This window comes from Microbacterium ureisolvens (assembly GCF_019511645.1).
Taxonomy (GTDB): domain Bacteria; phylum Actinomycetota; class Actinomycetes; order Actinomycetales; family Microbacteriaceae; genus Microbacterium; species Microbacterium ureisolvens_A.
The window spans coordinates 170,579-869,186 of sequence record NZ_JAEUAX010000001.1 but is presented as its reverse complement, the minus strand read 5'-3'; the positions used below and the strand labels follow the sequence as shown (position 1 = coordinate 869,186).

The window sequence follows — 698,608 nt, the reverse complement described above, 5'->3', positions numbered from 1 at the left end:
CGAACCCGGAAGCTAAGCCTCTCAGCGCCGATGGTACTGCAGGGGGGACCCTGTGGGAGAGTAGGACACCGCCGGACACCCCTTCACGAAATGGCCACCCAACGCAGGGTGGCCATTTCGCGTTAACACGCCCGATTGCCCACACCCCCCGCATCCAGGAGGATCGAAGAATGCCAGAGCAGGAGCCGCGCGACGATCGACGCGCGCCGCGCGACCGATCCAGCGGGAAGCCCACGTCGTCCGGCGCTGACCGCAAGCCGTACGCGAAGCGCGACGGCGACCGGAAGCCGTTCGCGAAGCGTGACGGTGACCACAAGCCGTACGCGAAACGCGATGGTGACCACAAGCCGTACGCGAAGCGCGATGGTGACCACAAGCCATATGCGAAGCGTGACGCCGATCGCCCGTGGGCGAAGCGTGACGGTGACCGCCCCTACGCGAAGCGTGACGGTGACCACAAGCCGTATGCGAAGCGTGATGGTGACCACAAGCCGTACGCGAAGCGCGATGGCGATCACAAGCCGTACGCGAAGCGCGATGGCGACCACAAGCCCTATGCGAAGCGCGACGGCGACCGACCCTACGCGAAGCGTGACGGTGACCACAAGCCGTACGCGAAGCGCGATGGCGACCACAAGCCCTATGCGAAGCGCGACGGCGACCGTCCCTACGTGAAGCGTGACGGTGACCACAAGCCGTACGCAAAGCGCGACGGTGACCGTCCCTACGCGAAGCGCGACGGCGACCGCAAGCCGTACGCGAAGCGCGACGGCGACCGCACACCGTCGGAGCGCGCTGCGCGCCCGACGCGCGGGGGAGCGAACCGCCCCGATCGTGCCGTTCGCGAGGGCGAGATCCGCCCGGTCCGCGCTCGGCACGACGACCCGGTCATTCCCGAGGATGTCACCGGGCGCGATCTGCCGCCTGCCGCGCGCAACGAGCTGAAGACGCTGAGCAAGGAGAACGCCGAGGATGTCGCGCGTCACCTGGTGATGGCGTCGCAGCTGATCGACGAGGATCCGGCCCTGGCGCACCAGCATGCGCTCTCGGCGTCTCGCCGTGCGGGGCGCATCGCCGTCGTCCGCGAGACGCTCGCGATCACCGCCTACGCGACGGGGGACTTCGCTCTCGCCCTGCGCGAGCTGCGGACCTACCGCCGCATCTCCGGGCGCGACGATCAGATCGCCCTGATGGTCGACAGCGAGCGCGGCGTCGGGCGGGCGGATCGTGCGCTCGAGGTCGGCCGCGCCGTCGACCGATCCACCCTCGATACGCCTGTGCGGGTAGAGCTGGCGATCGCGATGTCGGGTGCCCGTCTCGACCTCGGCGAACCGGAACGTGCGCTTCAGGAACTCGACATCCCCGAACTCGACCCCGATCGCGCGTTCGAGTGGAGCCCCGCCCTGTTCGCCGCTCGTGCCGCCGTGCTCGAGGAGCTCGGCCGCACGGACGAGGCCGCCCAGTGGCAGCGACGCGCCGTGGTCGCCGCCGAAGCGATCGACGCCGCCTCCGGTGTCGACGATCTGGAGACGGTCTTCGTGGAGGAGGTCATCGAGATCGACCTCGACGATGACGAGGACGCTGACGACACCGGCGACCAGGCCGCGACCGCCGACGACGTCGACGAGCCGGGACCCTCCGCGACCGAGGCGGAAGAGATCTCTGTCGCCGACGAGGTCGCCGAGATCCTCGTCGAGGCGGGGGTCGACGAGCCCCGCGACGACGAGGCCGAGCGCTGATGGCCCTGTTCGGGCGGCGGGCTGCGACGCCCGCCCCGCTCGACGGTGTCGACGTGGTGCTGGCCGACCTCGACGGTGTCGTCTACGCCGGTGCCGGCGCTCTGCCGCACGCGGTGGAGAGCCTCAACCGTGCCCGCAATGAGCGTTCGCTCGCCTACATCACGAACAACGCTGCGCGCACGGATGCCTCGGTCGCGGCGCATCTGAGCGAGCTCGGGCTCGCGACCGCTCCGCGTGAGGTCGTCACCAGCCCGCAGGCCGCGATGCGGCTGCTGGCGGAGAAGATCGCGCCGGGCTCGACCGTGCTCGTCGTCGGCGGGGACGGCCTCGTCGTCGAGGTCGAGAAGGCCGGCTTCGTCGTCACGCGCACCGCCGACGACGCGCCGTCTGCGGTCGTGCAGGGGTTCGCGCCGGAAGTGGGCTGGACCCAGCTCGCCGAGGCGGCGTTCGCGCTCAAGACGCCCGAAGAGGACGGCGGCATCCCGTGGGTCGCGACGAACACCGACTGGACGATCCCGCAGGCGCGCGGCATCGCTCCCGGCAACGGCACTCTCGTGTCCGCGGTGCACACGGCCGTCGGCCGGCTTGCGACCGTCGCCGGCAAGCCCGAGGTGCCGATCTTCCAGGAGGCCGTCGCACGGTTCGGGGCGCAGCATCCGCTCTTCCTCGGCGACCGTCTCGACACGGATATCCTCGGCGCCAACCGCGCCGGCATCCCCTCGGCGCTCGTGCTCACGGGCGTGGACCGGCCGAAGCACGTTCTGGCCGCGCCCGAGAACTCGCGGCCGACGTACATCCTCGGTGACCTGCGTGAGCTCCACGAGCCGTATCCCGAGGTTCACGTGAAGGACGGCCTGGCGACGGTGCGGGGCGCGCGCGTCGCGATCGACGGCCCCAACATCCGCATCGTCAGCGAAGGCGATCGGCCGATCGATCTCGTGCGTGCGGGCGCCGCCGCGATCTGGTCGACCGGCCGGGCGATCTTCGGCTTCCGGGTGCCGGAGCGCCTGTACGCGGATCCGTTCCACCGTCCCTGACCCCCGCCGCGGCGAGCGGGGAGTGTCGTGCGAGCCCCGTAGTCTGGGGTCATGGATGGAGCCCGCGAGCCTGACGACGAGCCCGGCGACCTGTTGTCGACCCTCGAAGTGATCGAGGCGCAGCCCCTGGCGACGCGCGCCCAGGCGTACGACTCCCTGCACGACACGCTCGCCCGTCGCCTCGAGGCGACCCCCGGCGCCCCGTCATGACGACTCGGCTCGACGCCGCTCTCGCCGCCCGGGGTCTCGCGCGCTCCCGCACCCAGGCCGCGACCCTCATCGCCGATGGACTCGTGACGGTCGACGGCCGTCCGGTCGTCAAGGCGTCCACTCCCGTCGGCGACGACGCCCTGATCGAGGTGGCGGCGTCCGATCACTACGTCAGCCGGGCCGCGCACAAGCTCATCGCGGGTCTCGACGCCTTCGAGGTCGAGGTCCGCGGCCGCGTGGCGCTCGACATGGGCGCCTCCACCGGCGGCTTCACCCAGGTGCTGCGTGAGCGGGGCGCCGACCCGGTGATCGCGGTGGACGTCGGCCACGGGCAGCTGGCAGCATCCGTCTCCGAGGATCCCGGTGTCGTGTCGGTCGAGGGCTTCAACGTCCGCTACATGACGCCCGACGCCCTCGCGGAGGCCAGCGGTGTCGCCGAGGCGCCTTCCGTGATCACCGGTGACCTGTCATTCATCTCGCTCACGCATGTGCTTCCCGCGGCGCGCGCGGTCGCAGCATCCGATGCGGATCTCGTGCTCCTGATCAAGCCTCAGTTCGAGGTCGGTCGGACAGCGGTCAAGGGGGGCCTCGTGACGAACCCCGTGCTGCGCGCTGACGCGGTCGCGCGGGTGCTGTGGTCGGCGTGGGACGCGGGTCTGGGCACGTGCGGGGTCGTCTCCTCCCCGATCGCCGGAACGCACGGCAACTCCGAGTTCATCGCACACCTCGCGCCGGGGCGGGGGAGCAATCCGACAGAATGGTTGAGCACCGTGAACCGACTGGCGGGGAGCCGATGAACGACGCCGACACACGAGCCGAGCGCAGCATCCTGGTGGTGGCGCACGCCCATCGCGCCGACACGGTCGCTGCAGCGGAGCGGGTCGTCGCAGCGCTCCGCGCCGCCGGCGCCCGCCCGGTGCTCGCCCTCGACGACGGCGAAGACCTGGTGCAGGCGGGCCCGTCACTGGCCGACGTCGCCGTGCTCGGGATCGATGTCCCCGTGGCCGGAATCGAACTCGCGATCGTGCTCGGCGGCGACGGCACCATTCTTCGGGCGGCAGAGCTCGTCCGCGACGGAAGCGCGCCGGTCCTCGGCATCAACATGGGCCATGTCGGCTTCCTCGCCGAGATCGAGCGCGACGACATGGACGAGGCCGTCCGCCGCGTCATCGCGCGGGAGTACGAGGTCGAGGAGCGCATGGCGCTCCAGGTCCGGGTGAAGGACACCGGCGACTCCGTCATCTACGAGACATGGGCGCTGAACGAGGCGACGGTGGAGAAGGCCAGCCGCGAGCGACTGCTCGAGGTGGTCGTGGAGATCGACGGCCGTCCCCTGTCGACGTTCGGCTGCGACGGCATGGTCGTGTCGACGCCCACCGGGTCGACCGCATACAACTTCTCGGCCGGCGGGCCGGTGATCTGGCCGACCGTCGAGGCGATCGCCGTGGTGCCGCTGTCGGCGCACGCGCTGTTCGCCAAGCCGCTCGTCGTCGGACCCGAGCACTCCGTCGCGATCGAGGTGCTCGAGCGCACCAACGGCACCGGAATCCTGTGGTGCGACGGTCGCCGCTCACACGACCTGCCGCCGGGCGCACGTGTCGTCGTGCGGCGATCCGACCGCCCGGTGCGTCTCGCGCGCCTGCACCCGGCGCAGTTCACCGACCGCCTCGTGCGCAAGTTCCGCCTCCCCGTCGAGGGCTGGCGCGGCCCGGCGGCGATCACCGGCGTCATGCCCACGCAGGCCCAGCGGGCCACGGCGGATGCCGATTCCGCCGACCGTGAGTCCTCTGCCGTCGGCAGCGAGGTCGCCCCGTGATCGAGGAGATGCGCCTGCGCGACCTCGGCGTGATCGCTGAGGCGACGCTGCCGATCGGAGCGGGCTTCACGGCGATCACCGGTGAGACCGGTGCCGGCAAGACGATGGTCGTGACGGGGCTGGGGCTGCTGCTGGGGCAGCGTGCCGACTCGGGCGCCGTCCGTGCCGGCGCGGCTCAGGCGACGGTCGACGGTGTGTGGATCGTCCCCGAGGACGGACCCGTCGCCGCGCGCGTGCGGGAGGCCGGCGGCGACGTCGAGCCGATCGGGGGCGGCCGCGCCGAGCTGTACATCGGGCGCTCGATCTCCAGCGAGGGGCGAGGGCGCGCCTCCGTCGGCGGCCGGGCTGCACCGGCCGGCGTGCTCGCGGATCTCGCCGACGAGCTCGTCGTGGTGCACGGACAGTCCGACCAGCTGCGGCTGCGCTCCGCGGCGGCCCAGCGCGACGCGCTGGACCGCTTCGGCGGCGAGACCGTCCACACGGCGCGCGACGCCTACCGCCGCGCCTTCGAGCACTGGCGCGCGATCGATCGCGAGCTGTCCCAGCTCACCGACGATCGCGACGCGCGGGCGCGGGAGGCCGAGGAGCTCCGCGCGCAGCTCGCCGAGATCGAGCAGGCGGCCCCCGAGTCCGGCGAGGACGCCGAGCTGGCGGCTCGCGCCGAACGCCTGGCGAACGCCGAGGAGCTCCGTGTCGCCGCCGCGACCGCTCATGACGGACTCTCCGGCGAGGGCGATGAACCCGACGCGGGGGCGTTGCTCGCCGAGGCGCGCCGGGCGCTCGAGCGGGTGCACGACCCCGTGCTCGCCGAGCTCGCCGGTCAGCTCGCCGATGTCGGCTACCGAGTCGCCGACATCGCCGCGGCCCTCGCGGGCTACCTGGCCGACCTGGACGAATCCGGTCCGCACGAACTGGCCGCCGTCGAAGAGCGCCGCGCCGTGCTGGCCGGCCTGGTCCGCGCGCACGGCACGCTCGACGCAGCCATCGAGCTGCTCGACACCGGCTCGTCTCGGCTCGCCGAACTCGACGACGACTCCGATCGCATCGACCGGCTGACGGCGGAGCGGGATGCCGCGGCAGCCGTTCTCGACGCCGCCGCTGCCGCGCTCACTGAGGCCCGCACCGAGGCAGCCGCGCGGCTGGGCGCGGCGGTCACGATCGAGCTGCGGGCGCTCGCTATGCCGGATGCCCGCCTCGAGGTCTCGGTCACGCCCGGCCCGGAGTCCGCCTTCGGCCGCGACGACGTCGCGATCCTGCTCTCTCCGCATCCCGGCGCCGAGCCGCGAGCCGTCTCGCGCGGCGCGAGCGGCGGCGAGCTCAGCCGCGTCATGCTCGCGATCGAAGTCGTGATCGCGGCCGTCGATCCGGTGCCGACGTTCGTCTTCGACGAGGTGGACGCCGGCATCGGCGGCGCCGCCGCGATCGAGGTGGGCCGCCGTCTTGCGCGCCTCTCTGAGTCGTCGCAGGTGATCGCGGTCACTCACCTCGCGCAGGTGGCGGCCTTCGCGGCCAACCACCTGACCGTCGTGAAGGCGAACGACGGCTCGGTCACGGCCTCCGATGTCCGTCGCCTCGATGGCGCCGATCGGGAGGCGGAGATGGCGCGCCTGCTGTCGGGCATGCCCGATTCCGACGCGGCGCTCACGCACGCCCGCGAGTTGCTCAGCCTTCGCACCGAAGTCCACTGATAGGATAAAAGCCCGTGATGCAGACTTCTGATTCTTCCCGCGGCGACACTTCGAACGACACCACCAAGCACATCTTCGTGACCGGTGGTGTCGTTTCCTCGTTGGGCAAGGGTCTCACCGCGGCCAGCCTCGGAAACCTCCTCACCGCCCGGGGTCTGCGCGTCGTGATGCAGAAGCTCGACCCCTATCTGAACGTCGACCCGGGCACGATGAACCCCTTCCAGCACGGCGAGGTCTTCGTGACCGACGACGGGGCCGAGACCGACCTCGACATCGGACACTACGAGCGCTTCCTCGACATCGAGCTGAGCCAGGCCGCCAACGTGACCACGGGCCAGATCTACTCGCAGGTCATCGCGAAGGAGCGCCGCGGCGAGTACCTCGGCGACACCGTGCAGGTGATCCCGCACATCACCGACGAGATCAAGCGCCGCATGCGCCTGCAGGCGGACGAGACGCCGAAGCCCGACGTGATCATCACCGAGATTGGCGGCACGGTCGGCGACATCGAGTCGCAGCCGTTCATCGAGTCGGCCCGCCAGATCCGCCACGAGCTGGGCCGTGGCAACGTCTTCTTCGTGCACGTCTCGCTCGTGCCGTTCATGGGTGCGTCGGGGGAGCAGAAGACCAAGCCGACCCAGCACTCGGTCGCCGCGCTGCGCTCCATCGGCATCCAGCCCGACGCGCTGGTGCTGCGCAGCGACCGCCCCGTCACCGAGTCGAACAAGCGCAAGATCGCGCTCATGTGCGACGTCGACGAGGGCGCGGTCGTGAACGCCGTCGACGTGCCCAGCATCTACGACATCCCGTCGATGCTCAACGAGCAGGGCCTGGACGAGTACATCGTCCGCGCGCTCGGGCTGTCCAAGGCCGCCGACGTCGACTGGTCGCGCTGGCAGCGCGTGCTGAACGCCGTGCACAACCCGAAGCACGAGGTGACGATCGGCCTCGTCGGCAAGTACATCGACCTGCCCGACGCGTACCTCTCGGTCACCGAGGCCCTCAAGGCGGGCGGCTTCGCTCAGGAGACGCACGTCAACATCCGCTGGATCCCGTCCGACGAGTGCGAGACGCCGGAGGGCGCCGCGAAGGCGCTCGGCCCGCTCGATGGCATCGTGATCCCCGGCGGCTTCGGCATCCGCGGCATCGAGGGCAAGATCGGCGCCCTGAAGTTCGCGCGCGAGCAGGGCATCCCGACGCTCGGCATCTGCCTAGGCCTGCAGTGCATCGTCATCGAGTACGCGCGCCACGTCGCCGGGATCGAGGATGCCTCGTCGAGCGAGTTCGACCCCGACACGCCGCATCCCGTCATCGCCACGATGGAGGAGCAGGTCGACATCCTCGACCACGGCGACCTCGGCGGAACGATGCGTCTCGGGATCTATCCCGCGGCCCTCGCGGAGGGATCCATCGCCGCGGAGGTGTACGGCGACACCACCGCGTCGGAGCGACACCGCCACCGCTACGAGGTGAATAACCGCTACCGCGACCAGATCGCGGCGGCGGGCCTGGTGTTCTCGGGCATCAACCCCGACCTCGACCTCGTGGAGTACGTCGAGCTGCCGCGCGATGTGCACCCGTACTACATCGCGACGCAGGCGCACCCCGAGCTGCGCTCGCGTCCGACGGACGCCAACCCGCTGTTCCGCGGCCTCGTCGGCGCGGCGCTGGACCGGCACCGCGCGAGCGAGCTGTTCGAGGTCGAGCCCGACGAGCTCACGGTCGCCTGACGTGACGCAGGAACTCCTCGCCGACGAGCCCGTCGACGCGCCCGTCCTCGACAGCGACCTGGTCTACAAGGGCCGGGTGTGGGATGTGCGCAGTGACACCGTCGCCTACGGCGGCGGGCAGATCGTGCGCCAGTACGTCGATCATCCCGGCGCCGCCGCGGTCGTCGCGGTGGACGACGAGGGCCGGGTGCTGCTGATCCAGCAGTACCGGCACCCGATCCGCCACCGCGACTGGGAGATCCCGGCCGGTCTGCTCGACATGGCCGGCGAGACTCCGCTCGAGACCGCCCGGCGCGAGCTCGCCGAGGAGGTCGACCTGTTCGCCTCGTCGTGGGAGCCGCTGGTCAGCATCTTCACCACCCCCGGCGGGAACGACGAGATCGTCCACCTGTTCCTCGCGCGCGGCCTCACCCCCGCGCACGAGGTGCACGCTCGGGAGGACGAGGAGGCCGACATCCGCCTGGAGTGGCTGCCGCTCGCCGACGCCGTCGCGGGGATCCTCGCGGGACGCCTGCGCAACGGCATCCTCGCGGTAGGCCTGCTCGCCGCGGCGGAGCGTCTGCGCCAGGCGGACCCTGCGGGAGCCTGAAACCTCCCGGACTTCGCCGACACTCCCGCCGGACGTGAGACCCTCGTGACAGGAGGCGGCTGACATGCAGATCGCTCGAGCGGTGGACTCGTACCTGCGCCACGTGGCGATCGAGCGCGGGTTGTCGGAGAACACCGTCGCGGCGTACCGGCGCGACCTCGCCGGGTACGCCGAGTGGCTGCGCGAGCAGCACATCGAAGACACCGCCGCCGTCACGTCGGTGACGCTCTCGAGCTTCATCGCCGACCGCGCGGCCGCCCAGCCGCCGATGGCTGCGTCGTCGCTTGCGCGGCTGCAGTCATCGGTGCGGGGGCTGCACCGCTTCCTCGCGCGCGAAGGCATCGAGCCCGCCGACCCGTCGTCGAGCCTCCGCCCGCCGAAGCAACCGCGCAGGCTGCCCAAGGCGCTCACGATCGAGCAGGTGGAGAGCCTGTTGGATGCCTCGGGCCCGGCGCCGGCGACCGAGGCCGACGCGTCGGGCACTCGCGGAGCGGCGGCGGGCGACCTGCTCGGCATGCGCGACCGCGCTCTGCTCGAGCTGCTGTACGCCACCGGCGCGCGCGTGTCGGAGATCGTGCAGCTGGACGTCGACGACGCGGCGCACGGCGATGTGCTCCGCGTGCGGGGGAAGGGCTCGAAGGAGCGCATCGTGCCGGTCGGCTCGTACGCACGCGCAGCCGTGGATGCGTACCTCACCCGCGCGCGGCCCGAGCTCTCGCACCGGGGGAGGTCCACCCCGAAGCTCTTCCTCGGCGCACGCGGAGCACCGCTGTCGCGGCAGAGCGCCTGGCTGATCATCCAGTCGGCGGCCGAGCGCGCCCACCTCACCGCACACGTGTCACCGCACACGCTGCGCCACTCGTTCGCGACCCACCTCCTGCAGGGCGGCGCCGACGTCCGCGTCGTGCAGGAGCTGCTCGGCCACGCCTCCGTGGCGACGACGCAGATCTACACCTACGTGTCGGTCGACGCGCTCCGCGACGTGTATGCGACGTCGCATCCGCGCGCCCGCTGAGCCTGGCGACGGCCGCGCCGCAGACGTTCGCGTGCGCGGCGTGACTAGAATCGGTGGACACGAAGCACAGAGGCGGGAGCATTGGTGGCGGGCAAGACGCAGGCGGCGACGAAGGCCGCCACGGGGGACACTCCGATCGGACCCACCGGTCGTCCCTATCAGGGCTTCCCCACCCCGCCCAAGCTCGACGGTCATGGCCCCGCCCGCATCATCGCGCTGTGCAACCAGAAGGGCGGCGTCGGCAAGACGACGACCACCATCAACCTCGCGGCCGCGCTCGCCGGCTACGGCCGCAAGGTGCTCGCGGTCGACTTCGACCCGCAGGGTGCGCTGTCGGCGGGTCTCGGCATCCAGACCCACGACATCCCGACGATCTACGACCTGCTCCTCGACGGCAAGCGCGACCCTCACGAGGTCATCGTGCAGACGCGCGTCGAGAACCTCGACGTGATCCCGGCCAACATCGACCTGTCTGCAGCCGAGGTGCACCTCGTCAACGAGGTCGCACGCGAGCAGACGCTGTCGCGCGCGCTGCGCAAGGTCACGGGCGACTACGACGTGATCCTGATCGACTGCCAGCCCTCGCTGGGCCTGCTGACGGTGAATGCCCTCACCGCGAGCCACGGCGTGGTCATCCCGCTGGAGTGCGAGTTCTTCGCCCTCCGCGGCGTCGCGATGCTCATCGAGACGATCGACAAGGTGCGCGACCGCCTCAACCCGACCATCACACTCGACGGCGTGCTGGCCACGATGTACGACGCGCGGACGCTCCACTCGCGCGAAGTGCTCGAGCGCGTGGTCGACGCCTTCGGCGACGACGTCCTCGAGACCGTGATCGGCCGCACCGTCAAGTTCCCGGATGCCTCCGTCTCGGGCATGCCGATCACCGAGTTCGCGCCGGAGCACGCCGCCGCGCAGGCCTATCTGCGGCTGGCGCGGGAGCTGGTCGCCCGTGGCGCCGTCGCCTGATCAGGATTCCGGGTTCCGGGTCGCGCTCTCGAACTTCGACGGACCGTTCGACCTCCTCCTCACCCTGATCTCGAAGCACGAGCTCGACATCACCGAGGTCTCCCTCTCGCTCGTGACGAACGAGTTCATCGCGTATCTGCGCGATCTGGGTCCGGGCGAGGAGCTGGACGAGGCATCCGAGTTCCTCGTCGTCGCCGCGACCCTGCTCGACATGAAGGTCGCCGGGCTCCTCCCGCAGGGCGAGCTCGTCGACGCCGAATCGGTCGCGCTCCTCGAGGCGCGTGATCTGCTGTTCGCGCGGCTGCTGCAGTACCGCGCATTCAAGGAGGTGTCGACGTGGTTCGAGCGGTGCCTGCGCCGCGAGGCCGTGCGGCACACGCGCTCGGTGCGGCTCGACGAGAAGTACCGCAACGCCGTTCCGGACCTCGTATGGTCGCTGAGCGTCGACGACTTCGCGGCGCTCGCGGTGCTGGCCATGACACCCAAGGAGATCCCGCGTATCGGGTTCGACCACCTGCACGCGCCGCTGGTGAGCATCCGCGAGCAGGCCGCGATCGTGGTGACTCTGCTGCGGGATGCCGGCTCCCTGACGTTCCGCGAGCTCATCGCCGGCGTCGGCCAGCCGGGCGTGGTGGTCGCCCGCTTCCTCTCGGTGCTGGAGCTGTACCGCCACGCCGCACTGTCCTTCGAACAGCTCGAACCGCTCGGCGAGCTGACCCTCCGCTGGAGCGCGCAGCGCTGGAGCGACGAGAATCTCGCCAGTCTGGGAGCCGACTATGACCGATGATGCTTCGACAAGCCCTGGTGCCGGGGCTGACTCACCCGCTGTCACGGTGACCGACGTGGCCCGACGGCTCGAGGCGATCCTGCTGATCGTCGAGGAGCCGCAGAGCCTGGTGAGCCTCGCGGCCGCCGTCGGTGCGCCCGTTCCCGCGGTCCGCCAGGCGATCGAGACGCTTGTGGACGACTACGACGGCAAGTCCGGGGGACCCGTGCGCGGCTTCGAGCTGCGTGAGGTCGGCGGCGGCTGGCGGCTCTACGTCCGCGAGGAGTTCGACGACCTGGTGAGCGAGTACGTCGGCGGCCAGGCGCCGTCGCGGCTGTCTCAGGCGGCGCTCGAGACCCTGGCGGTCATCGCGTACAAGCAGCCCGTGACCCGCAGCCAGGTCGCGTCGATCCGTGCCGTGAACGTCGACTCGGTCGTGCGCACGCTGCTCGCGCGCGGACTCATCACCGAGCTCTTCGCGGATGCCGAGACCGGCGCCATCAACTACGGCACCACCGACGCGCTGCTCGTGCACCTCGGCATCAACTCGCTGGACGAGCTGCCGCACATCTCGCCGCTGCTCGACGGTGCTGATGAGGTGTCACGGGCGGACGAGGTCGGCGACCACCACGACGAAGGAGTGCGACGATGACCGACGCCGAATCCACCGAGGGCGTGCGCCTGCAGAAGGTGCTCGCGAACGCGGGCGTCGCCTCGCGGCGCGTCGCGGAGCAGCTCATCGTCGAGGGACGCGTGCGCGTGAACGGCAAGGTCGTCACCGAGCTCGGCTCGCGCATCGACCCCGAGAACGACCTCGTCGACGTCGACGGCACGGCCGTGCAGCTCGACCAGTCCAAGCGGTACGTCATGCTCAACAAGCCGACGGGCGTCGTGAGCTCCATGAAGGACGACCGCGGTCGTCCCGACCTCCGCCGCTTCACGAAGGAGTGGCCGGAACGCCTGTACAACGTGGGGCGATTGGATGCTGAGACCAGCGGCCTGCTCGTGCTCACGAACGACGGCGAACTCGCCCACGTGCTCGCACACCCGTCGTTCGGCGTGACCAAGGTCTACATCGCCAAGGTCGACGGTCGTGTGACGCCGCAGACGATCCAGCGGCTCCTGCGCGGAGTCGACCTGGAGGACGGCCCGATCTCCGCCGACAAGGCACGGCTGCTGTCGTCCTCCACCGAGGGTGGCGGCTCCCTCGTCGAGCTCACACTCCACTCGGGCCGAAACCGCATCGTGCGCCGCATGATGGCCGAGGTGGGGCATCCGGTCGTCGAACTCGTACGCCGCCAGTTCGGGCCGCTGCACCTGGGAACGCTGCCAGCCGGGCGCGCCCGCGAGTTGACTAAAGTGGAGCGGGGCGCTCTGCTGACTCTTTCGCGCCAAGCCGCAGGTCAACAGGAGGAATAAGTGACAGCGACCTCCCTTGCTCCGCGCGTGCAGGGCACGGTGCGGATCGTCGGTGCCGGCCTCCTCGGCGCGAGCATCGGCCACGCGCTCACCGCGCGCGGCGTCGATGTCGCGCTCGACGACACATCGCCGGCGCAGCTGCGTCTCGCGATCGACTACGGCGCCGGTCGCCGGGCCGCCGAGGACGACGAGCCGTCGCTCGTCGTCGTCGCGGTTCCGCCGGACGTCACCGCCGACGTCATCCAGCGCGAGCTCGAGCGCCACCCCGGCGCTGTCGTGACGGATGTCGCGAGCGTCAAGCTGGAGCCCCTCCGCACACTGCGCGAGCGCGGCGTCGACCTCACGCACTACATCGGCTCGCACCCGCTGGCGGGCCGCGAGCGCGGGGGAGCCATCTCGGCGCGCGCCGACATCTTCGTCGGTCGCCCGTGGGTGGTGTGCCGCGACGAGGAGACCCCCTCGGCCGATCTCGCGCTGGTCGAAGGGCTGGCGCTCGACCTCGGCGCGACGCCGATCGAGATGACGCCAGAAGACCACGACCGAAGTGTCGCGCTCGTCTCGCACGTGCCGCAGCTGGTCGCGAGCCTGCTTGCGGGCCGCTTCGTCGACGCCCCCGACGGGTCGCTCCAGCTGGCAGGCCAGGGCGTGCGCGACACGACCCGGATCGCGGCGTCGGCTCCCGAGCTCTGGGTGCAGATCCTCGGCGCGAACGCGGCGCCGGTCGTCGACGTGCTGGACCGGATCGCGGCAGACCTCACCGCCGTCGCCGACGCGCTGCGCGAGCCCGACGCGCCGGGCGCCCGCCGTGCCGTCGCCGACACCATCCGCCGCGGCAACGACGGTGTCGAGCGCCTGCCGGGCAAGCACGGCCAGAACCGCCGCTTCGAGCAGGTCGTCGTCATGGTCGACGACACGCCCGGCCAGCTCGGACGGCTGTTCGGCGAGCTCGGCGACCTCGACGTGAACGTGGAAGACCTGCGCCTGGAGCATTCGCCCGGCGCTCAGTTCGGCCTCGCCGAGATCAGCGTCGTACCCAGCGCCGTGCGCCGGGCGATCGACGGTCTCGAGGCGCGAGGCTGGAAGATTGCGAGCACCACCAATGACTGACCCCATCGTCGTCGCGATCGACGGGCCCGCCGGCAGCGGCAAGTCGAGCGTCTCGAAGCAGGTCGCCCGCCGGCTCGGGTATGGCTACCTCGACACCGGTGCCGCCTACCGTGCGCTCGCGTGGCACGCACTCGAGCACGGCATCGACACGTCGGACGCGGCATCCGTCCTCGACGTCTCGGCTGATTTCGACTACGCGATCTCGCTCGATCCCGACGCCTACTGGGTGCGGGTCGGTCAGGCCGATGTGACGGACGCGATCCGCGAGCCCCGCGTGTCGGACGCGGTGAGCGGCGTCGCGCGTGTGCCCGCGGTGCGGCAGTCGGTGAACGCGCTGTTCCGGGCGCTGGTGGCGCGCTCCGGGCGGCCGGGGGTCGTCATCGAGGGGCGTGACATCACGACGGTCGTCGCCCCCGACGCTCCTGTCCGCATCCTCCTCACTGCCGCGCCGGAGATCCGCGCCGCCCGTCGCAGCGCCGAGCTGACGACGCACGATTCCGCGACCGTGGCGGCCGCCCTCCACCAGCGCGACGCCGCCGACTCCGCCGTCGTCGACTTCCTCACCGCCGCACCCGGCGTCGAGGTCGTCGACTCGACGTCACTCGATTTCGACCAGACCGTGGACGCCGTGCTCGGCGTGATCCGGGCCGCGCTGAGCGTGCCGGCGGTCGACCCACTGCAGACAGGAGCCTGAGATGGCTGATGACAACACCGAGTTCGACGAGTTCGAGCCCGGCGATGACCACCTCGCCGAGAACCTCGCGGACCTCGACGACGAGCTCGCCGAGCAGCGGGCCGTCGCGCTGCGCGTCGGCCTCGACGACTACCACCTCGACGACGAGGACGCGGCGCTGCTCGCGGGCATCGCCCTGGGCGAGGACGGCATCGAGTTCCTCCCGGCGCTGCCCGTCGTCGCGATCGTCGGCCGCCCCAACGTCGGAAAGTCCGCGCTCGTGAACCGCATCCTCGGCCGCCGCGAGGCTGTCGTCGAGGACACGCCGGGAGTCACGCGCGACCGCGTGACGTACAAGGCCGAGTGGATGGACCGCCGCTTCACGCTCGTCGACACCGGCGGGTGGGAGCCCGACGCGCGCGGCATCGACCGCTCGGTCGCGGCGCAGGCCGAGGTCGCGATCGACCTGTCGGACGTCGTGCTGTTCGTCGTCGACGCGATGGTCGGCGCCACCGCCACCGACGAGCACGTCGTGCGCCTGCTGCGCAAGGCCAACAAGCCCGTCTTCCTCGTCGCGAACAAGATCGACGACGCCCGCCAGGAGCCCGAGGCCGCGGCCCTGTGGAACCTCGGTCTCGACCAGCCGTGGCCGGTGTCCGCCATCCACGGCCGCGGTGTCGCCGACCTCCTCGACGAGGTCGTGAAGGTGCTGCCCGACGTGTCGGCGGTGGCCAAGGCCGAGGTCGGAGGTCCGCGCCGCGTCGCGATCCTCGGGCGCCCGAACGTCGGCAAGTCGTCGCTCCTCAACAAGGCCGCAGGTGAGGAGCGCGTGGTCGTCAACGAGCTCGCCGGCACCACCCGCGACCCCGTCGACGAGATCGTGGAGCTCGGCGGCAAACTGTGGCGCTTCGTCGACACCGCCGGCATCCGTCGCCGTGTGCATCTGCAGCAGGGCGCCGACTTCTACGCCTCGCTGCGCACGTCTGCCGCGCTCGAGAAGGCCGAGGTCGCGATCGTCGTCATCGACGTGACCCAGCCGATCAGCGTGCAGGACCTCAACATCATCGATCTCGTCCTGGAGTCCGGTCGTGCGCTCGTCATCGCGTACAACAAGTGGGACCGGCTCAACGACGACGACATGGACGGCCAGGACCGCCGCCGCTACCTCGAGCGCGAGATCGAGCAGGACCTCGCCCACGTCGCGTGGGCGCCCCGCGTCAACATCTCGGCCCGCACCGGGCGCCACCTCGACAAGCTCGTCCCGGCGCTCGAGACGGCGCTCGATTCGTGGGATCAGCGCATCCCGACGGGCAAGTTCAACGCGTTCCTGACCGAGCTGATCGCAGAGCACCCCCACCCGCTGCGCGGCGGCAAGCAGCCGCGCATCCTGTTCGGCACGCAGGCCTCGACGCGGCCGCCGACCTTCGTGCTGTTCACGACGGGCTTTCTCGACCCGGGCTACCGCCGGTTCATCCAGCGGCGCCTCCGCGAACTGTACGGCTTCGAGGGCTCGCCGATCGTGATCAACATGCGCGTGCGCGAGCGCCGTCAGCGCTGATCGCGCGGGACGGATGCTGCGACCCCCGGTCACGCGGGGTCATCGCGGCCGCGCCGGCGACGGGGTGTGACAGGCTGGCAGGATGACGATCGAGCCTCCCGCCCCGGGCGAGCCCCGGCGTCCGCACGGACCCCGCGACCCGGGCGACGCGTGGGTCGTGGCGCCGACGGGGGAGCGGTACTGGGGGCGGTTCGGGGCTGCCGGTCTGCTCGCCGTCGACGCCACGCGGGGCGTGCTGCTGCAGCACCGCGTGTCGTGGAGCCACTTCGGCGACACCTGGGCGCTTCCCGGGGGTGCGCGTCACGAGGGCGAAACGGCCTGTGACGGGGCCCTCCGCGAGGCCGCAGAGGAGGCAGGCGTGCCGGTTGCGGCGGTGCAGCCTCGCGTGCTGAGCGTCTTCGATCTCGGCTATTGGAGTTACACCACGGTCGTGGGCGACGTGGTGGTCCCGTTCGAGCCCACGATCAGCGATCCCGAGAGTCGCGAGCTCGCATGGGTTCCCGTCGACGAGGTCACGCAGTATCCGCTTCACCCGGGTTTCGCCGCGTCGTGGGAACAGCTGCGCGGCCTGCTCGGCGTGCAGCCCGCGGTCGTCGTCGACGTCGCGAACGTCATGGGTTCGGTGCCCGACGGCTGGTGGCGCGATCGCGCGGGCGCGGCATCCCGCCTGGTCGCACGCATCTCCGACCTCGCCGCGCGCGGCGTGCCGGCGCCCGCCCTGGATCTGCCCGAGCAGACCTGGTACCCCCGGTGGACCGCGGTCGTCGAGGGGCAGGCGCGCGGCGTGGAGAGCGCGCCGCGAGTCGGGGTGGTACGGGCCGAGGCATCCGGTGACGACGCGATCCTGATGGCTGCCCGGGGAGAGGTCGCGGCAGGGCGCCGGGTGACGGTGGTCACGAGCGACCGCGCGCTTTCCGACCGGGTGACGGATGCCGGCGCCGCCGTCCGCGGAACGCGCTGGCTGCTCGGTCTGCTCGAGGGCTGACGGCGCAGCGACGGCGCGCGTCGCACCTCCTTGCGGGGCCGGCCGGATCGGCGGTACCGTTCCGGCAACATTCGAGGGGCACCGGCGCCGGCCGAGTCGGCGTGCGTCCGAGGCGGGAGGGGCATGATCTCCTCGAGCGACCTCGACGCGGGCCGAACGGCGGTGGCCGAGCGGCGGTGGGCCGACGCGTGCGAGCTGCTCGCCCGCGTGGAGGCGCGCGACGGCCTCCGGGCTTCAGATCTGGAGCTGCTGGCCACGGCGGCGCTCCTCCGCGGCGAAGCGCGGGCCTGCATCGAGGCGCTTTCGAGGGCCTACTCGGCGCATCTGGGTGCGGGAGACAACGCGGGCGCCGCGCGCTCGGCGGGATGGCTCGCGCTGAACCTGATCGAACAAGGGGACTTCACCAACAGCGTGCTGTGGGCGGCGCGCGCGATGCGGATCGTCGGCGCGATGGCGCAGCCCGGCGCACTGGGCGGATTCGTCCGGATGGCACCCGCCGTCGGTCAGCTCGGCAGCGGGAACCCCACCGAGGCGGCACACGCGTTCGAGGAGATCCTCGAGATCGCGCAGCGCGAGGGGGACCGCGAGCTGGAGGTGTTCACCAGATTCGGCTGGGGCAAGTCCCTCATCGAGTCCGGTTCCGTCGCCGAGGGTTTCCGCCAACTGGATCAGGCGATCGCTGCAGTCGCCGCGGGGGAAGTCGCTCCGCTTCCGACCGGCGTCATCCTGTGCGGCGCCGTCTCCGACGCCGTGCTGGCCTTCGACCTGGACCGTACGACCGCTTGGACCGCGGAATTGGGGCGATGGTGCGCCGAGCAGCCGCAGCTCATCGCGTTCAGCGGACAAAGGCATGCCATCGAGGCCGGGCTCCTGCTCGTCCGCGGGGCGTGGCCCGAGGCAGCGACCGCGGTCGAGTTCGCGCTCGCGCGCTTCCGGGCCGGTGACTACCGAGCGATCTGGGGCGCGCCCTACCAGCACGCGGAGCTCTCCCGGCTGCGCGGCGCGTTCCACTCCGCCGAGGAGTCGTACCGGCGTGCCGGCGAATCCGGATGGGAACCGCAGCCGGGCCTGTCGCTGCTGCATCTCGCGCTCGGGCGCACGCAGCGCGCGCAAGACGAGATCCGCCGCAGCGTCGCGGGCGCCGACACGATCACGCGGCGGTTCCTGCTGCCTGCCGTCGTCGAGATCGAGGTGGCTGCGGGAGATCACGGAGCCGCCCGTCGTGCCGTCGACGAGCTGCGAGAGGGCAGCAGGGCCGCCACCACGCCGATGCTCGATGCCGCCATCGCCGCTGCGGACGCGCGGGTGCTGCTCGCGGAGGGACGGACGGCGGACGCGCTGGACACGGCGCGCGTCGCGGCCCGAGCATGGGACGCCGTCGGCGCACCGTACGAAGGTGCGCGCGCTCGCGTTCTCGCGGGCCGCGCCCTGCACGCGATCGATGAAGTGGAGGAGGCGCGCGTGCAGTTCGACGCTGCCCGCGCCGTGTTCCTCGCGCTCGGCGCGGAACCTGCGGTGGCCGAGCTCGCCCTGGTGATCGGCCACCGTCGCGGGGGCGTGCTCACCCCCCGCGAGCTGGAGGTTCTGCGACTCGTGTCTACGGGCCTCACCAACCGCGGGATCGGCGTGAAGCTCTCCCTCAGCGAGAAGACGGTCGCGCGTCACCTCGCCAACATCTTCGGCAAGCTGGGCATCTCGACCCGAGCGGCCGCGACAGCGTACGCCTATGAGAACGGCCTGGTGTGATCGCCGGGCGCTTCTGCACAGAATGACCCAGGCGGGTAATCCGTCGAAGATGCGCTCTTCGCCCGACGCGGCCGACGCGGGCCGCCGCTTAGCGTGTGGGCATGGACATCCCGCTGATCGCCGGCACGGTCTCGACCGTCGTGTTCGCGGTCAGCAACCTGCCGATGCTCGGCAAGGCGCTGCGCACGCGTGACGTCTCGTCGTACAGCCTGCCGAGCATCGTGATGATCAACGCGGCGAATGCGGTCTACTCGCTCTACGTGTTCAGTCTTCCCCTGGGGCCGATCTGGGCGCTGCACACCTTCTACCTGACCTCGTGCGCCATCATGCTCGTGCTGTGCCTCGCTGAGCGGCGAGCGGCGCTGCGATCCGGCCGCAGCGACCACCCTCACCTCGCGAGGCTGACAGACGTTCGCCTGAGGGGGCGAGCGCGTTTGTCAAGCGGGCTCCGCAACGCTGACGCGCGGCTTACTGTCGCCCCGACAGACGCTCGTATCGACGGGGGGAGCGACCGATGACCGGGAAGACGCAGGAACCGAAGCCGGACGACGAGGGCACTGCGAAGCCGGGAGGCCTGGGGCCTGACGGGACCATCCCCAACGACCCCGGCGGCGTAGCCGCCGGCCACACAGGAGAGCCGTCGACATTCGAACCCGAAGAGGACGAGCAGGCCTGAACCGCTGTCTGCCGCCGCCCTGGCGATGGCTGCCGTGTTGGGCGTTCACTGGTCGTCGCGGCCCCGCAGGCGGTCGATCTCGCGCCGTTCGCGCTTGGTGGGACGGCCCGCGCCCCGATCGCGTTGCGCGATGACCGGAGCGGGGTCGCGCGGGGGCGTGTGATCCTCCATGGCGGTCGCCACGAGCGCGGCTCCGACCCGCTTCGAGATCGGCTCGCGCACGACGAGCATGCGATCGAACCCGTCGATGCGGACCCGCACCTCGTCGCCGGGTTTCACGCTCTGCGCGGCCTTCGCCCGCTCGCCGTTGACGCGCACGTGCCCGGCGCGGCATGCGGTCGTCGCGGCGGAGCGCGTCTTGTAGATGCGGATCGCCCAGAGCCACGCGTCGACCCTGACCGACCGGACAGCGGCCGCGGCATCCGTCATCGCGTGGCCACCGTCGTCTGCGCGACGTTCCGTGCCCGCACGCTCACCAGCACGCCGGCGGCGATGAGTCCCTGCCCGAGGCAGTACGTCAGCATGACGAGCGGGCTCGTCCAATCGGGCATCGCGTCAGGCGTGAACAGGCGGAACGCCAGCACAGAGTCCGATGTGAGGAAGAACACGCCGCCCCAGACGATCAGTGGGTGGCAGCGCGATGCTGCGAAGGCGGTGCCGCCGAGCACGAGACCGTAGATCGCCACCGCGATGGCGAGCCCGCCGAGGTTCGGCCAGAGCACCGCAAGGAGCACCAGCCACCACACCGCGTACACCGCGGCCCAGATCGGGGCGCGGCGCACGGCCAGCATCCGCCAGAAGAGCCAGATGTAGCAGAGGTGGGCGAGTCCGAAGAACAGCAGCATCATGGGCACGGTCGGCATCCACGGAATGAACGTTCCGGCGCCGTCACCCACCCACGAGAGCCCGATCGCGACCACGAGCAGGGTGTGGGCGGGCGTCCATCGGGACCCTCGCACGCCCCACGCCACCGCGAGGGCGAGCAGCGGCATGAGCGCGAGCTTCGTGGGCGCGGCCACGGCGTCGGAGCCGACGGCGAGCGCCGCGACGTGCACGACCGACACCGCGACGTAGGGCACGAACACGATCCAGAGCCGACGCATGATCCTCCTCGATACGCAGGGCAACCATAATCGTCGCATGACCGATGTGCTGGCTCGGATGGGCCTCGTCCGGATGTCCGCGCGCGACACGGAGGCCTCCTACCGTGTGTCGACGCCGCTGGAGCTGCTGTTCGACCTCGTGTTCGTGGTCGCGGTGTCGCAGGCGTCTCAGAACCTGCATCACCTCATCAGCGAGGACCACGTCGGCCAGGGAGTGCTCGCCTACCTCATGGTGTTCTTCGCGATCTGGTGGGCGTGGATGAACTTCACGTGGTTCGCCTCCGCATTCGACACCGACGACTGGCTGTACCGCGTGCTCACGATCGTGCAGATGGGCGGCGTGCTGGTTCTCGCCGCGGGCGTGCACGACGCGATGGTGGAGTTCGACTTCCTCGTGGTGACGTGGGGCTACGTCATCATGCGGTTGGCCCTGGTGGCGCAGTGGCTGCGGGCCGCAGCATCCGATCCCGAGTCCCGTCGCACCGCGCTGCGCATGGCTCTCGGGGTGACGGTGGTGCAGGTGCTGTGGGTGGCGCGCATCTACCTGCTGGACGAGACGGCGCAGTTCTGGACCTTCTTCGCGCTCGTGGCGCTCGAGCTGCTGGTGCCGGTCTGGGGCGAGGCCTCCGGTCGCACGGCCTGGCACCCGCACCACATCGCCGAGCGTTACGGCCTGTTCACTCTGCTGCTGCTCGGTGAGAGCCTGCTCGCCTCGGCGAATGCGATCATCGACGCGCTCGGCGAGGGCGAGCACGTCTCGGAGCTCGTGACGCTTGCGATCTCGGGCATCGTCGTCACCGCCGGCATCTGGTGGGTGTACTTCTCCCGCGAGCAGCACCATCGGCTCGAGGGCAGGAAGTCGGCCTTCCGGTTCGGCTACCTGCACTACGTGATCTTCGCTGCGGTCGGCGCGGTGTCGGCGGGGGTGGAGGTCGAGATCGACGAGATCACCGGGCACACCGAGATCTCGCCCGTGATCGCCGGCCTCGCCTTGACGCTGCCGATCGCCATCGTGGTGGCGGCATCGTGGCTGGTGCTGCTGCGGGCGTCGCTGTCGCGCTGGGCGTCGGCGGCCGTGCTCGCCGGCGCGGTGCTGATCGCACTGGCGGGTCTGCTGCCCGCGGGGGAGTACGTCGTGGCCGCCGCGCTGCTCGTGGGCGTCGTCGTGGTGCTCGAGGTCGATCGCGTTCGCCGGGAGTCGGCACCGCTGCATTGACACAACGGATGCTGCGCCCTCGGGGTTCGCCCGAGGGGCGGGGTCAGCCCGCGAGGTCGAGCGACATGATCGCCAGGTGCGGCTTGGGGCGGGCGACCTCACGGAACCCCGCCTCCTGGAACGTCGAGACCACACCGTGGAAGAGCTCGTTCGAGGGGATCTTCCGGCCGGCGTCGGGGTCGAGCGGGTACGCCTCGATCACGCGCGCTCCGCTTTCCCGCGCGTACATGATCGCGGCGTCGAGCAGCCTCGCGTTGAGACCTTGGTTGCGATGCTCTCTGCGCACGACGAAGCAGCTCACCGCCCACACCGACGCGTCGTCCCACGCCTCTTCCGACGCGCCGGTGAAGTTGCGCGTGCGGCCGAGGCGAACCTGCTTCGTGCGTGGGCCGATCCGCACCCAGCCGGCTGCCTCGCCGTCGACGTAGGCGATCAAGGCAGGGGGCGGCCCGGCGTCGACCTCGTCGCGCAGGAGCTGCTGACGCTGCTCCAGCGACGTCTTCTGCCACTCGGCGTTCGTCATCATCCACCACTGGCACTGGCAGCTGCGACCGTCCCCGCCGCCGCTGAGGGCGTGCTGCGCGTCGTCGAAGCGATCTGCGGTGGCCGGCTCGATGGTGATGTGCGCCATGTCGGCGACGCTAACGCCCCCTACCGACACCGGCAAGCGATCGACGGATGCCACGCCCGGGCGTCCGTCGGTTCGCGAGGCCTCCGCAGAGCGGGTAGGATGGGGGAGTTGTCCGCGCGCAAGCGGGGGCTAACGGGATGTGGCGCAGCTTGGTAGCGCACTTGACTGGGGGTCAAGGGGTCGCAGGTTCAAATCCTGTCATCCCGACCAGAAAGTCCCGGAAACCGAACGGTTTCCGGGACTTCGTCGGTTGTGGGGCGCTCTGCCCGCGGACGTCGGTCAGCCCGCGGCCGTCAGCACGCGTGCCACGCTGTTCGCCCGCGCACCGGGCGTCGACTCGTCGATGTTGATCACGACGGGCCGGTGGTCGCGCACCTCTTCGCGCTCGTACTCGGCGTACGACATGACGATCACGACGTCGCCGGTGTGGACCAGGCGCGCAGCGGCGCCGTTGATCTGCATCACGCCCGTGCCGCGCTCGCCGGCGATCGTGTAGGTCTCGAAGCGGGCGCCGTTGTTCACGTCGACGACATGGACCTGCTCGTGCTCGACGATGTCGGCGAGGTCCAGGAGGTCGGCGTCGATCGTGATGGACCCGACGTAGTTCAGGTCGCTGCCGGTGACGGTGGCGCGGTGGATCTTGGACTTGAGCAGGGTGCGACGCAAGTGATACTCCGAGGGGATAGTGGATCGAGTCCAATAATATGGCCCGCCTGCATCACCCCGAATCGTGGTCGCACGCCCGCCCCGGGTAGTCTGGAGGCGATGGGGAACACTCGTGCCGAGGCGGCATATCTGCGCTCACTCGCGGCGTTCCGGACCCCCACCCTCGACCTGCTGCACGGTCGCTACGCGCCCTTCGTGGTCGCGGCTCTCTCGATCGTGTTCACGGTCGATCGCCCGTCAGTCGAGATCTCCGACGCCCACGCCGAGGTCGCCGAGATCCTCGACGAGCTGCGAGCGGCGGGCTACGACGAGGGCGAGCGCGCACTCCCGGTCGGCACCGCCCGCGAGATCTGCCGCTATTGGGTGCGGGTCGGATGGCTCGTGCCGCAGATCGACGGCGACACCGAGGTGTACCGCCTCACCGCGCACGCGGTCGGCGCGCTCGAGATCACCGGGCGCACCGCCGGCGGACGGACCCGGGTCTCCAACTCGCGGGTGCGAACGCTGCTCGAGGCGGTCGAGCGGCTCTCGGATCACGCCGAGACCGATCCCGCCGTGCGGATGTCCCGCCTGATCCAGGAGCGCGACGCGCTCGATGCCGAGATCGCGCGTCTGGAGCTCGGGGAGCCGGAGCCGATCGACGACGAGCAGCTCCTGGAGGAGGCCGAGAACGTCCTGCATCTTGCGCGAGAGCTGCCGGCGGACTTCACCCGCGTGGCCGAGTCCATCAAGGCGATGCAGCGCGATGTCGTCGCGGATCTGCGTCGGGACGTCCGTCCGACCGGCGAGGTGCTGCGCGAGTACCTGCAGCGCGGGCAGCACGTCATGCAATCCACCGCCGAGGGCCGCGCGTTCGCGGGGGCGCTGCGCCTGATCGGCGATCCGGAGCGGATCGACAGCCTCACCGAGCAGCTGCACACGCTGCTCGCGCAGCCGTTCACGCGTCTCATGGACAGCGAGCAGCGCAAGGAGCTGGATGCCATCGGCCGCCGCGTCGAGCTCGGCGTCGAGGAGGTCCTCACGGCGCAGCGCCGTGCCTCGCGGGTCATCACCGGACAGGTCCGCACCCACGACCCGATCCGAGATCGGCAGGTCGACGATCTGCTGCGAGACGTCATGGCGGGCTTGCAGGCATGGACCCGCAGCTCGTCCTCCGACGCGCCTGTCGAACCGCTGCGGAGCCTTCCGATGGCAGACATCGGGCACCTGCGCCAGTCGGTGAGCGACATCCGTCCCCCCGGCGCGCCCGCTCCGCTGACCGCCTCGGCCGACGACGCGGAATTCACGGATGCCGACACCCGCGCTTGGGGTGGCCCCCGGTACGCCGAGCTCGAGGCCTATGTCGCCGGGCTCGGCGAGGAGTTCGATCTGGGCGACGCGTTCCAGGGGGCGGACGATGAAGCCCGACGCCCGGTCGATCTCGTGGGACTCCTCGAGATCGCGCACCGAAACGGCATGACCGAGGGCGACGAGGTCTCGGTCGTCGAAGCCCTGCGCCCCGACGGCACGACGCGACGTTTCGCGTTCGGGTCCGTGACCGCCCGCACCGCGAAGGAGCACGACGATGACTGAGACCGTCACCCAGAGCGATCTCGACGCCCGCGATCTCGACGCCGGCGATGTCGGAGCGAGTGAGGCGTTCATCGCTCCGGCCGCGATGGAGGACGACCTCGAGGAGCTCTTCCCCGGCGACCGGGGCGTGCTCGACCAGGCCGTGAGGCGCGTCCTCGTACACCTGCTCCAGCGGCGGTACGTGCTCGCGGACCGCAACCGCGATGAGTGGACCGTGCTGCTGGACAACCAGCAGCTCGTCGAGTCGCGCCTCAACGACCTGTTCGTGCGCCTGGTCATCGACCATGACCGCGGCGTGGCGTACAAACAGCAGGTGCGCTCCGACGAGTTCGAGATGCCGATCCTGCTTCGGGATGCCGCGTACACGCGCTCCGAGACGCTCGTGCTCGTGCACCTGCGCACCGTCTACCAGCGCGAGTCGGCGGCGGGCGAGCCGGCGGCACGCGTCGACGTCGAAGACGTGGAGCAGACGGTCATGAGCTACTTCGTGGACGCCGACGGCGACACCGCCCGCCGCCAACGGTCGATCCGCAAGGCGATGGACCGTCTCGCGCGGGACGGGATCGTCGACGAGGAGACCACCGGCCGGTTCCGCATCAGCCCCCTCGTCGAGATCGTGCTGAGCGCGGAGAAACTGCGCGAGCTGGGGGACTGGCTGCGCACGCAGGGTCCGCTCCCCGATCTCGAAGACCCCGAACTCGAGGAGGCTGCCCTGTGACGATGCTCGACACGCTGTTCGGGCTCATCCCCGCGGCATCGCGCGGCCAGCAGTGGCTCGCCGAGGATCTGCAGCTCGTCAACTGGGGCGGCTACGACGGCGCGCACCGGGTGCGTTTCTCGCCTGAGGCGACACTCCTGTGCGGTGGGTCGGGTTCGGGCAAGTCGACACTGATGGACGCGTACATCGCGCTCATGATGCCTCACACGACGCCGTTCAACGGCGCATCCAACGGGGCAGTGACGGGGCGTCCGCGCGGCGACGAGCAGCGCAACATCCTGTCGTACGGTCGCGGGAAGCTCGACGAATCGCGCACCGAGGACGGCACGAAGATGCGCGTGCTCCGTGGTGACGGTGAAGACACCTGGACGGCCGTCGCCATGACGTGGATCGACCACGACGGCTCGCGGTTCACCGCGGTGCGCGCGTGGTACATCCCGGCCGGCGCCCGCGTGCTCGAAGACACGGTGCGCGTCCGCGCGACGACGGACCGTGCGTTCGACCTGAGCTCGCTCGAGCATGCGGCGGTGCTGCGGCTCTCCGATCTCTCGATCAAGAACGCCGGCCTCGAACCTGTCGGGACCGATCGCGAGTTCTCGGCGCGGCTGCATGCGGTGCTCGGGATCGGCGCGTCGGGGGCGGGAGCCAAGGCGATGAGCCTGCTCGCCCGCATCCAGGCCGGTCAGCAGATCACGACCGTCGACGACCTCTACAAGCGCCTCGTGCTGGAAGAGCCCGAGACGATGACCACCGCCGACGCCGTCGTCGCACACTTCGACGGACTCGAGAGCACGCGCACACGCATGCTGACGGCCCGTCAGCAGGTGGGCGCGCTCGAGCCGATCCACGAGCTGCGCGAGAAGATCGCGGCAGCGGGGGAGCGTGTGAGACTCATCGACGAGCTCGGCGAGTTCTCCGACCCCGCGTCGCTCGCGACCCTCTGGCGCGCGGACCGGCGTCTGGGCCTCCTCCGCGACGTCGAGACGGAGCTGCGTGACCGCAAGAATGCGGCCGACACCTCGCTGCGTGAGAACCGCGCGCTCGCCGAGGCCGCCGAGGCGGAGCGCGACGGGCTGGTCGAGGTGCTGCGCCTGTCGGGAGGCGACCGCCTGGAGACCGCGCAGCGCGAGCTGCGCGAGGTCGAGCGTCGGCTGACCGCGACGCAGGGCCGGCGGGCGGCGCTCGAGGCGGACCTGCGAGCGATCGGCGAGGAGGCGACCACGCACGCGGAGTTCACCGCGCTCGTGGAGCGCGCCCGAGAGACGTTCGCCGACCGCGACGCCAAGGGCGGCGCCCGGGCGGAGTACGCGGAGGCGATCTCGGCCGAGAAGGGCATCGCGCGCGAGATCGCCGAGCTCGAGGCGGAGATGCGACGGGCGACCGGACTGCAGGGCAACATCCCGCGGGCCCTTCACGAATCGCGCGAGCTCGTGGCCCACGCGGCAGGCATCGAGCTGGAGGATCTGCCGTTCGTCGGCGAGCTCATCGAGGTGCGCACCGAGTTCGAGCCCTGGCGGGAGGCCTTCAACCTCGCGCTGGGCGGATTCGCGACGACGCTGCTCATCGACGTGGAGCATCTCGGGCGGTTCCGCACGGCGATCGACTCGGTGCGCACGCCCGTGCGGCTGCGGTACGAGGGGGTGCACACCGGGCTCGACGAGGTGGATCTGCACGACACGAGCACGCTCCCCGGCCGACTCGACTATCAGAGCACGCCATTCACCGGGTGGCTGCAGGAGCGCCTCGGTGACCGCTTCGGCTTCGTGTGCGTCGACTCCGCGCGCGACCTGTCTCGCCACCGCATGGCTCTGACGCTCACCGGCCAGATCTCGCAGGGAAGTCGTGGTGCGCACGGCGGCCACGGCCGTGAGAACGTGCTCGGATTCTCCAACGACCGGCGACTTGCCGACCTCGCCCGGCAGCTCGACGAGGCCCGAGCCCGGCTCGCACGCGCAGCGGAGGAGCGGAAGCGGGCCGATGCCGCGCTCGATGCGGTCGACGAGCGCATGGCGGTGTATGCCAAGATCCGCGATCTGACCTGGGAGCAGGTCGACGTCGCGTCCGTCACGGCAGAGCGGGACAGGTGGCTCGCCGTCCAGGGCGACGTGACGGCATCCAATCCCGAGATCGCCCGCGTGCAGGGGCAGATCGCCGCCGCCAAGGGCAAGGCGGCGCGCTTGCGCGAGGAGATCGCGCGCACCACGGTCGAGCGCGAGCAGATCGAGTCGCAGTGGAGCGACGTCATCGACGACGTCGACTCTGATCAGACAGTGGTCGACGCCGCCGAGGACGCGGGACGGATGCTGAGCCCCGAGCAGATCGCGTTCCTCGATGACCGATTCCGCCTGGCCGAGACGACCCGTCCGGAAAGCGCATCGGACGCGCTGGCGCGTTTCGTCGCCGCGCTCACGACCGCGGCGCAGCGACTGGCAGACGATCGGCGGGCAGCGGTGGACTCGCTGGAACAGCAGCGCGACAGCGTCCGGCGCATCATGGTGAGCTTCCTCGAGCGGTGGCCCAACCCGAATCTGCTGCCCGACCCCGACGAGTCGATCGACGACTTCGAGCGCATCCTGGAGGCCCTGCGGACGAGCGGGCTGCACGAGCTCGAGGCCGAGTGGCGCGACAGCCTTCTCAAGCTCTCGGGCAACGACCTCACCAACCTGGACTCGACGCTGAGCCGGTCGATCCGTGAGATCCGCGATCGCATCACGCCGATCAACGAGATCATGCAGGATCTGCCCTTCTACGACGATGACCATCGCCTGCAGATCACCACGCGCGAGAACCAGTCCGAGCCGCGCCGGCGCTTCCGCCGCGAGCTGCGCGAGGTCCGTGCGCTCATCGAGGCCGCGTCGACCGACGACGAGCGCGAGCAGGCGTACCGCCGAATGTCGCGCCTCATCGGCCACATGCGGCGTTCCGCCCCCGACTTCGCGGATCTCATCGACGTGCGCAACCACGTACGGGTGAGCGCGGAGCGTGTCGATGCCGCGACCAAGCAGCACGTGGCGCTCTACGATCACATCGGCGAGAAGTCCGGCGGCGAGTCGCAGGAGCTCATCGCGTTCATCGTGGGAGCCGCCCTGCGCTATCAGCTCGGCGACGCGGGCGCCGCGCGCCCGCGCTACGCGCCGGTGTTCATGGACGAGGCGCTGATCAAGGCGGACGCCCACTTCACGAAGCGTGCGATCGGCGCCTGGCGGGGCCTCGGGTTCCAGCTGGTGATCGGCGCGCCGAACGACAAGTACAGCGCCATCGAGCCGCACGTCGACGTCGAGTACGACATCCTCAAAGACACTCGCGGCCGCTCGTGGGCCAAGCCGAAGGTCGGCCTGCGCAGCTGATCGCTAGGTTCGGGCGCGGCCCGACTCCCATGCGTCGCGCGTGAGGAACGCGAGCTGCCCCGACTTGCCGGGCAGCTCGACCTGCGGGCCGAGGGTGAACCCAGAGAGGCGGGCACGCGCGACCGCGCGGTCGTTGCCGACGTCGGGCTCGATCACGATGCGCTCGACCGCGGGTTGTGCGAACAGGAACCCCATGATGACGTGTGCCACGCGGGTCGTGAATCCGCGGACGGGTGCGCCGCGGTCGCCGAGAAGGAAGTGAATGCCGACATCCCCCGCCTGTGCGTCGTACGCCTCGCCAAGCGGGTCGCTCTCCGGCGCGTACGTCTGCAGCAGCACGATCGGAAGGCCGTCGCGCCGGATGAGGAACGCGTGGTGGGTGGCGAGGCCGTCCACGTAGACGTAGAGGTCGCCCAGCTCCTGACGCGTCAGCTCGCCGAGTCCCCAGAACCGGGCGGTCGGCGCCGTCACCCAGCGATGGATGACGTCGAGGTCGGAGATCGGGTTCAGGACCGCGATCTCGATACGCCCGAGGACGGGGTCGTCGGCCGCGTGCACCACGGTGCCGGCGGCCCCGCTCACGAGGCGGTCTGTGGTCGAGGTGGTCACGCGGCTCCTGTCGGTGCGTCGGGACGCAGGCGGATCCAGTCGGTCACGACCCGGGCGGGCCGGACCTCGGACCAGCCCGCGAGCTGGTCGGCGAAGTGCGGTGAGCCGGGGTCGCCAGCGGCGCCGAACGGCACGCTCCAGAGGCTGTTCTCCCGGTCGGCGAGGTCCCACGCCCATCGTGCGACCGAGCCGCGCCACGACCGGGCGGTGACACCGGGTGTCGAGCCCGTGCACCGCACCGCGTCGCCGTCGCCCGACAGCGGCACGTCGAGGCCCGAGCCCGGATCGACCGCGCCGGGCACCTCGGCGAGGACATGCGCGGGAATCAGGCGATGCGTCGTGCCCCATTCGCCCGCGCCCGCGGCGTCCTCGAGCGCGGACACCGCCAGTGCGCCGACGTCTTCACGCAACGCGGGGTGCGCGAGCAGCCGCGGCAGCGCCGCAGCGACCTGCCCGGTGACGCCGAGCCACGGGTCGAAGATCGCACCGAATCCGTGCGCCGTGTGCAGCGGGCGCAGCACCGCGTGCGCGGCCACCCGCCGCACGAGTGCGGCGCGCCATGCCGCGAACATGCCGGCGGCGACGGACGCCGCGTCCATCCGTCCGTCCCATCCCACGAGCGCATCACGCACCCGCGCCGCTCGAGCCGGTAGCGGCCCGCGCGGCACGAATCGCGACAACGAAGCCGCTGAACCGCTCGCCGTGTCGCCCCAGATGGGCGCGAACTCGTCCACCGATCCGGGTCGCAGCTGCGCGAGGAGCACGCGGATGCGATCGGCCCGGTGCGGCGAGGAGTACGCCCATCCGAGGTCGATGCCGGTTCGAGCGGGTCGTTCGTTCGCATCGACGGCCACATCGGCCACCTCGAGTGGGCGCGCGCCCGCTCGATCCGTCGCGACCTGCACCGACTCGGAGCGCAGCGGCAGCCGCCGCTCGGCGCGCGGGCGATCCGGCGTCACCCCGACCGTCGCCGACAGCACCGTGCCCTCGCGGTCTGCGGCGACCACGCGGTTCACCGGGTCGACCCACCGCGCGAACGCCGCCATCACCCCGCCGGCCGTTCGCGCTCGCAACAGACCGAGCAGCGCACCGGCGCCCAGGTCGGCGTTCGCGCGGGCGGGCATCCGGACGCTCCACCCGACCAGCTCCTCGCCGTCGGGTCGCAGCTCGGTCACCACCGTGCCCCGTTCCGTCTCGAGGGCCTCGACGTCGACGGCATCGCCGCCGCGCACCCGGACCACCGAACGCTCGACGTCGACGCCGCGCCAGCCGTCCGGCCCGAGCGCCTCATAGCCACTCGGGACCGGGCGCAGCCGCTCGCGGAACACGTCCACGCTGTGCGCCATCGCGTTCGTGACGCCCCACGCCGCGTCGCCGGCGTGCCCGAAGTGCACGGCTCCCGGCACGCCGGGGAAGGCGAGCCCCACGACGTCGAACTCGTCGCACGACAGCCGTATCTGCTGATACACGCCCGGCAGCTCGAAGATGCGGTGCGGGTCGCCCGCGAGCAGCGGCAGCCCGCTCGCCGTCCGCGAGCCGTGCAACGCCCACGCGTTGCTGCCCGACGTCGGCAGCGTCTCGTCGCCGCCGTCGCCGTACCCCGCGAACACGTCGACCCACCCGTCGCCGAGCGTCGCGGCGACGTGCTCGCGCCACAGCAGCATCGGGAACGTCGAGAACAGCGCGTGCGCCACGTGCAGAACGCCGAGCGGATCGTGGTCGGCCCACGGCGCCAGCGGTCGCGCGTCGCCGAAGACGTCGTCGAGCACCTGGAACTCGGTCGCACCCGCGCCGACGGCGGCCATCCCGCGCCGCACGCCGGCGGCGTAGCGGGTGACGAATGCGCGGGTCTCGGCATCCGTTGTCTCCAAGGCCCGACGCGCGGTGTCGTCGAGACGGGCGCGCCTTGCGAAGACGTCCCACGGCACGGCGGCCACGCCGATCAGCTCCGACAGCCGCCCCGATGCGCGGAGCCGGTCGACCTCGATCTGCCAGCCGCGGTCGCGCGCCGTCACCTCTCCCTGCGCCTCGGCGAGGTCCCCGACGTCCCTCGCGCGGAGGTGGGGGATGCCGAGGTCGTCGCGATAGACCTCTGCCATGGCGTCAGACTCCCACGGGCTCCGGCGCCCCGGCCGACCCCACGCGGGACCGAGCGACGGGATTCGGCAGCGTGCCCGCGTACATCAGCGACGCCGACTGGTTCGCGAGGTCGACCATCTGCAGTGTATTGCGCAGCTGCAGGCGGTTCAGGCACGAGTGCGCGAACGCGTCGGCGCGCAGATCCACACGGGAGTCGAGGGACGGATGCTGCGCCTCGTGCTCGTCGATGATCTCGGCGGCGATCCGCCAGAACACGCTCTCGGGCAGCGTCCCGTCGATGTGCAGGATGCCCGCGAGATGGCGCAGCACGCCGTCGAACACATCGGTGAAGATCGCGAGCGCCTTCTCTTCGTCGTCGACCGGCGACACGATGCGGCCCACGTCCGCCGGCACGTCGCGGTCGGCGAGCAGTGCGACCTCCTCGCCGATGTCTTTCATGAAGACCCCGGCGGGCACGTGCTCGTCGAGGATGAGGATGAGGTTCTCGCCGTGGGGCATGAACGCAAGGTCGTGCGCGAGCAGGCAGTGCACGAGCGGCCGGAGGTACACACGAAGATACGCGCGCAACCATGTCGTCGCCTCGATCCCCGACGCGTGCACGAGCGAGGTCGCGTACGAGCGCCCGCGCGCATCGCGGTGCAGCAGTGATGCCATGGTCGCGAGCCGCTCGCCGGGTGCGATCAGCGGCACCGGGCTCTCGCGCCAGAGCGCGGCGAGCATCTTGCGGTGCGCCGACGGCGTCGGCGTCCGGTGATAGGGGTCGCCCGTGTAGCCGATCGACGCGCGCTCGCGCAGAACGCGGAACCCCGAGTCGCGCAGTGTCTCATCGCCGGCCACGAGGTCGGCGACCCAGTCGTTGATGGCGGGTGTCACCCGCATGTACGCCGGCGACAGCCCGCGCAGGAACCCCATGTTCTGCACCGCCAGGGCGGTCTTCACGTAGTGCCGGTCTGGATGCGTCGCATTGAACATCGTCCGCACCGACTGCTGTGCGCGGTATTCATCGTCGCTCTCGCCGATCAGCACGAGGTCGCGGCGCGCGACGTCGGGCGCGAACGTGATCGCGATGCGGTTCTCCCACTGCCACGGGTGCACCGGGAGCAGGTGGAACTCGGCGGGGTCCTCGCCGAGTTCGGTCAGGCGCTCCGCGAAACGCGCACGCTCTGCGGGGGAGAGCTCGCCGGAGAGGAGGGATGCCTCGTCCAGGCCCATGCCCAGGGCGAGCTGCGAGTGCGACCGCCGCGCCGCCAGCCACACCATCCGGAACGGGCGACCGGCCTCGGGGGAGTAGGCAGCGTGTGCCGAGACGCCGAAGCCGATACGTCCGTTGTTCGCGACGAACCCGGGGTGTCCCTCGGTCATGGCCGACTCGATCGTCTGGAAGTCGGCGGCGAGCAGCTCGTCGGCCGACGGGCCGCCCTGGGCGACCTTGAACGCCGCGCTCGCCAGGGTGGACGCGATCTCCTCGAGGTAGATCGGCAGGAGCTGATCGGAGAGGCCGAGCACCGGCTGCAGCTCGAGGATGAACGCCTGCGCGTCGAGCGCGGCGGGCTCGCCGGCCACGAGCCGGCAGAGACTCGTCTCGTCGACGACCCAGTGCTCGAGCTCGGTGCGGACCGCGTCGAACCGGTACTGCACGTCGGAGTCCGGGGCGGTGACGCGCCAGCCTCCTACGAGGGGTTCAGGCGCGAGCAGCCGTTCGTGGCTGAACTCGGCGATCGCCTTGGCCACCAGGTGGCGCTGGGCGTCGGCGAGATGCGCGGGGGTGAGGTGGGCTGCGGGGGCGGTCATTCGGAGATTCCTGTTCGTGCGAATTCGGGTGCGGGTGCGGTTTCGCGGGCGGCGACGGCGGCGAGTTCGGAGCGGGCGTAGTCGTCGCGCGTGCACACCGACAGCACCGCGGTCTTGGTGCGCTCGCCCTCGTCGATCGAGACCTCGCGGAGCTCGGTGAATCCCGCGCGGACGTTCTTGCGCCGGATGCGGAGGTTGCGGGCATCGGGTTCGACCACCACGCGCCGCGCGCCGAGTCCGTCGAAGCACCACGCCATCACGGTGGCGAAGACGACGTCGGTGAGGCCATGGCGGGGCTCGCCCTCGGGGGGTGCGATGAGCACGTGCATGCCGAGATCACCGGGAAGAGGATCATGGATGCCGCGCAGCAGCACCTGCGCCGGGTCGTACGTCTCGGCGAAGAAGGTCGGAACGGCGTCGACCAGGCCGAGCCAGGCATCCTGATCCGGGTCCGCCACGACGCCGGCGAGGTACTCGCGCACCTCGTCGGCGCTGAGCCCTCCCATTCCCCAGAACGCGGCGTGCGGGTCGGCGAGCCACCGCTGCAGGACGCGGGCGTCGCGCTGCGGGTCGGCCGCGACGATCGAGGTGACCGGCGTCATCGGGCTGCCCCGACCGTCGCCGCCGTGGGCACGTCGGCGGGCACGCCGAAGTCCTGGAAGGCGATGCGGCGTTCGATCGGATAGACCTCGCGGCCGGTGATCGACGCGAGGATCGTCGAGTTGCGCCACGCGCCGAAGCCGAGGTCGGGCGCGGTGAGGCCGTGCGTGTGCTCCTCGCCGTTCTGCACGAACACGCGGCCGTGGCCGCGGTCGACGCTGTAGTCGCGGGCCACCGCGAGGCGGCCGAGCACATCGTGGTCGAGGCGGTCGGCGATCGGCGCGAGCAGCGGGGGCGTCTGGGCGGCGTAGCCGGTCGCGAGCACGAGGGACGCGGTCTCCCGCACGTGCTCGCGGTCGAGCTGGGCATGGCGCAGCTGCAGCCGGTAGCGAGAGCCGTCCCACTCGGCGGACGTCACCTCGGTGTCGGTCAGCAGCGTCGTCGGCACGGGGCCGTCGGCGCTCAGCCGGTAGAGGGTGTCGTAGATGTCGTCGATGAGGTCGGCCGAGATGCCCTTGTACAGGCTCCGCTGCTCGCGGCCGAGGTGCTGACGGATGCCGATCGGCAGCGCGTGGAAGTGATCGGTGTACTCCGGAGAGGTCATCTCGAGCGTCAGCTTGGTGTATTCCATCGGGAAGAACCGCGGCGATCGCGTGATCCAGTCGAGCCGGTAGCCGTCCTCCCGTGCACCCTCCAGCAGATCGCGGTAGATCTCCGCGGCCGACTGGCCACTGCCGACCACCGTGATGGAGTCCGATGCACGGAGCGCGTCGCGCTGGTCGAGATACTCGGAGCTGTGGATCGCGGGGCCGTCGAGTCCGCGGAGCGTGGGCGGGATGACCGGCTGCGTGCCGACGCCGAGAACGAGGTGCCGCGTGCGCAGCTCGCTCTCCTCGCCGGTGTCGGTGCGCATGGCCCGCACGACATACGTGTCGTCGGCCGGGTCGTGGTCGACGGCGATCACCTCGTGGTTCCAGCGCAGGTTCGGCAGCTGCCCGGCCGCCCACCGGCAGTACGCGTCGTACTCGGTGCGCAGCGCGTAGAAGCTCTCGCGGATGTAGAACGGATAGAGGCGCCCGGTCTGCTTCAGCCAGTTCACGAACGAGAACCGCGAGGTCGGGTCGGCCATCGTGACGAGGTCGGCGAGGAACGGCACCTGGATGGTGGCGCCTTCGATCATCATGCCGTGGTGCCAGCGGAACCCGTCGGCGCGGTCGAGGAACACCGCGTCGAGCCCGGTGGGCTCGGTCAGGCACGCCAGCCCCAGGTTGAACGGGCCGATACCCACACCGACGACGTCGTGCACGTGCGCGCTCATGCGGACGCCTCCGCGAGGGCCTGGTCGAGATCGGGCGCGATGCCGGCGAGAGTGGTGGCGGCATCCTTCACCATCGCGAGGACGCGACGGATGTCGTCGAGCGTGGTCTCGGGGTTGAGCAGGGTCAGCTTCAGGCATGGTCGTCCGTCGATCACGGTCTTCGCGACGAGTGCCCGGCCCGACTCGAACAGCACGCGCCGCACGCCTGCCACGAGGGTGTCGCTCGAGGCCTCGTCCACGCCCTCGGGTCGCACCCGGAACAGCACGGTGCTCAGCTGCGTGCGGCCGACGAGCTCGAACTCGGGATCCGCCCTGATCTCGTCGCCGACGGTTTCGGCGAGGTCGATGACCGTGTCGAACATCGCGCCGATGTGGTCGGGCCCGAGCGCGCGCAGCGTGACCCACAGCTTCAGCGCGTCGAAGCGGCGCGTGGTCTGCAGAGACACGTCGACCTGGTTGGGTTCGTCGTTCTCGAGCGGGTTGAGGTAGTCCGCGTGCCAGGCGCCCGCCGCCAGATCGTGCGGCTCGCGCACCAGGATCGCGCTCGACGACACCGGCTGGAAGAAGCTCTTGTGGAAGTCGATCGTCAGCGACCGAGCACGCTCCACGCCCGCGAGCAGGTGCCGGCGACGCGCCGAGACCAGGAGCCCGCAGCCGTAGGCGGCGTCCACGTGCAGCCACACCCCGTGCTCGTCGCAGACGTCGGCGATGGCGTCCACCGGGTCGATCACGCCGCGGTCGGTCGTGCCGGCAGTCGCCACGACAGCCATCGGGAGGCGACCCGATGCGGCGACCTCGCGAATCGCGTTCGCCAGGGCAGCGGCATCCATCCGTCCCTCACCGTCGTCGGCCACCTCGACGACCGCGTCGTCGGCGAGCCCCAGCAGCAGCGCGGACTTGCCGACGCTGAAGTGGCTCGAAGCTGTCGCGAAGACCACGAGCCGGGAGAGCGCGCGCGGCCGCGGCAGCGAAGTCGCCGCGAGGGTCGCCTCTCGGGCCAGCAGGAGCGCATGGAGATTGGACTGCGTGCCGCCCGAAGTGAAGACGCCGCTGCCGCGGGTGAAGCCGACGCGGCTCGCGGCCCAGTCGATGAGCCGTCTTTCGATGAGAGTGCCGATGGCCGACTGGTCGTACGTGTCGACCGACGTGTTGACGGCCGCGAGCACGGTCTCGGCCGCGACCGCGGGCAGGGCGACCGGGCAGTTGAGGTGTGCGGTGTATGCGGGGTGGTGGAACCACACCGCGTGCTCGAGGAACATCTCATCCATCTCGCGGACGGCCTGCGAGGATCCCACGCCGTCGCCATCGAGGTGAACGCCGTCCACCAACCGCTGCAGTTCGGCGCGGGAGGCGCCTGAGAACGGCTGCGTCGTCGTCTCGAACCGGTCGGCGACACGAGCGGAGGTCTGGGCGATGAGCGAGCGGTAGGTGTCGGAGGTGGAACGAGTGAGCAGGTCGAGCACGGCGGAGAGCTCCTTCAATTAGGGTTGCCTTGCCTAACTAAGTCGATCTCGAGGTGCATGTCAATGTGCGGGTGTCACAGTCCTCCGAACGTTCTTGGACCGCAGTCAAGAACGCGGCGTCAGGCGTCCGCCGCGGAAATCGTCACCACGCCCGACGCCCCGTCCACGGTGACCTCGATCCCCGTCGTGATCGTGTCGATCGCGCGCGCAACGCCCACGACCGCGGGGATGCCGTACTCCCGTGCGACGACGGCGCCATGGCTGTTGGCACCGCCCATCTCCATGACGAGCCCGCCCGCAGTGAGGAACAGCGGCGTCCAGCCAGGATCGGTCGACGGCGCGACCAGGATCTCTCCGGGTTCGAGGTGCGCCCCGACCGGGTCGAGGATGACGCGCGCGGGCGCCGTGACGGTCCCGGCCGACGCCGGTGTGCCGCGCAGGGCGCCGGGGCGGTCCGACGCGGCGCCGGTGCCGACGGCCTCGGGTTCCGTCCCGTCGGACAGGAGCATGCGCGGTACGTGACGGCGGCGCAGCTCGGCGTCGTAGCGGTCTCTGCGCTCGCGGACGGTCGCCCGCATGTCGGTCCCGGCCGCGGCCCTCTTGGTCTCGTCGAAGTCGAGGAAGAACACGTCCTCGGCATCTGCGATCCGTCCCGCGGCGGCGAGCCCGACGCCGATGTCGGCCAGCTCCGCCCGCGCCCTGCGCATCGCGGTGATCATGAGGTACTTCGGCATCTCGCGCATGCCGACGAGCGCCCGAGCGCGGCGGAGGCAGAACCTGACCGCGGCGGCGCGAAGCCGGCTGCGCCGACGAGCGCGGCCGACGAGGGTGTCGACCATCGCCTCGGCGTCGCGCGCACCGGCGGCGAAGTGCTGCGCGGGGGTCGCGGCATCCGTGCCGAGGCGCAGGTAGCCCGACAGAACGCCGAACAGGTGCGCGGGGTCTTCGGCCCAGCGAGGCATGCCGAGGTCGATCTCGGCGACGGCGCGGTGGCCGTAGCGGGCGAGGAAGTTGGCCATCGCGCGCTGCAGCACGCGGGGGAGGGTGCCGGCGAGGTAGGTGGCGGCCAGGTCTGCGGGCGTGCGGGTGCGAAGCGCTGCCGCCGACTCGGCGTCCCGCCGAGCTCGCACGGCCACGTCCCACAGCTCGAGGTCCATCTGCGTCGTGACGTTCTCGGGCACGCTGCGCAGCACGGTCTGCAGGTCGCCCGGCTGCGTCGAACCGCGCAGCAGGCGGGCGGCGAGGCCGAGCATGCCGAACCCGACGACGGCACCGGGCAGACTCCTGGGCGCGAGCGGCATGGCACGGAAGAGCAGGTCGATCACGCCGTCGACCCTCGTCGGGATGTCCCCGCCGGCGGGGATGTCGCGCGCCCGCACCTCTCGCGCCAGTCGCTGCACCCGTCGCTGAGCGGCCGCCGGGCTGAAGAGCGCCTGCCCGATGATGAGCGGCAGCCGGATGCGCACGGCCAGATGGAGCAAGCCCCGCACGAAGCGTCGCCGGGACCTCGGGAGCACGGAGAAGCGCGGATCGTCGAACAGGCCGCGCAGCACGACGGCGGACCGCGCCTCCATCACGTCGAGCGCGCGCGGCATGATCTCGCGGCCGACGGCCGATCGCACGACCGGTGTCGCGTCGACGAAGATGCGGTCGCCGCCGATCGCGAACGCGCCCGGACCGTCCGCGATCCGCGCGGGACGGCGTCCGATGAGGTCGAGGAACCCCGAGCCGATCACCCGGAAGGCGGCGATGCCCATCGGCGTGAGAGGCCGGTGGAGCCCCTGGGCCAGGCTGACGCAGAAGTAGATCCGGGTGTACGCGGCAGGCAGGGGAGCGTCGCGCACAGGCACCGGGAACAGCGTCGTGATCGGTCGTGACTGCGTGAGCCAGGCGCGCCCCTCGGCATCGATCGCCCACTCGATGTCCTGCGGGCTGCCGAATGCGCGCTCGACGCGGTCTCCGAGCGCGGCCAGGGCACGCACCTGGGCATCGGTGACGCTCGCCGCCGGGTCGCCGTCGCCGCCGGCGCGGCGACCGAGGATCCGTCCGGTCGTCGTGTCGACGACGAAGTGATCCGGGTCGACCGCCCCCGACACCACCGCCTCGCCGAGGCCGCGCGCCGCATCGAGCACCGCCTGCCCCCGGCGGCCGGTCACCGGATCGGCTGTGAACAGCACGCCCGCCGATTCGGCGTCGACCATGCGCTCCACGACGACCGCCAGGGCGACTCCCGCGCCGTCGATGCCCTGCGCTGCGCGGTAGGCGACCGCGCGGTCGGTCCACAGCGACGCCCAGCAGCGGTGGACCGCATCGAGCACGGCATCGACGCCGGCCACGTCGAGATAGGTGTCCTGCTGGCCCGCGAAACTCGTCCCCGGCAGGTCCTCCGCCGTCGCCGAGGACCGGACGGCGACAGGACCGCCCTCGGGTTCCAGCCGCATGTAGGCATCGCGCACCGCGTCGGCCACCTCGTCGGGGAACGCCGCGTCGAGCACGGCCGCACGGGCCGCCGCAGCATCCGTGATCGTCCCGGACTCCACGGCCGATCCGCGGACAGCCCGCCGGTAGGCCTCGGTGGTCACGCAGAATCCGGGCGGCACGTCGAAGCCGGCCCGGATCAGCTCGCCGAGATTGGCCGCCTTGCCGCCGACGGTCGCCACGTCGTCGACCGACACCTCCTCGAGGTCGAGCACGAGACCGCTGTGCGATCGTCGGTGGGACGCAGCCATCTCGTCGTCCTATCGGCCAGGTCGGCCCACGATCGTGGACCCAGGTGCAGAATCGCACCCCGTGGATCCCGCCACAAGATCGACCGGAATGTCCTCAGTCGGACCAGGCGTCCGCGATGGCGATGTCGCGTGCGAGCACCCGCGACGCGGCGCGGTGGCCGGAGAGCATCGCCGCCGGGACGGTCGCCGGATCTTCGGTCCACGTCGCCTCGCCGGCGAGGTGGAGCACGCCGCCCACGGGCGTCGCGAGATCGTCGTGGTCGGCTGTCGTCGACCCGACCGTCATGTACGCGTACGAGCCGTGCGACCACGGGTCGTCCTGCCAATCCGTGACGTGCACATGGGTCGGCTGCTCGACGCGGTCGCCGTACAGACGCCGCAGCTGCACGAGGATCGACTCGACGATCTCGTCCTCGGTCCAGTCCCGCGTCTCGACCGCCGCGGGACCGGCGGCGAACGTGAGCAGCGTCGGCGTGCCGTGCACGGGGGTGAGGTCGTACCAGGAGTGCCACCAGCGGCTCTCGGGCCCCTGCTGGCGGATCGCGTAGACGCCGTCGTCCCAGAACTTCGCCGGGAACCTCAGGAACACCTTCTCGAACGCGTTCATGGTGAGCCGGCTGAGCGCCCCCGCGACCGGTTCGGGCAGCGGCGGCTCGATGACGAACTCCTCCGACTGCAGCACGCCGACGGGCACGGTGACGATCGCGCTGTCGGCGGCGAACAGGCCGTGATCGGTCGTGACCAGCACTCCCTCGGACGACCACTGCACGTCGGTCACGACATGGATCAGACGGATGTCGAGTCCCTCGGCGAGGCGTCGTGGCAGACGGTCGTACCCGTCGGGGAACACGACCTCGTCGCCGTCGATGGAGTCGTCGTCGAGTCCATGGGCGGCGAGGTCCTCGATCCAGGCGCCGTACTGCTCCTCGGACCGATGCTCGAGGTACTCGCGCACGCGCTGCGTGCGCTCCGCGCCCCACCCTTGCGCCGCGAGCGCCGCCTCGGTCACGTCCCGGTACGACGTGTCCGGAGCGGATGCCGCGACCACCTCTTGCAGCGTCCGGTCGACGGCATGGATGTCGTCGATATAGGCCCGGGTGGCGGCATCCGTCAGTCGGATCCCGTCGGGGCCGTAGTACGCGATGGGGCGGCTGTCGGCCTGGTAGCCGCCGACGGTGAACTCGACGGTGCGCATGCCGAACGCCTCTGCCGCCGCCGCGACGGGGGAGCCGTTGATGCCGTGGATCCAGGACGCGCCCATGTCGGTCACGGTGCCGGGGAAGTGGCGGTCGGTCGAGACGCGGCCGCCCACGCGGTCGCGGGCCTCGAGAACCACGACGCGACGACCTGCCTTGGCCAGAAGCCGGGCCGCGGTCAGCCCTGCGACCCCCGCGCCGACCACGATCGTGTCGAAATGATCCATCTGCGATCCTCCCCGGCCGGCGCACCACCGCGCCCTTCGACGCTAGCGGCTTCCCGGACGCTCGCCCGCGCGAGCGGTCGCGGGTCAGAGCTTGTACCCGATGGCGCGCAGCAGAGCGCGGCGGTCGGCGATGTCCTCTTCGGTCTCGACGCCGACCGGCGGCTGCCCGTCGATGACGCCCGCGACGCCGCGGCCGGCGTCGGTCACGGCGACGAGGAGCTGCACCGGGTTCGCCGTCGCGCAGTAGATGGAGCAGACCTCCGGCACGGCCTTCACCTGGTTGAGGACGTTCACCGGAAAGCCTTCGCGCAACATGATCACGAACGCGTGGCCCGCGCCGATCGCGAGCGCGGCATCGACGGCGAGCGCGACGAGATCATCGTCGTTTCCCGTGCGACGCACGAGCCGGGCACCGGATGCCTCGCAGAACGCGACGCCGAACCGCAGTGTTCCACCGATCCCGGCGAGCGCTTCGTGCAGGTCCTCCACAGTCTTGATGAAGTGCGACTGGCCCACGATGACGTTCACGTCATCCGGCTTGTCGAGCGCGACGACCTCGATGTCGACGGTCATGGGAACCTCCTCCGACAGCGCCAGCCTAGACTCCTCGCCCGCTCGGCGCCCGGGGGATCGGCGAGCGTCATCCGGTCCGGCTGGTGAGCTGCAGCCGGCGCCGGTGCGCCGTCACGAAGGGCTCAGGCGCTCCAACTTCAGCTGTTCGCCGTCGGCGGGTGAACGTATCAGAACGCGTCGCGCGCGCTCTCGTGTCGTTGAACCGACACCAAGGAGTCAGTCATGCGCATCACCTATCGCATCCTCTCGTTCACCATCTGCGCACTCGTCGCGCTGCAGGCGGCTTCGCACGCGTGGGCCTCTGCCGGACTCGGCCTGTACATCGCCGAGGGCGGTGTCGTCGATGCGTCCGCGCAGGAGGGCCCGCCCCCGTTCCCCGAGGTCATGGGCTTCATGATCCACGGCATGAACGGCATGTTCGTCATCCCGTCCCTGGCGCTGATCCTGCTGATCGTGTCGTTCTTCGCGAAGATCCCGCGCGGCGTCGCGTTCGCGGGCGGCGTGTTCGGCCTGGTCATCCTGCAGGTCACGCTCGGGCTGTTCGGCCACGGCATTCCGCTCCTCGGCTTCCTGCACGGCATCAACGCGCTGCTGCTGTTCACGACCGCGCTCCTCGCCGGGCTCAACGCCTCGAAGCGCCGCGTCGCGGCTCAGGCCGACGCGATCGCGGCGCCCACCGCAGCCGGTGCTCCCGCCTAGGACCGCGTCCGCGAAGAGCCGGTGGGCGTGGTTCGCCCGCCGGCTCGGAGCGGTCCTCGGCCTCGTCGCGATCGGGCTCGTCGCCTGGTTGTGGTGGGCCAGCGTGCTGCCCGGCTCGTACTCCGCCCTCGACATGGGCGTTGCGGACTTCGGTGGCGGGCCCGGAGCGGAAGCCCACGCGGCGGTGCACGGGCACGCAGGCACTGCCGGAACCGATCCCGCGGCGAACGTGCCCGTGGCCGGACAGACGAGCGTTCCCGACCTGACCGTCGATCCCGACCGCCCTGCCGACGTCCACGTCGAGCTCATCGCGCGGGCCGAGCGCGTCACGCCCGCCGGTGGCGAGCCGTTCGACGGATTCACGCTCAACGGCAGCACGCCGGGTCCGACGATCCGGGCGAACGGTGGGCAGCTGGTCGAGGTCGTGCTGCGCAACGAGGACGTGCCGGCCGGTGTCACCGCGCACTGGCACGGGGTCGACGTCCCCAACGCGATGGACGGCGTCGCGGGCGTCACACAGGACGCCGTCATGCCCGGACAGAGCTTCACCTACCGCTTCGTCGCCGACCAGATCGGCACGTTCTGGTATCACGCGCACCAGGCTTCTCACCCGCAGGTCGTCGGCGGCCTCTTCGGGACGCTGATCCTCGATCCTGCGCCGGAGACGGATGCTGCCACCGCCGTGGCCGGGAACCCGACCGCCGTCGACGCCGTGGCAGCGATCCACACCTACCCCGGCGGCCAGCGCACGATCAACGGAGTGCTCGGCGAGTCTCACCAGGAGGCCGCCCCGGGCGACGTCGTCCGGGTGCGTCTCATCAACACAGACTCGACGCCGACGAGCGCATGGTGACGGGTTCGTCTTTCCGCGTGCTGGCGGTCGACGGCCACGACCTGGTCGGTCCGGCCGTCGTCGCCGATCGGAGCGTGCCGGTGACCGCGGGCGGTCGCGCGGACGTCGAGGTGAGGGTCCCCGACAGCGGCGCGGTCCGCGTCCAGGTGCCCGGCGCCTCTCTCGTCCTCGGCCCGAACGGCGCGCTCGCCGACGAGGCGCCGGCGCCGAGGGACCGGCTCGATCTGCTCTCCTACGGGGAGCCTGCTCCCGCCGGAATCGATCCGGCGAGCGCCGATCGGCGCTTCGCCTACGACATCGGCCGCCTCCCCGGCTTCCTCGACGGACGCCCGGGCTACTGGTGGACGATCAACGGCGGGCTGGGCGCCGGCGTGCCGATGTACATGGTCGACGAGGGCGACGTCGTCGTGATGACGATCTCCAACAGCAGCGGCGAGGGTCATCCGATGCATCTGCACGGGCACCACCTGCTCGTCCTGTCGCGAGACGGCGTGCCGTCGTCGGGCAGCCCGTGGTGGGTGGACTCCCTGGATGTCGCGCATGGCGAGTCGTTCGAGGTCGCGTTCGTCGCGGACAACCCGGGCGTCTGGATGGACCACTGCCACAATCTCCCGCACGCCGCCGAGGGCCTCATGACCCACGTCGCGTACACCGGCGTCACGACGCCCTTCCGGCTCGGGCGGGACACCGGCAACGACCCGGAGTGAGCCCGCCCGAACGTCGGTTCCGCGTGAGAGTGTGGGCGCATGACCCCGTTCGATCCGCTCGCGCCCGACGCAGCGGCGCTCGTCATCCGGCAGGAGGAGCGAGCGGATGCTGCGACCGACCTCGCGCGATCCGTCGAGCTCCTGCGCGCCGTCGCCGACGGCGTGATCGCGCAGCGCCGGGTGGTGCGCGTGTACACGCCGGTGCCGACCGTGGCGATGAGCCGCCGTGAGAGCAGGATGCCGGGATTCGAGATCGCCCGGCGCGCCGCGATCGGGCGCGGCTTCACCCCCGCCGTCCGCCCGACGGGTGGCCGCGCGGTGGCATACGACGAGAGCTGCGTCGTGTTCGACGTGATCACGCGCGAGGACGAGGGCTCGATCGACCAGGCGCGGTTCTTCCGCGAGATCGGCGACGCCCTCGTCGTGGCGATGCGGCGGCTCGGCGTGGACGCCCGTGTCGGCGACGTGCCTGGCGAGTACTGCCCGGGGGAGTTCAGCATCAACGCCCGCGGTGCGGTCAAGCTCATCGGCACCTCGCAGCGCGCCGTGCGGGGAGCGAGGCTCCTGAGCGGGATGCTTCCGCTCGGGGGCGTCGAGCGCTTCGTCGACGTGCTCCTCGCGGTCAACGCGGCTCTCGAGCTCGACTGGGACCCGGCGACGTTCGGCACGTTGGCCACCGAGGTCCCGCGCATGCCGCGGGCGATGGTCGAGCGCACTCTGATCGCCGCGCTCGCCGCCCGACCTGAGGAGGATCCGGGGGGCTCCCTCATCCGGTGATCGACCCCAGCGGCTGCGGGATGCCGCCGCCCGCCGGCCGGAGCGTGCGGGCGTAATCCTCCTTGAGCACCGCGAGGTGGAACCATGCCTCGACGCCCGAGACGCCCGGGATCGCGCGGATCCGTTCGAGGCTCGCGTAGAGCGCTCCGGCAGACGGCTCGACGAGCGTCGTGACCACATCGAAGCGACCCAGGGTGCGCGCGGCGAAGTCCACGCCCCGCCAGGTGCGCAACGCCTCGGTCACGCGGTCGTCGGCGTCGGCGAGGTTGAGGCCGACGCCCATCGACAGCTGGCGGTGTACCAGTCCGCGCGCCTCGACGGCGCTGATCTTGATCACTCCGCCGTCGACGAGCCGCTGCACGCGCGTCGTCACGGCCGAGGGGGAGAGTCGCACGGCTTCGCCCAGCGCGCGGTAGCTCGTGCGGCCGTCCCGCTGCAGCTGCTCGATGAGCGCGGTGTCGATCGCGTCGATGGTGATGTCGCCGTGGTAGTCCGACACGAAGAAGCCCTTGACGACGTCGGTGTAGATGAGCGTGTTGATGTCGGCCACACCGGCAAGCGCCCGGATCTGCGCGAGCAGGTCGTGCAGCGCCGGCATCGATCCCAGCCGCACCTCAGTCACCAGGTCGTACGCGCCGCCGACGGCCGAGACGAGCACCGTCTCACTCAGGCCTCGCAGGTGCTGCGCCACGGGCTCGACGCCGCCCTGCGTGCGGATCGACACGTGCGCGAGCACGTGCTGGCCGAGGAACACCGGGTCGACCGCCGCGACGACCCGCACCGTGCCGTCGGTCAGCATCGCGTTCAGCCGTGTCGAGACGGCGGCGCGCGACTGGCCGAGCCGCCCCGCCAGCGTGTGGATGCTGGCACGGCCGTCGACCTGCAGCTCGCGGATGAGCTCGGCGTCGAAATCCATCGCGATCCTCGAATTCGTCGATTTTCCTGAGAACGCACGTGGCTGGGTGCAGAATCCGAGTCTAGAGCCATACCAACAAGACGTCGGACGTGATTCTGCTCGGTGAGGTGACAGAAAGCTAGTGGATGGCGCCTGCAACTGGAGTTATGCCCTTGCCGGAAGCATCCATCGTCCCTAGCCTTCATCGCATCCCCGATACATCCGCAAAGGAGCGGTCATGACTTCCACCACCAGCAGGGCGCGGCGCGCCGGCATCGCCGCCTTCGTGGGAACCACCATCGAGTGGTACGACTTCTACGTCTACGCGACAGCCGCCGCCCTCGTGTTCGGACCGCTCTTCTTCCCGAGCGGCGACCCGCTCGCCCAGACGGCCGCGGCGTTCGCGACCTTCGCGGTAGCCTTCCTCGTCCGCCCGCTCGGCGGCATCATCTTCGGCCACATCGGCGACAAGCTCGGCCGTCGCGTGTCGCTCGTCATCACGCTGCTGCTGATGGGCGTGTCCACCGTGCTGGTCGGGTGCCTGCCCACCTACGAGGCGATCGGCATCGTGGCGCCGATCCTGCTGATCCTGCTGCGCGCCCTGCAGGGCCTCGCGGTCGGCGGCGAGTGGGGCGGCGCGGTGCTGATGAGCGTCGAGCACGCGCCGGCCGGCAAGAAGACCTTCTACGGCGGCTTCACTCAACTGGGCAACCCGGCCGGCGCGCTGCTGGCCTCGGGCATCTTCGCGATCATGTCGCGCTTCGGCGAGGACTTCATCATGGACGGCGGATGGCGTATCCCGTTCCTGCTGTCGATCGTGCTCGTCGGGGTCGGCTTCTGGGTGCGGTACCGCGTCGAGGAGTCGCCCGTCTTCGAGCAGAAGGTCGAGGGCCGCAAGCAGACCATGCCGCTCGCGTTCGCCCTGCGCGTCAACTGGAAGCCGATCCTTCTCGGCATCGGCCTGCTGCCGATCTCGACCGGCGGCTACTACCTCGCCACCACGTTCGCCACGGCGTACGCGACGGGCGAGCCGATCAGCATGAGCCCCCAGCTCATCCTCGATGCGATGACGATCGCCTCGTTCATCGAGTTCCTCGTGACGCTGCCGGTCGCGTGGCTGGGCGACAAGTGGGGCCGCAAGAACATCATGTACATCGGCCTCGTGACCTCGGTGCTCACGTTCGTGCCGTTCATGCTGGTGCTGCCCGGCAAGGTCGAGCCCGTCATCTTCCTGCTGGCGTCGCTGGTGCGCATCGCGATGAGCGCCACCTATGCGCCGATCGCCGCGATCCTCGCGCAGATGTTCCGCCCGCAGGCGCGCTACACGTCGATCGCCCTGTCGTACGGCGTGGGAGCTGCGATCTGGGCCGGTTTCTCACCCTGGTTCGCGACCATGCTCATCGGGTGGACGGGCAGTGTCTGGTCGGTCATCTTCATGTTCGTCGGAATGGCCCTGCTCGCCGGCCTCTGCACGTGGCTCGCGCCGCAGCACTCCGACGAGGCGCCCGTGACGGACTCCTTCACTCCGCGCACCGACACCACCACGGCCCGCACCGCCTGAGGAGATCCGACGCCATGAGAAAGCTCGCGCCCTTCGACCGCTCCGCGCAGCAGACGCCGCGTCTGGTGATCGCCGCCCGGATCCACACCGTCGACGCGCAGGGAAGCACCGCTGACGCGATGCTGACCGACCGCGGGCGGATCGTCGCCATCGGCACGGCGGACGAATGCCGGGATGCTGCCGCTGCCCTCCGGCTCGACCCCGAGGTCGTCGATCTCGGCGACGCGGTGATCGTGCCCGGCTTCGTCGACGCGCACGCCCACCCGCTCATGTATGGCCAGCTCATGACCTGGGTGGACTGCGGTCCCGAGAAGGCGGGCAGCATCGGCGAGATCGTGGAGCTTCTGAAGGCTGCGGCCGCCGAGCTGCCCGCGGGCCGCCCGGTGCGGGGGTACGGCTACGAGCACCGCAACCTCACCGAGCAGCGGCATCCCACCCGGTTCGAACTCGACGAGGTGGCGCGGGACCGCGAGGTGTACCTCATGAACGCGTCGGGCCATGGCGGGGTCGTGAATTCGTACACGTTCGCGCTCAACGGCGTCGACCGCGACACCCCGAACCCCGAGGGCGGCGAGATCTTCCGCGACGCAGACGGCGAGCTGACCGGTGAGATCTCGGATGCCGCGTGCAACATGCTCACGGGCGTGCACGGCGTGAAGATCGGCCACCATGGCCCGAACTTCCACCTCGCCGACGAGCCGGACGAGCACCTTCGCCAGTTGGATGCCGCGACCCAGCGCTTCCTCGCCGGGGGAGTCACGACGATCGGCGACGCGCAGGTCTCGCGCCGCGAGTTCGACATGTACCTGCGGCTCGCCGAAGCCGGGCGCCTGGAGCTGCGGGTGTCGATGTACCTGCTGTCGCACCTGCTCGACGAGGCGCTCGAGATGGGGCTCGTCGGCCAGTTCGGCAACGCCCACCTGAGCTTCGCCGGCATAAAGCTCTACGCGGACGGCACGCTCGGCGGTTGGACCGCGTACTTCCCCGACGGCTACGTCGGCGACCCGTGCCGCACCGGCCAGCTGTACCACGAGCCCGCGGAGTACGCCGAGCTCATCCGCAAGGCGCACGCCGCCGGACTCCAGACCGCCACCCACGCGCAGTCGCCGACGGCGATCGACATGGTCGTGTCGGCGATCGAGGCGGCGCTCGCCGAGCGGCCGGACGACGACGCGCGCCACCGCATCGAGCACTGCGGACTGCCGACACGGGAGCAGATCCAGCGCATGGCGGCAGCCGGCATCCGTCCCGTCAACCAGACCCAGCACTACTTCAACTGGGGCGAGGGCGTCGAGCAGGCGATCGGCACGCCGGGGGAGCGGTTCAACCCGCTCGGCGAGTTCGTGGCGGCGGGGGTGCCGATCACGATCTCCTCGGACGCGCCGGTGGCCGAGCCCGTTCCGCTCGAGGCGATCCAGACGGCGGTCACGCGCGTGACGCGGCGCGGGCATAGGCTCGGTCCCGACAGCCTTCGCGTTTCGGCGAGCGCCGCGCTCCGGGCCCACACGTACGAAGGCGCCGTCTCGCTCGGCCGCGAAGACGACCTGGGGTCGCTCGAAGCCGGCAAGTACGCCGACTTCGCTGTGCTCGGGGCGGACCCGCTCGGCGTGGATGCGAGCGAGATCTCGCAGATCCAGGTGCTCGAGACGTGGGTCGGCGGCGAGCGCCGGTACGTCACCGCACGTGTCGAGGCGCTGACGACATGAGCGACATCGCGGAGCAGTACGCCGACACGACGGGCCGGGCGGTCCTCGAGACCGTCCGCAATTACGGGGTGACTGCGGTGTTCGGCATCCCGGGCACGCACAACCTCGAGCTCTACCGGCCGCTGGCCGAGCTCGGCATCCGGGCCGTGACGAACCGCCACGAGCAGGGCTCGGGCTACGGCGCCGACGGCTGGGCGCGGCAGACCGGGTTGCCCGGGGTGGTCATCACGACGTCGGGACCGGGCCTGCAGAACGCGATGAGCGCCATCGGCACCGCCTTCTGCGAGTCGCGGCCCCTGCTGGTGGTCTCGCCCGGCGTCGCGATCGGCGCGGAGTTCCGCGACGTCGGCACGCTGCATGAGACGAAGGACGCGACGGCGATGGTCGGCGCCATCGCGGAGTGGTCGCGTCGCGTGACGAGTGCGACGGAAGCGGTCGAGGCCGTGCACGACGCGTTCTCGCTGTTTCGCACGGGGCGTCCGCGGCCGGTGCACATCGAGATCCCGCTGGACATCCTCGAGGCGCCGGCCGACGTGCCGGCGGCGGACCGGGAGGCGCGTCCGCTTCCCGCGCCTGCTCGCGGAGAGGCGGCGGCCGTGCGCGAGGCCGCGGAACGGCTGATGGATGCTGCGCGACCAGTGATCGTCGCCGGGGGCGGTGCCACGCGCGCCGGCCGGGCGATCACGGCGCTCGCCGAGGGGCTGGGTGCGCCGGTCGTCACGACCCTCAACGGCAAGGCCACCGTCGACGAGCACCATCCGCTGTCGCTGGGCTCGAACCTGCGCCTCGAGGCCGCACGCCGGGTCGCCGAGGACGCCGATGTGCTGCTCGTGCTCGGCTCCAAGCTCGGCGAGGCCGAGCTGTGGGCGCCCCGGCTCGAGGCGCGCGGTGCTGTCATCCGCGTCGACATCTCCGCCGCGCAGCTGCACAAGAACCTCGACGCAGCCGTCGGCATCGTGGGGGACTGCGCCGCCGTCGTCGAAGGCCTCCTCGCGGCGCTTCCCGACGAGCCGCGCCGCGCCCGTGATCTCACGGCCGAGCGTGCCGCGATCGCCGCGGAGACCGCCGCGATCCTTCCCGAGACCGTTGCCCTCGCCGAGGCGATCGCGACTGCCCTCCCGCCCGACGCGATCGTCGCCGGCGACTCGTCGCAGATCATCTACATGGCGCTCGCCAACGTGCTGTGCCAGTCCCGCCCGCACTCCCTCCTCTACACCCCGACGTACGCCACGCTCGGCTACGGCCTTCCCGCCGCGATCGGCGCCCGCGTCGCGCAGCCCGCCGAGGGCGGCCGGCCCGTCGTCGCCGTCGTCGGCGACGGAGCGCTCATGTTCTGCGTCAACGAGCTCGCGACCGCCCTCGAGCAGCGACTCGACCTCACCGTCGTCTGCGTCGACAACGGCGGATACGCCGAGATCAAGCAGAACGAGGTGGATCGCGGGATCCGCCCCGTCGGTGTCGACCTCGTGCAGCCCGACTGGGTCGCCCTCGCGAACGCGTTCGGTGCGACCGGTCGGCGCGCCCAGACGCCCGACGACATCGCGCGCGCACTGACCGAGGCGGTCTCCGCCGGCGGCGTGCAGCTCGTGCACATTCCGCAAGACGCCCGGGCGCGGCATCCCGAGACCGAAGCCTCCACCCCGAGAGATGAGTCATGACCGAGAACCACGAGCCCGTCGGCCCCGTCGACGCCTCCGTCCACCCGCGCTACGCCGGCATCGCCACGTTCGCACGGCTGCCGCGCATCGAGGAGGTGCCGCGGGCCGACATCGCGATCGTGGGGATACCGTTCGACGCCGGCGTGAGCTACCGGCCCGGCGCTCGCTTCGGTCCTTCGCACGTGCGCGAGTCGTCGCGGCTGCTGCGTCCGTACAACCCCGCCCAGGATGTCTCGCCGTTCGCGGCGGCTCAGGTGGTGGATGCGGGCGACATCCCCGCGAACCCCTTCGACATCGGCGAGGCCGTCGCCGACATCGAGACGGCTGCCGCGGCGCTCGGCGAGCGGGTCGACCGCATCGTCACCGTCGGCGGCGACCACACCATCGCGCTGCCGCTCCTGCGCGCGGTGAACAAGAAACACGGCCCGGTCGCGGTGCTGCACTTCGACGCCCACCTCGACACGTGGGACACCTACTTCGGCGCCCCGATCACGCACGGCACACCGTTCCGCCGCGCGAGCGAGGAGGGGCTCATCGACCTCACTGCGAGCTGCCACGTCGGCACTCGCGGTCCGCTGTACTCCAAGCAGGACCTCGACGACGACGCGCGCCTCGGCTTCTCGATCGTGTCGAGCGTCGACATCGAGGAGCGCGGCATCGAGGCGGCGATCGAGCGGGTGCGTCGCCGCGTGGGCGACACGCCGCTGTACATCTCCATCGACATCGACGTGCTCGACCCCGCGCACGCACCGGGCACCGGCACCCCTGAGGCCGGCGGCATGACGAGCAGGGAGCTGCTCCGGATGCTGCGTGCCCTGAGCGACATGAACGTCGTGGGCGCGGACGTCGTCGAGGTGTCGCCCGCGTACGACCACGCACAGCTCACCGGCATCGCGGCGAGCCACGTCGTGTACGAGCTCGTCACCCTCATGGCCGCGCGGATCGAGGCCGCCCGGAAGTGAGTGCTAGCGCGCACGTTGCGTGGTGACAAGCCCCTCCACGAGGCGTTCTGCCCGCCGCAGGCTGGAAGGACCCCAGAAGGAGGATGGTCATGAACGACCACACAGACCGCATGGACACCCCGGAGCAGAACGCGCGCGCCGAGGAGCCGATCGGGGCCACACGCCGTGAGCAGCGCGAGCGGGAGGCGGCGGATCCCCGAGCCGGCACGCAGGCCGACGCTCGGCAGAACTATGCCCAGACCGACATGTCGCGGGAGAACGCCGATCGCGAAGCGGCTGCCCGCACGGACGCAGCGCGGTACGACGCGGGTGAGTCGAGCGAGGCAGCTGCGCACGAGCCCGCCGCGCACACCGCGACGACCGATCACGACGTGATCCGCCAGTGGGCCGCGGATCGCCACGCGATGCCGGCGACCGTCGAGGGCACTGAGCACGGCGGAAACGTCGGGGAGCTCCGGCTGGACTTCGACTTCGGCAACGACCTCGAAGATCTGCGACAGGTCAGCTGGGACGAGTGGTTCCGCGCGTTCGACGAGCGGGGGCTGGAGTTCGTCTTCCAGGAGACCCCTCGCCCCGACGGATCGCCGTCGAACGACTTCCACCTCGAGCCGGCGGGTCACGCTCGCATCTGACGTCTCCGGCGGGGCTGCGTCCCCGGGTGCGCGAGACTGGGCACATGGGGCTCACGCGCAGACGGCGGACCGTGGCGGCGGTGCTGCTGGCCGCCACGGTCGCCGCCGGGCTGGTCGTGTACGCGCTGCTGCCGGATACGGCTGCGACCGACATCGCCGGCGACGCGCTCTACGCCGTGGCGGCATACGTCGCAGTGGTGCTGCTCGCGCCGCGCCTGACCGCGATCGCTGCGGGCGCGATCGCCGCCGCGTGGTGCGTCGGCGTCGAGCTGTTCCAGCTGACCGGCCTCCCGCTGGCGTGGGGAGCGCAGTTCCCGCCCGTGATGCTGGTGCTCGGCACCGTCTTCGATGCCCGCGACCTCGTGGTCTACGTCGCGACGATCATCCTCGCGACGGCCGTCGATGTGCTGCTCGGAAAGGTGTCGACACCGCGCTGAGGGGTTTCGACGCGATGGTCGCCTGCTCGCTCACCGCCCGGGTCACCGCGCGGCCCGGCCCCGCGCGCGGGCCACCACGATCCCGCGCTGCGAGGTGGGGAACCGCGCGAGCATCTCCCGCAGTCGATCCGCATCGACGTCGGCGCCGAACGCCTCGGCACCGGGCTCGAGCATGACCCCCGCCGACAGCGGCCCCGCGAAGACCGGGTCGAAGCCCAGATCGTCGACGAGTCGCATCACGACGTCGACCTCCGCCGCCGAGTCGCCGGCCACCGCGATCGCCTTGCGCCCCGCCGTCCCCGCCGGACGGGCCTGTTCGTCGAGGTCGCGGTAGCCCATGTGGTTGAACGCCTTGACGATCCGCGAGTCAGGCAGGAACCGCTGCACCGTCTCGCTCGTCGTCGTGCGCAGGTCGCCGAAGTCGGCCCGCAGTCCGTCCACCTCCCACCAGTAGTTCATGGCGTCGATCACGAGCTTCCCCCGCAGCGCCTCCGACGGCAGCGTGTGGAGCTGGGGGAGCGGCAGGGCGAGCACGATCGCGTCAGCGTCGCGTGCGACGACGGATGCCTCGGCCGCGACCGCGCCTGGAGCCACGGCCTCGATCGTCCCCGCGATGCGCGCCGGGTCGCCCGATCCGGCGATGAGCACCCGGTAGCCGGCCGCGCGCGCCAGCCGTGCGAGAACCTGGCCCACGCGCCCGGCGCCGATGATCCCGAGAACCTGTATCGGCCGCTCCGGGGCACCCTGACTGCTCACGGGCCCAGGTTAACGAGCGGCGGCGGGTTGCGGCATCCGTCATCGACACCGACGATGGGGAAATGGGGGATGCCGAGACCGACGGGCCGGCGGCGGACGAGCCTGCCGTGCCGCCGAGTGACGAGCGCCTGCCGTCGAGGCGACGACTGTGGGTCTGGGCCCTCATCGCTCTCGCCGCGATCATCCTCGCCGCCGGAGTCGCCGCTGCTCTGCTGCTGCGGCCGCCGTCGGAGGACCCCACGCCGGGGCCGACCACCACGGCGACCGCCGCAGCCGCAGCAAGGCCGACGCCCACCCCCACTCCGACGCCGACACCCACCCCGACCCCAGCGGGTTTCGCTGCCAACACCGCGTCGTACGACGTCTCGGCCCTCCCGCAGGTCAACGTCTTCGCGGTCATCGCCGCGCTTCCGGTCGATGACGCGGCCTTCACCGCCCCGCTCCCCGTGCGCGCGGTCGCGAAGGGGATCGGCGCCCCCGTCTGGGCCGATCCCACGTCCGAGCCGGTTGCCTACCTTCCGCGCGAGTACTCGTACGACGGCACTTCGGTCCCCGTGGTCGAGGAGCAGGAGAACTGGGTCAAGGTGCTGCTCACGGGGCGCCAGGCGGTGCCTTCGCAGGGCAATCCAGCGCAGACGACGGGGTGGATGCGCAAGAGCGACGTCGATCTGGCACCGACCGACACCAGTGTCGTCGTGAGCATTTCGGGCCGCACCATCGACATCCTGCGTTCCGGCGTGCCCGAGCGCATCGCGTCGGACTTCGCGTGGGGCACCGATCGCACGCCGACCCCGCTCGGCCGCGCGTTCATCATGACGACCCGCGTCGTGCCCGAATACGCGTACACGCGTGGCCACCCCATCGTCTATCTGTCGGTGCAGTCGCCTGCTCTGGACGGCTTCGGGGGAGCGGATGTCGCGGTCACGGCCTTCCACTACCACGACGACCGGTCTGGCCCGATCTCGAACGGATGCCTCCGCGTCGACCCGTCGGCGATCACGAAGCTCTCCGAACTCCCGCTGGGAACCCCGGTCATCGTCAACCCGTGACGCACCGCGCCAGGCGCCCGCGTCATACGAAGGGGCGGGACACATCGATGATGCGCCGCAGGCAGAGCTCGAGCGCCGCGCCCGTCGCGATGCCGGATCGTGTTCCCGGCCGCGGCGTGCCGACCGCCCGCTGATAGTACGCGAGCGCTTCGCCCGCCTCCCGCAGGCGCCGCGGCGCATCCGGATCGCCGAGCGGGGTCGCGACGAGGTCGGCGGTCCTCCTGATCGCGCCGGCGAGCTCGTCGCGCACATCGTCCGCGAGCGAGGCGTCGTCGGCTGCGTGCAACTCCAGCAGAAGGTCGATGAGCTCTTGCGTGAGGAAGGCGGTGCGGTCGAGCGCCGCCATGCGTCGTGAGTTCTCCTCGCGCTCGCCGTGGTGGCGGCGGCGACGCGGATTCGCGCGAGCGCTCTCCTCTGCTTCGTCTACCTCGGCGGTGACGGTCTCGCGGGACTCGGCGAGGGTACGCAGCGCCGGCTCGAACCGGTCGGCGCGGATGCGCTGTTCGGCCACGGCATCTGCGGCGTCGTCGAGCACCCGCGTGACGGTGTCCCGCAGCGCCGAGAGTCGTTCGCTCGCCCTGCGCAGGTACAGCGGCGGCACGACGATGAGGTTGACGGCGATGCCGACGATCACACCGAACGCCGTCGTTCCGAGGTATGCGACCGAGAACTCCTCGGGGTCGGTGGCGCCCCCGATGAGAAGTACGAACAGCGCGGCCAGGGGTGCCCAGTCCCCGCCGTCCCCGAGCAGCCGAATCCCGCCCAGCAGCACGCCTACGCCGATCACCGTGCCCAGCACGACGCCGCCCGGCACACCGAGACGCAGCGCGGCCACACCCGACAGGCCCAGCACGATGCCCACGGCGAGGCCGATCAGCACCTGAAAGCCGACCCTGGCCGAGCGCGCGACGGTCGGGTACATCGTGACGAGTGCGCCGAGCGGCGCATAGTACGAGTACTGGTCGTCGAGGAAGGGGATGAGTGGCGCGAGGTACCACGCCAGCACAGCCGCGAGCGACGTCTTGACGGCCAGCAGCAGCCTCGGCTGCTGGGCGAGTCGCGCTGTGTACGAGACGGCGCGGGAAAGGGGCGGGGTCTCCTGCGAGCTCATCGGCACCTCCTCGGTCCGCCAGCCACCATAGACGTCGCCCCGTGCCGTTCTATCGGCCTTGCGTCCTGACCCGCGTCGGGGTTAGGGCATCCGTGGGATGCTGGAACCCGACCCCACCCCTCGATGCGGAGGATCCTCATGCAGCAGCGCGCACTCGGCCGGACCGGACGCTCGGTCTCGGCGATCGGCCTCGGAACCTGGCAGCTCGGCGCCGACTGGGGCGCGGTGACGGAGGAGGACGCGACCGCGGTGCTCGCAGCATCCGTCGACGAAGGCGTCACCCTCTTCGACACCGCCGATGTCTACGGCGACGGGCGGAGCGAGTCCCTCATCGGCCGGTTCCTCGCCGCCAGGCCCGGCCACGGCATCACTGTCGCGACGAAGATGGGGCGGCGCCTCGCGCAGGAACCCGAGAACTACACACCCGAGAACTTCCGCGCGTGGACCGAGCGGTCCCGGGCGAACCTGGGCGTCGACACGCTCGACCTCGTGCAGCTGCACTGCCCGCCGACCGCGGTCATCGAGGACGACGCCACGTACGACGCCCTCGACGCGCTCGTCGCCGACGGGGCGATCGCGGCCTACGGCGTCTCGGTCGAGACGACGGCGCAGGCACTCGCCGCGATCGCCCGCCCGAACGTGACCAACGTGCAGATCATCTTCAATCCCTTCCGCCTCAAGCCGCTCGACGACGTTCTGCCGGCCGCCGAGGCGGCCGGTGTCGCGATCTTCGCGCGCGTGCCTCTCGCGTCGGGCCTGCTGTCGGGCAAGTACACCGCGCAGACGACGTTCGCCGCCGACGACCACCGCACGTACAACCGCCACGGCGAGGCGTTCGACCGGGGCGAGACGTTCTCGGGCGTCGACTTCGAGACCGGCATCCGCGCCGCGGACGAGCTCTCCGAAGCCCTGCCCGCCGGTGTATCGCTGCCTGCGGCCACGCTCGCCTGGATCGCCTCCCGCCCGGGTGTCACGAGCGTCATCCCCGGTGCCCGCAACGTGTCGCAGGCCCGCTCCAACGCCGCCGCTGCCGCCCTGCTCGACGATGCCGTCGACAAGGGCGGCTTCGACCTGGCGGCGTTCGACCGGGCCGTGCACGACGTCTACGACCGCGACCTCCGCGCGGTGATCCACCCGCTCTGGTGAGCTCGCTGCTCTGAATCACGGATGCCTCGACCCGGCGCGATCGCCGGGCCGAGGCATCCGCTTCCGGGGGGTCTTACGGGGTGGGGTAGTCCACCACGAACTGCGGGGTTCCGATGTTGGTGCTGTCGGCCTGGCCGCCGACGCCGTTCACGACGTGCTGGACCGTGCCGGCCGACAGGTTCACCGTCATGATGTGGTGCAGCCTGACGCCCGGCGTCTCAGGCACCTCGAACCCGTTCGCCGTGATGATCGACGGGTTGTTCTGGTTGAACACGTACACGCCGGCGCCGTCGAGCTCGTGGCTCTTCACGTGGTCGCCCACCTTGTAGCCGGGGTAGCCGAGCGTGCCGTCGGGCTGGGTCCAGTCCGCCTGGGTCGGCGGGTCGTAGGGCAGCTCGTTCTGATACAGGATGACCCGGCCGTTCTCGCCGTTCCAGAGCGTGTTGTACGTCTGGAAGTGCTCGACGAACAGGCCCGTCGCGGTCACGTCGTCGCCGTTCACGATGACGCCGTTGGTGCCGGTGTTGGTCGCCCAGCGCTCGTTGTCGCCGTTGACGCCGTCCGCGGGGTCGAAGCCCTCGACGCCGTGGTCGCCGCGCCACACCCAGGTGTGGTCGATGAGCACGTCGTCGGCGTTGACCTCGAGCGCGGTCGTGGTCTTGCCGATGTGCGGGCCGCCGACGCGGAAGTACACGTCGCTAAGTGTGATCGGGTCGGCCGGGTCGAGCACCTTGTCGCTGTCCGCTGCGCCCACGCGCAGCAGTACCGGCGAGAGGGTCTCGCCCGCGTCGATCGTGACGCCCGCGACGACGATGCCCTCGGCATCCTTCACCTCGAGCGGCACCGCGCCGTTCACCGCGGTGAGCGTCGCGTGTCCGAGGCCGAGGACGACGGTGTTCGCGCGCTTCACCTCGATCGACTGGGCGACGTCATAGATGCCCGGCGTGAGGATGAGGAGCCGGCCGCGCGCGAGGGCGTTGTTGATGTCCTTCACCGAGTCCGACGGGGTCGCGATGTAGAAGTCGGTGATCGGGATGCTGCGCCCTGCGGTCTCACCCGCGCCCCAGCTGATCCCGCTCGTGTCGCGCTGCGCGGCGGGCACGCGGACGTTGTAGCGGCCCTCGTCGTCGACGTAGAGGTAGGGCTTCTCGCGGCTGAGCGGCGTCTCGTCGATCGTCGTGTACGGCGGGTCGGGGAAGCCGGCGTCGTCCGGTGCGCCCACGACGCCCGAGAAGACCTGGTTCCAGACGGCGTTCGACCAGCCGGCGACCTCGCTGTTGCGGATCAGCCACTGCTGCTGGGAGCCGTTGATGACGTACGGAAGACGCGAGTCGGCGATGAACCCTCCGCTGGCGTACTGCGGTCCGGCGGTGCAGTAGTCCATGAGCGACAGGTTGCCGCCCGAGATGTCGAGGCGTCGCATCGACACCGCCTGCGAGACGGCCCAGAACTCCGCGCTCGCACGGCAGCCGTCCTGGCCCGCCTTGTCGATGTCGATCGACAGGTTCGAGATCGTGCGCCAGAAGTTCACGAGCGCGAGGCAGTTGCCGGTGCCGCCGTCGGCCAGGCAGCGGTTGTAGACCTCCACCGCGCCGTGGACGGTGACGTCCTCGGGCGACGCGCCGAGGCCCGCGACCTCGGTGTAGTAGCCGACCTTGACCTGCAGCGGATCAGCCGTCGAGCCGTACTGACCGGGCAGGAAGTAGACCGCCTGCCGGGCGGTGCTCATCTCGGCGTCGACCTGCTGGGCATGCAGCGCATCGAGGTCCGCCTGGATCTCGGCGACCGGGGTGTCGGGGGAGTAGATCGTGACGTGGGGGCCGAAGTCCGGGTTGAAGGGGTCGACGGCACGCGGTGGCGCGGCGACTGCGGGCGTTGCCAGCAGGGCGCTCGCGACGAGCGCGGTGCTGGTCACCACGGTGCCGATGCGCACCGCCCGGGCACGTCGGCCTGATCGGGCGCGCGGCACTGCGGTAGGGGAAACGGGGGCGGGCATGGAAAGTCCTCTCCGTTGAGGTGGGGAGCGGCGGAACTGCCGCTTACTTACCGGACTGTAACCAACCGTGGGAGCGGTCTCAAGAGGGAGTTTTCGGTGACGCCCGCTGATTCGTTTCAGAAGTCGAGCCGCATGACGAGACGTCGCTTCGTCGGATGAGTGACCTCGCTGAACCCCGCTGCGAGGAACGGGCCGACCGGCCCGACGCTCAGTTCGTCCCAGATGACCTTCCCGCCGCCGGTCAGCATCGGATACCCCTCGACCGCCGACGCGCCGCGCGCACGGGCGTGCTCGGCCGCCGCCGCGATGAGCGGGTACGTGAGTCCCTGACCGCGATGGCCTTTGCGCACGACGACGCACGCGATCGCCCAGATCGACTCGTCGTCGGGGTCTTCGTCGCGCCCCTGCCATGGGACAGGCGAGCCTCGCACGCGTCCGTAGACTCCGCGCCGGTCGACCGCGCACCACGCCACCGGCTCGTCGTCCTGGTAGGCGACGATGCCGATCGTCTCCGTGGCGCGCGGGTCGTCGCAGTGCGTCTCGGCGCGGAGGATGGCGGCGCGTTCCGCTTCGGGCATGTACCACCAGTCGTGGTCGCCCAGGCGCTGTCGCTGGCACTGGCACCGCCCTGCGGCGCCGGTGAGGATGGCCTGCAGATCGTCCCACGAGGCCTCATTGGCAGGAGCGAAACGCAGTCCGTCCATGTCGGCAGGGTATCGCCGGCGTCCGACACGCCGGGAGTATGGTGTCGCTTGTGCCCCTCGCCCCTCGCGTCGCCGTGGTCATTCCGTGCCGGAATGACGCGGGTTATCTCGACGCGTGCCTGACCGCACTCGCGGCGCAGACGCATCAGCCCGACGTCGTGATCGTCGTCGACAACGCCAGCACGGATGCCTCCGCCGCCGTCGCCCGCGCCCATGACGCCGTCGTGGCATATGAGCCGTCGATCGGCATCTGGCCGGCCGCAGCGCGCGGCTACGATGCCGCGCTCGAGCAGGCCGACCTCATCGCGCGCCTGGACGCGGACTCCCGGCCGCACCCGGACTGGATCGCGCGCCTCGTCCGCGCCTTCGTCTCGGATCCGACGCTCGGCGTGCTGACCGGCGGCGCTGAGTTCTACGGCGGCACGCCCGTTCAGAACTACCTCGGCGAGCGCTGGTACATCGGCGGCGGGCACTACTGGATCAAGAAGTGGCTGGGCATTCCGCTCGTGTTCGGGTCCAACTTCGCGATGCGAACGAGGGTGTGGGAACGGGTGCGCGATCAGGTCGACCGCGGCAACGCGCGCATCCACGACGACCTCGACCTGACGATCCGGCTGCGCTCGTCCGACGGCGTCCGCTACGACCCGCAGCTGCGCATGCCCGTGTCGGCACGCCCGGTGCAGACCCTTTCGGGCCTGTCGCGCCGGGTGTTCCGGGTCGCGTCGACGTTCGCGGCGAGCTGGCCCGAGGGTGCCAGGTGGCGTCGGGCGGAGCCGTCGCGCGTTGCGTCCGCCTCGGGCGAGTGGATGCCCGACAGCGACGACTGGGCGCCCGAGTACGGCCGCTGACGGTCGGGCTCAGGTCCCCAGCACGGGCGCGGTGAGGGAGACGTACGCCGCCAGCGCCAGGATGTTGACCCCGACGGTGCCCCAGAACGCGCGGCGGAACGAGCGCTTGCGGGTCTTGTGGCGAAAGACCTGCTGCGCGACCAGGGCCCCGGGCCAGCCGCCGACGAGCCCGAGGACGAGCAGGGTCTGCTCTGAGATCCGGTTAGCCTGGCGGCGCGCGGCCACCTTGTCGATGCCGTAGGCGGCGAACGCCACGACGCTTGCCGCCCCGTAGAGCGCCGGCACCCACCACGCGAGCCCGAGGGCGAAGTACGCGCCGGTCAACGAGGCCGAGAAGGCGATCAGCGTGATCCAGCTGAGCGCCGCCGGCAGTGGCTTCGAGAGGTCGCGACCGGGTCGCTCCGGCGTGGCGAGGGGAGCGCGAGGTCGCGGGTTCGGCATGCGCACGATCCTATGGGGGAGGGTCGGCGTACGGTGTCAGCATGCATGAGCTCACCGAAGAGGCGCTGGTCGCGGCATCCGTCGATATCACATGGCGGGAATTCACGGTCGCGGGCCGCCTGTCGGAGTGGTTCTGGCCGCCGCGCTTCGAGACGACGGCGGTCGTCGAGCTGCGAGAGCTCGGTCGCTGGGAGGTGCGGTCGGTGCCCGTCGACATGGCGGTCGAGGGCACGGTGCTCACGTTCGAAGCGCCGCGTGCGCTGAGGCTCGGGTGGCGATGGGCGGGGGAGGAGCACACCACCGACGTCGAGATCGAGCTGCAGTCCGCGGCGGATGCTGCGACCCGCGTCATCGTGCGGCACTCCGGCTTCGCCACCTCGGAGGAGCGCGACAACCACATCGACGGGTGGTCGAGCTGTCTGCAGCGCCTGGTGGATCGTCACGGCGGGGCCCCGGGCGAGCACCTGTAGGGACGAGCGTCGGACCCGCTCGCTACCCTCATTGGCGTGATCATCGAGTTCGACGGAGACGTCTTCCGCTGGGATGCGCGCGAGGATTCGGCCTGGTTCTTCACGTCGGTGCCGCCCGAGTTGAGCGAGGAGATCCGTGAGATCCCGCGCCCCTACCGCGGCTTCGGCGCCGTGCGGGTACGTGCGCTCATCGGCAGCACGGAATGGACGACTTCGATCTTCCCCTCGTCAGACACGGGTTCGTATGTGCTGCCGCTGAAGAAGGCCGTGCGCGATGCCGAGGACCTGGTCGACGGCGGACCCGTGACCGTGAGAATCGAGGTGCTCGACGGCTGAGCGCATGGTGCTCTGGATTCCTTCGCTCCGGTATGTTTGCGCTGGGGAATCATTCTGCTGGGGAGCATGATGACGGACGGGTCTCAGGGGGGACCGCCGCCCGGTTGGTATGAAGACGCTTCGAGTGCTGACCGCCTGCGGTGGTGGAACGGCGCTGCCTGGACGGAGGACTATCGTCCGGTGACGACGGATGCTGCCGCCACGGATGCGACGGACCTTGCGGGTGGTTCCGGCGCGACGCCGGGCGGGCCGGTGAGCCGGGCGCAGCTGCGGGCGCGGCGGGCAGCAGAGTCGGATGCTGCGGGTGCGGGTGCGGGTGCGGGTGCGGCGCCTGGGGATCCGTCGGCCGTTCCCGGTGCGGGGAGGGCGACTCCAGCGCATTCGCTCGGCGAGGAGCCGCACGCGCCGGCGGTCTGGCCGGCCCCGTCATCCCTGGGCGAGGAGTCGCTCGAGCCGCCGCAGGTGGACACCGTGGGCGAGGCGCCCGCGGCAGTCGCCGGTGCGGCCGTGGATGCGCACGCCGCCGCGGTGTGGCCGGCTCCGTCTTCGCTGGCCGAGCCCGCGGCGAAGCGGGACGAGGCATCCGCTGACCAGTCGTCGACTGCGCCCGGGCCCGAACTGGCTGCGCCCGCGGCGGAGCGGGACGAGGCATCCGCTGATCAGCCGTCGACGGCGCCCGAGCCCGAAACCTCTGCGCCTGCACCGACGCCGCCGATCGCTTCGGTTCCGCGTGCGTCGGCGCTTGGCGAGGTCGCGACGAACGGTTCTCGGGATGCGAAGGGCGAGAGCTTCCCCGACCAGATCACGCCTCGGCGCCCCGCGCCGGGCGACGATCGGCTGCCGACGCCGATCGTCTATCAGCCGGTATCGAGTTCGTATGTGGGGGAGATGCGGCCGCCGCTTCCAGAGGCGAGTCCGGCGAACATCCCGGCGCGCGCGTCGATCGCGCTCATCGTGGTCGCCGCGCTCGGCGGGCTGGCCGTCGTGTTCTGGCTGGGCGGTTGGAATGAGACGTTCGCGGGAATGGTCTGCCTGGCCAGCGTGGCCTTCGCGGCGGGTGCGTTCTTCCTCGCGATCGGCGGCCTGATCGTCGCGACGCAGCGTCGGACGAGCAAGCTGCTGTCGGGGATTGCCGTTGCGGTGTCGATCGTGCTGGTGGCGTGGCTGGTGATCGTTGCGACGCAGCAGGCGCTCGCGATCCTGAGCTGAACAAGCGGGAAGCACAGATCGTCGGGGCGCGGCTCTGCGTCCCGGCAGCGGGTGTTGGTCGCAAGCGGAGGAAAGGTCAGAAGGGAGGCGGTTCCACCGGCACGGTCAAGGACGTCGGTGTCACCCACCATCTCGCGCCGGTGAACTCATCGCGGTAGAGCGCCCATTTGCTCTTGGTCTTGAGTACGTGGTGTGGTTCGCAGAGCGGACCCAGATTGGTGTCGGAGGTCTTTCCCCCGTACTGCCAGTCGAGCCGGTGGTCGACATCGCAGTCCCGAGCGGATCGCATGCATCCGGGGCCGGTGCAGACCTGGTCGCGCACCTCGAGCCACCTTCGCAGGGCCTTCGGAACGCGATACGTGGTGCGGTCGACGTCGAGAACGGTGCCCGTGACGGGGTGGGTGAGAATCCGGACCCAACTGGGCGCGTCACCCGCAAGCCGGCGAGCGGTCTCGGTGTCGATCGGACCGTAGCCATCGAGCGTGGCAGGTTCGTCGTCGCGTTCGAGAAGCGTCATGACCGGCACCGTCACCGCGACGGACGCTCGCGCACTCCAGGTGCCGGTCTCGGTGGTGCTGCCTCGGGCGATGAGGTCCAGCACGATGTCGGTGCGAAGTTGGGCGAGCGTGCGCTCGTCGCCTTCCTGCCCCCGAAGCTGCCGCGCATACGCGTCCGCATAACGTTGCACGGCGATCACCTTGTCAGCGGTCGCCAGCACGGTGAAGGAGGCCATTCCGTCGGCCTCGGGCTGGAACCAGACGTTTCGCTCCTCGTTCGCGCGATTGTGCCGCTCGTCGATGTGCTCGGGATGCACGCGTTCGCGCACGACCCTCGCCCGCACACGGAACTTCCCTGGCGCGAGCGTCTGCGCGGATCCCGTGAGAAGTTCGTCGAACTTCGCCCAGGCGTCCGTTGCGCGGGCGGGAAGGGTCGCGGCTTGCTGTGCCGCTGTCGACGCGTTCCGTTCGTTGACTCGTCCGGACCTGAACGCGTTCCAGATCTTCGGGCACCGCTCGCGCAGGGTGTCGGCCTGGGTGGCACGGGTGCGCACCGTGTTCTCCGACATCCCCAGTCGCACGGAGAGTTCCAGCGCTGCCGCCCGTACGGCGATGTTCCGCCGCTCCGCGCGGACGGCTGCCACCGATCGACCCTGCGGATCGAGCCAGGCAGCATCGAGTGTCGGATCCGGGCCGACCCACGGGTCAGGGCAGGCTGCAGCATCCCTCAGCACACTCGCGATGCCCGCATACTCGTCGGCGATCAGCACTCGCGCTCGCGCATTGATGCCCTCGAGTTCGTTCATCGCGGCGCTGTGAGCGTCGCCGCTGGCCTCGATGTCAGCGAGATCGAACGGCGGTGGCAGCTCGCCCGGCTCGAGCACGTCGCCCGGCGCGAGGAACCGCTCTGGATCGTCGTAGATCCACGGCTCCTGCAGGGTGTCGTTCGATGAAATGCTCACATGTCAAAGCTAGCCGGAGCCTCCGACATTCGATCAGATCAACGGTGACCGGCGCGCGTGCAAGTACGCGTGCCTGCCCGGCACGGAGAAGGTGTGGACGCGTCAGATCGCGCCGCAGGTCGCGATGGACGCGGCGGCCCTCGCGATCAGCCACAAGACCGCGAGCGACGTGAGCACGAGCGCGAACACCGCCTCTCGCTTGCGTGTCGGCCTGCGCACGGCGATCACGGTGCCGACGATCGCGAGCACAACGCGGCGATCGTCATGAGGAAGCCGAGCAGCGACAGGATGCTGAACAGCCAGAGGTACTGAAGCACTTGCGGCCGGCCGCGAGCCCGATCGCGATCACGGTGAGACCGCCGAGCAGTTGCACGAGGACCAGAATGAGCGAGGCCTTCGCCGGCCCGTTCTTCGAGGTGAGCGTTCGACCCAGCCGGGGATCAATTCGAACACGGCGCCGTAGCCCGGTCGGGGTGGCAGAACGTGATCGGTCCACCGGGAGCCATCCCACCAGCGCGTCTGCGCCGTTGACGGATCGTGTAGCCAGCCCGGCGGCGGCGCAAACGCGTTGGGGTACGCGTCGTCGGTCATCGGATCGCCCCAGGACCGTGCACGCGCGGATGCGCCATCGGACATCCCTGTCCCTCGCGCGGACTCCGGATGCCGCAGCCCGCTGTCTCCCCAATGTGCACAGAGTAGCGGGACGACGCCGGCCGGCCGCAAGGCTGTGCCACCCATGCCTGAGGCTTTCTTAGGCGAACACGGCATGTGCTTGCGTTGACATACAACCCCGCGGATGACAGCGTCTATGGCGGGAGGGGATTCACGCTTTGCGCGTGTGTCTCAAACCCAGCTCTAACAGAGTCTGGGATGTGTTACTGGGGTGTTTGAGACCGGGCGCAATTTGGCGCGCTCCGGTCGGTTAGAGCTGACCTGTCAACTCACACTGGGGAGAGACGCGCCATGCGTGCAACATTTAACAACTATCTTGCGGCGGAGAAGGCTCGCCGCGAGGAAGAGGGCCGCGAAGGTGGCTTCTCGCTCATTGAGCTCATCGTCGTCGTTGTGATCCTCGGGATCCTCGTCGCCGTAGCCATCCCGATTGTCGCGAACATTCAGGCGACGGCTCGCTTGAACGCGGTCAAGGCGGCGGCTGCCAACGCCGCAACGCAGTGGACGGCCGGGCTCGCCTCCAACCCGGCAGAGGTCAAGGCATACACCACGAACGACGCAACACTGGTCGTGGGCGGGCAACCTGCTACCACTTCGGTAGCGGTCGAGGACGTCTGCGCGACCGCTTACAGCACTCAGATCACCTCTGGCATCGGAAGCTCGGGTACGCCCGTCAAGGCGGGACCCGGCTGCTAACGAATGCGCTTCTGGGGCCGGGAGGAAACTCCCGGCCCCAAGCGGCACCATCACGCGGTGGGAAATCTGCAGCTTGGAGAGGTGGAAATGCGAGATCTTGACATTCGGGCTGCCGGATTCAGCCTGGTTGAGGTGATCATTGCGATGTTCCTCTTAGGCGTCGTCGCGGTTGCGATTCTTCCCGCGCTTTGGCAGGGAATCGTACTTTCGTCGCAGCAAGCTTCCACTGCCACCGCAACGCGATATATGAACTCCATAGTCGATGATGCCCGAGCGACGCCGACATGTTCGTTTCTTGCATCGATCTCGGCGCTTCCCGGGGTGACTGATGGTCGCGGCGTGTCGCTCTCTACCTCGACCACCACGGTCAGCGGCTGCGCACCTGGCTCGACTGCGACTCTATCCGTTGAGGTTGTCGGCGATGGGCGGGTTCTAGCATCGACCACCGCCCTGATTTTCGTCCCATGATGCACGCAGCATGCAAGAACGACGAAGGTCTTAGCTTTGTCGAGCTCATCGTCTCGGTCCTGGTCAGCGTCATCGTGATCGTCGCAATCGCCACCGTCCTCGCCAACTCCTGGCAAGCGCAGGAGCAGGTGACTACCGTTACGCAGGCGACCAACCGCGGCCAGCTTGTGTCATCGACCATCGAGCGCGCGATGAGAAACGCACTGTTCTTTGAGGTAACCGAGAGTGGCACGGTACTTCGTGTTCGGACCTCGCTTAGCGGTGACAAGAAGTGTCAAGGGTTCCGCATCACCGATGCGGCAGCGCAGTTCACATGGAATTCCGTCACGTTGACTACATCGAACACCGCGTGGCCATCATGGCAGCCGGGCATCAACGCGCAGGGTGGGACGCCGTATTTTGTGCGAACACCCGAAGGGTCACTTTCATACACCTTCAAGATCACCACCGAGGCGGCACCCGTGGCCTTCTCCGGAGACGTAGCTCCTCGATCGGTGCAGGAGACGGGAAGCGGTGGATGTTGGTAGCAAATGAAGTTCGCCGCGTCTCGCCGATTCGCGACGACAGCGGTGCCGTGCTCGTGACAGTTCTGGTGGTGATGTTTGTAGGCTTCATCATCGCCGCGACGATTGCGGCATCCGTGGTCTTCACAATCGGGTCGAACGTCACTAACAAGGACCGCACCGAAGCGTTCATCGCGGCCGAATCTGGGCGGGATGTAGCGGTCGCATCGTTGAAGGCATCGATCACCGCGACAGGGCTGGACTGCGGCGCTGTCGCGATGACGGGCAACTCGGTGGCGGGCGCGTCACCCAAGTACTCCTACACGATCTCGTCGACGGCTGACACTGCGCGGCCCGATGGGGCTGACGCTGCTGGCGTGACTTCCACGTGCCCGTCGCCGATCACGAAGTGGGTGGTGATTCGGTCGACGGGAACCGGCGCGAATGGCGCCCAGACGACCATCGACGCGGTGTACCCGTGGTATCACGGCCCCGCGACTCAGCCCGCAGGGACGCTCGCCTTCTTCGAGGGCGAGTTCACGGCCACCAAATCCACGTATCAGGGCGACCTCGTGATTCGCGATGACGGCGACTACGAGTGCAACAACGCTGATGGGGTGTCCATCCAGGGCGACTTGTGGGTGCTGAAGGGCGGCCTGGTGATCACGAAGGACTGCGTGATCACCGGGAGTGTCTACACTCGCGATCTGATCGACACGAAGAATCACAAGCTGCAAGTCGGTGGCGACCTGATGTCGCTGCAGGGATCCATCGCGCTTACCGCCAATGACGTGAAGATCGGTGGCGACGTCTACGCCAAGGGCACCATCTCCACCAAGAACGGCTCGGGCGTGGTCAATGGCTCCTTCAAGACGGCCGCCACGATGGTCGACCATGATCCGTCCAAGTGGAAGCGAACGGACGGTTCGGCGGTCCCGACACTGGAGAATCAGGCCGCGCCGACGGTCAGCCCCACTCTGGCCCAGGTCTTCGATGCCACCGCGTGGATCGAGCTGACCAGCACCGTGCCGTGGAGCACCGACACCACGATGTACACCGGCCTCTGCACAGAAACGGAACTGCAGACCGTCCTCACCGTGCCCGGCACGCGTGCGTTCATCGATATGACGGGTTGCACGGGCGGAAATCCCAATGAAATCACGGTCGCGCCCGGCAACTTGGGTCTCGCTCGTGACGCCATCCTTTACGTCCCCGCCAGCAAGGGCATGGACCTCAATCTGACAGGCACCATCACCAAGGCAGCCGGTGACCCTCAGCTGTTCATCGTCCACGCGGATTCCAACGGAAGCGACAACAAGCCGACCTGCTCGACCGGATCCGACAAGTTCGCGGCCACGGCGACGATCGGGGTTCGGACCATGGTCTACAGCGCCTGCGGCATCAGCAACTCGATGTCACTCACGATGACGGGCCAGCTGTATATGGGGAACCTCGGCATCCATCTCAATGGCGGTACGTTCACCTGTACTCCGATGGAGTGGAAGCCGCAGATCGGGAAGCTGAGTTGCGGGGTCAAGGGCAGCGGGGGCATCTTCGACCCGACCAACACGGTGACCCGACTCGACAACCGCGCCTACCAGACAGAACGATAGCGGCATGACCGGGTTCACCATCTTCCTCGTCGTCATCGCGGGGATCCTCGGCCTCCTCATCGGGTCGTTCCTGAACGTCGTCGCCTACCGCGTGCCGGCGAAGATCTCGCTGCTCCGCGAGAGCCGGTGCCCGCACTGCGACGCACCGATCAAGTGGTGGCAGAACGTCCCCGTGATCTCGTGGATCGCGTTGCGGGGAAGATGCGCGAACTGCAAGGCTCCGATCTCGGCGCGCTATCCAATCGTCGAGGCCGTGACCGGAGTCGCGTTCGCACTCGTCACGTGGTGGGGCGTGGCGGTCTACGACGGGCTGCTCAGCCCCAACGCGACGCTCGTCGAGTACCTGGCGCTTCCGACGATGGACGGCACCGTCCACGCCGCTGACCTGTGGGCCCTCGCGCTCGTCGTCGTCGCGTACCTCTACTTCGCGGCGATCTCGATCGTGCTGACGCTCATCGATCTCGACACCCACCGCCTGCCGAACAGCATCGTGCTGCCGAGCTACCTTGTGGCCGGCGTCCTGTTCACGATCGCCGCGTGGCTGACCGGCGAGTGGGGACTGCTGCTCATGGCCGGTATCGGCATGGCAGTGCTGTACCTCTTCTACTTCCTGCTGCGGGCGGCACGGCCGGGCGGCATGGGCGGGGGAGACGTGAAGCTCGCCGGGGTGGTCGGTATCTACCTCGGGTGGCTCGGGTGGGGCGCGCTCGCTGTGGGGGCGTTCGCGGCCTTCCTGTACGGGGGAGTGTTCGGCATCGCGCTGATGTTGCTGCGCCGCGCCGGACGCAAGACCGCCATTCCGTTCGGGCCGTGGATGATCCTCGGCGCGTGGACCGGAGTGTTCGCCGGCGAGGCCGTCGGCAAGTGGTACGTGAATCTCTTCGTCGGCGCCTGACGCCGACGGTCTTGGGGAAGGGGAAATCATGGGGAAGACGATCGTCGGGCTGGAGGTGACCGAAGAGAGCGTCCGCGCGGCGGAGATCTCACTCGGTCGCAGGCCACAGCTCGTCGCCTACGGCGAAGTGCCGCTGCCGCCCGAGGCAGCGCGCGATTCGGAGGTGCTCGACCCGGGCGCTGTCGCGGTCGCGCTCCGGCAGCTGTGGACCGGGGCGAAGTTCAAGAGCAAGGATGCCGTGCTCGGCGTCGCCAGCCGCCGGATCCTGGTGCGCGAATACACGACTCAGGCGATGCGGCCTGATCTGCTCCGAGAGGCGCTGCCGTACCAGGTGCAGGACCTGCTGCCGGTGCCCGCCAGCCAGGCGGTGCTCGACTTCTTCCCCCTCTCGCAAGAAGGTGACCAGGTCTCGGGCCTCCTCGTTGCCGCGGTGTCGGAGAACATCGAGCAGATCATCTCGACGCTCGCGAAGATCAAGGTGCGCGCGCAGGCAGTCGATCTCGGCGCCTTCGGTCTGGCTCGCGTGACAGCGCCGCTCGCCGCCGCGGAAGAGACCGTCGCGACGGTCAACATCGGCGATCACACCACACAGGTCGTGATCTCGCGCGGCGGGGTGCCGCTTTTCGTCCGACTGCTGCCGATCGACGTCGCCACCGCCGCGAGCCGCCGTCACAGCGCCGAGGTCGCGGAGCCCGAGCTCGAGCTCGCCGTCGCCGGCAACGGCATGGGCACCGGCACCGGACTCGCACCGGCCGGCCGCACCCGCGGCGCGATCCGCGCCGCGATGCCGCCCGGCGTCTCCGACCTCGCCGCCCGGCTGCGGAGCACGCTCGCATTCTTCGGCAGTCGTGCCACCGCCGCACCCTTGACGCGGATGTTCGTCACCGGCGCGGGCGCCGGGGTGGAAGGCGTCATGCCGGCGCTGAATGCAGCGATCGACACCCCGATGACCGTCGTCTCGGTGGGCGACGTCATCTCGATGTCGACCCCGCCGCCGGCCGGTGAGGTCGCTCTCAACCTGGTCGGCACCGTTGGCATCGCACTGGGGGAGGCCTCGAAATGACCGCCATCCCCGTCCCGTTCTCGGGAGCACCCCGCGTCAACCTCATGCCGCGGAGCGAGATCGCTCGGCGCGAGCGCGACTCGCTGGTGCGGTTGTGGGTGTGGATCGCCCTGGGGGCCATCGTCGTGGCGGTGCTCATCATCGCCGGCGCCTTCGCCTTCAAGTTCTTCGCGGATCAGCGACTGATCGCCGAGCAGGCTCGCACCAACGCGCTTCTCACCGAGATCGCGTCGCTGTCGGACGTCAGCCAGGCCATCGCCACCGAGTCGGAGCTCACCGACTTCCGTACGGACGCCATGGCGACCGACCTCGCCTGGGCGCCCGTGATGGAGAAGATCACCGGAGTGCTCCCCGCCGACACGACGATCACCGGCGTGGACTTCGCCGTGGGCGGCGTGCCGCAGGGCGACGACCCCACCGCCGAGCAGGGCATCGTCGGCACCGTGACCTTCGACAGCCCGACCCCGCTCGACATCGTCGCTCTCATCCGCTCCCTTCGCGGGGTGGAAGGCGTCCTGTACGCCGATGGGCAGTCGGTGACCTCGAGTCAGGTGTCGGCAGACCGCTTCTCGTACCTGCTCAATGTCGAATTCGACCAGTCCGTGTACTCGAACCAGTTCGCGGCCGAAGAAGGGGGTGAGTGAGCGATGCCCAAGCACCTCGTGACCGCCATCGGTCTGATCGTCTCGCTGGGCGTCATCGCCCTGGGTGTGTTCCTCGTCGCCATGCCTCTCTATTTCCAGGCCGTCGCCGTCGACGGCCAGACGGCGACCGTCGCCAGCACGAACGCGCTGTACCAGGCGCAGGTCGACGAACTCACCGCGCAGCAAGAGAACATCGACGAGATCACCGCGAACGTCGCCGGGCTGCGATCGCAGATCCCCGCCACGGGCCAGTACGACGACGTCTTCGAGGTCGTCGGCAATGCGGCCGCGGCATCCGGCGTCGCCATCACCTCGGTCACGGCGGGGGAGCAGGTCGTGTACACGACGCGCACCGGGGCTGCGGAAGGCGACCCGGCCGCTGCGGCAACTGCCCCCGCACCTGCGGCGACGGATGCTGCGACCGACCCGAGCGCAACCACCGACCCGAACGCAACCACCGACCCGAACGCGGCACCGGCACCCGACGCCGCGGTGGCAGCCGGCCGACAGCAGGTCGACTTCGTGATCAGCGCCACCGCGGCCGACATGGCGCAGGCGACGGCGTTCGTCGACGCGCTGCGCGCCGGTCCACGCCTGCTGAACAGCATGGCGGTGACGATGACCCAGAGCGGCGAGGGCACGGTCGACGTGCAGATCACCGCCCTGACCTACGTAGACGAGGAGGGGTGAGCATCATGGAAGATCTCGACTTCGAGACGCTCCTCGCCTATGGCGCACGCCACCGCGCGTCGGACGTGCACATCACCGCCGACGCCCCGCCGCTGCTGCGCGTCGACGGCGACCTCGTGCCCATCGAGGCCTACCCTGCCGCGCTCTCGGCCGATTGGGTCGAGCGCACGGCCTTCGACCTCATGACCGAAGGGCAGCGCCAGGAGTTCCTCGAGCACGGCGAGGTGGACCTCGCGCACGCGACGGCGGGCATCGGCCGGTTCCGCACGAACGTGTACCGCCAGCTCGGTTCGATCGCGATCGCCCTGCGCTACATCCCCGACCGGGTGTACTCCCTCGAGGAGCTCGGTGCGCCGGCGATCGCCCGCGACCTGGCGCTCCGCCCGCGCGGTCTGGTGCTGCTCACCGGTCCGACGGGCTCCGGCAAGTCCACGACGCTCACGGCGATGGTCGACATCATCAACCAGCTCGTCCCGGCGCACATCGTCACGATCGAAGACCCGATCGAGTTCCACCACCAGTCCAAGCGCTCGCTGGTCCACCAGCGCGAGGTCGGGCGAGACACGAACTCCTTCGCGGAAGCCCTCCGTCGCGTTCTTCGTCAGGACCCCGACGTCATCCTCATCGGCGAGCTCCGAGACCCGGAGTCGATCTCGACCGCCCTGTCGGCCGCCGAGACCGGCCACCTGGTGCTCTCGACCCTGCACACGCAGGGCGCCGCCAAGAGCATCAACCGCATCATCGACGTGTTCCCGGCCGACCAGCAGCACCAGATCCGCACGCAGCTCGGCGACACCCTGCAGGGCATCATCAGCCAGACGCTGCTTCCCCTCGCCCAGGTCAACGGACGCACGATCGCGACCGAGGTGCTCATCAACACCCCGGCCGTCGCCAACATGATCCGCGAGGGTCAGGTCGCGCAGATCTACTCGGCGATGCAGGCGGGCTCCGAGATCGGCATGCACACGCTCGACCAGGATCTGCGTCGACTCGTCGCCGACGGCACCATCGCTCGCAACGTCGCGATGGACTTCGCGGTCGACCCCAAGAGCCTCGACGGCGTCTACATCAAGCCGCGCGATCTCGACGCCGAGGAGTGGGCGCACCATGCCGGCGAATGGCGGCAGGGTGAGCTCGCAGCCCCGGCGGCGAATGCCGCGCAGGGCACCGGTATCGGCATGGGCTCGCGGTTCGGCACGCCGACGGTCGGCGGTCGCGTCGACCCGACCGCTCGGAACGTGGAATGGGGCGGCGTCGACGATCTCGAAGCGTGGGCCGCCGCGAACGGGGAGGGCTGACATGGCCGTCGTTCAGGAGTTCGTCTACCGGGCGGTCGACCCGCGCGGCGGTTCGGTCGTCAAGGGCACCATCGAGGCGGCGAGCGAGTCGGCCGTGACCGGCAAGCTCAAGGCACAGGGACTGACGCCTCTCGAGGTGACGCTCAAGTCCAACACCGGGCTGAACAAGGAAATCAAGCTGCCCGGCGCGACAAAGACGGTGTCGGCGCGCACGCTCGCGGTGTTCTCGAGGCAGATGGCAGGCCTCATCAACGCCGGTCTGCCGCTGATGCGGACGCTCGCGATCCTCATCGAGCAGACGGACGACAAGAAGCTCCAGCCGGCACTCGTGCAGGTGCAGGCCGACGTCGAGTCTGGGTCGTCGTTCTCGGCGGCGCTGGCGCGGCATCCGCAGACGTTCCCGCCGCTCATGCTGTCGATCATCAAGGTGGGTGAGGCGGGCGGCTTCCTCGGCAGCGCGCTGGGGTCGATCGCCGACAACTATCAGCGCGAGGCGGAGCTGCACAACAAGATCCGTGCGGCAGTGACGTATCCGGCGATCGTGCTCGTCATCGCGATCATCGGCGTGCTCGTCATGGTGACCTTCGTCGTGCCGATCTTCGAGGGCATGTTCAAGGGGCTCGGCAGCTCGCTGCCGTTGCCGACGCAGATCCTCGTGACGATCTCCAACAACATGTGGTGGATCATCCCGACGATCATTCTCGTGGTCGTGGTCGCCCTGATCTGGTGGCGTGCCAACCGTCACACCGAGCAGTATCGCCGGTTCGTCGACCCCATCAAGCTGAAGATGCCCGTCTTCGGCAAGCTCACCACGAAGATCGCGGTCGCTCGCTTCGCGCGGAACCTCTCCATGATGCTGAACGCAGGAGTGCCGATCATCCAGGCGCTCGCGATCGTCGGACAGGCGTCCAACAACTGGAAGATCGAGCAGGCCGTCCGCGACGTGCAGGAGTCGATCCGCCAGGGTCGCTCGTTCGCGGCGCCGCTCGCCAAGGCCGAGGTCTTCCCGGCGATGGTGCCTCAGATGGTGTCGGTGGGTGAGGAATCGGGCACGCTGGTCGACATGCTGGCCTCGATCGCGGACTTCTACGAGGACGAGGTCGAGACCGCGACGTCCCAGCTGTCGTCGACGATCGAGCCGATCCTCATCGTCGGCCTCGGCATCGTCATCGGCGGCATGGTGATCTCGCTGTACCTGCCGATCTTCACGCTCTACGGGGAGCTGGCGAAGCAGGCGTAAAACGTGGTGGACGTCAACGGCCGGTGCGCAGGGCACCGGCCGTTGAACCTTCGCAAGGTCACACCGTGACCCGAAGCACTTCCTCGATCGTCGTGAGCCCCTGCGCGACCTTCGACCAGCCGTCCTCGCGGAGCGAGATCATGCCCTGCTCCAGCGCCACCTGACGGATCTCCGTCCCCGTCGACCGCGTCACCACCAGCGACTCCAGCTCGTCGCTCAGCGTCATCACCTCGTGCAGCGCCACCCGCCCGCGGTAGCCGGTCCCGCTGCAGGCGGGGCATCCCACCGCCTTGTACAGCTCGGGCACATCCGCCGGGTCGTGCGGGAAGCCCAGCGACGCGAGCACCTCGCTCGGCTCGACCAGCGGCTCCCGGCACCGCATGCACAGGCGCCGGGCCAACCGCTGGGCGATCACCGCCGACAGCGCCGTCGCCACCAGGAACGGCTCGCAGCCGATCTCCGTCAAGCGGGTCAGAGCGGAAGGCGCGTCGTTCGTGTGCAGAGTCGACAGCACCAGGTGCCCCGTCAAAGCCGCCTCGATCGAGATGTTCGCCGTCTCGAAGTCGCGGATCTCGCCCACGAGGACCACATCCGGGTCGGACCGCAGGATCGATCGCAGTGCCGTCGCGAACGTCAGCCCGGCGCGGTTGTTCACCTGCACCTGATTGATGCCCGCGATGCGGTACTCGACCGGGTCCTCGACCGTGATGACGTTGATCTTCGGGTTCGCGATCGAACGGAGCGCGGTGTACAGGCTCGTCGACTTGCCCGACCCCGTCGGCCCCGTGGCCAGGATCATGCCGTGCGGCTTCGTGATCGCCTCACGGAACCGCTTCTCGTTGGTGCTCGAGAACAGCAGGTCCCGCATCGTCATGGTCTGACCGGTGTTGTCGAGGATGCGCATGACGATCTTCTCGCCCCACACCGTGGGCAGCGTCGCCACGCGCAGATCGACGGTGCGGTTCTCGTGCGTGACCGAGAGGCGGCCGTCCTGCGGCTTGCGCTTCTCGGCGATGTCGATCGACGACATGATCTTCAGACGCGAGATGATGCCGTCCTGGATCGCCCGATCGGCCTTCTGCATCTCGTGGAGCACGCCGTCGATGCGGAACCGCACCGTCAGCTGCTTCTCGCCCGGCTCGACGTGGATGTCGCTCGCACGGTCGTTGATGGCCTGAGCGATCAGCAGATTCACGAAGCGCACGATCGGCGCCGAGTCGTCCTGCTCTTCGAGGCTCTCGGTGAAGGCTGCCTCGGTGGCCTCGCTCGACTCCTCGATCGACATCGACAGTTCGCTGAGCTCTTCGTCCGAACGCAGGAACCGCTCGAACATGTTCGTCAGCGCGTCCTCGGCGACGACGACCGGCTCGACGAAGAGATCCGTGATCGAGGCGACGTCATCGAGCGCGACGATGTCGGTGGGGTCGAGCACGCCCACAGTGAGGCGATCCCCGCGGCGGTCGACCGGGATGAGACCGTACTTGCGGCACAGATTGCCGGGAACCAGCGCCACCACGTTCGGGTCGAGCGGCATCTCCGCGAGGTCGACGTACCGGTGGCCGGTGTGCAGGGCGATCGCCTCGGCGACCTGCCCCTCGGTCACCAGCTTCGAGCTCACCAGCAATCGCTGCAGCTCCGGACCCTCGCCCACCTGAGCGAGGGCGGCCGACATGTCGGCAGCCCTCACCGCTCCTGTGAGCACCAGCGTCTGTGCAAGACCTCTCACGGCACACCCCTATCCCCACGGACAGACTATCTGGCGCCCGTCAAGCCTGACCCTCAGGATTGGCGCACTCGATAGGGTGGCGCCATGGCGGACCTGATCGCGAAGCTGACGGCCTGGGCGCTGTCCCTCCGGCCGGTGCGCGTCTGGTTCCACTATCTCGAACGCCGCGGTCCCATGCTCTCCGACAGCATCACGTACCGGTCGCTCTTCTCGGTGTTCGCGGGCGTCCTGCTCGGCTTCTCGTTCGCCTCGATCTGGCTCGCCGACAACCCCGCTGCGTGGCAGTCGCTGATCGATGCGGTGGATGCTGCGATCCCGGGCCTGCTCGGTACAGGAGACGACGGCCTCATCGACGTCTCCACGATCGAGGCTCCGGCCGGTCTCACGGTCGCCGGCATCATCGCGCTCGTGGGTCTGGTCGGCGCGGCGATCGGCGCCATCGGGTCGCTGCGCGTCGCGTTGCGCTCGCTCGCCGACAAGGTGCACGACGACGTGTTTTGGATCTGGGTGATCCTGCGCAACCTGCTGCTCGCCATCGCGATCGGCGGCGGGTTCGTGCTGACGGCCGGGGCGACCTTCGTCGGCACGACGTTCGTCGGGGCAGCGCTCGACTGGATGGGGGTCAGCCACAGCGGCCTGGCCGACTTCGTCACCCGCAGCGTCTCGATCGTCGTCGTGTTCCTGCTCGACATGGCCATCGTGGCGGTCGCGTTCGTCTCGCTCAGCGGGGTCAAGGCGCACGCCGCGTCCCTCTGGTCGGGCGCGCTGATCGGAGCGATCGGGCTGACGGTGCTGCAGCAGCTGTCGTCGTTGTTCGTCGCCGGCGCCGGATCCAACCCCCTCCTCGCGTCGTTCGCGTCGCTCATCGCACTGCTGCTGTGGCTGAACCTCTCGGCGCAGGTCATCCTCCTCGCGTCGACGTGGATCATCGTGAGCGAACGGCAGCGCGTCGACCGCGTGCGGGAGCGCTTCGGGTCCCCGACGTTCGCTCTGCGGCGCGTGCGTCAGGCGGAGGATGCGGTGCGGGTGGCCACCGAAGAGCTCGAGCACGCGCGCGCCGACGCGGAGCGCGAGAAATCATGAGCGAGCGCGTTCCCACCTACACCGCCGAACAGGTTCGCGCGGCGGAACGGCCCCTGCTCGAGGCCGGCGTCCCGCTGATGCGGCGTGCCGCCGGAGCCCTCGCCGACGTCGTTCGTGCGGAGCTCGCCACGCCCGAGACCGTCGTCACCATGACCGGCGTCCTCGAACCGGTGATCCGCGAGACACCGCTCGCGCTGAGGCCCCGCGTGCTCGTGCTCGCGGGGTCGGGCGACAACGGCGGCGACGCCCTCTACGCCGCGGCGCACCTCTCCCGCATCGCCGACGTCGACGCGCTGCTCGTCTCGGAGCGCTTCCACGTCACCGCACTGGCCACCGCAGTGGCCGCAGGAGTCCGCCGCGTCGACCTCCCCGAGGTCGACGACGCCGTGCGCCACTACGCGCTGGTCGTCGACGGCATCCTCGGCATCGGGGCCTCGACCGACCCTTCCCTGCGCGGCCGCGCCCGCGGCGCGGTCACGGCGATACGCGACGACCTCCGCAGAGGCGGACGGATGCCGCGGGTCATCGCCGTCGACATCCCCAGTGGTCTTCATCCCGACACCGGCGTGGCCGACGACGCGGTGCTCACCGCATCCGTCACCGTCACGTTCGGCGCGGTCAAGAGCGGACTCGTCACCGGGCGCGGACCCGACCTCGCCGGCGACATCGTCCTCGTCGACATCGGCCTCGGTCCGGCGCTGGCCTCCGTAGATCCGGTGGGCGCAGCATCCGTCTCCCGGATCGTGACGGCGCCGGCCGACTGATGTGACCGACCCCGGCGGCGACTATTCGTCGTGGTCGCCGTTGTGCCCGGGGAAGCCGGGGGAGTCCTTGTGGTGTCCCCACGCCTTGCCGTTGCCGTTGCCGTTGCCGGGGCCGCCCCGCTCGGCGTGGTCGCCGTTGCTGCCGGGGAAGTCCGGCGAATCCTTGTGATGGCCCCACGCGTTGCCCTTGCCGGATCCACCGGGCGAGTCATCCGGTGCGACGATGCTCGTCGCGGGCAGAACCCGCGCGAGCGGCACCCCCGACGCGACCGCCGGCACGACGATCGCGGCCGCGGCGGCGACGGCGATCACGGCACCCGTGACGAGCAGCTTCGCCGAACCCATGACGCACCTCGATCTCCCCAGGCAGAGGCAGCCGGTGCGGGGAGCGTACCACCGCGCCACCGCTGGGCGAAGAGCCTCAGCGCGCGTAGCGCTCGACGAAGGTGCGCAGCATGCGGCTCGGGTGCGAGACGGCGGCGCGCCGCACCGCGGCGAGGGTGACCTCGAGCTCGTCGGCCGCGAAGTAGCCATAGCCGGCGTACGCGTGGATGCGCGTGGTGATGCCCTCGACGTCGAGCTCGGGGTGGAACTGCGTCGCATACACGTTCTCGCCGACGCGGAACATCTGCACCGGGCACGTGGGCGACGACGCCAGCAGCGTCGCCGACGCGGGCAGGTGCGTGATGGCCTCCTTGTGTCCGACGAACGCGTCGAACGTGGGCGGCATCTCGGCGAGCAGGGGGTCGGATGCCCCGGCCTCGGTCAACGTCACGGGTACGACGCTGATCGGCTCGGAGTAGGTGCGGTCGATCACCGCACCCTGGTGCGCGCCGAGCGTGCCCACGCCGTAGCAGGCGCCGAGGAACGGGAAGTCGCGCGCGACCACCTCGTCGAGGAGGATGCCGAACTCCTGCTCGACCCGGCGCTGCGTCGGCGACTTCTTGTCGAGCGGGTCGGACGCGTTGAACGGGCCGCCGCCCACGAAGATCCCCGACACCTCGCCGAGGTCGATTCGCGGCATCGGCTCCGCTTCGAGCCGCACCCGGATGAGCTCGTCGGGGGAGAGCCCGGTGTACCGCAGGAAGAGCGCGTACTCCTCGTCGGCGGGCACGTCCTCCGCTCGGGTCGCAAGGAGGACGAACGGCTTCACCGCACCAGCCTACGGCGGGAACACGGATGCCTCGGCCCGGCGCAGTGCGCCGGGCCGAGGCATCCGTCATCCCTTTACCTGCCGAACTGGTGCGTCCACGTCGACACCGCACCCGCGGCGACCGCGAAGCCGGCCTTCGGAACCGCCGTCACGCGCACCTCGGAGCCCGCGGGCACCTTGACCAGCGGCTTCTCGGCCTTCACGCCGTTGACGTAGTAGTCGAACGACGGGTCGGGCGTGACGGCGACGTGGTCGGAGTTCGAACCCTTCGGGTCGGTGAACTTCGGCGCGCCGGGCGTGGCCGCCGTCGTGAGCACGGGCACGTTCGCGAAGTCCATGTCGCTCGCGAAGTAGTAGCTCGTGTAGGACGGCTGGTTGTAGGTGGTGTTCTGACGGGCCACCTCGGCGCGGTACTGCACGTCGTGCATGAGCGTCGCCAGCTTGTGCGTCGTCAGCTCCGTGCTCGTGTAGATGCGCAGCGCGCTCGAGTCGGCCGTGCGCACGAGCAGCTCCTCGCGCCAGTCGCCGAGCACATCGGCCACGAGCGACGGGTTGCCCTTCGTGCCGTTGTTCGTGCGCGTGCCGTCGGCCGTGACCACGGTGCCGCGGGTCCAGTCCTTGATGGTCGGCGTGACCTCGAGGGCGCCGTCGACGATCTGGGTGGTCATGTCGGCGGCCCAGCGGATCGACTGGTTGGTTCCGGGAGTGGATGCCGCCAGCGGCACGTTCGTCGCGCTCAGCAGGCCCGAGCCCTCGGTGCCGCCCGGCATGCTCGCCCACACCTCGAGCCCCGGCACATCGGCGCGCACGTCGCCGATCATGCTGCGCCCCGTGTCGCGGCCCGAGTAGGCGCCGAAGAGGACTTCGCCGGTCGCGGCGTCGCGCAGGGCCGAGCCGTACGGCGCGAAGGTCGCGCCCTCGTGCGCCGTCCAGATCTCGAGACCCGGGCGGTTCGGATCGATGTCGGTGACGTGCATGGCGTCGCCGTGACCGAGGCGCACGTTCTGGCCCGGCGCCGCGCTGCCGGCGGGCAGCACGTCGAACGAGCTGTACAGCAGCCCGCCGTCGTCGTCGAGCGTCGCCGATCCGTAGACGATCTCGTGCTTGCCGTCGCCGTCGACGTCGGCCGCGCTCAGCGAGTGGAAGCCCTGCGTCGTGATGGAGCCGTACACCGGGTCGGTGCCGTCGCGGCCGTGCGGGCCGTCGTTGAACGGGTTCGTCATCGGCACGTGACCGCTGTCGATCGCCCACCTCGTGGTGAGGTGCTCGCCGTCCCAGTCGTACGCGTTGACGGTCGTGCGCGTGTAGTAGCCGCGCGCGAACACCGCCGACGGGTGCGTGCCGTCGAGGTATGCGACGCCCGCGAGGAAGCGGTCGACCCGGTTGCCCGGCTCGATGCGGGCCATCGCGTAGTCGCCCCACAGCAGGCCGTCGTCGTCGCGTCCCGGCTCGTAACGCACGGTCTCGAGCTCTTCGCCCGTGGCCGAGTCGAATACCGTGAGGTACTCCGGCCCGTCGACGATGAAGCCCTCGAACGTGGTGAGGTCGTTGCGCGCGCTGCGTGCGGGCGCGTATGTCGTGATGAAGTAGTCCGCGAGCTCGGTCGCCGATGCCGTCGACAGCGGGTACTCGTGCGCCACCGGGATGCCGAACGCCTGCTCCAGCGTCGCCGGCCAGCGGCCCGCGACCACCTCGGGGTGCTCCGCCCAGCCCTCGAACATCTCGATGAGGTGCTGCCGGTAGTCCGCGGCGCTCATCCGGTAGTCGTCGCTCGCCGTGTATCCGGCGGCGAGGTCCTCGGCGAGCATGGTGATGCCGGCCTGGGAGGCGACCGAGCCGTCGGCGTTGTAGCGGATCGACTTCGTGCCGGGTGCCGTCTTCAGCATCGTCTCGGACCGGCCGTCGCCGTCGAAGTCGTAGACCATGAACTGCGTGTAGTGGGCGCCCGCGCGGATGTTCACGCCGAGGTCGATGCGGTTCAGCAGCGTGCCGTCGAGCTCGTACGTGTCGATGTAGACGGGGCCGGTGTACCCCTTCTGCGACACGTCCTTCGAGTTCGACGGATCCCACTTCACGACGAACTCGTACGCGCCATCGCCGTCGACGTCGGCGACCGACGCGTCGTTCGCCGAGTAGGTGTACTTCTCTCCTTCGGGGAACAGCACGCTCCGGGGTGCGACGCCGTCGGCCGGCTTCTGCAGCGGCAGATCGTAGAACCCGTCGCTCCACACCGAGACGGGTGCGGACCGCTCGCCGGTCACGTCGTGCCAGGCGGGGGCGACCGTGTAGACGGATGCTGCGGACCCGCCCGCGTCCGCATAGTTCGTGCTGTCGTCGACCGTGGCGATGCGCTCGCCGTCACGGAACACCGCGAACGACGGGCCGCTCACGCCCGTCTCGGTGGCGGGGCCCGCCTCGGTCGCGAGCAGGCGCCAGCTGAGGAACACGCCCTCGTCGGTCGACACGGCGACGAGGCCGCGGTCGAGCGCTTCGAGCTGCGCGCCCGCGGGGGACGCCTGCTCGGCCAGCGCGGGCTGCGCCAGTCCGAGCGCGAGTGCGCACGCGGCCGAGCCGGCCACGAGCGCGCGGACAGAGGTGCTGCGGAGATTCATCGTCGAATCGCTCTCCCGAGGTTGCGGTCCGCGTGGGACGGACCTTCGTCGTCGATTACCTAGGAATACGTTTTCCCGGTCGTGAGTCAATCAGCCGTGCGCGTTCGGGTCAACCGTTCGAGCGAAGAAATTGGAACGATTTAATGTGCACCGACCGGCTAGGCAGGATCGACGGATGCCTCGACCCGGCGCAAGGCGCCGGGTCGAGGCATCCGTCGATCCGAGCTCAGGAGGCGTACGTGACGAGCCCGAGCTCCACCGGCGAGACGAGCTGTGCGTGCGCGGGCCGCACGCGGACGGTGTAGCCGAACGTGCCGGTGACGCTGAGCGGGAGCTTGCCGCTGAACACCGTCGCGCCGTCCGCGGCGGACGCGCCGGGGGAGAGGCGGTACACCGAGTGGTCGCGCGACAGCGCGTCGTCCTCGTTCGTGGTGCCGTACAGCAGTTCGACCGCCACGTCGTCGGGCGAGAGGCCGTCGAGGCGCACGTCGGCGCGCACCTCGAGCGTGTCGCCGGCCTGCGCCTGCTGGGGGATGCCGGAGCTGTCGACACTGGCGATCGAGACGCGGTTCCACGCCTCTCGCACGCGACCGACGAACGCAGCCACCTCACGCGCCTCGAGGAACTCATTCGCCTGGAGCGCCACGTCGTGCGCCGCCGCCGGCACATACAGGCGCTCGACGTAGTCGCGCACCATGCGGTCGCTCGTCGCCTTCTTGCCGAGCTCGGTCATGGTGTGGCGCACCATCGCGAGCCAGCGCAGCGGAATGCCGCCCTCGCGGTCGTAGAAGCGCGGCACCAGCTGGTGCTCGATGAGGTCGTAGAGGGCCGCCGCCTCGGCATCGTCGCGCTCCTCGTCGTTCGAGGCGGTGTCGGCCGTCGGGATCGCCCAGCCGTTCTCGCCGTCGTACCACTCGTCCCACCACCCGTCGAGGATCGACAGGTTGAGGGCGCCGTTGAGCGCGGCCTTCATGCCGCTCGTGCCGCAGGCCTCGAGCGGGCGCAGCGGGTTGTTGAGCCACACGTCGCAGCCGGGGTAGAGGTCCTTGGCGAGCGTGATGTCGTAGTCCGGCAGGAACACGATGCGCCCGCGCACCTTCGGGTCGCGGCTGAAGCGCACGAGCTGCTGGATCAGGATCTTGCCTGAGTCGTCGGCCGGGTGGGACTTGCCGCCGATCACGATCTGCACCGGGCGCTCGGGGTCGGTCAGCAGGCGCGTCAGGCGCTCGGGGTCGCGCAGCATGAGTGTGAGGCGCTTGTACGTCGGCACGCGCCGCGCGAAGCCGATGGTCAGCACCTCCGGGTCGAGCAGATCCTCCACCCACGACGGTGTGTGGCCGTTGGAGACGGATGCTGCGACCCGCCGCCGAGCCTCGGCGACGAGCTCGCCCTTCATCTGCTGACGCACGCCCCAGAGCTCGGCGTCAGAGACGACGGAGCGGTCGGTCCAGTCGTGCGTGTCGGTGTGCGCGTCGCCCCACGCTCGCTCGCTCACAGCCTTGAGGGCCGGATGCACCCAGGTCGGAGCGTGCACGCCGTTGGTGATCGACGTGATCGGCACCTCGTCGGAGTCGACGCCCGGCCACAGCATGCCGAACATGCCGCGGCTCACCTCGCCGTGGAGCACCGAGACACCGTTGGCGTGCTGGCCGAGGTGCAGGCCGAGCACCGCCATGTTGAAGACGCCCTGGTCGCCGCCGTCCCACGTCTCAAGGCCGAGCGAGATCGCGCGGCCCGCGTCGAGGCCCTGGAAGAGGCCGCTCGAGAGGAAGTCGGCGATGAGGTCGCGGGGGAACCGGTCGATGCCCGCGGGCACCGGGGTGTGGGTCGTGAAGACCGTGCCCGCGCGCACCTGCGCGAGGGCCTCGTCGAAGCTCAGGCCGTCGGACGTGATGAGCTCGGACATGCGCTCGAGTCCCTGGAACCCGGCATGGCCCTCGTTCGTGTGGTACACGTCGGGCGTCGGACGCCCGGTGAGCTCCGACCACGCGCGCACCGCGCGTACGCCGCCCACGCCGAGGAGCAGCTCCTGCAGGAGGCGATGCTCGCCGCCGCCGCCGTACAGGCGGTCGGTGACGCGGCGCATCTCGTCGGTGTTGGAGGGTGTCTCGGAGTCGAGCAGCAGCAGCGGGATGCGGCCGATGTCTGCCACCCACACGCGGGCGTGCAGACACCGGTCGCCCGGGAGGTCGAGCGCGATCTCGACCGGCGCGCCCTCGCGGTCCCGCAGCAGCGCGAGGCCGAGGCCGTACGGGTCGAGGAGCGGATAGCTCTCGCGCTGCCAGCCGTCGTCGCCGATGGACTGGCGGAAGTAACCGGCGCGGTAGAAGAGGCCGACGCCCGTGAGTGGCACACCGAGGTCGGATGCGCTCTTGAGGTGGTCGCCGGCGAGGATGCCGAGGCCCCCGGAGTACTGCGGGAGAGATCCGTCGACACCGAACTCGGGGGAGAAGTAGGCGATGTGCACCGGCTTGCCGCCCTCGAGCTGCTGGAACCAGCGGTCGCCTTCGAGGTAGGCGGTGAGGCGCTCGTCCTCCTCCCGCACGCGGGCGACGAACTCTTCATCGAGCGCGAGCTCGTCGAGGCGATCCTGGCCCAGTGCTCCCAGCATCCGCGCCGGGTTCGCGCCGATCTCGTCCCACAGTGCGGGATCCATCGAGGCGAACAGCGCGTGCGTCGCGCGGCTCCACGACCAGCGCCAGTTGGAGGCGAGGCGGTCGAGCGGGGCGAGGGATTCGGCGAGGACGGGGCGGACGGTGAACGTTCGGATGGCCTTCACGCACGCGATTCTAGAGGCAGAAGCTGGAAGCGCTTGCACCGCTTTGCGGGTGAACAACTGCCGCAGTGACACGATGTGACTGGAATCGCAAGGGAGCGGCCGGCGTCGGGTGCCGGGGCTACTCTGGCGCTATGGCAATCGCACGACTGCACGGCGGACCCCTCGACGGACAGATCATCCCGCTCGACCCCACCGTCTCCGACTCGTACATCGTCCCCTACGGCGAGGGGCAGCTCGTCTACCGCCGCGAGGGCGACGAGACCCATACGGGTGCCCAGGACGGCCCGACCGAGACCCGTTTCGTCTATGTCGAGGCCACCGAAGACATCGACCCGAATCCGGACGGTCGTGACGACTGAGGATGGGTCATCCAGCGTCGAGGTCGAGCTGAAGTTCGACGTCGACGAAGCCACGCCGCTGCCCGACTGGTCGGCGCTTCCCGGTGTGGCGGGCGTCGGCGAACCCGAGGCGCGTCAGCTCGACGCGATCTACCTCGACAGCGACGACCTCGCCCTGGCGCATGCCGGCTACGCGGTGCGCCGCCGCACCGGCGGCCCCGACGAGGGCTGGCACATCAAGGGCCCCCGCGGAGCCGACGGTGGCCGGGTGGAGCGGCACTGGCCGATCAGCGCTGTCGAGGAGATGCCCGATGGTGTGGCCGACGCGGTCTCGAAGATCGCGCGCGCGTCGGACTTGGCGCCGATCGCGCGCATCCGCAACAACCGCATCGCCTACGCGCTGCAGGACGAGCACGGCGGTGTCGTCGCGGAGTTCGTGGACGACCACGTGTCGGCCACGGACGAGCGCGCCGGAGTGGACCGCTCCTGGCGGGAGTGGGAGTTCGAGCTCGGGCCCGCCGCCCCTGCCGCTGCCGACGAGCGCGACGCGCTGCTCGCGGCTGCCGAGGCCGCGGTGCATGCCGCAGGCGGCCGGGCGGCGGCATCCGATTCCAAGCTCGCCCGCACCCTCGGCGCCTGAGCGTACGAGAACGCCCCGGACCTTCCAGAAGGTCCGGGGCGTTCTCGTGTCAGCCGATCAGAGGTTGATCATGTGGCCGGCGAGGCCGTGGAAGGCCTCCTGCACGGCCTCCGACAGCGTCGGGTGCGTGTGGACGTTGCGGGCCGCCTCGAGGGCGGTGAGGTCCCACTTCTGCGCGAGCGTGAGCTCGGGAAGGAGCTCCGAGACGTCGGGACCGATGAGGTGCCCGCCGAGAAGCTCGAGGTGCTCGCCGTCGGCGATGAGCTTGACGAAGCCGATGGGCTCGCCGAGGCCGTTCGCCTTGCCGTTGGCCGAGAACGGGAACTTCGCGACCTTGACGTCGTAGCCGGCGTCGCGCGCCTGCTGCTCGGTCAGGCCGAACGAGGCGACCTGCGGGGAGCAGAACGTCGCGCGCGGCATCATGCGGTAGTCGCCCAGCGTCATGGTCTCGGCCTTGCCGATGGTCTCGGCGGCCACGACGCCCTGCGCCTCGGCCACGTGGGCCAGCTGCAGCTTCGCGGTGACATCGCCGATCGCGTAGATGTGCGGCACGTTGGTGCGCATGTGGTCGTCGATGTCGATCGCGCCGCGGTCGGTGAGCTTCACGCCGGTGTTCTCGAGACCGAAGCCCTCGACATTGGCGGCGAACCCGATCGACATCATGACCTTGTCCGCGTCGATCGAGCCCTGGGTGCCGTCCTTGGCGGTATAGGTGACGGTGACCTTGTCGCCCTGGTCGGTGACGGTCTCGACCTTGGTGGACGTCAGGATGTCGACGCCGTAGTTCTTGTACTGGCGGGCGATCTCCTTCGAGACGTCGGCGTCCTCGTTGGGGAGGGCGCGGTCGAGGAACTCGATGATCGTGACCTTCACGCCGTAGTTCACCATCACGAAGGCGAACTCCATGCCGATGGCGCCGGCGCCGACGATGACGATCGACTGCGGGAGGTCGCGCGCGAGGATCTGCTCCTCGTACGTCACGATGTTGCCGCCGATCTGCACGCCCGGGAGCAGACGCACCTTGGAGCCGGTCGAGATGATGGCGTTGTCGAACGTGACGCGCTCGCTGGTGCCGTCGGCCTTCGTGACGTCGATGGTGTTGGCGTCGACGAACGACCCGCGACCCTCGTACTCGTCGACCTTGTTCTTCTTCATCAGGTAGTGGATGCCCTTGACGTGGGTGTCGGCAACCTTGCGGCTGCGGTCCCACGCGACGCCGAAGTCGAAGTGCACGTCACCCGAGATGCCGAACAGGTCGGCCTTGTGGTGGAACTGGTGCGCGAGGTCGGCGTTCTTGAGCAGAGCCTTCGAGGGGATGCAGCCGACGTTGAGGCACACACCGCCCCAGTACTTCTCTTCGATGATGGCGACCTTGAGGCCGAGCTGCGAAGCGCGGACGGCTGCGACGTAGCCGCCGGGCCCCGCGCCGAGGATGGCGACGTCGTAATGAGGCATGGTCTCAAGCCTATCGGTCGGCGGGGGGCTCGGAGTCGGGCTGCGGGGTACCGGCGGCGGGGGTGGCCGAGCCACCGGCGAGGGCCTTCTCACGGCGCGAGCGCGAGACCAGGAGATAGACGACGGCGCCGATGAGCGCGAGGGCGAGCACGCCCGCGATGACCCACGGGAGGACCGTCGAGCCCGCGTCCGACGCGGGCTCGCTCGTGACCGCCGGCATGGGCGTCGCAGACTCGGTGGGCGCCACGGTCTCGGTGGGCGCCGGGGACGCGGTCCCGGTCGGAGTGGGCTCCGCAGCCCCGGCGATCGTGAACGTGAACTCGCCCGAGATGGGATGCCCGTCGCTCGAGACGACCTTCCACAGAACCTGCACGGCACCGGATGCGGCGCCCGCGAGCGGCTGGGTGAGCACGTTGTCTTGGACGGTCGGTGTGCCACCAGTGAGCGACGCGCCCGCAGCATCCGTCACCTCCACGACCGATGCGCCTTCGTCGTCGGCGATCTCGGCGCTGAACGTGAGCGTCAGCTGCGCCGGCAGGGCGTCGAGGGTGCTGCCGGCCGCCGGATCGCTGCCGAGCAGCTCGTCGTGCGCGTGGGCGGGAGATGCCGTCGCCAGTGTCGCTCCGACGGTCACGAGCAGTGCGGCCAGGAGCGCCCAGGCGCGCGCGTGCAGGGGCTTGTGAATTGTGTGTGACATCACCCGATCGACCCTATCCGGCACTTTGATCCGGACCCTGTGAGGTCTAGCCTGGCGATTGGCGGGAGAACCTGCCCGCCCGAGCCCCCGGTGACGGAAGGATGGCGGCAGATGGACCAGATGATGATGGGCGCCATGTCGAAGGACATGATGTCGATGCCCGGCATGCAGGCGATGGACATGTCGGTCATGCAGGCCTGTATGGACGCCTGCTCGGCCTGCGAGCAGGCATGTACGGTGTGCTCCACGCAGATGATGGACTGCGCTCCCGCGTGCATGAACTGCGCGGACATGTGCAACACGATGATGCGCTCGATGATGCGCATGCAGGGCATGGACTCCGCCAGCATGATGGCGATGCTCGACGCCTGCATCGCGATGTGCCAGAAGTGCATGGACGACTGCATGCGGCACGCCGACATGAGCGAGGTCTGCAAGATGTGTGCTCAGTCGTGCCAGGCCTGCATGGACGCGTGCATGGCCATGAAGAACATGATGATGGCGATGAGCTGAGGCTCGTCGCTTTCTCTTTGCTTCTCGCGGCTCGGCGCGCCGGCAGCTCAGTCTGTCGAGGTGTCAGCCGCGGAGGACGTTGAACCGCGCGCCGCCGACGGCGAGCACGTGGTAGCGCTCGTGGATCGCAACCGGCGTGCCGGGCGTCGCGGCGGCGGCAGCTCCGGAGCCGTTCCAGAGCGCGACCGGGGACCAGTCGGCGAGCGTGCGGACGATCACGAAGCCCGAGCGCTCGTCGGAGGCCTCGACGATCGCATCCGCCCAGTCCGACGGCGTCGCCGAGGCGAGGCGCGCCTGGATCAGGTGCAGCGCGTGCCCGGGTGCGAACGAGGAGCAGGTGTCACCGTGGTCGCACATGCACGCCGCAGCCTCACGCACCTCGAGGGGCGGGATGTGGCTGTGCGGGCTCGACACGGTGGTCTCCTTCTGGTTAACGGTTCGTTGCCGGTCCTGCCAGGGTAGGAGGGCGGCCCCGTCCTCGGCATCCCGGGCGACACGCGGCGAAACATTGCGGCAACCGGGAACGTCCTCTTCCGAGCGGAGGGCGATCGGATAGGCTGACGAGACAGAGGAGGAAACCGTGGAGCACGACCGCCGACCCGATCAGGGCGACATCCGCCGGGCCGCAGGGTCCGACGCACACGAGTCCGACCGCGCGTCCGACACGACGCAGACATTCGGCCACGACTCCGACCTGTCGTTCGTGCCCTTCGGCAGCGAGCTCGGCGAGGCCGAGCTCGACGCGATCGACGCGCTCCCGTCCGGCGCCGCCCTGCTGCTGGTCCGTTCCGGACCCACCGCGGGGGCCCGCTACCTGCTCGATGCCGACGTCACCACGGTGGGGCGGCATCCCGAAGCCGACATCTTCTTCGACGACGTCACCGTCTCGCGCCGCCATGCGGAGATCAACCGCACCGGCACCGCGTTCGAACTCGTCGACCAGCGCTCGCTGAACGGCACCTACGTCAACGGCGAACGGGTCGACAGGGCCGTTCTCACCAACGGTGCCGAGGTGCGCGTCGGAAAGTTCCGACTGAACTTCTTCGTCTCACCGGCTGACCTCTCCAGGGCGACGGGGGCCTGATGCCCGCGGCTTCCGCCCGTGACAGGGCGTCGTCCGCGGGTCTTCTCAGCATCGGTCAGGTCCTCGCGCGTCTGTCGCCCGAGTTCCCGTCCCTCACCTCCAGCAAGCTGCGCTTCCTCGAGGTCCAGGGGATCGTGACGCCTCTGCGCACCGAATCCGGCTACCGCAAGTTCTCGCAGGACGACCTCGAGCGACTGCGGCTCGCGCTCACGCTGCAGCGCGACCACTACCTGCCGCTGTCGGTCATCCGCGACTACCTCGAGGACGTCGACGCCGGACGCGACCCGGCCACTCCGATCGCGGTGCCGCCGCCGTCGATCGTGCCGGCTCCTCGCCGCTATCGCCGCGACGAGCTGCTGTCGGCCGCGGGGGCCGCGCCGCAGCTGCTCAACGACGCCATCAGCACGGGCATCCTCGTGGGGGCCGAGTCGTACACCGAGCAGTCGGTGACGCTGCTGCGCGCCCTCGTCGCGCTCGACCGGCACGGCATCGAGCCGCGCCACGTGCGCGCCCTGCGCCAGAGCGCCGAACGCGATGTGGCGCTCGTCGAGTCGGCCCTCGCCCCCTTGCTTCGACGGACGGATGCCGCATCCCGCGGCCGCGCCGGAGAACTCGCGCCCGAGCTCACGCGGCGTCTCGACGACGTGCGTGCGATCTTCGTGCGGGCGGCGCTCGACCGCATGCTGGCGTAGGACATCTCCCTCGCGCGGCGGCTGCCGCCGGCCGGGCTGCGCGACACGCCGACCCCCGAACGCCGGATGTCGTTGCCGCGAGGGGGAGGCTGATCTAGCGTGGAACTATTCGATCCGGAGGGGGGACGAGCATGACCGGAGACGCTGCTCCTGGCGAGCCGTTCAGTGCAGAACTCCTCTTCACCGACGGTCTTCCGGCGATGGACGACGAGGTCGGCTATCGCGGCGCCGCGGCGGCGAAGGCCGCCGGCATCACCTACCGCCAGCTCGACTACTGGGCCCGCACCGAGCTCGTCGAGCCGACGGTCCGCGGTGCCAGCGGATCAGGCTCGCAGCGGCTCTACGGCTTCCGCGACATCCTCGTGCTGAAGCTCGTCAAGCGCCTGCTCGACACCGGCATCTCGCTCCAGCAGATCCGCACGGCCGTCGACCAGCTCCGCGCCGCCGGGATCCGCGACCTCGCCGGAACGACCCTCATGAGCGACGGGGCATCCGTCTATCTCTGCACGTCGAACGACGAAGTCATCGATCTCGTCAGCCGCGGTCAGGGCGTCTTCGGCATCGCTGTCGGCAAGGTGCTGCGGGAGGTCGAGTCGGAGCTCCTCGAGTTCGAGGTCGAGAAGCCCGACCCGATGGACGAGCTCGCGGTGCGCCGCGCCGCCCGCACCGCTTAGGCGCCGCGCGGCCCGCTCCGCCTCCGTCAGTCAGTTCAGCGCCGACCGCACCCGCTCCCGCACGCCCGTCGTGGCTGTGAGCGCCTGATCGAGATCAGCGACGAGGTCGGCGGGATCCTCCAGCCCGATCGAGAGGCGCACGAGCGCGTCCGACGGCTTGGCGGCACTGGCGACGGGCCGATGGGTGAGAGCTGCGGGGTGCTGGATGAGCGAATCGACGCTGCCGAGCGACACCGCGTGAGTGAACAGCCGGACGGACGCCGTCACAGCGGCGGCCGCGTCGAACCCGCCGGCGAGCTCGATCGCGATCATCGCGCCGGGTCCGCTCTGCTGACTGCCGACGAGACCTCGAGGATCGCTGTCCGCGAATCCCGGGAAGTGCACGCGCGCGACTTCGGCCCGGGTGGTGAGCCATTCGGCGACGACGCGCGCACCATCCTGCTGCGCTCGCATGCGAACGGGCAGTGTCGCCAGACCCCGGTGCAGGAGGTACGCGGCGAGCGGGTGCATGATCGCGCCGGTGATGGCGCGGGTGCGGCGCAGCGCCGCGGCGAGTCGGGCGTCGCACGCCACGACGCCGCCCACGACATCGCCGTGGCCGCCGAGGTACTTGGTCGCACTGTGCAGTGAGAGCGCGGCGCCGAGGTCGAGGGGGTGCTGCAGCACGGGCGTGGCGAAGGTGTTGTCGACGAGCACGGGCACGTCGCCCGAGGCGGCGACCACCCGGCGGATGTCGACGAGTTCGAGCGTCGGGTTCGCCGGCGTCTCGAGCACGACGAGCGCGGTGTCGTCCCGCAGTGCGGCGGCGACGTCGGCGGGGGAGCAGAACGTGGTCTCGACGCCGAGCAGCCCCGACGCGAGCAGGTGATCCGTGCCGCCGTAGAGCGGGCGCACGGCCACGACGTGGCGCTTGGCCGACTCGTTTGTCAATGCGAGCAGCACCGCGGTGATCGCGGCCATGCCGGACGAGAACGCCACTGCCTCTTCGGCGTGCTCCAGGCGCGCGAGAGCCTCTTCGAAGCGTGCGACCGTCGGGTTCCACAGTCGCGCGTACACGTTCGACCCACCCTCGAACGGGTGGCCGCCGGTGGCGAGCACCTCGTACGACATGCCGCCGAGCTCGATGCCGGGGAGCGGATTGGTCGACGAGAGGTCGAGGGGGAGGGCGTGCACGCCCAGGCTCGCGAGATCGTCGCGGCCGGCGTGCACGGCAAGGCTGTCAGGGTGCAGCGTCATCGATGCCATGGCGATATGGTCAGCGAATTCACGACGAATGGCAAGTCGAGCTCACCCGCACATGCACAAGTAGCGCAATGTGCTCATCGGGTGAGCAAAGTGGTCACCCGCAGGATGCTGCGGTCGCAGCATCCGTCATATCAAGCGCGGGAGTCCTCGGGGACCGGGATGCGACCGGTGCGCATGATGCGGTCGAGCAGGGAGTCGAAGTCGGCGGCGAGCTCCTGAGCGGAGTCACCGGGCCAGATGTGGAGCGGCTTCGCAGCGCCCTGCGCCTGCTGGAGCGACGTGCGTTCGGGCAGCTGCGGGCTGAGGACCAGGGGTCCGAACATGTCGCGGAGCTCCTTGATGCGGAACTGGTGCTCGATCGACTGCGGGCGGACGCGGTTGACCACGATGCCCAGCGGCTGCAGGCGGGGGGAGAGGCCGCGGCGGATCTCTTCGATCGCGCGCAGGGCGCGGTCGGCAGCGGCGACGGAGAAGAGTCCCGGCTCGGTCACGACGATGACGCGGTCCGAGGCCGCCCATGCGGTGCGTGTGAGGGCGTTGAGCGACGGTGCGCAGTCGATGAGCACGAGATCGTAGTCGGCCTCGATCGTGGCGAGGGCCTCTTCGAGCTTCCAGACATCGCGGACGCTCGGGTGGGGGCCGTCGAAGTTGATGGCGGACGGGCTGCCGATCATGACGTCGATCGTGCCCGGGTGCACCTTCGCCCATCCGCTGGAGGTGATGGCCTGGCGGACCGTCTTCTCCTTGGGATTGGCGAGGACATCGGCGACATTCAGGCGGCCGGCCACCTGGATGTCCATGCCCGTCGAGACGTCGGACTGCGGGTCGAGGTCGACGACGAGCGTGCGGACTCCGCGGGCGAAAGCCGCCGACGCGAGTCCGAGAGTCACGGTCGTCTTGCCGACGCCACCCTTGAGCGAGCTGACGGATAGGACGTGCACAAGCCACCACGTTACCGTCCCCTAGGCTGAGAGCACACTCAGCCCGTTATCCGGGCTCCGCCTGCGCCGCCGCACACGGAGGTCTCATGTTCCGCAAGATCCTGGTCGCGAACCGAGGCGAGATCGCCATCCGGGCATTCCGGGCCGCCTACGAGCTCGGGGCGCGCACCGTCGCGGTGTTCCCCTTCGAGGACCGCGGCTCGCTGCACCGCCAGAAGGCGGACGAGTCGTACGAGATCGGCGAGAAGGGCCATCCGGTCCGCGCCTACCTCGACGTCGACGAGATCATCCGGGTCGCGCTGGCGGCCGGCGCCGACGCGATCTACCCGGGCTACGGGTTCCTGTCGGAGAACCCCGAGCTGGCCGAGAAGGCGGCCGCGAACGGCATCGCCTTCATCGGGCCGCCCTCGAAGGTGCTCGAGATGGCCGGCAACAAGGTCACCGCGAAGCAGCACGCGATCGCCGCCGGCGTCCCGGTGCTGCGCTCCACCGACGCGTCCGACGACGTCGACGCGCTGCTCGCCCAGGCCGACGAGATCGGGTTCCCGATCTTCGTCAAGGCGGTCGCGGGCGGCGGTGGGCGAGGGATGCGGCGGGTCGAGCGCAAGGAGGAGCTCGCGCCCGCGCTGGCCGAGGCCATGCGGGAGGCCGGCAGCGCCTTCGGCGACGCACGCGTCTTCCTCGAGCAGGCGGTGCAGCGGCCGCGTCACGTGGAGGTGCAGATCCTCGCCGACAAGACCGGCGAGACGGTGCACCTGTTCGAGCGCGACTGCTCGGTGCAGCGCCGTCACCAGAAGGTGATCGAGATCGCCCCGGCGCCGAACCTCGACCCGGCCATCCGCGATGCCCTCCACGGCTACGCCGTCGCGTTCGCGCGGTCGATCGGCTACGAGAACGCCGGCACGGTCGAGTTCCTCCTCGAGACGGCCGGGCCTCGCACCGGCGAGGTCGTGTTCATCGAGATGAACCCGCGCATCCAGGTCGAGCACACCGTCACCGAGGAGGTGACCGACGTCGACCTCGTGCAGTCGCAGATCCGCATCGCGGCCGGCGAGGCGATCGCCGACCTCGGTCTCACGCAGGACCGCATCCAGCTGCGCGGAGCGGCCCTCCAGTGCCGCATCACGACAGAGGACCCGTCGCAGGGCTTCCGACCCGACACCGGGCGCATCACGACGTACCGGTCGCCGGGCGGCGCCGGCATCCGCCTCGACGGCGGCACGACCGCTGCGGGCTCGCAGATCAGCCCGCACTTCGACTCCATGCTCGCGAAGCTCACCTGCCGCGGCCGCGACTTCCCGGCCGCCGTCGCCCGCGCCCGCCGTGCCCTGGCGGAGTTCCGCATCCGAGGCGTCGCGACCAACATCCCGTTCCTGCGTGCCGTGCTCGACGACCCCGCCTTCGTGGCGGGCGACGTCAGTACCTCCTTCATCGACGAGCGGCCCCAGCTGCTCACGAGCAACCCCTCGCGGGACCGCGCGACGAAGCTGCTCGCGTGGCTCGGCGACGTGACCGTCAACCGTCCTTATGGAGAGAAGCCGCTGTCGGTCTCTCCCGGCAGCAAGCTTCCCGCGATCGACCTCGCTGCCGCACCGCCCGCCGGCACCCTCGACCGGCTGCGCGAGCTGGGCCCCGAGGGGTTCGCCCGAGCCCTGCGCGCGCAGAGCGCCCTCGCCGTCACCGAGACGACGTTCCGCGACGCCCACCAGTCGCTGCTCGCCACGCGCGTCCGCACGCGCGATCTCGTCCGCGTCGGCCCCCACGTCGCGCGCATGACGCCCCAGCTGCTGTCGGTCGAGGCATGGGGAGGAGCGACCTACGACGTCGCGCTCCGCTTCCTCGCCGAGGATCCGTGGGAGCGCCTCGAGGCGCTGCGCGCCGCGATGCCGAACATCCCGATCCAGATGCTGCTGCGCGGCCGCAACACCGTCGGCTATACGCCGCGCCCGGTGGAGGTGACGAACGCGTTCGTGAGCGAGGCGGCGGCGACGGGCGTCGACATCTTCCGCATCTTCGACGCGCTCAACGACGTGTCGCAGATGCGCCCGGCCATCGAGGCGGTCCGCGAGACCGGCACGGCGATCGCCGAGGTCGCGCTCTGCTACACCTCCGACCTTCTCGACCCGTCCGAGCGCCTCTACACACTCGACTACTACCTGCGCCTCGCGGAGCAGATCGTCCAGTCGGGCGCGCACATCCTCGCCATCAAAGACATGGCGGGCCTCGTGCGTCCCACGGCGGCGGCGAAGCTCGTCACGGCGCTGCGCGAGAACTTCGACCTGCCCGTGCACCTCCACACCCACGACACCGCAGGGGGTCAGCTCGCGACGCTCCTCGCGGCGAGTGCCGCGGGAGTGGACGCGGTGGATGCTGCGGCCGCGCCGATGTCGGGAACCACGAGCCAGCCGTCGCTTTCGGCGCTGGTGGCCGCGCTCGCCCACACCGACCGTGACACCGGACTCAGCCTGCAGGCGGTCAGCGACCTCGAGCCGTACTGGGAGGCGGTGCGCCACCTGTACCGTCCGTTCGAGTCCGCCCTCGCCTCGCCGACCGGACGCGTCTACCATCACGAGATCCCGGGCGGGCAGCTGTCCAACCTCCGCCAGCAGGCGATCGCCCTGGGTCTCGCGGACGACTTCGAGCTCATCGAGGACATGTACGCCGCGGCCGACCGCATCCTCGGTCGCATCCCCAAGGTGACTCCGTCCTCGAAGGTCGTGGGCGACCTCGCACTGGCGCTGGTCGCGGTGCGCGCCGACCCCGCCGACTTCGAGGCGAACCCGCAGAACTACGACATCCCCGACTCCGTCGTCGGCTTCATGGCGGGCGAGCTCGGGGATCTGCCGGGCGGCTGGCCCGAGCCGTTCCGCACGAAGGTGCTGGAGGGACGCACGATCTCGATCGAGATCCCGCCCCTCACCGCGGACGAGGAGAAGGGCCTCGCCGGCGACGCCGCGACGCGCCGGCGCACACTCAACCGGCTCCTGTTCCCCGGCCCGGCGCGGGAGTTCGAGAAGAACCGCGAGACGTTCGGCGACCTGGCCACGCTCGGCACTCCCGATTACCTCTACGGGCTCAAGCCGGGGGAGGAGCACATCGCCGAGATCGACCCCGGCGTGCAGCTCTACGTCGGACTCGAGGCCATCGGCGAGGCGGACGACAAGGGCATGCGGACGGTCATGACGACCCTCAACGGGCAGCTCCGGCCCGTGTTCGTGCGCGACCGGAGCATCAAGGTCGAGGCGCGCCAGGCCGAGAGGGCCGACACCTCGAAGCCGGGACAGGTCGCCGCTCCCTTCTCGGGCGTCGTCACCCTCAAGGCGAAGATCGGCGACACCGTCAAGGCCGGCCAGCCGGTCGCGTCGATCGAGGCCATGAAGATGGAGGCGGCCATCACCGCCCCCGTCGACGGCGTCGTGGAGCGCCTGGCGATCGCCGAGACCGCGCAGGTCGACGCGGGCGACCTTTTGGTCGTCATCCGTCCGGCGCAGTAGCCTGGAAGGCGGCAACCCGCCCGAAACGCCGTCTTTTCAGGAGAACTCCGCAGTGACGCCCGATCGCACCGAACACACGCCCGACGAGCCTGAGAACGGCGTGCTGTCCGACACCGGAAGCATCGACACGACCGGTCTCGGCATCCTGGGCGGTGCGACGGCGCAGGTGAACGTCGAGCTGCCGTCCGAATCCGACGACGACCTCGACGACGACGGCGTGATCGACGGCGAGGTGCCCTTCGTCATCGAGATCCCGGCCGACGCCGACCTTCCGGTGATCGAGGCCGCACCGATCGACGACGTCTCCACCGACACGACCGAGGCCGAGATCATCGAGAACGCGGCCGACCTCGAGGAGTGGACCGTCGAGGGCGAGGGCTTCGCCCCCGCGCCGGCGGCCGAGGACATCGCCGATGCCGAGCTCGTCGAGGTGATCGAGGCCGAGATCGAGGTCGGAGAAGCCGAGCACGTGATCGATCAGGCATCGGCAGAGCCGGAGGCAGAGTCGGAGCGTGTGGCCGAGGAGGCCGCGGCGGTCGACCCGACGGCGGTCGCCCAGGAGTTCGCCCCGGTCGCCGACGCAGCCGTCGCGGCAGAGCCGGAGGTCGTCGCCGAGGAGCCCGAGAGCGAGGACGCCGCCGAAGAGCGCGTGGCCGCCGAGTCCGCGCCCGTGGCACCCGCCGCGCCGGCGGTCGACGAACTCGCGATCGCCGACTTCGACGCCGTGGAATTCGAAGACGCCGACTTCGATGGCGAGTTCGATCCTGCGGAGTTCGACCTCGAGCTCGCCGACGACGGCGTGGAGTCCGCCCTGGCGGAGAACGCCGCAACGGGAGACGATGTCATCGCGACCGACGACACCGCGGAGGAGCCGATGAGCGCCAAGACCCCGGCCGACGACGAGAAGGCAGCCACGACCCCGGCGCCGGCCGCGCCGAAGTCGGCGCCCGCCCGCCCGTCCGTCCCGGCGGCGGCCGCCGCAGCGCGCACTGCCCCCGCGCCCACCACGCGCCGCGAGGCCAATCACACGGGTGCGCAGCCGGTGGTGGAGCGCTCCGCGGTCGAGCGTGCGCCGTTCCCGCGTGCGGACGTCGCCCTCACCTCGAAGCGCCTCGGCGAGTTCGAGGCCGACCGTGAGACCGCCGACCTGCTCACCGCCGATCGCCTGCTCGACCCGCACCAGGTGGTGCGCCCGGAACCCGAGGGCGCCTGGCAGCACTTCGTCTACTCGATCTCCGGAAAGCGCATCAATCTGGGCGACAGCAAGCGCGCGAAGGCCCGCAAAGAGCTCGATCGCCGCATCGCGGCGCCGCTCGCCGGCGGGGCCCGCTTCGTGCCCGTGCTCTCGCGCAAGGGCGGCGTCGGCAAGACGACCGTGACCACCCTGCTCGGCCAGGCGCTGGCCGACGCCCGCGACGACCGCGTGATCGCGATCGACGCCAATCCCGACCGTGGCACGCTCGCCGAGCGCATCACGCGCGACAGCGGCAAGACGGTGCGCGACCTCGTCCGCATGAGCCCCGAAGTCGTGGGATTCAACGACCTGTCCGGCATCGTGGCGCGCGACGAGACCCGCCTCGACGTCGTCGCCTCCGATACCGATCCGCGCGTCTCCGAAGCCTTCAACGACGCCGACTACCGGGATGTCGCGGCCCTTGCAGCCCACTACTACTCGGTCGTGCTCACCGACACGGGCACGGGCATCGTCCACTCCGTGATGGGCGCCACGCTCGATCTCGCCGACCAGATCGTGATCGTCGCCGGCCTCAGCGTCGACGAGGCACGTCTTGCGTCCGAGACGCTCACGTGGCTCGAGACCAACGGCTACGCCGACAAGGTGCGCAGCGCCGTCGTGGTGCTCAACAACGCGCGGCCGGGGCATCCGCTCGTTCAGCTCGATGAGCTGGAATCGCACTTCCGCACCCGGGTTCGGGCCGTGGTGCGTGTGCCGTACGACCCGCACATCGCGGCCGGCAGCGCCATCGTGTTCCGGGAGCTGCAGCCCGCGACGCGAGATGCGGCTCGACGGCTCGCCGCTACCGTGGTCGAGGGCCTGCGCTCCCTCGCGCCGGCGGCCTGAGGACTCCGATGGCCGTCCGTCCCATCCGTGTCTTCGGCGACCCCGTCCTGAAGTCCGTCAGCGCCCCGATCGACGAAATCGACGACGGCGTGCGCGCCCTGGTGCGCGACCTCGTCGACACCGTCGAGCTGCCCGGCCGGGCGGGCGTCGCCGCGCCGCAGATCGGCGTCGGCCTGCGCGCGTTCAGCTACAACATCGACGGCGACATCGGCTACGTGCTGAATCCCGTGCTGGTGGAGGTGTCAGGCGAGCCCGCGGCGATCGGCGAAGGCTGCCTGTCGGTTCCGGGCCTCTGGCACGACGCCGTCCGGTATCCGTGGGCGAAGGTCGTCGGCATGGACCTGGACGGCAACGAAGTGGTGCTCGAGGGCGAAGGGCTCCTGGCCCAGGCCCTGCAGCACGAGACCGATCACCTCGACGGCACCCTGTACCTCGATCGGCTCACGAAGGAGCAGCGTCGCGACGCGATGCGCGAGATCCGCGAGTCCGACTGGTTCTGAGAGACCCGCTGCTACCGCGGAACGAGAAGCCCCAGACCCTGAAGAGAGGGCCCGGGGCTTTCGGCATCCGTCATCCGAAGGCTACGACAGCGAGACGTTCGTCGTGTTGACGGGCACCGTGTAGATCTCTTCGATGTCGGCGGAGAAGTCCTCGAGGATGACATTGCGCTTGATGCTCATCTTCGGGGTGAGGTGGCCGCTGCCCTCCGTCCACTCGGTGGGAAGGATGGTGAACTTGCGGATGGACTCGGCGCGCGACACGTTCTTGTTCGCGATGTCGATCGCCCGCTGCACCTCGGCGCGCACCGCGTCGTGCTTCGCCGCGTCGGCCAGCGACATGTCGCCCGGCAGATTGTTGTTCGACAGCCACGCCGGCAGCATCTCGGGGTCGAGGGTCACGAGCGCCGCGATGAACGGCTTCTGGTCGCCGACCACCACGACCTGCCCGACGATCGGGTTGGCGCGGATCGGGTCCTCGAGGGCCGCGGGCGAGACGTTCTTGCCGCCGGCGGTGACGATGATCTCCTTCTTGCGACCCGTGATCGTGAGGAAGCCCTCGGAGTCGAACGAGCCGAGGTCGCCGGTCTTGAACCAGTCGCCGTCGAACGTGGCCGCGGTGGCCTCGGGGTTCCGCCAATACTCCTTGAACACGTTGATGCCGCGCACCTGGATCTCGCCGTCGTCGGCGAGACGGATGCCGACACCCGGCAGCACCGGACCGACGGTGCCGATCTTGGACTTGGTCGCGAGGTTGACCGTTGCGGGCGCGGTCGTCTCGGTGAGGCCGTAGCCCTCGAGGATCGTGACCCCGAGGCTGTGGAAGAAGTGCCCGAGACGCGGACCCAGGGGCGCCGAGCCCGAGACGGCGTACGCCACCCGCCCGCCCATCGCGGCCCGGAGCTTGCTGTAGACGAGCCGGTCGAACAGCGCGAACTTGATCTTCGTGCCGAAGGGGATCTTCTTGCCCTCCTGCTGGAGCCTCGAGTGCTCGATGGCGGTGTGCGCGGCGGCGCGGAAGATCTTGCCCTTGCCGCCCGCCTCCGCCTTCTGCTCGGCCGAGTTGTAGACCTTCTCGAACACGCGCGGCACGGCCAGCAGGAACGTGGGCTTGAAGGACCCGAGCGCAGGCAGCAGCTGCTTCGTGTCGGGCTGGTGGCCGGTCTTCACCCCGGCGTGGATGGTGAGGATCGAGATGAACCGGGCGAACACGTGCGCGGTCGTGATGAACAGGAGCGTCGACGCGCCAGGCATATCGAGCACCTCGTGCAGCGACTTGGCGGCGTTGCGGGACAGCTCGACGAAGTTGCTGTGCGTCAGCACGCAGCCCTTGGGCCGACCGGTCGAGCCCGAGGTGTAGATGAGCGTGGCGATGTCGGCGCCGTTGGCGATGTTGCGGCGCCGCTCGATCTCGTCGTCGGAGACGTTCGCGCCGTCGGCGACGAGCTTGTCGAGGTCGCCGGCGTGCATCTCCCACACGGAGCGGATCAGCGGGAGCTCTTCGCGCGCCTCGGCGAGCCGTGCGCTGTGGTCGGGCAGCTCGGTGATGACGGCGATCGCACCCGAGTCGGTCAGGTTCCACGCGATCTGCGCGCTCGAGCTGGTCTCGTAGATGGGGACCATGACCGCGCCGGCATAGAACAGCGCGAAGTCGACGAGCGTCCACTCGTAGGTGGTGCGGGCGATGAAGCCCACCTTGTCGCCGGGCTCGATGCCGCCCGCGACGAAGCCCTTGGCCAGCGCGATGACCTGCTTCTGGAAATCGGCGGCGGAGATGTCGCGCCATCCGTCGCCCTCCGGCACCGCGAACAGCGCGAGATCGGGCGTCGCTCTGACGCGCTCGACCAGAAGGTCGGTGATGTTCGCCTGCGGGTCAGCGGGGACGATAGCGGGGACTTCGAATTGGACCACGGCAGCTCCTTCGGTACCGGACGACTGAATCTCGGGTGGATCTCATCCGAGTCTAATCAGGTGTCACATCGGACTCAGCGGGGGATGTGGACAGCACCGCCTGGATAGACTTCAAGGCGCTGTCGCGCGTGCGGCGGACGGAGAGGGAGAACGTGCTCAAGGTCGGCATCGACATCGGCGGAACCAAGATCGCGGGCGGAGTCGTCGACTCCCAAGGCAGCATCGTCGAACAGCTCCGCGTCGACACCCCCACCGACACCGCCGCGCTGGCCCAGGCCGTGGTCGACATGGCCCGCTACTTCCGCGGCGCGCACGACGTCGCCGCCGTGGGCGTGGCGGCTGCCGGCTTCATCGACCGCGACCGCGCTACCGTCATCCACGCCCCCAACATCGCGTGGCACAACGAGCCGCTGAAGGCGACGCTCGAGGACGGCATCGGTCTGCCGGTCACCATCGAGAACGACGCGAACGCCGCGGGGTGGGCCGAGTTCCGCTTCGGCGCCGGCCGCGGCGTCGAGCACATGGTCATGCTCACGATGGGCACCGGCGTGGGCGGCGCGATCGTCCTCGACGGCCAGCTCTTCCGCGGCGGTCACGGCATCGCCGCCGAGCTCGGCCACATCCGCTTCATCCGCGACGGGATCCTGTGCGGCTGCGGCCAGCACGGATGCCTCGAGCAGTATGCGTCGGGCCGCGCTCTGCAGCGCGAGGCCAACGACATCGCCGACGGTGGCGGCATCGGCGCCGCGCTCGCGGCGCACCGCGCCGAGCACGGCAAGATCAGCGGACCCGCTGTGTCGCGCCTGGTGCTCGCCGGCGACGCCGGCGCCGCCGAGGCGCTGCGCCGCGTCGCGACCGCGCTCGGCGAGGCGTGCGGCGGCTTCCAGGCCGTGCTCGATCCGGAGCTCTTCGTCATCGGCGGCGGCGTCGCCCAGCTCGGCGACGCCCTTCTCGAGCCGATGCGCGTCGCCTACGAGAAGTCGCTTCCCGGCTACGGCGACCGGCCGATCGCGAGCTTCAAGATCGCGAAGCTCGTCAACGACGCGGGCCTCATCGGAGCTGCCGACCTCGCGGGGACTCAGGCGTAACGCGATGTTCTACTGGCTGATGAAGTACGTGGTGATCGGACCGATCGTCAAGGCGATCTGGCGCCCGTGGATCGTCGGCCGTCGCAACGTCCCCGCGGAGGGCGCAGCGATCCTCGCGAGCAACCACCTGTCGTTCGTGGACTCGATCTTCCTGCCGCTCATGCTCGACCGGCCGGTCGTCTTCCTCGCGAAGAGCGACTACTTCACCGGCAAAGGTCTCAAAGGGTGGGCGACCCGCATGTTCTTCAAGGGCACGGGGCAGCTGCCGATCGACCGCTCGGGCGGCAAGGCGTCCGAGGCATCCCTGAACACCGGTCTTCAAGTGCTCGGCAGCGGGGACCTGCTCGGCATCTACCCCGAGGGCACGCGCAGCCCCGACGGCAAGCTCTACCGCGGCCGCACCGGAATCGCCCGCATGGCGCTCGAGGCGCATGTGCCGGTCGTACCGGTCGTGATGGTCGACACCGACACGATGATGCCGATCGGCACCAGGATCCCGCGGATCGTGCGGGTCGGCATCGTGGTGGGCGAGCCGATCGACTTCTCGCGCTTCGCGGGCATGGAGGGGGACCGCTACATCCTCCGCTCGATCACCGACGAGATCATGGTCGCGCTGCAGCGGCTGGGTGAGCAGGAGTACGAGGACGTCTACGCATCGACCGTCAAGGACCGGCTCAAGCCGAAGTCCCGCTGAACGCCCGGTGACCGGTCGTCACGCGGCGCCGGCGGCGCTCGCGCCACGGCTAGAATCGTGGGATGCTCCAGCACCTCGACGCACTCGACCATTGGCGGACCCTGCCCATCAAGCAGCAGCCGCAGTGGTATGACGCCGAGGCCGTCGCCGCAGCATCCGCCGAACTGGCCACCCTGCCGCCGCTGGTCTTCGCGGGTGAGGTCGACAACCTCCGCGACCGCCTCGCCCGCGCCGCCTCCGGCAAGGCGTTCCTCCTCCAGGGCGGCGACTGCGCCGAGACCTTCGCCGGCGCCACCGCCGAGCAGATCCGCAACCGCATCAAGACGGTGCTGCAGATGGCGGTGGTCCTCACCTACGGGGCGTCGATGCCCGTCGTCAAGATGGGCCGCATGGCGGGTCAGTTCGCCAAGCCCCGCTCGAGCGACACCGAGACGCGCGGCGACGTGACGCTGCCGGCCTACCGCGGCGACATCGTCAACGGCTACGACTTCACCGAGAACTCGCGCCAGGCCGACCCCAACCGGCTCCTCAAGGGCTACCACACGGCCGCGTCGACCATCAATCTGATCCGCGCGTTCACCACGGGCGGCTTCGCCGACCTCCGCGAGGTGCACTCGTGGAACAAGGGCTTCGCGCAGAACCCCGCGAACCAGCAGTACGAGCGCCTCGCCACCGAGATCGACCGGGCCATCAAGTTCATGGAGGCCGCCGGCGCCGACTTCGACGAGCTGAAGCGCGTCGAGTTCTACACCGGCCACGAGGGCCTGCTCATGGACTACGAGCGGCCGCTCACTCGCATCGACTCGCGCACGAACACGCCGTACAACACGTCGGCGCACTTCCTGTGGATCGGCGAGCGCACGCGCGAGCTCGACGGCGCTCACGTCGACTACTTCTCGAAGATCCGCAACCCGATCGGCGTCAAGCTCGGTCCGACCACGTCGCCCGAGACGGCGCTCGCGCTCATCGACAAGCTCGACCCCCACCGCGAGCCCGGTCGCCTGACGTTCATCACGCGCATGGGCGCCGGCAAGATCCGCGACGCGCTGCCGCCTCTGCTCGAGGCCGTGAAGGACTCCGGCGCAACGCCGCTGTGGGTCACCGACCCGATGCACGGCAACGGCATCACGACGCCCACCGGCTACAAGACGCGTCGCTTCGACGACGTCGTCGACGAGGTGCGCGGCTTCTTCGAGGCGCACCGCTCGGTCGGCACGTTCCCCGGCGGTATCCACGTCGAGCTCACCGGCGACGATGTCACCGAGTGCCTCGGCGGTTCCGAGCAGATCGACGAGGCCACCCTCGCGACCCGCTACGAGTCGCTGTGCGACCCGCGCCTGAACCACATGCAGTCCCTCGAGCTCGCCTTCCTCGTCGCCGAGGAGCTCGAGAAGCGCTGACGCTCCGGGCCTGACACCCAGAAGATCCCGGATGCCTCGACCCGAGGCATCCGGGATCTTCTGCGTTCTGCGTCAGAGGGCAGCGGCGATGCGCAGCGAGATGACGGTGCCCTTGGGCTGCATGTCGCCGGCGTCGGGCTTCTGCGATTCGACCTGCGTGAACGGGTCGGGAAACGCGTCCCAGCGTTCGTCGTAGTCGATGGAGAAGCCGGCGTCGGCGGCGGCCTGGCGCGCCTCGGCGAGCGTCATGCCCTCGAAGTCGGGGACCTCGAACAGCGCGGGACCCGTGGACACGACGAGGGTGACCGTGTCGCCGGGCGCCAGCCAGGTGCCGTCGTCCTTGCCGATGACACGGATCACACGGTCGGCCCTCACCGAGTCGCTGGACTCCGTCTGGCTGGGGTCGGCGACGATGAGCCCGAGACCCTCGAGCGTGCTGCGCGCCTTGCCCTCGCTCTCGCCCGCGACGTTCGGGAGCGGGCCCAGCGACACCTGCAGGCGCGCCGTGTCGCCCTGGTGGACGGTGCAGCCGTCCGTGCAGGCGACGTCCTGCGAGCCGTCCTCCGGCGCGCCCGCGGGGCGGATGATCACTCCGACGACGACGTCGGGGGCGGCGTCCGTGAAGAACTTGGCGCTCTCGTCGGGGACGGACACCGACTGGGCCTGGAGCGCTGCGCGCGCGTCGTTCTCAGGCATGCCCGAGAACGACGCGAACGTCGCCTCCTGCGGACCGAGCGATACGTAGACGTTCACGTCAGCGCCCTTGTCGACCGGGGTGCCGCCGCCGGGATCGGTGCGGATCACCTGACCCGCCGCGACATCGAGGCTGTACTCGCCCTGCTGCACGGCGACGAGCGAGTCCTGCTGAAGGCGTGCGGACGCCTCATCGAACGTCATGCCGGTGACGTCGGCGACCGCGACCATCGACCCGGGACCGGAGCCGAACCACCAGCCGAGGCCGCCCGCGAGCGCCGCGAGCACGAGCACGAGCACGACGAGCCAGGCGCCGCGGGAGCGTCGGCGCTGCGTCGCGCGGCGCAGGCGCCCGGCGTTGTCGACCTCGGCCATCGTGGCGACGGGTCCGGTCGTCGTGCTGGGCAGCACCGCGGTGAGTTCGCCGGTCGCGGCGACGTCGTCGCGCACGATGCCGATGGGGCCGGTGCGGGCCACGACGGGGGAGATGCCGAGCTCGCGCTCGATGTCACGCAGGCGCTGCAGCATCTCGCGCGCGTCGACGGGCCGCTCATCGGGCGACTTCTCGGTCGCCCACAGCACGAGCTCGTCGAGGGGCTCGGGAACGCCGGGGTTCTTCACACTCGGCCGGGGCACCGACTCCGTGGCGTGCTGGAACGCGATCTGCATGGGCTGCTCGCCCTTGTAGGGCTGCTCGCCGGTGAGCATCTCGTACAGCATGATGCCGATGGCGTATATGTCGCTGCGGGCGTCGGCGGTGCCGCGCGTGACGAGCTCGGGGGCGAGGTACGCGATGGTTCCGAGCAGCTGCGCGCCCGACGCGGTGTTCGCAGTGGTCGCCCGGGCCAGACCGAAGTCGCCGATCTTGATGCGGCCGTCCTCGGCGAGCAGCACGTTCTCGGGCTTGACGTCACGGTGCACGATGCCGGCCTTGTGCGCGGCGGCCAGCCCCGACAGCACGGCGTCGAGGATCGAGATCGCCTGCGGCACCGTCAGGCGGCGCTGCTCTCGCAGCAGCTCGCGCAGCGTGATGCCGGGGAGGTACTCCATGACGAGGTACGCCATGTCGCCGTCCTGGCCCTGATCGAACACGTTGACCACGTGCGGATCGGCGAGGCGGGCGGCCGCGCGGGCCTCCTGTATGAACCGGCTCTGGAAGACCGTGTCATCGCTGAGATGCGAGTGCATGACCTTCAGCGCGACCCGTCGCTCGAGGCGCAGATCGGTCGCCACGTACACGGTGGCCATGCCGCCGCGGGCGATGCGAGCACGCACCCGGTACCGGCCGTCGACGAGACGGCCGATCAGCGGGTCCGTCTGCTGACTCGTGCTCACCCTCAGAGTCTACGGATCGGTGCCTGCGAGCCGGCGGAACGGCTCACCCGCCGAGATCGCAATGTGACGTCAGCCGAGCGCCGCGAGCCAGGAGTAGGCCGAGGCCTCCCACCTGGCGTACGCGTCGGGGTAGGCCGAGATCTGCACCGCCTGGGCCGCCTGCGTGAACGTCAGGTTCTCCCAGCCGGGGATGTCGAGCAGCCCGCGCGTGCGAGAGCCGTTGGGGTCGCCGGCGCCGCCGAAGAAGGCCCGCGTCGCGCGCGCGGCATCCTGCACCTCCGCGGCGGTGCCCCAGCCGTAGCTCGGGCGCTGCTGGAACAGGCCCAGCGAGTCGCGGTCGCCCCACGTCACGTTGCGCAGCGACGATTCCTGCATCGCCGTGCCGAGGGCGATGGCGATGGCGCGGTCCGAGACGCCGAGCTCTCGCCCGATGCGAACGATCAGCTGAGCGTTCGAGACCTGTTCCGCCGTGAGCCCCGGGATCGACGTCGCCGAACTCGGGATCTTGATGGTCTGCCCGGGGTAGATGATGGAGGACCAGCCCAGCCCGTTCGCCGAGAGCACCGCGTTCGTCGTGACGCCGTACCGCTTCGCGATCGAGCTGATGGTGTCTCCCGCCGCGATCGTGTGCGAACCGCCCGCCGAGGCGTGGGGCGCGGGTGCAGGAGCGGGCGCCGGCGCAGGTGCCGGAGCGGGAACGGATGCGGCGGGCGTTGCCGCACCGGGGATCTTGATGGTCTGCCCGGGGTAGATGATGGATGACCAGCCCAGCCCGTTCGCCGAGAGCACCGCGTTCGTCGTCGTGCCATGGCGCTTGGCGATCGCACTGATCGTGTCGCCGCGCTGGACGGTGTACGAGCCGGCGGCGGGCGCCGGCGCAGGCGCGGCGGGCGCCGGCGCGGCGGCGGCCGCGCTGAGCTTGAGCACCTGGCCGGGGTAGATCGTCGACGACCAGCCGAGACCGTTGAGGGCCAGCACGTCGGCGGTGCGCAGGCCGAATCTCGCCGCGATGCGGCTGACGGTGTCGCCACGCTGCACTGTGTACGTCGGGGGTGCGGTCTGGGCCGTCACCCGGACCGCGGGCAGCGCGGTGACGCGGGGGACGTCCGCGGCCGCTACGCCGAGCGTGCGCGGCACGCTCAGGGGTGCAGCATCCGTCGTCGCCGCGTGCGCGGGCACCGCCGACAGCGACAGCGCGATGGACCCCGCGACGGCCACCGGGACGCCGGCCAGGATCGCTCGCGACGGCGGGGCGCCGTGGTCGACACCACTCTTCGTATTGCGGACTTGTCGCACGAGTTTCCCCCCTCAGTCGACTTCGAGAACCGTGTCACGGATGTTTATCGGTGTCAACTGGTGTTATCAAGAGAGGTTTGTGTGATCTATGAGGCCAAAGTGCAGTGGGCCGATGCCCGATCCGATCTGAGATAGTTGCTTTCGTGACCCCTGACGCCGCTTCGCGCTTCGAGACCGACTGGCTCACTCTGCCCGACCTGGTGGAGGTGCTCGGCGAACCGCTCGGCCGCGTGCGGCGGCTGCTCGACGAGTACTACCTCGTCGGGTCCAAGCGCGACGGCGTGCTCAAGGTGCCGTCCGTCTTCGTCGTCGACGGGCATCCGCTGTCGTCGCTGCGGGGCACCGTGTTCGTGCTGCACGACGCCGGCTTCTCGGACGACGAGGCGATCGACTGGCTGCTGACACCCGAGGACACGATCGGGATCGCGCCGATCGAGGCGCTCCTCGCCGGTCGCAAGAGCGAGGTCCGCCGGGTCGCCCGCACCCTCGCCTGACCCTTCGACGAGGCGACGAGATCGGCGCTCAGGTCGTGCGGACGGTCGCGGCGCGCGCGAGGTCGCGCAGCTCGCCCACGGCCGCATGGCCGAGGCGTGCCCCCGAGAGTGCGCGATCGGCTTCGCGCGCGTAGTCGGCGATGAGTCGTTCGACGCGGTCGAGCGCACCGGTGTCGACGATCGTCTGCTGGAGCGACGCGATCTGGGATGCATCGAGGCCGGGGTCGCCGATGAGTTCATCGATGATCCGGCGGGCGGTGGGCGCGAGCGCCTCCCGGGCGTAGGCGATCAGCACCGTGCGCTTGCCCTCGCGCAGGTCGTCGCCGGACGGCTTGCCGGTGGCGGCCTCATCGCCGAACACTCCGAGCACGTCGTCGCGCAGCTGGAACGCCATGCCGAGCGGGTGGCCGAACGCGGCCAGCGCCGCCGCCTGCGCAGCATCCGCTCCCGCCAGCGCCGCGCCGATCGCGAGCGGCTGCTGCACGCTGTACCGCGCGGATTTGAACGAGGCCACGCGCAGAGCCCGCTCCGCGTGCCGGTCGTCGGGCTCGCCGGCGAACGCGGACTCCTCGGCGATATCGAGGAACTGCCCGAGCGTGACCTCGCGGCGCATCAGCCCGTACTGGCTCCGCGCTGCTGCCGCGCGCTCGGGAGAGGTCTCGGCGAGCCCCTCCTCGAGGAGGTCGTCGCTCCACGCCACCAGCAGGTCGCCGAGCAGGATCGCGCTCGAGCGGCCGAAGGCGTCGGCGTCGCCGAGCCAGCCCGAGCCGCGATGACCGGCCTCGAGGGCCCGGTGCGCCGACGGGCGGCCGCGGCGCGTGTCGGAGTTGTCGATGAGGTCGTCGTGCACGAGGGCTGCCGCGTGGAACACCTCGAGGGCGGCGGCGGCCGCGATCACGGGGGAGGGTGCGGCGCCGGCGGGGCCCGAGGCTTCCTCCACTGCCCTCCACCCTGAGATGCAGAAGCGTCCGCGAAGGCGTTTTCCGCCGGTGACGGCATCCGCTCCCGCGTCCAGGAAGCGGGCGGCCTCGGGGCCGGCGTCGGCCACACTCTGACGTTGAGCCGAGACGAACATGTCCACTCGCTGGGAAATGGCTTCGATCGGCGAGACGGAGGCGGACACGGGCCTAGCCTAGTGAGGAACGGCACGCGTACAATCGAGCCACCGAAGTACAGAGGGGGAAGCATGCCACTCTCCGAACAGGAGCAGCGCCTGCTGGACGAGATGGAACGCCATCTCATGCGCAACGACGCGGATGTCGTCAGCGCGCCCCGCGACGGACGCACTCTGAGCTATCGCAACATCGTCTACGGCACGATCCTCGTGCTGCTCGGGCTCGGCGGGCTCATCGTCGGGGTCTCACAGCAGTTGATCGTCGTCGGCGTCATCGGGTTCGTCGTGATGCTGGGCGGGGTGCTCCTCGCCGTCACGCCCGGTCGTGGCCCGGGCAAGGTGAGAGTCGAATCCGATCGACCCGCCAAACCCCAGAACAGCTCTTCGTTCATGGACCGCATGAACGACCGCTGGGACAAGAGGCAAGGGGAGCGCTGAGCGTCCCCGCCGCCTGAACCGGCACGAGAAGCACCGACCTTCGGGTCGGTGCTTTTTTGTTGCCCGAACACGCGCCCTTGCATCCCTTCGGGCGGGAGACGGGAGCGTCGGATCACGAATCGGTAGCAAAGTGGAGGAGAGTGGAGTAAAGTGGCGCACAACCCGGGGGGCCGGACGAAGGGGGTGTGATGTACCGATGCTTTTGGGCACGCACACACCCAAGCTCGACGACAAAGGGCGCGTCATCCTCCCGGCGAAGTTCCGCGACGACCTTGGTGGGGGTGTCGTCGTGACGCGCGGACAGGACCGCTGCCTGTACGTGTTCAGCGAGAAGGAGTTCGAGCGGGTGCACGACCGCATCCGTGAGGCGCCGCTCGCGAACAAGCAGGCGCGCGATTTCCTGCGCATGTTCCTCTCCGGCGCGAGCGCCGAGAAGCCCGACAGCCAGAACCGCATCACGATCCCCCCTCCGCTGCGCGCATACGCCGGCCTGGAGCGCGACCTCGTCGTCACCGGCGTAGGCGCTCACGCCGAGATCTGGGACGCCACGGCGTGGAACACCTACGCCGAGGCCAACGAAGAGAGCTACGCCGAGCTGGAGCAGGAGGTGATTCCGGGGCTGTTCTGACCCCTCGGCCGTGACTCCCAGCTGCTCGTGCCCTGACGCCACTTCCCCGGCGCCAGGTCGGAGCGGATGGGGATCAGGGTCTGGGGATCAGGACCGCCGGGCGATGATGATGAACCCGCGCGACATCCACACCCCCGTCATGCTCGAGCGCTGCATCGAGCTGCTGGCACCTGCGCTCGAGCGCGACGGCGCGGTCTTCGTCGACGCCACGCTCGGCATGGGCGGCCACTCCGAGGCGTTCCTGCAGCGCTTCCCGAAGCTCCAGCTCGTCGGCCTCGACCGCGACACCGACGCCCTCCGCATCGCGGGCGAGCGCCTCGCTCCCTTCGGCGACCGCGTGCACCTCGTGCACACCGTCTACGACGGCATCGCGGACGCGGTGACCTCGAGCGGATTCTCCGCGGCAGACGGCATCCTGTTCGATCTGGGCGTCTCGTCGCTGCAGCTCGATGTCGCCGACCGCGGCTTCGCGTACGCGCAGGATGCGCCGCTCGACATGCGCATGGACCAGTCGGCGGGGACGACGGCCGCCGACATCCTGGCGACATACGGCGAGGGAGACCTGCGCCGCATCTTCGAGCGGTACGGCGAGGAGAAGCTCGCGGGTCGCTACGCCCGCGCGATCATCGCCGCGCGCGCGGAGGCGCCGATCGAGCGGTCCGGCCGGCTGGTCGAGATCCTGCAGGCGGCGACTCCCGCCGCCGCCCAGCGCACCGGCCACCCCGCGAAGCGCGTGTTCCAGGCGCTGCGCATCGAGGTGAACCGCGAGCTGTCGGTGCTCGAGCGTGCGGTGCCGTCGGCGCTCGGCATCCTTCCGGTCGGGGGCCGCATCGTCGTGCTCTCGTACCAGTCCCTCGAAGACAGGCTCGTGAAGCGCGCGTTCGCCGATGCCTCGGCGTCGACCGCTCCTCAGGGGCTGCCGGTCGAGCTGCCCGAGCACGCGCCGAAGTTCCGACTGCTCGTCAAAGGTGCCGAGCTCGCCACCGACGAGGAGCGCGCGGTCAACCCGCGCGCGACGCCGGTGCGCCTCCGAGCCGCTGAGCGCGTGAGGCCCGAGCACGCGGAGGGTGCCGCATGAGCACGATCGCGAACGCCACCACCAGCGCGCGCCTCGGCCGGGCCGTCGCCCCGGAAAGGACGGATGCCCCGCGCCGCCGGCTGCGGGTGCTCGACGCGCCGGCACGCCGGCGTCGCCCGAAGCTCTTCTACGGCATCGTGGCGGTGCTGGGGGCGTTCCTCATCGCCGCTGCCCAGATGTCGCTGTCGATCATGACGACGCAGGGCACGTACGAGATCGCAGCCCTGACGAAGGAGCAGCGCGACCTCACGTACGAGAAGCAGATCCTGTACGACGACGTCGCCGGCCTGAGCTCCCCCCAGTACCTGGCCGCGAACGCGGCCGCGCTCGGCATGGTCATCAACGAAGCGCCCAGTTACCTTCGCCTCAGCGACGGCGCGATCCTCGGTCCGTCCGAGGTCGCGATGGGCACCTCGTCGGTCGACGCGATCGGCCGCGGATCGGTGCCCAACGCGCTCATCACGAACACCCCTCTCGTCACCGTGCCCGACGCGACCATCGACGGGCTGCCGGTCGAGGTCGCCGAGACGCCCGACGGCGGAGTGGGCAACACTCCGCCGCCGATCACGGATGGACTGCCCACTCCGAGCACACACTGAAGCGACGACGCCGAGCCGAGAACCGATCGAGACGCCCCACTGCACGAGGCGCAGAGCACGAGACGCAGATGACGACACGAAGCACGAGAAGTCCCCGCCGCCGAACCGTCGTGGCCCTGGCCGTCGTGCTGGCGGTGCTCGCCGGATTCATCGTGCGCCTCGTCGACATCCAGGTCGTGAACGCCGACGACCACATCAAGGACTCTCTCGACGTCGCCTTCGCCGGCGAGCAGACGCTCTACGGCACCCGCGGCGCGATCGTCGACACCAACGGGCAGACTCTGGCGGGCAGCATCCTTCGCTATGACTGCCAGCTGTCTCCGCTGCTCATCACGCAGATCGACGAGCAGGTGCTCGCGGGCGACTCGGACGACCGGCTGTGGGCGGACGTGTCGAACGACGTCGCCGAGATCACCGGGCAGACGCCCGAAGAGGTCCGTGCGATCGTGGGCACCGCCCTCGCCGAGGACCCGAACTCGCAGTACGCGGTGCTGAAGACGGGCGTGTCGACGGAGCAGTTCCGCGCACTGGCCGACCTCAAGACGCCGTACATCGCATGCGTCTCGCACCCCGCGCGCACGTACCCTGACGGCGCGGTCGCCGGCAACCTCATCGGCTTCGTCGGAGCCGACGGCACCCCGCTCGAGAGTCTCGAGCAATCCCAGAACGACTGCCTCGCCGCGACGAACGGCACGCGCACGTACGAGAAGGGCAAGGACGGCGTCGTCATCCCGGGCACCGAGCAGGAGACGCCCGCCACGGACGGCGGCACGCTGCAGCTGACGATCGACCGCGATCTGCAGTGGTACATGCAGCAGCTCATCGCCGAGCAGACGCAGACGATGGCCGCGCAGCGCGGCGCGATCCTCGTCTACGAGGTGAAGACCGGCAAGGTGCGCGCCGCCGCCGAATACCCGACGGTCGACCCCAACGACTTCGCCGCGGCCGAGGTGAAGGACCGCACGAGCAGCATCTTCACCGACTGGTTCGAGCCCGGGTCGACCTTCAAGGGCCTGACTGCGGCGACCGTCATCGATGCCGGCGGTCAGACGCCGGACTCGACCGTGGTGGCATCGGGTCTCGAGAACTTCGACGGGGGCGCGCGCGTGCGCGACTCCTTCCAGCACCCGGCGTACACCTACACGCTCACCGGTGTGCTCATCGACTCGTCGAACGCGGGCATCTCGAAGTTCAGCCAGAAGGTCGACAAGCAGACGCGCTACGACTACTTCAAGCGCTTCGGCATCGGCGAGGGCACCGCCTCGGGGTATCCCGGCGAAGGCCAGGGGCTCATCTACCCGGCAGACCAGTGGGGCGCCCAGACGACACTCAACACCTCGTTCGGCCAGGGTGTCACCACGACCATGCCCGAACTCGCCCGGGCGTACGGCGCGATCGTGAACGGCGGCGTCAAGATGCCGCTGCAGATCATCGAATCGTGCACCAAGGCCGACGGCACGGTCGTCGAGCCGGACCTCGCCGAGCCGGAGCGGGTCGTCAGCGAGAGCACGTCGGCGCAGATGCGAGAGATGCTCGAGAACGTGTTCCTGCAGGCGCCCTACGCCAAGACGGTCGCGATCCCCGGTTACCGGCTCGGCGGCAAGACGGGCACGGGTGAGAAGAGCGACGGCCAGGGCAACTACAAGGCCGGCGTCTACTACACCACGATGGTCGGCTTCGCCCCGGCCGACGACCCCGAGTACGTCGTCGTCGTCACCCTCGACGAGCCGACGAAGGTAACATCGTCTGCGGCCAACGCGACCGCGTTCCAGAAGGCCATGACCCAGGTTCTCAAGACCTACCGCGTCATGCCCTCGACGACGTCGCCGGAGCTGCTGCCCAAGTTCGGGTAGTGTCCCGAGCTTCCGGAGTTCCCCACATGATCGCGCTCAACATCGCCCAGATCGCCCGTGCCGTTTCGGGCGAGGTGCACCTCGCGAACGACGACACCCTCGACACCGTCGTGTCGGGGGCCGTCGACACCGACTCACGACTCATCGAGGCTGGCGGCATCTTCGTAGCCAAGCCCGGGGAAGAGACCGACGGGCACCTGTTCGTCGACGCCGCCGTCGACAAGGGCGCCGCTCTCGCCCTCGTCGAGCGGCGGGTCGAGGCATCCGTGTCCCAGATCGTGGTGCCCGATGCAGTCGCCGCGCTCGCGGACCTCGCGCGCGAGGTCGTGAAGACGGTGAAGGATGCCGGAGACCTGCGCGTCGTCGGCATCACCGGGTCGAACGGCAAGACGACGACGAAGAATCTGCTCGCCCGCATCCTCGAGGGCGAGGGCGAGACGGTGTCGCCGAAGGCGTCGTTCAACAACGAGGTCGGCGCTCCGCTCACGATGCTGCGCGTGACCGGGTCCACGAAGTACCTCGTCAGCGAGTTCGGCGCGAGCGCGCCCGGCGAGATCGCCCGGCTCGCGGGGCTCGTCGATCCCGACGTCGGCGTCGTGCTCATGGTGGGCATGGCGCACGCGGGCGGATTCGGCGGGATCGAGGCGACCTTCCACGCCAAGTCCGAGCTCGTGCGCGCGCTGAGCACCGGGGGAGTGGCGGTGCTCAACGCCGACGACGCGCGCGTCTCGGCGATGGCCCCCATCGCCGCCGAGCGGGGCGCTTCGGTGCGCTGGTTCGGCCGCGGCCCGGCCGCGACGGACGTGCGTGCCGACGACGTGGTGGTCACGGCATCCGGAACCTCGTTCACCGTCACCGCCGACGGCGTCTCGGTGCCGCTGCGCCTGCGGGTGCTGGGCGAGCATCACGTCATGAACGCCCTGGCCGCGATCGCCGCCGCGACGACGCTCGGGGTCTCCCTCGCCGACGCGGTCGCGCGCCTCGAGACCGTGGAGATCGCCGAGCGGTGGCGCATGCAGCCGCTCGGGTCGGAGCGCGTGCGCATCATCAACGACGCCTACAACGCCAGCCCCGACTCGATGGCGGCGGCCCTGCGCACCCTCGCGCAGATCACCGGTCCCGACGAGCGCACGGTCGCGGTGCTCGGGGCGATGAGCGAGCTCGGGGAGTACGCCGAGGAGGAGCACGATCGCGTCGGGCTGCTGGCCGTGCGGCTCGGCATCCAGCGCATCATCGTCGTGGGAGACGCGGCGCGCCGCATGTACCTCGAGGCCGTCGCGCAGGGCTCGTGGGACAACGAGGCCGTCTTCTTCTCCACCGCCGACGAGGCGTTCGACTACCTGCAGGGAGAGCTGCGGGACGGCGACCGCGTGCTGGTGAAGTCGTCGAACTCGGCCGGACTCCGGTTCCTCGGCGATCGTCTGGGAGAATCGTTCTCGTGAGATCTCTCCTTACTGCGGCGGCGATCTCGCTGGCATTCACCCTCTTCCTCACCCCGGTGTTCCTGCGGCTCTTCCGCAAATGGGGCTGGGGCCAGGTGATCCGGACGCCTGAAGACATCCGCAACCCCAACCACCAGACCAAGCGCGGCACGCCGACCATGGGCGGCACGATCTTCATCGTCGGCACGATCGTCGGCTACCTGGTCGGGTGCTACGTCGGCAACAACCCTCCGACGATCTCGGGTCTGCTCGTGATCTGGATGATGGTCGGCCTCGGGGCGGTCGGCTTCATCGACGACTACATGAAGGTGCGCCAGCAGAAGTTCATGGGCCTGAGCGGCTGGCGCAAGGTCGCCGGCCAGGTGGCTGTCACGGTGCCGTTCGGCATCGTGGCGCTGAACTTCCCCAACCAGTTCGATCAGACGCCGGCGTCGCCGTACATCTCCGTCTTCAGGGACGTGCCGGCCCTCGGGTTCATGACCCTCGGGCTCATTGCCGGCTGGATCCTCTACCTCGCCTGGGTCACCTTCATCGGCGTCGCGTTCTCCAACAGCACGAATGTGACCGACGGCCTCGACGGCATGGCGGCGGGAGCGGCGATCTTCGTCGTCGGCGCCTACAGCCTCATCGCCTTCTGGCAGTTCAATCAGGCGTGCTGGGGGAGCGACGCCCTCTCGGCCGCGGCGAAGGCCGCCTGCTATCCGACGCGCGACCCGTTCGATCTGGCCATCATCTCGGCGTCCTTCGTCGGCGCGCTGGTGGGGTTCCTCTGGTGGAACGCCCCCAAGGCCAAGGTCTTCATGGGTGACGTCGGATCCATGGCCATCGGCGGCGTGATCGCCGCGATGGCGATCCTCACCCGCACCGAGCTGCTCGCCGTGCTGGTCGCCGGCGTCTTCATCATCGGCCCCGGCTCGGTCATCCTCCAGCGGCTCTACTTCAAGATCACGCGCGGCAAGCGCCTCTTCCTCATGAGCCCGTTCCACCACCATCTCGAGCTGCGGGGCTGGTCGGAGGTCACGATCGTCGTGCGCATGTGGATCATCGCCGGCCTCCTGGCGGTATCGGGTGTCGGATTCTTCTACGTCGAATGGCTCTCTCGCACATGACCTCGGATCGCCTCCGCGCCCTCACCAGCTGGAACGCCGACTGGAAGGGCCTGCGGGTCGCCGTGCTCGGCCTGTCGGTCACCGGGTTCTCCGTCGCCGACACGCTGGCCGAGCTCGGCGCCGACGTCCTCGTCGTGACCGAGAAGGCCGATGAGGAGTACGAGCGCCTGCTGCCCGTCATCGGCGCACGACTGTGGACCGGACCGCTGGCGTCGGTGCCGGCCGAACTCGTGGACTTCGCCCCCGAGGTCGTCGTGGCGTCGCCGGGCTTCGCGCCGCGGCATCCGCTCATCTCGTGGGCGCGCGAGAACGACATCGCACTGTGGGGAGATGTCGAGCTCGCATGGCGCGTGCGCGACAAGGTGGTGCGAGCGGACGGCACCCCCGCCGACTGGATCCTCATCACGGGCACCAACGGCAAGACCACGACCACGCGTCTCACGGCCAGCCTGCTCGTCGCGGGGGGCCTGCGCGCCGCGCCGGTCGGCAACATCGGCACACCGGTGCTCGACGCGGTGCGCGACCCCTCCGGCTTCGACGCGCTGGTGGTCGAGCTGTCGAGCCACCAGCTCTGGTACCTCGGGCTGCAGGATTCGCCCGACCCGCTGTCCCCGCACGCCGCCGTGTGCCTCAACCTCGCCGACGACCACCTCGAATGGCACGGCTCGTTCGAGGAGTATCGCGCCGCCAAGGCCCACGTGTACGACAACACGCGCGTCGCCTGCGTGTACAACAAGGCGGATGCTGCCACCCAGCGCATGGTCGAGGAGGCCGACGTCGTCGAGGGTGCCCGCGCCATCGGCTTCGACCTCGGCGTGCCGGGGCCGAGCGACCTCGGCGTCGTCGAGGGCATCGTCGTGGACCGGGCGTTCCTCGAGGACCGGCACAAGAGCGTCCTGGAGCTCACCACGGTGGAGGAGCTCGGCTCGCTCGGCCTCGCGGCGCCGCACATCGTGTCCAACATCCTCGCCGCGGCGGCGCTCGCGCGCTCGCTGGACGTGGCACCCGTGGCGATCCGTGACGCGCTGCGCGGGTTCCGGCTGGACCCGCACCGCATCGAGGTCGTCGCGCGCCACGAAGGCGTGACATGGGTGGACGACTCCAAGGCGACCAACCCCCACGCCGCGGCCTCGTCGCTCGCCGCCTACCCGGGCGCCGTATGGGTGGTGGGGGGTCTGCTCAAGGGCGTGGACATCTCTCAGCTCGTCGCCGGGCGCGGTGCCGCGGCGAAGGCCGCGATCGTCATCGGGCTCGAACGCGGAGAGGTCGTCGCCGCGTTCGAGCGACACGCGCCGACGGTGCCGGTGTTCGAGGTCGACGCCGATGAGACTGAAGAGGTCATGGCGCGTGTCGTCGAACTGGCGGCAGGGGTGGCGCGTGACGGGGACGTGGTTCTGCTCGCTCCCGCCGCGGCATCCTTCGACCAGTTCGCGTCCTACGCGGACCGCGGCCGCAGATTCGCGGCGGCCGTGAGGGATCGGATCGAATCGGGGGCCCCGGGTGACGACGACGCAGCCGCCGCGGAGCCGGCAGACGCGCCCGACCCCGACGACTCCGGCGACCGAGGCTGAGAAGCCCGGGCGGCGCGGACTCGCCGCTCGCGTATCGCTCGGGCGCGTGTTCGCACCCGTGCCGAGCGAGTTCCTCCTCATCGCCTCGACCACGCTGCTTCTGACCGTCTTCGGGCTGGTCATGGTGCTCTCGGCGACCTCCGCGACGGCGACGGCCGCCGGCGAGGCGCCGTGGGAGATGGTGATCAAGCAGGTCGTCTTCGCCGTGATCGGCATCCCGCTCATGTTCATCGCGAGCCGCCTGCCCGTGACCTTCTGGAAGAAGATGGCGTGGCCGGCGCTGATCTTCGGCGTCGCGTTCCAGCTGCTCGTCTTCACCCCGCTCGGCCACGGCGCCGACGGCAACCGCAACTGGATCATCATCGGTGGATTCCAGGCCCAGCCCTCGGAGTTCCTCAAGCTCGGCCTCGCGCTCTGGGTCGCGTTCGTGCTGTTCCGCAAGCGCACACTGCTGACCAAGTGGCAGCACGTGTTCATCCCTCTGGTCCCCGTCGCCGGGCTGGCCATCGCGACGGTGCTCGCCGGCGATGACCTCGGCACCGCGATGATCCTCGTGCTCATCGTGCTGGGCGCGCTGTTCTTCTCGGGCGTCAAGCTGCGCATCTTCGTCCTGCCGGCGATCGCCGCGGCCGGGGCGGTGGCGTTCCTCGCCGTGACGAGCCCCGACCGCATGCGCCGGTTCATGAGCTTCCTCAACCCCAACTGCCTTGACGACTACTTCAACGACTGCTACCAGCCGCTGCACGGCATCTGGGGACTCGCGAGCGGCGGGATCTTCGGCCTGGGCCTGGGCAACTCGCGGGAGAAGTACGACTGGCTCCCCGCCGCCGCGAACGACTACATCTTCGCCATCGTCGGTGAGGAGCTGGGCCTCATCGGCTGCGCCGTCGTGCTGGCGCTGTTCGCTCTGTTCGCCGTGGGCGCGTTCCACGTCATCCGCAAGACCGACGACCCGTTCGTGCGCATCGCCGCCGGCGGGATCACCGTGTGGATCGTCGGCCAGGCGCTCATCAACATCGGCGTCGTGCTGCGCGTGTTCCCGGTGCTCGGTGTGCCGCTGCCGTTCATGTCGCAGGGCGGCACGTCGCTGCTCTCGGTGCTGCTGGCATGCGGCGTGCTGCTCGCGTTCGCGCGGTCGCTGCCGGCATCTGTCGCACGGCGCGAGGCCGCCATCGCCGAGGCCCGCGCTGCGCGCGAGCGCGCGAAGCTCCGCGCCGTCCGCTGACCTCGATCCCGGGTCCGGGTTTGGGGCGCGCGCCCTGCGTTCGGGGCGCACTCGTTGCGCCCCGAACGATCGCGACGCGCCCCGAACCCTGAGGGGCCGAGCCGGATAGGCTCGGGGAGTGACGACGTACCTCCTCGCCGGCGGTGGCACCGCCGGCCACGTCAACCCGCTCCTGGCTGTCGCCGACGCACTGCGCGCGCGCGACCCCGAGGCCGAGGTGCTCGTGCTCGGCACCCGGGAGGGGCTCGAGGCGCGGCTCGTGCCCGAGCGCGGCTACGAGCTGCTGTTCGTCGACAAGGTGCCGTTCCCGCGACGCCCGAACAGGGCGGCGGCCGCGTTCCCGGCGCGCTTCCCGCGCGCGATCTCGCAGGTGCGCGGGCACATCGCCCAGCGCGGCGTCGACGTGCTCGTCGGGTTCGGCGGCTACGCGTCGGCTCCGGCGTACATCGCGGCGCGGCGGGAGAACGTGCCGTTCGTCGTGCACGAGGCGAACGCGCGGCCGGGCCTGGCGAACGTGCTCGGCGCCCGCCGCGCCGCGGGCGTCGGGGTGGCGTTCGCGGGGACCCCGCTCAAGCGCTCGAAGGTCGTCGGCATGCCGCTGCGCCGCGAGATCGTCTCGCTCGACCGCGACGCGCTCCGCGAGGAGGCCGCCGCGTACTTCGGCCTCGATCCGGCACGGCCGGTGCTTCTCGTGTTCGGCGGTTCGCTCGGCGCCCAGCGGCTCAATGCCGCCTTCGGCGAGGGGCACGGCGAGGGCTGGCGCGCGGTGGTCGACGCAGGCTGGCAGCTGCTGCACGTGACCGGCGAGCGTTCCGAACTCGTCGACCCCGGCGCGGCCGGGTATGTCGTCCGCCGCTACGTCGACCGCATGGACCTCGCCTTCTCCCTGGCCGACTTCATCGTCTCGCGCGCCGGCTCGGCCACCGTCAGCGAGATCAGCGCGCTGGGCATCCCCACGGCCTACGTGCCCTACGCCGTCGGCAACGGCGAGCAGGCGCTGAATGCCTCCTCCGCAGTCCGCGCGGGCGCGGCGATCCTGATCCCCGACGCGGAGTTCACGGGCGACCGCGTGCGGTCCGAGATCGTGCCGCTCCTGGCCGACGAGGCCCGCCGCGCGGCGATGACGGCAGCTGCAGCATCCGTCGGGACCCGCACGGGTACGCAGAACGTCGTCGCGATGATCGACGACGCCCTCCGCGCCTGAGATGATCCGGGCGACGGCGGCGGCGCTGACGGGCGTCAGCCTGCTCGCGCTGAGCGGCTGTGTCGTCGGCCCGGGGGAGCCCCAGGGCGGACCCACGCCGGCGGCCTTCCTCGAGCGCGCGGAGCTGCCGTCGTGCGGCAGCGTGCGACTGGGGCAGGGCGAGGCGGTGCCGACGGAAGACATCGCGTGCCTCGAGGAGGCCACGACCGCCGGCGCCGAGCTCGCCGTGACGCGGGCCACCACGGAGGGCGACCCGTTCACGGTGTACTACCGCGTGCTTCCGGGTGGCGGGTGGGAGATCTACACCGACTTGACGAAGGACACGTACGGCGAGGGCTGGTGGCTCGACGAATGCCCCGACGCCCTGTCGATGTCACAGCTGGGGGAGTGCACGAACACCCGGCTGTGATCGGGCTCAGGCCGTGATGGCCCCTGGGGCGCGCAGCGCGGCGGTGACGACGACGAGCGCCTCCTCGGCGTCGAGGTGCAGGTCGCGCACCTGCGCGGCGAACGCCGCGGCGGCGCGCTGGAGCTGCTGACGCGCGGGGTCGGCGTCGAAGGCGACGAAGGTGCCATTGCGGCCACGCGTCTCGATGATTCCGGATGCCTCGAGCTCGCGGTACGCGCGGGCGACCGTGCCGGGTGCGACACCCAGGTCCTCGGCGAGGCGGCGCACCGTGGGCAGTCGCGCGCCCGCTGCGAGTTCGCCCGACGCGACGGCGTCGACGAGCCCGGTGCGCAGCTGTTCGAACGGCGGAACCGCGGAGGAAGGATCGATGACGATCATTGCGGGTGCTCCTCCTGACACGGACGCCTCGAACGACATATCGGACTCTCCGGCCATGACGTCGATTGTGCCGCCCTCTGTATCAATGTGTCAACACAACGCCGTGCTCACGCGCGCGGTCCCAGCGCGCCGGGGCCGCGGCATCCGTCGCCCAACTTAGACTTGACCGGTCATGATCAGACCCGATCTCAGTCTCCCCATTCCCGACGACATCACCGCCGCCCATTTCATCGGCATCGGCGGATCCGGCATGTCGGGACTCGCCCGCATGTATCTGGAGCGCGGCATCCGCGTCTCGGGCTCCGACCGCGCCGACAGCAAGGCGCTGCGCGAGCTCGCCGCGCTCGGCGCGACCGTCTACGTCGGGCACGACGCCGCGAACCTCGCGGACGACGTCGACACCGTCGTCCACACCGGCGCGATCTGGCCTGAGAACCCTGAGTTCGTGCTCGCCAAGGAGCGCGGCCTCCACGTGATCCACCGGTCCCAGGCGCTGTACTGGCTGATCGGCGGCCGCCGGCTCGTCTCGGTGGCCGGCGCTCACGGCAAAACCACGTCGACGGGCATGATCGTCACCGCGCTGCGCGACCTCGGCGTCCGGCCGACCTTCGTCAACGGTGGCGTGATCGCGCAGCTCGGCGTCTCCAGCGGCAGCGGCGACGACGACCTGTTCGTCATCGAGGCCGACGAGTCGGACGGCACGTTCCTGCTGTACGACACCTCGATCGCGCTCATCACGAACGTCGACCCCGACCACCTCGACCACTGGGGCACGCGCGACGCGTTCTACGCCGCATTCGCCCGGTTCGCGAACGAGGCGCGCGAAGCCGTCGTCATCTCGTCCGACGACGCGGGCGCGCAGCGCGTGACCGCGCAGCTGACCCACCCGAACGTGGTCACATTCGGCGAGGCCGAGGGCGCCGCGGTGCGGGTCACCGACATCGTCACCGACGGCCCGGTCTCGTTCCGCCTCACGCACGAGGGCGCCACCGTCGACGCGCAGCTGCCGGTGCCCGGCGCTCACAACGCGATCAACGCCGCCGGCGCGGTCGCCGTGCTGCTCACGCTCGGGCACGACCTCGAGCCGGCGGTCCGCGCGGTCGAGGGCTTCGCGGGCACTGTGCGCCGGTTCGAGCTGCACGGCGTCGAGCGCGGTGTCAGCGTCTTCGACGACTACGCGCACCACCCGACCGAGGTCGCCGCGGCCCTGGCCGCCGCGCGGTCGGTCGTCGGCGACGGGCGCCTCATCGCGATCCAGCAGCCGCACACTTACTCGCGGACACAGGAGATGTACCGCGAGTTCGCCGAGGTGCTCGAGCAGTACGCCGACCACACGGTCATGCTCGACGTCTACGGGGCTCGCGAAGACCCGGTGCCGGGGGTGACCGGCGAGCTCGTGAGCGACGCGTTCGCCGACCCGTCGCACGTGCATTACGTGCCCGACTGGCAGAAGGCCGCCGACTACACGGCCTCGGTCGCCCGAGAAGGCGACTACGTCATCACTCTCGGCTGCGGCAACGTCTACCTGATCATCCCGCAGGTGCTCGAGGCCCTCGCGCGCGAGCGCGCCGAAGCGTAGGGGTCGCATGCGCCGCCCGTCGCCGTTGCCGCAGTCGCCGGCCGCCTCGCGCGGCACGGCGGAGAAGGCAGCGCCGCCGCGCGCCGCCCGTGCCGTCGAGGCTCCTGTGCCGCGGACGCCCGAGCGGGAGCCCGAAGAGCCGACGCCCGACGAGCGCCCCACGGCTCCCGTCATCCCGCTGGCATCGCCGGCGCCGCGGCCCGACGCGAAGCCGACCGCCGAAGACACGACGACGAACCAGGGAACGGATGCCGCCGACGTCGGCTTCCTCGACGTGTTCAAGGCCGCTCGCGCCCGGCGCAGGGCGCTGCGCGCCGAGATCCGCCGCTTCACCGCGCGCCAGCGACGCCGGAGGGCGGTCTGGCTCGGGGTGGCGGCATCCGTCCTCCTCCTCGCCCTCGGCACCCTCGGTGCCGCCTACAGTCCGCTGTTCGGCGTGGAGAAGATCACCGTCGTCGGTGCGCAGCAGCTGGCCGTCGCCGACATCACCGACGCGCTGTCGGGGCAGCTCGGCACGCCTCTGCCGCTCGTCGACGAGAGCGCCATCAAAGCGGAGCTCGTCGCGTTCCCGCTGATCGAGACGTACGCCCTCGAGGCGCGTCCGCCGCACGAGCTCGTGGTGCGCATCGTCGAGCGCACCCCGATCGGGCTGATCGAGACCCGCGCCGGGTACACGCTCGTCGATGCCGCGGGGGTCGCGCTGTCGACGACGGCGACGCCGAGCCCGGGCACGCCGCTGCTCACGATCACCGGCGGCGTGGACTCCGAGGCTTTCGCCGCAGCCGGCCAGGTCATGAGAACGCTGCCGGCGGAGATCCGCGCGCAGGTGACCGCGGTCGCCGCCTCCACCCCCGACGACGTCACGCTCGAGCTGGGCGGCACCAACACCCAGGTGGTGTGGGGGAGCGCCGAGGAGTCGGCGAAGAAAGCGCTCGTACTGCAGTCGACCATGGCGGCTCGCCCGCCCGCCGACGTGTCGTCCTACGACGTCTCCTCACCGGACGCCGTCGTCGTCCGCTGACCTCGGCGGGCGTCTCGAGCCGACTTCCGGCACCGGATGCCGCGACACGCCGCCTCGGTCCGAGCACGCGCGCGGCGTCCGCCTACCTTCGTGACAAAGGAATTGCATACCGGGCAATTCTTTATACCTCTACTAGAGGTTGAAGGTTTAGACAGGTCCAGGGCTACGGAGGCCGGCATGAGCCAGAACCAGAACTACCTCGCCGTCATCAAGGTGGTCGGCGTCGGCGGCGGCGGCGTGAACGCGGTCAACCGCATGATCGAGCTCGGCCTGCGGGGCGTCGAGTTCATCGCCATCAACACCGACGCCCAGGCGCTGCTCATGAGCGACGCCGACGTCAAGCTCGACGTCGGCCGCGAGCTGACGAGGGGGCTCGGCGCAGGTGCCGATCCCGAGGTGGGGCGCCGTGCCGCCGAAGACCACGCGGAGGAGATCGAGGAGGCGCTGCGCGGCGCCGACATGGTCTTCGTCACCGCGGGCGAGGGCGGCGGCACCGGCACCGGCGGTGCCCCGGTCGTCGCGAAGATCGCGAAGTCGATAGGAGCACTCACGATCGGTGTCGTGACGAAGCCCTTCTCGTTCGAGGGGCGTCGTCGCCAGCAGCAGGCCGAGTCGGGCGTCGCGCGCCTGAAGGAAGAGGTCGACACCCTCATCGTGGTGCCGAACGACCGCCTGCTCGAGATCAGCGACCGCGGCATCTCGATGATCGAGGCGTTCGCCACCGCCGACCAGGTGCTCCTCGCCGGTGTTCAGGGCATCACGGACCTCATCACGACGCCCGGCCTCATCAACCTCGACTTCGCCGACGTCAAGTCGGTCATGCAGGGAGCCGGGTCGGCCCTCATGGGCATCGGCTCGGCACGGGGGGCGGATCGCGCCATCAAGGCCGCCGAGCTCGCCGTCGAATCGCCCCTGCTCGAGGCCTCGATCGAGGGCGCTCACGGCGTGCTGCTGTCGATCCAGGGCGGCTCGAACCTCGGCATCTTCGAGATCAACGACGCGGCGCAGCTGGTCAAGGAGGCCGCCCACCCCGAGGCGAACATCATCTTCGGTACCGTGATCGACGACACGCTCGGCGACGAGGTGCGCGTCACGGTCATCGCGGCGGGCTTCGACGGCGGCGAGCCGCAGGCCCGCATCGAGCCGATCGCGGCCGCACGCGTCGTCTCGGCACCCGCCGTGCCGGTGACGCCCGCCGACGAGGCCGCGAAGGATCGCGACGTGGTCGAGACGCCGGCTGCGATTCCCGTGACCGTCGGCGCGGTGACGGAGTCGTCGTACGACACCGCCTTCGGCGACGACGACCTCGACATCCCCGACTTCCTCAAGTAAGTGGGAGGCCTCGCCGAGCGTCTCGCGGCGATCGATGAGCGGATCGCGGATGCTGCGCGGGCAGCGCATCGCGATCCGTCCGAGCTCACCCGCATCGTCGTGACGAAGTTCCACCCCGCGACGCTCGTGGAGGAGCTGTACGGGCTCGGCGTGCGCGATGTGGGGGAGAACCGTCAGCAGGAGTTCAGCCGCAAGGCCGTCGAGGTCGGACACCTCGAGGGTCTGCGCTGGCACTTCATCGGGCAGGCGCAGACCAACAAGGCGCGCGCGATCCGGGCCGCAGCATCCGTCGTCCACTCTCTCGATCGCACGCGTCTCGCCGACGCCCTCGACGCCGCCGCCGGGCCGGACGATGCGGTGCTCGACGTCCTGCTGCAGGTGAACCTCACGGACGACCCGGGTCGCGGCGGCGTCGCACCGGGCGACCTCGAGGCGCTCGCCTCGCATGCCGCGGCGCTGCCTTCGCTCCGCGTGCGAGGGGTGATGGCGGTGGCGCCACTGGACGAGCCGCCGGCGCCCGCCTTCGAGCGCCTGAGCGCCCTGTCGGATGTCGTGCGCTCGGTCGTCCCCGACGCGGGCTGGATCTCCGCGGGCATGACCGCGGACTTCGCCGAGGCCATCGCGGCAGGCGCGACACACCTACGCATCGGGTCGGCAATCACCGGACCCAGGCCAGAACGCGGTTAGCCTCGGAACAGATGAGCACTACGGAGGATCAGATGTCGAACCCGCTCAAGAAGACCATGGTGTACCTCGGACTCGCGGACGAGGAAGAGGTCTACGAAGAGCCGGCCCCTCAGCCGCGTGCTCGCACCTCCGAGAAGGTGGTCGACAAGCCGGCGGCGCCGGTGACCCCGATCCACCGTCCCGCGGTCGTCCGTCAGCCGGCGCCCGCGGCCATCAACGAGATCCTGACGGTGCACCCCAAGCAGTACCGCGATGCCCAGATCATCGCGGAGAACTTCCGCGACGGCATCCCCGTGATCATCAACCTCTCGCAGATGAGCGACGCCGACGCGCGGCGCCTCATCGACTTCGCGAGCGGCTTGTCGCTCGGCCTCTACGGACGTATCGAGCGCGTCACCAGCAAGGTGTTCCTCCTCTCGCCCGAGAACGTCGCCGTGTCGGGCGACGGCGCGGTCGCGCAGGCGGATCCGGAGTCGGTTCCCTTCGCGCAGCCGTAATCTGGCTACGTGGCAGTCGTCCAACTCATCGCAGCGATCCTCAATCTCGCGCTGCTCCTCTATGTCTTCGTGCTGCTCTCGCGGCTGGTCCTCGACTGGATCCCGTTCTTCAATCGCGAGTGGCGCCCGCGCGGCGCCGGCCTCGTCGCCGCCGAGATCATCTACACCGTCACGGACCCGCCCATCCGGCTCTTCCGCCGGTTCATCCCGCCGTTGCGTGTGGGTGCCATCGCGATCGACTTCGGGTTCGCGCTGACGATGCTGCTGTGCTTCATCCTGCTCAGCATCACCCGCACCATCGCGGGCTGAACCGACTCATTCCGACGCGATCGTCGCCTTCGACACTCTCAGAACCGATGACTATGCTTTGCTGATACGAACGGCCGCCAGCCGGCGGCCGCCCCGACATCGGCCAGCGACCAGACGCTCGAAAGAGGAATCACCATGGCATTGTCCCCCGATGACGTCGTCACCAAGCAGTTCCAGCACGTCCGCTTCAAGGAGGGTTTCGACCCGGATGAGGTGGACGACTTCCTCGACGAGATCGTCGTGGAGTGGCGCAAGGCTCTCACCGAGAACGAAGAGCTGAAGGCCAAGCTGGCGGCGTACGAGTCGGGTGCGGCAGCGCCTGCCCCGGCTGCCGCCCCGGCGCCCGCCGCCGAGGCCCCCGCGGCCGGTACCGCCCCCGCCGCGAGCGCCGGCATCATCGAGCTGGCCCAGCGCCTGCACGACGAGCACGTCGCCGAGGGCATCGCACAGCGCGACCAGCTCATCGCCGACGCCAAGTCGCAGGCCGCGTCGATCGTGTCCGAGGCCGAGACCCGGGGTCGCGAGGAGCTGTCGAAGCTCGAGCGCGAGCGCACGACGCTCGAGGGCCGCATCTCCGAGCTGCGCAACTTCGAGCGCGACTACCGCGCACAGCTGCGCAGCTACATCGAGGGCAAGCTGCGCGACCTCGAGACCACGGCGACGGCGTCCGGCGCACAGCCGGTCTCCGCGCTGGGCCTCTAGGCCTTGTCGCGCCGACCACCCCTTCGTCAGGCGGCGGCCGGCACCATCATCGCGGTTCTCGCGATGCTGGTGCTGGCCGCCGACCAGTTGGCGAAGTATCTCGCGCTCGAGAACCTGCCCTACCAGGAACCGGTCGAGGTCCTCGGCGACTTCCTGAGCTTCTACCTGACCCGCAACCCCGGCGCCGCCTTCTCGCTCGGAGAGGAGGTCACGTGGATCTTCACGATCGCGCTGGCCGCCGTCGCCGTCGTCATCGCGTGGCTCGCCGCGACACGGGTGCGCTCGCGCCTGTGGGCGGTCGCCCTCGGGCTCCTCCTCGGCGGCGTGCTGGGCAACCTCACCGACCGCCTGTTCCGCGATCCCGGCTTCGGGGTCGGGCACGTCGTCGACTTCATCAACACGCCGTGGATGTGGTTCTTCCCCGGCATGTCCCCGGCGATCTACAACGTCGCCGACATCTTCATCGTGTGCGACATGATCGCGATCGCACTCTTGGTACTCGTGGGGGTTCACATGGACGGTACGCGCGACCACGGCCGCAAGGGCAAGGATGAGAACGAGGGCGATGAGACGCTTCTCGGCGCCGCGGGCGACCAGTTCGCCTCGGGCGGCACGGTGGAGGGCTTCGGCGACGAGTTCCCCGTCGCCGACCCGGATGCCGGCATCCCTGCGGCCGAGCGCGGGCTGCCGCCGCTGAGCGAGGCCGAGCAGCGCGAGGTCGAAGCAGAGGCCGAGCGAGAGGCCGAGGAGTACGAGGCCGAGCACGAGGCGGGCCACGATCCGAAGCGGCCCGAGTCCGGCGCCCAGCTCTGACGTGGACTCGCGCAGCCTTCCCATCCCCGACGGCCTCGACGGCGCCCGCGTGGACGCGGCCCTCGCCAAGATGCTCGGGTTCTCGCGCACGTTCGCCGCCGAGGTCGCCGAGGCGGGCGGCGTCACCATGGACGGGCGGACGCTGGCGAAGTCCGACAAGCTGCGCGGCGGCGCGTGGCTCGAGGTGGCGTGGACGCCCAAGGAGGAGCCCAGGGTCGTCCCCGTGGAGGTGCCCGACCTGGGCATCGTCTACGACGACGACGACATCGTGGTCATCGACAAACCCTCCGGCGTCGCGGCGCACCCCTCCCTCGGATGGGAGGGGCCGACCGTCCTCGGCGCCCTCGCCGCCGCCGGCTACCGTATCGCGACGACCGGGGCCGCCGAGCGCCAGGGCGTCGTGCACCGACTCGACGTCGGCACGAGCGGCCTCATGGTCGTCGCCAAGACCGAGAGCGCGTACGTCGCGCTCAAGCGCGCCTTCAAGGAGCGCGAGGTCGACAAGATCTACCACGCCGTCGTGCAGGGCCACCCCGACCCGCTCGCGGGTACGATCGACGCGCCGATCGGGCGGCATCCGTCCCACTCGTGGAAGTTCGCGGTGACCCCCGAGGGCAAGGATTCGGTCACGCACTATGAGACGCTCGAGGCGTTCCCCGGTGCGTCGCTGCTCGAGATCCACCTCGAGACCGGCCGCACCCACCAGATCCGCGTTCACATGGCCGCGCATCGGCACCCGTGCGTGGGCGATCCTCTGTACGGAGCCGACCCGACGATGTCGGCGCGGCTCGGCCTCACGCGCCAATGGCTGCACGCGCACGAGCTTTCGTTCGCCCATCCCACGGCGGGGGAGTGGGTCACGTTCACGTCGGACTATCCGGCCGACCTGGCCCACGCGCTCGGCGTGCTGCGCGGCGACTGAGCGCGGACATGCACGAACCGGAGTTCAGCGGCCGCCCTCGAACCGCGCGACCGCCTCGTCGCTGAGGGCAGACTCGATGCGCCGGCGCATGTCGGCCCCGACCTCGTCGGGAAGCGGTGCGAGGTCGAACCAGCCGACCTCTGTCATCTCGCCGTCCGCGGGGTAGGGCTCGCCCGACACCCACGTGCACCGGAAGGTGAGGTCGAGGTAGTCGCTCTGGTCGCCGTTCTCGTATGTGACGCGCGGGATCTGGTGAACCCAGGCCAGCCGGTCGGTGCGGCAGACCACTCCGGCTTCCTCGAGGGTCTCGCGCACGGCTGCGTCGGCGGGCTCCTCGCCGGGGTCCACGATGCCGGTGATCGGCGTGAGGTGGCCGTTGTCACTGCGGCGGCCGAGGAGCACGCGTCCGTCGCGAACGACCACCGCCGTCACGCCGACCAGGGGGAGCGGGTGCGTGCCGATCTTCTCGCGCAGCTCGAGAACGAAGTCAGGGGTGGGCATGCTGACACCTTATGCGCCGCTCCGCCGCGCGATCGCCACCGTCTGGACCATGTCGGAGGCGGCGGGCAGAGTGTTCGCATGTCGATCGTGGTGAGACCGGCGACCGTCTACGAAGACGTCGCGACGATGGTGGGCCCGAAGAATCCGGCGTCCAGCGTGTGCTTCTGCCTGAGCTACCGGATCCCTTCGAAGGAGAACATCGCCCTCAAGGGCCCGCAACGTGGTGAGCGGGTGCGGCGGCTCATCGATGAGGAGGGACCCATCGGCGTCCTCGCGTACGACGGCGACGAGGTCGTGGGGTGGGCGGGGGTGGCTCCTCGGACGCGTACGCATTTCGCGACGTTCCGCAAGATCCCGCACGTCGACGATCAGGATGCCTGGTCGGTCTGGTGCTTCCGTGTGCGGCCGGGTCATCGCAAGAAGGGCATCATGCACGCGCTCGTAGACGGTGCCGTCGAGTTCGCACGAGATCAGGGCGCTCCGGTGCTCGAGGGCTACCCCGTCGACAACGGAGGCGAGAAGGTCGATCTGACGATGGCGTACGTCGGCACGCGCCGGCTCTTCGAACAGGCGGGATTCGTCAAGGCGGCCGACACCGGATCGGTGCTGTCGGGGTTTCCCCGCGTGCTGATGCGCCTCGAGCTCTAGCGTGGAGGCGTGAACGAACTCCTGCGCCGTCGCTTCTCCCGCGCCAACACCCTCTACCTCGACTTCGTCGACGCGGTCTCGGCGGAGCAACTGGGCTCGCACCTCGCCGATCTGCCGTCCGACACGGTGGGCCACCAGCTCTGGTGCGTGCTCGGGGCTCGTGAGAGCTACCCTCGTGCGGCGCGCGCGGGGGAGTGGAAGGGCTTCACGAGTCCCGTCACCGGTGAGCACACGACGGATGCTGCGGCCCTGCGCGCGGCGTTCACGCGCACCGCAGCGGACGTGGAGGACTGGATCGCGGGGGTCGACGCCGAGGACGAGGCATCCCTCACATACGCACTTGCGCTGCTCGAACACGAGACGCAGCACCACGGCCAGCTCATCCGCTACCTGTACGGCCTCGGGATCGACCGCCCGGAGTCGTGGCAGCGCCAGTACGCGCTCGACGAGGAGTTCTGACACGAGCACCTTCACCCTCGAGTCGAGGGTGAAGGGACCTGACGGCGGGAGTCGGCGACTCACGCCGGATCCCGCAGCCGGTGTCGATGGCCGAACCTAGACTCGATGCGTGGCATCCGATTCCTTCGTCCATCTGCACGTGCACAGCGAGTATTCGATGCTCGACGGAGCGGCCAAGATCGGTGCGATGACGCAGGCGGCGGCCGAGTACGGCATGCCGGCCATCGCGGTCACCGACCACGGCAACACATTCGCGGCGTTCGAGTTCTACCGGGCCGCACAGGCCGCCGGCATCAATCCGATCATCGGGCTCGAGGCGTACGTCACCCCCGGCACGCACCGCAGCGACAAGTCCCGCGTCGCGTGGGGAACACCGGAGCAGAAGAGCGACGACGTGTCCGGCTCCGGCGCGTACACGCACACGACGCTGTGGAGCGAGACCACCGAGGGCATGCACAACCTGTTCCGGTTGAGCTCGCTGTCGAGCATGGAGGGGTACTACTTCAAGCCGCGCATGGACCGCGAGCTGCTCCAGACGTACGGCAAGGGGCTCATCGCCACCACCGGCTGTCCCTCGGGCGAGGTGCAGACGCGCCTGCGCCTGGGCCAGTACGACGCCGCGCGCGCGGCGGCCGCGGAATTCCAGGACATCTTCGGCAAGGAGAACTACTTCGCCGAGATCATGGACCACGGGCTCTCGATCGAGCGGCGGATCATGGCGGATCTGCTGCGGCTTGCGAAGGATCTCAGCATCCCGCTGGTGGCCACCAACGACTCGCACTATACGCACCAGCACGAGGCCGACGCGCACGCGGCGCTGCTGTGCGTGCAGTCGGGGTCGACGCTCGACGACCCCAACCGGTTCAAGTTCGACGGGGACGGCTACTACATCAAGACCGCGCAGGAGATGCGCCAGCTGTTCCGGGATCACCCCGAGGCGTGCGACAACACGCTGCTGATCGCCGAACGCTGCAAGGTGGAGTTCAACACCGCGGCGAACTACATGCCACGGTTCCCTGTGCCCGACGGCGAGACCGAAGACAGCTGGCTCATCAAAGAGGTCGAGCGCGGCCTGCACTACCGCTACCCGGGCGGCATCCCCGACAAGGTGCGCAAGCAGGCCGAGTACGAGACCGGCATCATCCTCCAGATGGGATTCCCGGGGTACTTCCTCGTCGTCGCCGACTTCATCAACTGGGCGAAGGACCACGGCATCCGCGTCGGTCCGGGCCGCGGGTCCGGTGCAGGTTCCATGGTCGCATACGCGATGAAGATCACCGACCTCGATCCGCTCGAGCACGGCCTCATCTTCGAGCGCTTCCTCAACCCCGATCGCGTCTCGATGCCCGACTTCGACGTCGACTTCGACGACCGGCGCCGCGGCGAGGTGATCGACTACGTCACCGAGAAGTACGGTTCCGAGCGCGTCGCGCAGATCGTCACGTACGGCACCATCAAGTCGAAGCAGGCCCTGAAAGACGCGGGACGCGTGCTCGGGTTCCCGTTCAGCATGGGGGAGCGGCTGACCAAGGCGATGCCACCGCCCGTCATGGGCAAGGACATGCCGCTCGACGGCATGTTCGACCCCCAGCATCCGCGTTACAAGGAGGCTGTCGAGTTCCGCACGCTGATCGAGACCGATCCCGAGGCGAAGACGGTCTTCGACCGTGCGCTGGGGCTCGAGGGGCTGAAGCGGCAGTGGGGCGTGCACGCGGCCGGCGTGATCATGTCTTCGGAACCGCTGCTCGACATCATCCCGATCATGCGGCGCGAGCAGGACGGCCAGATCGTCACGCAGTTCGACTACCCGTCGTGCGAGACCCTCGGCCTCATCAAGATGGACTTCCTGGGGCTGCGCAACCTCACGATCATCTCCGACGCGCTCGACAACATCCGGCTCAACCGCGGGGAGGAGCTCGATCTCGAGCACCTGACGCTCGACGACCGCCCCGCCTACGATCTGCTCACCCGGGGCGACACGCTGGGCGTCTTCCAGCTCGACGGCGGCCCGATGCGATCCCTCTTGCGGCTCATGAAGCCCGACAACTTCGAAGACATCTCGGCCGTCATCGCCCTGTACCGCCCGGGCCCGATGGGGGCGAACTCGCACACGAACTACGCGCTGCGCAAGAACGGCCTGCAGGACATCACGCCGATCCACCCCGAACTCGAGGAGCCCCTGAAAGACATCCTCGACACGACCTACGGCCTGATCATCTATCAGGAGCAGGTCATGGCCATCGCGCAGAAGGTCGCCGGCTTCTCGCTCGGGCAAGCAGACATCCTTCGCCGCGCCATGGGCAAGAAGAAGAAGTCCGAGCTCGACAAGCAGTACGAGGGCTTCTCGGGCGGCATGAAGGAGCGCGGATTCGGCGAAGCCGCGATCCAGGCGCTGTGGGACATCCTGCTGCCCTTCTCGGATTATGCCTTCAACAAGGCGCACTCCGCCGCGTACGGGCTCGTCTCCTACTGGACGGCGTACCTCAAGGCCCACTATCCCGCCGAGTACATGGCGGCGCTGCTCACCAGCGTCGGCGACTCGAAAGACAAGATGGCGGTGTACCTCAATGAGTGCCGCCGCATGGGCATCAAGGTGCTCCCTCCCGACGTCGGGCAATCGATCCGCTACTTCGCGGCCGTCGGCGAAGACATCCGGTTCGGTCTCGGCGCGGTGCGCAACGTCGGAGGCAACGTCGTGGACGGCATCGTGGCCGCGCGCGCCGACGCGAACTACACGAGCTTCCACGACTTCCTCTCCAAGGTGCCCGCCCACGTGGCGAACAAGCGCACCGTCGAATCGCTGATCAAGGCGGGGGCGTTCGACTCGATGGGGTCGACGCGCCGTGCGCTCATGGAGATCCACGAGGACGCCACCGAGGCGGCGGTGCTCGACAAGCGCCGCGAGGCCAACGGCGAGGTCGGCTTCGACTTCGACTCGCTCTGGGGAGACGACGAGCCGCAGCAGGCGGCGAAGGTGCCCGAGCGACCCGAGTGGACAAAGAAGGACAAGCTCGCATTCGAACGCGAGATGCTCGGCCTCTACGTGTCGGACCACCCGCTCGCGGGGCTCGAGATCCCGCTCGCGAAGCACGCGTCGACCAGCATCCACGACCTGCTCGCCTCTGAAGACGTCGGCGACGGCGACCAGGTCACCATCGCGGGCCTGGTCACGAGTGTGCAGCATCGCGTGGCCAAGCAGAGCGGCAACCCCTACGGCATGATCACCGTCGAGGACTTCGACGGCGAGATCACGGTGATGTTCATGGGCAAGACCTACACCGAGTTCCAGCACATGCTGCAGGCCGACTCGATCCTCGTCGTGCGAGGCCGCGTGTCGCGCCGCGACGACGGCATGAACCTCCATGCGCAGTCGGCGTTCTCGCCCGATCTGGGCAGCATGGACGAGTCCAGCGCACTGGTGCTGATCATTCCCGAACGCCGCGCGAGCGAGGCGCTCGTCGGAGAGCTCCTGCAGACCTTGAATCGGCACGCGGGCGACACGGAGGTGTCGCTCAAGCTCCACAGCGGCACAGTGGCAAAGGTCTTCGAGGTGCCGCACACCGTGCGGATCACCCCGGATCTGTACGGCGAGCTCAAGGGTCTTCTCGGGCCGCAGTGCCTCGGGTGAAACCAGGGTGTGGGCGCGTGCGCGCATGTCGCCGCGCGTCGCACCATCTCATCGGCGTCTCATACGCCCTGAGTAATATCGGGTCGACGCGAGCCTCGGGAGCTCGCCGGAAGGAAACATCGTGACGGACGAGAAGCAGAACGCCAGCATCGACGAGGCGGTCGCCACCGAAGAGCCGCCGCAGTACGGTGTCGGGCCGTTCTCCATCCGCGAGGTCGCCCTCGTGGGCACCTGGATCGTCGCGTTCGTCGTGTCGTTCTTCCCGATCTACGGACCGTTCGAGTCGGCCCCGTCGGTCTGGACCAGCGGCATCGACTGGGTGCTCACGATCGGTGTCCCCACCATCGCGGTGTTCCTCATCGTGCTGCGTCGCCTCTCCCCGCAGGGCATCCGCCGCGTCGGGTCGCTCGGCATCGACCAGTTCGCCTCGGTCGCCTTCTCCGTCGCCACCGTGCTGTGGCTGTCGATCCTGTGGAACTCGTTCGTCCGGCTCTCCGTGGGCCAGGGATTCCTCGCCTCCTGGGTCGTGTGGGTGGAGTTCTTCCTGATGCTGGCAGGCGTCGTGCTCACGGTGGCCGCGCCGTTCATCGCACCCTTCGCCCAGGACTTCCGCGGTCGCCCCGAGGTCCCGGCGCACCGCAGCGCCCGCCCGGTGCGACGCGTTTCGCCGCGTCCCGCCTCTGTGCGCCCCGAGCCCGAGGCAGATCCCGAGTACGCACCGTTCGCCGCGGCGGGCGCCGGCGCGGCGACGCCCGAAGCGTCGGCGCCGGACACCTCGGCACCGGAGCCCGCTGCCAACGACGACTTCGCCACCAGCCTGATCCCGATCGACGAGCAGGTCGCCCCGCTCGAGGAGCCGGCGCCGGCCGCTTCGAACGAGCCGGCGCAGGCACGTGAGTCCTTCGAGCACGTCGAGAACCCGACGTCGACCGTCGAGCCTGCCGCAGCCACCGCCCCGCAGCACCAGGCCTTCTGGGCGCTCGTGCCCGAGGAGCGCGACATCGTCGACGAGATCGGCATTCCGGTGTTCCGCATCGGCCCGACCGCGTGGGCGCTCGTCATCGAGGACCGCGGCGACGTGTTCGTGGTGCGCCACGAGGACGGCCGGATCGGCTACCTGCACGACGTCTCAGGCGTCACGCGCGGCTGACCTCCTCACCGCGCGCGGTACCGTAGACGGATGCTCCGGACGATCGACCTGCGCGGGCGCACGCTCTCGCCCGCGGAACTGCTCGCAACCGTTCCCCGTGCCGAGGCGGCACGTGAAGAGGCCCTCGCCACCGCTGCCCACATCGTGGACGACGTCGCCGCGCGCGGCGAGGACGCCCTGCGTGACCAGGCCCAGAAGTTCGACGGAGTGGCGGGACACGACATCCGCGTCCCTGCCCTGCACCTCGACGAGGCCCTGGAGGCGCTCGACTCGGCCGTGCGCGCCGCGCTCGAGCAGGCGATCGAGCGGGTGCGCGAGGCATCCGCCGCTCAGGTGCCGCCGCCGACGGTGACCGAGCTCGGTCCCGGCGCCCGGGTGACCCAGCGCTGGCAGCCGGTGCGCCGCGTCGGCCTGTACGTCCCCGGTGGCAAGGCGGTGTACCCCTCGAGCGTCGTGATGAACGTCGTGCCCGCGCAGGTCGCGGGCGTCGCCGAGATCGCCCTGGCCTCACCGCCGCAGCGCGAGTTCGGCGGCCGCGTGCACCCGGTGATCCTCGGGGCTGCGAAGCTCCTCGGCGTGACCGAGGTGTACGCGATGGGAGGCGCAGGTGCGATCGGCGCCCTCGCCCACGGTGTCGTGTCGCTCGGCCTCGAGCCGGTCGACGTCGTCACCGGTCCCGGCAACAACTTCGTCGCGGCGGCCAAGCGCGCCGTGGCGGGTCTGGTCGGGACGGATGCCGAGGCCGGTGCGACCGAGATCCTCGTTGTCGCCGACGACAGCGCCGACCCCCGCCTGGTCGCCGTCGACCTCATCAGCCAGGCCGAGCACGACGAGCAGGCCTCCGCCGTCCTTGTGACGACGTCGGAGCGGCTCGCGGCCGGAGTCCTGGACGCCATCGTGCCGCGCGCGGCCGCCACCCGGCATGCCGAACGGGTCGCCGCCGCCCTCGCCGGGCCGCAGTCCGCGGTCGTGCTCGTCGACGACCTCGCCGCGGCCACCGCCTTCAGCAACGCCTACGCGCCCGAGCACCTCGAGCTGCACCTCGTCGACCCGCGGCCGGAGGAGTTCGTGCACGCGGGCGCCGTGTTCGTCGGGGCCGACTCGCCGGTGAGCCTGGGCGACTACCTCGCGGGCAGCAACCACGTCCTGCCGACCGGAGGACAGGCTCGCTATTCGTCGGGTCTCTCCGCGGCCACGTTCCTCCGCCCGCAGCAGGTCATCGAGTACGACCGCGACGCCCTCGCAGCGGTCCACGACGCCATCGTGACGCTGGCCGAGGCTGAAGCCCTCCCCGCCCACGGCGAGGCCATCACGGCTCGCTTCGAGGCCTGAGCCCGGGTTGCCGGCGTAGGCTGTCTCTGCCATGCACTGCCCGTTCTGCCGCCACGCCGATTCGCGCGTCATCGACTCGCGCACGAGCGACGACGGTCTCAGCATCCGTCGCCGTCGCCAGTGCCCGCAGTGCGGAGGCCGCTTCACGACGATCGAGACCGCGAGCCTCAACGTCATCAAGCGTTCGGGCGTGATCGAGCCGTTCAGCCGCGAGAAGGTCATGTCCGGGGTGCGAAAGGCCTGTCAGGGTCGGCCGGTGACTGACGCCGATCTGGCGGTGCTCGCGCAGACCGTCGAGGAGAGCATCCGGCAGACCGGTGCGTCGCAGCTCGATGCGAACGAGATCGGCCTGGCGATCCTCGGCCCGCTCCGCGACCTCGACGAGGTCGCCTACCTGCGCTTCGCGAGCGTCTACCAGGCGTTCGACTCTCTCGAGGACTTCGAGGCCGCGATCGACCAGCTGCGCGCGGATCACGGCCGCACGCCCGTTCGCGACGAGAGCGCGGCGGCCGCCTCGGAGTGAGCGGATAGCCTAGGAGGGATGTATCCCCTCTTCTTCCGCACCGTCCTGTCGCGCATGGACCCCGAGTCCGCACACCATTCGGCGATGGTCGTGATACGGATGCTGGGGGTCCGGCCTCTCTCCTGGGCCGCGCGCGCGATCACCCGGCCCGCACCGGAGCTCGCGACCACCGCGCTCGGGCTGTCCTTCGACTCTCCGTTCGGCGTCGCCGCCGGGTTCGACAAGGACGTGAAGGGGGCGGCGGGACTTCACGCCCTCGGCTTCGGCCACGTCGAGGTCGGCACCGTCACGGCGATCCCGCAGGACGGCAACCCGCGGCCCCGGCTGTTCCGGCTGATCCCGGACCGCGCCGTCGTGAACCGCATGGGCTTCAACAACCACGGCGCCGAGGCGGCGGCCACGCGGCTGCGCGCGCTCCGCGAGCGCTCGCGCCGCGCGGTGGTGGGCGTCAACATCGGCAAGAGCCGCGTCGTCGACGTCGCGGACGCGACCGCCGACTACGTCCGCAGCGCGACGCTGCTGGCGCCCCTCGCGGACTACCTCGTGGTGAACGTGTCGTCGCCGAACACGCCTGGACTGCGAGGTCTGCAGGCCGTCGAGACCCTCCGCCCGCTGCTCGAGGCGGTGCGCGACGCCGCAGGCGCCACCCCGTTGCTGGTGAAGATCGCGCCCGACCTGCCCGACGACGAGATCGTGGCGATCGCGCGGCTCGCGGTCGACGCGGGGCTGGCCGGCATCATCGCGACGAACACCACCATCTCGCGCGAGGGCCTCGTCACCGACCCGGCCACAGTGGCCGCCGCCGGCGACGGCGGGCTGTCGGGCGCCCCCTTGAAGGCGCGGGCGCTCGAGGTGCTGCGCGTGCTCCGTGAGACGGTGCCCGCCGAATTCGCGGTGATCTCCGTCGGCGGCGTCGAGACGGCCGCCGACGTGAAGGAGCGGCTGGATGCCGGAGCCACCCTCGTGCAGGGCTACACGGCCTTCCTCTACCGCGGCCCGCTCTGGGCACGGCAGATCAACCGGGGTCTGGTGAAGCTCAGGCCGGCTTCTGGCCGCGCTTGACCTGCGGCTTCGGAAGACGGAGGAAGCGCATCTGCACGGTGCGCATGGCCGCGTACCAGCCGAGGCCCTTCTCGACCTTGCCCTCGCCGAACTTCTTCTTGACGGCGCGCTTGACGGTGATCGAGGTGATCACCATGTCGCCGATGACGAAGAAGATGAAGACCCACAGGCCCACGAAGGCGTAGTACTGGAGCGCGGCGATCGGCAGGAACGTCGCGAGGATGACGAGCACCATCGCGGGCATGACCGCCTCGCCGAGGTGCCACCCGGCGTCGACCCAGTCGCGCACGAACTTGCGCTGAGGGCCCTGGTCGCGTGCCGGGAGGTAGCGCTGGTCGCCGTTGGCCATGCCGATGCGGGCCTTCTCGCGCTGCGCGGCAAGATCCGCCTTGGCGCGCGCCTTCGCCTCCTTGGTGTCGGGCACGAGGGGGCGCTTGCGCGCGGCCTCCTGCTCGGCCCGTGAGGGGGTGGCGCGGCCCTTGCCGGCGGGCGTGCCGTTCAGGACGGTGCCCTCCGAGGGGGCGTCGTTCGGAACGGGGTCGGTGTTCTTGGCCACGGGTGATCCTCGAGGTGCGAAAGAAGGGGTGCACTTAAGATTACCCGCATGATCTCTGACCTCTCCCGCCAGGATGCTGTGCGCGAAGCCGCGGCTTCCGGCATCCCGTCCGCCCTCGCCGATCTCGGCAATCTCGTGCGCATCCCGTCCGTCGCGTTCCCCGGATTCGACCCTGCCGAGGTGCAGCGCAGCGCCGACGCCGTCGCCGAGCTCGTGCGCGGGACCGGTCTGTTCGAGACGGTGGAGATCCGCACGGCGGTGATCCCGGAGACGGGGGAGCAGGGCAACCCCGCGGTGCTCGCGACGCGCGCCGCGCGCAACGGCCGCCCGACGATCCTGCTCTACGCGCATCACGACGTGCAGCCGGCCGGCGACGAGTCGCTCTGGGAGTCGTCGCCGTTCGAGCCCACCGTGCGCGGCGGCCGGCTCTACGGCCGGGGCGCGGCTGACGACAAGGCGGGCGTCATGGCTCACCTGGCGGCGCTGCGCGCGCTCAAAGAGAGCATCGGAGACGACTTCGACCTCGGCGTCGTGCTGTTCTTCGAAGGCGAGGAGGAGGCGGGCTCGCGGTCGTTCGCGCAGTTCCTGTCCGACAACGCCGACGCACTGCGTGCCGACGTGATCGTCGTCGCCGACTCGGGCAACTGGGACGCCAAGACCCCGGCGCTCACCGTGTCGCTGCGCGGCAACACCCGCTTCACGCTCCGCGTGCGCACGCTCGATCACGCCTCCCACTCCGGCATGTTCGGCGGAGCGGTGCCCGACGCCATGATGGCGACCGTCAAGCTGCTCGCGACGCTGTGGGACGAGGACGGCGCGGTGGCGGTCGACGGGCTGACCGAACGGGATGCTGCGACCCCCGAGTACAGCGAGGAGACCCTCCGTGAAGAGGCCGGGCTGCCCACCGGCGTCTCGCCGGTCGGCCGCGGCACGATCCTCAGCCGCATCTGGAACAAGCCGTCGATCACGGTCACGGGCATCGACGCCCCGAGCGTCGTGAACGCCTCGAACACGCTGAGCCCCGAGATCTCGGTCGTGATCAGCGCCCGTGTCGCACCCGGCCAGCCCGCGCGCGAGGCCTACGCCGCTATCGAGACGCACCTGCGCGAGCACGCGCCGTTCGGAGCGCAGCTGAGCTTCAGCGACCAGGACTACGGCGACGCCTTCCTCGTCGACACGTCGGGCTGGGCTGTCGAGGCGGCCCGGGAGGCGCTCAACGAGGGCTACGGCGTCCCGTCGGTCGACATCGGGGTCGGGGGATCGATCCCGTTCATCGCCGACCTCGTGCGCGAGTTCCCCGGGGCGCAGATCCTGGTGACCGGTGTCGAGGACCCGCACGCCAAGGCCCACAGCCCGAACGAGTCGCTGCACCTCGAGACCTTCCGAAACGCGGTGCTCTCCGAGGCGCTGCTCCTGGAGAAGCTCGACGGGCGCACCTCGGTCTGACGCGGCGACTCAGGGATCGGTGCGAATGCGCCGGTCCCGGAGCCTTCTGCCAGCGGGCACGCGTAGAATCGTCGCATCCCGCCGCCTGAGTGGACGATCGATCCGGGGCGGCCCATCCGGAGGAGTGCCATGACCGACACCGCACTGACGACCGAGCAGACCGCCCGCGAGCACGGTGTGCTGCTGACCGACGCCGCCGCCGGCAAGGTCAAGAACCTGCTGGAACAGGAGGGCCGCGACGACCTGCGCCTGCGCGTGGCCGTGCAGCCCGGCGGGTGCAGCGGCCTGATCTACCAGCTCTACTTCGACGAGCGGTACCTCGACGGCGACAAGACGGTCGACTTCGACGGCGTCGAGGTGATCGTCGACGACATGAGCGTCCCGTACCTCGACGGCGCCACGATCGACTTCAAAGACACCATCTCGGAGCAGGGCTTCACGATCGACAACCCCAACGCGGCCGGCTCGTGCGCGTGCGGTGACAGCTTCCACTGATCGCTAACGATCCGATACTTTTCCGGCGGGTCCGGTGCGCTCCAATTGGCGCCCGGGCCCGCCTTTTTCCGTCTCTGCGACACGATTCAACCTGAGGGGATGGCCTGAATCGCCTGGGCGGTTGCCCTAGACTGGCGAGAGTCCTGTTCGTGATCGGAAAGGTGCACCGTGCCTTCGAAACGCCGTATCCGCTGGGCCGTTCTCCCACTCGGGATCGCAGCGGCTGCAGTCCTCGCCGGATGCACCCCGACCGAGCTGCACGGCTTCCTCCCCGGGTTCACCGAAGACGGCCAGCCGGCCACCGACCGCGTCGACATGGTCGCGGGCCTGTGGGTCAACTCGTGGATCGTGCTTCTCGTGGTCGGCGTCATCACCTGGGGCCTGATGGGATGGGCGGCGATCGCCTACCGGCGCCGCAAGGGCCAGATGGGTCTTCCCGTCCAGCTGCGCTACAACATGCCGATCGAGATCTTCTACACGATCGTCCCGCTGATCCTCGTGGTCGGCTTCTTCGCCTTCACCGCGCGCGACCAGGCGATCCTCGAGACGCAGTACGACGAGCCCGACGTGTCGATCACCGCGATCGGCAAGCAGTGGTCGTGGGACTTCCAGTACGACGGCGCGAGCGATGACGAGACCGTCTGGACCATGGGAGTCCAGGCTCAGACCGACGAGCGCGGCAACATCATCAGCGAGCTCCCCACGCTGGTCCTGCCGGTCAACGAGTCGGTGAAGATCAAGCTTCAGTCGCGTGACGTCATCCACTCCTTCTGGATCATCGACTTCCTCTACAAGAAGGACATGTACATCGGCAAGGACAACTTCTGGTCCTTCACGCCGACCCGCGAGGGCGAGTACGCCGGCAAGTGCGCCGAGCTCTGCGGCGAGTACCACTCGATGATGCTGTTCAACGTCAAGGTCGTGAGCGCAGCCGAGTACGAGGAGTACCTCGACACGCTGCGCGAGGCCGGCCAGACCGGCGACATCAACGACGCTTACGACCGACTTCAGAACCTTCCCGGCACGGGCGGGTCGATCGATGAGAACGTGGAAGAGGTGGACCACTGATGGCGACGACGCTCCCTCTGCAGGAGACGTCCCAGGGGCGTCCGACGACCCTGCCGCCCCGGCAGGCGGCCCTGCTCAGCGCTTCGCGCGTCGAGCAGAAGGGCAACATCATCGTCAAGTGGATCACCTCCACAGACCACAAGACGATCGGGTATCTGTACCTCATCTCCTCCGTCATCTTCTTCCTCCTCGGTGGAGTGATGGCGCTGATCATCCGTGCGGAGCTCTTCGAGCCGGGGATGCAGATCATCCCGACCAAGGAGCAGTACAACCAGCTCTTCACGATGCACGGCACGATCATGCTGCTGATGTTCGCGACGCCGCTGTTCGCGGGCTTCGCGAACGCCATCCTGCCGCTGCAGATCGGTGCACCTGACGTCGCATTCCCGCGTCTGAACGCCTTCGCCTTCTGGCTGTTCCTGTTCGGCTCGACGATCGCGGTCGCCGGCTTCCTCACCCCGCAGGGTGCGGCCTCGTTCGGCTGGTTCGCATATCAGCCGCTCGCCAACGCCAGCTTCTCGCCGGGTGCGGGTGGCAACCTCTGGATGCTCGGCCTCGGCATGAGCGGTTTCGGCACGATCATGGGTGCCGTCAACTTCATCACGACGATCATCACCATGCGTGCTCCGGGAATGACGATGTGGCGCATGCCGATCTTCTCGTGGAACACGCTGGTCACCAGCATCCTGATCCTGATGGCGTTCCCGGTGCTGGCCGCCGCGATCCTCGCGGCTGCGGCCGACCGCATCCTGGGCGCTCACATCTACGACCCGGCCAACGGCGGCGTGCTTCTGTGGCAGCACCTGTTCTGGTTCTTCGGCCACCCCGAGGTGTACATCATCGCGCTGCCGTTCTTCGGCATCGTCTCCGAGATCTTCCCGGTGTTCAGCCGCAAGCCGATCTTCGGGTACAAGACGCTCGTCTACGCGACGATCGCGATCGCCGCCCTGTCGGTGGCGGTGTGGGCGCACCACATGTACGTCACGGGCGCCGTCCTGCTGCCGTTCTTCGCGCTGATGACGATGCTCATCGCGGTGCCCACCGGCGTGAAGATCTTCAACTGGATCGGCACGATGTGGCGAGGGTCCGTGACCTTTGAGACTCCGATGGTCTTCGCCCTCGGCTTCCTGGTGTCCTTCGTGTTCGGTGGTCTCACCGGTGTGATCCTCGCGTCGCCGCCCCTGGACTTCGCCCTGTCGGACTCGTACTTCGTCGTGGCGCACTTCCACTACGTCGTGTTCGGCACGGTCGTGTTCGCGATGTTCGCCGGCTTCTACTTCTGGTGGCCGAAGTGGACAGGGCGCATGCTCAACGAGCGCCTCGGCTACGTCCACTTCTGGATGCTGTTCATCGGCTTCCACATGACGTTCCTCATCCAGCACTGGCTGGGCGTCGACGGCATGGTCCGCCGCTACGCGGACTACTCCGAGGCCGACGGCTGGACCTGGCAAAACCAGGTCTCGACGATCGGTGCCATCATCCTCGGCGCCTCGATGATCCCCTTCCTGTTCAACGTGTGGATCACGTCGCGCAAGGCGCCCAAGGTCACCGTCAACGACCCGTGGGGCTACGGCGCATCGCTCGAGTGGGCGACCTCCTGCCCGCCGCCGCGTCACAACTTCACGTCGATCCCGCGTATCCGCAGCGAGCGGCCCGCGTTCGATCTGAACCACCCCGAGGCGGGTATCCCGGTCGGCGTCGGTCCCGCGAAGGACGCCCCCGAAGCCCCGGTCTCCGACCTTGCCGATGGAGAGGTGAAGTAAGGTGCGCACGAACACCGGACTCTGGTGGCTGCTGTCCCTCTTCTTCCTCGCGGTGACCGTGATCTACACCGTGTGGAACATCATCGCCCACCCCAATCTGCCGTGGTACAACGCGATCGAGTGGGTCGGCAGCGTCGCCCTGCTGTTCACCGCCCTGATGGGCGCCCTGATCGCGTTCTACATCGGCAAGGTGCATCAGGCACAGGGCGGGGAACTCCCCGAGGACGTCCTCACCTCCGACATCGATGATGGCGACCCCGAGCTCGGTGAGTTCAGCCCCTGGTCGTGGTGGCCCATCGTCCTCGCGTTCTCGGCCTCGCTGGCCATGATCGGTCTGGCCGTCGGCGCGTGGCTCATGCCTATCGGCATCGCCGTCTTCGTTGTTGCGATCGTCGGCTGGGTGTACGAGTACTACCGCGGCTACTTCGCCCGCTGATCGGCGCTGCCGGCCGTATGGCTCATAGCGCGAAGCGCACGGGGACCCGCCTATGACGGGACCCCGTGCGCTTCTGCGTGCGGTGGCCGGCTCCGACATCGGCCCGCATCGCGCGACCAACCAGGATGCCGCGTTCGCGGCGTCGTGGGGCGCCGCCGTTGCCGACGGCGTCGGGGGAGGCCCCGCCGGCGACCTGGCCTCCGCGGCATTCATCCACCGGCTCGCAGCCGGGCGCCTGGACGGGCTCGACCCGGTACAGCTCGCCGATGCCGTACGCGCGGCCAACTGGGACCTGCGTGCACACGTCGAGCGCGACCCTTCGCTCAGCGGGATGGCCACGACGTTCACCGGTCTGTTCGCGGCCCGCGATGGTGGGCTCCTGCTCGCGCACACCGGCGACTCGCGGGCATACCGCCTCCGAGATGGTGAGCTGGCGCAGGCCAGCAGGGACGATTCTCTCGTGCAGGCGCTCGTCGATCGGGGGATCGTCTCGATCACGGATGCTGCGTCCCACCCCCGCCGGAACATCATCACCGCGTCGTTGAGCGGCGCCGAGCGCGACGCCGCCACGGTGACGGCGTTCGACGCGCAACTCGGCGACCGCTGGCTCCTGTGCAGCGACGGGCTCACCGACTACGTCCCGGACGCCGAGATTCGCGCGATCCTCGTGGCGTCTCCTCACGCGGAGACAGCGGTCGAGGCGTGTGTGGCGGTCGCGCTCGAAGCCGGTTCCCAGGACAACGTCACTGTGGTCGTGTGCGACGTCGTGGACGCGGCCGACGAGATCGGCGGCGCCCCCACGCAGACCTCGTTCTACGGGGCCGCCGCCGATCGGTTCATGGAGGGACTGGAGTCGGCCTGAGCGGGGCTCTCAGCCGGCGACAGGGGCGCGTACGACCATGACCTGTGAGTCGAACACGCGGGGGAGCGCGCCCTCGTCGTTCTCGGTCGGCTGCCCCTCGCGGACCCAGTACTCGTACCCGCCGATCATCTCTTTGACGGCGTAGCCGAGCTTCGCGAACTCGAGCGCGCCTTTCGCGCCCGCGTTGCAGCCGGGGCTCCAGCAGTACACGACGACGGGCGTCGACGGGTCGATCTCGCGCGGGGCGCGTTCGGCGATCTCCCGGTACGGCAGGTGGACCGCCCCGCGGATGCGTCCCTGCGCCCACGCCTCCTCGCCGCGGACGTCGACGAGGACGAAGTGCTCGCCGGCTTTCTGAGCGGCGTACACGTCCGACGAGTCGGTCTCGAGGGCGAGCTTGGCGGAGAAGTAGGAGAGGGCGTCTGTCATACGTACACGCTAAGTCCGCGGGGGAGCTCCGGGCGGCAGGTGGGCGGTCAGGCACCGTCCGATTCCTGCCGCTCCGGAGGAGTGTGCAGGGATGGCTGCGCCGAGATGACGAAAACCCCGGCACGATCGCGAAGATCGTGCCGGGGCATCCGTCTGAAGTGCGGCGACCTACTGGTCGGACTCCTTCTCGCGGTTACGCGGGAGCTTCGTGCCCGGCTCGGGCTCGGGGACGATCACGTTCGAGGGGCGCACCGGCACCTCGCCGTGCTTCCCGTCGTCGATCGGCTTGTGAGGCGCCTCCGGCACGCCGGCACGCTCGTGTGCCGCCTGGATCTCGAGGTCCTCCTCGGCCGCGATGTGGTCGAGGTCGTGGTGCTGGTGGGCCAGTGCCGCGTCGAGCTCGGCCTGCGTGACCGGGGTGAGACGGTCCTCGAAGAACCACCGGGAGATCGAGGCGCGGAGGTTCTCGTGCCACGGGATCTGGCCCTTGGCGTTCGGACGCACCACGAGCGGCTCGTAGGTCTCGAAGTAGGCGAGCTTGAAGCGCTCGTAGTCGTCGACCGGCTGGTGCACCTCGATGTACTCGCCGCCGGGGAGGCGGACGATACGGCCAGACTCGTAACCGTGCAGCGCGATCTCGCGATCCTTCTTCTGCAGCGCGATGCAGATGCGCTTGGTCACGAAGTAGGCGATCACCGGTCCGAGGATCAGCAGCGCCTGGAGCGTGTGGATCACGCCCTCCATCGTCAGCCAGAAGTGGGTGGCGATGATGTCGGAGGCCGCCGCGGCCCAGAGCACCGCATAGAACGTCACGCCGGCGGCGCCGATCGCGGTGCGGGTCGCCGAGTTGCGCGGACGCTGGGCGATGTGGTGCTCACGCTTGTCGCCGGTGACCCATGCCTCGATGAAGGGGTAGATCAGGACGAGGACGATGAACAGACCGAGCACGACGAGCGGAACGATGATGTTGAACGACCAGGTGCGGTCGAGGAACACGATCTCCCAGCCCGGGGGGACCAGACGCAGCGCGCCGTCCGCGAAGCCGATGTACCAGTCGGGCTGGGTGCCGGCGGAGACGGGCGAGGGGTCGTACGGGCCGTAGTTCCAGATCGGGTTGATGGTGAACAGCGATGCGATGAGCACGATCACGCCGAACGTGATGAAGAGGAAGCCGCCCATCTTCGACATGTAGACCGGCATCATCGGGTAGCCGACCACGACGCTGTTCGTGCGGCCGGCGCCGGCGAACTGGGTGTGCTTGTTGATCACCATCAGCATGAGGTGTACGACGAGCAGGGCGACGAGGATGGCGGGCAGCAGCAGGATGTGCAGCGTGTACAGGCGGCCGACGATGGCGTCACCGGGGAACTGCCCGCCGAACAGCAGGAACGACGTCCAGGTTCCGATGATCGGGATGCCCTTGACCATGCCGTCGATGATGCGCAGGCCGTTGCCCGAGAGCACGTCGTCGGGGAGCGAGTAGCCGGTGAAGCCCTCACCCATCGCGAGGATGAACAGGATGAAGCCGATCACCCAGTTGAGCTCGCGGGGCTTGCGGAACGCACCCGTGAAGAACACGCGCAGCATGTGGACGCCGATGCCGGCGACGAACACGAGAGCGGCCCAGTGGTGCATCTGGCGGACGAGGAGACCGCCGCGCAGATCGAACGAGATCTCGAGGGTTGAAGCCATGGCGGCCGACATCTCGATGCCGCGCATGGGCAGGAACGCGCCGTTGTAGTGCGTCTCGGTCATCGACGCCTGGAAGAAGAACGTCAGGAACGTGCCCGAGAGGAGCACGACGACGAACGCCCACATGGCGATCTCGCCCAGCATGAACGACCAGTGGTCGGGGAAGATCTTGCGGCCGAGCTCCTTGACGAAGCCCGACAGGCTCGTGCGCTCGTCGATGTAGTTCGCGGTGGCCCCGATGAAGCGCCCGCCGAGCGGGCGGTCACCGTTGCGTGAGACGGGAGCCGCCGGAGCCGAAGGCTGCTCAGTGACGGTTGAGGTGCTCAATGACGCTCCCAGAAGCTCGGGCCGACGGGTTCGAGGAAGTCGCTGCGGGCGATGAGATAGCCCTCGTCGTCGACGGTGATGGGCAGCTGCGGCAGCGGGCGGGCCGCCGGGCCGAAGATGACCTTCGCGTGGTCGGTCACGTCGAACTGCGACTGGTGGCACGGGCACAGAAGGTGGTGGGTCTGCTGCTCGTACAGCGCCACGGGGCAGCCGACGTGCGTGCACACCTTGGAGTACGCGACGATTCCGTTGTACGACCACTCCTTGCGGTCCTCGGACTCCGTGAGCTGCTCGGGCAGCATGCGGATCAGCAGGACGATCGCCTTGGCCTTCTCGTCGAGGTAGCCCTCGCTGTGCGAGACTTCGGCGAGTGCTTCGGGGATGACGTGCACGGCGGAGCCGAGAGTCAGGTCGGCCGCCTTGATGGGTTCGCCCGACGGGTCGTGCGCCAGGCGCATGCCCTCTTTCCACATCGTGTGCTCGAGGAGGTACACCGGGTCGCCGGCGTGCGGGTTCTCCGGCGAGTTGAACGGGGCGAGGCCGCGGAAGAGGACGACTCCGGGCACGACCGACGCCGCAAGGGCGGCGATCAGCGAGTTGCGGACCATCGCGCGGCGACCGAAGCCCGAGTCGGCGTCGGCGTCGGCGAAGGCCTTGATGGCGGCCTCACGCGTCGTGTCGCGGCCGCGCGTGGCGTGGCGGGGCTCGACGAACTCCTTGTCGGACATGACGGCCTTGGACCAGTGGATCGCGCCGACGCCGATGGCGAGCAGCGCGAGGGCGATGCCGAGTCCGATGAAGAGGTTGTTGTTGCGGATGTCGACGATCCGCCCGCTCTCGATCGGGAACAGCATGTAGGCGGCGATCGCCCAGATGCTGCCGGCGATCGACAGGTAGAAGAGCGTGTAGATACCCCGGACCGCGCGCTTCATGGAAGCGGGGTCCTTGTCGGTCATCCGCTCGCGGTGCGGTGGGAGGCCAGGGTTGCTCACCGGGTCGGTGACCGCGACGGCGAGCCCGGGGGAGGGCTTCCAGGAAGCCCTCTCGTGCTCTAGCGGGTCGTCCTCGTGGGCCATGCTGCTCCTCGTCAAGTGTTACGTGTGTCGTGCGTCGATCAGTTGGACTTCGCCGTGATCCACACGGTGATGGCGATCAGCGAGCCGATGCCGAAGATCCAGATGAAGAGGCCCTCGGAGACGGGGCCGAGCGAGCCGAGCGAGAATCCGCCCGCAGACTCGTTGTCCTGCAGCCAGAGCAGGTAGGTGATGATGTCGCGCTTCTCTTCGGTGGTCAGCGTCATGTCGTTGAACACCGGCATGTTCTGCGGGCCCGTGACCATCGCCGCGTACATGTTCAGCGGGGTGGTGGTGTGCAGGGCAGGGGCGTACTTGCCCTCCGTGAGCGCACCGCCCGCGCCGGCGACGTTGTGGCACATCGCGCAGTTGATGCGGAAGAGCTCGCCGCCCTCGGATGCGCTTCCCTCGCCGTCGAGCACCTCGTCGTCGGGGAAGGTCGGCCCGGGCGCGATCGACTGGATGTAGGCGCCGATCGCGGTGATCTGCTCGTCGGTGAACTGGACCGGCTTCTGCGGGGCCTGCGGGCCCTGCATCTGCAGCGGCATACGGCCGGTGCTCATCTGGAAGTGAACGGCGAGCTCTCCGACGCCGTACAGCGACGGGCCGTCGTCGGTGCCCTGGACGTCGAGCCCGTGGCACGTGGCGCAGTTGGCCTGGAACAGCTTCTTGCCGTCTTCGGCGGCGAGCGCGGAGTTCGTGACGGTCTCGGGCGTCGTGGCCGCCATCGCGGCCGATGCGCCGGCGTAGACACCGCCCGTGATGAGCAGGCCGATGCCGATCAGTGCGGCTGCTGCCCAGGGGCTGCGGCGGCCTTTCGAGCGGCGCGTGGTCTCTCGTGCCATTTCGGGGTTCAGCTCCGCTCTCACTTGAGGAAGTAGATGACGAGGAAGAGGGCGATCCAGACGACGTCGACGAAGTGCCAGTAGTACGACACGACGATCGAGGACGTCATCTCTTTGCGCCCGAAGTTCTTGACGGCGTACGCGCGTCCGATGACGAGGAGGAAGGCGATGAGGCCGCCCGTCACGTGGAGCGCGTGGAAGCCGGTGGTGAGGTAGAAGGCCGACGCATACGAGTTCGCGCTGATCGGCATGCCCTCGGTGACGAGCTGGGCGTACTCCCACACCTGGCCCGACACGAAGATCGCGCCGAGGGCGAACGTCAGCCAGAACCACTCGACCATGCCCCAGCCGAGCCAGCCGCGCTTCTTCGTCGAGTAGGGCTGGAAGCGCTCGGCGGCGAACACCCCCATCTGGCACGTGACCGACGACAGCACGAGGATGATCGTGTTGACGGTCGCGTACGGGATGTTCAGCAGCTGCGTCTCCTGCGCCCACAGTTCGGGCGAGGTGTTGCGCAGGGTGAAGTAGATCGCGAAGAGGCCCGCGAAGAACATCACCTCGCTGCCGAGCCACACGATGGTTCCGACAGCAACCGGATCCGGCCGCTTGACGGACCGCATGGCCTGGGAGTAGGTCGCTGTGGAGGTCGTCACGCTCCCCATTATGGCCGATTCGAAGCCGCGATTTTCGCATCGGAGGGCATGTCTTGGCCCGCTCCGGAACTTAGGGGAGCCTAAAAGTCGCCTGCGACTCTGCCGTGAACCCGTGGTGAAGACGCAGAATCGCCGCGACCGGGACCCCGTGTCACGAAACGGTTCCGATTCCGGAGCCCGGCTAGGCTTCTCGGTTATGGCGGAGCTGTACACCTGGCCGGGAATCCTCACCACGCTGCTCGAGCGACGCGACCTCAGCGTGTCGGAGTCGACGTGGGCGATGCGGCAGATCATGTCGGGCAGCGCCACCCCCTCTCAGCTTGCGGGCTTCCTGGTCGCCCTGCGCGCGAAGGGCGAGACCGTCGACGAGATCGTCGGCTTCCGAGACGCGATCCTCGAGGCGGCGCTGCCGCTTCCTGTCGACGCCGCCGTCCTCGACATCGTGGGCACCGGAGGCGACCGCTTCGGCACGGTCAACGTCTCGACCATGTCTGCACTCGTGGCCGCGGCATCCGGGGTCCCGGTCGTCAAGCACGGCAACAAAGCCGCGAGCTCGTCGTCGGGCTCGTCCGACGTCCTGGGCGCACTGGGCGTCGACCTCGCGCTGTCGCCCGACGCGGTGGCCGAGACGCTCTCCCGGGCGGGCATCACGTTCGCATACGCGGGCGCGTTCCACCCCGGCTTCAAGAACGCCGCCGCGACGCGCAGCGAGCTCGGCGTTCCCACCGTCTTCAACTTCCTCGGGCCACTGTGCAACCCGGCGCGCGCCGAGGCCAATGCGGTCGGCGTCGCCCACCTCGACCGGGTCCCGCTCATCACCGGCGTCTTCCGCACGCGCGGCGCGACCGCGCTGGTGTTCCGCGGCGACGACGGCCTGGACGAACTCACGACGACAGGGCACAGCAGGCTCTGGGAGGTCAGCCGCGGCGACATCCACGAGCACGACCTCGACCCCCGGGATCTCGGCATCCCGCTGGCCGACATCGACGATCTTCTGGGCGGGGACCCGGCGCACAACGCCGAGGTCGTGCGTCGCGTGCTCGGTGGCGAGGCGGGCCCCGTGCGCGACATCGTCCTGCTCAATGCAGCTGCGGGCATCGTCGCGTACCGGCTGTTCCGTGACGCGGGACAGGTGCAGCGGCCGATCCTCGAACGCCTGGCTGAGGCGCGCGACGATGCGGCCGCCGCGATCGACAGCGGAGCCGCCACTGCCACGCTGGATCGCTGGGTCGAGGCCACGCGCGCCCTCGCCGGCTGAGTCGCGTGCCGCGCCGGGTTTTCTCCGGCGCGCGCTCTTCCGCCGCGGCCGACGGCGCCGCTAGCGTGTGGCTCAACGACCCGCATCCGAGGAGGACGCATGAGCGAGGAAGAGCCCCGCAGCACCACCGACGTGATCGAGCCCCCCGAGAAGAAGGTGGGCCTCGTGAAGGCGGTCGGCATCCTGGGGATCATCGGCGGCGTGCTGCTGATCGTCGTCGGCGTCATCGCGTGGATCGGTGTGACCACCCAGCTCACGGCCGAGAACATCACCATCCCCGACGACGCCGTGGCGTTCCAGGGTCAGCAGGTCACGGGTCCGTTCACCGCCTATGTGCAGGCCGACATCATCAACACCCACGCGCTCGAGGCATCGGGCGGCAAGACGTACGCCGAGCTCGACCAGGACGACCCGGTGCGCCAGACCGTCATGCAGGCGTCGTTCCTTCGCGCCTCGCTCTTCACCTCGATCGTCGCCTACGGCGTCGCGCTCTTCGCGGCGGGGATGGGCGTGCTGGCCATCCTGTTCGGCTGGGCGATCCACCGCCTGGCGAGTGTGCCCGTGGTGATCAGGCGGTCGAACGTCTACTGATCCGCCCGCCTCTTCCCACGTGAATCCCCACGACGCGCTCACCGAGATCGCCACGCTCCTCGAGCGTGAGCGCTCCTCCCGGTACAAGTCGAAGGCGTTCCGTGCGGCGGCCGACGCGATCCAGGGCCTGAGCGACGCAGAGCTGCGGGACACCGCGGCCCTGCGTCGCCGCAAGGGCATCGGCGACTCCACGCTCGCCGTGATCCAGCAGGCGCTGGCGGGCGACGTGCCCGGCTACCTCGTCGACCTGCGCGAACGCGCCGGCGTGCAGCGCACATCCACGCTGCGCGCGCTCCTGCGAGGCGACCTCCATTCGCACAGCGACTGGTCGGACGGCCTCACCTCGATCGACCTCATGGTCGAAGCGGCGCGTGCCCTCGGCCACGAGTACCTCGCCCTCACCGACCACTCGCCGCGGCTGCGCGTGGCCAACGGGCTCTCGCCCGAACGCCTGCGCTCACAGCTGGAGGTCGTCGCGGGCATGAGCGACGACGGGTTCACGCTGCTGTCGGGCATCGAGGTCGACATCCTCGAGGACGGTGCGCTGGATCAGGAGCCCGATCTGCTCGCCCAGCTCGATGTCGTCGTCGCCTCGGCCCACTCCAAGCTGCGCATGGAGCGCGGCCCGATGACCCGGCGTCTGGTCGCTGCGGTGTCGAACCCGCACATCGACGTGCTCGGCCATGTCACCGGCCGTCTCGTCGAGGGTTCGCGCGGAACGCGGCCACCGTCGACCTTCGACGCGCGCGCGGTGTTCGAGGCCTGCGAGGCGCACGCAGTGGCGGTCGAGATCAACTCCCGGCCCGAGCGACAGGATCCGCCCGACGAGCTGATGGCACTGGCGCTGGAGATCGGATGCCTCTTCTCCATCGATTCGGACGCTCATGCGCCGGGCCAGCTCTCGCTGCTCGACTACGGCGCCGAGCGCGCCGAACGCCTGGGCGTGCCGCCCGAGCGCATCGTCACCACGTGGCCGCTCGAGAAGCTGCGCGCGTGGACCGGACGCGACCGCGGCGCCTGAAACCGCGGTGACAGGCCCGGTGCCGCACCCGGACGGGTCCATTCAGCGGCGTTGTCAGACCGCGTCCAGGGCCTCGACGATCCGGTTCATCGACGCGCCCAGCGCCCACCGCTCGGCGAGGGACGCAGCCGCCGCCTTGCCCTCTTCGGTGAGAGGGCGCAGGCGCGGGTCGGGCACGTCCAGGGTGAGGTCGCGGACGACGGCCACCACCTGCGGCGCGACGGCGAGATAGGGGAGACCGGCGAGCACCTTGGACCGCACGCCTGCCGACATGCCCTCACCGAGCTCGGCCGCGGCGATGATCCCGGCGAGGTCGCCGAAGGTCGCGAGCAGACCTGCGGCGGTCTTCTCACCGATGCCGGCGACGCCGGGGAGGCCGTCGGAAGAGTCGCCGCGGAGGGTGGCGAAGTCGGCGTACTGCGAGGGGAGCACGCCGTACTTCGCGACCACCGACGCATCGGTGAGCACTTCGAGGTTGCTCATGCCGCGCGCGGTGTAGACGACGCGGACGTCGTGCGCGTCGTCGACGAGCTGGAAGAGGTCGCGGTCGCCGGTGACGATGTCGACCGGCTTGGTCGCGGTGGTGGCGAGGGTGCCGATGACGTCGTCGGCTTCGTGGGCGGCGGCACCGACGACGCGGATGCCGAGGGTGTCGAGCACCTCACGGATGATGGGCACCTGCACCTCGAGCGGGTCGGGCACCACTTCGACATCGGGTCCGCCGGCGACGACCTCGGCGACGCGATGCGTCTTGTACGTGGGGATGAGCTCGACACGCCACTGCGGTCGCCAGTCGTCGTCCCAGCACGCCACGAGATGCGTCGGGCGGTAGGTCGTGACGAGCCGCGTGATGATGTCGAGGAATCCGCGGACCGCGTTGACGGGCGTCCCGTCCGGGGCGCGCACGGTATCGGGCACTCCATAGAACGCGCGGAAGTACAGGGACGCGGAGTCGAGCAGCATCAGGCGGTCGGTCACGCGTTCATCCTGGCATGCGCCGCCGACGTGCGCCCCGGCCCGTGTGGACGCCGCGGCGCGTCCTGCGGGCGCCGCGGTCGCGGCATCCGGCGCTGCGCTACCCGCCGTTCATCTGCCGGACCGGCGCCGGTCTCGCGGCGGCACCCCTCGCGTTCACGTCCGGCGCCCACCGTGGGGAGACAGCGCTGAGCCCGCTCCTGAGGCTCAGCCGGGAGGAGGCGCCGCATGGGTCGCGAGGACGCGCTGGCGTGGGTCGAGTCGCCGCTGCAGCTCGTCGGCGCCGCGGAGTGGGCAGCCGCCCACCGCACGACGGTTCCCGTCGCGGGCCGGCTGACGCCGCAGATCTCGGCCACCGCTGACGAGCTGCTGTCGCGCGGCGCGCGCTTCGGCGAGCTCGAGCCGTACCTCGGCATCCCGTGGAGCCTGCTCGCCCGGCACGGCCACTGGCTCGTCGGCGACGGCTTCTCGGGTCAGTTCCGGCTCGCGGCCTCCGTGCTGCGCCCGCACCGCATCACCTTCCTCGATGACGGCGCCCACGCGATCGCGTACGCCGACACGCTCCTCGGCCGCCGCCCCTACGCGCGCCCGACGGTGGACGAGCGAGGACTGACCGTCTTCGTCGCCCCGTTCGCCGCGGAGCTCGTCCATCGCCGCGCGATCGGGCGGCGCGCCGGGATGTTCACGGCGTTCGACCTCGGCGCCGACCGCCTCGACGCCCTCGCGGACCACGGTTTCGGCATCCGTCGCCACGACTTCTCCTGGACTCGGCAGAGCGCGCCCGCCGCCCCCGAGCTCGGCCGCAGGGTCGTGCTCGGCAGTGCCCTGCCGGTCGATGGGCGGATGCTGCTGCTCGACTACGTCCGGTGGGTGCGAGAAGCTGCGGCCGGTGGCGCCGTGTACCTCCCGCACCGCCGCGAGACGGCGGAGCAGCTGGACGCCGTCGCGACCGTGCCTGAGCTGCGGATCCATGAGACCGGACTCCCCGTCGAGCTCGTGCTCGCCGGCGCCCGTGGTCCGCTCGACGTGCACACGCTGCCTTCCAGCACCACGACCACGCTCCCGCTGGTGCTCGCGGGCACGGGCGCGACCGTGCACACCGGCCGCGTGCGCCGCTCGGCTCGGACGGCGGCGGCATGAGCGAGGTCGTCGCCATCATCCCCGCGCGCGGGGGCTCGAAGGGCGTCCCGCGCAAGAACCTGCAGCGCGTCGGCGGCGTCCCGCTGATCGCGCGCGCCGTCGACGCCGCGCGGCGCTGTGAGCCCGTCGACCGCGTCGTCGTGACCACCGACGACGTCGACATCGCCGCCGTCGCCGCCGAATGGGGCGCCGAGGTCGTCGAGCGGCCCGCCGACCTGTCCGGCGATCTCGCGAGCAGCGAGAGTGCGCTCGCGCACGCGCTGGAGACGCTCGAGCTGCGCAAAGTCGACGTGGGCGTGCTCGCGTTCCTGCAGGCGACGTCCCCGTTCATCGACGTCGACGCGCTCACCGCTGCCGTGCAGCTGGTGCGCTCTCGCCGCCGCGACAGCGTCTTCTCCGCCGTCGAGACGTACGGATTCCTGTGGGAGAAGGGTGTCGGCAGCGCCGCCGAGCCGGTGAACCACGAGATCGATGTGCGCCCGCGCCGGCAGGATCGCGAACCGCACTACCTCGAGACCGGCGGCTTCTACGTCATGCGGGCGGCCGGCTTCCGCGCGGCGAACCACCGCTTCTTCGGCAGCGTCGGCATCGCCGAGGTCGCCCCGCGCACGGCGATCGAGATCGACACGCTCGAGGAGCTGGAGCTCGCGCGCACGCTCGCGCCGCTCGTCGACCGTGACGCGTTCGGCGCCCACGCCGGCGCGATCCCGGTGGACGCCGTGGTGACCGACTTCGACGGGGTGCACACCGACGACACCGTGCACGTCGACCAGAACGGCGTCGAGTCCGTCACCGTGAGCCGGTCGGACGGCATGGGAGTCGGGATGCTGCGCGCCGCCGGCATCCCTTTGCTCATCATCTCGACCGAGACGAACCCTGTCGTGGCGGCGCGTGCGCACAAGCTCGGCGTCGACGTGCGGCAGGCCGCTGTCGACAAGGCGGCGGCGCTGCGCGAGTGGGCGGGGGAGAGGGGCATTCCCCTCTCCCGGATCGCCTACCTCGGCAACGACGTCAACGATCTCGGCTGCCTCGAGATGGTCGGCTGGCCCGTCGCGGTCCCCGACGCCCACCCCCTCGTCCTCTCGAGCGCGCGGGTCGTGCTTGACCGTCCCGGCGGCCGGGGCGCCGTGCGCGACCTCGCCGAGCGCGTGCTCGCCGGCAGGCCGGCGACGGCCGTATCCGCCGCGCTCCGCCCGGCGGTGGCGCCGGTGCGAGTCACCGCATCCGATCACCCCACCGCACCACAGGAGGCCTCATGACCGTCACCATCGGATCCCGCGTCGTCGGGGGCGGACGCCCCGCGTACGTCATCGCCGAGATCGGACTGAACCACAACGGCGACGTCGACATCGCCAAGCGGCTCATCGACGTGGCGGCGGACGCCGGCGCGGACGCGGTCAAGTTCCAGAAGCGCACGCCCGAGATCGCCACGCCGGAGCACATGCGCGACATGCCGCGCGACACCCCGTGGGGCCGCATGACCTACCTCGACTACCGCCGCCGGGTCGAGTTCGACCGCGAGCAGTACATCGAGATCTCGGACCACGCGCTCCTGCGCGGCCTCGAGTGGTTCGCGTCGCCCTGGGACGTGCCGAGCGTGGCCTTCCTCGAGGATCTCGGCGTCGTCGCTCACAAGGTGGCATCGGCCTCGCTCACCGACGTCGAGCTGCTCCAGGCGCTGCGTGACACGGGCAAGCCGGTGATCCTGTCGACGGGCATGTCGACGATCGAGCAGATCGACGCCGCGATCGACATGCTCGGCACCGATCGCCTCGTGCTGATGCATGCGACGTCGACGTACCCGATGGAGCCGGAGGAGGCCAACCTCCGCATGATCCCGGCGCTGCGCGACCGCTTCCCGGGCGTGCCGGTCGGCTACTCCGGCCACGAGCGCGGTCTGCAGATCTCGCTCGCGGCCGTCGCCCTGGGCGCCGTCGCGGTGGAGCGGCACATCACGCTCGACCGCACGATGTGGGGTTCGGACCATGCCGCGTCGCTCGAGCCCGCGGGCCTGCAGCACCTCGTGCGCGACATCCGCGTCATCGAGGAGGCCCTCGGCGACGGCGTGAAGCGCGTCTACCCCGGTGAGCTCGCGCCCATGGCGAAGCTGCGCCGCGTTCCCGCGTGAGTCCCCGCACGACACCGGGCGGGCGGCCTCGGGTCGTCGCGATCGCCGACACCGACTCCTACGTGAAATGGGCGGCGGCGCTTCTCGGCGGCGTCGAAACGCGATGGGATGCCTCTCTCCTGGTGCTCGACACACCGCTCGTGGTCAGCGATGCCCAGCTCGCGTCGGCGCTGCGCGGGAGCGGGCTGGGGCAGGATCGCGTGGAACGGATCGCATACCCCGGCCTGGCGGCCCGTCTTGCCGAGCTGCGCGCGGACGCCGTCGTGATCGGCGCCCGCGGTCCGCTGGTGCGTGTGCTCGCGCGCGATATCGCGGCGCTCGAGCCGCGGCCGGTGGTGGTGACGGGACTGCCGGGAATCTCGATCCCCGCCACCCGCAAGGCCGTCGTGTACCGGCTCCAGTCCGACCTGTTCGTGGTGCACTCGCGCCGCGAGGTCCGCGAGTTCGGCGCCCTGTCGGCCCGCACCGGCTACGCGCACCGCTACGCGCTCGCCACGCTTCCGTTCGCCCGCGGTGCGGTCACCGCCGGCGGCGGCCCTCCCGGCACGGGGGGCGGCGACCTCGTGTTCGCGACGCAGGCGAAGGTCCCCGCCGAGCGGGAGGACAGGCTCCGTGTCGCGCGCGTGCTCGTGCGGGCGGCCGAGGCGGATCCGTCGCGGCGGGTCGTGGTGAAGCTGCGCGCGGCATCGGGCGAGCACCAGACACACGTCGAGGTCGACAGCTACCCCGAGCTGCTCGCCTCGCTCGGTCCGCTGCCGCCGAACCTCGTGACCTCGACCGGCTCGATGGGCGGCGCGCTCGACACGGCGGAGGGGCTCGTCACGGTCAGCTCCACGGCGGCGATCGAGGCGATCGCCCGCGGCATCCCCGTGATCGCGCTCGACACGTTCGGCGTCTCGCCGCGCCTCATCAACGAGACGCTCGCCGACGCGGACCTGCTCGGGAGCGAGGACGATGTCGTCGCGCGCCGGTTCCGGCACCCGGATCCCGAGTGGCTCGACGAGAACTACTTCCACGCCCCCGACGCGGACGACTGGACGATCCATGTCGAGGCGCTGCTGGCGCAGCGGTCGGCGGGAAGGCTGCCGGCGCGCGCCCCGGTGGCCCGCCGCGGCGGCGCGCTGCGCGACGCCTGGGAGCGCAAGGTCGCCCTCGGCCGCAGCGACACATCCGCGTCAGGCGCTCTCGCGTACGCCGTCGGCGTACCGCTGCGCTCGGTCCTGCGGCTGACCAAGCGCACCCGCCGCTCGCTCGCCGGCGCGGTTCAGCAGCCGGGGCCGGTGGGGTCCTCGACGCAGGTGCGGTCCACCAGCGCGGTGCGCACCTCGACCACGCGCACGCCGTAGCCCGCCGCCTCGGCCCGCACCACGCCGGGCACGGGGCGCCACGTGCCGCTCCCGAAATCGACGGATGCCTCGTACTCCACCGTCACCGACACCGGATACGTCCCACGGGCCTGGTACACGTGGCTCGTCGCGGTCGGCGTGAACTGGCCCTGGCCGAGGCTCGACCACGATGCGCCGCCCGTGATCGCACGCGTGGTGGTGCCGTCGCCGTTGTCGAACACGTAGGCGACCGGGACGAAGCGCACGGTCACGTCCCAGCCGAGGACCGTGCCCGGGATGCGCTGTTCGGATGCCGACGCCAGCAGATTCGTCGGCATGCCGACGACCCCGAAGCCGGCCGGCTCGCCGGCGAGCGTCGGCTGCGCCGGCCGGAACGAGGCGATGTCGGCGAGAGTGACGTCGGGGACGCCGATGACGCTGTAGTCGATGCAGCGGTTGAGCGGCCCGCAGTCCTCGGGTTCGACGGGCGCTTCGGTGCGCGGTGCGGCACCGGAGTCCGATCGAGGCTCTTTGTTGGTCGCCTTGCCAGGCTGGGACCCCTGTCCGCTGACATCGACTTGCTCTCCGCGGCTGGCAGCGCACACTCCCGTCCAGCTGCTGTCGCTATAGCAGTTATCGCGAGCCGACAGCACTTGCTGGGGTACCGCGAGCGATGCTGAGACAAGTACTGTCGCAGTGACTATTGCCCACACTCGTGACCTCCACCCTCGATCGCCGAGATCAATAACCCCGTTGGCGAGTGGGTAGCGCTCGTGAGGGTTACGCTGCTCGACTGGATTGGTGGACGGTCTGCGGCAACGACTGAGCTCCCACTCTCGTCGATCACGTCGACTGCGCTGACATCAGAGCACACCGCGATCCGAACGGCTCCGGGTTCCGTCTCGATGCTTTCGAGCTCGACAGATTGCACCACGGTCTGCCCGGTGACAGTCCAACCATCCGCATGCATGGTCGACAGAGAACGGCGTTCGCCTGCGCTTGCGTCTGCCGTCGTCCAGCTGTACACCGCCTCGAAGGTCTCCGGGTCGCTCAGATCCACCTGGTTCAGCGCATCCACGTAGGCCCGGTACGTCTCCTCAGCCGCCGCGAACGCCTCGTCCTCGCTCGAGAACGCCGATGTCGGGGTCGGCTCCGGCTCCGGGGTGGTGCATCCGGCGAGCGCGAGCGCGAGCAGTCCGCTGAGCGCCGCCGCTGTCACCCGAGTCCTCACGCCCCCACGCTAGCCGCAGACGTTCCGGCCCCGACGGAGTTATCCACAGCGTTCAGGGCGGAGAAGCCGGCGATCGCGTCGGGGGGAATCGCAGATCGCCGGCTCCGGGCGGGTCGATGAGACCGCCCCTCGTGCCCTCCGGAAGTCGGGCACGAGGGGCGGTCCCGTGCGACGCATCGCCTGCAGGGGTCTCGCGGAGGGGGACCGGGGATTCCCCTTCGCCGCGATGACGCCACGCTTCCAGCCCGACCTGGGAGATCCCTATCGCCTGACCACGGGAACACCCCGCGCTCGCCGTGCACTGGCTGGGGAAGCTCACCGTGGACGTCTCGGGGTGGTCCGGCACGGTTGCGGCCGGGATGCGGCATCCGGGCGTAGTCTCATGCGATGACCTCAGCGGCGAGCCGGACCGAGCTGCGAGCACTCCTGGACGAACTGCACGACGCGGCCTCGTTGCGCATCGCCGCGATGGACGAGACGCTCGAGGAGCTCCGCGCGGATCGCGGCTCCGACGTCGCCGACGACGAGCACGACCCCGAAGGCGTGACGCTGTCGGGGGAGTGGTCGCGCGCAGTGGCCCTCGAAGAGGCCGCCCGCCGCGAGATGGCGGAGATCGACGAGGCCGTCAAGCGCTGGGAGGCCGGCACCTACGGCGTCTGCGTCGACTGTGGTCGAGGCATCCCGATCGCGCGGCTTCGCGTGCGGCCGTTCGCGACCCGCTGCGTGTCGTGCGCCGAGAAGGCCGGCGCCTGACGTGTCGTCCGGCGCCGCGGCATCCCGTCCCGCCTCCGACGGCTTTCCTCGCGTCGCCGACGCGGATCCCTGCCCGTGCGGCAGCGGCGATCGCTTCGACGGATGCTGCGCCACGGCGCTGAATGGAACGCCCGCGTCCACCGCCGAACGCCTGATGCGCTCGCGCTACACGGCGTTCGTCGTCGGCGACTCAGCCTACCTGAACGCGACGTGGCACCCGGGCACCCGCCCCGACGAGCTCACCCTCGACCCCGATCAGAGATGGACGGGGCTCGAGATCGCCGACGTCGACAGCGGAGGCGAGAACGATACCCGGGGCGTCGTCGAGTTCCGCGCCGCCTGGCGCCACGGCCGAGATCGGGGCGTGCTGCACGAGCGCAGCCGCTTCGTGCGGCAGAGCGGACGGTGGTGGTACCTCGACGGTCGGCTCGATCCGAGCTGACCGGTCCACACGCCTGCGGACGCCGATAGCGTGGCAGGCATGACCACTCAGGCAGAGAAAGCACAGACCCTCGCCCGACTGCACGCCGCTCCCGAGATCCTGCGCGTCGTGAACGTGTGGGACGCCGTGTCGGCCCGCACCATCGCCGCCCTCCCCGAGACCCGCGCCATCGCGACGGCCGGCCACTCGATCGCCGCGACCTTCGGCTATCCCGACGGGCAGGTCCCGCTCGAGACGATGCTCGACATGGTCGGCCGGATCGTCGAGGCCGTAGGCGACCTGCCGGTGAGCACCGACCTCGACGCCGGCTACGGCGACCCGGGCGAGACCGTGCGCCGCGCGATCGGCAAAGGCGTCGTCGGCGCCAACGTCGAAGACCGCCTCGTGCCGCTCGACGAGGCCGTGGCCAATGTCGAAGCGATCATCGCGGCCGGAGAAGCGGAGGGCGTGCCCTTCGTCCTCAACGCGCGCACCGATGCATTCGTCCGCGCCGGCAAGCGCCCTGTCGAGGAGTCCGTCGCCGACGCGATCGAGCGCGGTCGCGCCTACCTCGCCGCCGGCGCCGACCTCGTGTTCGTTCCCGGCATCCTGAACGCCGACATCGCGCGGCAGCTGGTCGAAGGGATCGGCGAGCGCAAGATCAGCGTCATCGGCGTGCCGGGCGCGCTGTCGGCCGGGGAGTACGAGGCGCTCGGCGTCGCCCGCATCTCCTACGGCCCGATGACGCAGCGCGTCGCGCTGACCGCGCTGCAGGATCTCGCCGCCGACCTCTACGCCGACGGCGTCATCCCGGCCTCAACGCGCGCGCTGAACTGACGCCCACCTCGTCCGATCGGCCCGCGGGAATCCTCGCGGGCCGATCGTCGTTGTGCCGGGCATGGAGCCAGCACCCGTCGACGTCGTCGTGATCGGTGCCGGCCAGGCAGGGCTCTCGGCCGCGTATCACCTGCAGCGGCGCGGCTTCGTCCCGTTGCCGCGCGCGAGCGCGGCGGATCAGACGTTCCTCGTGGTCGATGCGAATGCGGAGCCCGGGGGCGCGTGGCAGCACCGCTGGGCGTCTCTGCGCATGGCCACGGTGAACGGCATCCATGAGCTCCCCGGGTTCGCGGTACCGCCGGCGGATCCGGCCGCGGCGAGCCGCGACATCCTTCCCGCGTACTTCGCCGACTACGAGGAGCGGTACGCGCTCGACGTGCTGCGACCCGTTCACGTGAAAGCGGTGCGCCGCGCCGACGACGATCCCGGCGGCCGGCTCCTGGTCGAGACCGACCGCGGCACGTGGGCTGCGCGCTTCGTGATCAACGCCACCGGTACGTGGACGCGCCCGTTCTGGCCGCGCTACCCCGGGCAGGAGCGCTTCCGCGGGCGGCAGCTGCACGTGGGCGGCTACGTCTCAGCTGACGAGTTCCGCGGCAAGCGCGTCGTCATCGTCGGCGCCGGCGTGTCGGCGGTGCAGCTGCTCGACGAGATCTCGCACGTCGCCGACACCTTCTGGGTGACCCGGCGCGAGCCGGAATGGGTCGACGAGGACTTCGACATCCCGGCGCGCGTGGCAGCCATCGCCGGTGTCGAAGACCGCGTGCGGCGGGGTCTGGCGCCGGGCAGCGTCATCTCGGTGACCGGCATGCACTGGACGCCGTGGGCTCGAGCCGCCGAGGCGCGCGGCGTGCTGGTGCGGCATCCGATGTTCGCCTCGATCGAGGAGGACGGCGTCCGCATGCCCGACGGCACGTTCGAGCGCGCCGACGTGATTCTGTGGGCCACGGGCTTCAGGCCCGCGCTCGACCATCTCGCGCCGCTGCGCCTGCGCACGCCCGACGGCGGATTCCGCGTCGAGAACGGGCGCTCGATCGACGAGCCGCGCCTGTTCCTCATCGGCTACGGGCCGTCGCAGTCGACCGTCGGCGCGAACCGCGCCGGCCGCGACGCCGTCCGAGCGCTCGTCGCCGACCCGGTCGCGGTCGCGGCCTGACGACTCCGCGGCGCGCGTCGGCGTTCGCGGGAGCGGCACCTAGGCTCGAACGTGTGACGCTGCTCGCCGTACTGCTGTTCCTGAACGCCGCATTCAACGTCCTCGTCTGGCCGACGTTCTACCGCCGGGTCGCGAAGGACTCCCGCGCACACGACGCCCAGGGCAAGGCGACCCGGTTCCTCATCGTGCACGCGGTGCTCATCGGCATCGCCCTGACCCTCGCTGCAGCATCCGTCATCGCGGGAATCGCGGCACTCGTGGTGTGATGCGGGATGCGGCGGCCGCGGCGTAGCGTGGAGCGCACGACGAAGGGGGACCCATGGCCCGCATCCTGATCTTCGGCGGCCACGGCAGGGTCGCGCTGCTGCTCGAGCCGCTGCTCGTGGCGCAGGGGCACACCGTGACCGCGGTGATCCGCAACACCGCCCACGAGGCGGAGGTCGCAGCGACGGGCGCGCAGCCGCTCGTCGCCGATGTCGAGGCGCTCGACATCGACCAGCTCACGAACATCGTCGCCGGCAACGACGTCGTGGTGTGGTCCGCCGGTGCCGGCGGTGGCAACCCGGCACGCACGTACGCGGTTGATCGCGATGCGGCGATCCGATCGATGCAGGCCGCTCTGGCTGCCGACGTGATGCGCTACGTGATGGTGTCGTGGGTGGGCTCGCGCGCGGAACACGGCATCGCGTCCGATGCCTCGTTCTTCCCGTACGCCGACGCGAAATGGGCCGCCGACGCGCACCTGGCCGCGAGCGCACTGGACTGGACGATCCTCGCGCCGGGGACGCTCACGTCCGATCCGCCGACCGGTCGGATCGCGATCGACCCAAGCGGCGGCGGCGCCGTGTCCCGGGCCGATGTGGCCGCGGTGATCGCGGCCACCATCGCGGATGACACCACGATCGGTCGGACGATCCGGTTCGGTGCCGGCGACGAGGTCATCGGCCACGCGATCGCCGGCTGAACTCAGTCGTCGCTGGAGTGCAGGCCGCGGCGCGCGGACAGGAGCGTGACCTCGGGGTGATCGGCGACCAGGCGCTCGGCGCGGTCGAGCACATCCCGCACGTGCGACGACCCCGACGCCACGATCGAGACGCCGATCCTCGCACGGCGGTGCAGGTCGTGCTCGCCGACCTCCGCGGCGGCCGCCTCCGTGCGCCGGCTCAGCTCGGCGACGAGCGGCCGCAGCACGCTGCGCTTCTCCTTAAGCGAGCGGACGTCGCCGAGCAGCAGGTCGAACTCGATCCAGCCGATCCACATGGGTCCATCGTGCCAGCGGCCGCCACAGGCGTCGGCCGCCGTAGGCTCGTGTCATGCTCGCCACCGTCATCCATGCCGCCCGCGACATCCGCGTCGAGAACGTCCCCGATCCCGTGCTGTCCACCGGCGCCGACGCGATCGTGCGCGTCGTCGCCGCCTGCGTGTGCGGCTCCGACCTCTGGCCCTACCGAGGGGTCACGCCCACGCACGAACCGCACCGGATCGGTCACGAGTTCGTCGGCGTGGTGGAGGAGGTCGGCGACGCGGTCGAGGTCGTGCGCCCCGGCGACTTCGTGATCGCGCCGTTCTACGTGTGCGACGGCACCTGCGCGAACTGCCGCAACGGCGTGAGCACGTCGTGCCTGACCGGCGGGTGGTGGGGCGCCGACGACCGTTTCGGCGGCTTCGCCGACGGCGGCCAGGGAGAGCGTGTGCGCGTGCCGCTCGCCGACGGGACCCTCGCGGTCGTCCCGGGACCGGTCGCCGACGCCGAGATCCCGGGCCTGCTCACCCTCAGCGACGTCATGGGCACCGGCCACCACGCCGCCGTGTCCGCGGGCGTGGCCCCGGGCGATTCCGTGGCCGTCGTCGGCGACGGTGCGGTCGGTCTGTGCGCCATCATCGCGGCGAAGCGCCTCGGAGCCACCACGATCATCGCGATGTCGCGTCACCCGCAGCGTCAGGCGCTCGCACGGGAGTTCGGTGCCACCCACGTCGTCGAGGAGCGCGGCGACGCCGGCGTCGATGCGGTGCGCGCGCTCACCGGCGGCATCGGAGCGGACCGCGTGCTCGAATGCGTCGGGACGAAGGAGTCGATGGACCAGGCGCTGCGCTCGACGCGTCCCGGCGGCATGGTCGGCTACGTGGGCGTGCCCAACGGCGGACCCGAGCTGCCGGTGCGCCAGATGTTCAACCGCAACGTCGGCGTGAACGGCGGCGTCGCGCCGGTGCGCGGCTACATCGAGGAGCTCCTGCCCGACGTCCGCTCAGGCGCGATCCAGCCCGGTCGCGTGTTCGACCTCGAGCTGCCGCTCGCGGACGCTGCCGAGGCGTACGCCGCGATGGACGAGCGTCGCGCGACGAAGGTGCTGCTGCGGCCCTGACCGCGCCGCGCACCACGCCGAACCTGCTCCGCTCATCGCGACGCGCCGCGAGCCTGCGCGTGACAGGGTCTTCGTGCGGTAGAACAGCAGGAAGTCGAAGGGAACCCGGACCGTGAAGCTCGTCAAGCGCATCGTCGTGGTGCTCATCATCGCGTTCGCGGCGTTCTACCTCATCACCCGGCCGCAGGACGCGGCGAACGCCGTGCAGGGCGCCGTGGGTGCCGTGTGGGGCGCCGGGGTCGCCGTCGTCGACTTCTTCACGGCGCTCGTCCAGGGCTAGGACCGCGATGTTCGATCCGCGGATCGAGAAGCACCTGATCTCGGATCAGGGAGAGCACGTCGTCGACGAGGTCCGCAAGCACTGGGCCGCCACGGTCTCAGCTGTGCTCGAGCTGTTCGGCGGCATCGTCGTCCTCCTTCTCACCTTCTTCGTGCCGGCACAGGCCTGGTGGGTGCCGGCGCTCCTCGGCGCCGCCGTGACCCTGCACGCGATCTGGCGGGTCTTCGAACAGCACACCGACCGCTTCGTCATCACCAACATGCGCGTCTTCCGCGTCCACGGCATCCTTTCGCAGCGCATCGCGACCATGCCGCTCGCGCGCATCCTCGACATCTCGGTCTACAAACCCCTCGTCGGCCGCATCTTCGGGTACGGGCACTTCGTGTTCGAGTCGGCCGCCCAGGAGCAGGGCCTCCGCGAGATCCGCTATGTGGGAGATCCCGATCGGCGTGGACTCACCATCCAGCGCGTCATCCAGCAGGCCGGCCTGCGGGGCGCGGCCGGGCGGACGGGGGCGGACCCGTTCGCCGGGGCTCCCTTCGCGCCTTCGGTGCCGCCCCAGCCCGTGCCCGCAGCATCCGTCACCGTCGTCCCCGTCTCGGACGACCGCAACGCCACCGCTCCGGTTCCCGACGTGGGGCGCGGTTCCACGTCGTCGGGATGGGACTGGCTCGCCGACGCGCAGCGGCGCGAGGACGAGCGGCTGGCGCAGCTGCGCGGAGAGTCGGCGTCACCCGCCCCGTTCGACCCCGACCGGACGAGCACCGCGCCCATCGACCTTCCCCGCTGATCCGGAACGGATGCTGCGGGGCCGGGCATCTCGGGGCGATCGGGAACATCGCGGGCGACCTGGTCGTTCTGATACCCTGGAGCGTCACTCGTGTGGCTGTTGCGCCACGCCTCGGTGCCGGTTCGCGCCGGTGACCGGATCCGCAAGGACCCGAGTGACATCGCAAGAAAATCCGCTTCGCCTCGGTCGAGGAATCCGCTCGCGATCGCGCGGGAGGAAGCCGCTGAAAGCCGGGGCCCGACACCCCAACCCCAACAAGGACAACCCACTACATGACTACCGCAACGACCGCCCCGGCCACCAAGCAGGTCGCGATCAACGACATCGGATCTGCCGAGGACTTCCTGGCCGCGGTCGAGAAGACTCTGAAGTTCTTCAACGACGGCGACCTCATCGAGGGCACCGTGGTGAAGATCGACCGCGACGAGGTGCTCCTCGACGTCGGTTACAAGACCGAGGGCGTCATCCCCTCGCGTGAGCTTTCCATCAAGCACGACGTCGACCCCAACGAGGTCGTCAAGGTCGGCGACGAGGTCGAAGCCCTCGTTCTCCAGAAGGAGGACAAGGAAGGCCGCCTCATCCTCTCCAAGAAGCGCGCACAGTACGAGCGCGCGTGGGGCGACGTCGAGAAGATCAAGGAGAACGACGGTGTCGTCACCGGCTCCGTGATCGAGGTCGTCAAGGGTGGCCTGATCGTCGACATCGGCCTGCGTGGCTTCCTCCCCGCTTCGCTCATCGAGCTCCGCCGCGTCCGCGACCTCACGCCCTACCTCGGCCAGGAGATCGAGGCGAAGATCCTCGAGCTCGACAAGAACCGCAACAACGTCGTGCTCTCGCGCCGCGCCCTGCTCGAGCAGACGCAGTCCGAGTCGCGCACGACGTTCCTCAACAACCTCCACAAGGGCCAGGTCCGCAAGGGCACGGTCTCGTCGATCGTCAACTTCGGTGCGTTCGTCGACCTCGGTGGCGTCGACGGTCTCGTCCACGTCTCGGAGCTCTCGTGGAAGCACATCGAGCACGCATCCGAGGTCGTCGAGGTCGGCCAGGAGGTCACCGTCGAGATCCTCGAGGTGGACCTCGACCGCGAGCGCGTCTCGCTGTCGCTCAAGGCGACGCAGGAGGACCCGTGGCAGGTCTTCGCCCGCACGCACGCGATCGGTCAGGTCGCGCCGGGCAAGGTCACCAAGCTCGTTCCGTTCGGTGCGTTCGTTCGCGTCGCGGACGGCATCGAGGGCCTCGTGCACATCTCGGAGCTGTCGGGCAAGCACGTCGAGCTCGCCGAGCAGGTTGTGTCGGTCGGCGAAGAGGTCTTCGTCAAGATCATCGACATCGACCTGGAGCGTCGCCGCATCTCGCTCTCGCTCAAACAGGCGAACGAGTCGGTCGACCCCTACGGCACCGAATTCGACCCGGCCCTCTACGGCATGGTCACCGAGTACGACGAGAACGGGGAGTACAAGTACCCCGAGGGCTTCGACCCGGAGACCAACCAGTGGAAGGAAGGCTTCGACGAGCAGCGCGAGAAGTGGGAGCAGGAGTACGCCGCCGCCCACGCTCGCTGGGAGGCCCACAAGGCTGCCGTCATCAAGGCCCTCGAGGCCGAGGCCGCGGCTCCCGTCGAGACCGGCGCGTCCTCGTACTCGTCCGACAGCGGCCCCGCGGGCACGCTGGCTGACGATGAGGCCCTCGCGGCTCTCCGCGAGAAGCTCTCGGGTCGCTGATCCTGAGCTGAGCCGCCCGGTTCGCTGAACCGTCTGGTTCGAAAGGCCGCCACCACCGCTTCGGCGGGGTGGCGGCCTTTCGCGCATCCCGGCACGTCGGAGGTCGGCGGTACCGTCGCCGTGTGCCAGTTAATCCTCCCGCCGCGCGTTGTCTCGTGGATGATGACGGATGCCGCGGTCCCGTGCCTGCGGACGCTCCGGTCGCGCTGTGCGAGGCGCATCTCGCCGCCGCGGGGGAGTGGGCGTACGCCCATTACGGGGTCGCCGACGCGCTGCCGTCGCCGTGCCTGCTGTGCGGCTCGCGGCTGGGTGTGCGCTACCCCTCCGGCTGGCTGTGCGGCGTGTGCGAGTGGCGCTACGGCGACCTGCCCGATGACGACATCGCGCCGCCTCGCGTGGAGGTGGTGTACTACCTGCGCTACGACGACCGCGTGAAGATCGGCACGAGCGCGAACCCGCGGCAGCGCTTCGGGGCCATCTGGCACGACGAGCTGCTGGCGTTCGAACGCGGCGGGCGCGCGCTCGAACAGCGCCGCCACGCGCAGTTCGCCGCGGACCGCTTCGGCGGCACCGAGTGGTTCCGCCGCTCCGACGCACTCTCCGCCCATATCGCCGCGCTGGCCGCCGGCGTCGATGACCCGTGGGAACTCCACGCGCGCTGGCTGAGTGAGGCGCTCGCGGCGCGCGGATGAGTCCGTACGCTGTGGGAGAACGGTCCCGGATCCTCCAGCAGCTTCCGAGGAAACAGGCTTAGTTTGAGGATCCACCCGCCCACGCAGACGACGGAGCAGCACATGGGATTCCTCGACCGACTGTTCGGAGGCGCGGATGACGCGCGCCAGGCGCCGCCCGTCCCGCAGTACCGCTCCGGTGCCCAGGCGCCGGGTATGCAGCCACCCCGGAGCGAGGACGAGATCGCGATCGAGCGCTACCGGTACCTGCTGAAGACCGCACCCCCCGAGACCATCGAGCAGGTCCACGCCGAAGCGTTCGCGAAGCTCACCGAGCCCCAGCGGCAGCAGGTTCTCGCCGAGCTCTCGGCGGGGCTCCCTCCGCAGGAGCAGCCGCGCTCGACCGATCCGCAGGCCATGGCCCGCGCCGCGACCCGCGCCGAGTACACCAACCCCGGGTTCATGGAGCGCACGCTGGGCCCTCAGCGCCAAGGTCCCTCGTTCGGCTCGATGCTCGGGTCGTCGATCCTCGGCACCGTGGTCGGCTACGTCATCGGCTCGGCACTCGTGAGCTCGTTCCTCGCGCCCGGGCTCGCGTACGACCAGGGCTACGAGGACGGCTCCGCCGCCGACGGCGGGTCCGGCGAGACCGGCGGTGCGGACGCCGGCGGCTCCGGCGAGACCGGTGCCGCAGACGCCGGCGCTGACTCGGGGGCCGGCTGGGGCGGCGACCCGGGCTCGGGCTGGGGCGGTGACGCCGCGGCAGGCGACATGGGCGGGTTCGGGGACTTCGGCGACTTCGGGTTCTGACCCGCGAGGCCCGCAGCGGAGCCCGCCGCTCGCCGGCCGGCGGGGGCGCTGAGCGCGCCGTTCGAGCGCGGGGCCGCGGCATCCGTTACCGTCGCGGTATGACCGCCGCGAAACGGGGCGAGCCGGGCACGCCCGCGGCGCGCTCGCGCATGACCGGAGCCATGCCGGACGGCGCCGATCGCACGCGCGGTCGCACCGCGACGCTCAACCAGCTGCTGCTGGCCGCGGTCGTGTTCGTGCTCGGCGTGCTCGTGGCCGTCGGACCGTTCGGCGGTGAGCCGGTCCTCTTCTTCCTGGGCGTGGTCCTCGTCATCGCCGTGACGGCCGTCACGCTCGTCGTGCCGTGGAACAGCCTGCCGTACGGATGGGTCGCGATCGTGCCCGCGATCGACATCGTCGCCATCACCCTTATGCAGATCGCGGCGCCCGACACGGTGCTCGGACTCCTCTGGATCTTCCCCGCGACCTGGCTCGCCGGCGGATTCGGGCTGCTCGGCCTGTTCGGCGTGATCGTCGCGATCGCCGGCATCGTGAGCGTCCTCACCGCGCTCAGCGCCACCGAGGTCACGTACCGGACGTTCCTGCTGCCGCTCGTGATCATCGCCGTCGCGGTCACCAGCCACCTCAACGCCCGGCGCTCCGATGCCCAGCGCATGCTGCTGGCGAAGCAATCGCAGCTGCTCGCGAGCGTGCTCGCGCGCACGAGACGTCAGGAGCAGGTTGTCACGGAGGTGCTGGATGCCGTCGACTTCGGCGTCGTGCGCATGGGCGCGAGCGGCCGCGTCGCGGTCACCAACGAGGCCCACGGCAGGCTCCTGCAGGGATTCGAATCCGACCACGATGGCACTCAGGTGCCGGCTTTCCGCGACGACGGCACCTCGCCGCTTCCTCCCGACGAGCTTCCGCTCGAACGTGCGCGACGCGGCGAGGCGTTCGACGATCAGGTGGTGTGGTTCGGCCCCGAACCCGGGCCACGCCGGGCGTTGACGATCACTGCGCGACGTCTCACCGACTCCGACGGCGGCGACGCCGGGGCGGTGGTCGTCTCGCGCGACGTGACGACAGAGCTCAACGCCCTCCGCGCCCGCGACGACCTGGTCGCCTCGGTGTCGCACGAGCTGCGCACCCCGCTCACGTCGATCCTGGGGTACCTCGACCTCGCCATCGAGGATCCCGACACCCCCGACGCGGTGCGGGCGAGCCTCGACGTCGCCGAGCGCAACGCCGAGCGCCTGCTGCGGATCGTCGCCGACATCCTCGCGGCGTCGAGCTCGTCGCCGTCGTCGGTCGAGGCATCCCTCGCTCCCCAGCTCCTCGACGCGCGCGACCTCGTGCGCGCCGCGACCGCCGACGCCCTCCCGCGAGCCGCCGCCCGTGCGATCATCATCGACGAGACGGGCCTGGAGCCGGCCACCGCGTGGGCAGACCCGCTGCGGCTGCGGCAGGTGGTCGACAACCTCGTGTCAAACGCCATCGCATACAACAAGGACGGCGGCACCGTGTTCGTCGGCACCACCACCGACGGCACGTCGAGCTGGATCCTGGTGCGCGACACCGGCGTCGGCATCTCCGACGCCGACCGCTCGCGCCTCTTCCAGCGGTACTACAAGGCGGGCGGCGAACGCCGGTCGGGCACCGGCCTGGGCCTCGCGATCACCCGCGACATCGTGCGCGCCCACGGCGGCGAGCTCGCACTGCACAGCGCGCCCGGCGTCGGCTCGACCTTCATCGTGAAGCTGCCCGCGAACGGCCCGGAAGGAGAAGAAGGATGACCCTCGACCTGCCGAGCGTGCTCATCATGACCGCGCTCGTCGTGAACGTCAGCGGTGTGCTGTTCATCCTCGAGACCCTGCTGCGACGGGACGAAGGCGCAGGGCGGATCTGGTCGATCGCTTTCCTCGCTGCGATGCTCACCACCCTCGCGTACACGATCTGGTCGCAGTCGGACGGCGCCTGGTGGGCGATCGCCGTGGGCAACGCGGCGTTCGTCGCGGGCACCGGATGCATGTGGCTGGGATGCCGCCGCTTCAACCGGCGCGACATGCGCTGGTCGTCCGTTCTCGTCGCCGGTGCCGTGGCGATGGCGGCTCTCGCGGTCGCCGTCGACCGCGAGAGCGGCGGCGACTGGGCCGGCGCGCTGTGGATGTTCGTGCCGCTGGTCGCCTTCGCCGGAGCGGGCGCCGTGGAATGCCTTCGCGGCGACATGCGGGAGTCGCGGACGGCGTGGGTGCTGGGGGCGGTGCTCGGATTCCAGTCGCTGTACTACGTGTCCCGCACGACGGCCTTCGTGACCTCCGGCCCTGACAGCGCGCTCTTCCAGACCGCGTTCGGGACGATCAGCACGAGCTATCTCACCGTGACTCTGACGATCGTTGCCGTCGTCGTGACGTCGGTGCTGCGGGCGAGCCGGGCGCCGATGCGCGGTTATCTGCGCGAGGCCCGGGCCGTGGACGAAGAGCAGGGCATCCTGAGCGACGCGTCGTTCTTCGCCGTGCTCGAGGGCTTGTGCCGACGCGCCGAGCGGCGTTATGAGCCGATCGCGGTCACCGCCGTCCGCCTGGACGACCTCGACCAGATCTCGACCGCATTCGGCAGCGACGTCGCCGGAGCGGTGGCCGCGACCTGGCGGACGGGGGTACGCCATCACGCGCCGACGAACGCCGTCGTGGGTCAGGACGGGCACACCGGCCTCCTGATCGCACTCGCGGTCGCCTCCTCGCCGGAGGCGCGGAGGCAGGCGGGCGCGATCTATCGCGGCCTCTTCGACGACCTCGGCAAGGTCGGCGGGGGAGTGATCCCGGTCGTCGGTGTCGGCGTGGCGCTGAGCGAGACGGCGGGGTACGAGCCGGCTGAGCTCATGCGCGTCGCCCGCGAGGCCGCGAGCCGCGCGGCGGCGAACGTCGAGACGTCGGTGCTCGTCGACGAGGGCGATTAGCGGCATCCGTCCGCCCTCGCGGAGCGTGCGTCAGGCGGTGAGGCGGTAACCGACGCCGCGCACGGTCTCGATCCACCGCGGCTGCGCGGGCGACTCGCCGAGCTTGCGCCGGAGGTTCGCCATGTGCACCTCGATCGCACGTGCGTCGCTGTCGGAGACGAAGTCGCTGACCGCGTACTGGTCGCCGCGCAGCATGAGGGCGAGATCCGACTTCGCGCGGACCCGCCGGCCCGCCACGAGCAGGTCGGCGAGGATGTCGAACTCGCTGCGCGTCAGCTCGACGTGATGGTCGTCGACCGTGACGAGGTGGGTCGAGGCATTGAGGCGCAGTCCGTGGTGCTCGAGCCAGACGCCGTCGGGCGACCCGTTCTCGCCGACCGCATCGGGGTCGGCCGGCGCCACGTGCCGCGGGCGGCGCAGCATGGCGTCGATGCGGGCACGCAGCTCCCGGGGCCGGAAGGGCTTGGCGACGTAATCGTCGGCCCCCGCCTCGAGACCCTGCAGCGCATCGATCTCCTCGGTGCGGGCGCTGAGCATCACGATGTACGTCGAGCTGATCGCGCGGATGCGCTTAGCGGTCTCGAAGCCGTCCATGCCGGGCATGTTGACGTCGAGCGTGGTCACCAGCGGCCGGTGCTCGCGCACCAGCTCGACGCCGTCCGCGCCGTTGGCCGCGCCGTGCACCTCGAAGCCCGCCTGGGCGAGCACGGTCGACAGGAGAGAACGGATGTCTTCCTCGTCCTCGATCACCACCGCGACGCGCGCTTCTTCCACCGATGCACCCTCCGGGTCCCGTGCTGTCGACGGACCCTGGACGTCGGTCATGATATCCCAGAACGCGCGGCGGAACGGGTGCGCCAGGCCGTCGATCACGACAGGCGACCGCATGCGGGACCGGCCGTGGAGCTCTGCTCGCGCGCGTCCGCCACCCCGCCGGTCCGGCGGGCCGCGCGGAGGGCGGGAGTCTTCCCCACATCCCGCCCTGCGCGCGTCCTCCGTGCACGGACTGCGGCCGCCGTCGTCCCCACGCGGGCGGCCCGCCCGTACCCCAGGACGATCCGGCTGGTGCAGCGGGGCGGTGTCGCGCCGGTCGCCACGATGTCGCGTCCGGCGTTCATCTCCCGCCCTCCCCAGTGCTACACGGGTGATCTGTCCTTCGGGTGCCCCGAGGCTACCTCCGGTGCCTCAACGCCCGCTCAGGCCCGCCTCAGGAACCGCGCAAGGCTTGCAGGCGTCGGCGACGCGCCGGCCGGGCGCGGCGTGGCATGCTCGAACCATGCCGCTCGTCGCCCTCACCGGAGGCATCGCCTCGGGAAAGTCCACGATCGCCCGCCGCCTCGCCGAGCATGGCGCCGTCGTCGTCGACGCCGATCAGCTGGTCCGCGAAGTGCAGCAGCCGGGTTCGCCCGTGCTGGCCGCGATCGCCGAGACCTTCGGGGAGCGGATGCTGCGTCCCGACGGCTCCCTCGACCGCGCCGCGCTCGGCAGCCGGGTGTTCGGCGACGACGCGGCGATCGCGCAGCTCAACAGGATCGTGCACCCGGCCGTCCGTGCCGAGTCGGCGCGCCGGTTCGAGGAGGCTTTCGCGCAGGACCCCGGCGCGGTGGTCGTCTACGACGTTCCGCTGCTCGTCGAGGCACGCGTCGACGACCCGTGGCAGCTCGTCATCGTGGCGCACGCGCCCGAGGAGGTCCGTCTCCGGCGTCTCGTCGAGCTGCGCGGCATGACCCGGGCGGATGCCGCGGCCCGCCTCGCGTCGCAGGTGCCCGACGAATCCCGCCTGCGGATCGCCGACGTCGTCATCGACACCGCCGGCACGCTCGAGAGCACCGAGCGCCAGGTCGACGAGCTCTGGGGAACGCTCGACGAGCACGTCGCGCGGCGGGCCGCGCGAACGTAACCTGGAGACGAGCGAGGAGGTACCTCATGGCCGTGTTCTCGAGGTTCCGCCGGCGCAAGACGCCGTACGGGGCGGCGACGGAGGAGGAGCGCATCGCGCGCTACGTCTACCTCCTCAACACCCTGCCCGCATCGGTGATCGAGAGCGCGCACGCCTCGGCGTTCGCGGACGTCCCGCCGCAGCGCCGGCGGGAGATGTTCGAGCAGCTGCGCCCGTTCCTCGCCGACTCGGAGCGCGACGCAGCCGCCGAGGATCCGACCGTGATCGCCCGGCTGGTCCGCCGCGCCGAGGAGCACAAGGCTCGCCGCGCCGCGGAGGCGGATTCGGCGACCCCGACGGCGACGGAACCCGCGCGCACGGCGGTCGGCGTCGACGACCGCGACCCGCGCGACGGCGTGGATGCGCGCTCGATGCTGATGAGCGCGGGCGTGATGTCGATCGTGGCGAACCAGTTCCTGCTGTCGAGCTCGGTGGCCGCGTACTTCACGGTCGGCGCGGGATCCCTGCAGCTCGGCGACGGCCCCGCCTGGATCGGCGAGACATACGACCCCGGTTCAGCAGGATTCGACGGCGGCGCCGGGAGCGGGTTCGACGGCGGCGGCTTCGACGGGGGCTTCGGTGGCGGCTTCGACGCCGGAGGCTTCGGCGGTTTCGACGGCGGGGGCTTCGGCGGCTGAACCGCGCGCGAGCGGCGGCCCGCGGCATCCGCTCATCGCGAACGCCGCCCCGATGTCGGGGGCCGCGCCTACGCTGGATTGGTGCAGACCACTCGATCCGTGCGGCCGTTCGAGGTCGTGAGCGAATTCGCGCCGTCGGGCGACCAGCCGCAGGCGATCGCCGAGCTGGCGGCGCGCATCAACGCCGGCGAGACCGACGTCGTGCTGCTCGGCGCGACCGGTACCGGCAAGTCGGCCACGACGGCCTGGCTCGTCGAGGCCGTGCAGCGTCCCACCCTCGTGCTCGCTCACAACAAGACTCTGGCGGCGCAGTTGGCGAACGAGTTCCGTGAGCTCATGCCGCACAACGCGGTGGAGTACTTCGTCAGCTATTACGACTACTACCAGCCCGAGGCGTACGTCCCGCAGACCGATACGTTCATCGAGAAGGACTCGTCGATCAACGCCGAGGTCGAGCGGCTGCGCCACTCGACGACGAACTCGCTGCTCAGCCGCCGCGATGTCGTCGTCGTCAGCACCGTCTCGTGCATCTACGGTCTGGGTGCGCCCGACGAGTACCTGCGGGCGATGGTGGCGCTGCAGGTGGGAGAGGTCTACGACCGCGACGCGCTCATCCGCAAGTTCATCGCGATGCAGTACAACCGCAACGACGTCGACTTCTCCCGTGGCAACTTCCGCGTGCGCGGGGACACCATCGAGATCATCCCGGTCTACGAGGAGTACGCGATCCGCATCGAGATGTTCGGCGACGAGATCGAGGCGCTGTTCATGCTCCACCCGCTCACCGGCGACGTGGTGCAGCGGCTCGACAGCGTGCCGATCTTCCCCGCGTCCCACTACGTCGCCGGCACCGAGACGGTGCAGCGCGCGATCGGCACGATCGAGGACGAGCTCGCCGACCGGCTGAAAGAACTCGAGTCGCAGAACAAGCTGCTCGAGGCGCAGCGCCTTCGCATGCGCACGACGTTCGACCTCGAGATGCTGCAGCAGCTCGGGTTCTGCTCGGGCATCGAGAACTACTCGCGTCATATGGACGGGCGGGCGCCCGGCGAGCCCCCGCACACGCTGCTCGACTTCTTCCCCGACGACTTCCTGATGGTGATCGACGAGTCCCACGTCACGGTCCCGCAGATCGGGGCGATGTACGAGGGGGATGCCTCCCGCAAGCGCACCCTCGTCGAGCACGGGTTCCGGCTGCCGAGCGCGCTCGACAACCGGCCGCTCCGGTGGGATGAGTTCAAGGACCGCGTCGGCCAGACGGTCTACCTGTCGGCGACACCCGGCCGGTACGAGATGGGCATCGCCGACGGCGTGGTCGAGCAGATCATCCGCCCGACCGGTCTCGTCGACCCCGAGATCGTCGTGAAGCCGTCGAAGGGGCAGATCGACGACCTGCTGGAGGAGATCCGCATCCGCGTGGAGCGCGACGAGCGCGTGCTCGTGACGACCCTCACGAAAAAGATGGCCGAAGAGCTCACCGACTTCCTCGGCGAGCACGGCGTGCGCGTGCGCTATCTGCACTCCGACGTCGACACGCTGCGCCGCGTCGAGCTGCTCAGCGAGCTGCGAGCCGGCGTCTACGACGTGCTCGTGGGCATCAACCTGCTCCGGGAGGGGCTCGACCTGCCCGAGGTCTCCCTGGTGTCGATCCTCGACGCCGACAAGGAGGGTTTCCTCCGCAGCGGCACCTCGCTCATCCAGACGATCGGTCGCGCGGCACGAAACGTATCGGGACAGGTCCACATGTACGCCGACACCGTGACCGACTCGATGGCCAAGGCGATCGAAGAGACCGACCGGCGTCGCGAGAAGCAGATCGCGTACAACACCGCCAACGGCATCGAGCCCCAGGCGCTGCGCAAGCGCATCGCCGACATCACCGAGGTGCTCGCGCGCGAGGCATCCGACACCGATCGGATGCTTCGGGGCAAGGCGGCTGCGAAGACCAAGTCCGGTGTCGGCAAGAGCCCGACGCCGCAGCTGCGCCGTGAGGGAATCGCGGCGGAGGGCGCGGAGCAGCTCGAGGCCACCATCGCCGATCTCAGCCAGCAGATGCTCGCGGCGGCCGGGGAGCTGAAGTTCGAGCTCGCAGCGCGCCTGCGCGACGAGGTGCAGGACCTCAAGAAAGAGCTGCGCGCCATGGAACGCGCGGGTCACGCCTGACCCCTGGAGGCTGCCGCGGGCGTGCGCTCACGGGCAGTGCATGAGGGGTTTCGGCCCGGAGCGGTCGAACGTGTGCTGCGAGATCGGTGCGCCGCAGAGCGGGCATGCACGCTCCGCCCGTTCCGCCTGGCTCGGCGGGGGAGTCGTCTCATAGGGCCCGACGGCGGCGGGACCGGCGACGCGGATCAAGTGGGAGTTGAGGAACGCGTACCAACCGCCTGCGTCGCGCACGCGCTCTCGGAGCGGACGACGGTCCGGGGTGGATGAATCCGTGTCTGGCATGTTCATTAGAGTACTAACGATTAGCGCGCGATAGGATCTTCGCGTGACGAATGCCGAACTCGGTCCCGACGACCTGCTCAAGCTGGACAATCAGGTCTGCTTCGCGCTCGTGACCGCGGCGCGCAACGTCGTCGGACTGTACCGGCCGATCCTCGAGCCGCTCGGCCTGACGCATCCGCAGTACCTGGTGATGCTCGCGCTGTGGGAGCGGTCGCCCCGTTCGCTGCGCGAGCTGGCCGCAGAGCTCGCCCTGGAGCCTGCGACGCTGTCGCCGCTGGTGAAGCGCCTCGAGGCGCAGGGGCTCGTCACCCGGACCCGCCGCGACGACGACGAGCGGGTGCTGGACGTCCGACTGACCGAGGCGGGTGCGCGCCTGCGCGTGCAGGCGCTCGAGGTGCCGGGCAAGGTCATGGCGAGCGTGGGAACGGATGCCGCTGCGCTGCTGGCGCTCCGCGACGCACTGCAGCCCTTCGCCGGCGCCCGCTGACCGCGCCGGTCGCCCGCGCGGTCCTTCGCCCACGGCGACTGCTCCCAGCCCGCGTGTCGGAACCCCCACCTAGACTTGTCGGGTGCCCATCGTCCCTGTCGCCCTGCCGCCAAAAGCGGAGAACAATGCTGCTCTGACCGGAAACTCCGTCGGCGCTACCAGCGGAAAGCTCAGCGTCCGCGGTGCCCGCGTGCACAACCTCAAGGACGTCGACCTCGACATCCCGCGCGATTCGCTCGTCGTGTTCACGGGCCTGTCGGGCTCGGGCAAGTCGAGCCTCGCGTTCGACACCATCTTCGCGGAGGGTCAGCGTCGGTACGTCGAGTCGCTGAGCGCCTACGCCCGGCAGTTCCTCGGACAGGTCGACCGCCCCGACGTCGACTTCATCGAGGGGCTGAGCCCCGCCGTGTCCATCGACCAGAAGTCGACCAACCGCAACCCGCGCTCGACGGTCGGCACCATCACCGAGATCCACGACTACATGCGTCTGCTGTGGGCTCGCATCGGCATCCCGCACTGTCCTGAGTGCGGCGAGGTGATCCAGCGCCAGACCGTGCAGCAGATCGCCGACCAGCTCATGGAGCTGCCCGAGCGCACGCGGTACCAGATCGTCGCCCCCGTCGTCACGCAGAAGAAGGGCGAGTTCGTCGACCTCTTCAAGGAGCTCGGCGCGAAGGGCTACGCCCGTGCGATCGTCGATGGCGAGCTGATCCAGCTCGCCGAGCCGCCGACGCTCAAGAAGAGCTACAAGCACGACATCGCCGTCGTGGTGGACCGCCTCGTCGCGGCACCCGGCATCCTGGACCGCGTGACCGACTCGGTCGAGACCGCTCTCTCGCTCGCGGGCGGCGTGGTGCAGGTCAACTTCGTCGACGAAGAGGGCGATGCCGCGTGGCAGTCGTTCTCCGAGAAGCTCGCGTGTCCGAACGGCCACCCGCTGCAGCTGACCGAGATCGAGCCGCGCACGTTCTCGTTCAACGCGCCCTTCGGCGCGTGCCCCGCGTGCTCGGGTCTCGGCACGCGCATGTCGGTGGACGTCGAGCTCATGCTCGGCGACGAGGACCTCTCGATCCGCGACGGCGTCCTCATCCCCTGGACGACGCAGGGCAAGGGGCTCTTCCAGTACTACGAGCGCCTGCTCGAAGGACTCGCCAACGACCTCGCCTTCTCGCTCGACACGCCGTGGAAGAGGCTCCCGTCCGAGGTCCGCGAGGCGGTGCTGCGTGGCGAGAACTACAAGGTCACGGTGCGGTGGAAGAACCGCTACGGCCGCGAGATGCGCTACTCGTCGGGCTTCGAGGGCGTCGTGCCCTACATCGAGCGCCAGTACACGCAGGCCGAGTCCGACACGCAGCGCCAGCGCTGGGCGGAGTACCTGCGGGAGGTGCCGTGCCCGGTATGCGACGGCGCCCGCCTCAAGCCCGAGGTGCTGGCCGTGCAGGTGCACGGGCATTCCATCGCGGACGCCTCGCGCCTGAGCCTCGGCGAGGCTCGCGAGTACTTCGCGAAGCTGACGCTCACCGAGCGGGAGGCGACGATCGCCGCCGCGGTGCTGCGGGAGATCCGCCTTCGCCTCGACTTCCTCATCCGCGTCGGCCTCGACTACCTGAGCCTCAGCCGCGCCGCGGCGACGCTGTCGGGCGGCGAAGCGCAGCGCATCCGGCTCGCGACCCAGATCGGCTCCGGCCTGACCGGTGTGCTGTATGTCCTCGACGAGCCGTCCATCGGCCTGCACCAGCGCGACAACCGCCGTCTCATCGAGACCCTCGTGGCCCTGCGCGACCTCGGCAACACTCTCATCGTCGTCGAGCACGACGAGGAGACGATCCACGCCGCGGACTGGGTCGTCGACATCGGCCCGGGTGCCGGCGTCAACGGCGGTGAGGTCGTGCACTCCGGCCCGATCGGCGAACTCCTCGCCGACCCCGACTCCATCACCGGCGACTACCTGTCCGGCCGACGCTCGATCCCCACGCCGAAGAAGCGCCGCAAGATCGACCGCAAGCGCCAGGTGACCGTCGTCGGCGCCCGCGAGAACAACCTCAAGAACGTGACGGTGGACTTCCCGCTCGGGGTGCTCACCTCGGTCACCGGGGTCAGCGGCTCGGGCAAGTCCTCGCTGGTCAACGGCATCCTGTATCAGGTGCTCGCCACGCGCCTCAACGGCGCCCGCCGGGTCGCCGGCAAGCACACGCGCGTGACCGGACTCGACAACCTCGACAAGGTCGTGCACGTCGACCAGGCGCCGATCGGCCGCACGCCGAGGTCGAACCCGGCGACGTACACCGGCGTGTTCGACCGCATCCGCACGCTCTTCAGCGAGACGCCCGAGGCGAAGGTGCGCGGCTACCAGCCGGGGCGGTTCAGCTTCAACGTGAAGGGCGGCCGCTGCGAGGCATGCTCGGGCGACGGCACGATCAAGATCGAGATGAACTTCCTCCCCGACGTGTACGTCGACTGCGAGGTGTGCCACGGCAAGCGGTACAACCGCGACACCCTGGCGGTGCACTACAAGGGCAAGAACATCGCCGAAGTGCTCGAGATGCCGATCGCCGAGGCGGCGGAGTTCTTCGAGCCGATCCAGGCCATCCACCGCTACCTGAAGACGCTGGTGGACGTCGGACTCGGCTACGTGCGACTCGGTCAGTCGGCCACGACGCTGTCGGGCGGTGAGGCGCAGCGCGTGAAGCTCGCGACCGAGCTGCAGCGGCGTACCAACGGCCGCTCGATCTACGTGCTCGACGAGCCGACGACGGGTCTGCACTTCGAGGACGTCCGGAAGCTCCTCGAGGTGCTCAACGGCCTGGTCGACAAGGGCAACACCGTGATCGTCATCGAGCACAACCTCGACGTCATCAAGTCCTCGGACTGGGTGATCGACCTCGGTCCCGAGGGCGGGTCGGGCGGCGGCCAGGTCATCGCGACGGGCACGCCGGAGCAGGTCGCGCGCGTGGAAGACAGCCACACCGGCGCATTCCTCGCCGAGGTCCTCGGGCTGCGCGCCCCCACGCACGCGGTCACCGAGCTCGTCGAGGCCCGCAAGGCCGGCTGAGCGCATGGCGCGCTCCGCTCCCACCGTCCCGTACAAGCCGAAGCCGGGGGAGATCCCCACGAACCCGGGGGTCTACCGGTTCCGCGATCGCGACGGACGCGTGCTGTACGTCGGCAAGGCGAAGAACCTCCGTGCGCGCCTGTCGAATTACTTCGCGCCGCTGCACACGCTCCACGAGCGCACGCGGCGCATGGTCACGACCGCGGCATCGGTGGAATGGACGGTCGTCGCGACCGACGTGGACTCGCTGCAGCTCGAGTACCAGTGGATCAAGGAGTTCGATCCGCCGTTCAACGTCCGCTACAAGGACGACAAGTCGTACCCCTTCATGGCGATCACGCTCGCCGACGAGGCGCCGCGCGTCATCGTGACCCGCAATCGCCGCATCCCCGGAGCGAAGTACTTCGGCCCGTACCCGAAGGTGTGGGCCGTGCACGACACGATCGATCTGATGATCAAGGTGTTCCCGATCCGCACCTGCAGCGATTCGTCGTACAAGAAGGCGATGGCGACCGGGAGGCCGTGCTTCCCCGGGCAGATCGGGCGCTGCGGCGGGCCATGCTCGATGAAGGTCACGATCGAGGAGCACCGGGCGATCGTCGACGACTTCATCGCGTTCATGTCGGGCGGCGATCAGCGCTTCACGAGGGAGCTCACCGCGCGCATGCGCGCGGCCTCGGCCGCGATGGACTACGAGGCGGCCGCCGTCTACCGCGACCGGCTGCAGTCGATCGACGCCGTGCTGAACCGCAGCGCGCTCGTGCTCGCGGCCGACACGGACGCCGACCTCTTCGGCATCGCCGAGGACGAACTGGCCGCCACCGTGCAGCATTTCGTGATCCGCGGCGGCCGCGTGCGTGGTGTGCGAGCGACCACCATCGAGAAGGAGCTCGACATCACCGGCGGCGAGCTCGTCGATCAGGTGCTGCAGCGCACTTACGGCAACGCCGCGGGCGCCGACATCCCCAAGCAGGTGCTGGTGCCGGCGATGCCCGACGACGCCGCCGACCTCGAGGAGTGGCTGCGGGGGCGCCGGGGCAAGGCCGTGACCATCCAGGTCGCTCAACGCGGCCGCAAGGCCGACCTCATGCGCACCGCGACCCTGAACGCACAGCAGGCGCTGATGCTCCACAAGACCCGGCGCACCAGCGACTACGTCGCGCGCAGCCAGGCGCTCACCGACCTGCAGGAGGCTCTCGATCTGTCCGAGGCCCCACTGCGCATCGAATGCTTCGACGTGTCGCACCTGAGCGGCACGAACGTCGTGGCGTCGATGGTCGTCTTCGAGGACGGCCTGCCCCGCAAAGACCAGTACCGCTCGTTCGGTGTCGCCGAGACCACCGACGACACAGACTCGCTCTACCAGGTGCTCACGCGCCGGCTCGCATACCTCGATCGTCCGGAAGAGAACGAGCCCGAGGCAGCACCCGACCCGACCGCGGACGGCGAGGTCGTGACCGAGCGGCGCCGCCCGCGCTTCGCCTACCGACCCCAGCTCCTGGTCGTCGACGGCGGTCAGCCCCAGGTCGAGGCCGCGGCGCGTGCGTTGCGCGACGCCGGGCATGAAGAGATCGCGCTGTGCGGCATCGCCAAACGGCTCGAGGAGGTGTGGCTTCCGGGAGAGGAGTATCCGGTCATCCTTCCCCGCACCTCCGAGGCGCTGTACCTGCTCCAGAGGCTGCGCGACGAGGCCCACCGGTTCGCGATCACGCACCAGCGCAAGCGTCGCCGCCGCGACATCCAGAGTGTGCTGGCAGAGGTACCCGGCCTGGGCGACGCCCGCATCAAGGCGCTGCTGCGGCACTTCGGGTCGGTGTCTGCGCTGAAGAAGGCGACGCCGGAGGAGATCGCCGAGCTTCCCGGGATCGGGCCGAAGCTCGCGGCGGCCATCCACACCCACCTCGCCGAGCCCGCCCTCGCCGACGCGCCATAGCGGCGGTCGCGCCGACGAGCGGCCGTCAGATATGACTAGGCTTGTCGGGACGGGGGTGGGCATGGGCGAGGCGACGCGTCAGGACGTCGGAGAAGTGCTGATCGTCACAGGGATGTCGGGTGCCGGGCGGTCGACGGCGGCCAACGCGCTGGAGGATCTCGACTGGTACGTGGTCGACAACCTCCCCCCGCAGATGCTCAAGCCGCTGCTCGACCTCACCGAGCTCGCAGGGGGAGTGCTGCCCCGGGTTGCCGTCGTGGTCGACGTGCGCGGGCGCGACCTCTTCTCGGACCTCCCCGACGCGATGCGGGCGCTCCGCGAGCGCCGCCAGATCCGGCTGCTCTTCCTGGATGCCTCGGACGAGGTGCTGGTCCGCCGCTTCGAGGCGGTGCGGCGCCCGCACCCGCTGCAGGGCGACGGCACGATCCTCGACGGCATCCGTCGCGAGCGCGGGCGTCTCGCCGCCGTTCGCGAGAGCGCCGACGTCATCATCGACACGTCGTCGTACAACATCCACCAGCTGGCCACGAAGGTGGCCGACCTCTTCAGCGAGGAGGGCGCGGCGCGGCACACGCTGACGCTCCAGAGTTTCGGATTCAAGTACGGTCTTCCGCCGGACGCCGACATCGTGGCCGATATGCGCTTCCTCCCGAACCCGTTCTGGGACGAGCGGCTCCGCCCGTTCACGGGGGAGGACGAGGAGGTCCGTGAGTACGTGCTCGGCCAGCAGGGTGCCGAGGAGTTCCTCGACGCGTACAGCGCGGCCCTGCGTCCGGTGCTCGAGGGCTACCAGCGCGAGAACAAGAGCCATTCGGTGGTCGCCATCGGCTGCACGGGCGGGAAGCACCGCTCGGTCGTGATGGTGCGCGAGCTCGCGCAGCGCCTCGCGAGCGTACCCGGCGTCGCCGTCCGCGTCACGCATCGCGACCTCGGGCGCGAGTGACCGGGTCGCCCGGCCGGAGCGGCCGGGTAGGCTTGACGGTCGTTCCCGCAAGACCCTGAAGGAGACCCGTGTCGCTGACCGCTGACGTGAAGGCCGAGCTGATCACCGTGCGAGACCCGCGCCCTACGGCACGGGTGGCCGAGCTCACGTCCCTGCTGCGATTCTCGGGAGGTCTGCACTCGATCGCCAACCGCGTCGCGGTGGAGGCCGAACTGGACTCCGACATCCTCGCCCGCCGGACCGCGCGCGACCTCGTCGAGCTGTACGGCGTGCGACCCGAGTTGGTGCACGTGCAGGGATCCGGGGCCCGGACCGGCAGTCATTACGCCGTCCGCGTCATCGAGGGCGGCGAGACTCTCGCCCGCCAGACCGGGCTCCTCGACCAGCGCCGCCGCCCCGTCCGGGGCCTGCCCAACAAGCTCACCACCGGCTCGCGCGGCGACCTCGCCGCCATCTGGCGCGGCGCGTTCCTCGCCTCCGGCACGCTCAGCGACCCCGGGCGCTCAGCCGCGCTCGAGATCACCTGCCCCTCGTCCGAGGCCGCGATGGCGCTCGTGGGCGCCGCGCACCGCCTCGGCATCGCCGGCAAGGCCCGCGAGGTGCGCGGCATTCCGCGCGTCGTCGTGCGCGAGGGGGAGGCGATCCGCGCGGCCCTGGCCGCCATGGGCGCCGTCCGCGCCGCGAGCGAGTGGGACCAGATGCGCCAGCGCCGTGAGGTGCGCGCCGGCGTCAACCGGCTCGTGAACTTCGACGACGCCAACCTGCGCCGCTCCGCGCAGGCAGCCGTCGCCGCGTGCGCGCGCGTCGAGCGTGCACTCGAGATCCTCGGCGACGAGGTTCCCGACCACCTCCGTCAGGCGGGCGACCTCCGCCTCGCGCACCGTGACGCCAGCCTCGACGAGCTCGGCCACCACGCCGACCCTCCGCTCACCAAGGACGCCGTGGCCGGCCGCATCCGCCGCCTCCTCGCGATGGCCGACAAGAAGGCCGAGGCCGAGGGGATTGCCGGCACCGAGGCCGCCGTCCCCGCCGGCATCGAGGACTGAGCTCTCTCACGGATGCCGCGGACCGCAGCATCCGCTCTTCCACACGTCACAGTCGGAAGCAACCCCGCCGCGCGGGCGTTGGCGCTCAGTAGGATGAATCCGTCACCCTCGCTGCGCCGGGGATTTCGGCGCGCGCCGACAGGAAGAAGAGAACATGGCGAAGTACACCTTGCCCGACCTCCCTTACGACTACGCCGCCCTCGAGCCGCACATCAGCGGCAAGATCATGGAGCTGCACCACAGCAAGCACCACCAGGCGTACGTGACCGGCGCGAACACCGCGCTGGAGCAGCTGGCCGAGGCGCGCGAGTCCGGCAGCCTGGCGAACGTGAACAAGCTCGAGAAGGACCTCGCGTTCAATCTCGGCGGTCACGTCAACCACTCGATCTTCTGGACCAACCTGTCGCCCGAGGGTGGCGGCGAGCCCGAGGGCGAGCTGCGTGCCGCCATCGACGAGTTCTTCGGCGGCTTCGACAAGTTCCAGGCGCACTTCACCGCCGCCGCGACCGGCATCCAGGGCTCGGGCTGGGCGGTGCTCAGCTGGGACCCGATCGGCGAGCAGCTCCTGATCCAGCAGCTTTTCGACCAGCAGAGCAACACCGCCCAGGGCACGATCCCGGTGTTCCAGCTCGACATGTGGGAGCACGCCTTCTACCTGGATTACCTCAACGTCAAGGCCGACTACGTCAAGGCGGTGTGGAACATCGCGAACTGGCAGAACGTCGCACAGCGCCTCGACGCCGCCCGTCAGAAGACCCCGGGCCTGCTGGTACTGTCCTAGTTAGCGCGGCCGTCCCGGCGGGACAGCCCGCCGGGACGCCGTTGTCCTCGTTCGCATCGCAACAACCGCGCATTCGCGCACGACACATCTCAGGAGAAACTCCGTGACTGTCAAGATCGGCATCAACGGCTTCGGCCGAATCGGACGCAACTTCCTTCGCGCAGCCCTCGCGCAGGGTGCGGACCTCGACATCGTGGCGGTGAACGACCTCACCGACAACAAGACCCTCGCGCACCTGCTCAAGTACGACTCGGTGGGCGGCCGTCTCGACGCCGACGTCTCGTACGACGAGGACTCGATCACCGTCAACGGCAAGGCAATCAAGGTCTTCGAGGAGCGCGACCCGGCCAACCTGCCCTGGGGCGAGCTCGGCGTCGACGTCGTCATCGAGTCGACCGGTCGCTTCACCAAGGCCGTCGACGCCAAGAAGCACCTCGATGGCGGCGCCAAGAAGGTCATCATCTCGGCCCCCGGCACCGACGTCGACGGCACGTTCGTCATGGGCGTGAACGAGGACACCTACGACTCGGCGACGATGAACATCATCTCGAACGCGTCGTGCACCACCAACTGCCTCGCGCCGCTGGCGAAGGTGTTCAACGACGCCTTCGGCATCGAGCGCGGCTTCATGATGACCGCGCACGCGTACACGGCCGACCAGAACCTGCAGGACGGCCCGCACAGCGACCTGCACCGCGCCCGCGCAGCGGCGATCAACATCGTTCCGGCGTCGACCGGTGCCGCCAAGGCGATCGGCCTCGTGCTACCCGAGCTCAACGGCAAGCTGAGCGGCTCGTCGTACCGTGTGCCGGTTCCCACCGGCTCCATCGTCGACCTGACGATCGTCACCAACACCGAGGGCCTCACCAAGGAGGCGGTCAACGCCGCGTACGAGGCCGCCGCCGCCGACGGGCGCCTCGTGGGCTACCTCAAGTACAACGCCGACCCGATCGTGTCCAGCGACATCCAGCTCGACCCGCACTCGTCGGTCTTCGACGCCGAGCTCACGAACGTCAGCGGCAACCTGGTGAAGGTCTCGGCCTGGTACGACAACGAGTGGGGTTACTCGAACCGCCTGGTCGACCTCACCGAGTACGTCGCCGAGAGCCTGTAAGCCGCAGCCATGGCCCTGCGCACCCTCGATTCGCTGGGTTCGCTGGCCGGCAAGCGCGTCATCGTCCGTGCTGATCTCAACGTCCCCCTTCAGGACGGGATCATCACGGACGATGGCCGTGTGCGGGCCACGCTCCCCACGCTCAACGCCCTGATCAACCAGGGCGCCCGCGTCGTCGTCTGCTCGCACCTCGGTCGCCCCGACGGTGCCCCCGATCCGAAGTACAGCCTCGAGCCGGTCGCCCAGCGACTCTCGGAGCTCCTCGGCAAGCCCGTCGCGTTCGCGCGCGACACGGTGGGGGAGTCGGCTCGCGAAGCGGTCGCCGCCCTCGAGGACGGCGACGTCGCGATCATCGAGAACCTCCGGTTCAACCCGGGCGAGACCGCGAAGGACGATGCGACCCGTCGCGCGTTCGCGGAGGAGCTCGCCACGCTCGGCGACGTCCTCGTCTCCGACGGGTTCGGCGTCGTGCACCGCAAGCAGGCGTCGGTCTACGACCTCGCCGAGATCCTGCCGTCGGCCGCCGGGTTCCTCATCGAGAAGGAGGTCGACGTCCTCGACCGCCTGACCGAGAACCCCGAGCGGCCGTACACGGTCGTGCTCGGCGGCTCGAAGGTCAGCGACAAGCTGGGCGTCATCGACCACCTGCTGCCGCGCGTCGACCGTCTCCTCATCGGCGGCGGCATGCTGTTCACCTTCCTCGCCGCGCACGGGCACAAGGTCGGCTCGAGCCTCCTCGAGGCCGACCAGCTCGACACGGTTCGCGACTACATGCGTCGCGCCCAGGAGTCGGGCGTCGAGCTCGTGCTCCCGACCGACGTCGTCGTGGCCTCGAAGTTCGGCGCCGACGCGGAGCACGTGGTGACGAGCGCCGACGGCATCGAAGACACGGCGTTCGGGGCGTCCGGCCTGGGACTCGACATCGGACCGGAGACCGCGGAGCGTTTCGCCGCGCTCGTGCGCGACTCGAAGACGGTGTTCTGGAACGGCCCGATGGGCGTGTTCGAGCTCGCGCCGTTCGCCGCAGGCACCAAAGCGGTCGCGCAGGCGCTCACCCAGGTCGACGGTCTGTCGGTCGTGGGAGGCGGCGACTCGGCGGCGGCGGTGCGCCAACTCGGATTCGCCGACGACGCCTTCGGTCACATCTCGACCGGCGGCGGCGCCAGCCTCGAGTTCCTCGAGGGCAAGAAGCTCCCCGGACTGGAGGTCCTCGGATGGCAGTGAGCAGCCGCACCCCGCTCATCGCGGGCAACTGGAAGATGAACCTCGATCACCTGCAGGCGGTCGCGTTCGTGCAGAAGCTGCACTGGACCCTCAAGGACGCCAAGCACGAGGACGGCTCGGTCGAGGTCGCGGTGTTCCCGCCCTTCACCGACCTGCGCACGGTGCAGACGCTGCTCGACGCTGACAAGATCCCGTTCGCCCTGGGCGCCCAGGACCTGTCTGCTCACGACTCCGGCGCCTACACGGGCGAGATCTCGGGCGCGTTCCTGGCCAAGCTCGATGCGAAGTACGTCATCATCGGCCACTCCGAGCGTCGGCAGTACCACGACGAGACGGACGAGGTCGTGGGCTCGAAGGTCAAGGCCGCGCTCAAGCACGGCCTGGTGCCCGTGATCTGCGTCGGCGAGACCAGCGAGGACCTGGAGAAGTTCGGCGCGAGCGCCGTGCCGGTCAGCCAGCTGTCGGTCGCACTCGAGGGACTCAAGGCGGACGCCGACATCGTCGTCGCCTACGAGCCCGTCTGGGCGATCGGATCCGGCCAGGCCGCGACGCCGGAGCAGGCGCAGGACGTCTGCGCCAAGCTCCGCGAGGTCATCGGAGAGAAGCTCGGCGCGGACGCGGCAGCGCGCACGCGCGTGCTCTACGGCGGCTCGGTGAAGTCCGCGAACATCGCGAGCTTCATGCGCGAGCCCGACGTGGATGGTGCGTTGGTCGGCGGTGCGAGCCTCGTCGTCGACGAGTTCGCCGCGATCATCCGCTACCAGAAGCACGTCGGGGTCTGACCCCGCGGCCGGCGGGCGGTGAGTGTTCCTCACCGCCCGCCGGCCTACACGTATACTTGACCCTTGTGCGATCGGCGAACGATCGCAGCGAAAGGCTTCAACGACTGTGCAGATCCTCGAGTTCGTCCTGCAGGTGCTTCTCGGCATCACGAGTCTCCTGCTGACTCTCCTCATCCTGCTCCACAAGGGGCGCGGTGGCGGCCTGTCCGACATGTTCGGCGGCGGCATGACGTCGGCGCTCGGCTCCTCGGGCCTCGCCGAGCGCAACCTCAACCGGTTCACGGTGGTCCTCGCCCTGGTGTGGTTCGCTTCGATCGTCGCGCTCGGCCTGATCACGAAGTTCCAGGCCCTCTGATGGCCACCGGAGGCAACGCGATCCGCGGCACCCGCGTCGGTGCCGGTCCGATGGGCGAGCAGGACCACGGGTTCCACGCCGAGCGCGTGGCCGTCTCGTACTGGGACGCCCTGGGCAACGAGACCGTGCGCTACTTCGCGGCGGGCATCCCCGAGGAGGAGATCCCCGACACGATCGACTCGCCGCACTCGGGTCTGCCGGCCGGCCGCGACAAGGAGAACCCTCCCGCCGTCGCGAAGACCGAGCCGTACAAGACGCATCTCGCCTACGTCAAGGAGCGCCGCACCGAGGAAGAGGCCGAGACCCTCCTCGACGACGCGCTCAAGCAGCTGCGCGAGCGCCGCGGCCAGGACTGAGCCACCTCAGACATACGAGAAGAGCGGATGCTGCGGCATCCGCTCTTCTCGTATGTCCGGCGATCGTCGCCGAGCCGCGTCAGTACTCCCGGTCGATGAGCTCCGGCGGCACCTGGGCGGCGGCGGCCTGGTCGACGAAGAACGTCGTGCGCGTGCGGCCCTTCGCGCCGGCGGCGGGCACGCTCGCATAGCTCGCGCCGGCGAGGGCGAGCCCGAGCGCGGCGGCCTTGTCGGCGCCCGCCAGCACGAGCCACACGCGCTTGGAGCTGTTGATCACCGGGCGCGTCATGGTGATGCGCTCCGGCGGTGGCTTGGGGGAGTCGCGCACGGCCACCACCGAGCGGTCCGTGATCTGGATCTCGGGTCGGTCGGGGAAGAGCGATGCGATGTGTCCGTCGGGCCCGACGCCGAGGAAGCAGACGTCGAACGACGGCCACGCGCCTTCTCTGCCGGGGAAACGCGCCAGCTCGCGGGCGTAGGCGGCTGCCGCGGTGTCGAGGTCGAGTCCGTCGTCGCTCCCGAGGGTCGCATGGATGTTCTCCGCGGGGACCTCGACGACATCCAGGAACGCGTCACGCGCCTGGCGGTCGTTGCGGTCGGCGTGGCCGAGCGGAACGAAGCGCTCGTCGCTCCACCAGAAGTGCACGCGCGACCAGTCGATGCGCGCCGCGCGGGGGTTGCGCGCGGCGGCCGCGAGCACGGCCGCGCCCATCGAGCCACCCGTGAGCGAGATGTGTGCGAGCTTGCCCTCGTCGATGCGCTTGGCGACCCGACTCAGGAAGCGGGGCGCGACCGATTCGGCCAACGCGGCGGGATCGGAACTGATGATGACGCGTTTCTCTGCCCAGCCCTCAGGCATCCTGCGTCCCGTCCGTCACCCGCGCACCGCTCATCAGGCCTGCGTACCCTTCGTCGCCGGGGGGTCGAGCAGCTCCCAACCCTCGGTGATCACTCGACCATACAGTACGTCCGGGTCGAGCCGACGAAGCTCCTCCGCGAGGCATTCGCGGAGCGTCCGACGGGGGAACGCGAGGTCGTGCGTGGGCTGACCAGGCTGGGTGAGGATGGCGACGCCGGGGGACGGGCGTTCCAGGAGCACCTCGCCGCTGGCGCGCACCAGGGCGACGGACTTGATTCCGTGCGGCCACTCCTGCGCGTCGAGGTACGCCCAGTCGACCGGCACATCGAGCGTGAGACGCAGCCACGCCGCGAGGAGCGCGGTGGAGGGCGAGTCGGACGCTCCGCGGACGCGCACGCCCACGACGGGCTCGTACGGCGGCTGGTCGAGGATCGCGGCCAGCTGCTCGCGCCAGCGCGTCAGGCGCGTCCAGGCGAGGTCGGTGTCACCCGGCGCGTACTGCTCGCCGAGGCCGGCGACCCAGGCCGACGGGTCCGACTTGGTCGCGGCATCCGTGATCCGGCGCTGTGCGATGCGACCGATCGAGGTTCGCGAGATGTGGTCGGGGGTCCGGTTGGGCCACCACACCACGACGGGGGCGTCGGGGAGGAGGAGGCCCGTCACGAGGCTCTCAAGGTTGGACCGCCCGGCGTCGCCGAAGGCGCGGAGCGTGACGACCTCGCTCGCGCCGGCGTCGCCTCCGACGCGGATCTGCGCGTCGAGGCGGGACTCGCCGTCGCCGGAGTCCGGGATCATCAGCACGATCACGCGCATCGGGTGCTCGCGCGACGCGTCGTTCGCGGCCTCGATCACCTCTTCGACGGCGCCCTCGCGGGTCAGGATGACGAGCGTCAGCACGCGGCCGAGGGCGACCGCCCCGCCTTCTTCGCGCACGTTGACGAGTGCGCGGGAGATCTTGCTGACGGTGGTGTCGGGAAGGTCGACGATCACGGGCGCCTCCAGGTGCGACCATCGCGGGCGAGCATCTCGTCCGCGGAATCCGGGCCCCACGACCCGGGCGAGTACTGTTCGAGCGGGCCGCCCTGGGCATCCCAGAACTTCTCGATCGGGTCGAGGATCTTCCACGACAGCTCGACCTCTTCGTGCCGCGGGAACAGCGGCGGGTCGCCGAGGAGCACATCGAGGATGAGACGCTCATACGCCTCCGGGCTCGCTTCGGTGAAGGCGTGGCCGTAGCCGAAGTCCATCGTGACGTCGCGCACCTGTGCGCCGGCACCCGGCACCTTGGAGCCGAAGCGGATCGTCACGCCCTCATCGGGCTGCACGCGGATCACGAGGGCGTTCTGGCCCTGACCCGAGGTCTGGCTGCGCGAGAACAGAAGTTCGGGGGCGCGCTTGAACACCACGGCGATCTCGGTCACGCGGCGGCCGAGGCGCTTGCCGGTGCGCAGGTAGAACGGCACGCCGGCCCAGCGGCGGGTGTTCACCTCGAGCGTCACGGCGGCGTACGTCTCGGTCGTGGACTGGGGGTTCATGCCGTCTTCCTCGAGGAAGCCGAGCACCTTCTCGCCGCCCTGCCAACCGCCGGCGTACTGACCACGCGCGGTGGAACGCGCGAGGTCGGCCGGGAGGGTGACGGCGGCGAGCACCTTCTCCTTCTCGGCGCGGAGGTCCTTCGCGTCGAACGAGATGGGCTCCTCCATCGCGGTGAGCGCCATGAGCTGCAGCAGGTGGTTCTGGATGACGTCGCGCGCGGCGCCGACACCGTCGTAGTAGCCGGCTCGGCCGCCGACCCCGATGTCTTCCGCCATCGTGATCTGCACGTGGTCGACGTAGTTGCGGTTCCAGATCGGCTCGTACAGCTCGTTCGCGAAGCGCAGCGCGAGGATGTTCTGCACCGTCTCCTTGCCGAGGTAGTGGTCGATGCGGAAGATCGAGTCGGTGGGGAACGCAGAGCGCAGCACGTCGTTGAGAGCACGTGCCGACGCCTGGTCGTGACCGAACGGCTTCTCGATGACGACGCGGCGCCAGCGGTCGGGCTGGTCGGCGGTGTCGTCGACGAGGCCCGACGACTTCAGCTGCTCCGCCACGAGGGGGAACGCCTTCGGCGGGATCGACAGGTAGTAGGCGTGATTGCCCATCGTGCCGCGTTCGGTGTCGAGCTTGTCGACGGTCTCCTTGAGGCGGCGGAACGCCTCCGGGTCATCGAACTCGCCCGAGACGAAGCGGATGCCCTGGAGCAGCTGCTGCCACGTCTCATCGCGGAACTCGGTACGGGCATGCTGGCGCACCGCGTCGTAGACGACTTTCGCGAAGTCCTGGTCCTCCCAGTCGCGGCGCGCGAAGCCCACCAGCGCGAAGCCGGGAGGCAGCAGGCCGCGATTGGCGAGGTCGTAGACGGCGGGCATGAGCTTCTTGCGGGAGAGGTCTCCCGTGACACCGAAGATGACGAGCGCGCTCGGACCGGCGATGCGGTTGAGGCGACGATCTTCGGGGTCGCGCAACGGGTTGTGCCCGCGCGAGATCTCGACGGTCATGTGGGGCTCGAACTCCTACTGGGCCGCTTCGAAGAGCGAGAGCACTTCGATCTGGGGGTCGGTGAGGGTGAGGGTCACGACGGGACGGCCGTGGCCTTCGGCGAGGACGGCCGCGTCGCCCGCGGCCTGCGCCTGGATCAGCTGGCCGAAGGTGAACGGCCGGCCGGGGATCTCGAGGTCGACGTCGGTCTGCTCGAGGATCTGCAGGAAGACCCCGTTCGCCGGGCCGCCCTTGTGGTACTGGCCCGTCGAGTGCAGGAATCGGGGCCCCCAGCCGAACGTGGTCGGGCGACCCGAGTCCGCGGCGACGAGCTCGCGCAGGCCGGAGAGCTGGCCGAGCTCGAGGCGGTTCACGTACGCCTGGATCGCGACGTAGCCGTCCTCGGGGAGGCGCGCCCACAGCGCGTCGAGGACGCCCGCGACGGACCCGGATGCCGCGAGCTCGGGGTCCGAGACGCGCACCTCGACGCCCTGCACGGCGAATGCCGGCGCCGTGGGCTCGGGACGCGCCTCGAGCAGGCCGCGCGCGGCGACCTTGGCGGACTCGACGTCGGGCTGGTCGAACGGGTTGATGCCCAGCATCCGTCCCGCGATCGCCGTCGCGTACTCCCACACCACGAACTGCGCACCGAGCGAGCCGCTCACGAGGACCTCGCCCTCGTGGTGCTCGAACAGGTGGAACTTCTTGGCCTCGTCGACGAAGCGCACGATCTGCAGGTCGGCGGGCTTCGCGTCGACCTCGGGGGAGACCGGCAGCAGGACGACGGGAAGGATGCCGGTGCCCTGCTTGCCGGTCGACTCGGCGACGAGCTGCTCGATCCAGTCCGGCAGCCCCACGATATGGGTGCCGTCCGTGATGAGACCCAGTTTGTCCTTGCGGGGCTCGCCGCCGGCGATCGCCGCGGCGAGCACGAGCGCGGGGTTGTCGGGGCTGTCGATCGAGACCTCGAGCAGCGACGCCTCGGCCTCGTCGAGAAGCTCCGAGATATCGGCGCCCGCGAGGCCCGCCGGCACGAGCCCGAAGGCGGTGAGCGCCGAGTACCGGCCGCCCACGGTCGGGTCGGCGTTGAACACGGTGTACCCCTCGGCGCGCGCCTGCGCATCCAGGGGCGAGCCGGGGTCGGTGACGACGATGATCCGCTCGGCGGGATCGATGCCGAGGTCGCGGAACGCCGCCTCGAACGCGCGCTTCGCCGAGTCCGTCTCGACCGTCGATCCCGACTTCGACGACACCACGAGCGCGGTGCGCGTGAGGTCGCCGGCCTGGGCATCGCCGTCGATCGCGGCGAGCACCTGGCCCGGCGCGGTCGAGTCGAGAATCACCAGCGGCGCACCCGACGTCTGCGTGATCACCTCGGGTGCGAGCGACGAGCCGCCCATGCCCGCGAGCACGATGCGGGTCACGTTGCGGGCGTGCAGACGCTCACGCAGCGCGAGGACCTCAGGCACGAGAGGTCGCGAGACACTGACGGCCTCGGTCCACCCGAGTCGACGGGAAGCCTCGTCCTCCGCCTCAGGACCCCACAGCGACGAGTCGCCGCCCGTGATCCCGGACGCCACCAGGCTCGCGACGAGCCCGGGGAGCGTCGCCTCGACGACGGATTTGACGTGCCCCGACAGGTGGATGTCGAAGCTCATCGGGTGGCCTGGAGCGCGTCCTCGAGCGCCGTCTTCACGGTGTCCTGCAGGTCGTGCCAGGACGCGATGAACTTGCTCACGCCCTCGTCCTCGAGCACCTGGGTGACGTCGGCGAAATCGACGCCCACGGCGGCGAGGCGGTCGAACACGTGGTGAGCGGCCTCGTACGTGCCGGTGACGGTGTCGCCCGCGATCTGACCGTGGTCGAAGGTGGCCTCGAGCGTCTTCTCCGGCATGGTGTTGACGGTGCCGGGGGCGACGAGCTCGGTGACGTACAGCGTGTCGGGGAGGTTCGGATCCTTGACCCCGGTCGAGGCCCAGAGCGGCCGCTGGGCGTGGGCTCCGGCCTCCGTGAGCGCCTTCGCGCGGTCGGTGGCGAACTCCTTCTCGAACAGCTCGTACGCGAGGCGCGCGTTCGCGACGCCGGCGAGCGACTTCAGGTCTGCGGCCTCGTCGGTGCCCACGGCGGCGAGGCGCTTGTCGACCTCGGTGTCCACGCGCGACACGAAGAACGAGGCCACGGAGTGGATCTGCGAGATGTCGTGGCCGTTCGCCTTCGCCTGCTCGATGCCCGCGAGGAAGGCCTCGATGACCTCGGCGTAGCGCTCGAGGCTGAAGATGAGCGTGACATTGACCGAGATGCCCTCGGCGAGCACGGCGGTGATGGCGGGCAGGCCCGCCTTCGTCGCGGGGATCTTGATGTGGACGTTCGGGCGGTCGACCTTCGCCCACAGCTCCTTGGCCTGCGCGATCGTCGCTTCGGTGTCGTGGGCGAGGTCGGGGGAGACCTCGATCGACACGCGACCGTCCACGCCGTTCGTGGCGTCGTAGACGGGACGGAAGATGTCCGCCGCGTCGCGCACGTCGTCGGTCGTCGCCGCGAAGATCGCCTCGTCGACCGACGCGCCCGCCTTCGCGAGCTCGGCGATCTGGTCGGCGTACGCGTGTCCGCCGCCGCCGATGGCGCCCTGGAAGATCGTCGGGTTCGTCGTGACGCCCGAGACGTTGCGCGTCGAGATGAGTTCGGTCAGGTTGCCCGACGTGATGCGCTCACGCGACAGGTCGTCGAGCCAGATGCTCACGCCTTCGGCGACCAGCTTCTCGGTGGGGGTGCTCATTCTGCCTTCTCCTCGTGCTTACTTCGCCGCGGCGAGTTCGAGTGCTGCCGTGGCCGCGAGAGTCTCGCGGGCGGCCTCGACGACGGCGTCGGCGGTGATGCCGAACTTCTGGAACAGGGTCTTGTAGTCGGCCGACGCACCGAAGTGGTCGATCGCGACGGAGCGGCCGGCGTCGCCGACCATGCCGCGCCACGTGAGCGCGGAGCCGGCCTCGACCGACACTCGCGCCTTGACGGCGGCGGGGAGCACCTTCTCGCGGTACGCCTCGTCCTGCTCGTCGAACCACTCCAGCGACGGTGCCGACACCACTCGGGCGTTCACGCCCTCGGCGGCGAGGGTCTCGCGGGCGGAGACCGCCAGCTGCACCTCGGAACCGGTCGCGATCAGGATCACGTCAGGCGTGCCGTTCGGCGCCTCCGCGAGGATGTACGCGCCCTTGGCGACGCCGTCGGTCGACGCGAACACGTCGCCTTCCGCCTCGCCCGTGCCGCGGGAGAACACCGGGATGTTCTGGCGGGTGAGCGCAAGACCTGCGGGCCCGCCCTGACGGCGGACGATCTCGAGCCACGCGGCCGAGGTCTCGTTCGCGTCGGCCGGACGCACCACCGTGAAGTTCGGGATGGCGCGCAGCGTCGCGAGCTGCTCGATCGGCTGGTGGGTGGGGCCGTCCTCGCCGAGCGCGACGGAGTCGTGCGTCCACACGAAGATCGACGGGATGTCCATCAGCGCGGCCAGACGCACCGACGGGCGCATGTAGTCGCTGAAGATGAGGAACGTGCCGCCGAACGGACGCGTCGGGCCGTGCAGCTTGATGCCGTTGACGATCGCGCCCATGGCGTGCTCGCGGATGCCGAAGTGCAGCACGCGGCCGTAGGGGTCGCCCGACCACTCGTGCGTGGACCACTCGGCCGGGATGAACGACTTCGCGTCCTTGATGGTGGTCAGGTTCGACTCGGCGAGGTCGGCCGAGCCGCCCCACAGCTCGGGCAGCACCGCGGCCAGCGCGTTGATGACGGTGCCCGAAGCGGCGCGGGTCGAGACCTCCTTGCCGGCCTCGAACGAGGGGAGAGCGGATGCCACGTCCGCGGGCAGCTCGCCGGCCTCGAGGCGGTCGAACAGCGCCTTGCGCTCGGGGTTGGCCGCGGCCCAGGCGTCGAAGGACTGCTGCCACACCGCGCGCTCCTCGGCGGCGCGGTCTGCCAGCGCCCGGGTGTGGGCGATGACGTCGCCCGGGACCACGAAGGACTGCTCGGGGTCGAAGCCGAGGACCTTCTTCGTGGCGGCGAGCTCGTCGGCGCCCAGCGCGGAGCCGTGGATCTTGCCGGTGTTCTGCTTGCCGGGCGACGGCCAGCCGATGATGGTGCGCAGGATGATGAGCGACGGCTTCGCGGTCTCGCCCTTGGCGGCCTCGATCGCGCCGTACAGCTCGGCGACGTCTTCGACGTACTCGCCGGTCTTCTTCCAATCCACGACCTGCACGTGCCAGCCGTACGACTCGTAGCGCTTGGCGACGTCCTCGGTGAAGGCGACGTTGGTGTCGTCCTCGATGGAGATCTGGTTCGAGTCGTAGATCGCGATCAGGTTGCCCAGCGCCTGGTGGCCCGCGAGTGACGACGCCTCGCTGGTGACGCCTTCCTGCAGGTCGCCGTCACCGGCGATGACATAGGTGTAGTGGTCGAACGGCGACTCGCCGGCGGCGGCCTCCGGGTCGAACAGGCCGCGCTCGTAGCGGGCCGCGTACGCGAAGCCCACCGCTGAGGCCAGGCCCTGGCCCAGCGGGCCGGTCGTGATCTCGACGCCCTTGGTGTGGCCGTACTCGGGGTGCCCCGGGGTGAGCGAGCCCCAGGTGCGCAGCGCCTTGAGGTCGTCGAGCTCGAGCCCGAACCCGCCCAGGTACAGCTGTACGTACTGGGTGAGCGAGGAGTGGCCGGCCGACAGGATGAACCGGTCGCGTCCGACCCAGTGGGTGTCCGTGGGATCGTGGCGCAGCACGCGCTGATACAGCAGGTACGCGGCCGGCGCCAGGCTCATCGCTGTGCCGGGGTGGCCGTTGCCCACCTTCTCCACAGCGTCCGCTGCCAGGACGCGGGCGGTGTCCACCGCGCGCCGATCGATCTCATCCCAACGCAGTTCCGACACCGGGTCGCCTTTCTGTGGAGTGCGCCCAGGAATGTGGCCGGCTCGCGGCCCTTGTCCGGATGGAGAAGGGGGAATCGGCGACGGGCGCGCGTGTTTCTCAGCATAGCGAAGGGGTAAACCACCGAGGCCATGCAAGCGGTCTATGTGACGGAGTCTTTCGAACGTCGGGTCGCCATCGGTGACATCCCGGTGTCGCGGGAGTCACGTTCTGCTCACGCCTGCGAATCGGCCGATGTGATCCGCCCCCGGCATCGGCCCCCGTGGCCGGCGGCCGGGCGCGACACGCCGATGCCCTAGACTTGGGGCGATTCTGCAGGCGGCGATTGCGGGGGCCATGGACAGCACGAAGACGGCCGGGACCGTAGCATCCGTCGACGGCTCCAGCCGGCCTCCGCAGACGTTCGGCCGCACCGTCCGCGCGTACGTCGCGCTGATGAAGCCTCGCGTTCTCGAGCTGCTGCTGGTCACCACGGTGCCGGTCATGATCCTCGCCGAGGGCGGTTTCCCCGACGTGTGGCTGGTCGTCGCGACCGTCATCGGCGGCACCGCGAGCGCCGGATCGGCCGCTGCGTTCAACATGTATCTCGACCGCGACATCGACGCGCACATGCAGCGCACGGTGAACCGCCCGCTCGTCACCGGCGAGGTCTCGCCGCGCGGCGCCCTCATCTTCGCGTGGACGCTGGCGGTCTTCTCGACCGTGTGGCTGTGGCTCACGACGAACTGGCTCGCCGCGACGCTGTCGGCGGCCGCGATCTTCTTCTACGTCGTGATCTACACGATGATCCTCAAGCGCCGCACCGAGCAGAACATCGTGTGGGGCGGCATCGCGGGCTGCTTCCCGGTGCTGATCGGCTGGACGGCGGTGACCGGCTCGCTCGCGTGGCCGCCGGTCATCCTCTTCGCCCTCGTCTTCCTGTGGACGCCGCCGCACTACTGGCCGCTGTCGATGAAGTACAAGGACCAGTACGAAGAGGTCGACGTCCCCATGCTCGGCGCGACGCGTGCCGGCTCGCAGGTGGGACTCCAGGTGATCCTGTACGCATGGGCCACCGTCGTGTGCTCGCTGCTTCTCATCCCCGTCGCCGGCATGGGCCTGGTCTACACCGTCTCGTCCCTCGTCTTCGGCGGCTGGTTCATCTACGAGTCCCACGTGCTCTACAACCGCGCCGTGCGCGGCACCGAGCCGCGCCCGATGCGCGTGTTCCACGCCTCGATCACGTACCTCACGCTGCTGTTCGTCGCGATCGCGGTAGACCCGCTGCTGCCGTTCTGATCTGACGGACGTACGACAGGGGCCGCCCGGCGAACCGGGCGGCCTCTGTCGTGCGGTGGATCAGCGGGCGATGGATGCCTCGACCTCGGCGTCGACCGGCTCCGCGCTCTCGGCGGCGTCGGCGTCGGTCGCCTTCGGAGCCTGCGGCTGCTCGGCGGCGGTCTCGGTCTCCGACGTCCAGTCGATGGGCTCGACGACCTCGACCGGCGGGTGGGGGCGCAGCGTCGAGACGGCGGCGACGCCGAGCGCGAGCAGAACGCCGATCACCCCGGCGCCGATGAGGATGGAGCCGAGCTGGGCGATCGACTGGCCGACGTACACGTCGACGCCGGTCGCAGTGCCATCGGTGAGCGTGGTCGTCATCGAGCCGAGCTTGTCGGTGGTGATGTACCAGCCGCCGACGATCGTCGCCAGGGAGACGACGACGAGGCCCCAGAACGGGATGCTGCGGATGAGACGGGGGCGGGTGGGCATGTGTCGATCACTCCTCGGGATGCGCGACCCGGGTGGCCGCGGCATCCCACCCTCGCAAAGGAGTCCGTGTGACGCCAATCCGGTTGCTATGGATCAGCTGTGCGCGGCGGCCGCTTGGACCGGTGCAGTGAGGTTCATGGCCACCGCGGTCATCGCGGCCACGAGAGCCACCGCGAGCACCATGTGGATGTTCACCAAGACGATCGGGAGACCGGTACGCGCCTGCCAGAGACCGACGGCGATCTGCGCGAACTCGACCACCAGGAGCAGCAGCGTCCACAGCCGGAGCCGCAGCGCGTGCGGAGTGCGCCACGAGCCCGCCACGAGCACGAGCGTCAGGGCGAAGGTGATGTAGGCCGGCCACGCGTGGATGTGCTGCATGAGCTCGGGGTTCAGCCCGTTGCGCGCCGCGCCGCCGTCGCCGGCGTGGGGGCCGGAGCCGGTGACGAGGATGCCGACGACCACGGTCAGCAGCACGAACGCGCTCGTCACATACGTCGCGGCGGCATACCAGCGCGGCACCGCGAGTGCGCGTGGGCCGGGCACGGCGTACACGCGCACCACGAGCGCGGCCGCCAGAGCGACCAGCAGAACCGACGCGAAGTAGTGCAGGCCCACGACGTAGGGGTTGAGACCGGTGAGTACCGTGATGCCGCCGATGACCGCCTGCAGGGGCACGTAGAGGCCGATGAGGAGTGACAGCCAGAACAGGTCGCGCCGCTCACGCCGCATCCGCACCACGAAGAGGAATGTGATGATCGCGACCGCGACCAGCACGAATGTCAGCAGGCGATTGCCGAACTCGATGAACCCGTGCACACCCGAGACCTCGGGAACGGGCACGAACGAGTCCTCGCTGCAGCGAGGCCAGGTGTCGCAGCCGAGGCCCGAGCCGGTGAGTCGCACGAGTCCGCCCGTGCCGACGATGCCGATCTGCACGACCAGCGTCGCCCACGCCGCGGCGATGACGCGCCGGTCCACCCGGTCGGGAAGCCAGAGCCACAGGCGCCTCCAGATCCCCGTCGCCGTCGTGGTGGTCTGCTGCGCGGACATGCTGATCGTCGCTTCCTGGGAGTGTTCGGCGGCGCCGCATGCGGCTCGCGACGTGAAGTCACGGCGCGGCCGCCAGGGGCGGGAGCCTGTAGAATCGAGGGGTCGGTTGCGCATGTGCTTCACAGCGCCGCGCACCACTGACAGTCTAGGCGCGATGGTCGGCGCCGCTTGAGAGGGCCCGAGAAGCGGCATCCCTTTCCGGTATCTCCACCGGGGAGCACGGATGCCGGGACGGATGACACCGCCAGGACCCGGAGGAGAACGAGACGATGTCTGATGTGCTGATCGATCGCCCTGAGCTGGAAGGCCTGGGCGTCTACGAGTTCGGCTGGCACGATGCCGACGCCGCCGGAGCGAGCGCCAAGCGTGGCCTCAGCGACGCCGTGGTGCGCGACATCTCGGCGCTGAAGGCCGAGCCGGAGTGGATGCTCAAGACCCGCCTCAAGGGTCTGCAGCTGTTCGAGCGCAAGCCCATGCCCACGTGGGGGGCGGATCTCAGCGAGATCGACTTCGACAACATCAAGTACTTCGTGCGCTCGACGGAGAAGCAGGCCGGCTCCTGGGAGGAGCTGCCGGAGGACATCCGCAACACGTACGAGAAGCTCGGCATCCCCGAGGCCGAGCGTCAGCGCCTCGTTGCGGGCGTCGCCGCGCAGTACGAGTCCGAGGTCGTGTACCACCAGATCCGTGAGGACCTCGAGGCCCAGGGCGTCATCTTCATGGACACCGACACCGCGCTGCGCGAGCACCCGGAGTTCTTCGAGGAGTACTTCGGCACCGTCATTCCCGCGGGAGACAACAAGTTCGCGGCGCTGAACACCGCCGTCTGGTCGGGCGGCTCCTTCGTCTACGTGCCGCCGGGTGTGCACGTCGAGATCCCGCTTCAGGCCTACTTCCGCATCAACACCGAGAACATGGGCCAGTTCGAGCGGACACTCATCATCGCCGACGAGGGCTCGTACGTCCATTACATCGAGGGCTGCACCGCTCCGATCTACAAGAGCGACTCGCTGCACTCCGCCGTCGTCGAGATCATCGTGAAGAAGAACGCCCGCGTGCGCTACACGACGATCCAGAACTGGTCGAACAACGTCTACAACCTCGTCACCAAGCGCGCCGTGGCGCACGAGGGCGCGACGATGGAGTGGATCGACGGCAACATCGGGTCCAAGGTCACGATGAAGTACCCGTCGATCTTCCTGATGGGCGAGCACGCCAAGGGTGAGACGCTCTCGGTCGCCTTCGCCGGTCCCGGCCAGCACCAGGACGCCGGCGCGAAGATGATCCACATGGCGCCGTACACGCAGTCGTCGATCGTCTCGAAGTCGATCGCCCGCGGCGGCGGTCGTGCCGGTTACCGCGGCGAGGTGCGTGTCGACGCGAACGCGCACCACTCGGCGAACACGGTGCGCTGCGACGCGCTGCTGGTCGACACGATCTCGCGATCGGACACCTACCCCGCGATCGACATCCGCGTCGACGACGTGCAGCTCGGCCACGAGGCAACGGTCTCGAAGGTCAGCGAGGAGCAGCTCTTCTACCTGATGAGCCGCGGCATGCCCGAAGACGAGGCCATGGCCATGATCGTGCGCGGCTTCATCGAGCCGATCGCGCGCGAGCTGCCCATGGAGTACGCGCTCGAACTCAACAAGCTCATCGAGATGGGCATGGAAGGATCCGTCGGCTAGATGAGCCCCACCACCGAGGCCCCCACCGTTCCTGGCGCGAAGGGCCACACCGATGGCGCCGGTGCCTTCGTGCCCGTGCAGACTCGCTCCGAGCGACCCTGGTCGTTCGACCCCGCCGCCTTCGAGGCGCCCACGGGTCGTGAGGTCAACTGGAAGCACACGCCGATCGCCCAGCTCCAGCCGCTGTTCGCCGACGAGGCCGGGCCCCACGGCGTCATCCAGGTCGACGTCCGCGCCCCCGAGGGGCTCGTCCAGGAGCGCCTCGTCGTCGGCGCCGCTCCGCGCGGCGAGGTCTTCCGGCCCGAGGACCTGCCCAGCGCCATCGCCTGGAAGCAGGAGAGCGAGGCGCCCCTGCTGCGCATCCCGGCAGGCGCCGAGTACGCCGAGCCGATCGTCGTCTCGCTGAAGGGCATCGGCGGCCGCGCCCACGCCCACGTGGTGGTGGAGGCGCAGGCGAACTCGCACGCCACCGTCGTCTTCCATCACACCGGCACCGCGCACCACGCGCAGAACGTCGAGGTGATCGTCCGCGAGGGCGCTCATCTCGAGCTCGTCACCGTCCAGCGCTGGGACGACGACGCGGTTCACGTGGCGTCGCACCAGGCTCGTGTCGACCGCGACGCGACCCTCCGCCACGTCGTCGTCAGCTTCGGCGGCGGCGTCGTGCGCGTGAACCCGAGCGTCGAGCTGGCAGGCACCGGATCTCGCGCCGAGCTCTATGGCCTCAGCTACTCCGACTCCGGACAGCACCTCGAGAGCCAGGTGTACCTGCACCACAAGGGTGCGGAGACCTCGGGCGACGTGCTGTACAAGAGCGCCCTGCAGGGCGCCGCGGCGCGCACGGTCTGGATCGGCGACGTCCTCATCGGACCGGATGCCGTCGGCACCGACTCGTACGAGGCGAACCGCAACCTCGTCCTCACCGAGGGTGCCCGCGCCGAGTCGATCCCGAACCTGGAGATCGAGACGGGCGACATCCGCGGTGCGGGTCACGCGAGCGCCACCGGGCGCTTCGACGACGAGCAGCTCTTCTACCTGCAGGCGCGCGGGATCACCGAGGACGAGGCGCGACGCCTCGTGGTGCTCGGCTTCCTCGCGGAGATCGTGCAGAAGATCGGTGTCGAAGACCTCGAGGCGGAGCTGTTCGCCGCGATCGAGGAAGAACTCGCCAAGGAGGCCGGCCAGTGACCGCTCAGCGCGTGTGCGCCCTCAGCGACCTCGTCCAGGACGAGGCCCGCCGCGTGGAGGTGGACGGCGTCGCGATCGCCCTCGTGCTCGACTCCAACGGCGACGTCCATGCGATCGGCGACGTCTGCACCCACGGCGACATCTCGCTGTCTGAGGGCTTCGTCGACGGTGAGACGCTGGAGTGCTGGGCCCACGGCTCGGCGTTCTCGCTGCGCACCGGCAAGCCCCTCAATCTCCCCGCGTATGAGCCGGTCCCGGTCTTCGCGGTCACCGTCGACGGCGATGACGTGCTCATCGACGCGACCGTCAAGCTCGAAGTGAACTGAAGAAGGTACTGAAGAATGTCTGTTCTCGAGATCCGCGACCTCCACGTGACGGTCGAGACGGATGCCGGCACCACGCCGATCCTCAACGGTCTGACGCTCACGATCCGCACGGGTGAGACCCACGCGATCATGGGCCCCAACGGCTCCGGCAAGTCGACGCTCGCGTACACGATCGCCGGACACCCCAAGTACAACGTCACGAGCGGCTCGATCTCGCTCGATGGCGAGGACGTCCTCGAGATGTCTGTCGACGAGCGAGCCCGTGCCGGCCTCTTCCTCGCGATGCAGTACCCGGTGGAGATCCCTGGCGTGACGGTCACGAACTTCCTGCGCACCGCGAAGACGGCGATCGACGGTGAGGCGCCGTCGATCCGCACCTGGACCAAGGACGTCAAGGCGTCCATGAAGAACCTGCGCATGGACCCGAAGTTCGCGTCGCGCAACGTCAACGAGGGCTTCTCGGGCGGCGAGAAGAAGCGCCATGAGATCCTCCAGCTCGAGCTGCTGAAGCCGCAGATCGCCGTGCTCGACGAGACGGACTCCGGCCTCGACGTCGACGCGTTGAAGATCGTGTCGGAGGGCGTCAACCGCGCGAAGGCCGAGACGAACCTCGGCGTGCTCCTCATCACGCACTACACCCGCATCCTCCGCTACATCTCCCCGGACTTCGTGCACGTCATGGTGAACGGACGCATCGTCGAGGAGGGCGGCCCTGAACTCGCCGACCGCCTCGAGGAGGAGGGGTACGACCGCTTCCTGCCCGCGGGCGAAGTGGAGTCGGCCGAGGCCCCCGTCGGCAGCGAAGCGTAGGATCGACCTTATGACGGCGACCCTCACCCCCGAGAAGTACGACGAGGTGACCGAGGCTCTCAAGGACGTCATGGACCCCGAACTGGGGATCAATGTCGTCGACCTCGGTCTGATCTACGATCTCGCGTGGGACGACGAGAACGACGCGCTGGTCATCCACATGACCCTCACGTCCGCCGGGTGCCCGCTCACCGACGTGCTCGAGGAGCAGACGGCCCAGGCGCTCGACGACATCGTCGAGCGGTTCCGCATCAACTGGGTGTGGATGCCGCCGTGGGGCCCTGAGCGCATCACCGACGACGGGCGCGACATGATGCGCGCGCTCGGCTTCGCGATCTGACGCTTCATACGAGGACGCACAAAGGCGGCGGTCCGGCCGCGCTCGTTAGGCTTCTCGGGTGAGCGTCACCGTCACCCCCCTTCAGGCACTGCCCATCGCCGAGCTGCGCCAGCGGACCAGCACGAAGTGGCGCAAGTACGGGGAGGACGTACTGCCGTTCTTCGTCGCCGAGACGGACTACGCCCTCGCCCCGGCGATCACCGAGGTGCTGACGCGTGCCGTGCAGCTCGGCGACACCGGCTACACTCCGCCGGAGCCCGGCGTGCGCGAGGCCTTCGTAGGCTTCGCCGAGCGTCGCTGGGGCTGGCGGGTCGACCCGTCCCACGTCTTCTGGACCGGCGACGTGATGATGGGCGTCGTCGAGATCCTGCGCCGCGTCATCGAGCCCGGTGAGCGCGTCGTCGTGATGCCGCCGGTGTATCCGCCGTTCTACGACACGGTCGAGGAGGCCGGCGGCGTGGTCGAGCGGGTGCCCCTCCTCGCGCACGACGCCGGCTGGGAGATCGACCTGCTCGGCGTCGAGGCCGCCCTGGCCGGCGGCGCGCGGGCCGTGCTGCTGTGCAACCCGCACAACCCCACCGGCACGGTGCACGCGCCCGAGGCGCTGGCGGCACTGGCCGACATCGCGGAGGGACTCGGCGCAACCGTGATCAGCGATGAGATCCACGGGCCGCTCACCTACGCGCAGAAGCCCTTCACTCCGTTCCTGGCGGCTTCCGAGTCCGCGCGCCGCGTCGGCTACGCCGTGACGAGCGCGAGCAAGACCTTCAACCTCGCGGGTCTCAAGTGCGCCGTCATGGTGGGTGGTGGCGACGCGCAGGCCAAGGAACTCCGCGCGTTGCCGTGGGAGGTCGAGTGGCGGACTGGTCTGTTCGGCGCTCTCTCGAACGTCGCCGCCTACTCCCCGGAGAGCGACGAGTGGCTTCAGAGCCTGCTGGCCGCCCTCGACGCCAACCGCCTCCTCCTGGCCGACCTGATCGCGGAACATCTGCCGCAGGCGCGGTACCTGCCACCCGACGCCGGCTTCCTCGCATGGGTCGACCTCGCGGCATACGGCTGGGGTGACAATCCCGCCGTGAAGGTGCTCCGTGAGGCCAAGGTCGCTTTGCACCATGGGCCGCTCTTCGGCACCGAGGGCAAGGGTCACGTGCGGATCAACTTCGGCTGCGATCCCGAGCTGCTCCGCGAAGCTGTGCATCGCATCGGCTTCCTCGCCCGCGGCTGACCCATGGCAGCTGTGCGTTCGCCCCGGGCGGTCCGCCGGAGGGGTTAGCCTGGCCGGATGACCTCCCCGGCCGCCGTCGACGCAGAAGGCACGGGCATCTGGCGAGCGCGGTTCCTGTGGGTGACCGTCGGCGCCGTGGCGCTCATCTTCCTTGCGGCGATCCAGTCGCTCGCCGTGACGACGGTGATGCCGGTAGTGAGCGCCGACCTCGACGGCGAACGCCTCTACGCCGTGGCGTTCGCGGGCACTCTCGCGACGAGCGTGATCGGCATGGTGGCAGTGGGCGCCTGGTGCGACCGTGGAGGCGTGCTCGCCCCGCTCACCACCGCGGTCGCGCTCTTCGTCGTCGGCCTTCTCATCGCCGGGCTCGCCCCCACGATGCCGGCGCTCGTCGCCGGCCGCCTCGTGCAGGGGCTCGGCACCGGTGGACAGACCGTGGCGCTGTACGTCGTCGTCGCCAGGGTGTACCCCGGCACGATGCACGGCCGCGTCTTCGCCGCGTTCTCGGCCGCGTGGGTCGTGCCCTCGCTCATCGGGCCCTTTCTCGCGGGGGCTGTGACGGAGTTCCTGCACTGGCGCTGGGTGTTCCTCGGCGTCGCGGCACTCACCGTCGTCGCCTTCGCCCTCGTGGTGGCCCGGCTGCACGGGCTCGCGCTGCACACCGACCAACCCTCGACGGCACGCGTCGCGCCCCGCCTCGCGTGCGCGGTCGCAGTGGCCGTGGGCGCCCTCGGGCTCAGCCTGGCGGGGGAGCTGGGAGCGTGGGCGTGGGCGGCGGTGGCAGCATCCGTCGTCGTCATCGCACTGGCGTCACGGCCGCTGCTGCCCCGCGGCACCCTGGTGGCCGCGAGAGGGCTGCCGAGCGTCGTGCTGATGCGCGGGCTCATCGCCGGAGCGCTCTTCGGCGCGGAGATCTACGTGCCGTACCTGCTGATCGACGGCTACCGCTTCTCGCCGACGTGGGCAGGGCTCGGGCTGACCGCCGCCGCGCTGGCGTGGGCGGTCGCCGCCGACCTGCAAGGCCGCTTCGGCGATCGCATGGGGAACACCCGCATCACGCTCGTCGGCACCGCTCTGCTGGTCACCGCGCTGCTGACCGGCGCCGCGACGGCGCTGCTCGCGCTGCCCGCCGCGGTCCTCATCGTGGGGTGGGGGCTCGCCGGAGGCGGCATGGGTCTGATGTACCCGCGGCTGACCGTGCTGACACTGGCGTACTCCACGCCGCAGAACCAGGGGTTCAACTCGTCGGCGCTGTCGATCTCCGACGCCGTCGGCTCTGCGTCGTCGATCGCGGTGATGGGTCTGGTCTTCACCGCGCTGGCGGGGACGGATGCGGGCTTCCCCGCCGTCTTCGCGATCGCCGTGGCGCTCGCGCTCGGCGCGCTGGTGCCGGGCCTCAGGCTCGGACACGCGCACGAGGCGCCGCGTCGGGGGTGACCGCAGCCGTCAATTCTCCGCGCGACCGAGGCGCCAGTAGCCCATGAACGCGACCGCGCGGCGATCGACGCCGCGTTCGGCCACGAGGTGGCGGCGCAGGGCCTTGATCGCTCCGGCCTCGCCGGCCAGCCAGGCGTACAGGCGCGCGCTCTTCAGGGCCGCCCCGCCCTTGGCCGTGCGCGGCACCTCCCACAGGATGTCGGTGTCGATGTCGACCTCCTCTACGTCCGCGCCGGCGCCTGCCGGCGCGAGGCGAGCCGCTGCCTCTGTCACCGAGTTCACGAGGTGCGCGTGACGTTCGCCGTCGGCGCGCGCCCCGATGCGGTACTCGAAGCCGGGATGCCGGGGGAAATAGGCGGCGTCGTCCGGATGCGGCAGCTCGACCGCGACCACTCCGCCGGCGTCCGGCGGGAGCTGCTCGAGGATCGCGGCGATCGCAGGCGCGGCCGTCTCGTCCCCCGCCAGCAGGATCGAGTCGACGCGTGCCGGCGGTACGAAGTCGATGCCGAAGCTCACGCCGCTGTGCGCCGCGGTGGGCGCGTAGATCAGCACCTCGTCGCCGATCCGGGCGCGATCGATCCAGTCGGAGGCGGGGCCGATCACGTCGTGCGAGACCATGTCGACGTCGACCTCGCTGAGGTGGTTGCGCACGTAGCGCGTGGTGTACGTGCGGAAGGGGAGGCGCCGCTCCTCGGGCAGTTCGCGCCACTGGGTGTACCAGTCGTCGCCGAGCGGCATCGCTTCGAGACCCAGTGTGCGGGTGGGGAAGACGATCTTGATGCGCTGGTCGAGCCCCGGGTCGCCGTAGTCGCCGAGATCGTCGCCGCCGAAGGTGAAGCGGCGGAAGCTCGGCGTCACGTCGGCGATCCTCGTCACGCGGGCACGGAAGAAACGGTAGGGCACGTCGGCATCAGACATGGGAGGCTCCTGTCGGCGGGGAAGAGGCGGCTGCGGCGAGCGGGGCCGCTGCCACGGGCACCCGCGGCGACACATGGTGCCGACCGCGGGGGAGGACGATGGGCGAGCCCGACACGGGGTCGGCGACGACCAGCGCGTCCAGGTCGAAGACGTCGCGGATGAGGTCGCTGGTCATGACGTCGCGGGGCGCTCCGCTCGCCACGACGCGGCCGCTGCGCAGAGCGAACAGGTGGTCGGCGTAGCGCGCGGCGAGGTTCATGTCGTGCAGCACCATCACGATCGTGGTGCCGCGGTCGTGGTTGAGGTCGGTGAGCAGATCGAGCACCTCGACCTGGTGGGCGACATCGAGGAACGTCGTGGGCTCGTCGAGGAGCAGGATGTCGGTCTGTTGCGCCAGTGCCATCGCGATCCACGCCCGCTGGCGCTGTCCGCCCGACAGCTCGTCGACGGACCGGTCGGCCAGCTCCTCGATACCGGTCGAGGCGAGCGCCTGCGCGACGACCTCGTAGTCCTGCGCACTCCAGCGCGCCAGCAGCTTCTGGTGCGGATGCCGCCCGCGGCCCACCAGGTCGGCGACCGCTATGCCCTCGGGCGCGATCGGGCTCTGCGGGAGGAGACCCAGAGTGCGCGCGATCTCTTTCGTCGGCCTCCCGTGGAGGGCCTTTCCGTCTAGGACCACCTGGCCCTCACGCGGCGAGATGAGACGCGCGAGCGCGCGCAGGAGCGTCGACTTGCCGCATCCGTTCGCTCCCACGATCGCGGTGATGCGGCCGGGCGGTATCACGAGGTCCAGGCCGTCGACGATCGTGCGGTCGCCGTACGAAAGCGTCAGACGCTCCGCGGACAGACTGTGGGATTCGGTCATAGCGAGCCTCCGGAGCGGTTCGTCCTGATGAGGAGGTAGAGGAGGAAAGGGGCGCCGAGAACGCCGGTGACCACCCCGACCGGGTAGCGGCTGTCGAAGGCGAACTGTCCCAGGAGGTCGGACAGCTGCACCAGGAGCGCGCCGGCCAATGCCGACGGCAGCAGCAGCGAGCCGCCGGGCCCGACGATGCGCATGGCGATCGGACCGGCCATGAACGCGACGAACGCGATGGGCCCGGTGGCGGCGGTCGCGAAGGCCAGCAGGACGACGGCGGCGACGATGACGATCACGCGGGTGCCCTGAAGACGGATGCCGAGACTCGCGGCCGCGTCGTCGCCGAGGCGCATGACATTCAGGTCTCGCCCTTTCGCCAGCAGGGTCGGCACGAGCACGACGCTTGCGATCGCCAGCGGGAGCACGGAGGACCACGTCGCGCCGTTGAGGCTGCCGGTGAGCCAGCGCATCGCCGCCTGCAGATCGTAAGCAGGGGCCTTCGACAGCACGTAGGTGACCGCGGCGTCGAGCATGGCGGCGACGCCGATGCCGATGAGGATGAGTCGTGTGCCGGCGAAGCCGCCCTTGTTGGACAGCAGGTAGATGGCGAGGGCGGTCGCGAGGCCGCCCACGACGGCGAGCACCGATACGGCGGCCTCGCTGAGCGACAGGATGACGATGCCGAACACCGCCGCGGCGCTGGCACCGGCCGTGATGCCGATGATGTCGGGAGACGCGAGCGGGTTGCGCAGCATCGTCTGGAAGGTCACGCCGGCGATGCCGAACGCGAACCCGGCCAGGATGGCGAGCACGGCACGCGGAAGGCGCAGCTCGCCGACGGTGAACGACGCACCGGGCACCGTCTCGCCGAGGATGACGCGGACGACCTCCTCGAGGCTGTAGAACGTCTGCCCGATCATGAGCGACGCGACGAAGACCAGCACCACGGCGACGGCGAGGGCGACCGTCATGATGGTGCGTCTGCGACTGCGGCGGCGGCGGCCGGCGACGACGGACGCCGCGGCGGGACGGAGGAGGGTGTCGGCGCTCACAGTTCACGCACCTTCTGCCTGCGAACGATCCAGATGAAGAACGGGGCCCCGATGAGCGCGGTGAGGATGCCGACCTCGATCTCGTCCGGGCGCGCGATGAGGCGCCCGACGATGTCCGCCGCGACGAGCAGCACCGCTCCCGCGACCGCCGAGAACGGCAGCAGCCAGCGGTGATCCGTGCCGACCAGCAGGCGGCAGAGGTGGGGGATGATCAGACCCACGAAGGCGATGGGGCCGGCGATCGCCACCGCGGCCCCGCACAGGACCACGGCGCCCGCCGATGCGATGAGCCGGGTGCGCAGCACGTGTTCGCCCAGGCCCGCGGCGACATCGTCGCCGAGCGCGAGCAAGTTCATGCCACGCGCGCACAGCAGGGTGATCACCGCACCGATCGCCAGGATCGGCAGGATCGTGGCGATTCGATCCCACGTGGCCCCGCCTACCCCGCCGATCTGCCAGAAGCGGAAGGTCTCCAGCAGGTCGGCGCGGGGCAGGAGCACGGCGCTCACGAGCGACATGAAGGCTGCCGATGTCGCCGCGCCGGCGAGCGCGAGCTTCAACGGGGTCGCACCGCCCCGGCCGAGCGAGCCGACCGTGTAGACGAACACCGCCGCACCGCCGGCGCCGATGATCGACGCCGTGATGAAGGAGTACGGATCCGACATGCCGAAGAATGCGATCCCGATGACCACCGCGAGCGCGGCGCCGCCCGAGATCCCCAGGATGCCGGGATCCGCGAGCGGGTTGCGGGTGACCGCCTGCATGGCCGCGCCCGACATCGCCAGCGCTGCCCCGACGAGGATCGCGACCACGGTGCGCGGCACCCGCGCCACCACGGCCGCTTGCGCGACTCCGGTGGTGTCGCCGCCGAGGCCCGCGAGGATGTCGCTCAGCGCCACGTCGCGGACGCCGAAGGCGACGCTTGCGACGCACAGTGCGGCGAGCACGGCCAAGGACGCCGCGAGCCACGCCAGTCGCACCGCTGCCGGACGCCGCAGGACCGCGGCATCCGGCAATGGTGTAGGCGTCTCGGTGACAGTCACCCGATCGTGCTCCTTGTCAGCGTCAGTCGGCGAGGGCGTCGTTCAGCAGCGCGAAGTACTGCTCGACGCCCCAGCCGATCGACAGCGGTGACGGGTTGGCGGAAGCCGCCAGCGGCGTCGACTCCTCGAGGATCGCGATGCGGCCCTCGGCGATCGCGGGGATCTGCGACAGCAGCGGGTCGGCCTGCAGCTGCGCGATGATGGATCCGCTCGCGTCGCCGTAGGTGACGAACACGTCGACGTCGGCGAAGCGGTCGGCTTCCTCCGCGCTCACCGAGGTGTAGAACTGGACGCCGTCCGACTCCTCCTCGACGACCGCCGGCACCGGGAAGCCGAGGCCCTCCAGGAAGCCCGGACGGGTGTCGAGGCTCGTGTAGAAGCCGACCTGGCTGAAGTCCGACGGGTCGATGTAGGAGAACAGCACCTTGGATCCGGCGAGCTCGGGATAGTCCGCGAGGGCGGCGTCGACCTCGCCGTGCAGCTCCTCGATAAGGGCGTCGCCTTCCTCAGCGAGGCCGAGCGCCTGCGAGTTGAGGCGGATCATATCCTCGTAGGACGTGCCCCACGCCACCTCCGGGTAGGCGACGACCGGGGCGATCTTCGAGAGTGTGTCGTACTCCTCCTGCGTGAGGCCGGAGTACGCAGCGAGGATGACATCGGGCTGCGTGTCGGCGACGGCCTCGAAGTCGATGCCGTCGGTCTCGTCGAAGAGCACCGGCGTCTCTGCTCCGAGCTCCTCGAGCTCGTCCTCGACCCACGGCAGCACGCCGTCGCCATCGTCGTCGCCCCATGTGACCTTCGCCATGCCGACCGGCACGACGCCGAGCGCGATCGGGACCTCCTGGTTGGACCAGGCGACCGTCGCCACCCGCTCGGGCGCCGAATCGATGACGGTCTCGCCGTACGCGTGCTCGATCGTGACCGGGAACCCGGCCCCCGACGAATCGTCGGCGGTGTCGGCAGTGGTGTCGGCGGCAGCGCTCGCGCAGCCGGCGAGGGCGATCGCGGCGACGGCGAGCACCGCGGTGGCGGCGGCGGGACGATTGAGGCGCACGGAATCCTCCGGGGAGTTAGGTAAGGATGCCCTTAGCGAGGGCGCGGTAAGGCCAACCTTACCCAGCCGTTTCCCAGATTGCGAATCCATCGCGTCACCGTCCGCGAACGCGAAAGCCCCGGCTGCGCAGCCGGGGCTTTCGAGACATGGATGCCTCGGGGTCGAGGCGCCCGCGTCAGTTCTTGGTCTGGTCAGCCTTGCGGACGAGTGCCCACGCGCCCGGAATGATCGCGGCAGCCAGCGCCGCCTTGATGAGCCCGCCGACGATGAACGGGAGGAGGCCGACCTCGAGGAGGGCGACGAACGAGTAGTCGAGGCCCATGACCACGTTGAGGATGAACGCCATATACGGAATGCCGAAGAGGAACGGCACGACACTGGCGGCCGCGAAGCCGAGGAAGGCCAGCGCCGGACGGCGGTCCCACGCACGCTCCGCGAACCAGCCGGCGACGAACGCCGAGAAGATGAACCCGATCACGAATCCGAAGCTGGGCTTTCCGATCGCGGCGACGGTGCCGGTGAATCCGGCGAAGACGGGCAGTCCCGCGAGGCCGACGAGCATGTAGGTGGTGAGCGCGGCTGCGCCGCGCCACGCGCCGAGCGCGGCGCCGACGACGATGACCCCCAGCGTCTGACCCGTGATCGGAACGGGCCACAGCGGGATCTCGACCTGTGCGAGAAGGGCGACGATCGTCGCTCCGGCGATGACGAGACCGGCATCGAGCGCGAAGGCGCGGGCGCGCGAGGATGGGCGGGCGATGACGTCGGCGAGCACGCGACGTGTGCCGGCAGAGGCGGTGGGAGCGGCTGCGATGGATGACATGGCACTCAGCCTAGGGGGAGCCGTGGACGGGTTCTTGGACGGGATCCACGAATGATCGACGGATCCGCTGTCCGGGTCCTACGAGCCCGCCCCCGCAGTGCAGGCCCGTCGACGGAGGCGTTCGTCGAACCCGGGGGAGGGAGGCCCCGTATACTGGGAGGCTGGCCGTTCGGCCACCTCCCCATCTCCATCGACGGATCGGACTTCCGCTGTGCTCGCCGTGCACGACCTCGAGATCCGCGTGGGCGCCCGCGTGCTCATGTCGGATGTCTCCTTCCGCGTCTCCGACGGCGACAAGATCGGACTGGTCGGCCGCAACGGCGCCGGCAAGACGACGCTGACCAAGGTGCTCGCGGGCGACCTCATCCCGGCAGACGGCAAGGTCGAGCGCTCAGGCGAGCTGGGCTACCTGCCGCAGGATCCGCGCTCGGGAGACCCCGAGATGCTGGCGCGCACGCGCATCCTCGACGCACGCGGTCTCGGGACTCTGGCGATCGGCATGCACGAGGCATCTCTCGCGATGGGTGACGGCGACGAGGCCGTCGCCGCGAAGGCGATGCGCAAGTACGCGAACCTCACCGAGCGCTTCGAGGCGCTCGGCGGCTACGCGGCCGAGGCCGAGGCGGCATCCATCGCCCACAACCTCTCGCTGCCGGATCGCATCCTCGACCAGCCCCTCAAGACGCTGTCGGGCGGTCAGCGCCGCCGGATCGAGCTCGCGCGCATCCTCTTCTCGGACGCCCAGACGATGATCCTCGACGAGCCCACCAACCACCTCGACGCCGACAGCGTCGTGTGGCTGCGCGAGTTCCTCAAGGGCTACAAGGGCGGGCTCATCGTCATCTCGCACGATGTGGAGCTCGTCGGCGAGACGGTGAACCGCGTGTTCTACCTGGACGCGAACCGGCAGGTCATCGACGTCTACAACATGAACTGGAAGAACTACCTGCGCCAGAGGGTCGCCGACGAGGAGCGCCGCAAGAAGGAGCGCGCCAACGTCGAGAAGAAGGCGACCGTCCTCCAGCAGCAGGCCGCCCGGTTCGGTGCCAAGGCGTCGAAGGCGGCCGCGGCGCACCAGATGGTGGCGCGCGCCGAGAAGATGCTGGCCGGCCTCGACGAGGTGCGTCAGGAGGAGCGCGTCGCCAAGCTCCGCTTCCCGAAGCCCGCACCGTGCGGCAAGACGCCGCTCATGGCGTCGGGTCTGTCCAAGTCGTATGGGTCGCTCGAGATCTTCACCGACGTGGACCTCGCGATCGACCGCGGCTCCAAGGTCGTGATCCTGGGTCTGAACGGTGCCGGAAAGACGACTCTGCTGCGGATCCTCGCGGGCGTCGACCAGCCCGACACCGGGCAGCTCGAGCCCGGGCACGGTCTCAAGATCGGCTACTACGCGCAGGAGCACGAGAACCTCGACGTCTCGCGCTCCGTGCTCGACAACATGATGTCCGCCGCGCCCGACATCACCGCGACCGAGGCGCGCAAGGTGCTCGGGTCGTTCCTGTTCACCGGAGACGACGTGCTCAAGCCGGCCGGGGTGCTCTCCGGCGGCGAGAAGACGCGACTGTCCCTCGCGACGCTCGTCGTGTCGTCGGCGAACATGCTGCTGCTCGACGAGCCCACGAACAACCTCGACCCGGCCTCGCGCGAAGAGATCCTCGGTGCGCTCGCGCATTACGAGGGCGCGGTCGTGCTCGTGTCGCACGACGAGGGCGCCGTCGAGGCGCTCAACCCGGAGCGGGTGCTGATCCTCCCCGACGGCGTCGAGGACATCTGGGGCCGCGATTACGCGGACCTCGTATCGCTCGCGTAACCGGGCATTCGACGGCCCATCAGCGGCCGGCGGCGTCGAGAAGCGCGTCCTCGTCCTCGGCATCGGGATCGCGGCGACGGCGCGGTGCCTGCGGTGCGGGGGCGACAGCATCCGTGGCGGCGTCCTCCGACTCCACGTCGTCCGCGTCCTCGCGGCGATGACGGCGTTCGGTGCGGATGACGTACCCGATGAAGATGAAGCCCATCACGGCGAACAGGATCCACTGGATGGCGTAGGAGAGGTGAGGTCCGGGGTCGTCGGACGGCGGCTCGAGGGCGGTCGGCGCGGTCGCCGGCGCCGGGTCCTCCGCGAGCATGACCCCGTAGGCGCTCTGCTCGAGAGCCCCGCCGGTGGTGGGCGGGAGCGTGTCGGCGACGAGCCTCAGGTTGATCGTCGGGACCTGTCCCTCGGGCGCCGAGCGGCCCGAGGACGGCAGGGCCTCGCCCGGCCGCAGTCGAACGATCACGGTCGTCTCGCCCGAAGGGGGCGCGGGGATCGCGTCGGGGAGGGGCTGGTCCTGGCCCGGAGGCACCCACCCGCGGTCGACGAGCACCACGCGGCCGTCGTCGAGGCGGAAGGGGACCAGCACCTCGAAGGCGGAGGTGCCACCGTGCGGGCGGTTGCGCACCAGGAGCTGCTCGTCCGCAAGGTACGTCCCCGTGAGGATCACCGGGTGCCACTCGTCCGACGGCGAGAAGTCGCCGTCGGCGGGGATGAGGTCGGCCAGCGGGACCGGCGTGGCGTCGTAGTTCTCGGCGACGAGCGCGAGCTGCGCCGAGCGCTCCTGATTGCGCGTGAACTGCCAGTTCGACAGGAAGGCGCACGCGATCGCGAACACGACGGCGAGCGCGATGTAGATCGCCCAGCGGCCGGCGCGGGGGAGATTCTGCATGCTCACGGCGCGGGAGCTCATCGCGCGGCCTCCGTCGGGGCGAGCGGGGCGACCGCCACCGGGAAGTCGCGCGCCGCCAAGAACTCGCGGAGATAGCCCACATGCTCGTCGCACGCGACCCACGTCTTGCGGCGATCCTCCGAGTGGATGCGGGGATTGCGCCAATCGATGCGCCAGCGCGCCGTCGCGCGGCATCCTGCGCGGGAGCAGGTCGCGTCGGCGACCTGGTCGGGCCCGGCGTCGCTCATGCGGTGGGATCCGCGTCGTCATCGACGCGCCGCGGCTTCTCGTCGCCGGTGAGCGACCGGGTCTCCTGGATGCGGATCACCTGCGTGTCGTTCGGGCGTGGGGTGGACGGGGCGGCGGGAAGCGCCGGTTCCGGGTCCTCGCGACGGTTTCGGCGTGCCTCCTGGCCGACGTTCGCGGAGACGACCGCGATGTAGGGCAGGAAGATCGCCGCCGCGCCGAAGAGCCAGGTGTACCAGCCGTACGGCGTGATGACCACCATGAGGATGAAGCACACCACGCGGATGCCCATCGTGACGAGGTACCTCGTCGAGCGCGCGTCGACATCGTCGCGCGGGGAACGCGGCAGGGAGGTCGCCGACGGGGCGTGGCTGGAACTCTTCACGGTACTTCCAGGGTACGCCGGTTGCACCGAGGCATCGCCCCGGGAACGGGTCCCGGGGCGATACGGGTCAGGAATACGTGCCGTACTGGTACACCGAGGCGAAGAACGCGAAGAACGCGATGGCCGCGATGATGCCGAGGATCGAAAGCCCCAGGCCGACCCAGCCGACGATGGTGCCGGCGAGTGCCATGCCGCGCCCCTGCTCCCCGCTCGTCTTGAGCTGATTGAGCGACATGTGGCCCGTGATGACGCCGACGATCGAGCCGATGAACGGAAGGATCACGAAGCTCGAGATCGACGCGATGAGCGACACGATCGCGAGCGTGTTGGTCTTCGCCGGTGCGCCGTAGCCGTACCCCGGAGCAGCGCCGTACGAGGGGGCGGAGCCGTAGCCGGGCGCCGCGCCGTACGTGGGGGCGGCAGGCGAGCCGTAGGCCGGCGGGGGATAGGCGCCCTGGGCGGGCGGCGGGTACGCGCCGGGGGCGGCCTGTGCGGGCTGATCCGCAGCCGGAGCGGGCGGAACCGGCGGGTACGCGCCGGGCTCCGGGGCGGGGTTGTGCGAGGTGTTGTCGCTCACGGCGAGGCCTTTCTTCGGTGTGTGGGACCAGAGTCCCAGCGGCGTGGCGGGGGTGTCAAACAGGCGAGTCGATCAAGGCCGCGCCGGTAGGCTGGTGCGGATCCGCCACAACCCCGGGAGTGCCACCATGTCCACCGATCGCGTCGTCCTCGTCACCGGCGGAAACCGCGGCATCGGCCGTGCCATCGCGGAGCGCTTCGTCGCCGAGGGTTACAAGGTCGCCGTCACCGCACGCTCCGGCGAAGGCCCAGCGGGAACACTCACCGTGCGGGCGGACGTGACGGATGCGGCAGCAGTCGACGCCGCGTTCACCGAGGTGGAGAACGCGCTCGGTCCGGTGGAGATCGTGGTGGCCAACGCCGGCATCACGAAGGACACCCTTCTGCTGCGCATGACCGAGGACGACTTCGACAGTGTGGTCTCGACCAACCTCGGCGGCGCGTTCCGCGTGGTCAAGCGCGCTTCCAAGGGCATGCTGCGCGCCCGGTGGGGCCGTGTCGTGCTGATCTCGAGCGTGGTCGGGCTCTATGGCTCAGCGGGCCAGATCAACTACGCCGCCTCCAAGAGCGCGCTCGTCGGCTTCGCGCGCTCGCTCACGCGCGAGCTGGGCGCTCGCGGCATCACGGCGAACGTGGTCGCTCCCGGCTTCATCGAGACGGATATGACGGCCGAACTCCCGGAAGAGACGCAGGCGGAGTACAAGAAGAACATCCCCGCCGGGCGCTTCGCGTCCCCGGACGAGGTGGCGGGCGTCGTGACGTGGATCGCGTCGGACGACGCGGCCTACATCTCCGGCGCCGTGATCCCTGTCGACGGCGGCCTCGGCATGGGGCACTGACCCGCCGCGCTCATCGAGCTTCAGCCGGCTCGGCGACGGAGTTCCGCTCGCCGCGCTCGTCAGCGTTCAGCCGATCGCCTGGAGGACCGCCTCGGCGACCGCGCCCGGCCGTGAGAACTGCGGCCAGTGGCCGGTCGGGTCTCCCGGTGAGCCCAGCTCGATGATGTCGAGGTGCTCCAGCGCGGCGAGCTCGGCCGCCCACGGGGGCGCCGCCGCGATGATCGCGCGCATCTGCGCTGCCGGCACCGTCGCGGTGACGACGGTCGCCGGCACGGCGCGCCGCCGCTCGTCCGTCAGCCGTATCGGATCGGTCGGCACTTTCTCGGGCACCGACTTCGTCCGGGTCGCGGCATCCGCCCGCGTCTGCGGATCCAGGTCGGCGATCTCGGAGTCGTCGAAGAAGTCCCAGCCGGGGAAGGGGATCACGCCGTCGACGACGGGGAATTCGGAGATCGAGCCGCCGTCTGCGGGCGGGAACGTGTCGAGGAACACGACGTGCGCGACCCGGTCGGGCCGGGCGTCGACGGCACCGTAGACGACGTTGCCGCCACCGGAGTGCCCGACGAGGACGACCGGGCCGTCGAGGCGGTCGATCTGGGCGACGGTCGCGGCGACCCAGTCGGCGATGCCGATGCCGGCCGACTGGGTGCCGGAGGCGCCGACGCCGGGCATGGTGAGCGCGTGCGTGCGGTGTCCGGCCGCTTCGAGGGCGGGTGCGACGTCGACCCACGACGACGCGTCGAGCCACAGCCCGGGGACGAGGATGATGTGCATGCTCCGACGCTACCGACGGCGCCCGACATCGGGAACAGCCCGCGGCCCGGGTCCGAGACCGGGGTCTACGGCAGCAGCGGAATGACCTCGGCGAGGTCGAGAGGGCCGATGACCACGTCGGCGCGCCGGCGCACCGCGGGCTTCGCGTTGAACGCGACGCCGAGCCCGGCGACCGCCATCATCTCGAGATCATTGGCGCCGTCGCCGATCGCGAGCGTGCGGCTGAGGGGCACGCCGCGCTCGTCGGCCCACTCCCGGAGGGCGGCGGCCTTGCCCGCAGCATCCACGATCCCGCCGTCGACCGTGCCGCTCAGGACACCGTCGTCCGTCGCGAGACGGTTGGCGCGCCAGACGTCGACATCGAGATCGGGGGCGACGGTGTCGAGGATCTCGTGGAACCCGCCTGACACGACGCCCACGGCGCCGCCGCGCTCGTGCACCGCCGTGACGAGTTCGCGTACGCCCGGCGTCGGCTCGATGCGTGCCAGCACGCGCGCGAACGCCGTCACCGGCACGCCCTCGAGAGCTTCGACACGTGAGCGCAGGCTCGTCGCGAAGTCGACCTCGCCGCGCATCGCGGCCTCCGTCGCCGCGGCGACCTCCGGGCCCCGTCCTGCTTCGTCGGCGATCAGCTCGATGACCTCGTTGCGGATCAGCGTGGAGTCGGCGTCGAGCACGACGAGGAAGCGGGCGGGGGCGACAGGCATGCTCCCACGCTAGCGGGCCACGGATGCCGCTCCTGCCGTGTGTCAGCGCTCCACGCGGAACCCCTTGCCGACCACGGTGATCCCGCTGTCGGTGATCGTGAAGCCTCGCGCCAGGTCCTTGTCCCGGTCGACGCCGACCGTCGCGCCGTCCTCGAGGACGACGTTCTTGTCGAGGATCGCGCGGTGCACGCGCGCGCCTGCGCCGACCTGAACATGATCGAACAGCACCGAGTCGGTGATCGTCGATCCGCCGCCCGCGAGCGTCCAGGGGCCCACCACGCTGCGCTCGAGATGCGTGCCGGAGAGCACCGAGCCGAGCGACACGATCGAGTCGATCGCGTTGCCGATGCGGCCGACCGAATCGCGAACGAACTTCGCGGGCGGGGAGTTGACCGCCTGCGAGTGGATGGGCCAGTCCATGTTGTACAGGTTGAACACAGGCAGCGTCGAGATCAGGTCGCGGTGCGCGTCGAAGAAGGAGTCGATCGTTCCCACGTCGCGCCAGTAGTAGCGGTCGCGGTCGGTCGAACCGGGCACGTCGTTGCGGTTCATGTCATAGACGCCCGCCTCGCCCCTGTCCACGAAGTAGGGCACGATGTCGCCGCCCATGTCATGGTTCGACGTGGGCAGCTCGCCATCGGACTCGACGGCCTCGATGAGGGCGTCGGTGTCGAAGATGTAGTTGCCCATCGAGGCGAGCACCTGGTCGGGCGCATCGGCGAGGCCCACCGCGTTCTGCGGCTTCTCGAGGAACTCTCGGATGCGCACCGGGTCCTCGGGGTCGACGTCGATGACGCCGAACTGGTTCGCCAGCGAGATCGGCTGACGGATGCCGGCTACCGTGGCTCGCGCGCCCGATTCGATGTGGGCGGCGAGCATCTGGCGGAAATCCATGCGGTAGACGTGGTCGGCGCCGATCACGACGACGATGTCGGGCTGCTCGTCGTTGATCAGGTTGAGGCTCTGCAGGATGGCGTCGGCCGATCCGGAGAACCAGCGCTTGCCGAGGCGCTGCTGCGCCGGAACCGAGGTGACATAGGAATCCAGGAGCGCCGACATCCGCCAGGTCTGCGAGATGTGGCGGTCGAGACTGTGCGACTTGTACTGCGTGAGCACCACGATCTGCCTGAGGCCCGAGTTGATCAGGTTCGAGATGGCGAAGTCGATGAGCCGGTACTGGCCGCCGAAAGGGACTGCGGGCTTGGCGCGATCCGCGGTCAACGGCATCAGCCGCTTCCCTTCGCCGCCGGCGAGGATGATTCCGAAGACCTTGGGTGCAGCTGGCATGCGACCCACCCTAGGGCCGGCGGGAGATTACGGGTACCCGTTACACGCGGGCGCCGGCGTGTATTAGGTTTCGTGCCATGCGCGTCGACATCGTGACCAAGGAGTACCCGCCGGAGATCTATGGTGGCGCCGGCGTCCATGTGACGGAGCTCGTGAAGGCGCTCCGCGCGAGCATCGACGTCCGGGTGCGCGCATTCGGGGCGGCTCGCGACGAGGACGGCACCGCGTCGTACGGCGTGCCGGCGGAGCTGTCCGCCGCGAACGCCGCCGTGCAGACGCTCGGCACGGATCTCGAGATCGTCACGGATGTCGCCGGCGCCGACGTCGTGCACAGCCACACCTGGTACGCGAACTTCGCGGGACACCTCGCGTCGCTGCTGCACGGGATCCCGCACATCGTGACGGCGCACAGTCTGGAGCCGCTGCGCCCGTGGAAGGCCGAGCAGCTGGGCGGCGGGTACGCCGTCTCGAGCTGGATCGAGAAGTCCGCGTACGAGAGCGCGGCGGCCATCGTCGCGGTGAGCAACGGCATGCGCGAGGACATCCTGCGCAGCTACCCGGCGCTGGACCCGGAGCGCGTGCGCGTGATCTACAACGGCATCGACGTCGAGGCGTGGCATCCCGTCGAGGATCCCGCACTGCTGGCGGAGCTCGGGATCGACCCGGCGAAGCCGTCGGTGGTGTTCGTCGGCCGCATCACGCGGCAGAAGGGCCTGCCCTACTTCCTGCGCGCTGCCGAACGCCTCCCCGCCGGCGTGCAGGTGGTCCTCGCCGCCGGCGCGCCCGACACGCCGCAGATCATGGCGGAGGTCGAAGAGCTCGTCCGCGGCCTGCAGGAGACCCGCGAGGGCGTGGTGTGGCTGGATCGGATGCTGTCACGCCACGAGCTGTGCACCATCTTGAGTGCGGCGACGACCTTCGTCTGCCCGTCGGTCTATGAGCCGCTCGGCATCGTGAACCTCGAGGCCATGGCATGCGGCGCCGCCGTCGTCGGCACGGCGACCGGCGGCATCCCGGAGGTCGTCGTGGACGGCGTCACCGGCCGCCTGGTGCCGATCGAGCAGGTGCAGGACGGCACCGGCACGCCGACCGACCCCGAGCAGTACGTCGCGGACCTCGCCCGCGTGCTCACCGAGGTGGTGAACGATCCGCAACGCGCGCGGGAGTACGGCGCGGCCGGCCGCAAGCGCGCGACCGAGGACTTCAGCTGGCAGCGCATCGCCGATCAGACGGCCGCCCTGTACGCGGAGGTGATCGCCGGCGGCCGATAGGCTGTCAGCATGCCCCAGGTGCTCGAGTTCTCCGACGTCGTCGTCCGCCGAAACGCCCGGAACATCGTCGATCACCTGAACTGGACGATCAACGACGACGAGCGCTGGGTGGTCCTCGGGCCCAACGGTGCCGGCAAGACCACCGTGCTCCAGATGGCCGACACGCTGCTGCACCCCACCTCGGGAGTCGTGACCATCCTGGGCGAGCGCCTCGGCCGCACCGACGTCTTCGACCTGCGACCGCGGATCGGGTTCGCCTCCTCGGCGATGGCTCGTCGCGTGCCGCCGGAGGAGACCGTGCTGAACGTCGTCCTGACGGCCGCGTACTCGGTGCTCGGCCGCTGGCGCGAGGACTACGAAGACATCGACGAGCGTCGCGCTCTTCGCGTGCTGGCGGAGTGGAAGCTCGACCACCTCGCCGATCGCACGTTCGGCACCCTGAGCGACGGCGAGCAGAAACGGGTCCAGATCGCCCGTGCCGTGATGACCGACCCCGAGCTGCTGCTCCTCGACGAGCCGACCGCGAGCCTCGACCTCGGCGCGCGAGAGGAGCTCCTCATCCTGCTGGGCGGCTATGCCCAGGCGCCCACGACGCCGGCCATGATCATGGTCACCCACCACGTCGAAGAGATCCCGCTCGGGTTCACGCACGTGCTCCTCCTGCGCGATGGCCGGGCGGTGGCATCCGGTCCCATCCGGGAGACCCTCACCGCCGAGGCCCTGACCGAGACGTTCGGCGTCCCCATCCGCCTCAGCGAAGAGGGCGGCCGCTACGCCGCGCGCGCCACGCACTGAGTCCCGAAGCGGCCGGTTCGGCGTCTGTGCCGGAGACTGGTAGAATCTCTCTTTGGTGCATTCGCACCCCAGACTTTGACCGCCCTGGCAAAATCCAGGGCACCATCCTCAAAGGACCATCATGAAGACTGACCTCCACCCGGACTACCAGGCCGTCGTGTTCCGTGACCTCGGCTCGGGCGAGACCTTCCTCACCCGCTCGACGGTGACCAGCGACAAGACGATCGAGCTCGACGGCGTCGAGTACCCCGTCATCGACGTCGAGATCTCGTCCGCCTCGCACCCGTTCTACACGGGCAAGCAGCGCATCATGGACTCGGCCGGTCGTGTCGAGAAGTTCAACCAGCGCTTCAAGAACTTCGGCGGCTCCAAGTAAGCAGCCACCCCGGAAGGCCCCGCTTCGGCGGGGCCTTCTGCGTTTCGCGCCGCGCCGAGCTCAGCGGATCGGCCAGCGCCCGTCGAGCCTCTCGTCGGGGTCGATACGGCCGATCCGGATGAAGTACTCGGTCAGGCTCTCGGCCTGGGCCCTCGCCCAGCCGATCTGGCGGGTGTGGAGTTCGTGCACGGTCTCGGGCAGCCACGGCGCGAAGCGCTCGGCGAGCGCCTGGGCGACGCGGCCCGCCGCGACGGCGTCGGCCGACGCCTCGTGCGCGGACTCCAGCCGCACGGCGTAGTGGGCCGCGACCACCTCGAGTGTGCGCTTGCCCTTGCGCCAGCGGTCGTACGCCTTGTCGACCACGAGGGGGTCGATGACGGGCGAGGGGTTCTCGATCGGCGTGATGCCGTACCGCACCGACTCGTACTTCAGCAGCGAGAAGTCGAACGGTGCGTTGTACGCGACGACCGGGATGCCCGCGTCGAGCAGTGCGCTCACAGCCGTGACCACTTCAGCCACGACGGCGGCGGCGGGCCGGCCGTTCGTACGCGCGTGCTCGGTGGAGATGCCGTGGATCGCACTCGCGCCCTGGGGGATCTCGACGCCCGGATCGGCGAGCCAGTCGCGCGCACGGATGACGCCGCCCGAGGCGTCGAGCAGACCCACATGCGCCGTCACGATGCGGTCGGCGGTGACGTCGATGCCCGTGGTCTCGAGGTCGAAGACGCCGACCATGCGCACCCAGTCCGGCACATCCCACAGCGGCAGCTGTTCGGAATGCGGGCGATTCATGCCGTTCACGGTATGTGCCGCCTCCGACATCCGGCCGGAGGCGCTCCGCGCACAGCCGAGCCCGGGGGAGTCCTCGTAGACTCGACGGGTGACCGCACCGAACCCGTACGCCCCCCTCCTCGACGAGATCCGCGTCGAGCGGCGCGAGGTCCGTGTGCTCGGCGGCACGACGGCGTACTGGGTATACGGACCCTCGGACGCCGAGACGACCATCGTCGCGGTGCACGGCTTCCGTGGCGAGCACCACGGGCTCGAGCCCGTGGTCGCGCATCTGCCTGGCGTGCGGGTGATCTCGCCCGACCTTCCCGGCTTCGGCGAGACGCCGCCCGTTCCCGGACGCACCCACGACCTCGAGCTGTACGCCGACTGGCTGCGCGCGTTCGCCGCGGCGGTGGCTCCCGCCCCTGTGATCCTCGGCCACTCGTTCGGCTCGATCGTCGTGTCGGCGGCCGTCGCCGACGGCCTCGAGACACCGCGCGTGATCCTCGTGAACCCGATCGGCGCTCCGGCGCTCGAAGGTCCGCGCGGCATCCTCACAAGGCTCGCGGTCTTCTACTACTGGGCCGGCGCGAAGCTGCCGAAGAGCCTGGGCGAGGCGCTGCTGCGCAACGGACTCATCGTGCGGGTGATGAGCGTCTCGATGGCGAAGACCAAGGATTCCGGCATCCGCCGATTCGTGCATGATCAGCACGACACGTACTTCTCGCGCTTCGCGGACCGTGACGTGCTGCACGACGCGTTCATCGCGTCGGTTTCGAACGACGTGCGCGCGTTCGCCCCGCGCATCGCGCAGCCGACGCTGCTGGTCGCCGCCGTCAAGGACGACATCACGCCCATCGAGGCCGAGCGGGAACTCGCGACGATGTTCCCGCACGCGGATCTCGTGGAGATCCCCGACGTCGGCCACCTCATCCACTACGAGACGCCGGCAGCCGCGGCCGACGCCATCACGCGGTTTCTCGCGCCTTCCGACGCCGGTACGCGTTGACGTTCATGCGGTTGCCGCAGTTGCCGGTGTCGCAGTAGCGCTTCGAGCCGTTCTTCGAGAAGTCGACGTACACGCCGTCGCAGTCGTCGGCCGCGCAGACGCGCACGCGGCCGTACTCGTCGGCGCGGATGACGTCCACGAACGCCAGCGCCGCCTCCACGAGGATGCGGGTCGCGAGGGGCGCGTCGTCGCTCGTGGCGTGGATGTGCCAGTCGAAGTCGTCATGGATCACGAGCCGGGGGAGCGCCCGACCGTCGCGGAGCATCTCGTTGACCAACGGGACCGCTCCCTCGCGGTCGACCTCCCACAGCTGGCGCAGGCGCGGACGCACCGCGCGGACGGCCGCCAGCTCCTCCTCGTCGCGACGGATCGTGCCGGTGTAGGGATTGACCCGGAGGTAGTCGTCGAAGTCCTCGAGGGTCGCCAGGGTGTCCTCGCCGTCGAAGCCGGGCATCGTGTTGACGAGGTACGACGCGGCGCGCAGATTCTGCTGCGTGTCATGAATGAAAACCACGTTGACTCCTGACATGCCGTTCGGCTACTGTCACCAGTGTAAGCAGTCTTCACCCCTGACAGCCGGATGCCGCCCATGACCGCCTCGACCGCGTCACTTCCCGTCATCGCCCCGAGCGCGGCGTTCGCCACGAGTGCGCGCATGCGCACCACCGGACTGCTGATGGGTGTCGCCTCGGCCTTGGCGTTCTCGTCGAGCGGACCCTTCGTGAAGCCGCTCCTCGAGGCCGGCTGGTCGCTGGGGGCGGCGCTGCTCGTGCGCATGGGAGTCGCAGGTCTGGTGCTCTCCCCGGCGCTGTTGCTGGCGATGAAGCGGCAGCGCGGCTTCCTGAAGCGCCACTGGCGACTCATCGTCGGGTTCGGGCTGATGCCGGTCCTCGGCTGCCAGCTCTTCTTCTTCTCGGCGATGCAGCGGATGCCCGTGGCCGTGGCCCTGCTGATCCAGTACCTCGCCCCGGTGATGCTCGTCGCGGCCGTGTGGGTGCGCACGCGCAAGGCGCCGTCGGCGCTCGTGCTGTGGGGGTCCGCGGTGGCGATGGTCGGGCTGGTGCTCGTCGTCGACATCTCGGGCGCTTCGTTCGACCTGATCGGAACCCTGCTCGCCCTCGCCGCAGCCGTGTGCGTGTGCGCCTATTTCGTGATCTCGGAGCGAGCCGGCGACGACCTGCCCCCGCTCGCACTGGCCGCGAGTGGTCTCATCACCGGTGCGATCGTCATGGGCGTGCTGTGCCTCACCGGGATCATGCCGTTCGACGCTCCTGCCGTCGACGTGGTGCTCGCCGGCGTGGAGGTTCCGTGGTGGATGCCGCTCGGCTGGGTCGCCGCGATCGCGACGACGCTCGGCTACGCGCTGGGAGTGATGGCGGTCCCGCGCATCGGCTCGCGCGTGGCCTCGTTCGTCGGGCTGTCGGAAGTGCTGTTCGCCCTGATGTTCGCGTGGATCTTCCTCGCCGAGGTGCCCGCACCCGTTCAGTTCGCCGGCGGCGCACTGATCCTCGTGGGCGTGGTGCTGGTGCGCGCCGACGCCGCATCGACGGGCAACCCCAAGGGGCCGGCGGCTACGACTCCCGTCGTGCCAGCTCCATGAGCGGAGTCACGCGGTGGGCGATGACCTCGCCCATGACCAGAGAGGTCTCCGTGCGCTCGACGCCCTCGATCGCGAGGATGCGGGCGTCGGTGTCGAAGAGGTGCTGGGTGTCGCGGCACGCGACCCGAACCAGCAGATCCACCTGACCGGACAGGCCGTGAGCCTGGACGACCTCGGGGACGCGGGCGAGTTCGACGGCGATGCGGGGCAGGTCGGCCTGCCGCACGATGACGCTGATGAAGGCCTCGATCGGGAACCCGAGTGAGGCAGACGAGATGGCTCGCTCGTACGACAGGAAGACCCCCGCCTTCTCCAGTCGCGACATGCGCGCCTGGACGGTGTTGCGCGAGAGGCCGAGCCGTTCGGCGAGTGCGACGACGGTCGCGCGGGGGTCGGCGGAGAGCGCTGCGAGCAGCTCGAGGTCGACGTGATCCAGGGCACTCATAGTGCGAAACGTTAGCACGCATTTGGTAGCCACGAGTTGTCAACATGCTCAAGAAGTCTTCGAATGCTTGAGCGAGGTGCGATGCGGACGTACCGTTGAAGCAGTCGGCGACGAGGCCGGCACACGCCAAGCGGCCCCTCACGAGGGGGCCGGCAAGAGGAGTGATGACGATGACGCACACCCTGACACCCACAGCGGATCTCGCCACCGACATCGATGATGTCGCACGGCTGCTGACCCCCGACGGCGAGCGCATCGCCGACTCCGAGCTCGATCGCTGGGTGATCGACGTCGACGCCGCGACACTGCGCGGTCTGTACCGCGACATGGTGCTCCTGCGGCGTGTCGACACCGAGGGCGTCGCCCTGCAGCGGCAGGGCCAGCTGGGCCTGTGGCCGCCGTGCCAGGGGCAGGAGGCGACCCAGATCGGCACCGCCCGCGCCCTCCGCGCCGACGACTTCGCCTTCCCGAGCTACCGCGAGACCGGCGTGGTCTACGCCCGCGGGGGCAAGCCCGCGGACTTCGTGCTCGCCTGGCGCGGCGAGGAGCACTCGACCTACAACCCCTACGACATCAACACGGCGACGCAGCAGATCATCATCGGCGCGCAGGCGCTGCACGCGGTCGGCTACGCGATGGGCGTGCAGCGTGACGGCACCGACCAGGTCTCGGTGGCGTACTTCGGCGACGGCGCCTCCAGCCAGGGCGACGTCAACGAGGCGATGGTCTTCGCCTCGTCCTTCCGCGCACCCGTCGTGTTCGTGTGCACCAACAACCAGTGGGCGATCTCGGAGCCCGTCACGGTGCAGGCGAAGTTCCCGATCGCCGGGCGGGCGCCGGGCTTCGGCATCCCGAGCATGCGCGTCGACGGCAACGACGTGCTCGCCTGCTTCGCCGCGATGCGCTGGGCGCTCGACAACGCTCGCCGCGGCAACGGGCCCGCGTTCATCGAGGCGGTCACGTACCGCATGGGTCCGCACACGACGTCCGACGACCCGACCCGATACCGCGACAAGGACGAGGTCGAGGCGTGGCGGCGCCGCGACCCCATCGCGCGTGTCGAGGCCCTGCTGCGGTCCCGCGGCGAGTTCGACGAGGCGTTCGTCGCGAGCGTCGAGGCGGACGCCGACGCGCTGGCGGCCGCCGTGCGCGAGGCGGCGATGACGGCGAAGACCCGCGACCCGCTCACGGTGCTCGACAACGTCTACGCGGAGCCCCACTCGGGCCTCGCCGAGCAGCGCGAGTGGTTCGGCGCGTACCTCGACGGGTTCGCACCGGTGGCCGAGGGGGCGTGACGATGACGCAGTTGACGATGGCCAAGGCCATCAACGAGGGAATCCGCCGCGCGATGGCGGACGACGACAAGGTCCTCGTCATGGGGGAGGACATCGGCAAGCTCGGCGGGGTGTTCCGCATCACCGACGGCCTGCTCGACCAGTTCGGCGCGCAGCGCGTCATCGACACTCCGCTCGCCGAGGCCGGCATCATGGGCACCGCCGTGGGCCTCGCGTTCCGCGGCTATCGGCCCGTCGTCGAGATCCAGTTCGACGGCTTCGTGTACCCCGCCTTCGACCAGATCGTGTGCCAGGTGGCGAAACTGCACTACCGCACGCGCGGCAACGTGAAGATGCCGATCACGATCCGCATCCCGTGGGCCGGCGGGGTCGGCGCCGCCGAGCATCACTCGGAGTCACCCGAGGCGTACTTCGTGCACACGTCCGGCCTGCGCGTTATCGCGGTGTCGAACCCGCAGGACGCCTACGTCATGCTGCGGCAGGCGATCGCGTCCGACGACCCCGTGGTCTACTTCGAGCCGAAGCGGCTCTACCACACCAAGGGCGAAGTCGACCTCGACGTCCAGCTCGCGGACGCCCCGCCGATGGGGCTCGCCCGCGTGGCTCGGGAGGGCAGCGACGTCACGCTCCTGACCTACGGCTCGCAGGTGCTGACGGCGCTGGACGCCGCGACCGCCGCCGAGGACGACGGCGTCTCGATCGAGGTCATCGACCTGCGCTCGATCTCGCCGGTGGACTACCGCACGGTGACGGCGTCGGTGCGCAAGACGGGGCGGGTCGTGGTCACCCATGAGGCCGCGCGCGAGGCGGGCGTCGGGGCCGAGCTCGTCGCGAGCGTCACCGAGCGCTGCTTCAACTACCTCGAGGCGGCGCCTCAGCGCGTCACCGGGCATGACATCCCATACCCGCCGGCGAAGCTCGAGAAGCACCATCTGCCCGACCTCGACCGCATCCTAGACGCCGTCGACCGCGTGATGGACCGGCCGAACAGCCTGAGCGGGGTGCTGGACTGATGGCGCAGGACTTCCGTCTCCCCGACCTCGGCGAGGGCCTTCCCGAAGCCGAGCTCGTGCAGTGGCTCGTCGCCGTGGGCGACACCGTCGCACTCAACCAGACGATCGCCGAGGTCGAGACCGCGAAGGCCGTCGTCGAGCTGCCGTCGCCCTATGCCGGCACCGTCACGGCGCTGCACGCCGAGGCGGGCGACATCGTCGCGGTCGGTTCGGTGCTGATCTCCTTCGACATCGGCGGAACGGATGCTGCGCCCCCGGCGCCCGCCGCCGAGTCGCAGGCCTCCGCCCCCGAGGTCGCCACGAGCGCGCCGGCTGGACCGGCGAGGTCCGAGCCCAACCTCGTGGGCTACGGCGCCGCACCGACGGGGGCCGGGCGCCCGCAGCGCCGCGCCCGTGTCGCGGGCGCGGTGGCCGCAGCATCCGACACCGCCGTCCTCGAGGCGGCACCGCACGACGCGATCCAGTTCGCGGACGTCGTCGAGCGTCCGGTCGAGCGCCCGCGTTCGACGCCGCCGGTGCGGCGGTTCGCGAAGCAGCTGGGCATCGACCTCGCGCTCGTCGAGGCGAGCGGGGCGTCCGGCGTGATCACCCGGGCCGACGTCGAGGCGTACGCGACGCGGGTGGGTGCCGCGACGACCGCAGCCGCCTCGCCCGAGCCCGTCGAGGCGTTCGAGATGCCGGTGCCGGCCGTCGCGGGCGATCGCACGACGCGCACTCCCATCCGAGGGGTGCGGCGCATGACGGCCGACGCCATGGTGCGCAGCGCCTTCAGCGCGCCGCACGTCACCACGTTCCTGACCGTCGACGTGACCGCCACCAGCGAGCTCATCGCATCGCTGAAGGGCGACCGTGACCTGCAGGAGCACCGGATCGGGATCATGGCCGTCGCCGCGAAGGCGGTGTGCCTCGCGCTGAGTCGCCACCCGGGTCTCAACTCGAGATGGGACGACGCGGCGGGCGAGATCGTCGAGCACCACTACGTGAACCTCGGCATCGCCGCGGCGACCGGCCGCGGTCTGATCGTGCCCAACATCCGGGACGCCCAGGAGCTCACCCTGGTCGAACTGGCCGACGCCATCCGCGCGCTCGCGGAGACCGCGCGCGCGGGCAAGACGGCCCCGGCCGACATGATGGGCGGCACGTTCTCGATCACCAACGTCGGCGTGTTCGGCGTCGACGCGGGAACGCCGATCATCAACCCCGGAGAGGCGGGCATCCTCGCCCTCGGCGCGGTGCGGCGCCAGCCGTGGGAGCACCGCGGCGAGATCGCGCTGCGTGACGTGATGACGCTCGCGCTGTCGTTCGACCACCGGCTGGTCGACGGCGAGCAGGGGTCGCGGTTCCTCGTCGACGTCGCGGACGTCCTCCGCGAGCCCGGGCGGGCGATGCTGCTGCGCTGAGAAGGCCGCTGATCGGCCGGCACTCCGGGGCCGGCCGATCAATCCTTCTTCGGGTAGAACAGGCCGAGGCCGTGCTTCTGCAGCACTTCGTACGCCTCGGCGTAGGTCTCCGGCTCCTGGGCGCCGGCCGCCGCGTATCGCGCCAGAAGCAGCCCCAGCAGGCCGCGTCCGGGCGGGCTGAGGGGCTTGTTCCTGTGGGGACCGTCCTTGAGGTCGGTCAGCTCGTCCTCGGCGGGGTTGGGAGGCACGTACATCGGGTGCACCACCGGCCACGTCGCCGCATCGCGCGGCGTGTCGAGGTTCACGATCGAGAAGAGGTCGCGCGCCTCGGCGTCCCTCCGCGTCAGCGGGCTCAGCCCGTGCAGCCGCGCGAGCGTCGCGGCGACCGCAGCGTGATGCATCTCGTCGTGCACGATGGTGCCGGCACGCGTGTAGGCCGACACCGCGATCGCCGGGACGCGGACACCGAGCCGGTCGAACGCGAATCCCATCTCGCCCGGCTCATCGTCGGCGACGGGCGGGGTCGCGGCCGGCGGGGGAACGTGGTCGTACGTCCCGCCGTGCTCGTCGAACGTGATGAGCAGCAGCGTGTTCATCGCGTTGGATCCGTCCGGCGTCGCGCTCGCCTTGATCGCGTCGTAGACGTCGGCGACGAGCTTCTCACCGGCCCGCACGTCCGACACGGCGGAATCCACCACGACGGCGCCGTCGACCTCGCTCTCGCGCAATGCGCCGAACGGCGGGTGGAAGTCGTTGTGGTTGTAGACGAGCCGCGGCTCGATGAACGCGTAGGCCGGGAGCGTGCCCGCCTTCGCCTCCTCGAAGAACTCGGTCATGTGCCCGAAGCGCCCCGTCCGCCAGTACTGCTCCAGCACCGGCGCGTGCAGGATCCCCGTGAGCGACACCAGCTGCATCTCGTCGAAGTACACCTTCCACGGGATGCCGGCGTCCTCGAGCCGGTTGAAGATCGTGGGCGTGGGAGCCGCGTCGAGCCACTTGTCGTAGCCGCCGCCGTGCTTGTTGGTGACGAAGCCGTGGGATGTCGAGGCGTGGAAGAACGACCGGTTGCAGTAGGTCTGCGACGGCACCGCCGCGAACCACGCGTCGAAGACCGCGAATCCCCTCGCGAGGGTCGACAGCACGGGGAGCTGCTCGGGGGAGAAGCCGCCCATGATGTGCGACGCCTCCTCGATCGTGGGCTCCTTGCCGTGGCGGAGCCGCGTCAGGTTGTTCCAGTAGTCGTGGAGAAAGCCCTCCATCGTCGGTGGGGAGCCGGACGGCGGGGCGTTGAACGGTGCGACCATGTCGCCCACCTGGCTCGCGGCGTTGTCCTTCGGGTCGACGACGCCGAACAGCTGCGTGTTGACGTGCGGGAACTCTTCGCCGGGATCCGGGTCGGGCCGCGCCATCACGTCGTCGGTGGGCCCCGAGTACGCATGCACCGCGACGCGCTCGCCGGAGGGGGCGGTGTTGGCGTAGTCGCCGAAGGCGAGTCCATCGAAGGTGGTGCCGTCCGGCAGGTCGTCGGGCGTGTACAGCCAGCCCAGGAGGTTGTCGAAGGATCGGTTCTCGCCCATGAGGACGACGATGTGGTCGAATCCGGGCTCCGAGCGCGGCGGCAGGGCGGCGAGGTCGACCGACCCCTCGCGGTATCCGATCGTGTGGCCGATGGACGCGCCGGCCGCGGCGCCCGCCGCGCCACCCACGATCAGGCCGGCGGCGGCGACGCCGCCGAGCTTCAGGAAGTCGCGCCGCGAGTTCGCTTCGCCCGATCGAGGCGCGCGGGAGTCGCCGGACGTCTCGGTGCCGTCGACGCGCCCCGCCCCGGCGTCGTCGTGCGGGCCATGCCCCGTCATGGTCCGTCCAGACTAGGCCCTCGCCCTGTCAGGCGGTGAGGCAGGCACGGGCCATCGTGCGCAGGATGCCGCGCACATCGCGCTCGCCGGGCCGCGACCGCGAGGCCCGCACGGTGTGAGGCGTGGAGTTGATGAGGCCGAAGCACGCGTGCGCGCGCACTCGGAGGTCGTCCTCGTCGCGCTCGGGGTGTACGGCGGAGAGGATGCCGATCCATACCTCGACGTACTCCCGCTGCAGGCGCCGCACCGTGTGGCGGTCGTCATCGCTGAGGCTCGCGAGGTCGCGATCCTGGACGCGGATCACATCGGCGTCGCGCAGCGCGAACTCCACGTGGAAGGCGATGATCGCGTCCAGCTGCTCGTCGGCATCATGGTGGGACGACAGCACGCTGCGCCCTCCCGCGAGGAGCCGCTCGCTCACCTCGACGAGGATGGCGCCGAGCAGCGCCTGCTTGTTGGCGAAGTGGCGGTACAGCGCGGGACCGCTGACCCCGACCGCGCCGCCGATGTCTTCGAGGCTGACGCCGCTGAACCCGCGTTCTGCGAAGAGCACGGCGGCCTCGTGCAGGATCGCCGCGTGGCGGTCGGCCTTGGCACGATCGCGGTCGGTGACACCGTTCGTCATCTTCTGCTCCGCTTGTAAATCCAGTTAAGGCTCGCTAACCTGAAGCTCAGTTAGTGAACACTAACCAATCCGATCGCGTCCCGACAACGGACGTGATCCGATCGTGACGTCGAGGAAGATGCGCGGGAGATCCGGATGAGCGTGCTGAGCACGGCCGCAGTGCACGACGAGACCTTCGCGCGCACGCGCGACGCCCAGCGGGAACTGGCCGAGAGGCTGCGCGAGCGGCTGGCCGCAGCATCCGTCGGCGGACCCGCTGCGGCCCGGGAGCGGCACGTCGCGCGCGGCAAGCTGCTCCCGCGGGATCGGGTCACTCGCCTGCTGGACGAGGGGAGCCCGTTCATCGAGATCGCGCCGCTCGCCGCCGAGGGCCTCTATGACGGCGACGCCCCCGCCGCGGGCGTGATCGCCGGAATCGGGCTGGTGCACGGCCGTCACGTGATGGTGGTGTGCAACGACGCGACGGTGAAGGGCGGAACGTACTATCCGCTGACCGTCAAGAAGCACCTGCGGGCGCAGGAGATCGCGCTCGAGAACCGACTGCCGTGCGTCTACCTCGTCGATTCCGGGGGAGCGTTCCTGCCGATGCAGGACGAGGTCTTCCCCGACCGTGACCACTTCGGCCGCATCTTCTTCAACCAGGCCCGGCTGTCCGCCGCCGGCATCCCGCAGATCGCGGCCGTGCTCGGCTCGTGCACCGCGGGCGGCGCCTACGTGCCCGCGATGAGCGACGAGACCGTGATCGTGCGCGACCAGGGCACGATCTTCCTCGGCGGACCGCCGCTCGTGAAGGCGGCCATCGGCGAGGTCGTGACAGCCGAGGAGCTCGGCGGGGGAGAGCTGCACGCCCGCCGCTCCGGCGTCGTGGACCACCTCGCGGAGGACGACGAGCACGCCCTGGAGATCGTGCGCGACATCGTGGCGACCCTGCCCGCGCCGGCCGAGCCCTCGTGGGACGTCGTACCGACCGTCGAACCGGCGGTGGCGGCATGCGATCTGTACGGTGTCGTACCGGTCGACGTGAACCAGCCCTACGACGTGCGCGAGGTCATCGCACGCCTCGTCGACGGCAGCGAGCTGCACGAGTTCAAGCGCGAGTACGGCGACACGCTGGTCACCGGGTTCGCGCGCATCCACGGCCACCCGGTCGGCATCATCGCGAACAACGGCGTCCTGTTCAGCGAGTCGGCGCAGAAGGGCGCCCACTTCATCGAGCTGTGCGACCAGCGCGGCGTGCCGCTGCTGTTCCTGCAGAACATCTCGGGTTTCATGGTCGGCCGGGATGCCGAGGCGGGCGGCATCGCGAAGGACGGCGCCAAGATGGTCACCGCCGTCGCCACCACGCGTGTGCCCAAGCTCACCATCATCATCGGGGGGTCGTTCGGCGCCGGCAACTACTCCATGTGCGGTCGCGCGTACTCCCCGCGGTTCCTGTGGACGTGGCCGGCGAGCCGGATTTCGGTGATGGGCGGCAGCCAGGCCGCCTCGGTGCTCTCGACCGTCAAGCGCGACCAGCTCGAGGTGCGCGGCGACGAGTGGTCGGCCGACGCGCAGGCGGCCTTCGAGGCGCCGATCCGCGCGCGGTACGAGGAGCAGGGCGACCCGTACTACGCGACGGCGCGGCTGTGGGACGACGGCGTCGTCGACCCTCTCGACACGCGCCACCTCCTCGGCCTCGCGCTCGACGTCGTCTCGCGCACCCCTCTGCCCGAACCGCGCTTCGGCGTCTTCAGAATGTGACCGCGATGTTCTTCCCGCTGCCTGAACCCGCCGACGGGTTCGACACCGTCCTCGTCGCCAACCGCGGCGAGATCGCCCGCCGCGTGATCCGCACGCTCCGACGTCTCGGCATGCGATCGGTCGCCGTCTACAGCGACGCGGACGCCGACGCGCCGCACGTGCGCGAGGCCGACGAGGCCGTCCGCATCGGCCCCGGCGCGGCCGCGCAGTCCTACCTCGACATCGGCGCGGTCGTCGCGGCGGCCGTCACGAGCGGCGCTCAGGCCGTTCACCCCGGCTACGGCTTCCTGTCCGAGAACGTCGCCTTCGCCCGTGCGTGCGCCGAGGCGGGCATCGTCTTCATCGGTCCCGGCGAACGCGCGCTCGAGATCATGGGCGACAAGATCCGCGCCAAAGAGCACGTCGCGTCCCACGGAGTGCCGACGGTGCCCGGCTTCAGCGCGGCGGGGATGACGGATGCTGAGATCTCGGCGTCCGCCGAGCGCGCCGGCTTCCCCCTGCTGGTGAAGCCGTCGGCCGGCGGAGGCGGCAAGGGCATGCAGGTGGTTCGGTCGGCCGCGGAGCTGCCGGAAGCCCTCGCGACCGCCCGCCGCGTCGCCTCGGCCGCGTTCGGCGACGACACGCTCCTGCTCGAACGGCTCATCGAGCGCCCGCGCCACATCGAGGTGCAGGTGCTCGCCGACGCGCACGGGACGGTCGTCCATCTCGGCGAGCGCGAGTGCACGCTGCAGCGCCGCCACCAGAAGGTGATCGAGGAGGCGCCGTCGCCCGCGATCGACGCGCGCACTCGCGAGCGCCTGGGCGCGGCGGCGTGCGCGGCCGCGGCGTCCGTCGACTATCGGGGAGCGGGCACGGTCGAGTTCCTGGTCGCCGCCTCACGGCCCGACGAGTTCTTCTTCATCGAGATGAACACGCGCCTCCAGGTCGAGCACCCGGTCACCGAGCTCGTGACCGGCTTCGATCTCGTCGAGCAGCAGCTGCGGATCGCCGCGGGGGAGCCGCTGCGGTTCTCGCAGGACGACGTGCGTCTCGTCGGCCACGCGATCGAGGCGCGGGTGTATGCCGAGGCTCCCGAGCGGGGCTTCCTCCCCGCGACCGGGGAAGTGCTGGTGTGGCGGGGCGCCCCGGGGGTCCGCACGGACTCCGCCGTCGAGACCGGGAGCGCTGTGACGGCGGACTACGACCCGATGATCGCGAAGGTCATCGCGCACGGCTCCGACCGCGTGGAGGCGCTCGCCCGGCTCGACGAGGCGCTCGCCGATACGGTGGTGCTCGGGATCGACACCAACATCGGCTTCCTGCGGGCGCTCGTCGCCGAGGACGGCGTGCAGACCGGAGACATGGACACCGGGCTCATCGACCGGATGCCGCCGTACACGAGTGGGGAGGCCTCCGCTGCCGCACTGGATGTCGCCGCCATCTCCGCCGATCTGATGGCGGCAACGCCACCCGCGGCCGAGCGGCGGGCGAGCCCGCTGTGGCGCGCGGGCACGGGCTGGCGCTCCGGTGAGGCTCCGGTCGCGCGCACGGTCGCGGTCGAGACTGCGGACGGCGACGTGCTGCCGGTGCCCGCCCCGCCCGCGGGCCATGCGCTCGACGGCGCGATCGACGCGCTCGACGCCGACGGATGGGTCTGGGTGCACGTCGACGGGGCGACGCATCGCCTTCGCCCCCTCGGTCGCCGGGCTGCGATGCAGCGACGCCTGGCGGCCCGCGAGCGTTCGGCCGCGGCATCCGATCCCGCACTGCGCGCCCCGATGCCGGGCGCCGTCGTCGCGGTGCACGTGGCGGACGGCGCCACGGTCGCGACAGGCGACCGCATCGTCACGATCGAGGCGATGAAGATGGAGCACCCCGTCCTCGCCCCGCACGGCGGCGTCGTTCGCGTCGACGTCGCCGCCGGCGAACAGGTGCGCCGCGACCAGGTGCTCGCGCACGTATCGCCGGTCGATGCGCCGGCCGCCGCATCCGATTCCTCCCACGACTCCACCGCGGACGCCCACGAGGCTCCCGCGCCGACCGCCTGACACCCGAGGGGCAGCAATGGACAGCTACGACACCTACGACCTCACCGACGAAGAGCGCGAGCTGGCGGCCCTGGTGCGGCAGTTCGCCGACGAGGTCGTCGCGCCCGTCTCGTACGAGGCGGACCGCACGCACACCCTCCCGATGGACGTCGTGGCGCAGATGGGGGAGCTGGGGCTGTTCGGCCTGCCGTTCCCCGAGGAGTACGGCGGGCAGGGCGGCGACTATTTCGCCCTGTGCCTCGCGATCGAGGCGCTCGGCCGCGTCGACCAGTCCCTCGCGATCACGCTCGAGGCAGGCGTGAGCCTCGGCGCGATGCCGGTGTTCCGTTTCGGGACCGACGACCAGAAGCAGGAGCTCCTGCCCGACCTCCTCGCCGGCACCGCGCTCGCCGCCTTCGGGCTCACCGAGCCGGAGGCGGGATCCGATGCCGGCGCCACCCGCACCACCGCGCGCCGGGACGGCGACGAGTGGGTCATCAACGGCTCGAAGCAGTTCATCACCAACTCGGGCACCGACATCACCCGATTCGTCACCGTCACCGCGGTCACGGGCGAGACCGACGGCCGCAAGGAGATCTCGACGATCATCGTGCCCCACGGGACGCCCGGCTTCACCGTCGAGCGGGGCTACGACAAGGTCGGCTGGCGAGCGTCCGACACGCACCCGCTCACGTTCCAGGACGTGCGGGTGCCCGCGGCGAACCTGCTCGGCACCGAGGGTCGCGGGTTCGCGAACTTCCTCCACATCCTCGACGAAGGACGCATCGCGATCGCCGCGCTCGCGACGGGAGCCGCGGAGGGATGCCTCGATGCCGCTGTCGACTATGCCCAGAAGCGGACCGTCTTCGGCGACGCGCTCTCCACGCGGCAGGGGATCCAATTCCTCCTCGCCCGCATGCAGCAGCGCGTGCACGTCGCGCGGCTCGCGTGGCACCACGCGGCGCGCCTGCGAGATGCCGGAAAGCCCTTCAAGACGCAGGCGGCGATGGCGAAGCTCACCGCGAGCGATGCGGCCATGGACAACGCCCGCGACGCGACCCAGATCTTCGGCGGCAACGGTTTCATGAACGAATACCCCGTCGCGCGGCACTACCGCGACTCGAAGATCCTCGAGATCGGAGAGGGGACGAACGAGGTGCAGCTGCTGGTGATCGCGCGGGCGCTCGGCGTGGCGTGAGGGTAGCGTGACAGATGTGACCCCCGACGCCTCCGCCAACGACACCGCCGGCCGGGGCCGCGAGATCGTGCAGCGTGGGCTCTACTACGACGAGCTCGACATCGGCGCGAGGTACCTCCACCGACCCGGCCGCACGGCGACCGAGGCCGACAACGTGCTGTTCTCGTCGATCACGATGAACACGCAGGCCCTGCACCTGGATGCCGCGTTCTCCGAGTCGCAGCCGTTCGGCCAGCGCCTCATGAACTCGATGTGGACCCTGGCGACGATGGTCGGGGCGTCCGTGTCGCAGATGACGCAGGGGACGCTGGTCGCCCAGCTCGGCCTGACCGACGTGTCGTTCCCGGCGCCACTGTTCCACGGTGACACGCTCTACACGGAGACCGAGGTGCTCGACAAACGGCTCTCGGCCTCGCGACCCGGACAGGGAATCGTGACCCTGCGGCACACCGGTCGCAACCAGCGTGGCGAGGTCGTCGCCCTCGCCACCCGAACCGCACTCATGTGGTGCGGACCACACACCCCTGAGGAGGCGTCGTGAGCTTCGACCTGGGCCCCGCACTGCTGTTCTGCCCCGCGGACCGGCCCGAACGCCACGCGAAGGCGTTCGACCGCGCCGACGCGGTGATCCTGGACCTCGAGGATGCGGTCGCGCCCGCCGACAAGGTCGCCGCGCGAGGGCACCTCATCGAGTCCGAGCTCGACCCCGCCCGGGTCATCGTGCGGGTGAACCCGCCCCAGACCGACGCATTCATCGCCGACCTCGCGACGCTGTCGCAGACGGACTACCGGCGCATCATGGTCGCGAAGTCCGAGTCGCCGAAGCGCATCGGGCGCATCGACGCCCGGTTCGAGGTCGTCGCCCTCTGCGAGACGGCGAAGGGCGTCGCGCAGGCGGACCGCATCGCCGCCCTCGACAACGTCGTCGCACTGATGTGGGGCGCGGAGGATCTGGTCGCGAGCATCGGCGGGACCTCCAGCCGCAAGCCCAACGGCCGCTACCGCGACATCGCGCGCTACGCACGCTCGCGCGTGCTGCTCGCGGCCGGCGCCCGCGGCAAGGCGGCGATCGACGCCGTGCACCTCGACATCGACGACACGAAGCGCCTGGCCATCGAGGCGGCGGATGCCGCGGCATCCGGCTTCCGCGCCACCGCGTGCATCCACCCGAGTCAGGTGGCCGTCATCCGTGCCGCCTACCGTCCCGACGAGAAGACCGTCGCGTGGGCGCGTGCCGTCCTCGCGGCGGCGGACGGCGAGCGCGGCGTGTTCTCGTACGACGGGCGGATGGTCGACGAGCCGGTGCTGCGCCACGCGCGGGGCGTGCTGGCACGCGCCGAGGACTGAGGGCGAGGCCTGGCGAACGGGATCGCGAGCCTAGGCGACGAGCCCCGCGTAGGTCACGAGGCGCAGGTGATCGCGCTCGAAGACGAAGTCGTGCGTGGCGCCGTTGGCCAGACGCTCACCCTCCCGCGGCAGCTCGCCGGCGGTCGCGTGTCGCATCACTTCACGGATCAGCGCGCCGTGGCTCACCACGATGAGCGAGGCGGCCTCCGGCGCGGTCGCACGGCGGTGCTCCCGCACCACAGCGCCCAGGGCCGCGATGGCGCGGGTGCGCAGATCGGCCCACGGCTCGGCGCCGGGTACCTCCGCGGTGTACCAATCGCCCCAGCGGGTGCGGAACTCCTCGATGCCGACCCCCTCGGCCTCGCCGTATGAACGCTCGCGCAGACCGGTGTAGGTACGGGGGGCCGCGACGCCGAGCTCGGCGGCGATGATCTCCGCCGTCTCGCGGGCGCGGGCGAGGTCGCTCGAGACGATCGTGGCGCGCACGGCGCCCTCGAGTCGCTCGCGCAGCAGCGCGGCGGTGGCACGTGCCTGCGCGCGGCCGGTGTCGTTCAGGGGGATGTCGGCGCTGCCCTGGATGCGCCGGTCGCGGTTCCAGTCGGTCTCGCCGTGGCGGATCAGGGTGAGGGCGGTCATGCTTTCGACCCTATCCGCGCCGCCTGGATGTCAGCCGCTTCAGACGAGAGCCGGCAGACCGTCGGCGAGCGCCCGCAGCACCTCGCTCGTGCCCGCGTCGATCTTGACCGTCGCGCGGGCGTCGGCCCGCGTCGCTCCGCGGTTCACGATCACGACGGGCAGGCGGCGGCGACGCGCCCGCTCGAGCAGCCGGATCCCGGAGTTCACCACCAGCGACGACCCGGCCACGACGAGCGCCTCGCTCGTGTGAACGAGCTGCTCGGCCTCGCGGAACTTCTCGGCGGGGATGAACTCCCCGAAGAACACGACATCGGGCTTCAGCATGCCGCCGCACACGCTGCAGTCCGGGATGCGGAACCCCTCGGTGCTCTCGGGGAGCACATCGCCGTCGGGCCCGAGCGGGACGTTCTCCGGCACGCGGAGCCACGGGTTGTCATCCTCGACGCGGCGGGCGAGGTCGCGCCGGTCGAAGACCTGACCGCAATGGGTGCAGAAGATGCGGCGCATCGTTCCGTGCAGCTCTACCACTCGGCGGCTGCCGGCGCGCACGTGAAGGCCGTCGACGTTCTGGGTGACGACTCCGGTCGCGATTCCGCGGGCCTCCAGGTCGGCCAGGGCGCGGTGCCCCGGGTTCGGCTCGGCAGACGCGAAGGCCCGCCAGCCGAGGTGGCTTCCCACCCAGTAGCGGCGGCGGGACGCGTCGCTGGAGAGGAACTGCTCGACGGTCATCGGGGTCCGCACGGGTGCGCCCGCACCACGATAATCGGGGATGCCGGAGTCGGTCGAGACGCCCGCGCCCGTCAGCACGGCGATCCGCCGGCCCGAGAGCGTCGCGATGGCCTGCGCCACAGCATCCGTCGTCCGGGCGTCCATTCCGCTCGCGATCGTCGTCACGGCACACCCCCTTCGCGTCGAGTGTAGGCCCCGCGGTTTTCGGGGATGTTACGCGGCGGTGAGGCGTGCCAGGATGAGCGCGTGGGCAGCTTCGGGGGCGTGAGCGCCGAGCAGTACGCACGTTTCATGGGCAGGTTCTCGACCCCGCTCGCGGTCGGATTCGCGACCGTGGGGCTCGACGGCGTCGCGGCGGACGCCCGTGTGCTGGACGTCGGCTGCGGACCCGGGATGCTGACCCTCGAGCTCGTGAAGCGTCGCGGGTCCGCGGCGGTCAGCGCCGCGGATCCGGAGCCGACGTTCGTCGAGGCGGCCCGGGAGCTCTGCCCGGGCGTGGACGTCCGGGTCGCCGAAGCGGAGCATCTGCCGTTCGCCGACGGCGAGTTCGGAGCCGCGCTCGCCCAGCTGGTCGTCCACTTCATGTCGGATCCGATTCAAGGAGTGGCCCAGATGGGCCGGGTGACGGTGCCGGGCGGCCGGGTCTCGGCCTGCGTGTGGGATCACGCGGGCGACGGCGGACCGCTCTCGACGTTCTGGCGCGTGGCGCGCCGACTCGACGCCGAGGTGCGCGGAGAGGCCGGGCTGAGCGGCGCCGCATCGGGGCAGCTCGTCGACATCTTCCGGCGCGCGGGTCTCGCCGATGTCGCGCAGACGGTGGTCGAGTGCGCGGTGTCGTTCCGGGACTTCGCGGACTGGTGGGACCCGTTCCTGCTGGGCGTCGGGCCTGCCGGCCGGTATATCGCGACGCTCGACGAGCAGCATGTCGCGCGGCTCGAAGACGCCCTGCGCGACGAGCTCGGCGACGGGGCGTTCACGGTGGCGGCGCGATCCTGGACGGCGGTCGGCACTCGGGCATGAACGCCGTGCCACGATGGGACGCGATGCACGCGATCCGGATCACCGACCCTGCCGACAAGCGCCTCGCAGACTACCGCGACCTCACCGATGTCGCGTTGCGGCGCGTGATCGAGCCCGAGGGCGGCCTGTACATCGCCGAGTCGGCGAAGGTCATCGGGCGCGCCCTCACCGCCGGCCATCGTCCCCGATCGGTCCTCGTGCAGGAGAAGTGGCTCTCCGACATCGAGGAACTGGTGACGGATGCTGCGGTGCCGACGTACGTCGTGACCCCGGAGATCGCCGAGTCCCTCACCGGATACGCCGTGCACCGCGGTGCGCTGGCATCGATGCACCGGCCCGAGCTCCCGTCGCTCGGCGAGGTCGTCGCGGACGCCCGGCTCGTCGTCGTGCTCGAGGACATCGTCGACCACACCAACGTCGGTGCCATCTTCCGCGCCGCGGCGGGACTCGGTGCCGATGCGGTGCTCGTGAGCCCGCGGTGCGCCGACCCGCTGTATCGGCGGAGCGTCCGGGTGAGCATGGGCACCGTGTTCCAGGTCCCCTGGACGCGGCTGCCCGAATGGGGCGAGGCCCGCCAGGTGCTCCACGACGCGGGCTTCGAGCTCGCCGCGCTCGCGCTGTCAGACGCCGCCGTCTCGCTCGACGCCTTCAGCGCGCGCCGGCCGGAGCGCGTCGCACTGATGCTCGGCGCCGAGGGCGACGGGCTGTCGCGCCGGGCTCTCGAGGCGGCCGACACGGTCGTGACGATCCCCATGGCCGGCGGTGTCGACTCGCTCAACGTCGCCGCGGCGAGCGCGGTCGCGCTGTGGGAGCTGCGGGCGCGCTGACCCGATGGCCTGCTCGCGCCGGGGTCAGGCGCCCGGGCGCACGGTGAGTTCGGTGAGGTCCGCGTCACGGGGCAGGTCGAGGGCCGCCAGGATCGCCGTCGCGACGGATGCCGGCTCGATCCACCGCGACGCGTCGTAGTCGGCGCCCTCCTGCTGGTGCACCTTCTCCTGCATCGGAGTCGCCGTGCGGCCGGGGTACACGGTCGTCACTCGCACGCCGTTCGCCCGCTCTTCCTCGCGGAGGGCGTCGGCGACGGCGCGCACCGCGAACTTGCTCGCACCGTACGATCCCCACTCGGGGCTCACGCGCAGACCGGCTCCCGAGTTGACGAAGACGACGCGTCCCCGCGCGATGCGCAGGGCGGGAAGCATCAGGCGGGTGAGCTCGGCGGGGGCGACGGCGTTGACGTTGAGCTGGTGCTGCCAGGTGACGACCGGCGTCTCGCCGATCGTGCCGAGCTCCACCACGCCCGCCACGTGAATCAGCGAATCGAGCTGCGGCGGCACGCTCTGGTGGCTGAACGCCCATGACAGGCGCGCCGGGTCGGCGAGGTCGCCGACGAGGGTCTGCGCGCCGGGGAAGCGCTTGCGCAGCTGCGCGGCCCGGCCGGCATCCCGCACGAGCAGCCAGAGCTCGTCGCCGCGCGCGGCGAGCATTCCGGTCAGAGCCGCGCCTATGCCCGAGCCGGCGCCGGTGACGAGGTGCGTCGCCACGTCAGGCCTGCTCGCCGCGGCCAGCCGCGGGATCCTGCCCCGGCGCGAGGGTGATCACCGGCAGCGGGTCGGGCCGCTTCGCCTTCACGTTGTCGCCGGACGACTGGTGGCGCAGGCGCCGCAGCACCCACGGCACGAGGTACTCGCGCGCCCACATGACATCGACCGCGCGCGCTTCCCGCCATGTGCGGATCGGCAGCGGGTCGGGCTGCATCGGCTGGAGGTCGTTCGGGACGTTGAGCGCGCGCAGCACCATGCGCGCGACCTCGTGATGGCCGAGCGCGTTGTAGTGCAGGCGGTCGTCGTCGAAGAAGCGCATGTCCTGCACCTCCTTGAGCGCCCACTGGTCGGCGACGATGCAGTCGTACTTGTCGGCGATCGCGCGGATGTTCTCGTTGTAGATCGCGACCTTGCCCCGGATGCCGCGGAACACCGGGGTGAACGCCGTGTCGATCCCTGTGAAGACCACGACGGTCGCGCCGTCGCGCGAGAGGCGCACGACGGCGTCCTCGAAGAGCTGTGCGACGTGGTCGGGGTCGCCGTTGGGGCGGATGACGTCGTTGCCGCCCGCCGAGAAGGTCACCAGGTCGGGCTTGAGGGCGATGGCCGGAGCGACCTGCTCGTCGACGATCTGACCGATGAGGCGGCCGCGGATCGCGAGGTTCGCGTACGCGAAGTCGTCGACCTGCTCCGAGAGCACCTCCGCGACGCGGTCGGCCCAGCCACGGAATCCGTTCGGGGCCGAGGGCTCGGGGTCGCCCACGCCCTCCGTGAACGAGTCGCCGATCGCGACGTAGCGGCGCCACGGGTGCGGCTCGGCATTCGCGACGTAGGGGCTGCGGGGATCTTCACTCGTGGACATCCGTGTCATCCGTTCTCGGCTCGTGACCGAGAGCCAGGGTATCGCGGCGAGGCGACATGGCACCGGATGCCGCGAGCGGGCGACTCCCGACGCCCGATGTCGTGCGGGTCGTCTATCGTGGTGACTCGTTGTCTACGGGGGAGGTGTGATCGGTGACGGACGAAACGACGATCGAATCGCCGCCCGTCCTCCCCGAGAACCCCCTCAGCGAGTCGCCCGCCGACAGCCGCCTCACCACGGGCCCCCACGGCGCAGAGCCCCACATCGGCAGCTTCGCCGCCGAGCATCTGTCACCGACCTATCCGCAGCGCGCGCCGTGGGGAACCGCGCAGCGCCTGCGCGCCTGGCAGGCCGAGGCGCTCGACCTCTACTTCGGGATGGACGGCCCCGACGGCCCCGGCGGCGGACCCCGAGACTTCCTCGCGGCGGCGACCCCGGGCGCAGGCAAGACGACCTTCGCGCTCCGTCTGGCGAGCGAGCTGCTACGGCGGCGCGTCGTCAACCGCATCGTCGTTGTCGCGCCGACCGAGCATCTGAAGACGCAGTGGGCCGACGCCGCCGCCCGCGTGGGCATCCGCCTCGACCCGGCGTTCAGCAACCGGCATTTCGCGCCCGCACGTCAGTACCACGGCGTCGCCGTGACGTACGCGCAGGTCGCGGTCAAGGCATCCGTCCATCAGCGGCTGACGATGGACGCGCGCACGCTGGTGATCCTCGACGAGGTCCACCACGGCGGCGACGCGCTCAGCTGGGGCGATGCACTCCGGGAGGCCTACGCACGGGCGACCCGCCGGCTGCTGCTCAGCGGAACGCCGTTCCGCAGCGACACGGCGCCCATCCCGTTCGTCGAGTACCACCCCGATGCCAAGGGCATCCGCGTCTCGCGCACCGACTACGCGTACGGGTACCGGCGCGCGCTCGAGGACGGCGTCGTGCGTCCCGTGCTCTTCATGGTGTACGCCGGCCAGATGCGCTGGCGCACGAAGACCGGCGAGGAGATGGAGGCGCAGCTCGGGCAGGACAACACCAAGGACATCACCTCGCAGGCGTGGCGCACGGCGCTCGACCCCGAAGGCGACTGGATCCCCGCGGTGCTGCGGTCGGCCGACCGCCGCCTCACCGAGGTGCGCGAGCACGTTCCGGATGCCGGCGGCCTGGTGATCGCGACGGATCAGACCGCCGCCCGCGCCTATGCGGCGATCCTCCACGACATCAGCGGCGAGCCGCCGACCGTGGTCCTCTCGGACGAGGCCGAGGCGTCGAGCCGCATCGAGGAGTTCTCGAAGTCGACCAGCCGGTGGATGGTCGCGGTGCGCATGGTGTCGGAGGGCGTGGACGTCCCACGGCTCGCCGTCGGCGTGTACGCGACCAGCGCGTCCACCCCGCTATTCTTCGCGCAGGCCATCGGTCGCTTCGTGCGCGCCCGGCGTCGCGGCGAGACCGCGAGCGTGTTCCTGCCGAACGTTCCGCAGCTGCTCGCCCTCGCGAACGAGATGGAGCGGCAGCGCGACCATGCGCTCGACCGCGACTCCGACGGCGAGGACGAGTGGAACGCCGAAGAAGACCTGATGAACGCGGCGGAGCGGGACGACAAGGCGTCCGATGCGCTCGAGGAGGAATTCACCTACCAGGCGCTGGGTTCTCTTGCGCACTTCGACCGCGTGCTCTTCGACGGCAAGGAGTTCGGGCAGCTCGCGGTGCCGGGCACCCCCGAGGAGGAGGAGTTCCTGGGCATCCCGGGCCTTCTCGAGCCCGATCAGGTGCACGACGTGCTCATGTCGCGGGTGTCGCGGCAGTCGCGGCACCGGAGCGCGCGCGAGGCGCAGGAGGCGACGGCGCCCGAGGAGGAGCCCGCACTGCCACAGGCGCTGCACCGCACGCTGAAGGAGCAGCGCCAGCTGCTCAACAGCCTCGTCGGCCTCTACGCCCGCCAGACGGGCGAGCCCCACGGTCTCGTGCACGCCGAGCTGCGCCGCATCTGCGGCGGGCCGGCGGTGTCGCATGCGACGGTGACCCAGCTGCAATCGCGCATCGACGTGCTGCGCAAGCGCGTCCGCTCCTGACACGGCCGGATCGCCGAGGTTCGGATCCCCGAAATGCTGGCAATCCTCGGTTTTCGCGCGGGCGGGACCACCGCGGTGGCTACCGTTGTCGGGTCCCGCACCCCTGACTGGAGGCCCGAGTGAGCACGCCCGCCGCACCGACCGACCGCGATCGACGCCGCTGGGCGCAGTACCTCGTGAACGAGCGCGCCGAGGCGCACGTCTACCGCGAGCTCGCCGGAAGGCGATCGGGCGAGGAGCGCGAGATCCTGCTGGCCCTCGCCGACGCCGAAGGGCGCCACGAGGCCCACTGGCTCGAGCTCCTGGGCAGCGAGCCGGCGCGACTGCCCAGAGCGGACGTCCGCACGCGCATCCTCGGGTGGATGGCCCGGCGCTTCGGGTCGATCTTCGTGCTGGCGCTCGCCCAGAACGCCGAGGCCCGCTCGCCCTACGACGACGAGCCGTCCGCCACCCCGACGATGGCGGCCGACGAGCGGGTCCACCACGAGGTCGTGCGCGGGCTCGCCGCCCGCGGTCGCCGTCGCCTGTCGGGCACGTTCCGCGCCGCCGTCTTCGGGGCCAACGACGGCCTCGTCTCCAACCTCGCGCTCGTGATGGGTATCGGCGCCACCGGCGTGTCGAGCCAGTTCGTGCTCTTCAGCGGCATCGCCGGCCTGCTCGCAGGCGCACTCTCGATGGGTGCGGGGGAGTTCGTGTCCGTCCGCTCGCAGCGCGAGCTCCTCGCGGCCACCGAGCCGAGCGACTACGCCGACGGCGCGATCCCGCACCTCGACATCGACGCCAACGAGCTGGCGCTCGTGTACCGGACTCGAGGGATGCCGGAAGCGGAGGCGTCCGCGCGGGCCCGCCGCGTCGTCGAAGCCGCGCACGCCCTCGGCCAGGGACGCGCCGATACCGGACCGATCTCCGTCGCCGATCACGAGGAGGTCGTGGGAAGCGCCTGGGCTGCCGCGCTGTCGAGCTTCCTGTTCTTCGCGTCGGGCGCGATCATCCCGGTCCTGCCGTGGATCTTCGGCCTGTCGGGCCTCACCGCGGTCGTGGTGGCGCTCGTGCTGGTCGGCATCGCGCTGATGTCGACGGGCGCGGCGGTGGGGCTTCTGTCGGGCGCGCCACCGCTGCGCCGCGCGCTGCGCCAGCTCGGTATCGGCTTCGGCGCCGCTGCGGTGACCTATCTCCTGGGCCTGCTGTTCGGCGTCACGATGGGGTGACGCGCCCGGGCGTCGCCCGATTCGTTGAACCCCCGGCGACGTGGTAATGTCATTCCTCGGTTGCGAAACCGAAAACCACCTGCGCGGGTGGCGGAATAGGTAGACGCGCTAGCTTGAGGTGCTAGTGCCCGTATAGGGCGTGGGGGTTCAAGTCCCCCCTCGCGCACAGTGAAGAAGGCCCCCGGAAGGGGGCCTTCTTTCGTCGTGCCCGGCGTCATGTCGCGCGCCCTCAGTCGGAAACGGACGGGAAACGAGTGACCGGTAGGTTGGAGCGCATGCCCTCATCCGATCTCGGACTCCCGGAAGTCGCCGCGGTCGCGCGGGATCTCATCCGCTTCGACACCACGAACCACGGCGGGGGCCGGGCGACCGGCGAGCGGGAGGCCGCGGAGTACGTCGGCGCCTATCTCGAGAGCCTGGGTCTCGCACCCGAGTTCTACGAGCCGCTCCCGCGCCGCACCAACGTGATGGCGCGGGTTCCGGGCCGCAACCGCGACAAGCCCGCGCTCGTGCTGCACGGCCACCTCGACGTGGTCCCGGCGATCGCCGACGACTGGAGCGTCGACCCGTTCGCGGGTGTCGTGAAGGACGGGATGCTGTGGGGCCGCGGTGCCGTCGACATGAAGGACATGGACGCCATGATCCTCACGTCGGTCGCTGACATCCTGCGCGCCGGCGGGCAGCCCGAGCGCGATCTGGTGCTGGCGTTCTTTGCCGACGAGGAGAACGGGGGTGTCGAGGGTTCGGCGCTCGTCGTCCGCGACCGCCCCGAGTGGTTCGACGGCGCCACCGAGGCGATCAGCGAGGTGGGCGGCTACTCGATCCCCATCGGCGACCGGCACGCCTACCTGCTGCAGGTGGGGGAGAAGGCGCTCATCTGGATCCGCCTCGTCGCTCGGGGCCGCGCCGCCCACGGGTCCAAGCTTCACGACGACAACGCCGTGACGAGGCTCGCCGAGGCCGTCGCGGCGCTCGGCCGCACCGCCTGGCCCGTCACCCTCACCGACACGTCGCGCGAGATGAGCGAGCGGCTCGCCGAGCTCACCGGCCAGGCCGCGGACGACCCCGACGCCGTCGCGGCCGCCACGGGCGCAGCATCCGGATTCCTCCGTTCCACGCTGCGGACGACCGCCAATCCCACCGGTCTCGTGGCCGGGTACAAGCACAACGTGATCCCCGATCGCGCGGAGGCGCTCATCGACGTGCGCGCGCTCCCCGGCACGGAGGAGGCCGCGCTGGCCGACATCCGCCGCATCGTGGGCGACGGCGTGGAGGTCGAGATCGTCCACCAGGACATCGGCCTCGAGGTGCCGTTCTCGGGTGACCTCGTCGACGCGATGGTTGCGGCACTGGGCCGCCACGACCCGGGCGCCCCCGTCGTTCCCTACCTGATGGGCGGCGGCACCGACAACAAGGCGCTGGCCGCGCTCGGCATCGCCGGCTACGGCTTCGCGCCGCTGCGCCTGCCCGCCGACCTCGATTTCACCGGCATGTTCCACGGCGTCGACGAGCGCGTCCCCATCGACGCGCTCGTGTTCGGCCAGGCCGTCCTCACAGATCTGCTCCGCACCTACTGAGAACCGACCGGATGCGCGCTCCCTGCGGCATCGGTCATGGCACGGCTGAAAGGCGCCCATGCTTCTCGAAGCGATCATCCTCGGATTCGTCCAGGGACTGACCGAGTTCCTCCCCATCTCGTCGAGCGCGCACCTGCGCATCCTCGGCGAATTCCTGCCGTCGGCCGAAGATCCGGGCGCAGCGTTCACCGCGATCACCCAGATCGGCACCGAGGCGGCCGTCGTGGTCTTCTTCTGGCGCGACATCGTGCGGATCATCGGGCATTGGTTCCGGGCGCTGTTCGGCCGCATTCCGCGCAACGACCCCGACGCGAAGCTCGGCTGGCTGATCATCGTGGGCTCGATCCCGATCGTGGTGCTCGGCCTGCTGTTCCAGGACCAGATCGAGACGGTGCTGCGATCGCTGTGGATCACGGCGGGCATGCTGATCTTCTTCGGCGTGCTGCTCGGCATCGCCGACCACGTCGGCGCGAAGAAGCGCAAGCTGCAGGACATCACGATCGGTCACGGCGTGATCTACGGATTCGCGCAGTCGCTGGCGCTCATCCCGGGCGTGTCGCGGTCGGGCGGAACCATCACCGCGGGCCTGTTCATGGGCTACGAGCGGGCGGCCGCCGCGCGCTACGCCTTCCTGCTCGCGATTCCCGCGGTCTTCGGCAGCGGCTTCTTCCAGCTGTTCAAGAGTCTCGATGAGCCCGGTGTGTTCACGCTCGGCGAGACCGCCGTGGCGACGGCGGTGGCGTTCATCGTCGCGCTCGGGGTGATCGCGTTCTTCATGAACTGGATCTCCAAGCACAGCTTCCTGCCGTTCGTGGTGTACCGCGTCGCGGTCGGCTCGCTGCTGCTGGTGCTGCTGAGCATGGGCGTCATCAACCCCTGACGCGGGGGCGGATGCCGCTCAGCGGCGCGGATCGTCGCGGCCGGGCTTGCTCGGCCCGTCGCCCGGCTTCCCGTCGGTGCGGCGCAGATAGCGCTCGAACTCCTGCGCGATCGCGTCGCCCGAAGCCTCCGGAGAGTCCCAGGTGTCACGGGTGCGCTCGAGCTGATGGATGTATTCGGTCATCTCCTCGTCGTCGGCCGCGGCCGCGTCGATGGACGCCTCCCACGCCGCCGCCTCGGTGGCGAGGTCGCCACGAGGGACCGAGGCGCCGGTGAGGTCTTCGAGTCTGTCGAGGAGCGCCAGCGTCGCCTTGGGGGAGGGCGTGTGGCCCGCGACGTAGTGGGGCACGCTCGCCCACAGGCTCGCCGTCGGGATGCCGGCGCGCTCGGCGGCGTCGCCGAGGACGCTGAGGATGCCGACCGGGCCCTCGTAGGTGCTGCGCTCGAGCTCGAGGGCGGTGCGGAGGTTCTCGTTGTCGCTGCCGGAGAAGACCGAGATGGGGCGCGTGTGCGGCACGTCCGACATCATCGAGCCGATGGCGACGAACCCGGTGATGTCCTCGCGGAGGGCCACGTCGATGAACTCCGACGAGAAGGCCTGCCACGCGCGGGCGGGCTCGACGCCGGTGAGCAGCCAGAGCTGGGTGCCGCGCGTGGCCTGGGCGGGGCGCAGCAGCGTGGCCTCAGGCCAGCGCAGCGCTCGGCGTCCGTCGCCGTCCGCGGCGATGTGCGGACGCGTGTACTGATAGTCGAAGTACAGCTCGGGATCGACCGAGAACACCGTCTCGTACGAGCCGCCCTCGCGCAGCTGCGTGATGGCGGAGGACGCGGCTTCACCCGCGTCGTTCCAGCCGTCGAACGCTGCGACGAGAACACGACGACCCAGTCCGTCCACGAGACCCCCTTCACCTGCAACCGCTGCGGGTTCCCTCCAGGATATGCCCCCGCTCCCGGGGAGGGCTGGAGACGGCTCGGTAGGATTGCACGATGAATGCGCCCCGACTCGCCGCCGTCCTGTGGGACATGGACGGCACCCTCGTCGATACCGAGCCGTACTGGATGGCGGCGGAGACGCCCCTCATCGAGAGCTTCGGCGGGACGTGGTCCCACGAGCAGGCGCTCGGACTCGTCGGCCTCGGGCTCGAGGACTCCGCCCGCATCCTGCAGGGCACGGGCGTGCGCATGAGCACCGACGCCATCATCGACCACCTCACCGACGACGTCATGCGCCAGCTCTCCGCCACGGGCGTGCCCTTCCGCCCGGGCGCCCGCGAGCTGCTGGCGGGCCTGCGTGACGCTGGAATCAAGACGGGACTCGTGACGATGTCGATGCGCCGCATGGCGCAGACCGTGGTCGACCTGATCGACTTCGACGCGTTCGACGTCGTCGTCGCGGGCGACGACGCAACGCGCCCGAAGCCATTCCCCGATCCGTACCTGCAGGCCTGCGAGGCGCTCGGCGTCACGCCCGACGAGACCGTCGCCATCGAGGACTCGCCCAACGGGCTGCGCTCCGCCGTGGCCTCGGGCGCGTCGGTCATCGGCGTGCCGCTCATGGTGTCGCTCACCGGCGCCGGCGCCCACACGCTGTGGGACAGCCTCGAAGGGCGCACCGCCGCCGACGTGGCGGAGTTCCACGCGGCGCACCGCGCCCGCGTTCACGTCCCGCACCCCGCCGAGGGGGCCGCCCGATGACCGACGACCTGGAACCGGGCGGCGAGCGCCCGAGCGGGCCCTTCCGCCTCGGCGACCGCGTGCAGCTCACCGGCCCCAAGGGTCGCCTTCACACCATCACGCTGCGCGAGGGCGGTGAGCTGCACACGCACCACGGCGTGCTGCGGCACTCGCAGCTCGTCGGGCAGCCCGACGGATCGGTCGTCGCCAACAGCGGCGGGCATGAGTACCTCGCGCTGCGGCCGCTCCTGCGCGACTTCGTGATGTCCATGCCGCGGGGAGCTGCGATCGTGTACCCGAAGGACGCCGCGCAGATCCTCGCCGAGGCCGACATCTTCCCCGGCGCCACGGTCGTCGAAGCCGGCGTGGGCTCGGGAGCGCTGTCGCTGTGGCTGCTGCGCGCGATCGGCGCCGAGGGCCGGCTCGTCTCATTCGAGCGCCGTGACGACTTCGCCGCGGTCGCGCGGGCGAACGTCGAGACCTTCACCGGGCACGTCCCGGCGAACTGGGACGTGGTCGTGGGCGATCTCGCCGAGGAGCTGAACGACACGGTGGCCGAGGCATCCGTCGATCGTGTCGTGCTCGACATGCTCGCGCCCTGGGAGTGCATCGACGCGGTGGCCGAGGCGCTCACGCCCGGCGGCGTCGTGGTCTGCTACGTCGCGACGGCGACCCAGCTGAGCCGCGTCGCGGAGTACATCCGCGGCACCGGGCTGTTCACCGAGCCCGACGCCAACGAGACCATGGTGCGCGGCTGGCACGTCGAGGGCCTCGCGGTGCGCCCCGATCACCGCATGGTCGCGCACACCGGCTTCCTCGTGTGGGCGCGACGGCTCGCGCCCGGGGCCATCCCTCCCGAGGTGAAGCGGCGCGCGTCGAAGTCCAGCTACGGCGACGAGGACGTGGAGCTGTGGACGCCCGGCGCGGTCGGCGACCGGCAGATCACCGACAAGAACCTGCGCAAACGCGTCCGCGAGGCCGAGCGCGCGGCCGAGGGCGCCCGCCAGGCGGCCGGACGGTCCGACGCGCCCGACGAGTCCGCCTAAACTAGCCCGGTGCGCAAGATCCCCGCTGCCCTGGTTGTCCTGGGACTGGTGACCGTCGGCCTGGCCGGATGCTCGCTGCCCGGCTCGCCCCTGTCCGACTGCTCGCGTCCCGAGGTGTCGAACCCCGACGTGATGGACCTCATCACCGTCACCGGCGACACCGAGGACGAGCCGGAGGTCGAGCTGTACACGCCCGTGAAGGCAGCCGAGCTCGGCTTCAAGGACGTCGTGACCGGTGACGGCACCGCCATCACGTCCGCGAGCCAGCCCGTCGTGCTCGACGTCGCCCTGTTCAGCGGCACGACCGGCGAGCTGATCGCCGCGACGCCGTACGACGGCGACCTGTCGCGGGTGGGCTCGGTCGGGCAGTTCGCCAACTTCCCCGGCTTCGAGGACGCGCTGCACTGCGCGACCGAGGGATCCCGCGTCGCCATCGCGCTGTCGCCCGACGACCTCGGCGACGGCGTCGCCGAGCAGGCGGGCCTCGACGACGGAGACGCCCTCGTCGCCGTCATCGACCTCCGCAAGGTGTATCTCGCGGCAGCCGACGGCCAGAACCAGTTCAACAGCGGCTTCGGGCTGCCGAGCGTCGTGCGTGCGCCCGACGGGCGCCCGGGCCTCATCATCCCCGACGGCGCGGCCCCGAGTGAGCTCACGATCCAGACCCTCAAGAAGGGCGACGGTGAGGAGGTCACCGGCGAGCAGCCGGTCCGCGTCCACTACACCGGTGTGGTCTGGGGCGAAGACGAGCCTTTCGACTCCACGTGGGACGGCGAGCCCGCATCGCTCACGCTCGACGCGGTGGTTCCCGGCTTCGCGAAGGCGCTCGAGGGCCAGACCGTCGGCTCGCAGGTGCTCGTCGTCGTGCCCCCGGACCAGGGCTACGGCGACCAGGCGCAGGGCGGCATCCCGGCCGACTCGACGCTGGTCTTCGTGATCGACATCCTCGGTGTCGACGCGGTGCCGTCGGAGTAGCCGGGGGTTCGACGACCTCGCCACAGGCGGCCGTAGGATAGGCGGGTGCCTGCCACTGCCGCCGCGAAGATCCCGCCCGAGGAGCGCCTGGTGAACCTCGTGGTGGCGCTGATCGCGACCGATCAGGGGCTCACGAAGGACACCATCCTGACGTCGGTCGCGGGCTACCGCGAGCAGAGCGAGGCGGGGGCGTCGAAGGACGCGCTCGAGAAGATGTTCGAGCGCGACAAGGAGTCCCTGCGCGGGCTGGGCGTTCCCATCGAGACGATCGGCGATTGGGCCGACCCGGACGACCTCCGTGAGGCGCGGTACCGGGTGCCGAGCGCGGAGTACGAACTCCCGGAGGACATCGAGTTCACTCCGGCCGAGCTGGCGCTGCTCACCCTCGCCGGCGGGGTCTGGAGCGAGAGCTCCCTGTCGGATGACGCCCGCAGCGGCCTGCGCAAGATCCGTGCGCTCGGGGACCTCGTCGACGAGCCCATCATCGGGTTCTCGCCACGCCTGAGCCTGCGCGACCCCGCGTTCCCCGCGCTGCAGCAGGCGATCGAGTCGAGCCGCGTCGTCACCTTCCCATACCTCAAGCCGGGGGAGGCCGCGCCTCGCACCCGGCGCGTGCAGCCCCTCGCGCTCGTCGAGTACGAGGGCCGGTGGCACGTGTTCGGCATCGACCTGGACGTCCACGCCGACCGCACCTTCCTCCTGGCACGCATCGTCGGGCCCATCGCCGTCACCCGCGCATCCTTCGACCCGGCGCTTCGCGAGGGCGCTGGCGACCGCGCCCTCGCCGGCCTCGAGGAGGTCGCCGCGCGCAATTCGGCGCTGCTCGAGGTGAACCCGGGCACGGAGGCTGCGCTGCGTCTCGCTCGGCGTGCGCAGCCGGCCGAGCAGGGCATTCGCGTGCCCTACGTCGACGTCCACATCTTCGCCGACGAGCTCGCCTCATACGGTCCCGAGGTGCGCGTGGTCGAACCCGCGGACCTGCGAGACCGGGTCATCGACCGTCTCGCGGCGGCCCGAGACCTCCACGGGGGCATCGCATGAGCGTGCGCCGCCAGCTCGTCGCGACCGATCGCGCGGCCCTCATGCTCCAGCTCGTTCCGTACCTCATCGGCAAGGGCGAGGTCTCGCTCGCCGAGGCCGCCGACGAGTTCGATGTCACGCCGGAGCAGATGCGGTCGATGGTGGAGAAGCTCACCGTGATCGGTCTCCCGGGAGACCGAGGGTACTGGCAGATGGCGAACGACCTGTTCGACATCGACTGGGACCTCCTCGACGAGCGCGACCTCATCGTCATCACGAACTCGGTGGGACTCGAGCGCGCGCCGAAGCTCACGGCGCGCGAGGCGGCGGCGCTGCTGGCGGGGCTGCAGCTGGCGCGGTCGATCCCAGGCGTGGGCGACACCGCACTCTACGCGGGGCTGCTCGCGAAGCTCGCGCGCGGTGCGTCGGGGATCCCCGCCGAGGTGATCCTCGCCACAGAGCCCGTCGACGCCGTGCGCGACCTCGTCTCCGACGCGCTGCGGCGAGGCGTCGCCGTCTCGTTCACGTACAAGGCGCCCGACGCGGCGCCCACGACGCGCACCGTCGACCCGGTGAAGGTGCACATCGCGAGCGGGCAGTGGTACCTGCAGGGCTGGTGCCACCTGCGCGAGGCGATGCGCACGTTCCACCTGGACCGCGTGAGCGACCTCGAGCTCACCGGCATCCCGAGCACGCACGCGGGCGAGCAGGCCCCGGACTGGTTCGACACCGACGCCGGCGACGTGGTCGCGCGCATCCGCTTCCCCGAGGACGTCGCGCCGCTGCTGGGCGACTACCTCGATCGCGCGACGCTCGAGACAGCCGGCGGCGTCACCGTCGCGACCATGCGCGTCGCCGACGAACTCAGCCTCCGACGCCTCGCGGCGCGCCGCGGCGGCCTCGTCGAGGTGCTCGAGCCAGCCCCCGCACGCCGTGCCGTCGCGGAATGGGCCGAAGCGGGCCTGGCGCAATACCGGTGAGGGCCGTCGCGGGTCCTCGCCCTCGGGTTACACTGGACGCACATCCGCACCGACAAGGAGATTCCGCATGGGCGCATTCGGATGGCCGCACCTTCTGATCATCCTCGCGGTGATCCTGCTCCTGTTCGGGGCCGCGAAACTGCCGGCTCTGGCCAAGAGCCTCGGTCAGTCCGCCCGGGTCTTCAAGGGCGAGATGAAGGCGATGAAGGAGGACGACTCCACGGCGAAGCCGAAGGCCGAGAACGTGGCGTCCGAGACCCCCAAGGCCGACACCCCCGCGAGCTCGAGCAGCACCGCAGACCCGTCATCCTGACCCACCGTGGTCACCACGGATCCACCGCGCATCGAGGAGCCTGAGCAGCCTCGGCGCGACAAGCGCATGTCGCTGGGCGGACACCTCCGCGAGCTGCGTCGGCGGTTCTTCATCGCCGCCGCCGGCCTCGTGGTCGGCATGGTCGTCGCGTTCATCATCAGCGGCTGGGTCATCGACCTGCTGGCACAGCCGATCGTGCAGATCGCGACCGAGCGGGGCGACCAGTACATCGCGCTCAACTTCACGACCGTCTCGAGCGGCTTCGATCTGCACATGCGCATCGCGTTCGCGATCGGCCTGCTGATCTCGGCGCCGATATGGCTGTGGCAGATCTGGGCGTTCATCATGCCCGGCCTCACACGCAAAGAGATCAGCTACACGATCGGGTTCCTCGCGTCCGCGATCCCGCTGTTCGTCGCAGGGCTGTACGTCGGCTGGCTGATCATGCCGCACATGGTCGTGCTGATGGCCAACTTCGTGCCGAACGATCAAGGCGTCGCGCAGTTCTACGACTACGCCACGTACTACGACTTCGTCTTCAAGTTGCTCCTGGTGATCGGCATCTCGTTCGTGACGCCGGTCTTCCTGGTGGCGCTGAACCTCGCGGGTGTCGTGTCGGGGCGCGGCATCCTCAAGCGGTGGCGGGTCGCCATCATCGTGATCACCGTGTTCGCCGCCGCCGCGACCCCCGCCGCGGACGTCACCTCGATGCTGCTGCTCGCGGGCATCCTGTGCGTGCTCTACTTCGCCGCGGTCGGCCTCTCGATGCTGTTCGATCGCCGCAAGTCGAAGCGCGACCGCGCAGCCGGGCTTCTGCCGCCCGAGGTCTCGTGAGCGACCCCGCTCCCGCCGACCGCTACGCGCGAGCGAGCGCATCGGCGCGCCTGGATCGCACGCATCCGATCACGGCCGCCTTCGCAGCCTCCCAGCGGTTCACCCTCGATCCGTTCCAGATCGAAGGATGCCGCGCCCTCGAGGAGGGCCGCAGCGTCCTGGTGGCCGCACCCACCGGGGCGGGCAAGACGATCGTCGGCGAGTTCGCGGTGCACCTGGCGATGCGCGAGCCGGGAGACAAGGCGTTCTACACGACCCCGATGAAGGCGCTCTCGAACCAGAAGTTCCGCGAGCTCCAGGACGTCTACGGTCCTGATGAGGTCGGACTCCTCACCGGCGACACCAACATCAACGGCAACGCGCGCATCGTGGTCATGACCACCGAGGTGCTGCGCAACATGCTGTACGCCGACTCCCCGGCGCTGCGCGGCCTCCGGTACGTGGTCATGGACGAGGTGCACTACCTCGCCGACCGTTTCCGCGGCGCGGTGTGGGAGGAGGTCATCATCCACCTCGCGCCGAGCGTGCGGCTGATCTCCCTGTCGGCGACCGTTTCGAACGCCGAGGAGTTCGGCGACTGGCTCGACACCGTGCGCGGAGACACCGAGGTGATCGTCTCCGAGACGCGTCCGGTTCCCCTCGAGCAGCATGTGCTCGTCCGCGGCGACCTGCTGCCGCTCTTCGACGACCGCGCCGGCATCGCGACCGCTCAGGTCAACCAGGAGCTCATGCGCATCCGCTCGTTCAAGGGCCAGAACTTCGAGCGCAATCATCGCGTGCAGGCGTCGAACAGTGCGCGGCAGGCGGGGTACGAGGCATCCCGTCGCCGTCCGAACCGCGGTGGCAAGCGCCCCGTGCGGTCCGCGAACGTGCAGCGGATCGAGCGCCTCGATCGCCCCGATGTCGTCGAGCTGCTGTCGCGCGCCAACCTGCTGCCCGCGATCTTCTTCATCTTCAGCCGGGCGGGGTGCGACGCCGCGGTCCAGCAGGTGCGGCGCGCGGGCGTGCGGCTCACGTCGCAGGACGAGCGTCGCGAGATCCGCGCCGTGATCGAGGAGCGCACACGAACGCTCCTCGAGGAGGATCTCGCCGTGCTGGGCTTCTGGGAGTGGCGCGACAACCTCGAGCGTGGCGTCGCATCCCACCACGCCGGGCTGCTGCCGGCGTTCAAGGAGGTCGTCGAGGAGCTCTTCCAGCGCAAGCTCGTGAAGGTGGTGTTCGCCACCGAGACCCTGGCTCTCGGCATCAACATGCCGGCGCGCACCGTCGTGCTGGAGAAGCTCGAGAAGTTCAACGGCGAGGCCCGCGTCGCCATCACGTCGGGGGAGTACACCCAGCTCACCGGCCGCGCGGGCCGCCGCGGGATCGATGTCGAGGGGCACGCGGTCATCCAGTGGACCGAGGGGCTCGACCCGCAGGCCGTCGCCGCGCTCGCGTCGCGACGCACGTACCCGCTCAACTCGAGCTTCCGGCCCACCTACAACATGGCGGTCAACCTGATCGACCAGTTCGGCCGGGCGAAGGCGCGTGAGATCCTCGAGTCCTCCTTCGCCCAGTTCCAAGCCGACCGCGCTGTCGTCGGACTCGCCCGGCAGGTGAAGGAGCAGGAGGAGTCGCTCGCCGGCTACGCGAAGGCGATGACCTGCGACCGCGGCGACTTCGCCGAGTACTCGCGCATCCGCCGCGAGCTGAGCGACGTCGAGAAGCTGAACCGCAAGGACGCGAACGCGTCACGACGCACTCGCGATGAGCGCCTGCGCCACATCGCGAGCCTGCGCAAGCAGATGCAGCGCCACCCGTGCCATCAGTGCCCGGATCGCGAGCAGCACGCGCGGTGGGCCGAGCGGTACTGGAAGCTCAAGCGCGACGTCGACAAGCTGCGGCGGCAGATCGAGACCCGAACCGGCACCGTGGCCCGCATCTTCGACCGCGTCGTCGATGTGCTGGGCGCGCTCGAGTACGTGTCGATCGACGGCGACGGCACCACGACACTCACGCCCGCGGGGCGCACCATGCGGCGCATCTACGGGGAGCGCGACCTCCTCGTCGCCGAGTCGCTGCGACGCGGCATCTGGAAGGACCTGGATGCCGCGTCCCTCGCCGCCCTCGCCTGCTCGCTGGTGTACGAGCCGCGGCGCGACGACGGCGGCCCGGGGGAGCGGGGGCTGCCGCGAGGTGCGTTCCGCCCCGCGTTCGAGGCGACGCTGTCGCTGTGGCAGGAGCTCGACGACCTCGAGCAGGAGCACCGGCTGCCCGGCACCGAGCCGGTCTCCGCCGGTCTCGCGCAGGCGATGCACACCTGGGCACGCGGCGGCATGCTCGACCGTGTGCTGGTGGAAGCCGACATGGCAGCCGGCGACTTCGTGCGCTGGTCGAAGCAGACGATCGATCTGCTCGACCAGCTGTCGATCGTCGCCGACCAGCCGATCGCGGGCACGGCTCGTAAGGCGTTGGATGCGGTGCGCCGCGGTATCGTCGCGTACTCCGGCGTCTAGCGCCGACGCTGCGAGGCAACGCGCTCCGCTCGCTTAGGCTGAATCCGTGCCACCTCGCCCGATCCTGCCGCTGTGGGCGGCGGTTGCGGTCTCGGTCCTGGCCGGGGTGCTGTTCGACCTCGCCTTCCCGTCCGTCGCGTGGTGGCCGATGGCCTTCGTGTCGGTCGCGCTGGCGCTCGTGACGTTCATCGGGCGAACCGTCGGCGGCGCATTCCTCACGGGGTTCGCCTACGGTCTCTCCTTCTACCTGCTGAACGTCGACTTCACCGCCGAGTGGGTCGGGCCGCTCCCGTGGCTCGCGCTCTCCCTGCTCGAAGCGCTCTTCGTCGCGGGCGGTGCGGTGCTCATCTCGCTGGCGTATCGATGGGTGCCGCTGGTCGTTCCGCGCCGGGGCCGCGTCGTGCTCACCTCGATGCTCGTCGCAGGGCTCTGGACGGCGAAAGAGGCGGTGATCGGCGGGTTCCCGTACGGCGGCTTTCCGTGGGGGCGCGTGGGCACGTCCCAGGTCAACGGACCGTTCGCCGAGGTGGTGTCATGGGCGGGCACTGCCGGACTCACGTTCCTGGTCGTCGCGCTGGTCGCCGCGTCGGTGGAGATCGTCCGCTCCCCGCGGCGGGCGCGGGGAGGCGGCATCCGTCCCCTCCTCCCGGTCGCGGTGCTCGCTCTCGTCGCCACTGCGCTCCTGCTCGTCCCGGCGTGGGCGACCACACCGGTGGGCACGATGCGCGTCGCGAGCGTGCAGGGCAACGGCCCGGCCGGCTACTTCGACCCCCGGGAGGCGGGAGACATCCTCGAGTCCCAGTACGAGGCCACGAAGCCGCTGTTCGGCGCGGAGGGCGTCGATGTGGTGCTGTGGCCCGAGGGAAGCGTCGACGTGGACCCCGATTCCTCGCCGGTCGTGGCGGCCGCTCTCGACCGGGTAGCGCGGCAGGTGGGTGCTCCGCTGGTCGCCAACCGCATCGACAGGCGCGGCGACGAGTACTTCAACATGTCGTTCCTCTGGCGCGAGGGCGCCGGGATCGAGCAGACCTACGACAAGCGCAATCCGGTGCCGTTCGGCGAGTACGTACCCGACCGGGAGTTCTACGCGTCGATCGCGCCCGATCTCATCGGCATGATCGGCCGCGACTACACGCCCGGCACCACTGAGCCGGTGTTCGACATCGATGGCACCGTCGCGGGACTCGCGATCTGCTTCGACGTCATCTACGACGCGCTGATCTGGGAAGGCGCACGCGACGGCGCCGAGATCTACCTCTTCCAGACCAACAACGCCGACTTCCGAGGCACCGATGAGAACCTGCAGCAGCTGGCCGTCGCGCGACTGCGCGCGATCGAGACCGGTCGCTCGGTGGTGAACCTCTCGACGGTTGGCACGAGTCAGGTGATCGCGCCCGACGGGTCCACCATCGACGGACTCCCGGCGGACGAACCCGGGCACATGCTGACCGACGTGCCGCTGCGCACCGGCCTCACGCCGGCCGTCATCGTCGGGCCGTGGCTGAACGCGCTCGTGGCGTGGGGCAGCGTCGTCGTCCTCGCGGGGCTCGGCGTCGCCGCGCGCCGGCGCGCGCCGGCGCGCGCCGGGGCACGCGAAAACGCCGGCCCCGTAGGGCCGGCGTCGCGCAGGGTGCGGCTCAGGCGCTGAGCTTGTCCACCGTCACGGCCTCGCCGGCGCCGCGGCGGGCGCGGACGAACGCGAGGCGCTCCTCGAGCAGCTCCTCCAGCTCGGGGATGGTGCGGCGCTCCAGGAGCATGTCCCAGTGGCTGCGAGGCGTCTTGTCACCGGAGTGGTCGACGGTCGCGGTGCCCTCGCCGACTCGCAGCAGCGCCTCGGCGCCGCAGGTGCGGCACTCCCAGGCCGGCGGAACCTCGGCGTCGGCCGCGAAGGTCAAGGTCGTGTCACGTCCACACGACGTGCACGAATAGATGTGCTGTGCGCGCTCATGGAACACGACGCCCTCTTCGCTCTGTAGGCTCTGGGCGCCGAGTCGGATGCCGCGCAGACTGCGGTCTGCCATTTTGTGGTCCTCTCGTCGCTGTACAGGTATAACGAAGCGACCTGAGCGGATCATCCGAAGGGGCCCTGTTCATCGACCTTTCACAGTGGATGCACAGCCGAGGGCGAGACCGGTCACCGTCGTGTGTCACCGGAGGGCGGCTAGGGCGACATCGGCGCGGTCCGTGACGATGCCGTCGACCCCCATCTCCACCACCAGGCGCACCATGTCGTCGGGGGCGTTGACCGTCCACACGTGCACCTCGACCCCGTGCCGGTGCGCCGCGGCGACGAGCCGGGGCGTGACCACGCGCAGGCGGCCCTGCCGCTCGGGCACCTGAAGGGCATCCACGCCGGCGAGAGCCCGCGCGACCAGGCGATCCGACCTCGCCGACACGGCCGCCAGCACGCGCGCGATGGTGCTTCGCCCTCCCGATGTCGCGGGACGGATGCTGTGTCCCGACGCCTCGCTCACGGCCCGCGCCGCGCTGAGCGCGGCACGCCGCCGTTCGTCCGAGAAGCTCGTCACCAGCACCCGGTCTGCGAACGGCGCGATCGCGGTGCCGACGGCGGATGCGGCATCTGCCGCCTTCACGTCCAGGTTGAATCTCACGGTGGGGAACGAGGTCAGAGCCTGGGCGAGCGTGATGAGCCCGCCTCGCCCGGCCATGAGGTGCTCGAGCTCGCGCACCGTGACGTCGGCGATCTTGCGCGGGTCGCCGGTCACGCGCGAGAGGTCGTCGTCGTGGAACAGCACGACGACGCCGTCGGCGGTGCGGTGGCAATCCGACTCGACGTAGCGCGCGCCGGCGGAGTGCGCTGCGGCGACGGCGGCGAAGGAGTTCTCGACGATGCCGCTGCGTTCGGCGTCGGTCGTCACGAGGCCGCGGTGCGCGAGCACGCGGGGTGGCCGGTCGCCCTGGAACCAGGGATGGGTCACGGCGTGGGCGGAGTGACCGCGGGGGGCGGACCGCCGATCGCGGGTCCACCGGAAGCCGGACCGCCCGACGACGACCCGCCGGTGGTGACGCCACCCACCGCGGGGGCGCGGCCCTTGGCCGCAGCATCCGCCATGACTCCCGCGAAGGAGCCCGTCAGGCCTTTCAGCGCCTCGGTGAACTCGCTCGGGATGATCCAGAGCTTGCTCGACGCGCTGTCGGCGATCTTCGGCAGGGTCTGCAGGTACTGGTAGGCGAGCAGCTTGTCGTCGGGGTTGCCGGTGTGGATCGCGTCGAACACGGTCTGGATCGCTTCGGCCTCGCCCTGGGCGCGGAGCACCGCCGCCTGCTTGTCGCCCTCGGCGCGGAGGATCTCCGCCTGCCGCCGGCCCTCGGCCTCGAGGATCTGCGACTGCTTCGAACCCTCGGCGGTGAGGATCGCGGCACGGCGGTCGCGCTCGGCGCGCATCTGCTTCTCCATCGAGTCCTGGATCGAGTGGGGCGGGTCGATGGCCTTGAGCTCCACCCGCGACACGCGCAGGCCCCACTTGCCCGTCGCCTCGTCGAGCACGACGCGCAGCTGGCCGTTGATCTCATCGCGGCTCGTGAGCGCCTCCTCGAGGTTGAGACCGCCGACCACGTTGCGCAGCGTGGTCACGGTGAGCTGCTCGACGGCGCTGAGATAGTTGGCGATCTCGTAAGTGGCGGCCCGGGCGTCGGTGACCTGGAAGTACACGACGGTGTCGATCGAGACGACCAGGTTGTCCTCGGTGATGACCGGCTGCGGCGGGAACGACACGACCTGCTCGCGCATATCGAGGAGCGGGCGCAGGCGGTCGATGAAGGGGACCAGCAGGTTCAGACCCGGCGAGAGCGTCTTGTGATAGCGCCCCAGCCGCTCGACGATCCCCGCAGTCGCCTGCGGGATGATCCGGATGGATCGGAAGATGACGACCAGCACGAAGATGAAGACGGCGATAGCGAGGATCCACCCGATCGCCGTCGGGATGGCCGAGGTGAAGTCGTTCATGCGAGCGGGTCCTCCGGTGCGGGGGCGAGGGGTTCGGGGGAGTCGGAGCGGACGACGGCCGTCGCGCCCTCGATGCGGCTGACGCGTACGCGCGTCCCGGGCTCGAGAACACGCGACTCGGCCCCGTCACGCGATTCGGCACGTGCGGTCCAGATGTCGCCGTTGGCGAGCTTGACCTGGCCGCCGTGCGCCCCGACCGACGAGACGACGGTGCCGCCCAGGCCGATGAGGGCGTCGACGTTCGACGGCGTCGGGTCTTCGCCGCGCCGCAGGCGTCTCAGCAGCGGCGGCCGGAGGAGGAGGACGAGGGCGGCGGCGACGCCGGCGGCGATGATCACCTGCAGCCAGATCGGTGCGCCCAGGAGGTCGGTCACCAGCCCCGCGAGGCCGCCGATGCTCAGCATCAGGAAGGTGAAATCGAGAGTCAGCATCTCGATCACGAGGAACACCAGGATCAGCACGAGCCAGCCGATCCACGCCCACTGTTCGACGACCTCGATGAGCTCCACGGTGCGCCTCCTCAGCTCGAACCTAGCAGGTAGGGTCTACACGTGACTCAGACTTTGAACCCGCTTCCCGAGAGCTCGCTGAGCGGCAAGACCGCACTCGTGACGGGCTCGTCCCGCGGCATCGGCGCCGACACGGCCCGCTACCTCGCGCAGGCCGGGGCGAACGTCGTCATCAACTACCGGAACAAGGCCCCGCGTGCCGAGAAGCTCGCCACCGAGCTGCGCGAGCTGGGAGTCCAGGTGCTCGTGGTCGGCGCCGACCTCACGGACCCGGCGTCCGTGCAGGCGATGTTCGACGAGGTCGCGAACACGTTCGGCTCGCTCGACGTCCTCGTGCTCAACGCGTCGGGCGGCATGGAGTCGGGCATGGCCGAGGACTACGCGCTGCTGCTCAACCGCGACGCGCAGCTCAACGTTCTCGAGACCGCGCTTCCGCTTCTGGGCGAAGGCTCGCGCGTCGTGTTCGTGACGAGCCATCAGGCGCACTTCATCCGCACGACCCCGACGATGCCGGAGTACGAGCCGGTCGCGCTGTCCAAGCGCGCCGGCGAGGACGCCCTGCGCGAGAGGATCCCCGTCCTCACCGAGCGCGGCGTCGAGTTCGTCGTGGTGTCGGGCGACATGATCGAGGGCACGATCACCGCGACGCTGCTCGAGCGCGCCAACCCCGGCGCCATCGCCGCGCGCCGCGAGGACGCGGGCAAGCTCTACAACGTGTCGGAGTTCGCCGCCGAGGTCGCCCAGGCGGCGCTCGACCCGGTGCCCGCCGACAACACCCGCCTGGTGGGTGACGTCTCGTCGTTCGGCACGGAGTGACCCGATGAAGGCCCACGACATCGAGACCCTCGTCTCGGTCGGGCGTCCCGAGATCGCCGCCGACGGCTCGTTCGCCGTCTTCGCGACCTCGCGCCCCGACCTCGCTGCCAACCGCAATGTCGGCCAGGTGTGGCGCGTCGAGCTCCCGGAGGGCACGCCTCGACGCCTGACGCGCGGCACGGCCGACGGCTCTCCGAAGCTCTCGCCCGACTCCACGCGGGTCGCGTTCGTGCGCGGCGACGCGAAAGGCAAGCCGCAGGTGCACGTGGTCGCGGCGGCCGGCGGCGAGCCGGTGCAGGCGACCGACGCGGTCCTGGGCGTCGAGGACTTCGCCTGGTCGCCCGACGGGGCGTCCATCGCATTCCTCGCGCGCGTACCCGAGAAGGGCCGCTACGGCAGCGTGGAGGGACTGGATGCTGCGGCCGAGGCGCCGCGGCACATCACCGGCGTGCGCTGGCACGCGAACGGTCTCGGGTACATCGGCGACCGCCCCGCCCACGTCTTCGTGATCACCGTGCCGGAGGTCGACGCGGAGCCCTTCTACGAGCCCGCCGCCGCGGTGCGCCCCGACGACGAGACGCCGCCGAAGAAGACCCTGGTCGCGGCCGAGGCGCGCCAGCTCACCGATGGCCCCGCATCCCACGGCGGGGTCGTCTTCACGGCCGACGGCACCGAGGTGCTCACGGTCCCCGATGAGATCGAGCCGGACCGCCGAGACCTTCGCGACCGCATCATCGCCCTCGCGGTGGACGGGTCGGGACAGCGTGAGGTGCTCGGCGTCGATGCGGGCATCGCGATCTACGAAGCGGTCGTCGCTGCGGACGGAACGATCGCCCTCCTCGCTCACGAGGTCGGCGACGGCGTCGACTTCATCGCGCCCGGCGTCGGACTCTGGCTCGTCGAGGACGGGACCGCGCGTCGTGTCACCGACGCCGACGCTCTGAACCTCGGCGAGGGACACCTGCGCGTGGACGGCGACGGCTTCCTCGCGCAGGACGCCGCGCGGGGGCGGGTGCGGCTGGTGCGCCTCAGCCGCGACGGCGCGGTCGCCGAAGTCCTCGGCGGCGACGTCGAGGTCTCCGGTCATGCGACCGGCGGCGGCCTCGTCGTGGCTGCCGCGTCGCAGCCGGACTCGTTCGGCGAGCTCGTGCTGATCGAGCAGGGAGCCGCGCGCACGCTGACCGCGTTCGGGGCTCGGGCCGCAGCATCCGGAGTCGTCCTTCCGCGCGAAGTGACGGTCGCCGGCCGTGACGGCTACCCGGTGCACGGATGGGTCGCGGTGCCGGAGGGCGAAGGGCCGTTCCCGGTCGTCCTGCAGATCCACGGCGGACCTTTCGCCGCGTACGGCGTGCACCTGTTCGATGAGACCCAGGTCCTGGTGGATGCCGGCTACGCGGTCGTGTACTCGAACCCCCGCGGCTCTGCGGGCTACGGGCGCGCGCATGGGCGCAGCATCCGCCAGCAGATGGGCACGGTCGATTTCGCCGACGTCATCGACTTCCTCGAAGGCGCGATCGCGGACGACCCGCGACTGGACGGCGACCGGGTGGGCGTGCAGGGAGGCTCGTACGGCGGCTACCTCACGGCATGGATCATCGCGCACGACCACCGTTTCGCCGGGGCGATCGTGGAGCGGGGCTTCCTCGAGCCGCTCTCGTTCCAGGGCACGAGTGACATCGGCTCGTTCTTCGGCGACGAGTACGTCGGGATCTCGGCGGACGACATCGCGCGCCAGAGCCCGATGGCCGTCGTGGGCCAGGTCACGACTCCGACGCTGGTGATGCACTCGGAGCTCGATTTCCGGTGCCCGCTCGAGCAGGCCACGCGGTACTACTCGGCGCTCAAGCGCCAGGGCACCGAGGCCGAGCTGCTGGTGTTCCCCGGCGAGAATCACGAGCTCACCCGCTCGGGTCAGCCGCGCCACCGCGTCGAGCGCTTCGATGCGGTGCTCGACTGGTGGAGCCGGCACCTTCCGGTCGGCTGATCCGGCGGCAGACACGAGACGGCCCCGGGAGCGATCGCTCCCGGGGCCGTCTGCGATCCGGGCTCGGATCAGATGTCGCCCTTGAAGGTGAAGGCGCGGACGATGTTGATCACACCGAGGACCACCAGCGAGATGCCGAGGATCCACCAGAGGATGGCGACGCCCCACACCGGCGCGAAGAGCACGATGATACCGGCGATGATGCTGAGGATGGCGAAGAAGATCGACCAGCCCTTCGACGCCGCGTCGCCGAGCGTCGACAGCGCGACGATGCCTTCGACGATCCACATGATTCCGATGAGGATGCCGAGGAACAGGGCGAGCCACGCGGTCGTCTGACCGAGGTTGAACAGCGCCACGACGCCGGCGATGATGAACAGGATGCCGAGAGCGATGTGGCCGACGCGAGCCCATCCGCCCTTGGTCCTCGAGAAGATCCCGAGACCGGCGTAGACCAGACCGGCGGCGATGGCGTAGATCGCGATGATCGCCGTGATGACCGCGGCGGTCTTGCCCGGCCAGACCAGGATCAGGATGCCGACGATGATGGCGAGGACGCCGCCGACGCCGAGCGCCGTGCGGATTCCGTTGACGGCCGACTTCTCGGCTTCGGATGCAGTGGACATGAGGGGGGCCTTTCTGAGAATTCCCTGTATGTGGTGCGGCTAAAGCTTAGACCCCGGATGGAACATGCGAGCGACAGTGAAGGTGTGTTGCCCCATGCCCGTCGACCCGATGGGCCGCACCGCGCTAGCGTGAGCGTGCGTGACCGTGAGCGTGCGCGCCCGACGAGGCGTGCAGAAGGAGGGTTTCGATGGCCGTCGTGTCGAGGGGGTTCGGAGCGCGTCGCCGCGAGAGCGATCCGCGGCTGCCACCCGGCCAGTACCTGACTGAGGACTTCCCGGTGCTGTCGGCCGGGCCGACGCCGCGGATCGAGCAGGAGGAGTGGCGCTTCGCAATCCGCACAGAGGGCGGCGGTGCCGTCTCGTGGACGTGGGATGAGTTCATGGCCCTGCCCATCGAGGACGTCCACACGGACATCCACTGCGTGACGCGGTGGTCGAAGCTGGGCACATCGTGGCGCGGGGTGTCGCTCGATACGCTGCTCGACACCGTCGAGACCGATGCCGAGTACGCGATGGCGCACTCGTACGGCGGCTACACGACCAACCTGCCGATGGAGGATCTTCTCGGCGGCAAGGCCTGGGTGGCGTTCGAGTTCGAGGGCGAGCCTCTCGATCCGGAGCACGGCGGCCCGGCCCGGCTGCTGGTTCCGCACCTGTACTTCTGGAAGAGCGCGAAGTGGGTGCGGGGGCTGACGCTGATGACCGATGACGAGCCCGGGTTCTGGGAGCAGAACGGCTACAACATGCACGGCGACCCGTGGACCGAGGAGCGGTATTGGTGACCGTCGGCGGCTGGATGCCAGGGCGGGTCGTCGAGGCGATCCCGGCGACGCACTCGGCACGGATCCTGCGGCTTGATGTGCCCGGCTGGCCGGGCAACGACGCCGGCCAGCACGTCGACATCCGGCTCACGGCGGAAGACGGCTACCAGGCGGTGCGGTCGTACTCGCTCGGCTCGTACGGCGCCTCCGAGACCGTGGAGCTGGCGGTCGACGAGATCCCCGACGGAGAGGTATCGCCGTACCTCGTGGAGGACGTCCTTCCCGGCGACGAGCTCGAGGTCAAAGGACCGCTCGGGGGTTATTTCGTGTGGCGACCCGGGGGAGAGGCGCCGGTGCAGCTGATCGCCGGAGGCTCGGGCATCGTCCCGATGATGGCGATGGTGCGTGCGGCGACGGATGCCGGAGCCGCAGCCTCCGTCCGCCTGCTCTACTCGGTGCGCACCACGGAGGACGCGATATATCGCGATGAGCTGTCGTCGCTCTCGGGAGACGGGGGAGTGGGGCTGACCTGGCGCTACACCCGTGCCGCACCGGACGGGTGGCAGGGTGCCATCGGTCGCGTGGACGCCGAGCTGCTGCGAACGGCGGTGTGGTCGCCGGATCGGCAGCCGGTCGTCTACGTGTGCGGACCCACGGGGTTCGTCGAGCACGTCGCCGACGTGCTCGTCGGGCTGGGGCATGCGTCCGCCCGGATCAGGACCGAACGTTTCGGAGGTGCATGATGCGTGCCGAGAACGCCGGGAGCATCGTCGACGGCAACGCCGCGGCGGGGATGCTGTGGGACGTCTTCGGCGCCGACGTCACCGCGCTCGTCGGCGTCTGCGGCGGGTGCGGTGACACTTCGGCGCTCGCGGAGGCCGTTGTCGAGCTCGACGAGGCCGCCGCGATCGTCCGATGCCGTGCCTGCACGCACACGCTGTTCACCGTGCTGCGGGACGGCGACCGGGTGCGGCTCGTGCTGGGAATGCTGCACGAGATCGTGCGGTAGCCGCCCGTGAGCCGCGTCAGCCGAGAAGCAGGGTGACGAGGATCAGCACGGGGACGCAGCCGATCGTCGTGAGGAACACGGTGTCGCGCGAGATCGTCTCGCCGACGTCGTAGCGCTGCGAGTAGTTGAAGACGTTCTGCGCCGTGGGCAGGGCGGCGAGGACGGTCACGATCAGCACGTCGTGGGCCGAGAGCCCGAACACGAACTCGGCGACGGCCCAGGCGATCACCGGCATGGCGACGAGCTTCAGTGTCGTCGCCAGGACGATGTCGCGCCGGCGACCCGGCGCCCCCAGCACGCGTTGCCCGTGAAGCGAGATGCCGTATGCGATGAGGAGTATCGGCACGCAGGCGTTCGCGATGAGCATCGCGGGCTCCATCACGATGGGCGGCAGTTCGATCCCCAGCACGGAGACGAGTGTGCCCAGCACTGAGCCGACCACGATGGGGTTCGTCGCCACCCGGGCCACGGCGCGCCAGAGCGTTGCGCGGGCGCTGGTGACGGCATCCAGAATCGCCATCGTGATGGGGGTGAACACGAGCAGCTGCATGAGGATCACCGGCGCGGGATACGCAGCGCTGCCCAGCAGATACAGCGAGAGCGGGATGCCGATGTTGTTGGAGTTGACCTGACCCGCGCTCAGGGCGCCGATCACCGTCTCGCCTGCGGAGCGCCGCCACAGGAGCCGGGCGATGACCGCGTAGACGAGGATCACGGCGACCGCGGCGATGGCCGACACCGGCAGGAGGGCCGAGAACAGCGTGTGGACGTCGGCCTGGGCCAGCACGACGAACAGCAGGAAGGGGGAGAGCACGAAGAACGTGAGACGTGCGAGCACCGGCCGTGCGTGCTCGCCGAGCAGGTCGATGCGCCCGAGGATCCACCCCACGAGGATCGCCACGCCCACCACGACGAACCCGGTGAGCGACTCCAGCATGCTCCGAGCCTAGGAAATCGTTCTCTGGGGAGCGAATCGTGTGCCGCTCGGTGGCAGACTGGCACGCGCCGAACAAGGGAGACCGGATGGCTGAACCCCGTGACCGCATGACCCGCAAGGCCGAGCTGCTCACGGCGCTGGCGAGTCCCGCGGCCGACGTCTGGGTCGCGACGGCGTCCCCGGAGGCGGCGCCCCACCTCGTGCCGCTGTCCCTCGCGTGGATCGCAGACCGCGCCGTCATCGCGCTGGAGGGTCGGTCGGCGACCGCGCGCAATCTCGGTGCCTCCGGCGTTGCGCGACTCGCGGTCGGGTCGACGCGGGACGTCGGGATGATCGATGTCGTGCTGGAACGGTCCGTCGGTGTGGACGACGACGCGTCGCTCGGCGAGGCTTACGCGGCCCAGGCCGACTGGGACCCGCGCGGGCTCGCCGGCTACGTGTTCCTGGTGCTGCGCCCGATGCGGATCCAGGCGTGGCGCGAGTCGAACGAGCGGGCCGGCCGCGTGCTCATGCGCGACGGAGTGTGGGTCGTCTGAATCGCGTCGCCGACGCCGTAGTTGCCGACGGCTGCTGCGTCCGCGGGTGGCACCGGAACTACAGCGCTGCAACACGAGCAGGGAAAGTCATCCGGTTGACTCTGCTGCTGAGGCGGCTGTGAGTGCCTCGTGCGCCCTGTTCCTCTCGCGGAACGCTCCCGGGTCCACTTCTGGAGCCCTTCCGGATCCGCTTCTGGAGAGGGGTCGGAAGGGGGGTCCTCGGAGTGCTTCCATCAAGCGCCGATAATGCACATTATGTCAGCTTCGTGACGACGTCCTTCCCGATAGATGCGAATCGGCAGCTCCCCTCGACCGTCCAGAATCCGCCGGGTCCGCACTCCTCGACCAGATCACCCGACCACCAGATGACCGAACTTCTGGCAGCTGATGCCGCACGATCGAATCGAACCGCAATAGTCGGGTGCTTTCATGCACGCCCGACAAGGCTGGGAGCCGAAGGAGGAACCGTGATCGCGATTCTCAACCGGGTGATCGAGCTCGTCGAGGCCGACCTGTCGGACGACGTCGATCTCGCCGGCCTCGCCGGAAGTCTCGGGACGACCGAGTACCACGTGCGCCGAATGTTCTCGTCGCTCGCCGGCATGCCGCTGTCAGAGTATGTCCGGCGTCGGCGTATGACCGTCGCTGCCGCCGATGTGCTCGGCGACGCCGAGATGCTCGAGATCGCGGTGCGCTACGGCTACGGCTCCACGGAGGCATTCGGTCGCGCGTTCCGGGCGGTCCACGGGGTCAGCCCTGCTGACGTGCGCCGCGACGGCGGGCCACTTCGAACACAACCGCAGCTCAGGCTCCGCCTGATCCTAGAAGGGAACACACCTATGGACACCCGTATCGCCGATCGGCCGGCATTCCACCTCGTGGGCCATGCCGCACGAGTGCCCCTCGTCCACGAGGGCGTCAATCCGCACATCCAGGCGCACATCGCCGGACTCCCCGGCAGCGAGCATGCCCGGCTCAAGGAGCTGAGCAGCACCGAGCCGGCCGGGCTCCTTCAGGTCAGCGCCGACGTCGATCCTGACTATGTCGAGGGCACACAACTTACCTACCTCCACGGTGTGGCGCTGGATGAGCACGAGTCCGCACCGGAGGATCTCGACGTGATCGCAGTCCCGGCCGGCGCATGGGCGGTCTTCCGCACGGAAGGCCCCTACCCCGCCACCCTGCAATCCGCGTGGGCGGCGACGGCGAGCGACTGGTTCCCATCGAACCCCTGGCGCCTTCGGCCCGGTCCGTCGATCGTTGCGGTGCTCGACCGCTCCCCCGATTTCGGCTTCGCGACGTGCGAGCTGTGGCTGCCCGTCGAACGCGAGTGATGGACGGCACGACCGGGCGCCGCGAGATGGGCGCACACCGCGCCCACCGATGAGGCCGGCCTACTCGGGGTTGCGCCGGTAGCGGCGCGCCCGCTGCGTGGTCGCCCGGGGCACTTCGCCTCTGGCGACCCTGTACAGCCAGCCCGCGCCCTGCCAGCCGATCTGGCACACGGCCGCGATCCCGAGCAGGGCCGCGATCGCCACCACGATGCCCGGCATCGGGGCACGTGCGCTGTAGACCATCTCGAAGAGTCCCGTGCCATCGATGACGAAAGTCTTCACGAGTCCCCAGACGAAGAACGCGGCTGCGCCGAAGCACAGCGGCACGATCACGGCCATGGCCACCACGCCAGAGGGGCTGTACGCTTCTGCGCGCTTGGACAGGGGGAAAGTCCTACGGCGCCGGCTGCGTGTGCTCATCGCTAGCAAGGCTAGCCCTCTAGGCGCGCCCGTCTGCGCCGCAACCACCAGCACTGCCCTGCGTCGTTCCCAGCCTGCGCCGGCGGGACGAGCGAGAGGTTGCCGGCGGCAGGAGGGTGAGGTTGATGTGCCGACGAAGCTCTGCGACGGTACTGGCATGACGGAACAGACAGCCCTCGTCTCTCCCGCCGAGAGCGGCTATGTCGCACTCGGTGAGCTGCGCATGTACTACGAAGTCCACGGCGACACCGCCGACGGCACACCGCTGGTGCTGCTGCACGGCGGTCTGTTCGACATCGAGCAGCAGTTCGGCGCCCTCATCCCTGAGCTCGCGGCAGGAAGGCGAGTCATCGCGGTCGATTTCCAGGGACACGGACGCACGAACGACATCGACCGGCCGTTCTCGGCGGCCGCCTTCGCCAGCGATGTGCTGGGCGTGCTCGACCACCTCGCCGTCGAGCGCGCAGACATCCACGGTTTCAGCATCGGCGGCGCGGTCGCTCTGGACCTTGCCATCGATCACCCGGAACGGATCCGGCGGGTCATCGTCTCCTCGACCTCCTTCGCCGCATCGGGCATGCGCGGGTCGGAGAACGCGGACGCGGTCGGCGCCATGACCGTCGACATGATCGCCGGCACACCCATGGAAGCCGCCTACCTCGCCAAGTCTCCCCACCCCGACCTGCAGCATCTTCAAGTGCTGCTCGACAAGCTCGGCGCGACGTACAAGAGCGGGTTCCCGGATCGCACGGAAGACGAGATACGCGCCATCGCGGCACCGACGCTCATCACCGTCGGTGACGCCGACATGGTCTCGCTCGATCATGCGGTTGAGTTTCTCCGCCTGCGCGGTGGCGACGTGAACGGCGATTTCGTCGGTGTGCCGGCGTCCCAGCTTGCGGTGTTTCCCGGCACGACCCATTTCTTCGGCCTGGCACGAGTCGACCTGGTCCGTGATGTGGTCGTCGGATTCCTCGACGCACCGTCCTCTGACGACGGTCGAGCCGGTTGAGGGACCTGTCCCACCAGCCCCGGGCTAAGGGAGGGTCCACTGCACGATCCGGTCGATAGCGTCGTGAGCCGGCTGCGCCTCCCCCGCGCTCACGTAGAGCAGGTGCGCACTTCCCACGAGGATGAGCGCGAGCGCGGGAATGTCGGCGTCTTCGGCGATCCAGCCGACCTCGCGCTCGGCGGCGAGGACGTCGGCCACCACCGAGGTGGCTTCGGCGAACAGCGGGACTTCCGGCGATTCGTCGCGGCGCAGCCGGCGGCGCAATCCCTCACGGCTGAGAACGATGCTTGCGAGGCCCAGCATCGTCGGAGTGAAGATCTGCTCGAGCACGTCTGTCACAGCGGCAGACGCCGAGTCCGCGACCAGAGGCTCGATGCTCTCGATCCGCCGAGCCTCCTCCGCGACGAGCGCGCCGAGGTAATCGTCGAAGTCCGTGAAATGGCGGTGCAGAACCCCCTTCGCGACGCCCGACGACGCCGTGACCGCCCTCGAGTTCAGAGCGCCCGGCCCCTGCGCCGCCAGCACGCGGCGTCCCGCCTGCAGGAGTACGTTGCGGGCGTCGGGAAGTGGTTGTCCGGTCGGCAAAGTCGCTCCTAGTGGGCGGATGCCCACCGAAATGGGCGCTCGCCCACTCTATGAGATCCCCGGCCGATCCGGTACATCCCCATCCGGCTCCTGCGATGGCCCGCCCCGACGTCGTCTGGCAGACTTCCGGGATGCCGCACACCGACGCGCTCGCCCGGCTCTGGCCCGCCTCTGCGGTCTCGGTGCGCGCGGGCGACCTCGAACTCCGCTGGATCGACGACGAACTGCTCGTGCAGCTCGCGGAACTGGCGGGACGCGGCATCCATGATCCCGGGATGATGCCGTTCGAACACCCGTGGTCTCGCGGCACGGCCGACGAGGTCGCGCGAAGCGTGCTCGCGTTCCAATGGGGCGCGCGCCACCGCATCTCCTCCGAGTCGTTCGTCCTCGAGCTCGCAGTGCTTCACGACGGCATACCGGCGGGCGTGCAAGGACTCACGGCGAACGAATGGCCGGTGCTGCGCCGGGTGACCACCGGCTCATGGCTGGGCCGCGCCCACCAGGGACGGGGCGTCGGAACGCGCATGCGGATGCTCGCGCTGCACCTCGCGTTCGCGGGTCTCGGTGCGCGCGAGGCGGCTTCGGGCGCCTTCGTCGACAACGGCCCGTCGAACGCGGTGTCACGCCGCGTGGGCTACGAGTCCGACGGTGCGTTCCACGTCGCCCGCGAGGGCGTCGCGGTGCTGCACAACCGCTTCGTGATGTCGCGCGAGCGCTGGGAGTCGCTGCGCGGTGACCACATCGCCACCCTCGGCGCACCCATCGAGATGCAGGGGGTCGAGGCGTTCCGCGCGTCTCTCGCGAAGAACGTCGGGTCCTGACGAGCAGCAACGCTACGGAGCTGTCGACGGCGGCGGGGAGTTGTTGATGACGGCCCCTCGTCACCTTGTCGGGTCAGGCCTTTCCGGATGGCCACGACCGTGACGGCAGGCGCCGCAGCGCCCGCGGTCACTGGATCGTCAGAGGCCGGCGGCGTCGTCGGTCGAGCTCGTGCTCCGGCGCGTGACCTGCTCGTTGACGTTCGGGTCGACGGCGGTCCGCGTCACGGACTCGGACCGCCGACGGCGTGCCAGCAGAACGATGCCGACCAGGAAGATGACGGCTCCCGCACCCATGAGGATGTAGCCGATCATGTCGAGATTCACCCACTCCAGCTCCACGTTCACCGCGAACGCGAGGATCGCTCCGATGGCGAAGAGGGCGATGCCTGCTCCGATACTCATGCGAGGTGTCCTTTCCGGGGCGCGGCGACGAGCCCTCCCCTGTTTCGGGACGGGTAGTCCCGCCCGTACCCTCCCGCGCCCGCCATGGGTCGCGGGAGGGGGTTGACAGAAGACGGATGCTGCCGCCATGTGTGGGACCCCACCCGCGGCGAGCTCGGCCTACTGAGCGGGCCGCAGCGGGCGGCTGCATCCGTCTCGGTGACTACTGTGGAAGGGTGCACAGTCTGTCCCGTCCCCGCACCGCGGGGCCGGGAGCGTACGCCTGGGTGATCTGGACGGTCGGCGTGGCCGGCTACGTCCTCGCGATCACGAACCGCTCGTCGTTGAGTGCGGTCGGCGTCGACGCGGCGGCGCGTTTCGACGCCGACGCCGCGACGCTGTCGCTCTTCGCGGTGGTGCAGCTCGCGGTATACGGCGGTATGCAGATCCCGATCGGCGTGCTGCTCGACCGCTATGGCGCGCGGCCCATCATGACGGTCGGGATGCTGCTGATGGCGCTGGGACAGCTCACGATGGCCGTCTCCCCCAGCGTCGGCGTGGCGATCCTCGCCCGGATGCTGCTGGGCGCCGGCGACGCCGCGATCTTTCCGGGAGTGCTGCGGCTGATCGCGACGTGGTTTCCCGCACAGCGCGGCCCGATCATGGTGCAGCTCACCGGCATCGTCGGCCAGGGCGGCCAGCTCGTGGCGCTGATCCCGCTGGCGGCGCTGCTGCACGCCACCTCGTGGACGATCACGTTCGGCAGCATCGCCGGCCTCGGCGTGCTTTTCGCGGTGCTCGTGTTCCTCCTGATCCGGAACCACCCGGCCGACCGCGACGAGGACGTGTCGGTGGACACCGACACCGGCGCGATCCGTGTCGTGACCTCGTCGGTCGACACCGGTGTCGGGATCCGGGCGGCGTGGGCGCATCCGGGGACGCGGCTGGCGTTCTGGTCGCATTTCACGACGCCGTTCGCGGGAACCGCGTTCGTCCTGCTGTGGGGGATGCCGTTCCTCACCGCCGGAGAGGGCCTCAGCACGGCCGGAGCCGCCTCGATCATGTCGCTGTACGTCGTCGTGGGCATGGCTCTCGGGCCGATCATGGGCGAGCTGTCGCGGCGCAACCCGCATCTGCGGTCGCGGGCACTGGTGCTCCCGACCGTCGGCGTGCAGGCGGTCGCCTGGCTCGCCGTCATCGCGTACCCCGGCCCCGCGCCGCTGTGGCTGCTGGTCGCCCTCGCCGTCGCCCTGGCCACGGGCGGTCCCGCCTCGATGATCGCGTTCGACCACGCCCGCACGCACAACCCCTCGCATCGGCTCAGCACGGCGACGGGGGTGACGAACGCGGGCGGCTTCCTCGCGGCGTTGGTCGCGATCCTCCTCATCGGTCTCGCCCTCGACCTGCAGGGCGCCGGCACGCCGGCGACGTACAACCTCGACGCGTTCCGCCTGGCGTTCCTCATGCAGGTCCCGCTGTGGGCGCTCGGCGGCACGTTCATCGTCATCGAGCGCAAGCGCACGCGCATACGCCTGGGCATGGACCCGCCCAGGGCGCCGCGTCGCGCGCGCCGCTGACCGCCCGCATCGGAGGACTCGTGCCCGCGGGTCGGGCGGGTCGCGGCATCCGCTCGATACTGTGTCCCTATTCGGCCAGGAAGCGCTGCCCGGATCGAAAGGATGCCCGTGTCCGACCCCGTTGTCATCGCCCCCGAGGTGCGCGACGCCATCGCCACGGGGGACCCCGTGCTGGCGCTCGAGTCCACGATCTTCACGCACGGCCTGCCGCGGCCGCGCAATGTCACGGTCGCCCTCGAAGCCGAGGCCCGCGTGCGGGCGCTCGGCGTCGTTCCCGCGACGATCGGCGTCGTGGAAGGCCGACCCACCGTCGGCCTGTCGCCCGATGAGATCGAGCGTCTCTCCACCGCCGACGGCATCGTGAAGGCGAGCGTGCGCGACCTGCCCGTCGCGGTGGTCAAGGGTCTCAGCGCGGGCACGACCGTCGCGGCCACCGCGCACCTCGCAGCGAGGGCAGGCGTGCGGGTCTTCTCGACCGGAGGACTCGGCGGCGTGCACCGGGGCGCCGCGCAGACCTTCGACGAGTCCGCCGATCTGCCGACACTCGCCGGGCTCCCCCTCGTCGTGGTGAGCGCGGGCGTCAAGTCGATCCTCGACATCGCGCTGACCCTCGAGCGGCTCGAGACGCTCAACCTCACGGTGGTGGGCTACCGCACCACCGACTACCCCGGCTTCTACATCGGTGACTCCGGCCACGACCTGGAGTACTCGGTGGACTCTCCGGCGGAGATCGCCGCGATCGCGCGCACGCGCGACGCCCTGGGCATCTCGTCGACACTGCTCGTCGCCAATCCGGTGGCCGCCGATCGGCAGCTCGACCCGGCGCTGCACGATGACGTGCTCGCGCGGGCGCTCGCCGCGGCCGACGCCGAAGGGATCGCGGGGCACGACACGACGCCGTTCCTGCTGGACTTCTTCCAGCGCGAGACGGGCGGACGCAGCCTCGACGTCAACGTCGCGGTATACCGCGGCAACGTCGACCTCGGCGCTCGCATCGCACAGGCGCTCGCCGGCGACGCCTGATGCTCGTCGTGATCGGCGATCTCGTCGCCGACCTCATCGTCCTCGGCGGCGCCGCCCTCGAACGCGGCACCGACAACGCCGCGGAGGTGCGGCTCACACGGGGCGGGAGCGCCGCGAACGTGGCGGCGGCGGCCGCGTCGCAGCATCCGTCCCGCTTCATCGGCCGTGTCGGCGACGACACGCTGGCGCGCGCTCTCGTCGGAGAGCTCGAAGCCGCGGGCGTCGACGTCAGGGTGCAGCGGCACGGCCGCACCGGCGCGATCGTCGTGCTCGTGGACGCCGTGGGCGAGCGCACGATGATCACGGACCGCGGCGCGGCGGCCGAACTCGACGCCATCGATCCGGCGTGGCTCGCCGGCGCTGACTGGGTCCATGTTCCGCTGTACGGCTTCGCGTCGGCGCCGTCCGCGCGGGCGGTGACGGATGGTGCCGCCCGGGCTGCGGCGCGAGGCGCGGGGGTGAGCCTGGACCTGTCGAGCGTGGCGACCATGCGTGCGCTCGGCCGTGAAGAGCTCCGGCGGGTGCTCGTGGAGCTCAAGCCCGACGTCGTGTTCGCGAATGAGGACGAGGCGCGCACGGCGGGTGAACTCGGGCTGCAGCCGAGCGGGGTGTACGTGGTCAAGCGAGGCGCCGAGCCGGTCCTGGTCGCCGCGGACGGCCAGGTGAGCGAGGTGCCCGTCCAACGGGTGGACGACGTCATCGACTCCACCGGTGCGGGCGATGCCTTCGCCGCAGGTTATATCGTGGCGGCGCTGGAGGGCGCCGACCCGCGCCAGAGCGCCCGGGCGGGCAGCATGCTCGCGATGAGTGCGTTGCGCCGCCTGGGCGCTCTGTGACGGCGCTCAGGCGGTCTGGAGGCGCTCCAGCACGCGCTCGATGTCGTCGATGAACGCGTTGTAGCCGGCGATCGTCGCGGCGACCTGCTCGTCGGTGAAGTCGCTGCGGTCCTGACGGATCGTGAGCACGGTGCCGTCGCCGGACTCTTCGAGGTCGAACAGCACCGGGAGGCCCGCGTCGTCACCGGGCTGGTCGGTCAGCGTCATCGAGAGGTGCGACGGCGGCTCGACCACCTTGTACTCCCCCGCCCAGTCGATGCGGTTGCCATCGGGCAGGAGCATGACGGCGCGGAAGGCGCCCCCGGGCCGCACGTCCATCGTCAGGCTGTCCTGCGGCACCTCGACCGCGGCCGTGCCGAACCACACCGCGAAGTGCTCGGGCCTGGTCAGGGCCTCGAACACCAGCTCGCGGGGAGCCTGCAGGGTGCGGGTGACAGTGAAGTACTCAGTCATGGTCGTGCTCCTTCTCGATGGGTTCGGCGGTGCCGCCGGCCGGTGTGGTGCGGGGTGCCCCGAGCTGCTGCAGGGCGTTGAGGTAGTGATCGAGGGCGCCGAGGCTGTCCTCCCAGAACTGCGCGTAACCGCCGATCCAGTCGGATGCCGCTGCCAGGGGCCGCGCGTCGAGCCGGGCCGGGCGGTACTGGGCGTGGCGGCCGCGGGTGACGAGGCCCGCCCCCTCGAGAACACGCAGGTGCTTCGACACGGCGGCGAACGTCATCTGGAACGGCTCGGCGAGTTCGCCCACCGTCGCCTCGCCTTCGCTCAGCCGGGCGAGCATGGCGCGACGTGTCGGATCTGCGAGAGCCGCGAAGGTGCGGCTCAGTGAATCGGTCATCTCGCCTCCTCTATTCAACCGCTCAGTACAATACTGTTTGGTTGAACACTCGTCAAGCGATTGTGCTCATCCCCGTCACGCCGGCGTCGGCGATGCGCGCTACCGTGACCGCATGCCCCGTGTCGTCTACTACACCGCCACCACGCTCAACGGGTTCCTCGCCGATGATCACGACTCGCTCGATTGGCTCTTCGCCGTCCCTGGGGGCGAAGGAGGCGACGAGGACTTCCAGCGGTTCCTCGCCGGCATCGGGGTGCTCGTGCAGGGCTCGTCGACCTATCGGTGGGTGATCGAGCACGAAGACCTGGTCGCCCATCCCGAGAAGTGGCCGTCGTACTACGGCGACCGCCCCACGTGGGTGTTCACGAGCAAGGATCAACCTGTTGTGCCGGGTGTCGACATCCGGTTCGCCTCGGGCGACGTGCGCGATGTGTGGCCGCAGATCCGCGCCTCGGCGGGCGACCGCGACGTGTGGATCGTGGGCGGCGGCGACCTCGCCGGCCAGTTCGCCGACGCGGGGCTGCTCGATGAGATCCGCGTCTCGATCGCGCCGGCGACGCTGCCCTCCGGCAAGCCGCTCCTCCCCCGCAGCCTCGGCGCCGACCGACTGGAGCTGACCGTCGTACGGCAGGCGGGCGCGTTCGCCGAGCTGACCTACGCCGTGAAGGGCTCTGCCACGTGAGCGAGCGCTGGCGCGGGGTGGACGCCGCGCCGGCGACGGCTGCTCAGTGGGCGGCAGGAGCGATCTCGGTCCACTGACCGAACTTCGGCTCGCGACCGTCTCCCGACGACGTCCCGGTCAGGCGGCGCCGGACCCACGGACCGACATGCTCGCGGTAATAGGCCGCGCCACGCGAGCCCATCGGGGGAAGCGGCGGCTGTGACCACCACTGCGGCACGGGCTCGACGCCGAGCGAACTCAGCACGCGCGCAGCGACGCGGTGGTGCCCGCGCGAGTTCATATGCAGGCGGTCCTCCGACCAGTACGGCGGCGTCGCCAACTCCTCGTCGAACCAGTTGTACGCCTGCACCACGTCGGTGCGCTCGGCCAGACGCGCCTCGACGGCGTATGACAGGAGGTCACCGCGCCGCTGGATCACGCGCTTCAGCGGCAGCTGCGCCGTCGGATTCGCGCCCGAGAGCACGATGAGCTGCACACCCTCCTCGTCGCATCGGCGCAACACCGTCTCGAAGGCCGCCAGTACGTGCGCGACGCTCGTGCGGGGGCGCAGCATGTCGTTGCCGCCGCCGTTGAACGACAGATGCGTCGGCTTCAGTGCGAGCGCCGGCTCGAGCTGCTGCTCGACGATCGGCCACACCAGCTTGCCGCGGATCGCCAGGTTGGCGTACTCGACTGCCTCCCCCGTCGCGGTGGCCCACCCCTGCGCGACGAGGTCGGCCCATCCGCGCACGCGCCCATCGGGCAGCTCATCGCCCACACCCTCGGTGAAGGAGTCGCCGATCGCGACGTATCGAACGGATGCCACGAGCTCAAGCCTACGACCGGCGCGGCGCGCGCCCCGCCACGCTCATCGGTCGTCGAGCGCGACGCCGCGGCGGTCGACGAGCCCCCACGCTGCGGCCGCAGCCACCGCGAAGAAGGCGGCGAACACGACGAAGAGCACGGGCGCGCCGCCGGCGACGAGCAGGGGCGGCACCACAAGCGGGGCCACGATGGACGCGATGCGCCCCGCGCCGGCCGCCCAGCCGGAGCCGGTGGCGCGCAGCGACGTCGGGTACATCTCGGGGGTCACCGCATACAGCGCACCCCACGCGCCGAGGTTGAAGAAGGACAGCGCCATGCCCGCGGCGATGATCGCGCCGGCGCCGGAGGCGGTGCCGAAGAAGATCGCCGACACCGCCGAGCCGACGAGGAAGACCGAGAGCGTGGCGCGGCGCCCCCACACCTCGATCAGCCACGCCGCCACGGCGTAGCCCGGCAGCTGCGCCAGCGTGATGATCAGAGTGAAGCCGAAGGAGCGCACCAGGTCGTACCCCTGAGCGACGAGGATCGACGGGATCCAGATGAACGCGCCGTAGTACGAGAAGTTGACGCAGAACCACACCAGCCAGAGGCACGCGGTGCGGACGCGGAACTCGGCCGACCACAGCGTGCCGAGGCGCTCCCCCAGAGAGGTCGCGGCAGCGGGGAGAACCGTCGGCCGGCCGTCTGTGGGAGGGGCCGCGGGTGCCCCAGCGGCGTCCTCGAAGGCGCGGACGACCGAGTCCGCCTGGGTGAAGCGCCCCCGTCGCTCGAGCCAGCGGGCCGACTCGGGCAGACCCCAGCGCACGATGAGGGCGTACGCCGCGGGGATCGCACCCAGCGCGAACGCCCAGCGCCAGCCGTCCTCGGAGGCCGGGATCACCACGTAGCCGATGAGGGCGGCGAGGGTCCAGCCGATGGCCCAGAAGGCCTCGAGGATCACGATCAGCCGTCCCCGCATGCGCGCGGGGGCGAATTCGCTCACGTAGGTGCTCGCCACCGGCAGCTCGGCGCCCAGCCCCAGGCCTACGAGGAACCGCAGCACCAGGAGGGCGGCGAGCCCCCCGACGAGTGCGCTCGCCCCCGTCGCGAGCCCATACACGAGGAGCGTGAGCGCGAACACCTGACGGCGCCCGAAGCGGTCCGCGAGCAGACCGCCGACGCTTGCCCCGACCGCCATGCCCACGAAGCCGACCGAGGCGATCCAGCTCGCCTCGGTCGGGGTGAGACTCCACTGCGCCGCCAGTGCCGCGATGATGAAAGAGATGAGCCCGACGTCCATCGCATCCAGGGCCCACCCGATACCGGAGCCGGTGAGCACGCGCAGGTGCTTGCGGGTGAAGGGCAGGCGGTCGAGGCGCTCCGAGAGCGCCGACGAGGCGCGGGTTGCGGCATCCGTCATAGCGTCATGCTACGGATGCCGCGGTCGGCGCGGGGCTCATGACAGCATGTCGCGCACGCGAGGGGCCACCTCGGTGCCGAACAGCTCGATGGAGCGCATCATCTTCTCGTGCGAGAGCGTGCCGGTGGAGAACTTCATGTCGAACCGGGAAGCGCCCAGCGTCTGCACGGTGGCGGCGATCTTGCGCGCGACCGTCTCGGGTGAGCCGACGTACAGCGCGCCCTCGGGCCCGACGTCGTGCTGGAAGCGGAGGCGGTTGTAGGTCGGCCAGCCGCGCTCGCGGCCGATCGAGTTGTTCATCGCCTCGAAGCCTTCATACGCCTCGTCCCACGCCTGCTGATCGGTCTCGGCGATATGACCCGGCGAGTGCACGCCCACCGGCAGCTGCGGCTGCTCGAACGTGTCGAGCGACCGGCGGTACAGCTCGGCGAAGGGTGCGAAGCGCCCGGCCGGCCCACCGATGATCGCGAGCATGAGCCCATACCCGTACCGCGCGGCGCGCACCGCCGACTCCGGCGTGCCGCCCACGCCGACCCAGGCGCGCAGGCCGTTCTCGGTCTTCGGGAAGACATCGGCGGCGTCGAGCGACGCACGGAGCGTTCCGCTCCAGGTGACGGGGTTCTCGGTCAGCAGCTGGGAGAAGAGGTCGAGCTTCTCGTCGAACAGCGCCTCGTAGTCGCGCAGGTCGTAGCCGAACAGCGGGAACGACTCGATGAACGATCCGCGACCGAGGATGACCTCGGCGCGCCCGTTCGAGACCGCATCGAGGGTCGAGAACCTCTCGAAGACGCGTACCGGATCGTCGCTCGACAGCACGGTGACCGCCGTTCCGAGGTGGATCCGCTCCGTCCGTGCCGCAGCGGCCGCGAGCACGATCTCCGGGCTCGACACCGCGAACTCGCGGCGGTGGTGCTCCCCCACTCCGAAGAACGACAGGCCGACACGGTCGGCCAGCACCGCCTGCTCGACGACGTTGCGGATCGTCTGCGCGCCGCTGATCAGCTCCCCGGAGGCGTCGCGGGTGACATCGCCGAAAGTGTCGAGTCCGAGCTCGATCGTGGCGGGGTCGACAGAGGTCATGTGCTTCTCCTTCTATTCATCTGCATGAACGGGTGGGGCAGCGGCGGCATTCCCGAGACGCCCGCGCCACGCGAGCGTAGCGTGGAGGCATGATCCCGTTCGCGGATCGCCGGTCCGCCGGGCGTGAGCTCGCCGCAGAGCTCGAACGATGGCGGGGAACGGATGCCGTGGTCCTCGGCATCCCGCGCGGCGGCGTCGTCGTCGCGGCGGCGGTCGCCGAGGCGCTCGGACTCGAGCTCGACGCGGTGGTCGTGCGCAAGCTGGGCGCGTCGGGCCACAAGGAGTATGCGGTGGGCGCGATCGCTGACGGCGTCCGCATCGTCACCCCCGGCGCGATGCGATGGGCGGGCATGTCATCGCGCGATCTGGAGCGCGTCGAGGCGGCGGAGCGCGACGAGCTGGCGCGGCGCACGGATGCGTTCGGCTCGGCGTCCGTGGAGCTGTCGGGGCGCACCGCCATCGTGGTGGACGACGGCGTGGCCACCGGCGCGTCCGCCATCGCGGCATGTCGCGCGCTGCGGGCCCGCGATCCGAAGCAGATCGTGCTGGCGGTGCCCGTCGCGCCGGAGCACTGGGAGCCGCCGGCCGACACCGTCGATGAGTTCGTGTGCCCCTATCGCGAGGCCGACTTCTGGGCCGTGGGGCAGTACTACGACGACTTCCGCCAGACGACCGACGCCGAGGTGCTGGCGCTGCTGCGCGCCGCGCCGACAGGCTCAGGGGCCGACGAGGAAGCCGGTCCCTGAGCCTGTCGAAGGGTCAGCGCGAGAGCGCCGAGCGGAGGGTGTCGAGGCCGACACCGCCGAGGTCGAGCGCGCGCTTGTGGAACTGCTTGATCGAGAAGGCATCGCCCTCACGCTCGGCGACCTCGTCGCGAAGCTGCTCCCAGATGCGCTGGCCTACCTTGTACGACGGCGCCTGGCCCGGCCAGCCCAGGTAGCGGTTGACCTCGAACTTCACGAACTCGTCGGGCATGTTGACGTTGCGCAGCATGAATTCCAGCGCGAAGTCGGCGTCCCACGGGCCCTCGCCGTCAGGACGCGGCTTCTCGAGGTGGACGCCGATGTCGAGCACGACGCGGGCCGCGCGCATGCGCTGGCCGTCGAGCATGCCCAGGCGGTCGGCGGGGTCGGACAGGTATCCCAGCTGCTCCATCAGGCGCTCGGCGTACAGGGCCCAGCCCTCGGCGTGACCCGAGGTGCCGCCGAGGAGCCGGCGGTAGGTGTTGAGCTGCGCGCGGTTGTAGACCGCCTGGGCGATCTGCAGATGGTGGCCGGGGACGCCCTCGTGATACACCGTCGTGAGCTCGCGCCAGGTGTCGAAATCCTCGACGCCCTCGGGCACCGACCACCACATGCGGCCGGGGCGCGAGAAGTCGTCGGTCGGACCGGTGTAGTAGATCCCGCCTTCCTTGGTGGGCGCGATCATGCACTCGAGCTTGCGGATCGGCTCGGCGATGTCGAAGTGGGTCTTGCCGAGCTCCGTGACAGCCCGGTCGCTGGTCTCCTGCATCCACTTCTGCAGCGCCTCGGTGCCGTAGAGCTTGCGGCTCGTGTCCCGCTCGAGGAACGCGACGGCCTCCTCGACGCTGGCGCCGGCCTTGATCTCGTTCGCGATCGACTCCTGCTCGGCGACCATGCGCGCGAGCTCCTCGACGCCCCACTCGTAGGTCTCGTCGAGGTCGATCGTGGCGCCGAGGAAGCGCCGCGAGTGCAGCGCGTACAGCTCGCGGCCCACGGCATCCTTGTCGGCGGCGGCAGGCGCGAGCTCGTTCGTGAGGAACGCGGCGAGCTCGTCGTACGCGACGCGGGCGGCATTGGCATTGTCGGCGAGGTCGCGGGCGAGGGAGGCCGGAAGCTGCCCTTCGTCGGGCGCGGCGTCGGCGGCGAAGCTCGCGAAGAAGCCGTTGTCGGCGGTGTAGCGGGCGATCTGCGTCGCCACCTCGGTGACCTGCCGGCGAGCCGGCACCACACCCTGGGAGATGCCCTGGCGGAGCGTCTCGATATAACCGCCGACCGCGCCAGAGACGGCGCCGAGACGCTTCGCGATGACGGACCAGTCGTCGCTCGTCGCGGTGGGCATGAGGTCGAACGCGGACCGGATGTCCTGGGCGTGCGAGGCGATCACGTTGAGATCGCGGAGGTGCCACCTGGCGTCGTGCAGGTCGAGCTGCAGCTGGATCTCGCGAGAAAGGTCCTCCTTCGTCACGATGTCGACGTCGTCGTCGGCGATCGCGGCGTCGAGCGCCGCGAGGGTCTTGCGGCCCTCCTCGACGAGCCGCTCCTGGCCGGCCGGGCTGTAGTCGCCGAACCGGTCGTTGTACTCGGAACGCCCGATGTAGGTGGCCAGCGTCGGCTCGAGTTCGGCGAGGGTGTCGACCCACGCATCAGCGATCTTGTCGATCTGCGTGGGCGTGCGGGTTTCGTCTGTCATATCACCGAGCCTAGGCATGGGACGCGGTGCCGACAAACGAGGATCCCGGTGCCGACAGGCGCCTTCGCCGGTCAGTGGATCAGTGCCCGGCGACGTCCCAGTTGTCGCCGCGACCGATCTGCACGTCGAGCGGCACCGACAGCTTCGCGGCGTCGCCCATGCGGCTGCGGACGATCCGCTCAGCAGCATCCCACTCCCCCGGCGCCACTTCCACCACGAGCTCGTCGTGGATCTGCAGCAGCACGCGCGAGGCGAGTCGCTGCGCGGCGAAGTCGTCGTGGATGTGGAACAGCGCGATCTTCATGATGTCGGCCGCGCTGCCCTGGATCGGCGCATTGAGTGCGGCTCGCTCGGCGTTCTCGCGGAGGACGCGATTGGGGCTCGCGAGATCGGGGAACGGGCGCCGTCGGCCGAAGATCGTCTCGGTGTAGCCATCGATGCGCGCCTGTTCGACGGAGGAGCGCAGGTAGTCGCGCACCGCGCCGAAGCGGGCGAAGTACTCCATCATGAGCTGCTTCGCCTCGGCCTGCTCGATGCGCAGCTGCTTGGACAGGCCGAACGCCGAGAGTCCGTAGACCAGACCGTAGGACATGGCCTTGACCTTCGTGCGCATCGCGGGGGTCACGTCCTGCGGGGCGACGCCGAAGACGCGCGAGCCCACGAAGCGGTGCGTGTCCTCCCCGGAGTTGAAGGCCTCGATGAGGCCCGGGTCCTCGGAGAGGTGCGCCATGATGCGCATCTCGATCTGCGAGTAGTCGGCCGTGAGCAGCGTCTCGTAGCCCTCTCCGACGGTAAAGGCGGACCGGATGCGGCGGCTCTCCTCCGTGCGGATCGGGATGTTCTGCAGATTCGGGTCGGTGCTCGAGAGGCGCCCGGTCTGGCTGCCGGTCTGCACGTACGTCGTGTGGATGCGGCCGTCGGCTCCGCTCGCCCGGTCGCCGCCGATGGCACTGTCGAGGGACTCGATGATCTGACGCAGCTTCGTCGCCTCGCGGTGCTGCAGCAGGAGGTCGAGGAACGGGTGCGGGTTGGTCTCCTGCAGGTCGGCCAGGACCGCGGCGTCCGTGGAGTAGCCGGTCTTCGTCTTGCGGGTCTTCGGCAGCTGCAGCTCTTCGAACAGCACCTCCTGCAGCTGCTTCGGCGAGCCGAGGTTCACCTCGCGGCCGATCGCCGCGTACGCCTCCTGCGCGAGGGCATCGGCGCGGGCACCGAGCTCGCCGGAGAACTGCGACAGCGTCGCGTGCGACACGGCGACGCCGGCGAGCTCCATGTCGGCCAAGGTGTGCAGGGTCGGCAGCTCGATATCGGTGAGGACGGCGGCGACGCTGTCGGGGAGCTCCGCACGGACCGCGGCCGCCACGCGCACGAGGTACCAGGAGAGCTGTCCGGTGGTCGCGCCCTCGGTCTCGGGCACGAGCTGCGTCGGGTCCGACTCGGGCAGCTTCTCATCGAGGTAGCGGTCGACGAGGTGCGCGAGGTTCTTGTCGGGGAAGCTCGGGCGCAGAAGCCAGCCGGCGAGGATCACGTCGAACGCGAGGCCCCCGAGGCGCAGTCCCGCGCGCCGGAGCGCTTTCACCTGCGGCTTGGCGTCGGCGAGGATCTTGGGCGAGTCGGACGTGAGCCAGGGCTCGATGGCGGCTGCGAGCTCGGGAGTCCAGGATGCCTCGGCCGCGGCGTCTTTCGTGGCGACGCCGATGCGCGCCGGCAGACCGCCCTCGACCGTGACCGTCACGCCGAGCTCGCCGGGTGCCCTCTCGAGCCACGCGGCGAACTCCGCGGGTGCGAGCTGCTCCGCGACGGGTGCGAGCTCGGCCGCGGCCGATGTGACCGCCGCCATCTGCTGCTCGATGCCGGCGAGCTCGGCGACGCGCGGGATGAGCGTCTTGAACTCGAGCCGCGAGAAGATGTCGCGCACCGCCTGCGCGTCCATCGGCTGCACCTCGAGGTCGCCGGGACCGACGGGCAGGTCGACGTCGGTCAGGAGCCGGTTCAGGCGGCGGTTGCGGCGGACGTCCTCCAGGTGGTCCCGCAGATTGCCGCCGACCACGCCCTTGATGGAGTCGGCGCCCTCGAGCAGCGCGTCGAGCGAGCCGAACTGGGTCAGCCACTTCACGGCCGTCTTCTCGCCGACCTTCGGTACGCCGGGCAGGTTGTCGCTCGTCTCGCCCACGAGCGCCGCGATGTCGGGGTACTGCTCCGGTGGCACGCCGTAGCGGTCGATCACCGCCTGGCGGTCGTACCGCTTGAGCTGCGAGACGCCCTGGACATTCGGGTAGAGCAGCGTGATGTCGTCGTTCACGAGCTGGATCGTGTCGCGGTCGCCCGAGCAGACCAGCACCTGGAACCCCTCGGCGGCGCCCTGCGTCGCGAGTGTCGCGAGGATGTCGTCGGCCTCGATGTCTTCCTGCTGGAGCACCTGGATGCTCATGGCGGCGAGGCAGTCCTGCAGAAGGGGGATCTGCCCCTTGAACTCGGACGGCGTCTCGGAGCGGTTCGCCTTGTACTCGGTGTATTCGCGGGTGCGGAACGACTGCCGCGACGTGTCGAAGGCCACCGCGAGGTGCGTCGGCTTCTCCGCCTTGATCAGGTTGATCAGCATCGCGAGGAACCCGTAGATCCCGTTCGTGTGCTGCCCGTCCTTCGTCGAGAAGTTGTCGACGGGAAGGGCATAGAACGCCCGATATGCCAGCGAATGGCCGTCGACGACGAGGAGGGTAGGCTTTGCGGAGTCCGTCACCCTGCAAGCCTAGTCAGGGCCGACGACAGTCCCGCTTCTCGCGGAACCGCCCCGATTCCCGCCCCACGAAGGTGAGTCATGCCCGAGACATCCGTCGCACACGAGGACGCCCTGGAGTGGGCGGTCGGACGCGGAATCGGCGCGCTGGCCGAGAAGATGGGCTTCGAGTGGCTCGAGTTCACTGCCGAGCGAGCCGTCGCGCGGATGCCCGTGGCGGGCAACACGCAGCCCGTCGGGCTCTTCCACGGCGGCGCCTACGTCGTGCTCGGCGAGTCGCTCGGATCCATGCACGCCAATTACCACGCAGGCCCCGGGCGCCTCGCCGTCGGTGTCGACATCAACGCGACCCACACCCGCTCGGCGACCCAGGGCTACGTCACTGGGGTGTGCACGCCCCTGCACCTCGGCCGCAGCCTCACCGTGCACGAGATCGTCGTGTCGGACGACCAGGGTCGGCGCTGCTCGACGGTGCGCATCACGAACCACATCAAGCCGCTGGGCTGAGCCCCTTCGCCCGACGGCGATGCGAAGAGCGGATGCCCCGGGCCGGGGCATCCGCTCTTCTCGAAGTGGTGAGGATCAGCCCTTCTTGGGCGCCAGCTGCTCGATGATCGCCTTGGCGACGTCCTGCATCGTGAGGCGGCGGTCCATCGACGCCTTCTGGATCCAGCGGAACGCCTCGGGCTCGGAGAGGCCCATCTTCTCGTTGAGGAGGCCCTTCGCGCGGTCGACGAGCTTGCGGGTCTCGAAGCGCTCGACCATGTCGGCGACCTCGGCCTCGAGCGTGATGATCTGCTCGTAGCGGGCGAGCGCGATCTCGATCGCCGGCAGCAGGTCGTTCGGCGTGAAGGGCTTCACGACGTAGGCCAGGGCGCCGGCCTCGCTGGCGCGCTCGACGAGCTCCTTCTGACTGAAGGCGGTGAGCAGCACGACCGGGGCGATGTGGTTCTTGCTGAGCTTCTCGGCGGCCGAGATGCCGTCCAGCTGCGGCATCTTGACGTCCATGATCACGAGGTCCGGACGCAGCTCGGTGGCGAGGGCCACTGCGGTCTCTCCGTCTCCGGCTTCGCCGACGACGTCGAATCCGTTGTCGCGGAGGATCTCGACGATGTCGAGCCGGATGAGCGACTCGTCTTCGGCGACCACGACGCGGCGGGGGGTGGATGCCGTCGATGCGGCGGTCTGCTCCTGCTCAGTCACCATTGAATCCTACGGTATGGTCAATCGCGGACGCGCGCCGCGGCGCGCGGGCCGGTGTGGCGGAATGGCAGACGCGACCGACTCAAACTCGGTTGCCCGCAAGGGCGTGTGGGTTCGACTCCCACCACCGGCACTCCCCGACTTCGCTCAGAGCGGATGCCTCGATTCGAGGCATCCGCTCTTGTCGTTTCCTCCTCGCGGAAGAAGTTGGTACTTGCTGTTGCTAAGTACCGCTACCTAGTGTTACTTTCTAGTGGTAGTCAACATCACTGAGTAGTCAAGAGAAGGAGGTGCGCCATGGGCAAGCAGGAGACCGAGATGCTCAAGGGCACGCTCGAGGGGATCGTGCTCGCGATCCTCTCCGGCCGTCCCGCCTACGGGTACGAGATCACCTCGTGGCTGCGGGACCAGGGCTTCTCCGACATCGCCGAGGGCACCGTGTACGCCCTGCTGGTCAGGGTCGAGCAGCGCGGCCTCGTCGACGTCGAGAAGGTCCCGTCGGAGAAGGGGCCGCCGCGCAAGGTGTACTCCCTCAACGCACAGGGCCGCGAGCAGCTCGCGGAGTTCTGGAGGACCTGGAGCTTCCTCGCCGACCGCATCGAACAGCTCCACCGCGAACACGCAGACAGCAACGCCAACTCCCAGGAAGAGGAATGATCATGGCCGCCAAGTGGTACGAAGTCGTCACCGGCTCGCTCGAGCAGAAGAAGCAGTACCGCCAGTACAAGGCGCGCATCGAGGCGCTGCCCGAGCCCTACCGCGGCGCCGCCAAGGCGCTGGACCGGTACTTCATGACCGTCGGCGGCATGACCGACGGAGTGACGATGATGCAGATGCTCGGCGATTCCGCCGACCTCTGGGAGCGCGCGGCCGCCGACGGCACTCCCGTCCGCGACATCGTCGGCGAGGACGCCTCGGCGTTCGCCGAGGAGTTCACCGCCGCATACTCCGGCAAGCAGTGGATCGACAAGGAGCGTTCTCGCCTCAACAAGGCGATCGACGACGCAGAACGAGGAGATCAGAAATGACCACCGGCACCGCCATCCACGTCCAGGGGCTCGAGAAGTCCTATAAGGACCTTCATGTGCTGCGCGGCGTCGACTTCGACGTGGCGCGAGGCAGCATCTTCGCTCTGCTCGGCTCGAACGGCGCGGGCAAGACCACGGTCGTCCGCATCCTTTCCACGCTGCTGAAGCCGGATGCCGGCACCGCCGCGATCGCAGGGTTCGACGTCTCGGCCGAGGCCCAGAAGGTGCGCGAGACGATCAGCCTCACCGGCCAGTTCGCCGCGGTCGACGAGGTCCTGAGCGGAAGGGAGAACCTCGTGCTCATCTCGCAGCTGCGCCACCTGCCCGACCCCGGCGCGATCGCGGACGCCCTGCTCGCCCGCTTCTCGCTGACGGATGCCGGCTCCCGCAAGGTGTCGACGTACTCCGGGGGCATGCGGCGCCGGCTCGACATCGCGATGAGCCTCATCGGCGACCCGCCGGTGATCTTCCTCGACGAGCCCACGACCGGGCTCGATCCCGCCGCCCGCCTCGAGGTCTGGGACGCGGTGCGGGAGCTGGCGCAGGGGGGCACGACCGTGCTGCTGACCACGCAGTACCTCGAAGAGGCGGAGCAGCTCGCCGACCGCATCGCGATCCTCCACAAGGGCCGCATCATCGTCGACGGCACGCTGGCCGAGCTCAAGCAGCTCCTGCCGCCGGCCAAGGTCGAGTACGTCGAGAAGCAGCCGAGCCTGGAAGACGTCTTCTTCGCCCTGACCGGCGAAGAGGACACCGCAGAACCCGGCGACGCCGCCGACGCCCCCGGGCGAAAGGGCGCCGCCTCGACACGGAAGGAAGGACGATGACCACGCACGTCATCGGCGACACCGCCGTTCTCACGAGCCGATCGCTGCGGCACATCCTCCGCAGCCCCGACACCATCATCACCACCGCGGTCACCCCGATCGCGCTGATGCTGCTGTTCGTCTACGTCTTCAGCGGCGCGATCGACACCGGCGGGGCCGAAGGGTCGTATATCGACTACATGCTTCCTGGCATCCTGCTCATCACGATCGCGTCGGGCATCGCCTACACGGCGTACCGGCTCTTCCTGGACATGCAGAGCGGCATCTTCGAGCGGTTCCAGTCGCTGCCGATCGCGCGATCGGGAGTGCTCTGGGCGCACGTGCTGACCTCGCTCGTGTCCATCCTCGTCTCGCTGGCGCTCGTCATCGGGGTGGCACTCCTGATGGGCTTCCGCACCGGCGCGAGCTTCGGCGCCTGGATGGGCGTGATCGGCATGCTGGTCCTGTTCACGCTGGCGCTCACGTGGCTCGCGGTCATCCCGGGCCTCACGGCGAAGACGGTCGACGGCGCGAGCGCGTTCTCGTACCCGCTCATCTTCCTGCCGTTCATCAGCTCGGCGTTCGTCCCGACCGAGAGCATGCCGGGTCCGGTGCAGTGGTTCGCCGAGAATCAGCCTGTGACTTCGATCGTCGACTCGATGCGGGCGCTGTTCGCCGGCGAGCCGGTCGGCGACGACATCTGGGTCGCCATGGCGTGGCTGGTGGGCATCCTCGTCGTCGCGTACATCGCGTCGATGGCGATCTACCGCAAGAAGATCAGCTGACGCGGCACACCGGTACAGACGCGAGAGCGGATGCCTCGAATTCGAGGCATCCGCTCTCGCGCTGTTCTCGGGACTACGCGCCGAAGTACTGGTTGCCGAGCGCCTTGCTCTTGAGGGCGTCGAACTCGCCCTGCGAGATCGCGCCCGCGTCGAGGAGCGCCTTCGCCTGGGCGATGTCCTCTGCGGGGCTCGACGATGCGGATGGGCGGTAGTCGTCGGCCTCGGCGACCACTCCCCCACGCGCCGCCTGAGCTCGCGCGGCCATGCCCTTCCCGCGGGCGATGATGTAGATCAGCGCCGTCAGGAACGGCACGAAGACGAGCGCGATGATCCACAGGGCCTTGAGCCAGCCGTTGAGGTCGTCGTCGCGGAACAGATCCGTGATGATCACGATCACCACGTACAGGTACGCGATGAAGTAGAAGCTCCACAGCAGGAACCACCAGAAGTCACCGAAGAACATCGGCGTCACACCTTTCTCGAAATGCCGTACGGCTGCGACCACAGTAGTGGTCGCAGCCGTACGGACGGGGGATGTGTCAGTCCCGTGTCTTGTAGATCGGCGCCTTGCCGTGCACGGCGTCGCCCACCTTGTGGATGCGGATGTCGTTCGTGGAGCCGATGATTCCGGGAGGGGAGCCCGAGATCACGACCACCTTGTCGCCCACCTTGGCGAGCTCGTTGGACAGCAGGTAGTCGTCGACCTGGATGAACATCAGATCGGTGTGCGCGACGTGCTCGACCAGCGTCGACTGCACGCCCCACGTGATCGCCATGCGGCGGCGGATCGCCGGCTCGGGGGCGAACCCGATCATGGGGATGCGGGGGCGAAGGCGCGACATGCGGCGCGCGGTGTCGCCCGACTCGGTGAAGATGCAGAGGTACTTCGCGTCGACGAACTCGGCGACCTCCATGGCCGCGAGCGTGATGGCACCGCCCTGCGTGCGGGGCTTGGTCGTGAGCGGCTGGATGCGGTCGAGACCGTGCTCCTCGGTCGAGTCGACGATGCGCGCCATGGTCTCGACGACCACGACCGGGTACTTGCCGACGCTGGTCTCGCCCGAGAGCATGACCGCGTCCGCGCCGTCGAGGACGGCGTTGGCGACGTCGCTCGTCTCGGCACGGGTCGGCACCGGGTTCTCGATCATCGATTCGAGCATCTGCGTCGCCACGATGACCGGCTTCGCCATGCGTCGACAGAGCTCGACCGCGCGCTTCTGCACGATCGGCACCGCCTCGAGAGGAAGCTCGACGCCGAGGTCGCCGCGGGCGACCATGATGCCGTCGAAGGCGTCGATGATCTCCTCGAGGTTGTCGACGGCCTGCGGCTTCTCGATCTTCGCGATGACCGGGACGTGGCGGCCCTCCTCGGCCATGATGACGTGGACGCGCTGGACGTCCTTCGCATCGCGCACGAACGACAGGGCGATGATGTCGGCGCCGGCGCGCAGACCCCAGCGCAGGTCGGCCTCGTCCTTCTCGGACAGCGCCGGGACGTTCACCGCCACGCCGGGCAGGTTGATGCCCTTGTTGTTCGAGACCGGGCCCGCGACGACGACCCTGGTGGTGACCACGGTTCCGTCGGTCTCGACCACCTCGACGCGCACCTTGCCGTCGTCGATGAGGAGGAAGTCGCCGGGCTTGACGTCGTTCGGCAGGCCCTTGAACGTCGTGCCGACGATCTCCTTGGTTCCGAGGATCTCTTCCGTGGTGATCTTGAAGATGTCGCCGACCGCCAGCTCGTGCGGTCCGTTCTCGAACTTGCCGAGGCGGATCTTCGGACCCTGCAGGTCGACGAGGATCGCGACCGCCCGTCCGGCGTCGTCGGCGGCCTTGCGCACGTTGGCGAAGTTGTTGTCGTGGACCGAGTAGTCCCCGTGGCTCAGATTGAAGCGGGCGACGTCGACGCCGGCATCGATGATCGCGCGGACCATCTCATACGACGACGTGGCGGGCCCAAGGGTGGCGACGATCTTGGCGCGTCTCATCCGTGGTTGTTCTCCGGGTGGGTTGAAGGTGGCGAGTGCCTCGGCCAGCCTACGCGGGCTGCAGGCCGATGGCGACATCGGTCGGGCGGACCGGAGCGGGCAGCTCCGTCGCGCCCATGAGGAAGCGGTCGACGCTGGCTGCGACGGCGCGCCCTTCGGCGATCGCCCACACGATGAGCGACTGGCCGCGACCGGCGTCGCCGGCCACGAACACGCCCGGGGCGGTGGTCTGGTAGTCGTCCTCGCGGCGGACGTTGCCCCGCTCGGTGAAGCGGGCGCCGAGCTGGTCCTCGAGGAGGGCCCGCTCCGGACCGGTGAACCCCATCGCGATCAGCACGAGGTCCGCGGGGATCTCGCGCTCGGTGCCGCTCTTGGGGACGCGGCGGCCGTCGACGAACTCCGTCTCGGCCACGCGCAGCGCACGCACCTCGCCGGCGCCGTTCCCGAGGAACTCGACCGTCGACGCGAGGTAGGCACGCTCGCCGCCCTCTTCGTGCGCGGACTGCACCTCGAAGACCAGCGGGTCCATCGGCCACGGCTGATGCTCCGGACGCTCGCCCGGGGGGCGGCGGCCGATGGCGAGGTTCGTCACGCTCAGGGCGCCGTGGCGGTGGGCGGTGCCGATGCAGTCGGCGCCGGTGTCGCCGCCGCCGATCACGACGACGTGCTTGCCCTCGGCACTGATCTGGTTGGGCACGGCGTCACCCGCGACGGCCTTGTTCGACTCGACGAGGTACTCCATGGCGAAGTGCACGCCGGCGAGGTCGCGTCCGGGGATCGCGAGCTCGCGCGGCACCGTCGACCCCGTCGCGACGACGACCGCGTCGTAGCGCGCGCGGAGGTCGGCCCAGGAGATGTCCTTGCCGATCTCGACGCCGGCGCGGAAGCGCGTACCCTCGTCCTGCATCTGGCGAAGACGGGCCTCGAGGTGCTTCTTCTCCATCTTGAAGTCCGGGATGCCGTAGCGCAGGAGGCCGCCGATGCGGTCGTCCCGCTCGAACACGGCGACGGTGTGCCCGGCGCGGGTGAGCTGCTGCGCGGCTGCGAGACCCGCCGGCCCCGAGCCCACGACGGCCACGGTCTTGCCGGTGAGGCGCCCGGGGGGCTCCGGCTCGATCCATCCGTTGCCGAACGCCTCGTCGGCGATCGAGACCTCGACCTGCTTGATGGTGACGGCCGGCTGGTTGATGCCGAGCACGCACGCGCTCTCGCACGGCGCCGGGCACAGCCGCCCGGTGAACTCGGGGAAGTTGTTCGTCGCGTGCAGACGCTCGCTGGCCGCGCGGCCCTCGCCGCGCCACGTGAGGTCGTTCCACTCCGGGATGAGGTTGCCCAGCGGGCAGCCTTTGTGGCAGAACGGCACGCCGCAGTCCATGCAGCGTCCGGCCTGCCGGCGCAGCACCGCCGCGTCGCCCGGCTCGTAGACCTCTTTCCAGTCCATGATGCGCACCGGCACCGGCCGCCGCGTGGGCAGCTCGCGCTCGGTGACCTTCAGAAAGCCTTTCGGGTCAGCCACCCGTCACCTCCAGGATGCGATTCCAGACGACGTCGCCATCGGGGTCGAGCCCCTCGGCGACGGCCTCCTGGCGGGTCTGCAGCACCGCGGCGTAGTCGCGCGGCAGGACCCGGACGAAGTTCGCCAGCTCGGCCTCGAAGTCGTCGAGCAGAGCCTGGGCGAGAGTCGATTCGGTCTCGGCGACATGCTGCTCCAGCAGGTCGCGCAGGATCTCGGCGTCGCCGGAGCCCAGCTCGCCGAGCTCGAGCTCGCCCGAGGCGAGCGCCTCGCGGTTCACGAGCTTGCGGTCGAGCTTGTACACGTAGGCGGTGCCGCCCGACATGCCGGCGCCGAGGTTGCGTCCTGTCGCGCCGAGGATGACCGCCAGACCGCCGGTCATGTACTCGAGCGCGTGGTCGCCCACGCCTTCGACGACGGCCGTGGCGCCCGAGTTGCGGACGAAGAAGCGCTCGCCGACGACGCCGCGCAGGAACATCGTCCCGAGCGTCGCGCCGTAGCCGATCACGTTGCCCGCGATGACGTTCTTCGACGCGTCGAACGTGGCGCCGCGCGGCGGACGGACGACGATCTGCCCGCCCGAGAGGCCCTTGCCGACGTAGTCGTTCGAGTCGCCCTCGAGGCGCAGCGTGATGCCCGCAGGCATGAATGCGCCGAACGACTGGCCCGCCGACCCCGTGAGGTTGACGACGATGCTTCCCGACCGGAGGCCGTTCTCGCCGCGCGCCTTGGTCACGTGGTGTCCCAGGAGCGTGCCGACCGCGCGCTCGGTGTTGCGGATGGGCAGGTCGATCGTGATCTCGCCGCCGTTCGCGATGACGTCCTGCGCGCGCTCGATCAGAGCGACGTCGAAGTGCTCGTCGAGCTCGTGCAGCTGCGCAGTGGTGTTGCGGCGCGGCTCGTCCTCGGCGAAGACGGGACCGGCGAGCACCGGACCGAGGTCCAGGCCGTTCGCCTTCCAGTGCGTGACCGCACCGTCGACGTCGAGCAGGTCGGTGCGGCCGATCGCCTCGTCGAGCGAGCGGAGGCCGAGCGCCGCCAGGTACTCGCGCACCTCTTCGGCGATGAACTCCATGAAGTTCACGACGAACTCCGGCTTGCCTGTGAAGCGCTCGCGCAGAACCGGGTTCTGCGTGGCGACGCCCACGGGGCACGTGTCGAGGTGGCAGACGCGCATCATGATGCAGCCCGAGACCACCAGCGGCGCCGTTGCGAAACCGAACTCCTCAGCACCCAGCAGCGCGCCGATGATGACGTCGCGGCCGGTCTTGAGCTGGCCGTCGACCTGCACGACGACGCGGTCGCGCATGCCGTTCAGCATGAGCGTCTGCTGCGTCTCGGCGAGGCCGAGCTCCCACGGCGTGCCTGCGTGCTTGAGCGAGTTCAGCGGGCTCGCGCCCGTGCCGCCGTCGTGGCCCGACACCAGGATGACGTCGGCCAGCGCCTTGGCGGTGCCGGCGGCGACCGCGCCGATGCCCGACTGGCTCACGAGCTTCACGTGCACCCGTGCACCGGGGTTGGCGCGCTTGAGGTCGAAGATCAGCTGCTTGAGGTCTTCGATCGAGTAGATGTCGTGGTGCGGCGGCGGCGAGATGAGGCCGACGCCGGCGGTCGCATGACGCGTGCGGGCCACCCACGGGTACACCTTGGTCGGCGGCAGCTGACCGCCCTCGCCGGGCTTCGCGCCCTGGGCGAGCTTGATCTGGATGTCGTCGGCTTCGGAGAGATACAGGCTCGTGACGCCGAAGCGGCCGGAGGCGACCTGCTTGATGGAGCTGCGGCGCTCGGGGTCGAGCAGGCGGTCGGCGTCCTCTCCGCCCTCGCCGGTGTTCGACTTCCCGCCGATGCGGTTCATCGCGATCGCGAGCGTCTCGTGGGCCTCGCGGGAGATCGAGCCGTAGCTCATCGCACCCGTCGAGAAGCGCTTGACGATCGACGCGACCGACTCGACCTCGTCGATCGGCACCGGCGTGCGGCCCTCGGTCTTGAGCGCGAACAGACCACGGAGCGTCTTCAGCTCGTTCGCCTGGTCGTCGACGAGCTTGGTGTACTCGCGGAAGATGTCGTACCGGCGCGTGCGCGTCGAGTGCTGCAGGCGGAACACCGTGTCGGGGTTGAACAGGTGCGGCGACCCGTCGCGGCGCCACTGGTATTCGCCACCCGTCCACAGTCGCTCGTGCGCTCGGACCGCAGCATCCTCCGGGTACGCGTACGCGTGCCGGGCGGCGTTCTCCGCGGCGATGACGTCGAGCCCGACGCCGCCGAGCTTCGACTCGGTACCGGTGAAGTAGGTGTCGACGAAGTCCTGCGAGAGGCCCACGGCTTCGAACACCTGGGCGCCCGCGTACGACGACACCGTCGAGATGCCCATCTTCGACATGATCTTGAGCACGCCCTTGCCGAGGGCGTAGATCAGGTTCTTGACGGCCTTCTCGGGCGCGATGCCGGTGATGAAGCCGGCACGCACCAGGTACTCGACGGTCTCCATCGCGAGGTACGGGTTGACGGCGGATGCCCCGTACCCGATGAGCGTCGCGACGTGGTGCACCTCGCGCACGTCGCCGGCCTCGACGACCAGGCCGCACTTCATGCGCGTCTGGTTGCGGATGAGGTGATGGTGCACGGCCGCGAGCATGAGCAGCGACGGGATCGGCGCGAGGTCCTTGTTGGAGTCGCGGTCCGACAGGACGATGAACTCCGCGCCGTCCTCGATGGCCTGGTCGACCTCGTGGCACATCTGCTCGAGGCGCTTCTTCATGCCCTTGTGGCCGGCCTCGACGCGGTACAGCCCGCGGATCGTGACCGACGTGCGGCCCGGGAGCGCGGTGTCGATGTGCTGGATCTTGGCGAGCTCGTCGTTGTCGATCACCGGGAAGTCCAGGGTCACGACGCGAGTGTGCTCGGGACCCCACTCGAGGAGGTTGCGTTCGGGACCGAGACCCAGCCCGAGCGAGGTCACGACCTCTTCGCGGATGGAGTCCAGCGGCGGGTTGGTGACCTGCGCGAACTGCTGCGTGAAGTAGTCGAAGAGCAGCCGCGGACGCTCGCTGAGCACCGCGACCGGCGTGTCGGAGCCCATGGCGCCGAGCGGCTCGGCGCCGTTCTGACCCATCGGGGTGAGGAGGATCTTGACCTCCTCCTCGGTGTAGCCGAATGTGCGCTGCCGCCGGGTGATCGAGGCGATCGGGTGCACGATGTGCTCGCGCTCGGGAAGGTCCGCCAGGCGCACACGGCCCGAGTCGAGCCACTCCTGCCACGGCTCCTGGTCGGCCAGCTGCGCCTTGATCTCGTCGTCCTCGATGATGCGGCGCTGCGCCGTGTCGACGAGGAACATGCGACCGGGGCGGAGGCGGCCACGGCGCTTGATGCGCTCGGGCTCGAAGTCGAGCACGCCCGTCTCGCTGCCGATCACGATCAGCCCGTCGGTGGTCTCGGTCCAGCGACCGGGGCGCAGGCCGTTGCGGTCCAGCGTCGCGCCCACCAGGGTGCCGTCGGTGAAGATCAGGGCGGCAGGGCCGTCCCAGGGCTCCATCTGCATCGAGTGGAACTCGTAGAACGCCCGCAGCTTCGGGTCGATGTCGGCCTGCTTCTCGTAGGCCTCGGGGACCATCATCATGATGGCGTGCGGAAGGCTCCGGCCCGTGAGCGTGAGCAGCTCGAGCACCTCGTCGAACGAGGCGGAGTCGCTCGCGCCGGTGGTGCAGATCGGCAGCAGCGGCTGGATGTCGCCCAGCAGCTCCGACTCGAGCTGCGACTGGCGCGCGCGCATCCAGTTGCGGTTGCCGTTGACCGTGTTGATCTCGCCGTTGTGCGCGAGCATGCGCAGCGGCTGAGCGAGCGGCCACGACGGGAACGTGTTCGTCGAGTAGCGCGAGTGCACCACGGCGAGCTCGGAGGCGAAGCGCTCGTCCTGCAGGTCGGGGTAGAACGGCTCGAGCTGGAGCGTGGTGACCATGCCCTTGTAACCCAGCGTGCGGGACGAGAGCGAGACGAAGTAGGCGTCGAGCTCGGTGCGCGCGCGAGCACGCAGGCGGTACGCGCGGCGGTCGAGGGCGATGCCCGACAGCGCAGCGGCGTCGCCGGTGGCCGGACGGGAGATGAAGAGCTGCTCGAAGACCGGCCGCGCCTCGAAGGCGAGCTTGCCGAGGTTCTCCTCGGCTGTCGGGACCTCGCGCCAGCCGAGCACGGTGAGGCCCTCGGATGCCGCGATCCGCTCGATGCCGCTCTTCTGGGTCTCGCGTGCCTCTGCGTCGCGCGGCAGGAAGACGAGTCCCGCGGCGTACTCCCCCACCGGCGGCAGGTCGAAGTCGACCACGGCGCGCAGGAATGCGTCGGGCATCTGCGTCAGGATGCCTGCGCCGTCGCCGGTGCCGGCGTCGGAGCCGATCGCGCCGCGGTGCTCGAGGTTGCGCAGCGCCGTCAGCGCCAGATCGATGATGTCGTGGCCGGCCTCACCGCGCAGCGTGGCCACCATGGCCAGGCCGCAGGCGTCCTTCTCGAAGGCAGGGTTGTACATCCCCTGCTTCTGCGGGAATCCGGAGCGGCCGGACGCAGCGGGGAAGTTCGCCTCCGCAGAGGCGACGGAACGGGGGCTCGAAGCCATACCTACCGTCCTCACGTTGATAGTCAAGATGGGACGACATCGGCCCTGGGCGCGCTCTTCGGGGGGAGAGCTGCGTTACTTGGTGGCAGGAGTGCTTGTGGCGCTGACCCCTTCGGCATCGGACGTCGGGGGTTCGCTGACGTCGACGAAGCCGTCGGTCTCCTGAGATTGTACAGCCTGTCCGGCCTTCCACTCGCGGCCGGACACATAGGGCGACGGCTCGAGGCCGGGGTGGCGGCGCTTCTGCACGAAGAAGATCGCGAGGCCGATCACGACGCCGAAGATGGCCGCCCAGACGTTGGTGCGCAGCCCGAGGAAGATGTCGCTCGGATCGATGCGGATCGACTCCCAGACGATGCGGCCGGCGCTGTACCACACGAGGTAGAGGCCGAACAGGCGACCCCACTGCAGGGTGAAGCGGCGGCCCACCCACACGAGGAAGAGGACGCCGAGCGTGTTCCAGATGACCTCGTACAGGAACGTCGGGTGGAACAGCGTGCCTTCGGGCAGGCCGATCGGCCACGCCGGGTTGGGGTAGTCGATCTCGAGGCCCCACGGCACGTCGGTCGGCAGTCCGTAGAGCTCCTGGTTGAACCAGTTGCCGAAGCGGCCGATCGCCTGCGCCAGGAGCAGACCCGGGGCGAGGGCGTCGGCGAAGGTCCAGAAGCGGATTCCGGTCCACCGGCATCCGAGCCACGCACCGACGGCGCCGCCGATCAGGGCGCCGTAGATGGCGATGCCGCCCTCCCAGATGAAGAGGGCCGACCAGGGGTTCGCGCCCTCGCCGAAGTAGAAGCTCCAGTGGGTGAGCACGTGGTAGATGCGCGCCGTGATGATCGCGAAGGGGACGGCGAGCAGGGCGATGTCGATGACGACCCACGGCTCGGCGCCGCGCTTGGTGAGGCGGGCGTTGGTCCACAGCACCGCGACGATGATGCCCGTGATGATGCAGAGCGCGTAGATGTGGATCCGCAGGGGGCCGATGTCGAAGTAGCTGATCGACGGGCTCGGGATGCTGGCGACGACGCTCAGGGCGGCGTTGATCATGGGAGAACCGTGTCCTTGCTGGATCCGTGCTGGGGGTTGGCGGCGACCGCCGACCTCAGAAGTCTAGTTCGCGTCGCGGGCAGTGCCTGCGGCGAGGCTGCGCGCGGTCTCGGCGAGTCCCTCGAGACCCCGCTCGCGCAGCGCGCGGACGAGCGCCGTGCCGACGATCGCGCCGTCGGCGTACTCGAGCACGCCGGCGACCTGCTCGGCGTTGGAGATGCCGATGCCGACGCATGCGTGCTCGACCCCGTGCTCGCGAAGGCGGGCGACGAGGGTGCGGGCGGCAGCATCCAGCTGCGCGCGCTCCCCGGTGATGCCCATGGTCGAGACGGTGTAGACGAAGCCGGTGGAGTTCTGGGCGATGAGCTCGAGTCGCTCGTCGGTGGAGGTCGGCGCGGCGAGGAAGACCCGGTCGAGGCCGGTGCGCTCGCTCGCGGCGATCCACTCGGGCGCCGCCTCGGGCGTGATGTCGGGCGTGATGAGCCCTGCTCCCCCCGCGGCGAGCAGATCGTCGGCGTAGCGGTCGACGCCGTACTGCAGCACCGGGTTCCAGTACGTCATGACGAGCACCGGCACGTCGACGCGGCGCGTGATCTCGCGCACGGCTGTGAACGTGTCGCGCAGTCGGAAGCCGCCGGCCAGGGCCGCCTGCGTCGCCTCCTGGATCACCGTGCCGTCCATCACCGGGTCGGAGTACGGCGGCCCGAGCTCGAGGATGTCGGCGCCGTTCTCAGCCAGTGCGACCGCGGCGTCGATGCTCGTCTCGAGGTCGGGGAATCCGAGCGGAAGGTAGCCGACGAATGCTCCGCGGCCTTCGGCGCGGGCGGTGTCGATCGCCGCGGCGACGCGCGAGGTCACAGCTTCTCCCCCTCGCCGTGGGCGGCGTCGTCGTGCGGCGCCTCGGCGGAGGCCGCGGCATCCGTTCCCTTGTCGTACAGGTCGAAGTACCGCGCTGCCGTGTCCATGTCCTTGTCCCCGCGCCCCGAGAGGCACACCGCGAGGATGGCGTCCGGGCCGAGTTCGCGGCCGATGCGCAGCGCCCCGGCGAGAGCGTGGGCCGATTCGATCGCCGGGATGATGCCCTCGGTCTCGGAGAGCAGGCGCAGCGCCTGCATCGCCTCGTCGTCGGTCGCGGGGATGTACTCGGCGCGGCCGATCGACGCGAGCCACGCGTGCTCGGGCCCGACGCCCGGGTAGTCGAGGCCTGCCGAGATGGAGTGCGACTCGATGGTCTGGCCGTCCTCGTCCTGCAGCACGAAGGTCTTCGCGCCGTGCAGCACGCCGGGGCGGCCGCGTTCGATCGATGCGGCGTGACGCGGAGTGTCGACGCCGTCGCCGGCGGCCTCGACGCCGTAGAGCTTGACGCCCTCGTCGTCGAGGAAGGCGTCGAACATGCCGATGGCGTTCGAGCCGCCGCCGACGCAGGCGAGGACGGCGTCCGGCAGGCGGCCCGCCTCCTCGAGGAGCTGCGCGCGCGCCTCCTCGGAGATGACCTTCTGGAAGTCGCGGACCATCGCGGGGAACGGGTGCGGGCCTGCGGCGGTTCCGAAGATGTAGTTGGTCGTCTCGACGCTCGCGACCCAGTCGCGGTAGGCGTCGTTGATCGCGTCCTTGAGGGTGCGCGAGCCGGTCCTGACGGGGATCACCTCGGCGCCGAGCAGGCGCATGCGGGCGACGTTGAGCGCCTGGCGCTCGGTGTCGACCTCGCCCATGTAGATCGTGCACTCGAAGCCGAACAGCGCCGCGGCGGTCGCCGTCGCGACGCCGTGCTGGCCGGCTCCGGTCTCGGCGATGACACGCGTCTTGCCGAGACGCTTCGTGAGCAGTGCCTGGCCCAGAACGTTGTTGATCTTGTGCGAGCCGGTGTGGTTGAGGTCCTCGCGCTTGAGGAACACACGTGCCCCGCCGGCGTGCTCGGCGAACCGGGCGACCTCGGTGATCGGCGACGGGCGACCGGCGTACGAGTGCAGCAGTCGCACGAACTCGGCCTGGAAATCGGGATCCGCCTTGGCGGCTTCGTACTCCGCGGTGAGCTCGTCGATCGCGGCGATCAGGGACTCGGGCATGTACCGCCCGCCGAACTCGCCGAACAGCGGCCCGGGAGCCTCACGAAGACTCATGCGCCTGCCTCCAGGAATGCGCGCAGGGTGGACACGGGATCGTTCGTCACGAGCGCCTCGCCCACGAGCACGACGTCCGCGCCGTCGCGACGGTAGTGGGCGACGTCGTCGGGGGCGAGCACGGCCGACTCGGCGATCTTGATGGCGCCCTCGGGGATGCGCCCGGCCAGGCGGCCGAAGAGGTCGCGGTCGAGCTGGAAGGTCGACAGGTCGCGCGCGTTGACTCCGATGAGCTGTGCGCCGAGGTCGACGGCACGGTCGACCTCGTCGGCCGAGTGCGTCTCGACGAGCGCCGCCATGCCGAGCTGCTGCGCGAACGAGTAGAGGCGCGCGAGCACGTCCTGTTCGAGCGCGGCGACGATCAGGAGCGCCAGGTCGGCGCCCGCCGCACGAGCCTCGAGCAGCTGGTACTCGGTCGCGATGAAGTCCTTGCGCAGCACGGGCAGCGCCACGGCGGCCTTCACGGCCTCCAGGTCGGCGAGGCTGCCCTTGAAGCGACGGCCCTCGGTGAGCACCGAGATCGCCGACGCGCCGCCCTCTTCGTACCGACGGGCCTGCAGGGCGGGGTCGGGGATGGCGGCGAGGTCGCCGCGCGAGGGGCTGGCGCGCTTGACCTCGGCGATGATCTTCACGCGGTCGGAAGGGGCGAGCGCGGCGAGGACGTCGAGAGCGGGACGCTGCGCGAGGGCGGCGGCCTCGACCTCTGCCAGGGGGCGCACCGAGGCGCGCGCCTCGGCATCCTCAACCGCGCCGGCCGTGAGGTCGGCGAGCATGCTCAGTGCTCTCTCGCCGTGACCTTGGAACCGCCGACGCCGTACCCGGCTCGCTTCATGATCCAGCCGACCAGGAGCCCGATGAGAAGGAGGCCCGCCGACGCCCACACGAAGATCGGCATGTCCAGGAAGAAGAAGAAGGTGCCGATCGAGACCGCGATGAGCATGATCACGACGGCCGTCCAGGCTGCGGGCGAGTGTCCGTGGCCGGGGTCGCCGATGTTGTTGCTCATGGATATCTCCTCGTGAAACCTGGGCGGGATGCCGCCAGTCTAGCGGTCAGGCGGTCGGATCCTCGCCACGCGACAGGTCGTCCCAGTCGTCGATGGCGCGCGATCCGGCGGCGTCGTGGGGGCGCGGGCCGTCACCGGCGTGCGCGGCGGATCCGCCGGTGGGGGCGGCCTCGGCCTTCGCGGCGTGGTCCGTGCGGTAGCGCCGGCCGGTGCGCGACCAGGAGTGCGCGGTGGCGAGCACGAAGGCGCCCGCCGCGATAAGTAGTGCCCAGACCGCCAGGGTCACGGCCGGCCACGCGGTCGCAGAGATGGATGCGACGAGCCCTGCGACCGACTCCTCGCCCGCGATACCGGTGGAATCGGTGACGACCGACGCGACGGCGGAGACCGGATGCTCGAACACGACGCGGGCGGTCAGCCACGCGAGCACCGCGCCGATGAAGAACGCCAGGGCGCCGAACACGTAGCGCAGCGCCGTCCCGACGATGGACAGCGCGGCGCCGAGGGCGAGCACCGCGAGGCTCAGGGGCGCCAGGACCGGCACCGCCGACGCGCCCGGAACGTCGAGGACGTGGTGGGCGGCGTCCTGGAGTTCGACCGTCAGCCAGGTCTGCGTCGATGAGATCACGCCGAGCGCGCCGCACAGCACGACGATGACGACCGAGAGCAGTCGCGCCCTGCGGATCACGCGTCCGGCTCCGGGCCGCGCACGGCGCCGAGGTCGCGTCCGTCGAAACACGTTCGCGTGCCGGTGTGGCACGCGGCGCCGATCTGCTCGACCTCCACGAGGATCGTGTCGCCGTCGCAATCGAGGCTCGCTGCGCGCACCAGCTGGATGTGTCCGGACGTGTCGCCCTTGCGCCAGTACTCCTGCCGGGAGCGCGACCAGAAGGTGACGCGGCCCTCGGTGAGGGTGCGGCGGAGGGCCTCAGCATCCATCCATCCGAGCATCAGGACCTCGCGGGTGTCCCATTGCTGGATGACCGCAGCGACGAGGCCGTCGCGGTTGAAGGTGACGCGCGCGATGCGCTCGTCCAGCGCCTCGGTCATGCCGCCACCTCCCGTACGGCGATCCCCTCGGCCTTCATGGCGGCTTTCACGTCGCCGACGGTGAGCTGACCGGAGTGGAAGACGGATGCTGCGAGCACGGCGTCCGCGCCGGCTTCGATGGCCGGGCCGAAGTCCGAGGCCTGGCCCGCGCCGCCCGACGCGATGACCGGCACGCTGGCCACCTCGCGCATGAGTCCGACGAGTTCGAGGTCGAAACCCTGCTTGGTGCCGTCGGCGTCGATCGAGTTCACGAGGAGCTCCCCCGCGCCGCGTTCGATGGCCTCGCGCGCCCACTCGAGCGCGTCGAGGGTCGTCTCGGTGCGGCCGCCGTGGGTGGTCACGACGAAGCCCGACTCGGTCGCAGGAGAACGCTTCACGTCGAGCGACAGAACGAGCACCTGAGCCCCGAACCGGTCGGCGATCTCGTCGAGCAGCGCCGGGCGCGCGATCGCCGCCGAGTTCACGCCGATCTTGTCGGCGCCCACCGACAGCAGCCGCGCCACATCGTCGGCGGAGCGGACGCCGCCGCCGACAGTGAGCGGGATGAAGACCTCCTCCGCCGTGCGGCGCACCACGTCGTAGGTGGTGGAGCGCTCGTCGACCGTCGCGGTGACGTCGAGGAAGGTGATCTCGTCGGCGCCCTGACGGAAGTACTCCCGAGCGAGCTCGACGGGGTCGCCCATGTCGCGGAGGTTCTGGAAGTTCACGCCCTTGACGACGCGCCCCGCGGCGACGTCGAGGCACGGGATGACACGGCAGACCAGGCTCATCAGAGCCTCGCGTTGTGGATCGCGGTCACCAGGATCGCGCGGGCGCCTATCGCGTACAGCGCGTCCATGACCTGGTTCACGCCCTTGCGCGCCACCATCACGCGCACGGCCACCCAGGCAGGGTCGCGCAGCGGCGCGATCGTGGGCGACTCGATGCCGGGGGCGATCTTGACCGCGTCGTCGACGAGGTCGGCGGGCAGGTCGTAGTCCACCATGACGTACCGCCGGGCGACCATGACGCCGCGCAGGCGCCGCAGCAGCGTGTCGGTGCCGTCCGCCTGGGTCGGCGAGGTGATCAGCACGGCCTCGGACTGCAGCAGCACCGGCCCGAAGATCTCCAGCCCGGCCTGGCGGAGCGTCGTGCCGGTCGACACGACGTCGGCGACGGCATCCGCCACTCCCAGGCGCACCGCCGACTCGACCGCGCCGTCCAGCGGCACCAGGTCGACGGCGACGCCGTGCTCGTCGAGGAAGGCGTCGACGAGACCCGGGTAGGCGGTGGCGACGCGCGAGCCGTTGAGGTCCTGGACGGACGTGAAGCGTCCGGGAGGACCGGCGAAGCGGAACGTGGAGTCGCCGAAGCCGAGCGCCTCGATCTCGCGGGCCCCCGGCATCCGGGCGTCCAGCAGCAGATCGCGGCCGGTGATGCCGACGTCCAGCGCGCCGGAGCCGACGTACGTGGCGATGTCTTTCGGGCGGAGGTAGAAGAACTCGACCTCGTTCTGGGGGTCGATGACGTGGAGGTCCTTGGGGTCGCGACGACCGATGTAGCCCGCCTCGTGGAGCATCTCGGAGGCGGTCTCGGCGAGCGAGCCTTTATTCGGCACGGCGATTCGCAGCATGGCAGCGGGGCTTTCAGGTTCGAGGACGGGTGGGAACGCGCGCTCAGAGATGTCGGTAGACGTCCTCGAGGCTCAGACCCTTCGCGAGCATCAGCACCTGCAGGTGATACAGCAGCTGGGAGATCTCCTCGGCCGCGGCATCCGCCGACTCGTACTCGGCCGCCATCCAGACCTCGGCCGCCTCCTCCACGATCTTCTTGCCGATCGCGTGGACGCCCGCGTCCAGCTGCGCGACGGTTCCCGATCCCTCGGGGCGCTCAGCCGCTTTCGCGGCGAGCTCGGCGTACAGCGTGTCGAACGTCTTCACCATGCCAGGGTATCGAACCGAGCGGATGCCTCGGCGCCGCGTGACGCGGGCTCAGTGCGCGTGGTGCTCGCGGGCGGTCGCGCGCAGGCCCGCGATGGCGTTCGCCGGGTCACCCGCGCCGAACACCGCGGAACCTGCGACGAACGTGTCGGCGCCCGCCTCGGCGGCCTGAACGATCGTCGACTCAGCGATCCCGCCGTCCACCTGGAGCCACACCGACGAGCCCCGGCGCCGCGCCTCGTCGGCGAGGCGGCTGAGCTTCGGCAGGGTCTCGGGCATGAACGACTGACCACCGAACCCCGGCTCGACGGTCATGACCAGGATCTGGTCGAAGTCGTCGAGCAGGTCGAAGAGTCCCTCGACAGGAGTCGCCGGCTTCACCGCGACGCCCGCTCGTGCGCCGATGTCACGCAGCCGGCGGGCGAGCGCGACCGGCTCCTTCGCGGCTTCGAGGTGGAAGGTGACGGAGGCCGCTCCGAGCTCGGCATAGCCGGGTGCCCAGCGGTCAGGATTCGTGATCATGAGATGCACGTCGAGGGGCACGGGGCTCGTCGCCTGGATGCGCTCGACCATCTGCGGGCCGAACGTGAGATTGGGCACGAAGTGGTTGTCCATGACGTCCACATGGACGAAATCCGCGGTCGCGATCCGGGCGAGCTCCGTCTGCATGTTGACGAAGTCGGCGGCGAGGATGCTGGGGTTGATGCGGATGCCGGTCTGGCGGGCTGTGTCGTCGATCGGTGGCACGCGTCCATTATGGTCGAGCCGTGGATCCGATCACGGCGCTGCTGCACGACGTCCTCGAAGACATCCGACCCCGAGACGGCGGCGCCCCGGCCGGCTACATCCCCGAGCTCGCCGCGGCCGATCCCGACCGGCTGGCGCTCGCCGTGGTCGGTCCGCGAGGGCGGGTGCGCGCGGTGGGCGACGTGACGCACGAGTTCACGATCCAGTCGATCTCGAAGCCGTTCGTGCTCGCACTCGCCCTCGCCGACCGCGGCCGCGACGCGGTGCTGCGGAAGGTCGGCGTGGAGCCCAGCGGCGAGCCGTTCAACGCGATCAGCCTGGAGCCGGGCACCGGGCGGCCGGCGAATCCGATGGTGAATGCAGGGGCGATCGCAACATCCGCCCTCATCCCGGGTGACGGCGTCGACGACCGCATGGCGCGAATCGTCGAAGGATTGTCCGCCTTCGCGGGGCGCTCGCTCTGGGTCGACGAGCAGGTGTACGCCTCGGAGTCGGCGACGGGCGACCGCAATCGCGCGCTGGCGCACCTGCTGCGCTCGCACGGCGTCATCGAGGGGTCGGTCGAGACCGCTGTCGAGACGTACTTCCGGCAGTGCTCGCTCCTGGTGACCGTGCGCGACCTCGCCGTGATGTCGGCGACCCTCGCGTTCGGCGGGCTCAACCCGGTGACCGGGGAGCGGGTGGTCTCCGAGGCGGTCGCCCGCGACGTGCTGTCGATCATGGCGAGCTGCGGCATGTACGACTACTCCGGCGAGTGGCTGCTGCGCGTCGGTCTGCCCGCGAAGAGCGGCGTCAGCGGGGGCCTCCTCGCCGTCGCCCCGTCGCAGTTCGGGATCGCCGCGTTCAGCCCGCGCCTGGATGCGCACGGCAACTCGGTGCGCGCCATCGCGCTCCTTGAGACCCTCGGCGAGCGGTTCGGCATGCATCTGCTCGAATCGCACGAGAGCGTCGCGGTGCCCGCCTTCACCGTCGAGGACACCGACCAAGGGCGTGTGCTTCGGCTGGCGGGTGAACTCGGGCTGGCCGGCACCGAGCGCGTGGTCGCCGTGCTCCGCGAGATCGCCGACGCGTTGCCCGAGGGTGCCGAGGTCATCGTGGACGCACGCGACCTCGCCCGCGCCCACAGCGCGGCGCTCGTGGCGCTGCGGGTCGAGTTCGAGCAGATGCCCCACGGCATCCGGCTGCGGGAGTGACCTCGCGGCATCCGGCTGCGGGAGTGACCTCGCGAAGCGCGACGGATGCTGCGGCTCAGACGCGCCGCAGCAGCGAGACCGACATCGCGTCGGTGTTGTGACGGTGCGGCCACAGCTGCGCGCGGCCGCTCCCGTCCGCCTGCGGCGGCAGACCGGGGTCGGCGTCCGACAGTGACGTGATGACGTCACGGGCGGAGATCTCCTCGAGGGCCGCGCCCCATTCGCGGCGGATGTCGGCGACCACCCCCGACGTCTCGGCGAGATGCGGCGAGCAGGTCACGTATGCGACCACACCGCCGGGCTTGAGGGCGCCGACCGCCTCGGTGAGCAGCTCCCGCTGCAGCTCGGTGAGCGCCGGCACGTCGCTGGGCGCCTTGCGCCAGCGCGCCTCGGGGCGACGGCGCAGCGCGCCGAGCCCGGTGCACGGCGCATCGACCAGGATGCGATCGTACGTCTCGGGCGCCTCCTGCGCGCGGATGCGGCCGTCCTCCTCCGACACCGGCACCTCGAGCGGGACGCCCGCGAGGGCCTGTCGGACGAGCCCGGCGCGAGCCGGGGAGATCTCGTTGGCCTCGAGGACCGCCCCGCCCACCCGAGCCTCGGCGGCGAGTACCGCGGTCTTGCCGCCGGGACCGGCGCACAGATCGAGCCAGCGCTCCCCCTCGGCGATCGGCAGGGCGCGCGTGAGTGCGAGTGCGGCGAGCTGGGAGCCCTCGTCCTGCACGCGGATGCGGCCGCGCGAGGTGCGCACCAGCGCATCGGGGTCGCCGCCGCCGAGGCGGAAGCCGATCGGCGAGAACGGCGTCCGCCGCCCGTCGTCGGGGACGCCCGCAAGATCGGGAAGGGCCGCCATCGTGACGCGGGGCGATGCATTGTCGGCCGTGAGGAGCGCCTCGAGCTCCTCGACCCGGCCCTCCGCCGCCAGCGCCCGGCGGAAGGCGCGCACGACCCACACGGGGTGCGAGAACAGCAGTCCGAGCTGCTCGTCGTCGGACCGCGCGCTGGCGGCCACGTGCGTCATCCAGTCCCCCGGGGTGTCGCGGGAGACCCGGCGCAGCACGGCGTTCGCGAACCCCGCGGCGCCGCGCCCGCCCGCCCCGCGGGCGAGCTCGACGGACTCGTTCACCGCCGCGTGGGAGGCCACTCTCGTCGACAGGAGCTGATGGACGCCGAGTCGCAGGGCGTCGAGCACGGCCGGATCGATGTCGGAGACGGGGCGGTCGGCGGCGATCGCGATCACCGCGTCGTATGTGCCCTGGCGGCGGAGCGTGCCGTAGGTGAGCTCGGTCGCGAGCGCGGCGTCGGCCGTCGAGAGCGCGGCGCGGGAGATCGCGGTCGGCAGCAGCAGGTTCGCGTACGCGTCCGACTCGTGGACGGCCCGCAGCGTCTCGTATGCGACGCGGCGCGCCGCGACCGTGCGGCTCACGAGCCCGCCGCCGTGGTCGCTTCGCGACGCCCGCGCCACCAGTCGGCGGCGCGCATCGCGCCCTTGCCGGCGGGCTGCACCGTCTCGAGCGCGATCGGCGTGGACGCGGTTCCGGCGATCACCTGCTTGCCGTGCAGCGCAAGTGTCCCCGGCGCGAGCAGCGGCGCGTCATCGGGAGCCGCGGCGACGGCGAGGACTTTGAACCGGGCACCGTCGATGGTGGTGTGCGCGCCGGGCTCGGGGGTGACCCCGCGGATGCGGCCGAGCACAGCCGCGGCCGGTTGGTCCCACCGGATGCGGCCGTCGTCGTCGCCGAGCTTCGCCGCATACGTCGTCGCGCCCTGCTGGGCGCGTGCGACGGCGGTGCCTGCGGCGATGGCGTCGACGACGTCGGACAGGAGCCCCGCACCGTCGTCGGCCAGAGACGCGAGGAGGTCGCCGGCGGTGGCGTTCGCGGGGATGTCGACGGCGAGTTCGCCGAACACGTCGCCCGCGTCGAGTTCGGGCACGAGCTGGAAGACGCTCGCCCCGGTGCGCGCGTCACCGGCGATGAGCGCGTGCTGCACCGGTGCGGCACCGCGCCAGCGCGGCAGCAGCGAGAAGTGCAGGTTGATCCAGCCGTGCGCCGGCGTCGACAGGAGCGGCTCGCGCACGAGACCGCCGTAGGCGACGATCACGCCGAGGTCCGGCTCGAGTGCCGCGATCTCCGCCGTGACGGCGGAATCGAGCCGGTCGGCGCGAATCACCCGCAGGCCGAGCTCCTCGGCGGCTGCCGCCACCGGCGACGGCGTCAGCACGCGCTTGCGCCCGAGCGGGGCGTCCTGGCGGGTGATGACCGCGGCGATGTCGTGGGCGGATGCCGCGAGCCGGCGCAGCGACGGCACAGCCGGCGCCGGAGTGCCGGCGAAGACGAGACGCATGACGTTCCTGGATGTCGAGGGTCAGAGGTCGAGATCGGGCACGTCGACCCGAACCTTCAGTGTATGGGCGGGGCCGGGGGTGCGACCCTTCGCGGGCCGGCGCCCCTTCACGGCGTGGCCCACGACGGACGCGCGCAGGCTCTCGGTGACGCGGGCGCCGAGACCGTAGTCGAACCGCACCAGGGCGCGCACCGACTCGTCGTACGCGATCGGACCGAGAACCGCCTCCGCGTCGAGCTCGGGGACGGCGGCGCGCAACTCGGTGATTGCGGCGTCGACGGCGCCGCGCGGGCCGTCGACGGAGGCCACGCGCACGGTGGGCGGCATGCGCAGCGGTGCGCGGTCCGCGAGCTCGGCACGCGCGTACGCGGCCTGTGTCCACGTCGCGAGCGTGCGGGCGATCTCTCCGCCCACGCCGACGAGGTGTACGGGGGCACCGGGTGCGGCGAGGGCCGCCGCATTCGACCACCAGCGCAGACACGATTCGCCGATGCGCAGGTCGTCGGCCATCAGCATCCGATCCCCGTCCAGCAGGATCACCGCGCGGTACCCGCCGGCGGCGAGCGGCTCGGCGCCGCGCGTCGCGACGACGAGCGCGGGACGCGCATCGACCGCGGCCACCGGGTGGTCGCCGTCGGCGACGATCACCCGCGTGCCCGGGAAGGCGCGCCCCAGTTCGTCGGCCGTGCGCTCGCTTCCCGACGAGGCCATGCGAAGCATGGTCGAGCGGCACTCGGGGCACGCCCAGGCGTTCGCGGCACGACCGCACCATGTACAGGTCGGCACGGCGCCCTGCCGGGCGGCGTGGAGCGGCCCGCCGCAGTGCGCGCAGCGCGCGGGGCGCCGGCAGTCGGCGCACACGAGCACGGGCGCGTACCCGGGGCGGGCGACCTGCACCAGCACGGGACCCTCGGTGAGCGCCTCGCGCGCGGCCGCGAACGCCGACGACGGCACCCGCGCGCCGCGCGACTCTCCTTCGCGGTTCGCGCTCAGCACGACACGCGGGCTCACGCGCCGTGCCGCGGGGAGGTCGCGCACCCAGCGCAGGGCCACGAGGCGCTCGACGTCGGTGGTGCGGGTGTGCCCCGCGAACACAAGGGCGCCGCCGTGAAGCTCCTGCCGGAGCAGCGCCGCGTCGCGGGCGTGGACGCCGGGGCTGAGGGGTTCGCCCAGCAGCGGGTCGCCGTCGTCCCACAGCGCGACCAGCCCGAGTTCGGAGACGGGCGCGTACACGGTGGAGCGGTTGCCGATCACGACGCACGGTGCTGCGGCCAGGGTGCGCAGGAATGCCGCGTACCGTGCCGGGCCGCTCTGCTTCGCGTCGTCGCGGACGAGCGCGCCGGCGGGGATGCGGGCCGCCAGCGCCGCTTCGAGCTGCGCGCGGTCGCGGTGATCCGGCACGGCGATCACGGCGCTCCGCCCCGCCGCCAGGGTGTGCGTCGCCGCCGCGGCGAGGAGGACCGCCCAGGAGCCGACGACGGTGCCGTCGTCGAGCGTCACGGGCACGGGCGGCGCGTCCAGCGCGAGGCGCTCCGCGCCGTCGAGGGCGTCGGCGAGACCCGGGTAGACGGCGAGGACGCCGTCGGCCCACGCGCGATCCGCGTCGTCGACCACCGGTCGCGCCGGCGGGTCGGCGGCGAGCCACGCCTTCTCGGCCCGCACCATCCGCTTCGGGATCGCCAGACGCAGGATGTCGACCGCCGAGCCCGCCGAGCGGTCGGCGGCGCGCCGGGCCAGCGCATAGAGCGGTGGCGTCAGCACGGGCAAAGGCGATACGACGGCCTCGAGCTGCGAGAGCGGGCGGTCGGAGGCATCCGGCTCCCCCACCTCGACGAGGAACGCGTCGACCATCCGTCCGGCGCTGCGCAGCGGCACGCGCACCCGCACGCCGGGCACCGCGTCCGCGACGAGCTGCTCCGGGATCTCGTAGTCGAACAGACGGTCGAGCTGTGGCAGCGGCGAGTCGATCAGCACGCGCGCGACGTGGCGGGAACGCCGCGGCCGATCGCCGGAGTCGGGTTCGTCGTGCACCGCGGTCACGCGGCCGGCGTCAGAGCCCGGCTGCCGTGCGCAACGCGTCGGCGCGGTCGGTGCGCTCCCACGTGAAGTCGGGCAGCTCGCGGCCGAAGTGGCCGTACGCCGCAGTCTGCGCGTAGATCGGCCGCAGCAGATCGAGGGAGTCGATGATCGCCTTGGGGCGCAGATCGAAGACGTCGAGGATCGCCTGCGTGATCACGTCGTCGGCCACGCGGCCCGTGCCGAACGTCTCGACGTAGAGCCCGACGGGCTTCGCCTTGCCGATCGCGTACGCGACCTGCACCTCGAGGCGGTCGGCGAGCCCCGCGGCGACGGCGTTCTTCGCCACCCAGCGCATCGCGTAGGCGGCCGATCGGTCGACCTTCGACGGGTCCTTGCCGCTGAACGCGCCGCCGCCGTGGCGCGAAGCGCCGCCGTACGTGTCGATGATGATCTTGCGCCCGGTGAGGCCGGCATCGCCCTTCGGACCGCCGATCACGAACGGCCCGGCGGGGTTGATGTAGAACTTCACGTCGGGCAGGTCGAGGCCCGTGGCCTCGAGGACCGGATCGATGACCTCGGCGCGGACGGCAGCGCGCAGCGCCTTCTGCGAGATGTCGGGGTGGTGCTGCGTCGACAGCACGACGGATTCGACCGTCTTGGGTGTCGCACCGTCGTAGCCGAGAGTGACCTGGGTCTTGCCGTCCGGACGCAGGAACGGCAGCGCGCCCGACCGACGCGCTTCGGCGAGCCGCTCGGCCATGCGGTGCGCCGTCCACGCGGCCATGGGCATGAGCTCGGGCGTCTCTGTCGTCGCGTAGCCGAACATGATGCCCTGGTCGCCCGCGCCCTGCAGGTCGTGCGGGTCTTCCGAGCCGTCCTCGCGGCGCTCGAACGCCTTGTCGACGCCGGCCGCGATGTCGGAGGACTGCGCGCCGATCGACACGCTCACACCGCACGAGTCGCCGTCGAACCCGGTCTCGCTGGAGGTGTAGCCGATGCGGTTGACGACGTCGCGGACGATCGCGGGGATCTCGACGTACGCAGAGGTCGAGACCTCGCCGGCGACGTGGACGAGGCCGGTCGTGACGAGGGTCTCCACCGCCACGCGTCCGTTCGGGTCGGCGTCCAGGATCGCGTCGAGGATCGAGTCCGAGATCTGGTCGCAGATCTTGTCGGGATGGCCCTCGGTGACGGATTCGGACGTGAACAGACGCAGGTCGGTCATCGGTACTCCAGTTGTCGTGGCTCCGGTCGTCGTGGTGCCCGGGCGCCGAGGGGGCGGACACCAGTATGCCCCCGACGACGGACACGGCCGTCGTCGGGGGCATCGAGGGTGTGACGGATTACTCCGCGCGGCGCAGGCGCAGCTTGTCCTCGTGGATCTCGTGCATCGCGATGGTGAGCGGCTTGTCCTCGACGGTCGAGTCGACGAGCGGGCCCACGTTGTCGAACAGGTTGCCCTCGTGGAGGTCGGAGTAGTAGTCATTGATCTGGCGCGCGCGCTTGGACGCGAAGATCACGAGCTGGTACTTCGAGTCGACCTTCTCGAGCAGGCTGTCGATGGGGGGCTCGATGATGCCCTGGTTCGTTCCGGCCATGGCGAAACCTCCTGGATCGGATGGGAAAGAGAGTCTGCGGGGCCTCGGGGTGCCGAGGCATCCCACCATTCTAAGGGACGGGCGGGCGTCACCGCGCGAGGCGGGCGACTTCGTCTGCTGCGTGGGCGACGTCGTCGTTCACGACTCGGTAGTCGAACTCGCCCTGCGAGGCCAGTTCGCTCTTCGCGGTGCGCAGGCGCCGGGCCCGCTCTGCGGCGTCCTCGGTGCCACGGCCCACGAGACGCTGAACGAGCTCGTCCCAGCTCGGCGGCAGGAGGAACACGAGGGTGGCGGAGGGGTCGGCCTCGCGCACCTGGCGCGCACCCTGCAGATCGATCTCGAGGAGCACTGTACGCCCTTCGGCGAGGGCCTTCTCGATGGGGCCGCGCGGCGTGCCGTAGCGGTACGCGTTGTGGACGGTCGCGTGCTCGAGCAGCTCGCCGTCGGCGATCATGCGGTCGAACTCGGCGTCGTCGACGAAGAAGTAGTGCTCGCCATGGACCTCGCCGGGGCGCGGGGCGCGGGTCGTCGCCGATACCGACAGCAGGATCTCGGGGTGGTGCTGCTTGATGTGCGCGGCCACGGTGCCTTTGCCCACGGCGGTGGGACCGGCCAGCACGATGAGGCGGCTGCGGCCGGCGCGGGGCTCGGGCTCGGGCCAGCGGCTGTCGAGGAAATGTCGCAGATCCTCGCGCTGGCGCGAGCCGAGGCCGCCCAGACGCTTGACCGGCGAGATCTCGAGGTCGTGCAGGATGCGGTCGCGCTTGCCCTCGCCGATCGCCGGGATCGCCGTGAGGAACTCGGGCACGCGCATCGCGCCGGCGGGGGACGTCGGCTCGGCGAGGGCACGCCGCAGCAGCTCCTGCGGCGTGATCACCCGCATCGCCACGTCCTTCTTGAGGGCGGCGCGTTCCCGGCGGGCGGCGACGGCACGGCGCGAGGCGGCGACGCGGTCGACCTCGGGAGGCCTCCCCTGCGCGCCGGGGATGCGGGTCGGTGCCTTATCAGGGGTTTCCTGATCAAGGGTGCGCGAATCGGGCATTTCAATCACCACGGTAGAGAAGGGCGCGCTCGGATATGCGCGCGGCGAGCCGGTCGGGTCCGGCAGCCAGGATGCTGCGGCTCTCAGACGCTACCACCGCTTCCTGCAGGACGCCGAAGCGCTCACGCAGATGACGCGGTTCCGCGCCCTGGTGACCGAAGCCCGGGCCGAGGATCGGCGCGACCGGAACGAACGGCCGGAGGCCGGCATCCGCCCAGTCCACCGTTGCTCCGACGACGAAGCCGAGGCTCCCCCACTCGCCGTCCCCCGCGGTGCGGGCGTTGCGTTCGGAGACCTCGCGCACGATGCCGGCGGAGACCGTGTCGCCATTCCCATCGTGTGCTCGCTGCAGTCCGAGGGCCTCGGGGTTGCTCGTCGCGGCGAGCACGAACACGCCCTTGCCGTGGCGCAGCGCGAGGTCGAACGTGCCGTCGAGCGCGCCGACGCCCAGGAATGGGTTCACCGTGAGCGCGTCGGCCTCGAGCGGCGAGCCGGGTGTGAGCCATGCCTTGGCGTACGCGTCCATCGTGGTGCCGATGTCGCCCCGCTTGGCGTCCGCGATCACCAGGAGTCCGGCATCGCGCGCCGCCGCGAGCACGTCCTCGAGGGCGGCGAAGCCCGCCGAGCCGCGCACCTCGAAGAATGAGACCTGAGGCTTGACGACCGCGACCCGGCCGGCGGCTGCCTCGACCACGCGCAGGCCGAACTCGCGCACTCCGGCGGCGGAGGCATCCAATCCCCACTCCGCGAGCAGGTGGGCGTGCGGATCGATGCCGACGCACAGCTGGCCGTGCGCCGTCATCCCCGCGCGGATGCGCTCGCCGAATGAGCTCATGCGCCCACCCGGTCGGCCGCGTACTCCTGCAGGCTCTTCACGTCGAAGCCGTTGCGCAGCACCGGCAGTGCGCTCACTGCGGCACCCAGCACGGCCATCGTGGTGAACAGCGCCTTGTCGCCGGCCACCGCCGCGGCGCGGATCTCGTAGCCGTCGGCGCGGGTCGCGCCGCCGGATGGCGTGTTGACGACGATGTCGATCTCGCCGGCGTTGATCAGGTCGACGATGTTGGTGCCACCCGAGTCATGCGTCTCGGAGTACTTGCCCACGACGCGCACGTCGATGCCGTTGCGCGACAGGATCTCGGCGGTGCCCTCGGTCGCCACGAGATCGAAGCCCAGCTCCTTCAGCCGGTGGGCCGGGAGGATCACGGCGCGCTTGTCGGCGTCGGCGACCGAGATGAAGACGGTGCCGGACTGCGGCATGCCGCCGTACGCGGCGTCCTGCGACTTCGCGAACGCGGTCGGGAAGTCGCGGTCGATGCCCATGACCTCCCCGGTCGAGCGCATCTCGGGTCCGAGCACGGAGTCGACGGTCTGACCGTCGCGGGTGCGGAAGCGCTTGAACGGCAGCACGGCCTCCTTGACCGCGACGGGGGCATCGAGCGGGACGCGCGAGCCGTCCTGCTCGGGCAGCAGCCCCTCCGCCTTGAGCTCCGCGACCGTCGCACCGGCCATGATGCGCGACGCGGCCTTCGCCAGCGGGATGCCGAGCGCCTTGGAGACGAACGGCACGGTGCGGCTGGCGCGCGGGTTGGCCTCGATCACGTAGAGCACGCCGGCCGAGATCGCGAACTGCACGTTGAGAAGTCCCCGCACGCCCACCCCCTCGGCGATGGCGCGCGTCGCCTCGCGGACGCGGTCGATGTCGGTGCGACCGAGGCTCACCGGCGGCAGCGTGCACGACGAGTCGCCGGAGTGGATGCCGGCCTCCTCGAGGTGCTCCATGACGCCGCCGATGTACAGCTCGTCGCCGTCGTACAGCGCGTCGACGTCGAGCTCGATCGCATCGTCGAGGAACCGGTCGACGAGCAGCGGCAGGCCCGGGCCGATGATCGCCTCACCGGCGACGCGGACGAAGTAGTCGCGCAGCGCCTCGGTCGAGTACACGATCTCCATGCCGCGGCCGCCCAGCACGAAACTCGGGCGCACCAGGACCGGGTAGCCGATCTCCTCGGCGACCGCGACCGCGCCCTCGACGTCGACCGCGGTGCCGTTGCGCGGCGCGACGAGACCGGCGTCGTCGAGCAGGCGCGAGAAGAGCTCGCGCTCCTCGGCGAGGTCGATCGCGGCGGGCTTGGTGCCGAGGATGGTGTAGCCGGCCTCCTCGATGCCCTTGGCGAGGCCGAGGGGCGTCTGCCCGCCGAGCTGGCAGATGACGCCGAGGATCTTCCCGGACTGCGCCTCCGCGTGCAGCACCTCGAGCACGTCCTCCAGCGTCAGCGGCTCGAAGTAGAGGCGGTCGGACGTGTCGTAGTCGGTCGAGACCGTCTCGGGGTTGCAGTTCACCATGACCGTCTCGTAGCCGGCGTCCGACAGGGCGAATGACGCGTGCACGCACGAGTAGTCGAACTCGACGCCCTGGCCGATGCGGTTCGGGCCGGAGCCGATGATGACGACCTTGGTGCGCTCCGACGGCGTCACCTCGGTCTCGAAGTCGTAGCTCGAGTAGTGGTAAGGCGTGAGCGCCGGGAACTCCCCCGCGCACGTGTCGACCGTCTTGTAGACAGGGCGGATGCCGAGACCGTGACGGATGCCGCGCACCTGGGTCTCGCTGTCACCGCGCAGCTGCGCGACCTGGGCGTCGCTGAAGCCGTGCTCCTTCGCGATGCGGAGGGTGGCGGCATCCAACTCGTCCGCCTTCGCCACGAACTCGGCGACCTCGTTGATGAGGACGATCTGGTCGAGGAACCACGGGTCGATCTTGGTGGCCTCGAAGGCCTGCGCGACCGTGGCGCCCTTGCGCAGCGCCTGCTGGAGCACGACGATGCGGCCGTCGGTCGGGGTCTTCGCGATCTCGAGGAGCTCCTCTGCCGAACGAGGCTCCTCGCCCCAGTGGAAGCTCGAGCCGCGCTTCTCGAGGGAGCGCAGCGCCTTCTGCAGTGCGGTCGCGTAGTTGCGGCCGATCGCCATCGCCTCGCCCACCGACTTCATGGTGGTGGTGAGCGTCGTGTCGGCGGCCGGGAACTTCTCGAAGTTGAAGCGGGGCACCTTGACGACGACGTAGTCGAGGGTCGGCTCGAAGCTCGCCGGCGTCACCTTCGTGATGTCGTTGGGGATCTCGTCGAGGCGGTAGCCGATCGCGAGCTTCGCGGCGATCTTCGCGATCGGGAAGCCGGTGGCCTTGGAGGCGAGCGCCGACGAGCGGGACACGCGCGGGTTCATCTCGATGACGATGACGCGACCGGTCTGGGGGTCGACGGCGAACTGGATGTTGCAGCCGCCGGTGTCGACGCCCACCGCGCGGATGATGTCGATGCCGATGTCGCGGAGCTTCTGGTATTCGCGGTCGGTGAGGGTGAGCGCCGGCGCCACCGTGATCGAGTCGCCGGTGTGCACGCCGACCGGGTCGACGTTCTCGATCGAGCAGACGACGACCGTGTTGTCGGCGGTGTCGCGCATGAGCTCGAGCTCGTACTCCTTCCACCCGAGGATCGACTCCTCGAGCAGCACCTCGTTCGTCGGCGAGTCGTGCAGGCCCGCCCCGCCGATGCGGCGGAGGTCCTCCTCGTCGTACGCGAAGCCCGAGCCGAGGCCGCCCATCGTGAACGACGGGCGCACGACGAGCGGGTAGCCGAGCTTCTCGGCGCCTGCGAGCAGCTCCTCCATGGTGTGGCAGATGACGGACGCGGCGACATCGGCGCCCGCCGCGATCACCAGCTCCTTGAAGATCTGGCGGTCCTCGCCCTTGTTGATCGCCTCGAAGTCTGCGCCGATGAGCTCGACGCCGTACTTCTCCAGGACACCGTGCTTGTGCAGGTCGATCGCCGCGTTGAGCGCGGTCTGACCGCCGAGTGTCGGCAGGATCGCGTCGGGCTTCTCCTTCGCGATGATCGTCTCGATCACGCGCCAGTTGATCGGCTCGATGTAGGTCGCGTCGGCGAAGTCCGGGTCGGTCATGATCGTCGCCGGATTGGAGTTCACCAGGATGACCCGCACGCCCTCGTCGCGGAGTACGCGGCAGGCCTGCGTGCCGGAGTAGTCGAACTCGCAGGCCTGGCCGATGACGATCGGGCCCGATCCGATGACCAGGACGGAGTTGATGTCGTCGCGCTTGGGCATTACTTCGCATCCTTCGTGGAGTTGTGGGCGACGACCAGGTCGCGGAACCGGTCGAACAGGTAGTTGGCGTCGTGGGGTCCGGCGGCGGCTTCGGGGTGGTACTGCACCGAGAACGCCGGGATGTCGAGCGCGCGCAGGCCCTCGACGACCTGGTCGTTGAGGCCGACGTGGCTGACCTCGACCTTGCCGTAGCCGTTGGGGCTGTCGAACTCCCCCTCGACCGGCGCGTCGACTGCAAAGCCGTGGTTGTGCGCGGTGATCTCGACGCGGCCGGTGGCCTTGTCGAGCACGGGCTGGTTGATGCCGCGGTGGCCGAACGGGAGCTTGTACGTGCCGAGGCCGAGGGCGCGGCCCAGCAGCTGGTTGCCGAAGCAGATGCCGAAGAACGGCAGGCCGTCGTCGAGCACACCGCGCAGGAGCTCCACGTGGTCGCCCGATGCGGCGGGGTCGCCGGGGCCGTTGGAGTAGAACACGGCCACCGGGTCGATGGCGCGGATGCCGTCGATCGTGACGTCCTGCGGGAGGACGTGCACCTCGAAGCCCCGGGCCGCCAGGTTGTCCACCGTGGCCTGCTTCACGCCGAGGTCGAGCACCGCGAGGTTGCCGATGCGCTCGCCCTTCGCGGGCGTGACCTCGGCGGCGGCGACCGAGACCTGCGCGGAGAGGTTCCGGCCGGCCATCTGGGGCGCCTCGCGCACGAGACGGAGCTGCTCGTCAGGGTCGATCGCGGCGGCCTCGCCGGAGAAGATGGCGCCGCGCATGCTGCCGGCCGAGCGGATGTGGCGGGTGACCGCGCGGGTGTCGATGCCGCTGATGCCGACGACGCCGTCGTTGACAAGGGCGTCGTCGAGGGACTCGTCGGCACGCCAGTTCGACACGACGCGGGACGGGTCGCGCACGATGTAGCCCGACACCCAGATGCGGCGGGACTCAGGATCCTCGTCGTTCATGCCGGTGTTGCCGATGTGGGGCGCCGTCTGGAGCACGATCTGGCCGGCGTACGACGGGTCGGTCAGGGTCTCCTGGTAGCCGGTCATGCCGGTGGCGAAGACCACTTCGCCGATGGTGGTGCCGAGGGCGCCGTAGGCGCGCCCGACATGGCGGGTCCCGTCCTCGAGCACGAGGACGGCCGGGTCGGTCTGGAACAGGGATGTCATGCGTCGGTTCCCGTCTGGGTCGGGGGAAGGATGCCGGCCACGGCGTCCGCGAGGGCGCGGGCGGAGGCATCCTGGGGTCGGAGATAGGAGTCGACGACGGTGCCGTCGTCGAGGCGCCACGCGAGGCGCACGAGGCCGTCGGGTTCGACCACGCGGTCGATCGCGACCGTCGCCTGGGCGACGTCCTCGATGCGGTCGGCGGCGACGAACACGCGCGGCCTGCCGGTGAGATCGAGCGCGACCCCGGCGTCGGTCACGGTCACGTCGGAGCGCGAGCGGAAGGCGAGGCCGCCGATCGCGAGACGCTCGAGCGGCTCGCCGTGACGCGTGGTCGCGACGTACAGCGCCGGCCACGCCGAGAGGGTGGCGGCGCCGGCGGGGATCTCGCCGACCGGGGCCACCAGGTCGGCGTCGCGCCGGGTTCGTCGCCACCACGCCCACACGAGCACGCCGAGGAGCACGACCGTGACGGCCACGATGACACCGAGGGCGCCCTCGCGGGTCATGCGCGCACCCCGGGTGTGTCGAGCAGTGCGCCGTCGGCGACGGTGACGGTCCCCTGGTGCAGCGTCCAGCGCACCTCGCCGGGCAGCTCGCGACCGAGGTAGGGCGAGTTCACGCTGCGACCGCGCAGGTCGTCGGTGGTGAAGGTGCGGCGCGGGGCCGGGTCGTAGAAGGCGAGCGACGCGGGCTGGCCCTCGGTGAGGGGGGTTCCGTGGCCGGCGAGGCGGCCGATGCGGGCGGGCTCGCGGGACATGACGCGTGCGACGTCGCCCCACGTGATGAGTCCGGTGTCGACCATCGACTGCTGGACGACGCGCAGGGCGCTCTCGAGCCCGACCATGCCGTTCGCGGCCGCGTGCCACTCGCACGCCTTGGCCTCGGCCGGGTGTGGCGCGTGGTCGGTGGCGACGATGTCGATCGTGCCGTCCGCCAGCCCCTCCCGCACGGCGAGGACGTCCTCCTCGCGGCGCAGCGGCGGATTCACCTTGAACCGGGCGTCGTAGTCGCGCACCAGCTCGTCGGTGAGGAGCAGGTGGTGGGGCGTGACCTCGGCCGTGACATTCACGCCGCGGCGCTTGGCCCAGCGGATGATCTCGACCGACCCGGCGGTCGAGAGGTGGCACACGTGCAGGCGCGAGCCGACATGCTCGGCGAGGAGCACGTCGCGCGCGATGATGGACTCCTCGGCGACGGCCGGCCAGCCGGCGAGCCCGAGCTCGGCCGACACGGCGCCTTCGTTCATCTGCGCACCCTCGGTCAGTCGAGGGTCCTGTGCGTGCTGGGCGATGACGCCGTCGAACGCCTTCACGTACTCGAGCGCGCGCCGCATGATCAGCGGGTCCCACACGCAGAAGCCGTCGTCGCTGAAGACGCGGACCCGGGCTCGGGAGTCGGCCATGGCGCCGAGCTCGGCGAGGCGCTCGCCCTTCTGCCCGACGGTCACGGCCCCGATCGGCTGAACGGTGACGTAGCCGGCGGCCTCGCCGAGCGCCAGCTCCTGCTCGACGACGCCCGCGGTGTCGGCGACCGGAGACGTGTTGGGCATCGCGAACACGGCGGTGTACCCGCCGGCGGCGGCGGCGCGCGATCCGGTGAGGATCGTCTCGGATGCCTCGTAGCCGGGCTCGCGCAGGTGCGTGTGGAGGTCGACGAGGCCGGGCAGGAGCACCAGTCCGTCGACGTCGATCTCGGTCGCGCCGGCGCGGTCGACCCCCGCGCCGATGGCGGCGATGACGCCGTTCTCGACCAGGACGTCTGCGGCCGTCGATCCTTCGACCAGCGCTCCGCGGAAGAGAAGGGTCTCGCTCATCGGGTGTTCTCCTTCTCTTCGCCGTCCGGGGCGCCGGCCGCCGACGGGTTCTCGGCCGGGGTGCGCTCCGCGCCCGCCAGCAGCAGGTAAAGCGCCGCCATGCGCACCGAGACGCCGTTGGCGACCTGCTCGAGCACGGTCGAGCGCGGCGAGTCAGCGGCTTCTGCGGAGATCTCCAGGCCCCGGTTCATGGGTCCGGGGTGCATGACAATGCTATCCGCTCCGAGTGCCTGGAGTCGGCGCGCGTCCAGGCCCCAGCGGCGCGAATACTCCCGTTCAGTAGGGAAATACGCCGCGTTCATGCGCTCCAGCTGAATGCGCAGCATCATCAGCGCGTCGGGGCCCGCCGCGATCGCCTCATCGAGGTCGTACACGACGTCGACCGGCCAGTTCGACATGTCCTGCGGCACCAGCGTGGGCGGCGACACGAGGGTGACCTTCGCGCCGAGCCTGGTCAGCAGCCACACGTTCGAACGCGCGACCCGCGAGTGCAGCACATCGCCGACGATGGTGACCTTGACGTCGGCGAGGTCGCGCCCGCGGCTGTGGTCGCCGAAGCGGCGCTTGCGGATCGTGAACGCGTCGAGCAGTGCCTGCGTCGGGTGCTCATGCGTCCCGTCGCCCGCGTTGACGACGCCGGCGCTGATCCAGCCGCTGGTGGCGAGGGTGCGCGGCGCCCCCGACGCGCCGTGGCGGATGACGACGGCATCCGCCCCCATCGCCTGCAGCGTCTGCGCGGTGTCCTGCAGCGACTCGCCCTTCGAGACGCTGGAGCCCTTCGCCGAGAAGTTGATGACATCGGCCGAGAGCCGCTTCGCGGCAGCCTCGAACGAGATGCGGGTGCGCGTGGAGTCCTCGAAGAAGAGGTTCACGACGGTCTTGCCGCGCAGCGTCGGGAGCTTCTTGACCTCGCGCCGCTGCGTATCGGCCATGTCCTCCGCGACGTCGAGGATGCGCAGCGCCTCCTCGCGCGAGAGAGTCTGGGTGTCGAGCAGGTGTCTCATCTCCCGGACGTCACCGTCCCTCGATCGTGACCGATTCGGAGCCGTCGGTCTCGGCGAGGTGCACGTTCACGCGCTCGTCCCGGGCGCTCGGCAGGTTCTTGCCGACGAAGTCGGGCCGGATGGGCAGTTCGCGGTGCCCGCGGTCGACCAGCGTCGCCAGCCGCACGGCGGCCGGACGGCCGATGTCCTGCAGGGCGTCGAGTGCGGCACGGATGCTGCGGCCCGAGAACAGCACGTCATCCACGAGCACGACGACCTTGCCGTCGATCCCGCCGGCCGGGATCTGCGTCGGCTGCGGCGCGCGGGTCGGATTGCGGTGCAGGTCGTCGCGGTACATCGTGACGTCGAGAGAGCCGACCGGGACGGCGGCGCCGCTGAACTCGGCGACGAGCGCGCCGATGCGGTGGGCGAGGGTCACGCCGCGCGTGGGGATGCCGAGGAGGACCAGTCCTTCGGGACCTTTGTTGGACTCGAGGATCTCGTGGGAGATCCGGGTCAGGGCCCGGGCGATGTCGGCCTCATGCAGCACGGTTCGCGTGCTCATCCGCCGCTCCCTTCTCCGCCTCACGGGACGGTGTTAAAGGTTGCTGTGATCGGCGTCCAGTCTACGACACGGCTCAGCGGCGCGCGGGTCCGCGCAGCACGCGGGATGCCACGACGAGCGCGGCGGCGATCAGCACGGCGTTCTTGAAGATGTACTGGCCGGTGAGCGTCGGACCGACTGGACCGAAGACCTCGGCGGGCAGCAGCACGATCGGCGACAGGATGCCGACGAACGCGAGAGCGAGCACCACGAGGCCGACGCGGGCGAACGCGCCGCCGGCGATCAGGAGCGCACCCGCGGCTACCTCGATCACGGCGGTGGCCACGAGCGCGGCCTGCCCGCTGACGAGTCCGAACGTGAGCTTCTCCCATGTGCGGCTGACGAGCTCCTCCACGGGGCTCACCCCGGGGAAGAACTTCAGGGCGCCGAAGACGACGAAGACGGCGCCCAGGGCGATGCGCAGAGCGGGGATGCTCCAACGCTGCAGCGAGGCCTTCAGCGCCGCCTCGGCGCGCGCCTCCCACGTGAGAAGCGTGGTGAAAGGGGTCGGACGACCGGTGGACGCGGGGACGACGCCGCCGGCGCCGTGGATGGGAACGGTGGTCATGGCGTGATTCCTTCGGGTTCTGATCGCCCGCGATCGCGGGCACGGTGATCAGGACCCCGCGAGACCACAGGGTGATACGAACCGCCCCGATTCAGCGTCGATTCCACACATCACCCGGGAGCAGAACGCCGGCCGGTTGTGGATCATCTACAACGAGCCGGCGTTCCCGCGCCGTCAGGCGGCGGGGGTCGTCGCCGCGCGATACAGGTCGTCCTCGACCTGCGACGCCCGGATCGGGTGCCCCTGGCTCGTCAGGCACTTGCCGGTGGCGAGATCCCACTTCCAGTCGTGCAGCGAGCACGTGAGGACGCCGTCCTCGATCTTCCCGGTCTTGGTGAGGTCGGCGCGCAGATGGGGGCAGCGGCGCTGCACGATCCAGTCCCCCAGCTGTGCGTCCTCGGTCTGGTCGGTCTGCTCCGCGTACCAGTTCTCGACATACTCGATGCGGTCGCGCGACAGGCACTTGAGGAACGTGGTGAGGAACTCGTTGAACTTCCCGCTGCGCCCGACCTCGAACTGCATCGACAGGAAGATCGAGTTCGACCAGTCGATCTCATGGTCGGCGATGTTGGTCGAGACGAGGTCCGCCGGGATCGTGTACCAGTAGATGCACTCGTCGCCCTCGGCGAATTCGCGCACCTTCGCCTTCGGGAAATCGACGACCATGTCGAGCTCGCCGATGCGGAAGCGCACCACGCCGCCGACGCCGTTGCGGATGGTCCGCGCGCGGCGCAGCAGCGGCTCCCACCATTCCTTGATCGCGGTGAGCATCTCGGCGGGCGGCAGCACGGCGGCGCGCGACGCCTCTTCGGCGCGCACCTCGTCCTGACGGGAATCGCGCTGCTCGGCGAGGTAGGCCCACTTGTCGTCGAAGACGCGGTCGATCTCGGCCTGGGTGTAGAGCGTCTGGGTCACCGAGATCTCGCCGCCGTTCAGCTCCACCACCGTGCCGGGGACGAACTCGTACCCCTTCTGCTCGGGGCGCAGCTGGGCCATGTGTGCGAGGAACTGGCGCTGGTCGGTGAAGATCGCGTCGTCGTCGATGCCGTAGCCGTTGTACTTGAAGAGCTCTTCCCGCAGGAACATCGGGGGTCCGGCCATCGGGAAGACGTGCTCGGCATCGACCTTCTCGATGTAGTACATGGCGCGCTTGTTCTGCGCGTCGCGCTTGAGCTTGGCGAAATTCTGCTTGGCGTCCTGGGGAAGGTCGTAGACCATAGGCCACCAGATCGCGCCCGACACCTGCGTGAAATACGCCTCCGGCTTCGAGAAGGACATCAGCTTCTCGAGGTCGAGCGGGTGGGAGTCGTTCTGGTTCAGGATGCTCGCGGTGCCGTCGTCGACGCTCAGCGACGAATCCCCGATCGGGCCGTCGCTCGGAGCGCGCAGCGGTGTCACCATGATCTTGAGGTCGCCGAACTCCAGCGGCACGCCGGCCTGGGTGTAGACGATGTTGTCGTACCCCAGCCCCCGCAGATCCTGCTCGAGGTCGTCCGTCGGATAGTCCGGCAGCAGGACCTTGATGTCCTTCGGCACGTACTTGTGCATGAGCGCCGGGTCGAAGTGGTCGCGGTGGCGGTGCGAGATGTACAGGAAGTCGGCCTTGCCGTACCTCTCCCAGTCGAGCGCCCGGTTGTCGGGGAACGGGAACCACGACCCGAAGAAGGTCGGCCCGATCACCGGGTCGCAGAGGATGCTCCCTCCGGCCGTCTCGATGAACATTCCGGCGTGGCCGAGGCCCGTGATGCGCATGGGTTGCCCTCCTGTCGAACCAGACGAGTCTAGGTGAGGCTCGCGGGGCGCACCGGATCGCCCGCCGTGCAAAACGTGATCCGCTCCGCTCGGGACCGCTCGCCCTGCCCGTCAGTCCTCGAACAGCCCGCGGATGTCGTCGGCGGTGAGCGCCTGGCCGAACAGCGCATCGTCGTCCATGACCGACCGGAAGAGGCGCGCCTTGCGCTGCTGCAGCGCCATCACCTTCTCCTCGATCGTGCCGTTCGCGATGAGGCGGTAGACCATGACGCTGCGGTGCTGCCCGATGCGGTGCGCGCGGTCGACCGCCTGCGCCTCGGCCGCGGGGTTCCACCACGGGTCGAGCAGGAAGACGTAATCCGCCTCGGTCAGCGTGAGCCCGAACCCGCCCGCCTTCAGGCTGATGAGGAACACCCGCGCCTCTCCCCCGCGGAAGGCGGCGACGGCGGCATCGCGGTCGCGCGTCGATCCGTCGAGGTACGCGTATGGGATGCCGCGTGCCTCGAGCTGCGCCGCGACCAGACCGAGGAACGACGTGAACTGACTGAAGACGAGCGCCCGGTGCCCCTCCGCCAGCGCCTCGTCGAGCTGCTCGAACAGCGCGGCGAGCTTGCTCGGAGCGATACTCGCATACGCCGGATCGACCAGCTCGGGCGCCAGGCTCAGCATGCGCAGCAGCGTGAGCGATCGGAAGACGATGAACCGGTTGCGGTCGAGGTCGTCGAGGAGTCCGAGCACCTTCTGGCGTTCGCGCTGCAGCACCGTGTCGTAGAGGGCGCGGTGCGCGGCGCCCAGCTCGATGCGCACCTCCTGCTCCTGTTTGGCAGGGAGGTCCGCGGCCACGAGTTCCTTCGTGCGGCGCAGCACGAGCGGACGGATGCGGCGCCTCAGCCGCGCGAGGCGGCCGGCGCGGTACACGCCGCCCTCCTGGTTCTCGGGCACCTTCCCCTTCTCGATCGGCCCCACGTACTCCTCGCGGAACCGGCGGCTCGAGGCGAACAGCCCGGGCGCCGTGAGCGAGAGCAGCGCCCACAGCTCGGTGAGGCTGTTCTCCAGCGGCGTGCCGGTCACCGCGAACACGACGTCCGCCGACAGGTCGCGCGCCGCCCGGTATGCCTTGGTCTGGCTGTTCTTGACGAATTGCGCCTCGTCGAGGATGAGGCCCGCCCAGTCCACGGCGCCGAACTCGCGCTCGTCGAGCCGGAGCAGCGTGTACGACGTGACGACGATGTCGGCGATGGCGGCAGCATCCGTCACCGCCGCCGCGCGCTTCGCGCGCGTCGCGTCGATGAGGGCGACCCGCAGATCGGGCGTGAACCGGGCTGCCTCGCCGCGCCACGTCGACAGCACGGAGGTCGGCGCCACCACGAGGAACGGTCGCGCCTCGCCCTGCTCGCGGGCGTGGGCGATGAGCGCCAGCAGCTGCAGCGTCTTTCCGAGGCCCATGTCGTCGGCGAGGATGCCGCCGAGGCGGTGCTCCCACAGGAAGGCGAGCCAGTCGTAGCCGGCGCGCTGGTACGGCCTCAACTCCGCGTGGAGCGCCGACGGCAGCGGGGCCGAGGGGACGCCGTCGGCGTCGCGCAGCGCCTCGACGGTCGCGCGCCATGACACCGCCGGCTGCGCCTCGTCGGCGAGGTCCTCGAAGTCTGCCCAGAGTGCGGTCTGGTAGCGGCTGATGCGGGGACCGGTCTCCCACTCGTCGAGGTCGCCGGCCTCGTCGATGAGCTCCCGCAGCCGCTGGAGTGCGGGGTGCGACAGCGAGAAGTAGGCGCCGTCGCTCAGGAGGATCTTCTTGCGTCCGCGCGAAAGGGCGGTGAAAAGTGCACCGAACGGGATGCGGCGTCCGTCGATCGTCACGACGACGCCGAGGTCGAACCAGTCCGGATCGTTCGTCTCGACCGTGGTGATGTCGATGCGCGGATCGCCGGCGAGCTCGCGGTACTGCGGGCGCTCCCCCGAGATCTCGACCCGCACGTCGGTGTCGGCCTCGAGCAGCGGCAGCAGCCGGGACGCGAACTCCGCGGCGTCGAGGCCGGTGAGCGTATCGGCCGAGGCGAAGTCGACGGGAGCATGGTCGCGCCACAGCGCCTCGACGCGGGCGCGGATCGCCGTCTCGGCCGCGGGGTCGCGGTCGCCTGCGGTCGACTCGAGCCCCAGAAGGTCACCGTCGCCGTAGCGCCACGACAGCGTGTAGACCAGTCGGTGATTCGGCTCGAAGTGCACGCGCGCGACGAGCCGCGGTCGTGGCGGCGGGGCGATGTCGATGCCCGGGGCGTCGACCTCGACCCGGCGTGCGATACGGGGCAGGTGCTCGCGGGCGAACTCCTCGGCCTCAGCGCCCGGCACCACGACCGGCTCGCGGGCCATGAGGAGCGCGGGGACGGGGTCGGGCAGGCTGACCGCGGCGAGCACCAGGTCGATGCGCTCGCGCGCGACCGTGAACCGGTAGACGCCGGTGCGCCCGACCGGGCGCAGGGCCGCAGCATCCGCTCGCTCGCCGTCGATCGTGAGGAGCGGCGCGATCTCGAGCCCGCGGCCGGTGCGGACGGCCTGCACGGTGACCGTCGCCGAGCCCGCGAGGGTGACGGTGGCGGAGCGCTTGGTCGCAACGAGCGGGATGCCGCGATCCTGGGCGCCCGCGAGGTGCGCCCAGACCAGGCTCGACTCGATGTCATCGAGCGTGAGCCATTCCGAGACGTCGGAGAAAGCGCCGAACGAGCGCACGTCGCGGCCGATGCTGTGCAGCTCCGCGAACCAGCGCGCCTGCGCGGGGTCGAAGGCGGTGGTCGGCCGGCGCAGGGCGTCCCACGAGACGCCGCCCTTGATCCAGGCCTCGGAGCGAGCGGAGCGCGCGAGCGGGCGAAGGCCGACGAGGACGTCGGCGCCGTGCTGGTGCAGACCGCGCGGCGTCGCGGACTCGACGCGCGCCGGTGCCCATGTCGACGCTCCGCGCCGGATCCGCTGGCGGAGTTCGACACCGAGGGCGAGCGGGGTCCACGCGCGTTCGGTCACCGGAGAGGGCGCGAACACGTCGCGCCACGAGGACCCGCGCTCGGACGCCGGCGCGGCGGCGGCGAGCCGATTGCTCGCGAGCAGCGTCGCGACGGTGTGCTTGCAGTCGAACTGCACGGGGCACGTGCAGGACGTCGCTGCGATCGGGTGGTCCGCGCGCTGCACGTCGAGTCGCACGCGACAGCGATACGTGCGTCCGCCGCTTCCCGCGACGACCGCCTCGATGACGGAGGTGAGAGGATCCCACTCGACGCGTTCCACGGCGCCGTCGGCGAAGTACCCGACGCCGCGCTCGTACGTGCCGCTGTCGACGAACCGGCGGATGTGCCCGGGGTCGACGTACGGAGGGAGTCCGGCGGACGGCGGGGTCACGGCATCCATCCTGCCCGCTCCCGCCGACACGCGGGCGGGTGCCCGCTCGTCGTCAGCTCGCGCGGGCGATGCGCGCGAGGACGCCGTGGACGAAGGGACCCGACTCGTCGGACGAGAACTCCTTGACCAGCTCGACCGCCTCGTCGATCGCGACCGCCGTCGGCACCTCGTCGTTGAAGAGGATCTCCCACGTGCCGATGCGCAGCACGGCGCGGTCGACCGCGGGCATGCGGGCGAGCGTCCAGTCCTTCGCGAACGTCGTGATCTGCTCGTCGATGGCGTCCTGGTTGTCGATCACGCCGTCGACGATCTCGCGCGCGTACAGCCACGAGGCCTGACGCGCCGGCTCGTTGGCCGCACGCGCGGCCTCGGCCGCCAGCACGGTCGCCGGCGTGTCGCCGCGCACGTCCGCCTGGAAGAGGATGTCGAGCGCGCGTTTGCGCGCCTTCGTACGGGCACTCATCGGTCAGCTGCCCCGCGCGTCAGTTGACGCGGCCGAGGTAGTCGCCCGTGCGGGTGTCGACCTTGACCTTGGTCCCGGTCTCGAGGAAGAGCGGAACCTGGATCTCGTAGCCGGTCTCGACGGTCGCAGCCTTCGTGCCGGCCGACGAGCGGTCGCCCTGCAGGCCCGGCTCGGTGTACGTGATCTCGAGGACGACCGATGCAGGCAGCTCGACGTACAGCGGGTTGCCGTTGTTGAGCGCGATCTGCACCTGCTGGTTCTCGAGCAGGAAGTGCGCCGCGTCGCCGACCGTCGCCGCGCCCACGTTGATCTGGTCGTAGTCCTCGACGTCCATGAAGACGAAGTTGTCGCCGTCGTTGTAGAGATACGTGAAGTCGCGGCGGTCGACGTTCTCGATGTCGATCTTCGCTCCCGCGTTGTAGGTGCGGTCGACGACCTTGCCCGAGACGACGTTCTTCAGCTTCGTGCGGACGAATGCGCCGCCCTTGCCCGGCTTGACGTGCTGGAACTCGATGACGCTCCAGAGCTGGCCGTCGATGCTGAGGACGACGCCGTTCTTGATGTCTGCGGTGGAAGCCATGAGGGTACGAATCCGTTTCGTTGAAGTTAAGGAGGCGATCGCCGCCCCGTGAACGAGCTCGGGGCCGGACCTGCCGACGTTCGATTCTACGGGATGCCTGGTCCCCGGCCGATTCGTCAGCCGTCGGCCTGCCCGGTGACGATGTCGATGAGGCGCGCGACGGCGGTCGCGTAACCGGGCACCCCTTCGCCGATCACATGGACGACGGCGACGTCCGCGACGTAGGAGTGGTGGCGGAACTCCTCGCGTGCCATCACGTCCGAGATGTGCACCTCGGCCACCGGCAGCGCGACGCCCGACAGGGCGTCGCGGAGCACGACGGACGTGTGGGTCAAGCCGCCGGGGTTGATGACGATGCCGGCGCAGTCCTCGCGCGCGTCGTGGATCGCGTCGAGGAGAACGCCCTCGTGGTTGCTCTGCACCGCCCGCACCTCGAAGCCGCGGCGGGCGGCAGCATCCGTCGCCACCTGCACGACGTCGGCCAGCGTCGCCGTCCCGTAGATCTCGGGTTCGCGCGTGCCCAGGAGGTTCAGGTTGGGGCCGTTGACGAGCAGGAGGCGGCGAGGGGTGGTCATGCTCGCACGATATCAGCGCGGATGGCGCCGGCTCGCTGCGCTGAGAGCCTCACGGGCGCGTTTCCTGCGCCGTACCCGTCGTACCGCCCACGGCGCTCGACGAATTCGCAGAACAGGTCGCCGACCGTGCCGGTGTAGAAGTGCAGGTACTCGCCGTGCGCGTCGCGATCGAAGACGAGGTCGAGCTCCTGGAGCGTCGCCAGGAACTCGTCGTCGAGGTCGAACCGCGCCGCGAGGTCCTCGTAGTAGTTGCGCGGGATCGGCAGCGGCCGAAGTCCCTTCGTCCTCGCCGCGCGCGCGAGTGCCACGATGTCGTCGCACGCGAAGGCGACGTGCTGGGGCGACGCCCCCGGGCGACCTGAGAGGATCGGCGGCGACACGTTGAGCGGGATGCGGATGGAGCCGTCGGGAGACTGGATGACGCGGCTCTGCACGAGGCCCTGCGGGCTGGCCACCTCCGTCGAGCTCGCCGCCGGGAGTTCGAGCACGGAGGAGAAGAACAGGATCGCCTCGTCCACGACCTGCCAGGGCTGGCCCAGACTCACGTGATCGACGGCGACGATGGGGCCCTCGCGCGGGGGCTCGCCATGCTCGAACTCGGCGGCCCATGCGGGTTCGCCCTCCGTGCGGCGCGAGCACCAGAAGATCTCGGTGCCGTCGGGAGCCGTGGCGCCGTGGAGCAGCTGCTCCCCCGAATACGTCCGCCTGTATGCGAGCGGCGTCTCGAGCTCCACGGCGCGCGCGGTGAGGGCGGCGGCGTCCGGGACGTCGAATCCGACGGCCGCGATGTGCGGATCGAGGGCGCGGGCGTGCTGTTCGTTGAGCACTACGCGGGCCTCGCCCGCCGTCCACAGGGTGACCGGCTTGGTCCGGTGCTTGCCGCGCGGCGTGAACCCCACCGTCTCGAGGAGCGCCTCGATGTCGGATGTGTCCTCGGCCTTGATCTCTACGAAATCGAAGCCGCGAGGGCTCCCGCCGTGGGCGAGCGTGGCGAAATCGGGCGGCGCGGCGCTGCCGAGGGCGCGCGCGACGGCATCCTCCAGCCACCGCAGAGAGCGGCGGGCGTGGACGGCGGTGCCCCGCACGTCGACCTGCCGGAAGGTGTCGTTGAAGACCTCCAGCGAGACCGGTCCGTCGTAGCCGGCGCGCAGGACGTGGGTGAGGAACCGCGTCAGGTCGAAGCTGCCTTCCCCGGGGAAGAGGCGATGATGCCGGCTCCACGAGAGCACGTCCATCGAGAGCGCGGGAGCATCTGCGAGCTGCAGGAAGAAGATGCGGTCGCCGGGGATCGCCTCGATCGCCTGCGGGTCGTGGCCGCGCGAGAGGATGTGGAAGGAGTCCAGGCAGATGCCCACCGCCGGATGGTCCGCGAGCTGCACGATCCGCCAGGCGCGGCGGTAGTCGTCGACGTACTTCCCCCAGGCCAGCGCCTCGAACGCGATCCGGATGCCGTGGTCCTGCGCGAGATCGCCGAGCCGGCGGAGCTGGGATGCCGAGACCGCGTCGTCGTCGACCGTCGCGGTCGCCACGTTGCTGCAGCAGAGCACGACGTCTATGCCCAGGCGCGCCATGAGCGAGAACTTGGCCGTCGCGCGCCGCAGCACATCCTGGAACGTCGGCTCGTCGACTCCCTCGACGTCGCGCATCGGCTGGTACAGGTCGAGGGTCAGCCCGAGCCGTCCTGCTAGCGCGCGGATCTCCTCAGGGCTCTCCGGCGCCGACACGAGGTCTGGCTCGAAGATCTCGACGCCGTCGAAGCCGGCCGCGGCCGCTGCGTGAAGCTTCTCGACGAGGGTTCCGCTCATGCACACCGTCGCGATGGAGGTCCTCATGGCGTCACAATGTACCAGTTAGTACATTGTGACGCACCCCCCTCCTCGCAGCTCGCCTCGGGGGCGCCCACTATCCTGACGATCGTGCCCCCCATGACGCGCGACGCCGAGCGCACGCGAGCCGAACTCCTCGCGGTCGCGACCGAGGTGTTCGCCGAGGAGGGGTACTCCGGCGCCCGCGTCGACGACATCGCCGAGCGCACACGCACGACGAAGCGGATGATCTACTACTACTTCGGCGGCAAGGAGCAGCTTTACCTCGCGGTGCTGGAGAACGCCTACCAGGGCATCCGGGAGGCCGAGCGGGCGATCGACGTGGACCACACGGATCCCGTCGCCGCGATCCGCCAGCTCGCCGAGCTCACCTTCGACCACCACGTGACGCACGACGCCTTCATCCGGCTCGTGGCGATCGAGAACATCCACCGCGGCGAGTTCATCCGGCGCATCGACTCGCTCCGGACGCTCGCGCAGCCGGCGAAGACCCTCCTCGACGAGATCCTCGAACGCGGACGCGACGCAGGAGTCTTCCGCGCCGACGTCGACGCCATCGACGTCCACCTCGTCATCAGCGCCTACTGCGTGTTCCAGATCGCGAATCAGTACACGTTCGGCTACCTCTTCGACATGTCGTTCACCGATCCCGAGCGCCGCCGCCACCTGCGGTCGCTCATCGGCGACGTCGTCGTCGGCTGGCTCACGAACTTCCCACGGTAGCCAGGGCGCCGTCGGTCGCGCGCCGCGTCGGTCGGCGCCTCTCCTGCTGCCCACCGGCCTGCGACGTTCCCCTTGACATCGTCAAATGGTCGTGGTTTCCTCTGAACGTACCAGTTAGTACATTGATGTATCTGTCGGACGAAGGAGTGCCATGAACCAGACGCCGCCGTATCTCGTCGGGCTCGTCGGAACGGGCGTGTCACCGTCCCTCACACCGGCGCTGCATATGGCGGAGGCTCGCGCGCTGGGCATCGACTACGTCTACCGCACCATCGACCTCACGACGTTGGGCCTCGCCCCCGACCAGCTGCCCGACATCCTGGCGTGGGCGCGCCGACTCGGCTTCGACGCCCTCAACATCACCCACCCGTGCAAGCGTCTCGTCGTCGAGTATCTCGACCGCATCGACCCCCTCGCCCAGGCGCTCGGTTCGGTGAACACCGTGCTCTTCACCGAGGACGGGCTCGCCGGCTACAACACCGACACGACCGGGTTCGAGACGGCCTTCCGCACGGGCCTGCCGGACGTGGCCGTCGACGACGTGGTCCTGCTCGGCGCGGGCGGCGCCGGCTCGGCGGTCGCCGACGCCCTGCTGCGCGTCGGAACCGGAAGGCTCACCATCGTCGACATCGATGCCGAGCGCGCCGCGGAGCTGGCGACAGACCTCACCCGTCGTCACGCCCTCGAGGTCGGCAACGCCACGACGGACGCGCTCCCGCGCCTCCTCGCGTCGGCGTCCGGGCTCGTGCACTGCACGCCGACGGGGATGAAGGAGCATCCCGGGACGCCGTTCTCCCCTCACCTGCTCAGGCCCGAGATCTGGGTGGCCGACATCGTGTACCGGCCCCTCGACACCGCGCTCCTGCGCGCCGCCCGGGATGCCGGGTGCGCGACGCTCGACGGCGGTCGGATGGCGGTCCACCAGGCCGCCGACGCCTTCCGCCTCATCACCGGTCACGAGCCGGACCCCGACCGAATGATCCGCCATTTCCACCACCTTGTTGCGCCGGACCGCGTGCCGGCGTGACACTCACCACAGAAGGACGACCGATGACAACCACCGCAACGACGCGGAAGACCCCCGTGAAGGCCGCTGTCGCCAGCTTCATGGGCAGCGCCGTCGAGTATTACGACTTCTTCCTGTTCGGCTCCGCCGCCGCGCTCATCTTCCCCACCGTGTTCTTCCCCTCCGACAACCAGGCCGCTCTCGTCATGTCGTTCGCGACGTTCGGCTTCGCCTACATCGCGCGGCCCGTGGGCGCGGTCATCCTCGGCCACTTCGGCGACCGCATCGGTCGTCAGAAGGTGCTCATGTTCACCCTGCTGCTCATGGGCATCTCGACCTTCACGATCGGCTGCCTCCCCGGCTACGAGCAGATCGGCTGGGCCGCCCCGGCGCTCCTCGTGCTGTGCCGGCTCATGCAGGGCCTCTCCGCAGCGGGCGAGCAGGCGGGCGCTTCGTCGCTGACGCTCGAACACGCACCCGACGACCGCCGGTCGTTCTACACCTCGTGGACGCTCACCGGCACGCAGGGCGGGCAGATCCTCGCTGCGCTCATCTTCATCCCCGTCGTGGCCCTCCCCGACGAGATCAAGTACACATGGGGCTGGCGCGTGCCGTTCTGGCTGAGTGCGATCGTCGTGCTCGTCGCCTTCTTCATCCGGCGGACGCTGCACGAGACCCCCGAGTTCGAGCAGGCGAAGGCTGATGGGCGAATCGCCCGGATGCCGCTCATCCCTCTCCTGCGCGACCACTGGCGCGACGTGCTGCGCGTGATCTGCTGCGCCTTCATCGCGGCCGTCTCGACGGTGTTCGGCAACCTCGCCATCGCCTATGGAGTGGAGGTCGGGCTCAACGCCGCGATCACCCTCTGGCTGGTCGTCGTCGCGAACTTCGTCGCCCTCGGCACGCAGCCGCTGTTCGGCGCGCTGGCGGACCGCATCGGCCGCAAGCCGGTGTTCATCTACGGCGCGCTGTCGTCGGCCGCCTTCATGCCCTTCTACATGCTGTCGATGGGGGCCGGGAACGAGTTTGTGACGTTCCTGCTGGCGGTGCTCACGTTCTCATGCGGGTATGCCGCCGCCAATGCGGTGTGGCCCTCGTTCTACGGCGAGATGTTCAGCACGCGCGTGCGGTTCTCGGGCATGGCGATCGGCACGCAGCTCGGGTTCCTGATGGCGGGCTTCGCGCCGTCCATCGTCACCGCGCTCGGTGGTGTGCAAGAGGGCGGCTGGGTCGTCATCAGCGTCTTCACCGCGGTCATCTCGCTCATCGCGACCGTGAGCGCCCTCACCGCACGCGAGTCGAAGGGCATCCCGACCGCAGAGCTCGGGCGGGAGTCCGAGAAGCACGAAGCGCTCGCGCCGGCCGTCTGACGGCGGCCGTCGCACGGACCCCGTCCCGGTTCGCCGGGGCGGGGTCCGTCGCGTCACGGCAGGGGCCGGGCCATCACGATCTCAGGGCCGATCACGCTCGTGAAGGTCTCGCCCGTCGGCCCGAACCCGGCCCGGCGATAGGCCGCTTGCGCGCGGAGGTTCTCCCGATGGACGTCGAGGCTGAGCCGGGTGAGCCCGAGGGCGGTCACCCACTCCGCGGCGGCGTCGAGCAGGAGGTCGATGGCTCCCGTGCCCCGATGGGCAGGGTTGACGTACACCCCGACGACATCCGCCCGGCGGTCGTCGACGAAACGGCCCAGGTGGTCGGTCTGCCCGCTCGCGCGGACGAGCACGGAGACACTTCCCACCCAGACGTCGTCGACGACGGCCACGAACTGCGCCGCGGTCTCACTCTCGGCGGCGAGCTGTGCGCGGTCGCGCCAGAACTGCTCCGGACGGGCCGCGACCTGCTCGGGCGTCTCGAGGAAGGCGATGTTCGCGTCAGGATCGCTCGTCGACTCGAGCCGCAGCTCGCGCACCGCCTGCCACTCGTCGGAGCGGATGCGGCGCACGATCGGCGCGGTCACCCCGCGACCTCCTGGTACGCGGCGAACAGCAGCGACTCGTCGGGCGCCTGGAGCACTGTGGGCTTGGCGATGTCGTCGAGCACGATGAAGCGCAGCATGCCGCCGCGGCTCTTCTTGTCGCGCTGCATCGTCGACAGCAGCTGCGGCCACGCGCCGGGGCGGTAGCCCGTCGGCAGGCCGAGCGACTCGAGGATGTCGCGGTGGCGCTGGGCAGCGGCATCCGGCAGGCGACCTGCCAATCGCGAGAGCTCGGCGGCGAACACCATGCCCACGGAGATGGCGGCGCCGTGGCGCCACCGGTAGCGCTCGGCGTGCTCGATGGCGTGGCCGAGCGTATGGCCGTAGTTGAGGATCTCGCGCAGGCCCGCCTCGCGGAGGTCCTCCCCCACCACGCGCGCCTTCATCTCGATGGCGAGCTCGATCGTGCGGCGGAACGCGGCGCTCCGCGGCTCGACGGCGTTCTCGGGATCGGCCTCGATCAGCTCGAGGATCTCGGGCGCCCAGATGAAGCCGGCCTTGACGACCTCGGCGTAGCCCGCGACACGCTCGTTGCGCGACAGCGTGTCGAGCAGGTCGAGGTCGCAGATCACGGCACGGGGCGCCCAGAACGCGCCGACGAGGTTCTTGCCCTCGGCGGTGTTGACGCCGGTCTTCCCGCCGACGGCGGCGTCGACCATTCCGAGCACCGTCGTCGGCACCTGCACCACCTCGACGCCGCGCAGCCACGTGGCCGCGACGAATCCCGCGAGGTCGGTCACCGCTCCCCCGCCGAAGCCCACGACGGCGTCGGTGCGGGTGAAGTCGGCCTTGCCCATCACCTGCCAGCAGAACGCGGCGACCTCGATCCGCTTGCCCGCCTCCGCATCGGGGATCTCGGCGAGCAGCACCTCGCGGTCGCCCACGAGCTGCGCGCGCAGCCGCTCGGCCTGCTCCGCGAGGGTCGGCGGGTGGATCACGAGCACCTTGCGGGCGGCGGGCGGAAGGGCATCGCCCAGGGACGAGAGGATGCCGTGTCCGACGGTGATGTCGTAGCTCGCGTCTCCGCTCACGGTGATGGTCGTGGCATCCGTCATGCGGTGTGCTCCTTGTGCTCGTCGCCCGTGGCGGCCATCGGGTCGGCGGTGCCGCGCACCCACGCCACCAGGGCGTCGACGACGTCCTGCAGCGGACCCGTGGAGGTGTCGAAGGTGACGTCGGCGAGTTCCTCGTAGACGGGCCGGCGCTCTTCGAAGATCGCCGTCCAGCGCTCGATCGCGTCGTCGCCGCCCTGCAGCAGCGGCCGGTTCGAGTCGCGGACGCGGCCCGCGACGACCCGTGGCGACACGGTGAGCAGCACGACGCGGTGCCCGGCGAGGTCGGCGCGCGTCTCGGGATTCAGCACGGCTCCGCCGCCCAGGGAGATGACGCCGCCGGTGGCGAGTCCTTCGATCACGGCCGCCCGCTCGGCGGCACGGAAGTGGGCTTCGCCGCGTTCGACGAAGAGCTGCTCGATGGGGCCGTGGTCGCGGACGACCGCTGCGTCGGTGTCGAAGAACGGCACGCCCAGCGCGCGGGCCGCCTTCTTGCCGATGCTGGTCTTGCCGGCCCCCATCGGACCGATCAGCACGACGGCGTCAGAGCGCGAGGTCATGGTCGGCGAGACCGGAATCGCTTTCCGCCGCACTGCGCAGCGCGTCGGGGATCGCCGCGAGGTAGCCCTCGAGATTGCGGCGCGTCTCGGCGACGTTGTCGCCCCCGAACTTCTCGAGCACGACGTCGGCGAGCACGACCGCCACCATGGCCTCGGCGACGACACCGGCGGCGGGAACGGCGCACACGTCGGAGCGCTGGTGGTGGGCTGACGCGGCGTCGCCGGTCGCGACGTCCACGGTGCGCAGCGCGCGAGGCACGGTGGCGATGGGCTTCATGCCCGCCCGCACGCGCAGCACTGTGCCGGTCGACATCCCGCCCTCCGTGCCGCCCGCCTTGTCGCTCGACCGGGTGATGCCGTCGCCGGCGACGAACAGCTCGTCGTGGGCGGCTGAGCCGCGGCGACGGGTGGTCTCGAAGCCGTCGCCGACCTCGACGCCCTTGATGGCCTGGATGCTCATGAGCGCCTGCGCGAGCTTCGCGTCGAGGCGGCGGTCCCAGTGCACGTGAGAGCCGAGCCCCGGTGGCAGCCCGTAGGCGAGCACCTCGACGATTCCGCCGAGCGTGTCGCCCTCCTTGCGGGCGTCGTCGACCTCGGCCACCATTGCCGCGCTCGTGGTGGGATCGAAGCAGCGCAGCGGGTCGGCGTCCAGTGCGTCCACGTCGTCAGGCGTGGGCACGGCGGAGCCTTCCGGCACCCGCACGGGTCCGATCGACAGGGTGTGGCTGACCAGACGGATGCCGAGCTCCGCCAGGAACGCGCGAGCGAGCGCACCCAGGGCGACTCTCGCGGCCGTCTCGCGGGCGCTCGCGCGCTCCAGGATCGGACGCGCCTCGTCGAAGCCGTACTTCTGCATGCCGACGAGATCGGCGTGGCCAGGGCGAGGACGCGTGAGCGCCGCACCGCGTCCGCGCGACTTCTCGGTGAGTTCTACGGGCTCCGCGCTCATCACCTCGACCCACTTCGGCCACTCGGTGTTGCCGATGCGCAGCGCGATGGGGCTCCCGAGAGTCGTGCCGTGCACGACGCCGGAGGAGATGGTGAGCTCGTCCTCCTCGAACTTCATGCGCGAACCGCGGCCGTAGCCGAGCTTGCGGCGCGCGAGATCCGCCTGGATCGCGGCGCGGGAGACGGGGACGCCCGCAGGCAGGCCCTCCATGACGGCGACGAGTTCGGGGCCGTGCGATTCGCCGGCCGTGAGCACGCGGAGCATTGGTCCAGTCTCCCACGCCCCAGCGGGCCGTTACGCCGCCGCGGGTTCCTCAAGCGCCCTGCGCATCGCCCGCAGGGCCTCCGCCTCGCGATCCAGCGGGGTTGCGGGGTCGCCGTGGCGGAAGATGCGGATCTGCAGGAGAGCCTGGTGCAGCAGCATCCCGAGCCCCGATCGGGCAGTTCCGCCCGTGCGCTCCCACGCGGCAGACAGCGCGGTCGGCCAATGTCCGTACACGACGTCGAGCAGCAGGCCGCCGGAGCGGGCGAGCGCGTCGGCCGCAGCATCCGGAACCGGTGCGTCGCCCGGCAGCGTCGCAATCGTGAGAGGCACGTCTTCGTGGACGGATGCTGCGAACGGCGTGGTCTCGACCGTCATGCCGAGGCGGCGGCCGAGGTCGGCAAGGGGCGCGGCGGCTTCGGGGCGGCGGGCGACCACCTCCACCTCACGCGCGCCGAGCTCGGACAGGGCGGCCAGCGCCGAGGTCGCCGTGGCGCCGGCACCGACGATGCGGGCCCGTGCGATCTCGGCGACGCCGTCGTCGGCGAGGGCGCGGACGATGCCGCCCACGTCGGTGTTGAAGCCGCGGGGGCCGCCGGAGTCGAGCAGCAGCGTGTTGACCGCACCGGTCAGCTGGGCCCGACGGTCGAGCGAAGAGGCCGCCGCGAAGGCGACGCCCTTCAGCGGCATGGTGAGCGAGAGGCCGCGCCAGCTGTCGTCGAGAGCGGCCAGCTCGTCGCCGAACGACGCCACGTCGACCCGGCGGCGACCGTAGGTCCAGTCGAACCCGAGCACCTCGTACGCCGCGGCGTGCAGCTGGGGTGAGCGGCTGTGCGCGATCGGGTCGCCCCAGACCTCCAGACGCGACGCGCGGCCGCTCAGCACCCCGAGTCCGGGTGCTCGGAACACCACTGCTGCATCTGCTCGACGTACTTCAGGTGCTCGTTGTACGTGGCCGAGAAGATCGTCTCGCCGGAATCCATGTCGACGGTCACGAAGTACATCCAAGGGCCGTCGGCCGGGTGCATGGCGGCATTGATCGCGACGTCGCCCGGGTTGGCGATCGGCCCGATCGGCAGCCCCGCGTGGACGTAGGTGTTCCACGGGTTCGGGTCGTACTGCGCCTCCTCGGAGGTGCTTGCGGACCCTTCATGGAGCTCGCCGAAGCCGAACTGGGCCGTCGAGTCCATCTGCAGCAGGCCGAAGGTCTCCTGGTTGTTCGGGTCGAGGCGGTTCAGGATGACGCGGGCGACCTTCTGCATGTCCACCTCGAAGCGGGCCTCGCGCTGGATGATCGAGGCGGTCGTCAGGATCTCCTGACGACGCTCCTGCGGCACGCCGGCGGCATCGAGGGACTGCTTCGTGCGGTCCACGAGCGTCTGGATGGCCGACTGCGCGGTCACGCCGGGGTCGAAGGTGTAGGTCGCCGGGAACAGCCAGCCCTCGAGCGGCTGACCCCCTGCCGCGGCGATGGCCGGGTCGGCGGGGACACCGTAGGCCGCCGGGTCGGCTGCAGCCGCCGTGAGCTCCTCGAGCGGGATGCCCGTGCCCTCGGAGATCCGCTGAAGCGTGCCCTCCACGGTGAAGCCCTCCGGGATCTGCGCGGTGAACTCCTGCTTGTTGGCAGGATCCAGAAGCATCGCCAGAGCGGCCTCGCTGGTCATCTTCTGCTGCAGCCGGTAGACGCCCGGCTGGAAGGTGGGGTTCTGCCCGCTCGTGATGAGGTAGTCGTAGAACGCGTCGGGCGTCTTCGTCACCCCCGCGTCGTAGAGCGACTGCGAGATAGGCGAGCCGGTGTCGCCCTGCGCGATCGTGACGAACGCCTCGCCGTTCGCGAGGCCTGCTTCGTAGTCTTTCGGCTCTTCCCAGCCCATGACCTCGCGGATCTTGTCTTCATACGTGTTCCACACGTACAAGCCGCCGGCCGCGATGCCGCCGAGGATCAGCAGCACGACGCCGAGGGCGATCCAGCCCCCGATGCGCCTGCGCTTCTTGTTCGGCGGTGGAGGGGCATGGCCGATGTCGTTCGTCGAGGCCGACCCGCTGAACAGGTCCTCGAGCGAGCCGGAGGGCGCCGACCGCTCGTGGTCCTCGTCGCGGGGAGCGCTCGTCCCGCGCGCTGCGGGGGTCGCGGCGGCCACGGCTGTCGCAGGGGCGCCCGCGGGCGCGGCGCCGCCGCGGCTGTAGGGCATCGCGGGGCTCGCACCGGCGGCGGCGAAGATCCAGGGGTCGTCGTCGACCGGCGCCTCGACGTCGATCGGCTGCGTCTGGGGGCGTGGTGTGCGCAGCGGCACCGGCTGGAAGCCGCTGCCGGATGCCGGCTGGTCGACGGCGGGCGCCGCGGGCGGCGACGCAGGAGCGGTTGCGCCGGGAGCGGTTGCGCCGGGAGCGGTTGCGCCGGGAGCCGTCGCGCCGGGAGCGTTCCCAGACACCGGCGTGGAGCCCGTGATGAGGGATTCCCACGTGCCGGGCTGGGCGCCGGGAGCCGCTGCCGGGGCCGACGGTGCAACGGACGCCGGCGTCGTCGGCGTCTCCCCCGTCGCCGCCTGTCGCGCGGCCGCCTCGCGGGCAGCGCGGCGCGACCGGGGAACGGCTTCGCCGTCGGGCGATGAGTCGGGCATCAGGCTGGCTCCTGGGGGACGGGGGTTCCGGGAGGTCGTCCGGTGCTCTTCTCGACGTCGAGCGCTTGCTGGAGCAGGACGACCGCGGCGACCTGGTCCACGATGTTACGCGACGAACGCTGGGTTCTGCCCGAACTGCGCAGCGCCGCGTGTGCCGAGACGGTGGAAAGACGCTCGTCGACGAGGCGTACGGGAAGCCCGGATGCTGCCGCCAGCGCCGCGGCGAAGTCCCGGGCGTCCTGGGTCGATGCGGTGTCCTCGCCGCGCATGTTCAGCGGCAGGCCGACGTAGAGCTCGACCGCCGAGTACTCGTCGGACAGCGCCACGATGCGGGTCACCGAGGCGTCGTCGCGGGGCACCGTCTCCACCGGTGTCGCGAGCAGGCCGTCGGGATCGCATTTCGCGACCCCGACCCGGGCCTTGCCGACATCGATGCCGAGCCGCGTGCCGCGCCGGAAGCCGCTCACGCGCCGAGCGCGTCCTTCACCGAGCCCAGTGCCGCCGGCAGGGCCGCGGCATCCGTTCCGCCGCCCTGTGCGACGTCGTCGCGGCCGCCGCCACCGCCGCCCAGCACACCTGCGGCGCCCTTCGCGAGCACCCCCGCCCGGGCGCCTGCAGCGCGGGCCGCGTCGTTGGTGGCGACAATCACGACCGGCCGGTCGTTGACGACCGCGCCCAGCGCGACCACGGCCGCGTCGGAGCCGAGGCGCTCGCGCACCTGCAGGGCCAGCGAGCGGACGTCGTCGGCGGATGCGGCGTTGCCGAGCGACTCGGCCACCACGACGGTGTCGCCCACCCGCGTCGCGGATGCGGCAAGAGCGGGAAGCCGGTCTCCGAGCGCCTTGGCCTCGAAGGCGGCGATCTTCTTCTCGGCGGCCTTCAGGCTCGCCTGCAGCTCCGCGATCCGCGCGGGAAGCTGATCGCGCGGTGCCTTGAGCGAGGTCGTCAGCTGCGACACGAGCGCGCGCTCGGCCGCGAGCGAGCGGAAGGCGTCGAGACCGACCAGCGCCTCGACGCGGCGGTTCGACGCGCCGACCGACGACTCGCCGATGAGGTTGATGAGCCCGATCTCGGCGCTCGTGGAGACGTGCGTGCCCGCGCAGAGCTCACGCGACCACGGGCCGCCGATGTCGACCATGCGCACGGTGTCGCCGTACTTCTCGCCGAACAGCGCCATCGCTCCGAGCGAGCGCGCCTCGTCGAGCGGGAGCACGCGCGTGGTCACCTCGAGGTTGTCGCGAACCGCGTTGTTGGCGATCTCCTCGATCTCGGTCTTTGTCTCGTCCGACAGCGACTGCCCCCACGCGAAGTCGAAGCGCATGTAGCCGGCACGGTTGAGCGAGCCTGCCTGCGTCGCCGTCTTGCCGAGCGTGTCGCGGAGTGCGGCGTGCACCAGGTGCGTCGCGGAGTGCGCCTGACGAGCGGCGCGGCGGTTCGCAGCATCCACCACCGTCGTCGCCGCCTGACCGACGCCCACCTCGCCCGTCGACACCTCGACGGTATGGCTGATGAGCCCCGGGACCGGCTTCTGCACGTCGAGCACCTCGAGCTCGTAGCCCGGGCCGACGATGACGCCCTTGTCGGCGACCTGGCCGCCCGACTCGGCGTACAGCGCGGTCTCGGCGAGAATCACCTCGGCGATCTGACCGACGCTTGCGCGGTCGACCGACACGCCGTCGACGAGGATTCCGAGCACCTGCGACTCGGCCTCGAGGTCGGTGTAGCCCGTGAACACCGTCTCGCCCTGCGCACGCAGGTCGCGGTACACGCTGGTGTCGGCGAGCTGGCGCTTGCGGGCCCGCGCGTCGGCCTTGGCGCGTGCGCGCTGCTCCTGCATGAGGCCGTCGAACGCGGCGCGGTCGACGCTCAGCCCCGCCTCTTCGGCGATCTCCAGGGTGAGGTCGATCGGGAACCCGTAGGTATCGTGCAGCAGGAACGCCTCGGCACCCGTGAGCGTCGTGCCGCCCGCCGCCTTCGCCTGAGTGAGCGACTCGTCGAGGATGGACTCCCCCGCGGCAAGGGTGCGCAGGAACGTCGCCTCCTCGGCGAGGGCGTACTGCGAGATGCGGGCCCAGTCGGTCTCGACGACCGGGTAGGCGTCCTTCATGGCGTCGCGCGACGCCGTGAACAGCACCTCGAAGGTCGGGCCGTCGACACCGAGCAGACGCATCGAGCGGATCACACGACGCATCAGGCGTCGCAGGATGTAGCCGCGGCCGTCGTTGGAGGGCGTGACGCCGTCCGACATGAGCATGAGCGATGAGCGGACGTGGTCCGCGACCACGCGGAAGCGCACATCGTCGTCGTGGTTCGCGCCGTACGTGCGTCCCGAGAGCTCCACGGCCTTGTCGAGCACCGGACGCACCTGGTCGGTCTCGTACATGTTGTCGACGCCCTGCTTGATGAACGCGATGCGCTCCAGACCCATGCCGGTGTCGATGTTCTTGTTCGGCAGCTCGCCGACGATGTCGAAGTCGTACTTCGACCGCACGTTGGTGATCTCGTACTGCATGAACACGAGGTTCCAGATCTCGACGTACCGGTCGTCGTCGGTCGCAGGACCGCCGTCGATGCCGTATTCCGGGCCGCGGTCGAAGAAGATCTCCGAGCAGGGGCCGGCAGGACCCGGGAGCCCGGTGCTCCAGTAATTCGTGTCCTTGCCCAGGCGCTGGATGCGCTCCGCGGGAAGGTCGGTCAGCTGGAGCCAGAGGTCGTGCGCCTCGTCGTCCTCTTCGTAGACGGTGACCCACAGGTCCTTCTGATCGAACCCGAGACCGCCCTCGGACTCCGGGCTGGTCAGCAGATCCCACGCGTAGCGGATCGCGCCTTCCTTGAAGTAGTCGCCGAACGACCAGTTGCCGAGCATCTGGAAGAACGTGCCGTGGCGCGGCGTCTTTCCGACCTCTTCGATGTCGTTGGTGCGGATGCACTTCTGGTTGTCTGCCGCGCGGGGGTACGGCGCCGGCACGTCGCCCGAGAGATACGGGATGAAGGGCACCATGCCGGCCACCGTGAACAGCAGCGCCGGGTCGTCGGTCACCAGCGATGCGGAGGGGACGATGGTGTGGCCGTTCTTCTCGAAGTAATCGAGGAAGCGCTGTGCGATCTCGGCGGTCTTCATGCGGGTCCTTGCGTGTGCGTGCGAATGCGTGCGTGTTCGGGGTATCTGGGGAGGTTCGAGCGGGCCGGCGGTGCTCGCCGGGTGCGGGTGCCGCTCAGTCGGCGATCTTGCGGGCCGCGTCGTCGACGGCGTCCGCGACGTTCGCGACGGCATCGGATGCCACGGCCCGGGCGCTGGACGCCGCGTCGGCGGCGGCATCCCTCACGTCGTCGACGAGGCCTGCGAAGCGGGCCTCCTGTTCGCGGTACGCGTCGCCCATGCGGTCGGTGAACTCCGTGATGCGGGCGTCGACGTCCGCGAGGATCTCGTGGCCGCGCGGGTCCTTGTTGACCAGGTGCGCGAGAACGAATCCGCCGGCGATGCCGAGCAGGAACCACAGGAGGTTCTTCATGTCACCACTTCCTCGCGGGCCGCCGGGACGCGGCATCCCCCCATCGTATGCGGAAACGACCCGAGGCACCCGGCAGGCAAAGACAAAGGGCGCCGGGTGACCCCGACGCCCTTCGTCACTTGCTGAAGATCAGCGAGCTGCGTAGTACTCGACGACGAGCTGGACGTCGCAGACCACGGGGACCTCGGCGCGCTTGGGGCGGCGCACGAGACGGGCCTGGAGCTTGTCGAGCTCGACCTCGAGGTAGCCCGGGACGGGCGGCAGGACCTCGGCGTGGCCGCCGAGAGCTGCGACCTGGAAGGGCTCGAGGCCCTCGCTCTTCGCCTTGACGTGGATGAGCTGACCCGGCTTCACGCGGAACGACGGGCGGTCGACGAGCTGGCCGTCCACGAGGATGTGGCGGTGCACGACGAGCTGACGTGCCTGCGCGGTGGTGCGGGCGAAGCCGGCGCGCAGCACGAGGGCGTCCAGACGCATCTCGAGCTGCTCGACGAGGTTCTCACCGGTCAGGCCCTGGGTGCGGCGGGCCTCGTTGAACTGGATGCGCAGCTGCTTCTCGCGGATGCCGTACTGCTCGCGCAGACGCTGCTTCTCACGGAGGCGGACGGCGTAGTCGCTGTCCTGCTTGCGCTTGGTGCGGCCGTGCTCGCCCGGAGCGTAGGGACGCTTCTCCAGGTAGCGGGCGGCCTTCGGGGTGAGCGCGACGCCGAGGGCGCGCGACAGACGGACCTTGCGGCGGTCCTGGGACTTCGTTGCCACGAAGTGTTCCTTTCGATGACGCTGCCGTGTCTTTCACGGCTCGCGGACGTATCACCCTGTCTTCGCCCTGTCCGGACTGCACGCCGGGGCATGCCGGAAGGTAGGTCTGGAAGAGAGGGGATGCCCGAAAACGGCGTTTCGAGCCGCTCAAGCTTACCAGACGCGGTCGGCGGGCATCCCGCACGACCGTGGGGCGCGGCGGCGAAGCGCGCATCGAGTCGACGGACGGGTGTTCAGCGGCCGTCGAGGATGCGCCGGATCTTCTCGAGGCGGGCCTGGACGTCGCGCTCTGCGCCGAGGGCCTTGGGCTCGTAGTAGCGACGGCCGCGCAGTTCGTCGGGCAGGTACTGCTGCGCCGCGATGCCGATCTCGGCGTCGTGCGGGTACACGTACCCCTTGCCGTGCCCCAGGCGCTTCGCCCCCGGATAGTGGGCATCGCGCAGGTGGATCGGAACGCGGCCGAAGCCGCCGGAGCGGACGTCGGCGATCGCCGCGTCGATCGCGAGGTAGGCAGCGTTCGACTTCGCGGTCGTCGCTAGGTACGCGGTCGCCTCCGCCAGCGGGATCCGGCCCTCCGGCATCCCGATGAACTGCACGGCGTCGGCGGCGGCCACGGCGATCGGCAGCGCCTGGGGGTCGGCGAGACCGATGTCCTCCGCGGCGGAGATGATGAGGCGGCGGGCGATGAATCGCGGGTCCTCTCCCGCCTCGATCATCCGGGCGAGGTAGTGCATCGCGGCATCCACATCCGAGCCGCGGATCGACTTGATGAAGGCGCTGATGACGTCGTAGTGCTCGTCGCCCTGGCGGTCGTAGCGCAGCAGCGCCCGATCGACCGCCTGTGCGACGTTGTCGGCTGAGATCTCGGGGATCGTCCGCACGTCGTCGTCGTCATCGTCATCGTCCGGGATCGCGAGGGAGGCCGCCGCCTCGAGTGCCGTGAGGGCTCGCCGCGCGTCGCCCGAGGCGAGTCGCACCAGGGCGGCGCGCGCCTCGTCGCCGAGCACGACGCTGCCCGAGAGGCCACGGGCATCGGTGACCGCGCGGTCGAGGAGCATGCCGAGGTCTTCGTCGGTGAGGGGCTTGAGCGTCAGCAGGAGCGACCGCGACAGGAGCGGCGAGATCACGGAGAACGACGGATTCTCGGTCGTCGCCGCGATGAGCACGACCCAGCCGTTCTCCACGCCCGGCAGCAAGGCGTCCTGCTGGGCCTTCGTGAAGCGGTGGATCTCGTCAAGGAAGAGGATGGTGGACTGGCCGTAGAGATCTCGCTGGGTCAGCGCCTCCTGCATCACCTCGCGCACGTCGCGCACACCCGCGGTCACGGCGGAGAGCTCGACGAACCGCCGCCCCGAAGAGCGGGCGATCGCCTGCGCGAGCGTGGTCTTGCCCGTACCGGGTGGTCCCCACAGGATGACCGACGTCGCGGCCCGAGCCGCGGCATCCGGATTCGCGAGCGTCACCAACGGCGACCCCGCACGCAGCAGGTGCGACTGCCCCGCGACCTCGTCCAGCGAGGTCGGACGCATGCGCACGGCGAGAGGCGTCAGGCCCTGGAAGAGCGCGGAAGGACCGGTCACTCCACCAGGCTATCCCGCGGCCACGACACCGGATCCGCGGTTTGGCGGCCGCAGTGCGGGCCCGTAGGATCAACCCGCCCGGGCGCTGCCTGGCACGGGCGGATGCGCCCGACATGAACGGAACGAGGAGGTCACGTGGCGACCGGTGGCAAAGACCGCGACGCACGGGCTGCGCGCGAGCGCACGCGGCTGTACGAGGCGCGACGTCAGTTCCACGACGGCCAGTCGCGCCGTCGCACGCGCGACAACCTGATCGCGGGCATCGTCGGCGGGATGCTGGTGCTCGGTCTGATCGGAGCGCAGACGCTGTACTTCGTCGCAGGCCCCGGCGCCCCTGAGCCTTCGCCGTCGTCGACTCCGGCGCCCACCGCCACGACGCCGGAGCCGACGCCGTCGGCGACGACCACGCCGGAACCCGGCGCGACGCCCACGCCGACCCCCTGAGTCCGGCGTCTCGCACCATATCGGCACCTCGGGCGGGCCGTGCGCCGTACTAGGCTGTGAGCCGTCCTACTCCCTACAGACGGCGCGAGCCGCGATGAGGTGCAACCCGTGACTGCCGCAGCAGACTTCCCGCCCGAGACCGACGCCCCCGAGGCCGCCGGGGCCGACGACAACGAGACCCCGGCCGTCGCCGACGACGCGACCGTGGCCGATACCCCGACGGACGCGGGTGCCGCGCCCGCCGCCGACGACACCGCGGAGGCGGAATCGGCCGAGCCGGCCCCTCTCGCAGGCGACGGGTCCAAGTCCGAGGAGACGCCGGACGAAGCCGCGTCTGAGGGATCCGAAGCGGCGGACGTCGAGATCGAGCTCGTCGAGGTCGACGTGGTGGAGGTCGTCGAGGACTCCGAAGTCGTGGCCGTCGAGGTGGTCGGCGTCGCTGAGGTCGTCGAAGACGACGAGGTCGTCGCCGTCGAGGTTGTGGACGTCACCGTCGAGACCGGGCAGTCCGCCGACGAGCCCTGGGGCCGTGTCGACGAGGACGGCACCGTCTCGGTCCGCGAGGCCGACGGCTGGCGTGTCGTGGGCCAGTACCCCGACGGCTCCGCCGAAGAGGCGCTCGCGTACTTCGAGCGCAAGTACAACGACCTGGCCAGCGAGGTGACCCTGCTCGAGGTGCGCCATCGTCGCGGCGGCGCATCCGCCTCCGACCTTCGCTCCACCGCGCGCACGATCAACGGCAAGCTCGAGGGCGCTGCCGCGGTCGGCGATCTCGCGAGCCTCGTGGCCCGCGTAGCCGCCCTCACCGAGACGCTCGCCGCCGAGTCCGCGACCGAGGCCGTCGCGGCGCGCGAAGCCGTCGACGACGCGGTCAAGGCCCGCACCGAGCTGGTCGAGAAGGCGGAGGCCCTCGCCGCCCGCGACCCGCGCACCGTGCAGTGGAAGCAGGCCACGGCAGAGCTCAACGCGCTGTTCGACCAGTGGCAGTCGCAGCAGCAGAACGGTCCGCGACTGCCGAAGTCCACGGCTCAGCAGCTCTGGAAGCGATTCCGCGACGCACGCGCCACGGTCGACAAGCACCGTCGTGCGTTCTACGCCGAGCTGGACGAGGCGCACAAGGGCGTCCGCGACCGCAAGACGCGCCTCGTCGAGAAGGCCGAGGCACTCGCGCCCAAGGGCGAGGACGGCATCCCCGCATATCGCGAGCTGCTCGACCAGTGGAAGACGGCCGGACGCGCCGGCAAGAAGGTCGACGACGCCCTCTGGGCACGCTTCAAGGCCGCTGGTGACGCGCTCTACGGCGCGCGCATCGAGCGCGAGGCGGCGGACGCCGAGGCCTCCCGCGAGAAGATCGAGCTCAAGCGCGCGCTCCTCGATGAGGCGAAGGCGGTCGGAGACGAGCGCGATATCGCGAAGGCGCGCTCGATCCTGACGGGCATCCAGCGCCGCTGGGACGAGATCGGGCGTATCTTCCCCCGTGACACGGAGCGTTCCCTCGATGACGAGCTGCGTCGCGTGGAGAACGCGCTGCGTTCGCGTGAGGACGCCGACTGGAAGCGCAACGACCCCGAGCAGAAGGCGCGCGCGAATGACATGACGCGCCAGCTGAACGACGCGATCCAGAAGCTCGAGGACGAGCTCGAGGCCGCGAAGAAGTCGGGAGACAAGAAGGCGATCGCGAATGCGACCGACGCGCTCGAGGCGCGTCGCACGTGGCTCAAGGCACTGGGCGGCTGATCCGCCCCGCCTGAGCGTTCGGGAACCCGGTCGTCGCATCCGCGGCGGCCGGGTTCTCCACAATCGGCGGGTGCGGCATCCCCGCATCCTCGGCGGTGCGGCAGACTGCCTCCGTGGGATCGCCCTTCCTCTACTTCGCCGATGAGCGGCTCTCCCGCGCGGAGCTCACGGCCGCATGCCTCGACGGCGACCTCGTGGCTCTCGGCGATGCGTACATCCCGGCGGACGCCGTCGAGACCACGGCGCTGCGCGCGGGCTCGCTCGCCGAGACCCTGGGTGAGACGCTCGCGGCGACCCACTTGTCCGCCGCGTGGGTGCACGGCGGCCTGCCGTCGCCGCCCTCACGCCACACCGTGCAGCGCGCGGTGCCGCGGCGGATCCACGTCCGGCCCGACCGTCGCGTGGTGTACCGCGACCTGCAGGTGCCGGCGGACGACCTCCAGCTCATCGGCGGCGTGCTCGTGACGACGCCCGAGCGCACGCTCGCCGATCTCGCGCGCGTGGGCGACGACGAGCATACGGCGGCCGCGCGCCTCCTCACGGACGTCGACACGGATGCCGCGGACCGGGCGATCGCACGGCTGGAGGCGGGGGCGCTCCCCCACAAGCGCTCGGCCCTGGCGTGCCTCCGGGGGATCGTCGCCGCACGTCAGGACGACGTGACGCGGTACACGTCGTAGACCGCGTCGATGCGCCGCACCGCATTGAGGACGCGATCGAGATGCACGATGTCGCCCATCTCGAAGACGAAGCGGCTGAGCGCCAGACGGTCGTTCGAGGTCGAGACCGTCGCCGAGAGGATGTTGACGTGGTGCTCGCTGAGCACACGCGTCACATCGCTCAGAAGCCCCGAGCGATCGAGAGCCTCGACCTGGATCTGCACCAGGAAGACGCTCTTCGTCGTGGGCGCCCACTCGACCTCGATGAGGCGCTCGGGGTCCTCCATGAGCGATTTGACGTTGGTGCAGTCGGCGCGGTGGACCGAGACGCCGCTGCCTCGCGTGACGAACCCGACGATCTGGTCGCCGGGCACCGGGGTGCAGCACTTCGCGAGCTTGACCAGGATGTCGGGGGCGCCGCGCACGAGGATGCCGGAATCGCCGTTGCGCGGTGCACGTGCCCGGCCGACGACCGGCAGGTCGATCGGACCGGTGGTCGTGTCGCCTGCCGCGACCAGCGCGGTGACCTTCTCGATGACCGACTGGGTCGACACGTGACCTTCGCCGACGGCGGCGTACAGCGCGGAGACGTCCTCGTAGCGGAGCTGGTGGGCGACCTCGGTGAACGAGTCCTGGCTCATCAGGCGCTGCAGCGGCAGGTTCTGCCGGCGCATCGCGCGAGCGATCGACTCCTTGCCCTGCTCGATGGCCTCTTCGCGGCGCTCCTTGGTGAACCAGCCGCGGATCTTGTTACGGGCGCGCGTGCTGCGCACGAAGCCGAGCCAGTCCTGGCTCGGGCCGGCGTCGGGGTTCTTCGACGTGAAGACCTCGACGACGTCGCCGCTCTTGAGCTCGGACTCCAGCGGCACGAGGCGCCCGTTGACCTTGGCCCCCATCGTGCGATGGCCGACCTCGGTGTGCACGGCGTAGGCGAAGTCGACGGGTGTCGCCCCAGACGGCAACCCGATGACGCGGCCCTTCGGTGTGAAGACGTAGACCTCTTTGGCGCCGATCTCGAAACGGAGGGAATCGAGGAATTCGCCGGGGTCCGCGGTCTCGGCCTGCCAGTCCGAGATATGGGCGAGCCACGCCATGTCGGTGTCGACGGACTTGGAGTCCGGCTTGCCGCCGTTCATCTGCTCTTTGTACTTCCAGTGCGCCGCGACGCCGTACTCCGCCTGTTGGTGCATCTCGTGCGTGCGGATCTGGATCTCGACGGTGCGGCCCCCCGGGCCGATCACCGTGGTGTGGAGCGACTGGTAGAGGTTGAACTTCGGGGTGGCGATGTAGTCCTTGAAGCGCCCGGGCAGCGGCGTCCACCGTGCGTGGATCGCGCCGAGCACGGCGTAGCAGTCGCGCACGCTGCCCACGAGCACGCGGATGCCGATGAGGTCGTAGATGTCGTCGAACTCGCGGCCGCGGACGACCATCTTCTGATACACGGAGTACAGCTGCTTGGGACGACCCATCACCCGCCCGCGTATGCGCAGCTCCCGCAGGTCGCTGTCGACCGCGTCGATGACGTTCTGCACGTACTGCTCGCGCTGGGGCGTGCGCTGCTTCACGAGGCTGTCGATCTCGGCGTACAGCTTCGGATGCAGCACGGCGAACGACAAGTCCTCGAGCTCGGACTTGATCGCCTGGATGCCGAGCCGATGCGCGAGCGGCGCGTAGATCTCGAGAGTCTCGGTCGCCTTCTTGCGTGACTTCTCGGGCGGCACGAAACCCCACGTGCGCGCGTTGTGCAGGCGGTCGGCGAGCTTGATGAGCAGGACGCGGATGTCGCGCGACATCGCGACGATCATCTTGCGGACCGTCTCGGCCTGCGCGCTCTCCCCGTACTTGACCTTGTCGAGCTTCGTCACGCCGTCGACCAGCATGGCGACCTCGTCGCCGAACTCGCTCGTGAGCATCTCGAGCGAGTAGTCGGTGTCTTCGACGGTGTCGTGCAGGAGCGCCGCCGCGATCGCACGCGGCCCGAGACCCAGATCGGCGAGGATCTGCGCGACCGCCAGCGGGTGCGTGATGTACGGCTCGCCGCTCTGACGCAGCTGACCGGTGTGCGCCGTCTCTGCGACCGAATAGGCGCGCTCGACGATCGACAGGTCGCCCTTGGGATGATGCGTACGCACCGTCCGCAGGAGCTGCTCGACGTCGTCGCGGCGCGCGGACCTCGAGAAGATCCGAGGGACCAGGCGTCGCAGCGAGGAGGATTGGGCGGGAGGGACGGTCTCGGTCACTCGATCCCCTCCCTTCCGCTGGACCTCACAATCCTACGCCCGCACGGCGAACCCTCAGGCCGGGGTGCCCGCCAGCTCACGCGCCGCCACCACGCGCGCGTCGCGCGCCTTGATGGCCGGCTCGTTCTCGCGCAGCAGCGAGTACAGCGGCGCCGCGACGAAGATCGTCGAGTACGCGGCCACGATGGTCCCGACGAAGATCGACAGCGAAAGGTCGGTGAGCGTCTGCGCACCCGCCCACACGATCCCGATGAACAGGATCGCACCGGTCGGGAGGATCGCGACCACCGTCGTGTTGATCGACCGCACGAGGGTCTGGTTCACCGCGAGGTTTACGGATTCGCCGAACGTGCGTCCGGAGACCTCGCCGTCCTCGCTGGTGTTCTCCCTGATCTTGTCGAAGACGACCGTGGTGTCGTACAAAGCGTACGAGAGGATCGTCAGGAAGCCGATGACGGCGGCGGGCGAGATCTCGAAGCCGAACAGGGCGTAGATGCCGATCGTGATGATGAGCACGTCCACGAGGCCGATGATCGCCGAGAGCGACATCTTCCAGGTGCGGAAGTACAGCGCGAGGATGATGGCCGTCAGAGCGAGGAAGATCGCGAGACCCCAGAGCGACTGGCGCGTGACGTCCGCTCCCCAGCTGGGCCCGATGAACGCGTAGCTGACTTCGCTCTCGGGCACGTTGTACGCCTCGGCCAAGGCGGCCGACACCTCGCGGCTCTCGGCATCCGTCATCTGGTCGGTCTGGACGCGCACCGCGTCCTCGCCGATCGTGACGACCTTGGTCGTGGCATCCGGCACGACCGAGTGGACGGCTTCGGTTGCCAGCGACTGGTCGATGGGCGACGCGACGCCGCTCACCGTGAACTGCGAGCCGCCGGTGAACTCGATCGAGAACTGGATGGGGCGCAGCAGCGGAACCAGGGCGGAGCCCAGGACGAGGATCGCCGCGATGAGGAACCACAGGCGGCGGCGGCCGACGAAGGGGAAGGAGGTCTTGCCCGTGTAGAGGTCGTTGCCGAACTGGCTCATGGAGCGCATCAGTCGTCTCCCTCCTTGACGGTCGTGCTGGGTTTCGCGCTGTCGGCTGCGGCGAGCTCGGCCTGCTTCCGCTCGGCGATGGTCTGGCGACGCGCCGCCTCGCCGCGGGACTTGGCGTTGCGGCGGCCGGCGGCGCCGGTGGCGAGCACCGGCTCGCGGAACTGCGCGCGACCGCGATAGACGGCGCCCAGGGCGGTCGGGTCGAGCCCGGACAGCGGGTGCCCCGACCCGAAGAACCGGGTCCGCGCGAGCAGCTGCAGCACCGGGTGCGTGAACAGGATGAAGATCAGGACGTCGATCGCGGTCGTGAGACCGAGAGTGAAGGCGAAGCCCTTCACCGTCGAGTCGGCCAGGATGTACAGCACCACGGCGGCGAGGATGTTGATCGACTTCGAGATGTAGATCGTGCGCTTCGCGCGTCCCCAGCCGTCCTCTACGGCGGCGGTGATCGACTTGCCGTCACGGAGCTCGTCTCGGATGCGCTCGAAGTAGACGATGAACGAGTCGGCGGTGAATCCGATGGTCACGATCAGACCGGCGACGCCGGCGAGCGACAGGCGGAAGCCCATGCGCCACGCCAGGATGCACAGCGTGAGGTAGGTCAGCACCGCCATCACCGCGAGGGAGGCGATGATGATGAAACCGAGCGCACGGTAGACGATGAGCGAGTAGATCGCGACCAGGAGCAGACCGATGAGGCCCGCGATGAGGCCGATCTGCAGCTGCTGCGAGCCGAGCGTCGCGGAGATCGAGTTCGAGCTCTCGACCGTGAAGCTGAGCGGCAGCGCGCCGTACTTCAGCTGGTCGGCGAGCACCTTCGCGCTCTCCTGCGTGAAGCTGCCCGTGATGCTGGGCTTGCCGTCGAGGATCACGCCGTTCATCGAGGGGGCCGACAGCACGTAGCCGTCGAGCACGAACGCGAACTGGTTCAGCGGGGCCTGCGCGCCATAGAGGCGCTGGCTGATCTCGCCGAACGTCTGGGTGCCCTCTGCATCGAACGAGAGGTTGACCGCCCACAGACCGTTGTTCTGCTGAAGGCCGAAGGTCGCGTCGTCGATCGACGACCCGTCGAGCTCGACGGGGCCGAGGATGTACTTGACGGTGCCGTCGGCGTCGCACGTGATCAGCGGCTCGTCGGCCGGCGCGTTGGCGGGATCGTTCGCCGGGTCGGCGCAGTCGTAGGCCTGGAACTCGGCCTGCAGCGCCGGCGTGATCCACGCGGGGTCGCTGCCGTTGGTCGGCGAGGTGCTCGGGGTCGCCTGGAGCGTCGGGTCGGGCGTCGGGTAGGGCGTCTCGTTCCCGTCCTCCCCCACGAAGGTGTTGGCCGGAGCGCCCGTGTAGAGCACCGCGCGCAGCTGCAGCTGGGCGGAGGCTTCGATGCGGTTCCGGGTCTCCTCGTCTGCCTGGCCCGGGATCTGGACGACGATCTGATTGCCCGCCTGCGTGGTGACCTCGGCCTCGCCGACGCCCGAGGCGTCGACGCGCTGACGGATGATCGTCACGGCCTGCTGCATCTGCTCGGGCGACGGGTCGGCGCCGTCCTCGGTCTGGGCCTCGAGGACGATCTGCGTGCCGCCCTGAAGGTCGAGCGCGAGCGCGGGGGTCCACGAACTCTGCCCGAACACATACACGCCGAGCGCGTTGATGCCGAACAGGAGCGCCGTGATCGCGAGGAGTCCGGTCAGCGCGCGCCATGCATGCCGGACGGGGGTGGATGTCGCCACGTCTTTGCTTTCTGGAGAGCCCGAACGGGCGAACGGAGGGGTGTCAGCCCTGCGACTTGGTGCCGGTCTCGGCGTCGGGGTCGGTCTTCTCCTTGCCCGCGGCGGAGCTCTTGTCGTCGCTGATCGACGTGATGTCGCCGTTGGCGACGCCCTCGGCGTACTCCGCGTGGCTCTCCTCGGCGGCGAGGTACTCGTCCTCGGTGACCGCGTGCTCGCCGGGGTTGACGACCCGTAGGATCGCCTGGCTGTGGACCTTGATCTCGACGCCGGGAGCGAGCTCGACGATGGCCGGCTGGTCGAGGTTGTCGGCGTCGTACGACACGATCGTCCCGTAGAGGCCTCCCTGCAGCAGGACCTCGGAGCCGGGGACCGTCTGGCGAGCCTTCTCCTCCTGCTCTGCCTTCTGCTTCTGCATGCGGCGGCGCGAGCTCCAGAACATGAAGACGAGGAGCACCACCAGCAGGATGATGAGGCCGTAGTTGCCCAGGAACGTAGCGATATCCATGGAGCCGGAAGCACCTTTCGAGTCAGGCACGCGCCAGGGCGGCGCTGCCTTGCAGGGAGGGAAGGGGTGTAAACCTTCAGCGATTATAGGTCATCGAATCCGAGCACCGATTCGGCCGCAGGCACCCCCAGGTGGGCGTAGGCCTCGGGCATCGCGATGCGTCCGCGCGGGGTGCGCCCCATGAACCCGATGCGCACCAGATAGGGCTCGACCACCGACTCGATGGTGTCGGGTTCCTCGCCGACGGCCACGGCGAGGGTGCTGAGACCCACCGGGCCGCCCCGGAACCGTCGCACCAGGGCGTCGAGCACCGCGCGGTCGAGCCGGTCGAGCCCGATCCGGTCGACGTCGTAGAGGTCGAGCGCGGCGTCGACCGCCGCGATGTCGGCGCCGGTGCGGCCGTGGACGACCAGATAGTCGCGCACGCGCCGCAGCAGGCGGTTCGCGATGCGGGGCGTGCCCCGTGATCGGCGCGCGATCTCAGCGCGCGCCGCGGGAGGCAGCGAGACGCCGAGCATCACCGCGGAGCGCTCGATGACGCGCTCGAGCTCTTCGGGCTCGTAGTACTCGAGGTGGGCGGTGAAGCCGAAGCGGTCGCGCAGCGGGTTGGGCAGCAGCCCCGACCGCGTCGTGGCACCGACCAGGGTGAACGGCGAGAGGTCGAGCGGGATGCTCGTGGCGCCGGCTCCCTTGCCGACCATGATGTCGATGCGGAAGTCCTCCATCGCGAGGTAGAGCATCTCCTCCGCGGAGCGCGCCATGCGGTGCACCTCGTCGATGAAGAGGACCTCGCCGGGCGTCAGGCTCGACAGGAGGGCGGCGAGGTCGCCCGCGTGCTGGATCGCGGGACCGCTGGACAGCCGCAGCGGACGCCCGCTCTCGTAGGCGACGATCATCGCGAGCGTGGTCTTGCCGAGGCCCGGAGGGCCCGAGAGCAGGATGTGGTCGGCGGGGCGTTGCTGGATCCGCGCCGCGTCGAGCAGCAGCTGCATCTGACCGCGCACCTTCTGCTGTCCGACGAACTCGGCGAGCGACGTCGGGCGCAGTGCTCCCTCGATCGCGAGCTCGGACTCGTCGACGGGCTCCTCCGCTTCGCGTACGTCAACCACTCACGGTCTCCTTCCGAGCGGGTCCGAGCGTGGCGAGCGTGAGGCGCAGGAGCGCCGGCACCGACGACCGGTCGGACTCGGACGCGTCGGCGGCCACGTTCTCGACGGCTTCCACCGCCACGCGCTCGGACCAGCCGAGGCCGACGAGGGCCTGCACGACCTGGGCGGGGATCGCCGCGGAGGCGGTGGCATCCGTCCCTGCCGAACCAGCGGGGCGCGTCACTGCGATCTTGCCTGCGAGCTGCACCACGATGAGCTTCGCCGTCTTCGGGCCGATGCCCGAGACGCGGCGGAAGGGGGCGTCGTCGTCGGCGGAGACGGCGTCGGCGATCTGCGGGACCGTCAGCGTGGCGAGCACCCCCAGCGCCGACTTGGGGCCGACGCCGGTCACGCCGAGCAGCTGACCGAAGACGACAAGCTCTTCGCGCGACTCGAAGCCGAACAGCGACAGGGCGTCTTCGCGGACGATGAGCGAAGTGTGGAGGGTGACGGTGTCGCCCAGGTGCGTGGTGCGCGCGACCTGCGGCGTGACGGCGACGTGGAGGCCGACTCCCCCGACCTCGACGACGACCGCATCCGCATCGACGTGCACGGCCGTGCCGCGGACTGAGGAGATCATGCGTCGAGCCTACGCGCCGGTTCGGACGTTTGTTCGAGCGACACGGTCCCCGCACCGGATCATCGTCGTGCGAGCCGCTCCGCGTCGGCCCAGGCGCGCTGCGCCGGTGTCAGCGGACCGGATGCCGCGGCCCTCGCCGGCGCGCCGCGCCACGCGTGGCAGAGCGCGAGTGCCAGTGCGTCGGCGGCGTCGGCGGGCTTCGGGAGCTCCTCCAGCCGGAGGACCCGCGCCACCATCGTCTGGACCTGTCGCTTGTCGGCGTTGCCATACCCCGTGATCGCGGCTTTCACCTCGGACGGGGTGTGCGTGGCCGCGGTGATGCCTCGCTCGCCCGCCACGAGCAGCGCGATCCCGCTGGCCTGCGCGGTGCCCATCACGGTGGCGCGGTTGTGCTGTGCGAACACCCGCTCCACGGCGACGACATCGGGATCGTGCGTGTCGAGGACCGCGCGCAGGCCTCGCGCGATGACCGCGAGCCTCTCCTCGATCGGGGTGCCGGGATCGGACCGCACGACTCCCACGTGGACCAGCACGGCAGAACGGTCGGGCGCGACGTCGACGACGCCGACACCGCAGCGCGTCAGACCCGGATCGATTCCGAGCACGCGCAGTCGACCGCGAGAGGATGTCACTCCCCCACGCTAGGCGAGGAAGACGGATGCTGCGGCCAGGCGCGCCTGGTCGCAGCATCCGTCGATCCGGTCAGTCCTCGTCGTTCTCGAGCTCCGCCTGAACCTCCGCGGTGAGGTCGAAGTTGCTGTAGACGTTCTGAACGTCGTCGCTGTCCTCGAGGGCGTCGATGAGACGGAAGACCTTGCGCGCGGTGTCGGCGTCGACCTCGACCTTGAGGTTGGGGACGAACTCGACGTCGGCCGACTCGTACTCGATGCCCGCGTCCTGCAGGGCCGAGCGCACGGTCACCAGGTCGGTGGCCTCCGTGATGACCTCGAAGCCCTGCGCGTGCGGCTCCACCTCTTCGGCACCGGCCTCGAGCACCGCGAGCATGACGTCGTCCTCGCTGGTGCCTTCGCCGCCGACGACGATGACGCCCTTGCGGGTGAAGTTGTAGGCGACGCTGCCGGGGTCGGCGAGGGTGCCGCCGTTCCGGGTGAGCGCGGTGCGCACCTCCGCCGCGGCGCGGTTCTTGTTGTCGGTCAGACACTCGATCATGAGGGCGACGCCGTTGGGGCCGTAGCCCTCGTACATGATCGAGGCGTACTCGACCGACTCGCCCCCGATGCCGGCCCCGCGCTTGATGGCGCGGTCGATGTTGTCCTTCGGGACGGACGTCTTCTTCGCCTTGAGCACGGCGTCGAACAGGGTCGGGTTGCCCTGCAGGTCGGGTCCGCCGAGCTTGGCTGCCACTTCGATGTTCTTGATGAGCTTGGCCCATGACTTCGCACGGCGCGCGTCGATGACGGCCTTCTTGTGCTTGGTCGTCGCCCACTTGGAATGCCCGGACATGGTCCTCCTGAATTCACGCTCGTCGGGTGCGGGCGTGTGAACGCCTCGCCCGACGGACTAGTTTATCCCCGCGCTAGAGCGCGAACTCGAAGCCGAACCTCGACGACAGCAGCGCCACCAGGTCGCGCGGGACCTTCGTGAGGTACGCGGGAGCCGGTGCGAGCGTCTCGGCCGAGCCGATGAAGGGGAAGTAGACGGGGCCCTCGGTGAGCTCCTCCACCCGGTCGCGCACCGTGACGATCTCGCTGCCCACGCGGCGCAGGCTCGGCAGGGTGATCGGTGCGGCGAGCCGCAGGGTGTCGCTGATCGGCATGCGCCAGTGGGGCAGGTCGTCGCCGCGCCGCTCGCGGGTCTCCTCCCCCAGCGGGCCGAGCACGCGGCCCCACGCCGCGATGCCGGGCACCGGCAGGGTGCGGTCCCAGACGAACAGCGTGTCACCGGGCTCGGTGAAGCCGACGAGCTCGTGGGACCACTCGAATCGGCGTTCGTCCTGCGCCTTCGGCGCCGACAGGGCGTCGCCGACGATGCCGCGCGACGGGGCGATCATCCAGTAGCGCTCCTCGGGGTGCTCGCGCCACCAGTCGTTGATCGTCATGATTCCGAATCTACCTCGACGTGTCGCGCGCGCCCCGTCATCGGACCCGCTCGCGCACCATGTCGAGGAACAGCGCGTGGAAGCGGTGCTCGCCGGTGACTTCGGGGTGGAACGAGGTGCCCAGGAGCGAGCCCTGCCGCACGGCCACGACGCGGCCGTCGTCGAGGGTTGCGAGCCGCTCGACGCCCTCGCCCGACTGCTCGACGAGCGGCGCGCGGATGAACACCGCGTGGACGGGCGACCCGCCGAGCGCCGGGATGTCGAGGTCGACCTCGAACGAGTCCACCTGGCTGCCGAAGGCGTTCCGGCGCACCGTGACGTCGAGTCCTCCGAAGGTCTGCTGACCCTCGATGCCGTCGGTGATCCGGTCGGCGAGGAGGATGAGGCCGGCGCACGTACCGTAGACCGGCATGCCGTCTGCGATCGCCTCGCGCACGGGCTCGCGCATGCCGAACGCGCGCGAGAGCTTGTCGATGACGCTGGACTCGCCGCCGGGGAGCACGAGCCCGTCCACCGCCGCGAGCTCCTCGGGGCGGCGGATCCTGGTCACCTCGGCGCCGAGGTCCGTGAGCACGCGCACGTGCTCACGGACGTCTCCCTGCAGCGCCAGGACACCGACGCGTGGTGTCGTCGTCACCAGCCGCGCTCGGCGAGGCGGTGCGGCGCGGGCAGGTCGGCGACGTTGATGCCGACCATGGCCTCGCCCAGGCCGCGCGACACGTCGGCGATCACCTTGGGGTCGTCGTAGAACGTCGTCGCCTTGACGATGGCCGCGGCCCGCTGCGCGGGGTTGCCCGACTTGAAGATGCCCGAGCCGACGAACACGCCGTCGGCGCCCATCTGCATCATCATCGCGGCGTCCGCGGGGGTGGCGACGCCGCCTGCGACGAAGAGCACGACGGGGAGCTTGCCGGTCTCGGCGATCTCGGCCACGAGGTCGTACGGCGCCTGAAGCTCCTTCGCGGCGACGTACAGCTCGTCCTTGGTCATCGAGCGCAGCACGTTGATCTCGCTCGTGATCTTGCGGATGTGCTTGGTGGCCTCCGACACGTCGCCGGTGCCCGCCTCGCCCTTCGAGCGGATCATGGCGGCGCCCTCGTTGATGCGGCGCAGCGCCTCACCCAGGTTGGTCGCGCCGCACACGAACGGCACGGTGAAGTTCCACTTGTCGATGTGGTTCACGTAGTCGGCGGGCGAGAGCACCTCGGATTCGTCGATGTAGTCGACGCCGAGCTCCTGCAGCACCTGCGCCTCGACGAAGTGGCCGATGCGGGCCTTCGCCATCACAGGGATCGAGACGGCCTCGATGATGCCGTCGATCATGTCCGGGTCGCTCATGCGCGACACGCCGCCCTGCGCGCGGATGTCGGCCGGCACGCGCTCGAGCGCCATGACGGCCACAGCGCCGGCGTCTTCGGCGATCTTCGCCTGGTCGGGCGTGACGACGTCCATGATGACGCCGCCCTTGAGCATCTCGGCGAGGCCGCGCTTGACGCGGTCGGTTCCCGTGTCGGTGGTCACGAGCTTTCCCTTCGATCGGCGCGCGCTGGCGCAACAGGTGAGGACAATGCGGGTATTGGCCTAGGCCAAAAGATAGCATGGGCGGGGTCCTGCACTCGGCGGGACGGAGGCCACAGGGAGGGCGGGCATGGATCTCGACATCAGCGGCCGATCCGCATCCGAGATCGCCGACAGCCTGCGGGCCCGCATCGAGCGCGGCGACCTTCATCCCGGCGACGTCCTGCCGCCGGTGCGCTCTCTCGCCGACGAGCTCGGCGTGAACCGCAACACGATCGTCGCGGCGTACCGCCAGCTCACCCAGGCCGGGGTGATCGTCACCCGGGGCCGGGGCGGCACGCGCGTCGCCGACCTCTCCCCCGTCGCCCAGGAGGGCTTCGCCGCGGGCAGCGTGCTGCGCGATGTCGGCACAGGGAACCCCGACCCCGAGCTGATCCCGGACCTCTCCGGCGCCCTCGCGGCGATGGCCGGCCGGCCTGTCCTGTACGGCGAGCCGGTCATCGACCCGGGTCTGGAGCGCTGGGCGCTCGAGTGGATGCGCGACGGGCTCGCCCCCGCCGCCGACATGCGCCTCACGGTCACGAGCGGTGCCGCGGACGCCGTCGAACGGCTGCTCGCCCAGGCACTCACCCGCGACGACGCCGTCGCCCTCGAGGACCCCTGCTTCCTCACGAGCATCCACACCGTGCGGATCGGCGGCTACCGCCCCGTCCCCGTCCCCGTCGACGACGAGGGCATGACCGTCGAGGGGTTGCAGTCCGCCATCGAGCAGGGCGTGCGGGCCGTCGTCCACACGCCGCGCGCGCAGAACCCGACCGGCGCGAGCCTCTCCGCGCGCCGGGCCGAAGAGCTGCGCGCGGTGCTTCGCGAGCACCCCTACCTGCTCGTGATCGAGGACGACCACTTCTCGCTCCTGTCGCGGCAGCCCTTCCACTCGCTGATCTCCCGCGGCCATCGCCGCTGGGCGCTCGTGCGGTCGGTGTCGAAATTCCTCGGACCCGACATGTGCCTGGCGGTGACGGCATCCGATCCCGAGACCGCGGAACGGCTCGCGATCCGGCTCACGCCCGGTACGACGTGGGTGAGTCACCTGCTGCAGCGGCTGACCCACGCGTTGGTGACGGATGCCGCGACCATGGCGGCGATCGAGCGCGCGGGCGCACACTACGCGGCGCGCAACGCCGCCTTCGTCGAGCGGCTCACGAACGAGGGCGTGCCGGCGGGCGCCGGAGACGGGTTGAACCTGTGGATCCCGCTCCCTGTTCCCGCGCGGGACGTCTCGGAGCAGCTCATGCGACGCGGCTGGCTGGCGCGCGCCGGCGACGACTTCGCCCTCGCGGGCGCCGGGCCCTCCCGGCGCCTCCGCCTCACCGTCCACGACCTGGACGATGCCGACGCCGAACGGCTCGCCGTCGATGTGGCCGCCGCCGTACGTGCGGCCGGTGGACGGCTCGTCACGCGCGAAGTGGCATGATCGAGCGGTGAAGATCCTCTCGATCCAGTCCGCGGTCGCCTACGGCCACGTCGGCAACTCCGCCGCCGTCTTCCCGCTGCAGCGCATCGGCGTCGAGGTGATGCCGGTGTACACGGTCAACTTCTCGAACCACACCGGCTACGGCGCGTGGCGCGGCCCGATGATCAGTCCGGAAGATGTCCGCGACGTCGTCGCCGGCATCGAGGAGCGTGGCGTGTTCCCGCAGATCGACGTCGTCCTGTCGGGGTATCAGGGCGGCGACGGCATCGCCGATGTCATCCTCGACACCGTCGCCCGCGTCAAGCAGGCCAATCCGTCCGCGGTCTACGCGTGCGACCCCGTGATGGGCAACGCCAAGTCGGGCTGCTTCGTGGCCCCTGCGATCCCGGTGCTGCTGCGCGACCGTGTCGTTCCCGCCGCCGACATCATCACCCCGAACCAGTTCGAGCTCGGGTTCCTCACCGAGACCGAGCCGACGCACCTCGACTCGACCCTCGCCTCCGCGGACGCTGCTCGCGCGATGGGACCGAGCACCGTGCTGGTCACGAGCGTCGAGCGTCCGGATCGCGCCGAGGGCACGATCGAGATGCTCGCGGTCACCGATGAGGGCGCGTGGATCGTGCAGACCCCGCACATCCCGATGAAGGCCAACGGCTCGGGCGATGTCACAGCGGCGCTCTTCACGGCGCACTACCGCCGGACCGGCGACGCTGCCGACGCCCTCGCGCGCACGACGTCGAGCGTCTACGACCTGCTCGAGCGCACCCACGCCTCGGGCGAGCGCGAGTTGCAGCTCGTCGAGTCGCAGGACGCCTACGCGAACCCGCGCCTCCAGTTCGAGGTCACGCGGGTGCGCTGAAAGATCGCAGGCAACGGATGCCGCGGGGCGCGGCATCCGTTCCCCTCACCTCACGCGTGCCAGGCGTCGTAGATCGCGCGGCGCACGTCGCCGAGCAGCTGAGGCAGGGCCTTGGTCTTGGCGATGATCGGGAAGAAGTTGGCGTCGGAACCCCACCGCGGCACGATGTGCTGGTGCAGGTGCTCGTCGACACCGGCACCGGCGACATGACCCTGGTTCATGCCGATGTTGAAGCCGTCACAGCGGGAGACCTGACGCAGCACCCGCATCGCCTGCTGCGTGAGCAGCCCGATCTCGGCGACCTCTTCGTCGGTCGCCTCGTCGTACGTCGCGATGTGGCGGTACGGGCACACCAGGAGATGCCCCGAGTTGTACGGGAAGAGGTTCAGCAGAGCGTAGGCCGTGCGGCCGCGGAAGACGATGAGGCCGTCCTCGTCGGACTTGCGCGGCGCCTCGCAGAACGGGCACTCCTTGCGCAGCACCTCGGGTCCTGCCTGGATGTACGCCATGCGATGCGGCGTCCACAGGCGCTGGAACTCATCGGGCACCCCCGCGAGCGTGGCGGCGTCGAGGAGGGCCGGGTCCGCGGCATCCGTCTGCGCGACGCCCGACCCGGCCTCGTCGACGGGAGTCAAGAGAAGTCCTCCGCCGTGTTGACGAGCGCGTGCGAGCCGATCGCGTCGCGGACACGCCGCACCGCGTCGGCGATGGGCACACCGTTCTCCTGCGAGCCGTCGCGGAAGCGGAACGACACGGTGCCGCCGGCCTGGTCCTGCGCGCCCGCGATGAGCTGCAGCGGGACCTTCTGGGTGGTGTGGGTGCGGATCTTCTTCTGCATGCGGTCGTCCGAGTGGTCGAGCTCGGCGCGCACGCCCTCGGCCTTCAGCTGATCGATCACCCCGCCGAGATAGTCGGCGAAGTCCTCGGCGACGGGGATGCCGACCACCTGAACGGGCGACAGCCACACCGGGAACGCGCCGGCATAGTGCTCGAGCAGGATGGCGAAGAACCGCTCGATCGAGCCGAACAGCGCGCGGTGGATCATGATCGGCCGCTTCTTCTGGCCGTCGCGGTCCGTGTACTCCAGCTCGAAGCGCTCGGGCAGGTTCGGGTCGACCTGCACCGTCGACAGCTGCCAGGTGCGGCCGATGGCGTCACGGGTCTTGAGGTCGATCTTGGGACCGTAGAACGCCGCCTCGCCGGGCACTTCGGTGAGCTTCAGCCCGCTCGCGACCGCGACGTTGCGCAGCGCGTTGGTGGAGTACTCCCAGAACTCGTCCGAGCCGATCCACTTGTCCTTCTCGTCGTCGCGCATCGACAGCTCGAGTTCGAAGTCGTCCAGGCCGAAGTCGCGCAGCATCGAGATGACGAACTCGAGCACACGGGTCGCCTCGCCCTCGAGCTGCTCGGGAGTGACGAACAGGTGCGAGTCGTCCTGGGTGAAGCCGCGCACGCGGGTGAGGCCGTGAAGCGCACCCGACAGCTCGTTGCGGTACACCGTGCCGTTCTCGGCGAGGCGCATCGGCAGGTCGCGGTAGCTGCGCGCACGCTCCTTGTAGATGAGGATGTGCATCGGGCAGTTCATCGGCTTCAGGTAGTAGTCCTGGCCGTGCTTGGTGATCTGCCCGTGTTCGTCGCGCTCCTCGTCGAGGTGGATCGGCGGGAACATCCCCTCCTTGTAGGTGACGAGGTGGTTCGAGGTGAGGAACAGATCCTCCTTCGAGATGTGCGGCGTGTAGACGTAGGTGTAGCCGCCCTCGATGTGACGACGGCGGGCATGCTGCTCCATCTCGCCGCGGACCACGCCGCCGCGGGGGTGCCAGACCGACAGGCCCGAGCCGATCTCGTCGGGGAACGAGAAGAGGTCGAGATCCTTGCCGAGCTTGCGGTGGTCGCGCTTGGCAGCCTCCTCGAGGCGGGTCTGGTAGGCGCGCAGCTCGTCCTTGGTCGGCCACGCAGTGCCGTAGATGCGCTGAAGCTGCGGGTTCTTCTCGCTGCCTCGCCAATACGCTCCTGCGATTCGCTGCAGCGCCCAGCCGTTGCCGATCATCCGGGTGTTCGGCAGGTGCGGTCCGCGGCAGAGATCCTTCCAGACCGTCTGGCCGTCGCGGTCCACGTTGTCGTAGATGGTGAGCTCGCCGGAGCCGACCTCGACGGAGGCGCCCTCGGTCTTCTCGGCTGCGCCGCCCTTCAGCCCGATGAGCTCGAGCTTGAACGGCTCGTCGACGAGCTCGGCGCGCGCCTCGTCGTCGCTGACGACGCGGCGGACGAAGCGCTGGCCCTCGCGGATGATGCGTGCCATCTCCTTGTCGATGGCCTTGAGGTCCTCCGGGGTGAAGGGGTGCTCCACACCGAAGTCGTAGTAGAAGCCGTCGGTGATGGGTGGCCCGATGCCGAGGTTGGCCTGCGGGTTGATGCGCTGGACGGCCTGGGCGAGGACGTGCGCCGTGGAGTGGCGCAGGATCGCGAGGCCGTCGGGGCTGTCGATGGTGACGGGCTCCACAGCATCCGTCTCCTCCACCACTGTCGCGAGGTCTTTGAGCTCGCCGTTCACGCGAAGGGCGACCACGGAGCGGTCGGGGAACAGGGCGAAGCCGTCGGCGGGATAAGGCACAGCGTCGGTCACGGAAACTCTCCTGGGAATGGCTCGGGGTCAAGGCTACTCAGCTTCGGGCGCACGACGCGCCCCGCCCGCTCAGGCGCCGAGCGTTCGCGTGTCGGTCTGCACTGCCGTTGCGGCGGACGACCAGACGAGTTCCACGCGACGAGTCTAGCCAGTGGTTCTCGTACCTCGGGTATCAGGGGTCCCCGGTGAGACTCCTGAACTTCGTGACGAGAGCGCTTGCCGGGCAATATGCTGACTCCGTCGTCGCCCGTGGGCCGGTCCCGCCTCGCCGCGACGATCTCCGTACGGCTGATGCTGGGGGGTCGAGATGAGCGAGCACCCGACCGCCTCGACGGCGGCCGATACTCCCGAGGACCGCGTTCGACGGCCGCTGCGCTGCGGCGAGCCGACGATCCACGAGTTCGACACCGCCGACGGGGTCACGCTGCGCCTGACGCGGTTCGAGGGCGGGACCAAGGGACCGGTGATCCTGACCCCGGGGTTCGGCACGTCGGCTCTCGCCTACACGATCGACACGACCGACACGAACTTCCCCGAGTACCTGTACGAGCACGGCTACGACGTGTGGGTGCTCGACTACCGGGCGAGCCCCGCGCTGCCCTCGGGCGGCACGCAGTTCACGCTCGACGACATCGCCGCCTACGACTACCCGGCCGCGGTGGCCACGGTGCGCGAGGTCTCGGGAGCCGAGTCGGTGCAGATCGTGGCGCACTGCGTCGGATCCCTCACGATGCTGATGGCGCTCGGGCTCGGACTCGAGCGCGTGCGATCGGCGGTGGCGTCACAGGTGACGCTGCACCCTCGCGGTGGCAGCCTCAACGAGCTGCGCGCCGGGATCTACGCCGGGAACATCCTCCAGGCGCTCGGCTTCGATACCCTCACCACGGAGTTCGACGACGACCCCTCATGGGGCGAGACGCTCTACGACAAGGCGCTCGCGATGTACCCCTCCGGCGACGAGCCGTGCGAGCGCCCGTTCTGCCGGCGCGTCATGTTCATGTACGGCGAGGTGTACGACCACGCGCAGCTGAACGAAGCGACGCACGACCACCTCGAGGAGGCGTTCGGCGTCGCGAACATGACCACGCTGCGCCACATCACCAGGATCCTGCGCGAGGACCATGCCGTGAGCGCCGACGGCGAGCACGACTACCTCGACGACGTGTCGGGGCTCCGCCTGCCGATCGCCTTCCTCCACGGCGCGGACAACCGCCTGTTCCTCCCCGAGGGCAGCGAGATGACCTATGACGTGCTGCGCGAGCGCAACGGCGACGAGTTCTACACCCGCGATGTCATCCCCGGCTACGCCCACATGGACTGCTTCATCGGGAAGGATGCCGCGCGCGACGTCTATCCCGTGATCACCGGCCGGCTCGACCTGCACAACTGACACGAGAACGAGGAGAGCGCCATGACATCGATCGACCCGTCCCCGGCCACCGACGCCACGGCTTCCGCGACCCACCCGGCGCTCGCTGATCTTGCGGGGTATCCGTTCCTGTCCGCACTCACGGAGCGGCGTACGCGCCGCATCCCCCGGGGTTTCTCGGTGAACGCGGGTCCGCTCAGCCACGAGAGCCACAACGCTCCGGCGCCGCTGAGCAAGCTCGAGGAGGCGATCCTCATCACGTGCGTGACAGGGATCACCGGCATCACGACCCACGACGGCCCGCTCGTGGAGAACAACGGGCTCGACGAACTCGGCACTCCGTTCCTCAACATCATGGCCCGGACCGGCAGCAGCGCCGACAACGCGCAGGCCACGCACTTCTTCATGATCAACGACGACGGCATCTTCCTGCTGCGCAGCCCCCGCGGGGAGCGCGCGCTCGAGCTGCTGAAGGACCTCCCGCCCAAATGGGGCGACTGGACGGAGTCCGACTGGATCAGTGCCGCCGACGAGTGCCTGGTGCGTGTGTCGGACCGGCGTCTGGACTTCCCGCGGGAGTGGCCGTACTACCTCGGCTGGAACAACCAGGCCTCCAACACCCCGGGCACGACGGTCTTCTTCCCCGTCGTCGACTGCACGTGGCAGTACATCAACGCGATCCTGATCCTCTTGACCGAGCCGGGCGGCATGCGCCCGCTCTTCCTCGACGATTGGCGCAGCTTCCACCCGAAGAACGCCGTCGAGTGGATCGCGAAGATCGCAAGCGGACTCGGCATCGGGCCGAAGATCCCCTACCACCCGATCGGCGGGCTCGACCGCGTGCGCAGCGGCTATCTCAACAAGCAGAGCCAGGCACCCCTCGGGTTCGGCAACACGCTGCGCACCGACTACGAGGCGTTCTTCTACTTCCAGAACCTCATGCTGCTCGGCCAGGCGATGGGCCTCGGCGGCTGGATCCACGGCTCCGTGTTCCCGCCGTACATCTGGCAGCAGGATGACGCCAAGGGATGGCATGGCCTCGGCTTCCGGCTCGAGGAGCCGAAGAAGCATCACAGGTGGCCGCCGGTGCCGGCGTCCCAGCCGAACCCGGTCGGGATCGACGGCATCCTGGAGGGCCTGACTCCCCCGTACGTCTCGTCGATGGACGAAGCCGTCGATCGGGTGGTCGAGTCCAAGTACAGCGCCACCGGACCGGCATATGGAAACGAGAAGGTCTTCTCGAGCGCGTACCGCAACTCCGACGACGCGCGCGCGTTCCTCGCGAAGGGCACGAGATTCGGCCCCGAGGAGATCGCCTACACCAAGGAGATCTGCAACTACATCTGGGACACGTACGGCCGGTTCCCCGCCCACGTGGACGCGTTCTACACGCCCGGCATGTGGCTGCAGTTCTCGCACCTCGAACTCGAGTACTACGACCGCTTCTTCGACCCGCGTCAGTACACCCGCCAGGCGGCCCACGACGGGCTCTGGCACCCCTGACCCGGTGATGGGGTGGCCATCGGGGCCGTGCGGAGATGCTGCGGCCGCCCGGCTGTGCCCTCAGAGGTGGGCGCGGAAGAAGGCGACGACGGCGGCGGGGTCGTCCATCACGTACCGATAGCCTTCGTAGCGGCCGGGCGGCGACGGGTAGCGGACGACACCCAGCGACTTCGGAGTCGCCGCCGAGACGTTCTCGACGACCTCCATCGTGCCCCAGGGATCGCCGACGCCCTGGACGTACTGCACCGTCGCGTCAGCGATGCGGCGTGCGGGGATGGCCGGATCCTGCCGGCTGGGCAGCGGCGCGCGCATCAGGAAGTAGAGCAGGTCCATCGACCGGGCCGCCAGGGATCCGAACCGGCCGAGCCGATCGCGCGCGAACCGCTCGTTGAAGACCGTGAGCTTGGTCGGCTGCACGATGAGGAGCGCCTTCATCGGCTGCGCACCGGGCGCGCCGTACAGGACGGTGTTGCCGCCGGCCGACATGCCGATCGCTCCGACGCGGTCGGGGATGACGTCAGGCCGCGACCGGACATACGCCACTGCACCGGCGAAGTCCCGGGCCTCCCATGGCCCGAAGGTGAGCGGACGCCGTGCCCCGCTCTCACCGTGGTTCGCGAGGTCGAACATGAGCACGTGGAACCCCGCGTCGTGAAGCGCCTCGGTGGCGGGAAGGAAGTCCACGTCGCGGTCGGGGAAGGGCACGAGGCCTGCGACGTTGCCCAGCCGGTTCCAGAGCCATCCGTGAACCCAGACGACCGTCGGGGCGGGCTCCGGTCCCGCGGGAACGAACCATCCCCGCAGCTCGACGCCGTCGGTCGCCTCGAAGACAACCTCTTCGAACCCGAGCCCGGCTTCGCCGGGCGTGCGCGTGAGGGGCAGCCGGGAGCCGAAGACCATGAGCCGCGTGAGCGGCACGAGCCCGCCGATGCCACGGGCCGCGGCCCGGCGGCCGCCGGCGTCACCCCGCGACCGCGACATATTCGCGGAACCTCACGGTGAGGCCGCTCGCCGGGAGCGGGAAGAGTTCGTTGGTGAGCGTCAGATCCTGTTCGGGAATCGACCACTGCGCCTTGCGGAGCAGGAGCGTGAGGTACATCTTGACCGCGACCGTCACGATGTTCTCACCGGGGCACCGGTGGTGGGTGCTCTGACCGTCGCCATGCGGCACGTAGCTTCCGGGTGGAAGCGCCGCCTCCGCGGTCGCCTCGAAGCGGTCGGGGTCGAAGCGGTCGGGGTCGGGGAAGACGTCGGGGTTGCGCATGTTGATGTGGATGCCGCCCATCGCGCCCCATCCCTTCGGAATGCGGTACCCGCCCACCTCCATGTCGGACTGCACGCGCCCGAAGAAGGTCGCCGAATTCATCGCGAAGTACCGGCGCACCTCCTTGGAGATCTGCTCGAGGTACTCCATCCTCTCGATCTGCTCCATCGTCACCGGTCCGTCAGGCGAGACTGCCAGCACCTCCGCACGGGCGCGCTCCATGATGTCGGGGTGCTGACCCACGATCATCGTGGTGAGCGTGAGCGGCACGAAGTAGCCGCCCTGCCCCGCGAAGATGAGATGGCGGATGTCGCCGCGCAGCGCATCGACCGGAATGTCGGCGTCGGTCGCGGCGACCATCATCCGCGACACGATGTCGTCGTAGCCGCCCCGCTGGTGCTTCTCCAGTGCTTCGCCGATGATCTCGTCCAGGCGCTTACGACCCGCGATGGCCTTCCCGTACTTCGTGCCGGGGATCGGCACGGGCAGCGTCATGAACGCATCGCGCATGTTCGCGAGGTGGCGGTCGAGCTCTGCCGCGTGCTCCTCGCTGCGGTCGCCCGTGTAGAGCGCACCGGTCAGCCGCGCGGCGAAGCGCTGCAGGTCCGCCCGCAGGTCGTCGCCCGTGCCGCTGGTCAGCCACGGGTCGATCGTGCGCTGGAGCAGCTCCTGCATCGTCGGAAGGTACGACGCGATCGCCGAGCGGAAGCCCACCGCGCGGAGCATGACGGACTTGCGGAGGTGGTGCTCGGAACCGTCCATCAGGGCGAGCGAGTTCACGAAGATCTGCTCCGCCGAGATCGGGTCCGCGTCGCCGCGCACGATGCGCTCGTCGGTCGCGAAGGTGTGGAACGCCTCGTGCCCCGAGAAGATCACGAAGCTGTTCCCGAACAGCCTCGTCTTGAAGATCGGGCCATACTTCTCGACGCGGTCCTTGTAGAACCCGTGGTTGTTGCGGAGGATCGACAGGGTCTCGCCCAGCCAGGGCAGCCCGAAGCGTCCCGGGGGCAGCGGCTTGCGCGTCACTTCCCCGTCACCGCCGTCGCGTGCGCCGTGTCTGCGGCGGGCGTGGTGGCGTGCGTCGCCGTCTGGACCTTCCACGGGGCGAACGCGTTCTTGACCCCTTCCAGCGACGGGGCGAGCTGCGGGTAGTGGCGGAGCAGCACCGAGGTCATCGTGTTGTCGGCGATCCACTGCATCCCGGTCTTCGTGTAGTACTCCTCGGTGTAGCAGTCGGTGATGAACCGGTCGCTCTTGAGCCGGCGGCTCGCCATCAGGATGAAGACGCGGAAGGCCGTGTCGCTGAACCCGAATCCCGGTGGCGGCGTCTCGGCATGCATGCCGACCTGCAGATCGACCTTCTCGATGTCCCCGTACATGGCCTCCAGCTCCCTCGCCCACGCGGGGTTGTCGGTGAGCTCGTCGAACGTCTCGGCGGGCTTCAGATGCAGCTGCCGCCGGAACTCGTTGTACCGCGGCACACCGCGCTCTCGGTCGCGCATGATGTCGAGGGCCGCGAGATCGAGGCGGAGCCCGTCGGGCAGCGTGAGGTCCTGCATCCAGCGCGGGAAGTTGTGCAGCTGGACGGCTCCCGGATGCTGCACCCCGAACGAGTACCAGAGGTCCTGGACCCTCGCGCCCGAGGTGAGCACGCGATGCGCATTGAGCAGGATGATCTCCTGGAACTCCATGCTGTCCACCAGCGTGCCGTCGTCGAGCGAGTGGACCTCGAGGGTGTCGGGAAGGAGGGGGTGCAGACGGTAGACCGCCGCGAACTCCTCGGTGAGCTGGTACGGCGAGCCGTGGTGGTCGAACGCGGAGCCGGGGATGCCGCTGATGACCTCGCTCTTGCTCAGACGTCCGAACATGCGGTGGAGCTTCTCCTCTGCGAGCCCCCACCAGTTGGCTCGCATCGCCACCTTGAGCACGGGGTGCGCGATGATCGCGGGAGTCCATTCCACGGTGTGGATCTTGGCGAGAAGCGCCGAGACGACAAGCTGCGCGGTGCCGAAGAGCTCATCCTCGGTCATCCCCGGATAGTCCTTCTTCAGTTGATCGCAGATGGCGTTGTGCTCGAGCGTGAAGAGGGTGTGCAGCAGGCCCAGACCCACCCACCAGTTCTCGCTGAACCCGGTGAGGGCGACGCCCGTCGCCGGGTCGAGAGGCAGATTGCCGTCCTTGAGCACGAGCTTGCCGTCCACGTGGCTGCGCACCTGCTCGCGCCGTTCGGGCGTGCTGCCGTAGATCGACGACGCGTCCCACCAGTGCGAGTTGCTGTTGACGAAGGTGGGAGGAAGGTCGCGATCGGCGTCCGTGCGGGTGTCGTCCACTTTCGTGCGCGGGATCCGCATCGGGTTCTCGAACCAGTCGTCGCCCTCGGCGACGTCGATCTCGATGACGTCGGCGGGCTCCCTCCCGTGCGCGAACCAGTCGTGCGTCTGGAACTGGATCCATGCGGCGGCGAGGAGGTTGATCGAGGTCGCGGGGGTGAACGTCTCGCGGCGCATCAGGGTCCGGCTGACCTCGCGCGGGTTGGGCGTCATCAGCTCGTCCCCCTCGGCCGGCCACGCATGCTCCAGCGGCACGTTGCGCGCGAACCGCGTGCCCGCGCGCCCCATGTCGGGGTCGCTCAGGTCGTTGTACGAGCCGTCGGCGGTGCGGAACCGTCGTCGTTCTTCGCCTGCCGTCGCTGACGTCACACCCGGAGTGCGGCCCACGCCGCCGGGAGTGCGTGTGTCGACGAGGTTGTCCTCCCGCAGTTCGTCACGCAGTGCGATGAGGTTGAACAGACCCAGAAGAAAGGGGAGCCGATACCAAGGCCTCGTGCGGTTGATCCTTGCGTAGAAGCGTCTGAGCACCTTGGGTCTCCTCGTAGCCGGCTGTTAACGCGGGAGGGCACGTCCGTGGATCTGCCCGAATCATAGTGATGGAGAGCACCCACGGGCCATCCTTCGTACATCCCGCCCGGATATGTTCCCGGCGACCGCTCGCGCCAGCGGATGACAGGGCGCCGCATCCGTTGCGGCGCCGTCGTCCGGATCACTAGTTTGAGTGCCGAGGGGGGTGGTTCGGCGACGTATCTCCTGCGGCGCGATGGACTCCTCCGGTGTACGACCGTCTCCACCGAGTGTGTCGCCGAGCCCGCAGAGAGGGAGTCGATGATCCGTACGCAGCACCAGAACGACGCAGAGCGTGGCGCTTCCCGGAGAGGGGCGGCCTGAGATGCCGGTTGCCGAGCACGTCGATGCCGTCGTCGTCGGCTCCGGTTTCGGGGCATCCGTCAGCGCCTACCGCCTCGCCGAGGCGGGCCGTTCCGTCGTCCTGCTCGAGCGGGGGCGGGCGTACCCGCCGGGGAGCTTCGCGCGCAATCCGTACGAGATGAGCAGGGCGTTCTGGGAGCCGAAGGACGAGATGCTCGGCCTGTTCGACGTGCGGTCCTTCCGCAAGCTCGAGGGCATCGTGTCGGCCGGCCTCGGCGGCGGCTCGCTCATCTATGCCAACGTGCTGCTGCGCAAGGACGAGCGCTGGTTCGTGCACGATTCGCCGCTGCCGGGCGGAGGCTACGAGCACTGGCCCATCGGCAGGGACGACCTCGACCGGCACTACGACGCCGTCGAGTCGATGATGACACCCTCACCGAATCCATACACCGACCTCCCCAAGGCGCGGGCGCTGCGCGACGCCGCGGAGGCGATGGGACTCCAGGCGTTCTCTCCCCCGCTCGCGGTGTCGTTCTCGTCGCGGCCGGGCGCCCCGGCGATCCCGAAGCAGGTCGTCGACGAGCCGTCCTACGGAAATCTGCACGGTGCGACACGACTGACCTGCCGGCTCTGCGGCGAATGCGATATCGGTTGCAACGAGGGGTCGAAGAACACGCTCGACCACAACTATCTGTCGGCCGCAGCCGCGCACGGGGCCGACCTGCGCACCGTCTGCGAGGTCTACGGCGTGACGCCGCTCGACGGAGGCGGCTACGAAGTCCGCTACGTGCGCTACGGCGAGCCCGACGCGAGCGGACGTCACGAGCGCACACATCTGCGGATCACGTGCGACCAGTTGTTCCTCGGTGCCGGCACGTTCGGCACGACCGCCCTGCTGCTGCGCAACCGCGTGGGTCTGCCCGCTCTCGGACGCGCGCTGGGCACCCGGTTCAGCGGAAACGGCGACCTGCTCACCTTCTGCTTCGGCGCGCAGTCGACGACTGAGGCCGGCCACACGCGCATGATCGATCCTGCGTACGGCCCGGTGATCACGACCGCGATCCGCAAGCCCGACGGACTGGACGAGGAGGGCCAGGGGCGTGGGTACTACGTGCAGGAGGCGGGCTTCCCCGAGTTCACCAGCTGGCTCGTCGAGACGGCGCAGGTCACGGCGTCGATGCGTCGCGCGGCGAGCGTCGTCTCTCAGATCGTCGCGCATCGTCTGACCAACAAGAACGAGTCCACCATCTCCGCCGAAGTCGCCAAGCTGGTCGGGCAGGGCCGGCTGACCTCCAGCTCGCTCCCCTTGCTCGGCATGGGCCGCGACACCCCTGACGGGCGCATCACCCTGGTGGACGGGGAGATCGACGTGGAGTGGACGACCGCGACCAGCAAGGCGTACTTCGACGCCATGCGGGAGACGATGCAGGGCCTCACTGATGCGCTGGGCGGCAAGTTCCGCGACAACCCGCTGTGGTGGACGAAGCGGGTCGTCACCGTCCACCCGCTGGGCGGGGCGCCGATGGGCCGTGCACCCCAGGAGGGCGTGGTCGACAGCTGGGGCGAGTCGTTCGGCCACCCCGGGCTGTTCGTCGTCGACGGTTCCGCCGTGCCCGGCCCGGTCGGCCCCAATCCCTCGCTTACGATCGCGGCGATGGCCGACCGGGCGATCGAGCACGTTCTCGAGAAGCCGAGGCCGATACGGCGCAGAGCGGCCGAGCCGGAGCCGCCGGCCATGGTCGAGGCGCCCGTGGAACCGACCTCCGGCCGCGGCATGGAGTTCACCGAGAAGATGAAGGGCCACGTCGCTCTCGGCGAGACCGACCCTCTGGCCGGCTGGGAGCTCGGGCGCCAGCTCGCACACCGTTTCATGTTCCAGCTCACGATCACCGCACCGGACGTGGAGCGGTTCGCGGCCGGCGAGGACCACACCGCGATCGCTGAGGGGTACGTCGACTGCGATCTACTGGGCGGCACGCTGCCGGTGCAGCGCGGCTGGGCCAACCTCTTCGTGCCGGCGGACGCCGCACTCACCCGCGAGATGCGCTACCGACTGTGGTTCAGCGACATGTCCGGGCAGCCGCTCACGATGTACGGCTTCAAGACCGTTCGCAACGACCGAGGCTTCGACATGTGGACCGATACGTCCACCCTCTACATCACCCTGATGCGCGGGCATGTCGCGCCGGGTGAGAACGGCGCACAGGATGCGCCGGCCGACGTGATCGGCGCCGGCATCCTGCGCATCCTGCCCCTCGATTTCGCCCGTCAGCTGACGACTTTCCGCGGTTCCGGGTCGGGTGCGCTCGGTTCGATTGCGCGGTTCGGAGCGTTCTTCGCCGGATCGATGAAGGACGTCTATCTGCGCCCGGGTCCCCCCGCACCCGGGTCCGTCCCCGCGGCGGCGTCGTCGCCCGCACTGAAGGAACCATCGTGAGGGCCACGGCACGCTTCCGGCACCACGACGAGGTCCATTTCATCGACGCCGGCGACGGCGTGACGATCACCCTCATCCGGGTGCGCACCGACACCGAGCCCACCAAGGGCCCCATCCTGCTGCTGCACGGTGTGGCGATGCGAGCGGAATCGTTCCGGCCTCCCCTCGCCCGCACGCTCGTCGACGTGCTCCTCGATGACGGCTGGGACGTGTGGATGCTCAACTGGCGCGGTTCGACCGACCTCGACCCGCGCCCCTGGACGCTCGACGACGTCGCGCTCAACGACATCCCGGCGGCCGTCCGCCACGTGCTCGCACAGACCGGAGCTTCGTCCCTCGGCGCGGTGGCGCACTGTCAGGGATCGACGGCCCTCAGCATGGCGGCGGTGAGCGGGCTCGTGCCGGAGGTCGAGGTGATCGTGTCGAACGGAGTGTCGCTGCACCCGGTGATGCCGCCGTTCGCGCGCGTGAAGCTGCACACGCTGCGGCCGCTCATGCAGCGCACGCAGTCGTACGTCGACGTTCCCTGGCGGGACGGCCCCGAGGGCGCGCTCGCCCGGGTGACCCGGAACGCGGTGCGCGTGTGGCATGCCGAGTGCACCAATGCGAGCTGCAACATGGCGAGCTTCGCGCTCGGATCGGGGCATCCTGCGCTCTGGCGGCACGCGAATCTGGATGCCGCGACCCACGACTGGGTCGCGACCGAGTTCGGCCGCGTGCCGATGAGCTTCTACGCCCAGCTGGCGGCATCCGACCGCGCGGGCCAGCTGGTGTCCCTCCGGCCCAAGGGCGGACTCCCCCCGAGATTCGCGGCGGTCGCACCGCAGACCCACGCCAGGTTCGCACTGTTCGCGGGCGCGCAGAACCGCGCGTTCCTGCCCGACAGCCAGAGGAAGACCCACGCGTACCTCGAACGGCATCAGCCAGGGCGGCACTCGCTCACGGTGCTCCGCGGGTACGGCCACGCCGACGTCTTCCTCGGCGCGCGCGCCCACATCGACGTGTATCCGCGGATCCTCGCCGAGCTGAACGCGTGAACGGCGCGTGTCGGGCGAACCTCGCTCCGCGCCGACGTAGCCTGAGGCCGTGCGACGACACCGTCTGGATTCCGCGGCGATCGCGTCGGCCGGGTACGACGCCGGCACGGCGGTGCTCGAACTCGAGTTCACCTCCGGCGACGTGTACCGCTATTTCGCGGTCCCCCCATCGGTGCACCGGGGGCTGCGCGAAGCCGACAGCGCGGGCAGATTCTTCCGAGAGCGAATCAGGGATGTGTACCCGGCGGAGCAGGTCCGCTGAGAGCCGCGAGTGACAAAACCCCCGCCGAGGCGGGGGTTTTCAGGTGGTGCGCGATACTGGGATCGAACCAGTGACCTCTTCCGTGTCAGGGAAGCGCGCTACCGCTGCGCCAATCGCGCCCGTGAAGGGGCTATTCAGTTCGAGTGGAGGTGGCGACGGGATTCGAACCCGTGTAAACGGCTTTGCAGGCCGGTGCCTAGCCGCTCGGCCACGCCACCGCGTGTGGTTTGACCCCACGTGCCGTGATCCCCCGGAGGGGATCCCTGCACTCGAGCGGATGACGAGACTCGAACTCGCGACCCTCACCTTGGCAAGGTGATGCGCTACCAACTGCGCTACATCCGCATTTCGTTCCCGGGTTGTTCACCCGGGCACTTGAAAGACTCTAACCGATCCTGGGCGTCCTGCAAAACCGAGTGCACCCCGCGCGTGTCTCGCCGATGTGGTGCGAGGCACCGTCCCGCATCCGGTAAGGTTGTTACTCGTCCCCCTCGGGGAACGGGCGATTGGCGCAGTTGGTAGCGCGCTTCCTTCACACGGAAGAGGTCATCAGTTCGAGTCTGGTATCGCCCACCACCACGGAAGGCCCGGTCGCGACTGCGATCGGGCCTTCTCTCGTCAGTTGCCGACCTCCCAGCCGTGGCGGCGGTGGAGGGCGTCGGCGACCAGGGCGAAGCGGTTCCGATCGAGAGCGGAGGCCTCCCGCCGCATGCTGTCGCGGTGCACGCTGTAGAGCTGCTCGATGTCGAGCCACGACGGGCGTCCCTGCGAATCCCAGTCCCCCGTTCCGAGGGCGAGGAAGTCCCGGTCGCCGTCGTGCGGCTTGCTCGTGAGGCGGACGGCGTAGACGCGATCGGCGCTCTGCCTCGCGATCACGAGGAGCGGGCGGTCCTTGCCGCGCCCGTCGTTCTCGGCGTAGGGAACCCACGTCCAGATGATCTCGCCCGCGTCGGGGTCGCCGTCGTGATCGGGTGCGTAGGTGATGCGCAGCGCTCCCCTGCCGGGAGGCGGCACCTCCACGGTCGCCGTCGGTCCGCTGCGGCCGTCTGCGGGCGCCGGCGCGGGCGGACTGGAGGAACCTCGCGTGAGGCGGGGTCGGAAGATACTGCTCAGGATGCCGCGCAGCCCGCTTCGCTGTGTCACGATCGCCATCCTAGGATCGCCGGCGGTCGGCGCCCGGGAACGCCGAAGGGCGCCGCGGTCCGGGGGGAAACCGCGGCGCCCTTTGGGAGCGGGTGCCGTGTGTCAGGCGCGAGTGCCCTCGAGCACGTAGCCCTCTTCACCGTGGACGACGGTGTCGATACCGGCGACCTCGTCCTCGTTCTTGACGCGGAAGCCGACGGTCTTCTGGATGATCCAGCCGATGGCGTAGGCGAGCACGAACGAGTAGATCAGCACGGCGAACGCGGCGATCGCCTGCACGAGCAGCTGCGTCCCGTTGCCGGTCCAGAAGAGGCCGGTGCTCGAGGCGAAGAAGCCGAGGTACAGGGTGCCGAGGAGGCCGCCGACGAGGTGGATGCCCACGACGTCCAGCGAGTCGTCGAAGCCCCACTTGTACTTGAGCTCGATCGCCAGGGCGCACACGGCGCCGGCGAGCAGGCCCAGCACGATGGCCCAGATCGGGTCGAGGGAGGCGCAGGCCGGGGTGATCGCGACGAGACCGGCCACGGCGCCCGAGGCGGCGCCGACCGAGGTGGGCTTGCCGTCCTTGATCTTCTCGACGATCAGCCAGGCCAGGAGTGCTGCGGCGGGCGCGGCGATGGTGTTCACGAACGCCAGGGCGGCGGTGCCGTCCGCGGCGAGCTCGGAGCCGGCGTTGAAACCGAACCAGCCGAACCACAGCAGACCGGCGCCGAGGAGGACGAAGGGCGGGTTGTGCGGAACGTGGACGCCCTTCTGGAATCCGACGCGCTTGCCGAGGACCAGGGCGAGGGCGAGGGCCGCCGCACCGGCGTTGATGTGGACGGCGGTTCCACCGGCGAAGTCGATCGCGCCGACGCCGAACCACTCCTGCATGCCGTAGGTGATCCAGCCGCCGTAGGCGAAGCTGCCATCATCGGCGAGGCCGAAGTTGAAGACCCAGCTGGCGACCGGGAAGTAGACGATCGTCGCCCAGATCGCCGCGAAGATCATCCACGAGCCGAACTTGGCGCGGTCGGCGATGGCGCCCGAGACGAGCGCGACGGTGATGATGGCGAACGTGGCCTGGAACGCGACGAACGCCAGCGGCGGGTAGGCGGCGCCCTCCGGCACCTCGAGCAGGCTCTCGAGCCCGATCGCCGACCAGTCGATCGACCACGGCGGCACGAGGCCTTCGGAGCCGGGGAACGCGATCGCGTAGCCGTAGACGACCCACAGGACGCCGATGAGGCCCATTGCGCCGAAGCTGAGCATCATCATGCTGATGACGCTCTTGGCCTTGACGAGACCTCCGTAGAAGAACGCGAGTCCTGGCGTCATCAACAGGACGAGTGCTGCCGCTATCAGGATGAATGCGGTGTTGCCTTGATCCATCTCGAAGAGAACCTCTCTGCAGGGACGCAGGTATAGCGTCGGGTTCCCTCAGTGTGGCGACCGTCCGTTTCGGCGGGCGGACAGGCCGTGTTTCCCGAACGTTACGCAAGGGGTGCGCACGTAAACATCGTGTTTCGGCGCGCCGAATGCTGGCCGCGAATCGGCGGTGACGCCGCGCGGTGTCACGCCAGGGTCGACGCGACCAGCCGCGAGATCGCGCGCAGGTACTTCTTGCGGTAGCCGCCGGCGAGCATCTCCTCCGGGAACACGAGGTCGAGCGAGGTCCCGGTCGCGCGGATCGGAAGCTCTGCGTCGTAGACGCGGTCGATGAACGCGACGAATCTCAGCGCCGCCGATTGGTCGGTGAAAGGGGCCACATCCCGAAGTCCCACGACCGCCAGCCCCTCGATGAGGCGGATGTAGCGCGACGGATGCACGTGCGCGAGGTGGGCGATGAGTGCGTCGAACGTGTCGTCCGACGCGAGCCCCGTCGCGGCAGCATCCGCGATCGCCGCCTCATACTGCGGCTCGTCGAGCACGACGGCGTGTCCGTCGACCGCGCGGTGGCGGAAGTCGGTGCCGTCGATGCGGATGGTCTGGAAGCTCGAGGCCATGGCGTGGATCTCGCGGAGGAAGTCCTGTGCCGCGAAGCGGCCCTCGCCGAGGGCGTTGGGAGGGGTGTTGGATGTCGCGGCCAGCCGTGTCCCGGAGGTCACCAGCTCGCCCAGCAGCCGCGTCATCACCATGGTGTCGCCAGGGTCGTCGAGCTCGAACTCGTCGATGCAGAGCAGATCCGCGCCGCGGAACAGCTCGACGGTGTTCTGATAGCCGAGAGCGCCCACGAGCGCCGTGTACTCGATGAAGGATCCGAAATACTTCCTGCGCGCCGGCATCGCGTGGTACACCGAGGCGAGCAGATGGGTCTTGCCGACGCCGAAGCCGCCGTCGAGGTAGATACCGGGCTTCAGCTCCGGGCGCTTGGCGCGACGGAACAGCCCGCCCTTGAGGGGTGCCGCGGCGCCCGAGAACGCCTGGAGCAGATCCTTGGCCTGCTGCTGCGACGGGTAGGCCGGGTCGGCGCGATACGTGTCGAACGTCGCGTCGGCGAACTGGGGCGGCGGGACCAGCGCGGCGACCATCTCGGCGCCGGCGAGCTGCGGAGCGCGCTCCGCGAGGTGGACGACGCCGGTGCGGGTGGCGGAGACGGTCATGCGGATCCTGTGTCGGAGTCTTACAGAGGGGCTGTGCGGCCCCGCCCGGGAATCTAGGGTCGGAGGCGACGGTTCAACCCTAACCGTCAGCCGTGCGCGCCCGCCCTCGCTTGACGGCGGATGACAGCCGCCGAACTCGCACCCGAATCCAGGAGATGCCATGACCGTCGAGACCGACACGTCGTCCGAGAAGTTCGCCGAGTACTCCGAGCCGGGGCGGCTCGTGACGGGCGACTGGCTCGAGGCGCACCTGGGCGAGCCGGGCCTGGTCGTGGTCGAGTCCGACGAGGATGTGCTCCTGTACGAGACAGGCCACATCCCCGGCGCGGTGAAGGTCGACTGGCACACCGAGCTCAACGATCCCGTCGTGCGCGACTACGTCGACGGCGAGGGATTCGCCGAGCTTCTGAGCCGCAAGGGAATCTCCCGCGACGACACCGTGGTGATCTACGGCGACAAGAACAACTGGTGGGCCGCGTACGCGCTGTGGGTGTTCTCGCTGTTCGGGCACGAGGATGTCCGCCTCCTCGACGGCGGGCGAGACAAGTGGATCGCGGAAGGACGACCGATCACGACGGATGCCTCGACCCCGGCGCCGACCGAGTACCCGGTGGTCGAGCGCGACGACTCCGTGCTGCGCGCCTACAAGGATGACGTGCTGGCGCACCTCGGCAAGGGGCCTCTCATCGACGTGCGTTCCCCCGAGGAGTACGACGGATCCCGAACATCCGCGCCGGCGTACCCGGAAGAGGGCGCGCTGCGCGGCGGGCACATCCCGTCCGCACAGAGCGTGCCGTGGGCGCGCGCCGTCGCCGAGGACGGCGGCTTCAAGCCCCGCGCCGAGCTGGACGCGATCTACAGAGGCGAGGTCGGGCTCGAAGACGGCGACGCGATCGTCGCCTACTGCCGCATCGGCGAGCGGTCGAGCCACACGTGGTTCGTGCTGAAGCACCTCCTGGGCTTCGAGGACGTCCGCAACTACGACGGGTCGTGGACCGAGTGGGGCAGCGCCGTGCGCGTGCCCATCGTGGCGGGTGCGGAGCCCGGAGAAGCCCCGGCACGCTGAGCCGCAGCATCCGTGTCATGGGAAGATGGCGGAGATGACCGAAGCCGTCCTGCCCGACCGTCTCGCCGAGATCCGCGACGAGTTCCTCGAGCTGCCGGAACCCGATCGGCTGCAGCTGCTGCTGGAGTACTCCTACGAGCTTCCGGCGATGCCCCCGGAGTATGAGGGGCACCCCGAGCTGTACGAGCGCGTGGTCGAATGCCAGTCGCCCGTCTTCATCGTCGTCGACGTCGATGCTGACGGAGCCGTCGCGATGCACGCGACGGCTCCTCCCGAAGCGCCGACGACCCGGGGGTTCGCGAGCATCCTGGCGCAGGGCCTCACCGGCCTCTCGGCGGCCGAGGTGCTGGCGGTGCCGGGCGACTTCCCGCAGACCCTGGGCCTCACGCGAGTGGTGTCGCCACTGCGCATCTCCGGAATGACCGGAATGCTCCTGCGTGCCCAGCGTCAGGTGCGCGCCAAGTCGGCGCTCTGACGCCGGACAGGTCGGGTCAGTCCGCGACGATCCCGTGGGCGGCGAGCCACGTGCCGATGCTGGCGGTCCAGCGCTCCTGGTCGTAGTTCCAGAGCTTGGTGTGCCGAGCGACCTCGAACACCTGCATCTCGACGAGATCCGGACGGGCGGCGACGAGGTCGTGGGACGCGTCCGACGGCACGAATCCGTCGTCGTCGCTGTGGAGGATGAGGATCGGATGCCGCAGCTCCGCGGCCCGCGCGACGACATCGAGCCGATCGAGGCGGATGGCGGCGCCGGTGCGGGTGAGCGGCGACGCCCATTCGGCCTGGAGCGCCTCGATCGCGAGGCGGCTGACGGGGCCCGGGACGCGCTCCACCCGCGCCTGGAAGTCGAGCACGATCCGCCAGTCGACGACCGGCGACTCCAGGATGAGACCTGCGATGACATCGCCGTGCGCAGAGTTGAGCGCGAGCTGCAGGGCGATCGCGCCACCCATGGACCAGCCCATGACGATGATCCGGCGTGCGCCGCGTCGCCGCGCGAATCCGACCGCCGCGTCGACGTCGCGCCACTCAGTGGCCCCGAGCGCGTACGTGCCGTTCCGGCTGCGGGGCGCCTCGCCGTCGTTGCGGTACGACACGACGAGCGAGGTGATGCCGAGCGCATGGAAGACCGGCACCGCCCGCAGGCACTCGGCCCGTGTGGTGCCGCGCCCGTGCACCTGGATGACCCAGGTGTCTCCATCGCCTGCCGGGAACTGCCACGCCGGGCACGGGCCCACCGTGGAGCCGATGAGCTCCGGGGTGAACGGCAGATGCAGCTGCTCGGGGTGGTCGTAGTACCAGCCGCTGAACGCCGCCTCGGGGGCGAGGCGGGCGTCGGCGGAGATATGGGTCAGGAGCTTGCGTTTGACGCTCGAGGCGTCCTCGGAGAGCACGGAGCCGAGCTTGATGTAGTCGGAGGTGCCCGAGGTGAACAGCCCGTAGCGTCCGGGGAGCTCCGTGTCGGCCGTGCGGGACAGGGTGATCGTCTGGGCGGCCGTGTCGAGCGCGAGGATGCGGGTGTCGGCCTGCCGGCGCGCGGGAGTGACGACTTTCCGGGCCATCACCACGGAGCCCGCCGCGAGAGCGCCGAGCACACCGGCCAGCGCCACGCTCAGCACCGTGAGCGCGGCCTTCACACCGGCGACGAGGGCGGGCGTCCTGCGCCTGCGGCGAGGAGTGGGAGCCTTCGGCCCTCCCGGGTAACTGCGTGCGCCGTCCCATGCGGCGCGCCTGGAGGCGACCATCGAGGCATCAGCCTAGTCTGTCCGCGTGACTGAGCAGCGTCCCCCGGCGGCACCGGGCTCTTTCGAGCAGGCCGCCGACGAGGTGCGCGCGATCTCCTTCCGCGACGACCTCACGGTCCGCGAGATCGCCGCGCCACAGGGTCTCGCACCGAACGCGTTCGCGATCGCGGGCGACGTGCGTCCCGGGCCCGCCGCGACGGACTCGCCGTACGGTACGGGGCGGCTGGTCCTCCTGCACGATCCGGAGGAGCCGGCGCCGTGGAACGGCCCCTGGCGGATCGTGTGCTTCGCGCAGGCTCCGCTCGAACCCGAGATCGGTGTGGATCCGCTGCTCGCGGACGTCGCGTGGACCTGGCTCACCGATGCGCTCGACTCACGCCGTGCCGCCTATCACTCGGCATCCGGAACAGCGACGAAGACGCTTTCCAAGGGGTTCGGTGCGCTGGCCGCAGAGGGCGACGGTGCGCAGATAGAACTGCGCGCGTCCTGGACCCCGGAGGGCAGGATCGCTCCGCACGTGGAAGCATGGGCGGAGTTGGTATGCATGCTGGCTGGGCTCCCGCCCGGCTCGGAAGGGATCGCGATGCTCGGTTCGCACAGGTCGCCACGTGGCTGAATACGACGTGATCGACGAGGTCGCGCGCGTCGGAGAGGCCGCACGGCGTCTGGCAGACGGCGAGGGTCCCGTCGCCGTCGACGTCGAGCGCGCCTCGGGGTTCCGCTACTCGCAGCGCGCGTACCTGGTGCAGGTGTACCGGCGTGGCGCGGGCGTGTTCCTCTTCGATCCTCCGCCGATCGGCGACTTCAGGTCCCTCGAGGACGCGATCGGCGCCGAGGAGTGGGTGCTGCACGCCGCGAGCCAGGACCTGCCGTCGTTGCGCGAGATCGGGCTCGAGCCGGCCTCCATCTTCGACACCGAGCTCGCCGCGCGCCTCCTCGGTCATGAGCGAGTGGGTCTCGGAGCCGTCGTCGAGGACACACTGGGCATCACGCTCGCCAAGGCCCACTCCGCGTCGGATTGGTCCATCCGTCCTCTCCCCCAGTCCTGGCTCGAGTACGCGGCACTCGACGTCGAGCACCTCGTCGACGTGCGCGACAAGCTTGTCGCAGAGCTGGCGGAGCAAGGGAAGACCGAGTTCGCCGCCGAGGAATTCCGCGCCGTGCTCGAACGCGAGCCCAAGCCTCCCCGGGAGGAGCCCTGGCGACGCCTGTCGGGTCTGCACACCGTGCGTGGCCGCAAAGCCCTGGCTGTCGCCCGGGAACTGTGGACCGCCCGCGAGGAGTACGCGCGCGAGGAGGACGTCGCCCCGGGGCGCCTCGTCCCCGACCGCGCTCTGGTCGCCGCGGTCCTGGCCGACCCCAAGTCGAAGAGCGCCCTCGCGGCGGTCAAGGAGTTCACCGGTCGCGCGAGCCGGTCGCAGCTCGACCGGTGGTGGGCGGCGATCGAGGCCGGACGCGCCGTCACGCAGCTGCCTCTGGAGCGTGCGACCGGCGGCGACACGCTGCCGCCGCCGCGCGCGTGGGCCGATCGGAACCCGGAGGCGGACGCCCGTCTCAAGGCCGCGCGCCCTGTCGTGGAGCAGCGCGCCGAAGAGCTCCACATGCCGACCGAGAACCTGCTCACGCCCGAGCTGCTGCGCCGCGTCGCCTGGTCTCCCCCGGAGCCCGTGACCGCGGCATCCGTCGGCGAAGCGCTGTCGGCGTTGGGCGCGCGTCCCTGGCAGGTTGCGCAGACCTCACAGGTGATCGCCGATGCCTTTGTGGGATCCGTGCAAGATGCGTCGGAGGCGTCGGAAACGGCTTCGTAGGTTTCCCCCACTCGATTCCGACCGCTCCAGACGCCCTCCTAGGCTGGCGACATCCCTACTTTTGGAGGCAGAGTGGCCGAGATTTCGGACGTCTTCTTCGTCGATGGAATGCGCACCCCGTTCGGGCGCGCCGGCGAGAAAGGCATGTACTGGAACACCCGCGCGGACGACCTCGCCGTCAAGGCGACGATCGGACTGATGGAGCGCAATCCCGGCGTTCCCAAGGACCGCATCGACGACGTCGCCATCGCCGCGACCAGCCAGACCGGCGACCAGGGACTGACCCTCGGCCGCAGCGTCGCGATCCTCGCAGGGCTTCCCCAGACGGTTCCGGGGTTCGCGATCGACCGCATGTGCGCGGGCGCGATGACGAGCGTCACCACCATGGCCGCCTCCATCGGCGTCGGCATGTACGACGTGGCCCTCGCGGGCGGCGTCGAGCACATGGGCCACCACCCGATCGGCGGCAACGCCGACCCCAACCCGCGCTTCGTCGCGGAGAAGATGGTCGACCCCGGTGCCCTGAACATGGGCGTGACCGCGGAGCGCATCTTCGACCGGTTCCCGCACCTGACCAAGGAGCGTTCCGATCGCTACGGGATGCTCAGCCAGCACAAGGTGCAGGCGGCGTACGACGCGGGCAAGATCCAGTCCGACCTGGTGCCGGTGGCGATCAAGGACGCCGACGGCTCGTGGGGACTCGCCACCGAGGACGAGGGCCGCCGCCCGCAGACCACGATGGAGGACCTCGCGAACCTCAAGACGCCGTTCCGTCCGCACGGCCGGGTGACGGCCGGCACCTCGTCGCCGCTCACCGACGGCGCGACGATGTCACTGCTCGCCGGCGGCGGTGCGGTGAAGGAGCTCGGCCTCACGCCCAAGATGAAGCTCGTCTCGTTCGCCTTCGCGGGCGTGCAGCCCGAGATCATGGGCATCGGCCCCATCCCGTCGACCGAGAAGGCGCTGAAGAAGGCCGGCCTGAAGATCGACGACATCGGGCTGTTCGAGCTCAACGAGGCGTTCGCGATCCAGGTCATCTCGCTGCTCGACCACTTCGGGATCGCCGACGACGACCCGCGGGTGAACCCGTGGGGAGGAGCGATCGCCTTCGGCCACCCGCTCGCCGCCTCCGGCGTCCGCCTGATGATCCAGCTGGCGGCGCACTTCGCCGAGCGCCCCGACGTCCGCTACGGCCTCACCGCCATGTGCGTGGGCCTCGGCCAGGGCGGCTCGGTCATCTGGGAGAACCCCTACTTCGACGGAAAGAAGCGGAAGTGACCGACACGATGACCACTGCTCGCGGACAGTACGACGACATCGACTTCTCCCCGCTCCGTGCCGCGCTGGACGACGAGGTGATCACGCACTCCCGGGTGCGCGACATCCGTCTCCCCTCCGGCAAGGTGATGGCCCTCATCACGCTCGACAACGGTCGCGACCACACCCGCCCGAACACGCTGGGCCCCGCCACGATGCTGCAGCTCGGCGAGACGCTCGACGCGCTGAAGGCACGGGCGGCCGCGGGTGAGATCCACGCTGTCGGGATCACCGGCAAGCAGTACATTCTCGCGGCCGGTGCCGACCTCTCCGACATCGGCAAGCTCGGCTCCAAGGAGAATGCGCGACTGATCGCGCAGCTCGGCCACAAGGTGTTCGGTCAGCTCTCCGAACTCGGCGTGCCGTCGTTCGCCTTCGTGAACGGCCTCGCTCTCGGCGGCGGCCTCGAGATCGCGCTCAACTCGACGTATCGGACGGTGGATGCCTCGGCCGCCGCCATCGCGCTGCCCGAGGTGTTCCTCGGCATCATCCCGGGATGGGGCGGGGCGTACCTGCTTCCGAACCTCATCGGTATCGAGAACGCGCTCGAGGTCGTCATCTCGAACCCGCTGAAGCAGAACCGCATGCTCAAGCCGCAGCAGGCGTTCGACTACGGGATCGTGGACGCGATCTTCCCCGCCGCGAACTACCTCGAGGACTCCCTCGCCTGGGCCGACGCCGTGCTCGCCGGGAGGATCAAGGTCCAGCGCAAGAACGAGCCCGGAAAGATCGAGCGACTGACCAAATGGCCGATCGCCATCAAGATGGCTCGCGGCATGCTCGAGTCCAAGATCGGGACGGTCCCCAAGTCGCCGTACGCGGCACTCGAGCTGCTCGACAAGGCGAAGAGCGGCACGAAGGCCGAGGGTTTCGCCCGCGAGGACGAGGCCCTCGCCGAACTGGCGACGGGCGACCAGTTCGCGGCATCCATGTACGCCTTCGATCTGGTGCAGAAGCGGGCCAAGCGTCCGGTCGGCGCTCCCGACAAGGAGCTCGCGAAGAAGGTGACGAAGGTCGGCATCATCGGCGCCGGCCTGATGGCGAGCCAGTTCGCCCTCCTCTTCGTGCGCAAGCTCCAGGTGCCGGTGCTCATCACCGACCTCGACCAGGCGCGGGTCGACAAGGGCGTGTCGTACATCCACGACGAGATCGGCAAGCTCGAGGCCAAGGGCCGTCTCGACGGCGACACCGCCAACAAGCTGCGCGCGCTCGTCACGGGCACGACCGACAAGAGCCTCTACGCCGACTGCGACTTCGTCATCGAGGCCGTCTTCGAAGAGGTGGGCGTCAAGCAGCAGGTGTTCGGCGAGATCGAGCAGATCATCGCCGAGGACGCGATCCTCGCGACCAACACCTCGTCGCTGTCGGTCCAGGAGATCGGCGCGAAGCTCGCCCACCCCGAGCGGCTGGTCGGCTTCCACTTCTTCAATCCGGTCGCGGTCATGCCGCTCATCGAGATTGTGAAGACGCCGGAGACTTCGGGGGCCGCGCTCTCGACGGCGTTCGTCGTCGCGAAGAACCTCGGCAAGAATGCGGTCCTCACCGCCGACGCGCCGGGCTTCGTGGTCAACCGCCTGCTCGCGAAGGTGATGGGTGAGGCCGCCCGCGCCGTGTACGAGGGCACGCCCGTCGCCGACGTCGAGAAGGCGTTCGCGCCTCTCGGGCTGCCGATGGGGCCGTTCCAGCTCATCGACCTGGTCGGCTGGAAGGTCGCCGCGCACGTGCAGGACACGATGGTGCGCGCCTTCCCCGAGCGGTTCTATGCGAACGAGAACTTCCACGCGCTCGCGGAGCTTCCCGAGGTCGTCGAGAAGGACAAGGGCGGCCGCGTGACCGGCTGGACCAAGGCGGCCGAGAGGGTCCTCAAGCCCGCGGTGGGCTCGTCGCCGGCCTCGCCCGACGAGATCCTGCGGCGTGTGCAGGACGGGCTCGCGCAGGAGATCAAGATCATGCTCGACGAGGGCGTGGTCCCGGAGGTGGAGGACATCGACCTCTGCCTCATCCTCGGCGCGGGCTGGCCGTTCATCGATGGTGGCGCATCGCCCTACCTCGACCGCGAGGGAGCGTCCGAGCGCGTCTTCGGCGACACCTTCCACCACCCGGTGATCAAGGGCATCGCCGGCTGACGCGCGAGCACCGAAAGGGCGCATCCTCTGCGGAGGATGCGCCCTTTCGTGGCGGCTGGGCCGGCGCGTCGGTCGCGCGCCTCGGCGCTACGCCTGGCGGCGCTCCTCGCGCGACAGGGTCGGGATGACCGGGATCTCCCGGGTCTCCGCGCCGCGGGCGACGGGGATGCGGGTGCCCAGCACCTGCGCGACGACATCCTGCGCGATCTTCGCCGGGGTGAGGCCGGCGTCCTCGAGGATCTGCTCGCGGCTCGCGTGATCGATGAACTCATCGGGCACACCCAGCTCGTCGACCGCGGTGTCGACGCCCGCCTCGCGCAGCACCTGGCGCACGCGGGTGCCGATGCCGCCGACACGGATGCCGTCCTCGATCGTGATGACCAGGCGATGGGATGCTGCGAGCTCGACGATCGACGGCTGCACGGGCACGACCCACCGCGGGTCGACGACGGTGGCGCCGATTCCCTGCGCACGCAGGCGCTCAGCGACATCGACCGCGATGTGCGACATCGGGCCGATGCCGACCAGCAGCACGTCCTGGGCGTCGGAGCGCACCAGCACGTCCACGCCGTCGTCGAGGCGCTCCAGCGCGGGGAGCTCGGGGCTCACGCCGCCCTTCGGGAAACGGATGACGGTGGGGGCGTCGTCGACGGCCACGGCCTCGCGCAGCTCCTCGCGCAGCCGAGTCTCATCGCGGGGCACGGCGATGCGGATGTGCGGCACGATCTGCAGCATCGCGAGGTCCCAGATTCCGTGGTGGCTCGGACCGTCGGGCCCTGTGACACCGGCGCGATCGAGTACGAACGTGACGCCTGCGCGGTGCAGCGCGACATCCATGAGCACCTGATCGAATGCGCGGTTCATGAACGTCGCGTAGATCGCAACCACCGGGTGCAGTCCGCCGAACGCCAGGCCGGCCGCGGAGGCGACGGCGTGCTGCTCGGCGATGCCCACGTCGTAGACGCGGTCGGGGAAGCGCTGCGCGAAGGGCAGGAGACCGGTGGGGCGCAGCATTGCCGCGGTCATCGCGATGACGTCGTCGCGCCGGTCGCCGACGTGCACGAGCTCGTCGGCGAAGACATCCGTCCAGGCGGTGCCGCCGGACGAGGCGAGGGACTCCCCGGTGATCGGATCGATCTTGCCCACGGCGTGGAACTGGTCGGCTTCGTCCTCGAGCGCGGGCGCATAGCCTCGGCCCTTCTCGGTGATCGCGTGGACGATGACGGGTGCGCCGTACTCCTTGGCGAGTTCCAGCGTCTCCATGAGGGTCGGCAGATCATGCCCGTCGACCGGACCGAGATACTTGATGTCGAGATTCGAGTACAGCGCGGCATTGTTCGTGAACCGCGACAGGAAGCCGTGCGTGCCGCCGCGCACGCCGCGGTACACAGCGCGGGCCGCGGGCCCGAGCTTGCGGAACAGCGTGTCGGAGCCGCGGTGCAGGTTGCGGTAGGAGTCGGCGGTGCGGACGCGATTGAGGTAGCGCGCCATGCCGCCGATCGTGGGCGCGTAGGAGCGGCCGTTGTCATTGACGACGATGACCAGGTTGCGGTCGTTGTCGTCGGAGATGTTGTTGAGCGCCTCCCACGTCATGCCGCCCGTGAGTGCGCCGTCGCCCACGACCGCCACGACATGGCGATCCTTGCGGCCGGTGCGTGTCAGCGCGCGCGAGACGCCGTCGGCCCAGCTCAGTGAGCTCGACGCGTGAGACGACTCGACCACGTCGTGCGGGCTCTCCGAGCGCTGCGGATAGCCGGCGAGGCCGCCGCGCGCGCGCAGGTCCGTGAAGTCCTGACGGCCGGTGAGCAGCTTGTGCACGTACGACTGGTGCCCGGTGTCGAAGATCATCGGGTCGTTCGGCGAGTCGAACACGCGGTGCAGCGCGATCGTCAGCTCGACGACGCCGAGATTGGGGCCCAGGTGGCCGCCCGTGCGTGCGACGTTCTCGACGAGGAAGCCGCGGATCTCGTCCGCGAGCTGCTCGAGCTGATCGATGCTCAAGTCGTCGAGGTCGCGGGGTCCGGTGATGGACGACAGCAACGACATCCCCGCTCCTTTCCGGCCCCGGAAGGGCCCTGCAAGTCTACCCGGGCATGACGGAGGGACCGGATGCCGTGGCATCCGGTCCCCCGTGAATCCCCTGTCAGACCAGGGAGCGCAGCACGTACTGCAGGATGCCGCCGTTGCGGTAGTAGTCGGCCTCACCAGGCGTGTCGATGCGGACGACTGCGTCGAACGCGACCGTCTGCTTGCCCTCGGGCGAGAACTCGCTCGGCTCGGCGGTCACGCGCACCGTCTTGGGGGTGACACCCTCGTTGAGCTGCTCGAGACCCGAGATCGAGACGATCTCGGTGCCGTCCAGGCCCAGCGACTTCCAGCTCTCGCCTGCGGGGAACTGCAGCGGGACGACGCCCATGCCGATGAGGTTGGAGCGGTGGATGCGCTCGAAGCTCTCGGTGATGACCGCCTTCACACCCAGCAGGCTCGTGCCCTTGGCCGCCCAGTCGCGCGAGGAGCCCGAGCCGTACTCCTTGCCGCCGAAGACGACGAGCGGCGTGCCCTGCGCCTGGTAGTTCTGGCTCGCGTCGTAGATGTACGACTGCGGGCCCCCCTCCCGGGTGAAGTCGCGCGTGAAGCCGCCCTCGATGATCTGGCCGTCGTTGACGGCGGCGACCAGCTCGTTCTTGAGACGGATGTTGGCGAACGTGCCGCGGATCATGACCTCGTGGTTGCCACGGCGCGAGCCGTAGGAGTTGAAGTCCTTCTGCGCGACGCCGTGCTCGGTGAGGTACTGGGCCGCGGGCGTGCCGGCCTTGATGTTGCCGGCGGGCGAGATGTGGTCGGTCGTGACCGAGTCGCCGAGGGTGGCCATCACGCGCGCGCCGGTGATGTCGGCCACCGGGGTGAGCTCCATCTTCATGCCGTCGAAGTACGGCGCCTTTCGCACGTAGGTCGAGTCCTGGTCCCACTCGAAGACCGGGCCGGTCGGCGTCGGCAGGTTCTTCCACCGCTCGTCGCCCTCGAACACCGTGGCGTACTGCGTGATGAACTGCTCACGCGAGATCGACGTGTCGATGATCTGCTGGACTTCTTCCGGCGAGGGCCAGATGTCCTTGAGGAACACGTCGTTGCCCTCGGTGTCCTTGCCGAGCGGGTCGGTCTCGAAGTCGAAGTTCATCGAGCCGGCCAGCGCGTACGCGACCACGAGGGGCGGCGAGGCGAGGTAGTTCATCTTCACGTCGGGGCTGATGCGGCCCTCGAAGTTGCGGTTGCCCGAGAGCACCGCGGTAACGGCGAGGTCGTTGTCGTTGATCGCGGCCGAGACCTCTTCGATGAGGGGTCCCGAGTTGCCGATGCAGATCGTGCAGCCGTAGCCGACCGTGAAGAAGTCGAGGCCCTCGAGCGCCTTGTCGAGGCCGGACTTCTCGTAGTAGTCGGTGACGACCTTCGAGCCGGGGCCGAGCGTCGTCTTGACCCACGGCTTGCGCTTGAGGCCCTTGTCGACCGCCTTCTTGGCGAGCAGGCCAGCGGCGATCATGACCGACGGGTTGGACGTGTTGGTGCAGGAGGTGATCGCCGCGAGCGTGACCGCGCCGTTGTCGAGGATGTAGGCCTCGCCGTCGGGCGTAGTGACCTTCACGGGCTTGGATGCCGTCGCCGGCGCTCCGCTGTTGATGTGCACCGGACGGGTGGTCGGCTCCTCCTCGCCGGGCACGATGCCGGGGTCGGAGGCGGGGAACGAGTGCTTGGACTCGAGGTCGACGATGTCGTCGCTCGTCGAGGCCGTCGCGTAGTTCACGATGTCCTTCTCGAACTGCGACTTCGCCTCGGACAGCAGGATGCGGTCCTGGGGGCGCTTCGGGCCGGCGATCGAGGGGACGACGGTGCCGAGATCGAGCTCCATGTACTCGCTGAAGACGAGTTCGCGCGCCGGGTCGTGCCACAGCGACTGCTCCTTCGCGTACGCCTCGACGAGCGCGACGGCGTCCTCGTCGCGTCCGGTGAGACGGAGGTAGTCGAGGGTCACGTCGTCGATCGGGAACATGGCGGCGGTCGAGCCGAACTCGGGGCTCATGTTGCCGATGGTGGCCCGGTTGGCGAGCGGCACGGAGGCGACGCCCTCGCCGTAGAACTCGACGAACTTGCCGACGACCCCGTGCTTGCGCAGCATGTCGGTGATCGTGAGCACGACGTCGGTCGCGGTGACGCCGGCCGGGATGGAGCCGGTGAGCTTGAAGCCGACGACACGCGGGATGAGCATCGACACGGGCTGGCCGAGCATCGCGGCCTCGGCCTCGATGCCGCCGACGCCCCAGCCGAGCACACCGAGGCCGTTGACCATCGTGGTGTGCGAGTCGGTGCCGACGCAGGTGTCGGGGTAGGCGCGCAGCACGCCGTTCACCTGGCGGTCGTAGATCACCTTGGCGAGGTGCTCGATGTTCACCTGGTGCACGATTCCGGTGCCCGGGGGCACGACCTTGAAGTCGTCGAACGCCGTCTGGCCCCAGCGCAGGAACTGGTACCGCTCGCCGTTGCGCTCGTACTCGATCTCGACGTTGCGCTCGAGGGCGTCCTCGCGGCCGAAGAGGTCGGCGATCACAGAGTGGTCGATGACCATCTCGGCCGGCGAGAGGGGGTTGATCCTGCTGGGATCGCCGCCCAGCGCGGTGACGGCCTCGCGCATCGTGGCGAGGTCGACGATGCACGGCACGCCGGTGAAGTCCTGCATCACGACGCGGGCCGGAGTGAACTGGATCTCGGTGTCGGGCTCCGCGTTCGGGTTCCACGAGCCGAGCGCCTGGATCTGCTCCTTGGTGACGTTCGCGCCGTCCTCGGTGCGCAGCAGGTTCTCCAGCAGCACCTTGAGGCTGAACGGGAGCTTCTCGTAGCCCGCGACCGTGTCGATGCGGAAGATCTCGTAGTCGGTGCTGCCGACCGTCAGGGTGCTCTTCGCACCGAAGCTGTCAACCGTGGACACGTCTGTCTCCTTCGTCGGCGGCGGGATCGTGCCGGAGTCCGGCATCCCCATCTTCCCCCGCACCGGAGCCCTCGGCTAGTCAGGCCGCCCTAACGGTTCGGAGGAAATTTATCTTGATGTCGAGATAAATGTATCACTTCGGCGTGCGCGGGTAGAGCGCGCGCACCGCGAGCCACGTGACCGCGACCATCGGCGCGAAAAGCGGCAGACCCATGATCAGCTTCACGGTCCCGAGCGCGGTGACGTCACCGGCGAAGTAGAGCGGGAGCTGCACGACGAGGCGCAGCGCGAACAGGCTCGCCCACGCGATCGACAGCCAGAAGAAGACGCGCCGTTTGCGCTTGTCGGCGCGCCACGCTGTGCCCTCGCCCATCAGGAAGCCGACGGCCAGCCCGATCAGCGGCCATCCGATGAGCGCCGAGACGAGGAACGCGGTGCCGTACAGCGTGTTGGTGAGGAAGCCCGGGATGAAGCTGTCCTCTCCCCTGCCTGTCCACAGGGACAGCCCCGCGGCGGCCGCGGCTGCGATCAGCCCGCCGATCGCGGCGCTGGCGGACTGCCTCTGGATGAGGCGCACGATGGTGAACACGGCGGCCAGCCCCACCGACAGCCCGAGGCTCAGGAGGAGATTGCCGGAGCGCACGTCCGGATCGGGGTCATAGGTCACCGTCCACGCGACGAGGAACACGACGCCCGGCAGGACGGATTCGAGGATGCCGCGCCAGCCGCCCATGGCGGCCCACACGACGTGGCCCGTGCTCTTTCCCTCAGCCGGGTCCAGCCCCGCGCGGCGGGCGGCGCCGCCCAGCGCGGCGCCGAGCATCTCGGATGCAGAGGGTGCCGCATCCGCCTCGTCCCTCTCGGCGGCGGGAGGGTTCGCGTCGGGTTCCGCGGCGGGGTCGCCGGGGCGCGAGGGGTCGCTCACGCCGAACCTGGCGTCGCCGGCATCTTCAGCGGGATGAGATCGCGGGGCGGCATGGGCGAGCCGCCGCGGACGACCACGATCGAGCGGAAGAGGTCCTCGACCGCCGCCGCGGCCTCGACGTCGGCCGTGGCGGCGCCGCCGATGACTCCGCGCAGGAACCACCGCGGGCCGTCGACGCCGACGAAACGCGCCAGGCGCTTGCCGGCCGTGCCGTCCGGGCCGGCGATGACGGGAACCTCTGCGAGCAGCTCCGGGCCCAGCGGTCCCTCGCGTTCCTCGACGCGGCCGCCCTGTTGCCGGATCTGCTGGCGGATCTGCTCGCGGGTCTCCTCCCACAGGCCCGCCGAGCGCGGCGCGGCGAACGGCTGCACCTGAAGCGTCGAGCCGGCGTAGTCGAGGCCCACAGCGACGATGCGCTTCGTCTGCTCCTCGACCTCGAGACGTAGGTTGAGACCCTCGCGCGGGAGGATCTTGATCCCCCCGAGGTCGATGTAGGGGCGGACCGGGTTGGCCTCGGACTCGTCGAACGGGCCGGTGGTAGCGCGGTCGTCGGGGGCGACCTTGCGCGGGCCGTCGACGGATGAGGAATCGGTCATGCGAGGACTCCGTCCTTCTGATAGCCCGTGGAGCCGAAGCCGCCCTCGCCGCGCACGCTGTCGGGCAGAGCTTCCACGGGGAGGAACACGGCGCGCGGGACCGGCATCACGATGAGCTGGGCGATGCGGTCGCCCACGGCGATGTCGTGCGCGTGGGTGCGATCGGTGTTGAGGAGGATCACCTTGATCTCGCCGCGGTAGCCGGCGTCGATGGTGCCCGGCGCATTCACGATCGTGATGCCGTGCTTCGCCGCCAGGCCGCTGCGCGGCACCACGAAGGCGACGTAGCCCTCGGGCAGCGCGATCCGCACGCCGGTGCCGACCAGAGCGCGCTCACCGGGTTCGAGCCGCACCGCCTCGGCGGCGACGAGGTCGGCTCCGGCATCCCCCGGGTGCGCGTACACCGGGACGTCGGGGGCGATAATGGGGACGTCCACCGTTTCAGTCACCCAACGAGGGTAATGCAGAACTCAACGCCTCACGCCGGTGCCCGGACCGACCACGCCGACGGCTATCGCGAGCGGCTCGGCCCTTCACTGTGGATCCTGGTCGCTGCAGGAATGGCGGCGCCGATGGCGGCGCTCGTCGTCACCCCGATCGACACCACGGTCGCACTCGTCGTCGGCGCCGGTGTGGGCATCCTGCTGATCGCACTGCTGGTCCTGTCGGCCCCCGTCGTCGAGGTCCGGGACGGCGAGCTCCGAGCGGGACGCGCGCACATCGGCGTGGAGTTCCTCGGCGCCGGTGAGGTCCATGTCGGCGACGACGCGCGCCATCAGCGGGGTGCGGGACTGGACCCGCGTTCGTGGCACCTCATCCGGGGCGGGATCGACGGAGTCGTCGTGTTCCCCGTGACGGATGCCGATGATCCGACGACCGCGTGGGTCATCTCCTCGCGGACGCCGGACCGGCTGGCCGCCGCTGTGCGGCGGGCTCAGATCACGCGGCGCACTCAGTACAGATAGGACCGTCGGCGGTCTCGTGATCGAGCTGCGAACGGTGCTTCACGAGGAAGCAGTTCGAACAGGTGAACTCGTCCTCCTGGGCGGGTAGAACGACGACGTCGAGCTCGAGGTCCGACAGGTCGGCACCAGGCAGCTCGAAGCCCGACGGGTTGTCGGCGTCCTCCACATCCACCGAGCCCGAGAGCTTGTCGGGAACGCGCTCCTTGAGCGCCTCGATCGACTCGCTGTCGTCCTCGGTCTTGCGGGGGGCGTCGTAATCGGTGGCCATGCGTGAAGATCTCAACTTCCGGGTATTCGCGGTTGCGCTCGCCCTTGCGGGCGGCGATAGTTTGCACGACCATTGCCCTTTTCGCAAATGCGATCGGGCGCCATCCCGGCCGTGCGTTCGCGTGAAACTCGCGGCACGCGCGGGATATTCCCGGCCCTCGTGATGCCCTATGACACGATGGGGCCCACAGGCGGGCTCTGAAGCGATGAAGTCCGCCCGACCAGCGCAGCCAAGAGCCGGCACGAGAAGCAGGGAGCGTCCGCATGGAACAGCTCAAGGTCATCGGAACCGAAGACGACAAGCTCATCCTGGCGACGGAGTCCGGCGAGCGATTCACGCTCGACGTCGACGACGTGCTGCGCGGCGAGCTGCGCAAGGCGCGCCGCGAGCGCGAGGCCGATGTGCAGACCCCGCGCCCCAGCCCCCGCGAGATCCAGGCTCACATCCGCTCAGGGCTTTCCGCGCGCGAGGTGGCCGAGCTCCTCGGCGCCCGCGTGGAGGACATCGTTCGGTTCGAAGGCCCCGTGCTCGCCGAGCGCGAGCACATCGTCGGCCAGGCACTGGCCGTTCCCGTGCTCCTCGGCGGCGACTTCGAGGGCGACGGGCAGACCACCTTCGGCTCCGCCGTGCGCGCCAAGCTCGCCGAGGCGGGCGCCATCGGCGAACGCTGGACCAGCTGGAAGGAGCCGACCGGCTGGACGGTCAAGCTGGAGTTCACGTCGAACGACATCGGCCATGACGCGCGCTGGGGGTTCGACCCGCGCCGCAGCACGCTGTCGCCGCTGAATGCCGACGCCATCCAGCTGTCCCGCCAGGGGTCGCTTCCCGAGGGGCTGATCCCGCGGCTGCGCGCCCTCGACGCGGTCGCCCCGAAAGACGACTCCCGCTTCGACAGCGGGGCGTTCGGGCCGCGCCGCCTCCCCGATGCCGACATCGAGTCGCCTGAGATCCCCGGTCCCGCCGCCCCCGCCGTCCAGGAGGCCGCCATCAAACGCGCCAGCGAGCCTGCCGTGGTGACCTCGGCCGAGACCGCCGACCTGCTCGAGGCGCTGCGTCGTCGTCGCGGCCAGCGGGAGCCGCTCCCGGGGGCGGAAGAGATCGCGTCGGCTCCCCGCTCGCCGGCACCGGTCGCCCTCTTCGACGCGCTGGAGCCGGGCTATGAGGAGTCGTCCTCCGACGAGGAGCCGCCGGCATCCGACTTTCCCGCGCCGACTCCGGCAGCGGTCGCCGAGGCGGGCCGTCGCAAGGGGCGGACGTCGATGCCGTCGTGGGACGAGATCGTGTTCGGCGCCCGCTCGGACGACTGAGCCCTCAGGCTCCGGCGAACGCACCCAGCCGGATGAGCGGGACGATCCGCTCTTCGTCGGTCAGCGAGCCGTGCTGCCCGATCATCTTCTGCGGCGCCTTGTCGGTGAGCCTGTCGTCGTAATAGGCGATGCCCGCGCGCGCGGCGACGATCACGTCGCCGATGCGCGCACGCACCTCCGGGTCGATCGCGCCCATCAGCCCTGACGCTTCGAGCTCGGCGCGTGAGAAGACCCACGAACGGGATGCCTCGGCCTGACGCCACCGCGCCAGCACCGCATCGGCCGCCCCCGGCTGCGCGTACAGATGGAGCATCCGGGGTTCGCCGCCGATCAGGCGGATCCCATCGAGCAGATCGTCGCCCTCCTCGAGCAGGAGATGGCGATGCCGCGGCACGTCGACCATGCCGTGGTCGGACGTGACCACCACGCCGGTGCCGCGGTCGAGGGATGCCGAGAGCGTGCGGGCCGCGGCATCCACCCGCTCCAGTCCGGCGACCCATTCGTCGGACTCCCAGCCGCGCTTGTGGCCGATCGCGTCGAGATCGGGCGCATACAGATAGACGAGGGAACCGGGATGCTGCGCCGCGAGGTCGGCGGCGAGCCTCACGCGCTCGTCCAGATCGTCGGCTCCATGGAACTCGGCGGAGCCCAGGGTGGCGGCGGTGAAACCGGTGCCCGCATACTCGTTGCGCGAGACCGCGAAGAACGGCCGGCCGAGGGTCGCGGGCAGCGTGGCGGAACGCTGGAACTCCAGGGGCAGGCCGTCGGTGTCCCACCCGCGGAGCAGATTGATCACGTCGTCGGTGCCCGGCACGCGGGCCCGATAGCCGACGATGCCGTGTTCGCCGGGGAGCGTGCCGGTGAGCAGGCTGGTGAGCGCGGCAGCGGTCGTCGACGGGAAGACCGTGCGCGCGACATCCTTCTTCGCGCGAGCCTCGGAGAGGAAGCGCGCGTGTCCGGCGCGAGCCGACAGGTTGGAGACGCCGAGGCCGTCGAGCACCCACACGATGGCGCTCCGTGCCGGCGCGAACCACTCGGAGCCGCCGTCCAGCGCCGCCGACATCTCGGTCACGACACGGGTGAGGCTCCGGGCGCGCGGCGGGTCCACGGGTAGGCTGAGGGTCATCGGGGCCAGTCTCGCATACGCGGCCGCGCCCCCCGCTCCCGCCGTCACCCGAGGCTTCATCGACACATGCCCGCTTCCCGCACCGATTCCTCCCCCGCCGATCACGGACGCATCGAGGATGTCGACGTCTCCTCGGAGATGCAGACATCGTTCCTCGAGTACGCGTACTCGGTCATCTACTCGCGTGCCCTGCCCGATGCACGCGACGGGCTCAAGCCGGTGCAGCGGCGCATCCTCTTCCAGATGGCCGACATGGGCCTGCGCCCCGACCGCGGCCACGTCAAGAGCGCCCGCGTCGTCGGCGAGGTGATGGGAAAGCTGCATCCCCACGGCGACGCCCCCATCTACGACGCGCTCGTGCGACTCGCCCAGCCCTTCTCGCTGCGGGTGCCGCTGGTGGACGGTCACGGAAACTTCGGCTCGCTCGACGACGGTCCCGCCGCACCCCGGTACACCGAGGCCCGGCTCGCCCCACCTGCGCTGGCGCTCACCGAGAACCTCGACGAGGACGTCGTCGACTTCATCCCCAACTACGACGGGCAGTTCCAGCAGCCGGAGGTGCTGCCTGCAGCGTTCCCGAACCTGCTCGTCAACGGCACCACCGGCATCGCGGTCGGCATGGCGACCAACATGGCGCCTCACAACCTCATCGAGGTCGTGGGCGCGGCCACGCACCTGCTCGAGAACCCCGAGGCGAGCGTCGACGAGCTGATGGAGTTCGTGCCAGGGCCCGATCTTCCCGGCGGCGGCATCATCGTCGGCCTGGACGGCATCAAGGACGCCTACACGAACGGCCGCGGCAGCTTCCGCACGCGTGCGAAGGTGTCGATCGAGTCCCTCGGTCCGCGCCGCACCGGCCTCGTCGTCACCGAACTCCCGTACCTCGTCGGCCCGGAGCGGGTGATCGAGAAGATCAAGGACGCCGTCAACGCGAAGAAGCTCCAGGGCATCGCCGACGTCACCGACCTCACCGACCGCCACCACGGACTCCGGCTGGTCATCGGCATCAAGACCGGCTTCGACCCGCAGGCGGTGCTCGAGCACCTCTACCGGCTGACGCCGCTCGAAGACTCGTTCAGCATCAACAACGTCGCATTGGTCGAGGGCCAGCCGCAGACGCTCGGTCTCCGCGAACTCCTCCGCGTGTACCTCGACCACCGCATCAGTGTGGTCACGCGTCGCAGCCGTTACCGTCTCGAGCGTCGCAAGGAACGCCTGCACCTCGTCGAGGGCCTCCTCATCGCGATCCTCGACATCGACGAGGTCATCCAGGTCATCCGCACGTCCGACGACAGCGAGCAGGCGCGCACCCGCCTGATGAGCGTTTTCGACCTGTCGGAGGCTCAGTCGGAGTACATCCTCGAGCTGCGACTTCGTCGCCTCACCAAGTTCTCGCGCATCGAGCTCGAGACCGAGCGCGACAACCTGAAGAAGGAGATCGCTCAGCTCGAGGAGCTGCTCGGCAGCGACGTGCTGCTGCGTGCGCAGGTGGCACACGAACTGGATGCTGCCGCCGAGGCCTTCGGAACCCCTCGCCGCACCCTGCTGCTCAACGGCGGCCCGGTCCAGCCCCGTTCGCGTGCGGCTGCGGCGGCCGCCGACCTGCAGATCGCAGACGCGCCGTGCCGCGTCTTCCTCTCGGCCACCGGCCGCATGGTGCGCGCCGAGCTCGTGGCCGACGCGCCTGGTGGGGGCATCGTCGCGCCGGCGCGACGCTCGAAGCACGACGCCATCCGCTCGGCGGTCGACGCCACCACGCGCGGCGACATCGGCGCCGTGACCAACCTCGGCAGACTGGTGCGCTTCTCCCCCGTCGACCTGCCCTCGGTTCCCGCCAACTCGGTCCAGCTCGCGGCCGGCACGCGTGGCGACCAGTACCTGGGTCTCAGTGGGGGCGAGCACATCGTCGCACTCGTGCCGCTCACCGACGCCCCGCCGATCGCGGTCGGCACCGCGCAGGGCATCGTCAAGCGCGTGGCCGCCAGCGAGATCGCGAACAAGCACGACATCGAGATCATCGCCCTCAAGGACGGCGACCGGGTCGTCGGAGCAGCGCCCGCCTCGGACGGCGCCGAACTGGTGTTCGTCGCCAGCGACGCGCAGCTGCTGCGCTTCGATGCGTCGTCGGTGCGCCCGCAGGGGCGTTCGGCGGGCGGCATGGCGGGCATCCGTCTCACCGACGGCGCACAGGTGATCGCATTCGACGTCGTCGGACCCTCGGAGTTCGACGCCGTCGTCGTGACGATCGCTGGATCCACGACCGCGCTCGCGGGCACCGACGCCGGCAGCGCCAAGGTGTCGCTGTTCAGCGAGTTCCCCGCAAAGGGCCGCGCGACCGGCGGGGTGCGTGCTCAGCGGTTCCTGAAGGGCGAAGACGCGCTCACCATCGCGTGGGTCGGCACCGATCCGCGTGCCGTCGGCTCGGACGGCGCGACCCGCGCGCTGCCGGAGTCGGGCGCGAAGCGCGACGCGTCGGGAACGCCCCTCGACGGCGTCATCGGCGCCGTAGGCACCGGCATCCGCTGACTCCTCCGATCGGTTCCCCTCGCTGTCGCGGCGAGGGGAACCGACCAGCGGTCACGCGTCGATGCGCTCGCGCACCAGTCGGTCGCTGGAGTCGATGATGAACTCCTTGCGGGGTGCCACATCGTTGCCCATCAGCAGTTCGAAGACGGATGCCGCGGCCTCGGCATCCTGCATGCGCACACGCCGGAGGGTGCGGCCATTGCGGTCCATCGTGGTGGTCGCCAGCTGGTCCGCGTCCATCTCGCCGAGGCCCTTGTAGCGCTGGACGGGTTCCTGCCAGCGCTTGCCGGCCTTGGTGAGCTTCGTGAGGAGTCCGTGCAGCTCGGCCTCGGAGTAGGTGTAGATCGTCTCGTTGGGCTTGGACCCGGGATTCATCACTACCACACGGTGCAGCGGTGGGACGGCGGCGTAGACGCGGCCCTCGTCGATGAGCGGTCGCATATAGCGGAAGAACAGCGTCAGCAGCAGCGTGCGGATATGCGCGCCGTCCACGTCGGCGTCGCTCATCAGGATGATCTTGCCGTAGCGGGCCGTGTCGAGATCGAACGAGCGGCCGGAGCCGGCGCCGATCACCTGGATGATCGCCGCGCACTCGGCGTTGGACAGCATGTCGCTGATCGACGCCTTCTGGACGTTGAGGATCTTGCCGCGGATCGGCAGCAGCGCCTGGAACTCGCTGTTGCGGGCGAGCTTGGCGGTTCCGAGTGCCGAGTCGCCCTCGACGATGAACAGCTCCGATTCTGCGACGTCGTTCGATCGGCAGTCTGCGAGCTTCGCCGGCAGCGACGAGGACTCGAGTGCGTTCTTGCGTCGCTGCGTCTCTTTGTGCGTGCGCGCGGAGATGCGCGCCTTCATCTCGGAGACGACCTTGTCGAGCAGCAGCGAGGTCTGCGCCTTGTCGTCGCGCTTGGCCGAGGTGAACCGCGCGGTGAGCTCGCGGGAGACGACGTTCGACACGATCTGGCGCACGGCCGGCGTGCCGAGCACTTCCTTCGTCTGACCTTCGAACTGCGGTTCGGGCAGGCGCACGGTGAGCACCGCCGTGAGGCCGGCGAGGATGTCGTCCTTCTCGAGTTTGTCGCCTCCGACCTTGAGCCGGCGGGCGTTCTGCGCGACCTGGTCGCGCAGAACCTTCATGAGGCCCTGCTCGAATCCCTGCTGATGCGTCCCGCCCTTGGGCGTCGCGATGATGTTGACGAACGACCGCGACACGGTCTCGTACCCTGTGCCCCACCTGACCGCGATGTCGACGTGGCACTCGCGCTCGACCTCGGTCGGCACCATGGCCCCCGAAGGCTGCAGCACCGGGACGGTCTCGGTGAACTTCCCCTCGCCGCTCAGCCGCCAGGTGTCGGTGACACCGGAGTCCGGAGCGAGGAAGTCGGCGAACTCCGAGATGCCGCCGTCGAAGCGGTAGCTCGTCTCGACGGGCTCGCCCGACTCGGTGCCGGGTCGCTCGTCGCGGATGACGATCTCGAGGCCGGGGACCAGGAACGCGGTCTGGCGGGCGCGCTGCTCGAGTTCCTGCAGGTTGAACGCGGCGTCCTTCGTGAAGATCTGCCGGTCGGCCCAGTAGCGGATGCGGGTGCCGGTGACGCCCTTGGCGGCACGACCCGCGACGCGCAGTTCGCTGCGGTCTTCGAACGGCGTGAAGGCGGAGTCGGGACTGCCGTTGGAGAAGACGCCGGGCTCTCCCCGGTGGAACGACATCGCCCAGGTCTTGCCGCCGCGGTCGACCTCGACGTCGAGGCGCTCCGAGAGCGCGTTGACGACGGATGCCCCGACGCCGTGCAGACCGCCCGACGCGGCGTAGGAGCCGCCGCCGAACTTGCCGCCGGCGTGGAGCTTGGTGAAGACGACCTCGACGCCGGACAGACCTGTGCGCGGTTCGATGTCGACGGGGATGCCCCGTGCGCGGTCGCGCACCTCCACGCTGCCGTCGGCGTGGAGGATGATGTCGATGCGCGAGCCGTGGCCGGCGAGGGCCTCGTCGACGGAGTTGTCGATGATCTCCCACAGGCAGTGCATGAGGCCGCGCGAGTCGGTCGAGCCGATGTACATGCCGGGGCGCTTGCGGACCGCTTCGAGCCCTTCGAGCACCTGGAGATGATGGGCGGAGTACTCGGCGGTCACAATCTCCCATCGTAATCGGGGCGCCCGACCGCCCCGCGCAGACACGCTTCAGGGCCGGGCGGCGTACGCGCTCAGCGAAATGTCGCCTGTTCGCGGCATTCTCGAAACATCGGCGTGGTTGTATTTCATGACCGCAAGAGAGTTCTACCTGTACGAGGAGGCACCGAGATGAACACGATATCGACACCGACCGAGACCGGCGCCGTCCTCGAGTACCGCCTCACGGCCATGGATCGCTGCGATTCCTGTGGCGCACAGGCGTACATCGCCGCCGAGGTCAACGGCAGCGAACTCCTCTTCTGCGCCCACCACGGTCGCAAGTACGAAGAGAAGCTTCGCGCCATCGCGACCTCCTGGCACGACGAGACCGCTCGCCTCGCCGAGTAGGCGTCCGTCCCCGGCAGACTCGCACCCGCCGCTTTCAGCGGCGGGTGTATCTGCGTTCCACGAGCGGTGACACGCGCAGTGCGATCTCCTCACCGATCGTGCCGATGAGCTCGGCGAGATCCGTCGCGCTCACTTCACCCGCAGCGCCCGGACCGTAGATCGCGACTGTGTCCCCGGCGCCGGCTCCCGGCCACGAGGCGACGAGAGAATCCGAGCGGCCGATGTCGATGAGCTGCCGGCTCCCGGCGGGGGTTCCTACCGACGAGCGGAGCCGAAGCGACGACGGAAGCCCGTGGAGCCATCCGAGGTCGACCCTGACGTACTGTCCCGCCACCTCGACGACGTCGGCGTGCAGCGTTCCGATCGGCCGCAGTCCGAGGTCGTCGGCGGAGGGACCTCCGGCGGAGCGGATGCCGTAGCAGAACGCGCCCACCCGGACCATGTCGTAGCGGAACTCCGGGCGCGCGAACGAGGCCGCGCTGGCGGCCAGATGGCGCGTCATCCGACGCAAGCCGACGGCCTCCGCCTCGGCGAGAGCCCACTCGTAGACGCCGCGAGCCTCGTCGTCTTCGGCATCTGACGCCTCCGCGATGTGGCTCCAGATGCCGACGACGTCGATGACGCCCTCCGAGTGGAGAGCAGCCGCGCGCGACACGAACCCGGGCCACTGCTCCGGGCGCACTCCGTTGCGATGCAGGCCGGTGTCGATCTTGAGATGCACGCGAACCCGGCTCCCGGCGTCCCGCGCGGCATCCGCGATCTCCTCCAGCAGGTCGGCATCGCCGACGCCCAGGTCGATGCGTGCGGCGACGGCCGCCTCGAGGTCGCCGCGCGAGGCGGCGATCCAGGCGAAGATGCGGGCGTCCTCGCCCACCGCCTCACGCACGGCGCACGCCGTGCGCACATCGAAGGCGCCGAACCAGACCACCCCCGCACCTGAGGCCGCCCGCACGACGGGCTCCAGCCCGTGACCGTAGGCGTCGTCCTTGACCACGAGCATCAGCTCGGCGGGCGACACCGTGGCACGCACGCGCGCGATGTTGGCCTCGAGCGCATCGAGGTCGACGTGCAGGCGTGCGGTCACAGTGCCTCCTCCCGGATGGCGCGTAGTCCGACCGTCGTGACGAGCTCCCCGGCCGTCAGTCCCGTCGCGCGCACCCATTCGGCGAGAGACGGTTCGCCCTGCGCCGGGTCGCCGAGGAACAAGGCCTCCTCGCCGCGCCGGACCGCGGCATCCGTGATCTCCACCACGCACACGTCCATCGCGACGCGACCGATGATGGGGTGCCGCCCCCGGGCGATCGCCACGTGGACCGCGCCGCCGAGCCCGCGCACGATCCCCTGCGCGTAGCCGCCCGTGACCAGCGCGACGCGGGTGTCGGTCGACGCTCGATACGCGTAGCCGTAGGACACGCCCTCGCCGGCCCGCAGGTCCTTCACCGAGAGGACGGTGCCCGTGAGCCGCAGGGCGGGCGCGGTGGCGTGCTCCGAATCGGGCAGCCCGAACAGCCAGGAGGGCTGGAGAGTCCTCGCTCGTCCGACCACCGCTCCGTGCTCGACGTCTCCGCGGCGCACCTCGGGAACGGTCTCCTCGGGGACGAACTCCTCGGCCGCGAGCACATCGCGGACGAGCTCCGCACCGTGGCCCCAGGCATCCGCTTGGAGGATCGACGGACCGTACGAACGGATGCCCCGTTCCCGCGCGGCACGGGCATTCGCCGTCAGCGCGGCCCGCGAGATCCGGGCGACGGGGGCGCTGCGGGGGTCCGATCCCGGCACGGGGTGGTCGTGCCCAGGGATAGCGGAACTCACGCCTCTAGACTATCGGGGTCCCCGAACCGAACCCGGAGCACGCATGTCTTCTCAGGGCCTCGCCCTCTCGAACCGCCTTCGCTACCTCGCCTGGCGTGTCCGTCGCATCGATGTCGGCTCCGTGCTGGAGCGCGCGAAAGAGACCGCGCACGCGCACGGCAAATGGACCCCCGCGGTGGTGGTCGACATGCTGTGGTCGGCGGGGTTCAGGCAGGTCGGCTTCCAGGACTACGTCGACTACGACTTCGCGATCCTGAACCGCTCGGAGCGTGCGACGTACATGACGCATCCCGTCTCGAACGAGCTGTCGCAGAAGTACGACGACCCCGCGTACCGCGGCCGCTTCCAGGACAAGATCGAGTTCGACCGTACGTTCAGCGACTTCCTCCGCCGGGACTGGATGGTCGTCGAGGAGGGCAACGCCGATGCGGTGCGCGCCTTCGCCGAGAAGCACGGCACGATCGTCACCAAGGAGCCGGTGGGCCAGGCGGGAACGGGCGTGCACCGCTACCACGCGGCGGACGTCTCGGACTGGGAGGATTTCCATCGCGGCCTGCTCTCGCGCGGCGAGCTGCTCATCGAGGAGGTCATCCGCCAGCACGCCGACCTCGCCGCCGTGTGCCCCGGAACCGTGAACACCACGCGCGTGACCGCGTTCTTCGACGGCGAGCAGACGCACATCCTGGCGATGGCGCAGAAGTTCGGACGCGGTGCGGTGAGCGACCAGATGACCTTCGGCGGCTTCTACACGATGCTCGACGACAACGGCCATGCCGTCGGTCCGGGCTACGACTCGCACAGCCATGTGCACCAGAAGCACCCCGACAGCGGTTTCGTCATCGCCGACTTCCAGCTGCCGATGATCGAGGAGGTCAAGGCGTTCGTCGACCAGGTCGCGCGCGTCGTGCCGCAGATCCGGTACGTCGGATGGGACATCGTCGTCTCGCCGGACGGTCCGGTGCTCGTCGAGGGCAACTGGGGCGCCGGCGTGTACGAGAACAAGCCGAGCGTCACCGGCATCCGCACCGGTCACAAGCCTCGCTATCGCGAAGCCATCGGCTTCTGAACCGAGACGGTGCCGATCACTGCGCGCGTGCAGCGCAGAAAGGCGCGGCATCCCTGAAGGATGCCGCGCCTTTCTGCTGAATCCGAGTCAGACCGTGCGGACGATGCCGAGCGGCGTCGACTGGTGGCCCTGACCCAGCGGGTTGTCCTTCAGGATCGCGACCAGGCGCTTCTCCTCCGCCTTGTCGAGCGTGGAGCCGAGGATGTTGCCGCCGAGGTCGTTGATGTCGACCACCGCCACTTCGGGCACGCCGCCGAGCAGCGACTTGAGGTGCGTCGCGACCTCGCGCGGGCGCTCGGGTCCGAGGACGACCGCCTTGTTGTAGGGCGGGATCGTTCCGGACGTCGGGCCGTCGATCGCGCGTGCCTTGTCGCCGGCGATGCGGTAGAAGTCGCCCTTGCGGCCGAACAGCTTGGTCACCGCCGAGACGGCGGCCGCGAAGAGGATGCGGATCGTGCCGCACTCGCGCAGCGCCATCTCCATCGTCTCGGGCATGCCCAGGCCGATGCCGTACGGCGTGCGGGTGACGTACTTGGAGAGGAAGAGCGCGAGCCTGCGGGGCTTGATGTCCTCGACGAGGTACGAGCGGCCCTGGGTGATCGCGACGATCTTCTCCGTGACGAAGAGGAGGTCGCCCTCGCGGACGACGTCCGCCGCGTACTCCTTCACGAACGAGTCGAGGTCGTCGCCCGGCATCACGACCCGCGTGCGGATCGGGATGCGGGCGAACGACGAGCCCTCGACCTGTACGGTGAGCGCCTTGCCGGCGTTCGCCTCGCTCACTCGAGGTAGTCCCGGAGCGACTGCGAACGCGACGGGTGCCGCAGCTTCGCCATCGTCTTCGACTCGATCTGGCGGATGCGCTCACGGGTGACCCCGAACGTGTCGCCGATCTGGTCGAGCGTCTTCGGCTGCCCATCCCCCAGGCCGAAGCGCATGCGGATCACGCCGGCCTCGCGCTCCGAGAGCGAGTCGAGGAGCGACTCGAGCTGGCGCTGCAGCATGGTGAAGCCCACCGCGTCGGCGGGGACCACGGCCTCGGTGTCCTCGATGAGGTCACCGAACTCGCTGTCGCCGTCCTCGCCGAGAGGCGTGTGCAGCGAGATCGGCTCGCGGCCGTACTTCTGCACCTCGATGACCTTCTCGGGGGTCATGTCGAGCTCGCGGCTCAGTTCCTCGGGCGTGGGTTCGCGACCGAGGTCCTGCAGCATCTGGCGCTGGACGCGCGCGAGCTTGTTGATGACCTCGACCATGTGCACCGGGATGCGGATGGTGCGGGCCTGGTCGGCCATCGCGCGGGTGATGGCCTGACGGATCCACCACGTGGCGTACGTCGAGAACTTGAAGCCCTTGGTGTAGTCGAACTTCTCGACCGCGCGGATGAGGCCGAGGTTGCCCTCCTGGATCAGGTCCAGGAACTGCATGCCGCGGCCCGTGTATCGCTTGGCGAGCGAGACGACGAGGCGCAGGTTGGCGCCGAGCAGGTGGCTCTTCGCGCGCTGACCGTCGCGGGCGACCCACTGCAGGTCGAGACCCAGCTGCGAGGTCTTCTCGGCGGCCGACATGTGCGACAGCTTCTCTTCGGCGAACAGACCCGCCTCGATGCGCATCGCGAGCTCGACCTCTTCGGCCGCGTTGAGCAGCGGCACCTTGCCGATCTGCTTGAGGTAGTCCTTGACCGGGTCGGCCGTCGCGCCGGTGATCTGCGTCGAGTAGACCGGGACGTCGTCCTCGTCGCTCGAGGAGATGACGATCGCGCCGGTGGGGAGGGGCTCGGTGAACGCCGGCTTGGTGCTCTCCTCCTCTTCCTCCTCGTCGTCGGAGGCGTTCGCGTCGTCGCCGGAGGTCTTCGCGCCCTTGGCCGGTTCGCCGGTCTCCGCTGCGTCGTCGGCGTCCGCGTCGTCGCCCTCGTCCTCGAGTTCGACGTCGTCGTCGAGCTCTTCGACGTCGTCCTCGAACTCGTCGTCCGACTTCTTCGCGCGCTTGGACGCGGTCTTCGGTGCGGCCTTGGTCTTGGCGGCGCCCTTGGCTGCGGGAGCCTTCTTGGCGGCCGCCGTCTTCGTCTCGTCCGTCTCGGTGTCCTTCGCGGTCGAGCGAGCCTTGGTGTTCGTGCCTGGAGTCACGTTTCGCCTTTCACCGGTCGAAGCGCGCTGCGCCTCTCCGGTCGGTTTCGGACACTAGTAAGACCCTTGTCAAGTCCGCATCTTCTCGGGGATGCCCCACGAAGACGGTTGACAACGGGTCAGAGCGTCTAGTATCTCATACTTGCCGTGCGCCGCCAGCATCGCCCTGCCGAGACCGGCGCACCTCCATCCCTGATGTCAACGCCTCGCTCGGCCGTCGAATTCCGCCGGCGCGCGAGGCCACGCGATCATGATCCGCGCTTGTCGTCCTCCGCGGGGCGCGTGGCGAGGAACCGCTCGAGTTCGGCCGCCAGCTCGTCTGCGCTGGGCAGGTCGCCGGTGTGGATCATCGGGGTGGCCAGTGTGGATCCGGCCATATAGGCGTCGTAGCGCTCCTCGAGGCCCTGCACCATGCGCGCGAGCTCGTCGCTGCCCTCGATCTGCTCCGTCACCTTCTCGAGATACTCGCGGTTCTCCTCGCGCAGCTCGTCGCCGGAGAAGACCAGTCCGGTCGCGACGGTCAGGCTGTCGAGCGCCGCGAGAGCGGCCGCGGGGTACTCGGTGTCGCCGAGATAATGCGGGATGAGCAGCACGAAGCCCGCGACGCGCACGCCGGCGGCTGCGAGCCGGTACTCGAGGAGATGACCCGCCGTCGCGGGGACCTGCGTGTGGGGCTGCCACACCGAATGCGCCTCGGTGAGCTCCGACCGGGTTCCGCTCACGGTCGTGCCGATCGGCCTCGTGTGAGGTACGGGCATCGGGATCGCATGAACCCACGTCACCGTGGACACCCCGTACAGCTCCGTGAACTCGAGAACCGCCTCGGTGAAGGCATCCCATGCGAAATCCGGCTCATAGCCCGCCAGGAGCAGGAACGGCTGTCCGAGGGCGTCGTGGGCGAACGACAGCTCCAGACGGGAGGGGCGGTAGTCGGTGAGGTGGTCCTTCTCGAAGGACACGATCGGTCGGCGTGCGCGGTAATCCAGCAGCGTGTCGTTGGAGAACACGGCGAGCGGCGAGGGCGAGAGCTCGTCGCGGAAGTAGTCGATCACACGGCTCACGGCGCTGCCGGCATCGGTGAAGCCGGTCAGGGCGATCACCAGCGGCAGCCCGCGCGGCACGGGCGGCGCGGAAGCCGCACGCTCGAACAGCGGGCCGGGAAAAGGCATGCACCCATGCTACGAGCCGCCCGCGCTCGTCGGGTCGTCGGGGTCGCGCTCAGAGCGAACAGTCGTCGTCCCTAGGATGGAGACCATGTCGTTCCCCGACCTCGAGTACCGCACTGCACCCGTCCGAGAGTCCGACGCAGACCTTCTCCTCCTCGCGCTCCCCCCGCTCGACGCCGAGGGATCCCCGGATCTCTCCGACTGGCCGGGCCTGGGCGAGGCGCTGTCGGCGGTGGGCTTCACCGGGGCCCCCGGTGCCTGGGTGCGCGTGTACGCGCCGGACGCGGCCGCGATCCCGCTGGCGGTCGTCGGGACCGGTTCGACTCCGGATGCTGCGGCCCTGCGCGATGCGGTCGGTGCGGCGATCCGCGCCATCACCGGGTTCGAGGCCGTCGCCGTGGCCGCGCCGTTCGCCGATCCTTCGCTGTGGACCGCCGTCGCGGAGGGCGCCGCGCTGGGCGGCTATCGCTTCGAGGGGTACAAGACCGAACCGCCGAAGCCCCGTGCCCAGCGCGTCGTCGTGCACGGCACCGCCGAGCCGGACGACGCCGCGCTGAAGCTGATCGTCGAGACCGCAGCATCCGTCGCCCTCGTCAAGGATCTCGTGAACATCCCGGCGGAATGGCTCGGGCCGGCGGACGTCGCCGCGCGTGCCAGCGAGGCAGTGGCGGATCTTCCCGTCATCGTCGAGGTGCTCGACGAGGAGCAGCTGCGCGAGCAGGGGTTCGGCGGGATCCTCGGCGTGGGACAGGGCTCCGACCGCCCGCCTCGCCTCATCCGTCTGGACTACGCGCCCGAGGGTGCTGCCAAGCACTTCGCACTGGTGGGCAAAGGCATCACCTTCGACACCGGCGGCCTGTCGCTCAAGCCGGCTGCGTCGATGGTGGGGATGAAGTACGACATGGCAGGCGCCGCCACCGTGCTCGGCGTGCTGCGGGCCGTGGCATCCGTCGGCGCTCCTGTCAAGGTCACGGCGTGGCTCTGCGTCGCCGACAACATGCCGTCGGGCCGCGCCACACGCCCCGGTGACGTGCTGCGGCTGCTCGACGGCACGACGGTCGAGGTGCTCAACACCGACGCCGAGGGTCGCCTGGTGCTCGCCGACGGCCTGGTCGCCGCCAGTCGCGAGAACCCCGACGTGATCGTCGACGTCGCCACCCTCACCGGTGCGATCCTCATCGCCCTCGGAACCCGACACACAGGCGTGATGGGCGATGACGACGCCGTGGCCGCGTACCTCGCAGCCGCCGCCGAGACGGGCGAGCCCGCGTGGCAGCTGCCCCTGCCCGCGCACATGCTCGAGGAGCTCGACTCCCCCATCGCCGACCTGCAGAACGCCAAGATCGGCGATCCTGCCGGCGGCTCGCTCTTCGCAGGCCTGTTCCTGCGTCATTTCGTCGGCCGTACCGCCGGCGAGACGGATGCACCCCGAATCCCCTGGGTGCATCTCGACATCGCCGGCAGCGGGACCCACAAGGGCGCGCCATACGGCTTCACCGACAAGGGACCGACTGCCGCCACCGTGCGCAGCCTGATCCGCTTCGTCCTGGCAGACCTCGATGAGGAGGCACGATGACCGACCACTCCTTCGATCTCGTCGTTCTCGGCGGTGGAAGCGGCGGCTATGCGGCCGCGCTGCGCGCTGCAGAACTCGGCAAGACCGTAGCCCTTGTCGAGAAGGACAAGGTGGGAGGGACGTGCCTGCACCGCGGCTGCATCCCGACGAAGGCCCTGCTGCACGCGGCGGAGGTGGCCGACACGACACGGGATGCTGCGGCCATCGGCATCCGCGCGACCTTCGACGGCATCGACCCGTCGGGCGTCCGCGCCTACCGCGAGGGCATCGTCGCGAAGAAGTACAAGGGTCTAGAAGGACTGGTCAAGGCCCGCGGGATCACCGTCGTGACCGGTGAGGGACGCCTCGAGGCGGGCCCCGCCGTCCGCGTCGGAGACGACCTGTACCGCGGCGCCGACGTCGTGCTTGCGACCGGCTCGTTCAGCCGGACGCTGCCCGGGCTCGAGATCGGCGGCCGCATCCTCACCAGCGAGCACGCGCTCGAGCTCGATGAGATCCCCGGCAGCGTGGTGATCCTGGGCGGCGGCGTCATCGGCGTCGAGTTCGCGAGCGTCTGGCGCTCGTTCGGGAGCGAGGTCACCATCGTCGAGGCGCTCGACCACCTGGTGCCCAACGAGGATCTGGCGCTCAGCAAGGGCCTCGAGCGCGCCTTCCGGCGGCGCGGGATCCAGTACTCGCTGGGCGTGCGGTTCCAGAGCGCGACGCAGACCGCGGACGCCGTGACCGCGACGCTGGAGGACGGCAAGACCTTCACCGCGGACTACCTACTCGTCGCCGTCGGGCGCGGGCCGGCGACCGCGGGCCTCGGCTACGAGGAGGCGGGTGTGACGATCGACCGCGGCTTCGTCATCGCCGACGAGCGGCTGCGCACCGGCGTCGACCACGTGTGGGCGGTGGGTGACATCGTCCCGGGCCCCCAACTCGCGCACCGCGGATTCCAGCAGGGGATCTTCGTCGCCGAGGAGATCGCCGGCCTCTCCCCGGTGGTGATCCCCGACGCGCACATCCCCAAGGTCACGTACAGCCACCCGGAGGTCGCCTCCGTGGGCCTCACCGAAGCGCAGGCGGCCGACGCGCACGGCGCCGACGGAATCGTGGCGTACGAGTACAACCTCGCCGGCAACGGCAAGAGCGAGATCCTCGGCACGAGCGGGATCGTCAAGGTCGTCCGTGCGAAGGAGGGGCCGGTCCTCGGCGTCCACCTGATCGGGGACCGCGTGGGCGAGCTCATCACCGAAGGTCAGCTCGTGGTGGGCTGGGAGGCCCACCCCGAAGACATCGCGCCGTTCATCCACGCGCACCCGACCCAGTCCGAGGCGCTGGGCGAGGCGTTCCTCGCCGTGGCGGGCAAGCCGCTGCACGCTCTGTGACCCTTCGGGCCGCGCCCCATCACTAAGCTAGATCCGATATTTCTTCAGAAGGAGACATCCTCATGAGCACATCCGTGGTCCTCCCCGCTCTCGGCGAGAGCGTGACAGAGGGAACGGTCACCCGCTGGCTCAAGAACGTCGGCGATACGGTCCAGGCGGACGAGGGCCTGCTCGAGATCTCCACGGACAAGGTGGACACGGAGATCCCCTCGCCCGTCAGCGGCGTGATCGAGGAGATCCTCGTGCAGGAGGACGAGACCGTCGAGGTCGGCGCCGTGCTGGCCAAGATCGGCGACGGCTCGGGCACCCCCGCCGCGGCCCCGGCCCCCGAGGCCGCAGCCGCCGAGCCGGCCCCGGCCGCACCGGCAGAGGCCCCCGCCGCAGAGGCGCCTGCCGCAGAGGCGCCTGCTGCAGAGGTCCCCGCCGAGGCCGCGCCGGCACCCGCCGCCGAGCAGCCCGCCGCACCGGCAGGCGGCAAGGACGTCGTCCTGCCCGAGCTCGGGGAGAGCGTGACCGAAGGCACCGTCACTCGCTGGCTCAAGCAGGTGGGCGACGAGGTCGCCGTGGACGAGCCGCTCCTCGAGATCTCGACCGACAAGGTCGACACCGAGATCCCGTCGCCGTTCGCGGGTGTGCTCACCGAGATCCTCGTCGCCGAGGACGAGACGGTCGGCGTCGGCTCACCGCTCGCCCGCATCGGCGAGGCCGGCTCCGCGCCCGCTGTGGCCGCTCCTGCCCCCGCCGCCGCTCCGGCGCCGGCACCGGCCGCTGCTCCGGCTCCGGCACCGGCCGCTGCTCCGGCACCGGCTCCCGCTGCTCCAGCACCGGCTCCCGCTGCTCCGGCACCGGCTCCCGCTGCTCCAGCACCGGCTCCCGCTGCTCCGGCCCAGGCGCCGGCCGCGGCGCCCGCTGCCGCTCCCGCACCGGCTGCCGCTCCTGCCCCCGCCGCAGCACCGGCGGCTGCGGCGCCGGCACTGGTCGCCGAGGAGGACGGGATCACCTACGTCACGCCGCTCGTGCGTCGCCTCGCTCAGCAGCAGGGCGTCGACCTCGGCTCGGTCAAGGGCACGGGCGTCGGTGGTCGCATCCGCAAGGAGGACGTGCTGAAGGCCGCCGAGGCGGCCGCGTCGGCTCCCGCCGCCCCCGCTCCCGCCACGGCGGCCGCGCCCGCGCTCGAGGTGTCGCCGCTGCGCGGCACGACGCAGCCGATGTCGCGTTTGCGCAAGGTGCTCGCCTCGCGGGCCGTGGAGTCGATGCAGTCGACGGCGCAGCTCACCACGGTGGTCGAGGTCGACGTCACGAAGCTCGCGAGCTTCCGTGACAAGGTGAAGAACGACTTCCTCGCCAAGACCGGCGACAAGCTGTCGTTCCTGCCGTTCTTCGCGCTGGCCGCCGCCGAGGCGCTGCAGGCGTACCCCGTCGTCAACTCCACGGTGGACGGCGACCAGATCGTGTACCCGGCGACCGAGAACCTGTCGATCGCCGTCGACACCGAGCGGGGCCTGCTGACGCCGGTGCTCCGCGACGCGGCCGACAAGAACCTCGCGCAGATCGCCCACGAGATCGCCGACCTCGCCGCTCGCACGCGCGACAACAAGCTGAAGCCCGACGAGCTTGCGGGCGGCACGTTCACGCTGACCAACACCGGTTCGCGCGGCGCGCTGTTCGACACCCCCGTCGTGTTCCTGCCCCAGACCGCCATCCTGGGCACCGGCGTGGTCGTCAAGCGCCCCGGCGTCGTGACGGTCGACGGCAAGGACGCGATCTCGGTGCGCTCGTACGTGTACCTCGCGCTCTCGTACGACCACCGCGTCATCGACGGCGCGGACGCCGCACGTTTCCTCGGCGCCGTGAAGACGCGCCTCGAAGCGGCGTCGTTCGTGGCGAACCTGGGCATCTGATCAGGGGCCGTTCCCGCTTCTAGGGCTGCTGCGCGACGTCGGAGACGTCGCGCAGCAGCCACTTGTCATCTCGGCGCAGGACGACGACCATCTGCGACGGGACGGACGCGTCTTCCGCGTCCACCCGGAGCACCGCGATGTCGCCGAAATCGTCGAGCAGCGTCACCGTGCGCCCTGTCGCAGGCTCGTCGATGGCGCCACCGGCCAGCGGGACCGCGTCCACGGTCACGGCCGCGAGGCAGGCGGCATCCCCGGCGCAGGCATTCCGTGCATCCAGCAGGCCTGCCGTCGTGCGCTCGAGGTCGGCGGGCTCCCCCGCCGGTGCACCGTTCGCGGACGGCGCCGGTGGTTCGGAACCCGCGGGAACGGGTGCCCCAGGTTCGGGCGTCGCGCTGGGCGCGGCGCCGGCACCCTCGTCGGTCGCCACCCCGCTCGCGCTCGGCCACAGCGCGCCACCGGCGAGGACGGCCGCCGCGACGGCTCCGCCGACCAGCCACGGCGCGCGTCGCGGCCCGGTCTTCGCCCCGTCCCCCGTGCGGCGCAGTCGCCGCCAGACCGCCGTCGTCGCCCGCGAGACGGTGTCGGCGAGATCGTCGTCCACGCCGGCGACGAGCGTCTGCCACATCGAACGCGGAGCCGGCTCGTGTGGCACGTCGGCCAGGCGGCGTGTCTCCTCGTGGGCGCGGGCGACGCCTTCGGTGGCACTGCGGGGACTCAGACTGACGGTGATGAGCGGCTCCGCCTCGGCGAGGGCGAACAGCGCCTCCTCAGCGGCCTCGAGCTCGAGGACCGAGACGCGCTCCGCGGTGACGGCGCGCAGCGCGGTCTGCCACGTGCGCTGTGCGGGCGGGTCGACGCCCGCCTCCTCGAGGACGGCCGCGGACGCCTCCAGCGCGCGCCGGGCCGAGGCATCCGTCACCAGCACCGGCCTGCCCGCGTCGTCGAGCCACCATTCGCCCGCGGCATCGGGCTCGCCCGCGATCTGGACGCAGCCCCGCAGCACGCTCACGCCGAGTGTCACGGCCTCACCCATGCTGAGCGGCATCCGTGCGGCACGGCGGCGCACGAAGTCCTCGAGGCGCTCCGAGAGCACGGGCATCACCACGTCGTGTCCGTCCACGCGTCGCACGACGTCGACCGGGGTCAGCACATGGCCGTCGGGGGCGGCCTGCCATCCCCTCCAGTCCGCGCCGAGAACGGCGGCGTCCACCAGCACCCACGCGTCACCGCCGGCGGTGCGTACGAGAGTGCCCGGCCACGGGCCGTCCTCCCGCGCCCGCACCGCGCGGATGACACGGTAGGGCCTGCTGAGCGTGCCGTCGGCGGTGGTCATGTGGCCAGTGTGCGCCGGCGTGCTCTGCCGCCTCCGCGGTGCGGCGACGTCTGTGGATGGATGCCGCTCGCGCTCGACTGTGGAGGAGCCGAGCAGGAGCCTGCGAAAAGGTAGGCTGGAAGCTATGGCCGCGCGCAGTTCCGCCCCCGAGAAGGGCCCGGGATTCTTCTCCCAGATCCGTACCCTCTACACCTTCACTCAGAAGGAGTTCCGCTGGCTGCCGTTCCTGCTGATCGGCATCCTCCTGCTCGGCATCGCCGTCGGCGTGGGCATCGGCTTCGTCATCCCGCCGGTCGCCGTCTGGAGCGTCATCCTGTGGGGTGTCACCGGCCTCATGCTGGGCGTGCTCGCATCGATGATGACGATGACCCGTCTGTCAACCCGCGCGATGTACAAGAAGATCGACGGAATGCCGGGAGCCACCGGCCACGTCCTGTCGACGTCGCTGGGCCGCAAGTGGCAGGCCAGCGAGATGCCGGTGGGCATCAACCCCAAGACCCAGGAGGCCGTCTACCGCGCGATCGGTCGTGGCGGCGTCGTGATCGTCGGCGAGGGGGCCCGTGGGCGCCTCACGCGGCTCGTGAACGACGAGCGCTCCAAGGTGCAGCGGGTGGCCTCCGGCGTTCCCCTGACGGTGCTGTACGTCGGCCACGGCGAGGGCGAGACGCCCATCTCGAAGCTCGCGCCGACCATAAAGGCGCTGCCGAACAAGATCGACCGGGCGACGATGGCCGCAGTCATCAAGCGCATCGAATCGGTCTCGCAGTCGCTCACGTCGCTGCCGATCCCGAAGGGCATCGACCCGACGAAGGTCCGAGCGCCGCGTCCGCGCTGAGAGCGCGTCGCAGAACCCGGTCCGGCTGAGACGCCGGCCGGGTTCTGTCGTCTCAGGAGCGGATGAGCACCGTGCCCGCGGCCTTGTCGTGCAGGCCGCGCTGATCGGCGTCCCAAATGACCGCCGGGATCGCGAGGATGAGCAGAGCTGTGCGGATGACGGGACGCCACAGGCCCACCCATGCGCCGTCGAGGCGCACCAGGCGCAGGCCGAAGATGCGATGGCCCGGGCTCCCCTGGAGCGTCGGCAGGAACACGATCTGGATGGCGGCGAAGATCGCGAGGATCGCCAGCGGGTCCCATCCGAAGAACCCGGAGATGAGGTACGCGGCGCCGTAATCGAGGAAGAGAGCGCCGACGCGGCGGCCCAGACGGCCGATGGAGCCGGCGCCCTCACGGGGCAGTCCGAGGCGTTCGCCGGGGTAGTCCTGGATGCTCTGCGTCACTTCCCCAGCGTACCCAGGTCGCCGTAACATCCCGGAAACACAAGTGATACTGGAGGGCAATGCCCCGCGGGTACCGTGCCAAAGTGCCCGGCCCGTACGGGCGGATCCGAATGCCCTACCTCTGGAGTCTTCATGTTCAAAGATTCATCCGAGGTGCTGAAGTTCATCAAGGACGAGGACGTCAAGTTCCTCGACATCCGTTTCACGGATCTTCCTGGCGTGCAGCAGCACTTCAACATCCCGGCCTCGACCGTCGACGAAGAATTCTTCACGGTCGGCCAGCTGTTCGACGGCTCCTCCATCCGGGGCTTCGCGAACATCCACGAATCGGACATGCAGCTGATCCCGGACGTGTCGACGGCGTACCTCGACCCGTTCCGTGAGGCCAAGACGCTCGTCATGGTCTTCGACATCTACAACCCGCGCAACGGTGAGATCTACTCGAAGGACCCGCGCCAGGTCGCCAAGAAGGCCGAGAAGTACCTCGCCTCGACCGGCATCGCCGACACCGCGTTCTTCGCTCCCGAGGCGGAGTTCTACATCTTCGACGACGTCCGCTACGAGGTGAAGCAGAACTCCAGCTTCTACTCGGTCGACTCCGAAGAGGGCGCCTGGAACACCGGCCGCGCCGAAGAGGGCGGCAACCTCGCCAACAAGACGCCGTTCAAGGGCGGTTACTTCCCGGTCTCGCCCGTCGACAAGACGGCCGACCTGCGCGACGACATCAGCCTCCGCCTCATCGAGTCGGGTCTGCACCTCGAGCGCGCGCACCACGAGGTGGGAACCGGTGGCCAGCAGGAGATCAACTACCGCTTCGACACGATGGTGCACGCGGCCGACGACATCCTGAAGTTCAAGTACATCGTCAAGAACGTGGCGAACGAGTGGGGCAAGGTCGCGACGTTCATGCCGAAGCCCCTCTTCGGCGACAACGGCTCGGGCATGCACACGCACCAGTCGCTGTGGCTCGACGGCAAGCCGCTCTTCTACGACGAGAAGGGCTACGCGCAGCTCTCCGACACCGCACGCTGGTACATCGGCGGCATCCTGGCGCACGCGCCGGCTCTGCTCGCGTTCACCAACCCGACGCTCAACTCCTACAAGCGTCTCGTCAAGGGCTACGAGGCCCCGGTCAACCTGGTGTACTCGGCCGGTAACCGCTCTGCGGCCATCCGTATCCCGATCACGGGCTCGAACCCGAAGGCCAAGCGCATCGAGTTCCGCGCGCCGGACGCGTCGGGAAACCCGTACCTGGCCTTCGCCGCGCAGCTCATGGCGGGCCTCGACGGCATCCAGAACCGCATCGAGCCGCACGAGCCGGTCGACAAGGACCTGTACGAGCTTCCCCCCGAGGAGGCGAAGAACATCCCGCAGGTGCCGAACTCGCTGCTCGACTCTCTCGAGGCGCTGCGCGCCGACCACGAGTTCCTGCTCAAGGGCGGCGTGTTCACGCCCGAGCTGATCGAGACGTGGATCGAGTACAAGATCGAGAACGAGATCCAGCCGCTCAACGCGCGTCCGCACCCCTTCGAGTACGAGCTGTACTTCGGCGTCTGACGTTCCAGACCGCAGGCGGGCCCCGGGAGACCGGGGCCCGCTTCTGTGTTCGCTGGGAGATCGTGCCGCGGCCCGGCGCGCCGCCTAGGCTGAACGAGCGCATCCGCGCACCTACCGACAGAAGGCCAGGACGATGCCCGCCCGCACCAGCGCGACGACCCGACGGCGCACCACGCGTCGGTCGCCGGGCGCACGCAGGCGGAGGCCGAATCGGCACACCCGTCGACGTGGCCGCAAGACCGGCGTCGCGCTGGCGATCGCCGTTCCGGCGATCCTGTTCGGCGCATTCCTCGTGGGTGCGGCCCTCCTGGCGGGGAGCTTCCGGATGTCATGGGCGGACGACCTGGCACTCGCGCCGGACGATCGCGCGCCGGCGCCGCCACCGATCATCGAGCCCGCCGTCGCCGGGTACCGGTTCGAGCAGCTCACCAACGCCTGCACGATCCTCGCGGCCGGCAGGGATCTGGGATTCGACGCGCGGGACCAGACGATCGCCGTGATGACGGCCATGGGCGAATCGTCGTTGCGCAACATCGACTACGGCGACTGGGAGACGAGCGGCGTCACGAACCCCGACGGCTCCCGCACCACCTCGATCGGACTCTTCCAGCAGCAGGACTCCTGGGGTACGCGCGAAGCGCGACTCGATCCGTACACCGCGGCCACGGTGTTCTACCGGGCCATGGCGGAGCGCGTGCCCGACCGTGCGGCGGTGGAGCCGACCCTCGTCGCGCATCGCACGCAGGTCAACGCCGACCCGTATCACTACGCCCGCTATTGGGATCGTGCGGTCCGCGTCGTGGCCGCCGTCACCGGCAGCCCGATGGAGGGCGACCGCATCGACGGAATCCCGCACTGCCCACGCGCGTGAGCGGCGCCGGTCGCAGCCGGGCCCGCGCGGCCGTCGGCCCCGCGTCACGGCCGGGAAGCTCCGTGGGGGCCGGTTCAGCCGTAGAAGAGCTTCTCGAACACGCGACGCGCGCGACGCGTGGTGCCGAGGTAGTCCTCCTCGACCTGCGTGGCTGACCGCGGCGGGTACTCGAGGAGGCGGCCGATGCCGTCGAGCTTCTTGCGATCGACCGGAAGCACGTCGCTCGTCTGCCCGGAGAGCAGCGTATTGGCCGACCGGAGGCGGCTCGCGAGGCGCCAGGCGTCCGACAGCCGGTCCGCGGCGCTGGCAGGGATGAGTCCGGCGCTCTCGGCGGCGCGCAGCGCGCCCAGTGTGGATGTCGTCCGCATCTCGGGCACCGCGTGAGCGTGCTGCAGCTGCAGCAGCTGGACGAGCCACTCGACGTCGCTCAGCGAACCAGGGCCGAGTTTGAGATGCCGCGACGGGTCGACGCCCTGCGGCAGACGCTCGCTCTCGACGCGGGCCTTGATGCGCTTGATCTCCCGCGTGGCGGCGAGGTCGACGACCTGCGGGTACCGCACCCGATCGGCGAGCTCCATGAAGTCGCCGATGAGCTTGACGCTCCCGGCGACGCCTCGCGCCCGCAGCAGCGCCTGCGCCTCCCACGACAGCGCCCACCGCCGGTAGTACTCCTCATACGCCTCGAGCGAGCGGGCGAGCGGGCCGTTGCGGCCTTCGGGGCGAAGGTCTGCGTCCAGCTCGAGCGGGACGCGGTGGTCCTCGGAGTGGTTGCGCAGTGCGGCGACCAGCTTCAGGGCGAGCTCGTGGGCGCGCTGCGGATCGACGCCGTTCGGCCGGTAGACGTACATGACGTCGGCGTCCGAGCCGAAGCCGAGCTCCGCGCCGCCGAAGCGTCCCATCGCGATGACCGAGAAGTCGAGCGCGGCGTCTTCGGGCGGCACCACCTCACGGCGCACCGCGCGCAGAGTCGCCTGGATCGTGACCTCCGTGATGGTCGTGAGCGCGTCCGCGACCTCCTCGATCGTCACGCTCCCGAGGATCGCTCCCATCGCGATCCGCAGCTGCTCGCGGCGCCGCAGCGCCCGCACCGCCCGCATGGCATCGACGACCGTCTCATGCCGGGTCTGGATCGCGCGCGCCTCCTGCTGCAGCGCGACGCCGGAGCGGGGGCGCAGCAGCTCAGGGTCGTCGAGCCACGCGGCGGACTCGGGGATCCACTCGATGAGCTCCCCGACGTAGCGAGAGCCCGACAGCACGCGGGACAGGCTCTCGGCGGCACCGGAGGAGTCCCGCAGCATGCGCAGGAACCAGTGGGTGTCTCCGAGCCGCTCGCTGAGCCGGCGGAAGGCGAGGAGGCCGTAATCCGGATCGACGCCGTCCGCGAACCAGCGGATCATGACGGGCATCAGGTGCCGCTGGATCGTCGCCTTGCGGCTCAGACCGGTCGTCAGCGCCGCGATGTGGCGCAGGGCGCCGGCAGGGTCGGCGAAGCCGATCGCCGCGAGACGGTCGTGGGCCTGCGCGGTCGACAGCACCCGCTCGTCGGCCGGCAGCGCCGCGACCGCCGACAGCAGCGGGCGATAGAAGAGCCGGACATGGATGTCGCGCACTTCGCGCTTGACGGACTCCCACAGCTGCCAGACCCCGTCGCCGGTGTCGGCGAGGCCCGTCGCGCGCGCGAGGACACGAAGCTCCTCGGGGCGCGACGGCATCAGATGCGTGCGTCGCAGCTGGCGCAGCTGCACGCGGTGTTCGAGCAGTCTCAGGACGCGGTAGTCCTGGGAGAAGGCGGATGCCTCGGCGCGACCGATGTAGCCCTCGGCGACCAGCGCGTCCAGCGCCTCCAGCGTGCCGCGCTGCCGGATGCGGTCGTCCGAGAGTCCGTGCACGAGCTGGAGCAGCTGCACCGTGAACTCGATGTCGCGGATGCCGCCCGGGCCGAGCTTCAGCTGATACGGCACGTCGGCGGGCGGGATGTGCTCGGTGACGCGTTCGCGCATGCGCTGCACGCTGTCGACGAAGTTCTCGCGGGCGGCGCTCGTCCACACCTTGGGCTGCACCGCTTCGATGTACGCCTGCGCGAGACCGTCGTCGCCCGCGACGGGCCGCGCCTTCAGCAGCGCCTGGAACTCCCAGCTCTTCGCCCACCGGTCGTAGTACGCCAGGTGCGAGTCGAGCGTGCGCACGAGCGCGCCCTGCTTGCCCTCCGGGCGCAGGTTGGCGTCGACCTCCCACAGCGGTGGCTCGATCTCGACGCCGGAGATGCCGCGCATCGTCTGGACCGCCAGTCGAGTCGCGATGTCGACGACGCGGCTCTCGCCGAACTCCTCGATCGCATCGTCGTCGCCGCCTCCCACGAAGATGACATCCACGTCGCTGACGTAGTTGAGCTCGCGCGCGCCGGTCTTTCCCATGCCGATGATCGCCAGCTTCGTGCGCGCCACCTGATCGCGCGGGAACAGCCCGGCGCCGACGGCGCCTCCTGAGACGCGGGTGCGGGCGACCGCGAGGGATGCCTCGAGCGCCGCGCCCGCGGCATCCGCGAGCCGCGCCGACACCACTGCCACTTCGTCGACCGGCGACGGGCTCAGGAGGTCGTATGCCGCGATGCGCGCGAGCATCCGGCGGTAGCGCACGCGCAGGGCGACCCAGGCGCTCTCGCCGCCTTCCGCGGCGAACCCGTCGACGGCGTCGATCGATGCGAGCAGTTCGGAGCGGAGCTCCTCCGGTGTGGGCAGCCTCTCCCCCGCATCGGCGAGCTGATCGACCTCTGCAGGATGCCGGAAGAAGAAATCGCCGAAGCCGGTCGACGCGCCGAGCAGCGCCCACAGCGCGCGCCAGGCCGCGGGCCGTTCACGCGCGCGGCGTACGGGTGCAGGGTCACGGCGTGCGAGACGTGCCAACGCGTGCAGCGCCTCGTCGGGATCGGCCGCATCGGCGGCCGCGTCGAGGAGAGCGTCACGGGGCGCGTCGATGAGGGCGGCGAGCTCGTCGAGAAGTGCCTCCGCCTCCGTCAGACGGCTGAAGCCCAGTCGGGCGAGCGGGGTGAGGGAGCCCGGCCGGTCGCTCGCGGACATGCGTCAGCCGGTCTCAGAGCATCTCGAGGTTGCTCTTGAGCTCGAACGGGGTCACCTGCGAGCGGTACTCCTGCCACTCGCGGCGCTTGTTGAGGAGCACGTAGTTGAACACCTGCTCGCCGAGTGTCTCGGCGACGAGCTCGGACTCCTCCATGTACTCCAGCGCGTGGTCGAGGCTCGCGGGCAGTGGGGCGTAGCCGAGAGCCCGGCGCTCAGCATCCGTCAGCGACCAGACGTTGTCCTCCGCCTCCGGCGGGAGCTCGTACTCGTTCTCGATGCCCTTGAGGCCCGCCGCCAGCATGAGCGCGTACGACAGGTACGGGTTCGCAGCCGAGTCGAGGGCGCGGTACTCGACACGCGAAGACTGGCCCTTGCTGGGCTTGTACAGCGGCACGCGCACGAGCGCAGACCGATTGTTGTGGCCCCAGCAGATGAAGCTGGGTGCCTCGTCGCCGCCCCAGAGCCGCTTGTACGAGTTGACGAACTGGTTCGTGACGGCCGAGATCTCGTTGGCATGACGCAGCAGGCCCGCGATGAACTGGCGGCCGACCTTCGACAGCTGGTACTGCGCACCCTCTTCGTAGAACGCGTTGACGTCGCCCTCGAACAGCGACATGTGGGTGTGCATGCCGCTGCCGGGCTTGCCCGTCATCGGCTTCGGCATGAACGTCGCGTACACGCCCTGCTCGATCGCGACCTCTTTGATCACGGTGCGGAACGTCATGATGTTGTCCGCCGTGGTGAGGGCGTCCGCGTAGCGCAGATCGATCTCGTTCTGACCGGGTCCACCCTCGTGGTGGCTGAACTCCACCGAGATGCCCAGGTCTTCGAGCATGCGGACGGAGCGGCGTCGGAAGTCGTGGGCGGTGCCGCCGGGCACGTTGTCGAAGTAGCCGGCCGAGTCGACCGGCTCGGGCCCCTCGGTGCCGAACGAGGAGGACTTCAGCAGGTAGAACTCGATCTCGGGGTGGGTGTAGAAGGTGAAGCCCGCATCGGCGGCCTTCGCCAGCGTGCGCTTGAGGACATGGCGCGGGTCCGCCACGGCCGGCTGCCCGTCGGGCGTCGTGATGTCGCAGAACATGCGCGCGGTCGGGTCGATCTCGCCGCGCCACGGCAGGATCTGGAACGTGGTTGGGTCGGGATGCGCCAGCAGGTCCGACTCGTAAGAGCGCGTCAGGCCCTCGATCGCGGAACCGTCGAATCCGAGACCCTCCCTGAAGGCGCCCTCGACTTCGGCGGGTGCGATGGCGACGGACTTCAGCGTGCCGATCACGTCTGTGAACCACAGTCGTACGAACTTCACGCCTCGTTCTTCGATGGTCCTCAGAACGAAGTCACGCTGCTTGTCCATCGCGTCCTCTCCGGTGCCGGATCGCCCGAGGTGTCATACGACCGGGGTGAAAGCCAGACTACTGGTCGTCGCGGCCCTCGCCGGACACCGCGTCGGCACCCCACGCGTCCTCGCGCGCCTCCTCCGCCGCCCACGCACGCGAGCGCTCCTTGATCACCTCGGGAGCCTTCGCTGCCTCCTCGGGAGTGTCGAAGGGGCCGGCACGGTCGGGCGCGGGCGACTCGAAGCCCTTCTCGACCTCACCGGTCTTGAGGTTGTACCAGTACTTGTCGCTGCCGCTCGTCATCGTGCACGCTCCTCGCATCGCGGGCTGGTCGCCCTCAGCACGATCCTACTGAGGCCCGCCTCGTCGGGGACGGCGCGTCGGCGTCGATAGGCTGTCGACATGGCATCTGACGCGGCACGCGCCGTCGGCGTGGACATCGGCGGCACCGGGATCAAGGCGGGGATCGTCGATCTGGACAAGGGCGAGCTCGTCAGCGATCGCGTCAAGGTCGCGACTCCTCCGGGCGCGCACCCGCCCGACGTGCTGGCCGCGGTGACCGAGGTGCTCTCGACCCTGGGCGTCGGAGACGACCCGTCGGTGCCCCTCGGCGTGGCCTTCCCCGCGATCGTGAAGAACGGGCGCACTCTGTCGGCGGCGAACGTGTCGGAGCAGTGGATCGACTTCGAAGCCGAGAAGTTCTTCGAGGATGGCCTGGGGCGCGACATCCACTTCGCGAACGACGCGGACGTCGCCGGTGTCGCCGAGGTCCGCTACGGCGCCGCCAAGGGCCGGCCCGGGCTCACGATCCTCACCACGCTCGGCACCGGGATCGGCTCGGCGCTGCTGTACGACGGCGTGCTGGTGCCGAACTCGGAGCTCGGCCACGTGCAGCGCGCCCGTCACGGTAAGGATGCCGAGGCCTACGCCGCGTACTCCGCGATGGAGCGCCACAACCTCTCGTGGGAGCAGTGGGCGAAGCGGCTGCAGTGGTACTACAGCCACATCGAGTTCCTGTTCAGCCCTGACCTGTTCGTCGTGGGCGGGGGCGTGTCCAAGCACTCCGACAAGTTCCTGCACCTGCTCGACCTCAAGACGCCGATCGTGCCGGCGGTGCATCGCAACAATGCGGGGATCATCGGCGCAGCGGCGCTCGCGCGGGGCTGAGACCGGCGTCGCGCGGCTGGCACGCCGCGGCGTCGCGCGGCTGGCACGCCGCGGCGTCGCGCAGCGGAGAGGGCGAATGGGCCGGCCTGTACGCCGGGTTCTGTCCGGGGGCGTGAGCCCCGTGGACGGTCATCTCTCTCGGCGACACGTTGCCGTGCCGCTCCAGCGGCCTACCCGGGGACTCGGCGGGCCGCGTCGTCATCCCCTGTCTGGCCTTGCTCCGGGCGAGGTTTACCGTGCGGGTAGTGTCACCACGACCCCGGTGGTCTCTTACACCACCCTTTCACCCTTACCCGGCCGAAGCCGGGCGGTCTGCTCTCTGTGGCACTGTCTCGCGGATCGCTCCGGGTGGGTGTTACCCACCGCCCTGCCCTGTGGAGCCCGGACGTTCCTCGGCGCGGGGCGGCGAACCGCCCGCGACGCGACCGTCCAGCCGGCCCATTCGCAACCGCCAGTTTATCGCCGCCACCGGGGTGTGCGCGGCGCGTGTCAGTCCTTCAGCGCGGTTTCGGCGACGCGCACGTCGAGGCGGAACTCGAGCGGGAAGTCGCCGAAGAGCAGGCGACCCGCCGACGCCGCGGCATCCGCGACCGCCTGGGCCGCAGCATCCGCGTGCTCCGCGGGAGTGTGCACGATCACCTCGTCATGCAGGAAGAACGCCAGATGCGGCCGACATGCGAACGCCGGCCCCGAACGCGGCGCCCCGCGCTCGGCGGGCACCTCAGGAAGCGCTGCGAGGCGCCCGCGCAGGTCGGCGAGCCACGCGAGCGCCCACTCGGCCGCGGTGCCCTGCACGACGAAGTTGCGGGTGAAGCGGCCGCGATCGCGCGCCCAGCGCCGTGCGCGCGTCTCGTCGGCGCCGGAGGCGTCCGCCTCGGTCGCGCGCGATTGGGCGGCGGACCACTCCGCCGAGGGGGCGGGCGACGTGCGGCCGAGCCATGTGGAGACGATGCCGCCGTCCTCGCCGGTGCGCGCGGCGTCGTCGACGAGCCCCATCGCCCGCGGGTACGCGCGGCGCAGGCGTGGCACGAGCCGCCCCGACTCCCCCGTCGTGGCGCCGTACATCGCACCGAGCATCGCGATCTTCGCCTCCTGACGCGTTGCCACGGCTCCGCTGTCGACGATGCCGGTGTAGAGGTCGCGCCCGCGCGCCGCCGCCGCGAGGGCGGTGTCGCCCGACATCGCGGCGAGCACGCGCGGCTCGAGCTGCGCGACATCGGCGACGACGAGCCGCCATCCCGGGTCCGCGCGGACAGCCTCACGCAGCTGACGAGGCAGCTGCAAGGCTCCCCCGCCGGACGACGCCCAGCGTCCCGTGACCACACCGCCGGGAACATAGACCGGGCGGAAGCGGCCGTCGGCGACCCACTCCGACAGCCACGTCCACCCGTTCGCCGACAGCAGCCGGGAGAGCTTCTTGTACTCGAGGAGTGGCTCGATGACGGGATGCCGCTGCTCGGCGAGCTCCCATCGGCTCGTGGACTCGACCAGCACGCCGACACGGTGGAGCGAGCGGAGCAGCTTCGGCTGCGAGTCCAGGCTCGCGGAAGGATCGCCGAGCGCCGCCCTCACACGCTCGGCCGCCGCAGCCAGCTTCACCGGCTGCGCACCACCGGGGCGGCGCTCTCCGAGCGTCTCGACGAGGATGCGGTCGTGCGCGTCGGCGTCCCACGGGAGCCCCGCCGCCCGCAGCTCGGCGGCCACGAGGGCACCCGCAGACTCCGCGGCCGTCAACAGCCGCAGGCGAGCGGACTCGGCGCTGCCTGCGACGGCGTCGCGCTGACGCACGAACTCGGCCAGCGCCGCGTCGGCGTCGTCCGGCGCGCCGGCGTTACGGGGGGCGTCGTCGAGCTCGAACAGGGTGGGCGCGGCCTCCTCGGCGTCGACATGTGGGGCCGCATCCCATTGCCGTGCCCGCCGGACCGCCGCCGTCTCGGCGACCAGCGCCGAGTCGCGAAGGATCGCGTGGCACAGGCGGAGGTCGTGGCAGCGGGCGATGCGGACCCCCTCGGCGAGGAGCTCGGCGTACCACTGCGGCGTGTCATGCCAGACCCACCGGGGTGCCCAGCGGGATTCGGCCTCCGAGATCCACGACGACAGGTCGGCGCCGCCGATCTCGTCGCGGCCGAACTCGTCGGCGTTCGCGTCGAGCAGGACGACGGCGGCGCCGTGATCGGTGCGCCCGAGGACGATCCAGGCCGGGGCGTCAGTCGCGCCCACTGCGGCACCGTCCGGCTGCGGTCACAGCCCGGATTCGTCGTCGCGAACGAGAATGCAGCCGCACTCGGGGCACGTCACGACCTCGTCCTCGCCGGCCTGGCGCAGCACCTGCAGGTCGGTGCCGGCGAGCACCATGTGGCAGCCTTCGCACGTGCGGCGGCGCAGGAACGCGGCGCCTGCGCTGCGGACCGCCAGCCGGTCGTAGAGGGCGAGCAGATCGGCGGGCACGCTGCCCGCGACAGCCGCGCGGTCACGGGTGGCGGCGTCGAAGACCGCCGTCGCCTCGGCGACGGCTCGCTTGCCCTCCGCGCTCAGCTCGGCACCTTCGGCGTTGGTCGCCGCGATGAGGGCCTCCTGCTCGGCGACGGCGGCGTCGGCGATCTCGAGACGCTCCATGACCGCCAGCTCCGCGTCTTCCAGATCGCTCTTGCGGCGAGCGAGAGCGGCCAGCTCGCTCTCGAGCCCCTGCGCCTCCTTCGAGTTCGTCGAGGCGGCGAGACGGCCGGCGTCTCGTGCGGCTCGAGCGTCGACGACCGCGACATCGGACTCGATGCGCGACAGCTCGGTGCGCAGATCGTCACGGGCGCCGAGGCGCGCTGCCAGCTGCTGGGAGAGCTCCTGACGCCGGCCCAGCAGCTCCTGCACGCGACCTGCCTGCGGCGGGTTCTTGCGAGCGTTGTCGGCCTGGCGGATGCGGGCGTCGAGCTGCGCGACCTCGACGAGGCGGCGCTGGTCTGCAGGGCTGGCGTTCACGTCACCAACCTACCGTGGGGCATCGACGGCGCGAGCGGCGGCCGCTAGCATTCGACGATCGGGCCGTCCGAAGACGAAAGGCGCGAACCATGGGCGTTCTCCGCACCAAGTCGGTCGAGCAGTCGATCGCCGACACCGACGAACCGGAATTCCGGCTTAAGAAGTCCCTGACGGCCCTGGACCTCACCGTCTTCGGCATCGGCGTGGTGATCGGAGCGGGCATCTTCACGCTCACCGGCCGGGCCGCGCACGAGGTCGCGGGCCCTGCCATCGTGATCAGCTTCGTGGTCGCCGCGATCGCCTGCACGCTCGCCGCGCTCTGCTACGCCGAGTTCGCGTCGACGGTTCCCGTGTCGGGGTCTGCCTACACGTTCTCCTACTCGTCGCTCGGCGAGCTCTTCGCGTGGATCATCGGGTGGGACCTCATCCTCGAGATGTTCCTGGGCGCGAGCGTGGTGGCGCAGGGGTGGAGCGCGTATCTGGGCACGCTCTTCGAACAGCTCGGGATGCCGATCCCCCCGGAGATCGGCTACGGGGGCACCGTCGACCTCATGGCGATCCTGCTCGTGCTGGTGCTCGGCGGCCTGATGACGTTCGGCATCAAGGAATCTCTGCGCGTCAACATGGTGCTCGTCGCCGTGAAGCTCTTCATCGTGCTGTTCGTCATCGTCGCCGGCCTTCTGTTCGTGAATCCCGCGAACTGGTCGCCGTTCGTGCCCGCACCTGCGCCGAGAGAGGCCGCGACCGGACTGAGTCAGCCGCTGCTGCAGTTCCTCTCGGGGATCGAGCCGACGGCCTTCGGCGTCGGCGGGATCTTCGCGGGTGCGGCGCTCGTGTTCTTCGCGTACATCGGCTTCGACGTCGTCGCGACCACCGCCGAGGAGACCCGCCGCCCGCAGCGGGACCTGCCGATCGGCATCATCGCCTCCCTGGTGATCTGCACGCTCCTGTACTGCGCCGTCGCACTCGTGGTCACCGGCATGGTGCCCTACCAGGACCTGGACCCGGCGGCGGCCCTCGCCAACGCGTTCGCGTTCCACGGGGCGACGTGGATGGCGACGCTGATCTCGGCGGGCGCGGTCGCCGGCCTCACCACGGTCGTGCTGACGCTGCTCATCGGCGCCACGCGCATCATCTTCGCGATGTCGCGCGACGCGCTCCTGCCCATCCGCCTCGCCAAGGTGCACCCGCGGTTCCGCACGCCCTGGGTCATCTCGATCCTCGTGACGATCGTGGTCGCGGTCGTCGCGGGCTTCACGCCGATCGGTCTGCTCGAGGAGATGGTGAACATCGGCACACTGTCGGCCTTCGTGCTCGTGTCGATCGGCGTCATCGTGTTGCGACGCAAGCGCCCGGACCTGCACCGCACCTTCCGCGTGCCGCTGAACCCGTGGCTGCCGGCCCTGTCGGCCGCGATCTGCGTCTACCTGATGCTCAACCTCACAGTGGAGACGTGGCTGCGGTTCGTGGTGTGGCTCGTCATCGGATTCGTCATCTATTTCGCCTACTCCCACCGGCACTCCAAGATCGGCCAGCCCGGGTACCAGGAGTTCGCGCTGCCCCACGTCGTCTCGCACGAGCGCGAGGGCGGGCATCGCGACGACGACGGGGATCTGCGCGCGGATCGGCCCTAACGGGTTCGGTGGGCCCTGCCGGGATCGAACCGACGACATCCACGGTGTAAACGTGGCGCTCTACCAGCTGAGCTAAAGGCCCTCGTGGCCAGTCTACGAGGTGCGTCCGGGGCGTCTCGAACTCGCTAGGCTGGCAGTCGGTGCGTTTGTGCAGGGCAGACAACGCCCGCGCCGCTCCCGTAGCGATTACCTGGCACGATCTGCCAGACGACGAAAGGTCTTCTGTGACTGTCAACGATCAGGATCCGTACTCGCAGGAACCCCTCGACAGCGATCCCGATGAGACCTCCGAGTGGCAGGAGTCCCTCCAGCAGCTCGTGCAGGCGAAGGGCCACGGACGTGGCCGCGAGATCATGCTGAGCCTGTTGCAGACCTCCCACGAGCTGCAGCTGAATGTTCCGCAGGTTCCCACGACGGACTACATCAACACGATCGCCCCTGAGAACGAGCCCGAGTTCCCGGGCGACGAAGAGCTCGAGCGCCGCTACCGCCGGTGGATCCGCTGGAACGCCGCGATCACCGTGCACCGTGCGCAGCGGCCCGGCATCGGGGTCGGCGGCCACATCTCGACCTACGCGTCCTCGGCGTCCCTGTACGAGGTCGGCTTCAACCACTTCTTCCGCGGTCTGGACGACCCGACCGGGGGCGACCAGATCTTCATCCAGGGCCACGCCTCCCCCGGCATCTACGCGCGCTCGTTCCTCGAGGGACGCCTGAGCTCCGAGCAGCTCGACGGCTTCCGCCAGGAGAAGTCGAAGGCGCCGAACGCGCTGCCGTCGTACCCTCACCCGCGCCTGATGCCCGACTACTGGCAGTTCCCGACGGTGTCGATGGGCCTCGGCCCGATCAACGCCATCTACCAGGCGATGTCGAACAAGTACCTCACCAATCGAGGGATCAAGGATCTCTCGAACTCGCGCGTGTGGGCCTTCCTCGGCGACGGCGAGATGGACGAGGTCGAGAGCCGCGGTCAGCTGCAGGTCGCGGCGAACGAGGGCCTCGACAACCTCACGTTCGTCGTCAACTGCAACCTGCAGCGCCTCGACGGCCCGGTGCGCGGCAACGGCAAGATCATCCAGGAGCTCGAGAGCTTCTTCCGCGGCGCGGGCTGGAACGTCATCAAGGTGGTCTGGGGCTCGGGCTGGGACGAGCTGCTCGCGAAGGACACCGACGGCGCGCTCGTGCACCTCATGAACACCACGCCGGACGGCGACTTCCAGACCTACCGCGCCGAGGATGGAGCGTTCATCCGCGAGCACTTCTTCGGACGCGACGAGCGCACGGCCGCTCTCGTGAAGGACTGGTCCGACGACGACATCTGGGGCAAGCTCCGTCGCGGCGGCCTGGACTACCGCAAGGTCTACGGCGCCTACAAGGCCGCGACCGAGCACAAGGGCCAGCCCACCGTGATCCTCGCCAAGACGATCAAGGGCTACGGCCTCGGGCATCACTTCGAGGGCCGCAACGCGACCCACCAGATGAAGAAGATGACGCTGCAGGACCTCAAGTACTTCCGCGACTCGATGCGGATCCCGGTCTCGGATGCGCAGCTCGAGGAGAACCCCTATCTCCCGCCGTACTACAACCCCGGCCCGAACGACGAGACGATCCAGTACATGCTGGAGCGCCGCCGCGCCCTGGGCGGCTTCCTGCCGGAGCGCCGCTCGCATCACGTCGGTCTCCAGCTTCCCGGCGACGAGGCGTACGCGCTGCCGAAGAAGGGCTCGGGCACGCAGGAGATCGCCACGACGATGGCGTTCGTCCGTCTGCTCAAGGACCTGCTCCGCGCGAAGGACTTCGGCCACCGCATCGTGCCGATCATTCCCGACGAGGCCCGCACCTTCGGCATGGACGCGTTCTTCCCGTCGGCGAAGATCTACAACCCGCACGGCCAGAACTACACGTCGGTCGACCGCGAGCTGCTCCTGGCCTACAAGGAGAGCCCGCAGGGTCAGATCGTCCACGTCGGCATCAACGAGGCGGGCGCCGTCGCGGCGTTCACCGCGGCGGGCACCTCCTACGCCACGCACGGCGAGCCGCTCATCCCGGTCTACGTCTTCTACTCGATGTTCGGCTTCCAGCGCACCGGCGATGCACAGTGGGCGGCCGGCGACCAGATGGCGCGCGGCTTCATCATCGGTGCGACCGCTGGACGCACCACGCTGACCGGTGAGGGCCTTCAGCACGCGGACGGCCACTCGCTGCTCCTCGCCGCGACCAACCCGGCGACCGTGTCGTACGACCCCGCGTACGGCTACGAGATCGCGCACATCGTCCGTTCGGGCATCGAGCGCATGTACGGCGGGAACCACCCCGACCCGAACGTCATGTACTACCTCACGGTGTACAACGAGCCGCTGGTGCAGCCGGCGGAGCCCGAGGGCGTGGACGTCGACGGCATCGTTCGCGGCATCCACCGCGTCTCGACCGCCGACGGCGAGGGTCCCAAGGCTCAGCTGCTCGCGTCGGGCGTGGGCGTGCCGTGGGCGCTCGAAGCGCAGCAGCTGCTGCGCGACGACTGGGGCGTGCAGGCGGACGTCTGGTCGGTCACCTCGTGGAGCGAACTGCGACGCGACGGCCTCGCCGCCGACGAGCACAACTTCCTCCACCCGGAGGAGGAGCCGCACACGGCCTACCTGACGCAGAAGCTGAAGGATGCCGCCGGGCCGGTGGTCGCGGTCAGCGACTTCATGCACGCGGTGCAGGACCAGATCCGTCCGTGGGTGCCGAACCGCTTCGCGACCCTCGGTGCGGACGGCTTCGGCTTCTCCGACACGCGCGCCGCGGCCCGTCGCTTCTTCAAGATCGACGGCCCGTCGGTCGCGGTCCGGACTCTGCAGGCCCTGGCCGAAGAGGGTGCGGTCGACCGCAGCCTGGCCGCGCAGGCCATCCAGAAGTACCGCCTGCACGACGTGACCGCCGGCACGAGCGGGAACGCGGGCGGCGAGAGCTGAACCGCGGATGGGCAAGTCCACCGAGGTGATGGACAAGGTCGAGACGCTCGCCTGGCTGCGACGCATCTCGGGCGACCTGGCGACCGTCACCATCAAGCGCCTCGAGGAGACGCTGCCCTGGTATGCCGAGATGCCGCCGGCCCGACGCTCCGCCGTCGGGCTGGTGGCGCAGGCCGGCATCACGTCGTTCATCTCGTGGTACGACGAGCCCGGCTCCACGCCGTGGATCGCGTCCGACATCTTCGCCGCGGCCCCCCGTGAGCTGCTGCGAAGCGTGAGCCTGCAGCAGACCCTGCAGCTGATCCGCGTCACCGTCGAGGTGACGGAGGAGCGGGTCGCGGGCAAGGGCGAGCACCTGCGCGAGGCGATCCTGCTGTACTCGCGCGAAGTGGCGTTCGCCGCCGCAGACGTCTACGCCCGGGCCGCCGAGGCGCGCGGCCTCTGGGATGCGCGCCTGGAGGCTCTGGTCGTCGACTCGATCCTCACGGGCGAGGCCGACGAGGAGCTGCCGAGCCGCATCGCCGCCCTCGGATGGCACGGCCACGGCGAGGTCGCGGTGCTCGTGGGCACGACGCCCCCGCAGTTCGACGTCGACCAGCTCCGCCGTACGGCGCGCAAGCTCGGCGTCGACGTGCTGATCGGCGTGCAGGGCTCCCGGCTCGTGCTGGTGGTCGGGCGCGCCGAGCCGGCCGCCGTCGCGGACGATGCGGTCACCGATCTTCCGTTCGCCGAGATCGCACGCCGCCTCGAGCCCGGCTTCGGCGCCGGGTACCTCGTGCTCGGCCCCACGGTGCCGGCACTCGTCGATGCGAGCCAGAGCGCCCGCGCCGCCCTCGCCGGATTCGCCGTCGCGCGCGCGTGGCGCCACGCACCCCGGCCGGTGGAGGCGGACGATCTCCTCCCCGAGCGCGCTCTCGCGGGCGATCCGCTCGCCAAGCTCACTCTGGTCGAGCGCATCTACCGACCGCTCCAGTCGCACAGCGCCGACCTCGTGTCGACGCTCTGGGCCTACCTCGACAACGGCCGGTCGCTCGAGGCCACCGCCCGCGAGCTGTTCGTGCATCCCAACACCGTGCGCTACCGACTCAAGCGCGTGTCGGAGGTCATCGGCTGGGACGCCACCGGCCCCCGGGAGGCGCTGATCCTGCAGACGGCGCTGATCCTCGGATCGATCGGAACGGATGCCTCGCGCCGCCGTCCGCCGGCCCGGCGCAACTCCGCTTGATCGCCCGGTCAGTGTGGGCCACACACAAAGCCGCGCGTGATTCTTGTGACGGTGTTGCCAGAACGACCTTTCTGATCCTTGGCAGGATGGAACGGTGAGAATCGCCGTCTTCCCCGGGCAGGGGTCCCAGTCCCCCGGCTTCCTGACCCCCTGGCTCGAATCGGACGGCGCGGCGGATCGCCTCGCCCGGTACTCCGAGTGGTCGGGGGTCGACCTTGTCGCCGCCGGCACCGAGTGGGACGCCGACCAGATCCGCGACACCCAGGTGGCGCAGCCGCTCATCGTCGCTGCCAGCCTGCTGTCGTGGAACGCGCTGCCCGATCGTGAGCGCATCGGCGGCGTCGCCGGGCATTCCGTCGGCGAGTTCGCCGCCGCCGCGGTGGCCGGCGTGCTGAGCGAAGAGTCCGCGCTCACCCTCGTGGGAATCCGCGGTCGGGCGATGGCCGAGGCTGCGGCGGCCGCCGAGACCGGCATGAGCGCCGTGATCGGCGGGGACGAGGCATCCGTCCTCGCTCGGCTCGAAGAACTCGGGCTCTCCCCCGCGAACTACAACGGCGGCGGGCAGCTCGTGGTCGCCGGCGCGCTGGACGCGCTCCAGGCCCTCGCGGCCGAGCCGGTCTCCGGGACCCGTGTGATCCCCCTCCAGGTCGCCGGCGCCTTCCACACGCGCTACATGGCACCGGCCGTCGAGACCCTGCGGGCGGCCGTCACCGACCACGACGTCTCCGATCCCGGGGTGACGCTGTGGACGAACCGAGACGGGTCGGCGGTGAGCACGGGGCGCACGTTCGTCGACCTTCTCGTCGACCAGGTGGCCTCGCCGGTGCGCTGGGACCTCTGCATGACGTCCTTCGCCGACGCCGGCGTATCCGGCATCGTGGAACTGGCCCCCGCGGGCACGCTCGTCGGGCTCGCGAAGCGCGCGCTGCGCGGAGTCCCGGCAGTCGCCGTCAAGACGCCCGCTGACCTCGAGGCCGCCGCCGCGCTGGCGGCCGCCGCCGCCTGACCGGAGTACCCCGCATGATCCGCAGCCTCATCCAGCCCACCGGTGCCGCCCACACGCGCATCTACGCCTACGGCGCCGCACGCGGCGAGATCGCCGTCCCGAACGACGACCTCATCGGCCCCATCGACTCGAGCGACGAGTGGATCCGCCAGCGCACCGGCATCATCACTCGCACGCGCGCCGTGCCCGAGACCGATGCCGTCGATCTGGCGACGGATGCCGCCCGCGAGGCGATCGAGCGCTCCGGGGTCGATCCGTCACAGGTGGACGCGGTCATCGTGGCCACGATCAGCAACCCCAAGCAGAGCCCGTCGGTATCGGCGATCGTCGCCGACCGCGTCGGCGCGAACCCCGCCGCCGCCTACGACGTGAACGCCGCATGCGCGGGCTTCGCCTACGGGGTGACCCAGGCCGACGCGCTGATCCGTGCGGGCGCTGCACACTACGCCGTCGTGATCGGGGCCGAGAAGCTCAGCGACATCGTCGACCCCGCCGATCGCAGCATCTCGTTCCTGCTCGGCGACGGCGCAGGAGCGGTCGTGATCGGCCCGAGCGACACTCCCGGCATCGGTCCGACGATCTGGGGGTCCGACGGGTCCAAGTCCGACGCGGTGGGCATGAACCACACACTGACCGAGTTCCGCGACGGCGTCGCGCCGTGGCCGACCCTGCGTCAGGAAGGCCCCACCGTCTTCCGGTGGGCCGTCTGGGAGATGGTGAAGGTCGCACGCCAGGCGCTCGAGGCTGCGGGGGTCGAGGCATCCGATCTCGCCGCCTTCGTGCCGCACCAGGCCAACATGCGCATCATCGATGAGTTCGCCAAGCAGCTCGGCCTCCCCGACACGGTGCTGATCGGCCGCGACATCGAGACCACCGGCAACACCTCGGCAGCCTCCATCCCGCTGGCCGCACACCGCCTGCTCGAGGAGCACCCCGAGCTCAGCGGCGGCCTCGCCCTCCAGATCGGCTTCGGCGCCGGACTGGTTTTCGGCGCGCAGGTGGTCGTCCTTCCCTGACGCGACGAACCGCGACCCTAGACTGATTCCCGGCCCGCTCGGGCACGCCTACCCCTAACAAACAGGAGAATCCCATGGCATTCACCAACGACGAGGTCCTCGCGGGACTCGCGGAGCTCATCACCGACGAGACCGGTATCTCGGCCGACGAGGTCGCGCTCGAGAAGTCGTTCACCGACGACCTCGACATCGACTCGATCTCGATGATGACGATCGTCGTCAACGCCGAGGAGAAGTTCGGCGTCACCATCCCGGACGACGAGGTCAAGAACCTCAAGACCGTCGGCGACGCCGTCACCTTCATCACGTCGAACCAGGCGTAGGACCATCCCGGTGGGGGCCGCGGCCCCCACCGGCCATCACGCGAGGACTCTGATCCATGAGCACACCCCGTATCGTCGTCACCGGCATCGGCGCATCGACCCCCATCGGCGGCACCGCGCCCGAGAGCTGGTCGGCGCTGCTGAGCGGCGCATCCGGCACGCACCGCATCGAGCAGGATTGGGTCGAGGAGTACCAGCTCCCCGTCACTTTCGCCGCGCAGGCGCTCATCCGGCCCGATACCGTGCTGGAGCGCCCCGTCGCGAATCGCCTCGACCCATCGGCGCAGTTCGCGCTCGTCGCGGCGTTCGAGGCATGGGAGGACGCAGGCAAGCCCGAGGTCGAGCCCGAGCGGTTCGCCGTCGATTTCGCGACCGGCATCGGTGGGCTCCAGACGACCCTCGCCGGCTGGGACACGCTCAAGACCAAGGGCCCCCGCCGGGTCATGCCGATGAGCGTCCCGATGCTCATGCCGAACGCGCCGGCCGCCGCCGTCTCGATGCATCTGAACGCCCGCGCCTACGCGCGGACCGTGGCGTCGGCGTGCGCGTCGAGCACCGAGTCGCTCGTCAACGCCTTCGAGAGCCTTCGCGCCGGTCAGGCCGACGTCATCATCGCGGGTGGTGCCGAGGCGGTCATCCACCCGCTCACGATCGCTGCGTTCGCCGCGATGCAGGCGCTGTCCAAGCGCAACGACTCCCCCGAGACCGCGTCGCGGCCGTACAGCGTCGACCGTGACGGCTTCGTCATGGGCGAGGGTGCGGCGGCCCTGGTCCTCGAGACCGAGGAGCACGCGAAGGCCCGCGGTGCCAAGATCTACGGCGAGGTCGTGGGCGGCGGCGTGACCGCGGATTCGTATCACATCACGGCTCCGGAGCCCGAAGGTCTCGGCGCCTCGCGCGCCGTTCGCCTCGCGCTCGAGCAGGCGGGCGCGACGCCCGACGAGGTCACGCACATCAACGCGCACGCCACGTCGACCCCCACCGGCGACATCGCCGAGTACAAGGCGCTGCTGAGCGTCTTCGGCGACCGCGTCCACGAGATCCCCGTCTCGGCGACGAAGGGCGCGACCGGGCACCTACTGGGCGGCACCGGTGCGCTCGAGGCGATCTTCACGCTCCTCGCGCTGCGTGAGCGTCAGGCGCCGCCGACCATCAACGTCACCACGCAGGACCCCGACATCCCGCTGCGCATCGCGGGCTCGCCGATCGCCCTCGGCGCCGGTGACCAGCTCGCGATCAGCAACTCGTTCGGTTTCGGCGGTCACAACGCCGTCGTCGCATTCCGCTCGGTCTGACGACACCGACGCGAAGACGCCCCCGGTGAAGCCGACCGGGGGCGTCTGTCGTGTCAGGCGGCGGTTCGCGGTCCCGCGGCCCGGGATTCGCGGCCTCCGAGCCTCGGTAATGGCGCCTCGCGCCGCCTGCGTCTGTGGGGTTGTTCAGCCGACCTTGTGCAGCCATACGACGGGCGCATCGTCGCTCGCGTGCCGGAACGGCTCGAGCTCCTCGTCCCATGCGGCGCCGAGCGCCACGTCGAGTTCGCGCTGCAGCTCGAACGCGTCTCCGCCGGCGATCTCCATCGCGTAGCGGATGCGGTCCTCGCCGATCACGACGTTGCCCGCGCTGTCGGTCTGGGCGTAATGGATGCCGAGACCCGGTGTGTGCAGCCAGCGACCTCCGTCGCTGCGAGGGGTGGGATCCTCGGTGACCTCGAACCGCAGATGCTCCCAGCCGCGGATCGCCGTCGCCAGCGCGGAACCTGTCCCTGCGGCGCCCTCCCAGTAGAACTCCGAGCGCCTGCTGCCGGTCAGTACCGGCTGATCCGCCCAGTCGAAGCTGACAGCGCGGCCGAGGGCGCGCCCGACCGCCCACTCGAGGTGCGGGCACAACGCTCGTGGCGCGGAGTGGATGAAGATCACCCCACGCGCATTGTGTGTCGCCATGATCTCTCCGTTCGTCAGGTGCGTCTTCCCCTACGACCTGTGACGGTGTCATGACGTGCTGTTCGGTTGTGCTGCCGCCATTATCGCGGAGAGGGCCCGGGAATCACAAGACTGTGATTCCCGGGCCCTCCGATCGCACGCGGTGCTCAGGCCTCGCTCATGGCCTGGACCTCGGCTTTGCCCTTGGCGGCGTAGTACGCGGCACGTGCGGCATCGCGGCGGGCCTGCTCGGCCTGACCGGCGTCGAGCACCTCCTGGGCGACCTCGAACTGGGGCGCGGTCGGCACGGCGTGGTACTTCTCCATGTAGGCGTCGAGCTCGGGGCCCGACTCCCAGGAGGTGATGAGGCAGTAGCGCGGCTCGGTGCCGTCGTGGTGCACGGCGTGCCACAGGCGCTGCGTGTCGACGATGAGCTGCGCGCCTGCGGGAAGCGCCACACGGTACTCGATGCTGGGGTCGGTGCGATTCTCACGCAGCACGAAGTAGCTGTTCTTGTCGTCGGTGAGGTTGAAGAAGCCGCGGACGACCCAGCCGGTGCCGTCGGGGTTGAGGCGGTTGTTGTCGTCCTGGTGCAGGTTGTACAGCGCGTCGGCGTAGGTGTTCGGCTGCAGTTCGATGATGCGGCAGCGGCCGACGTTTGCGCCCGGCTCCTGTGCGCGGCGCGTGAGGGTCGGCGCCTTCTCGGTCTGCTCGGGGATCCAGACGCCGTCCTTGTCGGTGCGCGGCGGCGTGTGGTTCCAGAAGCCGTTGCACTCGATCTCGCCCTTGGCGGAGGCCAGCGGTGCGAAGCGGGTGTCGCCCGACGACTTCCAGTCGACGTACTCGATCGAGAGCCACTCCTGCGGGTCGACCTCCCCACCGTAGGAGTCGAGCACCACGAAGCCGGTCTCGTCGAGAGCGGCGGACTTGATGTAACCCATGACGAATCATGCCTTTCGGTCAGTGAGCCAGCACGTTTTAACAGGCTCAACTTAGGCAAGCCTACCTCGGGGGTCGGAACGGCCCCGAAGCCCGCGCCGTGAATAACGGCGGGCCGCCGCACCCCGCTCCAGAGGCGGGGCCCCGCCTAGACTGGACAGGCCATGGTCACTGCCACGAATGTCGATGCCACTGCTGTCAACACCATCGGCTGGCTCTCCGCCGCGGACTGGACGATCGTCGTCCCCGTGTATCAGCGGCAGTACCGATGGGACATCGGCGGATGCGAGCAGCTCCTCGCCGACATCCGTGCGGTCGCGGATCTCGGCGACCGGCACATGCACTTCATCGGCTCGATCCTCTCCTCCGCGAGCGGTGAGGGCGCCGACGCGGAACTCGTGCTGATCGACGGGCAGCAGCGCACGACGACCCTCATGCTGCTGGTCGCCGCCCTGCATCACACCGTGCGCGAAGCGGATCCCGACCTCGCCGATCAGCTGCAGCGCGTGCTGGTCCACTCACACGACGCCGCGCGCACGAAGCTGCGTCCGCACCGGGCGTGGGCGTCGGTGTTCGAACGCGTCGTGCTCGACCTCCCCCTCGCTCCGGGCGAGCGCCGCGACTCGCGGTTCGACGACAACTACGCGTTCTTCCGCAGCCAGATCAGCCTCGAGGAGGCGCCCCACATCTGGCGGGGGCTCCAGAAGCTCGAGCACGTCGCGATCACGCTCGGCGCGGGCGCCAACGCGCAGCAGATCTTCGAGAGCCTCAACTCCACCGGCGAGCCGCTGCGCGACCACGAGCTCATCCACAACTACGTCCTGATGGGCCTGAATCACTCCGAGCAGCGCGAGATCGAAGCCGACTACTGGCAGGTGATCGAGCGGAACACGGGCGATTCGATCGCGGAGTTCTGGCGCCAATACCTCGTGATGCGGACCGGCCGCGAGGTGACGGTCGTCGGCGGGCGCGGCGTGTACGACGCCTTCCGTCAAGAATTCCCGCGGCTCGACCACCACGACCTGGTGCGGCATGCCGATGAGTGGCGCGAGCTGTCCCGCGTCTATCGCATCCTCCTCCGGCCGAGCGAGGCTCCGGATGCCGAGATCACGCGCCACCTCGCGTACCTCGGCACCTTCGGCACAGGGATGTATCCGCTCGTGATGCGGACGTACCGCGACTTCGAGCTGGGGTCGGTCGGCCACAGCGAACTCATCGAGACGCTGGAGATGGTGCAGTCGCTGCTGGTGCGCCGCGCCGTGGTCGGCACCGGCGTGGATCGCCTGGTCGCCCGCCTGTGCCGCGCGCGCGAAGAGGGCGCCGAAGCGCTCGTGGCGGCGATCTCGCGCATCACCCCCTCCGACGAACGGGTCGCGGTGGCTCTCAAGTACTCGGAGCTCCCCCACGCCGCCTACGTCCTCGGCCGGATCGCCGGCGTCGACGGGGCCGGCGGACTCGACGTCGAGCACATCTTCCCGCTCGCCCCCGCCGACGGATGGTCGGGCGACGGGGTACGCGAGTGGGCGTCGTACAGCGACGACGAGCAGAACAGCCACCGCGCTCTCGCGAACACGATCGGCAACCTCACGGTCCTCGAGGAGGACCTCGCGCTGCGCGCGTTCGATCGCTCGTTCCCCGAGAAGCAGGCACTGTACGCACGCAGCTCCGTCGCCACCACGGCCGAGCTCGCCGATCTGCCTTCCTGGGGCACGGCGGCGATCGCCGAGCGATCCCTTCGGCTCACGGAACGGTTCGTCCAGATCTGGAAGCGGCCGGGCGGTCCGGCCATCGACGACGACGGCCTGACCCCGATCCTCGATGCCGTCCGCCGCCGCGGTTGGCCTCCGGGCTGGCACCGGGAGTGGTCGTACGTCGAGTACTGCGGCGAGCACTGGGAGGTGCCCGACGTCAAGTACCTCTTCAACCGCGTCTTCAAGCGGCTCTGGGCGGACTCCCGCGACTCGGTCGTCGCTTACAGCGCACGTCGGGGCGGTCCGGTCTACACGGCGCAGTCCTGGAACGGCCAGTGGGACCGCCTCGACGACGAGCACTCCCTGTACATGGGCTGGGACTCCAGCTACATGCTGAGCGCCGTGCAGGGCGTGCTCGAAGAGGCGGGACTCGCCCCCGAGGTCTTCGTCAAGTACTCCTACATCGGCAACGCGATGTGAGAACGGGACGGATGCCTCGGGGTCGAGGCATCCGTCCCGTTCACCGACTGCGCGACGCGGGCGTCACTCGAACGTGACGGCCGCGTTCTCGTTGTTGAGCACGATCACCGGGGTGATCGAAGGGTGTCCCGCGGCCTGGATCTTCGCGAGGTCGAAGCGCAGCAGCGGCGTTCCCGCCGTCACCTTCTGCCCCTTCTCGACGAGGGTCTGGAAGCCGTCGCCCTTCATGCCCACCGTGTCGATGCCGACGTGGATCAGGAGCTCCGTGCCGTCGTCCAGCACGAGCGCCACCGCGTGGCTGCTGTCGAAGGTGGCGCCGATCGTGCCGTCAGCGGGGGCGACGACCGTGTCCCCGGTCGGCTCGATCGCGGCTCCGGGTCCCATGATCCCCTGCGCGAACGTCGGGTCGGGAACCGCCGACAGCGGCACGACCGTGCCCTCGAGCGGCTGGCGCAGGCGCACCGTGGTCGTGGCCGGCGTGTCGGTGAGCACCGCTGTGCCGCCCGCAGCCGGTGCGATCGCAGGTTCGGGCTCCGCCGCGGCGGGTGCCTCGGCGCGTCCCGACATGATCTGCTCCATCGCATCCTTCACGAACTGCACGTTGGTGCCGTAGATCACCTGCACCGACTTGCCGCCGGGCTTCATCGTGCCGGCCGCACCTGCTCGCTTGAGCGCCGTTTCATCGACCTTGCCGGGGTCTTGGATCTCCATGCGCAGGCGAGTCGCGCAGTTGTCGAGCTCGAGGATGTTCTCCTTGCCGCCGAGCGCGTCGATGAAGCGGCCGCCGGTGATGAGGTACTTGTCGTCGGCGGAATGGGTGTCGAGGTCCGTGCCCTCTTCGAGGATGTTCTCGTCTTCGCGGCCCGGCGTCTTGAGGTTGAACCGCTTGATGAAGAAGTAGAACACTCCGAAGTACACGAAGAACCAGAAGACGCCCATGACGGGGATCAGCCACGGGTTCTGCGCCATCGGGTTCGTCCAGTTGAGGACGAGGTCGACGAAGCCCGCGGAGAACCCGAAGCCCATCCGCACCGGCAGTATCGCGCTGATCGCCATCGAGATGCCGGTGAAGATCGCGTGCACGAGATACAGCACAGGGGCGAGGAACATGAACGAGAACTCCAGCGGCTCGGTCACGCCGACGAAGAACGACGACACGGCGGCGCTGAGCAGGATGCCGTAGGTGATCTTCTTGCGCGTGGTCTTGGCCGTCAGATACATCGCGAGCGCGGCACCGGGAAGACCGAACATCATGATGGGGAAGAAGCCGGTCATGTACTGTCCGGTGACACCGTAGGTGCCGGTGCCTGCGGCGAAGTTGTTGAGGTCGTTGATGCCGGCCACGTCGAACCAGAACACCGAGTTGAGTGCGTGATGGAGGCCGATCGGGATGAGCAGTCGGTTCAGGAAGCCGTAGATTCCCGCTCCCCACGGACCGAGGAAGGAGATCCACTCGCCGAACGTGACCAGCCCGCCGTAGACCCACGGCCAGACGAAGAGCAGGACGACCGCAACGACCAGGGAGATGCCCGCGGTGACGATCGCCACCGATCGCTTGCCGGAGAAGAACGCCAACGCGTCTGGGAGTTTCGTGTCCTTGAACCGGTCGTAGGTCCAGGCGCCGATGAGACCGCAGATGATGCCGATGAAGACGTTCTGCACCTTGAGGAAGGCGGCAGGCACGTCATTGACGTCCTCGACGCCAGTGAACAGCGCCACGGACTCGGGCTTGAGGAGCGTGGTGATCACGAGCCACGACACCAGACCCGCGAGTGCGGAGGTGCCGTCCGACTTCTTCGCCATGCCGATCGAGATGCCGATGGCGAACAGCAGAGCGAGGTTGTCGAGGAGCGAGACGCCGGCTGTGTACAGGAAGTCGACGACGACTCCACCGCCGATCGTGCCTTTGATCCAGTTGCTGATGCCGACCAGGATCGCCGCCACCGGCAGCACAGCCACCGGGAGCATGATCGACCTGCCGAGCCTCTGCAGGAACTTCATTGTTCGCCTCCATCAGGAGCCAGGGACAGTTGATGTGGCTGACGCTACAGCCAAATCGAGTCGCGCGTCATGGGGTCCCCCTCCGAAAGTTAGGGGTATGAACGAATTTCTCATCCGTCCGTGATCCTGGCCAGAACGGGTCGACATCGACCGCGTGCTGACGGGCGGTGGCCGCCGTGCATTGTCCTCCTGTCGCCGTGTTCTGTGAACCCCCTCTGTGAGCCCCGAGGAGGACGCGCACGCTGGGTGCTCGTCGTCGCCATCTGCGAATGGTGCCGGGACTCGACCTGCGGCGGCGGAGCGTGGCGGACGGCGGCGACCCGAGGGCATTCACGCCTTCTCGCGCAGGAGGGCGGACAACGTGCACGAGGATCGACAGCAGGCCCGCAGAAGGAGGGCGTCCACCCGGGCGGACCCGGCTCGGGCCGTGGCATTCAGCGACGCCGTCATCGCGATCGTGATCACCCTGCTCGTGCTGGATCTTCGGCCACCTGAGACCGATCCGGGCGGCCTGCTCGCCGGACTCCTCGACGAGTGGCCCACTTACCTGGCGTACGCCGCCTCCTACATCTATCTCGCTGTGATCTGGTTGAACCACAAGGCCGCGTTCACACGCATCCGCGAGATGGACATCGGTCTGCAGTGGGCGAACCTGGGGATCCTCGCGACGCTCGCGCTGGTCCCGTGGCCCACTGCGGTCATCGCGGAGACGGCCAGGACAGGCAACGTCGCCGACGAGAAGGTCGCGGTCGCGCTTTATGCGCTCGTCGGGGCATTGCTGTGCCTGGCCTGGTTGTTCTTCTTCTCCTACCTGGCACGGCATCCGGAACTCACCAAGGAGGAAGTGGACGACTCCTACTTCGCCCACGAACGCCCGCGGGCCCTGATCGGGGTGGTTCTGTACCTTGCCGCCGGAATCGCCGGCGTTCTCATCCACCCCCTGGTTGCATCGGCGGTGTTCCTGCTCCTCCCGGCGTTCTACGGTTTCACCAGCCACGGACACGATCACCCGGCGAAGCTCCTGCGCGGTGGTGGCGATACCGGTGACTGATGACGCACAGCTCAGGGAAGCTGCAGGTCACCTTATGCTCGCGTGTGGATCGACCCTGTGGGTCGATCCACACGCGAGCATCGTTGTCTTGGTAGGGCGGGTGGGACTTGAACCCACGATCGTCGGGTTATGAGCCCGCTGCCTTGACCAGCTTGGCCACCGCCCCGCGCACTGATGAGTGCGTGGACGAGCCTACCTGCCTGTCCTGCCCTCCGGCCCGTCGGCAGGGTCTTTCACGGGCGGCTCAGGCCACACCTTGGCCACGGCCTCGGTCACCTTGATGGATGCGGTGTGCGGATGCGCAGCATCCGTCGTGTCGCCACTGCTGCCCCGCTCGATCGGAAGCTCCTGGCTCTCGCTGAGCACCTGCGGATGATGGCGAGCCAGCTGGAAGACGCCCCACACCGCGACCGCGCCGACCACTGCGAAGGAGATGTAGACCCAGAGCGGTGCCCCGGCGGCCTCTTGCAAAACGGTCAGGCCGATGAAGATCGCGACGATGGGGTCGATCACCGTGAGGCCCGCGACGACGAGGTCGGGAGGACCTGAGGCGTACGCGTTCTGCACGAAGTACGCGCCGACGATGGCTCCCGCGATGAGAGCGGCGAGGCACGTGAAGGTGAGCCAGTTGAAGTCGCTCGCCTGGATGCGAACGATCACGACCTTGGCGAGCGTCGCGACGAAGCCGTAGATGACTCCCGCGGCGATGATGTAGAAGAGCGCCCCCATGCGCGAGCGCAGCCAGATCCACAGACCAGCGAAGACGACGGTGACGATGCCGAGCAGCACCAGGATCGTGATGAGCTGTCCGTTCGACACCGGCTTCTCTGTCGCGAAGAGCGCCGCGATCGTGACGAAGACGAAGATGCCGCCCACGCACGCCGCGATCGCGATGAGGGAGCGCTTCGTCGGCCTGTGGCCGCTGATCTGGGCGTTCAGCAGCGTCGTGATCACGAGGGCGATCGCTCCGAGAGGCTGAACCACGATGAGCGGGGCGAAGGCGAGTGCCCACAGCTGGCACACGATGGCGAGCCCCAGCATGACGGTGCCGATCACCCACGACGGTCGTGCGAGGAGCTTCAGCAGGTGATTCGCGCCCAGTCCGCCGTTGGTCTGGGAGCCGTAGAGACGCTCGACCTTCGTCACGCCGCGGTGCTGGTACTGTGCGCCGAACGACATGAACACGGCGCCGAGGAGCGCCAGGGGAATGCCGATGAGGATGTTCGGGTTCTGGAACACGCCGACCAGCTGATCGCCGATGTCCTCGAGTTCCACCGCAGTCCACACCACGTATCGACACTAGCCGCAGGTGCCTGTCGATAGGCTCAAGGGCGTGGCTGTTCTCCCGATTCGCATCATGGGCGATCCCGTCCTGCACTCCCCCGCGTCCGCCGTCGAAGAGATCACGGACGGGATCCGCACGCTGGTCGCCGACATGTTCGAGACGATGGATGCCGCGCCCGGTGTGGGTCTCGCGGCCCCACAGGTGGGTGTGCCCCTGCGCATCTACACGTACACCTACGCCGACGACGACGGTGAGCCCTGGCGCGGCGTGATCATCAACCCCGTGCTGTGGATGAAGCCCCTCGAGCCCGGTGCACCCGATCCCGACGAAGAGTCGGAGGGCTGCCTGTCGTTCCCCGGCGAGCGGTTCGCGCTGCGTCGATCCGACGAGGTGCTCGTGACGGGCACGGACCTCGAGGGCGAGCCCGTCCGCATCCAGGTCGACGGCTGGCGCGCGCGCATCATGCAGCACGAGTTCGACCACCTCGACGGCATCCTGTACGTCGACCGCCTCGACGACGGCGACTGGAAGACCGTGCAGAAGATCGCGCGAAAGCGCGGTTGGGGCCGGCCGGGCAGCTCCTGGACTCCGGGCATCGACGACCTCGACGCCTGACGCGACGAGGAAGAAATGAATCACCACCGCACACGCGCCCTCCTCGCAGCACTCCCCCTCGCCATCGCCCTCGGGCTGGCGGGGTGTGCGAACGGGTCCGGCGGACCGGGTTCGATGCCCGGGATGGACCACGCGTCGCCGATGCCGTCGGGCTCTGCGAGTGCCGTGTCGATGGCCGACCAGATGTTCGTGGTCATGATGATCCCGCACCACGAACAGGCGATCGAGATGTCCGACGTGATCCTCGAGGACGACGGCGTGGACAGCCGCGTCAGCGAGCTGGCCGAGCGGATCAAGGGGGCCCAGGGCCCGGAGATCGAGCTCATGCAGGGGTGGCTCGATGAGTGGGGCGTCCCCCACGACACCGCCGCTGCCGGCGGCATGGATCACGGCGGCGGGATGATGTCGGAGGCCGACATGACTGCGCTGCGTGAGGCCGACGGCGAGGAGGCCGGCCGGCTCTTCCTCGAGCAGATGATCGTGCACCACGAGGGCGCGGTCGAGATGGCCGAGGCCGCCCTCGACGACGGCGAGGATCCGGATGTGCTCGCCCTCGCCCAGCGCGTGATCGACGACCAGACGGCCGAGATCGCCGAGATGCAGGAGCTCCTGACGAAGCTCTGAGGCGCCGCGAGCCGTGACCCGGGTGGTCCGTACGATCCGGGCACGGCTTCCGCGTTCGTCAGGCGGTGCCGCGTCGGTGGGGGGTCAGGCGGCGTTCGCCGCGGCGCTCCGGCGGTTCTGACGCTCGACCCAGCGGCGCAGGTCCGCGTCGGCTCCGGGCGGAGCCTGCGCGATGACGTTCATCCCCTGGCGCACGAAAGTGGTACCCGTCGTCATCGGGCCCCAGACGTGGGCCGTCGAGAGCTCGCCGGTGTCGACGTCGCGCACCTGCACCTGCGTCGTGTCGGTGGTCTTGCGAGCCCGCGCCTTGCCCGCCACGTGCTGCACGACCAGAACGGGAAGCCCGTGCGCGGCGGCGGTCGCGATGACGCAGTCGAGATCGTGGGCCGCCCACTGACTCCGGATGCCGCGCACGGTCCAGAGCGCGACCAGCACGACCGCGATCGTCGCGAGGCCCGTGGGCACGAGCCACACGCTCACCGCGGCGAAGAGGAGCGCCCACAGCGCGATGCCCCGGACCGCCAGCAGGATCGCGATGACTGACGGCACGAGCGCGAGGAAGAGCCAGGGTGCCGGCGCGGAGAACGGGAACATCCACGGTTCGCCGCCGAGCAGGACGATGAGCCCGACCCAGAGGACGGCGGCGCCGAACACCCCGAGTGCGATCAGCAGCGTGACAGAGCGGTAGATGGGCGCCGGGGCGGGGACGCCGCCCTCGACGGCCAGTCGCGGCGAGGGCTTCGCGCGAGCCGCCATGTGCACTCCTCGGTGTGGTCCCGGAGACGAAGAAAGCCTCGGGGGTGGAGCCCCGAGGCCTTCGCTCCCCCACTTGGACTCGAACCAAGAACCTATCGGTTAACAGCCGATTGCTCTGCCAATTGAGCTATGGAGGAATGTTCCGCACTCTCGTGCGGGCAACCAGTCCATACTAGCAAAGCTCAACCCGTGCTCATGACCACGCGGGCGGGTCAGTAGCCGACCGCGCGTCGATCGGCCTGGCCGTCCGGCGTCCACAGCAGATCCTGGGTGCCGTGTCCGAAGGCGACCGCGTGGCCCGCTCGCAGCACGAGGACGTCCGCGTCGAGCTCGCGTACGACGTCCTGCTCGTTGGTCACGACGAGGGCGGCCATGTCGAGTTCGCGCCGGCGGCGGAGCACCGCCTCGCGTGCCGCCTTGCGCACCTCGACGTCCATATTGGCGAAGGGCTCGTCGGCGATCAGCACGCGCGGCTGCAGCACCAGTGCCCGGGCCAGCGCGACGCGTTGACGCATCCCTGCGCTGAGTTCGTAGGGGTACTTGGGCGCAGCCCCCAGCGGCAGCATCAGCTCGTCGAGGAGTGACGCCACCCGCACCGCGAGTGCGCGCGAGCTGACGCGCCGGTCGCGACTCGTGATCGGCTCGCCGATCACCTCGGCGACGGTCAGACGCGCCGGAAGACGGGCCCCGGCGGACTGCGGGACGTAACCGGCATAGTACGTGAGATAGCGATGAGCGCGACCGGGGCGCCGCACCGCGACGCCCTCGACGAGGCCGCGGCCCCCGACGACGGCGAGGCCGGGTTCCTCGGCGCCGGCCAGCACCGCCGCGAGCGACGACTTGCCGGAGCCTGTGGGTCCCATCAGCGCGAGGATGCCGCCGTGCGGCAACCGGAACGACACCCCGTCGACGACCCGCTGCGCAGGACCCCCGCGGCCCGAACGCGCGATCGACAGATCGGAGCAGTCGATCGCGACATCAGCGTCTCGTCGGCGAGTCATGCCCTCATCCTGCCCTGCGACCGGCGGCGACGCCAGCCGACGGGACTCGATCAGGATCCCTCGTCGGCCAGAGCCTGACGCCTGGCATCGAGCTCCCGCAGGCGCAGCCGGATCGCGCGGCCCTCTTCCGAGTCGGCGGGCACGCGCTGGATCGCTCCGAGCAGCTCCGCCTTCTCGCGGTCGAACCCGCGAATGACCAGGCGGCGGGCGAGATCGCTCGCCGAAGAGACCGCCTCGTCGTCGCTGAGAGCCGGGAAGTCGGCCGCGAGAAGCTCCGCGGCGAGCGAGCGGTACGGCTCCCGGACGGCGGCGACAGCATCCACCGACCAACCGGGGCGCTGCATCCCCGGAGCGTCCCGCACGGCGATACGCACGGCATCGAGAGCCGGATGCCGGAACGGCAGGTCGAGCGCGCGTGCGACGAGCGACGGATCCATACGGTGGCCGAACTGCAGCACGCCCATCAGAGCATCGCGCTCGATCCCCACGTCGGGCGTACGCGGAAGGGTTGCCAGCGTGACGCGCAGAGCTCCCTCATCGGCCGCCTCCGGCGGTTCCGCGGCACCGGGGGCCGCATCGCGTCGTCCGCCCCCGTTGCTCCGCCCCGCGCGCTCGACTTCGCGACGGACATCCTCGGTGTCCATGCCGAGTCGTCGGGCGAGCACGCGCACGTACTCGGGCTGCAGAAGCGGGTCGCGCAGCTCGGCGACGACCGGAGCCGCCGTCCGCAGTGCCCCGACCCGCCCTTCGACGGTTCGCAGGTCGTAGCCCGAGATGCGCTGGTCGAGCACGAACTCGACCATCGGCACCTTCGTCTCGAGCAGCGCCCGCACGGCGCCGTCGCCGCGGGCGAGACGCAGATCGCACGGATCGAGCCCTTCCGGACCGGTCGCGACATAGGTCTGCGCGTTGAATCGCTTGGCATCGGCGAAGGCGCGCAGCGCTGCCTTCTGCCCCGCAGCATCGGGGTCGAACGTGAAGACGACCTCGCCCGCGGTCGAGTCGTCGCCCATCACGCGCCGGAGCACCGTGATGTGGTCGGAGCCGAAGGCCGTGCCGCAGGTCGCGATCGCGGTCGTGATGCCGGCGAGGTGGCACGCCATGACGTCGGTGTAGCCCTCCACCACCACGACCTGGTGCTGGCGCGAGACCTCGCGCTTGGCGAGGTCGAGCCCGTAGAGCACCTGCGCCTTCTTGTAGATCGTCGTCTCGGGCGTGTTCAGGTACTTCGGGCCGTTGTCGTCGTCGAAGAGCTTCCGCGCCCCGAACCCGATCACCTGCCCCGTGACGTCTCGGATCGGCCAGATCACCCGCCCCCGGAACCGGTCGTAGACGCCTCTCTGCCCCTGCGACACGAGGCCGGCGGAGGAGAGCTCCTCGTCGGTGAACCCCTTTGCGCGCAGCGCCTTGGTCATGCCCTCCCAGCCCTTGGGCGCGAATCCGACGCCGAAGTGGGCGGCGGCGCCCGCGTCGAATCCGCGCTGACCGAGGAAGCGTCGTGCGATGTCGGCCTCGGGCGTCATGAGCTGGGAACGGAAGAACTCCGCCGCCGCGGCGTTCGCGGCGTACAGGCGCGCGCGGCCGGTGTGCTCGGGGGCGGCGCCGCCGTCCTCGTAGTGCAGGGCGTATCCGATGCGGCCGGCCAGCCGTTCGACGGCCTCCGTGAACGTCACGTGGTCCATCGCGCGGAGGAACGAGTACACGTCGCCCGACTCGCCGCAGCCGAAGCAGTGGTAGAAGCCGGCTTGCGGGCGCACGTTGAAGCTCGGGCTCCGCTCGTCGTGGAAGGGGCACAGCCCCTTCATCGAGCCGACGCCCGCCGACTTGAGCGCGACCCGCTCCCCGATGATGTCGGCGATGTTCGTGCGTGCCTTGACCTCGTCGACGTCCGCCTGGCGGATGCGCCCCGCCATCAGCGCGCTCCGGAAGCGCGGAAGGCTCGCGACGCCGTGTCCATGGGCCGTGCGCCCGGTGCCCATACTCCGACGGATGCTGCGTCGACGGGTTCGACGAGGGACCCGTGCCACGCGATCGCGAGCTGGTCGGTGAGGCTCGCGACCTGGTCGACGACGACACGGCGGCGCGCGGCATCCGTCTCGGCCGCGGCGAAGTCCTCCGCGTGCAGCGGGTCGAGCGACTCGGGGTGCTCCCAGAGCGCAGTCGCGAGACGCTTGAGGACGCGACGCTGCTCCTTGTAGAGGTCCTTGCGTCCTTCGATCGACACGACTGCGGCGCCGATGATGCCTTTGAGCACCGCCATCTCGGTCTCGACGATGCGGGGCACGATGAGATGCCCGCGATAACGCGTCAGCACCGAGGTCGGGTACGCCTCGCGCGTCGCCGTCGTCGCGGCACGCGCGAAACGGCCGATGAGGTCGGATGTGAGGTTCTTGAGGCGCGCCAGCGCCGCGCGGGTGCCGTCGAAGGAATCGATCCACTCCGGCATCCGGGTGAGCCGGAACAGGGCGTCCTCGAGTTCGTCGCGGGCGAAGTCGAACCCCACCCAGGACTGGATCGCGGTGAGGAGCCACTCGTGCTCGCGGGGGTCGACCAGTCGAGCGGGATCGAGGTACCCGTTGACCACCGCATCCTCGAAGTCGTGGACCGAGTAGGCGATGTCGTCGGAGAGGTCCATGACCTCGGCCTCGATGCAGCGCAGGCGCCCAGGTGCACCGGCGCGGACCCAGCGGAACACCTCTTCGTCCTCGGGGTAGACGCCGAACTTGAGGCGACCGCCGGGGTCGGGGAGAGGGTGATCGGCCGTCCACGGGTACTTGCAGGCGGCGTCGAGGCTCGCCCGCGTCAGGTTGAGGCCGAAGCTGCGCCCGTCGGCGTCGACCACCTTCGGCTCGAGGCGCGTGAGGATGCGCAGGGTCTGCGCGTTGCCTTCGAAGCCGCCGAAGTCCTCGGCCCATTCGTTCAGGGCTCGTTCGCCGTTGTGTCCGAAGGGCGGGTGCCCGAGGTCGTGACTGAGACAGGCGGTGTCGACGACGTCGGCGGCGAGGGCGAGTGCGGTCGCCAGTTCGCGACCGACCTGGGCGACTTCGAGCGAGTGCGTCAGGCGGTTCCGCGCGAAGTCGGCCGGGCTCGCGGGGCTCAGCACCTGCGTCTTGGCGGCCAGCCGGCGCAGCGCAGCCGAGTGCAGCACGCGGGCGCGGTCGCGCGCGAAGTCGTCGCGCTGCGATCGGTGGCGCTCGGCGTGGAATCGGGCGGCATCGGCGTCGTCGTAGCCCTCCGGGCGATCGGACGCGCCGGCGAGGTCACCCGCCACTGTGGTCGAGTTCCGCTTCGGCGATGGCGGTGGTGGCCTCGGCAGTGAGCTCGCGCGACTCGAGCCAGCGGTCGGGCAGTGCGGGGCGCTTCGGGGTGCCGGCGCGCCCCCGCTGACCTTCGGCGGCGGCACCCGGGTAGGGCGCATCGGCGTCGAGCGTCGCGAGCAGGTCGTCGATCTCGGCGAGGCTCGACGCGGTTGCGAGGCTCGCGCGGAGCTCGCCCCCCACCGGGTAGCCCTTGAAGTACCAGGCGACGTGCTTGCGGATGTCGCGGCAGCCGCGGTCCTCGTCTTCGAAGAACTCCACGAGCAGCTCGGCGTGGCGGCGGAACGCCTGCGACACGAAGCCGAGGGTCGCATCGACCGGCTCGGCCGGCGCCGCACCGGGACCGCCGAGTGCGCGGGCAAGGTCGCCGAACAGCCACGGACGCCCGAGGCATCCGCGGCCGACGACGACCCCGTCGCAGCCGGTCTCTTCCATCATGCGCACCGCGTCGCCGGCCGACCAGATGTCGCCGTTTCCGAGCACGGGGACACCGGTGACCGCTTCTTTGAGCTTGGCGATCGCCGACCAGTCCGCCTCACCCGAGTAGAACTCCGAGGCCGTACGCGCGTGCAGGGCGACGGCGGCCACACCCGCGTCCTCGGCGATGCGTCCGGCATCGAGATAGGTGAGGTGGTCGGCGTCGATGCCCTTGCGCATCTTGACCGTGAGGGGGATGTCACCGGCGGCGCGGGCGGCGCGCTCCACGATGTCGCGGAACAGACCGAGCTTCCACGGCAGCGCCGCTCCTCCGCCCTTGCGGGTCACCTTGGGAACGGGGCATCCGAAATTCAGATCGATGTGATCGGCGCGATCCTCCTCGACGAGCAGGCGTACCGCGGCCTCGGTCGTCGCGGGGTCGACCCCGTAGAGCTGGATCGAGCGCGGGGTCTCGGACTCGTGATGCGTGATCAGGCGCATCGTCGTCGCGTTGCGCTCGACCAGAGCACGCGTCGTGATCATCTCGCTGACGTACAGACCGGCGCCGTATTCGCGGCACAGCCGCCGGAACGCCGTGTTCGTGATGCCCGCCATCGGCGCGAGCACCACGGGCGCGTCGAGTTCGATGGGCCCGATGCGCAGCGTCGGCGCGGGGGCGAGGGCAGTCGTCACGCGTTCCATTCTCTAACAGGAATCCGTCCCTTGGCTGAACGGCCGCACTCTGTGCAGAGGGCTTAGCCTGAGGAGATGACCGAGGCCACGCTCACCGACCTGCGCGAGATCCCCTTCCACACCGCCGACGGCGGCACCGCCACCCTCTCGGACTACGGCGACCGCGTGCTGCTCATCGTCAACGTCGCCTCGAAGTGCGGGCTGACCCCCCAGTACGAGCAGCTCGAGCAGCTGCAGCGTGCCTACGCCGACCGCGGCTTCACGGTGCTGGGGTTCCCCTGCAACCAGTTCATGGGACAGGAACCGGGGTCGATGGACGAGATCCTGGAGTACTGCTCCGTGACGTGGGGCGTCACCTTCCCGGTCTTCGACAAGGTGAAGGTGAACGGCCCTGGAGCGGCCCCGGTCTACAAGGCACTGAAGAAGTCGCGCGATGCCGAGGGCAAGAAAGGCCCGATCGTCTGGAACTTCGAGAAGTTCGTGCTGACGCCGGGAGGTGGCATCCATCGCTTCCGGCCGAACGTCAAGCCCGACGACCCGGCGGTCGTCGAGGTCATCGAGGCGAACCTGCCCCGTTGATCCGCAGACACACGGGCCCGCCGCGATTGCTCGCGGCGGCCCGTTCTCGTTCAGGGCTCAGGCGTCGACGTCGGCGGGCTCGCGGTGCTCGGACCACACCTGCCGCACGATCTGAGCGAAGGCCTCGGCCGGCTGCGCCCCCGACACGCCGTACTTGCCGTCGACCACGAAGAAGGGCACCCCGTTGATGCCGTAGGCCGCAGCCTGCGCCTGGTCGGCGCGCACTGCGTCGAGATAGCGGCCGCTCTGCAGGGCCTCGCGCGCGGCGTCGGCGTCGAGTCCGGCATCCGTCGCGAGGTGGACGAGCTCGTCCTCGCGACCGAGGTGGCGCCCCTCGGTGAAGTACGCGGACATCAGGCGCTCGGCGAGCTCGAGCTGGCGCCCCTGCTCCTTGGCGAAGTGCAGGAGCTCGTGGGCCTTCACGGTGTTGGTGTGCTTGAGGAGGTCGAAGCGGTACTCGAGGCCCGCGTCGGCGGCGACGCCGGTCACGCGCTCGAGCATCTGCTGCACCTGCGCCCGCGGCATGCCCTTGTGCTTGGCGAGGAAGTCGAGCTCATCGCCTTCGAAGTCGACGGGCGTGTCGGGCGACAGCTCGAAGGAGTGGTACGTGACCTCCACGGCTGGGGCGTCGTCGTCGGCGGATGCCGCGGCCAGCCCGTTCTCCAGATTCCGCTTGCCGATGTAGCACCAGGGGCAGGCGATGTCGCTCCACACGTCGATCTTGATGGCGTCCGTCATGCTCAGGTCAACCGCGCGCGTCCGCGCATCTATTCCGCCGAATGCGTCGGCGTGGTGCGGATCCTCAGGGAGCCGGCGGATCGGCGTCGGGCACGAAGCGGAACCTCACCCGGACGTCGTCGTACGGCACGACCAGGGTCGAGGCATCCGGCGACCAGGAATCGGGCACGAGGTACAGGCGTCCGCCGCCCTGTGCCAGCAGTCGAAGGCCGAAGTAGCGGTACCCGAACGTCTGCGGCGCGGCCGCAGGATCTCCGACGGATGCCTCGTCCCCGAGTTGCTGGAACGTGATGTCGTCATTGCCCGGGTAGAGCCGCTCGCGCGTGTCGAGCACGACGGCGGGAAGCGTCGTGAGGTCGGCGGCCAAGGAGCGCGCCTGACCGAGCCCCCACCACTGCGCGATGGTCGCGGTCGACCAGAACGTGCCGGCGATCATCACGAGCACGAGCAGCACGACGACGCCGCGCCCGCCGCCCGAGGGGTCGAGCGCGCGCACCGTGGCGGAGGCGTAGGCGGCGAGCCCGGCGCCGATCGCGAGGAACAGCGGGGTGAGGAGCTGCCCGTACGTCCAGCCCGGGAGGAACGGCACGAGGAACGCCAGAGCGAGACCCGCGAGGATGAAACCGATCCCCGTCCACGCGAGGATGCCGATCACGCGGCGCTGCGCCCGGCGCTGCTGCGCGAGCAGCCACTTGCGGAGGGCGCGATGGCCGAGAATCGCCGCGGCCGCGAGCAGGGTGAGCACCATGACCGGGATGAAGAGCGCGCCGGGGCTGCGCATCACGAACTCCTGCGAGCTCAGGCCGATGATGTCGACGTCGACCCCGAAGTACCGGAAGAACTCTCGTGTCGAGACGTAGCCGAAGTAGAAGAGCAGCGCGGTGACCAGCGTGAGCGGAGCCACGAACGAGGAGAGGAAGCCCATCCACTTCTCGAAGCCCAGGCCGGGCTCGATCGGGCGCGGCTCGACGCGCGGCGGCGTCTCCTGCTCGGGCGCCGACGGCTCGGAAGGCGTGATCGCCGGGCGATCGGTCACCCGCTCTCCTCCCCGGGCTGCGACGGGCCGGTATCGGGCGAGTCGGTCGGCTGCTCCTCGCCCGGCTGCTCCTCTTCCTGCTGCTGTTGCTGCGGCTGCTCCTCTTCGACGGGCGGCTCCGGGTCGTCGACGATGATCGGCGGGCCCGGCTCGACCTCGCGCGCGGCAACCTTGTCGCAGATCTCCCCGGTCGGACACTCGAGCGTGCCGCGGAAGGTGATCGCGGTGCCGTCCTGGAAGTCGGCGGCAGGACGCAGGACGAGGCTGCAGAAGATGCCGGACTCGTTCGCCTTCACCACCATGCCCAGGCACGAGCGATCCGCTCCGCGAGTGCCGCAGACGCCGCCGTCCACCTGCAGACCCGGCCGGTCGGTCACGGCCTCCTCGAACGTGAAGCTGACGCCCTCCGGTACCGGATCACCGCCCCAGAACACCGCGATCGTCTTGCACCAGAGCCCGGCCTCGAGGACCTCGGCCGTGCCCTGATCGCCGTACGCGGGACCGCCGTACTGGGCGACGGGACCTGTGCGGACGCGGTCCTGGGCAGGGTCCTCGCCGCCGTCGGAGTCCGGCTGCCCCTGGTCGTCACCGCCCTCGGCCTCGCCGACGGGGGTGCCCTCGTTCGTCTGATCAGATGACGGGGACGGGCTCGCCGGCGTCACGCGCCCCGCGTCCTGGGTGGTCACGGTCGTCCCGCACCCCGTGATGGCGAGCATGACCCCGAGGCACACAATCCCGGCGAGGCCCACCCGGGGCCGTGACAGCGCCATCTCGCGCCTCCTGACCGGCCGCATGCGCGGCTCACGTCAATGATGAGGGCGCGAACCCTCGCTGGATACCCCGTCGGTCGCCGGGGCGCAGCTCAGGCCGTCGAGGAGTCGGGGGCGTCCACGGCGCCGCCGAATCGGCGATCGCGCCCGAGGTAGGTGTCGATGCCCTGCCACAAGTCCTCGCGTGTGAAATCAGGCCACAGGGTGTCGAGGAACACGAACTCCGCGTACGCGGACTCCCACAGCAGGAAGTTCGACGTGCGCTGCTCGCCGCTCGAACGCAGGAACAGGTCGACATCGGGCATGTCGGGCCGATAGAGGCGGCGCTGGATGAGCTTCTCCGATATGGCTGAGGGCTTGAGGCGTCCCGCCGCGACGTCATCGGCGATCGAGCGCATCGCGTCGACGAGTTCTATGCGGCCGCCGTAGTTCACGCACATCGTCAGCGTCAGCACGTCGTTGCCGGTGGTGAGCTGCTCGGCGAACTGGAGTTCCTTGATGACACTCCCCCACAGACGCGGTTTTCGGCCGGCCCACTGGATCCGCACGCCCCACTCGTTGAGCTGATCGCGACGCCGGTGCAGCACGTCGCGGTTGTACCCCATGAGGAAGCGGACCTCGTCGGGCGAGCGCGACCAGTTCTCGGTCGAGAAGGCGTAGACCGAGAGGTGCTTCACCCCCGCCTGGATCGCGCCGGCGACGACGTCCAGCAGCGCCGCCTCCCCTGCCTTATGCCCCTCGATGCGGGTGAGACCGCGACGGTTGGCCCACCGGCCGTTGCCGTCCATGACGATCGCCACGTGGTTCGGCACCGCGCCGCGCGGGTACTCCGGGGGGTACGCGCCGGTCCAGTCGAGGGGGCGGTACGGCACCGCATCGCGGTGCGTATAGGGCTTCGGGGTCACCTGAGGCCTTCCTGCGGGGCTGCCGAGACATGGGAGAGCGAACGGATGCCGCGCTCGAGGTGCCACTGCGCGTAAGCCGCGATGAGACCCGAGGCGGCGGCGGTCGATCCCGGGGACGCAGCATCCACCACGTCCCACTCCCCCGCCATCAGCGACTGCAGGAGCGACACGGTGGCGGCGTCGACGCGGGCGGCCCCGGTCGGGGCGCAGTCACGGCAGACGATGCCGCCCTGCTGGGCGACGAAGGTGTCGTGAGGGCCCCGGCGCCCGCAGCGCGCGCACTCGCCGAGGCCGGGCGCCCAGCCCGACAGCGCCATCGCCCGCAGCAGGTACGAATCGAGCACGCTGCGCGCGGCGTGCTCGCCGCGCGAGAGCGCACGAAGGCCGCCGACGAGGAGCAGGTACTGCTGGGCAGTGGCCTCCGCCTCGTTGAGCCGGTCGGCCGCCTCGACCATGGCGTGCGCCGAGGTGTACCGGTCGTAGTGGGCGACGATCTCGGCGCCGTACGAGCCGAGCGATTCGGCCTGCTGGACGATGTCGAGCGAGCGTCCCTGGTACAGCTGCACGTCGGCCACCATGAACGGCTCGAGGCGTGCGCCGAACCTCGACGAGGTGCGACGGACGCCCTTGGCGACGGCGCGCAGCTTGCCGTGACGGCGGCTGAGCATCGTCACGATCCTGTCGGCTTCCCCCAGCTTGTGGGTGCGCAGGACCACGACTTCATCGCGGTAGGTGGGCACGCGTCAATTATCCCTGCGCTCCTGCGCGATCGGGCGACGCGGCACCGCGCGTGCGCCCGATCAACTGCTGTATCATATTCACTATGTCCGGCACACAGATCCTCGACACCCTGCTCGCGCTGTCCGGTGTCCTGCACGCCGACCAGGAGCGCGAGCTCGATCGCCGCGGCCTCACGCCCGCCCGCACCCACGTGCTGTGGCTCGTCTTCCACGATGGCCCGCGCACCCAGGCCGAGCTGGCGGCGGCGCTCGGGGTCACGCCCCGCAATGTCACAACCCTCGTCGACGGGCTCGAGGCCACCGGATTCGCCCGGCGCGAACCCCACCCGCATGACCGTCGAGCGGTGCTCGTCACACTGACGCCGCGCGGGGAGGAGGCGATGCGGGCCATGGACGCCGAGCACACCGAGCTCGGCGCGCAGCTCGTCGACGGGCTCGACGAGGCGACCGCCGAGGCGACTCTGCGGGGACTGACGCACGTGCTCGAGCGCCTCACGCAGCTCATCGCCGAGTACGAGGCCCGCACGCACGAGGAGTCGCCATCGTGAGCGCCGTCGACGCCCCGCGCGAAAGCCCGCCCCCCTCCGAGCAGTCGCCCGCCGCTCGTGGCCCGCGCGACTGGCGGGCCAAGCTGCGCGCATTCGCCCGTCGCGCGTGGATCATGGAGCTCGGCGTGTACCAGAGCATCTACCGCCTCGTGTTCCGTCGCCCGCGGGTTGCCGCAGGCGCCAGCGCGTTCCGCTACCACTCCCCGGTGCTGACGCTCCTGGTGATCTTCATCGTGCTGTCCGCCGTCGAGATCCCCATCGTCGATCTCATCGTCCACCGCTGGGTCTGGGTTCGCATCCCGATCCTCGTACTCGGCATCTGGGGCGTGACCTGGATGCTCGGCCTCCTGTTCGGCTACCTGACCCGGCCGCACGCGGTGGGGCCGGAAGGGATCCGGGTGCGACAGGGCGCGGAGCTCGATCTCGATCTGCCGTGGGACGTGGTGGAGTCCGTCGAGCGCTCCCCGCAGCGCGTCGACAAGGCGCCCGCCGTCGTGGACGAGCCCGACGGGCGCACCTTCGCCGCACGCATCGCGAATGAGACCAACGTGCTGATCCGCCTCGAGCATCCGCTCGACGTACGGCTCCCGCAGGGCCGCGACCGCATCGAGGCGGTGCGACTGTGGACGGACGATCTCGACGGCTTCCTGTCGGCGGTGCGCACGCACATCCCCTGATCGCCGTCGACAATGGAGGGGTGAGCGAGACGGTCTTCGTGATCCCCCTGTGGGCCGACCTCGTCGCCGTGGGTCTCGGCGGCATCCAGGGCGCACTGTTCGCCTCCGGCTTCCGCGGCGAACGCCGGCTCGACCTGCTCGGCGTCACGATCATCGGCATCGTCATGGGGATGGGCGGTGGTCTGATCCGCGACCTGCTTCTCAACGTCGCGCCGACCACCCTGCAGAGCAACTGGTACCTGCTCACCGCCGCGGGCGCGGCATTGCTCGGGATGCTGCTCGCCGGCCTCTTCCAGCGACTCAACGCCGTCATCGTCGGCCTCGATGCCCTCGTCATCGGCCTGTTCGGGGCGTTCGGCACGAGCAAGGCACTCGTACTCGGTCTCCCCCTCGTGCCCGCCGTGTTCGTCGGCGTGTGCGCGGCCGTCGGCGGCGGCATCCTCCGCGATGTGATCATGGGGCTTCCGGTGGCGATCCTGCACGTCAGCTCCCTTTACGCAGCGGCGGCGGGCATCGGATGCCTCGTCCTCGCGATCGCCGAGCAGCTCGGCGCGAGCGTGGTCCTGGCCGCGGTGATCGGCATCGTCGTGACGACGGTGATCCGCCTGCTCGCGGTCATCTTCGACATCTCGCTGCCGGAGCAGCGCGCGCTCTACCGCCGCAAGGTCGCCGTGGAGACCTCGACGATCCCGATCGTCAAGCCCTGAGGCATCCACCCACCCCGCCGAATGCCTGGCGAACACCGACGGGTGCGCGCGGGATCAGCCGCGCACACCCGTCGACGGTTCGCGTTCAGACGCCCGCGAGGGCCCCGGCCCGCTGCCGCGTACGGATGGCGCGGTTCACGCCCGACACGATCGCTTTGAGCGATGCGGTCGAGATGTCCGAGTCGATGCCGACGCCCCACAGGCGCTCGCCATCGACCTGGAGTTCGATGTAGGCGGCCGCCTGTGCGTCGCCGCCTGCGCTGAGGGCGTGCTCGACGTAGTCGTAGAGCGTCACGTCGAATCCCTGTTCGCGGACGATCTCGAGGAACGCGGCGACCGGCCCGTTGCCGCGACCGGACGCCTCGAACCGGTCGTCGCCGTCGCGCAGCGTGATGTCGAGTGCGACGTCGCCCGACAGGTCGCTGCGGGTGCTGGTGGCCAGCAGCTCGAAGCGGCCCCAGCGCTCGTCGGCGTTCTCAGACGGCAGATACTCGTCGGTGAAGATCTTCCAGATCTGGTCGCTCGTGACCTCGCCGCCCTCGGCGTCGGTCTTGGCCTGCACCACGCCCGAGAAGTCGATCTGCAACTTCCGGGGCAGATCCAGCGAGTGGTCGGTCTTTAGCAGGTACGCGACGCCGCCCTTGCCGGACTGGGAGTTGACGCGGATGACCGCCTCGTACGAGCGGCCCAGGTCCTTCGGGTCGATCGGCAGGTACGGGACCGCCCATTCGATATCGTCGACGCTCACTCCGGTCGCCGCGGCGCGGGCGTCCATCGCCTCGAAGCCCTTCTTGATGGCGTCCTGGTGCGAGCCGCTGAACGCCGTGAACACGAGGTCGCCGACCCACGGGCTGCGCTCGTGCACGGGCAGCTGGTTGCAGTACTCGACCGTGCGCTTCACCTGGTCGATGTCGCTGAAGTCGATCTGCGGGTCGATTCCCTGCGTGAACAGGTTGATGCCGAGCGCCACCAGGTCGACGTTGCCCGTCCGCTCTCCGTTGCCGAACAGGCAGCCTTCGATGCGGTCCGCGCCGGCCATGTAACCGAGCTCCGCCGCCGCGATGGCGGTGCCGCGGTCGTTGTGGGGGTGCAGCGACAGGATGACGTTCTCACGGTGGGCCAGGCGACGGCTCATCCATTCGATCGAGTCGGCGTAGACGTTCGGGGTCGACATCTCCACGGTCGCGGGCAGGTTGATGATGACCTTGCGCTCGGGCGTCGGCTCGAAGATCTCGATCACCTGATTGCACACGTTCAGCGCGAACTCGAGTTCGGTGCCGGTGTAGCTCTCGGGCGAGTACTCGTAGAAGACCTTGGTCTCGGGGACCCGCTTCTCGAACTCGCGGCACAGTCGCGCGCCTTCGAGGGCGATGTCGATGATGCCCTGCTCGTCGGTGCGGAAGACGACCTCGCGCTGCAGGACGCTCGTCGAGTTGTACAGGTGGACGATGGCCTGCTTGGCGCCGGCGATGGCCTCGTAGGTGCGCTCGATGAGGTGCTCGCGGGCCTGCGTCAGCACCTGGATGGTGACGTCGTCGGGGATGAGGTCCTCTTCGATGAGCTGACGCACGAAGTCGAAGTCGGTCTGGCTCGCCGAGGGGAAGCCGACCTCGATCTCCTTGTAGCCCATCTTCACGAGCAGATCGAACATGATGCGCTTGCGCTCAGGGCTCATCGGGTCGATGAGCGCCTGATTGCCGTCGCGCAGATCGACGGCGCACCAGCGCGGTGCGGTCGTGATGCGCTGGTCGGGCCAGGTGCGGTCGGGCAGATTCACGGTGATCTGCTCGTGGAACGGCCGATACTTGTGGGTCGGCATGCCCGAGGGCTTCTGAGTGTTCTCCATGATGTCGTCGCTTCTCTCGTCTGTTCCGAGCGTCGGCCCGACGGGCGCGGCTCGATGCCTGATGATGCGGGCCAACGAAAAGCTCCGCGACGAGGAAGGCCCTAGAACGAGGTCTCGTCGCGGCGGCTAAGAAGGAGAAGCCCGCGGAAGCGCATGGGATCAGGCTACACCCCGTTTCGGGCGGAGCGCGAACCGATGACGAACGGATGCCGCCGCATGACGCATCCGAGGGCTCGTCGCCCGCTCGGCGGCCCGGACGGGCGGGTGAGATACCGGATCAGAAGCCGAGGCGGCCGAGCTGCTTGGGGTCGCGCTGCCACTCCTTCGCGATGCGCACGTGCAGCTTGAGGAACACCTTGGTGCCCAGCAGGGGTTCGATCTGGGCCCGGGCGCGGACGCCGACGTCGCGCAGCCGAGAGCCCTTGTGCCCGATGATGATGCCCTTCTGGCTGTCGCGCTCGACGACGATGTCGGCGTAGATGTCGGTGAGGTCGGAGTCCTCGCGGCGCGCCACATCCTCGACGACGACCGCGATGGAGTGCGGCAGCTCGTCGCGCACGCCGTCGAGGGCGGCCTCGCGGATGATCTCGGCGATGCGGTCCTCGGTCGACTCGTCGGTGACGACCCCCTCCGGGTAGAGCGCCGGGCCCTCCGGCATGAGAGCGAGCAGCTCGTCGCTCAGGACGTCGAGCTGGTCACGGGTCAGGGCCGACAGCGGGATGACGGCGGCCCAGTCCTCGCGGAGCTGGTCGACCTCGATCAGCCTCTTTGTGATCTGCTCCCGGGTGGCGGCATCCGTCTTCGTGACGATCGCCACCTTCTGGGCGCGCCCGTAGCCGTTCAGCGACTCGGCGATGCGGCGGTCGCCCGGGCCCACCTTCTCGGTCGCGGGCACGCAGAAGCCGATGACGTCGACATCGCCGAGCACCTGCTCGACCAGGTCGTTGAGACGCTGGCCCAGGAGCGTCCGGGGCTTGTGGAGTCCGGGGGTGTCGACGATCACCAGCTGGCCGCCGGGGCGATTCAGGATGCCGCGGATCGCGCGGCGAGTCGTCTGCGGCTTGTCGCTCGTGATCGCCACCTTCTCGCCGACCAGTGCGTTGGTGAGCGTGGACTTGCCCACGTTCGGCCGGCCGACGAACGTGACGAATCCGGAGCGCCCCTCGGCGGAGGCGGGCGAATCGGGCCCGGGTGCGGGCGCGGACTCGTTCTCGGTCATGACGTCTCTTCCTTCCGGGGCAGCCGGATCTCACCGGTGCGGGGGCTCACGATGCGGATCTCGCCGGTGCGCGGCGAGCGGCTGACGTCCAGTGCGGGGTCGCCGCGCTCGACGAACACCGTCGAGATGCCGCGTCCGCGCCCGCGGGACGCCCCACCGGTGAGCACCAGGCCGGCGTACTCGGCGGTCGCGCCGGGCTGAGGAACACGGCCGAGGGCCTTGCCGAGGAGTCCGCCGATCGAGTCGACGTCCTCGTCCTCGAGCTCGAGGCCGAACAGGTCGCCGACCTCGTCGAGGCCGAGTCGGGCGCTCACGCGGTAGTGGCCGGGCTCCAGCTCGGTGACCTCTTCGCCGCGCGGGTCGTACTCGTCCGAGATGTCGCCGACGAGCTCCTCGATGAGGTCCTCCAGAGTCACGAGGCCCGAGACGCCGCCGTACTCGTCGACCACGAGGCACACGTGGACGGCATCGCGCTTCATCTGCTGCAGCAGCGTCTCCGCCTTCATGGACTCGGGCACGAAGACCGCCGGCCGCGAGATGCGGCTGATCGGCGCGTCCCGCCAGCCGCTCTCGTCGCGGAAGCCGAACTGAACGAGGTCCTTGAGGTACAGCACCCCCACGACATCGTCGGCATCGTCGTCGACGATCGGCACGCGCGAGACGCCCTTCTCGAGGAAGATCGTCATCGCCTCCCGCGTGGAGGTCGAGGCATCCACCGTCACCATGTCCGTGCGCGGCACCATCACGGCTCGCACGAACGTGTCGGTGAAATCGAACACCGAGTGGATCAGCTCCCGATCGTCCTCCTCGATGAGCTCGTTCTCGGCCGCCTCGTCGATGATGCTGAGCAGCTGTTCCTCGGAGGCGAACGACGATCCGCGCGACGCACCCGGTGTGATGCGGGTGCCGAGGGCGACGAGTCCGTGCGCGAGTGGGCCGAGGATGATCCGCACCCCGCGGACGATGGGCGCGGCGCCGCGCAGGAGCCCCTTGGCGTGGAGCCGTCCCACGGTGCGGGGGCTCGCCCCCACCACGACATAGGAGACCCCCGTCATCAGGACCGCGGCGGCGAGCATCGCCCACCAGATGTTGTTGAAGAGGTCGGTGAACGCGACGGTGACGAGCACCGCGGCCGTCGTCTCGGCCAGCACGCGGATGAAGATCACCGCGTTGGCATGCGCGTCGGGGTCATCCGCGATCTTGCGAAGCGACACCGCGTTGCGTCCGTCCGCCCCGAGCTCCGCGAGATCGGCGCGGGAGGTGACGCTGAGCGCCGCGTCGATCGCCACCATGAGCGCGCCGAACGCGAGCAGGAGGGCCGCAGCGACGAGGAGGAGGGCGGCGGTCATGCGCGGGGTCGTCGGCGTTCGGATGCCTGGAACGAGGTGATGAGCTCGCGCTGCAGTCCGAACATCTCCCGCTCCTCCTCCGGTTCGGCGTGGTCGAAGCCGAGGAGGTGGAGAAGACCGTGCGTGGTGAGAAGGATGAGCTCATCCAGCGTCGAGTGCTTGGCGGCCACCGCCTGCGTCTCCGCGACCTGCGGGCACAGCACGATGTCGCCGAGGAGGCCCGCGGGCGTGGGCGCGTCCTCGGTGCCGGGGCGCAACTCGTCCATCGGGAAGCTCAGCACGTCGGTGGGGCCGGGCTCGTCCATCCACTGCACGTGCAGTGCCTCCATCGCACCCTCGTCGACCAGGAGGATGGCCACGTCGGCGTCGGGGCTCACGTGCAGTTCGGCGAGGTTGTGCTCCATGAGCCGCAGCAGCACCGTCTCGTCGACGGCGATGCCCGATTCGTTGCCGATCTCGATGGTCATGGGCGTCCTCGCTTCGGAAGGTGGTCACGGGGTCCGCCGCCGCGCACGGTGGCGGCGCGCCGCTCAGCGCGGTTGGCGAACTCGGATGCCTCGTCCCGCTCGCGTCGCGCGGCGAGGCGGCGTTCGTCGTACTCGCTGTAGGCGTCGACGATGCGGCCCACGAGGGTGTGCCGGACGACGTCCTCGCTCGTGAGGTACGAGAAGTGGATGTCGTCGATGTCGCCGAGCACGCGGGTCACGAGCCGCAGGCCGGAGGCGCCCTGCGGCAGGTCGATCTGCGTGATGTCGCCGGTGACCACCATCCGCGTGCCGAAGCCGAGGCGCGTCAGGAACATCTTCATCTGCTCAGGCGTGGTGTTCTGCGCCTCGTCGAGCACGACGAAGGAGTCGTTCAGCGTGCGGCCGCGCATGTATGCGAGCGGCGCTACCTCGATCGTGCCGGTCGCCATGAGCTTGGGCACGAGCTCCGGGTCCATCATCTCGTTGAGCGCGTCGTACAGCGGGCGCAGATACGGGTCGATCTTGTCGGTGAGCGTGCCGGGGAGGAAGCCGAGCCGCTCCCCCGCCTCGACGGCGGGCCTGGTCAGGATGATCCGGCTGACCTCCTTGCGCTGCAGCGCCTGCACGGCCTTGGCCATCGCGAGGTACGTCTTTCCGGTACCGGCGGGACCGATGCCGAACACGATGGTGTTCTCCTCGATCGCGTCGACATACGCCTTCTGGCCGAGGGTCTTGGGGCGGATGACCTTGCCGCGGGATGAGAGGATCGCCTCTCCGAGCACCTCTGACGGGCGGGGTCCTCCCTCGCTCCGGAGGATGCGGTTCGACGAGGCGACGTCGTCCTCGCCCAGCGACTGGCCCGCCTTCGTCATCGCGACGAGCTCGTCGACAAGCGTCCGTGCGGCCGCGACGGCCGGTGCCTCGCCCGTGAGGGTGATCTCGTTGCCGCGCACGTGCACATCGACGTCCGGGTGCTCCTTCTCGACGACCCGCAGCAGGCGGTCCTGCGGACCGAGCAGCTGCACCATTGCGACGCCGTCGACTTCGACGTGGTCGCTCACGGTCTCATGAGCAGGTTGATCAGGCACCGACACTCTTCTCTTCGAGGGCTCCCCCGAGCACATGGGCGTGCACGTGGAAAATGGTCTGGCCCGCGTTGGGGCCGGTGTTGAACACGAGGCGGAAGTCCCCGTCGCCGTGCTCGGCGGCCAGCGTGTTGGCCAGGCCCACCAGCTCGGCCATGAGCTCCGGATCGCCGGCTGCCAGCTCGACGACGTTGCGGTACTGGTCGGTCTTGGGGATCACCAGCAGGTGCAGGGGCGCCCGCGGGGCGATGTCACGGATGGCGAATGCGTTCTCGGTCTCTGCGATGATCTCGGACGGGATCTCACCGTCCAGGATGCGCGTGAAGATCGATGGCTCACTCATGCGGCAAGTCTACCGACGGGGCCCTTCGGCGGGCTCGGGGACGGCCGGTGAGCCTCGCCCGGTTCGGCGAGGCGGACGGACCGTCACCAGCGGCCGAGGGCGGTGCTGACGACGGCCAGCGCCGCGGGTCCGGCGGTAGACGTGCGCAGCACCGTGTCGCCGAGGCGCACGAGTCGCGCGCCCGCGTGGGCGAGGGCGTCGAGCTCCTCCGGGGCGATCCCGCCCTCCGGTCCGACCACCAGCACGATGTCGCGTTCCTCCCCCGGCTCCACCTCCAGCGCGCTGAGCGGCTCGGTCGCCGTCGGCTCCAGGATCAGGACGACGGATGCTGCCGCCCGGCCCGCCAGCGCCGCGGTCGTGGTGAGCTCCGCCACCTCCGGCACCCACGCGCGGTGCGCCTGCTTTGCGGCCTCGCGCACGATGGTCGCCCAGCGCGCCCGCCCCTTGTCCGCCTTCGCGGCGTCCCAGCGCGAGACGCTGCGCGCGGCCTGCCAGGGCACGATCTCGTCCACGCCGAGCTCGGTCGCCGCTTGGACGGCGAGCTCGTCGCGATCCCCCTTGGCCAGCGCCTGCACCAGCACGATGCGCGGAGTCGGGGGCGCAGCATCCGTGCGTCCGTCGATGCGCACGACCACCTCGCGCGGCGCGACCGACGCGACGCTGCCGGTGAGCCAGGCTCCCCTGCCGTCGCCGACGGTGACCTCCTCGCCGACCCTGACCCGACGCACGGTGGCGGCGTGGTGCGCCTCCGCGCCGGTGAGGGTCACCGTCTCGCCGGCGGCGGCGTCGACGGACTGGTCGAGGAGGAAGTGCAGGGCCACGGGTCAGCCGTTCCGGAAGCGGTCGCGCAGCTTGGCGAACAGGCCCTGGTGGAACTCCGCGAGCCTCGGCGCGGGTGCCTTCGTGCGCTTGGCGAACTCCTCGATGAGGGCGCGCTCCTTGTGATCGAGGCGCGTGGGGGTGACCACGTGCACGCCGACCCTGAGGTCGCCGCGCTGCGAGCCGCGCAGCGGTGTGATGCCGCGTCCCTTGATCGTGAGCACGTCGCCGGCCTGCACGCCCGGCCGCACCTCGAGGTCGACCGGGCCGTCGAGCGACTGGATCGTCGTCGTGGTGCCGAGGATCGCGTCGGGCATCGACACCTCGAGGGTCGCGAGCAGGTCGTCGCCGTCGCGGCTGAACACCTCGTGCGGCTGCACGGTGACCTCGATGTACAGGTCGCCGTTGGGCCCGCCCGCCGGGCCGACCTCGCCGGAGCCGGGAAGCTGCAGGCGCAGTCCGGTCTCGACGCCGGCCGGGATGTCGAGCGACACCGTGCGGCGCGCGCGCACGCGGCCCTGCCCCTGGCACGTGGCGCACGGGTACGGGATGGTCGTGCCGTACCCCTGGCAGACGTTGCACGGCTGGGTCGTGACGACGTTGCCGAGAAGGCTCCGCACCTGGCGCTGGACGTTGCCGGTACCGTGGCAGATGTCGCACGTGACCGGGCTCGTGCCGGGCTGGCAACAGGACCCCTGACACGTCTCGCACACCACGGCGGTGTCGACCTCGATGTCGCGGTGCGTGCCGAACACGACGTCGCCGAGCTCGAGCGTGACGCGCACCAGCGCGTCCTGCCCGCGCTCGCGGCGCGACCGGGGACGACCGCCGCGGGATCCGCCGGCTGCGCCGAAGAACGTCTCGAAGATGTCGTTGAACCCGCCGAAGCCTCCCGCGCCGCCGCCGAACGGGGAGTCGCCGCCGCCCATGTCGTAACGAGCGCGCTGCTCGGGGTCGCTGAGGACGTCGTACGCGTGCGTCACGAGCTTGAAGCGCTCGGACGCCTCCTCACCCGGGTTCACGTCGGGGTGCAGCTGCCGGGCCAGCTTGCGGTACGCCTTCTTGATCTCGTCGGTGGAGGCGTCGCGTGAGACGCCGAGGACCTCGTAGTGGTCAGCCACATTCGCCTTCCTGCCGCGGGGATGCCGCGGGATCGTGTGTGCCTGCGTGCGTCAGCGGGAGCTGTCGTCCTGCTCGAGCATGCGCGTGAGATAGCGCGCGACGGCGCGGACCGTCGCGAGGTTGGTGGGGTAGTCCATGCGTGTCGGGCCGAGCACGCCGACCCGGGCGACGGAGCCCGTCGCGTCGTAGTCGCTGGCGACGACGGATGCCTCGGCCAGGCCGAACGCCTCGTTCTCGCGGCCGATGCTGGCCGAGAGTCCCTGTTCGTCGGCGACCATCTCGCCCATCAGCCGCAGCAGGGTCACCTGTTCCTCGATCGCCTCGAGGAGCGGGTAGATGCTGCCACGGAAGTCGGACTCGCGGCGGGCGAGGTTGGCGCTTCCGGCCATCACGAGCTTGTCCTGCCGGAACTCCTCGAGCTCCTCGGCGACCGCGCGCACGATCTCGTCCGTCGCGCGTTCGTGCGCAGGCGCCTGCGCGTCAGGGCCATCGAGCCGCTCCGCGATGCGCTGCAGCCCCTCGCGCACGGGGCGGCCGACGAGCAGGGTGCCGAGTCGGGCGCGGATGTGGGCGAGATCGGCGTCGTCGAAGTCGTCGCCGACGAAGGTCAGGCGCTGCGACACACGGCCGGTGTCGGTGACGAGGATCACCAGCATGCGTCCGCCGCCGAGCTGCACCAGCTCCACGTGGGTGACGGTCGCGCGGGCGAACGAGGGATACTGCACGATCGCGACCTGGCCGGTCAGCTGGGTGAGTGCACGGACGGTGCGCACGAGCACGTCGTCGAGATCACCCGAGCCGTCCAGGAACGAGGCGATGGCGGCCCGCTGCGCCGGCGAGAGCGGCCGCAGCTCGGCGAGGTGGTCGACGAAGACGCGATAGCCCTTGTCGGTGGGCACCCGGCCCGACGACGTGTGCGGCGCCACGATGAGCTCTTCGTCCTCGAGCAGCGCCATGTCGTTGCGGATCGTCGCCGCAGACACGCCGAAGGCATGGCGCTCGACGATCGCCTTGCTGCCGACGGGCTCACGCGTGTCGACGTAGTCCTGGACGATCGCCCGCAGCACCTGCAGACCTCGTTCGCTGACCATCCCGCCTCCCCACGCCGCAGCTGGCACTCGCATGATTGGAGTGCCAATTCTATCCGATGCCCCTGCCAGGATCGTCGATCGACGCAGGCCGGGTTCTCGCGCGCGCGGACGCGAGTGCCGCCGAGGTCAGTCGGTGAGGGCGCGGACGACGGCGTCGGCGAGAAGGCGGCCTCGGCGGGTCAGCACGACCCTTCCCCGCAGCGCGGCATGACCCTCGATGAGACCGTCCGCGATGAGGGCGGCGACCGCGTGCCGCCCTTCGCCGAGAAGCTCCTCGACGGGCAGACCGTCGCGGATGCGGGTGCGCAGCAGCACGCTCTCGAGGTTCCTGGCTGCGGCATCCGGGATCTCCCGCCCGGCGGCCGGCGACTCCCCCGCCGCGAGCCGCTGCGCGTAGGCCGCGGGGTGCTTGACGTTCCAGAATCGCACGCCCGCGATGTGGCTGTGCGCTCCTGGGCCGAAACCCCACCAGTCCGAGCCGACCCAGTACGCGAGGTTGTGGCGCGAGCGGTGTGCGTCGCCGCGCGCCCAGTTCGACACCTCGTACCAGTCGAAGCCGGCGGCGGCGAGCATGTCGTCGGCCAGCTCGTACATGTCGGCCTGCAGGTCGTCGTCAGGGGCGGCGACCTCGCCTCGGCGGATCTGGCGGGCGAGCTTGGTGCCGTCCTCGATGATCAGCGCGTACGCCGAGACGTGATCCGGCTCCAGCGACACCGCCGCCTCGAGCGACGTGCGCCAGTCGTCCAGAGACTCGCCGGGGGCGCCGTAGATGAGGTCGACACTCACGTCGAGCCCGGCGCGACGTGCCGCCGCGACCGCGGTGCGGACGTTGTCGGGGTCGTGCGTGCGGTCGAGCGCCGCGAGCACGTGCGGGACTGCGGATTGCATTCCCACGGAAAGACGGGTGACGCCGGATGCCGCGAGCTCGGCTGCGACGGCGGGTGTGATCGTGTCGGGGTTGGCCTCGACGGTGATCTCGGCACCTTCGGCGATGCCGAACTCGTCGCGCACACCTGCCAGCATTCGCCCGAGGTCGCCCGGTGGCAGCAGCGTCGGGGTGCCGCCCCCGAAGAACACCGTCGATGCGGGACGGTTCCCGCCGGCGCGCTCGAGAACACGCCCTGCCAGCGCGATCTCCCGAAGGAGTGTGTCGGCGTACTCGTCCTGACGGGCACCCCGCAGCTCCGAGGACGTGTACGTGTTGAAGTCGCAGTAGCCGCAGCGCACGCGGCAGAACGGCACGTGCAGATACACGCTGAACTCGGCGGCCGGATCGATGCGCGTGCCCGGAGGCAGCGAGCCGTCCGCGGGAACGGGCTCGCCGAGCGGAAGAGCGGAGCCCATCAGCGTCTCACGCGGGAGTCGTGTACAGCGGCGAGATCGCGCGCAGATAGCGCGTGAACAGCTCGCGTCGACGGCGCTTCGTGAGTCCGGGAAGCATCCGGTACAGCACGGCGCGCGGGGCGTCGAAGGCGCGGACCGTGAACCAGACCTCGTCGTTGTCGTACCAGTCGAGCATGAACGACTCCTCGCCGCTCACGACCGAATCGCTCACCGTACCCAGCGCGAATCCCACCCGCCGGGGCTCCTCGACCGCGAAGATCACGCGAAGCTCCGCGTCGGCGCGCAGCCCCTTGACGCGGCCGTCGACGCGGATCGTCGTTCCGGCGCCCACGAACGGAGTGCCGTCGGCGTCGAACCGCTGCTCGGCCTCCGAACGGCTCGGCGCGACCGGATTGCCCTCGGCGTCGAAGCTGACCCCCGAGTACATCGGGCCCGACGCGGGGCGCACGTCGGTGAGCTTGAGACCCGCCCCGCGCTGCGCGGACCACGACATGAGCGCCTCGCTGGCCCCCCGGAAGCGGGCTTCGCCGCTGCCGATGCGCCAGGACTGCTCCGCCGGAATGCTGCGCTCCGGCGGGTACTGCATCAGATCCGGCGCCTGGGTCGCCCCGACAGCGGCATAGTCGACGGTGTCGTCACGGAAGGTTCCTCGACGCATGGATTCCAGCCTACTTCGCGAGTCGCGTCACTTCTTGGCAGGACCCTCGACGTCCCCTGAGAGCGCGGCGATGAACGCCTCCTGGGGCACCTCGACACGACCGACCATCTTCATGCGCTTCTTGCCCTCCTTCTGCTTTTCGAGGAGCTTGCGCTTGCGGGAGATGTCGCCGCCGTAGCACTTCGCCAGGACGTCCTTGCGCATCGCGCGGATGTTCTCGCGAGCGATGATCCGGGCGCCGATGGCGGCCTGGATCGGCACCTCGAACTGCTGGCGCGGGATCAGCTTGCGCAGGCGCTCGGTCATCATCGTGCCGTAGGCGTAGGCCTTGTCACGATGCACGATGGAGCTGAACGCGTCGACCTTGTCGCCCTGCAGCAGGATGTCGACCTTGACGAGGTCGGCGGTCTGCGAGCCGGCAGGCTCGTAGTCGAGGCTCGCGTAGCCCTGCGTCTTGGACTTCAGCTGGTCGAAGAAGTCGAACACGATCTCGCCGAGCGGCATGTGGTAGCGCAGTTCGACGCGGTCCTCGCTGAGGTAGTCCATCCCCAGCAGCGACCCGCGGCGGGACTGGCACAGCTCCATGACGGTGCCGACGTAGTCCTTGGGCAGCAGGATGCCGACCTTCACGACCGGCTCGGAGACCTCCGCCACGCGCCCGTCGGGGTACTCGCTCGGGTTGGTGACGACCACGGTCTCGCCGGTGTCGGTGGTGACCTCGTACGTCACCGAGGGCGCGGTCGTGATGAGGTCGAGGTCGAACTCGCGCGACAGCCGCTCGGTGACGATCTCGAGGTGCAGGAGGCCGAGGAAACCGCAGCGGAACCCGAAGCCGAGCGCCACCGAGGTCTCGGGCTCGTACTGCAGCGACGCGTCCGACAACTTGAGCTTGTCGAGAGCTTCGCGCAGGTCGGCGTAGTCGCTCTGGTCGATGGGGTAGATCCCGGAGAAGACCATCGGCTTCGGGTCGGTGTACCCGGCGAGCGCCTCGGTGGCGGGCTTGCGCTGATTGGTGACCGTGTCGCCGACCTTGGACTGGCGGACGTCCTTCACGCCGGTGATGAGATAGCCGACCTCGCCGACGCCGAGGCCTTTGGTGGGGACGGGCTCGGGGCTCGACACGCCGATCTCGAGGAGGTCGTGGGTCGCCTTGGTAGACATCATCTGGATGCGCTCGCGCGGTTCCAGCTTGCCGTCGACCATGCGGACGTACGTCACCACGCCGCGGTAGGAGTCGTACACCGAGTCGAAGATCATCGCGCGGGCCGGGGCATCCGCGTTCCCCTTCGGAGCGGGGATCTGCTCGACGATCCGATCGAGCAGCGTCTCGACGCCCATGCCGGTCTTGCCGCTCACGCGCAGCACGTCGTCGGGCGAGCCGCCGATCAGGCCGGCCAGCTCGGCGGCGTACTTCTCAGGGTCGGCGGCCGGCAGATCGATCTTGTTGAGCACCGGGATGATGTGCAGATCGTTCTCGAGAGCGAGATACAGGTTCGCGAGCGTCTGGGCCTCGATGCCCTGGGCCGCGTCGACCAGCAGGATCGCTCCCTCGCACGCCGCGAGCGAGCGCGAGACCTCGTAGGTGAAGTCCACGTGGCCGGGCGTGTCGATCATGTTGAGGGCGAAGGTCTCATCGGCGGTCGCCCACGGCATGCGCACGGCCTGCGACTTGATCGTGATGCCGCGCTCCCGCTCGATGTCCATGCGGTCGAGATACTGCGCGCGCATGTCGCGGTCGGCGACCACGCCGGTGATCTGCAGCATGCGGTCGGCCAACGTCGACTTGCCGTGGTCGATGTGGGCGATGATGCAGAAGTTGCGGATCAGCTCGGGCGGCGTGGCAGAGGGCTCGAGGGGCTTCAGGGCGCGCGGTGACATGTCCAGACGATTCTACGGGTGCGCGCCCCTCGACGAGCCCGGGCGCCAAGGCGGGTCAGACCGGAGCAGGGATCCGGCCGAGACCTTCGAGCAGCTCGTCACGATCGCTGGCCACGCACACGCGGATCCAGCCCTCGCCCGAGGCGCCGAATGCGCTCCCCGGGGCGACGGCGACGCCCTGCTCGTCGAGGAACCGCTCGCACCACGCCACGACGTCGCCTGCCGAGGCGTGCGAGACGTCGATCCAGAGGTAGAAGGCGCCGGTCGGGTCGAGGTAACGCAGGCCTCGGGCCTCGAGCAGGCTCGTCGCCGCAGCGAGGTTGTCGCGGTAGTGCGCGGCGCTGTGGGCGACGGCGGCCTGTGCACCGGTGAGAGCCGCGCTGGCCGCCCGCTGGGACGGCTCGTCGACGCAGCTGACCACCGACTCCTGGACCCGCAGCATCGTCTGCCGCCATCCCGGAGGAGTGACGAGCCAGCCCACACGGGCTCCGGTCATCGCGTACGTCTTCGACATCGAGAACACCGACAGCACGCGGCCGTCGGTATCGAGCGTCGCGGGACTCACGTGCGGCTGACCCCACGTGAAGCGCTCGTACACCTCGTCGCTGATGAGCCAGAGATCGTGGCGGCGCGCCAGCGCGATGAGCGCCTCCAGCGTCGGCCGGTCGAACGTCGAGCCGAGCGGGTTGGACGGCGTGTTGACGATGATCGCGCGTGTGCGGGGCGTGACGAGCGACTCGAGCTCGCCGAGATCCGGCTGGAACGCGAGGGCGGGACGCAGCGGATACGGCACCGGCGTCGCCTGGAGGAGGTGGGCGTTCATCGTGAAGGTTGTGTAGCCCGGATCGGGTACCAGCACCTCGTCGCCCTGCGACAGCGTGAGCGCCATCGCGAGGTGCAGCGCCTGCGTCGCGCCGACCGTCACCCAGATCTGCTCGAGGTCGACCTCCAGGGCGTTCTCGCGCGCGAGCTTGTCGCGGATGGCTTCGCGCAGCGCCGGGATGCCGCCGTTGGGCGTGTACCGGATCGCGCCGTCCCGCCACGCCTGGGATGCAGCATCCCGGATCCGCTCCCCCGCGACCTCGCCCGGTTCGCCGACCGCGAGGATGATCGTCCCGGGGCGGCGCAGCGCGCGCTCGAGGATGTGGCGCACGCCGGAGCCGGGCATGCGCGCGATGTGCGGGGCGATCTCGGGCATGCCGCCATGCTAAGCGGGCGCGCCCCGCTAGCCTGGCGTCATGGTCGTCCAGGTCGTGCTCGTGCACGGCATCCGGACGTCCGCGACGATGTGGCGCGCACAGGTCGAGCATCTGGCGAACCGTGGCAACCCGGTGACGGCGGTCGATCTGCCGGGCCACGGCTCCCGCATGGCGGAGGAGTTCACGCTCGAGTCGGCATTCGAGACGATCGACTCCGCGGTGCGCGTGGCCGCCGCGCGCGGCCCGGTGCTCCTGTCGGGTCATTCGATGGGCGGACTGCTGTGTATCGAGTACGTCGGCTCGGAGGAACCGCCGCCGGTCGCGGGGTTCATCGCGGCATCGTGCACCGCCATCCCGCGCGGGGTGGGTCTCGCGACCTACCGCGTCCTCGCCCGCGGCTTCGACTCCCTCCCCGACCGCGGGATGTGGCTCACCGACCGCATGCTCGATCGCATCCTTCCCGACGAGACCCGTGCCGACTTCGGGGCCGGGGGCTATGCCCTCGATGCGCAGGACATGGCGCTGCGCAGCCTCTCGGTGCTCGACCTGCTCGCGGCGCTGCATCGGATCGACGCCCCGCTCTGGTTCGTCAACGGCCAGTACGACCAGCTCCGCGTCAACGAGAGACTGTTCATGAGGGTCGCGCGCCACGCGGAGCTGATCGTCGTGCCGCGCACGACCCACCATGTGACCGTCATGCGCCCGCGCGTGTTCAATGCGGTCCTCGATGTCGCGCTCACGACGCTGGAGGCGTCACACCGCTGAGGCTGCGCGCTCCCGGCTGCGGATCGCGTAGGTCATGAAGCCGCCCGCGACGGACAGGATGCCCCCGACGAGGAACAGCAGCCAGAAACCGCCCACGAGCGCGACCAGGCCTGCGCCCAGGAGCGGTCCGATGAGCTGGCCGAGGCTCGCCGACACATTCACGAAGCCGAGGTCGCGGGCGTGGTCCTCCGGATACGGCAGCAGGTCCGTGCCGAGCGCGAGGCCCGCCGACATGTAGGCCCCGTAGCCGACGCCGAGGAGGGCGGCGGCGATCATCGCGGTCGTGAGCGACGGCGCCACTACCAGGAGGATCGACGCGAGCCCCTGGACGACGGCGGACCACACCACGAACGGGACGCGTCGCCTGGTGCGATCCGAGATCCACCCCGATGCGATCGAGGACACCACGACGAACAGCGTGTACACGAGGATCAGCAGCAGCAGCTCGTCCTCGGCCGTCGACGGATCGCGGTGCAGGCCGTAGAGCAGGAAGAACAGCAGCAGCCCCGTGCCGAGGGCGTTTCCGACGTTCACCGTCAGGCGACCGGCGAGGAGCCAGGCGAAGTCGCGGTCGCGGAGGGCCGCGAGGCGCTCGCCGAGGGTGCGCACCTGGCGCGCCACCGCCACGTCGGCGCGCGCCGGCGGATCAGGCAGCAGGAGTGCCGCGGTCGTGCCGACGACCGCGATGAAGCCGGCCAGCACGAGGTAGCCCACCATCACGCCGAGCTCGAGGAGCACGATGACCCCGACGCCCACGACGATTCCGAGCGCCTGCGAGGACGAGACGGCGGCGGATGCTGCGCCCCGCTGCGTCGTCAGCTGGTCGGCGATGAGCGCGGTGAAGGCCGCGGAGGCCACGGCGACCCCGACGGAGACGCCCACCCACGCGAGCCCCACGCCCCACGGTCCGGACGCGGACGCGATCGCCGCGAGCGACGCGGCGCCGAGCCACACCCCGCCGAGCGCCCACGGCCGCCGTCGCCCCATCCTGCCGCGGGTGCGGTCGGAGAGGCCGCCTGCGGCCGGGGCCGCGATCACGCCCGCGACGCCGCCGATCGCGAGCACGAGGCCCGAAGACACAACGCCCGACACCCACCCGTCGGCGTCGTCCGGGGTGTCGAGCTGCAGTGGGATGAGCAGCTGCAGCGGCGTGAGCTGCACCGTCCACAGGGCGAGCCACGCGAGCGTGAAGAGGGTGAACCAGCCTGCGCCGACTGCCGCGCCCGCCCGCGCGCTCACGCGCGTGCCTGCTCGATGAGGGCGCGGTACCACTCGAACGAGGCCTTCGGCGTGCGTGCCGCCGAGTCGAAGTCGACGTGGACGAGCCCGAACCGCTGGGACCAGCCATCGGCCCATTCGAAGTTGTCCAGGAGCGACCACACCGTGTACTCGCGCACGTCGACGCCCCCACGCACGGCCGCACCGACCGCGTCGATGTGACCGGCGAGGTAGGAGATGCGCTCGGCGTCCGGGACGGGCCCGTCGACGTGATCCGGTTCGGGGAAAGACGCCCCGTTCTCGCCGATGACGAGCGGAGGCAGGCGGTCGCCGTAGCGCTCCCGGAAGTCGAGCAGCAGGCCTGTCAGCGCCTCAGGCACGATCGGCCACTCCGCCCCGAAGCCGGTGGTCGATGCGCCCGTCGTGGGCACGATCTCGAACGGCACGGGGCTTCCCGCGGGCGCGGCGGCGACGGTCGTCGGGTTGTAGAAGTTGATGCCGTAGAAGTCCTCCGCTGCCGAGATCAGCTCGAGATCCCCGTCCGCCACCGGCATCGGCGGGATCCCGAACGTCTCCAGGTCGGGGTACGCGCCCGTCAGCACCGGGTCGGCGAAGACGCGGTTGTGGAGCAGGTCGTACACGGCGGCGGCCGTGAGGTCGGCATGCGTCTGCGCTGCCGGGATCACCAGGGTGTGGTTGTTGACGATCCCGACCTCCTCGGCGCCCGCGGCACGCAGCGCGCCCAGCGCGAGGCCGTGCGCGAGCAGCTGGTGGTGCACAGTCGGGAGCGAGCCGAACAGCAGCTGCTTCCCTGGCGCGAGCGTGCCGACGGCATAGCCCTGCAGCGAAGTGGAGACCGGCTCGTTGATCGTGTACCAGTGACGGACGCTGTCGCCCAGCTCCTCCGCGACGATCTCGGCATACTCGCCGAAGCGCAGCGCCGTCTCGCGCTCGAGCCACCCGCCGTGCGCTTCGAGGGCGCTCGGCAGATCCCAGTGGTACAGCGTCGCGAACGGCGTGATTCCGGCCTCGAGCAGGTCGTCGGCGAGGCGCCGGTAGTAGTCGAGGCCGGCCTGCAGCACCGGGCCGCGGGGCTCGGGCTGCACGCGCACCCACGAGATCGAGAAGCGGTAGCGATCGACGCCGAGTGCGGCGAGCAGAGCCACGTCTTCCCGGTGCCGCCGGTAGCTGTCGGGACCGGGATCAGCCGTCGCCCCGTCGCGCACGGCGCCGGGACTGCCCACGAAGTCGTCCCAGATCGATCGGCCCCGTCCGTCGGCGTCGCGCGAGCCCTCCACCTGGAACGCGGCCGTCGCCGCCGACCACCGGAAGCCCGGCGGGAACGACGAGAGATCGACAGACGGATGCTGCGGCACGGCGGACTCCTTCGTCACTCAGCGCGTTCGGGGGAGCGCGCTCCCCCGCGTAGATCATGCATCATGGGAGGGCTCCGCCGTGCACACCTGCGAGTGTCGATCGCCCATCGGTTCACCTGATAGAATCCTTGTTTGGCTTGCGTGTGGGTTCGCCCTCACGACCGCCGCGAAGCGCCCCTCTCTCGCTGACCGGCACATCAATCCGATTCACCTTCGAACGAAAGAACGTCGACACGTGGCGAACATCAAGTCGCAGATCAAGCGCAACAAGACCAACGAGAAGGCGCGCGAGCGCAACAAGGCCGTCAAGAGCGAGCTGAAGACGCACGTCCGTCGCACCCGCGAGGCGATCGCGGCCGGCGACAAGGCTGCTGCCGAGAAGGCGCTGGGCACGGCGACCAAGAAGCTCGACAAGGCCGTCAGCAAGGGCGTCATCCACAAGAACCAGGCGGCGAACCGCAAGTCGGCCATCGCCAAGCAGGTCGCCGCGCTCTGAGGCTCCGGCACGCTTCGCGACCCTGAGGTCGCGTGAAGGCCCGTCCCGCAAGGGGCGGGCCTTTCGCATGCGGGTCAGGCGCCGTACGGCGCGCGCGTCGCGATCACCGTGATCATGCGCTCGAGCGCGAACACCGCGTCGCGTGAACCGCCCTTCACTTCGGCATCCGCTCGTGCCGTCGCCTGGATCGCCCGGCCCAGGCTCTCTTCGTTCCAGCCGACCAGATCACGCCGGGCGCGGTCGACCTGCCAGTCCTTCATGCCCAGGCGCGACGCCAGGGCGGCTGCGGGTTCGCGGTTGCCCGCGACGCGCGCCATCGTGCGCAGCTTCATGGCCACGGCCGCGACGAGCGGCACCGGGTCGGCTCCCGACGCGAGCGCGTGGCGCAGCGCGATGAGCGCCTCCCCGTAACGCCCGGCGATGGCCGTGTCGGCGACCGTGAATGCCGACGTCTCGACGCGCCCGCCGTAGTACCGCTCGACGACCTGATCGGTGATGTCGCCAGGCACGTCGGCGATGAGCTGCTGGCATGCCGCCGCGAGCTCGGTGAGGTCGTCCGCGAACGCGGACACGAGCGCGCGCAGCGCAGTCGGAGCGATGCGCTTCCTCGCGGCCTGGAACTCCCCCGCGGCGAAGTCGAAGCGGTCGGAGTCGCGCTTGACGGCCGGGCAGGCGATCTCGACGCCGGACCCCTCGCCCGCGCGGATCGCGTCGAGCAGCTTCTTGCCGCGCACGGTCGCGCCGGTGTGCCGGAGCACGACCGTCGCCCCGTCCTGCGGTGCTGCGAGGTACGCCAGGGCCTCCGTGAGGAACGTGTCGGAGCACTTCTCGACGCCGCTCACGCGGACCAGCCGCGGTTCGCCGAACAGCGACGGCGAGGTGACGCCCAGCAGCGTTCCCGCGGCGTAGTCGTCGGCGCGGATGTCCGACACTTCGAGCGTCGGGTCTTCGGCGCGGAGGTAGTCGCGCACTCCGGCGATGGCGCGTTCGGCGCAGACTTCCTCCGGCCCGGAGACGAGGACGATCGGCGCCGGCTGCGGGGCCCGCCAGGAGAGCTGGGGAATGGCGCTGCGCGCGGCCTTCGCGGGTGCTCGGCGTGCGGGGGAAGCCATGCCCCCAGCCTATCGACGGCCACCGACGGAGGCCGTCTGCGCTCACCCGCCGCGATCTCGCCACACCGAGACCGCGTCGGTGCCCGAGCTCCACAGGGCGATCGCCCCGTCGTGGTCGGTGCGCAGGATCCGTGCGCCGACCTCGTCGAGGATTGCGAGCGCCTCGTCGCGCGGGTGTCCGTAGTCGTTGCCTGCGCCGACGGTGACCAGCGCGATCGACGGCTCTGCGGCGGCGTAGAGCCCGGCCTCCTGATCGGCGCTGCCGTGATGGGCGGTCTTGACGATCGCGTAAGGCGGATCCAGTGCACCCGATGCCGTCAGCAGCCGCTGCGGCGATGCCGACAGATCGCCGAGGAGCAGCATCGGCGGGATGCCGCCGCCGCGCACATCGAGGACGACGCTGGCGTCGTTGCCCGGGGGAAAGGCGCGGCTGCCGGCCTTCGGCCAGAGGACGCGCCAGCGGGCGCCGCCGAGCGACCCGCTGAGCCCCTCGGACGCCTCGATCGCTCGCGCTCCCTCCGCCGTCAGAGACGCGATCGCGGCGCGTCCGTCGGCATCACCCGGCCCGTGGAGCACCGTTCCGACCCGGCCGCGCACGGCGTCGAGCCCGCCGATGTGGTCGAGGTCGTAGTGGGTGAGGACGAGCAGGTCGATCCGGTCGAGGCCGGCTCGGGAGAGACAGTCGGCGAGCGGTTCGGGGTCCGGCCCTGTGTCGACGAGCACGACCGCGCCCTCCGACCGGAGCAGGACGGCGTCGCCCTGACCCACGTCGCACGCGAGAACCGACCAGTCGGCGGGCAGGGTCCACCGGCCGGCGACAGTGGTCAGTGCGCCCGTGCCGAGCCCCGCGCCCACCACGACGGCGACGACCGCCACGGAGGTGCCGCGCGCGGCGCGCCGTGCCCGGGTACCGCCCCGGTCGAGTGCGATCGCGAGTCCGATCGCCAGCCCTGCCCCGGCGAGGGCCAGCGCCCCGGGCACGCCCTCGAGCCACGGCAGTGCGTCGGCGGGGAGGGCCGCGACGGTGGTCGCGGTGGCGGCGATCCATGACGCCGGCAACCAGGCGAGCGCCGCGAGACCCGACTGAAGCCACGGCACAGGTGCACTGAGACATGCCCCGAGCCCGAGCACGGTCGCGGCCGGTGCGGCGGGCCCGGCGAGGAGGTTGGCGAGCACGCCGTAGACGGGCACTGCCGGCTCGATGAGGATCAGGAGGGGACCGCAGGCGAGCTGGGCGGCGAGCGGCACGGCGAGGGCCAGTGCCAGCGGCCGGGGCAGCGCCCGGGCGAGGCCGGTTGCGAGTGGGCGGGCCCACAGCAGCAGGGATCCTGTCGCGACGACCGACAGCGCGAAGCCGAGCGACGCTGCGAGCCACGGATCGAGGACGAGCAGCAGCGCGACCGCGACCGACAGCAGCGTCATCCCCAGGCCTGCGCGGCCGAGCAGCACGGCGAGCATCGCCATCGCCGCCATCCCGGCGGCTCGCACGACGCTCGGCTCGGGCGTGACCAGCACGACGAACCCCGCGAGCACACACAGCCCGATGGCGGCCCGCATTCCTCGCGAAGCGCCCAGCGCCGCCGCGAGGGCGAATGCGATGCCGACGACGAGCGCGCAGTTCGCGCCCGACACCGCCGTCAGATGCGACAGCGAGGATTCCTTCATGGCCGCGTCGAGGGACGGTGAGACGGCAGACGTGTCGCCGACCGCGAGTCCGGGGACAAGACCAGGGCCGTCGCCCGGCAGACCGTCGACCGCGTCGACAAGACCGCGCCGCAACCCGCCGGCGGCTGCGGCGACCCCGTGGGGCGGGTTGACGACCTCGAGCCCGCGCGAGACCCACACCTCGAGCACCGACCGCTCCCCCGGCCCCCCGGGCCGCGCGGTGCCGTGGGCGACGATGGTCGCGCCGACGTCGAGCTGCCCGGGCCTGTCGACGTCGTCCGATGGGACCCGCACCGTGATCTCGACCCCCGTCGCGTGACTCTCGGCTCCGATCGACACACGCGACGCGCGAGCATCGAAGGCCAGCGCACCATCGGCTCGACGCTCGATCTTGCCGACGACGTCGGCACGGATGTCTACGGCCCGGCCGCCGGCCAGGGCGAGATCGGCGACGGCGCTTCGGGCAGGCTGCGCCAGGGCGACATGGGACGCCGCGGCGGCGGAGACCGCCGCAGCGAGCAGCGCAACCACGACAGCGCGGCGGACGACGTGCCGCGGCAGCCGGAATCGCGTCGCAGTCCTGCGGTAGCGCGACGCGCCCTGCGTCGTGCTGAGGCGCAGCACCACGGCGGCGAGCGCGAGGACGATGGCCCAGAGAGCCAGGGCGATCCACGGCGACGCCCCCGGAGCGAGGGTCGCGGTCGCCGCGACCGCCCAGCACGCCCCGGCGACCGGCACCAGCCGCAGTCCGAGCCGGCGGCGCACGTCACACCGTCACCAGGTCGCGCAGGGACTCGAACATCTTGTCGCCGATACCGGGGACGGCGAGGAGGTCCTCGATGCTCGTGAACCCGCCGTTCTCTTCGCGCCACGCGATGATCCGCTCGGCGAGCGCAGGACCGATGCGCGGAAGGGTCTCGAGGAGTGTCGCGTCCGCCGAGTTGAGGTCCACGACCGTGCCGGCGGAGGTCGCCGCTCCATTCGCGCCCGCCGCTGCGGGCGGCAGCTCGCCTTCGCGCGGGACGGGCAGCTGTTCTCCGTCGTCGAGCGTTCGGGCGAGGTTGACCGCGTCACGGTCGGCGTCGTCCGCGAAGCCTCCTGCGGCCGCGACGGCGTCGACGACGCGCGAGCCTGCCGGGAGCACGTAGAGACCGGGCGTGCGCACCGCACCGGAGACGTGCACGAACAGCTCGCCCGACGGCGTCCTCCCGGCAGCCGGCGTCTGGTCGACGACGACCTCGTCGACGGGTGCCATCGCACCGCGAAGGATGCCGATCCCCACCGTGATGGCCAGTGCCGCGATCACCAGCACCACGACGGCGCCGAGACCCAGACGTCGCCGCGCGCCGACGGGCTCCGTGGACCCGCCCTCGGTGCGGTGGCCGGCTGTCACGCACTCACGTTAGGAGGGTGCGCGGGGTCGCAGACGCCGGAGGTCCCGAGGATGTGCACATCCCCAGGACCCCGGTCGCTGTGGAGGAGCGGTCAGTGCGTGCTGAAGCTCACGACCTTCGGCGGGCGCACGACCACGCGGGTGATCTCGCGACCCGCGAGCGAGCGGACGACCTTCTCGTCGGCTCGGGCGAGACGCTCGAGCTCGGCGGCGTCGATGCGCGCCGGCACCTGCAGGGTGCCGCGCACCTTGCCGTCGATCTGCACGACCGCCGTCACGCTCTCCTCGACGAGCAGGGTCGCATCGGCGGTGCGCCACGGCACCAGGCCGACGAACCCGTCGTACCCGAGGATCTCCCACATCTCCTCCGCGAGGTGCGGAGCGAACAGGTCGAGGATCATCGCAGTCGCCTCGGCGGCTTCACGCACGGCGGGGTCGGCGGGGCCGGCACCCGTGTCGATGACCTTGCGCGTCGCGTTGACCAGCTCCATGAGGCGGGCGACCACCACGTTGAACTTCGTCTGCTCGACGAGCCCCGGCGCATCGGCGAGCAGACGGTGGGTCACGCGGCGCAACGACGCGTCGCCCTCGGCCCACACCACGTCGGGGTCGCTCGTCACGTCCGTCGCGACGCGCCATGCACGCGCGAGGAACTTCTGGGCGCCCGTCGTCGACACGTCCTCCCAGTTGATGTCGTCCTCCACCGGACCGGCGAACGCGATCGCGGTGCGCACCGCGTCGGCGCCGGGGTCGATCATGCTGGACGCGAACTCGACGAGGTTGCCCTTCGACTTCGACATCTTCGAGCCGTCGAGGAGCACCATGCCCTGATTGATCAGGCTCGAGAACGGCTCGGTGAAGTCGATGAGCCCCATGTCGAAGAGGACCTTGGTGATGAACCGCGCGTACAGCAGGTGCAGGATCGCATGCTCGACGCCGCCGATGTACGAGTCGACCGGCGCCCACCGGTCCGCCTCGCGCGAGGGGAACGCCTCGTTCGAGTCGTTCGGCGCCAGGAACCGCAGGAAGTACCAGGAGCTGTCGACGAACGTGTCCATCGTGTCCGGGTCGCGCAGCGCCGGTGCGCCCGTCCCGGGGTCGGTCGTCTTCATCCAGTCGGTCGCACCGCCGAGCGGCGACGTGCCCTTGGGGGCGAGGTCGAGACCGCGGGCGTCGGGGAGGCGCAGCGGCAGCTGGTCCTCGGGGACGGGCACGATGCGTCCGTCCTCGGTGTGGATCATCGGGATCGGCGTGCCCCAGAAACGCTGGCGGGAGATGAGCCAGTCGCGCAGGCGGTATGACTTCGCCGCGCGCCCGGTGCCGGCGGCCTCGAGCTGCTCGATGATGCGGGCGATCGCGTTGCGCTTGGACAGTCCGTCCAGCGAGCCGGAGTTGATGACACGGCCGTCGCCGGTCAGCGCGATGCCGGTGGTCGCGGGATCGATGTCCGCCAGGGTCTCGAGCGGACCCGGATCGATCGGCACGCCCTCCTCGTCGAGCTCGATGACGGGGATCGAACCGGTGATCGGGGCGGTGGTGTCGACCACGACCTTGACCGGCAGGTCGAACGCGCGGGCGAAGTCGAGGTCGCGCTGGTCGTGCGCGGGCACGGCCATGACCGCACCGTGTCCGTAGTCGGCGAGCACGTAGTCCGCGGCCCAGATGGGCAGCCGCTCGCCGTTGACCGGGTTGATCGCGAAGCGGTCGAGGAAAACGCCGGTCTTGGGACGATCGGTGCTCTGGCGCTCGATCTCGGTCTCGCGCTGCACGCTCTCGAGGTAGTCCTGGAAGCGCATGCGCACCTCGGCGGACGAGCCGGCGGCGAGCTCCGCTGCCAGGTCGCTGTCGGGTGCGACGACCATGAACGTCGCGCCGTGCAGCGTGTCGGGGCGCGTCGAGAAGACCGTGACCTTGTCGGCGCGGCCCTCGATCTCGAAGTCGATGTCGGCGCCCACCGAGCGGCCGATCCAGTTCCGCTGCATGCGGATGACCTTCTGCGGCCAGAACCCCTCGAGCTGGTTGAGGTCGTCGAGGAGCCGGTCGGCGTACTCGGTGATCTTGAAGTACCACTGCGTGAGCTTCTTCTTGATCACCTCGGCGCCGCAGCGCTCGCAGTGCCCGTCCACGACCTGCTCGTTGGCGAGCACGGTCTGGTCGTTGGGGCACCAATTGACCGGGCTCTCCTTGCGGTAGGCCAGGCCGCGCTCGTAGAGGCGCTGGAACAGCCACTGGTTCCAGTGGTAGTACTCGGGGTCGCTGGTGTGGAGGATGCGGCTCCAGTCGTAGGACGAGCCGTATTCGCGGAAGCTCTTCTTGTGCTGCTCGATGTTCGCGTAGGTCCACTCGCGCGGGTCGGCCCCGCGCTGGATCGCCGCGTTCTCTGCGGGGAGACCGAACGAATCCCACCCGATCGGGTTCAGGACGTTGTAGCCGCGGTGACGCCAGAACCGCGCCACGATGTCGACGTACGCGTAGCTCTCGGCGTGGCCCATGTGGAGGTCGCCGGAGGGGTACGGGAACATGCCGAGCACGTACTTGCGGGGGCGCGTGTCGTCGGCGCCGCCGGCGCGGAAGGGGTCGGCCTCGGCCCAGCGCGCCTGCCACTTCTGCTGGATCGAGTAGGCGTCGTAGCCCTCTGTGGGCGCAGAGGTGTCGGGGGTTTCGGTCTGACTCACGTGGAAAGTGCCAATCATGGAAGCCGGAAAGCGCGCGCAGCGCGCGAAGCGCGTCTTCCAGGTTAGCGGAACGGGCGGTTCACCAGCCCGGCGGCAAGTCGGCGCCCAGCGCGGCGAGGGGCCCGCGCGCCTTGATCCCCACCTCGGCGACCTCGGCCGCAGCATCCGATCGCCACGTGATGCCACCCCCGGCACCCACGTAGGCGCTGTCCGGCCGCACCACGATCGAGCGGATCACCATGGCGAGATCCAGCGCGCCGTCGTCGCCGACCCAGCCGAAGCATCCCGAGAAGACTCCGCGCGGTGCGCCCTCCAGGTCGTGCAGGATCCTCATCGCCGAGAGCTTCGGCGCCCCCGTCATGGAGCCGGCCGGAAAGGTAGCCGCCAGCAGGTCGTCAACGGTCGTGCCGGCGACGAGCCGGCCAGACACCGTGCTCACGAGCTGGTGCACCGCGGGATACGACTCGACCTCGAGCAGGGCGTCGACCCCTACGGTGCCATCCACGCACACACGCGAGAGGTCGTTGCGCATGAGGTCGACGATCATCACGTTCTCAGCGCGCTCCTTCTCGCTCGCGCGCAGCTCCGCCGCGAGCGCCGCGTCGGAGGCCGGATCCGCGCCGCGCGGGCGCGTGCCCTTGATCGGCCGTGTGCGAACCACCGCGCCGCCATCGGGGACCCCTTCGACGTGGAGGAACCTCTCGGGGCTCGCACTGAGCAGTGCTGTACCGCCCGAGCGCACGAAACCGCCGTGATGAGCGGGCGTCGCCGCCCGCAGGCGGGCATAGACCTCGACAGGATCGACGGATGCCGCGACCTCGAAGCGGGTCGTGAGGCACAGCTGATACGCGTCGCCCTCGCGGATCGCGTCACGGCAGCGTTCGATGAGCGCGGCGTACGCGTCGGCGCGGTGCCGCGCTCGAGCGACGCCGTGGTCTTGGACGTGCGATGGCAGAGCGGCTGAGGTGGTCGACGCGGCGACAGCGATGGCGAGGTCGTCGACCGCGCCCGCAGGCGCATAGACCCGAACGGTCTTCCCCGCGTGGTCGAACGCGACCAGGCGCTCCACGCGCAGCCAGAGGTCCTGCGCAACGCCATCGGCCTCGCCGGACGCGGGGGCGCCCGCGCGGGCTGCGGCCTCGTCGTAGCCCGCCCAGCCCACCCAGCCGCCGCGGAAGGGGTTCCCGTCGCCGTGTGCGGGGGCGGCGGAGCATGTCGTCGCCCGCACGTGCGCCGGGTCCGCGGGCGCACCCGCGCCGATCCAGCTCCATCCCTCGCGGGAATCGGGCCCGGCGTCCAACCAGAAGCAGTGCGGCTCCTGCTGGAACACGGCGGCGAAGACGGAGGCCGGATCCACCCAGTGCGCGACGTCCGCGGCGGCGAGGGACTCCGTCATGTTCCCAGGTTAGAGGGACGCGCAGACCTCTAGGCTCATGGCGTGAATGAGTTCCTGACGTGGCTGCTCGACGCCGTGCAGAGCGTCGACCCCATCGTCAGGACGCTTCTGGCCGGCTTCGCGATCATGCTCGAGACCAGTGTGCTGATCGGGCTCGTCGTGCCGGGCGACACGGTGGTGATCGTCGCGGGGACGGCGGTCTCGTCCGTGCTGGAGGGCGTGATCCTCGGGATCGCGGTGGTCATCGGCGCCCTCATCGGCGAGAGCATCGGGTTCTGGCTCGGTCGCTTCCTGGGTCCGCGGATTCAGCACTCGCGGCTGGGCCGGCGCATCGGCGAGGACAACTGGGCACGCTCGGAGAGATATCTGCGACGTCGCGGCGGCCCGGCGATCTTCATCTCACGCTTCCTGCCGGTGCTGCATTCGCTCGTTCCCCTCACCGTCGGGATGAGCGGCTACCCGTACCGCCGTTTCCTCGCCTGGACGATCCCGGCATGCGTCATCTGGTCGACGCTCTACATCTCGGTCGCGGCCGTCGCGGCCGGCACCTACCGCGAGCTTGCGGACCAGCTGCACTACGCGGGCTACATCTTCGTCGGCGTCATCGTGCTGTTCCTGGTGCTCGTCTTCGTGAGCAAGAAGGTCATCGAGCGGGCGGAGCGCAAGCACCTGGAGCACGAGGGCCCGGACGAGTCGCCCGTGGCGGACATGAAAGACTGAAGGGGTGCCCCACACCGATCCCCCGAATGTGCGCGCCAAGATCCTGTGGCTGGCACGCCTGGAGTACCGGTTCCATGCGTGGCGCGAGCGGCGTGCGCGCCGCCGCGGCCAGACGCCCACCGTCGCGCCCTTCCCGGGTTATGGCGGCCCCGACTGGGTGCGGGTTCTCGGTCGGGTGATGATCGTCCCGCCGGTGAAGGAGACGACCTCCGGCGAGTACGCCGGCGTGCGCGGCTGGCGAAGCTTCGCCGCCGTCCCCATCGGGTACGCCCAGGTCACGGTGACCATCGCGGGCGTGGACCACGAGGTCGTCGCCGATCGGGGCGGTGTGATCGACACGAGGCTCCCGGCGGACCTCCAGCCGGGCTGGCAGAGCTTCACGATGTCGGTGGAAGGCGGCGCGCCGGTCGAGACGCGGGCCTACATCGTCGCACCGGACGTGCGGTTCGGAATCGTCTCCGACGTCGACGACACCGTCATGGTCACGGCCATTCCTCGCCCGCTGCTCGCCGCCTGGAACTCGTTCGTGGTCAACGAGCACGCTCGCCAGCCGGTCCCGGGCATGGCGGTGCTCATGGAGCGCGTCGTGCGCGAGAACCCGGGCGCCCCCCTCATCTACCTCTCCACGGGAGCGTGGAACATCGCGCCGACGCTGATCCGGTTCCTCAGCCGCCACGTCTTCCCGCCGGGCGCGCTCCTGCTCACCGACTGGGGCCCGACCCACGACCGGTGGTTCCGCAGCGGAAAGGCGCACAAGCTCTCCAACCTGCGTCGCCTCGCCGACGAGTTCCCGCACGTACGGTGGCTCCTGATCGGCGACGACGGCCAGCACGATGACGCGATCTACACCACGTTCACCGACGAGCATCCGTCGCGCGTCGTGGCCGTCGCCATCCGGCGCCTCTCCCCCGCCGAGGCCGTGCTCGCGGGCGGACGCACGGCCGTCAACGACCATGCCGCCGCCAAGGTGCCGTGGGTGAGCGACAGCGACGGCGCGGGCCTGTTGGAACGACTGGAGGATGTCGGCGTCCTCGGCGCCGCCGGAGCGCTCGAAGCCTGACCGGTCCTGCCCGCTGCGATGTCGGCGTCCGCGCGTAGGCTGGCCGCATGTGCGGACGCTTCGTAGTGGCCAGTGCCGGCTCCGACCTCGTCGGGGTGCTGCGCGTCGATGTCGAAGGCGACGACCTTCCCGAGCCGTCGTACAACGTGGCCCCGACCAGCAGCGCCGCGATCGTGCTCGACTCGGCCAAGACCGAACCCCCCACGCGCCGCCTGGAGGCTGCCCGCTGGGGCCTGATCCCCTCCTGGGCGAAAGACACCAAGATCGGCGCGCGCGCCTTCAACGCCCGCGCCGAGGAACTGGAAGACAAGCCGATGTTCCGCGGCGCCCTGGAGAAGCGCCGCGCCGTGGTGCCTGTCTCGGGCTATTACGAGTGGAAGAACGTCGACGGCGTCAAGGTGCCTCATTACATCCACCCCGCAGACGGCGAGCCGCTGTTCCTCGCCGGGCTCTACGAGTGGTGGCGCGACAAGACGAAGGGCGACGACGACCCCGAGCGTTGGCTGCTGAGCTTCACGATCCTCACCCGCGACTCGATCGGGCACCTCGGCTCGATCCACGACCGCATGCCGCTCTTCCTCGATCCTGACCACGCCGACGCCTGGCTCGACCCGACGACCGACAACGTGCGCGACGTGCTCGACGCGGCGATCGACGCCGCTCCGGCCCTCGCCGAAACGCTCGACGACCACGAGGTGTCGAAGGCCGTCGGAAACGTGCGCAACAACTCGCCGGAGCTGATCGAGCCAGTCGACTCCTGACCACAGGCGCCGTCCCGGCCCAGGCGCCCCGCGTATCCTCGAACGGTGACGATCGCGCCTGCTGAAGCCCCTGTGCTGGCGGGGGCCGTGTGGCGCGAGCGTTCGGCTGCTCACGAGGAGCGCGCCCGAGCCCTGACTGCGGCGCATCGCTCACGCGCCGCCCGCCACGAGACTCACCCCGTCGAGGACTTCCTCTTCACGTACTACTCGTACAAACCGGCGGTCCTCCACCGCTGGCACCCCGGCGAGGGCGTGGAGCTGGCGGATGCCTCCTCCGATGCGCGCGCCGAATGGCGCTGGTATCGTCCGGGCCATGTGCCCGGAGCTCTCTCGGTCGACGGCGAAGGCTTCCGCGCCGAGCGGGGTGGGCTCGTCGCGAACGTCGCGCGTATCCTCCGAGCCACTGCCGGACGCGCCCCGGGCTTCGGCTGCTTCGGGCTGCACGAGTGGGCGATGGTGTACCGGCAGGCTGAGCACCGGCATCCCGTCCCGCTGCGGCTGGGGCAGGACTCGACGGACGCGGTCGTCGAGGCTCACGACCTGCGCTGCACGCACTTCGACGCCTTCCGTTTCTTCACGCCCGAGGCCGTCCCGCGCAACAGGGATACGCTCACGCGTGAGAGCCAGTCCGATCTCGAGCAGCCCGGCTGCCTGCACGCAGGCATGGACCTCTATAAGTGGGCGGTGAAGCTCGGGCCGCTCGTGCCCGGTGAGGTGCTGCTCGATGCCTTCGAGCTGGCCCGCGACGTCCGCGAGCTCGACATGCGCGCGTCGCCGTACGACCTCGCCGACTGGGGTTACGACGCCGTGCCCATCGAGACTGCGGAGGGAAAGGCCGCGTACGTCCGCGCGCAGCGGGGTTTCGCCGAGCGAGGTCAGCTCCTTCGCGCGAGGCTCCTCCAGATCGCCGGCGACTGACTCATTCGGCGGGGTCCGCGCACGTCGTGCACGGCAGCTCGCCCCCTCCCGCCTCGGCGACGGCGAGACGCAGCTCCATCACGCGGGTCGCGGCCTGGTCGAGTCGTTCCGCGGGCACGGCGCCCGACTCCACCGCGCTGACGATGCCGTCGATGATGCGCGGTGCTGTCTCCGGCGTCGACGAGACCACGGTCAGCACCATGTCGTTGCCGGCCGCAAGGGCGTCGACGGCGTTCGCGACAGGATCGGCGTAATCGGGCAGACCCGAGTCCTCCAGCATCCCGAGATCGTCCGTGATCGTCACGCCCTCGAAGCCGAGCTCGTCGCGAGCGATGCGGTGCCACTCCGATGAGAGGCTCGCCGGCGCCGGGTCGACGGCGGTGTACGCCAGGTGACCGAACATGAGCAGTTCGGCCCCGGCGTCCACCCCCGCCTGAAACGGAACCGCGTCGGCGGCGCGCCACTGGTCGATCGGCATCGGCGTGGACGGGATCGATGAGTGGGAATCTCCCGGAGCCGCGCCGTGACCCGGGAAGTGCTTCAGAGTCGAGAACACCCTGCCCTTCTCACCGGCGACGGCCGCCGCCACATGTGCGGCTGCGGTGTCGGGCGTCGTCCCGAGGACCCGGCGATGGATGAACGAGTTCGGGTCGGCGGTGACGTCCGCGACGATGCCGAAGTTGACGGGAATCCCGGCGCGGCGCACGAGCGCCCCGCGGCCGGCGTACGCCGCCTCGACGGTGGCGGCATCGGCCTGCTGCAGTTCGAGCGGGGCCGCGAGATCGTCCCACGGGAGCCGCGACACGTCACCGCCCTCCTGATCGATGGCGATGAGCGGTGGCTGCGCCGGATCCACCGTGAGCGCGGCGGTGAGCTCCTTCAGCGCGGCCTCGTCGGCGGGGATGTTCGCGCCCATCAGCAGGAAGCCGCCGGCGTCGGTGGATTCCATGTACGAGCGCAGGGCGGCAGCGTCCGTCGTCGGAATGTGGCCCATCACCACGCTCGCCGCGCGTTCTCGCAGCGACATCGCGGCGACCGCCTGCTCCGCCGGAACGAGACCTGCGACATCGGGCGTCGCGGTGGCGGTGGCGGTGGCGGACGGCGACGGGGTCGCCGGGGGCTTCGCAGCAGGGGTGGCCGCGCACGACGCGCAGACGATCGCCGTGGCTGCGATGACCGCGGCGAACAGAAGGGAACGTCGCGCCGCAGTCACTCGAACAGCCTACGCGCGGGCGGATCCTCAGTGGCGCGCGACGATGGCCGCGGCATCCGTTCCCGAAGGCAGCACGCCGTACTGCGCTCGGCGGTCCTCGCCCAGCCGGGCGGCGATGAAGGTGTCGGCGTCGAGCCCCGGCGCGTGTCGGAGCATGAGCGACGCCTGGAACGCGAGGGCGAGATCCTCGCTGAGCCGACGAACCTGAGAAGGGGCCTCGTCCGGATCGGCGGCAAGGCTCTCCAGCAGGGCGAGTGTGCGCTCCACGTGCCGATCGAGCACCGCCGAGGCGCCCGCCGTGGTCGCGAGTTCGTCGGCGAAGGCCTCGCCGGATTCCGGGTCTCGGGTGAGGGCCCGCAGCACGTCGAGGGCGATGACGTTTCCCGAGCCCTCCCAGATCGCCATGACGGGTTGCTCCCGGTAGCGTCCGGCAAGCGGGAAGGACTCGGTGTACCCGTTCCCGCCGAGGCACTCGAGCGCCTCGTACGCGTGATTCGGGCCGCGCTTGCACACCCAGTACTTCGAGACGGGCGTGGCGAGGCGGCGCAGGGCGATATCGCGCGCGGATGCCTCGGCCTCGAAGAGCTGCGCGAGGCGCAGGCCGGTGAGCATCGCCGCCTGGTATTCAAGGGCGAGATCGGCGAGTACCGCGGTCATGGCAGGCTGATCGACCAGGAGCGCACCGAACGCCTCCCGCCCGCGGGCGTGCCACACCGCCTCGGCGACCGACTGCCGCATGCCCGCGGCCGTGCCCAGCACGCAGTCGAGCCGCGTGCGCTGGACCATCTCGATGATCGCCCGGACGCCCCGGCCCGGCTCGCCCACGAGGAAGCCGACCGTGCCGTCGAACTCGACCTCCGCCGACGCGTTGGCGCGGTTGCCGAGCTTGTCCTTCAGCCGCTGGATGCGGAAGACGTTGCGTATGCCGTGCGGCAGCATGCGTGGCACGAACACACAGGTGAGGCCTTCCTCGACGCCGCCGCTGCGGGTGTGCGCGAGCACTAGGAAACCGTCCGACATCGGCGCCGAGCAGAACCACTTGTGACCGGTGAGCTGGTACGCATGCCCGCCCATCGACTCGCCCACGGTGGTGCCCGCGCGCACGTCCGACCCGCCCTGCTTCTCGGTCATCGCCATCCCGATGAGCGCGCTCGACTTGCCGCCGTCGACGACGAGCCGCGGATCGTACTCGCGCGAGTACGCGCGTGGGAGCCATTCGTCGGCGACCCACGGCGTCCCTCGGATCGAGGCGACCGCGGCGTGCGTCATCGACACCGGGCACGCGTGCCCGGGCTCCACCTGCGCGAACAGCATGAACATCGCCGCGCGCGCGACATGCGCCCCGGGTCGAGGGTCCGCCCAGGCTGACGTGTGCGCGCCGCGGGACACGGCCTCGCCGATCACCCGGTGATACGACGGGTCGTACTCGACCTCGTCCAGGCGATAACCCCAGCGGTCGTGGGCGTGCGCGACGGGCGTGTGCACATTCGCGAGATGCGCGTCGCGCTGGAACGATCCCGACCCGACCAGCGTCCCCGCCTCACGAAGCCCTTGGTCGGCCCAGTCCGCCCCGAACGCACCGACGGCCGCCACGAGCGGGGCGTTGAGCGTGTACTCGTCGACATCCACGCGCCAGGGCGGCTGGTTCTCGACGTAGTGCGTCGCCGCACCGATCACCCGCTGCCCCCGCGCGAATGACCTCATGACGACTCCGGCTCCCCCGCCCCTGCGCCGGCCATCGCGAGCATGTACTGCTGCCCCGGGCTGAGCGGTGCGCGCGTCACGATGTCGTGGACGAAGGCGAGCTTGTGCCGCACCGGCGTCACGATCGTGAACGGATACAGGTCGCCGAAGCCCATCGATCGGTTGATGCGGTTGAACGCCTGCGACAGCCACTCCCAGTCGGTGAGCAGCCGCTGGATCGGCTCGTTCTCGTAAGACTCGAGAGGCACGACGTCCGTGTCGCGGAGATTCGTCACGGACGCGTCGAGATGGATGCCGATGACGGCGGCGGTCTGGAGGGTGCCGGTGATGTGGAGGTAGTGCGCGAAGGTCTCGGCGAAGTCCTCCCACGGGTGCATGGTGGCGTACTCCGAGATGAAGGCCTCGTGCCAATCCGACGGGGCGCCGAGCTTGTAGTGACGCTTCAACGCATCTCGGTAGCTGGTGCGCTCGTCGCCGAACAGCTCGCGGCACCGGGCCCAGAGCTCGTCGTCGGTGAGGAGGACGTTCTGGTAGTAGTGCCCGACCTCGTGGCGGAGGTGCCCGAGGATCGTGCGATAGGGCTCGCCGAGCCGCACGCGCAGGGCCTCCCGCCGATCGTCGAGGCTCTCGGCCAGGTCGATCGTGATGATGCCGTTGGCGTGCCCGATGGTGACCGGCTTGCCGTCCGAGAGGCTCGAGATCAGGTCGAATCCGAGTCCGCCCTTCTCGACGTCCCAGCCGACGATCGGCAGGCCGAGGTCGGCGAGCTGCAGGAGCAGCCGTCGCTTGGCCTCCTCGGTCTTCGCGAGCTTGTCGAGGGCGACGGTGTCGTCGGCGGCGGGACGGCGACGAGTGAGCCGGCACGAGAAGCAGCGGCCGGCCGGGGCGTTCTCCCACACGAGCCAGTTGCAGGCCCACTCGCGATTCGAGCAGGTGTACCAGGTCTGGCCGTCGACGACGGCCTGGCCGTGTCGGAGCCCGAAGAACTCACGTGTCGGGATGTGGTAGCCGATCTCGGCTTCGCAGTTCGGACACTGCAGCGTGTCCAGGTAGACGAAGTGGCGACAATGCGGACAACGGGGCTGCGAGGTCACGGTTTCACCGTAGCGTGCCGGAGGGCGCGCCGACTCACCTCTCACGGCTCCGGGACGAGCTCCACCCGCAGGAGCAGATCGTCGCCCGGCCGGGGCGAACCCCGGCCGTCGGTGTTGTTCGTCAGGAGCCACAGCGAGCTGTCGGGCAGCGCGACGACGTCCCGCAGCCGTCCGTACTCGCCGGCGAGCGCGGCGACGGGTTCGCCGCGCACCGTGCCCGCGGAGGTGTCGATCTGCCAGAGCCGCTCACCGCGGAGCCCCGCCATGAAGACCGTGTCGCCGCGGGCGGCGATGCCGCTGGGGCTCGCGTCGCTCGTCGGCCACTGCGCCACCGGATCGGCGAACTCCCCTCGCCCGGCGATCCCCTCGACCACGGGCCAGCCGTAGTTCGCGCCCGGTTCGATGCGGTTGAGCTCATCCCAGGCGTTCTGACCGAACTCGCTGGCCCACATCGTGCCATCGGCCGTCCACGCGATCCCCTGCACGTTGCGATGGCCCATCGACCACACGCGGGTGGCCCACGGATTGCCGCCGGCAGGCTCGCCGTCGGCGGTGACGCGCAGGATCTTGCCGTTGAGGCTGTCGGGGTCCTGCGCGGCATCGCTCAGCTGTGCATCTCCCGTCGTGACGTACAGGTACCCGTCCGGGCCGAAGGCGAGGCGGCCGCCGTCGTGCGTGCTGGCACGCGCGATGCCGTCGAGGATCACCTCGGGCTCGCCCAGCTCGAAGGATCCCGGCTCGCCGCGCAGCGGCATCCGTGCCACGCGATTGTCGTCGGCCGCACCGAAGTACGCGTAGAGCATCGGCGCGCCGTCCGTTCGCAGCAGCGCGAGGCCGTGGAGGCCCGACTCGCCGCCCGACACCACACCGGCGATCGTGCCGACGGAGCGTACCTCGCCGGCGGCCGTGAGTTCGAGCACCGTGCCGTCGCCGCGTTCGGAGATGAGCGCTCCCCCGCCGTCGAGCGGCACGACAGACCACGGGGCGACGAGCTCCGACGCGAGCGTGCCCGTGACGGATCCGGCGCGCCACCATGTCTCGGCGGCGGGAGCGGGGGCCGGGCCGACCGTGGGCGCCTGCGAGGACGGCGCCGGCCGGGCAGCCGGGGCGCTGCACCCGGATGCCGCGATCAGCGCCAGGAAGAGGCATCCGACCGCCGGCCACCGGGCGTCGCGTCTCATCCGTCAGCCACGGCCGCCTCGAGGGCCGCGAGGTCGATGCGCCGCATGCGGAGCATCGCCTGCACGGCGCGGTGCGCGACCTCGGGATCGGGATGACGGATCAGCTCCACGAGCCGGTCGGGGATGATCTGCCAGGACAGCCCCCAACGGTCCTTGAGCCACCCGCACGGCTGCTCCTGGCCGCCGTCCGCCGTCAAGGCGTCCCAGTAGCGGTCGACCTCGGCCTGATCGCGGCAGGCCACATACAGGGAGACTGCCTCGGTGAACGGGAACTGCGGACCGGCATCCATCCCGAAGTAGTCGCGGCCGCCCAGCCGGAAGTGCACGTGCATGACTTTCCCGCCCATGCCCGGCACCTCGTCCGGGTATCGGTCGATCGTCACCAGCTCGGAGTCCGGGATCAGCCGAGTGTAGAACGTGACGGCCTCCTCGGCGGAATCGTCGAACCAGAGGAACGGGGTCACTGCGCTCATGCGTCCCACCCTTGTCGACCGGCCGCAGACGCGCAACGGTACGCATCGCGGCGTCGGCGACCATGCTGCTCAGGGTCAGCGGCCGTGGATGAACCTCTCGGCGTGCTCGACGGCCTTGCGGAACGAGTCGTTGCGCAGAGCGATCGCGGCGTCGTCGCCCAATGCGTCGCCCGGCGACTCGGTGTATCCCGTCAGACCGGGCGGCCGGAGCACCCAGATGCCCCCGTACGGCGGCAGGTAGAACACCGCGAACGAGCGCGCGGACCGATCCTCCTCCCAGACCGGGACCACCGCGACCGCGGCCCCGGTGTCGACGTTTATCCACTGTGCACGCGGTCGTGGCTGGTCGGCGTCGTACACAGCCGGGTCCAGGAACGGCGCGGTGCCTTCTCCGAATCGCTGCTCGAACCGTTCGTGGAACACCGGGAAGAACGTGTGGTCATACCGACGCCAACTCGGATTCTCCGCCACCAGTGGACCTCCTTCCGCTGCGGACACCCCGTTCCGGCGCGATGACCCAGACGAACGCAAGGCCGTCCACCATCCAGGTCTCGCACCCCCGCGATATCACGCACCGATCTCGGAGGAGGGCGACCGTCCGGCCCGCCTGGATGGGCACCGTCGCGGTGCGGGCCCCGTGGAGCGAATGGTGCCACGGCGACCAACGGAAACGGCGCGGGCGGGGCAGGTCGCCACCTCACGAGATCAGTGCGCGGCTCGCGTGATCTATATTTGGCGCTGTAGATTTTTTGTAGCACCGGCGACATGCTGATGCAAGACCCGAATCCGGGCAACGCCCAGCCCACCCCGAGGGTCCCTCGGGTGCTACGCGGGCAGCGGCACCACCCGGTGGAAGGTCTCCTCGAGAGCCGACGAGTATGCGGGTCGGCCATCGGCGAGGACGAGCAGCCGGGTGGGCTGATCCAGCACCACCGCGTCGGGATCCGTGCTGTCGAAGACTACGAGGTCGGCGGGTGCGCCCGGGGCGAGGCCACGGGCGCGGTCGGAGCCGAGAACCGCCGCGGCGTCCGTCGTGACCGCCCGGTGGAGCCGGAGGAAGTCCTCGCGACTCGATGCGAAGCTCACGCGGCCCGCCAGCAGTGCGATGTCGAGCGGGTCGGCGCGGCCCGTCGGGGTGAAGGCGTTGCGCAGGTTGTTCGACGACAGGGCGGTGCGCACGCCGTGCGCCCACAGATCGGAGACGGGCACGACCCCGCGCCGCGCATTGGAGGCGTCTGAGCGCCCCATCAGGTACAGGTCGGTGGCGGGGAGCACGACCACGCTGACGCCCGCGCTCGCGAGCTCGTCGAGCACACGCGCTCGCTCGCCCACCTCGATCGCCGCCAGCGAGGTGACGTGCCCAATGGCGACCCGCCCGGCGAGACCCCGCTCGCGGGTGGCGCGGGCGACGTACGGGGCGAGCGCGAACCGCTCGTCGCTCGTGTCGTCGGCCAGGTCCAGGTGGAGATCGGCGAAAGTGCCGAACTCGACCGCGAGATCGAGCACCTGATCGACGTGGGCGCGGGCAGCCGTCGCATCAGCCTCGGTGTACGGACAGCCGCCCACGATCGTTCCCGGCAGCGCGAGGGCTTCCCGCATCAGTGCGAGCGTGCCCGGCCTGGAGAGGATGCCCTCCTGCGGGAAGACCGCGATCTGGAGGTCGAGCCACGAGCGGTGACGCTCGGCGAGGACCTGCATCACCTGGATGCTCAGGAGCCCGACGGCGGGATCGACCTCGGTCTGCGCGCGAATCGCGGTGGTCCCGGCCCGCAGCGCGGCCGTGAGGACGCGTTCGGCGCGGGCTTGGACATCGGCATAGGTGAACCCACGCTTGCGTTGCGCCGTGTAGGCGATGGCCGCGCGGAGGTCGCCGCCCTCGGCCGGTGTGCCGAGCAGTGCCTTGTCGAGGTGGAGATGTGGTTCGACGAACGCCGGAGCGACGACGCGTCCGTCCAGAGGCACGACCGTCGCGTCGGGGGGGTGAGGCGTGGTGCCAGCCGGCGAAACCCCTGCGATGCGTCCCCCGGCGATGCGCAGGTCGATGCGCCCGCCGCCGCCGGGGGCCGCGGCATCCGTCAGCACGAGGCTGTCGGATGCCGCGGCAAGATCGCCGATCCGGGTCATGCCGCCCGCTCGGCGCGAGTGACGAACGCGTCCACCGCGCGAGCCACGGCGAGCAGCAGCTCGTCCTCTCCCGGCCGCGCGACGAGGCAGACTCCCACCGGCAGGCGGTCGACCTCAGCCAGCGGCAGCGACACTGCGGGCAGTCCCCCGAGGCCCGCGATGCAGGTCATGGCGATGGTGCGGCCGCGAAGCGATCCCTTGGTCGCCGCATCGAGGTCAACCCGGGGGGCGGGACCGGATGCCGCGGCGAAGGCGAGCACGCCACCCTCGGGCAGAACGGCATCGAGTCGCGCGAGCACCTGTTCCCGTGCCTCGTCGGCGAGGTGCATGCCCTCGCGCGACGCGTTTCGGGCCTCGTCCATCCGCATGGCGACCCCGGGGCCGAACGACGGCTGCCGTCGGGTCACCCACTCCCCGTGGCTCTGCCAGATCTCGGGCATCTGGCGCGCCATGAACGCAGCCCGCCACTGACCGAGCAGGTCGGCTCCCGCCAGCTCCGCGGTGACGACGTCGGCGCCCAGGTCCTCGCCGAGGAGTCGCACCGCCGCCCTCACGGCGTCGGCGGTGTCGGGATCGGCGAGGGAGAGCACGTCGCCGGCCAGCACGATGGGCGGCACCGACAGGACGGGCTCGGCATCCCTCTCCACCGCCGGCACCGCGAGCAGCACCCCCGTCGCCCGTTCGAGCATCGCTCCCGTGCCGGCGAGTACGCCCACCGTGTCGAAGCGCGGCGCGAGCGGGACCACGCCCGTCATCGGTACGCGCCCGTGCGTCGTGCGGATGCCGAAGACACCGCTGTACGACGCGGGCACGCGGGTCGATCCGCCGGTGTCGGTCGCGAGGGCGTAGTCGACGAGTCCACCGGCGACCGCCGCCACGGATCCGCTCGACGAACCGCCCGGGATCCGATCGGAACCGCGCGGGTTGCGCGGAGTGCCGTAGTGGACGTTGGTGCCCGACAGACTGAACGCGAGTTCGTCGGTGTGCGAGATGCCGACGACGGTGGCACCGGCATCCACCCACCGCTGCACAGCCACAGCGTTGGTCGCGGCCGGCGCGGCATCGGCGAGCCAGTCAGGGTTCCCCGCGCCGACGCGCTGACCGGCCACGTCGAACAGGTCCTTCGTGACGGTCACGGATCCGGCGAGGGGGCCGGTCGCCGCGCCCGCGGCGAGGACCGCCGGGCCGACCCGGAGCGCGCCGGTCGCGGCGGCGTCCGCGGCCGAGGGGAGCTCCAGGGCTGTCATGCGTCCACCACCACGAGACGATTCGGGATGGTGTTGAGCTCCTCGACTCCGCGGCTGGTCAGCATCACGGTGCCGCCGATGCACACCCGCTTGCCGTCACGAAGGGCGTTCGGCTCGATCGCGAACGCGACGCCCTCGCCGATCTCGAAGTCGCCGTCCAGGCCGACGCCCGAGGGGAGCTTCGGCAGATGGGCGAGCGCGGGATCGACGCTCGGATCGATCCGCGTGGCGGAGTTGTAGAGCACGCCCGATACGGTCTGCACCATGGGGCCGGTGTTCCAGGTCTTGGATCGCTTGAGCGGCTCGTCCATGATCGCCGCAAGCTCCGCGAATCGCAGTCCGGGGCGCAGCGCTTCCAGCCCCGCGTGGTACGACTCGAGGCACACCTCTTCGAGCTCGCGGAGCAGCCTGTCCGGCTCGCCGAGCACGACGTCGATCTGCTGCTGGGACTCGAACCCGCCGTAGTAGGCGAAGATCTCGGAGGCGATGCTGTCGCCATTCTGCAGGGTGTACGGCGCACCGCCCATGCCGAACCACTCGGGCTGCCCCCAGCCGAACCGGTGCGATCCGGCGCGCTCGAGGATGAAGGGGGCTCGGATCCACCCGCCCCCCGCGATGATGGCATTCACTGCCGCCGCCGTGGGCACGCTCTCGCGCACACCGACCCGCACGGCGTCGACGTAGGCCGCGCAGGCCGCCTCGCCGAGGGCGGCGGCCTTGCGGATCATCTCCTGCTCCTCCTCGCTCTTGAACTGCGTGAGCGTCTCGAAGGCGTCCGAGACGTCGACCCAGACCACCGACGGGAGAGCGGTGAGCACTGCGCTCCACGTCCGGAACGGGATGACGCCGTTCCACTGCCCGACGGCACGGCTGGTGAGCCCGACGACGCCGATCGTGGCGGAGGCGAGGCCCCGCTCCTGAAGCACCGCCGTGAGGTTGGCGACGGGGTTGCCGTGCAGCCAGCTGTCGGTCCAGCGCTCGTACCGGGCCCCGGCGCCGTCGTAGCGGTTGATCGGCACGTCGCCCAAGAGCGACAACGGCTCGTCGGTCGGTGTGAACACCACGGTGGCGTGCGCGTCCTCGTTGGTGAGATAGGAGTCGTTGGCGTTGCGGCCCTGCCCGAACACGACGAGCGCATCCAGGCCGTTCTCCCCTAGGAACGCCCGCACGTTCGCCCAGCGGCGGTCGCGCTCGGCGAGGCTGAGGGTCGGGAAGTAGTCGCTGTCGACAGCGACCGAGTTGGGGACGATGGTCAGGGTCATTCTCTCTCCTCGGGGTGTAGCTCGGTCAGCCGGCAGTCGCCGGCTCGCGGGCGGCGAGCGCAGCGCGCAGCGCCGCCGCGCTGTCGGTGATGAAGGCGAGCGCCCTGCCGGAATCGACCGGCGCCCGCAGCTCGGCGACCGAGGGGACGTCGCCCGCTGCCGCACTCTGCTCGTAGCGCGTGGTAAGCGCCTCGACGACGGCGAACTCCTCCCCCGTCAGATCGGGGTGCGCCGCCCACCAGCGCGGGTCGTCCACGAACAAGGGCATCTCGGCGTTCATCCCGATCACGCCCTCGATCGACAGGTTGCAGGAAGCGCCGCCGCGATCGAGCTCGTCCAGCAGGGCGCCCCAGTCGATGACTCCGCGGCCGACGGGCGCGAGGAACCGGCCGATGCCGTCATCAGTGCGGTGCAGGGCGACGTCGCGCACATGCGTCGAGCGGGTGTACGGAGCCACCCGTCGTGCGGCCGCGATCGGGTCCTCGCCGCGGACCATCACGTTCGCGGTGTCGAACGTGATGCCGAAAGCGTCCGGACCCGCACCCTCGACAAGACGCACCACCTCGAACGAGCTGATCTCCTCGTGCGTTTCGATGTTGAGGTGCGCACCCGTGTCGCGCAGCAGCGGCGCAAGCCGGTCGAGCACCTTGGCCGTCGCGACGAGCTGGTCCTCCCAGTCCACGTCGGTGCGGAAGCGGTCGCACGCGTGGATGCCGCGGATGCGGAACTGGTAGTTGGCGGTTGCCGTCCAGAGCTCGGTGATGCCGACCGCCGCCACCGAGCGGATGATCCGCTCCATGCCGCGCAGATAGTCCCCCTCGCCGAGCGCGCGGATCTGCGGTGCCTCCGGCGTCGCGAACGGGTTCACCTTCGCGACGCCGACCTCGAGGTAGAGATCGAGGTCGGCCGCAGCATCCGCCACCGCCGACAGCTCCCCCGCATCGAGCACCGGGCTCAGCTCGAACGGGCTGCGGAAGAACGCCCCGTCCAGTCCCAGCGCGGCGATCTTCTCCAGCGTGCCGATCGCCCCGAGCTCCGCGGTGCCGGGGAACTTGCTCGTGTCGGTGCCGACGCGCCGGGTCATGCAAGCTCCCCCGCGTTGTCGCTGAGGTCGACGAGCCCGCGCGAGAAGACGTTGGCCGGGTCGTACTCGGACTTCACCGCGACGAGGCGGTCATACTTGTCGCCGTACACGGCGCGTGCGACGGACTCGTCGCCGGCGACGGACGTGAAGTTGATGTACGTGCCGGCCTTGTACGGTGCCAGTGCCTGGTCGAAGGCCTTCGCCCACGCCACCAGGGGCGCCTTCTCGCCCGGGTACTCCCAGTCCGCACCGATGTTCGCGGCGAACGGCGACCCCACGCCGGCGGTCGAGTCGTTAGACGAGTCGCGCGGTTCGCGGCGGCCGGCGAGGATCTCGAACGGGCACATGAGCTGGTGCGCGATGTGGGCGCTCGAGTTGAGGGCTCGCCCGGTATAGGCGTCGCTGTGCTCGATCACCGTGTCGATCGCGTCGTCGGAGAGGTCCTGCAGGAACAGGTGCTTCCAGTAGTGCGCGATGCCATATCGGAATTCGTCGTCGGTGGCGTGCTGCAGCGTCGCGTGGTGCATCGTGCGCAGGCTCTCGTAGATCGCGCTGCCGTGCGCGAACATCCCGGCCGTCGCGGCCGGCTCGTCGGAGGGCTCGCCGTAATAGACCGTGGCGACCGAGATGATCGGCTGACCCCGGTGCTCCGCGGGGATCTGGCTCCAGTACTCGGGCGCGCGCAGCAGCCGGATGTAGGTGCCGATGTTGCCGGGCGCATCAGGGCCCCACTGGCGGAAGAACTGGAGGATGCCCTTCCGGTCGGTCGCCGGGTACAGGGCCTGCCGCACCGTCGCGAGGCCGGGAAGCGCCACCGTGCGGTAGGTGAAGCGCGTGGCGATGCCGTAGTTGTGCCCGGCGCCCTTGAGCGCCCAGAACAGGTCGGGGTTCTCGTCGGCGTTGGCAGTGAGGATGCGGCCGTCGGCCACGACCACCTCGATCTCGACGACGTGGTCCACGGTCGCGCCATGGAGGCGGGCGAGATAGCCGAAGCCGCCGCCGAGGGTGAGGCCGGCCACCCCGGTGTGGGAGACCACGCCTGCGGGCACGGCGAGGTCGTAGGGCTGGGCGGCGCGGTCGACGTCGCCCCACCGGCATCCCGCGCCCACCGAGACGGTGCCGGCCTCGGCATCGAACACCACGTCGTTCAGGAGGGCCGTGTCGATGAGCACCGCCGCATCGGCGACGGCCGTGCCGGCGAGGTTGTGACCGCCGCCGCGCACCGTCACGGGGACGCCGCGGGCGACGCACCACTGGAGCGCGTCGGACACGTCCTGCGCCGTGCACACGCGGACGATCGCGGCGGGGTGACGGTCGATGTCCGCGTTCCACACGCGGCGCAGAAGGTCGTAGCCCCCGTCGCCGGGAAGAACGACCTCACAGGAGACGGCGGTGGCCAGGTCTGCGAGCATGTGTGTTTCGGTGGGCTGGGTGAGCGTCATGCGGGTACTCCTTCTGTCAGTTCGGAACTGCCGACGGCCGCGGTCGCCGGAAGCTGGGCGAGCACGGCTCGCAGGTGGTCGGCGCACGCGAGGAGGAACGTCACCAGATCGGTGTCGGGCCGCGGCGCACGCAGCTGTGCGATGGTCTCCGTATCGCCGCGCTCCGCGCGGGCTTCGTACGCCTGGGCGAGCGCGTACAGCTCGCCCAGAGCCGCATCGGTGAGATCGGGGTGACCGGCCCGCCACGTCGGATCCGATGTGTGCAACGCCATTTCGGCACGGACGCGCCCGATGGGCTCGATCGTCAGGTTGAGGCCCGGGTTGTGCTGGAGCAGCAGATCGAGCACGGCCGGCCAGTCCATGACCCCCTCGCCGCACGGGGCGATGAACCGGGACAGACCGGCGGGGGTGCGCCAGAGCGCGGCGTCTCGCAGCTGCGTCGTCCGCACATACGGTGCGATCCGCGCGATCGCATCCCTGGGCACTTCGGCGCGGACGGGCAGGTTGGCCGGGTCGAGGCACACCCCCAGCACGTCGTCGCCCACGGATTCGATGAGCCGGAGGAGTTCGAAGGTCGTGATCTCCTCGTGGGTCTCGAGGTTCAGCCGCACGCCGGTGTCGCGCAGCACCGGGGCGAGTCTGTGCAGGAATCGCTCGATGGCGACGAGCTGGTCCTCCCACGCGGCATCCGTGCGGAACCGGTCGGTGAAGAAGATGCCGGGGTGCGGCTTGTAGCCCCCCACCGCCGTCCACGTCTCGGTCCAGCCGAATTCGGCGCAGGTGGCCAGGAGTCGCTCCATGCCCGCGAGGTAGCTGCCCTCGCCGAGGTCGCGCACGCGCGGCAGCTCGGCCGTCATGAACGGGTTGACCTTGCCCACGCCCATCTCGACGTACAGGTCGAGCTCGACGGCGAGTTGCGCGAAGTCGGTGAGGAACGCCCGGTCGAGCGTCGGCGCGATCTCGTCCAGGGTACGGACGTTGACTCCTTCGAGCCCGAGTGCGGCGACTTCGCGCAGGGTCTCGAGCGGCTCCCCGAAATGGGTGACCCCCTCCACGAACTTGATGTCGGTTCCGATGCGCGTCATGCCGCCGCCTCCGCCTGTGATGGACTGGTGATGGATCCGCGGCGCCGCAGGCGGCGTTCGCGCTCGGCGGCGGGATCGGCCCTCGGGACGGCTTCGAGCAGCGATCTGGTGTACGCGTGCTGCGGGTCGCCGTAGACCTGGTCGCGCGGGCCCTCCTCCACCGCGCGTCCCTTCTCGAGGATCACGAGCCGGTCGCACAGGTACCGGACCACGGCCAGGTCGTGGGCGATGAAGAGCACCGAGAGCGCGAACTCCTGCTGCATGTCCTTGATGAGATTGAGCACCTGCGCCTGGACCGACACATCCAGTGCCGAGACGGGCTCGTCGCACACCAGCACGCGGGGCCGGACCACCAGCGCGCGGGCGATGGCGATGCGCTGACGCTGACCGCCGGAGAAGCTGCGTGGGAAGCGCTTCATGTGCGCCGGCTCGAGTCCCACGCGCTCGAGCATCTCCCCTACTCGATCGCGGCGCTGCGCGGCATCCAGGTCGGTGTGCACGCGCAGCGGCTCGCCCACGATCTGCCCGATCGTCATGCGGGGGTCGAGGCTGGAGTACGGGTCCTGGAAGACCATCTGCACCTGCGAACGGAAGACGCGCTCGGCCCGGAAGGTCATGCGGCGGAGGTTGAGTCCGTTGTAGGTCATCGTGCCTGCCTGCGGACGCTCGAGGCCCATGAGGCACCGCACCGTGGTCGACTTGCCCGAGCCCGACTCGCCGACGAGGCCGAGGGTCTCTCCGGTTCCGAGGCGGAACGACACCCGGTCGACCGCGGTGAACTCCCGCGCACCGCGGCCGAAGCGCTTGGTCAGATCTTCTACGCGCAGGTCGACGCCGTCGACCTGCGAAACGGGGGTTGTCATCGCCGCGCCTCCAGAGCGGTCCCGGATGCCGCGAGCGCAGCATCCTCTCTCATCACGTCGTCCACGGTCCGCAGTCGCACGGTCGGGTCGTCGTCGACGCTGGGGATCGAGGCCAGGAGGCCCCGGGTGTACGGATGCTGCGGTGAGGCGAAGAGGTCGTCGACGAGGCGGTCCTCGACGAGGCGCCCGTGGCGCATGACCGCCACCCGGTGGGCGAAACCGGCGACGATGGCGAGGTCGTGCGTGATCAGCAGGACAGCCAGCCCCAGTTCGCGCGACTGCTCTTCGAGCAGGTCGAGCACCTGCTCCTGCACGCGCACATCCAGCGCGGTCGTCGGCTCGTCGGCGATGAGCACGTCAGGGCCGCCGATGAGGGCGGCGGCCATGACGACGCGCTGCCTCATGCCGCCCGAGAACTCGTACGGGTAGGCGTCCATGCGGTCGGCTGCCGAAAGCACGCCCAGGCGGTCCAGCATCTCCACGGCCCGTGCCCGTGCCTCGCGCCGCGGCACTCCGCGCAGACGCAGAGGCTCGGTCACCTGATCGCCGATCGTGAGCACCGGGTTGAGCGCGGTCATCGGGTCCTGGAACACCATCGACACCGCGGAGCCTCGCATCCGGCGGACGGTTCGCTCAGGGGCGCCGACAACCTCGTGGCCCGCGACGCGGATCGAGCCCGCGAGGTCCACCGTGGGGTCCAGCCGCATCACGGCCTTCGCTGTCATGGACTTGCCCGACCCGGACTCGCCCACGAGGGCCACGCGCTCCCCCCGCTCGAGTGTGAGGCTCACGTTGTCGACCAGGGTGAGGTCCCCGCGACCGCCGTCGGTGCGCGTCGCATCCGGGACGCTGACCGTCAGGCCGCTGATCTCGAGAACAGGTGCGGTCATCGCTTCCTCCGAAGGCTCGGGTCCAACCGGACGCGGATCGCGTCGCCGAGCAGGCCGAACGCGATGGCCGCGATGGTGATGGCCAGGCCCGGGAAGGTCGCCACCCACCAGGCGGTCGTGATGTACTCGCGCCCCTGCGCGACCATGGCCCCCCAGTCCGCGCTGGGCGGCGGCGCGCCCACTCCGAGGTAGGCGAGGCCTGCCATGAGGACGACGGCGCCCGAGATCTCCATGCTCGCCTGTACGTAGACGGAGTCGAGCGAGTTCGGCAGCACGTGGCGCACGAGCGTCCAGAACCGGCTGATCCCGTTCACCCGGGCCGACTCGACATAGGCTGCGCTCATCGTCACGCGGAGGATGCCGCGAACCAGTCGCGTCGTGCCTGGCCACATCGCGACGACCATGGCCACCACCACCGAGCCGAGCGACGGACCCAGCGCCGCCGCGATCCCGAGCGCCAGCACCATGGCGGGAAGCGCCATGAAGATGTCGCAGAGGCGCATGATCGTGGCGTCGGCCCCGCGCGGCGAGAGCACCGCCGCGCACGCGACGAGGACTCCGACAATGGTCGAGATGAGAACGACCGCGACCGCCGCGAGCAGGGTCGTGGCCGCCCCCGCCAGGAGCCGCGACAGCACATCTCGTCCGGCGTCGTCCGTGCCCATCCAGTGCGCGGCGCTCGGCGGCAGCAGGGCATCGGCCGGAACCGCGAGGTAGGGGTCGTACGGCGCGACGAACGGCCCGATGACGGCCATGACGACGAGCAGTATCGACACGACGACGGCCACGCGGTCGAGCGCCGCGGCACGGTGGCCGAACAGGCCGCGCAGGCCGCGCGAGATCCCGCCGCCGAGACCGGCGGGAGAGAGCCACTCGGAGGCCCGCGCCGTGCGGGATCTTGGGGCCGTCACGTCGGGATCGGCCGCTTCCGCCTCGGCCTGAGTCGATGTCAGTGTCATGCCTGTGCTCCCGTCAGGTGGGACTCGCGGACACGGGGGTCGGTCCAGATCTGCAGCAGCTCGACGGCGAGGCTGGCGACGGTGAAGACGATGCCGATGACGAGGACGCAGCCGAGCACCGCGAAGGTGTCCTGGTTGAGAACAGCCTGATTCAGGTAGGTGCCGATGCCCGGGAGGGCGAAGACGCTCTCGACCAGCAGCGCGGCACCCATCATCCAGCCGAACTGCATGCCGAGAAGGGTGAGCGTCGATCCCATCGTCGAGCGAAGTCCGTGGTGAACGACCACGCGGTAGGGACCCGCGCCCTTCGAGATCGCGAACGACACGTAGTCGGTGTCGAGCGCGCCGATCATGTTGGAGCGGACGTTGCGGGCGATGGTCGACATGAACGGCGCGCTCAGGGCCAAGGCGGGCAGGATCACGTGCGCCAGCGAGTCGAAGAACATCGCGGGACTGCCTGCGATCAGCGAGTCGACCAGGGTGGAACCCGTGACGTCGGGTGGCGCCATCCCGAACGAATTCGCTCCGGAGATCGGGAACCACCCGAGGTTCGATGCGAACACCCATTGCAGGAGGATGGCGAGCCAGAAGACGGGTACGCCGCCGGCCAGGACGAAGAGGATCCGGGCCGAGACGTCCGGTGCGCGATCGCGAAGCGCCGCTGAGAGCGCACCCAGCGGCACCGCGACGGCGATGGTCACGATCATCGTGACGATCACGAGCTGGAGCGTGGTGGGGACGGTGTTGGCGAGGTCGCCGACCACGCTCTGGTGTGTCGACGCCGATTGACCCAGATCGCCGCGGAACGCCTTGCTCAGGAACAGGAAGTACTGCTCGATCACCGGAAGGTCGAGCCCCAGACGCTGGCGCGCCTGCTCCACCTGCTCGGCGGTGGCGGTGCGCCCCGCCGCCACGCGCGCGGCGTCGCCCGGGATCAGCTTCGTCATGAAGAAGACGATGGTGATGATGCCCCACACGCTCAGCAGGGCGAGCCCCAGCCGCTTCGCGATGTACGTCGCCATGCGGGCCTCCTCGGGTTCGGGTCGGTCGGGTGAGACGGGGTGGCTCCGGCGCATTCGCGGACGTACGGAGCCACCCCGGTGGATCAGTCGGCGAGGACGAGCATCTTCGGGTCGAAGAGCTGATACGTGGGCGCATACTCGAGACCCTCGATACCGTCGCGGAGCATGACGGTGGTGGTGGGGTTGGAGATGTTCACGCTGACGTCGTCGGCGAGGATCAGCTCCTGCGCCTGGGTGAACAGGTCGCACGCGGCGTCCGGGTCGACGGTCGCGATCCCCTGCTCGAGCAGCGCATCGACGTCCGGGTTGGAGTACTGCGCGTAGTTCGTCCGCCCGATGAACTGCGAGTCGTAGACGCGGAAGAGCATGGGGCCGATCTCGGGGTAGTACGGGAAATCCCACAGCAGCGCCAGGTCGGGCGTCGTCTCGGGCGACTCGATCATCGCCACGTACTCGGGGTACGTGACCGTCTGCAGCTCGAGGGTGATCCCGATGTCCTTCAGGTTCGACTGCAGCAGGGTGGCCGCCTTCTGGTGCTCGGGGATCTGCGACTGGTATGCGAGCGTGAGCGTCTCGCCCTCCGCTCCGGCTTCCGACACCAGTGCCTTGGCCGCCGGGACATCCTGCTGCGCGGCACCCGCGTCGACACGGCACGAGACGCTCGGTGCGGTGAGGCCGGTTGCGACATCGCCGCGCCCGCCCAGGATCGACGAGATGTGCCCGTCGTAGTCGTAGGCGAGCTGGATCGCCTCACGCACCTTCGGATCCGCGGTGATGCCGCCTTGCGTGTTCATCATGACGAACAGCTGCAGCATGCTCGACAACTCCTGCGGGTAGACGCCGTCCTGCGAGGCCAGGGCGTCGAGGTCGGTGCCGGTGAGTCCGGTCACCACGTCCACACCGCCCGACTTGAGTTCGTCGCGCAGCGTCGAGCTCTCGGTGATGTAGCGGTAGACGAGGCTGTCGGGGCGTTGCTCGTCGAAGCGCCACGAATCGTCGAAGCGCTCGAGGGTCGCCTGCTGGTTGGCGGTGTAGTCGGTGATGGCGTACGGTCCCGAGCCCGCGTCGTTGGTGGCGAGCCACGCCTGCCCCTGGTCGTCGCCTTCGTTCGCCGAGACGAGTGCGGAGTCGAGGATGTACACCTTGCTCAGAGCACCGACGAAGGTCGTGTTGGTGCCGTTGAGCGTGATCTCCACAGTCGTGTCGTCCACTGCGGTGCTCGACGCGTACGACGAGAGGAACGACGACACCCCGATTCCGAGCGATGCGATGCGGTCGAGCGTGTAGACGACGTCTGCGGCCGTCAGCGGGTTCCCGCTGTGGAAGACCACGTCGTCGCGAAGGGTGAGGGTGACGGCGGTCGCGTCGTCGTTGTAGCTCCATTCGGTGGCGAGCAGCGGCACGATCGCGCCCTCGTCGTCGTAGTCGACGAGCTTGTCGTACGCGCCGCCGACGGTGAAGTCGGTCTGCACGTCCGACGCGAGGATCGGGTCGAGCGTCTGCGGTGTAGCCCCCGTGCCGATGATCACGGTGCCGTCTCGGCCGCTCGAGGATGCAGGTGCCGCCGAGCCGCCTGCGCAGGCGGTGACGAGCGTGCCCACGGCAAGGGATGCCGCGACGGCGCCGAGTACTCGGGTCCTGGTGGTTCTCATGTTCACTCCGGGTTCTGGAAGGTCGGGTGCTGCAGGAACGGGTGGATCAGGGCCGGGTGGCCATCGCGTCGAGCGTGCTCGGCGCGAGAACATGGGCGGACGCGAGCTGGGCGGCGACGATGCGTCCGCCGTGCAGCACGAGCCGGGTGGCGGGGTGCGCCGCGACTGCGGCGGCCGGAGACGGGCTGTCGATGATGAGAAGGTCGGCCGGCGCCCCCTCGTGCACGCCGTAGTCCTGGATGCCGAGGGCGCACGCCGCAGAATCGGTGACGAGGTCGAGCGCTACCTGGAGTTCCTCGTCGGTGCGGAAATTGGACTGGTAGGCGACTTGTCGGGCGACGGCGAGCATGTCCCCGTCGCCGTACGGCCACCACGCATCGCGGATGTTGTCGGAGCCCGAGAACACCGTCGCCCCCTCGGCGCGCATCGCCAGGACCGGAGGCATCGGCCCCGCCGGACCGTTCGTCATGACGGCGACACCGCTCGCGGCGAACTCGGCGCCCACCCGCCTCACGTCATCGGCACCGAGCGATCCCAGTCCGTAGGCGTGGCTCACGACCACCCGGCCCGCCAGGGCGTGACGTCTCGTCCGCTCGGCGATCATCTCGTATTGAAAGCGCGCGGGCTCGCCCAGGTCGTGCAGATGGATGTCGACACCCACGTCGTACCGCGCCGCGAGTCCGAAGACGGTGTCGAGGTGGCGCTCTGCATCCTGGTCGAACCCGACGGGATCAAGTCCTCCGATCGCATCCGCCCCGGCCCGCAGCGCCTCCTCGAGGAGTGCGCTGACACCGGGCGATGCGACGATGCCGCTCTGCGGGAATGCGACGACCTGCACGCGCAGGGTGTCGCGCAGTCGCTCGCGGAGATCGAGGAGCGCGTCCAGCGAAGTGAGGCCGACCGCCGGGTCGATATCGACGTGCGTGCGCACTGTACCGGTGCCGAAGCCGATCATCGCGGCGGCCAGCGCGTGCGCGCGCTCGCCGACCGGCACATCAAGATCGTCGCGGATCGCGCGCTCGGCGCTGACGCGTTCCGCCACCGTCGCGCCTGGTCGGTGTGGCTGCCATGGCGATCCGACGAATGTCTTGTCGAGGTGTGCGTGGCCGTTGATCAAGGCGGGCAGGACGAGTCGTCCGCCGAGATCGATCGTGGTCTCGCGCGCCACGGCGCCGCTGCGCACCGCCTCCTCGAAGCCGACCGATTCGACGGCGAGAGGCCTGCCGACCGTCCGCCCTGCGGCCGGCGCGATGCCACGGATGCGCCCCTCGGCGATCCGGAGATCGACGCGGGAGCCGTCCGGCAGGGTGCCGTCGAGGAGGAGGAGCGATTCGAGCACCGGTGACCCTTCGGGAGGAGGAACTTGGTATACAAGATTCCATTCCCGTGTTTCGCCGGTTCAACTGCTGCGTAAACGGATTGTTTCGTCGATCTGGTAGGCCATATCGGCCTGTGACTACCGCATCCGTTCGCGAATGATGCGGAGGGAGTCCGCGCGACTGTGCTCCACGTGCGCGTATGCGAGGGCGCCCGCCCATTCGGCGTTGCCGTCCGCGATGGCGTGGCAGAGTTCCTTGTGTTCGGCGCAGAGCACTCGCTGGTCACGCTCTGCCTCGAGTCGGAACAGCCGCCGCACCCGCCCGTTGATCGGACCCATCAGGCCGATCAGCAAGGAGTTGGATGAGAGGTTGAGGATCTCTTCGTGCAGCGCGGAGTTCGCCCCGGCGATTGCGGCGTCGTCCGCCCCTTCGAGTGCCGCCTCCGCTTCCGCCAGTCGAGCGAACAGTTCATCCGGTGAGCGTCCCGCCGCGCACGCTTGAGCGGCCAGCTTCGCGGCGAGGACCTCCAGGCTCGAGCGCACGGCGAACAGCTCTTCGACATCGTTCATCGTCATCTCCGTCACCACCGCACCGCGGCGCGGAAGGGTCTTGATGAACCCCTCTGCCTCGAGCCTGGGCATCGCCTCCCGGATCGGGATTCGCGAGACGTTCAGCTCTGCGGCGAGCTCGCGCTCCCGAATCCGCTCCCCGGGTCGCAGAACACCCTCGATGATGCGTTCGCGCAGCAGTTCGTAGATCTTGGCCGAAAGGGGCTGATCGGCGAGACCGAGGGGAATATCCGACGTCATGAAGCACCTTTCGGCGGTGGGCGGAGGTGCCTACAGTATGCCAACCAGGAGTGCACCGATTGTTTCGGACGATCGACGGCGGAGTTCACGTCTGGATCGCCGGCGCCGGCGACCCCGGGAATGCGGGCCGGTTCCGGCTACGATGGCGACCCGTTCGCAGCGCCGAGGTCTCGGATGGGATCCAGGATCGCCTCGGCAGCCCACGTGGCCGCATCGGCGATGTCGCGCCCGCTCATCCCGAGCTCGCGGCGCATCGTCACCCAGGTTGCCGAGGAGTCGAGGTGGCACAGAGCCGCCACGACGGCGCGGCGATCCTCGTCGCCGAGGGCGGGGACCTCGCGGAGCAGCATCGCATCGAACTCGGCGCGATGCGGCACGGGGTCGGCTCCGTTCACGCCGCGCATCGCCGTCTCGGCGACGACGTGGGCGAGCTCCGGACGGCGGTCGTAGGCCTCCATCGCCTCGCGGATGGCGATCGGCACGTCGAAGATGGAGTCGGACTCCGCGCGCGTGAAGATGGTGCGCTCGATCCATCCCGACGTCGCCAGCAGAAGGTCTACGCGCGTCGGGTAGTACCGGAAGACCGTGCGCTCTCCGACGCCCGCCCGCAACGCGATCAGCCGGAAGGACACGTCGTCGGTGCCGACCTCCTCGATGAGTTCGGCGTAGGCGGCGAGGATGGCCGACTGCGTTCCCGAGAGCTCGGGCGCCGGCGCGGGAGCGTTCACGACGCTGCCCGATTCGCCTCGGTCGCCGCGGGGAGCACCCGCCGCACGGCGAGATCGAACACTTCGAACGTCTCATCCGCACTCATGTCGAATCCGGTCCGCATCCGCGCCCAGAACATCGGCGAGGCGAAATAGCGGATGGATGCTGCGGCCCTGCGGGCGTCGCGGCGGTTCAGGTTCGGCGCGGTGGCGTCGATCATCGCGACGATCGCGTCGGTGATCGGCGCCGCAGGGTCGTCCGCGGTCGGTGAGAGCGCACCACCGCGGGCCGCCACGAAGGCGAAGGCCGGTTCCGCGTCGTAGGCGCGGAACCTTGCGCGCACAGCGTCGCGGAACTCGGCTGCCGTCCCGAAGCCCGGAATCGGGAAATGCTCGGCCTCGATCCAGCGAGCGAGCCCCTCCAGCAGGTGCGACCTCGTCGGGAAGCGACGGTAGATCGTGCGCTCGGAGACGCCCGCGGCCTCGGCGAGCTCGAGATAGGAGACGTCCTCGAAGGTGCGCTGGCGCAGCAGCAGGGCCGCGCTCGCGAGGATCGCAGACGGAGTGTCGATGATCTCGTCCATCACTGGATCCCTCCCCGCCCGTCTCGATGGAGCCTGGCCGGCTCCGCCGGGAGGACGTACCGGTCGGAGTCGTCGAGCGTCAGCGCCAGCGACGAGACGAACTGCAGTTCGCCCCGTGGCCCTGACTCGGCCGAGGCCAGCATATCCGGCCGCTCGAAGGTGTAGCCGGTGACGTGGCAGCGCAGCCGCTCCCCGGACGGGTTGCCGTCGCTGTCGAGGATCGGACTCGGGATGCCGTCGGAAGACCGTCGGAGGTAATAGCGGCCGCGGGTGACGATCGCCATGAGCGGGGTGACGATGACCGCGACGCCGATGGCGACGAGCACCGAGAACGGCTGCATCGCCGCGCCGAACGCTCCTGCGAAGCACAGCAGTGACAGCAGGGAGGCGAGCCCCACCGAGACCGGGCCGACCGGGTTCCAGTTGTGGAGCATGCCGCGGCGGAACTCGGGGAAGCGCGGCGACAGCCGCAGGATGTGCTTGTTGATCACGATGTCGGCGGAGATCGTCACGAACCAGGCCATGACCACGTTCGCGTACAGGCTCAAGACGAAGGAGATGAGGCTGAAGACGTCCATCAACATGAGCGACAGGGCGATCGCCAGGTTGAAGATCACGAAGACGGTCCGGCCGGGGTAGCGCTTCTTCACTCGCGTGTAGACATTCGACCAGGCGAGTGAGCCGGAGTAAGCGTTCGTCACGTTGATCTTGACCTGCGCGATGACGATGAGAAGGAGGACGAGAGCAAGGGCGATCCAGTCGGGCACCAGCGACTGGTACATGCCGAGGAACTGCTTCACGGGCTCGGCGGCACGGTCGGTGAGAGCCGGGTCCACCTTCGTCACGAGGTAGACGGCCAGGAACAGCCCGATCACCTGCTTCGTCCCGCTGAAGATCACCCAGCCAGGACCGCTGAAGACGAACGCCGCCCACCACGACTTCGAGTTCAGAGGCGTGCGCGGCGGCATGACGCGGATGTAGTCGATCTGCTCGGCCAGCTGCGGGGTCAGGGCGAAGCAGACGGCAGCGCTCGCGACGATGGCGCTGAAGCTGACGGTGCCGTCGGAGGCGCCCCCGAACCGGATGAAGGTCGTCACCGCGTCGGGCTGGGTGAACACGATCCAGACGAGCGGGAGGAGTGCGAGCGCGAGCCACAGCGGCGTCGTCCAGAACTGCAGCCGCTCCAGTGCGCGCATGCCGTACACGACGATCGGGATCACGACCACGGTGGAGATCACATAGCCGACGGGCAGCGGGATCCCCACCGCGACCTCCAGGCCCTGGGCCATGATCGCGCCTTCGAGGGCGAAGAAGATGCACGTGAAGCCGGCGAACACCACGGTCGTGATGATGGAGCCGTGATAGCCGAAACCCGAGCCGCGGGCGATCAGATCGAGGTCCATGTTGAACCGCGCCGCGTAGAACGCCACCGGGAACCCGACGAAGAAGATGATCACCGAGGCGAGGAGGATCCCGAGCACGGCATTCGTCGTGCCGTGCTCGAGGCCGATGCTGGCGCCGATCGAGAAGTCGGCGAGGAAGGCGATGGATCCCAGTGCGGTGCCCCCGACGGACAGGGCGCTCCAGCGCCGGAACGAGCGCGGCACATACCGGAACGCGTAGTCCTCGAGGCTGTCTTCGGCGGCGGAGCGTGCGTCCCCGCCCCGCGCGCCGGATCTCACGCCCAGCGCATGCACACCCACCTCCAGCGCTTCCACTGTCTGGATCATGCCGCAGGCGTGTTTCAGCCGCGTTGCCGCGGGGAATCGATCTGATTCAGATCGCCATCGCGCCGCGGACGGTGTCGATGGCCGCGCTGCCCCCCTCGCCGGTGATCGTGATCCGGCCGGACTGCAGCACGTAGAACGTGTGCGTGGACCGCAGCGCGAAGCCGACATGCTGTTCGACGAGCAGAACGGAGAGGTCGCCGCGGCGGGTGAGATCGATGATGACCCGTTCGATGTCGGCGACGATGTTCGGCTGGATGCCCTCGGTCGGCTCGTCGAGCACGAGGATCCTGGGCTTGGTCAGCAGCGTGCGGGCGATCGCGAGCTGCTGACGTTGACCTCCGGAGAGCAGCCCCGCACGCCGGCCCAACAACTCCTTGAGCACAGGGAAGAGGTCGAAGACCTCGTCGATGTCGGACTGTCGCCTGGCGACCAGCTGCAGGTTCTCGAGGGTCGTCATCTGCGGGAACGACTGCTGCCCCTGCGGGACGTACCCGAGTCCCCGCTGCACGCGTTTGGAGGGCGGCATCCGTGTGACGTCCTCACCGTCGATGAGCACCTGACCGCTCATCACCGGAATCAGCCCCGTGGCGACCCGCAACAGCGTCGTCTTGCCGGCGCCGTTGTGCCCCATGACCGAGACCGCTCGCGCAGTGGGGATCTCGACGGTGACGTCGTGGAGCACCTTGGTGCGGCCGTAACCGGCGGTGACACCCTTGATCTCGAGCATCAGTGTTCGCCCTTTCCCTCGACAGCGGCGTCCGCGGCTGAGCCGAGGTAGACCTCCTGGACCCGCTTGTCGGCCTGCACCTGCTCGACCGTTCCCGCCGTGAGCAGCTTGCCCATGTGCATGACGGTCACCCATTCGGCGTAGTTGCGCACGAAGTCCATGTCGTGCTCGATCACGATGATCGTCCGCTCGTCGCCGATGCGGCGCAGCAGCCGTCCGGTCTCGTCCCGCTCATCGGCGTTCATGCCGGCGACGGGCTCGTCGAGGAACATCACCTTCGCGTCCTGCACGAGCAGCATGCCGATCTCGAGCCATTGCTTCTGTCCGTGCGCGAGGGTTCCGGCAGGCTTTTCGCGCTGCTCGGTGAGCCCGATCGTCTCGAGCGCCTCCTCGACGTACGAGGGCACACCGCGCCGCGCGAGCGGCAGCCGCCACGCCTTGCGGTGCAGCCCGCCGGCGATGTCCAGATTCTGCAGCACCGAGAGCTCGTCGAAGACGGTCGCGGTCTGGAACGTGCGCCCCACCCCCGCCCGGATGATCTTGTTCGTCTTCATCGACAGCAGGTCCATGCCGTCGTACATCGCCGTGCCAGTCGCCGGGACGAGCCCTGTCAGCGCATCGACGAGTGTGGTCTTGCCGGCGCCGTTCGGCCCGATCAGGAAGTGCACCTGCCCCTTGAGCATGAGCAGGCTCACGTCGTCCACGGCCGTGAACTCATCGAAGGTCACCGTGAGGTTCGACACCTTCACGGATGTCTCGGCATCCGGAGTCAGCGTCTCCCCCGTGCCTGCGGGGGACGTCGTCGGATCGATCCCGCTCATGCTGCCAGCCTCCTGTCGGCCTTGGAGCGTCTGCCGGCTGTGGTCCGCACCGTCGTCCACATCCTGCTGACGAGCGAGGCGAGCCCGTTCGGGAGGAAGAGGGTCACGACGATGAACAGCAGGCCGAGGATGTAGATCCAGCCCTCCGGCCAGCTCGACGCGAGACTCGACTGACCCCAGCCGATCGCCATCGCGCCGAGCACGGGGCCGAACAGCGACGCGCGTCCGCCGAGTGCGACACCGGCGATGAACAGGATGGACGCGGAGGCGCCGATCTCCTGCGGAGTGATGATGCCGACGAGCGGGACGAACATCGCTCCGCCGATGCTCGCCATCACCGCGGCGATCACAAAGGCGACCAGCTTGGTGTTCGCCGGGTCGTATCCGAGGAACCGCACGCGGTCCTCCGCGTCGCGGGTGGCGAGCAGGAGCTCCCCGAACCGGCTGCGATACAGCTGCCACGACACGAGCATGCACACGATGAGCAGGCCCACCGTGATCATGTAGATCATGAGCTTGTTCGCGTCGTCGTCGAGCACGTAGCCGAAGAAGTACTTGAAGTCGCTCAGCCCGGTGTCGCCGCCGGTCTCCCGGATGGTCGAGCTGACGAGGACCGCCAGGGCGACGGCGAGTGCCTGCGTCAGGATCGCGAAGTACGCCCCCTTGACCCGGCGCTTGAAGAGCGCGTACCCGAGGACGCCGGCCACGATCACCGGCAGCAGCACGATCGCCAGCACCGTGAACCAGTCGCTGCGGAACGGCTCCCAGAACGCGGGCACCGCCGCGAGCGGGTCGTACAGGATCATGAAGGTGGGAGTCGCATCAGGGCCGGCGGTCTCCAGCGTGAGGTGCATCGCCATCGAATAGGCGCCGAGCGCGAAGAACACGCCCTGCCCCATGACCAGCATTCCGCCCCGGCCCCAGGCCAAGCCGATGCCGACCGCGACGATCGCCCAGGCGCTGTATTTGCCCAGGTTGCTGATCCAGTGCATCGAGAGCACGTTGGGGGACACCGCCAGCAGAAGCACCGCGAAGACCGCGATGCCGATGAGCGAGTACCACGGGTTGAGCTTCGTCAGCTTCTTCATGCCAGCCCCCTCGTGCGCACGGTGAACAGGCCCTGCGGGCGGACCTGCAGGAAGATCACGACCAGGACGAAGGCGAGCACCTGCGCGAGGCTTCCGCTCGTCCAGTCCGCGAAGAACGCCATCGCGACACCGATCACCCACGCGGCGATGATGGTGCCCTTGATCTGGCCGATTCCGCCGGCGACGACGACCAGGAAGGCGGGAATGATGTACTGCACACCCATCTGGGAGTTCGTGCCGCCGATGAGGGAGGCGGCGACTCCCGCGACGCCGGCCAGACCCGACCCGACGAAGAAGGTGATGCGGTCGACGTTGCGCGTGCGGACCCCCACCGTCTCGGCGAGATCACGGTTCTGCACCGTCGCCCGGATCCGGCGGCCGAAGGACGTGTATTTGAGCCACGCCGCGAGAGCGCCGACGCACACCCCTGCGAGCAGGATCGTGAACGCCTGGCGGTAGGGCCACGCGTACCCGAAGATGTCGATCTGGCCCTGGAGCCACCCGGGGTTCTCCACCGGAACGCCCTGGGCGGGGAAGATCTGCAGCGCGACCTGCTGCAGGATCAGCGAGACGCCGACCGTGGCGAGCAGCGTGTCGAGGGGTCTGCGGTACATCCACTGGATGATGCTCACCTCGAGCAGCAGTCCCAGCAGGCCCGCCACCACGAACGCGGCCGGGAGCGCCACGGGGATCGAGATGTCGCTGGAGGGGATCACGAGCTGGGTCAGGTAGGTCACGAAGGCGCCGACCATGATGAACTCGCCGAGCGCCATGTTGATCACCCCCATCTGACCGAAGATGAGCGTGAGCCCGAGGGCTGCCAGCAGCAGCAGCGCACCCACGGCGCTGCCGTTGAGCAGCGGTGGTATCAATGCGTCCATGTGCGATCACTCCCTTCTCTGCGAATGGGTTCCGTGCGCGCGCACGGAGCCGGATGGGATGGGATGCTGAGGCCCCGAGCCGCGCCTGCGGCACGGGGCCTCAGCATCCGTGAGAGTCAGCCCGCGGCAGCGACCAGCGAGTCGCGCACGTTCGCGGGGAACCAGTCGTACTCGTAGAGGTACGGGTCGGGCTCGATGAACGCGTCGGACTCCCACACGATGTCGAACTGGTTCTCGGCGTTGATCTTGCCGATGTGGCCGGGCTTGGAGATGTGGTGGTTCTCGCCGTCGAGCGTGACGACGCCCTCGGGCGCGTCGACGGTGATCTCGTTCTCGGCAGCAGCCGCGTTGATCGCGTCGACGTCGAAGGATCCGGCCGCTTCGACGAGAGCCTTGTAGAGGTACATCGAGATGTACGCGGCCTCCATCGGGTCGCTGGTCACGCCGCTCGAGCCGGGGTAGGCCTTCCACGCCTCGATGAAGGCGGGGTTGTTCGGGGTGTCGAGCGACTGGAAGTAGTTCCACGACGCGTAGTTGCCCGTCACCTCGTGGCCCATCGCCGGGGCTTCCTCCTCGGCGATCGACACCGAGATGATCGGCGTCGTGTCGGGCGTCAGGCCGGCGTCGTAGTAGGCCTTGATGAAGCCGACGTTGGACGACCCGTTGATGGTGTTGAAGATGAAGTCGGGGTCGGCCTCGGCGATCTTCGCCACCTGGGTGGTCCAGTCGTCCTTGTCGAGCGGCACGTACTCCTCGCCGACGATCTCGATGCCGAGCTCCTCGGCGTAGAGCTTGATGATCGCGTTGGCGGTGCGCGGGAAGACGTAGTCGGATCCGGCGAGGAACAGCGTCTTCACGCCCTGCGAGGCGAGGAAGTCCATCGCCGGGATGATCTGCTGGTTGGTCGTCGCGCCGGTGTAGTAGATGTTGGGCGAGGACTCGAGGCCCTCGTACTGCACCGGGTAGAAGAACAGTCCGTTGTGCTCCTCGACGACGGGCTTGACCGCCTTGCGGGAGGACGAGGTCCAGCCGCCGAAGATCGCGGCGACGCAGTCCTGAGTGAGCAGCTTCTCGGTCTTCTCCGCGAACGTCGGCCAGTCGGTGGCGCCGTCCTCCTGGATGTACTCGATCTGCTTGCCGAGAATGCCGCCGTCGGCGTTGATCTCATCGGCGGCCATGTGCAGGACGTTCGACACCGTCTTCTCGGAGATCGCCATGCCGCCGGTGAGCGAGTTGAGGAAGCCGAGCTTGATGGTGTCGCCGGATGTGTCGACGCAGCTCTCGGCGGCCGCGGCCGATTCCGTGGGGGCGGCGTCGCCGGCGCGGCTGCCGCAGCCGGAGAGGACCAGGGCGGCGCTGGTGGCGAGTGCCCCCGCGGCCAGGATCGCCCGGAGGCGCTTCCTGTGGGTGGTGATCATGCTGTGCTCCGTTTCAAGGGTGATGCGGTGCGTTTCGGGTGTGATGCGGTGGGGTGCTAACCGAGCGCACGGGCGCTTCAGGTGGGACCAACGATGGAACCGCGGCATTACATTGCCATTGCTCGAACGTATCGAGCATGTAAACAGTCGCCCGGCCCATGCCTCTCTTTGCCTTGATTTTCCGGCAATTTCGGCGTCCTACGCGCGCGCGGAAGAACATCATCCCTTCAACTCAGTGGCAGACTTCTGACATCGACGAGAGGGGGCTCGCATGCACCTGTCACCCGCAGACACGGAGAAGCTGTTGCTCGCGGTGGCGGGCATGGTGGCGCGCGACCGGAGGGAGCGCGGCGTCAAGCTCAACCATCCGGAGGCAGTCGCGCTGCTGTCCACCTGGGTCATCGAGCGCGCCCGCGACGGCGCGGAGGTGGCTCAGCTGATGACCGAGGGGCGCACCGTGCTGAGACGTGAAGACGTGATGGACGGCGTCGCCGACATGCTCGCCGACGTACAGGTCGAGGCGACTTTCCCCGACGGGCGCAAGCTCGTCACCCTCCACCACCCGATCGACTGAGGAGCTGCCATGGCATCAGGTACAGCATCCGGCCCCGGCGCCGTCCGCGTCAGGCCCGGATGGATCGAGCTGAACGCGGATCGCGCCGATGACGAGCGGCTGGAGCTCGTGATCCTCAACACGGGCGACCGGCCGGTGCAGATCGGCTCGCACATCCACCTGCCCGACGTGAACGCGGCGCTCGAGTTCGATCGCTCGGCGGCTGCCGGTTTCCGCCTGGACATCCCCTCGGGTACATCCGAGCGATTCGAGCCCGGGGTGTCCAAGCGCGTCGCCGCAGTCTCACTGCGCGGAAGCCGACGTGTTGCAGGCATCCGGATCCGCTCGACGGAGGAGATCCGCTGATGGTGCGCATCGACCGCGAGCGATACGCGCGGATCTACGGGCCGACGACGGGAGACCAGGTCCGCCTCGGCGACACCGACCTGTGGATCGAGCTCGAGGACGACCTCACCGTCGGTGGCGAGGAGGCGGTGTTCGGCGGAGGCAAGTCGATCCGCGAGTCGATGGCGCAGAGCATCGTTTCGCGCGCCGACGGGGCACTCGACACGGTCATCACCAACGCGGTGATCCTCGACTGGTGGGGAGTCGTACGCGCGGATGTCGGAATCCGGGACGGCCGCATCGTCGGCATCGGGAGGGCGGGCAACCCCGACATCGCCGACGGCGTCGACCCGCGGCTCGTCATCGGCCCCTCCACCGATGTGATCTCGGGCGAGGGGAAGATCCTCACCGCCGGCGCCATCGACTCCCACGTGCACCTGCTCTCCCCGTCGCAGATCCACGAGGCGCTCGCGGCCGGCATCACGACGATCGTGGGCGGCGGAACGGGTCCATCGGAGGGGTCGAAGGCGACGACGGTGACGCCCGGTGCGTGGCACCTCGAGCACATGCACCGCTCGCTCGATCGGCTTCCGGTGAACGTCCTGCTGCTCGGGAAGGGCAACACGGTGTCGGCGGCGGCCTTCGAAGAGCAGGTTCTGGCCGGCGCGGCCGGCTACAAGGTCCACGAGGACTGGGGCTCCACCCCCGCCGCGATCGACGCCAGCCTCCGTGCCGCCGAGGAGTGGGGCCTGCAGGTCGCGCTGCACAGCGATTCCCTGAACGAGGCCGGGTTCGTCGAGTCGAGCATCGCGGCGATGGCGGGACGCAGCATCCACGCCTTCCATGTCGAGGGAGCCGGCGGTGGGCACGCTCCCGACATCCTGTCGATCGCGAGCCTGCCCTACGTCATCCCGGGGTCGACGAACCCGACGCTGCCGCACACGGTGAACACGGTGGCCGAGCACCTCGACATGCTGATGGTCTGCCATCACCTCAACCCCGGCGTTCCCGAGGATCTCGCGTTCGCGGAGTCCCGCATCCGGGCCACGACGATCGCCGCGGAAGACATCCTCCACGACATGGGCGCGATCTCGATCACCTCTTCCGACGCCCAGGCGATGGGCCGCATCGGAGAGGTGGTCACGCGCACGTGGCAGGTCGCGCATGTCATGAAGGCCCGCCGCGGTCCGCTCGGAAACGGCCTTCCGGCCGACAACGAGCGAGCGCGCCGGTACGTGGCCAAGTACACCGTCAACCCGGCGATCGCTCACGGCATCGACGCTGAGGTCGGCTCGGTCGAGGTCGGAAAGCTCGCCGACCTCGTCCTGTGGGATCCGCGCTTCTTCGGGTTCCGCCCGAGCGTCGTCGTGAAGGGCGGCGGGCTGGTGTGGGGGGCGCTCGGGGATCCGAACGCCTCGATCCCGACACCGCAGCCGGTGCTGATGCGCCCCTCGTTCGCGGACGCGATCGGCGGTTCCCTCTCGGTCTCGTTCGTCGCGCCCGCGGCCCTGGATGCCGGCCTCGAGGAGCGCCTGGGGCTCACGCGCCGCCTGCTGCCGCTGCGCTCGACGCGCGACATCGGCAAAGCCGACATGCGCAACAACGACGCGCTCCCCCGCATCGACATCCGCCCCGACACGTTCGACATCTCGATCGACGGCGACCGCGTGGAGCCGGCTCCGGCCGCCCGCCTGCCCCTGGCCCAGCTCTACCAGCTCTTCTGATGCCGCCCCTCGCCGCTTCCACCGCCGCACTGCTGCTGGCCGACGCGCGGCTGCCTTCGGGTGGTCACGCGCATTCGGCGGGAGTCGAGCCCGCGGTGACGGCAGGGGTGGATGCTGGGCACCTGGGTGCGTTCCTGCACGGCAGGGCCGCGAGGACGACCCTCGTCGAAGCGGGCACCGCCGTCGCCGCGCGGTCCGCCCGCCTCTCGGGCGGCGATCTCGACACCGTCGAGGCCGCGTGGGCCGCGCGCACCCCGAGCCGAGCCCTGCGGGACGCCGCACGCGTGCTCGCGCGAGGGTACCTGCGCGTGGGCGGCACGCTGCTCCCGGGCGACGAGGTCATCGCCGCGTGGCGGGAGCGCCCGGTGCCGCCGCCACGTCCTTGCGTGCTCGGCGTGATCGCTGCCGGGCTCGACGTGCCCGCGCTCGAACTGGCGCGGCTCGTCGTCTACGAAGACATGCAGGCGGCGGCGGCCGCCATCCTCAAGCTCGAGCCGCGCGATCCGCTCGACCTCGTGTCGCTCGTGGTCGAGCTGTGCAGCGGCGTCGAGGACCGCCTGCCCGCGATCGCCGCGATCACCGACCCCGCCGACATCCCCGCACTCACCGCACCACAATCCGAAGCGTGGGCCGAGGCCCACGCGCGATCCACCAGGAGGCTCTTCCGTGCCTGAATCCGCAGCATCCCGCGCCCTTCGTCTCGGCGTCGCCGGCCCCGTCGGCACCGGCAAGTCATCGCTCATCGCGACGATCTGCCGCGCCCTCGCCGACGAGATCCGCATCGGCGTCATCACCAACGACATCTACACGGACGAGGATGCTCGCTTCCTCCGCTCCGCGGGTGTGCTCGAGCCCGAGCGCATCGTCGCGGTCGAGACCGGCGCGTGCCCGCACACCGCGATCCGCGACGACGTCACCGCCAACCTCCTTGCCGCCGAAGACCTCGAACGCGCGTTCGCGCCGCTGGACATGGTCGTGATCGAGTCCGGCGGCGACAACCTCACCGCCACCTTCTCGCCCGCCTTGGTCGACGCGCAGATCTTCGTGCTCGACGTCGCCGGCGGCGGCGACGTCGCCCGCAAGGGCGGACCCGGCATCGGCCGCGCCGACCTCCTGGTCGTCAACAAGACCGACCTCGCCCCCTACGTCGGCGTGGACGTCCCGCAGATGGTCGCCGATGCGACCGCGGCACGCGACGACCGACCGGTGCTCGCCCTCTCACGCACCGACGCCGCGTCGGTCGCCGCGCTGCGCGCGTGGGTGCTCACCGTGCTCGCCGCGCACCGCGCCGGCTCTCACATCCCGCAGGACCCGGGTCCGATGGCACCGCACTTCCACGCCGACGAGGACGGGACGGGTTTCCTCCACACGCACGAGGACGGCGCGGCACCGCACGCGCATGCGACCGGCGACGCCGAGCACAGCCACGCCGATCACGTGCACCCGTGAAGCCCACCGTCGTCGACATCTCGCCCCGGGGCGACGCCGTCTCGTTCGCACTGGGGGGTGAACTCGTCGTGCCGCGGCTGGTGCGGCGACAGGGACGGTTCGTCGAGGTGGCACTGGTCGCTGGACGCGCCATGCTGCTTCCCGGCGATGACGTGCGGATCGAGATCGCCGTCGGCGCGGGATGCACTCTCCGCCTCGTCGACATCGGCGGTCTCGTCGTCTACGGGCGTGCTGCGGAGGTGGGCGAAGCGTCGCAGTGGCACGCCCGGGTGGACCTCGAGGCCGGCGCACACCTCGCCTGGGACGGTCTTCCGACCGTGATCACGGATGCCGGCTCCCTCACGCGTTCCCTGACCATCACGCTCGCCCCCGGTTCGTCGGCATTCCTGCGCGAGACCCTCGTCCTCGGCCGTACCGGGGAGCGCGGAGGCCGGCTCAGGGCGGACACGGACGTCTCCGACGCGATCGGCCCGCTCGTGAGAGAGACCCTCGAGGTACGGGGCGACTCCCCGGTCCCCGGCATCCTCGGCGCGAATCGGGTGATGGACAGCGTCATCGCCGTCGGCGACCAGGCATGTGTCGCCGACGTCCCGGGTGCGACCCGGCTCGAGCTCGACCGAGGAGGAACGGTGGTGCGCTACCTCGGCGATGCCGCCCACGACAGCCCACTGGGCGGACTCGTCAGCGGCGCAGCTCGGCACGACCGGGAGCCCGCGCGTGTCGTATGACGCGCGGCCCCGCGCGGCCGCAGGACCCGCCGCCACCGAATCGGGCAGGAACGGAGCATCCATGAAGCAAATGACACCGACAGCACGCCGGGTGCTGATCGTCGCGGGTGCGCTCCTGATCGTCAGTTGGGCGCTGTTCGCGACAGTGGTGCTGCCGGGCGGGTATCAGGCCGGCACATCCACCTTCGGCGTGGGGCTTGCCGTCACCGCCTTCGTCCTCGGCATGCGCCATGCGTTCGACGCCGACCACATCGCCGCCATCGACAACACCAGCCGCAAGCTGGTGGACGACGGGAAGGACCCCTCGAGCGTCGGCCTGTGGTTCGCGCTGGGACATTCCACGGTGGTTCTGGCCGCCGTCGGCCTCGTGACGGCCGGCGTCGGAGCCCTCACCTCCCAGATCGGCGCGGAGGATTCCCCCCTGGCCCTCTTCACCGGGGTGTGGGGCCCGACGGTGTCGAGCGTCTTCCTCCTCTCCATGGCGACGGCGAACCTCGTCATCCTGGTCCGCGTTCTCCGTCGGGCACGCGCGGGCGGCTCCAGCGGGGTGAGGCCACTGCGTGGCGGCGCCGTGTCTCTGGTGATCACACGCGCCGCCGCCACGCTGGATGCCCCGTGGAAGATGTTCGTCGTCGGCGTGCTGTTCGGGCTCGGGTTCGACACCGCATCCACCATCACGCTGCTTCTGATCGCCGGCGGGGCGGGCGTCGTCATGCCGTGGTACGCCGCCATTGTTCTGCCGCTGCTGTTCACGGCGGGGATGGTGACGTGCGACGGCATCAACAGCATCAGCACGGCGAGGCTCTATCGGTGGTCGGCGGATAGCCCCGAGCGGCGGAGCCGCTACAACGCCGCACTCATCCTTCTCTCGGTCGGCGTCGCGTTCATCGTCGGCACAGTCGGCTTGTGCGGTGTGCTGGTGGACTCCGCGGGAGTCCGGTGGGCGCCCGTGGAGGCCGTCGCCGCGACGAACCTCGACTCCTTCGGGCTGATCATCGCGGCAATGCTTCTCATCGGGTGGCTCACGAGCTGGATCTTCGCCCGCTCACGCCACGAGGTCACGGCGTGACCTCGTGGCCGCTAGACGGCCACCGCCAGGCTCGTCGTCGGCGGCCGGTGCGGGATCGGGATCGGCTTCGTCCTGTTCGGCGTGAGGGCGACCACATCCTCCAGCACGGAGTGGATCGAGTGATACCAGCGGTCAAGGGGAAGCCCCCGCACCCACGTCACTTCGTACTCGTCGGGGTCGGCCTGCCAAATGTGGGCGATCACTCGGCGGGGATCGCTCTCGTCGTACGCGAGATCGTGAAGCACCCACTCCAGATCGCTGAGCTGCTTCGCCTCGAATCTAGGCTGGGGACCGAAATCCATGATGGCTCCATTCGTTTCCGCGCGTGGTGCTGGCCGCGGAGGTTGCGACCAGCACCACGGGGTGGCCCAGGCATCGATCGTCGAAGCCCTGGGCCTCATTGAATCTTCAGACCTGCGGGCTGGTCTTCTGCGGCGGAGGCGAACGGACCCGGGCACGAGGAATGCCCCGGTCAGCGGCCGGGATGGACAGGAGCGTCGGCGCAGCGGCACGGACGATGGCGGTGTGCGCCGGCAATGCGATCGATGACGTCGCCCTCCGCTCGGCGAACGACCGCCGGACGATGCGGAAGAACTCCTCGTCGAACCATCGCTGGTCGGCGCAGACGCCACCTTCCGATCCGTGCGTATACGGCACTTCGGCGCGCGCCGCAACGAGCATCATCGAGGACCACCTCTTCTCCGCTGAACCCGAGAACTGAAGCCGTCACACTGGCACGCATATAATCTGCGACTCGTGTTGTAGATTTGTTGTAACTCACGTCGAATCGCGCTGCAACGCCCTCACAGGAAACTCTCAGAATGCCCGACCGCGACTCCTCGACCCCGCTCTATGGCATCGCTGTGGCCGCAGACCTGCTCGGCGTGCCGGAGGCCAGCCTGCGACTCTTCGAGAGCAAGGGGCTGCTCACCCCCTCACGAACTCAGGGCGGTACTCGGCGCTACAGCGACGACGATCTCGCACGTCTTCAGCGCATCACAGCGCTGCGTGCCGAAGGGGTCAACCTCGAGGGCGTGCTTCGTGTGCTCGAGCTCCAGGATGAGAACCAGGCACTGAGGGACGAGCTCGGGGGCTGATCCGCCTGCCCGGGGTTGCCGCGCGCCTGCCCGGAACAACTGATCTCTGCCGATCGGAACGACACGGTTCGGCAGCTTCGGATCGCCGATTCGGTATTGCAACGTTGTAGTACACCGGTGTAATTTCGGCGGTACTACACCGGTGTACTACCTGAGAGCCAGCCACAGACGGCTGCTCTCCGGAAGCGTGCGCCGAGCGGCGGTTGCGGGTTGCCGCTGCGTCCTTCGAAGAAAGGCTGTTCAATGAAGAATGAATCCGAGGTTGGGTGGCTGCGCGGCCTGCGAGCTCGCGCAGCGACCGGACTGGTACTCGCTGCATCGCTCGTAGCACTGACGGCGGCCCCAGCCTCAGCCGCTCCTGATCCGTGGGAGTCGCAATCCGGGATCTATCACCGCTTCACGGTCCCCAAATCGAGCGTTCCCTCGAATGCGTGCGGCAATTCGACCGGTGCCGGCGCGGAGATCGAGGGAAACTTCGGACCATCGAACACATGGGCGAGGATGGGGCTCGACGCGAGCGGCTCGAACTGCGCCGCGAACATCGGGCCGCTCCAGCCCGGCCTGTACTACTACCAGTACGTCGCCACGATGGCCGACCGATCGAGGGTCGCCTTCCGCAACCCCGACACCCCTGTCGAGGTCACGTCGCACCCCGACTGGAACACGCTCTTCATCCCCGGACCCGAGGTCGCCTGGATGGACGACGTCACCACGGGCGGCGGGGCGGTGGCCGAACTCACCTACCAGTCGCCCGTGACACAGTCCGAGCGGTCGGTGGCGGTGTGGACCCCGCCGGGGTACACCGCCAAGCCTGCCAAGGCGCTGCCGGTGCTGTACCTGCTCTCCGACGAGGGTCAGTCCTTCCGCGAGTGGCTCGAGCTCGGTCGTGCGCGCCAGATCCTCGACAACCTCGCTGTGAACGGCGACCTCTCGTCGATGGTCGTGGTGATGGCCGACGCCGGTGACACGAGCTCCGGGGCCGAGCTCCTGGACGGGATCGTGCCCGCCGTGACGGCGGCATACAACGTCTCGAGCAAGGTGAAGGAGAACGCGATCGCCGGAATCGGGCGAGGCGCGTCGCAGGCGCTGGAACTCGCGGCCGATCAGCCCGGCGTGTTCGGTTCAGTCGGGTCGCTCTCGGGCTACCTGTCCGACACCACCGCCGTCACTGCGGACCTGGCTCGCAAGATCAACGCCAAGACAGATCTGCTGCGCTTCTACGTCGGCAACACGCTCGATCCGAACTACAACGGCACCTACGAGGCGATGACCGCGCTCCAGCAGGCGGGCGTCCGGCTGGAGTTCGACGGCGTGCATCCCGAGACCGGTGGGGTCTGGGACACCTGGCGTGAGAACCTGCGCGACTTCGCGTCGCGGGCCTTCAAGCCGAGCGTCAAGGACCACGGCCCCAGCGAGGGTCACCGACAGCTGACCGAGCCCTACACCGCGCCGGCAGCGGGGAGCATCACCACCCCGAGCATCGACGAGAACGGCATGGTCACGTTCGAAACCGGCACCCAGTGGGCGAACGCCAAGGACGTCGTGCTGTGGGGCGACTGGGCCCCGAACGGTCAGTGGTTCCGCATCCCCCTCACGAAGGAGGGTGACCGGTGGCGCACCACGATCGGACCGATCGACGGGTACTACTACTGGCGCTACGAGGTGGACGGCGTCTCGTTCCACGATCCTCAGGACACGAAGAACGTGGTGAACGTGGAGAGCCAGCTGTTCGTCCCGGGTGGCGTGCGCACCCCGCTGCTGGCGGATGCCCCGGCCGACCAGACCGGAGAGCTCACGACGCTCAGTTACAACGGCGCCTTCGGAGCCTCGAAGCTCAAGGTGTGGACGCCGGTCGACTACGACCCGGACCGGGCCGAGCCCTACCCTGTGCTCTACCTGTACCACGGCTTCGGGCAGAATTACGCCGCCTGGACCGAAATCGGTCGAGCCAGCCAGATCCTCGACAACCTCTACGCGCAGGGAAAGATCAAGCCCATGGTCGTGGTGATGCCGGGCTACTCGGGCGCGCCCTTCGACATCTGGAACGAGCTGTCCGGCAACGTGATGCCGCTGGTGAAGTCCCAGTACAACGTGTCGGATGACCCGGCGAAGCGCGCGATGGCCGGTCTGTCGTGGGGCGGGTTCCTCACGCACGGCACGCTAGTGAACCACCCCGGTCAGTTCGCGCACTTCGGAATGTTCTCGCCGCCGTTCACCTCCGCGACGCTCGATCCGTCGACGCCGGGAGGCCAGACGGCCATCGCGACGACGAAGTCCGTCACGCTGTTCGCCGGCGACGTCGACACCGGTGCCGTCAACGCGATCAACGGCATCGAGTCCTCGATGAGTGCCAACGGGATCCCTGTGGTGAAGACGGTCGTTCCGGGACCGCACGGCTTCGATGTGTGGTGGCAGGGTCTCATCGACTTCCTGCCGCGGCTCTTCTAGCCGACCAAGGGGTGCGGGGGCGGCCATCGTCGGCCCCCGCACCTCTCTGTCTGGGCTTGTGTCCGCGTGGCTCGATCAGACTGCAGCGAGGCACCGCTGTAATACGCTGACCACTGACCCGACGAGAGGCGCAGAGCCGTGGCACGCAAGGCAAGCGGGTCCGCGACCATCCGTGATGTCGCGGAGCGCGCGGGAGTCTCGATCAAGACCGTCTCCAACGTGCTCAACGGCTACCCCTACATCAGGCCCGAGACCGACGAGCGCGTCCGCAACGCAATGCGGGAGCTGGATTATCACGTCAACGTCTCGGCGCGGAACCTCAGCCGTGGACGCACGGGAGTCATCGCGCTCGTGCTGCCCGCCCTCCGCGGCGCTTATTTCGCCGAGCTTGCCGACACCATCATGCGAGAGGCCGCCCGAGTGGGCCAGACCGTCTTCATCCAGCAGACCAACGACGAGCGAGACCGCGAACTGCGAGTCCTCGACGGCAGCTACCGCTCGATGGTCGACGGTGTCATCTACTCGCCGTTGGCGATCGGCCAGGAGGATGCCGCGCTCTTCGACGTCGACTTTCCGATGGTCCTGCTCGGCGAGCGCGTCTTCGACGTCGGTGTCGATCACGTGACGATGCACAACGTGGACGGCGCGAGGGCCGCGGCAGAACTCGTCATCGAACGCGGGGCGCGCAACATCGTGCCGCTCGGCGCGAAGGAGGACCAGTCGACGAGCAGCGGCACGCTGCGCATGCAGGGCTTCCGACAGGCCCTCGAGGCGCACGGACTCGGGATCGACCCCCGCGCGATTGTCGGGGTGCCCGACTACTTCCACGCCACCGGTGCCGCGGCGATGGCCGAAATCCTCGACCGCGGCGTCACGCCGGATGCCGTCGTCGCCTTCACCGACACCCTCGCCCTCGGCGCACTCTCGACCCTCAACAGCCGTGGTCTGCGGGTGCCGGACGACGTCCAGCTCATCGGGTTCGACAACATCGAAGAGACCCGATACTCCAGCCCTCCCCTGACGACGATCGATCTCGGCCGCGAGGCTGTCGCAGCCACCGCTGTCGCCCTCCTCGAGGAACGGATCCGCCTTCGGCGCGACGGCGTCGCGAAAGAGGAGCAGCCGCCGCCACGCAAGGTCGTCGTCGACTTCCGCCTGGTCGAACGGCAGTCGACACTGAGCCGACCGTAGGTGGCGGCGGCTTCGTGAACTCCGTCCGGCTTCACTCGCCAGATGTCCGGATGGATGCCTCGGAGGGATCTGCGGCCGAGGAGGACACTGTCGAGTGTCGCACGGCGGGCACGGTGATGGACGCGACTTGTTCAAGACGAGGGTGCAGCTCGTCGCCGTCCTCGACCACACCACGGTGCCAGGTCATGCGAAGTCCGTCGGATCCATCGCGCAGCAGCGCGAGGTTGTTGTCGAACCACGGACCCTTCACCGTCCTCCAACGGAAGGGCGGGTCGGGAACCTTCGCAGAATGCGCGGCCGCGGCACCCAGCGGCGTCGCCGCGCCATACGACATCACGACCGAGAACCAGCGCATGAAGCGGGGCAAGGGGTTGCGCATGGGTGAGCAGACCGCCTGCACGATGCGGCTGCCCTCCTGGCGCTCCACCTCGGCCAGGTACGAGAAGTGCACGTCACCGGAGAGGAAGGTCACCGTCTGCGGCGCCGCGCCACGCTCACCGTCTGCCAACTCCGTCGCGATATCGGCAACCGCCTGAAAGCTGTTCTGGAAGGCCGCCCAGTGTTCCAGGTCGAACGCCCGGCGCAGCCTCTCCCCGACCCACGCAGCAAGTCGGCCCCACGCGCCCTGTGCGATCGCCTCATCCCACGCCTCCACATGGTGCAGACCCAGCGGCAAGAGGAACGGGAGCGAGGTGGCGACCAGGACGTGGCGGAACCCGCCCTGCATACGGCTGTCGAACCACTCGAGCTCTCGACCGTTCAGCAGCCCCCGACTCGACGGAGTGAGGTCTCTCGAGACGCGTGAATCCAGGACGATCAGACGGGTGTCGTCGAAGTCACGTGAGTAGCTCCAGCGATAACTGTTCGGATGCTTGTCGCAGCGGTCGGCGAACTCATCCAACGCGGCCGTGAGATCGAGGGATGCGCCCTCGCGGCGCCTACTGATCTGCTGCCACATCTCGTCAGCGGCACGCTCCCGAGGAGACAGGTTGCCGAGGTGCTGGTACACCCAATACGACGCCAAACCGGCGACGATGCGCTCGTGCCACCAGGTGGTGGCTTCCATCTTCTGCTTCCAGTCGAGCGAGGCGTTCCAATCGTCGCGGATGTCATGGTCATCGAAGATCATGGCGCTGGGCACGCACGACAGCAGCCACCGATTCGCATCATCCGACCATGCCAGCCGGTAGAGGTGGGCGTATTCTTCGAAGTCCTTGAGCTCCTTGCCCGGTTCCTTCCGGATGTCGCGGCGGGCACGGATGAACGCCTGCATCTCCTTCGTGGTGGAATCGGCGTAGACCTGATCACCGAGGAAAATAAGCAGATCGGGTCGCGCCTCGCGGGCGTCCGCAACCGCGAGCGCGAATGCGCGCAATGAGTCCACGCCATGTGTCCGGTTGCCTGACTTGTCGTGGGCGACGCTGGTGCGGCACGAGCCGTAGGCGATCCGCGAGGGCCTCCCGGGTGCGCGCGTGGCGATCACTGGTGCGGGGTACCCGGATGCCGGCTCCGGCCAGACGAGAACCCCGTCGACCTGCACCTGGTAGGGCGAGACGCTACCGGGCTCGAGTCGGTCGACTTCGACGAGAGCGTAATGGTGGCCGTGCACCGTGAAGCTGCGGGCCTTCCACGATCGCCCGCCGACGTGGACGCTCACGAGACAGTCGGCTCTCGTCTCCACCCAGATGCTGGCCGACGTCTCATCGACGTACCGAAGCATCGGCCCCAACAGCAGCGGGGATCCCATGAACCCGTTCTACCGCGAACTGCGCCGCAGGTGCCAGACATGGGCTGTCGTGGCCGAGTAGGTGGACAGAGCTGAAATGACCTGCGAAGGAGTTCAGAAGATCACTGCCCGGGCTATCGGGAGAAGGAACCCGGACTTCACCGGGGATTTTGGTGGACCTGAGGGGACTCGAACCCCTGACCCCCTGCATGCCATGCAGGTGCGCTACCAGCTGCGCCACAGGCCCAGACGCTGTTCCCGCTCTCGCGGGGCAACTCGTCTAGCTTACAACACTCCGAGGGGTGCTCCGTACCAAGGACTCACTCTTCGGCTGTCGCCCGAGCAGGAAGGGTGATCGGAACCACCGGGCAGTCCTTCCACAGCCGCTCCAGGCCGTAGTAGACGCGCTCCTGCTCGTGGAACACGTGCACCACGAGATCGCCGAAATCGATGAGGATCCACCGCGATTCCTCACGCCCCTCGCGACGCAGGCGCTTGTGACCCGCCTCGAGGAGCTTGTCCTCGATCTCGTCGGCGATCGCCGCCACGTTTCGCTCGCTGCGGCCCGTGACCAGCAGGAAGATGTCGACGAGCGGAAGCGGCTCCGACACGTCGAGGGCGACGAGATCCTCGCCGCCCTTGCCGTCTGCGGCTGCCGCAGCGATCTGGAGCATGTCGTGCGACTGCGCGCTCGCCACCATCAGAAGACTCCTGTCACGAAGGCGAGGATCAGAACGCCCACGAGGGCGAGGGCCAGCACGCCCGCGGTGATCGCGAGCGACATCATGAGCTTGCCGCCCTTCTCAGGCACCGGCGGCTTGATGACGTCGCCAGGGGCCTTCACTGTGCTGACGGCAGAACTCGCGGCGATCGGCGTCGGCGACGAATGCGACGGCAGCTCCCCGTCGACGAGCGTCGCGTCGATCTCCTTGCCGTCGGCGGTGCCCTTCGCGTGGCCGGTGGAGCCGAGGCCCTCGGGCAGGTTGAACGTCCCTGTGACGATGACCTCGCCGGTCGCGGTGACGGGCGCCACCAGCGGCGCGACCTCGGGTGCCTGCGACACGATCAGCGCGTTGGGGATCGCGATGGCGCCGGTGGTGCGGGTCAGCAGCTGATCGAATGACGGCGGGAACTCGACCGCAGCGGGCTGGCCGGAGGCCGGTTCCTCGTCGAGCAGGCTGGCGCCGAGGAGTGGGCTCACTGCCTTCGGCGCCGCGGGGGACGCCTCGGGCTCGGCTGCGGACGCCCCGAACACGTCGTCCAACGCGCGGTCGTCGACGTCGGACGCCGCCGGTTCGGCCGCGAAGGCGGGCACAGAGACCGGTGCCGCCGTCGCCGCCTGCTGCCAGCTGGAGGCGGGGGCCGGCGCCGGCGAGGTTTCGGCGTCGCGCGGGATGCCGAACAGCGCGTGCATGCCGCTGTCGGTCGACACCTGCGCGTCGTCCTGTGCAGGGGTGAACAGCGACGGCGCCGGGTCGTCGACGGGCGCCACAGGTGGCGGAGCGACGGGGAAAGCGAAGGCCGGGGCGCTCCCGCCGGTCGCCGCCGCGTGCGCCGCGACGACCTCAGGCGTGATCACGGGGACCGACGCGGTGCGGATGCGCTCCTGCTGACGGGCCTGACGGCGCGTGAGAGGTGACACCCCCAGGTCGACGGCGGAGTCGGGAACGGGTGCAGGGGCCACGGCGGCCGGCTCTGAAGGGCGCGGGAACGGCGCGGGCGGCGGCGTCGACAGTGCGGCGTCGACCGGCACCGCCGAGACGGGCGCGGCGGGAGCGTCGATGGCTCCGTCGGCCGGGGTCGCGGTGATCACGGGGGTGGATCCCGTGTTCCGCAGTTCGCGGATCTGCTTACGGGTGAGGGCTGGCGTCGCCGGGTGCTCGGGTGTACTCATTCCTTGCTCCGGTAGAGATGGTGCTTCGCAATGTATTGGACGACCCCGTCGGGAACGAGGTACCACACGGGGTGTCCTCGCTGAACTCGATCACGGCAATCCGTCGATGAGATAGCGAGGGCGGGGATCTCGAGCTGGCTGACGTCGTCGCTGGGCAGACCGTCGGTGTTCAGAACGTGACCGGGCCTGGAGACCGCGACGAAGTGGGCGAGGTCCCACAACTCATCATGGTCCCTCCAACTGAGAATTTGCGCTATGGCGTCGGCACCGGTGATGAAGAACAGCTCCGCGTCCGGGCGCTGGGCCTTCAGATCGCGGAGCGTGTCGATGGTGTAGGTCGGACCGTCGCGGTCGATGTCGACGCGGCTGACCGTGAACCGAGGGTTGGATGCCGTGGCGATGACGGTCATGAGATAACGATGCTCGCTCGGCGAGACGTCGGCCTTCTGCCACGGCTCGCCCGTAGGCACGAACACGACCTCGTCGAGGTCGAACCATTGCGCCACCTCGCTGGCGGCGACCAGGTGCCCATGATGGATCGGGTCGAACGTGCCGCCCATGACCCCGACTCTCGGGGCTGTCGCCAAGGACATGCAGCAGCCTTAGTGGCCGTGCCCCGCTCGCTGGACGTCGTTCGCGTGCGCCTTGGCATAGGCCTCGGCCTTGTGCGCGTGGCGGTTGGCCACGTTGCGGTACGACAGCGTCACGATCGCCAGCGCGGCGAAGACCACGATCGCGGTGATGCCGTACCCGACGGTCTCGAGGGCGACGTTGCCGTGGTGCTCCGACTCTTCGGCGGCGAGGGCGATGATCGTGGCGAGTGTCATTCGGGCTCCGTTCGGGTTCGCCTCTGGGGCGCGGGACTGGACAAGTCTATTCCGTTACGCGCGGACCTGCCCGGCACCCCGCGCAAGCCACTTCGAGCTCGTCAGTTCAGCGAGGCCCATGGGCCCGCGCGCGTGCAGCTTCTGCGTGGAGATGCCGACCTCGGCGCCGAAGCCGAACTCGCCGCCGTCGGTGAACCGCGTCGATGTGTTGGCCATCACCACGGCCGAATCGACCTCGGCCAGGAAGCGGGCCTCGTTCGCCGCGTCCTGGGTGACGATCGACTCGGTGTGGTGCGTGGAGTAGCGGCGGATGTGCTCGAGCGCGTCGTCCAGATCGTCGACGACGCGCATCGCCAGGTCGAGGCTGAGGTACTCGGTCGCCCAGTCCTCGTCGGTGGCGGGAGTCACGCCCGTTGCGAGGCGCTCGATGGTCGCGTCGCCGTGGACGGTCACACCGCTCTGCTGCAGTGCCGTGACGACCGGGCCGACGAGGCGGTCGGCCGCGCCTCGGTGCACGAGGACGGTCTCGACGGCATTGCACACGCTCGGCCGCTGGGTCTTGGCATTCACCACGATGTCGCGCGCCCAGTCCAGAGGTGCGGTCTCGTCGAGGACGATGTGCACGACGCCGGCGCCGGTCTCGATGACGGGAACGGATGACTCGGTCACGACCGTCTCGATCAGCTGCGCGCTGCCGCGCGGCACGAGCACGTCGACGATGCCTCGTGCATGCATGAGCTCACGGGCACCCTCGCGACCGAACTCGTCCACCGTCTGGATGGCCTCCGGGTCGATGCCGCGCTCGGCCAGCGCGTCCCGCATCGCGCGCACGAGGGCCGCGTTGGTGTGCTCGGCGGCCGTGCCGCCGCGCAGCACGACCGCGTTGCCGGAGCGCAGGGCGAGGGCGGCGATGTCGACGGTGACGTTGGGTCGGGCTTCGTAGATGGATCCCACCACGCCGAACGGCACGGCGATCTTGGTGAGCGACACGCCGTTCTGCAGCGTCCGCTCATCGAGGACCCGGCCGACGGGGTCCGGCAGGGCGGCGATCTCGCGCACCGCGGCGGCGAGGGATGCGACGCGCGGCTCGTCCAGCCGCAGACGGTCCTGCAGAGCGGTCGAAAGCCCTGTCTCGCTGCCGCGCCGGAGGTCATCTGCGTTGGCCGCCACGATCTCCGCGGTCGCAGCCTCGATGGCGTCGGCGATCGCAAGGAGCGCATCGCGCTTCGCTTCGTCGCCGAGGAGGCCGATACTGCGCGCGGCGTCCTTGGCGAGCAGCATCCGTTCGCGTGCCGTCGTGGCGGTGGTGGTCATCCGCCCAGTGTATCGACCGCGGTGCGCACAGGACCCGTCGCGGCGGGCGCCGTGGGCTCCGGATTGGGCTGGAACCATGTGCCGATCTCGTCGCCGGAGAGCGCTTCGCCCACGAGGTCCGCGCTGGTGACCAGGACGCCGATTCCGGATGCTGCGGCCAGTCGCGCGGCGGAGACCTTCGTCGCCGCTCCCCCGGTGCCGACGCTGTTGACGACGACCGAGCCGAACTCGAAGCCGTGCAGGTCGTCGCCGTAGATCACATGCGGGATCGGCCGAGCGCCGGGCTCGTCCGGCGGACGCGTGTACAGGCACTCGATGTCGCTCAGGAGAACTAGGGCGTCGGCTCCGATCAGCTGAGCGACGAGCGCGGCGAGCCGGTCGTTGTCGCCGAAGCGGATCTCATGGGTCGCGACGGTGTCGTTCTCGTTGACGATCGGGAGGATGCGCAGGCCCAGGAGCCGCTCCATGGCGCGACGCGCGTTGGATCGGTGCGTTGCGTTCTCGAGGTCACCGGCGGTCAGGAGCACCTGGCCCGCCATGATGCGGAACGGGCGCAGCGCTTCCTGGTAGCGGTAGATGAGCACGTTCTGCCCCACGGCGGCGGCCGCCTGCTGGGTCGCGAGGTCGCTCGGACGCTCATCGAGCAGCAGGTACGGCATGCCCGTCGCGATGGCACCGGACGAAACGAGCACGACCTCAGTACCACGTCCGTGGGCGGCGGCGAGGGCGTCGACGATCGGCTTGATCTTGTGCGCGTTGTCGCCGCTGATCGATGAGGATCCGACCTTGACGACGACGCGGCGGGCGAACGGGAGGTCGCTGCGCTCCCGCGCGCTCATTCCGCGTCCTCCTGGTCGCGATAGCGCTCGGCGATCCGCTCGGCCTCCAGCTCGGCCCGCGCCTCGGCCTTGGCGTCCATCATGTCGTGGTACCGCTCGCGGCGCTCCGACGTCGTGCGGCGGTTGTCGCGGAGCAGGCGCGGGTCGGTGCCGCGCGGCGCCGTCATCAGCTCCGCGTTCGAGGAGATCGAGGGCTCCCAGTCGAAGACGATGCCGTCGCCCTCGCCGATGACCACGGTCGCGCCGGGTGTCGCACCCGCGCGGAACAGCTCATCCTCGACGCCGAGCTTCTCCAGGCGATCGCCCAGGTAGCCGACGGCTTCCTCGTTCTGGAAGTCGGTCTGCTGCACCCACTTGAGCGGCTTGTCGCCGAGGATGCGGTAGATGTTGCCGTAGGTGCCGCCTTCGACGCGGACCGAGAACTCCTTCTCCGAGCCCTTGGGACGGATGACGATGCGCTCGGGAGCGGGAGCGGCGGCCCGCTCGGCGCGGTGCTGGGCCACGATGTCGCCGAGCGCGAAGGTCAGCTGACGCAGGCCCTCGTGGCTCACGGTCGAGATCCCGAATACGCGGAAGCCGCGAGCCTCGAGGTCGGGGCGGACGAGGTCCGCAAGATCCTTCGCCTCGGGGACGTCCACCTTGTTGAGTGCGACCAGCTGCGGGCGCTCGAGGAGCGGAAGCTGCCCGTCGGGGACGGGGTACGCGGCGAGTTCGGCCAGGATGACATCGAGGTCGCTGAGCGGGTCGCGACCCGGCTCGAGGGTCGCACAGTCCAGGACGTGGACGAGCGCCGTGCAGCGCTCGACGTGCCGCAGGAACTCCAGGCCCAGGCCCCTGCCTTCGCTCGCACCCTCGATGAGGCCGGGGACATCGGCGACGGTGAAGCGCTGCTCGCCCGCCTGCACGACGCCGAGATTCGGATGGAGCGTGGTGAAGGGGTAGTCGGCGATCTTCGGCCGAGCGGCCGAGATCGCGGCGATGAGACTCGACTTGCCCGCTGAGGGGAAGCCGACGAGCGCGACGTCGGCGACGGTCTTCAGCTCGAGGAGGATGTCGCCCTCCCAGCCGGGCGTGCCGAGCAGTGCGAAGCCCGGCGCCTTGCGCTTGGGGTTGGCGAGGGCTGCGTTGCCGAGCCCGCCGAGTCCGCCGGGGGCCGCGACGAAGCGCATGCCCGGCTCGATCATGTCGACGAGGACCTCGCCGGAGGCGTCCTTCACGACCGTGCCGACGGGCACGGGCAGCTCGAGCGGCTCGCCGGCGGCGCCCGAACGATGGTCGCCCATGCCGAAGCCCCCGTTTCCGCTGGAGCGGTGGGGCGAGTGGTGGTACGACAGCAGCGTGGTGACCTGCGGGTCGGCCACGAGCACGACGTCGCCGCCGTGACCGCCGTTACCGCCGTCAGGCCCGGCGAGCGGCTTGAACTTCTCGCGCTTGACCGAGACGCAGCCGTTGCCGCCCTTTCCGGCACGCAGGTGAAGCGTCACCCGATCGACGAACGTGACCATGCGGTCCCCCTCAGGTCTGGATGCTCCCGGGCGAGCCGGGAAAGGATAAAGGGAAGGGGCGAGCCGAAGCCCGCCCCTTCCGGAAGTCTGTGCGAGTCGCTGGATTACTCCGCGACCGCCACGACGTTGACGACCTTGCGGCCGCCCTTGTGGCCGAACTCGACCGCGCCCGCGGCAAGCGCGAACAGCGTGTCGTCGCCACCGCGGCCGACGTTGGCGCCCGGGTGGAAGTGCGTGCCACGCTGGCGGACGAGGATCTCGCCGGCGTTGACGGCCTGGCCGCCGAAACGCTTCACGCCGAGGCGCTGAGCGTTGGAGTCACGACCGTTGCGGGTGGAGCTTGCGCCCTTTTTGTGTGCCATCTCTGCGTCTCCTGTGGCTTACTTGATGCCGGTGACCTTGACGCGCGTGAGGTCCTGACGGTGCCCCTGGCGCTTCTTGTAGCCGGTCTTGTTCTTGAACTTCTGGATCACGATCTTCGGGCCGCGCTCCTCACCGAGCACCTCGGCGGTCACGGTGACCTTCGCGAGCTTGTCGGCGTCGGTCGTGACGGTGTCACCGTCGACGAAGAGCACCGCGGGCAGCTCGATCTTGTCGCCGATCTTCGCGGCCTGACGGTCGAGAACGACGATCGTGCCGACCTCGACCTTCTCCTGCCGGCCGCCGGCGCGCACAACTGCGTAAACCACTTCACACCTGTTTCTTCTGGGAGCACGCGCACGCACTCGGGGACGTCAATGAAGACTTGGTGCGGATATCTCGACGCACCAAGGGTCTACTTTACCAGATGCCAGAACACTCCGCGAAAGCGGACGTGCCCGTGTCGCGGCATCCGGTGCGTAGTATCTGCTCGTGGCGATCCTCATCGACGATCCTCTCTGGCCGGCGCACGGCCGGCTGTGGGCGCACCTGGTGACCGACACCGACCTCGCGGAGCTTCACGCCTTCGCGGCCGCCAACGGCATCCCTGCGCGCGGATTCGACCTGGACCACTACGACGTTCCGGAAGAGGCGCACGCGCGCCTGGTCGCCGCCGGCGCCCAGCACGTCACCGGTCACGAGCTGGTGCGACGCCTCATCGCCTCCGGACTCCGGGTGCGCGGGCGCGACCGCCACTGACCTCACCGCCCGGCATCCGCCGACAGCTCCAGCACGTCCGCCGCGCGGCCCGGGCCGTCGAGCGTGCGGATCGCATCGCCCAGCCGGCGCGCGCGATCCCGCATGGCATCGTCGCCGAGGGCGTGCCTGATCGCCCGTCGGATCGTCGCGGCATCAGTGCGGCGCGACATCGTCGCACCCACGCCTGCACGCGCGACCGCTCGACCGACGCGGGGCTGATCCGACGTCGCGTCGAGCGGGAGCACCAGCACCGGCACGCCGTGCGCGAGCGCCGCGACCGTGGTGCCGTGCCCGCCGTGACCCACCAGTACCGTGGCGTTCGGCAACAGCTCGTCGTGGGGCATCCATTCGTGCACCTCGATGCCGTGAGGAACGCGCACCTCCCCCACCGCCATCGCGGGCCCGAGCGTGGCGACCACTCGCACGTCGAGGCCCTCGACGGCGTCGAGAACGCGCTGCCACGTCGTGACCAGATCGGGGAACCGGAAGGTGCTGAGGCTCAGCACCACCGTCGGCGCGGCGGGCTGTGCTGAGACAGCACGCGTCATCGCGCCGGTGTAGACCACCTCCCCCGGCGCGGCGGAGAGCGCGGGCCGCGACGGGAACGGGACGTCGAAGCCCGGAACGGATGCCACCAGCACAGGCGTCGCGTGCCGTCGGGGAGTGCGAACCCGCACTCCGCGAGGCCAGAGCACGACCTCGAGGACCCGCGATCCGGAGGCCAGGAAGTCGTGCAGCGTGTGCTCGAGCACCGCGAAACGCTGCCCCATCCGGTCGAGGACGTCGAGGACGGCGAGGAGCATGCAATCGACGACCACGACATCAGCCGGGAAGGCGGCCAGCTGCGCCACTGTGTCGTCGGCGAGGCCGTAGTCGGTGAACAGCCGCAGCAAGCCCACCGGCCGCGGATCGAGCACGAAGCCAGGTGCGCTCGTGAACGGCGCGAATGCCAGCCCCGCCGCGCGGTAGGCGTCCGTCTGGGAATCATGGCCGAGGACCCGCACCTCGTGCCCGCGTTCCGCCAGCGCTCGTGCGATCGTGATGGTCGGCATGCGGTTGCCGCCGCCGTCCCACGTCACGAAGACGTAGCGCGCCATCGTGCCCCCGTTCCCCAGCTCCCGGGGCTCACACTATCGACGGGGCGCGTCGGCGGACAGGGGGCCGCGCCGTCCCGGCAGGAGCCGGGACGGCGCGATGGGCTCAGTCCTCGGAGGGCGTGTGGGGCACGGGAGTTCCCGTGAGCGCCGCGGTCGTCACGCGACGACGGGAGCGTCCCTGCCCCGGGGCCTTGGGCTCGGGAAGGGCGTTCAGCACGGAGTCGAGGAGGAGATCCTTCTCGGTGCGGTTCTCCTTCTTCGCGCCGGAATCCTGGCGCTTCTTGCGCGGCTTCTTCGGACGCTCGACCGGAGCCTGCTCGACGACGGGAGCCGCCTCGACGTGCGGTGCCTCCTCGCCGTGGTGGATCGTCGATGCCGCGATCTGAGCGAGCGCCGACTTCACGCCCTCGGTGATCACGTGCGTGCCGTTGGAGCCGCCGCCGGTCGAGGGGGCCGTGGCACCCCCGCGCGGACGACGACCGGACGACGGCGCCCCGTTCGCCGCGGGGACGCGGTGCTTCACGACCGGGTCGTGGTGCACGATGAGTCCGCGCCCGGCACAGACCTCGCAGGGCTCGCTGAAGGTCTCGAGCAGGCCGAGGCCCAGCTTCTTGCGGGTCATCTGCACGAGCCCGAGGGACGTGACCTCTGCCACCTGGTGCTTGGTGCGGTCCCGGCTCAGGCATTCGACGAGGCGGCGCAGCACGAGGTCCCGGTTGGACTCCAGAACCATGTCGATGAAGTCCACCACGATGATGCCGCCGATGTCGCGCAGCCGAAGCTGGCGCACGATCTCCTCCGCGGCCTCGAGGTTGTTCTTCGTGACCGTCTCCTCGAGGTTGCCGCCGGACCCGACGAACTTGCCGGTGTTGACGTCGACGACCGTCATCGCCTCGGTGCGGTCGATCACGAGGGAGCCCCCGGAGGGCAGCCACACCTTGCGGTCGAGGGCCTTCTCGATCTGCTCGGTCACCCGGAACACGTCGAACGGGTCGTGCTCGCCCTCGTAGCGCTCCACGCGCTCGAGGAGGTCGGGCGCCACGGACTCGAGATACTTCGAGATCGTGTGATGGGCATCGTCGCCCTGGATGAGCATCTTCGAGAAGTCCTCGTTGAAGACGTCGCGGACGATCTTGACGAGGAGATCCGGCTCGGAATGCAGGAGCGCCGGCGCCTGGATCGTCTCGATCTGCTTCGAGATGTGCTCCCACTGGTTGGTGAGGCGCTGCACATCCCGCGTCAGCTGGTCCTCGGTGGCGCCTTCCGCGGCGGTGCGGACGATGACGCCGGACGACTCGGGCAGCACCTCTTTGAGGATCTTCTTGAGGCGGGCACGCTCGGTGTCGGGGAGCTTGCGCGAGATGCCGTTCATGTTGCCGCCCGGCACGTACACCAGGTAGCGGCCCGGGAGCGAGATCTGGCTCGTGAGGCGCGCTCCCTTGTGCCCGACCGGATCCTTCGTGACCTGCACCAGCACGCGGTCGCCGGTCTTCAGCGCGAGCTCGATCCGGCGGGGCTGGTTGCCGGTCTCGACGGCGTCCCAATCGACCTCGCCCGAGTACAGCACGGCGTTGCGGCCGCGGCCGATGTCGACGAAGGCGGCCTCCATGCTCGGCAGCACGTTCTGGACGCGGCCGAGGTACACGTTGCCGATGAGCGACGCGTCCTGGTTGCGCGCGACGTAGTGCTCGACGAGCACGTTGTCTTCGAGCACGGCGATCTGGATGCGGCCGTTGCGCGAGCGCACGATCATGTCGCGGTCGACCGCCTCACGGCGAGCCAGGAACTCCGCCTCGGTCACGACCGCACGCCGGCGGCCGGCCTCGCGGCCGTCGCGACGGCGCTGCTTCTTGGCCTCGAGCCGCGTCGAGCCCTTGATGCGCTGCGGCTCAGTGATGAGCTCGACGGCCCGCTGACGGGGCTGCGACGGCTCGGAGGGAGCGGATGCCTCGTCCCGGCCCTCGCCGCGACGACGGCTGCGGCGGCGCGAGGTGCCGGACGACGCAGCCGCATCGGGCTCCGCCTCGGGCTGCGGCCGACCCGGACGCGCCGGAAGCGGCGTGATCTCGGGCGCGTAGAACATCAGCTGGGTCGATACCGCCGATACGAAGACCTCGGGCAGCAGGCCCAGACTCACCGCGGTCACGGCTGCGGGCTCAGCGGGGTCCTGCGGCTCCGCGGGAACCTCGGGCCCCGCCGGCGTCTCGGACTCCTCGGGCGTCGCGGGCTCCGCGGCGCGCTCGGCTGCCGGCGCCGCCTCTGCGTCGAGGGCCTCTGCGGCCGGCTCGGGCGTCGACCCGATTTCGGGCTCGGGCGCGACGTCAGCGGCGGCATCCGGCCGCGGCTCCGCGGGAGACTCCTCCACGGGAGACTCCTCCGCGGGAGCTGCATCCAGTGCCTCGAGCGCGGCCTCGGGCGTCTCGGCCGGGCTCGCCTCGGCCGGCTCGGAGACCTCGGTGGGCTCCTGCGCATCCTCGACCGGCGCGTCCGCGTCAGCCGCGGACGGTGCCCCGTCGCCCGCTGATGTCAGCGGCGCGTCGGGTTCGGCCTGAGGGGTGAATTCTGCATCGGTTCCATCAGCCATCACTGGCGTACTCCTAGCGGGGCGACACCGCGCGTCGCCCGGCGAAATCTCGTGCGGCGCCGCCCCTGCCCCTGTGGACGGGGTGGTGCCGCGAACTCACTCGGTCTGCAGCGGTCGTCCGGCGCTAGGCGGATGCTCGCGCTGCCAAGGGCATTCGTCGCCCTGAAGTCTTCTGGTGATGATCACCACGGCGCGGCCGTGAGTCATCGCCCCCCATTATCGCACTTCCCCCGCCAGAATGCCCATTCGCCCGGCGGTCAGGCCTTCCCCACGCCGCAGATCGGCGATTTGCCACGGCCCGGGGGTGCGGCATCCGTGCAGATCTCGATGCCATAATCCGAGGCATGCCCGACCAGCAGACCCACTCCCGTCCGACCGGACTCGCCATATGGCTCGTGATCGCGGGTGTGATCGGGTGGTGGGCCGCTTTCTCCCTCACGGTCGAGAAACTCGAGAAGCTCGCGAACCCCGATGCGATCGCCTCGTGCGATCTGAGCGTGCTGGTGCAGTGCAGCGCGAACCTCGACTCGTGGCAGGGCAGCCTGTTCGGATTCCCGAACCCGATCCTCGGGCTCACCGGCTGGGTCGCACCGATCGTCGTCGGCATGGCGATCCTGGCTCGCGCTCGATTCGCCCGCTGGTTCTGGTGGTGCTTCTGGGCCGGCATCGCGCTGGCCTTCGGCTTCGTGATCTGGCTCATCAGCCAGAGCATCTACGCACCGAACCTGCACACCCTGTGCCCGTGGTGCATGGTGACGTGGGCGGTCACGATCCCGACCTTCTACGCGGTGACCCTTCACATGCTGCGCGCCGGCGTGTTCCCGGCATCCGATCGGGTCCGCGATGTCGCCGACCGCCTGATGGTCTGGGTGCCGCTGGCGGCGATCGTCAGCTACGCGATCATCCTGCTGCTCGCCCAGCTCGAGATGAACGCGGTCGTCGACATCTGGCAGACGCTGTTCGGGTGAGCTCCGGACGCGGTCCGGGGCTCACCCGATACCGCCGTCAGCCGAACCAGATGCCGAGCTCGCGCGCGGCGGACTCGGGGCTGTCGGAGCCGTGCACCAGGTTCTGCTGCACCTTCAGGCCCCAGTCGCGGCCGAAGTCGCCGCGGACCGTGCCGGGGGCGGCCGTCGTCGGGTCGGTCGTGCCCGCCAGCGAGCGGAATCCCTCGATCACGCGGTTGCCGGCGAGGCGGATTGCGACCGACGGGCCCGACATCATGAACTCGAGCAGCGGCTCGTAGAACGGCTTGCCCTCGTGCTCGGCGTAGTGGCGCTCGAGGGTCTCGCGATCGGGCTCGACCAGGCGGATGTCGACGAGGGCGTACCCCTTCGCCTCGATGCGGGCGAGGATAGCGCCGGTGAGGCCGCGAGCGACGCCGTCGGGCTTGACGAGGACGAGGGTCTCTTCGATGGGCATGCGGGACCTTTCGTTGCTGATCAGGCGTGGGGAGGAGTCAGTGTTCTTCGGGAGATCGGGCGGCGAGGCGCGCGTTGCGCCGGTCGAGAGCGGCCCCCTTGATCGTCGCATACCCGTACATGGCTCCGAAAATGAGCGCGATGATCGCGAGCGCCGGCACGAGGAAGGCGCCGAGCAGGACGATCACCTGCAGCACCCAGCCGAGCACGATGCCCCATCGGTAGCGGACGAGGCGCGTGGTGAGGATCATGAGCAACGCGAGCACGGCGCCGGCGACGATGCCCCACCAGGGCGGGATCGACGCCGGCAGCGCCTTCAGGCCGTACACCACGAGCCCCCCGAGGAACACGACGATCGACTCGAAGCCGAGCACGATCGTGGCCAGCGACTCCGCGGCGCCGCGGGGGCGGCGGGGCGTGGGCTGCGTGGGGGCGGTCACTCGTTCCACCCGGCCTTCCAGTCCTCATCGGCGGCGAGGGCGAGCGCCTCACCCGCGAGCACGACCGATCCTGCGATCACGACGGCGCGCCGATCGGATGCCGCCGCCCACGCGCGCGCCGCCTCCGCGGCGTCGGCGAGGTCGCGGTGCACGGAGACCCGCAGATCGTGCGCCTCCGCCAGATCGGCGATGGCGTCCGCGTCCTCCGCACGCTCGGAGTCGGGAGCGGTGGCGAACACGTGGGCCGCCACGGGAGCGATCTCCGCGACGATCCCTGCCGCATCCTTGTCGGAGAGCACGCCGAGCACGACGCCCCACTCGTCGAAGTCGAACGATTCGCGCAGCGCGGTCACGAGGGCGCGCGCACCGTGGGGATTGTGGGCGGCGTCGACGAGCACGGTCGGGGCGGCGCCGATCAATTGGAGACGCCCGGGCGAGGTCACTGCGCCGAGCCCCTCCGCCAGCACGTCTGCGGCGATCGGCTGCGACGCGCCGCCCACGAGGGACTCGACGGCCGCGATCGCGAGCGCGGCGTTGAAGCCCTGATGGGCGCCGTACAGGGGAAGGTATTCGTCCTCGTACGTGCCGGCCAGGCCGCGGACGCTGATCTGCTGTCCGCCGACGGCGAGTCGCTGCTGCGCGAGCGCGAACTCGGCGCCTTCGAAGGCGATCGAGGCGCCGCGGGCGGCGGCTGCCTCACGGAGCACCGACTCGGCGGCAGCAACCTGCCGTGCCGAGACGACCGCCGCGCCGTCCTTGATGATGCCCGCCTTGACGCTCGCGATCTCCGCGATGGTGTCGCCGAGACGATCCGCGTGATCGAGGTCGATCGGTGCGAACACCGCCACGTCGCCATCTGCGGTGTTCGTGGAGTCCCACGACCCGCCCATGCCCACCTCGAGCACGAGCACGTCGATCGGCGCATCGGCGAAGGCGACGAACGCCAGCACCGTGAGCAGCTCGAAGAACGTGAGCGCCGCATCGCCGTTCGCGGCGAGTTCGCTATCCACGAGGTCGACGAACGGTTCGATCTCGTCCCACGCGTCAGCGACCGCGGCATCGTCGATCGGCTCGCCGTCGACCATGATCCGCTCGGTGAACCGCTCGAGGTGGGGACTGGTGAACAGGCCCGTGCGCAGTCCGTGCGCCCGCACGAGGCTCTCGATCATGCGGCTCGTCGACGTCTTTCCGTTCGTGCCGGTGACGTGCACGACGCGGTACGTCTTCTGCGGGTCGTCGAGCAGCTCGAGCACTCGTCGTGTGCGCTCGACCCGGGGCTCGACCCACCGCTCACCCTGGCGCTGCAGGAGCGCCTCGTAGACGGCGTCGGCGCGCTGCCGGTCGCGATCGCTCATGCCCGCGCCCCCGTTCTGCCGACCGAGACGGTGAAGGCGCCGCGATTGGCATAGGTTCCCGCGGCGACCACCGCCTCGTACTCGATGGCGCTCCCGGAATCACCGGATGCTGCGAGCTCGGCCGTCCGCGTCCGCACCGAGTGCGCGAGGGCCAGTGTCTCACCTGCCACGTCGGCGACGTCGAAGGCCGCGGCGACGGCCCCGCCGTCGGCATCGTCGTCGAAGACGAGATCGAGGCGGATCCGGTCGCTGACGTCGAAGCCGGCGGCCTTGCGGGTGTCCTGCACGGCGCGGATCACGTCGCGTGCCAGGCCCTCGGCCTCGAGGTCGGGCGTCGTCGTGGTGTCGAGCAGCACGAAGCCCTCACCCGCCAGCAGCGCGATCGCCGTCCCCTCGGCGACGCCGCCGGCCTCGAGTGTGAGGTCGTACTCCCCCGGCTCCAGGGCGATGCCGTCGACGACCACGACGCCGTCGCGTTCCTCCCAGACGCCCGCCTTCGCACCCGAGATGACGTGCTGGACCTGCTTGCCCAGACGCGGGCCCGCGGCGCGCGCGTTCACGGTGAGACGCTTGCTGATGCCGTAGCGCTCCGACACATCATCGCCGAGCTCGATCAGCTCCACCGACTTCACGTTGAGCTCGTCGCGCAGGATGCCGTCGAACTGTGCGAGGGATGCAGCATCCGCAACCGCCACCGTCAGGCTCGGAAGCGGCAGACGCACGCGACGGCCCTCCTTCTTGCGCAGCGCATTCGCGACGCTGGATGCCTCGCGGACGGCGTCCATCGCGGCGCGGATGTCGTCCGCGGCAGGGAAGGCGTCGGCGTCGGGCCAGTCCTGCAGGTGAACGCTGCGCCCGCCGGTGAGACCCTGCCAGACCTTCTCGGAGACCAGCGGGATGAGCGGCGCGGCCACGCGGGTGAGGGTCTCGAGCACGGTGTAGAGCGTGTCGAAAGCCTCACGGCTCTTCGGGTCGTCGGACACGCCCACCCAGAACCGGTCGCGCGAGCGGCGGATGTACCAGTTGGTGAGCGCCTCCGCGAAGTCGCGCAGCTTCGCCGCGGCCAGCGTCGAGTCGAGCACCTCGAGGTCGGCGGCGACATCACGGACGAGGTCGCCGGTCAGCGCCAGGATGTAGCGGTCGAGCACGTCGGTGGAGTCGGTGCGCCACGACGCCTGGTACCCCTCGCCGGCGGCGCCGCCCGCGGCGTTGGCGTACGTCGCGAAGAAGTACCAGGCGTTCCACACCGGCAGCAGGAACTCGCGGACGCCCGCGCGGATGCCCTCCTCGGTCACGATGAGGTTGCCGCCGCGCAGCACCGAACTCGACATCAGGAACCAGCGCATCGCGTCGGAGCCGTCACGGTCGAACACCTCGCTGACGTCCGGATAGTTGCGCAGCGACTTCGACATCTTCAGCCCGTCGCTGCCCAGCACGATCCCGTGACACGAGACTCCGGTGAACGCGGGACGGTCGAACAGCGCGGTCGAGAGCACGTGCATGACGTAGAACCAGCCGCGCGTCTGCCCGATGTACTCGACGATGAAGTCCGCCGGGGAGTGCTCGTCGAACCACTGCTGGTTCTCGAACGGGTAGTGCACCTGCGCGTAGGGCATGGAACCCGAGTCGAACCACACGTCGAAGACGTCCTCGATGCGACGCATCGTGCTCTTGCCGGTGGGATCGTCGGGGTTCGGGCGCGTCAGGTCGTCGATGTATGGGCGGTGGAGGTCCACCTCGCCCTCGGCGTTGCGCGGCAGGCGGCCGAAGTCTCGCTCGAGCTCCTCGAGCGAGCCGTACACGTCGACGCGCGGGTGCTCCGGGTCGTCGCTCTTCCACACGGGGATCGGCGAGCCCCAGTACCGGTTGCGGCTGATCGACCAGTCGCGCGCGCCCTCGAGCCACTTGCCGAACTGGCCGTGCTTGACGTTCTCGGGCACCCACGTGATCTGCTCGTTGCCCGCGAGCATGCGGTCCTTGATGTCGGTGACGCGCACGAACCAGCTCGACACGGCGCGGTAGATGAGCGGGTTCCGGCAGCGCCAGCAGTGCGGGTACGAGTGCTCGTAGCTCGCCTCGCGCAGGAGGCGGCCCTCCTGCTTCAGCAGGCGGATGAGCGGCCGGTTGGCGTCCATCCACAGCTCGCCGGCGACATCCGTCACCTGCGGGAGGAAGCGTCCGCCGTCGTCGAGGCTCATGATGAGCGGGATGCCGGCGGCCTCGGTGACCCGCTGGTCGTCCTCACCGAAGGCCGGGGCCTGGTGGACGATGCCGGTGCCGTCGCCGGTGGTGACGTAGTCGTCGACGAGGATGCGCCAGGCGTTCTGCGTGCGCCAGATCGAGGCATCCGCGTAGTAGTCGAACAGTCGGTCGTAGGCGACGTCCTCGAGCTCGGAGCCGAGGATCGTGCGCTCGACGGCCTCGCGGGCGGCGTCGGCGGAGTCGTAGCCGAGGTCTTTCGCGTAGCCGGCGAGCAGCTCCTCGGCGAGGAGGTAGCGGTGCGACTCGGCCTCGGCCCTGTCGTCGTCGCGATGCACGTCGGCGGCGCCGTTCGGCCCTCCCGGCACCACGACGTAGCGGATGTCGGGTCCCACAGCGAGGGCGAAGTTCGTGGGCAGCGTCCACGGGGTCGTGGTCCACGCGAGCGCACGCACCGCGGTGAGTCCGAGCGCCTCCGCCTTGGCTCCCACCAGGGGGAAGGTGATCGTGACGGACGGGTCCTGGCGCATCTTGTAGACGTCGTCGTCCATGCGCAGCTCGTGCGCCGACAGCGGCGTCTCGTCGCGCCAGCAGTACGGCAGCACGCGGTGCCCCTCGTACGCGAGGCCCTTGTCGTAGATCGTCTTGAACGCCCACAGCACGGATTCCATGTACGTGAGGTCGAGCGTCTTGTAGCCGCGCTCGAAGTCCACCCACCGCGCCTGGCGTGTGACGTAGTCCTCCCACTCCCGCGTGTACGCCAGGACCGACTCGCGCGACTTCGCGTTGAACGTGGCGATGCCCATCGCCTCGATCTCGCTCTTCTCGGTGATGCCGAGCTGCTTCATCGCCTCGAGCTCAGCGGGAAGCCCGTGGGTGTCCCAGCCGAAGACACGGTCGACCTTCTTGCCGCGCATGGTCTGGAAGCGCGGGAACACGTCCTTCGCGTAGCCGGTGAGGAGGTGACCGTAGTGCGGCAGTCCGTTGGCGAAGGGCGGCCCGTCGTAGAACACCCATTCCTCGGCGCCGTCACGCTGGTCGATCGAGGCGCGGAAGGTGCGGTCGGCCTCCCAGAACGCGAGCGTCTCCTGCTCGATCTGGGGGAAGCGCGGGCTCGGAACGACGGGGGCCGGCGCGACATCGGCCGCGGGCCCGAAGGCGGAGGGGCGGGGGTAGGTCATCTTCTCTCGCAGGTGCTCGCTCGTGTGCTTCCTGCCGGGACGACACTGCCTGGATCCGTGACCAGACGTACCGCGGTACCACCCTGCATTGACGACGCCGAGGCGACCGCCCTCTCTCACTGCGGCTGTGACGGGCCTGCCCCGCTCGGTTCTAATGGGGACGCCGCATTCGCGACGACCCGTTCTTCCGAGAGCTCCCCGGTGATGGCCGGATCCGCGCTGGTCCGACGATTCTATCGTGGTCGCGCAAGGGGGAATGCGGAGGCAGCGGCGGGGGTTTGTGGACTCGTGCCAAGATCCACTCCCGTGACAACCGCAGCGCCCGAATCCACGCTCGCCCTCGAAACCGCCCCGACGCGACGCGTCGCATGGGCGTCGATGGTGGGCACCTCGCTCGAATCCTTCGACTTCTACCTGTTCGCCTACTTCTCGGCGTTCTTCGTCGGGCCGCTGTTCTTCGACCCCCTGGGCGAGTTCGGCGCAACCAGCGCCGCCTTCCTCACCATCGCCCTCGCGTTCGTCGTGCGCCCGGTCGGCGCCGTGATCTTCGGCTACATGGGTGACCGCCTGGGCCGACGGGCGACGCTGCTGTGGACCGTCGCCATCATGGGCGTGGCGACCGGTCTCATCGGGATCCTCCCGACGTACGCCCAGGCGGGCTGGCTGGGCGCGGTCCTGCTGATCCTCCTGCGCATCGTGCAGGGGCTCTCGCTCGGCGGCGAATGGGGCGGCTCGATCCTCATCGCGACCGAGAACTCCGGACCGGTCAAGCGCGCCTTCTACGCCGCGGTCCCCCAGCTCGGCTCGCCCGTGGGCTCGATCCTCTCCGCGACCGTGTTCATCGCGCTGACGGCCGTCCTCCCCGCGGAGGAGATCGCCGAGTGGGGATGGCGGATCCCCTTCCTCCTCGCGATCCCGCTGCTGCTCGTGTCGCTGTATCTGCGCTGGTCGATCACCGAGACGCCCGTGTTCGAGCGCGTCCTCGCGGAGGGGCGCCGTGACCGCGTCCCGTTCCTCACGATGTTCGCGAAGCGCCCCGGAGCCATGGCCATCGCCATCGGTGCGGCCCTGCTCGGCATCGGGTCGTACTCGCTGATGAACACCTACACGGTCAATTACGGAGTCGAGCAGCTCGGCTTCAGCTTCCAGGACCTGCTCGTCGCCACCACGATCGGCGGCCTCCTGCAGCTGGTCACCATCCCCTTGTTCGGTGCATGGGCGAGCCGAGTCGGCTCCGCGAACGTGGTGGTGTGGGGCGCGCTGGGCACGCTCCTCATCACATTCCCGATGTACTTCCTTCTCCAGTTCGCGACCTTCCCGATCCTCGTCGCGACGATGCTGGTCGGCGGCATTCTGCCGACGATGGCGTGGGCGGCGCTCGGCGGCCTGATGAACGACCTCTTCCCCGACCGCTTCCGCTATTCGGCGCTGTCGTTCGCGTACGCCCTGGCGGCGACCATCAGCGGGTTCGTGCCCTACCTGACGTTCGAGCTCGGCGTGGCGACGGGCTTCGCGTGGTGGCACCCCGGCGTGATCCTCGCCGCCATGTCGGCCATCACCCTGGTGTCCGCCTGGTTCGCCTCGCGGCGCGCCGTGGAGCCCGAGCTCGCGACGGACCCCGCCACGGCGACCGCGAACGCGTGACGGGAAACGGATGCTGCGCCCCGCAGCATCCGTCCGCCCTTCGGATGCATCGCACCCGGGTAGAATCGAGCGACATCCCACACTCAGGCACGCTCACACAGTGCCGCACATATCGCCTCGAGGAGACGCCATGACCGACGCCCGCCCCGCACAGGGTCAGATTCCGGACAAGCCCGCGCTGGAGGGCCTCGAGGAGAAGTGGGATGCCGCGTGGTCGGGGCGGGGCACGTACCTGTTCGACCGCGCCCGCGCGACCGAGGTCGGCCGCCAGGGTGTGTACTCGGTCGACACTCCCCCGCCGACGGCGTCGGGAAGCCTGCACATCGGGCACGTCTTCTCGTTCACGCACACCGATCTGAAGGTGCGCTACGAGCGCATGCGCGGCAAGGCCGTGTTCTACCCGATGGGCTGGGACGACAACGGGCTTCCGACGGAGCGCCGCGTGCAGAACTACTACGGGGTACGCTGCGATCCCTCGCTGCCGTATGACGCCGACTTCACGCCGCCGTTCGAGGGCGGTGACAACAAGTCGAGCCGCGCCGCGGACCAGGTGCCGATCAGCCGCCGCAACTTCATCGAGCTCTGTGAGAAGCTCACCGTCGAGGATGAGAAGCACTTCGAGGCGCTCTTCCGTCAGCTCGGCCTGAGCGTCGACTGGACGCAGACCTACCGCACCATCTCCGACGACACGATCCGCACGAGCCAGCTCGCATTCCTGCGCAACCTGCAGCGCGGGGAGGCCTACCAGGACCTCGCGCCGACGATGTGGGACATCGACTTCCGCACGGCGATCGCGCAGGCCGAGCTCGAGGAGCGCGAGCAGCCCGCCGCCTTCCACCGGGTCGCCTTCCATCGCACCGACGGCGCGGGTGACGTCCACATCGAGACGACCCGCCCCGAGCTGCTCCCCGCATGCGTCGCGCTGGTCGCCCACCCCGACGACGAGCGCTACCAGCCCCTCTTCGGCACGACCGTGCGCACCCCGCTCTTCGACGTCGAGGTGCCGGTGCTCGCGCACCCGCTGGCGCAGCCAGACAAAGGCTCGGGCATCGCGATGATCTGCACCTTCGGCGACGTGACCGACATCATCTGGTGGCGCGAGCTGAACCTGCCGAACCGCACGATCCTCGGCCTCGACGGCCGCGTGATCGCGGACGCACCGGACGCCATCACGACGGATGCCGGGAAGGCGGCGTACGCGGAGCTGGCAGGAAAGACGGTGTTCAGCGCCAAGAAGCGCGTCGTCGAGCTGCTGCAGGACTCCGGTGAGCTGGTCGGCGACCCGAAGCCCTTCACGCACGTCGTGAAGTTCTACGAGAAGGGCGACCGCCCGATGGAGATCGTCTCGACGCGCCAGTGGTATATCCGCAACGGTGCTCGCGACGAGGCGCTGCGCGACAAGCTCATCGCGCTCGGCAAGGACATGTCGTGGCACCCCGACTTCATGCGCGTGCGCTACGAGAACTGGACCAACGGCCTCACCGGCGACTGGCTCGTCTCGCGTCAGCGCTTCTTCGGCGTGCCGATCCCCGTCTGGTACGCGCTCGACGAGAACGGCGAGCGGGACTACGACCGCGTGCTCACCCCGGACCACGCGTCGCTTCCGATCGATCCGTCCACCGACGTGCCCGCCGGCTACACCGCGGACCAGCGCGGCGTGCCCGGCGGCTTCGAGGGCGAGAACGACATCTTCGACACATGGGCGACCTCGTCGCTCACGCCCCAGCTCGCGGGCGGCTGGGAGCGCGACCCAGAGCTGTGGAACCTCGTCGCACCGTTCGACCTGCGTCCGCAGGGCCAGGACATCATCCGCACGTGGCTGTTCTCGACGATGCTGCGCAGCGCGCTCGAGGACGATCGTGCGCCGTGGACGGATGCTGCGATCTCCGGCTTCATCGTCGACCCCGACCGCAAGAAGATGTCGAAGTCGAAGGGCAACGTCGTCACGCCCGCCGACATCCTCTCCCAGCACGGCTCGGATGCCGTGCGGTACTGGGCGGCCTCGAGCCGTCTGGGCACCGACGCGGCGTTCGACCCGCAGAACCCGACGCAGGTGAAGATCGGCCGCCGCCTCGCGATCAAGGTGCTCAACGCTGCGAAGTTCGTGCTGTCGTTCCCCGTGCCCGAAGGTGCGGAGGTGACTCACGCGCTCGATGCATCGATGCTCGCGACCCTCCACGGCGTGGTGCGCGAAGCCACGAAGGCGTTCGACAACTACGACCACGCGCGGGCGCTGGAGGTGACCGAGTCCTTCTTCTGGACGTTCTGCGACGACTACCTCGAGCTTGTCAAGGAGCGCGCGTACAACCAGACCGACGCCGGTCAGGCGTCCGCCGCGCTGGCGCTGCGCCTGGCGATGTCGACGCTGCTGCGGCTTCTGGCCCCCGTGCTCGCGTTCGCGGCCGAGGAGGCATGGTCGTGGTTCAACGACGGATCGGTGCACACGGCGGACTGGCCCGTCGCACCCGATGAGGAGTGGGGCGACCCGGCGGTCCTCACCGCAGTGAGCACCGCGCTGATCGGCATCCGCCGTGCGAAGACCGAGGCGAAGGCGTCGCAGAAGACCCCCGTGGCGTCGCTCACCATTCGCGCCGAGGATCACACGATCGCCAACCTGCGGCTCGCGGAGGGCGACCTGCGGGCCGTCGGTCGCATCGAGACGCTGGAACTGCTCGACGGGTGGAGCGAGCTCGTCATCGACAGCGTGGAACTCGCTCCTCAGGAGGTCTGACATGCAGCTCGGAACACGCTGGACCTCGGGCGACGAACCGCCCAAGGCCGTCCCAGAGGCACTCGTGCGCGGCATCCGTTCCGTCGACGAGACGATCCCCGGCGACCAACTGGGTCAGCCGCGGCCGCGCTGGACGCTCACGTGGCTGGAGGGCAAGCCCATCGCGGAGCTCGACACCGGCGTGATCGTGTCGCTGGACGCCGACGGCGAAGCCGTCGTCCGGCACGATCCGGACGACGGCTTCGCGTAAGTTCCGGGCTCATTCCTCCGGCGCGTCGTGCTGCGACGCCGACAGGAGCAGACGTATGGCGAACAGGGTCGCGACGAGCGTGACGCCCGCGGCGATGAGGAACGGCAGCCGCAGGTCGATGCGGGCGACCCACCCGCCGAGAAGCGTCGCGAACGGGAAGATGCCCCACGTGAACGTGCGACTGATGCCGAGCACGCGGCCGAACATGTGGCCGGGCACGATCGTCTGACGCAGCGCGCCCCAGGGCACGTTCCACACCGACACGGCGGCGGCCATCAGGCCGTACGCGATGGTTCCCGTGATCGCCTCGGGTGCCGCCCACACGGCGGCGAGGCTGAGGCCCGCGATGACGTTGGCCGCGAGCATCACCGCCCCCCGGCCGAACTTCGCGACGAGCGAGGGTGCCACCAGCGATCCCGCGAGCCCGCCGAGCCCGATTCCGGCGGTGACCACGCCGATGGCGGCGGCGGGGACGTGCTGCACGTCGAGGAAGTACAGGAAGACCGGCGCCTGGGCGAACGCGAACGCCGACCCGACGATCGAGGTGAAGATCACCATCGAGCGCAGGAACGGGTGGTTCCAGAGGTACACGAAGGCATCGCGGGCCGACACGTTCGGCCGGGCGACTGCGGCAGCATCCGTCCCGGCGGTCTTCTCCGAGGCCTCCTCGGACGCTGCCAGCGGGTCGCCGGCCGCCACGGACGCCTCGGCCCGCACCGACGTGCCTGGCTCACCGTGGAGCGGGCGAGCGGCGGACAGGGGAAGCATCACCGCGAGCACGATGGGGATCAGGTAGCCCGCCGCCCCGACCCACAGCGGGAGCGCGAGCGAGATCGCGAAGAGCACACCCCCGATCGGCGACGAGATGAAGCTGTCGATCGTGATCTGCGCGGCCTGCAGCCAGCCGTTGGCACGGTCGAGCGCGGGGCGCTTCACCACGCCCGGCACGATCGCATTGGTCGCGTTGTCGAACAGCGTCTCGCCGAGCCCGAACACCAGCACGCCGGCGAACAGCCACCAGATGTCGAGCGCCCCCGAGACGGTCAGCAGGGCGAGCCCCACAGCAGCAAGCCCCCGGAGGCCGTTCGCGAACGCCATGATCCATCGGCGGTCGAAGCGGTCGACGATCATGCCGGCCGGGAGGCCGAAGACGAGCCACGGCAGGAACGCGAGCGCTCCGATCGCCGAGATCGCGAGCGGGTCGCGAGTGAGGGTGGTGGCGATGAGCGGCACCGCCACTCGCCCGAGCCCATCGGCCAGGTTGCTGAAGGCGGCGGCCGTCCACAGCTTGCCGAAATCGCGGCCGAGCGGGACCCTGCGTGCCCGCCCGGCCGGCGATCCGGTCCGCTCCGCCGTTTCGAGGCTCTCGCTCATCGCGGGAGCATCCCCACGGCTGCGCGCGCCTCGGCTTCGCGGCGCGCGGTGCTCGCGGCGGCCTGCACGGTCAGTGCGCGACGCTCCTGGGCGTCGTCTCGCTTCTCGACGCGTGCGACGACGTACGCGTCGAGGGCGGATGCTGCGCGCAGCAGTGCGCGGTCGAATCGGGTGGCGGATGCCCGGAACCCACGTGCCGCGAGTTCGTCTGCCGTGATGGCGCTCATGACTGTCCTCCTAGTTGCGGGAGCGGGAACAGGTCGGCCCGGATGGTGACGGGCCGGACGTTCTCGCCGGTCTGATTGCGGTAGTTGTCGACGGTCTCGTCGATGAGCGCCATGATCTTGAGCGCCAGATCCTTGCTCTGCTCCGGCGTGAGGCGCGCCGTGGCCGTGGAGATCAGGGTCCCCTCCTGCCACATCTCGTCTTCGCCGCCGATGCCCCGGTTGACGAAGTCGAGCAGCTGATCGTTGCGGTTGCGCAGGAACTCGTTCATCACGACCTGCGTCGCCGCGCGTCCCGCCGGCGTCGTCATCGCGTCGGGATTCGCGAAGGACACGCCCCCGACCGGACGCTCCCACCACCGCTCGCGGCCGGTACCGCGATCCTCGGCCTCGCGGATGAGGTCCTGCTTGGCGAGGGCGCGAAGGTGGTAGCTCGTGGATCCGCTGGACTCCCCCAGCCGCTCCGCGAGTGAACTCGCCGTCTGCGGGCCGTACTGGCTGAGGATGTCGTAGATCTTCACGCGAAGCGGGTGCGCAAGTGCCCTCAGGGCTCCGGAATCCAGGACGCGGTCCTGGTGGTGTCGCTCCTCCGTGCGGGCGGCGGCATCCTTCGCATCCGGGGTCTCGTTCTCAGCCATGCCCTCAGATTAGTGATGCAAAGAGATCTTTGCAAGCACTTCTTTGCAATTACTTGTTTGCAATTGGATCTTTGCAAAACACTCTCGGCATCGCCCGTCGGCGTGACTACGCTGGAGACCATGCCGAACGACAATCCGCTTCTGTCCCCCAGCACGCTGCCGTACGGGCTGCCCGACTACGCCGTCATCCGCCCCGAGCACTACCTGCCGGCGTTCGAGCAGGCCTTCGCCGCCCATACGGCCGAAGTGTCCGCGATCACGCGCGCGCGGTCGACGCCGACGTTCGAGAACACCCTGCTGCCCCTGGAGGAGAGCGGACGACTCCTGGGTGACATCGCGCGGACCTTCTACACGGTGTCCTCCGCCGACGCGACGCCCGAGATCCAGGAGATCGAAGAGAAGCTGGCGCCCCTCATGTCGGCGCACCAGGACTCGATCCAGCTGGATTCCGCCCTGTTCGGGCGCATCGAGACGATCCACGACCAGCTGGATGAACTCGACCTGACCCCGGAGCAGCGGTACCTGGTGGAGCGCCACCATACCGAGATGGCGCACGCCGGCGCCGGCCTCGACGATGAGGCGAAGAAGCGCCTGACAGAGCTCAACCAGCGTCTGTCGACTCTCACGACGCAGTTCGAGAAGAACCTGCTCGCCGACACCAACGATCTGGCGGTCGTGTTCGACGACGCCTCCGAGCTCGACGGGCTCTCCGAGGGCGAGCTCTCCGCCGCGGCGCAGGCCGCGGCCGATCGTGGGCTGGAGGGGAAGTGGGTCGTGACGCTCACCCTCTTCACCGGCCATCCCTACCTCTCCAGCCTGACCGATCGGCGTTCGCGCGCGCGCCTTCTCGCGGCATCCCGTTCTCGCGGCTCGCGCGGCAACGAGAACGACAACCGCGCCACACTGCTCGAGATCGTGCGGCTGCGCGCCGAGCGCGCCGCCCTGCTCGGCTACGACTCGCACGCCGCATACATCACGTCGGACGAGACCGCAGGATCGCCCGCGGCCGTCCACGATCTGCTGCGCCAGCTCGCCGCACCCGCGGCGCGCAATGCGCGACGCGAGCAGACGAAGCTCCAGGCCATCATCGATGCCGGCCCTGCGCCGTTCGCCCTTGAGGCGCATGACTGGGCGTTCTACACCGAGAAGGTCCGGGCCGCCGAGTACGACCTCGACCGCGCGGCGCTGCGGCCATGGTTCGAGGCGGAGCGGGTGCTCAAGGACGGCGTGTTCCGCGCCGCGACCGACCTGTACGGGATCACCTTCATCGAGCGCACCGACCTCGGCGGATACCACCCGGACACACGCGTCTTCGAGGTCCACAACGCTGACGGCTCGACGCTCGGGCTCTACATCCTCGACCTCTACACGCGGGACACGAAGCGAGGCGGCGCGTGGATGAACTCGATCGTGCTGCAGTCGCGCCTCCGCGGCACGCAGCCGATCGTCGTCAACAACCTCAACGTGCCGAAGCCCGCCGACGGACGCCCGACGCTGCTCAGCCTGGACGAGGTGACCACACTGTTCCACGAGTTCGGTCACGCCCTGCACGGTCTGTTCGCGACCGTCACGTACCCGCACTTCGCCGGCACAAACGTGTACCGCGACTTCGTCGAATTCCCGAGCCAGGTCAACGAGATGTGGATCTACTGGCCCGAGATCCTCGCGTCGTACGCGCGCCACGTCGACACCGACGAGCCGCTCCCCGCCGAGATCGTCGAGAAGCTGCACGCGTCGGAGGCGTTCAACCAGGGTTTCGCGACCAGCGAGTACCTCGCGGCAGCGTGGCTCGACCAGGCGTGGCACTCGCTGTCGGTAGAAGCCGCCGCCGCGGAGATCGACGTCGCCGACTTCGAGGCGGCCGCCCTCGCGGACATCGGCCTCGACAACCCGGCCGTGCCGACTCGGTACTCGTCGACGTACTTCGCCCACGTTTTCTCGGGTGGCTACAGCGCCGGCTATTACTCGTACATCTGGAGCGAGGTGCTCGACGCCGACACGGTCGAGTGGTTCCGCGAGAACGGCGGCCTGCGCCGCGAGAACGGCGACCGCTTCCGCGGACGACTGCTCGGCGTGGGCGGCTCGAAGGATCCGCGCGAGGCCTACCGCGACTTCCGCGGACGTGATGCCGAGATCGAGCCGCTCCTGGCGCGGCGCGGTCTGGCGGACTAGGCGGTCGTCAGACCAGGTCGAGCTGACGCGCGAACGCGCGCACCCGCTCAGCCATGAGGGCGGGCACTTCGGCGATGGCGAAGTGCCCGCCTTCGTCGAGCCGCTCGAACACGCGCAGGTCGCGGTAGAACCGTCGAGCCAGCGATTCGGGGTAATCGCCTTCGTGGCGCTGGATGTGGACGGATGCCGGGATCACGACGGGGGGCATCTCATCCGGTTGATCGGCACCTTCGTAGTACGGACGGAACGACGTGCCGATGCTCTGGGTCGCCCAATAGATCATCGCTTCGGTGAGGATGCGGTCCCGGGAGATCCTGAGCTCCACGGCCCGCGGATCTCCCACGGGAGTATCACTCCACTCCACGAGCTTCTCCGCCAGCCACCCCAGCAGTCCGGCCGGTGAGTCGTTCAGCGCGACCGCGAGCGTGTCAGGGCGTGTCGCCTGCACGTGGCCGTACGCACCGTTGGCACCTCCCCATTGCTCGAGCCGGGCGAAGAAGGCGATCTCGTCGGGGTCGGTGAGTCCGTGACGCTCCGCCATCGACGGGAAGTGCGAATGCGTGACCACGACTCCCGCGACGGCCTCCGGATACGATCCGGCGATCAGGTCGTTGACGTTCGCTGAGACATCCTCGCCGTACGTGAGGTACGACGTATACCCGAGTACCTCGGTCATGAGCGAGTGCATCGTCGCAGCCAGCCTCGTCTCGGTCATCGGGCCGTCGGCGTAGGCGGTGGAGTAGGCGAATCCCGGGAAGCTCGGCACGACCACATGGAAGTCGGGGAGCAGATCCGCGAAGTCGAGCTGCAGGGCGAACGTGTGCGGCCAGCCGTGCATAACCAGGAGCGCGGGGGCATGATCGTGCGCCGAGCGAACATGAGCGAAGTGGATGGTGGCGTCGCCGATGTCGGCCAGAAACTGGGGATGGTCGTTCAGCCACGCCTCGCGGGCTCGCCAGTCCCAGTCGCGCCACGCCTCGACGAGGTCGTGGAGGTAGCCCGCGGTCATGCCCGAGGGCGGTCGCCGAGGCGAGTCCGGCAGCGGCCGGAACCGGTCGAGGCGCGCCCGCAGATCGGCGAGGTCTGCGTCGGGAATGTGGATGCGGAACGGACGGACGGTGGGCATGCGCCGAAACTACTGGGCGGGTACGACACCGACCCTCTTGGCGACGCTCATCAAGTCGCGGATGCGCGCGAAGGTCGGCACCTCCACGTTCGCGAGCCCTGTCACCGTTGTCGAGGTCGGCGGATGATGCCGGCTCACCGCCACCACGCCGTGGTCGCCACCCACCATCACGAGGTCATCGTCGTCCAGCCACACTCCGCGGCCATAGCCGAGTCCGTCGCCCGCGTCCGCGGTGACGCGCTGGGTGAGCAGGCCCACCAGGGAGCGATCCACGATGCGCCCGGCCAGGAGGGCCTGCCAGAAGCGGTGCAGGTCGCCCACTGTCGAGTGCGCTCCCCCGTCCCCCGAGCCGACCACCGGCAGCTCGAACACGTTCGTGCGGCCGTCCTCCTTGTACCCGGTGGCGGTGCCGGGCGGGAGCAGGTCGGAGCGCGGGAAGCCCGAAGCGGCCATCGCTGCCGGCTCGAACACGCGCGTCCGGACGAGGTCGGCGAACGAGATGCCCGTGGCCCGCTCGGCGATGATCGCGAGCACGACGTAGCCTCCGTTGCAATACGAGAAGCGCTCCCCTGCACTGAACTTCGTGGGCAAGCCGTCGAGCATCGGCAGGTACGCCGGGGTCGAATCCAGCTGCTGCACGGGTACGCTCAGCGGCGCCATCGCATCGATCTCTTCGTCGAGATAGTCCCCGATACCCGAGGTGTGAGTCAGCAGGTGGTCGACGGTGACGTCGTCGGCGATGAGCGGCAGGTCGTCTCCCAGGATCTCGCGCGCGCGGGTGTCGCGACGCAGCAGGCCGTCCCCGACGAGCGAGAGCGTGGCGAGCGCAGTGAACGTCTTCGTGCCGCTCGCCAGGCCGAAACGCGTCTGGGGCGTGTTCGGCGCGCCCGCGGTGCGGTCGGCCAACCCGACCGCCCACTCGCCGATCACGTGGTCCCCACGCCGCGCGCTGACGACGCCCGAGAAGTCCGCGAGGTCCGGTACGACGTCGGGCATGTGGAACTCCGGCGGTGGCCGAACGCCGGTCAGGCGCTCTTGCGCTTCTCCCGGAGCACGAGCGTCGGCGGAGCACCCTCATCGACGGCGGCGCGGGTGACGATGACCTTGTCGACGTCGTCCGTCGAGGGGATCTCGAACATGATCGGGCCGAGAACGTCCTCGAGGATCGCGCGGAGTCCTCGCGCACCGGTCTTGCGCGCCACCGCGAGGTCGGCGATCGCCTCGAGGGCCTCGCGATCGAACTCCAGCGTGACGCCGTCGAGTTCGAACATGCGGTGGTACTGCTTCACCAGCGCGTTCTTCGGCTCGGTGAGGATCTCCATGAGCGCCTCGCGGTCCAGCGGCGAGACGGATGCGACCACGGGCAGACGGCCGATGAACTCCGGGATCAGGCCGAACTTGTGGAGGTCTTCGGGTTGCACGTCGCCGAAGAGGTTGAGGTCTTCGTCCTTGCGGTGCAGCGACGCGCCGAAGCCGACACCGTGCTTGCCGACGCGCGACGAGATGATGTCTTCCAGCCCGGCGAAGGCGCCTGCCACGATGAACAGGACGTTCGTCGTGTCGATCTGGATGAACTCCTGATGCGGATGCTTGCGCCCACCCTGCGGGGGAACCGAGGCGACGGTGCCCTCGAGGATCTTCAGCAGCGCCTGCTGCACGCCCTCCCCCGAGACGTCGCGCGTGATCGACGGGTTCTCCGCCTTGCGCGCGATCTTGTCGACCTCGTCGATGTAGATGATGCCGGTCTCGGCGCGCTTCGTGTCGAAGTCCGCAGCCTGCAGCAGCTTGAGGAGGATGTTCTCGACGTCTTCGCCGACGTAGCCGGCCTCGGTCAGGGCGGTCGCATCGGCGACCGCGAACGGCACGTTGAGCCGCTTGGCGAGTGTCTGCGCGAGGTAGGTCTTGCCGCAGCCCGTCGGGCCGAGAAGCAGGATGTTGCTCTTGGCGATCTCGATCTCGTCGGCGCGCTGCTCGGCCGACTGGATCGTGCCGTGTGCGCGCACGCGCTTGTAGTGGTTGTACACGGCGACCGAGAGTGCGCGCTTGGCGTCGGTCTGCCCGACGACGTACTCCTCGAGGAAGGCGAAGATCTCGCGAGGCTTCGGCAGGTCGAAGTCGGCGACGACGCCGGACGACGACTCCGCCATGCGCTCTTCGATGATCTCGTTGCACAACTCGACGCACTCGTCGCAGATGTAGACGCCGGGTCCGGCGATCAACTGCTGGACCTGCTTCTGGCTCTTGCCGCAGAAGGAGCACTTGAACAAGTCGGCGCTCTCACCGATGCGTGCCATGCCGCTCCTCCTCGTACCTCGGGGGCGAGCCCCCCAGCTGTCCTCCGAGCCTAATAGCTGAGGCCGACATGCGGCGGCATTGCGACGCACGTTGTGGACGACCCGGGTTCGCGCAGAGAGAACCCCCGCCGTACAGCACAGCGCTCCGCATCCCGCACGAGCGGGAGGCGGAGCGCTGAACTCTGCGGATCGACGCGGAGCGATTACTTCGTGAGAGCCTGCTGACCGCGCTTGCGGGTGGTGAGCACCTGGTCGACGAGGCCGTAGGTGACCGCCTCCTCCGCGGAGAGGATCTTGTCGCGGTCGATGTCCTTGTTGACCTCGGCCTGCGTCTTGTTCGAGTGCTTCGCGAGCGTCTCCTCGAGCCAGGTCCGCATGCGCAGGATCTCGGCCGCCTGGATCTCGATGTCGGACGCCTGACCGTGGCCGGCCTCGCCCACGGCGGGCTGGTGGATCAGGATGCGGGCGTTCGGCAGCGCGAGGCGCTTGCCGGGGGCGCCCGCGGCCAGGAGGACGGCCGCAGCCGAGGCCGCCTGGCCCAGTACGACCGTCTGGATCTGCGGCGACACGTACTGCATGGTGTCGTAGATCGCCGTCATCGCCGTGAACGAGCCGCCGGGCGAGTTGATGTACATGATGATGTCGCGGTCGGGGTCCTGCGACTCGAGGACGAGCAGCTGCGCCATGACGTCGTCTGCCGAGGCGTCGTCGACCTGGACACCCAGGAAGATGACGCGGTCCTCGAACAGCTTGTTGTACGGGTCCTGGCGCTTGTAGCCGTAGGCGGTGCGCTCCTCGAACTGCGGCAGGATGTAGCGGCTGCCGGGCATCTGGAGGCCCTGAGGCGCCAGCGGGGCGCCGCCGAAGGTGGGGGTCAGCATTGCGGGTTCTCTCTCTTTCGCCTTCGGTGCCGTTACTTGTCCGAGCCGCCGGTGCCGCCACCGCCGACGACGTCGAGCGCCGAGTCGCGGATGTGGTCGACGAAGCCGTACTCGAGCGCCTCCGGCGCGGTGAACCAGCGGTCGCGGTCACCGTCGGCGTTGATCTGCTCGACCGTCTTGCCGGTCTGCGACGCGGTGATCTCGGCGAGGCGCTTCTTCATGTCGAGGATGAGCTGCGCCTGCGTCTGGATGTCGCTCGCGGTGCCGCCGAAACCGCCGTGCGGCTGGTGCAGGAGCACGCGGGCGTTGGGTGTGATGTACCGCTTGCCCTTGGTGCCTGCCGTCAGCAGAAGCTGGCCCATCGAGGCCGCCATGCCGATGCCGACCGTGACGATGTCGTTGGGCACGAACTGCATGGTGTCGTAGATAGCCATGCCGGCGGTGATCGAGCCACCCGGCGAGTTGATGTAGAGGTAGATGTCCTTCTCGGAGTCCTCAGCGGCGAGAAGCAGGATCTTCGCGCAGATCTCGTTGGCGTTGTCGTCACGCACCTCCGACCCCAGCCAGATGATGCGGTCCTTCAGCAGCCGGTCGAAGACGCTGGTCGCGACAAGTGGTTCGGCCATGTGTACTCCTGTTTCCTTGGGTCGCCATCGAATCTACCGGCGCCCCGCGAACGACCCGCCCGTGTTCGCCCTGGGCAGAGCGCGCACAGGACAGCAGAGGACGGATGCCGCAGCATCCGTCCTCTGCTGTCAATCGGTCACCCGACCGACGCGGGCATCACTCGGCGTCGGCGGCCTTCTTGGCCGGAGCCTTCTTCGCGGCCGGCTTCTTCGCGGGAGCCTTCTCGGCGACGGGCTCGTCGTCGCCGGCGGCCTTCTTCGCGGCGGGCTTGCGCGCGGGAGCCTTCTTCGCGGGCTTCTGCGTAGCCTCGGCCTCCTCGGCCTCGATCACGGCGTCGGCGTCGGCCGCGGCATCCGCGATCTCCTCAGCCTCCTCGACGACCTCGGCCTCGGCGTCGGCCTCGTCCTCGACGGCGATGAAGCCGCTGAGGTCGACGGGCTTGCCGTTCGTGTCGACGACCGTCACCTTTCCGAGCGCCACGGCAAGAGCCTTGTTGCGGGCGACCTCGCCGATGACGGCGGGCAGCTGGTTGCCCTCCTGCAGCGCGTTGACGAAGTCCTGCGGGGCCATGCCGTACTGCGCGGCCGACTGCACGAGGTACTGCGTGAGCTCGTCCTGCGAGACCTGGACGTTGACCGACTCGGCGATCTTGTCGAGCAGCATCTGCGTCTTGAACTGCTTCTCGCTGGCCTCGGCGACCTCGGCGCGGTGGACGTCGTCCTCCAGGCGGCCCTCACCCTCGAGGTGGTTGTGCACCTCGTCCTCGATGAGCTGCGGGGGGACGGGGATCTCGACCTGCTCGAGCAGCGTCTCGATCAGCTTGTCGCGCGCGGCGGAGCCCTGCGTGAAGGCGCCCTGCTGGCCGACGCGCTCCTTGAGGCTGTCGCGCAGCTCGGCGATGGTGTCGAACTCGCTCGCGATCTGAGCGAAGTCGTCGTCGGCCTCGGGGAGCTCGCGCTCCTTGACGGCCTTGACGGTCACCGAGACCTCGGCCTCCTCGCCGGCGTGGTCGCCACCGACCAGCTTCGAGCGGAACGTGGTGTCCTCACCGGCGGTGAGCGAGTCGATGGCCTCGTCGATGCCCTCGAGCAGCTCGCCCGAACCGACCTCGTACGACACGCCCTCGGCCCGGTCGATCTCGGCGCCGTCGATGGTTGCGACGAGGTCGAGCTCGACGAAGTCGCCGTTGGCGGCGGGACGGTCGACCGTCACGAGCGTGCCGAAGCGGCCGCGCAGGCGGTCCAGCTCCTCGTCGATCGCGGCCTCGTCGACCTCGACGGCGTCGACCTCGACGGTCGTGCCCTCGAACGACGGCAGTTCGAACTCGGGGCGCACGTCGACCTCGACGGTGACCTCGAGGTCACCCGAGAAGTCCTTCTCGTTGGGCCATTCGGTGACCTCGGCCGACGGGCGGCCCAGCACGCGCAGCTCGTGCGCGGCCGCGGCCTCGCGGTAGAAGGTGTCGAGGCCCTCGCTGACGGCGTGCTCGAGCACCGCGACACGGCCGATGCGCTGATCGATGATCGGCGCGGGCACCTTGCCCTTGCGGAAGCCGGGGATCTGCACGTCCTGCGCGATGTGCTCGTACGCGTGCTTGATCGACGGCTTGAGCTCGTCGGGGCTGACCGTGATGTGCAGCTTCACCCGGGTCGGGCTGAGCTTCTCGACGGTGCTGTTCACCATGCCTGTACTTCTCCTCTATCGGACCGCGCGCGGCCGCGGCGGTTGAAGGTCTGGGTTCGGAATTCCGGATGTCGGGGCGACAGGATTTGAACCTGCGGCCTCCCGCTCCCAAAGCGGGCGCTCTACCAAGCTGAGCTACGCCCCGGGCGGGTTCGCACGCGTGCGTGCGCCTTTCGGCCCCGAGAAGTCTAGCCGACCTGCCCGGGACGTTCCTGCGCCGGTCTACATCCGCTCGACCCAGTCCGCGCGCCACTCGGGCGCCGGGAACGGCTTCGTCCAGTACGCGGTCTCTTTGGAGATGAGTCCGTCGCGCAGCTCGAAGACGAACACCGTCTGATATGGATCGCCGTCGCCGTAGTCCAGATCCGCCTCCAGGACCCACAGGCCGCCGTCGCCGGTGAGGCGCCGCGGCGAGATCGCCGGGAGCTGCGGGAACGCTCCGTAGATCGCACGCCGGTTGTCGGCGCCGACGATGCGCTCCCCCGACTGCGGCCACTCGATGACCGCATCGTCGTGGAACACGTCGTCCATCCCGGCCACCTCGCCGGCGTTGAGTGTGGCGACGAGCGCCTCGACGACCTGCCTGCCCGTGCGCTGCATCGCCGGCTCCTTCGCTCGGCCGCGCGCCTGGACCGCGGTTCGGAACGGGAATGCCCTCGCGATGTAATACGATTGGTCGGTGCCCGTCCGCGGGCGCACGGGGATGTAGCTCAATGGTAGAGCCTCAGTCTTCCAAACTGATGGTGCGGGTTCGATTCCCGTCATCCCCTCCGAATGAGAAAGCCCCGATGAATCGGGGCTTTCCTGATATCTGGGAGCCGATGCGCCGTCGCGCCTACGATCGAGGGGTGACGGAATCGCTTCTCGTACTCGTAGCCAATGCCGGTGATGGCAGCATCAGCACCTTCCGACTCGCCGGCGGTTCGCTCGAACGGCTCGCGGTGACGGAAGGACTCGACGGATGCTCCACCTTCGTGGTGGACTCAGGGCGCGACCTCGTGTATGCCGGCGTCAAGGGCGAGCCCACGGGGATCGTCACGCTGCGGCTCGATCGTGCGACAGGGCGGCTCTCGCAGATCTCCCGCGCGGACCTGGCCGGTGGGGGCATGAACTACCTGGCGCTCACGCGCGACGGCTCCGGCCTGCTCGGGGCGTCGTACGGCGGCGGATACGGGATCATCGCACCGGTGACCGACGGGGTCGTCGGCGCGCCCGTGTCGCGGATCGAGTTCCCGAACCTGCACTCTGTGCTGCCCAGCGCCGACGGCCGGTTCGCGTACTTCGTCTCGCTCGGCGCAGACCTGGTGGCTCAGTATTCCGTCGGCGACGACTTCTCGCTGAAGCCGCTCGAGCCCGCCACGGTCGCTGCCCCGCAAGGCAGCGGTCCCCGCCACCTCGTTCTCAACGAGGCGCAGGACGCGGTGTACGTCCTGACGGAGTTCTCGGGGGAACTGCTGCACTTCGCGCGCGACACCGCCGACGGCGCCCTCGAGCTGGTGGGCGCAGCATCCGCGTTCGATCCATCGAAGGGACTCACGCACAGTCGATACGGCGCCGACCCGCGCGCCGAGCACCTCATCTGGGGCGCGGACCTGCACTTCGGCGCCGGCGGCCGCTGGCTCTGGGCCACAGAGCGCACCGAGAGCACGCTGAGTGCGGCATCCGTGTCGGCCGACGGGTCCGTGTCGGCGCCGACGATCTTCACGGTGACCGAGACTCAGCCGCGCGGCTTCGCGATCAGTCCTGACGGCGCGTACCTCGTCGCGGCGGGCGAGCGCTCGACGAAGGTCGCCCTGTATGCGGTGGACGAGGACCGACTCGCGCTTCTGCAGCGGGTCGAGACCGGCGGCGGGGCGAACTGGGTGCGATTCGTCTGAGGCGACGGCCGGCGCCGTCAGGGCGGTTTCGTTCAGATCGCGCTATGTTCTGCCGCGCGCCCTACTGTTCCCCGATCGCCCAGTCGCGGCAGACTGAGTGTGGAACTGTTCCATGCCTGCAGGAGCCGCGATGAGCAGCAGTAAGCCCACCCCCGAGCCGGGCGAGCGCAAGGTCCCCCGGCGGCCCGCGTCGACACTCGCCGAGAAGTGGACGCGAATCGACGGGGTCGACGTCTTCTATCGCGAGTCGCCGAACCCGACGAAGGACGAGCGCGTCATGGCGCACGTGCACGGTTTCGGGCTCTCAGGTCGCTACCTCCTGCCGACGGCCGAGCGGCTCGCCCACGAGTTCCACACGTACGTTCCCGATCTTCCCGGCTTCGGGCGCAGCGGCAAGCGCAGAGACATGCTCGACATCCCCGACCTCGCGCGCGCCGCGGTCGACTTCTTCGACGACCGGGGCGTCGAGAAGGCGACGCTCGTCGGCAACTCGATGGGCTGCCCCGTCATCATCGAGTTCGCGCACCGCTACCCGGAACGCATCGACCGAGCGGTGCTGGTTTCGCCGGCGGGCGGCCTGTTCAACCAGCCGCTGCGCCGGGCCATCAAGCAGCTCTCCCAGGACGCACCCCGCGAGCCGGTGAAGATGGCGCGCGTCGCCGTGCCGGACTACGTGCGCTTCGGCGTGCCGAGCACGATGCGCATGTTCCGCTCGCTCACGCAGTACCCGTCACTGCAGCGGCTGCTCGAGATGCGCATCCCCACGCTCGTGGTGCTGGGCCAGCGCGACCCGCTGCTCCCCCACGCGCACCGTGTCGACGAGATCGCGAGCCAGACCGACAGCCATGTGCTGGTCGTGATGCTCGAGGGCGCCGCCCACGCCATCAACTTCAGTCATCCGGGGCAGCTGGCTCACGTCATCCGTCATTTCATGGACGATCTGCCGATCGAGAACGACCCGGCATGGCCCGGCCACGTGCGCCTGTACGAGGTGCACCGCGGCAAGCACCACCCGCCCGCACAGCCCCGCGGCTGAGGTGTGGCGGCTCAGTCGACGGATGCCGCGTCGCGATGCTCGTCGATGTGCGCGAGGTAGTGCTCGGCGTTGCGCAGCAGCCCGGCACGCTCCTCCTCGGTGAGCTCGCGCCGCACCTTCGCCGGCACGCCGGCGACGAGTGAGCCGTCCGGGATCTCGGAGCCCTCGAGCACGACCGCGCCGCCGGCGACGAGGCATCCGGATCCGATCTTCGCTCCGTTGAGCACGACGGCCCCCATGCCGATGAGCGAGCCGTCTCCGATCGTGCAGCCGTGCACGACGGCGTTGTGCCCGATCGACACGTTGTCGCCGATGACGACAGGGCTGCCCGCGTCGACGTGGACCGAGACGTTGTCCTGCAGGTTGCTGTTGGCCCCCACCGTGATGGTGTCGCCGTCGGCGCGGAGCACCGCGTTGTACCAGACGCTGGCGCCGGGGCCGAGGCTCACTCCCCCGACGACGCGAGCCCCGGCGGCGACGAACGACGTGGGATCGAGCGAGGGCGTCCTGCCCGCCGCGGTGAGCACGGATGCTCCGGGTGCGATCGTCATGGGGCGACTCTCCTGGTCAACGCTGTCTGGATTGCTTCGGTGTACCACGGTGCCAGCGTGTCGGCGAAGGTGACCGTCAGGTGATCCTGGTCGCGGTAGATGTTCGCCCCTCCGACGACGGGCGCGCACGTCTCGGCGCCGCAGAACACGTCGGTGAAGTCGAGCAGCGTGACGGAATCGAGACCGGATGCTGCGGCCCGCAGCGGATCGTCCTCCACCAGCACATCCGACCGCTCGCCGTCGCACTGCGCCGCGTCGCGGGTGCGCAGGCACTTGTTCGGATCCGTCTCCCACACCGGATTGTCGACCACGGTGATGACGGGGATGCCGCGCTCCGTGACCGTGCTCCACGCGTCGCGGTACCCGGCCACGGCCGCGTCGTACGACGAGTCGTACCCGGCGGACGAGTACGGCGTGGTCGCGATGGCCGCGGTGAAGACCGCATCGAGGTCGGCATCGTCGATGGCGTTCTGCACCCGGTCGCGCCACTCGGTGCAGGCCGCGCCGAACGCGCCCGGCGTCGACAGCGGCGTGGTGTTCCACGGGCACGCGCCCTTGAACCAGGTGACGAGCTGCCAGCCGTTGTCGTCGGCCATGCGCTGGAACGTCGAGAGGAGCTGGTAGGCGTGGCTGTCGCCGATGAGGGCGACGCGCGGGGCATCGGGGTCGTCGGAGCCGAAGGTGCACGAGACGGGACGTGAGTCGGTGAGCTGCACGAAGCACTCCGGGTTCTCGGGCCGGTCGATGCCGGCGAAGCCGGGCGCGGGCAGGATCGTGTCGCCGAAATCGGCGTCAGCGCAGGCCGAGTCGAGCACCGATGCGGCGCCGAAGCACTCCGGCGGGTCCTGCTGCAGCTCGGCGATGTCGCGCGTGCCCTGGTTGTAAAGCGGCGCGTTGACGAACCACGCGGACGCGGCGACGAGGCCCACCACGACCATCGCCGCGAGCGAGGACCACAGCGTCACTCGGGCGGGGCGCGACGTGAGCACCTTCCAGCTACGGGCCGGGTCTTCGACGAACCGCTTCGTCAGCCACGCGAGCACGAAGCACAGCAGCAGGAGCGCCACGCGATGGTAGATCGTGAGGCCCCAGAACGGCACCGAGGGTGCGATGACGATCAGCGGCCAGTGCCAGAGGTACAGCGAGTACGAGATGTCTCCGACGAACTGCGCCGGACGGATCGCGAGGATGCGCGTCGGGTACCACCAGCGCCCGGCGTTCGACGCGGCGATCACCGCGGCTGCGCCCAGCGTCGGCAGAGCCGCCATGTGACCCGGGAACGGCGTCTGCCCGTCGAACGTGAACGCGACGTAGAGGAGCAGCAGGATGCCGCCCCATCCGAGCACGAAGCTGCCGATCGCGTTGCGGACCCGCAGCATCGGGACCAGTGCGATCAGCGCGCCGACGCCGAACTGCCACATGCGGCCGAACGTGACGAAGTAGGCGGGCGCGGGGTTGGTGATCGTGAAGACCACGCAGAATGCGAAAGAGACCACGGTCACGACGCTCAGGGCCGTGATGATGGCGCGCCGACGCGCGCCGCGGAAGAACTTCACGCCGATCCACGCGGCCAGCAGCATGATGAGCGGCCACATCACGTAGAACTGCTCTTCCAGCGACAGCGACCAGTAGTGCTGCACGGTGGTCGGAGAACCGGAGTGGTTGAGATAGTCCGCGGAGTTGAGAGCCAGGTACCAGTTCTCGACGTAGAACGTCGACGCGAGGATCTCGCGCACCTCGTTCGGCAGTGCCGACGTGGGCATGAGGTACGGCGACATCACCACGACAGCGCAGAAGAGCAGGACGAGCAGGGATGCGGGGAGCAGGCGTCGTGCGCGGCGCGCCCAGAACTGGCCCAGTCGAACCGTGCCGGTCGCCGTCAGTTCGCGCATGAGGTGCGCCGTGATCAGGAAGCCCGAGATCACGAAGAAGATGTCGACGCCGATGTACCCGCCGGTGAGGCGGCCGGGCCAGAAGTGGTACAGCACCACGCACAGGACGGCGATGGCGCGCAGGCCCTGGACGTGCGGTATGAACCGGGACGGCTCAGCGTGCTCCGGCGAGCGGTCCCGCGGCTCGCGGGTCACGGTCTTGGCGGGCGCACCCAGATTCTGGGGTCCGAGGTCGTGATCGGCGGAGGGCACGAATCGACGTTAGCCGCTGTCACCCGGCACACCCGCACCGACGGCGCGGATTCCCCGGTTTAGCCCAGCCTTCTCTTGCTTGCGGAATGACTCCTCGTGAGTAGCGTTGCAGTCACTGGAGGCCGAACGATGGAGATGAGCGACATGACGAACACCCAGACCACCCCCGCAACCGCAGCGAACCCCGACGTCGCCGCCGCGACGGCGCAGTTCCTCACCCCCGTTGTGCTGGGCCTTCAGGCCCTGGCCGTGAACGGCAAGCAGGCGCATTGGAACGTGCGCGGCGCGAACTTCATCGCGATCCACGAACTCCTCGACTCCGTGGTCGCCAATGCGCAGGCAGGCGCCGACCAGGCCGCCGAGCGCATCGTCGCCCTCGGACTCCCGATCGACGCCCGCGTCGCCACGGTGGCCCAGAAGACCTCCTCGGCGGTCCCCGCCGGCTTCACGCAGTGGGATGCACTGATCCGCAACGTGATCTCCGACATGGACACCGTCATCGCCGACACGCAGGCTGCGATCGACGGGCTCGACGAGTTCGACCTCACGAGCCAGGACATCGCCATCGGCATCAAGGAGTCGCTAGAGAAGGACCGCTGGTTCCTCTTCGCGCACCTCGCCGAGTGATCGCAACGGCATGATGAAGGCCTCCGGGATCCCCGGAGGCCTTCGTCGTGTCATGGAGACTGCAGAAAAGCGAGCACCGCGAGAACCCGGCGGTGCTCCGTGCCGGACTCCTCGAGACCGAGCTTCGCGAAGATGGCGCTGATGTTCTTCTCCACCGCGCCGACGCCGATGAACAGCCGCTGCGCGATACTCGCGTTGCTGCGGCCCTCGGCCATGAGCGTGAGAACATCGCGTTCGCGCGGGGTGAGCGTCGAGAGCGGATCGGGCCGGGCAGAGAGGAGCTGCTGTACGACCAGCGGATCGAGAACCGTCCCACGCCCACGGACACGCCGGACGGCATCCGTGAACTCGTCCAGGGACGTGACGCGGTCCTTCAGGAGGTAGCCGACGCCGCCCTCACCGCCGGCGAGGAGCTCCTTCGCATAGACGCCCTCGACGTACTGGCTGAGCACCAGGATGCCGACGGCGGGAAGCGCGGCGCGCACCGCCAGGGCCGCGCGGATGCCCTCGTCGCGGAAGCCGGGGGGCAGGCGGACGTCGAGGATCGCGACGTCGGCCCGCGCCTCGCGGACGCGGGCTACGACATCCTCAGCGTCGCCCCAGGCGCCGGCCGTCGTGTAGCCGGCCTCGTCGAACAGGCGGACGAGCCCCTCGCGCAGCAGGACGGAATCCTCGAACAGGACGACGCGCAGCGGTGCGGAGTCGGGCGAGGACGGCATCCCCTCAGCATAGGCATGCGTCATGGCGCGACCGTGAGAGGAATGTGGGCCCCGACGGACGTCGGTCCCCCGACCGGGCTCGTCAGGGTCAGCAGACCGCGGAGACCGGCAAGCCTTTCGCGCAGGCCTTCGAGCCCGTGACCGGCGCTGAAGGCCGCGCCACCGCGGCCGTTGTCGACGACCCAGACGTCGAGGTGCGTCGGAGCCCCGGCGGCGCCGCGCCTCAGCGAGGCGCGCAGGCTCACCCCGGTGGCTCCCGAGTGCTTGACGGCGTTCGTCATGAGCTCGGCGACGACGAAGTAGACGGTTCGGGCGATCTCCTGGCTGACCGCGCGGTCGACCGCGGGGTCGACGTCGACCTGAACCCGCAGCGGCGACGCGGTCGCGACGGCGTCCAGCGCCGCGGCCAGTCCGCGATCCTGCAGGAGCGGCGGAGCGACGCCGCTCGACAGCGCGCGAAGCTCATCCAGCGCCGCCTTCGCGTGACCGCGTGCCTCTCGAGCCAGGTCGGCGGCAGCATCCGTGTCTCCCGACTCCGCGCGCCGCTCCAGCGCGGCGAGGTCCATCTGAAGCCGCACCAGGCGCTGCTGCGGTCCGTCGTGGATGTCGCGCTCGAGACGGCGGAGGGCGACGTCTTCCGCGTGCACCGCGGCACCGCGAGCGGCGGCTTCGGCGCGTACCTCGGCAGCCAGTTCGTCCGACTCCCATCGGCCGAGCATGCGCTGGGCGACGGCGTGGTGACCGCGCGCGAGACCACCGAGCACCCACGGCATCGTGAAGGTGAACAGGATGCCGGCGATGAGGTAGAGCGCGACCTCCACGGCCCAGCTCGACCACCCGCCGAAGAGCCATGGCATGAAGTCGGCGACGTACTGCCCCCACTCCCCGGCCGAGCCGTCCGTGTTCCCGCCGCGGGGCAGGAAGAGTCCCCAGAACCAGTAGGTGAGGCCACCGAGGCCGACGCTCAGCCACACGACGGTGAGGGTGAAGGAGATGGTGCTGATGATGGGGTTCACGATCATGCCGTGAACCAGGTAGAGCCAGTAGTGCGCGTTGCGGATGGGGCGGGTCAGCGTCATCCAGAAGCCCGTCGTCTCCGGCGTGTCGCGATTCCACTCCGGCTCGGCGATCGGGGCCTGTCCGGTCAGGAGCAGGAGGAACCTGTCGGCGACGCCGAAGCCGCGCGCGATGAGCAGCGTCAGGACGATGAGCGGCAGCCCGATCACGAGGATCAGCAGCCCGACGCCCGCCCAGAACAGCGAACTCAGCACGCTCACCGAGACCATCGCGAGCACGAAGACCGCGAGCAGGTACAGCGCGCTGCCGGGGGTGCGCACCCACGCCTGCCCGTAGGACCCCCAGAAGCCGGAGGCGGGGCGCGATGCGACCGGCTGGAGAGGAGCAGGTTCAGTGGTGGCGGCGGTCATCGGTGTCTCCCTCGGAACTCATGTTCCCAGCTTCGCGACGACGGCGACGGCGCGGCATCCGATGTGCTCCCGGACCGCTACGGGGGCAGACCCCCGCATCGACCGGATCACGCCACGTGGGTGAGGCGTCCGGCCAGCAGCGTCGCGGCGATCCGCATGCCGCGCAGCGTCGGCTCGTCGACAGCGAGGGGGTCGTGCTCGCAGATGGCGAGGTCGGCGACGTCCCCTGGTTCGATGCGCGCGGCTTCGGCGGAGCCGCCCCGCGTCGAGGCCGCCAGCGCCGTCGCCGCGTCGACGCGCTGCGACGGCTGCCACGGCTCGCGCCGGCCGCGCGTGCGGAACACGGCGGACGCCATCGCCGCCCACGGATCGAGCGGCGAGACCGGCGCATCGGAGCCGAACAGCAGGTTCGCGCCCGTGTCGGCGAGGGCGCGCAACGGGTAGGGCTGCGCCGTCTGGCCCGCCCACACCGTGTCGGTCAGGTCGCGGTCGTCGAGGGCGTGCTCGGGCTGGACGCTCGCGCCGACCCCCAGCCGCGCGAACCGCGGGATGTCGGCGTGCGCGACGAGCTGCGCGTGCTCGATCGTCCCCCATGCCCCCGTCGCCGCGAAGGCATCGAGCGCGTGCGAGTTCGCGACGTCGCCGATGGCATGGATCGCCGACGCGATGCCCGCGGCCGTGGCGCGCGTCATGAGATCGACGAGCGTCGCGAGATCGACCGTGATCACGCCGTGGTTGTGCGGGTCATCCGGATACGCGTGGGAGCACGCGGCGGTGCGCGTGCCGAGCGAGCCGTCGGTGATCACCTTGAGAGGGCCGACACGGACGAGGTCGGATGCTGCGCCCCGGGCAGCGTCTCCGGTCTGGAGCCCGTCGGCGATCGCCCGGTCGAGGAACTGGGGGTAGATCCCGAACGAGACCCTCAGCGCGTCGAACCCGGCGGCAAGCCGCCGGGCCCACGCGCCCTCGTTCCACGACATGTCGAGATCGACGAGCCCTACGACACCGCGGGAGGCGGCATCCTGCGCCATCCGCGCGACGGCCGGGTCGGACACCGACGCGTCGACGGCGTTGAGCCGGCGCGAGATCTCGAACGCGGGCTCCTCGCGGAGGAGACCGGACCCGTCCGGCTCGAACCCCTCGCGGCGGAGCGCAGCCGAGTTGAGCCACACACTGTGCACATCGGCGTTGATGAGATACGTGGGGACCTCGCCCGTCGCCGCATCGAGCAGCGCGAGGTCGGGCGTGTCGGCCCAGAACGCGTCGCGGAAGCCGCTGCCCACGCGCCGCCCATCGGGGAGCGCCTCCGCAGCGCCCATGAGCGCCGCCGCGTGCGCTGCGGACGATGCCTCTCCGAGCGCCACGCGCTGGGCGGAGAGCGCCCACTGCACTGTGTGCACGTGGTGGTCCCAGAGGCCCGGGATCACCCAGGCGCCGTCGGCATCCAGCACGCGCCCGCCGCGCGGCAGCGCCCCTGCGGGCGCGATGTCGACGACCAGCCCCTCGGCCAGGTGCACATCCACCGGGTCGGCGCCGAACGGATCGGTGCGGTCGGCCCCGGTCAGACGCGCGTTCGCGATGACGTCGAGGGCTTCGCCGCGGACCGCCGTCACCGGGCGGCCTTGCGGGTGTCGAGGTCGCGGCGCATCTCGGCCGGCAGTCGCGGGTCGGCGTACGGGCTCGCGCCGGACTCGAGCTCCACGATCACCGTCTCGACCGTCTCGTCGGGCTTGTTCTGACTCAGCTTGCGCTTGCCGACGACCTTCGTCGGTGTGAGCCGGAAGCCGACGGTGCCCTTCTCGAGCCGCCGCACGAACTCCGGGTCGTTCGGGGGCTCCCACATCAGGCGGGGTTGCGGCAAGCCGCTCTCGAAGCGCGCGACGAGACGCTCGAGCACCTCGAGGTTCTCCTCGGGCGTCAGCAGCTCGGGGGTGCCGGTGAGGTGCGCCGACACGAAGTTCCAGGTCGGGACACTCTGAACGTCGCCGTACCAGCCGGGCGAGATGTACCCGTGCGGGCCCTGCACGACCACGAGAAGCTCGTGCTCCCCGAGGCCGTGGATGAGGTCGTCGGGCTTGCCGACGTGGCCCACGATCGTGAGATCCTCGCTGTCGGCGTCCAGCAGCACGGCGTAGTGCGAGGCGACCAATCCGGACTCCGTCGACGAGACGATCGTCACCCACGGATTCTGCTCGATGAGCCGGCGGATCTCGCCGACATCCGACATCGCGAAGCTCGGGTTCTGGCGCATGCGCCCAGCCTATTCGCGCGCCCGAGCCCCGGCCGCGCTCAGGCCTGGCAGGACGGGCACCAGTAGAGCTTGCGGCCCGCGGCCTCCTCGACCAGGATCGACGTTCCGCATACCCGGCACGGCAGACCCGCGCGGTGGTAGACCCAGTGGCGGTCGTCGCGGCTCGCCATCGCCGCCCGGTACGCCTCGGGGTCGAGGTCGTCCATCGTCATCATCTGGCCGGTCTCGACCCCGATCGCGAGGAGCCTCACCCAGTCCCGCCAGAGGTCGCGCACGACCTCCTCGGGGACGTCTCGTCCCGGAGTGTGCGGGTTCTGACGTGCGCGGAACAGCAGTTCGGCGCGGTACACGTTGCCGATGCCGCTGACCACGTTCTGGTCCATGAGCAGCAGGCCGATGGAGGTCGGCTTGCGGCGCACGACCGAGGTGAACCGCTCCTCGCCCTCGGCGACGTCGTCGACGAGCGGGTCGGGGCCCAGCTTGGCGATGGTCGCGGCGACCTCGTCGGGCGTCTGGAGCTCGCAGGCGGTCGGGCCTCGCAGGTCGGCGCACGTCACGTCCGTGAGCAGGCGCAGGCGTACCTGGCCCACGACGGGCGGTGGCCATTCGTCGCCCTCGTCGGCGAGCCCGGTGGTCTGCTCCGACATGCGCACGTGCACGCGCGTGCGGCGCGGCGCGCCGATCGAGGTCAGCGAGTTCTCCCCCGAGCTGTCGAGGATCGGATCGTCGAGGTCGGTGCCGCGCTGGTTCGTCTGGCCCATGCGCCCGTTGGCCGACGCGATGGTCGGATCCACGAGGATCTCGCCCGCGAAATCCCACGCGCCGTACATGCCGAGGTGCACCCGCAGCCACAGGTCGTCGTCGAACTCGAGGAACATCTGCTTGCCGACGGCACGCACCGACGTCGCGATGCGCGCGCTCAGGATCTCCGCGCCCTCGACGAAGCGTCCCTGTGGGCTGGACGCCGAGACGGAACGACCGACGAAGTTGCGGTCGAACTGGCGGGAGATGCGATGGACGGAATGCCCCTCGGGCACGACTCAGCCCGCTTCGGGGTCGAAAGAGCTGTCGTCGGCGGCGAGGACGTCGGGCTGCCCGGCGACGGCTCGCGGGTCGGGCTGGAGGGTGCCGTCCTCCTCGTACGCGGCCAGCTGGGCGATACGGCGCGCGTGGCGCTCCTCGCCGGAGAAGGGCGTCGCGATGAAGCGGTCGATGAAGGTCGCGGCCTCTTCGAACGTGTGCTGACGCGCGCCGATCGCGATGACGTTGGCGTCGTTGTGCTCACGAGCGAGCTCCGCGGTCGCGATGCTCCACGCGAGCGCGGCGCGGACGCCGACGACCTTGTTCGCGGCGATCTGCTCGCCGTTGCCCGAACCGCCGAACACGACGCCGAGCGCGTCGATGCCGGCGGCCTGGTCGCGCACGACCGCCTGTGCGGCGCGGATGCAGAACGCGGGGTAGTCGTCGAGCGGGTCGTACTCGATCGGTCCGTGGTCGACGACGTCGTGACCGGCGGCCGCGAGATGGTGCTGCAGCTGCGTCGAGAACTCGAGGCCGGCGTGGTCGGTCGCGATGTGGATGCGCATGGGCTCAATCCTAGAGAGGGGTGACGGACGAAGGAGGACGGATGCTGCACCCCGCAGCGAGCATCAGTGGTGAAAGGTCGGGGGTTCAGGGTGCGATGCCGGCGGCCGCCGGCTTGAACCCCGCGCGCACGTTCTCGCAGCAAGCGGGCCGGCACACGTCGAACCACGGTCCGAGGTCGGTGACGTGCGGCCGCTCCCCCGCCGGCGTGCCGTTCAGGCGCTCCTCGACGAGGTCGACGAGACCCGACACGAAGACAGGGTCCACACCGGGGGTCGGCGTGCGCACCGCGCGGATGCCCACCTCGGCCGCGGCATCCATCGCCTCCGTGTCGAGATCCCACAGGACCTCCATGTGGTCGCTCATGAAGCCGACGGGGACGATCGCTACGGCCTGCACGCCGGCGCCCGGAAGCTCGGCGATGACGTCGTTGATGTCGGGCTCGAGCCAGGGCTGGCTGGGCGGTCCGGAGCGCGACTGGTAGACGAGGTCCCACGCGACCCGGTCGGCGCCGGGGACCTCGGCGGCGACGGCCGCCATGACCACCTCGGCCACAGCCAGGTGCTGCGCGGCGTAGGCGCCGCCCTCACCCAGATCTCGGTGCAGCTCGTCGCCCTCGCGTGGGCCGGAGCGCTCCGCGTCCGCCGTCGGGATGCTGTGGGTCGAGAAGAGCACCCGTACGCCTTCGGGGGCCACTCCGTCGGAGAGGAAGCCGGCCACGGCGTCGCGCACGCCGTCCACGAAGGGCTTCACGAAGCCGGGGTGGTCGAAGAACTGCCGCACTTTGTCGATCGTGACGCGATCCTGCAGTCCCGTCTCGATGAGCACCCGCGCGAAGTCCTCACGGTACTGGCGACAGCTGGAGAAGGACGAATAGGCGCTGGTCGCGAGCGCCAGGAGATTCGTGTGACCGGCCGCGGCGGCATCCGTCACCGCCTCGCCGAGGTAGGGCGCCCAGTTGCGGTTGCCCCAGTACACCGGCAGATCGAGACCTCGGCGGGCGAGCTCGGCCTCGAGGGCGGCCTTCAGCGCGCGGTTCTGTGCGTTGATCGGGCTCACGCCGCCGAAGTGGCGGTAGTGGTGCGCGACCTCTTCGAGGCGCTCGTCGGGGATGCCGCGGCCGCGCGTGACGTTGCGGAGGAAGGGGATGACGTCGTCCTGCCCCTCCGGACCGCCGAAGCCCGCGAGGAGGATGCCGTCGTACGCGACGGGCTCCTCGACGTACGGGGCACCGGAGACCACGGCGGGAGAGGCGAACGGGACGGCGTGCTGCTCGGGAGAGGTCACCCCTCCATCCTGACACCGCGTCGCCGCCGGATCCGGCGATATGATGATTTCATCATGCCGCTAACACGAACGCAGCGACCGCTGTACGAAGTCAAGGCCGGGCTCTTCAAAGGTCTTTCGCATCCGTTCCGGATCCGCATCCTCGAGCTCCTCTCCGCCGCCGAAGAGCTCAGCGTGGCCGAACTCCAGGCCGAGACCGGGCTCGAGGCATCCCATCTCTCCCAGCACCTCGCGGTGCTGCGCCGGCACCGCCTGGTGGCCTCCGAGCGGCGCGCGAGCCATGTGTATTACCGACTCGCCGGCCCCAAGGTCGCCGAGCTGCTGGCGGTGGCACGCGCCCTGCTGCTGGACGTCCTGTCTTCCGATCGCGACCTCCTCGCCGACGCGCACGCGCTCCCGGCCCTGCCTGCGCGATGAGCAGAGCGGATGCCGCGTCCCGCGGGAGCCGAACAGCGCGCGCGGCCGCGTACGCGCGGAGTCTGCTCCCCTCGCCCGAGGACTACCGCGGACTTCGCCGGACGTGGCGCGGAGATCTTGTCGCCGGGGTCACGGTCGGGATCGTGGCCCTCCCCCTCGCCCTGGGATTCGGTGTCAGCTCCGGACTGACGGCGGAAGCGGGGCTCGTGACCGCCATCGTCGCCGGCGTTCTCGCGGCCGTGTTCGGCGGATCGCATGTGCAGGTATCGGGGCCGACCGGCGCGATGGTCGTCGTCCTGGTGCCCATCGTCGCCTCGCTGGGGCCGGGGGCGGTCGCCACCGTGAGCCTGCTCGCGGGCATCCTCGTGCTGGTCGCCGGAGTGCTGAGACTCGGCCGCGCCGTGTCGTTCATCCCCTGGCCGGTCATCGAGGGGTTCACGCTCGGCATCGCCGTGATCATCTTCCTGCAGCAGGTGCCGCTGCTCGTCTCTCCGAGGCTCAGCCCTGCGGGAGAGCACAGCTCGAACGCGGTCGTCGCAGCGGCGCAGGCGATCGCGCACGCCGATGGGGCCTACGTGCCCTGGGCTCTCGGCGCCGCCGGCGCGGTGATCGCCTGCATGGTCCTCGCCCCCCGCATCCATCCCGCGATCCCCGGGTCCTTGATCGGCATCGGCCTCGTCACGGTGATCGCCCTGGTGGTGCCCGATCCTCTCGCGGTGATCGGACCCCTCCCCGCCACGCTGCCCGCACCGGCGCTTCCGACGCTCGATCCGGCAGAACTCGGACACCTCCTGCTCCCTGCAGTGACCGTGGCCGCCCTGGCGGCCATCGAGTCGCTGCTGTCGGCGCGCGTGGCGGCCTCGATGGCCGACACCGGCAGGTACGATCCCGATCGCGAGCTGGTCGGTCAGGGCATCGCCTCCATCGGCTCCGGCCTGTTCGCGGGCATGCCCGCCACCGGGGCGATCGCCCGCACCGCCGTCAACGTGCGCTCGGGCGGACGCTCGCGACTGGCGGCCATCGTGCACGCCGCCGTCCTTCTCGGATTCGTGCTGATCGCCGCAGGTCCGGTGAGCACGATCCCCTTGGCGGCGCTCGCCGCCGTGCTGATGCTCACCGCAGTTCGCATGGTGCACGGGGCAACGGTGCGCTCGATCCTGCGCTCCACCCGCTCGGACGCCCTCGCGTTCGTCCTCACGGCCCTCGTGACGGTGTCGTTCGACCTCATCGTCGCCGTCGTGATCGGAGTCGTGTGCGCGGGCTTCTTCGCCCTGCGCAATCTGTCGCGAGCCACATCGGTGCACCGCGAGCAGCCCTCGGGCGAACCCGCGCCGGAAGACGTGCACATCGCGATCGTGAGACTCGATGGGCCGCTCTTCTTCGCCGCAGCAGACCGGGTGTTCGACGCCGTGACCGGACTCACGGGCATCTCGGTCGTGATCCTGCGCATGTCCCGGCTGGAACTGGTCGACGCGACGGGTGCGCGCGTGCTCACCGAGATCGTGCAGACGCTGGAGCGCCGGGGCGTCACTGTGCTCATCAAGGGCGTCCAACCCGGGCACGAGGAACTCTTCCGCACCGTCGGCGTGCTCGACTCGCTGCACCACCAGAACCACCTGTTCGCCGATCTGCCGTCGGCGCTGGAGCATGCCCGCAGCCATGTGCGACGCCAATCCAGCACCCGCAGCACATAGGCTGGGACGGTTGTCATCGGTGCCAGCAGCGCTGGTGGCGGCCGCCGGATCGAACGCTCGCGCGACGAGCCGATCGACCACCTCCGTCATCCTCACCCATGGGAGCCACAGCAGTGCCTGGAGAGAACCTCACCCGCATCGAGGCGCAGGAGCGCCGCGCGATCGTCGACACGCAGTCGTACGAGATCGCGCTCGATCTGACGAAGGGCGCCGAGGTCTTCGGATCCCGCTCCGTCGTGCGCTTCACCGCGACGCCCGGTGCCACGACGTTCATCGACCTGATCGCGCGCGAGGTGCGCGAGATCACCCTCAACGGGCGCTCGATCGACCCCGCGTCGGCGTTCGCGGACTCGCGCATCGCGCTCGACGGCCTGGCCGCCGACAACGAGCTCGTGATCGACGCGGACTGCCTGTACACGAACACGGGTGAGGGCCTGCACCGTTTCGTCGACCCCGTCGACGGCGAGGTGTACCTCTACTCGCAGTTCGAGGTGCCTGACTCGCGCCGCGTCTTCGCGGTGTTCGAGCAGCCCGACCTGAAGGCGACGTTCGCTTTCACCGTGACAGCCCCCGAGCCGTGGAAGGTCGTCTCGAACTCGCCCACCCCCGAGCCGAAGAAGCACGGCGACGGCACCGCGACCTGGACGTTCGACGCCACGCCGCGCATCTCGTCGTACATCACGGCGCTCATCGCGGGTCCCTACGAGGCGACGTACTCGGAGCTGACCAGCGCGTCCGGACGCGTCATCCCGCTCGGTGTCTACGGCCGCAAGAGCCTGTGGCAGTTCCTCGACGCCGACTACATCTTCGACAAGACCCGCCAGGGCTTCGCGTACTTCGAGGAGAAGTTCGACTACGCCTACCCGTTCGCCAAGTACGACCAGCTCTTCGTGCCCGAGTTCAACGCGGGTGCGATGGAGAACGCGGGTGCGGTCACGTTCACCGAGACGTACGTCTTCCGCTCGAAGGTCACGGACGCCGTCAAGGAGCGCCGCGTCGTCACGATCCTGCACGAGCTCGCCCACATGTGGTTCGGCGACCTCGTCACCATGAAGTGGTGGAACGACCTGTGGCTCAACGAGTCGTTCGCCGAGTGGGCGTCGACCATCGCCACCGCCGAGGCGACCGAGTGGACCGAGGCGTGGACCACGTTCAACGCGATGGAGAAGACCTGGGCATACCGCCAGGACCAGCTCCCGTCGACCCACCCGGTCGTCGCGCAGATCAACGATCTGGAGGACGTGCAGGTCAACTTCGACGGCATCACCTACGCCAAGGGCGGCTCGGTGCTCAAGCAGCTGGCCGCGTGGGTCGGCATCGAGGCGTTCTTCGCCGGAGTCGCCGCCTACTTCAAGAAGCACGAGTGGTCGAACACCGAGCTTTCGGACCTGCTCGCCGAGCTCGAGGTCACCAGCGGCCGCGAGCTCTCGACGTGGTCGAAGAAGTGGCTCGAGACGGCGGGCGTCAATACGCTGTCGCCCGAGATCGTCACCGATGTCGACGGCACCATCACGCGCTTCGCCATCGTGCAGACCGCGCCGGCCGACTACCCCACGATCCGCCCGCACCGCCTCGGCGTCGGCTTCTACGACCTCGACGGCGACGCGCTCGTGCGCGTGCACCACGTCGAGCTCGACGTCGACGGCGATCTCACCGAGGTGCCCGAGCTCAAGGGTCTCCAGCGCCCCGCGCTCGTACTGCTGAACGACGAGGACCTCGCATACGCCAAGATCCGCCTCGACGACCGGTCGCTCGAGACCGCGATCGACCACCTCGACAAGATCAGCGACCCGCTCGCGCGCTCGCTGGTATGGGGTGCCGCGTGGGATCAGACACGCGACGCCGAGGCATCCGCTTCCGACTACGTCGATCTGGTGCTGCGCAACATCGGCGCGGAGACGGAGTCCACCACGGTTCGCACGACGCTCGCGCAGCTCCAGCTCGCGGCGAACTCGTACGTCGCGCCCGAGAAGCGCGACCTCACGCGTGCGAAGGTCGCCGACGCGCTGTGGGCGCTGGCGGAGAACGCCGAGTCCGGCAGCGACAGCCAGCTGCAGTTCGTGACCGCGTTCGCGTCGGCCGCCGCGACCCCGGGTCAGTGGGAGAAGGTGCGCCAGGTGCGCGACGGCGAGGTCAGCTTCGACGGCCTGGCCATCGACACCGACCTGTCGTGGCAGCTGCTCGTGTCGCTCGCCGCGGGCGGCGTCGTCACGGCGGCCGACATCGATGAGGCCCTCGAGGCCGACAACACCGCCAAGGGCGGGGAGTTCGCCGCCCAGGCCAAGGCGGCGCTGCCGTCGGCCGAGGCGAAGGCAGCGGCGTGGTCGTCGCTCGTCGACAGCGACGACCAGCCGAACACGATCGTCCGCGCCGCGGCACTCGGCTTCGTGCACCCGGCGGGCCGCGATCTGCTCGGCGGCTTCGTCTCGCGCTACTTCGAGTCGCTGCTGCCGATCTGGAACTCGCGCACCTATCAGATCGCGCAGTACCTCATCGTGGGGCTCTATCCCGCCCCGCTCGCCGACGTGGCGCTCCGCGACGCGACGCGCGCGTGGCTCGAGGCGAACGCCGACGCGGCTCCCGCCCTGCGACGCCTGGTCGCCGAGAATCTCGCCGGAGTCGAGCGCGCGCTGTCGGTGCAGGACCGGGACGCCCAGTAGCCGATTCGACGGATGCCTCGACCCCGCGCGGGGTCGAGGCATCCGTCGTATCCGGCACCGTGGTACCACTGCGACGGCCGCTGTTCATCCCGAAGACTGACGCGCGCGGACGTCGCCGACTCATCGGTGCCGCTCCCGGCGCCGACGACGGTCTCCTCCTGCCCCGACCGCCGGGCGTCTTCCGGCGCTTCTGGGCACGGCATCCGCGGACCGCCGACGTCATCGTCGCGGTCGCCGCCCTCCTGCTGTCGGTGCCCTCCGCGGCGATCCGCTCCGAGTACCCGATCCCCCCGACGCCGCCGCAGACGGTGTATGCGATCGTCGTGGTGGTCTGCGCGTGCGCCTCCCTGCTGTTGCGCCGCACGCGGCCACTCCTCGTCTTCGCCGTCGCGGCGCTGCCGTTGGTGATCCTGCCGCCCAGCCTCGTACCGGCATCGCATGTCCCCCCCGCGTTGGCCATCTACGCGGTCGCGGTCTACCGATCCGTGCTCTCATGCTGGATCGCCTTCGCCACGGCGACCGCACTGATGGCGGTCTACACCGCCGTGGCCGGCCTCGCGGAGCCCGCTGCGTGGAACTACCTCATCACTTCGCTGGTGTCGGGCGCGATCGCCCTGCTGATCGGCGCGCTGATCGGCATCAACGTCGGCAACCGGCGACGGTATCTGGAAGCGATCATCGACCGCTCACGCCAGCTGCTCGTCGAACGGGACCAGCAGGCGCGCCTCGGCGCTGCGGCCGAGCGCACGCGCATCGCGCGCGAGATGCACGACATCGTCTCGCACAACCTGACCGTCGTCGTCGCACTCGCGGAGGGGGCGACGGCGACACCCGACACCTCACGCGCCCGCGCGGCCACCGAGCAGATCGCCGTCACGGCTCGCGGTGCGCTGACCGAGATGCGCGCGATGCTGGGCGTGCTGCGCGATCCCGACCTCTCCCCCGATGCGCCGCTCGCACCGATCGAGTCGGCGTCCGTCGCCGATGCCGTCCAGTCCGCCCAGCGGGCGGGGTTCCCCGTCGTGCTGCGGGTGGAGGGAGGCCTCGACGACGTGCCTGCGGAAATGCGGTTCGCGGTGGCGCGCATCGTGCAGGAGTCGCTCACCAACGCGATGCGGCATGCACCGCTGGCCACCGGGATCGACGTGCGGATCGGCGTCCGGGGGGACGCCGTCGACCTCGACATCGTCAACGACGGGGTGCGACCGCGCACGGATGCTGCGGACCCGCCGACGGGCGCCGGGTTCGGCCTCCCCGGACTCCGCGAGCGCGCGGCGCACGTGGGAGGCACCCTGGAGGCGGGAGCGATCGACGGCGGGCGGTGCGCGCCTCGCTGCCCCTCCGGGCGCGCGCGGGCACGATGAGCTCGGTGGAGGAGAACGGACCATGACGACTGCCATCCGCGTGCTTCTGGTGGACGACCAGGAGCTGATCCGGCTCGGCTTCCGCCTTGTGCTCGAGGCCGAACCGGATGTCGTCGTCGTGGGCGAGGCGGCCGATGGCGACGAGGCCATGCGTGCCGTCGCCGCGCACGCCCCGGACGTCGTGCTGATGGACATACGGATGCCGCGTACCGATGGAATCGCCGCCACGCGGTCGATCGTCGCCGCGCACCCGCAGACGCGCGTACTCGTCCTGACGACGTTCGACCTCGACGAGTATGCGCTGGGCGCGCTCGATGCCGGGGCGAGCGGCTTCCTCCTCAAGGATGCGCAGCGCTCCGAGCTGACCGCCGCGATCCGGGCGGTCCATCGCGGCGACGCCGCGCTGGCGCCGTCGGTCACTCGGCGACTCATCGACCGCCTCCGCGCCGTGCCGCCCGCGCCACGGCGCACCTCGTCCGCCGATGACCCGACAGCTGAGCTGACCGACCGCGAGCGCGAGGTGTTCATCGCGATCGCCCGCGGGATGAACAACGCTGAGATCGCGCACCACCTGTACGTGAGCGAGTCGACGGTCAAGACTCACGTCGGACGCGTGCTGGCGAAGATCGGGGCGCGCGACCGGGTGCACGCCGTGATCCTCGCCCACCGGCACCGGCTCATCGAAGAGGCCGAACCTCTCCCGCCGCGCAGCGACGGGTCGTCGACAAGCTGAACGCCGTCCAGGCTGAGCGCACCCCAGCTCGTTAGGATCGTGACGATGATCCGCGTTCCCCTCGAGACCACTCCCACCCCGGCTGGCCCCGACCTCACCGACGCTGAGACCTGGCAGCAGTTCGGCGAGTTCTTCCTCGCCGTCGGCAAGAACCTCCTCGCGGTCGCCGGGATCATCGTCGGCGCCATCATCCTGGCCTGGATCTTGAAGTTCGTGATCCGGCGTGTCGTGGGTCGCATCGTGAACGGCGCGAAGAACAAGGCGAACGTCGACGACACCCAGGCGCTCGAGCGGGCACCGCTCGCCTCGGTGCGACTCGTACAGCGCACACGGACGCTGGGATCGATTCTCCACAACGTCGTCAACGTGACCATCGTCGTCATCGCGATCCTGCTGATCATCAACGTGCTGGCGCCTTCGGCCTTCGCCTCGCTCACCCTCCTCACCGCAGCCATCGGCGCAGGCCTCGGCTTCGGTGCGCAGAACATCGTCAAGGACGTGCTCAACGGCATCTTCATCGTCGCGGAGGATCAGGTGGGGATCGGCGACGTCGTCGACCTCGGATTGGCGACCGGCATCGTCGAGTACGTCAGCGTCCGGGTCACGCACGTCCGCGATGTCAACGGGACGCTCTGGTACGTCCGCAACGGCGAGATCACCCGCATCGGCAATCTCTCGCAAGGCTGGTCGCGGGTCATCATCGACCTCTCGGTGGCGACCGATTCCGACATCGGTGAAGTGGAGCGCGCGATGCTCGACACCGCCAAGGCGCTCGCGAAGGATCCCAAGTGGCGCACGCGCATCCTCGAGCAGCCCGAGGTGTGGGGTCTCGAGTCGATCTCCGGCGACGCGCTCGTCATCCGCCTCGTCATGAAGACGCGTGCGAACGCGAAGGACGACGTCGCCCGCGAACTGCGCATGCGCCTGAAGAAGACGATCGACGAGATGGGCATCACCCTTCCCGCCCTCACCGCGGTCATGCCGAGCGGCCTCGAGGGCGCGGGGCGCGTACGCGGCGCCAACCCTCCCAAGACCCAGCCCACAGCGGTCGCCGCCACGCCCGATCGCCCCGTGTGGAAGCCGAAGCGAACCCCGAAGAAGCCGTCGACGACGCCCGCAGGCGACGAATCCGGCACGACCACCGGAGGCACTCCATGACAGACTCGGCCACCCCGCTGAGCTTCTTCGACGAGATCGGCGGCCACGACACGTTCGTGCGGCTCGTCGAGGTCTTCTACCGCGGCGTCGCCGACGACGAGGTGCTGCGTCCTATGTATCCCGAGGAAGACCTCGGCCCGGCGCAGGAGCGGCTGACACTGTTCCTCGAGCAGTACTGGGGCGGTCCGACGACGTACAGCCAGGAGCGCGGACACCCCCGGCTGCGCATGCGTCACGCGGCGTTCCACGTCGATCCCGACGCGCGCGACCGCTGGCTCGCGCACATGCGCGTCGCCGTCGACGAGTTGCACCTCCCGCCGCTGCACGAGGCGACGCTCTGGGATTACCTCCAGCGCGCCGCATATGCCATGGTGAATACCTTCGAGCCCTCGGGGATCGGGCCCGCCGCGGGAGCCCGGGCCGCAGCATCCTTCCCCGTCACGGCGGCACCGCCCGCGGACGCCGATCCCGCCCGCTGAGTCAGCCGACTCCCCCCCTCGCCGACGAAGGAGTCGACATGCCATCCCACCACACCGACGTCCTGGTCATCGGATGGGGCCTCGCGGGTCTCGTGGCCACCGCTGAGGCGGTCGCCGCGGGCAAGCGCGTGACCATCGTCGACCAGGAGCCGCGCTCGAACCTCGGCGGGCAGGCGTGGTGGTCGTTCGGCGGGCTATTCTTCATCGATTCGCCCGAACAGCGCAGGCTCGGCATCCACGACTCGCTCGAGCTGGCGCGGCAGGACTGGTTCGGCAACGCCGGATTCGACCGCGACGAGGACCTGTGGCCGCGGCGCTGGGCGGAGGCCTACCTGCAATTCGCCCACGAGGAGAAGCGCGCGTGGCTGCGCGAGAAGGGTGTCGGCTTCTTCCCCATCGTGGGCTGGGCGGAGCGCGGCGGTTACACCGCGACCGGTCCGGGCAACTCGGTGCCGCGTTTCCACATCACCTGGGGAACCGGCCCGGGCATCGTCGCGCCGTTCCAGGCGGCGGTGGAGGCCGGCGAGGCCGAAGGCCGCGTGACGATCCTGCCCCGCCACCGGGTCATCTCGCTGACCGTCGAGGACGGTGTGGTCACCGGGGCTGCGGGAGATGTGCTGGCGCCTTCCGGGGCAGCACGCGGTGTCGCCAGCTCGCGCGCTACGGTCGACTCGTTCACCGTCACCGCGGCCGCGACCATCGTGTCCTCAGGTGGCATCGGCGGCAACCACGACCTCGTGCGCCAGTGGTGGCCCGAGCGGCTCGGCACACCCCCGACGACGATGGTGACCGGTGTGCCCGCGTACGTCGACGGTTCGATGCAGCCGGTCTCAGCGGCGGCCGGCGCGCGACTGATCAACGGCGACCGGATGTGGCACTACGTCGAGGGCATCCGGAACTGGGATCCGATCTGGCCGGGCCACGGCATCCGCATCCTTCCCGGTCCCTCGTCGGTGTGGTTGGACGCGACCGGGAATCGTCTGCCCGTGCCCCTGTTCCCGGGCTTCGACACGCTCGGCACGCTGGCGCACCTGCGGGCGACCGGCCACGACCACTCGTGGTTCGTGCTGTCGCAGAAGATCATCGAGAAGGAGTTCACCCTCTCGGGCAGCGAGCAGAACCCGGACCTCACGGGCAAGGACGTGAGACTCCTCGCGCAATCGCGCCTCGGCAAGGGTGCCGCCGGCCCCGTGCAGGCGTTCATGGATCGCGGCGCGGACTTCGTCGTGCGCGACACCCTCGATGACCTCATCGCGGGCATGCAGGCGCTCCCCGGCGGAGAGGTGCTCGACGCCGACCACGTGCGGTTCGAGATAGAAGCGCGCGATCGGGAGATCGACAACGACTTCACGAAGGACGCCCAGATCGCCATGCTGCGCTCGGCGCGCGCATTCCGCGGCGATCGACTCATCCGCACCGCGAGCCCGCACCGGATCCTCGACCCGAAGTCGGGTCCGCTGATCGCGGTGAAACTGCATGTGCTCACCCGCAAGTCCCTCGGCGGCATCGAAACCGATCTGTCCGGCCGCGCGCTCGGCGCCGGCGGCGTAGCCGTGCCCGGACTGTACGCCGCAGGCGAAGCGAGCGGCTTCGGCGGTGGCGGCGTCCACGGGTACCGCGCCCTCGAGGGGACGTTCCTGGGCGGATGCCTCTTCTCGGGGCGTGCCGCCGGGCGCGCGGCGGCCGCAGCGGTATGACCGAGGAGCCCGCCTCAGTCCGCTGAGCCCGTCCGCCGCACCGGGGTGAGACCGGTCGCCACCGGCCCGCGGACCAGCACGTGACCGCGGGACAGGCTGACGCGCGTCCATGGACCGCTCGTGAACACCCGTGCCGTCTCGCCGCCGCTGATGAAGCCCAGACTCAAAGCCGCGAACGCGACGCCGAGCGGAAGGCCGCCCAGCTCCTCGTCGGGCGCACCCCACACCGTGGCGCGAACCGCTCGCACGACGTCCTCGCCGGCATCGGTCGGCACCGAGTCGGCGACGCGGGCGATCCCGCCCTGCGCCTTGGCCGCAAGCGTCGAAGCCTCGATGCCGGGCCGCGCGTCCCAGCCGCTGCGCGGCGGCGTGATCCCCGCCCACGCCGGCGAGAGGGCGGTCTCGGGGAGGGCGAGAGCGCGGGGGTCGTCGGTCGTGGCGGAGAGGGCGGATGCCTCGACCACGAGGTCGCACACGAGTTCGGGGTCCGCGCCGAGCGAGCGCAGGGCGAGGACAGTGGGCGTCGGATCGCCGAAACCCCGTGGCGCCAGCGGGGCGGCGGTCATCGCCAGGACCCCGCCTGACGCCTGCAACCTCACCCCTTCGACGGTGAAGCGTGCCGCCCGACCCGCGAAAGTGAGGGCGTCGGCGGCGGACTCGGGATCGGCGAGCAGCAGGCGCGGTGACATCGCCCTCTAAGCTACCAAGCGGACCTACGGGCGGCCGCCGCCCCGGAGAGGAGCACCCGTGGATGCCGAGCCGAACGCACACAGCGCGCCCGAGAAGGACCCGGTCGCGTCGATGCTCTCGGTCATCGATCTGAGCGCGTCCGACGCGCGCACCACGGAGGACATCTTCACCGGCGCGTCCCAGTCGATGCCGCTCGGGCGCGTCTACGGCGGCCAGGTTCTCGCGCAGTCCATCGTCGCCGCGTCCCGCACGATCCCCGAGGAGCGGATCGTGCACTCGATGCACGGGTACTTCCTGCGTCCCGGCGACTCGGCGAAGGGCATCACCTTCTCCGTCGATCGCATCCACGACGGACGCTCGTTCTCGACCCGCCGCACGCAGGCGTTTCAGGAGGGCGTCCCGATCTTCTCGATGATCGCGTCGTTCCAGGACGAGGATCCGGGGCTCGACCACCAGGAGCCGATGCCGGAAGACGTTCCCGCGCCGGAGGACCTTCCCGACGTCGAGGCGCACCTCAGCGGTCTGCACCCGATGTCGAAGCGGCTCTTCACCGACCGGCCGGTGGATCTGCGCCACATCCCGGCTCCCATCTACGTCACGGCCGGCGCCGAGAAAGCGCCGCGCCAGGCGGTCTGGATGCGCATCCGCCGACCGATCCCCGACGACCCCGCGGTCCACCGGGCCGTGCTGGCGTACCTCAGCGACCTGACGATCCAGGAGTCGATCCTCCGCGCCCACGGCGTCTCCTGGGCGACGCCGGGACTGAAGGTGGCGAGCCTTGACCATGCGATGTGGTGGCACCGGTTCGGACGCGTCGACGAATGGATGCTGTACGTCCAGGAGTCGCCGAGCGCGCGCGGTGGCCGTGGCCTCGCGTCAGGACGGATCTACGCCGCAGACGGCACACTGATGGCCAGCGTCGCGCAGGAGATCATGATCCGGGTTCCCGGTGCCGGAAGTGACGCCGGCTGATCCGACTCCGGTGCGGGTCAGCGCCGGTGAGCGTAATTGATCGGCTCACCGACATAGGGCCCCCACGCGGCGCGCTCCTCGCCGGTGAGTCGAAGCGGACGCCCCGTCTCCGCATCCACCTTCACGATGACCGTGGTGGCGCGTGCGTACAGGGTTCGTCCGTTCGCCGCGGACTCGAGTGGGCTGTACACCTCGTAGCAGACCTCGATGCTGGAGCCGCCCAGCTTGCCGAACCACATCTGCACATCGAGGGGATGCCGCTGGTACGGCACCGGGGCGAGGTACTCGATCTCCTGCCGGGCGATGAGCGTCAGCATTCCGCTGAAGATGCTCGAGTCGAGCACGGCGGTCGCGGGCGCGTCCTCGCCGGGTTCGGGCAACCAGAACGCGCGCACCCGCGCCTCTTCGAGGAGCTTGAGCATCGACGTGTTGTTGACGTGGTTGAACGCGTCGAGATCCCCCCATCGCAGGTGGATGGGGATGTGCAGGCGGCGGTCGCCCTCCGTGCTTGCGACCGCCGCGTCGCCGGTATCAGTCACGCGTGAGCTTGCGGTATGCGGTGCGGTGGGGCCGCGCCGCCTCCGCCCCGAGGCGCTCGATCTTGTTCGCCTCATACGCCTCGAAGTTGCCCTCGAACCAGTACCACTGGTCGGGGTTCTCGTCGGTGCCTTCGTAAGCGAGGATGTGGGTCGCGATCCGGTCCAGGAACCAGCGGTCGTGCGTGATGACCACCGCGCAACCCGGGAACTCGAGCAGCGCGTTCTCCAGCGACTGGAGGGTCTCGACATCGAGGTCGTTGGTCGGCTCGTCCAGGAGCAGCAGGTTGCCGCCCTCCTTGAGGGTCAGCGCGAGGTTGAGGCGGTTGCGCTCACCACCCGAGAGCACGCCGGCCTTCTTCTGCTGATCGGGCCCCTTGAAGCCGAACTTCGACACGTACGCGCGCGAGGGGATCTCGGTCTTGCCGACCGTGATGATGTCGAGCCCGTCCGAGACGACCTCCCACAGGCTCTTCTGCGGGTCGATGTTCGCTCGCGACTGGTCGACGTAGCTGATCTTGACCGTCTCACCGATCTTGAGGTCGCCGCCATCGAGGGACTCGAGGCCGACGATGGTCTTGAAGAGCGTGGTTTTGCCCACACCGTTCGGGCCGATGACGCCGACGATGCCGTTCGGCGGCAGCGTGAAGCTGAGTCCGTCGATCAGCGAGCGGCCGTCGAAGCCCTTCTGCAGCTTCTTCGCCTCGATCACGACGCTGCCGAGACGTGGGCCCGGCGGGATCGTGATCTCCTCGAAGTCGAGCTTGCGGGTGCGGTCGGCCTCAGCCGCCATCTCCTCGTACCGGGCGAGGCGAGCCTTCGACTTCGCCTGGCGTCCCTTCTGGTTCGAGCGGACCCAGTCCAGCTCTTCGGCGAGGCGCTTCGCGAGCTTGGCGTCCTTCTTGCCCTGGATCGCCAGACGCTCGGCCTTCTTCTCGAGGTAGGTCGAGTAGTTGCCCTCATAGCCGATCAGGCGCCCGCGGTCGACCTCTGCGATCCACTCGGCCACGTTGTCGAGGAAGTACCGGTCGTGCGTGATGGCGATCACCGCGCCGGGGTACTTCTGCAGGTGCTGCTCGAGCCAGAGCACGCTCTCGGCGTCGAGGTGGTTGGTGGGCTCGTCGAGGAGCAGCAGGTCCGGCTTCTGCAGCAGGAGCTTGGTGAGGGCGACACGGCGCTTCTCTCCACCCGAGAGGGGGCCGATCTGCGCGTCGCCGGGCGGGGTTCGCAGGGCGTCCATGGCCTGTTCGAGCTGAGAGTCGAGGTCCCAGGCGTCGGCGGCGTCGATCTCCTCCTGGAGGACGCCCATCTCCGCGAGCAGCGCGTCGAAGTCGGCATCGGGGTCTGCCATGAGGCCCGAGATCTCGTTGAACCGGTCGACTTTGGCCTTGATGGCGATGCCGTCCTGGATGTTCTCGAGCACCGTCTTGGTCTCGTCGAGCTCGGGCTCCTGCATGAGGATGCCGACGGTGAAGCCGGGGCTGAGCTTCGCCTCGCCGTTCGACGGGGTGTCAAGGCCGGCCATGATCTTGAGGATCGTCGACTTTCCGGCGCCGTTCGGGCCGACCATGCCGATCTTCGCGCCCGGAAGGAACGCCATCGTCACGTCGTCGAGGATCAGCTTCTCGCCGACGGCCTTGCGGGCTCGGACCATCGAGTAGATGTACTCAGCCATGCGGGTTTCTGCTCTCCTTGGACTCAGGCGTCAGCGTCCCAGCCTACCGGGCGCCGCAGCGAGCGGCGTGAGCACAGCAGTCGCCGGCCGCGACTCGCCGGTGGTCGGAGCTACCAGTCGATCGGACGGGTCTGCCCGACGAGGCAGTTTCCCTCGGCGAGCACCGGAACCACGACCGTGACGGGTTCCCCCGTGGCCGGGCCGACCTGGCCGATGAGGCACTGATCGTTCCAGCGGACCGAGAACTGGATGCTCTCGGCGGGATTGCCCACCGTCGACGTGTCCTGCGTGACCTGCATCGCAGCCTTGTCGAACCCCGCCGCCGTGAGTGCGTCGACGTACGCCCGCCCGGTGACTCGGGCATCCGTCGCCCACACCGACGCGGTGACCGAGGAGAAGAGCGGCAGATTGTCCTCCGCGGTGCCGTCGGGCACCAGCGCGGGTGCAGCGGGCGCGGTCGGCGTGGCACTCGCGCTCGGTGCGCTGTCGGTCGTCGTGACGGTGGGCGTCGGGGTCGGCTCCGGTTCGCTGGGACTGCACGCGGTGAGCGCACCGACGACCGCCATGACGGCGAACACCCGCGGGGCGCGCAGCCGACGGACATCGAAGCGAGCGCGGGGCGGGAGGTCTCGGGCCACGGGGAGAGTTTAGGGCCGCCGGCCCCGCGCACGCTGAACGCGTCAGAAGGGCGTCTCCGCTTCGTGCTCTGTGGAGCCGGGGCTCGATCCGACCGCCGCGAGCTCCGGATGCACCGCTTCTTCCGCCTCTGCCGTCTCACCCGCTCCGTCGACGCCGGGCGCCGCCCACGCGTCGCCGGCCTGCGCCGTCGGCCAGCTCTGCGACGTCGGGATCGTCGCGGCCCGCGAGTCCTTCTGGAACGTCGTCGTCCCCCAGCGCAGATCGTGTCCGATGGCCTCGGCGTCGATCTCGATCGCCGTGCCGCGCCGGGTGCCGTTGTCCCATTCTCGAAGGCGGAGGCGACCGGTGAGGATCACGCGGTCGCCCTTCTGCAGCGACCGGTAGGCGTGCTCAGCCAGCGTGCGGAACACCGAGACGGTGTACCAGTTCGTTCCCGAGTCGGTCCATCCGCCGGCGTCTCGGTCGTATCGCCGCTGACCGCTCGCGACGCGGAACGTGGCGATCGCCACTCCGGCCGCCGTGTGCTTCAGCTCGGGCGGTGTCGCCACGTTGCCGGTGATCGTGATCGTGTCACCTGTGTCGCTCATCGCTCATCCTCTCTGTTGATTCGGGGACCGTCCCCGGCACTGCCGGCGCCCCGTGCCCGAAGGCGCCGGCAGTGCACTCAGCCTCACCGCATCGCGGCGGTCGAAACCCAGCTGTGCGGTGATCTGTGGACAAGACGGAAGCCCGGCCTGCTGGGGAGGAAACGCCGGAAGATCCCGAGAGTCGGAATGTCGCAACCCGTAGTTATGTTCGAGCGAGAAGGAGGCAACATGTCAGCTGTCGTCGAAACCCGCACATCGGGCACGCCGCCCATCGCATCGCGGAGACGCGTGCGTCTCGTCGCCGCGGCGCCATCGCTGTGGCGGGTGCTGGAACCCGGGGGACGCGTGATCGGCCATCTGCAGGAGATCGCCCAAGCGGGCAGCGTCCGCTTCCGTGCGCGGCGCTACAACCCCGCCGCCCATGCCTTCCGCGATCTCGGCGATTTCTGGAGCGCCGACGACGCGGTCGAGTGCTTGGTGTTCGGCCGGTGAAGCCCGCGGTCGTCAGAGGCCACGGCGCCCCGTTTCGTCAGATGACCGCGCCGACCGACTCCACGACCGTCGAGGGCGCCCCGGCCCGCACCGACGACCAGGCGTCCGCGAGAAGGTCGGCCGCGCGCACCGTCTCCTCGGGCGGTGCGGTGAAGGGCACCCGGAGGTGTCGTTCGTGCCCACCCTCGACCGAGAACCGCGGCCCGGCGCCCAGCAGCACACCGCGCGCTCGGGCCTCGATCACCAGCGCCGAGCTGAGCGGCGCGCCCAGCTCGATCCAGAGCGAAACGCCTCCGCGGACATCGGGCAGCTCCCACGCGGGCAACCTCTCCCGCAGTGCGTTCACGAGGGCGTCGCGCCCCGACCGCAGCAGCTCCGAGCGCTGAACGACGATGTCGTCGAACTGCGAGAGCAGGCGTGTGGCGATAGCCTGCTCGAATTCGGGAGTGCCGAGGTCGTGGGCCGGCCGTGCCGCCACGAGGCGACGGATGAGATCACCGTCGGCGCGCACCCATCCGAGCCGCAGCCCGCCCCACACGGTCTTGCCCAGGGAACCGATCCGCACGACCGTCCCCGGCTCCGCCGCCGTGAAGCCTGGCGGAACCGGTCCGCGGTCGATGTCGAGGTCCGCCGTGGTCTCGTCGAGAACCAGCACCGACCCCGACCGCTCCCCCGCCGCGAGCATCACTGCCCGTTCCTCGGCGTCCATGCTCCGGCCCGTCGGGTTCTGGAAGTCGGGCATCAGGTACGCCATCACAGGGAGGGTTCGGGCGAATGCCTGCTCGGCCCGATCGAGATCCCAGCCGTCGTCGGTGGTCACGGGCACCCCCACGAGCCGTGCGCCCGCCCGGCGCAGTGCGTCTGCCGCGTGCGGATAGGTGGGCGTCTCCACGAGCACGCGGTCTCCTCGCCCGATGAGCACCGTGGACACGAGGTGGATCGCGCTCTGAGCACCGGTCGTGACGAGCACCTCGTCCGGGCGCGTCGGGATGCCACGCTCGGTGTAGCGCTCGGCGATCGCCTCGCGCAGCTCGATCCGACCGAGCACGTCGTACCCCACGCGCGACACCAGTGCAGATGCGCCGCCTGCCGTCTGGGCCATGATCCCCGCCAGCCCGGGCCACGCGGGCGGACTGGCCTGCTGAAGGTCGATCATTCCGTCGCCGGCCTCGGCACGCCCCGGATCCCGGCGCCCGAGCGGAAGCGTGACACTGCCCGATCCGCGAAGACTCGCGATGTGCGCGGTCTCGCGCAGGCTCCGGTAGGCAGCGGCGACCGTACTGCGGCTCACGTGCAGCGCAGCGGCAAGCTCCCGCTCCGCCGGCAGTGCCGTGCGTGGCGCGAGCCGGTTGTCCAGGCAGAGCAGGCGGATGCCATCGGCCAGCGCCTCGTACGCCGGCTCACGCGTACGCCAGCCGCCGAGCGTCGCCGCGAGCGCGCGTGCGGATATGCGCGAGTCCATGAGGCCAGAGTACCGATATTGGACTGCCCAAGCCGTGCCAATCATGAGATTGGATGGACCCATGCCACGCCGAATCGTCCAGCTGATCGTCGGTCTCTTCCTCTACGGTGCCGGGTGCGCGCTCACGGTCGAAGCCGGGTTGGGCGTCGACCCTTGGACGGTTTTCGCCCAGGGCCTGTCGGTGCGCACCGGCATCGGCATCGGCTGGGTCACCAACATCGTGGGGTTCTTCGTGCTGCTGCTGTGGATCCCGCTCAGGCAGAAGCCGGGTATCGGCACGATCGCCAACATCCTCCTCGTCGGCACGAGCATGCAGATCGTGCTGGGCTTCCTGCCGCCCGTGTCGGGCTTGCCCGCCCAGCTCGCGACGCTCCTCGGCGGCATAGTTCTCGTCGCCGTCGCGTCCGGGCTCTACATCGGCGCTCACTTCGGCCCCGGCCCGCGCGACGGACTGATGACCGGCATGCACGCCCGCCTCGGTTGGCCGATCTGGCTGTGCCGCGCGCTCGTCGAAGTCTCGGTGCTGCTGGTGGGCTGGCTGCTCGGCGGCACGGTGGGCATCGGCACGGTGCTCTTCGCCGTGCTGATCGGTCCGCTCGTGCACGTTGCACTGCCCCTGCTCGACACGCGCACGACGCCGGCGCGCGTCGTCGCCGAACGACCGGCGTGACGCGCGCCGACGGACGACCCGCCCGAGCCGGGCGCGGATCAGTGCTCGCGGAACATGGGCCAGTCACTGCCCGGCGTCATGTGCGAGTGGAGCGCGCTCTTCGCGATCTCCATCGTCGGGTACGTGCCCGTCGCTTCGCTCGCACCGGCCATGGTGACCGTGTAGCCGTCGTCGTCCTTGCGGATGCTTCCGGCGACGCCGGATGCTCCATAGGCGACCCAGAGAGGGTGGTGCGTCTCCGTGGTGCTCATCGGTGAACTCCTTTCGATGCCTCCGGTGCTGACGCTACGCCGAGCGCACGTCATGCGCCAGCGTCCGCGACGGCGTGGTGCGACCCGGTAGTGTGGAAGAACCCTTCCCTCCGTAGCTCAGGGGACAGAGCGAGCGGTTTCTACCCGCCAGGTCGGGGGTTCGAATCCTCCCGGAGGGGCGAACGGGTCCGGCGTGGGAGTCGGCACCCGAGTCCAGGCCCGTGGGATGTCTGGACTTGCGATAAGGATGGAGCACATGGTGGGTGCATCCGAGAACGACCGTCTGGTGTGGATCGACTGCGAGATGACCGGGCTCGACCTCGGCGTGGACGAGTTGGTGGAGATCGCAGTGGTCGTCACCGACTTCGAGCTGCGGACGCTCGACCCGGGCTTCTCTGTCGTCATCAAGCCCGACGACTCGGCGCTGGCGAACATGAACGAGTTCGTCACGAACATGCACCGCACGTCGGGGCTTCTCGACGAGATCCCGCAGGGCGTGAGCCTGGCGGACGCCGAATTCCAGGTGCTCGAGTACATCCAGCGCTTCGTCCCGCTTGAGGGCAAGGCTCCCCTCGCGGGGAACACCATCGGCACCGACCGCATGTTCCTCGCGAAGTACATGCCGCGCGTCGACCGCTGGCTGCACTACCGCAACGTCGACGTCTCGAGCATCAAGGAGCTCTCGCGCCGCTGGTACCCGCGCGCGTACATCCATGCACCCGCGAAGGACGGCGGTCACCGCGCCCTCGCCGACATCCTCGAGTCGATTCGCGAACTCGCGTACTACCGCCAGGCGGTGTTCGTTCCGGAGCCCGGACCGACGAGCGACGGTGCGCGCGCAGCTGCTGCTGCCGTCGTGTCGTCGTTTGCTCCTGAGGTGTGAGAGAATCGTCTGGTTGCCCGCGCGAGCGGGAGACATGGTGGGTATAGCTCAGTTGGTAGAGCACCTGGTTGTGGTCCAGGGGGTCGCGGGTTCAAGTCCCGTTACTCACCCCAAATCCATCGAATGGGGCGCGTCTTACGCGCCCCATTCGCGTAGAACCGGGGCATCATGATGGAGATGGATGCCGCGACTTTCGAGACGCTCGTGATCGACGAGCTGGATGCCCTCCCCGATGACATGGTCGAGGGCCTCGACAACGTCGTGTTCGTCGTCGAGGACCGCCCGGAGGACGGCAGCCTGGACCTGCTCGGCCTGTACGATGGCTGGGCGCTGACCGAGCGGGAGCGCTACGGCGTCGGCGAGCTGCCGGACCGCATCATCGTCTACCGCGAGCCCCACCTGGCGGTGTGCGAAGACGAGGACGAGCTGCGCGACGAGGTGCACACGACTCTGGTGCACGAGATCGCGCACTTCTACGGAATCGACGACGATCGCCTGCACGAGCTGGGATGGGCATGATGGCTGCGCTTGCGACACCCGCGCTCGACGAGGACGTCGAGGCCGCCGAGCACGTCGACCCGGCGCGCCCGTGGCAGACGGTCGTCTGGGACGATCCGGTCAACCTCATGAGCTACGTCACCCACGTCTTCCGCGAGTACTTCGGCCTGGCGCGCGCAGACGCGGAGCGGCTCATGCTCGCCGTGCACAACGAGGGGCACGCGGTCGTCTCGCAAGGTCCCCGTGAGCAGATGGAGATGCATGCCCAGGCGATGCACGATTACGGCCTGTGGGCCACGGTGAGGCAGGAGCCTCGATGACGGGCCGGGTCGTCGTGCTCGACGTCGCCCGCCTGGAGGCGGCCCATCTGGCGGGGCTCGTCGGCCAGTTCGCCGACCTGCTTCGCGAGTCCGCACCCGACGACGGCGACCCTGCCGTCGCTCGACTCGTCCCTCCCGGGTACGCGGACGATGAGGAGGCGGCACGGGAGTTCCGGGCGCTGACGCAGGGTGATCTGCTCGGTCGGCGGGAGTCCGACGCGGGCCTCGTGCTGGCGTCCCTCCACGACGCTGCACAGATCCCGGAAGATCCCGACGACCCGGCGCTGCTGGAACAGGTCGAGATCACGCTCGACGCCGAGACCGCACAGGCCTGGCTCCGGACCCTGGCGGCCGTCCGCCTGGTGCTCGCAACGCGGCTGGGGATCGTCGAGGCGGACGACCACGAGCACGACGATCCGCGGTTCGGCGTCTACGACTGGATCGGCTACCGACTCGACGGCCTGGTGGCCGCGCTCGACCGGGAGGACTGATCCGCGCTCACGGCACGGGGAACACGAGGGTGGCGAGGCTCATCGGGTCGTCGCGGGTCACGTGCACGTGCTCCTGGCGCGCCCATCGGTCCCAATGCGGACGGTACGTCTCGCCGTCTCTGGCCAGCGCCCGCTGCTTGCGCGACGCGGCCGGCGACTCGAGCCAGACGCGTACGTCGGCGAGTCGCGCCGTCGCGGGCGTCAGGACCCCGGCCCCCTCGACGATGAGCGGCAGGGAGGGGTCGACGGCGTGCGCCTCGGCGGGCTCTCCGACCGCCCAATCCCACCGCTGCCACACCCCGACGAGCCCCTTCGCGTGCGGCGTGAGGATCAGATCCTTCGCGAGCTCGACGCCGTGGTCCAAGCCGTCCCAGCCGGGGTAGATGGAATCCAGGGCCACGAGCTGCACTCGACCGCGCAACGGCCACCGTGCGACGAGGGTGCGCGCCAGCGTGGTCTTGCCGGCGCCGCTTCGGCCGTCGATGAGGATGACCGGGTTGGATGCTGCGACCTGCGCGATCGCCGCGATGATCTGGTCGACCGCGATTCCCAGCGAGTTGCCGACGGCGTCCGGGTTACTTCTTGAGGGTGCGGATGACACGGCTGAGCGCGCGACCGGCGAAGAAGACGAACGGGATCGCGACTGTCAGCAGTGCGATGATGTTCGGCTCGAACCGCAGACCGTCGCCCTGGCGGATGTACGCGCCGACCGGGATGGCCCAGCCGCCTCCGCCGCCTCCGCCGTTGCCGGCCTCGTCCGAGCCTCCGCCGAAGCCGGACCACGTCAGTGCAACGGGGATGATGCGGACGCCGTCGACGTCCTGCTGCTCGCCGTATGCGCTCTTCACGCCGAAGGACGCGGACTGCTTGCCGAGTTCGAGTGCGATGTTGGGCATGCGTCCAACGTACCGGCCGGCGCGGCTCTGGCACAGCGGCCGACCAAGACCGGCGAGCCGCGACCGACCGGCTCCTCGAGTCAGCCCTGGTCGAGCCGTGGCGGGGGCGGGCTGGACGGAAGAGTGCCGCCGCCGCGGGCGCCGAGCAGGGTGGCGCGGGTGACGGCCCCGCGCCCGAACTTCGCGGTCGCGCCGTCGAGCGCGTCCTCGATGCGTCGCCACCCCTCGTTGTCGTCCCACAGCGCAGGCATCGCCGCCCCGGCCGGCCGGAGCTTCTCCGCCCGGACGCCGATGAGCCGCACGGGCAGCGTGCGATCGACCGAGGCGAACAGCTCATGGGCGGCATCGCCGATGCGCTGGCCGACCGCCGTAGGCTCGGGCAGCGTCTGCGATCGGGAGATCGTCGTGAAGTCCGCGTAGCGCACCTTGATCGCGACGGTCGACGCCTCCCAGCCGCTGCTGCGCAGCCGCGCGCCGACCCGATCGGCAAGCCGCCGCAGCTCGGAGCGGAGGATCGCCGTGTCCGCGATGTCTTCGTGGAAGGTCTCTTCGTGCCCCACGCTCTTCTCGACCCTGCTGGTGTCGACCTCGCGTGCGTCGATGCCCCGCGCGAGGTGCCAGATCCGCTCCCCCATCGCGGCACCGAGAGCGCGATCGAGCAGTTCGCGGGGCGTGTCGATCACGTCGGCGATGGTACGGATGCCGCGTGCCTCCAGCGCCTCGGAGGTCTTGGGGCCGACGCCCCACAGCGCGCGCACCGATCGCGGGGCGAGGAATGCGGCGGTGTCCGCCTCGGCGACGATCAGGAGGCCGTCGGGCTTGCTCAGAGTGGAAGCCATCTTCGCGACGTGCTTCGTCGCGGCGACCCCGACGCTGCACGTGAGGCCCGTCTCTTCGAGGACGCGGCGGCGCAGCATCCGTGCGATCTCTCCGGGACTGCCCCAGAGCCGTCTCGCTCCGCTGACGTCGAGAAACGCCTCATCGATCGACAGCGGTTCGACGAGCGGCGTCACGTCGCGGAAGATGCGCATGACCTGCGAGGACATCTCGAGATACCGCTCGAAGTGCGGGGGGACGACGACCGCGTGCGGGCACAGTCGCAGCGCTTGTCCGACCGGCATCGCGGAGCGCACGCCGAAGCGACGGGCCTCGTACGACGCGCTCGAGACCACGGAGCGGCTCTCGGGCGCGCCGATGATGATCGCCTTGCCGCGCAGCGAGGGATCGTCGAGCTGCTCGACCGATGCGTAGAACGCGTCCATGTCGACGTGCAGGATCCCGGCGCCGGTATCGTCTGCATCCGCCGGGGACACGACCCGGCCGGTTCCGTCACCACGCCCCATGCGTCGATCCTCCCTGCAACCGCGGACATCGCGGCGTGAGGGGCGGATCCCCGGCCGGAATCCGCCCCTCACGTCGAGCGGGCACGCCCGCCTGCGTCGTTCGCCTATGCGTCCGCGGAGCCGGCGCGCTCGAGCACCAGCTCGCGCACGCGCGCGGCGTCGGCCTGGCCCTTCATGGCCTTCATCACCGCGCCGATGACCGCCCCGGCGGCCTGCACCTTGCCGTCGCGGATCTTCTCGAGCACGTCGGGCTGCGAGGCGAGCGCTTCGTCGATCGCTGCGATGAGCGCGCCGTCGTCCGAGACGACCGCGAGACCGCGGGCATCGACGATCTCCTGGGGCGTGCCTTCACCGGCGATCATTCCCTCGAGCACCTGACGGGCGAGCTTGTCGGTCAGGGTCCCCGCATCGACCAGCGCCTGCAGTGCGGCCACGTCCCTGGGAGTGGCGAGCTCGGCGGGTTCGCGGGACTGGGCGTTCGCGATACGGAGGAGTTCACCGGTCCACCACTTGCGGGCCGCGGCGGGCGAGGTGCCCGCGGCGATCGTGGCCTCGACCTCGGCGAGGAGTCCCGCGTTCACGACACCCTGGAAGTCGATGTCGGCGAAGCCCCAGTCGGCCTTGAGCCGACGCCGGCGAGCCGCGGGCGGCTCCGGCAGCGCCGCGCGGAGCTGCTCGATGAGCTCGAGCGACGGCGCGACCGGCAGCAGGTCGGGCTCCGGGAAGTAGCGGTAGTCGTCGGCGTCGGACTTGGGCCGACCGGGCGACGTGGTGCCGGTGTCCTCGTGCCAGTGGCGTGTCTCCTGCGTGATCGTCCCACCCGCGGCGAGGATCGCCGCCTGGCGCTGGATCTCGTACCGCACCGCACGTTCGACCGAGCGCATCGAGTTGACGTTCTTCGTCTCGGTGCGCGTGCCGAGCTTCTCCTGGCCCCGCGGACGCAGCGACACGTTGGCATCGCAACGGAGATTCCCGCGCTCCATGCGCGCCTCCGAGATGCCGAGCGCGATCACGATGTCGCGAATCGTCGCGACATACGCCTTGGCGATCTCCGGAGCCCGGTGCTCGGCGCCGAAGATGGGCTTGGTGACGATCTCGACGAGCGGCACACCGGCGCGATTGTAGTCGACGAGCGAGTACTCGGCGCCCTGGATGCGCCCGGTCGAGCCGCCGATGTGGGTGAGCTTGCCGGCATCCTCCTCCATGTGCGCTCGCTCGATGGGCACCGTGACGATCTCCCCGTCGGCGAGCTCGATGTCGATCGATCCGTCGAACGCAATGGGCTCGTCGTACTGCGAGATCTGATAGTTCTTGCCGAGATCCGGGTAGAAGTAGTTCTTTCGCGCGAACCGGCTCGACGGAGCGATCGAGCAGCCGAGTGCGAGGCCGAGACTGATCGAGTAGCGCACGGCGGTCTCGTTGACGACGGGCAGCGCACCGGGCAGACCCATGTCGACGGGGGCGACGAGGGTGTTCGCCTCGGCACCGTGGTTCGCCGAGTTCGCCGGGTTCGCGGCGCCGGAGAACATCTTGGTCTCTGTGTTCAGCTCGACGTGCACCTCGAACCCGAGGACCGGCTCGTAGAGCTCGAGGGCCTCGTCGAAGTCCATCAGCTTGTCCTTCGCCATCAGCGGGCACCTCCGTTCGCGCCGAGGGCCGGCGCCCTGTCGAGGAGCGGACCGCCCCACGAGTCGACGAGCAGGGACTCCAGCGCCGCTCCCACGCGGTACAGGCGCGCATCCTCGTGAGCGGGAGCGAGGAACTGGATGCCCACGGGCAGTCCGTCCTCCGCGGCGAGACCCGACGGGATCGAGATGCCCGGCACGCCGGCGAGGTTCGCAGGGATCGTCGTCACGTCGTTGAGATACATCTGCAGCGGGTCGTCGATCTTCTCCCCGAGCTTGAACGCGGTGGTAGGCGCCGAGGGCGTGGCGACGACGTCGACCTGCGAGAACGCGTCCGCGAAGTCGCGCTGGATGAGCGTGCGCACCTTCTGGGCCGAGCCGTAGTAGGCGTCGTAGTAGCCCGCCGACAGTGCGTACGTGCCGAGGATGATCCGGCGCTTCACCTCGTCGCCGAAGCCGGCCTCGCGGGTCGCCGCCATGACGTCCTCGACGGTGCCGCCGGGGACATCGACGCGCAGGCCGAAGCGGACCGAGTCGAACTTCGCGAGGTTGCTGGATGCCTCGGCCGGCAGGATCAGGTAGTACGCGGCGACGCCGTACTCGAAGTGCGGCGCGCTGATCTCGACGATCTCCGCGCCCTGCGCCTCCATCGCGGCCAGCGCGGCGCGGAACGATTCCGACACACCCGCCTGGAAGCCGCTGTCGGGGAGCTCGCGGATCACACCGACCTTGAGGCCCTTGAGCACCTCGCCGGTGGCCCCCTCACGGGCGGCGGCGGCGAAAGACGGCCACTCGTGGGCGAGCGACGTGGAGTCATGGGGGTCATGCCCGCCGATCACGTCATGAAGGAGCCCGGCGTCGAGCACCGTGCGGGTCACCGGGCCCACCTGGTCGAGGCTCGACGCCAGCGCTATCGCGCCGTAGCGACTGACGCCGCCGTAGGTCGGCTTGATGCCCACTGTCCCTGTCACGTGCGCAGGCTGGCGGATCGAGCCGCCCGTGTCGGAGCCGAGGGCCAGCGGCGCCTGGAACGCGGCGACCGCCGCGGCCGAGCCGCCTCCCGAGCCGCCCGGAATGCGTGAGAGGTCCCACGGGTTGCGGGTGGGGCCGTAGGCCGAGTGCTCGGTCGACGAGCCCATCGCGAACTCGTCCATATTGGTCTTGCCGAGGGGCACGAGGCCTGCGGCACGCGAGCGCGCGACGACGGTCGCGTCGTAGGGCGACATGTAGCCCTCGAGGATCTTCGAGCCGCTGGTCGACGGCATGTCGGTCGTGACCAGCACGTCCTTGATCGCCAGGGGCACGCCCGCGAGCGGGCCCAGATCTTCTCCGTCCGCGCGGCGGCGGTCGATGTCGGCGGCGACGTCGAGAGCGTGGCCGTTGACGTGGAGGAAGGCATGCACGTCGGCGTCCACCGCCGCGATGCGGTCCAGGTGGGCCCGCGTGGCTTCCACGCTCGACACTTCGCGCGAGGAGAGCTTGTCTGCGAGCGCGGCGGCGCTCAGCTTCGTGAGGTCGGTCACGTCGGGGTCCTTACTGCTCTTCGCCGAGGATCGCGGTCACGCGGAAACGCCCGTCCGCGGAGTCGGGCGCATTCTGCAGCACCTGCGCGGGCGTCAGCAGATCACCGGGAACGTCCGAGCGGAACACGTTCTCGAGGGCGATCGGGTGGCTGGTGGCGGGGACGTCGGGCGTGGCGACCTCGGAGACCTTGGCGATGTTGTCGACGATCGCGTCGAGCTGGCCGGTGAGGCGCTCGACCTCGCCGTCGCTCAGCTGGATCCGGGCGAGCACACCGAGATGGCGCACGAGATCGGGGGTGATTTCAGACACCCCCCAAGCCTACCGGGGCCGCGCCCCTGGCCCGGGGCGCCCCCGGCGTAGGCTGTCGCCGTGACGACCTACGACCCGCCGCGCCCCTGGATCGCCAGCTACGCAGAGGGGGTGCCGGAGGACCTCGCCCCTGTGACCGGTTCCCTCGTGGACATCGTCGAAGCATCGGCACGCGATTACCCGGATGCTGCCGCCCTCCAGTTCTTCGGACGCGAGACCTCGTACCGGTCTCTGCACGAGCAGATCGAGCGCGCGGCCGCAGGCCTGCGCGACCTCGGCGTGAAGGCGGGCGACCCCGTCGCGATCGTGCTTCCGAACTGCCCCCAGCACATCGTCGCGTTCTACGCGATCCTGCGGCTCGGCGCCGTCGTGATCGAACACAACCCGCTGTACACCCCGCGCGAGCTGCGGAAGCAGTTCGAGGACCACGGCGCGAAGCACGCGATCGTGTGGACCAAGGTCGTTGCGACCGTGCAGGACTTCCCCGCCGACCTCGCGGTCACGAACCTCATCTCGGTCGAGGTCATCAAGGCGATGCCCCTCCGCACGCGCCTCGCCCTCAAGCTCCCCATCGCGAAAGCGCGCGAAGCGCGCAAGGCGCTGTCCGACCGCGTCTCCGGAACGGTGGCGTGGGAGCAGGTCGTCGGATCCTCGCCGCTACCGGCGTCCCACCCGCGCCCGGGTACCGGCGATCTCGCGCTCATCCAGTACACGAGCGGCACGACCGGCACGCCGAAAGGCGCGTCACTCACCCACCGGAACCTCCTCTCGAACGCCGCGCAGGCGCGCGCGTGGGTCCCGTCGATCGTGCGCGGAGACGGGTGCGTCGTCTACGCCGTGCTGCCGATGTTCCATGCTTACGGGCTGACGCTCTGCCTGACCTTCGCGATGTCAATGGGCGCGCGGCTGGTGCTGTTCCCGCGGTTCGATCCCGACATGGTGCTGGACGTGACGAAGAAGCATCCGGCCACGTTCCTCCCGCTCGTCCCGCCCATCGCCGAGCGCCTGCTCAAGGCGGCGCGGGAGAAGGGCGTGTCGCTTGCGGGCACGGAGGTCGCGATCTCGGGTGCGATGGCGCTGCCCCACGAGCTCGTGGTGCCGTTCGAGGCGGCTTCCGGCGGGTTCCTCGTCGAAGGCTACGGGCTCAGCGAGTGCTCGCCGGTGCTGATGGCGAACCCGGTCGCCGACAACCGCGTCCCCGGCACGGTCGGCCTCCCCCTGCCGGGTACGGAGTGCCGCGTCGTCGACCCCGACGACCCCACGCAAGACGTGCCCGCCGGCGAGCGCGGCGAACTCGTCGTGCGCGGGCCGCAGGTGTTCAGCGGCTATTACGGCAAGCCCGAGGAGACCGAGGCCGTCTTCACCGAAGGATGGTTCCGTACCGGCGACATCGTCACGATCAACGAGGCGGGGTTCGTCCGCATCGTCGACAGGATCAAGGAGCTCATCATCACGGGCGGGTTCAACGTCGCCCCGACAGAGGTCGAGAACGCCCTCCGCCAGCACCCGCAGGTCGATGACGCCGCCGTCGTCGGACTCCCGAGCGAGCACTCCGGCGAAGAGGTCGTTGCGGCGATCGTCGTCTCACCCGATCAGGAGATCGATGTGGAAGCCGTCCGCGACTTCGCCCGCGGCATCCTCACGCCCTACAAGGTGCCCCGCCGCATCTACGTCGTCGACGAGCTGCCGAAGTCGCTCATCGGCAAGGTCCTGCGCCGCCAGGTGCGCGACCGCCTGCTCGCGCTCAACACCGGAGCCTGACGTCTCAGTCCTCGAGCCCGTCGCGGGCGACCGCGATCCGGTAGGGGTGCAGCGACGCGACGAAGACGCCTGCCGCGACTGCGGGGTCGGCGTTCATGACTGCATGCGCGGCGGACTCGTCGTCGGCCTCGAATATCGTGATGCCGAACGTGCCCTCGGCCTCCTGGGTACGCCCGGCGAGGATCAGGGTGCCGCGATCACGGAGCGCGACCAGATAGTCGAAGTGGGCGCCGACGATGCGCTGCTCGTCGGGCGTCGGATCCCCGACCATCTCGGGACGCGACGGGACGATGCGGTAGAGCCACTGCGTCATGTGGTCATCCTTGCAGTCTGGGGCGACGCTGCGCACCGACGCATCGCGCTGGTTCCCGACGCTGGTCAGCCGGCACCGGGAACGCGGGCGTCGAGCTCCTCTGGCCCTTGCGTCACCAGAATGTGGAACTGGGCGGCGTCGAGGATGCGGATGCCGAGCTCCTCGGCCTTCGCGAGCTTCGAGCCGGCTCCCGGCCCCGCAGCGACGAAGTCGGTCTTCTTCGACACGCTCGACGCCGCCTTGCCGCCCGCCTTCAGGATGGCTTCCTGCGCCCCTTCGCGGCTGTAGCCCTCGAGAGAGCCCGTCGCGACGACGGTGAGGCCTTCCAGCACTCCCCCGGTGCTGACCGCTGCGCCGGGTCCGGGGTGCCCCGGGGTCGCCAGCTGAGCGCCGGCCGCGGTCCAGCGATCGACGATGTCGCGATGCCAGTCCACGTCGAACCATTCGCGGAGCGAGTCTGCGATGATCCCGCCCACGCCCTCGACCGCGGCGAGCTCGTCGCGCGACGCCTCGCGGATCGCCTCGACGGAGCCGAACCACTGCGCCAACGCGCGCGCCGCCACCGGGCCGACATGACGGATGTTGAGAGCGACCAGGAAGCGCCACAGCTCCTTGGTCTTCGCGCGCTCCAGCTGATCGATCAGCGTCAGCGCCTGCGCCGAGGGCTGCGTCGTCGTGATTCCCGCCTTCTTCTCGGCCGGCGTGGGGTTGCGCCGGAACGGCGCCCGACGTACGACCTCGCCGGATTTCTCGTCGATACGGGGCTCGCCGGTCTCGGCGTCGCGCACCACCACTTCGATCGGCACGAGCTGGTCGACGGTGAGCTCGAAGAGCGTCGCCTCGGTCTCGAGCGGAGGGACCTCGGGCACCGACGGCTGCGTGAGCGCGGCCGCGGTGACTTCGCCCAGCGCCTCGATGTCGAGGGCGCCGCGCGAGCCGATGTGCTCGACGCGACCGCGCACCTGCGCCGGGCACGCCCGCGTGTTCGGGCAGCGGAGGTCGATATCGCCTTCCTTGGCCGGCGCGAGCGGGAAGCCGCACTCGGGGCAGTCGGCCGGCATGACGAACTCGCGCTCGGTGCCGTCTCGGAGCTCGACCACGGGTCCGAGGATCTCGGGGATCACATCGCCCGCCTTTCGGAGCACGACCGTATCGCCGATGAGCACCCCCTTCGCGCGCACGACGTCCTGGTTGTGCAGCGTCGCCTGGCGCACGACCGACCCGGCGACGCGGGCGGGCGCCATCACGGCGAACGGCGTCGCGCGCCCGGTGCGACCCACGGAGACGACGATGTCGAGAAGCTTCGTGTTCACCTGCTCGGGCGGGTACTTGTATGCGATCGCCCAGCGTGGCGCACGGCTGGTCGCGCCGAGCTCGTCGTGCAACGCGAGCTCGTCGACCTTGACGACGACGCCGTCGATCTCGTGCTCGACGTCGTGGCGGTGCTCGCCGTAGTGGGCGACGAAGTCCAGCACGCCCTCGATGTCGTCGGCCGTCCGGAAGTACGGGCTGGTCGGGAGGCCCCACTCGGCGAGCAGCCCGTAGGTCTCGCTCTGCGACTCCACGGGCGGCTCGCTCCACGCGCCGATGCCGTGGACGAACAGGCGAAGGGAGTCCAGCCGCGCCTGCCCCGCCTCGCGCTCGAGGCCGTCCTTCTTGTCGAGCTGCTGACGGAGGCCGCCCGAAGCGGCGTTGCGCGGGTTCGCGAACGACGGGAACCGCCGCTCGGCGCTCACACGCGCCTTCGTCTCGTCGAACGCCCGGCTCCGGGCGCGCGTCTCCTCGACTGCGCGGTCGCGCATGTCGGCCTGGAGTGCGTTCAGCGCCTCGAAAGCCGCGACCGGGATGAACACCTCGCCCCGGACCTCGACGAGGTCCGGATGCCCAGTGCCTTCGAGTCGCTGCGGGATGCCCGCGACGCGGACGGCGTTGACAGTGACGTCCTCACCGGTGCGACCGTCGCCGCGTGTCGCCGCCGACGTCAGCACGCCGCGCTCGTACCGAAGACTGATCGCGAGCCCGTCGATCTTGAGCTCGGTGAGCCACCGCACCCCGCGGCCGGCGGCCGATTCGGTCTTGACGCACCAGTCGCGCAGCTCGTCGAGGCTGAATACGTTGTCGAGGCTCAGCATGCGCTCGGCGTGCTCCACCGGTGCGAACATGGAGCTCTCGGCGGCGCCGACGGTCTGCGTGGGCGAGTCCTGGCCTTGGAGCTCGGGATGCAGACGCTCGAGTTCCTCGAGCCGATGCATCCACCCGTCGTAGGTCGCGTCGTCGACGAGTTCGGCGTTGCGCCCGTAGTAGGCGTCGCGGGCGTCGATGATGCGATCCGTCAGCTCCTGCGCTTCGGCGCGCGAGGCCTCCAGACCGGCGTCGGCGGGAAGGGCATCCGCCGCATCGAGCGGCGCGGAGGCTGTCGTACCGAGGTCTTCCGTCACCGCACCAGTCTAGGAGCGGGGTCGGACACCGCCAGGGCGCCGGGACGTGCGTCGACCGGTCGCCGCAGCATCCACCCGCCGGCTATGCGTCGACCGGGACGGCCGAGACGGTGCGATCGATCGTGAACTGCCCGATCACACGCGTGCCGTCGTAGAGCACCGCCGTCTGGCCGGGCGCGACGCCGTCGAACGGCTCCGCCGGGACGACCGTGAGCACGCCGTCGGCCAGCGCCGCCGCAGCCGGCACCGGATCGGCGTGCGCGCGGATCTGCACGTGGCAGGCGAACTCGCCCTCGGGCTGCGGACGCCCTGCCCAGGAGTAGCGCTGACCCGCGATCTCGGCGGTGGCGAGGGCCTCCTTGGGGCCGACGACCACGGTGTTCGAGACGGGCCGCACCTCGAGCACGAAGCGGGGCTTGCCGTCGGGCGCCGGAACACCGAGCTGCAGACCGCGTCGCTGACCGACGGTGAAGGCGTGCGCACCGTCATGTGCGCCCACCACCGCCCCGGCCCTGTCGACGATGTCGCCGCGCTCGGCGCCGACCTTCTCGGCGAGCCAGCCGCGCGTGTCGCCGTCGGGGATGAAGCAGATGTCGTGGCTGTCGGGCTTGTGCGCCACGGTCAGACCGCGCTCCTCCGCCTCAGCGCGCACGAGCGCCTTGGACGGTGTCGAGCCGAGAGGGAAGTACGTGTGTGCGAGCTGCTGAGCGGTGAGCACGCCGAGCACATAGGACTGGTCCTTCGCGGCATCCGACGCCCGGTGCAGCTCGAGGCCCTCCGGCCCGTCGACGAGCGTGGCGTAATGTCCCGTGCACACCGCGTCGAACCCGAGCTCGAGCGCGCGCTCCAGGAGGGCCGCGAACTTGATCTTCTCGTTGCACCGCATGCAGGGGTTCGGGGTGCGGCCGGCGCGGTACTCAGCCACGAAGTCGTCGATGACGTCGTCGCGGAACCGCTCGGAGAAGTCCCACACATAGAACGGGATGCCGAGGCGATCGGCGGCTCGGCGCGCATCCATCGCATCCTCGATGGTGCAGCAGCCGCGGCTGCCCGTGCGCAGCGTGCCGCCGGCGCGGGAGAGCGCGAGATGGACGCCGACGACGTCGTGACCGGCGTCCACGGCCCGGGCGGCCGCGACGGCGGAGTCCACTCCGCCGCTCATGGCCGCAAGGATCCTCATGGGTCCAGTCTACGAACCCCCGCCTGACCGTGGCCCGGACGCCGCCTTCGCGCGTTCGACGACGTCCGGAAGCACCGCGAGCACGGCGTCGACGTCGGCGTCGGCGGTGGTGCGACCGAGCGTGAACCGCAGCACCTGGCGGGCTTCGGCATCCGTCCGCCCCATGGCGAGCACGACATGCGACGGCTCGGGCACGCCCGCCTGGCACGCCGACCCCGTGGAGACCTCGATGCCGGCCATGTCGAGAAGGAACAGCAGGGTCTCGCCCGACGCCCCGGGGAACAGCACGTGGGCGTTGCCGGGCACGCGGTCGATCGGATCTCCCAGCAGCTGCGCGCCCGGAATGGAGCTCAGGATGCCGCGCACCAGTCGTTCCCGCAGGACCGCGAGCCGTTCCGCCTCGGTCGCGCGCTCCGCCTCCGCGAGCTCCGCGGCGACCGCGAAGGCTGCCGCGCCGGGCACGTCCTGCGTGCCGGCCCGCAGTCGGCGCTCCTGACCGCCGCCGTGCAGGAGCGCGGTGAGCTCCGCCCCGCGCGACACGACGAGCGCACCGACGCCCGTCGGCCCGCCGATCTTATGCGCTGACACGCTCAACGCGGCCAGGCCGGCGCGGCCGCGGGAATCGCCCCGCCAGTCGCGGAACGACACCGGCACGTGGCCGAACGCCGCGACGGCGTCCAGGTGCAACGGCACCTTCGCCTCTGCGGCGGACGCCGACAGCGCGGCCGCGTCGTTCACCGTCCCGGCTTCGTTGTTCGCCACGAGCGCCGTCGCCAGGGCGGCACCGGGCAGGGCCGCGGCGAAATCGTCCACCCGGATGCGAGCCATGCGGTCGAGCCCGGCGTGCCGCAGGAGCGCACCCTGCGCCTCGAGCCACTCGACCGCGTCGAGCGTCGCGTGGTGTTCGCCGTCAGGCAGCACCACGGCGTCGGCGTCCGGTCGCCGGGCCCACCACAGGCCCTTGACGGCGAGGTTGACGGCCTCGGTGCCGCCCGACGTGAACACGACCTCGATCGGGTCGGCGCCGACCACCGCGGCGAGGCGCTCACGCGCCTCCTCGAGCACGCGTCGCGCGTGCTGGCCGGCGCCGTGGATCGACGAGGCGTTGCCGACGGCCGACGCCGCGTCCATCCACGCGTCGCGCGCCTCGGGTCGCAGCGGCGCTGTCGCGGCGTGATCGAGATAGATCCGCGAATCGCTCATGACCCGTCCGCCTCCTCCGCGATCGGAAGCGCCCGGCTGCGGCATCCGAGATCCGTGTCCGGTGGGACCCGGTGCCGTAACACCGTCGACTCGGACCATGGTTATGGTAGTCCGCATGATCAGCCCGGTCTCCGTCATCTCGCCCCCTGACGCAGGTCTGCTCGATCCGACGCTCGACGGACAGGGGGTGGTGCTCCTCGACGGACACGCACGCCTGCGCGTCTGGTCCGACGCTGCGGACGCGATCGACCTCGTCGTGTTCGACGACACGGACCTCGACTGGATCACCGCCACAGAACCGCTCGTGCCGATCGGCGGCGGCGTATGGGAGATCACGACGCCGCTTCTGCGCCCTGGCACGCGGTACGCCATCCGCGTCGACGGGCCGCACGGCCCGGGCAACACCTTCAACCGCGGAACCCTCCTGCTCGAACCCTACTCGCGGGGACTCGTCCGCACCGGGTACGACGGCTGGCGCTCGGCGGTCGTCGAGGGATCGTTCGACTGGGGCGGCATCGCGAAGCCCGCCATCCCGATGGACCGCACGGTGCTCTACGAAGGTCATCTCAAGGGCATGTCGAAGCGGCATCCGGACGTCCCCGGCGCCCTCCGCGGCACGTACGCGGGCCTGGCCCACCCCGCGATGGTGCGGCATTTCCTCGACCTCGGCGTCACGAGCATCGAACTGCTGCCGGTGCACGCGTTCACGACCGAACCACGGCTGCTCCAGCACGGGCTCGCGAACTACTGGGGTTACAACTCGCTGAACTTCTTCACCCCGCATGCCGCCTACGCGACGGAGGAGGCCCGTCGGCAGGGTCCTGAGGCGGTCCTGCGGGAGTTCAAGGGCATGGTGAAGCTGCTGCACGAGGCCGGGCTCGAGGTCATCCTCGACGTGGTCTACAACCACACCGCCGAGGAGGGCATCGGCGGCCCGCGCTCGAGCCTGCGCGGCATCGACAACCGCGCCTACTACCGCCAGCAGCAGGACGGCGCGTACATCGACGTCACGGGCTGCGGCAACTCGGTGAACACGTCGACGGATGCTGCGGCCCGCCTGGTGCTGGATTCCCTGCGCTACTGGGCGAACGACGTGCAGATCGACGGCTTCCGGTTCGACCTCGCCGCGACGCTCGGACGCGACGCGGGGCACGTGTTCACACCGGCGCACCCGCTGCTGCGGGCCATCCTCGACGACCCCGCACTCGCGGGTGTGAAGATGATCGCCGAGCCGTGGGACGTCGGCATGGGCGGGTGGCAGACCGGCAACTTCGGCGAGGGCTGGAGCGAGTGGAACGACCGCTACCGCGATCGCGTCCGCAACTTCTGGCTGAGCGACGTCGACTACGCACGTCGAGCGTCCACCTCGCCGGTCGGCATCGGCGGCTTCGCGAACCGCCTCGCGGGTTCCGCGAACACGTTCGCCGACGCCCGCGGTCCGCTCGCAAGCGTCAACTTCGTGACCGCGCACGACGGCTTCACACTGCGCGACCTGGTGTCGTACGACGTCAAGCACAACCTCGGCAACGGCGAGCAGAACCGCGACGGCGCGGACACCAACCGCTCCTTCAACCACGGCGCAGAGGGCCCGACCGACGACGAGCGCATCCTCGCGACCAGGCGCAAGGCCATGCGCAACCTCCTGGGCACGCTGCTGCTGTCGGCCGGTGTGCCCATGCTGACCGCCGGTGACGAGTTCGCTCGCACCCAGCGCGGGAACAACAACGCGTACTGCCATGACTCTGTCCTGACGTGGCTGTCGTGGGAGCACGCGCCATGGCAGCAGGATCTGTACGCCCACGTGCGCCACCTGCTGCGCCTGCGTCGTGAGAACCCGGCCCTGCGTCCCAGCCGCTTCGCGCGGCTCGGCGAGCGCACGCCCTCGGCATCCGTCATGGAGTGGTACGACGAGCACGGCGCGACGATGTCGATCGAGCGGTGGACCGATCCCTCGCACCGCACTCTGCAGTACGTGGCCGCGTCGACGCCCGAGTTCGAGAGCTTCAACCGGGTGCTGCTCATGGTGCACGGCACCGAGCGGCCGATCGAGGTCACGCTCCCCGATGTGGAGGGCGTGGCGCGCTACGTCTCGCTGTGGTCGAGCGCCGACGAGAAGCCGTCCGCGGGGGCGGAGTCGTTCGCACCCGGAGACATCGTGTCCCTCGCCGGAACCTCGATGCGTCTCTTCCGTGCCGAGTGACGCGGAAACGCCGACCGAATCGCGGCGCCGCGTCGCGTCGCTGTCATCCCGCTCGGACGCGCGATAGGTTCGAGTCGTGGTCACGAAGACGCGCTCCGTGCGCTCCCGTCCGTGGCGGAGCGCCTCTGCCCTCCCTGTCCGCAAGGCTCAGGCCTGGCAGGCGGAGACCGACACCCGAGCGCGGCGCATTCCGCTCGCCCAGCCCTCACCCGCCGTTCCGTGGGGTGATTACCGACCCAAGGCCTTCGTCGGAGAGGTCGTGCCGTTCGGCGTGACGTCGTTCCGGGAAGGGCACGACCGCATCGGCGTGCAGGTGCGGCTGTTCTCGCCATCGGGCGACGAATCGCTGCATCGCCTCGAGCCCCTCGAGGACGGCCTGGACCGGTGGCGCACCGAGGTGGCCCTGCTCGAGCAGGGCATCTGGCGCTTCCGGTTCGAGTCGTTCGGCGATGACTTCGCCACGTGGGAGCACGCCGCATCACTCAAGATCGCTGCGGGCGTGGATGCGCCGCTCATGCGCGAGATGGGCGCCCGCCTGTTCGAACGGGCCGGTGCCGAGAGGGGGCGTCCCGCAGCCGAGCGCGAGGCACTGGTCGACGCGGCCGCGTCCCTGCGCGACGCCCAGGTCGACGACGCCGCGGCGCTGTCGATCGTCGAGGACCCGGCCATCGCGCGGTACTTCCACCAGCGACCGCTGATGTCGCTCGTCACCATCGGCGACGACAGGGAACTGCTCGTCGAACGCGAGCGGGCCGGCGTCGGGGCCTGGTACGAGTTCTTCCCGCGCTCGGAGGGCGCCCGTCGACTCCTGGACGGCACGGTGAAGAGCGGCACATTCCGCACGGCCGCCAAGCGCCTGCCCGCGGTCGCGGAGATGGGGTTCGACGTCGCCTACCTGCCGCCCATCCATCCGATCGGGCAGACCAACCGGAAGGGGCGCAACAACACACTGGATGCGCTGCCCGGCGATCCCGGATCGCCGTACGCGATCGGGGCGGCGGAAGGGGGCCACGATGCCATCCATCCCGAACTCGGCTCGGCCGCCGATTTCCGAGCGTTCGTCCGCGCAGCCGAGCGACTCGGCCTCGAGGTCGCTCTCGACCTCGCCCTTCAGGCATCGCCCGATCACCCTTGGGTGACGGAGCACCCGGAGTGGTTCACGACGCTTCCCGACGGCTCGATCGCCTACGCGGAGAACCCGCCGAAGAAGTACCAGGACATCTACCCCATCAACTTCGACATCGATCCGGCGGGTATCTACGCCGAGGTGCTTCGAGTGGTCCGGCACTGGATCTCGCAGGGTGTCAAGATCTTCCGCGTCGACAACCCGCACACCAAGCCCCTCCAGTTCTGGGAGTGGCTGATCGCGACCGTGAACGCCGAGCACCCCGATGCGATCTTCCTCTCGGAGGCGTTCACCCGACCGGCCGTCATGCAGAGTCTCGCGGCCGTCGGCTTCCAGCAGAGCTACTCGTACTTCACGTGGCGAAACACCAAACGCGAGCTGGAGGAGTTCCTCTCGTCGGTGGCGCATGACACGGCGGACTTCATGCGGCCGAACCTCTTCGTCAACACGCATGACATCCTCACGGAGTTCCTGCAGTTCGGGGGGCGGCCGGCCTACGTCATCCGGGCGGCGATCGCCGCGACGGCCGCGCCGACGTACGGCGTGTACGCCGGGTACGAGTTGTTCGAGAACGTGGCTCGACCCGGTTCCGAAGAGAACATCGACAACGAGAAGTACGAGTACAAGTTCCGTGACTGGGCCGGCGCGATCGAGCGAGGCGATTCTCTCGCGCCGTTCCTGGCCCGCCTCAACGAGATTCGGCGCGCGCACCCGGCGCTACGGCAGCTGCGCAACCTGAGCGTCCACTGGAGCGACGACGACGCGATCCTCGTCTACACCAAGCATCTCGACGCCGCACTCTCCCCCGACGGCCGCAGCGACACGATCATCGTGGTCGTCAACACCGATCCCCACTCGGTGCGTCAGACGATGGTGCACCTCGACACCCGCGTCTGGGGCGTCGAGCCGGGGACGCCGTACGAGGTAGAGGACCTCGTCACCGGCGCGCGCTGGACGTGGTCCGATCACAACTACGTGATGCTCGACGCGTTCACCGAACCGGTCCACATCCTCCATGTGAAGGAGTCCCGATGACGCCCGCCGACCAGATCCTCGATGCCGTCGCGACGGGCTCGCACCATGATCCCCACTCCGTGCTCGGCATCCATCCCGACTCGGACGCCGAGGGCACCCCGACCTGGATCGTGCGCGCCCGGCGACCCCTTGCGCGCAGTGTCACCGCGGTGTTCGCCGACGGCACGCGGGTGCCGCTCGAGCACGTGCGCAGCGGGATCTGGGAGGGCACCCGCGCCGGAGTCTTGACCCGGTACGAGCTGCTCACCACCTACGCCGAGGGCCCGGACTTCACCGCGGACGACCCTTACCGCCACTCCCCCACGATCGGCGAGCTCGACCTCCACCTGATCGGCGAGGGACGCCACGAGGAGCTGTGGCGCGTTCTCGGCGCGCACGAGCGGGAGCACGACGGCTCCATGGGAACCGCGTTCACCGTGTGGGCGCCCAACGCCCGCGCCGTGCGCGTGGTGGGCGACTTCAACGGCTGGGACGGTCAGGGTCACGCGATGCGCTCGATGGGCGCGAGCGGTGTGTGGGAACTGTTCATCCCCGGCCTCGGTCAGGGCACGACCTACAAGTTCGAGCTCCGCGGGCGTAACGGCGCGTGGGTGCTCAAGGCAGACCCGATGGCCCGCTTCGCCGAGGTGCCGCCGGCCACGGCATCCGTCGTCGTCCGTTCCTCGTACGCGTGGGGGGATGCCGCGTGGCTCGCGCAGCGTGCCACGTCGACGCCCGTGTCACGGCCGATGTCGGTGTACGAACTGCACCTGGGGTCGTGGCGTCAGGGGCTGTCGTACCGCGACGCCGCCGACCAGATCATCGACTACGTCGGCGCTCAGGGTTTCACGCACGTCGAGTTCCTCCCGCTCGCCGAGCATCCGTTCGGCGGGTCGTGGGGGTACCAGGTCACCGGGTACTACGCGCCGACCAGTCGATTCGGGCATCCCGACGACCTCCGGTACCTCATCGACCGGCTCCACCAGGCCGGCATCGGGGTCATCATGGACTGGGTCCCGGGGCATTTCCCGAAGGACTCCTTCGCCCTGGCCCGCTTCGACGGCGAGCCGCTGTACGAGCACGCCGACCCGCGACGCGGTGAGCACCGCGACTGGGGCACCTACATCTTCGACTACGGCCGCAACGAGGTCCGCAACTTCCTCGTCGCGAACGCGCTGTACTGGTTCGAGGAGTTCCACGTCGACGGTCTCCGCGTGGACGCCGTGGCATCGATGCTGTACCTCGACTACTCCCGCGAGGAAGGCGAGTGGGCGCCCAACGTGCACGGCGGACGCGAGAACCTCGAGGCGATCCGCTTCCTCCAGGAGGTCAACGCCACGGCGTACAAGCGCTACCCCGGTATCGCGATGATCGCGGAGGAGTCCACGAGCTTCCCCGGGGTCACGGCCCCGACGAACCAGGCCGGCCTCGGCTTCGGGTTCAAGTGGAACATGGGCTGGATGAACGACTCGCTCCAGTACATCAAGCGTGATCCGATCTACCGTTCGCATCACGAGGGGGAGCTGTCGTTCTCGTTCGTCTACGCATTCAGCGAGAACTACGTCCTGCCCATCAGCCACGACGAGGTCGTGCACGGGAAGGGCAGCCTCTTCTCCCGCATGCCCGGCGATCACTGGCAGAAGCTGGCGAACATGCGCGCCTTCCTCGCGTACATGTGGGGGCACCCGGGCAAGCAGCTGCTGTTCATGGGCCAGGAGTTCGGGCAGCTCTCGGAGTGGTCCGAGGGCCGCTCCCTCGACTGGTGGCTGCTCGATCAGCCGACCCACGCCCAGCTCCAGCAGTTCGTCGGGGCGCTCAACCGCATCTACCGCGAGCACTCCGCGCTGTGGGCGCGCGACAGCGACGGCGCGGCGTTCACGAGGCTGGGCGCACCGAGGTGGAACCCCAATGTGATCTCGTTCGCGCGACGCGACTGGCACGGCAACACGATCGTCGTCGCCGCGAACTTCTCCGGCAACCCGATCTCGTCTTTCGAGCTGGATCTGCCCGAGACCGGCGTGTGGGACGAGATCCTCAACACCGACGCGCAGGTCTACGGCGGGTCGGGCGTAGGCAACCTCGGCGTGGTCCACGCGGGCGCCGGCGGGCGCGCGTCTCTTGTGCTGCCGCCGCTGGGCGTGCTGTGGCTGCGCCACCGGACGGGCGCGCACATCCCCTCACCGACACAGGGCTGAGAGCCGTCACACGCGCAACGAGGGCTCCGGGTTACAGGTCCCCGGGGCCCTCGTTCGGAAGACGGTCGTGGCGCCGGCGTAGGGGTTGCTCAGAAGAGCAGCGAGGCGAGGCGGCCCCGGGCCGCTATCACGCGGGGGTCGGCATCGCCCACGAGCGCGAACAGCTCGAGCAGCCGCTCGCGCACCGGGGTGCGCTCGTCCGCGGGAAGCTGGGCGAACAGGTCCAGCAGGCGCGCGAAGGCATCGTCGACGTGCCCGCCGGCGAGGTCGAGATCGGCCACCGCGAACTGCGCTGCCACATCCTGAGGGGAGGATGCCGCGGCCGCACGAGCGGCCTGCAGATCAAGGCCCTGCACCCGGTCGAGCAGGCGCACCTGGCCGAGACCGGCGCGCGCCTCGGCATCGCGAGGGTTCTCGAGAAGGGCCTTCTCGTACGCAGCGATAGCGCGGGCGTAGTCGCCCTCCTCGATCGCCGCGAACGCCTCAGCGTGAAGCGGAGGCAGGGGCGGCTCGGCGGGGGCCTCCTGCGGAGCGTCCCCGTCGACCGCGGCGGAGCCGGTGACGCCGTTCTGGGCCGCGAGCTGCAGCAGCTGGGCGAACACCTCGCGCACCTGCTGCTCGGGCACGGCGCCGGTGAACATCGGCACCGGCTGGCCCGCGACGAGGGCGACGACCATCGGGATGGACTGCGCGCGGAATGCCTGCGACAGCTGCGGGTTCGCATCGACATCGACCTTGGCCAGCACGACGCGGCCGCCGAGCTCGAGCACGACCTTCTCGAGGATCGGGCTCAGCTGTTTGCAGGGCCCGCACCACTCGGCCCAGAGGTCGACGACCACGGGAACGGTGCGAGAGAGCTCGAGCACCTGCGGGAACGTCTCGTCGGTGACATCCAGGACGAGCGACGGGACGGCCACGCCGGCTCCGGCGGGCGCCTCCTCACCCGGCGCGACGGGCGCAGGGCGGTTGCGGAGGGAGGACAGGTCGACGGCACCGCGAAGCGAGGCGCCCAGAGTGGGATCGGTCACTACAGAATCTTCGCATCGAGGATGTCGGACGAGTAACCGAGCAGGCGTATCTTCTCGTTCGATCCGGGACCCGGCACGTAGAAGAACACCTGGTCGCTGAACGTGGTCGCGAAGCCGGTCTGCGACTGGTCGACACCGGCCAGCGTCTTCACCGTCTGATTGCCGTCGACCTTGATCACGGCGTCCGCGTTGGTGGGCTTGACGGTGTCGATCTCGTTGATGTTGACCGCGACGATCGCGCCGCTCTCCACCGTCTGCAGGGCGAACGGCGCCTGGGCGCCTGCCGCCGAGCTGAATTCGAGGCTGCCGGTCGACGACGCCGTCTTGTTGAACTCCTCGAGTCGTCGCTGGCGGTCTGCCGCGATGCTGGCGCGGAGCTGGTCTCCGTCGGCCTCGAACAGGTCGTAGTACTCGCTCTCCTCGCCCTTGTTGATGACGTCCGCGTACGCGGCGGCGACCTCGTTCGGCGGAAGCAGGAGGAACGGGGAGTCCGGCTCGACCTGGGGCGCGCCGATGTACGCGGGAGCGAGGTCGGGAAGCGTGGTGGAGGCCTCGAGGCTCCCGACATACGACAGCTTGTAGTCGGACCACTGGTCCTGCTGGGTCAGAACCATGATGCTCGATGTCTTCGACTCGTCGTCGTCGGCGACGGCGATGACCGAGCGCGGCCACCCGTCATAGGCCTGCGGCAGGATGATCTCGAGCGGCTTGGCCAGGATCGGCGCCGGCGCGGGGTAGTCGGCGACCGCTCCACGGAGCTTGTAGTTCGTGTCCCGCGCTGCGAGCGCGGCACCTTCGAGACGGGTGTCGGCGAGGTCGCCGTCCATCGCCGCGTCGGCGTCGGCGACAGTCGTGGCGATTCGGGTGAGGATCCGTTCCGCCTGCGCCTTCGTCACGGCGGGGGCCTGCTGGCCGTCCGGAGCGATCACGGTCGCCGTGGGAGAAGGGGTCGGCGAGGGGCCGAGCTGCGGCCACGCGTCGGCCGAGCAGCCCGAGAACAGCAGCGCCGAGACGGCCACGACCGGCAGCACGGCGAACGCCCGTCGCCCGCCGGTCGAGACAGCGCGGCGCGTCGGCTTCGAACTGCTGATCACGCCCTTGTCGTCGTGGTCGATCGCGATGTCGATGGGCTCGGTGACCGGCAACGGCAGGCCCTTGCGGCGCGGACCGCGCTTGCGACGGGCGTGGCGGATGCCGAGGATGTACAGGAACACGCCGACCGCCATCAGGATGCCGCCGGCGACGATGAGCGGCCCTGCCCAGGGCGTCGTCGTCTGCAGCGGCCACGAGACCGTCACCGTGCTCGGAGCGGGCGCGGTGCCGTCTGCGGCGACGAGCACGCTCATCCCCTCGGGAAGCTGAAGCGGCGCGATAAGGAGGTCGGTCTGCTGGTACTCGTCGAGCCACAGGTCGGATCCGACCGGGCTGCGACCGGCGGTCTCGGCGGCATCGGCCTCGCTCGTCGCATCGTCGGCGGCGGCGTCGCCTGCCGCTGCATCCTCGGCCGGTGCCTCCGCGGCGGGATCCGCGGTCGCGTCGACCTCGGGCTCCACGACGGCCGTCTCGAGTGCGCCCTCGTCGTCGAGCGTGACATGGGTGTACGTGGAGTCGGATAGCCATGCCTCCACGTCAGCCGTGCGGCCGTACGCGGCGAAGACGTCGCCTTCGGTCTGGGCGCGCAGCGTCTGCGTGCCCGGCATCTGGTTGAGCACGGCGCCGTCGATGAGAAGGTACGGAGTCTCCTCGTCGACCGAGATCGCCGTGGTCTCGGTCTTGGGTCCCTGGAAGATCGTCCGCTGGGCGATGCCCGCACCGATCATCACGGTGGCGAGCACGAACGCCGCCACGGCCCACACGAAACGCACGAAGAACACCTTTCCCGGGCGCGCGGAACCGGCGCAACCCTTCGATTCGACAGTTCAGACTAGCGAACACGACCTGTGAGGCGCGTGGGAGGCGGCATTGCCGGGCCTGGAGGTCACTGATGCGTATCCTGGGCGGACAGATGCATCGGCGCGACGCCGATCTGAGGGGGAACTCGATGAAGCTGCACAACCCGTTCCGCACAGCGCTGCTCGCGACGCTGGGTGTCGGCCTCGGGCTGCTGCTCATCGGAAGCATCCAGAACCTCCAGACGATCCTGCTCTACGTCGGCACCGCCCTCTTCCTGTCCCTCGGCCTCGACCCGATCGTCGCGTGGCTCGAACGCCGCAAGCTCCCTCGCTGGGCGGCGGTGCTGATCACGATCCTCGGGGTGCTCGCGGTCTTCGCAGGCATCATCCTGATGGTCGTCCCGATCATCGTGCAGCAGATCGGCCAGCTCGTCACCACGATCCAGGACCTGGCCGAGAAGGGTGAGTTCGACGACCCGGTGGGCGCGATCCAGGACTGGCTGCACGCGGTCTTCCCCGCGCTCAACGTCGACGAGGTGTGGGGTTACATCGAGGACTGGTACGCATCGCTCGACGTGGGCGCAATCGGTTCCGAGGTCGGCGGCAGCATCATCGCGATCATCGGCGCGCTGATCGCGGGGTTCGCCGGCGCGTTCATCGTGCTGATCCTAACGATCTACTTCACGGCGTCGACACCGAACCTGAAGCGCGCCGTCTACCAGCTGGTCCCGGCTTCCAAGCGCGCCCGATTCATGGATCTCGGGGAGCAGATCACCGACTCGGTCGGCTACTACGTCATCGGCCAGGTCACGCTCGGCCTCATCAACGGCGTGCTCAGCGCGATCTTCCTCACGATCATCAAGGCGCCTTTCCCCGCAGTGCTCGCGGTGATCGCGTTCTTCTTCTCGCTCATCCCCCTCGTCGGCACGCTCACCGGCTCGATCATCATCGTCTTCACGTGCCTGGTGGTGGGTTCCCCGACGACCGCGCTGATCGCCGCGATCTACTACCTCATCTACATGCAGATCGAGGCCTATGTGATCTCGCCGCGCATCATGGGGCGCGCGGTGGCGGTCCCCGGCGCGGTGGTCGTGATCGCGGCCCTTGCGGGCGGCTCCCTGCTGGGCCTGCTCGGCGCGCTGGTCGCGATCCCGGTGGCGGCCAGCATCCTGATCATCTACCGCCAGGTGGTGATCCCGCGCCAGAACGAGCGGTGACGCTCAGGCGTCGGCCGCCCGCGGGTGCCACTCGAGCGGCAGCGGAAGCGCATCCGGGTTGACGGCCGCAACGATCTCGGTCAGCACGCGCCGGGTCTGGTTCTCCCCCACCCACAGGTGCTTGCCGCCCTCGACAGGAATCAGAACGGCCTCGGGGACGCTCGCGAAGCGCTGGATCGCAGCATCCGGTCGAAGATAGTCGTCGAATTCCGGAACAAGCACGATCAGCCGGCGCTCGTCGCCCGCCCACGCCGCGACCTCTTCATCGGTCGCACGATGCAGCGGCGGCGACAGGAGCACCGCGCCCTCGACGCCATGGTCACGACCGTACTTGAGGGCCAGCTCCGTCCCGAACGACCAGCCGACGAACCACGGGCGCGGGAGGCCGCGCTCATGCACGAAGTCCATCGCCGCAGCGACGTCGAACGCCTCGGCGCGGCCGCCGTCGAACGTGCCCTCACTGGTCCCTCGTGGCGACGTCGTCCCGCGGGTGTTGAACCGCAACACCGCGAGATCGGCGAGTGCGGGCAGGCGGCCTGCTGCCTTGCGGAGGATGTGCGAGTCCATGAACCCGCCGGCCGTGGGCAGCGGATGCAGCGTCACGAGCGTCGCGACCGGGTCACGAGTCTCGGGCAAGGCGAGCTCACCGACGAGCGTCAGCCCGTCGAGCGTCTCGAGCTCGATGTCCTCCCGCCGTGCGGGCAGCTCGATCGGTCCGCGGATCTCCATATCAGGCCACCTTCCAGCAGTGCTGATGCCAGTGCCGGCGTGCGGCGAGGTCGGCGGCGTCGCCCAGTACCCCGTCCGCGCGCCACGCCACGAGATGCGCGACGCCGACGTCGATCTGGCGCCCGCATCCGGGGCAGGTGTAGGGCTTCTGCGCCTGGGCAGCCGAGACCGGCTGCACCGTCCACTCGACGCCGCGACGCACCTCGGTGCGCTTCCAGCCGGCGAGCAGGCGCTCGAACGAGTCGTCGCCGCTCGAGTCATGACGGCGGCGGTTCGACCGAGGCACGGCTCAGTACCAGCCTGTGCGCTGCGAGTGGTCCCACGCGCCGCACGGCGTGCCGTAGCGACCGCCGATGTAGCCGAGACCCCACGTGATCTGCGTGGCGGGGTTCGTCTCCCAGTCGGCGCCGGCGGTGGCCATCTTGCTGCCGGGGAGGGCCTGCGGGATACCGTACGCTCCGCTGCTGGCGTTGTAGGCGTTGACGCGCCAGCCCGACTCCTTCTGCCAGAGCGCGACCAGGCAGGCGAATTGATCGTCGCCCCACCCGCGCGCCAGAACCATGTCGTAGGCGATGGCCTGTGCGGTGCCCGGATCCGGCGTCACGAACGGGGGACGCCATCCTCGGGATGACGTGGGGGTCGATGCTTGGACGGTCGGCGTGGGCTTCGGCTTCACGTACACCGTGTAGTTGCCCCGGTCCAGCGCCGCGGGCTCGGGGTCTGCGGCGGCCCCGTCGCCGGCGCGGGACTGCACGTCCTCGAGCGAGCTGGCGTAGAGGGAGACCTGCGATTCCTCATCGACGCTCGCCTGAGCCAGCGCGAGTCCCGTCGGACCGATATAGGCGACGACGAAGCCGAGCACCGCGAAGGCGGCGAACGCACCGACCACACCACGTCGACGCGACCAGCGCGGAGCGGACTTGACCGCGGCAGCCGAGGGCGCAGAAGGACGTGGTCCCGTCACGGTGACCGGTCTCGCGGACCGTGCCGCCACCTCGTGACGTCGGGCTCGTCTGGTGGGGTGCAGCTCGTTTCCAGAAGTCACAGTGTCCCGATTCTCGCATACCGGCACCCGGGCCTGCATCCGCGGACCCGAGCGTCTCACTTGACGGCGAGCATCACCTCGACGACGGCATCCAGGACGGCGTCGACCTGGGTTTCGCGATAGCCCCCGCGCTGCATGCGGAACGCGACCGAGCGCACCTGCTCCACGGTGACGGAGTCGCCCGTCTCGAGGAAGCGCGCGAGCTTGTCGGTCACGAGGTCGACCTCCGCGACGCGGTAGCCGTAGCGCAGCGCTGACACGCGGTCGAAGCGGCGCTTGGCCGGACGCGAGAGACGGTCGAGGACTTCCTGGGCGAGCTCGCGCGCGTGACCGACCCACGCCTTCGCTCCCGTCGTCGCCACCGCCGATGACCGCTCTCGCGCCGCGAAGGCGTCCTCGATGCGGCCGAGAGCCGCATCGACCGACGCGATGGCGTAGCCGTGCCGCACCAGCGGGAACGCGACCTGCCGGATGTCAGCCGAGGTGAGGGCGTCCGTGCCGCGCTCGAACGACGCACGTGCCCGTGCGAGGAACTCGTCGACGGGCTGCTTCTCGTAGCCCTTCTCCCGTCCGCGCGCTTCGGGGAAGGATGTCCGCGCGGACGCGTTCGATGTCGTCATGATGCCACCAGCGGGGTGAAGAGGTAGTAGAGCGTCAGCGCCGCCACGACCGACAGCAGGATCGAGTCGAGCCGATCCAGCACGCCGCCGTGGCCCGGCAGCCAGGAGCTCATGTCCTTGATCCCGAGGTCGCGCTTGATCATCGATTCCCCCAGGTCGCCGACCGTGGCAGTGGCGAGGATGAGGATGCCGAACACGGCGCCCATCCACCATTCGAGACCGAGCATGAAGAGTCCGACGAGCACGCCGGCGAGTATCGCGGCGGCTCCGGCACCCGCGAAGCCCTCCCACGTCTTCTTCGGGCTGATGCGGGGCGCCATGGGGTGCTTGCCCATCGTGATGCCCGCGGCGTACGCGCCCGTGTCGACCGCGACGGCGACGATGATGAACGACAGGACCCACCACTCCCCGCCGTCCTTCGCCAGCAGCACGAGGGTGAGGCTTCCGAGGAACGCCACATAGAGCTGAATGAAGGTCGCGATGAGCACGTCGCCCAGCACGAGGCCGTAAGTGCGGCCGTCGTGCGATGCCATCTGGCCGACCAGGCGCCACACCACGACGAACGCCAGCGCGACGAACAGCAGCACCCAGTGCAGCCAGGAATCGACGAAGAACGCCGACAGCACGACCACCGCGCCGGCGATGAGCTGCGGGATCAGGTCGACCCGACGACCGCTGGCGACCAGCGCACGCGAGAACTCGAAGATCGCGAGCATCGCCGCGGCCAGCGCGAACGGCACGAACGCCCACTTCACGAAGAGCAGCGAACCGAGCAGCACGAGACCGATCGCGAGGCCGATGAGGATCGCGAGGATGAGGTCGCGACCGGTGCGCTCCTTGATGCGCTCGTTCGCCTCCTCGAAGTCGGCTCGCGCCTGAGCCACATGGCCCTCCAGCTCGCTGCGCGCCGCGCGCAGGTGCGACTGCAGCGCCGGACCGGTGTCGTGGCCCCCCGCGGCGCGCCGCGCCTCTCCAGCCTCGCGCCGCGTCTGCGGTGAGGCGTTCTCGTCGCTCCGCGGCGAGTCGGATGCGTCGGTCATGGGCAGACCTCAGACCTCGAGGAGCTCGGCCTCTTTGCGCTTGAGCGCCTCGTCGATGGCGTCGACGTGCGCGCGCGTGAGCGCGTCGAGTTCCTTCTCGCCACGGGCGAGCTCGTCTTCGCCGACCTCGCCCTTCAGCGCGTCGATGTCGTCCTTCGCCTTGCGGCGGATGCCGCGAACGTGGACCTTGGCGTCCTCACCCTTGGTGCGGGTGAGCTTCACGTACTCCTTACGACGCTCCTCGGTGAGCTCGGGCATCGTGACGCGCACGAGGTTGCCGTCGTTCGTCGGGTTGACGCCCAGGTTCGGGATGTCGCGGATGGCCTGCTCGATCGCCTTCAGGGCGGACTTGTCGTACGGCGTGATGAGGAGTGTGCGCGCCTCGGGGTTGTTGATCGACGCGAGCTGCGCGAGCGGCGTCGGGCTGCCGTAGTAGTCGACGAGGACCTTCTGGAACAGCTGCGGGTTCGCGCGTCCGGTGCGCACCGTGGCGAAGTCCTCCTTCGCTGCCTCGACGGCGCGGTCCATGCGCACTCCGGCATCGGCCAAGACGTCCGCGATCACAGTGTCTCCTTCGCGTAGATGGGCTGGTTGAAGTCTATCGACGGCCGGGCGGTCACGCCGTGACGAGCGTGCCGATGGCGTCGCCGAGGAGCGCCTTCGTCACATTGCCCTCGGGCTCCATGCCGAAGACGCGCATGTCCATCTTGTTGTCCATGCAGAGACTGAACGCCGTCGAGTCGACCACCTTGAGGCCGCGCTGCAGGGCATCGATGTACGTGATGCGATCGATGCGGGTGGCCGAGGCATCCTTCTTCGGATCGGCCGTGTAGACGCCGTCCACGCCGTTCTTCGCGACGAGGACCTCCTGCGCGTCGATCTCGAGCGCGCGCTGCGCGGCGACGGTGTCGGTGGAGAAGTACGGCAGGCCTGCGCCGGCGCCGAAGATGACCACGCGGCCCTTCTCCATGTGACGCTCGGCGCGGCGCGGGATGTAGGGCTCCGCGACCTGCGTCATCGAGATCGCGGACTGCACGCGCGTGGCGGCGCCGGCCTGCTCGAGGAAGTCCTGCAGGGCGAGCGCGTTCATCACGGTGCCGAGCATGCCCATGTAGTCGGCCCGGCCACGGTCCATGCCGCGCTGGCTCAGCTCGGCGCCGCGGAAGAAGTTGCCGCCGCCGACGACAACCGCGATCTCGACCCGATCCACCGCTGCCGCGATCTCCTGCGCGATCTGGCTGACCACGTCGGGGTTCACCCCCAGCTGGCCTCCGCCGAACGCTTCGCCCGACAGCTTCAGAAGGACGCGGCGGCGCCCGGTGTTCTCGTTGATCACTGTGGTCCTCTCGTCTACGACAAACTACCGAAGGCATGAGAAAAGGCCCGCATCGGATTGCCGATGCGGGCCTTCTCAGAAGGTCAGGCGCCGACCTTGTAGCGGGCGAAGCCCGTCAGGGTCAGACCGGCGTCCTTCGCGACCTGCGCGACCGACTGCTTGTTGTCCTTCGCGTAGTCCTGGTCAAGCAGCGAAACCTGCTTGAAGAACGCGTTGACGCGACCCTCGACGATCTTCGGAAGAGCGGCCTCGGGCTTGCCCTCGTTGCGGGAGATCTCGGTGACGATCTCGCGCTCCTTCTCGACCTCGGCCTCGGGGACCTCGTCGCGCGACAGGTACGACGGGTTCGCGAACGAGATGTGCTGGGCGAGGCTGCGTGCGGTCTCGGCGTCATCGCCCGAGTAGGCGAGGACGACGCCGACCTGCGGCGGCAGGTCCTTGCTGGTCTTGTGGAGGTAGATCTCGAACTTGTCGCCCGAGAGCGTGTTCACGCGACGCAGCTCGACCTTCTCGCCGATGATCGCTGCCTCGTCGGAGATGAGCTCGGCGACCGTCTGGGTGCCGGCGGAAGCGGCGAGGGCGGCCTCGGCCGAGTCGGCGTGCGCGGCTGCGGCGGCGTCGAGCACCTTCTCAGCGAGCGCAATGAAGCGGTCGTTCTTCGCGACGAAGTCGGTCTCGGTGTTGAGCTCGATGATCGTGACCTGACCGTCGACCTCCTTCGCCGCGACCAGACCCTCGCTCGTCGAGCGGTCGGCGCGCTTGGCGTTGCCCTTCGCGCCCTTCAGGCGCAGGATCTCGACGGCCTTCTCGAGGTCGCCGTCAGCCTCCTCGAGCGCCTTCTTGGTGTCGACCATGCCCGTGCCGAGCTGCTCGCGCAGCGCCTTGATGTCGGCGATCGTGAAGTTTGCCATGGGTGGCGGCTCCTTGATTTGTGTGAGTTCTCGTGGATGCCTCGGCGGGACCGTCCAGACCGTGGGTCGGGGCGATCCCGCCGAGGCGGAGTGTGGGTGAGCGTTACTCGGCGGCGGTCGCCTCGGCGGCCTCGGCGGCCTCGGCGCCCGCCTCGTCGGCCGCCGACTCGGTCGCGAGGGTCTCGACCTCGGCGACGTCGGTCACGACCGGGGCGCCCTGCTCGAGCAGCTCGCGCTCCCAGTCGGCCAGGGGCTCCGCGTCAGCGGCCTCGTCGGTGGGCTGGTGGCGCTGGATCAGGCCCTCGGCGGCTGCGTCGGCGATGATGCGGGTGAGCAGGCCCACCGAGCGGATCGCGTCGTCGTTGCCGGGGATCGGGTACTGGAACTCGTCGGGGTCGGCGTTGGTGTCGAGGATGCCGATCACCGGGATGCCGAGCTTCGACGCCTCGTCGATCGCGAGGTGCTCGCGCTTGGCGTCGACGACCCAGATGGCCGAGGGGGTCTTCTGCAGGTTGCGGATACCGCCGAGCGACTTGTGGAGCTTGTCGAGCTCGCGCTTCTTGAGGAGGAGCTCCTTCTTGGTGAAGCCGCTCGCAGCCGGGTCCTCGAAGTCGAGCTCCTCGAGCTCCTTCATGCGCGCAAGTCGCTTCGACACGGTCGAGAAGTTCGTGAGCAGACCGCCCAGCCAGCGCTGGTTGACGTAGGGCTGGCCCACGCGGGTCGCCTGCTCGGCGATGACTTCCTGCGCCTGCTTCTTGGTGCCGACGAAGAGGATGGTGCCGCCGTGCGCGACGGTCTCCTTGACGAACTCGTACGCCTTGTCGATGTACGTCAGCGACTGCTGCAGGTCGATGATGTGGATGCCGCTGCGCTCGGTGAGGATGAAGCGCTTGACCTTCGGGTTCCACCGGCGGGTCTGGTGTCCGAAGTGGACGCCGCTGTCGAGCAGCTGGCGAATGGTGACGACGGCCATGGCCGTTCTCCTGTTCCGGCGCGTGCGCGCCTGTTGCGGTTGTTCTCGCGCCGGCTCGTAACCGGCGTGGCCTGGTGCCCGGCCCACTCCCGCCCCGCGCCGCTCGGAAGCGCTCGCAGGGACCGTTGGGGATGGATGCCGCGCCGCACCCTTCGTCAGACTCAGGGAGTGCGGCGCTATGGGCACGCGGAGTCACCCCGACATGCGGAGTGCGCACCCAGTGTATCAGCAGCCGCAGGACCGCTCCTCCTCCCCCACCGACCGAACCGGACGCCTCTCCACGGGGTCTCGTCGCCGCGATCCGGCGCTTCCTCATACGGATCAAGCTGATGTCATGCCAGAGTCCGCGACCACTCCTCCTCGCCGATTCGGTCTGACGGCCGCACGCCTCGCGGCCGTCATCGCCACGGGCGTACTCATCGCTCTGCCCCCGGCCGCGACGGCCCACGCAGATGTCACCGAGCCGACGCCCGTCGTCGAAGGCGGGACGGCGTCGCTCGCCCGCGACTGGCGGTGGCCGGTGCATCCGTTCCGGCTGGTGCGTCCGTTCGTCGCGCCCGCGCACGAGTATGGTCCAGGACACCGGGGGATCGACCTCCTCCCGGTGGGCGAAGGCGTCGTTCGCGCCCCCGCGGCGGGGGTGGTCGCGTTCTCGGGTCAGGTCGCCGGACGCGGCGTGCTCACCGTCGACCACGGCGACGGCCTGGTGTCGACGCTCGAGCCCATCGACTCCGCCCTCCCCGCCGGAACACCTGTCGACGCAGCGGCGGCGCTGGGCACGGTGTCGGTCGGCGGGCACGCCGAGGCCGGCACGGTGCATTTCGGCGTGCGACTCGACGGTGTCTACATCAACCCGCTCGTCCTCCTGGGAGGCGTGCCACGCGCGGTGCTGCTCCCCTGCTGCTGACCGGACCTCAGGCCCGCGGATGCGCGAGGCGGTACGACGCCGCCAGTCTCTCACTGGAGACGTGGGTGTAGATCTGCGTGGTGCCCAGGCTCGCGTGGCCGAGCATCTCCTGAACGGCGCGGAGGTCTGCGCCGCCGTCCAGGAGATGCGTCGCCGCCGAGTGGCGCAATGCGTGCGGTCCGACCTGTCCGCCGAGCTCGGGGCCGAGGCGGCGCGTGACGAGCTCGTACACGGCGCGTGGCCCGATGCGCGCGCCGCGGGCACCGAGGAAGAGCGCGGGAGTGCCCGTGTCGTCGGCTCGCCGGGCGAGGAGCGCCGGCCTGCCGCGCACGGCGTAGGCGTCGATCGCTCGGAGAGCGGGGAGCCCGAACGGCACGACCCTCTCCTTGGCCCCCTTCCCCAGCACGCGGGCGGTGCGGCGGTCGTGATCCAGGTCGTCCACGTCCAGCCCGCACAGCTCCGAGACGCGCACTGCGGCACCGTAGAGCAGCTCGAGCATCGCATGGTCGCGCAGCGCAACGGGATCACCGTCAGCGGCCGCCGAGGCGAGGCCGTCGAGCAGCTCGCGCAGCGTTTCGGCGGTGGCGACCTTGGGCAGCGTCTTGCCACGTTTCGGGGCGACCAGGCGGAGACTCGGGTCCTCGGCGATCACGCCGGTCTCCGTCGCCCACGCGAAGAACCCGCGGACGGCCGCCGTGCGCCGCGCGATCGTCGCGCGGCTGTCTCCGCGCTGGACGGCGCGCCACAGCCAGTCGCGGAGGTCCTCGAGATCGACGGCGGCGAGTTCGACCCCGTCGCAGGCGGCGGCCAACTCGTCGAGGTCGGACCGGTAGGCGCGCACCGTGGCGGGCGAGAGCCGGCGCACCTCTGCGAGGTGACGGAGATACGCGGCGGCCCCCTCCGGGATGTCCATGCTTCCAGCATGGGCCAGGTGGTGCACCCGGGCGCCGTGCGACGCGCCTTCCGGACGCGGTCGCGCGACCATCACCCTCCGATTTTGGCCAGCCGCCATCCCTCGGCCCCCGACTCGACCGCCCCGTCGAGTCGGAGGAGTCCCAGGATGCCCTCGACGACGTCGGAAGCCATCCCCGCGCGTCGGGCGATCTCACCGGCGTCGCGCCAGACGCGGGTGCTCATGGCGTCCTTCACGCGGGTCGGGTCCCCGGTGTAGGTGCCTCGCGGGGCGGTGGCAGCATCCGTCCGGTCATCCATGCCGAGCAGCTCCCGCACGTCGTCAGCGCTCGTGATGCATTGCGCGCCGTACTCGCGGATGAGCCGGTGAGTGCCCGCCGACGTCGCGGAGGTGATCTGTCCGGGCACGGCACCGAGCGGGCGCGACAGCGTCGCCGCGTGGCCGGCGGTGTTGAGCGAGCCGCTGCGCCACCCGGCCTCGACGACCACGGTGGCGGCCGAGAGCGCGGCGATCAGCCGGTTCCGCTGCAGGAAGCGCCACTTGGTGGGCGCGGATCCGCACGCCACCTCACTCACAACGAGCCCCCGTCGCGCGATGTCGTCGATCAGCTGCGTGTGGCCCGCGGGATAGGCGCGATCGGCGCCGCCCGCGAGCAGGGCGACGGTGAGACCGCCCGCCAGCAGGGCCGCGCGGTGGGCCGCGCCGTCGATGCCATAGGCGCCGCCCGAGACGACCGCGATGCCGCCGGCCGCAAGCTCCGCCGCGAGGTCCCTCGCCACATGATCGCCGTAGTGGGACGCCGCCCTCGCGCCGACGATGGCGACGGATGCGTGGAGGCGGGAGAGCGCCGACGCATCGCCGCGCACCCACAGGCACAGTGGCGCGTGCGCTCCGAGGTCGTCCAGCTGCGTCGGCCATTCGGGATCAGCCCGCGTCACCAACCTCACTCCGCGTGCCGCCGCCGTGGCCAGCGAGTCGGCGACGGCGCCCGCCGACAGTCGTGGCAGCCAGCGCTTGCGCCCCTCGCCGGCTTCCTTGGGCGAGAGCTCGCGGAGATCGGCCCCCGCGACGACCGCTTCCAGTCCCGCAATGGGCCCGCGAGCGCCGATGACGCGGCCCGCGACCGAGTCGCCGGGCTCGATGAGCTGGCACCAGACCGCCATCGCATAACGCTCGCGTGCCTCTTCCGGGTCGTACTCGACGCCCGCGGGCGAGAGCGCGCGTCGGGCGGCGTCGGCGCTCAGATCGAACGCGATCACCGAGCGATCCCCTTCTTCAGGTAGAGCGCGCGCCCGATGTGCTCCGGCCCGAGCCTGCCGCGCCCTTCGATGTCGGCCAGCGACCATGCGACCCGCAGCACCCTGTCGTACCCGCGGAGAGTGAGCGCGCCGCGGTGGAGGGCGGCGTCGAGCGGGCGTCGGACGAGTGGCGGCGGCGCGACCGGGCCCTCGCGCAGCCAGGTGCCGGGTACGTCGGCGTTCACCGTCCACGGCGTATCGGCGAGGCGGTGGCGAGCCCGTGCGCGCGCCTCGGCCACCTGCGCACGAGCGGTCTCGGTCGAGACAGCGGGGCCTGTTCCCCGCTGCGCGACCGCGACGCGCGTCAAGGTCAATTCGATGTCCATGCGATCCAGGAGCGGCCCTGACAGCCGCCCGAGGTAGCGGCGGATCGCCGCCGGTGGGCAGGTGCAGGTGCCGCCACGGATGCCGTAGTCCCCGCATGGACAGGGGTTGGTGGCGAGAACGAGCTGGAACCGCGCGGGGTATTCGGCGTGGACGCCCGCGCGGTCGATGGTGATGGCGCCGGACTCGAGCGGCTGCCGCAGCGCGTCCAGCGCGCTGGCGGCGAACTCTCCCGCCTCGTCGAGGAACAGCACCCCCTCGCTCGCACGCGCGATCGCGCCGGGGCGCACCACGCGCGTGCCGCCGCCCACCAGAGCCGCCACGCTCGCACTGTGGTGCGGTGCGACGAACGGCGGGATGCGTGAGAGCTCGACGACCCGGGAGCCCGCGAGGCTTCGCATCGAGGCCGCCTCCAGGGCCGCGCGATCGTCGAGTTCGGGAAGGATGCCGGGCAGCCGCCGCGCGAGCATGGTCTTGCCCGCGCCCGGGGGACCGCACATCAGCAGATGATGACCGCCGGCTGCGGCGACCACCAGCGCTTCGACGGCATCACGCTGCCCGATCACCTCCGCGAGATCGAGGGCCGGTTCGGGCGCCTCTTCATCATCGGTCAATGCCACCGGATCGACGTCGGGCACCTCGACGTCACCGCCGTGCCACGCGATCACCTGCGCGAGATTGGCCGCGGCGAGCACCTCCACGCCGTCGACGAGCGACGCCTCGGGACCGTTGGCGTGCGGCACGACGACACGTCGGTGGCCCGCCCGCCTCGCCGCGACCACGGCCGGAAGCACCCCCGGAACCGGCCGCAGCCGGCCGTCCAGCCCCAGTTCGCCGATGTGGACTGCGGACGCCACGGAGGCGGCATCCATGGAGCTCTCGGTCGCGAGGGAGGCCACCGCGATGGCGACGTCGAACCCGGACCCGTGCTTGGGCAGGCTCGCGGGCGACAGGTTCACCGTCAGACGTCGCCGCGCGAGCGGCGTGCCGCTGTTCGCGCAGGCGTTGTGAACCCGCTGGACCGACTCGCCGAGAGCCTTGTCGGGAAGCCCGATGATCCGGAAGTCCGGCTGCTGGTTCGAGAGGTCCGCCTCGACCTCGACACACTCGCCCTCGGCGCCGAGGAGGGCGACGGCCCATGTGCGCGCGATCTTCACGGCACCTCCACGTCGACGAGATGCTCGAGGCGGGCCGTGCGGGGGTCTCGGCCGACGAGGCCGATCGCGTCGATGCGCAGCCGTCGTCCCTGGACGAGGTCGCGGTGCGCACTCGCCCAGGCGATCGTGAGCCGCCAGAGCCTGCCGCGCTTGCGTGCATCGATCGCCTCGAATGGATGCCCGAACTCCTCGCCCCGGCGGGCCTTGACCTCGACGACGACGACCGCGGAGCGGTCCGCGACCACGAGGTCGATCTCCCCCTCCCGGCATCGCCAGTTGCGGGCGAGGACGGAGAAACCCTGCGCCTCGAAGTATCGGGCGGCGCGTTCCTCGCCCTCGCGCCCGAGAACGTCTTTATCTGCCATCCCGGCATCGTCGCGCGCCGGGGGCTCGCGCGAGCGCGGGGTCGCGGCATCCGTTCAGAACTCGCCCGGAGTCTCTGAGCGAGCGGCCTGGGGAGGAAGCGCCCGGCGCTGCTCAGCTGTCGAGCGAGAGCTCTTCAGGGAGGTGGAAGTCGCGACGCGACAGTTCTTCGACGTTGACATCCTTGAACGTGAGAACGCGCACCGCCTTGACGAAGCGATCGGCGCGGTAGATGTCCCAGACCCACACGTCCGACATCGAGATCTCGAAGTAGAAGTCGTGCTCGGTGTCGCGGCGCACGACGTTGACCTCGTTCGCGAGGTAGAAGCGCCGCTCCGTCTCGATCACGTACTGGAACTGCGAGACGACATCGCGGTACTCGCGGTACAGAGCGAGCTCGAGCTCGCGGTCGTAGTCTTCGAAGACCTCGTCATCCATGGTGCATCCATCCTATGGGCGCGCGCGGGCCCGGCGACCCGCGCGCGTGCGGGGCGCGCTCAGAAGAGCGTCGGCGCCTCTGCGATCGACCACGATGCGCGATGGTGCCGGCTGATGCCGTGGGTGCGGATCGCCTCGCGGTGGTCGGGGCTGGCGTAGCCCTTGTTGCGGGCCCAGTTGTACGCAGGGAGCTCGTCGTGCAGCTCGGTCATGAGGCGGTCGCGGGCGACCTTGGCGATGACGGACGCTGCCGCCGCCGATGCGCAGTCGCGATCGGCTTTGATCACCGGTCGCACCATGAGGCCCCACTCCCCGGCGGGACGGATGTAGTCGTAGTTGCCGTCGAGGATGACGATCGCGTCCTCGGGGACGACGCCGTGCGCGCGCAGGTCCGCGATCGCCCTGATCGAGGCGAGCCCCAGAGCGCGCATGATGCCGATCTCGTCGATCTCCTCGGAACTCGCCCAGCCGACGGCGCTCGCCGCGACCCACGACGCCGCGCGCGCCGCGACGTCGGCGCGCTTGGGCTCGGGCACCAGCTTCGAGTCCCGCAGGCCTGGAGGGATGCGCTTACGCGAGCGGGGGGCGTCCACGACCGCCGCTCCGACCGCGACCGGACCCGCCAAGGCGCCTCGTCCCACCTCGTCGCACGCGATGACGAGCGTGTGCTCGCGCAGCAGTCGGCGCTCGAGCGTGAGACGGGGCTCGGCGGCGGTCACTGCCCGCCGCCCTCCGGTTCCGCGTCGGGAACCCCGGCGAACACCTCGTGATGGAAGTCGAGCAGCCCGAAGCGGTCGAAGGGCCAGGTCACGAGGAACGCGCGGCCGACGAGGTTGTCGATCGGCACGAAGCCCTTGCCGGGCTGATCGGTGTTGTACCGCGAGTCCTTCGAGCGGTACCGGTTGTCGCCGAGCACCCAGAGGCTGTCCGCGGGGACTGTGACGTCGAACGGGTCTCCCGAGGCCGCGGTCTCACCTTCCGGCAGCTTGAGATAGGCGGCCTCGTCGATCGGCACATCGTTGACGGTGATCTGCCCGATGGCGTTGCAGCACACGACATGATCGCCCGGGAGGCCGATGATGCGCTTGACGAGATGGTCGTCGCTGTCGGGCGCTGCCAGACCGACGAGCGAGAGCACCCACTCGACGCCCTCGACGACCGGCGGACGCGCGGGCTCGGTGCTGGGAGGGAGCCAGCCGCCCGGATCCTGGAAGACGACGATGTCGCCGCGTTCGTAGCTGCCGAACCGCGGCGTGATCTCGTCGACGAGGATGCGGTCCTTGACGTGGAGGGTGTCCTCCATCGATCCGGAGGGGATGTAGAACGACCGCACGAGGAACGTCTTGACGACGAGCGAGACGAGCACCGCGATCAGGATGATCACGACCACGTCGCGCAGGAACACCAGCCAGCCCCGGCGACGCGGCTGGATGGTCGCGGCGGGCTCGGGCCCGGGCGCCGGCTCGGCCGGAGCCGACTTCTCGGTCGTCATGAGTTCCTTCGCGGGTGCCGACGGTCGCAGCGAGCCCGCCTTCAAGGGTCGCATACTCCGGCCCCTGGCGGAGTACGACGAAACCCCGGACCTCACGGGTCCGGGGTTTCGTGGAAACGCTGACGGCGAAGCGTCAGTTGCTCTCGCGCTTCTCCTTGATCTTGGCCTTCTTGCCACGGAGGTTGCGCAGGTAGTACAGCTTCGCGCGACGCACGTCACCGCGCGTCACGACCTCGATGTGGTCGATGACCGGGGAGTGCACCGGGAAGGTGCGCTCGACGCCGACCTGGAAGCTGATCTTGCGGACGGTGAAGGTCTCGCGGACGCCGTCGCCCGAGCGGCCGATGACGACACCCTGGAAGACCTGGATGCGCGAGCGGTTGCCCTCGGTGATGTTGACGTGCACCTTGACGGTGTCGCCGGCGTTGAAAACGGGGATGTCGGAGCGGAGCGAAGCCGCGTCGACGGCGTCGAGGATCTGCATGATCGTCTCTCTCTGCGGCCGCCACAGGTCGACCACGGGAAGGATGGTAAAGGAATGAGAGTGCCGCAGGCCTCCGGCATGACGCCGTACAGCTGGTTCCCCTGAGGCAGAACCGGTCAGGGCACAAACATCCATTCTGCCATGGATGCCGCACCCGGCCAAAACGCGTCAGTTCGCCGGCGGCGTCTGCTTCTCGGTGATGACGATGACCTCGCGCGGAGCCGCCTCGGGCGCATCCGTCTGAGCGGGGATGTACGCGACGCCCTCCGAGGTGCGCAGGACGAACCGCGAGGGCCGCGCCTCACTCCACAGCTGCCACAGCTCGAGCCAGAAGAGCCCGACACCGGCGAGGATGGCGACCACCATCACGGGCGCCCACCATGCCTCCGCGAAGAAGCCGAGCGAGATCACAAGGAGGTGCCAGACCGTGAAGCCCAGCACATCCCACCAGGAGACGGCGCGGTGAGCCCGCACAGTTCCACGGGCCCGCACCAGCAGCGTCAGGAGCAGCTGCCACAGGAAGACGCCCGGAATGGCCAGGAACAGGACCCACAGGAACGCCCACCCGCCGGCGTTGAACACGGCCCAGCCGACGAGGAGCCACAGCGGCAGCAGGAAGGCGGCCGGAATCAGCCAGCCGAAGAACGCGCGACGCAGCCACATGCCACTGATGCTACGCCCGCGAGCGACCCCGGTGGTCCGCTTCCGCGTGCCGCGGAGCATCCTCACAGCCCTGCGCCGACCGGTCCGACAGAATGGGAGGGAACGAGAGGATTCTCCACATGATCGAGTTGCGCACACCTGCCGAGATCGAGGCGATGAAGCCCGCCGGGCGGTTCGTCGCCGAGACCCTCGCGACGCTGCGCGACGAGACCAAGGTGGGCACGAACCTCCTCGCGATCGACCGACGCGCGCACGAGCTCATCCGCCGCGCCGGGGCCGAATCCTGCTACATCGACTACCACCCGTCGTTCGGCGCCCGTCCCTTCGGGAAGGTGATCTGCACGTCGGTGAACGATGCGGTCCTGCACGGCCTCCCCTTCGATTACGCCCTGCGCGACGGTGACCTGGTCTCACTGGACTTCGCCGTGTCGGTGGATGGCTGGGTCGCCGACTCCGCGGTCTCCTTCGTCGTGGGCACGCCGCGCGACGAGGACCTCTCACTCATCGACACGACCGAGCGGGCGCTGGAGGCCGCCATCGGTGCGGCGACGTTGGGCAACCGCATCGGCGACATCTCGGCGTCCATCGCCGCGGTCGCGCACGCGGACGGCTACTCGATCAACACGGACTTCGGCGGACACGGCGTCGGCAAGATCATGCACGGCGATCCACACGTGCCCAACGACGGAAAAGCGGGGCGCGGCTATCCGCTCCGGGCCGGACTCGTGGTCGCCCTCGAGCCGTGGTTCCTCCAGACCACCGACGAACTGGTGACCGACCCCGACGGGTGGACGCTGCGCTCTGTGGACGGATCGCGCGGCGCGCACGCCGAGCACACCGTCGCGATCACCGAGGAAGGCCCGATCGTCCTGACCGACCGCTCCTGGCTCGGGGTCCCCTGAGTTCAGCCCCCGGCCAGGGTCACGACGATCGCCGAGCGAGGGGGCAGGGAGAGCTCGCCGTCATCGATCGTCGCCCGGGGGTCGGTCGCCAGCAGCACCTCGTCGGCGCCCGCCAAGGGGAGGCTGACAGCCTCGGGCGCGAAGTTCACGACGATCTCCGAGCGACCCCTGCGCAGGCGGAACCACCGCCGCTCTTCGTCCGCCGCGGCCTCCACCGCCCGGAAGTCCGGGTCGGCGAACTCGCCACGCAGCCGACGCAGCGCGATCAGCCGCCGATAGAGACCCAGGATGCGCGCGTGGACGCCGGCATCCTTTTCATCCCACCGCAGCTTCGACCGCTGGAAGGTCTCGGGGTCCTGCGGGTCTGGGACGATCGACTCATCCCACCCCATCCGCGCGAACTCCGCCCTCCGGCCGCGGGCAGTGGCCTCGCCGAGCTCGGGCTCCGGGTGCGAGGTGAAGAACTGCCACGGCGTCGATGCGGCCCATTCCTCGCCCATGAAGAGCATCGGCGTGAACGGCGACAGCACGGTGAGGACCGCGGCGATGGCGAGGCCGCCCTCGTCGAGCGACTGCGAGAGGCGGTCGCCGGCCGCGCGGTTGCCGACCTGGTCGTGGTCCTGTGAGAAGGTGACGAGTCGCCATGTGGGGATGCGCGGATCGATGGGATGCCCGTGGTTTCGGCTGCGGAACGACGACCAGGTCCCATCGTGGAAGAATCCGCGGGTCGACGCCTTCACCAGTGCGCTCAGCGGAGCGAAGTCGGCGTAATAGCCGCTCGTCTCGCCGGTGAGTGCGACGTGGAGCGCGTGGTGGTAGTCATCGCTCCACTGCGCCGTGAGGCCGTAGCCGTCTGCCTCTCTCGCCGCGATGAGCCGCGCATCGTTCATGTCGGATTCGGCGATCAGGGTCAGGGGCCGGCCGAGGTGCGCGCTCAGGGCATCCGCAGACTCGGCCAGCTCCTGCAGGATGTGCACCGGCCGGTTGTCGACGAGCGCGTGGACGGCGTCCAGGCGCAGCCCGTCGACGTGGTGGTCGCGCAGCCACATCAGCGCGTTGTCGATGATGTGGCGACGGACCTCCGCCTCATCGAGATCGATCGAGGAGCCCCACGTGTTCGCCTCCGCGTCGCGGAGGTAGGGCCCGAACTCGGGCAGGTAGTTGCCGCTCGGTCCCAGGTGGTTGTACACCACGTCCTGGATGACGCCGAGGCCGGCGGCATGGCAGGCGTCCACGAAGCGCTGATATGCGGCCGGTCCTCCGTAAGCCTCGTGCACGGCGTACCAGAGCACGCCGTCGTAGCCCCAGTTGTGGACGCCGTTGAAGCTGTTGACCGGGAGCAGCTCCACGAAGTCCACGCCGAGGTCGACGAGGTGGGCGAGCCGCTCGGCCGCTGCGTCCAGCGTCCCCTCCGGCGTGAACGTGCCGAGATGGAGCTCGTAGACGAGACCGCCGGCGAGCTGTCGTCCCGTCCAGGCGGCATCCCGCCACTCATGTTCGCCCGGATCGAAGACCGCGCTGAGGTCGTGGACTCCGCGGGGCTGTCGGCGCGAGCGAGGGTCGGGGCGCGCGGCATCCGCGCCGTCGAGGACGAAGCCGTACTCCTCCCCCGACTCCAGCTCGATGTCGGCGCGCCACCACCCTCCCTCGCGGCGCTGGAGAGGGATGTCGTCGCCACGGCTCGGGGCGCGCAGCGCCACCGCGGCCGCCCGCGGAGCCCAGACCTCCGGGATCACGGCGCCTCCTCCGCGACCAGCAGGGCGACCGGATAGCGCTCCAGCAGCTGCGCAAGACGGATGCTGCCTGAGAAGGCGCGTCCGGTGAGCACATCGGTCGTGGGTCCGCTGTGGCGCAGCAGCACGGTGTCCTCCCAGGGTGAGCCTCCGGCCGCCCCGCGTGCAGCGAGGGCGACGGGCAGCCGCGTGGCCACGGCGACAGCACCGCCGCGGTCCACGGCGACCGCGTGGTCCGCCGCTGAGCCCACCACCGTCATGGGCGTATAGCGCGTGAACAGGTCCGGACGCTCGCGTCGCAGCCGAAGCGCGCGCGAGGTGACGAGCAGCTTCGCCGCGCCGGTGCGGTCGACGACGGGATGGTCACCCGCATCGATGCGCGCGAGCAGGCGGCGCCGCTCGTCGAAGTCGACGGCGCGCCGATTGTCGGGGTCGACGAGGCTCTGCTCCCAGAGCTCGCTGCCCTGGTACACGTCGGGCACACCCGGCCCGGTGAGCTGGAGGAGTTTTGCCGAGAGCGAGTTCGACCAGCCGGCGCCCTCGATCTCCGCGACGAAGGACTCGACGCGCGCGGTCACGTCCGCATCGTCGAAGGCGGCGTCCACCACGGCATGCATCCGCCGCTCGAAGTCCGTGTCTGGGGCCAGCCATGTGGTCGCCTCGCCGGCCTCTCGCGCCGCCTTCTCGGCGTAGCCGTGGAGCCGTTCGCGCGACGCCGGCCACGCGCCGATGATCGCCTGCCACAGCAGTGCATCGAAGGGGCCGTGGCCGGTGGTCGCGGCATCCGTCAGCTCGTCCAGCACCTCCGCCCAGCGCTCGGGAATCTCGGACAGCACCGTGAGACGAGCGCGCACGTCTTCGCCCCGCTTGGTGTCGTGCGTCGAGAGCGTCGTCATCGAGTGCGGCCACGCCGCGTGGCGCGCCGCCTGTGCCGCGTGGAACTCGCTCACCGACAGGGCGAAGACAGACGGGTCGGCGCCCACCTCGGTGAGGGTGCCCAGACGCGTGGCGCGATAGAAGGCGGTGTCCTCGACGCCTTTCGCCATCACCATGCCGCTCGTCTGCTGGAAGCGGAGCGCGGCCGGATGCCCCGGCTCGAGGAGCGTCGGCAGCACGGCGTCGATCACCGGCACGAGATCGGGCCGGTGCTGCCGCGCCTGCGCGGCCGCCTGCTGCAGATGCTCGGCACCGGCGGGGAGGTACGAGCGGTAGACGGGGAACCGGGCGAGCAGCTCGACGAGGGCGTCCTCCACGCCGGAGTCGTCCGCGGCATGCAGATCGCGGGCGAGCCTGCGGACCTCCGAGCGCAGGATGCCCTCGCCGATCGCGCGTTTGGTGGCCGCGATGACCTCAGACCAGGGCATCGCCGCAGGAAGGCCCGATCGTTCGCGCAGGCCGGCGTCCAGCGCATCCAGCGCGGGTTCGCCCTGCGGATCCACGAGGACGCGGTCGATGTCCGCGAGCGCCTCGTACCCCGTCGAGCCGTCGGCGGCGAAGAACTGGGGCAGGGCTTCGCCGTGTTCGAGGATCTTCTCGACCAGGAGGTACGCACCGCCGGTCAGGGCGTCGAGCCGCTCGAGATACTCGACCGGGGCGCGCAGCCCGTCCGGATGATCCACGCGCAGTCCGTCGACCAGCCCTTCCGCGAACCAGCGGCGCACCTCGGTGTGGGTCTCGTCGAACACCGTCGGGTCCTCGACGCGCACCGCGGCGAGACTCGAAACGCCGAAGAAGCGGCGATAGTTCAGGTCGTCCGCCTCACGCCGCCACGACATGAGCTCGTAGTGCTGCCGGTCATGGACTCGGAGCACGTCCTCCCCGTCGGAAGCGGTGCCGGGGGCGAGCGGGAAGCGGCGGTCGTAGTACCGCAGCTCTCCCGCCTCGACCCGGAGCACGCCCGAGCTCGCCGCTTCGGCGATGTCGTCTCCCAGCACCGGGAGCCGCACCCTGCCCGCCCCGAATTCCCAGTCGATGTCGAAGGCGGGCGCGTACCGCGATGAGCGGCCGTGCGTGAGCACGTCCCACCACCACGGGTTCTCCTCGGGGCGTGCGACGCCGACGTGGTTCGGCACGATGTCGACGAGCAGCCCGCGCCCGGCATCGTGGAAGGCGCGCGATGCGCGCTCGAGCCCGGCGGGGCCGCCGCGGGACGGGTCGACCCCCGTGGGATCCACGACGTCATACCCGTGATCGGATCCCGCCGACGCCGTGAGGATCGGTGAGAAGTACGCCCAGTCGACGCCGAGGTCACTCAGGTAGCCCTGGAGCGCGGCGGCGTCGTCGAGCGTGAACGACGACCGGAGCTGGAGGCGGTAGGTCGAGGTCGGGCGGCGCGGGGGCACGGGGGCTCCTCTCAGCGGCTGAGCTCAGGACGCGGCGCGGCGCCGGGCACCTCGTCGAGCCCCGCCACCGTGGTCACGGCGAGGGACGCGGCGACCGAGTGGTCCACCTCCGGCTCGGGCAGCTCGTGCTCGCGCAGCACCATCAGAGAACGCGCCTGCACGGACAAGGTCGAGCCGGGGACGACCGGCTCGGTGTCGGCGTGCACTCCCGCGGTGTCGACGATCACGTCCCACTCGGGGCTGAACTCGACCTCGGGTATGAGGAAGTCGACATGATCGTCGCCCGCGTTGAACAGGACGATGAAATGATCGTCCGTGATCGCCTCGCCCCGGCGGTCGCGCTCCCGGATGCCGTCGCCGTTGAGGAACACGGCGACCGCCCGGCCGAACCCCGAGCCCCAGTCCTCCGGCTGCATCTGCGAGCCGTCGGGCCGCGCCCACACGATGTCGGGGAGCGGTGCTCCCTCTTCCCGGCGCACTGGCCGGCCGTCGAAGAATCGCCGTCGACGGAAGGTCGGGTGCTCCCGGCGCAGCCGCGCGAGGGCCGCCGTGAACTCCACCAGCGGCTGATCCGGCGCGGACCAGTCGATCCACGTGAGCTCGTTGTCCTGCGCGTAGCCGTTGTTGTTGCCGCGCTGGGTGCGGCCGAGCTCGTCGCCGTGCAGCAGCATCGGGACGCCCTGCGAGAGCAGCAGCGTCGCGATGAAGTTGCGCTGCTGGCGCGCACGGAGGGCGAGGATCTCCGGGTCGTCCGTCGGCCCTTCGGCGCCGCTGTTCCAGGAACGGTTGTCGTCGGCGCCGTCGCGGCCCTCCTCGCCGTTGGCGTCGTTGTGCTTCTCGTTGTACGAGACGAGATCACGCAGGGTGAAGCCGTCGTGGGCGGTGACGAAGTTGATGGATGCCACAGGCCGGCGTCCGGAGTGCTCGTACAGGTCCGCCGATCCGGTGAGGCGAGAGGCGAACTCTCCGAGGGTCGCCGGCTCGCCGCGCCAGAAGTCCCTGACCGTGTCGCGGTACTTGCCGTTCCACTCGGTCCACTGCGGAGGGAAGTTGCCCACCTGGTACCCGCCAGGGCCGACGTCCCACGGCTCGGCGATGAGCTTCACCTGCGAGACCACCGGGTCCTGCTGCACGAGCTCGAAGAACGCGGCCAGACGATCCACCTCGTAGAACTCGCGCGCGAGAGTCGACGCGAGGTCGAAGCGGAACCCGTCGACGTGCATCTCGAGCACCCAGTAGCGCAGCGAGTCCATGATCAGCTGCAGAGTGTGGGGGTTGCCCACGTTCAGGCTGTTGCCGGTGCCCGTGTAGTCGGTGTAATAGCGCTTGTCGTCCTCTTCGAGCCGGTAGTAGGCCTCGTTGTCGATGCCGCGCATCGACAGGGTCGGGCCCAGGTGGTTGCCCTCCGCCGTGTGGTTGTAGACCACATCGAGGATCACCTCGATCCCGGCCGCGTGCAGCGCCTTCACCATCGCCTTGAACTCCTGCACCTGCTGGCCCCGCTGACCGCTGGACGAGTAGGTGTTCTGCGGCGCGAAGAACGCGATGGTGTTGTAGCCCCAGTAGTTCGAGAGGCCCTTCTCCTCGAGCACGGAGTCGTTGACGAACTGATGCACCGGCATCAGCTCGATCGCCGTCACTCCCAGCTTCTGCAGATGCTCGATGATCGCGGGGTGCGCGATCGCGCTGTACGTGCCGCGGATCTCCTCGGGCACAGCCGGGTGGAGCTGGGTGAGACCTCGCACGTGGGCCTCGTAGATGAACGTCTCGGAGTAGGGGGTCTTCGGCAGGCGGTCGCCGCTCCAGTCGAAGTACGGGTTCACGACCACGCCCATCATCTGGTGCGAGGCGGAGTCCTCGTCGTTGCGCGAGTCGGGATCGCCGAAGTCGTACCCGAACACAGGCTGGCCCCACTCCACCTGGCCCTCGACGGCCTTGGCGTAGGGATCGAGCACGAGCTTGTTGGGATTGAACCGCTTGCCCTTCGCCGGGTCGTACTCTCCGTGGACCCGGTAACCGTATCGCTGACCCGGCTGCACGGAGGGCAGGTAGCCGTGGTGCACGAACGCGTCAACGTCCAGCAGCTCGACGCGGGTCTCCACGCCGTCGTCATCGAACAGACACAGCTCGACATGCTCGGCTCCCTCGCTGTAGAGGGCGAAGTTGGTGCCGCTCCCGTCGAACGTCGCCCCCAGGGGGTACGGGGAACCGGGCCAGATCTGCATGCGACCTCCATTTCGGCAGGGCCTTCACCCTAGCGTTCCGAGGCGAATCGGCGGCTCGGGCTGGCGCGGACGCCGCGGACAGGGTAGGCGCGCGCCGCGGCATCCGTTCTCACATCGCCATTCCGTGCCGTGTGAGAGAAACGTTCGCTCGGGGTAACCGCCGCCGACCGGGAGGTGAAACACCCCGCTCGTAGCGTCAGCATCACCGAGTCGTCCGCCCCGAGGAGGAGCCATGGCCCACCGCGACCGTGTCAACAGCCGGAAACATGACGCTGACGCCACCGCAACAGCAGCGGCGTACGGTGACGCCATGAACGAGACCCCTGCCCTCGGCACCCATGTGGTGGTCGTCGGCGCGGGCATGGTCGCGCACCGGTTCGTCGAGAGCCTGCTCAGCCGGGCCGGCGAAGAGTGGCGCATCACACTCATCGGCGAGGAGGAGCGCCACCCCTACGACCGGGTGGGCCTGACCGGGTTCTTCGCGGGCGCCTCCGCCGAGGACCTCGAGCTCGAGCGGGCGGTGCTCGAGGACGAGCGCGTGCGGTTCCTCCGTGGCGAGGCCGTCACCCGCATCGACCGTGCCGCACGGCGCGTGACGACGCGCAGCGGCACGAGCGTCGCATACGACCGGCTCATCCTCGCGACCGGCTCGTACGCCGCACGCCTCGCAGTCGACGGCTTCGGCCTCGAGGGATGCTTCGTCTACCGCACGCTCGACGACGTCGAGAAGCTCGAGGAGTTCGTCCAGCGCCGCTCGCAGGAGCTCGGGCGTCCCCTCGTGGGAACCGTCATCGGCGGCGGGCTGCTGGGCCTGGAGGCCGCGGGCGCGCTCCAGGGGCTCGAGGTCGACTGCACGGTGGTGCAGTCCTCCGACCGGCTGATGTCGGCCCAGCTCGACCTGCCTGCCGGCAACGCGCTGCGTCGGCTCATCGAGTCGCGCGGCATCGCGGTCAAGACCGAGGCGGTCACCACGCGCCTCGACCCGGACCGCTCCGGACAGGTGACAGGCCTCGAATTCCGCGACGGGACCTACGCGCGCACCGACGTCGTGGTGTTCACCGTCGGCGTGCGCCCGCGCGACGAGCTCGCGCGCACCGCAGGCCTGGACGTGCACCCCCGCGGCGGCGTACTGATCGACGACGGCTGCCAGACCTCCGACCCGCGCGTGCTGGCGATCGGCGAGGTCGCGAACTACGAAGGCATGTGCGTCGGCCTCGTGGCCCCTGGCTACGCCATGGCCGAGGTCGCCGCGACACGTCTTCTCGGGGGCGAGGCATCCTTCCCCGGCTACGACCTGTCGACGAAGCTCAAGCTGTCGGGCGTCGACGTGGCCAGCTTCGGCGACGCCTTCGCCGAGACGCCCGGCGCTCTCGACGTCACGTATGCCGACCCCGTGGCCGGCGTCTACAAGAAGCTCGTGCTCTCGGACGACGCGAAGACGCTGCTCGGCGGCATCCTCGTCGGCGACGCGTCGGCGTACGGGTCGCTCCGGCCGCTCGTCGGAAGCGCGCTCGGCGGTGACCCGGCCGCCTACCTCATGCCCGAGGGCGGCGTCGCCGCACCGACCGGCGACCTCCCCGATGAAGCGCTGGTGTGCTCGTGCAACAGCGTCACAGCGGGCGCGATTCGTCACGCGGTGCACGAGGAGGGCTGCACGGATGTCGCGGCCGTCAAGTCCTGCACGAAGGCCGGGGCTGCGTGCGGTTCGTGCGTGATGATGGTCAAGAAGATCGTCGGGACCGAGCTCGCGAAGTCCGGGGCAGCGCTGAGCAACGCGATCTGCGAGCACTTCGACATGTCGCGTCGCCAGCTGTTCGACGCGGTGCGGGTGTCCGGCCTCGAGACCTTCAGCGCCGTCATCGAACGCTTCGGCACCGGTCGCGGCTGCGACATCTGCAAGCCCGCCCTCGCCAGCATCCTGTCGACGCTCGTGCACGGCCACGTGCTCGAGGGTGAGAACGCAGCTCTGCAGGACACCAACGACCACGTGATGGCGAACCTTCAGAAGGACGGCAGCTACTCGGTGGTACCCCGCATCCCCGGCGGCGAGATCACCCCCGAGGGACTGCTGGTCATCGGACAGGTCGCGAAGGACTTCGGTCTCTACACGAAGATCACGGGCGGCCAGCGCATCGACATGTTCGGCGCCCGTCTCGAGCAGCTCCCCGACATCTGGAAGCGGCTCGTCGACGCGGGCTTCGAGTCCGGCCACGCGTACGGCAAGTCGCTGCGCACGGTCAAGTCGTGCGTCGGATCGACCTGGTGCCGCTACGGCGTGCAGGACTCCGTGGGCATGGCCGTGCAGCTCGAGCTTCGCTATCGCGGGCTGCGCTCGCCGCACAAGATCAAGCTGGGCGTGTCGGGCTGCGCGCGCGAATGCGCAGAGGCCCGCGGCAAGGACGTCGGCGTGATCGCGACCGAGGCCGGGTGGAACATGTACGTCGGCGGCAACGGCGGCTTCACGCCGCGCCACGCGGTGCTGCTCGCCGAGGGGCTCAGCGACGAAGAGCTCCTCACAGCCATCGACCGGTTCCTGATGTACTACATCTTCACCGCCGACCGTCTGCAGCGCACCGCGCCGTGGTTCGAGGACCTGGACGGCGGCATCGAAGGGCTCCGCGAGGTCATCTTCGATGACAGCCTCGGCATCTGCGCCGACCTCGACGCGGCGATGGCAGCCCACCTCGACTCGTACGAGGACGAGTGGAAGGCGACCCTCGAAGACCCCGAGAAGCTCCGCCGGTTCGCGTCCTTCGTCAACGCGCCGACCACCCCCGACCCCTCGCTGGCCTACACCGCCGAGCGCGGGCAGCCCCGACCCGCCACCGAGGACGAGCGCGCCGACTCACGCGTGCTCATCGCCGGAACGACCCTGGAGGTGCGCCGATGACCCTCGTCGACCCGCAGACGGCCGAGTACACCGCCCCGGACGGATGGGTGCGCGTGTGCGCACTGGACGACCTCGAGGTGGAGCGCGGCCGCGCCGCCCTCCTGGGCGGCACGCAGATCGCGCTCTTCCTCCTCCACGGCCCGGACGGCGCGGCGGGTCGCGTTCACGCCGTGTCGAACCTCGATCCGTACAGCCACGCGCACGTCATCTCCCGCGGCATCGTCGGCACGCGCCAGGACATCCCCACGGTCGCATCGCCGATGTACAAGCAGGTGTTCGATCTGCGCACCGGCATCTGCCTGGACACACAGGGCAAGGAGCCGAAGAGCCTCCACGTCTGGCCCGTCGCCATCGACGACGGACACGTCCTCGTCCGCTGGGAGGGCGACCGATGACCGGAACGGCGAAGCGCACCGTCGGACGCGTCGACCTCGTCGGCGGCGGACCCGGACCCATCGATCTGCTCACGCTCCGAGCATGGCGCCTGCTGACGCGAGCGGAGGTCGTCGTGATGGACCGGCTCGGGCCGACCGACATCCGCGACCACGTCGGCCCTGACGTCGAGATCATCGACGTGGGCAAGCTCCCCGGGCACCACCCGGTGCCGCAGGACGAGATCAACGAGCTCCTCGTCGACCGTGCGCGCGCGGGCAAGCGCGTGGTGCGCCTCAAGGGCGGTGACCCCTTCGTCTTCGGCCGCGGCGGCGAAGAGGTCGCAGCGTGCCTCGCCGCCGGCATCCCGGTCGACGTCGTGCCCGGCATCTCCAGCGCCGTCGCCGTGCCTCAGGCCGCCGGCATCCCGATCACGCACCGCGGCGTCGCGGGAGCGGTGCACATCGTGAACGGGCCGTCCGAGGTCACCGAGGCCACGCTCTCGGCCCTCCGCGACGACTCCGTCACGACGGTCATCCTGATGGGGGTGGGCGCTCTGCCGCGCATCGTGTCGGACGCGCTGCACGCCGGGGTTCCTGCGGACCGCCCCGTCGCGATCGTCGAACGTGGCCATCACCGCGATCAGCGCACGACGCGCAGTACGCTGGGCTCGGTCGTCGTCGATGCGGGCATCGCCGGCGTCCGCAACCCGGCGGTCATCGTGGTCGGCGAGGTCGCTCGCGCCGGGCTGCTGTTGCCCGACCCCCAACTGGCAGGTGACATCGTCCTTTGAGCTCCACCCCGCGCCCCACCCTTTCCGCCGCGCTCGACGGCTGCACGATCGTCATCGCCGTCGATCGTCGATCGTCCGAGCTGGCGGCCGCGCTCGAGCGTCACGGCGCGCAGGTGCGCCACGCGCCCGCGCTGACGATCGTGCCCCACATCGACGACGACGCGCTCATCGCGGCGACACGCGAGCTGATCGCGCTGCAACCGGACGTGGTGGTCGCCACGACCGGCGTGGGCTTCCGAGGCTGGATGGAGGCCGCCGACGAAGCCGGACTGCTCGACGAGCTCCATCTCGCCCTGTCACGCGCCCAGATCGTGGCGCGTGGGCCGAAGGCGCGCGGCGCCATCCAGCAGGCGGGCCTCACCGCCGACTGGGTTGCCGAGTCCGAGACCTCGGCAGAGCTCGGAGAGTTCCTTCTCGCCGAGGGTGTCGCGGGCAAGCGCGTCGCCGTCCAGCACCACGGGTCGGGCGCCGACGGCCTCGACGAGCTGTTCGAGGGCGCAGGCGCCGACGTTGTGAGCCTCACGGTGTACCGCTGGGGTCCTCCTCCCGACCCGGCGGCCGTCTCGCGCTCCGTCATAGCGGCGGCGCAGGGCGAGGTCGACGCCGTCCTTTTCACGTCCGCTCCCGGCGCGGCGGAGTGGATCGCCGCTGCGCGGAACGAGGCCGTGCTCGACGAGATCGTCGACCGCGAAGCGGAGGGACGCCTGCTCATGGCCGCCGTCGGACCGATCACCGCCGGGCCGCTGCAGGAGGCCGGGCTTCGGCCGCTGATCGCCGAGCGCGGTCGCCTCGGTTCCCTCGTGCGCGCCGTCGTCACCCACTTCGGCGGTGGCGGCGCGGCGTCGCTTGCGACCTCGGCGGGGCGTCTGGAACTGCGCAGCACGGGCGTCGTGCTGGACGGCCGCCACATCCCGCTGTCGCGAAGCGCCACCGACATCGTCGCCGCGCTGTTCGACGCCCAGGGCGGGGTGGTGTCGCGGCCGCGCCTGCAGGCGGTGCTGCCACGCTCCGGAGAGAACACGCACGCGGTCGAGATGGCCGTCGCGAGACTCCGCGAGTCACTGGGCGTTCCCGATCTCGTGAAGACCGTCGTCAAGCGCGGCTACCGGCTCAACGTGATCGACCCCGCCTGACAACACGGCCCCGCCCGACACCACGAAGGATGGCCCGCACCGCTGCCACGAGAGGCAGGTGCCGCCGGCACGCGGCATCCGTCGGCGTTCAGGCCGCGGGATCCGGCTCCTGCAGCAGATCGGGCCGGTGCGCTCGGGTGCGGGCGAGGCTCTGCTCGTGCCGCCACGCGGCGATCGCACCGTGGTTGCCGCTGAGCAGCACCCGAGGAACCTCGAGCCCACGCCACTCGGCGGGCTTAGTGTAGCTCGGGTACTCGAGCAGGCCGAGCTCGTGCGACTCCTCGACGAGGCTCTCGGGGTTGCCGACCACACCCGGAATCAGCCGCGACACGGCTTCGATCACCGCCATCGCGGCGACCTCTCCCCCGTTGAGCACGTAGTCGCCCAGGCTCACCAGTCGCACGCGTCCGCGCGCCGAGTAGTGGTCGACGACGCGCTGATCGATGCCTTCGTAGCGGCCGCAGGCGAACACCAGGTGCTTCTCGTCGGCGAGCTCGCGCGCCATCGCCTGCGAGAACAGCTCACCCGCCGGCGACGGCACCAGCAGCACGGCGTCGTCGCTCAGCACCTCGTCAAGGGCCTCGCCCCAGGGTTCCGGCTTCATCACCATGCCGGCGCCACCGCCGTATGGGGTGTCGTCCACGGTGCGGTGCCGGTCGTGGGTCCAGTCCCGCAGATCGTGGACGTGCATGTCCAGGATGCCGCGATCCCGGGCCTTCCCGATCAGCGAGACGCCGAGCACGTCGAAGAACGTCGGGAAGATCGTGACGATGTCGACGCGCATGCCTTCGAGTCTAGGAGGCCCTCGTGTTTCCGACGTGTGACGGCCCGCCCACCTCGTGCGGCTGCGGCGGGTGATGGAGAAGTGATCGAGAGGTAACCGCGCGGGCAGAAGGGCCGAAACACCGCGTCTCTAGCGTGGAGACACACTCACCCCCCGTGTCCGCTCACCTCAGGGAGGCGCCATGACAACCACCGACACGCCGTCGATGACGGATACCGCTGCACCGCCCCGCACCATCTCGCCGGCCGACACGCCGGTCACCCTCACGCGCCGCCCCGGCCGCTGGATCGACGGCTGGAACGCCGAGAACCCGACGTTCTGGGCGAGCTCCGGTCGCGCGATCGCCCGGCGCAACCTCGGCTGGTCCATCTTCGCCGAGTTCCTCGGTTTCATCATCTGGCAGCTGTGGAGCATCGTCGTCGTGATGCTGCCGGCGGCCGGCTTCCAGCTCACCAGCTCGGAGTCGTTCTGGCTCATCTCACTGCCGAGCCTCGTCGGCGCGACCCTGCGCTTCCCGTACACCTTCATGGTCGCGATCTTCGGGGGCCGCAACTGGACGATCGTCTCGGCGGCGCTGCTGCTCATCCCGGCGACGCTGCTCGGCATCGTCGTGTCGAACCCCGAGACCCCGTTCGGCGTGCTGCTGCTCGTCGCGGCGCTCGGGGGTGTCGGCGGCGGCAACTTCGCGAGCTCGATGGCGAACATCACGTACTTCTTCCCGCAGAAGGAGAAGGGCTGGGCGCTCGGCCTGAACGCGGCCGGAGGCAACCTCGGCACCTCTGTCGCCCAGTTCGCCGTGCCGATCGCGGTGACGATCGGTGCCGGTGCGACCCTCAACATCTCGCTCGCCGGCTGGATGTGGATCCCGCTGATCCTCCTCGCGATGTTCGGCGCCTGGCGCTACATGGACAACCTCTCGTCCGCGAAGGCCGACTTCGGCAGCTCGGCCGCCGCTCTGCGCGAACGGCACCTGTGGATCATGGCGGTGCTGTACATCGGCACGTTCGGCTCGTTCATCGGTTTCGCGAGCGTCTTCCCGAAGCTCATCGCGGACCAGTTCCCGGAGTTCTCCACGATCCAGGTCGGGCAGGCCGCGGTCTCGCTGGCGTTCCTGGGCGCGCTCGTCGGCTCGCTCGCCCGCCCGTACGGCGGCCGTCTCGCGGACCGCTTCGGCGGCGCACGCGTGACCGTGGGGGCCTTCTCGGTCATGGCGCTCGGTGCGCTGGCGCTCGTGTGGACGCTGCCGCTGCACAACTTCGTCGTGTTCCTCGCGTGCTTCCTCGTGCTGTTCGCGGCGACGGGCATGGGCAACGGCTCGACGTACCGCATGATCCCGAGCATCTTCGCCGCCCGTTCACAGGCGCGCGGCTACGAGCCGGGTACGCCCGAGGCCACGAAGATGATCCGCAAGGCGGCCGCCGCGCTCGGGCTCATCTCGGCGATCGGCGCCTACGGCGGGTTCCTGGTGCCCCAGGTGCTCAACGCCTCGCAGCTTGCGACGGGTGGCTACCAGGCCGCGTTCTACGGCTTCGTCGCCGCGTACGTCGGGCTCCTGCTCCTGACCGTCTTCGTGTACGTGATCCCGCGAGCATCGCTCGCCAAGCAGCGCATCTGATCGCACGCGCTCCACAGAAGAGCGGATGCCTCGGCCCCGAGGCATCCGCTCTTCTGCATGTCCGCGCGCCCCGCTGACGTGTCCCTCTGTCGACCACAAGGGCCCGGCCCTTGCGACGGGAATCGCGACACGAGGGCGAGGGATGGCGACATGAACGGGTGTGGCCCACGCGGAGCTCGGCCGCGCGGATCGTCCCGGAAGCCGATGGGCGCCGCGATCGGAGCTCAGTAGACGTCGCGGACGTAGCGCTCGTCGGCGGCCAGGCCGCGCACGTACTCGGCGGCCGCCTCTTCGGAGAGCTTTCCGTGCTGCTGCGCGATCGCGACGAGGGTGGCGTCGACGTCCTTGGCCATCCGCATCGCGTCACCGCACACATAGACGTGGGCGCCGTCGTCCTGAAGCCAGCGCCACAGGTGGGCGCCGTGCTCGACCATGCGGTCCTGCACGTAGATCTTCTGCCGCTGGTCGCGCGAGAATGCGACGTCGAGGCGCGTGAGGAATCCGTCCTCGCGCATCTGGTCGAGCTCGTCGCGATAGTAGAAGTCGCTCGCGGCGTGCTGCTCGCCGAAGAACAGCCAGTTGCGGCCGGTGTGGCCGTCGGCGCGGCGATCGTGCAGGAAGGCGCGGAACGGCGCGATGCCCGTCCCCGGCCCGATCATGATCATGGGCGTGTCGCCCGACGTCGGCGGGCGGAACGCGGGCGAGCGCTGCAGGTACACCGGCGCTACGAGGGCGTCGCCGTCCGCGAGGAACGTCGAGCACACACCGCCCCGCGCGCGTCCGGACTCGGTCTCGAACCGGACGACCGAGACTGTGAGCTCCACGATGTCGGCGTCGGTCTTGGGGCTCGACGAGATCGAGTACTGCCGCGGCTGCAGCCGCTTGAGCACACCGGCCCACTCTGCGGCGGTCGCCTCCACCGGGAAGTCGCGCACCAGGTCGACCGCCTGCTGGCTCCAGAGGAACTGCTCGAGTCGGCCCTTGTTCTCGCGGCGCAGGAGCCCCGCGAGCATGCTGTCTCCGCTGCGCTCCGCGATGAAGCGCACCAGATCGACAGGTGTCTTGGTGATGTCGAGCCGCGTCCGCAGCGCGTCGGCGAAGGTGCGCTCCTCGCCGTCGATCTCCACGATCTCGAGCGGCGCGATGCCGGTCGCGTCGAGCCATTCCGCGACGACGGCCGGCGCGTTCGCGCACACGACGCCGAGCGAGTCGCCGGCCTCGTAGGTCGCGCCCGAGTCCGAGAGGTCGAACGCGAAGCGCCGCACCTCCTTCTGAGACCCTGGGCCGCTCAGCAGCTCGTTGCGCACGAGAGGCGCCTGCACCGGGTTGGCCCGGCTGAACAGCCGTCTCGCCGGCGGCGCCGCGAAGGAGACGGATGGCGAACCCGTCGTCCCTTCGGCGGCCAGGGTGTCGAGAACCTGTGCCAGCCACGCCTCGCGCGGTCCGTCGGCGTCGGGCTCGAGATCGACCCGGTCGAGGAGCGCGGTCGCGCCGAGCTCGCCCAGGCGCGTGTCGAGGCGGCGGCCGTGACCGCAGAAGTCGTCGTAGTTGGAGTCGCCGAGGGCGAGGACGGCGTAGCGGAGCCCCGACAGCTCGGGTGCACCGTCGGCGTTGAGCTCGTGCCAGAGGGCGGCCGCGTTGTCGGGCGGCCCGCCGTCGCCGAACGTGGAGGTGACGACGAGGAGGCGCTTCACCGCAGTCAGGTCCGTCGCGCGCAGTTCCGCCATGCTCCGGGCACGCGCGGGAATGCCGCGGGCGCCGAGCGCGGACGCCGCCGCAGTGGCGAACTCCTCGGCGTTGCCGGTCTGCGAGCCCCACAGCACCACGACCTCGTCGAGCGCCTCGGCCGACGCCGACCCGACAGAGATCCGCGAGAACGCCCCGGCGAGCACGCCGTCGAACCACGCGCGCGCGAGCCCCCCGAGCGGAGCCTCGGCCGGCAGCACCGGGACCTCCCCGGGGGCGAGCACCGCCGACCGGACGGTCGAGAGAAAGCCGGCGAGGTACGCCCCCTCGACGTCGCTGAGCTCGGGCGGTGCGAGGGGCACGCCGGCGCTCGCGAGTGCCTCGTCCGCGGACGCGGTGGACGATCCGGCTCCCCCGGCGGCGGGTCCGACGCGGCGAAGCGAGACCGCCGCGAACTTGAATTCGGGCTGCGACGACAGCGGGTCGACGGCATCGCTGGTCACCGCGTTGACGGTCACGTACTCGCCGTGCTCGTCGTTCCAGTGGAAGGGCGCGAAAAGTCCCCCAGGCTGCACGCGATCGGTGAGCACCGCGGGCACCACGAACCGCCCACGGCGCGACGCGACCTCGACCTGGTCGCCTTCGGCGATCCCGAGCCGTTCCGCATCGACCGGATGCACCTCGACGAAGGGTCCGGGGTGCAGCTTGGTGAGCTTCGCGACGCGGCCGGTCTTGGTGAGCGTGTGCCAGTGGTGCGGGAGGCGCCCAGTGTTCAGCACCCAGGGGTAGTCGTCGTCGGGCAGTTCAGCCGGCGCAAGGTGGGGCCGCGCGAGGAACTGAGCGCGCCGCGACGGCGTCGCGAACGCCAGGCGCGGTACGGTGCCGTCGTCCTCGACGTGCAGCGACTGGCTCACCCCGTCGTTGACGTACCGGATCGGATGCCGCGTCCTCGCGTCGTCCGGAGGTGCAGGCCATTGCACCGGTGTCTCGCGCAGACGCTCGTACGTCACGCCGCGCAGGTCCCATCCGGTCTGCGGGTTCCAGAAGCGGCGGATCTCGTCGAAAACCTCTTCGCTCGAGGAGAAATCGAAGCCATCGAAGCCCATCGCACGCGCGATCTGGCAGATGGTCATCCAGTCGGGCTGTGCCTCGCCCGGCGCCGGCACGACGTCGCGGACGAGCGTGAGCGTCCGGTCGCTGTTGACCGTGACACCGTCGGCCTCCACCCACAGCGTTGCCGGCAGCAGGATGTCGGCGTACGCCGTGGTGGCGGTCTCTGTGTAGACGTCCTGCGCGATGACGAGCTCGGCGGTCTCGAGCGCCTCGATCACCGTCTTGCGGTTCGCCACCGAGGCGACCGGGTTGCTGCAGATGATCCAGACGGCCTTGATCTGCCCGTCGGCGGCGCGGCGGAACATGTCGATCGTGCCCGAGCCCGACTCGGCACGGATCGCGCCCGGCTCCAGTCCCCACACGTCCTCCACGAACGCGCGGTCGTGCGCGCTGAAGACGGCGCGCTGACCAGGCAGTCCGGGGCCCATGTACCCCATCTCGCGGCCGCCCATGGCGTTGGGCTGACCGGTGAGCGAGAACGGTCCGCTCCCCGGCCGGCAGATCGCGCCGGTCGCGAGGTGCAGGTTGCAGATCGCGTTCGTCGACCACGTGCCGTGCGTGGACTGGTTGAGTCCCATGGTCCACAGGGTCATCCACTCACCGGCCTCGCCGATCCAGCGGGCGGCGGTGCGGATGTCGTCCTCGGCGAGCCCGGTCAGCTCGGCGACGCGCGCCGGCGGATACTCGGCGAGAAGCTCGGCCATGTGCTCCCAGCCCTCGGTGTGGGCGGAGATGAACTCCTCGTCGATATCGCCGGCTTCGACCAGGAGGTGCAGCAGACCGTTCAGCAGCGCGAGGTCGGTGCCCGGGGCGATCTGGAGGAAGAGGTCCGCACGTTCAGCGGTCGTCGTGCGGCGCGGGTCGACGACGATCAGCTTCGCGCCCGCCTTCAGCCGGTCTGCCATGCGCAGGAAAAGGATCGGGTGGCAGTCCGCCGTGTTCGAACCGATCACGAAGAACAGGTCGGCGCGATCGAAGTCCTCGTATGATCCGGGCGGACCGTCGGCGCCCAGCGACTGCTTGTATCCGGTTCCGGCCGACGCCATGCACAGCCGCGAGTTCGATTCGATGTGGATGCCGCGGAGGTATCCCTTGACGAGCTTGTTCGAGAGGTACTGCGCCTCCATGCTCATCTGCCCCGACACGTACAGGGCGATGGCGTCTGGCCCGTGCTCGTCGAGGATCGCGCGGAGGCGGGCGGCAGCATCCTTCACCGCATCATCGACCGCCACCGGCGCGGCCGGCTCGCCGCGAGAGGGCCGAACGTGGGCGGACGTCATGCGACCGGGAGCCTGCATGAGCTCGGCATGCGTGGCACCTTTGGTGCAGAGGCGTCCGGCGTTCGTGGGGTGCGCGCGGTCGCCCGCCACCTTCGCGATGGCGAGCGGATGCCCCGCCTCGGCCCGTGAGGTCGTCACCGAGATACCGCAGCCGACGCCGCAGTAGGAGCACACGGTGCGCACTTCGCCCATGCCTTCGATGGTCCCGGACGGAGATTCCGGGGCCTTTCCCGCGGTGTTTCCCAGAGATCACATCTGCCGCACGGTCGCCGCGAGCGCGCAGTGAAGTGGAGTCAGTCGGCGGAACCCTCTGCGGCATCCGCGGACGCGGACGGCGTCTCGCCGGCCTCGTCGGGGATCTCTTCGAAGAGTCCCGCGGGCGGCGTCACGATCACGCGACCGCCCGCGACATCGACCTCGGGCACGATCGCCTTGACGAAGGGCACGAGCACCTCTTCGTCGCGGACCTTCACGACGAGCAGGTCCTGCGCGGGAAGGTGGTCGACGCGCGCGACCTTGCCGACGGTCTCACCGTCGCGCACGACGTCGAGTCCGACGAGCTGATGATCGAACCAGGCGTCCTGCTCGACGGGCGAGGCCTGTATGTCCTCGTCGATCCAGAGGATCGCGCGGATGAGCCCCTCGGCGGCGTCGCGGTCGTCCACGCCCTCGAAGAAGGCGACGGGGTGGCTGTTCATCCACTTGAACTCACGAACCGTGAGCGGCTTGCCGTGCCACGGCGAGGACTCCGGCACCTGGAGGGTGAACGTCGCACCGGGGACGAAGCGACCCTCGGGATCGTCGGTGTAGAGCTCGAGCTTGATCGCGCCCTTGAGGCCATGCGCCTTCACGAGGCGGCCGACGCGGAGCTGGGTCTTGCCGGTGGGGGGTACTGCGTTCACGGGCTTGCGGGCGTCGGCGCCCGATCCCGCGTTGTTCTCGCCTGACACCTCAGTCATCCGCGACGTCGACGCGCACACGGCGGCCGTCGGCGAGAGCAGAGATGAGGGTGCGCAGGGCTTTGGCCGTGCGGCCGCCGCGCCCGATCACGCGACCCCGGTCCTCGGGGTGGACGTGCACCTCGAGCACATCGCCTCGCGGCGATGTGGACGAGTCGATGCGGACATCGTCCGGGTGATCGACGATCCCCTTGACGACGTGTTCGAGCGCGGCGGCGAGCAACGGATTACTCGGCGGACTCGGCGGCCTCGTCGGCCGCGTCGGTCGCCTCGTCGGCGGGAGCCTCGGCGGGCTCCTCAGCCTTCTTCTCGGCCTTCGGCTTGATGACCGACTTCTTCGAGGCGTCGGCCTCGTAGGCGGCCTTGTCCTCGCGGGTCTTCACGGTCGAGACCGCGTTCTTGTCGCCCTTGAACTGACCCCAGTCGCCGGTCAGCTTGAGGATGGCGAGCACCTGCTCGGTCGGCTGGGCACCGACAGAAAGCCAGTACTGCGCGCGCTCCGAGTCGACCTCGATGAACGAGGGCTCCTCGGTGGGGTGGTACTTGCCGATCTCCTCGATCACACGACCGTCGCGCTTGGTGCGCGAGTCGGCCACGACGATGCGGTAGTACGGCGCACGGATCTTGCCGAGGCGCTTGAGACGAATCTTGACAGCCACGATTCTCCTGAATGTGTGGAAAGTGATTGAACCGGTCGCCTGGAGCGTGGGGTGCACACCCGGCGGAAGCTCTGAGGGGAGGATCTCCACGCTGGATAGAGGGTCGAGCGGGTGATCCAGCCCTCTATTCTGCCAGAAGAAGAACGCACGATTCGACCACGCGCGGACGCGACAGGGTTCGGACGACGAAGACGTCGCCGGCGGGAGCACGCGTTCGTCGCTGACCAGACGGCCTCGATGGGTCTTCGTGCAACACATGACGCGGTGTGCCGCAAGCCGCGAGGCGCGCCGCATCGCCATGTCAGACTGTGCCCATGACGGTGCCCTTCGCGACATCCGCCCGCTCCTCCGTCGGGCTCGAGTGGGAGCTGATGCTCGCCGACACCGTCACCGGAGACCTGGTCCCCCGTGGCCCCGAGCTGCTCGCCGCCCTCGAGGAGCGCTCGGCGCTCGAGCGCTACACCGTCACCGGCGAGCTGCTCACGAACACGGTCGAAGTGACCAGCGGCATCGGCGACACGGTCGCCGCCGCCGTCGACGACATCGCGGACGCGATCGCCGAGGTGCGCACCTACACCGACCCGCACGGCATCGACCTGCTGTGCGCCGGCAGCCATCCGTTCGCGCAGTGGTACGACCAGAGCGTCACCGACAAGACCCGCTACCACAAGCTCATCGAGCGCACGCAGTGGTGGGGACGCAACATGATGATCTGGGGCATCCACGTGCACGTGGGCGTCGACGACGTCGACAAGGTGTTCCCGATCATCAACGCTCTCGCGGTGTATCTGCCGCACCTGCAGGCACTGTCGGCGTCGAGCCCGTTCTGGGCGGGCGACCGGACCGGGTACGCGTCCAACCGGGCGCTCGTCTTCCAGCAGCTGCCCACCGCCGGACTCCCCTGGCCGCTGCGCAACTGGCGCGAGTTCGAAGGCTACCTGGACGACATGGTGAAGACCGGGGTGATGGAGGACGCCACCGAGGTGCGGTGGGACATCCGCCCGGCGCCGCGCTGGGGCACGATCGAGGTGCGGGCGTGCGACGGCATGTCGACCCTGCCCGAGCTCGCGGCGATGGCCGCACTCGTCCAGGTTCTCGTCGAGCACTTCTCACGGCGCCTCGACGAAGGGCTCCCCCTCGAGACGATCCAGCCCTGGTTCATTCGCGAGAACAAGTGGCGTGCGGCCCGCTACGGCCTCGACGCGCGCGTGATCGTGGACCACCGCGGCACGCAGCGCCCCGTGGTCGAGCACCTGCGGGAGACCCTGGAAGAGGTCGGCGACATCGCGGCGGAGCTCAGATGCGCCCGCGAGCTCGCCGGGATCCGGACGATCCTCACCGACGGCGCGAGCTACTCACGACAGCTTGCGATCGCCGACGCATCCGATGGAGACCTCCGTGAGGTCGTCCGTCATCTGGTGGGCGAGTTCCGCTCGGGTCCGACGCTGCGCGAGCACCTCGCCTCGCTCGGTCACTGACCGCGAGTGCCGGCGGCGACGGCGATGACGGATGCTGCGGCCCGCGGCATCCGTCCCCTCCGGCGTCAGCCGCGGCCGAGCATCTTCTGCAGCTCGGCGAGGTCGGCCTCCGTGGGAGCGCCCTTCGCACCTCCGCCGAGACCGAAGCCCGAGCCGGACGGGGCTTCGGCGGCCTGAGCCGCGATGCCGGCGTTCTCGGCGGCGCGCTTGGCCGGGTTGCCCGAGCGCGAGCCCTTCGCCTTCTGCTGCTTGCCGCGCTTGGACGACGCTCCCGGACGCCCGGCGCCCGGGATCGGACCCATGCCGGGGATGTTGGGAACCCCGCCGCGAGCGACGGTCTTCATCATCTTCGCAGCCTGGTCGAAGCGCTGCACGAGCTGGTTGACGTCGGTCACGGTCATACCCGAACCGCGCGCGATGCGCAGGCGACGCGAGCCGTTGAGGAGTTTGGTGTTGCGACGTTCCGCGGGGGTCATCGAACGGATGATCGCCTCGGTGCGGTCGATCTCGCGCTCGTCGAAGTCGTCGAGCTGCTGTTTCATCGAGCCCATGCCCGGGAGCATCCCGAGCATCTTCTTCATCGAGCCCATCTTGCGCATCTGCTGCATCTGCTCGAGGAAGTCCTCGAGAGTGAACTGCTCGGTCGCCAGCTTCTCGGCGACCTTGAGCGCCTCGGCCTCGTCGAACGCCTGCTGCGCCTGCTCGATCAGGGTCAGGATGTCACCGAGGTCGAGGATGCGCGACGCCATGCGGTCGGGATGGAACGCCTCGAGATCGTCGAGTCCCTCACCCGTGGAAGCGAAGATGATCGGGCGGCCGGTCACCGAAGCCACAGACAGCGCCGCGCCACCGCGGGCGTCGCCGTCGAGCTTCGAGAGCACGACACCGGTGAAGTCGACGCCGTCCTGGAAGGCCTTCGCCGTGTTGACGGCATCCTGACCGATCATCGCGTCGATGACGAACAGCACCTCGTCCGGATCGGTCGCCCTGCGGATGTCGGCGGCCTGCTTCATCAGCTCGGCGTCCACGCCGAGGCGGCCGGCGGTGTCGATGATGACGATGTCGTGCTGCTGCCGGCGCGCGACCTCGACGCCGTCCCGGGCGACCCTGACCGGGTCTCCCACGCCGTTGCCCGGCTCCGGGGCGTAGATCGCGGCACCGGCGCGCTCGGCGACGACCTGCAGCTGATTGACGGCATTGGGGCGCTGGAGGTCGGCGGCGATCAGGAGCGGCGTGTGGCCGTCCTTCTCGAGCATCTTGGCGAGCTTGCCGGCGAACGTGGTCTTTCCCGAACCCTGCAGACCCGCGAGCATGATCACCGTCGGCGGGTTCTTCGCGAACTGCAGCCGGCGCTGCTCGCCGCCGAGGATGGCGATGAGCTCCTCGTTGACGATCTGCACGACCTGCTGCGCGGGATTCAGCGCCTTGTTGACCTCGTCGCCGAGGGCGCGCTCGCGCACCTTGGCGGTGAACTCCTTGACGACGGGCAGCGCCACGTCGGCGTCGAGCAGGGCGCGCCGGATCTCGCGCACCGTGCCGTCGACGTCCGCGGGCGTGAGCTTGCCCTTGGTGCGGAGGTTGCGGAAGGTCTCGGTGAGCCGGTCGGAGAGGGTGCCGAAAGTCGCCATGATGCCCCGATTCTACGGGAGCGCGCCGCGTGCTTCGCCGTGGACTCTCCCCTCGGCGTCACGCCCGCGCACCCTCCGGCGCACGCTCGTATCCCTGGGGCGTGAGGGTCAGCTCCGCCTGACCGCCGGTGAGCGCGCGCAGGTCGAGTACGTAGCGCGCGAGCTCCGCGTCGGGAACGGTGGCGATGACGCGGGTGCGTCCGTCCGCGTCCGTCTCCGTTCCGAGTACGCGGCCGCGCCTGCCGGAGAGGTCCGTCAGCACCTGCCCCTGCGCCGCGGCCGGGACGGTGACGACGACGGTGGAGACCGGTTCGAGCAGCACCGCGCCCGCTTGCACGAGCGCGGCCTTGACCCCCATGGCCGCGGCCGTGCGGAAGGCCATCTCCGACGAGTCGACGGAGTGGGACTTGCCGTCGAAGAGCTCGACACGCACGTCGACGACGGGATGCCCGAGCGTGCCCCCGGCGGCGAGCGCGTCGCGCACGCCCTTCTCGACGGCCGGGATGTACGAGCGCGGCACGGCGCCGCCGACGACGGAATCGACGAACTCGAAGCCGCCGCCCGGAGGCAGTGGAGCGACCCTCAGCATGACGACGGCGAACTGCCCGTGTCCGCCCGACTGCTTCTTGAGCTTTCCCTCGGCCGCCGCGCCGTGCGCGATCGTCTCCCGGTAGGCCACGGGCGCCGGGCCGGTTGTGACATGCACGCCGAGCACGCGAGCCAGCCGCTCCACGGCGACCGCCACATGCGTGTCGCCGAGCCCGCGCAGGATGGTGTCCGATCCCGCGCGATCCACGACGAGCGTGGGGTCCTCCGCGACGAGGCGGGCGAGGGCGGTCGTGAGCTTCGTGTCGTCCGACTGTGACACCGGCTGGAGGCTCATCGCGAACACGGGTGGCCGAGCCGGCAGCCGCGCAGGACGCGCGTTCGTCTGCGTTCGACTCCACAGCAGGGACCCGGACGGCGTGCCGGCGAGCTTGGCGACGGCGCCGATCTCGCCGGGACCCAACGCATCCACCGGGAGATGATCGGCGCCCCGAAGCCGGAACAGCCCCGGCATCCGCTCCTCGACGCCGGTCGTCGCGTTGCGCAGCCGGTCGCCAGGTCGCAGGACTCCGGACAGCACCTTCAGCATGGCGATCTGCCCGACGAACGGGTCGGCCACCGTGCGGAAGACGTGAACCAGCTTGTCGCCCGCGGGGTCGGGCTTCACTCTGTGCTCGCTGCCTCCTCCGCCGTCCTCGTCCACCCCCAGCACGATGCTGCTGTCCCGATCGGCCACGGCAGGGGCGAGCTCGCACAGGAGATCCAGAACGCGGTCGACTCCGGTACCCGTCGCGGCTGAGCACACGACCACGGGCACGCCCTCGCCCGCGGCGACGGTGCGAGCGAGACTGCGCCCGAGTTCTGCCGCCGGCGGCTCGTGCCCCTCGAGGTATGCCTCGAGCTGTTCGTCGTCGCGCGACACGATCTCCTCGGTGACCTCCTGATGCAGGAGGTGCTCCTCCTCCGCGAGGTCGGCAGGCACGGGCTCTTCGTGATGACCGCCGTCGTCGTCGTAGAGCACAGCCCGCTCGGTCAGCACGTCGGCGACGCCTTGAAAGGACTGCGCCTCTCCCACGGGGAGTTCGAGCGCCCAGATGCGGTCGCCGAGCTCCCGGTGAAGCTGCTCGAGCACGGCGCGGAACGAGGCCCGCGCACGGTCCTCCTGCGTCACGACGACGACCCGTGCGACGCCGGCGGCCGAGGCGGCGGACCACGCGGCGCGTGCGCCGGCGGTCACGCCGTCGATGGCGCTGACGACGAGGACCGCCACATCGGCCACCGCGAGCGCCGCGTCGACGGCGCCCACGAAGTCCGGATGTCCGGGTGTGTCGATGAGCGTGATGCCGCAGTCCGCATCGTCGAATCGCCACGACAGCCATGCCGGCGTCAGGCCGAGCGTCGTGTGGCGCGCGATCTCCTCGGGTTCGTGGTCGCACACCGTCGTGCCCTGCTCGATCGACCCGCGTCGCGAGATCGCCCCCGCGCGGTGGAGCAGCGCCTCCGCCAGCATCGTCTTCCCCGATCCCGTCGCGCCGATCAGGGCGACGGAGCAGTGCAAGGGGTGTGCGGATGCCGATTCCACGGTGACCTCCCACGACGGTGTGCGCTGGCCACCATCGTGCACCGTCTCGGAGGCGGCTGCCAGAGGACGCCGGCCGAAAGAGTCCCGAGCAGGCGCGGCAGGTCACTCCGCGGGGCCGAGCTCCTGGAAGAGCGTGAGCTGCAGTCCGGCGGGACCGCGCAGGCGTGCGTTGACCGAGCGCCAGGGCGTCTGGCGAGGAGATGCCTCGACCTCGGCTCCCGCGTCGGCCAGTCGTGAGGCGGCACTCGCGGTGTCGGCCACCTCGAAAGCGAGGCGTATCCGGTCGCTCGGTGCATCGCCGTCGGTCTCGACGCGGTCGATGAACTCGACCTGCGCGGGATTGGCGATCTCGAGGGTCGCACGACCGGCTGCCAGGATGGCGACACGGGCACCGCCTTCCGCCTTGTACGCCTCGGCCTGAGGCATCCCCACGACGTCGCGATAGAACGCGAGGGTCTGCTCGAAGGCGGCGGCCTGCACCACGACGCGGAGCTGCGCGACCTCCCCCGCCGTCGTCGCGGACGACACCGGCGCCGCCGCATCGGCGGCGAGCGACAGGAACCGCGCCAGTGACGTGCGCCCGGCGCCGTCGTGTGCCCATGCCTCGATGGCGGCGAGGACGGCACCGCCCCACGCCGCTCCGGCGACCTCGGCACCGACACGGTCTGCGCCGTCGCGCAGAAGGCGCGCGGCGACCGCTCGCGCCACCCGCGCCCGCCGCAGGGCCGCATCCCGCTCGTACTCCGCCTCGAGACCCATCGCGGTCGCGTTCACGATGCCGAGGGCGAGGCTGTCGGGGGCGAAGGAGTCGGCGATGGCCAGCGTCGCGGCGCGCACCGCGGCTGCGCCCTTTCCGTCCGCTCCCTCGAGTCGGTGCTCGAAGGTCGCGAGCCTCTCGTCCAGTCCCGCCCAGAGCACGTCGGACTTCGACGAGAAGTAGTTGAAGAAGCTGGACCGGCTGACGCCGGCACGACGGGCGATGTCGCTGATCGACGTCTGCTCGTACCCCTGCTCGAGGAAGAGCTCGCAGGCGGCCTCGGCGATCGTCTCGCGCGACGACGCCTTGGGGCGCCCCGCGCGCGGCTCGGTGGACATGAAGCCACCCTATGGGCCGCGTCCCTCGGCGGTCCCGGGGCCAGGTCGCCGGATGTATTGTTGGACGCGATCCATCAATCGCCACGAGCGAAGGAACGAAGGAGCACGATGCTCGACATCCGTACCGTCGGCCTCTCCCCCGACTATGTGCCCTACCTCGATGGATGGGCGCTGCAGCGCAGCATCCACGCGGACGTCGTCGCGGGCACCCTCCCCGACACGCTCCTGCTGCTCGAGCATGAGCCGGTGTACACGGCCGGTGCCCGCACCGCCCGCCACGAGCGGCCCAGCGATGGAACGCCCGTGGTCGATGTCGACCGTGGCGGGAAGATCACGTGGCATGGGCCCGGACAACTCGTCGGGTACCCGATCGTGCGCCTCACCGAGCCGGTGGACGTGGTCGCACACGTGCGCCGCCTCGAACAGCTGCTCATCGATGCACTAGGCGAGTTCGACATCGACGGCTACCGCGTCGAGGGGCGCAGCGGCGTGTGGGTGCGCCGACCGCTCGGCGAAGACAAAGTCGCCGCCATCGGCGTGCGCGTACAGCGCGGCGTCACGATGCACGGCTTCGCGCTGAACTGCGACAACTCGCTGGCAGGCTTCCGCGGGATCATACCTTGCGGAATCACGGATGCCGGAGTCACGACGGTCAGCGAGATCGCCGGCGCCGACATCTCCCCGAGCGATGTGATCGATACCGTCTCGCGGATCTTCGCCGACGACTTCGCGGGGGTGCCGGCATGAGCGCCTGCGCCGGTTCTGCCGGAGGAGCCGCAGGCGCCCCGGCCGCAGCATCCGTGCCATCCTCCGCGCCCGAGGGCCGCAAGCTCCTGCGCCTGGAGGTCCGCAACGCGCAGACGCCGATCGAGCGCAAGCCCGAGTGGATCAAGACGCGGGCCAAGATGGGGCCGGAGTACCAGGCCCTGCATTCACTCGTGAAGACCGAGGAGCTGCACACGGTCTGCCAGGAGGCCGGCTGCCCGAACATCTACGAGTGCTGGGAGGACCGCGAGGCGACCTTCCTCATCGGAGGCTCGCAGTGCACGCGCCGCTGCGACTTCTGCCAGATCGACACCGGCAAGCCCGCCGACTACGACACGGACGAGCCCCGCCGCGTCGCCGAGAGCGTCGTGCGCATGAACCTCCGCTATGCCACCGTCACGGGAGTCGCCCGCGACGACCTGCCCGACGGCGGAGCGTGGCTGCACGCCGAGACCGTCCGTGCGATTCACGCCGCCAACCCGAACACGGGCGTGGAGATCCTCGCGACGGACTTCAACGGCGACCCGGCGCTGCTCGGCGAGGTGTTCGACAGCCGTCCCGAGGTCTTCGCGCACAACGTGGAGACGGTGCCGCGCATCTTCAAGCGGATCCGCCCGGCGTTCCGGTACGAGCGCTCGCTGGACGTGCTCACGCAGGCCCGCGACGCCGGATTGATCACGAAGTCGAACCTCATCCTGGGCATGGGTGAAGAGCCGGAGGAGGTCGTGCAGGCGCTGGAGGACCTTCACGGCGCGGGCACCGATATCATCACCATCACGCAGTACCTGCGCCCCTCGCCGCGTCACCTTCCGGTGGCGCGCTGGGTCAAGCCGCAGGAGTTCGTCGAGTTCAAGGAGGAGGCCGAGCGCATCGGGTTCCTCGGCGTGCTCGCCGGCCCGCTCGTGCGCTCGTCGTACCGCGCAGGGCGCCTCTGGGCGCAGTCGATGATCTCGAAGGGACGGGAGATCCCGCCGCACCTGGCGCATATCGCCGAGGACGTGCACGTCGAGCGCGGGTTCGCGCAGGCGGTCTGAACCGGACGCTAGTCGGCGCTCGTCACCGACAGCACGCCGCCATCGGAGTCGAGGTTCACCAGCAGCACGTCGTCGGTGGCGTCGGGGTCGAGCGCGTACTCCAGCACGGCGAACGGGTCGGAACCCCCGTGCTCGTCGGCGAGGATCGTCATGCTCATCAGCTGCAGCGAGCGGATCACGTCGATGTGCACATCGCCCGAGATGTCGACCAGGGTGTCTTCGAGGGCGTCGCCGAGAGCCTCCTGCTGCTGCAGGATGTACTCGGTCACCTCGCTGGTGCGGTCGCTCAGCTCATTGACCATCGCGTTGCGGGCGCTGCGGTCGATGTCCTCGATCGACGAGATGAGCGCGGCAGCCACATCGAGGGCCGCCTCCGACACGTCGTCCTGGTCAGGAGCCGTGAGGTCCACCGTGACGGACTGGTCTCCCAGTTCGACGTTCTCCGACCAGAAGATCGATCCGTCAGGCCCCGATTCCAGGAGTCCGAAGTAGTCGTGCTCGATCGCCATGACCCCATGAAACCGCAACGAGCGCGTCGGCGATAGCCCGAACCCGGCATGGCGCGGATTCGGTCGGATCCGCGGGCGATTCAGTCGACGAGGGACGCCGCGAACACGTGCGGGGTGAAGCCCGTGAGGTCTCCGATGCCCTCGCCCTGACCCAGCAGCTTCACCGGGATCCCGGTGCGCTCCTGCACCGCCAGGACGAACCCGCCCTTGGCGGAGCCGTCGAGCTTGGTGAGGACGAGACCGGTGACGCCGGCGTGCTCGAGGAAGGCCTGGGCCTGCATCACCCCGTTCTGTCCCGTCGTGGCGTCGAGCACGAGCAGCACCTCACTGATCGGCGCCTGCTTCTCGATCACGCGACGGATCTTCGTCAGCTCGTCCATGAGACCGCCCTTGGTGTGCAGGCGCCCGGCGGTGTCGACGAGGACGATCTCCGTGTTGGTCCTCTTCGCGTACTCGATGGTCTGGAAGGCGACGGATGCCGGATCCTGACCTTCCTGCTGCGGTCGGACGATCGTCGCGCCGCCGCGTTCTGCCCACGTCGCCAGCTGGTCCACAGCCGCTGCACGGAAGGTGTCGGCCGCGCCGACCACCACCGAGCGGCCGTAACGCTGCAGGAACTTCGCGAACTTGCCGATCGTGGTGGTCTTGCCGACGCCGTTCACGCCGACGACGAGCACGACCGCGGGTCGCTCGGTGAGGCGCAGCGTGGTGTCGAACTTCGCGAAGTGCTCCTCGAGCGTCTCCTTCAGCATGCGCTGCAGGTCTTTCGGATCAGTGGTGCGGTAGCGCTCCACCTTCTCGCGCAGTTCGTCGACGATGCGCTCGGTGATGTCCGGGCCGAAGTCGGCGGTGAGCAGCGCCGTCTCGAGGTCGTCCCACGTGGTCTCGTCGATCGTGGGCTTGACGAACATGCCGCGCAGTGCGCGACCGAGCGACCAGGAGCTCTCTGCCATGCGTCTAAGCCTAGGGTCGGTCAGGAGGCGGCGCGTTCGGCGATGCGCTGACCCACCACGGCCGACACACCGTCCTGGCGCATCGACACGCCGTAGAGCGCGTCGGCGATCTCCATCGTGCGCTTCTGGTGGGTGATGACGATGAGCTGGCTCGAGGCGCGCAGCTGCTCGAAGACGCCCAGGAGACGTCCGAGGTTGGCATCGTCGAGCGCGGCTTCGACTTCGTCGAGGATGTAGAAGGGGCTGGGGCGCGCCTTGAAGATCGCCGTGAGCAGCGCCACCGCCGCGAGGGAGCGCTCTCCGCCCGACAGCAGGGAGAGACGCTCGATCTTCTTGCCGACCGGACGGACGGCCACCTCGATCCCCGTGGTGAGCGGTGAGTCGGGATCCGTGAGGGCGATCGACCCTGTTCCGCCCGGGAACAGGATCGGGAACACCTCGCCGAACGCGGTCTTCGTGTCCTCGAACGCCGCCAGGAAGATGATCTGCATGCGCTCGTCGAGCTCTTCGATGATCGTCAGGAGATCCTTGCGGGTCTGGGTCAGATCCGCGAGTTGCTCGGTCATGAACTTATGACGCTGCTCCAGAGCCTCGAACTCCTCCAGCGCGAGCGGGTTCACCCGGCCGAGCTGAGCGAGCTTGCGCTCAGCCTCCTGCAGGCGTCGGCGCTGCTGCGCGCGATCGAATGCAACGGATGCCGGCCCCGCGGGTCCGTCGCCGTCCTCAGGTTCGGGCTGAGCGGCTGGATCGAACGGAACGGGCTGATCCGGGCCATATTCCGAAATGAGAATGTCCTCGTGGAGCCCCAGCTCGGACTGCACCCGTTCGAGCAGTCCCGTGACGTGGAGACGCTTCTCGTGGATCTGCAGCTCGAGGCTGTGCACGCTCTCGGTGAGCCCGGCGAGCCGCTCGCGGACGCTGTTCTCCTGCGCACGGAGCTCAGCGAGCTCAGCGGTGACCGCGGTGCGCTCCGATTCCGCGGCAGCGAGGTCGGCGCGCGCCTGCGCGAGCGAGCGGTCGACCGAGTCGATGACGGCGGGCAGCTGACCCGCGACACCCGCGGCGATCTCGCGCTGGGCGCGGCGGACCACGGCGCGACGGGCCGCCTCGGCGGCGGCTTCGCGTTCGCGCTCGCGCTGGCGCTCCAGGCCGGCGACGCGCGCTTCGCCAGCCCGGATGCGTTCGCGGAGCGTCTCGACGTCGAGGCGGGCGCGCATCTCGCTGTCGCGGGCCTCTTCGAGAGCCGCGAGCATTCCTTCGCGCGCCGAGGCATCGAGAATCGGACGAGGAGCTTCGAGCGCCGAGGTGAGCTGGTCCTCCGCGGACCGCGCTGACGCCTCGGCCTCCTCGACCGTCGCAGCCGCCTGCGCGAGTCCGGCGGCCAGGCGCTCGCATTCGGCGACGGCGGCCTCGTGCCGCACCACTGCCCGGTTGACCAGCTCGGCGTGAGCGGCCAGGGCGGCGTCATGCTCGCGAAGGGTCGCGAGCGTCGTCTTGGTGCGCAGGCGTGCCGACTCGAGCTCTCCGGTCGCCTCGGTCAGCGCTTCCCGCAGTGAGTCCGCCACGACGGCGATCTCGTCGCGGCGGTCGGCCGCAGCATCCCGTTCCGCCGCGAGCTCCAGTCGCGATCGCGAGGCCCCCGCACCCGCACGGAGGGAGTACTCGGTGTACACCTCGCCGCGGCGCGTGACCACGGTGATCGGGCCGCCGAGCTCAGCCTTCGCAAGCTCGGGGCCGGCGGCACGTGCGGCGTCGAGGTCGTCGGCGATGACGACGTACGACAGCAGGCCCAGCACGCCCTCGGGAGCCGTCACGACGCCCTGCGCCGGCACCACCCCGCGCAGGGCGGGAAACGGCGGGCGCATCCCGCCGGCCGAGGCGATCACGATGTCGACCACCCCCGCTTCGGCGTCACGGGCAGCATCGGCCACGGCGAACGCGCTCTCCCGGTCCTCGACGAGAACCCCCTCGGCGATCGAACCCAGCACCGCCGCGATCGCGGCCTCGAATCCGGGCTTGACCTGGACCGCATCGCCCACGAGCCCGTAGACGCCGGGGCGCCCCTCGGCGATGAGCGACGAGGCGCCGTTCTTCACATCGAGCGCCCGGCTCAGAGCGGCCGTCTGCGCCGTCAGCGCCTCGCGCTCGCGCTCTGCAGCGTGCAGGCGCTCTCGAAGCGACGAGACCGTCGACTCGGTCTCAGCGGCATCGCGCTGCGCCCGCTCGTAAGCGGCGGCGTGGTCGGCAGAAGACTCCTCGGGCACGAGGTCGGGGTCGACGCCGGCGAGGATCTCTTCGGCCTCCGCCCGGCGAGCGAGCGCGGCGTCCAGCGCCTTCTGCTGGCGTTCCACTGCAGTGCGCACGGCCGCGAGGGCGGAAGCGGCGGCCTCTGCGGTGCCGCGCAGCGCGGTGATGCGCATGTCATGCTCCGAGACGAGCGCGCTCTGCGCGGCGATGTCGACATCGAGCGCGTCGAGCTCGGCACGGGCGCGCACGACGGCGCGAGCGGCCTCGGCGGCGGCATCCTGCGCGGCGCCGAGGCCGTCCGAGACGTCGTCGATCTCCGCGCGTGCCTCGTCGATCATCGCCTGCGAGACCGTCGTCAGCTCGATGCGGTCCTCGTCTTCGGCGTCGCCGAGAAGAGCGAGCCGCTGACCGGCCAGGGCGTAGAGCCCGCGCAGGCGCTCCTGCACCCGTTCGAGCCCGAAGGCCACACGCCGCGCCCTGTCCACACTCTCCGAACGCTGGTCTGCCTCGAGCTGCTCGATGCGCGCGCGGGCGTTTTCGAGCCTCTCCTGCAGCAACATGCGCTCGGCGTGCCGCTCATGCTCGCTCCGCGCGTGCGAGGCGAGCTCGGCGCGCAGGCCCACGATCTCGTCAGCCAGAAGACGCGCCTTCGCGTCGCGTACGACGGCGGCGATCGTCGCCGCCTCCCGGGCGATCTCCGCCTGCCGGCCGAGCGGCTTCAGCTGCCGGCGCAACTCCCCGGCGAGGTCGCTCAGGCGCGTGAGATTCGCTTCCATCGCGTCGAGCTTGCGGAGGGTCTTCTCCTTGCGCCGGCGGTGCTTGAGGATGCCGGCCGCCTCTTCGATGAATCCCCGGCGGTCTTCGGGCGTCGCCTGCAGCACGCTGTCGAGGCGGCCCTGGCCCACGATCACGTGCATCTCGCGACCGAGACCGGAATCGCTCAGCAGCTCCTGCACGTCCAGCAGGCGGCACGATTCGCCGTTGATCGCGTACTCGCTCGAGCCGTTGCGGAACAGGGTCCGGCTGATCGTGACCTCGGAGTACTCGATCGGCAGTGCGCCGTCGCTGTTGTCGATCGTGAGCTGCACCTCGGCGCGGCCGAGCGGCCCGCGCGTCGCCGTGCCGGCGAAGATGACGTCCTCCATCTTGCCGCCGCGCAGCGTCTTGGCGCCCTGCTCCCCCATCACCCACGCGAGCGCGTCGACGACATTGGACTTGCCCGAGCCGTTGGGGCCGACGATGCACGTCACCCCGGGTTCGAGGGCGAAGGTCGTCGGCTGGGCGAACGACTTGAACCCTTTGAGCGTCACGCTCTTCAGGTGCATGGATTCGCCTTCCACCCTGGTCGTTTACCCGCCTACGCTACCGGAGCGTCGCACACGCGCCCGGAAGACCGGCCGTGGCGCGTGTGGATCCCGCGACACGCCATGGGATCACCGAATCTGCGAGAAAGCTTGACGCGGGTGCTCCGCACCCGCTAACGTCACTCTCTGCGTCTGAAGTCGAGAAAGGAGGTCCCCCGATGATGCTGATGACTCCAACCGGAATCGCCGCCCGTGATGGCGGAGCGATTCGTGCCGTCGCGTCGGGGACCGTCTCCTTCGGCGCTGTGCTGAGCGGCCGCTTCCCCGCCGCCATCTGATCCCCGCAGGGGACGAGTCTGCCCGTTTGCGGGCATCCAACGTCTGCTGCGCCGCACCCGCTTCGTGGTGCTGAGCGCGCTCCCCCTGCGATCTCGTCCCGTCGTGCTGCGGCACGGCATCCCCGCCTCCGAGCGTCCGCTCGAGGCATCACTCCCATCTGGAAAGAGCAATCATGAACACTCTCCTTGCGCCGCAGCGCCCCTCGGGCCTTCCCGATACGCTGCGGCTGCCGAGCCGCGACACCCGCACCTCGCTCCTGGACCGCCTCGCCCTGCACCTGGGCCTGTGGCTGCTGCTGTGGAGCACCCGCACGCCGCGGCTCGCGGACGACCGCCGCCGGCACGCGCAGGCGTACCGGCACCAGGAGTCCACCGCGCAGCGCGAACGCGCCTACCTCCGCGAGGCCGCCCTCGCACCCCGGCCGTGACGGCCACCGGGTCCGCCGCCCGCACCCGGGCGGCGGACCCCACCCCTGAACCACACCCATCGACACCGCAAGGACGCATCGACATGACCACCATCACGGGGTTGGAGTTCCGCCCCCTCGTCGTACCCGCCTCCATCGACGCCCCCGACGCCGCCGACTTCGTCGAGATGGTGCGCGTGCGCAACCTCATCTACCGCGAGATCTCGGGGCACGACGACCACCGGATCACCGCCGATGAACTGCTCCCGCACTACCAGCCCTCGCAGTACGAGACCCGCCTCAGCTGGGTGATCGTCGACGACGGCGCCATCGTCGGCCGTATCGGCATAGACATCCCGCACGAGGAAGGCTCGACCGCCGCCTTCTGGCTCATCGAGCTGCTCCGCAAGTCTTGGGGTCGCGGCATCGGCTCCGCGGCGTACGAGCTCGTCGAGCGCACAGCGCGCGAGCATGGCCGCACGGTGCTGCAGTCCTGGGCCGAGCACCCGGCCGCGCCGGGTCCGCAGCTCGCGCCCCCGACCGGTTTCGGCGAGATCCCCGAGGATCACGTCGCGCGGTTCTACCTCCGCCACGGCTACACGCTCGAGCAGGTCGAGCGCAACAGCGCCTTCGACCTCACCGGCTCGTTCGAGGGCGTCGAGCGGCTCCTTGCAGAGGCGCAGGCAGCATCGCCTGCCTACCGCCTCGTCCAGTGGTCCGCACCGACGCCGGAGGAGTACATCGCCGGCTACGCGTGGATGAAGTCCCGCATGTCGACCGATGCCCCCGCCGCCGCGCTCGAGTTCGACGAGGAGACGTGGGATGCCGCGCGCATCGCCGAGCACGATGCGCGGTACACCTCGTCGGGGCGCACCATCCAGGTCACCGCCGCCCAGCACATCGAGACCGGCGAGCTGTGCGCGTTCAACGAGCTGGTGATCGGCAAGGACCGCACCGAGGCATCCCACCAGGAGGACACCCTCGTCCTCAAAGAGCACCGCGGGCACAAGCTCGGAACGCTCGTGAAGTGCGCGGGGCTCCTGTCCTGGCGCGAGATCGCGCCGCACTCGGCGCGCGTCATCACCTACAACGCAGAGGAGAACCGGCCCATGCTGGACATCAACGAGGCGATCGGCTTCGCGCCCATCGCATACGAGGGTGCATGGAAGAAGGTGCTCGATGACTGATCTGGCCGAGACCGGCGTCGTGACCGTCCAGCGGATCGTCGTCCCCGAAACGACGGAGGCGGCCGACGCCCGCGTGTTCGTCGAGATGGTGCGGATCGCCAACGCGGTCTGCCTCGAGGACGCCGGACACGACTACCTGCGCGAGGAGCCCGACGAGATGCTCGGGTTCTGGCAGGACCAGACCGACTGGACTCAGCTCGGATTCGCGGCGATGCGCGGCGACGAGGTGCTCGGGGCCGTGAAGCTCATGATCTCGAACGAGGCGGACGCGAGCACGGTCGAGTTCGACCTCATGGTCGACCCGCCGCACCGCGGGCGCGGCCTCGAGGAGCTGCTGCTCGCCGAGGTCGAGCGCGAGGCGCGCGAACGCGGATTCGCCACGATCCAGACATGGACGCTTCATCGACCGGATGCTGGGGGCCCGCGTCTTCAGCCGTCCACGGGCTGGGGGGCGATCCCGGCTGAGGACGCGCAGACGAAGTTCCAGCTGGCGAACGGGTTCACGCTCGAGCAGGTGGAGCGCAACAGCGTGTTCGACCTCACGGGCGACTTCTCCCTCGTCGAGCGCATGCTCGCGGAGGCCGTCGCGATCGCGGGCGACGACTACCGGCCGATCCAGTGGACGTCGCCGACACCTTCCGAGTACATCGACGGCTACGCGTACGCGCTGTCGCGCATGTCGACGGACGTGCCGGCCGGTGGCCTCGTCATCGACGAGCAGCACTGGGACGCCGCGCGCGTCGAGCGTCGTGACGCCCGGCTGAAGGCTCAGGGGCTCACCGTCTCGGTGGCCGCGGTGCTCCACGTGCCGACGGGACGGGTCGCCGCGTACAACGAGCTCGTGATCGGCGAGGACCGCTCCGGCGCGACGCAGCAGTACGGCACGCTCGTCGTGAAGGAGCACCGTGGTCACCGGCTCGGCACGATCGTCAAGTGCGCGAACCTGCTCCGCTGGCGCGAACTCGTGCCGGAGTCTCCGCGCGTCTCGACGTTCAACGCCGAAGAGAATCGCCACATGCTCGACATCAACGAGGCCATCGGCTTCGTGCCGGCCTCGTACGCCGGCGCGTGGAAGAAGGTGCTCGAGCTCTGATCCCCGGCGCACGCCGGAGCGAATCAGACGTGTGCCGTGCCCGGTCCGTCCACAGCCGGGCGCGGCACCCGCTGGCAGTGCGCGCAGAAGTGGCTCGAGCGATTGGTGAACGACACGCGCACGATCGGACGGCCGCATCGGGGGCATGGCTCCCCGGTGCGGCCGTACGCGTTGAGCGAGTGAGCGAAGTAGCCGGCCTGACCGTTGACGTTGACGTACTGCGCATCGAAGCTCGTGCCGCCTTCGGCCAGGGCCTTCTCGAGCACGTGGCGCACCTCGCCCAGCAGGCGGTTGACCGCGCGGGTGGGCAGAGCGCGAGCGGATGTCTCGGGGTGGATGCGCGCCGCCCACAGCGACTCGTCGGCGTAGATGTTGCCGACTCCGCTGACGACCGTCTGGTCGAGCAGCACGCGCTTGATCGCCGAGTCCTTGCGCGCGAGGGCGCGCCGGAAGCCCGCATCCGAGAACGCCGGATCGAGCGGGTCGCGCGCGATGTGCGCCACCTGAGCGGGGACGGATGCCTCGTCCCACCCGTAGCCGCCGGGCGCGGCGTCGGGCGTCGCGATGAGGTCGTCGATCGCCAGCGATCCGAAGGTGCGCTGGTCGGCGAAGACGACCGACAGCTCTCCGTGCGCCGGATGGGCGAGGTCGATGCGCACCCGCTCGTGCCGCTCGGACGCGGCACCCGGAGCACGCAGCAGCATCTGGCCGCTCATGCCCAGATGGCCGATCACCGCCTCGTCGGATGGGGCGCCGTCGGTCTCCGACCGCAACGGAAGCCACAGGAACTTGCCGCGGCGCGCGGCCGCGCTCACGACTCGTCCGGTCAGGCGCGATTCGAAGTCCGCGCCGCCGCCGGCGTGTCGCGTCAGCGCGCGCTCGTCGAGCACGGTGACCCCGATCACGAGGGCACCGGTGACAGCGGGAGCGAGGCCGGCGCGCACGACCTCGACCTCGGGAAGCTCAGGCACGCCCGCTGAGCGCTCGCCACGCCGTGAGCGCGGCGGCCATCTCGGCATGCTTCTTGCTGGTGCCCGTACCCTCTGCCGAGAGGTCGCCCACCGTCACGATCGCCGTGAAGCGGCGGTCGTGGTCGGGTCCGGTGGAGGTGACCTCGTACGCCGGGGGCAGCAGCGCGCCACGCGCGGCGAGCTCCTGCAGCGCCGTCTTCGGATCCATCGCGGCACCGTAGCGCTCTGGGTCGGCGAGCAGCGGCTCCACGAGTCGCAGCACCAGGCCCGTCGCGGCATCCGACCCCGCCGACAGGTAGGTCGCTCCGAAGATCGCCTCCATGGTGTCGGCGAGGATCGAGTCCTTGTCGCGTCCGCCGGTGAGGATCTCGCCCCGGCCGAGCTTGAGGTGCGCGCCGAGGCCGATTCCCCGGGCGATCTCGGCGAGCGCCACCGTCGAGACGACGCCGGCGCGCCGCTTGGCGAGGGCGCCCTCTTCGAGCTCGGGATGGCCGGTGAACAGGCGCACCGTCACGGCGAGACCGAGCACGGAGTCCCCGAGGAACTCGAGACGCTCGTTGTGCGGAACCTGTCCGTTCTCGTATGCCCACGAGCGATGCGTCAGCGCCAGCGACAGAAGCTCGGGGTCGATATCGACTCCGAGCTTCTGTGTGAGGTCTGAGAGCGTGGTCCGCTCCGCTGCGACGTCTGTCACGTCAGACCGTGCGCGACGATCAGACGTCGGCGACCTTGCGGCCCTTGTACTCGAGGAACAGCTCGGTGCCCTGCGAGTCGGTGACGACCTTCGCCTGGTGCGGACGGCTGTAGACGGTCTTGCCGTTCTCGACGGTCTTGACGAGCGTGGGGGCCTCGGCCTTCCACTGCGCGCGACGCGAGCGAGTGTTGGAGCGGGAGACCTTCCGCTTCGGGGGGTTACCTGCCATGGCTAGCTCTCTTCTGTGTTCTCGACGCCGCTGTCAACCGCGGGGGCGCGGTGCATCGTCGTCGTGGCTCGTGGTGAAGTCCTGGAGCGCGGCCCATCGTGGATCGAGAGGCTCGCTCTTCGGCGTTCCGGTGCTCTCGGCCAGTCGCTCACCTGTGACCGGATCGAGTCCGGGGCAATCCGGCTGGCACACCGGCTGAAACGGAAGCGACAGGACGACCGCTTCCCTGACCAGAGTTTCAAGATCCACGTGGTCGTCTTGAACCTCGAAGTCAGTTTCTTCCTCCCCAGGATACGCGAAAAGCTCCTGAAACTCGACTTTGAGCCCCTCGGCGATGTCGATGAGGCATCGGCTGCAGATCCCGGTGTACTCGGTGTCGACTTCTCCGGAGACGAGAATGCCCTCGTGCACCGACTCGAGGCGGACGTCGATGACGACAGGCTCACCCTCGGCGACCGCCACGAGCCCTTCGCCCCACTTCTCGGGAGCGGGCACCTCGAGGGTGTGCTCGCGCATCTCTCCGGCGCGGTGTGCGATGTCGCGGACCGGGAGGACGAACGGACCCGTCACATGCTTTCTGACCACGGCCCCAGCCTAGCCGCGGTTTCGGTCAGAGGCCGCGCGCGCCGGTGTCGAGGAACCGTGCCACGGCGGGCGGCACGAACGGCGACACATCGCCGCCCAGGGATGCGACCTGACGCACCAGCGAGCTCGACACGAGCGCGTGGGCGGGATCCGGCAGCAGGAAGACGGTTTCGACATGGGCGAGGTGGCGGTTCACGATCGCCATCGGCGTCTCGTACGCCACATCGACCTGCGAGCGGATGCCCTTCACGAGCACGCCGGCTCCGACATCCGTCGCGTAGTCCACGAGAAGACCCATGCTCCACGAGGCGACGATCACATCGCCTTCGATCTCGCTCTCGGCGATCGACTGCTCCAGCAGCGACTGGCGCTGCGCGATCGGGAGCATCGCCTCCTTGCCGGGGTTGTGGACGACGAGCACGTGGAGCTGGTCGTAGAGCGAGGCGGCGCGGCGGATCACGTCCAGATGACCGAGGGTCGGCGGATCGAACGATCCCGGGACGACGGCGATCCGGCTGCTCATGCGATCCAGCCTAGCGGGATGCGCCGCGGCGCTCCGACGATCTCAGTTCTTGGCGAGGGCCGCTCGCTCAGCCATTCCGACGTTGCGCTCGAGCGCCGCCGCGAGTCCGGGATGCCGCAGCAGCGCCGGGTCCTCGGCGAGCACCTGCTCGGCCGCAACGCGAGCCTCGGAGATGATGTCGGCGTCCTTCACGACGCGCAGCAGTCGCAACGACGACCGGGCACCCGACTGTGCGTCGCCGAGCACGTCGCCCTCGCCTCGGAGCTCCAGGTCGATCTCGGCCAGCGCGAATCCGTCGAGCGTCGAGGCCACGGCATCCACTCTGTCCCTCGCGGGCGTGCCGAGCGGCGCCCCGGTCACGAGAAGGCAGAGCCCGGGGATCCCGCCGCGCCCGACGCGTCCGCGCAGCTGATGCAGCTGCGACACCCCGAACCGGTCGGCTTCGAGAATCGCCATCGTCGAGGCGTTCGGCACGTCGACGCCCACCTCGACCACCGTCGTCGCCACGAGCACGTCGACGTCCCCGCGGGCGAAGGCCTGCATGACGGCATCCTTCTCTTCCGACGGCATCTTGCCGTGCAGGATCTCGACACGGATGTCGGAGAACGACGGATGCCTCGACAGCAGGTCCGCGACCTGCACGACGCCCCAGCGGGTGCGGCTCGCCTCGCCGCCGGTGTCGCCGGCAGGCTCGTCTGCGGTGTCGTCCTTGGTGAGCTTCTCCGCGTCGATGGCAGCGCACACGACGAACGCCTGACGGCCCTGGGCGACCTCTTCGGCGATGCGCTCCCACACGCGCCCGAACCAGCTCGAGCGCTCCGCCAGCGGCGCGACGTAGGTCTCGATCCCGGCGCGCCCGGCAGGCATCGTGCGGATCGTCGAGACGTCGAGATCGCCGAACACGGTCATCGCCACAGTGCGCGGGATCGGCGTCGCCGTCAGCACGAGCGCGTGCGGTGAGGATCCCTTGGCGCGCAGCGACTCCCGCTGCTCGACGCCGAAGCGGTGCTGCTCGTCGACCACGACCAGTCCGAGGTCGGCGAAGGTCGTGCTCTCGCTCAGCAGCGCGTGCGTGCCGACGACGATGAGCGCCTGCCCCGACGCGGCGCGCAGCGCTGCCTTCCGGCGCTCCGCCGCGGGAAGCTGCCCCGTGAGGAGCGTCGGCATGAGCTCGGGGGCGAGCTGAGGTCCCAGCATCCGCGCGATCGACCGCACGTGCTGCGCCGCCAGGACTTCGGTCGGCGCGATGAGTGCCGATTGGCCACCGGACTGGGCGACCTGCAGCATCGCCCGCAGCGCGACCAGCGTCTTGCCCGAGCCGACCTCGCCCTGCACCAGGCGGTTCATGGGCCAGTCGCCCTCGAGGTCGCGCGCGACGTCGTCGCCGACTGCGACCTGGTCGGGGGTGCGCGGGAACGGCAGGGACGCGTCGAAGCGTTCGAGCAGTGAGCCCGGCGGCCGCTTGGTCGCGGACAGCGCCCGGACGAACTGCCGCTGCTGCAGGAGCGCCACCTGGAGGACGAAGGCCTCCTGCATGCGCAGTGTGGCGCGCGCCGGCTCGATCTGGTCGAAGTCGGTCGGACGGTGGATGTGCTCGATCGCGGTGCGGGCGTCGACGAGCCCGTGCCGTGCACGCAACTCCTCGGTGAGGGGGTCGGGGACCTCGCCGAGACCGTCGAGGACGAGCTCCACGGTCTTCTGCAGCTGCCAGCTGGCGACCGTGCTCGTGGCCGGATAGATCGGGATGGGCAGTTTGGCGTCCGCCTGCACCTTCAGCCGCGCCGTGTCGGCGTCCTCGAAGAGCTCGTAATCGGGGTGGGCGAGCTGCTGGACGCCTTTGTAGATGCCCACCTTGCCCGCGAAGATGCCCTGCCGTCCGGGTTGCAGGTCGCGCACACGCCACGACTGGTTGAAGAAGGTCAGCGACATCTCGCCGTTGCCGTCGCTGATCACGACCTCGAGCAGCGACCCGTTCCGGTTCTTCATACGCCGCTCGCTGACGCGGCGCACCTCGGCGACGATGGTCACCGGCTCGCCGAGCGGCAGTGTTGAGATCGGGGTCAGTTCACCGCGGCGGGCGTAGCGGCGCGGATAGTGGACGAGGAGGTCGCCGACCGTCGTCATGCCGAAGGCGCGCTCGAGGGCGGCCGCCGTCTTGCCGCCGATCGCGCCGCCGAGGCTCGAGTCGAGGGTGAAGGAGGCCACGCCACGAGTCTAGAAGCGACCGGGGACGTCGCGTGGCTCACGCGAAGATGGACGAGACGATCTCCGAGAGGAACGCGCGCCCGTTGCGGTTCACCGTGGAGAGATAAATCCACACCCCGTCTCGCGCGACGATCATCTCCTCGGTGTCGGTCCCCTGTCCGGGAAGCACGCAGAAGTCGGCGCCGAAGTCGTCCGACACCTGGCAGGTGTAACCCTGCCCGGGAAGATCCGCCACCGCGGCACTGACGGCCTCCGGCGTCGCCGTGCTGATGAGAAGCAGCATCCCGGTGGCATCTCCCACGATCCAGTCGCAGCCCAGCACCAGGGTGGCACCCTCGGGCGCCGGGCGCACGAAGCCCTCGCCGTTGCTCTGCAGCGTCATGTCACCGACGGCTTCCTGCCGGGTCGCAGGCGTCGCCAGGCTGTCGCAGTCCGTCGGAAGCGTGACGGACGCGGACTCGGTCGGTGACGGCGACGTGCTCGGAGAGTCCGAAGGCGATGCCGACGTCGTCGGCGATGTGGTCGGGGATGTCGTCGGCGATGTCGTAGGCGACCCGCCGCCGCTCGCGCACCCCGCGAGCAGGAGGATGGCCGCGACGCACGCGGTCACCGCCGATGAAACCCTGATGCCGCTGCGATTCATGTCGACCCCCATGGATCCGGACGACTCCCCCACCCGAGATCATAGGGGCAAGCTCCGCAGGGACCGCACCGCGCCGGACCGTTATCGTGAGAGGGTGACGCGCATCATCGCCGGCCGTGCGGGCTCGCTCATGCTCGACGTGCCGGACGCCGGCACTCGCCCGACGAGCGACCGTGTACGGGAGTCCCTCTTCGGAGCGCTGGAGTCCGCCGACGCTGTTCGCGGTGCTGCGGTGCTCGACCTCTACGCGGGCTCGGGCGCCCTGGGTCTCGAGGCGGTGAGTCGCGGGGCCGCATCCGCCGATCTCGTCGAGAAGTCGCCGCGGGCAGCGACCATCGTGCAGCGCAACGCGAGCCGCGTGGCGAAGGCCGTGGGAACGGATGCCGCGATCCGCGTGCACCGCGCGTCGGCCGACACGTTCCTTCGCTCGGCGCGGGGCCCGTTCGACCTGGTCTTCCTCGACCCGCCGTACGACGTCGGCGAGACGGAGCTGTCATCGACGCTCGCGCTGCTCGTCCCCGTCCTCGCGGCCGGAGCGGACGTCGTGATCGAACGCGCCTCGCGCTCCCCTGAGCCGGCCCTTCCCGACGGGCTCGTCGCCACCCGCTCGAAGCGCTACGGCGACACGGCGATGTGGTGGGCGACCACCGCCGGCTGACCCCGTCATCCCGTGCCGGCGTCCCAATCGCGGTAGGGGTCCCAGCCGCCGCGACCGTCGTGGGGCCGCCCGTCGACCAGCACCGCGTGGTCGCCGCGCGGCCGCACCATCCCCACGCGGACGAAGCCGCGCGGCAGCGGCCGGTTCGCCGGGAAGGTCGCCAGGAGCGCGTGATCCTCCCCGCCCGCGAGAGCCGAGGCGACATCGGCTCCGAGCGACGCCGACTCGAAGGCGATGGTGACAGCGGACGCTGCGGCCATGCGCGATGCGTCGAGCACGAGGCCGTCCGACACGTCCATCATGGCGGTTGCGCCCGCGTCCGCCGCCTCGGGTCCCAGCCACACGGGCGGAGAAGGACGCAGCTGCGCCGCGAGATCGGCGAGCTCCGCCTGGTCGAGCAGACTCTCGTCGACGGGGATGGGGTGGCCCGCGGCATCCGTGAATCGCTGGAAAAGGATGTCGAGACCCCGCGACGCGCGCCCCAGTTCGCCGGCCACCGCGACCAGGTCGCCCTCCTCGGCGCCCGAGCGCAGCACCGGATCGCGTCCGGCGAGGGCTCCGAGCGCGGTCACCGCGATCGTCAGCGTGTCGGAGACGGTGAGATCGCCCCCTTCGACGCGACAGCCGGGGGCGAGGTCGCGGCAGGCGGCACGAAGGCCGTCTGCGATGCCGGTGACGAACGAGAGGCGCGTCGCATCGGGCATCGCGAGGGCCACGAGCAGTGCCGTGGGCGTCGCGCCCATCGCCGCCACGTCCGCGAGGTTGACGGCCGCCGCCTTGTAGCCGAGGTCGAACGCGCTCGACCACGCGAGGCGGAAGTCGGGACCGTGGACCAGCGTGTCGACCGTCGCCACCACGCGGCCGTCGGCCGCGGCGATCACGGCGGCGTCGTCGCCAGGCCCGACGAGGGCGTTCGACTCGCCCAGCCGCTCCAGGATCCCGCGCAGGATGCGTCCTTCGCTGAGCTCGCCCACCGTCGGATCCCTGCGCTCGTCGACCACACGACCACGCTACCGGTGCCGACGATCCGGACCGCGCCGCCGGGTTAGCCTGGAATGGTGCGTGCCCTCCCCTCCCTCGTTGCGTTCGGCCTCACGATGGTGGCGGCCGTCGGACTGACGGGCTGCACCACCACGGTCGACCTCGACCCCGCGGAGGCGGCGAACGACCCGCTGTGCGCGGAGATCACCTCCAACCTCCCGGGCACGGTGAGCGGGCAGCCCCGCCGGTGGACCGACGCGCAGGCGACCGGAGCGTGGGGCGAGCCTTCGAAAGTGCTGCTCACGTGCGGCGTCGAGCCTCCGGGGCCGACGACGCTTCCCTGCCAGGACGTCGCGGGAGTCGACTGGATCATCGACGACTCCGATGCGCCGCGCTTCCGCGTCACCACGTTCGGACGTACGCCCGCCGTGGAGATCTACCTCGACACGACCGCTGACGAGAACGGCGATGGAGTATCGAGCCGCGACGTGCTGGACGCACTGTCGCCCGTCGTGAGCGTGCTGCCCGTCGACGGGCAGTGCCTCGATCGGGGCGCGGCGACACCTGCCCCCTGAGGCTCGTGATCGCGGCGCTCAGCGCGCGGCGCGCACGCCGACCGTCTGCGATGTGCGCTCCAGTGCGGTCTCGATGAGCTCGGTGATGAGCTCCGGGTACGACATCCCCGACGCGATCCAGCACTTCGGGAACATCGAGATCGGCGTGAAGCCCGGCATGGTGTTCAGCTCGTTGACGTACAGCCCGTCCGCGGCGAGGAAGAAGTCGACGCGCGCGAGGCCTTTGCCGTCGACGGCCTGGAAGGCTCGGATGCCGAGCTCCTGGATCGCCGCGACCTCGACGCCGGTCAGATCGGCCGGGCAGACCACCTCGGCGCCGTCGCCGCCGAGGTACTTGCCCTCGAAGTCGTAGAACTCGCGCGTGGTGAGCACGATCTCGCCGGGCAGCGATGCCCGCGGGGCGCCGCCGCCGCGTCCCTCCAGGATCGCGACCTCGACCTCACGGCCGGCGATCGCCGACTCGACGAGCACCTTGTCGTCCTCGGCGAACGCCAGGGCGAGTGCCGCGTCGAGCTCGGACGCGTCATGGACCTTCGAGACGCCGACGCTCGAGCCCGCGCGCGCAGGCTTCACGAATGACGGCTCACCCAGGGCCGCAGCATCCGCCCGCACCCCCTCCCGGTCACGCTCCCATCGCTCCTGCGTCACCGTCACCCACGGCGACACCGGCACGCCCGCGGCCTGCAGGACGATCTTCATGAAGTGCTTGTCCATGCAGAGCGCCGAATCGAGCACGCCGCCGCCCGCGTACGGGATCTCCAGCGTGTCGAAGAAGCCCTGGATGGTGCCGTCCTCGCCGTGCACGCCGTGAAGGATCGGCAGCACGACGTCGAGGGCGCCCAGGTCGTCGACCGTGCCGTCGGCGCGGCGCACGCGAAGCTCGCGTTCGCCCACCTCGGGCCACAGGATGCGGGTGCCGTTGTCGACCACCTCGGGGAGCCTCTCGGCGTCCAGCGCGAACTTGGCGGGGTCGTCGTCCTCCAGGACGAACACGCCGTCGCGCGTGATCCCGACCGGGATCACGCGGTAGCTGTCACGATCGATCGCCCGCAGCACCCCGCCCGCCGTTGCGGAACTGATCGAGTGCTCGCTGGATCGACCGCCAAAGAGCACCGCCACCGCCGGCTTGTCCATTCGTCGTCCTCTCGCCCTGGGGGGTGTCGTCGTCGGTCGTAAGGTGCGGCGCGATGTCGCGCGGGTTCATGGTGCCGTCGAGCACCATCTTCACCTGCTCGACGATGGGCATCTGCACGCCCACCTCCCGCGCCAGCTGCAGGATGGGCGCGACGGACGCCAATCCCTCCGCCGTCTGGTTCATCTGCTTGACGACGTCGTCGAAACGGTAGCCCTGGCCCAGCAGTCGCCCGGCGGTGTTGTTGCGGCTGAGCGGCGACTGGCACGTCGCGATGAGGTCGCCGAGCCCGGCGAGGCCCTGCAGCGTCTCGTGCTGCGCCCCGAACGCGACGGCGAAGTCGGTCATCTCGACGAGGCCGCGCGTGATGATCGACGCCTTCGTGTTCTCGCCGTACCCCACCCCGTCGACGATCCCGATCGCGACGGCGATGAGGTTCTTCAGCACACCGCCGAACTCCGTGCCGATCACATCGGTGTTGACGAACGTACGGAAGTACTTGTTGCGCGCGCGGCGGGCGACGGCGTCGGCGGTCTCCTGGCTGGTCGACGAGATCACGGCGGCCGTCGGCTGCTCGCGCGCGATCTCGAGGGCGAGGTTGGGACCGGACGCGACGGCGATGCGCGCCGGGTCGCAGTGCAGCTCCTGCTCGATCACCTGGCTCATGCGCAGGCCGGTGCGCCGCTCGACGCCCTTCATGAGCGACACGATGGGAGCGTCGTTCTGGGCGATCAGCGGGCGCACCGCCTTGAGGTTCTGACGTACCGCCTGACTCGGGATCGACAGGTAGATCTGCTCGGCGCCCTCGAGCGCCTCCGACAGGTGGTGGGTGGCGTGCATGTCGCGCGGCAGGTTGATCCCGGGGAGGTACTCGCTGTTGCGCTTGCCCTCCTGGATCTCGCTCGCCAGTTCCGGGCGACGCGCCCACATGGTGACATGGGCGCCGCCGTCGGCGAGGATCTTGCCGAACGTCGTGCCCCAGCTGCCCGCGCCGACGACGGCGACGCGCGGGCGCGCGGCGTCCTGCCTACGGCTCAAGGCGACCCGTCTCCTTCTGGCCGTGATCGGCCGGGTTCCACCGCTGGGCGGGAGCAGGCTCGCCGCGCAGCTGCGAGAGGAGGCTCGAGATGTCGGCCATCACGGCGTCCGTCGCCTCGACGAGTGCGGTCTGCGACGACGCGGACCCGGCGTACGCCGAGAGATCCACCGGGTCGCCGACGATCACGCGCACGCGCCGGCGCAGCGGCCAGAGCTTGAGCTTCCCGTAGCGCGGAAGCACCTGCTGCGAGCCCCAGTGCGCCATCGGGATGACCGGGATGCCGCCCGCCAGCGCGAGACGGACCGCGCCGGTCTTGCCGCGCATGGGCCAGAGGTTCGGCTCCCGGGTGAGCGAGCCCTCCGGGTAGACGATCACGCCACGACCGTGCGCCACGAGCGTCTCGGACGCCTCCAGCGTGGCGCGAGCCGCGGCTGCCGACGTGGTGCGCGCGACCGGCACCATGCCGGTGGCCCGCAGCACCCCGCCGAGAACCGGTACCCGGAACAGGCTCTCCTTCGCCATGAATCGGGGTGCCCGGCCCAGTCGCCACACGGCAAGTGCGACGACCAGCGGGTCGATCTCGCTCATGTGGTTCGGCGCGAGCACGTAGGCCCCGTCTCGGGGGAGCTTGCCGCCGTCCTCGATCTCGAGCTTGAACAGGAGGCTCAGGAGAGGGACGAGGAGCCCGGCCAGGGGCCAGAAGACGCTCGGTCGTGTCTTCTCGGCCGAGGCGCGCGGACGATCGGTGGCCACCGGGCTATCCGATGACGTCGAAGTCGGCACCGAGCTGGTCGAGCTTGGCGAAGAACTTCTCGTAGCCGCGACGGATGATTCCGACGTTGCGGACGACCGACTCCCCCTCGGCGGCCAGCGCCGCGATCACGTAGCTGTACCCGCCCCGCAGGTCGGGGACGACCACATCGGCGCCGTGCAGCGGCGTGGGACCGTTGATGACGGCCGCCTGCTCGAGGGCTCGGCGGGGGACGCGGCGGCCGGGTGCGTCGATCCCGTCACGATGGACGACGATGTCGGCGCCCATGAGGTTCAGCGCTTCAGTGAAGCCCAGCCGGTTCTCGTACACGGTCTCGTGCACGGTCGACTCCCCCTCCGCCTGCGTGAGGGCGACGATGAGCGGTTGCTGCCAGTCGGTCATGAAGCCGGGGTGCACGTCGGTCTCGACGACGACGGGCTTCAGCGCCCCGCCGCGGCGGAACTGGATGCCGTCCTCGCGAACGTCGAACCAGCCGCCGGCCTTGCGGAATACGTTGAGGAACGTCAGCATCTCCTGCTGACGCGCCCCGCCGACGAAGATGTCGCCGTCGGTCGCCAGCGCGGCGCACGCCCACGAAGCGGCCTCGTTGCGGTCGAAGATCGCGCGGTGGTCGTAACCGCGCAGCGAGTCGACGCCCTCGATGAAGATGACGCGGTTCGGCTCGTACGAGATGATCGCGCCCATCTTCTGCAGGACGGCGATGAGGTCCATGATCTCGGGCTCGATGGCCGCGTTGCGCAGCTCCGTGACACCCTTCGCGCGCACAGCGGTGAGAAGCACCTGCTCCGTCGCGCCGACGCTCGGGTAGGGCAGCTCGATGTTCGCACCGTGCAGTCCGTTGGGCGCGGTGATCCGGATGCCCTCGTAGCTCTTGTCGACGACGGCACCGAAGGCGCGCAGCGCGTCCATGTGGAAGTTGATCGGGCGGTCGCCGATGCGGCAGCCGCCGAGGTCGGGGATGAGCGCCTCGCCCAGCAGGTGCAGCAGGGGCCCGCAGAAGAGGATCGGGATGCGGGATGCCCCGGCGTGCGCGTCGATCTCCTCGAAGTGCGCCGCCACGGCGCCGCTCGGGTCGAGGTGGATCGTTCCTTCCTCCTCGCCGTCCTCGACGCGCACGCCGTGGACCTCGAGGAGCGAGCGGACCACCTGGACGTCGCTGATGTCGGGGACGTCGCGCAGGGTGCTGGCCGTCTCGCCGAGGAGAGCCGCGACCATCGCCTTCGTGACGAGGTTCTTCGCGCCCTTGACCTCGACGCGACCGGTCAGCGGTCGCCCGCCCCGGATGGCGAGGACTTCACCGGTCAGTTCCTGCTCCGCCGCTTCGGCAGTGGTGCTTTCGCCGGTGGCGACGTTCAGGAGCGGCTTCATCCGGTGGTCCTCACTTGGTGTGCAGAGGGGGCTTGCGACGGTCGGGCGCCCGGGTTGTGGGCGCCCGGCCCGGCTTACGGAACGGGAAGTGTCCGCGGCCGCCACGCCTCTCGGCGAGCCTCGAACTGCGCGATCTTGTCCGCGTCGCGCAGTGTGAGCCCGATGTCGTCGAGCCCTTCGAGAAGCCGCCACCTAGTGTAATCATCGATTTCGAAAGCGAGCTCCAGCGCGCCGATGCGCGCCGTGCGCGCCTGGAGATCGACCGTCATCGACACTCCCGGGTCCGCCTCGATGGCGGCCCATGCGGCCTCCAGGTCGGCCTCGGAGATCACTCCGGCGACCAGGCCCTGCTTGCCCGCGTTGCCGCGGAAGATGTCGGCGAAGCGCGGGCTCAGCACGACCTTGAATCCGAAGTCACGCAGCGCCCACACGGCGTGCTCACGGCTCGAGCCGGTGCCGAAGTCGGGACCGGCGACCAGGATGCTCGCGCCCGCATATGCCGGCTGGTTGAGCACGAACTCCGGGTCCTGCCGCCAGCTCGCGAACAGCGCGTCCTCGAAGCCCGTCTTGGTGACGCGCTTCAAGTAGACGGCCGGGATGATCTGGTCGGTGTCGACGGCGGAGCGCTTCAGCGGCGCGACGATTCCCGTGTGCGTCGTGAACTTCTCCATGTCAGGCCTCCGTGCCCTCTGCTGCGGCCGCGACCGGCGCGGGAAGATCGCCCGGGCTCGCCAGACGGCCCATGACGGCGGTGGCCGCGGCGACGAGCGGCGAGACGAGGTGGGTGCGTCCGCCCTTGCCCTGCCGACCCTCGAAGTTGCGGTTGCTCGTGGAGGCGCAGCGCTCCCCCGGTGCGAGCTGGTCGGGATTCATGCCGAGGCACATCGAGCACCCGGCGAAGCGCCACTCGGCGCCGAACTCCTCGAACACCTTGTCCAGGCCCTCGGCTTCGGCCTCCAGGCGGACGCGAGCCGACCCCGGCACCACCATGACGCGGACGCCGTCTGCCTTCTTTCGGCCTTCGATGACCGACGCGAATGCCCGCAGGTCCTCGATGCGGCTGTTCGTGCACGAACCCATGAACACCGCGTCGACGGGGACCTCCTTCAGCGGGGTGCCGGGCACGAGGTCCATGTACTCGAGCGCGCGCTCGGCGGCCGCCCGCTCGTTCGGGTCGGCGAAGTCGTCTGGCGAGGGCACGGACGCGCTCAGGGACACGCCCTGGCCCGGGTTGGTGCCCCACGTCACGAACGGCTCGAGCTCGGCGGCGTCGAGGAACACCTCGGCGTCGTAGACGGCGCCCTCGTCGCTGGGCAGCGTCCGCCAGTAGGCGACCGCGTCCTCCCAGTCCTGACCGGTCGGCGCGTGTGCACGGCCCTTCACGTACGCGAAGGTGGTCTCGTCGGGCGCGACCATTCCGGCGCGGGCGCCGGCTTCGATCGACATGTTGCAGATCGTCATGCGGCCCTCCATCGAGAGCGACCGGATGGCGCTGCCGCGGAACTCGAGCACGTAACCCTGGCCGCCGTTCGCGCCGATCTTGGCGATGATCGCCAGCACGATGTCCTTCGCCGAGACGCCGGGCTTCAGTTCCCCCTCGACCGTGATCGCCATCGTCTTGAAGGGCTTCAGCGGCAGCGTCTGCGTGGCCAGCACGTGCTCGACCTCGCTGGTGCCGATGCCGAACGCCATCGCGCCGAAAGCGCCGTGCGTCGAGGTGTGCGAGTCGCCGCACACCACCGTGATGCCCGGCATCGTCAGGCCCAGCTGCGGCCCGACCACGTGGACGATGCCCTGCTCCTTGTCGCCGAGCGAGTGCAGGCGCACACCGAACTCTGCGGCGTTGCGGCGCAGCGTGTCGATCTGGGTGCGGCTCGTCAGGTCGGCGATCGGCTTGTCGATGTCGAGCGTCGGGGTGTTGTGATCCTCGGTCGCGATCGTCAGGTCCAGACGCCGCACCGGACGGCCCTCGGCGCGCAGACCGTCGAAGGCCTGCGGGCTCGTGACCTCGTGAACCAGGTGCAGGTCGATGTAGATCAGGTCCGGCTGGCCGTCTTCGCCGCGGACGACGACGTGGTCGTCCCACACCTTCTCGGCGAGGGTCCGGGGACGGTCGGGGATGCCGGATGCATCGGTCGTGCTCATTGCTAGTCGTTCTCCTCTATGGGACTGCGCCCGCATGGGGTGGGGCCCGCGACGAACTCCGCGACGAGGGAGGCCTGGGACTAGGACTCGTCGCGGCCGCTAAGGAGAAGGCGAGCGATCCGCACGTGCCCAGGCTACCACCGCCGAAACGGCCGTCCGTCCCGCCGTCGTCATCTGCCGTCTTCCTCGCCGCTCACGCCACGGGCCGCCGACGCAAGCCGGCGGCCCGTGGCGTCGCGTCTCGCGGAAGGAGATCAGCGACCGTCCTCCGAGTGCGGGTGATCCACCGTGGGAGGCGTGCCCTTCTCGTCCGCCACGACGGCGGCCGCGGCATCCGCACCCGGCAGCTTCTTCTCCCGCGCCGAGGCGATGAGACTTGCGACGGTCGCGACGAGCATCGAGACGATGATGACGCCGAGCGACATCCAGGTCGAGATCTCGGGCGCCCATTCGATCGGCTCCCCGTTGTTGATGAACGGCAGTTCGTTCACATGCATGGCGTGGAAGACGAGCTTCAGGCCGATGAACGCGAGGATGAACGCGATGCCGTAGTGCAGGTAGCGCAGGCGATCGAGCAGGTCGCCGAGCAGGAAGTAGAGCTGGCGCAGGCCCATGAGGGCGAAGATGTTCGCCGTGAACACGATGAACGCGCTCTGCGTGATGCCGAAGATCGCGGGGATCGAGTCGATCGCGAAGAGCAGGTCGGTGACGCCGATCGCCGCGAAGACGATGATCATCGGCGTCCACATCTTCTTGCCGTCGACGACCGTGCGGATCTTCGCGCCGTCGTAGTGGTCGCTGATGTCGATCGTGCGGCGGAGCATCCGCACGACGAACGCCTCCTGCTTGACGTCGTCGTCGTGATCGCCGCCCGGGAAGGCCTGACGCCACGCCGTCCAGACGAGGAAGGCGCCGAAGATGTAGAACACCCAGCTGAACTGCTCGATCACCGCGGCGCCGACCATGATGAAGATGCCGCGCAGCACCAGGGCGATGATGATGCCCACCATCAGCACTTCCTGCTGATAGCGCCGCGGCACCGCGAATTGCGACATGATCAGCACGAACACGAAGAGGTTGTCGATCGACAGGCTGTACTCGGTGAGCCAGCCCGCGACGAACTGGCCGGCGTACTCCGGTCCCGCGACGACCCACATGATCCCGGCAAAGATGAGCGCGAGAGTCACGTAGAAGATGACCCACAGCGTCGACTCTCGCGTCGAGGGAATGTGGGGCCTCTTCAGGATGAGGAGCAGATCTGCGATCAGGATCAGCGTGAGGATCACGAGGGATCCGATTTCGAACCACAGCGGGAGTTCGAGGTCCATGCAGGGCCTTTCGAAGGGGATGTACGAGGGGTCGGTGGAATCCGAAAGTCTCTCCCCCGCGGGCCGATCGGCCTGCGGTGCGCACCCGGGGTCGCTCTGTCGGGACCCGTGATGACGGATACGCGGTGTCGGGATACTCCCTCTCGCTTCGCAACAGGATACAGGCTCGACGCGGGCCGACCAGCGCCGGTGAGACGATCCGGTCGATGCGGACACTGACACGGTGAGAGACAATTCGGAGGATGGGGATGGCCGACGACGACCTGACGGGCGACGCCGAGCTCGTGGTGCTGGCTGCGGGCGGGAGCGAGCATGCCTTCCGCACGCTCTACCGGGCGTACGTGCGGCCGGTGTACTGGCTGGCGCACGGCCTCGTCGGCAATCCGGCCGACGCGGAGGAGGTCACGCAGGAGACGTTCCTCGTCGCGTGGCGCAGGCTCCCCGACCTCGAGCTCGCCGGCGATTCCCTGCTCCCGTGGCTCGCGACCATCTGCCGGTTCCAGTGCGCGAACCGCATCCGCCGGCAACGGCGCGATCGCGAGCACACCGGTGCGGTCGCCGACGAGACCGTGCCGTCGACGATCGACGTCGAGCAGCAGGTGATCGACGGGCGCCTGGCGGAGGCGATCCTGAACGAGGTCGCAGGGCTGGGCGAGCTCGATCGCGCCATCTTCCGGCTGTGCGCGACCGAGGGCTACGCCTACCAGGCGGCCGCCGATGAGCTCGGCGTGGCACACGGCGTCGTCCGCAACCGTCTCTCCCGCATCCGCACCCGTCTGCGGACCGTTGTGAAGGAGAGCACATGAACGCCCAGCCCCCCGACTCCGGGATCCCCGCACCCCTCCCCGAACTCAGCGCCGAGCGCATCGACGAGATCGAGGAGGCGCTGTTCGCCGACATCGCGCGGGAGCGCACCCGCCAGGCCGCCCGGCGCACACGCCGGGGCCGCCTCTGGCTCGCCGGCGGCGCAGCGGCGGCGGTGATCGCCGTGGCCGCTGTCATCGCGCCTTCGGTGGGGAGCCTCGTGGGCACGTCCGGCGGTGCCGTCGATGAATCGGCCGTCGCACCGGTCGCGCCGGCCGACTCCGGAGCCGGCTCGTCGACGACGGACTCGTCGGGCGCCGACTCGCGCGAATCCGCGCCGCTCACGGTCGCGCCCGGGGCAGGCGACACGGCGGCGGACGCCGATTCCGCAGACCGCGACATCATCACCACGGCATCGGCGACGGTCACCGCAGACGATGTCGACGCGGCCGTGCGGGCCGTCGCGAACTCCGCTGTCGCCCACGGCGGCTACGTCGAGTCGATGAGCGTCGGCAGCGACGGGACGGTCTACCCCGTCAGCCCCTCCGAAGGCGGCATCGCCTACGACACCATGCCGTACCCGTACCCGTCCCCGACGGACGGCGCGTGGGTCACGGTCCGCGTGCCGGCCGACCAGCTGCAGAGCGTGATCGACGAGCTCGATGATGTCGGCGAGGTGACATCGACCAACCTGTCCCGTCAGGACGTCACCCAGCAGACCATGGATCTCCAGGCCCGCATCGACGCCGCACAGGCGTCCGTGGACCGCCTCACCCAGCTCATGGCCCAGGCTCAGAGCGTCGCGGATCTCATCGCCGCGGAGGCGGCCCTGTCGGAGCGCCAGAGCACGCTGGAGTCGTACCAGCAGCAGCTCGAGATGCTCGACGACCAGGTCGCCATGTCGACACTGTCGGTGAACATCGTGCCCGAGGTCGAGCCCGTGACCGCGGACCCCGCAGGCTTCGGTGACGGCCTCGCCGCAGGATGGAACGGCCTCGTAGCCACCCTCAACGGCATCGTGGTCGCGCTCGGGTTCCTCCTCCCCTGGCTTGCTGTGGCCGCCGTCGCCGCCCTCATCGTGTGGGGCATCGTACGGCTCGTCCGCGGTCGACGGCAGGCACGGAGGGATGCTGCCACCCCGGCTTCGCCGACCGTCGACGCGGACCGATCCAGCGACTCTTCCGCGTGACGTTCGCGGCGCCGGCCGCCCTAGGGAGTCGCCCGGAGTCCGCCCTACGGAGAACCGGAGATGCCCTCGACACCCGCTGTCGGCGGGCGTAGCGTCCCCCACGCCGGGCACCGCGCCCGGGTGGGGAGGAATGGAAATGGGGATCAGATCGCGAGTCGCCGTCGGCGTCGTCGCCGGCGTCGTCCTGGGCGTCACCGGGTCTGCTGCGGCCGGTGCCGCCCCGGTGCGCTTTCCCGTCGACGTCGTGGTGCACACCGAGATAGGCGGTGGGCCGAACGACTTCGAGGGCAACATCCCGGGATGCGAGACCGGCACGGTGCTCGATGTCGACCCTCGCGCGACGTTCACGCCCTGGGGCGGCGTCTTCAAAGGCGACAAGGAGTTCACCTGCGACAGCGGCAGCGGGGGCTTCACCGTGCAGCTCATCGCGCGATTCGGAGAGCCGGGGTCCACGGGGACCTGGACGGTCGTCGACGCGTGGGGCGACTTCGAAGGCGTCAAGGCGTCCGGAGAGCTGACGGGTACGTACACCGCGTCGGGAATCGACGACCGCTATACCGGCAGCGCCCGCTGAGCGCGCGGAGAACACAAGACGCCCCGGTCCTTGCGGACCGGGGCGTCGATGTGACCCCAGCGGGATTCGAACCCGCGTTACCGCCGTGAGAGGGCGGCGTACTAGGCCGCTATACGATGGGGCCGTACAGCGCGCCGCAACCGGGGTTGCGACGTTGTTGCCTGACTGGTGACCCCAGCGGGATTCGAACCCGCGTTACCGCCGTGAGAGGGCGGCGTACTAGGCCGCTATACGATGGGGCCGTTCAGGCAACCGTTCGATTATGCCACGGGCGTCATGCCCTCTCCAAATCGACGCGGGTACGGGAGTGCCGTCCGCGCTCGCTTGCCTCCGCGACGCCGGAACGCTTGACTCGACGCATGCGAGTCACCAAGTTCGAGCACGCCACCCTGACCCTCGTCGACTCCGGCCGCACTCTGGTCATCGATCCGGGGTCGTTCACGGCTCCACTGGGAGAACTCGAGGGCGTCGTCGGGATCGTCATCACTCACGAGCACGCCGACCACTGGACGCCCGACCATCTGGACCGCATCTTGGGGACCTTCCCCGGAACGCCGATCTTCGCACCCGAAGGCGTCTCGAAGGCGGCCGCCGGCTACAGCATCACGATCGTGCACCCCGGCGACGTCATCGAGGTCGAGCCGTTCCGCCTCGAATTCTTCGGCGGCAGGCACGCCGTGATCCATGAGTCGATCCCGGTCGTCGACAACGTCGGGGTGCTCGTGAACGACGAGTTCTACTACCCGGGCGACTCCTACGCGGTGCCGGAGGGCCGTGCGGTGAAACTGCTCGCATCGCCGGTCGGCGCGCCGTGGCTCAAGATCGGCGAGGCGATGGACTTCGTGCTCGCCGTCGCGCCACGCCGCGTGTTCGGCACGCATGACATGACGCTCTCGGTCGCCGGCCGGGATATGGGCCGCGCGCGTCTCGGCTGGGCCGCCGAGCAGGACGGCGGCGAGCTCCTGGTCCTGAACCCCGGCGACAGCACCGACATCTGAGCGGGGCACCGAAGCGGACCCGCGGAACGCGGACGACGGATGCCGCGGCAGCTTCGACCCGCGGCATCCGTCGTCACGTTCTCCTGTGCGATCTGCGACCGCACCCTCCCCTTCACTACTGCGCGTCGAGGTCCGTCTCGAGCAGCGCGACCAGGGCGTCCAGCGCCTCTTCGGCGCCGTCGCCGTCGGCCTTGAGCGTCACGACGGTCCCCTGCGAGGCGCCCAGGCCCATCAGCGACAGGATGCTGCCGGCGTTGAGGTCGGCACCGCCCTCGACCGCGATCGTGACCGGGACCGGCTGCGCCTGCACCGCCTGCACGAAGAGCTTCGCGGGGCGGGCGTGGAGTCCCGAGCTGCTGGCGATGGTGGCCTGACGTTCTGCCATGGTTCTCTCCTGTCTGTGTCGGACCTCGGCGGTCGACGATTCCGATTCTGGCGGACGACGGCCTCAGGCCGCCACGGGAACGCGCGCTTCGGCCTCCTCGAGCTCCTTCGGGGCGACCCACTTCTTGAGCGCGATGACCGTCAGCGCCGAGACGACCGTTCCGGCCGCGAGGGCGATGAGGAAGCCCCAGATCGGGTTGATCGCGAAGAGGACGAAGATGCCGCCGTGGGGCGCCAGGGACTCGACGGCGAACGCCATGCTCAGCGCACCGGTGACGGCACCGCCCAGCATCATCGAGGGGATGACGCGCAGCGGGTCGGCGGCCGCGAACGGGATCGCCCCCTCGCTGATGAACGCCGCACCGAGCAGCCACGCCGCCTTGCCGTTCTCGCGCTCGACCGGCGGGAACATGTTGCGTGCGAGCACGGTCGACGCGAGCGCCATGGCGAGCGGCGGGACCATGCCGGCGGCCATGACAGCGGCCATGATCAAGTACGGAGTCGTGTTCTCCGCCGAGGCCGACGCAAGGCCCGCGACCGCGAATGCGTAGGCGACCTTGTTGACCGGGCCGCCGAGGTCGAAGCACATCATGAGGCCGAGGATGACGCCCACGAGGACGATCGCGTCGGTCGCCGCGAGACCGGTGAGCCACGCGTTAAGACCCTCCATGAGCGTCGCGATCGGCCGGCCCAGGAACAGGATCATGAGCCCCGACGCGACGATGGACGCCGCGAGCGGGATGATCACGACCGGCATCAGGCCCCGCAGCCAGCGCGGGGCGTTGAGCCGACCGATCCACCAGGCCACGAAGCCCGCGAGCAGACCGCCGATGATTCCGCCGATGAAGCCGGCGTTCATGATGACAGCGACGGCGCCCGCGACGAATCCCGGCGCGATGCCGGGGCGGTCGGCGATCGCGAACGCGATGTAGCCCGCCAGCGCCGAGACCAGGAAGCCCATCGAGGTCACGCCGATCACGAACAGCACGGAGCCCAGGTACTGCGCGAGTCCGCCCGCCGGGAGCGCCCAGAGGGCGTTGTCGACGATGACGCTGAACGCCTCGTCGCCGACGTTCACGCCGCCGACGAGGAAGCCGAGGGCGATCAGCAGACCGCCGCCCGCGACGAACGGGATCATGTAGCTGACGCCGGTGAGGAGGATGCGCTGGATGCGCGCACCCCACGACAGTGTCTCGGCCGGAGCCGCCGTCGCGGCGGTCGCCTCGCCGCCTACGCGGGTGGCGGCCGGGTCGTTCGCCGCGGCCACGGCCTCCGCGATGAGCTGGTCGGGCTGCTCGATACCCCGCTTGACGCCCGAGCGCACGACGGGCTTGCCGGCGAACCGCTGCTGCTCCCGCACGTCGACGTCCGTCGCGAAGATGACGGCGTCGGCGTTGCGGATGACGTCGACCGGAAGCGCCTGGTACCCGCTCGAGCCCTGCGGCTCGACCACCAGGTCGATCCCGGCTTTCTTGCCGGCCGCGGTGAGTGCGTCGGCCGCCATGAAGGTGTGGGCGATGCCGGTTGCGCACGCGGTCACCGCGACCACGCGGGCAGGGCGCCCGTCGACGTCGAGTCCCGTCGCGGCGGCGGGCGCTGCGGCGGCGGGCGCTGCGGCGGCGGGCGCGACATCGGCAGCAGGGGCAGCCGGAGCCGGTGCGGCCGCTTCGCGCTCACCGATCGCGGCCTGCACGATCGCCACCACGTCGTCGTCGGTCGCCGCGGCACGCAGACCCGAGGTGAAGTCCTCCTGCATGAGGCTTCGCGCGAGCTTCGAGAGCACCGCAAGGTGCGCCTCTGCGGCGTCCGCCGGCGCGGCGATGAGGAACACGAGGTCGGCGGCGCCATCCGGCGCACCGAAGTCGACGCCCGGCTTCAGGCGCGCGAAGGCGAGGGAAGGCGTCGTGACGGCGGGGCTCTTGGCGTGCGGGATGGCGATGCCTCCGGGGAGCCCGGTCTCGTCCTTCTCTTCGCGCGCCCACGCGTCGGCGTAGAGAGCCTCGGCGTCGGTCGCGCGACCCTGCGCGGCCACGCGTGCGGCGAGGGAGCGGATGACGGCGGCCTTGTCGGTGCCCAGTGGGACATCGAGACTCACCAGGCCTGGGGTGATGGTGTCGGACACGGTGACCTCCTGCGGTCGTTGGGTGGGTTGATGCTCAGTCGAGGCGCGTGACGGGCACGTCGCCGGTGGGAAGGTCTGCGGGAGCCGGCGCCTTCGTGCCGGGAAGGGAAGCCGCCGCCGCGCCGTACCGGACGGCCAGACGCAGGCGCTCTCCCTGATCGGCACCCCGCGTGGCGGCGAGAACGTATCCGGCGAGCGAGCTGTCGCCCGCGCCCACGGTGCTCACGACCTGGATCGGCGGCGGAGCAGCGGCCCACGCGCCCTCGGCGGCGACGAGCAGCGCACCGCGCGAACCGAGCGTGACGAGAGCGGCCCCCACGCGCGCGGGGACGAGCGCACGGGCGACGTGGAGCACCGACTGCGGGTCGGAGCCGTCGATCGCGACGCCCACGAGCTCGGCCAGCTCGTCGTCGTTCGGCTTGATCAGGTCGGGGGCGCCGTCGGCGACGACCGCGGCCAGCGCGGAGCCGGACGTGTCGACGGCGATGAGTGGGGCGTCCGCGCCACGCGCCGCGCGCACGGCGGCGATGATGCGCACGTAGAAGTCCTCGCCGACGCCGGGTGGCAGCGAGCCCGCCAGCACCAGCCAACGCGCGCCGACGGATGCTGCGACCACCGCGTCGACGACGGCGGACACCTCGTCGGGCGACAGCCGGGCGCCCGGCAGGTTGAGCTTGGTCGTGACGCCGGCGGGGTCGGTGATCGCGATGTTCGCGCGGACGTTGCCGCGGATGGCCACTCGCCGCGCGACCACGTCGGCCGCGCGCAGCGCGGCGTCGTAAGGATCGTCTGGGGCGAGGGGCAGCACCGCGGCGCACTCCTCGCCGGCCGCGGTGATGGCGCGAGCGACGTTGATGCCCTTGCCGCCCGCATCTTCCCGCGTGGAAGCGGCGCTCTGCACATCGCCGACCTGCAGCGGTGCCGGAAGCATCACCGTGCGGTCGAGGGACGGGTTGGCGGTGAGCGTCACGATCATGCGAGCCAGACCTCCACGTCGGCCTCCGCCAGGGCGGTGGCGAGTTCTTCGTCGGGTGCGGCATCCGTCACCAGCACGTCGATGTCGGCGAGCGGCGCGAAGCCGACGAGCAGTTCGGCACCGAGCTTCTCGGCGTCGGCGACGACGACCACGCGCCGCGCCGACTCGACGATCGCCCGCTTGACCGCGGCCTCGTCGGGGTCCGGGGTGCTGAGACCGAACGTCGCCGAGACGCCGTTGGTGCCGATGAAGGCGACATCGGGGCGCAGCGCGCCGATCGCGCGAACCGTGTCGGCGCCGACGGCCGCAGCGGTCAGGCCGCGTACGCGACCGCCGACCAATGAGAGTGACGCGCCGGGAACCCCCGCGAGCGAGTTGCCGAGCGCCAGGGAGTGGGTGACGACCTCGATCCGCGTGGTCGAGAGCCGCGGAATCAGCGCCGAGGCGACGGCCGCGGTAGTCGTGCCGGCATCGAGGAAGACGGAGCCCGTGAATTCGGCGCCGAGGGCATCGAGGGCTCGAAGACCGATGGCCGTCTTGGCGCCGCCGTGGTGTTCGAGGCGCTCGGCGAGCGAGGTCTCGCGGGTACTGGCGCGTTCGCGGCTCACCGCTCCCCCGTGAACGCGGCGCAGTGCACCGGCAGACTCGAGGTGGTCGAGGTCGCGGCGGATGGTCTCGGTCGTGACGTCGAAGCGCTCGGCGAGCTCGACGACGCTCACCCGGCCGTGCTCGGACAGCATGAGCTCGATCTGCTCGTGGCGCTCCG

At 70.0% G+C, this 698,608-nt stretch carries 654 protein-coding genes, 17 tRNA genes, 1 rRNA gene and 1 other RNA gene (1 of these 673 only partly in view); 309 read left to right on the top strand and 364 right to left on the bottom strand.

What is annotated here, in order from left to right:
* From rrf to JNB61_RS04065, 21 genes are all read left to right on the top strand, one after another.
* A 5S ribosomal RNA gene (rrf, locus tag JNB61_RS04165) occupies positions 1-77 on the top strand; the annotation flags it as partial.
* A gap of 93 nt (positions 78-170) precedes the next feature.
* On the top strand, positions 171-1,739 hold the full coding sequence (locus JNB61_RS04160; RefSeq protein ID WP_220338807.1) for a primosomal protein: 1,569 nt from the start codon (positions 171-173) through the stop codon (positions 1,737-1,739).
* Positions 1,739-2,776 (top strand): HAD-IIA family hydrolase, encoded by a 1,038-nt coding sequence (locus tag JNB61_RS04155; RefSeq protein ID WP_220338806.1) that lies wholly within the window; start codon positions 1,739-1,741, stop codon positions 2,774-2,776. The genes JNB61_RS04160 and JNB61_RS04155 overlap by 1 nt, the downstream gene beginning before the upstream one ends.
* Before the next feature lie 51 nt (positions 2,777-2,827).
* A complete protein-coding gene (locus tag JNB61_RS04150) occupies positions 2,828-2,986 on the top strand; it encodes a hypothetical protein (protein WP_220292455.1) in 159 nt (52 codons plus the stop codon).
* Positions 2,983-3,783, top strand: coding sequence for a TlyA family RNA methyltransferase (locus JNB61_RS04145; protein ID WP_220338805.1), 801 nt, complete (start codon positions 2,983-2,985; stop codon positions 3,781-3,783). Before JNB61_RS04150 ends, JNB61_RS04145 begins: the two co-directional genes overlap by 4 nt.
* The gene (locus JNB61_RS04140) at positions 3,780-4,802 is read left to right on the top strand and encodes an NAD kinase (RefSeq protein WP_223214570.1); all 1,023 of its coding nucleotides are present in this window, start codon (positions 3,780-3,782) and stop codon (positions 4,800-4,802) included. The genes JNB61_RS04145 and JNB61_RS04140 overlap by 4 nt, the downstream gene beginning before the upstream one ends.
* Positions 4,799-6,490, top strand: a complete 1,692-nt coding sequence (gene recN / locus JNB61_RS04135; RefSeq protein WP_220292452.1) for a DNA repair protein RecN — start codon at positions 4,799-4,801, stop codon at positions 6,488-6,490. The genes JNB61_RS04140 and recN overlap by 4 nt, the downstream gene beginning before the upstream one ends.
* Before the next feature lie 17 nt (positions 6,491-6,507).
* A complete protein-coding gene (locus JNB61_RS04130; protein WP_220292451.1) occupies positions 6,508-8,220 on the top strand; it encodes a CTP synthase in 1,713 nt (570 codons plus the stop codon).
* Between the two features lies 1 nt (position 8,221).
* Positions 8,222-8,809: an NUDIX domain-containing protein gene (locus JNB61_RS04125; RefSeq protein WP_220338804.1), complete on the top strand. Its 588-nt coding sequence runs from the start codon at positions 8,222-8,224 to the stop codon at positions 8,807-8,809.
* A gap of 64 nt (positions 8,810-8,873) precedes the next feature.
* The gene (xerD, locus tag JNB61_RS04120) at positions 8,874-9,824 is read left to right on the top strand and encodes a site-specific tyrosine recombinase XerD (protein ID WP_220292449.1); all 951 of its coding nucleotides are present in this window, start codon (positions 8,874-8,876) and stop codon (positions 9,822-9,824) included.
* Between the two features lie 84 nt (positions 9,825-9,908).
* Positions 9,909-10,793: a ParA family protein gene (locus JNB61_RS04115; RefSeq protein ID WP_220292447.1), complete on the top strand. Its 885-nt coding sequence runs from the start codon at positions 9,909-9,911 to the stop codon at positions 10,791-10,793.
* On the top strand, positions 10,777-11,580 hold the full coding sequence (locus JNB61_RS04110) for a segregation and condensation protein A (protein WP_159844863.1): 804 nt from the start codon (positions 10,777-10,779) through the stop codon (positions 11,578-11,580). Before JNB61_RS04115 ends, JNB61_RS04110 begins: the two co-directional genes overlap by 17 nt.
* Positions 11,570-12,211: an SMC-Scp complex subunit ScpB gene (gene scpB / locus JNB61_RS04105; RefSeq protein WP_220338803.1), complete on the top strand. Its 642-nt coding sequence runs from the start codon at positions 11,570-11,572 to the stop codon at positions 12,209-12,211. Before JNB61_RS04110 ends, scpB begins: the two co-directional genes overlap by 11 nt.
* The gene (locus JNB61_RS04100; protein ID WP_220292432.1) at positions 12,208-12,978 is read left to right on the top strand and encodes a pseudouridine synthase; all 771 of its coding nucleotides are present in this window, start codon (positions 12,208-12,210) and stop codon (positions 12,976-12,978) included. The genes scpB and JNB61_RS04100 overlap by 4 nt, the downstream gene beginning before the upstream one ends.
* Positions 12,979-14,085 (top strand): prephenate dehydrogenase, encoded by a 1,107-nt coding sequence (locus JNB61_RS04095; protein ID WP_220292428.1) that lies wholly within the window; start codon positions 12,979-12,981, stop codon positions 14,083-14,085. It abuts the gene before it with no gap.
* Positions 14,078-14,779 (top strand): (d)CMP kinase, encoded by a 702-nt coding sequence (gene cmk, locus JNB61_RS04090; RefSeq protein ID WP_159844855.1) that lies wholly within the window; start codon positions 14,078-14,080, stop codon positions 14,777-14,779. Before JNB61_RS04095 ends, cmk begins: the two co-directional genes overlap by 8 nt.
* Position 14,780: 1 nt before the next feature.
* Positions 14,781-16,316, top strand: a complete 1,536-nt coding sequence (gene der / locus JNB61_RS04085; protein WP_159844852.1) for a ribosome biogenesis GTPase Der — start codon at positions 14,781-14,783, stop codon at positions 16,314-16,316.
* Positions 16,317-16,398: 82 nt separating this feature from the next.
* Positions 16,399-17,301, top strand: coding sequence for an NUDIX domain-containing protein (locus JNB61_RS04080; protein ID WP_220338802.1), 903 nt, complete (start codon positions 16,399-16,401; stop codon positions 17,299-17,301).
* 123 nt (positions 17,302-17,424) lie between these two features.
* The gene (locus JNB61_RS04075) at positions 17,425-19,047 is read left to right on the top strand and encodes a LuxR family transcriptional regulator (protein WP_220292419.1); all 1,623 of its coding nucleotides are present in this window, start codon (positions 17,425-17,427) and stop codon (positions 19,045-19,047) included.
* A gap of 101 nt (positions 19,048-19,148) precedes the next feature.
* Entirely contained in the window at positions 19,149-19,565 is a 417-nt protein-coding gene (locus JNB61_RS20440; RefSeq protein WP_308291197.1) for a hypothetical protein, read from the top strand.
* Positions 19,562-19,723, top strand: a complete 162-nt coding sequence (locus JNB61_RS04065; protein ID WP_220338801.1) for a hypothetical protein — start codon at positions 19,562-19,564, stop codon at positions 19,721-19,723. The genes JNB61_RS20440 and JNB61_RS04065 overlap by 4 nt, the downstream gene beginning before the upstream one ends.
* A 45-nt stretch (positions 19,724-19,768) precedes the next feature.
* On the opposite strand, the gene JNB61_RS04060 is transcribed toward JNB61_RS04065, so the two are convergent.
* Together JNB61_RS04060 and JNB61_RS04055 are read right to left on the bottom strand one after the other, a co-directional pair.
* Positions 19,769-20,152, bottom strand: a complete 384-nt coding sequence (locus tag JNB61_RS04060; RefSeq protein WP_220338800.1) for an RNA-binding S4 domain-containing protein — start codon at positions 20,150-20,152, stop codon at positions 19,769-19,771.
* Positions 20,149-20,826: a lysoplasmalogenase gene (locus tag JNB61_RS04055; protein WP_220338799.1), complete on the bottom strand. Its 678-nt coding sequence runs from the start codon at positions 20,824-20,826 to the stop codon at positions 20,149-20,151. The genes JNB61_RS04060 and JNB61_RS04055 overlap by 4 nt, the downstream gene beginning before the upstream one ends.
* Positions 20,827-20,863: 37 nt before the next feature.
* Here JNB61_RS04055 and JNB61_RS04050 point away from each other — a divergent pair, with 37 nt between their 5' ends.
* The gene (locus JNB61_RS04050; RefSeq protein ID WP_220292413.1) at positions 20,864-22,042 is read left to right on the top strand and encodes a low temperature requirement protein A; all 1,179 of its coding nucleotides are present in this window, start codon (positions 20,864-20,866) and stop codon (positions 22,040-22,042) included.
* Positions 22,043-22,085: 43 nt separating this feature from the next.
* On the opposite strand, the gene JNB61_RS04045 is transcribed toward JNB61_RS04050, so the two are convergent.
* Positions 22,086-22,673: a GNAT family N-acetyltransferase gene (locus JNB61_RS04045; protein ID WP_159844837.1), complete on the bottom strand. Its 588-nt coding sequence runs from the start codon at positions 22,671-22,673 to the stop codon at positions 22,086-22,088.
* A gap of 133 nt (positions 22,674-22,806) precedes the next feature.
* Between JNB61_RS04045 and JNB61_RS04040 the strand changes: the two genes are divergently transcribed.
* Positions 22,807-22,883: transfer RNA gene (locus JNB61_RS04040), tRNA-Pro, on the top strand.
* Positions 22,884-22,952: 69 nt separating this feature from the next.
* On the opposite strand, the gene panD is transcribed toward JNB61_RS04040, so the two are convergent.
* Positions 22,953-23,339, bottom strand: coding sequence for an aspartate 1-decarboxylase (gene panD, locus JNB61_RS04035; RefSeq protein WP_220292412.1), 387 nt, complete (start codon positions 23,337-23,339; stop codon positions 22,953-22,955).
* A gap of 99 nt (positions 23,340-23,438) precedes the next feature.
* Here panD and JNB61_RS04030 point away from each other — a divergent pair, with 99 nt between their 5' ends.
* Genes JNB61_RS04030 through JNB61_RS04020 form a run of 3 tightly spaced genes read left to right on the top strand, consistent with a single transcriptional unit; the run spans position 23,439 to position 28,976 of the window.
* Positions 23,439-24,911 carry a DUF3375 domain-containing protein gene (locus JNB61_RS04030; RefSeq protein WP_159844831.1) on the top strand — a complete coding sequence of 491 codons (1,473 nt, stop codon included), beginning with the start codon at positions 23,439-23,441 and terminating at the stop codon, positions 24,909-24,911.
* Positions 24,904-25,629, top strand: a complete 726-nt coding sequence (locus JNB61_RS04025; protein WP_220338798.1) for a DUF4194 domain-containing protein — start codon at positions 24,904-24,906, stop codon at positions 25,627-25,629. Before JNB61_RS04030 ends, JNB61_RS04025 begins: the two co-directional genes overlap by 8 nt.
* Complete coding sequence (locus JNB61_RS04020; RefSeq protein ID WP_220338797.1) at positions 25,626-28,976, top strand: ATP-binding protein; 3,351 nt, start codon at positions 25,626-25,628, stop codon at positions 28,974-28,976. The genes JNB61_RS04025 and JNB61_RS04020 overlap by 4 nt, the downstream gene beginning before the upstream one ends.
* Before the next feature lie 3 nt (positions 28,977-28,979).
* Here JNB61_RS04020 and JNB61_RS04015 read toward each other — a convergent pair whose 3' ends face one another.
* The 9 genes from JNB61_RS04015 to JNB61_RS03975 all read right to left on the bottom strand — a co-directional run bounded on the left by JNB61_RS04015 (position 28,980) and on the right by JNB61_RS03975 (position 41,582).
* Positions 28,980-29,585: a GNAT family N-acetyltransferase gene (locus JNB61_RS04015; RefSeq protein WP_220338796.1), complete on the bottom strand. Its 606-nt coding sequence runs from the start codon at positions 29,583-29,585 to the stop codon at positions 28,980-28,982.
* Positions 29,582-31,684 (bottom strand): penicillin acylase family protein, encoded by a 2,103-nt coding sequence (locus JNB61_RS04010; RefSeq protein ID WP_220338795.1) that lies wholly within the window; start codon positions 31,682-31,684, stop codon positions 29,582-29,584. Before JNB61_RS04010 ends, JNB61_RS04015 begins: the two co-directional genes overlap by 4 nt.
* 4 nt (positions 31,685-31,688) lie before the next feature.
* Positions 31,689-33,476, bottom strand: coding sequence for an IucA/IucC family protein (locus JNB61_RS04005; protein WP_220338794.1), 1,788 nt, complete (start codon positions 33,474-33,476; stop codon positions 31,689-31,691).
* Positions 33,473-34,078: a GNAT family N-acetyltransferase gene (locus tag JNB61_RS04000; protein WP_220338793.1), complete on the bottom strand. Its 606-nt coding sequence runs from the start codon at positions 34,076-34,078 to the stop codon at positions 33,473-33,475. Before JNB61_RS04000 ends, JNB61_RS04005 begins: the two co-directional genes overlap by 4 nt.
* Positions 34,075-35,394: a lysine N(6)-hydroxylase/L-ornithine N(5)-oxygenase family protein gene (locus tag JNB61_RS03995; RefSeq protein ID WP_220338792.1), complete on the bottom strand. Its 1,320-nt coding sequence runs from the start codon at positions 35,392-35,394 to the stop codon at positions 34,075-34,077. The genes JNB61_RS04000 and JNB61_RS03995 overlap by 4 nt, the downstream gene beginning before the upstream one ends.
* Entirely contained in the window at positions 35,391-36,875 is a 1,485-nt protein-coding gene (locus tag JNB61_RS03990) for a pyridoxal phosphate-dependent decarboxylase family protein (protein WP_223214569.1), read from the bottom strand. The genes JNB61_RS03995 and JNB61_RS03990 overlap by 4 nt, the downstream gene beginning before the upstream one ends.
* 101 nt (positions 36,876-36,976) lie before the next feature.
* On the bottom strand, positions 36,977-39,586 hold the full coding sequence (locus JNB61_RS03985) for a PEP/pyruvate-binding domain-containing protein (RefSeq protein WP_220338791.1): 2,610 nt from the start codon (positions 39,584-39,586) through the stop codon (positions 36,977-36,979).
* Between the two features lie 94 nt (positions 39,587-39,680).
* The gene (locus JNB61_RS03980; RefSeq protein WP_220338790.1) at positions 39,681-41,009 is read right to left on the bottom strand and encodes a flavin monoamine oxidase family protein; all 1,329 of its coding nucleotides are present in this window, start codon (positions 41,007-41,009) and stop codon (positions 39,681-39,683) included.
* Positions 41,010-41,093: 84 nt separating this feature from the next.
* Positions 41,094-41,582 carry an adenosine-specific kinase gene (locus JNB61_RS03975; RefSeq protein ID WP_220292384.1) on the bottom strand — a complete coding sequence of 163 codons (489 nt, stop codon included), beginning with the start codon at positions 41,580-41,582 and terminating at the stop codon, positions 41,094-41,096.
* Between the two features lie 222 nt (positions 41,583-41,804).
* Here JNB61_RS03975 and JNB61_RS03970 point away from each other — a divergent pair, with 222 nt between their 5' ends.
* The 4 genes from JNB61_RS03970 to JNB61_RS03955 are packed head-to-tail and all read left to right on the top strand — an operon-like array spanning position 41,805 to position 44,618.
* The gene (locus tag JNB61_RS03970; RefSeq protein WP_220338789.1) at positions 41,805-42,281 is read left to right on the top strand and encodes a DUF6220 domain-containing protein; all 477 of its coding nucleotides are present in this window, start codon (positions 41,805-41,807) and stop codon (positions 42,279-42,281) included.
* Entirely contained in the window at positions 42,268-43,134 is an 867-nt protein-coding gene (locus JNB61_RS03965; RefSeq protein ID WP_220338788.1) for a multicopper oxidase domain-containing protein, read from the top strand. The genes JNB61_RS03970 and JNB61_RS03965 overlap by 14 nt, the downstream gene beginning before the upstream one ends.
* Positions 43,131-43,841, top strand: coding sequence for a multicopper oxidase domain-containing protein (locus tag JNB61_RS20435; RefSeq protein WP_220338787.1), 711 nt, complete (start codon positions 43,131-43,133; stop codon positions 43,839-43,841). Before JNB61_RS03965 ends, JNB61_RS20435 begins: the two co-directional genes overlap by 4 nt.
* Positions 43,842-43,880: 39 nt before the next feature.
* Positions 43,881-44,618 (top strand): lipoate--protein ligase family protein, encoded by a 738-nt coding sequence (locus JNB61_RS03955; RefSeq protein WP_220338786.1) that lies wholly within the window; start codon positions 43,881-43,883, stop codon positions 44,616-44,618.
* Here the strand turns inward: JNB61_RS03955 and JNB61_RS03950 are convergent.
* Positions 44,608-45,534 carry an Lrp/AsnC family transcriptional regulator gene (locus tag JNB61_RS03950; protein WP_220338785.1) on the bottom strand — a complete coding sequence of 309 codons (927 nt, stop codon included), beginning with the start codon at positions 45,532-45,534 and terminating at the stop codon, positions 44,608-44,610. The two genes, JNB61_RS03955 and JNB61_RS03950, sit on opposite strands and share 11 nt — an antisense overlap.
* 217 nt (positions 45,535-45,751) lie before the next feature.
* On the opposite strand from JNB61_RS03950, the gene JNB61_RS03945 reads away from it, so the two are divergent.
* The 6 genes from JNB61_RS03945 (at position 45,752) to JNB61_RS03920 (ending at position 52,469) form a co-directional block, all read left to right on the top strand.
* Complete coding sequence (locus JNB61_RS03945) at positions 45,752-47,074, top strand: MFS transporter (protein WP_220338784.1); 1,323 nt, start codon at positions 45,752-45,754, stop codon at positions 47,072-47,074.
* A 14-nt stretch (positions 47,075-47,088) separates the two neighbouring features.
* Positions 47,089-48,780 (top strand): amidohydrolase, encoded by a 1,692-nt coding sequence (locus tag JNB61_RS03940; protein ID WP_220338783.1) that lies wholly within the window; start codon positions 47,089-47,091, stop codon positions 48,778-48,780.
* The gene (locus JNB61_RS03935; RefSeq protein WP_220338782.1) at positions 48,777-50,438 is read left to right on the top strand and encodes a thiamine pyrophosphate-binding protein; all 1,662 of its coding nucleotides are present in this window, start codon (positions 48,777-48,779) and stop codon (positions 50,436-50,438) included. The genes JNB61_RS03940 and JNB61_RS03935 overlap by 4 nt, the downstream gene beginning before the upstream one ends.
* Positions 50,435-51,400 carry an agmatinase gene (gene speB / locus JNB61_RS03930; protein ID WP_220338781.1) on the top strand — a complete coding sequence of 322 codons (966 nt, stop codon included), beginning with the start codon at positions 50,435-50,437 and terminating at the stop codon, positions 51,398-51,400. The genes JNB61_RS03935 and speB overlap by 4 nt, the downstream gene beginning before the upstream one ends.
* 89 nt (positions 51,401-51,489) lie before the next feature.
* Positions 51,490-52,032: a hypothetical protein gene (locus tag JNB61_RS03925; RefSeq protein WP_220338780.1), complete on the top strand. Its 543-nt coding sequence runs from the start codon at positions 51,490-51,492 to the stop codon at positions 52,030-52,032.
* Positions 52,033-52,076: 44 nt separating this feature from the next.
* Positions 52,077-52,469: a DUF2809 domain-containing protein gene (locus JNB61_RS03920; RefSeq protein WP_220338779.1), complete on the top strand. Its 393-nt coding sequence runs from the start codon at positions 52,077-52,079 to the stop codon at positions 52,467-52,469.
* A gap of 42 nt (positions 52,470-52,511) precedes the next feature.
* On the opposite strand, the gene JNB61_RS03915 is transcribed toward JNB61_RS03920, so the two are convergent.
* Positions 52,512-53,225, bottom strand: coding sequence for an NADPH-dependent F420 reductase (locus JNB61_RS03915; protein ID WP_220338778.1), 714 nt, complete (start codon positions 53,223-53,225; stop codon positions 52,512-52,514).
* A gap of 62 nt (positions 53,226-53,287) precedes the next feature.
* Between JNB61_RS03915 and JNB61_RS03910 the strand changes: the two genes are divergently transcribed.
* A complete protein-coding gene (locus tag JNB61_RS03910) occupies positions 53,288-54,274 on the top strand; it encodes a L,D-transpeptidase (RefSeq protein ID WP_223214567.1) in 987 nt (328 codons plus the stop codon).
* Positions 54,275-54,296: 22 nt separating this feature from the next.
* Here the strand turns inward: JNB61_RS03910 and JNB61_RS03905 are convergent, their stop codons facing one another.
* Positions 54,297-55,385 (bottom strand): FUSC family protein, encoded by a 1,089-nt coding sequence (locus JNB61_RS03905; protein ID WP_220338777.1) that lies wholly within the window; start codon positions 55,383-55,385, stop codon positions 54,297-54,299.
* Positions 55,386-55,523: 138 nt separating this feature from the next.
* Between JNB61_RS03905 and JNB61_RS03900 the strand changes: the two genes are divergently transcribed.
* A complete protein-coding gene (locus JNB61_RS03900) occupies positions 55,524-56,531 on the top strand; it encodes an aldo/keto reductase (RefSeq protein WP_220338776.1) in 1,008 nt (335 codons plus the stop codon).
* A 73-nt stretch (positions 56,532-56,604) separates the two neighbouring features.
* On the opposite strand, the gene JNB61_RS03895 is transcribed toward JNB61_RS03900, so the two are convergent.
* Together JNB61_RS03895 and JNB61_RS03890 are read right to left on the bottom strand one after the other, a co-directional pair.
* Complete coding sequence (locus JNB61_RS03895) at positions 56,605-58,527, bottom strand: glycoside hydrolase family 55 protein (protein WP_220338775.1); 1,923 nt, start codon at positions 58,525-58,527, stop codon at positions 56,605-56,607.
* 116 nt (positions 58,528-58,643) lie between these two features.
* Positions 58,644-59,231 carry a GNAT family N-acetyltransferase gene (locus JNB61_RS03890; RefSeq protein ID WP_159844778.1) on the bottom strand — a complete coding sequence of 196 codons (588 nt, stop codon included), beginning with the start codon at positions 59,229-59,231 and terminating at the stop codon, positions 58,644-58,646.
* Between the two features lie 50 nt (positions 59,232-59,281).
* Here JNB61_RS03890 and JNB61_RS03885 point away from each other — a divergent pair, with 50 nt between their 5' ends.
* A complete protein-coding gene (locus tag JNB61_RS03885; protein ID WP_308291196.1) occupies positions 59,282-60,079 on the top strand; it encodes a glycosyltransferase family 2 protein in 798 nt (265 codons plus the stop codon).
* A gap of 9 nt (positions 60,080-60,088) precedes the next feature.
* Here JNB61_RS03885 and JNB61_RS03880 read toward each other — a convergent pair whose 3' ends face one another.
* A complete protein-coding gene (locus tag JNB61_RS03880) occupies positions 60,089-60,520 on the bottom strand; it encodes a DUF1294 domain-containing protein (RefSeq protein WP_220289288.1) in 432 nt (143 codons plus the stop codon).
* Positions 60,521-60,561: 41 nt separating this feature from the next.
* On the opposite strand from JNB61_RS03880, the gene JNB61_RS03875 reads away from it, so the two are divergent.
* The 3 genes from JNB61_RS03875 to JNB61_RS03865 all read left to right on the top strand — a co-directional run bounded on the left by JNB61_RS03875 (position 60,562) and on the right by JNB61_RS03865 (position 62,535).
* Positions 60,562-60,990, top strand: coding sequence for an SRPBCC family protein (locus tag JNB61_RS03875; protein ID WP_220338774.1), 429 nt, complete (start codon positions 60,562-60,564; stop codon positions 60,988-60,990).
* Positions 60,991-61,026: 36 nt separating this feature from the next.
* A complete protein-coding gene (locus tag JNB61_RS03870; RefSeq protein WP_220338773.1) occupies positions 61,027-61,326 on the top strand; it encodes a DUF1905 domain-containing protein in 300 nt (99 codons plus the stop codon).
* 66 nt (positions 61,327-61,392) lie between these two features.
* A complete protein-coding gene (locus tag JNB61_RS03865; protein ID WP_308291195.1) occupies positions 61,393-62,535 on the top strand; it encodes a DUF2510 domain-containing protein in 1,143 nt (380 codons plus the stop codon).
* Between the two features lie 76 nt (positions 62,536-62,611).
* Here JNB61_RS03865 and JNB61_RS03860 read toward each other — a convergent pair whose 3' ends face one another.
* The 3 genes from JNB61_RS03860 to JNB61_RS20625 all read right to left on the bottom strand — a co-directional run bounded on the left by JNB61_RS03860 (position 62,612) and on the right by JNB61_RS20625 (position 64,585).
* Positions 62,612-63,994, bottom strand: coding sequence for an HNH endonuclease signature motif containing protein (locus JNB61_RS03860; RefSeq protein ID WP_220338772.1), 1,383 nt, complete (start codon positions 63,992-63,994; stop codon positions 62,612-62,614).
* Positions 63,995-64,096: 102 nt separating this feature from the next.
* Positions 64,097-64,243: a hypothetical protein gene (locus tag JNB61_RS03855; RefSeq protein WP_220338771.1), complete on the bottom strand. Its 147-nt coding sequence runs from the start codon at positions 64,241-64,243 to the stop codon at positions 64,097-64,099.
* 96 nt (positions 64,244-64,339) lie between these two features.
* Positions 64,340-64,585, bottom strand: coding sequence for a DUF2510 domain-containing protein (locus JNB61_RS20625; protein ID WP_220338770.1), 246 nt, complete (start codon positions 64,583-64,585; stop codon positions 64,340-64,342).
* A gap of 372 nt (positions 64,586-64,957) precedes the next feature.
* On the opposite strand from JNB61_RS20625, the gene JNB61_RS03845 reads away from it, so the two are divergent.
* From JNB61_RS03845 to JNB61_RS03800, 10 genes are read left to right on the top strand one after another with little or no spacing between them, the layout of a single operon-like run.
* Complete coding sequence (locus JNB61_RS03845) at positions 64,958-65,362, top strand: prepilin-type N-terminal cleavage/methylation domain-containing protein (RefSeq protein WP_220338769.1); 405 nt, start codon at positions 64,958-64,960, stop codon at positions 65,360-65,362.
* Between the two features lie 57 nt (positions 65,363-65,419).
* Positions 65,420-65,830: a type IV pilus modification PilV family protein gene (locus tag JNB61_RS03840; protein ID WP_220338768.1), complete on the top strand. Its 411-nt coding sequence runs from the start codon at positions 65,420-65,422 to the stop codon at positions 65,828-65,830.
* Complete coding sequence (locus JNB61_RS03835; protein ID WP_220338767.1) at positions 65,827-66,357, top strand: hypothetical protein; 531 nt, start codon at positions 65,827-65,829, stop codon at positions 66,355-66,357. Before JNB61_RS03840 ends, JNB61_RS03835 begins: the two co-directional genes overlap by 4 nt.
* Positions 66,348-67,946 carry a hypothetical protein gene (locus tag JNB61_RS03830; protein WP_220338766.1) on the top strand — a complete coding sequence of 533 codons (1,599 nt, stop codon included), beginning with the start codon at positions 66,348-66,350 and terminating at the stop codon, positions 67,944-67,946. The genes JNB61_RS03835 and JNB61_RS03830 overlap by 10 nt, the downstream gene beginning before the upstream one ends.
* A gap of 4 nt (positions 67,947-67,950) precedes the next feature.
* The gene (locus JNB61_RS03825; RefSeq protein WP_220338765.1) at positions 67,951-68,841 is read left to right on the top strand and encodes a prepilin peptidase; all 891 of its coding nucleotides are present in this window, start codon (positions 67,951-67,953) and stop codon (positions 68,839-68,841) included.
* 28 nt (positions 68,842-68,869) lie between these two features.
* Positions 68,870-69,904 (top strand): pilus assembly protein PilM, encoded by a 1,035-nt coding sequence (gene pilM, locus JNB61_RS03820; protein WP_220338764.1) that lies wholly within the window; start codon positions 68,870-68,872, stop codon positions 69,902-69,904.
* Positions 69,901-70,548, top strand: a complete 648-nt coding sequence (locus tag JNB61_RS03815) for a hypothetical protein (RefSeq protein ID WP_220338763.1) — start codon at positions 69,901-69,903, stop codon at positions 70,546-70,548. The genes pilM and JNB61_RS03815 overlap by 4 nt, the downstream gene beginning before the upstream one ends.
* A gap of 3 nt (positions 70,549-70,551) precedes the next feature.
* Entirely contained in the window at positions 70,552-71,238 is a 687-nt protein-coding gene (locus tag JNB61_RS03810; protein ID WP_220338762.1) for a hypothetical protein, read from the top strand.
* Between the two features lie 5 nt (positions 71,239-71,243).
* Positions 71,244-72,536, top strand: coding sequence for a type IV pilus twitching motility protein PilT (locus JNB61_RS03805; protein ID WP_159848746.1), 1,293 nt, complete (start codon positions 71,244-71,246; stop codon positions 72,534-72,536).
* Position 72,537: 1 nt separating this feature from the next.
* Positions 72,538-73,776 (top strand): type II secretion system F family protein, encoded by a 1,239-nt coding sequence (locus JNB61_RS03800; protein WP_159844734.1) that lies wholly within the window; start codon positions 72,538-72,540, stop codon positions 73,774-73,776.
* Between the two features lie 58 nt (positions 73,777-73,834).
* Here JNB61_RS03800 and JNB61_RS03795 read toward each other — a convergent pair whose 3' ends face one another.
* Positions 73,835-75,502: a GspE/PulE family protein gene (locus JNB61_RS03795; RefSeq protein WP_159844731.1), complete on the bottom strand. Its 1,668-nt coding sequence runs from the start codon at positions 75,500-75,502 to the stop codon at positions 73,835-73,837.
* A gap of 84 nt (positions 75,503-75,586) precedes the next feature.
* Here JNB61_RS03795 and JNB61_RS03790 point away from each other — a divergent pair, with 84 nt between their 5' ends.
* Both JNB61_RS03790 and JNB61_RS03785 read left to right on the top strand, forming a co-directional pair.
* Positions 75,587-76,585, top strand: a complete 999-nt coding sequence (locus tag JNB61_RS03790) for a YihY/virulence factor BrkB family protein (protein WP_220338761.1) — start codon at positions 75,587-75,589, stop codon at positions 76,583-76,585.
* Positions 76,582-77,349: an NAD(P)H-hydrate epimerase gene (locus tag JNB61_RS03785; RefSeq protein ID WP_220338760.1), complete on the top strand. Its 768-nt coding sequence runs from the start codon at positions 76,582-76,584 to the stop codon at positions 77,347-77,349. The genes JNB61_RS03790 and JNB61_RS03785 overlap by 4 nt, the downstream gene beginning before the upstream one ends.
* Positions 77,350-77,370: 21 nt before the next feature.
* On the opposite strand, the gene JNB61_RS03780 is transcribed toward JNB61_RS03785, so the two are convergent.
* The 4 genes from JNB61_RS03780 to glgP all read right to left on the bottom strand — a co-directional run bounded on the left by JNB61_RS03780 (position 77,371) and on the right by glgP (position 83,893).
* Positions 77,371-77,694, bottom strand: coding sequence for a hypothetical protein (locus JNB61_RS03780; protein WP_220338759.1), 324 nt, complete (start codon positions 77,692-77,694; stop codon positions 77,371-77,373).
* Positions 77,695-77,770: 76 nt separating this feature from the next.
* Entirely contained in the window at positions 77,771-78,502 is a 732-nt protein-coding gene (locus tag JNB61_RS03775) for a glutamine amidotransferase (protein WP_220289306.1), read from the bottom strand.
* Positions 78,503-78,576: 74 nt separating this feature from the next.
* A complete protein-coding gene (locus JNB61_RS03770) occupies positions 78,577-81,114 on the bottom strand; it encodes a rhamnogalacturonan lyase (RefSeq protein WP_220338758.1) in 2,538 nt (845 codons plus the stop codon).
* Positions 81,115-81,340: 226 nt separating this feature from the next.
* A complete protein-coding gene (gene glgP / locus JNB61_RS03765; RefSeq protein WP_220338757.1) occupies positions 81,341-83,893 on the bottom strand; it encodes an alpha-glucan family phosphorylase in 2,553 nt (850 codons plus the stop codon).
* Positions 83,894-84,024: 131 nt separating this feature from the next.
* Between glgP and JNB61_RS03760 the strand changes: the two genes are divergently transcribed.
* Positions 84,025-84,252, top strand: a complete 228-nt coding sequence (locus JNB61_RS03760) for a response regulator (RefSeq protein ID WP_159844715.1) — start codon at positions 84,025-84,027, stop codon at positions 84,250-84,252.
* Complete coding sequence (locus JNB61_RS03755; RefSeq protein WP_308291194.1) at positions 84,242-84,871, top strand: CYTH domain-containing protein; 630 nt, start codon at positions 84,242-84,244, stop codon at positions 84,869-84,871. Before JNB61_RS03760 ends, JNB61_RS03755 begins: the two co-directional genes overlap by 11 nt.
* A gap of 57 nt (positions 84,872-84,928) precedes the next feature.
* Here JNB61_RS03755 and lpdA (JNB61_RS03750) read toward each other — a convergent pair whose 3' ends face one another.
* Positions 84,929-86,326: a dihydrolipoyl dehydrogenase gene (gene lpdA, locus JNB61_RS03750; protein ID WP_220338755.1), complete on the bottom strand. Its 1,398-nt coding sequence runs from the start codon at positions 86,324-86,326 to the stop codon at positions 84,929-84,931.
* A gap of 10 nt (positions 86,327-86,336) precedes the next feature.
* A complete protein-coding gene (locus tag JNB61_RS03745) occupies positions 86,337-87,023 on the bottom strand; it encodes a copper resistance protein CopC (protein ID WP_220289312.1) in 687 nt (228 codons plus the stop codon).
* A gap of 111 nt (positions 87,024-87,134) precedes the next feature.
* On the opposite strand from JNB61_RS03745, the gene JNB61_RS03740 reads away from it, so the two are divergent.
* Complete coding sequence (locus JNB61_RS03740) at positions 87,135-87,536, top strand: hypothetical protein (protein WP_159844703.1); 402 nt, start codon at positions 87,135-87,137, stop codon at positions 87,534-87,536.
* A gap of 63 nt (positions 87,537-87,599) precedes the next feature.
* On the opposite strand, the gene JNB61_RS03735 is transcribed toward JNB61_RS03740, so the two are convergent.
* Positions 87,600-87,950 (bottom strand): hypothetical protein, encoded by a 351-nt coding sequence (locus JNB61_RS03735; protein ID WP_220289313.1) that lies wholly within the window; start codon positions 87,948-87,950, stop codon positions 87,600-87,602.
* A gap of 166 nt (positions 87,951-88,116) precedes the next feature.
* Here JNB61_RS03735 and JNB61_RS03730 point away from each other — a divergent pair, with 166 nt between their 5' ends.
* The 3 genes from JNB61_RS03730 to JNB61_RS03720 all read left to right on the top strand — a co-directional run bounded on the left by JNB61_RS03730 (position 88,117) and on the right by JNB61_RS03720 (position 89,986).
* Positions 88,117-88,620, top strand: a complete 504-nt coding sequence (locus JNB61_RS03730; RefSeq protein ID WP_220289314.1) for an FHA domain-containing protein — start codon at positions 88,117-88,119, stop codon at positions 88,618-88,620.
* Entirely contained in the window at positions 88,620-89,312 is a 693-nt protein-coding gene (ftsR, locus tag JNB61_RS03725) for a transcriptional regulator FtsR (protein WP_159844695.1), read from the top strand. The genes JNB61_RS03730 and ftsR overlap by 1 nt, the downstream gene beginning before the upstream one ends.
* A gap of 131 nt (positions 89,313-89,443) precedes the next feature.
* Positions 89,444-89,986, top strand: a complete 543-nt coding sequence (locus tag JNB61_RS03720) for a MerR family transcriptional regulator (RefSeq protein WP_159844692.1) — start codon at positions 89,444-89,446, stop codon at positions 89,984-89,986.
* A 30-nt stretch (positions 89,987-90,016) separates the two neighbouring features.
* Here JNB61_RS03720 and JNB61_RS03715 read toward each other — a convergent pair whose 3' ends face one another.
* Together JNB61_RS03715 and JNB61_RS03710 are read right to left on the bottom strand one after the other, a co-directional pair.
* A complete protein-coding gene (locus JNB61_RS03715; RefSeq protein ID WP_220338754.1) occupies positions 90,017-91,231 on the bottom strand; it encodes a trans-sulfuration enzyme family protein in 1,215 nt (404 codons plus the stop codon).
* Between the two features lie 131 nt (positions 91,232-91,362).
* Positions 91,363-92,172: a ParA family protein gene (locus JNB61_RS03710; protein WP_116193705.1), complete on the bottom strand. Its 810-nt coding sequence runs from the start codon at positions 92,170-92,172 to the stop codon at positions 91,363-91,365.
* 86 nt (positions 92,173-92,258) lie between these two features.
* Here JNB61_RS03710 and JNB61_RS03705 point away from each other — a divergent pair, with 86 nt between their 5' ends.
* The 3 genes from JNB61_RS03705 to def (JNB61_RS03695) are packed head-to-tail and all read left to right on the top strand — an operon-like array spanning position 92,259 to position 98,246.
* A complete protein-coding gene (locus JNB61_RS03705) occupies positions 92,259-95,666 on the top strand; it encodes a pyruvate carboxylase (protein ID WP_220338753.1) in 3,408 nt (1,135 codons plus the stop codon).
* Positions 95,667-95,718: 52 nt separating this feature from the next.
* Complete coding sequence (locus JNB61_RS20000; protein ID WP_220338752.1) at positions 95,719-97,746, top strand: MinD/ParA family ATP-binding protein; 2,028 nt, start codon at positions 95,719-95,721, stop codon at positions 97,744-97,746.
* An 8-nt stretch (positions 97,747-97,754) separates the two neighbouring features.
* Positions 97,755-98,246, top strand: coding sequence for a peptide deformylase (gene def, locus JNB61_RS03695; protein ID WP_220338751.1), 492 nt, complete (start codon positions 97,755-97,757; stop codon positions 98,244-98,246).
* Positions 98,247-98,327: 81 nt separating this feature from the next.
* On the opposite strand, the gene JNB61_RS03690 is transcribed toward def (JNB61_RS03695), so the two are convergent.
* Positions 98,328-100,154: an AMP-dependent synthetase/ligase gene (locus tag JNB61_RS03690; protein WP_220338750.1), complete on the bottom strand. Its 1,827-nt coding sequence runs from the start codon at positions 100,152-100,154 to the stop codon at positions 98,328-98,330.
* A 152-nt stretch (positions 100,155-100,306) separates the two neighbouring features.
* Here JNB61_RS03690 and JNB61_RS03685 point away from each other — a divergent pair, with 152 nt between their 5' ends.
* The 3 genes from JNB61_RS03685 (at position 100,307) to JNB61_RS03675 (ending at position 103,336) form a co-directional block, all read left to right on the top strand.
* Complete coding sequence (locus tag JNB61_RS03685) at positions 100,307-101,242, top strand: ROK family glucokinase (protein ID WP_220289412.1); 936 nt, start codon at positions 100,307-100,309, stop codon at positions 101,240-101,242.
* A gap of 4 nt (positions 101,243-101,246) precedes the next feature.
* Positions 101,247-101,936 carry a lysophospholipid acyltransferase family protein gene (locus tag JNB61_RS03680; RefSeq protein WP_159844674.1) on the top strand — a complete coding sequence of 230 codons (690 nt, stop codon included), beginning with the start codon at positions 101,247-101,249 and terminating at the stop codon, positions 101,934-101,936.
* A gap of 62 nt (positions 101,937-101,998) precedes the next feature.
* Positions 101,999-103,336 (top strand): class II 3-deoxy-7-phosphoheptulonate synthase, encoded by a 1,338-nt coding sequence (locus JNB61_RS03675; protein WP_220338749.1) that lies wholly within the window; start codon positions 101,999-102,001, stop codon positions 103,334-103,336.
* Positions 103,337-103,408: 72 nt separating this feature from the next.
* Here the strand turns inward: JNB61_RS03675 and pknB are convergent, their stop codons facing one another.
* Together pknB and JNB61_RS03665 are read right to left on the bottom strand one after the other, a co-directional pair.
* Positions 103,409-105,364 (bottom strand): Stk1 family PASTA domain-containing Ser/Thr kinase, encoded by a 1,956-nt coding sequence (gene pknB / locus JNB61_RS03670; RefSeq protein ID WP_220338748.1) that lies wholly within the window; start codon positions 105,362-105,364, stop codon positions 103,409-103,411.
* 69 nt (positions 105,365-105,433) lie between these two features.
* Positions 105,434-106,597 carry a LysM peptidoglycan-binding domain-containing protein gene (locus tag JNB61_RS03665; protein WP_220338839.1) on the bottom strand — a complete coding sequence of 388 codons (1,164 nt, stop codon included), beginning with the start codon at positions 106,595-106,597 and terminating at the stop codon, positions 105,434-105,436.
* 206 nt (positions 106,598-106,803) lie between these two features.
* Between JNB61_RS03665 and JNB61_RS03660 the strand changes: the two genes are divergently transcribed.
* Positions 106,804-107,154 (top strand): Rv2175c family DNA-binding protein, encoded by a 351-nt coding sequence (locus JNB61_RS03660; protein WP_159844662.1) that lies wholly within the window; start codon positions 106,804-106,806, stop codon positions 107,152-107,154.
* 28 nt (positions 107,155-107,182) lie between these two features.
* On the opposite strand, the gene JNB61_RS03655 is transcribed toward JNB61_RS03660, so the two are convergent.
* Positions 107,183-108,277: a polyprenyl synthetase family protein gene (locus JNB61_RS03655; RefSeq protein ID WP_308289176.1), complete on the bottom strand. Its 1,095-nt coding sequence runs from the start codon at positions 108,275-108,277 to the stop codon at positions 107,183-107,185.
* 63 nt (positions 108,278-108,340) lie between these two features.
* On the opposite strand from JNB61_RS03655, the gene JNB61_RS03650 reads away from it, so the two are divergent.
* The 11 genes from JNB61_RS03650 (at position 108,341) to JNB61_RS03600 (ending at position 119,824) form a co-directional block, all read left to right on the top strand.
* Positions 108,341-108,706, top strand: coding sequence for a DUF3040 domain-containing protein (locus JNB61_RS03650; RefSeq protein WP_220289321.1), 366 nt, complete (start codon positions 108,341-108,343; stop codon positions 108,704-108,706).
* 196 nt (positions 108,707-108,902) lie between these two features.
* Complete coding sequence (mraZ, locus tag JNB61_RS03645; protein WP_056367092.1) at positions 108,903-109,334, top strand: division/cell wall cluster transcriptional repressor MraZ; 432 nt, start codon at positions 108,903-108,905, stop codon at positions 109,332-109,334.
* A gap of 109 nt (positions 109,335-109,443) precedes the next feature.
* Positions 109,444-110,412, top strand: a complete 969-nt coding sequence (gene rsmH, locus JNB61_RS03640) for a 16S rRNA (cytosine(1402)-N(4))-methyltransferase RsmH (protein ID WP_220289415.1) — start codon at positions 109,444-109,446, stop codon at positions 110,410-110,412.
* Positions 110,409-111,011: a hypothetical protein gene (locus tag JNB61_RS03635; RefSeq protein WP_220289322.1), complete on the top strand. Its 603-nt coding sequence runs from the start codon at positions 110,409-110,411 to the stop codon at positions 111,009-111,011. The genes rsmH and JNB61_RS03635 overlap by 4 nt, the downstream gene beginning before the upstream one ends.
* Positions 111,012-111,079: 68 nt before the next feature.
* On the top strand, positions 111,080-112,864 hold the full coding sequence (locus JNB61_RS03630) for a peptidoglycan D,D-transpeptidase FtsI family protein (protein WP_220338747.1): 1,785 nt from the start codon (positions 111,080-111,082) through the stop codon (positions 112,862-112,864).
* Positions 112,865-112,890: 26 nt separating this feature from the next.
* On the top strand, positions 112,891-114,306 hold the full coding sequence (locus JNB61_RS03625; protein ID WP_220338746.1) for a UDP-N-acetylmuramoyl-tripeptide--D-alanyl-D-alanine ligase: 1,416 nt from the start codon (positions 112,891-112,893) through the stop codon (positions 114,304-114,306).
* Positions 114,303-115,415, top strand: a complete 1,113-nt coding sequence (gene mraY, locus JNB61_RS03620) for a phospho-N-acetylmuramoyl-pentapeptide-transferase (RefSeq protein WP_220289325.1) — start codon at positions 114,303-114,305, stop codon at positions 115,413-115,415. Before JNB61_RS03625 ends, mraY begins: the two co-directional genes overlap by 4 nt.
* Positions 115,412-116,986, top strand: coding sequence for a UDP-N-acetylmuramoyl-L-alanine--D-glutamate ligase (murD, locus tag JNB61_RS03615; protein WP_220338745.1), 1,575 nt, complete (start codon positions 115,412-115,414; stop codon positions 116,984-116,986). The genes mraY and murD overlap by 4 nt, the downstream gene beginning before the upstream one ends.
* The gene (ftsW, locus tag JNB61_RS03610; RefSeq protein ID WP_220338744.1) at positions 116,916-118,211 is read left to right on the top strand and encodes a putative lipid II flippase FtsW; all 1,296 of its coding nucleotides are present in this window, start codon (positions 116,916-116,918) and stop codon (positions 118,209-118,211) included. Before murD ends, ftsW begins: the two co-directional genes overlap by 71 nt.
* A 118-nt stretch (positions 118,212-118,329) precedes the next feature.
* On the top strand, positions 118,330-119,415 hold the full coding sequence (locus tag JNB61_RS03605) for a UDP-N-acetylglucosamine--N-acetylmuramyl-(pentapeptide) pyrophosphoryl-undecaprenol N-acetylglucosamine transferase (RefSeq protein ID WP_220338743.1): 1,086 nt from the start codon (positions 118,330-118,332) through the stop codon (positions 119,413-119,415).
* Between the two features lies 1 nt (position 119,416).
* Complete coding sequence (locus JNB61_RS03600; protein ID WP_220338742.1) at positions 119,417-119,824, top strand: hypothetical protein; 408 nt, start codon at positions 119,417-119,419, stop codon at positions 119,822-119,824.
* A gap of 6 nt (positions 119,825-119,830) precedes the next feature.
* On the opposite strand, the gene JNB61_RS03595 is transcribed toward JNB61_RS03600, so the two are convergent.
* Entirely contained in the window at positions 119,831-120,202 is a 372-nt protein-coding gene (locus tag JNB61_RS03595) for a GntR family transcriptional regulator (protein ID WP_220338741.1), read from the bottom strand.
* A gap of 172 nt (positions 120,203-120,374) precedes the next feature.
* On the opposite strand from JNB61_RS03595, the gene murC reads away from it, so the two are divergent.
* From murC to JNB61_RS03550, 9 genes are all read left to right on the top strand, one after another.
* Positions 120,375-121,781 (top strand): UDP-N-acetylmuramate--L-alanine ligase, encoded by a 1,407-nt coding sequence (murC, locus tag JNB61_RS03590; protein WP_220338740.1) that lies wholly within the window; start codon positions 120,375-120,377, stop codon positions 121,779-121,781.
* Positions 121,782-121,788: 7 nt separating this feature from the next.
* Positions 121,789-122,802 carry an FtsQ-type POTRA domain-containing protein gene (locus JNB61_RS03585; RefSeq protein WP_220338739.1) on the top strand — a complete coding sequence of 338 codons (1,014 nt, stop codon included), beginning with the start codon at positions 121,789-121,791 and terminating at the stop codon, positions 122,800-122,802.
* Positions 122,803-122,979: 177 nt separating this feature from the next.
* A complete protein-coding gene (ftsZ, locus tag JNB61_RS03580; RefSeq protein WP_220289333.1) occupies positions 122,980-124,134 on the top strand; it encodes a cell division protein FtsZ in 1,155 nt (384 codons plus the stop codon).
* Entirely contained in the window at positions 124,135-124,821 is a 687-nt protein-coding gene (locus JNB61_RS03575; protein ID WP_220338738.1) for a YggS family pyridoxal phosphate-dependent enzyme, read from the top strand.
* Between the two features lie 32 nt (positions 124,822-124,853).
* Positions 124,854-125,318, top strand: a complete 465-nt coding sequence (locus JNB61_RS03570; protein ID WP_220289416.1) for a cell division protein SepF — start codon at positions 124,854-124,856, stop codon at positions 125,316-125,318.
* Between the two features lie 9 nt (positions 125,319-125,327).
* Entirely contained in the window at positions 125,328-125,627 is a 300-nt protein-coding gene (locus JNB61_RS03565; RefSeq protein ID WP_056367105.1) for a YggT family protein, read from the top strand.
* Positions 125,628-125,762: 135 nt separating this feature from the next.
* Positions 125,763-126,329 (top strand): DivIVA domain-containing protein, encoded by a 567-nt coding sequence (locus JNB61_RS03560; RefSeq protein ID WP_220289335.1) that lies wholly within the window; start codon positions 125,763-125,765, stop codon positions 126,327-126,329.
* A 3-nt stretch (positions 126,330-126,332) separates the two neighbouring features.
* Positions 126,333-127,142: a signal peptidase II gene (gene lspA, locus JNB61_RS03555; protein WP_374226604.1), complete on the top strand. Its 810-nt coding sequence runs from the start codon at positions 126,333-126,335 to the stop codon at positions 127,140-127,142.
* 1 nt (position 127,143) lies between these two features.
* A complete protein-coding gene (locus JNB61_RS03550; protein WP_159844609.1) occupies positions 127,144-128,064 on the top strand; it encodes an RluA family pseudouridine synthase in 921 nt (306 codons plus the stop codon).
* A gap of 24 nt (positions 128,065-128,088) precedes the next feature.
* Here JNB61_RS03550 and JNB61_RS03545 read toward each other — a convergent pair whose 3' ends face one another.
* Positions 128,089-128,565, bottom strand: a complete 477-nt coding sequence (locus JNB61_RS03545; protein WP_220338737.1) for an NUDIX hydrolase — start codon at positions 128,563-128,565, stop codon at positions 128,089-128,091.
* 78 nt (positions 128,566-128,643) lie between these two features.
* Here JNB61_RS03545 and JNB61_RS03540 point away from each other — a divergent pair, with 78 nt between their 5' ends.
* From JNB61_RS03540 to JNB61_RS03510, 7 genes are all read left to right on the top strand, one after another.
* On the top strand, positions 128,644-129,213 hold the full coding sequence (locus JNB61_RS03540) for a GNAT family N-acetyltransferase (RefSeq protein ID WP_220338736.1): 570 nt from the start codon (positions 128,644-128,646) through the stop codon (positions 129,211-129,213).
* A 9-nt stretch (positions 129,214-129,222) separates the two neighbouring features.
* Positions 129,223-129,672, top strand: coding sequence for a DinB family protein (locus JNB61_RS03535; protein ID WP_220289338.1), 450 nt, complete (start codon positions 129,223-129,225; stop codon positions 129,670-129,672).
* Positions 129,673-129,829: 157 nt separating this feature from the next.
* Positions 129,830-133,300 (top strand): DNA polymerase III subunit alpha, encoded by a 3,471-nt coding sequence (gene dnaE, locus JNB61_RS03530; protein WP_222855120.1) that lies wholly within the window; start codon positions 129,830-129,832, stop codon positions 133,298-133,300.
* A gap of 121 nt (positions 133,301-133,421) precedes the next feature.
* Positions 133,422-134,450, top strand: a complete 1,029-nt coding sequence (locus tag JNB61_RS19995; RefSeq protein ID WP_223214566.1) for a hypothetical protein — start codon at positions 133,422-133,424, stop codon at positions 134,448-134,450.
* A gap of 30 nt (positions 134,451-134,480) precedes the next feature.
* Positions 134,481-135,782 (top strand): histidinol dehydrogenase, encoded by a 1,302-nt coding sequence (hisD, locus tag JNB61_RS03520; protein ID WP_220338735.1) that lies wholly within the window; start codon positions 134,481-134,483, stop codon positions 135,780-135,782.
* A gap of 31 nt (positions 135,783-135,813) precedes the next feature.
* Complete coding sequence (gene nrdR / locus JNB61_RS03515) at positions 135,814-136,305, top strand: transcriptional regulator NrdR (protein ID WP_220289341.1); 492 nt, start codon at positions 135,814-135,816, stop codon at positions 136,303-136,305.
* An 18-nt stretch (positions 136,306-136,323) separates the two neighbouring features.
* Positions 136,324-137,367, top strand: a complete 1,044-nt coding sequence (locus JNB61_RS03510) for a quinone-dependent dihydroorotate dehydrogenase (protein WP_220338734.1) — start codon at positions 136,324-136,326, stop codon at positions 137,365-137,367.
* Here JNB61_RS03510 and JNB61_RS03505 read toward each other — a convergent pair.
* A complete protein-coding gene (locus tag JNB61_RS03505; RefSeq protein WP_220289343.1) occupies positions 137,342-137,923 on the bottom strand; it encodes a DUF3043 domain-containing protein in 582 nt (193 codons plus the stop codon). The two genes, JNB61_RS03510 and JNB61_RS03505, sit on opposite strands and share 26 nt — an antisense overlap.
* 48 nt (positions 137,924-137,971) lie before the next feature.
* Between JNB61_RS03505 and JNB61_RS03500 the strand changes: the two genes are divergently transcribed.
* The 6 genes from JNB61_RS03500 to JNB61_RS03475 all read left to right on the top strand — a co-directional run bounded on the left by JNB61_RS03500 (position 137,972) and on the right by JNB61_RS03475 (position 143,993).
* Complete coding sequence (locus JNB61_RS03500; protein WP_220338733.1) at positions 137,972-139,369, top strand: dipeptidase; 1,398 nt, start codon at positions 137,972-137,974, stop codon at positions 139,367-139,369.
* Between the two features lie 129 nt (positions 139,370-139,498).
* Positions 139,499-139,864 carry an iron-sulfur cluster insertion protein ErpA gene (gene erpA, locus JNB61_RS03495; protein WP_045298933.1) on the top strand — a complete coding sequence of 122 codons (366 nt, stop codon included), beginning with the start codon at positions 139,499-139,501 and terminating at the stop codon, positions 139,862-139,864.
* Positions 139,865-140,032: 168 nt separating this feature from the next.
* The gene (ctaC, locus tag JNB61_RS03490) at positions 140,033-140,932 is read left to right on the top strand and encodes an aa3-type cytochrome oxidase subunit II (RefSeq protein ID WP_220338732.1); all 900 of its coding nucleotides are present in this window, start codon (positions 140,033-140,035) and stop codon (positions 140,930-140,932) included.
* On the top strand, positions 140,932-142,695 hold the full coding sequence (gene ctaD, locus JNB61_RS03485) for an aa3-type cytochrome oxidase subunit I (protein WP_220289345.1): 1,764 nt from the start codon (positions 140,932-140,934) through the stop codon (positions 142,693-142,695). Before ctaC ends, ctaD begins: the two co-directional genes overlap by 1 nt.
* 1 nt (position 142,696) lies before the next feature.
* Positions 142,697-143,131: an aa3-type cytochrome oxidase subunit IV gene (gene ctaF, locus JNB61_RS03480; protein WP_220289346.1), complete on the top strand. Its 435-nt coding sequence runs from the start codon at positions 142,697-142,699 to the stop codon at positions 143,129-143,131.
* A gap of 52 nt (positions 143,132-143,183) precedes the next feature.
* Positions 143,184-143,993: a PP2C family protein-serine/threonine phosphatase gene (locus JNB61_RS03475; RefSeq protein WP_220289347.1), complete on the top strand. Its 810-nt coding sequence runs from the start codon at positions 143,184-143,186 to the stop codon at positions 143,991-143,993.
* 9 nt (positions 143,994-144,002) lie between these two features.
* Here JNB61_RS03475 and JNB61_RS03470 read toward each other — a convergent pair whose 3' ends face one another.
* From JNB61_RS03470 to ctaE, 5 genes are all read right to left on the bottom strand, one after another.
* Entirely contained in the window at positions 144,003-144,422 is a 420-nt protein-coding gene (locus JNB61_RS03470) for a rhodanese-like domain-containing protein (protein ID WP_159844567.1), read from the bottom strand.
* A gap of 168 nt (positions 144,423-144,590) precedes the next feature.
* Complete coding sequence (gene qcrB, locus JNB61_RS03465; RefSeq protein WP_220289348.1) at positions 144,591-146,441, bottom strand: cytochrome bc1 complex cytochrome b subunit; 1,851 nt, start codon at positions 146,439-146,441, stop codon at positions 144,591-144,593.
* Positions 146,438-147,517, bottom strand: coding sequence for a cytochrome bc1 complex Rieske iron-sulfur subunit (gene qcrA / locus JNB61_RS03460; RefSeq protein ID WP_159844561.1), 1,080 nt, complete (start codon positions 147,515-147,517; stop codon positions 146,438-146,440). The genes qcrB and qcrA overlap by 4 nt, the downstream gene beginning before the upstream one ends.
* A 38-nt stretch (positions 147,518-147,555) precedes the next feature.
* Positions 147,556-148,359 carry a cytochrome bc1 complex diheme cytochrome c subunit gene (gene qcrC / locus JNB61_RS03455; protein ID WP_220338731.1) on the bottom strand — a complete coding sequence of 268 codons (804 nt, stop codon included), beginning with the start codon at positions 148,357-148,359 and terminating at the stop codon, positions 147,556-147,558.
* A 20-nt stretch (positions 148,360-148,379) separates the two neighbouring features.
* Positions 148,380-149,021 carry an aa3-type cytochrome oxidase subunit III gene (gene ctaE / locus JNB61_RS03450; RefSeq protein WP_045298916.1) on the bottom strand — a complete coding sequence of 214 codons (642 nt, stop codon included), beginning with the start codon at positions 149,019-149,021 and terminating at the stop codon, positions 148,380-148,382.
* 187 nt (positions 149,022-149,208) lie between these two features.
* On the opposite strand from ctaE, the gene trpD reads away from it, so the two are divergent.
* The 3 genes from trpD to JNB61_RS03435 all read left to right on the top strand — a co-directional run bounded on the left by trpD (position 149,209) and on the right by JNB61_RS03435 (position 151,882).
* Positions 149,209-150,270, top strand: coding sequence for an anthranilate phosphoribosyltransferase (gene trpD, locus JNB61_RS03445; RefSeq protein ID WP_220338730.1), 1,062 nt, complete (start codon positions 149,209-149,211; stop codon positions 150,268-150,270).
* Positions 150,271-150,369: 99 nt separating this feature from the next.
* Complete coding sequence (locus tag JNB61_RS03440; RefSeq protein WP_220289350.1) at positions 150,370-150,861, top strand: aromatic ring-opening dioxygenase LigA; 492 nt, start codon at positions 150,370-150,372, stop codon at positions 150,859-150,861.
* Between the two features lie 19 nt (positions 150,862-150,880).
* A complete protein-coding gene (locus JNB61_RS03435; RefSeq protein ID WP_220289351.1) occupies positions 150,881-151,882 on the top strand; it encodes a PHP domain-containing protein in 1,002 nt (333 codons plus the stop codon).
* Between the two features lie 54 nt (positions 151,883-151,936).
* Here JNB61_RS03435 and JNB61_RS03430 read toward each other — a convergent pair whose 3' ends face one another.
* Positions 151,937-152,860 carry a 5'-3' exonuclease gene (locus JNB61_RS03430; RefSeq protein WP_220338729.1) on the bottom strand — a complete coding sequence of 308 codons (924 nt, stop codon included), beginning with the start codon at positions 152,858-152,860 and terminating at the stop codon, positions 151,937-151,939.
* Between the two features lie 225 nt (positions 152,861-153,085).
* On the opposite strand from JNB61_RS03430, the gene JNB61_RS03425 reads away from it, so the two are divergent.
* Genes JNB61_RS03425 through JNB61_RS03410 form a run of 4 tightly spaced genes read left to right on the top strand, consistent with a single transcriptional unit; the run spans position 153,086 to position 157,471 of the window.
* The gene (locus JNB61_RS03425) at positions 153,086-153,997 is read left to right on the top strand and encodes a hypothetical protein (RefSeq protein WP_220338728.1); all 912 of its coding nucleotides are present in this window, start codon (positions 153,086-153,088) and stop codon (positions 153,995-153,997) included.
* Positions 153,994-155,256 (top strand): acylneuraminate cytidylyltransferase, encoded by a 1,263-nt coding sequence (locus tag JNB61_RS03420; protein WP_220338727.1) that lies wholly within the window; start codon positions 153,994-153,996, stop codon positions 155,254-155,256. Before JNB61_RS03425 ends, JNB61_RS03420 begins: the two co-directional genes overlap by 4 nt.
* Positions 155,253-156,125 carry an N-acetylneuraminate synthase family protein gene (locus JNB61_RS03415; RefSeq protein WP_220289355.1) on the top strand — a complete coding sequence of 291 codons (873 nt, stop codon included), beginning with the start codon at positions 155,253-155,255 and terminating at the stop codon, positions 156,123-156,125. Before JNB61_RS03420 ends, JNB61_RS03415 begins: the two co-directional genes overlap by 4 nt.
* Complete coding sequence (locus JNB61_RS03410; RefSeq protein ID WP_220338726.1) at positions 156,122-157,471, top strand: DUF6716 putative glycosyltransferase; 1,350 nt, start codon at positions 156,122-156,124, stop codon at positions 157,469-157,471. Before JNB61_RS03415 ends, JNB61_RS03410 begins: the two co-directional genes overlap by 4 nt.
* On the opposite strand, the gene JNB61_RS03405 is transcribed toward JNB61_RS03410, so the two are convergent.
* Complete coding sequence (locus JNB61_RS03405; RefSeq protein WP_220338725.1) at positions 157,390-158,055, bottom strand: hypothetical protein; 666 nt, start codon at positions 158,053-158,055, stop codon at positions 157,390-157,392. The genes JNB61_RS03410 and JNB61_RS03405 overlap by 82 nt on opposite strands.
* Before the next feature lie 95 nt (positions 158,056-158,150).
* A complete protein-coding gene (locus JNB61_RS03400) occupies positions 158,151-158,681 on the bottom strand; it encodes a hypothetical protein (RefSeq protein ID WP_220338724.1) in 531 nt (176 codons plus the stop codon).
* A gap of 387 nt (positions 158,682-159,068) precedes the next feature.
* Between JNB61_RS03400 and JNB61_RS03395 the strand changes: the two genes are divergently transcribed.
* From JNB61_RS03395 to JNB61_RS03370, 6 genes are all read left to right on the top strand, one after another.
* Positions 159,069-159,434, top strand: a complete 366-nt coding sequence (locus JNB61_RS03395) for a TraR/DksA family transcriptional regulator (RefSeq protein ID WP_159844526.1) — start codon at positions 159,069-159,071, stop codon at positions 159,432-159,434.
* Between the two features lies 1 nt (position 159,435).
* Positions 159,436-159,876 carry a YchJ family protein gene (locus JNB61_RS03390; RefSeq protein WP_220338723.1) on the top strand — a complete coding sequence of 147 codons (441 nt, stop codon included), beginning with the start codon at positions 159,436-159,438 and terminating at the stop codon, positions 159,874-159,876.
* 39 nt (positions 159,877-159,915) lie between these two features.
* Positions 159,916-160,692, top strand: coding sequence for an isocitrate lyase/PEP mutase family protein (locus tag JNB61_RS03385; protein WP_220338722.1), 777 nt, complete (start codon positions 159,916-159,918; stop codon positions 160,690-160,692).
* 61 nt (positions 160,693-160,753) lie between these two features.
* Complete coding sequence (locus JNB61_RS03380) at positions 160,754-161,848, top strand: NAD(P)-binding domain-containing protein (RefSeq protein ID WP_220338721.1); 1,095 nt, start codon at positions 160,754-160,756, stop codon at positions 161,846-161,848.
* Between the two features lie 53 nt (positions 161,849-161,901).
* Positions 161,902-162,114, top strand: coding sequence for an SCO4848 family membrane protein (locus tag JNB61_RS03375; protein ID WP_220289362.1), 213 nt, complete (start codon positions 161,902-161,904; stop codon positions 162,112-162,114).
* A gap of 53 nt (positions 162,115-162,167) precedes the next feature.
* Positions 162,168-162,812: an SDR family oxidoreductase gene (locus tag JNB61_RS03370; RefSeq protein WP_220338720.1), complete on the top strand. Its 645-nt coding sequence runs from the start codon at positions 162,168-162,170 to the stop codon at positions 162,810-162,812.
* 2 nt (positions 162,813-162,814) lie between these two features.
* On the opposite strand, the gene JNB61_RS03365 is transcribed toward JNB61_RS03370, so the two are convergent.
* Positions 162,815-163,108 (bottom strand): DUF503 domain-containing protein, encoded by a 294-nt coding sequence (locus tag JNB61_RS03365; protein ID WP_159844508.1) that lies wholly within the window; start codon positions 163,106-163,108, stop codon positions 162,815-162,817.
* Between the two features lie 53 nt (positions 163,109-163,161).
* On the opposite strand from JNB61_RS03365, the gene JNB61_RS03360 reads away from it, so the two are divergent.
* From JNB61_RS03360 to JNB61_RS03325, 8 genes are all read left to right on the top strand, one after another.
* A complete protein-coding gene (locus JNB61_RS03360; protein WP_220289364.1) occupies positions 163,162-164,211 on the top strand; it encodes a zinc-dependent alcohol dehydrogenase family protein in 1,050 nt (349 codons plus the stop codon).
* A 112-nt stretch (positions 164,212-164,323) separates the two neighbouring features.
* A complete protein-coding gene (locus tag JNB61_RS03355; RefSeq protein WP_181911644.1) occupies positions 164,324-164,491 on the top strand; it encodes a hypothetical protein in 168 nt (55 codons plus the stop codon).
* 7 nt (positions 164,492-164,498) lie between these two features.
* Positions 164,499-165,281 carry a PH domain-containing protein gene (locus JNB61_RS03350; RefSeq protein ID WP_220338719.1) on the top strand — a complete coding sequence of 261 codons (783 nt, stop codon included), beginning with the start codon at positions 164,499-164,501 and terminating at the stop codon, positions 165,279-165,281.
* A gap of 272 nt (positions 165,282-165,553) precedes the next feature.
* Positions 165,554-167,002, top strand: coding sequence for a 30S ribosomal protein S1 (rpsA, locus tag JNB61_RS03345; protein ID WP_159844501.1), 1,449 nt, complete (start codon positions 165,554-165,556; stop codon positions 167,000-167,002).
* Between the two features lie 182 nt (positions 167,003-167,184).
* Positions 167,185-167,694, top strand: coding sequence for a GIY-YIG nuclease family protein (locus JNB61_RS03340; protein WP_308291192.1), 510 nt, complete (start codon positions 167,185-167,187; stop codon positions 167,692-167,694).
* A gap of 102 nt (positions 167,695-167,796) precedes the next feature.
* Positions 167,797-168,483 carry a hypothetical protein gene (locus JNB61_RS03335; protein ID WP_220338717.1) on the top strand — a complete coding sequence of 229 codons (687 nt, stop codon included), beginning with the start codon at positions 167,797-167,799 and terminating at the stop codon, positions 168,481-168,483.
* 98 nt (positions 168,484-168,581) lie between these two features.
* Complete coding sequence (locus tag JNB61_RS03330; protein ID WP_220338716.1) at positions 168,582-170,255, top strand: sensor histidine kinase; 1,674 nt, start codon at positions 168,582-168,584, stop codon at positions 170,253-170,255.
* Positions 170,252-171,418, top strand: a complete 1,167-nt coding sequence (locus JNB61_RS03325; RefSeq protein WP_220289368.1) for a hypothetical protein — start codon at positions 170,252-170,254, stop codon at positions 171,416-171,418. Before JNB61_RS03330 ends, JNB61_RS03325 begins: the two co-directional genes overlap by 4 nt.
* Positions 171,419-171,448: 30 nt before the next feature.
* Here the strand turns inward: JNB61_RS03325 and JNB61_RS03320 are convergent, their stop codons facing one another.
* The gene (locus JNB61_RS03320) at positions 171,449-172,192 is read right to left on the bottom strand and encodes a response regulator transcription factor (protein WP_308289179.1); all 744 of its coding nucleotides are present in this window, start codon (positions 172,190-172,192) and stop codon (positions 171,449-171,451) included.
* Between the two features lie 502 nt (positions 172,193-172,694).
* On the opposite strand from JNB61_RS03320, the gene coaE reads away from it, so the two are divergent.
* From coaE to uvrB, 3 genes are all read left to right on the top strand, one after another.
* Positions 172,695-173,318 (top strand): dephospho-CoA kinase, encoded by a 624-nt coding sequence (gene coaE / locus JNB61_RS03315; protein ID WP_220289369.1) that lies wholly within the window; start codon positions 172,695-172,697, stop codon positions 173,316-173,318.
* Positions 173,319-173,344: 26 nt separating this feature from the next.
* The gene (locus tag JNB61_RS03310) at positions 173,345-173,995 is read left to right on the top strand and encodes a hypothetical protein (RefSeq protein WP_220338715.1); all 651 of its coding nucleotides are present in this window, start codon (positions 173,345-173,347) and stop codon (positions 173,993-173,995) included.
* 81 nt (positions 173,996-174,076) lie between these two features.
* Positions 174,077-176,158: an excinuclease ABC subunit UvrB gene (uvrB, locus tag JNB61_RS03305; protein ID WP_159844489.1), complete on the top strand. Its 2,082-nt coding sequence runs from the start codon at positions 174,077-174,079 to the stop codon at positions 176,156-176,158.
* A 27-nt stretch (positions 176,159-176,185) separates the two neighbouring features.
* On the opposite strand, the gene JNB61_RS19990 is transcribed toward uvrB, so the two are convergent.
* Positions 176,186-176,440 (bottom strand): hypothetical protein, encoded by a 255-nt coding sequence (locus tag JNB61_RS19990; RefSeq protein WP_159844487.1) that lies wholly within the window; start codon positions 176,438-176,440, stop codon positions 176,186-176,188.
* Between the two features lie 43 nt (positions 176,441-176,483).
* Between JNB61_RS19990 and JNB61_RS03300 the strand changes: the two genes are divergently transcribed.
* The 11 genes from JNB61_RS03300 (at position 176,484) to JNB61_RS03250 (ending at position 188,513) form a co-directional block, all read left to right on the top strand.
* Positions 176,484-176,927, top strand: a complete 444-nt coding sequence (locus JNB61_RS03300) for a MarR family winged helix-turn-helix transcriptional regulator (protein WP_308289180.1) — start codon at positions 176,484-176,486, stop codon at positions 176,925-176,927.
* Positions 176,928-177,030: 103 nt separating this feature from the next.
* Positions 177,031-179,979: an excinuclease ABC subunit UvrA gene (gene uvrA, locus JNB61_RS03295; RefSeq protein WP_445299348.1), complete on the top strand. Its 2,949-nt coding sequence runs from the start codon at positions 177,031-177,033 to the stop codon at positions 179,977-179,979.
* Positions 179,980-179,983: 4 nt separating this feature from the next.
* Positions 179,984-181,912: an excinuclease ABC subunit UvrC gene (gene uvrC / locus JNB61_RS03290; RefSeq protein ID WP_159844483.1), complete on the top strand. Its 1,929-nt coding sequence runs from the start codon at positions 179,984-179,986 to the stop codon at positions 181,910-181,912.
* Positions 181,913-181,973: 61 nt separating this feature from the next.
* Positions 181,974-182,855 carry an RNase adapter RapZ gene (gene rapZ, locus JNB61_RS03285; RefSeq protein WP_220338714.1) on the top strand — a complete coding sequence of 294 codons (882 nt, stop codon included), beginning with the start codon at positions 181,974-181,976 and terminating at the stop codon, positions 182,853-182,855.
* Between the two features lie 68 nt (positions 182,856-182,923).
* Positions 182,924-183,901, top strand: coding sequence for a DNA-binding protein WhiA (gene whiA, locus JNB61_RS03280; RefSeq protein ID WP_220338713.1), 978 nt, complete (start codon positions 182,924-182,926; stop codon positions 183,899-183,901).
* A gap of 154 nt (positions 183,902-184,055) precedes the next feature.
* Positions 184,056-184,682: a superoxide dismutase gene (locus JNB61_RS03275; RefSeq protein ID WP_159844477.1), complete on the top strand. Its 627-nt coding sequence runs from the start codon at positions 184,056-184,058 to the stop codon at positions 184,680-184,682.
* A 103-nt stretch (positions 184,683-184,785) separates the two neighbouring features.
* A complete protein-coding gene (gene gap / locus JNB61_RS03270) occupies positions 184,786-185,796 on the top strand; it encodes a type I glyceraldehyde-3-phosphate dehydrogenase (protein ID WP_159844475.1) in 1,011 nt (336 codons plus the stop codon).
* Between the two features lie 9 nt (positions 185,797-185,805).
* Positions 185,806-187,020, top strand: coding sequence for a phosphoglycerate kinase (locus JNB61_RS03265; RefSeq protein WP_220289373.1), 1,215 nt, complete (start codon positions 185,806-185,808; stop codon positions 187,018-187,020).
* A complete protein-coding gene (tpiA, locus tag JNB61_RS03260) occupies positions 187,011-187,802 on the top strand; it encodes a triose-phosphate isomerase (protein WP_220289374.1) in 792 nt (263 codons plus the stop codon). Before JNB61_RS03265 ends, tpiA begins: the two co-directional genes overlap by 10 nt.
* Positions 187,803-187,908: 106 nt before the next feature.
* The gene (gene secG, locus JNB61_RS03255) at positions 187,909-188,157 is read left to right on the top strand and encodes a preprotein translocase subunit SecG (protein ID WP_045298839.1); all 249 of its coding nucleotides are present in this window, start codon (positions 187,909-187,911) and stop codon (positions 188,155-188,157) included.
* On the top strand, positions 188,157-188,513 hold the full coding sequence (locus JNB61_RS03250; protein ID WP_056367156.1) for an RNA polymerase-binding protein RbpA: 357 nt from the start codon (positions 188,157-188,159) through the stop codon (positions 188,511-188,513). The genes secG and JNB61_RS03250 overlap by 1 nt, the downstream gene beginning before the upstream one ends.
* Positions 188,514-188,592: 79 nt before the next feature.
* On the opposite strand, the gene pgl is transcribed toward JNB61_RS03250, so the two are convergent.
* From pgl to tkt, 6 genes are read right to left on the bottom strand one after another with little or no spacing between them, the layout of a single operon-like run.
* Positions 188,593-189,372: a 6-phosphogluconolactonase gene (gene pgl / locus JNB61_RS03245; RefSeq protein WP_220338712.1), complete on the bottom strand. Its 780-nt coding sequence runs from the start codon at positions 189,370-189,372 to the stop codon at positions 188,593-188,595.
* Positions 189,373-189,405: 33 nt separating this feature from the next.
* Positions 189,406-190,362: a glucose-6-phosphate dehydrogenase assembly protein OpcA gene (locus tag JNB61_RS03240; protein WP_159844467.1), complete on the bottom strand. Its 957-nt coding sequence runs from the start codon at positions 190,360-190,362 to the stop codon at positions 189,406-189,408.
* Positions 190,359-191,909, bottom strand: coding sequence for a glucose-6-phosphate dehydrogenase (zwf, locus tag JNB61_RS03235; RefSeq protein WP_159844465.1), 1,551 nt, complete (start codon positions 191,907-191,909; stop codon positions 190,359-190,361). Before zwf ends, JNB61_RS03240 begins: the two co-directional genes overlap by 4 nt.
* Before the next feature lie 15 nt (positions 191,910-191,924).
* Positions 191,925-193,547: a glucose-6-phosphate isomerase gene (locus JNB61_RS03230; RefSeq protein WP_220338711.1), complete on the bottom strand. Its 1,623-nt coding sequence runs from the start codon at positions 193,545-193,547 to the stop codon at positions 191,925-191,927.
* Positions 193,544-194,665 (bottom strand): transaldolase, encoded by a 1,122-nt coding sequence (gene tal, locus JNB61_RS03225; RefSeq protein WP_220338710.1) that lies wholly within the window; start codon positions 194,663-194,665, stop codon positions 193,544-193,546. The genes JNB61_RS03230 and tal overlap by 4 nt, the downstream gene beginning before the upstream one ends.
* An 18-nt stretch (positions 194,666-194,683) precedes the next feature.
* Positions 194,684-196,804 carry a transketolase gene (gene tkt / locus JNB61_RS03220; protein WP_220338709.1) on the bottom strand — a complete coding sequence of 707 codons (2,121 nt, stop codon included), beginning with the start codon at positions 196,802-196,804 and terminating at the stop codon, positions 194,684-194,686.
* Between the two features lie 334 nt (positions 196,805-197,138).
* Between tkt and JNB61_RS03215 the strand changes: the two genes are divergently transcribed.
* A complete protein-coding gene (locus JNB61_RS03215; RefSeq protein ID WP_220289378.1) occupies positions 197,139-198,080 on the top strand; it encodes a heme o synthase in 942 nt (313 codons plus the stop codon).
* A 60-nt stretch (positions 198,081-198,140) separates the two neighbouring features.
* On the opposite strand, the gene JNB61_RS03210 is transcribed toward JNB61_RS03215, so the two are convergent.
* A complete protein-coding gene (locus JNB61_RS03210; RefSeq protein ID WP_220338708.1) occupies positions 198,141-198,554 on the bottom strand; it encodes a dinucleotide-utilizing enzyme in 414 nt (137 codons plus the stop codon).
* Between the two features lie 93 nt (positions 198,555-198,647).
* A complete protein-coding gene (locus JNB61_RS03205; RefSeq protein ID WP_220289380.1) occupies positions 198,648-199,607 on the bottom strand; it encodes a COX15/CtaA family protein in 960 nt (319 codons plus the stop codon).
* Positions 199,608-199,876: 269 nt separating this feature from the next.
* On the opposite strand from JNB61_RS03205, the gene sufB reads away from it, so the two are divergent.
* Genes sufB through JNB61_RS03170 form a run of 7 tightly spaced genes read left to right on the top strand, consistent with a single transcriptional unit; the run spans position 199,877 to position 206,621 of the window.
* Positions 199,877-201,295 (top strand): Fe-S cluster assembly protein SufB, encoded by a 1,419-nt coding sequence (gene sufB, locus JNB61_RS03200; protein ID WP_220289381.1) that lies wholly within the window; start codon positions 199,877-199,879, stop codon positions 201,293-201,295.
* Positions 201,296-202,483 carry a Fe-S cluster assembly protein SufD gene (gene sufD / locus JNB61_RS03195; RefSeq protein ID WP_220289382.1) on the top strand — a complete coding sequence of 396 codons (1,188 nt, stop codon included), beginning with the start codon at positions 201,296-201,298 and terminating at the stop codon, positions 202,481-202,483.
* A complete protein-coding gene (locus tag JNB61_RS03190; protein WP_220289383.1) occupies positions 202,480-202,809 on the top strand; it encodes a non-heme iron oxygenase ferredoxin subunit in 330 nt (109 codons plus the stop codon). The genes sufD and JNB61_RS03190 overlap by 4 nt, the downstream gene beginning before the upstream one ends.
* A 15-nt stretch (positions 202,810-202,824) precedes the next feature.
* On the top strand, positions 202,825-203,619 hold the full coding sequence (gene sufC, locus JNB61_RS03185) for a Fe-S cluster assembly ATPase SufC (RefSeq protein ID WP_220289384.1): 795 nt from the start codon (positions 202,825-202,827) through the stop codon (positions 203,617-203,619).
* A 10-nt stretch (positions 203,620-203,629) separates the two neighbouring features.
* Positions 203,630-203,959 (top strand): metal-sulfur cluster assembly factor, encoded by a 330-nt coding sequence (locus JNB61_RS03180; RefSeq protein ID WP_045298811.1) that lies wholly within the window; start codon positions 203,630-203,632, stop codon positions 203,957-203,959.
* A 58-nt stretch (positions 203,960-204,017) separates the two neighbouring features.
* Positions 204,018-205,184: a MalY/PatB family protein gene (locus JNB61_RS03175; RefSeq protein WP_308291191.1), complete on the top strand. Its 1,167-nt coding sequence runs from the start codon at positions 204,018-204,020 to the stop codon at positions 205,182-205,184.
* A gap of 57 nt (positions 205,185-205,241) precedes the next feature.
* Positions 205,242-206,621, top strand: a complete 1,380-nt coding sequence (locus JNB61_RS03170) for an MFS transporter (RefSeq protein WP_220338707.1) — start codon at positions 205,242-205,244, stop codon at positions 206,619-206,621.
* Positions 206,622-206,630: 9 nt separating this feature from the next.
* Here the strand turns inward: JNB61_RS03170 and JNB61_RS03165 are convergent, their stop codons facing one another.
* The 6 genes from JNB61_RS03165 to JNB61_RS03140 all read right to left on the bottom strand — a co-directional run bounded on the left by JNB61_RS03165 (position 206,631) and on the right by JNB61_RS03140 (position 212,370).
* Positions 206,631-207,539, bottom strand: a complete 909-nt coding sequence (locus JNB61_RS03165; RefSeq protein ID WP_220289386.1) for a siderophore-interacting protein — start codon at positions 207,537-207,539, stop codon at positions 206,631-206,633.
* Positions 207,532-208,404 carry an ABC transporter ATP-binding protein gene (locus JNB61_RS03160; RefSeq protein ID WP_220338706.1) on the bottom strand — a complete coding sequence of 291 codons (873 nt, stop codon included), beginning with the start codon at positions 208,402-208,404 and terminating at the stop codon, positions 207,532-207,534. The genes JNB61_RS03165 and JNB61_RS03160 overlap by 8 nt, the downstream gene beginning before the upstream one ends.
* Positions 208,401-209,450 carry a FecCD family ABC transporter permease gene (locus tag JNB61_RS03155; protein WP_308291190.1) on the bottom strand — a complete coding sequence of 350 codons (1,050 nt, stop codon included), beginning with the start codon at positions 209,448-209,450 and terminating at the stop codon, positions 208,401-208,403. The genes JNB61_RS03160 and JNB61_RS03155 overlap by 4 nt, the downstream gene beginning before the upstream one ends.
* Positions 209,447-210,493: a FecCD family ABC transporter permease gene (locus JNB61_RS03150; protein WP_220338705.1), complete on the bottom strand. Its 1,047-nt coding sequence runs from the start codon at positions 210,491-210,493 to the stop codon at positions 209,447-209,449. The genes JNB61_RS03155 and JNB61_RS03150 overlap by 4 nt, the downstream gene beginning before the upstream one ends.
* 22 nt (positions 210,494-210,515) lie before the next feature.
* Positions 210,516-211,547, bottom strand: a complete 1,032-nt coding sequence (locus tag JNB61_RS03145) for an iron-siderophore ABC transporter substrate-binding protein (protein WP_220289389.1) — start codon at positions 211,545-211,547, stop codon at positions 210,516-210,518.
* A 175-nt stretch (positions 211,548-211,722) separates the two neighbouring features.
* On the bottom strand, positions 211,723-212,370 hold the full coding sequence (locus JNB61_RS03140) for a biotin transporter BioY (protein ID WP_159844435.1): 648 nt from the start codon (positions 212,368-212,370) through the stop codon (positions 211,723-211,725).
* A 211-nt stretch (positions 212,371-212,581) separates the two neighbouring features.
* Between JNB61_RS03140 and JNB61_RS03135 the strand changes: the two genes are divergently transcribed.
* On the top strand, positions 212,582-214,180 hold the full coding sequence (locus tag JNB61_RS03135; RefSeq protein WP_220289390.1) for an ABC-F family ATP-binding cassette domain-containing protein: 1,599 nt from the start codon (positions 212,582-212,584) through the stop codon (positions 214,178-214,180).
* Positions 214,181-214,199: 19 nt separating this feature from the next.
* Here the strand turns inward: JNB61_RS03135 and JNB61_RS03130 are convergent, their stop codons facing one another.
* The 4 genes from JNB61_RS03130 to JNB61_RS03115 all read right to left on the bottom strand — a co-directional run bounded on the left by JNB61_RS03130 (position 214,200) and on the right by JNB61_RS03115 (position 216,280).
* The gene (locus tag JNB61_RS03130; protein ID WP_223214565.1) at positions 214,200-215,093 is read right to left on the bottom strand and encodes an SURF1 family cytochrome oxidase biogenesis protein; all 894 of its coding nucleotides are present in this window, start codon (positions 215,091-215,093) and stop codon (positions 214,200-214,202) included.
* Positions 215,090-215,320, bottom strand: a complete 231-nt coding sequence (locus tag JNB61_RS03125; RefSeq protein WP_220289391.1) for a hypothetical protein — start codon at positions 215,318-215,320, stop codon at positions 215,090-215,092. Before JNB61_RS03125 ends, JNB61_RS03130 begins: the two co-directional genes overlap by 4 nt.
* Positions 215,317-215,703 (bottom strand): DUF3099 domain-containing protein, encoded by a 387-nt coding sequence (locus JNB61_RS03120; RefSeq protein WP_220289392.1) that lies wholly within the window; start codon positions 215,701-215,703, stop codon positions 215,317-215,319. Before JNB61_RS03120 ends, JNB61_RS03125 begins: the two co-directional genes overlap by 4 nt.
* 67 nt (positions 215,704-215,770) lie before the next feature.
* Positions 215,771-216,280 carry a DUF4190 domain-containing protein gene (locus JNB61_RS03115; RefSeq protein WP_159844427.1) on the bottom strand — a complete coding sequence of 170 codons (510 nt, stop codon included), beginning with the start codon at positions 216,278-216,280 and terminating at the stop codon, positions 215,771-215,773.
* A 127-nt stretch (positions 216,281-216,407) separates the two neighbouring features.
* Between JNB61_RS03115 and fabG the strand changes: the two genes are divergently transcribed.
* A complete protein-coding gene (fabG, locus tag JNB61_RS03110) occupies positions 216,408-217,118 on the top strand; it encodes a 3-oxoacyl-ACP reductase FabG (protein ID WP_220289393.1) in 711 nt (236 codons plus the stop codon).
* Positions 217,119-217,184: 66 nt separating this feature from the next.
* On the opposite strand, the gene JNB61_RS03105 is transcribed toward fabG, so the two are convergent.
* From JNB61_RS03105 to JNB61_RS03095, 3 genes are all read right to left on the bottom strand, one after another.
* Positions 217,185-217,892 (bottom strand): alpha/beta fold hydrolase, encoded by a 708-nt coding sequence (locus tag JNB61_RS03105; RefSeq protein WP_220338704.1) that lies wholly within the window; start codon positions 217,890-217,892, stop codon positions 217,185-217,187.
* Between the two features lie 65 nt (positions 217,893-217,957).
* Positions 217,958-218,599 carry a phosphoserine phosphatase SerB gene (gene serB, locus JNB61_RS03100; RefSeq protein ID WP_159844421.1) on the bottom strand — a complete coding sequence of 214 codons (642 nt, stop codon included), beginning with the start codon at positions 218,597-218,599 and terminating at the stop codon, positions 217,958-217,960.
* A gap of 42 nt (positions 218,600-218,641) precedes the next feature.
* Entirely contained in the window at positions 218,642-219,886 is a 1,245-nt protein-coding gene (locus JNB61_RS03095; protein WP_220289395.1) for a glucose-1-phosphate adenylyltransferase, read from the bottom strand.
* Between the two features lie 77 nt (positions 219,887-219,963).
* Between JNB61_RS03095 and glgA the strand changes: the two genes are divergently transcribed.
* The 3 genes from glgA (at position 219,964) to JNB61_RS03080 (ending at position 222,328) form a co-directional block, all read left to right on the top strand.
* Positions 219,964-221,157: a glycogen synthase gene (glgA, locus tag JNB61_RS03090; RefSeq protein ID WP_220289396.1), complete on the top strand. Its 1,194-nt coding sequence runs from the start codon at positions 219,964-219,966 to the stop codon at positions 221,155-221,157.
* Between the two features lie 9 nt (positions 221,158-221,166).
* Positions 221,167-221,952 (top strand): ABC transporter ATP-binding protein, encoded by a 786-nt coding sequence (locus tag JNB61_RS03085; protein ID WP_220289397.1) that lies wholly within the window; start codon positions 221,167-221,169, stop codon positions 221,950-221,952.
* 121 nt (positions 221,953-222,073) lie between these two features.
* Positions 222,074-222,328 carry a type B 50S ribosomal protein L31 gene (locus JNB61_RS03080; RefSeq protein WP_045302322.1) on the top strand — a complete coding sequence of 85 codons (255 nt, stop codon included), beginning with the start codon at positions 222,074-222,076 and terminating at the stop codon, positions 222,326-222,328.
* Positions 222,329-222,388: 60 nt separating this feature from the next.
* On the opposite strand, the gene JNB61_RS03075 is transcribed toward JNB61_RS03080, so the two are convergent.
* Complete coding sequence (locus JNB61_RS03075) at positions 222,389-223,120, bottom strand: exonuclease domain-containing protein (RefSeq protein ID WP_223214564.1); 732 nt, start codon at positions 223,118-223,120, stop codon at positions 222,389-222,391.
* Between the two features lie 88 nt (positions 223,121-223,208).
* Here JNB61_RS03075 and JNB61_RS03070 point away from each other — a divergent pair, with 88 nt between their 5' ends.
* Complete coding sequence (locus JNB61_RS03070) at positions 223,209-224,108, top strand: alpha/beta fold hydrolase (RefSeq protein WP_220338703.1); 900 nt, start codon at positions 223,209-223,211, stop codon at positions 224,106-224,108.
* On the opposite strand, the gene JNB61_RS03065 is transcribed toward JNB61_RS03070, so the two are convergent.
* A complete protein-coding gene (locus JNB61_RS03065; RefSeq protein WP_159844409.1) occupies positions 224,068-224,622 on the bottom strand; it encodes a CGNR zinc finger domain-containing protein in 555 nt (184 codons plus the stop codon). The two genes, JNB61_RS03070 and JNB61_RS03065, sit on opposite strands and share 41 nt — an antisense overlap.
* 75 nt (positions 224,623-224,697) lie before the next feature.
* Between JNB61_RS03065 and JNB61_RS03060 the strand changes: the two genes are divergently transcribed.
* Entirely contained in the window at positions 224,698-225,708 is a 1,011-nt protein-coding gene (locus tag JNB61_RS03060; protein WP_159844407.1) for an EamA family transporter, read from the top strand.
* On the opposite strand, the gene JNB61_RS03055 is transcribed toward JNB61_RS03060, so the two are convergent.
* Complete coding sequence (locus JNB61_RS03055; protein WP_045302332.1) at positions 225,680-226,153, bottom strand: Lrp/AsnC family transcriptional regulator; 474 nt, start codon at positions 226,151-226,153, stop codon at positions 225,680-225,682. The two genes, JNB61_RS03060 and JNB61_RS03055, sit on opposite strands and share 29 nt — an antisense overlap.
* Before the next feature lie 164 nt (positions 226,154-226,317).
* Between JNB61_RS03055 and pdhA the strand changes: the two genes are divergently transcribed.
* Genes pdhA through JNB61_RS03040 form a run of 3 tightly spaced genes read left to right on the top strand, consistent with a single transcriptional unit; the run spans position 226,318 to position 229,861 of the window.
* Positions 226,318-227,448 (top strand): pyruvate dehydrogenase (acetyl-transferring) E1 component subunit alpha, encoded by a 1,131-nt coding sequence (gene pdhA / locus JNB61_RS03050; RefSeq protein ID WP_220338702.1) that lies wholly within the window; start codon positions 226,318-226,320, stop codon positions 227,446-227,448.
* A gap of 2 nt (positions 227,449-227,450) precedes the next feature.
* Positions 227,451-228,461: an alpha-ketoacid dehydrogenase subunit beta gene (locus JNB61_RS03045; RefSeq protein ID WP_220289401.1), complete on the top strand. Its 1,011-nt coding sequence runs from the start codon at positions 227,451-227,453 to the stop codon at positions 228,459-228,461.
* Positions 228,461-229,861 (top strand): dihydrolipoamide acetyltransferase family protein, encoded by a 1,401-nt coding sequence (locus JNB61_RS03040; RefSeq protein ID WP_220338701.1) that lies wholly within the window; start codon positions 228,461-228,463, stop codon positions 229,859-229,861. Before JNB61_RS03045 ends, JNB61_RS03040 begins: the two co-directional genes overlap by 1 nt.
* Before the next feature lie 38 nt (positions 229,862-229,899).
* Here the strand turns inward: JNB61_RS03040 and JNB61_RS03035 are convergent, their stop codons facing one another.
* Positions 229,900-231,717, bottom strand: a complete 1,818-nt coding sequence (locus JNB61_RS03035) for an alkaline phosphatase family protein (protein WP_220338700.1) — start codon at positions 231,715-231,717, stop codon at positions 229,900-229,902.
* A 28-nt stretch (positions 231,718-231,745) separates the two neighbouring features.
* The gene (locus tag JNB61_RS03030; protein ID WP_159844397.1) at positions 231,746-232,342 is read right to left on the bottom strand and encodes an SACE_7040 family transcriptional regulator; all 597 of its coding nucleotides are present in this window, start codon (positions 232,340-232,342) and stop codon (positions 231,746-231,748) included.
* A gap of 135 nt (positions 232,343-232,477) precedes the next feature.
* Between JNB61_RS03030 and JNB61_RS03025 the strand changes: the two genes are divergently transcribed.
* From JNB61_RS03025 to JNB61_RS03005, 5 genes are read left to right on the top strand one after another with little or no spacing between them, the layout of a single operon-like run.
* On the top strand, positions 232,478-234,082 hold the full coding sequence (locus JNB61_RS03025) for a carboxyl transferase domain-containing protein (RefSeq protein ID WP_220338699.1): 1,605 nt from the start codon (positions 232,478-232,480) through the stop codon (positions 234,080-234,082).
* Positions 234,083-234,087: 5 nt separating this feature from the next.
* Positions 234,088-236,109 (top strand): acetyl/propionyl/methylcrotonyl-CoA carboxylase subunit alpha, encoded by a 2,022-nt coding sequence (locus JNB61_RS03020; protein WP_220338698.1) that lies wholly within the window; start codon positions 234,088-234,090, stop codon positions 236,107-236,109.
* A 16-nt stretch (positions 236,110-236,125) separates the two neighbouring features.
* Positions 236,126-237,286 (top strand): acyl-CoA dehydrogenase family protein, encoded by a 1,161-nt coding sequence (locus tag JNB61_RS03015; protein ID WP_220338697.1) that lies wholly within the window; start codon positions 236,126-236,128, stop codon positions 237,284-237,286.
* Between the two features lie 16 nt (positions 237,287-237,302).
* Positions 237,303-237,827 carry a MaoC family dehydratase gene (locus JNB61_RS03010; RefSeq protein WP_220338696.1) on the top strand — a complete coding sequence of 175 codons (525 nt, stop codon included), beginning with the start codon at positions 237,303-237,305 and terminating at the stop codon, positions 237,825-237,827.
* Complete coding sequence (locus JNB61_RS03005) at positions 237,824-238,633, top strand: HpcH/HpaI aldolase/citrate lyase family protein (RefSeq protein WP_220338695.1); 810 nt, start codon at positions 237,824-237,826, stop codon at positions 238,631-238,633. The genes JNB61_RS03010 and JNB61_RS03005 overlap by 4 nt, the downstream gene beginning before the upstream one ends.
* Before the next feature lie 30 nt (positions 238,634-238,663).
* Here JNB61_RS03005 and JNB61_RS03000 read toward each other — a convergent pair whose 3' ends face one another.
* On the bottom strand, positions 238,664-239,269 hold the full coding sequence (locus JNB61_RS03000) for a histidine phosphatase family protein (RefSeq protein WP_159844387.1): 606 nt from the start codon (positions 239,267-239,269) through the stop codon (positions 238,664-238,666).
* A gap of 39 nt (positions 239,270-239,308) precedes the next feature.
* Entirely contained in the window at positions 239,309-240,142 is an 834-nt protein-coding gene (locus JNB61_RS02995) for a Sir2 family NAD-dependent protein deacetylase (protein WP_220289437.1), read from the bottom strand.
* A 102-nt stretch (positions 240,143-240,244) separates the two neighbouring features.
* Here JNB61_RS02995 and JNB61_RS02990 point away from each other — a divergent pair, with 102 nt between their 5' ends.
* Both JNB61_RS02990 and JNB61_RS02985 read left to right on the top strand, forming a co-directional pair.
* On the top strand, positions 240,245-241,018 hold the full coding sequence (locus JNB61_RS02990) for a class I SAM-dependent methyltransferase (protein ID WP_308291189.1): 774 nt from the start codon (positions 240,245-240,247) through the stop codon (positions 241,016-241,018).
* 23 nt (positions 241,019-241,041) lie between these two features.
* Positions 241,042-241,845: a TrmH family RNA methyltransferase gene (locus JNB61_RS02985; protein ID WP_220338836.1), complete on the top strand. Its 804-nt coding sequence runs from the start codon at positions 241,042-241,044 to the stop codon at positions 241,843-241,845.
* A gap of 24 nt (positions 241,846-241,869) precedes the next feature.
* On the opposite strand, the gene JNB61_RS02980 is transcribed toward JNB61_RS02985, so the two are convergent.
* Positions 241,870-242,559, bottom strand: coding sequence for an SDR family oxidoreductase (locus JNB61_RS02980; protein WP_220338693.1), 690 nt, complete (start codon positions 242,557-242,559; stop codon positions 241,870-241,872).
* 1 nt (position 242,560) lies between these two features.
* Positions 242,561-243,421: an SGNH/GDSL hydrolase family protein gene (locus JNB61_RS02975; protein ID WP_220338692.1), complete on the bottom strand. Its 861-nt coding sequence runs from the start codon at positions 243,419-243,421 to the stop codon at positions 242,561-242,563.
* Positions 243,422-243,684: 263 nt separating this feature from the next.
* On the opposite strand from JNB61_RS02975, the gene JNB61_RS02970 reads away from it, so the two are divergent.
* From JNB61_RS02970 to JNB61_RS02950, 5 genes are all read left to right on the top strand, one after another.
* The gene (locus JNB61_RS02970) at positions 243,685-245,484 is read left to right on the top strand and encodes a DEAD/DEAH box helicase (RefSeq protein ID WP_220338835.1); all 1,800 of its coding nucleotides are present in this window, start codon (positions 243,685-243,687) and stop codon (positions 245,482-245,484) included.
* Positions 245,485-245,603: 119 nt separating this feature from the next.
* Complete coding sequence (locus JNB61_RS02965) at positions 245,604-246,692, top strand: VIT1/CCC1 transporter family protein (RefSeq protein WP_220338691.1); 1,089 nt, start codon at positions 245,604-245,606, stop codon at positions 246,690-246,692.
* Positions 246,693-246,773: 81 nt separating this feature from the next.
* Positions 246,774-246,858: transfer RNA gene (locus tag JNB61_RS02960), tRNA-Leu, on the top strand.
* 109 nt (positions 246,859-246,967) lie between these two features.
* Positions 246,968-248,269: a M20/M25/M40 family metallo-hydrolase gene (locus JNB61_RS02955; protein ID WP_220338690.1), complete on the top strand. Its 1,302-nt coding sequence runs from the start codon at positions 246,968-246,970 to the stop codon at positions 248,267-248,269.
* Positions 248,270-248,327: 58 nt separating this feature from the next.
* Positions 248,328-249,149, top strand: a complete 822-nt coding sequence (locus JNB61_RS02950; RefSeq protein WP_159844374.1) for an undecaprenyl-diphosphate phosphatase — start codon at positions 248,328-248,330, stop codon at positions 249,147-249,149.
* An 18-nt stretch (positions 249,150-249,167) separates the two neighbouring features.
* On the opposite strand, the gene JNB61_RS02945 is transcribed toward JNB61_RS02950, so the two are convergent.
* On the bottom strand, positions 249,168-250,043 hold the full coding sequence (locus JNB61_RS02945) for a PAC2 family protein (RefSeq protein WP_220287951.1): 876 nt from the start codon (positions 250,041-250,043) through the stop codon (positions 249,168-249,170).
* 92 nt (positions 250,044-250,135) lie between these two features.
* Here JNB61_RS02945 and JNB61_RS02940 point away from each other — a divergent pair, with 92 nt between their 5' ends.
* The 9 genes from JNB61_RS02940 (at position 250,136) to lnt (ending at position 260,133) form a co-directional block, all read left to right on the top strand.
* Positions 250,136-250,843 (top strand): HAD family hydrolase, encoded by a 708-nt coding sequence (locus JNB61_RS02940; RefSeq protein ID WP_220338689.1) that lies wholly within the window; start codon positions 250,136-250,138, stop codon positions 250,841-250,843.
* Positions 250,840-251,868 carry a tRNA (adenine-N1)-methyltransferase gene (locus JNB61_RS02935; protein WP_220287949.1) on the top strand — a complete coding sequence of 343 codons (1,029 nt, stop codon included), beginning with the start codon at positions 250,840-250,842 and terminating at the stop codon, positions 251,866-251,868. The genes JNB61_RS02940 and JNB61_RS02935 overlap by 4 nt, the downstream gene beginning before the upstream one ends.
* A 9-nt stretch (positions 251,869-251,877) precedes the next feature.
* Entirely contained in the window at positions 251,878-252,843 is a 966-nt protein-coding gene (locus JNB61_RS02930) for an FKBP-type peptidyl-prolyl cis-trans isomerase (protein ID WP_220287948.1), read from the top strand.
* A gap of 45 nt (positions 252,844-252,888) precedes the next feature.
* The gene (locus JNB61_RS02925) at positions 252,889-253,884 is read left to right on the top strand and encodes a helix-turn-helix transcriptional regulator (RefSeq protein WP_220338688.1); all 996 of its coding nucleotides are present in this window, start codon (positions 252,889-252,891) and stop codon (positions 253,882-253,884) included.
* Complete coding sequence (locus JNB61_RS02920) at positions 253,881-254,843, top strand: helix-turn-helix transcriptional regulator (RefSeq protein ID WP_220338687.1); 963 nt, start codon at positions 253,881-253,883, stop codon at positions 254,841-254,843. Before JNB61_RS02925 ends, JNB61_RS02920 begins: the two co-directional genes overlap by 4 nt.
* 67 nt (positions 254,844-254,910) lie before the next feature.
* Positions 254,911-255,156 carry a Sec-independent protein translocase subunit TatA gene (gene tatA, locus JNB61_RS02915; protein ID WP_116193575.1) on the top strand — a complete coding sequence of 82 codons (246 nt, stop codon included), beginning with the start codon at positions 254,911-254,913 and terminating at the stop codon, positions 255,154-255,156.
* 6 nt (positions 255,157-255,162) lie between these two features.
* Complete coding sequence (gene tatC, locus JNB61_RS02910; RefSeq protein ID WP_374226600.1) at positions 255,163-255,990, top strand: twin-arginine translocase subunit TatC; 828 nt, start codon at positions 255,163-255,165, stop codon at positions 255,988-255,990.
* On the top strand, positions 255,987-258,485 hold the full coding sequence (locus tag JNB61_RS02905; RefSeq protein WP_220338686.1) for a DEAD/DEAH box helicase: 2,499 nt from the start codon (positions 255,987-255,989) through the stop codon (positions 258,483-258,485). Before tatC ends, JNB61_RS02905 begins: the two co-directional genes overlap by 4 nt.
* Positions 258,486-258,531: 46 nt before the next feature.
* Positions 258,532-260,133: an apolipoprotein N-acyltransferase gene (lnt, locus tag JNB61_RS02900; protein WP_220338685.1), complete on the top strand. Its 1,602-nt coding sequence runs from the start codon at positions 258,532-258,534 to the stop codon at positions 260,131-260,133.
* Here the strand turns inward: lnt and JNB61_RS02895 are convergent.
* The 4 genes from JNB61_RS02895 to JNB61_RS02880 all read right to left on the bottom strand — a co-directional run bounded on the left by JNB61_RS02895 (position 260,123) and on the right by JNB61_RS02880 (position 262,961).
* On the bottom strand, positions 260,123-260,506 hold the full coding sequence (locus tag JNB61_RS02895; RefSeq protein WP_159844354.1) for an RNA polymerase-binding protein RbpA: 384 nt from the start codon (positions 260,504-260,506) through the stop codon (positions 260,123-260,125). The genes lnt and JNB61_RS02895 overlap by 11 nt on opposite strands.
* 126 nt (positions 260,507-260,632) lie before the next feature.
* Positions 260,633-261,424, bottom strand: coding sequence for a glycerophosphodiester phosphodiesterase family protein (locus JNB61_RS02890; RefSeq protein ID WP_220338684.1), 792 nt, complete (start codon positions 261,422-261,424; stop codon positions 260,633-260,635).
* A complete protein-coding gene (locus JNB61_RS02885) occupies positions 261,421-262,452 on the bottom strand; it encodes an SPFH domain-containing protein (RefSeq protein WP_223214563.1) in 1,032 nt (343 codons plus the stop codon). Before JNB61_RS02885 ends, JNB61_RS02890 begins: the two co-directional genes overlap by 4 nt.
* Positions 262,449-262,961: an NfeD family protein gene (locus tag JNB61_RS02880; protein WP_201448786.1), complete on the bottom strand. Its 513-nt coding sequence runs from the start codon at positions 262,959-262,961 to the stop codon at positions 262,449-262,451. Before JNB61_RS02880 ends, JNB61_RS02885 begins: the two co-directional genes overlap by 4 nt.
* A 42-nt stretch (positions 262,962-263,003) precedes the next feature.
* On the opposite strand from JNB61_RS02880, the gene JNB61_RS02875 reads away from it, so the two are divergent.
* Positions 263,004-263,777, top strand: coding sequence for an SDR family oxidoreductase (locus JNB61_RS02875; RefSeq protein WP_220338683.1), 774 nt, complete (start codon positions 263,004-263,006; stop codon positions 263,775-263,777).
* A 4-nt stretch (positions 263,778-263,781) separates the two neighbouring features.
* Entirely contained in the window at positions 263,782-265,761 is a 1,980-nt protein-coding gene (locus tag JNB61_RS02870; RefSeq protein WP_220287941.1) for a S9 family peptidase, read from the top strand.
* 68 nt (positions 265,762-265,829) lie between these two features.
* Here the strand turns inward: JNB61_RS02870 and JNB61_RS02865 are convergent, their stop codons facing one another.
* Positions 265,830-266,387: an HdeD family acid-resistance protein gene (locus JNB61_RS02865; protein ID WP_220287940.1), complete on the bottom strand. Its 558-nt coding sequence runs from the start codon at positions 266,385-266,387 to the stop codon at positions 265,830-265,832.
* Positions 266,388-266,575: 188 nt separating this feature from the next.
* Between JNB61_RS02865 and JNB61_RS02860 the strand changes: the two genes are divergently transcribed.
* From JNB61_RS02860 to JNB61_RS02850, 3 genes are read left to right on the top strand one after another with little or no spacing between them, the layout of a single operon-like run.
* On the top strand, positions 266,576-267,169 hold the full coding sequence (locus JNB61_RS02860; RefSeq protein ID WP_159844344.1) for a sulfite oxidase-like oxidoreductase: 594 nt from the start codon (positions 266,576-266,578) through the stop codon (positions 267,167-267,169).
* A complete protein-coding gene (locus JNB61_RS02855) occupies positions 267,166-267,891 on the top strand; it encodes a ferredoxin reductase (protein WP_220338682.1) in 726 nt (241 codons plus the stop codon). The genes JNB61_RS02860 and JNB61_RS02855 overlap by 4 nt, the downstream gene beginning before the upstream one ends.
* Positions 267,888-268,157 (top strand): DUF6510 family protein, encoded by a 270-nt coding sequence (locus JNB61_RS02850; protein ID WP_223214562.1) that lies wholly within the window; start codon positions 267,888-267,890, stop codon positions 268,155-268,157. Before JNB61_RS02855 ends, JNB61_RS02850 begins: the two co-directional genes overlap by 4 nt.
* A 16-nt stretch (positions 268,158-268,173) precedes the next feature.
* On the opposite strand, the gene JNB61_RS02845 is transcribed toward JNB61_RS02850, so the two are convergent.
* Positions 268,174-269,094: an AEC family transporter gene (locus JNB61_RS02845; RefSeq protein WP_220338681.1), complete on the bottom strand. Its 921-nt coding sequence runs from the start codon at positions 269,092-269,094 to the stop codon at positions 268,174-268,176.
* An 86-nt stretch (positions 269,095-269,180) separates the two neighbouring features.
* Here JNB61_RS02845 and JNB61_RS02840 point away from each other — a divergent pair, with 86 nt between their 5' ends.
* Together JNB61_RS02840 and JNB61_RS02835 are read left to right on the top strand one after the other, a co-directional pair.
* Positions 269,181-269,630, top strand: a complete 450-nt coding sequence (locus JNB61_RS02840) for a pyridoxamine 5'-phosphate oxidase family protein (protein ID WP_220338680.1) — start codon at positions 269,181-269,183, stop codon at positions 269,628-269,630.
* Positions 269,631-270,097: 467 nt separating this feature from the next.
* The gene (locus JNB61_RS02835; protein WP_220338679.1) at positions 270,098-270,964 is read left to right on the top strand and encodes an AraC family transcriptional regulator; all 867 of its coding nucleotides are present in this window, start codon (positions 270,098-270,100) and stop codon (positions 270,962-270,964) included.
* Positions 270,965-271,024: 60 nt separating this feature from the next.
* Here JNB61_RS02835 and JNB61_RS02830 read toward each other — a convergent pair whose 3' ends face one another.
* Complete coding sequence (locus tag JNB61_RS02830) at positions 271,025-271,312, bottom strand: hypothetical protein (RefSeq protein ID WP_220338678.1); 288 nt, start codon at positions 271,310-271,312, stop codon at positions 271,025-271,027.
* Here JNB61_RS02830 and JNB61_RS02825 point away from each other — a divergent pair.
* The gene (locus JNB61_RS02825) at positions 271,302-272,396 is read left to right on the top strand and encodes an alpha/beta fold hydrolase (protein ID WP_223214561.1); all 1,095 of its coding nucleotides are present in this window, start codon (positions 271,302-271,304) and stop codon (positions 272,394-272,396) included. The genes JNB61_RS02830 and JNB61_RS02825 overlap by 11 nt on opposite strands.
* Positions 272,397-272,420: 24 nt before the next feature.
* Here JNB61_RS02825 and JNB61_RS02820 read toward each other — a convergent pair whose 3' ends face one another.
* Complete coding sequence (locus JNB61_RS02820) at positions 272,421-272,981, bottom strand: TetR/AcrR family transcriptional regulator (RefSeq protein ID WP_220338677.1); 561 nt, start codon at positions 272,979-272,981, stop codon at positions 272,421-272,423.
* A 131-nt stretch (positions 272,982-273,112) separates the two neighbouring features.
* Between JNB61_RS02820 and JNB61_RS02815 the strand changes: the two genes are divergently transcribed.
* A complete protein-coding gene (locus tag JNB61_RS02815; protein ID WP_220338676.1) occupies positions 273,113-273,802 on the top strand; it encodes a GNAT family N-acetyltransferase in 690 nt (229 codons plus the stop codon).
* A gap of 138 nt (positions 273,803-273,940) precedes the next feature.
* On the opposite strand, the gene JNB61_RS02810 is transcribed toward JNB61_RS02815, so the two are convergent.
* Positions 273,941-274,204 (bottom strand): DUF6458 family protein, encoded by a 264-nt coding sequence (locus JNB61_RS02810; RefSeq protein ID WP_220287906.1) that lies wholly within the window; start codon positions 274,202-274,204, stop codon positions 273,941-273,943.
* A 215-nt stretch (positions 274,205-274,419) separates the two neighbouring features.
* Between JNB61_RS02810 and JNB61_RS02805 the strand changes: the two genes are divergently transcribed.
* The 3 genes from JNB61_RS02805 to JNB61_RS02795 all read left to right on the top strand — a co-directional run bounded on the left by JNB61_RS02805 (position 274,420) and on the right by JNB61_RS02795 (position 277,619).
* A complete protein-coding gene (locus JNB61_RS02805; protein ID WP_308289068.1) occupies positions 274,420-275,760 on the top strand; it encodes an MFS transporter in 1,341 nt (446 codons plus the stop codon).
* 102 nt (positions 275,761-275,862) lie between these two features.
* The gene (locus JNB61_RS02800; RefSeq protein WP_220338675.1) at positions 275,863-276,783 is read left to right on the top strand and encodes a pseudouridine-5'-phosphate glycosidase; all 921 of its coding nucleotides are present in this window, start codon (positions 275,863-275,865) and stop codon (positions 276,781-276,783) included.
* Positions 276,783-277,619, top strand: coding sequence for a carbohydrate kinase family protein (locus JNB61_RS02795; RefSeq protein ID WP_220338674.1), 837 nt, complete (start codon positions 276,783-276,785; stop codon positions 277,617-277,619). Before JNB61_RS02800 ends, JNB61_RS02795 begins: the two co-directional genes overlap by 1 nt.
* A gap of 6 nt (positions 277,620-277,625) precedes the next feature.
* Here the strand turns inward: JNB61_RS02795 and JNB61_RS02790 are convergent, their stop codons facing one another.
* Positions 277,626-278,072: an SRPBCC family protein gene (locus tag JNB61_RS02790; protein ID WP_220287901.1), complete on the bottom strand. Its 447-nt coding sequence runs from the start codon at positions 278,070-278,072 to the stop codon at positions 277,626-277,628.
* Positions 278,065-278,454, bottom strand: coding sequence for an ArsR/SmtB family transcription factor (locus JNB61_RS02785; protein ID WP_220338673.1), 390 nt, complete (start codon positions 278,452-278,454; stop codon positions 278,065-278,067). The genes JNB61_RS02790 and JNB61_RS02785 overlap by 8 nt, the downstream gene beginning before the upstream one ends.
* A gap of 112 nt (positions 278,455-278,566) precedes the next feature.
* Here JNB61_RS02785 and JNB61_RS02780 point away from each other — a divergent pair, with 112 nt between their 5' ends.
* Positions 278,567-279,136, top strand: a complete 570-nt coding sequence (locus JNB61_RS02780; protein WP_220287897.1) for a dihydrofolate reductase family protein — start codon at positions 278,567-278,569, stop codon at positions 279,134-279,136.
* Positions 279,137-279,179: 43 nt separating this feature from the next.
* Here the strand turns inward: JNB61_RS02780 and JNB61_RS02775 are convergent, their stop codons facing one another.
* From JNB61_RS02775 to JNB61_RS02765, 3 genes are read right to left on the bottom strand one after another with little or no spacing between them, the layout of a single operon-like run.
* The gene (locus tag JNB61_RS02775) at positions 279,180-279,941 is read right to left on the bottom strand and encodes an SGNH/GDSL hydrolase family protein (RefSeq protein WP_220287895.1); all 762 of its coding nucleotides are present in this window, start codon (positions 279,939-279,941) and stop codon (positions 279,180-279,182) included.
* Between the two features lie 42 nt (positions 279,942-279,983).
* The gene (locus tag JNB61_RS02770; protein ID WP_220338672.1) at positions 279,984-281,339 is read right to left on the bottom strand and encodes an MFS transporter; all 1,356 of its coding nucleotides are present in this window, start codon (positions 281,337-281,339) and stop codon (positions 279,984-279,986) included.
* Positions 281,340-281,375: 36 nt separating this feature from the next.
* Positions 281,376-282,419: an LLM class flavin-dependent oxidoreductase gene (locus JNB61_RS02765; RefSeq protein ID WP_220338671.1), complete on the bottom strand. Its 1,044-nt coding sequence runs from the start codon at positions 282,417-282,419 to the stop codon at positions 281,376-281,378.
* 89 nt (positions 282,420-282,508) lie between these two features.
* Here JNB61_RS02765 and JNB61_RS02760 point away from each other — a divergent pair, with 89 nt between their 5' ends.
* Positions 282,509-283,165 (top strand): phosphoribosyltransferase, encoded by a 657-nt coding sequence (locus tag JNB61_RS02760; RefSeq protein ID WP_220338670.1) that lies wholly within the window; start codon positions 282,509-282,511, stop codon positions 283,163-283,165.
* A gap of 13 nt (positions 283,166-283,178) precedes the next feature.
* On the opposite strand, the gene JNB61_RS02755 is transcribed toward JNB61_RS02760, so the two are convergent.
* Both JNB61_RS02755 and polA read right to left on the bottom strand, forming a co-directional pair.
* On the bottom strand, positions 283,179-284,852 hold the full coding sequence (locus JNB61_RS02755) for a DUF885 domain-containing protein (RefSeq protein ID WP_220338669.1): 1,674 nt from the start codon (positions 284,850-284,852) through the stop codon (positions 283,179-283,181).
* Positions 284,853-284,931: 79 nt separating this feature from the next.
* Positions 284,932-287,589 carry a DNA polymerase I gene (gene polA, locus JNB61_RS02750; RefSeq protein ID WP_220287886.1) on the bottom strand — a complete coding sequence of 886 codons (2,658 nt, stop codon included), beginning with the start codon at positions 287,587-287,589 and terminating at the stop codon, positions 284,932-284,934.
* Positions 287,590-287,667: 78 nt separating this feature from the next.
* Between polA and JNB61_RS02745 the strand changes: the two genes are divergently transcribed.
* Positions 287,668-288,093, top strand: a complete 426-nt coding sequence (locus tag JNB61_RS02745) for a hotdog fold thioesterase (RefSeq protein WP_220338668.1) — start codon at positions 287,668-287,670, stop codon at positions 288,091-288,093.
* Between the two features lie 75 nt (positions 288,094-288,168).
* On the opposite strand, the gene JNB61_RS02740 is transcribed toward JNB61_RS02745, so the two are convergent.
* Complete coding sequence (locus JNB61_RS02740) at positions 288,169-288,792, bottom strand: ANTAR domain-containing response regulator (protein ID WP_109209425.1); 624 nt, start codon at positions 288,790-288,792, stop codon at positions 288,169-288,171.
* Between the two features lie 47 nt (positions 288,793-288,839).
* On the opposite strand from JNB61_RS02740, the gene JNB61_RS02735 reads away from it, so the two are divergent.
* The 5 genes from JNB61_RS02735 (at position 288,840) to JNB61_RS02715 (ending at position 291,408) form a co-directional block, all read left to right on the top strand.
* Positions 288,840-288,922, top strand: a tRNA-Leu gene (locus JNB61_RS02735).
* A gap of 164 nt (positions 288,923-289,086) precedes the next feature.
* Positions 289,087-289,446 carry a PadR family transcriptional regulator gene (locus tag JNB61_RS02730; RefSeq protein WP_220287884.1) on the top strand — a complete coding sequence of 120 codons (360 nt, stop codon included), beginning with the start codon at positions 289,087-289,089 and terminating at the stop codon, positions 289,444-289,446.
* Between the two features lie 2 nt (positions 289,447-289,448).
* Positions 289,449-289,817, top strand: coding sequence for a DUF1048 domain-containing protein (locus JNB61_RS02725; RefSeq protein ID WP_220287882.1), 369 nt, complete (start codon positions 289,449-289,451; stop codon positions 289,815-289,817).
* Positions 289,814-290,644: an ABC transporter ATP-binding protein gene (locus tag JNB61_RS02720; protein WP_159844284.1), complete on the top strand. Its 831-nt coding sequence runs from the start codon at positions 289,814-289,816 to the stop codon at positions 290,642-290,644. The genes JNB61_RS02725 and JNB61_RS02720 overlap by 4 nt, the downstream gene beginning before the upstream one ends.
* On the top strand, positions 290,641-291,408 hold the full coding sequence (locus JNB61_RS02715; protein WP_159844282.1) for an ABC transporter permease: 768 nt from the start codon (positions 290,641-290,643) through the stop codon (positions 291,406-291,408). Before JNB61_RS02720 ends, JNB61_RS02715 begins: the two co-directional genes overlap by 4 nt.
* A gap of 73 nt (positions 291,409-291,481) precedes the next feature.
* Here JNB61_RS02715 and JNB61_RS02710 read toward each other — a convergent pair whose 3' ends face one another.
* The 15 genes from JNB61_RS02710 to rpe all read right to left on the bottom strand — a co-directional run bounded on the left by JNB61_RS02710 (position 291,482) and on the right by rpe (position 307,401).
* The gene (locus tag JNB61_RS02710) at positions 291,482-291,871 is read right to left on the bottom strand and encodes an SHOCT domain-containing protein (protein ID WP_220287989.1); all 390 of its coding nucleotides are present in this window, start codon (positions 291,869-291,871) and stop codon (positions 291,482-291,484) included.
* Between the two features lie 76 nt (positions 291,872-291,947).
* Positions 291,948-293,396, bottom strand: a complete 1,449-nt coding sequence (gene pyk / locus JNB61_RS02705; RefSeq protein ID WP_159844279.1) for a pyruvate kinase — start codon at positions 293,394-293,396, stop codon at positions 291,948-291,950.
* Positions 293,397-293,445: 49 nt separating this feature from the next.
* Complete coding sequence (locus tag JNB61_RS02700) at positions 293,446-294,912, bottom strand: glutamate synthase subunit beta (RefSeq protein WP_220338667.1); 1,467 nt, start codon at positions 294,910-294,912, stop codon at positions 293,446-293,448.
* Positions 294,905-299,512 (bottom strand): glutamate synthase large subunit, encoded by a 4,608-nt coding sequence (gene gltB / locus JNB61_RS02695; RefSeq protein ID WP_374226599.1) that lies wholly within the window; start codon positions 299,510-299,512, stop codon positions 294,905-294,907. The genes JNB61_RS02700 and gltB overlap by 8 nt, the downstream gene beginning before the upstream one ends.
* A gap of 75 nt (positions 299,513-299,587) precedes the next feature.
* Complete coding sequence (gene lgt, locus JNB61_RS02690; RefSeq protein ID WP_220338666.1) at positions 299,588-300,559, bottom strand: prolipoprotein diacylglyceryl transferase; 972 nt, start codon at positions 300,557-300,559, stop codon at positions 299,588-299,590.
* A 63-nt stretch (positions 300,560-300,622) separates the two neighbouring features.
* Positions 300,623-301,417: a tryptophan synthase subunit alpha gene (gene trpA, locus JNB61_RS02685; RefSeq protein WP_220287876.1), complete on the bottom strand. Its 795-nt coding sequence runs from the start codon at positions 301,415-301,417 to the stop codon at positions 300,623-300,625.
* The gene (gene trpB / locus JNB61_RS02680) at positions 301,414-302,679 is read right to left on the bottom strand and encodes a tryptophan synthase subunit beta (RefSeq protein ID WP_220287874.1); all 1,266 of its coding nucleotides are present in this window, start codon (positions 302,677-302,679) and stop codon (positions 301,414-301,416) included. Before trpB ends, trpA begins: the two co-directional genes overlap by 4 nt.
* A complete protein-coding gene (gene trpC / locus JNB61_RS02675) occupies positions 302,676-303,452 on the bottom strand; it encodes an indole-3-glycerol phosphate synthase TrpC (protein WP_220287872.1) in 777 nt (258 codons plus the stop codon). The genes trpB and trpC overlap by 4 nt, the downstream gene beginning before the upstream one ends.
* Positions 303,453-303,454: 2 nt before the next feature.
* Complete coding sequence (locus JNB61_RS02670) at positions 303,455-303,685, bottom strand: DUF6704 family protein (RefSeq protein WP_159844267.1); 231 nt, start codon at positions 303,683-303,685, stop codon at positions 303,455-303,457.
* Between the two features lie 46 nt (positions 303,686-303,731).
* A complete protein-coding gene (locus JNB61_RS02665) occupies positions 303,732-304,373 on the bottom strand; it encodes a Trp biosynthesis-associated membrane protein (RefSeq protein ID WP_220338665.1) in 642 nt (213 codons plus the stop codon).
* Entirely contained in the window at positions 304,370-304,735 is a 366-nt protein-coding gene (hisI, locus tag JNB61_RS02660; protein WP_220338664.1) for a phosphoribosyl-AMP cyclohydrolase, read from the bottom strand. The genes JNB61_RS02665 and hisI overlap by 4 nt, the downstream gene beginning before the upstream one ends.
* Positions 304,732-305,505: an imidazole glycerol phosphate synthase subunit HisF gene (hisF, locus tag JNB61_RS02655; protein WP_159844261.1), complete on the bottom strand. Its 774-nt coding sequence runs from the start codon at positions 305,503-305,505 to the stop codon at positions 304,732-304,734. The genes hisI and hisF overlap by 4 nt, the downstream gene beginning before the upstream one ends.
* Complete coding sequence (gene hisG / locus JNB61_RS02650; protein ID WP_220287868.1) at positions 305,505-306,347, bottom strand: ATP phosphoribosyltransferase; 843 nt, start codon at positions 306,345-306,347, stop codon at positions 305,505-305,507. Before hisG ends, hisF begins: the two co-directional genes overlap by 1 nt.
* Before the next feature lie 43 nt (positions 306,348-306,390).
* Positions 306,391-306,654: a phosphoribosyl-ATP diphosphatase gene (locus tag JNB61_RS02645; protein WP_220287866.1), complete on the bottom strand. Its 264-nt coding sequence runs from the start codon at positions 306,652-306,654 to the stop codon at positions 306,391-306,393.
* Positions 306,655-306,705: 51 nt separating this feature from the next.
* Entirely contained in the window at positions 306,706-307,401 is a 696-nt protein-coding gene (gene rpe, locus JNB61_RS02640; protein WP_220338663.1) for a ribulose-phosphate 3-epimerase, read from the bottom strand.
* 20 nt (positions 307,402-307,421) lie between these two features.
* Between rpe and glsA the strand changes: the two genes are divergently transcribed.
* Positions 307,422-308,594, top strand: coding sequence for a glutaminase A (glsA, locus tag JNB61_RS02635; RefSeq protein ID WP_220338662.1), 1,173 nt, complete (start codon positions 307,422-307,424; stop codon positions 308,592-308,594).
* A 55-nt stretch (positions 308,595-308,649) separates the two neighbouring features.
* On the opposite strand, the gene JNB61_RS02630 is transcribed toward glsA, so the two are convergent.
* The 20 genes from JNB61_RS02630 to JNB61_RS02535 all read right to left on the bottom strand — a co-directional run bounded on the left by JNB61_RS02630 (position 308,650) and on the right by JNB61_RS02535 (position 333,426).
* Complete coding sequence (locus tag JNB61_RS02630; protein ID WP_220287861.1) at positions 308,650-310,020, bottom strand: RsmB/NOP family class I SAM-dependent RNA methyltransferase; 1,371 nt, start codon at positions 310,018-310,020, stop codon at positions 308,650-308,652.
* A complete protein-coding gene (gene fmt, locus JNB61_RS02625; RefSeq protein WP_220287859.1) occupies positions 310,017-310,940 on the bottom strand; it encodes a methionyl-tRNA formyltransferase in 924 nt (307 codons plus the stop codon). Before fmt ends, JNB61_RS02630 begins: the two co-directional genes overlap by 4 nt.
* 21 nt (positions 310,941-310,961) lie before the next feature.
* Positions 310,962-312,980, bottom strand: a complete 2,019-nt coding sequence (locus JNB61_RS02620; protein WP_308291188.1) for a primosomal protein N' family DNA-binding protein — start codon at positions 312,978-312,980, stop codon at positions 310,962-310,964.
* Between the two features lie 10 nt (positions 312,981-312,990).
* On the bottom strand, positions 312,991-314,184 hold the full coding sequence (gene metK / locus JNB61_RS02615; protein WP_159844250.1) for a methionine adenosyltransferase: 1,194 nt from the start codon (positions 314,182-314,184) through the stop codon (positions 312,991-312,993).
* A gap of 118 nt (positions 314,185-314,302) precedes the next feature.
* Positions 314,303-314,557 (bottom strand): DNA-directed RNA polymerase subunit omega, encoded by a 255-nt coding sequence (gene rpoZ, locus JNB61_RS02610; RefSeq protein WP_018170775.1) that lies wholly within the window; start codon positions 314,555-314,557, stop codon positions 314,303-314,305.
* Positions 314,558-314,645: 88 nt separating this feature from the next.
* The gene (gene gmk / locus JNB61_RS02605; RefSeq protein ID WP_275952219.1) at positions 314,646-315,599 is read right to left on the bottom strand and encodes a guanylate kinase; all 954 of its coding nucleotides are present in this window, start codon (positions 315,597-315,599) and stop codon (positions 314,646-314,648) included.
* 1 nt (position 315,600) lies between these two features.
* Positions 315,601-316,434, bottom strand: a complete 834-nt coding sequence (pyrF, locus tag JNB61_RS02600; RefSeq protein WP_220338661.1) for an orotidine-5'-phosphate decarboxylase — start codon at positions 316,432-316,434, stop codon at positions 315,601-315,603.
* Positions 316,431-319,715, bottom strand: coding sequence for a carbamoyl-phosphate synthase large subunit (gene carB / locus JNB61_RS02595; protein WP_220287854.1), 3,285 nt, complete (start codon positions 319,713-319,715; stop codon positions 316,431-316,433). The genes pyrF and carB overlap by 4 nt, the downstream gene beginning before the upstream one ends.
* Positions 319,715-320,872, bottom strand: a complete 1,158-nt coding sequence (gene carA / locus JNB61_RS02590; protein WP_220287852.1) for a glutamine-hydrolyzing carbamoyl-phosphate synthase small subunit — start codon at positions 320,870-320,872, stop codon at positions 319,715-319,717. Before carA ends, carB begins: the two co-directional genes overlap by 1 nt.
* Positions 320,869-321,378, bottom strand: a complete 510-nt coding sequence (locus JNB61_RS02585) for a PH-like domain-containing protein (protein ID WP_220338660.1) — start codon at positions 321,376-321,378, stop codon at positions 320,869-320,871. Before JNB61_RS02585 ends, carA begins: the two co-directional genes overlap by 4 nt.
* Positions 321,375-322,685, bottom strand: coding sequence for a dihydroorotase (locus JNB61_RS02580; RefSeq protein WP_220338659.1), 1,311 nt, complete (start codon positions 322,683-322,685; stop codon positions 321,375-321,377). Before JNB61_RS02580 ends, JNB61_RS02585 begins: the two co-directional genes overlap by 4 nt.
* Entirely contained in the window at positions 322,682-323,689 is a 1,008-nt protein-coding gene (locus tag JNB61_RS02575) for an aspartate carbamoyltransferase catalytic subunit (protein ID WP_220287848.1), read from the bottom strand. The genes JNB61_RS02580 and JNB61_RS02575 overlap by 4 nt, the downstream gene beginning before the upstream one ends.
* Before the next feature lie 10 nt (positions 323,690-323,699).
* On the bottom strand, positions 323,700-324,233 hold the full coding sequence (gene pyrR / locus JNB61_RS02570; RefSeq protein WP_220287847.1) for a bifunctional pyr operon transcriptional regulator/uracil phosphoribosyltransferase PyrR: 534 nt from the start codon (positions 324,231-324,233) through the stop codon (positions 323,700-323,702).
* Positions 324,234-324,306: 73 nt separating this feature from the next.
* Positions 324,307-324,840: a DoxX family protein gene (locus JNB61_RS02565; RefSeq protein WP_220338658.1), complete on the bottom strand. Its 534-nt coding sequence runs from the start codon at positions 324,838-324,840 to the stop codon at positions 324,307-324,309.
* Positions 324,841-325,014: 174 nt separating this feature from the next.
* Positions 325,015-326,592: a Rieske 2Fe-2S domain-containing protein gene (locus JNB61_RS02560; protein WP_220338657.1), complete on the bottom strand. Its 1,578-nt coding sequence runs from the start codon at positions 326,590-326,592 to the stop codon at positions 325,015-325,017.
* A gap of 111 nt (positions 326,593-326,703) precedes the next feature.
* Positions 326,704-329,976, bottom strand: a complete 3,273-nt coding sequence (locus tag JNB61_RS02555) for a DEAD/DEAH box helicase (protein ID WP_308291187.1) — start codon at positions 329,974-329,976, stop codon at positions 326,704-326,706.
* Between the two features lie 52 nt (positions 329,977-330,028).
* The gene (nusB, locus tag JNB61_RS02550) at positions 330,029-330,439 is read right to left on the bottom strand and encodes a transcription antitermination factor NusB (protein ID WP_159844234.1); all 411 of its coding nucleotides are present in this window, start codon (positions 330,437-330,439) and stop codon (positions 330,029-330,031) included.
* 19 nt (positions 330,440-330,458) lie between these two features.
* Complete coding sequence (gene efp / locus JNB61_RS02545) at positions 330,459-331,019, bottom strand: elongation factor P (RefSeq protein WP_159844233.1); 561 nt, start codon at positions 331,017-331,019, stop codon at positions 330,459-330,461.
* 116 nt (positions 331,020-331,135) lie between these two features.
* Positions 331,136-331,594 (bottom strand): type II 3-dehydroquinate dehydratase, encoded by a 459-nt coding sequence (gene aroQ / locus JNB61_RS02540; RefSeq protein ID WP_220287839.1) that lies wholly within the window; start codon positions 331,592-331,594, stop codon positions 331,136-331,138.
* Positions 331,591-333,426, bottom strand: coding sequence for a bifunctional sugar phosphate isomerase/epimerase/4-hydroxyphenylpyruvate dioxygenase family protein (locus JNB61_RS02535; protein WP_220338655.1), 1,836 nt, complete (start codon positions 333,424-333,426; stop codon positions 331,591-331,593). Before JNB61_RS02535 ends, aroQ begins: the two co-directional genes overlap by 4 nt.
* Before the next feature lie 93 nt (positions 333,427-333,519).
* Here JNB61_RS02535 and JNB61_RS02530 point away from each other — a divergent pair, with 93 nt between their 5' ends.
* The 3 genes from JNB61_RS02530 to JNB61_RS02520 all read left to right on the top strand — a co-directional run bounded on the left by JNB61_RS02530 (position 333,520) and on the right by JNB61_RS02520 (position 336,519).
* The gene (locus JNB61_RS02530; protein WP_220287986.1) at positions 333,520-334,143 is read left to right on the top strand and encodes a TetR/AcrR family transcriptional regulator; all 624 of its coding nucleotides are present in this window, start codon (positions 333,520-333,522) and stop codon (positions 334,141-334,143) included.
* Positions 334,144-334,294: 151 nt separating this feature from the next.
* Positions 334,295-335,170: a shikimate dehydrogenase gene (locus tag JNB61_RS02525; protein ID WP_220338654.1), complete on the top strand. Its 876-nt coding sequence runs from the start codon at positions 334,295-334,297 to the stop codon at positions 335,168-335,170.
* A gap of 23 nt (positions 335,171-335,193) precedes the next feature.
* Positions 335,194-336,519 (top strand): MFS transporter, encoded by a 1,326-nt coding sequence (locus JNB61_RS02520; RefSeq protein WP_220338653.1) that lies wholly within the window; start codon positions 335,194-335,196, stop codon positions 336,517-336,519.
* A gap of 53 nt (positions 336,520-336,572) precedes the next feature.
* On the opposite strand, the gene JNB61_RS02515 is transcribed toward JNB61_RS02520, so the two are convergent.
* From JNB61_RS02515 to JNB61_RS02465, 11 genes are all read right to left on the bottom strand, one after another.
* The gene (locus JNB61_RS02515) at positions 336,573-337,106 is read right to left on the bottom strand and encodes a GNAT family N-acetyltransferase (protein WP_220338652.1); all 534 of its coding nucleotides are present in this window, start codon (positions 337,104-337,106) and stop codon (positions 336,573-336,575) included.
* Complete coding sequence (gene aroB / locus JNB61_RS02510; protein WP_220338651.1) at positions 337,103-338,179, bottom strand: 3-dehydroquinate synthase; 1,077 nt, start codon at positions 338,177-338,179, stop codon at positions 337,103-337,105. The genes JNB61_RS02515 and aroB overlap by 4 nt, the downstream gene beginning before the upstream one ends.
* Entirely contained in the window at positions 338,176-338,736 is a 561-nt protein-coding gene (locus JNB61_RS02505; protein WP_220287828.1) for a shikimate kinase, read from the bottom strand. The genes aroB and JNB61_RS02505 overlap by 4 nt, the downstream gene beginning before the upstream one ends.
* Positions 338,720-339,949, bottom strand: a complete 1,230-nt coding sequence (gene aroC / locus JNB61_RS02500; protein WP_220338650.1) for a chorismate synthase — start codon at positions 339,947-339,949, stop codon at positions 338,720-338,722. Before aroC ends, JNB61_RS02505 begins: the two co-directional genes overlap by 17 nt.
* 30 nt (positions 339,950-339,979) lie before the next feature.
* Positions 339,980-340,858, bottom strand: a complete 879-nt coding sequence (locus JNB61_RS02495; protein ID WP_220338649.1) for a shikimate dehydrogenase — start codon at positions 340,856-340,858, stop codon at positions 339,980-339,982.
* Positions 340,825-342,567, bottom strand: a complete 1,743-nt coding sequence (gene mltG, locus JNB61_RS02490) for an endolytic transglycosylase MltG (protein ID WP_220338648.1) — start codon at positions 342,565-342,567, stop codon at positions 340,825-340,827. The genes JNB61_RS02495 and mltG overlap by 34 nt, the downstream gene beginning before the upstream one ends.
* Complete coding sequence (ruvX, locus tag JNB61_RS02485; protein ID WP_220287820.1) at positions 342,567-343,034, bottom strand: Holliday junction resolvase RuvX; 468 nt, start codon at positions 343,032-343,034, stop codon at positions 342,567-342,569. The genes mltG and ruvX overlap by 1 nt, the downstream gene beginning before the upstream one ends.
* Positions 343,031-345,688, bottom strand: a complete 2,658-nt coding sequence (alaS, locus tag JNB61_RS02480) for an alanine--tRNA ligase (RefSeq protein ID WP_220338647.1) — start codon at positions 345,686-345,688, stop codon at positions 343,031-343,033. Before alaS ends, ruvX begins: the two co-directional genes overlap by 4 nt.
* Positions 345,689-345,782: 94 nt before the next feature.
* Positions 345,783-346,079 (bottom strand): ATPase, encoded by a 297-nt coding sequence (locus JNB61_RS02475; protein WP_159844223.1) that lies wholly within the window; start codon positions 346,077-346,079, stop codon positions 345,783-345,785.
* Positions 346,080-346,208: 129 nt separating this feature from the next.
* The gene (gene rpsD, locus JNB61_RS02470; protein WP_159844222.1) at positions 346,209-346,838 is read right to left on the bottom strand and encodes a 30S ribosomal protein S4; all 630 of its coding nucleotides are present in this window, start codon (positions 346,836-346,838) and stop codon (positions 346,209-346,211) included.
* 233 nt (positions 346,839-347,071) lie between these two features.
* Positions 347,072-348,418 carry a replication-associated recombination protein A gene (locus JNB61_RS02465; RefSeq protein ID WP_159844221.1) on the bottom strand — a complete coding sequence of 449 codons (1,347 nt, stop codon included), beginning with the start codon at positions 348,416-348,418 and terminating at the stop codon, positions 347,072-347,074.
* Positions 348,419-348,553: 135 nt separating this feature from the next.
* On the opposite strand from JNB61_RS02465, the gene JNB61_RS02460 reads away from it, so the two are divergent.
* The 3 genes from JNB61_RS02460 to JNB61_RS02450 all read left to right on the top strand — a co-directional run bounded on the left by JNB61_RS02460 (position 348,554) and on the right by JNB61_RS02450 (position 351,279).
* Positions 348,554-348,862 carry a dioxygenase gene (locus tag JNB61_RS02460; protein ID WP_159844219.1) on the top strand — a complete coding sequence of 103 codons (309 nt, stop codon included), beginning with the start codon at positions 348,554-348,556 and terminating at the stop codon, positions 348,860-348,862.
* Between the two features lie 108 nt (positions 348,863-348,970).
* Positions 348,971-350,599 carry a DUF349 domain-containing protein gene (locus tag JNB61_RS02455; RefSeq protein WP_220338646.1) on the top strand — a complete coding sequence of 543 codons (1,629 nt, stop codon included), beginning with the start codon at positions 348,971-348,973 and terminating at the stop codon, positions 350,597-350,599.
* 113 nt (positions 350,600-350,712) lie between these two features.
* A complete protein-coding gene (locus JNB61_RS02450; RefSeq protein ID WP_220338645.1) occupies positions 350,713-351,279 on the top strand; it encodes a type IV toxin-antitoxin system AbiEi family antitoxin in 567 nt (188 codons plus the stop codon).
* On the opposite strand, the gene JNB61_RS02445 is transcribed toward JNB61_RS02450, so the two are convergent.
* The 11 genes from JNB61_RS02445 to pdxS form a co-directional block, all read right to left on the bottom strand.
* Positions 351,249-353,498 (bottom strand): RelA/SpoT family protein, encoded by a 2,250-nt coding sequence (locus JNB61_RS02445; protein ID WP_220287810.1) that lies wholly within the window; start codon positions 353,496-353,498, stop codon positions 351,249-351,251. The genes JNB61_RS02450 and JNB61_RS02445 overlap by 31 nt on opposite strands.
* A 54-nt stretch (positions 353,499-353,552) precedes the next feature.
* Positions 353,553-354,545, bottom strand: a complete 993-nt coding sequence (gene secF, locus JNB61_RS02440; RefSeq protein WP_220287808.1) for a protein translocase subunit SecF — start codon at positions 354,543-354,545, stop codon at positions 353,553-353,555.
* Complete coding sequence (gene secD, locus JNB61_RS02435; protein ID WP_220287806.1) at positions 354,545-356,269, bottom strand: protein translocase subunit SecD; 1,725 nt, start codon at positions 356,267-356,269, stop codon at positions 354,545-354,547. Before secD ends, secF begins: the two co-directional genes overlap by 1 nt.
* 43 nt (positions 356,270-356,312) lie before the next feature.
* On the bottom strand, positions 356,313-356,774 hold the full coding sequence (locus JNB61_RS02430) for a preprotein translocase subunit YajC (protein ID WP_159844209.1): 462 nt from the start codon (positions 356,772-356,774) through the stop codon (positions 356,313-356,315).
* An 83-nt stretch (positions 356,775-356,857) separates the two neighbouring features.
* The gene (gene ruvB / locus JNB61_RS02425) at positions 356,858-357,883 is read right to left on the bottom strand and encodes a Holliday junction branch migration DNA helicase RuvB (protein ID WP_159844207.1); all 1,026 of its coding nucleotides are present in this window, start codon (positions 357,881-357,883) and stop codon (positions 356,858-356,860) included.
* Positions 357,876-358,502 carry a Holliday junction branch migration protein RuvA gene (gene ruvA / locus JNB61_RS02420; protein WP_220287795.1) on the bottom strand — a complete coding sequence of 209 codons (627 nt, stop codon included), beginning with the start codon at positions 358,500-358,502 and terminating at the stop codon, positions 357,876-357,878. The genes ruvB and ruvA overlap by 8 nt, the downstream gene beginning before the upstream one ends.
* Positions 358,503-358,561: 59 nt before the next feature.
* Complete coding sequence (gene ruvC, locus JNB61_RS02415) at positions 358,562-359,134, bottom strand: crossover junction endodeoxyribonuclease RuvC (RefSeq protein ID WP_308289062.1); 573 nt, start codon at positions 359,132-359,134, stop codon at positions 358,562-358,564.
* Between the two features lie 70 nt (positions 359,135-359,204).
* Complete coding sequence (locus JNB61_RS02410; protein ID WP_159844203.1) at positions 359,205-359,966, bottom strand: YebC/PmpR family DNA-binding transcriptional regulator; 762 nt, start codon at positions 359,964-359,966, stop codon at positions 359,205-359,207.
* Between the two features lie 73 nt (positions 359,967-360,039).
* Positions 360,040-360,561, bottom strand: a complete 522-nt coding sequence (locus JNB61_RS02405; RefSeq protein ID WP_159844201.1) for a hypothetical protein — start codon at positions 360,559-360,561, stop codon at positions 360,040-360,042.
* A gap of 37 nt (positions 360,562-360,598) precedes the next feature.
* Positions 360,599-361,201 carry a pyridoxal 5'-phosphate synthase glutaminase subunit PdxT gene (pdxT, locus tag JNB61_RS02400; protein WP_159848671.1) on the bottom strand — a complete coding sequence of 201 codons (603 nt, stop codon included), beginning with the start codon at positions 361,199-361,201 and terminating at the stop codon, positions 360,599-360,601.
* Positions 361,195-362,082: a pyridoxal 5'-phosphate synthase lyase subunit PdxS gene (gene pdxS, locus JNB61_RS02395; RefSeq protein WP_159844199.1), complete on the bottom strand. Its 888-nt coding sequence runs from the start codon at positions 362,080-362,082 to the stop codon at positions 361,195-361,197. The genes pdxT and pdxS overlap by 7 nt, the downstream gene beginning before the upstream one ends.
* A 127-nt stretch (positions 362,083-362,209) precedes the next feature.
* Between pdxS and JNB61_RS02390 the strand changes: the two genes are divergently transcribed.
* Both JNB61_RS02390 and pdxY read left to right on the top strand, forming a co-directional pair.
* Positions 362,210-363,553 carry an aminotransferase class I/II-fold pyridoxal phosphate-dependent enzyme gene (locus JNB61_RS02390; protein ID WP_220338644.1) on the top strand — a complete coding sequence of 448 codons (1,344 nt, stop codon included), beginning with the start codon at positions 362,210-362,212 and terminating at the stop codon, positions 363,551-363,553.
* Between the two features lie 7 nt (positions 363,554-363,560).
* Entirely contained in the window at positions 363,561-364,412 is an 852-nt protein-coding gene (pdxY, locus tag JNB61_RS02385; RefSeq protein WP_220338643.1) for a pyridoxal kinase PdxY, read from the top strand.
* 50 nt (positions 364,413-364,462) lie between these two features.
* Here pdxY and JNB61_RS02380 read toward each other — a convergent pair whose 3' ends face one another.
* Entirely contained in the window at positions 364,463-365,047 is a 585-nt protein-coding gene (locus JNB61_RS02380) for an HIT family protein (protein WP_220338642.1), read from the bottom strand.
* Positions 365,044-367,038, bottom strand: coding sequence for a threonine--tRNA ligase (gene thrS, locus JNB61_RS02375; RefSeq protein ID WP_308291186.1), 1,995 nt, complete (start codon positions 367,036-367,038; stop codon positions 365,044-365,046). The genes JNB61_RS02380 and thrS overlap by 4 nt, the downstream gene beginning before the upstream one ends.
* 307 nt (positions 367,039-367,345) lie before the next feature.
* On the opposite strand from thrS, the gene JNB61_RS02370 reads away from it, so the two are divergent.
* Positions 367,346-368,428: an alpha/beta fold hydrolase gene (locus tag JNB61_RS02370; RefSeq protein ID WP_220338641.1), complete on the top strand. Its 1,083-nt coding sequence runs from the start codon at positions 367,346-367,348 to the stop codon at positions 368,426-368,428.
* Positions 368,429-368,449: 21 nt separating this feature from the next.
* Positions 368,450-369,910 (top strand): hypothetical protein, encoded by a 1,461-nt coding sequence (locus tag JNB61_RS02365; RefSeq protein WP_159844191.1) that lies wholly within the window; start codon positions 368,450-368,452, stop codon positions 369,908-369,910.
* 60 nt (positions 369,911-369,970) lie between these two features.
* On the opposite strand, the gene JNB61_RS02360 is transcribed toward JNB61_RS02365, so the two are convergent.
* From JNB61_RS02360 to JNB61_RS02350, 3 genes are read right to left on the bottom strand one after another with little or no spacing between them, the layout of a single operon-like run.
* The gene (locus JNB61_RS02360) at positions 369,971-370,891 is read right to left on the bottom strand and encodes an alpha/beta hydrolase (protein ID WP_220287787.1); all 921 of its coding nucleotides are present in this window, start codon (positions 370,889-370,891) and stop codon (positions 369,971-369,973) included.
* Positions 370,872-372,200, bottom strand: a complete 1,329-nt coding sequence (locus JNB61_RS02355; RefSeq protein ID WP_220338640.1) for a cytochrome P450 — start codon at positions 372,198-372,200, stop codon at positions 370,872-370,874. Before JNB61_RS02355 ends, JNB61_RS02360 begins: the two co-directional genes overlap by 20 nt.
* A complete protein-coding gene (locus tag JNB61_RS02350; protein WP_220338639.1) occupies positions 372,197-374,032 on the bottom strand; it encodes a peroxidase family protein in 1,836 nt (611 codons plus the stop codon). The genes JNB61_RS02355 and JNB61_RS02350 overlap by 4 nt, the downstream gene beginning before the upstream one ends.
* Positions 374,033-374,396: 364 nt before the next feature.
* Here JNB61_RS02350 and JNB61_RS02345 point away from each other — a divergent pair, with 364 nt between their 5' ends.
* The 3 genes from JNB61_RS02345 to JNB61_RS02335 are packed head-to-tail and all read left to right on the top strand — an operon-like array spanning position 374,397 to position 378,110.
* Positions 374,397-376,811, top strand: coding sequence for a GMC oxidoreductase (locus JNB61_RS02345; protein ID WP_220338638.1), 2,415 nt, complete (start codon positions 374,397-374,399; stop codon positions 376,809-376,811).
* Complete coding sequence (locus JNB61_RS02340; protein WP_308289060.1) at positions 376,808-377,848, top strand: alpha/beta hydrolase; 1,041 nt, start codon at positions 376,808-376,810, stop codon at positions 377,846-377,848. Before JNB61_RS02345 ends, JNB61_RS02340 begins: the two co-directional genes overlap by 4 nt.
* A 49-nt stretch (positions 377,849-377,897) precedes the next feature.
* Positions 377,898-378,110 carry a KTSC domain-containing protein gene (locus JNB61_RS02335; RefSeq protein ID WP_159844185.1) on the top strand — a complete coding sequence of 71 codons (213 nt, stop codon included), beginning with the start codon at positions 377,898-377,900 and terminating at the stop codon, positions 378,108-378,110.
* 44 nt (positions 378,111-378,154) lie between these two features.
* On the opposite strand, the gene JNB61_RS02330 is transcribed toward JNB61_RS02335, so the two are convergent.
* From JNB61_RS02330 to JNB61_RS02320, 3 genes are all read right to left on the bottom strand, one after another.
* A tRNA-Val gene (locus JNB61_RS02330) sits at positions 378,155-378,229 on the bottom strand.
* A gap of 25 nt (positions 378,230-378,254) precedes the next feature.
* A tRNA-Cys gene (locus JNB61_RS02325) sits at positions 378,255-378,328 on the bottom strand.
* A gap of 54 nt (positions 378,329-378,382) precedes the next feature.
* A tRNA-Gly gene (locus tag JNB61_RS02320) sits at positions 378,383-378,455 on the bottom strand.
* A gap of 155 nt (positions 378,456-378,610) precedes the next feature.
* Here JNB61_RS02320 and JNB61_RS02315 point away from each other — a divergent pair.
* Positions 378,611-378,686 (top strand) — tRNA-Val (locus JNB61_RS02315).
* Between the two features lie 42 nt (positions 378,687-378,728).
* Here the strand turns inward: JNB61_RS02315 and JNB61_RS02310 are convergent.
* The 3 genes from JNB61_RS02310 to zapE form a co-directional block, all read right to left on the bottom strand.
* Positions 378,729-379,253: a type II toxin-antitoxin system PemK/MazF family toxin gene (locus JNB61_RS02310; RefSeq protein WP_308289059.1), complete on the bottom strand. Its 525-nt coding sequence runs from the start codon at positions 379,251-379,253 to the stop codon at positions 378,729-378,731.
* A 102-nt stretch (positions 379,254-379,355) separates the two neighbouring features.
* Positions 379,356-380,624 (bottom strand): ammonium transporter, encoded by a 1,269-nt coding sequence (locus JNB61_RS02305; RefSeq protein WP_220338637.1) that lies wholly within the window; start codon positions 380,622-380,624, stop codon positions 379,356-379,358.
* Positions 380,625-380,806: 182 nt separating this feature from the next.
* Positions 380,807-381,835: a cell division protein ZapE gene (gene zapE, locus JNB61_RS02300; RefSeq protein ID WP_220338636.1), complete on the bottom strand. Its 1,029-nt coding sequence runs from the start codon at positions 381,833-381,835 to the stop codon at positions 380,807-380,809.
* A 160-nt stretch (positions 381,836-381,995) separates the two neighbouring features.
* On the opposite strand from zapE, the gene JNB61_RS02295 reads away from it, so the two are divergent.
* Complete coding sequence (locus JNB61_RS02295; protein WP_220338635.1) at positions 381,996-382,901, top strand: sulfurtransferase; 906 nt, start codon at positions 381,996-381,998, stop codon at positions 382,899-382,901.
* A 34-nt stretch (positions 382,902-382,935) separates the two neighbouring features.
* The gene (locus tag JNB61_RS02290) at positions 382,936-383,376 is read left to right on the top strand and encodes a SufE family protein (RefSeq protein ID WP_159844175.1); all 441 of its coding nucleotides are present in this window, start codon (positions 382,936-382,938) and stop codon (positions 383,374-383,376) included.
* 16 nt (positions 383,377-383,392) lie between these two features.
* Here JNB61_RS02290 and JNB61_RS02285 read toward each other — a convergent pair whose 3' ends face one another.
* Positions 383,393-384,646, bottom strand: a complete 1,254-nt coding sequence (locus JNB61_RS02285) for an alpha/beta hydrolase family protein (protein WP_220338634.1) — start codon at positions 384,644-384,646, stop codon at positions 383,393-383,395.
* A gap of 25 nt (positions 384,647-384,671) precedes the next feature.
* Between JNB61_RS02285 and JNB61_RS02280 the strand changes: the two genes are divergently transcribed.
* The 4 genes from JNB61_RS02280 (at position 384,672) to JNB61_RS02265 (ending at position 389,897) form a co-directional block, all read left to right on the top strand.
* Positions 384,672-385,262 carry a DUF3000 domain-containing protein gene (locus JNB61_RS02280; protein WP_220338633.1) on the top strand — a complete coding sequence of 197 codons (591 nt, stop codon included), beginning with the start codon at positions 384,672-384,674 and terminating at the stop codon, positions 385,260-385,262.
* The gene (locus tag JNB61_RS02275; RefSeq protein WP_159844169.1) at positions 385,255-386,454 is read left to right on the top strand and encodes a ribonuclease D; all 1,200 of its coding nucleotides are present in this window, start codon (positions 385,255-385,257) and stop codon (positions 386,452-386,454) included. The genes JNB61_RS02280 and JNB61_RS02275 overlap by 8 nt, the downstream gene beginning before the upstream one ends.
* Before the next feature lie 72 nt (positions 386,455-386,526).
* Positions 386,527-387,732: a thiolase family protein gene (locus tag JNB61_RS02270; RefSeq protein WP_220287767.1), complete on the top strand. Its 1,206-nt coding sequence runs from the start codon at positions 386,527-386,529 to the stop codon at positions 387,730-387,732.
* An 8-nt stretch (positions 387,733-387,740) separates the two neighbouring features.
* Positions 387,741-389,897 (top strand): 3-hydroxyacyl-CoA dehydrogenase NAD-binding domain-containing protein, encoded by a 2,157-nt coding sequence (locus JNB61_RS02265; protein ID WP_220287983.1) that lies wholly within the window; start codon positions 387,741-387,743, stop codon positions 389,895-389,897.
* 87 nt (positions 389,898-389,984) lie between these two features.
* Here JNB61_RS02265 and dxs read toward each other — a convergent pair whose 3' ends face one another.
* From dxs to dut, 5 genes are all read right to left on the bottom strand, one after another.
* Complete coding sequence (gene dxs, locus JNB61_RS02260) at positions 389,985-391,943, bottom strand: 1-deoxy-D-xylulose-5-phosphate synthase (RefSeq protein ID WP_220287765.1); 1,959 nt, start codon at positions 391,941-391,943, stop codon at positions 389,985-389,987.
* A gap of 97 nt (positions 391,944-392,040) precedes the next feature.
* A complete protein-coding gene (locus tag JNB61_RS02255) occupies positions 392,041-394,875 on the bottom strand; it encodes an aconitate hydratase (RefSeq protein WP_308291185.1) in 2,835 nt (944 codons plus the stop codon).
* 133 nt (positions 394,876-395,008) lie between these two features.
* Positions 395,009-395,800, bottom strand: coding sequence for a DUF3159 domain-containing protein (locus tag JNB61_RS02250; protein WP_220287762.1), 792 nt, complete (start codon positions 395,798-395,800; stop codon positions 395,009-395,011).
* A complete protein-coding gene (locus tag JNB61_RS02245) occupies positions 395,797-396,396 on the bottom strand; it encodes a DUF3710 domain-containing protein (RefSeq protein WP_159844159.1) in 600 nt (199 codons plus the stop codon). Before JNB61_RS02245 ends, JNB61_RS02250 begins: the two co-directional genes overlap by 4 nt.
* Complete coding sequence (dut, locus tag JNB61_RS02240) at positions 396,393-396,845, bottom strand: dUTP diphosphatase (protein WP_220338631.1); 453 nt, start codon at positions 396,843-396,845, stop codon at positions 396,393-396,395. The genes JNB61_RS02245 and dut overlap by 4 nt, the downstream gene beginning before the upstream one ends.
* 12 nt (positions 396,846-396,857) lie before the next feature.
* Between dut and JNB61_RS02235 the strand changes: the two genes are divergently transcribed.
* Positions 396,858-397,361, top strand: coding sequence for a DUF3093 domain-containing protein (locus JNB61_RS02235; protein WP_220338630.1), 504 nt, complete (start codon positions 396,858-396,860; stop codon positions 397,359-397,361).
* On the opposite strand, the gene JNB61_RS02230 is transcribed toward JNB61_RS02235, so the two are convergent.
* Positions 397,336-397,629 carry a DUF4193 domain-containing protein gene (locus tag JNB61_RS02230; protein WP_045302586.1) on the bottom strand — a complete coding sequence of 98 codons (294 nt, stop codon included), beginning with the start codon at positions 397,627-397,629 and terminating at the stop codon, positions 397,336-397,338. The genes JNB61_RS02235 and JNB61_RS02230 overlap by 26 nt on opposite strands.
* A 263-nt stretch (positions 397,630-397,892) precedes the next feature.
* On the opposite strand from JNB61_RS02230, the gene sepH reads away from it, so the two are divergent.
* Complete coding sequence (gene sepH / locus JNB61_RS02225; protein WP_220338629.1) at positions 397,893-398,936, top strand: septation protein SepH; 1,044 nt, start codon at positions 397,893-397,895, stop codon at positions 398,934-398,936.
* A 4-nt stretch (positions 398,937-398,940) separates the two neighbouring features.
* Here the strand turns inward: sepH and JNB61_RS02220 are convergent, their stop codons facing one another.
* Positions 398,941-400,062, bottom strand: coding sequence for an alkaline phosphatase family protein (locus JNB61_RS02220; protein ID WP_220338628.1), 1,122 nt, complete (start codon positions 400,060-400,062; stop codon positions 398,941-398,943).
* 66 nt (positions 400,063-400,128) lie between these two features.
* Here JNB61_RS02220 and JNB61_RS02215 point away from each other — a divergent pair, with 66 nt between their 5' ends.
* On the top strand, positions 400,129-402,588 hold the full coding sequence (locus JNB61_RS02215) for a DNA gyrase/topoisomerase IV subunit A (protein WP_220287751.1): 2,460 nt from the start codon (positions 400,129-400,131) through the stop codon (positions 402,586-402,588).
* A gap of 51 nt (positions 402,589-402,639) precedes the next feature.
* On the opposite strand, the gene JNB61_RS02210 is transcribed toward JNB61_RS02215, so the two are convergent.
* Positions 402,640-404,721, bottom strand: coding sequence for a DNA gyrase/topoisomerase IV subunit B (locus JNB61_RS02210; protein WP_374226597.1), 2,082 nt, complete (start codon positions 404,719-404,721; stop codon positions 402,640-402,642).
* Positions 404,722-404,889: 168 nt separating this feature from the next.
* Between JNB61_RS02210 and JNB61_RS02205 the strand changes: the two genes are divergently transcribed.
* Positions 404,890-405,108, top strand: coding sequence for a DUF7455 domain-containing protein (locus JNB61_RS02205; protein ID WP_159844151.1), 219 nt, complete (start codon positions 404,890-404,892; stop codon positions 405,106-405,108).
* 34 nt (positions 405,109-405,142) lie between these two features.
* On the opposite strand, the gene JNB61_RS02200 is transcribed toward JNB61_RS02205, so the two are convergent.
* Together JNB61_RS02200 and JNB61_RS02195 are read right to left on the bottom strand one after the other, a co-directional pair.
* Complete coding sequence (locus tag JNB61_RS02200; protein ID WP_220338627.1) at positions 405,143-406,192, bottom strand: alanine racemase; 1,050 nt, start codon at positions 406,190-406,192, stop codon at positions 405,143-405,145.
* Positions 406,189-406,920 carry an alanine racemase C-terminal domain-containing protein gene (locus JNB61_RS02195; RefSeq protein ID WP_220287745.1) on the bottom strand — a complete coding sequence of 244 codons (732 nt, stop codon included), beginning with the start codon at positions 406,918-406,920 and terminating at the stop codon, positions 406,189-406,191. Before JNB61_RS02195 ends, JNB61_RS02200 begins: the two co-directional genes overlap by 4 nt.
* A 43-nt stretch (positions 406,921-406,963) precedes the next feature.
* On the opposite strand from JNB61_RS02195, the gene JNB61_RS02190 reads away from it, so the two are divergent.
* Positions 406,964-407,986 carry a sugar-transfer associated ATP-grasp domain-containing protein gene (locus JNB61_RS02190; RefSeq protein ID WP_220338626.1) on the top strand — a complete coding sequence of 341 codons (1,023 nt, stop codon included), beginning with the start codon at positions 406,964-406,966 and terminating at the stop codon, positions 407,984-407,986.
* Between the two features lie 87 nt (positions 407,987-408,073).
* Here JNB61_RS02190 and JNB61_RS02185 read toward each other — a convergent pair whose 3' ends face one another.
* From JNB61_RS02185 to JNB61_RS02175, 3 genes are all read right to left on the bottom strand, one after another.
* Positions 408,074-408,769 carry a coenzyme F420-0:L-glutamate ligase gene (locus JNB61_RS02185; protein WP_159844145.1) on the bottom strand — a complete coding sequence of 232 codons (696 nt, stop codon included), beginning with the start codon at positions 408,767-408,769 and terminating at the stop codon, positions 408,074-408,076.
* On the bottom strand, positions 408,766-410,109 hold the full coding sequence (locus tag JNB61_RS02180; RefSeq protein ID WP_159844143.1) for an RNA polymerase sigma factor: 1,344 nt from the start codon (positions 410,107-410,109) through the stop codon (positions 408,766-408,768). The genes JNB61_RS02185 and JNB61_RS02180 overlap by 4 nt, the downstream gene beginning before the upstream one ends.
* A 248-nt stretch (positions 410,110-410,357) precedes the next feature.
* Positions 410,358-411,278 (bottom strand): proteasome assembly chaperone family protein, encoded by a 921-nt coding sequence (locus JNB61_RS02175; protein ID WP_159844141.1) that lies wholly within the window; start codon positions 411,276-411,278, stop codon positions 410,358-410,360.
* 85 nt (positions 411,279-411,363) lie between these two features.
* Between JNB61_RS02175 and JNB61_RS02170 the strand changes: the two genes are divergently transcribed.
* From JNB61_RS02170 to sucB, 3 genes are all read left to right on the top strand, one after another.
* Complete coding sequence (locus tag JNB61_RS02170; RefSeq protein ID WP_220287741.1) at positions 411,364-412,851, top strand: leucyl aminopeptidase; 1,488 nt, start codon at positions 411,364-411,366, stop codon at positions 412,849-412,851.
* Positions 412,848-414,221, top strand: coding sequence for a dihydrolipoyl dehydrogenase (gene lpdA, locus JNB61_RS02165; protein WP_220338625.1), 1,374 nt, complete (start codon positions 412,848-412,850; stop codon positions 414,219-414,221). The genes JNB61_RS02170 and lpdA (JNB61_RS02165) overlap by 4 nt, the downstream gene beginning before the upstream one ends.
* A 62-nt stretch (positions 414,222-414,283) precedes the next feature.
* Positions 414,284-416,122, top strand: coding sequence for a 2-oxoglutarate dehydrogenase, E2 component, dihydrolipoamide succinyltransferase (gene sucB, locus JNB61_RS02160; RefSeq protein ID WP_220338624.1), 1,839 nt, complete (start codon positions 414,284-414,286; stop codon positions 416,120-416,122).
* A 19-nt stretch (positions 416,123-416,141) separates the two neighbouring features.
* On the opposite strand, the gene JNB61_RS02155 is transcribed toward sucB, so the two are convergent.
* Positions 416,142-417,455, bottom strand: a complete 1,314-nt coding sequence (locus JNB61_RS02155) for a hypothetical protein (RefSeq protein ID WP_220338623.1) — start codon at positions 417,453-417,455, stop codon at positions 416,142-416,144.
* 124 nt (positions 417,456-417,579) lie between these two features.
* On the opposite strand from JNB61_RS02155, the gene JNB61_RS02150 reads away from it, so the two are divergent.
* The gene (locus tag JNB61_RS02150) at positions 417,580-418,290 is read left to right on the top strand and encodes a DUF4191 domain-containing protein (RefSeq protein WP_159844133.1); all 711 of its coding nucleotides are present in this window, start codon (positions 417,580-417,582) and stop codon (positions 418,288-418,290) included.
* A 52-nt stretch (positions 418,291-418,342) separates the two neighbouring features.
* Here JNB61_RS02150 and JNB61_RS02145 read toward each other — a convergent pair whose 3' ends face one another.
* On the bottom strand, positions 418,343-418,735 hold the full coding sequence (locus JNB61_RS02145; protein WP_308289056.1) for an RDD family protein: 393 nt from the start codon (positions 418,733-418,735) through the stop codon (positions 418,343-418,345).
* 132 nt (positions 418,736-418,867) lie between these two features.
* Between JNB61_RS02145 and glnA (JNB61_RS02140) the strand changes: the two genes are divergently transcribed.
* Together glnA (JNB61_RS02140) and JNB61_RS02135 are read left to right on the top strand one after the other, a co-directional pair.
* Positions 418,868-420,292, top strand: coding sequence for a type I glutamate--ammonia ligase (gene glnA, locus JNB61_RS02140; protein ID WP_159844129.1), 1,425 nt, complete (start codon positions 418,868-418,870; stop codon positions 420,290-420,292).
* Positions 420,293-420,425: 133 nt separating this feature from the next.
* Positions 420,426-421,163, top strand: coding sequence for a peptidase M23 (locus tag JNB61_RS02135; RefSeq protein ID WP_220338622.1), 738 nt, complete (start codon positions 420,426-420,428; stop codon positions 421,161-421,163).
* Between the two features lie 74 nt (positions 421,164-421,237).
* Here JNB61_RS02135 and JNB61_RS02130 read toward each other — a convergent pair whose 3' ends face one another.
* The 3 genes from JNB61_RS02130 to JNB61_RS02120 are packed head-to-tail and all read right to left on the bottom strand — an operon-like array spanning position 421,238 to position 425,877.
* Complete coding sequence (locus tag JNB61_RS02130; RefSeq protein ID WP_220338621.1) at positions 421,238-424,240, bottom strand: bifunctional [glutamine synthetase] adenylyltransferase/[glutamine synthetase]-adenylyl-L-tyrosine phosphorylase; 3,003 nt, start codon at positions 424,238-424,240, stop codon at positions 421,238-421,240.
* A gap of 13 nt (positions 424,241-424,253) precedes the next feature.
* Complete coding sequence (gene glnA / locus JNB61_RS02125; RefSeq protein WP_220338620.1) at positions 424,254-425,591, bottom strand: type I glutamate--ammonia ligase; 1,338 nt, start codon at positions 425,589-425,591, stop codon at positions 424,254-424,256.
* A 58-nt stretch (positions 425,592-425,649) separates the two neighbouring features.
* A complete protein-coding gene (locus JNB61_RS02120; protein WP_220338619.1) occupies positions 425,650-425,877 on the bottom strand; it encodes an SPOR domain-containing protein in 228 nt (75 codons plus the stop codon).
* A 99-nt stretch (positions 425,878-425,976) separates the two neighbouring features.
* Here JNB61_RS02120 and ppgK point away from each other — a divergent pair, with 99 nt between their 5' ends.
* On the top strand, positions 425,977-426,741 hold the full coding sequence (ppgK, locus tag JNB61_RS02115) for a polyphosphate--glucose phosphotransferase (RefSeq protein WP_220338618.1): 765 nt from the start codon (positions 425,977-425,979) through the stop codon (positions 426,739-426,741).
* Positions 426,742-426,814: 73 nt separating this feature from the next.
* Here the strand turns inward: ppgK and rnpB are convergent.
* The 3 genes from rnpB to JNB61_RS02100 all read right to left on the bottom strand — a co-directional run bounded on the left by rnpB (position 426,815) and on the right by JNB61_RS02100 (position 429,714).
* An RNA gene (gene rnpB, locus JNB61_RS02110) (RNase P RNA component class A) lies at positions 426,815-427,182 on the bottom strand.
* Positions 427,183-427,230: 48 nt separating this feature from the next.
* The gene (locus tag JNB61_RS02105) at positions 427,231-428,961 is read right to left on the bottom strand and encodes a bifunctional 3'-5' exonuclease/DNA polymerase (protein WP_220338617.1); all 1,731 of its coding nucleotides are present in this window, start codon (positions 428,959-428,961) and stop codon (positions 427,231-427,233) included.
* 21 nt (positions 428,962-428,982) lie between these two features.
* Positions 428,983-429,714, bottom strand: a complete 732-nt coding sequence (locus JNB61_RS02100) for a zinc ribbon domain-containing protein (RefSeq protein WP_220338616.1) — start codon at positions 429,712-429,714, stop codon at positions 428,983-428,985.
* A gap of 89 nt (positions 429,715-429,803) precedes the next feature.
* On the opposite strand from JNB61_RS02100, the gene JNB61_RS02095 reads away from it, so the two are divergent.
* Positions 429,804-431,348, top strand: a complete 1,545-nt coding sequence (locus JNB61_RS02095) for an amino acid permease (protein WP_220287725.1) — start codon at positions 429,804-429,806, stop codon at positions 431,346-431,348.
* Positions 431,349-431,357: 9 nt separating this feature from the next.
* Here the strand turns inward: JNB61_RS02095 and JNB61_RS02090 are convergent.
* Positions 431,358-431,430: transfer RNA gene (locus JNB61_RS02090), tRNA-Val, on the bottom strand.
* Between the two features lie 142 nt (positions 431,431-431,572).
* Here JNB61_RS02090 and aceE point away from each other — a divergent pair.
* The 6 genes from aceE to JNB61_RS02060 all read left to right on the top strand — a co-directional run bounded on the left by aceE (position 431,573) and on the right by JNB61_RS02060 (position 439,167).
* Complete coding sequence (gene aceE / locus JNB61_RS02085; RefSeq protein ID WP_159844113.1) at positions 431,573-434,302, top strand: pyruvate dehydrogenase (acetyl-transferring), homodimeric type; 2,730 nt, start codon at positions 431,573-431,575, stop codon at positions 434,300-434,302.
* A gap of 7 nt (positions 434,303-434,309) precedes the next feature.
* Positions 434,310-435,527: a PucR family transcriptional regulator gene (locus tag JNB61_RS02080; RefSeq protein WP_159844111.1), complete on the top strand. Its 1,218-nt coding sequence runs from the start codon at positions 434,310-434,312 to the stop codon at positions 435,525-435,527.
* Between the two features lie 94 nt (positions 435,528-435,621).
* Positions 435,622-436,533, top strand: coding sequence for an ACP S-malonyltransferase (locus tag JNB61_RS02075; RefSeq protein WP_220287723.1), 912 nt, complete (start codon positions 435,622-435,624; stop codon positions 436,531-436,533).
* A 14-nt stretch (positions 436,534-436,547) separates the two neighbouring features.
* Positions 436,548-437,549 carry a beta-ketoacyl-ACP synthase III gene (locus JNB61_RS02070; protein WP_220338615.1) on the top strand — a complete coding sequence of 334 codons (1,002 nt, stop codon included), beginning with the start codon at positions 436,548-436,550 and terminating at the stop codon, positions 437,547-437,549.
* Between the two features lie 74 nt (positions 437,550-437,623).
* A complete protein-coding gene (locus tag JNB61_RS02065; RefSeq protein ID WP_013586517.1) occupies positions 437,624-437,872 on the top strand; it encodes an acyl carrier protein in 249 nt (82 codons plus the stop codon).
* A gap of 56 nt (positions 437,873-437,928) precedes the next feature.
* The gene (locus JNB61_RS02060; RefSeq protein ID WP_159844105.1) at positions 437,929-439,167 is read left to right on the top strand and encodes a beta-ketoacyl-[acyl-carrier-protein] synthase family protein; all 1,239 of its coding nucleotides are present in this window, start codon (positions 437,929-437,931) and stop codon (positions 439,165-439,167) included.
* Positions 439,168-439,311: 144 nt separating this feature from the next.
* Here JNB61_RS02060 and JNB61_RS02055 read toward each other — a convergent pair whose 3' ends face one another.
* Both JNB61_RS02055 and JNB61_RS02050 read right to left on the bottom strand, forming a co-directional pair.
* Positions 439,312-439,815 carry a DUF3145 domain-containing protein gene (locus JNB61_RS02055; protein ID WP_159844103.1) on the bottom strand — a complete coding sequence of 168 codons (504 nt, stop codon included), beginning with the start codon at positions 439,813-439,815 and terminating at the stop codon, positions 439,312-439,314.
* A 146-nt stretch (positions 439,816-439,961) separates the two neighbouring features.
* Positions 439,962-440,735, bottom strand: coding sequence for a hypothetical protein (locus JNB61_RS02050; RefSeq protein WP_159844101.1), 774 nt, complete (start codon positions 440,733-440,735; stop codon positions 439,962-439,964).
* 162 nt (positions 440,736-440,897) lie between these two features.
* Between JNB61_RS02050 and JNB61_RS02045 the strand changes: the two genes are divergently transcribed.
* Positions 440,898-442,904 carry a DUF262 domain-containing protein gene (locus JNB61_RS02045; RefSeq protein ID WP_220338614.1) on the top strand — a complete coding sequence of 669 codons (2,007 nt, stop codon included), beginning with the start codon at positions 440,898-440,900 and terminating at the stop codon, positions 442,902-442,904.
* A 63-nt stretch (positions 442,905-442,967) separates the two neighbouring features.
* Here JNB61_RS02045 and nagE read toward each other — a convergent pair whose 3' ends face one another.
* Positions 442,968-444,905: an N-acetylglucosamine-specific PTS transporter subunit IIBC gene (gene nagE / locus JNB61_RS02040; protein ID WP_220338613.1), complete on the bottom strand. Its 1,938-nt coding sequence runs from the start codon at positions 444,903-444,905 to the stop codon at positions 442,968-442,970.
* Between the two features lie 427 nt (positions 444,906-445,332).
* Between nagE and JNB61_RS02035 the strand changes: the two genes are divergently transcribed.
* A complete protein-coding gene (locus JNB61_RS02035) occupies positions 445,333-445,956 on the top strand; it encodes a TMEM175 family protein (protein WP_220338612.1) in 624 nt (207 codons plus the stop codon).
* Positions 445,957-446,045: 89 nt separating this feature from the next.
* Here the strand turns inward: JNB61_RS02035 and JNB61_RS02030 are convergent.
* Both JNB61_RS02030 and JNB61_RS02025 read right to left on the bottom strand, forming a co-directional pair.
* A tRNA-Ile gene (locus JNB61_RS02030) sits at positions 446,046-446,122 on the bottom strand.
* Positions 446,123-446,148: 26 nt separating this feature from the next.
* Positions 446,149-447,246, bottom strand: a complete 1,098-nt coding sequence (locus tag JNB61_RS02025; protein ID WP_220287618.1) for a DMT family transporter — start codon at positions 447,244-447,246, stop codon at positions 446,149-446,151.
* Between the two features lie 43 nt (positions 447,247-447,289).
* Between JNB61_RS02025 and def (JNB61_RS02020) the strand changes: the two genes are divergently transcribed.
* Positions 447,290-447,856 carry a peptide deformylase gene (gene def, locus JNB61_RS02020; protein ID WP_220338611.1) on the top strand — a complete coding sequence of 189 codons (567 nt, stop codon included), beginning with the start codon at positions 447,290-447,292 and terminating at the stop codon, positions 447,854-447,856.
* Positions 447,857-447,871: 15 nt separating this feature from the next.
* Positions 447,872-448,480 carry a DUF305 domain-containing protein gene (locus JNB61_RS02015; protein ID WP_220338610.1) on the top strand — a complete coding sequence of 203 codons (609 nt, stop codon included), beginning with the start codon at positions 447,872-447,874 and terminating at the stop codon, positions 448,478-448,480.
* 84 nt (positions 448,481-448,564) lie between these two features.
* On the opposite strand, the gene JNB61_RS02010 is transcribed toward JNB61_RS02015, so the two are convergent.
* The 6 genes from JNB61_RS02010 to dusB form a co-directional block, all read right to left on the bottom strand.
* Positions 448,565-449,236 carry a hypothetical protein gene (locus JNB61_RS02010; RefSeq protein WP_220338609.1) on the bottom strand — a complete coding sequence of 224 codons (672 nt, stop codon included), beginning with the start codon at positions 449,234-449,236 and terminating at the stop codon, positions 448,565-448,567.
* A gap of 64 nt (positions 449,237-449,300) precedes the next feature.
* Positions 449,301-449,373 (bottom strand) — tRNA-Asn (locus tag JNB61_RS02005).
* Positions 449,374-449,448: 75 nt separating this feature from the next.
* The gene (locus JNB61_RS02000; protein ID WP_220338608.1) at positions 449,449-450,237 is read right to left on the bottom strand and encodes an ATP-binding cassette domain-containing protein; all 789 of its coding nucleotides are present in this window, start codon (positions 450,235-450,237) and stop codon (positions 449,449-449,451) included.
* A gap of 50 nt (positions 450,238-450,287) precedes the next feature.
* Entirely contained in the window at positions 450,288-452,150 is a 1,863-nt protein-coding gene (dnaG, locus tag JNB61_RS01995) for a DNA primase (RefSeq protein WP_220338607.1), read from the bottom strand.
* Positions 452,150-453,508 (bottom strand): deoxyguanosinetriphosphate triphosphohydrolase, encoded by a 1,359-nt coding sequence (locus JNB61_RS01990; protein WP_220338606.1) that lies wholly within the window; start codon positions 453,506-453,508, stop codon positions 452,150-452,152. Before JNB61_RS01990 ends, dnaG begins: the two co-directional genes overlap by 1 nt.
* Complete coding sequence (gene dusB, locus JNB61_RS01985) at positions 453,498-454,673, bottom strand: tRNA dihydrouridine synthase DusB (RefSeq protein ID WP_222854987.1); 1,176 nt, start codon at positions 454,671-454,673, stop codon at positions 453,498-453,500. Before dusB ends, JNB61_RS01990 begins: the two co-directional genes overlap by 11 nt.
* A gap of 66 nt (positions 454,674-454,739) precedes the next feature.
* Between dusB and JNB61_RS01980 the strand changes: the two genes are divergently transcribed.
* On the top strand, positions 454,740-455,243 hold the full coding sequence (locus JNB61_RS01980) for a glutathione peroxidase (protein ID WP_220287603.1): 504 nt from the start codon (positions 454,740-454,742) through the stop codon (positions 455,241-455,243).
* Positions 455,244-455,300: 57 nt separating this feature from the next.
* Here the strand turns inward: JNB61_RS01980 and JNB61_RS01975 are convergent, their stop codons facing one another.
* The 5 genes from JNB61_RS01975 to recO form a co-directional block, all read right to left on the bottom strand.
* Positions 455,301-455,981, bottom strand: a complete 681-nt coding sequence (locus JNB61_RS01975; protein WP_220338605.1) for a DsbA family oxidoreductase — start codon at positions 455,979-455,981, stop codon at positions 455,301-455,303.
* Positions 455,982-456,045: 64 nt separating this feature from the next.
* Positions 456,046-457,017, bottom strand: coding sequence for a hypothetical protein (locus JNB61_RS01970; protein ID WP_220338604.1), 972 nt, complete (start codon positions 457,015-457,017; stop codon positions 456,046-456,048).
* The gene (locus JNB61_RS01965; RefSeq protein WP_220338603.1) at positions 457,014-457,787 is read right to left on the bottom strand and encodes a hypothetical protein; all 774 of its coding nucleotides are present in this window, start codon (positions 457,785-457,787) and stop codon (positions 457,014-457,016) included. Before JNB61_RS01965 ends, JNB61_RS01970 begins: the two co-directional genes overlap by 4 nt.
* Positions 457,788-457,879: 92 nt before the next feature.
* Positions 457,880-458,692 carry an isoprenyl transferase gene (locus tag JNB61_RS01960; protein WP_220338602.1) on the bottom strand — a complete coding sequence of 271 codons (813 nt, stop codon included), beginning with the start codon at positions 458,690-458,692 and terminating at the stop codon, positions 457,880-457,882.
* On the bottom strand, positions 458,689-459,432 hold the full coding sequence (gene recO / locus JNB61_RS01955; RefSeq protein ID WP_220287594.1) for a DNA repair protein RecO: 744 nt from the start codon (positions 459,430-459,432) through the stop codon (positions 458,689-458,691). The genes JNB61_RS01960 and recO overlap by 4 nt, the downstream gene beginning before the upstream one ends.
* An 83-nt stretch (positions 459,433-459,515) precedes the next feature.
* On the opposite strand from recO, the gene JNB61_RS01950 reads away from it, so the two are divergent.
* Genes JNB61_RS01950 through JNB61_RS01940 form a run of 3 tightly spaced genes read left to right on the top strand, consistent with a single transcriptional unit; the run spans position 459,516 to position 461,364 of the window.
* The gene (locus tag JNB61_RS01950; protein ID WP_220338601.1) at positions 459,516-459,980 is read left to right on the top strand and encodes a MarR family winged helix-turn-helix transcriptional regulator; all 465 of its coding nucleotides are present in this window, start codon (positions 459,516-459,518) and stop codon (positions 459,978-459,980) included.
* On the top strand, positions 459,977-460,657 hold the full coding sequence (locus JNB61_RS01945; protein ID WP_308291184.1) for a hypothetical protein: 681 nt from the start codon (positions 459,977-459,979) through the stop codon (positions 460,655-460,657). The genes JNB61_RS01950 and JNB61_RS01945 overlap by 4 nt, the downstream gene beginning before the upstream one ends.
* 20 nt (positions 460,658-460,677) lie before the next feature.
* Positions 460,678-461,364: a trimeric intracellular cation channel family protein gene (locus tag JNB61_RS01940; RefSeq protein WP_159844072.1), complete on the top strand. Its 687-nt coding sequence runs from the start codon at positions 460,678-460,680 to the stop codon at positions 461,362-461,364.
* An 85-nt stretch (positions 461,365-461,449) separates the two neighbouring features.
* On the opposite strand, the gene leuA is transcribed toward JNB61_RS01940, so the two are convergent.
* The 13 genes from leuA to JNB61_RS01875 all read right to left on the bottom strand — a co-directional run bounded on the left by leuA (position 461,450) and on the right by JNB61_RS01875 (position 475,783).
* A complete protein-coding gene (leuA, locus tag JNB61_RS01935) occupies positions 461,450-463,210 on the bottom strand; it encodes a 2-isopropylmalate synthase (RefSeq protein ID WP_220338600.1) in 1,761 nt (586 codons plus the stop codon).
* A 277-nt stretch (positions 463,211-463,487) separates the two neighbouring features.
* Positions 463,488-464,429: a GTPase Era gene (era, locus tag JNB61_RS01930; protein ID WP_220338599.1), complete on the bottom strand. Its 942-nt coding sequence runs from the start codon at positions 464,427-464,429 to the stop codon at positions 463,488-463,490.
* Positions 464,426-465,778 (bottom strand): hemolysin family protein, encoded by a 1,353-nt coding sequence (locus tag JNB61_RS01925; RefSeq protein ID WP_220338598.1) that lies wholly within the window; start codon positions 465,776-465,778, stop codon positions 464,426-464,428. The genes era and JNB61_RS01925 overlap by 4 nt, the downstream gene beginning before the upstream one ends.
* Positions 465,775-466,245, bottom strand: coding sequence for an rRNA maturation RNase YbeY (gene ybeY / locus JNB61_RS01920; protein WP_159844058.1), 471 nt, complete (start codon positions 466,243-466,245; stop codon positions 465,775-465,777). Before ybeY ends, JNB61_RS01925 begins: the two co-directional genes overlap by 4 nt.
* Positions 466,242-467,273, bottom strand: a complete 1,032-nt coding sequence (locus JNB61_RS01915; protein WP_223214606.1) for a PhoH family protein — start codon at positions 467,271-467,273, stop codon at positions 466,242-466,244. The genes ybeY and JNB61_RS01915 overlap by 4 nt, the downstream gene beginning before the upstream one ends.
* Positions 467,274-467,325: 52 nt before the next feature.
* Entirely contained in the window at positions 467,326-467,673 is a 348-nt protein-coding gene (locus tag JNB61_RS01910; protein ID WP_159844054.1) for an HIT domain-containing protein, read from the bottom strand.
* An 83-nt stretch (positions 467,674-467,756) separates the two neighbouring features.
* A complete protein-coding gene (locus JNB61_RS01905) occupies positions 467,757-468,494 on the bottom strand; it encodes a 16S rRNA (uracil(1498)-N(3))-methyltransferase (RefSeq protein ID WP_220338597.1) in 738 nt (245 codons plus the stop codon).
* Positions 468,495-468,497: 3 nt separating this feature from the next.
* A complete protein-coding gene (gene dnaJ / locus JNB61_RS01900; protein WP_159844050.1) occupies positions 468,498-469,613 on the bottom strand; it encodes a molecular chaperone DnaJ in 1,116 nt (371 codons plus the stop codon).
* A gap of 51 nt (positions 469,614-469,664) precedes the next feature.
* Entirely contained in the window at positions 469,665-470,705 is a 1,041-nt protein-coding gene (hrcA, locus tag JNB61_RS01895) for a heat-inducible transcriptional repressor HrcA (protein WP_220338596.1), read from the bottom strand.
* Positions 470,706-470,831: 126 nt separating this feature from the next.
* Complete coding sequence (gene hemW / locus JNB61_RS01890) at positions 470,832-472,049, bottom strand: radical SAM family heme chaperone HemW (protein WP_220338595.1); 1,218 nt, start codon at positions 472,047-472,049, stop codon at positions 470,832-470,834.
* Positions 472,050-472,056: 7 nt separating this feature from the next.
* Entirely contained in the window at positions 472,057-472,707 is a 651-nt protein-coding gene (locus tag JNB61_RS01885; RefSeq protein ID WP_220287575.1) for a DUF1990 family protein, read from the bottom strand.
* A 27-nt stretch (positions 472,708-472,734) separates the two neighbouring features.
* Entirely contained in the window at positions 472,735-474,585 is a 1,851-nt protein-coding gene (lepA, locus tag JNB61_RS01880) for a translation elongation factor 4 (protein WP_159844042.1), read from the bottom strand.
* 55 nt (positions 474,586-474,640) lie between these two features.
* Positions 474,641-475,783, bottom strand: a complete 1,143-nt coding sequence (locus JNB61_RS01875; RefSeq protein ID WP_220287573.1) for a pyridoxal phosphate-dependent aminotransferase — start codon at positions 475,781-475,783, stop codon at positions 474,641-474,643.
* Positions 475,784-475,823: 40 nt separating this feature from the next.
* On the opposite strand from JNB61_RS01875, the gene JNB61_RS01870 reads away from it, so the two are divergent.
* On the top strand, positions 475,824-476,549 hold the full coding sequence (locus JNB61_RS01870; protein ID WP_220338594.1) for an alpha/beta fold hydrolase: 726 nt from the start codon (positions 475,824-475,826) through the stop codon (positions 476,547-476,549).
* Here the strand turns inward: JNB61_RS01870 and JNB61_RS01865 are convergent.
* Positions 476,538-477,788 carry an MFS transporter gene (locus JNB61_RS01865; RefSeq protein ID WP_220338844.1) on the bottom strand — a complete coding sequence of 417 codons (1,251 nt, stop codon included), beginning with the start codon at positions 477,786-477,788 and terminating at the stop codon, positions 476,538-476,540. The two genes, JNB61_RS01870 and JNB61_RS01865, sit on opposite strands and share 12 nt — an antisense overlap.
* A complete protein-coding gene (locus JNB61_RS01860) occupies positions 477,785-479,143 on the bottom strand; it encodes a GH1 family beta-glucosidase (protein WP_220338593.1) in 1,359 nt (452 codons plus the stop codon). The genes JNB61_RS01865 and JNB61_RS01860 overlap by 4 nt, the downstream gene beginning before the upstream one ends.
* A 235-nt stretch (positions 479,144-479,378) precedes the next feature.
* Between JNB61_RS01860 and rpsT the strand changes: the two genes are divergently transcribed.
* The gene (rpsT, locus tag JNB61_RS01855; protein WP_045302706.1) at positions 479,379-479,639 is read left to right on the top strand and encodes a 30S ribosomal protein S20; all 261 of its coding nucleotides are present in this window, start codon (positions 479,379-479,381) and stop codon (positions 479,637-479,639) included.
* Between the two features lie 74 nt (positions 479,640-479,713).
* Here the strand turns inward: rpsT and holA are convergent, their stop codons facing one another.
* The 5 genes from holA to JNB61_RS01830 all read right to left on the bottom strand — a co-directional run bounded on the left by holA (position 479,714) and on the right by JNB61_RS01830 (position 487,880).
* Positions 479,714-480,751, bottom strand: a complete 1,038-nt coding sequence (gene holA, locus JNB61_RS01850; RefSeq protein WP_159844033.1) for a DNA polymerase III subunit delta — start codon at positions 480,749-480,751, stop codon at positions 479,714-479,716.
* Positions 480,752-480,793: 42 nt separating this feature from the next.
* Positions 480,794-483,181 (bottom strand): ComEC/Rec2 family competence protein, encoded by a 2,388-nt coding sequence (locus tag JNB61_RS01845; protein ID WP_220338592.1) that lies wholly within the window; start codon positions 483,179-483,181, stop codon positions 480,794-480,796.
* A 1-nt stretch (position 483,182) separates the two neighbouring features.
* A complete protein-coding gene (locus JNB61_RS01840) occupies positions 483,183-483,809 on the bottom strand; it encodes a ComEA family DNA-binding protein (RefSeq protein ID WP_308291183.1) in 627 nt (208 codons plus the stop codon).
* Positions 483,810-483,901: 92 nt separating this feature from the next.
* Positions 483,902-486,502, bottom strand: coding sequence for a leucine--tRNA ligase (gene leuS / locus JNB61_RS01835; RefSeq protein ID WP_220287567.1), 2,601 nt, complete (start codon positions 486,500-486,502; stop codon positions 483,902-483,904).
* Positions 486,503-486,563: 61 nt separating this feature from the next.
* Positions 486,564-487,880 (bottom strand): anthranilate synthase component I family protein, encoded by a 1,317-nt coding sequence (locus JNB61_RS01830; RefSeq protein WP_220338591.1) that lies wholly within the window; start codon positions 487,878-487,880, stop codon positions 486,564-486,566.
* A 42-nt stretch (positions 487,881-487,922) separates the two neighbouring features.
* Here JNB61_RS01830 and JNB61_RS01825 point away from each other — a divergent pair, with 42 nt between their 5' ends.
* From JNB61_RS01825 to JNB61_RS01810, 4 genes are read left to right on the top strand one after another with little or no spacing between them, the layout of a single operon-like run.
* Positions 487,923-488,600, top strand: a complete 678-nt coding sequence (locus JNB61_RS01825; protein ID WP_159844025.1) for a DedA family protein — start codon at positions 487,923-487,925, stop codon at positions 488,598-488,600.
* A 4-nt stretch (positions 488,601-488,604) separates the two neighbouring features.
* Entirely contained in the window at positions 488,605-489,660 is a 1,056-nt protein-coding gene (locus tag JNB61_RS01820; RefSeq protein ID WP_308289052.1) for an App1 family protein, read from the top strand.
* A gap of 47 nt (positions 489,661-489,707) precedes the next feature.
* A complete protein-coding gene (locus JNB61_RS01815) occupies positions 489,708-490,421 on the top strand; it encodes an SOS response-associated peptidase (RefSeq protein ID WP_220338590.1) in 714 nt (237 codons plus the stop codon).
* A 45-nt stretch (positions 490,422-490,466) separates the two neighbouring features.
* Positions 490,467-491,339 (top strand): 3-methyladenine DNA glycosylase, encoded by an 873-nt coding sequence (locus tag JNB61_RS01810; RefSeq protein ID WP_308291182.1) that lies wholly within the window; start codon positions 490,467-490,469, stop codon positions 491,337-491,339.
* Position 491,340: 1 nt separating this feature from the next.
* Here the strand turns inward: JNB61_RS01810 and JNB61_RS01805 are convergent, their stop codons facing one another.
* The 27 genes from JNB61_RS01805 to urtA all read right to left on the bottom strand — a co-directional run bounded on the left by JNB61_RS01805 (position 491,341) and on the right by urtA (position 520,718).
* On the bottom strand, positions 491,341-492,552 hold the full coding sequence (locus tag JNB61_RS01805) for a glycoside hydrolase family 3 N-terminal domain-containing protein (protein WP_308289050.1): 1,212 nt from the start codon (positions 492,550-492,552) through the stop codon (positions 491,341-491,343).
* Positions 492,553-492,579: 27 nt separating this feature from the next.
* Positions 492,580-494,256: an acyl-CoA dehydrogenase family protein gene (locus JNB61_RS01800; RefSeq protein WP_220338589.1), complete on the bottom strand. Its 1,677-nt coding sequence runs from the start codon at positions 494,254-494,256 to the stop codon at positions 492,580-492,582.
* Entirely contained in the window at positions 494,253-495,350 is a 1,098-nt protein-coding gene (locus tag JNB61_RS01795) for a zinc-binding metallopeptidase family protein (protein WP_220287560.1), read from the bottom strand. The genes JNB61_RS01800 and JNB61_RS01795 overlap by 4 nt, the downstream gene beginning before the upstream one ends.
* Before the next feature lie 41 nt (positions 495,351-495,391).
* Positions 495,392-496,531 (bottom strand): PQQ-dependent sugar dehydrogenase, encoded by a 1,140-nt coding sequence (locus JNB61_RS01790; RefSeq protein WP_220338588.1) that lies wholly within the window; start codon positions 496,529-496,531, stop codon positions 495,392-495,394.
* Complete coding sequence (locus tag JNB61_RS01785; protein WP_159844014.1) at positions 496,528-497,004, bottom strand: VOC family protein; 477 nt, start codon at positions 497,002-497,004, stop codon at positions 496,528-496,530. The genes JNB61_RS01790 and JNB61_RS01785 overlap by 4 nt, the downstream gene beginning before the upstream one ends.
* A 75-nt stretch (positions 497,005-497,079) precedes the next feature.
* Entirely contained in the window at positions 497,080-497,475 is a 396-nt protein-coding gene (locus tag JNB61_RS01780) for a hypothetical protein (RefSeq protein ID WP_159844012.1), read from the bottom strand.
* Between the two features lie 354 nt (positions 497,476-497,829).
* Entirely contained in the window at positions 497,830-499,128 is a 1,299-nt protein-coding gene (locus JNB61_RS01775; protein WP_220338587.1) for an amidohydrolase family protein, read from the bottom strand.
* Positions 499,125-500,375 carry an amidase family protein gene (locus tag JNB61_RS01770; RefSeq protein WP_220338586.1) on the bottom strand — a complete coding sequence of 417 codons (1,251 nt, stop codon included), beginning with the start codon at positions 500,373-500,375 and terminating at the stop codon, positions 499,125-499,127. Before JNB61_RS01770 ends, JNB61_RS01775 begins: the two co-directional genes overlap by 4 nt.
* Positions 500,372-501,637, bottom strand: coding sequence for a M24 family metallopeptidase (locus tag JNB61_RS01765; RefSeq protein WP_220338585.1), 1,266 nt, complete (start codon positions 501,635-501,637; stop codon positions 500,372-500,374). The genes JNB61_RS01770 and JNB61_RS01765 overlap by 4 nt, the downstream gene beginning before the upstream one ends.
* Positions 501,638-501,662: 25 nt before the next feature.
* On the bottom strand, positions 501,663-502,721 hold the full coding sequence (locus JNB61_RS01760) for a sugar phosphate isomerase/epimerase family protein (RefSeq protein WP_220338584.1): 1,059 nt from the start codon (positions 502,719-502,721) through the stop codon (positions 501,663-501,665).
* Positions 502,718-504,163, bottom strand: a complete 1,446-nt coding sequence (locus JNB61_RS01755) for an FAD-binding oxidoreductase (protein ID WP_220338583.1) — start codon at positions 504,161-504,163, stop codon at positions 502,718-502,720. The genes JNB61_RS01760 and JNB61_RS01755 overlap by 4 nt, the downstream gene beginning before the upstream one ends.
* On the bottom strand, positions 504,160-505,248 hold the full coding sequence (locus tag JNB61_RS01750; protein ID WP_220338582.1) for a sugar phosphate isomerase/epimerase family protein: 1,089 nt from the start codon (positions 505,246-505,248) through the stop codon (positions 504,160-504,162). Before JNB61_RS01750 ends, JNB61_RS01755 begins: the two co-directional genes overlap by 4 nt.
* The gene (locus JNB61_RS20385; RefSeq protein ID WP_220338581.1) at positions 505,245-506,111 is read right to left on the bottom strand and encodes an ATP-binding cassette domain-containing protein; all 867 of its coding nucleotides are present in this window, start codon (positions 506,109-506,111) and stop codon (positions 505,245-505,247) included. The genes JNB61_RS01750 and JNB61_RS20385 overlap by 4 nt, the downstream gene beginning before the upstream one ends.
* A complete protein-coding gene (locus tag JNB61_RS01740) occupies positions 506,108-507,001 on the bottom strand; it encodes an ABC transporter ATP-binding protein (RefSeq protein ID WP_220338580.1) in 894 nt (297 codons plus the stop codon). The genes JNB61_RS20385 and JNB61_RS01740 overlap by 4 nt, the downstream gene beginning before the upstream one ends.
* Complete coding sequence (locus tag JNB61_RS01735; RefSeq protein ID WP_220338579.1) at positions 506,998-507,960, bottom strand: ABC transporter permease; 963 nt, start codon at positions 507,958-507,960, stop codon at positions 506,998-507,000. The genes JNB61_RS01740 and JNB61_RS01735 overlap by 4 nt, the downstream gene beginning before the upstream one ends.
* The gene (locus JNB61_RS01730) at positions 507,957-508,982 is read right to left on the bottom strand and encodes an ABC transporter permease (RefSeq protein WP_220338578.1); all 1,026 of its coding nucleotides are present in this window, start codon (positions 508,980-508,982) and stop codon (positions 507,957-507,959) included. The genes JNB61_RS01735 and JNB61_RS01730 overlap by 4 nt, the downstream gene beginning before the upstream one ends.
* A gap of 83 nt (positions 508,983-509,065) precedes the next feature.
* Entirely contained in the window at positions 509,066-510,634 is a 1,569-nt protein-coding gene (locus tag JNB61_RS01725) for an ABC transporter substrate-binding protein (RefSeq protein WP_220338577.1), read from the bottom strand.
* A 46-nt stretch (positions 510,635-510,680) separates the two neighbouring features.
* Positions 510,681-511,973 carry an amidohydrolase gene (locus tag JNB61_RS01720; protein ID WP_220338576.1) on the bottom strand — a complete coding sequence of 431 codons (1,293 nt, stop codon included), beginning with the start codon at positions 511,971-511,973 and terminating at the stop codon, positions 510,681-510,683.
* A gap of 117 nt (positions 511,974-512,090) precedes the next feature.
* Positions 512,091-512,762 carry a GntR family transcriptional regulator gene (locus JNB61_RS01715; RefSeq protein WP_220338575.1) on the bottom strand — a complete coding sequence of 224 codons (672 nt, stop codon included), beginning with the start codon at positions 512,760-512,762 and terminating at the stop codon, positions 512,091-512,093.
* 137 nt (positions 512,763-512,899) lie between these two features.
* Positions 512,900-513,490 (bottom strand): TetR/AcrR family transcriptional regulator, encoded by a 591-nt coding sequence (locus JNB61_RS01710; RefSeq protein ID WP_220338574.1) that lies wholly within the window; start codon positions 513,488-513,490, stop codon positions 512,900-512,902.
* Entirely contained in the window at positions 513,487-514,053 is a 567-nt protein-coding gene (locus JNB61_RS01705) for a TetR/AcrR family transcriptional regulator (RefSeq protein WP_220338573.1), read from the bottom strand. The genes JNB61_RS01710 and JNB61_RS01705 overlap by 4 nt, the downstream gene beginning before the upstream one ends.
* Positions 514,053-515,783: a purine-cytosine permease family protein gene (locus JNB61_RS01700; RefSeq protein WP_222854985.1), complete on the bottom strand. Its 1,731-nt coding sequence runs from the start codon at positions 515,781-515,783 to the stop codon at positions 514,053-514,055. The genes JNB61_RS01705 and JNB61_RS01700 overlap by 1 nt, the downstream gene beginning before the upstream one ends.
* A 46-nt stretch (positions 515,784-515,829) precedes the next feature.
* Positions 515,830-516,510, bottom strand: coding sequence for an urea ABC transporter ATP-binding subunit UrtE (urtE, locus tag JNB61_RS01695; protein ID WP_220287550.1), 681 nt, complete (start codon positions 516,508-516,510; stop codon positions 515,830-515,832).
* Positions 516,510-517,331: an ABC transporter ATP-binding protein gene (locus JNB61_RS01690; protein WP_220338572.1), complete on the bottom strand. Its 822-nt coding sequence runs from the start codon at positions 517,329-517,331 to the stop codon at positions 516,510-516,512. The genes urtE and JNB61_RS01690 overlap by 1 nt, the downstream gene beginning before the upstream one ends.
* Entirely contained in the window at positions 517,328-518,419 is a 1,092-nt protein-coding gene (urtC, locus tag JNB61_RS01685) for an urea ABC transporter permease subunit UrtC (protein WP_220338571.1), read from the bottom strand. The genes JNB61_RS01690 and urtC overlap by 4 nt, the downstream gene beginning before the upstream one ends.
* A complete protein-coding gene (gene urtB, locus JNB61_RS01680) occupies positions 518,416-519,300 on the bottom strand; it encodes an urea ABC transporter permease subunit UrtB (RefSeq protein ID WP_220287544.1) in 885 nt (294 codons plus the stop codon). The genes urtC and urtB overlap by 4 nt, the downstream gene beginning before the upstream one ends.
* A 116-nt stretch (positions 519,301-519,416) precedes the next feature.
* On the bottom strand, positions 519,417-520,718 hold the full coding sequence (gene urtA, locus JNB61_RS01675) for an urea ABC transporter substrate-binding protein (protein WP_220287542.1): 1,302 nt from the start codon (positions 520,716-520,718) through the stop codon (positions 519,417-519,419).
* A 271-nt stretch (positions 520,719-520,989) separates the two neighbouring features.
* Here urtA and JNB61_RS01670 point away from each other — a divergent pair, with 271 nt between their 5' ends.
* From JNB61_RS01670 to JNB61_RS01640, 7 genes are all read left to right on the top strand, one after another.
* Entirely contained in the window at positions 520,990-521,292 is a 303-nt protein-coding gene (locus JNB61_RS01670; RefSeq protein WP_159843995.1) for an urease subunit gamma, read from the top strand.
* 9 nt (positions 521,293-521,301) lie between these two features.
* On the top strand, positions 521,302-521,637 hold the full coding sequence (gene ureB, locus JNB61_RS01665) for an urease subunit beta (protein ID WP_220338570.1): 336 nt from the start codon (positions 521,302-521,304) through the stop codon (positions 521,635-521,637).
* Complete coding sequence (locus JNB61_RS01660; RefSeq protein ID WP_220338569.1) at positions 521,637-523,340, top strand: urease subunit alpha; 1,704 nt, start codon at positions 521,637-521,639, stop codon at positions 523,338-523,340. Before ureB ends, JNB61_RS01660 begins: the two co-directional genes overlap by 1 nt.
* Positions 523,340-524,014 carry an urease accessory protein UreF gene (locus JNB61_RS01655; protein WP_220338568.1) on the top strand — a complete coding sequence of 225 codons (675 nt, stop codon included), beginning with the start codon at positions 523,340-523,342 and terminating at the stop codon, positions 524,012-524,014. Before JNB61_RS01660 ends, JNB61_RS01655 begins: the two co-directional genes overlap by 1 nt.
* Positions 524,007-524,789: an urease accessory protein UreG gene (ureG, locus tag JNB61_RS01650; protein WP_159843988.1), complete on the top strand. Its 783-nt coding sequence runs from the start codon at positions 524,007-524,009 to the stop codon at positions 524,787-524,789. Before JNB61_RS01655 ends, ureG begins: the two co-directional genes overlap by 8 nt.
* Complete coding sequence (locus JNB61_RS01645; RefSeq protein WP_220338567.1) at positions 524,786-525,517, top strand: urease accessory protein UreD; 732 nt, start codon at positions 524,786-524,788, stop codon at positions 525,515-525,517. Before ureG ends, JNB61_RS01645 begins: the two co-directional genes overlap by 4 nt.
* 61 nt (positions 525,518-525,578) lie before the next feature.
* Positions 525,579-526,586 (top strand): HoxN/HupN/NixA family nickel/cobalt transporter, encoded by a 1,008-nt coding sequence (locus tag JNB61_RS01640; protein ID WP_220338566.1) that lies wholly within the window; start codon positions 525,579-525,581, stop codon positions 526,584-526,586.
* Between the two features lie 11 nt (positions 526,587-526,597).
* Here JNB61_RS01640 and JNB61_RS01635 read toward each other — a convergent pair whose 3' ends face one another.
* Positions 526,598-526,888 carry a hypothetical protein gene (locus tag JNB61_RS01635; protein WP_220287532.1) on the bottom strand — a complete coding sequence of 97 codons (291 nt, stop codon included), beginning with the start codon at positions 526,886-526,888 and terminating at the stop codon, positions 526,598-526,600.
* A gap of 106 nt (positions 526,889-526,994) precedes the next feature.
* Positions 526,995-527,270: a hypothetical protein gene (locus JNB61_RS01630; protein ID WP_220338565.1), complete on the bottom strand. Its 276-nt coding sequence runs from the start codon at positions 527,268-527,270 to the stop codon at positions 526,995-526,997.
* A 137-nt stretch (positions 527,271-527,407) separates the two neighbouring features.
* On the opposite strand from JNB61_RS01630, the gene JNB61_RS01625 reads away from it, so the two are divergent.
* The 3 genes from JNB61_RS01625 to JNB61_RS01615 all read left to right on the top strand — a co-directional run bounded on the left by JNB61_RS01625 (position 527,408) and on the right by JNB61_RS01615 (position 531,322).
* Entirely contained in the window at positions 527,408-527,683 is a 276-nt protein-coding gene (locus JNB61_RS01625) for a MerR family transcriptional regulator (RefSeq protein ID WP_220287530.1), read from the top strand.
* A gap of 501 nt (positions 527,684-528,184) precedes the next feature.
* A complete protein-coding gene (locus tag JNB61_RS01620) occupies positions 528,185-530,131 on the top strand; it encodes an alpha/beta hydrolase-fold protein (protein WP_220338564.1) in 1,947 nt (648 codons plus the stop codon).
* 138 nt (positions 530,132-530,269) lie between these two features.
* A complete protein-coding gene (locus tag JNB61_RS01615) occupies positions 530,270-531,322 on the top strand; it encodes a LacI family DNA-binding transcriptional regulator (protein WP_220287527.1) in 1,053 nt (350 codons plus the stop codon).
* A 31-nt stretch (positions 531,323-531,353) separates the two neighbouring features.
* Here the strand turns inward: JNB61_RS01615 and JNB61_RS01610 are convergent, their stop codons facing one another.
* The 11 genes from JNB61_RS01610 to rplU all read right to left on the bottom strand — a co-directional run bounded on the left by JNB61_RS01610 (position 531,354) and on the right by rplU (position 540,116).
* Positions 531,354-533,069: an alkaline phosphatase D family protein gene (locus tag JNB61_RS01610; protein ID WP_220338563.1), complete on the bottom strand. Its 1,716-nt coding sequence runs from the start codon at positions 533,067-533,069 to the stop codon at positions 531,354-531,356.
* A 150-nt stretch (positions 533,070-533,219) separates the two neighbouring features.
* Positions 533,220-533,295: transfer RNA gene (locus tag JNB61_RS01605), tRNA-Ala, on the bottom strand.
* A gap of 73 nt (positions 533,296-533,368) precedes the next feature.
* Positions 533,369-533,749 carry a ribosome silencing factor gene (gene rsfS / locus JNB61_RS01600; RefSeq protein WP_220287525.1) on the bottom strand — a complete coding sequence of 127 codons (381 nt, stop codon included), beginning with the start codon at positions 533,747-533,749 and terminating at the stop codon, positions 533,369-533,371.
* On the bottom strand, positions 533,749-534,942 hold the full coding sequence (locus JNB61_RS01595; RefSeq protein WP_220338562.1) for a hypothetical protein: 1,194 nt from the start codon (positions 534,940-534,942) through the stop codon (positions 533,749-533,751). Before JNB61_RS01595 ends, rsfS begins: the two co-directional genes overlap by 1 nt.
* Positions 534,939-535,535: a nicotinate-nucleotide adenylyltransferase gene (gene nadD, locus JNB61_RS01590; RefSeq protein WP_116193242.1), complete on the bottom strand. Its 597-nt coding sequence runs from the start codon at positions 535,533-535,535 to the stop codon at positions 534,939-534,941. Before nadD ends, JNB61_RS01595 begins: the two co-directional genes overlap by 4 nt.
* Positions 535,536-535,544: 9 nt before the next feature.
* Positions 535,545-535,769, bottom strand: coding sequence for a hypothetical protein (locus tag JNB61_RS01585; protein ID WP_159843936.1), 225 nt, complete (start codon positions 535,767-535,769; stop codon positions 535,545-535,547).
* Between the two features lie 54 nt (positions 535,770-535,823).
* Positions 535,824-537,083, bottom strand: coding sequence for a glutamate-5-semialdehyde dehydrogenase (locus JNB61_RS01580; RefSeq protein ID WP_220287522.1), 1,260 nt, complete (start codon positions 537,081-537,083; stop codon positions 535,824-535,826).
* A complete protein-coding gene (gene proB / locus JNB61_RS01575) occupies positions 537,080-537,922 on the bottom strand; it encodes a glutamate 5-kinase (RefSeq protein WP_220338561.1) in 843 nt (280 codons plus the stop codon). Before proB ends, JNB61_RS01580 begins: the two co-directional genes overlap by 4 nt.
* Entirely contained in the window at positions 537,919-539,427 is a 1,509-nt protein-coding gene (obgE, locus tag JNB61_RS01570) for a GTPase ObgE (RefSeq protein ID WP_220338560.1), read from the bottom strand. Before obgE ends, proB begins: the two co-directional genes overlap by 4 nt.
* Before the next feature lie 104 nt (positions 539,428-539,531).
* A complete protein-coding gene (rpmA, locus tag JNB61_RS01565) occupies positions 539,532-539,789 on the bottom strand; it encodes a 50S ribosomal protein L27 (RefSeq protein WP_109211194.1) in 258 nt (85 codons plus the stop codon).
* An 18-nt stretch (positions 539,790-539,807) separates the two neighbouring features.
* The gene (rplU, locus tag JNB61_RS01560) at positions 539,808-540,116 is read right to left on the bottom strand and encodes a 50S ribosomal protein L21 (RefSeq protein WP_026059456.1); all 309 of its coding nucleotides are present in this window, start codon (positions 540,114-540,116) and stop codon (positions 539,808-539,810) included.
* A 163-nt stretch (positions 540,117-540,279) separates the two neighbouring features.
* Here rplU and JNB61_RS01555 point away from each other — a divergent pair, with 163 nt between their 5' ends.
* Complete coding sequence (locus tag JNB61_RS01555) at positions 540,280-540,546, top strand: DUF4031 domain-containing protein (protein WP_220338559.1); 267 nt, start codon at positions 540,280-540,282, stop codon at positions 540,544-540,546.
* Positions 540,547-540,548: 2 nt separating this feature from the next.
* Here the strand turns inward: JNB61_RS01555 and JNB61_RS01550 are convergent, their stop codons facing one another.
* A complete protein-coding gene (locus JNB61_RS01550) occupies positions 540,549-541,643 on the bottom strand; it encodes a glycosyltransferase (RefSeq protein ID WP_220338558.1) in 1,095 nt (364 codons plus the stop codon).
* Positions 541,644-541,746: 103 nt separating this feature from the next.
* Positions 541,747-544,227 (bottom strand): ribonuclease E/G, encoded by a 2,481-nt coding sequence (locus JNB61_RS01545; RefSeq protein ID WP_223214560.1) that lies wholly within the window; start codon positions 544,225-544,227, stop codon positions 541,747-541,749.
* A gap of 344 nt (positions 544,228-544,571) precedes the next feature.
* Between JNB61_RS01545 and JNB61_RS01540 the strand changes: the two genes are divergently transcribed.
* Complete coding sequence (locus tag JNB61_RS01540; RefSeq protein WP_220338557.1) at positions 544,572-545,195, top strand: vitamin K epoxide reductase family protein; 624 nt, start codon at positions 544,572-544,574, stop codon at positions 545,193-545,195.
* A 37-nt stretch (positions 545,196-545,232) separates the two neighbouring features.
* Here JNB61_RS01540 and ndk read toward each other — a convergent pair whose 3' ends face one another.
* Genes ndk through ileS form a run of 4 tightly spaced genes read right to left on the bottom strand, consistent with a single transcriptional unit; the run spans position 545,233 to position 550,823 of the window.
* Complete coding sequence (ndk, locus tag JNB61_RS01535; protein ID WP_220287511.1) at positions 545,233-545,649, bottom strand: nucleoside-diphosphate kinase; 417 nt, start codon at positions 545,647-545,649, stop codon at positions 545,233-545,235.
* Positions 545,650-545,686: 37 nt separating this feature from the next.
* Entirely contained in the window at positions 545,687-546,097 is a 411-nt protein-coding gene (locus JNB61_RS01530) for a DUF4233 domain-containing protein (RefSeq protein ID WP_220338556.1), read from the bottom strand.
* On the bottom strand, positions 546,085-547,443 hold the full coding sequence (locus JNB61_RS01525; protein ID WP_220338555.1) for a bifunctional folylpolyglutamate synthase/dihydrofolate synthase: 1,359 nt from the start codon (positions 547,441-547,443) through the stop codon (positions 546,085-546,087). The genes JNB61_RS01530 and JNB61_RS01525 overlap by 13 nt, the downstream gene beginning before the upstream one ends.
* Entirely contained in the window at positions 547,440-550,823 is a 3,384-nt protein-coding gene (gene ileS / locus JNB61_RS01520; RefSeq protein WP_220338554.1) for an isoleucine--tRNA ligase, read from the bottom strand. Before ileS ends, JNB61_RS01525 begins: the two co-directional genes overlap by 4 nt.
* Positions 550,824-551,129: 306 nt before the next feature.
* On the opposite strand from ileS, the gene JNB61_RS01515 reads away from it, so the two are divergent.
* From JNB61_RS01515 to JNB61_RS01505, 3 genes are all read left to right on the top strand, one after another.
* Entirely contained in the window at positions 551,130-552,467 is a 1,338-nt protein-coding gene (locus JNB61_RS01515; protein WP_308291181.1) for an MFS transporter, read from the top strand.
* A gap of 130 nt (positions 552,468-552,597) precedes the next feature.
* The gene (valS, locus tag JNB61_RS01510) at positions 552,598-555,198 is read left to right on the top strand and encodes a valine--tRNA ligase (RefSeq protein WP_220338553.1); all 2,601 of its coding nucleotides are present in this window, start codon (positions 552,598-552,600) and stop codon (positions 555,196-555,198) included.
* Position 555,199: 1 nt separating this feature from the next.
* Positions 555,200-555,448: a hypothetical protein gene (locus JNB61_RS01505; RefSeq protein ID WP_159843914.1), complete on the top strand. Its 249-nt coding sequence runs from the start codon at positions 555,200-555,202 to the stop codon at positions 555,446-555,448.
* A gap of 9 nt (positions 555,449-555,457) precedes the next feature.
* On the opposite strand, the gene JNB61_RS01500 is transcribed toward JNB61_RS01505, so the two are convergent.
* The 3 genes from JNB61_RS01500 to JNB61_RS01490 are packed head-to-tail and all read right to left on the bottom strand — an operon-like array spanning position 555,458 to position 557,684.
* Complete coding sequence (locus JNB61_RS01500; RefSeq protein ID WP_220338552.1) at positions 555,458-556,822, bottom strand: MFS transporter; 1,365 nt, start codon at positions 556,820-556,822, stop codon at positions 555,458-555,460.
* Positions 556,819-557,049, bottom strand: coding sequence for a hypothetical protein (locus tag JNB61_RS01495; protein WP_220338551.1), 231 nt, complete (start codon positions 557,047-557,049; stop codon positions 556,819-556,821). Before JNB61_RS01495 ends, JNB61_RS01500 begins: the two co-directional genes overlap by 4 nt.
* Complete coding sequence (locus JNB61_RS01490) at positions 557,046-557,684, bottom strand: ArsR/SmtB family transcription factor (RefSeq protein ID WP_220287499.1); 639 nt, start codon at positions 557,682-557,684, stop codon at positions 557,046-557,048. The genes JNB61_RS01495 and JNB61_RS01490 overlap by 4 nt, the downstream gene beginning before the upstream one ends.
* Before the next feature lie 120 nt (positions 557,685-557,804).
* Between JNB61_RS01490 and JNB61_RS01485 the strand changes: the two genes are divergently transcribed.
* On the top strand, positions 557,805-559,856 hold the full coding sequence (locus JNB61_RS01485) for a M3 family metallopeptidase (protein WP_220338550.1): 2,052 nt from the start codon (positions 557,805-557,807) through the stop codon (positions 559,854-559,856).
* 7 nt (positions 559,857-559,863) lie between these two features.
* On the opposite strand, the gene JNB61_RS01480 is transcribed toward JNB61_RS01485, so the two are convergent.
* From JNB61_RS01480 to JNB61_RS01445, 8 genes are all read right to left on the bottom strand, one after another.
* Positions 559,864-560,982, bottom strand: coding sequence for an epoxide hydrolase family protein (locus JNB61_RS01480; RefSeq protein WP_220338549.1), 1,119 nt, complete (start codon positions 560,980-560,982; stop codon positions 559,864-559,866).
* Positions 560,983-560,991: 9 nt separating this feature from the next.
* Positions 560,992-561,978 carry a serine hydrolase domain-containing protein gene (locus JNB61_RS01475; RefSeq protein ID WP_220338548.1) on the bottom strand — a complete coding sequence of 329 codons (987 nt, stop codon included), beginning with the start codon at positions 561,976-561,978 and terminating at the stop codon, positions 560,992-560,994.
* A 29-nt stretch (positions 561,979-562,007) separates the two neighbouring features.
* Positions 562,008-563,276 (bottom strand): ATP-dependent Clp protease ATP-binding subunit ClpX, encoded by a 1,269-nt coding sequence (gene clpX, locus JNB61_RS01470; RefSeq protein WP_116193219.1) that lies wholly within the window; start codon positions 563,274-563,276, stop codon positions 562,008-562,010.
* Between the two features lie 203 nt (positions 563,277-563,479).
* Positions 563,480-564,157 carry an ATP-dependent Clp protease proteolytic subunit gene (locus JNB61_RS01465; RefSeq protein ID WP_159843902.1) on the bottom strand — a complete coding sequence of 226 codons (678 nt, stop codon included), beginning with the start codon at positions 564,155-564,157 and terminating at the stop codon, positions 563,480-563,482.
* Between the two features lie 32 nt (positions 564,158-564,189).
* Positions 564,190-564,783 carry an ATP-dependent Clp protease proteolytic subunit gene (locus tag JNB61_RS01460; RefSeq protein ID WP_159843900.1) on the bottom strand — a complete coding sequence of 198 codons (594 nt, stop codon included), beginning with the start codon at positions 564,781-564,783 and terminating at the stop codon, positions 564,190-564,192.
* 157 nt (positions 564,784-564,940) lie between these two features.
* Positions 564,941-566,467 carry a trigger factor gene (tig, locus tag JNB61_RS01455; RefSeq protein ID WP_220338547.1) on the bottom strand — a complete coding sequence of 509 codons (1,527 nt, stop codon included), beginning with the start codon at positions 566,465-566,467 and terminating at the stop codon, positions 564,941-564,943.
* A 71-nt stretch (positions 566,468-566,538) separates the two neighbouring features.
* A tRNA-Pro gene (locus JNB61_RS01450) sits at positions 566,539-566,612 on the bottom strand.
* A 77-nt stretch (positions 566,613-566,689) separates the two neighbouring features.
* Positions 566,690-567,067 (bottom strand): nuclear transport factor 2 family protein, encoded by a 378-nt coding sequence (locus tag JNB61_RS01445; RefSeq protein WP_220287488.1) that lies wholly within the window; start codon positions 567,065-567,067, stop codon positions 566,690-566,692.
* 99 nt (positions 567,068-567,166) lie between these two features.
* Between JNB61_RS01445 and JNB61_RS01440 the strand changes: the two genes are divergently transcribed.
* The 3 genes from JNB61_RS01440 (at position 567,167) to JNB61_RS01430 (ending at position 569,380) form a co-directional block, all read left to right on the top strand.
* Positions 567,167-567,237: transfer RNA gene (locus JNB61_RS01440), tRNA-Gly, on the top strand.
* A 78-nt stretch (positions 567,238-567,315) separates the two neighbouring features.
* Positions 567,316-568,344 carry a lactonase family protein gene (locus JNB61_RS01435; RefSeq protein ID WP_308291180.1) on the top strand — a complete coding sequence of 343 codons (1,029 nt, stop codon included), beginning with the start codon at positions 567,316-567,318 and terminating at the stop codon, positions 568,342-568,344.
* Positions 568,345-568,474: 130 nt separating this feature from the next.
* A complete protein-coding gene (locus JNB61_RS01430) occupies positions 568,475-569,380 on the top strand; it encodes an alpha/beta fold hydrolase (protein ID WP_220338546.1) in 906 nt (301 codons plus the stop codon).
* Between the two features lie 11 nt (positions 569,381-569,391).
* Here the strand turns inward: JNB61_RS01430 and JNB61_RS01425 are convergent, their stop codons facing one another.
* Together JNB61_RS01425 and JNB61_RS01420 are read right to left on the bottom strand one after the other, a co-directional pair.
* Positions 569,392-569,931 carry a gamma carbonic anhydrase family protein gene (locus JNB61_RS01425; RefSeq protein WP_220287486.1) on the bottom strand — a complete coding sequence of 180 codons (540 nt, stop codon included), beginning with the start codon at positions 569,929-569,931 and terminating at the stop codon, positions 569,392-569,394.
* Positions 569,928-572,075 carry an acyltransferase family protein gene (locus JNB61_RS01420; RefSeq protein WP_220287484.1) on the bottom strand — a complete coding sequence of 716 codons (2,148 nt, stop codon included), beginning with the start codon at positions 572,073-572,075 and terminating at the stop codon, positions 569,928-569,930. The genes JNB61_RS01425 and JNB61_RS01420 overlap by 4 nt, the downstream gene beginning before the upstream one ends.
* A gap of 144 nt (positions 572,076-572,219) precedes the next feature.
* Here JNB61_RS01420 and JNB61_RS01415 point away from each other — a divergent pair, with 144 nt between their 5' ends.
* Positions 572,220-572,702: a Dps family protein gene (locus JNB61_RS01415; protein ID WP_220287972.1), complete on the top strand. Its 483-nt coding sequence runs from the start codon at positions 572,220-572,222 to the stop codon at positions 572,700-572,702.
* 50 nt (positions 572,703-572,752) lie between these two features.
* Here the strand turns inward: JNB61_RS01415 and JNB61_RS01410 are convergent, their stop codons facing one another.
* The 7 genes from JNB61_RS01410 to JNB61_RS01380 form a co-directional block, all read right to left on the bottom strand.
* Positions 572,753-573,421 (bottom strand): response regulator transcription factor, encoded by a 669-nt coding sequence (locus JNB61_RS01410; RefSeq protein ID WP_220287482.1) that lies wholly within the window; start codon positions 573,419-573,421, stop codon positions 572,753-572,755.
* A 20-nt stretch (positions 573,422-573,441) separates the two neighbouring features.
* Positions 573,442-574,848: a sensor histidine kinase gene (locus tag JNB61_RS01405; RefSeq protein WP_220287480.1), complete on the bottom strand. Its 1,407-nt coding sequence runs from the start codon at positions 574,846-574,848 to the stop codon at positions 573,442-573,444.
* Between the two features lie 107 nt (positions 574,849-574,955).
* Positions 574,956-576,461 (bottom strand): amidohydrolase, encoded by a 1,506-nt coding sequence (locus JNB61_RS01400; protein ID WP_220338545.1) that lies wholly within the window; start codon positions 576,459-576,461, stop codon positions 574,956-574,958.
* On the bottom strand, positions 576,458-577,099 hold the full coding sequence (locus tag JNB61_RS01395) for an FMN-binding negative transcriptional regulator (RefSeq protein ID WP_159843881.1): 642 nt from the start codon (positions 577,097-577,099) through the stop codon (positions 576,458-576,460). Before JNB61_RS01395 ends, JNB61_RS01400 begins: the two co-directional genes overlap by 4 nt.
* A 38-nt stretch (positions 577,100-577,137) precedes the next feature.
* Complete coding sequence (locus JNB61_RS01390) at positions 577,138-578,136, bottom strand: Fpg/Nei family DNA glycosylase (protein ID WP_220338544.1); 999 nt, start codon at positions 578,134-578,136, stop codon at positions 577,138-577,140.
* 3 nt (positions 578,137-578,139) lie between these two features.
* Positions 578,140-578,685: a ribose-5-phosphate isomerase gene (locus JNB61_RS01385; RefSeq protein WP_220287473.1), complete on the bottom strand. Its 546-nt coding sequence runs from the start codon at positions 578,683-578,685 to the stop codon at positions 578,140-578,142.
* An 85-nt stretch (positions 578,686-578,770) separates the two neighbouring features.
* On the bottom strand, positions 578,771-579,970 hold the full coding sequence (locus tag JNB61_RS01380) for a ferrochelatase (protein ID WP_220338543.1): 1,200 nt from the start codon (positions 579,968-579,970) through the stop codon (positions 578,771-578,773).
* Positions 579,971-580,024: 54 nt separating this feature from the next.
* Here JNB61_RS01380 and JNB61_RS01375 point away from each other — a divergent pair, with 54 nt between their 5' ends.
* From JNB61_RS01375 to JNB61_RS01340, 8 genes are all read left to right on the top strand, one after another.
* Positions 580,025-580,387 carry an ArsR/SmtB family transcription factor gene (locus tag JNB61_RS01375; RefSeq protein WP_220338542.1) on the top strand — a complete coding sequence of 121 codons (363 nt, stop codon included), beginning with the start codon at positions 580,025-580,027 and terminating at the stop codon, positions 580,385-580,387.
* Positions 580,384-582,081, top strand: a complete 1,698-nt coding sequence (locus tag JNB61_RS01370; protein WP_220338541.1) for a SulP family inorganic anion transporter — start codon at positions 580,384-580,386, stop codon at positions 582,079-582,081. Before JNB61_RS01375 ends, JNB61_RS01370 begins: the two co-directional genes overlap by 4 nt.
* Positions 582,082-582,194: 113 nt before the next feature.
* Positions 582,195-584,741 carry an aminopeptidase N gene (pepN, locus tag JNB61_RS01365; protein ID WP_220338823.1) on the top strand — a complete coding sequence of 849 codons (2,547 nt, stop codon included), beginning with the start codon at positions 582,195-582,197 and terminating at the stop codon, positions 584,739-584,741.
* A 59-nt stretch (positions 584,742-584,800) separates the two neighbouring features.
* Positions 584,801-586,105: a sensor histidine kinase gene (locus tag JNB61_RS01360; RefSeq protein WP_220338540.1), complete on the top strand. Its 1,305-nt coding sequence runs from the start codon at positions 584,801-584,803 to the stop codon at positions 586,103-586,105.
* 22 nt (positions 586,106-586,127) lie between these two features.
* On the top strand, positions 586,128-586,838 hold the full coding sequence (locus JNB61_RS01355) for a response regulator transcription factor (RefSeq protein WP_220338539.1): 711 nt from the start codon (positions 586,128-586,130) through the stop codon (positions 586,836-586,838).
* Between the two features lie 45 nt (positions 586,839-586,883).
* Positions 586,884-587,996, top strand: coding sequence for a mechanosensitive ion channel family protein (locus JNB61_RS01350; RefSeq protein ID WP_220338538.1), 1,113 nt, complete (start codon positions 586,884-586,886; stop codon positions 587,994-587,996).
* Positions 587,993-588,475: a globin gene (locus JNB61_RS01345; protein WP_220338537.1), complete on the top strand. Its 483-nt coding sequence runs from the start codon at positions 587,993-587,995 to the stop codon at positions 588,473-588,475. Before JNB61_RS01350 ends, JNB61_RS01345 begins: the two co-directional genes overlap by 4 nt.
* A gap of 38 nt (positions 588,476-588,513) precedes the next feature.
* Positions 588,514-590,172 (top strand): FAD-binding dehydrogenase, encoded by a 1,659-nt coding sequence (locus JNB61_RS01340; RefSeq protein ID WP_220338536.1) that lies wholly within the window; start codon positions 588,514-588,516, stop codon positions 590,170-590,172.
* A gap of 14 nt (positions 590,173-590,186) precedes the next feature.
* Here JNB61_RS01340 and JNB61_RS01335 read toward each other — a convergent pair whose 3' ends face one another.
* Entirely contained in the window at positions 590,187-590,861 is a 675-nt protein-coding gene (locus JNB61_RS01335; RefSeq protein ID WP_220287460.1) for a hypothetical protein, read from the bottom strand.
* Between the two features lie 112 nt (positions 590,862-590,973).
* On the opposite strand from JNB61_RS01335, the gene JNB61_RS01330 reads away from it, so the two are divergent.
* Positions 590,974-591,834, top strand: coding sequence for an acyl-CoA thioesterase (locus JNB61_RS01330; protein WP_220338822.1), 861 nt, complete (start codon positions 590,974-590,976; stop codon positions 591,832-591,834).
* A 17-nt stretch (positions 591,835-591,851) separates the two neighbouring features.
* Here the strand turns inward: JNB61_RS01330 and JNB61_RS01325 are convergent, their stop codons facing one another.
* From JNB61_RS01325 to JNB61_RS01310, 4 genes are all read right to left on the bottom strand, one after another.
* Positions 591,852-592,373 (bottom strand): acyl-CoA thioesterase, encoded by a 522-nt coding sequence (locus JNB61_RS01325; protein WP_308291179.1) that lies wholly within the window; start codon positions 592,371-592,373, stop codon positions 591,852-591,854.
* Complete coding sequence (ettA, locus tag JNB61_RS01320; RefSeq protein WP_220338534.1) at positions 592,366-594,045, bottom strand: energy-dependent translational throttle protein EttA; 1,680 nt, start codon at positions 594,043-594,045, stop codon at positions 592,366-592,368. Before ettA ends, JNB61_RS01325 begins: the two co-directional genes overlap by 8 nt.
* Positions 594,046-594,155: 110 nt before the next feature.
* Positions 594,156-594,611, bottom strand: a complete 456-nt coding sequence (locus tag JNB61_RS01315) for a DUF6993 domain-containing protein (protein WP_220338821.1) — start codon at positions 594,609-594,611, stop codon at positions 594,156-594,158.
* A 114-nt stretch (positions 594,612-594,725) separates the two neighbouring features.
* A complete protein-coding gene (locus JNB61_RS01310) occupies positions 594,726-595,271 on the bottom strand; it encodes a single-stranded DNA-binding protein (RefSeq protein ID WP_220338533.1) in 546 nt (181 codons plus the stop codon).
* Between the two features lie 228 nt (positions 595,272-595,499).
* Between JNB61_RS01310 and JNB61_RS01305 the strand changes: the two genes are divergently transcribed.
* The gene (locus tag JNB61_RS01305) at positions 595,500-595,763 is read left to right on the top strand and encodes a hypothetical protein (RefSeq protein WP_220338532.1); all 264 of its coding nucleotides are present in this window, start codon (positions 595,500-595,502) and stop codon (positions 595,761-595,763) included.
* A 37-nt stretch (positions 595,764-595,800) separates the two neighbouring features.
* On the opposite strand, the gene yczR is transcribed toward JNB61_RS01305, so the two are convergent.
* Positions 595,801-597,225, bottom strand: a complete 1,425-nt coding sequence (gene yczR, locus JNB61_RS01300) for a MocR-like transcription factor YczR (RefSeq protein WP_220338531.1) — start codon at positions 597,223-597,225, stop codon at positions 595,801-595,803.
* Positions 597,226-597,286: 61 nt separating this feature from the next.
* Here yczR and yczE point away from each other — a divergent pair, with 61 nt between their 5' ends.
* Positions 597,287-597,895 (top strand): membrane protein YczE, encoded by a 609-nt coding sequence (yczE, locus tag JNB61_RS01295; protein WP_220338530.1) that lies wholly within the window; start codon positions 597,287-597,289, stop codon positions 597,893-597,895.
* A gap of 38 nt (positions 597,896-597,933) precedes the next feature.
* Here the strand turns inward: yczE and JNB61_RS01290 are convergent, their stop codons facing one another.
* The gene (locus JNB61_RS01290) at positions 597,934-598,146 is read right to left on the bottom strand and encodes a methyltransferase (RefSeq protein ID WP_220287448.1); all 213 of its coding nucleotides are present in this window, start codon (positions 598,144-598,146) and stop codon (positions 597,934-597,936) included.
* A 106-nt stretch (positions 598,147-598,252) separates the two neighbouring features.
* Here JNB61_RS01290 and JNB61_RS01285 point away from each other — a divergent pair.
* The 6 genes from JNB61_RS01285 to JNB61_RS01260 all read left to right on the top strand — a co-directional run bounded on the left by JNB61_RS01285 (position 598,253) and on the right by JNB61_RS01260 (position 600,338).
* Positions 598,253-598,325: transfer RNA gene (locus JNB61_RS01285), tRNA-Arg, on the top strand.
* Between the two features lie 77 nt (positions 598,326-598,402).
* The gene (gene orn / locus JNB61_RS01280) at positions 598,403-599,029 is read left to right on the top strand and encodes an oligoribonuclease (RefSeq protein ID WP_159843840.1); all 627 of its coding nucleotides are present in this window, start codon (positions 598,403-598,405) and stop codon (positions 599,027-599,029) included.
* 37 nt (positions 599,030-599,066) lie between these two features.
* Positions 599,067-599,142, top strand: a tRNA-His gene (locus tag JNB61_RS01275).
* A gap of 58 nt (positions 599,143-599,200) precedes the next feature.
* Complete coding sequence (locus tag JNB61_RS01270; protein ID WP_374226612.1) at positions 599,201-599,548, top strand: metallopeptidase family protein; 348 nt, start codon at positions 599,201-599,203, stop codon at positions 599,546-599,548.
* A complete protein-coding gene (gene clpS, locus JNB61_RS01265; protein ID WP_159843838.1) occupies positions 599,539-599,847 on the top strand; it encodes an ATP-dependent Clp protease adapter ClpS in 309 nt (102 codons plus the stop codon). The genes JNB61_RS01270 and clpS overlap by 10 nt, the downstream gene beginning before the upstream one ends.
* Positions 599,844-600,338, top strand: a complete 495-nt coding sequence (locus JNB61_RS01260; RefSeq protein WP_220338528.1) for a DUF2017 family protein — start codon at positions 599,844-599,846, stop codon at positions 600,336-600,338. The genes clpS and JNB61_RS01260 overlap by 4 nt, the downstream gene beginning before the upstream one ends.
* Positions 600,339-600,345: 7 nt before the next feature.
* Here JNB61_RS01260 and JNB61_RS01255 read toward each other — a convergent pair whose 3' ends face one another.
* The 6 genes from JNB61_RS01255 to gatC form a co-directional block, all read right to left on the bottom strand.
* Positions 600,346-600,939 carry a hypothetical protein gene (locus JNB61_RS01255; protein WP_201448771.1) on the bottom strand — a complete coding sequence of 198 codons (594 nt, stop codon included), beginning with the start codon at positions 600,937-600,939 and terminating at the stop codon, positions 600,346-600,348.
* Entirely contained in the window at positions 600,914-601,234 is a 321-nt protein-coding gene (locus JNB61_RS01250; protein ID WP_159843834.1) for a hypothetical protein, read from the bottom strand. Before JNB61_RS01250 ends, JNB61_RS01255 begins: the two co-directional genes overlap by 26 nt.
* An 80-nt stretch (positions 601,235-601,314) precedes the next feature.
* Positions 601,315-602,577, bottom strand: coding sequence for a DNA polymerase IV (locus JNB61_RS01245; protein WP_220338527.1), 1,263 nt, complete (start codon positions 602,575-602,577; stop codon positions 601,315-601,317).
* 104 nt (positions 602,578-602,681) lie between these two features.
* Entirely contained in the window at positions 602,682-604,205 is a 1,524-nt protein-coding gene (gene gatB / locus JNB61_RS01240) for an Asp-tRNA(Asn)/Glu-tRNA(Gln) amidotransferase subunit GatB (RefSeq protein ID WP_220338526.1), read from the bottom strand.
* Positions 604,205-605,725: an Asp-tRNA(Asn)/Glu-tRNA(Gln) amidotransferase subunit GatA gene (gene gatA / locus JNB61_RS01235; protein WP_220287438.1), complete on the bottom strand. Its 1,521-nt coding sequence runs from the start codon at positions 605,723-605,725 to the stop codon at positions 604,205-604,207. Before gatA ends, gatB begins: the two co-directional genes overlap by 1 nt.
* Before the next feature lie 10 nt (positions 605,726-605,735).
* Complete coding sequence (gene gatC / locus JNB61_RS01230; protein ID WP_116196676.1) at positions 605,736-606,035, bottom strand: Asp-tRNA(Asn)/Glu-tRNA(Gln) amidotransferase subunit GatC; 300 nt, start codon at positions 606,033-606,035, stop codon at positions 605,736-605,738.
* A 60-nt stretch (positions 606,036-606,095) separates the two neighbouring features.
* On the opposite strand from gatC, the gene JNB61_RS01225 reads away from it, so the two are divergent.
* Positions 606,096-607,796 (top strand): long-chain-fatty-acid--CoA ligase, encoded by a 1,701-nt coding sequence (locus JNB61_RS01225; protein WP_220338525.1) that lies wholly within the window; start codon positions 606,096-606,098, stop codon positions 607,794-607,796.
* A gap of 4 nt (positions 607,797-607,800) precedes the next feature.
* Here JNB61_RS01225 and JNB61_RS01220 read toward each other — a convergent pair whose 3' ends face one another.
* The 4 genes from JNB61_RS01220 to JNB61_RS01205 all read right to left on the bottom strand — a co-directional run bounded on the left by JNB61_RS01220 (position 607,801) and on the right by JNB61_RS01205 (position 612,930).
* Complete coding sequence (locus JNB61_RS01220; protein WP_159843824.1) at positions 607,801-608,109, bottom strand: YciI family protein; 309 nt, start codon at positions 608,107-608,109, stop codon at positions 607,801-607,803.
* Between the two features lie 65 nt (positions 608,110-608,174).
* Entirely contained in the window at positions 608,175-610,361 is a 2,187-nt protein-coding gene (gene ligA, locus JNB61_RS01215) for an NAD-dependent DNA ligase LigA (RefSeq protein ID WP_374226611.1), read from the bottom strand.
* Positions 610,362-610,629: 268 nt separating this feature from the next.
* Positions 610,630-611,727 (bottom strand): tRNA 2-thiouridine(34) synthase MnmA, encoded by a 1,098-nt coding sequence (gene mnmA / locus JNB61_RS01210; protein ID WP_220287433.1) that lies wholly within the window; start codon positions 611,725-611,727, stop codon positions 610,630-610,632.
* Between the two features lie 9 nt (positions 611,728-611,736).
* Positions 611,737-612,930: a cysteine desulfurase family protein gene (locus JNB61_RS01205; protein ID WP_220338523.1), complete on the bottom strand. Its 1,194-nt coding sequence runs from the start codon at positions 612,928-612,930 to the stop codon at positions 611,737-611,739.
* 115 nt (positions 612,931-613,045) lie between these two features.
* Here JNB61_RS01205 and glgX (JNB61_RS01200) point away from each other — a divergent pair, with 115 nt between their 5' ends.
* The 3 genes from glgX (JNB61_RS01200) to glgB all read left to right on the top strand — a co-directional run bounded on the left by glgX (JNB61_RS01200) (position 613,046) and on the right by glgB (position 619,465).
* A complete protein-coding gene (gene glgX, locus JNB61_RS01200; RefSeq protein ID WP_220338522.1) occupies positions 613,046-615,130 on the top strand; it encodes a glycogen debranching protein GlgX in 2,085 nt (694 codons plus the stop codon).
* Between the two features lie 76 nt (positions 615,131-615,206).
* Positions 615,207-617,291 carry an alpha-1,4-glucan--maltose-1-phosphate maltosyltransferase gene (locus JNB61_RS01195; RefSeq protein WP_220338521.1) on the top strand — a complete coding sequence of 695 codons (2,085 nt, stop codon included), beginning with the start codon at positions 615,207-615,209 and terminating at the stop codon, positions 617,289-617,291.
* Entirely contained in the window at positions 617,288-619,465 is a 2,178-nt protein-coding gene (gene glgB, locus JNB61_RS01190) for a 1,4-alpha-glucan branching protein GlgB (protein WP_220287426.1), read from the top strand. Before JNB61_RS01195 ends, glgB begins: the two co-directional genes overlap by 4 nt.
* An 89-nt stretch (positions 619,466-619,554) precedes the next feature.
* On the opposite strand, the gene JNB61_RS01185 is transcribed toward glgB, so the two are convergent.
* Entirely contained in the window at positions 619,555-620,493 is a 939-nt protein-coding gene (locus tag JNB61_RS01185; RefSeq protein WP_220287418.1) for a tetratricopeptide repeat protein, read from the bottom strand.
* Positions 620,493-622,358, bottom strand: a complete 1,866-nt coding sequence (locus tag JNB61_RS01180; RefSeq protein ID WP_220338520.1) for a glycosyl transferase — start codon at positions 622,356-622,358, stop codon at positions 620,493-620,495. Before JNB61_RS01180 ends, JNB61_RS01185 begins: the two co-directional genes overlap by 1 nt.
* Positions 622,359-622,534: 176 nt before the next feature.
* On the opposite strand from JNB61_RS01180, the gene JNB61_RS01175 reads away from it, so the two are divergent.
* On the top strand, positions 622,535-623,602 hold the full coding sequence (locus tag JNB61_RS01175; protein WP_220287414.1) for an AI-2E family transporter: 1,068 nt from the start codon (positions 622,535-622,537) through the stop codon (positions 623,600-623,602).
* Between the two features lie 3 nt (positions 623,603-623,605).
* On the opposite strand, the gene JNB61_RS01170 is transcribed toward JNB61_RS01175, so the two are convergent.
* The 9 genes from JNB61_RS01170 to rpsB all read right to left on the bottom strand — a co-directional run bounded on the left by JNB61_RS01170 (position 623,606) and on the right by rpsB (position 630,256).
* On the bottom strand, positions 623,606-624,331 hold the full coding sequence (locus tag JNB61_RS01170) for an alpha/beta hydrolase (protein ID WP_159843809.1): 726 nt from the start codon (positions 624,329-624,331) through the stop codon (positions 623,606-623,608).
* 1 nt (position 624,332) lies between these two features.
* Positions 624,333-624,617 carry a hypothetical protein gene (locus tag JNB61_RS01165; protein ID WP_220338519.1) on the bottom strand — a complete coding sequence of 95 codons (285 nt, stop codon included), beginning with the start codon at positions 624,615-624,617 and terminating at the stop codon, positions 624,333-624,335.
* A 3-nt stretch (positions 624,618-624,620) separates the two neighbouring features.
* Entirely contained in the window at positions 624,621-625,220 is a 600-nt protein-coding gene (locus JNB61_RS01160) for a lytic transglycosylase domain-containing protein (RefSeq protein ID WP_374226585.1), read from the bottom strand.
* Positions 625,221-625,432: 212 nt separating this feature from the next.
* Positions 625,433-625,996: a DivIVA domain-containing protein gene (locus JNB61_RS01155; RefSeq protein ID WP_220338517.1), complete on the bottom strand. Its 564-nt coding sequence runs from the start codon at positions 625,994-625,996 to the stop codon at positions 625,433-625,435.
* On the bottom strand, positions 625,993-627,036 hold the full coding sequence (locus JNB61_RS01150) for a phosphatidate cytidylyltransferase (RefSeq protein ID WP_220287409.1): 1,044 nt from the start codon (positions 627,034-627,036) through the stop codon (positions 625,993-625,995). Before JNB61_RS01150 ends, JNB61_RS01155 begins: the two co-directional genes overlap by 4 nt.
* 9 nt (positions 627,037-627,045) lie before the next feature.
* A complete protein-coding gene (frr, locus tag JNB61_RS01145) occupies positions 627,046-627,600 on the bottom strand; it encodes a ribosome recycling factor (protein WP_045297881.1) in 555 nt (184 codons plus the stop codon).
* Between the two features lie 52 nt (positions 627,601-627,652).
* Positions 627,653-628,372: a UMP kinase gene (gene pyrH / locus JNB61_RS01140; RefSeq protein ID WP_159843801.1), complete on the bottom strand. Its 720-nt coding sequence runs from the start codon at positions 628,370-628,372 to the stop codon at positions 627,653-627,655.
* Positions 628,373-628,455: 83 nt separating this feature from the next.
* Positions 628,456-629,283 (bottom strand): translation elongation factor Ts, encoded by an 828-nt coding sequence (tsf, locus tag JNB61_RS01135; protein WP_220287407.1) that lies wholly within the window; start codon positions 629,281-629,283, stop codon positions 628,456-628,458.
* A 103-nt stretch (positions 629,284-629,386) separates the two neighbouring features.
* Positions 629,387-630,256: a 30S ribosomal protein S2 gene (rpsB, locus tag JNB61_RS01130; protein ID WP_220338516.1), complete on the bottom strand. Its 870-nt coding sequence runs from the start codon at positions 630,254-630,256 to the stop codon at positions 629,387-629,389.
* A 334-nt stretch (positions 630,257-630,590) separates the two neighbouring features.
* Between rpsB and JNB61_RS01125 the strand changes: the two genes are divergently transcribed.
* Positions 630,591-631,163: a murein hydrolase activator EnvC family protein gene (locus tag JNB61_RS01125; RefSeq protein ID WP_220338515.1), complete on the top strand. Its 573-nt coding sequence runs from the start codon at positions 630,591-630,593 to the stop codon at positions 631,161-631,163.
* A 7-nt stretch (positions 631,164-631,170) separates the two neighbouring features.
* On the opposite strand, the gene JNB61_RS01120 is transcribed toward JNB61_RS01125, so the two are convergent.
* The 9 genes from JNB61_RS01120 to JNB61_RS01080 all read right to left on the bottom strand — a co-directional run bounded on the left by JNB61_RS01120 (position 631,171) and on the right by JNB61_RS01080 (position 638,295).
* The gene (locus JNB61_RS01120) at positions 631,171-632,076 is read right to left on the bottom strand and encodes a tyrosine recombinase XerC (protein ID WP_220338514.1); all 906 of its coding nucleotides are present in this window, start codon (positions 632,074-632,076) and stop codon (positions 631,171-631,173) included.
* Between the two features lie 71 nt (positions 632,077-632,147).
* Positions 632,148-633,335, bottom strand: a complete 1,188-nt coding sequence (gene dprA, locus JNB61_RS01115; RefSeq protein WP_220338513.1) for a DNA-processing protein DprA — start codon at positions 633,333-633,335, stop codon at positions 632,148-632,150.
* A complete protein-coding gene (locus tag JNB61_RS01110) occupies positions 633,332-634,855 on the bottom strand; it encodes a YifB family Mg chelatase-like AAA ATPase (protein ID WP_220338512.1) in 1,524 nt (507 codons plus the stop codon). The genes dprA and JNB61_RS01110 overlap by 4 nt, the downstream gene beginning before the upstream one ends.
* Entirely contained in the window at positions 634,852-635,220 is a 369-nt protein-coding gene (locus JNB61_RS01105; protein ID WP_159843787.1) for a YraN family protein, read from the bottom strand. Before JNB61_RS01105 ends, JNB61_RS01110 begins: the two co-directional genes overlap by 4 nt.
* Before the next feature lie 112 nt (positions 635,221-635,332).
* Positions 635,333-635,656, bottom strand: coding sequence for a DUF2469 family protein (locus JNB61_RS01100; RefSeq protein WP_159843786.1), 324 nt, complete (start codon positions 635,654-635,656; stop codon positions 635,333-635,335).
* A gap of 59 nt (positions 635,657-635,715) precedes the next feature.
* Complete coding sequence (locus JNB61_RS01095) at positions 635,716-636,375, bottom strand: ribonuclease HII (protein ID WP_220338511.1); 660 nt, start codon at positions 636,373-636,375, stop codon at positions 635,716-635,718.
* On the bottom strand, positions 636,372-637,148 hold the full coding sequence (gene lepB, locus JNB61_RS01090; protein ID WP_220287397.1) for a signal peptidase I: 777 nt from the start codon (positions 637,146-637,148) through the stop codon (positions 636,372-636,374). The genes JNB61_RS01095 and lepB overlap by 4 nt, the downstream gene beginning before the upstream one ends.
* Before the next feature lie 133 nt (positions 637,149-637,281).
* Positions 637,282-637,632, bottom strand: coding sequence for a 50S ribosomal protein L19 (gene rplS / locus JNB61_RS01085; protein ID WP_159848582.1), 351 nt, complete (start codon positions 637,630-637,632; stop codon positions 637,282-637,284).
* A gap of 168 nt (positions 637,633-637,800) precedes the next feature.
* Complete coding sequence (locus JNB61_RS01080) at positions 637,801-638,295, bottom strand: MFS transporter permease (RefSeq protein ID WP_220287395.1); 495 nt, start codon at positions 638,293-638,295, stop codon at positions 637,801-637,803.
* A gap of 119 nt (positions 638,296-638,414) precedes the next feature.
* Between JNB61_RS01080 and map the strand changes: the two genes are divergently transcribed.
* On the top strand, positions 638,415-639,197 hold the full coding sequence (map, locus tag JNB61_RS01075) for a type I methionyl aminopeptidase (RefSeq protein WP_159843779.1): 783 nt from the start codon (positions 638,415-638,417) through the stop codon (positions 639,195-639,197).
* Positions 639,198-639,199: 2 nt separating this feature from the next.
* On the opposite strand, the gene treZ is transcribed toward map, so the two are convergent.
* From treZ to glgX (JNB61_RS01060), 3 genes are read right to left on the bottom strand one after another with little or no spacing between them, the layout of a single operon-like run.
* Positions 639,200-640,933: a malto-oligosyltrehalose trehalohydrolase gene (gene treZ, locus JNB61_RS01070; protein WP_220338510.1), complete on the bottom strand. Its 1,734-nt coding sequence runs from the start codon at positions 640,931-640,933 to the stop codon at positions 639,200-639,202.
* Positions 640,930-643,272 carry a malto-oligosyltrehalose synthase gene (treY, locus tag JNB61_RS01065; protein WP_220338509.1) on the bottom strand — a complete coding sequence of 781 codons (2,343 nt, stop codon included), beginning with the start codon at positions 643,270-643,272 and terminating at the stop codon, positions 640,930-640,932. Before treY ends, treZ begins: the two co-directional genes overlap by 4 nt.
* Before the next feature lie 11 nt (positions 643,273-643,283).
* On the bottom strand, positions 643,284-645,497 hold the full coding sequence (gene glgX, locus JNB61_RS01060; RefSeq protein WP_220287391.1) for a glycogen debranching protein GlgX: 2,214 nt from the start codon (positions 645,495-645,497) through the stop codon (positions 643,284-643,286).
* A 310-nt stretch (positions 645,498-645,807) separates the two neighbouring features.
* Between glgX (JNB61_RS01060) and nirB the strand changes: the two genes are divergently transcribed.
* The 4 genes from nirB to JNB61_RS01040 are packed head-to-tail and all read left to right on the top strand — an operon-like array spanning position 645,808 to position 650,685.
* Positions 645,808-648,387: a nitrite reductase large subunit NirB gene (nirB, locus tag JNB61_RS01055; RefSeq protein WP_201448768.1), complete on the top strand. Its 2,580-nt coding sequence runs from the start codon at positions 645,808-645,810 to the stop codon at positions 648,385-648,387.
* A complete protein-coding gene (gene nirD / locus JNB61_RS01050) occupies positions 648,384-648,782 on the top strand; it encodes a nitrite reductase small subunit NirD (RefSeq protein WP_220287387.1) in 399 nt (132 codons plus the stop codon). Before nirB ends, nirD begins: the two co-directional genes overlap by 4 nt.
* A complete protein-coding gene (gene cobA / locus JNB61_RS01045) occupies positions 648,779-649,552 on the top strand; it encodes a uroporphyrinogen-III C-methyltransferase (protein ID WP_220287385.1) in 774 nt (257 codons plus the stop codon). The genes nirD and cobA overlap by 4 nt, the downstream gene beginning before the upstream one ends.
* Entirely contained in the window at positions 649,549-650,685 is a 1,137-nt protein-coding gene (locus tag JNB61_RS01040; protein ID WP_220287383.1) for a uroporphyrinogen-III synthase, read from the top strand. Before cobA ends, JNB61_RS01040 begins: the two co-directional genes overlap by 4 nt.
* A gap of 88 nt (positions 650,686-650,773) precedes the next feature.
* Here JNB61_RS01040 and trmD read toward each other — a convergent pair whose 3' ends face one another.
* A complete protein-coding gene (gene trmD / locus JNB61_RS01035) occupies positions 650,774-651,469 on the bottom strand; it encodes a tRNA (guanosine(37)-N1)-methyltransferase TrmD (protein ID WP_220287381.1) in 696 nt (231 codons plus the stop codon).
* Between the two features lie 181 nt (positions 651,470-651,650).
* Here trmD and JNB61_RS01030 point away from each other — a divergent pair, with 181 nt between their 5' ends.
* Positions 651,651-653,084 (top strand): MFS transporter, encoded by a 1,434-nt coding sequence (locus JNB61_RS01030; protein ID WP_220338508.1) that lies wholly within the window; start codon positions 651,651-651,653, stop codon positions 653,082-653,084.
* A gap of 224 nt (positions 653,085-653,308) precedes the next feature.
* Here JNB61_RS01030 and JNB61_RS01025 read toward each other — a convergent pair whose 3' ends face one another.
* The 4 genes from JNB61_RS01025 to rpsP form a co-directional block, all read right to left on the bottom strand.
* A complete protein-coding gene (locus tag JNB61_RS01025) occupies positions 653,309-657,355 on the bottom strand; it encodes a bifunctional nitrate reductase/sulfite reductase flavoprotein subunit alpha (RefSeq protein WP_220338507.1) in 4,047 nt (1,348 codons plus the stop codon).
* Positions 657,356-657,456: 101 nt separating this feature from the next.
* Entirely contained in the window at positions 657,457-658,122 is a 666-nt protein-coding gene (gene rimM / locus JNB61_RS01020) for a ribosome maturation factor RimM (protein ID WP_220338506.1), read from the bottom strand.
* Positions 658,115-658,345: an RNA-binding protein gene (locus JNB61_RS01015; protein ID WP_106814138.1), complete on the bottom strand. Its 231-nt coding sequence runs from the start codon at positions 658,343-658,345 to the stop codon at positions 658,115-658,117. Before JNB61_RS01015 ends, rimM begins: the two co-directional genes overlap by 8 nt.
* Before the next feature lie 4 nt (positions 658,346-658,349).
* Positions 658,350-658,781, bottom strand: coding sequence for a 30S ribosomal protein S16 (gene rpsP, locus JNB61_RS01010; protein ID WP_220287374.1), 432 nt, complete (start codon positions 658,779-658,781; stop codon positions 658,350-658,352).
* A 314-nt stretch (positions 658,782-659,095) separates the two neighbouring features.
* Between rpsP and JNB61_RS01005 the strand changes: the two genes are divergently transcribed.
* On the top strand, positions 659,096-660,259 hold the full coding sequence (locus JNB61_RS01005; RefSeq protein WP_159843757.1) for a glutamate--cysteine ligase: 1,164 nt from the start codon (positions 659,096-659,098) through the stop codon (positions 660,257-660,259).
* Positions 660,260-660,324: 65 nt separating this feature from the next.
* Here the strand turns inward: JNB61_RS01005 and ffh are convergent, their stop codons facing one another.
* The 3 genes from ffh to JNB61_RS00990 form a co-directional block, all read right to left on the bottom strand.
* The gene (ffh, locus tag JNB61_RS01000; RefSeq protein WP_220338505.1) at positions 660,325-661,887 is read right to left on the bottom strand and encodes a signal recognition particle protein; all 1,563 of its coding nucleotides are present in this window, start codon (positions 661,885-661,887) and stop codon (positions 660,325-660,327) included.
* A gap of 58 nt (positions 661,888-661,945) precedes the next feature.
* A complete protein-coding gene (locus tag JNB61_RS00995) occupies positions 661,946-664,015 on the bottom strand; it encodes an elongation factor G (protein ID WP_308291178.1) in 2,070 nt (689 codons plus the stop codon).
* Between the two features lie 102 nt (positions 664,016-664,117).
* Complete coding sequence (locus JNB61_RS00990; RefSeq protein ID WP_220338504.1) at positions 664,118-665,110, bottom strand: TetR family transcriptional regulator; 993 nt, start codon at positions 665,108-665,110, stop codon at positions 664,118-664,120.
* A 108-nt stretch (positions 665,111-665,218) separates the two neighbouring features.
* Between JNB61_RS00990 and lipB the strand changes: the two genes are divergently transcribed.
* Positions 665,219-665,857, top strand: a complete 639-nt coding sequence (gene lipB, locus JNB61_RS00985) for a lipoyl(octanoyl) transferase LipB (RefSeq protein WP_159843751.1) — start codon at positions 665,219-665,221, stop codon at positions 665,855-665,857.
* A complete protein-coding gene (gene lipA, locus JNB61_RS00980; RefSeq protein WP_223214559.1) occupies positions 665,854-666,909 on the top strand; it encodes a lipoyl synthase in 1,056 nt (351 codons plus the stop codon). Before lipB ends, lipA begins: the two co-directional genes overlap by 4 nt.
* 8 nt (positions 666,910-666,917) lie before the next feature.
* Here the strand turns inward: lipA and JNB61_RS00975 are convergent, their stop codons facing one another.
* The 3 genes from JNB61_RS00975 to smc form a co-directional block, all read right to left on the bottom strand.
* Positions 666,918-667,418, bottom strand: a complete 501-nt coding sequence (locus JNB61_RS00975; RefSeq protein WP_159843749.1) for a DUF2004 domain-containing protein — start codon at positions 667,416-667,418, stop codon at positions 666,918-666,920.
* Between the two features lie 80 nt (positions 667,419-667,498).
* Entirely contained in the window at positions 667,499-668,371 is an 873-nt protein-coding gene (gene ftsY / locus JNB61_RS00970) for a signal recognition particle-docking protein FtsY (RefSeq protein ID WP_159843747.1), read from the bottom strand.
* Between the two features lie 20 nt (positions 668,372-668,391).
* The gene (gene smc / locus JNB61_RS00965) at positions 668,392-671,943 is read right to left on the bottom strand and encodes a chromosome segregation protein SMC (RefSeq protein ID WP_220338503.1); all 3,552 of its coding nucleotides are present in this window, start codon (positions 671,941-671,943) and stop codon (positions 668,392-668,394) included.
* 490 nt (positions 671,944-672,433) lie between these two features.
* Here smc and JNB61_RS00960 point away from each other — a divergent pair, with 490 nt between their 5' ends.
* The 3 genes from JNB61_RS00960 (at position 672,434) to JNB61_RS00950 (ending at position 674,947) form a co-directional block, all read left to right on the top strand.
* Complete coding sequence (locus tag JNB61_RS00960) at positions 672,434-672,688, top strand: hypothetical protein (protein ID WP_220338502.1); 255 nt, start codon at positions 672,434-672,436, stop codon at positions 672,686-672,688.
* Positions 672,689-672,771: 83 nt separating this feature from the next.
* The gene (locus JNB61_RS00955) at positions 672,772-673,854 is read left to right on the top strand and encodes a GNAT family N-acetyltransferase (protein ID WP_220338501.1); all 1,083 of its coding nucleotides are present in this window, start codon (positions 672,772-672,774) and stop codon (positions 673,852-673,854) included.
* Positions 673,847-674,947 carry a GNAT family N-acetyltransferase gene (locus JNB61_RS00950; protein ID WP_220338500.1) on the top strand — a complete coding sequence of 367 codons (1,101 nt, stop codon included), beginning with the start codon at positions 673,847-673,849 and terminating at the stop codon, positions 674,945-674,947. The genes JNB61_RS00955 and JNB61_RS00950 overlap by 8 nt, the downstream gene beginning before the upstream one ends.
* Before the next feature lie 23 nt (positions 674,948-674,970).
* Here JNB61_RS00950 and mutM read toward each other — a convergent pair whose 3' ends face one another.
* The 8 genes from mutM to JNB61_RS00910 all read right to left on the bottom strand — a co-directional run bounded on the left by mutM (position 674,971) and on the right by JNB61_RS00910 (position 680,726).
* On the bottom strand, positions 674,971-675,918 hold the full coding sequence (gene mutM, locus JNB61_RS00945) for a bifunctional DNA-formamidopyrimidine glycosylase/DNA-(apurinic or apyrimidinic site) lyase (protein WP_220338499.1): 948 nt from the start codon (positions 675,916-675,918) through the stop codon (positions 674,971-674,973).
* On the bottom strand, positions 675,911-676,612 hold the full coding sequence (rnc, locus tag JNB61_RS00940) for a ribonuclease III (protein ID WP_220338498.1): 702 nt from the start codon (positions 676,610-676,612) through the stop codon (positions 675,911-675,913). The genes mutM and rnc overlap by 8 nt, the downstream gene beginning before the upstream one ends.
* Positions 676,613-676,631: 19 nt before the next feature.
* On the bottom strand, positions 676,632-676,841 hold the full coding sequence (gene rpmF / locus JNB61_RS00935; RefSeq protein WP_045297913.1) for a 50S ribosomal protein L32: 210 nt from the start codon (positions 676,839-676,841) through the stop codon (positions 676,632-676,634).
* Positions 676,842-676,874: 33 nt separating this feature from the next.
* A complete protein-coding gene (locus tag JNB61_RS00930) occupies positions 676,875-677,357 on the bottom strand; it encodes a YceD family protein (protein ID WP_222854981.1) in 483 nt (160 codons plus the stop codon).
* A gap of 94 nt (positions 677,358-677,451) precedes the next feature.
* Complete coding sequence (coaD, locus tag JNB61_RS00925) at positions 677,452-677,949, bottom strand: pantetheine-phosphate adenylyltransferase (RefSeq protein WP_220287359.1); 498 nt, start codon at positions 677,947-677,949, stop codon at positions 677,452-677,454.
* Between the two features lie 42 nt (positions 677,950-677,991).
* On the bottom strand, positions 677,992-680,154 hold the full coding sequence (locus JNB61_RS00920) for an ATP-dependent DNA helicase RecG (RefSeq protein WP_220338497.1): 2,163 nt from the start codon (positions 680,152-680,154) through the stop codon (positions 677,992-677,994).
* A 37-nt stretch (positions 680,155-680,191) separates the two neighbouring features.
* Complete coding sequence (locus JNB61_RS00915) at positions 680,192-680,536, bottom strand: hypothetical protein (RefSeq protein WP_220287355.1); 345 nt, start codon at positions 680,534-680,536, stop codon at positions 680,192-680,194.
* 1 nt (position 680,537) lies between these two features.
* Entirely contained in the window at positions 680,538-680,726 is a 189-nt protein-coding gene (locus tag JNB61_RS00910; protein WP_220287354.1) for a hypothetical protein, read from the bottom strand.
* Positions 680,727-680,891: 165 nt separating this feature from the next.
* On the opposite strand from JNB61_RS00910, the gene rsmD reads away from it, so the two are divergent.
* Positions 680,892-681,455, top strand: a complete 564-nt coding sequence (rsmD, locus tag JNB61_RS00905; RefSeq protein WP_201448870.1) for a 16S rRNA (guanine(966)-N(2))-methyltransferase RsmD — start codon at positions 680,892-680,894, stop codon at positions 681,453-681,455.
* Positions 681,456-681,460: 5 nt separating this feature from the next.
* Here the strand turns inward: rsmD and thiL are convergent, their stop codons facing one another.
* Complete coding sequence (thiL, locus tag JNB61_RS00900; RefSeq protein WP_159843729.1) at positions 681,461-682,456, bottom strand: thiamine-phosphate kinase; 996 nt, start codon at positions 682,454-682,456, stop codon at positions 681,461-681,463.
* A 57-nt stretch (positions 682,457-682,513) separates the two neighbouring features.
* On the opposite strand from thiL, the gene JNB61_RS00895 reads away from it, so the two are divergent.
* The gene (locus JNB61_RS00895) at positions 682,514-683,011 is read left to right on the top strand and encodes a DUF3515 family protein (protein WP_308291177.1); all 498 of its coding nucleotides are present in this window, start codon (positions 682,514-682,516) and stop codon (positions 683,009-683,011) included.
* Positions 683,012-683,029: 18 nt separating this feature from the next.
* Here JNB61_RS00895 and JNB61_RS00890 read toward each other — a convergent pair whose 3' ends face one another.
* The 7 genes from JNB61_RS00890 to JNB61_RS00860 all read right to left on the bottom strand — a co-directional run bounded on the left by JNB61_RS00890 (position 683,030) and on the right by JNB61_RS00860 (position 690,795).
* Positions 683,030-684,145: a D-alanine--D-alanine ligase family protein gene (locus JNB61_RS00890; protein WP_220338495.1), complete on the bottom strand. Its 1,116-nt coding sequence runs from the start codon at positions 684,143-684,145 to the stop codon at positions 683,030-683,032.
* Entirely contained in the window at positions 684,045-685,181 is a 1,137-nt protein-coding gene (locus JNB61_RS00885) for an NAD(P)H-dependent glycerol-3-phosphate dehydrogenase (protein ID WP_220338494.1), read from the bottom strand. The genes JNB61_RS00890 and JNB61_RS00885 overlap by 101 nt, the downstream gene beginning before the upstream one ends.
* A complete protein-coding gene (locus JNB61_RS00880) occupies positions 685,171-685,935 on the bottom strand; it encodes a lysophospholipid acyltransferase family protein (protein ID WP_308291176.1) in 765 nt (254 codons plus the stop codon). The genes JNB61_RS00885 and JNB61_RS00880 overlap by 11 nt, the downstream gene beginning before the upstream one ends.
* A 4-nt stretch (positions 685,936-685,939) precedes the next feature.
* The gene (gene murA / locus JNB61_RS00875; protein WP_223214558.1) at positions 685,940-687,322 is read right to left on the bottom strand and encodes a UDP-N-acetylglucosamine 1-carboxyvinyltransferase; all 1,383 of its coding nucleotides are present in this window, start codon (positions 687,320-687,322) and stop codon (positions 685,940-685,942) included.
* A gap of 74 nt (positions 687,323-687,396) precedes the next feature.
* Positions 687,397-687,993 (bottom strand): 3-isopropylmalate dehydratase small subunit, encoded by a 597-nt coding sequence (gene leuD / locus JNB61_RS00870; RefSeq protein ID WP_220287341.1) that lies wholly within the window; start codon positions 687,991-687,993, stop codon positions 687,397-687,399.
* A 1-nt stretch (position 687,994) separates the two neighbouring features.
* A complete protein-coding gene (gene leuC, locus JNB61_RS00865) occupies positions 687,995-689,467 on the bottom strand; it encodes a 3-isopropylmalate dehydratase large subunit (protein WP_220338492.1) in 1,473 nt (490 codons plus the stop codon).
* A gap of 254 nt (positions 689,468-689,721) precedes the next feature.
* Positions 689,722-690,795, bottom strand: coding sequence for a TerC family protein (locus JNB61_RS00860; protein ID WP_220287337.1), 1,074 nt, complete (start codon positions 690,793-690,795; stop codon positions 689,722-689,724).
* A 248-nt stretch (positions 690,796-691,043) separates the two neighbouring features.
* Here JNB61_RS00860 and JNB61_RS00855 point away from each other — a divergent pair, with 248 nt between their 5' ends.
* The 3 genes from JNB61_RS00855 (at position 691,044) to JNB61_RS00845 (ending at position 693,362) form a co-directional block, all read left to right on the top strand.
* A complete protein-coding gene (locus tag JNB61_RS00855; RefSeq protein ID WP_220338491.1) occupies positions 691,044-691,601 on the top strand; it encodes an RNA polymerase sigma factor in 558 nt (185 codons plus the stop codon).
* Complete coding sequence (locus JNB61_RS00850) at positions 691,598-692,788, top strand: DUF4349 domain-containing protein (RefSeq protein WP_220338490.1); 1,191 nt, start codon at positions 691,598-691,600, stop codon at positions 692,786-692,788. Before JNB61_RS00855 ends, JNB61_RS00850 begins: the two co-directional genes overlap by 4 nt.
* 136 nt (positions 692,789-692,924) lie before the next feature.
* Complete coding sequence (locus JNB61_RS00845; protein WP_220338489.1) at positions 692,925-693,362, top strand: hypothetical protein; 438 nt, start codon at positions 692,925-692,927, stop codon at positions 693,360-693,362.
* A 51-nt stretch (positions 693,363-693,413) separates the two neighbouring features.
* Here JNB61_RS00845 and JNB61_RS00840 read toward each other — a convergent pair.
* Together JNB61_RS00840 and JNB61_RS00835 are read right to left on the bottom strand one after the other, a co-directional pair.
* Positions 693,414-693,486 (bottom strand) — tRNA-Glu (locus JNB61_RS00840).
* Between the two features lie 42 nt (positions 693,487-693,528).
* Positions 693,529-693,604, bottom strand: a tRNA-Glu gene (locus JNB61_RS00835).
* A gap of 117 nt (positions 693,605-693,721) precedes the next feature.
* On the opposite strand from JNB61_RS00835, the gene JNB61_RS00830 reads away from it, so the two are divergent.
* Positions 693,722-694,360 carry an MBL fold metallo-hydrolase gene (locus tag JNB61_RS00830; protein WP_159843710.1) on the top strand — a complete coding sequence of 213 codons (639 nt, stop codon included), beginning with the start codon at positions 693,722-693,724 and terminating at the stop codon, positions 694,358-694,360.
* 115 nt (positions 694,361-694,475) lie between these two features.
* Here the strand turns inward: JNB61_RS00830 and JNB61_RS00825 are convergent, their stop codons facing one another.
* The 4 genes from JNB61_RS00825 to JNB61_RS00810 form a co-directional block, all read right to left on the bottom strand.
* Positions 694,476-694,745: an HPr family phosphocarrier protein gene (locus tag JNB61_RS00825; protein WP_045297931.1), complete on the bottom strand. Its 270-nt coding sequence runs from the start codon at positions 694,743-694,745 to the stop codon at positions 694,476-694,478.
* Between the two features lie 63 nt (positions 694,746-694,808).
* Entirely contained in the window at positions 694,809-696,866 is a 2,058-nt protein-coding gene (locus JNB61_RS00820; protein WP_220338488.1) for a PTS fructose transporter subunit IIABC, read from the bottom strand.
* Positions 696,867-696,900: 34 nt separating this feature from the next.
* Positions 696,901-697,842 (bottom strand): 1-phosphofructokinase family hexose kinase, encoded by a 942-nt coding sequence (locus tag JNB61_RS00815; RefSeq protein ID WP_220338487.1) that lies wholly within the window; start codon positions 697,840-697,842, stop codon positions 696,901-696,903.
* Positions 697,839-698,608: the 3' portion of a DeoR/GlpR family DNA-binding transcription regulator gene (locus JNB61_RS00810; RefSeq protein WP_159843704.1), read on the bottom strand. Its footprint extends 10 nt past the window's final position; only the last 770 of its 780 coding nucleotides appear in the window; its start codon lies off the right edge, out of view — the gene reads right to left on this strand; it ends in the stop codon at positions 697,839-697,841. The genes JNB61_RS00815 and JNB61_RS00810 overlap by 4 nt, the downstream gene beginning before the upstream one ends.

Coding starts and splice junctions, on each gene's coding strand:
- yczE (WP_220338530.1), top strand. CDS start 597,287: ATGCCACGCCGAATCGTCCAGCTGATCGTCGGTCTCTTCCTCTACGGT.
- JNB61_RS01830 (WP_220338591.1), bottom strand. CDS start 487,880: ATGACGGAGTCCCTCGCCGCCGCGGACGTCGCGCACTGGGTGGATCCG.
- leuA (WP_220338600.1), bottom strand. CDS start 463,210: ATGGAGAACACTCAGAAGCCCTCGGGCATGCCGACCCACAAGTATCGG.
- JNB61_RS01250 (WP_159843834.1), bottom strand. CDS start 601,234: ATGCCCAACATCGCACTCGAACTCGGCAAGCAGTCCGCGTCCTTCGGC.
- JNB61_RS04075 (WP_220292419.1), top strand. CDS start 17,425: ATGATCTCCTCGAGCGACCTCGACGCGGGCCGAACGGCGGTGGCCGAG.
- JNB61_RS02780 (WP_220287897.1), top strand. CDS start 278,567: ATGCCCCGTGTCGTCTACTACACCGCCACCACGCTCAACGGGTTCCTC.
- JNB61_RS02790 (WP_220287901.1), bottom strand. CDS start 278,072: ATGACTGAGTACTTCACTGTCACCCGCACCCTGCAGGCTCCCCGCGAG.
- JNB61_RS04140 (WP_223214570.1), top strand. CDS start 3,780: ATGAACGACGCCGACACACGAGCCGAGCGCAGCATCCTGGTGGTGGCG.
- orn (WP_159843840.1), top strand. CDS start 598,403: ATGGTGGGTGCATCCGAGAACGACCGTCTGGTGTGGATCGACTGCGAG.
- JNB61_RS01690 (WP_220338572.1), bottom strand. CDS start 517,331: ATGAGCGGGATCGATCCGACGACGTCCCCCGCAGGCACGGGGGAGACG.
- JNB61_RS03595 (WP_220338741.1), bottom strand. CDS start 120,202: ATGATCGTCATCGATCCTTCCTCCGCGGTTCCGCCGTTCGAACAGCTG.
- JNB61_RS03815 (WP_220338763.1), top strand. CDS start 69,901: ATGACCGCCATCCCCGTCCCGTTCTCGGGAGCACCCCGCGTCAACCTC.
- coaE (WP_220289369.1), top strand. CDS start 172,695: ATGCCGCTCGTCGCCCTCACCGGAGGCATCGCCTCGGGAAAGTCCACG.
- JNB61_RS03975 (WP_220292384.1), bottom strand. CDS start 41,582: ATGACCGTCGACATCGAGGTCGTCGCGCTCGACAAGCCGGATGACGTG.
- JNB61_RS00975 (WP_159843749.1), bottom strand. CDS start 667,418: ATGGCGATCGAGCACGACTACTTCGGACTCCTGGAATCGGGGCCTGAC.
- dxs (WP_220287765.1), bottom strand. CDS start 391,943: ATGTCGTTGCTGTCGTCCATCACCGGACCCCGCGACCTCGACGACTTG.
- JNB61_RS03275 (WP_159844477.1), top strand. CDS start 184,056: ATGGCGAAGTACACCTTGCCCGACCTCCCTTACGACTACGCCGCCCTC.
- JNB61_RS02740 (WP_109209425.1), bottom strand. CDS start 288,792: ATGGTGACTGAGCAGGAGCAGACCGCCGCATCGACGGCATCCACCCCC.
- zapE (WP_220338636.1), bottom strand. CDS start 381,835: ATGACCGTCTCCGCCACCCGCACCGGCGTCGTCCACCTCGCGGAGCGC.
- JNB61_RS02430 (WP_159844209.1), bottom strand. CDS start 356,774: ATGGATATCGCTACGTTCCTGGGCAACTACGGCCTCATCATCCTGCTG.
- urtA (WP_220287542.1), bottom strand. CDS start 520,718: ATGATCACCACCCACAGGAAGCGCCTCCGGGCGATCCTGGCCGCGGGG.
- JNB61_RS01580 (WP_220287522.1), bottom strand. CDS start 537,083: ATGACCACCACCGCCACGACGGCACGCGAACGGATGCTGCTCGCCAAG.
- hisD (WP_220338735.1), top strand. CDS start 134,481: ATGCTCCGGACGATCGACCTGCGCGGGCGCACGCTCTCGCCCGCGGAA.
- JNB61_RS01270 (WP_374226612.1), top strand. CDS start 599,201: ATGGAGATGGATGCCGCGACTTTCGAGACGCTCGTGATCGACGAGCTG.
- JNB61_RS02365 (WP_159844191.1), top strand. CDS start 368,450: ATGACATCGATCGACCCGTCCCCGGCCACCGACGCCACGGCTTCCGCG.
- qcrC (WP_220338731.1), bottom strand. CDS start 148,359: ATGGCACGAGAGACCACGCGCCGCTCGAAAGGCCGCCGCAGCCCCTGG.
- valS (WP_220338553.1), top strand. CDS start 552,598: ATGACCGACGCCCGCCCCGCACAGGGTCAGATTCCGGACAAGCCCGCG.
- lipB (WP_159843751.1), top strand. CDS start 665,219: ATGCTCGACATCCGTACCGTCGGCCTCTCCCCCGACTATGTGCCCTAC.
- JNB61_RS00890 (WP_220338495.1), bottom strand. CDS start 684,145: ATGGACAAGCCGGCGGTGGCGGTGCTCTTTGGCGGTCGATCCAGCGAG.
- JNB61_RS00960 (WP_220338502.1), top strand. CDS start 672,434: ATGAACACTCTCCTTGCGCCGCAGCGCCCCTCGGGCCTTCCCGATACG.
- JNB61_RS01405 (WP_220287480.1), bottom strand. CDS start 574,848: ATGACCGCCGCCACCACTGAACCTGCTCCTCTCCAGCCGGTCGCATCG.
- JNB61_RS02095 (WP_220287725.1), top strand. CDS start 429,804: ATGGGCGTTCTCCGCACCAAGTCGGTCGAGCAGTCGATCGCCGACACC.
- JNB61_RS04045 (WP_159844837.1), bottom strand. CDS start 22,673: ATGGCGCACATCACCATCGAGCCGGCCACCGCAGATCGCTTCGACGAC.
- glgX (WP_220338522.1), top strand. CDS start 613,046: ATGATCAGCCCGGTCTCCGTCATCTCGCCCCCTGACGCAGGTCTGCTC.
- murD (WP_220338745.1), top strand. CDS start 115,412: ATGACCTCGGATCGCCTCCGCGCCCTCACCAGCTGGAACGCCGACTGG.
- JNB61_RS03075 (WP_223214564.1), bottom strand. CDS start 223,120: ATGAATCGCCCGCATTCCGAACAGCTGCCGCTGTGGGATGTGCCGGAC.
- JNB61_RS02765 (WP_220338671.1), bottom strand. CDS start 282,419: ATGACCTCTGTCGACCCCGCCACGATCGAGCTCGGACTCGACACTTTC.
- JNB61_RS02955 (WP_220338690.1), top strand. CDS start 246,968: ATGCCCTCATCCGATCTCGGACTCCCGGAAGTCGCCGCGGTCGCGCGG.
- JNB61_RS02285 (WP_220338634.1), bottom strand. CDS start 384,646: ATGGTCGCCTCCAGGCGCGCCGCATGGGACGGCGCACGCAGTTACCCG.
- pdhA (WP_220338702.1), top strand. CDS start 226,318: ATGACGATGACGCACACCCTGACACCCACAGCGGATCTCGCCACCGAC.
- JNB61_RS03830 (WP_220338766.1), top strand. CDS start 66,348: ATGTTGGTAGCAAATGAAGTTCGCCGCGTCTCGCCGATTCGCGACGAC.
- cmk (WP_159844855.1), top strand. CDS start 14,078: ATGACTGACCCCATCGTCGTCGCGATCGACGGGCCCGCCGGCAGCGGC.
- JNB61_RS01545 (WP_223214560.1), bottom strand. CDS start 544,227: ATGGCTGATGGAACCGATGCAGAATTCACCCCTCAGGCCGAACCCGAC.
- JNB61_RS03440 (WP_220289350.1), top strand. CDS start 150,370: ATGAGCGAGGAAGAGCCCCGCAGCACCACCGACGTGATCGAGCCCCCC.
- JNB61_RS01585 (WP_159843936.1), bottom strand. CDS start 535,769: ATGACACTCGCCACGATCATCGCCCTCGCCGCCGAAGAGTCGGAGCAC.
- ligA (WP_374226611.1), bottom strand. CDS start 610,361: ATGCATCGGCTCGAGGAACTCGAGCGTCTGCATCCCGAGCTCCAAGGC.
- JNB61_RS02150 (WP_159844133.1), top strand. CDS start 417,580: ATGGCCGCGCGCAGTTCCGCCCCCGAGAAGGGCCCGGGATTCTTCTCC.
- JNB61_RS03360 (WP_220289364.1), top strand. CDS start 163,162: ATGCTCGCCACCGTCATCCATGCCGCCCGCGACATCCGCGTCGAGAAC.
- secF (WP_220287808.1), bottom strand. CDS start 354,545: ATGCGCTCCATGAGCCAGTTCGGCAACGACCTCTACACGGGCAAGACC.
- JNB61_RS02725 (WP_220287882.1), top strand. CDS start 289,449: ATGGCCGCCAAGTGGTACGAAGTCGTCACCGGCTCGCTCGAGCAGAAG.
- lgt (WP_220338666.1), bottom strand. CDS start 300,559: ATGATCAACGCCGCCCTGAGCGTCGTCGCCAGCATCCCGAGCCCGTCG.
- JNB61_RS03265 (WP_220289373.1), top strand. CDS start 185,806: ATGGCCCTGCGCACCCTCGATTCGCTGGGTTCGCTGGCCGGCAAGCGC.
- JNB61_RS01595 (WP_220338562.1), bottom strand. CDS start 534,942: ATGAGTACACCCGAGCACCCGGCGACGCCAGCCCTCACCCGTAAGCAG.
- lepA (WP_159844042.1), bottom strand. CDS start 474,585: ATGTCACCGCGCGCCCTGAAGCCCCTCGAGCCCTCTGCCACGCCGCCC.
- JNB61_RS01245 (WP_220338527.1), bottom strand. CDS start 602,577: ATGGGGCGTGGTGACGGAACCGGCCGGGTCGTGTCCCCGGCGGATGCA.
- coaD (WP_220287359.1), bottom strand. CDS start 677,949: ATGAGCAGCCGGATCGCCGTCGTCCCGGGATCGTTCGATCCGCCGACC.
- JNB61_RS01025 (WP_220338507.1), bottom strand. CDS start 657,355: ATGGGCGAAGTGCGCACCGTGTGCTCCTACTGCGGCGTCGGCTGCGGT.
- JNB61_RS01430 (WP_220338546.1), top strand. CDS start 568,475: ATGAGCAGCAGTAAGCCCACCCCCGAGCCGGGCGAGCGCAAGGTCCCC.
- mnmA (WP_220287433.1), bottom strand. CDS start 611,727: ATGAGGATCCTTGCGGCCATGAGCGGCGGAGTGGACTCCGCCGTCGCG.
- JNB61_RS03650 (WP_220289321.1), top strand. CDS start 108,341: ATGCCACTCTCCGAACAGGAGCAGCGCCTGCTGGACGAGATGGAACGC.
- JNB61_RS00950 (WP_220338500.1), top strand. CDS start 673,847: ATGACTGATCTGGCCGAGACCGGCGTCGTGACCGTCCAGCGGATCGTC.
- JNB61_RS02850 (WP_223214562.1), top strand. CDS start 267,888: ATGATGCGTGCCGAGAACGCCGGGAGCATCGTCGACGGCAACGCCGCG.
- def (WP_220338751.1), top strand. CDS start 97,755: ATGGCCGTCCGTCCCATCCGTGTCTTCGGCGACCCCGTCCTGAAGTCC.
- JNB61_RS01655 (WP_220338568.1), top strand. CDS start 523,340: ATGCCGCCCCTCGCCGCTTCCACCGCCGCACTGCTGCTGGCCGACGCG.
- uvrC (WP_159844483.1), top strand. CDS start 179,984: ATGGCGCGCTCCGCTCCCACCGTCCCGTACAAGCCGAAGCCGGGGGAG.
- murC (WP_220338740.1), top strand. CDS start 120,375: ATGATCAGACCCGATCTCAGTCTCCCCATTCCCGACGACATCACCGCC.
- JNB61_RS03900 (WP_220338776.1), top strand. CDS start 55,524: ATGCAGCAGCGCGCACTCGGCCGGACCGGACGCTCGGTCTCGGCGATC.
- JNB61_RS02245 (WP_159844159.1), bottom strand. CDS start 396,396: ATGACCGATTCCTCATCCGTCGACGGCCCGCGCAAGGTCGCCCCCGAC.
- JNB61_RS01790 (WP_220338588.1), bottom strand. CDS start 496,531: ATGAGACGCGACGCCCGGTGGCCGGCGGTCGGATGCCTCTTCCTGGCG.
- JNB61_RS00990 (WP_220338504.1), bottom strand. CDS start 665,110: ATGTCCACCGAGCCGCGCGCGGGGCGCCCCAAGGCGTCGTCGCGCGAG.
- ctaD (WP_220289345.1), top strand. CDS start 140,932: ATGGCGACGACGCTCCCTCTGCAGGAGACGTCCCAGGGGCGTCCGACG.
- lepB (WP_220287397.1), bottom strand. CDS start 637,148: ATGACGACCGAGAAGTCGGCTCCGGCCGAGCCGGCGCCCGGGCCCGAG.
- JNB61_RS03865 (WP_308291195.1), top strand. CDS start 61,393: ATGATGACGGACGGGTCTCAGGGGGGACCGCCGCCCGGTTGGTATGAA.
- JNB61_RS01290 (WP_220287448.1), bottom strand. CDS start 598,146: ATGAGCACCACGGAGACGCACCACCCTCTCTGGGTCGCCTATGGAGCA.
- ftsR (WP_159844695.1), top strand. CDS start 88,620: ATGCCCGCGGCTTCCGCCCGTGACAGGGCGTCGTCCGCGGGTCTTCTC.
- JNB61_RS03745 (WP_220289312.1), bottom strand. CDS start 87,023: ATGTCACACACAATTCACAAGCCCCTGCACGCGCGCGCCTGGGCGCTC.
- tsf (WP_220287407.1), bottom strand. CDS start 629,283: ATGGCAAACTTCACGATCGCCGACATCAAGGCGCTGCGCGAGCAGCTC.
- tig (WP_220338547.1), bottom strand. CDS start 566,467: ATGGTGAACAGCACCGTCGAGAAGCTCAGCCCGACCCGGGTGAAGCTG.
- JNB61_RS03060 (WP_159844407.1), top strand. CDS start 224,698: ATGACCGCCTCGACCGCGTCACTTCCCGTCATCGCCCCGAGCGCGGCG.
- JNB61_RS02785 (WP_220338673.1), bottom strand. CDS start 278,454: ATGACCGATTCACTGAGCCGCACCTTCGCGGCTCTCGCAGATCCGACA.
- JNB61_RS01500 (WP_220338552.1), bottom strand. CDS start 556,822: ATGAGCGAGAGCCTCGAAACGGCGGAGCGGACCGGATCGCCGGCCGGG.
- JNB61_RS03370 (WP_220338720.1), top strand. CDS start 162,168: ATGGCCCGCATCCTGATCTTCGGCGGCCACGGCAGGGTCGCGCTGCTG.
- JNB61_RS01155 (WP_220338517.1), bottom strand. CDS start 625,996: ATGACGACATCGAACGCGTCCGCGCGGACATCCTTCCCCGAAGCGCGC.
- metK (WP_159844250.1), bottom strand. CDS start 314,184: ATGACCGACCTGCGTCTGTTCACGTCCGAATCCGTCACCGAGGGCCAT.
- rplS (WP_159848582.1), bottom strand. CDS start 637,632: ATGCAGATCCTCGACGCCGTCGACGCGGCTTCGCTCCGCTCCGACATC.
- JNB61_RS01170 (WP_159843809.1), bottom strand. CDS start 624,331: ATGGAGATCCGCGGACCGATCGAGCTGCCCGCACGGCGGGAGGACATC.
- JNB61_RS03955 (WP_220338786.1), top strand. CDS start 43,881: ATGACCCCGTTCGATCCGCTCGCGCCCGACGCAGCGGCGCTCGTCATC.
- ruvA (WP_220287795.1), bottom strand. CDS start 358,502: ATGATCTCCTCAGTCCGCGGCACGGCCGTGCACGTCGATGCGGATGCG.
- JNB61_RS03385 (WP_220338722.1), top strand. CDS start 159,916: ATGACCACTCAGGCAGAGAAAGCACAGACCCTCGCCCGACTGCACGCC.
- JNB61_RS01330 (WP_220338822.1), top strand. CDS start 590,974: ATGCTCTCGGTCATCGATCTGAGCGCGTCCGACGCGCGCACCACGGAG.
- JNB61_RS01460 (WP_159843900.1), bottom strand. CDS start 564,783: ATGGCCGAACCACTTGTCGCGACCAGCGTCTTCGACCGGCTGCTGAAG.
- trmD (WP_220287381.1), bottom strand. CDS start 651,469: ATGCGCGTCGACATCGTCACGATCTTCCCGACGTTCTTCGACGTGCTC.
- JNB61_RS01465 (WP_159843902.1), bottom strand. CDS start 564,157: ATGCTGACCCCCACCTTCGGCGGCGCCCCGCTGGCGCCTCAGGGCCTC.
- JNB61_RS00955 (WP_220338501.1), top strand. CDS start 672,772: ATGACCACCATCACGGGGTTGGAGTTCCGCCCCCTCGTCGTACCCGCC.
- JNB61_RS01755 (WP_220338583.1), bottom strand. CDS start 504,163: ATGACGCTCACCCAGCCCACCGAAACACACATGCTCGCAGACCTGGCC.
- JNB61_RS02975 (WP_220338692.1), bottom strand. CDS start 243,421: ATGTCCACGAGTGAAGATCCCCGCAGCCCCTACGTCGCGAATGCCGAG.
- JNB61_RS03980 (WP_220338790.1), bottom strand. CDS start 41,009: ATGGATCATTTCGACACGATCGTGGTCGGCGCGGGGGTCGCAGGGCTG.
- JNB61_RS01765 (WP_220338585.1), bottom strand. CDS start 501,637: ATGACCCTGACCATCGTCCCCAACTCGGTCGCTGTCGACAGCGACTAC.
- JNB61_RS01700 (WP_222854985.1), bottom strand. CDS start 515,783: ATGATCCAGACAGTGGAAGCGCTGGAGGTGGGTGTGCATGCGCTGGGC.
- map (WP_159843779.1), top strand. CDS start 638,415: ATGATCGAGTTGCGCACACCTGCCGAGATCGAGGCGATGAAGCCCGCC.
- JNB61_RS03210 (WP_220338708.1), bottom strand. CDS start 198,554: ATGCCCACCCGCCCCCGTCTCATCCGCAGCATCCCGTTCTGGGGCCTC.
- JNB61_RS04150 (WP_220292455.1), top strand. CDS start 2,828: ATGGATGGAGCCCGCGAGCCTGACGACGAGCCCGGCGACCTGTTGTCG.
- JNB61_RS02410 (WP_159844203.1), bottom strand. CDS start 359,966: ATGTCCGGGCATTCCAAGTGGGCGACGACCAAGCACAAGAAGGCCGTC.
- JNB61_RS03785 (WP_220338760.1), top strand. CDS start 76,582: ATGAGCGAGCGCGTTCCCACCTACACCGCCGAACAGGTTCGCGCGGCG.
- pyk (WP_159844279.1), bottom strand. CDS start 293,396: ATGAGACGCGCCAAGATCGTCGCCACCCTTGGGCCCGCCACGTCGTCG.
- rpoZ (WP_018170775.1), bottom strand. CDS start 314,557: ATGGCCGGAACGAACCAGGGCATCATCGAGCCCCCCATCGACAGCCTG.
- JNB61_RS03475 (WP_220289347.1), top strand. CDS start 143,184: ATGACGGGACCCCGTGCGCTTCTGCGTGCGGTGGCCGGCTCCGACATC.
- ybeY (WP_159844058.1), bottom strand. CDS start 466,245: ATGACCATCGAGATCGGCAACGAATCGGGCATCGCCGTCGACGAGACG.
- gmk (WP_275952219.1), bottom strand. CDS start 315,599: ATGCCCGATTCGCGCACCCTTGATCAGGAAACCCCTGATAAGGCACCG.
- JNB61_RS02530 (WP_220287986.1), top strand. CDS start 333,520: ATGACGCGCGACGCCGAGCGCACGCGAGCCGAACTCCTCGCGGTCGCG.
- JNB61_RS01725 (WP_220338577.1), bottom strand. CDS start 510,634: ATGAGAACCACCAGGACCCGAGTACTCGGCGCCGTCGCGGCATCCCTT.
- JNB61_RS03780 (WP_220338759.1), bottom strand. CDS start 77,694: ATGGGTTCGGCGAAGCTGCTCGTCACGGGTGCCGTGATCGCCGTCGCC.
- lpdA (WP_220338625.1), top strand. CDS start 412,848: ATGACCGACCACTCCTTCGATCTCGTCGTTCTCGGCGGTGGAAGCGGC.
- JNB61_RS02235 (WP_220338630.1), top strand. CDS start 396,858: ATGCAGAACTCAACGCCTCACGCCGGTGCCCGGACCGACCACGCCGAC.
- ftsZ (WP_220289333.1), top strand. CDS start 122,980: ATGAGCCAGAACCAGAACTACCTCGCCGTCATCAAGGTGGTCGGCGTC.
- glnA (WP_220338620.1), bottom strand. CDS start 425,591: ATGGACAAGCAGCGTGACTTCGTTCTGAGGACCATCGAAGAACGAGGC.
- JNB61_RS01490 (WP_220287499.1), bottom strand. CDS start 557,684: ATGGCTGAGAACGAGACCCCGGATGCGAAGGATGCCGCCGCCCGCACG.
- JNB61_RS03160 (WP_220338706.1), bottom strand. CDS start 208,404: ATGACCGAATCCCACAGTCTGTCCGCGGAGCGTCTGACGCTTTCGTAC.
- JNB61_RS03630 (WP_220338747.1), top strand. CDS start 111,080: ATGACGACACGAAGCACGAGAAGTCCCCGCCGCCGAACCGTCGTGGCC.
- gatB (WP_220338526.1), bottom strand. CDS start 604,205: ATGGCGAAGGACAAGCTGATGGACTTCGACGAGGCCCTCGAGCTCTAC.
- JNB61_RS02045 (WP_220338614.1), top strand. CDS start 440,898: ATGGTCACTGCCACGAATGTCGATGCCACTGCTGTCAACACCATCGGC.
- JNB61_RS02895 (WP_159844354.1), bottom strand. CDS start 260,506: ATGGCAGACCGCAGTCTGCGCGGCATCCGACTCGGCGCCCAGAGCCTA.
- JNB61_RS02810 (WP_220287906.1), bottom strand. CDS start 274,204: ATGAGTATCGGAGCAGGCATCGCCCTCTTCGCCATCGGAGCGATCCTC.
- JNB61_RS02015 (WP_220338610.1), top strand. CDS start 447,872: ATGAATCACCACCGCACACGCGCCCTCCTCGCAGCACTCCCCCTCGCC.
- JNB61_RS01415 (WP_220287972.1), top strand. CDS start 572,220: ATGACGAACACCCAGACCACCCCCGCAACCGCAGCGAACCCCGACGTC.
- JNB61_RS01965 (WP_220338603.1), bottom strand. CDS start 457,787: ATGGCGCTGTCACGGCCCCGGGTGGGCCTCGCCGGGATTGTGTGCCTC.
- JNB61_RS01630 (WP_220338565.1), bottom strand. CDS start 527,270: ATGATGCTCGTTGCGGCGCGCGCCGAAGTGCCGTATACGCACGGATCG.
- JNB61_RS03085 (WP_220289397.1), top strand. CDS start 221,167: ATGCCCCAGGTGCTCGAGTTCTCCGACGTCGTCGTCCGCCGAAACGCC.
- JNB61_RS01480 (WP_220338549.1), bottom strand. CDS start 560,982: ATGCCCACCGTCCGTCCGTTCCGCATCCACATTCCCGACGCAGACCTC.
- JNB61_RS03020 (WP_220338698.1), top strand. CDS start 234,088: ATGTTCTTCCCGCTGCCTGAACCCGCCGACGGGTTCGACACCGTCCTC.
- JNB61_RS02760 (WP_220338670.1), top strand. CDS start 282,509: ATGATCCCGTTCGCGGATCGCCGGTCCGCCGGGCGTGAGCTCGCCGCA.
- JNB61_RS01915 (WP_223214606.1), bottom strand. CDS start 467,273: ATGGTGCAGCTGCTCGGTCCGCAGGACCGCCTGCTGCGGGTCGTCGAG.
- JNB61_RS03600 (WP_220338742.1), top strand. CDS start 119,417: ATGATCCGGGCGACGGCGGCGGCGCTGACGGGCGTCAGCCTGCTCGCG.
- JNB61_RS03835 (WP_220338767.1), top strand. CDS start 65,827: ATGATGCACGCAGCATGCAAGAACGACGAAGGTCTTAGCTTTGTCGAG.
- sufC (WP_220289384.1), top strand. CDS start 202,825: ATGTCTGTTCTCGAGATCCGCGACCTCCACGTGACGGTCGAGACGGAT.
- JNB61_RS01310 (WP_220338533.1), bottom strand. CDS start 595,271: ATGAGCGACACAGGTGACACGATCACGATCACCGGCAACGTGGCGACA.
- JNB61_RS02745 (WP_220338668.1), top strand. CDS start 287,668: ATGCCCGAGACATCCGTCGCACACGAGGACGCCCTGGAGTGGGCGGTC.
- nagE (WP_220338613.1), bottom strand. CDS start 444,905: ATGAAGTTCCTGCAGAGGCTCGGCAGGTCGATCATGCTCCCGGTGGCT.
- JNB61_RS01870 (WP_220338594.1), top strand. CDS start 475,824: ATGGTCGTCCAGGTCGTGCTCGTGCACGGCATCCGGACGTCCGCGACG.
- JNB61_RS02505 (WP_220287828.1), bottom strand. CDS start 338,736: ATGACCTCGCGCTCTGACGCCGTCGTGCTGATCGGTCCGATGGGGGCC.
- JNB61_RS02295 (WP_220338635.1), top strand. CDS start 381,996: ATGACCGTCGAGACCGACACGTCGTCCGAGAAGTTCGCCGAGTACTCC.
- serB (WP_159844421.1), bottom strand. CDS start 218,599: ATGCCTGTCGCCCCCGCCCGCTTCCTCGTCGTGCTCGACGCCGACTCC.
- JNB61_RS02070 (WP_220338615.1), top strand. CDS start 436,548: ATGATCCGCAGCCTCATCCAGCCCACCGGTGCCGCCCACACGCGCATC.
- aroB (WP_220338651.1), bottom strand. CDS start 338,179: ATGACGGATGCCACGACCATCACCGTGAGCGGAGACGCGAGCTACGAC.
- JNB61_RS04030 (WP_159844831.1), top strand. CDS start 23,439: ATGGGGAACACTCGTGCCGAGGCGGCATATCTGCGCTCACTCGCGGCG.
- JNB61_RS02205 (WP_159844151.1), top strand. CDS start 404,890: ATGAACACGATATCGACACCGACCGAGACCGGCGCCGTCCTCGAGTAC.
- JNB61_RS03365 (WP_159844508.1), bottom strand. CDS start 163,108: ATGTGGATCGGCTGGATCGAGTTCGACCTGCTGCTCGGCGACGTCCGC.
- JNB61_RS01340 (WP_220338536.1), top strand. CDS start 588,514: ATGCCATCCCACCACACCGACGTCCTGGTCATCGGATGGGGCCTCGCG.
- JNB61_RS02800 (WP_220338675.1), top strand. CDS start 275,863: ATGCCCGTGTCCGACCCCGTTGTCATCGCCCCCGAGGTGCGCGACGCC.
- hrcA (WP_220338596.1), bottom strand. CDS start 470,705: ATGGTCAGCGAACGAGGTCTGCAGGTGCTGCGGGCGATCGTCCAGGAC.
- JNB61_RS03420 (WP_220338727.1), top strand. CDS start 153,994: ATGAGCGAGGTCGTCGCCATCATCCCCGCGCGCGGGGGCTCGAAGGGC.
- JNB61_RS03040 (WP_220338701.1), top strand. CDS start 228,461: ATGGCGCAGGACTTCCGTCTCCCCGACCTCGGCGAGGGCCTTCCCGAA.
- JNB61_RS03875 (WP_220338774.1), top strand. CDS start 60,562: ATGCATGAGCTCACCGAAGAGGCGCTGGTCGCGGCATCCGTCGATATC.
- JNB61_RS01260 (WP_220338528.1), top strand. CDS start 599,844: ATGACGGGCCGGGTCGTCGTGCTCGACGTCGCCCGCCTGGAGGCGGCC.
- JNB61_RS03905 (WP_220338777.1), bottom strand. CDS start 55,385: ATGAGCTCGCAGGAGACCCCGCCCCTTTCCCGCGCCGTCTCGTACACA.
- JNB61_RS04155 (WP_220338806.1), top strand. CDS start 1,739: ATGGCCCTGTTCGGGCGGCGGGCTGCGACGCCCGCCCCGCTCGACGGT.
- JNB61_RS03895 (WP_220338775.1), bottom strand. CDS start 58,527: ATGCCCGCCCCCGTTTCCCCTACCGCAGTGCCGCGCGCCCGATCAGGC.
- JNB61_RS02120 (WP_220338619.1), bottom strand. CDS start 425,877: ATGACGAGCGGCAGCGACAAGTACTGGTACAACCTCAAGACCGGTGAG.
- JNB61_RS01885 (WP_220287575.1), bottom strand. CDS start 472,707: ATGCGTCGAGGAACCTTCCGTGACGACACCGTCGACTATGCCGCTGTC.
- JNB61_RS03080 (WP_045302322.1), top strand. CDS start 222,074: ATGAAGACTGACCTCCACCCGGACTACCAGGCCGTCGTGTTCCGTGAC.
- nirD (WP_220287387.1), top strand. CDS start 648,384: ATGACCCTCGTCGACCCGCAGACGGCCGAGTACACCGCCCCGGACGGA.
- JNB61_RS00860 (WP_220287337.1), bottom strand. CDS start 690,795: ATGGACCTCGAACTCCCGCTGTGGTTCGAAATCGGATCCCTCGTGATC.
- JNB61_RS03995 (WP_220338792.1), bottom strand. CDS start 35,394: ATGAGCGCGCACGTGCACGACGTCGTCGGTGTGGGTATCGGCCCGTTC.
- JNB61_RS03470 (WP_159844567.1), bottom strand. CDS start 144,422: ATGACAGACGCCCTCTCCTACTTCTCCGCCAAGCTCGCCCTCGAGACC.
- JNB61_RS03635 (WP_220289322.1), top strand. CDS start 110,409: ATGAGCACGATCGCGAACGCCACCACCAGCGCGCGCCTCGGCCGGGCC.
- JNB61_RS03095 (WP_220289395.1), bottom strand. CDS start 219,886: ATGCCAGCTGCACCCAAGGTCTTCGGAATCATCCTCGCCGGCGGCGAA.
- ileS (WP_220338554.1), bottom strand. CDS start 550,823: ATGACCTACCCCCGCCCCTCCGCCTTCGGGCCCGCGGCCGATGTCGCG.
- JNB61_RS02865 (WP_220287940.1), bottom strand. CDS start 266,387: ATGTCCACTGCATCCGAAGCCGAGAAGTCGGCCGTCAACGGAATCCGC.
- JNB61_RS00915 (WP_220287355.1), bottom strand. CDS start 680,536: ATGACGCTGCAGAGCAACGGCGAGGGCTTCGTGCGCCCGGCGCCCGAG.
- JNB61_RS01925 (WP_220338598.1), bottom strand. CDS start 465,778: ATGACCGCCGCCCTCCTCCTCGTCGCTGCGGCCCTCCTGCTCGCGTTC.
- JNB61_RS01410 (WP_220287482.1), bottom strand. CDS start 573,421: ATGCCGTCCTCGCCCGACTCCGCACCGCTGCGCGTCGTCCTGTTCGAG.
- JNB61_RS03945 (WP_220338784.1), top strand. CDS start 45,752: ATGACTTCCACCACCAGCAGGGCGCGGCGCGCCGGCATCGCCGCCTTC.
- JNB61_RS01735 (WP_220338579.1), bottom strand. CDS start 507,960: ATGACACTGACATCGACTCAGGCCGAGGCGGAAGCGGCCGATCCCGAC.
- nrdR (WP_220289341.1), top strand. CDS start 135,814: ATGCACTGCCCGTTCTGCCGCCACGCCGATTCGCGCGTCATCGACTCG.
- ffh (WP_220338505.1), bottom strand. CDS start 661,887: ATGGCGACTTTCGGCACCCTCTCCGACCGGCTCACCGAGACCTTCCGC.
- urtC (WP_220338571.1), bottom strand. CDS start 518,419: ATGAAGAAGCTGACGAAGCTCAACCCGTGGTACTCGCTCATCGGCATC.
- mraZ (WP_056367092.1), top strand. CDS start 108,903: ATGCTTTTGGGCACGCACACACCCAAGCTCGACGACAAAGGGCGCGTC.
- JNB61_RS01775 (WP_220338587.1), bottom strand. CDS start 499,128: ATGACCCGGATCGGCGATCTTGCCGCGGCATCCGACAGCCTCGTGCTG.
- rsfS (WP_220287525.1), bottom strand. CDS start 533,749: ATGGTGGCGAGCGCGCAGTCGCACGACATGCTCCAGATCGCTGCGGCA.
- JNB61_RS01610 (WP_220338563.1), bottom strand. CDS start 533,069: ATGGGATCCCCGCTGCTGTTGGGGCCGATGCTTCGGTACGTCGATGAG.
- JNB61_RS03585 (WP_220338739.1), top strand. CDS start 121,789: ATGCGCCGCCCGTCGCCGTTGCCGCAGTCGCCGGCCGCCTCGCGCGGC.
- JNB61_RS02390 (WP_220338644.1), top strand. CDS start 362,210: ATGGATCTCGACATCAGCGGCCGATCCGCATCCGAGATCGCCGACAGC.
- JNB61_RS02720 (WP_159844284.1), top strand. CDS start 289,814: ATGACCACCGGCACCGCCATCCACGTCCAGGGGCTCGAGAAGTCCTAT.
- JNB61_RS03000 (WP_159844387.1), bottom strand. CDS start 239,269: ATGACCGCCCTCACCCTGATCCGCCACGGCGAGACCGACTGGAACCGC.
- JNB61_RS01800 (WP_220338589.1), bottom strand. CDS start 494,256: ATGAGGTCATTCGCGCGGGGGCAGCGGGTGATCGGTGCGGCGACGCAC.
- JNB61_RS04055 (WP_220338799.1), bottom strand. CDS start 20,826: ATGCGTCGGCTCTGGATCGTGTTCGTGCCCTACGTCGCGGTGTCGGTC.
- rapZ (WP_220338714.1), top strand. CDS start 181,974: ATGGGCGAGGCGACGCGTCAGGACGTCGGAGAAGTGCTGATCGTCACA.
- JNB61_RS03920 (WP_220338779.1), top strand. CDS start 52,077: ATGGGGCTCACGCGCAGACGGCGGACCGTGGCGGCGGTGCTGCTGGCC.
- JNB61_RS02935 (WP_220287949.1), top strand. CDS start 250,840: ATGACCGACGACCTGGAACCGGGCGGCGAGCGCCCGAGCGGGCCCTTC.
- zwf (WP_159844465.1), bottom strand. CDS start 191,909: ATGACCGTCGAGATCTCGCGCGGGCACAACCCGTTGCGCGACCCCGAA.
- JNB61_RS01815 (WP_220338590.1), top strand. CDS start 489,708: ATGTGCGGACGCTTCGTAGTGGCCAGTGCCGGCTCCGACCTCGTCGGG.
- ndk (WP_220287511.1), bottom strand. CDS start 545,649: ATGCCCATCGAAGAGACCCTCGTCCTCGTCAAGCCCGACGGCGTCGCT.
- JNB61_RS03805 (WP_159848746.1), top strand. CDS start 71,244: ATGGAAGATCTCGACTTCGAGACGCTCCTCGCCTATGGCGCACGCCAC.
- JNB61_RS01385 (WP_220287473.1), bottom strand. CDS start 578,685: ATGCGCATCCACATCGCGACCGACCACGCCGGCCTCGAGTTCTCGACG.
- glgA (WP_220289396.1), top strand. CDS start 219,964: ATGCGCGTCGACATCGTGACCAAGGAGTACCCGCCGGAGATCTATGGT.
- JNB61_RS02870 (WP_220287941.1), top strand. CDS start 263,782: ATGAAGGCCCACGACATCGAGACCCTCGTCTCGGTCGGGCGTCCCGAG.
- JNB61_RS03330 (WP_220338716.1), top strand. CDS start 168,582: ATGACCGCCGCGAAACGGGGCGAGCCGGGCACGCCCGCGGCGCGCTCG.
- JNB61_RS01475 (WP_220338548.1), bottom strand. CDS start 561,978: ATGCCCGACGTCGTACCGGACCTCGCGGACTTCTCGGGCGTCGTCAGC.
- pgl (WP_220338712.1), bottom strand. CDS start 189,372: ATGCCTGAGGGCTGGGCAGAGAAACGCGTCATCATCAGTTCCGATCCC.
- trpD (WP_220338730.1), top strand. CDS start 149,209: ATGGCGGAGCTGTACACCTGGCCGGGAATCCTCACCACGCTGCTCGAG.
- JNB61_RS02565 (WP_220338658.1), bottom strand. CDS start 324,840: ATGACCACCGTTCCCATCCACGGCGCCGGCGGCGTCGTCCCCGCGTCC.
- JNB61_RS01525 (WP_220338555.1), bottom strand. CDS start 547,443: ATGAGCGATCGCGACCGGCAGCGCGCCGACGCCGTCTACGAGGCGCTC.
- JNB61_RS02190 (WP_220338626.1), top strand. CDS start 406,964: ATGTCTTCTCAGGGCCTCGCCCTCTCGAACCGCCTTCGCTACCTCGCC.
- JNB61_RS02305 (WP_220338637.1), bottom strand. CDS start 380,624: ATGGATCAAGGCAACACCGCATTCATCCTGATAGCGGCAGCACTCGTC.
- fabG (WP_220289393.1), top strand. CDS start 216,408: ATGTCCACCGATCGCGTCGTCCTCGTCACCGGCGGAAACCGCGGCATC.
- ettA (WP_220338534.1), bottom strand. CDS start 594,045: ATGGCTGAGTACATCTACTCGATGGTCCGAGCCCGCAAGGCCGTCGGC.
- JNB61_RS00850 (WP_220338490.1), top strand. CDS start 691,598: ATGAACGCCCAGCCCCCCGACTCCGGGATCCCCGCACCCCTCCCCGAA.
- JNB61_RS02940 (WP_220338689.1), top strand. CDS start 250,136: ATGAATGCGCCCCGACTCGCCGCCGTCCTGTGGGACATGGACGGCACC.
- JNB61_RS03325 (WP_220289368.1), top strand. CDS start 170,252: ATGACCCTCGACCTGCCGAGCGTGCTCATCATGACCGCGCTCGTCGTG.
- JNB61_RS02985 (WP_220338836.1), top strand. CDS start 241,042: ATGCACGCGATCCGGATCACCGACCCTGCCGACAAGCGCCTCGCAGAC.
- JNB61_RS03165 (WP_220289386.1), bottom strand. CDS start 207,539: ATGTCTGATGCCGACGTGCCCTACCGTTTCTTCCGTGCCCGCGTGACG.
- pyrF (WP_220338661.1), bottom strand. CDS start 316,434: ATGAGCTCATTCGGCGAGCGCATCCGCGCGGGGATGACGGCGCACGGC.
- trpC (WP_220287872.1), bottom strand. CDS start 303,452: ATGCTCGCCGACCTCACGGCCGGCGCGGTTGAGGATGCCGAGGCGCGC.
- JNB61_RS01175 (WP_220287414.1), top strand. CDS start 622,535: ATGAAGCTGCACAACCCGTTCCGCACAGCGCTGCTCGCGACGCTGGGT.
- JNB61_RS02670 (WP_159844267.1), bottom strand. CDS start 303,685: ATGAGCAACAACATCGGCGACCCCGGCCACGGACACTCGCCCGCAGCC.
- JNB61_RS03215 (WP_220289378.1), top strand. CDS start 197,139: ATGGACAGCACGAAGACGGCCGGGACCGTAGCATCCGTCGACGGCTCC.
- holA (WP_159844033.1), bottom strand. CDS start 480,751: ATGGCTTCCCCCGCACGCCGAGCACCCGCGAAGGCCGCGCGCAGCGCC.
- JNB61_RS02825 (WP_223214561.1), top strand. CDS start 271,302: ATGGCCACCACGCCAGAGGGGCTGTACGCTTCTGCGCGCTTGGACAGG.
- leuS (WP_220287567.1), bottom strand. CDS start 486,502: ATGATTGGCACTTTCCACGTGAGTCAGACCGAAACCCCCGACACCTCT.
- hisI (WP_220338664.1), bottom strand. CDS start 304,735: ATGACCGAGGCGCTGGACGAGCGCATCGCGCGCGTCACCTTCAACCGC.
- JNB61_RS02845 (WP_220338681.1), bottom strand. CDS start 269,094: ATGCTGGAGTCGCTCACCGGGTTCGTCGTGGTGGGCGTGGCGATCCTC.
- JNB61_RS01375 (WP_220338542.1), top strand. CDS start 580,025: ATGCCGCTAACACGAACGCAGCGACCGCTGTACGAAGTCAAGGCCGGG.
- JNB61_RS01730 (WP_220338578.1), bottom strand. CDS start 508,982: ATGGCGACGTACATCGCGAAGCGGCTGGGGCTCGCCCTGCTGAGCGTG.
- JNB61_RS02475 (WP_159844223.1), bottom strand. CDS start 346,079: ATGAAGAACCTCCTGTGGTTCCTGCTCGGCATCGCCGGCGGATTCGTT.
- JNB61_RS03720 (WP_159844692.1), top strand. CDS start 89,444: ATGACCGGAGACGCTGCTCCTGGCGAGCCGTTCAGTGCAGAACTCCTC.
- JNB61_RS03540 (WP_220338736.1), top strand. CDS start 128,644: ATGTCGATCGTGGTGAGACCGGCGACCGTCTACGAAGACGTCGCGACG.
- JNB61_RS01505 (WP_159843914.1), top strand. CDS start 555,200: ATGCAGCTCGGAACACGCTGGACCTCGGGCGACGAACCGCCCAAGGCC.
- JNB61_RS02155 (WP_220338623.1), bottom strand. CDS start 417,455: ATGACCACCGCCGACGGCACGCTCAGCAGGCCCTACCGTGTCATCCGC.
- alaS (WP_220338647.1), bottom strand. CDS start 345,688: ATGAAGACCGCCGAGATCGCACAGCGCTTCCTCGATTACTTCGAGAAG.
- JNB61_RS03890 (WP_159844778.1), bottom strand. CDS start 59,231: ATGGACGGACTGCGTTTCGCTCCTGCCAATGAGGCCTCGTGGGACGAT.
- JNB61_RS01750 (WP_220338582.1), bottom strand. CDS start 505,248: ATGACGCGCATCGGAACCGACATCAAGTTCGTGGAGGGGGTCACCCAT.
- ppgK (WP_220338618.1), top strand. CDS start 425,977: ATGGCATCTGACGCGGCACGCGCCGTCGGCGTGGACATCGGCGGCACC.
- JNB61_RS01305 (WP_220338532.1), top strand. CDS start 595,500: ATGTCAGCTGTCGTCGAAACCCGCACATCGGGCACGCCGCCCATCGCA.
- JNB61_RS04145 (WP_220338805.1), top strand. CDS start 2,983: ATGACGACTCGGCTCGACGCCGCTCTCGCCGCCCGGGGTCTCGCGCGC.
- JNB61_RS03810 (WP_220338762.1), top strand. CDS start 70,552: ATGCCCAAGCACCTCGTGACCGCCATCGGTCTGATCGTCTCGCTGGGC.
- JNB61_RS03760 (WP_159844715.1), top strand. CDS start 84,025: ATGGCAATCGCACGACTGCACGGCGGACCCCTCGACGGACAGATCATC.
- JNB61_RS02860 (WP_159844344.1), top strand. CDS start 266,576: ATGGCCGTCGTGTCGAGGGGGTTCGGAGCGCGTCGCCGCGAGAGCGAT.
- JNB61_RS03250 (WP_056367156.1), top strand. CDS start 188,157: ATGGCCACCGGAGGCAACGCGATCCGCGGCACCCGCGTCGGTGCCGGT.
- ureB (WP_220338570.1), top strand. CDS start 521,302: ATGGCATCAGGTACAGCATCCGGCCCCGGCGCCGTCCGCGTCAGGCCC.
- JNB61_RS01620 (WP_220338564.1), top strand. CDS start 528,185: ATGGGGCTCGACGCGAGCGGCTCGAACTGCGCCGCGAACATCGGGCCG.
- urtB (WP_220287544.1), bottom strand. CDS start 519,300: ATGGACGCATTGATACCACCGCTGCTCAACGGCAGCGCCGTGGGTGCG.
- nusB (WP_159844234.1), bottom strand. CDS start 330,439: ATGAGTGCCCGTACGAAGGCGCGCAAACGCGCGCTCGACATCCTCTTC.
- JNB61_RS02770 (WP_220338672.1), bottom strand. CDS start 281,339: ATGACGGATGCCGCAACCCGCGCCTCGTCGGCGCTCTCGGAGCGCCTC.
- JNB61_RS00815 (WP_220338487.1), bottom strand. CDS start 697,842: ATGATCGTGACGCTCACCGCCAACCCGTCCCTCGACCGCACGGTGATG.
- JNB61_RS01105 (WP_159843787.1), bottom strand. CDS start 635,220: ATGGCAGATAAAGACGTTCTCGGGCGCGAGGGCGAGGAACGCGCCGCC.
- JNB61_RS03350 (WP_220338719.1), top strand. CDS start 164,499: ATGTTCGATCCGCGGATCGAGAAGCACCTGATCTCGGATCAGGGAGAG.
- JNB61_RS01350 (WP_220338538.1), top strand. CDS start 586,884: ATGATCCGCGTTCCCCTCGAGACCACTCCCACCCCGGCTGGCCCCGAC.
- JNB61_RS04010 (WP_220338795.1), bottom strand. CDS start 31,684: ATGGCAGAGGTCTATCGCGACGACCTCGGCATCCCCCACCTCCGCGCG.
- JNB61_RS01540 (WP_220338557.1), top strand. CDS start 544,572: ATGCCCGACCAGCAGACCCACTCCCGTCCGACCGGACTCGCCATATGG.
- sepH (WP_220338629.1), top strand. CDS start 397,893: ATGGAACAGCTCAAGGTCATCGGAACCGAAGACGACAAGCTCATCCTG.
- JNB61_RS01445 (WP_220287488.1), bottom strand. CDS start 567,067: ATGCAGCGCACGGGCAGGCAGGTCGTCGAGGCGCTCGTCGCCACACTC.
- JNB61_RS01120 (WP_220338514.1), bottom strand. CDS start 632,076: ATGGACATCCCGGAGGGGGCCGCCGCGTATCTCCGTCACCTCGCAGAG.
- JNB61_RS02175 (WP_159844141.1), bottom strand. CDS start 411,278: ATGCCTTTTCCCGGCCCGCTGTTCGAGCGTGCGGCTTCCGCGCCGCCC.
- glgX (WP_220287391.1), bottom strand. CDS start 645,497: ATGCAGATCTGGCCCGGTTCCCCGTACCCCCTGGGGGCGACGTTCGAC.
- JNB61_RS02755 (WP_220338669.1), bottom strand. CDS start 284,852: ATGACAGACGAAACCCGCACGCCCACGCAGATCGACAAGATCGCTGAT.
- JNB61_RS03705 (WP_220338753.1), top strand. CDS start 92,259: ATGTTCCGCAAGATCCTGGTCGCGAACCGAGGCGAGATCGCCATCCGG.
- JNB61_RS03935 (WP_220338782.1), top strand. CDS start 48,777: ATGAGCGACATCGCGGAGCAGTACGCCGACACGACGGGCCGGGCGGTC.
- scpB (WP_220338803.1), top strand. CDS start 11,570: ATGACCGATGATGCTTCGACAAGCCCTGGTGCCGGGGCTGACTCACCC.
- dnaG (WP_220338607.1), bottom strand. CDS start 452,150: ATGGCGGGGCGCATCCGCCAGGCGGACGTCGACGAGGTCAAGGCACGC.
- JNB61_RS02050 (WP_159844101.1), bottom strand. CDS start 440,735: ATGGGTTACATCAAGTCCGCCGCTCTCGACGAGACCGGCTTCGTGGTG.
- JNB61_RS01335 (WP_220287460.1), bottom strand. CDS start 590,861: ATGTCACCGCGCCTGCTGCTCGCCGATCCCGAGTCCGCCGCCGACGCC.
- JNB61_RS04000 (WP_220338793.1), bottom strand. CDS start 34,078: ATGACGCCGGTCACCTCGATCGTCGCGGCCGACCCGCAGCGCGACGCC.
- JNB61_RS04050 (WP_220292413.1), top strand. CDS start 20,864: ATGACCGATGTGCTGGCTCGGATGGGCCTCGTCCGGATGTCCGCGCGC.
- JNB61_RS01220 (WP_159843824.1), bottom strand. CDS start 608,109: ATGACGCAGTGGCTCTACCGCATCGTCCCGTCGCGTCCCGAGATGGTC.
- tal (WP_220338710.1), bottom strand. CDS start 194,665: ATGAGCACCCCCACCGAGAAGCTGGTCGCCGAAGGCGTGAGCATCTGG.
- tpiA (WP_220289374.1), top strand. CDS start 187,011: ATGGCAGTGAGCAGCCGCACCCCGCTCATCGCGGGCAACTGGAAGATG.
- fmt (WP_220287859.1), bottom strand. CDS start 310,940: ATGCGTCTCGTCTTCGCCGGCACTCCGGCGCCGGCTGTGCCGTCGCTG.
- JNB61_RS04130 (WP_220292451.1), top strand. CDS start 6,508: ATGCAGACTTCTGATTCTTCCCGCGGCGACACTTCGAACGACACCACC.
- JNB61_RS01150 (WP_220287409.1), bottom strand. CDS start 627,036: ATGACCGACGCATCCGACTCGCCGCGGAGCGACGAGAACGCCTCACCG.
- hemW (WP_220338595.1), bottom strand. CDS start 472,049: ATGGGCTCCGCTCTTCCGCTCGGCGAGCCCGTTCCCGCGGACGGCTCG.
- carA (WP_220287852.1), bottom strand. CDS start 320,872: ATGACATCCCTGTTCCAGACCGACCCGGCCGTCCTCGTGCTCGAGGAC.
- JNB61_RS01005 (WP_159843757.1), top strand. CDS start 659,096: ATGACGGTGCCCTTCGCGACATCCGCCCGCTCCTCCGTCGGGCTCGAG.
- JNB61_RS03180 (WP_045298811.1), top strand. CDS start 203,630: ATGACGGCGACCCTCACCCCCGAGAAGTACGACGAGGTGACCGAGGCT.
- JNB61_RS03510 (WP_220338734.1), top strand. CDS start 136,324: ATGTATCCCCTCTTCTTCCGCACCGTCCTGTCGCGCATGGACCCCGAG.
- JNB61_RS02520 (WP_220338653.1), top strand. CDS start 335,194: ATGACAACCACCGCAACGACGCGGAAGACCCCCGTGAAGGCCGCTGTC.
- cobA (WP_220287385.1), top strand. CDS start 648,779: ATGACCGGAACGGCGAAGCGCACCGTCGGACGCGTCGACCTCGTCGGC.
- smc (WP_220338503.1), bottom strand. CDS start 671,943: ATGCACCTGAAGAGCGTGACGCTCAAAGGGTTCAAGTCGTTCGCCCAG.
- JNB61_RS03025 (WP_220338699.1), top strand. CDS start 232,478: ATGAGCGTGCTGAGCACGGCCGCAGTGCACGACGAGACCTTCGCGCGC.
- leuC (WP_220338492.1), bottom strand. CDS start 689,467: ATGAGCACGACCGATGCATCCGGCATCCCCGACCGTCCCCGGACCCTC.
- JNB61_RS02060 (WP_159844105.1), top strand. CDS start 437,929: ATGAGCACACCCCGTATCGTCGTCACCGGCATCGGCGCATCGACCCCC.
- JNB61_RS03940 (WP_220338783.1), top strand. CDS start 47,089: ATGAGAAAGCTCGCGCCCTTCGACCGCTCCGCGCAGCAGACGCCGCGT.
- JNB61_RS03740 (WP_159844703.1), top strand. CDS start 87,135: ATGGACCAGATGATGATGGGCGCCATGTCGAAGGACATGATGTCGATG.
- JNB61_RS02055 (WP_159844103.1), bottom strand. CDS start 439,815: ATGGCGACACACAATGCGCGTGGGGTGATCTTCATCCACTCCGCGCCA.
- speB (WP_220338781.1), top strand. CDS start 50,435: ATGACCGAGAACCACGAGCCCGTCGGCCCCGTCGACGCCTCCGTCCAC.
- rpmA (WP_109211194.1), bottom strand. CDS start 539,789: ATGGCACACAAAAAGGGCGCAAGCTCCACCCGCAACGGTCGTGACTCC.
- JNB61_RS02000 (WP_220338608.1), bottom strand. CDS start 450,237: ATGACTCGCCGACGAGACGCTGATGTCGCGATCGACTGCTCCGATCTG.
- JNB61_RS02995 (WP_220289437.1), bottom strand. CDS start 240,142: ATGGACGCCCGGACGACGGATGCTGTGGCGCAGGCCATCGCGACGCTC.
- JNB61_RS03015 (WP_220338697.1), top strand. CDS start 236,126: ATGGACAGCTACGACACCTACGACCTCACCGACGAAGAGCGCGAGCTG.
- JNB61_RS03205 (WP_220289380.1), bottom strand. CDS start 199,607: ATGTCCGCGCAGCAGACCACCACGACGGCGACGGGGATCTGGAGGCGC.
- sufD (WP_220289382.1), top strand. CDS start 201,296: ATGAGCCCCACCACCGAGGCCCCCACCGTTCCTGGCGCGAAGGGCCAC.
- der (WP_159844852.1), top strand. CDS start 14,781: ATGGCTGATGACAACACCGAGTTCGACGAGTTCGAGCCCGGCGATGAC.
- JNB61_RS01315 (WP_220338821.1), bottom strand. CDS start 594,611: ATGGCGGTCGTCGGTGCGCTCACCGCGTGCAGTCCCAGCGAACCGGAG.
- JNB61_RS02710 (WP_220287989.1), bottom strand. CDS start 291,871: ATGTTCTTCGGTGACTTCTGGTGGTTCCTGCTGTGGAGCTTCTACTTC.
- sufB (WP_220289381.1), top strand. CDS start 199,877: ATGTCTGATGTGCTGATCGATCGCCCTGAGCTGGAAGGCCTGGGCGTC.
- JNB61_RS03880 (WP_220289288.1), bottom strand. CDS start 60,520: ATGCCGAACCCGCGACCTCGCGCTCCCCTCGCCACGCCGGAGCGACCC.
- gltB (WP_374226599.1), bottom strand. CDS start 299,512: ATGGCTTCGAGCCCCCGTTCCGTCGCCTCTGCGGAGGCGAACTTCCCC.
- JNB61_RS02585 (WP_220338660.1), bottom strand. CDS start 321,378: ATGACCCGCGAGGGCGCCCTCGGTGTCATCGTGGCCGTCACGGTCGTG.
- carB (WP_220287854.1), bottom strand. CDS start 319,715: ATGCCCAAGCGCGACGACATCAACTCCGTCCTGGTCATCGGATCGGGC.
- JNB61_RS04080 (WP_220338802.1), top strand. CDS start 16,399: ATGACGATCGAGCCTCCCGCCCCGGGCGAGCCCCGGCGTCCGCACGGA.
- JNB61_RS04065 (WP_220338801.1), top strand. CDS start 19,562: ATGACCGGGAAGACGCAGGAACCGAAGCCGGACGACGAGGGCACTGCG.
- dnaE (WP_222855120.1), top strand. CDS start 129,830: ATGCTCGACGGAGCGGCCAAGATCGGTGCGATGACGCAGGCGGCGGCC.
- JNB61_RS03825 (WP_220338765.1), top strand. CDS start 67,951: ATGACCGGGTTCACCATCTTCCTCGTCGTCATCGCGGGGATCCTCGGC.
- glnA (WP_159844129.1), top strand. CDS start 418,868: ATGTTCAAAGATTCATCCGAGGTGCTGAAGTTCATCAAGGACGAGGAC.
- JNB61_RS02230 (WP_045302586.1), bottom strand. CDS start 397,629: ATGGCCACCGATTACGACGCCCCCCGCAAGACCGAGGACGACAGCGAG.
- JNB61_RS03800 (WP_159844734.1), top strand. CDS start 72,538: ATGGCCGTCGTTCAGGAGTTCGTCTACCGGGCGGTCGACCCGCGCGGC.
- JNB61_RS03680 (WP_159844674.1), top strand. CDS start 101,247: ATGTTCTACTGGCTGATGAAGTACGTGGTGATCGGACCGATCGTCAAG.
- JNB61_RS02405 (WP_159844201.1), bottom strand. CDS start 360,561: ATGACGATCAACGACTGGTGGCGCGAGCACCCCGAGGAGCGCTACTGG.
- JNB61_RS03125 (WP_220289391.1), bottom strand. CDS start 215,320: ATGAGCGACGCCGGGCCCGACCAGGTCGCCGACGCGACCTGCTCCCGC.
- JNB61_RS01495 (WP_220338551.1), bottom strand. CDS start 557,049: ATGAGCGCCATCACGGCAGACGAACTCGCGGCACGTGGGTTCCGGGCA.
- JNB61_RS01640 (WP_220338566.1), top strand. CDS start 525,579: ATGAAGCAAATGACACCGACAGCACGCCGGGTGCTGATCGTCGCGGGT.
- JNB61_RS01125 (WP_220338515.1), top strand. CDS start 630,591: ATGCCAGAGTCCGCGACCACTCCTCCTCGCCGATTCGGTCTGACGGCC.
- glgB (WP_220287426.1), top strand. CDS start 617,288: ATGACGCCCGCCGACCAGATCCTCGATGCCGTCGCGACGGGCTCGCAC.
- JNB61_RS03970 (WP_220338789.1), top strand. CDS start 41,805: ATGCGCATCACCTATCGCATCCTCTCGTTCACCATCTGCGCACTCGTC.
- leuD (WP_220287341.1), bottom strand. CDS start 687,993: ATGGAGAAGTTCACGACGCACACGGGAATCGTCGCGCCGCTGAAGCGC.
- JNB61_RS00830 (WP_159843710.1), top strand. CDS start 693,722: ATGCGAGTCACCAAGTTCGAGCACGCCACCCTGACCCTCGTCGACTCC.
- JNB61_RS01030 (WP_220338508.1), top strand. CDS start 651,651: ATGACAACCACCGACACGCCGTCGATGACGGATACCGCTGCACCGCCC.
- nirB (WP_201448768.1), top strand. CDS start 645,808: ATGAACGAGACCCCTGCCCTCGGCACCCATGTGGTGGTCGTCGGCGCG.
- JNB61_RS02730 (WP_220287884.1), top strand. CDS start 289,087: ATGGGCAAGCAGGAGACCGAGATGCTCAAGGGCACGCTCGAGGGGATC.
- JNB61_RS04005 (WP_220338794.1), bottom strand. CDS start 33,476: ATGACCGCCCCCGCAGCCCACCTCACCCCCGCGCATCTCGCCGACGCC.
- JNB61_RS01625 (WP_220287530.1), top strand. CDS start 527,408: ATGCCCGACCGCGACTCCTCGACCCCGCTCTATGGCATCGCTGTGGCC.
- JNB61_RS02135 (WP_220338622.1), top strand. CDS start 420,426: ATGCCCGCCCGCACCAGCGCGACGACCCGACGGCGCACCACGCGTCGG.
- JNB61_RS02265 (WP_220287983.1), top strand. CDS start 387,741: ATGACCACTGCTCGCGGACAGTACGACGACATCGACTTCTCCCCGCTC.
- pilM (WP_220338764.1), top strand. CDS start 68,870: ATGGGGAAGACGATCGTCGGGCTGGAGGTGACCGAAGAGAGCGTCCGC.
- JNB61_RS03415 (WP_220289355.1), top strand. CDS start 155,253: ATGACCGTCACCATCGGATCCCGCGTCGTCGGGGGCGGACGCCCCGCG.
- JNB61_RS02065 (WP_013586517.1), top strand. CDS start 437,624: ATGGCATTCACCAACGACGAGGTCCTCGCGGGACTCGCGGAGCTCATC.
- JNB61_RS02220 (WP_220338628.1), bottom strand. CDS start 400,062: ATGACCCTCAGCCTACCCGTGGACCCGCCGCGCGCCCGGAGCCTCACC.
- JNB61_RS04160 (WP_220338807.1), top strand. CDS start 171: ATGCCAGAGCAGGAGCCGCGCGACGATCGACGCGCGCCGCGCGACCGA.
- trpB (WP_220287874.1), bottom strand. CDS start 302,679: ATGAGTCTTCGTGAGGCTCCCGGGCCGCTGTTCGGCGAGTTCGGCGGG.
- JNB61_RS02290 (WP_159844175.1), top strand. CDS start 382,936: ATGACCGAAGCCGTCCTGCCCGACCGTCTCGCCGAGATCCGCGACGAG.
- JNB61_RS02575 (WP_220287848.1), bottom strand. CDS start 323,689: ATGAGACACCTGCTCGACACCCAGACTCTCTCGCGCGAGGAGGCGCTG.
- rpmF (WP_045297913.1), bottom strand. CDS start 676,841: ATGGCAGGTAACCCCCCGAAGCGGAAGGTCTCCCGCTCCAACACTCGC.
- JNB61_RS01205 (WP_220338523.1), bottom strand. CDS start 612,930: ATGAGCGATTCGCGGATCTATCTCGATCACGCCGCGACAGCGCCGCTG.
- JNB61_RS02535 (WP_220338655.1), bottom strand. CDS start 333,426: ATGAGGACCTCCATCGCGACGGTGTGCATGAGCGGAACCCTCGTCGAG.
- JNB61_RS02950 (WP_159844374.1), top strand. CDS start 248,328: ATGCTTCTCGAAGCGATCATCCTCGGATTCGTCCAGGGACTGACCGAG.
- JNB61_RS03925 (WP_220338780.1), top strand. CDS start 51,490: ATGAACGACCACACAGACCGCATGGACACCCCGGAGCAGAACGCGCGC.
- JNB61_RS01080 (WP_220287395.1), bottom strand. CDS start 638,295: ATGTGGCTGCGTCGCGCGTTCTTCGGCTGGCTGATTCCGGCCGCCTTC.
- ctaE (WP_045298916.1), bottom strand. CDS start 149,021: ATGGGGAGCGTGACGACCTCCACAGCGACCTACTCCCAGGCCATGCGG.
- JNB61_RS03715 (WP_220338754.1), bottom strand. CDS start 91,231: ATGGCATCGATGACGCTGCACCCTGACAGCCTTGCCGTGCACGCCGGC.
- era (WP_220338599.1), bottom strand. CDS start 464,429: ATGACCGAGAACGAGTCCGCGCCCGCACCCGGGCCCGATTCGCCCGCC.
- JNB61_RS02715 (WP_159844282.1), top strand. CDS start 290,641: ATGACCACGCACGTCATCGGCGACACCGCCGTTCTCACGAGCCGATCG.
- clpS (WP_159843838.1), top strand. CDS start 599,539: ATGGGCATGATGGCTGCGCTTGCGACACCCGCGCTCGACGAGGACGTC.
- tatA (WP_116193575.1), top strand. CDS start 254,911: ATGGGCGCATTCGGATGGCCGCACCTTCTGATCATCCTCGCGGTGATC.
- JNB61_RS03030 (WP_159844397.1), bottom strand. CDS start 232,342: ATGACGAACGGTGTCACCGACCGCGATCGTGCCAAGGCCGACCGCCAC.
- JNB61_RS01715 (WP_220338575.1), bottom strand. CDS start 512,762: ATGACGTCGGATATTCCCCTCGGTCTCGCCGATCAGCCCCTTTCGGCC.
- JNB61_RS03425 (WP_220338728.1), top strand. CDS start 153,086: ATGGGTCGCGAGGACGCGCTGGCGTGGGTCGAGTCGCCGCTGCAGCTC.
- JNB61_RS01770 (WP_220338586.1), bottom strand. CDS start 500,375: ATGACAGCCCTGGAGCTCCCCTCGGCCGCGGACGCCGCCGCGACCGGC.
- mltG (WP_220338648.1), bottom strand. CDS start 342,567: ATGCCCGACTCATCGCCCGACGGCGAAGCCGTTCCCCGGTCGCGCCGC.
- JNB61_RS03395 (WP_159844526.1), top strand. CDS start 159,069: ATGACCTCAGCGGCGAGCCGGACCGAGCTGCGAGCACTCCTGGACGAA.
- JNB61_RS01875 (WP_220287573.1), bottom strand. CDS start 475,783: ATGCCCGAGATCGCCCCGCACATCGCGCGCATGCCCGGCTCCGGCGTG.
- hisG (WP_220287868.1), bottom strand. CDS start 306,347: ATGCTGCGAATCGCCGTGCCGAATAAAGGCTCGCTCGCCGAGACCGCC.
- JNB61_RS03950 (WP_220338785.1), bottom strand. CDS start 45,534: ATGGATTTCGACGCCGAGCTCATCCGCGAGCTGCAGGTCGACGGCCGT.
- JNB61_RS00825 (WP_045297931.1), bottom strand. CDS start 694,745: ATGGCAGAACGTCAGGCCACCATCGCCAGCAGCTCGGGACTCCACGCC.
- JNB61_RS01760 (WP_220338584.1), bottom strand. CDS start 502,721: ATGACCCGGCGCGTCGGCACCGACACGAGCAAGTTCCCCGGCACCGCG.
- JNB61_RS03625 (WP_220338746.1), top strand. CDS start 112,891: ATGATCGCGCTCAACATCGCCCAGATCGCCCGTGCCGTTTCGGGCGAG.
- JNB61_RS01485 (WP_220338550.1), top strand. CDS start 557,805: ATGCCGAACGACAATCCGCTTCTGTCCCCCAGCACGCTGCCGTACGGG.
- dusB (WP_222854987.1), bottom strand. CDS start 454,673: ATGGAACGCGTGACGACTGCCCTCGCCCCCGCGCCGACGCTGCGCATC.
- JNB61_RS03790 (WP_220338761.1), top strand. CDS start 75,587: ATGGCGGACCTGATCGCGAAGCTGACGGCCTGGGCGCTGTCCCTCCGG.
- JNB61_RS02360 (WP_220287787.1), bottom strand. CDS start 370,891: ATGTCGCGGTCGCGGGGTGACGCCGGCGGCCGCCGGGCCGCGGCCCGT.
- JNB61_RS01345 (WP_220338537.1), top strand. CDS start 587,993: ATGACAGACTCGGCCACCCCGCTGAGCTTCTTCGACGAGATCGGCGGC.
- JNB61_RS01705 (WP_220338573.1), bottom strand. CDS start 514,053: ATGGACGAGATCATCGACACTCCGTCTGCGATCCTCGCGAGCGCGGCC.
- JNB61_RS01740 (WP_220338580.1), bottom strand. CDS start 507,001: ATGACCGCACCTGTTCTCGAGATCAGCGGCCTGACGGTCAGCGTCCCG.
- obgE (WP_220338560.1), bottom strand. CDS start 539,427: ATGGTCACGTTCGTCGATCGGGTGACGCTTCACCTGCGTGCCGGAAAG.
- JNB61_RS02885 (WP_223214563.1), bottom strand. CDS start 262,452: ATGAACGACTTCACCTCGGCCATCCCGACGGCGATCGGGTGGATCCTC.
- JNB61_RS03910 (WP_223214567.1), top strand. CDS start 53,288: ATGGGGGATGCCGAGACCGACGGGCCGGCGGCGGACGAGCCTGCCGTG.
- pyrR (WP_220287847.1), bottom strand. CDS start 324,233: ATGAGCACGCGAACCGTGCTGCATGAGGCCGACATCGCCCGGGCCCTG.
- JNB61_RS20625 (WP_220338770.1), bottom strand. CDS start 64,585: ATGACCGACGACGCGTACCCCAACGCGTTTGCGCCGCCGCCGGGCTGG.
- JNB61_RS00845 (WP_220338489.1), top strand. CDS start 692,925: ATGGGGATCAGATCGCGAGTCGCCGTCGGCGTCGTCGCCGGCGTCGTC.
- JNB61_RS02840 (WP_220338680.1), top strand. CDS start 269,181: ATGGCTGAACCCCGTGACCGCATGACCCGCAAGGCCGAGCTGCTCACG.
- JNB61_RS03770 (WP_220338758.1), bottom strand. CDS start 81,114: ATGAATCTCCGCAGCACCTCTGTCCGCGCGCTCGTGGCCGGCTCGGCC.
- JNB61_RS01975 (WP_220338605.1), bottom strand. CDS start 455,981: ATGACGGACGCCATCAAGATCGACGTGTGGAGCGACATCGCCTGCCCC.
- JNB61_RS03130 (WP_223214565.1), bottom strand. CDS start 215,093: ATGAGCTCCCGCGCCGTGAGCATGCAGAATCTCCCCCGCGCCGGCCGC.
- JNB61_RS02080 (WP_159844111.1), top strand. CDS start 434,310: ATGGGCAAGTCCACCGAGGTGATGGACAAGGTCGAGACGCTCGCCTGG.
- lpdA (WP_220338755.1), bottom strand. CDS start 86,326: ATGCCTCATTACGACGTCGCCATCCTCGGCGCGGGGCCCGGCGGCTAC.
- erpA (WP_045298933.1), top strand. CDS start 139,499: ATGACCGACACCGCACTGACGACCGAGCAGACCGCCCGCGAGCACGGT.
- sucB (WP_220338624.1), top strand. CDS start 414,284: ATGAGCACATCCGTGGTCCTCCCCGCTCTCGGCGAGAGCGTGACAGAG.
- rpsA (WP_159844501.1), top strand. CDS start 165,554: ATGACTACCGCAACGACCGCCCCGGCCACCAAGCAGGTCGCGATCAAC.
- efp (WP_159844233.1), bottom strand. CDS start 331,019: ATGGCTTCCACCGCAGACATCAAGAACGGCGTCGTCCTCAGCATCGAC.
- JNB61_RS04025 (WP_220338798.1), top strand. CDS start 24,904: ATGACTGAGACCGTCACCCAGAGCGATCTCGACGCCCGCGATCTCGAC.
- aroQ (WP_220287839.1), bottom strand. CDS start 331,594: ATGACCACCCCTCGCCGCCTCCTGCTCGTCAACGGCCCCAACCTGAAC.
- JNB61_RS02920 (WP_220338687.1), top strand. CDS start 253,881: ATGAGCGTGCGCCGCCAGCTCGTCGCGACCGATCGCGCGGCCCTCATG.
- urtE (WP_220287550.1), bottom strand. CDS start 516,510: ATGCTCGAGATCAAGGGTGTCACCGCCGGTTACGGCCGCACCAAGGTG.
- JNB61_RS03140 (WP_159844435.1), bottom strand. CDS start 212,370: ATGTCATCCATCGCAGCCGCTCCCACCGCCTCTGCCGGCACACGTCGC.
- JNB61_RS02815 (WP_220338676.1), top strand. CDS start 273,113: ATGCCGCACACCGACGCGCTCGCCCGGCTCTGGCCCGCCTCTGCGGTC.
- JNB61_RS01355 (WP_220338539.1), top strand. CDS start 586,128: ATGACGACTGCCATCCGCGTGCTTCTGGTGGACGACCAGGAGCTGATC.
- JNB61_RS03105 (WP_220338704.1), bottom strand. CDS start 217,892: ATGCACATCATCCTCGTCCCCGGGCTGTGGCTCGACGCGTCGTCGTGG.
- xerD (WP_220292449.1), top strand. CDS start 8,874: ATGCAGATCGCTCGAGCGGTGGACTCGTACCTGCGCCACGTGGCGATC.
- rpsB (WP_220338516.1), bottom strand. CDS start 630,256: ATGGCCGTCGTCACCATTCGCCAGCTGCTCGACAGCGGCGTCCACTTC.
- JNB61_RS03035 (WP_220338700.1), bottom strand. CDS start 231,717: ATGACGGGGCATGGCCCGCACGACGACGCCGGGGCGGGGCGCGTCGAC.
- JNB61_RS19990 (WP_159844487.1), bottom strand. CDS start 176,440: ATGCCAGACACGGATTCATCCACCCCGGACCGTCGTCCGCTCCGAGAG.
- JNB61_RS02010 (WP_220338609.1), bottom strand. CDS start 449,236: ATGGCGGCTCGCGCGAAGCCCTCGCCGCGACTGGCCGTCGAGGGCGGC.
- JNB61_RS02215 (WP_220287751.1), top strand. CDS start 400,129: ATGCCCGCTTCCCGCACCGATTCCTCCCCCGCCGATCACGGACGCATC.
- JNB61_RS02580 (WP_220338659.1), bottom strand. CDS start 322,685: ATGAGCGAGACCCTTCTCTTCCGCGGAGCGCTGGTCGAAGGATCGACG.
- JNB61_RS01370 (WP_220338541.1), top strand. CDS start 580,384: ATGAGCAGAGCGGATGCCGCGTCCCGCGGGAGCCGAACAGCGCGCGCG.
- JNB61_RS03055 (WP_045302332.1), bottom strand. CDS start 226,153: ATGAGTGCCCTGGATCACGTCGACCTCGAGCTGCTCGCAGCGCTCTCC.
- JNB61_RS03985 (WP_220338791.1), bottom strand. CDS start 39,586: ATGGCTGCGTCCCACCGACGATCGCACAGCGGTCTCGTGCTCGACCTC.
- JNB61_RS02370 (WP_220338641.1), top strand. CDS start 367,346: ATGAGCGAGCACCCGACCGCCTCGACGGCGGCCGATACTCCCGAGGAC.
- rimM (WP_220338506.1), bottom strand. CDS start 658,122: ATGACTGAGGTGTCAGGCGAGAACAACGCGGGATCGGGCGCCGACGCC.
- JNB61_RS01100 (WP_159843786.1), bottom strand. CDS start 635,656: ATGGATGACGAGGTCTTCGAAGACTACGACCGCGAGCTCGAGCTCGCT.
- JNB61_RS02525 (WP_220338654.1), top strand. CDS start 334,295: ATGAACCAGACGCCGCCGTATCTCGTCGGGCTCGTCGGAACGGGCGTG.
- lipA (WP_223214559.1), top strand. CDS start 665,854: ATGAGCGCCTGCGCCGGTTCTGCCGGAGGAGCCGCAGGCGCCCCGGCC.
- JNB61_RS01550 (WP_220338558.1), bottom strand. CDS start 541,643: ATGGCGCGCTACGTCTTCGTGACGTGGGACGGCGGCGGCAACCGCATG.
- rsmH (WP_220289415.1), top strand. CDS start 109,444: ATGAACCCGCGCGACATCCACACCCCCGTCATGCTCGAGCGCTGCATC.
- JNB61_RS04100 (WP_220292432.1), top strand. CDS start 12,208: ATGACCGACGCCGAATCCACCGAGGGCGTGCGCCTGCAGAAGGTGCTC.
- JNB61_RS03675 (WP_220338749.1), top strand. CDS start 101,999: ATGCTCCAGCACCTCGACGCACTCGACCATTGGCGGACCCTGCCCATC.
- murA (WP_223214558.1), bottom strand. CDS start 687,322: ATGAAGCCGCTCCTGAACGTCGCCACCGGCGAAAGCACCACTGCCGAA.
- JNB61_RS03500 (WP_220338733.1), top strand. CDS start 137,972: ATGATCTCTGACCTCTCCCGCCAGGATGCTGTGCGCGAAGCCGCGGCT.
- JNB61_RS01425 (WP_220287486.1), bottom strand. CDS start 569,931: ATGACGATCGCACCCGGAGCATCCGTGCTCACCGCGGCGGGCAGGACG.
- JNB61_RS03570 (WP_220289416.1), top strand. CDS start 124,854: ATGTCGAACCCGCTCAAGAAGACCATGGTGTACCTCGGACTCGCGGAC.
- JNB61_RS03170 (WP_220338707.1), top strand. CDS start 205,242: ATGACCTCCCCGGCCGCCGTCGACGCAGAAGGCACGGGCATCTGGCGA.
- JNB61_RS03045 (WP_220289401.1), top strand. CDS start 227,451: ATGACGCAGTTGACGATGGCCAAGGCCATCAACGAGGGAATCCGCCGC.
- JNB61_RS01980 (WP_220287603.1), top strand. CDS start 454,740: ATGACCGAGGCCACGCTCACCGACCTGCGCGAGATCCCCTTCCACACC.
- JNB61_RS02795 (WP_220338674.1), top strand. CDS start 276,783: ATGCTCGTCGTGATCGGCGATCTCGTCGCCGACCTCATCGTCCTCGGC.
- qcrA (WP_159844561.1), bottom strand. CDS start 147,517: ATGGCCCACGAGGACGACCCGCTAGAGCACGAGAGGGCTTCCTGGAAG.
- ftsY (WP_159843747.1), bottom strand. CDS start 668,371: ATGGCAGAGAGCTCCTGGTCGCTCGGTCGCGCACTGCGCGGCATGTTC.
- JNB61_RS01660 (WP_220338569.1), top strand. CDS start 521,637: ATGGTGCGCATCGACCGCGAGCGATACGCGCGGATCTACGGGCCGACG.
- JNB61_RS03560 (WP_220289335.1), top strand. CDS start 125,763: ATGGCATTGTCCCCCGATGACGTCGTCACCAAGCAGTTCCAGCACGTC.
- proB (WP_220338561.1), bottom strand. CDS start 537,922: ATGAGCGCGCGGGAGCGCAGCGACCTCCCGTTCGCCCGCCGCGTCGTC.
- JNB61_RS03845 (WP_220338769.1), top strand. CDS start 64,958: ATGCGTGCAACATTTAACAACTATCTTGCGGCGGAGAAGGCTCGCCGC.
- JNB61_RS20385 (WP_220338581.1), bottom strand. CDS start 506,111: ATGACAACCCCCGTTTCGCAGGTCGACGGCGTCGACCTGCGCGTAGAA.
- JNB61_RS04060 (WP_220338800.1), bottom strand. CDS start 20,152: ATGACGGATGCCGCGGCCGCTGTCCGGTCGGTCAGGGTCGACGCGTGG.
- JNB61_RS01635 (WP_220287532.1), bottom strand. CDS start 526,888: ATGGATTTCGGTCCCCAGCCTAGATTCGAGGCGAAGCAGCTCAGCGAT.
- JNB61_RS02560 (WP_220338657.1), bottom strand. CDS start 326,592: ATGCGCATCACGGGCCTCGGCCACGCCGGAATGTTCATCGAGACGGCC.
- JNB61_RS02130 (WP_220338621.1), bottom strand. CDS start 424,240: ATGTCCGCGAGCGACCGGCCGGGCTCCCTCACCCCGCTCGCCCGACTG.
- JNB61_RS00855 (WP_220338491.1), top strand. CDS start 691,044: ATGGCCGACGACGACCTGACGGGCGACGCCGAGCTCGTGGTGCTGGCT.
- JNB61_RS01785 (WP_159844014.1), bottom strand. CDS start 497,004: ATGAGCGCAGTGACCCCGTTCCTCTGGTTCGACGATTCCGCCGAGGAG.
- JNB61_RS03545 (WP_220338737.1), bottom strand. CDS start 128,565: ATGCCCACCCCTGACTTCGTTCTCGAGCTGCGCGAGAAGATCGGCACG.
- JNB61_RS01910 (WP_159844054.1), bottom strand. CDS start 467,673: ATGAGTGAGCCATCGATCTTCACGCGCATCCTGGACGGTGAGATCCCG.
- JNB61_RS02345 (WP_220338638.1), top strand. CDS start 374,397: ATGCCGGTTGCCGAGCACGTCGATGCCGTCGTCGTCGGCTCCGGTTTC.
- aroC (WP_220338650.1), bottom strand. CDS start 339,949: ATGCTCCGCGTGCTCACGGCCGGCGAATCGCACGGCCCCGAACTCGTC.
- clpX (WP_116193219.1), bottom strand. CDS start 563,276: ATGGCACGCATCGGTGAGAGCGCCGACTTGTTCAAGTGCTCCTTCTGC.
- JNB61_RS03310 (WP_220338715.1), top strand. CDS start 173,345: ATGGCCGTGTTCTCGAGGTTCCGCCGGCGCAAGACGCCGTACGGGGCG.
- JNB61_RS01670 (WP_159843995.1), top strand. CDS start 520,990: ATGCACCTGTCACCCGCAGACACGGAGAAGCTGTTGCTCGCGGTGGCG.
- JNB61_RS03230 (WP_220338711.1), bottom strand. CDS start 193,547: ATGAGCTTCGACATCCACCTGTCGGGGCACGTCAAATCCGTCGTCGAG.
- JNB61_RS03380 (WP_220338721.1), top strand. CDS start 160,754: ATGGAGCCAGCACCCGTCGACGTCGTCGTGATCGGTGCCGGCCAGGCA.
- nadD (WP_116193242.1), bottom strand. CDS start 535,535: ATGTCCTTGGCGACAGCCCCGAGAGTCGGGGTCATGGGCGGCACGTTC.
- yczR (WP_220338531.1), bottom strand. CDS start 597,225: ATGGACTCGCGCATATCCGCACGCGCGCTCGCGGCGACGCTCGGCGGC.
- JNB61_RS03335 (WP_220338717.1), top strand. CDS start 167,797: ATGGGATTCCTCGACCGACTGTTCGGAGGCGCGGATGACGCGCGCCAG.
- JNB61_RS00930 (WP_222854981.1), bottom strand. CDS start 677,357: ATGCGCGAGCACACCCTCGAGGTGCCCGCTCCCGAGAAGTGGGGCGAA.
- JNB61_RS02170 (WP_220287741.1), top strand. CDS start 411,364: ATGTCGTTCCCCGACCTCGAGTACCGCACTGCACCCGTCCGAGAGTCC.
- hisF (WP_159844261.1), bottom strand. CDS start 305,505: ATGAGCCTGGTCTGCCGTGTCATCCCGTGCCTCGACGTCGCCGCGGGG.
- JNB61_RS01395 (WP_159843881.1), bottom strand. CDS start 577,099: ATGCGCCAGAACCCGAGCTTCGCGATGTCGGATGTCGGCGAGATCCGC.
- JNB61_RS01950 (WP_220338601.1), top strand. CDS start 459,516: ATGTCCGGCACACAGATCCTCGACACCCTGCTCGCGCTGTCCGGTGTC.
- JNB61_RS20440 (WP_308291197.1), top strand. CDS start 19,149: ATGGACATCCCGCTGATCGCCGGCACGGTCTCGACCGTCGTGTTCGCG.